The 897,331-nt window shown below is 63.7% G+C and carries 914 protein-coding genes, 12 tRNA genes, 11 pseudogenes and 1 riboswitch (2 of these 938 cut by a window edge); of the genes and pseudogenes, 529 read left to right on the forward strand and 408 right to left on the reverse strand.

Going from position 1 to position 897,331, the window contains the following annotated elements; genetic code table 11:
• On the forward strand, positions 1-175 hold the final stretch of the coding sequence (locus tag IVB40_RS12385) for a fumarylacetoacetate hydrolase family protein (protein ID WP_247287342.1). It extends 605 nt beyond the left edge of the window; 175 of the gene's 780 nt are visible here — the last part of the coding sequence; its start codon lies beyond the left edge, outside the window; it ends in the stop codon at positions 173-175.
• 255 nt (positions 176-430) lie between these two features.
• Here the strand turns inward: IVB40_RS12385 and flgH are convergent, their stop codons facing one another.
• Genes flgH through flgF form a run of 4 tightly spaced genes read right to left on the reverse strand, consistent with a single transcriptional unit; the run spans position 431 to position 3,918 of the window.
• Positions 431-1,198 (reverse strand): flagellar basal body L-ring protein FlgH, encoded by a 768-nt coding sequence (gene flgH / locus IVB40_RS12390; RefSeq protein ID WP_027567596.1) that lies wholly within the window; start codon positions 1,196-1,198, stop codon positions 431-433.
• A 3-nt stretch (positions 1,199-1,201) separates the two neighbouring features.
• The gene (gene flgA, locus IVB40_RS12395; RefSeq protein WP_247818946.1) at positions 1,202-2,341 is read right to left on the reverse strand and encodes a flagellar basal body P-ring formation chaperone FlgA; all 1,140 of its coding nucleotides are present in this window, start codon (positions 2,339-2,341) and stop codon (positions 1,202-1,204) included.
• Between the two features lie 10 nt (positions 2,342-2,351).
• Positions 2,352-3,140: a flagellar basal-body rod protein FlgG gene (flgG, locus tag IVB40_RS12400; protein ID WP_007602131.1), complete on the reverse strand. Its 789-nt coding sequence runs from the start codon at positions 3,138-3,140 to the stop codon at positions 2,352-2,354.
• A gap of 16 nt (positions 3,141-3,156) precedes the next feature.
• On the reverse strand, positions 3,157-3,918 hold the full coding sequence (flgF, locus tag IVB40_RS12405) for a flagellar basal-body rod protein FlgF (protein ID WP_247437369.1): 762 nt from the start codon (positions 3,916-3,918) through the stop codon (positions 3,157-3,159).
• A 379-nt stretch (positions 3,919-4,297) separates the two neighbouring features.
• On the opposite strand from flgF, the gene fliL reads away from it, so the two are divergent.
• The 5 genes from fliL (at position 4,298) to IVB40_RS12430 (ending at position 11,104) form a co-directional block, all read left to right on the forward strand.
• Positions 4,298-4,798 carry a flagellar basal body-associated protein FliL gene (gene fliL, locus IVB40_RS12410; RefSeq protein WP_247287339.1) on the forward strand — a complete coding sequence of 167 codons (501 nt, stop codon included), beginning with the start codon at positions 4,298-4,300 and terminating at the stop codon, positions 4,796-4,798.
• Between the two features lie 19 nt (positions 4,799-4,817).
• On the forward strand, positions 4,818-6,020 hold the full coding sequence (gene fliM, locus IVB40_RS12415) for a flagellar motor switch protein FliM (RefSeq protein ID WP_027567600.1): 1,203 nt from the start codon (positions 4,818-4,820) through the stop codon (positions 6,018-6,020).
• Entirely contained in the window at positions 6,017-6,463 is a 447-nt protein-coding gene (locus tag IVB40_RS12420) for a DUF6468 domain-containing protein (RefSeq protein ID WP_027567601.1), read from the forward strand. The genes fliM and IVB40_RS12420 overlap by 4 nt, the downstream gene beginning before the upstream one ends.
• Positions 6,464-6,472: 9 nt before the next feature.
• Positions 6,473-7,231: a flagellar protein FlbB gene (locus tag IVB40_RS12425; protein WP_247818947.1), complete on the forward strand. Its 759-nt coding sequence runs from the start codon at positions 6,473-6,475 to the stop codon at positions 7,229-7,231.
• A 63-nt stretch (positions 7,232-7,294) separates the two neighbouring features.
• Positions 7,295-11,104: a tetratricopeptide repeat protein gene (locus IVB40_RS12430; protein ID WP_247818948.1), complete on the forward strand. Its 3,810-nt coding sequence runs from the start codon at positions 7,295-7,297 to the stop codon at positions 11,102-11,104.
• 92 nt (positions 11,105-11,196) lie between these two features.
• On the opposite strand, the gene IVB40_RS12435 is transcribed toward IVB40_RS12430, so the two are convergent.
• The 3 genes from IVB40_RS12435 to IVB40_RS12445 form a co-directional block, all read right to left on the reverse strand.
• Positions 11,197-12,402, reverse strand: a complete 1,206-nt coding sequence (locus IVB40_RS12435; RefSeq protein WP_247459509.1) for a multidrug effflux MFS transporter — start codon at positions 12,400-12,402, stop codon at positions 11,197-11,199.
• 198 nt (positions 12,403-12,600) lie between these two features.
• On the reverse strand, positions 12,601-13,362 hold the full coding sequence (gene fliP / locus IVB40_RS12440) for a flagellar type III secretion system pore protein FliP (protein ID WP_007612290.1): 762 nt from the start codon (positions 13,360-13,362) through the stop codon (positions 12,601-12,603).
• Entirely contained in the window at positions 13,359-14,330 is a 972-nt protein-coding gene (locus IVB40_RS12445) for a flagellar biosynthetic protein FliO (RefSeq protein ID WP_247818950.1), read from the reverse strand. Before IVB40_RS12445 ends, fliP begins: the two co-directional genes overlap by 4 nt.
• Before the next feature lie 350 nt (positions 14,331-14,680).
• On the opposite strand from IVB40_RS12445, the gene flgB reads away from it, so the two are divergent.
• The 10 genes from flgB to IVB40_RS12495 all read left to right on the forward strand — a co-directional run bounded on the left by flgB (position 14,681) and on the right by IVB40_RS12495 (position 23,716).
• Positions 14,681-15,085, forward strand: coding sequence for a flagellar basal body rod protein FlgB (gene flgB / locus IVB40_RS12450; protein WP_247818951.1), 405 nt, complete (start codon positions 14,681-14,683; stop codon positions 15,083-15,085).
• Between the two features lie 18 nt (positions 15,086-15,103).
• A complete protein-coding gene (gene flgC / locus IVB40_RS12455) occupies positions 15,104-15,529 on the forward strand; it encodes a flagellar basal body rod protein FlgC (RefSeq protein ID WP_027567607.1) in 426 nt (141 codons plus the stop codon).
• A gap of 16 nt (positions 15,530-15,545) precedes the next feature.
• Positions 15,546-15,854 (forward strand): flagellar hook-basal body complex protein FliE, encoded by a 309-nt coding sequence (gene fliE / locus IVB40_RS12460; protein ID WP_007612285.1) that lies wholly within the window; start codon positions 15,546-15,548, stop codon positions 15,852-15,854.
• 173 nt (positions 15,855-16,027) lie between these two features.
• The gene (fliQ, locus tag IVB40_RS12465) at positions 16,028-16,291 is read left to right on the forward strand and encodes a flagellar biosynthesis protein FliQ (RefSeq protein WP_007612284.1); all 264 of its coding nucleotides are present in this window, start codon (positions 16,028-16,030) and stop codon (positions 16,289-16,291) included.
• Positions 16,292-16,308: 17 nt separating this feature from the next.
• Positions 16,309-17,079 carry a flagellar biosynthetic protein FliR gene (fliR, locus tag IVB40_RS12470; protein WP_007602155.1) on the forward strand — a complete coding sequence of 257 codons (771 nt, stop codon included), beginning with the start codon at positions 16,309-16,311 and terminating at the stop codon, positions 17,077-17,079.
• An 11-nt stretch (positions 17,080-17,090) separates the two neighbouring features.
• On the forward strand, positions 17,091-18,170 hold the full coding sequence (gene flhB / locus IVB40_RS12475) for a flagellar biosynthesis protein FlhB (protein ID WP_018456412.1): 1,080 nt from the start codon (positions 17,091-17,093) through the stop codon (positions 18,168-18,170).
• 154 nt (positions 18,171-18,324) lie between these two features.
• On the forward strand, positions 18,325-20,907 hold the full coding sequence (locus IVB40_RS12480; protein ID WP_247287332.1) for a PAS domain-containing protein: 2,583 nt from the start codon (positions 18,325-18,327) through the stop codon (positions 20,905-20,907).
• 205 nt (positions 20,908-21,112) lie between these two features.
• Positions 21,113-22,105, forward strand: a complete 993-nt coding sequence (locus tag IVB40_RS12485; protein ID WP_247818952.1) for a Tim44 domain-containing protein — start codon at positions 21,113-21,115, stop codon at positions 22,103-22,105.
• A gap of 144 nt (positions 22,106-22,249) precedes the next feature.
• Positions 22,250-22,930, forward strand: a complete 681-nt coding sequence (locus IVB40_RS12490) for a lectin (RefSeq protein WP_027567610.1) — start codon at positions 22,250-22,252, stop codon at positions 22,928-22,930.
• 78 nt (positions 22,931-23,008) lie between these two features.
• Positions 23,009-23,716, forward strand: coding sequence for a glutathione S-transferase (locus IVB40_RS12495; RefSeq protein WP_247819525.1), 708 nt, complete (start codon positions 23,009-23,011; stop codon positions 23,714-23,716).
• Between the two features lie 32 nt (positions 23,717-23,748).
• Here the strand turns inward: IVB40_RS12495 and IVB40_RS12500 are convergent, their stop codons facing one another.
• The 3 genes from IVB40_RS12500 to IVB40_RS12510 form a co-directional block, all read right to left on the reverse strand.
• Positions 23,749-24,423: an isoprenylcysteine carboxylmethyltransferase family protein gene (locus tag IVB40_RS12500; protein WP_247818953.1), complete on the reverse strand. Its 675-nt coding sequence runs from the start codon at positions 24,421-24,423 to the stop codon at positions 23,749-23,751.
• Positions 24,424-24,539: 116 nt separating this feature from the next.
• Complete coding sequence (locus tag IVB40_RS12505) at positions 24,540-24,713, reverse strand: hypothetical protein (RefSeq protein WP_197031138.1); 174 nt, start codon at positions 24,711-24,713, stop codon at positions 24,540-24,542.
• Positions 24,714-24,964: 251 nt separating this feature from the next.
• Positions 24,965-25,438: a hypothetical protein gene (locus IVB40_RS12510; protein WP_027567612.1), complete on the reverse strand. Its 474-nt coding sequence runs from the start codon at positions 25,436-25,438 to the stop codon at positions 24,965-24,967.
• Between the two features lie 225 nt (positions 25,439-25,663).
• Between IVB40_RS12510 and IVB40_RS12515 the strand changes: the two genes are divergently transcribed.
• Positions 25,664-27,319 (forward strand): fumarate hydratase, encoded by a 1,656-nt coding sequence (locus IVB40_RS12515; protein WP_027567613.1) that lies wholly within the window; start codon positions 25,664-25,666, stop codon positions 27,317-27,319.
• A 156-nt stretch (positions 27,320-27,475) separates the two neighbouring features.
• Here the strand turns inward: IVB40_RS12515 and IVB40_RS12520 are convergent, their stop codons facing one another.
• The 6 genes and pseudogenes from IVB40_RS12520 to IVB40_RS12545 form a co-directional block, all read right to left on the reverse strand.
• Positions 27,476-28,396: an SH3 domain-containing protein gene (locus tag IVB40_RS12520; protein WP_247818954.1), complete on the reverse strand. Its 921-nt coding sequence runs from the start codon at positions 28,394-28,396 to the stop codon at positions 27,476-27,478.
• 14 nt (positions 28,397-28,410) lie between these two features.
• Positions 28,411-28,707, reverse strand: a complete 297-nt coding sequence (locus tag IVB40_RS12525) for a hypothetical protein (RefSeq protein WP_007602176.1) — start codon at positions 28,705-28,707, stop codon at positions 28,411-28,413.
• A 104-nt stretch (positions 28,708-28,811) separates the two neighbouring features.
• A complete protein-coding gene (locus tag IVB40_RS12530) occupies positions 28,812-29,366 on the reverse strand; it encodes a septation protein IspZ (RefSeq protein ID WP_027567616.1) in 555 nt (184 codons plus the stop codon).
• 12 nt (positions 29,367-29,378) lie between these two features.
• The gene (locus IVB40_RS12535; protein ID WP_247818955.1) at positions 29,379-29,954 is read right to left on the reverse strand and encodes a hypothetical protein; all 576 of its coding nucleotides are present in this window, start codon (positions 29,952-29,954) and stop codon (positions 29,379-29,381) included.
• 77 nt (positions 29,955-30,031) lie between these two features.
• Positions 30,032-30,302 (reverse strand): annotated as a pseudogene (locus IVB40_RS12540) (hypothetical protein).
• A 38-nt stretch (positions 30,303-30,340) separates the two neighbouring features.
• Positions 30,341-31,738, reverse strand: coding sequence for a carotenoid oxygenase family protein (locus tag IVB40_RS12545; RefSeq protein ID WP_247818956.1), 1,398 nt, complete (start codon positions 31,736-31,738; stop codon positions 30,341-30,343).
• Positions 31,739-31,844: 106 nt separating this feature from the next.
• Here IVB40_RS12545 and IVB40_RS12550 point away from each other — a divergent pair, with 106 nt between their 5' ends.
• On the forward strand, positions 31,845-32,570 hold the full coding sequence (locus IVB40_RS12550) for a TetR-like C-terminal domain-containing protein (protein WP_247819526.1): 726 nt from the start codon (positions 31,845-31,847) through the stop codon (positions 32,568-32,570).
• Positions 32,571-32,615: 45 nt separating this feature from the next.
• On the forward strand, positions 32,616-33,263 hold the full coding sequence (locus IVB40_RS12555; RefSeq protein ID WP_247818958.1) for a DUF6321 domain-containing protein: 648 nt from the start codon (positions 32,616-32,618) through the stop codon (positions 33,261-33,263).
• Here the strand turns inward: IVB40_RS12555 and IVB40_RS12560 are convergent.
• On the reverse strand, positions 33,260-33,880 hold the full coding sequence (locus IVB40_RS12560) for a hypothetical protein (RefSeq protein WP_247819527.1): 621 nt from the start codon (positions 33,878-33,880) through the stop codon (positions 33,260-33,262). The two genes, IVB40_RS12555 and IVB40_RS12560, sit on opposite strands and share 4 nt — an antisense overlap.
• 165 nt (positions 33,881-34,045) lie before the next feature.
• Here IVB40_RS12560 and IVB40_RS12565 point away from each other — a divergent pair, with 165 nt between their 5' ends.
• Positions 34,046-34,606, forward strand: coding sequence for an SET domain-containing protein (locus IVB40_RS12565; RefSeq protein WP_027567622.1), 561 nt, complete (start codon positions 34,046-34,048; stop codon positions 34,604-34,606).
• Positions 34,607-34,750: 144 nt separating this feature from the next.
• Here IVB40_RS12565 and IVB40_RS12570 read toward each other — a convergent pair whose 3' ends face one another.
• Together IVB40_RS12570 and IVB40_RS12575 are read right to left on the reverse strand one after the other, a co-directional pair.
• Positions 34,751-35,149, reverse strand: coding sequence for a hypothetical protein (locus IVB40_RS12570; RefSeq protein WP_247818960.1), 399 nt, complete (start codon positions 35,147-35,149; stop codon positions 34,751-34,753).
• Positions 35,150-35,187: 38 nt separating this feature from the next.
• Positions 35,188-35,418: a hypothetical protein gene (locus IVB40_RS12575; RefSeq protein WP_026233166.1), complete on the reverse strand. Its 231-nt coding sequence runs from the start codon at positions 35,416-35,418 to the stop codon at positions 35,188-35,190.
• Between the two features lie 101 nt (positions 35,419-35,519).
• On the opposite strand from IVB40_RS12575, the gene IVB40_RS12580 reads away from it, so the two are divergent.
• Both IVB40_RS12580 and IVB40_RS12585 read left to right on the forward strand, forming a co-directional pair.
• Positions 35,520-36,341, forward strand: a complete 822-nt coding sequence (locus IVB40_RS12580; RefSeq protein WP_027567624.1) for a helix-turn-helix transcriptional regulator — start codon at positions 35,520-35,522, stop codon at positions 36,339-36,341.
• A 67-nt stretch (positions 36,342-36,408) separates the two neighbouring features.
• Positions 36,409-37,074: a DsbA family oxidoreductase gene (locus tag IVB40_RS12585; protein WP_247818961.1), complete on the forward strand. Its 666-nt coding sequence runs from the start codon at positions 36,409-36,411 to the stop codon at positions 37,072-37,074.
• 8 nt (positions 37,075-37,082) lie between these two features.
• Here IVB40_RS12585 and IVB40_RS12590 read toward each other — a convergent pair whose 3' ends face one another.
• The gene (locus IVB40_RS12590) at positions 37,083-38,246 is read right to left on the reverse strand and encodes a GNAT family N-acetyltransferase (RefSeq protein ID WP_247818962.1); all 1,164 of its coding nucleotides are present in this window, start codon (positions 38,244-38,246) and stop codon (positions 37,083-37,085) included.
• A 159-nt stretch (positions 38,247-38,405) separates the two neighbouring features.
• On the opposite strand from IVB40_RS12590, the gene IVB40_RS12595 reads away from it, so the two are divergent.
• Both IVB40_RS12595 and IVB40_RS12600 read left to right on the forward strand, forming a co-directional pair.
• Positions 38,406-38,834 carry a YeeE/YedE family protein gene (locus IVB40_RS12595; protein WP_247400545.1) on the forward strand — a complete coding sequence of 143 codons (429 nt, stop codon included), beginning with the start codon at positions 38,406-38,408 and terminating at the stop codon, positions 38,832-38,834.
• A 5-nt stretch (positions 38,835-38,839) separates the two neighbouring features.
• Entirely contained in the window at positions 38,840-39,307 is a 468-nt protein-coding gene (locus IVB40_RS12600) for a DUF6691 family protein (RefSeq protein ID WP_247400418.1), read from the forward strand.
• A gap of 57 nt (positions 39,308-39,364) precedes the next feature.
• Here IVB40_RS12600 and IVB40_RS12605 read toward each other — a convergent pair whose 3' ends face one another.
• Positions 39,365-39,694: a hypothetical protein gene (locus tag IVB40_RS12605; RefSeq protein ID WP_247818963.1), complete on the reverse strand. Its 330-nt coding sequence runs from the start codon at positions 39,692-39,694 to the stop codon at positions 39,365-39,367.
• Between the two features lie 109 nt (positions 39,695-39,803).
• Positions 39,804-40,208 (reverse strand): hypothetical protein, encoded by a 405-nt coding sequence (locus IVB40_RS12610; RefSeq protein WP_247818964.1) that lies wholly within the window; start codon positions 40,206-40,208, stop codon positions 39,804-39,806.
• A gap of 182 nt (positions 40,209-40,390) precedes the next feature.
• Here IVB40_RS12610 and IVB40_RS12615 point away from each other — a divergent pair, with 182 nt between their 5' ends.
• Positions 40,391-40,624 carry a hypothetical protein gene (locus IVB40_RS12615; protein WP_247400416.1) on the forward strand — a complete coding sequence of 78 codons (234 nt, stop codon included), beginning with the start codon at positions 40,391-40,393 and terminating at the stop codon, positions 40,622-40,624.
• Positions 40,625-40,877: 253 nt separating this feature from the next.
• On the opposite strand, the gene IVB40_RS12620 is transcribed toward IVB40_RS12615, so the two are convergent.
• The gene (locus IVB40_RS12620; protein ID WP_247818965.1) at positions 40,878-41,120 is read right to left on the reverse strand and encodes a PilZ domain-containing protein; all 243 of its coding nucleotides are present in this window, start codon (positions 41,118-41,120) and stop codon (positions 40,878-40,880) included.
• Positions 41,121-41,300: 180 nt separating this feature from the next.
• Between IVB40_RS12620 and IVB40_RS12625 the strand changes: the two genes are divergently transcribed.
• Positions 41,301-41,594, forward strand: a complete 294-nt coding sequence (locus IVB40_RS12625; protein WP_247818966.1) for an HdeA/HdeB family chaperone — start codon at positions 41,301-41,303, stop codon at positions 41,592-41,594.
• Positions 41,595-41,700: 106 nt separating this feature from the next.
• Here IVB40_RS12625 and IVB40_RS12630 read toward each other — a convergent pair whose 3' ends face one another.
• On the reverse strand, positions 41,701-42,165 hold the full coding sequence (locus tag IVB40_RS12630; RefSeq protein ID WP_247818967.1) for a PaaI family thioesterase: 465 nt from the start codon (positions 42,163-42,165) through the stop codon (positions 41,701-41,703).
• A 360-nt stretch (positions 42,166-42,525) separates the two neighbouring features.
• Here IVB40_RS12630 and IVB40_RS12635 point away from each other — a divergent pair, with 360 nt between their 5' ends.
• A complete protein-coding gene (locus tag IVB40_RS12635) occupies positions 42,526-42,837 on the forward strand; it encodes a hypothetical protein (RefSeq protein WP_027567635.1) in 312 nt (103 codons plus the stop codon).
• Between the two features lie 104 nt (positions 42,838-42,941).
• Positions 42,942-43,196 carry a hypothetical protein gene (locus tag IVB40_RS12640; protein ID WP_027567636.1) on the forward strand — a complete coding sequence of 85 codons (255 nt, stop codon included), beginning with the start codon at positions 42,942-42,944 and terminating at the stop codon, positions 43,194-43,196.
• Positions 43,197-43,205: 9 nt separating this feature from the next.
• Here IVB40_RS12640 and IVB40_RS12645 read toward each other — a convergent pair whose 3' ends face one another.
• On the reverse strand, positions 43,206-43,439 hold the full coding sequence (locus IVB40_RS12645) for a hypothetical protein (RefSeq protein WP_027518878.1): 234 nt from the start codon (positions 43,437-43,439) through the stop codon (positions 43,206-43,208).
• A gap of 200 nt (positions 43,440-43,639) precedes the next feature.
• Positions 43,640-43,844, reverse strand: a pseudogene (locus tag IVB40_RS12650) (hypothetical protein).
• A 297-nt stretch (positions 43,845-44,141) separates the two neighbouring features.
• On the opposite strand from IVB40_RS12650, the pseudogene IVB40_RS12655 reads away from it, so the two are divergent.
• A pseudogene (locus tag IVB40_RS12655) lies at positions 44,142-44,422 on the forward strand (DUF2798 domain-containing protein).
• 687 nt (positions 44,423-45,109) lie between these two features.
• On the opposite strand, the gene IVB40_RS12660 reads toward IVB40_RS12655, so the two are convergent.
• On the reverse strand, positions 45,110-45,277 hold the full coding sequence (locus IVB40_RS12660) for a hypothetical protein (protein ID WP_247362507.1): 168 nt from the start codon (positions 45,275-45,277) through the stop codon (positions 45,110-45,112).
• 250 nt (positions 45,278-45,527) lie between these two features.
• Here IVB40_RS12660 and recA point away from each other — a divergent pair, with 250 nt between their 5' ends.
• From recA to IVB40_RS12675, 3 genes are all read left to right on the forward strand, one after another.
• Positions 45,528-46,616, forward strand: coding sequence for a recombinase RecA (gene recA / locus IVB40_RS12665; protein WP_027567639.1), 1,089 nt, complete (start codon positions 45,528-45,530; stop codon positions 46,614-46,616).
• A 98-nt stretch (positions 46,617-46,714) separates the two neighbouring features.
• On the forward strand, positions 46,715-47,449 hold the full coding sequence (locus IVB40_RS12670) for a hypothetical protein (RefSeq protein WP_346283290.1): 735 nt from the start codon (positions 46,715-46,717) through the stop codon (positions 47,447-47,449).
• Positions 47,450-47,698: 249 nt separating this feature from the next.
• The gene (locus IVB40_RS12675) at positions 47,699-48,694 is read left to right on the forward strand and encodes a hypothetical protein (RefSeq protein ID WP_247400410.1); all 996 of its coding nucleotides are present in this window, start codon (positions 47,699-47,701) and stop codon (positions 48,692-48,694) included.
• Between the two features lie 175 nt (positions 48,695-48,869).
• Here the strand turns inward: IVB40_RS12675 and gcvP are convergent, their stop codons facing one another.
• The 3 genes from gcvP to gcvT form a co-directional block, all read right to left on the reverse strand.
• Positions 48,870-51,734, reverse strand: coding sequence for an aminomethyl-transferring glycine dehydrogenase (gene gcvP / locus IVB40_RS12680; protein ID WP_247819528.1), 2,865 nt, complete (start codon positions 51,732-51,734; stop codon positions 48,870-48,872).
• Between the two features lie 180 nt (positions 51,735-51,914).
• Positions 51,915-52,283, reverse strand: a complete 369-nt coding sequence (gcvH, locus tag IVB40_RS12685) for a glycine cleavage system protein GcvH (RefSeq protein WP_027567642.1) — start codon at positions 52,281-52,283, stop codon at positions 51,915-51,917.
• Between the two features lie 11 nt (positions 52,284-52,294).
• Positions 52,295-53,443: a glycine cleavage system aminomethyltransferase GcvT gene (gene gcvT, locus IVB40_RS12690; RefSeq protein ID WP_247818968.1), complete on the reverse strand. Its 1,149-nt coding sequence runs from the start codon at positions 53,441-53,443 to the stop codon at positions 52,295-52,297.
• 143 nt (positions 53,444-53,586) lie between these two features.
• Positions 53,587-53,675, reverse strand: a riboswitch (glycine riboswitch).
• A 222-nt stretch (positions 53,676-53,897) separates the two neighbouring features.
• Between gcvT and alaS the strand changes: the two genes are divergently transcribed.
• Together alaS and IVB40_RS12700 are read left to right on the forward strand one after the other, a co-directional pair.
• Positions 53,898-56,585, forward strand: coding sequence for an alanine--tRNA ligase (gene alaS, locus IVB40_RS12695; protein WP_247818969.1), 2,688 nt, complete (start codon positions 53,898-53,900; stop codon positions 56,583-56,585).
• Positions 56,586-56,589: 4 nt separating this feature from the next.
• Positions 56,590-57,816, forward strand: coding sequence for a cyclic nucleotide-gated ion channel (locus tag IVB40_RS12700; RefSeq protein ID WP_247818970.1), 1,227 nt, complete (start codon positions 56,590-56,592; stop codon positions 57,814-57,816).
• A 4-nt stretch (positions 57,817-57,820) separates the two neighbouring features.
• On the opposite strand, the gene IVB40_RS12705 is transcribed toward IVB40_RS12700, so the two are convergent.
• On the reverse strand, positions 57,821-58,315 hold the full coding sequence (locus tag IVB40_RS12705) for a DUF3455 domain-containing protein (RefSeq protein WP_247818971.1): 495 nt from the start codon (positions 58,313-58,315) through the stop codon (positions 57,821-57,823).
• A gap of 96 nt (positions 58,316-58,411) precedes the next feature.
• Positions 58,412-59,626, reverse strand: a complete 1,215-nt coding sequence (locus IVB40_RS12710; protein ID WP_027518867.1) for an NADP-dependent isocitrate dehydrogenase — start codon at positions 59,624-59,626, stop codon at positions 58,412-58,414.
• Positions 59,627-59,994: 368 nt separating this feature from the next.
• On the opposite strand from IVB40_RS12710, the gene IVB40_RS12715 reads away from it, so the two are divergent.
• Positions 59,995-61,194: a TrmJ/YjtD family RNA methyltransferase gene (locus IVB40_RS12715; protein ID WP_247818972.1), complete on the forward strand. Its 1,200-nt coding sequence runs from the start codon at positions 59,995-59,997 to the stop codon at positions 61,192-61,194.
• Between the two features lie 60 nt (positions 61,195-61,254).
• On the opposite strand, the gene IVB40_RS12720 is transcribed toward IVB40_RS12715, so the two are convergent.
• The 5 genes from IVB40_RS12720 to mddA all read right to left on the reverse strand — a co-directional run bounded on the left by IVB40_RS12720 (position 61,255) and on the right by mddA (position 66,350).
• The gene (locus IVB40_RS12720; RefSeq protein WP_247818973.1) at positions 61,255-62,958 is read right to left on the reverse strand and encodes an amidohydrolase; all 1,704 of its coding nucleotides are present in this window, start codon (positions 62,956-62,958) and stop codon (positions 61,255-61,257) included.
• Positions 62,959-63,117: 159 nt separating this feature from the next.
• Positions 63,118-63,873: a hypothetical protein gene (locus tag IVB40_RS12725; protein ID WP_247818974.1), complete on the reverse strand. Its 756-nt coding sequence runs from the start codon at positions 63,871-63,873 to the stop codon at positions 63,118-63,120.
• A 28-nt stretch (positions 63,874-63,901) separates the two neighbouring features.
• Positions 63,902-64,879: an NADPH:quinone oxidoreductase family protein gene (locus IVB40_RS12730; RefSeq protein WP_247459475.1), complete on the reverse strand. Its 978-nt coding sequence runs from the start codon at positions 64,877-64,879 to the stop codon at positions 63,902-63,904.
• Positions 64,876-65,526, reverse strand: coding sequence for a helix-turn-helix transcriptional regulator (locus IVB40_RS12735; protein WP_247818975.1), 651 nt, complete (start codon positions 65,524-65,526; stop codon positions 64,876-64,878). The genes IVB40_RS12730 and IVB40_RS12735 overlap by 4 nt, the downstream gene beginning before the upstream one ends.
• Positions 65,527-65,549: 23 nt before the next feature.
• Complete coding sequence (gene mddA, locus IVB40_RS12740) at positions 65,550-66,350, reverse strand: methanethiol S-methyltransferase (protein ID WP_247818976.1); 801 nt, start codon at positions 66,348-66,350, stop codon at positions 65,550-65,552.
• A 148-nt stretch (positions 66,351-66,498) separates the two neighbouring features.
• On the opposite strand from mddA, the gene IVB40_RS12745 reads away from it, so the two are divergent.
• Positions 66,499-68,058 carry an alpha/beta fold hydrolase gene (locus IVB40_RS12745; protein WP_247818977.1) on the forward strand — a complete coding sequence of 520 codons (1,560 nt, stop codon included), beginning with the start codon at positions 66,499-66,501 and terminating at the stop codon, positions 68,056-68,058.
• A gap of 78 nt (positions 68,059-68,136) precedes the next feature.
• Here IVB40_RS12745 and IVB40_RS12750 read toward each other — a convergent pair whose 3' ends face one another.
• A complete protein-coding gene (locus tag IVB40_RS12750) occupies positions 68,137-68,799 on the reverse strand; it encodes a TetR/AcrR family transcriptional regulator (protein ID WP_247818978.1) in 663 nt (220 codons plus the stop codon).
• Positions 68,800-69,044: 245 nt separating this feature from the next.
• Between IVB40_RS12750 and IVB40_RS12755 the strand changes: the two genes are divergently transcribed.
• Genes IVB40_RS12755 through IVB40_RS12765 form a run of 3 tightly spaced genes read left to right on the forward strand, consistent with a single transcriptional unit; the run spans position 69,045 to position 71,682 of the window.
• A complete protein-coding gene (locus IVB40_RS12755; protein ID WP_007612153.1) occupies positions 69,045-69,587 on the forward strand; it encodes an OsmC family protein in 543 nt (180 codons plus the stop codon).
• Between the two features lie 35 nt (positions 69,588-69,622).
• Entirely contained in the window at positions 69,623-70,756 is a 1,134-nt protein-coding gene (locus tag IVB40_RS12760; RefSeq protein WP_247818979.1) for an acyl-CoA dehydrogenase family protein, read from the forward strand.
• Between the two features lie 47 nt (positions 70,757-70,803).
• Positions 70,804-71,682 (forward strand): sulfurtransferase, encoded by an 879-nt coding sequence (locus tag IVB40_RS12765; RefSeq protein WP_247818980.1) that lies wholly within the window; start codon positions 70,804-70,806, stop codon positions 71,680-71,682.
• 6 nt (positions 71,683-71,688) lie between these two features.
• On the opposite strand, the gene IVB40_RS12770 is transcribed toward IVB40_RS12765, so the two are convergent.
• Entirely contained in the window at positions 71,689-73,617 is a 1,929-nt protein-coding gene (locus IVB40_RS12770; protein ID WP_247818981.1) for a sigma 54-interacting transcriptional regulator, read from the reverse strand.
• A 159-nt stretch (positions 73,618-73,776) separates the two neighbouring features.
• Between IVB40_RS12770 and IVB40_RS12775 the strand changes: the two genes are divergently transcribed.
• The 4 genes from IVB40_RS12775 (at position 73,777) to cynS (ending at position 77,664) form a co-directional block, all read left to right on the forward strand.
• On the forward strand, positions 73,777-75,156 hold the full coding sequence (locus tag IVB40_RS12775) for a CmpA/NrtA family ABC transporter substrate-binding protein (protein ID WP_247400392.1): 1,380 nt from the start codon (positions 73,777-73,779) through the stop codon (positions 75,154-75,156).
• Positions 75,157-75,337: 181 nt separating this feature from the next.
• Entirely contained in the window at positions 75,338-76,180 is an 843-nt protein-coding gene (gene ntrB, locus IVB40_RS12780) for a nitrate ABC transporter permease (RefSeq protein WP_247818982.1), read from the forward strand.
• Positions 76,181-76,184: 4 nt separating this feature from the next.
• Positions 76,185-77,117: an ABC transporter ATP-binding protein gene (locus IVB40_RS12785; protein ID WP_247818983.1), complete on the forward strand. Its 933-nt coding sequence runs from the start codon at positions 76,185-76,187 to the stop codon at positions 77,115-77,117.
• 64 nt (positions 77,118-77,181) lie between these two features.
• Positions 77,182-77,664 carry a cyanase gene (gene cynS, locus IVB40_RS12790; RefSeq protein ID WP_051462744.1) on the forward strand — a complete coding sequence of 161 codons (483 nt, stop codon included), beginning with the start codon at positions 77,182-77,184 and terminating at the stop codon, positions 77,662-77,664.
• 53 nt (positions 77,665-77,717) lie between these two features.
• Here the strand turns inward: cynS and IVB40_RS12795 are convergent, their stop codons facing one another.
• A complete protein-coding gene (locus IVB40_RS12795) occupies positions 77,718-78,041 on the reverse strand; it encodes a DUF1476 domain-containing protein (RefSeq protein ID WP_247362456.1) in 324 nt (107 codons plus the stop codon).
• A 309-nt stretch (positions 78,042-78,350) separates the two neighbouring features.
• Here IVB40_RS12795 and purC point away from each other — a divergent pair, with 309 nt between their 5' ends.
• On the forward strand, positions 78,351-79,118 hold the full coding sequence (purC, locus tag IVB40_RS12800) for a phosphoribosylaminoimidazolesuccinocarboxamide synthase (protein WP_171944915.1): 768 nt from the start codon (positions 78,351-78,353) through the stop codon (positions 79,116-79,118).
• Positions 79,119-79,130: 12 nt separating this feature from the next.
• A complete protein-coding gene (purS, locus tag IVB40_RS12805) occupies positions 79,131-79,373 on the forward strand; it encodes a phosphoribosylformylglycinamidine synthase subunit PurS (protein ID WP_007602264.1) in 243 nt (80 codons plus the stop codon).
• Positions 79,374-79,383: 10 nt separating this feature from the next.
• On the opposite strand, the gene IVB40_RS12810 is transcribed toward purS, so the two are convergent.
• The gene (locus tag IVB40_RS12810; RefSeq protein ID WP_247818984.1) at positions 79,384-80,400 is read right to left on the reverse strand and encodes a magnesium and cobalt transport protein CorA; all 1,017 of its coding nucleotides are present in this window, start codon (positions 80,398-80,400) and stop codon (positions 79,384-79,386) included.
• A 165-nt stretch (positions 80,401-80,565) separates the two neighbouring features.
• On the opposite strand from IVB40_RS12810, the gene purQ reads away from it, so the two are divergent.
• Both purQ and IVB40_RS12820 read left to right on the forward strand, forming a co-directional pair.
• Positions 80,566-81,267, forward strand: a complete 702-nt coding sequence (gene purQ / locus IVB40_RS12815) for a phosphoribosylformylglycinamidine synthase subunit PurQ (RefSeq protein WP_247818985.1) — start codon at positions 80,566-80,568, stop codon at positions 81,265-81,267.
• A complete protein-coding gene (locus tag IVB40_RS12820; protein WP_247818986.1) occupies positions 81,264-82,235 on the forward strand; it encodes a tripartite tricarboxylate transporter substrate binding protein BugD in 972 nt (323 codons plus the stop codon). Before purQ ends, IVB40_RS12820 begins: the two co-directional genes overlap by 4 nt.
• 3 nt (positions 82,236-82,238) lie before the next feature.
• On the opposite strand, the gene IVB40_RS12825 is transcribed toward IVB40_RS12820, so the two are convergent.
• Both IVB40_RS12825 and IVB40_RS12830 read right to left on the reverse strand, forming a co-directional pair.
• The gene (locus IVB40_RS12825) at positions 82,239-83,195 is read right to left on the reverse strand and encodes a DMT family transporter (RefSeq protein WP_247818987.1); all 957 of its coding nucleotides are present in this window, start codon (positions 83,193-83,195) and stop codon (positions 82,239-82,241) included.
• A gap of 75 nt (positions 83,196-83,270) precedes the next feature.
• Entirely contained in the window at positions 83,271-83,750 is a 480-nt protein-coding gene (locus tag IVB40_RS12830; protein WP_247459456.1) for a PaaI family thioesterase, read from the reverse strand.
• A gap of 183 nt (positions 83,751-83,933) precedes the next feature.
• Here IVB40_RS12830 and purL point away from each other — a divergent pair, with 183 nt between their 5' ends.
• A complete protein-coding gene (gene purL / locus IVB40_RS12835; RefSeq protein ID WP_247818988.1) occupies positions 83,934-86,144 on the forward strand; it encodes a phosphoribosylformylglycinamidine synthase subunit PurL in 2,211 nt (736 codons plus the stop codon).
• A 124-nt stretch (positions 86,145-86,268) separates the two neighbouring features.
• Here the strand turns inward: purL and IVB40_RS12840 are convergent, their stop codons facing one another.
• On the reverse strand, positions 86,269-87,447 hold the full coding sequence (locus IVB40_RS12840; protein ID WP_247819529.1) for an acyltransferase: 1,179 nt from the start codon (positions 87,445-87,447) through the stop codon (positions 86,269-86,271).
• A 190-nt stretch (positions 87,448-87,637) separates the two neighbouring features.
• Here IVB40_RS12840 and IVB40_RS12845 point away from each other — a divergent pair, with 190 nt between their 5' ends.
• Positions 87,638-87,811 carry a DUF1328 domain-containing protein gene (locus tag IVB40_RS12845; RefSeq protein WP_007602280.1) on the forward strand — a complete coding sequence of 58 codons (174 nt, stop codon included), beginning with the start codon at positions 87,638-87,640 and terminating at the stop codon, positions 87,809-87,811.
• Positions 87,812-87,947: 136 nt separating this feature from the next.
• Here the strand turns inward: IVB40_RS12845 and IVB40_RS12850 are convergent, their stop codons facing one another.
• Positions 87,948-88,307 (reverse strand): DUF427 domain-containing protein, encoded by a 360-nt coding sequence (locus IVB40_RS12850; RefSeq protein ID WP_027567668.1) that lies wholly within the window; start codon positions 88,305-88,307, stop codon positions 87,948-87,950.
• A 211-nt stretch (positions 88,308-88,518) separates the two neighbouring features.
• Between IVB40_RS12850 and IVB40_RS12855 the strand changes: the two genes are divergently transcribed.
• Positions 88,519-88,755, forward strand: coding sequence for a BolA family transcriptional regulator (locus IVB40_RS12855; RefSeq protein WP_007602284.1), 237 nt, complete (start codon positions 88,519-88,521; stop codon positions 88,753-88,755).
• A gap of 24 nt (positions 88,756-88,779) precedes the next feature.
• A complete protein-coding gene (locus tag IVB40_RS12860) occupies positions 88,780-89,973 on the forward strand; it encodes a low temperature requirement protein A (protein ID WP_247819530.1) in 1,194 nt (397 codons plus the stop codon).
• Between the two features lie 25 nt (positions 89,974-89,998).
• Here IVB40_RS12860 and egtD read toward each other — a convergent pair whose 3' ends face one another.
• Positions 89,999-90,970, reverse strand: a complete 972-nt coding sequence (egtD, locus tag IVB40_RS12865) for an L-histidine N(alpha)-methyltransferase (protein WP_247818989.1) — start codon at positions 90,968-90,970, stop codon at positions 89,999-90,001.
• Positions 90,971-91,022: 52 nt separating this feature from the next.
• On the reverse strand, positions 91,023-92,315 hold the full coding sequence (gene egtB, locus IVB40_RS12870) for an ergothioneine biosynthesis protein EgtB (protein WP_247818990.1): 1,293 nt from the start codon (positions 92,313-92,315) through the stop codon (positions 91,023-91,025).
• A gap of 241 nt (positions 92,316-92,556) precedes the next feature.
• Here egtB and grxD point away from each other — a divergent pair, with 241 nt between their 5' ends.
• From grxD to IVB40_RS12890, 4 genes are read left to right on the forward strand one after another with little or no spacing between them, the layout of a single operon-like run.
• Positions 92,557-92,883 (forward strand): Grx4 family monothiol glutaredoxin, encoded by a 327-nt coding sequence (gene grxD, locus IVB40_RS12875; RefSeq protein WP_063995769.1) that lies wholly within the window; start codon positions 92,557-92,559, stop codon positions 92,881-92,883.
• 3 nt (positions 92,884-92,886) lie between these two features.
• Positions 92,887-93,438, forward strand: coding sequence for an O-acetyl-ADP-ribose deacetylase (locus tag IVB40_RS12880; RefSeq protein WP_247818991.1), 552 nt, complete (start codon positions 92,887-92,889; stop codon positions 93,436-93,438).
• 46 nt (positions 93,439-93,484) lie between these two features.
• A complete protein-coding gene (locus IVB40_RS12885) occupies positions 93,485-94,771 on the forward strand; it encodes a serine hydrolase domain-containing protein (RefSeq protein ID WP_247818992.1) in 1,287 nt (428 codons plus the stop codon).
• A gap of 1 nt (position 94,772) precedes the next feature.
• Positions 94,773-96,035: a serine hydrolase domain-containing protein gene (locus tag IVB40_RS12890; RefSeq protein ID WP_247818993.1), complete on the forward strand. Its 1,263-nt coding sequence runs from the start codon at positions 94,773-94,775 to the stop codon at positions 96,033-96,035.
• On the opposite strand, the gene IVB40_RS12895 is transcribed toward IVB40_RS12890, so the two are convergent.
• The 7 genes from IVB40_RS12895 to murI form a co-directional block, all read right to left on the reverse strand.
• Positions 96,036-97,103, reverse strand: a complete 1,068-nt coding sequence (locus IVB40_RS12895; protein WP_247400368.1) for a threonine aldolase family protein — start codon at positions 97,101-97,103, stop codon at positions 96,036-96,038.
• A 63-nt stretch (positions 97,104-97,166) separates the two neighbouring features.
• Complete coding sequence (locus IVB40_RS12900) at positions 97,167-97,382, reverse strand: hypothetical protein (RefSeq protein WP_245287780.1); 216 nt, start codon at positions 97,380-97,382, stop codon at positions 97,167-97,169.
• Positions 97,383-97,445: 63 nt separating this feature from the next.
• Positions 97,446-98,063 (reverse strand): 30S ribosomal protein S4, encoded by a 618-nt coding sequence (gene rpsD, locus IVB40_RS12905; RefSeq protein WP_007602315.1) that lies wholly within the window; start codon positions 98,061-98,063, stop codon positions 97,446-97,448.
• Between the two features lie 197 nt (positions 98,064-98,260).
• A complete protein-coding gene (locus IVB40_RS12910; RefSeq protein WP_247400366.1) occupies positions 98,261-99,028 on the reverse strand; it encodes an acyltransferase in 768 nt (255 codons plus the stop codon).
• A 104-nt stretch (positions 99,029-99,132) separates the two neighbouring features.
• The gene (locus IVB40_RS12915; RefSeq protein ID WP_247818994.1) at positions 99,133-99,516 is read right to left on the reverse strand and encodes a cupin domain-containing protein; all 384 of its coding nucleotides are present in this window, start codon (positions 99,514-99,516) and stop codon (positions 99,133-99,135) included.
• An 86-nt stretch (positions 99,517-99,602) separates the two neighbouring features.
• Positions 99,603-100,376, reverse strand: a complete 774-nt coding sequence (locus tag IVB40_RS12920) for an aldolase/citrate lyase family protein (protein ID WP_007612103.1) — start codon at positions 100,374-100,376, stop codon at positions 99,603-99,605.
• A 61-nt stretch (positions 100,377-100,437) separates the two neighbouring features.
• Positions 100,438-101,235 carry a glutamate racemase gene (gene murI, locus IVB40_RS12925; RefSeq protein WP_247818995.1) on the reverse strand — a complete coding sequence of 266 codons (798 nt, stop codon included), beginning with the start codon at positions 101,233-101,235 and terminating at the stop codon, positions 100,438-100,440.
• Positions 101,236-101,407: 172 nt separating this feature from the next.
• Between murI and IVB40_RS12930 the strand changes: the two genes are divergently transcribed.
• Together IVB40_RS12930 and IVB40_RS12935 are read left to right on the forward strand one after the other, a co-directional pair.
• Complete coding sequence (locus IVB40_RS12930) at positions 101,408-101,959, forward strand: cytochrome b (RefSeq protein ID WP_247818996.1); 552 nt, start codon at positions 101,408-101,410, stop codon at positions 101,957-101,959.
• A 169-nt stretch (positions 101,960-102,128) separates the two neighbouring features.
• A complete protein-coding gene (locus IVB40_RS12935; RefSeq protein ID WP_247818997.1) occupies positions 102,129-102,770 on the forward strand; it encodes a glutathione S-transferase family protein in 642 nt (213 codons plus the stop codon).
• 18 nt (positions 102,771-102,788) lie between these two features.
• Here IVB40_RS12935 and IVB40_RS12940 read toward each other — a convergent pair whose 3' ends face one another.
• Positions 102,789-103,595: a cyclic nucleotide-binding domain-containing protein gene (locus tag IVB40_RS12940; protein WP_027567682.1), complete on the reverse strand. Its 807-nt coding sequence runs from the start codon at positions 103,593-103,595 to the stop codon at positions 102,789-102,791.
• Between the two features lie 278 nt (positions 103,596-103,873).
• Entirely contained in the window at positions 103,874-104,971 is a 1,098-nt protein-coding gene (locus IVB40_RS12945) for a preprotein translocase subunit SecD (RefSeq protein WP_247818998.1), read from the reverse strand.
• A 260-nt stretch (positions 104,972-105,231) separates the two neighbouring features.
• Here IVB40_RS12945 and IVB40_RS12950 point away from each other — a divergent pair, with 260 nt between their 5' ends.
• The 4 genes from IVB40_RS12950 (at position 105,232) to IVB40_RS12965 (ending at position 112,495) form a co-directional block, all read left to right on the forward strand.
• Positions 105,232-107,139 carry an acyl-CoA synthetase gene (locus tag IVB40_RS12950; protein WP_247818999.1) on the forward strand — a complete coding sequence of 636 codons (1,908 nt, stop codon included), beginning with the start codon at positions 105,232-105,234 and terminating at the stop codon, positions 107,137-107,139.
• Positions 107,140-107,298: 159 nt separating this feature from the next.
• Positions 107,299-109,146 (forward strand): caspase family protein, encoded by a 1,848-nt coding sequence (locus tag IVB40_RS12955; RefSeq protein ID WP_247819000.1) that lies wholly within the window; start codon positions 107,299-107,301, stop codon positions 109,144-109,146.
• 39 nt (positions 109,147-109,185) lie between these two features.
• Complete coding sequence (locus IVB40_RS12960) at positions 109,186-110,991, forward strand: caspase family protein (RefSeq protein ID WP_247819001.1); 1,806 nt, start codon at positions 109,186-109,188, stop codon at positions 110,989-110,991.
• Positions 110,992-111,169: 178 nt separating this feature from the next.
• The gene (locus tag IVB40_RS12965) at positions 111,170-112,495 is read left to right on the forward strand and encodes a hypothetical protein (protein ID WP_247819003.1); all 1,326 of its coding nucleotides are present in this window, start codon (positions 111,170-111,172) and stop codon (positions 112,493-112,495) included.
• A gap of 106 nt (positions 112,496-112,601) precedes the next feature.
• On the opposite strand, the gene IVB40_RS12970 is transcribed toward IVB40_RS12965, so the two are convergent.
• A complete protein-coding gene (locus IVB40_RS12970) occupies positions 112,602-113,774 on the reverse strand; it encodes a M20 aminoacylase family protein (RefSeq protein ID WP_247400354.1) in 1,173 nt (390 codons plus the stop codon).
• 107 nt (positions 113,775-113,881) lie between these two features.
• On the reverse strand, positions 113,882-115,189 hold the full coding sequence (gene purB, locus IVB40_RS12975; RefSeq protein ID WP_247819004.1) for an adenylosuccinate lyase: 1,308 nt from the start codon (positions 115,187-115,189) through the stop codon (positions 113,882-113,884).
• Positions 115,190-115,770: 581 nt separating this feature from the next.
• On the opposite strand from purB, the gene IVB40_RS12980 reads away from it, so the two are divergent.
• A complete protein-coding gene (locus IVB40_RS12980; RefSeq protein WP_027567688.1) occupies positions 115,771-116,358 on the forward strand; it encodes a TetR family transcriptional regulator in 588 nt (195 codons plus the stop codon).
• Between the two features lie 141 nt (positions 116,359-116,499).
• Here IVB40_RS12980 and IVB40_RS12985 read toward each other — a convergent pair whose 3' ends face one another.
• From IVB40_RS12985 to IVB40_RS13010, 6 genes and pseudogenes are all read right to left on the reverse strand, one after another.
• Positions 116,500-117,696: a hypothetical protein gene (locus IVB40_RS12985; RefSeq protein WP_247819005.1), complete on the reverse strand. Its 1,197-nt coding sequence runs from the start codon at positions 117,694-117,696 to the stop codon at positions 116,500-116,502.
• 192 nt (positions 117,697-117,888) lie between these two features.
• Positions 117,889-117,993 (reverse strand): annotated as a pseudogene (locus IVB40_RS12990) (DNA-binding response regulator); the annotation flags it as partial.
• 81 nt (positions 117,994-118,074) lie between these two features.
• On the reverse strand, positions 118,075-118,374 hold the full coding sequence (locus IVB40_RS12995; protein WP_247819006.1) for a hypothetical protein: 300 nt from the start codon (positions 118,372-118,374) through the stop codon (positions 118,075-118,077).
• Positions 118,375-118,474: 100 nt separating this feature from the next.
• Complete coding sequence (locus IVB40_RS13000; RefSeq protein WP_247819531.1) at positions 118,475-119,512, reverse strand: MBL fold metallo-hydrolase; 1,038 nt, start codon at positions 119,510-119,512, stop codon at positions 118,475-118,477.
• 240 nt (positions 119,513-119,752) lie between these two features.
• Positions 119,753-120,403, reverse strand: coding sequence for a response regulator transcription factor (locus IVB40_RS13005; RefSeq protein ID WP_247819007.1), 651 nt, complete (start codon positions 120,401-120,403; stop codon positions 119,753-119,755).
• 7 nt (positions 120,404-120,410) lie between these two features.
• Positions 120,411-121,781, reverse strand: coding sequence for a histidine kinase (locus IVB40_RS13010; RefSeq protein ID WP_247437492.1), 1,371 nt, complete (start codon positions 121,779-121,781; stop codon positions 120,411-120,413).
• Positions 121,782-121,960: 179 nt separating this feature from the next.
• Here IVB40_RS13010 and IVB40_RS13015 point away from each other — a divergent pair, with 179 nt between their 5' ends.
• The 5 genes from IVB40_RS13015 to IVB40_RS13035 all read left to right on the forward strand — a co-directional run bounded on the left by IVB40_RS13015 (position 121,961) and on the right by IVB40_RS13035 (position 126,329).
• Positions 121,961-122,761 (forward strand): MotA/TolQ/ExbB proton channel family protein, encoded by an 801-nt coding sequence (locus IVB40_RS13015; RefSeq protein WP_247819008.1) that lies wholly within the window; start codon positions 121,961-121,963, stop codon positions 122,759-122,761.
• On the forward strand, positions 122,758-123,444 hold the full coding sequence (locus tag IVB40_RS13020) for a hypothetical protein (RefSeq protein WP_247287249.1): 687 nt from the start codon (positions 122,758-122,760) through the stop codon (positions 123,442-123,444). Before IVB40_RS13015 ends, IVB40_RS13020 begins: the two co-directional genes overlap by 4 nt.
• Positions 123,437-124,042, forward strand: coding sequence for a hypothetical protein (locus tag IVB40_RS13025; protein ID WP_247819009.1), 606 nt, complete (start codon positions 123,437-123,439; stop codon positions 124,040-124,042). Before IVB40_RS13020 ends, IVB40_RS13025 begins: the two co-directional genes overlap by 8 nt.
• Positions 124,043-124,158: 116 nt before the next feature.
• A complete protein-coding gene (locus IVB40_RS13030; protein ID WP_247362393.1) occupies positions 124,159-124,899 on the forward strand; it encodes a metallophosphoesterase family protein in 741 nt (246 codons plus the stop codon).
• A 5-nt stretch (positions 124,900-124,904) separates the two neighbouring features.
• Positions 124,905-126,329: a bifunctional serine/threonine-protein kinase/universal stress protein gene (locus IVB40_RS13035; RefSeq protein WP_027567697.1), complete on the forward strand. Its 1,425-nt coding sequence runs from the start codon at positions 124,905-124,907 to the stop codon at positions 126,327-126,329.
• 24 nt (positions 126,330-126,353) lie between these two features.
• Here IVB40_RS13035 and IVB40_RS13040 read toward each other — a convergent pair whose 3' ends face one another.
• The 4 genes from IVB40_RS13040 to rpe form a co-directional block, all read right to left on the reverse strand.
• Positions 126,354-126,545 carry a hypothetical protein gene (locus IVB40_RS13040; protein WP_007602380.1) on the reverse strand — a complete coding sequence of 64 codons (192 nt, stop codon included), beginning with the start codon at positions 126,543-126,545 and terminating at the stop codon, positions 126,354-126,356.
• A 21-nt stretch (positions 126,546-126,566) separates the two neighbouring features.
• A complete protein-coding gene (locus tag IVB40_RS13045) occupies positions 126,567-126,743 on the reverse strand; it encodes a hypothetical protein (protein WP_197031140.1) in 177 nt (58 codons plus the stop codon).
• 4 nt (positions 126,744-126,747) lie between these two features.
• Positions 126,748-126,888 (reverse strand): hypothetical protein, encoded by a 141-nt coding sequence (locus IVB40_RS13050; RefSeq protein ID WP_162847284.1) that lies wholly within the window; start codon positions 126,886-126,888, stop codon positions 126,748-126,750.
• Positions 126,889-127,037: 149 nt separating this feature from the next.
• Positions 127,038-127,739, reverse strand: coding sequence for a ribulose-phosphate 3-epimerase (rpe, locus tag IVB40_RS13055; protein WP_247362388.1), 702 nt, complete (start codon positions 127,737-127,739; stop codon positions 127,038-127,040).
• A gap of 251 nt (positions 127,740-127,990) precedes the next feature.
• Between rpe and IVB40_RS13060 the strand changes: the two genes are divergently transcribed.
• Positions 127,991-128,785 carry an EF-hand domain-containing protein gene (locus IVB40_RS13060; protein WP_247362386.1) on the forward strand — a complete coding sequence of 265 codons (795 nt, stop codon included), beginning with the start codon at positions 127,991-127,993 and terminating at the stop codon, positions 128,783-128,785.
• 12 nt (positions 128,786-128,797) lie between these two features.
• Here the strand turns inward: IVB40_RS13060 and IVB40_RS13065 are convergent.
• The 3 genes and pseudogenes from IVB40_RS13065 to IVB40_RS13075 all read right to left on the reverse strand — a co-directional run bounded on the left by IVB40_RS13065 (position 128,798) and on the right by IVB40_RS13075 (position 132,889).
• A pseudogene (locus tag IVB40_RS13065) lies at positions 128,798-129,009 on the reverse strand (KTSC domain-containing protein).
• A 50-nt stretch (positions 129,010-129,059) separates the two neighbouring features.
• On the reverse strand, positions 129,060-130,055 hold the full coding sequence (locus tag IVB40_RS13070; protein ID WP_247362384.1) for a P1 family peptidase: 996 nt from the start codon (positions 130,053-130,055) through the stop codon (positions 129,060-129,062).
• A gap of 59 nt (positions 130,056-130,114) precedes the next feature.
• The gene (locus IVB40_RS13075) at positions 130,115-132,889 is read right to left on the reverse strand and encodes a PAS domain S-box protein (protein ID WP_247819010.1); all 2,775 of its coding nucleotides are present in this window, start codon (positions 132,887-132,889) and stop codon (positions 130,115-130,117) included.
• Positions 132,890-133,128: 239 nt separating this feature from the next.
• Between IVB40_RS13075 and IVB40_RS13080 the strand changes: the two genes are divergently transcribed.
• The gene (locus IVB40_RS13080; protein WP_027567703.1) at positions 133,129-133,515 is read left to right on the forward strand and encodes a response regulator; all 387 of its coding nucleotides are present in this window, start codon (positions 133,129-133,131) and stop codon (positions 133,513-133,515) included.
• Between the two features lie 83 nt (positions 133,516-133,598).
• On the opposite strand, the gene IVB40_RS13085 is transcribed toward IVB40_RS13080, so the two are convergent.
• The 5 genes from IVB40_RS13085 to IVB40_RS13105 all read right to left on the reverse strand — a co-directional run bounded on the left by IVB40_RS13085 (position 133,599) and on the right by IVB40_RS13105 (position 138,692).
• Positions 133,599-134,717 (reverse strand): branched-chain amino acid ABC transporter substrate-binding protein, encoded by a 1,119-nt coding sequence (locus IVB40_RS13085; protein ID WP_007602405.1) that lies wholly within the window; start codon positions 134,715-134,717, stop codon positions 133,599-133,601.
• A gap of 159 nt (positions 134,718-134,876) precedes the next feature.
• Positions 134,877-135,617, reverse strand: coding sequence for an ABC transporter ATP-binding protein (locus IVB40_RS13090; RefSeq protein WP_027518807.1), 741 nt, complete (start codon positions 135,615-135,617; stop codon positions 134,877-134,879).
• Positions 135,614-136,447 (reverse strand): ATP-binding cassette domain-containing protein, encoded by an 834-nt coding sequence (locus IVB40_RS13095; RefSeq protein ID WP_247819011.1) that lies wholly within the window; start codon positions 136,445-136,447, stop codon positions 135,614-135,616. Before IVB40_RS13095 ends, IVB40_RS13090 begins: the two co-directional genes overlap by 4 nt.
• On the reverse strand, positions 136,444-137,763 hold the full coding sequence (livM, locus tag IVB40_RS13100) for a high-affinity branched-chain amino acid ABC transporter permease LivM (RefSeq protein ID WP_247287230.1): 1,320 nt from the start codon (positions 137,761-137,763) through the stop codon (positions 136,444-136,446). The genes IVB40_RS13095 and livM overlap by 4 nt, the downstream gene beginning before the upstream one ends.
• Positions 137,764-137,774: 11 nt before the next feature.
• Entirely contained in the window at positions 137,775-138,692 is a 918-nt protein-coding gene (locus IVB40_RS13105; protein WP_247819012.1) for a branched-chain amino acid ABC transporter permease LivH, read from the reverse strand.
• A gap of 343 nt (positions 138,693-139,035) precedes the next feature.
• Here IVB40_RS13105 and IVB40_RS13110 point away from each other — a divergent pair, with 343 nt between their 5' ends.
• Complete coding sequence (locus IVB40_RS13110; RefSeq protein WP_247819013.1) at positions 139,036-139,572, forward strand: hypothetical protein; 537 nt, start codon at positions 139,036-139,038, stop codon at positions 139,570-139,572.
• On the opposite strand, the gene IVB40_RS13115 is transcribed toward IVB40_RS13110, so the two are convergent.
• From IVB40_RS13115 to IVB40_RS13125, 3 genes are all read right to left on the reverse strand, one after another.
• On the reverse strand, positions 139,534-139,926 hold the full coding sequence (locus IVB40_RS13115; protein ID WP_027567707.1) for a carboxymuconolactone decarboxylase family protein: 393 nt from the start codon (positions 139,924-139,926) through the stop codon (positions 139,534-139,536). The genes IVB40_RS13110 and IVB40_RS13115 overlap by 39 nt on opposite strands.
• An 86-nt stretch (positions 139,927-140,012) precedes the next feature.
• Complete coding sequence (gene pcaD / locus IVB40_RS13120; RefSeq protein WP_247819014.1) at positions 140,013-140,795, reverse strand: 3-oxoadipate enol-lactonase; 783 nt, start codon at positions 140,793-140,795, stop codon at positions 140,013-140,015.
• A 36-nt stretch (positions 140,796-140,831) separates the two neighbouring features.
• Positions 140,832-142,187 (reverse strand): 3-carboxy-cis,cis-muconate cycloisomerase, encoded by a 1,356-nt coding sequence (locus IVB40_RS13125; protein ID WP_247819015.1) that lies wholly within the window; start codon positions 142,185-142,187, stop codon positions 140,832-140,834.
• A 181-nt stretch (positions 142,188-142,368) separates the two neighbouring features.
• On the opposite strand from IVB40_RS13125, the gene IVB40_RS13130 reads away from it, so the two are divergent.
• The 10 genes from IVB40_RS13130 to IVB40_RS13175 all read left to right on the forward strand — a co-directional run bounded on the left by IVB40_RS13130 (position 142,369) and on the right by IVB40_RS13175 (position 150,270).
• A complete protein-coding gene (locus IVB40_RS13130) occupies positions 142,369-142,815 on the forward strand; it encodes a carbon monoxide dehydrogenase subunit G (RefSeq protein ID WP_018455582.1) in 447 nt (148 codons plus the stop codon).
• A 135-nt stretch (positions 142,816-142,950) separates the two neighbouring features.
• Positions 142,951-143,436, forward strand: coding sequence for a (2Fe-2S)-binding protein (locus IVB40_RS13135; RefSeq protein ID WP_007602418.1), 486 nt, complete (start codon positions 142,951-142,953; stop codon positions 143,434-143,436).
• A gap of 33 nt (positions 143,437-143,469) precedes the next feature.
• Complete coding sequence (locus IVB40_RS13140; RefSeq protein WP_027567711.1) at positions 143,470-144,276, forward strand: xanthine dehydrogenase family protein subunit M; 807 nt, start codon at positions 143,470-143,472, stop codon at positions 144,274-144,276.
• A gap of 62 nt (positions 144,277-144,338) precedes the next feature.
• Entirely contained in the window at positions 144,339-145,274 is a 936-nt protein-coding gene (locus IVB40_RS13145) for a MoxR family ATPase (RefSeq protein WP_247287225.1), read from the forward strand.
• 128 nt (positions 145,275-145,402) lie between these two features.
• On the forward strand, positions 145,403-146,605 hold the full coding sequence (locus tag IVB40_RS13150) for a VWA domain-containing protein (protein ID WP_247287222.1): 1,203 nt from the start codon (positions 145,403-145,405) through the stop codon (positions 146,603-146,605).
• Positions 146,606-146,614: 9 nt separating this feature from the next.
• Positions 146,615-146,938: an XdhC family protein gene (locus IVB40_RS13155; RefSeq protein ID WP_247819016.1), complete on the forward strand. Its 324-nt coding sequence runs from the start codon at positions 146,615-146,617 to the stop codon at positions 146,936-146,938.
• Positions 146,939-146,940: 2 nt separating this feature from the next.
• The gene (locus tag IVB40_RS13160) at positions 146,941-147,642 is read left to right on the forward strand and encodes an XdhC family protein (RefSeq protein WP_247819017.1); all 702 of its coding nucleotides are present in this window, start codon (positions 146,941-146,943) and stop codon (positions 147,640-147,642) included.
• The gene (locus IVB40_RS13165) at positions 147,639-149,243 is read left to right on the forward strand and encodes a molybdopterin-binding/glycosyltransferase family 2 protein (RefSeq protein WP_247819018.1); all 1,605 of its coding nucleotides are present in this window, start codon (positions 147,639-147,641) and stop codon (positions 149,241-149,243) included. The genes IVB40_RS13160 and IVB40_RS13165 overlap by 4 nt, the downstream gene beginning before the upstream one ends.
• A 163-nt stretch (positions 149,244-149,406) precedes the next feature.
• Positions 149,407-149,796 (forward strand): DUF4189 domain-containing protein, encoded by a 390-nt coding sequence (locus IVB40_RS13170; RefSeq protein WP_007611990.1) that lies wholly within the window; start codon positions 149,407-149,409, stop codon positions 149,794-149,796.
• A gap of 63 nt (positions 149,797-149,859) precedes the next feature.
• Positions 149,860-150,270 (forward strand): DUF2000 family protein, encoded by a 411-nt coding sequence (locus IVB40_RS13175; protein WP_247362359.1) that lies wholly within the window; start codon positions 149,860-149,862, stop codon positions 150,268-150,270.
• Between the two features lie 43 nt (positions 150,271-150,313).
• Here the strand turns inward: IVB40_RS13175 and IVB40_RS13180 are convergent, their stop codons facing one another.
• The 3 genes from IVB40_RS13180 to IVB40_RS13190 are packed head-to-tail and all read right to left on the reverse strand — an operon-like array spanning position 150,314 to position 151,535.
• Positions 150,314-150,727, reverse strand: coding sequence for a GFA family protein (locus IVB40_RS13180; RefSeq protein WP_247362357.1), 414 nt, complete (start codon positions 150,725-150,727; stop codon positions 150,314-150,316).
• A gap of 11 nt (positions 150,728-150,738) precedes the next feature.
• A complete protein-coding gene (locus IVB40_RS13185) occupies positions 150,739-151,203 on the reverse strand; it encodes an SRPBCC domain-containing protein (protein WP_027567718.1) in 465 nt (154 codons plus the stop codon).
• Complete coding sequence (locus IVB40_RS13190) at positions 151,200-151,535, reverse strand: metalloregulator ArsR/SmtB family transcription factor (protein ID WP_007611986.1); 336 nt, start codon at positions 151,533-151,535, stop codon at positions 151,200-151,202. The genes IVB40_RS13185 and IVB40_RS13190 overlap by 4 nt, the downstream gene beginning before the upstream one ends.
• Positions 151,536-151,644: 109 nt before the next feature.
• Here IVB40_RS13190 and IVB40_RS13195 point away from each other — a divergent pair, with 109 nt between their 5' ends.
• The 6 genes from IVB40_RS13195 (at position 151,645) to IVB40_RS13220 (ending at position 157,690) form a co-directional block, all read left to right on the forward strand.
• The gene (locus IVB40_RS13195; protein ID WP_247362354.1) at positions 151,645-152,313 is read left to right on the forward strand and encodes a TetR/AcrR family transcriptional regulator; all 669 of its coding nucleotides are present in this window, start codon (positions 151,645-151,647) and stop codon (positions 152,311-152,313) included.
• Positions 152,310-153,098: an efflux RND transporter periplasmic adaptor subunit gene (locus tag IVB40_RS13200; protein ID WP_247287215.1), complete on the forward strand. Its 789-nt coding sequence runs from the start codon at positions 152,310-152,312 to the stop codon at positions 153,096-153,098. Before IVB40_RS13195 ends, IVB40_RS13200 begins: the two co-directional genes overlap by 4 nt.
• The gene (locus IVB40_RS13205) at positions 153,095-154,027 is read left to right on the forward strand and encodes an ABC transporter ATP-binding protein (RefSeq protein WP_247362350.1); all 933 of its coding nucleotides are present in this window, start codon (positions 153,095-153,097) and stop codon (positions 154,025-154,027) included. Before IVB40_RS13200 ends, IVB40_RS13205 begins: the two co-directional genes overlap by 4 nt.
• A complete protein-coding gene (locus tag IVB40_RS13210; protein WP_247819019.1) occupies positions 154,024-155,187 on the forward strand; it encodes an ABC transporter permease in 1,164 nt (387 codons plus the stop codon). The genes IVB40_RS13205 and IVB40_RS13210 overlap by 4 nt, the downstream gene beginning before the upstream one ends.
• A 30-nt stretch (positions 155,188-155,217) precedes the next feature.
• Entirely contained in the window at positions 155,218-156,525 is a 1,308-nt protein-coding gene (locus IVB40_RS13215) for an adenylate/guanylate cyclase domain-containing protein (RefSeq protein WP_247819020.1), read from the forward strand.
• 250 nt (positions 156,526-156,775) lie between these two features.
• On the forward strand, positions 156,776-157,690 hold the full coding sequence (locus tag IVB40_RS13220; protein WP_247287210.1) for a PhzF family phenazine biosynthesis protein: 915 nt from the start codon (positions 156,776-156,778) through the stop codon (positions 157,688-157,690).
• A 33-nt stretch (positions 157,691-157,723) separates the two neighbouring features.
• On the opposite strand, the gene IVB40_RS13225 is transcribed toward IVB40_RS13220, so the two are convergent.
• Together IVB40_RS13225 and IVB40_RS13230 are read right to left on the reverse strand one after the other, a co-directional pair.
• A complete protein-coding gene (locus IVB40_RS13225; RefSeq protein ID WP_247287209.1) occupies positions 157,724-158,185 on the reverse strand; it encodes a DUF488 domain-containing protein in 462 nt (153 codons plus the stop codon).
• A gap of 22 nt (positions 158,186-158,207) precedes the next feature.
• Positions 158,208-159,029 carry a DUF72 domain-containing protein gene (locus IVB40_RS13230; RefSeq protein WP_247287208.1) on the reverse strand — a complete coding sequence of 274 codons (822 nt, stop codon included), beginning with the start codon at positions 159,027-159,029 and terminating at the stop codon, positions 158,208-158,210.
• Between the two features lie 117 nt (positions 159,030-159,146).
• Here IVB40_RS13230 and IVB40_RS13235 point away from each other — a divergent pair, with 117 nt between their 5' ends.
• The 4 genes from IVB40_RS13235 to IVB40_RS13250 all read left to right on the forward strand — a co-directional run bounded on the left by IVB40_RS13235 (position 159,147) and on the right by IVB40_RS13250 (position 162,784).
• Entirely contained in the window at positions 159,147-159,527 is a 381-nt protein-coding gene (locus tag IVB40_RS13235; RefSeq protein ID WP_106944528.1) for a hypothetical protein, read from the forward strand.
• Between the two features lie 88 nt (positions 159,528-159,615).
• Complete coding sequence (locus IVB40_RS13240) at positions 159,616-159,819, forward strand: hypothetical protein (RefSeq protein WP_027518781.1); 204 nt, start codon at positions 159,616-159,618, stop codon at positions 159,817-159,819.
• A 322-nt stretch (positions 159,820-160,141) separates the two neighbouring features.
• Positions 160,142-161,275 carry a glycosyltransferase family 2 protein gene (locus IVB40_RS13245; protein ID WP_247362336.1) on the forward strand — a complete coding sequence of 378 codons (1,134 nt, stop codon included), beginning with the start codon at positions 160,142-160,144 and terminating at the stop codon, positions 161,273-161,275.
• Positions 161,276-161,281: 6 nt separating this feature from the next.
• Complete coding sequence (locus tag IVB40_RS13250; RefSeq protein WP_247819021.1) at positions 161,282-162,784, forward strand: glycosyltransferase family 39 protein; 1,503 nt, start codon at positions 161,282-161,284, stop codon at positions 162,782-162,784.
• A gap of 26 nt (positions 162,785-162,810) precedes the next feature.
• Here the strand turns inward: IVB40_RS13250 and IVB40_RS13255 are convergent, their stop codons facing one another.
• Both IVB40_RS13255 and IVB40_RS13260 read right to left on the reverse strand, forming a co-directional pair.
• Positions 162,811-164,700, reverse strand: coding sequence for an adenylate/guanylate cyclase domain-containing protein (locus IVB40_RS13255; RefSeq protein ID WP_247819022.1), 1,890 nt, complete (start codon positions 164,698-164,700; stop codon positions 162,811-162,813).
• A gap of 76 nt (positions 164,701-164,776) precedes the next feature.
• Entirely contained in the window at positions 164,777-165,301 is a 525-nt protein-coding gene (locus IVB40_RS13260) for a FecR domain-containing protein (RefSeq protein WP_247400325.1), read from the reverse strand.
• 655 nt (positions 165,302-165,956) lie between these two features.
• Between IVB40_RS13260 and IVB40_RS13265 the strand changes: the two genes are divergently transcribed.
• Positions 165,957-167,030, forward strand: coding sequence for a DUF2778 domain-containing protein (locus IVB40_RS13265; RefSeq protein WP_247819023.1), 1,074 nt, complete (start codon positions 165,957-165,959; stop codon positions 167,028-167,030).
• A 73-nt stretch (positions 167,031-167,103) separates the two neighbouring features.
• On the opposite strand, the gene IVB40_RS13270 is transcribed toward IVB40_RS13265, so the two are convergent.
• Entirely contained in the window at positions 167,104-167,928 is an 825-nt protein-coding gene (locus IVB40_RS13270; protein ID WP_247287204.1) for an SDR family NAD(P)-dependent oxidoreductase, read from the reverse strand.
• 22 nt (positions 167,929-167,950) lie between these two features.
• Complete coding sequence (locus tag IVB40_RS13275) at positions 167,951-168,784, reverse strand: MurR/RpiR family transcriptional regulator (protein WP_247819024.1); 834 nt, start codon at positions 168,782-168,784, stop codon at positions 167,951-167,953.
• 136 nt (positions 168,785-168,920) lie between these two features.
• Here IVB40_RS13275 and IVB40_RS13280 point away from each other — a divergent pair, with 136 nt between their 5' ends.
• The 7 genes from IVB40_RS13280 (at position 168,921) to IVB40_RS13310 (ending at position 175,834) form a co-directional block, all read left to right on the forward strand.
• Positions 168,921-170,213: an ABC transporter substrate-binding protein gene (locus IVB40_RS13280; RefSeq protein WP_027567735.1), complete on the forward strand. Its 1,293-nt coding sequence runs from the start codon at positions 168,921-168,923 to the stop codon at positions 170,211-170,213.
• A gap of 105 nt (positions 170,214-170,318) precedes the next feature.
• On the forward strand, positions 170,319-171,239 hold the full coding sequence (locus IVB40_RS13285; RefSeq protein ID WP_247819025.1) for a branched-chain amino acid ABC transporter permease: 921 nt from the start codon (positions 170,319-170,321) through the stop codon (positions 171,237-171,239).
• A 5-nt stretch (positions 171,240-171,244) separates the two neighbouring features.
• Entirely contained in the window at positions 171,245-172,288 is a 1,044-nt protein-coding gene (locus tag IVB40_RS13290) for a branched-chain amino acid ABC transporter permease (protein ID WP_247819026.1), read from the forward strand.
• Positions 172,285-173,028, forward strand: coding sequence for an ABC transporter ATP-binding protein (locus IVB40_RS13295; protein WP_247362319.1), 744 nt, complete (start codon positions 172,285-172,287; stop codon positions 173,026-173,028). The genes IVB40_RS13290 and IVB40_RS13295 overlap by 4 nt, the downstream gene beginning before the upstream one ends.
• Positions 173,025-173,726 (forward strand): ABC transporter ATP-binding protein, encoded by a 702-nt coding sequence (locus tag IVB40_RS13300; protein ID WP_027567739.1) that lies wholly within the window; start codon positions 173,025-173,027, stop codon positions 173,724-173,726. The genes IVB40_RS13295 and IVB40_RS13300 overlap by 4 nt, the downstream gene beginning before the upstream one ends.
• Entirely contained in the window at positions 173,726-174,385 is a 660-nt protein-coding gene (locus tag IVB40_RS13305) for an ATP-binding cassette domain-containing protein (RefSeq protein ID WP_247819027.1), read from the forward strand. The genes IVB40_RS13300 and IVB40_RS13305 overlap by 1 nt, the downstream gene beginning before the upstream one ends.
• Positions 174,386-174,397: 12 nt before the next feature.
• On the forward strand, positions 174,398-175,834 hold the full coding sequence (locus IVB40_RS13310; RefSeq protein ID WP_247819028.1) for an NAD-dependent succinate-semialdehyde dehydrogenase: 1,437 nt from the start codon (positions 174,398-174,400) through the stop codon (positions 175,832-175,834).
• An 18-nt stretch (positions 175,835-175,852) separates the two neighbouring features.
• Here the strand turns inward: IVB40_RS13310 and IVB40_RS13315 are convergent, their stop codons facing one another.
• The 3 genes from IVB40_RS13315 to IVB40_RS13325 all read right to left on the reverse strand — a co-directional run bounded on the left by IVB40_RS13315 (position 175,853) and on the right by IVB40_RS13325 (position 178,562).
• Entirely contained in the window at positions 175,853-177,205 is a 1,353-nt protein-coding gene (locus IVB40_RS13315; protein WP_247819029.1) for a caspase family protein, read from the reverse strand.
• 111 nt (positions 177,206-177,316) lie between these two features.
• Positions 177,317-177,955: a glutathione binding-like protein gene (locus IVB40_RS13320; protein ID WP_247819030.1), complete on the reverse strand. Its 639-nt coding sequence runs from the start codon at positions 177,953-177,955 to the stop codon at positions 177,317-177,319.
• Between the two features lie 13 nt (positions 177,956-177,968).
• Positions 177,969-178,562, reverse strand: coding sequence for a cysteine hydrolase family protein (locus IVB40_RS13325; protein WP_247819031.1), 594 nt, complete (start codon positions 178,560-178,562; stop codon positions 177,969-177,971).
• A gap of 131 nt (positions 178,563-178,693) precedes the next feature.
• On the opposite strand from IVB40_RS13325, the gene IVB40_RS13330 reads away from it, so the two are divergent.
• Both IVB40_RS13330 and lepB (IVB40_RS13335) read left to right on the forward strand, forming a co-directional pair.
• Positions 178,694-179,527, forward strand: coding sequence for a LysR family transcriptional regulator (locus IVB40_RS13330; protein WP_247819532.1), 834 nt, complete (start codon positions 178,694-178,696; stop codon positions 179,525-179,527).
• A 108-nt stretch (positions 179,528-179,635) separates the two neighbouring features.
• Positions 179,636-180,382 (forward strand): signal peptidase I, encoded by a 747-nt coding sequence (gene lepB / locus IVB40_RS13335; RefSeq protein WP_247819032.1) that lies wholly within the window; start codon positions 179,636-179,638, stop codon positions 180,380-180,382.
• A 121-nt stretch (positions 180,383-180,503) separates the two neighbouring features.
• Here the strand turns inward: lepB (IVB40_RS13335) and groL are convergent, their stop codons facing one another.
• Both groL and IVB40_RS13345 read right to left on the reverse strand, forming a co-directional pair.
• On the reverse strand, positions 180,504-182,144 hold the full coding sequence (groL, locus tag IVB40_RS13340; RefSeq protein ID WP_027567746.1) for a chaperonin GroEL: 1,641 nt from the start codon (positions 182,142-182,144) through the stop codon (positions 180,504-180,506).
• 44 nt (positions 182,145-182,188) lie between these two features.
• Entirely contained in the window at positions 182,189-182,503 is a 315-nt protein-coding gene (locus IVB40_RS13345) for a co-chaperone GroES (RefSeq protein ID WP_027518760.1), read from the reverse strand.
• Between the two features lie 376 nt (positions 182,504-182,879).
• On the opposite strand from IVB40_RS13345, the gene IVB40_RS13350 reads away from it, so the two are divergent.
• Both IVB40_RS13350 and IVB40_RS13355 read left to right on the forward strand, forming a co-directional pair.
• Positions 182,880-183,167, forward strand: a complete 288-nt coding sequence (locus tag IVB40_RS13350; protein ID WP_007602477.1) for an usg protein — start codon at positions 182,880-182,882, stop codon at positions 183,165-183,167.
• Between the two features lie 102 nt (positions 183,168-183,269).
• Entirely contained in the window at positions 183,270-183,809 is a 540-nt protein-coding gene (locus tag IVB40_RS13355; protein WP_247400310.1) for a cupin domain-containing protein, read from the forward strand.
• Between the two features lie 12 nt (positions 183,810-183,821).
• Here IVB40_RS13355 and IVB40_RS13360 read toward each other — a convergent pair whose 3' ends face one another.
• Both IVB40_RS13360 and IVB40_RS13365 read right to left on the reverse strand, forming a co-directional pair.
• A complete protein-coding gene (locus IVB40_RS13360; protein ID WP_247819033.1) occupies positions 183,822-185,948 on the reverse strand; it encodes a tetratricopeptide repeat protein in 2,127 nt (708 codons plus the stop codon).
• Between the two features lie 121 nt (positions 185,949-186,069).
• Positions 186,070-187,029 carry a LysR substrate-binding domain-containing protein gene (locus tag IVB40_RS13365; RefSeq protein ID WP_245287781.1) on the reverse strand — a complete coding sequence of 320 codons (960 nt, stop codon included), beginning with the start codon at positions 187,027-187,029 and terminating at the stop codon, positions 186,070-186,072.
• A 103-nt stretch (positions 187,030-187,132) separates the two neighbouring features.
• Between IVB40_RS13365 and IVB40_RS13370 the strand changes: the two genes are divergently transcribed.
• The 3 genes from IVB40_RS13370 to IVB40_RS13380 all read left to right on the forward strand — a co-directional run bounded on the left by IVB40_RS13370 (position 187,133) and on the right by IVB40_RS13380 (position 190,581).
• Complete coding sequence (locus IVB40_RS13370; protein WP_247819034.1) at positions 187,133-188,092, forward strand: amino acid ABC transporter substrate-binding protein; 960 nt, start codon at positions 187,133-187,135, stop codon at positions 188,090-188,092.
• 27 nt (positions 188,093-188,119) lie between these two features.
• Positions 188,120-189,190, forward strand: coding sequence for a GntG family PLP-dependent aldolase (locus tag IVB40_RS13375; protein ID WP_247819035.1), 1,071 nt, complete (start codon positions 188,120-188,122; stop codon positions 189,188-189,190).
• A 299-nt stretch (positions 189,191-189,489) separates the two neighbouring features.
• Complete coding sequence (locus tag IVB40_RS13380; RefSeq protein ID WP_247362292.1) at positions 189,490-190,581, forward strand: rhomboid family intramembrane serine protease; 1,092 nt, start codon at positions 189,490-189,492, stop codon at positions 190,579-190,581.
• Between the two features lie 13 nt (positions 190,582-190,594).
• Here IVB40_RS13380 and IVB40_RS13385 read toward each other — a convergent pair whose 3' ends face one another.
• Positions 190,595-191,845 (reverse strand): nucleoside transporter C-terminal domain-containing protein, encoded by a 1,251-nt coding sequence (locus IVB40_RS13385; RefSeq protein ID WP_247362290.1) that lies wholly within the window; start codon positions 191,843-191,845, stop codon positions 190,595-190,597.
• Positions 191,846-192,003: 158 nt separating this feature from the next.
• On the opposite strand from IVB40_RS13385, the gene IVB40_RS13390 reads away from it, so the two are divergent.
• Positions 192,004-193,242 (forward strand): MFS transporter, encoded by a 1,239-nt coding sequence (locus IVB40_RS13390; protein WP_247362287.1) that lies wholly within the window; start codon positions 192,004-192,006, stop codon positions 193,240-193,242.
• Between the two features lie 221 nt (positions 193,243-193,463).
• Here the strand turns inward: IVB40_RS13390 and IVB40_RS13395 are convergent, their stop codons facing one another.
• The 5 genes from IVB40_RS13395 to IVB40_RS13415 all read right to left on the reverse strand — a co-directional run bounded on the left by IVB40_RS13395 (position 193,464) and on the right by IVB40_RS13415 (position 198,414).
• A complete protein-coding gene (locus IVB40_RS13395; RefSeq protein ID WP_247287184.1) occupies positions 193,464-194,222 on the reverse strand; it encodes an SDR family oxidoreductase in 759 nt (252 codons plus the stop codon).
• Positions 194,223-194,248: 26 nt separating this feature from the next.
• Positions 194,249-195,007, reverse strand: coding sequence for a proteasome-type protease (locus IVB40_RS13400; RefSeq protein WP_027567755.1), 759 nt, complete (start codon positions 195,005-195,007; stop codon positions 194,249-194,251).
• Positions 195,008-195,129: 122 nt separating this feature from the next.
• Positions 195,130-195,978 (reverse strand): transglutaminase family protein, encoded by an 849-nt coding sequence (locus tag IVB40_RS13405; protein ID WP_027518751.1) that lies wholly within the window; start codon positions 195,976-195,978, stop codon positions 195,130-195,132.
• Between the two features lie 68 nt (positions 195,979-196,046).
• Entirely contained in the window at positions 196,047-196,991 is a 945-nt protein-coding gene (locus IVB40_RS13410; protein WP_027567757.1) for an alpha-E domain-containing protein, read from the reverse strand.
• A gap of 4 nt (positions 196,992-196,995) precedes the next feature.
• Complete coding sequence (locus IVB40_RS13415; RefSeq protein ID WP_027518749.1) at positions 196,996-198,414, reverse strand: circularly permuted type 2 ATP-grasp protein; 1,419 nt, start codon at positions 198,412-198,414, stop codon at positions 196,996-196,998.
• Positions 198,415-198,691: 277 nt separating this feature from the next.
• Between IVB40_RS13415 and IVB40_RS13420 the strand changes: the two genes are divergently transcribed.
• From IVB40_RS13420 to IVB40_RS13430, 3 genes are all read left to right on the forward strand, one after another.
• Entirely contained in the window at positions 198,692-199,429 is a 738-nt protein-coding gene (locus IVB40_RS13420; RefSeq protein ID WP_027567758.1) for a molybdopterin-binding protein, read from the forward strand.
• A gap of 36 nt (positions 199,430-199,465) precedes the next feature.
• Positions 199,466-199,993 (forward strand): xanthine phosphoribosyltransferase, encoded by a 528-nt coding sequence (gene gpt / locus IVB40_RS13425; protein ID WP_247819036.1) that lies wholly within the window; start codon positions 199,466-199,468, stop codon positions 199,991-199,993.
• A gap of 107 nt (positions 199,994-200,100) precedes the next feature.
• Positions 200,101-200,718 (forward strand): hypothetical protein, encoded by a 618-nt coding sequence (locus tag IVB40_RS13430; RefSeq protein WP_247819037.1) that lies wholly within the window; start codon positions 200,101-200,103, stop codon positions 200,716-200,718.
• Positions 200,719-200,856: 138 nt separating this feature from the next.
• Here IVB40_RS13430 and IVB40_RS13435 read toward each other — a convergent pair whose 3' ends face one another.
• Complete coding sequence (locus IVB40_RS13435) at positions 200,857-201,879, reverse strand: methionine synthase (protein ID WP_247819038.1); 1,023 nt, start codon at positions 201,877-201,879, stop codon at positions 200,857-200,859.
• A 110-nt stretch (positions 201,880-201,989) separates the two neighbouring features.
• Between IVB40_RS13435 and IVB40_RS13440 the strand changes: the two genes are divergently transcribed.
• Entirely contained in the window at positions 201,990-202,598 is a 609-nt protein-coding gene (locus IVB40_RS13440; RefSeq protein ID WP_247819039.1) for a 2-hydroxychromene-2-carboxylate isomerase, read from the forward strand.
• Complete coding sequence (locus tag IVB40_RS13445) at positions 202,598-203,575, forward strand: NADPH:quinone oxidoreductase family protein (RefSeq protein WP_247819040.1); 978 nt, start codon at positions 202,598-202,600, stop codon at positions 203,573-203,575. The genes IVB40_RS13440 and IVB40_RS13445 overlap by 1 nt, the downstream gene beginning before the upstream one ends.
• 105 nt (positions 203,576-203,680) lie before the next feature.
• Here IVB40_RS13445 and IVB40_RS13450 read toward each other — a convergent pair whose 3' ends face one another.
• The 8 genes from IVB40_RS13450 to IVB40_RS13485 form a co-directional block, all read right to left on the reverse strand.
• Entirely contained in the window at positions 203,681-204,571 is an 891-nt protein-coding gene (locus IVB40_RS13450; protein ID WP_027567763.1) for a crotonase/enoyl-CoA hydratase family protein, read from the reverse strand.
• A 98-nt stretch (positions 204,572-204,669) separates the two neighbouring features.
• The gene (locus IVB40_RS13455) at positions 204,670-206,091 is read right to left on the reverse strand and encodes an amidase (protein ID WP_247819533.1); all 1,422 of its coding nucleotides are present in this window, start codon (positions 206,089-206,091) and stop codon (positions 204,670-204,672) included.
• Complete coding sequence (locus IVB40_RS13460) at positions 206,084-207,256, reverse strand: M20 aminoacylase family protein (RefSeq protein WP_027567765.1); 1,173 nt, start codon at positions 207,254-207,256, stop codon at positions 206,084-206,086. The genes IVB40_RS13455 and IVB40_RS13460 overlap by 8 nt, the downstream gene beginning before the upstream one ends.
• Before the next feature lie 13 nt (positions 207,257-207,269).
• Positions 207,270-208,775 (reverse strand): M81 family metallopeptidase, encoded by a 1,506-nt coding sequence (locus tag IVB40_RS13465; RefSeq protein WP_247819041.1) that lies wholly within the window; start codon positions 208,773-208,775, stop codon positions 207,270-207,272.
• 211 nt (positions 208,776-208,986) lie between these two features.
• Positions 208,987-210,636: an ABC transporter ATP-binding protein gene (locus IVB40_RS13470; protein WP_247819534.1), complete on the reverse strand. Its 1,650-nt coding sequence runs from the start codon at positions 210,634-210,636 to the stop codon at positions 208,987-208,989.
• Between the two features lie 14 nt (positions 210,637-210,650).
• A complete protein-coding gene (locus IVB40_RS13475) occupies positions 210,651-211,538 on the reverse strand; it encodes an ABC transporter permease (protein ID WP_007611875.1) in 888 nt (295 codons plus the stop codon).
• Between the two features lie 20 nt (positions 211,539-211,558).
• Positions 211,559-212,500, reverse strand: a complete 942-nt coding sequence (locus tag IVB40_RS13480; protein ID WP_247459369.1) for an ABC transporter permease — start codon at positions 212,498-212,500, stop codon at positions 211,559-211,561.
• Positions 212,501-212,668: 168 nt separating this feature from the next.
• A complete protein-coding gene (locus tag IVB40_RS13485) occupies positions 212,669-213,799 on the reverse strand; it encodes a M20/M25/M40 family metallo-hydrolase (RefSeq protein WP_247287171.1) in 1,131 nt (376 codons plus the stop codon).
• Positions 213,800-214,079: 280 nt separating this feature from the next.
• Between IVB40_RS13485 and IVB40_RS13490 the strand changes: the two genes are divergently transcribed.
• On the forward strand, positions 214,080-215,687 hold the full coding sequence (locus IVB40_RS13490; protein WP_247819043.1) for an ABC transporter substrate-binding protein: 1,608 nt from the start codon (positions 214,080-214,082) through the stop codon (positions 215,685-215,687).
• A 243-nt stretch (positions 215,688-215,930) separates the two neighbouring features.
• Positions 215,931-217,526, forward strand: a complete 1,596-nt coding sequence (locus IVB40_RS13495; RefSeq protein WP_346283299.1) for a glycosyltransferase family 39 protein — start codon at positions 215,931-215,933, stop codon at positions 217,524-217,526.
• 204 nt (positions 217,527-217,730) lie between these two features.
• On the opposite strand, the gene IVB40_RS13500 is transcribed toward IVB40_RS13495, so the two are convergent.
• Complete coding sequence (locus IVB40_RS13500) at positions 217,731-218,981, reverse strand: multidrug effflux MFS transporter (RefSeq protein ID WP_247819046.1); 1,251 nt, start codon at positions 218,979-218,981, stop codon at positions 217,731-217,733.
• Positions 218,982-219,821: 840 nt separating this feature from the next.
• On the opposite strand from IVB40_RS13500, the gene IVB40_RS13505 reads away from it, so the two are divergent.
• Positions 219,822-220,169: a response regulator gene (locus IVB40_RS13505; protein ID WP_247819047.1), complete on the forward strand. Its 348-nt coding sequence runs from the start codon at positions 219,822-219,824 to the stop codon at positions 220,167-220,169.
• 63 nt (positions 220,170-220,232) lie between these two features.
• Here the strand turns inward: IVB40_RS13505 and IVB40_RS13510 are convergent, their stop codons facing one another.
• Entirely contained in the window at positions 220,233-220,538 is a 306-nt protein-coding gene (locus tag IVB40_RS13510; RefSeq protein ID WP_247819049.1) for a hypothetical protein, read from the reverse strand.
• Positions 220,539-220,880: 342 nt separating this feature from the next.
• On the opposite strand from IVB40_RS13510, the gene IVB40_RS13515 reads away from it, so the two are divergent.
• Positions 220,881-221,168, forward strand: a complete 288-nt coding sequence (locus IVB40_RS13515) for a hypothetical protein (protein ID WP_247819051.1) — start codon at positions 220,881-220,883, stop codon at positions 221,166-221,168.
• Positions 221,169-221,250: 82 nt separating this feature from the next.
• On the opposite strand, the gene IVB40_RS13520 is transcribed toward IVB40_RS13515, so the two are convergent.
• The 3 genes from IVB40_RS13520 to IVB40_RS13530 all read right to left on the reverse strand — a co-directional run bounded on the left by IVB40_RS13520 (position 221,251) and on the right by IVB40_RS13530 (position 223,145).
• A complete protein-coding gene (locus tag IVB40_RS13520) occupies positions 221,251-221,493 on the reverse strand; it encodes a hypothetical protein (RefSeq protein ID WP_247819052.1) in 243 nt (80 codons plus the stop codon).
• Between the two features lie 107 nt (positions 221,494-221,600).
• Positions 221,601-222,524 (reverse strand): DUF72 domain-containing protein, encoded by a 924-nt coding sequence (locus tag IVB40_RS13525; RefSeq protein ID WP_247819054.1) that lies wholly within the window; start codon positions 222,522-222,524, stop codon positions 221,601-221,603.
• Positions 222,525-222,527: 3 nt separating this feature from the next.
• Complete coding sequence (locus IVB40_RS13530) at positions 222,528-223,145, reverse strand: cell envelope biogenesis protein TolA (protein WP_346283291.1); 618 nt, start codon at positions 223,143-223,145, stop codon at positions 222,528-222,530.
• A gap of 107 nt (positions 223,146-223,252) precedes the next feature.
• Here IVB40_RS13530 and IVB40_RS13535 point away from each other — a divergent pair, with 107 nt between their 5' ends.
• Positions 223,253-223,477: a hypothetical protein gene (locus IVB40_RS13535; protein WP_247819055.1), complete on the forward strand. Its 225-nt coding sequence runs from the start codon at positions 223,253-223,255 to the stop codon at positions 223,475-223,477.
• A gap of 7 nt (positions 223,478-223,484) precedes the next feature.
• On the opposite strand, the gene IVB40_RS13540 is transcribed toward IVB40_RS13535, so the two are convergent.
• The 4 genes from IVB40_RS13540 to IVB40_RS13555 all read right to left on the reverse strand — a co-directional run bounded on the left by IVB40_RS13540 (position 223,485) and on the right by IVB40_RS13555 (position 225,347).
• On the reverse strand, positions 223,485-223,730 hold the full coding sequence (locus IVB40_RS13540; protein WP_247819056.1) for a hypothetical protein: 246 nt from the start codon (positions 223,728-223,730) through the stop codon (positions 223,485-223,487).
• A gap of 99 nt (positions 223,731-223,829) precedes the next feature.
• Positions 223,830-224,333, reverse strand: coding sequence for a ferritin-like domain-containing protein (locus IVB40_RS13545; RefSeq protein WP_247819057.1), 504 nt, complete (start codon positions 224,331-224,333; stop codon positions 223,830-223,832).
• 64 nt (positions 224,334-224,397) lie between these two features.
• Positions 224,398-224,712: a hypothetical protein gene (locus IVB40_RS13550; protein WP_247819058.1), complete on the reverse strand. Its 315-nt coding sequence runs from the start codon at positions 224,710-224,712 to the stop codon at positions 224,398-224,400.
• On the reverse strand, positions 224,709-225,347 hold the full coding sequence (locus IVB40_RS13555; RefSeq protein WP_247819059.1) for an isochorismatase family cysteine hydrolase: 639 nt from the start codon (positions 225,345-225,347) through the stop codon (positions 224,709-224,711). Before IVB40_RS13555 ends, IVB40_RS13550 begins: the two co-directional genes overlap by 4 nt.
• Before the next feature lie 351 nt (positions 225,348-225,698).
• On the opposite strand from IVB40_RS13555, the gene IVB40_RS13560 reads away from it, so the two are divergent.
• From IVB40_RS13560 to ligD, 3 genes are read left to right on the forward strand one after another with little or no spacing between them, the layout of a single operon-like run.
• Complete coding sequence (locus tag IVB40_RS13560; RefSeq protein ID WP_247819060.1) at positions 225,699-225,941, forward strand: hypothetical protein; 243 nt, start codon at positions 225,699-225,701, stop codon at positions 225,939-225,941.
• A 43-nt stretch (positions 225,942-225,984) separates the two neighbouring features.
• A complete protein-coding gene (locus IVB40_RS13565) occupies positions 225,985-226,515 on the forward strand; it encodes an alpha-ketoglutarate-dependent dioxygenase AlkB (protein WP_247819536.1) in 531 nt (176 codons plus the stop codon).
• Positions 226,515-227,489, forward strand: a complete 975-nt coding sequence (ligD, locus tag IVB40_RS13570) for a non-homologous end-joining DNA ligase (protein ID WP_247819061.1) — start codon at positions 226,515-226,517, stop codon at positions 227,487-227,489. Before IVB40_RS13565 ends, ligD begins: the two co-directional genes overlap by 1 nt.
• Before the next feature lie 28 nt (positions 227,490-227,517).
• On the opposite strand, the gene IVB40_RS13575 is transcribed toward ligD, so the two are convergent.
• From IVB40_RS13575 to IVB40_RS13585, 3 genes are all read right to left on the reverse strand, one after another.
• A complete protein-coding gene (locus tag IVB40_RS13575) occupies positions 227,518-227,691 on the reverse strand; it encodes a DUF3606 domain-containing protein (RefSeq protein ID WP_247819062.1) in 174 nt (57 codons plus the stop codon).
• Between the two features lie 172 nt (positions 227,692-227,863).
• On the reverse strand, positions 227,864-228,349 hold the full coding sequence (locus IVB40_RS13580; protein ID WP_247819063.1) for an NUDIX domain-containing protein: 486 nt from the start codon (positions 228,347-228,349) through the stop codon (positions 227,864-227,866).
• Positions 228,350-230,065: a DNA polymerase/3'-5' exonuclease PolX gene (locus IVB40_RS13585; protein WP_247819064.1), complete on the reverse strand. Its 1,716-nt coding sequence runs from the start codon at positions 230,063-230,065 to the stop codon at positions 228,350-228,352.
• Between the two features lie 181 nt (positions 230,066-230,246).
• On the opposite strand from IVB40_RS13585, the gene IVB40_RS13590 reads away from it, so the two are divergent.
• The 3 genes from IVB40_RS13590 to IVB40_RS13600 are packed head-to-tail and all read left to right on the forward strand — an operon-like array spanning position 230,247 to position 235,676.
• Positions 230,247-230,993: a damage-inducible mutagenesis protein gene (locus tag IVB40_RS13590; protein WP_247819065.1), complete on the forward strand. Its 747-nt coding sequence runs from the start codon at positions 230,247-230,249 to the stop codon at positions 230,991-230,993.
• 7 nt (positions 230,994-231,000) lie between these two features.
• Positions 231,001-232,419, forward strand: a complete 1,419-nt coding sequence (locus IVB40_RS13595; protein ID WP_247819066.1) for a DNA polymerase Y family protein — start codon at positions 231,001-231,003, stop codon at positions 232,417-232,419.
• Complete coding sequence (locus tag IVB40_RS13600) at positions 232,416-235,676, forward strand: error-prone DNA polymerase (protein WP_247819067.1); 3,261 nt, start codon at positions 232,416-232,418, stop codon at positions 235,674-235,676. The genes IVB40_RS13595 and IVB40_RS13600 overlap by 4 nt, the downstream gene beginning before the upstream one ends.
• 12 nt (positions 235,677-235,688) lie before the next feature.
• Here the strand turns inward: IVB40_RS13600 and IVB40_RS13605 are convergent, their stop codons facing one another.
• The gene (locus IVB40_RS13605; protein ID WP_247819068.1) at positions 235,689-236,759 is read right to left on the reverse strand and encodes a hypothetical protein; all 1,071 of its coding nucleotides are present in this window, start codon (positions 236,757-236,759) and stop codon (positions 235,689-235,691) included.
• Positions 236,760-236,952: 193 nt separating this feature from the next.
• Positions 236,953-237,339 (reverse strand): hypothetical protein, encoded by a 387-nt coding sequence (locus IVB40_RS13610; RefSeq protein ID WP_247819069.1) that lies wholly within the window; start codon positions 237,337-237,339, stop codon positions 236,953-236,955.
• Positions 237,340-237,546: 207 nt separating this feature from the next.
• Here IVB40_RS13610 and IVB40_RS13615 point away from each other — a divergent pair, with 207 nt between their 5' ends.
• Both IVB40_RS13615 and IVB40_RS13620 read left to right on the forward strand, forming a co-directional pair.
• Entirely contained in the window at positions 237,547-238,098 is a 552-nt protein-coding gene (locus IVB40_RS13615; protein ID WP_247819070.1) for a hypothetical protein, read from the forward strand.
• 37 nt (positions 238,099-238,135) lie between these two features.
• Positions 238,136-238,810 carry an SOS response-associated peptidase gene (locus IVB40_RS13620; RefSeq protein WP_247819071.1) on the forward strand — a complete coding sequence of 225 codons (675 nt, stop codon included), beginning with the start codon at positions 238,136-238,138 and terminating at the stop codon, positions 238,808-238,810.
• A gap of 16 nt (positions 238,811-238,826) precedes the next feature.
• Here IVB40_RS13620 and IVB40_RS13625 read toward each other — a convergent pair whose 3' ends face one another.
• Entirely contained in the window at positions 238,827-239,033 is a 207-nt protein-coding gene (locus tag IVB40_RS13625; protein WP_247819072.1) for a cold-shock protein, read from the reverse strand.
• 90 nt (positions 239,034-239,123) lie between these two features.
• On the opposite strand from IVB40_RS13625, the gene IVB40_RS13630 reads away from it, so the two are divergent.
• Positions 239,124-239,297: a hypothetical protein gene (locus IVB40_RS13630; protein WP_247819073.1), complete on the forward strand. Its 174-nt coding sequence runs from the start codon at positions 239,124-239,126 to the stop codon at positions 239,295-239,297.
• 7 nt (positions 239,298-239,304) lie between these two features.
• On the opposite strand, the gene IVB40_RS13635 is transcribed toward IVB40_RS13630, so the two are convergent.
• The 3 genes from IVB40_RS13635 to IVB40_RS13645 all read right to left on the reverse strand — a co-directional run bounded on the left by IVB40_RS13635 (position 239,305) and on the right by IVB40_RS13645 (position 241,461).
• Positions 239,305-239,472 carry a hypothetical protein gene (locus IVB40_RS13635; protein WP_247819074.1) on the reverse strand — a complete coding sequence of 56 codons (168 nt, stop codon included), beginning with the start codon at positions 239,470-239,472 and terminating at the stop codon, positions 239,305-239,307.
• Positions 239,473-239,609: 137 nt separating this feature from the next.
• On the reverse strand, positions 239,610-241,139 hold the full coding sequence (locus IVB40_RS13640) for a relaxase/mobilization nuclease domain-containing protein (RefSeq protein ID WP_247819075.1): 1,530 nt from the start codon (positions 241,137-241,139) through the stop codon (positions 239,610-239,612).
• Positions 241,129-241,461 carry a hypothetical protein gene (locus IVB40_RS13645; RefSeq protein WP_247819076.1) on the reverse strand — a complete coding sequence of 111 codons (333 nt, stop codon included), beginning with the start codon at positions 241,459-241,461 and terminating at the stop codon, positions 241,129-241,131. The genes IVB40_RS13640 and IVB40_RS13645 overlap by 11 nt, the downstream gene beginning before the upstream one ends.
• Before the next feature lie 333 nt (positions 241,462-241,794).
• On the opposite strand from IVB40_RS13645, the gene IVB40_RS13650 reads away from it, so the two are divergent.
• Both IVB40_RS13650 and IVB40_RS13655 read left to right on the forward strand, forming a co-directional pair.
• The gene (locus IVB40_RS13650) at positions 241,795-244,650 is read left to right on the forward strand and encodes a type IV secretory system conjugative DNA transfer family protein (RefSeq protein ID WP_247819077.1); all 2,856 of its coding nucleotides are present in this window, start codon (positions 241,795-241,797) and stop codon (positions 244,648-244,650) included.
• Between the two features lie 160 nt (positions 244,651-244,810).
• On the forward strand, positions 244,811-244,993 hold the full coding sequence (locus IVB40_RS13655; protein ID WP_247819078.1) for a hypothetical protein: 183 nt from the start codon (positions 244,811-244,813) through the stop codon (positions 244,991-244,993).
• A 301-nt stretch (positions 244,994-245,294) separates the two neighbouring features.
• On the opposite strand, the gene IVB40_RS13660 is transcribed toward IVB40_RS13655, so the two are convergent.
• Positions 245,295-245,519, reverse strand: a complete 225-nt coding sequence (locus IVB40_RS13660; RefSeq protein WP_247819079.1) for a hypothetical protein — start codon at positions 245,517-245,519, stop codon at positions 245,295-245,297.
• 71 nt (positions 245,520-245,590) lie between these two features.
• Between IVB40_RS13660 and IVB40_RS13665 the strand changes: the two genes are divergently transcribed.
• A complete protein-coding gene (locus IVB40_RS13665) occupies positions 245,591-245,950 on the forward strand; it encodes a hypothetical protein (protein WP_247819080.1) in 360 nt (119 codons plus the stop codon).
• A gap of 1 nt (position 245,951) precedes the next feature.
• Here the strand turns inward: IVB40_RS13665 and IVB40_RS13670 are convergent, their stop codons facing one another.
• The 5 genes from IVB40_RS13670 to IVB40_RS13690 all read right to left on the reverse strand — a co-directional run bounded on the left by IVB40_RS13670 (position 245,952) and on the right by IVB40_RS13690 (position 250,160).
• Complete coding sequence (locus tag IVB40_RS13670) at positions 245,952-246,314, reverse strand: ankyrin repeat domain-containing protein (protein WP_247819081.1); 363 nt, start codon at positions 246,312-246,314, stop codon at positions 245,952-245,954.
• Between the two features lie 91 nt (positions 246,315-246,405).
• Entirely contained in the window at positions 246,406-246,642 is a 237-nt protein-coding gene (locus IVB40_RS13675; RefSeq protein ID WP_247819082.1) for a hypothetical protein, read from the reverse strand.
• A gap of 381 nt (positions 246,643-247,023) precedes the next feature.
• The gene (locus IVB40_RS13680; RefSeq protein WP_247819083.1) at positions 247,024-247,503 is read right to left on the reverse strand and encodes a hypothetical protein; all 480 of its coding nucleotides are present in this window, start codon (positions 247,501-247,503) and stop codon (positions 247,024-247,026) included.
• A 425-nt stretch (positions 247,504-247,928) separates the two neighbouring features.
• Positions 247,929-249,818 carry a PAS domain-containing sensor histidine kinase gene (locus IVB40_RS13685; RefSeq protein ID WP_247819084.1) on the reverse strand — a complete coding sequence of 630 codons (1,890 nt, stop codon included), beginning with the start codon at positions 249,816-249,818 and terminating at the stop codon, positions 247,929-247,931.
• Between the two features lie 144 nt (positions 249,819-249,962).
• Positions 249,963-250,160: a hypothetical protein gene (locus tag IVB40_RS13690; protein WP_247819085.1), complete on the reverse strand. Its 198-nt coding sequence runs from the start codon at positions 250,158-250,160 to the stop codon at positions 249,963-249,965.
• Positions 250,161-250,305: 145 nt separating this feature from the next.
• Between IVB40_RS13690 and IVB40_RS13695 the strand changes: the two genes are divergently transcribed.
• Both IVB40_RS13695 and IVB40_RS13700 read left to right on the forward strand, forming a co-directional pair.
• On the forward strand, positions 250,306-251,001 hold the full coding sequence (locus IVB40_RS13695; RefSeq protein ID WP_247819086.1) for an HAD family hydrolase: 696 nt from the start codon (positions 250,306-250,308) through the stop codon (positions 250,999-251,001).
• 157 nt (positions 251,002-251,158) lie between these two features.
• The gene (locus tag IVB40_RS13700; protein WP_247819087.1) at positions 251,159-251,539 is read left to right on the forward strand and encodes a hypothetical protein; all 381 of its coding nucleotides are present in this window, start codon (positions 251,159-251,161) and stop codon (positions 251,537-251,539) included.
• A gap of 354 nt (positions 251,540-251,893) precedes the next feature.
• Here IVB40_RS13700 and IVB40_RS13705 read toward each other — a convergent pair whose 3' ends face one another.
• Together IVB40_RS13705 and IVB40_RS13710 are read right to left on the reverse strand one after the other, a co-directional pair.
• The gene (locus tag IVB40_RS13705) at positions 251,894-253,558 is read right to left on the reverse strand and encodes a relaxase/mobilization nuclease domain-containing protein (protein WP_247819088.1); all 1,665 of its coding nucleotides are present in this window, start codon (positions 253,556-253,558) and stop codon (positions 251,894-251,896) included.
• 79 nt (positions 253,559-253,637) lie between these two features.
• Positions 253,638-253,979, reverse strand: coding sequence for a hypothetical protein (locus IVB40_RS13710; RefSeq protein WP_247819089.1), 342 nt, complete (start codon positions 253,977-253,979; stop codon positions 253,638-253,640).
• 652 nt (positions 253,980-254,631) lie between these two features.
• Between IVB40_RS13710 and IVB40_RS13715 the strand changes: the two genes are divergently transcribed.
• A complete protein-coding gene (locus tag IVB40_RS13715; protein ID WP_247819090.1) occupies positions 254,632-254,994 on the forward strand; it encodes a PRC-barrel domain-containing protein in 363 nt (120 codons plus the stop codon).
• A gap of 72 nt (positions 254,995-255,066) precedes the next feature.
• On the opposite strand, the gene IVB40_RS13720 is transcribed toward IVB40_RS13715, so the two are convergent.
• A complete protein-coding gene (locus IVB40_RS13720) occupies positions 255,067-255,315 on the reverse strand; it encodes a hypothetical protein (protein ID WP_247819091.1) in 249 nt (82 codons plus the stop codon).
• Positions 255,316-255,666: 351 nt separating this feature from the next.
• Between IVB40_RS13720 and IVB40_RS13725 the strand changes: the two genes are divergently transcribed.
• The 3 genes from IVB40_RS13725 (at position 255,667) to IVB40_RS13735 (ending at position 256,634) form a co-directional block, all read left to right on the forward strand.
• The gene (locus IVB40_RS13725) at positions 255,667-255,882 is read left to right on the forward strand and encodes a hypothetical protein (RefSeq protein ID WP_247819092.1); all 216 of its coding nucleotides are present in this window, start codon (positions 255,667-255,669) and stop codon (positions 255,880-255,882) included.
• Positions 255,883-255,891: 9 nt separating this feature from the next.
• Positions 255,892-256,038, forward strand: a complete 147-nt coding sequence (locus IVB40_RS13730) for a hypothetical protein (protein WP_247819093.1) — start codon at positions 255,892-255,894, stop codon at positions 256,036-256,038.
• Between the two features lie 413 nt (positions 256,039-256,451).
• Positions 256,452-256,634, forward strand: a complete 183-nt coding sequence (locus IVB40_RS13735) for a hypothetical protein (protein WP_247819094.1) — start codon at positions 256,452-256,454, stop codon at positions 256,632-256,634.
• A gap of 30 nt (positions 256,635-256,664) precedes the next feature.
• Here the strand turns inward: IVB40_RS13735 and IVB40_RS13740 are convergent, their stop codons facing one another.
• Together IVB40_RS13740 and IVB40_RS13745 are read right to left on the reverse strand one after the other, a co-directional pair.
• Positions 256,665-257,324 carry a hypothetical protein gene (locus IVB40_RS13740; RefSeq protein WP_247819095.1) on the reverse strand — a complete coding sequence of 220 codons (660 nt, stop codon included), beginning with the start codon at positions 257,322-257,324 and terminating at the stop codon, positions 256,665-256,667.
• Between the two features lie 23 nt (positions 257,325-257,347).
• Entirely contained in the window at positions 257,348-257,587 is a 240-nt protein-coding gene (locus IVB40_RS13745; protein ID WP_247819096.1) for a hypothetical protein, read from the reverse strand.
• Between the two features lie 374 nt (positions 257,588-257,961).
• Here IVB40_RS13745 and IVB40_RS13750 point away from each other — a divergent pair, with 374 nt between their 5' ends.
• Entirely contained in the window at positions 257,962-258,804 is an 843-nt protein-coding gene (locus tag IVB40_RS13750; protein ID WP_247819537.1) for a ribonuclease HII, read from the forward strand.
• A gap of 3 nt (positions 258,805-258,807) precedes the next feature.
• Here IVB40_RS13750 and IVB40_RS13755 read toward each other — a convergent pair whose 3' ends face one another.
• On the reverse strand, positions 258,808-259,011 hold the full coding sequence (locus tag IVB40_RS13755; RefSeq protein WP_247819097.1) for a hypothetical protein: 204 nt from the start codon (positions 259,009-259,011) through the stop codon (positions 258,808-258,810).
• Positions 259,012-259,023: 12 nt separating this feature from the next.
• Positions 259,024-259,200: a hypothetical protein gene (locus IVB40_RS13760; RefSeq protein WP_247819098.1), complete on the reverse strand. Its 177-nt coding sequence runs from the start codon at positions 259,198-259,200 to the stop codon at positions 259,024-259,026.
• A 310-nt stretch (positions 259,201-259,510) separates the two neighbouring features.
• On the opposite strand from IVB40_RS13760, the gene IVB40_RS13765 reads away from it, so the two are divergent.
• Entirely contained in the window at positions 259,511-259,882 is a 372-nt protein-coding gene (locus IVB40_RS13765; RefSeq protein WP_247819099.1) for a hypothetical protein, read from the forward strand.
• Positions 259,883-259,922: 40 nt separating this feature from the next.
• Here the strand turns inward: IVB40_RS13765 and IVB40_RS35760 are convergent, their stop codons facing one another.
• The 6 genes from IVB40_RS35760 to IVB40_RS13790 all read right to left on the reverse strand — a co-directional run bounded on the left by IVB40_RS35760 (position 259,923) and on the right by IVB40_RS13790 (position 268,383).
• Positions 259,923-260,054, reverse strand: coding sequence for a hypothetical protein (locus tag IVB40_RS35760; protein ID WP_256468214.1), 132 nt, complete (start codon positions 260,052-260,054; stop codon positions 259,923-259,925).
• 474 nt (positions 260,055-260,528) lie between these two features.
• On the reverse strand, positions 260,529-260,876 hold the full coding sequence (locus tag IVB40_RS13770) for a hypothetical protein (RefSeq protein ID WP_247819100.1): 348 nt from the start codon (positions 260,874-260,876) through the stop codon (positions 260,529-260,531).
• 385 nt (positions 260,877-261,261) lie between these two features.
• The gene (locus tag IVB40_RS13775; protein ID WP_247819101.1) at positions 261,262-262,800 is read right to left on the reverse strand and encodes a hypothetical protein; all 1,539 of its coding nucleotides are present in this window, start codon (positions 262,798-262,800) and stop codon (positions 261,262-261,264) included.
• Positions 262,801-262,988: 188 nt separating this feature from the next.
• Positions 262,989-264,728 (reverse strand): ATP-dependent helicase, encoded by a 1,740-nt coding sequence (locus tag IVB40_RS13780; RefSeq protein WP_247819102.1) that lies wholly within the window; start codon positions 264,726-264,728, stop codon positions 262,989-262,991.
• Positions 264,725-266,662, reverse strand: a complete 1,938-nt coding sequence (locus tag IVB40_RS13785) for an AAA family ATPase (RefSeq protein WP_247819103.1) — start codon at positions 266,660-266,662, stop codon at positions 264,725-264,727. The genes IVB40_RS13780 and IVB40_RS13785 overlap by 4 nt, the downstream gene beginning before the upstream one ends.
• Positions 266,663-267,066: 404 nt before the next feature.
• Positions 267,067-268,383, reverse strand: coding sequence for a site-specific integrase (locus IVB40_RS13790; protein ID WP_247819104.1), 1,317 nt, complete (start codon positions 268,381-268,383; stop codon positions 267,067-267,069).
• 347 nt (positions 268,384-268,730) lie between these two features.
• Between IVB40_RS13790 and IVB40_RS13795 the strand changes: the two genes are divergently transcribed.
• A complete protein-coding gene (locus IVB40_RS13795; protein WP_027567772.1) occupies positions 268,731-269,165 on the forward strand; it encodes a hypothetical protein in 435 nt (144 codons plus the stop codon).
• A gap of 15 nt (positions 269,166-269,180) precedes the next feature.
• Here the strand turns inward: IVB40_RS13795 and IVB40_RS13800 are convergent, their stop codons facing one another.
• Together IVB40_RS13800 and IVB40_RS13805 are read right to left on the reverse strand one after the other, a co-directional pair.
• Positions 269,181-270,383, reverse strand: coding sequence for an FAD-dependent monooxygenase (locus tag IVB40_RS13800; RefSeq protein WP_027567773.1), 1,203 nt, complete (start codon positions 270,381-270,383; stop codon positions 269,181-269,183).
• A gap of 19 nt (positions 270,384-270,402) precedes the next feature.
• Complete coding sequence (locus IVB40_RS13805; protein ID WP_007602543.1) at positions 270,403-270,648, reverse strand: zinc-finger domain-containing protein; 246 nt, start codon at positions 270,646-270,648, stop codon at positions 270,403-270,405.
• 304 nt (positions 270,649-270,952) lie between these two features.
• Between IVB40_RS13805 and IVB40_RS13810 the strand changes: the two genes are divergently transcribed.
• Complete coding sequence (locus tag IVB40_RS13810) at positions 270,953-272,089, forward strand: hypothetical protein (protein WP_247819105.1); 1,137 nt, start codon at positions 270,953-270,955, stop codon at positions 272,087-272,089.
• Positions 272,090-272,123: 34 nt separating this feature from the next.
• Positions 272,124-272,879: an alpha/beta hydrolase gene (locus IVB40_RS13815; RefSeq protein WP_247819538.1), complete on the forward strand. Its 756-nt coding sequence runs from the start codon at positions 272,124-272,126 to the stop codon at positions 272,877-272,879.
• Here IVB40_RS13815 and IVB40_RS13820 read toward each other — a convergent pair.
• Positions 272,865-274,238 (reverse strand): hypothetical protein, encoded by a 1,374-nt coding sequence (locus IVB40_RS13820; protein WP_247819106.1) that lies wholly within the window; start codon positions 274,236-274,238, stop codon positions 272,865-272,867. The two genes, IVB40_RS13815 and IVB40_RS13820, sit on opposite strands and share 15 nt — an antisense overlap.
• A gap of 275 nt (positions 274,239-274,513) precedes the next feature.
• On the opposite strand from IVB40_RS13820, the gene cysE reads away from it, so the two are divergent.
• From cysE to IVB40_RS13835, 3 genes are all read left to right on the forward strand, one after another.
• Positions 274,514-275,338, forward strand: coding sequence for a serine O-acetyltransferase (gene cysE / locus IVB40_RS13825; protein WP_007602549.1), 825 nt, complete (start codon positions 274,514-274,516; stop codon positions 275,336-275,338).
• 151 nt (positions 275,339-275,489) lie between these two features.
• Positions 275,490-275,708, forward strand: coding sequence for a DUF3126 family protein (locus IVB40_RS13830; RefSeq protein WP_027567779.1), 219 nt, complete (start codon positions 275,490-275,492; stop codon positions 275,706-275,708).
• 574 nt (positions 275,709-276,282) lie between these two features.
• Positions 276,283-276,996 carry an FAD-dependent monooxygenase gene (locus IVB40_RS13835; protein ID WP_247819107.1) on the forward strand — a complete coding sequence of 238 codons (714 nt, stop codon included), beginning with the start codon at positions 276,283-276,285 and terminating at the stop codon, positions 276,994-276,996.
• Positions 276,997-277,160: 164 nt separating this feature from the next.
• Here IVB40_RS13835 and IVB40_RS13840 read toward each other — a convergent pair whose 3' ends face one another.
• Entirely contained in the window at positions 277,161-277,868 is a 708-nt protein-coding gene (locus tag IVB40_RS13840) for a hypothetical protein (protein WP_247819108.1), read from the reverse strand.
• 221 nt (positions 277,869-278,089) lie between these two features.
• On the opposite strand from IVB40_RS13840, the gene IVB40_RS13845 reads away from it, so the two are divergent.
• Together IVB40_RS13845 and IVB40_RS13850 are read left to right on the forward strand one after the other, a co-directional pair.
• Complete coding sequence (locus tag IVB40_RS13845) at positions 278,090-278,419, forward strand: hypothetical protein (protein WP_007611845.1); 330 nt, start codon at positions 278,090-278,092, stop codon at positions 278,417-278,419.
• Between the two features lie 90 nt (positions 278,420-278,509).
• The gene (locus tag IVB40_RS13850) at positions 278,510-279,040 is read left to right on the forward strand and encodes a gamma carbonic anhydrase family protein (protein WP_247819109.1); all 531 of its coding nucleotides are present in this window, start codon (positions 278,510-278,512) and stop codon (positions 279,038-279,040) included.
• 2 nt (positions 279,041-279,042) lie between these two features.
• Here IVB40_RS13850 and IVB40_RS13855 read toward each other — a convergent pair whose 3' ends face one another.
• Entirely contained in the window at positions 279,043-279,207 is a 165-nt protein-coding gene (locus tag IVB40_RS13855) for a hypothetical protein (protein WP_247819110.1), read from the reverse strand.
• Between the two features lie 142 nt (positions 279,208-279,349).
• Between IVB40_RS13855 and IVB40_RS13860 the strand changes: the two genes are divergently transcribed.
• Together IVB40_RS13860 and IVB40_RS13865 are read left to right on the forward strand one after the other, a co-directional pair.
• Positions 279,350-279,652 carry a hypothetical protein gene (locus tag IVB40_RS13860; protein WP_247437671.1) on the forward strand — a complete coding sequence of 101 codons (303 nt, stop codon included), beginning with the start codon at positions 279,350-279,352 and terminating at the stop codon, positions 279,650-279,652.
• Between the two features lie 103 nt (positions 279,653-279,755).
• Positions 279,756-280,118 carry a hypothetical protein gene (locus tag IVB40_RS13865; RefSeq protein ID WP_247819111.1) on the forward strand — a complete coding sequence of 121 codons (363 nt, stop codon included), beginning with the start codon at positions 279,756-279,758 and terminating at the stop codon, positions 280,116-280,118.
• A 172-nt stretch (positions 280,119-280,290) separates the two neighbouring features.
• On the opposite strand, the gene IVB40_RS13870 is transcribed toward IVB40_RS13865, so the two are convergent.
• From IVB40_RS13870 to IVB40_RS13895, 6 genes are all read right to left on the reverse strand, one after another.
• Positions 280,291-280,785: a hypothetical protein gene (locus tag IVB40_RS13870; RefSeq protein WP_027567787.1), complete on the reverse strand. Its 495-nt coding sequence runs from the start codon at positions 280,783-280,785 to the stop codon at positions 280,291-280,293.
• 176 nt (positions 280,786-280,961) lie between these two features.
• Positions 280,962-281,693, reverse strand: a complete 732-nt coding sequence (locus IVB40_RS13875; protein ID WP_247819112.1) for an aspartate/glutamate racemase family protein — start codon at positions 281,691-281,693, stop codon at positions 280,962-280,964.
• Between the two features lie 4 nt (positions 281,694-281,697).
• Entirely contained in the window at positions 281,698-282,576 is an 879-nt protein-coding gene (locus IVB40_RS13880) for an ABC transporter permease (RefSeq protein WP_247819113.1), read from the reverse strand.
• Positions 282,577-282,579: 3 nt separating this feature from the next.
• Positions 282,580-283,539, reverse strand: a complete 960-nt coding sequence (locus IVB40_RS13885; RefSeq protein ID WP_247819114.1) for an ABC transporter permease — start codon at positions 283,537-283,539, stop codon at positions 282,580-282,582.
• Positions 283,540-283,543: 4 nt separating this feature from the next.
• Positions 283,544-284,833 carry a PotD/PotF family extracellular solute-binding protein gene (locus IVB40_RS13890; RefSeq protein WP_247819115.1) on the reverse strand — a complete coding sequence of 430 codons (1,290 nt, stop codon included), beginning with the start codon at positions 284,831-284,833 and terminating at the stop codon, positions 283,544-283,546.
• Between the two features lie 42 nt (positions 284,834-284,875).
• The gene (locus tag IVB40_RS13895) at positions 284,876-285,862 is read right to left on the reverse strand and encodes an ABC transporter ATP-binding protein (protein WP_027567792.1); all 987 of its coding nucleotides are present in this window, start codon (positions 285,860-285,862) and stop codon (positions 284,876-284,878) included.
• Positions 285,863-286,128: 266 nt separating this feature from the next.
• Between IVB40_RS13895 and IVB40_RS13900 the strand changes: the two genes are divergently transcribed.
• Entirely contained in the window at positions 286,129-286,836 is a 708-nt protein-coding gene (locus tag IVB40_RS13900) for a GntR family transcriptional regulator (protein ID WP_247819116.1), read from the forward strand.
• Positions 286,837-286,878: 42 nt separating this feature from the next.
• On the opposite strand, the gene IVB40_RS13905 is transcribed toward IVB40_RS13900, so the two are convergent.
• Positions 286,879-287,856, reverse strand: coding sequence for a tripartite tricarboxylate transporter substrate binding protein (locus tag IVB40_RS13905; RefSeq protein ID WP_247819117.1), 978 nt, complete (start codon positions 287,854-287,856; stop codon positions 286,879-286,881).
• Positions 287,857-287,972: 116 nt separating this feature from the next.
• On the reverse strand, positions 287,973-288,785 hold the full coding sequence (locus tag IVB40_RS13910; protein ID WP_247819118.1) for a helix-turn-helix domain-containing protein: 813 nt from the start codon (positions 288,783-288,785) through the stop codon (positions 287,973-287,975).
• Positions 288,786-289,099: 314 nt separating this feature from the next.
• On the opposite strand from IVB40_RS13910, the gene IVB40_RS13915 reads away from it, so the two are divergent.
• Positions 289,100-290,851 carry a CYTH and CHAD domain-containing protein gene (locus tag IVB40_RS13915; RefSeq protein WP_247819119.1) on the forward strand — a complete coding sequence of 584 codons (1,752 nt, stop codon included), beginning with the start codon at positions 289,100-289,102 and terminating at the stop codon, positions 290,849-290,851.
• A 120-nt stretch (positions 290,852-290,971) separates the two neighbouring features.
• On the opposite strand, the gene IVB40_RS13920 is transcribed toward IVB40_RS13915, so the two are convergent.
• The 4 genes from IVB40_RS13920 to IVB40_RS13935 form a co-directional block, all read right to left on the reverse strand.
• Positions 290,972-291,598 carry a transglutaminase-like cysteine peptidase gene (locus IVB40_RS13920; protein ID WP_247287143.1) on the reverse strand — a complete coding sequence of 209 codons (627 nt, stop codon included), beginning with the start codon at positions 291,596-291,598 and terminating at the stop codon, positions 290,972-290,974.
• A gap of 331 nt (positions 291,599-291,929) precedes the next feature.
• Positions 291,930-292,541, reverse strand: coding sequence for a PilZ domain-containing protein (locus tag IVB40_RS13925; RefSeq protein WP_007602573.1), 612 nt, complete (start codon positions 292,539-292,541; stop codon positions 291,930-291,932).
• A gap of 68 nt (positions 292,542-292,609) precedes the next feature.
• Entirely contained in the window at positions 292,610-293,776 is a 1,167-nt protein-coding gene (locus tag IVB40_RS13930; protein WP_247400277.1) for an MFS transporter, read from the reverse strand.
• A 52-nt stretch (positions 293,777-293,828) separates the two neighbouring features.
• Positions 293,829-295,076, reverse strand: coding sequence for an MFS transporter (locus IVB40_RS13935; RefSeq protein WP_256468215.1), 1,248 nt, complete (start codon positions 295,074-295,076; stop codon positions 293,829-293,831).
• Positions 295,077-295,340: 264 nt separating this feature from the next.
• Between IVB40_RS13935 and IVB40_RS13940 the strand changes: the two genes are divergently transcribed.
• The 5 genes from IVB40_RS13940 to IVB40_RS13960 all read left to right on the forward strand — a co-directional run bounded on the left by IVB40_RS13940 (position 295,341) and on the right by IVB40_RS13960 (position 298,142).
• Positions 295,341-296,492, forward strand: coding sequence for a zinc-binding dehydrogenase (locus IVB40_RS13940; protein ID WP_247437685.1), 1,152 nt, complete (start codon positions 295,341-295,343; stop codon positions 296,490-296,492).
• 3 nt (positions 296,493-296,495) lie between these two features.
• Positions 296,496-296,720 carry a hypothetical protein gene (locus tag IVB40_RS13945; RefSeq protein WP_247362212.1) on the forward strand — a complete coding sequence of 75 codons (225 nt, stop codon included), beginning with the start codon at positions 296,496-296,498 and terminating at the stop codon, positions 296,718-296,720.
• The gene (locus IVB40_RS13950) at positions 296,717-296,977 is read left to right on the forward strand and encodes a DUF5680 domain-containing protein (protein ID WP_247362210.1); all 261 of its coding nucleotides are present in this window, start codon (positions 296,717-296,719) and stop codon (positions 296,975-296,977) included. Before IVB40_RS13945 ends, IVB40_RS13950 begins: the two co-directional genes overlap by 4 nt.
• A 109-nt stretch (positions 296,978-297,086) precedes the next feature.
• On the forward strand, positions 297,087-297,515 hold the full coding sequence (locus tag IVB40_RS13955; protein WP_247819120.1) for a VOC family protein: 429 nt from the start codon (positions 297,087-297,089) through the stop codon (positions 297,513-297,515).
• Positions 297,516-297,629: 114 nt separating this feature from the next.
• Positions 297,630-298,142: a hypothetical protein gene (locus IVB40_RS13960; protein ID WP_247362206.1), complete on the forward strand. Its 513-nt coding sequence runs from the start codon at positions 297,630-297,632 to the stop codon at positions 298,140-298,142.
• A gap of 17 nt (positions 298,143-298,159) precedes the next feature.
• Here IVB40_RS13960 and IVB40_RS13965 read toward each other — a convergent pair whose 3' ends face one another.
• Positions 298,160-298,513: a cupin domain-containing protein gene (locus IVB40_RS13965; RefSeq protein ID WP_247819121.1), complete on the reverse strand. Its 354-nt coding sequence runs from the start codon at positions 298,511-298,513 to the stop codon at positions 298,160-298,162.
• A gap of 465 nt (positions 298,514-298,978) precedes the next feature.
• On the opposite strand from IVB40_RS13965, the gene IVB40_RS13970 reads away from it, so the two are divergent.
• A complete protein-coding gene (locus tag IVB40_RS13970; protein WP_247819540.1) occupies positions 298,979-300,952 on the forward strand; it encodes a DEAD/DEAH box helicase in 1,974 nt (657 codons plus the stop codon).
• 32 nt (positions 300,953-300,984) lie between these two features.
• Here IVB40_RS13970 and IVB40_RS13975 read toward each other — a convergent pair whose 3' ends face one another.
• Complete coding sequence (locus tag IVB40_RS13975) at positions 300,985-301,491, reverse strand: GNAT family N-acetyltransferase (protein ID WP_247819122.1); 507 nt, start codon at positions 301,489-301,491, stop codon at positions 300,985-300,987.
• 146 nt (positions 301,492-301,637) lie between these two features.
• Here IVB40_RS13975 and IVB40_RS13980 point away from each other — a divergent pair, with 146 nt between their 5' ends.
• The gene (locus IVB40_RS13980) at positions 301,638-302,027 is read left to right on the forward strand and encodes a hypothetical protein (protein WP_247287133.1); all 390 of its coding nucleotides are present in this window, start codon (positions 301,638-301,640) and stop codon (positions 302,025-302,027) included.
• A gap of 13 nt (positions 302,028-302,040) precedes the next feature.
• Here IVB40_RS13980 and IVB40_RS13985 read toward each other — a convergent pair whose 3' ends face one another.
• Entirely contained in the window at positions 302,041-302,595 is a 555-nt protein-coding gene (locus IVB40_RS13985; protein WP_247819123.1) for a PAS domain-containing protein, read from the reverse strand.
• A gap of 518 nt (positions 302,596-303,113) precedes the next feature.
• Here IVB40_RS13985 and IVB40_RS13990 point away from each other — a divergent pair.
• Together IVB40_RS13990 and IVB40_RS13995 are read left to right on the forward strand one after the other, a co-directional pair.
• Complete coding sequence (locus IVB40_RS13990; RefSeq protein WP_247362199.1) at positions 303,114-303,890, forward strand: rhomboid family intramembrane serine protease; 777 nt, start codon at positions 303,114-303,116, stop codon at positions 303,888-303,890.
• 189 nt (positions 303,891-304,079) lie between these two features.
• Complete coding sequence (locus IVB40_RS13995; RefSeq protein WP_007611784.1) at positions 304,080-304,508, forward strand: CBS domain-containing protein; 429 nt, start codon at positions 304,080-304,082, stop codon at positions 304,506-304,508.
• Here the strand turns inward: IVB40_RS13995 and IVB40_RS14000 are convergent, their stop codons facing one another.
• Positions 304,509-305,549, reverse strand: coding sequence for a patatin-like phospholipase family protein (locus IVB40_RS14000; RefSeq protein ID WP_247400268.1), 1,041 nt, complete (start codon positions 305,547-305,549; stop codon positions 304,509-304,511).
• A gap of 242 nt (positions 305,550-305,791) precedes the next feature.
• On the opposite strand from IVB40_RS14000, the gene IVB40_RS14005 reads away from it, so the two are divergent.
• Together IVB40_RS14005 and IVB40_RS14010 are read left to right on the forward strand one after the other, a co-directional pair.
• Positions 305,792-306,865, forward strand: coding sequence for a hypothetical protein (locus IVB40_RS14005; RefSeq protein ID WP_247819124.1), 1,074 nt, complete (start codon positions 305,792-305,794; stop codon positions 306,863-306,865).
• 302 nt (positions 306,866-307,167) lie between these two features.
• Positions 307,168-307,449: a hypothetical protein gene (locus IVB40_RS14010; RefSeq protein WP_027567811.1), complete on the forward strand. Its 282-nt coding sequence runs from the start codon at positions 307,168-307,170 to the stop codon at positions 307,447-307,449.
• A gap of 79 nt (positions 307,450-307,528) precedes the next feature.
• Here the strand turns inward: IVB40_RS14010 and IVB40_RS14015 are convergent, their stop codons facing one another.
• On the reverse strand, positions 307,529-308,521 hold the full coding sequence (locus IVB40_RS14015; RefSeq protein WP_247819125.1) for a zinc-dependent alcohol dehydrogenase family protein: 993 nt from the start codon (positions 308,519-308,521) through the stop codon (positions 307,529-307,531).
• Positions 308,522-308,625: 104 nt separating this feature from the next.
• Here IVB40_RS14015 and IVB40_RS14020 point away from each other — a divergent pair, with 104 nt between their 5' ends.
• Positions 308,626-309,477, forward strand: coding sequence for a LysR family transcriptional regulator (locus IVB40_RS14020; protein ID WP_247819126.1), 852 nt, complete (start codon positions 308,626-308,628; stop codon positions 309,475-309,477).
• An 875-nt stretch (positions 309,478-310,352) separates the two neighbouring features.
• On the opposite strand, the gene IVB40_RS14025 is transcribed toward IVB40_RS14020, so the two are convergent.
• The 3 genes from IVB40_RS14025 to thrS all read right to left on the reverse strand — a co-directional run bounded on the left by IVB40_RS14025 (position 310,353) and on the right by thrS (position 314,422).
• Positions 310,353-311,621, reverse strand: coding sequence for a serine hydrolase domain-containing protein (locus IVB40_RS14025; RefSeq protein ID WP_247819127.1), 1,269 nt, complete (start codon positions 311,619-311,621; stop codon positions 310,353-310,355).
• A 63-nt stretch (positions 311,622-311,684) separates the two neighbouring features.
• Positions 311,685-312,248, reverse strand: coding sequence for a nitroreductase (locus IVB40_RS14030; RefSeq protein WP_027567815.1), 564 nt, complete (start codon positions 312,246-312,248; stop codon positions 311,685-311,687).
• A gap of 92 nt (positions 312,249-312,340) precedes the next feature.
• Positions 312,341-314,422 carry a threonine--tRNA ligase gene (gene thrS, locus IVB40_RS14035; protein ID WP_247819128.1) on the reverse strand — a complete coding sequence of 694 codons (2,082 nt, stop codon included), beginning with the start codon at positions 314,420-314,422 and terminating at the stop codon, positions 312,341-312,343.
• A gap of 185 nt (positions 314,423-314,607) precedes the next feature.
• Here thrS and IVB40_RS14040 point away from each other — a divergent pair, with 185 nt between their 5' ends.
• Positions 314,608-315,780, forward strand: a complete 1,173-nt coding sequence (locus tag IVB40_RS14040; RefSeq protein WP_247400257.1) for an MFS transporter — start codon at positions 314,608-314,610, stop codon at positions 315,778-315,780.
• 92 nt (positions 315,781-315,872) lie between these two features.
• The gene (locus tag IVB40_RS14045; protein WP_247819129.1) at positions 315,873-316,262 is read left to right on the forward strand and encodes a hypothetical protein; all 390 of its coding nucleotides are present in this window, start codon (positions 315,873-315,875) and stop codon (positions 316,260-316,262) included.
• 35 nt (positions 316,263-316,297) lie between these two features.
• Here the strand turns inward: IVB40_RS14045 and IVB40_RS14050 are convergent, their stop codons facing one another.
• Together IVB40_RS14050 and IVB40_RS14055 are read right to left on the reverse strand one after the other, a co-directional pair.
• Positions 316,298-316,630 carry a hypothetical protein gene (locus IVB40_RS14050; RefSeq protein WP_247819130.1) on the reverse strand — a complete coding sequence of 111 codons (333 nt, stop codon included), beginning with the start codon at positions 316,628-316,630 and terminating at the stop codon, positions 316,298-316,300.
• A gap of 161 nt (positions 316,631-316,791) precedes the next feature.
• Positions 316,792-318,135 carry an alpha/beta hydrolase gene (locus IVB40_RS14055; RefSeq protein ID WP_247819131.1) on the reverse strand — a complete coding sequence of 448 codons (1,344 nt, stop codon included), beginning with the start codon at positions 318,133-318,135 and terminating at the stop codon, positions 316,792-316,794.
• Between the two features lie 329 nt (positions 318,136-318,464).
• On the opposite strand from IVB40_RS14055, the gene IVB40_RS14060 reads away from it, so the two are divergent.
• Together IVB40_RS14060 and IVB40_RS14065 are read left to right on the forward strand one after the other, a co-directional pair.
• Positions 318,465-319,820 carry an amino acid permease gene (locus IVB40_RS14060; protein ID WP_247819132.1) on the forward strand — a complete coding sequence of 452 codons (1,356 nt, stop codon included), beginning with the start codon at positions 318,465-318,467 and terminating at the stop codon, positions 319,818-319,820.
• Positions 319,821-319,834: 14 nt separating this feature from the next.
• Positions 319,835-321,049: a hypothetical protein gene (locus IVB40_RS14065; RefSeq protein ID WP_247819133.1), complete on the forward strand. Its 1,215-nt coding sequence runs from the start codon at positions 319,835-319,837 to the stop codon at positions 321,047-321,049.
• Here IVB40_RS14065 and IVB40_RS14070 read toward each other — a convergent pair whose 3' ends face one another.
• Both IVB40_RS14070 and yidD read right to left on the reverse strand, forming a co-directional pair.
• Entirely contained in the window at positions 321,050-321,262 is a 213-nt protein-coding gene (locus IVB40_RS14070; protein ID WP_247362168.1) for a hypothetical protein, read from the reverse strand.
• 91 nt (positions 321,263-321,353) lie between these two features.
• Positions 321,354-321,692: a membrane protein insertion efficiency factor YidD gene (gene yidD, locus IVB40_RS14075; protein WP_247362164.1), complete on the reverse strand. Its 339-nt coding sequence runs from the start codon at positions 321,690-321,692 to the stop codon at positions 321,354-321,356.
• A gap of 253 nt (positions 321,693-321,945) precedes the next feature.
• Between yidD and IVB40_RS14080 the strand changes: the two genes are divergently transcribed.
• Complete coding sequence (locus IVB40_RS14080; protein ID WP_247362163.1) at positions 321,946-322,845, forward strand: hypothetical protein; 900 nt, start codon at positions 321,946-321,948, stop codon at positions 322,843-322,845.
• A gap of 58 nt (positions 322,846-322,903) precedes the next feature.
• Here the strand turns inward: IVB40_RS14080 and IVB40_RS14085 are convergent, their stop codons facing one another.
• The gene (locus IVB40_RS14085; protein WP_247459305.1) at positions 322,904-323,359 is read right to left on the reverse strand and encodes an iron-sulfur cluster assembly scaffold protein; all 456 of its coding nucleotides are present in this window, start codon (positions 323,357-323,359) and stop codon (positions 322,904-322,906) included.
• 229 nt (positions 323,360-323,588) lie between these two features.
• On the opposite strand from IVB40_RS14085, the gene folE reads away from it, so the two are divergent.
• From folE to IVB40_RS14105, 4 genes are all read left to right on the forward strand, one after another.
• On the forward strand, positions 323,589-324,281 hold the full coding sequence (gene folE / locus IVB40_RS14090; RefSeq protein WP_247287114.1) for a GTP cyclohydrolase I FolE: 693 nt from the start codon (positions 323,589-323,591) through the stop codon (positions 324,279-324,281).
• A 27-nt stretch (positions 324,282-324,308) separates the two neighbouring features.
• The gene (gene hisI, locus IVB40_RS14095; RefSeq protein WP_247437734.1) at positions 324,309-324,731 is read left to right on the forward strand and encodes a phosphoribosyl-AMP cyclohydrolase; all 423 of its coding nucleotides are present in this window, start codon (positions 324,309-324,311) and stop codon (positions 324,729-324,731) included.
• A gap of 89 nt (positions 324,732-324,820) precedes the next feature.
• Positions 324,821-325,918, forward strand: a complete 1,098-nt coding sequence (locus tag IVB40_RS14100) for a lytic transglycosylase domain-containing protein (RefSeq protein WP_247819541.1) — start codon at positions 324,821-324,823, stop codon at positions 325,916-325,918.
• Positions 325,919-326,124: 206 nt separating this feature from the next.
• On the forward strand, positions 326,125-327,300 hold the full coding sequence (locus tag IVB40_RS14105) for a DUF2336 domain-containing protein (RefSeq protein WP_247287111.1): 1,176 nt from the start codon (positions 326,125-326,127) through the stop codon (positions 327,298-327,300).
• A 138-nt stretch (positions 327,301-327,438) separates the two neighbouring features.
• Here IVB40_RS14105 and IVB40_RS14110 read toward each other — a convergent pair whose 3' ends face one another.
• The 3 genes from IVB40_RS14110 to IVB40_RS14120 form a co-directional block, all read right to left on the reverse strand.
• Positions 327,439-328,017: an Hpt domain-containing protein gene (locus IVB40_RS14110; RefSeq protein ID WP_027567830.1), complete on the reverse strand. Its 579-nt coding sequence runs from the start codon at positions 328,015-328,017 to the stop codon at positions 327,439-327,441.
• Between the two features lie 32 nt (positions 328,018-328,049).
• Positions 328,050-328,595 (reverse strand): response regulator, encoded by a 546-nt coding sequence (locus tag IVB40_RS14115; RefSeq protein WP_027567831.1) that lies wholly within the window; start codon positions 328,593-328,595, stop codon positions 328,050-328,052.
• An 88-nt stretch (positions 328,596-328,683) separates the two neighbouring features.
• Positions 328,684-329,463, reverse strand: a complete 780-nt coding sequence (locus tag IVB40_RS14120; RefSeq protein WP_007602648.1) for an NAD kinase — start codon at positions 329,461-329,463, stop codon at positions 328,684-328,686.
• Between the two features lie 254 nt (positions 329,464-329,717).
• On the opposite strand from IVB40_RS14120, the gene IVB40_RS14125 reads away from it, so the two are divergent.
• A complete protein-coding gene (locus IVB40_RS14125; RefSeq protein WP_247819134.1) occupies positions 329,718-331,283 on the forward strand; it encodes a peptidase S10 in 1,566 nt (521 codons plus the stop codon).
• On the opposite strand, the pseudogene IVB40_RS14130 reads toward IVB40_RS14125, so the two are convergent.
• Together IVB40_RS14130 and IVB40_RS14135 are read right to left on the reverse strand one after the other, a co-directional pair.
• Positions 331,270-332,656, reverse strand: a pseudogene (locus IVB40_RS14130) (serine hydrolase domain-containing protein). The gene IVB40_RS14125 and the pseudogene IVB40_RS14130 overlap by 14 nt on opposite strands.
• 108 nt (positions 332,657-332,764) lie before the next feature.
• On the reverse strand, positions 332,765-333,307 hold the full coding sequence (locus IVB40_RS14135) for a tetratricopeptide repeat protein (protein WP_027568442.1): 543 nt from the start codon (positions 333,305-333,307) through the stop codon (positions 332,765-332,767).
• Between the two features lie 252 nt (positions 333,308-333,559).
• Here IVB40_RS14135 and IVB40_RS14140 point away from each other — a divergent pair, with 252 nt between their 5' ends.
• Positions 333,560-333,943: a hypothetical protein gene (locus IVB40_RS14140; RefSeq protein ID WP_247819135.1), complete on the forward strand. Its 384-nt coding sequence runs from the start codon at positions 333,560-333,562 to the stop codon at positions 333,941-333,943.
• A gap of 72 nt (positions 333,944-334,015) precedes the next feature.
• On the opposite strand, the gene IVB40_RS14145 is transcribed toward IVB40_RS14140, so the two are convergent.
• The gene (locus IVB40_RS14145; RefSeq protein WP_247819136.1) at positions 334,016-334,231 is read right to left on the reverse strand and encodes a hypothetical protein; all 216 of its coding nucleotides are present in this window, start codon (positions 334,229-334,231) and stop codon (positions 334,016-334,018) included.
• Positions 334,232-334,331: 100 nt separating this feature from the next.
• Here IVB40_RS14145 and IVB40_RS14150 point away from each other — a divergent pair, with 100 nt between their 5' ends.
• The 3 genes from IVB40_RS14150 to IVB40_RS35895 all read left to right on the forward strand — a co-directional run bounded on the left by IVB40_RS14150 (position 334,332) and on the right by IVB40_RS35895 (position 336,218).
• Complete coding sequence (locus IVB40_RS14150) at positions 334,332-334,727, forward strand: hypothetical protein (RefSeq protein ID WP_035961651.1); 396 nt, start codon at positions 334,332-334,334, stop codon at positions 334,725-334,727.
• Positions 334,728-335,016: 289 nt separating this feature from the next.
• Entirely contained in the window at positions 335,017-335,724 is a 708-nt protein-coding gene (locus IVB40_RS14155; RefSeq protein ID WP_247819137.1) for an outer membrane protein, read from the forward strand.
• A 251-nt stretch (positions 335,725-335,975) separates the two neighbouring features.
• Complete coding sequence (locus IVB40_RS35895; protein ID WP_018455389.1) at positions 335,976-336,218, forward strand: hypothetical protein; 243 nt, start codon at positions 335,976-335,978, stop codon at positions 336,216-336,218.
• A gap of 39 nt (positions 336,219-336,257) precedes the next feature.
• Here IVB40_RS35895 and IVB40_RS14165 read toward each other — a convergent pair whose 3' ends face one another.
• Positions 336,258-336,512 carry a hypothetical protein gene (locus tag IVB40_RS14165; RefSeq protein ID WP_247287099.1) on the reverse strand — a complete coding sequence of 85 codons (255 nt, stop codon included), beginning with the start codon at positions 336,510-336,512 and terminating at the stop codon, positions 336,258-336,260.
• Positions 336,513-336,815: 303 nt separating this feature from the next.
• Positions 336,816-337,181: a hypothetical protein gene (locus IVB40_RS14170; RefSeq protein WP_247819138.1), complete on the reverse strand. Its 366-nt coding sequence runs from the start codon at positions 337,179-337,181 to the stop codon at positions 336,816-336,818.
• Between the two features lie 102 nt (positions 337,182-337,283).
• Between IVB40_RS14170 and IVB40_RS14175 the strand changes: the two genes are divergently transcribed.
• A complete protein-coding gene (locus tag IVB40_RS14175) occupies positions 337,284-337,448 on the forward strand; it encodes a hypothetical protein (protein ID WP_197031174.1) in 165 nt (54 codons plus the stop codon).
• 3 nt (positions 337,449-337,451) lie between these two features.
• On the opposite strand, the gene IVB40_RS14180 is transcribed toward IVB40_RS14175, so the two are convergent.
• Complete coding sequence (locus IVB40_RS14180; protein WP_247437754.1) at positions 337,452-337,631, reverse strand: hypothetical protein; 180 nt, start codon at positions 337,629-337,631, stop codon at positions 337,452-337,454.
• Between the two features lie 246 nt (positions 337,632-337,877).
• Between IVB40_RS14180 and IVB40_RS14185 the strand changes: the two genes are divergently transcribed.
• From IVB40_RS14185 to IVB40_RS14205, 5 genes are all read left to right on the forward strand, one after another.
• Positions 337,878-339,575, forward strand: coding sequence for a HAMP domain-containing methyl-accepting chemotaxis protein (locus tag IVB40_RS14185; RefSeq protein WP_247362130.1), 1,698 nt, complete (start codon positions 337,878-337,880; stop codon positions 339,573-339,575).
• Positions 339,576-339,830: 255 nt separating this feature from the next.
• The gene (locus tag IVB40_RS14190; RefSeq protein ID WP_247819139.1) at positions 339,831-340,514 is read left to right on the forward strand and encodes a class I SAM-dependent methyltransferase; all 684 of its coding nucleotides are present in this window, start codon (positions 339,831-339,833) and stop codon (positions 340,512-340,514) included.
• 58 nt (positions 340,515-340,572) lie between these two features.
• Positions 340,573-340,986 carry a GFA family protein gene (locus IVB40_RS14195; RefSeq protein WP_247819140.1) on the forward strand — a complete coding sequence of 138 codons (414 nt, stop codon included), beginning with the start codon at positions 340,573-340,575 and terminating at the stop codon, positions 340,984-340,986.
• 178 nt (positions 340,987-341,164) lie between these two features.
• Complete coding sequence (locus IVB40_RS14200) at positions 341,165-341,896, forward strand: Crp/Fnr family transcriptional regulator (protein WP_027568433.1); 732 nt, start codon at positions 341,165-341,167, stop codon at positions 341,894-341,896.
• A gap of 3 nt (positions 341,897-341,899) precedes the next feature.
• Positions 341,900-342,127 carry a hypothetical protein gene (locus tag IVB40_RS14205; RefSeq protein ID WP_247819141.1) on the forward strand — a complete coding sequence of 76 codons (228 nt, stop codon included), beginning with the start codon at positions 341,900-341,902 and terminating at the stop codon, positions 342,125-342,127.
• 79 nt (positions 342,128-342,206) lie between these two features.
• On the opposite strand, the gene IVB40_RS14210 is transcribed toward IVB40_RS14205, so the two are convergent.
• Positions 342,207-342,281, reverse strand: a tRNA-Thr gene (locus tag IVB40_RS14210).
• Positions 342,282-342,446: 165 nt separating this feature from the next.
• Positions 342,447-342,956, reverse strand: a complete 510-nt coding sequence (locus IVB40_RS14215) for a hypothetical protein (protein WP_035961364.1) — start codon at positions 342,954-342,956, stop codon at positions 342,447-342,449.
• 283 nt (positions 342,957-343,239) lie between these two features.
• Here IVB40_RS14215 and IVB40_RS14220 point away from each other — a divergent pair, with 283 nt between their 5' ends.
• Both IVB40_RS14220 and IVB40_RS14225 read left to right on the forward strand, forming a co-directional pair.
• On the forward strand, positions 343,240-343,725 hold the full coding sequence (locus tag IVB40_RS14220) for a hypothetical protein (protein WP_027567569.1): 486 nt from the start codon (positions 343,240-343,242) through the stop codon (positions 343,723-343,725).
• 39 nt (positions 343,726-343,764) lie between these two features.
• Positions 343,765-344,298 (forward strand): hypothetical protein, encoded by a 534-nt coding sequence (locus IVB40_RS14225; protein ID WP_247819142.1) that lies wholly within the window; start codon positions 343,765-343,767, stop codon positions 344,296-344,298.
• A gap of 61 nt (positions 344,299-344,359) precedes the next feature.
• Here IVB40_RS14225 and rlmB read toward each other — a convergent pair whose 3' ends face one another.
• The gene (gene rlmB / locus IVB40_RS14230; RefSeq protein ID WP_247437766.1) at positions 344,360-345,190 is read right to left on the reverse strand and encodes a 23S rRNA (guanosine(2251)-2'-O)-methyltransferase RlmB; all 831 of its coding nucleotides are present in this window, start codon (positions 345,188-345,190) and stop codon (positions 344,360-344,362) included.
• 206 nt (positions 345,191-345,396) lie between these two features.
• On the opposite strand from rlmB, the gene IVB40_RS14235 reads away from it, so the two are divergent.
• Positions 345,397-345,482 (forward strand) — tRNA-Tyr (locus tag IVB40_RS14235).
• A 121-nt stretch (positions 345,483-345,603) separates the two neighbouring features.
• Here IVB40_RS14235 and IVB40_RS14240 read toward each other — a convergent pair.
• Both IVB40_RS14240 and IVB40_RS14245 read right to left on the reverse strand, forming a co-directional pair.
• Entirely contained in the window at positions 345,604-346,635 is a 1,032-nt protein-coding gene (locus IVB40_RS14240; RefSeq protein ID WP_247819143.1) for an LLM class flavin-dependent oxidoreductase, read from the reverse strand.
• A 153-nt stretch (positions 346,636-346,788) separates the two neighbouring features.
• A complete protein-coding gene (locus tag IVB40_RS14245) occupies positions 346,789-347,715 on the reverse strand; it encodes a LysR family transcriptional regulator (protein ID WP_247819144.1) in 927 nt (308 codons plus the stop codon).
• Positions 347,716-347,825: 110 nt separating this feature from the next.
• On the opposite strand from IVB40_RS14245, the gene IVB40_RS14250 reads away from it, so the two are divergent.
• From IVB40_RS14250 to IVB40_RS14260, 3 genes are read left to right on the forward strand one after another with little or no spacing between them, the layout of a single operon-like run.
• A complete protein-coding gene (locus IVB40_RS14250; protein ID WP_247437775.1) occupies positions 347,826-349,184 on the forward strand; it encodes an MFS transporter in 1,359 nt (452 codons plus the stop codon).
• The gene (locus IVB40_RS14255) at positions 349,181-349,678 is read left to right on the forward strand and encodes a GAF domain-containing protein (RefSeq protein ID WP_247362070.1); all 498 of its coding nucleotides are present in this window, start codon (positions 349,181-349,183) and stop codon (positions 349,676-349,678) included. Before IVB40_RS14250 ends, IVB40_RS14255 begins: the two co-directional genes overlap by 4 nt.
• Positions 349,679-349,695: 17 nt before the next feature.
• Complete coding sequence (locus IVB40_RS14260) at positions 349,696-350,943, forward strand: amidohydrolase family protein (RefSeq protein ID WP_247362067.1); 1,248 nt, start codon at positions 349,696-349,698, stop codon at positions 350,941-350,943.
• Here the strand turns inward: IVB40_RS14260 and IVB40_RS14265 are convergent.
• Positions 350,940-352,997, reverse strand: coding sequence for an ATP-dependent helicase (locus IVB40_RS14265; protein ID WP_247819145.1), 2,058 nt, complete (start codon positions 352,995-352,997; stop codon positions 350,940-350,942). The genes IVB40_RS14260 and IVB40_RS14265 overlap by 4 nt on opposite strands.
• Before the next feature lie 127 nt (positions 352,998-353,124).
• Between IVB40_RS14265 and IVB40_RS14270 the strand changes: the two genes are divergently transcribed.
• Positions 353,125-353,715: a TMEM175 family protein gene (locus tag IVB40_RS14270; RefSeq protein WP_247287077.1), complete on the forward strand. Its 591-nt coding sequence runs from the start codon at positions 353,125-353,127 to the stop codon at positions 353,713-353,715.
• A gap of 9 nt (positions 353,716-353,724) precedes the next feature.
• Here the strand turns inward: IVB40_RS14270 and IVB40_RS14275 are convergent, their stop codons facing one another.
• Positions 353,725-354,111: a YciI family protein gene (locus IVB40_RS14275; protein ID WP_247819146.1), complete on the reverse strand. Its 387-nt coding sequence runs from the start codon at positions 354,109-354,111 to the stop codon at positions 353,725-353,727.
• 197 nt (positions 354,112-354,308) lie between these two features.
• On the opposite strand from IVB40_RS14275, the gene IVB40_RS14280 reads away from it, so the two are divergent.
• Both IVB40_RS14280 and IVB40_RS14285 read left to right on the forward strand, forming a co-directional pair.
• Complete coding sequence (locus IVB40_RS14280) at positions 354,309-354,488, forward strand: hypothetical protein (protein WP_247287073.1); 180 nt, start codon at positions 354,309-354,311, stop codon at positions 354,486-354,488.
• A gap of 29 nt (positions 354,489-354,517) precedes the next feature.
• Positions 354,518-354,721 (forward strand): hypothetical protein, encoded by a 204-nt coding sequence (locus IVB40_RS14285; RefSeq protein WP_247819542.1) that lies wholly within the window; start codon positions 354,518-354,520, stop codon positions 354,719-354,721.
• Positions 354,722-354,728: 7 nt separating this feature from the next.
• Here IVB40_RS14285 and IVB40_RS14290 read toward each other — a convergent pair whose 3' ends face one another.
• Complete coding sequence (locus IVB40_RS14290) at positions 354,729-355,442, reverse strand: transporter substrate-binding domain-containing protein (protein ID WP_247819147.1); 714 nt, start codon at positions 355,440-355,442, stop codon at positions 354,729-354,731.
• A 377-nt stretch (positions 355,443-355,819) separates the two neighbouring features.
• Between IVB40_RS14290 and IVB40_RS14295 the strand changes: the two genes are divergently transcribed.
• Entirely contained in the window at positions 355,820-358,231 is a 2,412-nt protein-coding gene (locus IVB40_RS14295; RefSeq protein ID WP_247819148.1) for an ATP-binding protein, read from the forward strand.
• Between the two features lie 346 nt (positions 358,232-358,577).
• A tRNA-Gly gene (locus IVB40_RS14300) sits at positions 358,578-358,651 on the forward strand.
• Positions 358,652-359,547: 896 nt separating this feature from the next.
• Here IVB40_RS14300 and IVB40_RS14305 read toward each other — a convergent pair.
• The 5 genes from IVB40_RS14305 to IVB40_RS14325 form a co-directional block, all read right to left on the reverse strand.
• On the reverse strand, positions 359,548-359,880 hold the full coding sequence (locus IVB40_RS14305) for a hypothetical protein (RefSeq protein ID WP_247287070.1): 333 nt from the start codon (positions 359,878-359,880) through the stop codon (positions 359,548-359,550).
• A gap of 64 nt (positions 359,881-359,944) precedes the next feature.
• Positions 359,945-360,208 carry a GlsB/YeaQ/YmgE family stress response membrane protein gene (locus IVB40_RS14310; RefSeq protein WP_018459399.1) on the reverse strand — a complete coding sequence of 88 codons (264 nt, stop codon included), beginning with the start codon at positions 360,206-360,208 and terminating at the stop codon, positions 359,945-359,947.
• A 25-nt stretch (positions 360,209-360,233) separates the two neighbouring features.
• Positions 360,234-360,692 carry a YidB family protein gene (locus tag IVB40_RS14315; protein ID WP_247362783.1) on the reverse strand — a complete coding sequence of 153 codons (459 nt, stop codon included), beginning with the start codon at positions 360,690-360,692 and terminating at the stop codon, positions 360,234-360,236.
• Between the two features lie 225 nt (positions 360,693-360,917).
• The gene (locus IVB40_RS14320; RefSeq protein WP_027567534.1) at positions 360,918-361,124 is read right to left on the reverse strand and encodes a hypothetical protein; all 207 of its coding nucleotides are present in this window, start codon (positions 361,122-361,124) and stop codon (positions 360,918-360,920) included.
• A gap of 95 nt (positions 361,125-361,219) precedes the next feature.
• Positions 361,220-362,083 (reverse strand): formate/nitrite transporter family protein, encoded by an 864-nt coding sequence (locus IVB40_RS14325; RefSeq protein ID WP_247819149.1) that lies wholly within the window; start codon positions 362,081-362,083, stop codon positions 361,220-361,222.
• A 193-nt stretch (positions 362,084-362,276) separates the two neighbouring features.
• Here IVB40_RS14325 and IVB40_RS14330 point away from each other — a divergent pair, with 193 nt between their 5' ends.
• From IVB40_RS14330 to IVB40_RS14345, 4 genes are read left to right on the forward strand one after another with little or no spacing between them, the layout of a single operon-like run.
• A complete protein-coding gene (locus tag IVB40_RS14330) occupies positions 362,277-362,729 on the forward strand; it encodes a DUF2231 domain-containing protein (RefSeq protein WP_247819150.1) in 453 nt (150 codons plus the stop codon).
• Positions 362,726-364,060: a sorbosone dehydrogenase family protein gene (locus IVB40_RS14335; RefSeq protein WP_247819151.1), complete on the forward strand. Its 1,335-nt coding sequence runs from the start codon at positions 362,726-362,728 to the stop codon at positions 364,058-364,060. Before IVB40_RS14330 ends, IVB40_RS14335 begins: the two co-directional genes overlap by 4 nt.
• A 12-nt stretch (positions 364,061-364,072) precedes the next feature.
• Entirely contained in the window at positions 364,073-364,276 is a 204-nt protein-coding gene (locus tag IVB40_RS14340; protein ID WP_007611681.1) for a hypothetical protein, read from the forward strand.
• A 35-nt stretch (positions 364,277-364,311) separates the two neighbouring features.
• Positions 364,312-364,482, forward strand: a complete 171-nt coding sequence (locus IVB40_RS14345) for a hypothetical protein (RefSeq protein WP_007611679.1) — start codon at positions 364,312-364,314, stop codon at positions 364,480-364,482.
• A 55-nt stretch (positions 364,483-364,537) separates the two neighbouring features.
• Here the strand turns inward: IVB40_RS14345 and IVB40_RS14350 are convergent, their stop codons facing one another.
• The gene (locus IVB40_RS14350) at positions 364,538-364,921 is read right to left on the reverse strand and encodes a type II toxin-antitoxin system VapC family toxin (RefSeq protein ID WP_085351261.1); all 384 of its coding nucleotides are present in this window, start codon (positions 364,919-364,921) and stop codon (positions 364,538-364,540) included.
• A complete protein-coding gene (locus IVB40_RS14355) occupies positions 364,918-365,175 on the reverse strand; it encodes a type II toxin-antitoxin system prevent-host-death family antitoxin (protein ID WP_027567528.1) in 258 nt (85 codons plus the stop codon). Before IVB40_RS14355 ends, IVB40_RS14350 begins: the two co-directional genes overlap by 4 nt.
• A 343-nt stretch (positions 365,176-365,518) precedes the next feature.
• Here IVB40_RS14355 and IVB40_RS14360 point away from each other — a divergent pair, with 343 nt between their 5' ends.
• From IVB40_RS14360 to IVB40_RS14390, 7 genes are all read left to right on the forward strand, one after another.
• Positions 365,519-366,910 carry an MFS transporter gene (locus tag IVB40_RS14360; RefSeq protein WP_247819152.1) on the forward strand — a complete coding sequence of 464 codons (1,392 nt, stop codon included), beginning with the start codon at positions 365,519-365,521 and terminating at the stop codon, positions 366,908-366,910.
• A gap of 122 nt (positions 366,911-367,032) precedes the next feature.
• Complete coding sequence (locus tag IVB40_RS14365) at positions 367,033-367,881, forward strand: 3-keto-5-aminohexanoate cleavage protein (RefSeq protein ID WP_247396552.1); 849 nt, start codon at positions 367,033-367,035, stop codon at positions 367,879-367,881.
• 114 nt (positions 367,882-367,995) lie between these two features.
• A complete protein-coding gene (locus IVB40_RS14370; RefSeq protein ID WP_247396554.1) occupies positions 367,996-369,201 on the forward strand; it encodes an MFS transporter in 1,206 nt (401 codons plus the stop codon).
• Between the two features lie 167 nt (positions 369,202-369,368).
• Positions 369,369-370,598 (forward strand): CaiB/BaiF CoA-transferase family protein, encoded by a 1,230-nt coding sequence (locus IVB40_RS14375; protein WP_247362038.1) that lies wholly within the window; start codon positions 369,369-369,371, stop codon positions 370,596-370,598.
• A 200-nt stretch (positions 370,599-370,798) separates the two neighbouring features.
• Positions 370,799-371,677, forward strand: a complete 879-nt coding sequence (locus IVB40_RS14380; RefSeq protein ID WP_247819153.1) for a 3-keto-5-aminohexanoate cleavage protein — start codon at positions 370,799-370,801, stop codon at positions 371,675-371,677.
• Positions 371,678-371,780: 103 nt separating this feature from the next.
• Complete coding sequence (locus tag IVB40_RS14385; protein WP_007602925.1) at positions 371,781-371,996, forward strand: hypothetical protein; 216 nt, start codon at positions 371,781-371,783, stop codon at positions 371,994-371,996.
• Between the two features lie 108 nt (positions 371,997-372,104).
• Entirely contained in the window at positions 372,105-372,497 is a 393-nt protein-coding gene (locus tag IVB40_RS14390) for a RidA family protein (RefSeq protein WP_247362779.1), read from the forward strand.
• A 2-nt stretch (positions 372,498-372,499) separates the two neighbouring features.
• Here IVB40_RS14390 and IVB40_RS14395 read toward each other — a convergent pair whose 3' ends face one another.
• Positions 372,500-373,162, reverse strand: coding sequence for a TetR/AcrR family transcriptional regulator (locus IVB40_RS14395; protein WP_027567521.1), 663 nt, complete (start codon positions 373,160-373,162; stop codon positions 372,500-372,502).
• Between the two features lie 237 nt (positions 373,163-373,399).
• Here IVB40_RS14395 and IVB40_RS14400 point away from each other — a divergent pair, with 237 nt between their 5' ends.
• From IVB40_RS14400 to IVB40_RS14410, 3 genes are all read left to right on the forward strand, one after another.
• Positions 373,400-374,635 (forward strand): acyl-CoA dehydrogenase family protein, encoded by a 1,236-nt coding sequence (locus IVB40_RS14400; protein ID WP_247819154.1) that lies wholly within the window; start codon positions 373,400-373,402, stop codon positions 374,633-374,635.
• A 132-nt stretch (positions 374,636-374,767) separates the two neighbouring features.
• Entirely contained in the window at positions 374,768-375,826 is a 1,059-nt protein-coding gene (locus IVB40_RS14405) for a phosphotransferase family protein (RefSeq protein WP_247396559.1), read from the forward strand.
• A gap of 90 nt (positions 375,827-375,916) precedes the next feature.
• Entirely contained in the window at positions 375,917-376,552 is a 636-nt protein-coding gene (locus IVB40_RS14410) for a LysE family translocator (protein ID WP_247819155.1), read from the forward strand.
• A gap of 139 nt (positions 376,553-376,691) precedes the next feature.
• Here the strand turns inward: IVB40_RS14410 and argE are convergent, their stop codons facing one another.
• A complete protein-coding gene (gene argE / locus IVB40_RS14415) occupies positions 376,692-377,864 on the reverse strand; it encodes an acetylornithine deacetylase (protein ID WP_247819156.1) in 1,173 nt (390 codons plus the stop codon).
• 405 nt (positions 377,865-378,269) lie between these two features.
• Complete coding sequence (locus IVB40_RS14420; protein ID WP_247819157.1) at positions 378,270-379,055, reverse strand: SDR family oxidoreductase; 786 nt, start codon at positions 379,053-379,055, stop codon at positions 378,270-378,272.
• Between the two features lie 134 nt (positions 379,056-379,189).
• Here IVB40_RS14420 and IVB40_RS14425 point away from each other — a divergent pair, with 134 nt between their 5' ends.
• Positions 379,190-379,888 carry a histidine phosphatase family protein gene (locus IVB40_RS14425; RefSeq protein WP_027567517.1) on the forward strand — a complete coding sequence of 233 codons (699 nt, stop codon included), beginning with the start codon at positions 379,190-379,192 and terminating at the stop codon, positions 379,886-379,888.
• Positions 379,889-379,955: 67 nt separating this feature from the next.
• Entirely contained in the window at positions 379,956-380,723 is a 768-nt protein-coding gene (locus IVB40_RS14430; RefSeq protein ID WP_085395575.1) for an SDR family oxidoreductase, read from the forward strand.
• A 166-nt stretch (positions 380,724-380,889) separates the two neighbouring features.
• On the opposite strand, the gene IVB40_RS14435 is transcribed toward IVB40_RS14430, so the two are convergent.
• Positions 380,890-382,122: a serine hydrolase domain-containing protein gene (locus tag IVB40_RS14435; protein ID WP_247819158.1), complete on the reverse strand. Its 1,233-nt coding sequence runs from the start codon at positions 382,120-382,122 to the stop codon at positions 380,890-380,892.
• Between the two features lie 162 nt (positions 382,123-382,284).
• On the opposite strand from IVB40_RS14435, the gene IVB40_RS14440 reads away from it, so the two are divergent.
• Positions 382,285-382,360: transfer RNA gene (locus tag IVB40_RS14440), tRNA-Trp, on the forward strand.
• A 73-nt stretch (positions 382,361-382,433) separates the two neighbouring features.
• Here the strand turns inward: IVB40_RS14440 and IVB40_RS14445 are convergent.
• From IVB40_RS14445 to IVB40_RS14520, 16 genes are all read right to left on the reverse strand, one after another.
• The gene (locus IVB40_RS14445) at positions 382,434-383,468 is read right to left on the reverse strand and encodes a Gfo/Idh/MocA family oxidoreductase (protein WP_247819159.1); all 1,035 of its coding nucleotides are present in this window, start codon (positions 383,466-383,468) and stop codon (positions 382,434-382,436) included.
• 3 nt (positions 383,469-383,471) lie between these two features.
• On the reverse strand, positions 383,472-384,677 hold the full coding sequence (locus IVB40_RS14450; RefSeq protein WP_247819160.1) for a class I SAM-dependent methyltransferase: 1,206 nt from the start codon (positions 384,675-384,677) through the stop codon (positions 383,472-383,474).
• Positions 384,670-385,887: a class I SAM-dependent methyltransferase gene (locus IVB40_RS14455; protein ID WP_247819161.1), complete on the reverse strand. Its 1,218-nt coding sequence runs from the start codon at positions 385,885-385,887 to the stop codon at positions 384,670-384,672. Before IVB40_RS14455 ends, IVB40_RS14450 begins: the two co-directional genes overlap by 8 nt.
• A complete protein-coding gene (locus tag IVB40_RS14460; RefSeq protein WP_247361960.1) occupies positions 385,884-386,501 on the reverse strand; it encodes a WbuC family cupin fold metalloprotein in 618 nt (205 codons plus the stop codon). Before IVB40_RS14460 ends, IVB40_RS14455 begins: the two co-directional genes overlap by 4 nt.
• Positions 386,479-387,144, reverse strand: coding sequence for a class I SAM-dependent methyltransferase (locus IVB40_RS14465; RefSeq protein ID WP_247819162.1), 666 nt, complete (start codon positions 387,142-387,144; stop codon positions 386,479-386,481). Before IVB40_RS14465 ends, IVB40_RS14460 begins: the two co-directional genes overlap by 23 nt.
• 25 nt (positions 387,145-387,169) lie before the next feature.
• Positions 387,170-387,562, reverse strand: a complete 393-nt coding sequence (locus tag IVB40_RS14470) for an LIC12192 family sporadic carbohydrate cluster protein (RefSeq protein ID WP_247396583.1) — start codon at positions 387,560-387,562, stop codon at positions 387,170-387,172.
• Positions 387,555-388,361 (reverse strand): sporadic carbohydrate cluster 2OG-Fe(II) oxygenase, encoded by an 807-nt coding sequence (locus IVB40_RS14475; protein ID WP_027567508.1) that lies wholly within the window; start codon positions 388,359-388,361, stop codon positions 387,555-387,557. Before IVB40_RS14475 ends, IVB40_RS14470 begins: the two co-directional genes overlap by 8 nt.
• Positions 388,358-389,476 carry a DegT/DnrJ/EryC1/StrS family aminotransferase gene (locus IVB40_RS14480; RefSeq protein ID WP_247819163.1) on the reverse strand — a complete coding sequence of 373 codons (1,119 nt, stop codon included), beginning with the start codon at positions 389,474-389,476 and terminating at the stop codon, positions 388,358-388,360. Before IVB40_RS14480 ends, IVB40_RS14475 begins: the two co-directional genes overlap by 4 nt.
• Positions 389,466-390,572 carry a DegT/DnrJ/EryC1/StrS family aminotransferase gene (locus IVB40_RS14485; RefSeq protein WP_247819164.1) on the reverse strand — a complete coding sequence of 369 codons (1,107 nt, stop codon included), beginning with the start codon at positions 390,570-390,572 and terminating at the stop codon, positions 389,466-389,468. The genes IVB40_RS14480 and IVB40_RS14485 overlap by 11 nt, the downstream gene beginning before the upstream one ends.
• An 8-nt stretch (positions 390,573-390,580) precedes the next feature.
• Positions 390,581-391,540, reverse strand: coding sequence for a transketolase C-terminal domain-containing protein (locus IVB40_RS14490; RefSeq protein ID WP_247819165.1), 960 nt, complete (start codon positions 391,538-391,540; stop codon positions 390,581-390,583).
• Positions 391,541-391,550: 10 nt separating this feature from the next.
• Complete coding sequence (locus IVB40_RS14495; protein ID WP_247819166.1) at positions 391,551-392,399, reverse strand: transketolase; 849 nt, start codon at positions 392,397-392,399, stop codon at positions 391,551-391,553.
• Entirely contained in the window at positions 392,396-393,424 is a 1,029-nt protein-coding gene (locus IVB40_RS14500; RefSeq protein ID WP_247819167.1) for an aminoglycoside phosphotransferase family protein, read from the reverse strand. The genes IVB40_RS14495 and IVB40_RS14500 overlap by 4 nt, the downstream gene beginning before the upstream one ends.
• A complete protein-coding gene (locus IVB40_RS14505) occupies positions 393,421-394,032 on the reverse strand; it encodes a hypothetical protein (protein WP_247819168.1) in 612 nt (203 codons plus the stop codon). The genes IVB40_RS14500 and IVB40_RS14505 overlap by 4 nt, the downstream gene beginning before the upstream one ends.
• Before the next feature lie 5 nt (positions 394,033-394,037).
• Complete coding sequence (locus tag IVB40_RS14510) at positions 394,038-395,039, reverse strand: SDR family oxidoreductase (RefSeq protein ID WP_247819169.1); 1,002 nt, start codon at positions 395,037-395,039, stop codon at positions 394,038-394,040.
• Positions 395,040-395,066: 27 nt separating this feature from the next.
• On the reverse strand, positions 395,067-396,638 hold the full coding sequence (locus tag IVB40_RS14515) for a PfkB family carbohydrate kinase (RefSeq protein ID WP_247819170.1): 1,572 nt from the start codon (positions 396,636-396,638) through the stop codon (positions 395,067-395,069).
• Positions 396,639-396,721: 83 nt separating this feature from the next.
• Positions 396,722-397,750, reverse strand: coding sequence for an SDR family oxidoreductase (locus IVB40_RS14520; protein ID WP_027567499.1), 1,029 nt, complete (start codon positions 397,748-397,750; stop codon positions 396,722-396,724).
• A gap of 161 nt (positions 397,751-397,911) precedes the next feature.
• On the opposite strand from IVB40_RS14520, the gene IVB40_RS14525 reads away from it, so the two are divergent.
• The 13 genes from IVB40_RS14525 (at position 397,912) to IVB40_RS14585 (ending at position 418,116) form a co-directional block, all read left to right on the forward strand.
• A complete protein-coding gene (locus IVB40_RS14525) occupies positions 397,912-398,499 on the forward strand; it encodes an SIS domain-containing protein (RefSeq protein WP_245287774.1) in 588 nt (195 codons plus the stop codon).
• A 75-nt stretch (positions 398,500-398,574) separates the two neighbouring features.
• Positions 398,575-399,843: a class I SAM-dependent methyltransferase gene (locus IVB40_RS14530; protein ID WP_247819171.1), complete on the forward strand. Its 1,269-nt coding sequence runs from the start codon at positions 398,575-398,577 to the stop codon at positions 399,841-399,843.
• Positions 399,844-400,219: 376 nt separating this feature from the next.
• On the forward strand, positions 400,220-400,411 hold the full coding sequence (gene secE, locus IVB40_RS14535) for a preprotein translocase subunit SecE (protein ID WP_007602984.1): 192 nt from the start codon (positions 400,220-400,222) through the stop codon (positions 400,409-400,411).
• Entirely contained in the window at positions 400,411-400,965 is a 555-nt protein-coding gene (nusG, locus tag IVB40_RS14540; protein WP_007602985.1) for a transcription termination/antitermination protein NusG, read from the forward strand. The genes secE and nusG overlap by 1 nt, the downstream gene beginning before the upstream one ends.
• A 130-nt stretch (positions 400,966-401,095) precedes the next feature.
• Positions 401,096-401,524, forward strand: coding sequence for a 50S ribosomal protein L11 (gene rplK, locus IVB40_RS14545; RefSeq protein ID WP_247819172.1), 429 nt, complete (start codon positions 401,096-401,098; stop codon positions 401,522-401,524).
• A 6-nt stretch (positions 401,525-401,530) separates the two neighbouring features.
• On the forward strand, positions 401,531-402,223 hold the full coding sequence (rplA, locus tag IVB40_RS14550; RefSeq protein ID WP_247819173.1) for a 50S ribosomal protein L1: 693 nt from the start codon (positions 401,531-401,533) through the stop codon (positions 402,221-402,223).
• 90 nt (positions 402,224-402,313) lie between these two features.
• Positions 402,314-403,267 (forward strand): 2-hydroxyacid dehydrogenase, encoded by a 954-nt coding sequence (locus IVB40_RS14555; protein WP_247819174.1) that lies wholly within the window; start codon positions 402,314-402,316, stop codon positions 403,265-403,267.
• A 570-nt stretch (positions 403,268-403,837) separates the two neighbouring features.
• The gene (rplJ, locus tag IVB40_RS14560) at positions 403,838-404,356 is read left to right on the forward strand and encodes a 50S ribosomal protein L10 (RefSeq protein WP_027567495.1); all 519 of its coding nucleotides are present in this window, start codon (positions 403,838-403,840) and stop codon (positions 404,354-404,356) included.
• Positions 404,357-404,409: 53 nt separating this feature from the next.
• Complete coding sequence (gene rplL / locus IVB40_RS14565) at positions 404,410-404,787, forward strand: 50S ribosomal protein L7/L12 (protein WP_007602994.1); 378 nt, start codon at positions 404,410-404,412, stop codon at positions 404,785-404,787.
• A gap of 482 nt (positions 404,788-405,269) precedes the next feature.
• Positions 405,270-409,385 (forward strand): DNA-directed RNA polymerase subunit beta, encoded by a 4,116-nt coding sequence (rpoB, locus tag IVB40_RS14570; protein ID WP_247819175.1) that lies wholly within the window; start codon positions 405,270-405,272, stop codon positions 409,383-409,385.
• Positions 409,386-409,513: 128 nt separating this feature from the next.
• The gene (rpoC, locus tag IVB40_RS14575) at positions 409,514-413,710 is read left to right on the forward strand and encodes a DNA-directed RNA polymerase subunit beta' (protein WP_027567494.1); all 4,197 of its coding nucleotides are present in this window, start codon (positions 409,514-409,516) and stop codon (positions 413,708-413,710) included.
• A 191-nt stretch (positions 413,711-413,901) separates the two neighbouring features.
• Positions 413,902-415,962 (forward strand): FAD-dependent oxidoreductase, encoded by a 2,061-nt coding sequence (locus tag IVB40_RS14580; protein WP_247819176.1) that lies wholly within the window; start codon positions 413,902-413,904, stop codon positions 415,960-415,962.
• Positions 415,963-416,094: 132 nt separating this feature from the next.
• A complete protein-coding gene (locus IVB40_RS14585) occupies positions 416,095-418,116 on the forward strand; it encodes an ABC transporter ATP-binding protein (RefSeq protein WP_247819177.1) in 2,022 nt (673 codons plus the stop codon).
• On the opposite strand, the gene IVB40_RS14590 is transcribed toward IVB40_RS14585, so the two are convergent.
• Positions 418,044-419,282, reverse strand: a complete 1,239-nt coding sequence (locus IVB40_RS14590; protein ID WP_247819178.1) for an NAD(P)/FAD-dependent oxidoreductase — start codon at positions 419,280-419,282, stop codon at positions 418,044-418,046. The genes IVB40_RS14585 and IVB40_RS14590 overlap by 73 nt on opposite strands.
• A 640-nt stretch (positions 419,283-419,922) precedes the next feature.
• Here IVB40_RS14590 and rpsL point away from each other — a divergent pair.
• The 35 genes from rpsL (at position 419,923) to IVB40_RS14765 (ending at position 442,743) form a co-directional block, all read left to right on the forward strand.
• Positions 419,923-420,294, forward strand: coding sequence for a 30S ribosomal protein S12 (gene rpsL, locus IVB40_RS14595; RefSeq protein WP_007603006.1), 372 nt, complete (start codon positions 419,923-419,925; stop codon positions 420,292-420,294).
• Positions 420,295-420,309: 15 nt separating this feature from the next.
• Positions 420,310-420,780, forward strand: coding sequence for a 30S ribosomal protein S7 (gene rpsG / locus IVB40_RS14600; protein WP_007603009.1), 471 nt, complete (start codon positions 420,310-420,312; stop codon positions 420,778-420,780).
• A 30-nt stretch (positions 420,781-420,810) separates the two neighbouring features.
• Positions 420,811-422,883 carry an elongation factor G gene (fusA, locus tag IVB40_RS14605; protein ID WP_027518591.1) on the forward strand — a complete coding sequence of 691 codons (2,073 nt, stop codon included), beginning with the start codon at positions 420,811-420,813 and terminating at the stop codon, positions 422,881-422,883.
• Positions 422,884-422,923: 40 nt separating this feature from the next.
• Positions 422,924-424,114, forward strand: coding sequence for an elongation factor Tu (tuf, locus tag IVB40_RS14610; RefSeq protein ID WP_018456453.1), 1,191 nt, complete (start codon positions 422,924-422,926; stop codon positions 424,112-424,114).
• Positions 424,115-424,196: 82 nt separating this feature from the next.
• Positions 424,197-424,505, forward strand: a complete 309-nt coding sequence (rpsJ, locus tag IVB40_RS14615) for a 30S ribosomal protein S10 (protein ID WP_002712302.1) — start codon at positions 424,197-424,199, stop codon at positions 424,503-424,505.
• A gap of 53 nt (positions 424,506-424,558) precedes the next feature.
• Positions 424,559-425,272, forward strand: a complete 714-nt coding sequence (gene rplC / locus IVB40_RS14620) for a 50S ribosomal protein L3 (RefSeq protein WP_007603016.1) — start codon at positions 424,559-424,561, stop codon at positions 425,270-425,272.
• 1 nt (position 425,273) lies between these two features.
• On the forward strand, positions 425,274-425,894 hold the full coding sequence (rplD, locus tag IVB40_RS14625; RefSeq protein WP_007603018.1) for a 50S ribosomal protein L4: 621 nt from the start codon (positions 425,274-425,276) through the stop codon (positions 425,892-425,894).
• Entirely contained in the window at positions 425,891-426,193 is a 303-nt protein-coding gene (locus IVB40_RS14630) for a 50S ribosomal protein L23 (RefSeq protein WP_007603019.1), read from the forward strand. The genes rplD and IVB40_RS14630 overlap by 4 nt, the downstream gene beginning before the upstream one ends.
• A gap of 12 nt (positions 426,194-426,205) precedes the next feature.
• The gene (gene rplB, locus IVB40_RS14635) at positions 426,206-427,039 is read left to right on the forward strand and encodes a 50S ribosomal protein L2 (protein WP_007603020.1); all 834 of its coding nucleotides are present in this window, start codon (positions 426,206-426,208) and stop codon (positions 427,037-427,039) included.
• 12 nt (positions 427,040-427,051) lie between these two features.
• Positions 427,052-427,330 (forward strand): 30S ribosomal protein S19, encoded by a 279-nt coding sequence (gene rpsS, locus IVB40_RS14640; RefSeq protein WP_007603021.1) that lies wholly within the window; start codon positions 427,052-427,054, stop codon positions 427,328-427,330.
• Between the two features lie 10 nt (positions 427,331-427,340).
• On the forward strand, positions 427,341-427,727 hold the full coding sequence (rplV, locus tag IVB40_RS14645) for a 50S ribosomal protein L22 (protein ID WP_007603022.1): 387 nt from the start codon (positions 427,341-427,343) through the stop codon (positions 427,725-427,727).
• A gap of 18 nt (positions 427,728-427,745) precedes the next feature.
• The gene (gene rpsC, locus IVB40_RS14650) at positions 427,746-428,471 is read left to right on the forward strand and encodes a 30S ribosomal protein S3 (protein ID WP_007603023.1); all 726 of its coding nucleotides are present in this window, start codon (positions 427,746-427,748) and stop codon (positions 428,469-428,471) included.
• 32 nt (positions 428,472-428,503) lie between these two features.
• Positions 428,504-428,917 carry a 50S ribosomal protein L16 gene (gene rplP, locus IVB40_RS14655; protein ID WP_007603024.1) on the forward strand — a complete coding sequence of 138 codons (414 nt, stop codon included), beginning with the start codon at positions 428,504-428,506 and terminating at the stop codon, positions 428,915-428,917.
• Positions 428,918-428,922: 5 nt separating this feature from the next.
• Positions 428,923-429,129, forward strand: a complete 207-nt coding sequence (rpmC, locus tag IVB40_RS14660; RefSeq protein ID WP_007603026.1) for a 50S ribosomal protein L29 — start codon at positions 428,923-428,925, stop codon at positions 429,127-429,129.
• A 13-nt stretch (positions 429,130-429,142) separates the two neighbouring features.
• Complete coding sequence (gene rpsQ / locus IVB40_RS14665; protein ID WP_007603028.1) at positions 429,143-429,391, forward strand: 30S ribosomal protein S17; 249 nt, start codon at positions 429,143-429,145, stop codon at positions 429,389-429,391.
• 83 nt (positions 429,392-429,474) lie between these two features.
• Positions 429,475-429,843 (forward strand): 50S ribosomal protein L14, encoded by a 369-nt coding sequence (rplN, locus tag IVB40_RS14670; RefSeq protein ID WP_007603030.1) that lies wholly within the window; start codon positions 429,475-429,477, stop codon positions 429,841-429,843.
• Positions 429,843-430,157: a 50S ribosomal protein L24 gene (rplX, locus tag IVB40_RS14675; RefSeq protein ID WP_007603031.1), complete on the forward strand. Its 315-nt coding sequence runs from the start codon at positions 429,843-429,845 to the stop codon at positions 430,155-430,157. Before rplN ends, rplX begins: the two co-directional genes overlap by 1 nt.
• The gene (rplE, locus tag IVB40_RS14680) at positions 430,150-430,707 is read left to right on the forward strand and encodes a 50S ribosomal protein L5 (protein WP_007603032.1); all 558 of its coding nucleotides are present in this window, start codon (positions 430,150-430,152) and stop codon (positions 430,705-430,707) included. The genes rplX and rplE overlap by 8 nt, the downstream gene beginning before the upstream one ends.
• 46 nt (positions 430,708-430,753) lie before the next feature.
• On the forward strand, positions 430,754-431,059 hold the full coding sequence (gene rpsN, locus IVB40_RS14685; protein WP_007611604.1) for a 30S ribosomal protein S14: 306 nt from the start codon (positions 430,754-430,756) through the stop codon (positions 431,057-431,059).
• A 14-nt stretch (positions 431,060-431,073) separates the two neighbouring features.
• Positions 431,074-431,472, forward strand: coding sequence for a 30S ribosomal protein S8 (rpsH, locus tag IVB40_RS14690; RefSeq protein ID WP_007603034.1), 399 nt, complete (start codon positions 431,074-431,076; stop codon positions 431,470-431,472).
• A 16-nt stretch (positions 431,473-431,488) separates the two neighbouring features.
• On the forward strand, positions 431,489-432,022 hold the full coding sequence (gene rplF / locus IVB40_RS14695) for a 50S ribosomal protein L6 (protein WP_007611603.1): 534 nt from the start codon (positions 431,489-431,491) through the stop codon (positions 432,020-432,022).
• A gap of 11 nt (positions 432,023-432,033) precedes the next feature.
• Positions 432,034-432,396, forward strand: coding sequence for a 50S ribosomal protein L18 (rplR, locus tag IVB40_RS14700; RefSeq protein WP_007603036.1), 363 nt, complete (start codon positions 432,034-432,036; stop codon positions 432,394-432,396).
• A gap of 47 nt (positions 432,397-432,443) precedes the next feature.
• Complete coding sequence (gene rpsE / locus IVB40_RS14705; RefSeq protein WP_007603037.1) at positions 432,444-433,031, forward strand: 30S ribosomal protein S5; 588 nt, start codon at positions 432,444-432,446, stop codon at positions 433,029-433,031.
• 25 nt (positions 433,032-433,056) lie between these two features.
• Positions 433,057-433,263 (forward strand): 50S ribosomal protein L30, encoded by a 207-nt coding sequence (gene rpmD, locus IVB40_RS14710; protein WP_007603038.1) that lies wholly within the window; start codon positions 433,057-433,059, stop codon positions 433,261-433,263.
• 73 nt (positions 433,264-433,336) lie between these two features.
• Positions 433,337-433,822 (forward strand): 50S ribosomal protein L15, encoded by a 486-nt coding sequence (gene rplO, locus IVB40_RS14715; protein WP_007611602.1) that lies wholly within the window; start codon positions 433,337-433,339, stop codon positions 433,820-433,822.
• Positions 433,823-433,974: 152 nt separating this feature from the next.
• Positions 433,975-435,306, forward strand: coding sequence for a preprotein translocase subunit SecY (secY, locus tag IVB40_RS14720; RefSeq protein ID WP_007611601.1), 1,332 nt, complete (start codon positions 433,975-433,977; stop codon positions 435,304-435,306).
• A 274-nt stretch (positions 435,307-435,580) separates the two neighbouring features.
• Entirely contained in the window at positions 435,581-436,474 is an 894-nt protein-coding gene (locus tag IVB40_RS14725; RefSeq protein ID WP_247819179.1) for an adenylate kinase, read from the forward strand.
• A gap of 187 nt (positions 436,475-436,661) precedes the next feature.
• Positions 436,662-437,030, forward strand: a complete 369-nt coding sequence (gene rpsM, locus IVB40_RS14730) for a 30S ribosomal protein S13 (RefSeq protein WP_007611599.1) — start codon at positions 436,662-436,664, stop codon at positions 437,028-437,030.
• A 123-nt stretch (positions 437,031-437,153) separates the two neighbouring features.
• Positions 437,154-437,543 (forward strand): 30S ribosomal protein S11, encoded by a 390-nt coding sequence (gene rpsK, locus IVB40_RS14735; RefSeq protein WP_007603045.1) that lies wholly within the window; start codon positions 437,154-437,156, stop codon positions 437,541-437,543.
• A 112-nt stretch (positions 437,544-437,655) separates the two neighbouring features.
• Positions 437,656-438,687: a DNA-directed RNA polymerase subunit alpha gene (locus tag IVB40_RS14740; protein ID WP_035961343.1), complete on the forward strand. Its 1,032-nt coding sequence runs from the start codon at positions 437,656-437,658 to the stop codon at positions 438,685-438,687.
• 121 nt (positions 438,688-438,808) lie between these two features.
• Positions 438,809-439,225: a 50S ribosomal protein L17 gene (rplQ, locus tag IVB40_RS14745; RefSeq protein WP_007603047.1), complete on the forward strand. Its 417-nt coding sequence runs from the start codon at positions 438,809-438,811 to the stop codon at positions 439,223-439,225.
• A gap of 118 nt (positions 439,226-439,343) precedes the next feature.
• Positions 439,344-440,183, forward strand: coding sequence for a cytochrome c (locus tag IVB40_RS14750; RefSeq protein ID WP_247396637.1), 840 nt, complete (start codon positions 439,344-439,346; stop codon positions 440,181-440,183).
• Between the two features lie 80 nt (positions 440,184-440,263).
• On the forward strand, positions 440,264-441,052 hold the full coding sequence (locus IVB40_RS14755) for an SDR family oxidoreductase (protein WP_247819180.1): 789 nt from the start codon (positions 440,264-440,266) through the stop codon (positions 441,050-441,052).
• Positions 441,053-441,061: 9 nt separating this feature from the next.
• On the forward strand, positions 441,062-441,358 hold the full coding sequence (locus tag IVB40_RS14760; RefSeq protein ID WP_247819181.1) for a DUF1330 domain-containing protein: 297 nt from the start codon (positions 441,062-441,064) through the stop codon (positions 441,356-441,358).
• 56 nt (positions 441,359-441,414) lie between these two features.
• Complete coding sequence (locus IVB40_RS14765) at positions 441,415-442,743, forward strand: chloride channel protein (protein ID WP_247819182.1); 1,329 nt, start codon at positions 441,415-441,417, stop codon at positions 442,741-442,743.
• 3 nt (positions 442,744-442,746) lie between these two features.
• Here the strand turns inward: IVB40_RS14765 and IVB40_RS14770 are convergent, their stop codons facing one another.
• Entirely contained in the window at positions 442,747-443,760 is a 1,014-nt protein-coding gene (locus IVB40_RS14770; RefSeq protein ID WP_247819183.1) for a zinc-binding alcohol dehydrogenase family protein, read from the reverse strand.
• A gap of 80 nt (positions 443,761-443,840) precedes the next feature.
• On the reverse strand, positions 443,841-445,454 hold the full coding sequence (locus tag IVB40_RS14775) for an OprO/OprP family phosphate-selective porin (RefSeq protein WP_247819184.1): 1,614 nt from the start codon (positions 445,452-445,454) through the stop codon (positions 443,841-443,843).
• A 311-nt stretch (positions 445,455-445,765) separates the two neighbouring features.
• Between IVB40_RS14775 and IVB40_RS14780 the strand changes: the two genes are divergently transcribed.
• From IVB40_RS14780 to IVB40_RS14825, 10 genes are all read left to right on the forward strand, one after another.
• A complete protein-coding gene (locus tag IVB40_RS14780) occupies positions 445,766-447,172 on the forward strand; it encodes a DegQ family serine endoprotease (RefSeq protein ID WP_027567482.1) in 1,407 nt (468 codons plus the stop codon).
• A complete protein-coding gene (locus IVB40_RS14785; protein ID WP_247819185.1) occupies positions 447,169-448,503 on the forward strand; it encodes a replication-associated recombination protein A in 1,335 nt (444 codons plus the stop codon). The genes IVB40_RS14780 and IVB40_RS14785 overlap by 4 nt, the downstream gene beginning before the upstream one ends.
• Positions 448,504-448,566: 63 nt before the next feature.
• The gene (locus IVB40_RS14790) at positions 448,567-448,914 is read left to right on the forward strand and encodes a type II toxin-antitoxin system RelE/ParE family toxin (RefSeq protein WP_247287017.1); all 348 of its coding nucleotides are present in this window, start codon (positions 448,567-448,569) and stop codon (positions 448,912-448,914) included.
• Positions 448,914-449,204, forward strand: coding sequence for a helix-turn-helix domain-containing protein (locus IVB40_RS14795; RefSeq protein ID WP_247819186.1), 291 nt, complete (start codon positions 448,914-448,916; stop codon positions 449,202-449,204). The genes IVB40_RS14790 and IVB40_RS14795 overlap by 1 nt, the downstream gene beginning before the upstream one ends.
• Positions 449,205-449,346: 142 nt before the next feature.
• Complete coding sequence (locus tag IVB40_RS14800; protein WP_247819187.1) at positions 449,347-450,564, forward strand: RluA family pseudouridine synthase; 1,218 nt, start codon at positions 449,347-449,349, stop codon at positions 450,562-450,564.
• 39 nt (positions 450,565-450,603) lie between these two features.
• Complete coding sequence (locus IVB40_RS14805; protein ID WP_247819188.1) at positions 450,604-451,398, forward strand: ATP12 family protein; 795 nt, start codon at positions 450,604-450,606, stop codon at positions 451,396-451,398.
• Positions 451,399-451,454: 56 nt separating this feature from the next.
• Complete coding sequence (locus IVB40_RS14810; RefSeq protein WP_247819189.1) at positions 451,455-453,053, forward strand: flagellar hook-length control protein FliK; 1,599 nt, start codon at positions 451,455-451,457, stop codon at positions 453,051-453,053.
• Complete coding sequence (locus tag IVB40_RS14815; RefSeq protein ID WP_007603059.1) at positions 453,050-453,310, forward strand: EscU/YscU/HrcU family type III secretion system export apparatus switch protein; 261 nt, start codon at positions 453,050-453,052, stop codon at positions 453,308-453,310. The genes IVB40_RS14810 and IVB40_RS14815 overlap by 4 nt, the downstream gene beginning before the upstream one ends.
• Before the next feature lie 148 nt (positions 453,311-453,458).
• Positions 453,459-454,277: a penicillin-binding transpeptidase domain-containing protein gene (locus IVB40_RS14820; RefSeq protein WP_027567477.1), complete on the forward strand. Its 819-nt coding sequence runs from the start codon at positions 453,459-453,461 to the stop codon at positions 454,275-454,277.
• Positions 454,278-454,338: 61 nt separating this feature from the next.
• Positions 454,339-454,995 carry a hypothetical protein gene (locus IVB40_RS14825; RefSeq protein ID WP_027567476.1) on the forward strand — a complete coding sequence of 219 codons (657 nt, stop codon included), beginning with the start codon at positions 454,339-454,341 and terminating at the stop codon, positions 454,993-454,995.
• Between the two features lie 140 nt (positions 454,996-455,135).
• On the opposite strand, the pseudogene IVB40_RS14830 reads toward IVB40_RS14825, so the two are convergent.
• The 3 genes and pseudogenes from IVB40_RS14830 to IVB40_RS14840 form a co-directional block, all read right to left on the reverse strand.
• Positions 455,136-456,123: pseudogene (locus tag IVB40_RS14830) on the reverse strand (dienelactone hydrolase family protein).
• Positions 456,124-456,202: 79 nt separating this feature from the next.
• Positions 456,203-456,796, reverse strand: coding sequence for a hypothetical protein (locus IVB40_RS14835; RefSeq protein WP_027567474.1), 594 nt, complete (start codon positions 456,794-456,796; stop codon positions 456,203-456,205).
• A gap of 140 nt (positions 456,797-456,936) precedes the next feature.
• Positions 456,937-457,341 (reverse strand): DUF4260 domain-containing protein, encoded by a 405-nt coding sequence (locus IVB40_RS14840; RefSeq protein WP_027567473.1) that lies wholly within the window; start codon positions 457,339-457,341, stop codon positions 456,937-456,939.
• A gap of 149 nt (positions 457,342-457,490) precedes the next feature.
• Here IVB40_RS14840 and IVB40_RS14845 point away from each other — a divergent pair, with 149 nt between their 5' ends.
• Both IVB40_RS14845 and IVB40_RS14850 read left to right on the forward strand, forming a co-directional pair.
• A complete protein-coding gene (locus IVB40_RS14845) occupies positions 457,491-459,023 on the forward strand; it encodes an acyl-CoA carboxylase subunit beta (RefSeq protein WP_007603066.1) in 1,533 nt (510 codons plus the stop codon).
• A gap of 122 nt (positions 459,024-459,145) precedes the next feature.
• Complete coding sequence (locus IVB40_RS14850) at positions 459,146-459,493, forward strand: hypothetical protein (protein WP_027567472.1); 348 nt, start codon at positions 459,146-459,148, stop codon at positions 459,491-459,493.
• A gap of 10 nt (positions 459,494-459,503) precedes the next feature.
• Here the strand turns inward: IVB40_RS14850 and IVB40_RS14855 are convergent, their stop codons facing one another.
• Together IVB40_RS14855 and IVB40_RS14860 are read right to left on the reverse strand one after the other, a co-directional pair.
• Positions 459,504-459,656, reverse strand: coding sequence for a hypothetical protein (locus tag IVB40_RS14855; protein ID WP_018456483.1), 153 nt, complete (start codon positions 459,654-459,656; stop codon positions 459,504-459,506).
• A 96-nt stretch (positions 459,657-459,752) separates the two neighbouring features.
• On the reverse strand, positions 459,753-460,400 hold the full coding sequence (locus IVB40_RS14860) for a glutathione S-transferase family protein (protein ID WP_247287006.1): 648 nt from the start codon (positions 460,398-460,400) through the stop codon (positions 459,753-459,755).
• Positions 460,401-460,529: 129 nt separating this feature from the next.
• On the opposite strand from IVB40_RS14860, the gene IVB40_RS14865 reads away from it, so the two are divergent.
• Positions 460,530-460,844, forward strand: a complete 315-nt coding sequence (locus tag IVB40_RS14865) for a hypothetical protein (protein ID WP_247287005.1) — start codon at positions 460,530-460,532, stop codon at positions 460,842-460,844.
• Between the two features lie 137 nt (positions 460,845-460,981).
• Complete coding sequence (locus tag IVB40_RS14870) at positions 460,982-461,260, forward strand: twin-arginine translocation signal domain-containing protein (RefSeq protein ID WP_247287003.1); 279 nt, start codon at positions 460,982-460,984, stop codon at positions 461,258-461,260.
• Positions 461,261-461,406: 146 nt separating this feature from the next.
• On the opposite strand, the gene IVB40_RS14875 is transcribed toward IVB40_RS14870, so the two are convergent.
• The 3 genes from IVB40_RS14875 to IVB40_RS14885 form a co-directional block, all read right to left on the reverse strand.
• Entirely contained in the window at positions 461,407-461,658 is a 252-nt protein-coding gene (locus tag IVB40_RS14875) for a hypothetical protein (RefSeq protein WP_247410788.1), read from the reverse strand.
• A gap of 215 nt (positions 461,659-461,873) precedes the next feature.
• Positions 461,874-462,884 carry an alpha/beta hydrolase gene (locus IVB40_RS14880; RefSeq protein WP_247819190.1) on the reverse strand — a complete coding sequence of 337 codons (1,011 nt, stop codon included), beginning with the start codon at positions 462,882-462,884 and terminating at the stop codon, positions 461,874-461,876.
• Between the two features lie 84 nt (positions 462,885-462,968).
• Positions 462,969-463,667, reverse strand: coding sequence for a winged helix-turn-helix domain-containing protein (locus tag IVB40_RS14885; protein WP_027567467.1), 699 nt, complete (start codon positions 463,665-463,667; stop codon positions 462,969-462,971).
• A 194-nt stretch (positions 463,668-463,861) separates the two neighbouring features.
• Between IVB40_RS14885 and IVB40_RS14890 the strand changes: the two genes are divergently transcribed.
• The 3 genes from IVB40_RS14890 to IVB40_RS14900 are packed head-to-tail and all read left to right on the forward strand — an operon-like array spanning position 463,862 to position 465,419.
• Entirely contained in the window at positions 463,862-464,170 is a 309-nt protein-coding gene (locus IVB40_RS14890) for an NIPSNAP family protein (protein WP_027567466.1), read from the forward strand.
• A gap of 37 nt (positions 464,171-464,207) precedes the next feature.
• The gene (locus tag IVB40_RS14895) at positions 464,208-464,558 is read left to right on the forward strand and encodes an antibiotic biosynthesis monooxygenase (protein WP_007603077.1); all 351 of its coding nucleotides are present in this window, start codon (positions 464,208-464,210) and stop codon (positions 464,556-464,558) included.
• 51 nt (positions 464,559-464,609) lie between these two features.
• Entirely contained in the window at positions 464,610-465,419 is an 810-nt protein-coding gene (locus tag IVB40_RS14900) for an isocitrate lyase/phosphoenolpyruvate mutase family protein (protein ID WP_027567465.1), read from the forward strand.
• Positions 465,420-465,477: 58 nt separating this feature from the next.
• Here IVB40_RS14900 and IVB40_RS14905 read toward each other — a convergent pair whose 3' ends face one another.
• Entirely contained in the window at positions 465,478-465,870 is a 393-nt protein-coding gene (locus tag IVB40_RS14905) for a hypothetical protein (RefSeq protein ID WP_027567464.1), read from the reverse strand.
• 164 nt (positions 465,871-466,034) lie between these two features.
• Between IVB40_RS14905 and IVB40_RS14910 the strand changes: the two genes are divergently transcribed.
• Positions 466,035-466,685, forward strand: a complete 651-nt coding sequence (locus tag IVB40_RS14910) for a trimeric intracellular cation channel family protein (RefSeq protein WP_247819191.1) — start codon at positions 466,035-466,037, stop codon at positions 466,683-466,685.
• Position 466,686: 1 nt separating this feature from the next.
• On the opposite strand, the gene IVB40_RS14915 is transcribed toward IVB40_RS14910, so the two are convergent.
• Positions 466,687-467,913, reverse strand: coding sequence for a c-type cytochrome (locus tag IVB40_RS14915; protein ID WP_247819192.1), 1,227 nt, complete (start codon positions 467,911-467,913; stop codon positions 466,687-466,689).
• 280 nt (positions 467,914-468,193) lie between these two features.
• Here IVB40_RS14915 and IVB40_RS14920 point away from each other — a divergent pair, with 280 nt between their 5' ends.
• The 9 genes from IVB40_RS14920 to IVB40_RS14960 all read left to right on the forward strand — a co-directional run bounded on the left by IVB40_RS14920 (position 468,194) and on the right by IVB40_RS14960 (position 481,272).
• Positions 468,194-471,685, forward strand: a complete 3,492-nt coding sequence (locus IVB40_RS14920) for an indolepyruvate ferredoxin oxidoreductase family protein (RefSeq protein ID WP_247819193.1) — start codon at positions 468,194-468,196, stop codon at positions 471,683-471,685.
• Between the two features lie 391 nt (positions 471,686-472,076).
• Positions 472,077-473,234 carry a thiolase domain-containing protein gene (locus IVB40_RS14925; protein WP_247819194.1) on the forward strand — a complete coding sequence of 386 codons (1,158 nt, stop codon included), beginning with the start codon at positions 472,077-472,079 and terminating at the stop codon, positions 473,232-473,234.
• Positions 473,234-473,623 (forward strand): OB-fold domain-containing protein, encoded by a 390-nt coding sequence (locus tag IVB40_RS14930; protein WP_247819195.1) that lies wholly within the window; start codon positions 473,234-473,236, stop codon positions 473,621-473,623. Before IVB40_RS14925 ends, IVB40_RS14930 begins: the two co-directional genes overlap by 1 nt.
• A gap of 148 nt (positions 473,624-473,771) precedes the next feature.
• The gene (locus tag IVB40_RS14935) at positions 473,772-474,632 is read left to right on the forward strand and encodes a MaoC family dehydratase (RefSeq protein WP_027518551.1); all 861 of its coding nucleotides are present in this window, start codon (positions 473,772-473,774) and stop codon (positions 474,630-474,632) included.
• Positions 474,633-474,783: 151 nt separating this feature from the next.
• On the forward strand, positions 474,784-475,662 hold the full coding sequence (locus tag IVB40_RS14940; protein WP_247396728.1) for an SDR family oxidoreductase: 879 nt from the start codon (positions 474,784-474,786) through the stop codon (positions 475,660-475,662).
• A gap of 28 nt (positions 475,663-475,690) precedes the next feature.
• Positions 475,691-476,644, forward strand: coding sequence for a dihydrodipicolinate synthase family protein (locus tag IVB40_RS14945; protein ID WP_247396731.1), 954 nt, complete (start codon positions 475,691-475,693; stop codon positions 476,642-476,644).
• 4 nt (positions 476,645-476,648) lie between these two features.
• Entirely contained in the window at positions 476,649-477,464 is an 816-nt protein-coding gene (locus IVB40_RS14950; protein ID WP_247819196.1) for an NUDIX hydrolase, read from the forward strand.
• A gap of 80 nt (positions 477,465-477,544) precedes the next feature.
• Positions 477,545-478,459 (forward strand): DMT family transporter, encoded by a 915-nt coding sequence (locus tag IVB40_RS14955; RefSeq protein WP_247819197.1) that lies wholly within the window; start codon positions 477,545-477,547, stop codon positions 478,457-478,459.
• A gap of 125 nt (positions 478,460-478,584) precedes the next feature.
• Positions 478,585-481,272 (forward strand): PAS domain S-box protein, encoded by a 2,688-nt coding sequence (locus IVB40_RS14960; protein ID WP_247819198.1) that lies wholly within the window; start codon positions 478,585-478,587, stop codon positions 481,270-481,272.
• Positions 481,273-481,373: 101 nt separating this feature from the next.
• On the opposite strand, the gene IVB40_RS14965 is transcribed toward IVB40_RS14960, so the two are convergent.
• On the reverse strand, positions 481,374-481,724 hold the full coding sequence (locus IVB40_RS14965) for a GrlR family regulatory protein (protein WP_007603093.1): 351 nt from the start codon (positions 481,722-481,724) through the stop codon (positions 481,374-481,376).
• Positions 481,725-481,981: 257 nt separating this feature from the next.
• On the opposite strand from IVB40_RS14965, the gene IVB40_RS14970 reads away from it, so the two are divergent.
• Positions 481,982-482,479, forward strand: coding sequence for a hypothetical protein (locus IVB40_RS14970; protein ID WP_247819199.1), 498 nt, complete (start codon positions 481,982-481,984; stop codon positions 482,477-482,479).
• A 51-nt stretch (positions 482,480-482,530) separates the two neighbouring features.
• Here IVB40_RS14970 and IVB40_RS14975 read toward each other — a convergent pair whose 3' ends face one another.
• On the reverse strand, positions 482,531-482,914 hold the full coding sequence (locus tag IVB40_RS14975; protein ID WP_018455287.1) for a VOC family protein: 384 nt from the start codon (positions 482,912-482,914) through the stop codon (positions 482,531-482,533).
• Between the two features lie 179 nt (positions 482,915-483,093).
• Between IVB40_RS14975 and IVB40_RS14980 the strand changes: the two genes are divergently transcribed.
• The 3 genes from IVB40_RS14980 (at position 483,094) to IVB40_RS14990 (ending at position 484,597) form a co-directional block, all read left to right on the forward strand.
• Positions 483,094-483,663 carry a hypothetical protein gene (locus IVB40_RS14980; RefSeq protein ID WP_247438249.1) on the forward strand — a complete coding sequence of 190 codons (570 nt, stop codon included), beginning with the start codon at positions 483,094-483,096 and terminating at the stop codon, positions 483,661-483,663.
• A 160-nt stretch (positions 483,664-483,823) separates the two neighbouring features.
• Positions 483,824-484,369, forward strand: coding sequence for a hypothetical protein (locus tag IVB40_RS14985; RefSeq protein ID WP_247361837.1), 546 nt, complete (start codon positions 483,824-483,826; stop codon positions 484,367-484,369).
• Between the two features lie 151 nt (positions 484,370-484,520).
• Positions 484,521-484,597 (forward strand) — tRNA-Arg (locus tag IVB40_RS14990).
• A 48-nt stretch (positions 484,598-484,645) separates the two neighbouring features.
• On the opposite strand, the gene IVB40_RS14995 is transcribed toward IVB40_RS14990, so the two are convergent.
• From IVB40_RS14995 to IVB40_RS15005, 3 genes are all read right to left on the reverse strand, one after another.
• A complete protein-coding gene (locus tag IVB40_RS14995; protein ID WP_018455284.1) occupies positions 484,646-484,798 on the reverse strand; it encodes a hypothetical protein in 153 nt (50 codons plus the stop codon).
• Positions 484,799-484,958: 160 nt separating this feature from the next.
• A complete protein-coding gene (locus IVB40_RS15000) occupies positions 484,959-485,924 on the reverse strand; it encodes a helix-turn-helix domain-containing protein (protein WP_247462801.1) in 966 nt (321 codons plus the stop codon).
• 437 nt (positions 485,925-486,361) lie between these two features.
• Entirely contained in the window at positions 486,362-486,634 is a 273-nt protein-coding gene (locus tag IVB40_RS15005) for a hypothetical protein (protein ID WP_081747828.1), read from the reverse strand.
• Positions 486,635-486,946: 312 nt separating this feature from the next.
• Between IVB40_RS15005 and IVB40_RS15010 the strand changes: the two genes are divergently transcribed.
• A complete protein-coding gene (locus IVB40_RS15010) occupies positions 486,947-487,408 on the forward strand; it encodes a host attachment protein (RefSeq protein ID WP_247286984.1) in 462 nt (153 codons plus the stop codon).
• A gap of 26 nt (positions 487,409-487,434) precedes the next feature.
• Here the strand turns inward: IVB40_RS15010 and IVB40_RS15015 are convergent, their stop codons facing one another.
• Positions 487,435-487,698, reverse strand: a complete 264-nt coding sequence (locus IVB40_RS15015; protein WP_027567447.1) for a hypothetical protein — start codon at positions 487,696-487,698, stop codon at positions 487,435-487,437.
• A 301-nt stretch (positions 487,699-487,999) separates the two neighbouring features.
• On the opposite strand from IVB40_RS15015, the gene IVB40_RS15020 reads away from it, so the two are divergent.
• The 3 genes from IVB40_RS15020 (at position 488,000) to IVB40_RS15030 (ending at position 490,261) form a co-directional block, all read left to right on the forward strand.
• Positions 488,000-488,446, forward strand: a complete 447-nt coding sequence (locus tag IVB40_RS15020; RefSeq protein WP_007603109.1) for a hypothetical protein — start codon at positions 488,000-488,002, stop codon at positions 488,444-488,446.
• Positions 488,447-488,547: 101 nt separating this feature from the next.
• Positions 488,548-489,420, forward strand: coding sequence for a DMT family transporter (locus IVB40_RS15025; protein WP_247361829.1), 873 nt, complete (start codon positions 488,548-488,550; stop codon positions 489,418-489,420).
• Positions 489,421-489,517: 97 nt separating this feature from the next.
• The gene (locus tag IVB40_RS15030) at positions 489,518-490,261 is read left to right on the forward strand and encodes a hypothetical protein (RefSeq protein ID WP_247462797.1); all 744 of its coding nucleotides are present in this window, start codon (positions 489,518-489,520) and stop codon (positions 490,259-490,261) included.
• A gap of 56 nt (positions 490,262-490,317) precedes the next feature.
• Here IVB40_RS15030 and IVB40_RS15035 read toward each other — a convergent pair whose 3' ends face one another.
• Together IVB40_RS15035 and IVB40_RS15040 are read right to left on the reverse strand one after the other, a co-directional pair.
• A complete protein-coding gene (locus IVB40_RS15035; RefSeq protein WP_247819200.1) occupies positions 490,318-490,647 on the reverse strand; it encodes a histone in 330 nt (109 codons plus the stop codon).
• Positions 490,648-490,713: 66 nt separating this feature from the next.
• Entirely contained in the window at positions 490,714-492,117 is a 1,404-nt protein-coding gene (locus tag IVB40_RS15040) for a deoxyribodipyrimidine photo-lyase (protein ID WP_247819543.1), read from the reverse strand.
• Between the two features lie 193 nt (positions 492,118-492,310).
• Between IVB40_RS15040 and IVB40_RS15045 the strand changes: the two genes are divergently transcribed.
• Positions 492,311-494,041, forward strand: a complete 1,731-nt coding sequence (locus IVB40_RS15045) for a Cache 3/Cache 2 fusion domain-containing protein (RefSeq protein ID WP_027567441.1) — start codon at positions 492,311-492,313, stop codon at positions 494,039-494,041.
• Positions 494,042-494,099: 58 nt separating this feature from the next.
• Here IVB40_RS15045 and IVB40_RS15050 read toward each other — a convergent pair whose 3' ends face one another.
• Entirely contained in the window at positions 494,100-494,759 is a 660-nt protein-coding gene (locus IVB40_RS15050) for a peroxiredoxin (protein WP_247819201.1), read from the reverse strand.
• Between the two features lie 392 nt (positions 494,760-495,151).
• Here IVB40_RS15050 and IVB40_RS15055 point away from each other — a divergent pair, with 392 nt between their 5' ends.
• On the forward strand, positions 495,152-495,724 hold the full coding sequence (locus tag IVB40_RS15055) for a hypothetical protein (RefSeq protein ID WP_247361822.1): 573 nt from the start codon (positions 495,152-495,154) through the stop codon (positions 495,722-495,724).
• A 40-nt stretch (positions 495,725-495,764) separates the two neighbouring features.
• Here IVB40_RS15055 and IVB40_RS15060 read toward each other — a convergent pair whose 3' ends face one another.
• From IVB40_RS15060 to IVB40_RS15080, 5 genes are all read right to left on the reverse strand, one after another.
• Positions 495,765-497,630, reverse strand: coding sequence for an alkaline phosphatase family protein (locus tag IVB40_RS15060; protein WP_247819202.1), 1,866 nt, complete (start codon positions 497,628-497,630; stop codon positions 495,765-495,767).
• 953 nt (positions 497,631-498,583) lie between these two features.
• A complete protein-coding gene (locus IVB40_RS15065) occupies positions 498,584-498,901 on the reverse strand; it encodes a LuxR C-terminal-related transcriptional regulator (protein WP_247462789.1) in 318 nt (105 codons plus the stop codon).
• Positions 498,902-498,949: 48 nt separating this feature from the next.
• Positions 498,950-500,173 (reverse strand): ABC transporter permease, encoded by a 1,224-nt coding sequence (locus IVB40_RS15070; protein WP_027518531.1) that lies wholly within the window; start codon positions 500,171-500,173, stop codon positions 498,950-498,952.
• A complete protein-coding gene (locus tag IVB40_RS15075; RefSeq protein WP_247819203.1) occupies positions 500,170-500,895 on the reverse strand; it encodes an ABC transporter ATP-binding protein in 726 nt (241 codons plus the stop codon). Before IVB40_RS15075 ends, IVB40_RS15070 begins: the two co-directional genes overlap by 4 nt.
• Positions 500,892-502,319: an efflux RND transporter periplasmic adaptor subunit gene (locus tag IVB40_RS15080; RefSeq protein WP_027567435.1), complete on the reverse strand. Its 1,428-nt coding sequence runs from the start codon at positions 502,317-502,319 to the stop codon at positions 500,892-500,894. Before IVB40_RS15080 ends, IVB40_RS15075 begins: the two co-directional genes overlap by 4 nt.
• Positions 502,320-502,917: 598 nt before the next feature.
• On the opposite strand from IVB40_RS15080, the gene IVB40_RS15085 reads away from it, so the two are divergent.
• From IVB40_RS15085 to IVB40_RS15110, 6 genes are all read left to right on the forward strand, one after another.
• Complete coding sequence (locus IVB40_RS15085; RefSeq protein WP_247462787.1) at positions 502,918-503,577, forward strand: response regulator; 660 nt, start codon at positions 502,918-502,920, stop codon at positions 503,575-503,577.
• 165 nt (positions 503,578-503,742) lie between these two features.
• Positions 503,743-504,144: a hypothetical protein gene (locus IVB40_RS15090; RefSeq protein WP_027567433.1), complete on the forward strand. Its 402-nt coding sequence runs from the start codon at positions 503,743-503,745 to the stop codon at positions 504,142-504,144.
• 119 nt (positions 504,145-504,263) lie between these two features.
• Positions 504,264-504,656 carry a curlin gene (locus IVB40_RS15095; RefSeq protein WP_247462785.1) on the forward strand — a complete coding sequence of 131 codons (393 nt, stop codon included), beginning with the start codon at positions 504,264-504,266 and terminating at the stop codon, positions 504,654-504,656.
• A gap of 32 nt (positions 504,657-504,688) precedes the next feature.
• A complete protein-coding gene (locus IVB40_RS15100) occupies positions 504,689-505,066 on the forward strand; it encodes a curlin (RefSeq protein ID WP_027567431.1) in 378 nt (125 codons plus the stop codon).
• A gap of 148 nt (positions 505,067-505,214) precedes the next feature.
• Positions 505,215-505,556 (forward strand): curlin, encoded by a 342-nt coding sequence (locus IVB40_RS15105; protein ID WP_247361812.1) that lies wholly within the window; start codon positions 505,215-505,217, stop codon positions 505,554-505,556.
• A gap of 20 nt (positions 505,557-505,576) precedes the next feature.
• A complete protein-coding gene (locus IVB40_RS15110) occupies positions 505,577-505,867 on the forward strand; it encodes a hypothetical protein (RefSeq protein WP_247462783.1) in 291 nt (96 codons plus the stop codon).
• Positions 505,868-505,920: 53 nt separating this feature from the next.
• Here IVB40_RS15110 and IVB40_RS15115 read toward each other — a convergent pair whose 3' ends face one another.
• Entirely contained in the window at positions 505,921-506,205 is a 285-nt protein-coding gene (locus IVB40_RS15115) for a hypothetical protein (protein ID WP_027567428.1), read from the reverse strand.
• A gap of 281 nt (positions 506,206-506,486) precedes the next feature.
• Here IVB40_RS15115 and IVB40_RS15120 point away from each other — a divergent pair, with 281 nt between their 5' ends.
• A complete protein-coding gene (locus IVB40_RS15120) occupies positions 506,487-506,927 on the forward strand; it encodes a hypothetical protein (protein ID WP_247462781.1) in 441 nt (146 codons plus the stop codon).
• A 1-nt stretch (position 506,928) separates the two neighbouring features.
• Here the strand turns inward: IVB40_RS15120 and IVB40_RS15125 are convergent, their stop codons facing one another.
• Positions 506,929-507,771, reverse strand: a complete 843-nt coding sequence (locus IVB40_RS15125; protein WP_247819204.1) for a GNAT family N-acetyltransferase — start codon at positions 507,769-507,771, stop codon at positions 506,929-506,931.
• A 122-nt stretch (positions 507,772-507,893) separates the two neighbouring features.
• On the opposite strand from IVB40_RS15125, the gene IVB40_RS15130 reads away from it, so the two are divergent.
• Complete coding sequence (locus tag IVB40_RS15130; protein ID WP_247819544.1) at positions 507,894-508,598, forward strand: SDR family oxidoreductase; 705 nt, start codon at positions 507,894-507,896, stop codon at positions 508,596-508,598.
• A gap of 272 nt (positions 508,599-508,870) precedes the next feature.
• A complete protein-coding gene (locus tag IVB40_RS15135; protein WP_247462778.1) occupies positions 508,871-509,692 on the forward strand; it encodes an outer membrane protein in 822 nt (273 codons plus the stop codon).
• Positions 509,693-509,763: 71 nt separating this feature from the next.
• On the opposite strand, the gene IVB40_RS15140 is transcribed toward IVB40_RS15135, so the two are convergent.
• Positions 509,764-510,819: a serine hydrolase gene (locus tag IVB40_RS15140; RefSeq protein ID WP_247287428.1), complete on the reverse strand. Its 1,056-nt coding sequence runs from the start codon at positions 510,817-510,819 to the stop codon at positions 509,764-509,766.
• A 381-nt stretch (positions 510,820-511,200) separates the two neighbouring features.
• Here IVB40_RS15140 and IVB40_RS15145 point away from each other — a divergent pair, with 381 nt between their 5' ends.
• Entirely contained in the window at positions 511,201-511,605 is a 405-nt protein-coding gene (locus IVB40_RS15145; protein ID WP_247286965.1) for a metalloregulator ArsR/SmtB family transcription factor, read from the forward strand.
• A 2-nt stretch (positions 511,606-511,607) separates the two neighbouring features.
• Positions 511,608-512,099: an SRPBCC family protein gene (locus IVB40_RS15150; RefSeq protein ID WP_247462776.1), complete on the forward strand. Its 492-nt coding sequence runs from the start codon at positions 511,608-511,610 to the stop codon at positions 512,097-512,099.
• A 121-nt stretch (positions 512,100-512,220) separates the two neighbouring features.
• Here the strand turns inward: IVB40_RS15150 and IVB40_RS15155 are convergent, their stop codons facing one another.
• From IVB40_RS15155 to IVB40_RS15165, 3 genes are read right to left on the reverse strand one after another with little or no spacing between them, the layout of a single operon-like run.
• Positions 512,221-513,441: an ABC transporter substrate-binding protein gene (locus tag IVB40_RS15155; RefSeq protein WP_247819205.1), complete on the reverse strand. Its 1,221-nt coding sequence runs from the start codon at positions 513,439-513,441 to the stop codon at positions 512,221-512,223.
• A 21-nt stretch (positions 513,442-513,462) separates the two neighbouring features.
• Entirely contained in the window at positions 513,463-514,437 is a 975-nt protein-coding gene (locus IVB40_RS15160) for a tripartite tricarboxylate transporter substrate binding protein (RefSeq protein ID WP_247819206.1), read from the reverse strand.
• A 36-nt stretch (positions 514,438-514,473) separates the two neighbouring features.
• A complete protein-coding gene (locus IVB40_RS15165) occupies positions 514,474-515,352 on the reverse strand; it encodes an IclR family transcriptional regulator (RefSeq protein WP_247819207.1) in 879 nt (292 codons plus the stop codon).
• Positions 515,353-515,562: 210 nt separating this feature from the next.
• Here IVB40_RS15165 and IVB40_RS15170 point away from each other — a divergent pair, with 210 nt between their 5' ends.
• Positions 515,563-516,405 carry a hypothetical protein gene (locus IVB40_RS15170; RefSeq protein ID WP_247819208.1) on the forward strand — a complete coding sequence of 281 codons (843 nt, stop codon included), beginning with the start codon at positions 515,563-515,565 and terminating at the stop codon, positions 516,403-516,405.
• A 4-nt stretch (positions 516,406-516,409) separates the two neighbouring features.
• On the opposite strand, the gene IVB40_RS15175 is transcribed toward IVB40_RS15170, so the two are convergent.
• On the reverse strand, positions 516,410-517,072 hold the full coding sequence (locus IVB40_RS15175; protein WP_027518509.1) for a response regulator transcription factor: 663 nt from the start codon (positions 517,070-517,072) through the stop codon (positions 516,410-516,412).
• Positions 517,069-518,451, reverse strand: a complete 1,383-nt coding sequence (locus IVB40_RS15180) for a HAMP domain-containing sensor histidine kinase (protein ID WP_247819209.1) — start codon at positions 518,449-518,451, stop codon at positions 517,069-517,071. Before IVB40_RS15180 ends, IVB40_RS15175 begins: the two co-directional genes overlap by 4 nt.
• Before the next feature lie 191 nt (positions 518,452-518,642).
• Between IVB40_RS15180 and IVB40_RS15185 the strand changes: the two genes are divergently transcribed.
• Positions 518,643-519,509 (forward strand): DUF3280 domain-containing protein, encoded by an 867-nt coding sequence (locus IVB40_RS15185; protein WP_247361784.1) that lies wholly within the window; start codon positions 518,643-518,645, stop codon positions 519,507-519,509.
• Between the two features lie 13 nt (positions 519,510-519,522).
• On the opposite strand, the gene IVB40_RS15190 is transcribed toward IVB40_RS15185, so the two are convergent.
• The 3 genes from IVB40_RS15190 to IVB40_RS15200 are packed head-to-tail and all read right to left on the reverse strand — an operon-like array spanning position 519,523 to position 522,559.
• Complete coding sequence (locus tag IVB40_RS15190; RefSeq protein WP_247819210.1) at positions 519,523-520,554, reverse strand: L-idonate 5-dehydrogenase; 1,032 nt, start codon at positions 520,552-520,554, stop codon at positions 519,523-519,525.
• Positions 520,555-520,579: 25 nt separating this feature from the next.
• Positions 520,580-521,347, reverse strand: a complete 768-nt coding sequence (locus IVB40_RS15195) for an SDR family oxidoreductase (protein ID WP_247462762.1) — start codon at positions 521,345-521,347, stop codon at positions 520,580-520,582.
• Between the two features lie 12 nt (positions 521,348-521,359).
• A complete protein-coding gene (locus IVB40_RS15200; RefSeq protein WP_247396896.1) occupies positions 521,360-522,559 on the reverse strand; it encodes a mandelate racemase/muconate lactonizing enzyme family protein in 1,200 nt (399 codons plus the stop codon).
• A 180-nt stretch (positions 522,560-522,739) separates the two neighbouring features.
• Here IVB40_RS15200 and IVB40_RS15205 point away from each other — a divergent pair, with 180 nt between their 5' ends.
• Complete coding sequence (locus tag IVB40_RS15205) at positions 522,740-523,504, forward strand: GntR family transcriptional regulator (RefSeq protein WP_247819211.1); 765 nt, start codon at positions 522,740-522,742, stop codon at positions 523,502-523,504.
• Between the two features lie 25 nt (positions 523,505-523,529).
• On the forward strand, positions 523,530-524,894 hold the full coding sequence (locus tag IVB40_RS15210) for an MFS transporter (protein WP_027567411.1): 1,365 nt from the start codon (positions 523,530-523,532) through the stop codon (positions 524,892-524,894).
• A gap of 8 nt (positions 524,895-524,902) precedes the next feature.
• Here IVB40_RS15210 and IVB40_RS15215 read toward each other — a convergent pair whose 3' ends face one another.
• From IVB40_RS15215 to IVB40_RS15225, 3 genes and pseudogenes are all read right to left on the reverse strand, one after another.
• Positions 524,903-526,153, reverse strand: coding sequence for an arsenic transporter (locus IVB40_RS15215; protein WP_247396900.1), 1,251 nt, complete (start codon positions 526,151-526,153; stop codon positions 524,903-524,905).
• Between the two features lie 24 nt (positions 526,154-526,177).
• A pseudogene (locus IVB40_RS15220) lies at positions 526,178-527,461 on the reverse strand (MFS transporter).
• A 254-nt stretch (positions 527,462-527,715) separates the two neighbouring features.
• The gene (locus tag IVB40_RS15225) at positions 527,716-530,193 is read right to left on the reverse strand and encodes a PAS domain S-box protein (RefSeq protein ID WP_247396912.1); all 2,478 of its coding nucleotides are present in this window, start codon (positions 530,191-530,193) and stop codon (positions 527,716-527,718) included.
• Between the two features lie 215 nt (positions 530,194-530,408).
• On the opposite strand from IVB40_RS15225, the gene IVB40_RS15230 reads away from it, so the two are divergent.
• From IVB40_RS15230 to IVB40_RS15245, 4 genes are all read left to right on the forward strand, one after another.
• On the forward strand, positions 530,409-531,479 hold the full coding sequence (locus tag IVB40_RS15230; RefSeq protein WP_247819213.1) for a putative zinc-binding peptidase: 1,071 nt from the start codon (positions 530,409-530,411) through the stop codon (positions 531,477-531,479).
• A 184-nt stretch (positions 531,480-531,663) separates the two neighbouring features.
• On the forward strand, positions 531,664-533,679 hold the full coding sequence (locus tag IVB40_RS15235; protein ID WP_247286939.1) for an acetyl/propionyl/methylcrotonyl-CoA carboxylase subunit alpha: 2,016 nt from the start codon (positions 531,664-531,666) through the stop codon (positions 533,677-533,679).
• A 163-nt stretch (positions 533,680-533,842) separates the two neighbouring features.
• Positions 533,843-534,709, forward strand: coding sequence for an isocitrate lyase/PEP mutase family protein (locus IVB40_RS15240; protein WP_247286938.1), 867 nt, complete (start codon positions 533,843-533,845; stop codon positions 534,707-534,709).
• The gene (locus tag IVB40_RS15245; protein ID WP_247819214.1) at positions 534,706-535,005 is read left to right on the forward strand and encodes an acylphosphatase; all 300 of its coding nucleotides are present in this window, start codon (positions 534,706-534,708) and stop codon (positions 535,003-535,005) included. Before IVB40_RS15240 ends, IVB40_RS15245 begins: the two co-directional genes overlap by 4 nt.
• Before the next feature lie 8 nt (positions 535,006-535,013).
• Here the strand turns inward: IVB40_RS15245 and IVB40_RS15250 are convergent, their stop codons facing one another.
• A complete protein-coding gene (locus IVB40_RS15250) occupies positions 535,014-536,534 on the reverse strand; it encodes a PAS domain-containing sensor histidine kinase (protein ID WP_247286937.1) in 1,521 nt (506 codons plus the stop codon).
• Between the two features lie 152 nt (positions 536,535-536,686).
• Here IVB40_RS15250 and IVB40_RS15255 point away from each other — a divergent pair, with 152 nt between their 5' ends.
• Genes IVB40_RS15255 through IVB40_RS15265 form a run of 3 tightly spaced genes read left to right on the forward strand, consistent with a single transcriptional unit; the run spans position 536,687 to position 539,356 of the window.
• On the forward strand, positions 536,687-537,244 hold the full coding sequence (locus IVB40_RS15255) for a MarR family transcriptional regulator (protein WP_247286936.1): 558 nt from the start codon (positions 536,687-536,689) through the stop codon (positions 537,242-537,244).
• Between the two features lie 16 nt (positions 537,245-537,260).
• Complete coding sequence (locus IVB40_RS15260; RefSeq protein WP_247819215.1) at positions 537,261-537,923, forward strand: DUF4166 domain-containing protein; 663 nt, start codon at positions 537,261-537,263, stop codon at positions 537,921-537,923.
• The gene (locus IVB40_RS15265; RefSeq protein ID WP_247819216.1) at positions 537,920-539,356 is read left to right on the forward strand and encodes a TIGR01777 family oxidoreductase; all 1,437 of its coding nucleotides are present in this window, start codon (positions 537,920-537,922) and stop codon (positions 539,354-539,356) included. Before IVB40_RS15260 ends, IVB40_RS15265 begins: the two co-directional genes overlap by 4 nt.
• A 12-nt stretch (positions 539,357-539,368) precedes the next feature.
• Here IVB40_RS15265 and IVB40_RS15270 read toward each other — a convergent pair whose 3' ends face one another.
• On the reverse strand, positions 539,369-540,223 hold the full coding sequence (locus IVB40_RS15270) for a LysR substrate-binding domain-containing protein (protein WP_247286933.1): 855 nt from the start codon (positions 540,221-540,223) through the stop codon (positions 539,369-539,371).
• Positions 540,224-540,335: 112 nt separating this feature from the next.
• Between IVB40_RS15270 and IVB40_RS15275 the strand changes: the two genes are divergently transcribed.
• Positions 540,336-540,758: a 4-oxalocrotonate tautomerase family protein gene (locus tag IVB40_RS15275; protein WP_027567400.1), complete on the forward strand. Its 423-nt coding sequence runs from the start codon at positions 540,336-540,338 to the stop codon at positions 540,756-540,758.
• A 61-nt stretch (positions 540,759-540,819) separates the two neighbouring features.
• Here IVB40_RS15275 and IVB40_RS15280 read toward each other — a convergent pair whose 3' ends face one another.
• Positions 540,820-541,533: a DNA helicase gene (locus IVB40_RS15280; RefSeq protein WP_247361751.1), complete on the reverse strand. Its 714-nt coding sequence runs from the start codon at positions 541,531-541,533 to the stop codon at positions 540,820-540,822.
• A 184-nt stretch (positions 541,534-541,717) separates the two neighbouring features.
• Positions 541,718-542,455 (reverse strand): lipoyl(octanoyl) transferase LipB, encoded by a 738-nt coding sequence (gene lipB / locus IVB40_RS15285; protein ID WP_247361749.1) that lies wholly within the window; start codon positions 542,453-542,455, stop codon positions 541,718-541,720.
• A gap of 80 nt (positions 542,456-542,535) precedes the next feature.
• Here lipB and IVB40_RS15290 point away from each other — a divergent pair, with 80 nt between their 5' ends.
• Together IVB40_RS15290 and IVB40_RS15295 are read left to right on the forward strand one after the other, a co-directional pair.
• On the forward strand, positions 542,536-542,778 hold the full coding sequence (locus tag IVB40_RS15290) for a FliM/FliN family flagellar motor switch protein (protein ID WP_007603171.1): 243 nt from the start codon (positions 542,536-542,538) through the stop codon (positions 542,776-542,778).
• A gap of 203 nt (positions 542,779-542,981) precedes the next feature.
• A tRNA-Leu gene (locus tag IVB40_RS15295) sits at positions 542,982-543,066 on the forward strand.
• A 144-nt stretch (positions 543,067-543,210) separates the two neighbouring features.
• Here the strand turns inward: IVB40_RS15295 and IVB40_RS15300 are convergent.
• From IVB40_RS15300 to fdhD, 3 genes are all read right to left on the reverse strand, one after another.
• Positions 543,211-544,032 (reverse strand): DUF2182 domain-containing protein, encoded by an 822-nt coding sequence (locus IVB40_RS15300; RefSeq protein ID WP_247819217.1) that lies wholly within the window; start codon positions 544,030-544,032, stop codon positions 543,211-543,213.
• 65 nt (positions 544,033-544,097) lie between these two features.
• Positions 544,098-544,727, reverse strand: a complete 630-nt coding sequence (locus IVB40_RS15305) for a DUF1326 domain-containing protein (RefSeq protein ID WP_247819218.1) — start codon at positions 544,725-544,727, stop codon at positions 544,098-544,100.
• A 162-nt stretch (positions 544,728-544,889) separates the two neighbouring features.
• Positions 544,890-545,762 (reverse strand): formate dehydrogenase accessory sulfurtransferase FdhD, encoded by an 873-nt coding sequence (fdhD, locus tag IVB40_RS15310; protein WP_256468216.1) that lies wholly within the window; start codon positions 545,760-545,762, stop codon positions 544,890-544,892.
• Positions 545,763-545,879: 117 nt separating this feature from the next.
• On the opposite strand from fdhD, the gene IVB40_RS15315 reads away from it, so the two are divergent.
• Together IVB40_RS15315 and IVB40_RS15320 are read left to right on the forward strand one after the other, a co-directional pair.
• Complete coding sequence (locus tag IVB40_RS15315) at positions 545,880-548,201, forward strand: FdhF/YdeP family oxidoreductase (RefSeq protein ID WP_247819220.1); 2,322 nt, start codon at positions 545,880-545,882, stop codon at positions 548,199-548,201.
• 34 nt (positions 548,202-548,235) lie between these two features.
• Positions 548,236-548,844, forward strand: a complete 609-nt coding sequence (locus tag IVB40_RS15320; protein WP_247819221.1) for an isochorismatase family cysteine hydrolase — start codon at positions 548,236-548,238, stop codon at positions 548,842-548,844.
• Between the two features lie 12 nt (positions 548,845-548,856).
• On the opposite strand, the gene IVB40_RS15325 is transcribed toward IVB40_RS15320, so the two are convergent.
• The 5 genes from IVB40_RS15325 to IVB40_RS15345 all read right to left on the reverse strand — a co-directional run bounded on the left by IVB40_RS15325 (position 548,857) and on the right by IVB40_RS15345 (position 553,701).
• Positions 548,857-550,017: a DUF305 domain-containing protein gene (locus IVB40_RS15325; RefSeq protein ID WP_247819222.1), complete on the reverse strand. Its 1,161-nt coding sequence runs from the start codon at positions 550,015-550,017 to the stop codon at positions 548,857-548,859.
• Positions 550,014-550,193 carry a CsbD family protein gene (locus tag IVB40_RS15330; RefSeq protein ID WP_247286918.1) on the reverse strand — a complete coding sequence of 60 codons (180 nt, stop codon included), beginning with the start codon at positions 550,191-550,193 and terminating at the stop codon, positions 550,014-550,016. Before IVB40_RS15330 ends, IVB40_RS15325 begins: the two co-directional genes overlap by 4 nt.
• A 145-nt stretch (positions 550,194-550,338) precedes the next feature.
• A complete protein-coding gene (locus tag IVB40_RS15335) occupies positions 550,339-551,943 on the reverse strand; it encodes an alpha-amylase family glycosyl hydrolase (protein WP_247819223.1) in 1,605 nt (534 codons plus the stop codon).
• Between the two features lie 27 nt (positions 551,944-551,970).
• Complete coding sequence (locus tag IVB40_RS15340; RefSeq protein WP_247396964.1) at positions 551,971-552,513, reverse strand: hypothetical protein; 543 nt, start codon at positions 552,511-552,513, stop codon at positions 551,971-551,973.
• Between the two features lie 12 nt (positions 552,514-552,525).
• Complete coding sequence (locus IVB40_RS15345; protein ID WP_247819224.1) at positions 552,526-553,701, reverse strand: zinc-dependent alcohol dehydrogenase; 1,176 nt, start codon at positions 553,699-553,701, stop codon at positions 552,526-552,528.
• 173 nt (positions 553,702-553,874) lie between these two features.
• On the opposite strand from IVB40_RS15345, the gene IVB40_RS15350 reads away from it, so the two are divergent.
• Positions 553,875-554,657 (forward strand): SDR family NAD(P)-dependent oxidoreductase, encoded by a 783-nt coding sequence (locus IVB40_RS15350; protein WP_247286914.1) that lies wholly within the window; start codon positions 553,875-553,877, stop codon positions 554,655-554,657.
• 344 nt (positions 554,658-555,001) lie between these two features.
• On the opposite strand, the gene IVB40_RS15355 is transcribed toward IVB40_RS15350, so the two are convergent.
• Complete coding sequence (locus tag IVB40_RS15355) at positions 555,002-555,403, reverse strand: response regulator (protein WP_247819225.1); 402 nt, start codon at positions 555,401-555,403, stop codon at positions 555,002-555,004.
• Between the two features lie 87 nt (positions 555,404-555,490).
• Between IVB40_RS15355 and IVB40_RS15360 the strand changes: the two genes are divergently transcribed.
• The 12 genes from IVB40_RS15360 (at position 555,491) to IVB40_RS15415 (ending at position 565,728) form a co-directional block, all read left to right on the forward strand.
• Positions 555,491-556,498, forward strand: a complete 1,008-nt coding sequence (locus IVB40_RS15360) for a chemotaxis protein CheB (RefSeq protein WP_247286913.1) — start codon at positions 555,491-555,493, stop codon at positions 556,496-556,498.
• A gap of 8 nt (positions 556,499-556,506) precedes the next feature.
• Positions 556,507-556,773: a hypothetical protein gene (locus IVB40_RS15365; RefSeq protein ID WP_247286912.1), complete on the forward strand. Its 267-nt coding sequence runs from the start codon at positions 556,507-556,509 to the stop codon at positions 556,771-556,773.
• 340 nt (positions 556,774-557,113) lie between these two features.
• Positions 557,114-560,281 carry a CheR family methyltransferase gene (locus IVB40_RS15370; protein WP_247819226.1) on the forward strand — a complete coding sequence of 1,056 codons (3,168 nt, stop codon included), beginning with the start codon at positions 557,114-557,116 and terminating at the stop codon, positions 560,279-560,281.
• Complete coding sequence (locus IVB40_RS15375; RefSeq protein ID WP_247462722.1) at positions 560,281-561,027, forward strand: Crp/Fnr family transcriptional regulator; 747 nt, start codon at positions 560,281-560,283, stop codon at positions 561,025-561,027. Before IVB40_RS15370 ends, IVB40_RS15375 begins: the two co-directional genes overlap by 1 nt.
• Positions 561,028-561,115: 88 nt before the next feature.
• Positions 561,116-561,409 carry a hypothetical protein gene (locus IVB40_RS15380; RefSeq protein WP_247286908.1) on the forward strand — a complete coding sequence of 98 codons (294 nt, stop codon included), beginning with the start codon at positions 561,116-561,118 and terminating at the stop codon, positions 561,407-561,409.
• A 253-nt stretch (positions 561,410-561,662) separates the two neighbouring features.
• Entirely contained in the window at positions 561,663-561,866 is a 204-nt protein-coding gene (locus IVB40_RS15385; RefSeq protein ID WP_247286906.1) for a hypothetical protein, read from the forward strand.
• The gene (locus IVB40_RS15390; RefSeq protein ID WP_247361717.1) at positions 561,863-562,072 is read left to right on the forward strand and encodes a hypothetical protein; all 210 of its coding nucleotides are present in this window, start codon (positions 561,863-561,865) and stop codon (positions 562,070-562,072) included. Before IVB40_RS15385 ends, IVB40_RS15390 begins: the two co-directional genes overlap by 4 nt.
• Before the next feature lie 84 nt (positions 562,073-562,156).
• Entirely contained in the window at positions 562,157-563,233 is a 1,077-nt protein-coding gene (locus IVB40_RS15395; RefSeq protein WP_247819227.1) for a flavodoxin family protein, read from the forward strand.
• Entirely contained in the window at positions 563,230-564,135 is a 906-nt protein-coding gene (locus IVB40_RS15400; protein WP_247819228.1) for an NAD(P)/FAD-dependent oxidoreductase, read from the forward strand. The genes IVB40_RS15395 and IVB40_RS15400 overlap by 4 nt, the downstream gene beginning before the upstream one ends.
• 18 nt (positions 564,136-564,153) lie before the next feature.
• On the forward strand, positions 564,154-565,098 hold the full coding sequence (locus IVB40_RS15405; RefSeq protein ID WP_247819229.1) for a cation diffusion facilitator family transporter: 945 nt from the start codon (positions 564,154-564,156) through the stop codon (positions 565,096-565,098).
• 101 nt (positions 565,099-565,199) lie between these two features.
• A complete protein-coding gene (locus IVB40_RS15410) occupies positions 565,200-565,529 on the forward strand; it encodes a four-helix bundle copper-binding protein (RefSeq protein ID WP_027567375.1) in 330 nt (109 codons plus the stop codon).
• Positions 565,530-565,539: 10 nt separating this feature from the next.
• The gene (locus IVB40_RS15415; RefSeq protein WP_247819230.1) at positions 565,540-565,728 is read left to right on the forward strand and encodes a hypothetical protein; all 189 of its coding nucleotides are present in this window, start codon (positions 565,540-565,542) and stop codon (positions 565,726-565,728) included.
• 22 nt (positions 565,729-565,750) lie between these two features.
• On the opposite strand, the gene IVB40_RS15420 is transcribed toward IVB40_RS15415, so the two are convergent.
• Complete coding sequence (locus tag IVB40_RS15420) at positions 565,751-566,008, reverse strand: hypothetical protein (RefSeq protein WP_007603214.1); 258 nt, start codon at positions 566,006-566,008, stop codon at positions 565,751-565,753.
• 287 nt (positions 566,009-566,295) lie between these two features.
• Here IVB40_RS15420 and IVB40_RS15425 point away from each other — a divergent pair, with 287 nt between their 5' ends.
• The gene (locus tag IVB40_RS15425) at positions 566,296-566,670 is read left to right on the forward strand and encodes a hypothetical protein (RefSeq protein ID WP_027567373.1); all 375 of its coding nucleotides are present in this window, start codon (positions 566,296-566,298) and stop codon (positions 566,668-566,670) included.
• Between the two features lie 3 nt (positions 566,671-566,673).
• Here the strand turns inward: IVB40_RS15425 and IVB40_RS15430 are convergent, their stop codons facing one another.
• Positions 566,674-567,978: a polysaccharide deacetylase family protein gene (locus IVB40_RS15430; protein ID WP_247361709.1), complete on the reverse strand. Its 1,305-nt coding sequence runs from the start codon at positions 567,976-567,978 to the stop codon at positions 566,674-566,676.
• 178 nt (positions 567,979-568,156) lie between these two features.
• Positions 568,157-568,930, reverse strand: coding sequence for a polysaccharide deacetylase family protein (locus IVB40_RS15435; protein WP_027567371.1), 774 nt, complete (start codon positions 568,928-568,930; stop codon positions 568,157-568,159).
• 116 nt (positions 568,931-569,046) lie between these two features.
• On the opposite strand from IVB40_RS15435, the gene mgtE reads away from it, so the two are divergent.
• The 4 genes from mgtE (at position 569,047) to IVB40_RS15455 (ending at position 572,998) form a co-directional block, all read left to right on the forward strand.
• On the forward strand, positions 569,047-570,468 hold the full coding sequence (gene mgtE, locus IVB40_RS15440; RefSeq protein ID WP_247819231.1) for a magnesium transporter: 1,422 nt from the start codon (positions 569,047-569,049) through the stop codon (positions 570,466-570,468).
• A gap of 161 nt (positions 570,469-570,629) precedes the next feature.
• Positions 570,630-570,947, forward strand: a complete 318-nt coding sequence (locus IVB40_RS15445) for a helix-turn-helix domain-containing protein (protein WP_027567369.1) — start codon at positions 570,630-570,632, stop codon at positions 570,945-570,947.
• Between the two features lie 184 nt (positions 570,948-571,131).
• A complete protein-coding gene (locus IVB40_RS15450; RefSeq protein WP_247819232.1) occupies positions 571,132-571,950 on the forward strand; it encodes an aldo/keto reductase in 819 nt (272 codons plus the stop codon).
• A gap of 49 nt (positions 571,951-571,999) precedes the next feature.
• Entirely contained in the window at positions 572,000-572,998 is a 999-nt protein-coding gene (locus tag IVB40_RS15455; protein WP_247819233.1) for a hypothetical protein, read from the forward strand.
• A 495-nt stretch (positions 572,999-573,493) separates the two neighbouring features.
• Here IVB40_RS15455 and IVB40_RS15460 read toward each other — a convergent pair whose 3' ends face one another.
• The 3 genes from IVB40_RS15460 to IVB40_RS15470 all read right to left on the reverse strand — a co-directional run bounded on the left by IVB40_RS15460 (position 573,494) and on the right by IVB40_RS15470 (position 577,561).
• Positions 573,494-574,546 (reverse strand): HlyD family efflux transporter periplasmic adaptor subunit, encoded by a 1,053-nt coding sequence (locus tag IVB40_RS15460; RefSeq protein ID WP_027567366.1) that lies wholly within the window; start codon positions 574,544-574,546, stop codon positions 573,494-573,496.
• Positions 574,543-575,808, reverse strand: coding sequence for a glycosyltransferase (locus tag IVB40_RS15465; RefSeq protein WP_247286890.1), 1,266 nt, complete (start codon positions 575,806-575,808; stop codon positions 574,543-574,545). Before IVB40_RS15465 ends, IVB40_RS15460 begins: the two co-directional genes overlap by 4 nt.
• A 1,039-nt stretch (positions 575,809-576,847) precedes the next feature.
• Positions 576,848-577,561 (reverse strand): DUF599 domain-containing protein, encoded by a 714-nt coding sequence (locus IVB40_RS15470; protein ID WP_027567364.1) that lies wholly within the window; start codon positions 577,559-577,561, stop codon positions 576,848-576,850.
• Between the two features lie 123 nt (positions 577,562-577,684).
• Between IVB40_RS15470 and IVB40_RS15475 the strand changes: the two genes are divergently transcribed.
• The 5 genes from IVB40_RS15475 (at position 577,685) to IVB40_RS15495 (ending at position 580,799) form a co-directional block, all read left to right on the forward strand.
• Positions 577,685-578,347, forward strand: coding sequence for a glutathione S-transferase family protein (locus IVB40_RS15475; RefSeq protein WP_247361703.1), 663 nt, complete (start codon positions 577,685-577,687; stop codon positions 578,345-578,347).
• A gap of 84 nt (positions 578,348-578,431) precedes the next feature.
• Entirely contained in the window at positions 578,432-578,800 is a 369-nt protein-coding gene (locus IVB40_RS15480; RefSeq protein ID WP_247819234.1) for a YidB family protein, read from the forward strand.
• Positions 578,801-578,978: 178 nt separating this feature from the next.
• On the forward strand, positions 578,979-579,182 hold the full coding sequence (locus IVB40_RS15485; RefSeq protein WP_007611353.1) for a hypothetical protein: 204 nt from the start codon (positions 578,979-578,981) through the stop codon (positions 579,180-579,182).
• Positions 579,183-579,340: 158 nt separating this feature from the next.
• Positions 579,341-580,315, forward strand: coding sequence for a hypothetical protein (locus tag IVB40_RS15490; protein ID WP_247819235.1), 975 nt, complete (start codon positions 579,341-579,343; stop codon positions 580,313-580,315).
• Positions 580,316-580,358: 43 nt separating this feature from the next.
• Positions 580,359-580,799 carry a DUF1489 domain-containing protein gene (locus IVB40_RS15495; protein ID WP_247819236.1) on the forward strand — a complete coding sequence of 147 codons (441 nt, stop codon included), beginning with the start codon at positions 580,359-580,361 and terminating at the stop codon, positions 580,797-580,799.
• 31 nt (positions 580,800-580,830) lie between these two features.
• Here the strand turns inward: IVB40_RS15495 and IVB40_RS15500 are convergent, their stop codons facing one another.
• The 3 genes from IVB40_RS15500 to panC form a co-directional block, all read right to left on the reverse strand.
• Positions 580,831-581,112, reverse strand: coding sequence for a hypothetical protein (locus tag IVB40_RS15500; RefSeq protein ID WP_247819237.1), 282 nt, complete (start codon positions 581,110-581,112; stop codon positions 580,831-580,833).
• 65 nt (positions 581,113-581,177) lie between these two features.
• Positions 581,178-581,582 carry a hypothetical protein gene (locus IVB40_RS15505; protein ID WP_247819238.1) on the reverse strand — a complete coding sequence of 135 codons (405 nt, stop codon included), beginning with the start codon at positions 581,580-581,582 and terminating at the stop codon, positions 581,178-581,180.
• A 75-nt stretch (positions 581,583-581,657) separates the two neighbouring features.
• Positions 581,658-582,509, reverse strand: a complete 852-nt coding sequence (gene panC / locus IVB40_RS15510; protein ID WP_247438067.1) for a pantoate--beta-alanine ligase — start codon at positions 582,507-582,509, stop codon at positions 581,658-581,660.
• A gap of 282 nt (positions 582,510-582,791) precedes the next feature.
• On the opposite strand from panC, the gene IVB40_RS15515 reads away from it, so the two are divergent.
• The 4 genes from IVB40_RS15515 to IVB40_RS15530 all read left to right on the forward strand — a co-directional run bounded on the left by IVB40_RS15515 (position 582,792) and on the right by IVB40_RS15530 (position 586,586).
• Positions 582,792-583,715 (forward strand): division plane positioning ATPase MipZ, encoded by a 924-nt coding sequence (locus IVB40_RS15515; RefSeq protein ID WP_027567358.1) that lies wholly within the window; start codon positions 582,792-582,794, stop codon positions 583,713-583,715.
• 345 nt (positions 583,716-584,060) lie between these two features.
• A complete protein-coding gene (locus tag IVB40_RS15520) occupies positions 584,061-584,921 on the forward strand; it encodes an alpha/beta fold hydrolase (protein WP_007603233.1) in 861 nt (286 codons plus the stop codon).
• Positions 584,922-585,042: 121 nt separating this feature from the next.
• Entirely contained in the window at positions 585,043-585,792 is a 750-nt protein-coding gene (locus tag IVB40_RS15525) for a VWA domain-containing protein (protein WP_247819239.1), read from the forward strand.
• A gap of 68 nt (positions 585,793-585,860) precedes the next feature.
• The gene (locus IVB40_RS15530; RefSeq protein ID WP_027567356.1) at positions 585,861-586,586 is read left to right on the forward strand and encodes a DnaJ domain-containing protein; all 726 of its coding nucleotides are present in this window, start codon (positions 585,861-585,863) and stop codon (positions 586,584-586,586) included.
• A gap of 225 nt (positions 586,587-586,811) precedes the next feature.
• Here IVB40_RS15530 and IVB40_RS15535 read toward each other — a convergent pair whose 3' ends face one another.
• Positions 586,812-588,656 carry a D-alanyl-D-alanine carboxypeptidase gene (locus IVB40_RS15535; RefSeq protein WP_247819240.1) on the reverse strand — a complete coding sequence of 615 codons (1,845 nt, stop codon included), beginning with the start codon at positions 588,654-588,656 and terminating at the stop codon, positions 586,812-586,814.
• Positions 588,657-589,044: 388 nt separating this feature from the next.
• Between IVB40_RS15535 and IVB40_RS15540 the strand changes: the two genes are divergently transcribed.
• Complete coding sequence (locus tag IVB40_RS15540) at positions 589,045-589,383, forward strand: phasin family protein (protein ID WP_007603238.1); 339 nt, start codon at positions 589,045-589,047, stop codon at positions 589,381-589,383.
• 74 nt (positions 589,384-589,457) lie between these two features.
• Here IVB40_RS15540 and IVB40_RS15545 read toward each other — a convergent pair whose 3' ends face one another.
• The gene (locus IVB40_RS15545) at positions 589,458-590,756 is read right to left on the reverse strand and encodes a pilus assembly protein (RefSeq protein WP_247819241.1); all 1,299 of its coding nucleotides are present in this window, start codon (positions 590,754-590,756) and stop codon (positions 589,458-589,460) included.
• Positions 590,757-591,243: 487 nt separating this feature from the next.
• On the opposite strand from IVB40_RS15545, the gene clpS reads away from it, so the two are divergent.
• The 3 genes from clpS (at position 591,244) to IVB40_RS15560 (ending at position 594,902) form a co-directional block, all read left to right on the forward strand.
• Positions 591,244-591,576 carry an ATP-dependent Clp protease adapter ClpS gene (clpS, locus tag IVB40_RS15550; protein WP_018455182.1) on the forward strand — a complete coding sequence of 111 codons (333 nt, stop codon included), beginning with the start codon at positions 591,244-591,246 and terminating at the stop codon, positions 591,574-591,576.
• A 293-nt stretch (positions 591,577-591,869) separates the two neighbouring features.
• Entirely contained in the window at positions 591,870-594,275 is a 2,406-nt protein-coding gene (clpA, locus tag IVB40_RS15555; protein ID WP_018455181.1) for an ATP-dependent Clp protease ATP-binding subunit ClpA, read from the forward strand.
• 81 nt (positions 594,276-594,356) lie between these two features.
• The gene (locus IVB40_RS15560) at positions 594,357-594,902 is read left to right on the forward strand and encodes a cupin domain-containing protein (protein WP_247397052.1); all 546 of its coding nucleotides are present in this window, start codon (positions 594,357-594,359) and stop codon (positions 594,900-594,902) included.
• A 46-nt stretch (positions 594,903-594,948) separates the two neighbouring features.
• On the opposite strand, the gene IVB40_RS15565 is transcribed toward IVB40_RS15560, so the two are convergent.
• From IVB40_RS15565 to IVB40_RS15585, 5 genes are all read right to left on the reverse strand, one after another.
• Complete coding sequence (locus tag IVB40_RS15565; protein WP_247819242.1) at positions 594,949-596,370, reverse strand: MFS transporter; 1,422 nt, start codon at positions 596,368-596,370, stop codon at positions 594,949-594,951.
• 148 nt (positions 596,371-596,518) lie between these two features.
• Positions 596,519-596,680 (reverse strand): hypothetical protein, encoded by a 162-nt coding sequence (locus tag IVB40_RS15570; RefSeq protein ID WP_197031132.1) that lies wholly within the window; start codon positions 596,678-596,680, stop codon positions 596,519-596,521.
• An 89-nt stretch (positions 596,681-596,769) separates the two neighbouring features.
• Complete coding sequence (locus tag IVB40_RS15575; RefSeq protein WP_247819243.1) at positions 596,770-597,795, reverse strand: aldo/keto reductase; 1,026 nt, start codon at positions 597,793-597,795, stop codon at positions 596,770-596,772.
• A 116-nt stretch (positions 597,796-597,911) separates the two neighbouring features.
• Positions 597,912-598,148 carry a hypothetical protein gene (locus IVB40_RS15580; protein WP_247819244.1) on the reverse strand — a complete coding sequence of 79 codons (237 nt, stop codon included), beginning with the start codon at positions 598,146-598,148 and terminating at the stop codon, positions 597,912-597,914.
• Between the two features lie 98 nt (positions 598,149-598,246).
• On the reverse strand, positions 598,247-599,203 hold the full coding sequence (locus IVB40_RS15585) for a helix-turn-helix domain-containing protein (RefSeq protein ID WP_247819245.1): 957 nt from the start codon (positions 599,201-599,203) through the stop codon (positions 598,247-598,249).
• Between the two features lie 196 nt (positions 599,204-599,399).
• Here IVB40_RS15585 and IVB40_RS15590 point away from each other — a divergent pair, with 196 nt between their 5' ends.
• Positions 599,400-600,416, forward strand: a complete 1,017-nt coding sequence (locus tag IVB40_RS15590) for a carbon-nitrogen hydrolase family protein (protein ID WP_247819246.1) — start codon at positions 599,400-599,402, stop codon at positions 600,414-600,416.
• 27 nt (positions 600,417-600,443) lie between these two features.
• Positions 600,444-601,484, forward strand: a complete 1,041-nt coding sequence (locus IVB40_RS15595; protein ID WP_247819247.1) for a phenylacetaldoxime dehydratase family protein — start codon at positions 600,444-600,446, stop codon at positions 601,482-601,484.
• A gap of 4 nt (positions 601,485-601,488) precedes the next feature.
• Here IVB40_RS15595 and IVB40_RS15600 read toward each other — a convergent pair whose 3' ends face one another.
• Positions 601,489-602,127 carry an HAD family hydrolase gene (locus tag IVB40_RS15600; protein ID WP_027567348.1) on the reverse strand — a complete coding sequence of 213 codons (639 nt, stop codon included), beginning with the start codon at positions 602,125-602,127 and terminating at the stop codon, positions 601,489-601,491.
• 606 nt (positions 602,128-602,733) lie between these two features.
• On the opposite strand from IVB40_RS15600, the gene IVB40_RS15605 reads away from it, so the two are divergent.
• The gene (locus tag IVB40_RS15605; RefSeq protein WP_106944186.1) at positions 602,734-602,934 is read left to right on the forward strand and encodes a hypothetical protein; all 201 of its coding nucleotides are present in this window, start codon (positions 602,734-602,736) and stop codon (positions 602,932-602,934) included.
• Positions 602,935-602,989: 55 nt separating this feature from the next.
• Here the strand turns inward: IVB40_RS15605 and IVB40_RS15610 are convergent, their stop codons facing one another.
• The gene (locus IVB40_RS15610) at positions 602,990-604,030 is read right to left on the reverse strand and encodes a TRAP transporter substrate-binding protein (protein WP_346283292.1); all 1,041 of its coding nucleotides are present in this window, start codon (positions 604,028-604,030) and stop codon (positions 602,990-602,992) included.
• A gap of 114 nt (positions 604,031-604,144) precedes the next feature.
• Here IVB40_RS15610 and IVB40_RS15615 point away from each other — a divergent pair, with 114 nt between their 5' ends.
• From IVB40_RS15615 to tsaA, 4 genes are all read left to right on the forward strand, one after another.
• Positions 604,145-605,092 (forward strand): transglycosylase SLT domain-containing protein, encoded by a 948-nt coding sequence (locus IVB40_RS15615; protein ID WP_247819545.1) that lies wholly within the window; start codon positions 604,145-604,147, stop codon positions 605,090-605,092.
• A 105-nt stretch (positions 605,093-605,197) separates the two neighbouring features.
• Positions 605,198-605,938: an AzlC family ABC transporter permease gene (locus IVB40_RS15620; protein WP_247819249.1), complete on the forward strand. Its 741-nt coding sequence runs from the start codon at positions 605,198-605,200 to the stop codon at positions 605,936-605,938.
• The gene (locus IVB40_RS15625; RefSeq protein WP_007603256.1) at positions 605,935-606,285 is read left to right on the forward strand and encodes an AzlD domain-containing protein; all 351 of its coding nucleotides are present in this window, start codon (positions 605,935-605,937) and stop codon (positions 606,283-606,285) included. Before IVB40_RS15620 ends, IVB40_RS15625 begins: the two co-directional genes overlap by 4 nt.
• 31 nt (positions 606,286-606,316) lie before the next feature.
• Positions 606,317-606,808 carry a tRNA (N6-threonylcarbamoyladenosine(37)-N6)-methyltransferase TrmO gene (gene tsaA, locus IVB40_RS15630; protein WP_247361675.1) on the forward strand — a complete coding sequence of 164 codons (492 nt, stop codon included), beginning with the start codon at positions 606,317-606,319 and terminating at the stop codon, positions 606,806-606,808.
• 109 nt (positions 606,809-606,917) lie between these two features.
• Here the strand turns inward: tsaA and IVB40_RS15635 are convergent, their stop codons facing one another.
• Genes IVB40_RS15635 through IVB40_RS15650 form a run of 4 tightly spaced genes read right to left on the reverse strand, consistent with a single transcriptional unit; the run spans position 606,918 to position 609,914 of the window.
• A complete protein-coding gene (locus tag IVB40_RS15635; protein ID WP_027518417.1) occupies positions 606,918-607,346 on the reverse strand; it encodes an HIT family protein in 429 nt (142 codons plus the stop codon).
• A gap of 52 nt (positions 607,347-607,398) precedes the next feature.
• Positions 607,399-608,640, reverse strand: a complete 1,242-nt coding sequence (locus IVB40_RS15640; RefSeq protein WP_247819250.1) for a GNAT family N-acetyltransferase — start codon at positions 608,638-608,640, stop codon at positions 607,399-607,401.
• A gap of 54 nt (positions 608,641-608,694) precedes the next feature.
• Positions 608,695-609,441: a glycerophosphodiester phosphodiesterase gene (locus IVB40_RS15645; protein WP_247361669.1), complete on the reverse strand. Its 747-nt coding sequence runs from the start codon at positions 609,439-609,441 to the stop codon at positions 608,695-608,697.
• 5 nt (positions 609,442-609,446) lie between these two features.
• Complete coding sequence (locus IVB40_RS15650; protein WP_007611287.1) at positions 609,447-609,914, reverse strand: RidA family protein; 468 nt, start codon at positions 609,912-609,914, stop codon at positions 609,447-609,449.
• Between the two features lie 235 nt (positions 609,915-610,149).
• Between IVB40_RS15650 and IVB40_RS15655 the strand changes: the two genes are divergently transcribed.
• Both IVB40_RS15655 and IVB40_RS15660 read left to right on the forward strand, forming a co-directional pair.
• Positions 610,150-610,995, forward strand: coding sequence for a cell envelope integrity EipB family protein (locus IVB40_RS15655; protein WP_007611285.1), 846 nt, complete (start codon positions 610,150-610,152; stop codon positions 610,993-610,995).
• Positions 610,996-611,060: 65 nt separating this feature from the next.
• The gene (locus tag IVB40_RS15660; protein ID WP_027567338.1) at positions 611,061-611,462 is read left to right on the forward strand and encodes a RidA family protein; all 402 of its coding nucleotides are present in this window, start codon (positions 611,061-611,063) and stop codon (positions 611,460-611,462) included.
• Positions 611,463-611,503: 41 nt separating this feature from the next.
• Here IVB40_RS15660 and IVB40_RS15665 read toward each other — a convergent pair whose 3' ends face one another.
• The 3 genes from IVB40_RS15665 to IVB40_RS15675 are packed head-to-tail and all read right to left on the reverse strand — an operon-like array spanning position 611,504 to position 613,508.
• Positions 611,504-611,911: an ACT domain-containing protein gene (locus IVB40_RS15665; RefSeq protein WP_247819251.1), complete on the reverse strand. Its 408-nt coding sequence runs from the start codon at positions 611,909-611,911 to the stop codon at positions 611,504-611,506.
• Positions 611,908-613,200 (reverse strand): DNA polymerase IV, encoded by a 1,293-nt coding sequence (locus IVB40_RS15670; RefSeq protein WP_247819252.1) that lies wholly within the window; start codon positions 613,198-613,200, stop codon positions 611,908-611,910. The genes IVB40_RS15665 and IVB40_RS15670 overlap by 4 nt, the downstream gene beginning before the upstream one ends.
• A complete protein-coding gene (locus tag IVB40_RS15675; RefSeq protein WP_247819253.1) occupies positions 613,197-613,508 on the reverse strand; it encodes a DUF3572 domain-containing protein in 312 nt (103 codons plus the stop codon). Before IVB40_RS15675 ends, IVB40_RS15670 begins: the two co-directional genes overlap by 4 nt.
• 254 nt (positions 613,509-613,762) lie before the next feature.
• On the opposite strand from IVB40_RS15675, the gene IVB40_RS15680 reads away from it, so the two are divergent.
• Entirely contained in the window at positions 613,763-614,128 is a 366-nt protein-coding gene (locus IVB40_RS15680; RefSeq protein ID WP_007611272.1) for a response regulator, read from the forward strand.
• 14 nt (positions 614,129-614,142) lie between these two features.
• Positions 614,143-615,516, forward strand: a complete 1,374-nt coding sequence (locus tag IVB40_RS15685; RefSeq protein WP_027567334.1) for a PleD family two-component system response regulator — start codon at positions 614,143-614,145, stop codon at positions 615,514-615,516.
• A gap of 288 nt (positions 615,517-615,804) precedes the next feature.
• Here IVB40_RS15685 and IVB40_RS15690 read toward each other — a convergent pair whose 3' ends face one another.
• From IVB40_RS15690 to IVB40_RS15700, 3 genes are all read right to left on the reverse strand, one after another.
• The gene (locus tag IVB40_RS15690) at positions 615,805-616,038 is read right to left on the reverse strand and encodes a hypothetical protein (protein ID WP_245287767.1); all 234 of its coding nucleotides are present in this window, start codon (positions 616,036-616,038) and stop codon (positions 615,805-615,807) included.
• Positions 616,039-616,333: 295 nt separating this feature from the next.
• A complete protein-coding gene (locus IVB40_RS15695; protein ID WP_247361662.1) occupies positions 616,334-616,993 on the reverse strand; it encodes a hypothetical protein in 660 nt (219 codons plus the stop codon).
• A gap of 49 nt (positions 616,994-617,042) precedes the next feature.
• Complete coding sequence (locus IVB40_RS15700) at positions 617,043-617,315, reverse strand: hypothetical protein (RefSeq protein ID WP_247286838.1); 273 nt, start codon at positions 617,313-617,315, stop codon at positions 617,043-617,045.
• 223 nt (positions 617,316-617,538) lie between these two features.
• Between IVB40_RS15700 and IVB40_RS15705 the strand changes: the two genes are divergently transcribed.
• Positions 617,539-618,309: an outer membrane beta-barrel protein gene (locus IVB40_RS15705; protein ID WP_247286836.1), complete on the forward strand. Its 771-nt coding sequence runs from the start codon at positions 617,539-617,541 to the stop codon at positions 618,307-618,309.
• 358 nt (positions 618,310-618,667) lie between these two features.
• Here the strand turns inward: IVB40_RS15705 and IVB40_RS15710 are convergent, their stop codons facing one another.
• Positions 618,668-619,276, reverse strand: a complete 609-nt coding sequence (locus IVB40_RS15710) for a TetR/AcrR family transcriptional regulator (RefSeq protein ID WP_247819254.1) — start codon at positions 619,274-619,276, stop codon at positions 618,668-618,670.
• Between the two features lie 129 nt (positions 619,277-619,405).
• Here IVB40_RS15710 and IVB40_RS15715 point away from each other — a divergent pair, with 129 nt between their 5' ends.
• Positions 619,406-620,644 carry an MFS transporter gene (locus tag IVB40_RS15715; protein ID WP_247819255.1) on the forward strand — a complete coding sequence of 413 codons (1,239 nt, stop codon included), beginning with the start codon at positions 619,406-619,408 and terminating at the stop codon, positions 620,642-620,644.
• 207 nt (positions 620,645-620,851) lie between these two features.
• The gene (locus IVB40_RS15720) at positions 620,852-622,696 is read left to right on the forward strand and encodes a caspase family protein (protein WP_247819256.1); all 1,845 of its coding nucleotides are present in this window, start codon (positions 620,852-620,854) and stop codon (positions 622,694-622,696) included.
• A gap of 219 nt (positions 622,697-622,915) precedes the next feature.
• On the opposite strand, the gene IVB40_RS15725 is transcribed toward IVB40_RS15720, so the two are convergent.
• The 3 genes from IVB40_RS15725 to IVB40_RS15735 form a co-directional block, all read right to left on the reverse strand.
• Positions 622,916-624,145, reverse strand: coding sequence for an acyltransferase (locus tag IVB40_RS15725; protein ID WP_247819257.1), 1,230 nt, complete (start codon positions 624,143-624,145; stop codon positions 622,916-622,918).
• Positions 624,146-625,202: 1,057 nt separating this feature from the next.
• The gene (gene rpmG, locus IVB40_RS15730) at positions 625,203-625,370 is read right to left on the reverse strand and encodes a 50S ribosomal protein L33 (protein WP_007603295.1); all 168 of its coding nucleotides are present in this window, start codon (positions 625,368-625,370) and stop codon (positions 625,203-625,205) included.
• A gap of 124 nt (positions 625,371-625,494) precedes the next feature.
• Positions 625,495-626,820 carry an LLM class flavin-dependent oxidoreductase gene (locus IVB40_RS15735; RefSeq protein ID WP_247434971.1) on the reverse strand — a complete coding sequence of 442 codons (1,326 nt, stop codon included), beginning with the start codon at positions 626,818-626,820 and terminating at the stop codon, positions 625,495-625,497.
• Positions 626,821-627,035: 215 nt separating this feature from the next.
• Here IVB40_RS15735 and IVB40_RS15740 point away from each other — a divergent pair, with 215 nt between their 5' ends.
• Entirely contained in the window at positions 627,036-627,596 is a 561-nt protein-coding gene (locus IVB40_RS15740; RefSeq protein WP_247819258.1) for a hypothetical protein, read from the forward strand.
• Here IVB40_RS15740 and IVB40_RS15745 read toward each other — a convergent pair whose 3' ends face one another.
• From IVB40_RS15745 to topA, 4 genes are read right to left on the reverse strand one after another with little or no spacing between them, the layout of a single operon-like run.
• Positions 627,597-628,346 carry an NUDIX domain-containing protein gene (locus IVB40_RS15745; protein ID WP_027567325.1) on the reverse strand — a complete coding sequence of 250 codons (750 nt, stop codon included), beginning with the start codon at positions 628,344-628,346 and terminating at the stop codon, positions 627,597-627,599.
• A 33-nt stretch (positions 628,347-628,379) separates the two neighbouring features.
• Positions 628,380-628,814 (reverse strand): DUF983 domain-containing protein, encoded by a 435-nt coding sequence (locus tag IVB40_RS15750; RefSeq protein ID WP_247819259.1) that lies wholly within the window; start codon positions 628,812-628,814, stop codon positions 628,380-628,382.
• Positions 628,808-631,159, reverse strand: a complete 2,352-nt coding sequence (gene rnr, locus IVB40_RS15755) for a ribonuclease R (protein WP_247819260.1) — start codon at positions 631,157-631,159, stop codon at positions 628,808-628,810. The genes IVB40_RS15750 and rnr overlap by 7 nt, the downstream gene beginning before the upstream one ends.
• A gap of 7 nt (positions 631,160-631,166) precedes the next feature.
• A complete protein-coding gene (gene topA, locus IVB40_RS15760) occupies positions 631,167-633,926 on the reverse strand; it encodes a type I DNA topoisomerase (RefSeq protein WP_247462644.1) in 2,760 nt (919 codons plus the stop codon).
• A gap of 226 nt (positions 633,927-634,152) precedes the next feature.
• Between topA and IVB40_RS15765 the strand changes: the two genes are divergently transcribed.
• Entirely contained in the window at positions 634,153-634,392 is a 240-nt protein-coding gene (locus IVB40_RS15765; protein WP_007603303.1) for a hypothetical protein, read from the forward strand.
• A 302-nt stretch (positions 634,393-634,694) separates the two neighbouring features.
• On the opposite strand, the gene IVB40_RS15770 is transcribed toward IVB40_RS15765, so the two are convergent.
• Both IVB40_RS15770 and IVB40_RS15775 read right to left on the reverse strand, forming a co-directional pair.
• The gene (locus IVB40_RS15770) at positions 634,695-635,249 is read right to left on the reverse strand and encodes a flavodoxin family protein (protein ID WP_247819261.1); all 555 of its coding nucleotides are present in this window, start codon (positions 635,247-635,249) and stop codon (positions 634,695-634,697) included.
• A 167-nt stretch (positions 635,250-635,416) separates the two neighbouring features.
• The gene (locus IVB40_RS15775; RefSeq protein WP_247819262.1) at positions 635,417-635,884 is read right to left on the reverse strand and encodes a helix-turn-helix domain-containing protein; all 468 of its coding nucleotides are present in this window, start codon (positions 635,882-635,884) and stop codon (positions 635,417-635,419) included.
• 121 nt (positions 635,885-636,005) lie between these two features.
• On the opposite strand from IVB40_RS15775, the gene IVB40_RS15780 reads away from it, so the two are divergent.
• On the forward strand, positions 636,006-636,779 hold the full coding sequence (locus IVB40_RS15780) for an SDR family oxidoreductase (RefSeq protein WP_247819263.1): 774 nt from the start codon (positions 636,006-636,008) through the stop codon (positions 636,777-636,779).
• Between the two features lie 178 nt (positions 636,780-636,957).
• Positions 636,958-637,140, forward strand: coding sequence for a hypothetical protein (locus tag IVB40_RS15785; protein WP_247286816.1), 183 nt, complete (start codon positions 636,958-636,960; stop codon positions 637,138-637,140).
• A gap of 72 nt (positions 637,141-637,212) precedes the next feature.
• Here IVB40_RS15785 and IVB40_RS15790 read toward each other — a convergent pair whose 3' ends face one another.
• The gene (locus tag IVB40_RS15790) at positions 637,213-637,821 is read right to left on the reverse strand and encodes an FMN-dependent NADH-azoreductase (protein ID WP_247819264.1); all 609 of its coding nucleotides are present in this window, start codon (positions 637,819-637,821) and stop codon (positions 637,213-637,215) included.
• Between the two features lie 83 nt (positions 637,822-637,904).
• Between IVB40_RS15790 and IVB40_RS15795 the strand changes: the two genes are divergently transcribed.
• Complete coding sequence (locus IVB40_RS15795; protein ID WP_027567316.1) at positions 637,905-638,315, forward strand: helix-turn-helix domain-containing protein; 411 nt, start codon at positions 637,905-637,907, stop codon at positions 638,313-638,315.
• Here the strand turns inward: IVB40_RS15795 and dprA are convergent.
• A complete protein-coding gene (gene dprA, locus IVB40_RS15800) occupies positions 638,312-639,454 on the reverse strand; it encodes a DNA-processing protein DprA (protein WP_247819265.1) in 1,143 nt (380 codons plus the stop codon). The genes IVB40_RS15795 and dprA overlap by 4 nt on opposite strands.
• Before the next feature lie 90 nt (positions 639,455-639,544).
• On the opposite strand from dprA, the gene IVB40_RS15805 reads away from it, so the two are divergent.
• Positions 639,545-640,789 (forward strand): amidase, encoded by a 1,245-nt coding sequence (locus IVB40_RS15805; protein ID WP_247819266.1) that lies wholly within the window; start codon positions 639,545-639,547, stop codon positions 640,787-640,789.
• On the opposite strand, the gene IVB40_RS15810 is transcribed toward IVB40_RS15805, so the two are convergent.
• The 4 genes from IVB40_RS15810 to IVB40_RS15825 form a co-directional block, all read right to left on the reverse strand.
• Positions 640,781-641,986 (reverse strand): patatin-like phospholipase family protein, encoded by a 1,206-nt coding sequence (locus tag IVB40_RS15810; RefSeq protein WP_247819267.1) that lies wholly within the window; start codon positions 641,984-641,986, stop codon positions 640,781-640,783. The genes IVB40_RS15805 and IVB40_RS15810 overlap by 9 nt on opposite strands.
• Positions 641,987-642,132: 146 nt before the next feature.
• A complete protein-coding gene (gene plsY / locus IVB40_RS15815; RefSeq protein ID WP_247819268.1) occupies positions 642,133-642,729 on the reverse strand; it encodes a glycerol-3-phosphate 1-O-acyltransferase PlsY in 597 nt (198 codons plus the stop codon).
• Between the two features lie 32 nt (positions 642,730-642,761).
• On the reverse strand, positions 642,762-644,063 hold the full coding sequence (locus IVB40_RS15820) for a dihydroorotase (protein WP_247287423.1): 1,302 nt from the start codon (positions 644,061-644,063) through the stop codon (positions 642,762-642,764).
• Between the two features lie 5 nt (positions 644,064-644,068).
• A complete protein-coding gene (locus IVB40_RS15825) occupies positions 644,069-645,016 on the reverse strand; it encodes an aspartate carbamoyltransferase catalytic subunit (RefSeq protein ID WP_007603315.1) in 948 nt (315 codons plus the stop codon).
• Positions 645,017-645,228: 212 nt separating this feature from the next.
• Here IVB40_RS15825 and IVB40_RS15830 point away from each other — a divergent pair, with 212 nt between their 5' ends.
• Both IVB40_RS15830 and IVB40_RS15835 read left to right on the forward strand, forming a co-directional pair.
• Entirely contained in the window at positions 645,229-645,987 is a 759-nt protein-coding gene (locus IVB40_RS15830; protein WP_247819546.1) for a M15 family metallopeptidase, read from the forward strand.
• A 45-nt stretch (positions 645,988-646,032) separates the two neighbouring features.
• Positions 646,033-646,803, forward strand: a complete 771-nt coding sequence (locus IVB40_RS15835; protein ID WP_247435007.1) for a type II CAAX endopeptidase family protein — start codon at positions 646,033-646,035, stop codon at positions 646,801-646,803.
• Positions 646,804-646,941: 138 nt separating this feature from the next.
• Here the strand turns inward: IVB40_RS15835 and IVB40_RS15840 are convergent, their stop codons facing one another.
• Together IVB40_RS15840 and ruvX are read right to left on the reverse strand one after the other, a co-directional pair.
• The gene (locus IVB40_RS15840) at positions 646,942-647,865 is read right to left on the reverse strand and encodes an AEC family transporter (protein WP_027567308.1); all 924 of its coding nucleotides are present in this window, start codon (positions 647,863-647,865) and stop codon (positions 646,942-646,944) included.
• A gap of 3 nt (positions 647,866-647,868) precedes the next feature.
• Positions 647,869-648,360, reverse strand: coding sequence for a Holliday junction resolvase RuvX (ruvX, locus tag IVB40_RS15845; protein ID WP_027567307.1), 492 nt, complete (start codon positions 648,358-648,360; stop codon positions 647,869-647,871).
• A gap of 47 nt (positions 648,361-648,407) precedes the next feature.
• Between ruvX and IVB40_RS15850 the strand changes: the two genes are divergently transcribed.
• Entirely contained in the window at positions 648,408-648,623 is a 216-nt protein-coding gene (locus IVB40_RS15850) for a hypothetical protein (protein ID WP_247286798.1), read from the forward strand.
• On the opposite strand, the gene IVB40_RS15855 is transcribed toward IVB40_RS15850, so the two are convergent.
• A complete protein-coding gene (locus IVB40_RS15855; protein WP_247286796.1) occupies positions 648,610-649,500 on the reverse strand; it encodes a LysR family transcriptional regulator in 891 nt (296 codons plus the stop codon). The two genes, IVB40_RS15850 and IVB40_RS15855, sit on opposite strands and share 14 nt — an antisense overlap.
• 95 nt (positions 649,501-649,595) lie before the next feature.
• Here IVB40_RS15855 and IVB40_RS15860 point away from each other — a divergent pair, with 95 nt between their 5' ends.
• The 9 genes from IVB40_RS15860 to IVB40_RS15900 all read left to right on the forward strand — a co-directional run bounded on the left by IVB40_RS15860 (position 649,596) and on the right by IVB40_RS15900 (position 658,194).
• Positions 649,596-650,570 (forward strand): nitronate monooxygenase, encoded by a 975-nt coding sequence (locus IVB40_RS15860; RefSeq protein WP_247819269.1) that lies wholly within the window; start codon positions 649,596-649,598, stop codon positions 650,568-650,570.
• 17 nt (positions 650,571-650,587) lie between these two features.
• Positions 650,588-651,664 carry a nitronate monooxygenase family protein gene (locus IVB40_RS15865; RefSeq protein ID WP_247819270.1) on the forward strand — a complete coding sequence of 359 codons (1,077 nt, stop codon included), beginning with the start codon at positions 650,588-650,590 and terminating at the stop codon, positions 651,662-651,664.
• A gap of 76 nt (positions 651,665-651,740) precedes the next feature.
• Complete coding sequence (gene gatC / locus IVB40_RS15870) at positions 651,741-652,028, forward strand: Asp-tRNA(Asn)/Glu-tRNA(Gln) amidotransferase subunit GatC (protein ID WP_007603335.1); 288 nt, start codon at positions 651,741-651,743, stop codon at positions 652,026-652,028.
• 79 nt (positions 652,029-652,107) lie between these two features.
• A complete protein-coding gene (locus IVB40_RS15875) occupies positions 652,108-652,320 on the forward strand; it encodes a hypothetical protein (RefSeq protein WP_007611210.1) in 213 nt (70 codons plus the stop codon).
• Positions 652,317-653,792, forward strand: a complete 1,476-nt coding sequence (gatA, locus tag IVB40_RS15880) for an Asp-tRNA(Asn)/Glu-tRNA(Gln) amidotransferase subunit GatA (RefSeq protein ID WP_247819271.1) — start codon at positions 652,317-652,319, stop codon at positions 653,790-653,792. The genes IVB40_RS15875 and gatA overlap by 4 nt, the downstream gene beginning before the upstream one ends.
• A complete protein-coding gene (locus tag IVB40_RS15885) occupies positions 653,783-654,088 on the forward strand; it encodes a hypothetical protein (protein ID WP_247819272.1) in 306 nt (101 codons plus the stop codon). The genes gatA and IVB40_RS15885 overlap by 10 nt, the downstream gene beginning before the upstream one ends.
• Complete coding sequence (locus IVB40_RS15890; RefSeq protein WP_247819273.1) at positions 654,085-654,741, forward strand: FkbM family methyltransferase; 657 nt, start codon at positions 654,085-654,087, stop codon at positions 654,739-654,741. The genes IVB40_RS15885 and IVB40_RS15890 overlap by 4 nt, the downstream gene beginning before the upstream one ends.
• Positions 654,738-656,222 carry an Asp-tRNA(Asn)/Glu-tRNA(Gln) amidotransferase subunit GatB gene (gatB, locus tag IVB40_RS15895; RefSeq protein ID WP_247397160.1) on the forward strand — a complete coding sequence of 495 codons (1,485 nt, stop codon included), beginning with the start codon at positions 654,738-654,740 and terminating at the stop codon, positions 656,220-656,222. Before IVB40_RS15890 ends, gatB begins: the two co-directional genes overlap by 4 nt.
• 1,705 nt (positions 656,223-657,927) lie before the next feature.
• Positions 657,928-658,194, forward strand: coding sequence for a hypothetical protein (locus tag IVB40_RS15900; RefSeq protein ID WP_007611206.1), 267 nt, complete (start codon positions 657,928-657,930; stop codon positions 658,192-658,194).
• 149 nt (positions 658,195-658,343) lie between these two features.
• Here the strand turns inward: IVB40_RS15900 and IVB40_RS15905 are convergent.
• Positions 658,344-658,436 (reverse strand) — tRNA-Ser (locus IVB40_RS15905).
• Positions 658,437-659,081: 645 nt separating this feature from the next.
• Here IVB40_RS15905 and IVB40_RS15910 point away from each other — a divergent pair.
• The 4 genes from IVB40_RS15910 to IVB40_RS15925 all read left to right on the forward strand — a co-directional run bounded on the left by IVB40_RS15910 (position 659,082) and on the right by IVB40_RS15925 (position 663,630).
• Complete coding sequence (locus tag IVB40_RS15910; RefSeq protein WP_247819274.1) at positions 659,082-659,459, forward strand: tetratricopeptide repeat protein; 378 nt, start codon at positions 659,082-659,084, stop codon at positions 659,457-659,459.
• Positions 659,443-660,624: a tetratricopeptide repeat protein gene (locus IVB40_RS15915; RefSeq protein WP_247819275.1), complete on the forward strand. Its 1,182-nt coding sequence runs from the start codon at positions 659,443-659,445 to the stop codon at positions 660,622-660,624. The genes IVB40_RS15910 and IVB40_RS15915 overlap by 17 nt, the downstream gene beginning before the upstream one ends.
• On the forward strand, positions 660,552-661,595 hold the full coding sequence (locus tag IVB40_RS15920) for a hypothetical protein (protein WP_247819547.1): 1,044 nt from the start codon (positions 660,552-660,554) through the stop codon (positions 661,593-661,595). The genes IVB40_RS15915 and IVB40_RS15920 overlap by 73 nt, the downstream gene beginning before the upstream one ends.
• 460 nt (positions 661,596-662,055) lie before the next feature.
• Entirely contained in the window at positions 662,056-663,630 is a 1,575-nt protein-coding gene (locus IVB40_RS15925) for a porin (protein WP_247286780.1), read from the forward strand.
• A 536-nt stretch (positions 663,631-664,166) separates the two neighbouring features.
• Here the strand turns inward: IVB40_RS15925 and IVB40_RS15930 are convergent.
• Positions 664,167-666,572: a lytic transglycosylase domain-containing protein gene (locus IVB40_RS15930; protein WP_247819548.1), complete on the reverse strand. Its 2,406-nt coding sequence runs from the start codon at positions 666,570-666,572 to the stop codon at positions 664,167-664,169.
• A gap of 294 nt (positions 666,573-666,866) precedes the next feature.
• Between IVB40_RS15930 and dapA the strand changes: the two genes are divergently transcribed.
• From dapA to IVB40_RS15950, 4 genes are read left to right on the forward strand one after another with little or no spacing between them, the layout of a single operon-like run.
• Complete coding sequence (gene dapA / locus IVB40_RS15935) at positions 666,867-667,757, forward strand: 4-hydroxy-tetrahydrodipicolinate synthase (protein ID WP_007603384.1); 891 nt, start codon at positions 666,867-666,869, stop codon at positions 667,755-667,757.
• 26 nt (positions 667,758-667,783) lie between these two features.
• Complete coding sequence (gene mscL / locus IVB40_RS15940; protein ID WP_155809647.1) at positions 667,784-668,227, forward strand: large conductance mechanosensitive channel protein MscL; 444 nt, start codon at positions 667,784-667,786, stop codon at positions 668,225-668,227.
• A 59-nt stretch (positions 668,228-668,286) separates the two neighbouring features.
• Positions 668,287-668,760, forward strand: a complete 474-nt coding sequence (smpB, locus tag IVB40_RS15945) for an SsrA-binding protein SmpB (RefSeq protein WP_247361581.1) — start codon at positions 668,287-668,289, stop codon at positions 668,758-668,760.
• A gap of 4 nt (positions 668,761-668,764) precedes the next feature.
• Complete coding sequence (locus tag IVB40_RS15950) at positions 668,765-669,358, forward strand: peroxiredoxin (protein ID WP_247819276.1); 594 nt, start codon at positions 668,765-668,767, stop codon at positions 669,356-669,358.
• Here IVB40_RS15950 and IVB40_RS15955 read toward each other — a convergent pair.
• Positions 669,355-670,029, reverse strand: a complete 675-nt coding sequence (locus tag IVB40_RS15955; RefSeq protein WP_247819277.1) for a uracil-DNA glycosylase — start codon at positions 670,027-670,029, stop codon at positions 669,355-669,357. The two genes, IVB40_RS15950 and IVB40_RS15955, sit on opposite strands and share 4 nt — an antisense overlap.
• The gene (locus tag IVB40_RS15960) at positions 670,010-670,657 is read right to left on the reverse strand and encodes an NYN domain-containing protein (protein ID WP_106944133.1); all 648 of its coding nucleotides are present in this window, start codon (positions 670,655-670,657) and stop codon (positions 670,010-670,012) included. The genes IVB40_RS15955 and IVB40_RS15960 overlap by 20 nt, the downstream gene beginning before the upstream one ends.
• Before the next feature lie 329 nt (positions 670,658-670,986).
• On the opposite strand from IVB40_RS15960, the gene rpoZ reads away from it, so the two are divergent.
• The 13 genes from rpoZ to IVB40_RS16025 all read left to right on the forward strand — a co-directional run bounded on the left by rpoZ (position 670,987) and on the right by IVB40_RS16025 (position 685,172).
• A complete protein-coding gene (gene rpoZ / locus IVB40_RS15965; RefSeq protein ID WP_007603391.1) occupies positions 670,987-671,379 on the forward strand; it encodes a DNA-directed RNA polymerase subunit omega in 393 nt (130 codons plus the stop codon).
• A gap of 208 nt (positions 671,380-671,587) precedes the next feature.
• On the forward strand, positions 671,588-673,873 hold the full coding sequence (locus IVB40_RS15970; RefSeq protein ID WP_027567287.1) for a bifunctional (p)ppGpp synthetase/guanosine-3',5'-bis(diphosphate) 3'-pyrophosphohydrolase: 2,286 nt from the start codon (positions 671,588-671,590) through the stop codon (positions 673,871-673,873).
• A 45-nt stretch (positions 673,874-673,918) separates the two neighbouring features.
• Positions 673,919-674,671: a pyridoxine 5'-phosphate synthase gene (locus tag IVB40_RS15975; RefSeq protein ID WP_247819278.1), complete on the forward strand. Its 753-nt coding sequence runs from the start codon at positions 673,919-673,921 to the stop codon at positions 674,669-674,671.
• Entirely contained in the window at positions 674,668-675,087 is a 420-nt protein-coding gene (gene acpS / locus IVB40_RS15980; protein WP_007611179.1) for a holo-ACP synthase, read from the forward strand. Before IVB40_RS15975 ends, acpS begins: the two co-directional genes overlap by 4 nt.
• A 246-nt stretch (positions 675,088-675,333) precedes the next feature.
• Positions 675,334-676,098: a signal peptidase I gene (lepB, locus tag IVB40_RS15985; RefSeq protein ID WP_007603395.1), complete on the forward strand. Its 765-nt coding sequence runs from the start codon at positions 675,334-675,336 to the stop codon at positions 676,096-676,098.
• Entirely contained in the window at positions 676,095-676,961 is an 867-nt protein-coding gene (gene rnc, locus IVB40_RS15990; protein WP_247819279.1) for a ribonuclease III, read from the forward strand. The genes lepB (IVB40_RS15985) and rnc overlap by 4 nt, the downstream gene beginning before the upstream one ends.
• Positions 676,951-677,877 carry a GTPase Era gene (gene era, locus IVB40_RS15995; protein WP_247819280.1) on the forward strand — a complete coding sequence of 309 codons (927 nt, stop codon included), beginning with the start codon at positions 676,951-676,953 and terminating at the stop codon, positions 677,875-677,877. Before rnc ends, era begins: the two co-directional genes overlap by 11 nt.
• Before the next feature lie 22 nt (positions 677,878-677,899).
• Positions 677,900-678,280 carry a hypothetical protein gene (locus IVB40_RS16000; RefSeq protein ID WP_027567284.1) on the forward strand — a complete coding sequence of 127 codons (381 nt, stop codon included), beginning with the start codon at positions 677,900-677,902 and terminating at the stop codon, positions 678,278-678,280.
• A gap of 78 nt (positions 678,281-678,358) precedes the next feature.
• Entirely contained in the window at positions 678,359-679,111 is a 753-nt protein-coding gene (gene recO / locus IVB40_RS16005; protein ID WP_247819281.1) for a DNA repair protein RecO, read from the forward strand.
• 100 nt (positions 679,112-679,211) lie between these two features.
• A complete protein-coding gene (locus IVB40_RS16010) occupies positions 679,212-679,496 on the forward strand; it encodes a hypothetical protein (RefSeq protein ID WP_247462594.1) in 285 nt (94 codons plus the stop codon).
• Positions 679,497-679,557: 61 nt separating this feature from the next.
• Entirely contained in the window at positions 679,558-681,816 is a 2,259-nt protein-coding gene (gene parC / locus IVB40_RS16015; protein WP_247289325.1) for a DNA topoisomerase IV subunit A, read from the forward strand.
• Between the two features lie 256 nt (positions 681,817-682,072).
• On the forward strand, positions 682,073-683,623 hold the full coding sequence (locus IVB40_RS16020; protein WP_247819282.1) for an ABC transporter substrate-binding protein: 1,551 nt from the start codon (positions 682,073-682,075) through the stop codon (positions 683,621-683,623).
• Between the two features lie 4 nt (positions 683,624-683,627).
• Positions 683,628-685,172 carry a GMC family oxidoreductase N-terminal domain-containing protein gene (locus IVB40_RS16025; RefSeq protein WP_247819283.1) on the forward strand — a complete coding sequence of 515 codons (1,545 nt, stop codon included), beginning with the start codon at positions 683,628-683,630 and terminating at the stop codon, positions 685,170-685,172.
• 35 nt (positions 685,173-685,207) lie between these two features.
• Here the strand turns inward: IVB40_RS16025 and IVB40_RS16030 are convergent, their stop codons facing one another.
• The 4 genes from IVB40_RS16030 to IVB40_RS16045 all read right to left on the reverse strand — a co-directional run bounded on the left by IVB40_RS16030 (position 685,208) and on the right by IVB40_RS16045 (position 690,735).
• Positions 685,208-686,422 carry a YeeE/YedE family protein gene (locus tag IVB40_RS16030; RefSeq protein WP_247819284.1) on the reverse strand — a complete coding sequence of 405 codons (1,215 nt, stop codon included), beginning with the start codon at positions 686,420-686,422 and terminating at the stop codon, positions 685,208-685,210.
• Between the two features lie 954 nt (positions 686,423-687,376).
• Positions 687,377-688,018 carry a phosphatase PAP2 family protein gene (locus tag IVB40_RS16035; RefSeq protein ID WP_247819285.1) on the reverse strand — a complete coding sequence of 214 codons (642 nt, stop codon included), beginning with the start codon at positions 688,016-688,018 and terminating at the stop codon, positions 687,377-687,379.
• Between the two features lie 513 nt (positions 688,019-688,531).
• On the reverse strand, positions 688,532-689,917 hold the full coding sequence (gene chrA, locus IVB40_RS16040) for a chromate efflux transporter (protein ID WP_247819286.1): 1,386 nt from the start codon (positions 689,915-689,917) through the stop codon (positions 688,532-688,534).
• Positions 689,917-690,735, reverse strand: a complete 819-nt coding sequence (locus tag IVB40_RS16045; protein ID WP_027567276.1) for a chromate resistance protein ChrB domain-containing protein — start codon at positions 690,733-690,735, stop codon at positions 689,917-689,919. Before IVB40_RS16045 ends, chrA begins: the two co-directional genes overlap by 1 nt.
• A gap of 195 nt (positions 690,736-690,930) precedes the next feature.
• Between IVB40_RS16045 and dmeF the strand changes: the two genes are divergently transcribed.
• From dmeF to IVB40_RS16060, 3 genes are all read left to right on the forward strand, one after another.
• A complete protein-coding gene (gene dmeF / locus IVB40_RS16050; RefSeq protein ID WP_027567275.1) occupies positions 690,931-691,881 on the forward strand; it encodes a CDF family Co(II)/Ni(II) efflux transporter DmeF in 951 nt (316 codons plus the stop codon).
• A gap of 78 nt (positions 691,882-691,959) precedes the next feature.
• A complete protein-coding gene (locus IVB40_RS16055; protein ID WP_247819287.1) occupies positions 691,960-692,790 on the forward strand; it encodes an N-acyl homoserine lactonase family protein in 831 nt (276 codons plus the stop codon).
• A gap of 84 nt (positions 692,791-692,874) precedes the next feature.
• Positions 692,875-693,753, forward strand: coding sequence for a DMT family transporter (locus IVB40_RS16060; RefSeq protein ID WP_027567273.1), 879 nt, complete (start codon positions 692,875-692,877; stop codon positions 693,751-693,753).
• Here IVB40_RS16060 and IVB40_RS16065 read toward each other — a convergent pair.
• Complete coding sequence (locus tag IVB40_RS16065; RefSeq protein WP_247819288.1) at positions 693,750-693,941, reverse strand: hypothetical protein; 192 nt, start codon at positions 693,939-693,941, stop codon at positions 693,750-693,752. The two genes, IVB40_RS16060 and IVB40_RS16065, sit on opposite strands and share 4 nt — an antisense overlap.
• 31 nt (positions 693,942-693,972) lie before the next feature.
• Positions 693,973-695,127, reverse strand: coding sequence for an MFS transporter (locus tag IVB40_RS16070; RefSeq protein WP_247819289.1), 1,155 nt, complete (start codon positions 695,125-695,127; stop codon positions 693,973-693,975).
• Positions 695,128-695,308: 181 nt separating this feature from the next.
• Between IVB40_RS16070 and IVB40_RS16075 the strand changes: the two genes are divergently transcribed.
• Entirely contained in the window at positions 695,309-696,568 is a 1,260-nt protein-coding gene (locus IVB40_RS16075) for an adenylate/guanylate cyclase domain-containing protein (RefSeq protein ID WP_247819290.1), read from the forward strand.
• 114 nt (positions 696,569-696,682) lie between these two features.
• Here the strand turns inward: IVB40_RS16075 and IVB40_RS16080 are convergent, their stop codons facing one another.
• Entirely contained in the window at positions 696,683-697,927 is a 1,245-nt protein-coding gene (locus tag IVB40_RS16080; protein ID WP_247819291.1) for an MFS transporter, read from the reverse strand.
• Between the two features lie 167 nt (positions 697,928-698,094).
• On the opposite strand from IVB40_RS16080, the gene IVB40_RS16085 reads away from it, so the two are divergent.
• Positions 698,095-699,447, forward strand: coding sequence for an Nramp family divalent metal transporter (locus IVB40_RS16085; protein ID WP_247289349.1), 1,353 nt, complete (start codon positions 698,095-698,097; stop codon positions 699,445-699,447).
• Positions 699,448-699,575: 128 nt separating this feature from the next.
• Here the strand turns inward: IVB40_RS16085 and IVB40_RS16090 are convergent, their stop codons facing one another.
• The 3 genes from IVB40_RS16090 to hemB all read right to left on the reverse strand — a co-directional run bounded on the left by IVB40_RS16090 (position 699,576) and on the right by hemB (position 702,400).
• On the reverse strand, positions 699,576-700,352 hold the full coding sequence (locus IVB40_RS16090; RefSeq protein ID WP_027567267.1) for an arginyltransferase: 777 nt from the start codon (positions 700,350-700,352) through the stop codon (positions 699,576-699,578).
• Positions 700,353-700,515: 163 nt separating this feature from the next.
• Positions 700,516-701,055 (reverse strand): RDD family protein, encoded by a 540-nt coding sequence (locus tag IVB40_RS16095; protein ID WP_007611123.1) that lies wholly within the window; start codon positions 701,053-701,055, stop codon positions 700,516-700,518.
• Between the two features lie 283 nt (positions 701,056-701,338).
• Positions 701,339-702,400, reverse strand: coding sequence for a porphobilinogen synthase (gene hemB / locus IVB40_RS16100; protein ID WP_247289350.1), 1,062 nt, complete (start codon positions 702,398-702,400; stop codon positions 701,339-701,341).
• A gap of 134 nt (positions 702,401-702,534) precedes the next feature.
• On the opposite strand from hemB, the gene IVB40_RS16105 reads away from it, so the two are divergent.
• From IVB40_RS16105 to IVB40_RS16160, 12 genes are all read left to right on the forward strand, one after another.
• Entirely contained in the window at positions 702,535-703,032 is a 498-nt protein-coding gene (locus IVB40_RS16105; protein ID WP_027518332.1) for a DUF6163 family protein, read from the forward strand.
• Positions 703,033-703,438: 406 nt separating this feature from the next.
• Positions 703,439-703,957 (forward strand): MarR family winged helix-turn-helix transcriptional regulator, encoded by a 519-nt coding sequence (locus tag IVB40_RS16110; protein WP_007603420.1) that lies wholly within the window; start codon positions 703,439-703,441, stop codon positions 703,955-703,957.
• 201 nt (positions 703,958-704,158) lie between these two features.
• Complete coding sequence (locus IVB40_RS16115; protein WP_027567265.1) at positions 704,159-704,395, forward strand: hypothetical protein; 237 nt, start codon at positions 704,159-704,161, stop codon at positions 704,393-704,395.
• Positions 704,396-704,432: 37 nt separating this feature from the next.
• The gene (locus IVB40_RS16120) at positions 704,433-704,654 is read left to right on the forward strand and encodes a hypothetical protein (protein WP_007603423.1); all 222 of its coding nucleotides are present in this window, start codon (positions 704,433-704,435) and stop codon (positions 704,652-704,654) included.
• Positions 704,655-704,898: 244 nt separating this feature from the next.
• On the forward strand, positions 704,899-706,197 hold the full coding sequence (glyA, locus tag IVB40_RS16125; protein WP_247289354.1) for a serine hydroxymethyltransferase: 1,299 nt from the start codon (positions 704,899-704,901) through the stop codon (positions 706,195-706,197).
• A 29-nt stretch (positions 706,198-706,226) separates the two neighbouring features.
• The gene (nrdR, locus tag IVB40_RS16130) at positions 706,227-706,709 is read left to right on the forward strand and encodes a transcriptional regulator NrdR (protein ID WP_007603426.1); all 483 of its coding nucleotides are present in this window, start codon (positions 706,227-706,229) and stop codon (positions 706,707-706,709) included.
• Positions 706,706-707,854 (forward strand): bifunctional diaminohydroxyphosphoribosylaminopyrimidine deaminase/5-amino-6-(5-phosphoribosylamino)uracil reductase RibD, encoded by a 1,149-nt coding sequence (gene ribD, locus IVB40_RS16135; RefSeq protein WP_247819292.1) that lies wholly within the window; start codon positions 706,706-706,708, stop codon positions 707,852-707,854. Before nrdR ends, ribD begins: the two co-directional genes overlap by 4 nt.
• Positions 707,855-708,475, forward strand: a complete 621-nt coding sequence (locus IVB40_RS16140; RefSeq protein ID WP_247819293.1) for a riboflavin synthase — start codon at positions 707,855-707,857, stop codon at positions 708,473-708,475.
• Between the two features lie 72 nt (positions 708,476-708,547).
• Positions 708,548-709,039 carry a 6,7-dimethyl-8-ribityllumazine synthase gene (gene ribH / locus IVB40_RS16145; RefSeq protein ID WP_007611095.1) on the forward strand — a complete coding sequence of 164 codons (492 nt, stop codon included), beginning with the start codon at positions 708,548-708,550 and terminating at the stop codon, positions 709,037-709,039.
• A gap of 2 nt (positions 709,040-709,041) precedes the next feature.
• A complete protein-coding gene (gene nusB, locus IVB40_RS16150; protein WP_247819294.1) occupies positions 709,042-709,539 on the forward strand; it encodes a transcription antitermination factor NusB in 498 nt (165 codons plus the stop codon).
• Between the two features lie 175 nt (positions 709,540-709,714).
• On the forward strand, positions 709,715-710,713 hold the full coding sequence (gene thiL, locus IVB40_RS16155) for a thiamine-phosphate kinase (RefSeq protein ID WP_247819295.1): 999 nt from the start codon (positions 709,715-709,717) through the stop codon (positions 710,711-710,713).
• Positions 710,714-710,948: 235 nt separating this feature from the next.
• Entirely contained in the window at positions 710,949-713,069 is a 2,121-nt protein-coding gene (locus tag IVB40_RS16160) for a sodium-translocating pyrophosphatase (protein ID WP_027567258.1), read from the forward strand.
• 270 nt (positions 713,070-713,339) lie between these two features.
• Here IVB40_RS16160 and IVB40_RS16165 read toward each other — a convergent pair whose 3' ends face one another.
• Both IVB40_RS16165 and IVB40_RS16170 read right to left on the reverse strand, forming a co-directional pair.
• The gene (locus tag IVB40_RS16165) at positions 713,340-714,341 is read right to left on the reverse strand and encodes a tripartite tricarboxylate transporter substrate binding protein (protein WP_247819296.1); all 1,002 of its coding nucleotides are present in this window, start codon (positions 714,339-714,341) and stop codon (positions 713,340-713,342) included.
• Positions 714,342-714,427: 86 nt separating this feature from the next.
• A complete protein-coding gene (locus IVB40_RS16170; protein WP_027567256.1) occupies positions 714,428-714,913 on the reverse strand; it encodes an outer membrane protein assembly factor BamE in 486 nt (161 codons plus the stop codon).
• Between the two features lie 98 nt (positions 714,914-715,011).
• Here IVB40_RS16170 and IVB40_RS16175 point away from each other — a divergent pair, with 98 nt between their 5' ends.
• The 8 genes from IVB40_RS16175 (at position 715,012) to IVB40_RS16210 (ending at position 720,520) form a co-directional block, all read left to right on the forward strand.
• Positions 715,012-715,563: a ubiquinol-cytochrome C chaperone family protein gene (locus IVB40_RS16175; RefSeq protein WP_247819297.1), complete on the forward strand. Its 552-nt coding sequence runs from the start codon at positions 715,012-715,014 to the stop codon at positions 715,561-715,563.
• Entirely contained in the window at positions 715,560-716,123 is a 564-nt protein-coding gene (locus IVB40_RS16180) for a DUF177 domain-containing protein (protein WP_247819298.1), read from the forward strand. Before IVB40_RS16175 ends, IVB40_RS16180 begins: the two co-directional genes overlap by 4 nt.
• A 298-nt stretch (positions 716,124-716,421) precedes the next feature.
• Positions 716,422-717,483: a phosphate acyltransferase PlsX gene (gene plsX / locus IVB40_RS16185; RefSeq protein ID WP_027567253.1), complete on the forward strand. Its 1,062-nt coding sequence runs from the start codon at positions 716,422-716,424 to the stop codon at positions 717,481-717,483.
• A complete protein-coding gene (locus IVB40_RS16190) occupies positions 717,480-718,460 on the forward strand; it encodes a beta-ketoacyl-ACP synthase III (RefSeq protein WP_026233249.1) in 981 nt (326 codons plus the stop codon). The genes plsX and IVB40_RS16190 overlap by 4 nt, the downstream gene beginning before the upstream one ends.
• Before the next feature lie 133 nt (positions 718,461-718,593).
• On the forward strand, positions 718,594-718,935 hold the full coding sequence (locus IVB40_RS16195) for an integration host factor subunit alpha (protein ID WP_018456841.1): 342 nt from the start codon (positions 718,594-718,596) through the stop codon (positions 718,933-718,935).
• A 27-nt stretch (positions 718,936-718,962) separates the two neighbouring features.
• The gene (locus tag IVB40_RS16200; protein WP_007611070.1) at positions 718,963-719,541 is read left to right on the forward strand and encodes a MerR family transcriptional regulator; all 579 of its coding nucleotides are present in this window, start codon (positions 718,963-718,965) and stop codon (positions 719,539-719,541) included.
• Between the two features lie 118 nt (positions 719,542-719,659).
• A tRNA-Pro gene (locus IVB40_RS16205) sits at positions 719,660-719,737 on the forward strand.
• 345 nt (positions 719,738-720,082) lie between these two features.
• Positions 720,083-720,520: a hypothetical protein gene (locus IVB40_RS16210; RefSeq protein ID WP_247819299.1), complete on the forward strand. Its 438-nt coding sequence runs from the start codon at positions 720,083-720,085 to the stop codon at positions 720,518-720,520.
• A gap of 48 nt (positions 720,521-720,568) precedes the next feature.
• Here IVB40_RS16210 and IVB40_RS16215 read toward each other — a convergent pair whose 3' ends face one another.
• A complete protein-coding gene (locus IVB40_RS16215; RefSeq protein WP_247819300.1) occupies positions 720,569-721,933 on the reverse strand; it encodes an amidohydrolase family protein in 1,365 nt (454 codons plus the stop codon).
• 171 nt (positions 721,934-722,104) lie between these two features.
• Here IVB40_RS16215 and IVB40_RS16220 point away from each other — a divergent pair, with 171 nt between their 5' ends.
• Positions 722,105-722,263: a hypothetical protein gene (locus IVB40_RS16220; protein ID WP_247435116.1), complete on the forward strand. Its 159-nt coding sequence runs from the start codon at positions 722,105-722,107 to the stop codon at positions 722,261-722,263.
• Here IVB40_RS16220 and IVB40_RS16225 read toward each other — a convergent pair.
• The 3 genes from IVB40_RS16225 to IVB40_RS16235 all read right to left on the reverse strand — a co-directional run bounded on the left by IVB40_RS16225 (position 722,260) and on the right by IVB40_RS16235 (position 723,714).
• Positions 722,260-722,427, reverse strand: coding sequence for a hypothetical protein (locus tag IVB40_RS16225; RefSeq protein ID WP_247356181.1), 168 nt, complete (start codon positions 722,425-722,427; stop codon positions 722,260-722,262). The genes IVB40_RS16220 and IVB40_RS16225 overlap by 4 nt on opposite strands.
• A 101-nt stretch (positions 722,428-722,528) precedes the next feature.
• Positions 722,529-723,011, reverse strand: coding sequence for a hypothetical protein (locus IVB40_RS16230; protein ID WP_247819301.1), 483 nt, complete (start codon positions 723,009-723,011; stop codon positions 722,529-722,531).
• A gap of 130 nt (positions 723,012-723,141) precedes the next feature.
• A complete protein-coding gene (locus IVB40_RS16235) occupies positions 723,142-723,714 on the reverse strand; it encodes an HdeD family acid-resistance protein (RefSeq protein WP_256468217.1) in 573 nt (190 codons plus the stop codon).
• A gap of 1,008 nt (positions 723,715-724,722) precedes the next feature.
• Between IVB40_RS16235 and IVB40_RS16240 the strand changes: the two genes are divergently transcribed.
• A complete protein-coding gene (locus IVB40_RS16240; protein WP_247462550.1) occupies positions 724,723-724,926 on the forward strand; it encodes a hypothetical protein in 204 nt (67 codons plus the stop codon).
• Between the two features lie 232 nt (positions 724,927-725,158).
• Here IVB40_RS16240 and IVB40_RS16245 read toward each other — a convergent pair whose 3' ends face one another.
• From IVB40_RS16245 to IVB40_RS16260, 4 genes are all read right to left on the reverse strand, one after another.
• The gene (locus IVB40_RS16245; protein ID WP_346283293.1) at positions 725,159-725,644 is read right to left on the reverse strand and encodes a DUF992 domain-containing protein; all 486 of its coding nucleotides are present in this window, start codon (positions 725,642-725,644) and stop codon (positions 725,159-725,161) included.
• Positions 725,645-726,247 (reverse strand): hypothetical protein, encoded by a 603-nt coding sequence (locus IVB40_RS16250; protein ID WP_247397236.1) that lies wholly within the window; start codon positions 726,245-726,247, stop codon positions 725,645-725,647.
• Positions 726,234-727,370, reverse strand: coding sequence for an AI-2E family transporter (locus tag IVB40_RS16255; RefSeq protein WP_247462548.1), 1,137 nt, complete (start codon positions 727,368-727,370; stop codon positions 726,234-726,236). Before IVB40_RS16255 ends, IVB40_RS16250 begins: the two co-directional genes overlap by 14 nt.
• Positions 727,371-727,674: 304 nt before the next feature.
• Entirely contained in the window at positions 727,675-729,114 is a 1,440-nt protein-coding gene (locus IVB40_RS16260) for a basic amino acid/polyamine antiporter (RefSeq protein ID WP_247462546.1), read from the reverse strand.
• A gap of 603 nt (positions 729,115-729,717) precedes the next feature.
• On the opposite strand from IVB40_RS16260, the gene IVB40_RS16265 reads away from it, so the two are divergent.
• Positions 729,718-730,428: a Bax inhibitor-1/YccA family protein gene (locus tag IVB40_RS16265; RefSeq protein ID WP_247819303.1), complete on the forward strand. Its 711-nt coding sequence runs from the start codon at positions 729,718-729,720 to the stop codon at positions 730,426-730,428.
• Positions 730,429-730,433: 5 nt separating this feature from the next.
• Here IVB40_RS16265 and IVB40_RS16270 read toward each other — a convergent pair whose 3' ends face one another.
• The 8 genes from IVB40_RS16270 to IVB40_RS16305 all read right to left on the reverse strand — a co-directional run bounded on the left by IVB40_RS16270 (position 730,434) and on the right by IVB40_RS16305 (position 735,773).
• Positions 730,434-730,937 carry a DUF1269 domain-containing protein gene (locus tag IVB40_RS16270; protein ID WP_247819304.1) on the reverse strand — a complete coding sequence of 168 codons (504 nt, stop codon included), beginning with the start codon at positions 730,935-730,937 and terminating at the stop codon, positions 730,434-730,436.
• Between the two features lie 181 nt (positions 730,938-731,118).
• A complete protein-coding gene (locus tag IVB40_RS16275; RefSeq protein WP_247819305.1) occupies positions 731,119-732,840 on the reverse strand; it encodes a proton-conducting transporter membrane subunit in 1,722 nt (573 codons plus the stop codon).
• Positions 732,841-732,890: 50 nt separating this feature from the next.
• Positions 732,891-733,232: an NADH-quinone oxidoreductase subunit K gene (locus IVB40_RS16280; RefSeq protein ID WP_247819549.1), complete on the reverse strand. Its 342-nt coding sequence runs from the start codon at positions 733,230-733,232 to the stop codon at positions 732,891-732,893.
• Entirely contained in the window at positions 733,232-734,173 is a 942-nt protein-coding gene (locus IVB40_RS16285; protein WP_247819306.1) for a hydrogenase subunit MbhD domain-containing protein, read from the reverse strand. The genes IVB40_RS16280 and IVB40_RS16285 overlap by 1 nt, the downstream gene beginning before the upstream one ends.
• Positions 734,170-734,460 carry a monovalent cation/H(+) antiporter subunit G gene (locus IVB40_RS16290; RefSeq protein WP_247356193.1) on the reverse strand — a complete coding sequence of 97 codons (291 nt, stop codon included), beginning with the start codon at positions 734,458-734,460 and terminating at the stop codon, positions 734,170-734,172. The genes IVB40_RS16285 and IVB40_RS16290 overlap by 4 nt, the downstream gene beginning before the upstream one ends.
• The gene (locus IVB40_RS16295) at positions 734,457-734,747 is read right to left on the reverse strand and encodes a monovalent cation/H+ antiporter complex subunit F (protein WP_247356195.1); all 291 of its coding nucleotides are present in this window, start codon (positions 734,745-734,747) and stop codon (positions 734,457-734,459) included. The genes IVB40_RS16290 and IVB40_RS16295 overlap by 4 nt, the downstream gene beginning before the upstream one ends.
• Positions 734,740-735,393, reverse strand: coding sequence for a Na+/H+ antiporter subunit E (locus tag IVB40_RS16300; protein WP_247819307.1), 654 nt, complete (start codon positions 735,391-735,393; stop codon positions 734,740-734,742). Before IVB40_RS16300 ends, IVB40_RS16295 begins: the two co-directional genes overlap by 8 nt.
• Before the next feature lie 134 nt (positions 735,394-735,527).
• On the reverse strand, positions 735,528-735,773 hold the full coding sequence (locus IVB40_RS16305) for a DUF3551 domain-containing protein (protein WP_346015280.1): 246 nt from the start codon (positions 735,771-735,773) through the stop codon (positions 735,528-735,530).
• 333 nt (positions 735,774-736,106) lie between these two features.
• On the opposite strand from IVB40_RS16305, the gene IVB40_RS16310 reads away from it, so the two are divergent.
• From IVB40_RS16310 to IVB40_RS16355, 10 genes are all read left to right on the forward strand, one after another.
• Positions 736,107-737,216: an efflux RND transporter periplasmic adaptor subunit gene (locus tag IVB40_RS16310; RefSeq protein ID WP_247819308.1), complete on the forward strand. Its 1,110-nt coding sequence runs from the start codon at positions 736,107-736,109 to the stop codon at positions 737,214-737,216.
• On the forward strand, positions 737,213-740,326 hold the full coding sequence (locus IVB40_RS16315) for an efflux RND transporter permease subunit (protein ID WP_247819309.1): 3,114 nt from the start codon (positions 737,213-737,215) through the stop codon (positions 740,324-740,326). The genes IVB40_RS16310 and IVB40_RS16315 overlap by 4 nt, the downstream gene beginning before the upstream one ends.
• Positions 740,327-740,493: 167 nt before the next feature.
• Positions 740,494-741,927: a basic amino acid/polyamine antiporter gene (locus IVB40_RS16320; RefSeq protein ID WP_247356200.1), complete on the forward strand. Its 1,434-nt coding sequence runs from the start codon at positions 740,494-740,496 to the stop codon at positions 741,925-741,927.
• 23 nt (positions 741,928-741,950) lie between these two features.
• Positions 741,951-743,198, forward strand: coding sequence for an arginine deiminase (arcA, locus tag IVB40_RS16325; protein ID WP_247435166.1), 1,248 nt, complete (start codon positions 741,951-741,953; stop codon positions 743,196-743,198).
• A gap of 98 nt (positions 743,199-743,296) precedes the next feature.
• Positions 743,297-743,863, forward strand: a complete 567-nt coding sequence (locus IVB40_RS16330; protein ID WP_247819310.1) for a hypothetical protein — start codon at positions 743,297-743,299, stop codon at positions 743,861-743,863.
• Between the two features lie 212 nt (positions 743,864-744,075).
• The gene (locus IVB40_RS16335; protein WP_247819311.1) at positions 744,076-744,888 is read left to right on the forward strand and encodes an outer membrane beta-barrel protein; all 813 of its coding nucleotides are present in this window, start codon (positions 744,076-744,078) and stop codon (positions 744,886-744,888) included.
• A gap of 661 nt (positions 744,889-745,549) precedes the next feature.
• Complete coding sequence (locus IVB40_RS16340) at positions 745,550-746,692, forward strand: ATP-binding protein (protein ID WP_247819312.1); 1,143 nt, start codon at positions 745,550-745,552, stop codon at positions 746,690-746,692.
• A 109-nt stretch (positions 746,693-746,801) separates the two neighbouring features.
• Positions 746,802-747,419, forward strand: a complete 618-nt coding sequence (locus IVB40_RS16345) for a response regulator transcription factor (protein WP_247398134.1) — start codon at positions 746,802-746,804, stop codon at positions 747,417-747,419.
• 153 nt (positions 747,420-747,572) lie between these two features.
• Positions 747,573-748,208 (forward strand): response regulator transcription factor, encoded by a 636-nt coding sequence (locus IVB40_RS16350; protein WP_247356206.1) that lies wholly within the window; start codon positions 747,573-747,575, stop codon positions 748,206-748,208.
• Positions 748,209-748,634: 426 nt separating this feature from the next.
• On the forward strand, positions 748,635-750,731 hold the full coding sequence (locus IVB40_RS16355; protein ID WP_247819313.1) for an adenylate/guanylate cyclase domain-containing protein: 2,097 nt from the start codon (positions 748,635-748,637) through the stop codon (positions 750,729-750,731).
• A 136-nt stretch (positions 750,732-750,867) separates the two neighbouring features.
• Here the strand turns inward: IVB40_RS16355 and IVB40_RS16360 are convergent.
• Together IVB40_RS16360 and IVB40_RS16365 are read right to left on the reverse strand one after the other, a co-directional pair.
• Positions 750,868-751,236 (reverse strand): annotated as a pseudogene (locus IVB40_RS16360) (DNA ligase D); the annotation flags it as partial.
• A 1,006-nt stretch (positions 751,237-752,242) separates the two neighbouring features.
• Entirely contained in the window at positions 752,243-752,509 is a 267-nt protein-coding gene (locus IVB40_RS16365) for a hypothetical protein (protein WP_247819314.1), read from the reverse strand.
• Between IVB40_RS16365 and IVB40_RS16370 the strand changes: the two genes are divergently transcribed.
• The 5 genes from IVB40_RS16370 (at position 752,508) to IVB40_RS16390 (ending at position 760,430) form a co-directional block, all read left to right on the forward strand.
• Positions 752,508-753,761: a sodium:proton antiporter gene (locus IVB40_RS16370; RefSeq protein WP_247462521.1), complete on the forward strand. Its 1,254-nt coding sequence runs from the start codon at positions 752,508-752,510 to the stop codon at positions 753,759-753,761. The two genes, IVB40_RS16365 and IVB40_RS16370, sit on opposite strands and share 2 nt — an antisense overlap.
• Positions 753,762-754,381: 620 nt before the next feature.
• On the forward strand, positions 754,382-754,621 hold the full coding sequence (locus IVB40_RS16375; RefSeq protein ID WP_247398136.1) for a hypothetical protein: 240 nt from the start codon (positions 754,382-754,384) through the stop codon (positions 754,619-754,621).
• A 219-nt stretch (positions 754,622-754,840) separates the two neighbouring features.
• On the forward strand, positions 754,841-755,206 hold the full coding sequence (locus IVB40_RS16380; RefSeq protein ID WP_247819315.1) for a hypothetical protein: 366 nt from the start codon (positions 754,841-754,843) through the stop codon (positions 755,204-755,206).
• 801 nt (positions 755,207-756,007) lie between these two features.
• The gene (locus IVB40_RS16385; protein ID WP_247819550.1) at positions 756,008-757,285 is read left to right on the forward strand and encodes an efflux RND transporter periplasmic adaptor subunit; all 1,278 of its coding nucleotides are present in this window, start codon (positions 756,008-756,010) and stop codon (positions 757,283-757,285) included.
• Between the two features lies 1 nt (position 757,286).
• Positions 757,287-760,430 carry a multidrug efflux RND transporter permease subunit gene (locus IVB40_RS16390; protein ID WP_247819316.1) on the forward strand — a complete coding sequence of 1,048 codons (3,144 nt, stop codon included), beginning with the start codon at positions 757,287-757,289 and terminating at the stop codon, positions 760,428-760,430.
• A 428-nt stretch (positions 760,431-760,858) separates the two neighbouring features.
• Here the strand turns inward: IVB40_RS16390 and IVB40_RS16395 are convergent.
• Positions 760,859-761,562: pseudogene (locus IVB40_RS16395) on the reverse strand (outer membrane beta-barrel protein).
• A 159-nt stretch (positions 761,563-761,721) separates the two neighbouring features.
• Here IVB40_RS16395 and IVB40_RS16400 point away from each other — a divergent pair.
• Positions 761,722-762,477 carry an outer membrane beta-barrel protein gene (locus IVB40_RS16400; RefSeq protein WP_247819317.1) on the forward strand — a complete coding sequence of 252 codons (756 nt, stop codon included), beginning with the start codon at positions 761,722-761,724 and terminating at the stop codon, positions 762,475-762,477.
• A gap of 83 nt (positions 762,478-762,560) precedes the next feature.
• On the opposite strand, the gene IVB40_RS16405 is transcribed toward IVB40_RS16400, so the two are convergent.
• From IVB40_RS16405 to IVB40_RS16425, 5 genes are all read right to left on the reverse strand, one after another.
• Positions 762,561-762,737 carry a hypothetical protein gene (locus IVB40_RS16405; RefSeq protein WP_247819318.1) on the reverse strand — a complete coding sequence of 59 codons (177 nt, stop codon included), beginning with the start codon at positions 762,735-762,737 and terminating at the stop codon, positions 762,561-762,563.
• Positions 762,738-763,023: 286 nt separating this feature from the next.
• Complete coding sequence (locus tag IVB40_RS16410) at positions 763,024-763,275, reverse strand: hypothetical protein (RefSeq protein ID WP_247462510.1); 252 nt, start codon at positions 763,273-763,275, stop codon at positions 763,024-763,026.
• A 566-nt stretch (positions 763,276-763,841) separates the two neighbouring features.
• Positions 763,842-764,021, reverse strand: a complete 180-nt coding sequence (locus IVB40_RS16415) for a hypothetical protein (protein WP_247819319.1) — start codon at positions 764,019-764,021, stop codon at positions 763,842-763,844.
• Positions 764,022-764,149: 128 nt separating this feature from the next.
• Positions 764,150-764,302 carry a hypothetical protein gene (locus IVB40_RS16420; protein ID WP_247819320.1) on the reverse strand — a complete coding sequence of 51 codons (153 nt, stop codon included), beginning with the start codon at positions 764,300-764,302 and terminating at the stop codon, positions 764,150-764,152.
• A gap of 96 nt (positions 764,303-764,398) precedes the next feature.
• Positions 764,399-764,653, reverse strand: a complete 255-nt coding sequence (locus IVB40_RS16425) for a hypothetical protein (RefSeq protein ID WP_247819321.1) — start codon at positions 764,651-764,653, stop codon at positions 764,399-764,401.
• A gap of 1,698 nt (positions 764,654-766,351) precedes the next feature.
• Here IVB40_RS16425 and IVB40_RS16430 point away from each other — a divergent pair.
• Positions 766,352-766,455 (forward strand) — tRNA-Leu (locus tag IVB40_RS16430).
• A 122-nt stretch (positions 766,456-766,577) separates the two neighbouring features.
• Entirely contained in the window at positions 766,578-767,270 is a 693-nt protein-coding gene (locus IVB40_RS16435) for a hypothetical protein (RefSeq protein ID WP_027567252.1), read from the forward strand.
• Positions 767,271-767,276: 6 nt separating this feature from the next.
• On the opposite strand, the gene IVB40_RS16440 is transcribed toward IVB40_RS16435, so the two are convergent.
• Together IVB40_RS16440 and IVB40_RS16445 are read right to left on the reverse strand one after the other, a co-directional pair.
• Complete coding sequence (locus IVB40_RS16440) at positions 767,277-768,077, reverse strand: tetratricopeptide repeat protein (protein ID WP_256468218.1); 801 nt, start codon at positions 768,075-768,077, stop codon at positions 767,277-767,279.
• 330 nt (positions 768,078-768,407) lie between these two features.
• Positions 768,408-768,647, reverse strand: a complete 240-nt coding sequence (locus IVB40_RS16445; protein WP_007611067.1) for a hypothetical protein — start codon at positions 768,645-768,647, stop codon at positions 768,408-768,410.
• 331 nt (positions 768,648-768,978) lie between these two features.
• Between IVB40_RS16445 and IVB40_RS16450 the strand changes: the two genes are divergently transcribed.
• From IVB40_RS16450 to IVB40_RS16460, 3 genes are all read left to right on the forward strand, one after another.
• Positions 768,979-769,887, forward strand: a complete 909-nt coding sequence (locus IVB40_RS16450) for a dihydrodipicolinate synthase family protein (RefSeq protein ID WP_247819323.1) — start codon at positions 768,979-768,981, stop codon at positions 769,885-769,887.
• Positions 769,888-770,033: 146 nt separating this feature from the next.
• Positions 770,034-771,005 (forward strand): SDR family NAD(P)-dependent oxidoreductase, encoded by a 972-nt coding sequence (locus IVB40_RS16455; protein WP_247819324.1) that lies wholly within the window; start codon positions 770,034-770,036, stop codon positions 771,003-771,005.
• 264 nt (positions 771,006-771,269) lie between these two features.
• Complete coding sequence (locus IVB40_RS16460) at positions 771,270-772,382, forward strand: alpha/beta hydrolase (protein ID WP_247819325.1); 1,113 nt, start codon at positions 771,270-771,272, stop codon at positions 772,380-772,382.
• Between the two features lie 10 nt (positions 772,383-772,392).
• Here IVB40_RS16460 and IVB40_RS16465 read toward each other — a convergent pair whose 3' ends face one another.
• Entirely contained in the window at positions 772,393-772,899 is a 507-nt protein-coding gene (locus tag IVB40_RS16465) for a MarR family transcriptional regulator (protein ID WP_027567247.1), read from the reverse strand.
• 404 nt (positions 772,900-773,303) lie between these two features.
• Here IVB40_RS16465 and IVB40_RS16470 point away from each other — a divergent pair, with 404 nt between their 5' ends.
• On the forward strand, positions 773,304-774,860 hold the full coding sequence (locus tag IVB40_RS16470; RefSeq protein ID WP_247289410.1) for a porin: 1,557 nt from the start codon (positions 773,304-773,306) through the stop codon (positions 774,858-774,860).
• A gap of 330 nt (positions 774,861-775,190) precedes the next feature.
• Here the strand turns inward: IVB40_RS16470 and IVB40_RS16475 are convergent, their stop codons facing one another.
• The 3 genes from IVB40_RS16475 to IVB40_RS16485 all read right to left on the reverse strand — a co-directional run bounded on the left by IVB40_RS16475 (position 775,191) and on the right by IVB40_RS16485 (position 777,080).
• Positions 775,191-775,670, reverse strand: a complete 480-nt coding sequence (locus IVB40_RS16475; RefSeq protein ID WP_247819326.1) for a GcrA family cell cycle regulator — start codon at positions 775,668-775,670, stop codon at positions 775,191-775,193.
• A gap of 70 nt (positions 775,671-775,740) precedes the next feature.
• Complete coding sequence (locus IVB40_RS16480) at positions 775,741-775,938, reverse strand: hypothetical protein (protein ID WP_007603456.1); 198 nt, start codon at positions 775,936-775,938, stop codon at positions 775,741-775,743.
• A 200-nt stretch (positions 775,939-776,138) separates the two neighbouring features.
• Positions 776,139-777,080 carry an acetamidase/formamidase family protein gene (locus IVB40_RS16485; RefSeq protein ID WP_247819327.1) on the reverse strand — a complete coding sequence of 314 codons (942 nt, stop codon included), beginning with the start codon at positions 777,078-777,080 and terminating at the stop codon, positions 776,139-776,141.
• Positions 777,081-777,263: 183 nt separating this feature from the next.
• Between IVB40_RS16485 and IVB40_RS16490 the strand changes: the two genes are divergently transcribed.
• Genes IVB40_RS16490 through IVB40_RS16500 form a run of 3 tightly spaced genes read left to right on the forward strand, consistent with a single transcriptional unit; the run spans position 777,264 to position 780,046 of the window.
• Entirely contained in the window at positions 777,264-778,013 is a 750-nt protein-coding gene (locus IVB40_RS16490; RefSeq protein WP_247819328.1) for a YdcF family protein, read from the forward strand.
• A 57-nt stretch (positions 778,014-778,070) separates the two neighbouring features.
• Complete coding sequence (locus tag IVB40_RS16495; protein WP_027567242.1) at positions 778,071-778,853, forward strand: DUF169 domain-containing protein; 783 nt, start codon at positions 778,071-778,073, stop codon at positions 778,851-778,853.
• Between the two features lie 14 nt (positions 778,854-778,867).
• Positions 778,868-780,046: a saccharopine dehydrogenase NADP-binding domain-containing protein gene (locus IVB40_RS16500; protein ID WP_247819329.1), complete on the forward strand. Its 1,179-nt coding sequence runs from the start codon at positions 778,868-778,870 to the stop codon at positions 780,044-780,046.
• Positions 780,047-780,205: 159 nt separating this feature from the next.
• Here the strand turns inward: IVB40_RS16500 and IVB40_RS16505 are convergent, their stop codons facing one another.
• Positions 780,206-781,402, reverse strand: a complete 1,197-nt coding sequence (locus IVB40_RS16505) for an FAD-dependent monooxygenase (protein ID WP_247819330.1) — start codon at positions 781,400-781,402, stop codon at positions 780,206-780,208.
• A 146-nt stretch (positions 781,403-781,548) separates the two neighbouring features.
• Between IVB40_RS16505 and IVB40_RS16510 the strand changes: the two genes are divergently transcribed.
• A complete protein-coding gene (locus IVB40_RS16510; protein WP_051462695.1) occupies positions 781,549-782,025 on the forward strand; it encodes a MarR family transcriptional regulator in 477 nt (158 codons plus the stop codon).
• Here IVB40_RS16510 and IVB40_RS16515 read toward each other — a convergent pair.
• The 3 genes from IVB40_RS16515 to IVB40_RS16525 form a co-directional block, all read right to left on the reverse strand.
• Positions 781,994-783,250: an O-antigen ligase family protein gene (locus tag IVB40_RS16515; protein WP_247819331.1), complete on the reverse strand. Its 1,257-nt coding sequence runs from the start codon at positions 783,248-783,250 to the stop codon at positions 781,994-781,996. The genes IVB40_RS16510 and IVB40_RS16515 overlap by 32 nt on opposite strands.
• 85 nt (positions 783,251-783,335) lie before the next feature.
• The gene (locus IVB40_RS16520; RefSeq protein WP_247819332.1) at positions 783,336-784,886 is read right to left on the reverse strand and encodes an undecaprenyl-phosphate glucose phosphotransferase; all 1,551 of its coding nucleotides are present in this window, start codon (positions 784,884-784,886) and stop codon (positions 783,336-783,338) included.
• Between the two features lie 120 nt (positions 784,887-785,006).
• On the reverse strand, positions 785,007-786,140 hold the full coding sequence (locus IVB40_RS16525) for a glycosyltransferase family 4 protein (RefSeq protein ID WP_247819333.1): 1,134 nt from the start codon (positions 786,138-786,140) through the stop codon (positions 785,007-785,009).
• Between the two features lie 203 nt (positions 786,141-786,343).
• Here IVB40_RS16525 and IVB40_RS16530 point away from each other — a divergent pair, with 203 nt between their 5' ends.
• Positions 786,344-788,608 carry an exopolysaccharide transport family protein gene (locus IVB40_RS16530; protein WP_247819334.1) on the forward strand — a complete coding sequence of 755 codons (2,265 nt, stop codon included), beginning with the start codon at positions 786,344-786,346 and terminating at the stop codon, positions 788,606-788,608.
• 182 nt (positions 788,609-788,790) lie between these two features.
• Here IVB40_RS16530 and IVB40_RS16535 read toward each other — a convergent pair whose 3' ends face one another.
• Positions 788,791-789,972: a GNAT family N-acetyltransferase gene (locus tag IVB40_RS16535; RefSeq protein ID WP_247462488.1), complete on the reverse strand. Its 1,182-nt coding sequence runs from the start codon at positions 789,970-789,972 to the stop codon at positions 788,791-788,793.
• A gap of 127 nt (positions 789,973-790,099) precedes the next feature.
• On the opposite strand from IVB40_RS16535, the gene IVB40_RS16540 reads away from it, so the two are divergent.
• Positions 790,100-791,143: a polysaccharide deacetylase family protein gene (locus IVB40_RS16540; RefSeq protein WP_247462486.1), complete on the forward strand. Its 1,044-nt coding sequence runs from the start codon at positions 790,100-790,102 to the stop codon at positions 791,141-791,143.
• Positions 791,144-791,148: 5 nt separating this feature from the next.
• On the opposite strand, the gene IVB40_RS16545 is transcribed toward IVB40_RS16540, so the two are convergent.
• Positions 791,149-791,370, reverse strand: a complete 222-nt coding sequence (locus IVB40_RS16545; RefSeq protein WP_247462484.1) for a DUF2842 domain-containing protein — start codon at positions 791,368-791,370, stop codon at positions 791,149-791,151.
• A gap of 93 nt (positions 791,371-791,463) precedes the next feature.
• Here IVB40_RS16545 and IVB40_RS16550 point away from each other — a divergent pair, with 93 nt between their 5' ends.
• Positions 791,464-792,546, forward strand: a complete 1,083-nt coding sequence (locus IVB40_RS16550; protein WP_247819335.1) for a COX15/CtaA family protein — start codon at positions 791,464-791,466, stop codon at positions 792,544-792,546.
• Between the two features lie 13 nt (positions 792,547-792,559).
• Here IVB40_RS16550 and IVB40_RS16555 read toward each other — a convergent pair whose 3' ends face one another.
• The 4 genes from IVB40_RS16555 to IVB40_RS16570 form a co-directional block, all read right to left on the reverse strand.
• Positions 792,560-792,904 (reverse strand): hypothetical protein, encoded by a 345-nt coding sequence (locus IVB40_RS16555; protein ID WP_247289433.1) that lies wholly within the window; start codon positions 792,902-792,904, stop codon positions 792,560-792,562.
• A gap of 119 nt (positions 792,905-793,023) precedes the next feature.
• Entirely contained in the window at positions 793,024-794,304 is a 1,281-nt protein-coding gene (locus IVB40_RS16560) for an O-acetylhomoserine aminocarboxypropyltransferase (RefSeq protein ID WP_027567230.1), read from the reverse strand.
• Between the two features lie 138 nt (positions 794,305-794,442).
• Entirely contained in the window at positions 794,443-795,027 is a 585-nt protein-coding gene (locus tag IVB40_RS16565) for a CoA-binding protein (RefSeq protein ID WP_247819336.1), read from the reverse strand.
• Positions 795,028-795,146: 119 nt separating this feature from the next.
• Positions 795,147-795,971, reverse strand: a complete 825-nt coding sequence (locus IVB40_RS16570) for an enoyl-CoA hydratase (protein WP_247819337.1) — start codon at positions 795,969-795,971, stop codon at positions 795,147-795,149.
• Positions 795,972-796,057: 86 nt separating this feature from the next.
• Between IVB40_RS16570 and IVB40_RS16575 the strand changes: the two genes are divergently transcribed.
• The 6 genes from IVB40_RS16575 (at position 796,058) to IVB40_RS16600 (ending at position 799,745) form a co-directional block, all read left to right on the forward strand.
• A complete protein-coding gene (locus IVB40_RS16575) occupies positions 796,058-796,486 on the forward strand; it encodes a PaaI family thioesterase (RefSeq protein ID WP_007603483.1) in 429 nt (142 codons plus the stop codon).
• Between the two features lie 158 nt (positions 796,487-796,644).
• Entirely contained in the window at positions 796,645-797,109 is a 465-nt protein-coding gene (gene rplM, locus IVB40_RS16580; RefSeq protein WP_007603484.1) for a 50S ribosomal protein L13, read from the forward strand.
• A gap of 1 nt (position 797,110) precedes the next feature.
• Positions 797,111-797,590, forward strand: a complete 480-nt coding sequence (gene rpsI / locus IVB40_RS16585) for a 30S ribosomal protein S9 (protein ID WP_007603485.1) — start codon at positions 797,111-797,113, stop codon at positions 797,588-797,590.
• Between the two features lie 229 nt (positions 797,591-797,819).
• A complete protein-coding gene (locus IVB40_RS16590; RefSeq protein ID WP_247819338.1) occupies positions 797,820-799,052 on the forward strand; it encodes a GGDEF domain-containing protein in 1,233 nt (410 codons plus the stop codon).
• 57 nt (positions 799,053-799,109) lie between these two features.
• Positions 799,110-799,346 (forward strand): hypothetical protein, encoded by a 237-nt coding sequence (locus IVB40_RS16595; RefSeq protein ID WP_247435244.1) that lies wholly within the window; start codon positions 799,110-799,112, stop codon positions 799,344-799,346.
• 102 nt (positions 799,347-799,448) lie between these two features.
• The gene (locus IVB40_RS16600; protein ID WP_027518288.1) at positions 799,449-799,745 is read left to right on the forward strand and encodes an antibiotic biosynthesis monooxygenase family protein; all 297 of its coding nucleotides are present in this window, start codon (positions 799,449-799,451) and stop codon (positions 799,743-799,745) included.
• A gap of 6 nt (positions 799,746-799,751) precedes the next feature.
• Here the strand turns inward: IVB40_RS16600 and IVB40_RS16605 are convergent, their stop codons facing one another.
• The gene (locus IVB40_RS16605) at positions 799,752-800,888 is read right to left on the reverse strand and encodes an AI-2E family transporter (RefSeq protein ID WP_247289986.1); all 1,137 of its coding nucleotides are present in this window, start codon (positions 800,886-800,888) and stop codon (positions 799,752-799,754) included.
• 136 nt (positions 800,889-801,024) lie between these two features.
• Here IVB40_RS16605 and IVB40_RS16610 point away from each other — a divergent pair, with 136 nt between their 5' ends.
• Positions 801,025-801,729 carry a hypothetical protein gene (locus IVB40_RS16610; RefSeq protein ID WP_247819339.1) on the forward strand — a complete coding sequence of 235 codons (705 nt, stop codon included), beginning with the start codon at positions 801,025-801,027 and terminating at the stop codon, positions 801,727-801,729.
• A gap of 91 nt (positions 801,730-801,820) precedes the next feature.
• Complete coding sequence (locus tag IVB40_RS16615) at positions 801,821-802,594, forward strand: gamma-glutamyl-gamma-aminobutyrate hydrolase family protein (RefSeq protein WP_027567222.1); 774 nt, start codon at positions 801,821-801,823, stop codon at positions 802,592-802,594.
• A 318-nt stretch (positions 802,595-802,912) separates the two neighbouring features.
• On the opposite strand, the gene glnA is transcribed toward IVB40_RS16615, so the two are convergent.
• Positions 802,913-804,322 (reverse strand): type I glutamate--ammonia ligase, encoded by a 1,410-nt coding sequence (gene glnA, locus IVB40_RS16620; protein ID WP_007603494.1) that lies wholly within the window; start codon positions 804,320-804,322, stop codon positions 802,913-802,915.
• Positions 804,323-804,471: 149 nt separating this feature from the next.
• Entirely contained in the window at positions 804,472-804,810 is a 339-nt protein-coding gene (locus IVB40_RS16625; RefSeq protein WP_007603495.1) for a P-II family nitrogen regulator, read from the reverse strand.
• Between the two features lie 381 nt (positions 804,811-805,191).
• Here IVB40_RS16625 and IVB40_RS16630 point away from each other — a divergent pair, with 381 nt between their 5' ends.
• Entirely contained in the window at positions 805,192-806,691 is a 1,500-nt protein-coding gene (locus IVB40_RS16630) for an NAD(P)H-hydrate dehydratase (RefSeq protein ID WP_247819340.1), read from the forward strand.
• 4 nt (positions 806,692-806,695) lie between these two features.
• Here IVB40_RS16630 and IVB40_RS16635 read toward each other — a convergent pair whose 3' ends face one another.
• Complete coding sequence (locus tag IVB40_RS16635; RefSeq protein WP_247819341.1) at positions 806,696-808,012, reverse strand: multicopper oxidase domain-containing protein; 1,317 nt, start codon at positions 808,010-808,012, stop codon at positions 806,696-806,698.
• Between the two features lie 152 nt (positions 808,013-808,164).
• Between IVB40_RS16635 and IVB40_RS16640 the strand changes: the two genes are divergently transcribed.
• From IVB40_RS16640 to IVB40_RS16675, 8 genes are all read left to right on the forward strand, one after another.
• Positions 808,165-808,249 (forward strand) — tRNA-Leu (locus IVB40_RS16640).
• Positions 808,250-808,422: 173 nt separating this feature from the next.
• On the forward strand, positions 808,423-809,784 hold the full coding sequence (gene tig, locus IVB40_RS16645; protein ID WP_247819342.1) for a trigger factor: 1,362 nt from the start codon (positions 808,423-808,425) through the stop codon (positions 809,782-809,784).
• 306 nt (positions 809,785-810,090) lie between these two features.
• Complete coding sequence (locus IVB40_RS16650; RefSeq protein ID WP_007603501.1) at positions 810,091-810,726, forward strand: ATP-dependent Clp protease proteolytic subunit; 636 nt, start codon at positions 810,091-810,093, stop codon at positions 810,724-810,726.
• Positions 810,727-811,167: 441 nt separating this feature from the next.
• The gene (gene clpX / locus IVB40_RS16655) at positions 811,168-812,439 is read left to right on the forward strand and encodes an ATP-dependent Clp protease ATP-binding subunit ClpX (protein ID WP_007603503.1); all 1,272 of its coding nucleotides are present in this window, start codon (positions 811,168-811,170) and stop codon (positions 812,437-812,439) included.
• 323 nt (positions 812,440-812,762) lie between these two features.
• Positions 812,763-815,186, forward strand: coding sequence for an endopeptidase La (gene lon, locus IVB40_RS16660; protein ID WP_247819343.1), 2,424 nt, complete (start codon positions 812,763-812,765; stop codon positions 815,184-815,186).
• Positions 815,187-815,274: 88 nt separating this feature from the next.
• A complete protein-coding gene (locus tag IVB40_RS16665) occupies positions 815,275-815,679 on the forward strand; it encodes a GFA family protein (protein WP_247819344.1) in 405 nt (134 codons plus the stop codon).
• Positions 815,680-815,742: 63 nt separating this feature from the next.
• A tRNA-Val gene (locus tag IVB40_RS16670) sits at positions 815,743-815,819 on the forward strand.
• A 128-nt stretch (positions 815,820-815,947) separates the two neighbouring features.
• Positions 815,948-816,808 carry a methyltransferase domain-containing protein gene (locus IVB40_RS16675; protein WP_247819345.1) on the forward strand — a complete coding sequence of 287 codons (861 nt, stop codon included), beginning with the start codon at positions 815,948-815,950 and terminating at the stop codon, positions 816,806-816,808.
• A gap of 78 nt (positions 816,809-816,886) precedes the next feature.
• On the opposite strand, the gene IVB40_RS16680 is transcribed toward IVB40_RS16675, so the two are convergent.
• The 6 genes from IVB40_RS16680 to IVB40_RS16705 form a co-directional block, all read right to left on the reverse strand.
• Positions 816,887-817,849: a cation diffusion facilitator family transporter gene (locus IVB40_RS16680; RefSeq protein ID WP_247819346.1), complete on the reverse strand. Its 963-nt coding sequence runs from the start codon at positions 817,847-817,849 to the stop codon at positions 816,887-816,889.
• A 2-nt stretch (positions 817,850-817,851) separates the two neighbouring features.
• Positions 817,852-821,061 (reverse strand): CusA/CzcA family heavy metal efflux RND transporter, encoded by a 3,210-nt coding sequence (locus IVB40_RS16685; RefSeq protein ID WP_247819347.1) that lies wholly within the window; start codon positions 821,059-821,061, stop codon positions 817,852-817,854.
• Positions 821,054-822,031, reverse strand: a complete 978-nt coding sequence (gene ihpB / locus IVB40_RS16690) for a divalent metal ion exporter adaptor subunit IhpB (RefSeq protein ID WP_247819348.1) — start codon at positions 822,029-822,031, stop codon at positions 821,054-821,056. The genes IVB40_RS16685 and ihpB overlap by 8 nt, the downstream gene beginning before the upstream one ends.
• On the reverse strand, positions 822,028-823,302 hold the full coding sequence (gene ihpA, locus IVB40_RS16695; RefSeq protein ID WP_247289453.1) for a divalent metal ion exporter subunit IhpA: 1,275 nt from the start codon (positions 823,300-823,302) through the stop codon (positions 822,028-822,030). The genes ihpB and ihpA overlap by 4 nt, the downstream gene beginning before the upstream one ends.
• Positions 823,303-823,357: 55 nt before the next feature.
• Positions 823,358-823,720: a hypothetical protein gene (locus tag IVB40_RS16700; RefSeq protein ID WP_247819349.1), complete on the reverse strand. Its 363-nt coding sequence runs from the start codon at positions 823,718-823,720 to the stop codon at positions 823,358-823,360.
• A gap of 121 nt (positions 823,721-823,841) precedes the next feature.
• Positions 823,842-824,066: a hypothetical protein gene (locus tag IVB40_RS16705; RefSeq protein ID WP_247819350.1), complete on the reverse strand. Its 225-nt coding sequence runs from the start codon at positions 824,064-824,066 to the stop codon at positions 823,842-823,844.
• Between the two features lie 352 nt (positions 824,067-824,418).
• Between IVB40_RS16705 and IVB40_RS16710 the strand changes: the two genes are divergently transcribed.
• Positions 824,419-825,312, forward strand: coding sequence for a hypothetical protein (locus IVB40_RS16710; protein WP_247819351.1), 894 nt, complete (start codon positions 824,419-824,421; stop codon positions 825,310-825,312).
• Positions 825,313-825,367: 55 nt separating this feature from the next.
• On the opposite strand, the gene pepT is transcribed toward IVB40_RS16710, so the two are convergent.
• Complete coding sequence (pepT, locus tag IVB40_RS16715; RefSeq protein ID WP_247819352.1) at positions 825,368-826,618, reverse strand: peptidase T; 1,251 nt, start codon at positions 826,616-826,618, stop codon at positions 825,368-825,370.
• A 102-nt stretch (positions 826,619-826,720) separates the two neighbouring features.
• Positions 826,721-827,191, reverse strand: coding sequence for an HU family DNA-binding protein (locus tag IVB40_RS35765; protein WP_256465240.1), 471 nt, complete (start codon positions 827,189-827,191; stop codon positions 826,721-826,723).
• A gap of 62 nt (positions 827,192-827,253) precedes the next feature.
• On the opposite strand from IVB40_RS35765, the gene IVB40_RS16725 reads away from it, so the two are divergent.
• Positions 827,254-827,330: transfer RNA gene (locus IVB40_RS16725), tRNA-Asp, on the forward strand.
• Between the two features lie 162 nt (positions 827,331-827,492).
• Here IVB40_RS16725 and IVB40_RS16730 read toward each other — a convergent pair.
• Positions 827,493-827,645: a hypothetical protein gene (locus IVB40_RS16730; protein ID WP_247819353.1), complete on the reverse strand. Its 153-nt coding sequence runs from the start codon at positions 827,643-827,645 to the stop codon at positions 827,493-827,495.
• A 140-nt stretch (positions 827,646-827,785) separates the two neighbouring features.
• Here IVB40_RS16730 and IVB40_RS16735 point away from each other — a divergent pair, with 140 nt between their 5' ends.
• Entirely contained in the window at positions 827,786-828,247 is a 462-nt protein-coding gene (locus tag IVB40_RS16735) for an FkbM family methyltransferase (RefSeq protein ID WP_247819354.1), read from the forward strand.
• Positions 828,244-828,369, forward strand: a complete 126-nt coding sequence (locus tag IVB40_RS16740; protein WP_247819355.1) for an SEC-C metal-binding domain-containing protein — start codon at positions 828,244-828,246, stop codon at positions 828,367-828,369. The genes IVB40_RS16735 and IVB40_RS16740 overlap by 4 nt, the downstream gene beginning before the upstream one ends.
• Positions 828,370-828,460: 91 nt before the next feature.
• Here IVB40_RS16740 and IVB40_RS16745 read toward each other — a convergent pair whose 3' ends face one another.
• The 3 genes from IVB40_RS16745 to IVB40_RS16755 form a co-directional block, all read right to left on the reverse strand.
• Positions 828,461-828,664 carry a hypothetical protein gene (locus IVB40_RS16745; RefSeq protein WP_026232877.1) on the reverse strand — a complete coding sequence of 68 codons (204 nt, stop codon included), beginning with the start codon at positions 828,662-828,664 and terminating at the stop codon, positions 828,461-828,463.
• Positions 828,665-828,804: 140 nt separating this feature from the next.
• Entirely contained in the window at positions 828,805-830,100 is a 1,296-nt protein-coding gene (locus tag IVB40_RS16750; protein ID WP_346283294.1) for an MFS transporter, read from the reverse strand.
• 61 nt (positions 830,101-830,161) lie between these two features.
• Positions 830,162-831,352 carry an aromatic ring-hydroxylating dioxygenase subunit alpha gene (locus IVB40_RS16755; protein WP_247819357.1) on the reverse strand — a complete coding sequence of 397 codons (1,191 nt, stop codon included), beginning with the start codon at positions 831,350-831,352 and terminating at the stop codon, positions 830,162-830,164.
• Between the two features lie 180 nt (positions 831,353-831,532).
• On the opposite strand from IVB40_RS16755, the gene IVB40_RS16760 reads away from it, so the two are divergent.
• The 31 genes from IVB40_RS16760 to IVB40_RS16910 all read left to right on the forward strand — a co-directional run bounded on the left by IVB40_RS16760 (position 831,533) and on the right by IVB40_RS16910 (position 865,518).
• The gene (locus IVB40_RS16760) at positions 831,533-832,048 is read left to right on the forward strand and encodes a MarR family winged helix-turn-helix transcriptional regulator (protein WP_247289468.1); all 516 of its coding nucleotides are present in this window, start codon (positions 831,533-831,535) and stop codon (positions 832,046-832,048) included.
• Positions 832,049-832,262: 214 nt separating this feature from the next.
• Positions 832,263-834,512: a TonB-dependent siderophore receptor gene (locus IVB40_RS16765; RefSeq protein WP_247819358.1), complete on the forward strand. Its 2,250-nt coding sequence runs from the start codon at positions 832,263-832,265 to the stop codon at positions 834,510-834,512.
• Positions 834,513-835,086: 574 nt separating this feature from the next.
• A complete protein-coding gene (locus tag IVB40_RS16770; protein WP_007603535.1) occupies positions 835,087-835,452 on the forward strand; it encodes an NADH-quinone oxidoreductase subunit A in 366 nt (121 codons plus the stop codon).
• Positions 835,443-836,030, forward strand: coding sequence for an NADH-quinone oxidoreductase subunit B (locus IVB40_RS16775; protein WP_007610987.1), 588 nt, complete (start codon positions 835,443-835,445; stop codon positions 836,028-836,030). The genes IVB40_RS16770 and IVB40_RS16775 overlap by 10 nt, the downstream gene beginning before the upstream one ends.
• Positions 836,031-836,041: 11 nt before the next feature.
• Positions 836,042-836,656 (forward strand): NADH-quinone oxidoreductase subunit C, encoded by a 615-nt coding sequence (locus IVB40_RS16780; protein ID WP_018455092.1) that lies wholly within the window; start codon positions 836,042-836,044, stop codon positions 836,654-836,656.
• 2 nt (positions 836,657-836,658) lie between these two features.
• On the forward strand, positions 836,659-837,855 hold the full coding sequence (locus IVB40_RS16785) for an NADH-quinone oxidoreductase subunit D (RefSeq protein ID WP_247356280.1): 1,197 nt from the start codon (positions 836,659-836,661) through the stop codon (positions 837,853-837,855).
• Entirely contained in the window at positions 837,855-838,817 is a 963-nt protein-coding gene (locus IVB40_RS16790; RefSeq protein WP_247819359.1) for an FkbM family methyltransferase, read from the forward strand. Before IVB40_RS16785 ends, IVB40_RS16790 begins: the two co-directional genes overlap by 1 nt.
• A 12-nt stretch (positions 838,818-838,829) precedes the next feature.
• Positions 838,830-839,441, forward strand: coding sequence for an NADH-quinone oxidoreductase subunit NuoE (gene nuoE / locus IVB40_RS16795; RefSeq protein WP_247819360.1), 612 nt, complete (start codon positions 838,830-838,832; stop codon positions 839,439-839,441).
• Positions 839,441-839,644, forward strand: a complete 204-nt coding sequence (locus IVB40_RS16800) for a hypothetical protein (protein WP_026232874.1) — start codon at positions 839,441-839,443, stop codon at positions 839,642-839,644. The genes nuoE and IVB40_RS16800 overlap by 1 nt, the downstream gene beginning before the upstream one ends.
• A 15-nt stretch (positions 839,645-839,659) precedes the next feature.
• A complete protein-coding gene (gene nuoF / locus IVB40_RS16805) occupies positions 839,660-840,985 on the forward strand; it encodes an NADH-quinone oxidoreductase subunit NuoF (RefSeq protein ID WP_027518249.1) in 1,326 nt (441 codons plus the stop codon).
• A gap of 5 nt (positions 840,986-840,990) precedes the next feature.
• Entirely contained in the window at positions 840,991-843,066 is a 2,076-nt protein-coding gene (nuoG, locus tag IVB40_RS16810; RefSeq protein WP_247819361.1) for an NADH-quinone oxidoreductase subunit NuoG, read from the forward strand.
• 4 nt (positions 843,067-843,070) lie between these two features.
• The gene (nuoH, locus tag IVB40_RS16815) at positions 843,071-844,138 is read left to right on the forward strand and encodes an NADH-quinone oxidoreductase subunit NuoH (protein ID WP_007603555.1); all 1,068 of its coding nucleotides are present in this window, start codon (positions 843,071-843,073) and stop codon (positions 844,136-844,138) included.
• 14 nt (positions 844,139-844,152) lie between these two features.
• The gene (gene nuoI, locus IVB40_RS16820; RefSeq protein ID WP_026232873.1) at positions 844,153-844,641 is read left to right on the forward strand and encodes an NADH-quinone oxidoreductase subunit NuoI; all 489 of its coding nucleotides are present in this window, start codon (positions 844,153-844,155) and stop codon (positions 844,639-844,641) included.
• 9 nt (positions 844,642-844,650) lie between these two features.
• On the forward strand, positions 844,651-845,289 hold the full coding sequence (locus IVB40_RS16825) for an NADH-quinone oxidoreductase subunit J (protein ID WP_027518246.1): 639 nt from the start codon (positions 844,651-844,653) through the stop codon (positions 845,287-845,289).
• A complete protein-coding gene (gene nuoK / locus IVB40_RS16830) occupies positions 845,286-845,594 on the forward strand; it encodes an NADH-quinone oxidoreductase subunit NuoK (protein WP_007603558.1) in 309 nt (102 codons plus the stop codon). The genes IVB40_RS16825 and nuoK overlap by 4 nt, the downstream gene beginning before the upstream one ends.
• A 61-nt stretch (positions 845,595-845,655) precedes the next feature.
• Positions 845,656-847,755, forward strand: coding sequence for an NADH-quinone oxidoreductase subunit L (gene nuoL / locus IVB40_RS16835; RefSeq protein ID WP_247819362.1), 2,100 nt, complete (start codon positions 845,656-845,658; stop codon positions 847,753-847,755).
• Between the two features lies 1 nt (position 847,756).
• Complete coding sequence (locus IVB40_RS16840) at positions 847,757-849,265, forward strand: NADH-quinone oxidoreductase subunit M (RefSeq protein WP_027567194.1); 1,509 nt, start codon at positions 847,757-847,759, stop codon at positions 849,263-849,265.
• Positions 849,266-849,287: 22 nt separating this feature from the next.
• Positions 849,288-850,724 carry an NADH-quinone oxidoreductase subunit NuoN gene (gene nuoN / locus IVB40_RS16845; RefSeq protein WP_007603562.1) on the forward strand — a complete coding sequence of 479 codons (1,437 nt, stop codon included), beginning with the start codon at positions 849,288-849,290 and terminating at the stop codon, positions 850,722-850,724.
• Between the two features lies 1 nt (position 850,725).
• Positions 850,726-851,532, forward strand: coding sequence for a biotin--[acetyl-CoA-carboxylase] ligase (locus IVB40_RS16850; protein ID WP_247819363.1), 807 nt, complete (start codon positions 850,726-850,728; stop codon positions 851,530-851,532).
• Positions 851,532-853,202, forward strand: coding sequence for a ribonuclease J (locus IVB40_RS16855; protein ID WP_247819364.1), 1,671 nt, complete (start codon positions 851,532-851,534; stop codon positions 853,200-853,202). The genes IVB40_RS16850 and IVB40_RS16855 overlap by 1 nt, the downstream gene beginning before the upstream one ends.
• Before the next feature lie 13 nt (positions 853,203-853,215).
• Positions 853,216-853,620, forward strand: coding sequence for a methylmalonyl-CoA epimerase (gene mce, locus IVB40_RS16860; protein WP_106944962.1), 405 nt, complete (start codon positions 853,216-853,218; stop codon positions 853,618-853,620).
• Positions 853,621-853,629: 9 nt separating this feature from the next.
• On the forward strand, positions 853,630-853,905 hold the full coding sequence (locus IVB40_RS16865; protein WP_027518239.1) for a DUF1467 family protein: 276 nt from the start codon (positions 853,630-853,632) through the stop codon (positions 853,903-853,905).
• A 30-nt stretch (positions 853,906-853,935) separates the two neighbouring features.
• Positions 853,936-854,283, forward strand: a complete 348-nt coding sequence (locus IVB40_RS16870) for a hypothetical protein (RefSeq protein ID WP_027518238.1) — start codon at positions 853,936-853,938, stop codon at positions 854,281-854,283.
• Positions 854,284-854,314: 31 nt separating this feature from the next.
• Complete coding sequence (mtnK, locus tag IVB40_RS16875) at positions 854,315-855,595, forward strand: S-methyl-5-thioribose kinase (RefSeq protein WP_247819365.1); 1,281 nt, start codon at positions 854,315-854,317, stop codon at positions 855,593-855,595.
• 131 nt (positions 855,596-855,726) lie between these two features.
• Positions 855,727-857,316, forward strand: a complete 1,590-nt coding sequence (locus IVB40_RS16880; RefSeq protein ID WP_247819366.1) for an ABC transporter substrate-binding protein — start codon at positions 855,727-855,729, stop codon at positions 857,314-857,316.
• Between the two features lie 60 nt (positions 857,317-857,376).
• Positions 857,377-858,300: an ABC transporter permease gene (locus IVB40_RS16885; RefSeq protein ID WP_018455074.1), complete on the forward strand. Its 924-nt coding sequence runs from the start codon at positions 857,377-857,379 to the stop codon at positions 858,298-858,300.
• Positions 858,297-859,118: an ABC transporter permease gene (locus IVB40_RS16890; RefSeq protein ID WP_007603580.1), complete on the forward strand. Its 822-nt coding sequence runs from the start codon at positions 858,297-858,299 to the stop codon at positions 859,116-859,118. The genes IVB40_RS16885 and IVB40_RS16890 overlap by 4 nt, the downstream gene beginning before the upstream one ends.
• Positions 859,115-860,095, forward strand: a complete 981-nt coding sequence (locus IVB40_RS16895; protein WP_247819367.1) for an ABC transporter ATP-binding protein — start codon at positions 859,115-859,117, stop codon at positions 860,093-860,095. Before IVB40_RS16890 ends, IVB40_RS16895 begins: the two co-directional genes overlap by 4 nt.
• The gene (locus IVB40_RS16900; protein ID WP_247819368.1) at positions 860,088-861,140 is read left to right on the forward strand and encodes an oligopeptide/dipeptide ABC transporter ATP-binding protein; all 1,053 of its coding nucleotides are present in this window, start codon (positions 860,088-860,090) and stop codon (positions 861,138-861,140) included. The genes IVB40_RS16895 and IVB40_RS16900 overlap by 8 nt, the downstream gene beginning before the upstream one ends.
• Before the next feature lie 334 nt (positions 861,141-861,474).
• Positions 861,475-864,822, forward strand: coding sequence for an adenylate/guanylate cyclase domain-containing protein (locus IVB40_RS16905; protein WP_247819551.1), 3,348 nt, complete (start codon positions 861,475-861,477; stop codon positions 864,820-864,822).
• A 9-nt stretch (positions 864,823-864,831) separates the two neighbouring features.
• Entirely contained in the window at positions 864,832-865,518 is a 687-nt protein-coding gene (locus IVB40_RS16910; RefSeq protein WP_247819369.1) for a class I SAM-dependent methyltransferase, read from the forward strand.
• A 38-nt stretch (positions 865,519-865,556) separates the two neighbouring features.
• Here the strand turns inward: IVB40_RS16910 and IVB40_RS16915 are convergent, their stop codons facing one another.
• The 3 genes from IVB40_RS16915 to IVB40_RS16925 all read right to left on the reverse strand — a co-directional run bounded on the left by IVB40_RS16915 (position 865,557) and on the right by IVB40_RS16925 (position 868,099).
• Positions 865,557-866,381, reverse strand: coding sequence for a hypothetical protein (locus tag IVB40_RS16915; protein ID WP_247819370.1), 825 nt, complete (start codon positions 866,379-866,381; stop codon positions 865,557-865,559).
• A 171-nt stretch (positions 866,382-866,552) separates the two neighbouring features.
• Entirely contained in the window at positions 866,553-866,771 is a 219-nt protein-coding gene (locus IVB40_RS16920; RefSeq protein ID WP_247819371.1) for a hypothetical protein, read from the reverse strand.
• 701 nt (positions 866,772-867,472) lie between these two features.
• Positions 867,473-868,099, reverse strand: coding sequence for a LysR family transcriptional regulator (locus IVB40_RS16925; protein ID WP_247819372.1), 627 nt, complete (start codon positions 868,097-868,099; stop codon positions 867,473-867,475).
• Between the two features lie 128 nt (positions 868,100-868,227).
• Here IVB40_RS16925 and IVB40_RS16930 point away from each other — a divergent pair, with 128 nt between their 5' ends.
• Positions 868,228-868,620: a RidA family protein gene (locus IVB40_RS16930; RefSeq protein ID WP_247819373.1), complete on the forward strand. Its 393-nt coding sequence runs from the start codon at positions 868,228-868,230 to the stop codon at positions 868,618-868,620.
• A 42-nt stretch (positions 868,621-868,662) separates the two neighbouring features.
• Positions 868,663-869,366: pseudogene (locus IVB40_RS16935) on the forward strand (L-2-amino-thiazoline-4-carboxylic acid hydrolase).
• Positions 869,367-869,440: 74 nt separating this feature from the next.
• On the opposite strand, the gene IVB40_RS16940 reads toward IVB40_RS16935, so the two are convergent.
• From IVB40_RS16940 to IVB40_RS16950, 3 genes are all read right to left on the reverse strand, one after another.
• Positions 869,441-870,430 (reverse strand): tripartite tricarboxylate transporter substrate binding protein, encoded by a 990-nt coding sequence (locus tag IVB40_RS16940; RefSeq protein ID WP_247819374.1) that lies wholly within the window; start codon positions 870,428-870,430, stop codon positions 869,441-869,443.
• Between the two features lie 88 nt (positions 870,431-870,518).
• Positions 870,519-870,980, reverse strand: a complete 462-nt coding sequence (locus IVB40_RS16945) for a MaoC family dehydratase (RefSeq protein WP_027567182.1) — start codon at positions 870,978-870,980, stop codon at positions 870,519-870,521.
• Positions 870,981-871,007: 27 nt separating this feature from the next.
• Positions 871,008-871,484 (reverse strand): MaoC family dehydratase, encoded by a 477-nt coding sequence (locus IVB40_RS16950; protein WP_027518223.1) that lies wholly within the window; start codon positions 871,482-871,484, stop codon positions 871,008-871,010.
• A gap of 91 nt (positions 871,485-871,575) precedes the next feature.
• Here IVB40_RS16950 and IVB40_RS16955 point away from each other — a divergent pair, with 91 nt between their 5' ends.
• Positions 871,576-872,352 carry an IclR family transcriptional regulator C-terminal domain-containing protein gene (locus IVB40_RS16955; protein WP_247819552.1) on the forward strand — a complete coding sequence of 259 codons (777 nt, stop codon included), beginning with the start codon at positions 871,576-871,578 and terminating at the stop codon, positions 872,350-872,352.
• Between the two features lie 253 nt (positions 872,353-872,605).
• On the opposite strand, the gene IVB40_RS16960 is transcribed toward IVB40_RS16955, so the two are convergent.
• From IVB40_RS16960 to IVB40_RS16975, 4 genes are all read right to left on the reverse strand, one after another.
• Positions 872,606-873,634, reverse strand: a complete 1,029-nt coding sequence (locus tag IVB40_RS16960) for an ABC transporter permease (protein WP_247819375.1) — start codon at positions 873,632-873,634, stop codon at positions 872,606-872,608.
• Positions 873,635-873,646: 12 nt separating this feature from the next.
• Entirely contained in the window at positions 873,647-875,149 is a 1,503-nt protein-coding gene (locus tag IVB40_RS16965) for a sugar ABC transporter ATP-binding protein (protein WP_247819376.1), read from the reverse strand.
• A 6-nt stretch (positions 875,150-875,155) separates the two neighbouring features.
• Positions 875,156-876,178 (reverse strand): sugar ABC transporter substrate-binding protein, encoded by a 1,023-nt coding sequence (locus IVB40_RS16970; RefSeq protein WP_007610940.1) that lies wholly within the window; start codon positions 876,176-876,178, stop codon positions 875,156-875,158.
• 140 nt (positions 876,179-876,318) lie between these two features.
• Positions 876,319-876,723: a globin gene (locus tag IVB40_RS16975; RefSeq protein ID WP_247819377.1), complete on the reverse strand. Its 405-nt coding sequence runs from the start codon at positions 876,721-876,723 to the stop codon at positions 876,319-876,321.
• A 469-nt stretch (positions 876,724-877,192) separates the two neighbouring features.
• Here IVB40_RS16975 and IVB40_RS16980 point away from each other — a divergent pair, with 469 nt between their 5' ends.
• From IVB40_RS16980 to IVB40_RS17015, 8 genes are all read left to right on the forward strand, one after another.
• Positions 877,193-877,567: a DUF2946 family protein gene (locus IVB40_RS16980; RefSeq protein ID WP_247289504.1), complete on the forward strand. Its 375-nt coding sequence runs from the start codon at positions 877,193-877,195 to the stop codon at positions 877,565-877,567.
• Positions 877,568-877,651: 84 nt separating this feature from the next.
• Entirely contained in the window at positions 877,652-879,859 is a 2,208-nt protein-coding gene (locus tag IVB40_RS16985; protein ID WP_247819378.1) for a TonB-dependent receptor, read from the forward strand.
• Positions 879,860-879,995: 136 nt separating this feature from the next.
• Positions 879,996-880,514, forward strand: coding sequence for a copper chaperone PCu(A)C (locus IVB40_RS16990; RefSeq protein WP_247819553.1), 519 nt, complete (start codon positions 879,996-879,998; stop codon positions 880,512-880,514).
• A 32-nt stretch (positions 880,515-880,546) separates the two neighbouring features.
• Positions 880,547-881,065 carry a YcnI family protein gene (locus IVB40_RS16995; protein ID WP_247819379.1) on the forward strand — a complete coding sequence of 173 codons (519 nt, stop codon included), beginning with the start codon at positions 880,547-880,549 and terminating at the stop codon, positions 881,063-881,065.
• Positions 881,065-882,627 (forward strand): CopD family protein, encoded by a 1,563-nt coding sequence (locus tag IVB40_RS17000; RefSeq protein ID WP_247819380.1) that lies wholly within the window; start codon positions 881,065-881,067, stop codon positions 882,625-882,627. The genes IVB40_RS16995 and IVB40_RS17000 overlap by 1 nt, the downstream gene beginning before the upstream one ends.
• 153 nt (positions 882,628-882,780) lie before the next feature.
• Positions 882,781-884,100: a proline--tRNA ligase gene (gene proS, locus IVB40_RS17005; RefSeq protein WP_247819381.1), complete on the forward strand. Its 1,320-nt coding sequence runs from the start codon at positions 882,781-882,783 to the stop codon at positions 884,098-884,100.
• Positions 884,101-884,190: 90 nt separating this feature from the next.
• A complete protein-coding gene (locus tag IVB40_RS17010) occupies positions 884,191-885,471 on the forward strand; it encodes a lipoprotein-releasing ABC transporter permease subunit (RefSeq protein ID WP_007603606.1) in 1,281 nt (426 codons plus the stop codon).
• Between the two features lie 7 nt (positions 885,472-885,478).
• Positions 885,479-886,180 carry an ABC transporter ATP-binding protein gene (locus tag IVB40_RS17015; protein ID WP_027567170.1) on the forward strand — a complete coding sequence of 234 codons (702 nt, stop codon included), beginning with the start codon at positions 885,479-885,481 and terminating at the stop codon, positions 886,178-886,180.
• Between the two features lie 86 nt (positions 886,181-886,266).
• Here IVB40_RS17015 and IVB40_RS17020 read toward each other — a convergent pair whose 3' ends face one another.
• Positions 886,267-887,346: a zinc-binding alcohol dehydrogenase family protein gene (locus IVB40_RS17020; RefSeq protein WP_247819382.1), complete on the reverse strand. Its 1,080-nt coding sequence runs from the start codon at positions 887,344-887,346 to the stop codon at positions 886,267-886,269.
• A gap of 108 nt (positions 887,347-887,454) precedes the next feature.
• On the opposite strand from IVB40_RS17020, the gene IVB40_RS17025 reads away from it, so the two are divergent.
• The 3 genes from IVB40_RS17025 to map all read left to right on the forward strand — a co-directional run bounded on the left by IVB40_RS17025 (position 887,455) and on the right by map (position 892,456).
• Positions 887,455-888,228, forward strand: a complete 774-nt coding sequence (locus IVB40_RS17025) for a helix-turn-helix transcriptional regulator (protein ID WP_027567168.1) — start codon at positions 887,455-887,457, stop codon at positions 888,226-888,228.
• A gap of 250 nt (positions 888,229-888,478) precedes the next feature.
• A complete protein-coding gene (locus IVB40_RS17030) occupies positions 888,479-891,628 on the forward strand; it encodes a GAF domain-containing protein (protein WP_247819383.1) in 3,150 nt (1,049 codons plus the stop codon).
• A 78-nt stretch (positions 891,629-891,706) separates the two neighbouring features.
• On the forward strand, positions 891,707-892,456 hold the full coding sequence (gene map / locus IVB40_RS17035) for a type I methionyl aminopeptidase (RefSeq protein WP_247356312.1): 750 nt from the start codon (positions 891,707-891,709) through the stop codon (positions 892,454-892,456).
• Between the two features lie 10 nt (positions 892,457-892,466).
• Here the strand turns inward: map and IVB40_RS17040 are convergent, their stop codons facing one another.
• From IVB40_RS17040 to IVB40_RS17050, 3 genes are all read right to left on the reverse strand, one after another.
• Positions 892,467-893,816 carry an MFS transporter gene (locus IVB40_RS17040; RefSeq protein WP_247819384.1) on the reverse strand — a complete coding sequence of 450 codons (1,350 nt, stop codon included), beginning with the start codon at positions 893,814-893,816 and terminating at the stop codon, positions 892,467-892,469.
• Positions 893,817-893,961: 145 nt separating this feature from the next.
• A complete protein-coding gene (locus IVB40_RS17045) occupies positions 893,962-894,210 on the reverse strand; it encodes a DUF3551 domain-containing protein (protein ID WP_027567164.1) in 249 nt (82 codons plus the stop codon).
• Between the two features lies 1 nt (position 894,211).
• On the reverse strand, positions 894,212-894,532 hold the full coding sequence (locus IVB40_RS17050; protein ID WP_247819385.1) for a DUF3551 domain-containing protein: 321 nt from the start codon (positions 894,530-894,532) through the stop codon (positions 894,212-894,214).
• A 252-nt stretch (positions 894,533-894,784) separates the two neighbouring features.
• On the opposite strand from IVB40_RS17050, the gene IVB40_RS17055 reads away from it, so the two are divergent.
• Positions 894,785-895,504: an outer membrane beta-barrel protein gene (locus IVB40_RS17055; RefSeq protein ID WP_247819386.1), complete on the forward strand. Its 720-nt coding sequence runs from the start codon at positions 894,785-894,787 to the stop codon at positions 895,502-895,504.
• Between the two features lie 457 nt (positions 895,505-895,961).
• Positions 895,962-897,331, forward strand: the start of a protein-coding gene (dnaE, locus tag IVB40_RS17060) for a DNA polymerase III subunit alpha (protein WP_247819387.1). Its footprint extends 2,134 nt past the window's final position; 1,370 of the gene's 3,504 nt are visible here — the first part of the coding sequence; the start codon lies at positions 895,962-895,964; its stop codon lies off the right edge, out of view.

The following is an 897,331-nucleotide window of genomic DNA, read 5'->3' on the forward strand; positions in this document are numbered from 1 at the left end:
TCCGCACAACGCACTCGCCTGGCTCGCCAACCATCTCGCCGCCGAGGGCAAGGGTCTGCACGCGGGCCAGCTCGTTCTCACAGGGAGCCTGGTGAAGACGCTGTGGCTGAAAGCCGGCGACAAGGTGCGGATGGAACTGGACGGACTGGGGACGGTGGAGGCGGAGTTTACGTGATCTCTCCGCGTCCTTGCGAGCGCAGCGAAGTAATCCAGAGTCCCTCCGCGGTGGCAGCCTGGACTGCTTCGCTGCGCTCGCAATGACGGAGGTTGGGGCAGCGGTGCCGCTACGATCGCGGATCTGGCCGGCTGTACGCAGCGGCACCATCGCCAAAATACATGCGGCCCTCGCCAGGGGAGCTAGCGAGGGCCGCGTCGTACATCGTCGTCCGCGCCTAGGTTCGCGAACACGATGTGGGAGCTCGGGAGAAGCTTAGAAGGGCAGCAGCACGTCCATGACTTGCTGGCCGTAGCGCGGTTGCTGCACGTCCATGATCTGGCCGCGGCCGCCGTAGGCGATGCGGGCCTGCGCGATCTTGGTGGAATCGATGGTGTTGTCGCTCTGGATGTCTTCGGGACGGACGATGCCGGCGACGATGAGCTCGCGAATTTCGTAGTTGACGCGGATTTCCTGCTTGCCTTCGACCACGAGGTTGCCGTTGGGCAGGACCTGGGTGACGACGGCAGCGACGTTGGTCTGCAACGCTTCCTTGCGGTCCACGCTTCCTTTGCCCTCGCTGGACGCGGTCGAGTCGGCGGTTAGGATACGGCCGGGCAACACCTTCTGCGCTTGGGCGCCCAATGTCTTGGCGCCGATGAAGTCGGTGATTCCGGAATCTTCCTTGTTGGTGCGGCTGCGCTGGGTATCGTTTTCGATATTGGCCTTGTCGGTGATGTTCACGGCCACCGTCAGGAGATCGCCGACCTGATGGGCGCGCTGGTCCTTGAAGAAGGCACGGCTGCCGTTGCGCCACAGCGAGTTCGGATTGTAGGAGGCGACTTCCGGCTTCGGCATCGGCATCTGCACCGGCTTGTAACCGGGCTGCGTCGTCGGATTGTCGATCGCCGACAATTTCGGCTGCTCGCCGATCTGCGACAAACGGTCGATCGATGAGCAGCCGCTCGCCAGCGCGCAAGTCGCCAGCAGCAGGGCAGAGATCGCGATGCGACGGGGACGAAAAGCCGAACTGAACCTGGACATGACTTACTCTGACTTGGCTGGAGCTTGCGAGACGCGAACTTGCGGGATCTGGGCTTGCGCGAGCTGGGCCGGGGATGCCGGGGTCTGGACCAGGTTCCGGACAAGGGCTGCGGTATCGACGGGGGCGGGCGCCTCGTCGCGCTTGAGCGAGGAGGTCTGCTCGACCGCAGCCGGCATCGGCGCGGCTTGGCTGGCGCCCTGGACCGTCACCTGGCCGCGGCCGGTGACGACGCCGCTCAGCGTGCGCTTGGTCTGCAGGTTGAGCACGCTGATGGTGTCACCCTCGGCGCCGCTCTCGATCGCCTTGCCGCGCGTGGTGAGATAGATCCCGGGGACCTGATAGATGACGGTGACGTTCTGGTCGCGCTGCACGAAGTCGGGCTTGACGATGTCGGCGACGCGGATTGGCGTCCCCGCCCGCATCGGCCGGCGGAGCTGCATGCCGAGCGTGCGATCGCGCGAGGCGGCCTCACCCGTGACCTCGGCCTTCGGTCGGCGCTCCACGGCGACGTCGGAGGCCTTCAGGAGATCGACACGATCGATGTCGCGCGTCAGCACGGCCACTTCCACCGTTTCGATCGCGTTGCCGGTGAAACGCAGCTTGGTCGGTGCCGGATTGTTGTCGTTGTTGATCTCGAAGGCGATGTCGAAACGGCCGCTGCGGGCGTCGTAGCGGGTTGCGACCGGCTGCAGCACGCCGGTGTTGGAGGCATCCAACCGCATGTCGGCGATGCCGCGGTCGAACGTGACGGTGATGTTGGCGGCATCGCCAAGTCCAAAGCGGCGCTCGAGCGCCGTGGCGACCGCGGTTTCGAGGTCCTTGTTCACGAGCGTGCGGGCGAGACGGGTGACCTGGACCTCCTTGATGTCGCCGGTCATCACGCCGATCACCTGCTTTGCGCGCAACACCGCCAGCACTTGCGCGACCGGCAGCGCACCGGTGGTGCCGAGATCGGGCGAGCGGTAGAGCGGGATCAGCGCGGCCGAGCCGGCATTGTCGATGAGATCGCCGACCCGCACCACGTCCGAGGTCACGGTGATGCTCGCGCGCAGCGTCGGCGTCGCGATGAAATCGTCGGCGGCCCGTGCGGGCAGCGCCAGCACGAGGAGAGCGGAGATCGTGGCGAGGGTGGTCCGGATCATCGTCATCACCTCAGCGGAACAGCGCCGTGGTCGATTGCATCATCTGGTCGGCGGCGCTGATCACCTTGGCGTTCATCTCGTAGGCGCGCTGGGCGGCGATCAGGTCGCTCATTTCCGAGACGACGTCGACATTGGCCTGCTCGAGGCTGCTCTGGGTGATATTGCCGAAACCTTCGGAGCTCGCGGTACCGTCCTGCGGCGGGCCGGAGGAGGGCGTCTCGGTGAATTGATTGTTTCCGACCGGCTGGAGGCCCGCCTTGTTGATGAATCGGGTCAGGCCGATCTGGCCCTGGACGGCCGAGGTCGACGAACCCGGCAGCGTCACCGAGACCTGGCCCTGCACGTTGATGGTGAGGCCCGAGGCGTTGTTCGGGATTGTGATCGTCGGTTGCACCGGGTTACCCTGCGCGGTGACGATGCGCCCCTGGTTGTCCATCTGGAAGGTGCCGTCGCGGGTGTACTGGTAGCTGCCGTCGGGCATGAGGATCTTGAAGAAGCCTTCGCCCGTGATGGCCATGTCGAGGTCGTTGCCGGTCTGCGACAGCGTGCCCTGGGTCATGCTGCGCGGCGTGCCGACGGTCTTGACGCCGCCGCCGATGTCGACGCCGACCGGCAGGATGGTGCCCTGGTCGGACGACTGGGCGCCGACCCGGCGGACGTGTTCGTAGATCAGGTCCTGGAACGCCGCGGTCTGCTTCTTGAAGCCGGTGGTGCGCAGGTTCGCGATGTTGTTGGAGATCACCTGAACGTTGAGTTCCTGTGCCGCCATTCCGGTTGCTGCGGTGTGAAGCGCCTGCATGTCAGTTCTCCCTCAATCAGGCCGGAACGTCGGCGAGCTTCTCGATCGCCGATTTGTGCATGTCACTCTGCTGCTGGAGCAGGTTGGCGATGGCGGTGTAGCTGCGCATGACTTCGACCATGCGGCTCATCTCACCGACCGAGTTCACGTTTGACTTCTCGACATAGCCCTGCTGCACGGTCGACTTGGTGTCGGCCTGCGGGACCGCGGAGCCGATGTTGTAAAGGTTGGCGCCGAGCTTCGTCAGCTTGGCCGGATCGTCGAACGAGGCCATGCGGATCTTGCCGCGGATCGAGTCGTTCTTGGCCGTGCCCTCGAGCACCGTGACGGTGCCGTCCGGCGCGACGTTGATGTCGTGATCGGTCGGCTGGAAGGTGATCGGGCCGCCGGTGCCCAGCACGAGGTTGCCGTCGGAGGTGACGAGCTGGCCGGTGCTGTTGAGCGAGAATTTGCCGTCGCGGGTGTAGCGCTCGGCGCCATTGGCCTGCACGGCGAAATAGGCATTGCCGCTGATCGCCATGTCGAGCGGATTCTTGGTCGGCTCCATCGGCCCCTGGCCGACGTCGCGGAAGGTGCCGCGGTCCTGCACATAGGAGACCCGGCGGTCGGAGCCGACGAAATTGTCCTCACGCGCGTTCGAGTTGAGGTACTCCTCGAACAACGAATGGTCGGCCTTGAAGCCGTTGGTGTTGGCGTTGGCGACGTTGTTGGCGATGACATCCATCTGCCGTTCCAACGTCATCTGTCGTGACAAGCCGATCAGAAGCGCGTTCTGCATCGGAAATCTCCCCTGAGTGAGATCCGCCAGCTCGCTCTCCCAAGCGCATTGGCCGATCCCGTGAACGAGACCTCGGGTTCTCCCAAACCTTGGGTCTCGATCCTTTCTCAGCGAAACTCGTGCCAAGCCGAAAAAGATTGTAATTTCAGTGTCTTGTCTATTTTTCGAGGGCGCGGGGAGGCGGCAGAAACGGTCTGTTAGCCATGTTTGCCCGGCAGATTTTTCCTAGCGAAGGCCCGATCGAAAGGTTCCGTTAACCATTATTACCGTAGCGTTTGGGCGTAAGAGGAGCACTGCGCTGGGGCATTTGTATCGCGTCACTGTCTGCCAGGAGCTTCGCTCTTTCGACCCCTTTGAGAGATGAGCGAGCGCGGCGATCATGGCAGAGAATGAAGCGGAAGGCGGCGCAGCCGCTGAGGGCGCGCAAGCCGCTCCGCCCAAGAACAAGTTCAAGCTGATGATCATGGCGGTAGGCCTGCTCGCCGTTCTCGGCGGCGGCGCCGCAACCTGGTTCTTCTTTTTCCGTCACGGCGACGACGAGCATCACGCCGAGGCGGCGCCTCCGCCCAAACCGCCGTCTTTCGTCGAGGTTCCCGACATCATGGTCAACCTCGCCGGCGCGCCGGGCGAGCGCGTGCAATATCTGAAGCTCAAGATCGTGCTGGAGCTGAAGGAAGAGAAGCAGGTCGAGGCGATCAAGCCGACGATGCCGCGCATCACCGACATCTTCCAGACCTATGCGCGCGAGCTGCGCTCCTCCGACCTCAACGGTTCCGCCGGCATCTTCCGCCTCAAGGAAGAGCTGACCAAGCGCGTCAACGCGGCGGTCGCTCCGGTCCAGGTCAGCGCGGTGCTGTTCAAGGAAGTCGTGATCCAGTGAGCATGACGGGCTAGGGATCATGGCAGGCACCGACCAACCAGACCAGGATGCAATTGCCGCCCAATGGGAGGCCTCGCTCGATTCCGAGGATCCCGCCGAGGCCGCGAAAGCTGCTGCCGAGAACGAACTATCGGAGACCATGGCCCTGCAATGGGCGGCCATGGTCGAGGATGGCAGCCGCGATCTCGGCGCCGGCAAGAATTCCGGCGAACGGGTTCTGTCGCAGGAGGAGATCGACAACCTCCTCGGCTTCGCGGTCGGCGACGTCACGCTCGACGATCATTCCGGCATTCGCGCCATCATCGATTCGGCGATGGTCTCCTACGAGCGTCTGCCGATGCTCGAAATCGTCTTCGACCGCCTGGTGCGGTTGCTGACAACCTCCTTGCGCAATTTCACCTCCGACAACGTCGAAGTCTCGCTCGACCGCATCACCTCGGTGCGCTTCGGCGACTACATGAACTCGATCCCGCTGCCCGCCGTCCTCACTGTCTTCAAGGCCGAAGAGTGGGACAATTTCGGCATGGCCGTGGTCGATTCCAGCCTGATCTACTCGATGATCGACGTGCTGCTCGGCGGCCGCCGCGGCTCGAGCCAGCTGCGCATCGAGGGCCGGCCCTACACCACGATCGAGACTGAGTTGGTCAAGCGGCTGGTCGAAGTCGTCATGGCCGATGCCGAACAGGCGTTCAGGCCGCTGTCGCCGGTGACCTTCACCATCGACCGGCTCGAGACCAACCCGCGTTTCGCCGCGATCAGCCGTCCTGCCAACGCCGCGATCCTGGTGCGCCTGCGCATCGACATGGAAGATCGCGGCGGCAACATCGAGCTCCTGCTGCCTTACGCGACCATCGAGCCGATCCGGGGCGTCCTGCTCCAGATGTTCATGGGCGAAAAGTTCGGCCGCGACCAGATCTGGGAAGGTCATTTCGCCACCGAGATCGTCCAGGCCGAGATCTCCGTCGACGCCGTGCTCTACGAAGCCGACATCCCACTCAAGCAGCTGATGCGGCTCAAGGTCGGCGACACGCTGCCGCTGGACATGCGCGCGGATGCCAACGTCACCGTTCGCTGCGGCGACGTCACCATCACCGAAGGACGCATGGGCCGGGTCGGCGACCGCGTCGCGATACGGGTGACGAAACCCTTGCGCAAGCCAAGTACGACACTTGCGATGTTCGAAAAGGTCGACGAGCAGAACAAGATGATGGAGGCCCCATGAACCACTCCCTAGGAATGGCGATCGAGACGCTGGTGGCTATCCTGCTGATGCTGACCATCGTCTACTGCGTCACGCTCAACAAGCGACTGACGCGGCTGAAGGCGGACGAGCATTCGCTGAAGGCGGTCATCGGCGAGCTGATAACCGCAACGGAGATCGCCGAGCGCGCGATCGGCGGGCTGAAGCTCGCCGTGCGCGACGTCAACGAGAACCTCGGCAGCCAGCTTGCGTCGGCGACCCAGATGTCCGAGCAGCTCTATAAGCAGCTCGGCGAAGCCGACAATGTGGTGCGGCGGCTGTCCAAGATCGCAATCGCCGCGCGCCCCGTGACGAACCCGGAAATGCTCGCCGCGCCCGCAGCCAAGCCCTCGTCGGCGAAGGCGGTGGCGGCTGCGGCCGAAGCCTTCTCCGAACGCCGACGATCCAACGGTCTTGCCGCATAAAGTCAGGGTATGAAGTCTTTTCGCAACATCCGCGTCATTCCGATCGTGCTGGTTGCCGTCGCTGGCCTCGCCACGCTGAAGGTCACGGGTCTTGTGATCAATGGCGGCTATGTCTTCGACTACAAGCCGAGCCCGACCAAGAAGTCCTGGGCGCAGGAGAATCTGAACTTCCCGGCCAGCCGCGAAGATCCCGATATCACCGGCTCGACCCATGGCGCGCCGAAGGAGGCGCCGAAGCCGGCCGCACCCGACACCAAGTCCGAAGGCGCGGCGGTCAAGGAGGAAGCCCAGCCGCAGATCTCCGCCTCGGAGCGCGCGATCCTGGAACGCCTGCAGTCGCGCCGCCAGGAGATCGAGTCCCGCCAGCGCGAGATCGACATCCGCGAGAGCCTGTTGAAATCCGCCGAGAAGCGCATCGAAAACAAGGTCGAGGAGATGAAGGCGGTTGAAACCCGTATCTCCGCGACGCAGGCCGAGCAGAAGGCCGCCGAGGCCCAGCGCATGAAGGGCCTCGTGACCATGTATGAGGGCATGAAACCCAAGGACGCCGCGCGGGTCTTTGACCGGCTCGAGATGGGCGTGCTGATCGAGATCGCCTCGCAGATCGCGCCGCGAAAAATGTCGGACATCATGGGATTGATGTCCCCGGAGGCCGCCGAGCGGCTGACGGTCGAGATGGCCCGCCGGGCCAATGGCGGCGGCGATCAGTCCGCTTCGGCCGGCGAGCTGCCCAAGATCGACGGCAAGCCGACGCAAAAGCCGAATTGAGGGCTCATACTTAAGAAGTCCTTAATTGCCAAAATCTACAGTCTGGGGCAGGGGCCGGCAGCAATGCCGGCGTGGACCGTCGAACCGGAAGAAATGCCGCCAATGGCGCGAGAGGCTGCCGCTGGATTTGTGTCGCGAGCCCGCGCCCTGGCGCGGAGGCTGTCGCGTCATGTCCGCGCGGCGCCGCTGCTGGCAGCGAGCCTGCTGATCGGCTTCACGACGCCTGTCCGGGCGGCCGATGCGATCCGGGGCGAGGCGACTTTCTCGGCCGGCGGCGGCTTTGCCCGTCTCGTGATCAAGCTCGGAGAGGACGTCCCCTCCGAGGTGACGACGGCCGGCTCCATTCTCGTCATCCGCTTCGACCGGGCGGTCGACGTGCCCGTCGACCGCGTCCCGGAAGGCGCGCCCGACTACGTCAACTCCGCCCGCCGCGATCCCGACGGCGGCGCCATCCGGCTGTCGCTGGCGCGGCGCGTCACCGTCAACACCATGAATGCCGGCGAGCGAACCTTCATCGACCTCTTGCCGGAGGGTTGGAAGGGGCCGCCGCCGAGCCTGCCGATGGACGTCGTCAAGGAACTCGCCGAGCGCGCGCGCGTCGCCGAACGCGCGTTACGCGCCCAGCGCGCCGCGGCGGAGAGCAAGAAGCGTCCGCAGATCCGCGTGCGCGCCTCGGTCCAGCCGACCTTCGTCCGCTTCGTGTTCGAGATGCCCGACGGCGTCGGTGTCTCCTCCGTGCTCAACGAGCAGAAGCTCACGCTCGCCTTCAACGCCAACCTCAATTTCGATCTGGCGGACGCGGTCGTCGCAGCGCCGCCGAACGTCGCGTCGATCAAGCAGAAGGCCGACATCGACCAGACCAGTGTCGAGATCGCGCTGATCGGCGATTCCGACGTGCATTCGTTCCGCGACGAGAAGAACTACGTCGTCGACATCTCCTTCCAGCCGGACAAGGGCAAGACGGCCAATTCGGCCGAGGCTGCGATCGCACAGGCCAAGCCCGCCGCCCATGGACCGGCGCCTGCGCCTGAAAAGCCGGCGGCCGAGAAGCCGAAGGACGCGCATCGCGAGATCGCGCCGCCGACGTCCGAGACGATCGCGCGCGAAGCCAGGATCGACGTCAAGCCCGAGGTGAAGCCGGAAGCACCCTCCGCCATGCCGCCCGCTGAAGCGCCGAAATCGCTGCCAGCTCCTGCGGTCGAAGCTGCGCACGCTGCGCAAGCGCCCAAGGAAGCGGTCAAGGAAGCGGTCAAGGAAGTTTCAAAGACGGTCGCGCCAGTTGCAGAAACTGCGGTCGCGCCCGCCAAGCCGGTCATGGCCGAAGCGCCTCAAGAGGTCGTGAAGGAAGCTGCCAAGGAACCCGTCAAGGAGCCGGCCACGGAGGCCCTCAAGGCTGCTCCAGCAGAGGCGCCCGCAGCTCCGCAGCCGAGTGGTGCCAGCGTCGATGTCCGCCGCGACAGCGACGGCCTGCGCGTGACCTTTCCGCTTCAGGTCGCAACGCCTGCGGCGGCGTTCCGCCGTGGCGATACCGTCTGGCTGGTGTTCGATACGGCGAAGCCGATCGACGTCGAGGCGATCCGCACCAAGGGCGGTGCGATGATCGGGGAAGTCGGCCGCGTCCCGCTCGAGAAGGGACAGGCGGTGCGCATCCGTCTCACCCGGCCGCTGGTCTATTCGCTGACGAGCGAGGAGGTCGGCAAGCAGACCAACTGGCTCTTGACCCTCGCCGACAAAATCCAGGCGACGCCGCTGCCGCTGATGATCTCGCGCAACATCACCGACCCGGCGCTTGCCAACATCGCGATCCCCTTCGCCAATCCGGGGCTCCTGCACAAGCTCACCGATCCCGATGCCGGCGATACGCTCTATGTCATCACCGCGCAGCGGCCGGTGCGCGGCTTCATCAAGCGGCAGGATCTCGTTGATCTCGCGCTGCTGGAATCCGCGCATGGCATCGCGATCCGGCCAAATTCCGACGAGGTCGGCGTCGAGGTCGGGGCCGACAAGGTCATCCTCGGCAAGAAGGGCGGGCTGACGCTGTCGCCGGTCGACATCTCGGCCGAGCGCGCGCCGACCGCGGTGCGGCCGGTCTTCAGCCCCGAAGGCTGGCGCAAGGGCCAGTCGGAAAATTTCATAGCGCGTCAGAACGAGCTGATCACGGCGATCTCCAACGTCGAACCGGCGATGCGTTCGCTGCCGCGTCTCGACCTCGCGCAATTCTACATGTCGCGCGCGATGTATCACGAGGCCAAGGCCGTCACCGAACTGATGCTGGCCGATTCTCTCAACAAGGAGGAAAGCGGCGCGCTGATCATGCATGCGATCGCGAGCATCCTGATCGGCCGGCCGACGCAGGGCCTTAAGGACCTCGCCAACCCCGTGATCGGCAACAGCCACGATTCCCAGCTCTGGAAGGCTCTCGCCTATGCGCGCCAGGGCAAATGGGCGGACGCGCGCGAGAAGTTCAAGAACGTCGAATTCGCCATTGCCTCGCTGCCGCTCGACATCCAGCGCATCGTGACGATGGAGGCGATGCGCGCTTCGCTCGAGGTGAAGGACTATGCCGGCGCCTCCAAGCGCCGCAGCGAGCTCGAGGTGGTCGGCGTCTCGCCCGAGGCCGCGCCCGGCTTTGCAGTGCTGCGCGGCCGGCTCGCCGAGGCGCTCGGCCACGACAAGGACGCGCTCGACGACTACAAGTTCGCGGTCGGCTCGTCGGACCGGCCGGCTGCCGCCGAGGCCAAGCAGCTCGAGGTCGCGCTGCGGCAGAAGCGCGACGAGATCGGCAAGGAAGACGCGCTGCGCGAGCTCGAAACGCTCTCGATGACCTGGCGCGGCGACTCGATCGAGGTCAAGACGCTCCAGATGCTGTCGCAGATGTTTGCCGAGAACGGGCGCTACCGGGACGCGCTCACCGCGGCGCGTACTGCGACAAAGCTGCAGCCGAACGCGGAAGCCTCGCGCCAGGCGCAGGACCTCGCCTCCGACCTATTCACGCAGATCTTCCTGGGGCCCAAGGGCGACGAGCTGCCGCCGATCGAAGCGCTGGGGATGTTCTACGAGTTCCGCGAGCTGACGCCGATCGGCCGCCGCGGCGACGAACTGATCCGACGCCTCTCCGACCGTCTCGCCTCGATCGACCTGCTTGATCAGGCCGCCGAGCTCCTGCAATACCAGGTGGACCACCGCCTCGAAGGCGCGGCGCGTGCACAAGTCGCCGCACGCCTGTCCATGATCTATCTCGCCAACCGCAGACCCGACATGGCGATCACGGCGTTGCGCGCGAGCCGTATCAGCGACCTCTCAGGCGAGCTCAGGCAGCAACGCCTGCTGCTGGAGGCGCGTGCCCAGAGCGACGTCGGCCGCCACGATCTCGCGCTCGACATCGTCTCCAACGTTACAGGGCGCGAAGTGCTGCGCCTACGCTCCGACATCTTCTGGGCGGCGCGGCGCTGGCGTGAATCCGCCGAGCAGATCGAGCTTTATTACGGCGAGCGCTTCCGCGACTTCAAGCCGCTCAACGCGGTGGAGAAAAGCGACATCATCCGCGCCGCCGTCGGTTATGCGCTCGCCGACGACTCGATTGGCATGTCGCGCTTCCGCGAGAAATATGCGCCGCTGATGAGCGAGAGCGCCGATCGGCTCGCGTTCGACATCGCGAGCAAACCGACCGGCGCCTCCAGCGCGGAGTTTGCCGATATCGCCAAGCTGGCTGCCAGCGTCGACACGCTCGACGGCTTCCTGCGCGAGATGAAGCAGCGCTTCCCCGACGCCACCGCGCGCGCGCCGGCCTCTCCCCAGGCCAAGGACGAATCCGACCATACCGGCTCGCTGCCCACGATCCCGGTGGTGCGGCAGATCAAGATGACGCGGTAGGATCGCTGCTCCTTCCGGGCCTCGCGACAGGTCTCGTGAGCAAGCTCTCGAAGTGACGGGCAGCGCCGAATCCTATCGCCCGGGGCGCGGGCTTAATTGAGCTTTACCCGGACCTGATAAATTGCCGAGGCCAAGGTCGAGGCAAGCACTAGCACGAGACCAAGCCCGATCATGGGATTCCTTGCGATCACCGCCGCAAGCGATACCCCCAGCGCCGCGGCCAACATCTGCCAGAAACCCAAAAGGGCCGAGGCAGCACCGGCGCGATCGCCGAATGGCGAAAGAGCTTGCGCACTGCAGAGCGGATTGACCATGCCCATGCCTAGCAGGAATACGCATGCGCCGACAAGAAATGGCAAAAAGCGCCCGTCGAGAAGCGCGAATAGCAACACCATACCGCCACCGACACAGGCCAGCGCGAGGCCGATGCAAATCGATCGGTCGAGACCAAGGTGCGGAACGATTTTTGTAGCGATAATGCCAGCGCTAAAGACGACCATGACAGTGCCTGCGAAGAACAGACCGAGTTGCATGGGTGTGAAGTCGAGGCCTTCTATCAAGACTCGCGGCAACGCCGAAAACATTGCAAACAGCGCACCTAAGATGAGGCTAACGGTTGCGGCAGGAACCAAGAAACGGCGGTCAGTCGATAGCGACCAGTAATTCTTGGCGATTGTCGAGAAATCGAACTCGGCGCGTGGCGCGTGGTGCGTTTCTCCGAAAGCCGCAAGAAATGCTGAAGCGGCGACGACGGCGAAGATTCCGACGAACACAAATGCTGAACGCCAGCCAAAAAAATGATCCAGCGCGCCACCGACCAGGGGCGAGAATCCGGGCGCCGCTGCCATCGCAACCATAACAAAGGTGAGCACGCGCGCTAGCTTTTCGCCCTGAAAAAGATCTCTTGCGATAGCTCGCGAAAGGACAGACGTGGCACATGCGCCACCGGCCTGCACAACGCGACCAATCAATAGCGCCGCCAAATCATTGGCTAACGCGCACCATATGCTACCTGCGAAAAATACAGCAAACCCGATCATCACGGGTATGCGCCGGCCGAAACGATCCGACAACGGACCGACAACAAGTTGTCCGACCGCGAACATGGCGAGGAATATGGTGATAGCTGAGGTTACCTGAGCGCTGGAGACGCCTACCGCGACGGCGATGCTCGGTAGCGAAGGCAGCAGAATGTTGGTGGCCAACGTGCCACTCGCAGACAACGCAGCAAGAACGGCGACCTGAAGACCAAGCGGCACGGCTCGAGCGAGCGGACGGTCTTCGACGTTGCTGGTCATAAGCCGCTTCGGATCAATGGATGATAATCATCATATCAACCACCCATTGAATGCGCAACCTGAGCATAGTCCGGTATGTCACGAACCGCCGAACGCGCTCACGGTGGCAGGCTTCCCCCTTTGCGCTGGTAAGCTGAAGTGTACGCCTACAAGCCTTGGGTCAGAGAGGATGGGGGCGGTGACCGCTCCCCGGGCCCGCTACCCCCCGTAACTCTGCACCAGGCTCCCTGCCACCAGCGACCAGCCGTCGACGAGCACGAAGAAGATCAGCTTGAACGGCAGCGAGATGGTTGCCGGCGGCAGCATCATCATGCCCATCGACATCAGCACGGAGGCGACGACGAGATCGATGATCAGGAACGGAAGGAACAGCAGAAAACCGATCTCGAAGGCGCGCTTCAGCTCCGAGATCATGAAGGCGGGGACGAGGATGCGTAAGCCGAGCTCGTCGGGAGTGGCGGGCGGCGGCTCGCCGGAGAGATCCAGGAACAGCTTGAGGTCCTTCTCGCGCACGTTCTTCTGCATGAAGCCGCGCAGAGGGACGGAGGCGCGCTGAAGCGCGTCCTCAACGCCGAGCTGATTGGCGACCAGCGGACGGATGCCTTCGTCGTAGGATTTTTGCAGGACGGGTCCCATCACGAAGAAGGTGAGAAACATCGCCAGCGCGATGATCACCGAGTTCGGCGGGGCGGTCGCGGTGCCCATCGCGGTGCGCAGCAGCGACAGCACGACCACGATGCGCGTGAACGAGGTCATCATGATCAGGATCGACGGGGCGATCGACAGCACGGTGAGCAGCGCGATCAGCTGGATCGCGCGTTCGGTGACGCCGCCACCGCCAGCGCCTCCGCCGCCGAGATTGATGCTGATGTCCTGCGCATGCGCCGGCATCGCGAGCGAAGCCGCGCCGATCAGGACAGAAAGAAAAAAAACTCTACGCGGGAGGGCCGGCAGCCTCACGAAGACGGCTTCGGACGGCCGAGCAACGAGGCCATCTCGTCTTCGAGATTTTCAAAGCTGGTCTTTTCCGGGGCCGGCTTTGCGGGAGGGGCCGGCGGTGCCGGCGGCTCGCTGCGGGCCACACGCGGGGGAGCGGTCGGGGGCTCCGGCGCGACCGGAGGGGCAAGCGTCTCGCCGGCGGGGCGGCGCAGCGCAGCTTCGAGCCGCTGCGCCATCTCGGCGAGATTCTGCTCGGCGCTCGATGGCGCCGCGGGAGCGGGCGCCGGCGGCGGAACGGGCGGAGCCTGCGGCACAGGCGGAGGTGGCGCGGCGACGCGCTCGGCGCGCACCGGAGGCGCCTTCACCGGCTCGCTCTGGCGCGGCGGACGCGGCATCAGAGGGGGTTCGTTGCGCGCAACGCGCGGCGGAACAGGTTCGGGACGCAGCTCGCGCTCAGGGCGCGGCGCGATCGGCTCGGAGGTGAAGCCGCCCAATGGCGGCTCGTTGCGGCGTTCGGCCATCGCGGGAGCCGGCCGGCGCACTTCGTCGGCGAAGGAGGGGCGCGTGGGTCGCGGTGGCGGCTCGGGCATGTGCGGCTCGGGATGATCGAGCAGTTCGGGCCGCGGTGCTTCGTCGGCCCAGCTGCTGCTATCATGCATCGGCGCAAGACGCGGCGGCTCGGCCGCGTTGGGGCGCTGCGGGAGCTGGTCGCGGCCGGGCGCCGCGCGCACGATGTTGGGTTCGACGACGATGTCGGTGGGGCCGCCGATCATCAGAAGATGCTCGACATTGTCACGCCGGACCAGCACCAGGCGGCGGCGGCCGTCGACCGCGGCGGCATCGATCACGGCGAGCCGGGGCATCCGGCCGCGCTGGGTGTTGGCGCCGAGCCGGCTGGTGGCGAATCGGCGAACCAGCCATGCAGCGACGCCGATCAACGCCAGAACGACGATGAACGCGACGATGAAGGTGATAGGGCTGCCTTGCATACTTGTCCCCGACAAATGGCGCTTGTCTCGGGCCCGTGGTCAGATGCGCCAACCACCGGCTTACGTTGCCCCAAACTGCGATTTCTTAACGTCCCACGGCAAGTTTTGCCGTCCCCAACTCTTAATAACCCATGAATCGCTCGATCCAAAACGACTTCTTGGCCTGTGCACGCGCCGCCAAGCGGTTGGGTTAATGCCGCTTTGGAGGCGTAGAATCACGGGGCATGCGCATTGGTGTCCCGGCGGGGGACAACTGCCTGCGACCTCCTTAACCAGCTGTTAACCATACAGGCGGCAAATTCTGCCTAGCTTCGGACCACGGGTCCTGCGAGGCGGAAGGAGCCGCAACGATGTCCATCAACGATCTTCCGGTGCTATCGGCGCTTCGCACCAAGATGCAATGGCACCAGGAGCGCCAGCGCGTCCTGTCCGAGAACGTCTCCAATTCCGACACGCCCAAATTCCGGCCGCGCGACCTGGTCGAGCCGAAGCTGGATAAGAGCGGCGCCGTCACGGGTTCGATGGGCCCCTTGGCGCTTACCCGCACCAGCGGTTCCCACATGGCGCCGTCAGGCGCGGCCTCCGGATTCGACCAGAACAAGAGTGCCGGTTTTGAGACCCGCCCCGCGGGCAACGCCGTCAATCTCGAAGAGGAGATGATGAAGGCCGCCAGCAACCAGATGGATTATGCGGCGGCAACCTCGCTCTATTCGAAGAGCCTGCACCTGCTCAAGACCGCGATCGGCAAAGGCTAGAGCTAGAGGAAGCGCATCATGGCGAATGACAGCAGCGACTTTGCCCGCTCGATGGCGATCGCGACCTCCGGTCTGCGGGCGCAGGCCGGGCGCATGCGGGTGATCTCGGAGAACATCGCAAATGCGGATTCGACCTCGCAGAGCGCCGGCGGCGATCCTTACCGGCGCAAGGTGCCGACCTTCTCCTCCGCGCTCGACCGCACACTCGACGCGCAGGTCGTCACCCTCGGCAGGATCAAGCCCGACCAGTCCAATTTCCGCACCAAATACGAGCCGAACAATCCGGCGGCGGATGCGACCGGCAACGTCAAATATCCCAACGTGAACTCGGTGGTCGAGATGACCGACATGCGCGACGCGCAGCGGTCGTACGAAGCCAATCTCAACATCATCAGTGCGACGCGCCGGATGATCCAGCGCACCCTCGACATCCTCAAGAGCTGAACAGGACATTTGAACCATGGCAACACCGACAATTGCCGCCAACGCCTATGCAAACCTTGCCCGCGTGCTGGAGAACAGCGGTGCGGGCAAGGGCAGCGAGCCGAGCGGGCAGTCCTTCGCCTCTCTTCTGAAAGACACCGTCGGCAGCGTCCTGGAGTCCGGCCGCAAATCCGATGCGCAGACGGTGGCGATGGCCGCCGGCAAGGCCAACGTGATGGACGTAGTGACGGCGGTCGCAGACACCGACGTCGCCGTGTCCACGCTGGTCTCGGTCCGCGACCGCGTGATCGCGGCCTATGAAGACATCATGAAGATGCCGATCTGATTTTTGGCGCTCGCGCCCGCCCCAATCGTCATTGCGAGTGCAGCGAAGCAATCCAGAGTCTTTCCGAAGCGGCAGTCTGGATTGCTTCGCTGCGCTCGCAATGACCGGGGATAGGCCTTCGCATCGCTCACAAGAGCGGTGGGAGGCGAGGAATAAGACAAAGGAACTGCGAAATGACCGGACCGGAAACCCTCGACGTCGCGCGTGATGCGATCTGGACCATCGTGATCGTGTCGTCGCCCCTGATGGTGGTCGGCCTCGTGGTCGGCGTCGTCGTGTCGCTGTTCCAGGCGCTGACGCAGATCCAGGAGCAGACGCTGATCTACGTGCCGAAGATCCTGGCCATCTTTGCCACAATGCTGTTGGCCTTGCCGTTCATGGCCGACGCGCTGCATTCCCACATGCTGCGGATATCGTCGCGAATCATCGGCGGCTGAGGCACTATGCGCCCGTCATGCGCATCGACGTCTCGCTGCTGCCGGCGCTTGCCGCCTCCTTCATGCTCGCCTTTGCCCGGGTCGGCGCGATGGTGATGCTGTTGCCGGGCCTCGGCGAGACCAATATCCCGACACGGATCAAACTGTCGATCGCGCTGCTGCTCACGCTGATTATCCTGCCGCTGCATCGCAACGCCTATCAGGTCGACATGGGCTCGATCGCGCCGCTGCTGGTCCTGATGCTGCATGAGATCGTCATCGGCATCGTGCTGGGGGCGACCGCGCGGGTGACGTTGTCGGCGCTGCAGGTTGCCGGCGCCGTGATCGCACAGCAGATGGGGCTCGGCTTCGTCACGTCGGTCGATCCGACGCAGGGACAGCAGGGCGTGCTCGTCGGCAACTTCCTGACGATACTGGGGGTCACGCTGCTGTTCGCCACGGACAGCCATCATCTGGTGATCGCGGCGCTAAACGACAGCTACACGATCTTCGCGCCGGGCGAGACGGTGTCGAGCGGCGATGTCGCCGCGCTGGCGACGCGCGCCTTTGCCGCCGCGTTCCGCCTGGGCTTGCAACTCTCCGGCCCGTTCCTGGTGTTCGGCCTCGTCTTCAACATCGGGCTCGGCGTACTGGCGCGGCTGATGCCGCAGATGCAGGTCTATTTCGTCGGCGTGCCGCTCTCGATCTTCGCCGGCTTCCTGGTGCTCGCCGTCGTGCTCACGGCGATGATGGGCACCTATCTCGACTATTTCATCGGTGTCATGCACCAGATGATGCCACTCAAGTGATCGGGTGATCGATGGCGGAAGACAACGATCCAGAGAGTCAAACAGAAGACCCGACGCAAAAACGTCTCGAAGAGGCGCTCGAACGCGGTGACGTCGCCAAGAGCCAGGAGATCAACACCTGGTTCATGATCGCGGGCGCCACGCTCGTGGTCTCGAGCTTCTCGGGATCGGTCGGCAGCGGGCTGTTGGCGCCGATGCGCAACCTGCTCGCCAATTCCTGGATGATCAAGACCGACGGCAGGGCCCTGCTCGCCCTGATGCAGCAGATCGAAGTCGCGGTGCTCGCGGCGGTGGGCGTGCCGCTGCTGATGCTGGTACTCGCGGCCATTGCCGGCAACGTGCTGCAGCACCGACTGGTCTGGTCGGCCGAATCCCTCAAGCCCAAGTTCAGCAAGCTGTCGCCTGCCGAAGGCCTCAAGCGCATCTTCGGCAAGCAAGCGGCGGCGAACTTCCTCAAGGGTCTCGGCAAGCTGATCGTGCTCGGCGCGGTCATGACCGTGATCCTGTGGCCGGAGCGGCATCGCATGGAGGCGATGGTCAGGCTCGATCCGGCCGCCCTGCTCGGTGCCTCCACCAGCCTGACCATTCACCTGCTCGGCGCGGTGGTCGCGGCGCTCGCTATCATCGCCATCGGCGACTATTTCTTCCAGTATCGCAGCTGGTTCCAGCGGCAGAAGATGTCGCTCCAGGAGATCAAGGAAGAGTACAAGCAGTCCGAAGGCGACCCACACATCAAGGGCAAGCTGAGGCAGCTGCGTCAGCAGCGCTCCAAGAAGCGCATGATGGCGGCGGTTCCCAAGGCCTCCGTGATCATCACCAACCCGACCCACTATTCGATCGCGCTGTCCTACGAGCGCGGCATGTCGGCGCCGATCTGCGTCGCCAAGGGCGTCGACAACCTCGCTTTCAAGATCCGGGAGATCGCGCGCGAGCACGACATCCCGATCGTCGAGAACGTGCCGCTCGCCCGCGCGCTCTACGCCACCGTCGAGATCGACGAGGAAATCCCGACCGAGCACTACCATGCGGTCGCCGAAGTCATCGGCTACGTCATGCGTCTGAAGAGCGGATTCGGTGCCAGCCGGCAATAAAACCCCTGAAAAGTACTGGAAATGGCCGTAATCTGGGAATCAGCGTACCTTTCGCCCCTGCTGCCCTTGCGCCTGCGGGTCCGATTCAGGCAGGGAGGACCCTGCGCGCCCCGTAGCGCGTTGATTCTCTGCCGACAGGCTGTGCCAGCTTGAGATGACTGCCGAGACCGACCACGACCTCACACGCGAGCCCGTTGCGGCGCACGAGCCGTCGCCGCGCTCGGGCAGCATTGCCCTGGTGCTGCTGGTGGCCGCCGGGCTCGTCGCCGTTGCCGTCGGGCTGATGACGCTCGGGCGCGCGCAGGCGCAGCCCTATATTCTCGGTATCCTCGCCGTGCTGGCGATGGTCGGCCTGTTCAACCTGTTCGCCTTCGCCGCCGGCATCATCCGCTTCGTCGATCGCAATCTCGATGATCCCGTGATGGGGCGCATCGCCGACCACGCCTTCGACGGCCTCGCCGTGACCGATCCGCGCGGCCATGTGGTCTATTCCAATGCGGCCTATCTGACGCTGACCGGCGCTGCCGGCCCACAGGACGTGCGTCCCGTGGAGCGCGTCTTCATCGGCAACCCCGACGTCTCCGAAGCGGTGTTCCGCCTGTTGAAAGCCGCGCGCGAAGGCAAGCGGCAGCAGGAAGAGGTGCGCATCTCCGGCCATGACGGCAGCCAGGGCCGCTGGCTGCGCATGCGGGTGCGGCCCCTCGGCACCGGCAAGCGCGAGACGAGATACGCGGTGTGGTCGATCGCCGACATCACCCGCGACCGCGAGCGCCAGGAGGACGTGTTCCAGGAACTCCAGCACGCGATCGAATATCTCGATCACGCGCCTTGCGGTTTCTTCTCGGTCAATCCGGCCGGCGAGCTCGCTTACGTCAACGCGACGCTGGCGAACTGGCTCGACTACGACCTTGCCGAGATCGGCTCGGGCGGGCTGAAGCTCACCGACATCGTCTCCGGCGACGGCGCTTCGCTGCTTACCGCGATCGTGGCGGTCCCGGGCGAGGTCAAGACGGAAGTCTTCGACATCGACCTGCGCATGCGTACCGGCAAGACCATGCCGGTGCGGCTCTATCACAAGCTCGCCTTCGGCGCTGACGGTGCGCCAGGCCCGTCGCGCACGCTGGTGATCAGCCGCGCCCGTGACGAGCGCAGCGATCCGGACCGCGCCGCCGAAGTGCGCTTCATGCGCTTCTTCGACCATACGCCGATGGCGATCGCCACCGTCGACCGCGGCGGCAACGTCGTGCGCGCCAATGCGCGCTACGCCAAGCTCGGGCAGGCGTTGGGGCTCGACAGCGCCAGCAAGTCGATCTTCCGCGCGGTCAATTCGCGCGACCGTCATTTGCTGATCGCGGCCATCAACCAGGCCGCCGAGAATCAGGCCGACATCGCGCCGGTCGAGGTCGCGCTGGAAGGCTCCAAGGAGCGCTGGGGCCAGTTCTTCGTCACGCCGGTCGACGGGGGTGAGAACGACGCGGAAGCCGCCATCGTGCACATGCTCGAGACCACCGAGCGGCGCGCGCTGGAGAACCAGATCAACCAGTCGCAGAAGATGGAGACTGTCGGCCAGCTCGCCGGCGGCATCGCCCACGACTTCAACAACGTGCTCTCCGCCATCATGATGGCGAACGACTTCCTGCTGAACGCGCACAAGCCGACTGATCCGTCGTTCCAGGACATCATGCAGATCAAGCAGAACGCGACGCGGGCCGCCACGCTGGTGCGGCAGTTGCTGGCGTTCTCGCGGCGGCAGACGCTGCGGCCGCAGGTGCTCGACCTCGGCGATGCGCTCTCCGACCTCGCCATGCTGCTGCGCCGCCTGATCGGCGAGAAGGTCAAGCACGAGACCATCCACGGCCGCGATCTCTGGCCGGTCAAGGTCGACGTCTCCCAGTTCGAGCAGGTCATCGTCAATCTCGCGGTCAACGCGCGCGACGCCATGCCCGACGGCGGCAAGCTGATCATCCGCACCGCCAACGTCACCGCCGAGGAGGCGGCCAGGTTGGCCTACAAGGGCATGCCGGCCGCGGACTACGTGCGGATCGAGGTCGCCGACACCGGTACCGGCATCCCCGCCGATATCCGCGACAAAATCTTCGAGCCGTTCTTCTCGACCAAGGAAGTCGGCAAGGGCACCGGCCTCGGGCTCTCGACCGTCTACGGCATCGTCAAGCAGACCGGTGGCTTCATTTACGTGGACTCGGAGCCGGGGCAGGGCACCTCATTCCAGATCTTCCTGCCGCGCCATCATGCCGAGCCGGAGGTGCAGGTCGAGCAGCCGGCGCCGGCCGTTGGCGCCAGCAATGGTGCCGCCAAGGAAGCCGGGTCCACGGCGGACGCCAAGCCCCGCACCGATCTCACCGGACAAGGCACCATCCTCCTGGTCGAGGACGAAGAGGGCCTGCGCGCGCTCAACGCACGCGGTCTGCGCTCGCGCGGCTACACCGTCGTCGAGGCCGAGAACGGCGTCGAGGCGCTGGAGGTGCTGGAAGAGCAGAGCGGCGGAATCGATCTCGTCGTGTCCGACGTCGTGATGCCGGAGATGGACGGCCCGACGCTGCTCAAGGCGATGCGCGAGAAGAACCCCGACATCAAGTTCATCTTCGTCTCCGGCTACGCGGAAGACGCATTCGAGAAGAGCCTGCCCGAAGGCCAGCAGTTCGACTTCCTGCCCAAGCCGTTCACGCTGAGCCAGCTCGTGGCGGCCGTGAAGGAGACGATGGCGAAGGCGGGGTGAGGGCCTCAACGCAATGACGACGGAAAAGCTGAACTGCCGGCACCAAAGCCACCGGTAACCCGCGACCGCGGCCCCTTCGCACACGCAGCCAAGCTGCCGCCAAAGATGGGCTTTTGCCACATCCCCGCGACTGAGGGCCGCAGCCATAAGTTCCGATAGTGGCTTCCTTTTTACGGAAGGCTGCCCATCTTAGGGGCACGTCCCCATGCCGGGGATCTGGGAAACCAACATGAATTTCTCGCAACGCTCCCGCAGTCTCTTCAAGACGATTGCCGTCGTGCTGGCGCTTGCGCTGCCGACTGCGCTGGCGATCTCGTCCGCCGACGCGCGCGTCGGTGGCGGCATGTCGTCGGGCTCGCGCGGTTCGCGCACCTATTCGGCCCCGCCATCGACCACGACCGCGCCGGGCTCGACCTCGCAGTTCAATCGGACCTACACCCAGCCGGGCGCAGGCATGAATTCGGCTGCCGCCGCACCCGCGCGCGGCGGCCTGTTCGGCCGGGCCGGCGGCTTCATGGGCGGCCTTGCGGCCGGCTTCCTCGGCGCAGGCCTGCTCGGCATGCTGTTCGGCGGTGGCCTGTTCGGCGGTCTCGGCGGCCTATCGTCGATCATCGGTCTGATCATCCAGATCGTGCTCGTGGTGCTCGTGGTTCGGCTGGCGATGTCGTGGTGGCAGCGCCGCCACACCCCGCAGGCGGCCTATGCCAACGCTGACGCCGGTGCCGGTCCGGGACCGCAGGCGAACAATCGTAGTGGTCTTGGTGGCGGCTTCGGCTTCGGCGCCAACAACGCGCCGCTCGAGATCAAGCCGGACGACTATGAGGCGTTCGAGCGTCTGCTCGGCGACGTCCAGTCCGCCTGGTCGAACGAGGATGTGGCCAAGCTGCACACGCTCGCGACGCCGGAAATGGTCTCCTATTTCGAGCAGGACTTCGGCCAGAACCGCGCGCGCAATGTCGTCAACAAGGTCAGCGATGTGAAGCTGTTGCAGGGCGACCTCGCGGAATCCTGGCGCGAAGGCGAGACCGATTACGCGACCGTGGCGCTGCGCTTCGCGCTCACCGACAAGACGCTCGACCGCAATACTGGCGCAATTGTCGCCGGCAGCGAGCAGCCGGGCGAGGCCACCGAAGTCTGGACCTTTGCCCGACGTCCGGGCGGCGCCTGGGAATTGTCGGCGATCCAGCAGACCAACTGATCGCAGGCGACATGAATAACAAAGGCGTCGTGCTTCTTGCACGGCGCCTTTTTCTTTTGGGCCTCTCGCATCGCGGCACCGGAATAAGCGGGCCTGCGTCGGGTTGAAATCTGGCGGCCAACGAAAACACAAAGGGAGGACAGGATGATCCGCATTGAGAGATCCGTGACGATTTCAGGCCTCGCGCTCGCCGCGGCCTTGTTCGCAGCACCATCTGCGCAGGCGCAGTCGGCCGACATGACGTTCTTCGTGACTTCCAATGGTCCTGGCAAGGGCGCCGATCTCGGTGGCCTGGAGGGGGCCGATGCGCAGTGCCAGAAGTTGGCCCAGGCCGGCGGCGCCGGCAGCAAGACCTGGCGCGCTTATCTCTCCACGCAGACCGCCGACGGCAAGCCGGCCGTCAACGCGCGCGACCGCATCGGCAAGGGACCGTGGCAGAACGCCAAGGGCGCTGTGATCGCCAAGGACGTTGCCGACCTGCACGGGGCGGCCAACAACCTCACCAAGCAGACCGCGCTCAGCGAGAAGGGCGAGGTCATCAACGGCCGCGGCGACACGCCGAACCGGCACGACATCCTCACGGGTTCGCAAGCCGACGGCAGCGCATTTCCCGCGGGTGACGACAAGACCTGCAAGAACTGGACGTCGAGCACGCAAGGCGCGGCGGTCGTCGGCCATGCCGATCGTCAAGGCCTGCGCGATGACGAGCCGTCGAAATCGTGGAACAGCTCGCATCCCTCGCGCGGCCCCGATGGCGGCTGCTCGCAGGCCGATCTGAAGAGCACCGGCGGCGACGGCCTGCTGTATTGCTTCGCGTCGAATTGAGACGCGGAACTCGCTCCGCCCTCATGGAGTTCGTGGTTGCGTGCTACACTCGCCGCCACGCAATCACTGACCCCTTTCATGAAATACGAGCTCTATTATTGGCCCGAGATCCAGGGCCGCGGTGAATATGTGCGGCTGGCGCTGGAGGAGGCGGGCGCGGCTTACATCGACGTGGCGCGTGGCCCACGCGGCACAGCTGCGATGATGAAGATGATGGACGCGCACAAGGGCACGCCGCCCTTTGCGCCGCCGTTCCTCAAAGCCGGCAAGGTCGTCATCGGCCAGACCGCGAACATCCTGCTCTATCTCGGCGCCCGCCACGCTCTCGCCCCGAAATCGGAAGCGGGTCAACTCTGGGTGCATCAGCTCCAGCTCACGATCACCGATTTCGTGGTCGAGATTCACGATACCCATCATCCGCTCGGGCCCTCGCTCTACTACGAAGATCAGAAGCCGCCGGCGAAGAAGCGCACGGCCGACTTCTGGGGCGAGCGCGTGCCGAAATATCTCGGCTATTTCGAGCAGCTGCTTCAAAACAATGGCGGCGCCTATCTCACCGGCCGCAAGCTGTCCTATGTCGATCTCTCGCTGTTCCAGATCGTCGCGGGGCTGCGCTATGCGTTTCCGAAGCGGATGAAAGCGTTCGAGACAGATATCCCAGGCCTCGTCGGCCTGCACGACCGCGTCGCGGCGCGGCCGAACATCAAGGCCTATCTCGAAAGCCGCCGCCGCATTGCCTTCAACGAGCAGGGCATCTTCCGCCGCTACCGCGAATTGGATGGTTAGCCGGTCCGGAGGTGCCGAGGGGGGTTGCGCGCTCACCATACGCCAGGAAACAGGCGATAGCGCACGCGCGTCACATAGTCGGCATAGCCTGGCAGGCCCTCGCGCAGCGTGCGCTCCTCGATGCGAGTGCGGATGGCAAACAACAGGAGGAACAGCGGCACCATCATAAGTCCCCACCATGAGCCCAAAAGCAGCGGCACGCCGGCGAAGAACAGGATCATGCCGCTATACATCGGATGGCGCACATGGGCATAAGGCCCCGTCGAGATCGCGCGCTGCGCGCGCTCGGCTTGCAGTTTCACCACGGGCGCCGCGAACGAGTTCTCGCGGAAGACCCAGAGGATGAACAGTGTCGAGAGCAGGAACAGGGCGAGGCCGAGTATCTGCGCCGCCATCGGCATATCGGAGGCTAGCGTACGCCGGTCGAGCCCCATCGCCGCCAGCCAGACCAGCATCGCGACGACGAAGACGGCCATGAACGCCTTGTCGGCAGCGGGCTGGTCCTTTTGCAGGACCGGCCGCAGGCGTTCGGCGAGCAGTGCGGGGTCGACCCGGTAAAGCCACCAGCCGCAGAGCGGGCCGAGCAGGGCGGAGATCGCGAGGAACCCCCAGGCCGACGGCCAGTGCAGGGTTCCGGCGCACGCGAACAGCAGCGCGCCCATGGCGGCGGTGGTGATCGTGCTCTGCAACAGGAGTCTTGCGATCATGCGCAGGTCTCAGGGTAGCCGCGCACGATATTGGTCCCGCTATCCGGCGAAGATACGGCCGGACACGCGAAAAGCCCGATCGACCGGATCGGGCATTTCATCTTCGACGCGGCTGATCAGGCGAGCTGATCGATCCGCGTACCCTGACCCGGCGGCAGCGGCGCGGGCGGCGGCGGCTTATAGGTCGGGTCGTTGTCCTTGGTCTTGATCTGGTCGTCCTGCTGCTTGTTCGTGTCGTAGCTCGGCACCACGATCGCGATCGGCGGCGGCGAAACGGTAGAAACGCTCATCCACAAATCCTCACATATGGAAACAATTGATCCTGCGCCGCGAGACCCGAAATTTCCTTCAAGCCAATCGTTAAAATGCGAGGGATCTGGTGCGGTGGGATGTGCTCTCGGACCTCTCCTCGTCATTGCGAGCGCAGCGAAGCAATCCAGTCTGTCTCCGCGGAGGGATTCTGGATTGCTTCGCTTCGCTCGGAATGACGGAGTCTGTAGTGGGCGGTGTGCTGTCAGACGCACACCGCGCGGGGGACCGCCTATTCGTCCTTGCCGCGCGTGATCGCGATGGACGCATCCGTCTTGGTGCGGGTGCATTCCATGTTGAGACGCCGGTAACGCATGCTGATCTTGTCGCCGCGCAAGAGCCCCATCCGTTTCAGGCAGCGTGTCGCGCCCGTCGTCGTATCGTCCTTGGTCACGGTGAAGACGATCGCCGCCATCGACCCTACCAGCGTAAAGAACTCCGGTTTCGGCTTGCGATCGCCCTTGGCATAGAGCTCGATCGAATATTTGTCGCCACGGCAAGCCACGGACAATTCCTTGGCCGCGGGATGAGTCAGATAGACGACATTCGCGGCGCGGAAATTCACCTTGAGGCGATCGACCTGGTTCGCCAGCTCCTTGGCGCTGTCATCGCAGCGGTCCGCGCGAGCGGGCGAGACGAGGGTCACAAGGCCGGTGATGGCGGCGGCAACCAGGATCGCGCCGCGGACGTGCAAGTTCAATGTCATGATGAAAAGCCCCTTAGCGGGCGCATTCAATCGTCGTCCCGCGCGTAGCGCAAGGGGTGCACCCAGGGTCTTCACTGGCATCATGAGGGCCTGGTGTCCGCGGCCAGCCGCCGAATCCGGATGCCCCGACCGCACCAGAGCGCCTTCCCTTTGCGGCAAAAAAGCTTAGAACGCTTCTATGAAAGGGGCCCATGCGAGGGCTCCAAAACCCCGAGATTCCAGCCCATGAACGCTCCCACCGCCTTCCCCGACCCCGCAAAGCCCGTTCCGCCCTACAAGCACACGCCGCTGTTTCCGCTGGGCAAGGACGAGACGCCCTACAAGAAGATCACGGCCGAGGGCGTGCGGGTTGAGAAGGTCCTGGGGAAAGACATGCTGGTGGTGTCGCGCGAGGCGCTGCGGGACCTGTCGGAAGCCGCCTTTGGCGACATCAACCACTATCTGCGGCCGGGTCATCTGAAGCAGCTCCGCGCGATCCTGGAGGACGGCGAGGCGAGCCCGAACGACAAGTTCGTCGCGCTGGACTTTCTCAAGAACGCCAACATCGCCGCCGGCGGCGTGCTGCCGATGTGCCAGGACACCGGCACCGCGATCATCATGGGCAAGAAGGGCTGCAACGTCATCACCGACGGTGACGACGAGGCGGCGCTGTCGGAAGGCGCGCGCGATGCTTACCTGCGCCGCAATCTGCGCTACTCGCAGGTCGCGCCCTTGTCGATGTACGAGGAGAAGAACACCGCCAACAACATGCCGGCGCAGTGCGAGATCTACGCCGAAGGTGATGACGCCTACAAGTTCATGTTCATGGCGAAGGGCGGCGGCAGCGCCAACAAGAGTTTTCTGTTCCAGGCGACGCCTTCGGTGCTGACCAAGGACCGGCTGCTCGCCTTCCTCAAGGAGAAAGTGTTGACGCTGGGCACTGCGGCGTGCCCGCCTTATCACCTCGCGATCGTGATCGGCGGCACCTCGGCCGAGCTCTGCATGAAGACGGTGAAGCTGGCGTCGGCTCGCTATCTCGACGCGCTGCCGACCCACGGCTCGCCCGACGGCAACGCGTTTCGCGATCTCGAGATGGAGCAGGAAATCCTGAAGATGACGCAGTCGCTCGGCGTCGGCGCGCAGTTCGGCGGAAAATATTTCTGCCACGACGTGCGCGTGATCCGCATGCCGCGTCACGGTGCCTCGCTGCCGATCGGGCTGGGCGTGTCCTGCTCGGCCGATCGCCAGGTGCTCGGCAAGATCACCAAGGACGGCGTCTATCTCGAAGAGCTCGAGCACAACCCGGCGCAGTATCTGCCTGAGGTCGAGCAGTCGCTCGGCGGCGAGGTCGTCAAGATCGACCTTAATCAGCCGATGAAGGATATCCTTGCCACGTTCTCGAAGTACCCGACCAAGACGCGGGTCTCGATGACCGGCACCATGATCGTCGCGCGCGATTCCGCGCATGCCAAGCTGCGCGAGCGGCTCGACCAGGGCGAGCCGCTGCCGGACTATTTCAAGAACCATCCGGTCTATTACGCGGGCCCGGCCAAGACGCCCGAGGGCTACGCCTCCGGTGCGTTCGGCCCCACCACTGCGGGCCGTATGGATTCCTTCGTCGATCAGTTCCAGGCCGCCGGCGGCTCGATGGTGATGGTGGCTAAGGGCAACCGGGCGGCGGCCGTGCGTGAGGCTTGCAAGAAATATGGCGGCTTCTATCTCGGCTCGATCGGCGGTGCCGCGGCGAACCTTGCCGAGCACTGCATCAAGAAGGTCGAGGTGCTCGAATATCCCGAGCTCGGCATGGAAGCGATCTGGCGCATCGAGGTCGTCGACTTCCCGGCGTTCATCATCATCGACGACAAGGGCAACGACTTCTTCAAGGAGTTGAATCTGGGTTAGCTGCCTCACTCGCACCTGCGTGCGAGTAATTGTGCATGCCCCCCATCACGATCGTCATGCCCGGGCTTGTCCCGGGCATCCACGTTCTTGGTGCGGCGAGGAAGACGTGGATGGCCGGGACAAGCCCGGCCATGACGATGCGGATGCCTCAGCGTGCTAGCTGCAATTCGTGACTTGGTTGGAGCACAGCCCGCGCCACCAGCCGCGGACGCCGTCCTGGCTCTCGACAAGGCCCCAGAGGCCGCTGCAAGCAAAGATGTGCTTCGGTCCGCCGTCGGTGTCGATCGGGCCGCCGAGCTCGCGCTGGGCCGGCATCCATTTCGCATCGACGAAGGGCGCCTGGAACAGACCGCCCATGCGTGTCGCGCCATTGGCGTAGGACGCGCCGACCTTGTTGGAGGCGACCCAGCCGCGTCCGGCATAGGGCTTTGGTGCGCTGCGCGGATATTTCTTGTCGTCCTCGTAGTCCTTGCCCGGCGGCTTGGCGCCTTCGATCAGAAACCAGCCGTTCTTGAAGCCGATGATGCGGAATTCAGTGAGCCAGCCGCCATCGGGCGTGTTCTCGCTGCCGCCGAGCTTGAGCCGGTAAGGCGGCGGAAGCGTGCCGAGCACACGCGCCTTGATCGATGGTTCAGCACGCACGTTGAGGCCGTCAGGATCCTTGTCGACGGACCATGCGCCGAAATCACAGGGCTCGGTGCCGTCGGGAAGCGTTGAGCGCCTGGCGGCGAGATCGGCGTGCAGCTTTGCGAACTCAGTGTCGTCGTTGTCAGGATCCGGCCCGCTACGCGGCTTCAATTCGGCCGAGACTGCGCGCGTCGCATCCGGCGTCAGCGCGACCACGAGAGCCTGGCGCGCGACGAACACGCTTGCAGGTGACTTCGGATCGTTCGATGGGGCCGGATAGACGGCGAGGTAGCCCGTCGAACCTTCGGTTCGATAGGCCGTGCCGGCGACATGGCCTGCCGGTAGCATGGCGAGCGCGCTAGCCCGCCACGCCGGTTCGGCATCGTCCGCGCGCGCCGCTTGGGTCGCGACACACAGGATCGTCGCCGCGATGAAACCGAGCGCGCGCACGGTTGCCGCGCGGCTTACGCGCGCGTGCCGGTGAACGGGAAGCTGCCCATCGGGCCGATGCCCATCTCACCGCTCATGCTGTCGCCGGAGACGGTTCCGATGAATTCGAGCGTCAACGGCATCGGATTGGTGATCGAGACCTTCCAGTTGACGGCATCGCCGCTGACGGTGCCGTCGAAAATCTCGGCTGTATCGCCTTCCGCACCCTGCGTCCCCGTGAGCGTGCCGCCGGCAGCCGTCAGGCTCAGCGTCGCCTTACGCTCCCCCATGGGTGTCGTCAGGGTCAGAGTCCAGTTGCCGTCGACGGCCATTCGCGTCTCCCAAGATCCCGGCGGACCGCGACGATCCGCGGACCAGTCCCGGCCGAGCGTATAGCGCAACTCGCCGCCCGCGCCTAACGCTCCGTTGGAGGCATTTAGGCGCGGGCGGCGGCGCGCCGTCGGCTGGTGACGATGAGACGGAGCACGACATATTGCACGGCGAAGGCGACGATCTTGGCGCCGCCCGCGACCACGGTGATGTAGAACGCCCACAGCTTCAGATCGCCTGTGGAGGCGACGGCGATCATGCCGGCACCGATCACGAACATCAGCGCGGCCCAGGCATAACCCGCTGCCGTCACGTACTCCGGAACGGTCTCGACGACGATCGATGGCATGTAGCGCAGCATCCAGCCGCGCTTGAGCATGATGGCACCGATCGCGAAATGCGCGATCGAGGGCTTTGCGAGCATGAAGCGGGGATCGTTGGTCAGCAGCGTGACGGTGCCCAGCACGACGACGAGCGCGACGCTCGCATAGGTCATGTAATTGAGCTGCTGCCCCTTGACGCGCGCGTAGATCACCTGCGCGATCGCCCCGGCAATCGCCACCGACGTTGCCAGGACGACGTTGTCGGTAACGAGATAGATGACCAGGAAGACGATGGCGGAGAAGAGGTCGGAGGCGAGGCGGGCGAATACGTCCTTCATCGTCGATCCTGTTCAGCGAGTGTGGGGCAGTGCGCTGGTCGGCGCACCGTACTTGATCTGCCGATATTCGGGATACCATTTTGTGAAATAGATCGCGCTGTTGCGGGCGGCGAAGGCGACCGCAAGGCTCGACCAGAGCGGCAGGCCGGGGACGTAGAGCAGCACGAGATTGGCGGCCGCCATCAGCAGTGCAGCCGCGGTCCATGCGCCGGTGATGACGTAGTTGGCATAGTGGAAGCCGGGCATTGCCGCGATCTCGGCCGGCACGGATTCGAGCGCGTATTGCAGCGTGAAGGGACGGCGGACCAGCATCGAGCCGAGCGAGATGACGAAGATGCCGATGTCGACCGACAGCTTGACACCGAGTGTGCCGAGCGCCGGGTTGAACAGCGCGAGGTGGAGGCCGATTGCGGCGAACAGCAGCGCCGAGCCCATAGCCAGGATCTTCACCGAGCGGCCGCGCACGACATCGATCGCGACGGTCGCGAGACAGATTGCCGAGGCTACGAAGACGCTGATCGTGGCCGAGGTCATCAGCATCAGGAAAGTGAAGGCGCCGTAGGGCGCGAGGATCAGGAAGATCGCCATGGTTCGCCTCGGTCAGTCTTTATCTTTACGATGTAAAGATCAATAGGTCAGGAACGAGCCGGGGTCAAGCAAAATCTTTACAGTGTCAAAATGACGTAAGCGACTTCCAAAAAACTGAATTGCTGCAACGGCTTGGTCGGTCATTTCGTCGATGACGCCGGCCCAGGGCAGGTGCGACAGCACAGGTAACGCACAGGCGGTCGAGAGGACGAAGGCGAGCAGGATACCCCCGTTGAAGACGATTTGGCCGCTCCGCCGCGGCCGGATCATCTGGAGCGTGATCCCGGCGCAGATCAGGAACAGGATCAGGACAGCGAGGCGGTCCGCGGCGATCGAGGGCATATGCATGAGAGACCTTTTGGTGACATCAGCGATGTCGAGAGGAGCTAGCGCGCGCCGACCCAATTGCCGTGAAAACCGTCGGGCACGCGATGGCCGAGCTGCACCAGCGCGACGGGGCCGGTCTCGACATCTCCGGCATTGAACACGGCGAGGTCGCTGCGGTTCTCCCGCGCGCGCCAGACCACCGCCACCAGCCAGCCATCGCCTTCCGCCGCATCTTTCGACCGCTCGACGAACACCGGTTCGGAGATGGTGTCGCCGGCCGGCAGCAGATAATGGCCGAGGCGCTTGCCATTGCCGTCGACGTGAACGACGCCGGATAGCGCGCCGAACATCGGCAGCTTTGGATTGGCGCAGGCGTACCAGCCGTGACGGCTCCTCAATCCGGCGCGGCGGTCGTCGATGCGCGGGAACTCGCCGGTGAGATCGTCGAGATAGGTCTGCTGAAAGCGGTCGGTGTCGCCTGAGAGATCGAACGTCCAGCGGCAATGCCGGGCGCGCGACTTCTCCGGGTCGGTCGGCCGACCATCGGGATGCGGAAACAGCGGCGCTTCCCCGAATTGCATGACGTCGGCGATGATGCGGTCACCGTCCTCCCACGCATTCATGACGTGGAAGACGTAGCAGGCTTCAGCGCGGAACCAGACGATGTCCTTCGCGCTGCCCTTGCGCTTGATCACGCCAACATAGGCGCCCTTGTCCGGCTCCCAGGCGTAGGGAGGCCGTCCGCTCATCGCGCGCTCTATGCTGCCGGTGAGGGGCAGGATCGGAAACAGCACGTGGTTCTCGGTGACGATGAAGTCGTGCACCATGCTGGCATAGGGCGCCTCGAAGCGTTCGAAGCGCGTCGCCTTGCCGGACGCATCGATCGAGCCGTAGGAGAGGGTGGGCGTCAGGGGTCCCGCGGCGTTGTAGCCGAAGAACACCAGCTCGCCCGTGACGGGATCGATCTTGGGATGCGCCGTGAAGCTGCCGGCAACGCGGGCGTGATAATTGTGATAGCCGCGCGTTGCGAGCGTGCCCGGCTCGATCTCGGTGGGCAGATGCGCTTCTTCCAGCGCAAGCAGCTTGCCGGCATGGAAGATGATGTTGGTGTTGGCGACACCGCCGTCAGTGAGGTTTTGCGGCGCATCTGGCAGCTTGCGGCCGAAGCCGCCGAACAGCGCGCGGCCGGCATCGTGCTCGGCCAGCCATTTCGGCGTGCGGATCCAGCGGTTGCGATAACTGGCGCGGCCATTGTCGAGATGAAATGCGTGCAGCATGCCGTCGCCGACGAACCAGTGCGCGCCGGGCGAGTCGAACTGCGGATTGGGGCCGTTGCGATAGAGCGTGCCGTTCAGGTCGCGCGGCAATTCACCGATGATTTTCAGGAAGGGCGCGTCGGCCTCGAACGGGATCGGACCGAGGTTGTGGCGGCGTTCGGCAACGGCGTCCTGCTGCACGGCGTATCCCTCCTTATCTTTACATCGTAAAGATGAAATAGCCATGTGAGAGGGCTTGGTCAAGCGAAATCTTTACACTGTCAATATGGCGTCCTATAGCTGGCCGATGGGCAAGAGCGAAATCAGGACAGAAACCGCGCGCGGTGCGCGCACCTCAAAAAAGGCGAGCGCGCCGGCGCGTCCCGCGCGACAACCGGCGAGCGTCAAGTCCGAGGCGCCCTATCATCACGGCGCGCTGCGCGAGGCGCTGCTCCAGGCCGCCGAACGGGTGCTGGAGCGGGACGGGCTCGCCGGCCTGACATTGCGCGCGGTGGCGCGCGAAGCGGGGGTCTCGCATGCGGCGCCCACCCATCATTTCGGCGACCTCACCGGGCTTCTCAGTGAGCTCGCGGCAGTCGGCTTCCGCCAGTTCAATGCGGCGATGGCCTCGTCCTCTGACAGCGCCACCACCCCGCGCGAGCGCGCGCTGGCGCGGCCGAAAGCCTATGTCGCCTATGCCCAGGCTCATCCTGGCATGTACGGCATCATGTTCCGCACCGAGCGCCTCGACTATTCCAGGCCGTCGCTGCACGAGGCCGCCGAGGCGTCCTTCGCGGGGCTTGCCAATGCCGTCGGCATGATGCGGCAGGAACAGATCCGCGGCGACGCGCTGACGCTCAATCAGGGCGCCGCGATCGCGCGCGCCTGGTCGATGGTGCACGGTTTTACCATGCTGCTGCTCGATGGGCGGCTGGAGGATATTCTGGGGCGCCTGCCCGAGGGCACGACTCCCGAACGCCTGCTCGAGGCGATGCTGATGTCGCCCGTGACGGGGAAGCCGCCGGGTCCCTGATTCGCTCGGGACGCAACCCCAGCCGTGATGAGGCGTTGACGCCGCATGGCAAAATCATCCCGTGCCCCCTGGAAACGATCAAACCCGCGCAAGCGCGCCGGCAAGGCGTCCAAGCATCTCACGCCTGCGCAGAAATCGGCGGCCAAGGCGCGTGCTCGCCGCGCCGGGCGCAGCTATCCCAACCTCGTAGACAACATGCGCATGGCAGCGAAGAAACCGTCCAAGGCGAAAGCTTCGAAGAAAAAATCCGCCAAGAAGACGCCCAAGCGCAAGGTTACAAAGAAGGCCGCAAGGAAAAAGTCTGCAAAGAAGAAAGCTGCAACGACGTCGCGCAAGCGCCGCGCATCCCCACCCGAAAAGGATCCGCGGGGCGGCTTGACCGCCGCGGGCCGCAAGGCTTTCGCGCGCAAGCAAGGCGCACATCTGCGGCCGGGCGTCACCAAGACGGCATCCGAGATGACACCGCAGGAGATGCGGCGCAAGGGAAGCTGGGCCGTCCGTTTCTATGGTCGCGCCAAGCTGCCGCCCCTCGTCGACGCCAACGGCCGGTCGACCCGGCACGCCTTGTCGGCGCATGCCTGGGGCGAGCCGGTTCCGAAGACGGTGGCGGCGGCGCGGCGCATCGCCGCGAAAGGTGAGCGCCTGCTGGCGCGCTACCACCGCGCCAAGATGCGGACCAAGACGAAAGCCTAGCGCATCGTCGCGAGTTCGACCGCGCGGCCGCGCGCGCCGATGATCTTCACCTCGTCCTTGCCGCAGATGAAGCTGCGGGCGAACTCGTCTGCCGCCTTGCGCGCCAGCTCATTGGCGTTCCGGTTGGCGATCGCGTCGACATAGGCGACGTGGCAGACGGGGCCGGGTGGCAGCCGGGTCACGATGAGCATGGCCTTGGTGTTCGGCCGCCCCTGCTTGTCGGGATCGGTGCCATCGGCGATGTGCCAGCGCTGGATCATCGCAAACGGCTTGGCCCCCGCGATGAGCCATTCGACGGTGGTTTCGGACGAGTTGAACGGAGCAAACCAGACTTTTGCCGCCGGTTCCTCGGCCGCGGCCTTGCGATTGCGGCCGACGGAGACGACCTCGCGAAGATCATCCTCGGCGATCAGGACCACGAGGCCATCCTTGCCCTTGCAGACCCGCGTGGTGCTGCCGTCGAGCTCGCTGGGCTTGCCGATCTGGCGGCAATCCTTCGGGGCCGTCGAGGTATATTGGCTGCCCACGGATTGGGCGTCGGCGCGGCCGAGACCGCTGCACATCAGCAACATGACCAGGAGCAATATGGCCAGAGCTGCGGTGGTGATGCGGAACATGACGATGCCTTTGGTCGAGCGGGAACTCCGTACCATCAGACGTCTTGATTGTGGGCAAGGTTCAAACAGGGTCGACAGACACCTGACAGCGGCGCGGAATCGTTCTAGAAGAGCGGCTTCGCTTGGGCTCTTTCAGCCTCGTTCGCGTCCTCGTTTTTCGTGATCATGCCAGCCACCTCGTCCAACAAACCTTATCGCGTCGGCCGCTCGAAAACCGGGCTCGGCCTCTTCGCCACCAAGCCGATCAAGAAGGGCACCCGGATCATCCGTTATTACGGACCGATCCTGGACTCCCGGATTCCCGAGCACGACGACATCGAGAACAAATACCTGTTCGAGCTCAACGGCCGCTGGACCATCGACGGCTCGGTGCGCAAGAACCTCGCGCGCTACATCAACCATTCGTGCCGGCCCAACGCCGAATCCGACGTCCGGCCGCGCGAGCGCAAGGTCTTCATCCGCGCCATCAAGAACATCGAGCCGGGCGACGAGATCAATTACGACTACGGCACCGATTATTTCAAAGCCTACCTGAAGCCGATCGGCTGCAAGTGCGAATCTTGCGAGAAGAAGCGCAAGAAGCTGCGCGCCGAGGCGCGGGCCGAGCGCGCCAAGGTGAAGGCGCGCACGGAGCGCAAAGCGCAGAAGGCGGGTGCGAAGGCCGCCAAAAAGAAGAAGCTCAACGGCGTCGCTGTTGGCAAGGCGAACGGCCGCGCGCGGGCGTAGCCTGAGTTCGAGCTTCTCGCACAACTGTCATGCCCCGCGAAAGCGGGGGCATCCAGTACGCCGCGGCCTTTCCGTATGCGACGACTGCCTCTGGAATACTGGGTCGCCCGATCAAGCCGGGCGACGACAGCGAGTGATGTGGCCTCAGGCAGCCATCACACTCCCGCTCCTGCGCAATCCCACATATTGCAGTTCGGCAAACACGCCGGTCGCGATCGCCTGTGCCACGACCATGAGCTCGCCGGCAAGGTTCGGCGACACCGCGCCCGAGAGCAGCAGCGCAATGCTGCCGACCGTCCAGGCCGCGTTGCCGACGACGACCAGCAGCACGAGCGGCTTTGCCACGGAGGCGCGTGAGGCGAGCCAGCCGACGAGTGCCGTGTAGGCGATCAGGAACAGGCCGGTCTCGCGCAGCAGCGCTTCAGGCAGGTTGAACAGCGACGCGAACGCGCTGGCGCCGAACGTGAAGCCGAGAGCGGCGACGCCGCTGAAGATCGCGTCGGCAAGGAGCGCGCGGCGAAGGAAGGTGGATGCGTCGATCATCGTGGGTCTCCATGGTTGGGGTGGGCTCAAGGTGAAACTCAGTGCAATCCGCGCCACCAGGCCCGAAGCAGGCGGGCGAGGCGGAACGGGCAGAGGCTCCTGCCGACGCTGTGCTCGAAGGCCGTGACCTGCGCGACGACGTAGTCGCCAGTCGAATGCACCAGCGGCTCGGGCATGTTGAGGCTGCGCGCCAGCATCCGGGTTGCGAGCGCCATGGCCCAGGGAACTAGCTGGTCTGTGACGGTCCGGTAGAGCAGCAGTGCGATCATGGTCGTCTCCTGTTGCGACCCAAGATGCGCCGGCCCGCGGACCAATTCGATTACCTCCGACGTAATGGAAGGGCCGAAATCTGCGTGCTAGGTTTTCGACCATGAACGCACATGCATCCACGGCACAGGCCGAACGCAGCCAGCCAATCCATATCGGCGACCATTTGCGCGAATGGCGGCAGCGCCGCCGCATGAGCCAGCTCGATCTCGCCGGCGAGGCCGAAATCTCGGCGCGGCATTTGAGCTTCGTCGAGACCGGCCGCGCCGCACCCTCGCGCGACATGGTGCTCAGACTCGCCGAACGTCTCGACGTGCCATTGCGCGAACGCAACGTGCTGCTGGTCGCCGCCGGCTATGCCCCGGCCTTTCCGCAGCGCCCGCTGGAGGATCCCGCCTTGAAATCAGCTCGCCAGGCGATCGACCTCGTCCTCAGGGCGCACGAGCCGAATCCGGCGCTGGCTTATGACCGGCACTGGAATCTGGTCTCCGCCAACCGCATGCTGGCGCCGCTGCTCGCCGGCATTCCGCAGCGACTGCTCGGCCAACCGTTCAACGTGCTGCGGCTCGCCTTCCATCCGGAGGCGCTGGCGCCGCGCACGGTCAATCTCGCGGAATGGTGCGGGCATCTCCTGGAGCGGTTGCACCGGCAATGCGAGGCGACGGCCGATCCCGAGCTGATCAAGCTGTACAACGACCTGAAGAGTTATCGGATCCCGGCGCGCGCGGCGCCGCTGTCGAGCGACAATGTCGCGATCCCCTTCAAGCTGCGCCACGACGGGGAGATACTCAGTTTCTTCTCCACCACCATGGTGTTCGGTACGCCCGTCGACATCACGCTGTCGGAGCTGGCTCTGGAAACCTTCTTCCCGGCCGACGAGCGCACTGCCGAGCGGCTCCGACAAATGGCAGCAGCCATGAGCTAGCGGCCTTGCCTTGGAACGGGTTCGGCTTATCTTTGGGCGCAACCCGCAACGCCCGAAGGAGGCGCTCATGAGCACCCTAAAGCCGCTCCAGATCGACGTCGTTTCCGACGTGGTGTGCCCCTGGTGCTATATCGGCAAGCACCGGATCGAGAGTGCGCTGGCGCTGGTGCCCGACGTTCCGGTCAAGCTCAATTTCCGTCCCTTCTTCCTCAATCCCTGGGTGCCGTCCGAGGGCATCAGCCGGGAGGAGTATCTCACCAAGAAGTTCGGCTCGGTCGAGGCCTATAAGGGCATTGCGGGACGCGTCGTTGCGGCCGCGGGCGAAGAGGGGCTCGTCTATCGGCCCGAGCTTGTCGCGCGTCAGCCCAACACCACCGACTGCCACCGCCTGATCCTCTGGGCCGTGGCGATCGGCAAGGCGCCCGAGATGAAGCAGCGCCTGATGGAGCTGTATTTCCGCGACGGCGGCGACCTCACCGATTTGAACGTGCTTGTAAAGGCGGCTGCCGATGTCGGCCTCGATGCCGACGACGTGCGCAAGCGCCTTGTAACCGACGAGGACGTTGCGCGCGTATCGGCGGATGCGCAGGAGGCCGCCGACAAGGGCATCTCCGGCGTGCCGACCTACGTGTTCGCGCAAAAATACGCCGTCTCCGGCGCGCAGGATCCCAACATGCTCGCGCGCGCCATCCGCGAGGTCTCGGCGGAGATCAACGCCCAGGCGGCGGAGTAGGAGTTATCCTATTTACGAAGCAGGCGAACTGCGCGGCGCGCCGCCGTGTAGGCGATGCCGTGCGCCGCGAGCGCTCCGTGAACGAGCGCCACGATCGGATCGTTCCGCCGCAACGGTATCAGCACGTCGCCGACGGCGAAGCGCCCGCGCCAGATCGGGTTGATCATGGGGTGATCGGCGCTCGCGGTGGAATCCGCGCTGGCGATGGCCGGATCGGCGCAAAGGCGGCGGGTGAGCTCGAGCGTGAGCTGCACGCCCGGCGAATATCTGGCAAAGCGCTCGTCGATACCGAGCTTGAAGAAGAAGGCGCGATCCTGATGGCGCAGCACGATGCCGGCGGCCACCGGCGTGGCGCCGGCGCGAAGGGTGATGATCTCGCATTGCGCGGTTTCTGCCAGCGCGGGAACGGCGCGGCGGATGAAGGTTGCATCGCCGGCATGCTGGACCAGCGCGGTTCCGCGCTTGCCCTTCCAGCCACTGGCTTCGAGCTGCAGGAATGTTTCGAGCGCCGGCCCGATCTCGTCGGGGCTGTGCGCGACCTCGAACAAGACGGTGCCGTGGTCTTCGAGACGATGCCGTTGGCGGCGCAGCTCCTTGAGCTTTTTGGTGCCGAGCGCGTCGCGTAGCAGCGTCTCACCGTCCAGCGTCGCGTCCAGGCTGGCGCGGATGTAGGAGTTCAGGAGGCGCGGCTTCAGGCCGTGGCGATTCAGAACCTGATTGAGGACGGTCATTGCCGCCCCATCGAGCGCGACATCGTTCAGCACGAGCGCATGCGCTCCGGTCGCGCGGGCCTGCTGCAACAGGCGCGTCGCTGCCTCGGTCGGGGCATCGCGGTCGATCAGCGGGCTGCACAGCGTGCCGTAGGGATGGGCGCTCACCAGCGCGGGCAGGGGGATCTTCCATGCCCGCCAGAGCGAGATCACCGGCATAAGCCCGACCAACCGCGATCCATCGTATGCGGGAAGCGCCGAGGCATCGGTGCGGCCGCGCGCGGTTGCACTGACAGCGAGCTCCCAGCCCGGCAGGTAATATCCGTTAGGCTCGATCGCGCGCTGCGCGAGTGCGCGCCACTGGCCGGCTTCGATCGCCGCAAGCGGGACGCGCGCGCGCGCCGCCGCGGCAGGCTTTGCCGATGCCGGATTGATCGCAGCCTGGTGCGCGATGTCGACCACGTCCCGTCGTCCCCGTTCAGGAGGCCATGCTTAGCGCAAAGATTGGAAAATACCGTTGGGACGCCGCTTCAATTCGAGTGGTAATATTAACGTCTCGTTGAGCATCCGCCGGATGTTCCGATGGATACGACAGAATTGCTCTCGACCCAGAGGATCATCATGGTCGTCACACCTTTTACGCCGATTGCGTCGCTCTTTGGCGGCGCGTTGATCGGCCTGTCCGCCGTGCTGCTGATGTGGACGACGGGGCGAATCGCGGGAGTCAGCGGAATCGCGGCGCGGCTGTTTCCGCCTTACGAGGATCGGCAATTCGCCGGCCGGCTCGCCTTCGTCGCGGGCCTCGTCATCGCGCCCGTCCTGGTGCGCCTTGTCACCGGAAGCCTGCCGGCGCAAACGATCGCCGCCGGAACGCCGCTTCTGATTGTCGCGGGACTGCTCACCGGTTTTGGCGCGGTGTGGGGTAGCGGTTGCACCTCCGGCCACGGCGTCTGTGGCTTGTCGCGGTTGTCGGTGCGATCGCTGGTCGCGACCATGACCTTCATGGCGGCCGGCATGGCGACCGTCTTCGTGATGCGCCACTGGAGCTGACCGCGATGACAATCCTCATTCAATTCGGGATCGGTGTGGTCTTTGGCCTTGGCCTCATCGTCTCAGGTATGTCGAACCCGGCAAAGGTCCTGAATTTCCTGGACGTTGGCGGCATCCCGGCAGGAACTTGGGATGCAAGCCTCGCTTTCGTGATGGCCGGTGCGATCGCGGTGACCTTCATCGGCTTCGGCCGCGTCTTGAAACTGGCGCGGCCTGCCTTCGCCGATCGCTTCTATGTCCCAACGCGAAAAGATATCGATCCGAGAATTATCGCCGGTCCCGCCATCTTCGGTATCGGCTGGGGCCTTGTAGGCTTTTGTCCAGGCCCGGCGTTGACCGCGCTCGGATTTGGCTCGGCGTCCGCATTCATTTTCGTCGCCGCGATGTGTGCTGGCATGGTGCTCGCCCGCTTCATCGCGCAGCTTCCGTCGGCAACGCGTGTCGTCACGCCGGCAGATCCGCTCGAAACCTGACATGGGCAGGACCGGGCGAGTTGTCTCGTCCGGTCCTGCCTGTCATGGCTTCATCGACTACCAGCGATCGCCGACACCGACGCCAACACTGACGCCGGGCGCGCGGATGCCGACGCCTCCGCGCGGACCATCGTCCCAGTCACGATAGGTGCGGCGCTCGTAGTAACGGTCGCGCGGCATGGTCGCGTAGGAGTCGCGCACGATCACGCGCGAGCCGCCGCGGGTGCGATAGCAATTGCCGGAATCGTCGCAGATCAGCCGCACTTCCTGGACGAGATCGGGGCTGGTGTATTCGCTGGTCGTGTAGACGTCGGCGGCCTTCGCGCCGCTCACCGCTGCCAAGGCTCCGACGCCAGCCAGCAACGCAATCGTGAATGTCCTCATCATGTCCTCCTCGAAACTGCCCTCGGCGGTAACAAGAAGGGGAGGCGGCGATCGTTCCGGCAGAACTACAGGTTTTTCCCGGAACCGGATCGCTTGTCGGCGTGATTTGTTCCTAGATCGGTTCGTAGCTTTCCGATCCGCAGATGTCGTCCGCTTCGGCGCGGCGGCGATCGATTACCTTTCCGCCCGATATGGTCACGATGTAGGTCTGTGGGCCGAGCGGCGAGCCGGTCGCCGAGGTGAGCTGGGCGCGGACGCAAGCTGTCCAGCCCGGTCCCCGCACCTCACGATGAGGCGTGGCGACATGCACCTCACGCGGATAGGACGTGCTGAGGAAGACGAATTCGATCTGCTCGCGCACGACGCGCTTGACGTCAGGGGGCGCTTCGGGCGGAAGCTGCTCGGCCTCCTTCATGCGCATGAACTCGGGCACCGGTGCGCGGCTGTCCGCAAAGCCGCAGGCCCCGAGCGCGAGCGCGCTGGCCAGCAGCGCGGCATGAATAATGATCCGCAACATCCGTGAAGGTCCCCTGCGGGCCAAAATAGGCACGAATGCGATCCGACGAAGACCCGGCCGATCAAGATTTGCTGAAGCCAGCATTTCCCGAAGCCAAGATTTCCTCAGGCCCTTGGAGCCCGCAGCATTGGCTATTCCATAATTGCCGGCTAGTTTGTGCGCCAGACGAGGGGATTGCGTCCATGAGGATTTTGATCATAGCGGCCGCGGTGCTGGCGCTGGCGGTTGCCTCCGCGCAGGCGCAGATGGGCGGCGGCAGGCGTCAGCCTAACGAGGGCGGCCAGAAGGCGGACAACAAGCCTAAGGTCGACGAGAAGGCCTACAAGGCCGCACTCGAGCGCATTCCCGAGTCCAAGGAGAAGTACGATCCGTGGAGCGGGGCGCGTCCGCCTGAACCTGCCAAGAAGCCGAAATAGCTGAGGCGGGCGCTGGCGACCCGCTCCTGCTATTTGGCCGCTCTCATCACGCTCCTCGCATCGTCACCGCAGCCAAGCATCGGGCGGCAAACGGCTGGCCCATGGCAAGCCTGCTGGCCAGGCGAGGTTACGTCGTCGTGCTCGACCGCGACACCGGCAAGCCCATGTGAGTCTGCGCGAGCCGCCGCCGTCGCATCAAGCAATCATCATCGTGTTGTGGATGTGATGCGAATGATCATTCACACCGTATGCACTACTGTACGAAAGCGACGCCGATGCGCCTCTCGCTGCGCCAGACGGGGCGGCATTTGCGCACGAAATTGTCGCGCGCGATCGCGAGCGTGAACGATTGCGGCACTGTGACGAGGGCATCGAGGTCGATTGCGGCGCCGTTCGCCGACATGTTTCGCACCGTGCACGTGATGCCGCAATTTTCAAAGGCGATCGTTCCACCCTTGAAAACACGGTAACGCTGCGCTGCACGCTTCTCGATCATCCGCGTTAATCCATAATGTTATTTGTGAAGTAGTGCATAGAAATTACGTTGAACTAAACTCAATACTGGCGCTACTTGCACAGCGCTTCAGATTTCGTTTACGACGTCGAAGCGGAAGTCACTCCGCGGATTTTCCCCCAAGCCGTTCCTTTGTGGCGCTACGCGCCGATGGAGATATTGATGAAGACCACGCTTTCGCTTCTGTTCGCCGCAGCGCTCTCGCTGTCGTCCGTGCCCGCCCATGCCGCCAAGCTCGATCTCGCGACCATGAGCTGCAAGCAGTTCCTGGAGAGCGGCGACGACACCATCAAGATGGTGCTGACCTGGATGGACGGCTGGTACAAGGGCGATGAAGAGAACGCGATCATCGACACCGACGTGTTCGTCGAGAACGCCAAGCAGTTCGGCAGCTATTGCGGAAAGAATCCGAACGTCAGCATCGTCACGGCGGCTGACGAAGTGCTCGGCAAGTGACCTCTCCCGCGTGACGGCGCGACGCGCGATCGCGTTTCCTGCCTCGACACGACGCTATCGAGAGCCGCGGTGCGCTGTGCGCTCACGCGGCTTTCTTCTTTGATGCTCACCCCTGCAGCATCGCGAACGCGCTCGACACCATCGCCACCGGCTTGTTGTCGGTGGCCGAGAGCAGCGTGACCCGGCCAAAGCTCATGGTGCGCCCGAGTCGGACCACGCGGGCGTCGGCCAGCACGTCCGACGAGGAGACTGCGCGCATGAAATGCGTGGTCTGGTCGACCGTCGTCATCGGGCGATAGCCGCGGTTGGCGGCGAGGTTCGCAATCACCATGGCGGTATCGGCGAGCGCCATCAGCGCCTGGCCGCAGACCACGCCGCCGTTGCGGCACAGGCGCTCCGAGAACGGCATGCGCAAGAGCGCTGCCGGCTGCCAGTCCGGCACGTCCGGCGGCGGCATGTGCTCGATGCGCTCGACCGACAGGTTGAGATCCTGGACCCAGGGCGCAAAGACCTCGCCGAGGATGCGTCTGGCTTCAGTGATGCCGAACTCGGCTTCTGGCTGCGATGGCATTGCTGTCGTTTCCTCCGTGTTGCCGGATGTTCGGCATTCCGAGCGGACCGGCGCGGCAAAGTCACCCGGACTGCCGCGGGTCCCGTCGGCTTGAAAATGCCTGACTTCGCCCGGTATGATGCCACGGAGTGGGTATGGGTGGGTGATGTTGCGTCGGTATGTCCTCGTGTTTTGTCTGGCCGGGCTCGGCCTGTTGCTGAACGGGTGCACCAAGTGCGGCCCGATCTGGGACGACTGGCTCCACGCGCCGAAATCGTGCAAATCGGACCGGCTCTAGCGGGCCGAGCAGCCCCTGCGGTTGTGCCAGGGGTGACAAGGCGCGGGCGACCCGCGCCGCCATGGATGATCAAGGAGTCGATGATGAAGCTTTTCCGTATGGCCGCGGTGCTGGCTGTTCTGGCGGGACCGACCGTGCTGGCGGGACCGGCCTCTGCGCAAATGCCCAATCTCAATTTGCTGCAGGACGGTCCGGGCAAGACCCCTGAGGAGAAGGCCGCGGAAGCCGAGCGTGACAAGGCCTACAAGGAAACGCTGAAGAAGATTCCGGATTCCAAGGCCTCCAACGATCCCTGGGGCGGCATGCGCTCCGACCCGCCGAAGCAGGCGGCGGCGCCAAAGGCGTCGGCCGCGACCGGTGCGCCGAAGAAGAAGTCCGGCACGACTGCCAATTGACCTTCTGTCCGATCGGAGGCGGCTGATGCCTCCGGCCGGGACTCCATTTCGGCCGGCCCGCTTCCTACATTGCGCGAGAGCGTATTGCGTAAAGGAGGCGGGATATGGCCGATCGTCCGCGAGATCTCGCCGAGCGGATGGCGCGCCGGCGCAAGATGGGCGGCAAGCCCGGCGCGAGGGCCGGCGACGGCTATCTGCGCGAAACCTTCACGCTGCCACGCGCGGCGGCACGGGAGAGGGCGCAGGCTTTCTTCACCCGCTACCCCAAGGCCGGCTATATGAGCGCGGTCGAGACCTGGCGCGAGCTGCCCGGCGGCGACATCGAATTCACGATGCGGCGGCTGCCCAGCGCGGATTAGGCTTGGCCCCTATTCGAAGGTTTCCGATGTGATGCGGATCCGGAACACGGGCTCCTTGGCCTCGTCCAGCAGCTCCATATTCCATTCGGAATTTTCCTGGAGCTTGCGGGCGATGCCGGCAGCCATGTCGGCGCAGACGCTGGTCATCTCCTTCCAGGCCAGATCGCGATCGGCAAATTCCGACGCCTGGTCGGCACAGCCGGAATAGCTGCCGTTCCGGATTCGAAAGAAGTAGAGCGGCATGGTTCGCACCGATCGCGCCTGATGGCTCCGTCCCCACGGCCATAATCGCGGGCAGTCCAATCCCAAACCGTCGGCAGATCAATTCCGGTCGGCTACGGAATAGCCCCATGGGCGCCGCTGCGTCCTATAGGCCATGACGGCTGCGGCGCGCCGGGGCGCGCCAGCCCGCCGCCGATCTCGGTCCTGCCGTAGCCTGCCGCTCAGGCGGTTTTGCGCCCGATCGCCTTCAGCTCCCGATCGATGCGCAGCTGCACCCGCCGGATCGCCAACAGATCGATCTTGGTCTCGGTTCGGCCGGTCTTGATCTGCTCGCCGATCCGGAACTGCCACTGCCAGATGCCGGGACTGCCAGATGCCGGGAAGTGCCGTCTTGGCGACGGTGAACTCGACGCCCCTGTGATTCATGGCCTTCTCCCACGATTCACTTCCATCACTGAGAACATGCTGGGCGGCATAATATTCCAGGGAAAGCCAAATCTGTCGGTAAGCCCCGGATAGCTCACGGCTATCTCGCACACGCAGGCGCTCCGAAACATTCGAAATCGGATGTCGAAAGACGCCGGCCACGCGCGGCGGCGCGAGACCTCATGCCCGTGGTTCTCCGACCAAGAACAGAGTTCCTGGGATGGGTAAGGGCACCTTCCGGACCGCGGCGGCATGTGCCTTGCTTGGCCTGATCACGGTCAACAACATGGGCGCGTCATGCCGGGCATTCCCCGCCGCTATTCTCATTTCGTGTTCGGAATCATCCAGTCCGGACTGACCTCGCTGATCGCCGCGGGCATCGCCAGCTTTCCGGCAGGGAACGCACTGGACTTCCTCGCGCACTGGATGGGTCGTGGCTGATCGCATGGGCGGCGATGCTGCCGATCGTGCTGCTCGCGGCGCCGGCGATCCGCGCTTTCTCGCTGCGGCTGACGCAAGAGGAGGGCGGTTCGCAAACCGGCCGGCCGGCATGGAAATCGGCATCAAAATCGGAATGAAATCGGAATGAAAAACCCCGCTTGGAAGAACCAAGCGGGGAAAGGTTATTGGAGGCTGAGGTGCTGGGCTGCAACACCATAGCCAGTCGAACCTAGCTGGCTCAGCTTACGACAGCCTGACAAGGCTGACGGTGGTAGCGAAAGCCGGAGCGCGGCGGGCCGCAGACTGGCCCTGCACCGGTCCCAATTTCGACATCCGTTCGCACAACTCAGGACACAACCGCAGGCGAGATTTCGCAGCGACGGTGCTGCCATGGGGGAAACGTGGCGCACCGGCAACGGGGTGGCATCATGGACAACGTAGAGCGGTCATTCGCCGCCGCGACGGCGGCTGGCTTCGTCGTGCTGGTGATCGGCATCGGGTTGCTGGTTCTGCTGTAGGCGGTGTTGGGTGCCGGGAGACGGCTCTGGGGGTGGAAAGGCCCATGCGCGCCTTTCAAAAACACGAAAACAACCCCATGCACAGTAGCCCGCCGGAAAATTCTCTCGTTCAATCAATGGTTTACTGGTATTAATTAGATACATATCGACTCGGACTCGCCTCCACGGCCATCCGAATCCCGATTCCCGTGCCGATCTTTTTGAGATCAATGGCGCCGCTCCGGCCTCGTCGCTGGCGCGTTGCCGCTGGCGAACGCCTGCCCAGCCAGCCGGCCTGTCAGCTCCTAAGCCCTCGTCCCCGCGGCCTTAGTGAACCTTGATCGCGTCCAGCGGCAGATGGAGTTCGGCGGCACGCTCTTCGCGATCCTTCTTGCGGAACTCGTTTTCCTTGCGCTCGAACTTCCTCAGTTCCTCCCGCGCGGCCTCCAGCAGCGGAGTGCGCCGGCTCGTATCGTGATGCGTATTTTCCGTCATGATTGGAAGTCCCAGAGTTGCAGTCTCATCCAAGAGAAGGCCGCAGACCGCGAAAGGTTCGGTGCCGCAGGATTACGGAATTCTGACGGCGCGCGGGTCATCCGTCTTTGATGCGCGTCAGCCAGCGTGCAAATTCCCAAAAGAACATATTGCGAACCTAGAACAAATAGGGTACATTGCTTTTATCGCCGCGCCGCCTCGCCAATCGTTTGTCCCTCACGCGAATCCTCGTCATAAGGAGCACGACCCGATGTCCACCACTGCCCTGCGTATCGTCGAAGGATCCTCCATGGACAAGAGTAAAGCTCTCGCCGCCGCGCTCTCCCAGATCGAGCGGCAGTTCGGCAAGGGCTCGGTGATGAAGCTGGGCAAGAACGACCGTTCGATGGATGTCGAGGCGATCTCGTCGGGCTCGTTGGGGCTCGATATCGCGCTCGGGATCGGCGGCCTGCCGAAGGGGCGCGTCGTGGAGATCTACGGGCCGGAATCCTCGGGCAAGACCACGCTGGCGCTGCACACGGTTGCGGAAGGGCAGAAGAAGGGCGGCATCTGCGCCTTCATCGACGCCGAGCACGCGCTCGACCCGGTCTATGCGCGCAAGCTGGGCGTCAACATCGACGAGCTCCTGATCTCCCAGCCGGACACCGGCGAGCAGGCGCTGGAAATCTGCGACACGCTGGTGCGCTCCGGCGCGGTCGACGTGCTGGTGATCGATTCGGTCGCGGCCCTGGTGCCGAAAGCCGAGCTCGAGGGCGAGATGGGCGACGCGCTGCCGGGCCTGCAGGCCCGTCTGATGAGCCAGGCGCTGCGCAAGCTGACGGCGTCCATCAACAAGTCCAATACCATGGTGATCTTCATCAACCAGATCCGCATGAAGATCGGTGTGATGTACGGCTCGCCGGAGACCACCACCGGCGGCAACGCGCTGAAATTCTACGCCTCCATCCGTCTCGACATCCGCCGCATCGGCGCGATCAAGGAGCGCGACGAGGTTGTCGGCAACACCACCCGCGTCAAGGTCGTGAAGAACAAGCTGGCGCCGCCCTTCAAGCAGGTCGAGTTCGACATCATGTACGGCGAGGGCGTCTCCAAGATGGGCGAGATCCTCGATCTCGGCGTCAAGGCCGGCATCGTCGAGAAATCCGGCGCATGGTTCTCCTATGACAGCCAGCGTCTTGGCCAGGGCCGCGAGAATTCGAAAGCATTCCTGAAGGCCAACCCCGACATCACCGCCAAGATCGAAACCTCGATCCGCCAGAACTCCGGCCTGATCGCCGAGCAGATTCTCGCCGGGAGCCCCGAGCGTGACGCCGACGGCGAGGAGCCGGCGGACGAGTAAGCTTCAACAGTAAAGTTTTTCGCGAGGAGCGGGCGCTGAGGACGTTGAGTTGCCGACGTCGTCAGTGCCCGTTTCGTTTTGCCTGGAGTATTTAGGCGATGAAGCGTGCGTTTCTGACGAGTTCGTCCGGCTTCGACCTCATGCGCTCGGGCCTTGCCGAAATCGTCATCCCCTTCACGTTCCGCTTTGTCGATGGGCCTCCGCCTCTTAACGAACTTGCAGTCTATGTCCCCGCCCGCTCGGGGGGAGCGGGTCCGGGGACGCACTGGTCGGACTTCGTTGGACGCCGGCCGTCGGCTGCCGAAGACCGCAGACATCTTTCGCTGGTCGAGTTCTGCCAATCCTACGACCTGGTCGAATTGTGGTTCGATCGGACCCCAAATGATCAGCTCCAGCTGATCTGGCTGCTCGAATATCTCCGCTCCCACCCAGAGACCGTGGCCAAGTCAAAGCTCCGACTGATTGCCTTCGATCTCATCTCACAGGAGGCGGCGAACATTAGTAAGTCGCTGTCCTACATTCCGGCTGTCGACATCACCTCGGATGAACTCGCAACGGCAAGGAAGGCTTGGCTGGCCTACGCCGCGCCGACGCCCGAGGCCTGTGTCGGCCTCGTTGACAACGATCTGAGTGCCCTGCCGATGCTGAAGCCGGCCTTGATCGACTTGCTGGCGGAGCTTCCGTCAACGGGGCTCGGCGCGACGGAAATGCGATTCCTCGAACTGCACGGGGTTACGAACGGACGAATGCATTGTTCCATCTGCGTAGTCTTCGCCGTACGCGTGTTTTTAGCGAGTTTGAGCTGGGGTGGTTGCTGCACGGACTTGCGCTAGGTCCGAGACCCGCGATTGCCGGACTCGACGATGAACTGCGGAATATCCGCCGAGAGAATCTGAGGGACCGTGATGAGGCTTATCTGCGGAGCAGATTGTCGATAACGGAGTTTGGGAGGTCGGTGCTGGCGGGCAGGGAAGATTTCAGCCGCCACAATCCAATCGATCGCTGGTGGGGCGGCACGCGGCTGACCAACGATCGGCTGTGGCGCTACGGCCCTTCTTTGACGAAGCCTTGAGGCCACCGGCATGATGCGGCTCATTGTGACAACGGACTCGTCCACCGCCGGCGCGATCCAACGCGCCGGCCTTGCTGATCTCGTGATTGCGATCGAGCGCCGGCTGGTCTGGGGACCGTTGCCGTCCGATGTCGAGCTCGATGCGTTTTTTGCGCCACGCACCAAGCAGCCACATGGCCTTCATTGGCTGGATGATACGCCGCGCTGGCGTCTCGAAGGATCGGGTGCGAAGGATCGCGGATTGATCGAATTGTTCGCTGAATGCGACTCCGTCGAATTGTGGATGGAGTCAGAGCCGAATGCGCAATTGATTCTGCTCCGGTTGCTCGACTACTGCTGGCGCGAGAAATCGGCGGTTCCCAAGCTCGTCATGCGTCAGCTGGACATCTCCGTTGGCGGCGCCGATGCCGAGCGACTTGCAGCGCTCAACCCGCCGACCGTCAAGCCCACGAAAGATCACCTTGATCTGACCGGCCGTGCGTGGCGCGCCTATCGCGCGCCGACGCCGCAGGACTGGTTTGATCTCCTCAAGGCGGATTTAGGCCTGCTGCCGCAACTCGGTCAGTGTGTGGCGGACCTCCTCGACGAGCTTCCGAGTGTCGCCATCGGTCTTGGAGCGACTGAAACGCGAATGCTGGAGTTGATCGCACCGGGCGACGTGCATCCCTTTGACGTTTTCCCGGGTGAGCAGAAACGCAATGAGCGGCGCGTTTTCGACTACTGGGAAGTCGGAGCGCTGCTCGATGGCCTCGTGCGATGTCCGGAGCCGGCGATATCGGGGCTCGACGAGGGGCCGTTTACGCTCGACATGCACAACGATCCTCTCCGTCACGCGCGATACAAGCAGTCCCGTTTGTCGCTCACCGATTTTGGGAAGGCGGTGCTGGCAGGAGAAGACGATTTCCTCCGTCATAACCCGATCCACCGATGGTGGGGTGGGACTGAGCTGACCAATGAACGGCTGTGGCGGTGGGATCGCGAAAGCCGATCGTTGGTTGCGCCCTAGATGCGCGTTCAGTGCCGTAGGGGGTGGGTTAGCCCTGCGACTGCGCGCAGCGCAGTTCGCACGGCGTAACCCACCACTGTTCGTCGCCGCGGAAGCTAAAGCGGTGGGTTACGCCGGCGGTCTGCGCCTTCGCGCCGCCGCCAGCTAACCCACCCTACGAAACCTCCGTCGCGTCTTACTCCGCCGCCTCCGCGTAATCGCTCACCGGCGGGCACGAGCACACCAGATTGCGGTCGCCATAGACGTTGTCGACGCGCCCCACCGGGCTCCAGTATTTGTCGGTGCGCGAGGTGCCTGCGGGGAAGCAGCCCTCGGCGCGGGTGTAGGCGCGCTTCCAATCGTCGTCCGCGATGTCATGCACGGTGTGTGGGGCATGACGCAGCGGCGACGCCTCGATCTTGAAGCGGCCGGCTTCGACCTCGGCGATTTCCTTCCGGATCGCGATCATGGCATCGCAGAAGCGATCCAGCTCCGCCTTGGATTCCGACTCGGTCGGCTCGATCATCAGCGTGCCCGGCACCGGAAAGCTCATGGTCGGCGCATGGAAGCCGTAGTCGATCAGGCGCTTGGCGATGTCGTCGACGGTGACGCCTGAGGTCGTCTTCAGCGCGCGGGGATCGACGATACACTCGTGCGCGACGCGGCCCTTTTCGTTCTTGTAGAGAACCGGGAAGTGCGCATCGAGCCTTGCTGCGACGTAGTTGGCGTTGAGGATCGCGATCTCGGTGGCGCGCTTGAGGCCTTCGCCGCCCATCATCAGGATGTAGATGTAGGAGATGGTGAGGATCGAAGCCGAGCCGAACGGCGCGGCCGAGACCGGCCCCACGGGCGCTTTCCCATCCGTCGCGGGATGACCGGGCAGGAACGGCTTAAGGTGCGCCTTGACGCCGATCGGGCCCATGCCCGGGCCGCCGCCGCCATGCGGAATGCAGAAGGTCTTGTGCAGATTGAGATGGCTGACATCGGCGCCGTAGTCGCCGGGCCGGGACAAGCCGACCTGCGCGTTGAGGTTGGCGCCGTCGAGATAAACCTGGCCGCCATGGCCATGCACGATGTCGCAGATCTCGCGAATGTGCTCCTCGAACACGCCATGGGTCGAGGGATAGGTGATCATGACAGCGGCGAGGTCGTTTGAATGCTTTTCCGCCTTGGCGCGGAGATCGTTGACGTCGACATCGCCGTTCTTTTCGCAGGCGACCACCACTACGTCCATGCCAACCATCGCGGCCGAAGCCGGGTTGGTGCCGTGGGCGGAGGAGGGGATCAGGCAGATCTTGCGATGCGTCTCGCCACGCGCCGCGTGATAGCCGCGGATGGCCAGAAGCCCGGCATATTCGCCTTGCGCGCCCGAGTTCGGCTGCAGCGAGATCGCGTCATAGCCGGTGATGTCGCACAGCCACTTCTCCAGGCGCGCGAACAGCGCGTGATAGCCGCGTGCCTGCTCGCGCGGGGCGAACGGATGCAGCGAGCCGAACTCGGGCCAGGTCAGCGGCATCATCTCGGTGGTCGCGTTCAGCTTCATGGTGCACGAGCCGAGCGGGATCATTGCGCGGTCGAGCGCGAGGTCGCGATCGCTGAGCTTGCGCATGTAGCGCAGCATCTCGGTTTCCGAGCGATGCGCGTGGAAGACGGGGTGGGTGAGGAAAGAGGTCGCGCGCTTGAGCGTCTCCGGCAGCGCCTCGCGCGTGGTGGCGTCAATCTCGGCATAGGCAAGCTGGCCGCCGAAGGCGCGCCAGACCGCTTCGACCGTCGCGGGCGTGGTGGTCTCGTCGAGCGCGATCCGCAATACGGTTTCGCCGACGCCAAGGTTGATCTTGTCGGCAGCGGCGCGCGCGACGATCTCGGCGCGTTTGCCACCTGCATCCACGCTGAGCGTGTCGAAGAAATTGTCGGACTGAAGCGTAAAGCCGAGCTTGCGCAGGCCGGCCGCCAGCACGGCGGCGCGGCGATGCACGTTGCGCGCGATCTGCGAAAGGCCTTCGGGGCCGTGATAGACCGCATACATCGAGGCGATCACGGCGAGCAGCACCTGCGCGGTGCAGATGTTGGAGGTCGCCTTCTCGCGACGGATGTGCTGCTCGCGGGTCTGCAGCGCGAGGCGATAGGCCGGCATTCCGCGCGAATCCACGGAGAGGCCGACGATGCGGCCGGGCAGCGAGCGCTTGAGCGCATCGCGCACCGCCATATAGGCCGCGTGCGGTCCGCCATAGCCCATCGGCACGCCAAAACGTTGCGCCGAGCCGATGGCGATGTCCGCGCCGAGCTCGCCGGGCGAGGCGAGCAGTGTCAGCGCCAGCAGATCGGCGGCGATGATCGCGAGCGCGCCCTTGGCCTTCAGGCTGGCGATCGCGGGCCTGAGGTCGCGCACAGCGCCTGAACTGCCCGGATATTGCAGCAGCGCGCCAAGCACGTCCGTCTTGTCGAGATCGGTGAGGGGATCGCCGACGACCAGGGTCCAGCCCAGGGGCTCCGCGCGGGTGCGCATCACCGCGAGCGTCTGCGGATGCACGTCCTTGTCGACGAAGAAGGCCTTTGCTTCGACCCGTGAGTGCCGCTCCGCGAGCGCCATCGCTTCGGCGGCAGCGGTGGCCTCGTCGAGCAGCGAGGCGTTGGCGACGTCGAGCCCGGTGAGGTCGCAGATCATGGTCTGGAAGTTGAGCAGCGCCTCGAGCCGGCCCTGGCTGATTTCGGGCTGGTAGGGCGTGTACGCCGTGTACCAGGCCGGGTTCTCCAAAATGTTGCGTTGGATCACCGCAGGCAGGATCGTGCCGGAATAGCCCTGGCCGATCAGCGAGGTGAAGACCTGGTTCTGGGCGGCGAGCTCGCCCATATGCGCGATCGCCTCGGTCTCGCTGAGCGGCTTGCCGAGATCGAGCGGGGCGGCCTGCCGGATCGAGGCCGGCAGCGTCTGCGCCATCAGCGTATCGACGCTGTTCGCGCCGACGGCCTCGAGCATCGCGGTGACGTCGCGCGCGGAGGGGCCGATGTGGCGGCGGACGAAGCTGGTGGTGTCGCCGTTGGATTTGCGGTGCGCGGTCATCATGGGTCCTCGCTTCAGATGTTCTTGTCGCCGTCATGCCCCGCGAAGGCGGGGCATCCAGTAAACGCAGCCGCTTCGGCTGGGGCCGATGGGCCGCGGCGTACTGGATCGTCCGCCCCAGTGCGCAGTGCGCACAAGGCGGACGATGACACCGAATATGAGGTCGGAGTTCGCATCATCTCACGCCGTGTGGGCCTTGTACGCCGCTTCGTCCATCAGACCGCCGAGCTCGCTCTTGTCGGCAATCTTGATCTTGAAGAACCAGGCCGCGCCTTGCGCATCCGAGTTCACCAGTGCGGGCTCGGCGGCGAGCGCAGCGTTGGTCTCGAGCACTTCGCCGGTCACAGGCGCGTAGACGTCCGATGCGGCCTTCACGGATTCCACGACGGCGGCGGGTTCGGCCTTCTTCAGCGTGCGGCCGAGCTTGGGCAATTCGACGAACACGACGTCGCCGAGCTGCGATTGCGCGTAGTCGGTGATGCCGACGGTGGCGACATCGCCGTCGATCGCGAGCCATTCGTGGTCGGACGTGTAGAGCGTCGTGGTCATTTTCTCGGTCCTCAGCGTTTGTAGGTGTTTTTCACGAAGGGCATGGCGGCGATTTGCACGGCCAGGCGTTGGCCGCGCACTTCGGCGAAGAGTTTTGTGTCGATCGCGCTCGATGCCGTGGGCACATAGCCCATCGCGACCGGCGCATTCAGGCTCGGGCCGAAACCGCCCGAGGTGACCTTTCCGATCGGCTCGGCGGAGGTCGCGTCCGCAAACAGCAGCGCGCCCTCGCGCACCGGCGCGCGGCCCTCGGTGCGCAGGCCGACGCGGCGGCGGGACGCGCCATGGTCGAAATGGGCGAGAATCTTTGCCGCGCCGGGGAAGCCGCTGGCACGCGCGCCGCCGGTGCGGCGGCTCTTCTGCACCGACCATTCCAGTGCGGCCTCGACCGGCGTGGTCGCGGTGTCGATGTCGTGGCCGTAAAGACAAAGCCCGCCTTCGAGCCGCAGGCTGTCACGGGCGCCGAGCCCGATCGGCATGACGTCCGGATTGTCCAGCAGGGCCTTGGCGAGCCGTTCGGCATCGCCGGCAGGAACCGAAATCTCGAAGCCGTCCTCGCCGGTATAGCCGGAGCGCGAGACGAAGCAGTCGAGGCCGGCGACCTTGTGCGGGCCGGAATCCATGAATTTCATGTCGGGCGCCTCTGCACATAATTTCGCCAGCGCCGATTCCGCCTTCGGCCCCTGCAGCGCAATCAGCGCGCGGTCGGCCAGCTGCTCGATGACGCAGTCGTCCGAGAGATTCGCGCGCAGATGCGCCTCGTCCTCGGCCTTGCAGGCGGCATTGACGACCAGGAAGAGGTGATCGCCGAAATTGGCGACCATCAGATCATCCAGAATCCCGCCCTCGGCATTGGTGAACTGGGCGTAGCGCTGCCGGCCAGGCGCGATCGCCATGATATCCTGCGGCACCAGCCGTTCCAGCGCGCGGGCGGCGTCCTCGACCTTGCCCGATTTCGGCCGGAGCGCGATCTGGCCCATGTGGGAGACGTCGAACAGGCCGGCTGCGTTGCGGGTATGAAGGTGCTCCTTCAGGACTCCGGCCGGATATTGCACCGGCATGTCATAGCCCGCGAACGGCACCATCTTGCCGCCGAGCGAGACATGAAGATCGTAAAGGGGGGTACGTTTCAGGGAGTCTTTGTCGTCACGCGCAAGCATCGGGGGGCCCTCGGCGGTTCCTCGGGAACGATTTCCCGTGGACACCAGTCGAAGCCCCATCTGTCGCTGTGCCTGAGAGTATTATCCCGTCGGCGGACGCTGTCCGGACCTAAACCCGTCGGCGCCTCTTTCCAGATGCTGTCAAAGCCACGCGGTCCTTTTGCCTGAGAGTTTCCGGGGCGGTTGCTCCTTCGGCGCCGGCACCAGTGCCGGTCTCTCCCGACGTGGCCGTACGATACAGACGGGTAAAGACCACAGGCCGGCCAAGCCTGTCAACGCGGCATCGGCGGCTTTCCAACGGATTACGCGACTGCGGCAACGCCTTGATCTGGCTGCACAGTTTCTGGACAGCGAAGCTGGCCTTGTCTAAAAGCGCTTTGACCCGCAGATATCAGCCCAAACTCGCGGTTTGGATGGCTGGAAGGCGGGTGCAAGCACACCCGATTGGATGAACATGAGCGGCGTCAACGAGATCAGGTCGACCTTTCTGAACTTCTTTGCCGAGAACGGCCACGAGATCGTGTCGTCCTCGCCATTGGTGCCGCGCAACGATCCGACGTTGATGTTCACCAATGCCGGCATGGTGCAGTTCAAGAACGTCTTCACCGGCGTCGAGAAGCGGCCCTATCAGCGCGCCACCACGTCGCAGAAATGCGTGCGCGCCGGCGGCAAGCATAACGACCTCGACAATGTCGGCTACACCGCGCGCCATCTCACCTTCTTCGAGATGCTCGGCAACTTCTCGTTCGGCGACTATTTCAAGGAGCGCGCGATCGAGCTGGCCTGGAAGCTGATCACGAAGGAATACGGGCTCAAGAAGGACAAGCTGCTCGTCACGGTCTACCACACCGACGACGAGGCGGCCGGACTGTGGAAGAAGATCGCGGGCTTCTCCGAGGACCGCATCATCCGCATCCCGACCTCGGACAATTTCTGGGCGATGGGCGACACCGGCCCGTGCGGCCCGTGCTCGGAGATCTTCATCGATCGCGGCGAGCACATCTGGGGCGGGCCTCCCGGCTCCCCGGAGGAGGACGGCGATCGCTTCCTCGAATTCTGGAACCTGGTGTTCATGCAGTACGAGCAGGTGACGAAGGAGGAGCGCGTGGCGCTGCCGCGGCCCTCGATCGACACCGGCATGGGGCTGGAGCGCATGGCCTGCATCATGCAGGGCGTTGACAGCGTGTTCGAGACCGACCTGTTCCGTCATTTGATCGACGCGACGGCGTCTGCCTTGGGAAGCGGGCCGGACGAGAAGACCGTGGCCTCGTTCCGCGTCATCGCCGACCATCTGCGTTCGTCGGCCTTCCTCGTCGCCGACGGCGTGCTGCCCTCGAACGAGGGCCGCGGCTATGTGCTGCGCCGGATCATGCGCCGCGCGATGCGCCATGCGCAGCTGCTCGGTGCGCAAGAGCCGCTGATGCATCGGCTGGTCTGGGCGCTGGTGCGCGAGATGGGCCAGGCCTATCCGGATCTGATGCGCGCGGAAAATTTGATCGAGGAAACGCTGCGGCTGGAAGAGACCCGCTTCCGCAAGACGCTGACGCGCGGCCTCGCCATTCTCGACGAGAAGAGCGCGTCCTTGAAGAAGGGCGACATGTTCGACGGGGACGTCGCCTTCACGCTGTACGACACCTACGGCTTCCCGCTCGATTTGACGCAGGACGCGCTGAAGTCGCGCGGCATCAGCGTCGACCAGGCGTCCTTCACCGATGCGATGGAGCGTCAGAAGGCCAAGGCGCGCGAATCCTGGAAGGGGTCTGGCGAAGCTGCTTCCGAGACGATCTGGTTCCCGCTGCGTGAGAAGCTGGGCGCAACCGAATTCCTGGGTTACGAGACCGAGAGCGCTGAAGGCGTGGTGACCGCGCTGGTCAAGGACGGCAAGGAAGCCACGAGCCTCAAGGTCGGCGACACCGGCGCGATCGTGCTGAACCAGACGCCGTTCTACGCGGAGTCCGGCGGCCAGGTCGGCGACACCGGCGTATTGACCGGCGAGGGCGGCATCAAATTCCGCGTCACCGACACGCAGAAGAAGCTCGGCGATTTCTTCGTTCACGTCGGCATTGTGGAGAGCGGCGAGCTGAAGCTCGGCACCGCGCTGCAGCTCGAAGTGGATCACGGCAGGCGCTTTTCGATCCGCGCGCATCACTCGGCCACGCATCTCATCCACGAGGCGTTGCGCCAGGTGCTCGGCGACCACATCGCCCAGCGCGGCTCGATGGTCGCGCCGGATCGGCTGCGTTTCGACTTCGTGCATCCGAAGCCGATCACGGCGGAAGAGCTCGCGCGCGTCGAGGACATCGCCAACGACGTGGTGCTGGAGAATGACGAGGTCTCGACCCGCGTCATGGGCGTGGACGAGGCCCGCGAGGCCGGCGCACGCGCGCTGTTCGGCGAAAAATATGGCGACGAGGTTCGCGTCGTCTCGATGGGCCGGACCGCGCGCGAGCGCGGCGCCAACGCACTCGGCTGGTCGGTCGAACTGTGCGGCGGCACGCATGTGAAGCGCACCGGCGACATCGGGCTGATCACGTTGACGGGCGAGAGCGCGGTCGCCTCGGGCGTGCGCCGCATCGAGGCTTTAACCGGCAATTACGCGCGAAAACACGCCAACGACACCATGGCGCTGGCGAAGACCGCGGCTCACGAGCTGCGCACCTCGATCGACGACGTCCCGGCGCGCATTGCCGCGCTGATGGAGGAGCGCAAGAAACTTGAGCGCGAACTCTCCGACGCCCGCAAGAAGCTGGCGATGGGCGGCGGTGCAGCTTCGAGCAACGGCGCGGCCTCCGGCGTGCGCGAAGTCGGCGACGTCAAGCTGATGGCGCGCGCGGTCGAGGGCATCGAGATGAAGGATCTGAAGAGCCTTGCCGACGACGGCAAGAAGCAGATCGGCTCCGGCGTCGTCGCCATCGTCGGCGTCACCGAGGACGGCAAGGCCGGCGTCGTGGTCGGCGTCACCGCTGATCTCACCTCGCGCTTCAATGCGGTCAATCTGGTGAAGGTCGCCTCCGAGGCGCTTGGCGGCAAGGGCGGCGGCGGCCGGCCCGACATGGCCCAGGCCGGCGGCCCCGATGGCGCGAATGCGGCCGCGGCGCTCACGGCGATCGAAAAAGCCATGACTGAATCGGCCGGCGTGTAGGCAGGTGCGCCCCGTTCCGCGAGGACGTGGCTCAGCCGATCCCGATCTGAGGGATCGCCTCTACGAATTGCTGGAGCACGATCCGCTGGCCTACTCGGTCGGGTCGCGCTTCATCCAGCTGATCATCGGCGTCATCGTGCTCGACGTGGTCGCGATGATCCTTGCCTCGGTGCCGGAGCTGGACGCGCAATTCGGCGCGCTGTTTTCGGCGATCACCATCCTGTCCGTGATCGTGTTTGCGCTGGAATATGCGGCGCGGCTGTGGACCGTGGCGGGCCATACCCAGCGCGCGGCGTCCGCATTGTCCGATCGGCTCAGCTACGTCTTCTCCGCACTCGGCATCATCGATCTCCTCGCGTTCCTGCCGGCCACGATCGTGCTGGCCACGGGCCGTCACGCGACGCTGGCAGCGCTCGGCGTGCTGCCGTTCTTCAAACTGGTGCGCTACTCGCCGGCGATGCGTTCGCTGCTCGCGGCCGTGCACGCGGAGCGACGGGCGCTGATCGGCTGCATCGTCATCCTGATCGGCGCGGTTCTGACGTTTGCCTCGCTGCTCTACGCCATCGAGCGCGACGTGCAGCCGGACAAGCTCGGCACCATTCCGCAGGCGATGTGGTGGGCGATCGTGACGCTCGGCACCGTCGGTTACGGCGACGTCGTGCCGGTGACGGCGCTCGGAAAGTTCATCTCCGTCTTCACCATCATCAGCGGATTTGCCATGATCGCGCTGCCGGTCGCGATCATCTCGACGGCCTTTGCGGAAGAGGTGAAGCGGCGCGACTTCGTGGTCACCTGGGGCATGCTGGCGCGGGTGCCGCTGTTCTCGCATCTCAGCGCGTCCGAGATCGCCGACATCATGCGGCTGCTGCGGGCGCGCACGATCGAGCAGGGCGAGATATTGGTGCGGCGGGGCGATGCGGCTTCGTCGATGTATTTCATCACCGCCGGCGAGGTCGAGATCGCGCTGCCGAACCAGCAGGTGCGGCTCGCGGATGGCACCTTCTTCGGCGAGATCGCGCTGCTGCACAAAACCAAGCGCAGCGGCACGGTGACGGCGACGCGCAAGACCCGACTGCTGGTGCTCGACGCCCAGGACTTTCACGCTCTGATCGAACGCATGCCGACGCTCGCCGCGCATGTCCACAAGACGGCAAAGGCGCGGCTGGAGGGGAGCGGCGATCTTGCGGTGGCGGAGCTGGCGCAGGCGGAGCGCGAAGGCACCGACCGCTGAGCGCTCAGCCTTTCTTCAGGAAGACGTAGTCGGCCGAATAGGGCGCGCTTTTGAAATCGCCGGCCTTGTCGCAAGAACCCTCGAGCTTGCCGCCATGGGTGTTGATGCGCTGAACCGTCGTAACCGGCGTGAGGATGCCGCTGCCCCGGTGGGTCGTCACTTCCAGCTTCAGCCAGGGAATGTCGGCCGCGGTGGTACCCGGGGCATTGCCGGCGGCCTTGGCGGCCACGGCGCTGCCGTCCGCATGCTCCCAGTTCGGTCCGGCATAGTGACGGCCGATCGTCTTGCCCTCAGACAGCAGGGTGGCGATCGGTTCGCGAAAACCCCAGGCGAGCTTGCCGTCGGTGCCGGCCTTGCACTCATAGACCTGCGCGCCCTCGGCGTGGACGCTGAGCACGACGCTCTCGCCGGGCGCCGCGATGGCGTCGGGGAGTGGGTCGGCGGCCAGAGCCGGTCCAGCGAGCAGCAACAGGCAGGGGACGGCAAGCTTGATCGACATGGTCGCATCTCCGCGAAAGGTCCCAAAAAGAACGGGCCGCGCTTGCGACGCGGCCCGTGATGATGTCCGGCCCAGTCGGGCGAAATTGCGGACGGCTTACGCCGCCAGCGCCTTCCCGAGGTTCTCGGCGACCTTGTCGAGGAAGCCGGTGGTCGAGAGCCAGCGCTGGTCGGCGCCGACCAGGAGCGCGAGGTCCTTGGTCATGTAGCCTTCCTCGACGGTGTCGACGCAGACCTTCTCCAGGGTGTTGGCGAACTTGGCGAGCTCGGCATTGTTGTCGAGCTTGGCGCGGTGCGACAGGCCGCGGGTCCAGGCGAAGATCGACGCGATCGAGTTGGTCGAGGTCTCCTTGCCCTTCTGGTGCTCGCGATAGTGGCGGGTCACCGTGCCGTGGGCGGCTTCGGCTTCCACTGTCTTGCCGTCGGGGGTGAGGAGGACCGAGGTCATCAGGCCGAGCGAGCCGTAGCCCTGCGCCACGGTGTCGGACTGCACGTCGCCGTCGTAGTTCTTGCAGGCCCAGACATAACCGCCGGACCATTTCAGCGCGGAGGCGACCATGTCGTCGATCAGGCGGTGCTCGTAGGTCAGGCCCTTGGCGTCGAATTCCTTCTTGAACTCGCGCTCGTAGATGTCCTGGAAGATGTCCTTGAACCGACCGTCATAGATCTTCATGATCGTATTCTTGGTCGAGAGATAGACCGGGTAGTTGCGCAGCAGGCCGTAATTCAACGACGCGCGGGCGAAGTCGATGATGGAGTCGTCGAGATTGTACATCTGCATGGCGACGCCGGCGCCCGGGGTCTTGAACACTTCCTTCTCGATCACCGTGCCGTCCTCGCCGACGAACTTCATCGTCAGCGTACCCTTGCCCGGGAACTTGATGTCGGTGGCGCGATACTGGTCGCCATAGGCGTGGCGGCCGATGATGATCGGCTTGGTCCAGCCGGGAACCAGGCGCGGCACGTTCTTGCAGATGATCGGCTCGCGGAAGATCACGCCGCCGAGGATGTTGCGGATGGTGCCGTTCGGCGACTTCCACATCTGCTTGAGGTTGAACTCCTTCACCCGCGCCTCGTCCGGAGTGATGGTGGCGCACTTGACGCCGACGCCGACCTTCTTGATGGCCTCGGCGGCGTCGATCGTCACCTGATCGTTGGTCTCGTCACGGTACTCCATGCCCAGGTCGAAATAGAGCAGCTCGACATCGAGGAACGGGTTGATCAGCTTGTCCTTGATGTACTGCCAGATGATCCGGGTCATCTCGTCGCCATCGAGTTCGACGACGGGGTTGGACACCTTGATTTTTGCCATGATCGGGGAAGCCTCTTCGGAACGGCGCTTGTGGCGCCCCACGGGAATATCCGCCGCCTCTTAGCACCTGATAGCAGCGGGCGAAAGCCAAGGGATTATGCACTTTTAGCTCATCCAGCCTCCGCAGATGGGGGGCGGGAGCAGCCCTGCCGCGGGGACCGGGCTGAGGTTTCAGGCGAGATTCAAAAGTCGAATCCAACCCATCATTTCCCTTGAGAATTTCGTCAGGACAGGCAAACGACAGGCGGACGGGCAGCCGGCCCAAGACTGGGTCAAATCCGGGTCGAGACCAGGTCAGGACCGGCCTTGAATCAATTCATCAGAGCGCCTGTCCAGGACCTTGAGAACCAGTGTGAAAGCGAAGCGAGATGTCCGGGACTGACAAGAGCAAGGCGGGCCTTTTCCTCGACGGTCCCATCGTCATCCTGGTCGAGCCGCAGCTTGGCGAAAACATCGGCATGGCCGCGCGCGCCATGGGCAACTTCGCGCTGAGCCGATTGCGCATCGTCAATCCTCGCGACGGCTGGCCCAACATCGCCGCCCAGCGCGCCGCGGCCGGGGCCGACTATATTCTGGACAAGGTCGAATTGTTCGACACGGTCGGTGAGGCCGTCGCCGATCTCGACCTGCTGTTCGCCACCACCGCGCGCCCCCACGACCAGGCCAAGCCGGTGGTGGGGCCGGAAGCCGCAGCTAGCGAGATTTCCGGGCACGTCGCGGCGGGCGGCAAGGCCGGTATCCTGTTCGGCCGGGAGCGCTGGGGGCTGACTAACGAGGAGGTCGGGCTCGCCAACCGCATCATTACCTTTCCGGTCAATCCGGGCTTTGCCTCGCTCAACCTCGCCCAGGCCGTGCTGCTGGTCGGCTACGAATGGTTCAAGCGGGCGACCTCCGGCGAGTTGCCGCACGCCATGCCGGAGCGCTCCGAGCGCGCCTCGCAGCATCAGATGCAGGCCTTCTTCGACAATCTCATCCGCGAACTCGACCGGGTCGAATTTTTGCGCCCGGCCGAGAAGCGCGACACCATGCTGGTGAACCTGCGCAACATCTTCACCCGGATGGAGCCGACCAAGCAGGACATGCACACCCTCCATGGGGTGGTGATGGCGATCGCGGAAGGGCGCAAGGGCCCGGCCAAGGGCGGCGTGCTCGACGGCGAGCAGGCAACGCGGCTGCGTGCGCTTTTGGCCGAGCACGGTCAGGGCGGCGGCGTTCCCGACAGCGGCTCCACCGTGCGCGGCCTCGCCCGCCTGCTCCGCCGCAATCCGACCGATGCCGAACGCCTGCTCTGGCAGGCCCTCACCCGCGACCGCCGCTTCGCAGGCGGGTTCAAGCGCCAGACCCCTGTGGGGCGGCACATCCCGGACTTCGTCTCGTTCCCGCATCGGATCGCGATCGAGCTGGTGAACACGGGTGAGAACGAGACGATCGTCGCGGATCGCGCGTCGCGGCGGGCGTGGCTCAAGGCAAGGGACTATCGGGTGATCGAGATGCGGGCGGCGGACGTGGAGCGGGATATCGAGGCGGAGCTGGTGCGGTTGCAGGGGATGATCGCGGAGGGCGTGTAGATTTCGTCGGGAAGCAGAGCGAATTGTCGCTCTCGCTCACCTTGGCCGATCAGCGCCGGTTCAGCGCTGAAAGACAACCTTGCCGCCGACCAGCGTCAGGTCCGCCTTGATGTCCTTGATCTGCTCCTCGGGCACGGCCGCGTAGTCAGCGGAGAGCACCACGACGTCCGCCAACTTTCCGGGCTCAATGGTCCCTTTGCGGGCTTCATCGAAGTTGTAGCGCGAAGCCGCGCTGCTGTAGAGCCGTAGGGCCTGCTCGCGCGTAATAGCTTCTGCCGAGCCGTAGATGTTTCCGTTGGGATCCTTCCTGGTCACCATGATGTACATGTTGAGGAAGGGGTTGATCGGGTTGACCGGAAAATCCGTCCCGGCGCCGAGGCTGTTGAGTCCCATTTTTTCGATCAACGTCCTGGTCGGCACGGCGCGGTCAGCGGTCGCTTTCCCGAGAAATCGTTCGACGGTCGCTCCCTTATCCCACATGAAAACGTTCTGGAAATCGATGCGGACTCCTAGTCTTTGCGCACGCTCCATCTGTTCTGGCCGGATCAGGCTGGCGTGGATGAGGACGAAGCGACGGTCGCGGATCGATTTTTCTTTATCCGCTGCCTCGAAGGCATCGAGCACCTGGTCAACACCCAGGTCGCCCACGACGTGGACTCCGACACGCCAGTCATAACGGTTGCAGATGGAGATGAGTTGCTTCAGCCGCTCAGGTGTCTGCTGCGTGATGCCGTGATAGTTGTCGTGTGAATCGGGGTACACGTCACGCATGAGCGCCGTCTTCAGCGTCATGCCGCCGTCGTAAAAGATCTTGATGCCGGCGAACTTGAGCCAATCGTCACCGAACCCTGAGGAGGCGCCATTGCCTGACATGATCGCTTCCCATGCGGTCAGATCGGTGGGGGGCTCCGGCCGAAACATCACGCCGGTGCGCAAAGTGGCTTTCCCCGCTGCGACAAGCTTCTGCAGCGTTCGGACGTCACGTGGCTCTGTTGCGCCTTCGATCACACTGGTGATGCCGAAGCTGTTCAGCACACCTTCGGCAATGGTGAATTGCCGCATTTCGTCGTCTTCTGTCCAAGGTGGTACGGCCTTCTCGACCCGATCGATTGCCGTCTCCACGAGCACGCCGGTCAAGTCACCGGCTGCGTCGCGTTCAAACTTACCACCACTCGGGTCCGCGGTGGTCTTGTCGACACCGACCACTTGTAGAGCCATGGTGTTCGCCATCGAGAAATGCCCGACGGTGCGAAGATAGACCGGGTTGTTCGGAGCAACACTATCGATCTCCTGCCTCGTGAGATAGCGCTTCTCGGCCAATTGTGAGGGCGGATGCCACGCGCCACCTACAATCCACTCACCCGGTTTCTTCTTGGTGGCGAATGATTTGATGGCCTCGAGCGCGTCCGCGACGGTCTTGGCTCGGCCCAGGCTTACGACGTAGTCGCCCAGACCAGCGGCCTTGAAGTGAGCGTGTGTATCGATCAATCCGGGGATGACGGTCTTGCCGGACACGTCGAGCACGCGGGTCCGGGCGCCTGCAAGCGCCTTGATCGAAGCACTGGTTCCGGTCGCGATGATCTTTCCATCCGCGACGGCGACTGCCTCCGTGACGGTCGATCGGTCGTCTAAGGTCAGAACCTTGCCATTAACGAGGACGAGGTCAGGCGCATTAAGCTCCGGCTGCTGTGCCTCGGCATTTGCGACGCCAGCGACGAACATGCCCGTAGCAAGGATTGCAAATGCCTTTAACTTGCGGACCATCGCGTACCCTCTTGGATCTTTTTTGCTTGGCGACAGCTGCAAGAGTATCTTTGATTAAACGTGGGTTCAACGCTTCTCGACCGTTGGCAGCGTCGCACGGATGGCAAAGTGGAGTGCTCCCGTGGTTAGCCGGAAAGCTGGCCGGCCGCCCATGTCCCTCTACGAAGGACGCCCGAGCTGCACCTCGCGCTCCACCGCAATCCATGTCGTGCGCGCCACCGCCAGCAACTTCCCGGCTCCATCATGCACCGCAGCCTCGGCCGTGCGCTTGCGGCCATCGCGGCCCGTCGGCCAGGCCGTGATGATGCAGGGCTCGCCGGGGTGCGGGCGGGCCTCGATCCGCGCCGACATCCGCCCCAGCAGCAACGGTGCCTTGTCGAAGCTGCCGGTCTGCGGATCGCAATTGCAGGCAAAGCCGGTGGGGCAATCGAGCGCCGACCAGAGGAATTCCGGCGCGACGAGGCCGTCGTCAGCGGCGAGATTCTTATCCGGTGTCCAGCTCGCTGCCAGAACGGCGCTGTGCGAGGGACGCGCGAGCGAGCCGGCAAAAATGCGCAGGCCGTCTCCCTTGGCCCTTGCGGGGCCGCACACGAAACATGTCGGCAGCGGATGCTCGTGCGGCTTCACCGGCGTCAACAATTCGGCGGCGCAGGCCTCCTCGAAGCTGGCTGTTTCCACGCGCGCAAGCTCGACGCTTGCCGGCCGCCCGGTCGCGACGATCTTGTCGCCATCGCGAAGCTGCCATGCGCCGTCGTCCGTTGCGACCGCATCGAGTGGCGTGTCCAGCGGCGGCGGTGCGCGCAGCGTGATCTCCGCGGCGCCGGGAATGTGCCGGGCCAGCCGGCCGCAGACATAGCCGCCGTTGCCGGAGTTCGGAGGACCGCAAAAGCGTTTGTCGATGATGATCTTTGTCATCGGTTTTGTTCTCTCTTCCCCGTGCACTTTACCTGATCTTGAGGACAATTCGCCCCTGAACCGTTCGGTTGGCCACGGCACGCATGGCTTCGCCGGCCTCCTCCAAAGGGAGGATGCGATCGATGTGCGGGCGGATTTTTCCGCCGGCCAGCAATTGCATCAGCGTGGCGTTCATGCGCGCTGCTTCGAGCGAGAATTTCTCCGCCCAGGCGCCGACGAAGACCCCGAGGATGGAATAGTTCTTCAGCAGCGGAAGGTTCATTGGGAGCTGGGGAATCTCGCCGCTGGTGAAGCCGATCGGCATCAGCCTTCCGCCCCACTTCATCGACCGGGCCATCTGCTGGAATATCGCGCCGCCGACATTGTCGAAGCCGATATCGATCCCTTCGCCGCCGGTGATCGCCTTGATCCGGTCGCGCAGATCCTCGCTACGATAATTGACGATGTCGCTGGCTCCATAATTGCGAACCAGGGCGGCCTTGTCATCGGAGCCGATACCGGCGACGACGCGCAAGCCCAAATGGCGGCCGAGATCGACGGCGGCAAGGCCAACTCCGCCGGCAGCGCCCGTGACGAACAGCGTTTCGCCGCGCTGCGCCCTGGCCCGCTCGACCAGCGCATAATAGGCCGTGCCGTAATTGTGCAGGACCGTCGCCGCTGCCTCGAACGCGACGCCTTCCGGCAGAAGCACGCACTTTGAGTCCTTCGCTATCATCCGTTCGGCGTAGCCGCCGGTCCAGGCGCTGCATGCCACGCGGTCGCCGGGAGCGAATGCCGTGACCTCGCCGCCGACCGCGATGACGACACCGGATGCTTCCGTGCCGGGCACGAAGGGCGTCGGCGGCCGCATCTGGTAGAGTCCCGAGACCATCAACTGGTCCATGAAACTGACGGAGGCCGCATGGACGTCGATCAGGATCTCGTCGCCGGAGGGCTTCGGCTCGTCGATTTCACTGAGGCGCAAATCGGCGGGGCCAGTGAATGAGCTGCATAGAATTGCTCTCATCGTGTCGCTCCAACGGATTGTCTGCATTCGGCAGGTTTGCGTAATGGCGTCGCATATCCCGCGACAAGCTTGACGAAATCTGCCTGTCGCGCTGCACCGGTCTTTTCAAACAGGCGCCGGACATGCGTCTTGATCGTCGTATTGGCGACGCCGAGCGCCGCCGCCACTTCGGGAATGCCGCCGAGTTCGACGATCGCGAGCATCACACGCAACTCGGTCGGCGTCAGTTTGAATGCCTTGCCGATCACTTCGGAACGAGGCGGTATCGTGAGCGCCGCCCTGCGGACGAACAACGCTGCGACGGCGCTGTAGGCGACGCCCCCAAGTCGGCGCGCGCCGGAAGTCAACGGCAGAGCATGGGCGACGTGGCGCTTCCCATCCCGCCCGATCATCGGCACCGCGATCCCGTCGGCGCCGAGGAACGCGTTTTCCTGCCCGGCGGCTGCGAAAAAATGCTGCAGGGTCCGGTTGACCGTCGGATCGCAAGCCGCGAGGTGCCCGCGGATTTCGTGCAGGATGTCGCGCGCTTCGATCATGTCCTGCCCGGCAGTATTGGCGTGAATGAGACGCGCCTCCGCGTCAACGAGACAAAGACCGACGTCAAGCCCATCCAGCGTATCGGCAAACGTGGCGGCCTCCGCCGACATCCGGGGAATAGTTGATACTGCATTCATTGCGACGCTCCAGCAGGCCGAGGCGGCTGGCGATCTTCCGTCCGACGACCGAAAAGACGCGGCAGCAGCATGGGAACGCGTCGGCGATAATCCTGGTACGTCGCGCCGAATTCGGCGATCAGGTCGCGCTCCTCGAACTGAAGCGCGGCCAGGATGTAGGCGGTGTTTGCGAGCGCAAACAGAAGGTGGCCGACGGTCATCTCGGGCGTGGCCCAGAACGCGAGCAGGAAGCCGAGCATGATGGGATGCCGCACGATCTTGTAGAGCAGTGGTGTTCTGAACGATTGACCTGGTATCTCGCTCCCGCGGAACGCGACGAAGGCCTGGCGCAGGCCGAACAGATCGAAATGATCGATCATGTGGGTCGAGGCGAACGCGATCAGCCAGCCAAGCCAATGCACGCCGATTAGCAACCAGGCCGCGATTCCGCTCGCTTGCCAGACCGGCGTCGGGATCGGGCGCCACTGCCAGAACAGCAACAGCAGGATCAGGCTGGAGAGCAGCACATAGGTGCTGCGCTGGCAGGCGGGGGGAAGGAATTTGGCCGACCATCGCTTGAAGACCGGGCGCGCCATCACGCTGTGCTGGATTGCAAACAGGCTCATGAGCAGCAGGTTGACGACGATGGCCACGCTCAGGTCCGTCGGGCTGCCGACGCCGATCGGCATGTCGATCGACTTATCAATCGACTTGGGCACGACATAATTGCCGACGAAACCGAGCGCATAGAGAAATGAGACCGTGAAGATCACGTAGCTCACGATGGCGTAGAGCAGGATCAGGAGGCGCGAGATCATGTTTTTTCCTATTGTGCCTGATGCAGCCGTGCCGCATGCAGGAGCCTGAATTGCTCGCCGGCGAGCAGGCTCGATCTGCCCCGACTGCTATTGCTGGACCGTCCCCTGTGCGTCCCCCGGGGGCGCCGCGAGGGGAGGGAGGACTTTCATGACGGTTTTCTCGCTGGGGACATTCGGGTTCCCTGAGGTCTACGCCGACGGCCGCCCGATCAAATTGGCCTTGCGCAAGGGCCTCGCGCTGCTGGTCTATCTCGCGGAGGCCAAGGGCGCCGTGGCCCGCGAAATCGTGGCGACGCTGCTGTGGCCTGAAACTGACCGCGAGACCGGGCTAGCGCGATTGCGGCGGCTGCTTCACCGCATCGAGCTGACGCTCGGTCAGCAGGTTTTCGAGACCGACCGCACCAGCGTGCGATGGTCTCCGGCGGTCGCGTTGAAGGTCGATGCGCATCTGTTCGAGGGCGCTTGCGATCGCGCTGACTTTGACGAGGCCTGCCAGATTTATCGGGGAGATTTCCTCGCAGGGTTCTCCCCGGAGGACTGTCCGGAATTCGACGACTGGGCGTTCTTCCGCCGCGAGGCGCTGCGGGGACGGCTGATGCACGCGCTGGAGCGCCTGGTGCAGGACAAGACCGCCGCCGGCGACTACTTTTCCGCGGCCACGCATGCGACCCGTCTGGTCGAGCTCGATCCTTTGAGCGAGGTCTACGGCCGGCATCTGATCCGCAGTCTGCTGCTGGCGGGTGACCGCAGTGCGGCAGAGCGGCACCACGCGGCACTGAGGCAGCGGCTGCGCGACGAGCTTGGTGTTACGCCCGAAGCCGAGACCGAGGCGTTGATGAGTCCTGCGGCGGCAGCCGACGTTCCAGCGACGCGCTACGTCAAGGGCGCTGGTGTGCATCTGGCGTATCAGACCTACGGCAGCGGCCCGCTCGACATCCTGGTCATGCCCGGCTTCGTGTCGCATGTGGAGCGCGCCTGGGAGCACCCCGCGAGCCGGGCGTTTCTGGCCTCGCTGATGAAGCTTGGGCGCCTGATCGTGTTTGATCGTCGCGGCATCGGGTTGTCCGACCGGGTTGGATCGGCCCCCGGTATCGAGGTCACCGCGGAGGATATCGGCACGGTGCTCCGCGCGACCGGCTCGCGCCGCGTCGTGCTGTTCGGCGCATCCGAGTGTGGACCAGCCTGCATCAAATTTGCGGTCGATGAACCGCGTCTCGTGGCCGGACTCATCCTGTTCGGTGCATTGGCCAAGGGCTGCTGGTCGCAGGATTATCCGCACGCGCTGCGCGCCAGCCAGTACGACGCCTGGAGCAAGCACCTCATCGCGCAATGGGGAGGTCCGGTGGAGATTGAGACGTTCGCGCCCAGCCTTGCGAGCGATCCCCAGGCACGCGCCTGGTGGGCGGGGCTATTGCGCGCGGCCTCCAGTCCCGGCGGCATCTCGGCGGTGCTCGAGGCGTTTCGCGACGCCGACGTGCGGCAGCTTTTGCCGCAGATTGCCATGCCGACACTAGTGCTGCATCGTCGTGACGACAAGGCCGTACGGATCGCGGCCGGCCGCGATGTGGCGAGCCGGATCAAAGGTGCGCAATTCGTCGAGCTCGACGGCAACGATCACTGGTTTTTTGCGGGTGATCAGGGACCGGTACTCGGTGCGATCGGGCGGTTCATCGCTGCGTTACCGAGGGAGCGGCTGCGAGTGCCGTAGCCCGGATGAGCGAAGCGACATCCGGGGACGGTCGTCCCGCATGTCGCTGCGCTCATGCGGGCTACGGGATGGGACCGATCACACTGCCTCGAGCTGATCCACCGCGCGCTTCTTCTTTGCCTTGGACTGGCTGAGCAGGGGGCCCGCCGTCAGCGCCGCCGTATCGGCCACGCCCGGATCGCGCGACACCATCGCCGCGACGATGGCGCCGTCGATCAACAGCCCGAGCTGATGTGCGAGCACGAGGGGCTCGTTCGAACCGAGCTCGCCAGCGAGCTTCTCGATGTGGCCGAGCACGATCTTCTTGTGCTTCATCGCGATGTTGCGGAACTGCTTGGCGTCCTTGTCGTGCTCGCCGACCGCATTGATGAAGGGGCAGCCGTAGAAGCGCTCCTCCGCGAACCAGCTCTTCAGGGCCGGGAAGATGCGCGTGAGCTTGGCCTGCGCGTCGCCGCCGCCTTCTTCCATGGCGCCGATGAACCATTCGCGCCACTGCTTGCCTTCGCTCTCCAGCACCGCGTTGACGAGATTGGTCTTGGAGCCGAATAATTTATAGAGCGTGGTCTTCGCGGTGCCGGCTTCCGCGATGATCGCGTCGATGCCGGTGGCGTTGATGCCGTTCTTGCAGAACAGATGCGTCGCGGCGCTGAGCAGGCGTCCGCGCGCGGACTCGTCGTCACTGGCGCCGCCGTGCGGCGAATGAGACTTCTTTGACGTCTTGTTCAGTGAGGGCTTGGCCATGAGTCCAAACTTACCCGCAGCCGCGCCGCATCAGCAAGCCGCATCTGTCCGCGCTGAAAAGATTCGCACGGGAAAGCCCGTCTGCATCGCCTTTGAGCAAACGGCGGCTGATCAATTCGCAGGCAGCGTTCGCTAAGCGGCTCCAATACTTCGCCTTTTGATTTTGGTCGGCTCTGGCACGCTCCATGCAAGGAAACAGACCGTTCGGTATCCTACCGATTTCCACTTCTGCCAGGGAGAAGATGATGACTGCCGTCGTTCAAAAGACAGTGCTGACGGGTTGCCTCGCGCCCATCGACAAGAATGGCCTCGAGCAACTGATCGCCAACGGCAAGGCCAATCCGAAGGTCATCAAGACCTTGAAGTGCAAGACGGTCGCGGAAGGAAAATTCCGCCACGCCAACTACATCCGCAATTTGCAGCCCTACATCGTCGACGAGCCGCCCGGTCTGCTCGGCGACGACACTGCGCCCAATCCGTCCGAAGCTTCGCTCGCCGCGCTGGGCTCCTGCCTCGCCGTCGGCCTGCACGCCAACGCCGTGCATCGCGGCTGGATCGTCAACAAGCTCGAGCTCGAGCTCGAGGGCGATCTCAACATTACCGCCGTCTGGGGCACCGGCGACGTCTCGGACAAGCCCGTTGGATTTACGGACGTGCGCGTCAAGGTCGACATGGAATGTGAGGGGATCTCGCCGGACGAAATCAATGCGCTGGTCGCCCATGTGAAGCAATGGTCGCCGGTCGCCAACACCTTCACCCGCCCGGTCAATCTCGAGGTCGGCATCTGAGCTGACGGCAACAGGACAAGGTGCGGGAGACGATCATGGGTTCACTGGCTTTATCACGGGCCGAAATTTTGGATCAGCCCGCACCGTCCATTGCAGGCGAGGTGGCGCGGATCGCGCGGGAGCAGCTCGCGCCGCTCGCCGCCGGCATCGATGCCGGCACCATTTATCCGGCCGATGTGCTGCACAAGCTCGGCGAGGTCGGTGCCTGGGGCAGTCACGTGCCGCACGAAGGGCCTGCCGATCTGCGCTGTGCCATTCAGGCGATGGCGGCAATCGGTGAGGTCTGCGGCAGCACTGCCTTCATGGCGTGGTGCCAGAACACGCTGGTCTGGTACGCGGCCAACTCGACCAACATGAAGCTGGCAAAGCGCTTCGGCGATGCGTTCTCGACCGGTCGCGTGCTCGGCGGCACCGGACTCTCCAATCCGATGAAGAGCTTTTTCGGCATCGAAAAGCTCAAGCTGAAGGGGCGCAAGGTCGAAGGCGGCTACATCGTGCGCGGCGCGCTGCCTTGGGTGTCCAATCTCGGACCGGATCATTATTTCGGCACCATCTTCGAACGCGAGGACGAGCCGGGCATCGCAAGTGGCGAGCCCGGCCAAGTGATGTTTTTAGCGGACTGCTCCGATCCCGCGATCACACTGACGCCATGCAAGCCGTTCCTCGCCATGGACGGCACCGGCACCTATGGCGTGCAGTTCCGGGACGCCTTCGTGCCTGACGAGCTGATCCTGGCCGATCCCGCCGCGCCTTTCGTGAAGAAGATCCGCGCCGGCTTCATCCTGCTGCAGGCCGGCATGGCGCTCGGGCTCATCAAGGACTGCATCAACATCATGGACGAGGTCGACAATCCCCTCGGCCACATCAACCGCTATCTGCCGCAACAGCCGGTGCACTTCCGCGATATCGCCGCCGAGCTCGAGGCCGAGACCATGGCGCTGGCGCGTGATCCCTACAACGAGGAGGAGACCTACTGGCGCAAGGTGATCGCGCTCAGGCTGCGCGCCGGTGAAGCCAGCGTCGCGGCGGCGCATGCGGCGATGCTGCATTGTGGCGCGCGCGGCTACCTCAAGAGCCACCGCGCGCAGCGCCGCCTGCGCGAGGCCTATTTCGTCGCGATCGTCACGCCTGCCACCAAGCAGCTGCGCAAGATGCTTGCCGATTCCTGAGTTTTACGAGCCCCACCCACCATCTAACCTCAACGGAGAGGCTGCCAATGACGGACGTTCTGATCTCTGCCAGCGAACTTGCCGATCTCTTGAAAACCGAGCCCTGTGTCGTGATCGACACCCGCAACCCCGACGCCTATGGCGCCGGGCACCTTCCCAACGCCGTGAACGTGCATGAGATATTCACGTTTCTTGCGACCTCGACGCCAGAAGGCATGAGCGAGCTGAAGACCAAGTTCGCCGATGCCTTCGGCGGCGCGGGTCTGTCCGGCAAGGAGACGGCCGTGATCTACGAGCAGTCGATGAACTCCGGCTTCGGCCAGTCCTGCCGCGGCTACTACCTGCTCACCATGCTCGGCTATCCCAAGATCAAGGTGCTGCATGGCGGCTTCGATGCCTGGGCTGCCGCAGGTCTTCCGGTGACGAAAGACGTGCCGGCGCCTGCGAAGGCGTCGTTCGGAATCGTGCCCGAAGCGGGCGAGATTTTGATCGACGCCAAGACCATGCTGGGGGCGGTCGGCAAGCCGGGCGTCGCCATTCTCGACGTACGCGACGTCGACGAATGGATCGGCGACAGCTCGTCGCCCTACGGGAAGGATTTCTGCCCGCGCAAGGGCCGCATTCCCGGCGCGGTGTGGCTGGAATGGTATCGCATGATGAAACCGACCGCCGAGGGACCGCGCTTCAAATCCAAGGACGAGATCCTGGCGGAATGCGCCACGGTCGGCATCTCGCCCTCCACGCCGGTCTATCTCTACTGCTTCAAGGGGGCGCGCGCCTCGAACACGTTCCTGGCGCTCAAGAACGCCGGCGTGAAGGACGTGCGGATGTATTTCGGCTCCTGGAACGAATGGTCGCGCGATCCGTCGCTGCCGATCGAGCAGGGATTGCCGATCGCATCGGAGGTCACGACCAAGGCGGCGTGATCGCCGCTAGCCGCCGGCCCGCGGACGGGGCGCGATTCCCAGCGCCTTGATCCGCGAGGCCAGCGTGGTCGGCTTGATATCCAGCATCTCGGCCGCGCCACCGGGGCCGAACACTTTTCCGGCGCAGCCCTCGAGCGCGGCCAGGATGTTGGCGCGCTCGTGGTCGCGCATTTCGGATGACGTCATCACAGCGGTCCGTGCGTCAGCCTTCTGCCGCGCGGCGCCGGCTGGGGCCTGCGTGCCGGAGGGGTCGGGGAGATCGATCCGCAAACGGCCGTTCTGCGACAGGATCGCGGCGCGCTCGATTACGTTCTGGAGTTCGCGGACATTGCCCGGCCAGTCATAGCGCGTCAGCCGCCGCGCATCGCCCTCCGACAAGCGCAGATTCGATTTCAGCGCCTTGCTCTCGCGCGTGAGGAAATGCTGGGCGAGCAGCGCAATATCCTCGCGTCGTTCGCGCAGGGGCACCGTCTCGATCGGAAACACGTTGAGCCGGAAATAGAGGTCCTCGCGAAAACGCCCGCGCTGCACCTCCTGCTTGAGGTCGCGATTGGTCGCGGCGATGACGCGGACGTCGACCGCGCGCGTGCGCTCCTGGCCGACGCGCTCGAAATTGCCCTCCTGCAAGACGCGCAGCAGCTTGCCTTGCAATTCGAGCGGGATCTCGCCGACCTCGTCGAGGAACAGCGTGCCGCCATCGGCGAGTTCGAACCGGCCGATGCGGTCGCGCGTCGCGCCGGTGAAGGCGCCGCGGACATGGCCGAAGAATTCGCTCTCGAACAATTCGCGCGGGATCGCGGCGCAGTTGACGCGGATCAGCGGCCGGTCGCTGCGGGTGGAATCCTCGTGGATGGCGCGCGCGATCAGCTCCTTGCCGGTGCCAGATTCCCCGGTGATCATCACCGCGGCGCTGGTCGGCGCCACCAGCTTGACCTGGCGCAGCGTCGTCTGGATCGCCTCGCTGCCACCGATGATGCCGCGCGGATTGGTCTCGATCCGGATTTCTTCCTGGAGGTAGGCGTTTTCGAGCTCGAGACGTTCGCGCAGGCGATCGACCTCGGCGAGCGCGGCGTGCAGCTTCTCGTCGGCCTCGCGCCGCTGGCTGACGTCGCGAAACACCACGACGGCACCGACCACCACGCCGCGATCACGGATCGGCGTGGAGGTGTATTCGACCCAGGCCGGCGAGCCGTCCTTGCGCCAGAACACCTCGCCGTCGACCTGGTGCACGGCGCCGTCGCGGAACGCCGCATAGATCGGGCAGTCATGGTTGTGATAGTGCCGCCCGTCATGGTGGGTGTGGTGCATGATGGGATGGATTTCCTTGCCGACCAGCTCCTCGGCAGTCCAGCCCAGCATCCGCTCGGCGGCGGGGTTCACGAAGGTGGTCTTTCCTTCCGCGTTGACGCCGTAAATGCCTTCGCCGGCGGCCCGCAGGATCAGCTGGTTCTCGCGCTCGATGTCCTGGAACACGCGCTCGACCCGCTGCCAGGTCGAGATGCCGCTGCGCATGTGGTCTTCGGCGGCGGCGTCGACATTGCGGCGGCGGCGCGCGTCGAGATCGGTCAGGGTGAGCTGGACCAGCGTGCGCCCGTCATGGGGCAGGACGCAGCCGGCATATTCGAGCCGGAGATTTTGCCCGGTGGCATGGCGTGGGTTGAGCGCCGTAGTCCAGTAGGCGCCTTTGTGCAGCACGGCCTGGGTGAACACGGTCAGCGCCGGAAGCTCGCCGGCATGCAGCGTGCTCGCCCTGGTCTGGCGCAGCAGCGCGCGGTCGTAGCCGAGCAGGGTGCAAGCAGCGGGATTGGCATCGACGATCTGGTCGCCGAAGGGATCGACCAGCAGCGTCGCCTCGACGGAGGATTCGAAGGCCGCGACGCGCGGATCGATGGTCGGGGCCACATCATCGTGGGCGAGTAGTGGCGTCGTTGCCATTACGAAATCTCGTTATTAAGCTACGAAATATCGTTTATCACGAATTTTCGTAACGACCAAGTGCGAGCGAAAGTGCCGCGTCATCAAGGCACTGGCCAGCCTGAAGGTGATGGCATGCTCCTTGCGTAATTCTCCTCGCAACGACGCGCAGGAGGTCCGATGTCCACTTTCGACAATCCGTTTGATCCCGATCGCAACCTGCGAGCCGGCTGTGCCTGCGGTCAGCATCAATCCGCGGCGGAGCATGAGCAGGCCACCGCGTTGCGCTGTGATCCCGTCGAGAGCGAGGAGAAGCGCTACGAGGGCGTGGTCGCTTCTGCCGTGATGCGCGCGATGTTTCCGCAGGACGTTGCGCGGCGCGCATTCTTGAAGTCGGTCGGTGCCTCCACCGCGCTGGCCGCGCTGTCGCAGTTCTTCCCGCTTCAGACCGCTACCGAAGTCTTTGCGCAGGCCGGCGCGCCGGAAAAGAAGGATCTCAAGGTCGGCTTCATCCCGATCACCTGCGCCACGCCGATCATCATGGCGGCGCCGCTGGGCTTCTATGCCAAGCACGGCCTCAACGTCGACGTGGTCAAGACCGCCGGCTGGGCCGTGATCCGCGACAAGACCATCAACAAGGAATACGACGCCGCGCACATGCTGGCGCCGATGCCGCTCGCGATTTCGCTTGGCTTAGGTGCCAACGCCATTCCATTCGCCGTGCCCGCGATCGAGAACATCAACGGGCAGGGCATCGTGCTGGCGAGCAAGCACAAGGACAAGCGCGACCCGAAGGACTGGAAGGGCATGAAATTCGCCATCCCCTTCGACTATTCCATGCACAATTATCTGCTGCGCTACTATCTCGCCGAACACGGCATCGACCCCGACACCGACGTGCAGCTGCGCTCGGTACCGCCGCCGGAAATGGTGGCAAACCTGCGCGCCGACAACATCGACGGCTTTCTCGCGCCCGACAACATCTGCCAGCGCGCGATCTATGACGGCGTCGGCTTCATGCATCTGTTGTCCAAGGAAATCTGGGACGGCCATCCCTGCTGCAGCTTCGCCGCCAGCCGCGAGTTCATCACCACGGCGCCGAACAGCTTTGCCGCGCTGACGCGCGCGATCGTCGATGCCACCGCCTATGCGTCGAAGGCGGAGAATCGCAAGCAGATCGCCGAGGCGATCGCGCCGGCGAACTACATCAACGCGCCGGTCACGGTGCTGGAACAGGTCTTGACCGGCACCTATGCCGATGGCCTCGGCGGCGTGAAGACGGATGAAAAGCGCGTCGATTTCGACCCGTTCCCCTGGCAGTCCTTTGCGGTGTGGATGCTGACGCAGATGAAGCGCTGGGGTCAGATCAAGGGCGATGTCGACTACAAGGCGGTCGCCGAGCAGGTGTATCTCGCCACCGACACCAGGAAGCTGATGACGGAGATGGGCCTGGCGCCGCCAGCCAGCAGCTACAAATCGTTCGCCGTGATGGGAAAGACTTTCGATCCGGCCAAGCCGGAGGATTATCTGGCGGGCTTCAAGATCAGGAAGGCGTCGTGATGGGCCGCGCTGTGCCTCCGCTGTCGTCCCGGCCTAGTGCGCGCTGCGCACGGGGGCCGGGACCCATACCGCGTGATTTGTCGATCGCGGAAGGTAGCAGTACCGAACAACTAATCTCCGCCAAACTTCTCCCTGGGGTTATGGGTCCCGGCCTTCGCCGGGACGACTGGGGGAGAGGGAGATGACCACCAGCTCCCTCCGTCTCCGTGCCGGCCTCGTCTCGATCGTGCTGCTCGTCGCGTTCCTCGGCGTCTGGCATCTCGCCGTGCGCTCGACGGCACCGGTGGCCACGATGAGCCCGGAATACGCCAAGCTGATGGGCCTGACTGCGACGCAGGGCAAATCCGCCATGCCGGGGCCGGTCGATGTCGGCGCAAAACTCTGGGAGCATGTGAGGAGGCCGTTCTACGACAACGGGCCGAACGACAAGGGGCTCGCCATCCAGCTCGGTTATTCCATCGCGCGCGTCGGCACCGGCTATCTGCTCGCCGTGCTGGTCGCCATCCCGCTCGGCTTCCTGATCGGCATGTCGCCGCTGCTCAGCCAGGCGCTCGATCCCTTCATCCAGCTGCTGAAGCCGATCTCGCCGCTGGCGTGGATGCCGCTCGCGCTCTACACCATCAAGGATTCCTCGATCTCCGCGATCTTCGTCATCTTCATCTGCTCGATCTGGCCGATGCTGCTCAACACCGTGTTCGGGGTTGCGAGCGTACGCAAGGAATGGATCAACGTCGCGCGAACGCTTGAGGTCGGAACGATCAGGCGCGCCTTCACCGTGATCCTGCCGGCGGCGGCGCCGACGATTTTGACCGGCATGCGCATCTCGATTGGCATCGCCTGGCTCGTGATCGTCGCGGCCGAAATGCTCGTCGGCGGCACCGGCATCGGCTATTTCGTCTGGAACGAGTGGAACAACCTCTCGATCACCAACGTGATCATCGCGATCCTGCTGATCGGGATCGTCGGCATGCTGCTCGACCAGATCCTCGCGCGCTTCACGCGCATGGTCACGTTTCCGGAGTAGGGCCGTGACCGAAAAATTCATCTCGATCGAAGCCATCGCAAAGCGCTATCCGGGCGCAGGCGGCGCGACAACGGCGGTCTTCGAGAATCTCTGGCTGTCGATGGCGCGCGGCGAGTTCTGCTGCGTGATCGGCCATTCCGGCTGCGGCAAGACCACGGTGCTCAACATCCTCGCCGGCCTCGATGCGCCGAGCGAGGGCGCGGTGATCGTCGACGGGCAGGCCATTTCAGGGACGAGCCTCGATCGCGCCGTGATCTTCCAGAGCCATGCGCTGCTGCCCTGGCGCACCGTGCTCGGTAACGTTGCCTACGCCGTCAGCTCGAAATGGCGGAACTGGGATCGCGCCAGGGTGAAGGCGCATGCGCAGAAATTTATCGATCTCGTCGGCCTGACGGGGTCGGAACACAAGCGACCTTCCGAGCTTTCCGGTGGCATGAAGCAGCGCGTGGGCATCGCGCGTGCGCTGTCGATCACGCCAAAGATGATGCTGATGGACGAGCCGTTCTCGGCACTCGATGCGCTGACGCGCGGCACGCTGCAGGACGAGGTGCGGCGCATCTGTCTGGAGACCGGGCAGACCGCGTTCATGATCACCCATGACGTCGACGAGGCGATCTACCTCGCCGACAAGATCTTCCTGATGACCAACGGTCCCGGCGCGGTGCTGGCCGAGGTCGTCGAGAACCCGCTGCCGCGGGATCGCGGCCGCACCGATTTGCACCGCCATCCGCTGTACTACGCGCTGCGCAACCACATCGTTGATTTCCTGGTAACGCGCAGCAAGACTTTCACGGCCGAGACGCCCGGTCACGATCCGCGGAATGTGCCGGTGGTGCATATCGGCAAGCCCGGACTGACGGTCGCCGCTGATGCCAAGTCGGAGCCACTCAACGAGACGTCATGGTCGGGCTTGGCCCGGCCATCCACGTCCTTCTAGTGCAGCCAGAACGTGGATGCCCGGGACAAGGCCCGGGCATGACGACAACCAAGGAGACCTTGACATGAAACGCGAAGACCTCACCGAGAAGCTGCTCGACATCAAGCGCGAGAAGGGCTGGAGCTGGAAACACATCTGCGAAAAGATCGGCGGCTATTCCGAGGTGCTGATAACAGGCGCGATCCTTGGCCAAATGAAACTGACCAAGCCGCAGGCCGCAAACGCCGCTGAACTTTTCGGCCTGACGAAGGCCGAGACCGCGATGCTGAACGAGACGCCGATGCGCGGCATGCCGATGCCGCCGACCGATCCCTTGATCTATCGTTTCTACGAGCTGGTCATGGTCAACGGTCCGGCGTGGAAGGCGCTGATCGAGGAGGAGTACGGCGACGGCATCATGTCGGCGATCGATTTCGACATGGTGATGGAGCGCCTGCCCAACCCGAAGGGCGACCGCGTCAAGATCACCATGAGCGGCAAATTCCTGCCGTACAAATATTACGGCGCCAGCGGCAATGTGCCGGAGTATGGGTTCAAGGAGGGATAGCTGGTTGGCATTCCGGGGTGCGTCGCAGACGTGCCCCGGAATGACGCTTCGCCTTACTTCCCGGCTTTCACCTCGGCCGCCGCCACCGCGATCAGCTCGTTCATCTTGGCGCGAATCACCTGTTCGGTGACGGCGACGTTCTTGGCGGCGAAATCGGCCATGACCTTGCGCAGGACGTCGGCGTCGCCGGCTTCCTCGAAATCGGCCGCGACCACCTCCTTGGCATAGGCCGTGGCGGCATCGCCGGTGATGCCGAGCTTTTCGGCCGCCCACAGACCGAGCAGCCGGTTGCGGCGGGCTTCCGCCTTGAATTTCTGCTCCTCGTCGAGGGCAAACTTCTTCTCGAAGCCTTCCTCGCGCTTGTCCAACGTGCTCATGCCTTTTCCAATTCCCTGCTGAATGGACCCGGCTGGCCCTCGTTGCGAGAGCCCCGGTGCATGCCTAGATAGGGGGCACGAATCGGCAAAACAACGAGCCGTTAAGCCGCAGGCAAGACGGTATAAGTTTGATGCCGGACGGCCGGATCGATTGTGCTGGGACGGCCAATCGGATAGGTTGCCTAAGGCTGGGTTCCCGTTCTGTTTCCAGGGGTTCCGGGCCGTTCACGGCAGCTCCGCTGTGGGTCGTAGTCTCGTCAACCGGAGCACACCAGATACATGGATTTCAACAAAACACGGTACATCCCCATGAGCCGTCGGCGTCGCATTTATGAAGGCAAGGCAAAGGTTCTTTACGAAGGCCCGGAGCCCGGTACCCTGATCCAGCACTTCAAGGATGACGCCACCGCGTTCAATGCGAAAAAGCATCAGGTGATCGAGGGCAAGGGTGTCCTCAACAACCGGATCTCGGAGTACCTGTTTCAGCACCTCAATGACATCGGGGTGCCGACCCATTTCATCCGCCGCCTCAACATGCGCGAGCAGTTGATTCGCGAAGTCGAGATCGTGCCGCTGGAAGTGGTGGTGCGGAACGTTGCCGCCGGTTCGCTGTCGCAGCGCCTCGGCATCGAGGAGGGCACGCAGCTGCCCCGCTCGATCATCGAGTTCTACTACAAGAACGACCAGCTCAACGACCCCATGGTGTCGGAAGAGCACATCACCGCTTTCGGGTGGGCGACACCGCAGGAGATCGACGACATCATGGCGCTTGCCATCCGTGTCAACGACTTCCTCACCGGTCTCTTCCTCGGCATCGGCATCCGCCTCGTCGACTTCAAGATGGAGTGCGGCCGGCTGTTCGAAAACGACATGATGCGGATCATCGTCGCCGACGAGATCTCGCCGGATAGCTGCCGTCTGTGGGACATCAAGTCGAACGAGAAGCTCGACAAGGACCGTTTCCGCAGGGATCTCGGTGGGCTGCTCGAGGCCTATACCGAAGTCGCCAAGCGTCTCGGCATTCTCATGGAGAACGAGCGTCCGGCCGGTTCCGGCCCGGTGCTGGTGAAGAGCTAAGAGGGATCTGACGTGAAGGCACGTGTCACCGTTACGTTGAAAACGGGCATCCTCGATCCGCAGGGTAAGGCGATCGAGGGTGCGTTGAAGTCGCTCGGCGTCGACGGCGTCGCCAGCGTTCGCCAAGGCAAGGTGTTCGACATCGAGCTCGCCGGCGCGGACAAGGCCAAGGCAGAGGCGGCGTTGAAGGACGCCGCCGACAAGCTGCTGGCGAACACCGTGATCGAGAATTATCGGGTCGAGCTGATCGGGTGAACGGGATGGCTCACAGCCATCCGACCCGACGAAAACGCCAGTACAGCGCGCCGCAGGCCGTCAGCATCACGCCGAGCAGCGCGTAATAGCCGTACTCCCAGTCCAGCTCCGGCATGTGCTTGAAGTTCATGCCGTAGATGCCGGCAAGCGCGGTCGGGATCGCGATGATCGCGAGCCAGGAGGCAAGTTTCTTGGAGACCGCCGTCTCCTGGGCCTGGCCGACCAGCAGGCTTGCTTCGAAGGCGAAGGCCAGCACCTCGCGCATTGAATCGATCCGCTCCTGGATGTTCCTGACGTGGTCGGTGACGTCGCGGAACAGCGGCTGCATCGTAGCGCGCACCATCGCCAGTTCGTCATGCTCGAGCCGGCGGCAGACCTCCACCAGCGGTCCGATGGCAGTCCTGAGCCGCAGCAGGTCGCGGCGCAGCATGTAGAGCCGCTCGATCTGCGCCTTGCTGATTGCCTTGGAGAGCACGTCGTCCTCGATGCTCTCGACCTCTTCGTGAATGCTCTCGAGCACGGGCGAGTAGTTGTCGACGATGAAATCGAGGATGGCGTAGAGGATGTAGTCCTCGCCGCGCGCGAGCGCGCGCGGGCAGCTTTCGCAGCGTTCGCGCACCGGCGTGTAGGACGTCGACGCGCCGTGGCGCACCGAGACCAGATAGCCTTCGCCGACGAAGATGTGCGTCTCGCCGAAGGCGATCCGGCCCTCGATCAGTTGCGCCGTGCGCGCCACGATGAACAGGGCCTCGCCATATTGCTCGATCTTCGGTCGCTGATGGGCGTGGTTGGCGTCCTCGATGGCGAGCTCGTGCAGGTCGAACTGCTTCTGCACCGCGCTGAGCAGCGCCATGTCGGGCTCGTGCAGCCCGATCCAGACCACGTGGCCGGGTTTCGCCCGCCAGCTCGAAGCCTCGCTGATGGCGATATTGGCGACGCGCCGGCCGTCGACATAGGCACCGGCGGCGATGACGCCCTCGGTGGACACCGGCTCGGAGAGGGATGCGGGCAGCGAGGGGACATTCATGGCTTTAATCCCGGGCGAATCGATCGGCCGAATGGCGGGCTATGGCCTGTGCACAACGCTCGCGGGCAAGGCTAGCACTGGTAAAATCCCCGTCAAATGGTTATGTCTGCTGCCGATTTGGCAGACGTGCCAGCCCCATTTTAATCCTCGTTCGGAACCTCTGCCATGAAAGCCGCCATCCTCGTCTTTCCCGGAATCAACCGCGAGCGCGACATGGCGCGTGCCTTGAGGCTGATCTCGGGCAGCGAGCCCGCGATGGTCTGGCATGCCGAGACGTCGCTACCTGATGGCACCGACCTCGTGGTGGTGCCCGGCGGGTTCTCCTACGGCGATTATCTGCGCTGCGGCGCGATTGCGGCGCGGGCGCCGGTGATGGACGCGGTGCGCGACTATGCGGCCAGGGGCGGCCTCGTGCTCGGCGTCTGCAACGGCTTTCAGATCCTCTGCGAATCCGGCCTCTTGCCCGGCGTCCTGATGCGCAATGCGCGGCTGAAATTCATCTGCCATGACGTGCATCTCCGCGTCGAGCGCTCCGACACGCCGTTCACACGCGGCTACAATGCGGGGCAGGTGATCCGCGTGCCCATCGCGCATGGCGAGGGCAATTATGCGGCGGACGCGGAGACCATCAAGCGGCTCGAAGGCGACGGTCGCGTGCTGTACCGCTATTGCTCGGCCGACGGCGCGATCGACGACATCAGCAACATCAATGGCGCCGCGCAATCCATTGCCGGCATCGTCAACGACAAGGGCAACGTGCTCGGCATGATGCCGCATCCGGAAAACCACGTCGAAGACATCATGGGCTGCACCGACGGCCGCGGACTGTTCGCCGGCCTCACCGCGCATCTGGAAAAGGCCGCGTGATTGCGTTCGTGCTGAAGCGGCTGGCGGCCGCTGTCGCCGTCGTTGCATTCGCGACGACCGCGTTCGCGCAGGACTTCCCCAAGCGTCCCGTCACCATGATCGTGCCGTTCGCGGCCGGCGGCACGTCCGACGTGATCGCGCGCACCGTTGCCGAGCAGATGGGCATCGCGCTCGGCCAGACCATCGTGATCGAGAACGTCGCCGGCGCCGGCGGCTCGACCGCACTGGCGCGCGCCTCCCGCGCCGAGCCCGACGGCTACACCATTGCGATCGGCAATGCCGGCACCAACGCCGCGACCTATACGATTTATCCAAAGCTGCCGTTCACGCCGGACTCCTTCGTACCGATCGCCATGGTGGCGAAGACGTTCGGCATCATCGCCGTGCGCAAGGATTTTCCGGCAAAGGACCTGAAGGAGTTCATCGCCTACGCCAAGGCCAATCCCGGCAAGATCAATCTCGGCCATGCCGGCGTCGGCTCTTCGAACTACCTGATCTGCAAGAGCTTCGTCACGGCCGCCGGGATCGACGCGACGCTGGTCGGCTATCGCGGCGCCGCGCCCGCGCTCACCGATGCGATCGGCGGCCAGATCGACGGCGTCTGCGATGCGGCAGCCTCCGTGTCGCAGTCGATCAACGAGAAGCTGGCACGCGGGCTCGTGTTCGGCTCGACCGTGCGGCTCGCGACATTGCCGGACCTGCCGACGTCGGCCGAAGCCGGCCTGCCCGAATTCGAGGCGCAGGGCTGGAACGGCCTGTTCGCGCCCAAGGGGACTCCGCTGGCGGTCATGGCCAGGCTGAATGCAGCTGCACGCACGGCGGTCGAAACCGACGCGGTGAAGAAGCGGTTCGCGGACCTCTCGACCGTGGCACCCGATGCCGACGAGCACACGCCCGAGGTGCTGCAAAAACTTGTGACTCGCGACGTCGAGAAGTACCGCAAGATGCTGGCTGACGACGCCAAGTAATAGCTAGCGTCGTTTCCGCCGCTCCGGCGGCACCGTCATCGCGGCAACGCCCGCCATGACCAGCACCAGGCCCAGCACCAGGTTCGACGGCACGCTCTCGCCGAGCAGCAGCACGGAGAGGCCGACGCCGATCGGGATGCGCAGATAGCCTTGCGCGTTCGTCGTCAGCGTGCCGAGCCGTCCCAGGCACATGTAGAACAGCATCAGCCCCAAGGCGCTGGAGACGATCCCCATGATGATGGTGGCTATGATCGCCGTCGGCGTCGGGTGCAGCGTCCAGGGCTGGTCGATGATCAGCGAAGGCGGCAGCAGCACGAGACCGCCGAACAGCAGCGAACCGGCCGCCACCACCATCGGGTCGTATTCGGACAGCCGCAGGCCGAAGATCGTGGCACAGGCAAAGGAGATGGTGGCGAGCAGGATGGCGATCTCCGCCACGATCTCGCTACCGAAGCCGCGCAGCGCATCGAGGCCGACGATGACGATGGTGCCGGCAAGGCCGAGGAGCGCGCCCAAGAGCTTCAGCAGCGTTGCCGGCTCGTGGCGCGTGATCAACGAGGTGATCAGGAAGGCGAAGATCGGCGTGGTCGAGGCCAGCACCACCGTGTTCGAGGCCGGCACATAGAGCTGCGACCACGTGATGATCAGGAACGGGAAGGTCGAGTTGATCAATTGCTGGACCGAGAACAGCTTCCAGGCCTTCGCATCGGTCGGGATCCTGACGCCGCGCATCCACAGGATCGCGAACAGGAAGGCGGCCGCGATCAGCGAGCGCGCCGAGATGAAGGTCACGGGCGGAATCGTGTCCAGCGCGAGCTTGGCCAGCGGATAGGTTGAGCTCCAGCAGCAGGCGAGCGCGACCAGCAGCGCATAGTCGCGCCAGTTGCGCGCGCCTGTGGCGGGCATGGACGCCAATTGCGAGGCCGTGGCGCGAGCCGTCGGCGGTGTGCTCTGCGGCACCTTGATATTGCTCCCCGGCGCGACAGCGCTGGACACAAGTCTGGGCGAGGGAACGCCAAAAGGGAAGGCGGCGAGCTATGCGTTTGGCTGCGGTGCCGGCTTCCGCTTCACCCGCTTGATCGTGCCGGAGAAGGTGAACAGCGGCCGCCCGCCCGATGTCAGCTTGCCGCGCAGGAAGATCAGCGAGCCGCCGGCGCGGGAGACCTCGCCGACGCATTCGATCAGCTCGCCTTCGCGCGCCGCGTCGAGGAAGTCGCAGGCGAAATTGGTGGTCACCGCCGGCCCATCCAGTTCGTGGGTGGCGATCGCGAACAGGCAGTAGTCGGAAAACGCCATGAAGCAGCCGCCATGGACGTTTCCCGAGCCGTTGAGGTGCTTTTTCTCGACCCGGAACGCCGAGCGGACGCTGCCGTCGTCCTCGATCTTGTGCCAGAACGGGCCGATATGGCTCTCAAAACTGTCGCGAATCCAGGTTCGCCAGCCCTGGAATTCCCCATCGGTGGCGACGTGGAGGTCGGGGCGGCGAGGCGGGGGCGCTTTGGTCAATTCGTGCAAGGAAATGGGCCTTCAATTGCGGGTCGTTTGCCCTTAAATCCGATCTGTCCGCGCTGTGCAATTCCTGTTCCCGCAGCCCCCGGCCGCAAAACGTGGGACAGCGGGAAAATGCGCCATAAAGGGCTTTTCCAAGCCGTCCGATGTTCCTAAGAACGGCCCACCGCCGTCGAAAGCCTCGAATCCATGAAGAACGAACCCAAGATCACCCCCGAGCTGATTGCCGCCCACGGGCTCAAGCCCGACGAGTATGAGCGCATTCTGAAGCTGATCGGGCGGGAGCCGACCTTCACCGAGCTCGGCATCTTCTCGGCGATGTGGAACGAGCACTGCTCGTACAAATCCTCGCGCCTCCATCTGAAGGGTCTGCCGACCAAGGCGCCCTGGGTGATCCAGGGTCCTGGCGAGAACGCCGGCGTGATCGACATTGGCGACGGCCAGGCCGTGGTCTTCAAGATGGAGAGCCACAACCACCCGAGCTACATCGAGCCGTACCAGGGCGCCACCACCGGCGTCGGCGGCATCTTGCGCGACGTCTTCACCATGGGCGCGCGTCCGATCGCCTGCCTCAACGCGCTGAGTTTTGGCGCGCCCGAACATGCCAGAACCAGGCATCTCGTCTCCGGCGTCGTCGCCGGGGTCGGCGGCTACGGCAACTCCTTCGGCGTTCCGACGGTCGGCGGCCAGGTCCGTTTCCATACCCGCTATGACGGCAACATCCTCGTCAACGCGATGGCGGTCGGCCTCGCCGATACCGACAAGATCTTCTATGCGGCCGCTTCCGGCGTGAATATGCCGATCGTCTATCTCGGCTCCAAGACCGGCCGCGACGGCATCCACGGCGCCTCGATGGCTTCGGCCGAGTTCGACGACAAGTCCGAAGAGAAGCGTCCGACCGTGCAGGTCGGCGATCCCTTCGCCGAGAAGCTGCTGTTAGAGGCTTGTCTCGAGATCATGGAGAAGGGCTGCGTCATCGCGATCCAGGACATGGGCGCGGCGGGACTGACGTGTTCGGCGGTCGAGATGGGCGCCAAGGGCGATCTCGGCGTCGATCTCGATCTCGATGCGGTGCCGACGCGCGAGATCGGCATGAGCGCCTACGAGATGATGCTCTCGGAGAGCCAGGAGCGCATGCTCATGGTGCTCAAGCCCGAGAAGGAGAGGGAGGCCGAGGCGATCTTCAAGAAGTGGGGCCTCGATTTCGCCGTGGTCGGCTACACCACGCCGAGCAAGCGCTTCGTGGTCAAGCATGGCGGTGACGTCATGGCCGATTTGCCGATCAAGGAGCTCGGCGACGAGGCGCCGCTCTATGACCGCCCGCATGTCCCCTCGGCCGCGCTGCCGGTCGTGCATGCGCGCGAAGTGGCGGCGCCGATGGGTCTCGGTGCCGCGCTCGAAAAGCTGATCGGCACGCCCGACATGTGCAGCAAGCGCTGGGTCTGGGAGCAGTACGACCACGTCATTCTCGGCAACACCATGCAGCGTCCCGGCGGCGATGCCGCCGTGGTCCGCGTGCAGGACGGCCCGAAGGGCTTGGCGCTGACTGTCGACGTGACGCCGCGCTATTGCGAGGCCGATCCCTATCAGGGCGGCATGCAGGCCGTGGCGGAAGCCTGGCGCAACATCACTGCGGTCGGCGGCAAGCCGCTCGCGATCACCGACAATCTCAATTTCGGCAACCCCGAGCGGCCCGAGATCATGGGCCAGTTCGTCGGCTGCCTGAAGGGCATCTCGGAAGCCTGCCGCACGCTCGACTTCCCGGTCGTCTCAGGCAATGTCTCGCTCTACAACGAGACCAACGGCCGCGCGATCCTGCCGACGCCTTCGATCGGCGGCGTCGGTTTGCTCGATGACTTCACCAAATCAGCCTCGCTCGCGTTCAAGGCCGAAGGCGAGGCGATCCTCCTGATCGGCGAAACTCACGGCTGGCTCGGCCAGTCGGTTTACCTGCGCGACATCTGCGGTCGCGAGGAGGGCGCGCCGCCGCCGGTCGATCTCGCCGCCGAGAAGCGCAACGGCGACTGCGTGCGCGGCATGATCCATGCGGGCACCGCGACCGCCGTGCACGATCTCTCCGACGGCGGCCTGCTGATCGCTCTTGCCGAGATGGCGATGGCGAGCGGTATCGGCGCCAAACTGCTCGCGGCGCCAACCTCGTTGGTGCCTCAGGCCTATTGGTTCGGCGAGGACCAGGCGCGCTATCTCGTCATCGTGCCTGAAACCGAGGCCGGCCGCGTGCTCGCCAAGATGCGCGGCTGCGAGGTGCCCTGCGTGCGGATCGGCACCACCGGCGGCGACGCGATCGCGATCGCGGGCGAGGCGCCTGTAACGATCGAGGCACTGCGGACCTCGTTCGAGCGCTGGCTGCCGGAGTATATGGGCGGCAAGGCGGCGTAGGACGCGCTTCCGCAAACTCCGTCATTGCGAGCGCAGCGAAGCAATCCAGAGCCTCACCGCCGAGGCACTCTGGATTGCTTCGTCGCAAGAGCTCCTCGCAATGAGGAATGGAAAGAGCTCGGCCTCACAACACGTGCGAGGCCCCCGGAATTTTCCGTAAGCCCGCCGTCAGTCCCCAGCTCAGGATCACCGTGAGCACGAAGCCGATCGCGGCTTTCACGATCGCAGGCCAGCTGTAATCGAACAGCGCGTACTGAATCCACAGCGCGATCGGGTAGTGCACCAGGAAGATGCCGTAGGCATCCGCCTGCATGCGGTCGAGCAGGTTCGGTCCCGGCGACTTCTGGTGCAGGAAGAAGGCGAGGATCGCGAGCAGGATCGAGCCTGAGAACAGCACGAAGAACGTGCCGTAGATCGCCTGGTACCAGTGCGGCTGTGGGTCGGGATTACCGAGAACTTCGCGCTTGATGTAGATCATGCCCCACATCAGGCAGTAGGGGATCAGCGTGGCGATCACCCACAGCCAGCGCTGTTTCGGCAACTGGCCGCCGGCGCTGAGGATGCCGCGCTCGAAATTCGCGGCTCCAACGCTGACGCCGATGAAGAAATAGGCGAAGTAGAGCAGGATGCGGCTGGCCTGCACCGAGAACGGCCCGAGCTCGAACCATTTGCTGCCGCCGAAATAGAGCAGCGCCGGCACGTAGGCGATTGTCGTGACGACGACGAGCAGCAGCCAGAATACGGCCGGCTGGTCGAATCCGCGCAGCGACACGCGGTTGCCCGGATCGACCAGATGCGCGGAGACCCGGTAGAGCAGGCTTGCGGTCAGGTCGAATGCCAGCAGCACCCACACGAACCAGATCGGGCCGCTCGGCCACGGGCCAACCGTGATCGTCTTCCACCAGAATGCCGTGAAGCTCAGCCCGGGATCGTGCCGCAGCGCGATCGCGTAATAGGCGAGCGGGATGACGGTGAACGCCGCGATCGCGAACGGCAGTCCGAGCCGCAACAGGCGGTCGCGGAGAAAGACCGACGGCGCCTTGCGCGCGATGCCGGGCCAGGTGAACAGTCCCGACAGGAAGAAGAACATCGCCATGAAGAAGCTGTCGGTGGCCAGCACGACCACGTCGAAACCGGCCCAGGACGCCGGATCGGTGTGCCCGAAATAGGTGTAGGGAATGACGGCGTGGTGCAGCAGCACCACCAGCGTGAGGAAGGTGCGGGCGCGATCGAGCGACAGATTGCGCGCCTTGGCCTTCGGCGCCGCATGCGCCTCTGCTCCGATCGTCGCTGAATGTGACATCGTCATCGTGGCCGCCCCGGTCGCGCTTTCCGTCCCAGCGGGACTTTGCCGCCGGGAACCGGATTCAGCAAGGGTCGTTTGGGACGCCCGCAGGGCCCGCTGCCGCTAGGAACCAGTTCCCTGCGACGCAGTTAGCGTTCGCCAAAAGGGCTTGAGGGCCGCGACAGGCGGCACAATTTCGGAGCTGGCGATGACGATCCTGAAATGGGCGCTGATCTTCTTACTTGTCTCGATCGTGGCCGGCGTGCTCGGCTTCACCGGCATTTCGGCCGCCTCCGCCGACATCGCCCGCTTCCTGTTCTACGTGTTCGTCGCGATTTTCCTGGTGCTGCTGATCCTGGGGCTCACGATATTCAGGGCGTAGCGGGGCTCGCGTCGGCATTCCCAGTCGTCGTGCCCGGGCTTGCCCCGGGCATGCATCCACGTTTTTTGTATCCGCGGCAGCCAAGGGCGTGGATGGCCGGGACGAGCCCGGCCATGACGGCAGGCCCTATGTGGGCTTACCCCACTTCCTCGATCTTCACCTTGTCCGGATAGAAGGCGAGGTGACCGGAAATCTCGGTCATCGCGGGGAATGGCGCCTCATAGGTCCAGATCGCGTTATCCAGCGTCTTGCCGTCAGCCTTGACGCTGTAGTAGCTCGCATCCCCCTTGTAGGGGCAGTGGGTGACGCGGTCGGTGCGCTCCAGCAGCGCCATGTTGGCGTCCTGTCGCGGCACATATTGCACCGCCGGATATTTCGCCTCTTTCAGCGTCAGCGCCTTGGTGGTCTCGGCGATCACGATATCGCCGGCCGTGACCCGGACGCGCCGGGGATTTGGGGTGATGGTGATGGGGTGGTCGGGCCCAGGAAGCTTCATGATTTCACGCCTTTTCGATCACTCTGCCGCGCGCGGCACTTTGTCGTGGCTTTATCCAGAACGGATCACCGATATAGTGCCGGAAGGCGTGACGTAGAAGGCCGTTCACGCTAAGTTTGGCCCCGCCGGCAAGTTTGGCTTTGCAGATCCCGGACCCCGGCAGCGATTCGACGACAAGGCTGATTGCAGCCGAGACAGGAGCACGACCCGAATGCCAATGGACGCCCACGATATCGAGGCGATGATCAAGGCGGCGATCCCCGATGCCGAGGTGACCATCCGTGACCTCGCCGGGGACGGCGATCACTATGCCGCGACCGTGATCTCGGAGACCTTCCGCGGCAAGTCCCGCGTCCAGCAGCACCAGATCGTCTATCAGTCCCTGCGCGGCCAGATGGGCGGCGTGTTGCATGCGCTGGCGCTGCAAACCGGGGTGCCGGGCGCCTGATCCGATCGTGACGGGGGCATGACGATGGCTGCGGACAATCCTCGCGGCGCGATGTTTCGCGTCATCCTGCCGAACCAGCACAGCCGCGTCACCAATGCCGAGCTGTTCTTCGACCTGGTCTTCGTTTTCGCGATCACGCAGGTCTCGCACACACTGCTGCACCATTTCACGCCACTCGGTGCGATGCACGTCGCGGTGCTGTTTCTCGCGGTATGGTGGGTGTGGGTCTACACCGCCTGGGTCACCAACTGGCTCGATCCCGAACTGACGCCGGTCCGGATCCTGATCTTCCTGATGATGCTGGGTGGCCTCGTGCTGTCCACGACGATCCCGACCGCGTTTGAGGGGCGGGGCCTGTGGTTCGCGATCGCCTACGCAACGATGCAGGTCGGGCGCACCGCCTTCTGGATGTTTGCGACTCCGCGCCACCGAACGGCCGTCCGGCACAATGCGATCCGCATCCTGACATGGCTCTCGGTTTCCGCGATCTTCTGGATCCTCGGCGGCCTCGCCCATGACGAGGTGCGGCTATGGTTCTGGATCGTGGCGCTGACGATCGAATACATCTCGCCGGCACTGCGCTTCTGGGTCCCCAAGCTGGGCTTCTCGTCGGTCGAGGCCTGGGCCGTCGAAGGCGGCCACATGGCCGAGCGCTGCTCGCTCTTCGTCATCATCGCGCTCGGCGAGGCCGTCGTCGTCAACGGCGCCACCTTTGCCGAGCTGGACTGGACCGCAGACAACATTTTGGCCTTCGTCTCCGCGCTGGTCGGCAGCATCGCGATGTGGTGGGTCTATTTCCACAAGGGCGCCGAGGCCGGCGCCGAGCGCATCTCGAAATCCGCCGAATCCGGCCGGTTGGCGCGGCTCGCCTACACCTATCTGCACATGCCGATCGTCGCCGGCATCATCCTGACCGCGGTCTCCGACGAGCTGGTGCTGAAGCATCCGGTCGGGCATTCCGATATCAGGATCATCGTGAGCACGATCGGCGGTCCCTTGCTGTTCCTGGTCGGCACCATCCTGTTCAAGCATGCGATCCGCGGCTTCCTCCAGCTCTCGCACGGCATCGGCATCATTCTGCTTCTGGTGCTGTCGTGGTTCGCCGCCGAACTGTCCCCGCTATGGCTGTCGGTCGCCGCGACGGTGATCATGATCGTCGTTGCGGTGTGGGAGTCGGTCTCCCTGGGATCGACGCCGGAACAAGCCGAGGAGCATTGAGCCGGCGCCATTGGCGCCGGAGCGCTTACTCCGCCGCCTCCAGCGCATGCACCGAGAACATCTTCGCGACATCCGTCCAGCTCTCGCGCACGCGCCAGCCTGCGCCCTGCGCCAGCGCGGCGAAGCGCTCGATGCTGTATTTGTAGCTGTTCTCGGTGTGGATGCTCTCGCCCGCGCGGAACGAAAAGCTGGTGCCGAGCAGGCGCACGGTCTGGCTCTTCTTGCTGATCAGGTGCATCTCGATGCGGTGCCGCTCGCGATTGTAGATCGCGCGATGGGTGAAGGCGGAGAGGTCGAAATTGCCGCCGAGTTCGCGATTGATCCGTACCAGCACATTGAGGTTGAAACGCGCGGTGACGCCGGCGGCATCGTTATAGGCGTCGTGGAGCAGGCGCTCCTCCTTCTCGAGGTCGGCGCCGATGATCATCTGCGCACCCCGGCCCAGGATAGCGCGAGCGCTCTTCAGGAACGCCTGCGCTTCATGCGGCTCGAAATTGCCGATGGTCGAGCCCGGGAAGAACCCGACCTTGGGCATGGTCGCCACCGCCTTGGGCAGCTCGAACGGCGTGGTGAAGTCGGCCGCCACCGGGTAGATGCCGAGTGACGGAAAATCCCGCTTCAGGCCGCTCGCCTGCGCCGTCAGGAAGTCGCCGGAGATGTCGACGGGCACATAGGCCGCGAACTTGCAGTGGTTGAGCAGCAGGCGAACCTTTGTGGTCGCGCCCGCGCCGAATTCGACGAGCGCCGCGTGCTCCGGAATGATCTTTGCGATCTCGCTGCCACGCTCCTTCAGGATCGCCAGCTCCGTGCGCGTCGGGTAATATTCCGGCAGCCGTGTGATCGCTTCGAACAATTCCGATCCGGCCGCATCGTAGAAATATTTCGGCGACAGCTTTTTGGGCTGCTGCGAGAGGTCCTCGATGGCCTCGCGGGCAAAGGCGGTGGTTTGTTCGTCGGGAAGATGGGCTTCGGCCAAAGCGCTGGCGTGCACATTCATGATACTCTCCTGAACGCGCTGTCCGGCGCGCATTTGTCGTCGGATAAGAATTTTACTCGTAGTCGGCGAGCCGCAGTCCCGTGAATTGCCACCGGTGGTGCGGATAAAAGAAGTTACGATAGGTGATACGGCTGTGCCCCTCCGGGGTTGCAAGCGAAGAGCCGCGCAGCACCAGCTGGTTGACCATGAACTTGCCGTTGTATTCGCCGAGCGCGCCTTCGATGGCGCGATAGCCGGGGTACGGCGAGTAGGACGACCGCGTCCACTGCCAGACGATGCCGAACGCATCGTTGAGCTGGCCCGCGCGGGCCGCGACCTCCCATTCCATCTCGGTGGGCAGATGTTTTCCGGCCCAGCGCGCAAAGGCGTCAGCCTCGTAATAGCTGACGTGGCAGACCGGCGCGTCGGGATCGACCGGCTTGAGGCCGGCCAGCGTCAAGACATGCCACTGGCCGTCGATCTCGCGCCAATGGCCGGGGGCGTCCCAGCCCTCGTTGTTCACGGCCGCAAAACCGTCCATCAGCCACAGCGTTGCGGTCCGGTAGCCACCGTCGCGCATGAAGGCGAGCCATTCGCCATTGGTGACGAGATTGCGTGCGAGCTTGACCGGGCCGACGAGGGCGCGATGCGCCGGCTTCTCGTTGTCGAAATGAAAACTCTCGTCGACATGACCGACGGTGTGGATGCCTTCGTTCAGCGTCAGCCAATCCTCGCTGGCCGGCGTTGCGGCCGGGAAGCGCCAGTCCGGATCATAGGCCGGCGGGATCGGGTTCTGCGCGAAGGCGTGCAGGATGTCGGTGAACATCAATTCCTGATGCTGCTGCTCGTGGTTGAGGCCGACCTCGACCAGCGGCGCGATCTCGCGAAGCTTATCCTCGCCGGCGTCGCGGAAGAATTTCACGACGGCAGCGTCGACATGTTTTCGATAGGCGCCGACCTGATCGGCGCTCGGACGGGTGATATCGCCGCGGTGATTGCGGGAATGGCGTGGGCCGGCGCTGACGTAATAGGAATTGAACAGGAAGGCGAAGTCAGGGTGAAAGGGCCGGTAGCCCGCACAGTGCTCGCCGAGCACGAATTGCTCCCAGAACCAGGTGGTGTGCGCCCGGTGCCATTTCGTCGGGCTCGCGTCCGGCATGGACTGGATCTGCTGATCCTCCGGCGACAGCGGTGCGGCCCGGCGCTCGGTCTCGTCGCGGACGTTGAGAAACGCGTCTTCCAGCCTCTGGGCAAGGCCGCCCAAATCGGCCGACGGTGACGGAGCGGGGGCCGTAGCGGAGGCTTGTTTCTTCACGTTTTTCTCCAGACAGGACAAGAGAACGTTGTTGGCGTTGTCGGGTTCCAAAACGCCGGGTTCGTCCTAGATAGGGGCTCCGTGACGGTATGAAAGTCCTCCCCGGCTATGATATTCGTGCCATCATGCAATGGGCCGCTGCTGCCGAGAGCGGTCCGCCCAGGGGCCGCTCGCCGCCATTTTACTTTGGATGCACAACGGTTTGGGCTACATATATAGGCAGGGATCGGGTTAAATCGGCTGAGCCAGCCCGAAGCGATTGGAGTGGGCTCCGCCCCAGAAGGACACGGATATGAGCATCGAGGAATTCATCGCCAACGAAGTGAAGTCGAACGACGTGGTTCTGTTCATGAAGGGCACACCGCAATTTCCGCAGTGCGGCTTCTCCGGCCAGGTCGTCCAGATTCTCGACCACATCGGCGTCGGCTATAAGGGCCTCAACGTTCTCGAATCCGCCGAACTGCGCAACGGCATCAAGGACTTTTCGAACTGGCCGACCATCCCGCAGCTCTATGTGAAGGGCGAGTTCGTCGGCGGCTGCGACATTGTCCGCGAGATGTTCCAGGCCGGTGAATTGCAGCAGCTGTTCTCCGAAAAGGGCGTCGCTGTCGCGGCCTGATACGTGACCCAGCTGACGCGCCGGATCGGCGGCGCGGAGCTCAAGGTCATCGTCGCTGACATCACCACGCTGAGCGTTGACGCCATCGTCAACGCGGCCAACACGTCGCTGCTGGGTGGGGGCGGCGTCGATGGGGCGATCCATCGGGCGGCCGGGCCCGAGCTTCTGGCCGAGTGTCGGAAGCTCGGAGGATGCCCGACCGGCGATGCCAAGATCACGAAGGGTTACCTTCTCCCTGCACCCCATGTGATCCATGCGGTGGGCCCGGTCTGGCACGGCGGCACTCGCGGTGAGGCGCAGGCGCTGGGCTCATGCTATCGCCGTGCGCTTGAGCTCTGCGGAGCCAATCAGCTGACCTCCGTGGCGTTCTCCGCGATCTCGACCGGGGTTTACGGCTTTCCGGCCGACCAGGCGGCGAAGATTGCGGTCCATGCGACCATTGAAGCCCTTCCCGCCGCGCCGCTGGTCGTCGACGTCATATTTTGTTGTTTCTCGGAAAAGAGCGCGACTCTGCACGCGGACGTTTTGGCGCGGTACGGCGGCCCTTGTGCCTGATGACGCGGTCGGTACACTCCGACGGGCCATGTTCCGGGGAGGGGATATGATTTTACAGTCTGGACTGCGCGCGCTGGTCTGCGCCGCGCTTGTGTCGTTGGGTACGATGTCGCTCGCGCGGGCGGAGGGCACCTACGAGATTCCGGCCGGCGCGCATTTCAATCCGGACAAGGTCGCGAGGATCACCGAGTTCTTCAAGAACGAGGTCGCGACCGGCAAGATCGCAGGGGCAAACGTCCTCATCAAGCAACATGGCAAGCCGGTCTACCACGAAGTCTTCGGCGTGCAGGACGCGGTCAGCAAGGCGCCGATCACGGACAAGACGATCTTCCGCCTGTTCTCGATGAGCAAGGCGATCACCTCCGTCGTCGCAGTGAAGTTGATCGAGGAAGGTACGATCAAGCTCGACGATCCCGTCTCGAAATACATTCCGTCCTTCGCCAACGTGAAAGTCGGCGTCGAGAAGAAGGCCGAGGACGGCACCAAGTCGCTTGAGCTCGTGCCGCCGAGCCGGCCGATGACGGTGCACGATTTGATGACGCACACTTCGGGCGTCACCTACGGCTTCTATGGCGACAGCCTGGTCCGCAAGGCCTATCGCGATGCCAACATCTATGCCGGCGATTTCGACCTCGCGGAGTTCGCCGAGCGAATCGCAAAACTTCCGCTGCACAACCAGCCGGGCGCGCTGTGGCAATACGGCCATTCCACCGACATCCTGGCGCGGGTCATGGAAGTCGCGGCCGGCAAGCCGCTCATCGAGATCGAGCGGGAGAAGCTGCTCGACCCGCTCGGCATGGTCGATACCGGCTTCTTCGTCACCGATCCCGAGAAGCAGAAGCTGCTGGCGCAGCCGGTGCCGAACGACAGCGATTTCCGGGTCGGGCGGATCAACGATCCGACGGTGATCAAGAAGATCCAGTTCGCCAGCGGCGGTATGGTGACGACCATGGCCGATTATGAGCGCTTTACGCAGATGCTGCTCAAGGGCGGCAGTCTCAACGGCAAGACGATTCTCAAGCCCGAGACGTTCAAGCTGATGGTGACCGACCAGATCGGCCCCAAATCGGGCGTCGATCGCGATTATTTCTATTTCCCCGGCGATGGTTTCGGCTTCGGTCTTGGACTTGCGGTGCGCACCGACCCCGGCAACGCAAAACCGCCGCCGCCCGGCGATCTCGGCGAACTAAAATGGGACGGCGCCTCCGGCTGTTATTTCGTGATCGATCCCAAGCAGGACATGTTCTTCGTGCTGCTGGAGCAGACCCCGACCGAGCGCCAGCGCGTGCAGCGAACATTGAAGCAGCTGGTTTATGAAGCGATGGAGAACTGACATGTTCGGGCGCCGCGCATTGATCGCGGCGCTCGTCCTTCTCGCCGGCGGCATCGTTACGAAGGCAGGCTCGGAGAGACCTGCGGCCCGCACGCTCTCGCCTGCGGGGCTGGCGAAGGTTTCCGATTACATCCGCAATGAGGTCGCCACCGGCAAGATCCCCGGAGCCATCCTGCTGCTTCAGCAGCACGGCAAGGCGGTCTACTATCAGAATTTCGGCGTCCGCGACGTCGCGACTGAACTCTCGATGAGCGCAGACACGATCTTCCGCCTCTACTCGATGTCGAAGCCGGTCACCTCAGTCATGGCGATGATGCTGGTTGAGGAGGGCAAGCTGTCGCTCGACGATCCCGTCTCGAAATACATTCCGGCCTTCGCCGGCATGAAGGTCGGCATCGAGAAGAAGGCCGAGGACGGCAAAGTCGCGCTGTCGCTGGAGCCGCTGGAGCGACCCATCACGGTCAAGGATCTGCTGCGCCACACCTCCGGGCTGCCTTACGGCTATTACGGCGGCGGTATGGTGCGCGAGCTCTACGCGGACGCCAATCTCTTCAACAGCAATCTGACCAACGCCGAATTCGCCGCCAAGATCGCCACGCTGCCGCTGGTCGAGCAGCCCGGCACGGTGTGGGACTATGGCTATTCCACGGACGTGCTCGGCCGCGTCATCGAAATCATCGCGGGAAAGACGCTGCTGCAGTTCGAGAAGGAGCGGCTGCTTGATCCGCTCGGCATGACCGAGACGGCCTTCTTCGTCGCCGATCCCGCCAAATTCCCGCGCATCGCCGAGCCGATGCCGGGGGATCGCAATATCAATCCGACGACGCAGGTCCGCGACATCAGGCGGCCCGCGACATGGGAATCGGGCGGCGGCGGTATGGTCGGCACAGTCGGCGACTACGCCCGTTTCGCCCAGATGCTGCTCAACGGCGGCACTTATGACGGCCGGCGCTATCTCAAACCGGAGACCATCGCGCTGATGGCCTCGGATCATATCGGGCCGGAGACGAAGATCGCGCGCGACCAGAACTATTATCCGGGCGGGTCTTCCGGCTTCGGTCTCGGCTTCGCCGTGCGCACCTCGGTGCCCCCTGGAACAACGTGGCCGCTCGGCGAATATCGCTGGGACGGCGTCGGCGGCACGTTCTTCTTCATCGATCCCGAGGACGATCTGTTCGGGATCTTCATGGTGCAGACTCCGACGCAGCGCGGCCGGATTCAGCTGGCGCTGAAGACGTTGATCTACCAGGCGATGGGGCGGTGATTACGCTCCGCGCACGATCTCGCGGATATATCCGATCGTCTCCTCGACCTGGCTCGCATTGACGTCGAGATGGGTGCAGGCGCGGATGCGGCCGTCCATCATCGCAAGCGTCACGCCGCGCTGTCGCAGCGCCGCAACCATCTTGTCGCCGGGAATGCCGGCACCATCGGGCTTGAAGAACACCAGATTGGTCTCGGGCTCCTGCACCTCGACGCCTGCGATCTGCGACAGTCCGCGGGCGAGCGCGCGCGCATTGGCGTGATCGTCGGCGAGCCGCTCGACATGATGGTCGAGCGCGTAGATGCAAGCCGCCGCGCAAATTCCGGCCTGTCGCATCGAGCCGCCGAGCCGCTGCTTCCACTGCCAGACCGCATCGATGAAGGCGCGCGAGCCCGCCAGCACGCCGCCGATCGGCGCGCCCAAGCCCTTCGAGAAGTCGATCCAGGCCGAATCCCAGCCCGCGGTCATGTCGCGCGGGGAGATGCCGCTCGCGACAGTGGCGTTGAGCAGGCGCGCGCCGTCCATGTGGGTGACGAGGCCATGTTGTTTCGCGATCGCGACGATCTCGTCGAGCGCGGCCTTCTTCCAGACCGTACCGCCGCCGATATTGGCGGTCTGCTCGACGCTGACCACCGTCTGTGGCGGTTGGTAGCGCGTGCGCGGATGCAGCGCTCTGCGAAAGGTCTCCGGCGTGAACTGGCCGTCGGGTCCCTTCAGCTGCGTGACCTGGAAGCCGCCGATCGCGGCATGCGCGCCGCCTTCGCGCGCGATGATATGGGCGCTCTCATGGGCGAGGATCTCGTCGCCGGGGCGGCAATGCACCAGCGTTGCGGTGACGTTGCACATCGTGCCTGACGGCATGTACACGGCGGCTTCCTTGCCGAGCAGCTCGGCGACGCGCTCGCACAGCGCATTCACGGTCGGGTCGTCGCCGACCTGCTCGTCGCCGACCTCCGCCCGCGCCATCGCCTCGCGCATTGCGGGTGTCGGCTTTGTCTGCGTGTCAGAGAGCAGATTGATGCGCACTGGCGGCGCTTTGGGATCGATCGGGGGAGGGGTGTAGAGCATGGCTGGTCTCATTCTCTAGTCGAACAATGGCAACGTGTTGCGTGCGTGTCCCAATGACCTGAACTAGCCACGAGAACGTTGAGCGACGCGCTGTCGCGCGGCGAGCAGGATGTCGTCTGGCGTGTCGGCAGCGAAGATATTGCAATCGGGCTGAGCGAACAGCCCCTGATATCGGCAGATCTGCTCGTCGCGGGAGAGGGCCTCCCACGCTCCGAGCGCCGCTTCAGTCGGCGTTGCCGAAGGATGAGTGTTGGCGAGCTGGTCGGCCGTGCGAGACATCAATGGCATGCTAACAAACAAAAAGGCCCCGGAAAACCGGGGCCTTTGTCGATGCTGCAATTATCAGCGCGAATAGAATTCGACGACCAGATGCGGCTCCATCTGCACCGGGAACGGCACGTCGGAGAGGTGCGGGATGCGAATGTATTTCGCGGTCATCTTGCCGTGGTCGACTTCGAGATAGTCGGGGGTGTCACGCTCGGAGAGCTGGCTGGCTTCGAGGACGTGAGCGAGCTGCTTGGAGGATTCCTTGACCTCGATCACATCGCCGAGCTTGACCAGATAGCTCGAGATGTTGACCTTGCGGCCGTTCACCTTGACGTGGCCGTGGTTGATGAACTGGCGCGCGGCGAAGATCGTCGAGACGAACTTGGCGCGGTACACGACCGCGTCGAGACGGCGCTCGAGCAGGCCGATCAGGTTCTCGCCGGTATCACCCTTGAGACGGCTGGCCTCGACATAGATGCTGTGGAACTGACGCTCGGAGATGTTGGCGTAATAGCCCTTCAGCTTCTGCTTGGCGCGCAGCTGCACGCCGAAGTCGGAGAGCTTGCCCTTGCGGCGCTGGCCGTGCTGGCCGGGGCCGTATTCGCGGCGGTTCACGGGGCTCTTCGGGCGGCCCCAGATGTTCTGGCCCATACGGCGATCGAGTTTGTACTTCGCCTCACTGCGCTTAGTCATCGCGTCCTCTTCAGGTACTTGGTTTGAGGAAACGCGCCCTCCTGTGTGACGGGCTAGCCCGGCACTGACAGGTCCGATCCCCAAAGCTTAAGGGACAGGACCACGGGTCGCGAAACGCTTCGCGGGCCGAAATCGGCCCGCGAGCAAGCGGCTTTTAGGGGGATTTGGGGCTCGCTGTCAATGCGAATGGCCCGGACTCACGTCCCGACCGCCCGGATCGGCTTCGACCCGGCCGCCCGCAATTCGGCAGCGATTTCAGTGTTCAGGACCTGTTCCAGCCGGGTCAGGACCCGGGCGATCGGGGCGGCATCGGTGACCCGGTGATCCCAGCGGATCACGACATGGATGGTCTGGCCAGGCCCGACCATCCCATAGCTGACGATGAAGGGGCCGGGCGTGATCGGGTGAAGCTCGCCGCCACCATAGGCGGCCACCGAGCTCACCGCGAAGCTGCCGAACCAGTTGCCGCGCTGCCGGCCGAAATTCAGTCCTATCGCCCAGGACAGCCGCCGCAGCGGCAGCGGCAGACGGGTCACCCGCATGATCTTGCGAAACATGGGAATTTCGTCGATCGGGGCGGTCTTGGCGCGCCGGATCTCGGCGTCGACCTCAGCCAGGGTCATGGCCTCGGGAGCCACGATTCGCTGCGGGATCACGCATTCCTCGCCGCCCTCGACCCGGGCAATGGCCACCGACGCCACGCTCTTCGGGAGCTCGTAAAGCGACGGCCAGGGCCATTCGGCATAGACGGTACGCAGGACCGGCTCGTTCCTGGCGACCAGGGCAAAAGCCTTGACGAACATGGCCGCCCAGCCGGCTGGTGCCATCGCGCCCGCGCGGGCCTCCTGCAGGGGGCCGATATCGAGCGAACGGGACAGGGACACGAAGGGCACGCCCATCGATGCGTGCATGAGGTCGATAATCAGGCGACGCGGCAGCGAAATGGTCTTGGGCGTCCCGCGCATCGCTCTTTGGTTTCCCCTGATTAAAGTTTGTGCAGCGAGCGGGTTCCCGCTCGCCGCCTGCTCTAGCACGAACCAACCCGCATGGGGCCGGTCGGTTCGCCGCATCAGGGCGCCGGCGAGGCCAACGGCTTGGTCTTGTCGACGATGTAAACCCCAAGCACTTTCATAGCCTTGTCACCGTGGGCTTTGGCGTCATGCACGACGCCCGCCGGGATCTGGTAGGAATCGCCGGCTTTCAGCGTCTTTTCCGGCTGCCCGTCGATGAGGAGATTGAGCTCGCCTTCGAGCACGTAACCGGTCTCGATGCCCGGATGGGTATGGCGACCGGCCGCGCCGCCCGCCGGGACCTCCGCGATGGCGGTGATGGTGTTGTAGCCATCGGGAAATTCGACCTTCTGGAGCGGGGTGCGCTTGATGCCGGGCTGTTGGGCGAAGGCCGCAACAGCGAGGCCGGTGAAGGCGAGAGCGAGCAAAGTCATTTTGAGCATGGTTTTTCCTCCCTGGAACGACCGACCCTAGCAGCGCCGTGGTTCCCGGCAAGACTCTCGGCAAAACTCCCGGCAAAGGCTCAAGGCTAGCGCTTGATCCCCTCGAACGCTGCCATGATGCCGCGCTGGAATAGGGACCAGTCAAAGCCGAGCGCGATCGCGCGGTAGCCGCGATCGACCAGGGCATTGGCCTGGTCCGCGGTACGCGCCACACCGCCGATCGGCACGCCGCTTCTGAGGATGCCAGCCTCGGCCCGCGCCACCAGCTCCAGCAATTCCGGATCGTCCATCTGGCCGCGCTTGTTGATGGAGGTGGCAAGATCGCCGGGGCCGATTACGGCGACGTCGATGCCGGGCGTGGCCATGATCTCGTCGATGCGGTTGACGGCGTCGACGTGCTCGATGGTGATCATGCATATCATCTCGTCGTCGGCGCTGGCCATGTAGTCCGGCATCGACTGGCCCCAGCGGAATGGTGCATGGAACGGACCCCAGAGCCGATCGCCGCGTGGTGGATAGCGCACGCTGCGCACCGCTTTCTCGGCCTCCGCGCGATTGGTGATCATCGGGAAATTGATGCCGAAGGCGCCGATGTCCATCGGTGCCTTCGCAAGCCACGGTTCGTTCGCCGCGATCCGCACCAGCGGCGTGCACGGTGTGCCGGTCGTGGCCGCGATCATCGCATGTGCTTCGGTCAGTCCAATCGGCCCATGCTCGAGATCGACGATGATCCAGTCGAGTGAGCGCGCCATGATCTGCACGGTCTGCACGCTCGGGATCGTCGCGATCGCGCCGAAGGCGGGACGACCCTCGCGCCAGAGCTGGCGGAGACGGTTGAGCGGCGTGGTCGGGACGGACATGGGAAGAACCTGCAGGAAACGACGAGGGCGGAGCCTAGCAGCGCGCCGTCGAGGCGCAAGGTCAGGCTGGAATGCGGCCGCCGAAGAACGGCGTCAGCTTGGCCGAAAGGCCATGGACGCGGTGCGAGGTGAAGATCATCTCGGCGCCGGACTGCGCGATGCCACTGGTCTGCGCGCCGAGCAGATCCGAGACGCGGCGGGCGATCGCGGGCGCCGGATCGATCCAGTCGACCGGCCAGGGCGCGAGCTTTTTCAGCCGGTCGAGCAGCAGTGGATAATGCGTGCAGGCGAGCACCACGGTGTCGGTGCGTGCGCCTGCGTCCCCGGCATCGCCGACGAAACACGGGGCGAGCTCGGCGAGGATGGCGTCGTCGCTGACGGGAGAGCCGCTGAGCTCTGCTTCAGCCAGCGCAGCCAGCTCGGGCGAACCGACCAGTGTCACCTCGCAGCCTTGCGCGAAATCCCGGATCAGCGCCTTGGTGTATTCGCGCTTCACCGTGCCCTTGGTGCCGAGCACCGACACGCGCCGGCTCCTCGACTGCGCGCAGGCCGGCTTGATCGCGGGCACAGTGCCGACGAAGGGCAGGGAATAAGCGGCGCGCAGATGCGATAGGACCAAGGTGGACGCCGTGTTGCAGGCGATGACGACGAGGTCAGGATCATGCGTGCCGACCAATTCCCCCATCAGCGGCACCACGCGGGCGATGATCTCGTCCTCGCTGTGGTGGCCGTAGGGAAAGAAGGCGTCGTCCGCGACGTAGACGTAATGCGCGTCGGAGCGCGCGGCCACGACCTCACGCAGGACCGTGAGCCCGCCAAGGCCGGAATCGAACACCAGAATGGTCGGGGAATTGGTCACGTGATCACTCTAGCCGGACATGGTTACCATTCGGTTTTTGGGGCGGTTTTGCGGCAGGGCGCTTAGGGCTAATTTGGACCGATTCGATTTCGCGATTGCCGCATGGACCCGATATCAGCTGCCGGACTGCGGCGCGGATAGGGACAGGCCCGCAAAACTCCGGAGAGCCGACATGATCAGAAATACCAGTCACGGCTGGGGCAGCATTTCCCGATGGCTGCACTGGGTTCTGGCGCTGACCATCATCGGCATGATCGGCTTCGGGTGGTGGATGAACCACATCCCGGCGCGTCCCGACCGCTTCTTCTACCGCTCGATCCACGCCGATATCGGCTATGTGATCCTGCTGCTCACGGTGCTGCGCCTGGTCTGGCGCCTCGTTAACCCGACGCCCGCCATGCCGGCCGAGACCTCGCGGTGGCAGAAGGTCGCCGCCCATGTCAGCCACGGCGCGCTCTACCTCGCCGTCATCGTCGTCACCATGCTCGGCTGGGCGCATTCCGGTGCGCACGCACCTGATTATTCGGACTTCTTCGGCCTGTTTCACGTGCCGCAATTCACCGCCCCCGACCGCGTGGCGGCGGGCGCCTATGAAGACCGCCACATCCTTTTTGCCTATGTGCTGCTCGCCTTGATCGCGGTTCACGTGATCGCCGCCCTCTGGCACCACTTCATCCGCCGCGACCGCGTCGTGGCGCGGATGGTGACAGACGAGGCGGGGTAGGGCGGACATGGGAGGAAGCATCGGGCCTGCTGCCTCCGCATCGTCATTGCGAGCGCAGCGAAGCAATCCAGAATCTTTCCTTTGTGGCAGTCTGGATTGCTTCGCTGCGCTCGCAATGACGGATAAGATGTGGGTCACGAACTATCCGATTGCGATCGCAGGAGGCCTCATGCTCACCGTCCATCATCTCGGCAAGTCGCAGTCGGAGCGTATAGTCTGGCTGTGCGAGGAGCTGGCGATTCCCTACGAGCTGAAGCGCTATGCGCGCGATCCCGTCACCATGCTGGCTCCGGCCGAGTACAAGGCGCTGCATCCGATCGGGGCGGCGCCGGTGATCACCGACGACGAACTGGTGCTCGCGGAATCCGGCGCGGTCGTCGACTACATCGTTGCAAAATATGGCAACGGCCGACTCGTGCTCGGGCCCACTGATCCCGCCTTTGCGCAGTTTCTGTATTGGCTTCATTTCGCCAATGGCACCCTGCAACCCGGCATGGGGCGGATGATGATCCTGAGCCGGCTCGATCTCGCCAAGGAGAATCCGACCCTGCTCGCGATGAAGGGGCGTCTCGATCGGGCCTTCGATCTTCTCGACGCAAGGCTTCGCGAGGCCGAATACCTTGCCGGCAGCGCCTTCACGACCGCCGACATCATGACGGTGTTCTCACTCACCACCATGCGCTACTTCCAGCCCTATGACGTGTCGCGCTGTCCCAATGTGGTCAAATATCTCGGCCGCATCGGCGCGCGGGCGGGCTATCGGCGTGCGATGGAGAAGGGCGACCCGGGCATGGCGCTGCTGTTGAACTGAGCGGCGAGGGGCAATCGATCACGCGATCCTGTTCGTGGTGGCCGCGCGCTCCGACGCCAGCTGCTTCTGGAGGCGCTCGATGTTCTGCAGCAGGCGCTGGCTGGTCAGCACCAGGAAGTAGTAGCCGAACTGCGGATCCTGGAAGTAGATCTCGAGCAACCGGTCATAGGTAATCGTCAATACCTGCCCGTCTTCGATGCATTCGATCGTTCCGGTGCGCCGGTTGCCCGGCGTGAGGAAGCCGAGCTCGCCCATCAGCGCGCCCGGCATGATCTCGATATTGATCTCCTTGACCAGGAACTTGCCGGTGACCGTGAGGAGCATCTCCTTGGCTGGGTCACCCAGTTTGAACAGCGTGTCGCCGCGGCGATATTTGCGTTCGGTCATGAACGGCTTGAGCCATTCGATCGACATGTCGCCTTCGGCCGCATGGCGCGCCTTCTTGACGAGCTTGAGCATCTGCCGCAGGCGCAAGGCGTTGATCGGTAGCAGCAGGAGATAGAGCAGGAAGGTCGAGACGTTGGCAGAGAGCGCACCGAAGACGGCGAAGAACGCGCAGCCGACCATGTTGGCAACGCGCAGCGGAACCATCGTCCGCATCAGGAGGGTGGCGACGAAGAAGCCGGCGCCGACCGCGGCAAACATATTGGCCAGCGTGATGTTCTGGACGAAGATCTCCAGCATCCGATTGAAGATCGAATCATAGGTGACGTTGTTCGGATCGAGGCCCATCTGGACCAGGATCTTCGCGATCCTGAGGTTATCCGTCGCCGCCTCGAGAATGCGGTCGAGGATCGACGAAATGTCTGCGCTGCCGGACGGCATGGTACTATCCCCGCGTAAGGCCTTCAGTCACGGTCGGTCTTCTCGACACCTATAGCCGAAATCGAACGACGACCGCTTGAATGAAGCTTTCGGCCGCCGTGCCGCAAGAGGCAAATTTTAGCCTGATCGGGCGTTTCGGCAATTGCCTGTTTGGCGGTGCGTATGGCCGTGGTGCGCCCGCGATTCGGGGCTCACCGGGTACGAGCCTCGGCGTGGTGGACCTCGGCGCCGGATAGGGCGGGGCGGGACCAGGCGTGGGCGTGGGGCGATCCCCGCTCTTAGGGTTTGGCGGCGGGCTGCACGACCTGCTGCTCGACCAGGCTGAGGTGCCCGGGCAGCGAACCGGCGCGCAGCAGCATGGCGACGCTGTTTGCTTCCTCCAGGGTGAAATTGCCGGAGATCTGGCCCGAGCCGCCGGTGATGGGCTCGCGGATCACGGGGGCGGAGATCACCTTGCCGTCGAGCACGATGGCAAAGGGCTTTGCAATATTCTCTTCGGTGATGTGGGCAAAGCGCCGCGTGCCGCGGCCGTTGAAGCGGAACGAGGCGATCGGCTCTTTCGTGGCGCTCGCAAACCCCGGGCCCGCATAGCTGATGTCGTCGCCGTCGAGCACGCTGTCCTTGGCGACCAGATAAAGGCTCTTGTCCTTGAAGCCGGGCAGGACTTCCGTGCCAGCCGGCGGCGTGCCGGATTGCGCTTGGTCCGGCGGCATCGAGAGGTCGATCAGGCGGAAGCCGACCTTGACCCTTCGGGCGAAGACCGCGGTGACGCGCTCGGGCTCCATCACACCGGGCAGGAAGATGCGGATGCGGTCGGTCCCATCGGGCTGGACGCTGGCGAGCTGGACGCCGGCCTCCTTCAGACGCTGCTCGATCATTGCGATGGCATCTTCGACGAGTTCGTGCAGCCGCGCGGCGGATGCCGCATTGGTCGGCGCGAGCCTGACCAGTCCGTCGCCGCCGTCGGTCACGGCGAGTGCATGCGACGGCAATCCCTCCGCGGCTGACGCGAGCTTGCGCGCAAGCTGCTCGCGGCCCTTGGCGTCCGCGATCTTCAACTCGACGCCGCCGTCGCGGATGGCAAGGCCGGAGAAGGCGATCTTGCCGTCGCGCAGGTTCTTGTAGACGTCGTCGCGCAAATCCGTGACGACGCTCTCGCGCAGGCCATCGGTGTCCACCTTGTAGACGATGCGGGACCCGCCGAGCTTCTCCATCTTGTCGCTGATGGAGGCCGATATCTTGGCGCGCATCTTGTCGATCTGGCCGTCCTCGGCGTGTGCGGCGCGGGGCAGGGCGAGCACCGATGTCATGATCCCTGCTGTCACGGCGAGCGCGATGAACAGTCGGGTAGCGCAATCCCGCGGGAGCGTAGTCATGATCACCTCAAGTCTTGCGCCAGGGCGCTGGCAAGGACACCGGTATGTGAGTCCAATGCCAGTTCTTGGTCCCCGGATCTGGCGCGCAGGTTCAAAAGCCTCTCACCAGAGCCCGATTACGGCGGCCGTTAGGTCATGGACGAACGCCAAATCATCCATCATTCTGCCCGTGCTCGGCCGGCCATCGGTCGAGGTCTCGCCAACCCAAAAAGTCAAAAGACAGGGCGCGGGGACATGCATCTGAGGGAGGACGGAATTCCATGGCGGGCATCCACGCGCTCGATCGCTTCATCGGCAACGACTATCCGGACCTGGCAACGGACGCAGAGGTTCGAGCCTTCGAGCAGGTCCCTTACGCCGATCGCGTCGCGGCCGAGAGCACTTACGATGCCATCAGGCTGGGTGCGGCCGGTAACCCCGACGGGCCGGCGCTGCAGTTCCTGCAAAATGCCGATCCCGCCGACACGCCGGTCGTGGTGACGTACCGCGACTTCATCGCGCGTGTCACGCAAGCCGCCAACATGTTTCACGCACTCGGCGTCGAGAAGGGCGACGTCGTCAGCTTCATGCTGCCGCTGGTGCCGGACGCCTTCGTAACGCTGTTCGGGGCGGAGGCCGCCGGCATCGCCAATCCCGTCAATCCGCTCCTGGAGCCGCACCAGATCGCGGAAATTCTGGAGGCCGCGAACACAAAAGTCCTGGTGGCGCTCGGGCCGATGCCGGGCACTGACATCTGGCAGAAAGTCGAGCAGATCAGGCCGCAACTCAAGCACCTCAAGGCGATCGTGCAGGTGTTCGGTGCTGGCGATCCAGCGAGGGGAATCCTTGCGTTCAACGACCTGATCAGGCAGCAGCCTTCGGACCGCCTTATCAGCGGGCGCAAGATTCTGGGCAGCGACATCGCCGCCTATTTCCACACCGGCGGCACCACCGGCACGCCAAAGCTGGTGCGGCACACGCATGCCAACCAAGTGTATCAAGCCTGGGCGCTCAATCTGCTGCTGAAGTCGAAGCCGGGCGCCAACATGCTGTTCGGCATGCCGCTGTTTCACGTCGGGGGCTCGTTGACGCAGGTGCTGACGACACTGTCGGCCGGCGGTTCGCTGGTCGTGCTGTCGCCGAGCGGATGGCGCAATCCGAATGCGGTGAAGAACATCTGGCAACTGGTCGAGCGCTTCAAGCCCGAAGCGCTGTCGAGCGTGCCGACGGTGCTCGCCGCAACGCTCGCGGTGCCGCCTGGCAATGCCGACATCTCCAGCCTGAAATATGCAGCCGGTGGCGGCTCCGCGATCCCGGTCGCGGTGGGGTCTGCGATCCAGGACAAGCTCAAGCTGCCTGTCGTCGAGGTCTACGGTATGACCGAGACCTCGAGCGTTCACACGCTGGCCTATCCGTCGCGCCCGATCCGACTCGGTTCGGTCGGCCTTCCCATGCCTTACGCGCGGGTCCGCATTGTCCAGCTCGATGCTGACGGCAAGCTGATCCGCGACTGCGCGCCGGACGAGATCGGCGTCGTCATCATGGCCGGGCCCGGCGTGTTCGGCGGCTATCTCAACGACGAGCACAACAAGGGTGCTTTCGTCGACGAGGTCTGGGTCAATTCCGGCGATCTTGGCCGGCTCGATGCTGACGGTTATCTCTGGATCACCGGCCGCGCCAAGGATCTCGTGATCCGCGGCGGCCACAACATCGATCCGGCACCGATCGAGGAGATCATGTTCCGTCATCCCGCCGTCGGCTTTGCCGCGGTGGTCGGCCAACCCGACGCCTATGCCGGCGAACTGCCGGTGGGATATGTGCAGCTGAAGCAGGGCGCGACCGTCGAGCCGGGGGAGCTGGAGACGTGGGTGCGCGAGCGTACTCCGGAGCGCGCGGCTGTCCCGGTGCAGGTCATCCCGATCGATCCGATGCCGGTGACCGGCGTCGGCAAAGTGTTCAAGCCGCAGCTGCGCTGGGACGCAGCCCAGCGCGTGTTCACGAAGGTGCTGACACCCCTCACTGAGCGCGGCATCGACTGCAAGGTCAGGGTCGGCGCTCACGGCAGCCACGGCTCGATCGCCACCGTGACGCTGGCGGGCCTGCCGGCGGATCAGCGCGAAGCGGTTGCGCGCGAGGTGCACGCACTGCTTGCACCGTTCGTGATGCGCCACGAGGTGGTGCAGATGTAACGGACCCAACGGACGGCTTCGGTGTCAGCTCGAAAGCAGGGCGACGCTTCGCCGCATTAGCTATACCCCCGATCCTATGTGACAAGTATCACATAGGAAGAATTGGCAATCGGCGATGCTACCGAATAGTCTCATGGAATTGCATCCGGGGGGACGCAAGTGATTCCGTTTCGGATATTTGCTTTGTTGATTTTGGCCATTGGCCTCGCCTGCGGACCGGCCCATGCGGACCGGCGGGTTGCGCTTGTCATTGGCAATTCCGCCTACAAGAGTGCGCCCAAGCTCGGCAATCCCGTCAACGATGCCACTCTGGTCGGCGGCATGTTCAAGAAGGCCGGCTTTGATTCCGTCGACGTCAGGTTGGATCTCAGCGCGAGCGAGATGCGGCGCATGTTGCGTGAGTTCGCCGGCAGGACCCGCGATGCCGACATGGCGGTGATCTATTACGCCGGCCACGGCATCGAGCTGGAAGGCACAAACTATCTCATTCCGATCGACGCGACGCTGGAGACGGATGGCGACGTGCTCGACGAAACCATCCCGGTCGAGCGCGCGCTGTTCGCAGTCGAGCCGGCCAAGCAGCTGCGCCTGATCATCCTGGATGCCTGCCGCGACAATCCGTTTTCCAAGACCATGAAGCGGACGCTGGCCTCGCGCGCGATCGGACGCGGGCTTGCCAAGGTCGAGCCGACCAGCCCAAACACCATGATCGCTTTCGCCGCGAAGGCCGGCTCGACCGCGTCCGACGGTGACTCCAGGAACAGCCCGTTCGCCGTCGCTTTGGTCGAGCACTTGCCCAAGCCGGGCCTCGATTTGCGCAAGGCCTTCGGCTTCGTGCGCGACGACGTGCTCAAGAGCACTGGCTACAAGCAGGAGCCCTATGTCTATGGCTCGCTCGGCGGCGACGATGTGCCGCTGGTCGCGACCAAGCCGGCAGCGACCGGGCCGCAGGCCAACCCGCAGGATTCTATTCGCAGGGATTACGAGCTCGCGCTGCAGCTGGCCACGCGCGATGGTTGGGAAGCCTTCCTGGCGCAATATCCCGAAGGTTTCTATGCCAATCTGGCCAAGGGCCAGATGAACAAGATCGCCGCTGAAGAGACGCGCGCCTCGGCCGAGCAAAAAGCGAACGCGGCCGAGCAGCAGAAGGCAAGGCTTATTGCCGAACGCGCCCAGAAGGCCGAGCAGGACAAGGCGGCCGCGGCGGCCAAAGCGGCCGAAGAGGCCCGTGTCGCAGCGGAGAAGCAGAAGCAGATCGAGCAGGCGAGGACGGATGCGGCCGAGCAGCAGCGCAAGCTGGCCGAAGCTGCCGCGGCGAAAGCACAGGCCGAGAAGCAGGCGGCGGAGAAGGCCAAGGCCGAGCTTGCCGCCAAGCAGACCGCCGAGAAGGCGGAGCAGGTGGCAAAGCCTGTGGCCGATCGGCAGATGCCTGAGGTCGAGCAAAAAGTTGCGGCCCTTTCACCGGCGCCGGCATCCACATTGTCGGCGGCTGATCTGACAAAATCCGTGCAGAGTGAATTGCGCCGCGTCGGCTGCCTGTCCGCCACCGCCGACGGCGATTGGAGCGCAGCATCGCAGCGTTCGCTGGCCCTGTTCAACAAATATGCCGGCACCCAATTCGACGCCAAGCTCGCAAGCGTCGACGTACTCGATGCCCTGAAAGCGAAGCCCGGACGGGTCTGCCCGCTCATTTGCAATTTCGGCTCCAAGGCGGACGGCGATCAATGCGTGAAGATCACCTGCCGCGCCGGCTATCGCGTCGGTGACGACAACGACTGCGAGAAGGTCCCAGAGAAGAAGCCGGTGGCGACGCGCGAGGATTCGAAGAAGCGTGACCAGGATCGCAAGGACACAGAGTCGACGCCATCGAAGCCGCAAGCATCTGGCCAGATATTTTGCAATTCCGCTGGCTGCCGTCCTGTCGGCAAGGGATGCAGAATAGAACGGGCCAGTACTTCTGATGCGAGCTCAGTGATGTCTGGCCGAACGAAAGAAGTCTGCAATTAGGGTATCATCGGAATGGCCGCATAGGCCTGGGCGTTTTTCATGATTGTTCGAAGCCTATTGATTTTGATATTCGGCCTTTGGTTCGGGTGCGGCGCTGCCCTCGCTGACAAGCGCGTTGCGCTCGTGATCGGCAATTCCGCCTACAAGAACGCGCCGCGGCTCGCGAACCCGGTGAACGACGCCGGGCTGGTCGGCAGCATGTTCAGGAATGCGGGCTTCGATACGGTCGAGATCAGGCTGGACCTCAACGCCAGCGAAATGCGGCGATCCCTACGCGAGTTCGCGGCCAGGACGCGCGATGCCGACATAGCCGTGATCTACTATGCGGGCCACGGTATCGAGCTGGACGGCAGCAACTATCTCGTTCCGACCGATGCCATGCTGGAAACCGACGGCGACGTCCTCGACGAGACCATCGCGCTGGATCGCGCGCTGTATGCGGTCGAACCGGCCAAACAACTCCGTCTCGTCATCCTCGATGCCTGTCGCGACAGCCCATTCGCCAAGACGATGAAGCGCACCCTGGCCTCGCGCGCGATTGGTGGCGGACTTGCCAAGGTCGAGCCGACCAGTCCGAACACGATGATTGCGTTTGCGGCCAAGGCGGGGTCGACGGCGTCGGATGGCGACTCGCGGAACAGCCCGTTCGCGGTCGCGTTGACCGATCATCTGCCGAAGCCCGGGCTCGACCTGCGCAAGGCGTTCGGGTTCGTCCGTGACGACGTCCTGAAGAAGACCGGCAACAAGCAGGAGCCGTATGTCTATGGCTCCCTGGGCGGCAGCGACGTGCCGCTGGTGCCGGCAAGGCCCGCCGCAGCCGGTCCGCAGGCAAATCCGCAGGACAGCGTGCGCAAAGACTACGAGCTTGCCCTCCAGGCCGGCCTGCGCGAGGCCTGGGAAGCATTCCTCCAGACCTATCCGGACGGCTTTTACGCCAATCTCGCCCGCGTGCAGTTGAAGAAGATTGCCGCCGAGGAGGATCGCACGGTGGCGACGGAGAAGGCGCGTCTGGCCGAACAGGAAAAGGCGAGGCTCGCAAGCGAACGAGCCCAGAAGGCCGAGCAGGAGAAAGCGGCCGCCGCGGCGAAAGCGGCGGAAGAGGCGAGGATCGCGGCCGAGAAGGCCAAGCAGATCGAGCAGGCCAAGGCGGAGGCGGCCGAACGAGATCGCAAGGCGGCGGAAGCTGCCGCGGCCAAGTCGCTCGCGGAGAAGCGGGCGCTCGAGAAGGCGGCGACCGATGCCGCAGCGAAGCAGGCGGCGGACAAGCAGGCGGCTGATGCCGAAAGCAGGAAGGTCGCCGCGCTGTCGCCGCCGCCAAGCTCCCCGCCGTCCGGCGATCTCACGAAATCTGTTCAGAGCGAGCTACGCCGCGTCGGCTGCCTTTCGGCCGCCGCTGACGGTGACTGGAACGCCGCAACGCAGCGCTCACTGTCACTGTTCAACAAATATGCCGGCACTCAATTCGACGCGAAGCTTGCGAGCGTCGACGCGCTCGATGCGCTGAAGGCGAAGCCGGGCCGGGTCTGTCCGCTGGTGTGCAATTTCGGCTTCAAGGCCGACGGCGACCAATGCGCGAAGATTACCTGCCGCGCCGGCTATCATGTCGGCGATGACAACGAATGCGAGAAGGTGCCGGAGAAGAAGCCGGTGGCGACGCGCGAAGATTCAAGAAGGCGAGATCAGGACCGGAAGCAAACGGAGGCTGCGCCGTCGACGCCGCAAGCCTCGGGGCAAATGATCTGCAACAACGCCGGATGCAGGCCGATCGCCAAGGGATGCCGGCTCGGGACGGCCAATCATCCTTCGAATCCCGCCGCGAAAATACCGGCCGAAATCTGCAATTAATGATGAAGCATAACTTCGGACTTCAGCCAGCCATCGGGCTCAGAGCTTGGGCTTCACACTGCTGGTAGACTTTGCGATGCAGCACCAGGGAGTGCAGGCGTAAGGTGAGAGCGGGCGACGTACGCCTTGCATGCCTTAGCGCAAGCGAGCATCATCCCCAAAAAAATGGGGGAAACCGATGTCACAACTTTCTCGCCGCCATCACCTTCAGCAATTGTCGGCCGTGCTCGGATCCGCCGCGCTGTCCGGGTGGTCGACGCCGGCATCGGCTTCAGAGGCGGACATTCCGCCGGAAGGCATCGGCAAGGGCATCAAGCACATCTCCTATAGCGACATCGGCGGCCGGCCTGACAGTGTGCAGGTGATGTTCAACCGGCAGCACGTCTATGTCGGACATATGTTCAGCGACGGCGTGACGATCCTGGACGCATCCGATCCGCGTGCGCTGAAGCCGGTCAATTTCTTCACCGCAGGACAGTATACCCGCACCCATCATTTACAGGTGGCGGAAGACCTGCTGCTGCTTGCCAACGGCGCCAATATCGTCGCGATGCAGTCCTACGACAACATGCGCGGCTATTTCGAGAACACGCTCGTCGACAGCATCACCAAGGCCAAGAAATTCCGCTGCGGTCTCTCGATCCACGACATTTCGAAACCGAACGAGATGCGCGAGATCGCGTTCCTCGAGATGCCCGGCTTCGGCATCAACCGGCTGTGGTGGCCGGGCGGGCGCTATGCCTACGTGTCGGCGCATCTCGACGGGTTCACCGACCACATCCTTTGCGTGGTTGATCTCAAGACCATCACCAAGCCGGAGATCGTCGCGAAATGGTGGCTGCCGGGCATGAACCGCGCGGCCGGCGAGCCTGCGACGCCAAAGGGCAAGCGCTTTGCGCTGCATCACATGATCACGGCGGGCGATCGCGGCTACGCCGCCTGGCGCGATGGCGGCTTCACCATTCATGACATCAGCGATCCAACTAATCCAAAGCTGCTGTCCCGCATCAACTGGTCGCCGCCCTTCGCGGGTGGCACGCATACGCCGCTGCCACTGCCCAAGCGACAGCTCGCGATCGTTGCGGACGAAGCCAATGCGGACAATTGCGCCAAAGGCCTGTTCCATACATTCGTCCTCGACGTGCGCGCGCCTGGAAACCCGGTGCCGATCGCGACCCTGCCGACCCCGCGCGACCGCGACTTCTGCACGAACGGCACCTTCGGGCCGCATAATCTGCACGAGAACCGCCCGGGCTCGTTCCAGAGCGAGGAGACGATCTTCGCGACCTACAACAATGCCGGCGTCAGGGTATTCGACGTCAGGGACGCCTTCGCACCGAAGGAGATCGCGTATTGGGTGCCGCCGACACCGAAAAAGCTCATCGACCCCCGCCCGAACGTCGCGCTCGCGGCCAAGACCTGTGACGCCTTTGTCCGGCCCGACGGGATGATGTTCGTCTCCGACTGGAACGCCGGCATGCACGTGCTGCAATATCAGGGATGAGCGGTGCCGTAGGGTGGGCAAAGGCGCGAAGCGCCGTGCCCACCATTTGCAGCGGAGAAGGCTGTTGTGGGCACGCTTTCGCTTTGCCCACCCTACGAGACCTGCGCTATCCCGCTGGCATCCGCGTTTCGACGAGTCGCGCCCAATAGGACGCGCCGTGGCCCAAGATGTTGTCGTTGAAGACGTAGGCCGGGTGGTGGCACTCGTTGCCGTCGCCCATGCCGACCAAGATCATCGCGCCGGGGCGCGCTTCAAGCATGAAGGAAAAATCTTCGGCGCCCATCATCGGAATGAACTTGTCGTTGACGCGCTCGGCGCCGACGATGTCGCGGGCGACGTCGGCGGCAAGGCCAGCCTCGCGCGCATGGTTCATCGTCACCGGATACATGCGCGTGTATTTGGTTTCCGCCGAACCGCCATAGGCGCGCGCGACGCTGTCGGCGACTTCGCCGATGCGGCGCTCGACGAGATCGCGCACTTCAGGGTCGAGCGTGCGCACGGTGCCGCCGAGCTCGGCGATCTCTGGGATGATGTTGAAGGCCGTACCGGAGTGGAATTGCGTGATCGAGATGACGGCGGACTTCAGCGGATCGACGTTGCGCGCGACGATCGATTGCAGCGCGTTGACGATCTGCGCGCCGATCAGCACGCTATCGATCGACTTGTGCGGACCCGCGCCGGCATGGCCGCCCTTGCCGTGGACCGTGATCTGGATGTTGTCTGAGGAGGCGAGCATCGCGCCAGGGGTGGTCGCGAAATGGCCCTCGGGCAAGCCCGGCATGTTGTGCATGCCGTAGACCTCCTGGATGTTCCAGCGCGTCATCAGTCCGTCCTCGACCATCGCCTTGCCGCCGCCGCCGCCTTCTTCCGCGGGCTGGAAGATCACGACCGCGCTGCCGTCGAAGTTGCGGGTCTCGGCGAGATATTTGGCAGCGCCGAGCAACATGGCGGTGTGACCGTCATGGCCGCAGGCGTGCATCTTGCCGGGGACCTTGGAGGCGTAGGCGACGCCCGACGTCTCCATGATCGGCAGCGCGTCCATGTCGGCGCGCAGGCCAATGGTCTTGCCCGAGGCGGATTTGCGGCCGCGGATCACACCGACGACGCCGGTGCGGCCGATCCCCGTCACCACCTCGTCGCAGCCGAACTCGCGCAAGCGGTCGGCGACGATGCCGGCGGTGCGGTGGACGTCGTATTGCAGCTCCGGGTTCTCGTGGAAGTCATGGCGCCAGGCGGCCATTTCGTCGGAGAGGGCGGCAACGCGGTTGACGATGGGCATGAGGAAGGTCCGCCTTGATTTGTAGCCCGGATGAGCGAAGCGACATCCGGGATCTTTGTGAGGGAAGTCCCGGGTATCGCTGCGCTCACCCGGGCTACGAAGGACGTTCAGCTCTCGCCGAACACGCGCTTGAAGATCGTGTCGACGTGCTTGAAGTGATAGCCTAGGTCGAACTGCTCCTCGATCTCGGCGTCGGTGAGATACTTCTTCACTTCAGCGTCGTTCTTTAGGAGCTGGAGGAAGTCGCCTTCGCCGCGCCAGACCGGCATGGCGTTGCGCTGCACGAGCTTGTAGGCGTCCTCGCGGCTTGCGCCCTTCTGGGTCAGCGCCAGCAGAACGCGCTGCGAATGCACGAGGCCGCCGAGGCGGTCGAGGTTCTTCTGCATGTTAGCGGGGTACACCAGCAGCTTGTCGATCAGGCCGGCGAGGCGCACCAGCGCGAAGTCGAGCGTCACGGTCGCGTCGGGGCCCATCATGCGCTCGGCGGAGGAGTGCGAAATGTCGCGCTCGTGCCAGAGCACGACGTTCTCCAGCGCCGGCGTCACATAGGCGCGCACCATGCGCGACAGGCCGGTGAGGTTTTCCGAGAGCACCGGGTTGCGCTTGTGCGGCATCGCGGACGAACCCTTCTGCCCTTCGGAGAAGAACTCCTCGGCTTCCAGCACTTCGGTGCGCTGCATGTGGCGGATCTCCACCGCGAAACGCTCGACCGAGGACGCGATCACGCCGAGCGTCGAGAAATACATTGCGTGGCGGTCGCGGGGGATGATCTGCGTCGAGATCGGCTCGGGGACGAGGCCCATGGCCTTGGCAACATGCTGTTCGACGCGCGGATCGATCTGGGCAAAAGTGCCGACCGCACCGGAGATGGCGCAGGTCGCGACTTCCTTGCGTGCCGCGATCAGGCGCTCCCTGGCGCGCGAGAATTCCGCATAGGCATAGGCGAGCTTGAGGCCGAAGGTCACGGGTTCGGCGTGGATGCCGTGGCTGCGGCCGATGGTCGGCGTCATCTTGTGCTCGAGGGCGCGCTTCTTCAGCGCCGCCAGCACCTTGTCGAGGTCGGCGAGCAGCAGGTCGGCGGCGCGGGTGAGCTGGACGTTGAGGCAAGTGTCGAGCACGTCGGAGGAGGTCATGCCCTGATGGACGAAGCGCGCCTCGGGGCCGACGATCTCGGCGAGGTGGGTGAGGAAGGCGATGACGTCGTGCTTGGTCTCGCGTTCGATCTCGTCGATGCGGGCGACGTCGAAAGTGGCGTCCTTGGCCTTGGCCCAGACCGTTTTGGCGGCCTCCTTGGGGATCGTGCCGAGCTCGGCAAGGGCGTCCGCCGCATGCGCCTCGATCTCGAACCAGATCTTGAACCGGGTCTGCGGCTCCCAGATCGAGGCCATTTCCGGGCGGGTATAGCGGGGGATCATGGGACTGCTCCAGGAAGGTGGGCGGGCGACCCGGAAGGGGGCGACCTGCCAAAATGCTTTTTACGCCGTGATCTAGCAGAGCGGGGAGGGCGAAACAAACGGCGCCGGCAACGTAGCGGGGGATGATTGGGCTCAACAGGATCATCGGCCCGGCGGCGGCGGGGCGATGGGCAGCCGGCCTCAGGGGGAAGCTCGCAGATATTAACTGTCAATCACGGATCATTGACTGACAGATATTGAAATCTGTCAGCGAGACGTGTATATCCATTCCTGGACGCTCCAATTGGGCGTCTGGCGGCATCCCGGGAGCCCGACGTCCCAAGCAAATGGGGGATTGAGGGTCGCAATTGAACAACGGGGACCGCCAATTGATTGGAGACTTACGACAATGACGACCGAAATCATCAATTTGACCGGGACGATTGGGCACTGGCTCAATTTACTGGTGGCGCGCCAGATCGCGGCGCAGGCTGCAAAACTGCCTCATTAAGGCGAGAGCTTTCCGAAACGACCGGCACGGGCGCTTCGGAAGCAGCCCCATCGCCGGGTAACTGAGCCCTCAACGGGAACATGGTGCTGGCATGAACGAAGCCGTTATCTTGACGCCGGAGCGGATCCTCGAAGTCACCGAGGACGTGCTGCGGCGTTACGGACTCGCCAAGGCCACCGTGGTCGACGTGGCCCGTGCGCTGGATGTGAGCCACGGCAGCGTCTACCGCCATTTCCCGAGCAAGGCCTCGCTGCGCGAGGCCGTCGCCAAACGCTGGCTGGACCGGATCGACGCGCCCTTACGCCAGCTCGCCGAAGAGCAGGGCCCGGCCCCGGCGCGGCTCGACCGCTGGCTGCGCACCCTGTTCGCCGCCAAGCGTTCGCGCGTGCTCGACGACCCCGAGATGTTCGACACCTATCTGACTCTGGCGCGCGAGGCCTGTGCAGCCGTCAAGTGTCACAAGGACACCATGATCGACCAGATCGCGGCGATCCTGACCGACGGCGTGACGCAGGGCGTGTTCGCCGTGGACGACGTCAAGGCCACCGCACGCGCGATCTTCGATGCCACCGTCCGCTTCCACCATCCGGCTCATGCCGACGAATGGAAGGACGCCGATCTCGCGGCGCGCGTCGATGCGACGCTGGCGCTGGTATTGCGCGGGCTGAAGGCGGCGTGAGGTTGCGGAGCCTGCGTACATCGCAGCTTGGGGCTTGATTCGCTCCTGCTCATGACTTTGGCGATCGGCAGGATGACGGGCCTGGCCTCAACGATTCTCTCGTGACCACCATCCCATCATCCTGCTTGGCTGTGAGCGCCGTCAGATGACGAAGTCCGCTGGATGCAGGGCCGCCGTGTGCACGCCGTCCAACGTGATGGTATCGTTGGCGGTGAGGTGGATCACGGCATCGCCGGCGCTATTGTCGCCAATGAGGCTGGAGAGGGCTGCCCAGTCTGCGAAGCCGTAGTCATGCAGGTTGATCAGGTCATGTTCGCTGGTGGTGCTGCCGACAGCTTGGTTGCCTTGATTGAAGTCGTTGATGATGTCCAGGCCGGAGCCCGTGTTGAACACGAACGTGTCGTTGTTCGGCCCGCCCCACAAGAGATCATTGCCGCCACCACCGTTGAGGGTATCCGTGCCTCCGGTGATCGAGCCGGGTGAGGAAGGAGCGTAGCTCATCGCATCGCCCGCCAGGCGATCGGGGCTCGATCCGCCGGTGAGGATGTCGTTCCCGCCGTGAGCATTGCCCGACATCGTGGGAGCGTCGCCATACAACGTCGTGCTGAAAGCAGCTCGCTCGCCATCGACGACGGCAGTGAGGATATCGTTCCCGCCCTGGGTATTGTCGGACATGGACGTTCCGGAATCGCCCGACAGGCTTCCTCCTCCCAGCTGGGCGTCGCTGCTCGCCGCAAAGGTCAGGATGTCGTTTCCGCCGACCGCGTTGTCGGTCATGGCACCCGTGGCATCGCCGCTGAGTGCGTCGCCGCCGCCATTTATCCCGTAATCCGTGGCGCTCAGCGTATCGTTCCCGCCATGCGCATTGCCGCTCATGGCACCCCCAGCGTCTCCGCTGAGCGACCCGAACGATCTCCATCCGGTCGACGCCGTCAGCGTGTCATTTCCGCCTCCCGCGTTGCCCGACATGTTGCCCTGGACGTCTCCATAGAGATAAACATTGGTGTAGAGCGAGTTGTGGGCATCGACATTGAGGGTGTCGTTCCCGCCCTGGGTATTGTCCGCCATGGATTGGGCATCACCAACGGTGATGGCACTATCCCAGCCGCCATCCACGCTCACCACGAGACTGTCGTTTCCTCCGTGAGAATTGCCATGCATGGCCACCAGGTCTTCCCCAACGAGCGTCACGTTCGAGTTGAGACTCGATATGGCTGCCGTCAACGCATCGTTTCCGCCCCAGTCATCGGTTGCCAACCCGGGATCTCCGAGCACGGTCATGGATTGACCGAAGTCCGGCAGGGTGACTGCGATAGTGTCGTTTGGCAGTTGGTGCATGTCGCTTCACTCCGATTTCATTTCAGTCGCGGGGCCTGAAAGCAGCGGAGCTCTTTGCGAGACGCGCTGTGGCCGCGCTTAACGTTGAATTTGCTCGGAGTTGATGGCGGAGATTTGCTTTGGGTTGGATTTCATTGCGGCCGGAGGAACTTCGGCGCGCGGGGTAACGGAACTCGAGCGACGCCAGAAATTCGTCAGCCCGCAAGCCGCTGCGAGCTGCGCATCCGTGCGCGCGCCGGTCTTAGTCTTGATCAGATAATGATAGTTCTGCAGCGTCTTGACGCTCGCGCTGGTATTGCGCGGGCTGAAGGCGTCGGCCGGACTTCCTTCGCGCGGTCCGAAGCCGCGACACCTGACGTGACCTGGCGCGGTTCTATCTCAGACCTTATGGGCAACGCTGCCATTGCCGAGCGAGCGCGGATGATGGGTCTTTTTTCGCGCCCGTAAGGCGGCGTTGGCCGATGGCACGACAGACGGGCTTTCCGGATAGATATTGACTTCGATTTCGACCACGTCCTTTGACCGCTTTCGAAGGCGATAGAACGCAAGTTCCTGCTCGAGGATGGGGCAGTGGAATTGGATCGTCGCTGTGTCTGGCAGACGGCAGAGTTCATCGATGAGCTCGCCGACAGTGATGATCGGGGGATGATGGATGGCTTCGCGGATAGCCTTACTCATGGCGCAACTCCCTCACTCCGCTGCTAACCACGGAGCAACGGTGCAAGTTCCAATCCTACCGGTCACAGCATGATCTAAAGGTGCGAGCCGCGCCAGCGCTCTAGAGTGCGGGCGCCAAATGCGAGCTGCGCAAGCGCAATATGCCGAACGGGTCTTCGCGCCCAGCGAGTTTGCGATAGGTCGCAAGGTCGTCGAGCGTCGGACCTTCCCCGCGCCTGACATTCACGCCCGCAACCGTTGCAACCGGAATCGACGTGCCGAGGCCTGCGTAGAGATAGTTGTCGCCGAACGCCTTCTTGAGTGCGGCAAAAGTCGGCTCGCCGGTGCAATGTCCCGGGGCTACGCTGTCGACCTTGAACCTGTCCTTCAGGGCGCTAACGGCTTTCGCGATAGCTTCGTCAGGTGCGACGACCAGATGAAATCCCCCCGCGATGAGATGAATCCTGGGATTGATACCCGTCGCCGCTTCGACGATGCGCTCGATCCCGGGATGCGAGCAACCGACCAGAAGGACTATGCCGTCGGCCGTGTTGACGGCCAAAGACAGCTCCTTGAGTTCTCTCGTGCCCGGTGCGTCGGAAATCAGCGAGATAAGTGTGATACCGGGAGCGATCTCGGTGGTCTGATCGATCAGTTCGAAGTTCGCGTGGGCCCATGTCGTGCCGAACTTCATCACCGCGGGCGGCTTGCCTGCATAGTACCGCATCTCCGGCGGCAAAGCCTCGTCCTTGCGGTAGAAGCCGGACGGCAGAGACGAGCCGTAGATGCCAAATCCTTCCTTTGGCGCGTAGATCTTGACCGTCGGATTGATGCTCAGGAGGTAGGACAAGCCGGCCATATGATCGGAGTGGCGGTGTGAAAGAACGACAAAGTCCAGGTCCGAGAGATCAACTCCCTTGGCCTTCACGTTCGCCGCGAAGATTTCGGGATCGTTACCCGTATCGAACAGGATGCGTTTTCCTGCGATTTCGACTAGGGCGGAGAAACCCCAGTCCTTTGTCATCGCATCATTTGTGCCGAAGGCGTCATAGAGAATGGTGATCTGTTCTTTCGCCTCCGTTGCCGCGCTTTCCGTAAGCCCGGTCGCAAGAACGCCGAAGGCGATCAGTGCTGCGAGAAGACTGTCCCTGATGTTCATGAAAGCGTCTCCTGTTGTCGTGCAAGACATACAACGGGAACGAGGACGGCTCTCGAGAGCCGTCCAAACTGGCTCTCGACGAAAGATCGGAGCCGGACGCACATCCGCTGGCGGCTTGGTGCTGGATGCCGTGCCTGTGGTGGAGCCTAGCACAATCTAAGAGAGATTTGGAGACCTTCGTTGGAATGGCCAGTTGGGAACCAGTTATTCTGGTCGCAGTAAACGGCTCGCCGTCACGCTCTAGATCTTCGTCAGCCCACAACTGGCTGCCAGCCGCACCAGGTGCGCATCCGTGCGCGCTCCGGTCTTGGTCTTGATCAGATAGTGATAGTTCTGCACCGTCTTCACGCTGAGATTGAGTTGCGCAGCGATCTGTTCGGTCGTGGCGCCGCCGGCGAACTGGCGCAGGATCTCGATCTCGCGTTCGCCCAGTTGATCCAGCGCAGACCCCGTCGACAGGCTGTCCTCGGCCAGGATATGCGCGATGTCGTCGCTCATGGCGCGTTCGCCGCGCGCAACGCTGCGGATCGCGGACACGACCGCGGACGGCTCGCTGCTCTTGGTGACGAAGCCGCTGGCGCCGGCACTGAAGGCTGCCTTCACCAGCACGGCTTCGTTGTGCATGGTGAAAACGAGGATCCGGGCCCGCGGGCTGCGCGCGCGAATGTTGCGGATGGCTTCCAGCCCGCTCGCGCCGGGCATCGAGATATCCAGCAAGACCACGTCGGGATCGCGCGCCTTGAAGGCGCTGTAGGCATCCGCGGCGTTGTCGGCTTCCGCCACGACATGCAGATCGCCCTGGCTCTCCAGCACGCGCCGATAGCCTTGCCGCACGATCGGATGGTCGTCGACCAGCAGCACGGAGATGCCTGTTGCCGTAATCTCGTTCATGCCGGCCTCACGCGGCGAGCGGGATGGTGGCGGCGACGCTGAGTCCGCCTCGGGCGGGCAGGATCGAGAATGAGCCGCCGGCCGCTGCGACGCGCTCGCGGATGCCCGTGAGGCCAAAGCCGGCCGACTGCTTTACGCGTGCTGCGTCGCCGCCGCCATCGTCTTCGACGCGGATCAGCAACGCATCGTCGTCGCCCGCTCGCCGCTCGACGCTGAGCGAAATCTCGCGTGCCGCGCCGTGGCGCAACGCGTTGGTCAGGCATTCCTGCGCGACGCGATAGGCGGTGGTGGCAGCCGGGCCGCTGATGTCGGTGAAGTCGCCCCGGAGATCGAGCTGGATCGTCGGTCGCGCCGCGCTCTGCGAGCGCCAGCTATCCACCAAATTCACGAGGCTCGCCTCCAGTCCAAGCTCGGCGGGGAGGGGATTGCGCAGGCGCTTCAGCGCGTCGCGCAGCGAGGCCATCAGATGATGCGTGGCCTGCGAGATCATCCGCGCGTCCTGCACGATATCGTTGTGCTTGTCTGCCTTCGTGCTCGCCGTCTCGATGGTGTTGGCGAAGGCGAGGATGGCCGAGAGATTTTGTCCGAACTCGTCGTGCAGCTCGCGGGCGAGCGCGCGGCGTTCGTCGTCACGGATCTCGATCAGGCGCCGCGTCAACGCCGCGCGTTGCTCGGTCGCTTCCTCCAACCGGCCGCCGAGCTCGCCGACGGCGCTGCCGATCATCGCCAGCTCCATCGAGCGGAAGCGCGGCAGTTTCGTGCGATACTGACCGCGGGCCATGCGCTGCAAGGCGATCACGATCGTGCGCGCCGGCGCCAGCGCATGCGCGATCGCGAGCGAGGCCAGGAGCGCGATCGCCGCCGCCATCAAGAGCGCGACGTCGATCACGTTGAGGATGTATTCCCAAGCGAGCGAGATGGCGGCCGTTTCATCCGGCGTCGCGACCACCGTTCCGGCGGTCGCCGCGCGGGGACTGACGGGCCGTATCGCTTCGGCATGGCTGCCGAGGAAGGTCGGCACAATCGATGCAAACCAGCGCGGCGGCGCCTTGCCGAGCCCCTCGCTCTGGCCGCAGAGCGGCTTTTCGAATGCGATGGCCGGTTGGAATTCGACGCAGACGCCGGGTGAGATCAGCTTCATCGTCTCCAGCGTGCGCCACTCCGGAACTGGCAGAAGCTGCTCGCGTGTTCTGCTGCTACGCAACAAGAATTCGCGCCAGTACAGGGCTTGCAGCGCCTGGGCGACCCGCTGCGCCGAGGCCGCAGTCGCCCGGTCGACGCTGCGATAGGCGTCGAACGTGGCCCAGATGGTCGCCGCCCCGAGGCAAAGCGCGACGATGAGAAGCAGACGGGCGACAAGCTGAAGCACAAGGCGCATGCGATCACCCCAAAATTTGGTAAGGTCAGCCTAACAACGCCGCCGCGCCTTGCCAATTGCGAGGCACGGCAAGATGGCAGCTCGGGCAAATTTCCCAAGCCGGATTGGGCATGGCTCTTTGGACCGGGCGCGGCGGCTTTGATCTAATGGGCGGAATTCACGGCCAGGAGCAGTGCAGCATGAGTTCGATGACGATTGGGCCGATCGCGGGGCCTGCTGCCGACCCATCCGAGCGCAGCGCGCTCCTGTTCTGGATGATCTTCACCGGGCTTTCGATCTTCGCCGTCGTGCTGCTGTGGCGGTTCGGCCTGATCCGCCTGATGCTGACCTCGGACCGGACCTACATTTCCAGCGTGATCGCACTGCTCTATGTGCTCACCTGCGGTCACTGCTTCCTGCGCACGCGGGCCATCGCCCGTGAGGGCGCGGCGGCCCGGCGCTGCCGCGCGGTGCTCGCGGCGCCCGAGGGCGGGAGGGCGCTCGACGCCGGCGCGGCTGCGCTGCCGCGCGGGCTGGTGCGTGATCACATCGAGAGCCTCGTGACCAAGGCCGCGGCGCAGGACTACCGCCCGGTCGACCAGACCCTATTGCTGCGGACGCTTGCCGACCGGCTGCGCGGCTCCAACGGCTTCGGGGCCTTCGTCTCGGATACGCTGATGAAGCTCGGCCTGCTCGGCACCATCGTCGGTTTCATCATCATGCTGGCGCCAATCGCGGGGCTGGATGCTGCCGACAAGGTCGCGATGCGGTCCTCGATGGGGCTGATGAGCGACGGCATGGCGGTCGCGATGTACACGACGCTGGCGGGCCTGGTCGGTTCGATCCTGGTCCGCATCCAGTACTACATGCTGGATGCCGCGACCCAGCGGGTGTTCTCGGATGCCGTGGTGCTGACCGAGACTTATGTGACGCCGGTGCTGGAGCGCAAGGGTTTCGGAATCGCGGGTTCTGGAATCAAGGGCGCTGGAATCGCGACATGATGGATGATTTCGGTCTCTATCCGCGCGAGGAGCCGTTCGATCCCTTGGGCGTGATGCTGTTCAAGGCACTCCAGGTGATCGCTTTCCTGTTCTTCCTCGCGCTGCTCGCGGTCTCACCGGACGCCAAGGACGGCAAGATCGATTCCAAGGCCGAGTTCATGATCACGCTGGACTGGCCCGACAGCCATCCCGACGATCTCGACCTGTTCGTGCAGGATCCCGTGGGCAACATCGCCTGGTATCGCCACCGCGAGGCCGGCTTCCTCACGCTCGACCGCGACGACCGCGGCGGAGCCAACGACTTCATCGTGGTCAACGGCAAGAAGATTGCCTCGCCGATCCGCGAGGAGATCGTCACGGTGCGGGGCATCGTTCCCGGCGAATACACCGTCAATGTCTCACATTTCGTGGCCACCACCGGCGAACCCGTCATAGCCAATGTGAAGGTGCAGAAGCTCAATCCCACAGCGCAAGTGGTCTTCGACAACAAGTTCACGGTCGATCACACCGGCGACGAGAAGACCGCGGTGCGGTTCCGGCTCGATGCCGAGGGCAAGGTCGTCAATGTGGATCAGCGGCCGAAATCGCTGCTGGAGACGTTTCGCAGCGGCTGGCGCAACGGCGCCGATCTCGACCCGAGCACTGGCGTGAGCAAGAACGCTGTGAGGGTGCGCCGTGACTAGCCTGCAGACGGTCATCCTCACGCTATCGATAGCTTACGCCGTCATCGGCGCGCTGCTGCTGGTCGTGTTGGTCTATGCGCGGCTGCACTGGTCGATCAAGGCCGTTGCGGTGGTCGTGACCAGCGCCTTCTATGTCGTCACCTTCACGGAAATGCGCGGGCTGCTCGGCTGGGCCAGCGCCGACCGGCTGCCGGCCTCCTTCAAGCTGCTGAAGGCCCGCATCGTCGAGCCGCATTCGCTGGAAGGCGATCCCGGCTCGATCTATCTCTGGGTCGAGCAGCTCGACGAGGACAATCGCCCAAGCGGCATACCGCGCGCCTTTCGTGTGCCCTACAATGACAGGCTGGCCGACAAGACCCATGCGGCGGAGAACGAGATCGCGCTGGGACATCCGCAAGGCGGCCGGGCCGCCGATTTCGGCGGCGGCGATGGCAGCCTCATCGACATGGTCAGGGAATATGTGACGCCCAAGACGATCCTGGAGACGAGCGGAGGCGATTCCTCGACCGGCGAATTCCTGGCGCCACCGGCCGGCGCGCAGGGCGCCGTGTTCACCCCGATTCCGCCGCCCCGGATGCCGCCGAAGGACGAGCAATAGGCTCTTCACCATCGCGACAGGGCAGCGCTGGCAAACCGCGCGCCGCTGGCGCATGTTCTTGACCTCCCTCAATTTGGCCTTATCGGCTCCCAATAAGGTTCGAGGGTGGAGGGTGCGTGCTTCTCGCTGTCTTCTCGGATATCCACGGCAACCGGCAGGCGTTCGAGGCGTGCCTGAAAGTCGCGCGGGCGCGGGGCGCCGAGCGGTTCATCCTGCTTGGCGACTTCGTGGGCTATGGCGCCGACCCGGAATGGGTAGTGGATACCGCGATGGAGCTGGTCGCCCAGGGCGCCGTCGCTGTGCGCGGCAATCATGACCAGGCGGTGAATTCCTCGGCCGAGACCATGAATGCCGAGGCGCAAGTCGCGATCGAATGGACCCGCGGCCGGCTCGACACCGCGCAGCGGCGGTTCCTGGCGGAATTGCCGATGCTGGTGGAGGACAGCGATCGTCTGTTCGTGCATTCGGAAGCCTCCAGCCCCCTGAGCTGGCACTATGTCCGATCGACGGCGGACGCCGCCAAAAGCCTGATCGCGACGCCCGCTCATGTCACGTTCTGCGGCCACATCCACCGCCCGGCGATCTATTCGATGTCGGTGACGGCGAAGATGTCGGGACTCGTGCCCAAGACCGACGTCTCCGTACCGCTGCTGCGCGGGCGGCAATGGCTAGCGGTGCTCGGCTCGGTCGGCCAGCCCCGCGATGGCGATCCCTCCGCGGCTTTCGTGCTGTTCGACACGGTCACCTGCCTGATCACCTATTGCCGCGCGCCCTACGATGTCGAGACGGCCGCGAACCGGATCCGTGAGAACGGCCTGCCGCACTGGCTCGCCGACCGATTGTCGCAGGGGCGCTAGAGGCGATGCCGAAACCCCTCGTCAAATCAGGCGCAGAGATCGACGGCTACACCATTGGCGAATGCGTCCATGCCGGCGGCATGGCGACGCTGTGGACGGTCACCCATCCCGGCATCGAGGTGCCGCTGCTGATGAAGATTCCGCGGGTGTCGGAGGGCGAGGATCCCGCGGCGATCGTCTCCTTCGAAATGGAAATGATGATCCTGCCGCGGCTGGCCGGGCCGCACGTGCCCTCAAGCTTCGGCACCGGCGATTTTGCCCACCAAGCCTATGTCGTAATCGAGCGCATCACCGGGACAACGCTCTACAAGCGGCTGCCCGACCTGCCGCTGCCGTATGACGAGGCGCGGCAACTCGTCGCCAGGATCACGACGGGGCTGGCGGATTTGCACCGGCAGAACGTGATCCATCACGACATCAAGCCGAGCAGCATCATGTTCCGCGAGAGCGGCGAGGCGGTGCTGATCGACTATGGCCTGTCGCATCACAACCACCTGCCTGACCTGTTGCAGGAGGAATTCCGCCTGCCTTACGGCACCGCGCCCTATATGGCGCCTGAACGGCTGTCAGGGGTGCGCGACGATCCGCGCAGCGATTTGTTCTCGCTTGGCGTGCTGCTCTATTTCTTCACGACCGGCGAGCGGCCGTTCGGCGAGGGCGAGACGCTGCGTGCGATGCGGCGCCGGTTGTGGCGCGATCCGCACCCGCCGCGCGGCTTGCGCGCCGACTATCCGCCCTGGCTCCAGGAGGTGGTGCTGCGGTGCCTCGAGATCGAGCCGGTGCGGCGCTATCCGACGGCGTCGCAGCTCGCCTTCGATCTGACCCATCCGGACCAGATCAGGCTCACGATGCGCTCGGAGCGAATGAAGCGCGATCCGCTCAGCGTCGCCTGGCGCCGCCGGTTCAACCAGGGTGTCATGGCGCCCCGCGCGAAATCGGATGTCGCAGCCCAGCTCGCATCAAGCCCGATCGTTGCGGTCGCGCTCGATACGGCGGAAGGCGAGCCGGAGTTGAACGAGGCTCTGCGCATGACGACGGAACGCATTCTCGCCACGCTGCCGTCGGCGCGGCTCGCATGTCTCAACGTGCTGAAGCTCAACCGCATCGCGATTGACAGGACGCTGGATGAGCAGGGCTCCAACAAGCATATCGACCGGTTGGTGGCGCTCAGGCACTGGGCCACTCCGCTCAAGCTCGATGAGAGCCGGCTGTCGGCTCACGTGCTGGAAGCCGTCGATCCCGCGGCGGCCATCCTGGAGTTTTGCGAGGTGAACCACGTCGACCACGTCATCATCGGCGCGCGGCAGGGCTCGTTCAGGCGCACGCTGCTCGGCAGCGTCTCGGCCAAGGTGGCCTCGGAAGCGGCCTGCACCGTTACCGTGGTACGGCCGCCGCGAATGGCTGCGGATGTGGGCGAAGAGGCCGGATAGGGCGGCGCTCTGGATCCTGGAGATTCAGGCCGCGTGAGCGGTGTGGACGGAGCGCTTGCGGCGGATCGGCCAGGAGAATTGCGGGCCGGGCTCGCCGTGATCCGCGCTACCGCCGAAGAACTGGATGATCTCGCGGCAGGGCTCGCAGTTGAACAGGTTACGCGACGCGGACGCCTTGGTCATTTCTTTCAGGCAGTTCGGGCAATGCGGCTTCATGAGCTTGGTCCAGAAAAGAATTCAATGCCGGCGCGGTGACCGGAGCGGATGATCCAGGTCCATGTCGGGCCCGGTGTCGTCGCGCATCTCGCCTTCGGTGCGTTCGAGCCGACCGAAGAAAAAATCGAGGTCAGGATGCGGGCGCCGCGGGATGCGGCACCGGCGCTTCGGCTGACGCTTTACGAGCGCGATCTGCATGGGGTCAGGCCCGATACCAGTCGCGACGGGCGATGCGGGCCGAGCGTACCGAGACCTTCACCGGTCCGGCTGATGGACCAAACACAACAAACGCACAAAAACCAAGCCACAACGCCACGCCAGTCCAAACCAGGGTCGTCGTCATGATGTGCTCCCGCGAAACAGGCAAGAATCACTAGCGGTGATTTGCGCGAATCAGGGAAGCCCGGAGGAGTACGGATCAAGGTTGCAAATTTAGGCATTGCGCGCCGCAACACCCGTAGAAGCCGCACGTCTGCGGAGCCGAGCGGGCCCTCAGATCGCCTCGCCACGCGCGCCCGCGGCGGCGTTGCGGATCGCCGCGATGTTGGTCTTGTAGGCGTCCTGCGTGCCGCCCCTGAACACGGACGTGCCGGCGACGAAGGCGTTGGCGCCGGCTGCGGCGAGGGGACCTGCGACGTCGGAGCCGACGCCGCCGTCGACTTCGATGTCGATCGGACGGCCCGCCGTCATCGCGCGGATGTCGCGGATCTTGCCGATCGAGGCGGGGATGAAGGCTTGGCCGCCGAAGCCGGGATTGACCGACATCACCAGCACGAGGTCGACCAGGTCCAGAACGTATTCGAGCGCGCTGATCGGCGTGCCCGGATTGAGCGAAACGCCGGCCTTCTTGCCGAGCGCGCGGATCGCCTGAAGCGAGCGGTGCAGATGGGGACCGGCCTCGGCATGCACGGTGATGTGGTCGCAGCCGGCTTTCGCAAAGGCTTCCAGGTAGGGGTCGCAGGGCGAGATCATCAGATGCGCGTCGAAGATCTTCTTGGTGTGCGGGCGCATCGCCTTGATGACGTCGGGGCCATACGAGATGTTGGGAACGAAGTGCCCGTCCATGACGTCGAGATGGATCCAGTCGGCTCCGGCGGCGTCCACGGCGCGCACCTCCTCGCCGAGCCTGGAGAAGTCCGAGGCCAGGATCGAGGGCGCGATTGCCAGGGGGCGGGGAGCGAAGGCTTGGGTCATGGCGGTTTCCCGTGGCGGCCGTGAAAGATGGACTCGCCTAACATGGGCCTCTCAGCCGGGCAATGCAGGGGCGGCGTGCTTCCTGTGGGCGGAAATTTCTGCCGCGATCGGCATGAATTGCCGGTGTTCCCGGGCCGTGCAAAGCGCGGTGAAAGCGGATTTCATTGAGCTTTTTGCGCTGGCACGGCGCTTGCTGACTTCACCTGAACAGAACATTGGCCGCGGCATGCCGCATCGGTTGGAGTTGTGCAATGTTGTTCGCTCTTGGGGCCGTATCGAGCGCGCTCGACGCGATCCAGTCGCTGACGAATTCGAAATCGTCCTCTTCGACGCAGAAGACGGGGTCCTCGCAAAAGCCTGCGACCAATCCGTTCGCGGTCGACAGCGGCAGCAACAGCACGACCGGCGCGACCTCGTCGGTCAATGCGGGCAAAACCCCGCAGATCTCGCCGGAGACGATGAACGCGCTGTTCGCCGCGCAGAGCCAATCCTCGGACAGTACGAGCAGCGCAGCGAGTTCGACCTCGTCCAGTTCAACATCCTCGTCCTCGACGCGCCGCGACGCCGCCCTGAAGGACCTGTTCTCGCAGATCGATGGCGACGGCGACGGCAAGATCACCAAGTCGGAATTCGAGAATGCGCTCGGCGCCGGCGGCACCAACCTCGCGCAGGCCGACGACGTTTTCTCGAAGCTGGATTCGAATACCGACGGCAGCGTCAGCCTCGATGAGATGTCGAAGGCACTGAAGAGCGGCCATCGCGGCCACCATCATGCGCAAGGTGCGGGCGATGCGTCCGGCAGCGGTTCGAATTCCTCCTCGCCCTCCAGCGGCGGCTCGGCCTCGACCTCGACGACCGGCGCCGACGGCTCGACCACCACCACGGTCACCTACGCCGACGGCTTCAAGATGTCGACGACGGTCCCGGGCGCCTCCAGCCCCCGTAATTCGGCGTACGATCTGTTCGCGCAGTTGATGCAGCGGCAGGGCGGGCAGGGACAAGGTGCCTCAGCGGCTGTCGGTTCATCGATGTCGATGAGCGTGTAACCTTGCTCACGGCTAGCCTGCATATTCGTGAGTGATGTCACGGTAGACATAACGGTCGCGGATTCGCGGTTGAAGAATGTACCCTTTGAGCGCGCATTCCTGAACGCCGCGGCGACCTCGGGCGGAACGTCCTCGTAGACATAGAGGCGTCCGCTCACGAAAGTCACTTTCAGCTCGCGAGTCTCGGGCGCATAACGGAAAAACCGGATCACGGAAGACGGCATGGCGGTGCACCTTGGCCCGTCAGGGTAACGCCGTGTCAGCCGTTTCGTTTCTAGCCGAACCGATCCTTCCACGCCGGCAGCGCGCCGGCAAACGGCAGGGCCGTCGCATTGTAGACGCCGCGAGCGATCGCGCGTGCGACCACGTTGGCGGCGACGGTTCCCAGTTCGGTGAGGCCGACCAGCGGCTCGATCGGCTTCTCGCCCGTTGCGGCGGCGAACAGCACGTCGCCATCGGTTGGGGCATGCACAGGATAAATCGCACGGGCGAACCCGGTATGCGCGATCATCGCAAGCCGCTTGGCCTGGGCCTTGGTCAGCATGGCATCGGTAACGACGAGGCCGATCGTGGTGTTCTCACGTGCGCTCGCGGCGGGTCCGCCCTTGATGCGCATCGCCAGCATGTCCGGCGTGAACGCGGACGGCAGGCCGCGCCCGCCGAACTCGCCGTTCTCCTCGAACGGTGCAGCCCAGAACCAAGGCCCCTCGCCAACCGTTGTGCTGCCGACCGCGTTGACGACGATGATCGCAGCGACCTTGATGCCATTGGCCAGGACCGCGGAGGCCGATCCCAGTCCGCCCTTGAAGGTTGCGGTGGTGGCTCCGAGGCCGGCCCCGACGCTGCCCAGCGCGAAATCGTCGCTGGCGGCCAACGCTGCGGCGTAGCCGAGATCGCGATAGGGCGCGAAGCGTCCCCAGCTCTTGTCGCCACCGTTGAGCAGGTCGAAAACGATCGCGCCGGGGACGATCGGAATCACAGCCTCGCGAATCCGCAAGCCGCGGCCTTGTTCGGCGAGCCAGGCCTGGATGCCGCCGCCGGCGTCGATTCCAAAGGCTGAGCCGCCGGACAGCGCAATGGCGTCAACGCGATCGACGGTGCTGGCGAGGTCGAGCAACGCGTCTTCGCGCGTGCCGGGTCCGCCGCCGCGAACATCGATGGCCGTAACAGCGGGGGCGTCGAAGATGATCGCGGTCGTGCCAGTGGCAATTTTCGCATCCTCGGCATGGCCGACGCGGACGCCGGCGATATCGGTGAGAAGGTTTTTCAAGGCGGCTCCGCAGGGCTGAAGGGCGTCCGCTTCAGCGATATCGCAGGGATGCCGCAGGCTCAACCCGCGAGCGCGGTCCTCAGCATCTTGGCGAGCTCGGACTTGCGGTAGGGCTTTGCCAGCAGCAGCACGCCGGAATCGAGCCGTCCGTGATGGACGATGGCGTTCTCGGTGTAGCCCGAGGTGAACAGCGTCTTCAGGTCGGGGCGGCGGCGAGCCGCCTCGTCGGCGAGCTGGCGTCCGTTCATGTTGCCCGGCATTATGACGTCCGTGAACAGCAGGTCGATGTTCTTGTCGGCGTCGATAATGACGAGGGCCTCGGCCGCGTTGCCGGCTTCGAGGGTGACATAGCCGAGGCTCTTGATCTGGGTCACGACATATTGGCGCACCAGCGCGTCGTCCTCGACGATCAGGATCTTTTCGTGGCCGCCGGTGACGGGCGCGTTCTGGAGCGCCTCGAACTCGGTCTCCTGCACGCCGCTCGAGCGCGGCAGGTAGATCTTCACGCTCGTGCCGTGGCCTTCCTCGCTGTAGATCTTGATGTGTCCGCCGGACTGCTTGACGAAGCCGAACACCATGCTGAGCCCGAGGCCGGTGCCCTTGCCGACCTCCTTGGTGGTGAAGAAGGGATCGAACACCCGGTCCATCAACTCCGGCGGGATTCCGGAGCCGGTGTCGCTGACGGCGATCATGACGTAATTGCCAGCCACCACGTCGGGGTTCATGCTGGCATAGCCGTCGTCAAGAAAGATGTTGCGGGTCTCCAGCACCAGCGTGCCGCCGTTGGGCATGGCATCTCGCGCGTTCAGCGCGAGATTGAGGATCGCGGTGGAAAGCTGGCCCGGGTCGATCAGTGCCGGCCACGCATCCTCGGTGAGTTGCGGCATGATGGTGATCTGCTCGCCGAGCGTGGGATGCAGGAGCTTTGCGGCCTCGAGCGTCAATGCGTTGACGTCGATTTCGCGCGGTTGGAGCGGCTGCTTGCGGGCGAAGGCGAGCAGATGCTTGGTCAGTTGCGCGCCGCGTTCGGCGGCGTCATCGATCAGCTTGGTGATGGCAGCGAGCTCGGGACGGTCAGCGACCGCGTCCGCCAGGATGCCGATCGTGCCGGTGATGACGGTCAGCACATTGTTGAAGTCGTGCGCGACACCGCCGGTCAATTGACCGATGGAGTCCATCTTCTGGACGTGCCTGAACTGCGCCTCGGCGGCCTGCTTCTCGGTGAGGTCGCGACCGATGAAGAAATGGCGCTTGACCGGATCGGACCAGGTGCCCATCCAGTTCAGCGTGACCTCGTGACCATCGTAGTGGTAGTAGCGCGCCTCGAAGCTGCGCTTGACCGCGCCACGCCGCGCCGCGCGCATCTCGTCGCGCGTCTTCTGGAGGTCATCGGGATGAATGAACTCGGTGGCGCTGTGCCCGATCATGTCCTCCGGACTCAAGCCCAGAATGGTCTTCACGCTGGGGCTGACCTGGATGAAATTGCCAAAACCGTCGGTGACCAGGATCAGGTCCTGCGAGGTCTCGAAGATCCGCTGCCGCTCCTCGACCTCGCGGCGCAGTTTTTCTCTTGCCTGCTTCTCTTCCGTGATGTCGTGGGCGATCTTGGAAGCGCCGATGATCTGTCCGTTGGCTGATTTGAGCGGAGAAACATTGAGAACGACGTCGAGCGGCCGACCGTCCTTTCGGATCCGGACCGTTTCATGCTGGGCGATCGTTTCATTGCCGCCGACCCTGTTCAGGATACCCCTGACCTCGGCCTTGCGGTCCTCCGGCACGATGATGTCGATCGGCTGGCCGATGGCCTCCGCGGCGGCATAGCCGAACAGATGTTCGGCGGCCTTGTTCCAGCCCGTGATGACACCGTCGAGGGTCTTCGTAATGATGGCATCATTGGCGGATTCGACGACGGCCCCGTACAGCGCAAGGCGCTTGCCATAATAGTCGCGATCCAATGCTGACTGCTGGCGCAACCTGCCGACGAGCCCCAGCGTGTGCGCCTGGAGGCGGACATTTTCGATCAAAAGCACTGCGAGCACGAAGGTCGCCGCGCAGAGGCCGTAGACGCGGCCGGCGTAGAAGCCGAGATCGAAGCGCGCGACGTTGACGATCGCCGACAGCGCGATGTCGAACAGCCACGCGCACATCACCACCATGAGCCAGACGTCGATGACCGAATGCGGACGGCGGAACCACAGCGAGACCAGCGCGGCAAAGCTCAAGGACCAGACAAAGGCCACCACGCCGATCATGATCTGCGTGTAACGGCCGTCGCGCAGCAGGACCGGAAGCAGGTCGTGCTGGGCAGTGACGATCCAGGTCAAGACGACCATGACCGCGGCGACGCCGACCACGCTGGCGTAGATCGCCTTGCTTGCCGAGCCCGCGATCCGGGCGCCGCCGTCGGCCTCCTTCAGCCAGGCATAGGCCAGCACGCAGAGCGGGAAGCCACCGTGCCAGATCATGTAGAGCCAGACCGTGGTCTGCTGGTTGGCTCCCAGCAGCCCGGTCGGCGAAAAAAGTCCGGGGAAGGTGAGGGCATGGACCACGGCCGCGGCAGCGGTGAACAGATAGCCCGTCGCCAGCACGAGCAGCGCGCGGGTCCTGAGCACCGCAAACTGCGACAACAGCAGGACCGCGGTGACGATGTCCGCGACGACGAGCGCGGATTGATAGCTCGCGACGAAGGCTGGCACGGGCAGCAGCGGGATACCTGCGAAGGGCACGGCCATTGCGAACAGGATCGACGAGACGCCCACGATCGCCAATGCTGCGGTGCGGTCTTTCGGGGTCGGCGCGGACACGTGAAGCTCTCGCAGATCGGTCTTGAGCATCTTCGCCAATCTCATTTGGCCCAATCAATTTTGGTCCATGGTAGCGGGTTCTGGGCACGCATCATGACAAAACCCACCGCGACTCAACCGAAGGTTACAGTTTACTTAATTTTATGGGGAACGCGCACGGGGGATCGGGTAAGATGCGCTTTACTGGACGGTGCCATAATGCTCTCCCGCTGCTACGGGTTCCAGGTTTGAATCAGGCATTTTGAATCAGGATCCGGGAGTTGTTCCCTATGCCCCGCGTTCTCATCATCGACGACCAGAAGGACGTCCGTGCGATGGTCGCGATCGTGCTGCGCGTCAACCGTTACGACGTCGTTGAGGCCGATAGCGGCGCAGCCGGGGTGAAAGCCTTCACCGAGACCTGCTTCGACGCGGCAATCGTGGACATTTTCCTTGGCGATACCAGCGGCGTCGAGGTCATCACGACGCTGCGCGAGCTTGCACCGAGTCTCCCGGTCGTTGCGGTGTCGGGGATGATGGCACTGGACTTCATGGAACAATCGCCCCACCTCGCCAACGTGGTCTGCCTGCAAAAGCCGTTTCGGCCGAACGATCTTCTTCAGGCACTAAGGAACGCCCAAGCTGCGGCGGACGGCGCGCTGCCTGCAGCCGTCTGATTCTGACGCAGGAAGAAACGCCCCGGGGCAAGCCGGGGCGCTATGATGATTGAATGAGGCGTTCAGGCCCCCGGCAAGCGTGCTTAGGTGCCGTTGCCGCTGATCGCGGCGTAGCCGCCCTTGGCGTCCCATTTGTAGACGACGTAGTCGAGCTGCTTGATGTCGCCCTTGGCGTCATACTCGATCGGCCCGATCACGGTGTCCCACTTGCCGGCCTTGATGGCCGCCATGACCTTCTTGGCGTCGGTAGTGCCGGCCTTCTTGGCCGCCTGCGACCAGACCTGCATCGCCGCGTAGGTGTAGAGCGTGTAGCCCTCAGGGTCGATGTTCTTGGCCTTGAAGGCCTCGACGATCTTCTTCGCGGTCGGCTTGTTGCGCGGATCGGGGCCGAAGGTGAACAGCGTGCCTTCGCCGGCAGGGCCGGTGATGGAGGCATATTCCTTGTCGGCGAGCGCGTCGCCGGCCATCAGCACGGTCTTGAGGCCCTGGTCGCGCATCTGGCGCAGGATCAGGCCGCTCTCCTGATGGTAGCCCCCGACATAGACGAGATCGATGTTGTCGCGCTTCAGCCGCGAGACGATCGCGTTGAAGTCCTTGTCGCCCTTGTTGTAGGACTCGTACATCTTCTCGGTGACGCCGGCCTTGTTGAGCGCCTTCTTGGTCTCGTCCGCAAGACCCTTGCCGTAGGTGGTCTTGTCGTTGAGGATGGCGATATTCTTGCCCTTGTAGTTCTTGGCGATGTACTGGGCGGCGACCAGGCCCTGCTGGTCGTCACGGCCGCAGACGCGCGCCACGTTCCACAGTCCGCTATCGGTGAACTTCGGATTGGTGGAGGCGGGAGTAATCTGGAGCACGTTGCCGTCGGCATAGGCTTCCGAAGCCGGGATCGACGACGACGAGCAATAATGCCCGGCCACGAAGGGGATCTTCGCGCCGGCGATCTTCTCGGCGATCGAGCGCGCCTGCTTCGGGTCGCAGGCGTCGTCCTCGACGGACAGCGCCAGCTTCTTGCCGTTGAGGCCGCCGGCGGCGTTGATGTCGGCTACGGCCATCTCGGCGCCGTTCTTCATCTGGCGGCCGAAAGCGGACTCGCCGCCGGTCATAGGACCTGCGACTGCGACGGTGACATCCTGCGCGAATGCCGCGCTCGACAGCGCGATCGACGCGCCGAATGCCAGACCGATGAGCTTCAGTGATTTCATGAGATACCTCGAGGGTGGTCGCCTGTGGGAGTTACCGGGCATGCCCGGTTCAAACCGGCGCTATTCTTGAATGAATTCGAGGAGAAGTCACCGGCAAAATACGGGCATGGGCAGAGATATCTCGCCACATTCGGCAGCGCGGGTGCGCCCTGGGCGGCCTCAACCGTGCCGGCCGCCTTCCAGGTAGGCGGCGCGAATCTCGGGGCGCTGCAACAACTCGGCGCCGGTCCCGGCCAGCGTGATCAGGCCATTGACCATGACATAGCCGCGATGGGCGAGCTTGAGCGCATGGTTGGCGTTTTGCTCGACGATCAGCACGGTGAGGCCGTCTTGCCGGTTCAGAGTGCGGATCGCATCGAAAATCTGGCGCGCGATCAGCGGCGCCAGACCGAGCGAGGGCTCGTCGAGGAGGAGCAGGCGAGGACGGCTCATCAAGGCGCGGCCGATGGCCAGCATCTGCTGCTCGCCGCCGGACAGGGTTCCGCCACGCTGGGCGTAGCGTTCCTTCAGTCGCGGGAACAGCGTGAACACGCGTTGTAGCGTCGCCTCGCGTTCGGCGTCAGTGCACTCGGTGGCGTCCGCCCCCATCTGGAGATTTTCCGCCACGCTCATGCGCGGGAAGATGCGGCGGCCTTCCGGCGATTGCGCGATGCGCAAATGCGCGATCTCGTGGGTGGGCACTTCGGTGATGTCGCGGCCTTCGTACAGGATCTGGCCGGCGCGGGCGCGCGGCTTGCCGAAGATCGTCATCATCAGCGTCGACTTGCCGGCACCGTTGGCGCCGATCAGCGCCACGATCTCGCCGGCAGTGATCTCGAGGTCGACGCCCTTCAGCGCCTCGATCTTGCCGTAGGCGGCGCGAAGGCCGCGGATCGCGAGCAAGGCAGTGGGCGACGTCACGACCCGCTCTCCATCACGGCCGCCGCCTCTTCCTCATCGGTGCCGAGATAGGCGGCGATCACCTTTGGATCGTCGCGAACCTCGCGCGGGGAGCCTTCAGAGATCTTCACACCGTGGTCCATCACAACGATGTGGTCGGAGATCTCCATCACCACAGACATGTCGTGCTCGATCAGCAGGATCGAGGTGCCGAGCTCGTTGCGGATCGACAGCAGCAGTTCGCTCAGGGCGGCACTCTCGCGCGCGTTGAGGCCGGCTGCGGGTTCGTCCAGGCACAAGAGCGCGGGCTCGGTGCACATCGCACGTGCGATCTCGAGCCGTCGCTGGTCGCCATAGGCAAAATTACCGGCGGCATCGTCGGCGCGATCGAGCAAATTGACCCGCTTGAGCCAATCGGTGGCGAGATCGATCGCGCGCTTCTCGGCGTCGCGGTAGACAGGCGCGCCAATGAGCCCAAGCAAGGTGAAGCCGGAGGCGCGCATCAGCGCGTTGTGCTGCGCCACCATCAGGTTTTCCAGCGCGGTCATGCCGGGAAACAGGCGGATGTTCTGGAAGGTGCGGGCGACCTTGGCCTGCTTGGCGATGCGGAAATCGTTCAGCCGCTCCAGCGCGATCACCTTGCCGTCGTCATGGTTGAGGCGGGTGGCGCCGCCGCTCGGCTTGTAGAACCCGGTGATGCAGTTGAACACCGTCGTCTTACCGGCGCCGTTGGGTCCGATCAGCGCGGTGATCTTGTTCCGCTCGGCAGCAAACGACAAGTCCTGCACCGCGACGATGCCGCCGAAGCGCATGGTGAGCCGGTCGACCTCGAGAATCTGGTCGCGGCTCATCCGTGTCCCTCCTTGACGAGGTCGGATGAGATCGCGTGGGCCTTGGTCAGATACACGGTCGGCGCGCGATGGCCGATCAGGCCGCGCGGCCGCCAGATCATGATCAGCACCATGGCCATGCCGAACACCAGCATGCGATAGCTCTCGAGGCTGCGGAACAGCTCGAAACCGCCGATCATGGCGAGCGCGGAGAGCGCAACCCCAAGCTGCGAGCCCATGCCGCCGAGCACGACGATGGCGAGCACCAGCGCCGATTCCTGGAAGGTGAAGGATTCCGGGCTGATGAAGCCTTGGCGGGTCGCGAAGAACGCGCCGGCAAAGCCGCCGAACATCGCACCGGTCGCGAATGCCGTGAGCTTGGTCGTCGTGGTGTTGATGCCGAGCGCGCGGCAGGCGACTTCATCCTCGCGCAAAGCTTCCCAGGCGCGGCCGATCGGCAGGCGGCGCAGCCGGATCGTCACCCAGTTGGTGAGCAGCGCGAGCGCCAGGATCAGGTAGAACAGGAAGACGATGCGGTGGGTCGGCGAATATTCGATGCCGAGCCTGGCGGCGAGCCCGTTGTCGCTGTTGTCGAGCGGGATGCCGAAGAAGGAGGGGCGGGGAATGCTGGAGACGCCGTTGGGGCCGCCGGTCAGATCCTGCCAATTGATGATGACGAGGCGGATGATCTCGCCGAAGGCGAGCGTCACGATGGCGAGGTAGTCGCCGCGCAGGCGCAGCACGGGAAAGCCGAGCAGCACGCCCCAGAATGCGGCGAGGACGCCGGCGAGCGGCAGGCAGATCCAGAATGACCAGCCGAAATTGGTCGCAAGCAGCGCGTAGGAATAGGCGCCCACCGCATAGAAGGCGACGTAGCCGAGATCGAGCAGGCCGGCGAGGCCAACCACGACGTTCAATCCCCAGCCCAGCATGACATAGGTGAGCACGAGGATTGCGAGGTCGAGGATGTACCGCTGGTCATAGAAGATCACGGGCACCAGCACCGTGAAGATCAGGAGCGCCGGTGCGAGATAGCGGCCGAGGAACGACATTCCGCTCTGCACTGCTGGCGGCACCAGCTTCTCGGCGCCGGTCGGACCGATCCATTGCTTGAGCAACTCGAGCACGATCGAGCCGCCGAATACCGCGGCGACGAGGGAGGCGACCTCGCCGAAGCGCGTCCAATAGGTGAGCTGGCCGTCGGAACCGGCTTCGGTGCGGACGCCGACCATCAGCGAGAACAGCACCAGCGCGATCAGTGCGTTGACGCAGGCGGTCTTCAGGAGAGCGGGGATGCCCGATGCAGCTTTGGCCGTATTGCTCGAGGGAGTTTTCACGCGCGCGACCGTCAGACTTTTTCGACTTCGGGGCGGCCGAGCAGGCCGGTCGGCATGAAGATCAGCACGACGATCAGGATCGAGAACGCGGCGACGTCCTTGTACTCGACCGAGAAATAGGCCGACCAGAACGTCTCGATCAGCCCGATCGCGAGCCCCCCGAGCATGGCGCCGGGCAGCGAGCCGATGCCGCCGAGCACGGCCGCCGTGAACGCCTTGATGCCGGCGACGAAGCCCATGAAGAAATCGACTAGGCCGTAATAGAGCAGGTACATCAGGCCGGCCACCGCGGCGAGCGCAGCGCCGATCACGAAGGTCATGGAGATGGTGCGGTCGACGTTGACGCCGAGCAGCGCCGCCATGGTCTGGTCCTGCTCGCAGGCGCGCATGTCGCGCCCGAGCCGTGTGCGCGACACCAGCCAGGTGAAGATCGCCAGCAGCACGATGGTGGTGATGACCACCACGATCTGGATGTTGGAGAGCTGGATGACGAAGCCATCGGCGCTCTCGTGCAGCGTATATCCGCCGGTGATCACTGGCGGCACTGGCTTCACCCGTGCGCCTTGCGCCACCTGCGAATAATTGGTCAGCACGAACGACATGCCGATCGCCGACAGCATCGGCGCCAGGCGGAAGGAGTGGCGCAGCGGACGGTAGGCGATGCGCTCGATGGTCCAGCCATACAGGGCGGTGACCGCCATCGAGACCAGGATCACGATCAAAAGGATCACCGGGACCGAAGTCAGGCCGGTCGAGACCAGGAGAAGGAAGGTGATCAGCGCGATGAAGCCGCCGATCATGAAGACATCGCCATGGGCGAAGTTGATCATGCCGACGATGCCGTAGACCATCGTGTAGCCGATCGCGATCAGCCCGTAAATCGAGCCGAGCACGAGGCCGTTGATGAGCTGCTGGGCGAAATAGTCCATAGGCTGCCGTACCCAAATCTGACGCGGCTCAAAGGGAGCTCTTCGAGAGAGAGTGCTGGTTTCTTCTCGGGCCCCGGCAGCCCTTAAGCATTCTCGTTTTGTAACAGGAGGGAACTGGCGGCTGCAACCGGCCCTGCCTCCGCATCAAGGCTTTTACAGAGATCATTTGGGCGCTCCGGTTCCCCGCAATGGGCGGAACCGGCGCCACCGGCGCCCAATTGGATGCCTGTCGGGAGGCAGTTAAGGTAAACAAAGGGTTTAAATTGCCGCCACAGTCTGATGCGAGTTAGCTCCCGGCAAAGCCTTCCATCGAAGGCGCGGGCCAAACGAAGCGGGAAGCGGCATGTTCGGAAACTGGCGGATCGGTTCGGTCAACGGCGCACTTCTGGCGGCCTATTTCATCCCGGTCTGGACCCTCGTTGCCTTCAACATCATGGTGGCGCCGGTGCACGGCCTCTATGAGCGGCCGAGCGTCGCAGTGGCGCTTTTCCTCAGCGACCATCTCCAGATGGCGGGGATGGACACGGTGCGCGCCGCCTGGCTGCTGGCACTGGGGCGACTGACGGTGGTGGCGTTCTTTGCGATCTACCTTGCGCTGCTCTGCATCCCCCGCATCCGCAAGAACGGCGGCAGCGACGAAGCGCTGGGCATTGCGCTTGCGATCGGCAGCCTGATCTCGTTTGCGAGCATGATCATGGCCTCGAAGGTCGGCGAGATGGCCGCGCTGCGGCTGCATGCCACCGAGCTCCTACTCTTGCTCGGTGCCGCCATCGTGGTGGTGATCGAACGGCCCGCGGCGGCGCCCAAGATCGTTCAGAGGACCGTCGAGGCCAACCCGCCGCTAGGTCTTGAGCAGGCCGAGCTCCTGCACAATCGCTGAGGCTTCCTTGACGGCGTGGTTCGCCGCCGGCACGCCGCAATAAATCGCCTGCTGCAGCAGGATTTCCTTGATGTCGTCGGGCGTGAATCCGCCCTCGGCGAGGGCTGCGCGCACATGCAGGCGGAATTCGTCCCATTGGCCGAGCGCAACCATGGTGCCGATCACCAGCACCCGCCGCGTGCGCTCGTCGAAATGCGGCCGCGTCCAGATCTCGCCCCAGGCGTAGCGCGTGATCATGTCCTGGAAATCGGTGTTGAATGCATTGCGACCCGCGATCGACTTGTCGACCCAGGCATTGCCCAGCACTTTTCGGCGCACGTTCATGCCGGCATCGCGGCGTTTCTGATCGTCCATGCTGTTCTCCTCCTTCGTCATTGCCAGTCTGTCACCGCGGAGGCATTTTCTGGATTGCTTCGCTGCGCTCGCAATGACGGTTGCGACTAACGCTGCGTCAAGAAGCCTACCACTGCGTCGGTGAACGCGTGCGGCTGCTCGACATTGGAAATATGGGCGGCGTCGATGATGGTCATGCTTGCGCCGGGAATGTTTGAGCGGATCAATTCACCCGCCGAAATCGGCGTCGCCATGTCGTGGCGGCCGGCGATCACCAGCGTCGGGCTTTTGATCTTCGGCAGCAGCGCGCGCTGGTCGAGCGTCGACAGCGCTTCGCAGCAGGCGAGATAGCCTTCGACCGGCGAGGCCAGCAGCATCGTCTTCATCCTGGCGCTGATGTCGGGTGCGCGCTCGCGGAAATCCTGGGTGAGCCAGCCGGCAATAACGGCATCGGCGACGGCGGCGATGCCGCCCTTCTTCACGGCATCGATGCGCTCGAGCCATTTGGTCGGCTCGGCATAGTGGCAGGAGGTGTTGGCGAGGATGAGCTTGCCGAAGCGCTCCGGCGCGTTCGCGCCCAGCCATTGCCCGACCATGCCGCCCATCGACAGGCCGCACCAGTGCACTTTCTCGATATTGAGGTCGTCGAGGATCGCGAGCACGTCGCGGCCGAAGCGCTCCATCGTATAGGGGCCGGGCGGAACGTTGGACTTGCCGTGGCCGCGGCGGTCGTAGCGGATGACGCGGAATATCTGCGTCAGCGCCTTCATCTGCGGCTCCCACATCTGCAGCGTGCAGCCGAGCGAGTTCGACAGCATCAGCGTCGGCCCGCCGTCGCGGCCCTCGACGGAGACGTTGATCAGGCAACCGTCGGCATCGATCATGGGCATGCTGGCGTCTCCGTTTTATGTCCGCTCAAGGCTGCTCTATTCGCGTTCGAGGCTGTCGAGCAGGCGGTCGATCAGGGCTTGGGAAGCGCCTTGATAGGCCATCGGCTCGAACAACGCCGCAATTTTTTCCTGCGAAAGATACCCAGTGACCTGCGAATCGGCTGCGAGCACCTCGCGCAGATGCTTCTTCTCGGCGACCGCGCGCTTGCTCGCGGCCTCGATCAGATGATGCGCATCGCTCTTGCCGATCTTGTCGGCCAGCGCAAAGGTGACCGCTTCCGCCATGATCATCCCGTGCGTCGCATCGAGATTGCTGCGCATGCGCGCGGCATCGACATCGAGACCCTCGGCGATGTCGACGATGGCGGCAAGTGCGCCGGAGGTGACCAGCATTAATTGCGGCAGCGTCGGCCATTCCGCGTGCCAGGGACCGGCGCTGCGTTCGTGGTCCTGCACCTGTGCGGCAAAAATCGTCGCTGCGAGCTGAGGCGCCATGGTCGCGCAGCCCAGCGCACTTGCGGCCGCGACCGGGTTGCGCTTGTGCGGCATGGTCGAGGAGCCGCCGCGGCCTTCGCCGGCAGGCTCGAACGCTTCGCCGACATCGGTCTGCATCAGCAGCGAGACGTCGCGCGCGATCTTGCCGCAGCTGCCGGCGAGAATCGCAAAGCTCGATGCGGCTTCCGCGATGCGGTCGCGATGGGTGTGCCAGGGCGCTTCGGGCAGCAGCAGGTTCAGCTCCCGAGCCAGCCGTTCGGAGACCACGAGCCCCTTGTCGCCGAGTGCTGCAAGCGTGCCGGCCGCGCCGCCGAATTGCAGTGCGAGGCCCTCGCGGGAGAGCCGCCTCAAGCGGCAGCGGGCGCGGGCGAGGCTTGCGGCGTATTCGGCAGCCTTCAGGCCGAACGGCATCGGCAGCGCGTGCTGGAGCCAGGTCCGCGCCACCATCGCCGTGTTGCGATGATTGCGCGCCAGTGCGGCAAAGCCCTTGATGGCGCGGCTGAGATCGGCGTCCAACGCATCGATGCCGGCGCGAAGCGTGAGCATGGTCGCGGTGTCGATGACGTCCTGGCTGGTCGCGCCCCAATGCACGTAGCGGGCGGCCTCTGCGTCGGCCCTGCCGACATTGGCGGTCAGCGTCTTGACCAGGGGGATCGCGAGATTGCCGGATCGCGTCGCGGCCTCGGCCAGCGCAGCCATGTCAAAGGTATCGGCCTTGCATGCGGCTTCGATCGGGCCCACCGCGGACGCGGGAATCACACCGGTGGCGGCCTCGGCTCGGGCCAGGGCTGCCTCGAAATCGAGCATGTTCTGGAGGGTCGACCGGTCGTCGCAGACCGCGCGCATGGCCACGCTCGACAGCATCGGCGCGAGCAGGGGGGAGAGGGATGTGCTCATATTACGCGGGACCTAACCACCATGGCCCGCCTGTGCCAATCCCAAACCGGCGGCGCAAGCTTTTTGCAGTTGCGAATATGCATTGCCCGTGACCGGAGGCCACCCTTTCTTTTGCCGCCTCCGTGCGGTACTTGAGCAGTAAAGTTGCACGATCCAAGTTCGGTATCCCGGGAGGCACCCAATGGCCATGACGATGAACGGCGAAGTCCAGCTTGCGGCGCCGCGCGAGGCCGTGTGGGCCAAGCTCAACGATGCCGAGGTGCTGAAGGCCTGCATCCCCGGCTGCGAGGAGCTGGAGAAGACCGACGATGGCGGCTTTCGTGCGACGGCGAAAATGAAGGTCGGTCCGGTGTCGGCGCGCTTCAAGGGCAAGGTCACGCTGTCCGATCTCGACCCGCCGAACGGCTACAAGATCTCCGGCGAAGGCGAGGGCGGGGTGGCCGGCTTCGCCAAGGGTGGCGCCGTGGTCAAGCTTGCGGAGAAGGACGGCGGCACCCTTTTGTCTTACGAGGTCGAGGCACAGATCGGCGGCAAGTTGGCGCAGCTCGGGCAGCGCCTGATCAACGGCGCCGCCAAGAAACTGGCCGACGAATTTTTCGCGAACTTCGCCAAGGCGGTACAGGGCTGAACGCTATCGCCTTTCGGCATGGCGCCTTGCATTCCCGGTGATGTTGCCCCGGGGCATAATGGCCCATATGATGGGTTGGAATAATTATAAGAACCGCTTCGACGGGACCCGTCGGGGCGCTGATAGAGAGTGCTTATGGCAAAAATCTCCCTCATCGTGAACGGCAATCCTGTTACGGCCAATGTCGATCCCCGCACCCTGCTGGTGCAGTTCCTGCGCGAGAATCTGCGGCTCACCGGCACCCATGTCGGCTGCGACACCTCGCAGTGCGGCGCCTGCGTCGTGCATCTGGACGGCAAGGCCGTGAAGTCCTGCACCACGCTCGCCGTGATGGCCGACGGCCACGAGGTCAAGACGATCGAGGGGTTGGCCGCCGACGGCGCGCCGCTGCATCCGATGCAGGAGGCCTTCCGCGAACACCATGGCCTGCAGTGCGGCTTCTGCACGCCCGGCATGATCATGACCGCGATCGACATCGTCCATCGGAAGGGCAACGAGCTCGACGACCACACCATCCGCGAGGAGCTGGAAGGCAATCTCTGCCGGTGCACCGGCTACCAGAACATCGTCACCTCGATCTCCGCCGGCGCCAAGGCGATGGCGAAATCCGATCTCGCGTAAACCTCGCGCGCACTCTGCGATCAGGACATTCAGATGTACGACTTCAAATATCATCGCCCCGGGACCGTTCGGCAGGCCGCCAACATCCTGGTCAAGAACGAAGACGCCAAGGTGATCGCCGGCGGCCATACGCTGATTCCCGTCATGAAGCAGCGCCTCGCCAGCCCGCCGCATCTGGTCGACCTCTCCCATATCGATGGGCTCAACACGATCGAGATGAAGGGCCGCGCGCTTGTGATCGGCGCCACCGCCAGGCATGCCGAGGTCGCAAGCTCGGCCATCGTCGGCGAGGCGATCCCGGCGCTCGCGAATCTTGCCAGCCAGATCGGCGATCCCGCCGTGCGCCACAAGGGCACGATCGGCGGCTCACTCGCCAACAACGACCCCACGGCGGACTATCCGGCTGCAGTGCTCGCGCTCGGCGCCACCATCGTCACGAACAAGCGCCGCCTTAAGGCGGAAGAGTTTTTCCAGGGCCTGTTCACGACGGCGCTCGAAGCCGACGAGATCATCACCAAGGTGATGTTCCCGCTGCCGAAGAAGGCGGCCTATATCAAATTCCGCAACCAGGCCTCGCGTTACGCGCTGGTCGGCGTGTTCGTGGCGCGGCGTCCCTCCGACGTGCGGGTCGCGGTCACCGGCGCCGGCTCCGAAGGCGTATTCCGTGTCACCGCGTTCGAGGAAGCCCTGAAGAAGCGCTTCGCCGCGAAAGCGCTTGACGGCATCGAGGTGCCGGCGGACGGCCTCAACAGCGACATCCATGGCAGCGCCGAATACCGCGCGCACCTCATCGGCGTGCTGACGCGGCGTGCCCTCGACGCCGCCAACGCCAAGGAGTGAGTGATCCTCACGCCTCGGCCCAAACTTGTCCCCGGTGAGGGCGTAGCGAGACTGGCTTTTTCATGACCTCAGCGGCCAATACGTCCGGTGCCAATACTTCAGTTGTATTGCCGGCATCGGTCGATTCGATGCTCGAACTCCTGACGTCGCGCGGCTATCTCGCCGAGCGATCGCTGGCCACGGTGACCTATCTGTCGCTGCGCATGGGCCGGCCGCTGTTTCTGGAAGGCGAGGCCGGCGTCGGCAAGACCGAGATCGCAAAAGTGCTGTCGGCGGCCCTGGGGCGGAAGCTGATCCGCCTGCAGTGTTACGAAGGCCTCGACGTCTCCTCGGCGGTCTACGAGTGGAATAGCGCCGCGCAGATGATCGCGATCCGGATGGCCGAGGCCGCCGGAGATACCGATCGCGATCAATTGTCGTCCGACATTTTCGCCGATCGCTACATGATCAAGCGACCGCTGCTCCAGGCGCTCGAGCCTGACGTCGCCGGGCCGCCGGTGCTGCTGATCGACGAGCTCGACCGCGCCGACGAGGCGTTCGAGGCCTATCTGCTCGAAATCCTCAGCGACTTCCAGGTGACGATCCCCGAATTCGGCACCGTGAAGGCGCCGAGCCCGCCGATCGTCATCATCACCTCCAACCGCACCCGCGAGATCCACGACGCGCTGAAGCGGCGTTGTCTCTATCACTGGGTCGATTATCCCGACGCCGATCGCGAGCTCGCGATTGTCAAGTCGCGCGTGCCCGGCATCTCCGCAAAATTGTCGCAGCAGGTTGTGCGCTTCGTCCAGGCACTGCGCAATCAGGATTTCTACAAGTCGCCGGGCGTCGCCGAGACCATCGATTGGGCCACCGCGCTGTCGGAGCTCGACGCCCGCTCGCTGACCCCGCAAGTGGTCGGCGACACGCTGGGCGCGCTGCTCAAATACCAGGACGACATCACGCGGATGCAGGGCGACACCTTGCAGAAGGTACTGAAGGACGCGACGAGCGACTAGCTTGTCATTCCGGGGCGCGCGAAGCGCGAACCCGAAATCCATTGGGCCTCAGAGTGAGTAGATTGAATGGATTCCCGGCTCGCGCCCATGAGGGCGCGCCCCGGAATGACGGCTGAGAGTGATGAACCATGGCCATCAACCACCTTGCGCCTGAGCAGACCGAGCAGTTCGCCGACAATATCGTGGGCTTCGCCCGCGCGCTGCGGTCGGCCGGCATGCCGGTCGGGCCGGGTGCGGTCATCGATGCCATGAGCGCGCTCCAGGTGATCGACATCGGCAACCGCGCCGACGTCTTCACCACGTTGGAGGCGATCTTCGTCAAGCGCCACGAGCATGCGCTGATCTTCAAACAGGCTTTCAACCTGTTCTTCCGCGCGTCGGAAGAGTGGAAGCACATGCTGGATTCAGTGCCGTTGCCGGAGCAGGCCAAGAAGAAGCCGCAGGCCGGCTCGCGCCGTGTGCAGGAGGCGATGTCGCAGCCGCGCATGACGGAGACGCCGCAGCACCAGGAGCAGGATTTGCGTCTGTCGGTCTCGGACAAGGAAATCCTTCAGAAAAAGGATTTTGCGCAGATGAGCGCGGCCGAGATCACCGAAGCGCTCCGCGCCGTCGAGCGGATGCGGTTGCCGCAGGCCGAGCTTCTGACGCGCCGGCACCGGCCCGATCCCCGGGGCCTGCGCCTCGATCTCCGCCGAACGCTGCGCGCCTCGTTACGCACGGGCGGCGACATCATCGACATCCATCGCCTCGGGCGGATCGAGAAACCGGCGCCGATCGTCGCGCTGCTCGACATCTCGGGTTCGATGAGCGAGTACACCCGCCTGTTCCTGCATTTCCTGCATGCCATAGGGGACGCGCGAAAACGTGTCTCGGTCTTCCTGTTCGGCACCCGCCTCACCAACGTGACCCGGGCGCTGCGCCAGCGCGATCCCGACGAGGCGCTGGCGAGCTGCTCGGCCTCGGTGGAGGACTGGGCCGGCGGCACGCGGATCTCGGCCTCCCTGCACAATTTCAACAAATTGTGGGCGCGGCGCGTGCTGAGCCAGGGCGCCATCGTGCTGCTGATCTCCGACGGGCTGGAGCGGGAGGCCGATTCCAAGCTCGCCTTCGAGATGGACCGGCTGCACCGTTCCTGCCGGCGGCTGATCTGGCTCAACCCGCTGCTGCGGTTTGGCGGCTTCGAGGCCAAGGCCCAAGGCATCAAAATGATGCTGCCGCACGTTGACGAATTCCGTCCGGTACATAATTTGAGCTCGATCCAGGAGCTGATCACCACGCTCTCCCGGCCGCTGCCGCCGCATCACCGCAGCTTGATCCGCTCCGCAGCCTGAGAGGTAGCCATGCTCGATCGCGACGAGGATATTCTGAAGGCGGCGGAGGACTGGCAGAAGGCCGGCCGTGGCGTCGCGCTCGCCACCGTGGTGGAGACCTGGGGCTCGGCACCGCGCCCGGCGGGCTCGAGCCTCGTCATCAACGACGAGGGCGCGTTCCTGGGGTCCGTCTCCGGCGGTTGCGTTGAGGGCGCCGTGGTCACCGAGGCCATGGATGTGATCCAGAGCGGCAAACCCAGGATGCTGGAGTTTGGCGTTGCCGACGAGGCTGCCTGGAATGTCGGGCTGTCCTGCGGCGGCACCATCCGCGTCTTCGTCGAGAAGGTCGGCTAGCCGTGAAGCTCGCAATCCTGCACGAACTCAATGCCGAGCGCGCCGCGCGCCGCCCGGTGATCCTGGTGACGGACACCGAGAGCGGCGAGCAGCGCCTTGTGAAAGCCAAGGATTTCGCCAAGGATCCCTTGGGCGCTGAACTCGACAAGCAGCTTCGCATGGGCAAAAGCGCCAGTGTCGAGGCCGGCGGCAAGAAGCTCTTCCTCAACGTTTATGCGCCGACCGCAAAGCTCGTCATCGTCGGCGCTGTCCATATCAGTCAGGCGCTGGCGCCGCTGGCGCGCTCGCTCGGCTACGACGTCACCGTGGTCGATCCGCGCACGGCCTTTGCGAGCCCCGAGCGCTTCCCAGACGTTCCCTTGGTCGCGGAATGGCCCGACACGGCGCTGCCGCCACTCAACGTCGATGCCTACACCGCTTTCGTCGCGGTGACGCACGATCCAAAGATCGACGATCCCGCGCTGCTGCACGCTTTCGAGCGCAACTGCTTCTATATCGGCGCGCTCGGCTCGCGGAACACGCATGCCAAACGCGGCGACCGGCTGCGGGCGCAGGGCGCCAAGGACAACGACATCGCGCGCATCCATGCGCCCATCGGGCTTGCGATCGGCGCGGTCTCGCCGTCCGAGATCGCGGTGTCGATCATGGCCGAGATCACGGCGGTGCTTCGCCTGCCGCCCAAAGAAAAAGAAGAAGCCGCATGAAATTCGGCCCGGCGAGTCCCAGGGATGCGATCGGCGGGGTGACCGTCCACACCCTGCGCCAGGGACCGCTGGTGCTGAAGAAGGGCACGACGATCGGCCCTGCCGAGGTCGAGGCGCTGGAGCGCGCCGGCATCAAGGACATTGTGGTGGTGCGGATGGAGGCGGGCGATGTCTCCGAGGACGTCGCTGCCGCCAGCATCGCGCTCGCCGTCGGTGGCGATGGCATTCATGTCGAGCGTGCCTTTACCGGTCGAGCCAATCTGTTCGCCGGGCGCCCGGGCGTGCTGGTGATCGATCGCGCCGCAGTGGACCGCATCAACAATATCGACGAGGCCATTACCTTTGCCACGCTCTCCGCCTTCAAGCCGGTGGTCGAGGGCGAGATGGTCGGCACCGTCAAGATCATTCCGTTCGGCGTCGAAGGAAACTTGCGTGATGCCGCGGTGAAGGCCGCGGGTCGCGACGTTCTGAAGATCGCGCCTTACGTCATCAAGCGTGTCGGCTTGGTCTCGACGCTGTTGCCCGGCCTGTCCTCCAAGGTGATCGACAAGACGTTGCGCGTCACCGCCGAGCGGCTTGCGCCAGCCGGCGCTGGCATCATCGCCGAGCGGCGGGTCCCCCATGAGGAGCAGGCGCTGTCGGCTGCGATCAACGAACTGCTGGGACTTGGCGCCGAGCTCGTGATCGTGTTCGGGGCATCCGCGATCGCCGATCGCCGCGACGTGATCCCTGCGGCCGTGACCGGAATCGGCGGCGAGATCGAGCATTTCGGCATGCCGGTCGATCCCGGCAATCTTTTGCTGATTGCCCGGGCCGGCGCCGTTCCTGTGCTGGGAGCGCCCGGCTGCGCGCGCTCGCCGGTCGAGAACGGCTTTGACTGGGTGCTGATGCGGCTGCTGGCCGGCATCAAGGTGACACGGTCCGAGCTGATGGGCATGGGCGTCGGCGGCCTCCTGATGGAGATCGTCACGCGTCCGCAGCCGCGCGCAAAACCGGAGATCGAGAGCAACAACCACGTCGCGGTCATCGTGCTCGCGGCGGGCCGTTCGACCCGGATGGGTGGGCCCAACAAGCTACTGGCCGAGCTCGACGGCAAGAAGCTGGTGCGGATTGCGACCGAGCAGGCGCTGGCCTCGAAAGCATCGGAGGTCATCGTGGTCACCGGCCATCAGACCGAGCTGATCGAGCAAGCCTTGCAAGGCCTGAAGGTGCGTTTCGTCAAAAATCCGGATTTTGCCGGCGGCATCGCAAGCTCGGTCAAGGCCGGTATCGCGGCCGTTCCAGAAGCTTGCGACGGCGCTGTGGTCTGCCTCGGCGACATGCCGCTGATCGATGCCGGCCTGATCGACCGTCTCATCGACGCGTTCGCACCGGACCGCGGCAATCTCATCGTCGTGCCCGTCAGCGAAGGCCGCCGCGGCAATCCCGTGCTGTGGTCGCGCCGCTTTTTCACGGAGTTGATGACGCTCGACGGCGATGTCGGCGCGCGCCATCTGATCGCCAAGCACACCGAGGCGGTCGCCGAAGTGCCGGTCGACGGCGAGAGCGCCTTCCTCGACATCGACACGCCGCAGGCGTTGGAAGCGGCAAGACGCGGGTGACGCTGCGCTGAGTGGGCAAAGGCGCGTAGCGCCATGCCCAACATTTCCCCTTACTGCGATCCGAAATTGGTGGGGTCGCCTCAATTTCAACGCCCCGTTCACCATCTGGAAACAACCGCCGCTTACAGTTCTCTCCACCTGCCTTGGGGGGAGGGGTTTTTCCATGGCTTCGAACGTCGTCGCGCGCCGTTGCGCGATGTTTTTCTTTGCGCTGTCCGTCTGCGTCGCGGGCGCTCGCCATATCACCGATGCGCACGCCGCCGGTGCATTTGCGGTCGGCAAGTGCGGCGCCTATGGCCAAGCGTTTGATTATGGCGCCGAGCACGAAGCGCGTGCGGCGGCGCAGAAGCAGTGCAAGGGCGATTGCACGACCGTGACGATGAAGCGCGCTTGCGCCGCGATGTCGGTCGATCTGTCCAATCCCTGCGGCGCCTATGGCTATGCCGTCAAGCCGAAGATCTCGGCCACGCTCAATGCCGCGACGCGCGAATGCTACAAATACGGCGGCAAGGAATGCGTGATCCGCGCCTGGGCCTGCGACGCAAAGGGTTGATTCCTGTTGCCGTCATTCCGATGTTGCGTAGCATCGAGTCCGGAATGACAGTTGGGGAATTCAATGCAATTCGACACTAAAATCGCCGTTGTGATCCGCACTGATCTTCAGCCCTGGCAGAAGCTCAACGTTGCCTCGTTCCTGACCAGCGGCATCGCGGCTGCGTTTCCCGACTGCATCGGCGAGCCCTATGAGGACGCGTCGGGCACGAAATATCACGCGCTAATCGGACAGCCGATCCTGATCTATGGCGCCGACGGTCCCGCATTGACGCGCGCGCTCGATCGGGCCCTGACGCGCAGCGTCAAGCCGGCGGTCTACACCGAGGACATGTTCAAGACCACGCATGATGCCGCCAATCGCGAGGCGGTGAGGGCAGTGGCGCGCCCTGACCTCAACCTCGTTGGACTTGCGATGCGCGCCGAGCGCAAGGTGATCGACAAGATCGTTGATGGGCTGAAGTTTCATAGTTGACGTGAATGCGCGCGGTCTTGCGCGCGCTTCCACTTGCGATGCCTTACCCCGGCGGCATGCCAGCGAATTTCGGCAGGTCCGGGTCAAGACGATCCCAGTCATGTCCGCGCGCGGCGAAAGTGACCGCCTGCGGCTTGTAGCGGGCGGGCTCGTCGAGACTTGTGGCGCGGATCGTAAAGACGTCGGGCTGTGCCGCGAAGGTCATGTAAACAGGCACGCCGCACTGCGTGCAGAAACCGCGCGTCTTCACGTTGCCGCTGTTGGCGACCATGTCCCAATGCTTCGCCTCGCCGGTAAGCGTGACGCCGGCGCGCGCGAAGGTTATGTAGGAGCCGTGCCCGCTGCCGCTTTCGCGCTGGCAGTCCCGGCATTGGCAGTGATTGGCGAACAGGGGCTCACTGGCGATCGAATAGCGGATCGCGCCGCAGGCGCAGCCGCCGGTAAAGGGCTTGGTCATGCGATAACTCCTTACTTGTCTTCGCCGCTGATCTCGTCGAGCTGGCGGACGACCTTCTTCCAGCCGCCGCTCATGCCCGTGTAGGCCGACTGGTTCCTGGGTATGACGAAGCCCGCATGAACCAGACGGATCCGCGTGCCGGCCTCGACCGGGGTGAGGGACCACGTCACGACAGTGTCGAGCGGCGCGCCGTAGCCGGTGTTGCGCTCATCGCCGCCCTTCCAGGCGTAGACGAGGCGCCGGTTCGGCATGACTTCAAGGACGCGACAATGGATGACGCCATCCCAGGCGCCGCCCGGCGTGGTCTGGTAGGTGAAAGTGTTGCCTTCGACGGCCTCGAAACCGGTCGGCGGCATCAGCCAGCGCGCGATGAGCTGGGCGCTGGTCAGCGCCTTCCAGATCGTCTCCGGCGCGTGAGGGAGCACCTCGTCGAGGACGATGTCTTTTGTCTCGGCTTTCAATTCAAGAGCACTCACGGATCGATCTCCTTCAAGAGGTCACGCAGGTTCTGGAAGCGCTCGCGCCAGAACACGCCGTAATGGTCCATCCAGGAGACCAACGGTTCGAGGCCTTGCGGCGCGGCACGGTAATAGACGTTGCGGCCCTCGGCACGCTCGGCGACGAGGCCGGCCTGCTTGAGGGACTTCAAGTGTTGCGAGATCGCGCCTTGCGTCACGCCGCTTCCGCGCGTGAGCTCGGCGACGCTGATCTCCTTGCTCTCGAAGACGCGCTCGAACACCGCGCGCCGGGTCGGATCGGCGAGGGCGCGCATCACGGTGGTGACGGGATTTGGGGCGGCTTCGATCATGGGAATTAGATTAGCATCCACTAATGAATTAGTAAAGGCTAATTTATTGGCCTGGTTGGGTCTGTAATCCTGCCTTGACCATGACTGACCGGTCAGTCATGTAATCGGGATGACCAAGAAGCCGACCAAACCCGCCGCTCCGTCCACAGATCGCGCCAGCGACGCGGCACCCGCGTCGAGCCGCGCCACGCGCGCGGCGGAACGGCGTGCCGCGATCGTGGAGGCCGCGATGGAGGAATTCATCGCGCGCGGCTTTGCCGCGACGCGGCTCGACGACATCGCGAAGCGCGCGGGTGTCGCCAAGGGCACCATCTACCTGCACTTCAAGGACAAGGAATCCATGTTCGAGGAACTGGTGCGGACCGTGATCGTCCCTGTGGTGACGCGGTTGACAGCATTGCCGCCGCCGGCGGGCTCGGTGCGTGATCTCGTCGAGACGTTTGCCAGCAACTTCCTCAAGGAGGTGATCGGCACCAGACGCGGTGATCTCGTGCGCCTGATCGTGGCCGAGGGACCGCGCTTTCCGTCCGTGGCCGATTTCTACTACCGCGAGGTCGTCTCGCGCGGGATGGCCGCCATGCGCGCCCTGATCGAACTCGGCATTGCCCGCGGCGAGATCCGCCAGAAGAACCTGGCGCATTACCCGCAGATCCTGGTCGCACCCGCGATGATCGCGGTGATCTGGCAGAGCCTGTTTGCGCGGCACGCGCCGCTCAACGCGCAGGACATGCTGCGCGTCCATCTCGATTTGATTTTTGGCGAACGGAGCTCGACATGAGGTCGTTGCGAGCAATTTTTATATTCGCATTAGTCGCGGTCCTCGCAACCGGGCTTGCTGGCTGCAAGGACAAGCGTGAGCCCGGCTTCCAGGGCTGGGTCGAGGCCGACATGATCTTCGTCAGCCCGGACGAGGCGGGCCGCGTGACGAAGCTGAACATCCGCGAGGGCGACGAGGTCAAGGTCGGAGATCACCTCTATTCAGTCGACGACGATCTCCAGCTTGCCGATCTCAACCAGAACAAGGCGACGCTTGCCAACGCGCAGCAGACCTATGACCGCGCGGCCTCGCTGAGCAAGACCGGCTCGGGCACGCAGGCCAATCTCGACTCGGCCGTCTCTGCCTTGCGCGTCGCCGAGGCGCGGGTGGCGACCTCGGAGACGCGGATGGCGCGGCGCAAGGGCTTTGCGCCCGTGGCCGGTACCATCCAGCAGATCTATTTTCGCGAGGGCGAGATGGTGGCAGCGCAGCGGCCCGTGCTCTCGATCATGCCTCCCGGCAACATGAAGCTGCGTTTCTTCGTGCCGGAGACCGAGCTGCCGAAGCTTGCGATCGGCGACACGGTGCGGATCGCGTGCGACAATTGCGCCGCCGATCTCACAGCAAAGATCTACTTCATCGCGACTTCGGCCGAATACACCCCGCCTGTCATCTACAGCCTCGAGGAGCGCAACAAACTCGTCTACCTGATCCAGGCGCGGCCGTCGCGCCCCGATGCGCTGCGTGTCGGACAACCCATCGACGTCCATCTCAATCCAAAAACCCCCGTGGCGGACAAGCGATGAACGGCGGCAATGGCATTGCGATCGACGTCAAGGGCCTGAGCAAGTCGTTCGGCGGCCGCGAGGTCGTGCACGATTTGTCGATGCAGGTGAAGCGGGGTTCGATCTACGGCTTCCTCGGCCCGAACGGCTCGGGCAAGACGACGACGATTCGCATCCTCTGCGGCCTGCTCACGCCCGACAGCGGCGAGGGCACCTGCCTCGGCTACGACATCAGGCGCGATGCCGAAAAGATCAAGCGCCAGGTCGGTTACATGACCCAGCGCTTCAGCCTCTATCAGGATCTCTCTGTCCGCGAAAACCTCGAATTCGTCGCGCGCCTATACGGCCTTCGCGATGCACGCGGCGCCGCGCGCGACATGATCAAGCGGATCGGGCTCTCGGGGCGCGAGGAACAGCTCGCGGGCGAGCTCTCCGGCGGCTGGAAGCAGCGGCTGGCGTTGGGCGCCTGCACATTGCCCAGTCCGAAACTGCTGCTGCTGGACGAGCCGACCGCCGGCGTCGACCCGAAGGCGCGGCGCGATTTCTGGAACGAGATTCATGCACTGGCGGCCGACGGTCTCACCGTGCTGGTCTCGACACACTACATGGACGAGGCCGAGCGCTGTCACGAGATTGCTTATATCGCCTATGGCCATCTGCTCGTGCACGGCACCGTGGACGAGGTGATCGCGAAATCCGCGTTGACGACCTACACCGTGACGGGCGAGGACCTGAACGGGCTCACCGCTGCGCTCACCGGCAAGCCCGGGATCGACATGGTGGCGCCGTTCGGCACGTCGCTGCACGTCTCCGGCCGCGACGTCGCCGCGCTCGAGGCCAGCATCGCGCCGTGGCGGGAAAAAAGCGGACTGCATTGGCACAAATCCTCGCCGTCACTGGAAGACGTGTTCATCGAATTGATGAGTCGTTCCAAGGACAATTTCCAATGAGCGCGGTCGATCGTTCCGAACCCCAGCACGCGATCAGGGAGCGCTTCGGCTTCTGGAGGCGCTCCTATGCGATGCTGATCAAGGAGTTCATCCAGCTCAGGCGCGACCGGGTGTCGTTTGCAATGATCGTGATGCTGCCGGTGATGCAGCTGCTCCTGTTTGGCTATGCCATCAACACCACGCCGCACAATCTGCCGAGCGCGGTGCTGCTCCAGGAGGACTCCGATCTCGCCCGCTCGATCCTGAAGGCACTGGAGAACACCGCCTATTTCCGCTTTCTCTACGAAGTGCACGACGTCGAGGATTTCGACAATCTCCTGAAATCCGGCAAGGTTCTATTCGGCGTCGAGATCCCGCGCGGCTTCGAGCGGGCAGTGCGGCGCGGCGATAAGCCGGCGCTGCTGGTCGCGGCCGACGCCACCGATCCAGTGGCGGCGAGCGCGGCGATCGGCTCGCTCGGCATGGTCGTGCAGACCGCACTCAAGCACGATCTCTACATCGGAGATCCTCCGGAGATGCCGTTCGAGATCCGCGCGCATGCCCGCTACAACCCCGCCGCCGCATCGAGCCTCAACATCGTGCCGGGCCTCGTCGGCACCATCCTCACCATGACCATGCTGATCTTCACCGCGCTCTCGGTCACGCGCGAGGTCGAGCGCGGCACGATGGAGAGCCTGCTGTCGATGCCGATCAGGCCGGCCGAGGTGATGTTCGGCAAGATCATCCCTTACGTGCTGGTCGGGTTCGTGCAGGCGTTCCTCATCATCGGCATCGGGGTCGGCCTGTTCGGCGTGCCGGTGCTCGGCAATCTGTTCCTGCTGGCGCTGCTCTCGACGCTGTTCATCACGACCAATCTGGCGATCGGGTATACGATCTCGACGCTGGTGCAGAACCAGCTCCAGGCGATGCAGATGTCGATGATGTTCTTCCTGCCGAGCATCTTGCTGTCCGGCTTCATGTTCCCGTTTGCCGGGATGCCGGCCTGGGCGCAATATGTCGGCGAGTGCTTGCCGCTGACGCAATATTTGCGCATCGTCCGCGCCATCATGCTGAAGGGCGCGAGCATGCAAAATTTGCATTTCGACGCGCTGGCGCTGGCGGTCCTGATGCTGCTCGCCATGACCATCGCCGTGACGCGCTTCCGCCGCACGCTGGATTGAGGCAAGATGCCCCGGAATCAAGGGGGCGGAATGGTCAGTTTTGCGAGCAGAAAGGCCCGGCAGCATGCCGTGGTCTCCGAAGACTTCGAGCGCGAGCTGACGCGCGAAGTGCTGCGCACCGAGCTCGTGCGGGTGAGGGCGCTGATCACGACGGGCTGCGTCATCGTCGTGTTCCTCACCGCGATCTATCTTGTCGATTCCTCCGTGGTGCAGCGGGTCTGGCGGGGCACCGAAGGGCTTGCCGAGGTCTATGGTCTCCTGACCGGGTTCATCCTGTTCGAGGTCTGGGTCCACAGCCAGATCAGGCGAAACCTCAAGCTCGACCGCGATCTGCCGGTGTTCCGGCGCTATATCGGTGCGCTGATCGAGACCTCGCTGCCGACCGTCATCCTGATCCTGCAGATTCGCAGCATGGGCGCGAGCCAGGCGCTCGGCTTCGTCGTGCCGCTGATCTATTTCATTTTCGTCATCCTTTCGACCCTGCGGCTGGACTTCTGGCTGTCCACCTTCACCGGCTTCGTCGCTGCGGGTGAGTTGCTCACTGTGGCGCTGATCTTCGATCCCGCCAGCGGGAGCGGCGAGCCGCAGATCTATTTCCACGCGGTACGAAGCACCATCATCCTGATCTGCGGCGTGCTTGCAGGCGCGGTCGGTGCGCAGCTCCGCCGCCAGTTCGCCGCGAGCATTGCCGCAGCGACCGCGCGCGACCGGGTGACCAACCTGTTCGGCCAGCACGTTTCGCCGCAGGTGGTGGAGCGGCTGATGGCGGCGGGGACGAGCGCCGCCGGCGACCTCCGCCGCGTTGCCGTGATGTTCGTCGATTTTCGCGGCTTCACCGCGGGCGCGCAGTCGCGAACCCCGCAGGAGGTGGTCGACCGGCTCGACGGCGCCTTCGCCGTTCTGGTCGACATTCTCGACCGCGAGGGTGGCATCGTGAACAAGTTTTTGGGCGACGGCTTTCTCGCCCTGTTCGGTGCGCCGCTGGAGACTTCCGACGCCGCGCACCGCGCGGTCGCCGCGGGCCGCGAGATGCTAACCGCGATGGAGCGCATCAACGCGCAGACGAGCTGGCCGCTCAAGATCGGCATCGGTATCCATTTCGGCGAGGTCGTCGCCGGCAATATCGGCTCGCCCCGGCGCAAGGAATACACCGTCATCGGAGACACCGTGAACTTCGCCTCACGGCTGGAGGCGCTGAACAAGGAGTTCGGCTCGCAGCTCTTGATCTCGGCGGCCGTTCGCGAGGCGCTTGGCAAGGACTGCGACGATGCGGTCTCGCTTGGGGAGGTCGAGGTGCGCGGTTACGAACAGAAGGTGGCGGTGTTTCAACTGGGGTGAGGGCCGCTTCCTGCGCTTTCAAATGTGAGTCGCGCTTCGCTGAAGCGGGTCGGGTTCGTTGAAGGCGCGTGGTGAAATATCTCTGCTAGCTTTTGGGTCTTGCATTGTGGAAGCCGCTTCTCGGCCTCCAACGCGTCACCGCGATTGCTCCGATTGCACTCAATTTTGGGGAATGACGGACGATGTCGCCGGCTTGTAGAGTGCCGGCGACGCGGCCGATTGCGGCTGCGATTGCGTAAGGGAAATGAAGATGCAGCGCCGCTACATCACCGTCGACGTGTTCACCGACCGCGCCTTCGGCGGCAACCAGCTCGCCGTGGTGCTCGATGCCGGCGGGTTGTCGACCACGCAAATGCAGGCGATCGCGACCGAGTTCAACTATTCCGAGACGACCTTCGTGTTGCCGCCGCGTGACAAGGCGAATGATGCCGAGGTGCGCATCTTCACGCCTGTCAGGGAGCTTCCTTTCGCTGGCCATCCCAATGTCGGCACCGCCTTCGTGCTTGCGACGATCGCGAAGGAGTCGAAGCCGCGCCTGCGGTTCGAGGAGAAGGCGGGGCTGGTGCCGGTCGATATTGTGCGGGAGCAGGGCCGCGTGATCAGCACCGAGCTCACCGCGCCCCAGCCTTTGGCGCGCCTGTCGCAATTGTCGGTCGCCGATGCCGCGAGCTGCATCTCGCTCAGTGCAGACGACATTAGGGTCGACCGTCACGCTCCACAGGTCGTCAGCGTTGGAACGCCGTTTCTGGTGATTGAGGTGCACTCGCGCGATGCGCTCAAACGGGCGGGGTCCGACGCGGCGGCCTTCGGCAAGGTATTTCCGTGCGACGGCGCGTTCGCGGCGTGGTTCTATACGCGCGATGTGCCCGCGGCGGAGGCGCCTTGCGAGCGGCAGGCGCGGATGTTCATGCGCGGCGCCGGCGGCCTCGCCGAAGACCCCGCCACCGGCAGCGCAACGGTCGCGGCCGCCGCGCTGTTCGCCGATCTCGATCCTGTCCGCGAGGGCGAGTTGAAGCTCACGGTCGGCCAGGGTTTTGACATGGGGCGGCCGAGCCTCTTGCTGACGCGCGTGCGCAAGCAGGACGGCAAGATCGTCTCCGCTCATGTCGGCGGGCAATGCGTGCAGATGATGGAAGGGACGTTTAGGCTGGCGGGAGAAGGGTAACTCTCTGTTCCCGGCCATGACGGAGAGAGTCGTTCAGGCTTGCCGTCCCGCCAAATTCTTCACCGTTACCCCATCGCGCTCTTCGATGATCTCAGCGATCATCTGGCGGTGGCAGTGGGTGTGATCGCGCTCGTAGCAAAGCAGACAGACCGGACCTGCTTTCTTCACCAGCGCCGAGAGCTCGTCCATCTGCTCCCGAGCCTCCGGCGTCTTCAGGTGCTTTGAGAAAACCTTCTCCAGCACATGGTATTGCCCGCTGCGGGCGGCGAGGCGACCTTCCTTGGGCGTGCCGAGCGCGGCGAGGTGGACATAGGCGATGCCGCGTTCGTCGAGCCCTGCGGCGAGCTGCTTCTTAGAAAAGCCGGGCCGGCGCGATGACGTCACCGCGCGCACGTCGACGACGAGCTTGACGCCGGATTGCTCCAGCTCGTCGAGCACTGCCTTGGGCGGCGTCTGCTCATAGCCGATGGTGAAGAGCTTTTTTGCCTTTGCCATGAGACACCTTTAGCGAAACACGTCAGCTCACCCGCGCGATCAGCTCCATGGCGCCGGCCGGCGCGCGCACCTTGCCCTCGTGGATGACATAGGCGAACACGTCGCGCGGCTCCTTCTTCGGCTTGGCCTTGTCGACCTTCGGCAGGTCGTCGGGTTCACTTCCCTCGGCCCAGTGCTGAAAGCGCTTGGCCCAGGCATCGAGCTGCTTCGGCGGATAGCATGTCTTGATCTCGTCATTGCCCTTCTGCAGCCGGGCATAGACGAAATCGCCGGCGACGTCGGCGATCGCGGGATATTTGCCGTGCTCGGCGAAGACGACGGGCGTCTCGAATTCGCGGATCAGCGCGACGAAGTCCGGCGCGCAGAAACTGTCGTGACGGACCTCGACGACGTGGCGCAGGGCGCGTCCGTCGAGCTTGCGCGGCAACAGCTCGAGGAATTTGCCGAAATCGGCGCCGTCGAATTTTTTGGTCGGCGCGAACTGCCACAGCACCGGCCCAAGATGATCGCCGAGTTCCAGCACGCCGGAATCATAGAAACGTTTGATGGAATCCCCAGCCTCGGCCAGCACGCGCCGGTTGGTGGCGAAGCGCGGCCCCTTGACCGAGAACACGAAACCATCAGGCACCTCGCTCGCCCATTTGCGAAAGCTCTCCGGTTTCTGCGAGCCGTAATAGGTGCCGTTGATCTCGATCGAGGTCAGTTTCGAGGCGGCGTAGGATAGCTCCTTGGCTTGCGTCAGCTTCTCCGGATAGAACACGCCGCGCCAAGGCTCGAAGGTCCAGCCGCCGATGCCGATAAAGATGTTGCCTGATTTTTTAGACGCGGTTTTTGCTTTGGCCACGGGAGGATCTCGGATGACGGGAGGAGGGGCCTCCATCCTAATCAAACGAGTTGTGATTGGCCAGTTGCGACGTCCCGTCTAAGCTCGCGACGGGATCTGCGAAAAAAGGAGAACAAGATGCGGATGCTGATGGTGGGAGCGGCGCTCGTTATGATGACATCTGCTGCCATGATATCTTCAGTTATGGCCGACGATGACGATGCCAAGGGTGCGCAGAAGCTCGCCATGCAGGGCCGCGACGATTATTGGCATTGCCTGGCGCGGGAATATTCGCGCGACGGCAATCAGGGCCTGTCGGAACAGGATTTTGGCCGCTCCGTCGCCGGAGCCTGTCCGTCGGAGCGACAATACTACCGGGTGGCACTGCTCGATTATCTCACCACGCAATATCCCGATATTGATGCCGGCGCGCATCTCGCGACCGCGAACAGGGCGGTGGAGGCGGCGCAAAAGGACATCGTGACGGCCTTTGTCAAGCACAAGCCGCCGCAGAAATAGCCCATGGACCGGTGCCTCCGGCAAGCCCTTCCGGCGGCGCGCTCATCCATGGTATTATTGAGCGCATCTGGAACAGGGATGAGTTTCCATGTCGTCTGAGTCGGTGGGGGGCATTTTGGGCGCGATCGTCGCGGCGATAGTGCTTGCGGTGGCCGTCGTCTTCGGGCCGATCGGCCAATACGGCAAGCCGCCCAGGCCCGCGAAAGTCGACCCGGCCGCCGTTACGGCGCCGGCGGCCCCTGCCGCGCCCGTGCCGCGAGGGCCGGTGATCAAGGAAGTCCCGAACCAATAAGGGCGTGAAAAGGGCCTCTTTCGCCCCTTGTAAAGCGGCGTTGCCGTTCCCATTTAGCTTATAACGGCGACGTTGAGCGAAAAACTCCGGCGCTGGAACGACCTTGGAATAGCACAGGCTGCGCCGGATGTACGCGTGGCCCGCCGTTCCGGGGTCGTTGGCATTTTTGGGCCCCTTTTGGGCCGCTCCCCTGAGAAACCCCGGCTTGCGAGCGCAAGTTCTTGGCAGCACAAGTTCTTGGCAGCACAAGTTCTTGGCAGCACAAGTTCTTGGCAGCACAAGTTCTTGGCAGCACGGGACGCGGCGGATATACGCTGCCGTCATGAATGAAGCGATCAGACCGGGCTCCGACACCCAAAAGGCGGCTTCGCCGGCGCCGGAATTGTCGGTCGTCGTCCCGACCTTCAACGAACGCGACAATGTCGCGGTGCTTTACCGGCGGCTGGAGGCCGCGCTGGCCGGCATCGCTTGGGAAGTCGTGTTCGTCGACGACAATTCGCCTGATGGCACTTGGGACGTCGTGCGCGCGCTGGCCCAGCGCGACAGCCGCGTGCGCTGTGTCCGCCGCATCGGCCGCCGCGGCCTGTCGGGGGCCTGCATCGAGGGCATCCTGGCCTCCAGCGCGCCCTATGCGGCCGTAATCGACGCCGATCTTCAACACGACGAGACGCAGCTGCCGAAGATGCTGTCGCTGCTCGCGAGCGGGCAGGCCGAGCTCGTGGTCGGCAGCCGCTACATCGAGGGCTACAAGAGCGAAGGCTTCAACAAGCAGCGCGCCGGCGCCAGCGCGCTGGCAACGGAACTCGCCAGGAAAGCGCTGCGGGTCGAGATCGCCGATCCCATGAGCGGCTTCTTCATGGTTCGCCGCGACCGCTTCGAGCAGCTGGCGCCGAAACTTTCCGTGCACGGCTTCAAGATCCTGCTCGACCTCGTCGCAAGCGCCAACGGCAGCTTGCGCGCCATCGAAATTCCCTACACGTTCGGTGAGCGCCAGCACGGCGAAAGCAAGCTCGATTCCATGGTCGCGCTGGATTTTCTCGGCCTGGTGCTGGCAAAGTTCACCAACGATGCTGTCTCCTTGCGCTTCCTGCTGTTCGCGATGGTCGGCGGGATCGGCCTCGTGGTGCATCTCACGACCCTGTTCATATCGCTCGAACTATTCAAGGAGCCGTTCGCGGAAGCGCAGGCCTCCGGCGCCATCGTCGCGATGACCAGCAATTTCGTCCTCAACAATTTCCTTACCTATCGCGACCAGCGGCTGAAGGGCTTTGCGCTGCTGCGCGGCCTGATCGCGTTCTACATCGTGTGCAGCGTCGGCCTGCTCGCCAATGTCGGCGTCGCCTTCTCGGTCTACGACCAGGAGCCGATCTGGTGGCTTGCGGGTGCGGCCGGGGCGCTCATGGGCGTGGTGTGGAACTACGCGATGTCCGGACTGTTCGTCTGGCGCAAGAAATAGCTCACGATGGGCGGGGCTGACGCGCGGATCGTCCGCAATACGGCGCTGGTGATCCTTGCGCTGGTCGGCATGCGGCTCGTCGCAGCCGCGTTCACGCCGATCACCTTCGACGAAGCCTACTACTGGATGTGGTCGAAGAACCTCGCCGGGGGGTACTACGACCACCCGCCGATGGTTGCCTACGTCATCCGCGCCGGCACCCTGATCGCCGGCGACACCGAACTCGGCGTCCGGCTGGTCTCGATCCTGCTCGCGCTGCCGATGAGCTACGCGATCTATCGCTCCGCCGCGATCCTGTTCGGCGGCGCGCGGGTGGCGGCGACCAGCGCCATCCTGCTCAACGTGACGCTGCTGGCCTCGGTCGGCACGCTGATCGTCACGCCCGATGCGCCACTTCTGGTTGCCTCCAGCTTCGTGCTGTTCTTTCTCGCCAAAGTGCTGGAGAGCGGCCGCGGCGTCTGGTGGCTCGCGGTCGGCGCAGCCGTCGGCGCGGCGCTCCTGTCGAAATACACCGCGATGTTCTTTGGGCTGGCGATCCTGATCTGGATCGCGGCCGTGCCGAAACTGCGGCACTGGTTTCTCTCGCCCTGGCCGTATCTCGGCGGTTTCGTTGCGCTCGCGCTGTTCTCGCCGGTGATCCTCTGGAATGCCGATCATCAATGGGTCTCGTTCGCAAAGCAGCTCGGGCGCGCCAGGATCGAGGATTTTCGTCCGGTCTTCATTGCCGAGCTGATCCCGACCCAGATCGCGTTCGCAACCCCGCTGGTGTTCATCCTCGGCGCGATGGGGCTGCACGCGCTGACCTGGCGCCGGGCCGGCGCGCTGGCCTCGCGCGTGCTGATCGAGACGATGTTCTGGACCATCGTCGCCTATTTCGTCTGGCATTCGCTGCATGCCCGCGTCGAGGCCAACTGGTTCGCGCCGGTCTATCCGCCTTTCGTCATCGCGGCGGCGGCCGCCGCCAATCTCGTGCAGTGGAAGCCGCGCCAGCGCCGCTTGGTGGATTTTTGCCTGCGCTGGGCCGCACCCACCGGCATCGTGATGTTTGCCGCGTTGATCGTGCAGGCCAATACCGGCTGGCTGTCCGGCTATCGCCGCGATGCGACCGTGCGCAGCGTCGGCGTCGGCTGGCGCGAGCTCGCTGCCGAAATCGAAGCGGTGCGCGCCCGCAATGGTGCGACCTGCGTGCTTGCGCCGGACTACGGCACGACGGGCTGGCTCGCCTTCTATCTGCCGCGCGGCAGCTGCGTGGCGCAGCAGAACCAGCGCATCCGCTGGGCCAACATGCCCGAGCCGGATCCAAAGCTGCTTGCGAGTAAGCTGATCTATGTCGACGAGCTGCGCGCTGACGGCCATCCGGCGGTCCACGACCTCTTTGCCAAGGTGACGCAGGTCGCGCAATTGCAGCGCAAGCGCGGCCCGCTCGTGGTCGAGACTTACAGCATCGATCTGCTCGAAGGCGCCAAGGGCGACGTGCTGGATCGCTCGCCGCCGCCGGAAGCGCGGTAGCTCTTCGTCGGGATGATGGCGAAGGTTCAGTCGATCATCTCGGCCTTGGTCGCGGCCTGGTTCGGCCTGTCCTGGTCGCGCCAGAACCAGACGGTCACGACGCCGGAGCGGCCGCGGACCTGCGTGAGCAGGGGGCCCGACAATACGCCGTCGGGAGCGCCCTGGAAGTCGGCCGCATCCAGCAGCGTATCGCTGAGCGCGAGCCGCGCGCCGTTCTGGGCGGCAACCTCCATCAACCGGCTCGCGACGTTGACGGTGTCGCCCGTCGCCGTGATGTGCTGATGGCTCTCGCCGAGGCGCGAGGCGACGATCGGGCCGAAATGCGCGCCGATCTTGAAGCCGAGCTGGTGCCCGATCGCAGACGGCAGTGACGCGATCCAGCGTTCGACGCCGCGATGCAAGTCGATCGCGCATTTCAGTGCGCGTGCGGCGTCGTCGGGCATTGCGCCGGGCAGGCCGAACAGGATCATGGCGCCGTCGCCGAGGAAGCCGCTGATCATGCCACCGCAATCGACCGCGGTCTTCTCGATCAGCGCGTGAAACGCCTTCAGAATGTCCTGGAGTTCGCCCGGATCGATCCGCTCGCTCAGCGCCGTGAAGCCGGAGAGATCGATGAAGACCATTGCTGCGTCCTGCCGGACGGGTGTTGACAGGAAATTCGGATCGCGCGCCAGCCACTCCTGCACGGCCGGCGCCTGGAATTGCGCGAGCGACCGGCTCTTGGCGGCGAAATATTGCGTGCGGCGGCCTCCCGCCCACAATTGCACGCCGGCAAAGATCGCAACCGGCGGCACTGCTGCGGCGAGCGTGGTCGCGGCGTTCAGCCAGACGCCATGTGTGAACGCGAACAAATTGAAGCTGGCCCAGGCGATCATCACCGCGGCCGCGGCGACGATGCCAAGCGCGCTGCGCTGCCAGGCGAGCAGACCTACCAGCAGCATCGGCAACAGGATCGCGATGAGCGCGTCGGCGATGTGGACCTTGCGGTCGCGCACGATGCTGTCGCCGGCGACGAGATGGGTGATCGCGGTGGAGACCACTTCGACGCCGGGCATCAGGGAATCGAACGGTGTTGGGTAAAAATCACCGCCGCCGGCGACCGAGGCCCCGATCACGACGATCCGGTTCTCGATCGCCGCGCGACTTAACGTGCCGTCGAAGATGCTCTGTGCGCTGACGGTGCGGATGGTCCGGCGCGGGCCGTAATAGGTGATCGGTAGCGCGAAGTCGGTATCGGTGGGCACTGCGCGGTCGCCGAGCATCAGATGGTCCGGCGCGATCGTCAGCGACTTGTCGAGCGCGCGCGCCGCGACCCGCAACGGAAAAGACAGCTCGACCTTGTCGCTGGTCCGAAACAGCATCGGCACCGAGAGCGGTGAGCCAGACTGGCCGGTCGCAACATTGACGACGCCGACCTCGGCATGATCGGCGAACGCCGGCAAGGGCAGCAGGAAGCGCTCGGCCTGCGGCAGGGCGCCGAGGGGGCCTTGGCCGCTGGTCTCCACGGTCTCGCTAGCGGACGGGAAGATCGCCGCGGCGGCAAGAACGATGGGACCCGTAGCCAGCGTATTTGCCAGCGTGGCGTCGCCGATCGCAGCGCTGCGGTCGACCAGCAGTAGGTCGATCGCGACGACCTTCGGCTTGAACTGCACGATGGTGTCGACGACGCGAGCGAGATCGGCGCGCGGCAGCGGGTAGCTGCCGCCGCGCTTCACGACGGTGTCGTCGATCGCGACGATGGTGATGAGATCGGGCGGAACCCGCACGCCACGGACCTGCGTCCGCCAGTCCGTCAGCGTCGCCTCGAGGCGGTCGAGAAAGCGCAGATGACCGTTGGCGTGCCCGGCATAGATGCCCGCGCCCCACAGTGCGGTGAGGACGAGTGCCACCAGGATCTGAACGCGTCGGCTACTCATGTGGTCGTGTTGCAATTTCTCTATCGTCCAAATGCTGTTGGCCGAGCCCAGCCGACTCGAACTTATTGGCCTGGCCCTATTGACCAAGTCTTGCCATCAATGCGTCGACGCGCGGCTGGCCCCATGTCTTGACCGTCAATGGGCCTGTCGCTTCCACGTCGACGCCTTGGCCGCGGCCCAATACCACGCCGCGCCCGCCGCTCCTGCGGCTCACGCCGACACGGCCGTCAGCCACGAAGACGGACGTCTTGGCCTCCGCGACATCGACCGCCCATTTCGTGCCGCGCACCGCGGCGATCGCCTGCGGCGTCAGGACCTTGAAGGGATTGCCGCCGGGCTTCTTGGGCACCTCGACGAGCAGCGCTTTGCTGCTCAACTCCACGGAGTCTATATGTCCGTCGCGGTTAGCGTCCTTAAGTTCAAATCTGGCACCGCTTTCGGCAACGATCGTGATGCCGTTGTCGCAGCGCCAGGTCTGCGTACCGGCAGCAGACGGCGCCGTCGTGCAGCCCACATTGGCGGCAGGCTGGGCAATCGCATGTCCGATCAACAGAAACGACCCCGCCAGAGCGAAAAACCCTGCGCGCACGAACTCTCTCATGCCAGCCTCCGTTTGCGTGCTCGGCACAGTTCAAGGCGATCTTGATACGGTACCGTATCACACGCAGAGGCTGCTGAAAAGTGCCGGTTGCCGTAGCTATTTTCTCGCTGCGGCCGTTTCCAGTGCGGTGCGATCAACTTTCGGTCAGGGCACCGGCTCGCGCCCGCGGTCTGTGATGTGGCTGCTGATAACCGCGCTGCGGCTGCGGACGAGAGGGGGCTGTGCGCACCAGCCTCGCGCAACGTTTCCCCGTTATCTTCCGGGTATTGAAGACCACGAAAACGACTTGGTTGGATGGCCTTAGAGATGCGGCCGGAGACGGTCACCGGCAGCGCTAAATCCCGCCGAGAATCATAGTTAACAGACGCGCTTAAGTCCGTAATTCTGCGGGCTTTTTTCTCGAAATGGGACACCCGAACGGGTTGCCCCACATCCGCCCGAACTTAATCCGCATTTAACTAAAAGTGGCCTTAATGACGCTCCGACCCTCTGCGAGATGCTGTTCCCGGATCGTGACCAGCGGCGCTTCAAAGGGGGACTGAGTGACACCGTTCTGGACGCAAGGCGAATGAGTACGAGTATCGCTGCGCAAGGCATCGCGGCACGAAAGTCCAAAGGGTTCTCGAGCACTTCTTATCGGAAGCCTTCCCGGAAAATGACCATCCAAAACGTGCTTGGCGCCGCCGTGATCGGCTGCGTCGTGCTTGGCGCCGGCTGGACCATCTACAGCAACATCTTTGCCGCCAGCGTCTATCCGACCGTCGGCAGCAACGGCTACGACGAGCCCGTGATCAAGCGGGCGCCCAGGGTCGCGCTGCGCGAGGCCGGGGAGGCCGTCAAGGACGCCTTTGCGCTCTTGCCCGACCGCTTGCAGGTCGCAGCGCCGATCTCGCGCGAGATGTTCAACGATCGCTTTGCCGCGGCTGCGACCCAAGGCGTGACATCGAATGCGGCCAGCGCCGCGCCCGCAACCAAGGTCGCCGAAGCCAAGGACGCGCCGAAGCCGAGCGTGATCGCGAGGGTCGCGGAAGTCCTGAAGCCGGGTCCGGCCAAGATCGCTGACGCTGCGAAGTCCAAGCGCGGCGCTGACGCGCCGGTGCAGCTTGCCTCGGCAGATCCGGCCGAGATCGTGCCGGCGCCTGAGGCGAAGCCAAAATCGATTGCCGATCGCGCAAAGGCTGCGGTGATGTCGATCACCGGACCGCGCCAGTCGATGGTGGAAAAGCTCTGGGGCAAGCGCGAGCCGTCCGGTGGGCTGCTCGCCTATGCCTCGGCCGACGCCAGCGTGACCGCGTCCATCGCGCCGAGGGAGCAGAACCCCATGCTCGGCGGTTCGGCGCCCTATGAGCGTGACACCGCGATCTACGACATCTCCGCTAAAACGGTTTACTTGCCCGACGGCACCAAGCTCGAGGCGCATTCCGGCCTCGGCTCCAACCTCGACGACCCGCGCTCCTCGCGCGTCCGCATGCGCGGCGTGACGCCGCCGCACATTTACACGCTGAAGCCGCGCGAGGCACTGTTTCACGGCGTGCCTGCGCTGCGCCTGACCCCGATTGGCGGTGAGAGCGCGATCTACGGCCGCGACGGCCTGCTCGCGCACACCTTCATGCTCGGGCCCAACGGCGATTCCAACGGCTGCGTGTCGTTCAAGGATTATTACGCGTTCCTCGACGCCTACCGCAACAAAGGCATCCGCAAGCTCGCGGTGCTGGCGCGCGTGGACTAGGCTCAGTCAATTCGAGATCACGCAAAAGGGCCGCTTGCAGCGGCCCTTTTCTGTTTCGCTTCGCGAGGGCGTTTTAGCCCGGCCAGCACTGCCCGCCGCCGTCGATCCGCAGCACCTGACCGGAAACGAAGGCGCCCATGGGCCCTGCGAAGAATTCGACAACGCGCGCGACCTCGTCGACGGTAGCGATCCGGTCGAGCGTGCCGGTCTCGACCATTCTGTCGGGGTCGACTGCGCGCGTTCCGAGGAAGCGGCCGGTGCGGGTATCGCCGGGCGCGATGCAGTTGACGGCGATGTCGTAGGGGCGGAGCTGGTCGGCCAGGCATCGCGTGTAGTGGGTCACGCCGGCCTTCGAGACCGCATAGATCGAGCCCTGGGTACGTCCCTTGAAAGCGGCGACGGAGCCAAGGGTGACGATGCGGCCGCGCCGGCGCTCCATCATGCCGCGCGCGACCGCCTGGCATGTCAGGATGGTGGAGAGCAGATTGCGCTCCAGCACCGCGCGCACATCGGCCTCCTTGATATTCACCGCATCGTTCGGATCGGGCTTGCCGCCGCCGGCCGCGATATCGCCGCCGGCATTGTGCACGAGAATGTCGATCGGGCCGAGTGCCGTTTCGGTCTCCGCGATGACGCGTGCGATGTCCTCGCCCTTGGTGAGATCGCCGAGCACGCGCTGGCTGCGAACGCCGAATTCGCGGCCGATCTCGACGGCGACCGCGGTGAGGGTGGTGCCCTCGCCATACTCGGCCGGCCCGTTTTCACGCATGCCGTGGATGGCGACGTCAGCGCCAAGCGCGGCAAGCTTCTCTGCAAAAGCGCGGCCGAGCCCGCGTCCCGCGCCGGTCACCAGCGCAACTTTGCCTGCCAGAAGCTTGTTGGTGTCATGCGATGTCATGATCTTGTTCCTGTTGTGAATGTCAGTCTGCTGCGAGGTCGAGGCCGATCGCCAACGCCTGCACGAGGCACATCGGTGCGACAAGCGTACGCAGCGCGGGCTCAGGCATATCCTGGATCTCGAACACGACGCTCGCGCCCTCGACGATCGGGCTCAAAAGGCTGTCGGTGATGGAAATCGTGGGCACGCCCCGCGCGACGAGTTCAGGAAACAACCGCGCCGTATCCGGATAGTAATTTCGGAAGCTGATCGCGACCAGCGCGTCGTCTGATGTCGCCGCGTGCGACTGCTCGTGGATGCTGCCGCCAAGACCGTCGAGCAGGACGACGCGCCGTCCGAGCTTGCGCAGCACGTAGGCGAGGTGGATCGCAACCGGAAACGAGCCGCCCAGGCCGAGCAGATAGATGTCACGTGCCTTGGCAAGGATCGCGGTTGCAGCGTCGAGTTCGCGCGCATGAACGGATTGGCTGAGCGCGACCAGCGATGATTGCGCTTCGGACACGAAACGCGACAATACCGCGGCCGGCTGGCGGCCGAGCACTGACTTCTCCTGGCTCTTCATGCGGGCGAGGCGCGCCTTGTAGCTTGGCGCGACGCCGGCAACGAGGCGTGAGCGGAACACCTGCTGCATCTCGGTGAAGCCGCCGAACCCGAGCGCATGCGCGAAGCGAACGATCGCCGACGGCGGCACCCCTGAGCGCTGCGCCACCTCCGCCACGGTGCCGAGCGCGACATCGGTCGGGTGATCGAGCACGAACTCCGCGATCTGCTGCAGCCGGCCGGACAGCGCCCGGTGCCGCTGCGCAATCGCGCCGCGCAGTTCCTCATAACTCATGGCGCCAGCCGCCTTGTTCATCGAGTCGGATCTCCGGATCGGTCGCCTGTTTAACGGCATTTCATCGTTTGGATCAAATATTCTACTTTACATAACAGATGGAATGAATATTCTAATCTCACAAAAAAGCAAAAGACTTCGAAAACGGGAGGACACGATGAGAGGGCGTCAGATCTCACGGCGAAGCGTTCTGAAGGGCAGCTTGATGGCGAGCGTCATCGGCGGCACCGGCAGCTTCTTTGGGCCGTGGCGGGAGAACCATGCCTGGGCGCAAGGCGCGAAACCGATCAAGCTTGGCCTGACTTGCGATGCCAGCGGTCAATACGGCAACAGCGGCCAGGACGACTTCCGCGGCATCAAGATGGCGATTGACGAGATCAACGCCAAAGGTGGCGTGCTCGGGCGCCAGGTCACTTTCATCACGGCGGACACCGAGACCACGCCAGCCACCGGCAGCCGCGTCGCCGAACGCTTCATCACCCGCGAGGACTGCACCATCCTGATCGGCGCGCTGCATTCGGGTGTCGCCAACGCCATCACACAGGTCGCCAGCAAATACGGTGTCATCTACATGAACACCAATTCCTCGGCGCCGAGCGAAGCCGGGGAGAATTGCTCACGCGTGAAATTCGTCTGGGACGGCAACGGCACCAATTTTTCCAAGGCGTCGGTCAAGAACGCGGTGGACTCCATCGGCAAGAACTGGATGCTGCTGACCAACGACTATGTCTGGGGTCACACGACGTCTGCCGCGACAAGAACGCAGGTCGAGAGCGCTGGTGGCAAGATCCTCGACAATCTGCTGGTGCCGCAGAACACGCGCGACTTCACCGCCTATCTGCTGAAGATCCAGCAGGCAAAACCCGATGTTGTGGCGACCGCGGTTGGTGGCGACGACATCAAGGCATTGCGCGAGCAGGTGGCGCAGCTCAAGCTCGACGGCAAGCCGGCCTGGATCAACAACCAGCAGGACTGGCCCGACGTGTGGGGCGCGCCCGACAGCCTGTTCGGCGTGTTCGGCACGACCTGGTATCACAAGCTGCCGCTGCCGGGCGTCGCCGAATTCGTCAAGAAGTGGCAGGCCGCCAACAAGGACGGCCCGATCCCGGTGCCAGGCAATGTCTCCTACAACGGCTACATGTCCACGCGCGAGCTGCTCCGCGCGATCGAGCGGGCTGGGTCGACCAACAACGTCAAGATCATCAAGGAGCTTGAGAACCTGAAGGTCTCGGCGACCGACCGCATGCAGCATTTCGACGCCTATATGGATCCGATGACGCACCAGATGCAGCAGACGATCTACCTGGCGCGACGCAATGCCAAGCCGGCCGACAATACCGATCTGTTCGAGATCATCAGCTGGACGGAGCCGAAATCCGCCGCTGACGATGCGGCGCCTGGCAAGTGCAAGCTCACACCCTACGAGCAGGTGCCGACCGTCGATTCCTGAAGACGGCGCGTCACGTCGCAGAACGAGCGGCGCGCATCTCGCGCGCCGCGCACCGGGACCATCAGCGTCCCGGGTGACACATGCCAGTTGCGAGAGCCAAAAACCTTGTTCGACCTTCTTCCGCATCTCCTCAACGGCCTGACGCTCGGCCTGTTGTTCGCGCTGATCGCGCTCGGCTTCATGCTCATCGTCGGGCTGATGGAGCAGATCAACCTCGCGCACGGATCCCTGTTCGCGCTCGGGGCTTATGTCGCCATGCAGCTTACGGGGCCGCGTCCGCCATTGCCGACGGAACTTGCGAAAGCGTGGCTCGCGCTGCCGCTCGGCTGGCGCTATGCCGCCACGTTGATCATCGCGCCCGTGATCGTGAGTCTGGTCGGCATGCTGATCGAGCTCTGCATGCGGCGCACTTACGGCAAGGATCCGCTGTACGGGCTCCTCTTGACCTTCGGCGCCGCGATGGTGATCGAGGAGATGATCCGCCTGGTCTGGGGCACGCGCGACTACGTGCTGCAGGTGCCGTCTGCCATCAATGGCGGCTTCCTGTTCGGCGACCTGATCTGGTCGACCTATCGCTTCTACGCAGCGGGTATCGCCGCCGGGGTCATCGGCCTGGTCTGGCTGTTGATCGAAAAGACCTCCTTCGGCGCGACGGTCAAGGCCGGCGCGCATGACAGTGAGATCGTGCGCGCCCTCGGTATCAACCTGTCACGATTGCGGCTCGTGGTGTTCGTGTTTGGCACGATGCTGGCCGCGATCGCGGGCATCATCGTCGCGCCGATCTGGGGCATTCGCCCGCATATGGGCGTCGATGCCGTCATTCCTGCATTCCTGGTGATCGTGCTCGGGGGCGTCGGTAGTTTTTGGGGTGCGGTCGTGGCGGGTCTTTTGGTCGGACTGTGTGTCGGCCTCGCCGGTGCCTACGCGTCCGAATGGTCGCTGTTGTCGATGTACATCTTGCTCGTTGCCGTCGTGACGTTCCGCGCGCGTGGCCTCTGGGGCAAGAAGAGCGTGCTCGAAGCCTAAAGGGAATGATTGTGGAATCAAAATCTTCACCGGACGCCGCGCGCCTCGTGACGCCGACGATGCTGGTGCTCTGGCTCGTGCTTGCAACAGTGCCGCTCTGGATCACGCGGATCGGGCTCTATCCCTATCTCGGCATCGAAATCCTGATCTGGTCGCTCTACGCGCTCGCGTTCAACCTGGTGCTGGGCACCGCCGGACTTCCGTCGTTCGGTCATGGCGCCTATTTCGGCATCGGCGCTTATGCGTTCGGTCTCTGCCAGCTCGAAATCGTTGCAAATCTCTGGATATGTCTGATGGCCGCGGCCGCGGTCGCGGGCCTCGCCGGCGTGCTGGTGGCGCTGTTCATCTCGCACAGGCGCGGCATCTATTATGCCTTCATGACGATTGCCTTCGGCCAGATCTTCTGGACACTGGCGATCAAATCGCACCGGGTCACCGGCGGCGAAGACGGCCTACTCAAGATCAAACGCTTGCCGGCCGATTTCGGGCTGGTGTCTTTCGATCTCACCGACAATGTCGCGTTCTACTATTTCGTGCTCGCCGTCTTTGCGGTCGGCACCGCTGCATTGTGGCGGCTGGTGCACTCTCCCTATGGCCGCGTGGTCGCTGCGATCAGGCAGAGCGAAGTTCGTACAAGCCATCTCGGCTATAATGTCTGGCTCTACAAGGTCGCGGTCTTTGCGCTGTCGGCCGCGGTCTCGGGCTTTGCCGGCGGATTGTTTGCCATGGCTCAGCTCGCCGCATTCCCTGACGTCATGAGCCTGCATCAATCCGGCTACGTCGTGATGATGACGCTCGTCGGCGGTGGGCTTGTCAGCTTCTGGGGCCCGGTGATCGGCGTGTTTCTCTTCCTCACCGCCCGCGACGTGATCGGCGCGCTGACCAATGCCTGGATGCTCTATTTTGGTCTGCTTTTCATCGCGATCGTGCTGTTCCGCCCCGAAGGCATTGCCGGCGCGATCTCCGCTGCCGTGCAGCAGCACTCTCTCGGCGCCTTACGGCAGCGCGGTACCTCGGCGATGCGGCTGCTGTTCGGGAGCGGGCGATGAACATGATCGAAGCCGCGGCCGTTCATGTCCGCTTCGGCGATCGCGTCGTGCTGGAGAGCGTCGATCTCGCGGTCGCGGAGGGCGAGTTTCACGGTGTGATGGGTCCGAACGGCGCCGGCAAGACCACATTCTTCAATGTCCTCACGGGCCGAGTGAAGCCGAACCGGGGCCGAGTCCTGCTCGGCGGCGAGGATGTCACGGGCCTCAGCCCGCACCGCATCGCCGCCAAGGGCATCGCCCGCTCATTTCAGATCATGACGCTGTTCGACGAGTTCTCCGCGCGTGACAACGTCATGATGGGATTGCCCGAGTTTCGCGCCCGTGGCCACGATGTCGCGCGCGCAGCGGCAGGCGACAGCCGGTTTGCGGCGAAGTCCACCGAAGCGCTCGCAGCGGTCGGGCTTGCCGACAAGGGCGGCATCCGAGCGAAGGACCTGTCCTATGGCGACCGGCGCGCGCTGGAGATCGCGGTCGCCCTGGCGCAGGCGCCCCGCGTGCTGTGCCTGGACGAGCCGACCTCCGGTCTCGGCTCCGATGGGGTGCAACGGCTCGCAACCCTGATTGCTCGCCTGAAGGGGCGGCTGACCATCGTCGCCATCGAGCACGATATGGAGTTCCTGTTCTCGTTGGCTGACCGCATCTCGGTCATCCATTGGGGCCAGGTGGTGGCGCGCGGAACGCCACACGAACTGCAGCAGAACGAATGGGTGCGGCGCTCCAATCTCGGGAAGTTCGCATGATCCTCGAAGTGGACGCGGTCGATACCTTCTACGGCGAGACCCAGGCGCTGTTCGGCGCCTCGCTCGCGATCGAGCACGCCAAGGTGTTTGCGCTGCTCGGCCCCAACGGCGCCGGCAAGACGACAATGCTCCGCTCGATTCTCGGGCTGACGCGCCCACGCCGCGGCTCCGTTTGTTTCGACGGCCACGATGTCACGCGCGATCCAACCCACGAGATTGCGCGCGCCGGCATCGCTTGGGTGCCCGACGACCGCCGGCTGTGCCCGACATTGACGGTCGCACGCAACCTGTCGATCGCGCAAAAGCGCACGCGCTTTCGCCACTGGAGCCTCAAGGAGGCCGCTGCGATCTTCTCACCCCTCGAATATCTCATGGAGCGCGACTGCGAAAACCTGTCGGGCGGCGAAATGCAGATGGTGGCGATCGCCCGCGCGCTGGTCGGCTCGCCGGGACTGGTGCTGTTCGACGAGCCGAGCCAGGGACTAGCGCCAAAAATCGTCGGCGACGTGCTTGCGACGATCCTGCGCATGAAGGACGAGGGCATTGCCTCGCTGGTCGTGGAGCAGAACGCCGAGATCGCGCTGTCGGTCGCAGACCATGCCGCGGTGATCGACCGCGGCCGGATCGTCTGGACCGGGGAGGCCGCGGCCTTGCGCGATGATCGCGGGCTTCGTCAGCGCTTGCTGGGAGTACAATAGTGGCCGCACCGCTGCTCGTTCTCGACGACGTTCGGAAGGTCTATACAAGGGGCCGCGTGATCCGCCGACCGTCATTCGCGCTGCAGGCGAACCTGTCGCTGGACGAACCTGACATCGTCGGTGTCGTCGGCCCGAATGGGGCCGGCAAGACGACCCTGTTCGAGATGATGACGGGCTCGAACGCACCGACCTCGGGGCGCGTGCTGGTCGCGGGCACCGATATCCATGGCGTCAAATATCGTGAGCGCGATCGGCTCGCGATCCACTATCACCAATCGTATCAGGTCAGGCGCTTTCGCAAGCGCATTCCGTCCGCCTTCCTGGCGCCGTCGCCGACCCCGACGCCGCTGGTGCACCTGTTCGACGAACCGCAGTTCAACCTGCAGGACGGTTATATCGGCTTTATGCTCGATTTCTTCCGCAAGCTGCGCGACGAGGGCCGGCTGGTCGTGCTCTGCATGCACCCGACGGCCGCCTGGCACCTCGAGATCCTCGCCGAGATCGCCGGACGATTCCTGTTCGTGGCCGGCGGTAGCGTAACACCCATGGCGAATTTCGGCGCGCTCGTCGCAGATTCGCGCTGTCGCGCTTATCTCGGGCCGGAAATGACAAGGGCGGCGGACGCGATTTGTCGCGGTGCCGTTCACAGCTCGACCTAAAAGGAGAATCCATTGGCCTATTCGAACACCCAGCTTTTCATTGGCGGCAAATGGCGACCGGCCCATTCGGGCAAGGTGATCGAGGTGCGCAATCCCGCGACCGAAGAGGTGATCGGCACCGTCGCCCATGCCGGACGGTCCGACCTCGACGAGGCACTCGCCGCAGCCAGCGCGGGCTTCAAGATCTGGCGAAACGTTGCTCCCTTCGAGCGCTGCCGGATCATGCGCAAGGCCGCCGCGATCATGCGCGAGCGCAATGACGAGATCGCACCGTTGCTTACGATGGAGCAGGGCAAGACTCTCGGCGAAGCCAAAATGGAGGCGATGGCCGCCGCCGACGTGATCGAGTGGTTTGCTGAAGAAGCCAAACGCGCCTATGGCCGGCTGATCCCCGCGCGCGGCCCGGGCATCTATCAGCTCGCGATCAAGGAGCCGGTCGGCCCGGTCGCAGCGTTCACGCCCTGGAATTTTCCGATCAATCAGGTCGTGCGCAAGCTCTCCGCCGCACTCGGCGCCGGCTGCTCGATCATCGTCAAGGCCCCGGAGGAGACGCCGGCCTCGCCCGCACAACTGATCCGTACATTTGCGGATGCCGGCGTGCCCGATGGCGTCATCAACCTGGTCTACGGCGTTCCTGCCGAGATCTCCGAATATCTCATTCCGCATCCGGTGATCCGCAAGATCTCGTTCACGGGCTCGACCCATGTCGGCAAGCAGCTCAATGCGCTCGCCGGCTTGCACATGAAGCGCGCCACCATGGAGCTCGGAGGTCATGCGCCGGCGATCGTTTTCAAGGACGCCGACGTCGCGTCGGCGGCCAAGATTCTGGCGGCAGCAAAATATCGCAATGCCGGTCAGGTTTGCATCTCGCCGACGCGGATGCTGGTGCAGGATGACGTGTTCCGTGAATTCGTCGACACCTTTGTCGACAGCGCCAAGACATTCAAGGTCGGCAACGGCCTCGATCCCGACTCCAAAATGGGTTCGCTCGCCAACCCTCGTCGCGTCACCGCCATCGAGGGTATGGTGCAGGATGCCGTCGGCAAGGGTGCAAAACTCGAGACCGGCGGCAAACGCGTTGGCAACAAGGGGCATTTCTTCGAGCCGACCGTGGTGAGCGACGTGCCGAAGGATGCGCGCGCCATGAACGAGGAGCCGTTCGGCCCGCTCGCGCTGATTTCGCGCTTCTCATCCTTCGACGAGGTGGTCGAGGAGGCCAACCGGCTGCCTTTTGGGCTGGCGTCCTACGCCTTCACCAGCTCGGCCAAGACGGCGGCCGCGATCGGTTCGGCGATCGAAGCCGGCATGATGTCGATCAACAGTTTTGGTCTCGCGCTGCCCGAAGTGCCGTTCGGCGGCATCAAGGATTCCGGCTACGGCTCGGAAGGCGGCACCGAGGCGATGGAGGGCTATTTCAACACCAAGTTTATCAGTCAGACCGGCGTGTGAACGCTGGACGATGCACGATCAGCGTTTGACGAAGACCAGGCCGCAGGCGCGTGCCTCGTTGCGCTTGCCGGTGCCGCGGGTGCGATCGAACTGCGCATCCACCGTAAAGGCGTAGGGCGAGCCGGGCGCGAGGTTGTTGAGAGTATAGGTGCTCGCCCCCGTCGTTCCGCGCGCGCTCAAAGTCGTCTTGCCGTCCGCGGGGATCTGGCCATCGATCTCCAGGCGATTGACGGCGCCCTGGCCCTGGGCGTCGGCATGAAAGACGCCGTTCGCAACCGTGGCAGACAGGGCCCGGGTGAATCCCTGCGCCTTGCCGGTAGGCGGGCAGTTCAACGTCACGTCCCAATTGCCGTCGAAGTCCTTCGCGCTACGGGCGTTGCCGCTTGCCGGCGCGAGCGCCACCTTCTGCTTCAGACCTTCAATTCGGGCCTTGGCAAGCGTGGCGAAGATGCAATTCGGGAATCTCGTGAGATGGTCCTCGTAGGCGCCAAGCGTGCCGATGCCGTCCGCGGCCTTCCAGTGCGCTTCTGCTGCCGCGCAGGGATCAGCCCGGGGTGCGGCTTGCGGCGCCGCCGGCGCTATCGTGACCGACACCGGCCCGTTCAGGTAGAACTTGCCGATGATCGACAGCGACAGCTCCGGGAGCTGGGTCTTGCCGCTGGAATCGTAGACGTCGCTGCTGATGTCGCGAAAGACCTCGCCGATCTCCTGGGGCTCCTCGATGTGCTTCAGGAACGCCGTCGTATAGGGGCTGTTGCGGCCGCTGCCGTCGGCCGCGGTCTGCCCGGACTGGGTTGAGAACGATACGATCGTGCCGCGTGGTGCTTCGACTTTCGACAAGCCCCGCCCGATCGAGGCAGCGCGCGTCATGCCGGCGGAGCGTTTTAAGGTTTCGGCCAGCGGATTGTCGCGGCAGGAATCGAGGATGAGGATGCGCAGGTTCTTGGCCTGCTGCAGATCGTTCACGATATCGTCGACCCGCACGAAGCGCTTCAGATCCGCTTCGTCGCTCAGCACGGCGTCGACAGGCATCAGATAGTTCACGCCGTTGTACTGCATCGCATGGCCGCTGTAGTAGAACATGGCGACGTCGGCTTTGCTCGCGGCGCGCGCGAAGCGGATGGTCAGGTCCTGCATGTCGGCCTGGCGCAGGTCAGTGCCCTGGAGCACTTCGAAGCCGCTGCGCTTGAGCGAGGCGGCGACGTCTTCGGCATCGTGAGACGGATTGGGAAGCTTCGCCGTACTGGCATAGGCGCCGTTGCCGATCACCAGCGCGACCCGCGTTTCCGCCGATGCCGGCGCGACGGAAAGCCAGCAGGCGAGGAGGGCGAGGCAAAGTCCGGCCGGGCAAAACCTGGAAAGAGCACGCATGAATGCCTTCCAATGAAATGTCGAAAAATATCCCTCCAGATTAGCGCATGCCGCGCCGACATCAATGCCCTGCCAGAGAAAACGCTCGGATTTCCCGGCCGTGACATCCTGTCACGCCGGGCTCGCCGCCATCGTCTTGCGCACGGCCATTTCGGTCGCAATCGCGTCCCGCACGGCCGGTCGGGCCTGCATGCGCGCGAGATAGGCCGACAACGATGGCCATTGCGCGATGTCGACGCCTGCGGGACGAAGCAGCAGCAAAGCCCAGGTGAGGTGGGCATCCGCGACGGTGAAGCTGTTGCCGACGAGGAATTCGTGGCCCGCCAGATGCGTGGCAGGCATCGACAATGTCTGCGCGATCCTTGCACGCGGCTTGGCGAGCGAGGCGTCGTCCTTGTACCAGAAGGTTGGAAACAGGAACGCCTTGTGGATCTCCGCCCCGACGAAGCTGAGCCATTCCTGGAGCCGATAGCGGTCGGGATCTCCGAACGCGGGTGCAAGGCCTGTCTCGGGCTTCAAATCGGCGATGTATTGCAGCACCGCCGCGCTTTCGGTCAGCCGTTCGCCATTCTCCAGCACCAGGACCGGCACCGCGCCCTTCGGCGAAACGCCGAAGAAATCGCTGCCGTCGTCCACGACCTGCTTGGTCTGGAGATGGACCGGATGATAGCGGGCCTCGAGGCCCGCTTCCATCAGCGCGATGCGGCTCGCAAGCGAGCAGGCCATCGGAGAGAAATAGAGTTGCAGCATCGCCTACGCTCCTTCAGGTCAGCGCCTCGGTTTGCGCGATGATCGCAAACCGATCCGACAATTCGGCCAGGGCGACCTCGTGGATGGTCCTTGCGGAGAGCGCTCCGCCGTGGCCGTCGGGAAGATCGCGTGTTGCACAGGCATCGGCTGCGATCGTCGTGCGCAGGCCGAGGTCGAGCGCGGCGCGGGCGGTCGAACTGATGCACATATGGGTCATGAAACCGGCCAGCACGATGTTCGTGCGTCCGGTTGCGGCGAGTCTGACCTGCAGGTCGGTGCCGGCAAAAGCGTTCGGCAGCGCCTTCTCGATCACGGCTTCGCTGGCGAGCGGCGCCACGTTCCTGACGATCGCGCCGCGCGCGGCCTCGCGGTCGAACAGGCTGCCGGCACGTCCCTTGTGCGCGATATGGAAGATCGCAGCGCCGCTCGCCCTCGCGCGGGCGAGCAGGCGCGCGGCGGCGGCGATCGCGGGCTCCGCATCCGGCAAGGCGAGCGGGCCGGCGCAATATTCATTCTGGATGTCGATCAGCACGAGGCAGGAATCGGCGAGCCTGGGCGGATTGAGATCTGCGCTGGACAATTCAAGCAGGGTTTTTGGGGCGGTCATGCGGGTGGGGCTTTCCTGGCGGTATCGGATGGCGCGACACTAGCGCGGCGGCGGCCTGCCAATGTGCAGGGCTATTGCAACATATGGCTGCAAATTTGCAGGAGCCGGTCGTGCCTGATAGGTTCATCGCCATGAATTGGGACGATCTGCGCATCATCGCCGCGGTCAGGGACGAGGGCACCTACGCCGGCGCCAGCGCACGGCTGCGCATCGACGAGACCACCGTCGGCCGCAGGCTTGCACGCATCCAGCGCGATCTCGGCGTGCCGCTGTTCGATGCGGTGGACGGCCAGCGTCGGCCGACGCGGAGTTGCGAGGCGGTGCTGGCGCATGTCGAGGCGATGGCCGCACATGCCGCCGAGATCGGTCGCGTCGGCGAGAGTCTGGCGGGCCCGGTGGGACGCCTGCGTATCGCCTCCACCAACACGGTCGCCGAGGAGGTTCTGTCGCCGCGCGCGAGCGACTTCCTGCGCGCCAATCCCGGCCTGACGCTGCAATTCCTCACCTCGAGCGAGAACGTCAAGTTCTCGCGCTGGGAAGCTGATCTCGCTATCCGTCTGCGCAAGCCCGACAAGGGCGACTTCGCGATCTCCAGGCTCGGTGACGTCAAGCTCTATTATTTCGAGCCTGTTGCGACCGAGGGCGAGCCGGTGCTGTGCGCCTATCCGGACGAACTCGGTGCCATTCCCGAGATGCAATTCCTGCGCATGAAACAAGCCCATGCGCGCTGCGTCACCGACAACGTTCGCGTCATCCGTAACCTGATCCGCGCGCATCAGGCTGCCGGCGTGTTGCCGGAGCACGTCTGCGCGGACTTGCTCGGCGATCGCCGCCTGCGCGCCACACTGCTGCCTGGGCGCCGCGACGTCTGGTTGCTGGTGCAGAACCATCTCAAGCGCGATCCGGCGACGCGGCTCACCATCGAATGGATCCGCCGTTCCTTCAGCGATCTCGCGCGCGGCTGATTGCGGGCGTGAACGCGATCCGCGCGCGGCGCGACCAAGTAATGGGATTGCGCGCGCGCGAAGGTTGCGTAATCTCGCGACGACCACGGGCTTGATCAGGGCAGGCGCATGACCACTCTTCAGGAAACCATCCACCCGCAGGCCAAGGTGCGGGAATGGAAGGCGGTCGTCATCCTGATCCTCCTGATCCCGGTGCTGTGGTCGCCGCCGTTCCTGTTTCGCATCTTCCTGTTCCAGCCGTTCAACATCCCGTCCGGCTCGATGACGCCGACGCTGGTCGTCGGCGACTACGTCTTTGCCGCAAAATATGCCTATGGCTATGACCGCTATTCGTTTCCGTTCGCGCCGTCATGGATCTCTGGGCGTTTCCGGGCCGCCGAGCCCGAGCATGGCGACGTCGTCGTGTTCCGGACGCCAAAGGACACCTCGGTCGACTATGTCAAGCGCGTCGTCGGGCTGCCCGGTGATCGCATCCAGATGCGGCAGGGCCAGCTCATCCTCAACGATCGCCCGGTGACGCGCGTTGCCCTGAAGGCGGTTGTTGCCGGCTCCACCTGCGGCGTCGATAACGGTGCGAAGGCCAAGCGCTGGCGCGAGACGCTGCCGAACGGCGCGTCCTACGTCACGCAGGACTGCGTCGACAACGGCTACTACGACAACACCGACGTCTACACCGTGCCGCAGGGCCATTTCTTCGTGCTCGGTGATAACAGAGACAACTCGAGCGACAGCCGCGTGATGTCGTCGATCGGATTCGTGCCGATGGACAATCTGGTCGGCAAGGTGATGCGGATATTCTGGTCGCTCGACCAGCAGGGCGAACCACACATGGAGCGGCTGGGGAAGGTGTGGTGAGGCCGTCCCGTCATTCCGGGCCCGGCGCTGCGCGCCGCTCTGGAATGAGGAGCGGAGAAAACAAAAACCCCGGCATCGCTGCCGGGGTTTCGCATTTTGTCGTTTGCCGGAATGGCTGGACTTAGAAATCCATGCCGCCCATGCCGCCGCCCGGGGGCATCGCGGGACCGGAGCCGCCCTTCTTGGGCAGCTCGGCGACCATGGCTTCCGTGGTGATCAGGAGAGCCGCAACCGAAGCCGCGTTCTGGATCGCCGCGCGAACCACCTTGGTCGGGTCGATGATGCCCTTCTTGACGAGATCGCCGTATTCGCCGGTCTGCGAGTCGAAGCCGTAAGCGTACGACTTGTTCTCGAGGATCTTGCCGACGATCACGGAGCCGTCTTCACCGGCGTTGATCGCGATCTGCCGAGCCGGCGCGGAGAGCGCCTTGCGCACGATCTCGACGCCGGTCTTCTGGTCGTCGTTCTTGGTGCGCAGGCCCTTGAGCTGCTCGGAGGCACGGAGCAGGGCGACGCCGCCGCCCGGGACGATGCCTTCCTCGACCGCGGCGCGGGTCGCATGCATCGCGTCATCGACGCGATCCTTGCGCTCCTTCACCTCGACCTCGGTCGCGCCGCCGACGCGGATCACTGCGACGCCGCCCGCGAGCTTGGCAAGACGCTCCTGGAGCTTCTCACGGTCGTAGTCCGAGGTGGTTTCCTCGATCTGCGCCTTGATCTGGGACACGCGCGCCTCGATGTCGGCCTTCTTGCCGGCGCCGTTGACGATCGTGGTGTTCTCCTTGTCGATCATCACCTTCTTGGCGCGACCGAGCATGGCGAGCGTGACGTTCTCCATCTTGATGCCGAGATCTTCAGAGATCGCCTGACCACCGGTCAGAACCGCGATGTCCTGCAGCATGGCCTTGCGGCGATCGCCGAAGCCCGGAGCCTTGACGGCCGCGACCTTCAGACCACCGCGCAGACGGTTCACGACCAGCGTGGCCAAAGCCTCGCCTTCGACGTCTTCGGCGACGATGACCAGCGGCTTGCCGGTCTGCACCACGGCTTCGAGCAGCGGCAGCAGTTCGTTCAGGTTGGAGAGCTTCTTCTCGTTGATCAGGATGTAGGCGTCGTCGAATTCAACGCGCATCTTGTCGGCGTTGGTGACGAAGTAGGGCGAGATGTAGCCACGGTCGAACTGCATGCCTTCGACGACGTCGAGTTCGGTCTCGAGCGACTTGGCTTCCTCGACCGTGATGACGCCCTCGTTGCCGACCTTCTTCATGGCGTCGGAGAGGAACTTGCCGATTTCGGCGTCGCCGTTGGCGGAGATGGTGCCGACCTGGGCGATTTCCTCGTTCGAGGTGACCTTCTTGGAGTTCTTGACGAGGTCGGCGACCACGGCTTCCACCGCCATGTCGATACCGCGCTTGAGGTCCATCGGGTTCATGCCGGCGGCAACCGACTTGGCGCCTTCGCGCACGATCGCCTGGGCCAGCACGGTGGCGGTGGTGGTGCCGTCGCCGGCCGCGTCAGCGGACTTGGAGGCGACTTCGCGCACCATTTGCGCGCCCATGTTCTCGAACTTGTCGTCGAGCTCGATCTCCTTGGCGACGGTGACGCCGTCCTTGGTGATGCGGGGAGCGCCGAACGACTTGTCGAGGACGACGTTGCGGCCCTTGGGGCCGAGAGTGACCTTCACCGCGTTGGCGAGGATGTCGACGCCGCGAAGCATCTTGTCGCGTGCATCGACGCCGAATTTGACTTCTTTAGCTGCCATCTGAATTTTTCCTTGAGAGGTTTAGCTGGGGGAGAGAGGGGCTCTTAGGCCGCCTTCTTCTTGGAAGCGGGGACGTCGAGGACGCCCATGATGTCGCTTTCCTTCATGATCAGCAGATCGACGTTGTCGATCTTGACCTCAGTGCCGGACCACTTGCCGAACAGCACGCGGTCGCCGACCTTCAGGTCGATCGGGATCAGCTTGCCTGCTTCGTCGCGGCCACCCGGGCCCACGGCGACGATCTCGCCCTGCGAAGGCTTTTCCTTGGCCGTGTCGGGAATGATGATGCCGCCAGCGGTCTTCTCTTCTGCGTCGATGCGCTTGACCACGACGCGGTCGTGAAGCGGACGGAATTTCATGCAGTTCTCCTAAGCTTTTGCACAAATTGGGAATTTTGGGTTGTTAGCAGTCTGCGCCCGCGAGTGCTAGCACAGGCACAGCTGAGATAAGGCAGGATTTTGGCGGGAGCAAGGGCTTGTAGCAGAAAAATAGCACTCGGAAGCGCCGCCTGCCAAAATCTCTTTCCATCGTTAATCGCGCTCCGCGCCCGTATTAGCACGGAGCCGCATCTGCTGCTAACGCATTGAATTTCAACAGCTTGTTAAACTTTTGGGCTTGAGATGGATTGTCAGTTTGCGTCACATTTCACTCATGTGAGCGCATCTCCACCGGGTGGCTCGTAGGGCGTACCGGAAAGCCACCCCTTGAATATGCGCTCCTGCAAAGGAGGTTGGCATGGTCTCGCGAGTTGGGGTTGTTTCCGACGACTTCCGGAAACAGGTGCTGGGTTACGGGCTGACGACAGCCGAAATTCTCTACCGGATGCCGGATCATCGCTCGTTGCTCCAGACCTATGTCTGGCAGAACTACGACATGTTTCCGAAATTTCCGGCGCTGACGGATTTCCTGGCGTTCTGGCAGAAGAAGCTCGACGGTCCGCTGTTCTCGGTCACGGTCGCGCATTCCAAGCTGATCAAGCCGGCCGAGCTGCGCGCGGTCGACGGCGTATTCCGGCTGCATTGAAGGCGAGCGTGGTGCTGTAGGGTGGGTTACGCTGACGCTAACCCATCCTACGATTTCGCATTCCGTGCTAACCTCTCCCCTGTAACAACAGGGGAGACCGCCATGGCCAAGAAAGCAAAATCGCGTAGCGCATCGCAGGCGGCGGTGAAGAAGCGAAGCGGGGCCAAACCCGCCGCACGATCGACGGCGCGCAAGGCGGTGAAGGCGAAAGCTCGCGCGACTCCGGCCAAGTCATCCGTCAAGAAACCGGCGCGGCCCAAGCAGCGCATAGCGATCAGCCATCACCGTGAGGAAGACTTCAAGGCCGACGGTCTGCGCACCTACGCGAAGTATCGCGATCTCGGCATCGCCGCTGCGAGCCACGGGCTGGCGCAAGCGCACGTGATCCGGCTGCAAGGCCCCTGCAATCCGGACGAGGTGTCGAAGCTGCACTTCCACGACGTCGAATTCCAGATGGTCTACGTGCTCAAGGGCTGGGTGAAGACCTATATGGACGGAGAGGGCGAGACGCTGATGAAAGAAGGCAGCGCCTGGACCCAGCCGCCGAAGATCAAGCACATGATCCTGGACTATTCGGACGACGTCGAGCTGCTGGAGGTGATCCTGCCGGCGGAGTTCAGGACGGTGGAGTTGAAGGCGTAGGTGAAGCGGAGATCAGCCATCACCGTTGCAATAGCGTTTCCACATCGCGCGATAGGCATCGTCCACCGCTTGCGCGTATGAGACGGGGTTGCCGGCGGCGGCAGCCCTGATCTGTCCGGGCAGTTCGCGGCGCAACTTATCGAGGTCGCCGATCTGTGTCCCACGGCTCGCTGCGATCTCGACATAGGCCTCATCGCTTTCCGCGACCCAGTCCGGCAGGCCCAGCGCGGCGAGGATGGAGCCGGCAGCACGGCTCGGCAGACTGTGACCGAGCTTCGCCACTACCGGCACGCCCATCTGCAAGGCTTCCCACGTGCTGACGCCGCCATTCTGCGGGAATGGGTCGAGGCCAATATCGACGCGATTGAACGCTGCCAGATGTTCGTCTCGCGACGTGGCTCCGAGCAGGTCGACGCGTTCGGACGGCAACCGGCCAGCTGCAAACCGCGCCAGCAGATTGTCGCGGACCAGCTGAGCGTCCAGCGCAGTATCCTTGATCAGCAGTCGCGAACCCGGCACCCGCTCGAGAATCCTGGACCAGACGTCCACCGCCTCGTTCGAAATCTTGCTGATGCGGTTGAAGACACCGAATGTGATGAAGCCGTTCGCGATCGCCGGCGTCGGCGCCCGCGCAATCCCGGCCGGCAGTGGCGCCAGCGTCACAAAGCACGGCAGGTCGACGATGGTCTCCGCAAACAGATGCCGAACCGCGACCGGAATCGCGACCGGGTCCGAGAACAGATAATCGATCGTTGGCAGCCCGGTGCCGGTGCCGTGGCCCCAGCCATGCACCTGAACAGGCGCCGGCTTGCGCGCAAACACACCGAGGCGGTTTCCGCTGGTATGGCCGGACAGATCGATCAGGATATCGACACCATCGGCGCGGATCTGGGCGGCGAGGCGATCGTCGGACCATTGCGAGGCGTCGCGCCAGCGATCGGCGATCCCCTGAAATTCGCGGGTCGTCGCGTCCGTTTTCGGTGAACAAGCGTAGCACACGATTTCGAACTGTGCCCGATCATGGTGCTGCAGGACCGGCTTGAAAATGAACGCCGCCGAATGTGCGTGGAAATCCGACGAGACATAACCCAGCACCAGACGGCGATCCGGAGCGCGGCTGTTGTCATGCGGTCCCGCCGCTCCTGAGGCGATCTTCGCACCGATCAGCTCCCACCATACACGTCGCGCTTGCTGATGCTGCGCAGCGCTGGCGTCGGCCATAAAATCGAGGGTGAATATCTTGCTGGAGATCGTGCTCTGATCCGGCTCGATGTCGAGAGCTCTGTCGAAACTGGCGAGCGCTTCGTCGACCCGGCCAAGTGCCGCGAGACATTGGCCGAGCAGGCTGTGGGCCTGAGAGAAGCCGGGATCGATCGCGAGAGCCTTCTCGCAATCGGACAATGCTTCGGCAACTTGCCGGGTCAGGAGCAAGATGCTGGCCCGCCAGAGCCATCCATTCGCGTCATCGGGTGCCAGGGCGATTGCGCGATTGCAATCCGCCATGGCTTCGTCGAATCGCTGAAGCTCCCGCAAGGCAACGGCGCGGCTCGACAGCGCCGAGGCATAGTCAGGCTTGATCGATAACGCGCGGTTTAAGCTTGCGACAGCCTCGTCATAGGCGCGCAGACGGCAGAGCGCCCAACCCCGGCCGTTATGGGCTTCGGAAAGTTTTCCGTCGATTGCGAGCGCCTTGTCGTAGCTCTCGAGCGCTTCCTGGTAAAGTTCAAGGGCCGCGCTCGCGTTACCGAGATTGGACAGGGCCAAGGCGTAGTTGGGTCGGAGGGCGAGGGCTTTTCGATAGCTCTCGCGGGCCTCATTGTGACGTTTTAGCCCGTTGAGCGCGACACCCAGGCTCATATGAGCTTCGGCAGATCGCGGATCCACGGCCACCGCTCGGCTCAGCAGAACTTGCGCTTGCTGATAGTTTTTGGCTTCAGCCTCCAAAGCGCCCAACAAATGAAGCGCGATGAATTGGTTGGGTGCGAGCTCCAGGAGTTCGCGATAGGCCGTCTTTGCCTCGCGCAGAAGTCCCGCTTTGTGCAGCTGGAGGGCGCGCGCGAGCAACGGCCCTACGTCGGCTTTTTGCCGTTTCTGAAGCCGGGAATTTTGAAATGCACGCTGGCCGACGCTGTCGCTCATGAATCAATTCCACCCGAATCTCATGAAGAGATTAACATGGAAGGATTGTCGCGATTGCGCTGCGCTCCATCGGAGCTACGAGGGCGCCAGCCTCGCACAAGCCTCGCTGCGGATCGACCCGCTACCGCTCGAGATAGCCCAATTCCGTGCTCATGACCTTGCGAGCATATTCGCTGAAGGCATCGATCAACCGGGCGCGAGCGGCATAAGGTGGATAGAGCAGTGCGATCGTAACGGGGACGGCCGGGTTGAAGGGGCGCGTGGTCAGAGCCGCGCCAGAGCTTTCGTCATGCGCGGCAATCGGGTTGATAATGCTGATGCCAAGGCCCGCCGCGACCAGGGCGCAGACCGATGCGCCCAGATCGGTCTCCGCAACAATGCGGCGCGTGACGCCCGCCTGCGCGAAGATCGTATCGATGCGATCGTAGAGTGGACTCCCCGTGGCGAAGGAAATGAAGGCCTCGTCGGCGAAATCGGCAGGGCGCAGCGTCTTCTTCTGTGCAAGACGATGCGTCTTCGGCATGATCGCGACGCAACGCGTCTTGAGCACCGGCTCGACATGCACCCCCGCAACCTCGCCGTAGAGCATTGCCAATCCGGTGTCGCAAAGCCCGGAACTGACCCAGTCGTGCACGGCGCTCGCCGTGCCGGATCGGATCGAGATCATCACATGCGGATAGTCCGCCTTGAAGCGTGCCGCGATGCGTGTCAGCAGGCCGCCGGCCAGGCGCGGCATCGCCGCAACACTTAACCGACCCATACCGAACGAGCGGATGCTGGCTGCGCTGGCCTCCAGTCCCGCCAGGCCGATGAAAGTCTTCTCGACCTCCTGGAAAAAGCGCGATCCGTCTACCGTCGGGCGGAGGCGGCCGCCACTGCGGTCGAACAGCGGGAATTGTGTGATCGCTTCCAGCTGTCCGATCAGGCGGCTGATCTGGGGCTGCGAGGTATGCATGCGCTGAGCCGCCTGCGTCATCGATCCCGTCACGAAGACCGCCCGAAAAGCCTCCACATGCTTCAGGCCCATGCGTCTGGTGGCCATATCAAATCCGTATAGGAGAGTATGAAACTGGAATTTCATCAGATCGGGCTTTTGGACGATAGTCCAGAGCACGGAGCTGTTTGCACGGAGCTGTTTGCACGGAGCTGTTTGCACGGAGCTGTCCTGGGTTTGCTCACCCACCGTGGACGGCGTCACCGGCATTTGCGACAAGAGGGGATATATGAAAGCGACGATGATCAAGGCACTGGCCGCGGCGACCGTCGCTGGTGTTTTTCTTTCCAGCGAGGCCATGGCCCAGGGCGCGGGCAGGCTGGACAAGATCCGTGAGAGCGGCTCGATCACATTGGGGTACCCCGAGACCTCGGTGCCCTTCGCCTATCTCGACGGCAACCAGAAGCCGATCGGTTACACCGTGGAAATCTGTGAACAGGTGGTGCAGGCGATCAAGACGGCCCTCAAGCTTCCCAAGCTCGAGGTTCGCTACAACCCCATAACCTCGGCGACACGTATTCAGCTGCTCGCCAACGGCACGATCGATCTCGAATGCGGCAACACGACCAATAATGTCGAGCGGCATAAACTCGTTGCCTTTGCTCCCACCACCTTCGTTGCGCAGGTCGTCCTCGTCGCGCGCAAGGATGGCCGGGTCGATGTCAACGACCCGGCTTCGTTTCGCGGCAAGGCCATCGCCGCCCAAGCCGGCGGCCAGACCTTTAAGGTGATTACGCTGATCAATGCCAGGGAAAATCTCGGCATCACGGTGGTGCCGGCCAAGGACACCGCCGAGACCTTCTTGTTGGTATCGACGGGCCGAGTGGCCGGCACCGCCAACGATGACGGTCTTGCCTATGCCACGGTCGCCTCGTCCAGAACGCCGGATGACTTCCTGATCGGTAGCAAGAGCCTCGAGACGGCGCCCTATGGTATCGTCCAACCCAAGGATGATCCTGCTTTCAAGAAGATGGTCGACGATGCCGTGATCGACCTGATGAAGAGCGGGCAGATTGCGGCGCTCTACGACAAATATTTCAATTCACCGATTCCACCGCATGGCCTCAACCTGAAATTCCCGATGAGCGCCGCCCTCAAGCGGGCGCTGGCCAACCCGACCGATTCCGGCGATCCGGCAGTCTACGAATGATGCGACAAGCGCTCTAGAGGTCTCGCAATGGCACATCAACACGACACGAGTCCGGCGGGCGCCGGGTTGCCACCCATCGACCTGCGCAGCGATACTGTCACCAAGCCGACCGAGGCGATGTATGCCCGCATGGCCTCGGCGCCGCTCGGCGATGACGGGCTGGACGGTGACCCCACGGTGCAGGAGCTGGAGGCCGTCGCGGCTGCGGCGTTGGGCAAGGATGCGGGCCTGTTTGTGCCGAGCTGCACCATGGCCAATCTGCTGGCGACGCTGGCGCAGTCGCAGCGCAGCGAACAGATCGTGCTGGAATCGAATGCCCATATGTACACCTCGGAACGAGGGGCGGCGACGTTTACGGGGCAGTTCTACCTCGCCATTGCCGGCACCGCCGGCGCCATGGATCTGAATTTGCTGGAGGACGCCCTGCAGGGCGAGGGGCTCAAGCTCGGGACCGCTCTTGTCGCAATGGAAACCTCGCACAACAACGCGAGCGGCGCCGTATTGCCGCTGGATCATATGCAGGCCGTGCACGCCATGGCCTCGGCCCGCGGTGTCCCGGTGCATCTCGACGGCGCGCGGCTGTTCAACGCCGCCGTCGCCCTTGAAACGGCGCCGGCCGAAATTGCCAGACATTGCGACACGGTTTCTCTGTGTTTGTCGAAGGGCCTGAGCGCACCCGCCGGTGCCGTGCTCGCCGGGCCACGCGCGGTGATCGACAGCAGCCGCAGGTTTCGCCGCATGCTCGGAGGCACGCAGCGCCAGATCGGCGTCCTGGCCGCGGCCGGCCTGGAGGCGGTTCAGGTCATGGGGACGCGTCTGGCGCAGGATCACCGGCGTGCGCGAGCCCTGAGTGATGCGTTGAATGGGATGCATCCAAAGATCAGCGCGACAATCCCACAGACGAATATCGTGCAGGTCGATGTCTCTCTCTCCGGGCGCGACAGCGCCGCGTGGTCGGGGGCTCTGGAGAGGGAGGGCCTGAGGGCGAGGCCCTGGGGCAGGCGTCGATTGCGCTGCGTGACCCATCGCCATATCGATGATGCGGATATTGATCGCGCGGTCATGGCATTTCGCACCGTGGCTGGAGCTTTGGCTTAGAGAGGGCTTACTCAGTACTTCCACGATCAGCCGATCGTTAGAAGGCGTCCGATCCGTGAAACCGGGCAGTTACCAATCGGATGGTTTCAGCCGTCCGCAGGACGGGCGGTAACCAGTCGAAAATACCTCTCGCGTCAACTCAAGGCTGTGAAAATGCGGGAAATGTTTTCATGGCGACAAACCCTTTTGGCCGACGCGGCGTCGTAGCGCCTTCTCCAAGAGGATCATTTCAACCCGCACCGCTTCAACCCGACGCCGCACCGATCGCTCCCCGGCCCCTGCCCGGTGAGGGGACGCTTTTGGGCGACAACAAGCTTCTGGCCGATATCCCTTTCCTCACCATCGGCCTGATTTTCTGTCTGCTCCTGATCTACGCTCTGCAACGCAGTCTCGCCATGGACATTGGGCCGGACGGTTCACTCGATGTCCGTTCGCTGATCGCTCAGGGCGCGTCCGGCTACGATCTGGTTGTCGGAAGGAACGAGTGGTGGCGGATCGGCCTTGCGCCGCTTCTGCATGGCAGCAATGGGCATCTCATAGGCAACTGCGTTGCGCTGTTCATCGTCGGCGTCAGGCTGGAGAGCCTGATCGGTCGTGGCTGGTTTTCGCTGATCTTCGTCGCCAGTGCACTGGCCGGGGAGGCCGGCTCGCTTCTGGGCAATGGCCCCGGCACGGTGAGCGTCGGTGCGTCCGGCGCCATTACCGGGCTCATCGCGGCGCTGTTCGTCGCGAGCTTCGAGTCAGAGGCGGACGCCGAGCAAACAATGTCGAGACTGAAGACGTCGCTCTTCTTTGGTGTTCCCGCTCTGCTGCCGCTTGCCTTTGGAGCCTCCGGCAATGTCAACTATTTTGCCCATGCAGGTGGTGCGCTGGCCGGCGGTGCGCTTGCCATCGTGCCGTGGCTCGCCTTCTGGTCCTATGACAGCCTGCCGCGGAGCACCGGCATGGTGTTGCTCGGAGGATTCGTCGGATCTGTGATCTGCGCCGGCTTCGCCGCCGCTCATTATTCGTCCTACATGGCTGATGCCGTGCAGTATATCCGCGCATCGGAAGTGCCGCCGAACGCTGGCGAGATGACGAGCCGGTCTTCAGATATCGTCATCCGCTATCCGAAAGACCCGCGGGCTCATCTGTTCCGTGCGGTCTTCTTCCTTGAAAAAGCGAACCTCAGTGCCGCTGAAACAGAAGCGCGAACTGCCATGTCGCTCGCCGCTTCGGATGTGGCGGGTGGACCGGTGCGCATCGGGGCGCAGGGCTTGATGGCGGTGTTGCTGTGGGCGCAGGGACGAAACAGTGAGGCGAAGGCCATGGCGGTCGAGCCGTGCCGTGCCAAGCTACCTGAGGTGCGGCGTATATTGCAGAAGTCGAAGTTGTGCGGTCGACCGGAGTGACGAGTGGAGAGAGCTAGCTCAACACCCCCACCACTGCTCCCATCAGACACGTCGTCAGCGTTCCCGACACGATCGACTTCAGCCCCAGCGCGTTGATTTCCTCGCGCCGTTCCGGCGCCATCACGCCGAGACCGCCGATCATGATGCCGAGGCTGGCGAAATTGGCGAAGCCGCACATCGCATACAGCATGATCAGGCGCGAGCGCGGATCGAGTGTGCCGGGCGGCAGCTTCGAGAAGTCGACATAGGCGATCAGCTCGTTCAGCACGGTTTTCGTGCCCATCAGGCTGCCGGCGGTGATCGCCTGGTCCCACGGCAATCCCATCAGCCAGCACACCGGCGCCATCACGAGGCCGAGCAGGCGCTGCAACGAGATCGCGGCGCCGCCGATATCAGGCAGCAGGCCGAGGATCGCATTGACGAGATAGACCAGCGCCACCAGCACCAGCAACATCGCGACGATGTTGATCAGCAGCTCGATCCCCGCGCCGGTCCCTTTCACGATCGCGTCCATCGTGCCGGAGACTTCCGTCTCGGGATCTTCCAGTGCGCCGCCGGTGCGCTTGTCGGATGTCTCCGGCACCATGATTAGGCTGACCAGGATCGCGGCCGGCGCGCCCAGCACCGACGCGATGACGAAATGCGCGGCTGCGTCGGGAATGAGGGGAGCAAGCAGCGTCGCATACAGCACCAGTACCGTGCCGGCGATGCCGGCCATGCCGCCGGTCATCACCAGGAACAACTCGCTGCGGGTCATCTGCGCGAGATAAGGCCGCACGAACAGCGGCGCCTCGACCATGCCGAGAAAGATGTTGGCGGCGGTCGAGAGCCCGACTGCGCCGCCGACGCCGAGCGTCCGCTCCAGCAGCCAGGCCATGCCGCGCACGACCGGCGGCAGCATGCGCCAATAGAACAAGAGCGTCGTCAGCACGCTCATGACCAGCACGATCGGCAGCGCCTGGAATGCCAGGACGAAATCGGCACCCGGTGCTTTCAGATCGAAGGGCAGGGGACCGCCGCCGACATAGCCGAACACGAAAGAGGAGCCGGCGCGCGAGGCCGCCGAGATCGCGCCCACGGCGTCGTTGATAGCACCGAAGGCGCGCGCGACGACAGGCACCTTCAGGAGAACGATCGCGGTGACGAAGGTGGCGACGAGGCCGATCGCCGCCTGGCGCAGCGAGGCCGCGCGGCGGTTCTCGCTTAGGACCAAGGCGATCAACAGCAATGCGAAAACGCCGAGTGCCGATTGCAGCCGCAGCATGATGTCCCCAAACCCCGATGATTATGGCCACCCCTGCGTTGCAAACGCAATGCCGGGAGATTGTCGGAGCGTCCCGCTGTTGACAAGCAGGTCCGCGTCAGCCACGCGGAGCACGTCGACATCAGGAGCCGGATAGTCCGAGGGTGACCGAACAGGCGATGCCAGACCAGCCAATATCGGGAAACCCGCCGGTCAGTGCCCGCGCGCTCCTCTCCCATCGCGCCTTCCTGTTCTTTCTGCTCTCGCGCAGCCTGTCGCGTTTCTCCAGCCAGATTGCGGCGGTCGCGATCGGCTGGCAGATCTACGATCTCACCGGCTCGGCCTTCGACCTCGGCATGGTCGGCCTCGTGCAATTCCTGCCCACGGCGCTGTTGGTGTTCGTCGCCGGCCATGCCGCCGACCGCTACGAGCGCAAGCGCGTGGTCCAGCTCTGCCAGCTCGTGGAAGCCGCGACCGCGCTCTATCTCGGCGTCATCACCTATCTCGGCCTTGTCAGCGAAGTTCAGATTTTCGTGGCGACCTTCGTGCTGGGCATTGCCGGGGCCTTCGAAAGTCCGACCACTGCTGCGCTGCTGCCGGCGATCGCGCCGCAGGGCTCGCTCCAGCGCGCCACCGCCGTCTCCAGCGGAGCGGCGCAGGTCGCGACTATTACGGGGCCGGCGCTCGGCGGTTTTGCCTACGCGGTCGCGCCGCATCTCGCCTACACCGTGATGGTGCTGTTCTGGATCTTCGGGATGATCCTGACCGGCTTCATCCGTCCGCGCCCGCAGGCGATCGCCAAGGATATCGCGGGCGCCGACAATATCTTCGCCGGCGTTCGCTTCATCCGCAGCAATCCTGCGATCCTCGGCACCATCTCGCTCGATCTGTTCGCGGTGCTGTTCGGCGGCGTCACCGCGCTTCTGCCGATCTATGCCCGCGACATCCTCCAGACCGGTCCGATGGGGCTCGGGATCCTGCGCGCCGCGCCTGCGGTCGGCGCGTTGCTGATGACCATGGTGCTGGCCCGTCACGCCATTTCGCGGCACGTGGGCCTGCGCATGTTTCAGGCCGTGATCGTGTTCGGCGTCGCAACAATCGTGTTCGCTTTGTCGTCCTGGATGTGGCTGTCGGTGCTCGCGCTCGCCGTTCTCGGCGCGGCCGATACGATCAGCGTCGTGATCCGCTTCTCGCTGGTGCAGCTCGCGACCCCCGACGAGATGCGCGGTCGGGTCGGTGCGGTGAACTTCCTCTTCATCAACGCCTCGAACCAGCTCGGCCAGTTCGAGAGCGGGGTCGCCGCCGCATTGTTTGGCGCCATGCCGGCAGCCGTGCTGGGCGGCGTCTGCACGGTCGCGGTGGCGCTGTTGTGGATGAAGCTGTTTCCGAGCCTGCGGCAGGTGGAAAGCTTGGAGTAGGAGCTCGCTCGTTCTCTCCCCGTCATTGCGAAGCAATTTTGCGCTGGTGCGACGAAGCAATCCAGAATCTTGCCACAGCGGTAGTCTGGATTGCTTCGCTGCGCTCGCAATGACGATTGTTGAAGCAGTGCGGAGATTTAGCCGACTTCACGTCCGCTTGCGGAGCGAGGCCGCAACCCCATGCCGCCTACTGTGCATGGGGTTGTTTTCGCGTTTTTTATTCAGCCCCGTCCCACGAACGGCATCTTGGTTGCCATGACGGTCATGGTCAGCACGTTGGCATCGAGCGGCAGGCCGGCCATGTAGGCGACGGCGTCGCCGACCGCTTTCGCATCCATGCGCGGCTCCTGCTTCGACGTGCCATCGGGCTGCAGCACGCCCGGGCCGTTGACCATGCGGTCGGTCATGGGCGTTGCGGCGTTGCCGATGTCGACCTGCCCGACCGCGATGTCGTACATGCGGCCATCGAGGTTGGAGGCCTTGGTCAGGCCGGTGATGGCGTGCTTGGTCGAGGTGTAGGCGGCCGAGAACGGCCGCGGCGCATGCGCCGAGATCGAGCCGTTGTTGATGATGCGGCCGCCGCGCGGGCTCTGGTCCTTCATGATGCGGAAGGCGTGCTGGGTGCACAGGAACGGGCCGGTGAGGTTGGTGTTCACCACCGCCTGCCACTGCTCGAGGCTGAGATCCTCGAAGTTCACCGGCGGCGCGCCCATGCCGGCATTGTTGAAGAGCACGTCGAGCCGGCCGAAGGTGGCCTTCACCTTGTCGAACAGCGCGGCAATCGAGTCCGGCTTGGTCATGTCGGCGGTGACGCAGAGGCTTTTTCCCGCGGGGCCGAGCTTGGCCGTCTCCTCGAGCATGTCGGGCCGGCGCCCGACCAACACCACGGTGAAGCCTGTGTTCATCAGGGCCAATGACGCAGCGCGCCCGACTCCGGTGCCGGCGCCCGTCACCACTGCGATCTTTTTCGCTTCACTCATCGTTTCCTGCCTTTTCTCTTGAGCTGTCAGGTTTTGGATTCTTTTTCGTTCTTGTAGGGCGGCCGTGGAATGTTCTGATGCGCGGCGCGCAAGGCCGCCGACCAGCGCGAGCGCAAATCGTGGAAATAGGGTTCGCCCGCCTCGATGCGGTGATTGAGATCGGCCTCGCAGGCGTCGGCGCGCACCACCAGCACGTCGATCGGCAGGCCGACGCCGAGATTCGAGCGCATGGTCGAATCCATCGAGATCAGCCCGGTCTTCAGCGCCTCGTAGAGTTCGACGTCGTAATGCATGGCGCGGTCGAGCACCGGCTTGCCGTATTTGTGCTCGCCGATCTGCAAATAGGGCGTGTCGGTGGTGCATTCGATGAAATTGCCGGCGGTGTAGACCATGAACAGTCGCATGCGCGCGCCGTTGATCTGGCCGCCGAACAGGAAGGACACATCGAACGACACGTCCTCTGATTTGAGCGCCGGGCCTTCGGTCGCGTGCACGGCCCGGATCGCCCGGCCGATGCGCTGGGCGGCCTGGAACATGGTCGGCGCGTTCATCAGCGTCTCGATCTCACCCGTGTTGGGGTCTTCGAGGCCCTCGGTCAGCGTCGAGAGCACCGATTGGCTGATCGCGAGGTTGCCGGCGCTGGCGATCGCCATGATGCGGTCGCCGGGCTTGGAGAAGATGTGGAGCTTGCGGAAGGTCGAGACGTTGTCGAGGCCGGCATTGGTGCGGGTGTCGGCGATCATCACCAGACCGTCCCGAACCAGAATTCCGCAACAATAGGTCATTTCCAGTCCCCGAACGCGTTTGCGCGGAATTACTAGCCAATTTCAAGGGCCGCTCCAACCCCCGATTGCCGAGGGGCGGCAGGGTGGAGCTGTGCGCGGGCGAGGGGCTTGCTTGGCGCGGTTCAGCTCTGCCGCTGGGACTGCGATTGCGACTGGCCGCCGCGGCCGGCCTGCTCGACCTTGACCGTCACCGACAGCGTCTCCGCGCCGCCGCCATAGCGGGTGCCGCGCACGGGGGCTGCGCCGAGATAATCGAGCCCGATCGCGACGCGGACATGGGCGTCGGTGGCGCAGATGCTGTTGGCGGGATCGAAGCCGACCCAGCCGAGACCGTCGACATAGGCCTCTGCCCAGGCATGGCCCGCGTCCTGATGCACCGTGCCGTCGGAGCGCAGAAAATGGCCGGAGACGAAGCGCGCCGGCACGCCGCCGCTGCGGGCGCAGGCGATGAAGATGTGCGCGTAGTCCTGGCAGACGCCGCGCTTGAGCGTGAACGCTTCCGCCGCCGACGTGCCGCTGTTGGTCGGGTCCTCGTCGAACGTCATGTGATCGCTGATTTGCGTCATCAGCGTGTGCAGGAAGCCGAGCGTGTCGCTCTCGGCCTCGCTGCGCAGCTGGCGCGCGACCGCATTCATCGCCGGATTGACCGTGGTGAGGTCGGTGGCGCGCAAGAACATGCCGGCCGGAAAGCGCTCATCGGCGCCGCGGAGAACGCCGCCGGTGTCGTGGGTCTCGATCAGGCCCTCGGCGGTGATCTTGATGTCGCCGACCGGTCCGCAGGACAGGACATGGGTGACGTTGCCGAACGCGTCCTCGTGGGTGTCGAGCTTGGTGTCGGTCGACACGTCGATCTGCCACTCCGCAACATATTGCCCGTCATGGCTGCCGGGCGTCATGCGCAGGATCTGGATCACGCTCGTGGCCTGCGGCTCGTAGCGATAGGTGGTGGTGTGCAGGATTCGCAGGCGCATGGTGGACCGTTGTTGTCGCGTCATCGATCCGGGCTAGCCCTGCGGGCGTCCCCGGAATGACAGCAGTATCAGATCAAATACTGCTTCGTGATGATTTCGCCCAGTCTGGAATTGTCCGAGATGAATTCCTGAATGAATTCATGCACGCCATGCTGGAAAATGTCGTTCATATTGCTGTGTTCCAGCCGGTTGCGGATGCCGCGGGCATGGCGTTGGGCCGGGCCCTGGCGGCCATAGGCGACCCCGATCTGATCGAGATTGCGCACCAGATTGCCGTAGCAGCTTGCGAGCGAACGCGGCAGCGAATCGTTGAGGATGAGCAAATCCGCGATCAGCCAGGGTTTCAGTGTTTCGCGATAGACCCAGTGATAGGCCGTCAGTGCCGAAACCGAGCGCAGGATCGAGGTCCACTGGTAGAAATCGAGCGGGCCGCCGACATGCTCCTCCTCGGGCAGCAGCACATGGTATTTCACGTCGAGAATGCGCGCGGTGTTGTCGGCGCGTTCGAGATGCAGGCCCATCCGCGAGAACCAGTACGCGTCGTTGCGCAACATGGTCCGGTAGGCCGAGCCGTCGAAGCGCAGCGAGGTTTCCTGCACGAAGCGCAGGAACTTTGCGAGATCCTCGCGCGTGGAGGTCCCTCTGCTCCAGACCTCCTGCAATTCGATCCAGGCCGAGTTGATGGTGTCCCACATCTCGCTCGTCAGCGCTGTGCGCACCGAGCGCGAATTCAGCCGCGCCGCCTCGATGCAGTTCCTGATCGACGACGGATTGTCCGCCGAGAACGAGAGATAATCGACGACGTTGTGCTCGTTGGCTTCTTCGTACTGCTGATAGAAGCTTGCGGCGACGCCGGCAGTCAAAAGCGCCGAGTCCCATTCGTTGGTCTTGCCGATATAGGCGGCGGGAAGCGCGGTGACGCGCAGCGTCGCATCGATGGTGCGCGCGAGATACTCGGCCCGTTCGACGTAACGGGCGAGCCAATAGAGGTTTTCGGCGGTACGCGACAGCATCTCTCTACTCGTCCAGGATCCAGGTATCTTTGGTACCGCCGCCCTGGCTCGAATTCACCACCAGGGAGCCTTCCTTCAGGGCAACGCGTGTCAACCCGCCGGGCACGATCGTGGTGCTCTTGCTGCCGGTGAGCACGAACGGCCGCAGGTCGACGTGGCGTGGCGCAAGGCCGGATGCCGTGCAGGTCGGGCAGGTCGAGAGCGCCAGCGTCGGCTGCGCAATGAAGCCTTCGGGCTCGCGCTTGAGCTTTTCGCGGAAGGCTTCGATCGTCGCCTTGGTCGCGGCAGGACCAATCAGCATGCCGTAGCCGCCCGAGCCGTGCACCTCCTTCACGACGAGTTCGCTCAGATGGTCCAGCACATAGGCGAGGTCCTTCGGCTCGCGGCAGCGCCAGGTCTGCACGTTCTTCAGGATCGGCTCCTCGCCCAGGTAGAATTTTACGATGTCCGGCATGTAGGAGTAGATCGCCTTGTCGTCGGCGATGCCGGTGCCGACGGCGTTGGCGAGCGTGATGTTGCCGGCCGCATAGGCCGACATCAGCCCGGGCACCCCGAGCGCGGAGTCGGGCCGGAAGGTGAGGGGATCGAGGTAGTCGTCGTCGACGCGGCGGTAGATCACGTCGACCCGTTTCACGCCCTCGGTCGTCCGCATGAACACTTCGTTGTTCTTGACGATGAGGTCGCGGCCCTCGACCAGCTCGATACCGAGCTTGTCGGCGAGGAAGGAGTGCTCGTAATAGGCCGAGTTGTAGACGCCCGGCGTGAGCAACGCGACGGTCGGCTCGCCGGAGGCGCTTTGCGGCGCCACCGAGCGCAGGGCGGATAGCAGCTCGTCCGGATAGCGTTCGACCGGCGCCACCCTGTGGCGGGCGAACAGGTCAGGAAACAGCCGCATCATGATCTCGCGGTTTTCCAGCATGTAGGACACCCCGGAGGGCGTGCGTGCATTGTCCTCCAGCACGATGAAGTCCTCGGCATCGACCCGGACGATGTCGATGCCGGCGATGTGCACGTAGACGTCGTGCGGCACCTGCTGACCGTTCATCTCCGGGCGGAAGACCGGGTTCTGAAAGATGAGGTCGTCGGGCACGATCTCGGCGCGGAGGATGTCGCGGCCGTGATAGATGTCGCGCAGGAACATGTTGAGCGCGCGCACGCGCTGCTTCAGGCCCTTCTCCAGCAGCGACCATTCCTTGCCGGACATGATCCGCGGGATCACGTCGAAGGGGATCAGGCGCTCCGTCGACTCGGAGTCCCCATAGACCGCGAAGGTAATGCCGATGCGGCGGAACAGGAGCTCGGCCTCCTGGCGGCGATATTCGAGCGCCTCGGGAGGCGTCTCCTTGAGCCAGCGCGCCAGCTCCTGATAGGCGGGGCGAAGGTCCCCACCGGGAATGTTCATTTCATCAAACGCGACTGCCATAGATCCCGACTTGTCTCCGCAAGGCGTTGCGCCATTCGACAGGCCGCGAGGCCTTGGTGAAGACCGCAACGTCCTAGCCATGCGGCAAGAGTGCATGACTTTCATGCGGTAGCAAGGGCCGGGCCAGCGCGATAAGCATGGGGAGAGGACATTTGCCGGGGATGGCCGGCGGCTTGCCTGAAAAAATGGCTGAGGACTGCTTATTTCGGCAGCAAAAGCGCGTGACTTCAACGCGTTACCTCGGCAAAGTCGGGCCGACAGGTGAGGGACTTGAGGTATGAGCGAGATCGTCACGGCGGGTATTCTGGTTATTGGGGACGAAATCCTGTCCGGCCGGACCAAGGACAAGAACATCGGCTTCATCGCCGAATACCTGACCAATATCGGCATCGACCTGAAGGAGGTCCGGGTCGTCTCCGACGACGAGCCCGACATCATTGCCGCGTTGGATGCACTGCGGCATCGCTACACCTATGTCTTCACCACCGGTGGCATCGGGCCGACCCATGACGACATCACCGCTGATAGCGTCGCCAAGGCGTTCGGCGTCGGCATCGACCATCACCCGGAGGTGGTCGCCCGTTTCCGCGAGCGCTGGAGCGAGCAGGACCTCAACGAGGCCCGCCTGCGCATGGCCCGCATCCCCGATGGTGCCGAGCTGATCCAGAGCGCGACCATCCTCGCCCCCGGGTTCAAGATCGGCAATGTCATCGTGATGGCGGGCGTGCCCTCGATCATGCAGGCGATGATGGACATCGTCTCGCCCAAGCTGAAATCGGGCGTGCGCATGCTCTCCGAATCGGTCCGCGCCAATGCGCGGGAAGGCGACATCGGCAGCCCGCTGCGGGCGATTGCCGCCCAACATCCCGACACCATCATCGGCAGCTATCCCTTCATGGATGAAGAGCAGAAGCCGAACACCAATCTGGTGGTGCGTTCGCGCGATGCGGACAAGCTCGCAGCCGCAATGGCGGCAGTGAAGGAAATGCTGGCGGGATTGAACATCACCCGCTAGCAACCTAGCTGCCGGCAGACGAAGCAGGAGACGACGATGGCTGGTGAAGCACCGGAATTAAGTGCGGAGGAACGGGCGGGCCGCCCCTTTCCGGTCTCGTGGGACCAGTTCCACCGAGATTGCCGGGCACTGACCTGGCGGCTCAATGAGGTTGGTCCGTTTCATGCGGTGATCGCGATCACCCGCGGCGGCCTCGTGCCGGCCGCTATCGTGGCGCGCGAGCTTGGCGTGCGCGTGATCGATACGGTCTGCATCGCCAGCTACGACCACGACAAGCAGGGTGACCTCAAAGTGCTGAAGGGTATTTCCGAAGACGTAATGAAGCTCGGCGGCCGCACCGGCAAGGGGCTTTTGATCGTCGACGACCTCGTGGATACCGGCAAGACCGGCAAGCTGGTGCGCGCGATGCTCCCCGACGCGCATTTCGCCACCGTCTACGCCAAGCCGAAGGGACGTCCGCTGGTCGATACCTTCATCACGGAAGTCTCGCAGGACACCTGGATCTTCTTCCCCTGGGACACCGCGCTGTCCTATCACCCGCCGCTTCGCGACGGAGCGGCGTGATTATCGCCGTCATTGCGAGCGCAGCGAAGCAATCCAGAAATGTGTCCGCGGAAATAGTCTGGATTGCTTCGTCGCTTCGCTCCTCGCAATGACGGGCGGAGGCGACCATGCCCCTGCAAAACCGCGTCACGCCGACCGGCGAGATTATCGCGACACCGCACCGCGGCCTGTTCACCGGTAACCGCGGCATCATCCATGATCCCGCGACCAAGACGCTATTGAAAAAGCGCTGGTCGTCGCCGGCTTGGATCGCTTGCCTGTGTGAATTCCGCGGCTGGCGGCGGCCGGTGATGGCGCGACGGAGCTGGACCGAGCTGTTCTTTCTTGACGAAGCCACGGCCTTTGCCGCAGGCCACCGTCCCTGCTTCTTCTGCCGCCGCGATGATGCCAAGCGCTTTCGCGTTGCATGGGAGACGGGCAACAGTGCAAGCGGCATCAGCGCCAAGGCGATGGATGCCGTACTGCATCGGGAACGGCTCGATCGCGGCAAGAAACGGCTGCATGCGCTGCCGAGGCCGCTCGTGGAATTGCCGGACGGCGCGATGGTCCAACAGGGCGATGATTGCTTCCTCGTCGCGCAGGGCAGGACGCTGCTGTGGTCACCCGCGGGCTACGCCCCGCATAGCAGCGCCCTCGATCACCCGCTGTTGCTGACGCCGCCTTCCACCTTGCGCGCGATCATCGCTGGATATCAACCTGTGCTGCATCCGACCGCACGCCCCTAGCGCAGCGGCTTACCGTTTTCATCGACTGTCGTGCTCCACCATCGCCTCGCAATTGAGAAGCACGGAACGATCCTCACCGCACGCCGGCAGCGCGATCGCCGCAAGCGTCGCAATAACGAAAGCGGATCGGTCACAGCCTTAACCCAGCTTCTCGCGTGCCAGCGCGGCACCGGCCCCGAGCGCCATCAGCTTGGCTTCGGCGATCTCGCGCCGCATCGGCGCCATGCCGCAGTTGGTGGTGGCGATGATGTTGCTCTTGGGCACGAATTTCGACACTGCGTCGATCACCTGCACGACATCCTCGGCGGTCTCGACCGTGTCGCTGGCGACGTCGATCACGCCGGCCTGCACGATCTTGGACTTGAGCAGCGCGAGCAGGTCGAGCGGTACCTTCGAGTTGCGGCACTCGATCGCGACCTGCTGGATCGGGCTGGCGTCGATCGCGGGAAAGATCTGCTCGTACTGCCGCCATTGCGCGCCGAGCGTTTCCTTCCAGTCGGTGTTGGCCTTGATGCCGTAGCCGTAGCAGATGTGCACGGCGGTGGCGCAGGTCAGGCCCTGCGCGGCGCGCTCCAGCGCCTTGATGCCCCAGTCGTTGACCTCGTCCATGTAGACGTTGAACGCGGGCTCGTCGAACTGCACGAGATCGACGCCGTCGGCCTGCAGCGCCTTGGCTTCCTCGTTCAGGAGTTCGGCGAACGCAAAGGCCATCTTGACGCGGTCGCCATAGTAGCGATCGGCAATGGTGTCGATGATGGTCATCGGGCCGGGCAGGGTGAACTTGAGCTTCTTCCTCGTGTGCGCGCGGGCGACGCGCGCCTCGTCGACGTGGACGCGGCTCTTCAGCCGGAGCGGGGCGACGACCTGCGGCACCATCGCCTTGTAGCGATCCTTGCGGATGCCCATCTCGACCTTGTGGGCGAAGTCGATGCCCTCGATCTTCTCCAGGAAACCGTGGACGAAATGTTGCCGGGCCTGCTCGCCCTCGGTGACGATGTCGATGCCGGCATCCTCCTGGACTTTGACGGCAAGCATCGTCGCGTCGCGCTTGGCGCGGACAAGCTCCTCGCCCTGCGACTTCCAGGGCGCCCAGAGCATGTTGGGCTCGGCGAGCCATTCCGGCTTCGGCAAGGAGCCGGCGATCGTGGTTGGAAACAGCATGGCGGCCCTCACGGCGGGTTATGATTGCGCCCCTTCCTGCCATGTCTTAACGTCGAGGTACAGAACAACAAAAGTCGCCTTGAAACCGGCGGCGCCGGACCGGAAACGCCATGATCGAATTCTTCTTCGACTGTTCCAGCCCCTGGACCTATCTCGCCTTCCACAACATCCAGTCGCTGGCCAGGGAGGTTGGCGCGGAGATCGTCTGGCGGCCGATCCTGGTGGGCGGCATCTTCAATACGGTCAATCCAAGTGTCTACGCGCAGCGTGAGACACCGGTGCCGCTGAAGGCGCGCTACATGAAAAAGGACCTTGCCGACTGGTCGCGCTCGGCCGGCCTCGCGATCAAGATGCCGCCGACGGTATTTCCGGTGAACAGCGTGAAAGCGATGCGTGGCTGCATCTGGCTCGGGCAGGACTCGGTGCCTTTCGCCACGGCGGTGTTCGAGACCTACTGGGGCGAGGACAAGGACATCTCGCAGGACGCGGTGCTCGCCGAGATCTGCAGGAAGGTGGGCGTCGACGAGCAGAAATTCTTCGCGGGCATTTCGGGGCAGGGGATCAAGGATCAGCTCAAGGCCAACACCGAAGAAGTCGTCGCCCGCGGCGGCTTTGGCTCGCCGACGATATTTGTCGGCAAGACCGACATGTATTTCGGCAATGACCGCCTGCCGTTGATCCGCGAGGCGCTGCTGCGCGGCAAGGCGAGCGCGGCCTGATGGTGCGGGCTGTCGTCTGCCGCGCGCTCGGCGCGCCCGAAAAATTGCAGCTTGAAGAGTTTCCGTCGCGCGACCTGAAGCCGGACGAAGTGCGCGTCGCGATCCGTGCCGCCGGCCTGAATTTTCCCGACGTGCTGATGGCGGCCGGCGAATACCAGCTCAAGCCGGAGCTGCCGTTCACGCCGGGCGTGGAGGCAGCCGGCGACGTGACCGAGGTCGGCGCGGGCGCGAGCGGCGTCGCCGTCGGCGACAAGGTCATCGTCAAGATGCGGCACGGCGCTTTCACGGATGAAGCCGTGGTGATCCCGTCGCAGCTCACGCCGATGCCATCGACGTTCGACTATGCGGAAGCCGCGACCTATCTCGCCGGGCACGGCACCGCCTATCACGCGCTGATCGACCGCGGCCGGCTCGAGCCGGGCGAGGTGCTGCTGGTGCATGGCGCCGGCGGCGGCGTGGGCCTTGCTGCCGTCGAGATCGGCAAGATGCTGGGCGCGACCGTGATCGCGACGGCGTCCAGCGACGAAAAGCTCGCGATCGCCAAGGCGCGGGGCGCCGATCATCTCGTGCGCTACGACCGCGAGCCGTTTCGTGATGCCGTCAAACGGATCACCGACGGTCGCGGTGCCGACGTCGTGTTCGATCCCGTCGGCGGCGAAGTGTTCGAGAATTCGATGCGTTGCATCGCCTGGGGCGCACGGCTGCTGGTGATCGGCTTCACCGGCGGCATCGGCTCGGCGAAAACCAATCTCCTGCTGATCAAGGGTGCCAGCGTGCTCGGCGTGCGAGCGGGCGAAGCGGTACGGAAAAATCCCGCGCTCGGCGAGAGCAGGCTGAAGGCGTTGCTCCAATGGGCCGAAGAGGGCAAGCTCCGGCCTAACGTCTCGCACCGCCTGCCGCTGCAGGAGGTTGCGAAGGCGATGCGGCTGTTGCTCGACCGCAAGGCGATCGGGCGCGTGGCGTTGTTGATGGAGTGACGGTGTCGTAGGGTAGGCAAAGGCGCGTGAGCGCCGTGCCCACCATTTATCGGCAGCCGTGACAAGAATGGTGGGCGCGCTTCGCTTTGCCCACCGTACGATGCCTTACTTGTACTCCCGCTCCGTCCACCACGGGAAATAATCCGGCATGTCGCTCGACACCTTGTTCTTGAACTGAGCCGGGCGCTTCTCCAGGAACGACACCACGCCTTCCTTCACATCGTCCGAGCGGCCGCGGGCGTAGATGCCACGGCTGTCGACCTTGTGGGCCTCCATCGGATCGTCGGCGCCCATCATGCGCCACATCATCTGGCGGATCAGTGCCACCGACACCGGTGCCGTCTTCGCCGCGAATTCCTTGGCGAGCGCGCGGGCGGTCGGCAGCAGATCATCGGGGGCTACGACCTTGCTGACGAGGCGTCCGGCGAGGGCTTCCTGCGCCGGGAAGACGCGGCCCGAATAGCACCATTCCAGCGCCTGCGAGATGCCGACGATGCGCGGCAGGAACCAGCTCGAGGCGGCCTCCGGCACGATGCCGCGCTGGGAGAACACGAAGCCGAAGCGCGCGGCGTCGGAGGCGATACGGATGTCCATCGCGAGCTGCATGGTGACGCCGATGCCGACCGCGGGACCGTTCACCGCGGCAATCACAGGCTTGAGGCATTTGAAGATGCGCAATGTCACCTGGCCGCCACCGTCGCGCACCTGGGAATCGCTGTAGTCGACCTTGCCATCGGCAAAGCGCTTCACTGGCCCGCGCCGGGCGTCGCGATCAAACGTATCCGCGCCCGACGAAAGGTCTGCGCCCGCGCAAAAACCGCGACCGGCGCCTGTGACGATGATGGCGCGGACGTCGTCGTCCTTGTCGGCTGCGTCGAACGCGTCGATCAGCTCTCCTTGCATCTGCGCGTTGAAGGCGTTGAGCTTGTCGGGCCGGTTCAGCGTGATGGTGAGGATCTGCTCGGCGACATCGTATTTGATCGTCTCATACGCCATGGTGGTTTCCTTCCCTGTCCTGAATTCTGTCTCTAAGAGACGTCATGCATGAACGCCAGCGTCCGTCTTGTGCGGACTGGGCGTTTGTTGGCCAGGCTCTACTTCGCCGGCGGGCTCGGCCAGGGCTTCTGCGCCCCGCGCAGGCTCTCGAACGCCTTGGCCATGCCAAGCACGCCGATATCGTCGAAGCGGCGGCCGACGATCTGCACGCCGATGGGAAAACCCTTGGCGTCGAAGCCGCCGTTGATGGAGATCGCCGGATTCTCCGACATATTCCACGGGACGGTATAGGCGATGTGCTCGAACGGCTTCATGGGATCGTTGGTCGGCGAGGCCCACTCCGCCGGATAGCTCACGTTCGGCGCGGTCGGCGAGATCACATAGTCGAGCTCGCAGAACAGCTTTGATGCCGCCGCGCGGATTGCCATGGTCTGGTTGAAACCACGGATGACGTCGACGCCCGAGAGCTTCGCGCCGGACTCGCCCCACTTGAAAATGTAGGGCAGCACCTTTGCCTGTTCGGCGGGCGTCAGCTTCGACAGATCATCCCACATCCGTGCGCGCCAGAAGTTGTCGAGGCCGTCGAGCATCTCGCGCGTGAGGATGCCGTCGACTTCGGTGACGACGGCCCCTGCGGATTCGAACGCTTTCGCCGCCTTCACAGCGACCTCGCGCACCGGTTTCTCCAGCGCCAGGCCAACGCCGGGATCGAGCATCAATCCGATGCGGAGTTTGCGCGGGGATTTCTCCAGCCCCTTCCAGTTGAGGGGCTCCGCGGGCAGGCTCGTGCCGTCGCGCCGGTCGGGTTTCGCGATCGCGCTCATCATCAGCGCGCAATCGTCGACGGTGCGGGTCATGGGACCGGCGACGCGGCCGACATAGGCGGGATCGATCGGCACGCGTCCAAAGCTCGGCTTCAGTCCGACGAGGCCGCACCAGCCCGCAGGCAGGCGGACCGAGCCGCCGATATCAGTCCCGAGATGCAGCGGGCCATAGCCGGCCGCGGCCGCGGCGCCCGCGCCGGCGCTGGAGCCGCCTGGATTTTTGGAGAGGTCCCAGGGATTACGCGCCAGCGCGTGGAAAGAGGACAGCCCCGAGGACAGCATGCCGTAGTCGGGCATGGTGGTCTTGGCGAAGATGATCGCACCGGCTTCGCGCAGGCGCGCCGCGGGTGGTGCGTCCTTCTCGGCCGGCACGAGCTTGACGCTGGCCGCGCCCAGCGGCACCGGCACGCCTTTGGTCGCGATGTTGTCCTTCACCGTCACCGGCACGCCGTCGAGCGCTCCGGAGGGCTCGCCCCCGGACCAGCGGGCGGTCGAGGCCTTCGCGGCCTCGCGCGCGCCGTCGGGATCGAATGCATAAAGCGCGTTGAGGTGCGGCTCCCACGCGGCGACGTGCGCGAGCACGTCTTCCAGCACCTCGCTCGGCGAGAACTGCTTGGCGCGATAGCCCGCGATCAGATCGACCGCGGAGAGATCGTGCAGCGAGGTGACTTCCTCTTCGACACCCTTTTTATGCATGGGCACCAACCGGCATCCGGGTCTCGATGATCCGGGCGAACATGCTGGCACCGATCGGCAGAATCTTGTCGTCGAGCACGAAGCCGGGATTGTGCACGGGCACCGAGCCGTCGTGGCCGACCCAGAAATAGGCGCCCGGAATGGTTTGCAGCATGTCGGCGAAATCCTCGCTGCCCATCTTCGGCTGGGCGCGGGTGATCACGTTGGCGGGGTCGACGATGGTGCGCGCGACGTCTTCGACCACCTTGGACTGCTCGACCTGGTTGACCAGCACATCGAACGTGTCGCGGATGTCGACGTCGATCACGCACTGATAGGCGCTCGCGATGCCAGCGCAGATCGTGCGAATGCGTTCGCTGATCAGGGTGCGGACTTCTTTCGAGAAAGTGCGGATGGTGCCGCAAAGATGCGCCTCGCCGGGGATGACGTTGTACGCGGAACCGGCGTGAATCTGCGTGATCGAAACGACTGCGGCCTGCAGCGGCTCGACGTTGCGGCTGACGATGGTCTGGATCGCCTGCGCCAGCGTGGTCGCGATGATCACAGCGTCCTTGGAGCGTTCGGGCATCGCGCCATGCGCGCCGTAGCCGGTGATGCGGAGATCGAAGAAGTCGGCGCTGGCCATCGCGGGGCCGGGCAGGATCGCGATCTCGCCATGGTTCAGGTCGGGCGCGTTGTGCAGGCCGTAGAGCTCGTCGCAGGGAAACTTCTCGAACAGTCCGTCCTTGATCATCGCGCGGGCGCCGCCGAGACCTTCCTCAGCCGGCTGGAAGATCAGGTGCACTGTACCGTCGAAATTCTTGGTTTCGGCGAGGTAGCGCGCGGTGCCGAGCAGCATGGTGGTGTGGCCGTCATGGCCACAGCCGTGGAAGCGGCCGGGGATTTTGGAGCTCCATTTCAGATTGGTGTTCTCCTCCATCGGCAGCGCGTCCATGTCGGCGCGAAGCCCGATCCGCTTGCCGCTCGAACCCTTGCCCTTGATGACGCCGATCACGCCGGTGCCGCCGAGACCGCGATGCACCTCGATGCCCCAGCTCTTCAGCTTGTCTGCGACGATGCCGGAGGTGCGCACTTCCTCGAAGCCAATTTCCGGATGGGCGTGGAGGTCGCGCCTGATGGCTGTGAGTTCGTCGGCATAGCCGTCGATGCGGTCGATCGTGGGCATGTGTTCTGTCCAGTTAGCGTGAGGAGGGAGTGAAAATCGGGCCGTTCGGCTTGATGCGGATGCCCGGCCGCAGGCGCGTCCACGGCAGCGTAGCCGTATCCGCGGGCATCGCGCCGGGGGCAGCGCAGATCATCAGCTTTTCCGCGATCGGCTCGAAGTCAGCGCGGAAGTGCACCGAGCTCTTGTTGACCAAAATCTTCTGTTCGGTTGGCTCGATGCCGACATAGCGGTACATGGCCTGATCGGCGAGCTGCGCCTTGTGTGAGCTCACGACGATTCGGACGTCGCCGATGCGAAGGCAGGCGGACGGGCCCATCTCCATCTCGCGGCCGCCATAGTAGGGCCCGGGCGCGATGAAGCGGCCGTCGGAAAGTTTTTCGACGACGAAGGTCTCAAGATAGGGCTCGTCGCCGGGAATGCCCGACTTGCCGCCGAGCGACAGCGTCACGGTAGCGCCGACGCCGGCTTCATGCGCGGCTTTCGCCGATGCCGGATCGTAGATCGCGCCCGTCGCAGCACTGGCCTTGTTGTGTACCAGCGCGCGTAGCATGCCGGTGGTGTCGGAATCGCCGCCGGCGCCGGGATTGTCCTGGGTGTCGGCGATGATGATCGGCTTGCTCGCGCCCTTCGAGAGTTCCATCGCGTGGCGCACGCCGTCATCGGGTGACCAGATCTTGCCGTCGAAATCGTCCTCGTGGCTTTCGATCAGCTTCACGATCGCATCCGCCGCGCGGTCGGCATCGGCTTGCGTCTTGCCATAGGCGAACACGCTCGGCCCGCAATCGCGGAAATCGGCGGCGGGGAAGCCGGGCGCGAAGGACAGCGTCGGAACCGCGTCGCTCTCCAGCGCGGCAAGCTTTTCGTAGATGCCCTTGGTCGGCTGGTCGTTGGTGCACTGCCAGCTGATCGGAATCAGGAACGGCAATTGCCGGAAGGCCTTTGCGAAACGCTGCCTGGTGTTCAGGAGGAGCGCGAGATGTTTGGCCGAGGCGCGTCCGGTCTCGGCCATGTCGACATGGGGATAGGTGCGGTAGGCGATCAGCGCGTCCGCATGCTCCATCATCTCGGGTGTGACGTTGGCGTGCAGGTCGAGGCTCGCGACCAGCGGAATGTCCTTGCCGATGACGCGGCGCACGCGGGCCAGAATCTCGCCTTCGCCATCGTCGAGATGTTCCGTGACCATCGCGCCGTGCAGATCGAGATAGACGGCGTCGATCGGGCCGGCGGCTGCGATGCCGTCGACCATCGTCTTGACGATACGCTCGAAGGCGTCCCTGGTGACATGCGCCGAGGGGCTGGCGCCGCAAGCGATGGTCGGGATGAGTTCCCAGCCGAGGGCCTCGGCGCTGTCGACGAAACCGGCGAGGCCGACATTGATGCGGCGCATCACCTTCAGCACGTCGGGTCCTTGCGTCATCGCCGGCCAGCCGCCGCCGTGCTGGAAGTCCGCGAACGTCGCCTTCGTCGGAGCGAAGGTGTTGGTCTCGTGCAGGAAGCCGCCGACGGCGATACGTGTCATCAACTCAAGTCCAGCAATTGAAAGTGCGCGACGTTAGCCCTGTGCTTGCGGCGAGAGCAAGCCGGGAAGCAATCGCGCCATGCATGGCGTCAAGCCGTTTTGGGAATGCTTGTCGCAACCGCGTCATTGCGAACGCGGCGAAGCAATCCAGGTTGTCCCCGCGGAGGGATTCTGGATTGCTTCGCTGCGCTCGCAATGACGAGGCGAGAGACTAGGTGCTGGCGGCCACACCCTCCGACACCGGCCGGAAGTTCGCGAAATCCCAGCCGCGGCCCGGCGCTGCCTCGAGTAAGGCTCTGGTGTACGCCTCCTTCGGATGCGTCAGCACTTCGGCGGCCGGGCCCTGCTCGACGACGCGGCCGTGTTGCATCACCACGACCTCATCGCAGATCTGCGCGGCGACGCGCAGATCGTGAGTGATGAACAGGATGGCGATGCCGAGCCGCTTCTGGATCTCGTCGAACAGTTCCAGCACCTGCGCTTGCACGGAGACATCGAGGGCGGAGACCGCCTCGTCCGCGACCAGCACGTCGGGATCGAGCGCGAGCGCGCGGGCGATCGCAATGCGCTGACGCTGGCCGCCGGAGAACTGGTGCGGATAGCGCGCGACCGCATCGGCGGGCAGGCCGACCAGCTCGAGCAATTCGCGGGCACGCTTCATTGCGTCGGTATGCGACACGCCGTAATTGACCGGGCCTTCCGCAATGCTTTCGCCGATGGTGACGCGCGGATTGAGCGAGCGGTAGGGGTCCTGGAATACGATCTGGATCTTCTTGCGATGCGGCTGCAACAGCCGCCGCGAGATGTCCGAGATCTCGCGGCCGGAGAGGCGGACGCCGCCGGAGGTCGGGTCGATCAGGCGGACGATGCAGCGCGCCACGGTAGATTTGCCTGAGCCGCTCTCGCCGACGATGCCGAGCGTGCGGCCCTTGCGCAGCGTCAGCGTGACCTTGTCGGCGGCGACGACTTCGCGGCCTTTACCGAAGAACGCGCGCTCGCGATAGACCTTGCCGAGCTCGTTGGCCTCCAGCACCACCGGTTCCTTGGTCTCGGGCCGCGCCGCGCGCGGCACCAGGCTCGGCACTGCCGAGAGCAGGTTGCGGGTGTACTCCATGGTCGGATTGCGCAGGATGGAATCCAGCGTTCCGGTCTCGACCAGTCGGCCCTGCCGCATCACCGCGACGCGGTCGGCGATTTCGGCGACCACGCCCATGTCGTGGGTAATGAAGAGCACGGCGGTACCGTGATCGCGCTGGAGGTCGCGGATCAGTGTCAAAATCTGCTTCTGCGTGGTGACGTCGAGCGCGGTGGTCGGCTCGTCGGCGATGAGAAGCTTCGGTTCGAGCACGAGCGCCATCGCGATCATGATGCGCTGGCGTTGACCGCCGGAGAGTCGGTGAGGGTAGGAGGCAAAGATACGCTCGACCTGGGGCAGGCGCACCTGCTCCATCATGTCGAGGATGCGCTTCTTGCGCGCCTTCGCATCGAGTTTGGTGTGCGCGCGGAGAACCTCGTCGATCTGGCGACCGACCGGCATCACTGGATTGAGTGCCGTCATCGGCTCTTGGAAGATCATCGCCATCCGCGTCGCGCGGAGCTGCCGCAGGCGGCGGTCGGTCGCGGTGAGAATCTCCTCGCCGACCAGCTTGACGCTGCCGCCGGTCGGAATCAGCGTGCCCTTCGGCAGCAGACCCATCGTGGTCAGCGAGGTCACGGACTTGCCCGAGCCGCTTTCGCCGACGAGGCACAGCGTCTCGCGCTCATGCACCTGGATCGAGATGCCCTCGATGATGTTTGCAGCATTCGGCTTCTTGCCGACGGAGACGACGAGGTTGTTGATGTCGAGGATCGGGCTGGTCATCACTTGATCGGTCATCATTTGCCTTCCCGCTGCTTCATGCGCGGATCGAGTGCGTCGCGGGCGGCGTCGCCGATCAAATTGATGCTGAGGATGGCGATCGAGAGCAGCAGGCCCGGCCAGAAGATCAGCGTCGGCTTGAGCTGGAAGTACTGACGGCCCTCGGCCATGATGTTGCCCCAGGTCGGCGTTTCCGGCGAGATGCCGGCGCCGAGGAAGGAGAGGATGGCCTCGGTGAGAATCGCGGAGGCGCAGACGTAACTGCCCTGCACGATCAGCGGTGCGATCGTGTTCGGCATCAAATGCCGCCACATGATCTTTGGCAGGGATGTGCCGACCGAGATCGCCGCTTCAACATAGGGCTCTTCGCGCGCCGATAGCACGACCGAGCGCACCAGGCGTGCCACGCGCGGAACTTCGGGGATCGTGATCGCGATCAGCACGGTCCAGAGGCTGGCGCCGGACAGCGACACCACGGCGATTGCCAGCAGGATGCTCGGCATTGCCATCAGGCCGTCCATGATCCGCATCATGACGGAATCGACCAGCTTGAAGAAGCCGGAGACGAGGCCGATCGCCAACCCAATGACGATCGACATGATCGCCGAGCCGATGCCGATCAGAAGCGAAATGCGTCCGCCATACATGACGCGCGACAGCAGGTCGCGGCCATAGGCGTCGGTGCCGAGCAGGAATTGCGCCGAAGAGGGCTTCAGCCGCTGTGAGGGCGCAAGCTGGATCGGATCATACGGCGCGATCAACGGCGCCAGGATCGAGATCAGCACAACCAAAGCGAGGCAGATGGTCGCTGCCGCGATGATCGGCGTCGAGGTCAGGAATCCGAAGCGCGGCCGCAGCGGCGACGTGATCGGGATGGAGGACTGGGGAAGGGTATCGACAGACATTCTTATTGTTATCCTTAGCCCTAGTACCGGATCCGGGGATCGAGCACCGTGTAGGCGACGTCGATCAGGAGATTGACGACGACATAGATCAACGACGTCAGCAAGATCATCGCCTGGATCACCGGATAGTCGCGCGCCAGCACCGCATCCACCGTGAGGCGGCCGATGCCGGGGATGTTGAACACGCTTTCGGTGACGACGACCCCGGAGATCAAAAGCGCAAAGCCGGTCCCGATCACGGTGATCACGGGCACGGCGGCGTTGCGCAGCGCATGGCGCATCATCACGGCGACTTCGTTGATGCCTTTTGCGCGCGCGGTGCGGACGTAGTCCTCGCCGAGCACGTCGAGCATCGCCGCGCGCGTCATGCGCGCGATCAACGCGATGTAGATAAAGGACAGTGCGCAGGTGGGCAGGATGATGCGCTCGAAGAACGGCCCAAAACCGTTCGAGATGCTGCGGAAGCCCTGCACCGGCACCCAGCGCAGGTCGATCGCGAAGACCTCGATCAGGATGTAACCGACCACGAACACCGGCACCGAGAAGCCGAGCACGGACAGGCCCATCACGAAGCGGTCGATCCAGGTGCCGTGCTTCCAGGCCGCGATCACGCCTAGGGGAACAGCGACGATGACGGCAAGGATGATGGTCGACAGCGCAATCGAGATCGACGGCTCGACCCGCTGGCCGATCATCTTCATCACCGGAAGGTTGGAGATGAGTGAAGTTCCGAGATCGCCATGCAGCAGCTTGTTCAGCCAGGTGATAAACTGCACGATCAGCGGCTCGTTGAGGCCGAGCGAGGTGCGGATCCGCTCGAGCCGCTCCGGCGTGGCGTTGTCGCCGGCAAGAATCGCGGCGGGATCGCCCGGGGTGAGGCGGAGCAGGAGGAAGACGAACAGCGCCACCACGCCCATCACGGGCACGGCGGCGAGAATTCGGCGAAGGAGATATCCGAGCAAGTTGGATCCCGTCAGATTAGAGTCAAATCAGAGACAGCGGCTGGAGCCTGGGGTTCTGCCACCAGCCTAACATTTCAGCAATTCCCATGCCATCCGGCCCACCGTTTTTGCAGTGCGGTCAACTTGTTTCGGTGATCTGGCCCGGTTTTGGCGATGTGGCTCGCGCCGTTACTCCAGAGTCGCGAGCAGCCCCGCCATCAGCCGGCCGCGTTCGACCAGACTTTCAACCTCGATATACTCTTCGAGCGTGTGGCCGTTGCCGCCACGCACGCCCAGGCCGTCGAGAGTCGGGATGCCCAATGCGCCAGTGAAATTGCCGTCGGAGCCGCCGCCGGCGCTCGCATGCGGCAGTTCTGCGCCGAGCGACTTGGCGATCCCGCGCGCCTTTTCATACAGGGTCATGGTGCCGGCATCGGGCTCCCAGACCGGACGTGTCACGCCGCGCGTCACCTTGAAGGTGACGTCATTGGTTGTACCGGAGAGCGCCAGCATCCTCTCGACGCCGCGATCGAGGTCGGCCTGGCGCTTGGCCATCGAGAGCGCTTCGCCGGTGGCGGTCGTGGCAACGCAATTGACCCATTGACCCCCGTGCACGACTCCGACGGAGAACGTGCAGTCTTCGCCCGTCATCGCGTCGATGGCGAGGATTTGCCGCGCCATCTCGCGGATAGCCGAGCGGCCCGCCGACAAGGTCGCGCCCGCGTGGCTCGGTCGCCCGGTCGCCTCGAGATTGAACCGCGCGATCGCGTAACGTCCGGTGGTGACGCCGTTGTCGGCGCGGCCGGGCTCGGGCACCAGCACATATTTGTTGCGCGCGGCTTCCGCCTCGATGATATCGCGCGTCGAGGGTGTGCCGACTTCCTCGTCGGGAGTGAACAGCACGGTGATCGGCAGCGGCGTCGTGAACGAGGCGCGGGCCAGTTGGCGGATCGCTTCCAGCGAAAGATAATTGCCGCCCTTCATGTCGTAGATGCCGGGTCCGTAGCACTTGCTGCCCTCGCGCCGCCATTTCAGCTTCTCGATGGTGCCGGTGGGGTGGACGGTATCCACGTGTCCGGCAATCAAGATGCCGGGCTCGCCTTGCTTCGGATGCGGAAAGCGGGCGCGGATCACGCCGCCAAAGCCCTGGCGACCGGCGATGCGCTCGATCGTCGCACCCATGATCGCCATCTCCCGCGCTGCGATATCGAGCATGCGGTTCACGGCGCTCGCGTCCCAGGTCGGGCTTTCGCATTCCACCCAGCCGCGCAGGCCCTGGAGCATCGCTTCGGAATCGAAGGGAAGATTGGCTGGATTCATCTCAATGTCTCTCGAAAGTCTCTTGGGCTTCGGAACATGGAACGCGCATTGCATCGGCGCGGGGCAGGACAGGCGGAGAGCGTTGTAGAGCCAAACCGATCGTTGTGGAGCCCGTGCGCGCGCCGCTTGGGCTTGCAGCGAAACCGGATTGACGCGCTCGGCACTGTCTGCAACTCTCGAAAAGATAAAGGCATTGCATGAGGTTAGTTCGCCTAAAGAACGAACCGGATGCTCAATCAATAACCTGCCTTTGAACAGTTTCACGTCAGGAGAACTTTTTATGTTTAAGTTGATGCGCCGGGGGCCTCGCGCGTTCGCCTCCAAACTTGCGCTGTCGGTCGTCGCGCTTTCGACCGCACTGGCCTCGCCGGTGCTTGCGGCCGGCAAGACCATCACCGCGGTGATGCATTCGGATCTGCGCATCATCGATCCGATCTTCACCACCGCCTACATCACGCGCGATCATGGCTACATGATCTACGACACGCTCTTGGCGCCCGATTCGAACTTCAAGATCCAGCCGCAGATGGCGGACTGGAAGATCTCCGACGACAAGCTCACCTACACGTTCACGCTGCGCGACGGCCTGAAGTGGCATGACGGTGCGCCGGTGACGGCGGAGGACTGCGTTGCCTCGCTCAAGCGCTGGGCCGCGGTCGACGGCATGGGCCAGAAACTGCTCGACTTCACCGCGAGCATCGAGGCGACCGATGCCAAGACCATCACGCTGAAGCTGAAGGAGCCCTACGGCCTCGTGCTCGACTCGATCGGCAAGCCGTCCTCCCGCGTTGCCTTCATGATGCCGAAGCGCCTGGCCGAGACGCCGCCGGACAAGCAGATCCCCGAGCAGATCGGCTCGGGTCCTTTTAAGTTCGTGCAGTCGGAATTCCAGCCAGGCGTGAAGGCGGTCTACGTCAAGAACACCGATTACGTGCCGCGCAAGGAGCCTTCGAGCTGGACCTCCGGCGGCAAGGTGGTGAAGGTCGACCGAGTCGAGTGGATCACCATGCCGGACTCGCAGACCGCGGTGAACGCGTTGCAGTCGGGCGACATCGACTTCGTGGAAAATCTGCCTTACGACATGCTGCCGCTGCTGGAGGCGAACAAGGAGATCACGATCGAGGTCTCGAACACGTTCGGCTTCCAGACGCTCGGCCGGATGAACTTCCTTTATCCGCCGTTCGATAATGTCAAAGTGCGCCGTGCGGCCTTTCTGGCGATAAACCAGAAGGACGTTCTCGACGCGCTGGTCGGCAACGCCAAATATCAGAAGATCTGCGGCGCCTTCTTCGTGTGCGATACGCCATTCGCGACCGAGGTCGGTGGCGAGACCTTGGTGAAGGGCAACGGCATGGCAGAAGCCAAGAAGGCGCTCGCCGAGTCCGGCTATGACGGCACCCCGGTTGTGATCATGGCGCCGGGCGATGTCACGACGCTGAAGGCGCAGCCGATCGTTGCGGCTCAGTTGCTGCGCGAGGCCGGCTTCAAGGTCGACCTGCAAGCGACCGATTGGCAGACGGTGGTGAGCCGCCGCGCCAGCCAGAAGCCTCCGAAGGAGGGCGGCTGGAACATGTTCTTCACCAACTGGGTCGCGGCCGACGTCTCCAACCCGATCGCCAATCTCTCGATCGGCGGCCAGGGCAAGAAGGGCTGGTTCGGCTGGGCCGAGAACGCCAAGATCGAAAAGCTCAAGGACGACTTCGTTCGCGCCGCCTCGCTCGACGATCAGAAGAAGATCGCCGCTGACATCCAGAAGGAAGCCTATGAGCAGGTGATTTACATTCCGCTGGGGCAGTATCTCCTGCCGAGCGGCTGGCGTAAATCGCTGACCGGCGTGCTCGACGGTCCCGCGACCCCGCTGTTCTGGAACGTCGACAAGTCGGAGTAGGGCGAAGGCTCTTCCTTTCGTCCGGATCATCATGCGGCGCCGCTGTCACCAGCGGCGCCGTTGTCGTTTGTCGATCTTAGTCGTTTGTCGACCTTGCGCCGGCTGAGAAGGCGGACGTTTTCAATCTTTTCCAGTTTCCAATCATTGCTATTTGTTTCCGTCCTGAACTAGATGTGCCGTCTTTGCGCATCACCTTCCTTCCTCCATTTGATTCCAGTGCCGATCGATTTTGCATTCCAGGCGATGGCCGAACGGTCCGATCGCGCGCCGGCGCGATGGCGCCGCCCATTCCTGCGTTGGCTCGATGGCGTCGAGACGGGCTGGGCCGTGCCGCTTCTCATCGCCGGCTTCGTCGCGATCTGGACACTCTATCTGGTGGTCGCCTATGCCGGCGGCGGTCTGCACCCCGATACGCTGGAGGCCTGGACGCTGGGGCGGCATTTCGCGTGGGGCTACCCCAAGCATCCGCCATTGACCGGCTGGGTTGCCGCGAGCTGGAGCGCCATCTTTCCGCTCAGCGAGTGGTCGCTGCAATTGATGGCGATGACCAATGCCGGGCTTGCGCTGGTCTTTGTCGACCGGATCGCGCGGCAATTCGTGACGGGGCACAAGCGCGTCCTGGTGCTGTTGCTCCTGATGCTGACGCCGGCCCATCAATTCCATGCCCAGCGCTTCAATGCCAATGCGGTGCTGCTAGCCGTTTGGCCGCTGGCGACGTGGTGCTTCCTGCGCGCATTCGAGACCCGCTCGGCGTCGTGGGCGATCGCCGTGGGAGTCACGACGGCGCTGGCCATGGCCGGCAAATATTATTCGATCTTCCTTGTCGCGAGCTTCACGTTTGCCGCGCTGGCGCATCCGGCGCGACGCGCCTATTTCACGTCCGCCTCGCCCTGGATCTCGGTCGTCGTCGGGCTTGCGGCGCTGTCACCGCATGTTCATTGGCTCGCCACGACGGGGGCACCGACCTTCACCTACGCGCTGAACCATGCCAACGGCACTGCGGTGAGCTCGCTCGGTGAGGCCAGGAACTTCCTTCTGGGGCTGTTGGCGGCCATCAGTGTGTCAGCCGTCAGCTGGATGTTCATCGCTGGCACGCGGCTGAAGCAGTTTCCGGACGATTTCGCGGCGATGAATCCGGGCCTGCGGCTCCTCTTTTACGTTGCCGTCGGCACGATCGCGCTGCCGGTCCTCGTCTCGCTCGCGATAGGCACCGATCTGCCGTCGCTCTGGGCTTTGCAGGGATTGTTTCTGTTCGCCATTCTCGTGGTCTGCGGCACAAATTATCCGATCGAGCGCTTTTACACCGTCAACCTCACCTTGATCGTGGCCGGCGTTGCGCTCACGGCCGTCCTCGTCGCCGCGCCGATCCATGCCGTCTACCGCAACGATCACGGTTACGAGGAGGGGCGCAATTTCTATGCGGAGGCGGCCAGCGAATTGACACGCGAGTGGCGCGAACTGACAGGCGAGCCGCTCGCCGCCGTCAGCGGCGACGATGCGCTGGCCTTCGCGTTGGCCTTCTACAGCCCGGACCACCCGCACTACGTGCAGCCGTTCGTGGATCAATATCCCGGCGGTTTGCCGGGCAAGACGACGCTGGACCGCGGCTGGGCCGCGCTCTGCTTCCGCGATCAGGATGATTGCAGCCGGTGGATGGACGGGGTGGCCGGGCGTGCCGGGCACTTCGTCAAACGGGAATTTATGGTCCAGGCGCGGCTATGGGGCCGGCCCGGTCTCACGCGGGAAGTGGTTGTGCTGATGGTGCCGCCCCGTGGAAGCGGCGCGGCACCCGAGGGCGTCGCGGACGATTTCAGCGCCAGCAGGCGCGCAACGGAATAGACGTCTTGCTCAACAGTGGCTGTCGCGGACCCGCTCGAGCCCTTCACTCGCGAATGGCACGGTGAAGGCGGTCGTTTCGGCGTTCGACGGCGTGCGTTCCGTTTTCGCCCGCTCCGCGGCGTCGTGGTCTTTACGGTGTTTCGGTTCCATTGAAGCGCCTTTTCAAATTGTTGCAGTACAACATCGTGAGCGCCGCGAAGTTCCTCACCCGATGGCGCGCTGATGCGGCTTGAACAGCCGTCCCCTCTCCACCACCAGCACGATCGCGAGCGCGGCGAGTGACGACACGAAGAAGCCGACCGAGAACGGCAGCAGCGTGCCGTCGAAGCTTTGTCCGATCGCCATGCCGACGGCGATGCCGATCAGCGTGGTGATCGAGCCGTAGAGCGAGGACGCCGTGCCGGCGATGTGGCCCTGCGGCTCCATGGCAAGTGCGGTGAAATTGGCGACCATCATGCCGAACGAGAACATCATCAGCGCCGAGAGCACTATGAACAGGGGAAGCGGCAACGCGCCGAGGCTTTCCGTCAGCAGCATCACACCCGCCACGGCGGTGTAGAGCGTCAGCGCGCCGTGCGAGATCACGCGCATGCCGAGGGTTCCGACGAATCTTGCGTTGAGGAAGCCGGCAATGGCGGTACCGGCCGCGATCGCGGCGAAGGCGAGCGGAAAATAATGGCCGAGGTGATAGATGCCGACAAACACTTGCTGGGCCGAAAATACGTAAGCGAACAGCGCACCCATGACGCTGCCGGCAGCGAGCGCGTAGCCGAGAGTTTGGCGATGGGTCACGGTCTGCCAGTAGGCCGTGAGCACGTCGACCGGCGCGAGCGACCTGCGTTCGCTCTCAGGCAGGGTCTCCGGAAGCCGCAGCACCGACCATGCGAGCGCGAGCAGGCCATAGAGCATCAGCACGACGAAGATGCCGCGCCATTGCGTCACCAGCAGCACCGCCTGTCCGAACGAGGGGGCGATTACGGGGACGGCGATGAAGATCATCATCGCAAGCGACATCACGCTCGCCATGCGGCGGCCGACGTAACAGTCGCGCACGATCGAGGTTGCGATCACGCGCGTCGCCGAGGTGCCGAAGCCCTGCAGTGCGCGCGCCAGCAGCAGTGTCTCGAACGACGGCGCGGCAATCGCCAGCACGCTCGCCATCGCATAGACCGCCATCCCGCCGAGCAGCACCGGGCGGCGGCCGAAGCGATCCGACAGCGGTCCCATGACGAACTGGCCCGCGCCAAAGCCGATCAGGAAGGTCGACAGCACCAGCTGAAGATGATTGGCGACGGGGATATTGAAGGCCGCCCCGATATTGGGCAGCGCCGGGAGCATCATGTCCATGGCAAGCGGATTCAGCGCCATGATCGACGCGATCACGATGACGAATTCGGGAAAACCCATGGGGCGGTGTCCCGAGGACACCCAATCGTCGGCATTGACGTCGGACAAGTAGCTCACCTCTGATTTGAGGCCCTTGTCTAACTCCGATGCTGCGATGCACAAGCGATGATTCGGGATGGCTGGCAGGCGGTGCAGGAGCAGACAGGAATTGATGAGGTATCAGCGCTCGCGGCAGCGGCGCTCGGTGGGATCATCCGCGCAGCTCTCGTGGTGCGGGCAGCCGGGGTCGAACCGGCACAGCGCTTGCGCGCCGAGGGATTTTAAGTCCCTTGAGCGTAAAGCTAACTAATTGAAATTTATGATTATATTGCTGTACGATGTGCTATGTGTAGTTATTCTGTGTAAACACGTCGCATCTATCGCGCCTAGAGGGACCTGCGCCCCAGACAAAACAAGGAGTCAGACGACTCCGCCGATGAGGCCCAAGCGGCCTCGACAGAGGCAAACGACCTCGCACACTTGTCAGGCTGGCTTTTGATACGCGCCTGCCGAAGTGCGCCCAGACTAAACCAAGAGTATTTCCATCTGGTTGCCGAGCTCGCCTAACGTGAGGCGTCGATGTCGCTTGGGCGGACTGAAGACGCGGCATCAGAGCAGGTCAGCAATTCCTAGACGGCAGCTTGACGACAATCGGGACAGGGTTCCATAAAGTTCCCTGCTGCTGTTTCTGCGCCTGGTGAGTGCGATGACCCTATCTGAACGCGTCCAGATGGAATTGGTGCTGGAAGGCCTATGCCGCGAGCTTCCTCATCGTGGTCCTGAAATTACTCGTCGAACATTTGGTGCTGCGGAACGCCTTTCCTATGCGCTGGGAGAATTGCGAGCTACTGCCCTTCAGGCATTCGTACCTGTCACAAGCACTTGCAAATCGAGTTAAGGGACAAGGCGATGGCTTCCATACTCCTTGTCGAGGATGAGGCACTCATCCGTATGATGGTGGATGACATGCTGACTGAGCTTGGGCATCAGGTCGTGGCCGAAGCTGGTGATTTGGCTTCCGGACTGGCCTTCGCGGAAAGCGGCGAGGATTTTGATTTGGCAATTTTGGATGTGCAGTTAGGCCGCGACAGCAGCAGGCCCATCGCAGAAGCTCTAGAGGCCCGCAAAATTCCTTTCGCCTTCGCAAGTGGATACGGAGCCGACGGAATGCCCGAAGGATTTCACAATCGGCCCACATTGATGAAGCCGTTTAAAGTAGATGAGCTGCAACGGTGCATAGCTAAGCTCTTACGGTAGCCGCGGCTATCAGCTTGCCCCACTACGCGGGCGCGAGGTCTGACAACGCGCCGCTCAGTTCGATCACTGTGATTTTTGTCCGAGGTCTCTCAGGAGCGTGCGAAGAAAATCGCTAGCGTGATCATACTGCGCTTTACCTTCCGCGATCTGGTGAGCGCGTGGCTCCAGGATCCGACCGACGGTCTCAGAGTTGAGTAGATCAACTCCATCCGACCATCGCTGCAATAAGCCGTCGGGAATATCCTTCGCAGACCCGAACAGCTTTAGAAGGCGATTTTCGCCCTCGCTATTGTGGTCGTGATGGGCTTTCGCGGCGTAGAACGCAAATAGCCCACGAAACGCACTACGGGAAACGGCAGGTTTTGCCATCGCAATGTCCCCGAGAATGGTGCTTTAAAAGCGGATGTCTTCCGATTTGCAGAAGGAAAAGCTAGCAAGAAACTCGATCGCTGCGCTCTTAACTTGCAAGGGAAGGCCGCCCGAAGGCGGCCCGAGTAGTAGAAGCAGCTGTGATAAAATCGTACTCAAAACATTTGGTGCAGCATTGCTGCCGCACCGGCCCGGGTGAAAATAGATACGAAATGAACCAGCCCCCGGTTTGGAGAGCATGCCAGAGCGAAATTATTCGGCAAGAAAAATCTTGGGATAAAGCGGCAATTTCTAATATACGAGCGCTGAAACGGCTCTACGGTTCCTTGACAGGAACCTTTGGTGGTGCCCGACGTTCGTGACCGGAACGACCAGATCGGCTTACAGATGAAGTTGCTCACCGAGTATCTTGAAAGGGCGCTGCAACTGGAAAGTCTTGCGGACGGCGAACCCGACAGCACGTTCAGAACGGAGTTGCTCAAGCAAGCGGCTTCCTATCGGAAGTTGGCAATTAAACGGGCTGAGCAGTACGGCTTACCGAACCCGAGCCCACCGCCTGCCGGAAAACCCAATGGCGCCTCTACAAGCCGGCATGTGAGCGGATATTTGCAGTCGACAGAGGACCTTTGAGAATTTGTCCTCGTGATCGCAAGACGGTCGTCACTTTGCAGACGCCACGTTCCTAAACCCAGATAAAGAGCTGACCTAACGTCTACCTCGCCGACAAGCGCTCGACATTCGCGGCGACGATTTTCCGGTAGTGATCAAGGACGTGACTGTAATCGCCGCCACGAACGAAAATGGTGCGGGCCTCTGCCGCAGCGTCCAGCTTCTCCGTCACCATAAGAAACATTTCTTCGGAGGTGCCGTTGCCTGCGGCGATCTGGCGAAGCCGCATATCCATTACCTGGAGAGCATCCGCCATGAGTATGAACGCTGAATACCAGAAAAGCATGCGAACTCCGGGTTCGGAAAAGCACCGGCCGGATGCACGACCCTGCCGGACGGCGCTCAAGCATATAGCGGATCGTCCGGGTTAAGCTTCCGCGGGCACCGCAGTTCCTAAGTAGGACGGGTGCTTCGCCGTTTCGGCCGCGAAGACGAAAGCATGCGGTGGAGGGTTTTCGCGTTCCGGGGCGCATGGGCGTCGTAGTCATTGTTGAAATAAATCCACGCGCGCTTGGCGCCGCTCTCTTTGATCCTGCTGGCCCATTTCGAGAGCTCATCGTCCGAGTAATCGTGCCGGTACCAGCGTTCAGGCCCGTGGAGGCGGACGTAAACCTCGTCTGCCGTCCGGACGAGCTCATCGGGCAGACGCGGACCGCTGCAGGAGCAGAAGATAATCCCGGCCTTGCGGAAGGCAGCGTAGACATCTTCGTTCCACCAGCTTTTGTGCCGGAACTCGACCGCATTGCGGCGGGCCGGATCGAGCTGGCTGACGATCGAATTCAGCCGGACTTTGGTATAGCGGTAGCTCGGCGGCAGCTGGAATAGAAAGCAGCCCATCCGCTCGCCAAGGATATCCGCGATGACGCCGAAATCGCGTATCAGCGTTTTTGTGCCTGTGAACTTTTTGACGTGTGTGATGAGCTCGCAGACCTTCACGGTGAAGACGATATCCTTGCCGCCCGGCTGACGGCGCCAGGCCTGAACGTTCGCCACGGTCGGCCATGAATAAAAGGACGCGTTGATCTCGACCGTGTCAAAGGCAGACGCGTAATGCTTGAACCACTCCGGCTGCGGCACGTCCGCATAAAACGAGTCCCGCCATTTCCAGTAGCGCCAGCCTGAACAGCCGACGAAGACGGTCTTCTTCAAGGTCGTAACCGGCTTCAGTCCCTCGCTCTCCATCTTAAGGCGGGTTAAGTGCATCTTCGCCGCGCGTGCGATATTATTCTCGCGCTGTTTCTCACGCCGAAGCCGGCGCCGTTCGCGTCTTTCCTCCAGCGTCAATTCTTTGATCTCAGGAACAGGCGAGCGGGGCATCGGTCAGTCTTTTGCCTTTCGCAGGTCTGCTTCGAGACGCTCTTTAAGTTTACGCCAGCGTTCATCCTCGGCCTCTACGCGGCGCTGTGCGGCCTGCAGATCCTTCGCAAGAGCGTCGGCGTTCTCCTCATGCTCCGCCTCTGCCTGCAGCATGGCAGTCTGCGCTTTCTCAACTGCGGCGTTTCGCTTCTCGCGGGCTTTCGCGGCTTCAGCCTCTTCCTTCGCGCGCTGCTTTTCCCGCTGCCGCTCTTCCTTCTCGTATTTTGCGGCGGCCTCACGCTCTGATTTTTCATCCCGCTTCGACGACGGCTTTGCAGAAGCGGCCTTCTTCGCCTTGGCTTTTTCCTTGTGCGGACGCGCGTCAAGCGACGCGGCGGACGGCAGCTCCGCGTGCTCCCTGAAAGCGGACCTTGATCCGACCGGCCTGCGCAGCACGATGCCGGGCTTCGCCATGGCGGCAGCGATCACCGCGTCGTCTTCGGATTCCTGTGCGAACCCCTGATGGAAGAGATTGCTGCTCGCGCCCCATGCCTCCAGCGCTGCCTTCATCGAGGGCGCCGCGATCGCGAGATCGAAAAACCCCTGGGACGTTTGAAAAACCTTGAGTTTGCGCGGCATCATGGTCAAATGTTCCCCAATGCAGCTTTGTTCCCTGCAACGGAACATTCGGTTCCGGCTATGGAACTTACGGCTTTGGAGTTCGTTCAGCCGCTACAGGAGATGCGCCCATGATCCTTGAAAGCTTTGATCGCCGGACAATCGCAAACCTGGAAGCCGCCCTTGACCGGGTCTGCGACGGCAGACCGGACGGTGCCGATCACGAACTGAGATCCTTTATCGCCGACGCCATGGTCGCCCGCGCGAAGAAGGGGCAGACAACACTCGGCGCCCTGACTGAAGCGGGAGAAGCTGCGCTCGCGCGCCGGGCTATCTCGGACCGGAAACAGGCCTGAGCCAATCCTACCGTGTCGCGCGATCCGCGGCTCCGGAGGCGGCGGCTTCCTTGCCGGCGCGCGGCAGCCAGCGCCATACGCCCAGCGCGTTGATCACGAGAAGAACGGCGTTCTGGATGACGAGCGAACTCTTGGGCTCCATTATTCCGTCGGCGATCCATGCAATGGATGCCGCGATAAAGAGAGCGAAGCCGCACACCGTGATGCGCGCATTCCAGTTCGCCGCCACCATGGCGGCCGCGATTATCGTCATGGCGGCTGCCACGGTCCTTAGTACTTCAAGGCTCATGCTTCCCTTCTGAGAATAAGGGCCGCCCGGGGGCGGCCCTTTCGCTTGCATGTGGCTAACGGATTAAGCGGCTTTCCGGTTCACGCTGCGCAGCGCCATCGTATTGAGCTTCTCGTCCGTCGCCTTTTCCTCATCGAGGTTCTGCTGCAGGACCATGGCGCAGTCATCGCGGCCAAGCATCTTCGCCCACGCGATCAGGGTGCCGTAGCGTGTGATTTCATAGTGCTCGACGGCCTGGGCCGCCGCGATCAGCGCCGCATCCAGTACCTGTTTGTCGTCGATATCGCCCGCGACTTCGCTCGCTTCCTTCAGGATGCCGTCGATCGCAGGGCAGTCCACGCCCTTCGCCGCGACGCCATGCATCTCGAAGACTTTCTCAAGGCGGGTAATTTGTCCCTTGGTTTCGGAGAGATGTATCTGGAAGCCGTTCTTGAGGCCGGGATCGCTCGCCTTCTCGATCATGTCTGGAAGGTTCTTCGCGATCTGCTGCTCCGCGTAATAAATGTCCTGCAGCGTGTGCACGAAGAGGTCGTCCAGCGTTTTGATGTCCTTGGTGAAAAAGCCCATCGCATCCTCCTTGAGTGGGTGGCAATTTCAAACAGCCGGTAGGGAAGAGCGTTCCGCCGAAAGCTCACAACGGGATGATTTCCTGGGCGCGGATGACGATCTCCTCCTGCGCAAGCTCGCGTTCGAGCCGCTCGCGCAGGCTGCGCCAGTACTCGGGTGCAAGCTTCGCGGCCATGACCTCGATGACGGCGATATTGTCCCGCTCGGTCTCGTTGCCGCTGCGCCATAGACCCAAGCCGGGCGCCCGGACAAAGCTGGTCGCGCCGCCGAATCTGCCGGTCAGCTCTTCCAGGAATTCCTCGAACCAGCGTTGCGAAACCGCCTCTCCGTCACCGCGCTCCTTCGGCAGAAGAATCTGGACGACGTAGGATTTATTCATGACACGAGCCTGGCCCTGGCGCTGCCCGGCCAGCTGCCGAGAAGAGTTTCGGTGGTGACGCACTCCACCTGCTGCCCGAAGCGGTTCATGTAGATATTCATCATGGAATCGTGCGTCTCGTCAGCCGAGCTGCATAGCGCGTCGGTGACGAGAATGACCCTGTAACCCCAGTCGACGGCGCCGATGACGGTGGCCAGCACGCAGACATCGGTCTCGCCGCCGGTGATGATGATCGTATCGACATGAGCCCCGCGCAGCTGCTCGTGAAGATCGCTCCCCGTCCACGGCGAGTAAACGTGCTTGTCAAAAATGCGTGCGGGCGGAACGAACTGCGCGAGATCCTGGACGAGGCCGATCATGTCCGCGCCAAGCTCGTCGATGGTCATCGATCCCCAGCGCTCATAATAGCGCCGCCACATGCCGGCGCCCTGGCCGAGCTTCTGCGCCGGAATGAACCGGGTAAATATGGTGCGCTCGGGATGGGAAGCCGTGACCGAAACGATATTTGGCAGGACGCGCGGCAGCCACGGCATCTTCCAGTCCGTGCTCTCCGCAAACATCCTCTGCATGTCGACGCAGATATGAACCGCATTTTCTCCGGGTGCCCCGTAGCGGAGCTCATCGTTCTTTGCCATTGGCGCCGTCCTCGAAGTGAGCTCCAACGGAGCGGCCCGGGCTTGGTTCCTGTCCTGAAAAGGGTTGCTGCCTGCAACCCGGCTAGCCACGCGGCGATGAGCAGGGGAAAGCGGTCAAGGGTGCGGCGACGCACCGCGCCCCGCGCGGCTTGTCCTTGATGGCTGAAGGGGCGGCAGCCCCTTTTACGCGCGAGGGATCGTCACCGGATGGCCGGGACGAAGACCCGGGCGCGGGACTGCCAGGGACGCGCTAGAGCCCGGCCGGCTGCGCGGCAGGCGGACGCGCCCACGCGGGAACCGGGAGCCTGCAGGGTAAGTTGGTAGAGCAGGAAATCAAGCTGGGGAGAGCACATGAAGCGGATCACGAAATGGCGGGCGGCGGCGAAACGTGAGCTGATCGCGCCTCGCGGAGACAAGCGGTATATCCGCCGCGATGCGAAAGGCCGCATCGAGGAAAGCGATGATGTAAGCCGCTCGCTTTCTCAGGATCGCCGCAAGACGGCGAAGAAGGAAGTGAAAGCGGGGCAGGGTGACCGGGGCGACCGCAAGGCTGCAAAATCCAAGGCGCGGAAAAAATCGAGTGCACGCAAGTAACGCAACTCTCGATCTCTTCGGAGGCGGTCTCCTTCCCGAAGGCATGAAGTATCAGCCGGAGTTTCTCTCCGCTGACGAAGAGCGTGCGCTTTTCGCTGATATCGAGATGCTTCCGTTCAGGGAATTTGAATTTCACGGTTTCACCGGCAAGCGCCGGACCGTCTCCTTCGGCTGGCGCTACGACTTCAACGGCGGGAGCCTTTCGAAGACGGAAGATATGCCGGAATTCCTCAGCGAGCTTCGCGCCCGCTCCGAGGCCTTCGCGGGAAACGCATCCGGCAGCTTTCAGCAGGTTCTCGTCACGGAATACGCGCCGGGCGCCGGCATCGGCTGGCACAAGGACCGCTCGGTCTTCGGCGACGTCGTGGGCATCTCGCTCCTGTCGCCCTGCACGTTCAGGCTCCGCAGAAGAAAACAAATTGGATTCGAGCGAATGAACCTCGTTGCCGAGCCGCGCTCCATCTATCTTCTGCGGGGTCCCTCGCGCACCGAATGGCACCACAGCATTCCCGGCGTCGAAAGCCTGCGTTACTCACTCACATTCCGCAACGTACTCGAAGGGCGCGGATCATAGTGGCCCGCGTCTCCACATTGCCGAAGCGCCTTCAGCCGATGCTCGCGACGCTCACCGATGCGCCGTTCGACGACAAGGACTGGATATTCGAAGACAAGTATGACGGCTTCCGCATGGTGGCGAAGATTGAAGGCGGCAAGGTCACTCTCTACAGCCGCAACGGCAAGATAATCAGCAAGAGCTATGTCGAGGTCGCGAAAGCGCTGGAAGACGTAAAAGCCGACGCCGTCATAGACGGCGAGCTTGTCGCCATCGGTAAAGACGGCGTCTCTCATTTTCAGCTGCTGCAGAATGCGCTCCGCCATGAAGCGAAGCTGCAATATTGCGCGTTTGATCTGATGTTTCAGGATGGAGAAGACCTTCGCCGCCTGCCGCTCACAGAACGCAAGAAACGGCTGAAAGCCATTTTACCCAAAAACAAGCTGATCGCGTTCAGCCGCGACCGAAAGACCTTTGGGGCGAAATACTTCGAGGAGGCCGAGCGGAAGGGTCTCGAAGGCATCATGGCAAAACGCGCGGACAGCAAATACCTGTCCGGCGCGCGCACCGATGAGTGGCTCAAGATCAAGACCTCGAAGCGCCAGGAGGTCGTTATTGCGGGATTCACCGCCCCGCGGCGGACGCGGCCGTTCTTCGGCGCCTTGACCATTGCGCTGCGTGAAGAAAATGGCTGGCGTTATATCGGCCACGTCGGCACGGGATTCAGCCACGAAGCATTGGAGGAGCTTCACAAAAAGCTCGTCAAGCTGAAGACCGCGAGATCACCGTTCGGAAAAAAAGTTAAAGACGAGGCCGTTACCACATGGGTAAAGCCGCTGCTTGTCGCCGAGGTGAAATTCACCGAATGGACAAGCTCTGGGGAGATGCGCCATCCCGTCTATCTCGGCCTGCGAGAAGACAAGCCCGCGGGAAAAGTCGTGCGTGAGTACGAAAAACATTTAACTAGCAATAAAGCGCGCAGGCCTCGCTCCTGAAGATCGCGAGCATACCGCGCGCCGTCGGCTAAACCGCTAGTTCCTTGCGGACGGCAGCCGCCGAATTACCGACTTTATCAATCGCCCTTTGCAACTCTTCCTGGGACAGACGGAAGTGCTTGAGCCAGTAGTGCAGCTCCATCCTGTCCTGCAGGTTTATCTTGCTGCGATCCGGCGCAAGCTTGTGCGTCAGGCCTGTCATCGGGGTGCCTCAGTGATGCATAAAGAGAGCGAGAAGAAGAATGATAGGAAGCGGAATACCGATCAGCCAGAGAAGTGCACCTTTGCCGAAACCCATCGAAGCCTCCTGAGTAATGTTCTTATACTTGGAGCAACAACGTCTGCGCGGATCTCCCGTTCCCGCCTGACGAAACCTACTGCACCGCACTCGCCAGAAGACGGTCCAGAAATACAGCCTGGCCCTTCAGAATGCGTTCGCGCGCTTCTGCGATGTTGAACCACCCGGCGCGATCCACCTCAGGAAAACTCTGAACCCTGCCTGAATGCGGCGGCCATTCCATCTGAAACATATTGCTCTTGAGCTCATCCGGATTCCAGTCATCCTCCGCGGCCCAGACATGTACGGTCTTGCCGCCCGGCTGCTTCGCGTCGCCGAGTGCAATGAACTCTCCGCATGGCCTGTGGCCCGTCTCCTCCTCAAATTCCCGTTTAGCTGCATCGAGCGGCACTTCGCCGAACGAGATCAGCCCTTTCGGAATGCTCCAGGCCCCGTGATCCTTTTTCTTCCAGAATGGTCCGCCTGGATGGCCGAGGAGAACTTCCAAACCTCCGCGATTACGCCGGAACAGGAGAATGCCTGCGCTTGTCTTTGGCAATGATACTGCGCGCGAGCTGCCCATCTATCGCACGGTAACTTCCCGTGAAGGCGCACGGCGGCGAGAGCCTTTTGCAGCCGCGCGCTTCCGTTTCGAGAGATGCGCAAGCATTTTCGGAAGGGGCATGGCATTCAGCACGCGATCTGCCGGCACGCCGCCCTTGCGGGCCATCTCGACGCCCCAATGCATGTGGTCGAGCTCCCGGATGGAATGGGCGTCGGGATTGATGCTGAATATGCAACCATAGCCGAGCGCTTTCTGATGCCACCGCCAGTCAAGGTCGAGGCGCCACGGATGCGCGTTGATTTCAACCGCTACGCCATGTTTCGCGCAGGCCTTCAAAATCTTGTCGATGTCCACGTCGTATCCCGGACGCCGCTGCAGCTGGCGTCCGGTCATATGTCCGATGATTGTGGTATGCGGATTCCTGATTGCTTTGAGGATGCGCTCCGTCTGTTCCTTCTTGGGCAGCTTGAAGCGGCTGTGAACGCTCGCAACCACAAAATCGAAGTCTTCCAGGATATCGTCCGGATAATCGAGCGAGCCATCCGCGAGTATGTCGGCCTCGATCCCTTTCAGGATGCGGAATTTGCCGGCGTAGCGCTTGTTCAGCCGGTCGGCCTCACGGTGCTGCTCCGCGATTTCCTCTAAGGAAAGGCCGCCCGCGTAATGCGCGGACTGCGAATGGTCGGCGACGCCGTAATACTCAAAGCCGCGCTTGCGCGTGGCTTCCGCCATCGCTTCCAGGGTCTCGGTGCCGTCCGACGCTGTCGTGTGGGAATGCAGGATGCCCCGCAAATCCTGATCGCTCACGAGGGAGGGCAGTTTATTCTTCTCGGCCTGCTCAATCTCGCCCCGGCCTTCGCGCAGTTCGGGCTCGATAAACTGCAGGCCAAGGGCTTCGTAAATGTCCTGTTCGGTTGACGAGGCGATCAGCTTTCTACCGCGGTAAAGCCCGTCGGCTTTGAGATCGAAGCCTTTGCCGGAAGCGTATTTCTTCAGCTGTTCAAGATGCTCCGCCGAGCCGGTCGCATCGAGAAGGCTTGCCCCGAAGTGCTTCTTGTCGGTGACGACGAGCTGCAGCCCGCCGGACGGCTCCTCAAGCGCCTGCGGTTTCTTTGCTTCCGCGACCAGCGCAAGCCTGGTAACGAGCTCGCATCCTCTGCGAAAATCTCCTGCGATTTCCACGCGCAGATATTCAGGATACTCCTGTTTGACCGTCGCAACCGCATGCTCAAGGAGAGCCGCCGCCTTGTGCAGATGAAGCTGCGTTTCTCCGCTCCGGGCGATTTCGAGATTCTGCAGGATCTTAGTCTGCAGCGCCGCGCCAAGGCCCTTCACACTGCGGATACGGTCCGCTTTCGCGGCTGTCTCAAGTTCTGCGAGCGAGGAGATACCGAGCTCCTGGTGAAGCTTGAGGATCTTCTCGGGACGGATGCCGGGGATCGCAAATAGTTCCAGGAGGCCCTCAGGCACTTCCTTGCGCAGCTTGTCGAGGCTGGGATGCGATCCTGTTTCGTGAAGCTTGGTGACGATGTCGGCGATGGCATCGCCAATACCCGGGATCTCGGTGAGCGTGCCGGCCGCGATGACGCGGGCCAGTGGTTGCGAGAGCGCGGACAGGCTTTCCGCGGCGCGCAGATAAGCTTTCGCGCGGTACGGGTTGGCGCCGCGCAGTGACGACCTCAGCGCATATTCGCGGAGAAGGCGGATGACTGTCTGTGTGTCGGTTTTGGCCATGACTGTAGGTCAAACGACGGGAGGTTTTTGCGGTTCCAGCCCAGCCCGTCCCAGACTGCTATCGACCGTTTCCGTCCGAACGCAAAAATCCAGCTGAATCAATGCCTCACCAAAATTCATTGACTCGATGGCAACCGAACGTGTTCACTATTTGTTCTAGTATTAGGAGGACAAACAAGTTATGGCAAGCGCGGCCAATCCATCTTCTGTTTCTTTGGCCGAGCTTCGCCGGATGATGGCGGCTGCGGGTGACGCAGCTGCGCCCCAGGAGGTCTTGCCGTTCGGCATCGCGGACATCGACGCGGCGCTGCCCGGCGGCGGTCTCGCGCTCGGCGCGCTCCATGAGTTCAGTGAGGGCGGGGTCCGCGGACATTATGCGGCAAGCGCCGCGCTATTCGCCGCCGGCATTCTCGCGCGCCTCACGGGTCCGGTCCTGTGGTGCCTGCACAGCCGTGACCTCTTCGCACCCGCGCTTGCCCGCGTCGGGCTGCATCCTGACCGCATCATATTTTGTGAAACTTACAAGGACGCGGAGATCCTGCCTGCGATGGAAGAAGGACTGCGCATGCGCGGCCTCGCGGGCGTTGTCGGTGAACTGAAGCGCCTGCCTCTTACGCCGTCACGGCGGCTGCAGCTTGCCGCGGAAACCTCCGCCGTGCCGTGCCTTATCATCAGGCGCTCTGCCGAGAACCTTACCGAGAATAACGCCGCGATGACGCGCTGGAGCATTTCACCGGCGCCGTCGACGCGTATCGACCCGATCAGGATGGGCCGCCCGCTCTGGCATGTTGAACTTTTGCGATGCAGGGGCGCATCGCCGAAAGACTGGACTTTGGAGGCATGCAATGCGGAGGGTCGTTGCGCTCTTCCTGCCGACGTTCCCTACCGATCAGATTCGGCGGAGGAACGGCGGCGATCCACCGCGTAAGCGGCCAATGGTCACGGCGATCCAGGACGGCAGCCGCCGCGTGCTCGCGTCGGCTGATGATGCCGCGCGCAAGCTCAAACTTGCGGCGGGCATGACGGTTGCGCACGCGCAAACGCTCGTGCCGGATCTTCTGGTCGAGGAGGCGAAGCCGGAGGAGGATGAAGCCGCGCTGGCGCGGCTCGGACACTGGTGCTCGCGTTATTCGCCGCTTGTCACGCCAGCGCCGCCGGACACCATCTTTATCGACGTTGCCGGTTCATCGCATCTGTTCAAAGGTGAGGCCGCGCTTCTTGTAGACCTTCATGCGCGGCTGTCATCCGCGCATCTTAAAGCCCGTGTTGCAATCGCCGACACGCCCGGCTGTGCGTGGGCGGTCGCGCATTTCGGGACGGAGGAGATCGTCTCGCAGGGGCGCAGCTCGGATGCTCTCGGAGGGCTTCCTGTCGCTGCCCTGAGAATTTCAGGGCGCGATGTCATCAGCCTCCGGGAGGTGGGGGTCGAGCGGATCGCCCAGCTTGCCGCGCTGCCCCGGTCCTCGCTCCGTCAGCGGTTTTCCGGTGACGTCCTTCTGCGTCTCGATCAGGCGCTTGGAGCAAGCATTGAGGTACTCGCGCCGCTTATCCCGCGCGAGGTGCCGCGCATGACGATCAGGTTCGTCGAGCCCATCGGCAATCCGGATGATCTTGAGCGCGTGCTCGCACTGCTCTGCGACAAGCTCATGATCGACCTTGCCGCCCGCGGCGTTGGGGCGCGCCGCCTCGATATGGTGTTTCAGCGGGTGGATAATGTCGCGCAGGCGATCCGCATCGGTACCTCCCGGCCAAATCGCGACGCGAAGCACTTGACTAAGCTTTTGTCCGAACGGCTTGTCCTTGTCGAGCCGGGCTTTGGTATCGAGGAAGCAACGCTTACCGCTTCGTGGGTTGAAGCACTTACCGAACGCCAGATTATTGGCAGTCATGTCGGCGATGGCCGCGCGGAAGCCGATATCAGCCAGCTCGTCGATACGCTCCGCGTGAGGCTCGGCAACGAGCGCGTCTACCGCCTCTCACCTGTCGAAAGCGATATACCCGAGCGCTCGACACGGCGTATCGCCCCGATGGAGAAGGCGGACGGTGCGTCCTGGCCGCGCGATCTGCCGCGGCCCGCGCGGCTTCTCGCACCGCCCGAGCAGGTCCAGGCTGTCGCCGAGGTCCCGGACAGCCCGCCGCTTTTCTTTGTCTGGCGTAAAACCCGGCACAAGATCGCCCGCGCCGACGGGCCGGAACGCATTCTTGGCGAGTGGTGGCTCTCAGATCAGGAGCTCGGCATGCAGCGGGAATATTACCGCGTCGAGAACGAGGCTGGCGAACGCTTCTGGCTGTTTCGCGACGCGCCTGCACAAGCTGGCGGCAGGTGGTGGCTGCACGGGCTGGGTGAGGCATGAGATATGCCGAACTCCAGGCGACGAGTCATTTCTCATTTCTGCGCGGCGTCTCAAGCGCGGAAGAATTATTTACAACTGCCGCTAATCTTGGCATCGAAGCCATGGCGGTTGTCGACCGCAACTCGCTGGCGGGCGTTGTGCGCGCCTATGAAGCCGCGAACGTCACAGGCGTTCGCCTTATCGTAGGCTGCCGTCTCGATCTTGAAGATTTCCCGTCGATCCTCATTTATCCGACTGACCGCGCAGCCTATGGCAGGCTTTGCCGCCTCCTTACCCTTGGCAAATCACGCGCAGGCAAGGGCAAATGCGCGCTCTTCTTTGATGATGTCGTTGCCTGGAGCGAGGGACAGATCGCGGTCCTCGTTACTGACAAGCCGACGGACGATTTATTCTCGCAGCTGCAGCGCCTGAAACATGCATTCGAAGACCGCGCTTATTGCGCGCTGACGCGCCGCTTCCGGCCGGACGATGCCGCCTGTATTCATGATGTCGCTGATACAGCGCACCGGGCGCGCGTGCCGACCGTTGCGACCAACGATATTCTTTATCACGTCCCTGAAATGCGCATGCTGCAGGATGTCGTTACCTGCATCAGGCTGGGAACAATCATCGACCGCGCGGGATTTCTCAAGGAGAAGCATGCGGACCGCTACCTCAAAGACCCCGGGGAGGTCGAACGTCTGTTTCGCCGTTATCCCGAGGCTGTGGCGCGCACCGCAGAGATTGCGCGGCGATGCAGGTTTTCTCTCGATGAGCTGACCTACACCTATCCAACCGAAGAACTGAAAGACGGGCTGTCCGCGCAGGATCGCCTTGAAAAACTGGTCTGGGAGGGCTCGGCGCAACGCTATCCCGAAGGCCTGCCCGATAATGTCGCGATGCAGCTGCGCCATGAGCTTGGGCTTATCGAGCGCCTGAAATACGCGCCGTACTTCCTGACGGTTGAATCAATCGTCCGGTTTGCGCGCTCGCAAGGCATTCTGTGCCAGGGCCGGGGTTCTGCCGCGAATTCTGCGGTGTGTTTTGTGCTTGGCGTCACATCCATCGATCCCGTTCGGCAGGGGCTGCTGTTCGAACGCTTTATTTCGGAAGAACGGCGAGAGCCCCCGGATATTGACGTCGATTTCGAGAACGGCAGGCGCGAGGAGGTCATCCAGTGGATTTACGCGACCTACGGCCGGACGCGGGCAGCACTGACATCGACCGTTATCCGCTATCGCGCGCGCGGTGCGATCCGGGATGTCGGCAAGGCACTCGGCATTCCTGAAGACATTACGGGGGCGCTTGCGCGCATAACCTGGGGCTGGAGTGAGGAGGGGGTCTCTGAAACCGAGCTCAAAGAACTCAATCTCAATTTATCGGACCGCCGCCTGCAGCTCACGCTGCAACTTGCGCGGCAGCTGATGGGAACGCCGCGCCATCTTTCGCAGCATCCTGGCGGCTTCGTCCTCACATTTGACCGGCTTGACGAACTTGTTCCCATCGAGCCTGCCGCGATGGAAAACCGGCAGGTCATCGAATGGGACAAGGACGATATCGAAGCGCTTAAACTCATGAAAGTCGATGTGCTGGGGCTGGGCATGCTCGGCTGCATGAACAAGGCCTTCGATCTTTTGCGCTTCTCGAAGAACATCGCGCTTGATCTCGCGACGATACCCGCCGAAGACCCGGCCACTTACGAGATGATCCGCAAGGCGGATACTGTCGGCACGTTCCAGATCGAAAGCCGTGCGCAGATGTCGATGCTGCCGCGGATGGCGCCCAAGACATTCTACGACCTTGTCATCGAGGTCGCCATTGTCCGTCCCGGCCCTATTCAGGGCGACATGGTCCATCCTTATTTGCGCAGGCGGGAAGGCAGCGAGCCGATCGAGTTTCCCAAGCCTGAGCTTGAAAAAGTGCTCGGCAAGACCCTTGGCGTTCCTCTGTTCCAGGAGCAGGCAATGCAGGTCGCAATGGTCGCGGCAGGCTTCTCCGCTACTGAAGCCGATCAGCTGCGCCGCGCGATGGCGACGTTCAAGTTCACGGGCGGGGTCAATAAATTCAAGGAAAAGCTGATCCAGGGCATGATCGATAACGGCTATGATGACGCGTTCGCGGACAAGACATTCCGCCAGCTCGAAGGATTTGGCTCTTATGGCTTCCCTGAAAGCCACGCGGCGAGCTTCGCGCTGATCGCCTATGCGTCGAGCTGGATGAAATGCCACCATCCCGACGTGTTCCTTGCTGCGATATTAAACGCGCAGCCGATGGGCTTTTACGAGCCCTCAGATCTCGTGCGCGACGCCTTGAAGCACGGTGTCGAAGTGCGGCCGATCAATGCCAACATGTCGCTGTGGGACTGCACGCTTGAACCCTCGGACGGAAAATATCAGGCCGTCCGGCTTGGGCTGCGCATGACACGTCACCTTGCTGAAAAAGACGGGCGCGCTTTGGTCGCAGCGCGCGGGATAAAACCCTATCACAGCATCGCCGAACTCTCCCGGCGTGCAAACATCGGCCCCGGCGCGCTTGTGCACATAGCCAATGCCGATGCGTTTTCCTCGCTCGGCCTCTCGCGTTACCAGGCGCAGTGGGCAATCAAGGCTCTGCGGAGTAGTGCGCTGCCGCTGTTCGAAGCTGCCGAACAGCGCGCGAATGAAATCGTGCCGGAGCAGGTTGAACCGGAAGTTTCGCTGCCCGGCATGACGCTCGGCCGCGAAGTCGTAGAGGATTATCGCTCGCACGGCCTTACGCTGCGGGCGCACCCGCTCGCCTTTCTGCGCCGCGATCTTGCGGAGAGGAAGATCAGTCCCTGCGCGGCACTGCGTGTCGTGAAGAATAATTCCCGGATAACTGTTTCCGGTCTCGTCATGGTGCGTCAGCGTCCGGGCTCCGCCAAGGGCGTCATGTTCATCACGCTGGAGGATGAGACCGATATAGCGAACCTTATCGTCTGGCCTTCCGTATTTGAGAAGCACCGCAGGGCGGTTCTCGGTTCGAACATGCTGACCTGCCGGGGCAAGGTGCAGGCGGCGAACGGCGTTGTTCATCTGATTTGCGAGAGCCTCACCGACGACACCGAGATGTTGCAGCGGATAGGAAGGCTCGATGAGGCGTTCGTCAAACCGTCAGGACGCGGGGACGAGGCTGTGCATGGCGGAGGCGGGGGGACCGACAGCCGTGAAACCAAGGCGCTCAGACACGCGGCGAGGGACATATTCATCCCTGACCTTCATATAGATTCGCTGACCGTGAAGTCGCGTAACTTTCGCTAAGTGATCTAGGGTTTATTTGAAGAAGTTGTTGATGAAGTGGAAGCTAAGCTGCTTCTTCGGCTTTGGGGGTTTCAAGTAAGTTTCGATGTCAGAGAAAACATCGTCGATGCTCTTCAGGTCCTTGTCCGTATAGATGAGTGAGTAAATCCCGTGAGTTTTGAAGAACGACTTAAGTTTCGCCATTTCCTTATCGAAATTGCCAGAAGCCTCTTCGTTGATTGTTGCCTGCGTCTTTTTTGCTGTTCCCGCGAGATAACCATGCGTCGACCAAGGCGACAGCTCGAACCCGACCTTGTCCATGGTGTCCGGATTGATGATCGTAAAATCGAGGCGGTATTTATGCTTCGCAACCCGGCCTTCGTAACGATATTCCGGTATGAGCAGCGGCACCTTCAAGGGATCAGGCGCAGCGCGTACGAACTCGCAATATTCAGCGGCAATGGCCTTTTGGTAAGGGGATGCTGTGCTTCTGACCAGGACGTGTTCGAAGAAATCTAGATATTGCTCCACATCGTTGAATTTCATGCGCTTGTTTTTGTCGGGAATGACAAGACCAGTTTCGAGGACGTGGCCGATCGAAAAGTAGGCTGGCTTGAAGTGACGGATCTCGCTCCTGTCATTTTCCCACTTTCCATTGCTGAAGCGCGGCGTAACAAGCAATCCGTAATCTGCGTTATTCTGTCCGATCCAAATCTCGGATTCATCCATTGTCGGCCGTCTACGATAAAGCTCTTCGTAATGTTTGAGATACGAGCGCCTCAGAAATACATGCAGATACTCTTTGAAGGCTTGCGATGCTTTTATCTTGTCGAATAGATCATCATAAGATGTTCTAAATTTCGTCGTCGAAAGATGCCTTTGGAATCCTTCCATCCAAAGCACAACGTATTCCTCAGGCGAGTTTATGATCTCGTTCTTGAGATCGATAAACTCGTCTGTCTTGCTGCCGATGATCGCATTGAGCGAGGCTTCGGTCACGATGCCTGTTTGCTTCAGAACCTTGGGAAGGATGTCGCGGAGCTGGTCCTGCATCGCAGCAACCATTTTATTACGCGCCGTTTTGTGGGGGTCTCTCTTAGCCATTGCGAACCTTCAAACACAATTTGATGTAATGAGTAACCTGACACGCCGTCAAGTTGAAAAGGGCTGCTACATTAGTCGTCACTCGCGAACGAGCATGGGCGCTTTCCATATTGCAACGGGCATAGTGTTGGTTGCCGTACATGTAGATTCGCTGACCGTGAAGTCGCGTAACTTTCGGTAGCGAAGCGGCGACTTACGGCTGAGCGATCGAAATTAGCCAGTAAAGAATCCCACCCAGCAATGTCCCGGCGACGATGCCGACCATCAGGGCAGCAAAACTGCTCAGGAGCAGAAAGAGCAGCAGCCCGCCCACGATGGAGTACAGGTGGAAATTTGTGATGCCGAACCAAAGCATGTCGAGCGACTTGCTGAAAAGTGTCGGGAGGGAGTCCGTGCACACTCCCCAAGCATGAAACATCAAAGCGAATGGTTCTTTCCTGCTGGATTCAACCAGTGAGCCGAGGAATCCCAGGAAGAGGCCCGGCACAGTGGCGATCAGCAGGCAGTTTCTAAGTGAGAAGATCTTCTTTCGCGGCTGCGAAGGATTTAGACCCACTAAAAGGTCATCGGGGCCCGCCATAGCGTTTCTCCAATCAAACCTCTTAAAAAAACGGAGCTTCGCGTGGCGGCCTCGTTAAATCAAGTCGCCCGAGGGGCAGGAAACGCAGGATTCGACTAAGTAGTTAAGCCGGCCCGGCACTCGGCAGGGTTTAATGCTATAAACAGGCTGGATTTACGATTAACCTCATAACTCCAGCGATCTCACGGCAGGATGCTATTCTGCTCCATGCTTTCCCGGCTTGAAAGAATACGACAGACGCGCATCTACGGGCTCGCATCCGCGGTGGTGATCGCTTTTGCATGTCTCTACGCCGTGATGATTGCCGTTGACGGCCTCAAATACGTCGGCCCGACATTCTCACTCGTAAGCTATACACTGCGGTCACTCAAAGCCGATGCGCTCGATGCCATCTCGGTCTTCTCCTACAAGCTGACCGGTAAAGGCCTGGGAACGGCCACCCGGCCGACACGCTTCGCCCTGATCTGCGAGTCTGAAGGGACGAACGAAACGGATAATGCGATTGGCGAAAAACAGGTGCGCGGGCAGCTGGTAGATAACAAGGGCGGTTATTCTTACGCCAATATGATGTCAGAGATGCGAGAGGGCCGGGAGCAGCCGATCTTCGTCCTCACGAAAAACGGTCCTGGCGGCACACGTTTTTGCGCCGTGAAGTCTTATTACGATCAGGAATGCACTTGCGGCGGACAGTACAAAGCAAAGGAACGTGCGCGAATATCCGCGTACGAGCTGTTCGGTCCGCCGAAGCCGATACATTAGGTTTGCTGCAAAAGCGTCCCATTGGTAGAATTGCGCAATGTGCAATCTCTACAGCGTCACAACCAACCAGGAAGCTATCCGCCGATTATTCGGCGCGGTCTGGGATAATTCTGGCAATTTGCCGAGCCTCACCGGCGTGTTTCCGGATCAGGAAGCACCTATTGTCCGGAATAGCGCAGATGGCCGTGAGCTCATTAAGATGCGCTGGGGTATGCCGCCGCCGCCAAAATTCGGCGGTCCGCCCGTTACCAACATCCGCAACACGGCTTCGCCGCACTGGCGCGGGTGGCTCAAGCCTGAAAACCGCTGCCTTGTCCCGGCTTCAAGCTTTTCCGAATACGCGCCTGAAGCAAATCCTGCGACCGGCAAGAAGGATATCGTGTGGTTCGCGCTGAGCGAGGACCGTCCCTTGTTTGCTTTCGCCGGCATCTGGACGGAATTCAAAGGCGAGCGCGGGCCCAAGTCAAAGCCGGTCCCGGGCCCGCATCTGGTGTACGGCTTTCTGACCACCGAGCCGAACGCGGTCGTCGGCCCGATACACCCGAAGGCGATGCCGGTCATTCTCACAACGGATGAGGAGCGGGACGTCTGGATGAGAGCGCCCTGGGATGAAGCCAAGGCGTTGCAGCGTCCTCTACCTGATGCCGATCTTAAAATCGTCGCGCGCGGTTCTGAAAAAGAAGATAAGGTAGCTACCGGCGCGCTGCTCTAAAGCGCGTTCACAGACTTCAGACGCGCAAATTCTCGGCGCTGCTCTTGCCCCGTTTTTTATCAACCTGGACTTCAAAAGAGAGTTTTTGTCCCTCGGACAAGCCCGAAAGCCCGGCCCGTTCGACGGCGCTGATATGTACGAAAACATCCTGTCCGCCGTCATCGGGCTGGATGAACCCAAAACCCTTGGTCGCGTTAAACCATTTCACAGTACCAGTCGCCACGTCCGCCTCCCGTTTGAGAATGGCGCGAAGTGTAAATCCGGCGGCCGCCGTCAGGCAAGGCGAAAGATGTCTCTGCGGAGGTGAATGCCCATGCAGGATGTGAAGGATAGCGCAAAGCGGTTGCGCGCCGAAGCCGACAATTCAGATCGTGTCGCGAGAAGCGCTACCGATCTGCAAAAACGCGAGCTCTACGAGCATTTAGCTGTCCATTTCAGAAAGCTGGCCGACAAAATCGAAAAGGGATTGGTGAAGGGATCAGAGTAGGCTGCAGTTACGGACGGACTTTTCGTTCGTTCAACGCAGCATCGTCCGCCAGCTTTAGCCAGTCGGCGGCCAGCCGCAGCCAGGCTTCTCTGTCCGGGCCTTTGAGCGCGTTCTCCGCCAGGCGGCGGCATTCTTCAGCTTCGGCCCGGTAGCGATCCGCGTCTTTCTCGCTCATCGTCCGGCCTCCCGCTCCCTAGATTGGATGACCGGAAAGCTGAGGGAAATTCGACGATAGGCGATGGGCCGATTGGAACCAGCGACGGGAGCACCTGACCTCGCAGATGAACCCGACCTTTTTGTTTATGCGGGCGGCTACTTCGGCGGCTTCCTTGTGATTTCACGACCGATGTCCTTGCTCATATCACTGGCGTTATCCTTGAACTGTTGCCCCGCCTTCTTACTCACTCCAGGTTCTTGCGCCTTCCGGAATTTGCCCGCGAGCGAACCGCTTCGGTTGTGATCTTTGGGCTCCGCTTCGTTCTGCTGCTCTTTGTCAGGTTGCCGGGCCTTCTGTCCCGGCACTGCTTTCGGTTCGATCTGCCGTTCAGATTGCTTAGTCCTCCCGCGGAATGTTGCAAATCGCTCCGAAAGAGTAGGGGCCCTGGGTTCGACTTTCGATGACGTCGCCTCCTGCTTGTTCTCCTTCAACTCCTCGCGAAGCTTTCCGCGCTGCTCTTTCCTGAATAGTTCCTTGCTGCGTCCGGACTTGATGTCGTGAGCCTGCGCCTGGCTTTCTTTCGACTGGGCCATCCGGAGGTCGTGACGCTCGTCGTCGTGACGCCGGGCGAGCCCGGCCATTTCCTTTTTATGCAGATCGTCAATCGGGCGCTTGATCCGCTCTGCCTCGCGCTTCAGCTTGCCTGCGAAAAAGAGCCGCTCTTTTGTCTGTTTGAGTTCAAGACGCCGCGTTTGAGTTTTGGAGCCGACCAGGGCGGCGGCCGCACCCTTGAGCATTATCTTGCGGCCATCCTTCCCGGCCGCTCGATATTCCTCGCGATGTGCGCGCAGGAAGAAACTCAGCCGCGTCATCGGGTTCTTCTGCGCTTCGGCGAGCCTGCGCTGCTCCTGCCGCTGAATGCTGTAAAGGTCCCGCCAGTCGCCGCGATGGGCTTCGCGAAACCGATTGCGCTGATCCGCAATACGGCTGTCCCGCGCCCGGTGTATCTGCTCGCGCTCGTGGGCCTGTTTTTTATCGAGACGCTCGTCTTCGCGAATGCGCCTGTCCACCTGGCGGCTCACCCGATCCGTTTGCCAGCGCTGGTATTCCCCTTTCCTGACACTCTGCCAGTCCTTCACAAACTCGCCCTTGCGGCGCAGTTCGTTGTTTTCGACACGCTGTTCGCAGCGGATCTTGCCCTGCTGCTTTTCGTACCCCTCCGCCCAGGTGGATAGTTTCAGGTGATCCATCTTGAGAGGCGCTGCGATGCCGGTCTCGGGATTGACGCGGTTGACGATGACATGGATGTGCGGGTGGGGCTCGTCGTTGTGTCCGATGAGAAGAGCTTCATGGCTTTCCATCCCCAGCACCTTGAGGGTCTCGCGGGCGGCTTTGACCATCTCGTCCCGGGTTGGCTCTTCACCTGGTGCCCATGAGAGGCTGTAGCAATAGACGGGGTCCGCCAGCTTTCGGCCGCGCGTGCTGCCGCCGGCTCTCGCCTTGATCTCCGACTGGTGCATGGCCGTGTAGGCCATCATCCTAATCGCCTTGTCCGGGTCGCGGGTCGGCAGGTTGACCGTGTAGGCGAAGTCCACACGCTCATTGGTCTCAGCCTTCTTGTCGTGCAGGTAATACAGGCCTGCACCTTTGAAGCTGTGACCCTTGCCGGCGACCTTAGGCACCATCGATGATGCCCAGGACCAGGGCTTCGACGACGGCTGCCGCCCTTGCCAGCTCGGGAGGAATCAGGCCTGTTGCATGCAGCTTGTGGACGGCCTGATTGAGATTGATACCGGCCCGGCGCAGCTGGTCGTAGACGGCAGGGTCAAGGCTCCGGGTCTTCTTCACGACCACGGTGCCGGACAAAAGCATGCGGCGGGCATAGTCCGAAACGGACATATTCGCCTGCAGCGCCGCCTGCCGGATGCGAAGGTACTCGGCAGGGCGGAGGCGGCAGCGCAGCATCTCGCTGAGCTGGTCGTCGCGGCCTTTACGGGGCCGGGCCATGGTCTGCTCCGTGGGTGCGCCCGGTCAATGTTGGGCGCTTTGTAGTCGCAATGAGTACGCCGTCACCGGCCCAAGGAAGGCCGGCTGTGGTTCAGCGGCGGAACGCTGACAAGATCAAACCGTTTTTTGGCAGGGAAACCTCCGCAGAATGCGGGAGGGTTTTCGTGCCACAAAAACATATCTTGCTACTCTGCCGCTTCTACCTCCTTCCTTCAAGTACCTGCCTGTTTTGCTGCTTAACCCTAAGACCTAAGTGGGGCCTCCCGCTCTCACAGCTCCCTTAACCTCGCCTCCCGAGATGCTCTAGGATTGGAAGTCCGTCCGGGGCCAGTCATGCCGCGTTTCACGATAGGGCTGCCGTTCAATCTCGCCGGGATCTTCGTCGCGTTTGCGATGACGATCTTCGCGCTGTGCTTCCTGTTTGAGGCCTACGTGATGATCGCGGCAGGGCCCGCCGCCATGTTCCACGGCTCGCCGCCTGCCTTTATAAATCTACTCCCCGGCTGGCTTTCCTACCCCCTGATCGTCGCCGTCACGGTCCTCTCCCTTATCGCGGGCTGGCCGCTTGGCGATGATTTCAAGGCTTGGTTCTCCCGCCGAACATGGTGGTACCGCCGCAGGAAACAGGAGCAGGAATTCGGCAAGGGCGGCTCTGCCGCCTACGCCACCATTGTCGAGGAATGGCGTTACCGCTATCGCCCGGGCGATATGCTGCTCGGCGTGTCACGCCAGGAACTCAGCTGGCCGATCGGCTGGAGAGACGATCGCGGTTTCCTGACCATCGCAGGGACCCGGTCCGGCAAGGGCCGGTCCCTCATCATTCCGAACCTTCTCGTCTATCCGGGATCGGCGCTCGTCATCGATCCCAAGGGCACCAATGCCGCCGTCACAGCCGCGCGTCGCGGCAAAGGCGGAGGCCGCGTCACAGAATTCATGGGTCAGGACGTCCATATCCTCGACCCGTTCGGCTGCCTTCCACAATTCACCGCGTCGCGCTTCAATCCCCTTGATGCGCTGGACAGGAATGCCCGCGACTACGTGGAGCAGGTAGGCATGCTGGTCGATGCGCTCGTTGTACCCGGCCCGTCCGGAGAGACACCTCACTGGGATGAGACCACGAGGAACATCCTGAAGGGCGCGATCATATTTGTGATGCAGCGCAAGGAGCGACCGACCTTCCTCGACTTCCGCGAGCTGTTGACCGCTCCGCCGAAAGAATTCGAGGCGATGCTGGAGGAGATGCAGGAAGCGGGCGAGCAGACGCGCAGCGCCTCCGCCCCGCTGCTGAATGCCGGGCCGAACGAGCGCGGCAGTTTCATGACCACGATCCTCCGCAACACAGACTGGATTGCGAGCCCGGCGTTGAAGGACACGCTTTCGGGCTCGGATTTCGACATCAACGATCTGAAGCGCAAACGGATGACGATTTACGTCGTGCTGCCGGGCAATTACCTCGAACTCCACGCGCGCTTCATGCGTCTTGTCGTGAACCTTGCGATCAACGCGATGTGGTCGCAGAAAACGACGAAGCCACGTTTCCCTGTCCTCTTCCTGCTCGACGAGTTCTTCAGCCTCGGGCGCCAGCGGCAGATCGAGATTTCCGCGGGGCTCATGTCAGGCCTTGGCATGACGTTGTGGCCGATCGTCCAGAACCTGTCACAGCTGGAAGAGCTGTATCCCAAAAACTGGGAGACGTTCTTCGCGAATGCCGGCGCGGTGCAGGCGTTCGGAGTAAACGACCGCACGACCGGGGGATATCTTTCCGGGCGGCTCGGCCACGCCGTCTGGAAAGAACAGGTGGGAACTCACGAGCAGCGCATTGTGAGCACATTCCGGGAGCCTGCCGAACTTGAGCGCGAAGCGGCCCGCGAAACCGGGCGGGTGCTCGTGTTTCGGAACGGCGACCTGCCGATGCTGATCCGCCGCCTCAACTACGATCAGTATTTCCCAAGGCACTGGTATAATCCCGATCCCGACTTCGCGGATGGCAACGGGCGGCCGGCGGGAAAACCGCCGCTGCAAGCGGGCATGCCTGACAAGGCGATGCCGCCGCCCGTCCTGAATGCCGATGATGCCGCCGCAATAGCGAGGGAGCGCGAAGCGCTCCCTCCAAGCGATGCCGCTGTAAACGAGCAGGCTCTGCCGCCTGCGCCGGAGGAGGAGCCGCAGATCTTCGCCGCTTTGCCGTACGAGCCGCCGCCTCCCGACGAGGACGGTGAGCTGGACCCCTTTGCGCAGCTCGATGCGCTGATTGGCCTTAAGAAGGTGAAGGACCGGGTCCACCAGCTGATCGCTCAGGCAAAATTCAACGCGGCGCGCATCCGCGGCGGGATGCCGCCTATCGCCACTTCGCAGCATCTTGTCTTCACGGGCAATCCCGGCACGGGTAAGACGACGGTCGCGCGGATTGTGGGCGCGATCTACGAGCAGCTCGAGCTCCTGGAAAAAGGCCACGTCGTCGAAGTCGATCGCAGCGGCCTTGTCGGCCAGTATCTCGGGCAGACGGGACCGAAGGTAACGGCGGCTTTTGACCAGGCGATGGATGGCGTCCTTTTTATCGACGAGGCGTATTCGCTCGCGGCGAGGCGATCCGACGGCGCAGCGGATGTGTTCGGACAGGACGCGATCAATACAATCGTGAAGCTGATGGAAGACCGCCGGGACCGCGTCGCGGTCATTGCGGCGGGATATACGGAGGAGATGAATAACTTCCTTGACGCAAATCCAGGCCTGCACTCGCGGTTTGGCACGGTCATCGAATTTGAGGATTACAATCCCGAAGACCTGACAAGAATATTCGCGCAATTCTGCACGGCGAATGAAATGGAAGCCGCGCCGGAAACCCTGGACAAGGTCCATCTCCTTATGACGCGGCTCTGGGCCGGCAAGGGCAGAACCTTCGGCAACGCCCGCGAAACGCGAAATGTTTTTGAAGCGTGCCTCGCCAATGTGGCAACCCGCGTCAGCAGCCTGGACGATCCGAGCGACGACGAACTACGGACGATCCTTCCGGATGACGTCCCCGATATAACCGTTCTTCGCGGGACGAACGGCAACGGGAACGGCGGTAGCCTTCTTGAGGAAGGAAAGGAAGTCCTGTCTCCTGCGCCAAAGCGCGCTGTACCGCGCAAGGCGCCCAAGCGCAGGAAGGGCAGGGGCCCTGAAGATACCAACGACATACCCCGGTAGGCAGGAGAATTCGCAAAGACAATGCCCAAACTGCTATAATGAACTCATGGTATTTCGCACGACAGGCAAGGGCCGCAAGGCCGGGCCGCCGAAAGACGAATCGCCCGCTCTCAAGATCAGGCTGCGCGGCCGCGATAATTCTGCGCTGAGCATGCAACAGATGGCTGAAGGCCTGCTGGAAGCGGCGCGCATGCTGAAGCAGCACGAGAGCGGCTATCGCGTCAAAACCGCCACGCTCTATGTGACCATGATCGACGAGAACGGCGATGCCGTTCGCCTGAATGATAAAAACGAACTCACACTCTATCCCTATAAATCGCACGCCGAGGAATTCGGCCTTTGAAAAAGGGTTGCACCTGCAACCCTGCTAGCCCCGCGGCAATGAGCAGGGAAAGGCAGTCAAGGGCCGCCGCCAGGCGGCTCGCGAAGCCCTCGGGGCGAAGCCCTTGACGGACTAAGGGATGCAATCCCTCTCTTCTTACGAAGGTGCAATTCTCTGCTGATCGCGCGAGGGATCGTCACCTCATGGCCGAAACGCGCCGGACGCGGTTCGGGGCCGGAGGCCTAGAGCCCGGCCCCGCGAAGCGGGGCGTGCCCTGGTACTGCTACGGCTGCATCCTGCGATGAAGCTTGGGATCGAGCTGTCAGTCGAGCCAGTCCTCAACGAGCCGCAAGGGGCCGCCAAGGCGCTCGACGGTCGCCACCTGTGTGTAAACCGAGCGATACCCGGTATCCGTCACCGGCAGCGGCGTGCGACAAAGGGATTCTATTTCAAGAGGGGCGAAGCACGTGCTCCATGCGGGGCAGTAACGGACTTCGATTTCGATGCCGCACCATTCCGTGCGGAAGTGTTGATAGCGTCGTTCCATGATCTTTCCTCCTCAAAAGAAAGAAAGGCGCTTACGCGCCTTCGGGTATCGAAGCGCCGTTCCCGCTCGAAGTGATCAAGCTGCAATATGGCTCCGATGGCATTTTTGACTTTCTTGGCGACTTAAACCCCTTGAACAATCTCAAGGATGTGATCATCGCGTTGGTTGGCACGCCTGAGCAGCGGGCGAACGCCGCCGCCAGGAAGGAGGAGGCGAAACAGCTGGGACTAAGGAATGCAGAGGAAGCGGCCGCAGTGATGCGACGGCAAGGATTGCCCGAGCATATTGTCCAGGCAACTTTCAATAAAGCGATGAGAAAGCTCGGATACAAGATCCCGAAGTACGCAGACGAAGGAAAAATTCCGAGACTGCCGGAAATTGCCGCACCGCCCCCGGTTCCGCGGCTTCCTCCTCCTAAGCCGGCGAGCTAGTTTACGGTCGCGGTACAGGACGGTTCGCAAGCTGCGCTGTCTTTTGAATCTTCTCGTCCAATGACAGCGCAAGTGCGGTGTGCCCTCCGAGACGCGCGACGTCCGCAGCAGAGCGTCCGCATTTCGTCAGAAGGGTGACGTCCGCCCCGGCTGCGACGAGTTCGTGTATGACCACACCGTGGCCCGCGAGAGCCGCGTAATGTAGTGGCGTGGCGCCATCTATGTCGGCTTTGTTCGGATCGACGCCCATTGCAGCAAGACTGCGGATCGGCAGATCGTCTCCCTGATGCGCCAGGATGTGAAGATAGTTCTGGCCCCGTACGTTCAAATAGGTAGTGAAGGACTGTTTTTCGAAATGAGCCATGCAATTCTCCTGTAATACGCCTAACGCAACGCAGAACAAATCTGCAAGAAATTACGCTTTTCCATAAACGACCAGACAAAGAGAAAGGCGCTTACGCGCCTTTCTCCTCGGTTGCTTCAGATGGTTCGCGGAGGACGATCCGGCCGCCCGCGACCGGAAGGAGATCGAGCTGAAGGGTGAGCCCCTTGCCGTCTTCGTGATCCCAGGCTGCGCCGATGCGGGTCCAGAAGGATTTGTCCTGCCCCTTATCCTCGACGTGATAGGCGATCAGAGAGGGTGCCTTTGCTTCGCGGGACTGTTTGTCGTTCTTTTTGAAGTTACGTGCCATGATTTGCTCCTTTTGCTGAATGTTCGACACGCCTCACCCAGGACAGGGCGGAGAAGCGAGCGGATCACTGCTTTTGAAATGGTGGGGTATCGCCCGGCTGCACAAGCGGCTTCGCGCGGAAGCTGGGGAGAACCGTTGCAAAACCCGGAACGGGCTTGGCATTGAACCGGAAGCGCGTCCTGTCAGGTTACGGCGTATAAAGTCGATGCATTCTGCGATTAAAGGGGCAATTCATGACGCCGCGCGTAACTTCAGACCATGTGGAATGGCAAACCCCGAAACGAAAAGCACCCTCTTTGATCTGAACGCCGGTTATCAAAGAGCAAATAAATCCTGCAGTGACCGCACTCAACTGGCGCTGCCGCACGAAGACGGCTTTATTCAGCGAGCCTCGAAGCATGCGTTGATATTCCGGACGCGGGTGGCCGCGTCCTTCGCGCCTGAGGAAGCAGCGAGGTGCTGCGTAATAAGCGCAACTTTCTCATTTTTGAAGTCGAGTTCATCGCGAAGGCGTTTAACGGCAACGCAATCCGCTTCGCTGGCATCGGGGACAGACGCCCGCGCGCATGCGGCAGCAAGCGCAAACTCTCTTGCCTCGTTGGGCCAGTCCGCGATCTTGGGGTCGTACAGGATGGTGCGCTCGTCGCGGAGGAAGACTGGCTCAGGCGCTGTCTCGCTTCCTTGAATGGCTTTGTAAGTGACGTCGCCCTGGGCATTTTTGCACACGGGCATTGCCAGCACTGTCTCCTCGCGGACATTGCCGGGACCCGTATCGGTCAGTGCAAGGTACATGACGCCGGCAAAAAACATGAGGCCAAGCAGGCCAATAACGCCCCAGAAAATATTGCTCAGAATTTTCATGAAAAAATCTCCCTCACGCCGCTTCAATTCAGCAAGGACGATATGCAGGTCTCACTGCAGATACTCTGTCATCGGCCGGGCACGACAACTTGAAATAGAGCAATACTGCCCCTCGCCAAAACCGGAATCAAGCGAGCAAGAAGCGAGGTTAATCAAAGCGTCTTTGCTGGGGCGCGGACATCGGCTTTATGATCCTGACCTTGTATCGCGTTCGCGATGGCCGCCGGGCGCGGAGGCCCGCGGGCGCCGCCGTACGGCAGCGCTGGCGAGACGGCAGGCGTCTCTTCACCGGTCAGGATGGTGCGGTGCCGCGCCGCTAGGCTGATGACTTAAGGGCGTTTCCCGGACATAGGACGGTGAAAGGCGGGAGGCGGCTAGCGGAACGGGCTGCAGGGCGCTCGCTCCGCTCGCCCTGTCGCGCGGGGCTAGCTCACTTTTTCCGACGAGCGGACGGAGCGTGCAATGGCGTCCGCGAGGTCCTGCTCGAAGAAAGGCTTTGCAAGGCGCGGCATCGCCTGCGCCGGGCCCTCGGGTAGTTCCGCGTAGCCGGTTGCGATGATGATCGGAAGGTCTGGCCAGTCGCGGCGAACCGCTTCGGCAAGGTCGGCGCCTGTCATGCCTGGCATGGCCTGATCCGTTATAAGCAGGTCGATGTCGCCCTGTTCTTTGATGAGCCCGAGCGCTTCCGCTCCGCTCGATGCGGAAAACGCCGTATGGCCCAGTTCTTCCAGCATCGCGAGCGTATTGAAAGCGACGAGCGGATCGTCATCGACGCTGACGATCCTGAGGGCGGGCGTGACGGGTGAAGCGGCGGGAGCGGCGTGTGTTGTTTTCTTTTCTTCCTCGGTGATCGCCACAGGCAGGCAGATTTCAACGGTCGTACCCTCTCCCGGTTTACTCTTCAGATAAAGTTTCCCGCCGGTCTGCTCGGTCATGCCGAGCACCATAGGCAATCCTAACCCGGTGCCTTTGCCAACGCCTTTGGTCGTGTAAAAGGGCTCAAGTGCGTGCAGGAGGGTCTGTTCATCCATGCCCGTGCCCGTATCTTTAACGGCAAGGCAGATATAGCGTCCCGGTTTGAGCCCTGGTTCGTCTTTGACGTTCCGCTCGCGGGCGGAGATGACGATCGATCCGCCTTTCGGCATCGCGTCGCGAGCGTTCATCGCAAGATTGAGAATGGCAAGTTCGAGCTGGTTGGCATCCGCCGATGCTTTCGGCAGACCGAGCGAGAAGTGAGTTTCGATCTGTACGCCCGCGCCAAGCGAACTGTGCAGCAGTTCAGTCATGCCTTTGATGAGGTCGGTAACATCGACTGTCTGAAGCTTGAGCTCCTGACGCCTGGCGAACGCCAGCATGCGTTGCGTAAGGGCCGAACCGCGCTGCGCGCCCTGCAGGGCATTGTCGAGGAATTGATGCATCTGGCCCTCGCTGCGGGGCAGACGCCGTTTCATCAGTTCAAGACTGCCCTGGATCGCCATCAGCAGATTATTGAAGTCATGTGCGACTCCGCCTGTAAGGTGGCCGATCGCCTCCATCTTCTGCGCCTGCACCAGCGCTTCGCGGGTGCGTTCGAGCCGCTCCTCGGCACTCTTACGCTCGGTAATATCCCGCGTGATCTTGGCGAAGCCGATCAGCGCGCCCTCTTGGTCGCGGATGACATCGATGACGACATTCGCCCAGAACTGCGTGCCGTTCTTGCGAACGCGTACGCCTTCCTTCTCAAACCGCCCGTCCTTCAGGGCGCTTTCGAGCGCGATGGCCGGCAAGCCGGCCTTGCGGTCTTCATCGGTATAGAACTTCGAGAAATGCTCGCCGATGATTTCTTCGGGCGTATAGCCCTTGATCCGCTCCGCCCCGGCATTCCAGCTCGAAACATTGCCTTCGGGGGTGAGAAGGTAGATCGCGTAGTCGGTGACGCCCTGAACGAGGAGTCGGAATTGCTCCTGGTTTTTACGCAGCTCAGCTTCGGCTTCGCGGCGCTCGGTCAGATCCCGTGTGACTTTCGCATAACCTAAAAGGTCACCGTCCTTACCGCGAATTGGATCGATGATGACGTAGGCCCAGAAACGGCTGCCGTCCTTGCGTACCCGCCAGCCTTCAGCCTCAAACTTGCCTTCGCGCGCGGCCGTTTCGAGAGCGCGTTCCGGCAGGCCGGACGCGCGATCTTCGTCTGTGTAAAACCGTGAGAAATGTTCGCCGATGATTTCAGATTCTTCATAGCCTTTGAACCGCCTCGCGCCGGGATTCCAGCTGGTGATGAGCCCTGACAAATCCAGCATGTAGATGGCATAATCGGTCACCGCCTCGATCAGCATGCGATATCGGCCATCAGCCGACTGCGAGGCCTCCAATTTCTCCTGGCGCTCCAAAATCTTCCTCGGATCAGTGTAAGTTGTTACGCACTTTAGCCGCGACCTACGAAATACCCTAGAAATTAGTTCCGGCCCGCATCGAACCGGTCACTTCGGCGGCTGCAATCCGGGGGAGCTTAACCACTCGTTGATATGCGCGGCCATCTTTGCATGTCGCGCCTTCTGCAAAAGAGTTTCGCGTTCTGTCCCGGGAGGCAGGTTTTCAGCGTTCAGCGCGATTTGCTCGGCCTCGCGAAGAAGGCGCTCTTCAAGGGTTAGGGTTTGCTTGAAGCGGCGACGTTGCATAGTCGGCTCCCGGGCGCCCAGCCATGCACGACAACCGCTGACCGACATTTTAGTTCCCATATCGGAACAATCTCGGTTTGCGTTCCTCATTTAGGAACCCGTGAAAGATCAAGGTCTTGTCTCGGGCAGCGGCTAGGAGTGGTTCATGCTTTCAGGATTCGTGTTTGACGTTGAGGGGACGCTCGTCGACAGCGTGCCGCAGAACCTTCGCAGCCTGCAGGATGCGCTCGAACACGCCGGGCACCGCGTGCCGTATCAGACCCTTCAGCTCTATTCAGGTCTCGACGGCGATCAGACTTTGCAGCTCGCAATCCCGGAAGGGTCCGAGCGCGAGCGGAAGGAAATTTTGGCAGAGCAGGGCGCAATCTACGAGCGGGATTACCTTTCGAGTGTGAAGCCGTTCGAAGGCGTTCGCGACGTCTTTCGCGTGCTCACCGAGATGGGCGGTCGCGTCGCGCTTGCGACCGACTGCAAAGGCATTGCCTTCAAGCGCTATCTCTCGCTGCTGAACGCGGACGACTACATCGCGGCGACTGCCTGCGGGGATGACGTCGAGCATGGCAAACCGGACCCGCGCCTTGTCGGCATTGCGCTGCGCAAGCTTGCGCTCCCGGGCGCGCAGTCGGTGATGGTGGGCGATACGCCTTATGATGCCGAGGCCGGGCTGGAAGCAGGCGCGAAAGCGGCCGGCGTCCTCACGGGCGGCTTCAGCGAAGAGACTCTCTCGCAGGCCGGATGCTTTGCCGTCGCCGAGGATGTTCGCGCTCTGCTGGCACATCTTCTACGCGGGGAGCCTGAGCCGGCGCGGGCGCAGCTCGATCTGCTGCGAAAGTCCGCGTGAATTTGCCACCGCGCGATTTTCACGCGCGGGTTATCTCATGCAACCTGATACTGCGCCGCAAACAGGCGAGGGGCGTCTCCTAAATAATCTTTCTCCTCACGGGAAATGTCCTGCAGCTCGCGGGTTGTCAGGCAACAAAACCAGGAGAGGAAAGTCCATGCGAATAGCAACCTTGACGTTCTCCGTCCTTCTCGCGGCAACAGTGTTGCCGCTACACGCGCAGCAGACATCACCTAAGGCAGTCCAGGAAGAAGCGGATAAGGGCCTTAAGACGCACAACTCCGGCGCGTCCGGAGTTGTCGGCGAGCAGAAAGCCGGCTCTCCGAACATGCCGGGCCAGATGGGGACCGGCGATTCATCAGCGCAGCCGAGCGCGCAGAATTCAGGGACGGGTGTGAGCGGCGCGCCGGGCAACAAGAACGGACCGCCCGCGAACGCGACGACGACGGGCATCTCAAACTCTACTGTCCAGCAGCAGGACAGTTCGGGCGTCAAAGGTCTTCCCGGAAACAAGAGCGGCCCGCCTGCCAGGAAATAAGCTTCATCTCGTGCCGTACGGGCGCAGCGTCATTCTCTCTGCGCCCGTGCCGCACCGATCTACCACCCCTCCTTGCTTTCCGGAAGATTCATTCTCGCGGGGCAACGAGAGATCAAACAGGCTGGTTCCGGATTTAACCTATCCACCAGCATCAAGCTTAATTTGCGAAGGAAGTTGCCGCGCCGCGCGCATCGACGAATATGCGGCACTGGACATTGCCCTCGTCCAGGACCAGCGTGGCGAGGCCGTCCGGCGATCATACTCCGCCCGGCGGCTTCGTTGTTGCCGGGGGCCGACCTGCTGCGGCTGCTGCACATGCTCCGGTGCCAGCCGCCATTGGCAGACCTTCGCGCCTTAAATCTTTCCTGATGGCGACGCAGGGCCGCGGTGCGGCATGCGTCCTCTGAAGCGATGTCTGCGACCCGTTACTTCCTTCTCGTTCAGCTTGAATGCCGCAGAGAGCGGCAGACCGGCAATGCCGCCACCCTGGCTGCTGCCTTGACGCTGCAGGGGCAGCCATTTGGAGGCTGGATCGCTCGTAATCTCGATGCCGTTTTCCTTCATATAGGCATAAGTGCGGGCAAGCCTTTCCACCGAAGGAGCGTAGCGACTGTCATACCATTTCCTGAGATTCCGTGATTGATCGAAGTCCTTGGCTTTGTGGCCCCGCTTGAGGCCAACGCTGAGAGCAAGCGTGATTTCTCCATCGTAGTCACCCCGGTTATGCGCAAGCCACGCCTTATGCCAGGCAATCTGGCCAAGCTGCCCTCGTTCCAGGCATCTCAACTCGTGTTTCTCAAGGCGTCTGAGCGCTGTGTAAAGCCGCTCGCAATCGGCGGCCTCGTTATCATGACGCCTTTTCATCGCGGTCTTCACTTCGCGATGGAATTCCTCCATGGTGCGAAGCTGCTTGCGCCGCTGCTTCTCGTAATAGCGGATAAGATCCCTCAAAGCCGCAACCTTGCGGAGGTAAAGCGCAAGGCCAGTCGCCTGCCAGTGCCGGCGGGCGAGGTGCCGCTTCTTTTCGTCAAAGAACCAGGCCAGCATGACCTTGCGCTCATGCATCTGCCGGAGCTTGATCTTCTGCCATTGTAGATCAACGGCAAGTTTGCGCGTTCGCTGAGCGCGCAGCAGGCGGTTGCGCGCTTCCTCTGCCGCCGCGTCCTTCTCCAGGTGCTCCCGCGCGGCGTCGCGCAGGGCTGATGCGCGCTGCGCCATCAATATCTTCGCGCGCTCCGCTGTCGGCAGGAGGGCGACGGGCAGGCTCTGCAGCTTCGCTGCCACATCCTTTGTTTTCGCGCCTTCTATCTGGCGCGGCAGGCTGTGCACGTCGCAGGCGAGGTCCACGACGACGTAGGCGCGCCTGTCGCCTCTCGCGAGAAGGTAGCCGCGCTCCTCAAGGCTTGCCTGCAGGCTCACGCCATCATCCGACATTCGCCATGCCTCGGTCACAGCCGCGCGCCGTTCTTCCGGGGTGATGCCGGAGGTCTTTGCCCGCTCCTTGTCGGCACGGGTAGACGCCTTTGTCCGGGCGGGGTCGTCAAAGCGGGCGGGACCGCGATCTTCCGCGAGCCCCGCCGGGAGCGTCAGGCCGAATTCAGCCGCGAGGTCCTGCGCGCATTTGCGCAGCTTCTGGCGGTCATGGCCGAGATGGATGGCTTTCATCCGCTCGATGTCGATGCGCGACCACACGACATGGCAATGGTGGCGCCCGTTCTTTACGTGAAAGAGCACGATGCGGGGCTGGCCGGAGAGGCCAAGCCGCGCTTCCATCAGCTCCAGCACCCGCATGAACTGCGCGCGGCTGAGAGGCCGGCGCGGGTTGATGAAGGCGGCATAGACGCCTTCTTTCGCGCGCGTGCCTGCGCACAGCGCGTCCATTTCGGCAAGCGCCCCGTCGATATCGGTCGCGACCGTGCCGGATACTTCGGCGAGCTCGATGGTGTCGTTATCGACGGTGTTCTGCAGATGGCGCGCGAGCCAACGGGTATTACCGGTCTGCAGCCCCGAGATAATCACTGAAACCGCCTGCGCACATCAGTGCCGCGCAATATAGCCATGGCCGGAGCCTGCGAGCTCCTCTGGCGAGCGTCCCGGGTCATGGCTTGCGCCCCAGGGCGGTGAGACACAGAAGGCGAAGCTCGGAAAGATCGTGCAGCGCCGTATCGAGCGCCTGCGCGTCTGCAAGCGACGCCGCGCTCCTGAAGGCCGCAGCCAGCTGGCCGATCCTGCCGAGCAGGAGCGCCACGTCCTCGTGGTTCGAGGTCGGGCGCCTCGCTGCGCGCGGCATGGGGAATGCGAGCGCGGTGTTTCTGAGAAAGGTAGCGACCGGTACGCCCGTAGCATTAGCTTTTGCGCATATGAGGGCGTTCTCAAGCGGGGTGAAGCGGACAGTGTGCCGCTCGTCTCGCTGCCGTGTCTCGCTGCCGCTCTCCGCCATCGCACCTCCCCGCGCTGTGGCGACTCCCGGGCACCGGCCCGGTCGTGGTCGCGAGGGGCGCGAAAGCCCCTCGTCGGCGGGCGTGCATAAAAGCAGCGCTCGCCGCAGGCGGTGTCCAGGGGCGGCCGTGAGCCCTGGTCGTGGGTACAAGGGGCACTGAATAGCCCTTTGCCGGATGTCCGTGAAAGTTACGCTATTCACGGCTCGCAGATCATCCGGGGTGCATCCAAGGCCGCCGATGCCTTGGTCGCAGGGTGCGGGATCGAAAGTTCCGCGTCGCCTGATCATCTGCCAGCGTCATGCTGGCGGTGTTGATCGGGCGACAACAGCGGGGGTCACACGGGGGCGGCGCTTGAGCCCCCTCAAGATGTGCGCGGTCTGCCCGCGCACATCTTGTATCCAACGCTATCCCTTAATTCTAGTTTGCCATAACTCAACACAAGGTTGCAAAATGCGAGCCCCGTGTTGTGAGCGAACTTTAATCCGCGAGTGGAAAAAGCTGTAAAACATGGAATTTCAGCGAACGCTAATTTAGACGCGCGCTTTCCAGGCATCAACCGATGGGTGAGGCGAAACGACCATAAGTAGTGCCTCGCGGAACGTTCATCGTTAGCCGCCGTTGACTGGGCGGGGCTCGATAATGGAGGAAATCATGGCAACAGAGGAAAGAGAAACCGGCACCCTGATCGGCAGTGACAAGGTTGAAGGCACAGCGGTCTATGGTCCCGATGAAACCAAGATAGGATCGATCGAGCGCGTCATGATCGACAAGCAGTCTGGCAAGGTCTCTTACGCGGTTCTGAGTTTTGGCGGCTTCCTGGGAATGGGAGACGATCATTACCCGCTGCCGTGGCATTCGCTCAAATACGACACCAGCCTCGGCGGCTACCGCACCGGCATCACTCAGCAGCAGCTGGAGGGCGCCCCGAAATACGCGGGCGACAATGACTGGAACTGGGGCGACCAGTCCCGCACGCGGGCGGTGGATGACTATTACGGGCTTGCCCCGATCTGACGAAAACCTCGGAAAAAAGCCCGCCGGAAGGCGGGCTTTTTTCAATGGAGTTATCGCAGTCTACGCTTTGATTCAGCGGATTGTCAGCACGAACGGAAACACCTGTTGAGACGCCTGCGACTGAACCTGCGCGCCAACGGGCCGCGCGGCTTCATCGGTCGATACGGGCGGCTTGGGCCACCAGGGGACCGTGGCAAGCGCCACAAGCGAAGCGGCGGTGAAGACGGCTGCCACACGGCAGGTTTTTCGGTTGGCGGCATCTTGCCGCTGTCTGTAATCCAGCCTCGCAGATATCTGCTGATCTTCTGTTGTGTACTTCATTGAATTCTCCTTCGGCTAATAAATCATCGCGCGGATCGGTGTGTCAAACTTGGCAACAGCTGATTTCCATAAGGAGCGCGGCAAAAATCCTTACCGCAGTCGTGTTTATGATGATCGCTGCTACCCCTCCCATGGGTTCAGCCGGACCAAGCCGGGTCCCAAGCTTCTCTTCGTTTCAGTGATTGATGCGCCGCGCGAACATGGGCGCGAGGGACAGTCACCTCCTGGCCGAAACCCAAGGGGTTCGGGGAGCGCCGGATACGGCGCGAGTATGGCCCGGCCCGCTGACGGGCGCGCAAGACTTGCTGTCTGCCGCAGGGAACCCTGGCAGGCTCGCCGGGTTTTTCTCACATGAGCGAACCACTCCCATGGCTGATTGAGAATTCTATCCAGATCGCCTGGGATTACCTTGAGCGTACCGGGGAAATCGTAGATGCCGCCGAGACCAGCAAATTCCTTCTGAAATCCGTCGATGAGATGGTCCTGAAGGGTGAGCGCAGGAAGCTGATGCTGGCCAACCGGGCTATCGATGCCTACCGGCTTCGCAAGCTGCGGATTGTCTCGTAAGGAGCGAACATGGAAAAGCCCACGCAGGAACAGCTGGACGAACTGAAGAGGCTGAGCCGGGAAGCGCGCGTCAGCGACTGGTCGGAAATCGTCCAGTCAAAGGAGGAGGCGGAAACCCGCATCCGCGATCTCAAAGACAAGGCACGAATGGAATAGGTGACGCCTGAGTGGCGAATCCATTAACGGGCGCGAACCTGAATTCTCCAACCACACAAAATAGGCGCGCTCACCACGCGCGGCGTTCCGCTTAGCTCTGGCTTCGCCGGCGAAGATATCCTCGTTCGAAAAACAACCGTGTTTGCATTTCGGGATCAGCTTCTGCAGCTCATGGCGCAGGTGAAGCAATTCCCCCTGAAATAACTAACAGCTTTCCTCCCCCGTCCACGAAGCAACCCGTCCTTTGATCTTGCCGACTGAAGCACCTCGGCGGCTTTGGGCAAGCGCGGGCTAAAGCCCTGGCGCTCCTCCTCTCACGTTACGGTCGCAGGCGATGCAGCCAGCCTCCTCCGGCGCTCCCAGGCGTCGCAAGAAGGCCGCGATGTCCGTGGCCGGAATTGACGGAGGAAATCATGAGAGTTATTTCACAAAGCGAATTGCTGCGCGCCACTAAATTCGAGCTGCAGGTGCTCCTGCGCGAAATCGCGGCGATGCTGCCGCACCTGCCGGAAGGCTCGCACGAACTGCGGATCGCTCATTACAATCTGCACAACATCCGTCTTGCAATAGCAAGGCCGGAGCTCAGGCCGCGCTAAGCGCCGCCTGACGCTTTCTATTGGCTGTGCTTACCCCGGGTTTCGGTCAGCGGGGCTTTTGAAACGTCCCGCGTTAGTGGCAATCGCTCCTCCGGCGACGATCGAAAGCGTTCCAAACCAGACGAAGGCTCCGGCCGACTTTGCGATTGCAACGGCATTCGCCACTGAAAGGGAATAACCCGCCGTTGCCACCGCACCGACCTTTAGTTTATGCCGCCTCTCTCGAAAGGTGAGATCGTCTTTCGCATGCCGGGCTGCCGCGCAAACATCGTCCTTCAGGCGGCGCAACGTCGCGATGGTCCTGTCTGGATCGAGCACCGGGTCGGATAACTGGTTTCGCAGGCCGGCGGCATTTGCCCCAATGGCGTAGGCGACACCTTCACTTATGCCGCACGCCCGCAACGTTTCTTCCTCGAAGGCGATGAAGGTAGTGAATTTCCTGGCGTCAGCTACGATGCCGGCCGCTTCGCTCTTGAAATCGGGTCTGTTGGTCAGACCGGCTGCAGCCCTGAAGATTTCATCGATGCCGGCATCGATGCTCTTGCCGAGCGCCATGCAGAGTTCCTTAAGTAAGTCCCTGAATTCTGCCGCTGTGAGGCTCTCGGGATTGAGATGTGCGCGGTTCAGCTTTTCGGTGATTGCAAAGAGTGCGCGATGATAGGAAGGGTCTGCGCCGGGTGTTTGCACCATACGGCTTTCTCCCAGTTGCTGCTCTAGGCGCGGCGGAATCCCAACGCGGGCGGCGGCGAGCCTGCGGAGCGTTCAATCGACTGACTAAGCTCGTAGCCTGACCAGATCGACACAGCTGTCCCCGCGGCGATTGACAGCGGCAACAAGGGCTGCGCTTCCGCTGAGAAGGCGAACATCGCGGTTAATCCCATAGCCGTGCCGGCGATGGAGAGAAGCAGGCCGCTGCCCGCGCAATAAAATTTTTGTTTATTCGTAACTTTCATTCGGCACCTCTGGGTAAAATATCCTAATGCTCTTCAAAATCTGCTGGCAAACGCATTCGTTCGCCGGGCTTCCGGCCGCCGGAGATGGCAAGCGCGCCCGAGTTTGTAACTATTTTGTTTTCAGCAATTTCCTTCTCTTCGAAACGTCTTTCATGAAGCCTTCCTCGAAATTCACGGTCAGCAATTTGATCAATAGAACATCAAACCAATACTCTGTAAAGCTGCCGGAGATTACGTAAACAACCAATAGGTGTCGCGTTTAATCTGAAGAAAAACAGCGCATTCCTGTGGACTCACGGCGTATTTGCGCCAGTTTCAGACATTCGCCACAAAGCTTGGCGACAGCTCCGCGATCAACCCCTACCGAGGTTACCGTGACCCGTTATTCACTGGACGAACTGCGCCAGCGCTATGTCATCGAGGGCAGGCCGCTTGAGGCTAGCCTCGAAGAAATCCTGCGCGCTGACAGCCGCGCGGGAGCGCGCGCTATCCTGGCAATGATCGAAAAGCGCCGCTTTGAAAATCGGTCCGAAGGACAGCGGCTTCGCAAGATGCTGCGCTTTGAAACGCTTCTGTGGGACGAAGGGCAGGATGCTGTCGCGGGCGTCGATGAGGCCGGAATGAGCCCGCTTGCGGGGCCAGTCGCCGCTGCCGCAGTTATCCTGAAGCCCGGCACGCGCATAACCGGCATCGACGATTCAAAAAAGCTGGATGCGAATTCCCGGGAAGCTCTCGCGATCGAGATCAAGGAAAAAGCGGCTTCCTGGTCTGTCGCGTTTGTCGAAGTCGAGGAGATCGACACCATCAACATCTACTGGGCCGGCATCCTCGCAATGCGGCGGGCTGTTGAGGGGCTCGGGCTAACGCCGCAGCATCTCCTGATCGACGCGAAACGCCTGAAAGAGGTGCCGATCCCGCAGCAAGCAATCATCAAGGGCGACACCAAATCCGCCAGCATCGCAGCCGCGTCCATTCTGGCCAAGGTCTCGCGCGATGCGCTGATGCGAACGCTCGACATGCGTCATCCCGGCTACGGATTTGCCGATCACAAGGGCTATCCGGTGCGCGCCCACTATGCCGCCCTTGCTCGGCTTGGCGCATGTGCCGCCCATAGACGTTCGTTCGGTCCTGTGCGTGAAGTTCTCGGCTTGCCGCCGCTGCCGCCCTGGCCCCTGGCGTCCGAACGCGCCAGTGCCACCTCAGGGACGAACGACTAAAGTCTACTTGGCCGGCGCGCCTGTCGTTGTCTGGCTGGACGGTGCGGTCACCGTTACATCATGACCCTGCCGCAGCGCGAGTGAAGCCGCAGCGATTGCGGCCTCGAACGCAGCTTCCTTCGTGGCGTATTCATTCTCCGCCTTGCCGTCATGACGCACCCGCCATGTGCCTTCGGTGCCAACGATCTCGTATTTCGCGATGCCCATGACTGCTCTCTTCTAATCCGCGTCGTCGACCGATTTGGCGGGCTGAGTGTTGCTTGGGGGATCGGATGCCGGGAAGCTGTCCTTCAATCCCTTTTTCAATTCGTCATCCGACTTCTTGTCGGCGGCCGTGCGCTCTTTCGGCGTATCTGCATGTTTGTCAGCCGGTGCCGGATCGAATTTGTCAGCCATGGCAGTGTTCTCCACTCATGACAAAACGCCTGATAGCTTCGGTGGTTCCTGCCGGGGGCCTTAGCTCGCGCGCCATGGATCGCCAACTCACGGCGCCTTACGATATTTGCTTCGGGCCGGCGTAGCCGGAATTTCGGCTGCAAAGCGCTGGCGTCCGGTGGCGTATATTCTCGTCCGGCGTTTCGCGTTTGCGGCCGTTGATCCTTCCGCGACCGCTGGAATTGAGTCCTGTAGATCGCGCAAGCCGCGGAATTGGCCGAATTGTCTCCGCTTTTTGCGGACGCGTGCAACAATATGTTAAAATCTTAGTATGACGTTTTCCGCTTCCGAATTTATAGAACTGCTTGTTGCTTCTGATTTGACTGACGATCAGGTTGAGCAGGTCGTGAAGATGTTTCGTCAGGCCGAGCGCGCCCTCGATAAGGCAACTCCGTCTTCGATAACTTTGGATTTCATGGTCATGCGCAGGAAGGTAATCCTGAAAGATGCGTGGCGAAAGCCATGGACGCCGCCTGCGCTTGCGCCTGGCGTCAAAGCGCCCGATGGCGCGACCGCCCCCACTCGGTCCGGGCCGACTGAGGCCTATTTGAAGTCGTTGGAAAAGTACCAGGAGAAGTGGCAGCGAGAAAGCGAAGTCGCTTTGCTGAAATCCGCTCAGAAGCCGAAAGGCCCGCTAAACTGACCGGCTATGACCCGGCTGCACTTCGACGCAAGAGATCGCATCAGGGCGCGATCTCTCGTACGAGCTTCTCGTAGGCATACCATACCATGAGGTTCTTGAAGCGATCGAAGTCTGAGAGCATGTCCGAGCGGCTGAAACCGGCGATCATCTCGGCCACGTTTGCGTAGCCCATGTCTTCGGCGTCGGCGACGGCCGTTTCACAAAGCGAGCACGGAATTACGGGTGATCCGAGCGGCAGGGAATCGAAGTTCTGGATCGGGTGTCGGAAGAAACTTCTTTCGGACTGGCGAGCGCCGTTGAGCGAACCCGTTCATAACGAGCGCACCCGCGAGAGTAACCCGCGTGCGGACAACAGTCCGTCAGCCCAGCCGCCCAAAGCTCTCTCCGCCAGTCGGAAACGGCTGCCAAGCCCCGAGTATCTGGCTTACGCCGTGTCTATCGGGAACAAGTGGCGCGCCGAAGCCGAAGCGAAAGATGCCGAGAGAGAGCGTGAGAGCGAGCGTGCGCGTAGAGAAGCACAGATCGCGCTGCTCAAAGCAGCTCCAAAGCCCGAGGGGCCCCTCAGCTGATCATTGCCGTGACTTCGAGGCCTTTCGCTTCCGCAGCGCTTTAAGGGACGATAATGGCCTGCGCAGAAAGATCGCGCTCAAGGCGCGATCTCCCGGGCGAGCTTCTCGCAGGCGAACCATACCATCAGGTTCTTGAACGTCCCGATATCCTGCAGCATGTCGTCGCGCCTGAAGCCGGCGATCATATCTGCGACGTTTTTGCAGCCGAAGCTTTCAGCCTCTTCGACAGCCATGTCCCAGATTTCGTCTTCGAAGCGGTCGAAGATACAAATCGTGTCGGCCGTGTAGGTGATGCAGGGGAAGCCGCAATCCGCACCATGCTCCGCGATGTCACGCGCCTGCTGTTTGAGGTTGGCATTGAACCATGAGCGAAAATCTTTCGTGCGGATTCTGAGGGATTTACGTTGAGAGGACCTGTAGGGCATCTGAAGCTCCTTCGCTTTCTGAGCCGCCCCGAGTGGCGGTCTCGATGCCGTGTGAAGGCGACGGCGGAAAGCGGATGCGGAACTGGAGCCGCAGGCGGAAGCGGCCCGGCCTGCCGGAAGCCGAGGGTGCAACCCTTGCAGCGTGCGCGCGCTGGCGCAGCGTTAAGGCATTATGTGAGACCGCTGAGTGCGGATCATAAAGAGAAGTGAAGGATGGCGGACACGAGACCTGCGTCACGGCCCTGGATCATCGCGTTCGCGATCCGCGCAATTGGGTCAAGCCCGCGCGGGCGCACCCGGCAGGCGGGTAGCGCATGTGGCGGGACAGTGCTGTCCCGCCGGGCCATTGATATCGGAATCCGCCGGAAAAGCGATGGGGTCGTTGCTATGCATCGGCGGGTACTGGATCGAGCTCGGCCGTGATACGAGCAAGGGGATGTTTGAAATAGTGATCTCGCATTGCGTTGCGAATTGACGGGGAGGAAGCTTTATCGACGTAAATCTTCATGGCCTCCCCATCTTTCCATCCCACAGCATAGTCCGCTGGATGGGGTGAACTTTTAAGCCAATCAAGCGCGTCGGTCGCGATGGGGCCATTTGTCCAAAGTTCGAACGTTAAAGGTGTACCTGAAAATCTTCCGTCTGCGCGCAAGATCTTGTAAAGGAGCGGCACGCGATCATCACGCCACTTTTGAACCTCGGTTAAATTGACACGACTGCCGGGCATTTTCGATTTGCACTCGATCACGAGGGCGCCGTTGCCATCAGGCCGGTCCAACAATACATCAGTTTCAGCGGCGCGACCGGTTTCATAATCGGTCCACTTTTCGCCCGCTCGCAAATATCCTCCTTCGACCTCCTTGACTAGCGAGCCGACGACAATTTCGAAAAGGGCGCCTCGAAGATTGTTAGCGGCACCTTCAATACGAGTCAGGCTGTTCAATAACCGCTCGATATGTTCGGGATTCACCGACGCGGTAGCGCCAGTATCGGTTAGTAACCGAATCAAATCTCGCAAGGCTTTGGCAACATCTTCACCAAAGAGATGGGCGGTAGTTGTCGCGAGAATGCCTCTGCTGCGTGCTAGACCAAATCCCTTACTTGTAAAGGTATCAGCGATAAGAAAGGGCATGATCGGAGCCACCTTCTGCGGCGCTGATGCGAGATCATGCTTCCTGACAAAAGCGGCTACTGCATTTTCGTCTAAGGCGCCGCGCAAGTTAACGTCGCAGACCACAAACCCGGGCTTCAAGCCTTTACTTGACGGGCTGACCAGTGGGCGCGCATATGAAGGTGCTGACAGGTCCCAAGTTATGCTCGATACAACCGGAGCACCGTCATCACCTCGAACCAGCACCTTTTCAAAGCTGGCAAAGCCGGTTTTGCGGCACCACTCCTTCATGCCATGCAAAACGACGTTTTCTGCAATTAAACGCGCTCTGATTTGCCCGGTGGTATCGCGGCCGTAGGCATGAGGCTTGAACCTGACGAATGGTTCACCAGTTCCGTCCTCATTGAATTCTTCCAGGAGCTGGATTGCCTTCAGGCGATCAAGAATTCGGGATGGCGAGAGCTGGCGCATGCGAGCGTCAGCTCCGCCGCAGACGCCCGCAAAAAACTTACGCGGATAGACCCCGCCGCGCGCCTTGAGGCCACTGACAGCGCTCCAGTAAGACTTGCCGTGTTCACGAAATACCCGTTCAAGTGCCAGCCAGTAGTCCTTGTTCCCAAATTGGTCATCGAGATAAACAAAGCGAGCGTTATGAGGAAACCGCAGGCCGGCAAGGCGCTTTAAGTTATCTCCCGCGCGTGCAATCCGCTGACGTGCCGAAGCTGCAGAAACGCCTTCGTTGGCGAGTTCGGATATAAGCTCGGTGGTCAGGGAAGGACCGACCCTCCGAAGGAGGTCTGTAATGCTAGACATGGTCTCACCGGGTCGTGTCACACTGCGCTATTTATAACAGCTTCTCTATCTCAGGGTCTCCATTTTTCCTCCTTGGCTCATGCGACGAATCGTGCTGGATTATCAATAAGTTACCCGCAAAGATGTGCGCCTATTAATTAGGCAATGTCACACCAAAATGTCTCAGGTGCGGACTAGAGAGCTCGTGCTTAGCTATTTTCCAGGTTGTGGAGCTTGATTGAGCACCCCGTTGCAGTCAGCAGCGCAACCAACCGGGAAGCCCGGCTTTTTGGTACCGCAATCGCCAGCAAACGCTCGGCGCGTGAACAGCCAACGTAGATTTTTCGAGCTTCCTCCTCGGCGTCGGGCACGCTGTTACCCTCAAGGAGATCAAGAATTTGGCCCGAGGTTTTGCTAGTTAACACGACACACACGCCAGGAAACTCAAGACCTTTCACGGAATGAATTGTACGCGCCGGGGGCGAGTTCTCTGGCGGTGTTGCTAGCGCAGTTACCAGCTTCGTGTCGTTCCGTAATCGCTGGTTGATTGTTGAAGAGCCAATCAAGCCACTCGCGAGCAGAGTCCGAGCCTTTTCCAACCATTGATCAGGTGTATCGAATGGATCGAAGCGAAGTCCGTTGGCGATCTTTATGATTTCAGGCCGCCAGGTGGCATCGACGATTCCTTCGCTTTGAAGATAATTGTCGTACTCAGTAGTCGTCGCGATTTTTGCTTGAATTTGCAAAACGACCTTATGGACGGTGACCAAAGCTTCGCGACGGCTTCCGACTGCAAAGGCGAACTGATAGTTCATTACAGCCTCAGCCAGCTGCAGGGTCATGTGCGACGTGTGCCCCAGTATTGGCTGACCTATTGCCTTGGCCGCACTTGACCGGGTTGAGGCCAAAACCGGCGCTTGATGAAGCGGAATACCATTTTCCAGAGCAAGCCGCGTAAATTGGCGACCAATCGCAGGAGGCACACCGCTTCCGCCGTAAGAAATGACATGTATCGGCGTCTGGCTAAATTTATTCGGGCCCGTCGGCTCGTCGGGGGTTAGACGAGCGGATGGCGGCCGCAAGGCAACAATGGCCGCGCAGATCGCAGGCGTCGAACGAAAGTTGCCACTGATGGAAAGACGGTTGGATGGGGAGAAAGTATCAGCGTATTTGAGAAGCTCATCTGTTACGCCCCCTCGAAATTTATAAATCGATTGATTTGGATCGCAAACCACCTTGACGGTGATACCCGCCTTCATAAGCCAATCGACGATAGCTAGATCAGCGGGGTTACAATCTTGTGCCTCGTCAACAAATATCTCGCAAAAGCGAGCCGCGAGAGCGGCACCCACTCGCTGCGAGAAATCCTTATCCGCAAGCCGCTCACTTACAGACACTCGCACATCATCGAAGTCGATCAACCCATTGGTGCGCGTTGAATCAATTATATGTCGCGCTGCGGTCTCGTAGGCCTTTGGCGATCGGAGTTCAGTATTAAAGCCCGCTTCCAGAGCAAGTTTGGGATCTATTGCGCCCGTCGCTCTGTCAAAGCACTTAAGCGGAAGAGGTTGAGCATCATCGAAAGGTCTCACATGGAAGCTGTTTTTGTCCGGCACTAGTCGTGGAAGTGCGTCGCAGCCTTTCATTCCGAAAGGAACGATGAGGAACTGCCAGAGAAAACGATCGAAGGTTCCGATGAAGCTTGGGAACAACGGAGCGGGTAGAACGCCAAACGCCCGTAGTCGGGCTTCTAGTTCGTCGACTGCCGCATTCGTAAACGACAAGAACGCGACGCCCTGGCGATAGGACGGACCCTCTAGTATTTGTCGCGCGCGCTCCACCATCGTACGGGTTTTACCTGCGCCCGGACAGGCCGTTATGAAGGCGGACGAGTCATGATAGATGACTTTGCGCTGCTGTGTCGTCGGGTCGAACGCGCTTGCTTTCACGATGCGACAAAGCTCTCTATTGCGTCCTGAATGTATTTTGGAACGGTAAAGGGCGAGCCATCTTCGATCAGGCGGGCCAGGATCTGTGCAAAATCACCCTTGCGAGTGTTCTTGAAAATTGCGTGAATCCGGCTTGCCCGCTCGTCGCCGCTTAATTTTACAGCTGATTGCCACTTCTTTTTCGATCGAGGGTGAAGTTCGAGGAATGCCCTTTCCAGGATTGCATCGTTGCCGGCTTCGAGAAGCTCGGTTTCCAGCGAGTAGGTGCTCGTAACCACAGTAAGGTGATTGGTACCCTTAAGCGTCACCGCAAGCTGTTCTAGAGCTTGTTTGCGCCTTTCACCCGGCGTGAGTTCTTCTGTTGGCAAGGTGAGATCGTCGGCGCCAATTGCTTCGTCTTCGTCCAGTTCTTCCTCAGGAGTGCCTTTATCGCCATCCGTAATTACCACCAGACGATCGGCGATACGAGCTTCGTTGATCGATGTGAGCAAGAGGGTCACGTAGGGTGCGAAATCAACACCGTCGATGGGAATAAAGACTCCAGATTGAAACAAGCGTAGCTTTTCCGGATGACCTTTTAACGAGTGGTGCTTGGCTATTGCCGGGAGCAACAGTGCTTCGGCGATCCCTTCCATAAGTAGAATCCGACCGCCAAATAGAAGCGCCGCCTTCGTAACATCGAGATACCGATCAATCTTGCGGCGATCGACAGGATCGAGGGGCATCGACGCCAATGGGATGCAGCGCGTTGATCTCCGTAAAGCAGCTGCCGTTACGGCTGCGGCGAGCGCTTCGGTCTCGCTTTCAATAGTAGCATTATCTTCGTGACTTAGTGCCTTCTCAATTACCGTAGAGTCGGCAACGGTCGATTGGATTGCCTCATTGCTGGTTTTTGGTTGCCCCGACGAACCAACAGCGGATTTGAAGACGACAACACGATCGCTGCTAACCCATGCAGACAAATTCGGAGAGTGCGTCGCGACGACGACCTGTAGTTCGCCAGTTGGCCCGTGATCTTCGGGGGCTTGTTTACGAGATTGCTCTGCTTGCTCACGGAGAAATGCGAGAACCGCCGCTTGCAACTGAGGGTGCAAGTGAGCCTCAGGTTCCTCGACGAGGAATATTGTCAGATCAGTTGAAATGGCCTTCTCAAGTTCGACAGCGATGATCGCCATGAAGAGGAGATTCGCATAACCGTGCCCCGAATACCTTAAGTCTTCAGGCGCGACGCCGTGGTCTGCGAGCTTGAAGCGGAGGTCGCGCGCAATGTCGACCAAGGCTTCATCAGTAGCAAATCCTATCGATGCAGTCTGCCTGCGGACACCGGAAGTGAGTGCGTTCAATCCTTTTTCAACGGCACCATCGACCTTTTGGAGAACTTCGTGTGAATGAGTCCGAGCAAGCTCTTTTGCGAGCTGCACAGGAGATGTTCCGGCAAGAAAATGATTTAGCAAAGCCATGATTCGCGTGGGATTCCCGGAAGCCAGAGAACGTTTGGCGTCCCGCAACGGCGGAAGGTAAACGTGCCTGATCATGTCATGGCAGCCAGGCTCCGCGGTGTTTCCCTCCTTACCCGCCCACAAAACTGGTCTTGAAGTTGCCCGTGTGCCGTCATAGCGAAGACCGAAGGAGGCCTTCGTTAAGGAAGCGTCGGTCGCTGCAGATATAAATCGGCCCTGTTGTCCGATAGTCAGACCCGAGAAGTGAGCCGCTAATTCGAATTGACCGACGTTGCTTTGGAAGCGGACATCGGTCGGTTCGCAATAAATATCCCTCCGTCCGCCCAGTGGGAGCGTCAGCAACCTGATCGCGTCAATCGCGTTGCTCTTACCGCCATTATTCTCGCCAACGAGCACTGTGAGGTCGCTTTGAAAAACGACTTCACCTGACTCGAATGACCGGAAATTTTTGAGATGGGCGCGCTCTAAAAACATGAACCATGCCCCCGCACGGTAAAAAAATCGCGCTAATGGTGCGGGCGGCCGGAATCGAACCGGCACAGGCCTTGCGGCCCTACGGATTTTCGTACCACTACGGTTTTCACCGCCGCCCGAAGGGCGTTTGTGGTCTGGACTATCCCTTCACCTTGACGTTGTACGCTTTAGGTGCTGCCCGTCTAGTCTCTACACCTTCCTCCCCCAAGAATTTTAGAGGAAGCTTGGCTCGGGATTGCCATTTGAGAGGTTTCCCCGAATTTGAGCAGTTCTGCATCTGCGGTTTCCCGCCGAGCACTCAATCTTCTAAGTCCGTTGCGTCTACCAGTTTCGCCACGCCCGCACTGCCTTCATCTATAGCGAAGGGATCGGAGTCGGAAAAGCGGTTTATTTACATGATATTGTTATGGTTTTCTGTTTCGCGGTGATCTGGGGCGAGGCGCCGGTTCGTCGTCGTCAGTTTGCCTCGGTCGTTTTTGCTTGCGGACGTTGATCGCGGTGGTGTCGAGCGTATTCACCAGATGGGCGGCATAATACTTCTCGATCATCTCGACGCTGGTCCGGCAGTTCTTTGCGATCTGGTACACGTCCGCGCCTTCCATTAACCGCAGGCAGATGTAGGTGTGCCTGAGCGAATAGGCTGTGCGTGACTGACCATCGCGGTCCTTCTTGAGCTCCAGTTCATTGAGGATGATGTCGAAAAGCTCATGGTGCCGTTTCGGGAAAATAAGGTCAGTTGGCTTGGGCAACCTTTCAACGACGATCTCTTTGCCGTCCTCATCTTTTTCGGCGACCTGACGCAACCGTTTTTGCAGGCGTTTGAAAGGTTGAACCGCGCCGGGCATGCTTTTGCAGTATCCTACGCCGCGCTTGCCGCGCACCTCGATCTCCAGGATGGTTTCGTTAAGACCGTCGTCATGCGCGACCTTTACGTCCCGGAATTGAAGTCTCCAGGCTTCGTCAGGCCGCAGGCCGGTATTGACCATGAACAGAATGAAATCGTGCAGCTGCTCGCTTTCCCAAGCGTAGCGTACCCGTTTGGGGTTTTGAGCGCGTTCGCGGGTCGCCTGATAGAGGCGTTTGTATTCGTCGGGCGCGAGCCACGCCCGATGGGAGATTTTGCCAGACTTTTTGTACGGTTCCGACAAGTCCGGCATCATCTTGAGCCAGCTGTGGCGCACAGCGGCCTTTAGCACCTGGCGGATGACCACCACTTCCTGATGAATGGTGTTGCGGGCAGGCGGCTTGCCGTACAGCTGCATCGCCTTTTCGTGGCGATAGACCCGGTAGTCCTGCAGAAGACCCGGCGTTATCTCCGGAAGATACTTGTCAGCCATGAAGGGGTAGATGTGATTGTCGAGACGGCGGCGATGCGCGCCGACATAGACCGGACTGCGCTGGCCGTGCGTGAGCACGGTGTATTCGCGTAGGAATTTCTCTGCGGCGAAACGGAAGGTGACTTCCCCTTCCCATTTTTTCTTGTCTTTAAGTTCGCCCCTGAGGAGTTTTCCTTGCAGGGTGAGATACCAGTCCTTTGCGACGTCCTTCGCTTGAGCGAGGCTTTCCTGCCTGGTGGTAGCGCGGTGATTGAAGCCCTTGAGGAAGGTCGCACACTGCCAGTATTTGCTGTTCTCACGTTTATAAACGTGGAGCTCGCCTCCCATCAGCTCGTGATGCGCTGACTCTTGATCCCCTTTCACAACCGCCTCGCTGAAATACAATTATAGCACGAAATGTGTAATAACTGTGTAGCAGATTTTGGGTCGGATATTCGAGAGATAACGACGTAGTATGCTGTTATTATTGGTCTTTTTTCAGCAAGTAAATTATACGATCACAATTTTAAGTCCCTTGCGTCTACCAATTCCGCCATGCCCGCTTGATCCAACGAGATCAATCACTTAAGTCCCTTGCCGGCGGTCTGGAATTGGCGTTTGCAGGCCGGAGGGGCGGTTCTTCCTTAGGCGAGCCGGCGGCACAAGGCAAAGCCTCAATCCGGACATCTGTTGTTGCTTTAGGCATTCTCAATCGACGGGGACTATTCATCCGACATGTCAGCTTTGATTCGATGTCTGCTTTGACCCAATATCGCCTGCGCACGTGCTGCGTGGCCGCCGCGCTGCTCGCGGCCGGCTTCGCGCAGTCCGGCTGCGCCGGCATGAGCGAGACGGTCGCTCCGGCGTTTGCCGATCCCGGCAAGTACGAATTGTACGATTGCAAGCAGCTCGAAGGCGAGCGCAAGTCGCTCGCTAGCCGCACCATGGAGTTGCAGAGGCTGATGGACAAGGCACAGACCGGCGCGGGCGGCGCCGTCGTGTCGGAGCTTGCCTATCGCAACGACTACGTCGCGGTCCGCGGGCGGGCGCAGATGGCCGAGGACGCTTGGCGCCGCAACAAGTGCCGGGAAACGCCGCCCGAAGAGAAGCCGGCCGCTGCGCCGGCGCCCGCGGCCAATCCTGGCCCGATCAAGCCTGGCCCGAAATCGACAAGAGCAGTGCGCTGAAACCAGCGCCTCGCATCAGGGTCGCCAGCCGTAAATCCAGTCCTGCCGTGCCAGCATGCGTTCCGGGCCGAGGGCGCGGACCGCAAGATCGCGCGCGTATGCGAGCGGCCCACCGAAATGGTAGATGCGGCCTTGCTGCCGCGCGGTCCGCTGCACCCGCCGCACGCGCGTCTGGCGCGTACGCCCGTATTGTCTCAGCGCAGCCGTGATGCCCGCGGTGCTCTCGGCGATCTCAAGGCTCAAATGCTGCGCGAGCACCGCGGCGTCCTCGATCGCCATGCCGGCGCCCTGCGCCGCAAACGGCAGCATCGCATGCACGGCGTCGCCGAGCAGCGCGACCGGGCCTTTGCTCCAGGGGCAGTCGTCGGGCACGTCGAACAGCGCCCATTTCCGCCAGCTATCGACCGTGGCGAGCATCATGCGCGCCGCGGGCGGCCAGCGTGGCGCGGCGAAGGCGTCCATCACCTCGAGGGGATCGCCGGGCGTGCTCCAGCCTGGTCTGTTCCAGGTGCCCGGCAGCACCGCGACCACGTTGATCTGGCGTCCGCCCGCGATCGGGTAGGCGACGAGATGGGCATTCGGGCCCATCCAGAGCTGGACCCGGCGCGCGGTGTAGTCCTTCGGCAGCTGCGTGGCATCGAGCGTGCCGCGCCAGGCAATCAGCCCGGAGAAGCGCGGCTGCACCTCGGGAAACAGATGCTGGCGCACCGTCGACCAGATGCCGTCCGCGCCGATCAGCGCACTGGCGAGATCGCTGCGCCGGATCGTGCCGCTGCGATGGACGACCGTCAGCCCCTTGGCGTGAGGCGCGACGTCTTCGAAGGTCGCGCCGAGTTTCAGATCGATATCGGGATGGTCGGAGACTGCGCCGGCGAGTGCGGATTGCAGGTCGGCGCGGTGCACCACCCAATAGGGGGCGCCGGCGCGCGCGGCGGCGGCTTCTCCCAGCGGCATGCGCAAGAGTTCGCCGCCGGCCCGCGCACTCATGATCGAGACCGCCTCCGGGATCACGGCACGCAGCCTGAGGCGCTCGGTGAGGCCGAGCTCGACCAGCACGCGGCTGGCATTGGGAGAGAGTTGCAGACCGGCGCCGACTTCCTCGAGCCGCTCGGCCTTTTCCAGTACGACGATGCGGAAGCCGCGGGCCGCGAGCGCAAGCGCGGCCGTCAGTCCACCTATGCCGGCACCGGCGATGACAATTGTTCGGGAGAGCGCCACCCCTGACCGATGGAAGCGATCAGGCGACCTTGTCCTTCAGGACGCATTCCGGCGGACGGGCTTCGCCCGCCTTCAGGTCGGCGGCGAAACGGTACAGCGTCGAGCAGTAGGGGCAGATGATCTCGTTGTCGTTGCCGAGGTCGAGGAAGACGTGCGGATGATCGAACGGAGGGTTGGCGCCCACGCACATGAACTCTTGCGAGCCGATTTCGATGACGGGGACACCGGCATCGTTGTGGAAGTGCGGGACGACATGGTCGGACATCGTACTCATCCTGGAGTGGCAATGGCGGCAGACACAATCACGACTGACGCGGCATTATTAAGGCGCCGCGGACCATACTGGTGGGTGTGGATGATTGCTAGCCCAGCGGAACCGAAAGCCCCGCAATGCCCCATGCTCATTTGCTCATGCAAATTCGACACAATCTTGCGGCCTGAGAGAAGCCCTTCTTTCGTCGGGGACGTTGTGTCGCAATTTTGGCATACTATGTCTGTGGACGAGCGTAATTGCGACGAAAGACGAACCGTCAGGCGTCAACGATCTCAGGACCGTCCAGGCTCTCCGCATGAAGTGGTTGCGAATCAGCACAGCGTTGACCGGTATCGTGGCGTGCGGCTTCATGCTCGCGCAGGTAGCACCCCATGCCCGCGAGGCCGGCGCGATTCTGGCCGCCCAGGACGATCCCGCCGCGCTCTCCGAGATCAAGCTCGACGCGCTGCTGCGGCACAACGACCGCCTGATTCAGGACAACATCGAGATCGCGCTCGCATCGGGCGATGCCGATCTTGCCGACAGTTTTGTCGCGTTGGCGCGCGACCGCAACATCGCGCTGCCTGACGACCTCCTGAGCCGTGTCGGCGATGCGGCCAAAGCCGAAAATTCCACCTCGCATTTCGCAAAACGGTTTGCCACCGGTCTCGTCACCGGCAACGCGGACGATGTTGCGAGCCTGTCGGGGACCGTGGCCGGCGATCTCTTTGTCATCGGCGACATCCGGGACGTCGTCCGGGAGGGCAAGCACCTCGCGATGGGCGAGGAGACCGATCGCCTGGTGCTGGGCCTCGCGGCCGCGGGTCTCGCGGTTACGGCCGTGACCTACGTCTCCGTCGGAGGTGCCGCGCCGGTTCGCGCGGGGCTGACGCTGGTGAAGGACGCGCGCAAGGTGGGCCGGCTCGGCGAGGGACTGGCGGCATGGGCCGGGCGGTCCGCGCGCGAGGTCGTCGATACGCCGATGCTCCAGAACGCGGTTGCCTCCGGCTCGGTGCTGCGGCCGGGCCAGACCTTGAGCGCGATCAAGGCCGCGTTCCGCGCGGAAAAGGCCGGCGCGCTGGTTCGGCTCGGCAAGGATGTCACGCGCGTCGTCGAGAAGACCGGCACGCGCGGCGCGATGGATAGCTTGCGCATCGCCGAAGGCCCCAAGGACGTCGCACGCGCGGCGCGGCTCGCGGAAGCGCAGGGCGGCAAGACGCGCGCGATCCTGAAGCTGCTCGGCCGCGGCGCGCTGCTGCTGATCGGCGGGGCGTTCAATCTCGCACTCTGGCTGTTCGGTGCGGCCTTGACGCTGTTCGGCCTGTTGTCCTCGATCAAGGCGACGACGGAGCGCCTGACCCAGGCCTGGTGCGATCGCAGACGGGCGCGGCGACTTCGCCAGGCCCGGATCGCCGCCGAAGCCGTTCTGGCAAGCGCTGCCGTCACGGCCTAAGATACCTCTTCCCCTCAAGATTGCGGAACTGATGATGCCGAGCTTTCACAACGGCGCCGTTGAAATTGCCTATCTCGACGAAGGCGAGGGCGATCCGATCATCCTGGTGCACGGCTTTGCCTCCAGCAAGAACGTGAACTGGGTCTATCCGACCTGGGTCTCGGAGCTGCGCAAGAACGGCCGCCGCGTCATTGCGCTCGACAATCGTGGCCATGGCGAAAGCGCCAAGCTCTACGAGCCCGCGCAATACTCGATCCCGACCATGGCCGGCGACGTGCTCGCGCTGATGGATCACCTCGCCATCCCGCAGGCTGATCTCATGGGCTATTCGATGGGCGGACGGATGACGGCCTGGCTCTCCCTCAACGAGCCGCAGCGCCTGCGTTCGGCAATCCTCGGCGGCATCGGCATAGGAGGCCTGATCGAGGGCACCGGGCCCGGCGAGAACGTCGCGAAGGCGCTGGAAGCGCCCTCGCTCGACGACGTCTCCGATCCCGTCGGCCGCACGTTTCGTGCTTTTGCAGACCAGACCCGTTCCGACCGCAAGGCGCTGGCCGCCTGCCTGCGCGGCACGCGCGATCTCATGACGAAGGACGAAGCCGCGCGCATCGACGTGCCCGTGCTGATTGCGGTCGGCTCGACCGACGACGTCGCGGGTTCGGCCAACGCACTCGGTGCCATCATCCCGGGTTCGGAAGTGCTCGACATTCCGAACCGCGATCACATGCGAGCGGTCGGCGACAAGGTCTACAAGACCGGCGTGCTCGATTTCCTGTCACGCCGCGGCTGAGGTCTCGTCCGCGGCCTCGTCGCCGAACGAGCGAAACAGCGCCATCAACACCACGAAGGTGGCAACCCACACCATCCGCGCGCCATAGCGGTCGTGTGGTCCGGAAATCACGCCGCAGATGAAGGCGTTGCCGAGCAGCGCCAGCACGACGGTTGCGGCCAGCAGCCTCAGATCGTCGAGCCGGCGCCTCCTGAGCGCGTGGCCGAGCAGCGCGACCAGCCCCAGCATCGAGGCGAGCGCGACGGGCACATGCAGCCAGTTGACGTAGTCGAAGTCGAGAGCCCAATTCTGCTGGCGCGCCGCGCGCATCGGCGTGACCTGGGAGGGAATGTAGCGCTCGATGATGCCGCGGGTGTGCGGGATCCAGCCATTGGTGCCTTCGCCGGTCGCGACATGCAGCAATTGCTGGCCCAGCGCCCGCAACGCCGCGCCGGCCTGCCAGGCCGGATAGTCGGCGAGCGAACCCACGACGATGGTGCCCATCTCCTCGTTCATGCCTTCGAAGCGGCCGAGCGTGTTGAACATGCTCTTGCCCCACAGGAATTCGTCGGCGGTCGCCGGCAATTGGTCGCGATAGGGGCAGAGTTTGAGTTTTTCGCGAGGGCAATGGTCATTGAGATAACGCGCGACGATGCCGTCCTGCATCATGCGGCCGAAGGCGACGCCGGTGCCGCCGGGCGTCCATGTCCATTTGCCCGACAGCGCGTGGTTCGCCGACACCAGCATCAGGCCGCCGGTGATGATGGTGAGGCTCGCCTGAGCCAATCCCGCGATCGGAAGCCGGGGCCCCAGCAACGGCCGCGCCATCCAGCCCGCGACGCAGAGCCCGAGCAGCACGCCGAGCGTGGCGCTGTGGGTCGCGGCGGCAAAGGCGGTGAAGACGAACAGCGAGATTTTTTCGAGCGCCGAGGTCCGCGGCCCACCGATGACCAGCAGGAATAGCGACAGCACCGACAGGCCTGCAAAAATATCGGTGAGCAACATGCTCGCAAGCCAGGGCAGCGCGGTCGACAGGATCAGGAGCAGGCTGATCGCGGCGAAGCGGAACGTTTGCATCATCGAGAGCACGCGCAAGGTGAGCTGCAACAGCCACAGCGTCGCCAGCGACTGGACCGCGAGGTTGATCCAGAAACCAGAACTCTCGCCATAGTGCAGATAGATGCCGAACACGGTGGAGCGGCTCGGGACGAGATAGCCCTCGTACCAGCGCGCCAGATAGCCTCCGGTATCCCATTGCAACAGCGGATAGCCGTTCCAGAACGCCGGCGCGATCATCAGCAGCGGCAGGGCGATCGCAGCCAGCCGCAGCCAGAGTGAGCCCGCGGCGCCCGCGCGCGCATGATCGGTGGTGATGGTCAAATCCGCTCCGTCCTCACTCGGACCATGCCCGCAATCACGGTTGAGGCGGAATTCACCAATAGTTTGACGCCGCCCGGCTTGAATTTGGCGAAACCCTGACCATTTTGAGCCGAGCTTGCCGCCGGGGGCGTCGGAAGAAACTGTTGTGATTCAACGCGTTGGCATGGCCTCGCTGGGCAACGCACTGTTCACTCTCAGGCAAGCCCGTCAGGACTTTGTCGCCTAGACTGTGTTATAGAACCAGTGAAACGAGCCAATTCGAAAGAGCAGATCTCATGGCAGTGCATCAGGTCAATCCGGGAGGAAAGCTCGCAACGCTCGATCCGATCTGGGATCGGATCCGCGGCGAAGCGGAGGACATCGTCCATCGCGAGCCAGAGCTTGCGACCTTCATCTATTCGACGGTGCTGCATCACAGTCGCCTGGAAGATGCGGTGATCCATCGCGTCGCCGATCGGCTCGATCACTCCGCGCTGTCGGGCGATCTCGTGCGCCAGACCTATGACGAGGCGCTGCGCGACGATCCCGATCTCGGCAACGCCTTCCGCGCCGATCTCGTCGCCGTCTACGACCGTGACCCCGCTACCTCGCGCTTCATCGACCCGTTGCTCTATTTCAAGGGCTTCCACGCCATCCAGACCCACCGCCTCGCGCATTGGCTTTATCTGAAGGGCCGCAAGGACTTTGCGTATTATCTGCAGAGCCGCGCGTCTGCGGTATTCCAGACCGACATCAATCCCGCCGCGCGCATCGGCCGCGGCATCTTCCTCGATCACGCCACCGGTTTCGTCTGCGGTGAGACGGCGCTGATCGAGGACGACGTCTCGATCCTGCATGGCGTCACGCTCGGCGGCACCGGCAAGGAGAACGAGGACCGCCATCCGAAGATCCGCCACGGCGTCCTGATCGGGGCCGGCGCGAAGATCCTCGGCAATATCGAGATCGGCCATTGCGCGCGCATCGCGGCGGGCTCTGTCGTGGTCAAACCCGTGCCGCACAACGTCACGGTCGCAGGCGTGCCCGCCAAGGTCGTCGGCGAAGCCGGCTGCGCCGAGCCGTCGCGCACCATGGATCAGATGATCAACGCCATGGGACTTTGAGATGGGACTTTGAGAGGGGACGTCGAGCTTGTCGGAAGGGGCGGATTTTCCGCCCCCTTCGCCCCAAAAATTCTTTGGCAATTCATGCTGGCGGTTGCTCGCGTCTCGTCCTAAAACCCGCGCCAACCCAGATTTCGATTGGAGACTTGCCGTGGACGTGAAGGAAGTTAGGAAGCTCGACGCGTACCTGAAGCGCGTATTCGGCAATTCCAAGATCCGCGTCGTGCCGCGGCCGAAGAAGGATGATTCCGCCGAGGTCTATATCGGCGAGGAATTCATCGGTGTGCTCTTCGTCGATGATGAGGACGACGATCGCTCGTTCCAGTTCCAGATGGCGATCCTCGAGGACGATCTCGTCGATCAGGAGTGATGCGACCGATTGGTGAGACGGAACTTCTCGCCCTCACCATTTAGTGTCTGACGCGGCGGTGCGACCGGCCGACGCTTTTCCCACATTCCGTCCATGCGAACAGTGCTGATCTCCGGGGCGGGGATTGCCGGGCCTACGCTCGCGTATTGGCTGCGTGCCGGAGGCTACGAGCCGACGCTGGTTGAACGCGCGCCCGCGCTTCGTCGTGGCAGCTACGTGATCGATTTCTGGGGACTGGGGCTACGACATCGCCGAACGGATGGGGCTGTTGCCGGCGATCGAAAGCGCCGGCTACCGCGTCAGGGAAATGCGGATCGTCGACGGTCGCGGCCGGCGAGTCGCCGGATTTGGTACGAACGTCCTCGACGATCTCACAGGCGGGCGTTACGTCACTCTGGGCACGAAGCGATCTGTCGCGCCTGCTGTACGGTACGGTCCGCGATGGTGTTGAAACGATCTTCGATGAGGAGATCGTTGGCCTGGAGCAGCAGCCTGAAGGGGTCGACGTCCAGTTGCGGCGGGGCGGGAGCCGACGTTTCGATCTCTCGTCGGTGCTGACGGCCTGCATTCGCAGGTGCGCCGCCTTGCGTTCGGCTCGATCGGGACGTTCGAAAGAAATCTCGGCTATGGCGTCGCGGCATTCGAGACCCGCGGCTATCGCCATCGCGACGAGAATGTGTACCTGATGCACAACCGGCCGGGCCGTATGGTTGGCCGTTTCGCGCTGCGCGATGATCGCACCTTGTTCCTCTTCGTGTTTCGCGGTGATGCAGGCGAGCCTGCCGCACAGAAGGCACAGCTGCGTGATCTCTATCGCGACGCCCGCTGGGAATGCCCAGACATTCTGAACGAACTCGAGCGCACCGATGATTTGTATTGCGACCGGGTCAGCCAGATCAGGATGGACGGCTGGTCGCGGGGCCGCGTCGTGCTGATTGGAGACGCTGCGTTCTGCGTCTCGCTCGTCGCCGGGCAGGGCTCGGCTCTGGCCATGATCTCTGCCTATGTGCTTGCGGGAGAACTCGTACGCGCCGACGGGCGCCACGAGGAAGCATTCAGCGCCTATGAGACCCACCTTCGCAGCTATATCGGCGCCAAGCAGCGCGGAGCGGAGCGCTTCGCCGCGGCATTTGCGCCGCGGACGTCATGGGGATTGTGGTTTCGCAATCAGGTCGTGAAGGCGTTCTCGTTGCCGGGCGCGGCGAAATTCGCCATCGGCCGAGACCTTGCCGACAAGCTGGATCTGCCGACTTATCGCTGGAGCGATCGCAAGGCGATCGGCGTTTGAATGGCCCGGGGCTTTGAATTTTTTTTCGAAAAATGCGAATTGTCGGAGGGGGCGAATTTTCGCAGGCTGGCTTCGAAAATACGAAGTCATGCCACGCACTTGGCTACTGTGCATGGGGTTGTTTTCGCAGTTTTTGTTTTGGAGGCTTGGGGCCGCGCGGCCGCTTACCCCTTCGGTCCCCGCAACTGCATCGTCAGCTTCTCCATCGCTTCCGCCGCATCGCGCCACTGCGATAGCCAGCTGCGCGGAAAGCGGAAGGTGAGGTCGGCGCCGCCGACGCGGCGTTCGGCGAGGCACATGCCGGGCGTCGCTCCATCGCGGGTGCAGCGCGCGGTCAGCGCCGGACTTGCGGCAGAATAGAGATCCTCGCTGCCGTACGGCGTATCGGCGCGGAACATCCGCATCGTCAGTCCGTCCTGGGGCATTGCCGCGGCCTGGTCGAGATAGCGCGGATAGATCGTGGCGGTGCGCTGCTCGGGCGAGAGCTCATCGCGATGCGCGGCGATCGACAGGAAGATGCGGTCGATCGGCTGCATCGCCGCATCCACGCTGTCGGCGGTGACGTGCTTCGGCGCGCCCGGCGGCTCCAGCGAAGGGTACAGGAAGTCGAGATCGATCCGCTCCTGCGGCCCGGAGTGGCGCTGGATCTTCATGCGGATCGCGTTGGTCGGCAGGTTGAACAGCGTGCCGCCGACGCTCACTGGCAGCTTGTCCGGGGCGCTCGCGCCGCTCGAGCCCCAGGTCGGCCACAACAAATAGGCGACGAGCGCGACGGCGCACACCGCGGCAATGCCGCCGAGCACGATCGGGATCACGTGGCCCCGGGTGCGCGCCCGGGGAGACTGAGGGGAGGTTGCCGAAAACACCGTCATGAGCCGCGCGAATGAGCCGGAAGTCGGCGGATGGCCGACGAATCAGCGGCGAATATGCCACGTGGTGGCGATTTCGCGGAGCGTTCACCGGCTGCAGGGAAGGGAGAGAGGCCTGCGTGGGGCGGCTGGCGGCGTTAACCTTCCCTTAAGGATAATGTAGCGTTAACCGGCACTCTTTGTCACAGGAAGGCTCTGGCGTTGCGTAAGGGCGGACCGTTCCGATGACACCTGAAGCTCTCAATACATTCTTCTCGATCGGCATCGGTTTCGCGCTCGCAGGCGCGCTCGTGAGCGGATACCAGACGGTCGCACAGCGGCCCGCCGGCTTCGGTCTGTTGCAGGACGGCGTGGCGCCGAAGACCTTCGCGGCGGTTCCGTTTCTGGTGTTCGCGGCGCCTTTCATCATCATGCGCAACACCCTGCGCGGCAGGCAGCTGGAGAGCCGTCGCGTCGAATTCGTGATGATGGCCACCGTCATCGCCGGCTTCTGGAGCATGATGAGCGGCACCTTCTTCCTGATGACGCTCCGCGCGGCCGGCGTTCTGGTCTGATGCGCGCGCTGTAGGGCTGCCTGCGCGGCAGCCCTTTGCGTCAAGGCTGCCGTTTCGCTATGGCTGGGGTTGACCCGACAGGAGACCCTCATGGCGATCTACGAGCTCGACGGGCAGGCGCCCGACCTTCCCGCCGACGGCAACTACTTCATCGCCGAGACCGCCACCGTGATCGGCCGCGTGCGCCTGAAGCCGGGCGCGAGTGTTTGGTTCGGCGCAGTGCTGCGCGGCGACAATGAGTGGATCGAGATTGGCGAGGGCGCCAACGTGCAGGACGGCTCGACCTGCCACACCGATCTCGGTTTTCCGCTTAACATCGGCAGGAACTGTACGGTCGGCCATAACGTCATCCTGCACGGCTGCACCATCGAGGAGGGCGCACTCGTCGGCATGGGCTCCATCGTGATGAACGGCGCCAGGATCGGCCGCAACAGCATCGTTGGCGCCGGCTCCGTCATCACCGAGGGCAAGGAATTCCCCGAACGGTCCCTGATCATCGGCTCGCCGGCGCGGGTCATCCGCACGCTCGACGACGCCCAGGTGCAAAAGATGGGCAGCGCGGCGAAGTTCTACGTCGCCAACGGCCCGCGCTTCACGAAGGGCCTCAAGCGGATCGGGTGAGCTCAGCTTCCTTCGGACTCGCGCGCTTCTAGTGCGCTTGCGACCTTCTCGTGCCCCGCGGACCATAGAGCATGCTCGTCGCTGCCGTCCTGATACGGATTGGCGTCCGCCGGAATGTTTTGACGCGCCGCGCGTTCGCCTTCTGCAAAAGCATCGCGATCGTTCATCGTGACTGCGCCTTTCTGTTTCCGGAGCAGAAGATCAGCTTGAGCGTGATCGTGCCCGCCTTCCCGGTTTCAAGCTGATGCGACGGCATTTGTTCCGGAACCGGTGTTGGCTGCGGCGGTTGACGGGCGAAGGAGAATTTCGATGGCCAGCTTGCCTACAGCCCGTTCAATCAAGACCGTGATCGTGATCTTCGCCCTCGCCGCGATGCCGGCCGTATCGTTTGCGCAAGCCACCGGCGGCTCCGCAGGATCGGCCGGAGGTGTCGCCAATTCTCCGGCTCCCGCGCCTGGCACCAACAGTCTAGGTACGGCGCAGTCATCGGGAGCGAATGCCTCCTCCGGAACCACCACCGGGACCGGTGCGGGCGGATCCACCGACGCCGCCGTCAACGCGGAGAACCGGCTGCTCGACAGGAAGCTCAAGAGCATCTGCCGCGGCTGCTGATGCTCGCGCGGAAGTGAGACAGTGAAGCTGTCAGGAACGCCTCAAGCCGATTAGCTTGGTCCTGCTTTGAAGCGTGGAGCGTCTCCACGCGGAGGATCGAGTGATGTTACGCAAGATGATGATGGCGGCGCTCGCCGTCGCGGCAGTCGCGCTGTCGGCCCCACAGGCGGCCCAGGCGCGGGGCGGTTTCGGCCACGGTGGCGGCGGTTGGGGCCATGGCGGAGGCTGGGGCCACGGAGGCGGCTGGCGCGGCGGCGGCTTCTGGCCGGGAATTGCCATCGGGGCGGGTATCGCCGGCGCGGGTTATTACGGCAGCTATTACGGCTATGGCCAGCCGTATTACGGCGATCCCTATTACTATGGTACCGGCTACGACGATGGTGGCTATGGCGGCTGCTACGTCGTGCGCAAGCGCGTCATGACGCCATCGGGCTGGCGCATCCGCCCCGTAGATGTCTGCGAATAGGCGGCGGTACCCTTAAAAAACAAGGTCGCTGACGCAATATACCGTCAACGACCTTGCCAGCCCCGGACATTGAAATCGGCTCACGCCATCCGGTAACGGCGAGCATCGCTTGGAATCACACGGGCGAATGTGATCCAGTTCACAAGTCCAAAAATTTAGGCGGGCCGGCTGCTCAGCCGCGCGAGCGCTTGCGTGCATTGGCATGGACACGATGCCGTGCAGGTTTCCTGCGGGTAACCGAGGGAGTCTCCGCCTCGCTCGCCCGGGCGCTGGCAAAGGATTGCCGCAGGCCGTCGATGGAATCGTTGAGTGTCGTGACCTGCTCGGACAGACGCTTGGTGTCGGCCTGCTGGAATGCGAGCAAGCGCTTCACACTCTGAAGCTGGTCCTGCACGACTTGAAGCTGGTCAATCGATTCCTGCTGGGTTGCTTCCAGCCCCTTGGTCTTCTCGACCAACTGCTCGGAGGCTTGGGCGGTGCGAGCCTGAAGCTGCCGCGACGCCACCACCCGGTCGGTCTCGGGGGCTGAGCCGGTATAGGCGCGCCAGATCGCGATCGAGGTCACACCGGCGATCAGCAGGAGCAGGGCGGCGGCGGTCAGCGCGATGGGCTGGGCGCCGAGGCGAAGAAGCGGGTTGGACGGTGCGTCCTCTGCGAGATCGATCATCGCTGACAAAACCCAAATTGAAACTTGGTGAGTGGCGAAGACCGGCAACCCTGAGGCCGCCGGGTGTCCCGAAAGCGTTACGTTTCGGCAAGGAATGGGACCAAAAAGAGGCTAAGAGCAAAAAAACCAACAATCATGAGGCCTTGAGGCCTCCGAACGCCCGTCAGGGGCAGAGATCAGGGCTGAAACGGCGAAAACGGACCTGAATAGGTCTTCGAGCGCGGCGCCGCATAGGGCCCGAGCCGGGAGGTTTTCAGTCCCAGTCGCACCAGTGATTCCGCCAAGGTCACCGCGGCGGCGACGCCGTCGATCACGGGCAGGCCGTGCATGGCGGCGAGTTCATTGGCGAGATCGGCCATGCCCGCGCAACCGAGCACGATGGCCTCCGCGCGGTCGTCGCGGATCGTGGCCGTGATTTCCATGGAGATTTTTGCGAGCGCGTCGGTGTTGCGCTCCTCCAACGCGAGCACCGGCACCTCGGCGGCGCGGACGCGGGCGCAGCGTTCGGCAAGGCCGTATTTTCGCAAATTATGCTCGATCGGCACGACGGAGACACCGAGCGTCGTCACCACGGCGAAGCGCGCGGCGATCAGGCTCGCCATGTGAAAGCCCGCCTCGCCAATGCCGATCACGGGTGCCTTTGCCGCGGCGCGCGCGGCGTCGAGACCGGTGTCGTCGAAGCAGGCGATGATATGCGCGTCCGCGCCGTCGCGATCGGCCTCGCGGATGCAGCCGAGCATGCCTGGGACGGCGAAGGCCTCGTCGTAAAATCCTTCGATCGAAACCGGACCCATCGCCGGCTGGCGCGCGTCGATCAATGTGTCGGGCAGGACGATGCTGCGCGCCGCGGCGGCAATCTTCGCCGTCATCGACGCCGTGGTGTTGGGGTTGACGACGTGGAGTCGCATCAGATCAGACAAGCCCTTTGCCGGCGTCCGAGCCTTTGGCCGCCTGCCGCCTGTTCAACACGTGGATGGTGCCGAGTGCAAGGCTGATCACCGTGAACGAGACGGCGGAGATCACGGTGCCGAGCGCATAGATGTCGGGGTTGGTCACGGTGGTGGTGAGGCCTTGGAGATCGAGAGGCAGCGTGTTCACCGCACCGATCGCCTGGCTGGAGCGTGCGAGCTCGTCCCAGGAGAGGGTGAAGCCGAACAGGCCGATACCGATCACCGAAGGCAGGATGATCGGCAGCACGACATGACGGAAGGCCTGCCACGGCGTCGCACCGAGATCGCGCGCGGCTTCCTCGAGCCTGGGATCGAAGCGGTTGAAGATCGCGAACATGATGAGCAGGCCGAACGGCAGCGTCCAGGTCAAATGTGCACCGAGGCCCGAGGTGAGCAGGCCCATCGAGGTCTCGAAATTCTCGTTCCAATGCGCCTTGATCAGGTCGTCGATGATGCGGAATTCGAGAGAGATGCCGAGCGAGGTGATGATCGAGGGCACGATCAGGCTCGCGATCGCCGAGTAGAACAGGATGCCTTGCGCTTTGAACTTCCTGCGGAACGCCATGCCGGCCGCGATTGACAGTACGACGGTAACGTTCATTACAATAATGCCGAGCAGCAGCGAACGGCGAAAGGCCGCGCCGAGATCGACGATGCCGGTGCCTTGGAAGAGTTTTGCGATCCAGAAAGTCGATACACCGTTCATCGGGAAGGTGAGGCCGCCCTGTGGCCCCTGGAACGACAGCACGTAGATCGCGATCATCGGGCCGTAGAGAAACAGCGTGTAGGCCGCGAAGAAGATCGCAAGCACGTAGAAAGAGCGCGGGCGTCCTTCCTTCATGCTCTAGAGCTCCTTCTTGATGTCGACGATGCGCGACATCATGGTGATAATCAGGAACGTGATGACGAGCAGGATCACGGCGTTGGCCGCTGCGGCCGGGAATTGCAGCGCGTTCACCCGCGTTTCGATGATCTTGCCGGCGGCCGCGATCTGCTGCCCGCCCATCACGCCGATGGTGATGAAATCGCCCATCACGATGGTGATGACGAAGATCGAGCCGATCACGATGCCGGGCTTGGCGAGCGGGATGATGACGTTGACGAGCGTCTGGAAGCCGGTGGCGCCGGCGTCATAGGCGGCCTCAATCAGCGATTTATCGATGCGCACCATCGAGTTGAAGATCGGCACCACCATGAAGAAGGTGAAGAGGTGAACCAGCGCCAGCACCACGGAGAACTCGGAGAACAGCAGCCATTCAACGGGATGGTTGATCAGCCCCGTCTTGACCAAGCCTGAGTTGACAAGGCCATTGCGCCCGAGCAGCGGAATCCAGGCGATCATGCGGATCACGTTGGAGGTCCAGAACGGGATCGTGCACAGCAGCGACAGTCCCATCTGCCAGGTTTTCGACTTGACGTGGAAGGCGAGGAAGTAGGCGACCCAGAAGCCGATGAAGAGGGTAATGACCCACACGAGGAAGCAGAGCTTCAGCGTCTTCAGATAAGTCTTGGCGATCGTGCAGAGATCGGGGAGCTGCGCGATGCAGCCCTCGAACGTGTCGGTGTAGCCGCGGCCCGAGAAAGCCGGCAGCAACTGATATTCGTTGTAGTCCCAGAACGAGACGATGACGACGAAGACGAGCGGGATCAGGAAGAAGGCGAGGAACACCAGCGTCATCGGCCCGGCCTGAAGCCAGGAGATGAAGGAGGGCGACAGCCGCACCGCTTTGCTGCGGCGCGCCGTCTCCGATCCCCGGACCAGGTCCGGGGATGCCTGTTGCAAAATGTCCTCCGACGTGTCCATCAGATTACGCCGCGATGAACTCGTTCCACTTGCGGACCATGTAGTCGTTCTCGTCCATCACGGCGTTCCAGCAGGCGACGCCGCCCATGCGGTCCTCGTAGGAGCCGCCGTCGCGCACGGCGCCGGCCTTTTCGAGCAGCGAGCCGTCGGGCGCCTTGATGTCCTTCTCGGCCGCCTTGCCTTCCATCCAATAGGCCCACTCGTAGGGCTCCATATGAGCCTTCGCGGTGGAGAGCACGGCGGAGTAGTAGCCCTGGCGGTTGAGATAGGCGCCGGCGTAGCCGGACAGGAACCAGTTGACGAACTCATAGGCCCATTCGAGTTTCGCACCCGAGACGCCCTTGGAAACGCAGAAGCCCGAGGCCCAGGAGCGATAGCCTTCCTTGAGCGGCTGGAAGGTGCAGGCAATCCCCATCGAGCGGACCTTCGTCACCGCCGGCGACCACATCGACTGGATGACGGTCTCGCCCGAGGCCATCAGGTTGACGCTCTCGTTGAAGTCTTTCCAGAAGGCGCGGAACTGACCGGCCTTCTTGGCCTCGGTCATCACCTTCATGGTGAGATCGATCTCTTCCTTGGTCATGTTGCCCTTGTCGGCATATTTGTACTTGCCGGTGGCTTCCACGACCATCGCGGCATCCATGATGCCGATCGAAGGGATGTTGAGGATAGAGGCCTTGCCCTTGAATTCGGGATTGAGCAGCTCGGCCCACGAGCTGATCGGACGCTTGATGATATCGGGACGGATGCCGAGCGTGTCGGCGTTGTAGACGGTCGGGATCAGGGTGACGAATTCGGTCGCGGACGTCGCGAACTTCTTGGAGTCCTTGCCTTCGAGATAGAGCACCTTCCAGGGTGCGGTACCCTGGCCGCCGATCTTCTTGCCGCCGGGCGTCTGGCCCTTGGTGAAGACGGGCGTGATGTTGTCGAATTCCTTGATCTTCCTGGCGTCGAGGGCAAGGATGTTGCCCGAGGGCACGATCTTCTTCAGTGCGAAATATTCGGTGTCCAGCACGTCGAAGGAATTCGGCTGGGTCATCACGCGCTTGGTGACGTCGTCGGTGGTCGCGGTGATGTATTCGATCTTGATGCCGGTGTCCTTCAGGCACTGCTTGGAGATCTCGTCGCCCTCGTTCACGGCGGTGCCGAGATAGCGCAGCACCTTCGGCTCGGCCGACATCACGTAGGGGAAGCCGGTGATGGCGCCGGAGCCGGCGGCAAGGCCGGCGAAACCCGCGGTGCTCTTCAGTAGCGTGCGGCGGCTAAGGCCCTTCTTCCTGGTCGTTTCGGTCATATCACTCACTCCTCTGTTGCGCATTCCGGTGATTGATCGGCGCTATTGCAGACGTTGCGCCTTGGCGGGATCCCAGGTGGCCAGCACGCGATCGCCCGGCCGGAACTGGTGGACGTCGAAGGCGGCCTCGGGAAGGTGCGAGAACAGGGCGGTCCCGTCTTCGAGCGTGAGCGAGACGGCGATGTAGGAGCCCTGGTACTCGGTCTGGGTCAGCAGCGCCGGCGCGCCGACCGCGCCGTCGGCGATCGGCACGATGCCGAGCTGATCGGCGCGCACGGCGATGAGTTTGCCTGCGTCGCTGAGGACGTTGTGACCGCCGATGAAGCGCGCCACGAATTCGGTGCGGGGGTGATGGAAGATGTCGCGGGCGCTTCCCTGCTGTTCGATCCTGCCCTGGTTCATCACCACGATGTGGTCGGCGAGCGCCATCGCCTCTTCCTGGCCGTGCGTGACCTGAACGAAGCTGATGCCGAGCTCGCGCTGCAGCCGCTTCAGTTCGCCCCGCATCTTCACCCGCAGGAACGGATCGAGCGCAGAGAGCGGCTCGTCGAGCAACAGGATCTGCGGCTCGGTGATCAGCGCGCGGGCGAGCGCGACGCGCTGCTGCTGGCCGCCGGAGAGCTGTGCGGGGAGGCGGGCCGCGTAGGGCGTCATCGCGACCAGCTCGAGCAACTCGCCGGCGCGCTTGTGCCGCGTCGCCCGGTCGATGCCGCGCATTTTCAGGGCAAACGCCACGTTGTCGATCACGGTGAGGTGCGGAAACAGCGCGTAGGACTGGAACATCATCGCCGTGCCGCGCTTGGCGGGTTCGAGATCGGTGACGTTCTGCGGACCCAGGATGATGTCGCCTTCACTGACCGCCTCGTGACCCGCGATCATGCGCAAGGTCGAGGTTTTGCCGCAGCCGGAGGGGCCGAGCAGGCAGCAATAGGTGCCGGCCGGGATCTTCAAATTGACGGTGTCGACCGCCAGCGTCGTGTCGTAGCGCTTGGTGACGGCGACCAGTTCGAGGGCGGCGGGAGTGGCCATGGCGTGTCCGGGGCGAGGGCGATGCTGCGCCTCTCTCCGCAAGGTCCATGCCAATCGCCCTTGAATCGTTCTCGGCCGGCCGAATTCCAAAACAGTGCAGCGGAGTCAGATCGTTAGATCGAATCCCACGGGCGTGGGCGGCTCGCCGCTTTCGCAGTTGCGTGCACACAAAACAGGCGCAGATTGTATAAAGTTTCGCCTGTGATTGGATACAGCTGGTCGATTAGGATTCGACGCCATCTTCGACGATCGAGTCCTCACCCCCCATGGCCGCCAAGTCCCGACCGAAATCCGACGCGCCAGATGCGAGCGATCGCGTCAGCCGCATCCGGGAAGGCGTGACGGCGGCGATCCTCGAGCATCGCCTGCTGCCCGGCACGAAACTCGGCGAGGACGAGATCGGCGAGATCTACGGCGCAAGCCGAACGTTGGTTCGCACCGCGCTTCAACAGCTCGCGCATGAGGGCATCGTCAACATCGAGAAGAACCGCGGCGCCTTCGTCGCGCGGCCGACGCCTGCGGACGCGCGCGAAGTGTTCGAGGCGCGCCGTCTGATCGAGCCGACGATCGTCGATCACGCCGTTGACGCGGTGTCGCCGGCCTGGATCGGGCGTCTCCAGCGGCATCTTGCCGAAGAACGCGAGGCGGAGCTGCGTGGCGATGCTCGTGCTTCGGTCCGCCTCTCCGGTGACTTCCATCGACTCGTCGCCGAGATGAGTGGCCACAGCATCTATCTCGGTTTTCTCAAGGAGCTGATTGCGCGCTCCTCGCTGATCATCCTGCTCTACCGCCGGCACGACACGCCGGCCTGCGGCACCGATCATCACGCCGGGATCGTCGCCGCGATCCGCAAATGCGACAGGGAGGCCGGGCGCGCGCAGATGTTGTCGCATCTGAACGAGATCGAGGCCGAGCTGTTCCTGAAGGATCCCGCCGCCGACGAGTTGCGGCTCGCGGACGTGCTCGGGCTCTGAGCTCAACGAGGCGCGTCCGCACCCGGGTGGGCACGGCGACGGCTATTGCGGCTCCAATCCGAGAGTCTTGATCGACTCGAGCCAGACCGGCCCTTCCTTTTCGTAGAGCGCAATCGAGGATGCGCGATCCATGGCCGGCGAATCGACGCCGAAGGCATCGAGCAGCTTCTGCACGCGCTCGGTCTTGCCGCCTTCGACCATCAGCTTGGCGAGCATGTCGATCCGGTCTTCCGGCATCGCAGCGGGCGCTACCAGCGCGGTAAAGCTGATGAGCTGGAAGACATTGCCGGTGACCCCTTGCTCGGCAAATGTCTTGGTCTCGGGCAGCTTCTTCATGCGCACCGGTGTCGGCACGGCAATCGGGCGGCCGATGCCGGTATCGAGCACCGGAAGCGCAGCCTGATAGCTGCCGACCGCCGCCTGGATCACGCCGGCTGCAAGATCCTGCCACATCGGCGCTTCGCCGCGGTAATGCACGATGGAAATGTCGAGACCGAATTGGCGGTTGAGCTCGGCGATCGCAATATGCGCGAACGAGCCGATCCCGTACGAGCCGGCCGTGACCTTGTTGCCACGTGCGTACGCGACGAACTCTTCGATCGTCTTTGCATTGGTGGCGGAATGGACCACCAGCGGTAGATGCCCCGAAGGCGTCACCGCGACGATCGTGAAATCCTTGTCCGGATCATAGGCCAGCGATTTCAGCAGCAGCCGGTTACCGAGCAGGGTGGACGAGATCGTGTACATCAGCGTGTAGCCGTCGGCCGGGGAATCCTTCACCGACTGTGCCGCCAGCGCGCCGCTGGCTCCGGTCTTGTTTTCGACAATGACCGGCTGGCCAAGCTTCTGCGAGATATAGTCGCCATAGGCGCGGGCGAAGGCATCCGTGATGCCGCCTGCCGGCGTGGAGACGACGATCTTGATTGCCCGGGTCGGCCACGCTTCGGCCCAAGCCGTTTCAGAAGCGGCTATCGTCAGGCATGCAATCGCGGCAGCCCAAATTCTCGCGGATGTCCGCACTTCGGCCTCCCCCTTTTCCCTGTGTCATTGGGTAGCCGGCAGCCACCGCAACGAGGTGTCACACGGGCAATGAGGAGGGTCAAGAAATCAAAATATTGTTTCACTGTGTGAAATGATCATCGCCGACCTGCAGGAGAACCCGGCGCGGCAAGCTTGGCGCCGAGCGCCTCCGCAAGTGCGGAAGCGACTTTCTTCATCGAAGGTACGAAGCGGCGTATGCCTTCCTCCGGACTGACCGCTTCGCGGAGCATCATCACGTTCATGCTGCCGAACAGCCGGTTCTGAAGCGCGACGGGAACGCCAAGCGCCCAGACTGCGCCGCCGAAGATACTGCGGCTGTAACTGTCGTCCATCACCGCGAAACCGGCTTTGCGGATCGTGCGCAGCGCCTTCGTGAGCTTGTCGGGATTGCGCGCCAGATCGTTCCAGGGCTCGGGACCGAGGGCAAGCCGCGCGGCAATGCGCTCCTGCTCGGCGGGCTCGCAGAAGGCGAGATAGGCGCGTCCCATCGAGGTGCCGAGGACGGGAAAGCGAAAACCCGGCGGCCGGCTGAACAGCAGCGAGCCATCCACGCGCGTCGTGTGGGCGATGACCATGGACTCCTGATCGAGCACCGCGATGTCTGACGGCCAGTGGATCTGCTTGCGGAATTTGTTCAGGATGGGTTCGGCGATGCCGCCAATCCAGGTCGGCTCGTCATAGCCTGCGCTGAGCAGCAGCGCGCGTCCCGTCGGCGCGTAGCTGGTGGGCTCGGTACGGCGCACCACATAGCCTTCGTGCTCCAGCGTCTCGAGCATGCGGACGATGGTCGCCTTGTTGAGCCCCGTTGCCTTGTGCAGCGAGCCGACGGTCGACTGCCGTTCCTGATTGATCACCCGCAGGACTTCGAGGCCCCTGGACAACGCGATGACGGGGCGGAACGACGTCATGGCAGCTCCTTGTGATTGCCTGTGCCGCTAGCCGATGAAGCAACCGCCGGGGGGACAGGGCAGCGCGCTCGACGCCACCGCCTTCACCGATTGCGGGAAGGCTGGCATGAGTCAAGCTCGCTGACGCGTTCATCTCGGTTTCGAGAAGGGCGGGGTTCGCAATCGATTCGACCGCTTGCTACGCCCGGCGGCAATTTAGTTCCTGCGGTCAAGCTGTGTCGATGGTCGGGCGCTGCGACGTCACGTGACTAGTCCTGGCGAGGCGCACCGGCTATAGGATGACGCTCTGTCATCGAACTGTCATGTGCCTGTAAATGCTGAAGTCAGATGCAACGCCGGTTCGCAAGCATCCGAGCGCGCGGGATGGGAATCCTGTTGCGAAGGACAACAAGAGAACGCAAGTCATCACCGGCTTCTTCAGGCAGCGTGAACCCGCCGAGCTCGTCGCGGAACCTGTGAAAGGTCAGACGCCATCGGAAGACGCGGAACCGGAAACGGAACCACTCCCGTCGAGCGCTGCCGCGCATGCCGCCGGTGAGATCGAGCTCAAGCTTCTCGTCGATGCCGATCGCATGGCGCATTTCAACGCTGCGCCCGTCATCGCGGCGAACGCGCGCAACAAGGGCACGCGCAAACATCTCAGGTCCGTCTATTACGACACGCCGGAGCGGACGTTGCGTCGCAACGGCTTGAGCTTGCGCGTTCGTCAGAGCGGCGCGCGCTTCGTCCAAACCGTGAAGACCGATGCGGCGGACGATCCGCTCCGCCGTAGTGAGTGGGAGGCGAGCGTACCATCGCTTGCGCCCGATCTGGCTCTCGCGATGCCCTTCATTCCCGAGAGGCTTCGTGGCCAAGTGGAAGCGCAGCCGCTCGAAGCGGTCGTCACCGCCGATGTCCGTCGTCATGCGCGGATGATCGATCTGCCGTCGGGCACGGTCGAGATCGCCTTCGACCGGGGCGAGTTGACGGCCGGCAATCGTTCACTGCCCGTGAGCGAGATCGAGCTGGAGCTCAAGAGCGGCAGCGCGAGCGCGATCTACGAGATCGCGCTGCGGCTCGCGGAGCACGGCGACGTAATGCCGTCGATCCGCTCCAAATCGGCGCGCGGGTTCGATCTTGCCGCCGACAAGCCGCCCTCGGCGCGGCGTCCGCGAAAACTTCGTCTCGATCCGTCGGTGACATTGGACGAGGCGTTCGCGACAATCCTGCGCTCCTGCTTCCTCCATTTGCTTCAGTCGCTGCCGGCGGTCGAGGACGGCCGCAATCCGGAAGGCGTCCATCAGCTGCGCGTCTCGCTGCGCCGGCTTCGATCTGCGCTGGGTCTGATGCGGTCGGTCGGCGCGCTCAGCAATCTCGATGCGCTGCGGTCGGAAGCCAGATGGCTGGCGCAAGACCTCTCCGCCGCGCGCGACTGGGACGTGTTCCGGCTCGAGACCTTGCCGACGACCGCAAAGGCCTGTCCGTCGGTCGCGGGCTTCGATGCGCTGGGCCGGGCTGCGGCCGGGCGTCAGTCCGACGCCTATCGCAAGGCGCATGGCGCGCTCGCAGATCGCCGCTGCGCCGTGTTCCTGCTCGGACTCGGCAGCTGGATCGAGACGCGGGGCTGGCGCAACGACGTCGCCGCGCAGGATCTCGGCCAGTTTGCCGAGCCCGCCGTCAACTTCGCGCAGCGCATTCTGTCGGAGCAATATGCGAAGGTGCTCAGGCGCGGCCGCCGCTTCAAGTCGCTTTCCGCCGAAGGTCTGCACCGCCTGCGGCTCGCGACCAAGCGGCTGCGCTATCTCAGCGAGTTTCTGCTGCCGCTGTTCGCAGATCGCAAATCCGCGCGAAAATTCTCGCGCAGGCTGGCCGGCCTGCAGGAGCAGCTTGGCGCCTTCAACGATATGGCGGTCACGGCATCATTGCTCGACGGGCTTGATGCCGAGCCCGACTGCGCCATCGCCGCGGCGGCGATCGCCGGCTGGCAGGCGCGCGCGTCGGTCGGGGTGCAGCCCGCCCTGCAAAGCACATGGCGCGATTTCACCGCCGCGCGCGTGCCCTGGTCGCGGCAGACGCCGCAGGACTAAGCGAAGTACGCCCCCAAAAAGTTGCGCCCAGCCATTGGGGGATGGCTGGGCGCGCGCGAACCGGTCTGGGACGGGGAGGGGTGGGGATGTGACCGGGTCGCGTATCTCTTTCGTTTGTCTCTACTGATCTCTCGCGCTGGCGGTGGAGACCGCCGGCTTGGTGTCGCCGAGCGAGACCCAGACGTTTGGATCGCTCTGCGACTGGCGCTTGACGAAGCGGTAGCCGGTCTCCGTCCAGGCAACGACGTTCTCGTTCTGATTGTCGAGAACGAACTCGCCCTTGTCGGTTTTCACCGTCAGCACCGCGTGTCCTTCGCCCTTCTTGTCGCGCACAACGGTGATGAGCAGGGCCTCGCGGGGCCATCCGGCATCGATCAGCATCTTGCGCTTCAACAGCACGTAGTCTTCACAGTCGCCGTAACCGTCCGACGGCAGCGACCATTTTTCGATCACGCCCCAGTGCTCCTGGTCGGTCAAAGGCTTGACGGTCTCGTTGACCCAGCGATTGACCTTGACGAGGTCGCGCCATGCAGCCTGCGACATCACGATGTCGCGCGGTTGCGTCGGTGCGCCCTGGCACTGGGCGGCATTATCCGCACAGAACTCGACCCAGCCGATCGGCGCACGCGTGGTGTCGCCGAGGCTTGCGTAGAGCAGACGGCCTTCGCCGGCCTGCGCTGCCGCGCTCATTCCGAAGAGCATGGCGGCCAGCGCCATTCCCTTCCCCTGTCCCCTGAAATCAAACATTGCGGCCCCCGTTTCTTGTTGGGACCACATTGCGCAGGCAGCTTTTGAGTTGCCGCTAAGTCAGTCAAGTCAAGTCGAGACGAATACAAGTAAAACACGCGGCGAATTCGATCTATACTTGAGTCAAACTTGAATAAAATTCGATATGACTGCAATTGATTCAAATTTTATCGATTAACGCGGAAACGCTGGCGGAACCGTTGTTTGCACGCACCCGCAGCCTCCGCGTTAACCCGCGCGAGGCCCGTCACGACCCATGAAAAAGGCGGCGTCCGCATCGCGGAGGCCGCCTTCAGTACTGGAAATGCAGGGGTTTTGGTGCCTTCGCGCTTTACCGCGCGGTAACGCTCTCTTCGAGAGTTTCAATTGGCTGCGAATGCATGAACTCGAGCGCGAAGCCGTCTTCGAGGTTTCGGACCACGCGGCCCTGCACCCGGCCGAGCAGAACCGTCGATTTCAGGGGCGGCCGGTTCTCGGCGGCGATGGCGGCGCCCGAGAGCGAAAGGTCGATGATGCGGCAGGTCATCTTGGTGCCGTCCTCGAGCGTCAGCACCGCGATCGGATTGCGCGGCACGATACGATCGTGGCGGCGGTCTTCCGGCAAATTGAGGATGTCGCGGTTGGCGAGCCAGGTCAGCTGTGCCGCGAGCTTGTCGCGCTTTCGCGGCGTCGCACCGACCGTCATGGCGAAGCCATTGTCGATGATGCGGGTGATCTTGCCCTCGACGCGGCCGATATGGTCGAGATAGGCGACCACGCGGTCGCCGACATTGCCGATGCCGGGGGCCAGCAGTGCCAGCCCGCCCGGCGACATGTTGATCACCTGGCAAGGGAATTCACGGCGGTCCGGCAGCATGTAGCGGCCGAGCAGGTGAACCTTCACCCGCTGGAAACGCCGACGTTCCTCGGCGGCCGGAAGAAATTTTTTGTGCGCCAACGCCATTTTCACAACCCGACCCCCCGCCTGGCGGAGTCCGGGACGACCCTAAGGTGCACAGGGTTAATGCCGCGTTAGGATCGGGCGCGGCGATGACGAACAGACACAATGCGTTCGAAAAGCCACATCAGGGGCGGGCAGGCCAGCACCGTCAGCGCGCCGAGGTCGAGTGCGACCGCGGCCGTGCCGGCCGATTTGGCGAGCCGGCCCGCCACCGCCGGCCCCAGCATCATCGCGGCATAGAAGAGAGTGTAGAACACGCCCATCCCGATCGCCCTGGTTTCAAGGGCAAGCACGCGGGCGGTGAGGCTCATGATCGGGCCGGCCGGAAGGCCCCCGAACAGGCCGATCAGGACGAGGATCGTGATCACGGCGTCGGATCGGGTCAGCCAGGCCAGCAGGGCGGCCACCACCAGGCTGGCCGCGATCGCCAGCACGAACGGCCGCTTGAAGCGATCAGCGAGATAGCCGCCTGCCGGCACTGAGATCACCGACAGCCACATCACGAGGCTGATCGCCGATCCCGCCGCGGCAATGCTCCAGCCGCGCTCGGCGAGCAGCGAGGGGCCGAACGAGAAGATCATGGCGAAGCCGACATTATAGAGGCCCCAGATCGCGCCCGCGACGATCACCGCTAGAAGCGCGAGCGGATCAAGCCGCCCTGAGCCGGCCGCGCTGGCGGTTGCTCCCGGCGGCGATTGGTAGAAAATGATCAGCACAATGCCGATCGCGGTCAGCGCGCCGGCCACGAGAAACACGGCGCCCGCGCCGTAAGCCGTGCCGATCGCCGGCAGCACCAGCAGCGAGATTGCAACGCCGGCCGGCCAGGAGTTGACGAAGATCGCCATCGCGGTGGCGATCTCCTTCCCCGCAAACCAGTCGGTGCCCATCTTGGTGAGCTGCACGGTCAGCAGCACGCCGCCGGCGCCCGAGGCGAGCCGGCCCGCCATCTGCCAGCCCCAGACGTCGGTGGTGGCCATGACGAGACTGCCCGCCGTCATCAGCAGCAGCGCGACGATCGTGGTGGGCTTGTCGCCAAGGGTGCGACCGATCGCGCCGCCCGGCAGCGCCAGCACGATGCCCGGTGTGAAATAGAGTCCGATTAGGATGCCAATATCGGCGAGTCCGACGCCGAAGCTCTGCTGCAGCAGCGGCGCGACCGCGGCCACGCTCTGGAATTGGAACGCGATGGTAAGGCGAACGACGAACAGGATCGCAAGTATGCCCCAGCGATTGCGCAACGCTTCATCTCCCCAAACCCTACATCGAGCGTGCGGTGGGGAGACGCCGGAGTCAACCGGCCGTCTTCCTCGTCGCGCGCCCATAAAGGAGACATAGCAGCGCCAGCAGCACCGCGGCCGAGAGCCCGAGCGACCAGTGAATGCCGATCGCCGCGCCGAACAGTCCGACGGTAATGCCGCTGAACGCCCGCATGCCGAGCCCCGCCATGTTGTAGAGGCCGACGACGCGGCCGCGAATGTCGGACGGCGCGTTCAACTGCACCAGCGCCTGCGCCATGGTGTTGAACGACAGCTCGAAGAAGCCTGCAAAGAACAGCAGCACGATCGCGACCGGATAGATCCGCACCGAGGCGAAGCCGAGCAGCGCCACGCTCCACAGCATCGCGAGCATGATCGCGGTGCGCGGCGTACCCTTGAGCCGTCCCCAGGATTCCAGCGCAATGCCGGCGAGCAGTGCGCCGGCAGCATCGGCCGCGAGCAGCACGCTGTAGGAGATTCCGGGATCGCCATAGCCGAGATCGCCGGCAAAGCCCGGCATCTGGGCGTGATAGGCGTTGCCGATCATGAAAGAGGTGAGGCCGGCAAGCCAAGTCATCGCCGTCAGCACCGGCTGGGTGCCGATGGCGCGGATCGTCAGTATGATGTCGGCGAAGCCCCGCACGGCGAAGCGCCGCACCGCGACACTCTTGTCCCGCACCGGCGCCCAGAACAGCCACAGCAGCATCGGCAGATAGAATAGCGTGTTGAAGATGATGCCGTGCGAGGTGCCGAGCGTGAGCATGATGATTCCGCCGACGGCGGGGCCGACCAGAATGCCGAGATAGCGCGCCATCGCATTCAGCCGCACTGCGCTCGGAAGATCGGCCGGACCGACGAGATCATAGAGCAGCAGCTGGTTGGGCGTCTGCCACAACACGCCGGCGCAGCCATGGATCACCAGCAGCAGCATGGCGTGCCACATCTCGATGGCGTCGGTGATGAAGAAGAAACCCCATCCAGCCGAGGCAACAATGAACAGCAGCATGCCGCATTGAATGATGCGGCGCGGATCGACCCGGTCGGCCAGCCCTCCAACCGCGACCGAGAACAGCAGGAACGGCAGCCAGTGCGAGAGCACCGCAAAGCCTGCCAGCGCCGGCGAATGGAATTTCTGGAACACCACCCAATAGCTGATCACATGCTCGATATTGTCGGCCATCATCGCCAGCACGTAAGCGATGAACTGGAGCCGATAGGGCACCGACTTCATCGCCGCGAACGAGCCGGACGCGACCACGGGATTTTGGGGGAGGGGGTTCAAGAGGGCACCTGGGTGGGACTTTTCGCGCCGTGCCTACACGTTCGCCGTCGAGCGCTCAAGACACTTGGGTGTGTGAGAACAACGGTCCCGTAGCTGGATGGAGCGAAGCGTAATTCGGGATTCTCGCCTGTGGCTCCCCGTATTCCGCTACGCTCCATACGGGCTACGCCCCCGCGGCTTGGCACGGCCGCTCACCTCACATACGCTGCTCGTCAGCCCACACCAATCAGCCATCATAAAAACGGGCAGAGCGAGGAAACAGCCATGGACCAGATCCGCGTCTGCACCCACGCAGGGCCGGGCAGCGAGCCCGTCATCCGCAGCGTGCCGTGGCCGAAGGTCGGCAAAAAGGCCGCCCTGATCAAGGTCGGCGCGTGCGGCGTCTGCGGCACGGACCTGCACATCCTGAAAGGACATTGGCCGAGGCCGCTGCCATGGCCGTTCACGCTCGGCCATGAGCTCGGCGGAATCATTGTCGAATGCGGCGACGAATTCACCGAGGACTTCATGAGCAAGCCGCTCAAGGTCGGATCAAAAGTGATGATCCCGCCGCTGATGCCCTGCGGCCGCTGTTATTACTGCATCCATTATCCCCTGACCGCCAACAAGTGCCTGACGCCGGTCTATTACGGCCGCTATCTCGGCTTCGACAAGGCGCCTCACATGTGGGGCGGCTGGGCCGAATATGTCTATGTCGATCTCGACATGCTGCCGGGCACCAAGATCTACAAATTGCCGGACGACATGTCGCTGCGTCTGGGTGCGCTGTCGGAGCCGCTGACCTCCTGCATCCGTGCCTTCAATCGCGCGAGCCGCGCCGGTGGTTTCACCTGGGGCGACACCGTGGTGATCCAGGGCTCGGGCCCGATCGGCATTCTCGCGGTCGCTGCTGCCCAGGAGATGGGGGCAGGGCGCGTGATCTGTGTCGGCGCACCGGAGGAGCCCCGGCTCAAGCTCGCGCGCGAGTTCGGCGCGGAGGCGACGGTGAACATCGAGGAGATCAAATCGCCCGAGGCACGCATCGCCCGCGTGCGCGACATCGTCGGTGGGTTCGGCGCCGATCTGGTGATGGATTGTTCGGGTCATCCGACCGCCGGCCCCGAAGGCATCGAGATGCTGCGTGACGGCGGCACCTATGTCGAGATGGGCCAGTTCACCGACGCCGGCTCGATCGAGACCTCCTGGCACCGCATCTGCACCAAGGATATCAACGTGCTGGGCTCCTGGGGTTTTAGCGCCAACGATCTGCCGCTCGGCGTCGACATGCTCCATCGCACGGCGGGCAAATATCCCTGGCTGAAGATGCAGACGATCTATCCGTTCACGGAAGACGGCGTCGCGCAGGCGGTGAGGGACGCGATGGCGATGAAGACGGTGAAATCGACGATCGTGCCGTGGCCGGAACTGGTGGAGTAGGCGATGGTATCGATTCCGCACGAGCTCGCGGCGTTTCTGGTCGAAGCCAAGCGGCGGACCTATGCGGGCCTCGACGACGACGCCACCGTGGCCGCTCCGCCGCTCAGAGGCTCAAAGCAGCTCGAGCATCGCGCGGCACCCTATGCCTATCGCGATATCTATTTCGGAATAGGGTTCTTTGTCGGCAGGAGACCGTGTCTCGGGATGAGCGCGTCATTTGGTCGATGAGCTACAGCGGTGGCGTCCGCGCGGAGATCACGGATCGAGACACCTTCCTCGCGGTCTACAAATTCCTGCGCCAGGCGTTGCTGGACGTCAGCGTCGAGTATCCGTTTCGGGGCCCGCATCTGTTCGAGCAGGCAGGCATGATTTATCGGAACGAGGTGGAGGGCGCGCTCGATCGTTTCCACGGTGTCGAGACGATCGCGCGGCAGGATGGCGTGCCGCTCTATGCGGTCCGTTACAGTGGCGGTTTGTTGCGATAAAGTCTCGCGAGCCCTGTAGCCCGGATGGAGCGCAGCGTAATCCGGGATTCTCGCCTGTGGCTCCTCCTATTCTGCTACGCTCTATCCGGGCTACGAGCCGGCGTTTGGAATGAAGGACGAGATGACAACCGAACCGATCCAACGCACCCGCTCGCCCTTCCGCGCCATCCATGCGATCGACTACACCGTCGTCTTCGTGCGCGACATGGCGGCGATGCGCCGCTTCTATGAAGACGTCCTCGCGTTTCCGCTGCTGCGGGAGCTGTCGGCGAACTGGATCGAGTACGGGTTGGGCCCCAACACGCTGGCTCTCGCTACACCGGGCCGGACCGCGACTGACACACCGACGCCGGCGGGCAGTGCCTCGCTGCAACTGGCTTTTAAGGTCTGCGCGGCCGAAGTCGATGCGTGTGCCGACGAACTTGCACGCCACGGCGTGGCGCTGCTGTCGCCGCCGACGAACCAGTCGTTCGGGCATCGGACGCTGTTCTTCCGTGATCCCGACGGCAATCTTTTGGAGGTCTATGCGGAGATCTGAACCCCGGGAGCGGGCGGCCGTGCACGAAAAGTTCCATCGAAAATCCCCGAGTTATTCACGCCGGGGTGAAACTTAGGCCCGGGTTTCGGCTTTCAGTTCACGGGAGAGTTCATCGTGAAGCGAATCCTGAAACCCGTCACTTACATCCTGGCCGCCATCTACTTCCTGGTGGATGCGGTCTTCATGGCTGTGGCGAGGCCAATCTCGCGCTGGATCGGGCGGCACCTCCAGTTGAAGCGATTGCGCGGCTGGATCAGATCGCTGTCGCCTTATTGCTCGCTTGCCCTGTTTTCCGTGCCCGTCATTATCCTGGAGCCGGTCAAGCCCGTGGCGGCCTATCTCGCGGCGACCGGCCAGGTCGTGAGTGGGGCGGTGACGTTCATCATCGGCGAGCTGCTCAAGCTGGTGCTGGTCGAGCGCCTGTTCCATCTCACCCGTGACAAGCTGATGAGGATTCCAGCCTTCGCCTGGGCCTATGGGAAGGTCACCGAGGTAAGGGCATGGCTGCAGGCGACCGAAGCCTGGCGCGCGGTCCGCGCCTTGGGCCGCGCGGCGAGGGACACTGTTGCGCGGGCCAGAGCCAGGCTGGCCGGCGGATTCGGCAGGCTGGTGACCTCCAGGGATTAGGGCCCGCGCGTCGCTCTCTATGCGAGCGTGCGGGCCGCGGCGGTGGCCTTGTCGCCCGTGTTCGGCGTGCCGGTTGGCTCGATCAGCAGGAGATGAACTTCCTCGCGCGCGACCGGGCGATGCTCAACACCTTTGGGCACGACATAGAGTTCGCCCGGACCGAGCGTCACCGTGCGATCCCGCAATTCGATGTCCAAGCTGCCTTTCAGGACGAGAAAGAAATCGTCGGTGTCGTCGTGCTTGTGCCAGGTGAACTCTCCCTTCACCTTCACCACCATCACGTCGCAGTCGTTGAAGGTCGTGATCGTGCGCGGAGACCAGAAATCCCCAAAAGTCGCGAGTTTATCGGCAAGCGATATGCCGTCGGCCATGTGTCACCCTTCTTTGCTTCCTCGTTAGGCACGATTTGGGGGCGACGCGCTGGCGCGACAAGACTTGCGTTTCGACGGCTGTGGTTGCGTCGCAAGGCGCGCCGTCGCCACACATGCCGTGCGACCGAGAGAGGCCATGTGCGCATCCCGGCAAGCTCAACGGCGCCCAATTTGAGCCGGGTGGCCGCGAAAATCCTCTGCTTCGGCGCAAAATCCCGCTATATGCAGCAAAACGGCTCGAAAACGCTGGATGTAGTGGGTTGAGCCGACCGGTAAGCTTATTCTCGGCATCACCAAAGCCATGCGTCATAGGCATGGTGATTTGCCCGCACTTGGCGTAAAGAGCGTCCAAATCAAATCACCACGCGTGCGGCTGGACCATTTGCCGCCTACGCAGCTTCAGGTCGCGCGGCTCGACGTTCCGCGCCTGGACCAACCAAGGTTTATCCCGTGTCTTTTCCGACCATGAGTGCGCCGCTCGCCCGAGCTTTGGCCGAGCGCAACTACGACCGTCCGACCCCCGTTCAGCTCGCCGTGCTCACGGACGAGGCCGCAGACCGCGACCTCTTGGTTTCGGCCCAGACCGGCTCCGGCAAGACCCTGGCCTATGGGCTGGCGATGGCCAAGGACCTGCTGGGCGACGCCGAGCGGTTCGAGCGGGCGGGTGCACCGCTCGCCCTGATCGTGGCGCCGACCCGCGAGCTTGCCCTGCAGGTCCATCGCGAACTGGCGTGGCTGTACGAGCATGCGAGTGGGCGCGTCGTCTCCTGCGTCGGCGGCATGGATCCCAGGCGCGAACAGCGCGAGCTTGCGGCCGGCGCTCATATCGTCGTCGGCACGCCCGGCCGGTTGTGCGATCATTTGCGCCGCGGCCGTCTCGACATCTCGGAATTGAAGGTGGTCGTGCTCGACGAGGCCGACGAGATGCTCAATCTCGGCTTTCGCGAGGACATGGAGTTCATCCTCAAGACCACGCCGGACACGCGCCGCACCCTGATGTTCTCGGCGACATTCCCGCGCGGCATCGTCGCGCTGGCCAAGCAGTATCAGCAGCGGGCGTTCCGGATCGAGGTCGCTGGCGACGAAGGCGGTCACGCCGATATCGAGTACCGCGCGATCCGGATCGCGCCCGGCGATGCCGAGCACGCGGTCGTCAACGTGTTGCGCTTCTACGAGGCGCCGAGCGCGCTGGTGTTCTGCAGCACGCGCGATGGTGTCCGGCATTTGCAGGCGGCGCTGCTGGAGCGCGGCTTCTCCGTGGTCGCTCTGTCCGGTGAATTGACGCAGAACGAGCGGACCACGGCGCTGCAGTCGCTGCGGGACGGACGTTCGCGCGTCTGCGTGGCGACCGACGTCGCCGCCCGCGGCATCGACCTGCCCAGCCTCGATCTCGTCATTCATGCGGACCTGCCCAACGATGCCGAGGTCATGCAGCATCGCTCCGGCCGCACCGGCCGCGCGGGCCGCAAGGGGACGAGTATCCTGCTGGTGCCGCCCGTGCGGCGGCGGCGTGCGGAAATGCTGCTCAACGTCTCGGGCATCGACGCGGTCTGGGGGACGGCGCCGCAGCCGGATGAGATCCGCAAACTCGATCACGAGCGCATGAAGGACGTGCTGTTCACGGAAGAGACCACCGCCGACGATCTGGCGCTGGCGCAGGCCCTATTGGCCGAGCGGTCCGCTGAGGATATTGCCGCTTCACTCGCACGGCTCTATCGCGCGCGGCTGCCGTCGCCCGAAGACATTATGGATCCCGGCGAGCGGAGCAGCCGGCCGCGCGAGGATCGAGGCCGCAATGATACGCGCGCACCGCGCGACGATGTCCGCGCTTCGCGTGGCGACGATCGGCCCGAAAGGGCTCGACCCAAAGCGGGAAAATCGTCGTCGAAGCATGGCATGGCGGATGGCAGCGTCTGGTTCCGGGCCAACATCGGACGAAAAAAGAATGCGGAAGCGCGCTGGCTGTTGCCGATGATCTGTCGTCGTGGCGGCATCGACAAGAACGATATCGGCGCGATCAAGATCATGGACACCACGACCGAGTTCGAAATTTCCGAGCGGGTCGCGGAATCCTTCGCCGTGAAGATCAAGCGTCCGGACAAGGAAGACAATATCCGCCTTGAGCCGATGGCGGATGCGCCGCAGCGGCAAACGGCTTCGGAAGAGCGGTCCCACGCGCCGCGGCGCGATGGCGGCGACAGCGACCGTCGCGACCGCGCGCGCGAGCCGAGCGGGTTCAAACTTCAAGGCAAGCCACACGGCAAGCCGCACGAAAAGCCGTACGGCGAGCGCACACCGAAATTCGACGATGCTCCTTCCTTCGCAAAGAAGAAAAAGCACAAGAACAAGCCGGGCCACGCCGAGCCCTCGGTCACGTCGTGGTCTGAGAAGGGCGCCGCCGGAAAGAAGCCGAAGACGAAAAAGAAGCATCGCGCCTGACGGCCGCCTTCCGGCGTCGCCGGGGCGGGGCGCTACGTCGCAGCGAGGTCGCGCAGCATGTAGGTTGCGCTGTCGCCGTAGGTCGCAAGCTTTGCCCGCAGCTCCGCATCCGCCTTGACGGGCCGAAAGCCGAGACGCTCCCACAGCGGCCGCGTGGCGTAGACCGACACCAATGCGAGCGTCGCGATCCCTGACGCGCGCGCGAGCTGTTCGATCGCCAACACATAATCGCGCGCAACGCCGCCGCGAAAGTCGGGCAGCACCGCGACGTCGTGCAAATAGAGGCAGTCCGCATCGCCGGGCAATTGCTCGAGCAAGCCGTCGAGCGGCGGAATCCGGTGCTGCATCCAGGGATGCGCGAGACCGTAGCCGACGATCCCGTCGTCCGTGGCAAGCACGCGGCAGCCATCGGGATAGAGCCGCATCTTTTCCGCGAACACTTCGGGACGTTCAGGCAGATCAGGATGGATCCGCGCTGCGATCGTGCTGACCGCCGGCAGATCGGAGGCGTGCGCGGGACGCCAATGCGGCTTGCTCATGTCGACCCGTCGTTCCGTCTCCATCATCCCAGTTTATTCCGATGTGACGATGCGCGCAGCGAAAAAAATCCTTGCCGCCATCTCAGGAATACGACGGCTCGCGCGGCGTCCTACCCATGCAAGCCCATTGCATGACAGGAGAGACCATGACGACATCCTCGATCCGCCTCGCGCTCACGCTCGCAATATCGCTGGCGATGATTCCCGCCGCTTTCGCGGCACCGCCGACCAAGACCGGCAAGACCGGCAAAGGCAACGTGCTCACCGACGTCAAGGGCATGTCGCTCTATACTTTCGACAAGGATGCTGACGGCAAGTCGGCCTGCAATGGTCCGTGCGCGACCAATTGGCCGGTGCTGAAGGCCGAGGCGAGCGATGCCGCCGCCGACGGCTACACCGTCATCACGCGCGACGACGGCTCGAAGCAGTGGGCCTACAAGGGCAAGCCGCTCTACACCTTCGCCAAGGACACCAAGCCCGGCGACGTCACCGGCGACGGCTTTCTGAACGGCGCCTGGCATCTGGCGATGCCGTGAGCAGGGTGCACTGCTAGCGCAGTCCCTCATACACCATCAGCCCGCGTGCGATCTGCAGCTTGCGGATCGCGCGCGGCAGCAGTTTTTCCGGCTGGTGCAGATAGCGCCAGGAGGTGAGGGCGAACGGGCCCAGCGCGCCGCATTCGTCGTCGAACGGCGCGAGCACGCCTGTCACGCTCACCGGTGTATGCGGGCGTGCGTTGAACGGCAGCAGCAGCAGCTCGAGATGCGCCTTGCTGCCGTCCTCGCGTGTGGCGGTGACGCCGGCGATTGCGCCGAGGCTCTCGTCGGCGACAATGGTCGTGATCTCCTCGATCTCGCGGCGGCTGGTTTCGTCGAACAGCGCCGCAAAGCTCGAATCTTTGAGGTCGCACCCGGCGAGCGCGCAGACGCGCGTGCCCGCGACGCGGAACGGGAAGCCGAGATTGGGCTCGCAGGACAGCACGAAGATGTCTCCGAGCAGGCCGCGTACGGCGGCCGGATCGATATCGGCCCGGTCTGGCGCCCGCGCAGTGCCGCGCTTCTCGTTCCAATATGCGAAGAACTCGCGGCTCGACGGATGTTTCATGACAGAACGCTTACCCCGGGGCGCAACCTTGCGGGACAAACCTGTCCCGCTTCAGTGCAGCCGCGATCCCTGTGTTGTTGTGCAGGAGGGGCTTTGCAGCGTCCATGCCGCAGCGGCGTTTTCGGCGTCCCTGGCGCTGCCTTTGCGTCGTTAACGTTAAATTAACTATGCGCTTTCCGTGCGCCGCCTCGCTGCTATGGTGATCGCGGTCGCAAGCTTCGCCGCTTTTCTCCAGGTTCTCGGCGAGGCCTGTACACAGGCGTCAAGCAGTTTGGTCACCGGCCGCGGGGAGGGGTGGGGATACTCCCGTCTCTCTGGGTACCGGAAGTCCGACACGGATAGGCAGGGCTTTCCCAGGGCCCTGCCTTTTGTGCACTTGCGCAGGGCGGGCAAAGGCGACTATCTCCAAGGCCTGTTGTTACGCCTGTTGCTCCGACGCGCCTGAAAGCGAAGCCGCCTTGGATTCCCCGCCAAATTCTCCGCCGCAAGATCCTCCGTCGCAAGATGCTTCGCTGGGGGTGCCGGCCGTCGTTGAGGAGGCTCCGCGCGAGCCGATCCTGACGCTGCCGTTCGCGCTGACGGCCTATATCCTCTTGCTCGCGGTGATCCATCTGCGGGTGCTGCTGCCGCCGGAGCTCGAGAACTGGACAATCGACGTCTTCGGCTTCATCCCGAAGCGCTACGATTCCTCGCTGCTCAATCTGGAGATTCCCGGTGGGGCCGGCGCCAAGGTCTGGACCTTCGTCACTTATTCGCTGCTGCACGCCAATCTCACCCATCTCGGCTTCAACGTGCTGTGGCTGTTGCCGTTCGGCAGCGCGCTGGCGCGGCGCTTTGGCGCCATCAGGTTCTTCCTGTTCCTGGCGGTGACGGCGGCGGCCGGCGCGCTCGCCCATCTCGTCACCCATGAGCACGCGGTGGCACCGATGATCGGCGCCTCGGCCTCGGTGTCCGGCGCGATGGCGGCGGCGATCCGCTTCGCCTTCGTTCGCGGCAGCTTCCTGTCTTTCAGCCGATCGGATGCCGATACCGCCGCAAGAGTTCCGGCGCTGCCGCTGTCGCGCGCGCTGCGCGACGGGCGGGTGCTCGGTTTCCTCGCGGTGTGGTTTGGCGTCAACATCGTCTTCGGCGTCGGCGCGATCGGCGTCGATAGCGAGACCACGAGCGTTGCCTGGCAGGCGCATATCGGCGGCTTCCTTGCCGGCCTCTTGCTGTTCACGCTGTTCGATCCCGTGCCGCGCGCGCGAAGCGATGCTGCGGATGCGTCATCACAGGACATTTCAGACCGTATTTGAAGCGGCGCTTGCGGCGTCGCCCGAATTCATCCATCATTCCCGAGAAGAATGTTCCGAAGCGACAGGCCGCTAGCGGCGATGCTTCGCAAAGCGCCTGAGCGTGAAACCGGCGCTGAAACTGTTAGTTGAAGACTCGAAGAACAAGTCCGGACCGCGAACAGCGGACGGTTTCGATTCAGGGAGGCGACAATGACGGTACGTTCGATTCTCAACACCAAGGGCCACCAGATCATGAGCGTCGAGCCGGACGCCAAGCTGGCGGTCGCGGTCAAATTGCTCGGTGAGAAGAAGATCGGCGCGGTGCTGGTGATGAACCAGAGCCGGCTGGAAGGCATCCTGTCGGAGCGCGACATCGTGCGGGTGATCGGCGAACGCGGCGCCGGCGCACTGGAGGAGCCGGTCTCGCAGGTCATGACCCGCAAGGTCGTCACCTGCAAGGAGACCGACACGGTCGCCGAGCTCATGGAGATGATGACCACCGGCAAGTTCCGCCATCTGCCCGTGGTCGACAACGGCAAGGTGGTCGGCCTGATCTCGATCGGCGACATCGTCAAGCGTCGGGTGCAGGAATACGAGTCCGAGCAGGAAGCTCTGCGCGATTACATCAAGACCGCCTGATCAGGCCTGCTGGTCGGCTTTGGGCGCGGCGCCCTCCGGCGCGGGCGCCAGCTCGTGGATTGCCTCCTGGATGGACTCCAGCGCACGCTCGGCAGCGCGGGTGCCCAGGGCGATGAGGTCCTCGGAGCGGTGAAAATCGAACCAGCCGAATTGACCGATCCGCGGTGTGATCAGCATATCGGGCGGATCGCCGGCGAGGCGGGCCCGGGTGATGCGGTCCTGCATGATGTTGAAGGCGTCGACCATCACCGAAGAGAGGCCGGGCCGGGCGCTGCCGCCGCCGAAGAACTCGCGCTTCACCGTCTTCTCAGGCGAGAAGAATCTCGGGAAGCGCCGCTTTGACGCCGGCTCTTCGGCCGCGGGGATCACCGGTTCAGGTATCGCGCCGTGCGAATAGACCGTCGTCGAATAGGTGAAGATGTCGCTGGAAAGATTTGCGGCGATGACGATTTCCGCGCCGAGCGCGCGCGCGGCCGAGACCGGCACCGGGTTCACCAATGCGCCGTCGACCAGCCAGCGATCGCCGATCAGGACCGGAGAGAAGATGCCGGGCAGCGCATAGGAGGCGCGCATCGCGTCGACCACGCGGCCGCGCGTCAGCCAGATCTCGTGGCCGGTGCGGACCTCGGTCGCGACGGCGGCGAACTTGACCGGGAGGTCCTCGATCTGGCTCTGGCCGCAGGCAGCCTCGAGCCGGGTCGCCAGCTTCTCGCCGCCGATCAGGCCGGAGCCGTTGAGGCGGATGTCGAGGTAGCCGAGAATGTTGCGCATCCCTTGCAGGCTGCGGCCCCATTCTTCCAGCGTATCGAGCCGGCCGGCCGCATAGAGGCCGCCGACCACCGCGCCGATCGAGGTGCCGACCACGACGTCAGGCACGATTCCGTTGGCGAGCAGGGTCCGGATAATGCCGATATGGGCGAAGCCGCGCGCCGCGCCGCCGCCAAGCGCAAGGCCGATGACCGGCCGGCGGATGCTGCCCAGGCCGACTTTCTCGGCGACCTTGTCGCTGTTCGAACCCCGACCCTTCAATATGTCCAGCACCGAAACTCTCCTACGCCGGGACCCGCCATCAGACTAGGCACCGCAGTCGCGCTCCGCCAGAACCGGGCCGAAGCATGGTTTATGCCGGTTTGGGAAGGGCACGGGGCAGGAGTATGGCGAGGCGCGGTTGCCCCTGGGGTAATCACGCAGGCGTCAACCGGGTTCCAAAAGCTGTATCGGGCCGTATTTCTCGGGGTTTCGGAGGCTTGAATTTGCCGCGTTTTCGGTGAAAAGCAGATGGCATGACTCTCGGGGGTGACGGCATCATCGGATGGCGGCGCAGCGGATCGCTGCTGCCGGCGCTGGTCCTTGCTGCCTGCCTCTATGCCCTTGGCGAAAATGCTGCGCAGGCGCAGCTTTTCTCCGATCGTCCACCGCCGGTGCCGCCCGCTTCGGTGCCCGATCCCGGCGGCGCGGTCAGTCTGGCGCCGCCCTCCGGCCCGGGTGCCGGACCGCCGAGCCTGCCGCCGACCCTGTTGCAGCCGACCACGCCCAGCATGCCGCCGCCCGCGGTCACGACCGTGCCGTCCGCCGCGCCGCTCAACGCGGCCGTGCCCGGACAGGGCGTGCTGTCGCTGACGGCGAAATACGGCAAGGACACCCCGCCGATTACCAGCGGCCTGGTCTGGCGCGTATTTGCCGATCGTCCCGACGAGAACGGCACCTTCAAGCTGATCCGCGAGGACCGCAATGCCACGCCGAACATCGTGCTGCCGCCCGGCAATTACGTCGTGCATGTCGCCTTTGGCCTCGTCAGCGCGGTGCGCACCGTCAGCCTGAAAGCCGAGACCGACCGCGAGTCCTTCGTGCTGCCCGCCGGCGGCTTGCGCATCGAGGGCCGCGTCGGCACCAGCCGCATTCCGCAGAACCAGATCTCGTTCGCGATCTACAAGGGCAGCCAGTTCGAATCCGGCGAGCGCGCCTCCCTGGTGCCGAACGTCGCCGCCGGTGACGTCGTGCTGCTGCCGGAAGGCACCTACTACATCATCTCGAACTACGGCGATGCCAATTCGGTGGTGCGCTCGGACATCCGCGTCCAGGCCAGCAAGCTCACCGACGTCACCATCACCCACCGCGCCGCCGTCATCACGCTCAAGCTCGTCAGCGACAGGGGCGGCGAGGCGCTCGCCAACACCGCCTGGTCGGTGCTGACCCCGGGCGGCGACGTCATCAAGGAATCGATCGGCGCCTTCCCGCGCGTCGTGCTCTCGGAAGGCGAATACCGCGCCATCGCCAAGAACGAGGGCAAGGTCTACGAGCGCGGGTTCAACGTCGTCAACGGCGTCGACGGCGAAGTGGAAGTCGTCGCGCGGTAGTGCTTGAGCGGTGATACCGCATGCGGCCTGACGCTGGTCTTCGTGTCTGGCGAACACGTCTCATTCAGCGCACGGATCTCCCATATCTTATTACCGCCAGTCCTCGTCACGTGCGAAAGCGGATGCTCTCCGCTGCTCCGTTTGGTGTTGCGATTTGAATAGCTTTGTCAGCGCTACCAAGCAGGACCGGCAAACACCGGCACCGCCGGCTTATTCCAGCGGCGCCGCGACTTCCTCACAGCCGGTGCAAGATACCTATTTCCGATAATCAATTTTATTCGCTTTCCATCCTGCTGCGTTATATGTCGGGCATCCCTCCAACGGAGGAGGCCGGAGCAGGCTCGTGCGTCTGCGAGACCGGCAAGGAGCAGGGGACCAAGCTCGTCGGCATGTTCGAAGTGATCCTCACCAGGCGTAAGCGGTTCGGCTGGCGGTGGCAGGTGTGCGACCAATCCGGCAAGAAATTCGCCGATGGCTTCGAGCGCACCCGGCCGTCCGCCAAATATCATGGCGAGCGCGCATTGTTCTTTCTGTTGTCGCAAGCCCATCTGCGCAACCGCTTGGCGACGTCCAGCGAGGACTAGTCGCCTTAGCGCGTGCGGGTCTCCGCAGCCCGGCTTGCGCTTCGCTTCATCCGGCGACTAGACTTCTCTGCGAGCGCCGTCAGATGTCCACAACGAGCTTGCCCTGCGTCGCGTGATCGCGGATCAGCGCATAGGCGTCCTCGACGTTCTCCAGTGTGAAGTGCCGGGCATCGAGCATCGGCAAGAGCTTGCCGGCCTCAACCAGGCGCGTGGCCTCCGCCATGATCTCTCCGTGATGCGCGCGGCCTTCCCCTGAGAGCAGCGGCAGCAGCGTGAACACGCCGGAATAGGTGGCTGCGCGGAACGAGAGCGGCGCAAGCGCGTGCGAACCCCATCCGAGCGCGCTCACGACATGGCCGAAGCGGCGCACGGCTTCGAAGGAAGCGTCGAGTACCTGGCCGCCCACGGTGTCGTAGACGACGTCAAAGCCGCGGCCGCCCGTATGCTCTGCAACATAAGTCGCGATGGCGGTATCGCGATCGATGAAGGTCGCGCCAAAGCCTTCGATGGTGGCGCGCTGCGATGCCGAGCCGGTCGCGAACATTTCTGCTCCGAACGCGCGCGCGATCTGGATCGCCATGTGCCCAACGCCGCCTGCGCCGCCATGGATCAACACCTTTTGTCCGGCCTTCAGCGCCGCGCGGTCGATCAGTCCTTCCCAGGCCGTGATGAAGATGAGGGGCAGGGCGGCTGCCTCCCGCATGCTGAGATTGGCAGGCTTCAACGCCAGCAGGTCGGCGTCGACAGCGGCGAATTCGGCGAGCGATCCCTGCACACCGCCGACGCCTCCCGTCATCCCATAGACCTCGTCGCCCCGCTTGAACCGCGAGACGTCACGCCCGGTCTGTTCGATCACACCGGCGAGATCCAGCCCGAGGATTGCAGGCAGCGGATGGCGCGCATGCGCCGCCGCGCCCGCATGGATCTTGGTGTCGAGCGGATTGACCCCGCTCGCGCGGATTTGCACCAGCACCTCGCGCGGACCGATCTCGGGCGTGGGGACGGTTGAGGGGCGCAGCGGCGCGTTGTGGGTCTCCAGGACGGCCGCGCGCATCGTCGATTGTCTCGTCATGATCGTCTTGCTCCATTGTCGGCCTCCAATATGCCCATGATTTTTTGCATGGGAAGGAATGAGAATGTACGATTGTCGTGCGTTTTTGTATGAGGAGGCTTCCGGTGGACTGGAGCGATCTGCGCATCTTCCTGGCGATTGCGCGCGAAGGCACTCTCGGCGCGGCCGCACGGAAGATCGGCCAGACCCAGCCGACGATGGGACGGAGACTTCGGGCGCTCGAAAAGTCGCTCGGACAAACGCTGTTCCAGCGCACGGCGGATGGCTTCGTGCTGACCGACGAGGGCACAGCTGTGCTGCGCCATGCCGAGCGGATTGAAGAGGAGGCGCTCGCCTTGGAGCGGCGTGCATCCGGCGCGGAGACGCAGCTCGATGGCTTGCTGCGTCTGTCGTCGTCGGACTGGTTCGGGACGGTGATACTCTCGCCGCTGATTGCCGCGTTCGGCAAGCGCCATCCCAAGGTGACCGTCGAGCTTCTGACCGATGCGCGCCTCTACAGTCTGCCGCGCCGCGAGGCTGATCTCGTCTTCCGCATCAAACCGTTCGACGAGCCTGAAGTGATCTCCCGGAAGCTGCTCCATATTCCCTACGCGCTCTACGGCAAGAAAGGCAGCAAGCCGCCACGCGCCGGCGACGGAAGCGGTATCCGTCTTGTGACCATGAACGCCGAATTCGCCGACATGCCCGATGCCCTCTGGTTGAAGCGCACGCTGCCGAATATGCAAATCGCCTCGCGCAGCAATAATAGGCAGGCGCAGGCGGAGCTTTGCGCGAGCGGCGGCGGGCTGGCAGTGCTGCCGCGTCCCCTCGGCGACCGCGACCGCCGGCTGGTCGCACTCGACATCGGCGCGACGCCACCCGGCCGCGACACCTATGTCGGCTACCACCGCGATCTCAGGCGCCTCGCTCGCCTGCGCGCGCTGCTCGATCTCGTGATCGATCGATTGGCAGGGTGATGGCTCTTGACACGCTGCCGTGGCCAGGGTGTGCGCAGCGATACCCGGGACAGGTGCGGCGCGAGCCGGATGGGCTCATCCGGGTTACAAGACCTTGCCGTGCCCGTCAGGCAAAACACCCAAGCTGTCGGTCAATTCCTGCCTCAAAAATATTCCGCTTTACCGAAATTCGGAAACGACGCATGCATCGCCTCACTCCGGCCCAAGGAAGAGGGGCGTATCGCGATCGTCACGAACGCGGGCCGGACGGCGGTGGACGTTGGTCACATCGGCGCGAACGGCTTCGCAGGGGCGGGCAACCGTGGGCGAAGGCCTCGCGCACACGACCGGTGTGATCGGCGTACGGCGAAATCGTGTGGTCCTGACGCCCGGGGTCTGTGCGTCAAGCGTTGCGGTGATGTGGGCTGCCCAACCGGGCGCACGCGTCAGCCATCCGCAAGGCGACGGGGGCAATAGTGCATCGCTCCCCGGGGAGAGCGCGACATAAGCTGTAAAGCCACCGCGCAGGGAAGGCCGGATGTTGGGCTTCACCTGTATGCCGCTGTGCAATCTTGTTACGACAATTTCGCACAGTGGACCGCGGGTGCCAGCCGGCACCCGGTCTTCCCTGCGCCCTCTTTCAATTGAGGGTAAACGACGAAGCAAAGCTCGGGCGAGCAAGCCGCGAGGATGCGAAGGTGTGTCTGCGATCCGGAATGCGAATGGAAGCGCGACGCTGCCACCCACAGACTCCGTCATTGCGAGCGCAGCGAAGCAATCCAGTCTGCCGCCGCGGAAAAATTCTGGAATGCTTCGCTGCGCTCGAAATGACGAGGATGATGGAAGTGCCCGGCGCCGAGATCGCAAAGCTGCTCGCCGCTTTCAGCCAGCGTGCTTCACGGGCGGCGTAACTCGGACGGATAACACTCATAGACCAGCGCCTTGAAGGCGGGCGTGATGCGGCTGCGCTCGTTCTGGGTCTGCTGCATCAGCAGGTAGACCATGTCGAGCTTGGGATCGACGCCGAAATAGGTGCCGCTGCCACTGTCCCATTTCAACTCGCCGAGCGAGCCCGGCGGCGGCGGTTTGGCGTTGCCGGGATCGGTCCGCACCGCAAGGCCATAGCCATAGCCGAAACCGTCGCCCGGAAAATAGAAATAGTCGCGTCCGACGCCCGAGCCCGGCCCGACGTGATCGGTCGTCATGGCCTTGAAGGCCGCAGGACTGAGATAGCGCTTGCCGTCGAACTCGCCGCCATTGAGCAGCATCTGCGAGAAGCGCTGATAGTCGGTGATGGTCGAGAGCAGCCCGCCGCCGCCGGACTGCCATTCGGGATGGTCGAGGCGCTCGCGCTCGGCGGCGAGCAGGATGTTGTCGTTCGGCAGTGGCCGCGCCATCCGCGCGAGCTCGTCCTCGGTCGCCAGGGCGAATTTGGTGCTGCCCATGCCGAGCGGATCGAAGATGCGTTGCTTGAGGAATGCGTACAGCGTCTGGCCCGAGATGATCTCGATGACGCTGCCGAGCACGTCGGTGGAATGACCGTAGCGCCACAGCGTTCCCGGTTGCCGTGCCAGCGGCAGCCTCGCGATTCGTTGGGCGAACTCCCTGTTGTCGAATTGACCTTCGAAGATGTTGGCGGCCTTGTAGGCCTGCTCAACCCATTTGCCGCCGATATAGTCGTAGCTGATGCCCGAAGTGTGCCGCAGCAGATCCTCGATGTTGACGGGACGGACCGGGGCCACGAGATCCACCTTCAGCGTGCCGTCGGGATTGGTGACCTCGAGGCCCACCTTAGTGTCGGCAAAGAGGGGAATGTATTTCGACACGGGGTCGGTGAGCGCAAGCTTGCCCTCGTCGATCAGCATCATCGCGCCAAGGCACGTGACCGGCTTGGTCATCGAGTGGATGGCGAAGATCGTATCGGGAGTCATCGCGAGACCGGTCCTGGTGTCGCGCACGCCAAAAGTCTTCAGATAGACCGGCTTGCCGTGCTGCTGGACCAGCACCACTACGCCCGGCAGCCGGCCGCTCATTACCTCGTTGTCGAAATATGCTGTGATACGGTCGAGTCCGTCGGACGACGGAGCAGGGATGTCGGCGGCGCGCGCCCGCGCCATCGTGCCGGCCAGCAGCGCGGCTCCGACCAGAAATTCACGACGCTTCATCCGGGCTTCCTCCCTTGCCGGGATCAAAGCCGCAAGACGCCGAAGGCGTCAACACGCCTTCGGTTAAAATCGCGTCACGATTTCAGAAAGGACCGGTCGCGGACGGTCCTCGCTCGGCCTGGTCGGTTTGCCGATATGGACGAAGCCGGCGAGTTTCTCGTCCGGCTTAAGGCCGAGGCCGTCCAGCACGTCGCGATCGAACGAGAACCAGCCGGTCAGCCAGCAGGCGCCGTAGCCGAGCGCGGTCGCGGCCGTGACAATGTTCATGACGCTGGCGCCGGCCGACAATTCCTGCTCGAAGGCCGGCACTTTCGGATGCGGCTTGGTGAAGCTGACGATGCCGATCACCAGCGGCGCATCCGTGAGGCGTTTGCGCTCGGTCTCGACATCGGCCGCTGCCGCGCCGGGATTCTTCCGGGCAAACACCTTCGCGATCACCTCGCCGGCGCGCTCGCGCGCATCGCCCTCGAAGATGATGAAGCGCCAGGGCGCGAGCTTGCCATGGTCGGGCACGCGCGCGCCGATGGTGAGGATGGTCTCGAGCTCGGCCGGGGAGGGGCCGGGCCCGGACATCTCGCGCGGCTTGACCGAGCGGCGGGTCTTCAGGAGTTCGATGGCGTCGGGCACTGCGGTTTCCTCTTCGGCTGGTCGTCGGCGTGCAATCCCCACATAGGAATGCACGCCCGCAACCGAAAGCGAGTTTAGACCGATTTCAGATGTCAGGCCGCGCCGCGCGCCCGCTTCACATCCGGCGGGGTCGCCTCGTCGACGAGGGCGGCGATGGCCTCCACCGTCGTCGTCACTTGCTGACCGTCGCTGCCGAGCCGGCGGATCGAGACCGACTGCGTCTCGGCCTCTTTCTTGCCGACCACGAGCAGTGCCGGAATCTTGGCCAGCGAATGCTCGCGGACCTTGTAGTTGATCTTTTCGTTGCGCAGGTCGATCTCGGCCCGAAGTCCCGCACGCCGGACCTGCTCCAGCACCTGCTTGGCATACTCGTCGGCTTCCGACGTGATGGTGGTGACCACCACCTGCACCGGAGACAGCCAGAGCGGGAAGTTGCCGGCGTAGTGCTCGATCAGGATGCCGATGAAGCGCTCCATCGAACCGCAGATCGCGCGGTGCACCATGACCGGCGGCTTCTTGCCGCTGTCGTGGTCGATGTAGAACGCACCGAACCGTTCCGGCAGGTTGAAGTCGACCTGCGTGGTGCCGCACTGCCAGTCGCGGCCGATGGCGTCGCGCAGCACATATTCGAACTTCGGCCCGTAGAAGGCGCCTTCGCCCGGATTGATCTCGGTCTTGAGGTGATTGTTCTGCGACTGGATCTCACGCAACACCGTCGCCATCACGCGCTCGGCGTGATCCCACATCGCGTCGGTGCCGACGCGTTTTTCCGGCCGGGTCGACAGTTTGACGGTGAGATCGCCGGTGAACCCGAAATCGGCGTAGGTCGACAGGATCAGCTCGTTGATCTTCAGGCACTCGTCGGCGAGCTGATCCTCCATGCAGAAGATGTGCGCGTCGTCCTGGGTGAAGCCGCGCACGCGCATCAATCCATGCATCGCGCCGGACGGCTCGTAGCGGTGCACCACGCCGAACTCGGCGAGCCGCAGCGGCAGGTCGCGGTAGCTCTTCAGGCCATGCTTGAAGATCTGCACGTGGCCCGGGCAGTTCATCGGCTTCAGCGCGAACCAGCGCTTGTCCTCGGCCTCCTCGCCGGCCGACTGCGCCGCGAACATGTTCTCGCGGTACCAGCCCCAATGGCCGGAGGTCTCCCACAGCGACTTGTCGAGGATCTGCGGGGCGTTGACCTCGCTATAGTCGCCGGCCAGGCGCCGGCGCATATAGGCGATCAGCTGCTGGAAGATGGTCCAGCCTTTGGCGTGCCAGAACACGACGCCCGGGCCTTCCTCCTGGAAATGGAAGAGGTCGAGCTCGCGCCCGAGCTTGCGATGGTCGCGCTTCTCCGCTTCCTCGATCTGCTTCAGATAAGCGTCGAGGTCCTCCTGCTTGGCGAACGCCGTACCGTAGATGCGGGTCAGCATCGGGTTGTTGCTGTCGCCGCGCCAATAGGCGCCGGCCACCTTCATCAGCTTGAAGGCGTTGCCGACCTTGCCGGTCGAGGTCATGTGCGGGCCGCGGCAGAGATCGAACCAGTCGCCCTGGTAATAGATCTTGATCGGCTCGTTGCCGGGAATGGCGTCGACCAGCTCGACCTTGAACGCCTCGCCCTTGTCGCGAAACACCTGTTTGGTCTTTTCGCGATCCCAAACCTCCTTCGTAAAGGGTTTGTCGCGCGCGATGAGCTCGCGCATCTTTTTCTCGATCGCGGCAAAGTCTTCCGGCGTGAACGGCTCGTTGCGGAAGAAATCGTAATAGAAGCCGTTCTCGATCACGGGGCCGATGGTGACCTGGGTGCCCGGCCACAGCGTCTGCACGGCTTCGGCAAGCACGTGGGCGCAGTCATGGCGGATCAGCTCGAGCGCGCGCGGATCGTCGCGGTTGATCAGTTCGATCCTGGCATCGGCTTCGATTGCGTCGTCGAGGTCGGAGACCACGCCGTCGAGCGCCATCGCGACCGTGCGCTTGGCCAGCGACGGCGAAATGCCTTTGGCGAGTTCGAGGCCGGTGATGCTCTTGGCGTATTCGCGCCGGGCGCCGTCGGGGAAGGTGAGGGTGATTTTTTCCGGCGGGGTCACGGGTCTCAAATTGCTGAGGCTGTACTGGAAGCCGGATTCGGATTTGGGCTGCTCGGACTTGGACTGGTCCTTGGATTGGTCGTTGGGCTGGTCGGTCATTGCATGTCTCCTGAGGCTCACTCCTGCGAACGAGCGCAGGTAAGCGGGAACGAGCGATATATCAGGCGATTCGGCCTGCGCAATCCGGCATTTCCAAGAAACCGGCGCGCAAAAGCGGGGCGCTGCACGAACTATTCCGGGCAGCGCCCTTTAACTGGTCGCAAGCCCGCTCTACATGCGTTTGCATGGAAAATGCACGCGCCGGCCGTTTCGCGCCAACCGCCCTGATGCTCGGCAATCTCGTCACCGGCTGCTCGGTCTTGGCACCGGCGGGCATGCTGCCTGAATTGGCGACGGGGCTCGACGTCAGCATCCATGCGGCCGCGCTCCTGATCACCTTCGGGGCTGTCATCCTGTGCATCGGCTCGCCGCTAACGGCCTGGCTCACCAGCCGGATCGAACGCCGGACGCTGCTCACCACGACGCTCGCGGTGCTCGCTTTTGGCAATCTCGCCTCTGCCTTTGCGCCCGATTATGCAAGCCTCCTCGTCATCCGCCTGGTGATGCTCGCGGTCGGCGCGCTCTACACGCCGCAGGCCGCCGGTACGGCGGCGTTGATCGTGCCGGTGGAGCGTCGCGGCAGTACGATTGCCTACATCTTTCTCGGCTGGTCGCTCGCTGCCGCCGTCGGCCTGCCGCTGATCACGTTTATCGCCAGCCGCTATGGCTGGCGCGCGGCCTATGGCGGGATCGGCGCGCTCGGCTGCGTCAGCTTCCTGCTGTTGCTGATGCGACTGCCGGCGGGCTTGAAGGGCACGCCCGTGGATCTGAAGACCTGGAGCGCGGTCGGTCGCAACAGGACGATCCTGCTTCTGCTTGCGATCACGATGTTGCAGATGTCCGGGCAGTTCGTGGTGTTCACCTTCATGGGGCCGCTGCTCAACAAGCTGACCGGCGCAGGACCTGATGCGATCGGCATGGTGTTCGCCCTCTATGGCGTCTGCGGCTTCCTCGGCGTTGTCATCGCGACCCGCATCGTCGATACCTCCGGACCCTATCGCACCTCGCTGCTGTTCACCTGGCTGCTGCTTGCGGGAATCACCGGCTGGGCGCTCGGCGCCGGCACGCTCGCGTTGATGGCGGGTGCGGTCGCGATCTGGGGCCTCGGCTTTGCCTCGACCAATTCGATGCAGCAGGTGCGGCTGGTCTCGGCGGCACCGTCGCTGGCATCGGCGACCGTCGCACTCAACACCTCCGTCCTCTATATCGGCCAGGCGGTCGGCTCTGCCGTCGGCGGACTGCTGTTCGCCCGCGAACTCCTGCATACGCTCGGCTTCGTCGCGGTCGGCTTCGTCGTGCTGGCGCTGATCCTGGTGGTCCTGACCCGGCCCCGGCCGGCAACTGCCGCCCCGGCCTGAGCGGAAGCGTGTCCGTGTGCGCAAGGTGCTTGGCAAACCGCGCGCCGGAAGGCTAGAAGGCCGGTCATGGGGACCAAAGAGGGTTGACTGAGATGAGGATGATTCTGGCGGTTGCCGCGGTGCTCTATTCAGCTTCCGCTTTCGCGCAAGCCGACAAGCCACCAATGATCGGGGACAAGCCGTTGGTGCAGGTCAAGCCCAAGGGCACCAAGGCAGGGACCAAGGAGGCTGCGGCCAAGCCGGCTGTAGCGCCGAAGGGCAAGCCGCAATCCATCGCAGCGCGGCTCCAGGCCTGCCTCGATCTCGACGACGGCACCAAGGACCGGCTCAATTGCTACGACGCCGTAATTGCGCCAACGCCGAAGCCGAAGCCGGCGAAGGCCAAGGGCTACGCCGATTGCCGTTTCTTCAAGGAAGAGGACGAGCGGCTGGCCTGCTTCAACGGCTTTGCCGAGAGCATTCCGAAGCTGCCAAAAACCTGAGGCAGTTAAGACCCGAAGGATCAGGAGCCGGACGGTTAGTCGCTGATCCGGCTCAGCACGGCCCTGAAGGCAACGCCCGGCAGTTGCAGTGCGGTACCTTCGAATTCCGCACTATCGCCATCCTCCCGGCCGGCGAGCGTCAGCGTGATCCGGTCAAGACCGAACAAGGCCTTGAAGCAAGGGTCGTCATTGTGGCGCTCGGTCGAGATCTTGACTCTGATGCTGTCGCCTTCGCCCGTGCAGGTGCCGATGAACGCGAAAGCGGAATTGCCGCCGCGCATCTTGCCCTCGGTCACATAGACGACGCCGCAACCCGTGCCGTGAACCGTGTGGAAGTCGACCTTGTTAGAGTCCCTGACGCACAGCATGTCCCCGGAGAATCCCAAATACGACTTGGCCGGCAAAGTATGATTGTTGCCAGTGGAAGCAACCGGTCGGCCCCGGGACCGTCGGCCATCAACATCACATTTTGATCAAGGCTTGAGGGAGTTGCGGGCCGTGCAGCCAAATGCCGACGGGCGCAATATCGCTACCGGCTCGATGCGGATGGATTGGTGGAGGCCACGCGCGTGAGCGCGAGTGATGGCGTCGCCGACATCTTCACCAGGACGTCCTTGAGCGGGTCCCGCGTCCACGCTCGCGTCACATAGTCGCGATGGGTAATGCCGTCCCCGGTTTCGACGAACACCACGCTGCCCGGACGTAAGGGGCCGTCCATGTCTTCGGAGACGGTGATGCCCTTCTGCCGCAGCGTGCTCATCAGCTCGCGATCGCGCCGCGCGGTGTAGTGGGTGTAGGAACTGACGAAGAAGCCGGAGCGGTGGCTCTCGATCCATGAGGCGAACTTGTCCATCTCGCCATAGACGGCGTCGAGCAACACGACGCCGCGGACACGGTCGCTGATGCCACCAACCTCGAGGCTCCAGGCTGTCGGCAGGAAGCCGCCGCTGTAGCCGACGATCACGATCGGCATATTGGCGAAGGCGCGGGCGCTGTTGGGATCGCCGGTGAGGCGGGCGAGATGGTTCGCCGACTCGTCGATGAAACGTTTGAGGCCACCGGCCTGCCAGAATTTTCCTGCGCTGGAATCGGCAGCATCGACCGCCATCTGCGGTGCGAGCAGGATGGCATTGGCGCCGGAATCGGTGACCTGCTGCGGCACCAGCTGTCGGTCGCGCACATCGCGCTCGAGTGTCGCGCCATTACCGTGGAAGAACACTACGATCACGCCTGGCTTCCGCACGTCGAAATGTTCGGGCACGTGCATCAGGACGCGATTATCGTTGTAAGTCTCGTCCTGCCAGAATACGCGCCCGGAATAGCTGCGGTGGCCGCGGCGGTCGCCCTTGGAGATGTTGAGGAACGGCGCGTCGGAGGCGGGGTTGTTGCCGAAATAGGGGAAGGCTGACCACTTCATGCTGACGAGCGTCGTCAGGTCCTCGCGCGGCGGACGCTGGTATGGGGCCTGCGGCGCGAGCGAAGCGACCTTGTAGGGCGCCTGCTCCGGCTGCTGCTGCACGGCGCGCTTGGGTGAGAAGTCCGACATCTGCCGTTGCAGAAAACCCTCGCTCGCGGAGGGGAAGCGCTCCCTGAACTGGGGGGCCGGGAAGCGATCCTCGAACGAGTCGCTGCTTGCGACTTGCTGGTTTGTCTTCGCAACGACCTGCACGTTGGCTGGGACGTTGCCTTGGACGTTGGCCTGCGAGTTCGCCGCGAGCGCTGCCGGATTGGGTGCCTTGCCGCATTGAACCAGGGTCAGCGACAACGGCACCAAGGCTGAGATCAGAGCGGTCCGAAGCGCACGACCGCGCGCGCCGGACGCGGTCCGGTCGGCGCGGATGTCAGCTCTCGGTTTCGGAACGGCCCCGACCATTCACCCATGACCCCAAGTCATGACCACAAGTCCATCGGCAATCATTAAGGCAATTGAGCCGATGGGCGTTTAGGCGACGTTAAGTGTCCGGAGAAACTTCCCCACATCCGGAACGCTCAAGGGGACCACGCAATCGTGTCCTGATTGTGGGGGACGGGAGCGGGATGTCCCGGTGTTTACGAAGCTTTATTGCCCGGATCGTGGATTAATGGTGCTAGAGTACCGAAGTGGCCCCGCCTCATTTAACCCTTGTTAACCCTGCTTGAATTGACTGGACCGAGCTGCACGATGCTTCCCACGAGGCGTGACGCCTGAGGTTGAGGACGGCGATGACGGCATCAGATGCGGGTACTGCACCCTGGACCGGCCGGCTGACCGGAAGCGGGTCGGGGGTCTCCGTTCTGGTCGCGACCGCCATCGTCGTGGCCGACATGATCGGGGTCGGCGTCTTCACCAGCCTCGGCTTCCAGGTCAAGGACATCCCCTCGGGCTTCTCGATCCTCCTGCTGTGGACCGTCGGCGGCATCGTCGCGCTGTGCGGGGTATTCTCCTACAGCGAGCTCGGCGCGATGTTTCCGCGCTCGAGCGGCGAATACAATTTTCTCGGCCGTGCCTATCATCCCGCCTTCGGCTTTCTCGCCGGCTGGGTGTCGGCAACGGTTGGTTTTGCAGCACCCGTCGCGCTCGCCGCGATGGCGTTCGGCGAATACGCCAAATCGGTCGTGCCCGGTGTGCCGCCGATCCCGCTTGCCATCGCCGTGGTGTGGCTGGTCTCGCTCGTGCAACTGACCGGCGTCAGGCACTCCTCGACCTTCCAATTGATCTCGACCATCCTGAAGGTCGTGCTGATCGTTGCCTTCCTGGTTGCCGGCTTCATCGTCGGCGTGCCGCAGCCGATCGCCTTCACGCCGCAGGCCGGCGATCTCGCGCACATCGTCAGCGCGCCTTTCGCGATCGGGCTCGTGTTCGTGATGTATTCGTTCTCGGGCTGGAATGCCGCGACCTACATCATCGGCGAGATGAACATGCCGCAGCGCGACCTGCCGCGCGCGCTGCTCGCGGGCACGCTGATCGTGCTCGTGCTGTACGTCGCGCTGAATGCGGTGTTTCTCCATTCGACCCCGGTCGGCGCGCTCGCGGGTCAGCTCGACGTCGCCAGCGTCGCCGGCAGTGCGATCTTCGGTAATCTCGGCGGCCGAATCGTCGGCGCGATGATCTGCTTCGGCCTGATCTCATCGATCAGCGCGATGATGTGGATCGGCCCGCGCGTGATGATGACGATGGGGGAGGACATTCCGGCGCTGCGCGTGTTCTCGCAGAGATCGGTCCGCGGCGCGCCGGCCTATGCCATCCTGTTTCAGCTCGCCGTCGCCAATCTGCTGCTGTTCACCCGCAGTTTCGAGGCCGTGCTCGACTTCATCCAGTTCGCGCTCTTGTTCTGCTCGTTCTTCACGGTCGCCGGCGTCATCAAGCTGCGTATCACCGATCCCGATTTGCCGCGGCCCTATCGTGCCTGGGGATACCCGTTCACGCCGCTCGTTTTCCTGCTCGTGACCGCCTTCATGATGTACTATTTGTTGACCGAGCGGCCCGTGCAATCGCTGTCGGGGATGCTCGTCATGCTCTCGGGCCTGTTGATTTATGCTGTTTTCCGCAGGCGGCCGGTCGCCGCTGGCACTTCATGACATTGCGAATAGACATGTTTCGACCCATGAGAATTGCGGCCGTCGCTCTCGCCTTGGTGGCTGCGGCCGTCTCGTCCGCACGTGCTGCCGAGGCGACTTTCGACGACACCGCGCGCTTCCTCGCGGGCATGCAGCCTTCGGCGGATTCGCCGCTGGTGCCGCTCACAAAGGACTCGGGTTGGCAGCGCCACGCAAAGTTCTTCGACGGCGCCTTCGCCCAGCTCGAGCAGCGCCAGCTCTCGAAGATCCGCAACTGGGCCGACGTCAATCTGGCGGCGCCCAGGCCGACCATGTTTTATTTGTTCAGCGGTCCCGACTTCCTCTATGCCGACGCCTTCTATCCCAAGGCCAGCACTTACGTGCTTGGCGCGCTGGAGCCGGTCGGTGCGGTGGCTGACCTGACGCGATTGCCGCGCGGCTCGGTCGGCGCCGCGCTCTACAATGTCGAGCGCTCGCTCGGCTCGATCCTGAGTTTTTCCTTCTTCATCACCAAGCAAATGAAGGTCGACCTGCACACCAACCAGGTCAACGGCACCTTGCCGATCCTCTATGTTTTCCTCGTCCGCTCCGGCAAGACCATCCGCAATGTCGAGATGGTCGCACTCGACGACAAGGGCGGCGTGCATGTCGGCAACGACAATCCAGGGCCGAACGCGACGCGCGGCGCCCGCATCACCTTTGCAGGCCCCGACGGCGAGGCGCGCACGCTGTACTATTTCTCGACCGATCTCTCCAATTCGGGTGCACGCGCCGCCGGCTTCCTGAAGTTCTGCGAGACGCTCGGCCCCGGCAACAGCCTGATCAAGAGTGCGTCCTATCTGCTGCACTCCGGCAACTTTACCGTCGCGCGCGATTGGTTGCTGGCCAACAGCGCGACCATCGTCCAGGACGATTCCGGCATTCCGCTTTCGAGCTACAATACGCGGCAATGGCGGTTCTTCCCGTTCGGTCGCTATCTCGGACCCATCGGCGAATTTCCCGGCCGCTATCAGGAGCGCTACACTGCATTGTTCACGCGCGCCCAGCCGATCGACTTCGGCGTCGGTTACCGCTGGCGGATGCACGAGTCGAACTTGCTGCTGTCGGTGAAGGTGCCGGGAAGCGAGACGGCGCCGGGCGCGGAGACCACCTCGTCCGCCGAGCCGCCGCCGAAACCGCCGCGTCCGAAGCGGCCACGTCCGCCCGAGCCGGTCCCGCCGCCGCCCGGACGCTTTTTCTGGTCCCGCTGATTACCAGTGCACGCTCTGGCTCGGCACGATGAACGCCGTCGTACTGGGCGGCGTGGCAGTGCTCGTCGCTAGATACCAGCCCGAGCCGACGACAAGCACAAGCAGGCCGATGATAGCGAGCATGTCGAGGGTTCTGGGATCGTGGCCTCGCGAACCAGCTCGCGAATCCCGTCCAGACCTGAAGTGAAAATGAGGGCTGATTTTCCAGCGCATTGTTGTTTCCTCCCGCAGGAGCATCACCTCAATGCGAGGAAAGAGTTTCGGTTCCACTCAAGGCAGCGACGGGTGAGGCGCCGCATCATGCTCAGGGTGCGTTGACGCCGCGCCAGCGGCCGTAGCGCCAAGGCAGATACCAGCGCGAAGCTTGCGGTGTGGTGAGGGGCACGTTGTCGATTCCCGAGGTGCCGAACGGGTTGCAACGGAGCAGGCGCGCCAGCGTCATCCAGCCGCCGGCCCACAGCCCGAATCTTTCGATCGCCTCGTCGCCATAGACCGAGCAGGTCGGCAGGTGCCGGCAATTGTAGCCAACCAGCGGCGAGAGCGTGTGGCGGTAGAGCCAGATCAGCGCGCGGCCGAATCTGCGTGGAAGCCGGCGCGCGCCCACGACGGGATTGAAACAGTGCTCGCAAGTTGATTGCTTCATGGGCGCTTTGCTGAGATCGTGGGCGAGGTTCTGCGCGGTTCCGACGCAGGGAACTGTAACCTGTTGTTTGTGCGTCATATTTTGCATGCTTTTTGGGAGCAGTGCAGCAAGTGCCTATGGACGAGCTGTATTCCCCCGGATACCATTTTTGTGACGTTCATGTGAGACTCATTGGAACGTCAGAACGGGGCTTGGCTGAGTCGGCTCGCCGTAAGGCTTGGGCTAAAGCTTGGGACTTGGGGAAGGGACCAGTTTGAAACTTCTGAAGGCGCTCAAACTTCGCGGCTGGTTGCTGGTGGGAACCGCTGCTTGTGGAGTCGTGTTGGCTGGCGCCGTCGCGACGCTCGGGTCGTCGGCTCGGGCCGGTGTTGCCCTCGAAGAGCGCAAGCTGCCGATGAAGTTCAATTGGGTCGCCTGCGAGCCGAATTGCCGCGGGTGGGTCAGTGCGGTCGGCATCATCACGGCCGATACGCCGAGGGACTTCGAAGATTTTTCCCGCGGACGCCAGCTCGGCGGCGCCACCGTGGTGCTCGATTCCAGCGGTGGTTCCGTCAACGACGCGATCACGCTCGGCCGGCGCTTCCGCAATCTCGGACTTCTGACCACGGTCGGCATCAGCCTTCAGAACCGTAGTGGGCAGTCGGCCCGTCCGGCGGTCGCGCCTGAGGCCTATTGCGAATCCATGTGCGTGTTCCTGTTGCTGGCCGGCAAGAAGCGCTACGTGCCGGAAGCGGCCCATGTCCGGGTCCACCAGATCTGGATGGGCGATCGCGCCGACGATGCCAAGGCAGCGAGCTACAGCGCGCAGGACCTGATGATCGTGGAGCGCGACATCGGCCGGCTCGCCAAATACACGTTCGACATGGGCGGTGCCGGCGATCTGCTGTCGCTCGCGCTTAGCGTCCCGCCCTGGGAAGATTTGCACGAGCTCGATGCAGGCGAGCTCCAGCTCACCAATCTTGTGACGACGGATCTCGTGGCCGACGTGCTGCCGCATGTCGACATCTCCGCGCCGGCAATGGCGGAGCTTGCACCGAAGACCCAGGCAAGGTTCGGTGCAGAACCGGCGCAGCCCGCCAAGTCGACCAAGACGGCGGAAGCCCTGGTGCCGACGGGCGGCGTCGCCACGCCGGTTGCGGCGGCGCAGAAGTAGCCTCGAATTTCTGTTTCATTTCCCGGGCCCACCGACGAGCCCGGATCGGCTTCCGGACTCAGCCTTGCGCCGCAGCCGGCTGCTTCGCTTTCGCCTCGATCTGGCCGATGGCATCGACCACGGCATCGAAGGTCAGGAGCGTCGAGGCGTGGCGCGCCTTGTAGTCGCGGACCGGCTCGAGGAACTTGATCTCTGCCCATTTGCCTTCAGGAGGCGCGCCGTTCTCCTTCAGCATCTTGCGAACAGTTTCGCGTAACTCACGGAGTTCGCTCGCAGTCGATCCGACGATCTGACTTGCCATGATGGATGAAGAAGCTTGTCCCAGCGCGCAGGCCTTCACGTCGTGGGCGAAGTCGGTGACCTTATCGCCCTCCATCTTGAGGTCGATCTTGACGGTCGAGCCGCACAGCTTGGAGTGGGCGGTGGCGGTGGCATCGGGATCCGACAACCGTCCGAGCCGCGGAATATTCCCGGCCAGTTCGATGATCCGCTTGTTATAAATGTCGTTCAGCATGTGATGGAGTCCAGCAGGATCGGCCTTGGCGTGCGCCGTCCACGGCCCTATATAGGGTCGGAACTGGCGGAAAAACAGTCCAGCGCTGCAGCAGTGGTGTGATCCAGAACCGTGCTGCCGGCGTTAATTTGAAGACCTTTTCGCCGAAACTGTTCTCTCAGGCGTCCGGCGGCTCGCCGCCCCGTCTGCCGGTGACACTCCGGCCGCAAGGCCGTCGAACGGAGTAGACATGGACGCTACCATCAAATCCATCCGCCCCAACAAGCCCTCCGACCGGCAGCCCGATGGCCGTCCGGCGGAGCTTGATCCTTCCGAATTCCTCGCCGCCGCCGTCCGCGCCGACCAGCCGCGCCCTGCGCGCGCCGAGGCCGAGCAGGCGGTGAAGACGCTGCTCGCCTATATCGGCGAGAACACCAACCGCGAGGGCTTGCTCGACACGCCGCGCCGCGTGGTCGAGGCTTTCGACGAACTTTATCAGGGCTACCACCAATGCCCGGCCGAGGTGCTCGATCGCACCTTCGGCGAGACCGCCGGCTATGATGATTTCGTCCTTGTGCGCGACATCGAGTTCACCTCGCAATGCGAGCATCACATGATGCCGTTCTACGGCAAGGCGCACATCGCCTATACGCCGGTGGAACGCGTGGTCGGCCTGTCGAAGCTTGCGCGCCTCACCGACATCTTCGCCCGCCGGCTCCAGACCCAGGAGCACATGACCGCGCAGATCGCGGCGGCGATCGACGAGATCCTCAAGCCGCGCGGCGTTGCCGTGCTGATCGAGGCCGAGCATACCTGCATGTCGGTGCGCGGCGTCGCCAAGCATGGCGCCTCCACCTTCACCAGCCGCTTCACCGGCATGTTCCGCGACAATCCGGCGGAGCAGGCTCGTTTTCTGTCCCTGGTGCGAGGCCTGCAGCGCTGACCTCGCGAATAGACCGGCGAGGGCATTGTGTCCGCTCACTCCCATGAAACCGAGGAAGGTCTCGCCTTCCTTCCCAGGTTCGACGCGGCCGGGCTCGTGACCGTCGTCGCGACCGACGTCGCCACCGGCGACGTGCTGATGGTCGCGCACATGAACGACGAGGCGCTGCGCAAGACCATTGCGACCGGCGAGGCCTGGTACTTCAGCCGCTCGCGCAAGGCCTTGTGGCGAAAAGGTGAGACCTCGGGTCAGACCCAGCGCGTGGTCGAGATCCGCACCGATTGCGATCAGGATGCAATCTGGCTCCGCGTCGAGCAGATCGGCGCGGCGTGTCACACCGGCCGCCGGTCCTGCTTCTACCGCAAGGTCGAGGCCGAAGACGGCGGCGCCACGCTCCTCTTCGTCGATGCGGACAGGCTGTTCGATCCGGACGCGGTGTACAAGAAGTAGTCCTGCCGTCACGCGCAGGGCGGAGCTGGCGATCCGAATTAACCCCGCATTAACCATACCTGTCCCACGGTGAGACGACAGGGCGCTGAATTGCCGGCGCACTCAACGCCGTGCGGTGCGGGCACTTCATCATGTCGGTCGACAATTCCAGTGCCTCTCAGACGGCGGTTCTCGATCCGTCGCGGGCACGCGTCGCCGGTGCGATCAAGCAGGCCTCGAACGTCGCTGGCGTCAGCTTCCAATACATGCTGACCACCGCCAAGATGGAATCTGGTTTCGATCCCACAGCCGGGGCGACGACGTCATCGGCGCACGGGCTCTACCAGTTCATCGACCAGACCTGGCTCGGCACGGTGAAGGAAGCGGGCACCCAGCTCGGCTATGGCAATTATTCCGACGCCATCACCAGGACGTCGTCAGGCTCCTACACCGTCGATGATCCCGCGATGAAGCGGTCGATCATGAAGCTGCGTGACGATCCGGAGGCCGCCTCCAGCATGGCGGCCGCGCTGACGCAGTCGAACAGCTTCAAGCTCACCGGCCTGCTCGGCCGCAGGCCGTCCGACAGCGAACTCTACATGGCGCATTTCATGGGCGTCGGCGGCGCCGCGAAACTGATCGCGAATGCCGAGGACAATCCGCAAGCGGTCGGCGCGCGGTTGTTCCCTAACGCTGCGTCCGCCAATCGCTCGATCTTCTATGCCAAGGACGGCCGCGCGCGCAGCGTCTCCGAGGTCTATTCGGTGCTGGATGCGCGCTACGCCGGCGCGGCAAATTCGAAAACCACCCGCAGCGCGATGGCGATGTATGGCGGCACGCCATCGACCACGCAGGTCGCGAGCGCGAACGGCGTACAGCCTGCCGCGCCGCTGATCGACAATGCTGCGTATCTCCAGACCTTTCCGAACACACGCGCGGTGACGCCGGTCAGCGCGACAGCGCCAATGACGGTCGCGGACAATGCACCGGGCACGCCGGTGTTTCGCTCGATCTATCAGCCTGGCGACACCACCCAGCCGGTCTCGACGACCGTGCAGAAATTGTGGGGCAACAATGCCTCGCTCACCTCGGTCGCACCCGCGACCTCGGTCGCACCAGCGACCTCGGTCGCATCGGCAACGCCCGACGTCCGGCCGCCGCAGCCGCTTGATCTCTTCAGCGATCGCAGCGGAACGTTCTCAAGCTAATACGCACGCCCGTGTCTCGGACACGTCGCAGCGTGAACGCTGCTGCGCAGGTCCCCGCGCGTGAACGGGCCGCCTTTGTTCCCTTAACAAAACGTCAATAAAACCAGCCAGTTATGGTGAACGCTTTGTTAAGCGTCGTGGTTTATTTTGTGTTGCAGGTGACAAGCCGTCACCGCTTCGTCTTCGTTGCGTAAGCCGGAAGCACCATGATTGTTCGGCAGTTCATCAATTGGATCAGGACGGCGCCCGCTGGCGAGCGGGCCGAGGCGACGCGGGCGCTGGCCCGGGCCTGGCTGATCTCAGACCTTTCCCATGACGACCGTATTGCCGCTGAAGGCGCGCTTCTGATGCTGCTCGACGATCCCTCGCCGCTGGTGCGGCAGGCGATGGCCGAGGCGTTTGCGCGCAGCACCGAGGCGCCGGCGTCGATCGTGCGGGCGCTGTCGGCGGACCAGCCGACCGTCGCGCTGCCCGTGCTCGAACATTCTCCGCTGCTGATCGACGCCGATCTCGTCGACATCGTCGCGACCGGCAACGACGAGGTGCAGTGCGCGGTCGCGCGCCGCATCGCGCTGCCGGTATCGGTCTGCGCCGCCATTGCCGAAGTCGGCTGCGCGGCGGCAGCGCTCGAGCTGATCGAAAATCCTCATGCCGAGCTTGCGCCATTCTCCTGGGATCGCATCGTCGAGCGTCACGGCCATCTCGCCGCGATCCGCGAGGCGATGCTGGTGCTGGAGGATCTGCCGTCCGCCACGCGCGCTGCGCTGGTGGCAAAACTCTCGGAGACACTGGCTCAATTCGTCGTGGCTCGGAACTGGCTGAGTGCCGACCGCGCCGAGCGGATCGCGACCGAGGCGCGCGACCGCTCCACCATGAATATCGCGGCGCGCTCACGCGGCGAAGACATGGAAGGTCTTGTTCGGCACCTGCGCATCACCGGCCAGCTCACAGCGGGTCTCATACTGCGCGCGCTGCTGTCGAGCAATCTGGACCTGTTCGATGCGGCGCTGGCTGAGCTCGCCGAGCTGCCGCTGGCGCGCGTGTCCGCGCTGCTGCACGATCGCGGCGGCAATAGCCTGCAGGCGCTGCTCCGGCGCGCCGGGCTTCCCGAGGCGACGTTTGCGGCCTTCCAGGTCGCGCTCGATGCCTGCCACGAGCAAGGCTTCGTCGACAGCGACGACAATGCGGTGCGGCTGCGCCGCCGCATGGTCGAGCGCGTGCTCACCCATTGCGAGACCGACCGCGGCGCGACCGAGCCGCTGATGGTCCTGCTGCGCCGCTTCGCCACCGAGTCCGCGCGCGAAGAGGCAAGGCTGTTCTGCGACGAGCTGGTCGCGGAGGAGATGGTTGATCCTGTCTATGACGATCTGATCGCGGCCTAATTCGATATCCGAGATAGGGCAGGTCTAAACCGCAAACTCCGTCATTGCGAGCGCAGCGAAGCAATCCAGAATCCCACCGCGGGGACAGTCTGGATTGCTTCGCCGCGCTCGCAATGACGAGAGGAGAGAGGCGAGCCCTTACCCCGCCGGCGCGATGCTCGGCGCCAGGATCACCTCGAGATGCTCGGGGCGATCGCGGTTGGCGTCGGCGAGATAGTCGTCGGCGACCTTGCGCAGGCGCCGGCTGAGCTCGGCGGAGACGCTGATGCTGTCGAGCTTGGTGTTCTCGTGCACGATGGCGAGGATGGCGTTGATGTGGTGCGTGAACAGCTCGGCCGGCACCTTTTCCAGATCGGGCGCGTGCTCGATGACACGGCACAGGCTCTCGGCTACGCCGGCCGCCGCCGGATAGCCGAAGGTCGCGGCATCGCCCTTGATGTCGTGCGCGGCGCGAAACAACTCGTCGCGCCTGTCCTTGGTGAAGCCGTCGTGCCGGATGGCGACGTAGGCGGCCGACAGCCGGTTGATCTCGGTCGCCATCCAGTCCTTGAACTCGCCGGCGAGGCCCGCGAGCGCCTGCTCGGCCCGGCCGACCGGATCGTCCATGTCCTTCTCTTCGACACGGCGCAGGACCGACCGCAGCGGGTTGGGCTGCGTGATGATTTGATGCGTGGCGAAGGCCGTGATCTCGATGTCTCTTGCGCTGTTCTTCGCCATGATATTCGGCCTCGATCGTGAGAGACGTTGCGCTAGATGGAGGAGCGGGCCTTGTCGAGCAGCGAGGGCTGCTGCAGCACCTCGTGCTTTTCGCCGACGCGGCGCTCGGGACCCATATAGGCGGAGGTGATGTTGCGGCGCCGGTCCGGGCCGAAATAGGTCTTGGTCTTGATGAAGGGTCGGGGACTGGCGACCACGTTGAGGATGCGCTGGTAGAGCCCCTTGGCCGAGATCGGCTTGGCCAGGAATTCGGTGACGCCGGCATCGCGCGCCACTGTGACGCGGCGCTTCTCGGAATGGCCGGTCAGCATGATGATCGGCGCGTAAGGATTGCCCTTGGATTCCGGCTGCCGGATCATCTGCGCCAGTTCGAGCCCGTCGAAGATCGGCATCGCCCAGTCGGTGATGACGATGTCGGGCACGTAATGGCTGTACATTTCCAGCGCCGTGGCGCCGTCCTCGGCCTCGTAGACTTCACGCGCGCCAAAGGAATGCAGCAGTGTCCGCAGGATGCGGCGCATGTGCGGATTGTCGTCGCAGACGAGGAAACGCAGCTTGTTGAAATCGATGCGGAACATGGAGCCCGGGCCGGAGCGGTCAACTTTCGTTAACCATATCTCGCCGGGGGTTAATGAAGGGTTGCGATCGGCAGTCCGGCGAGGCGGCTCAGGAGCCGAACTGTTCGCGCAGAATGCGCTCTTCCAGGCTGTGACCGGGGTCGAACAGCATGCGCATTGAGATGGTCCTGTCGGACAGCACCTCGACGCGGCGGACGTCGCGCACCTCGTCGTGGTCGGCGACCGCCGCCACGGGGCGCTTGTCGCCCTCCAGCACCTCGATCACGACATAAGCCGTGTTCGGTAGCAGCGCGCCGCGCCAGCGTCGCGGGCGGAAGGCGCTGATCGGTGTCAGCGCCAGCAGCGCAGCGTTGATCGGCAGGATCGGTCCCTGGGCGGACAGATTGTAGGCGGTCGAGCCGGCCGGCGTTGCCACCATGATGCCGTCGGCGATCAGCTCGGACATGCGCTCGCGCTCGTCGATCAGGATCCGCAGGCGCGCGGCCTGGTAGGTCTGCCGGAACAGGGCGACCTCGTTGATGGCGTGATGCAGGTGAACGCGGTCGTTGGCGTCGGTCGCGCGCATCAGGAGCGGGTGGATCTCGGATTCCTGCGCGGCCTCGAGACGGGCCCGAAGATCGACGGTCGAGTACTCGTTCATCAGGAAGCCGACGGTGCCGCGGTGCATGCCGTAGATCGGCTTGCCCGTATGCATGTGCTGATGCAGCGTCTGGAGCATGAGCCCGTCGCCGCCGAGCGCGACCACGATGTCGGCGTCCTTCGGATCGCAATTGCCGAAGTCTCTGGTGAGCTGGCCGAAGGCGGCTTGCGCCTCGCTGCTCGGGCTGGCGACGAAGGCGATCCGGTCGTATCGCGCTGGCTTGGTCATGGCTTCGGGCAGGGCCGCTGGCTGGAGAAAGTTCCGCCGGGCTCGTCTAACGATCTCGACCCCGATTGTCGAGGATGACCGCCCTTCACACCAGACCGGCAACTGCCCATTCCGATTTGAGGACGAAACCGGCTCGATTTGTGCCCAACCGGGCTCTTCAGGCGCCGCTGGAGCCATGATCCCCCAAACCGTCGCAATTCCGCGCTAGCCTTGCGGTCCGCACCGGCGGTCGACGCCGGGCAGGGAGAACGATCATGGCCACGAATATGCCGGCGCTCCGCCGCGCGACCCTGGTGCTGGTGGTGTCGGCATTCGCGCTCGCAGGATTTGCGCGCGCCGACGATCCGCCGCAGCCGCGCGCCGAGGCGGCGGCAGCGGCCGGACAGAAGGGCGGGCGCGGCGGCGCACAAAGCGCGTCGCAGAATGCATCGTCATCCGCCGAGCCGCACCGTCTTCCGTCGGATTCGACCACGAAGCAGACGATCGATCTTCCCGGCCGCACCCTCAATTTCGCAGCGACCGCCGGATCGATCCGCGTGTTCGACGGCAAGGGCGAGCCGCTGGCCGACATCGCCTATACATCCTATGAGCTCGACGGCGCCGACCGTGCGACGCGCCCTGTGACGTTCCTGTTCAATGGCGGGCCCGGTGCGTCCTCGGCATGGCTCCAGTTCGGCGCGGCGGGGCCGTGGCGGCTGCCGCTCGATGGCGAAGCCCTGTCGCCGTCCGCCTCGCCCGAGGTGAAGCCGAACGCGGAGACCTGGCTCGATTTCACCGATCTCGTCTTTATCGATCCCGTCAGCACTGGCTATAGCCGGTTCGTCGCGACCGGCGATGACGCGCGCAAATCGTTCTACTCCGTTGACGGTGACGTCAATTCGATCGCGCTCGTGATCCGCCGCTGGCTCGAGAAGCACGACCGGCTGACCTCGCCGAAATACGTCGCCGGCGAAAGCTATGGCGGCATTCGCGGGCCGAAGGTAGTGCGCCAGTTGCAGCTCCAGCACGGCGTCGGCGTCAGGGGATTGATCCTGGTGTCGCCGCTCCTGGACTTCCGCGAGTTCACCGGCACCAGCCTCCTGCAATATGTCGCGACGCTGCCGAGCTATGTCGCGGTGACGCGCGAGGCGAAAGGCCCGGTCAAGCGCGCCGATCTCGCCGACGTCGAGGCTTACGCGCGCGGCGAATTCCTGGCCGACCTCGTCAAGGGCGAGGCGGACAAGGAGGCGACCAATCGTCTTGCCGACAAGGTCGCCGAGCTCACCGGCATCGACCAGGCGGTGAGCCGCCGGCTTGCCGGCCGCTTCGACGTCGGCGAATTCCGCCGAGAATTCGACCGCAAGAACGGCAAGATCACGGGACGCTACGATGGCTCGGTCCGCGGCTTCGATCCCTATCCGGATTCGAGCAGCTCGCGGTTCGGTGATCCCTCCGGCGATGCGCTGCAGGCGCCGCTGACGAGTGCCGCGGTTGACCTGTTGACACACAAGCTCAATTGGCGGCCCGATGGCTCCTACGAGGTGTTGAACGGCGCCGTCGAGGGTCACTGGGATTTCGGCCGCGGCATCAACCCGCCGCAGTCGGTCTCCGAGCTGCGCCAGATCCTCGCCACGGATGCGAAGCTGAACGTGCTGGTCGCGCACGGCCTGTTCGATCTCGCCACGCCCTATTTCGGATCGAAGCGGGTGCTCGACCAGTTGCCGGCCTTCGCAACACAGCGTGTCAAGTTCGTGGTCTATCCCGGCGGCCACATGTTCTATTCGCGCGACGGCTCGCGACAGGCGCTTCGGAGCGAGGTCGAGACGCTCATTCGGGAGTAGGCCGTCGCTTGCGCGGCTTGTATCTCCGCGCGATCTCGCGGGCTACGACGGCCGCAGGCTTGATGTTGGCGCCCGCGATCCAGACGTCGCTGACCTTGCCACGCTTGTTGCGGACGCGGCGCACCGGCTCGCCATGGCTGGAGTAGCCGGCGGCCCAGGCGAGCTTGCCGGTGTCGCGGCCGGTGACCTCGATCTCGGCGGCGTCCATGAACGGGTTGTTGAACTGGGGATTGGCGACCAGCACGCGGTTGCCGACGGCACGAGGTCGTTCGCGCCCCAGATCGTCCACCAGCGACCGGTCCAGTCGCGCACGCGCCGGTCGGGTGCGCCACGGGTCTGGAAGACGCGCAGGATCTGCATCGCGCCGTCCATCCAGAACGGCGCCGCGCCGTCGATGGAGTTGCTGAGGATGCTGATCGCGAGCTCGCAAGCGGGGATGCAGCAGGTCCGCGAGATGTAACCTTGAAAGCCGCCGCCATGGCCGAACCAATCCCAGCCGTCGGTTTTGCCGGCGTTGACGCCGAGGCCGTAGTAGGCCTCGAAGCTTTGCGGACGCGCCAATGGTTTCGCGTCATCTCGCGGCGGCTCGCGACCGATAGCATGCTCTTTTTCGCATTGGGCGCGAGCTGTGCGTAGAAGCGGGCGGTATCGGCGGCGGTCGCGATGAAGCCGGCGGCGGAGGCCATCGCGTGCGCGGGATTGTCGCCGGGGATCACGCATCGCTCCCCATACGGCAGCTTGCGGGTGTGGCCGCGCGCGAACGACGCGCCCTTGGGAAGCGGCGCGTCCGGCTCGGTCTCGCGCAGGTCCGCAGGTTCGATGATCTCGCGCTTGATCCAGGTGCGGTAAGGCTCCTTGGTCACGGCTTCGATGACGAGACCGATCAGCCCAAAGCCGTGGTTGGAATATTTGAAGCGTGTGCCCGGCTCGATCGCGGTCGGCAGCTTCAATTCCGCGAGCAGCTCGCTAGCGTCGAGATAGGGACGGCTGTCGATGAACTGGCCGGAATCGGCGCCGTCGCGCGTCAGTCCTGCGCTGTGCGAGAGCACTTGCGCAATCGTCGTTCCGGCGACGCGCGGATGCAGGCCGGCGACATATTGGCCGATGGGATCGTCGAGCCGGAGCTTGCGCTGCTCGCGCAGCTTCATGATGCCGGCCGAGGTAAAGCTCTTCGAATGCGAGGCGATGCGGAAGCGGTGGCGCGGGGTGAGCTTCTCGCCGGTGTCGAGATTGGCGAGGCCGAACGCGTGCTCGGCGACGATTTCGCCGCGATGGGCGAATGCGACGATCACGCCCGGCTGCTGGATTGTGGTGTGCTGGAATTCGATCCAGGAGCCGATGTACTCGATTGCGGATCGCAGCCGATTGTCCATTGCGCACCGATTTGCGAGGGGAAGATTGGTGGGCAAGCTAGCCGAGAACGCAGAACGGGCACAACCCTGAGGTTGTGCCCGTTCGTCCCATTCGGAGATGCGATGTTCTTAATAGACGAGAGTCGCTCCGGTCGGCTTGTCGAGCGCGGTGGCGAGCGAACGATATTCGGAGCTGTCGGTGCCGGCGAGCGAGGCGAGCTTGTTCAGGTGATACTGCGCCTGCTCGCGGTTGCCCTGCTCGAGCTGCCAGAGGCCGTAATACTGCCAGGTGCGGACGTGGTTCGGATCGTCCTTCAGCGCCAGCTCGTAATAGACCTTCGACGATTGGTAGTCGCCGAGCTTGCGATAGGAGTAGCCGATCAGATTGGCGACGTCGGCGACGTCGTCGCGCTTGAGCGACTTCAGCTGGCCGATCGCGCCAGTGTAGTCGTGATTGTCGTAGATCGTGGTGTAGGCGGTGCGATAGGCAGCAAGGAATTTCGGATCGTTGACGGAGGAGCTCTTCTTCTTGCCCTTTTTGGTCGAGGTGTCCGAGGCCGGCGGCGACGAGGGGGTGTCGCCACCTGCGGCATAGGCGCTGGTCAGAGCCGGCCCGGCCGCCAATGTCATGGCGACAAGTCCCGGCACAAGAAGCGTTGAGAGTTTTCGCATCTAAGTTCTCCCGTATGGAACGTGGCGATCCTACACGATTGCCCAAAGACCGGAACACCCATCAGGCAAAAACATTCCCGGCATCCTGGTCTATTCGCCCTGCGGGCAGATGACAAACTTGTCATCCAGATGAACGGGAGCCTGCGGCGGGCTTCAGATTGGGTTCAGTGCGCGTCCCCTAGGCTCCAACCTACGATCAAAGGGTTGGCGAGAGGGCGCCCGCCTCAAGATCCTTCCAAGAGGAGACCAACCATGTTGAAGACCATTTCCGCAGCCTTGCTTGCAGCTTCCGTGATCGCAGCCCCGGCCTTCGCAGCCGAGACCGGCAAGACCACCACGACCACGCCGGTGATCAAGGCGGACCAGGCCCAGACCAAGGTGTCCACCACCGCCGCGAAACCCGACGCCGGCCTCAAGGCCGATGCCAAGACTTCGGATGTCAAGGCTTCGGACGTCAAGGCCGACGCCAAGGTGGATGCCAAGTCGAAGCCGATGAACGCCAACGCCGCGGTCACGCCGGACGCGCACAAGACCGTGCGCACGCATCGCCACCACCACAAGCATCTCTCAGCGAAGAAGTCGCTGACGACGCAGCCGGACGTGACCAAGCCGGCGACGATGGAGAAGCGCAGCTAACGACTGATCCTGCGCGGCGGCGTTCTAGCATTGCCCAGCCGCCGCGTGAGGAATTCAGGCCCGGCCCGTTCGTCACGCCTCGCGCGAAAGCTCGAGGTGCTGGCGGCGGGCCGGTACGGCCATGCTGAAGCCCGCGAGCAACGTCCCACGTTTGGCGGCCGCAAACAAAACCTCGAAAACAACCCCATGCACAGTAGCCGGTCGTAGATAAATCAATGGTTTGATCGGTGGCTCATCTGCGGATTTTACGAAGCCGTTTGACTCGTCGGGCAAAACACCTGTAGACATGCATCATTGCAACCTTGGGGCTGGAACGTCTCCGAGACTGATCGAGCGGAGAGCGTAAGCGGTGCGGCGACTAGCGGAACGCGCAGTGAGCTTGGCGTTGATGCTGGCACTGCCGCTGGCGCTCACGGGATGCTTCGGCAGCGACGGTGACCGTCCGACTCTGATGGACGGGACCCAGGCCGGAGGTCCACAACCGTTCCCGGATAATTTCCGCGGCGACACGCTGGCCTTGATGCGCAGCTATCTGAACAACCCCGTCGGCGTGCGTGACGCCAGCATGGCCGAGCCGGTGCAGCGCGAGGTCGGCGGTCGGCAGTTCTACGTCAGCTGCCTGCACTTCACCCCACGCGAGACCGACGGCACCTACAAGGCCATGAGGGAACGCGCCGTGATTTTCGTCAACGGCCGGGCGGACCGCGTCGTCGACCGCGCCAGCGAGCTGTGCGCGGGCGCGGTTTACGTACCCTTTCCGGAACTTGAAAAGATGACGCGGTAGCGCAAAGCCCACCTTCATCGCTTGGTGATAGGACAGAGCCAACCGGAGCTGCCGGATCACATTTCGGGGAGCCTTGAACGGAGTGGTTTTGTTTTGCGACCAATCGCTACGGCAGGTTCTGTTTTCCAGCGGAAAAAACCGTCGGTATGAGCCTGCGGGACGGAACAAAATCGCGCTGTTGCCGCTCCGTCACAGTAACGAACGATCAACGTTCCGGCATCGCCGCGAAGCAACCCAATTCACGCCACGTTGTTTCCTGAGTGTCGAATTTGAAAGAACGGGGATGATCATGAAAAGGATTTTGCTGGGTGCGGTTGCCCTGCTTGCGCTGGCCGCGCCGGCTGCCGCAGCCGACATGCAGGCGCGCACCTACACCAAGGCTCCGGCCTACACGCCGCCGCAGGTGATCTACAACTGGACCGGCTTCTACATCGGCGGCCATGTCGGCGGCGCCTTTGCCGGCGACAGCAGCTTCCAGTCGAGCGACGCGCGCTTCCTCGGCGGTGTCCAGGGCGGCTTCGACTACCAGTTCGCGCCCAATTGGGTCATGGGTATCGAGGCGCAGTATTCCTGGCTGCCGACCAACAACGGCGGTGCCACGTTCCCGCTGGGCACGCAGGTGACCTCCAATACCGACCAGCTCGGCTCGGTGACCGGTCGCATCGGCTACACCTGGGGACCGGCGCTGCTTTACGCCAAGGGCGGTTATGCCTGGCGCAATGGCGGTCTTGGCGTGAATGTCGCCGGCGTGTCGCAGCCCTTCACCGCGACCGGGAACAGCAAGGACGGCTACACTGTCGGCGCTGGCCTCGAATATATGTTCGCGCCGAACTGGTCGGCCAAGGCCGAGTACCAGTACTACAACTTCGGCAGCACGACGATCACCTCCGGTCCGGCTGACGTCGTGGGCGTCCGCGGCCGGGAGGACGAGCATACCGTCAAGGTCGGCGTGAACTATCGCTTCGGCTGGGGCGGTCCGGCAGCCTCGCGCTACTGACGCGCCACCAACGATCACGATCTGACAAAGGCCGGCTCCCGCCGGCCTTTCGTTTGCCGGGCTCTGGTTGCCAGCCTTCTGTTTGCATTGCGTCAACCATCTGGCGCGTCATTTGCAGGCAAACGTTTTGTCGCGCGCTTTCTCACGCGCGTCATGGAGCTCGGGTAAAGCAAAAATAATTTTTGCAGCTTAGGGAACTCGCGCGCCGGAACGCGTTATATGAGAATTACCGGGCTGGTGGGACGACGGACATGCGTATCTTGGTGTCGGCTGTGGTGCTCTCGTGCTTCGTCAGTTTGCCGTGCGCTGCCCAAACAATCCTCAAATCCGAGCCTCTGATGCTGGCACCCTACGAGGTGGCCTTCGTCAAGGACGCCTCGTGCTCCTCCGGCAAGGTGCTGAAGGTCACAGGCGCGATCCGTGGGCTGCATCGCCGGAAGGCCTGCGTGGCTCTGGCGGGCGAGCAGGCCTCGCTCGCGACCGCGACGCCCTGAGCTTTTCCTGAGCTCCGGCTTCCCATCCTTGATCCGTCTTCAGGAATTCAGCTCGAGCTCCATCCTCGCCTGGCGATCGGCCTCGGCCTTGTTCCGGGCCGGGTCCTCGCCCTGTGCGGCCCGGCACGGCTTGATCTCGTAATCGTTGTCGAGCACCCGGCGTGGCCCGGGGCGGTTGTCATCCGCGATTACGTCCACGACGAGGCCACTTCGCTGCGCGAGCCTCCAGACGTCGGACTCATCAGGATAGGCCTTGCTGATCTGGGCGTCGTTGCAGAACAGGGCGTAGGGCATTCTTCCCGCTCCCGGAAAGCGCGTTAACGACTTTGCGGGGGAGGGGTTCCGATTGCCGGTCGATCACGCGGCCGTGATCGGGGTCGCCGGGGCCTGAGTCCTTAACGAGTCCTGAATCCCGAAAAAAAGAATCCCCGGGACTCATTTGGCGGAATCAGGGGATGTTTTCGGTCATGACGACCGACCTGAAAACCTCTTGCGGGCACATGCTGCTGCCCCTCACGCTGGCCCTGTTCGGGGCCTGCGCGGCCAATCTCTGGCTGGTGTGGTCCTGGCTGTAGCCCGCGACGGGAGGCCCCGGCTCTACTTTTCAGCCGGTGGCCGGGGGGAGGCGTCCCGAATGGCGGCGCGCAGTTTGGTCAGGGTGGCCGCGCAATACTCCTCGCGCTCGCGCTCGAACCGCTCCTGATGCTTGCGGAAATTGGCGATGCGGGCCTGCATCTCGGTGCGGACGTCGTGGCTCGCCGCGCGCTGCGATGGGAGAGGCAAGGGTTGGGGCGGAAGTGGCTTGCTCTCGACGGCGGTGTTGACGGGGACGATCTGCACTGACGCGGCCACTGTCGCCATCGGGATCTCCGGTGGATGCAAGTTATCCTTTTTGCCGGTTACCGATTGGACGAAGGCCATTGTCTGCGCGATCAGCGCGTCGCGTTCCGTGATCCACTTCATGGTGCACCCCTGTCGGGGGCATTCCAGCAAAGCTGGCCGGCCGAATCAAGAAGGTGTTGGGTAGGGGATTGCATATTTTTCCCGGCCGCCCGACAGTGGGGAATGGATGTCAAAGCAGACCATTCAGCCGAAGCTGAGGGCTTGAGGCTCGTCCGCGCGTTCCTGTCGCTGCCGCCCGACAAACGGGCGGAGGTGATCGCGTTCGTTGAGGAGTTGGCCCGCGCCAAACGCCGTCCCGAGGAGGGCGCCGACGTCTCGCCGGGGTGAGGGCTAACGCTCCCGCGGATTGAGGTTGGGCTCGAACGGAGCCCCGACCACCCGAACCGGCGTCGGAGCGGTCACATCGATTATTGCCCGTTGGGCCTGCTGCTTTGCCGGAGCCGGTTCGAACAGCGCAATTGCTCCAGCCAAGGCGCTACAGCACAGCGTCACCGTCGCCAGCAGAAACATGTTTCGGTTTTCTTCCCTGATCCGCATGGGCCGACAACGGACGATGCCACCGACCGGTTCCGGTTTTCCAAGCCCGGCTCACACCCCGGAATAGGCTGAAGCTTACACCAAGCTTACGGCGGAAGCCCAAATAGTTAGTTTTCCGTAAGACTACCCGGAACATTTGGCATCAAATCTTAACGTCAGCTGGTTCCAATGCACGGTGCTGGGAATATGCATCGGCAGAAAATCACTGGGGCGGCTGCAATGAGCGTTTTGAACAATCTGAAAATCGTGTGGAAGGTCGCGCTGATCGTCGCCGTGATGGGCTTTGCCATGGTCGCCGTCGCGGGCTTCGGCACGCGCGAGCTCTCGGCAACGGTCGACGGCTTCGCCGAGCTTTCCGCAGCACAATCCTCAGCGCTCAACCTGACGCGGGCCCAGCGCCGCGCGGAGACCTATCATGCAGCGCTCTATGCGGTCTTCACCGAGGCGACGGAGGCGGGCAACGCCAACCGTCTCAAGACCGCGACCCAGAACCGCGACGAGATCCGCCAATACCTCGAGGCAGCCGAGCAGGACGATCCCGCGCGCGCGAGCCAGATCAAGAGCATCGGCGACCAGTTGAAAGCCGTGTTCGCCGGCTGCGATCCGGTGCTGAAGGCAGGCTCACTCGCAAGCAGCCCGGAAGAGAACGCCAAGGCATCCGAACGCGCGCACAAGGAGTGCGACCCGGTGATGGATGCGGCCCTGGGGCGCATTGCCCAGTTCGTGGGTGAGACCGCACAGGCGGTCGCCAAGCGCAAGGACGCCATCAACCGCGATGCCAGATCCGCGACCTGGACCGTGATCGGCGTCAGCGCCGGCGGCCTGATCCTGGGGATCGCGATCGCGCTGTTCATCGGCCTTAATGCGATGTCACGGCCGATTGCCCGCCTCAAGCTCGCCATGGAGGGCCTTGCCCGCAACGATCTCAAGACCGAGGTGCCTGAGACGGACCGCCGCGACGAGATCGGCGACATGGCCAGGACGGTCGAAATCTTCAAAACCAACGGGATCGAGGTCGAGCGCCTCAAGGCTTCGCAGGTCGAAGTGGAGAAGCAGGCCTCCGATCAGCGCAAGCGCGATATGGTCAACCTTGCCGACGGCTTTGAGCGCGCGGTCGGCGAGATCATCGAGACAGTAGGCTCGGCGTCCACCGAGCTCGAAGCGTCGTCCTCGACGTTGGCCACCACCGCGCAGCGTGCGCAGGAGCTCACCTCGGTCGTCGCGGTCGCCTCGGGTGAAGCCACCAGCAACGTGCAGTCGGTTGCGACCGCCACGGAGGAGCTGTCCTCCTCGGTCAACGAGATCAGCCGCCAGGTGCAGGAATCCGCACGGATGGCTGGCGAGGCCGTCACCCAGGCCCGCACCACGACGGTGCGCGTCAGCGAGCTCTCGGTTGCGGCGACGCGCATCGGCGACGTCGTCGAGCTGATCAACACCATTGCCGGCCAGACCAACCTCCTGGCGCTCAACGCCACGATCGAGGCGGCACGTGCCGGCGAGGCCGGCCGCGGCTTCGCCGTGGTCGCCGCCGAGGTGAAGACGCTGGCCGAGCAGACGGCCAAGGCGACCGGCGAGATCAGCCAGCAGATTTCCGGCATCCAGACCGCGACCCAGGAATCCGTCAACGCGATCCGCGACATCTCCACGACGATCGAGCGGCTCTCGGAGGTGTCGTCGACCATTGCCGCGGCCGTCGAGGAGCAGGGCGCCGCGACCCAGGAGATCTCGCGCAACGTGCAGCAGGCCGCCCACGGCACCCAGCAGGTCTCCACCAACATCGCCGACGTGCAGCGCGGTGCGGCCGAGACCGGCTCGGCCTCCTCGCAGGTGCTTTCCACCGCCAAGATGCTGGCGACCGACAGCAACCGGCTGAAGGACGAAGTCGGAAAATTCCTCCGCACGGTGCGCACCGCCTGAGTCAGCGCGGCGGCTTTCGTCGATCGCGCTGCGCACTCATCGCGCCAGCAGAAATCCCATTGCGATCGCAAACAACACGGCCGTCATGACGACGGCCGCCGCCGCGCCGGCGGCGATCCTGGCCTTCTCTTTGGCTGTGGTGGGGCGCATGGGGGCGAGACACGACCGATGACGTAAGCAGGTTCGCTTGCGGACCGTTTCGGACCGCTCGCTTTGCCTGTATAGTGCGGCTGCGCCGGAATTCACATCTCGTCCATGATCTCCAAACGTCCACCCGTGCTCGCCCATGAGCGGTTCGTCGCCGACCGCGATAATTTCGCGGGCCTCGATCTGGCCGCGCGGTTCGAGCGCATCGAAAAGACGAACCTGTGGGGTGCGGCGACCTCGGTGTCGGGCCTCGGCTCGGAGGATCCCGCGACCGCCGCCGTCCGCAAGGTGCTTCCTCCGCTGTTGCAACGGATCGGCGCGCGCTCGCTGCTCGACGCGCCCTGCGGGGACGCGGGCTGGATCGGCCGCATGAAGCTGGATCTCGACTACACCGGCATCGACATCGTGCCGTCATTGATCGAAGCCAATCGCCAGCGCGTCGCGGCCGGCGAGTTGTCGGGCCGGTTTCTCGTTGCCGACATCACGCGCGATGCACTGCCGCGCGCGGATATCGTTCTGTGCCGGGACTGCCTGGTGCATTTGAGCTTCGACAACATCGTTCGCGCCATCGCGAACTTTCGCGCCAGCGGCGCGCATTTCCTGCTGGTCACGACGTTCCCCGAATGGGACGGCAATCGCGATTGCGAGGACGGCGACTGGCGGGCGCTGAACATGGAGAAGGCACCGTTCGATTGGCCGGCACCGCGCGCGCTGATCAACGAGCGTTGCGAAGAGGGCGGTGGCGGCTGGCGCGACAAGAGCCTCGGGCTGTGGCGGCTCGATCAATTGTAGCGGGATCGCGCTGCGCTCCATCCGAACAGCAGGACCAACGAGGGAGGAGTGAATCCCGATGATCGATGCCGAATGCAGGTGCGGCGCTCTCGCGCTGTCGCTTCCAGGACCTTCCAGCCTCGTCGTCGCCTGTCATTGCGTCGACTGCCAGCGTCGAACGGGCGCGCCGTTCGGCGTCGGTGCGTTCTATCCGGCGGAGGGCGTCACGATCTCGGGAACGTCGAAGGAGTACGTCCGGACAGCCGCAAGCGGCGGTAAGGTCCGCAGCCATTTTTGCCCCGAGTGCGGTTCGACGGTCTATTGGAAGGCGGACAATCTGCCTGCGATGATCGGCGTTGCCGTTGGCGCGATCGGGCTTCCGAACTACCCGGCGCCCATCCGCTCGGTTTTCGAACAGTCGAAACATGACTGGGTGGAAATACCGGGCGCTGAGCACTTCCAGCAAAGCAGCGCACCGAAGCATTCGAAGTGAGAGTTGCGCGTCAAACTTCGCGCCAAGGCTTCGCGGCGAGATGAATTGACGCCGTTCCCGTCTGGTTCCGCCGAGGGTTGGAATTTGCGGCAGTCCCTCTGCTTCGCGTGAGACAATAGCTGGCGATCCCGGGTTGGAACGAACGTGACAAAAACTCGTTTGCCGATCGGAGTAAACGATGAATAACGCTGAAATTTTCGAACCTTTCTTGGCGCGGTTGCGGGTTAGCACCGAAATTGACGAAGAGGACGAGGTCGCTATCCGTCATCTGCCAATCACGGTGAAGCGGATGGCTGGCGGTCAACCGGTCGTTTCTCTCGGAGATCGACCTTCCGCATGCTGCCTTGTCGTTGATGGCTTTATCCTGAGATCAAAGATCGTCGGCAATGGCCACCGCCAAATCATGGCCTTTCACCAACCCGGCGACATTCCCGATCTGCAGGGGCTCTTTCTGCATGTGATGGACCATGACGTCAGCACGCTTGGCGATAGCGTTCTCGGCTTCATTCCGCATGCAGCGGTGCGCTCACTTATAAGAAAGCGGCCCAACGTGGCCGAAGCGCTTTGGCGCGATACACTGACCGACGCCGCGATCTTCCGGGAGTGGATTTGCAACGTTGGTCAACGCGAAGCCACGAGCCGCGTGGCACATCTCGTGCTTGAGCTTTACACCAGATTGAAGGCGATCGGCCGAGCGGACGGCTTGTCCTTCGATTTTCCGGCCTCTCAGGCACTCCTCGCCGACGCCGTCGGCACCAGTGTGGTTCACATGAATCGCGTCGTTCAGCAGTTGCGTGCTCAGCGCGTGTTGGACCTGGAGCGGGGAAGAATATCGATCCTTGATGAAGCCAGGTTGCGCGAAATAGCAGACTTCGACGTGCTTTATCTGCATCTCAATCCGTCGCTCTGAGCCATGAAGTTCTACTTCGACATCAAGGACGACTTTTTCACTGCGGTCGATGAGGATGGGGTGGATTTGCCCGGCCCGGAAGCCGCCGAAAAAGAGGCGATCGCAATGGCGACCTCGATTGCCAGAGACGTCGCGTCGGCAAAGGGGGCGCAGGTCCTCATTACAGTCAGGAACGAGAAGCACCCGCTGCTCGAGTTGAGTGTAACGGTCGCTCGGAAAACTCTGACGTGATTGCCTTGGAAATCGATTGTAGCCGTCGTCCGACTGAGGAGTGCCCCGATCTATAAGGCCGCGGTGTCGGCTAAATCGGTGGTGCCGGCTGAGGGGATTGAACCCCCGACCTTCGGTTTACAAAACCGCTGCTCTACCGCTGAGCTAAGCCGGCGACGCCTGGAGAAGCGGGGCAGGGCCGGCGTTTGCCGGGGCTGTCCGCCCGTGCGCCGCAATACCAGACTTGACCGGAAAGTGCCAGAACCCGCGATCCCCCGATCCAGACATGAATCAGGCGGCCCGAAGGCCGCCTGATCTATCGCGTTCGGTTCAAAGCGCCTTACTGGCAGATGTGGCGACGGCCGTCTTGGCCCTTGAACCAGGTGCCGGGCGTGCAGACGAAGCCGTTGCGCTGGGCGTAGGTGCGGGTGTCCCAGCCGCGGTTGTCCCAAGAATTATTCCACGAATTATCCCAGCCATTGTCGTAGGCGTAGGCGTCGTTCGTGGCACGGAACGGGGCGGTTGCGATCGCGCCCGCAGTCCCGATGGCCGCGCCGGCCACGCCAGCGGCTGCTCCGACCGCGCCGGCGGCGACGTCGGTCGGCCAGAAGCCGGTGCGGCTCCTGTTCCAGTCGTTATTCCAATCGCCGTTGTTGGTCTGGCGATAGGACACGCGACGATGCCGATAGCCGCTATCTGTGTACGGATTTCCCGGTCCGACGTTCTGGCAGTTGGCGTTGGGGAATTGCGCCGCGCAGCGGCCGGGATTGGTGATCACGGCCTGCGCCATGGCAGAGCCCGTCACCAGGGTCGCCGCAATCGCCGTGGCTCCGAGAAGTTTGATATTCATGATTGTTGGCTCCCATTTTGTTGACGGGGGCTAAACGCCGAAGACGCCGGACGTTCCGCTGAAACCGGCGGATTTTTGTCAGCCACAGTCAAACGGAAGTGAGCACGCCCCATGGTTCCGGACTGCTGGGTCCGGCGGCGTTAATGCTTCGCTAGTTCGCCTTGCAGCATTTGAGCGGCGCGTAATCCTTACACATTAGGCTTACCAGCAATTGGTGAGAGGGCCTTAACCCTCTCTGCGTCGCCATCGGGTAGGTTTGTCGCCGGATAAATGGGATTTCTTCATGCGCGTTGTAGCGCTTGCTGCCTTTCTGATCGGACTGCCCGCGACGGCGTTTGCCGGCGGCGGCTTCGATATCGTCGTTCCCGGTCGGCCGGGCGTGCCCATCATCATCAACAACATCGACGCGTCCTATGCCGTGGTCGAGGGGACCTGGGGCTTGGGGAAGAACGTCCAGGTGCAGCCCACCATCTATGGCGGGCGCTATGTCGCCGAGCGCCAGCCCACGGACGTCGGCCACTACTACCCGACGCTGGGCCTGCGGCCCGGCTACGGCCGGCTCGAGGTCGAGCCACCCGCGAACCGCAAATTGCCCAAGCCGCCCGAGAGCTATCACCAGAGCTGGGGCGCCCAATCGGCGCCGCTGCCGCCGCAGATGGACGTGCCCGTCAATCCGCCGCCGGTGATCCTCGCGCCTGAGATCAACGACTATCCGCGGCGTCCTCGGCCGCGGCCGCGTGCAGAGATACCCGGCAGGCCGCCGGGTTAAGAAACGAAAACAACAAACGAAAATCAACAGGAGAGAGTAATGCGTCAGATGATTTCGGGACTGGTCGCGGCGGCTGCCGTGATGTTCGCTGCCACCGCGCCCGCCGCGGCCTGCGGCTTCAATCCGTGCCAGCCGGTCGCGCCGGTCTATTCCGGCTGCAACACCGGTTGCGGCGGTTACGGGGCCGGCTACGGTTACGGCTACGGCGCCTATGAGCGTCTCGCCGAGCCCACCACGCAATATTATCACGTCAACCAGGGCCCCACCTACACCGGCCCGGGCGCCTTCGCGCCGTATCCGACCTACCGTGAGGACGCGGTGGTTGCGCCCGCCAATTACGGCTACGGCCGTGGTTATGGCTATGGGCACGGCTATGGCTATCGCGCCGCCGCGGTCGAAGCCCCGGCCGCCTATCCCTACCGCCGCCCGTATTACCGTCCGTATCGCTACGGCTACGGCCCGCGCGCCGGCTATCTGCCGCGCACGCACTATGGCTACGGTCCGCGCTACGGCTACGCTCCGCGCCATGCGCCGTACTATGGCGGCCACCGCGTGCTGCGCCGCTATTACTGATCGCTTGATCGGTTGAGCCAACGAGACGCCCGTCCGCGATGCGGACGGGCGTTTTGTTTTTTTACCGCTTCATCAGCCCGAGCCGGCTGGCGCCGACATAGAGCGAGAGCACGGCGGCATTCGAGACGTTGAGGCTCTTGATCTCGCCGGGCATGTCGAGCCGCGCCACGACGCTGCAGGTCTCGCGCGTCAATTGCCGCAGGCCCTTGCCTTCCGCGCCCAGCACCAGCGCGAGCGGCTCGCGCAGGGTGACCTCGGAAAGATCGGCGCTGCCTTCACTGTCCAGCCCGACGGTCTGGAAGCCGAGCTCGTTCAGCGTGGTCAGTGCACGGGCGAGGTTTTGCACCGTCACCATCGGGACCAGCTCCAGCGCGCCGGAGGCGGCCTTGGCCAGCACGCCGGTCGCTTCCGGACTGTGGCGCGCGGTGGTGACGATCGCCTTCACCGCAAACGCCGCCGCCGAGCGCAGGATCGCGCCGACATTGTGCGGGTCGGTGATCTGGTCGAGCACCAGCACGATGCCGTCCTGCTCCAAATCCTCGATGTCGGGCGAGGGCAGGGGGTCGGCCTCGGCGAGCAGGCCCTGGTGCACGGCGTCGGGCGACAGCAGCCGGTCGATTTCCTGGGGCCGGACGATCTCGGGCGTGACCGGGATCGCGATGTTCTCGTCCGCCAGACGCCTTGCGGCGTTCTCGGTCAGCGTCAGCTTGCGGATCTGCCGCAGGGGGTTGGCGAGCGCCATGGTGACGGTGTGCCAGCCATAGAGGATGACAGGACCGTCGGTGTCCGAATCGCGATCGCGCCGGGCCTGGCGCCCGGCGGATTTTCCGGGCCTGTTGAAGGGCTTAGACCCGCCGCGGGGGCCCCTCGGGTTGAATTTTCGATCCTTCATGGGCTCGCTTGTGTCACGGGTCCCGGAATATGGCAATTTGGGTGGCTTCGGGGGCGATTTTAGCTGTTCGCCTCGGTTGACTTTACCCCATCGCTTCGCCGATAACCGCGCCCGGTCGCGCCCCCATCCGGGCTGTCGCGGCCTTCACGTTCCATGGCCGTCTTCGGTCGCCGGCAAGGTCCGGCCCGATTGTGCTGCCATCGAGCGGGGGAGTGTCCCGAGTGGCAAAGGGAGCTGACTGTAAATCAGCCGCCTTATGGCTTCGCAGGTTCGAGTCCTGCCTCCCCCACCAGCCTTCGCTCGCTTCGCGAGCTACGGCTCGGCAAGCCGGCACCGATGGTCATGGCGCGAAGTGAGCGAAGGCTGTCGCGCCGTAGCCCGGAGGGCGCAGGCGGACTGGCGCAGCGCGCAAGTCACCTCATCATCTCCCGCACCATCGGCACCACCTTCCGCCCGTAGAGCTCAATGCTCTTCATCAGCTTGCCATGCGGCAGCGGGCCCGCCGAATATTTCAGCTGAAACCGCGATATGCCGAGTGTCTTTGCCGTCTTGGCGATCTTGCGCGCGACCGTCTCCGGCGAGCCGACATAGAGCGAGCCGTGCTCGGCCTCGTTCACGAACTCGTCGCGGCCCATCGGTGGCCAGCCGCGTTCCTTGCCGATGCGGTCGCGCATCGCCTTGTGGTCGGGCCACAGCTCCTCGCGCGCCTTTTCGTCGGTCTCGGCGACATAGCCTGGCGAGTGCACGCCGATCGGCTGTGCCGGGCGGCCGAACTCCCTGAACGCGCGATGGTAGAGATCGACGAAGGGCGCGAAGCGCGCGGGATCGCCGCCGATGATCGCGAGCATCAAGGGCAGGTCGTAATGCGCCGCGCGCACCACCGATTGCGGGCTGCCGCCGACACCGATCCAGGTCTTGAGCGTGCCGTTCTCGACCGGGGGATAGACCAGTTGATCCTTCAGCGGCGGACGCAGCTTGCCTTCCCAGGTCACCGGCTTCTGCGACAGCAGTGCCGCGAACAGGTCGAGCTTCTCCTCGAACAGCTCTTCGTACTTGCGCAAATCAAAGCCAAACAGCGGGAAGGATTCCGTGAACGAGCCGCGGCCGAGGATTACCTCGGCCCGCCCGTTCGAGAGTGCATCCAGGGTGGCAAAGCGCTGGAAGACGCGGATCGGATCGTCCGAGCTCAGCACCGTCACGGCCGAGCCGAGATGGATGCGGCTGGTCCGCGACGCGATGGCGGCCAGCACGGTCTCAGGGGAGGAGATCGCGAAGTCGGCGCGGTGATGTTCGCCGAGGCCGATGAAGTCGAGGCCGAGCTCGTCGGCGAGCACCGCCTCGTCGACGACGTTGCGGATCGCTTGCGCGTGCGGAACCATCGCGCCGGAGGCGTCCCTGGTGACGTCGCCAAAGGTGTCCAGTCCGAATTCGAGCGGTGCGGTCATTGATGCGGTCTCTGCGGGCGCGGCTTGCGCGCCTGTCACTGGGGGAGGGGATTGCTTTGGTTGGAGCTAAGCAGCGGGGACTGGTGCACAATGCTGCTTCGAGAAACCCATTGTTTCTCTTTTTTCATGGTGTCGGGGCCCACCGCCTGCGGCTCAGTCGGACCTGGCGAACATCTCGACCAGGGTGTCGCGCAGCCAGCGCTGCGCCGGTACGGTGTCGTTGCGCTGGTGCCAGAACAGGCTGACGATGCGTGGCGGCGCCTTGAGCGGAAGCGGCATGGCGTGCAGGAACGGCGCGTGCCGGGATTGCGAGCGCAAATCGCTCGGCAGCACGGCGATCAGGTCGGACTGGCGCACGATTTCGTAGGCGGCGCTGTAGTGATTGACGGTCGCGACCAGGTTGCGCGACAACCCGCGCGAGGCGAGGAAGAGGTCGTAGGAAGGCAAGGTCTTGCCGGCGAGGCTCACATCGACATGCCCCGCGTTGAGGAAGCTGCGCGTGCTCAGCCGCTTCATCGCCCCGAGCGGATGGCCGCGCCGCATGAAGCAGGCGTAGTCGACGGTCCACAGCGAACGCGAGCGGATGGCGGCCGGCTGCTGAGCCTCGTTGACATAGACGCTGAGCACGCAATCAACGCGATTGTCTTCGAGCTGGTCGGCGATCTCCACGACGGTGTTGGGGACGGTATGGATCCGCGCCTTCGGCGCGACCTTGCCGAAATGGTTCAGCAGGTTCGGCATCACCAGCGAGGCGACATAGTCCGACATCGACAGGCTGAACTCGGTCTGCGCACGGCGCGGATCGAACACCTGCTCGTCGAGCGCGCCGCGGACGGTTTCGAGCGCTTCGCCGATCGGCTCCCACAACACCACGGCGCGCTGGGTCGGACGGATGCCGGTGCCGGACCTGACGAACAGGGGATCGCCGAGCGCGTCCCGCAGGCGTGCGAGCGCGTTGCTGACCGCCGGCTGTGTCATCAGAAGCGCGTTAGCAGCGCGCGTGACGCTGCCCTCGGTCATGAGGGCCTCGAACACTTTCAGCAGGTTGAGGTCGAGCGTTCGAAAGGACAGAACATTCACCACAGTGATGTACTAGATCATGATTATAAATTATGACGATAATATCTCCTTGTCTATGGTTCCCCCAGGGAATGAGCGGAGTGCCGGGCCGCCAGACAGAGGGGACTTTCATGTCGATGATCTCGGCGCGCATCGAGCGCCTTCCATTTGCGCGCTTCCACGGGCATCTGCTGCTGATGGGCGGGCTCGGCTACATGTTCGACGCGATGGACGCAGCCGTGCTGGCGTTCATCCTGCCGGTGCTGCGCACGACCTGGAATCTGTCGAGCGTGCAGATCGGCGTGCTCGGCAGCAGCACCTATATCGGCTTCCTGTTCGGCGCGCTGCTGGCGGGCACGCTGGGTGACCTGATCGGCCGTCGTGCGGTGATGATGTCGGCGCTGGCGCTCTATTGCGTCGCATCCATCGTCAGCGCGGCGGTGAACGACTGGTCGTCCTTCTTCGCCGCCCGCGTGGTCGCGGGCATGGGCACCGGCGCGGAGAGCGCAATCATTGCGCCCTATCTGGCGGAATTCGTCGCACGGCGTTACCGCGGCAGCTTTACAGGCGCGCTCGCCGGCTTCTTCTCCTTCGGTTTCGTCGCGGCGGCCTTGCTCGGCTATTTCATCGTGCCCGCCTATGAGAACGGCTGGCGCATCGTTCTGGTGATCACCGCGGTGCCGGTCGTCATGCTGCTGTGGTGGCGCAGGGCGCTGCCGGAATCGCCGCGCTGGCTGGAAAGCCGGGGCCGGGAGAAGGAAGCCGCAGCCGTGCTGGACAGGATCGAGGCCGGATTTGTGAGCCAAGGCCACGTCCTGCCGCAACCGGTCGTCGAAATCACGGCGCCTGCCGTGACGGGTGGGACGCTGCTTGCCAATTTCGCCGCGCTCCTCGCCGGCCGCCAGGCGCGCATCACCATCATGACCTGGATCATGTGGCTTACGATCACGTTCAGCTATTATTCCTTCTTCGTCTGGATCCCCGGCCTTTTGGTCCAGAACGGCATGAGCATCACCAAGAGCTTCGCCTATTCGATCGCGATCTATTGCGCGCAGATCCCCGGCTATTTCAGCGCCGCGTACTTCAACGAGCGCATCGGCCGGCAGGCGACGATTGCCTCCTACATGGTGCTCGGCGGCGCCAGCGCGCTCGGACTTGCATTCGCGCAGAGCGACCAGCACATCATGGTCGCCGGAATCTTGCTGTCCTTCTTCATGAACGGAACCTATGCGGGTGTCTATGCCTATACCGCCGAGGTCTTTCCGACGGCGGTGAGAACCACCGGCGCCGGGCTCGCCTCCGCGATCGGCCGCATCGGTGCGATCGTCTCGCCGATCCTGGTCGGCTACCTCTATCCCAATTTTGGCTTTGCCGGCGTGTTCGGCCTCACCACGAGCGTGCTGCTGTTAGGCGCGCTCACCGTGGTGCTGATGGGGGTGCCGACGCGCGGCCGTTCGCTGGAAGAGATCGCGGCGGGCGAAGTCGCATGAGGGAGACGAAACACCGATCCGATCCGCTGCTCTGCGCCGTGGCGGCCGCGCAGGGCAGGGCGGATCAGCCGGATGCCCTGTACTCGGCGCTGGACGACGCCTTGAAATCGGCGATCGGGCACAAGCTGTTCACGATCCTTACCTATGACGCCGACACGAGGGAAGCAGCGCGGGTGTATTCCAATCTTCCCGGACCTTACCCGGCGGGCGGACGCAAACGCCTGGCGCCGGGGCCGTGGACCGAGGCCGTGCTCGACCGCGGCGAGGCGTATATCGGCCGGACCCGGGACGATCTGCGCGAGGTGTTCTCCGATCACGAGCTGATCGCTTCGCTCGGCTGCGAAAGCGTGCTCAACATGCCCGTGCGCTGGCGCGGGCGCACGCTCGGCTCGCTCAATCTGCTCCATGAGGCAGGCTGGTACGTCGAGGACGATAGCGCCGCGTGTCTTCCATTCGCCCAGCTCGCCTTGCCCGCGCTGCTCATCCAGTCCTGATCAGACAGGAAGTCGTCATGTCCCGTGTGCTCTTCAAGAACGCCGCTCTGCTCGATCCGCTTCAGCCGGACCTCCTGGAGGGACATCACGTGCTGGTCGAGGACAATCTGATCAAGGAGGTCTCCGATCGGCCGCTCCAGGTGGAAGCCGACCGCACCGTCGATCTGAAGGGCAAGACGCTAATGCCCGGCCTGATCGACCTGCATGTCCATGCGATCGCCGTCGAGCTCAATTTGGCGCAGCAGGTGCATATGCCGAACGTGCTGGTGACGCTGCGCTCGACGCTGCTGCTGCGCGGCATGCTGCGGCGGGGCTTCACCACCGTGCGCGACGCCGGGGGCGCCGGCCATGCGCTGAAGCAGGCGATCGAGACCGGTCTCACCGACGGTCCGCGCCTGTTCGTCTCGGGACGTGCGCTCAGCCAGACCGGCGGGCACGGCGACATGCGTGCCCGCTCGGACTACCTCGCCAGCGACGCACCGTGCCCCTGCTGCGTGCGTGTCGGCGCGCTGGCGCGCGTTGCCGATGGTGTCGACGGCGTGCGCAGGGCGGCGCGCGAGGAGCTCCAGATGGGCGCCGACCAGATCAAGATCATGGCCTCCGGCGGCGTCGCTTCACCGACTGACCCGGTCGGCGCCTTCGGCTACTCCGAGGACGAGATCCGCGCCATCGTCGAGGAGGCGCGCGGGCGTCAGACTTATGTGCTCGCCCACGCCTACACCGCTGCCGCGATCGAACGCGCGGTGCGCTGCGGCGTGCGCACCATCGAGCATGGCAATCTGGTCGATGCTCCGACCGCGCAGCTGATGGCCGAGAAGGGCGCCTATGTGGTGCCGACGCTGGTCACCTACGAGGCGCTGGCTAACGAGGGCGCTCAGTATGGCCTGCCGCCGGAGAGCGTGGCCAAGATCGCCGATGTCCGCGACGCCGGGCTGCGTTCGCTCACGATCTATCGCGATGCCGGCGTGAAGATGGGGTTCGGCAGCGATCTGCTTGGGCCGTCGCAGCGTCTGCAGAGCGACGAATTCCGCATCCGCGCCGAAATTCTCGGGCCGCGCGCCGTCATTGCCAGCGCGACATTGGTCGGCGCCGAGGTGCTCGGCATGGAAGGCAAGCTCGGCCGCATCATGCCCGAAGCCATCGCGGACCTGCTGGTGGTCGACGGCAACCCGCTGCGCGACGTGGTCTGCCTGCTCGGCCAAGGCGAGCACATTCCGCTGGTGATGAAGGCAGGCAAGGTCCAGTTCGATCGGCTGGGCGCCTAGCGCCACATCCCGCGCATCCGCGCGCCGATGTCGACCTTTGGCCCTTGCGCGGCAGTGCGCGCTGAGCCTGCGCCGGCCTTCGGCCAGGCGGTCCGCTCGAACAGATAGACGAGCTGCTCCGGAATGAAGCGGGTGCGCGAGGCATAGACGTGGCGGTCGCCCTTGGCGGCCTGGCCGTGGGTGAAGAAGCGCTGCGGCACCACGAGGTGCAGATCGTCCTTGGCGCGCGTCATCGCGACATAGAGCAGGCGGCGTTCCTCCTCGAGTTCGGCGCTGGTGCCGGCGCCGAGATCCGACGGCATGCAGCCGTCGACGACGTTGAGCACGAACACCGATTTCCACTCCTGGCCCTTGGCGGAGTGGATGGTGGAGAGGATCAGATAGTCCTCGTCGCGCAATGGTGGCCCGGATTTGTCGCTGGTCGCATCCGGCGGGTCGAGCGTGAGCTCGGTCAGGAATTTCTCCCGCGAGGCATAGCCGCTCGCGATCTGTTCGAGCTGCATCAGATCGGCGCGGCGCGTCTCCGAATCCTCGTGGAGGCGATCGAGATGCGGTTCGTACCACAGCCGCACGCGTTCGAGATCGGCCGGCCATTCCGAATAGCGCAGATTTTCGATCGTGCGGACGAAGTCGGTCCAGTCCGCGCCGGTGCGCGCCGGCACCGGGAGCTGGCCGAGCGCGGCGAGCGGATCGGTGCTCTCGGCCATCTGGTCGAGCACACGCTGCGCCGTCGCGGGTCCAATGCCCGGCAACAGATGCAGGATGCGGAAGCCAGCGACGCGGTCGCGCGGATTTTCGGTGAAGCGCAGCAGCGCCAGCACGTCCTTGACATGCGCGGCGTCGAGAAACTTGAGCCCGCCGAACTTGACGAAGGGAATGTTGCGGCGGGTGAGCGCGATCTCCAGCGGGCCCGAATGCGAGGACGTCCGGAACAGCACCGCCTGGTGCTTCAAGAGCGTGCCTTGCTCGCGGTTGGCCAGCACTTCCTCGACGATGTAACGGGCCTGGTCGGCCTCGTCATGCACGGTGACGAGCTGTGGTTTTCGCGCGGAGCTGCGGTCGGTCCAGAGGTTCTTGGTGAAACGCTCGCGCGCCAGGCCGATGACGCTGTTGGCAGCCGCCAGCACGGGTTGCGTCGAGCGGTAATTGCGGTCGAGCGTGATCATCTCGGCGCGCGGCGAGAAGCTCTGCGGAAAATCCAGGATGTTGCGCACAGTAGCGGCGCGGAACGAGTAGATCGACTGGGCGTCGTCGCCGACCACGGTGAGACCGCGTCCGTCGGGCTTCAGCGCCAGCAGGATCGAGGACTGCAGGCGGTTGGTGTCTTGGTACTCGTCGACCAGCACGTGATCGAAGCGGCCGCCGATTTCTTCCGCGATCAGCGCATCGCTCATCATCTGCGACCAGTAGAGCAGGAGGTCGTCGTAATCGAGCACGTGCTGGGCCTGCTTGGCCTCGACATAGGCCGCGAACAGGCCCTTCAGCTCGGCCGCCCAGCCTGCGCACCAGGGATAGTGCGCCCCCAACACCTTCTCGATCTCCATCTCGGCATTGACGCAGCGCGAGTAGATCGACAGGCAGGTGCCTTTGGCGGGAAAGCGGCTCTCTGTTTTCGACAATCCGCGCTCGTGCCGGACCAGGTTCATCAGGTCGGCGGAATCCTCGCGGTCGTGGATGGTGAAGGCGGGATCGACACCGATCCGCTCGGCATATTCGCGCAGCAACCGGGCGCCGATGCCGTGGAACGTGCCGGCCCAGGTGAGCGCGTCGCGCATGATCGCGGCATTGTTCTCGCCGAGGACTTTCCGGGCGATGCGCTCGACCCGGCCGGACATCTCGGCCGCGGCGCGGCGCGAGAACGTCATCAAGAGGATGCGGCGCGGATCGCTGCCCGCGACGATCAAATGCGCGACGCGGTGGGCCAGCGTATTGGTCTTGCCGGAGCCTGCACCGGCGATGACGAGCAGGGGCGCGCCCACGGTCGCACCCTCGGCCACGCCATGCTCCACGGCGCGGCGTTGCTCCGCATTGAGCGTGTCCAGATATGTCGCCACGAATCGCCCCGGTGAAACAGCCAGAGTCGGCGATCCCGCTGCGAATCGCAATGCGTCTGGACGAGACCGATGTTAAGACCTAGGGACAAGACGGCCCGAGGTTCCATTCCGAAAAGCGTCTCCCGGCATGACCGAGCTCAAATCCGACCAGTTCGAGATGCGACGGCTGGAATCGCTCAGCAACACCATCTTTGGCGTCGCCATGACGCTGCTCGCCTACGACCTGCCCAAGGCGGCGGTCTTCACCAGCGCGCCCGACTGGAACGATCTCGCCCGGGTCTATTCCGGCAAGCTCGCGGGTCTTGCGCTCAGCTTCATCATCGCCGGCGTGTTCTGGATCAGCCATCACCGGCGACTGGCGCGCCAGCCCGTCGGCAGCCGCGGCGCGGTGATCCTCAATCTGTTCTTCCTGCTGTCGATCGTGCTGCTGCCGGTGACCAACGGCCTCTACACCAACTACCCCACGAGCAGTGCGGTCGCCGTGCTCTACGGCCTGCACCTGACTGCGATCGCCGGCCTCAATGCCTGGCTGTGGTGGAGGATCCTGGGCGGCTGGCGCCAGGAGATCATGGCTTCGCTGTTTCCGCTGCTGGTGTTCATCCCGGGCACGGTCGTTGCGGCGTTCGCGCCGCAAGTCGCGCCGTTCGTGTGGTTCATCGCCTTCGGCGGCCTGCTGATCCAGCGCTTCTATGTCGGGCCGACCGGGACGGACAAATAGGCCTGCCACTCATTCGTCGGAGGGCGTCGCACCGAACCCGTCGGCCGGCACGTAAAGCTTGACCGGGCGGATTTCGTAGACCGCTGACGGATTGACCTGGCGCAGCGTCCGCGCGGCCGCGATCGCCTCCTCGTCCGTGTCGTATTCGACGAGGTGGAAGCCCAGAAGTTGCTCCTTGGTCTCGGCAAACGGGCCGTCCAGCACGACGCCCGCGCCGGGGCCACGCAGGGTGCGGGCCTTTCGGGTCTCATCCAGGCGGGCGGCCGGGCCGAAATGCCCGCTTGCCCGGAGGGGCGCCTGAACCTCGATCACTTTGGCCACGACCGCGGCGTCCTTCTCGGGCGTCCAGGACAAGATCTCGTCTTCCACGTGATAAGCTAGGATAGCGTAAAGCATCGTCACCTCGTTGATTTTCGCTGCGCGCGTCCGAAGGACGTATCACCACTGTCGCAGCCGACAATGGGCCTGCGGAAAATATTGCGTCGCGGGGTGCGGCGACGAAACCTTCCCGAAACCCGATTGCGGCCGAAAAATGTGAACGCCGCCCGAATGCGGCGCGACTGATTGCCACCAAGAACACTTCGGAGGCGGCCATGTCGACCATCAAGATCATCTGCGACGCGCGTCGGGCGGGAAAGTCGGACGCTGCGGATCTGCACGACCAGAGCGGCCACCACCGCTATTACGGCAGCTCCGCCGAGAGCGGCGGCGAGCGCATCGTCGAAAGCCGGCGCGGCAAGCGCCCGCCCGCAATGAGCGTTTGCGGCTTCTAAGCCCAACGACTGCGAAACAGCGTGTGACCATGAACGTCGCGCAGATATCGATCGCCGCGATGCCGTTCCTGCTCTCGCTCGCGAGCAGGTCCGGCAAGGCGATCGCGCCATGCCTGCTTGCGGGCATCTTTACCGTGCTGCTCGGCAGCGAGCCGCCGCGGGCGGCCATGGCCTGGTGCGTCGGGCTGCTGATCGCCGCGGTTGCAGTGCGGGAGCGGGCTCGCACGAACTGACTGCGTGTCACATCCCGCTCAGCACCTGCTTGATCAGGGTTTCCCGCAACTGGGCGAGGTCGCCGCTCGCCTCCATCTGCGCGATCATCCTTCCGACCTTCGGCACGAGATCGCGATGCCGTTCATGCAGATGGTGGTAGATGCTGATGCGCTCGAGTGGTGGTGAGAGCGGACGGATCCTGGCCTGGAGATTGAGTTTCTTCACCGCAGCCAACCCGCTGAAGAGGTCGGTGACCATTACCTCGAAGCGGTCGGCATCGAGCATCTTGACCATGTTGTCGAGGCTTGTGGTCGCCGTGACCCGGGTCATGCCGCGCGTGCCGGCTTCCGACGAGCCGACCCCGCGTACGATGCCGATGCTGTAGTCCCTGATTGAATTCCAGCCGGCGACGTCGAACTGCAGTTTCGTGGTGAAGACAGTGGGCTCGATGTAATTGATCGCAGGTGTCACCTGGATCAGCGTCGGATAGTCGCGAGACAACGTTCCGATCCGCTGGATCTCGCCGTCGACCTCGCCGGTACTCGACAGCGTGAGCGCGCGCTTGCCGGGGACATCCTCGAATTCGAGCTTGATGTTCAGCCGGGCATAGACCGCGCGGAGCATCTCGCCGCCGACATATTGATCGGGGATATCGGCGATGCGTGCCAGCCGGATGACCTCTTGCCCCTGCGACGGGCCTGCCGCGAGCAGCAACAGGCAGACCACGACTATCCGCCTCATGACGCATCTCCCTGGCCATGCCTTTGGGCGTGCTCTGCTACCATCGGATTCCGGTGCCGCGCGATCTACCGGAGATGGCAGCTGTGCCGGTCCGCAACGTTGACAGCGCGTTCTCGTTGTGCGGGCAGCTCCGGACTTTCACCGATGTTATTCTAGCACGCGAGGTGGTAGTTTGCGTGAATCCTGTTGCTGGGCGCAAGATATGACCCTGTCGAGCTCAAGCCGCCCAAGGGCCGACAGGATCGAGGGCCGACAGGATCGAGGGCCGACAGGATCGCCACGTCTACGCGTGCTGAGGCAGGGCCTCAACCGTTCACCTTGCTCGCGGCTGCGGTCGGTAAGCTGAGCAGGTGCCGCCATTTTCGAGGACATGGTGCATGGGCAACGCAGGTGACGATGAGACCAAGCGTGGCCGCGCCATTGCGCCGGCGGCTGCGAAGCAGGATTTGACCGGCATCGGCACCGCGCTCGCGCCTGCGATGTTCGCGGCGCTCCTGTCGCGGATCTTCAACTGGTCGCGCAGCGGCGTCGGGCCCCGGCTGCTGGCCGCCGTGCTGCTGTTCTCGTCGGTCGTGACGCTGACCCTGACCGCGCTCCAGCTCTATCTGGATTACAATCGTGAGGTCGGACTGATCGAGACGCGGCTCGACGAGATCGGCCGCAGCACCACGGGCAGCCTCGGAGAGAGCCTGTGGAATCTCGACCAGAACCAGCTCAAGCTGCAGCTCGATGGCATTCTGCGGCTGCCTGACATCCGTGCGGCGGAGGTCCGCGAGATCGCCGATCGGCCCAATCCGATCCGGGTCGAAGTCGGCGAGCGAAACACCCGTTCGATCATGACCCGGGAATTTCCGCTGAGCACGATGGTGCAGGGGACCTCGCGTGCCATCGGCACGCTCCGGGTCGAGGCGACGCTGACCGACGTCTATCAGCAATTGCTGAACAGGGCCCTCGTCATTCTGGCAAGCCAGGCGGCAAAGACGTTCCTCGTCTCGTTGTTCATCATCTACATGTTTCATCTGCTGGTGACGCGGCATCTCGTCGCCATGGCTGAGTACGTCGGCAAATACAGCCTCGGACGGCCGCCGCCGCCGCTGCGCCTGGAGCGCCGGCAGCCTTACGAGGCCGACGAGCTGGACAAGGTGGTCGTTGCTTTCAACGCCATGTGCGCCAACCTCGAACATGCCTATGGCGAGCTGCGCGAGGCCAATGGAAATCTCGAGCGTGACCTGAAGATCCGGCGGCATGCCGAGGAGAACGCCCGCGCGAGCGAGCAGCGCTTCCGTGACTATGCCGAGACCGCATCCGACTGGTTCTGGGAGACCGGCCCGGATCACGTGTTCACCTACATTTCAGAGCGGGCCGATGCTTTCGGCATGGACCACACGGCGCTGATCGGGAGGCGCCGTTCAGATGCCGCCTTCGACCGCGATGCCGAGCCGCAGAAATGGCGCGGTCACCTGGCGACGCTCGATCGCCACGAGCCGTTCCGGAAGTTCGAGTATCGCGGCCGCGATGCGGCTGGGCGCGCGCGCCATTTCAGCGTTAACGGCCAGCCGGTGTTCGGCGCCGACGGGCGCTTCATGGGGTATCGTGGGTCGGCCACCGATTTGACCGAGCAGCACGAGACGGAGGAGCGGCTTCGCCAGTCGCAGAAGATGGATGCGATCGGTCAGCTCACCGGCGGCGTCGCGCATGACTTCAACAACGTGCTCACCGTCATCATCGGCACCATCGAGATCATCCGGGAGGGGCTGGCGGACAAGCCCGACCTCGCCGCGATCGCCCAGCTCATCGACGATGCGGCGGCGCGAGGCGCGGAGATCACCTCGCAGCTCTTGACCTTTGCGCGTCGGCAGCCGCTGGAGCCGCGCGAGATCGACGTCAACGGCCTCGTGCTCGAGACGGCGAAGCTGTTGAAGCCGATCCTGGGCGGAAACATCGAGATCGTGACCCGCCTCGCGGACGACGCCTGGCCGGCGATGGCCGATCCGTCGCAGCTGTCGTCGGCGATCATCAATCTCGCGGTCAATGCGCGCGATGCGATGCCTGGCGGCGGCACGCTGACGCTCGAGACCGCGAACCGCGAATTCGATGGCGCGGATGGCGCTGGCGACGGTGACGCCGGGCGCGGCGCCTTCATCATGGTCGCGGTGGCCGACACCGGCCATGGCATCCCCGCCGACCTCCGCGACCGCGTGTTCGAGCCGTTCTTTACCACCAAAGGGGTCGGTCGCGGCACCGGGCTCGGCCTCAGCATGGTCTACGGCTTCGCCAAGCAGAGCGGCGGCAGCGTTGCGATCGAGAGTGACGAAGGCCGCGGCACCGTGATTCGGCTGTTTCTGCCGCGCTCTGCGGGCGGAGCGCAGGCCAGGACCGGGCCACTGCAGGCGCCCGCGGCGGCACGCGGGCACGAGACAATTCTCGTCGTCGAGGACGATCCGCTGGTGCAGGGCTATGTCATCGCCCAGCTCGGCAGCCTCGGCTATCGCACCCTCGCAGCCGGCGACGGCGCAACCGCGCTTGCGCTGGTGCAGCAGGGCGCCCAATTTGATCTGCTGTTCACCGACATCATCATGCCCGGTGGCATGAACGGGCAGGAACTGGCCGAGGCCGTGCGCCGCCTCCGCCCGGGGATGAGGGTGCTCTATACGTCCGGCTATACCGACAACGCCCTCGACCACGAGGGTCATCTCGGTCCCGGCGTTGCGTTGCTGAGGAAGCCGTACCGGAAGGCGGACCTGTCATTGAGGATCCGCGAGGTGCTCGCCGGCGAGCCGCCCGCCTGAACAGCAGGCGCGTGACCTACGAAAAAGGCGCGGCGGGGAGGCCCCGTCGCGCCCGATTTCTTGCTCGCTGGTCCAGGGCTGAGAGCGCCCCGATGCCAAGCCTTTGTTCAAAGCTTAGCGGGCGATCCCAGCGAGGTGACAGCGCTTGGTAAGAGACACTGGATCACCTCCTTTCGTTGGTTGCGGAAGACATCAATATAGGCGGCAATTCCGGTGTTGTTAAGGGGAGGCGGGTCGGGAGGAACCAGCAGCTGTTCGCAAGACCGGGAAGGCGCTGGAAAGCAGTCGATTGGGCAGTTGATGGGCAGTTGAGACCGCCGCCCGGCCGTGTTAGGGAGCCCCTGTCGCGGGTGTAGCTCAATGGTAGAGCAGCAGCCTTCCAAGCTGAATACGAGGGTTCGATTCCCTTCACCCGCTCCAAGGCTTTCAATGCCAGCCCGAAGACAGGGGTCACGGTACGTACCTAAGACGTGGGTGACAGCCTCGTGCCGAATGGGTTGTCGAGAGGTTGCAGGGTTTTCTGCTCCAGGTCGAAGTATCTCAGATCAGAATGAATGAAGCTGACGAGCCAAATGCCCTCGCTCAGCGCGAGGGTTCTTGCAGCTGCACTCGGAGGCGTGACTCGTGTGTCGAATACCGGGAGCGGTAAGTTGAAGGCCAAGGCGAGCGCTCCCCGGAAAAAGCGGCGAGCTGCCCAGCCCAACGCCTCTTGGCCGTAGTGTCCGGCGCCGAGCGAAGGCAACCACGCGCTCAATTGGTTCGGTCGCCGGACCTGGCCTTCTTGGGTGAAGCAACACCTCGCTCCCGGCGGGACTTCGCAGGAGCTTCAGGTTCGATCCCATTCTGCTGGTCGAACTTCCTGATCCACGATTGAATGTAGCCCGGATCGTCCGGACAAAGCTGTTCAAGCAAACGAAGGTTCTGCGCTCTGAATTCCACTAGGGTTTTCGGCAATTGTGCCTCCTCAAAACCCTGCCCATATCTAGGCTGCTGCATCGGGAAAAAGTGGTCAAGCCAAAAAGGGCGCTTGAAAAAAACGGTGCGTTGATGCAGCGCCGACAGCGAAAACCCCGCTGGGGGAAGCGGGGCTTTCTGGTAGGAGTGAAGCTTAGGGACGCTTCGACTGTATGACGCGCGATAGCGAAAAGGTTCAAAGCCTAAAAGGCGAACCACGCCAACACCGCAATGATCGGAATGATTGCCACGCCGAAAAGCACCAAGGGTGCAGGTTCATTGCCGGTCCTGTCGCTCAATGCTGATCTCCTTAAAATGTCTCGGGTTAGCGGCGTGCCAAGGGGCTTTTAGGGGCTCAAACGTCACGTTTTCGGACTTGGCTGCGGCGCAGGTGTGGCTTGCGGAGAAGGTGCCGGATTGCTCAGTTGCTGAGGCGCTGCGGCCTCGCCGCCTGCGTGAGGAACGCAGGTACCGATGTTGCTGAGCAGCCGTTTGGCCTGGAGGTCGCGCACCTTTGAGTATTCGCGTCGTCGCTCGATATTGGCCGCGGCCCATCGGTCCCAAGCCTCGAAAGCGTCCGTATAGTGCTTTCGCATCTGCTCCTCGGCGGCAAGGCAATCGGCAAACTTGTCGAAAACCAGGTCGGTGTTGACCGGGGTCATGCCTCCTACCAAGACAACGAGCATCCATTTCATCTTGCCGATCGCCTTTCGCGCCGGGCGAACTCTCCGCTAACGCGCGGAATTCCGTCCACTGTGGTTAGATGGCCCGACGGCTGCGACCAGCTACAAAACCGTAGACGAAAAGCACGATGATGGCGCCTACCACTGCCCCCACTAGTCCTGCGCCTTCTCCTGGCCGGTACCAGCCGAGGGATTGGCCAAGATAGGTCGCAACGAATGCGCCCACTATTCCCAGGATCGTGGTCAGGATGAAACCCGAGGGCTCGTTGTCGCCGGGCATGATGAACTTCGCGATGACGCCTGCGATGAAACCGATGATGATCGTCCAAATGATGCTCATATCTTTTCTCGAGTCTTGAGGAGTGTTATCCCGCGGATTGCGCCGGAAGACGTCCGTCCGGCGTGTATTTGTCCACCGCTGCCGGGAGCTCGCGCGACAATCGGTCGAGGATCTCCTGCTGAGACAGGCCGGTCTGCTGCTCCAGTTTTTGAAGAACGTCCGGACCGATCGCCTGCTGGAGTTCGGGCGGGGTGACTTCGCGGTTTGGCCCCTGATTGATCCAGGATTGAGCCGCATCGCCTTGCCCGTTCTGCCTGAAGTGTTCGAGCAACTCGCCGATCCCGCCGTTCAGCAGCGAACCGACACCGCCGCCTCCCACAAGGCCGCCAAGATTGCCGAGCATGCCGCCCAGGGAATCCTTGGTACCCGACGGCTGACCGGAGGTAGCATTGCGAAACATGTCGGCGAGCTTGTCCCGATTTTGATAACCGGCGATTGCGAGCATACCCAAGAGGGCGGTCATCGATGGCATTCCGCGGCTCATTTCGGGCTCCTGAGTTCGATGATGGGCAATCGTGTGCAAGAAATGGCGCCCGCCTTGTACTGGCCGCCGCATCACTCATCGCCCACAACATATGCGGGGCTGGGAAGTTCCACGTTTTCCCAGAACCACGTTTCCTCGGAACGATGGGCTGTCAGTCATTGCCAGTCCCGAACAATTGGTGCGTCTCGCTTGACCGACTTGGCGTTTCGGGTCGGCAGAGCGATTCTATTCCTGTTCGCTATCCTTCTCCTCGCGCTGCTTGCGGGCACGATCGACTGCGCCGCCCTGCGGCTGCCCGCTGACCTTCACGCCGGGGAGATGATCGATCTTGTTGTTGGCCGCATCTTCGGAACGCTGCAACTCACGATCGATGATGTCGCGTGATCCTTCGGCCGGTTCCTTGTCGAATGGGCTCTTGATGTTGGTGCTCATGATTGATCCTGCTCGTCGCCGCATGTTGATTTGTTGAGGCAAGCTCGGCTCGCGCCCATCGTTCCTGTCGAGGCGGCAGCTTTTGTGCCGGCTTTTTATTCCCTGTGGTCGTCGATTTCGGGGGCGACCTGTCCGTAGTTCAGCAGGGCCACGAGGGTCGTTCCGCCCAGAATATTGCCGAGGAGTGTCGGTACGAAGAAGTCCGAGGCATATTGCGACAGCGATGCCCGGCCGCTCTGTACCAGAAAGGCGCACTCGACCGAGCCCGCGATGATGTGCGCGAACTGGCCGAGCGCGACCACGTAGGTCATCACGACGATGATGTGTGCGCGCGATCCCTTGGCCGCCGGAAGAAGCCACGCCATCAAGGCGATCAACCAGCCGGCAAAGATCGCCCGGACAAAGGTCGTCGCGAACGTGCCCTCGATGGTGTGGCGGCTGAGATCGACGAAGGCGTCCACGATGCGCGGTTCGAAGATGCTGGTGTGCGCGAGCACGTATCCGACCGCCCAGGTTCCCAAGATGTTGGAGGCGAGGACCAGACCCCACAGTTTGATCACGCTTCCCAGCGTGCCGAGATCCCTGTTGTGCAACAGCGGCAGCATCGGCGTCAGCGTGTTCTCGGTGAAGAGCTGCTGCCGTCCCAGCACCACGACCAGGAAACCGACGGTGTAGCCGAGCGGGGCCACCAGGCGGCGGGTGGCCTCGTCGGAAATCAGCGCGTGAAACTCGCCCTGGACGATCAGGGACAATCCCATCGAAAGGCCGGCGGCGAGACCGGACAGCACGATGGCCCACCATCGCCGTTCCAGCTCCTGCTCACCCTCGGCGCGGATCGTCTCATGGATCAGCGCTGCGCTAGGCCGGCTCTGGGATTCGATCTGTTTCGTCTGCCGCCGCGAGACGCCGTCGAGCTTCGAGGCTGGATTGAAGGAGGCGCCATCGCCAGGCTGGTCCACTCCGCGGTCTCCTGAAGGGCAGGTTCATCTCAATGCCTGGATCAAGGCCCGCACCGGCAAGGGGTTCCTCGTGAGTGCTTCGACGCCGCAGCGCTGTTGAGGCACGGCGGCGCTGAGGCCGACCATCAGGAACCTTCGCTGGAAGCGGGTGTTTTCCACCGGGGAGGGGTGGCGATCTGACAAGAGGCCAACCGTGCAAGACAATTTGCGTGTGCGCTCGACCGCGCAAATCGCGGGCCATCCGATTCATCCGATGCTGGTGCCGATCCCGATCGCGTGCTTCATCGGGGCGCTGCTGACCGACATCGCCTATGTCGTCACTGCCGAGATCATGTGGGCGGATTTTTCCGCCTGGCTTCTGGTCGTCGGCGTCATCTTCGGCGTGCTGGCCGCCATCGCCGGCCTGACCGATTTTCTCGGCAACCGCCTGGTGCGGGCGCAGCCGCCGGCCTGGCCGCATCTGATCGGCAACGCGCTGGCGCTGGTCCTGGCGACCATCAATGCGTTGATCCACACCCGCGATGCTTGGACCTCGGTGTGGCCGACCGGGCTCCTTCTTTCAGCCATCACCGTATTGATCCTGCCGGTCACCGGCTGGCTCGGCTGGGCCATGGTGTACCGCCACGGCGTAGGAGTTGCGCGATGAACTCCGCAATCGCTCGGGTGCTGTTGTGTGCCTCGCTGCTGTGTCTGGCGGGCTGCAATGACGGCAGTGGCGATCCGAAGGCGCAAACCGGCGCCAACCCGACGCTTCCCGACATCCAGCAATATCTGCTGCCGCCGATGCACATCGCGCGCATCGTCGGCTGGAAAAAGGACGAGACCCCGGCCGTTGCGCAGGGCTTGCAGGCCAAGGCCTTCGCGACCGGCTTGCAGCACCCCCGATTTCTCTACGTGCTGCCCAACGGCGACGTACTGGTGGTGGAATCCAAGGCGCCGAAGGGCGCTCCGATCAAGCGGCCCAAGGAAATCGTGATGGGATACATCGAGTCCTGGGCGACATCCGGCGGCGACACCGGCGAGAGCAACCGTATCACGCTGCTGCGCGACAGCAACGGCGACGGCGTCCCGGACACGCAAAGCGTCTTCCTCGACCATCTCAACTCGCCGTTCGGCGTCGCGCTGGTCGGCAACGATCTCTACGTCGCCAACACCGATGCGATCGTCAAATATCCCTACACCGAAGGCGATACCAAGATCACCGCGCCGGGCACGGTGCTGACGCCGCTGCCGGGCGGACCGATCGACCATCACTGGACCAAGAGTCTGGTCGCGAGCCCAGACGGCTCAAAGCTCTATGCCGGCGTCGGCTCCAACAGCAACGTCACCGAGAACGGCATGGAGGCCGAGCACAATCGCGCCGCCATCCTCGAGATCGACCGTGCCAGCGGCCGCTGGCGCATCTTCGCAAGCGGCTTGCGCAATCCCAACGGCCTCAGTTTCGAGCCGCAGACCGGCGTGCTGTGGACAGTCGTGAACGAGCGCGACGAACTCGGCCCCGATCTCGTGCCCGACTACATGACATCGGTGAAGGACGGCGGCTTCTATGGCTGGCCCTACAGCTACTACGGCCAGCACGTCGATCCTCGCGTCAAGCCGGAGCGTCCCGACCTCGTCGCCAAGGCGATCGTGCCTGACTATGCGCTGAGCTCGCATGTGGCGCCGCTTGGAATGGCTTTCAACACAAGCGCGAGTTTGCCGGCGGCCTATCGCGGCGGCGCCTTCGTCGGCGAGCACGGCAGTTGGAACAGGCAGGTCTTGAACGGCTACAAGGTGGTCTTCGTGCCGTTCACGGACGGCAGGCCCAGCGGCCCGCCGCAGGACGTCGTCACCGGCTTCCTCAACAGCGACAACCAGGCGCGCGGGCGGCCCGTCGGCGTCGCCATCGACAAGACCGGCGCGCTGCTGGTCGCCGATGACAGCGGCAACACGGTGTGGCGCGTGACCACCGCGCACCCGCAGCTCACGCAGCGATAGAGGAGTTAAATGATGGGCCTTGCTCAATACACGATCGTGCCGGTGCAGGACGAATGGGGCGTGCTGCACGACGGCGACGTCAAGAACAGATACTCCACCAAGGAAGCGGCCTTCGAGTCGGCGGTTGCCGCAGCATCGTTGGCGCTTCGCGAGGGGCACGAAGTTCATGTCAGCGTGCCCGGCCGCGAAGCCGGCGAAAACGCGCTGGGAATTTGATGGACACTCCGAGCGACACACTTCAGGAGCCTGCGATGACCAAGCCCCGTGAGCCGAACGGCATTGAGCCCTCCCGCTCCGAAGACGACATCCAGCGCGACCAGCTCGGGCCGCGCGGCGTGCCGAATGCGCCGGATCCGGCCAAGATGACACCTCAACGAGACAAGAAAACGCCGAAGCAGGTCGATCCCGGCCATACAGCCTGACGGCTGCCGGCGGCTTTCTGTTCGGCCGGTAAGTCGCCGCACCGGCGGTCGTCGACTACGCCGCCGCAACGATATCCGTCTTGGCAAAGTCGTCGCCGACATAAAGAAGTGCGCAGCCATGCTCCTTGGCGACATCGTAGGCGAAGCAGTCACCAAAGTTGAGACCGGCAGGACGAATGCCTTTGCCCCAACGCGAGTAGATTTGCGCCACGCGTTCGGCCGAAGCTTGGGTCACCGAGATCACGTTCAAACCGAGATCGTTGATCAGCTTGTTCATCTCTTCGTCGACGCCCCGCCGTGCCGCGACGATCAGGCTTTCTGCAACGGAGGCAGCCGAGATCAGGATTTCGTCGGCGGTGTCCAGCGCGGTGATGCAAGCATCGGCTTGCGGTTCGTCAAGCACAATCGCCATCAGTGCGGAGGTATCGACCGCGATCATTCCGGCAGTCCGTCATCGCCGAAAAGAAAGTCCTGACTGCGTGCGGCGCTCGGTCCGGGAATAGCCTTGGCCCCGCCGGTCCTTCGTGCCGCCTCGAGCAGGGTCCGGCGGGCGGCGCGGTCCGGCGGAAGCTTGACCGGGACGAGCCGCACCGCGGGATGTCCATGCCGCGTCAGGATCACCTCGTCGCCGGCCTCTGCGCGGCGGACAAGATCGGTCAATTGTCCTTTTGCGTCGGTAACGGAGACCCGCATCTCATTGTCCTTCCTCAATTTCCATAAAATGGACCATGCAATGGTCCAATGTCAACCACCTCCCACCAGCCATCGTCGGACGCGGTCTCGCGGCCGATCTAGATGAGCCTGCCGGCGGTGTTCGCCGGGACGTGGGCTCTCGCACAAATAACATCATGTTAGGTTTGTCGAATAACTGGGTAATTGTGTTAGCCCGGCGATAGCCTAACGTCCCCACCAAGCAGACACCCATCGGCAGTGACAAGCGCTCGCGAAACTCCGCAGAGCGGCCGGAGAGTGCTGCCCAATTTTCAGCGAAGCCCGTCAACGGGACGTCAGCAAAACCCAAGGGAGGAATCTTGAGATGACCGCGATCCATCAGATGAGTCAGTCCAGGAAAGCCGCTGCCAGCGGCTGGATCGGGTCGGCTCTCGAATATTATGACTTCTTCATCTACGCGACCGCCGCGTCACTGATCTTCCCGCAAATCTTCTTCCCGTCGGAGAATCCCACCGTCGCGATCGTGGCCTCGCTGGCGACTTATGGCGTCGGGTATGTGGCCCGGCCGATTGGCGCGTTCGTGCTCGGGCACTGGGGCGATACCCATGGCCGCAAGACGGTTCTCATCGTCTGCATGTTCCTGATGGGCATCTCGACGATGGCTGTGGGTATCCTGCCGACCTACCAGCAGGTTGGCATCCTGGCGCCAATTCTGCTCGTTTTTCTGCGCCTCGTGCAAGGATTTGCCGTTGCCGGCGAAATCTCAGGCGCAAGCTCGATGATCTTGGAGCACGCGCCGTTCGGTCGGCGGGGCTTCTATGCCAGCTTCGCGCTTCAGGGGGTGCAGGCCGGACAGATCCTCGCCGCAGCAATCTTCCTGCCCTTGGCGGCCTATATGCCGACCGAGGCCTTCAACAGCTGGGGCTGGCGGATTCCCTTCCTGCTCAGCTTCTTCGTCATCGTCGCGGGCTACATCATCCGTAGCGAAGTCGACGAGACCCCTGCCTTTGCCCGCGAGGGCGAACGGGGAGAAACGCCGCGCGCGCCCATCGTCCAGGCCATCAAGCTGAGCTGGCGCGACATGCTCAGGGTCATCTGCATGGCGCTGATGAATGTCATTCCTGTCGTTGCGACCATCTTCGGCGCGGCCTATGCGGTGCAGCCGGCCTACGGGATCGGTTTTGCCAAGGACGTCTATCTCTGGATCCCCGTGCTCGGAAACATGCTGGCGGTTTTCGTCATTCCCTTCGTCGGCAATCTCTCCGACAAGGTCGGCCGCAAGCCTCCGATCATCGTAGGCGCGCTTCTCTCCGGCTTGCTCGCCTTTTGCTATCTCTATGCCATCAGCATCAGGAATGTGCCGCTGGCAATCTTGGTGTCGCTGCTGATGTGGGGCGTAGTTTATCAGGGCTACAACGCGATCTTCCCGAGCTTTTACCCGGAGCTGTTTCCGACCCGCACCCGCGTCTCGGCGATGGCGATATCGCAGAACATCGGAACCACCATCACCGCATTGCTTCCCGCCCTGTTTGCGACCGTCGCGCCTCCCGGCTCGACAAACATCCCGTTAACGGTGGGGGCGATTGCCTTCGCTATCACGGTCATCGCCGCGCTGGCGGCCCTGACCGCGCGGGAAACCTATCGGATCAGGATCGACGATCTCGGCAATCCCAATGCCGTTCCGATGCCGCGGGCAGATTATGACCGCCAGCGGGCCGGCGATGCAGTGAGCGGGGCTGCCACGGTTCGGACCTGACGGTATGGTAGAGGCAACTGCCGCCGCGATCGACGATGTTCGCGGCGGCAGGGCCTCACTGCATAGTCAGGCTGCCGATTCGAATTTGGTGCGCGTGAGCGCAATCAATATGAGGTTGCAAGATGAACCCCGTCGTCGTCGCTGTCGCCATCACCGGCTCCGTTCCGCGCAAGAAGGACAATCCGGCGGTCCCGATCCTGCCGTCCGAACAGATCGAGTCGACGTACCAGGCCTTCGAAGCCGGTGCCACGCTCGCCCACATCCATGTTCGCAACGACGACGAGACGCCGTCCTCCGATCCCGAGCGTTTCGCCGTGGTGCAGGAGGGGATCAGGAAGCACTGTCCTGACATGATCGTTCAGTTCTCGACCGGCGGGCGGGGCCGCGATCCCTCGGCGCGCGGATCGTCGCTCTACCTGAAGCCCGACATGGCCTCGCTGTCCACGGGATCGGTGAACTTTCCGACCATCGTCTACGAGAACAGCGCCGCGCTGGTGGAGACTCTCGCCACCGGCATGAAGGCGAATGGCATCCGGCCGGAAATTGAGATCTTCGATCTGTCGCATCTGCACGGGGCCCGCCGCTTGATCGAGGCCGGGCTGATCGACGCGCGTCCGCACGTACAGTTCGTCATGGGCGTCAAGAACGCCATGCCCGCGGACGAGCATGTCCTCGACATTCTGCTGGGAGAGCTCAGGCGGCTGATCCCGAAGGCGACGTGGACGGCAGCCGGGATCGGACGCCACCAGGCCGAGGTCATGGGCTGGGCGCTGGCGCGGGGCTCCGATGCGGTCCGCACCGGACTCGAGGACAATATCAGGATCGACAAGGCGCGCCTCGCCGCCAGCAACGCCGAACTCGTGGCCGTCGCCGGTGAGGCTGTCGCGCGCCACGGCCGGCGCGTGGCGACTGCGGCCGAGGCGCGATCCCTGCTCGGGATCGCGGGGCAGGGAGCTCCTGCCGCCTCCTGACATGCTCCCGGCCGCCTGCTGCCATTCAACAGCCGGCGTTTCCGTGCGCCGAGTCTCCGGGTAAGACTGCCGTCACAGGCGTGATCTGCGCCTGGCGGGCAGGCGACGGTTGGAATGCGGTTTCTGAAATCTGACAGCAGGCTCATCGGGGTCCTGCTGGTGCTCGCGGTCTCCCAGCTTGTTGGGTGGGGTACGATAGGTCTTCCCGCCATCGTCGGACGTGATCTCGCGGCCGATCTCGGCATGAGCTTGCCGGCGGTGTTCGCCGGGACGTCCGTGCTCTATGTGTCGATGGGACTGTGCGCGCCCTGGCTCGCCAAGTCGTTTGCACGGCACGGTGCACGAAAGGTGATGATCTCAGGCACGGTCCTGACCGTGCCGGGCTTCATACTGCTGTCCCTCGCGCGCGAGCCGATGCTGTATTTCGCCGCCTGGATCGTCCTCGGCATCGCCGGCAGCGCCACGCTTTCGACCGGCGCCTATATCATGCTGAACGAGGTCGCCGGGCGGCAGGCCAAGAACGCGATCGGCGCGCTCATGCTGGTGACGGGCCTGTCGAGCAGCATCTTCTGGCCGACGACGTCGTTCCTCAGCGGTCTGCTCGGCTGGCGCGGGACGTGCCTGGTCTATGCGGCCATGATGGTCGTCATCAACCTTCCGCTCTACGCGTTCCTGGCCCCGCGCCGGAAAATCGCCGCGGGTCGTGGTGGTGAGTCGGTAAAGCCTTCGCAGCCGCCGGCGATTCCCAGGAGCACCTTCAGCCTCGTCGTTGCCGCGATCACGCTCAATGCCTTCGTCAATTTCGGCATCGGCGCCATCATGATCGAGTTGCTCCGGGCGGAGGGGCTTCCCCCGGCGCACGCGCTCGCGTTCGGCTCGATGCTGGGCGTGATCCAGGTCAGCGCCCGCGGGCTCGATTTTCTCGGCGGAGGGCGGTGGGATGGAATCACGACCGGCCTGGTCGCCGGCACGGCGCTGCCGATCGCCATGCTGCTGCTGATGACGAGCGAGGGCGCGACTTGGGCGGTTGCGGCCTTCATCCTGCTCTACGGCGCCGGCAGCGGCGCGATGGCGGTGGCGCGGGCAACGATCCCGCTCGTGTTCTACGATCAGACCGAGTTCGCCAAGGCGATGTCGATGATCGCGCTGCCGCTCAATCTCGCATCCGCGGTCTCGCCGCCGCTCCTTGTCGGCCTGCTCACCCAGTTCGGCAGCCGCGGCGCGCTCGGTCTCACCTTCGTCTGCTCCTGCGCCACGGTGCTGATCCTGGTCCTGCTCGGCCGGCGGCGGCCGCATGTGGCTGCAGCGGCCGCGACCTGAGAATATTCGCGCTGCGGAAATTCGCCGCGGTGACCTGGGCCGGGCGGGCGGGCGGATAGCTGTATGCCGCCAGCGCAGTGCTCGGACCGCCGAAATAGTGTATCCGCAGGGAGCGCGTCCCGCGATCTCGCCGCCGCGCCAATATTCAGTTCCCGGAGGAATTCGACATGTCGGCCCTGCCGCTCTCAGGCATCAAGATCCTTGACCTCACCCGCGTGCTTGCCGGGCCCTTGTCGGCCCAGATGCTGGGCGATTTGGGCGCGGAGGTGATCAAGATCGAGCGGCCGGGCACCGGTGACGACGCGCGCGCCTTCGGCCCGCCTTATCTGACCGACCCTGATGGCAAAGCCAACAACAACAACTCGTTTTACCTCTGCGCCAACCGCAACAAGAAGTCGGTCACGGTCAACATCGCCAAGCCCGAAGGACAGGCGATCATCCGCGAGCTCGCCAAGGACGTCGACGTCTTCATGGAGAACTACAAGGTCGGCGATCTCAAGCGCTACGGCCTCGACTACGAGACCATCAAGGCGATCAATCCCGGGATTATCTATTGCTCGGTGACCGGCTTCGGCCAGACCGGCCCTTATGCGCCGCGCGCCGGCTATGACGCCATCCTGCAGGCAATGGGCGGCCTGATGAGCGTCACCGGCCATATCGACGGCGAGCCCGGCGAGGGGCCGATGAAGGTCGGCCCCTCGATCGTCGACTACATGACCGGCATGAACACCTCGATCGGGATTCTCTCGGCGCTCTATCATCGCGACGCCAATGATGGCGTGGGACAGCACATCGACGTCTGCCTGTTCGACACCGTCATCGCGTCGTTGTCGCACTGGCTGCAGATCTATCTCGTCAACGGCAAGACGCCGCCCCGCCGCGGCACCTGGGGCAATGGCGGCATGCCGGCCGGCGTGTTCCGCTGCACCGACGGCGAGCTGATGCTGGTGGTCGGCAATGACGGCCAGTTCCAGCGCACCTGCGCCGTGCTCGGCGAGCCCGAGCTCGCGAACGACAAGCGCTTCGTCAAGAACAACGACCGCGTCGTGCATGGCAAGGAGATCATGGCGATCTTCGCCGGCCTGTTCCTGAAGCAGCCGGTGGCCTATTGGCTGGACAAGCTGGAGGAGGCCGGCGTGCCCTCGGGCCCGATCAACAATTTCGAGCAGGTGTTTTCCGATCCGCATGTCCAGTCGCGCGGCATGCGGGTGAAGGTCGATCATCCCTTCCAGCCCGATCTCTCGCTGATCCGCAACGCGCTGACGCTCTCGGAAACCCCGATCAAGGACTACCGTGCCCCGCCGCTGCTCGGTGAGCACACCCAGGAGGTGCTCGCCGGCAAGCTCGGCTATGATGCCGGCAAGATCGAGACGCTGAAGCAGCAGGGCATCATCTAGCGATTTCTTACCCTCGCTCCTTGTGGGAGAGGGTGGCTCGCCGCATAGCGGCGAGACGGGTGAGGTTCTGTCCGCGCGCGCCGTTGTGAGTTGAGTTCGTGGAGAGAACCCCTAATCCGGCTTTGCGCCACCTTCTCCCGCAAAGGGAGAAGGAAGAGGTCCGGTGCTCGTGGCGCGTTTTACGAAAAGGGACAGTACGCATGACCCCGACCAAGACCATCATCACCTGCGCGATCACGGGCAATCTGACAAAGCCCGAGCAATCGCCGCATCTGCCGATCACGCCCGAGCAGATCGCGACGTCGGCGCTGGAAGCGGCCGAAGCCGGCGCCGCGATTGCCCATATCCACGTCCGCGATCCCGCGACGGGGCGGCCTTCGATGGAGATCGATCTCTATCGCGATGTGGTGGATCGCATTCGCGCCCGCAACACGTCTCTCGTCATCAACCTCACGACCGGTCCCGGCGGGCGCTTCGTGCCTTCGGTCGAAGACCCTCGCGTCGCCGCTGCAGGCACCACGCTGCTCCAGCCCGAAAAGCGCGTCGAGCATATCGAGCTGCTCAAGCCCGACATCTGCACGCTCGATCTCAACACCATGAACTCGGGTGGCGAGGTGGTGATCAACACTCCGCGCAACGTCCGCATCATGGCCGAGCGGATGAAGGCCGCCGGCGTGCTGCCGGAGATCGAGCTGTTCGATTCCGGCGACTGCCATCTGGCCCGCGATCTCCTCGCCGACGGCACGCTGAAAGGACCGGGCCTGTTTTCGCTCGTGCTCGGCGTTAAATACGGCTTCTCCGCAACGCCCGAGACGATGTTCTATGCCCGCAGCCTGCTGCCGCCGGGCGCGATCTGGTCCGGCTTCGGTATCGGCCGCGCTGAATTCCCGATGGTGGCGCAAGCCTATTTGCTCGGCGGCCACGTCCGCGTCGGCATGGAGGACAATCTTTATATGTCAAAGGGCGTGCCGGCGAAGACTAATGCCGAGCTGGTCGCGCGTGCCGCCGGCATCCTCAAGGGCCTGGGTGCGAGCGTCGCGACCGCCAACGAGGCCCGCGCGATGCTCGGGCTTGCCTGAGGCTTGCGGGCCATCCCCAGATAATCCCGGTCCGTACTCACACAGGCTTCCGCTCCGCGCGCGACTCAGATTCGATCCTTCCACTCAGTCCGGGAGGGAACGCATGTCCTACACGATCGGGTTTCAGGCCAAGAACCAGAAGGCAATTCTGGCGACCGAGGCGGCAACGGCCAACCAGGCCGTCGCGATCGTTGCCGCGTTGCGGCAAAGCGCCGACGAAATAAAGTTCATCCGCTCGCCGCAGGAAGGCGACATGGGCATCGAGATGCTGCTGCTGCTCGCCAAGGAAGAGGCCGAGGAGATGCCGCAGCACGCCTAGGCGGGCTCGGCGACATACTTCGGTCGAAAGCGAAGCATGACGGCTGCGCTATGATGTAGCAAGCCGTCATCTCGCTTGAACCGAAGGTGGCCGCCCATGAAACCCGCAATGAAACGCGAAGCGCTCCGCGTCGAACCGATCTCGACATTCCTTGACCGCCGGAACGCCCCGGTCTCGCCGGTCACGCGCGCCGGCAACATGATCTTCGTCGCAGGGCTGCCGCCGTTCGACCCCGACACGGGCGAGATCGCGGACGTGCCGATCGAACGGCAGAGCGAACTCGTCATGGAGCAGATGAAGCTGTGCCTTGAGACGGCAGGCGCGAGCCTCGACAACGTCATGAAGTGCAACGTCTACTGCACTTCGACAAAACACTTCGCCGCGTTCAACGCCGTCTATGCGCGCTATTTCCCGCACGATCCGCCGGCGCGGATCTTCGTCTGCACGCCGGAATGGTTCGGCCCCTTCGACGTCGAGATCGACTGCATCGCGATGATGTGAGGTTAGCGCGCCGCTACCTTTGGCGGCGCCTTCGCCTCTGTCCGTCCCGCCGTCAGCGCCATCGTCGCCACGCTGACGACGCGCGCGACCACGTCCTCGACGTCGTCGAGATCGCATTTGCCTTCCGATAATTTCGTCAGCCGCTCGCTCTCGCGGATGGTGTGGTGCGCCATGGCGAGCGCGAAATTCAGGCCCCAGTAGATATCAACGTCGCTGCGATCGGGCAGGGACCTTCGCATCGCGCCGGCGAATTTCCGCAAATGGTCGATCTCGCGGTTCTTGATGCGGCGGATCGGCGGCACGGATTCGATCGAGGCGCGGATCATGAAGCGCGCCGCGCTCGAGCGTTGGTTCTCGGGACCGAGGCAGCCGCGCAGCGTCGGACCGACCAGCGCATGCAGGATCACCTCGATCGGCGCGCGGCCGTCGCCTTGTTCTTCCGCCGCCTTCAATTCGCGCAGCCGCTCGCGGTTGGTGGCGATCGAGCGCGTCACGAACAGCTCCGCGATCAACTCGTCCTTCGAGCCGAAATGATAGTTCACCGCCGCGAGGTTGACATTGGCCTCCGCGACGATGTCGCGCAGCGTCACGTCGCCGAACCCGCGATCGGCATAGAGCCGTTCGGCGGCGGCGAGAATGGCAGTCCGGGTATGATCGCTGGCCATGGGAGCCCCTCGGGGAGGGAGTTGCAATTCAAACAGTTGTATGAAACTATCGTTTGAAGGCTGGGAAAGTCAATCCGCAATCAGGAGTCGTTCGCAAAAGTGCGAATGGGTTCCGGAGCGTCCGCAAGCCGCGCATTCGCACTTGCGGGTCGCACAATGCGGGTGGACAGTCCGGCGCAAAACAAGTTCGCCAAAACAAATTCGCCAAAACGAGTTGGCAAAGACGAGGAGCGTCCCATGGATTTCGATCTGTCGCCGAAGCAGAAGGAATGGCTCGACCGCGTGCAGTCCTTCATGGCCAAGCACGTGCGCCCGGCCGTGCCGGTCTATGATGAGCAGGATCGCAGCGGCGAACGCTGGAAGGTGATCCCGGTGCTCGAGGATCTCAAGAAGAAGGCGAAGGCCGAAGGCCTCTGGAACATGTTCATGCCGCCCAACGAGCATGAGGATGACGAATTCCGCGGCGCGGGACTGACCAATCTCGAATACGCGCTGCTCTCCGAGCAGATGGGTCACATCTCCTGGGCTTCGGAAGTCTTCAACTGTTCCGCGCCCGACACCGGCAACATGGAAGTGTTCATGCGCTACGGCTCCAAGGAGCAGAAGCGCAAATGGCTGCGTCCGCTGATGGACGGCGAGATCCGCTCCGCCTTCCTGATGACGGAGCCGGCGGTGGCCTCGTCCGATGCCACCAACATCGAGACCAGCATCGTGAAGGACGGCGATCACTACGTCATCAACGGCCGCAAATGGTGGTCGTCCGGCGTCGGCGATCCCCGCTGCAAGATCGCGATCCTGATGGGCAAGACCGATTTCAAGGCGGCCAAGCACCAGCAGCAGTCGCAGATCCTGATTCCGCTCGACACCCCCGGCATCAAGGTCGAGAAGATGCTGCCGGTGTTCGGCTTCGACGACGCGCCGCATGGCCACGCCCAGGTGCTGCTCGAGAATGTGCGGGTGCCGAAGGAAAACATCCTGCTCGGCGAAGGCCGCGGCTTCGAGATCGCGCAGGGCCGTCTCGGTCCCGGCCGTATCCATCACTGCATGCGCACCATCGGCAAGGCCGAGGAGGCGCTGGAGAAAATGGTGAAGCGGCTCACGTCGCGCACCGCCTTCGGCAAGCGGATCGTCGAGCATTCGGTGTGGGAGCAGCGCATCGGCGAGGCCCGCACCAATATCGAGATGACGCGGCTGTTGTGCCTCAAGGCCGCCGACATGATGGACAAGGTCGGCAACAAGACCGCGCAGGCCGAGATCGCCATGATCAAGGTCGCAGCCCCCAACATGGCGCTGAAGATCATCGACGAGGCGATCCAGGCCTTCGGCGGTGCAGGCGTCTCGGACGAAGCCGGCCTTGCCAAGGACTACGCCCACATCCGCACGCTCCGTCTCGCCGACGGCCCGGACGAGGTGCACAATCGCGCCATTGCCAGGCTCGAGGTTCGGAAGTATGCAAACTCTTCCAGTCATTAAGCGGGAGAGCATGCTGGCGCTCCCGATTTGAAGAAACGACAGGGCATGATCCGTGATCGGATGACCGCTTGACGCAAGTGCGCTGGGGGTTACCGATTAGGATCATGTCCGGACTGAAGAGGGAGCGTCATCGTGGCTGACGGCGTCAGGAAAGACGAAGAATTCTCGGGCACCAAGCCCGTCGAGGAGCGTCATCGTATCGACGAGATGCGGCTCGAAGCCTGGATGCGCGACAACGTCGAAGGCTATGAGGGACCGCTGGTCGTCCTCCAGTTCAAGGGTGGCCAGTCCAACCCGACCTATCGGCTGGACACGCCGAACCGCTCCTATGTGATGCGCAGAAAACCGTTCGGCAAATTGCTGCCGTCGGCGCATGCGGTCGATCGCGAATATCGGGTGATCGCGGCGCTGGGAAAGCAGGGCTTTCCAGTCGCGAAGGCCTACGCGCTGTGCCAGGACGACAGCATCATCGGTTCGGCGTTTTACATCATGTCGATGGAAGACGGCCGGGTGTTCTGGGATCCGACGCTGCCGAGCCAGACGCCGGAAGACCGTCGAAAGATCTTCACCAGCAAGATCGAGACCCTGGCCAAGCTCCATATGTTCGATCCCGTCGCGATCGGTCTTGGCGACTTCGGCAAGCCAGGCAATTATTTCGCGCGCCAGATCGACCGCTGGACCAAGCAGTACCGCGCGTCCGAGACCCAGACCATTCCGGAGTTCGAGAAGGTCGCCGAATGGCTGCCGAAGACCGTGCCGGAGCAGGCGCGCGTCTCCATCGTCCACGGCGACTATCGCCTCGACAATATGATTTTCCATGCGACGGAACCGCGCGTGCAGGCCGTGCTCGATTGGGAATTATCGACGCTCGGCGATCCCATGGCCGACTTCACCTATCTGCTGATGCAGTGGGTGATGCCCGGCCTGGACGGCGCCGACCTCAAGGCGCTCAACATCCCGAGCGTGGAGGAAGCCGCGCAGATCTATTGCAACGTCACCAAGATGACGGTGCCTGACCTCAACTGGTATTTTGCTTACAACCTGTTCCGCCTCGCCGGCATCACGCAAGGCATCGCTGGCCGCGTCCGCGACGGCACCGCGGCGAATGCCAAGGCGCTGGAGTCAGCCAAGCGCACCGTACCGCTGTCGAAAGCGTCTTGGGAGTATGCGCAGAAGGCCGGCGCGGTTTAAGGACTCCGAAGGCGCTGCCGGCGGCCGCGCCTTTGCTTGCGTTCCTCTCGTGTCCGGGACACGGGACAGAATGACGAGAGAGATACCCGCATGATCGACCACACCACGCTCATCACCTACATCCTCATCGTCCTCGGCTTCGTCTTCATTCCCGGTCCGGCGACGCTCCTCACCATGGCGCGCGCCGCGAGCTCGGTAACCAGGGTCGGCATCGCGACGGGCGCGGGAATTGCGGCTGGTGACGTGGTCCACACCACCATGGCAATCGTCGGCCTCTCTGCGATCATTGCAACGTCGGCGCTGCTGTTCAGCGTCGTCAAATACGCGGGCGCGGGCTTCCTGATCTATCTCGGCATTCTCGGCATTCGCGCCATGCTCGACAAGACGCCGATCGAGGTGAATGGCGGTGCGCCCGCGATCAGCGCAGCGCGGGCCTTCCGGCAGGCCGTGCTGACCGAAGTGCTCAATCCCAAGACCGCGCTGTTCTTCCTCGCGTTCCTGCCGCAGTTCGTCCGTCCAGAACACGGCTCGACGACGCTACAGCTCGCGCTCTTCGGCGCTGTGTTCGTGTTGCTCGGACGCCTCAGTACGGTGGTGTTCGCCGTCGGCGCCGGCCGCCTCGGCAATTTGCTACGCCGCCATCCGGCCGTCGTGAAATGGCAGGGCAAGGTGGTCGGGACGATCTACTGCGCCGTCGGTGTGCGGCTGGCCTTGCAGGAGCGATGAGGCGCACCGCTCACGTGGGATACGCGCTGCCCCACATACTCCCGTCATTGCGAGGAGCTCTTGCGACGAAGCAATCCAGACTGCCCCCGCGGAACCATTCTGGATTGCTTCGCTTCGCTCGCAATGACGAGGAGAAGCCTTACCCCTTCACGCAATGCGCGATCAGCTTCTCCACGAAGCCGGCGCATTTCTCCAGCTCCGCCATTTCCACGAACTCGTCCGGCGTGTGCGCCTGCGCGATCGAGCCGGGGCCGATCACCACGGACGGGATATCGGCCATGCTGGCGAACAGGCTTGCCTCGGTGCCGAACGCGACCTTGGCGTGGTCGTTGCGCCCCGCGAGGCTCTTGGCCAGCGTGACGATAGGCGCATCGGCCGCCGTGTCGAGGGCGGGGTAGTCGAGGATTTCCTCGAAATCGATGCCGCACTCCGGATGCTGCTTCTTCATCGCGGGCTCGATCTCCGCCTTGGCCCAGGCGACGATCACATCCGTAACCTCCCTGGACTCGGTAATGCCGATGCCGCGGCATTCGAAATCCACCGTACAGGTATCAGGCACGATGTTCAGCGCGGCGCCACCATGCACGATGCTGGTGAGCAGCGTCGAGTGCGGGACATCGTAGAGGCTGTTCGGCGCTTTCGTGCTTGCGAGCTGCAACGCGCGGCGGCGGATTTCGACGATCAGCTCGGCCGCATATTCGATCGCATTCACGCCGTCAGGCGCGATCGAGGAGTGGCGGGCGAGCCCCTTGAACGTCGCGCGCACGCCGTGCTTGCCCTTGTGGCCGATGATGACCTTCATCTCGGTCGGCTCGCCGATGAAGGCGCCGAGTGGCTTGATCCGTTTCTTCGCGACCTCGCGCAGCATCGGCCGCACGCCGACGCAGCCGATCTCCTCGTCATAGGAGATCGCCAGATGGATCGGTGTCGCGAGCTTCGCTTCCAGCATCTCTGGCACCATGGCGAGGCACACCGCGACGAATCCCTTCATGTCGGTGGTGCCGCGGCCATAGAGCCTGCCGTCGCGCTCGATCAGCTTGAACGGATCGTGGCTCCAGTCCTGGCCGACCACGGGCACCACGTCGGTATGCCCCGACAGCACCAGGCCCGGGCAGTCCTCGGGTCCAATGGTGACCCATAGCGAGGCTTTCTGTCCGGTCTCGTCGACGATGCGCTCACCCTTGACGTCGAGCGTGGCGAGATAGCTCTCGATATGCGCGATCAGGGGCAGGTTGGAGCGATCGCTGATCGTGTCGAAGCCGACGAGGTCGGCGAGCAGCTTGCGAATACGGTCGGGTCTTGAGCTTGGCATTTTCACGTTCTTGTCAGGGGGATGGAAGCTGAAGTGCTTGCACGAACCATACCAATGTTGCGGGTGGTAGGGCAAACCAGCACAAATCCGAGCCTGCAACGCCTTGCGTTGCCGTCGAGCAAAACACGCGAGCCGTGGCCCAACGCGCGGCGGCGAAACTTTGCCGAAATTCGGAAACGGCGTATGCCGTCTTTCATTTGAGGGTGAGACGACCAAAGCAAAGCTCGGGCGAACAAGCCGCGAGGATGCGAAGGTGCATCTGCGATCGAGAATGTGAATGGAAGCGTGACGCTGCCATCCAAAGACTCCGTCATCGCGAGCGCAGCGAAGCAATCCAGTCTGCCGCCGCGGAAAGATTCTGGATTGCTTCGCTGCGCTCGCAATGACGGTGCTGAAGCAGTTGCGCTAAACCGGTTTCCCCGTATACGGCATCGACGCCGTGAGGCCACCGTCCACCGGGAAGGCCTGGCCATTGACATACGACGCCTCGTCGCTGGCCAGAAACAGTCCCATCGCGGCGAGCTCGTGCGGCTGGCCGGGGCGCTTGAGCGGATTGAGCTGGCCGATCTTGTCGGCGGTGCCGCGCTCCTTGGCGCGGTCGAAGATCGGTTTGGTCATGCCGGTCTCGATCAGGCCCGGGCACACTGCGTTGATGCGCACACCGGTGCCGGTGAGCGAATACGCCGTGGTCTGCACTAGGGAGATGACGCCGGCCTTGCTCGCGGCATAGGGGTGACCGCTGGCGCCGGCCTTGAGGCCAGCGACGGACGCGGTCAGCACGATCGCGCCGGACTGCTGCTTCACCATGTGCGGCATCGCATGCTTCACCGCGAGAAACGGCCCGATCAGATTGATGCGCAAAACCTCCTGCCACTGCTCGACGGTCTGCTCGCCGAGCGGAACGAGTCCGCCGGAGACGCCGGCATTGGCCCAGATCACGTCGAGGCGGCCGTGCGTCTTCACCGCCTTGTCGATCACGGCGATGACGTCCTTTTCGGAGCCGGCATCGGCCACCATCGCTTCCGCGACACCGCCGGCCTTCTTTACGTCGTCGACCGTCTCCTTCACCGCCTCGCTGCGATCGACCGCGATCAGCTTGGCGCCTTCCCTGGTGAACAGCAGCGCGGCCGCGCGGCCGATGCCGCTGCCGGCACCGGTGATGATGACGGATTTGCCTTGCAGACGGCCCATGCGGTTTCTCCCTTTGGTTGGCACGCGACGCTTGCCGCGCGACGGAATTTCAAACAAGATTTCAAACGGTAAAGTGTCTTGAGACACGTTCACTACTGACGTACAGCGACATCAAACGGGATGGAAGGGTTTCGATGGCAGGTGCAGACAAGCCCAAAGTGGTCACGACACGCTGGTGGTGGGTCCGTCACGCGCCCGTGCGCAATGACGGCGGCAACATCTACGGTCAGTCCGATCTCGCCTGCGACACCAGCGATACCTACGTCTTCAATGCTGTTGCCAAGGTGCTGCCACGCAAGGCGGTCTGGTATTCGAGCAATCTGATGCGCACGCATCAGACCGCCGAAGCGATCTGGGCGGCCGGCTTCCCGAGGCCTGCATCGATGAAATGGGAAGCCGACCTCGCCGAACAAAATCTCGGCCGCTGGCAGGGCATGAACCGCGCCGAGTTCATCGCCAGCCGTCCCGTCGGCTCGAGCTGGTTTGCCGATATCAACGAGCCTGCGCCCGGCGGCGAAAGCTTCATGGATCTCTACAACCGTGCCCGCCGCACCATCGAGCGGATCAACAATGAGGCCGCCGGGCAGGACGTGATCGCGGTTGCACATGGTGGCACCATCAAGGCGGCGCTGGGCTTGGCGCTCGACAATCAGCCGGAGCGGGGGCTCGCGTTCGATATCGACAATTGCTCGGTGACGCGGCTCGACTATTTCGCAAGCCCCGAGCGCAGCGTCTGGCGGCTGCCGATGGTGAACCAGCAGCCGTGGATCGCGGACGACGCGCATGCGGCGATGCATCAACCCGCGGGACCGGAAGTCAAGAAGCTCGCCTGAGCAATTGCCCGGTCGCGCGGATGCGGCGTAAGCTTCAAGCAATCAAAACGTACTCTGGGAGAGAAACATGACCTTGTTCGACATGAAGGGGAAAGTCGCCGTCATCACCGGCTCGACGCGCGGCATCGGGCTTGCGATCGCCGAGCGCATGGCCGAGCACGGCGCCAAGGTGGTGATCTCCTCGCGCAAGGCCGACGTTTGCGACCAGGTCGCCAAGAGCATCAACGACAAGTTCGGCAAAGGTACCGCGGTGGCGATCGCCGCCAACATCTCGTCGAAGGAAAACCTGCAAAACCTCATCGACGAGAGCAACCGCGCCTTTGGCAAGATCGACGTGCTGGTCTGCAACGCCGCGTCGAACCCGTATTACGGCCCGCTCGCCGGCATCTCCGACGATCAGTTCAGGAAGATCCTTGACAACAACATCGTCGCCAACAACTGGCTCATCTCGATGGTGGTGCCGCAGATGATCGAGCGCAAGGACGGCTCGATCATCATCGTCTCCTCGATCGGCGGCCTGAAAGGCTCGACCATCCTCGGCGCCTACGCGATCTCGAAAGCCGCAGACATGCAGCTCGCGCGCAATTTGGCCTGCGAATATGGGCCGCACAACATCCGCGTGAACTGCATCGCGCCGGGCCTGATCAAGACCGATTTCGCGAAAGCGTTGTGGGACAATCCGGAGAATTTGAAAGCCTCGACCGCGCGTTCGCCGCTGCTGCGCATCGGCATCCCCGACGAGATCGCGGGCGCCGCGGTGTTCCTGGGCTCGAAGGCCGGCGACTTCATGACCGGCCAGACCATGGTGATCGACGGCGGCGCGACAATCAGTTGAAGCACCAGTAGGTGTCATCGCCCGCGAAGGCGGGCGATCCAGTACTCCGCGGCCTTCGTTGCAGAACTCGCTCCCACGAGATCCGCCGCGGCGTACTGGATGCCCCGGTCAAGCCGGGGCATGACAGCGAAAATGTGGATGCAGCGCCGCGCATAGCGGCGCCGTCTCAATCCACCGCCGCGTACACCAGATCCCGCACCAGCGTTCGCGTAAAATCGCGCTGTCCCGGGCCCTGGCTCATGAACACGACGAACAGATCCTCCTTCGGATCGACCCAGAAGAACGTCCCCGCAATGCCGCTCCAGAAAAACTGGCCGACGCTGCCGGGGAAGGGCGCGATGCCGGCATCGCGGCGCACCGCGAAGCCGAGGCCGAAACCATGGCCGGGTGACAGCAGAGTGCCGTTGGTCACGACGTGAGGTCCGAGATGATCGGAGGCCATAAGCTCCAGCGTCTTGCGGCCGATGATCCTGTTGCCGTCGAGCGTGCCGCCATTGCGCAGCATCAGCGCGAAACGGGCATAGTCCATGGTGGTCGAGACGAGACCGCCGCCGCCGGACTCCATGATTGGCTGCTCGAGCATGTTGAACAGCGCGACCTTGTCGCCGGTCCAGGGATCGGCTGCGAACGGCTCGGCGAGCCGGCCGGCATTGGCCTCCGCTGTCGCAAAGCCGGTCTCGGCCATCTGCAAGGGCGTAAGAATGCGCTCAGCGAGGTACGCGCCGAGCGACTTGCCGCTGACCACCTCGATGATGCGGCCGAGGATGTCGGTGGAGCGGCTGTAGTTGAACTCGTCGCCGGGATGGCAGACCAGGGGGAAGCTCGCCACCAAGGCGGCGTGCTCGGCATTGGTGATCTTGCGGCTGCGCACCCGCGAGTCCTGGTAGATTTTGTGCACGGGGCCGTCGCCCTGGTGCTCGTAAGTTAGCCCGGAGGTGTGGCGGAGCAGGTCCTGCACCGTCATCGGGCGCTTTGGCGGAACCAGTTCCAGCTTGCCGCCGCTGACCACGCCGACCTTTTGGTCGGCGAACTCCGGGATGAATTTCGCGACGGGGTCGGCAAGGAGCAGGTGGCCGTCCTCGACCAGCGTCATGATGCCGACCGACACGATCGGCTTGGTCATCGAGAAGATGCGGAAGATCGAATCATGCGCCATCGGCGCTGCACCTGTCGGGCTCTGTCTGCCGAGCGCCTCGAACCAGCCGACCTGACCGTGCCGTGCCACCAGCACGGTGACGCCGGGCACGGTTCCCTTGTCGATCTCGCGCTTGAAGGCGTCCGACATGGCTTGGAGGCGAGGGCGCGACAGCCCGAGCGTCTCGGGGCGGGATTCCGGCAGCGGAGGGGTCTTCGGCGCAGTCGAGGGGCGAGGGGCTGTCGCGGACGCTTGGGCAGTCATGGGTACTCCCGGTGCTTATTATTGTTCGGAGCGGACTGTGGCCCAGAAGGCGCGGCACAAACAAGCGAAGCCAGCGCGCTTCACCCTTGCAATCCGGCCTTGCAATCCGGCCGCCCCCTGTGCTTCAAAGCGGCCTGATCCGGGCGGCAACGCAGGGTCCGTAGGAGTGTAGCTCAATTGGTAGAGCACCGGTCTCCAAAACCGGGGGTCGCAGGTTCGAGCCCTGCCACTCCTGCCAGTGAAATCAAACACTTAGCTGGAACGTGGGCGATCAGCCATCGCCCGGATATTGCCGCCGGACGGCGTGAAACCTAGCGACCGACCCGCGCTTTCCAGATCGCCTCCGCAAGGGCGATGTCGGCCACGGAATCCTCGCCGGACGCCAACGGCGTCCTCTGTTCCACGATATCGGCGACGAATGCATCGGCCTGACGCCGAAACGCCCAGCTCGTGTCGCGCGGCAATTGCGTGCGTTGTCCTTGCTGATCGAGGATGACCTCCGCCTCCTGCTCGGCAAAAGGCGGGGGCAATTCGATGGTCAGCGTGCCCCGCTCGAATTCGATGCTCAGCCCCTCGCGCCAGGCGCCTTCGGATTCATTCGCGAGTTGCAGCGCGCAGGCGACGCCGTCGAAGTCGAGTGTCACGGTCGCCGCGCCCGAGGTCTCGACGGTGCTTTCCGCAACTGTCGGTGACGATCCGAGCACGTAGCGCGCGAGATTGATGATATGGCTGAACACGTTCAGAAAATTGTCGTAGCCGGGTCGCATCGCGCCCGGCATCCAGTCGGGGCCGTCCTGCCAGAGCTCGAGCCCGTCCGGCCGCACTTCGCCGGTCATGACGAAATTGTCCTGCGACCGGCCCGTGCTGCCACCGAAGCACCAGCCTCGCGCGCCAACAATCCGTCCAAGCGATTGATCCGCTCGCAGGCGCGCCAACTCGGCAATCGCGCGCGCCACCCCGGCATCATGACGCTTCATGTAGCCGATGCTGTAGACGAGGTTGTGCCGCCGCGCCGCCTCGGTCAGTGAAACGGCCTGAGCCGTGGTGTAGGCCATCGGCTTTTCCGAGAGCACATGGCGACCGCTGTTCAATGCATCCAGCACGATCGGGCCGGTGGCGCGACGCTTCGTCACGACGACGACGGCCGACACCTCGCTATCCGCCAGCAATTCCCGGTGCGTACCGTAAACCCGGGCGATGTCGAATTTCTGCGCCGCTGCGGCGGCGAGATCAGGCCGCAGATCCGCAATCGCGACAACGCGGCAGGTGGGGTTGGCGGCGAAATTGGCGAGGTGGCACATCTGACCGACCATGCCCGTTCCGACGATGCCAATGCCTGGCCTCACTTGCTAGGACCCCTCGAAGCGTTTCCGGAGAACGAGGAAATGCGCCGGCTGTCCCCAGGTGTTGATGAACGCCTGGTCGGATTGGGTGAGGGCTATGACTGTGGACGCATCCCGTCGCCCGATCGCGCCAAAGATACGGTGGAAACTGTCGAGGGTCGCAATGATGGCGTCGATGTCGGACGCATCGTCGGCGAGAACATCTGTCGCCGGAATCGTCTCGCGCAGTGACGCGAGGCTCGCGATCGCACGGGGCAGGCTGTCGCCGAAGGGATCGTCGATCATCGCATCGACATCGGCAACCAATGTCTCGATCGAAGCCGAGATTGCGTCGACCGCTTCGGTTTTGCCGGCCAGATAGAGCTTCCGGCCGCCGAGAAAGCTCAGACGACTGCGGCCGAGGTGGCGCGTCGCGCGCCGCAGCTTCTCGTCATCGGGCAGGACCTTCTTGTGCCAGTAGACATCCAGGCTGTCGCGATAGGCGGGCCAAGCCGAATGGATATCGAATCCCTGCTCGTGCGCCGCCGTGCACAAGGCGCCCGCGTCGAGGAAGTAGCGGTGCCGGACGAACGGATTTTCGAGCACGTCCATCAGCCAGGATTCGAAGCTGCGCGTGTGTGGAATGCTGTTCCATTTCGCATCGAACAGCAGCTTCGCCGTTTCCATCGCGGGACGGCCCGTCAGCACCTTGCCGGCCGCATGAATCGCCTTGAGCGCGAGCTCGAAGAAGCCGCCGTAGCGCTCGTAGTAGGAAACGACGGCGTAACCGTCCGGATTGAGCAGCCGGTGAAAGATGCCGAGCCAATTTTCAGTCGGCTGCACCGTGTAGATGAATCCCTCGGCATCGATGATGTCGAAACGGCGATCGCTGTGAAATCCTTCGACGTCGAACGATAGGAGTTCGCGGAGACGTTGGGCCTGGTTGAAATGCGCGAAGTAAGCCTGGATTTTCGCGTGCGCATGCCGGTTCGGCTCGGCGAGCGTCATGTTTGCGCCCCAGCCGGCGAACACCAGCGCGTTCTCGCCGGAATCGGGGCCGAATTCGAGCACGTCTGCGTCGCGGAACAGCCGCGGCGGCAGCACCAGCTTGTCGGAAAACAACTCACGCCGCAGGCCGGCATAGGCTTCGAGTTCGGCGGCGGATTTGAAATTGCCGAACGTCGGCAGGACGTCCTGACGTTCGTAATAGTTGAAGAGCTTGTCCTCAGCCATGCCGCGACCCTGCGGCGGCCTCAAGGCGATCGAGCTCGCTCCAGATGTCCGATGGCGCGAAGATCGAACCGATGTGGAGCGGACGCTTCACGTTTTCGCGCAGCCGGCTGCCGACCTTGTCTTCGTTCTCCTGGTTCACGGCCAGAAGACAAACGAGCGGCTCCGACTTCCCGGCGAGGTCCTCCGGCGGGCGGATCGGAATGCCGGTGCCGGGCAGGAACAAGCCTTGGCGCTCCTTCTGGTCGTCGACCGAGAGGTCGATGAGATCCGCGAGTTCATGGGCATTGGTGAAGGTGCAGGCGCGGCAGCCGGCACCGTAGATGGCGATCTCGGCGCCGTTGGCGCGGGCCTTGACGAGGATCGGGCGGAGACGCGCGCCGTACTCCCTTGCGCGCTGGCCGAACCTCTCGCCGACGCCGGACGGCGCGGGCGGGGCCGTAACGTCGCGCGTCGTACGTCGCGCTGCGATCGCGAGGCTGCCGCCGCTGAAATTGTACTTCTTCACCGAGACCGCTTCGAAGCCGTGGCGCGCCAGCAGCGCGAGCAGCGTCGGCTCGGTGAAGTAGCTGACGTGCTCCTCCCACAGGACCGAGAGGTCGCCCGCGGTCGAGCCGGGCGCGAAATCAGGCACGTCGATGAACAGCAGACCGTCGTCGCGCAGCGCGATTTTCACGCAGTCGAAAAAATTCTCGAAATCGACGATGTGTTCGAGCACCTGTCGCGAGACGACGAGGTCGAACTTGCCGGCCTCCGCGACCGCGTCGTGACACAGCGCCGGGCTGATCATGTCGGCATAGACCTTGATGCCGCGCTCGCGGGCGATCTTGCCCGACACCGGGTTGGGCTCGACGCCCACCAAAATCTTCGCACCGCGTTCGCGAAGCCTGTCCATGAACAGGCCGTCATTGCATCCGATCTCGAACACGGATTGGTGGGCCGAGAATTTGGCGACGGTATCGAGTTCGTCGACCTGGTGCGGCTCCGGCTTCCAGCTGCTGAAATTGTAGTTGAACTGCCGGTACAGAATGTCGGGATCGATTGGCTTGACGATCTGGGGCAGGCCGCATTCGCCGCAGGCGAACACCTCGAACGGATACCGTTCCTCCTGTTCGTCGCGGCTGTGCCGAAGCCGATGCGCAATCGGCATCTGTCCGAGGTCGATGACCGGGCGCAAATTGGTCGAGTGGCAGAGGCGGCAATGATCAGTCATCGAATAGGAACCTCTGCTGGATTGGCTCGTGAAGCATGGCGATGGGCCAGATGCTCCGCGGCGAGCGCACCGGTCCTAGTGACATAGACCTGCACTTCCGCGGCATCGCCGCCATCCGGTGCCCAGTCGGGAAATGCCGTGCGGGAGGGATCGAACGGACCGGCGGTGGTTTCGTGAAACACCAGCCACTCCGAGGTGATCAGGATCGAGTGAAAAACCTGCTCGGGCATCCGGTAATAGCAAAGCACGCCCCGGCCGTACGGCGCCATCTCGAGCACGTCGCGAATGCGGCCGTCGTCCTCGAAGATCACGACCTGCGCAGTGCCTTCGATCAGGTGAAACGATTCAGGTTTGCCAAAATGCTTGTGAGGCCGCACATAGGCCTCGCGGTGATGCACGATTAGCATCTCGTGCAGGCCGGACGAAGGATCGGGATGCGTGCACAGCCGGCTGCGCAGACGCGGATTGCCTGCGGCGATGCGCTTCAGCTCCGCGATCGTGGCGTCGTCCGCCGTGACGATGGCGTCGTCCGAATAATACACTTCGGGATTTTGCGCCCGCAACGAGGCCGGCCGGCGCAGGCCCGTTGCTTCATTCGAAGAAGATGAACCCATGGTCGCCCCGGTAGCCGCATTTGTCGTAGATCCAGGCCCACGTCTCCGGACCATGGAAACTCAGGCAGGTGAGCTGCCAGTAGAGCAGGTTCGCCTTCTCGCGCTCGTCGCGGAACGATTCCACCATCAGATATTTCGAGGCGCCGCGCCCCACGCGCTCGATCTCCGACACGGCGCGGAAGACGTCCTCGAGCGGAAGATTGTGGAGCACGCCGAGCGACACCACGAGATCGAAGCTGTGGTCGGGGTAGGGGAGCTCGACGGCGCTGCCGACCTTTAATTGCGGCCGCACCTCCTCCTTGGCGTTGGCGATGCCATAGTCGGAGATGTCGATGCCGGCGATGGTGAGGTCGGGGACGAGCTGAGTGAATTCGTAGAGCAAATAGCCCTTGCCGCAGCCGACATCGAGCACGCTCATCCCGGGTTTGATGCCATAGTGGTCGATCAGGGTCTGGGCCAGCGGGCGCCAGCGTCCGTCGTAGCGGTAGCCGCCGTAGCCATAACGGCGGTCGCCGTCCCAGTAGTCGTGTCCCCATTGCCGCGCGACGGTGGCGGATTCCGCCTTGTCGTGCTCGACGACCCGCTGAACGTAGTTCCGCTTGGTCGATGCGTGCATCGGCTGGAGCAGGTTGATCTCGGCCATTGTCCTCAACCGGTCCGCAGCATCGTCACAGGATGGTCGCGAATTTGTTGACGAGCAGGATGTCCTCGACGGCCTGGATGTTGTCGCGCGAGGACAGCGTGATCTCCTCGACGGCCGCGTGCAGATCGCAGCCCTCGCTCAGCACCCGGTCATAGATCTCCCGCCGCCGTGCCTCGTCGGGCGGCAGCATGAAGATGCTGTAGAGAATCAGGCCGCGCAACCGCGGCAGCTCGTCCAGGATGTCCTCAAGCACCATGTAGCTGCCGGGCATGGTGTGCTCGGCGGCGCTGAGCAGATAATGCAGATTCTTCCGTCGCGCATAGTCGCGGATCACGATGTTCTGGACGTGCTGCGGGGTACGGCTGCCGTTCAATGGCCGGGCGCCGATATAGCCGCGATGGCCGGCTCGCTCAGCCATGGAAGCCTCCCGGGAGCTTGTATTGCATGCCGACACGTGTCGCCGGGCGCAACAGGATCGGTTCGAAGAATTCGCCGAATCGCTTGTCCGCATAGGGCGACATGATGCTCTTGAAACGGCAGTTCATGCTCCAGCGCGAGCCGGCTTCCTCGTTGATGCGATTGCCGTGCATCAGGGTCTGGTTGAACAGCATCACGTGACCGTAGGGAATCTCGATGAAAGTCGCGTGCGGCTTGATCGTCTGGTAGAGTTCCTCGGCGCTGCGCAGGCTGGCCATCCGGTCCTGCATGTTGCCGTTCAGGGATGGCGGCAGCAGATACATCGATTTGGTGCGGTGGACGTCGACCAGCGGTACCCACACCACGACCTCGAACGGCGAGTCGCCCGACCAGACGTCGGAATGGGTGGCGAGCAGCGACGAATCGTCTCCCGGTAGCTGGATGCTGAGATTGACGCGGCGCTGCATGCAGAGCTCGTTGCCAACGATGGTCTCGATCGTCGAGCGCGCCAGACGGAAATAGGTCGGCCGGAACCAGGGCTCGGCGTTGAGACCGTTGAAGACGTGCAGCCGCAGGCCGTTGAGATCATCTACGCTCACCCGCGTGTGGATGGTGTCGAGCATCGCGTAGGGGTCGTTGCCGTGTGGCAGCTTCAGATAATCCGCCGCGAGCTCGGCGGCGCGCCGTTGGATCCGATCGAGCCCGGCGCGATCGTCGGCCGGCGTGGTGACGAAGCCGTCGTCGATGAAGCGTTGCGCCAATGCCTGCTCATCGGCCTCGAGGAAAGCCGTGTCCGTCATGCAAAATACTCCCGGGCCGTCGCGCAAATATAGCTGATGTCCGAGGTCGAGAGGAACTGGTTGATGGGAAGCGTGAGGATCTGATCCGCCTGCCGCTCGGTCACCGGGAACGCGCCGCGACCGTGGCCAAGATGCGCCGCCGCTTCCTGGAGGTGGATCGGTACCGGATAGTGGATCGCGGTCTCGATGCCCTTGTCGGCAAGATATTTCTGGAGGTCGTCGCGACGGTCCGTCTGCACGACGAAGGTGTGGAAGGTGTTGAACTCGATGTTGCGGCAAACCGGAATGAACAGGGGAAGGCCGGCGAGCTCGGCGCGATATTGCGCGGCGTTGCGGCGCCGGCGTTCAATGACAGAGGGCAGGTGACGCAAGCGAATCCGGAGCACCTCGGCCTGGACCGTGTCGAGGCGTGACACGATGCCCCATTCCTGGACGTCACTGCGATTGATCAGGCCATGATTGCGCAGGCGGCGAATTCTCGCGGCAAGCTCGGCGTCGGCGGTGACGACGAAGCCGGCGTCGCCCGCGGCATTGAGGTTCTTCAGCGGGTGGGCGGAGAAGCAGCCGAACGTTCCGATGGTCCCGCTCATCCGCCTGTCATAGGTCGAGCCGATGGCCTGTGCGCTGTCCTCGATCACGGCGAGAGCGTGCTTGGCCGCAATCGCCATCAGCGGGTTCATGTCGGCCATCCGCCCGGTCAGGTGCACCGGCATGATTGCCCTGGTCCGCGGGGTGACGGCGGCCTCGACCGCGGCCGGATCGATATTCTGGTCCGGCAGCACGTCCGCAAATACTGGCGTGGCGCCGACGGCGATGATGGCGGCGGTCGACGCCACGAACGAATTCGGCGGGGTGATCACCTCGTCCCCTGGACCGATGTTGAGCGCCCGCAACGACAGGATCAACGCATCGGTGCCGGAATTCAGCGTCACCACATGCGGCGAGCCGAGATAAGTGGCGAGCTCCTCTTCGAGCTTCGCAACGGCCGCGCCGCCGATGAAATCGCCGCGCCGGAACACGCCCTCGACCGCCTGCATGATCTCAACGCGCTCTTCCTCGAATTGCGCGGGAAGATTGACGTAACCGATGCGCCGGCGGCCGGTGTCAGCGTCCATGGCAGAACTTCCGAACGATCTCGATGACGCGGTCCTGCTGGGCGCGCGTCAGATGCTGGTCGACGGGGAAGCTGATGACTTCCTGGGCGTGGCGGTCGGTGACCGGGAAGGTGCCCGGCGCGTAGCCGAGGTGCCTGAGGCCTTCCTGCTGATACAGCGGGATGGGATAGTGGATCTTCGCTTCGATGCCGTTGTCCAGGCAGTATTTGTAGAGCTCGTCGCGGCGCTCGGCGAACACCATGTAGAGATGGTAGACGTGCTTGACGTTGGGCCGGCGCGGCGGAATCCGCAGGCCGGGCAGACCAGCAAGGCCCGCATCGTAATAGGCCGCGTTCTCGATCCGACGGCGCGTGATCTCGCTGGTCTGGCCGATCAGCCAGTTGCCGACGACAGCCTGGAGGGAATCGAGCCGCGAATTGCAGCCGAGAATCGCGATCTCGTCGCGATTCTTCATGCCGTGGTTGCGGATCAGGCGAAGCCGCTCGTTCATCCCGTCGTCATTGGTGACGACGACACCGGCATCGCCCCAGACGTTGAGGTTCTTGAGCGGATGCAGCGAGAAGCCGGCCGCGATACCGTGTGTGCCGGACCGTTTTCCCGCGAACTCCGACAGGATGCCCTGGCAGGAATCCTCGACGACGGGTATGTTGTGACGCTGGGCGATCGCCATCAGCTTGCCCATGTCGGTGACCTCGCCGGTCAACTGAACCGGCATGATCGCCTTGGTCTTTTCGGTGATCGCGGCTTCGACGTAGTCGACGTTCATGCAGAAGGAGTCGTCGCAGTCGACCAGCACCGGCGTCGCGCCGGTCTCGGCGATGGCGCCGACGGTGGCGATGAAGGTGTTGGCGGCCGTGATGACCTCGTCGCCATGGCCGACGCCGAGCGCCTTGAGCGGCAGCTTGAGCGCATCGGTGCCCGATCCGACGCCGATGGCGTGACGCACGCCGATCAGCTCGGCAAAGCGCCGTTCGAATTCCGCGACCGGCTTGCCCAAGGTGAAGTCACCGGTCGCCACCAGTCGGCCGATCTCGGCCAGGATCGGTGCCGGGTCGGAGAATTGCTCGAGCAGATAGGAATATCGAACGTCGTGCATGGGGCCCGTCAGGTGGAATGAAGTTGAGGAGAGGAGGTGTGCGAAGCGGGGAGCGCGCGCGCGACCGAGGTCGCAATGGCGTCGGCGGAAAGTCCGTGCTTCTTCAGCAGCGAGTCCTGCGATCCGTAATTGTGCATGAACCGGTCCGGCAGCGACAACCGCAGCATCGCGGGCAGGCCAGAGCCGAGCTTGTCGATCAGCGCCTCCGCGACCGCGCTGCCGAGGCCGCCGGAGGGCACGTGCTCCTCCAGCGTCGCTACCAGCCTGGTGCCCCGGATCGCTTGCAGCAGCGCCTCGGTGTCGAGCGGCTTGACGGTGTGCATGTGCAGGATGCCGGCGCGAATGCCTTGCGCCGCCAGCAGGTCGGCCGCAGCGAGTGCGCGCTGGAGCATGATGCCTGTCGTGACGATGACGACGTCGCCGGGCGGGCGCATCAGGACGGCCTTGCCGATCTCAAAGCCGTGCTCGGCCTTCGAGACCACGGCGTCGCCACCTTTGCCGAGCCGGATGTAGATCGGCCCGGTCCAGTCGAGCGTTTGCTCCATCAGCCGCGCCGCCTCGTCGGCATCGCACGGGCAGACCACCGTCATGTTCGGCAGCGCCCGCATGATGGCGATGTCCTCGATCGCCTGGTGGGTGGGGCCGAGCGGCGCGTAAACCAGCCCGCCGCCATTGGCGATCAGCCGCACCGGCAGATTGTGCAGGCACAGATCGACCGCGACTTGCTCGTAGCAGCGGCGGGTGAGGAATGTGGCGATCGTGTTGACATAGGGCACGAAGCCTTCCATCGCGAGGCCGGCTGACATGCCGATGATGTGCGCTTCGGAAATGCCTTCGATCAGGTGGCGCTTGGGAAACTCCTTGCTCATCGCGCGCAAGGTACCTGCGCCGGGATCGGAGCCGATGTAGAGCACACGCTCGTCGCGCGCGGCGAGCTTGTGGACCATGTTCATCGCGGTGTTGCGCATGAGGACCCGATCAAAAATCCCCGACGGCGACGCGGATGGCGTCGAGTTCGCTGTCGGTGAGCTTGTTCTTGTGATGCCAATCGGCGTTGGATTCCGCGGCCGGCAGACCCTTGCCCTTGACGGTATGGCAGATGATCGCGGTGGGTTTTCCCGGAACGGCTGGGACCTGCTTCAGGACTGTGCGCAGGGCGCCGACGTCGTGGCCGTTGAGCTCCTGGACGGCAAAGCCGAAGCTGCGCCACTTGTCCGCGAGCGGCTCCAGCGGCAGGACGTAATCGGTGGGTCCGTAGCTCTGCAGCTTATTGTAGTCGATCAGCGCGACCAGATTGTCGAGCCCGTGCTTGGCCGCGCCCATGGCGGCTTCCCACACCGATCCCTCGTTGATCTCGCCGTCACCGAGCAGGACGAAGGTGCGGTAGCTGCGCTCGCGCATGCGCGCGGCGAGCGCGAGACCGACACCGATCGACAGGCCGTGTCCGAGCGCGCCCGTCGAGGCCTCGACCCCCGGCACCATTCCGTATTCGGGATGTCCGCCCAAAATGCTGTCGGGGCCGCAGAAACCGTCCAGCTCGGACAAGGGAAAGAAGCCGCGATCGGCCAGCAGCGCATAGAGCGCCAGACAGCCGTGCCCCTTGCTGAGGATTGCGCGGTCGCGGGCCGGATCGCGCGGGTTGTTCGGATCGATCCGCAGCACGTCGTCGTAGAGTACGCGGACCATCTCGATCAGCGACAATGCCGGACCGACATGTCCGCGTCCCGCGGAGCGGACAGAACCAAGCACCAGTCGGCGCAGATAAAGGCTACGCTCGTCCAGCGTGCAGGTGAGGGCGGCTTCAGTGTGGGGCGAGATCTGGGTCACTTCGGTAAATCGGTTGGGCGAATCGTCTGGTGAAGCCGGCGGGCTTTGTCGAGCTGACCGGCGAGGCGGATCCTAACATCGCCACCTTGCGCAGCCATTGCGCGCCGGGAGCGGCTGTCCGGCAAATAGGCGTTCAGGACAATCAGGCACCAGATTCCCTTGAACACAGGATACAGTACGTCACGTCGGATCGCAAACGCGTCATCGCTCGCCTCGAAGGCGCGCGACAGCCGTTCGATCAAGCGATTCGCGCTCGCTTCCGGCAGGTCGCTGCCGGGGTGAATAGCGGTGTCCGACACGAGCTTGACGGGATCGTCCCAGCCGAAATATTCGAAGTCGATGAATCGCAAGCGCCCGTCTTCAGCGCGCAGTGCGTTGTGCAGTCCGAAATCGGACGGACTCAGCGCGCGATGGGTGGGCGCAAGGTCTGCTGCGGGATCCCGCCCCAGTTCCGCGTAGCGCCGGCGGAGCTGCCGAATCGCGACGTCAATGCTGGGAACCAGGCTGCCTTCGAGGAACGCACGCAGGTCGGAATGATCATCCGAGGCTCGCCTCAATGCGTCCAGGCGCTGCTCGTACTGGGCGATGGCCGCCTCCGGCGAAAAGATGTTGGCTGAGGCGTTGCGCAAAATCTGCGCGCCTTCGGCTTTGCGCAGCTTCTGTAGCTCTATGAGGAAATCGGCGAGTTGGTCGGCGTCGTCGCCCTGGGGACGCAGCGCCGCGGCCTCGCCGTCGAACCATTGGTACAGCGCGCAGAATGCATCTGCGTCCTTCGCGACTGGCCGCGGTGTCGACGTGATGCCGTGGCGCGCCAGGAACGAGAGTGCATCATACTCCTGTCCCAGGCGATCGCGTCCGTCGGACGGATAATGCTTGAGGGCGAGGGGCGGTCCATCCGCCATCTCCAGCCGAAACACCCTGTTGTTGCCGCCGGATCGTGCCGGCTGGGCGGACGCAACACGCGCACCGGCCAGGCGGCTGCCGATCGCCATCGCATCCGGCGCGTTGATGTTGGTCTCGCTCATGCCGCAAACACCTCGCGGCGGATATCGGCCCATGTCGCGATCGGCTTGCAGTGTTCGGGGTGGGGCGGCTGCGACTGCGTGAACAGGATCGATCGCGTGGCCTTCGGAAAATGCGGTTGCTCGAAGACGTCGGCGAGGTCATCGATGAAGACGTCGAGCTTCAGGCTCACGAGCCTCTCGATCTTGGCGGGCAGTGTGTCCTCGAAATAGATATCGCCGATAGCCAGCGCCGCATCCGCAGCGTCGACTAGGCCCGCCCCCCGCAGCCAGCTGCGCGCGGCGTCACGCAGGTCAGTGCGGTCGGGGTCCTGATGACCGAATCGGGTCTTGTGGCTGACGATGCAGACCTTCGAGCCGGCCTGCTTGCACGCCGCCAGGAATTCCCGCACTCCCGGATAGATTTCGGCGCCGCCAATTCTCTTGCCGTAGACGAAGCCTTGCAGTCCTTGCCAGGCGAGCTCGCCGCCCGCGCGGGACCGGAGATGATCCCGCAGGTCGGTCTTAAGCCCGTCCCACCCTTCCGGCACCAGCCCACGCTCACGTGCGACGGCGGCAAAGACCTTGTCGTAGCAGATGATCGTGTTGTCGAAATCGATGCCGATCCGCACGCCGCTCACTTCAGGCTGATGTTCTGCATCATCTTGATGTTGAAGTACCGGGGGTCGTTGAGCGAGTTCGGCAGGCGGCCGCCCTTGAAGGCGTTGAGGAGGCCGGACACGGCCTGCTCGATCGTGTGGGTCGGCGCAAAGCCGAGCTCGCGGCGGATCTTCTCCGACGAGACGTGGTAGGAGCGGAGATCGTCGGTCGGCTCGACGACGACGTCGACATTACTGCCGACCACCGACTTGACGATGTCGGCGATCTTCATCAGCGAATGGTTCTCGTAACCAATATTGTAGGTCTTGCCGTCGATCTTTGCGTCATCCTGCTGGAGCAGGAACAGATAGGCCGCTGACATGTCCTCGATGTGCAAATTGGGCCGGCGCTGCGTTCCGCCGAACACGCGGATGCGGCCGGTGTTGACCGCGAGATTTGTCAGGATGTTGACGACGACGTCGAGCCGCTGCCGCGGTGCGTAGCCGCAGACGGTGGCGGGACGAACCGTGCAGGTGACGAAACCGGACGCGGCCTCGTCGGCAAGGTCGGTCTCGCACATCGCCTTGAACTTCGAGTAGTCCGTGAGCGGCTCGCAGGACAGGTCCTCGGTCACCTCCGCTTCATCCTTGATGCCGTAGACGCTGGACGAGGAGGCGTAGATGAAGCGCTTGATGCCCGCCTTCTTGGCAGCGCGCACCATCGGCCGGAAGCAGTCGTAATTGATGGACTTGCCGAGCCCCGGGTCCAGCTCGAACGACGGGTCGTTGGAGATGCAGGCGAGGTGGATCACGGCGTTGTTGCCGCGCAGGGCCTCGTTGATCGCGGCTTCGTCACGGATGTCGCCCTTGATCAGGCGCAAATCGGGATTGTTGCGGACGGCATCGAACACGTCCTCGCCATACATGAACAGGTCGAGCACGGTGACCTTGTGGCCCGCAGCGAGCAACTGGGGAACCAGCACGCTACCGACATAGCCGGCACCACCGGTGACCATCACATTCCATTTTTGACCAATCACTGTCGTTCTCCAATATCTGCCGTCGCGCTACTTCAGCAACGCGGTGACGAACTTGACCAGCGGCACCTTTTCGACCGAGCTGCGGTGGCCGACGATCCCGACCTTGATTGCGCCGGCCGCGTTGCCGATGAAGGCGACGTCCTCGATATTGCCGCCGGCGGCGACCAGCGGCGCGGTGATCGTCAGGAAGGCGTCCCCCGCGCCGACGGTGTCGACGACGGTCTTGGTGAAGGCGGGGACGCGCGTGACGCCGGTTTTCGACGAGAAAGGGTAACAGCCGAAGGAGCCGTGCGTGATGATCATGTTGTCGCAGTCGATCTTGCCGTGCAGGCCGACCTCGATCACGGACGCGATGTCGCTGAACTTGTCGGTTGCAGCCAGACGCGCCTCCGGCGCGTCGATGCAGATGTAGTCGGCCCGCGGATACCTCGTGATCAGGTTGTAGCCGTGATTGCCGCTGTTGCTCTGGGCATTGACCGCCAGGAACTTGGAGTTGGCGATCAGGGTGTCGATCGTGCTCGACGCGATCATGCCGTGACCGAAATCAGTGGCGATCACCACATCCGCGCTACGCACACGCTCCGTCGTGATACGGTCGATTTCCGTCCGATCGGCCTCGTCGAGCGGCGTGTCGTCCATGGTGTAGACTTCGAAGAGCTTGTGCAGATATCCCAGCTCGACGTACCGCGATTTGCGGGTCGTCGGACGGCCCTGAAGGCGGATCGGCGTCAACGTGACGTTTGGGCGGACATGCGCCCGAATGAACTCCTCAGGGTAGTCGTTGCCACCCAGCGTCGTGACGACCTCCACCGACTTGCAGAAGCTCGCGACATGGTTCGCCGCGGCAATGACGCCGCCGGCAAATTGCTCGCCACTCTTGAACAGCGTGGCGACGATGTTTTCCTTCGATGCCTTTCCAAGCGCCGTGACGTACTGGTATTCGTCGATGATGGTGTCGCCGACCAGCACGACGTGCATGTCCTGCACCTTGTCGATCAGTTTCAGCAGGCGATCGGCGCCGCCACCTTCACGGACCTTTTGCAGGTAGTCGCGGAGCGGCGGATCGTAGATGTCGAAATACCGGTTCACCAGCGACGAGGAGCTGAATGTCACGTCCCGGGTGAACACGATGCGTCCGCCGTGACGCTCGACGACGTCGCGCTCGCTCCGGATCTTGCCGGTCACGTCGTCTTCGGGATTCTCGTAGTCGGATCCCTTCACGTAGATGTCCGGCCGCACCGTATCCAGGATCGGCTCGGCGCTGGAGGTGTGATTGATGCCGACCCAATCGACGGTCGCGAGCGAGGCCAGCATCTCGGCCCGCATGTTTTCGGGGAAAATCGGCCGACCCGGTCCCTTGTTGACATAACGGTCGGCGGTGATCGTCACCATGACTACGTCGCCCTCGTTGCGCGCCGCCTGGATGTGTCTGATATGGCCGAGATGCACGAGGTCGAAGACGCCGTGGCAGAGCGCAACCTTCCGGCCTCGCGCTTGCGCGGACCGCGCGATCTCGCCCAGTTCCTCGATCGTCTTGATCTTTTCGTGCGCCGCCAGTTGGTCGTTCAACGCGGGATTGCCGGTCGGAATATTGCCCATGTGAATAACCTAAAGCGCCAGCCGGCCTCAGCCGGGCGGCCCGGAATTGATCGATTCGCGGCAACGATACCCGGCGAACCTGTTCACTGGCTTGCCTTCTGCGGCACGCCGGGCGCCGCGTCGTTGTTGTCCCCGAGATATTTGAACCAGTCCTTCGTGGCGTCCGCGATCTTGTCCACCGTCCACAGGGGGGCGTCCTTGTACTGATCCATCGCCTTCAGCATCGTCGCGACCCCGTCCTCAAATTTTACCTTCGGCGCCCATGTCAAGATACGCTTGATCTTGGTGATGTCGGCATAGGTGCAATCGGGCTCGCCGGGACGCTTGGGAATGTGGACCTTGTCGCCGCCGAGAAGCTCGACCAGCCGGTTGACACTGTAGGTGTTGTCGGAGCCGACGTTGAAACTCTCGTTCGAGACATCGGAGCGCGCGGCGGTCACGAAAGCGTCGGCGACGTCGCTGACGAAGGTGAAGTCGCGGGTCTGCTCGCCGTCGCCGACCACCGTGAAGGGCTTGCCGGCGAGCTTCTGCGCCATGAACACGCCGAACACCGCACCGTAGGTTCCCGTGGTGCGATGGCGTGGCCCGTACACGTTGAACAGGCGCAGCGCGACCGCGGGCAGCTTGTAGACCTGGCACCAGTGCATGACGCACTGCTCGCCGAGATTCTTGGTGAGGGCGTAGGGATACATCGGCCGGATCTCGGCGCTCTCCGGCGTCGGATAGACGTCGGGAATTCCGTAGCAGGACGACGACGCGGCATAAACGAAGCGACTGACGCCCGCCTGCCGTGCAGCCTCGAGAACGTTGACGGTGCCGTCGACGTTGGCGCGGTGATACGGGATCGGGGACTCGATCGAGGGAACGATGTCTGCCAGCGCTGCGAGATGGAATACCCAGTCGATGCCGTCGAAATGCGGCTTGATCGATTCGAGCTCGGTGACGTCGGCCCGCACGATCTTCAGTCGATCAGAATCGACGCGCGAGGCCAGATTTTCGGGACGTCCGATCACAAAATTGTCGAGCGCGACGACCTCGTGGCCGTCGTCGAGGAGGCGGTCGACGAGGTGACTGCCGATGAAGCCGGCGCCACCGGTAACGATGCATTTCATAGGAACATCCGTGATGCGAATGCCCAGCGAAACAGGCCCGCCAATGTTGAGTGAAGGTGGAAACCGAATCGGCTGCTAGTCAACTTCGAAGGTAATATACCTTTGCAATCACTGGTGATAGCCGGTATCAGGGCGTCATGTCGCCGTCGAGCTGCGAGCCCATGCCTGCCGAGTCCGTCGATCCCGATCACAAGGCTTTCCTTGACGACTACGTAGGACGCCTCCATCGCGCGACGGCGATTGACGACGGTGTTTTCGCCAGGATTTCCGCCACCCGCACGGCCTGGTTGTGCGCGCGCGAGCAGGGCGGCCGCGTCATCTTCATCGGCAATGGAGGCTCGGCCGGCATCGCCTCCCATCTCGCGATCGATCTGGCGAAGAACGCATCGGTGCCGGCACTCTGCTTCAGCGATGCCAGCATGATGTCGTGCCTCGCCAATGACTATGGTTTCGAGGACTGGCTTGCGCATGCCGTGAGGTTGAGCGCCCGCGCCGGCGACTGCCTCGTCGCGATCAGCTCGTCGGGACGCTCGAAGAACATTCTCAATGCGGTCGCGCAGGCGCGGACGATGAAGCTCGATGTGATCACGCTGTCGGGCATGACCGCGGAGAATCCGCTGCGCAATCTCGGCGACGTCAATTATTACGTCGACAGTCGGAGCTACAATATTGTCGAGACCACGCATCAGTTCTGGATGATGGCCGCGATCGACCTCATCATCGGTCGCGCGGAATATCCGGCCTCCTGAGGCGGTGCCCTCTATCTGATCACCACGGGTGAGATTGCCTCGCCTGTTCGCATGTCTCCGTCTTACGGTCCTACGATGAAAAACCTGTTCTACGTCCGCCATACCTGCCGCCTCTGTCATTCGGACAAGCAAGAGCTCGTCGTGCCGATGGCAGGCATGCCCATCGGCACGCCGAACTTTCAGGTGCCGGACGCAAGCGTCGACGATCCCGTCTTTCGGGCCGCGGTGCCGATGGCGCTGCACCTGTGCGCGGACTGCGGCCATCTGCAGATTCTCCACGTCGGCAATCCAGAGATCCAATACCGAAACTACGTCTATACCACCTCGCTCTCGCTTGGCCTGCGGGAGCACTTCGCGGGCTATGCCAACGACGTCGTCAGCCGATTCGCCATCGCGCCGGGCTCGCTGGTCGTCGAGCTCGGCAGCAACGACGGATCGCTGCTCGGTTTCTTCAGGAAGCGCGGCATGCGGGTGCTCGGTGTCGATCCCGCCGTCGACATCGCGCGGCGTGCGACGGAAGCGGGGATCGAGACCATCGGCGATTTCTTCACCGATGCCATCGGTCGCCGCATCCTGCAAAGCCACGGCGCGGCCAGTGTCGTGATCGCCAACAACATGATCGCCAATGTCGACAATCTCGACCCGCTGGTGATCGGGGTTCGCGACGTGCTTGCGCCGGACGGGCTGTTCGTTTTCGAAACGCAGTATGGCGTCGACGTCACCGAGAAGAACCTTCTCGACACCGTCTATCACGAGCATCTGTCGTATTTTAACATCAAGCCGCTGACGCGCTTCTTCGCGCGACTCGGCATGGAAGTGATCGACGTCCAGCACATCGAGACCAAGGGCGGCTCGATCCGGGTGACGGTGCAGCGTGCCGGCGGCGCGAAGAAGCCGTCCGCGGAAGTCGCGCGCTTCATCGCCGAGGAAGACCGGCTCGGCGTCGACCGGCCGGCCTACTATGTGCCCTATGCGAAGAGAATCGCCGCCATCCGCGACGAGCTGGTCGCGATGGCCGATGCCGCCCATGCGCGCGGCCAGCTCGTGGCCGGCTACGGCGTCTCGGTCGGGACCACGACCCTGCTGCCGCAGTTCGGCCTGGAGAACAAGATCGACTTCCTGGTAGACGACGACCCCAAGAAGGGGAGCGTTATGGCCGGCCCGGGGTATGACATCCCGATCCTGCCGCCCGCCGCCCTTTACGAGCGCAAGCCGGCGTTCGTCGTCGTCTTCGCCTGGCGCTATGTGGATCCGATCCGGGCCAAGCATGCCGGCTATTTCGCCGAGGGCGGAAAGTTCGTCGTGCCGTTGCCGGGCATTTCGACGATCGATCGGGCCGACTGACCTTGAGGGGTCGCCAAAGAGGCTGCAGGTGAGGGGGGCCCCGGTGGTCTCGTTCTGCGAGGAACCGGCTGAGGCCCTGGGAAGGCGCTTTGCAGGCGGCAGATAAGCCCTTGATCGGCCTGATCTCTGGTCGGTCGCCCGCGGAGGTCGGTTTACTCGCGCGGGCCCTCTCTATCTTGACCTTTGGTCCCATCCGCAGTAGATACCGCGCACTCGCAGCCGGCCCGTTAGACGCGGATTTCCGGCGCGGCTTTGAAATCCCCGAACAATCGAGCCCGATTTCCGGCTCATCCTTCGACAGAGGGCTGGGCCAACGGCGGCTGTTCGGATCCCTGAAATTCATTCGCGTCTGTCGACGGACGTTGGACATCAAACGATGGCAGTCAGCCCGTTCAAGTTCTTGCAGGAAGTGCGCTCGGAGACCGCCAAGGTCACCTGGCCGACCCGCCGCGAGACCACGATCACCACCATCATGGTGTTCGTGATGGTCGCCGTGGCCTCGATCTTCTTCTTCGCCGCCGACCAGATCATCCGCGTCCTCATCACCTTCCTTCTGGGCATTCACTGATGGCAACAGCAACGGCTCAATTGTCTGACAAGCGCTGGTACATCGTCCACGCCTATTCGAACTTCGAGAAGAAGGTCGCCGAATCGATCCGCGAGCAGGCCAAGCAGCGCGGGCTCGAGGAGCTGTTCGAGCTGGTGCTGGTTCCGACCGAGAAGGTCACGGAAGTGCGCCGCGGCCGCAAGATCGACGCCGAGCGCAAGTTCTTCCCGGGCTACGTGCTGGTGAAGATGAAGCTGACCGACGAGGCGTTTCATCTGATCAAGAATACACCGAAGGTGACCGGCTTCCTCGGCGCGGAAAACAAGCCGATGCCGATCTCGGAAGCCGAGGCCATGCGCATTCTGCACCAGGTGCAAGAGGGCGTGGAGCGGCCGAAGGCGTCGGTGTCGTTCGAGATCGGCGAGAACGTGCGCGTGGCCGACGGCCCGTTTGCCTCGTTCTCGGGTGTGGTCGAGGAAATCGACGAGGCGCGCTCGCGCGTGAAGGTCGCGGTGTCGATCTTCGGCCGCGCCACGCCGGTCGAATTGGAATTCGGTCAGGTCGAGAAGGTCTGATCGGGTAGGCGTGAGGCTTCGGTCTCGCGCAGCAAGAGGCCGTGGGAGGGAGAGGGCGGTTGCCAGCCGCATCCGACCCAGACCACGAACCTGAAACCGCCGGCCCAGGCCGGCCCAACAGGAGTGATACATGGCAAAGAAAGTGACCGGATACCTGAAGCTTCAGGTCCCGGCCGGTGCGGCGAATCCTTCGCCCCCGATCGGTCCCGCGCTCGGTCAGCGCGGTCTCAACATCATGGAGTTCTGCAAGGCGTTCAACGCCCAGACCCAGAAGGAAGAGAAGAATACCCCGATTCCCGTCGTGATCACGATCTACGCCGATCGTTCGTTCACGTTCGAGATGAAGACGCCGCCGATGTCCTTCTTCCTCAAGCAGGCTGCCAAGATCCAGTCCGGCTCCAAGGCGCCGGGCCGTGACAAGGCGGGTGCGGTGACCAAAGCGCAGGTGCGCGAGATCGCCGAGAAGAAGATGAAGGATCTCAATTGCGACTCGGTCGAGTCGGCCATGAAGATGGTCGAGGGCTCTGCCCGCTCGATGGGTCTGGAAGTGGCGGGGTAAGGGCTCATGGCAATCGGAAAGCGTTTGAACAAAGCCCGCGAAGGTATTGATCGCGAAAAGCTTTACCCGCTCGCGGACGCCATCAAGATGGTCAAGGAACGCGCGAAAGCGAAGTTCGACGAGACCATCGAGGTCGCGATCAATCTCGGCGTTGATCCGCGTCACGCCGACCAGATGGTCCGCGGTGTCGTGACCCTGCCGAACGGCACCGGCCGTACGCTCCGCGTCGGCGTGTTCGCCCGCGGCGCCAAGGCCGACGAGGCCAAGGCTGCGGGTGCCGATGTCGTCGGCGCCGAGGACCTGGTCGAGAAGGTGCAGAACGGCACGATCGATTTCGACCGCTGTATCGCAACCCCCGACATGATGCCGCTGGTCGGCCGCCTTGGTAAGGTGCTCGGCCCGCGCGGCCTGATGCCGAACCCGAAGATCGGCACCGTGACCATGGATGTCACCGGCGCTGTGAAGGGCGCCAAGGGCGGCTCGGTGGAGTTCCGCGTCGAGAAGGCCGGCATCCTGCAGGCTGGCGTCGGCAAGGCCTCGTTCACCGAGGAAAAACTGGTCGAGAACGTCAAGGCTCTGGCTGACGCCGTCTCCAAGGCCAAGCCGGCCGGTTCCAAGGGCACCTACATCCAGCGCGTTGCGGTGTCCTCGTCGATGGGTCCCGGCGTGAAGGTCGAGCCGGGCACCATTCTCGGCTAAGGTTTGGAAACGACATGAGGCGAGGGGCGGAATTGGGCAACCGATTCCGCCCCTCGTCGTTTGTGACGGCGTTCACCGGAAATAAGAACAATGACTGACAAGGTCCTGATCTACTCGCGCTTTCCCAAGACGATGATGGCGCGCTTCGCCGAGCGGTTCGAGCTGCTCGACACCGGCGGCAAGCCGGCGCGGGAGATGTTTTCGGCCGACGCGCTCGGCGATATCCGCGCAGTGCTCACCGCCGGCGGCACGCCGCTGGGCGCGGAGGCGATGGACCTGTTTCCGAAGCTCGGTGCCATCGTCTGCTACGGCACTGGCTATGACGGTGTTGACCTGAAGGCCGCTGCTGCCCGCAGCATCGCGGTCGGACATAGCCCGGGCGCCAATGCGGCCTCGGTCGCCGACATCGCGATGACGCTGATGCTCGCGACGACGCGGCGAATCCTGGTTGCCGACCAGTACGTCCGAAGCGGCGATTGGGCCGCGTCAAAGCCCTCGCCGATGTTGCGCCCGCAGGCCGGGATGCCGGGTCGCCGCATCGGCGTCTACGGCATGGGCGAAATCGGCCGCAAGATCGCAGCGCGCTGCGCCGCCTTCGAGAGCGAAATCGGCTATTTCAGCCGCAGCAAATACGATCTGCCCTATCAATATTTCCCGACGCTGGAGGCGCTCGCCGACTGGTGCAGCGTGCTGATGATCGCGGTCCGGGCAGGGGCCGAGACCCAGCATGCCGTCGGCGCCGATATCCTCAAGCGTCTCGGGGTGGACGGCTATGTCGTCAACATCTCCCGCGGCTCGGTGATCCACGAGAAAGCCCTGGTTGTGGCGCTCGCCGAGAGGACCATCGCCGGAGCCGGTCTCGACGTCTACGACAAGGAACCGCACGCCCCGGATGCGCTGACGGCGCTGCCCAACGTCGTGTTCGCCCCCCATGTCGGCGGCCACACCCTCGAATCGCACGTCGCCATGCAGAACTGCGTGCTGGCGAACCTGACCGCGTTTTTCGTAGGCAAGCCGCTGCCTTACGCGGTCAAAGGAGCCTGAATCGGCCCTTGTCGGCCCGGGTCAAGCGCCAGCGGCAACGGATTGGAACTGGTGTGAATTTTGCTCTTGGCAAGCCGGCCCCGAGCGGTTAAAGAACCGCTTCCGGACGTGCCGGCCTCGGCTGGCGCGTTCGTGCACGCATTCCGAAAACAAGCGATGGAGATCATTCCTTTTCAGGGCGTCCGTGAGGATTGCCGGAAAAGGAGGGAAACCCGTCGGGTGTGGGATGCGGGCAGAGGTCGGGCGGTTCGCCGGCTGACCTTGTCCTGTCCAAGACTGCAGGCGCCCGCGGGGAATTTCGATTTCTCAACGGCTTAATCGCATGGCCTGCATAGACGGGTGAAGACCGGATTTCACGTCGTGACCGCCTTAGGGTCGGTTGCGGAATGAGTTTGGTTCGGACCTCGACACGCCGTGGGCTCCAACGAGCTCCCGGAGGGCAGGCTTTGAATTGTCGTCTTGCCCGGCGTGTCCGATGGGTTTGGCCCTGAGGTTCAGGTTTGGGCGGGACGATGGGTGCAACCCGGCGGTCCCGCTTTCGCGATGACCGCCAACCGGAAAGAGCTTGCTGTGGAACGAGCGGCAAAAAAGGAAGCGGTCGAACAGCTCAATGGGGTCTTCAAGACCACGAGCGTCGCGGTCGTTGCCCAATATTCCGGCCTGACCGTTGCCCAGATGCAGAAGCTGCGCTCGCAGATGAAGCAGGCTGGCGCCTCGGTGAAGGTCTCGAAGAACCGTCTCGCCAAAATTGCTCTTGAAGGCACTGACGTCGTTGCCATCGGCCCCATGCTGAAGGGACCGACCGTGATCGCCACTTCGGACGATCCGGTAGCGGCGCCAAAGGTCGCCGTCGAATTCGCCAAGGCGAACGAAAAGTTCGTCATCATTGGTGGCTCGATGGGAACGACCGTCCTGAATGTCGACGGCGTGAAGGCTCTTGCCTCGCTGCCGTCGCTTGACGAACTGCGCGCCAAGATCGTCGGCCTGCTTGTGGCCCCGGCGACCAAGATCGCTCAGCTCGCCAACGCGCCCGCGGGCAAGCTCGCGCGCGTCATCCAGGCTTATGCCTCAAAGGGCGAAGCGGCCTGACGCCCTTCGCAAAACTCAAACCCGAACCAGACTACATTCAAGGAAACTGAACAATGGCTGACCTGCAGAAGATCGTTGACGACCTCTCGAGCCTCACCGTGCTCGAAGCTGCCGAACTCGCGAAGCTCCTCGAAGAGAAGTGGGGCGTTTCGGCTGCCGCGGCTGTCGCCGTGGCTGGCCCGGCTGGTGGTGGCGCCGCCGCCGCTCCGGCCGAAGAGAAGACCGAGTTCACGGTCGTTCTTGCCGCCGCCGGCGACAAGAAGATCGAGGTCATCAAGGAAGTCCGCGCCATCACCGGCCTGGGCCTGAAGGAAGCAAAGGACCTCGTCGAGGGCGCGCCGAAGCCTGTCAAGGAAGGCGTGAACAAGGACGAAGCCGAGAAGCTCAAGGCCCAGCTCGAGAAGGCTGGCGCGAAGGTCGAGCTCAAGTAAGCAGCGCTTACTGGCACGGGATCCCGGTCAGCATCATCGCAACCGGGATCTCGGTCCACTCCCTGAAAGGGTGGGCCAGATGCAAAAGGCGTGCGACGGAACGACCCGACGCAGGCCGAACACGAAAAAGTGTGGGGATTTGAGGGTTTACCCCTCGAATCTGCACTAATGTCGCCCCATATCGGGTCGGCAGCACGAAAGCGCGGTGGGCAGGGATGCCGGATTCCCTGTAAGCCGTTGGGAGAGCAAGCTATTTCGGGCTTTTGCAGTCCGTGAAGAGGTTGGTTGTGACGGGCGGGCGCGCTCCTGCGCCCCGCGCGTCGTTTTGCGTTTTGAAGGTCTGAAGAACAGATTCAGGACATTCCTGCCTGAAACTGAGTCTCCGGCCCCCAAGACGGGTTCGAAAAATTCAACCCGGGGAGCGGCGGTCGCCGCGTTCCGGAGGGCGCGCCCAAATCGGGCGACGAAAATGAGAGGCCACGATGGCGCAGCAGACATTCACCGGTCGCAAACGCGTTCGCAAGTTCTTCGGACACATCAAGGAAGTGGCCGAGATGCCGAACCTCATCGAGGTTCAAAAGGCGTCCTATGACCAGTTCCTGATGGTCGACGAGCCCCAGGGCGGGCGGTCGGACGAGGGCTTGCAGGCGGTGTTCCGCTCGGTGTTCCCGATCTCGGACTTCTCGGGCACCTCGATGCTGGAATTCGTCCGCTACGAGTTCGAGCCGCCGAAATACGACGTCGACGAGTGCCGCCAGCGCGGCATGACCTTCGCGGCCCCCCTCAAGGTGACGCTGCGCCTCATCGTGTTCGATGTCGACGAGGAAACCGGCGCGAAGTCGGTCAAGGACATCAAGGAGCAGGACGTCTACATGGGCGACATCCCGCTCATGACGATGAACGGCACCTTCATCGTCAACGGCACCGAGCGCGTCATCGTCTCGCAGATGCACCGTTCGCCGGGCGTGTTCTTCGATCACGACAAGGGCAAGACCCATTCGTCGGGCAAGCTGCTGTTCGCGGCCCGCGTGATCCCGTATCGCGGTTCCTGGCTCGACATCGAGTTCGACGCCAAGGACATCGTCTATGCGCGTATCGACCGTCGCCGCAAGCTTCCGGTGACGTCGCTGATGTTCGCGCTCGGCCTCGACGGCGAGGCGATCCTCAGCACCTTCTACAAGAAGATCCAGTACAAGCGGATCAAGGAGGGCTGGCGTGTTCCGTTCGACGCCAATCGTTTCCGCGGCTACTCGACCATCAACGACCTGATCGACGCCGATACCGGCAAGGTCGTGCTCGAAGCCGGCAAGAAGCTCACCGTGCGCGGTGCGCGTCAGATGCAGGAGAAGGGGCTGAAGGCGCTGCGCCTCTCGGATGCGGAGCTCGTCGGCAACTACATCGCCGAGGACCTCGTCAATCCCAAGACCGGCGAGATCCACGCGGAAGCCGGTGAAGAGATCACCGACAAGTCGATGAAGGCTCTCAACGAGCAGGGCTACAAGGAGCTGCCGCTGCTCGACATCGACCACGTCAATGTCGGCGCCTACATCCGCAACACGCTCTCGGCCGACAAGAACATGACGCGTGAGGACGCGCTGTTCGACATCTACCGCGTGATGCGTCCGGGCGAGCCGCCGACGCTGGATTCGGCCCAGGCGATGTTCCAGTCGCTGTTCTTCGACGCCGAGCGCTACGACCTCTCGGCGGTCGGCCGCGTCAAGATGAACATGCGCCTCGACCTCGATGCGCCCGACACCCAGCGCACGCTGCGCAAGGAAGACATCCTCTCCGTCATCAAGACGCTGGTGGATTTGCGCGACGGCAAGGGCGAGATCGACGACATCGACCATCTCGGCAACCGCCGTGTGCGTTCGGTCGGCGAGCTCATGGAGAACCAGTACCGCATCGGCTTGCTCCGCATGGAGCGCGCGATCAAGGAGCGCATGTCTTCGGTCGACATCGACACGGTCATGCCGCAGGACCTGATCAACGCCAAGCCGGCGGCCGCCGCCGTGCGCGAGTTCTTCGGCTCCTCGCAGCTCTCGCAGTTCATGGACCAGACCAACCCGCTGTCGGAGATCACCCACAAGCGCCGTCTCTCGGCGCTTGGACCGGGCGGTCTGACCCGCGAGCGCGCCGGCTTCGAGGTGCGCGACGTGCATCCGACGCATTACGGCCGCATCTGCCCGATCGAGACGCCGGAAGGTCCGAACATCGGCCTGATCAACTCGCTCGCGACCTTCGCGCGCGTGAACAAGTACGGCTTCGTCGAGACCCCTTACCGCAAGGTCAAGGACGGCCGCGTCACCGACGAGGTCGTATACCTCTCGGCGATGGAAGAGGGCCGCTACACGGTCGCGCAGGCCAACGTGCCGCTCGACCCGAAGGGCCGCTTCACCGAAGATCTCGTGGTCTGCCGTCACGCCGGCGAAGTCTTGCCGGTGACCCCGGACAAGGTCGACTACATGGACGTGTCGCCGAAGCAGCTCGTTTCGGTCGCGGCCGCGCTGATCCCGTTCCTCGAGAACGACGACGCCAACCGCGCGCTGATGGGCTCGAACATGCAGCGCCAGGCGGTGCCGCTGGTTCGCGCCGAAGCGCCGTTCGTCGGCACCGGCATGGAAGGCGTGGTTGCGCGTGACTCGGGTGCTGCGATCGCGGCGCGCCGTTCGGGCGTGATCGACCAGATCGACGCCACCCGCGTCGTCATCCGCGCCACGGAAGATCTCGATCCGACCAAGTCGGGCGTCGATATCTACCGGCTGATGAAGTACCAGCGCTCCAACCAGTCGACCTGCATCAACCAGCGTCCGCTGGTGAAGGTCGGCGACATCGTCAAGAAGGGCGACATCATCGCCGACGGTCCCTCGACCGATCTCGGCGAGCTCGCGCTCGGCCGGAACGTGCTCGTCGCGTTCATGCCGTGGAACGGCTACAACTTCGAAGACTCGATCCTGCTCTCCGAGCGGATCGTGAAGGAAGACGTGTTTACCTCAATTCATATCGAAGAATTCGAGGTGATGGCCCGCGACACCAAGCTCGGACCCGAGGAAATCACCCGCGACATTCCGAACGTCTCGGAAGAAGCGCTGAAGAACCTCGACGAAGCCGGCATCGTGTACATCGGCGCGGAAGTGCGCGCCGGCGACATCCTGGTCGGCAAGATCACGCCGAAGGGCGAAAGCCCGATGACGCCGGAAGAAAAGCTCCTGCGCGCCATCTTCGGCGAGAAGGCTTCCGACGTCCGCGACACCTCGCTGCGCGTTCCTCCGGGCGTGCAGGGCACCATCGTCGAAGTGCGCGTGTTCAACCGGCACGGCGTCGACAAGGACGAGCGTGCGCTGGCAATCGAGCGGGAAGAGATCGAGCGTCTGGCCAAGGACCGCGACGACGAGCAGGCGATCCTGGACCGCAACGTCTACAACCGTCTTGCCGAGCTGCTCGAAGGACGGCAGGGCATCGCCGGACCGAAGGGCTTCAAGAAGGACACCAAGATCACCCGTGCGGTGCTCGAGGAGTACCCGAAGTCGCAGTGGTGGCTGTTTGCTTCGCCGAACGACAAGCTGATGGCCGAGATCGAGGCCATGCGGAAGCAGTACGACGAGTCGAAGAAGGGGCTGGAACAGCGCTTCCTCGACAAGGTCGAAAAGCTTCAGCGCGGTGACGAATTGCCGCCCGGCGTGATGAAGATGGTCAAGGTCTTCGTCGCGGTGAAACGCAAGATCCAGCCCGGCGACAAGATGGCCGGCCGCCACGGCAACAAGGGCGTGGTGTCGAAGATCGTGCCGATCGAGGACATGCCGTTCCTCGAAGACGGTACGCATGCCGACATCGTGCTCAATCCGCTCGGCGTGCCCTCGCGCATGAACGTCGGACAGATCCTCGAGACCCATCTCGGCTGGGCCTGTGCCGGCCTCGGCAAGCGTATCGGCCAGACGGTCGATGCCTATTTGTCGAAGCAGGACATCAGGCCGCTGAAGGAAACCTTGAAGAAGGTCTATGGCGAGGACGAGACGATCAAGTCGCTCAACGACAACGAGTTGATCGAGCTCGGCCACAATCTGAGCCGCGGCGTTCCGATCGCGACGCCGGTGTTCGACGGCGCCAAGGAAGCCGACATCGAGGAGATGCTGAAGCTTGCCGGTCTGGACGCTTCGGGCCAGTCGACCGTCTATGACGGCCGCACCGGCGACGCCTTCGACCGCAAGGTGACGGTGGGCTACATCTACATGCTCAAGCTGCACCATCTCGTCGACGACAAGATCCACGCGCGTTCGATCGGTCCGTACTCGCTCGTTACCCAGCAGCCGCTGGGCGGCAAGGCGCAGTTCGGCGGCCAGCGCTTCGGTGAAATGGAAGTGTGGGCGCTCGAGGCTTACGGCGCGGCGTACACGCTCCAGGAGATGCTGACCGTGAAGTCGGACGACGTCGCCGGCCGTACCAAGGTGTACGAGGCGATCGTGCGTGGCGACGACACCTTCGAGGCCGGTATTCCGGAATCGTTCAACGTGCTGGTCAAGGAAATGCGCTCGCTCGGCCTCAACGTCGACTTGCACAATTCCAAGGTCGGACCGGGGACGGCGGAAGCGGCCGAGTAATACGACCCTCATGCCCGGCCTGAATGGCCGGGCATCGGCGCCCAGTCCTCGAATCGCGAGGGCAGGGCGCCCCGCATAGTTATTTTCGAATTTGCTGCCGGAGGCGACCGGCACGCGAGGAGAAGACGATGAACCAAGAAATTATGAATCTCTTTAATCCGACGACGCCGGCTCAGGTCTTCGACCAGATCCGGATCTCGATCGCGAGCCCCGAGAAGATTCTGTCCTGGTCGTACGGCGAGATCAAGAAGCCGGAAACCATCAACTACCGTACCTTCAAGCCCGAGCGCGATGGCCTGTTCTGCGCCCGCATCTTCGGGCCGATCAAGGATTACGAGTGCTTGTGCGGCAAGTACAAGCGCATGAAGTACAAGGGCATCATCTGCGAGAAGTGCTCGGTCGAGGTCACGCTGTCGCGCGTCCGGCGCGAGCGCATGGGCCATATCGAGCTCGCAGCCCCCGTCGCCCACATCTGGTTCCTGAAGTCGCTGCCCTCGCGCATCGGCCTCCTGCTCGACATGACGTTGAAGGATCTCGAGCGGATCCTCTACTTCGAATATTACGTCGTGCTCGAGCCGGGCCTCACCGCGCTGAAGGACCGTCAGCTCTTGTCGGAAGACGAGTATCTGAAGGCGCAGGACGAATACGGCCAGGATTCCTTCACCGCCATGATCGGCGCGGAAGCGATCCGCGAGCTGCTCAAGGGCATGGATCTCGAGAAGCTCGAGCTGACCTTGCGCGCGGAGATGCAGGAGACCGACTCCGACATCAAGCACAAGAAGCTCGCCAAGCGCCTGAAGATCGTGGAAGCGTTCCGCCACTCCGGCAACAAGCCGGAATGGATGATCATGACCGTGGTCCCGGTGATTCCGCCGGACCTGCGTCCGCTGGTGCCGCTGGACGGCGGCCGCTTCGCGACCTCGGACCTCAACGACCTCTACCGCCGCGTCATCAACCGCAACAACCGCTTGAAGCGGCTGATGGAGCTGCGCGCGCCGGACATCATCATCCGCAACGAGAAGCGCATGCTTCAGGAGGCGGTCGATGCGCTGTTCGACAACGGCCGCCGTGGCCGCGTCATCACCGGTGCCAACAAGCGTCCCCTGAAGTCGCTCGCCGACATGCTCAAGGGCAAGCAGGGCCGGTTCCGTCAGAACCTGCTCGGCAAGCGCGTCGACTATTCGGGCCGTTCGGTGATCGTGGTCGGTCCCGAGCTGCGCCTGCATCAGTGCGGCCTGCCGAAGAAGATGGCGCTCGAGCTGTTCAAGCCGTTCATCTACTCGCGGCTTGACGCCAAAGGCCTCTCCACCACCGTGAAGCAGGCCAAGAAGCTGGTCGAGAAGGAGCGGCCCGAGGTCTGGGACATCCTGGACGAGGTCATCCGCGAGCATCCCGTGCTGCTCAACCGCGCACCGACGCTGCATCGCCTCGGCATCCAGGCGTTCGAGCCCGTGCTGATCGAGGGCAAGGCGATCCAGCTCCACCCGCTGGTCTGCGCCGCGTTCAACGCCGACTTCGACGGCGACCAGATGGCCGTGCACGTCCCGCTGTCGCTGGAAGCGCAGCTGGAAGCGCGCGTCCTGATGATGTCGACCAACAACATCCTGCATCCGGCGAACGGCCAGCCGATCATCGTGCCGTCGCAGGACATCGTGCTCGGTCTCTACTACGTCTCCATCATGCGCGAAGGCCTGCCCGGCGAGGGCAAGATCTTCGGCGAGATGGCGGAGCTCGAGCACGCGCTGCACGCGAAGGTCATCCACCTCCACACCAAGATCAAGTACCGGTGGGAAGGCATCGACGATACCGGCAAGATCTCCAAGCGCTGGATCGAGACCACCGCTGGCCGCGTCATGCTGGGCAATTTGCTGCCGAAGAACCCGCGTGTTCCGTACGAGATCATCAACAAGCTGATGACCAAGCGCGAGATCTCCGGCGTCATCGACCAGGTCTACCGCCACTGCGGTCAGAAGGAGACGGTGATCTTCTGCGACCGCATCATGGCGCTCGGCTTCTACAACGCGTTCAAGGCCGGCATCTCGTTCGGCAAGGACGACATGGTCGTGCCGCACTCCAAGTGGAAGATCGTCGACGCCACCCGTACGCTGGCGAAGGATTTCGAGCAGCAGTACAACGACGGTCTGATCACCCATGGCGAGAAGTACAACAAGGTCGTCGACGCCTGGTCGAAGGCCACGGAAGAAATCGCCAAGGCGATGATGAAGGAGATCTCCTCGACCAAGAAGACGGCGAGCGGGGCGGATGCCGACATCAACTCGATCTACATGATGGCTCACTCCGGTGCCCGCGGTTCGCCGGCCCAGATGCGCCAGCTCGCCGGCATGCGCGGCCTGATGGCCAAGCCGTCTGGCGAGATCATCGAGACGCCGATCATCTCGAACTTCAAGGAAGGCCTTTCGGTGCTCGAGTACTTCAACTCGACCCACGGCGCCCGCAAGGGCCTCGCGGACACCGCGTTGAAGACCGCGAACTCCGGCTACCTGACCCGTCGTCTCGTCGACGTCGCGCAGGATTGCATCATCACGCAGGACGATTGCGGCACCAAGCTCGGCATCAAGATGCGCGCCATCGTCGATGCCGGCACCGTGGTCGCTTCGCTCGGCTCGCGCATCCTCGGACGCACGGCCTGCGAAGACGTGCGTGACAGCACGGGCAAGGTGATCTTCAAGCGCGGTACGCTGATGGAAGAGAGCCATCTGGATGCCATCCATCAGGGCGGCGTCCAGGAGGTGAAGATCCGCTCAGCGCTGACCTGCGAGCTCGTCAACGGCATCTGCGGCAAGTGCTACGGCCGCGATCTCGCTCGCGGCACGCCGGTCAACCACGGCGAAGCGGTCGGCGTCATCGCGGCGCAGTCGATCGGCGAGCCTGGCACCCAGCTCACCATGCGCACCTTCCACATCGGCGGTGCGGCGCAGCTGAACGAGCAATCTTTCGTCGAATCCAACTTCGACGGCAAGATCGTGATCCGGAACAAGGCCATCGCTCGCAACAGCGACGGCCACCTGGTCGCGATGGTTCGCAACATGGTGATCGCGATCGTCGATGCCGACGGCACCGAGCGTGCGACGCACCGTATTCAGTACGGTTCGCGCCTGCACGTCGACGAAGGCGATACGGTCAAGCGCGGCCAGCGCATCGTAGAGTGGGATCCCTACTCCCGTCCGCTTCTCACCGAGGTCGAAGGCACCATCGGCTTCGAGGATCTGGTCGAGGGACAGTCGATCTCGGAAACACTGGACGAGGCCACCGGTATTGCCAAGCGCGTGGTCATCGACTGGCGCTCGATGCGCGGCGGCGGGGACCTGCGTCCCGCCATCGTGATCAAGGGCAAGGACGGCAAGGTGCTCAAGCTCGCCCGTGGCGGCGATGCCCGCTACATGCTGTCGGTCGATGCCATTCTGTCGGTCGATGTCGGCGCCAAGGTCCAGGCGGGCGACATTCTCGCCCGTGTCTCGACCGAAAGCGCCAAGACGCGCGACATCACCGGCGGTCTGCCGCGGGTCGCGGAACTGTTCGAGGCTCGGCGTCCGAAGGATGCGGCGATCATCGCCGAAATCGCGGGCACCATCCGGTTTGGGCGCGACTACAAGAACAAGCGTCGCATCTCGATCGAGCCGATGGACAAGACCGACGAGCCGCGTGAGTACCTGATCCCGAAGGGCAAGCACATCCACCTTCAGGACGGCGACATCGTCGAAAAGGGCGACTTCATCGTAGAAGGCAACCCGGCGCCGCACGACATTCTGGCGGTCAAGGGCATCGAGGAACTCGCAGCCTATCTGGTCAACGAGATCCAGGAGGTCTACCGGCTCCAGGGCGTGCTCATCAACGACAAGCATATCGAGGTGATCGTTCGTCAGATGCTCCAGAAGGTGGAAGTCACCGACCAGGGCGACACGGACATGATCTCGGGCGAGCAGATCGACAAGATCGAGTTCGACCAGATCAACGCGAAGGCCAAGGAAGAGGGCAAGAAGATCGCCACGGGGACGCCGGTTCTGCTCGGCATCACCAAGGCGAGCCTTCAGACCCGCTCCTTCTTCTCGGCGGCCTCGTTCCAGGAGACCACCCGCGTCCTCACGGAAGCGGCGGTCAACGGCAAGGTCGATCCGCTCGAAGGCCTCAAGGAGAACGTCATCGTCGGCCGGCTGATTCCGGCAGGCACCGGCGCCTCCATGGCGAAGATCCGCGAAGTCGCCGTGAAGCGCGACAAGATGATCCTCGACGAGCGCGAGAAGCAGGCGGCGGTCGTGCCGCCGGCGCCGGAAGTGGAGCCGATGGCGCTGCCACCTGCGGAATGATCGTTCATCCGTAGGAATACCGAGGACACTGAAAAGGCCGGCGAAAGCCGGCCTTTTTGCTGCTTTGTTTCCCTGTTGCGGTGCAGGATCAACCTTTGTTCATCTTTCCTTCAGGCGCAAAAGCGCTTCTGCTAGGAGAGCTTAGACCGGTGGTCCCGTGAAGGGGGCGGGCCGGAGACCACGGAATTCTCATGCTTGATCTCGCAATCGTAGGCGGCGGCCCCGGCGGGCTGATGAGCGCTTGGTATTTGAAGCGCAAGCTCGGCGATCTCTGCCGCGTCACCATCTACGAGGCATCCGACCGGCTCGGAGGCAAGATCGTCACGCGCAAATTCGATTCCGCGCCCGCGATCTACGAGGCCGGCGTTGCCGAGATCTACGACTACTCGATGACCGGGCCGGATCCGTTGCGCGAGTTGATCCAGCATTTCGGCCTGCAGACCATTCCGATGGATGCCGAGCAGGTGCAGTTCGGCGGCGAGCTCCTCAACGACGTCGCTGGCATGCGCCGTAAATACGGCGCCAAGACCGCGGCCGCGATCGAGGCGTTCCGTAAGCGCTGCGCCGAGACGATGACGCCGATCGAGTATTACGAGGGCGTCGGCGCGCACGACAACGAGAACCCCTGGGCCTACAAGACCGCCGAACAGGTGCTCGACGAGGAGGTCGAGGACGAGACCGCAAAGCGATTCTTCAAGGTGATGGCACGCTCGGACCTCGCGACCGAGAGCCACAACACCAACGGGCTCAACGCGCTCAAGAACTACCTGATGGATGTCGACGGCTACATCGGCCTGTATTCCATCCAGAACGGCAACGAGCAGCTCATCGAGTGCCTCCAGTCCGAGGTCAATGCCGACATCCAGCTCAATCACCGCGTCCTCACCGTCGGCAAGGCGCCGACCGGCCGCTATCAGCTCAAGATGATGAACGGCAAGGGGCCGGAGACGCGCGACTTCGACCTTGTGCTGGTCTGCTTGCCGCATTCCTGGCTCGGGACCGTCGGCTGGGAGGGCGAACAGCTCCGCAAGTCGATGGTCAAGCACGTCTCGTACTTCGACCGTCCCGCGCACTATTTGCGCGTCTCAATCCTGTTCGACACGCCGTTCTGGGGCGACAAGATCGCCGGCGCCTGGTTCATGTCGGAAGCCTTTGGCGGTTGCTGCGTCTACAACGAGGGCGCGCGCCATGATGTGGGCAAGCACGGCGTACTGAACTGGCTGATTCCGGGCTCCGACGCGCTGGCCTTTGCGAATCTCTCCGACCAGGAGCTGATCGATGCCGCGCTGAAATCGCTGCCGGCATCGCTCGGCGATGCGCGCGCCCATTTCATGGAAGGCAAGATCCACCGCTGGCTGTCGTCGGTGAACGCGATTCCGGGCGGCTTGCCCGTGCGCGACGTCATGACCAATCACCGGCCGGAGCCGAAGGAACATCCCGGAATCGTGGTGGTCGGCGACTATCTGTTCGACTCGACGCTGAACGGCCTGCTCGATTCCTCGGACGCGGCGACGGACATCATCTTGACCGAGATGATGCGCCTGCGCCGCGAGCGTTCGCAGGACGACAAGCCGCTCTCGGACAAGATCGATCGCGACTATTTTGACAATTATCGCGGCCAGGGTCCCTACAGCGAAGTGTGGCAACACTTCACCGATCCCGACTATCTCACAAAACTGATCGGCATTGTCTGGGGCAAGGCCAAAGGCACGAAGCTCTTGATCGCGGGCTCGGCCAGCGGCGAGCTTGTCGGCGCGCTGCGCGATCGCGGCATCGATGCCTGGGGCATCGAGAACAACCGCACCATTCACGCCAGAACGCCGAAGGCGCTGAAGAAGTACAACAAGCTCGGTTCGATCACCGACATGCCGTTCAAGGACGGTGCGTTCGACTTCGTGTTCGAGACCAGCCTCTGCCACGTTTCCCCGAAGCAGGTGGTCCGTGCGATCAGGGAGCTGAACCGTGTGGTCAAGACCGGGCTCGTGTTCGGCTCGGTCACCTCGGACATGGCGCCGGCACTGATCGACCGCTACGACCTCCTGCGTGGGGTCAAGAAGCTCGGCACCTGGTGGGAATGGTCCGAACTGTTCTTCGGCAACGGCTTCGAGCTGTCGATGCACCGCAAGGACTGCACGGACGCGCTCTGGGAGACGACGCTCGCCGCCAACAAGGGGCCGGGCCAGTGGTACGCCGACGCCGATTCCCTGCGCTATTCCTTTTTCGACAAGGTCGAGGACGAGGAAGACGACTAGCCGCCTGAAACGGGCGCCTTCGCCAATTGTTTTGCCGAATTCATCCTGATCGCATAGAATCGATGCAATAGCGGTTTCCGCTATTTCCTGCTTTCTCCGCGGTCATGCCGGCCGTCAGCATCGGTTGGTTTCATGGCGTCCAAGCCCCTCCCGCCCGACAAACAGAAGCTCGCCGCGGAAGAGGCGGCCGAGCTCGACGAGAAGCTCGTCCCCACCGTCAAGCCGGACCTCGAAGACGACGAGGACGATGAAGACGAGGAGGATGGAGGGCTGGAGCTCGATGACGATGATGAGGACGAGGACCTCGTCGTCTTTACCGCGCGCGAGGCCGCCGGCGCGCTCGCGACCATCCTGGGCTTCGTCAAGCCGTTCCTGGTCAACTACAAGCAGATGCTGTCGTTCGTGGCGTTCGGCGTCTTCGTCGAGACGCTCTTCAACGTCATCATGCCGCTCAGCCTGAAGTACCTGATCGACGACGCGCTCGGCGAGGAGGATTTCCAGGCGCTGTACAAGATCCTCGGCGTGCTCGCGGTTGCGGGCATCTTCACCTCGATCGTCGCGGTCTGGTACGAGCGCTGGGATGCGAGGCTCGCGGCGTGCATCATCTCCGACGTCCGCAAACGGCTGTTCGAGCACGTCCAGGACCTGCCGGCGGCCTATTTCGGTCGCACCAAGCGCGGCGAGATCCTGTCGCGCTTCTCGGTCGACCTCGCGGCCTTCGAGGGCTCGGTCAAGACCTTCGCCAACAGTGCGGCGTTGCCGTTCCTGGAGTTGATCGCGGGCATCATCCTGATGGTGTTCCTGAACTGGCAGCTCGCGGCGGTTGCGCTGCTGGTGTTCCCGATCACGCTGATCGGTCCCCGCATGCTCACACCGAAAGCTGTTCAGGCGAATTACGAGCAGAAGCTCAATGAGTCCGCGCTGCTCGGCATGGTGCAGGAGAACGTGGCGGCGCAGGCCGTGATCAAGGCGTTCAGCCTGCAGCGCCGGATGTTCGGGTTCTTCAAATTCCGCAACGACGAGACGCGAAACAAGATGGCCTCGGCGGCGTTCCTGTCAACCATGGTGGAGCGGACGGTCACCATCTCGGTGCTGCTCCTGCATCTCGTCGTGCTCGCGATCGGCGCATATCTGGCGACCAAGGGGCAGATCACCATCGGCACCTTCGTCACCTTCGAGAGTGCGTTCTGGGAGGTGTCCTACAACATCGCCCATGTGATGCATTTCATCCCCGTGTCGATCTCCTCGGCAGCCGCGATTCGTCACATGCAGGAGCTGCTCGACGAGCCCACGCGCAGCGCCGATCGTGCCGGCGCGCCCGATCTGCCGCGCATCACCAACGACATCACCTTCGACCACGTGACCTTCCAGTACGAAGGCAGCCAGACGCCGGTGCTGGACAATCTCAGTCTCAAGCTCAGTGTCGGCAAGCGCATTGCCATCGTCGGTCCCTCGGGCTCCGGCAAGAGCACGCTGCTGAATCTGATCCTGCGGCTCTATGTGCCTGACGAGGGGCGCGTCACCATCGACGGCGTCGACGTCCGCAAGGTGACGCTGGATTCGCTGCGCCGGAGCATGGCGGTGGTGTTCCAGGAGAACATGCTGTTTAACATGTCGATCCGAGAGAACATCCGGCTCGGCAAGGAGGGCGCGACCGACGAGGAAGTGGAGGAGGCGGCCAAGAAGGCCGAGATCCACCGCTACATCATGAGCCTGCCACAGCGATACGATACGCCGGTGGGTGAGCGCGGCGATACCTTATCGGGCGGCCAGCGCCAGCGCATCGCGATCGCGCGCGCGGTCATCCGTAATCCCTCCGTGCTGCTGCTGGACGAAGCCACGTCGGCGCTCGACCAGACCACGGAAGCTGCGATCAACCGCACGCTGCTGAAGGTTGCCAAGGGCCGCACCATGATCTGGTCGACCCACCGCCTGACCTCGGTGGTCGAGATGGACGAGATCATCGTGATTTCAGGAGGCAGGGCGATCGAGCGCGGCTCTCATGCGGAACTGCTCGCCAAGAACGGCACCTATCGCAAGCTGTGGAACGACCAGATCCACCAACCTCATGGCGCGCCGGCTCACGTCGACGAGGACAGCGACGATGACGACGAGGATGAAGACGATCTCGACGAGGACGATGAGGAGGAGTGACCGAGGAAGTTCGGCTCCAGATCGAAGGCTCCTCCAAGCGGCCGCAATAGCCCCTGAACCGACCAGGCAATGAAGCGTGCCCAGCGCTGCGCCGTCCAATAGGGGCTCGTCGCAATGGAGACTGAGCGGAAGTCGAACGCCTTCGCCGCCGACCAATCGTCGCACGCCCGCTTGACCGGATCTGCGTAGAAGGTGGCGATCTTGCTTGTATCCATCCCGTCGGAGGCCAGCCATCGCGGGATGTAGAGGTTGCAGAGCCGCTCGACGTCGGTGAAGACCTTGTCGCAGCCGGTGCCGGCGGCAGGGCAGGAGGTCGAGAAGGCATCGCCCACCAGCACGAGGCCGGGTAGGCCGCTGGCATCGTTCACATAGAGATCGACCGGGCGGATTTTCAGCTCACCGGGAATGTCGAACGGTCCAGTGATGCGCTTGAGCCGTGGCAGCGCGGCGTTCAACGTCTCGGCGGGCGCGCGGCGCAGCTCAAGCAGCCAGGGATCGTCGAAGCTGCGGTAGACGAACAGATTGGCGCGCATCCGCGTCCCGATCGGAAAAAGCGTGAGGTAGGGGATGCGGTCGCTCGGCCGTTCCGAGAAATAGGTCAACGCCGGGAAGTCGAAGGAGTCCCGTCCCGCGGGCACCACGTCGAACCCGATCGAAATCGAATGGCAGGCACTGACGATCTTTCGGGCGATTCCCAGCTGGTGGCGCAGCCCGACATTGAGGCCGTTGGCGAGCACGACCAACCGGGCGGAGATCATCTCGTCGTTGGAGAGAGTGACCCTCTGCCGCTCCGCGCTTGTCTCGACCAAGATGGCCTTGGCGCAGATGCGCTCGACGCCGGCAGGAATTTCGTCGCGGACCGCGTTGACGAGGGCGTCGTAGAGGATGTTGAACTGGCGGCTTGGCGCCTTGTCGAGAAGGCGGCCGAAGCGGGCGATCCAGTTCTCACCCACATAGGTCGCGCGGCGCAGCACCGATTCGGCGATTCCCGTCTGCAGGAATCGCCCGACCTGCACGTGACCGCTGAGTTTTTCGACACGAAAGTCCGCCGAATAGTTCTCATGCGGATCGATCAGAATGGTCGAAATGCCGCTACGGCCGAGCATGGCGGCGGCGGTTGAGCCGGACAATCCCCCGCCGATAATGGCAATGTCGGTGTACCGCATGGTGCTAATCTCTGCCCAAGGCGGCACATTGGCGCTCCAACCGGAAAGAAAGCCTTAGCCAAAGGTTACAAAAGTATATTTAACCCGGGTATAAATTGGTTTCGAGGTGGCGGAACGCGCTCTTCGTTTCCATCTCGCGAAGGTGCAGCGAGCGGCCCGTGAAGCGATTTCAGCAGGCGCGGGAAGCGCTTCTGACTGACGTTTCGCCTTGACTTGACCGACTCCCACTTATAGAACCCCCTCACTTAACGACAGGCGGTGAGCATCGCCAACGTCGGAACGGGCCACCTGTTTGATCCCCTGGGATCGCCAAGACAGGCACCAACCTCGACGAATGCCGCTCAAACGCTGTCGATCATAGCTAGGCAATGCCAGTGCGATTTTAGTTCTCTTGAGCATGTTCTCTCGAGATCGAATTCGGATGCATGACCTCGGTGCGCGGGCCGCAGCTTCAAGCTGACCGGTTCAACTACTGCGGTCCTCTGTGGCGTCGAAGCGCTTTCCGCCCGTTGATGGGTGGTTGGCGCGATTTCGCTTTGTGCGGATTGTTCCGCGCAAGACGGCCTCGTCGGGCGGGTAGCTCGAAAGAATTTGCGGACCCGGTGACGGGCCGCGGCAGAACACAAAGGGTAATGCCAGGATGCCGACGATCAACCAGCTGATCGCTCAACCGCGGGAAGTGCAGAAGTCGCGCAAGAAGGTGCCGGCACTGCAGCAGTCGCCGCAGAAGCGCGGTGTTTGCACGCGCGTTTACACCACGACCCCGAAGAAGCCGAACTCGGCGCTTCGTAAGGTTGCCAAGGTGCGCCTGACCAACGGCTTCGAGGTGATCGGCTACATCCCCGGTGAGGGCCATAACCTCCAGGAGCACTCGGTGGTCATGATCCGCGGCGGTCGCGTCAAGGACTTGCCCGGCGTGCGCTACCACATCCTCCGCGGCGTTCTGGATACCCAGGGCGTCAAGAACCGTAAGCAGCGCCGTTCGAAGTACGGCGCCAAGCGTCCGAAGTAAGCGGGAACCAGGTCCATGTCTCGTCGCCATTCTGCCGAAAAGCGCGAAGTCCTTCCCGATCCGAAGTTCGGGAACATCATCGTCACGAAGTTCATGAATTCGGTGATGTACGCCGGAAAGAAGTCTGTCGCCGAAGGCATCGTCTACGGCGCATTCGGCCTCATCGAAAGCAAGACCAAGCAGAACCCGCTCGGCGTGTTCGAGCAGGCACTCGAGAACGTCATGCCGACGATCGAAGTGCGCTCCCGCCGCGTCGGTGGCGCGACCTATCAGGTTCCGGTCGAAGTTCGCTCGGTGCGCCGTCAGGCGCTGGGCATTCGCTGGCTGATCTCGGCTGCGCGCGATCGCAACGAGAAGACGATGACCGAGCGGCTCTCTGCGGAGCTCCTGGACGCGTCGAACAACCGGGGTAACGCCGTCAAGAAGCGCGAAGACGTGCACCGGATGGCGGAAGCCAACCGCGCCTTCTCGCACTATCGCTGGTAACGGCGACACACGGAATCTAAGGAACACTCCATGCCCCGCGTTCATGCCATAGAGAACTACCGTAACTTCGGTATCATGGCGCATATCGATGCCGGCAAGACCACGACCACCGAGCGCATCCTCTATTACACCGGCAAGAGCCACAAGATCGGCGAAGTGCACGAAGGTGCCGCGACGATGGACTGGATGGAGCAGGAGCAGGAGCGCGGCATTACGATTACGTCGGCCGCGACCACCGCGTTCTGGGAAGGCAAGCGTCTCAACATCATCGACACTCCCGGCCACGTCGACTTCACCATCGAAGTCGAGCGCAGCTTGCGCGTGCTCGACGGCGCCGTGTGCGTGCTCGACTCGAACCAGGGCGTCGAGCCCCAGACCGAGACGGTCTGGCGCCAGGGCGACAAGTACAAGGTTCCGCGCATCGTCTTCGCCAACAAGATGGATAAGACCGGCGCCGACTTCTACAAGTGCATGCAGGATATCGTCGACCGCCTCGGCGCGAAGCCGATCGCGATCCAGCTTCCGATCGGCTCCGAGAACAACTTCAAGGGTCTGGTCGATCTCGTTCGTATGAAGGGCGTGGTCTGGGAAGAAGAGAAGCTCGACGCCAAGTTCGTCGACATCGATATTCCCGAGGACATGGTCGAGAAGGCCAAGGAATATCGCGAGAAGCTGTTGGAAGCCGCCGTCGAGCTCGACGACGAAGTTCTCGCCGCTTACCTCGACGGCAAGGAGCCCGACGAGGCGACGTTGAAGCGCTTGATCCGCAAGGCCGTGCTGACTGGCGCGTTCTTCCCGGTATTGTGCGGCTCGGCGTTCAAGAACAAGGGCGTGCAGCCTTTGCTCGACGCGGTCGTGGATTATCTGCCGTCGCCCGTTGACGTGCCCGCCATCAAGGGCGTCGACGAAGACGGTAACGAGGTCGTTCGCCTGCCGGACGACAAGGAGCCGCTGGCTCTGTTGGCCTTCAAGATCATGGACGACCCATTCGTCGGCACCATCACCTTCTGCCGCATCTATTCCGGCACGCTGCTGTCGGGCACCGGCGTCATCAATTCGACGCGCGACCGCAAGGAGCGCATCGGCCGCATGTTGCTGATGCATGCGAACAACCGCGAAGACATCAAGGAAGCCTATGCCGGCGACATCGTCGCATTGGCTGGCCTGAAGGAAGCGCGCACCGGTGACACGTTGTGCGATCCCGACAAGGCGGTGATCCTCGAAAAGATGGAATTCCCCGAGCCGGTCATCGAGATCGCGATCGAACCCAAGTCCAAGGCCGACCAGGAAAAGCTCGGCGTGGCGCTGGCGAAGCTCGCTGCGGAGGATCCGTCCTTCCGCGTGTCGACCGACCAAGAGTCCGGCCAGACCATCCTCAAGGGAATGGGTGAACTCCATCTCGACATCAAGGTCGACATTCTTCGCCGCACCTACAAAGTCGATGCCAACATCGGCGCGCCGCAGGTGGCGTTCCGTGAGCGCGTCACGAAGAGGGCCGAGGTCAAGTACACCCACAAGAAGCAGACCGGCGGTACCGGTCAGTTCGCGGAAGTGTCGATCGTGGTCGAGCCGAACGAGCCCGGCAAGGGTTACGAGTTCGAGTCCAAGATCGTCGGCGGTGCGGTTCCGAAGGAATACATCCCCGGCGTCGAAAAGGGCCTCAACAGCGTGATGGGCTCTGGTGTCGTCGCGGGCTTCCCCGTGGTCGACGTCAAGGTTCAGCTTGTCGATGGCAAGTATCACGACGTCGACTCGTCGGCGCTCGCCTTCGAAATCGCTTCGCGTGCTGCATTCCGCGAAGCCTTGCAGAAGGGCAAGTCCGTCCTGCTCGAGCCGATCATGAAGGTCGAAGTGGTGACCCCGGAAGATTACACCGGCTCGGTCATCGGCGACCTGAATTCCCGGCGCGGTCAGATCCAGGGTCAGGACATGCGCGGCAACGCCAACGTCATCAACGCGATGGTGCCGCTCATGAACATGTTCGGTTACGTGAATAACCTGCGCTCGATGAGCCAGGGTCGCGCGACCTTCACCATGCAGTTCGACCACTACGCAGAAGCGCCGGCCAACGTGTCGGCAGAAGTCCAGAAGAAGTTTGCCTGATTGTCGTCGGTCTCGAACTGACGATTGAACGGAGAGTCAAATGGCCAAAGCAAAGTTTGAACGTAACAAGCCGCACTGCAACATCGGCACCATCGGTCACGTCGACCATGGCAAGACGTCGCTGACCGCGGCGATCACCAAGGTCCTCGCCGAAGCCGGCGGCGCGACGTTCACGGCGTACGACCAGATCGACAAGGCGCCGGAAGAGAAGGCGCGCGGTATCACGATCTCGACGGCGCACGTCGAATACGAGACCAAGAACCGCCACTACGCGCACGTCGACTGCCCCGGCCACGCCGACTACGTGAAGAACATGATCACCGGCGCCGCCCAGATGGACGGTGCGATCCTGGTCGTGTCGGCCGCTGACGGTCCGATGCCGCAGACCCGCGAGCACATCCTGCTCGCCCGCCAGGTCGGCGTTCCCGCGCTCGTCGTGTTCCTCAACAAGTGCGACATGGTCGACGATCCGGAACTGCTCGAGCTCGTCGAGCTCGAGGTTCGCGAGCTGCTCTCGAAGTACGAATTCCCGGGCGACACCATCCCGATCATCAAGGGCTCGGCGCTCGCCGCTCTCGAAGATTCCGACAAGACGCTCGGCCATGACGCGATCCTCGAGCTGATGAAGCAGGTCGACGCCTACATTCCGCAGCCGGAGCGTCCGGTCGACCTTCCGTTCCTGATGCCGGTTGAAGACGTGTTCTCGATCTCGGGCCGCGGCACCGTCGTGACCGGCCGTGTCGAGCGCGGTATCGTCAAGGTCGGCGAGGAAATCGAGATCGTCGGTCTGCGCGCCACGCAGAAGACCACGGTCACTGGCGTCGAAATGTTCCGCAAGCTGCTCGATCAGGGCCAGGCCGGCGATAACATCGGTGCGCTGCTTCGCGGTACCAAGCGCGAGGACGTCGAGCGCGGCCAGGTGCTGTGCAAGCCGGGTTCCGTCAAGCCGCACACCAAGTTCAAGGCTGAGGCTTACATCCTCACCAAGGAAGAGGGCGGCCGCCACACCCCGTTCTTCACCAACTACCGTCCGCAGTTCTACTTCCGCACCACCGACGTGACCGGTGTCGTGCATCTGCCGGAAGGCACCGAGATGGTGATGCCGGGCGACAACATCGCGATGGAAGTGCACCTGATCGTGCCGATCGCGATGGAAGAGAAGCTCCGCTTCGCGATCCGCGAAGGTGGCCGTACCGTCGGCGCCGGCGTCGTCGCCTCGATCATCGAGTAATTACGAGAATAGGGATCGGCGAATAGCGAATGTGACATTCGCTATTCGCTATTCGCCACCCCACTGAAGAAAGACCACGGCAATGAACGGCCAAAACATTCGTATCCGTCTCAAGGCGTTCGACCATCGTATCCTCGATACGTCGACCCGCGAGATCGTGAACACGGCGAAGCGCACCGGCGCGCAGGTCCGCGGACCCATTCCGCTGCCCACCCGCATCGAGAAGTTCACCGTCAACCGTTCGCCGCACGTCGACAAGAAGAGCCGCGAGCAGTTCGAGATGCGCACTCACAAGCGCCTGCTCGACATCGTCGATCCGACCCCGCAGACCGTCGATGCTTTGATGAAGCTCGACTTGGCCGCCGGTGTCGACGTCGAGATCAAGCTCTAAGATTTTTGGATCACGTTCGCCACTAGCGGACAGAAAGAACAGGAAGCACGCCGATGCGCTCCGGAGTGATCGCACAAAAGGTCGGGATGACGCGGGTCTTTACAGAGGCCGGCGAACATATCCCCGTGACCGTGCTGAAGCTCGGCAATTGCCAGGTCGTAGGCCACCGCACCGAAGAGAAAAACGGTTATGTCGCGCTCCAGCTTGGTTCTGGCAGCCGCAAGACCGTGTACATGCCCAAGGCGGAGCGCGGCCAGTTCGCGGTCGCCAAGGTCGAGCCGAAGCGGCAGGTCGAGGAATTCCGCGTCTCCGCGGATCAGATGATCCCCGTCGGTGCCGAGATCCTGGCCGACCACTTTGTCGTCGGTCAGTTCGTCGACGTCACCGGTACCTCGGTCGGTAAGGGTTTTGCCGGCGGTATGAAGCGCTGGAACTTCGGCGGTCTGCGCGCCACTCACGGCGTCTCGGTCTCGCACCGTTCGATCGGTTCGACCGGTGGCCGTCAGGACCCGGGCAAGACCTGGAAGAACAAGAAGATGCCCGGTCACATGGGCGTCGACCGCATCACCACGCTCAACCTTCGGGTCGTTCAGCTCGATGTCGAGCGCGGTCTGATCCTCGTCGAAGGCGCCGTTCCCGGTTCCAAGGGCGGCTGGATCCGCGTGCGCGACGCCGTCAAGAAGCCGCTGCCTAAGGAAGCTCCGAAGCCCGGCAAGTTCAAGGTTGCTGGCGAAGCGGACGCTGCTCCGGCTGCGCAGGAGGCGTGAGATGGAATTGAAGGTCACCACCCTCGAAGGTAAGGAAGCCGGCTCGGTCCAGCTTTCCGACACCATTTTCGGCCTCGAGCCGCGCCAGGACATCATCGCACGTTGCGTGCAGTGGCAGCTCAACAAGCGCCAGGCCGGCACGCACAAGGCCAAGGGCCGCGCGGAGATCTGGCGCACCGGCAAGAAGATGTACAAGCAGAAGGGCACCGGTGGTGCTCGTCACGGCTCGGCTCGCGTGCCGCAGTTCCGCGGCGGTGGCCGTGCCTTCGGTCCGGTGGTGCGTTCGCACGCCACCGACCTGCCGAAGAAGGTCCGTGCGCTCGCGCTCAAGCATGCGCTCTCGGCCAAGGCCAAGGACGGCGATCTCATCGTGATCGACAAGGCCGCGCTGGAAGCCGCCAAGACCAAGGCGCTGCTCGGTCATTTCTCCGGTCTGGGTTTGACCAACGCGCTGATCATCGACGGCGCCGAGCTCAACAACGGCTTCGCCGCTGCAGCCCGCAACATCCCGAACATGGACGTGCTGCCGATCCAGGGCATCAACGTCTATGACATCCTGCGCCGTCGGAAACTCGTTCTGACCAAGGCCGCCATCGATGCGCTGGAGGCGCGCTTCAAATGACGAAGAACATCGAGCCTCGCCACTACGACGTGATCCTGTCGCCGGTCGTGACCGAAAAGGCCACGATCGCCTCGGAGCACAACAAGGTGCTGTTCAAGGTGGCCGCGAAGGCGACCAAGCCGCAGATCAAGGAAGCGATCGAGAAGCTGTTCGACGTCAAGGTCAAGAGTGTCAACACGCTGGTCCGCAAGGGCAAGACCAAGATCTTCCGCGGCAACCTCGGCTCGCAGTCGAACTCCAAGCGCGCGATCGTGACTCTCGAAGAGGGTCACCGGATCGACGTGACCACCGGTCTGTAAGGTCGTACGACGATGGCACTGAAGACATTCAATCCCACGACGCCGGGCCAGCGCCAGCTGGTCATGGTCGATCGTTCGGCCCTCTACAAGGGCAAGCCGGTCAAGGCGCTTACCGAAGGCAAGCACTCCTCTGGCGGCCGCAATAACACCGGTCGCATCACCGTGCGCTTCCGCGGCGGCGGTCATAAGCGGACGTTGCGTACCGTCGATTTCAAGCGTGACAAGGTCGATGCGCCCGCGACGGTCGAGCGGCTGGAGTACGATCCGAACCGCACCGCGTTCATCGCGCTGGTCAAGTACGAAGACGGCACCCAGGCCTATATCCTGGCGCCGCAGCGTTTGGCCGTCGGTGATTCCGTCGTCGCCGGCAACTACGTCGACGTGAAGCCGGGCAATGTCATGCCGCTCGGCAACATGCCGGTCGGCACGATCATCCACAACATCGAGGTCAAGATCGGGAAGGGCGGCCAGCTCGCCCGTTCCGCGGGCACCTACGCCCAGCTCGTCGGTCGCGACCAGGACTACGTGATCGTCCGCCTGAACTCGGGCGAACAGCGCCTGGTGCACGGCCGTTGCCGCGCCACGATCGGCGCGGTGTCGAACCCGGATCACATGAACACGTCGATCGGCAAGGCCGGCCGCAACCGTTGGCTGGGCCGCAAGCCGCATAACCGCGGCGTCTCGATGAACCCGATCGACCATCCGCACGGCGGTGGTGAAGGTCGTACCTCGGGCGGCCGCCACCCGGTTACTCCGTGGGGCAAGCCGACCAAGGGCAAGAAGACCCGCTCCAACAAGTCGACCAACAAATTCATTCTCCTAAGCCGCCACAAGCGGAAGAAGTAAGGAACGCCGGACATGGTTCGTTCAGTCTGGAAAGGCCCGTTCGTCGAGGGTTCTCTGCTCAAGAAGGCAGATGCCGCGCGCTCGTCCGGCCGTCACGACGTCATCAAGATCTGGAGCCGTCGCTCGACGATCCTGCCGCAATTCGTCGGTCTGACCTTCGGCGTCTACAACGGTCAGAAGCACGTGCCGGTGGCCGTCAACGAGGAAATGGTCGGTCACAAGTTCGGCGAGTTCTCGCCGACCCGGACCTTCCATGGCCACTCCGGGGACAAGAAAGCCAAGAAGGCTTGAGGATTAAACGATGAGCAAACCTAAGCGCGAACGGAGCCTCGCCGAGAACGAGGCCAAGGCGGTCGCCCGGATGCTGCGGGTGAGCCCGCAGAAGCTCAACCTGGTCGCCCAGCTCATTCGCGGCCGGAAGGCGGCTGCTGCGCTCGCCGACCTGCAGTTTTCGCGCAAGCGGATCGCGGTTGACGTGAAGAAGTGCCTGGAATCGGCTATTGCCAACGCCGAGAACAACCACGACCTCGACGTCGACGATCTCGTCGTGGCGCAGGCCTTCGTCGGCAACGGCCTCGTGATGAAGCGCTTTGCCGCCCGCGGCCGTGGCCGTTCGGGCCGTGTCTACAAACCATTTTCACAGCTGACGATCATCGTTCGTCAGGTCGAAGCCGCAGCAGCGGCTTAAGGGACGCAGGAGAACACGATGGGTCAAAAGATCAATCCGATCGGTCTGCGTCTCGGCATCAACCGGACCTGGGATTCCCGCTGGTACGCGGGCAAGCAGGAATACGGCAAGCTGCTGCACGAGGACGTCAAGATCCGCGAGATCCTGCACAAGGAGCTCAAGCAGGCGGCCGTCGCCCGCATCGTGATCGAGCGTCCGCACAAGAAGTGCCGCGTCACCATCCACTCGGCTCGTCCGGGCGTGGTGATCGGCAAAAAGGGTGCCGACATCGACAAGCTGCGCAAGAAGGTCGCGGACATCACTGCGTCCGACGTCGTCATCAACATCGTCGAAATCCGCAAGCCGGAGCTCGATGCGACGCTGGTGGCCGAGTCGATCGCGCAGCAGCTGGAGCGCCGCGTGGCGTTCCGCCGCGCCATGAAGCGCGCCGTGCAGTCGGCGATGCGTCTCGGCGCGGAAGGCATCCGCATCAACTGCTCGGGACGTCTGGGCGGCGCGGAAATCGCGCGCATGGAGTGGTACCGCGAAGGTCGCGTGCCGCTGCACACGCTGCGCGCAGACATCGACTACGGCGTTGCGACCGCGTTCACGACCTTCGGCACCTGCGGTGTCAAGGTCTGGATCTTCAAGGGCGAGATCCTCGAGCACGATCCGATGGCCCAGGACAAGAGAATGGCCGAAGGTGAGACTGGTGGCGGCGGCGATCGCGGCGGCCGGCAGCGCCGGGACAACGCTGCAGCCTGACGCCAGCACAGAGAATTTGAGGGCTTGAAGCCATGATGCAACCTAAGAAAACGAAGTTCCGGAAGGCGCATAAGGGCCGTATCCACGGCGTTGCGTCTTCGGGCGCGACGTTGGCCTTCGGCCAGTTCGGTCTGAAGGCGACCGAGCCTGAGCGCGTCACTGCGCGCCAGATCGAAGCCGCTCGCCGCGCGCTGACCCGCCACATGAAGCGCGCCGGCCGCGTCTGGATCCGCATATTCCCCGACGTTCCCGTGTCGAAGAAGCCTGCCGAAGTCCGCATGGGCTCCGGCAAGGGCGCGCCGGAATTGTGGGTCGCGCGCGTCAAGCCGGGCCGGGTGCTGTTCGAGATCGACGGCGTCAACACCCAGACGGCGCGTGAAGCGCTGACCCTGGCGGCAGCCAAGCTGCCGATCAAGACGCGCTTCGTCGAGCGCATTGCGGAGTAATGGCCATGGCCCAGATGAAAATCGAAGACATCCGCGCGTTGAGCCCCGATCAGCAGGATGACGCCATCCTGAACCTGAAGAAGGAGCGCTTCAACCTGCGCTTCCAGCGCGCCACCGGGCAGCTCGAGAACACCTCGCGTCTGCGCGAGGCCCGCCGTGACATCGCCCGGATCAAGACCGTCGCCGCGCAGACGCGCGCGAAGAAGAAGTAAGAGGCTTACGAAGATGCCGAAACGTACTTTGCAGGGCGTGGTCGTCAGCGACAAGCAAGCCAAGACCATCGTGGTGCGCGTCGATCGCCGCTTCACGCACCCGATCTACAAGAAGACGATCCGCCGTTCGAAGAACTACCACGCGCACGACGAGAGCAACGAGTTCAAGCCGGGCGACATGGTGTGGATCGAGGAATCGAAGCCGATTTCGAAGTTGAAGCGCTGGGTCGTGATCCGGGGCGAACACAAGAAAAGCGCCTGATCTGTTGGCTTTAGCCGACTGACTTCAGGTAAATGTTGAGCGCCGGCTGGGCTGGCGCAAATAGAAGAGGACGAGGTGCATCAATGATTCAGATGCAGACCAACCTCGACGTGGCCGATAATTCTGGCGCACGCCGTGTCATGTGTATCAAGGTGCTCGGGGGCTCCAAGCGCCGCTACGCCACGATCGGCGACATCATCGTTGTCTCGATCAAGGAAGCGATTCCGCGTGGCAAGGTGAAGAAGGGCGACGTGATGAAGGCCGTCGTGGTGCGCGTCCGCAAGGACATCCGCCGCGCCGACGGTTCGGTCATCCGCTTCGACCGCAACGCCGCCGTTCTGATCAACAATCAGTCCGAGCCGGTCGGTACCCGTATCTTCGGGCCCGTGCCGCGCGAGCTGCGCGCCAAGAACCACATGAAGATCATCTCGCTCGCGCCGGAGGTGCTGTGATGGCTGCGAAGATCCGCAAGGGCGACAAGGTCGTCGTGCTGACCGGCCGCGACAAGGGCCGCACCGGCGAGGTGTTCGAAGTGCGTCCGGACGCCGGTACGGCGCTGGTGCGCGGCATCAACATGGTCAAGCGTCACCAGAAGCAGACGCAGGCCCAGGAGGGCGGCATCATCTCGAAAGAGTCGCCGATCCAACTGTCCAACATCGCGTATGTCGGCAAGGACGGGAAGCCGACCCGCGTCGGATTCAAGATTCTGGCGGACGGCAAGAAGGTCCGCATCGCCAAGAGCTCGGGAGCTGAGATCGATGGCTGAGGCCGCTTACACGCCGCGCCTGCGCGCGGAATACGACGCGAAGATCCGGACGGAAATGACCGAGAAGTTCGGTTATGAGAACGTCATGCAGGTTCCGCGCCTGGACAAGGTCGTGCTGAACATGGGCGTTGGCGATTCCGTCAACGACCGCAAGAAGGCCGAGAACGCCGCTGCGGAATTGACCCAGATCGCCGGCCAGAAGGCGATCGTGACCTATTCGCGCATCGCGATCGCGACCTTCAAGTTGCGTGAGAACCAGCCAATCGGCTGCAAGGTCACGCTGCGCAAGGCCCGCATGTACGAGTTCATCGATCGCCTGGTGACGGTCGCGCTGCCGCGCGTCCGCGACTTCCGCGGCTTGAACCCGAAGAGCTTCGACGGTCGTGGCAACTACTCGCTCGGCCTCAAGGAACACATCATTTTCCCCGAGATCGACTTCGACAAGGTCACGGAATCCCGCGGTATGGACATCACCGTCTGCACCACGGCCAAGACCGACGACGAGGCGAGGGCCTTGTTGACCGCTTTCAATTTCCCGTTCCGGCAGTGAGACGCTGACCTAAAGCCTCTCAAACGCGGATACCCAGGAGCCAAACATGGCAAAGAAGAGTTCAATCGAGAAGAACAACCGGCGCAAGCGGATGACGAAGAACGCCGCCCCGAAGCGCGAGCGGTTGAAGGCGATCATCGCCGACAAGACGTTGCCGATGGAGGAGCGGTTCGCCGCGACCCTGAAGCTGGCGGAAATGCCGCGCAACTCGTCGGCGACCCGCATCCGTCTGCGTTGCGAGCTGTCGGGCCGTTCGCGCTCGAACTATCGCTTGACCAAACTGTCCCGCATCGCAATGCGGGACCTTGGCTCCAAGGGCATGGTCCCGGGCCTCGTGAAGTCCAGCTGGTAAGGAGGGTCGTTTAGATGTCTACGCACGATCCAATCAGCGATCTGATCACCCGCATCCGCAACGCGCAGATGCGCTCCAAGAACAAGGTCTCCACGCCTGGCTCGAAGATGCGCGAGAACGTGCTCGAGGTGCTGAAGAGCGAAGGCTACATCCGCGGTTACGCCACGCTCGAGCACTCCTCGGGCCGCAGCGAGATCGAGATCGAGCTGAAGTATTTCGACGGCGAGCCCGTTATCCGCGAGATCGAGCGTGTCTCCAAGCCTGGGCGTCGCGTTTACGCCTCGGTGAAGAACCTGCCGCGGGTCAATAACGGACTCGGCATTTCGGTGTTGTCGACACCGAAGGGAATCATGGCCGACCACAGTGCGCGTGAAGCGAACGTGGGCGGCGAAGTTCTCTTCACGGTGTTCTGAGAAGGATTTTTGATCCATGTCACGTGTTGGCAAAAGGCCGGTAGCGGTGCCGTCGGGTGTGACCGCGACCGTCGACGGGCAGACCGTCAAGATGAAGGGGCCGAAGGGCCAGCTTCAGTTCGTCGTCCATAGCGACGTTGAGGTGAAGCTCGACAACGGCCAGGTCAAGGTGAACCCGCGGGTCGAGACCAACCGCGCGCGGGCCCTTTACGGGACCGCTCGCGCCCAGGTCGCGAATCTGGTCGAAGGCGTCACCAAGGGTTTCGAGAAGAAGCTCGAAATCACCGGCGTCGGTTACCGCGCCGCGCTGCAGGGCAAGAACCTGCAGCTCGCGCTCGGCTACAGCCACGATGTGGTTTACGCGATCCCGGAAGGGATCACGATCACCGTGCCGAAGCCGACCGAGATCACGGTGACCGGCAGCGACATTCAGCGCGTCGGCCAGGTCGCCGCCGAGATTCGCTCCTATCGTCCGCCGGAGCCCTACAAGGGCAAGGGCGTGAAGTATGTTGGCGAATTCATCTTCCGCAAGGAAGGCAAGAAGAAGTAACGGAGCCGGTCATGTCGAAAGCCAAGGTTACGAATGCCCGGCGCAAGCGCAGTGTACGTCTGAAGCTGCGCCGCTCGGGTGGCGGCCGTCCGCGCCTGTCGGTATTCCGCTCGTCCAAGCACATCTACGCCCAGGTCATCGACGACCTGAAGGGCGAGACGCTGGCCTCTGCCTCGTCGCTCGAGAAGTCGATGCGCGATGGCGGCAAGACCGGCGCCGACATCGATGCGGCGAAGGCGGTCGGCAAGCTGCTGGCCGAGCGCGCCGCAGAGAAGGGTGTCAAGGAAGTCGTGTTCGATCGCGGCAGCTATCTCTATCACGGGCGCGTCAAGGCTCTTGCCGACGCGGCGCGTGAGAGCGGGCTGAGCTTCTAACAGAATTTGAGGATTGAGGCGTAAGCCTCTGAAGGACTGGAAAAACCATGGCAGAACGCGAACAACGTGGTGGACGCGATCAACGCGGCGGCGGACGTGAACGCAGGGAAGAGCGCGACAGCGAGTTCGTCGACAAGCTCGTCCACATCAATCGCGTCGCCAAGGTCGTCAAGGGCGGCAAGCGCTTCGGTTTCGCAGCGCTGGTCGTGATCGGCGACCAGAAGGGCCGCGCCGGCTTCGGTCACGGCAAGGCGCGCGAAGTGCCTGAGGCGATCCGCAAGGCAACCGAATCCGCCAAGCGCAACCTGACCCGCGTGTCGTTGCGCGAGGGCCGCACGCTGCATCACGATATCGCCGGCCGTCATGGCGCGGGCCGTGTTTACCTGCGCGCGGCTCCGGCCGGTACCGGGATCATCGCCGGCGGTCCGATGCGCGCGGTGTTCGAGACGCTCGGCGTCCAGGACGTGGTTGCGAAGTCGATCGGCTCGTCGAATCCGTACAACATGGTTCGCGCGACTTTCGATGCGCTGAAGCATCAGGATTCGCCGCGCTCGGTCGCTGCCCGCCGCAACATCAAGGTGTCCACCCTCCAGTCCCGCCGTATCGGTGGCGACGCCGAGGCGGTTGCCGAATAACGGAAGCTTTTCGGAGTAGACGCCCATGGCCAAGAGTGCCGTTACGACCGCAAAGACGATCAAGATCGAGCAGACCGGCAGCGCGATCCGCCGCCATCACTCGCAGCGCTCGACGCTGATCGGGCTCAAGCTCAACAAGATCGGCCGCACCAGCGAACTGCCGGACACCCCGGCGGTGCGCGGCATGATCTTGAAGGTTCACCATCTCGTTCGCATCGTCGACGAGAAGTAAGCAAAGGCGCACGATCCCGAAGCGGGAACCCGTTTTCGGTGAAGGTCATGCGCAAGAAACAAGGAGCAGGGCGATGAAGCTCAGCGATATCGCCGACAATGCCGGCTCACGCAAGAAGCGTATGCGCGTCGGCCGCGGCATTGGTTCGGGCAAGGGCAAGCAGGCCGGCCGCGGTGGCAAGGGCCAGACCGCGCGTTCGGGCGTGCGCATCAAGGGTTTCGAAGGCGGTCAGATGCCCTTGCATCGCCGTCTGCCCAAGCGCGGCTTCAACAACATCTTCCGCATCGAGTTCGCCGAGATCAATCTCGACCGGCTCCAGGACGCGGTCGATGCCAAGAAGATCGATGCCGGCAGCGTCGTGAACGTCGAATCCCTGGTCAAGGCCGGCGTGCTGCGCCGCGCCAAGGGCGGCCTGCGGCTGCTCGGCCGCGGCGAGTTCAAGGCCAAGCTCAACATCGAAGTGCACGGCGCCTCGAAGACCGCGATCGCGGCAGTCGAGAAGGCCGGCGGCTCGGTGAAGATCCTCGCGCCTGCCAAGGAAGAAGGCGAGGCGGCGTAACAACTGCGTCATCGGCCCGCGGCTCGCGGGCCTTTACGCATGCGGGACGATGGACTTATCGAAGCCGTAGCCCCAGATAATGTCCGGTGTCCGGTATAATGTAGCCCGGCCGCGGGCATAACGGCGCAAAAGGCGGCGGGAGAAAGTCCAAGATGGCCTCTGCAGCGGAACAACTGGCAGCCAATCTTAATTTCGGTGCGTTTGCCAAGGCCGACGAACTGAAGAAGCGCATCTGGTTCACCCTGGGTGCGCTGCTCGTTTATCGGCTCGGGACCTACATCCCGCTGCCCGGCATCGATCCCAACATCTGGGAGCAGGTATTCCGCTCCCAGGCGGGCGGCATCCTCGGCATGTTCAACATGTTCGCCGGCGGCGGCATTCACCGCATGGCGATCTTTGCGCTGAACATCATGCCGTATATCTCGGCCTCCATCATCATCCAGCTCCTGACCACCGTCTCGCCGCAGCTCGAGGCGCTGAAGAAGGAAGGCGAGTCCGGCCGCAAGCTGCTGAACCAGTACACCCGTTATCTCACGGTGATCCTGGCCGCGTTCCAGTCCTACGGCATCGCGGTGGGCCTCGAAGGCGCCGGCAACGTCGTCAGCGACCCCGGCATGTTCTTCCGTCTGTCCACCGCGATCACGCTGACCGGCGGCACCATGTTCCTGATGTGGCTGGGCGAGCAGATCACCTCGCGCGGCATCGGCAACGGCATTTCCCTGATCATTCTCTCCGGCATCGTCGCCGAGCTGCCCGCGGCGCTCGCCAACATGCTCGAGCTCGGCCGTCAGGGTGCGATGTCGACCGGCCTGATTCTGGTCGTCATCATCATGGCGGTGGCCGTGATCGCCTTCATCGTGTTCGTGGAGCGCGCCCAGCGCCGGCTCTTGATCCAGTATCCGAAGCGCCAAGTCGGCAACAAGATGTTCGAGGGGCAGTCCTCGCATCTGCCGCTCAAGCTCAACACTTCGGGCGTGATCCCGCCGATCTTCGCGTCCTCGTTGCTGCTGCTGCCGACCACGGTTGCGAACTTCAACGCGGGGAGCGGGCCGGAATGGTTCCAGTGGATCAACACCCAGCTCGGCCACGGCCGTCCGCTGTTCCTGATCATGTATCTGGCGCTGATCGTGTTCTTCGCCTTCTTCTACACCGCGATCGTGTTCAATCCGACCGAGACCGCAGACAATCTGAAGAAGCACGGCGGCTTCATTCCGGGTATCCGTCCGGGCGAGCGTACCGCGGAATATATCGACTACGTGCTGTCGCGCATCACCGTGCTCGGCGCGGTCTACCTGGCGATCGTCTGCTTGATTCCGGAAATCCTGATCTCCTACGCCTCGGTGCCGTTCTACTTTGGCGGCACTTCGTTGCTGATCGTCGTCAGCGTCACCATGGACACGGTGGCGCAGGTGCAGGGCTATCTCCTGGCGCATCAGTACGAAGGTCTGATCCGGAAATCGAAGCTGCGCGGCCGGCGCCGTTAAGCGCGGAGTCCTCTCAGGCGGCGCAATTGCGCCGCCGATTCGCCGCGCGAGTAACGCGCGGCGCCTGCGGGAGCGGCCAGCCAGCCATCCGGTGGCATCGGCAGAGCCACTCGCACTGAAGCGCAATCACTGATCTCAAAGGCTTCTTGGCGTCCGGCCATTTGCTCCCCTATGATATGGGTAGCGGTGCGGCGCTGATTATGATTTGCACTGTAACTGGACTTCAAAACACAGGTGCGCGACGTATCGCGCACCAATCGGGGGGCGTACGCCGATGAGAATTATACTTCTGGGGCCGCCGGGATCGGGCAAGGGCACCCAGGCGCAGCTGCTGGTGCAGCGCTATGGCATCGTCCAACTCTCGACCGGCGAGATGTTGCGTGCCGCGGTGGCGGCCGGAACGCCGGTCGGTCTCAAGGCCAAGGAGATCATGGCCAGCGGCGGTCTTGTGCCCGACGATGTCGTGGTCGGAATCATCTCCGATCGAATCGATCAGCCGGATGCCAAAAACGGTTTCATCCTCGACGGTTTCCCGCGCACTGTGCCGCAGGCCGAGGCGCTGGATGAGCTGCTCAAGCACAAGCACCTCAAGCTCGACGCCGTGATCGAGCTCCGCGTCAACGAGAGTGCACTCCTGAACCGTGTCGAGACCCGCGTCGCCCAGATGCGCGAGCGCGGGGAGGAGGTCCGACTCGACGACACCCCGGAGGTCCTGACCAAGCGGTTGGCCAGCTACCGCAACCAGACGGAACCGCTGATTCACTACTATTCCGAGCGGCGGAAGCTCTCGACCATCGACGGCATGATGGCGATCGACGAGGTCACCCGCGCCATCCATCGCCTGCTCCTGGCGCTTGGGGCGGTCGAGCCCAAGACGCATGGCAAGACGCACGGCAAGGCCTCCGCCCGGCGCACGGCCAAGGCGGCTCCGGCCAAAAAGGCCAAGGCGGCGAAGAAATCGGCCAAAAAGCCGGCGAAGGCGGCCAAAAAGGCCGCCAAATCCAGGAAAGCGGCCAAGAAGGCCGCGAAGGGTCCTAAGAAGGCGGCCAAAAAAACCGTCAAGAAAACCGTGAAGAAAAAGGCAGCCAAAAAGACCGCCAGGAAGGCTGTCAAGAAAGGTGCCAAAAAGGCCGCAAAAAAGGTCACGAAAAGGCGAGCTAAGCGCTAGCAGCGGTTGACGAAAGCCCCCTGAATCCCCTAATAAGCCCCGCATCCAAGTCGGATAGTTTCAAACGATGCCGGGCCCCAGGAAGACTAGGGGTGGGCGTCGTGTTCGCGTTTGTGAACACCTGCCCGAGAAACCAAGCACTTAAAGCCCGATTCCTGACGAGGGATCGGCGACAGGAGAGAAGGCCGTGGCCCGTATTGCCGGCGTGAACATCCCGACCAACAAGCGCGTGCTGATCGCGCTCCAGTACATCCATGGCATCGGTCAGAAGATCGCCGGTGAGATCATGGAGAAGGTCAAAATCCCGGACGATCGTCGGGTCAATCAGCTCAGCGACGCCGAAGTGCTTCAGATCCGCGAAGTGATCGACCGCGACTATCTCGTCGAGGGCGATTTGCGTCGTGAGGTCGGCATCAACATCAAGCGTCTGATGGATCTCGGCTGCTACCGCGGCCTGCGCCATCGTCGCGGTCTGCCGGTGCGTGGCCAGCGTACCCACACCAATGCGCGCACGCGCAAGGGTCCGGCCAAGGCCATCGCCGGCAAGAAGAAGTAAGTTTTCGCATCCAATTACGGCGTGTGGCGACCCGGGGATGACCCGTTCGCCACACGCCTTTCGTTCTACAGGTGTAGCCGCTGGCATTACGGCGGCGTTTGAGATCTTCAGGAAAGGTAGTCTATGGGCAAGGAAGCCACCCGCGTTCGTCGTCGTGAGCGCAAGAACATCGCCTCCGGCGTCGCGCACGTGAACTCGTCGTTCAACAACACGACCATCACCATCACCGATGCGCAGGGCAACACGATCGCCTGGTCCTCCGCCGGCACGATGGGCTTCAAGGGCTCGCGCAAGTCGACCCCGTATGCCGCGCAGGTTGCGGCCGAGGACGTGTCGAAGAAGGCGCAGGAACACGGCATGCGCACGCTGGAAGTCGAAGTCGCCGGTCCCGGTTCGGGCCGCGAATCGGCGCTCCGGGCGCTCCAGGCCGCGGGCTTCACCGTCACCTCGATCCGCGACGTGACCACGATCCCGCACAACGGTTGCCGTCCCCGCAAGCGCCGGCGCGTTTGATACGAAGTTGCGGGCGCATCGTCGCCTGCGATGACTTTTTTAAGAAGCCGCAGGTGCGACCTGTGGCCTTTCTCCAACGCCAGTATCTGCAACGGCAGTTTGACTGGCCTGTATGGGTGAAACAGTGACGATCCAGAAAAATTGGCAAGAACTGATTCGACCGAACAAGCTCCAGGTGCAGCCCGGCAGCGATTCGAACCGTTTCGCGACCATCGTCGCCGAGCCGCTCGAGCGCGGCTTCGGCCAGACGCTCGGCAACGCGCTGCGCCGCATCCTGCTGTCGTCGCTCCAGGGCGCGGCTGTGCAGTCGGTGCACATCGACGGCGTGCTGCACGAGTTCTCCTCGATCGCGGGCGTCCGTGAGGACGTCACCGACATCGTGCTCAACATCAAGGACATCTCGATCAAGATGCAGGGCGAAGGCCCCAAGCGCATGGTCGTGAAGAAGTCCGGCCCGGGCGTCGTCACTGCCGGCGACATCCAGACCGTGGGCGATGTCGTCGTGCTCAACCCGGACCTGCAGATCTGCACGCTCGACGAGGGCGCCGAGATCCGCATGGAGTTCACGGTCGCCACCGGCAAGGGCTACGTGCCCGCCGAGCGCAACCGCCCCGAGGACGCGCCGATCGGCCTGATCCCGGTCGACAGCCTGTACTCGCCGGTCCGCAAGGTCTCCTACAAGGTCGAAAACACCCGCGAGGGCCAGATCCTCGACTACGACAAGCTGACCATGACGATCGAGACCAACGGCGCGCTGACGCCGGATGATTCCGTGGCCTACGCTGCGCGCATCCTGCAGGACCAGCTCAACGTGTTCGTCAACTTCGAAGAGCCGCGCAAGGAAGTCGCCCAGGAGATCATCCCGGACCTCGCCTTCAACCCGGCCTTCCTCAAGAAGGTGGACGAGCTCGAGCTGTCGGTGCGTTCGGCCAACTGCTTGAAGAACGACAATATCGTCTACATCGGCGACCTCGTGCAGAAGTCGGAAGCCGAAATGCTCCGCACTCCGAACTTCGGCCGCAAGTCGCTGAACGAGATCAAGGAAGTGCTGGCCCAGATGGGTCTGCATCTCGGCATGGAAGTGCCGGGCTGGCCGCCGGAGAACATCGACGAGCTCGCCAAGCGCTTCGAGGATCATTACTGATCCGAACGACGACAGGCTGAGGCGCGAATTCATCGCGCCTTAGCGGGCGAACGCAGGCAGCCCACCTGAGCAACTGGTCCGACGAACCGTCGCGACGAATGAAATTCAAGGAATAGATAAAATGCGTCACGGCAAGGTTCATCGCAAGCTCAACCGCACCGCCGAGCATCGCCGCGCGATGTTCGCCAACATGTGCGCCGCGCTGATCAAGCACGAGCAGATCGTCACCACGCTGCCGAAGGCGAAGGAATTGCGTCCGATCGTCGAGAAGCTGATTACCCTCGGCAAGAAGGGCGGGCTGGCCATGCGCCGCCAGGCCATCTCCGAGATGCGCGACAAGGATCAGGTCAGGAAGTTGTTCGACACGCTCGCGCCCCGCTACAAGGATCGCCAGGGTGGCTACACCCGCATCATCAAGGCGGGCTTCCGCTACGGCGACAACGCCCCGATGGCCGTGATCGAGTTCGTCGATCGCGACGTCGATGCCAAGGGCCAGGACTCCGGTCCGGTGCAGGAAAAGGAAGCCGAGGCGGCGTAAGCCGACCGCGGAGAGTTTTCAGAAAGCGGCGCCTTCGGGCGCCGCTTTTTTGTTGGCGCGGCTGCATCTCATACCGCGCATCGTTTCGTTGAACGCGATTCCGGCCGGGGGGCTCTCGATGAGGATTGTGTCAGGGATTGCGCTGGCGCTGCTGATGTCGCCGGCCTCTGGCGAGACGCTGGTCGAGCGCGGCGCCTATCTCGTCAACAGCGTGATGGTTTGCCACAACTGCCACACGCCGCGAGGGCCGCAAGGGCTCGATCTCTCTCGCGCGCTCTCCGGGGGCAGCCAGGTTTTTGACGAGCCCGCCTTCAAGGTCTCTGGCTCCAACATCACACCGGACAAGGACACCGGCATCGGCAACTGGACCGACGCCGAGCTGAAGCGGTTTCTCGTCAGCGGCGTCAGGCCGAACGGAACCAGGGTCGCGCCGATCATGCCGACCGCGTTCTACACCGTGCTCACGGCCCGCGATCTCGACGCGCTCGCAGCTTATTTGCGCTCAGTGCCGGCCGTACGCCACGAGACGCCGCCGCCGGAATACAGAAGCGCGCCGAAGCCGGAGACGCCGATCTACGCCGGCAAGCAGGCGAACGAGGCTGAGCTTTCCGACAGGCTTGCGCGCGGCCGCTATCTCCTGACCATCGCCCATTGCCTGGAATGCCACACGCCGGACGGCCCGTCCGTCGTGCACGATTTCGCCGGAGCGAGCGGCAAGGGCGGCCGGACATTCAAGGGGCCGTGGGGCGAATCCGTCTCCGCCAACATCACCGCGGATATAGCCGCGGGCATCGGCGGGTGGAGCGACGACGAAATCAAACGTGCGATTGCGCAAGGCATCGCACGCGACGGCCACAAACTGAAGCCGCCGATGGCCTATGCGGCCTATGCCAGCATGACGGCCCAGGATCTCGATGCCATCGTCGCGTTTCTCCGGACGCTTCCGCCTCGCAACTAAATCCTCACGCGTCGGTGAGGGGCGATTGCACCCGCCCGCGCAGCGCACGATATCTCCGTCAGTTTCAATGGAGACATCGCATGAACATCGACCTTTCCGGAAAGACCGCCCTCGTCACCGGCTCGACCGCCGGCATCGGCCACGCCATCGCCAAGGGCCTTGCCGGCTCGGGTGCGAGCGTCGTGATCAACGGACGGGGCCAGGACAAGGTCGATGCGGCCGTGCGCAAGCTGGAAGGGGCGGGCGGAAAGGTCCGCGGCATCGCCGCCGACGTCTCGACCGCGGCGGGCTGCAAGGCGTTGGCGGCGGCGCTGCCAGACGTCGACATCCTTATCAACAATGCCGGCATCTTCGAGCCGAAAGACTTCTTCGACATTCCGGACGAAGACTGGAGTCGCTTTTTCGAGGTCAACGTGATGAGCGGCGTGCGTCTGTCACGCGCGTATATGAAGGGCATGCTCAAGCGCAACTGGGGCCGAATCGTCTTCATCTCCTCGGAATCAGGGCTCAACATTCCCGTCGAGATGATCCACTACGGCATGAGCAAGACGGCGCAGCTCTCGGTCGCGCGCGGCCTGGCGCAGCTCACACGCGGCACCGGCGTCACCGTCAATTCCGTGCTGCCGGGCCCGACCATGTCGGAAGGCGTCGAGACCTTCGTGAAGGATCTCGCCAAGCAGAACGGGCAGTCGGTCGATGAGGCCGCGGCCAATTTCGTCAAACAGCATCGCCCAAGCTCGCTGCTCCAACGCTTCGCCAGCGTCGACGAGATCGCCAACATGGTGGTGTATGCGGCTTCGAAGGAAGCCTCCGCGACCAACGGTGCGGCGCTGCGCGCGGAAGGCGGCATCGTCAACACGATTGCCTGAGGCCGTCTCATGCCGGCCTATGTGATCTCGGAGGTCGAGGCGCGTGATCAGGCCGCGATGGAGGCCTATCGTACGCTGGCTGCTGCTACCATCGCGCAATATGGCGGCCGCTATCTCGTCCGCGGCGGCGCCGCCGAATTGGTGGAGGGCGGCCCGCCGCCCAAGACCATCATCATCGTGGAGTTTACCTCGATGGAACGCGCGCGCGAATGGTACGCGTCGCCGGAATATGCGGAGGCGCTAAAGCTTCGGCAGACCGCGCTGGAGCGGCGGTTGATGTTCGTCGAGGGCCTGGTTCCGGCCTAGCTGGTCTGCTCGCTTGCCTCTTCAATTCGCGGCGGGACCGGCTAAACCTCGGTTTTATGCTCTGGCCCCTCTCGACCCGCCATAAACGCCTGTTCAGGCTGACATCCGCGCGATGGCAGCGGCGGGCGATCTTCGTGCTCGGTGGAATCGGGGTTGGCGCCGCGGCGGTGGCGCTGGCGCAGCTTGCCGATCTCGCCCAGCACGCCTTTGCGCTGCTGTTGGCCCAGTCGCGGTACGCCGTGCTCGCGGTGACTCCTCTCGGCTTCATGCTCTCGGCCTATCTGACCACCCGGTTGTTCCCGAACGCACAGGGCAGCGGCATTCCTCAGGCGATCGCCGCACGGCATCTGACCGACCAGACGGCGCGCGAGAGCCTGGTCTCGATCCGAATCGCGATCGGAAAGGTGATCCTCACCTTGTTCGGTCTGCTGTGCGGTGGCTCCGTCGGCCGGGAAGGACCGAGCGTTCAAGTCGGCGCTTCCATCATGTTCGCGCTCGGCCGCGTCTCGCCACGCCGCCAGCCCGGATTGATCCTGGCCGGCGCGGCTGCTGGCGTCGCGGCCGCCTTCAACACGCCGCTGGCGGGGATCGTCTTCGGCATCGAGGAGATGAGCCGTGCTTTCGAGACGCGTACCAGCAGCCTGATCATCGCGGCGGTGATCGCGGCCGGCCTGACCTCGCTCGCGCTGATGGGCAATTACGCCTATTTCGGCAGCAGTGCGATGTCGCTGGCCCCCGGCGCCGACTGGCTCGCGGTTCCGGTGTGCGGCGTGGTTGGCGGCGTGGCCGGCGGCGTCTTCAGCCGCATCGTCATCACCATGGCGCGGGGCTCGGCCCATCCGTTCGGGCGTGCGGTCAAGGGCCACCCTTTGTGGTTCGCGCTCGCGTGCGGATTGGCGGTCGCGATCTGCGGTATCGTCTCCGGCGATACGGTCTATGGCACAGGCTACCAGCAGGTAAAGACGGCCCTGGAGCAGGGCGCACCGCTGCCGCAGGACTTCGGCATCCTCAAGCTTCTCGCCACCACCTTCGCGGCGATCAGTGGCATACCCGGCGGAATTTTTTCGCCGTCACTCGCCGTTGGAGCCGGCCTCGGCAGCAATATCGCGTCCTTCTTCCACGACGCTCCGCTCGGTGCGATCATGTTGCTCGGCATGGTGTCGTATTTTGCAGGGGTGGTGCAGGCGCCGATCACCGCTTTCGTCATCGTGACCGAGATGACCGACAACCACGCCATGGTGGTGCCGTTAATGGCCGCTGCCCTGATCGCACACGCCACCTCACGGCTGATCTGCGAGGAAGGGATCTACCACGCGCTCGCCAAGGGCTTTATCGAGCGGGCGACGCGTCCGCCGGAGACGAAAGCGGCGCCCGCTTCGAGCTAAGACCTACCACCCCTCCAGCACGATCTTGCCGCGCGACTTGCCGCTCTCCAAAAGCGCGTGCGCGCGCTTGAGATTGGCCGCGTTGATCGTGCCGAAGGTCTGGTCGAGCGTGGTACGCAAGACGCCCTTGTCGATGAGGTCGGCGACGTCGTTCAGCAGATGATGTTGCGCGATCATATCGGCGGTCTGGAACGAGGAGCGCGTGAACATCGATTCCCAATGCACCGAGATGGCCTTGCCCTTGAACGCACTCATGGTGAATTCCGGCGGATCGTCGATCAGGCCGAACTTGCCCTGCGGCGCCATCAAATCGGCGATGCTCTTGTAGTGCTGGTCGGTGAAGGTGAGGCTCGCCACCAGCGCGACTGGCGGCAGCTTGAGCTTCTCGATCTGCTCCTTCATCGGTTGGCCGTGGTCGATTACTGCATGCGCGCCGAGATCGAGGCACCATTTTTGCGATTCCGGCCGCGTTGCGGTTGCAACCACGGTCAGCCCGGTGAGGCGGCGAGCGAGCTGGATCAGGATCGAGCCGACGCCGCCGGCGCCGCCCGTGATCAGCAGCGTACGTGGATCGACACTCTTGCCGGGCACCGCACCCAGCCGGTCGAACAACAGCTCCCAGGCGGTGATGGAGGTGAGGGGAAGGGCGGCTGCCTGCGCGAACGACAGGCTCTTCGGTTTATTGCCGACGATGCGCTCGTCAACGAGATGGAATTCGGAATTGGTGCCCTGGCGCAGGATCGAGCCGGCGTAAAATACTTCGTCGCCCGGCTTGAACAAGGTGACGTCGGGACCGACGGCGTCGACCACGCCGGCCGCGTCATAGCCCAGAATCTTCGTCTCGCCCTCGGGCGGAGCGGCGCGCTTGCGCACCTTGTAATCGACCGGATTGGCCGAGATCGCCTTCACGGCGACGCGGATGTCGCGGCCGCCGGGCTCGGGCTTTGCGGTCTCGAAATCGATCAGCGCGTCCTGATCCTCGATCGGAAGCGATTTCTTGTAGCCGACGGCCTTCATGGCTTGTCTCCTTCAGATAGCGTTGCAGATGCTGGGTCCCGGGTTCGCGTTTTCGCGTACCCCGGGACGACAGGCGATACCTAGAACGCGAACTGCGTCCGCATGGCGACCGCATCGAACTTCGAGCCGACATCGGCGGTCGAGACCGGCGAGGCCTGCCTCGACACCGTGCCATGCAGATAGTCCAGCATGAAACGGACGTTGCCGTTGACATACCAGTTCAGCGCCGCCGTGTAGACGGTCTGCCGGCCGCCTGCGATGCCGGTGGCGGTCCCGAGCTGATCGTTGAGGTCGATCGTGGAGAAGCGTCCCGCGACTTCCCACGCGCCCCAGCCGCCGCCCTCGAGCGAGAACGGGTGCGCCGGCTTGACGCCGCCATAGGCCGCATTCGCCGCATTATAGCTGCGACCCTCGCCAGTCAGCACGTAGCCGGCCTGCGCGTAGCCGCCCTGGAATTTGAGGCTCGGCGCACCCAGCGGCGGCAGGCCGGTATTGGCGCTGCGATCGATGTTGTACCAGAAATACTCGCCTTGCAGGATCAGCGGTCCATAGGTGGCGGCGGCTTCGACGCTGTAGACCTGCGCGCCGGAGGCATTGGCGATCGCGCCGGTCGTAGCCAGCGCCGTGGGATCGATGCGCAGTTCCGGACGATCGGTCAGCGTCACCGTCTGTGCACCCGTCACCAGATTGCGCGTCGGCTGGATCAGCCATTCGGCATTGCCCCCGAGATGGACCGAGTAGTCTTTGCCGCTGACGACTTGGCCGGCGACACGCGCGACCGCGCCGTATTGTTCCGTGGCGCCGTTCGGCGCAACGCTCGACGCTGAGTGGATCGCACCGGTGGCGGGGCCGGTGACATAGGCGCCGACCCAGAACTCGTCGTTGTACCAGCGCGTGCCGACCGCCGAACGGAAGTCGCCCGCGGCGATGCTCGTGGCGACGATCCCCGCCGAGGCGCGCTCCATGAACATGATGTCGTTGGAGCTCGTGGCCTCATCGAGCGTGTAGGGCAGGTCCATGATGCCGCCTTCGATGGCCATCTTGCCGCCGAACGGTTTCAGGCCGGTATAGCTGAGATAGGCGTTCTCGACGCCAGAGACGCCGCCGCCGGGCAGCGAACCCGGAGCTGCGCCGCCAAACCCGTCGGAAGAGCCCCCGAAGTCGTAGACCAGCGCGAAATTCCAGTCGTGGAAGAACTTGCCGGCGACACCGATGCGCGCGCGGCGGACGTTCTCGCCGCTGTCGAGCTTTTGCGGCACGGTTGCCGCCGTGTTGGGCCGATAGTCATAGCCGCCGACATCCCAATGCACGCGGCTTGTGATCCCGACGCAGTTAGCCCCATCGGCAGTGCAGATGGTCGGTCGGTTGTTCGGCATTGTCACGACGACGCCGGATGCGGGCGCCGGTCCCTTGAGCGGGATCGCCGCTTTGGCGTTGGCGACGGCGGCCTTCGCTTCGGAACGCGCTTCGGCTTTTGCCTCCGCCTTCGCCTCAAGCCTGGCCTTCGCTGTGGCCGCAGTATTCGCGGCGGTCTGGCTCTGGAGCTTGTCGAGCTTCTGCTCCAGCATCTTCAGCTGCTGCTTCAGGAGCGCGATCTCCTGGTCGCTGCTGCTCGCCGATTGGGCCCGGGCCTGCGAGGCTGCCAGTGCGGCGGCGAGACCCATCGCCGTGGCTGCAATTCTTGTCCTGCTCACGTCATGACTCCATCGTTTGACGAACTTCCCCAAGTCGCTGGCGGAGAGCCTAGGTGTGATCGATGACTACCCCGCGACGCTGCGGCCGGTTGCGCGGTTCCCACTGGTGTAAATTCGCCGCAACCGAATCCGCCTTGCGCCACCATGCAAGATGACGCACATCGTGCCAATCGGCAGCCCCGGCAAATTGCGATTTCGCACGCGGAGCTTGCAGGCCGGCCACACCGAAAGGCCCCTGAATATGCCGCCGGGCGCCCTTCTAATGAGGGGCGAACGCGCCTATATTCCGGCGTCTTTTCCAAGAGGTAGGAATGTTTCGATCGACCTGGACCGCCGTCGTCACGGCACTGTGCATAGCCTTTTCGGCCAACTTCAATCCGGCCGCCGCGCAGGACCGCCGTGTGCCGTCCTCGCCCGCCGAACTGCGGCTGTCCTATGCGCCGATCGTGCAGCGGGTGCAGCCGGCGGTTGTCAACGTCTATGCCGCCAAGGTGGTGCAGAACCGCAACCCGCTGCTCGACGACCCCATATTCCGCCGCTTCTTCGGCGTGCCCGGCCAGCAGCAGGAGCAGGTGCAGCGCTCGCTCGGTTCGGGCGTGATCGTCGATGCGTCGGGGCTCGTTGTCACCAACGTCCACGTCATCGAAGGCGCCGACCAGGTCAAGGTGTCGCTGTCGGACAAGCGTGAGTTCGAGGCCGAGATCGTGCTGAAGGACTCTCGCAGCGATCTGGCCGTGCTGCGTTTGAAGGACACCAAGGAGAAGTTTCCGGCTCTCGAATTCACCAATTCGGACGAACTGCTGGTAGGCGACGTCGTGATGGCGATCGGCAATCCCTTCGGCGTCGGCCAGACCGTGACTCACGGCATCATCTCGGCCTTGGCACGCACGCAGGTCGGTATCACCGACTACCAGTTCTTCATCCAGACCGACGCGGCGATCAATCCTGGCAATTCCGGCGGCGCGTTGGTCGACATGAACGGCAGGCTCGCGGGCATCAACACCGCGATCTATTCGCGCTCCGGCGGCTCGCAGGGCATCGGCTTCGCGATCCCCGCCAACATGGTGCGCGTCGTCGTCGCCTCCGCCAAGGGTGGCGGCAAGGCGGTCAAGCGGCCCTGGTTAGGGGCGAAATTGCAGGCGGTGACGCCGGAGATCGCCGAGAGTCTCGGCCTGCGTTCGCCGACCGGTGCGCTGGTCGCAAGCGTCGTCCCGAACGGGCCGGCGGCCAAGGCCGGGCTGAAATCCTCCGACCTGATCGTCTCGATCGACGGCCAGACCGTGGATGATCCCAACGCTTTCGACTATCGCTTCGCCACACGGCCGCTCGGCGGCACGGCGCAGATCGACGTGCAGCGCGGCGGCAAGCCGGTCAAGCTGACGGTGGCGCTGGACGCCGCGCCCGATGCCGGCCGCAACGAGCTCGTCATCACCGCGCGCTCGCCTCTCCAGGGCGCGAAGGTCTCGACCATCACCCCGGCGCTTGCCGACGAGCTGCATCTGGACGCCGATACCGAAGGCGTCGTGGTCACCGATCTCGGCGGCGACAGCGCGGCCGCGAATGTCGGCTTCCAGAAGGGCGACGTCATCCTGGCGGTCAACAACCAGAAGATCAGCAAGACCAGCGATCTCGAAAAGGCGGCGGCCGAGCGCCAGCGCATCTGGCGCATCACGCTGGTGCGTGGCGGCCAGCAGATCAACGTCACGCTGGGCGGATGAGTCCGAAGCGACCACAGGAGACGCCAACCCTCTTCGCCGCGGCGGGGCTCGATCACGAGGCTCCGCATCCGCTGCCGGATCGGCTGCGGCCGCGCGCGCTCTCGGAGGTCGTCGGCCAGGATCACATCCTGGGTCCAGACGGCGCGCTGACGCGCATGCTGGAGACGCGCACGCTGGGCTCGCTGGTGTTCTGGGGCCCGCCCGGCACCGGCAAGACCACGGTGGCGCGGCTGCTCGCGGACGCCACCGATCTGCATTTCGAGCAGATCTCCGCGGTGTTCTCCGGCGTCGCCGATTTGAAGAAGGCCTTTGAGGCGGCGCGTGCACGCCGCGAGATGGGCAAGGGCACGCTGCTGTTCGTCGACGAGGTGCATCGCTTCAACCGGGCCCAGCAGGATTCGTTTCTGCCCGTCATGGAAGACGGCACGGTGGTGATGGTCGGCGCCACCACCGAAAATCCGTCCTTCGAACTCAACGCGGCGCTTCTGTCCCGGGCGCGCGTGCTGGTGTTTCGCTCGCTCGACGCGGCCGCGATCGAAAAACTGTTTGCGCATGCCGAGGAGGTCGAGGGCCGCAAGCTGCCGCTCGACGAGGAAGCGCGCGCCGTGCTGGTGCGCATGGCCGATGGCGACGGCCGCGCGTCGCTGACGCTCGTCGAGGAAGTCTGGCGCGCCGCGCGCAAGGACGAGATTTTCGACGCCGCGCAGTTGCAGGAAATATTGCAGCGTCGCGCGCCCATCTACGACAAGTCGGCCGACGGCCATTACAATTTGATCTCGGCGCTGCATAAGTCGGTGCGAGGCTCCGATCCCGATGCCGCGCTGTATTATCTCGCGCGCATGCTCGATGCCGGCGAGGACCCGCTGTTTCTGGCCCGTCGTGTCGTGCGCATGGCGGTCGAGGATATCGGGCTTGCCGATCCGCAGGCGCTGGTCATCGCCAACGCAGCCAAGGACACCTTCGACTTCCTCGGTCATCCCGAGGGCGAGCTCGCGATCGCGCAAGCCGTGGTCTATCTCGCCACCGCGCCGAAATCGAATGCCGTCTACACCGCCTTCGGCAAGGCGATGCAGGTCGCAAAGCAGGCCGGCTCGCTGTTGCCGCCGAAACATATCCTCAACTCGCCGACCAAGCTGATGAAGTCGGAAGGCTACGGCGCATCTTACGAATACGACCATGACGCCCCCGACGCCTTCTCCGGCCAGGATTACTTCCCGGAAGCGCTGGGCCGCCAGACCTTCTACGACCCGCCCGACCGCGGGTTCGAGCGGGAGATCAGGAAGCGGCTGGATTATTGGGCGAAGTTGCGGAAGGAGCGGGGTGGGAAGTAGGTTCTGCAGCACCCAGAAGGCGCTTGCATTTACGTGCCAAAAATGACACACATTCGCAGCCGAATGATCGATCGCACGAAGAAGCTTCCAGCGAGATTCTACGTTAGCTCGACAGGTCGGAATCCTGTTCGCGAGTGGATATTGGATTTGCCTTCTGAAGATCGACGAACTGTCGGGAAGGATATTCAGAAAGTCGAATTCGGTTGGCCGATCGGACGCCCGCATTGCGCCCCGCTAGGGGAGGGATTGTGGGAAGTTCGAAGCGATCTCGGTAGCAACCGGATTGCGCGAGTGATCTTCTGTCTGGAAGACGGTCAGATGATCCTGCTTCACGGCTTTATCAAGAAAACGCAGAAGGCGCCAAAGCAGGATATTGACCTTGCGCTAAAGCGCAGGCGAGAGGTGACGTGATGACGAAAAGCAAATCGCACGTGAGCAAAGAAACGTTCGACGAGTTTCTTACCGAGCAAGGTATACTTGGGACTTGTGAGGAGCGTGCTCTCAAGGAGCTCATCGCTGAGCAATTGACGGAGGCGATGAAGACGCAGGGAATCACGAAGACGGCGATGGCCGAACGCATGAAGACCAGTCGTCGTCAGCTCGATCGGCTCCTTGATCCCGCGACCCCCTCGGTGACGCTGGATACACTGCAGCGCGCCGCAAGTGCGGTTGGCCGTACACTACGAGTCGAGTTGGTATGACTTCGCTCGTGCCAGGCGCCGTCTTGATGAACCTGCAACAGCGAGATGACCTGCGGCTGGCGGAGAAGCAGATTGGCGCGGAAGTCGCGTCACTGCACCGGCGCGCCGATACACGGTCGACACGAACGTTTGGAAAAACCGCATGAGCCGCCGCATCAAGAGAATGAACCCAAAACCTCGCGAGCGCGATGAGCGCAAGGAGGCGCGCCCGTTCAAGGCGCGCAGCGCGAAACCTGCTGGGCTGCGGCCGGGCGGCAAGCCGGGCACGAAGCCGCCGCGCTTCGCGAGTGAGCGCGTCGAGCGGCGCGCGCCCAAAGCCGAACCGGAAAAGGCTGCGCCGGCAAAGCCTCCCGTCGAGGCATTGCTGCCGACCAAGGTGCAGACCGTCAAGGTGACGGCCGACGAGAACAACATGCGCGTCGATCGCTTCCTTGAAGCCCACTTTCCCGGCCTGTCGTTCTCCCACATCCAGCGCGTCGTTCGTAAAGGCGAGCTGCGCGTCGACGGCAAGCGCGTCGACAGCAAGGACCGCCTGGAGGAGGGCCAGAGCGTCCGGATTCCGCCGCTGAAGCTCGACACGCCGAAGGCACCCAACCCGCAGTCAGAGGCGGCGCAAAAGACGCTTGCCGCGCTGAAGGAGATGACGATCTACGAGGATGACGACGTTCTCGTGCTGAACAAGCCGGCCGGACTGGCCGTGCAGGGCGGCTCGGGCATGACGCGACACATCGACCAGATGCTGGAGGTGATGCGCGATTCCAAGGGCCAGAAGCCGCGCCTCGTGCACCGCATCGACAGGGAGACGTCGGGCTGTCTCCTGGTCGCCAAGACCCGCTTTGCCGCCTCGCATCTCACCGGTGCGTTCCGTTCGCGGTCGGCGCGAAAAACCTATTGGGCGCTGGTGCCGGGCCTACCGAAGCCGAAGCAGGGCCGCATCTCGACCTTCCTCGCGAAAGAGGAGAGCGAGGACGACACCATCATGCGCATCGCCCAGCATGGCGATGAGGGCGCAAGCCACGCGGTGACCTACTATGCGGTGGTCGAGACCGCCGGCAACAAGCTGACTTGGGTGTCGCTGAAGCCGGTGACCGGGCGCACCCACCAGCTGCGCGCCCACATGGAACATATCGGCCACCCCATCGTCGGCGATCCCAAATATTTCAACATCGAGAACTGGCAATTGCCGGGCGGCCTGCAAAACCGGCTGCATCTGCTCGCGCGCCGTATCGTCATCCCGCATCCGCGCGGGGGCTTCATCGATGCCACCGCGCCGCTGCCGCAGCACATGCAGCAGTCGTGGAACCTGCTCGGACTCGATGCAACGAGATTTGATCCGATCGAGAATGCGCCTGAAGAGTAGTTGAAAGGGCGGCAGGGGAAGGGCAGGGACCGGAACGAGATGCGCGAATTGTTTGATGAAGCTGCGGGGCGATCCCCGCTTGATCCGCAGGAATTGGTCCGCCAGGCCGCGCGCGTGCCGTTGCGCAAGCGCTTCTACAAGGAGGTGAGGGTGGCCGAGGCTGAGGGCGGTTTTGCCATCATGCTCGACGGCAAGGCGATCCGCACGCCGTCCGGCCGCCACGTGATCATCCCTTCGCGCGCGCTGGCCGACGCAGTGGCTGCGGAGTGGGCAGATCAGGACGAGACGATCAAGCCCATGACCATGCCGCTGACGCGGATCGCCAACAGCGTGGTCGAGGGCGTCGTCGACCGCGTCGATCTCGTCAGCGACGACCTCGCAAAGTATCTTCAGTCCGATCTGCTGTTCTATCGCGCCGGCCATCCCGAGGGGCTTGTCGCCCGCGAAGCCGCGCATTGGGATCCCGTGCTGTTCTGGGCCGCGGAGACGCTGGGGGCGCACTTCATCCTGTCCGAAGGCATCATGCATGTGAGGCAGCCGGATGAGGCGCTCCAGGCCGCGCGTGCGGCGCTGCCAGGGGACGCCTGGTCGGTCGCCGCCCTCCACGTGATCACCACCCTGACCGGCTCGGCGCTGCTGGCGCTGGCGCTGGCCCATGGCGTGCGCGACGCCGACCAGGTCTGGGCGGCAGCCTATGTCGATGAGGACTGGAACGCCGAGAAATGGGGCGTGGACGAGGAAGCCGCCGGCCGCCGCGCCGCCCGCCTGCGGGATTTCGAGGCTGCCGTGGCGGTTTTGGCCGCTGTGAAGCCGCCTGCGGCCAAAGGTCCTTAACGAGAGGTTTACGAGGGCGGCCTTAGGGTGGGGCCAGCGTTCCCCGGGCCCCTACGATGCCGACGCCGATAAGCTCGATTCTTCCCGTCAGTGCCGCCAGCCCCGTTGCTGACGCGGCGACGCCCGATCTTGTGCTGCAGGCCGGCAGCGTGGTCGACGCGCGAGTGGTCAGCGTGCTCGCCGATAATCTGGTGCGGATCGCGATCGCCAACCTCTCGATGGATGTGATGTCAGAGGTGGCGCTGACACCAGGCCAAAATCTCCAGCTTGCGGTGTCGCAGAACGGCGGCACCATCCGGCTCGCCGTCATGGGCGGGGCAGGCGAGGCGGCCGCCGATCAGGTCACGTTGACGCCGGCTGCGGCCTCGCTGGTGGACAGCCCGCCGCTAGTGCCGTCAGTGGGCGCGGCCCGCAATGCCCTCACACCGACCGAGCAGGTCGCCGTCACAGAAGCCTCGGCCGAGGCCGTGACGAAGCAAGGCAGCCAGGCGCCGCTGTTCGCCAATCTGGCCGCGGTCGTCACCGGCAGCGATCTTCCGGCGGGGCTGAAGCAGGCGATGCTGGGCGTGCTGGCGCAGCAGACGCCGCTCAACACCGGACTCGAAGGCGGCGACATCGAGTCCGCTTTCCAGAAGTCCGGGCTGCTCCTCGAAGCCTCGCTCGCCGCAGGCGCGACTCCGTCCTCCGGAACGATGCCGGATTTGAAAGCCGCGCTGCTGGTGCTGCGCCAGACGCTGACGACGCTCGAGGCCACCGCGCCACAGGCGCAAGGTGCCGCCCTTCCAGTTGGCACCGTGGCGACACCGCAGGTCGCTGCCGCGCAGACGCAGGCTGCACAGGCCGCAACGCCGTCAACCGAACCCGGGATCGCCCAACCGCCGCGTAGCGCCAATCTCGCAGCCTCTGTGTTGGCGGACGCCGCTGGCGGCGCGCCGCAGGCCGCGATGCCGCGGACCATGACCGCAGGCCTTGCCGCGAGCCTCCTGCAAGAGATCACGCAAGATCTGCCGCGCATGACGGGTAATTTGCCGGGCTCGAACAAGGCCGTGCCCGACGGACATGTTTTTGAAGCCGCGGCGCGCGCAACGCCACCGCCGGTTCGCGGCGCATTGCCGTCGCCGCAATCGATTGCCTCGCCGTCACTCGTACCGGACACACCACTCTCTGCGACCGTGCATCGCCTGCTCGACGACACCGATGCCGCCCTCGCGCGGCAGACCTTGCTCCAGGTCGCTTCGCTCCCCGATCGCACCGACGCCAGCGGTCATAGGATCGATCCGACTGTGCCGCAGTGGAATTTCGAGATTCCGTTCGCAACGCCGCAGGGCACTGCAATGGCGCAGTTCGAGATCTCGCGCGACGGCGGCAATGAATCCGCCGATCCCGCCAGGCGCGCCTGGCGTGCGCGCTTTACACTCAATGTCGAGCCAGCCGGCCCCGTGCACGCTTTGATTACGCTGAACGGTGACAAGACCTTCGTGCGGATGTGGGCGGAGCGGCCGACGACCGCACAGCAGCTTCGCGCCGGAATCGGCGAGCTCAACCAGGCACTGACCAGGGCCGAGCTCAAGCCCGGCGACATCCTGGTCCGCGATGGCACCCCGCCGCAGCCCACTCCGGCCCGCGCCGGCCACTTCCTGGATCGCGCCACATGAGCGATCCGTCGAAGCTTGCGATTGCGCTCCATTACGAGAAGGGCAGCAACGCGCCGGTCGTCGTCGCCAAGGGCAAGGGCACCATCGGCGAAAAAATCGTCGAGATCGCCAAGGCCAACGACATCCCGATCGAGGAGAACGAGATCCTGGCCGGCGCGCTCTCCAAGGTCGAGCTCGGCGAGGAGATCCCGCCCGACCTCTACAAGGCCGTCGCCGAAGTGCTGGTGTTCGTGCTGCGGCTGTCGGGCAGGCGGTAGAGTATGATCCGGACCCGAAGGGCCGCGTTAGCGCAAAGTGTGCAGCGGTTTTCCGAAGAGATCATGCTCGAGAAATAACCTGTCATCGTTTCACCACGATAGCGGCTGCATGGTCGCGGCCAACTCTATCGCGTAACGGACATCGCCAGTGCTCACCCGCCGTTCCACCCTCGGCCTTCTCGCCGCAGCTGCCGCTTTGCCAGCGCGTGCATTCGCCCATGTCGCGCCGCCGCGCAACGAGATCCGTGACAGCCTCGCAAAGCGCTTCACCGACCTCGGCACGGCCGGGACATTTGTCGGCTACAAGGTCGAGGACTATCTGGTCGTCGCCAGCGACAAGGAGCGTTCGGGCGAGGCGAAGCTGCCGGCTTCGACCTTCAAGATTCCGAACTCGCTGATCGCGCTCGAAACTGGCGTCGTCACTGACCCCGACAAGGACGTATTTCCTTGGGATGGCGTGAAGCGTCCGATCGAGGCCTGGAACAAGGACCACACGCTGCGCAGCGCGATTCTCGTCAGCGCGGTGCCGGTCTATCAGGAGATCGCACGCCGGATCGGACAAGAGCGCATGCAGAAGTATGTCGATCTGTTCGACTACGGCAATCGCGACATCGGCGGCGGCATCGACCAGTTCTGGCTCACCGGCGCCTTGCGCATCGATCCGGTCGAGCAGGTCGATTTCGTCGACAGGCTGCGCCGCCGCGCGCTGCCGATTTCGAAGCGCAGTCAGGATCTTGTCGCTGACATCCTGCCGGTGACCAAGGTCGGCGATAGCGTCATTCGCGCCAAGTCCGGGCTGCTTGGCGCCGAGCGCGGCGAGCCGTCGCTGGGCTGGATGGTGGGCTGGGCCGAGAAGGGCGAAGCGCACACCGTGTTCGCGCTCAATATGGACTGCAAGGAGCCGCGTCTGGTCGGCGAGCGCATGCCCCTGACGCAAGCCTGCCTTGCCGAGATCGGCGCGATCTAGCGCTATCACGCTGGTGTTGCTCGACTAGCATCCCCCGGTCAAGAAAAACCGGGAGGACAACATGAACTCAACGCCACTCTGGCTGTCGTCGCTCACACTCGCCGCGGCGGGCGGCTGGCTCGCCGCCACGATGTTTGCAGCGCCCGCCACCAGCAAGGAGCCGCGCTTTCCGCAGCTCACCATGGACCAGCTCGACGCCAAGCAGAAACCGCTCGGCGAGCAGATCATGAAGGTCTCGAGCGTCGGCATCGGCGGTCCCTACAATCCGATGATCCGCAGCCCGGTGCTCGGCCAGCGCCTGTTCGACCTGTTCCACTATCTGCGCTGGGAGACCTCGGTCCCGACAAAACTCAACGAGTTCGCGATCCTGATCATCGGGCGGCAATGGCGTTCCCAGGTGGAGTGGTACGCCCATGCGCCGCTCGCGGCGAAGGCGGGTCTGTCGCCCGAGATCATCGCGGAGCTCAAGGCGAATAAGCGGCCTGCGAACATGGCCGAGGACGAGGCCGTCGTGTACGACTTCGTCACCGAGCTCACCACGACGAAGAAGATCGGCGACGAAACCTATGCGCGCGCGAAGAAGGTCTTCAACGACCAGCAGATTGTCGACCTCACCGCAGTCGCCGGCAATTACGTGATGGTCGCGATGCTGCTGGCAATGGCGGAGGAGACCGTGCCGCCGGACAAGCAGGAGCCGTTCAAGCCGGGCGAGCCGTAGCCTCCGTCATTGCGAGGAGCCCTTGCGACGACGCAATCCAGATTGCCTCCGCGTCGAGATTCTGGATTGCTTCGCTTCGCTCGAAATGACGGAGTATGTGGCGCCGACGCCGGCTCCCAAGGCCGAGCTGCTTCCCAGCGCTACCCCAGCTTGAACAGCGCCTGCAAAAACTCCTCCACGGCCTTGCGCGACTCGGCGGCAGTGGCTGGATTGCCGCCGACATGCGGATTGAGCTCGACGCAAGCGTCCTGGTAGGTGAACGGCGCTTTCGTATCGGCGTTCATCAGCACGCCGCCGTCGCCTTCGCGGATCTGGCAGTTGCGCACCGTCTGCGCACCCGCGGACACGGCGACGGTACCGACGCCGAGCAGCCCACTGTCGAAGCCGTGCGCGCTGTCCGGGTATTCGGTCAGCACCACGTCGCGGCCGGCCGTCTTGAGTCGCTCGACGAAAGCCTTGCAGCTCTTGACGGGATTGTAGTCGTCGGGCGTGCCGTGGAAAATGCGGATCGGGCGCGCGGCGATGTCCGTGTCGTTCTGATAGGTCGTGGAGCAGTCGGGATAGAAGGGAATGTAGGCGGCGAACTGGATGCCGGACTTGTTCCAGAGCTTGTGGAAGCGGTTGAGGCTCGCATAGAGCGTCGCCTGTCCGCCGCGTGAGAAGCCCATCAGCACGATGCGATCAGGATCGACGCGGGGATGTTTTGCGAGGATCTCCAGCGAGCGGTAGATGTCGATGACGAGGTTGAGCCTGCCGAGCAGGGCCTGGTTCGGCCCCACCACCGTCAGCCCGCGGCCGGTAAAGCCGTCGATCACGAAAGTCGAGATGCCCATGGCGTTGAACGCGTGCACCCAGGCCTCGGTCGTGGCGCCGACGCCGCTCGAGCCGTGCATCAGCACCACGACGGGGAGCTTTCCGCTGCCTTGCGCGACGCGCAGTTCGCCGGCGACCGTCACCGGCTTTCCGGCCGCGGCATCACCGCTGAGGAACTGCTGGTCGGAGAGGGTGAGCGAGGGGATCGGGGGCGCGGGTGGCGACTTCCCTGGGAAGCGATTGTGCGTTGGCGCCCATGCCGACGAACAGCGTTGAAATGCAGAGCGCCATGGCGACGCGGAATGCCGTCGGCATCGGATCCTCCCCCGTGATTTTCAGTGAGTAGAACAACAGGCCTGCGCGCTGTCAAATTGACGCAAGCCGGCGGTTCGCCTCAGGCGGGATCGGCCTTCTTCACCGTCAGCGCCTGGTCGATCGCAAAACCGCCAATCTCGCTCATCGCCTGCGAGATGACGTCGCCCTTGCGGGCAAAGCCGGCGGAGAGGAAATCGAACTGGGTGCGCGCCAGCCGCAGCACCTCGATCGGCACGGAGATTGCGGTCTCGTTGAAGCTGTCGACCGAGGCGTGCAGCGTCTCCAGCTCGCTTGTGAGCTGGCCGATATGGCTCTCGGCCTGCTGCATCAGGCCGAGCAGGTTGCCGCGCTCGGCATCGAATGTTGCGCGCTCGGCCGCCGCGGCCGCGGTGACCTCGGCAAGCTGGCTGCGCAGCGCGTCAATTTGCTTGACCACGGCGTCGGACGCCATCTCACCGGCCTCGCGCAGCTCGCGGTTGCGCGTGTTCTCTTCGTGCTCCCGGTGATAGAGGCGTTCCGCCGACATCGCCCGTTGCGTCAGCGACTCGATCAGCGCGGCCGCGCGCAACAGCATCTCGCCGTTCCGCCCCGACACCATGCTGGCCATGCGGCGCAGGAAGTCGGTGGTTTCGGACGATGGGTTCGGCGGCAGTGGAACGACCGTCGCGGACATGAGGTGATGCTTGCAGCCGGAAATGATGACCGCCGCCGTACCGACTGAGCTCACGCAACATTCGGCGCCTGATCGCAAGCCTGGAGCAAGCCTGAATCGCCGCGCCCGGTCAACCGGGCAGGGCCAGATTTGCAACTGCGTCAGGTATCCTTCTGCCGGCCGATCCGGCCGAGATGGGTGAAGCCGAACCCGGCCGAATATTTCAGGCCATAGCCCAGCGCCCGGTCGATGCCGATATGGGCGAGCCAGATCAAGGCGATGGACAGGGTGAGCGGCGAGGCGAGGCCGAAGCCGAGCGTCAGCAGCGCGACCGGCGCCATGTAGCTGTGGGCGGCGTTGTAGACCATCGCGCCGAGTTTGGCGTCCGACAGGTATGCCAGGAAGCTGAGATCGGGGACGAAGAACAGCAGTGCGAACACCAGCCATGAGCCGTCCCAGGCCCAGTAGAGCATCACCATCCCCACAAACAGGGTCAGGCCCTCCAGCCGCAGCAGGATGTTGACGCCGCCCGTCGCCGCGCCGGTCTCGGCCGCTCCTTCGGTCATGCTCGTCTCCCAGGCAAAACTTTGAAATTCCTTGCGCTTTCCCGCTGCGGCAAGGCAGCCCTGCGGGACCGAAAGCCGCTTCCCGGCCCGCAAAATGCCGTGTTAGAACCCCCGGCAATCGCATTTAGGCTAAGAACTGGCGGGAGCAAATGAAGAATATCCTGGACGCCCTTGAAGACCGTCGCGCCGGCGCAAAGCTCGGCGGCGGCGAGAAGCGCATCGAGGCGCAGCACGCCCGCGGCAAGCTGACCGCGCGCGAGCGCATCGAACTCTTGCTCGACAAGGGATCGTTCGAGGAATTCGACATGTTCGTCGAGCACCGCTCCACCGAGTTCGGCATGGAGAAGAACAAGGTGCCCGGCGACGGCGTCGTCACCGGCTGGGGCACCGTCAACGGCCGCAAGACGTTTGTCTTCGCCAAGGACTTCACCGTGTTCGGCGGATCGCTGTCGGAAACGCACGCGCTGAAGATCACAAAGCTCCAGGACATGGCGATGAAGGCGCGGGCGCCCATCATCGGCCTTTATGACGCCGGTGGCGCCCGCATCCAGGAGGGCGTCGCGGCGCTCGCCGGCTATTCCTACGTGTTCCGTCGCAACGTGCTTGCCTCCGGCGTGATCCCGCAGATCTCCGTCATCATGGGCCCCTGCGCCGGCGGCGACGTCTATTCGCCGGCGATGACCGACTTCATCTTCATGGTGAAGAACACCAGCTACATGTTTGTCACCGGCCCGGACGTGGTGAAGACCGTCACCAACGAGGTCGTCACGGCGGAAGAGCTCGGCGGCGCCTCGGTGCACGCCACGCGCTCCTCGATCGCCGACGGCGCCTTCGAGAACGACGTCGAGACGCTGTTGCAGATGCGGCGCCTGATCGACTTCCTGCCATCCAACAACACGGACGGCGTGCCGGAATGGCCGAGTTTCGACGACATCGGCCGGGTCGACATGTCGCTCGACACGCTGATCCCCGACAATCCGAACAAGCCCTACGACATGAAGGAGCTGATCCTGAAGGTCGTGGACGAGGGCGACTTCTTCGAGATCGCGGACGCCTTTGCCAAGAACATCGTCACCGGCTTCGGCCGCATCGCCGGCCGCACCGTCGGCTTCGTCGCCAACCAGCCGATGGTGCTCGCCGGCGTGCTCGACAGCGACGCTTCTCGGAAGGCGGCGCGCTTCGTCCGCTTCTGCGATGCCTTCAACATCCCGATCGTCACCTTCGTCGACGTGCCGGGCTTCCTGCCGGGCACCGCGCAGGAATATGGCGGCCTGATCAAGCATGGCGCCAAGCTCTTGTTCGCGTACTCGCAGTGCACAGTGCCGCTGGTCACCATCATCACCCGCAAGGCCTATGGCGGCGCCTTCGACGTCATGGCCTCCAAGGAGATCGGTGCCGACATGAACTATGCCTGGCCGACCGCCCAGATCGCGGTGATGGGCGCCAAGGGCGCGGTCGAAATCATCTTCCGCGCCGACATCGGCGACCCCGACAAGATCGCCGCGCGCACCAAGGAATACGAAGACCGCTTCCTCTCCCCCTTCATCGCCGCCGAGCGCGGCTACATCGACGACGTCATCATGCCGCACTCGACCCGCAAGCGCATCGCGCGGGCGCTGTCGATGCTGAAAGACAAGAAGGTGGAAACGCCGGCGAAGAAGCACGACAATTTGCCGTTGTGAGCGCGAGGCGTAGCCCGGATGAGCGTAGCGACATCCGGGTTTTCTATCCAAGTCCCGCATGTCGCTTCGCTCATGCGGGCTACCGATTCTGTTTCTGAGTTGGCATCCTCGATCCAAATCCAATGACCGACAGCGATCCGACCGACGAGATATCCGACATCGAAGCGCGTATCGAGGCTTTGGCCGAGATCGCCGAGCGATGCCGGAAGTACATCCTGGCATCAAAGCTCGCCATCGGCGGCGGCGCTGCGCTGTTGCTGATCACGATCCTCGGCTTGCTCGGGATGGGCCAGACCGCCGCGCTCGGCTCGATCGCTCTGGTGCTCGGCGGAATTGTCTCGCTTGGCTCGAACGTCAGCACGTTGCGGCAGACGGAGAGCGCGATCGGTGATGCGGAGGCGCTTCGGTCTCAACTGATCAGCCGCATCGACCTTCGCGTGGTCGCCGATACGCCGATGAAGCTCGTGTAACCGAGCAGCCTTACGCCGCAGCCCTGCGCGACAGCACCTGCAGCTCCTCGCGGCATTCGGCTGCGAACGCCTGAAGCTGCTCCGCGGTTTGCCGGTCGAGGATCGCCTTTGCCAGCCGTTCGGCGCGGGCAAGCTGGTCTCTGAGATATGCGATGCGGGCCATGTGTCACCTTCCGCAGGGTTGATTTGATGGCCGTGACCCTACGGCCATCGCCGGATTCATTATGTGAGGCACGTCACACCTCACGCGGGTGCGGCGTCAGCGGGTCGCGTCCGCCGCAGCGAAATGCGCCATCTGGTCTGCGTGGGCCTTGGCGAAGGCCGGGCGGGCGGTGGCGCGCGCGACGTAGGCGCGGCAGGCGGGACTGTCCGCGAGCCCATCGAACTGATCGACGACGCGCAGCACGTCCGACATCAGGATGTCGGCGACGGAGAACGTGCCTGCCAGCCATTCGCGGTTGGCCAGCACCGCCTCCATGTGCTTGAGGCGGAGTTTTAGGAAGTCGTCGACGAATTTCCACGCGGCCGTATCGCTCGGATGGCCCATGAACTTTGACATCGTCCAGGGCAGGCTCGCCATCTCCACCGAGTTGAGCGCGGCGAACAGCCATTCCGTGACCTCGTTGCGGCCGCGCGGATCTGATGGCATCAGCTTCGCGCTGAGGCCGCCGAGATGCAGCAGGATCGCGCCGCTCTCGAAGATCGAGAGATCGCCGTCGGTCAGCCACGGCACCTGCCCGAACGGCTGGTGCGCAAGATGCTCGGCGCCGCGCCCGTCGAACGGCGCGCTCGCGACGCGATAGGGCAATGCGGCCTCTTCGAGCGCCCAGCGCACCCGAAGGTCGCGCACGAAACCGCGCGGGGGCGGGGGAACCCAGTCGAAGGTGGTGAGCGTGAGGTTGGGCATGTGGTGTCTCCGTCTGCTGTTCGGGCATAGGACGGGCGAGCGATGCGCGTTCCGACACCGGTGCCGTCCTTTTTTTGTCGTCGTCGACGTCATCGGCTAGTCTCATTCCAAACAACAGGAGGAAATCCGATGCCGTCAGCCTTCTTCGTCGTCCGCGCCACCGTCACCGATGCCGGCACGCGGGCCGCCTTCGACAGATGGTACGAGACGGAACATCTGCCCGACGCGATGAAGGCCTTCGGTGTGAGCAAGGCCTGGCGGTTCTGGAGCCTCGACGATCCCTCCCTGCATCAGGCGATGTATCAGTTCGAGAGCGAGGCTGCGCTGCAGGCCATGCTGAAGGGCGATGCGCTGACGCAACTGGTGGCTGATTTCAACCGCGATTGGCCCGACGTGACGCGCACGCGCGAGTTGCTGGTGCTGGCGCAGGAGTTCGGGAAATAGAGCACCCGGCTACTGCGCTGCGAGTTCTCCTGTCACCTGCGCAACGAAGCTGAACGCGCGATTCAGCTTCGGTTCATGTCATCACCGCGACACTCGCCTCCGCATCACTGGCACGACCATCCAAGAGGAAAGAAGTCATGGAGCGCCGGAACTTTTTGAAATTTGCAATCGGTGTCGCGGCCGGAGCTGCGGCGTTCACGACCGCCGCACAGGCCGCGCCGCTGGCGCCGCAGCCGCTCGGTGATCCCAGCAAGCCGCAAGGCAATCCCGACGCTCATCCCGCAGTCACGAGCAGCGATGAAGCCGCGCAGTTGAAGCCGGAGCAGGTGCACTGGCACGGCCACCACCGTCATTGGGGTTGGCGCCGCCGTCACTGGGGCTGGCATCGCCGACGCTGGCACCGCCGCCATTGGTAAGCGTCGCGCTAAGCGAGGCTTGAACGGGGACCGCGATCGCGGTCCCCGTTCTGATTCGAAACATCCCGGTGCGACGTCAGCGCTCAAAAAGAAAATGGCCGCGCAGGCTTTCGCCGCGCGGCCATTTCGCAATGCGAAAAACGAGATCAGAACGGACGGCAGCGGCCGGCGTACCAGCGGAAGCCGTAGGGGCACATGCGCGCGCGCGGCACGACCACGACAGGGGCTGGCGCAACCACGATCGGACCCGGGCGGACAACGACCGGACCGCGCATCGGGCGGCAGCCGCCATAGGCGCCGCGATACCAGCCGGGGCCGCAACCGCCGGCGGCGCTGGCCGCCTCGCTGAAACCAACGACCGCGCTGGCAAGCATCACGGCGGCAAACAGGTATTTCATTTGATCTTCCTTCTCGTCCTTGGGGTAGGTTTTGGGGGCAGGATTGGGGCAGGTTCTAGGAGGGCTTGGCGCTTTCGGCGCACCATGAATCAAAAGACACGATTCGACACGTTAAAATCGCAACATGCCGAAACGACGCCAGCCAAATCTGCCAATCATGACCTGAATGCGGCATGAACATTCCCCGCACGCGGCTCCGGACGACAGCAATGACGCTACCGGCCGAGAAAACCCAGCACCAGATCCTTGTACTTCTCAGGCGCCTCCAGGAAGACGAGATGGCCGGTGTCCGGGATCACCTCGGCTCGCGCATTCGGCATCTTCGCGGCGAGTGCCTTCGCCAGCTCGGCGTTCTCTCCCATTTTCGCGCGCAGCGCCTCGGGCGCGTTCGGTCGGCCCGGTGCGTTGTGGTCGTCGGCGCCCATAATGAACAGCGTCGGCTCGGTGATCAGTGCGATCTCGTGCGCCACCGGCTCGCGATAGATCATCTGGCCGGAATTGACGAAGGCGCGCAGCCAGCGCGAATAATCAGGGCTGCCCTTGATGTTGAAGCGGGCGTCGATGAACGGCGTGATCGCGTCCGGCGGCAGCTTGATGGCATAATTGGTCTGGAGCTGCTTGCGATAGCCATCAGCCGTGAGCTTGTCCTCGGTCTCGATGATCTTCTCGGTCGGCGTCGGCGGTACATAGAGGCGGTAGTCTTCCAGCCCGATCGGGGCCGTCAGAACAAGGTGGGCGACGCGGTCGGGATAGGCGCGGGCGATGCGGACGCCCAGCATGCCGCCGAGCGAATGCGCGACGATCTCGGCCTTGCCGATCTTGAGGTGATCGAGCAGTGCGATGGTGTTGCGCGCCAGATTGTCGAAATGCAATTCGCCCGCCGGCTTGGAGGATTTGCCGAAGCCGATCTGGTCCGGCACCACGACGCGGAAGCCGGCCTCGCTCAGCATCTTGATAACAGGCGCCCAGTAGCTCGACGGGAAGTTGCGCCCGTGCAGCAGCACCACGGTGCGGCCGTTCGGCTGCGCAGGCGGCACATCCATATAGGCCATGCTGAGCTGCTCGCCGTCATTGACAACAGGCAGCAGGTGCACGGGATAGGGATAGGCAAAGCCTTCGAGCGCGACGCCGTAAGGTTCGCGCGGGGCGGTGTCGGCGGCGTGGGTGGAGGTGAGCGGAGAGGCGATGAGGGCGGCGACGAGCGCGGTCGGAAGGAGGCGGATCATGGGGATCTCTGTGTGTGACAATCGTGGCCATAAACACGTGGATGGCCGGGTCAAGCGAGAGACGTCGTTCACACGGAGTTGTGTTTAGTCCCGCCCGTCACCGAACAACGCGGCGAACTGCTTCTCGCCGGTGCGCGTAAAATTCACCACGCGGCTGCCGGGCGTGGCGTCGCGGGCGGCCCATTTCAGCTCGGCGAAACGCTGCATCATGGCGGCGCCGAGCGTGCCGGCGAGATGATGGCGCCGCTCGCTCCAGTCGAGGCAGGCCTTGCACACGGGGCGGCGCGGATGGGCGAGCATGTCGGGCGAGATCTGCAAATGCTTCGCCAGGAAGCGCTCGCCCTCCGCCGTCAGCTCGATCTCCTGCTTCTTCTGCCTGACAAGGTTTTGCGCGCGCAGGGTGTCGAGCATCTGCACGCCGAGATCGCCGGCGAGATGGTCGTAGCAGATCCGGGCCCGCCGCAGCGCCGGATCCTTCGGCCCGGTGCGCACGCGCATATGGCCCGTCCGCGCGGCGAGGCCCGCAAGGCCCTCCAGCACACCGGCGACGTCGTCGTCGGTGAGGCGGTAATAGCGATGGCGGCCTTGCTTCTCCGGCTCGATCAGGCCGCCGGCCTCGAGCTTGGAAAGATGCGAGCTCGCGGTCTGCGGTGTGATGCCGGCCTCCTGCGCCAGCTCGCTCGCGGTGAGCGCGCGGCCGTTCATCAGCGCCGTGAGCATGTTGGCGCGTGCGGGATCGCCGACGAGCGAAGCGATCATGGCGATGTCTGGACCTGATTTCATGCTTCGATGGTAGCCGAAGCATTGCGGTGGGGCAAGCGTGTAGCGTGGGGTTGCTCGTCATTGCGAGGAGCCCGTGATAAAATTGCGAAGCAATTTTGCACTGGCGACGAAACAATCCAGGCTGCCTCTGCAGAGGGATTCCTGGATCGCTTCGCTGCGCTCGCAATGACGGTGTGGAACCAGAGGAGCCCATCATGTCCATCACCGTCTTCATCCGCTACCAGCTCGATCCGTTCAAGCGCGCGCAGTTTGAGGAGTATTCGAAGCGCTGGCTCACCATCATCCCGAAATGCGGCGGCGATCTGATCGGCTATTTCATGCCGTACGAGGGCACCAACAATATCGCGTTTGCGCTGATCACCTTCGAGAGTCTGGCTGCGTATGAGGCCTATCGCGCCCGGCTGCGTCAGGATACGGAAGGCATGGCGAACTTCCACTTCGCCGAGGAGCACAAATTCATCCTCGCGGAAGAGCGCACGTTTCTGCGCCAAGTGGTTTTGTAAGTGGTATCGTAGGCCATCAACGACAGGAGAGATGCCCATGATCGCCGTGATCTTCGAGGTCTGGCCGAAGCCGGAACACCGCCAGGATTATTTCGACCTCGCGGCCGACCTCAAGCCGATCCTGCAAACCATCGACGGCTTCATCTCGGTCGAGCGTTTCGAGAGCCTGACCGACAAGGGCAAGATCTTGTCGGTGTCGTTCTGGCGGGACGAGGCGGCCGTGCAGGCCTGGCGCAACACGATGGAGCACCGCCGCACCCAGGCCAAGGGCCGCGCAAAAATCTTCGCCGATTATCACTTGCGTATCGCCAGCGTCATCCGCGACTACAGCATGAATGATCGCGAGCAGGCGCCAAAGGACAGCCGCGCGGTGCACGACGCGCACTAGCGCGCGCGGCGGCACGTCCCCATCTCTGCGCGGCCAACAAGGGAGAGAAACATGCACGTGACAACTGCTGACAAGCGCGCGACCTTCAGGAAGCTGCACGAGAGCGGCTGCTTCAGCCTGCCCAATCCGGTCGACGTCGGCAGCGCGAAAGCGTTGCAGCATCTCGGTTTCAAGGCACTCGCGTCGTCGAGTGCGGGCTTTGCCTGGACCATCGGCAAGGCCGACAACCACGTCTCCGTCGAGGACGTCTGTCAGCATCTGGCGGCATTGAGCTCGTCCGTCGATATCCCGGTGAACGCGGATTTCGAGGGCGGCTTTGCGGTCGAGCCGGACAAGGTCGCGGACAATGTCGAGCGCTGTGTGCGCACCGGCGTTGCCGGCCTGTCGATCGAGGATTCCACCGGCGACAAGGACAAGCCGATCTACGAGCGCGCGCTCGCAGTCGAGCGCATCAAGGCGTCGCGCAAGGCGATCGGCGATAGCGGCGTGCTCCTGGTCGGCCGCTGCGAGGCCTATCTGTGGGGCGTGACCGACCTCAAGCTCGTCATCGACCGGCTCACCGCTTACGCCGATGCCGGCGCCGATTGCCTTTACGCGCCGGGCCTCAAGAGCCGCGAGGACATCGCCGCGGTGGTGAAGGCTGTCGCACCCAAACCGTTCAACCTGTTGATCGGCGGCTCCGGGCTGTCATTGCAGGAAGCTGCCGATCTTGGCGTGCGCCGGATCAGCGTCGGCGGTTCACTCGCTCGCGCCGCCTGGGGCGGCTTCATGCGGGCCGCGAAGGAAATGGCGGAGAAGGGGACCTTTACCGAGCTCGGCAGCGGCTATCCCGGCGGCGAGCTCAACAAGATGTTCGGCTAAAGACAAACGAAAGCGGCGGGATCTGAATCCCGCCGCTGTCGCATATTGTTGCAATTCGTTACTTCGCGCCGTCAGCCGGTGCCGGCGTATCCGGGGCCGGCTTGCTCGGTGCGGCGCCCGTGGTCACGCCCGGCCCGGTGTTGGTGCGCGGCGTCACGTCGCGCATGCCGGGAGGTGCGGCCGGATTGGTGGCCGGTGCCTGCTGAGCGGTCTGCGTCGCCGGCGTGGTGCTGGCCTGGTTGCTGGTGCCGGTGTTGTTCAGGCCGTAGAATACGGCACCCAGCACCAAGGCGATTGCCACTGCGAACAGGGCTACTTTGCCGCTGGAGGCGGGGCCTTCGCCAAGCTCCGGGTCGACCTGAAGCTGGGCATCCCGTCGCGCCGCATTGCGATACTCATCATCGGCGAGATTCGGGCGGTACGGATCGTTGATAAAACGGTCGTCAGCCATCGATTGGTTCTCCTCGATTATTGCGGCGGGACAACCCGTGGATGCGAGATTCTGTTCCGCCCCTCTTAATGCTTTCGTCGCATGTTGCGCCCGCGGCGGGAATCGGGAACCTGTTCGCTGGGGAACCTGAAGCGTAAGCTCCGCTGACGGAAGGGAACAAAGCGATGTGGAGCTCGCCGCCGAGCGATAGCGTGCTGCATCTGTTGTCGCTGGTTGCGGTCGCGGCGCAAGGCATGACCGCTGCGCTCGCAGCCGGCCGCCGCAGCATGGATTGGCTCGGCGTCTGCTTCCTCGGCTGCATCACGGCGCTCGGCGGCGGCACTTTGCGCGATCTCTTCCTGGGGCATTATCCGCTGGCCTGGGTGCAGAACCCCATCTACCTCGCACTGGCCGGAGGCGCTGCCTTCCTCACCATCCTGATGGCGCGGCTGGTGCACCGGCTGAAACTGGCCTTCATCGTGCTCGATGCCATCGGCCTCGTCGTATTCACCATGACCGGCTGCGACATCGCCTGGCAGATGGACGCCACGCTGCCGATCGTCATCGTCTCCGGCATGGTGACCGGTTGCGCCGGCGGCGTGTTGCGCGACGTGCTCTGCAACGACGTGCCGCTGCTGTTCCGCTCCGAACTCTATGCCAGCGTCTCGGTGGTGACGGGATTGTTCTATGCCACCGCGTTCGGTCTCAAGCTGAACGCCGAGCTCTGGACCATTTTGACGTTCGTCCTCGGCATCAGCTTTCGCCTGCTGGCGGTGCGCTACAAATGGGAAATGCCGAAATTCGTGTTCACGGAGGAGGAGGAGCGGGAGCCTTGAGCTACGGCTCCTGCTTCCGCGCCCTCGCCACCTGCGCCGGCGTCACCAGCGGCGCGGCATTGCCCCAGGAATTGCGGATGTAGTTCGTCACTGCTGCGACCTCTTCGTCGGACAGCCGGTTGGAATAGGCCGGCATCTCCCCGGTGTTAGGCGCGCGCGGGGTCGTCACGGTGTGGGCGCCGTCGAGGATGATGCGCAAGGTCGAGGACGGATTGACCGATTGCAGCAGCGCGTTGGCGGGCAGCGGCGGATAGATGCGCGGTGCGCCTGTGCCGTCGGCCTCATGGCAGGCGATGCAGAGCTTGGCGTAGACCGCCTGGCCGGCCTTCATCTCGGCATCGTCAGGCGGCGTCACAATCGTCTCACGCCGCGCTGGCGGCAGGTTCTTCAAGTAAACCGCGATTGCGCGCACGTCGGCATCGCTCATCTTCGAGGTCGAGTTGACGACCACCTCCGCCATCAGCCCGCTGGCATGGCTCCTGGCGTTGCGCCCGCTCTGAAGATATTCGGTGACGTCCTCGACGCTCCACGATTTCAGCCCGGTGCGGGCGGCGCCATCGAGCCGTGGCGCGTACCAGCCGCCGACCTCGTTGCCCGCGAGGGCCTGCGCCTGCTTGTCCGCGCCAAAATAGTTCTTCGGTGTATGGCAGGCGCCGCAATGACCGAGCCCGGTGACGAGATAACCGCCCCGATTCCACGCCGCGCTCTGGCCCTGGTCCGGCTCGAACAGGCCCGGCTTCAAATACATCGTGTTCCAGATCCGCATCAGGCCGCGATAGCCAAACGGCCAGCGTAGTTCCGGCGGCTTGTTGCGGCTCGTGACGGCCGCGAGCGTTCCGAGATAGGCGCGGATCGCCAGCGTGTCGTCCTTCGTCATCCGCGTGAAATAGGGGTAGGGAAACGCTGGGTAATAATTGGAGCCGTCGGGCGCGACACCGGTGCGCACGGCGCGGGTGAAGTCGGCATCGGTCCAGGCGCCGATGCCGGTGTCGCGGTCCGGCGTCAGGTTCGGCGCGTAGATCGCGCCGAACGGCGTGTCGATGCGCTTTCCGCCCGCGAACGGTTTGGCGGGATCGGCGGTGTGGCAGCCGGCACAGTCGCCGGCTTCCACCAGCGCCTTGCCGGTGGCGATCAGCTCCGGTGACGGCTCGGCAGCGACGGCCGCGTTCGCAACCGCACTGCACAACGCCAGAGCCACGAGAGCCAGGCCAGCCAGAATCGTCCGCATCGAAAGCCTCTCCTGCGACCCATCGACGCCGTCCCGGATGACCAGGCGTCAATTCGTTGCGCGACGGCGGGGGTATGGTGACACAAAATGAAAATCGCGGATGCCAATGCAGCCACGAAATTGCGATTTTTACCCGGCGCTGCCTTTGGTCCAGAATTGTGATGCGGAGCGTGAAATATCCGACATAGAGTGGCGGAAATGGTCGGCGCGCCCTAGCTAAAAACAACGGGCAGGCAACGGCTTAAGCAGCCAAGCGCTCAAAAGGGCGGAAGAGGACATAATGGGCATCAACCAGGGTCCGATCAGTCTCGATCAGAAATACACCCAGGACACCGGACATATTTTCACGACGGGCATTCAGGCCTTGGTCCGGCTGCCGATGGCCCAAATCCGGCGCGACCGTGCCGCGGGATTGAACACCGCGGGCTTCATCTCCGGCTATCGCGGCTCGCCCCTCGGCGGCTACGACCAGCAGCTGTTCGCCGCGCGAAAACATCTCGAGCAGTACAACATCAAGTTCCAGCCCGGCGTGAATGAGGATTTGGCCGCGACCGCGGTCTGGGGCTCGCAGCAGCTCAACCTCTCGCCCGGCGCCAAGTATGACGGCGTGGTCGGCATCTGGTACGGCAAGGGGCCCGGCGTCGATCGCTGCGGCGACGTCTTCCGCCACGGCAATGCCGCGGGCTCCGCCAAAAACGGCGGCGTCTTGTGTCTCGCTGGCGACGACCACGGCGCAAAATCCTCGACGGTCCCGCATCAGTCCGACCACGCCTTCATGTCGGCGCTGATGCCCTATCTCTACCCCTCGAGCGTCCACGAGATGATCGAGATGGGTCTTCTCGGTATCGCGATGTCGCGCTACTCGGGCTGCTGGGTCGGCATGAAGGTGATCACGGAGACTGTGGAGACCACCGCCGAGATCGATCTCACCGACGAGATGACGCCGTTCGTGATCCCGACCGATTTCGAGATGCCCGAAGGCGGCCTCAATCTGCGCTGGCCCGACGACCGCTTCGCCCAGGACCGCCGCTTGCAGGACTACAAGGGCTTTGCCGCGATCGCTTTTGCGCGCGCCAACAAGGTCAATCGCATCACCATGGACTCGCCGAATGCCCGCTATGGCATCATGGCGTCCGGCAAGAGTTACGAGGATATCCGGCAGGCGCTGCGCGAGCTCGGTATCACACCCGAGGTCGCCGCCAAGATCGGACTTCGATTGTACAAGATCGGCATGCCGTGGCCTCTGGAGCCGGAAGGCGTCCGGCAATTCGCCGTGGGCCTCGAGGAAATCTTCATCATCGAAGAGCGCCGCGAGATCGTCGAAAATCAAGTGAAGCAGGAGCTGTTCAACTGGCGCGACGATGTCCGTCCCCGGATCATCGGCAAGATGGACGACCACGACAAGCGCTTCCTCCCCTTTGCCGAAGAACTCAGCGTCGCCTCGCTGGCCAGCTCGCTCACCGAGCGGCTGCTTCGACTTGATCTCAATCCCGAAATTGCAACGATGCTGCGCGCCAAGGCCGATTGGTTCAACGGCCGCCAGGCGTCGCAAATGCAGGCGACCGCGCCTGTCGCCCGCACCCCCTATTTCTGCTCGGGCTGCCCGCACAACACATCGACCAAGGTGCCCGAAGGCAGTCGCGCCTTTGCCGGCATCGGTTGCCACTTCATGGCGCTGTGGATGGACCGCTCCACCGAGACCTTCACACACATGGGCGGCGAGGGTGTGCCGTGGGTCGGCGTTGCTCCCTTCACCAAGGAAGAGCACGTGTTCGCCAATCTCGGCGACGGCACGTATTTCCACTCCGGCAGCCTCGCGATCCGCCAGGCGATCGCCTCAGGCGCCAACATCACCTACAAGATCCTCTATAACGACGCGACCGCGATGACCGGCGGCCAGCATGTCGACGGCGAATTGTCGCCGCAGCAGATCACCTTCCAGCTTCACAGCGAAGGCATCCGCGAGATCTATCTGGTCTCCGAAAATCCCGACGCCTATCCGGCGAACGAGATCGCGCCCGGCGTCAAGACAGCGCATCGTGACGAGCTCGACGCGGTCCAGAAAACGCTGCGCAAGGTCAAGGGTGCGTCCGCGATCGTCTTCGTGCAGACTTGCGCCGCCGAGAAGCGCCGCCGCCGCAAGCGTGGCACGATGGAAGATCCGGCGCGCCGTGTGCTCATCAATCCTTCGGTGTGTGAAGGCTGCGGCGATTGCTCGGTGCAATCGAACTGCATTTCGGTCGAGCCGCTGGAGACCGAGTTCGGCCGCAAGCGCGCCATCAACCAGTCGACCTGCAACAAGGATTATTCCTGCGTCAAAGGCTTTTGCCCGTCCTTCGTCACCGTCGACGGCGGCAAGATGCGCAAGCGTGCGCCGGCGGGCGTCGGCGATATCGGCGCGCTGCCTGAGCCGGCATCGCGCCCGAACCTGGACAAGCCCTACAATATCGCGGTCGGCGGCGTCGGCGGGACCGGCGTGCTGACCATCGGCGCGCTGCTGGGCATGGCCGCCCATATCGAGGGCAAGGCCTCGATGATCCTCGACATGTCGGGCCTGGCGCAAAAGGGTGGGGCGGTGCTGAGCCACGTCCGCCTGTCCGACCATCCGGCCGAGGTGACCTGCTCGCGCATCGTCACCGGCACGGCCGATGTGGTGCTCGCAGCCGATGAGGTGGTCGCGGTTGCCAAGGACACCATCTCGCTCTGCGACAGCAGCCGCACCCGCGGCATCATCAACAGCCACGTCATTCCCACGGCCGACTTCGTTCTCAACCGCGATTTCAACTTCCAGACCCGCAAGCTGAACGGGTTGCTGGAAACCGCGCTGCACAAGGATTCGGTGTTCTTCGACTTCACCAAGCCGGCCGAGCAGCTGCTCGGCGACAGCATCGCAACCAACATGATGATGATGGGCTACGCCTATCAGAAGGGCCTCTTGCCGTTGTCGGCGGAAGCGATCGAGCAGGCGATCGAGGTCAACGGCGTCTCGATCAAGATGAACAAGGAAGCCTTCCGCCTCGGCCGGCTCGCGGTCGCCGACCCCCAGCGCCTGGTAGACATGTTGAAGGGGACTGACGACGTCGTCGCACCGAAGACGCTGGAGGCGATGACGCTCGACGAACTCATCGAGCACCGCGCCAAGCATCTTACGGCCTATCAGAACGGCCGGCTGGCCAAGCGCTACCGGAAGCTGGTGGACCAGGTCAGCGACGCCGCCAGGCAGGGCGGCTATGACGAGGCGCTGACACGCACCGTTGCGGTCAACTACGCAAAACTGCTGGCCTACAAGGACGAATACGAAGTCGCACGCCTTTACACCGACGGCGCGTTCGAAAAACAGCTCCGCGACCAGTTCGAGGGCGACTTCAAGTTCAACTTCAACCTGGCCCCGCCTATTCTCAGCAGGGGCGTCGATGCGCTCGGCCGCCCGAAGAAGCGCGCGTTCGGCCCGTGGATTCTTCCGGTGTTTCGCGTGCTGGCGAAGTTCAAGGTCCTGCGCGGCACGCCGCTCGACATCTTCGGTCGCAGCGCCGACCGCAAGCTCGAACGCGATCTGATCGCCGGCTACGAGAAGGACGTCGCCACCGTGCTCGGCCTGCTGTCGCCGCTCACGATCGACACCGCGGTGGAGCTGCTGTCGTTGCCCGACCGCATCCGCGGCTATGGCCCGGTGAAGGAGAAGGCCGTCGCGGACGCCAAGGCCCGCTACGCCCAGCTCGCCGCCGACCTCGCGAACCCGCCGCCGGCTCCGCGGCAGATCGCGGCGGAGTAGAATTTGTGGGGTGGGGGCGCTGATCCACCCACCAAATTCCTGTTTGAAATCAACCACCGGTCTACTGTGCATGGGGTTGTTTTCGCAGAAAAGGGTGTTCCGATAAAACGAAACCGCTAGTGCCGTCGGGCAAAACACCTTTAGGGTTCTGCCCGTCGCCCCGTCATTGCGAGCGCAGCGAAGCAATCCAGAAATGCGTCCGCGGAAAGATTCCTGGATTGCTTCGCTGCGCTCGCAATGACGATTCCGGAAGCAGAGGCGTTCCGACCGCACCTCGGCGATTTGCGCGAACCCGCTGCCCTCTCGCCCGGCGGAATATTTCCGCGCTTGCCAACAGGGCGGCAGCGGTTCAGAAAAAAACGGAAGCGAGAAACGCCAGCGGAGACCTTATTTGACCATCAAGGGCAAGGCCTACATTGCCGGGATCTACGAACACCCGACCCGGCACGCGCCGGACAAATCCACCGCGCAGCTCCATGCCGAGGTCGCCAAGGGCGCGATCGAGGATGCCGGGCTCAGCAAGGACGATGTCGACGGCTATTTCTGCGCGGGCGATGCCCCAGGCGGCGCCTGGCCGATGGTCGATTATCTCGGCCTCAACACCAAGAAACTCCGCCATGTCGATTCAACCGAGACCGGCGGCTGCTCCTACATCATCCATCTCGGCCATGCCGCTGAAGCCATCGCCGCGGGCAAGTGCTCGATCGCGCTGATCACGCTGGCCGGCAAGCCGCGCACCGGGGCGATGCCGCCGCGCGCGGCCGGCGCCGAGGCCGATTTCGAGACGGCTTACGGCGCGACCACGCACAATGCCTACGGCATGTGTGCCATGCGCCACATGCACGACTATGGCACCACCAGCGAGCAGCTCGCCTGGATCAAGGTCGCGGCCTCGCACCACGCGCAATACAATCCGCATGCGATGCTCAAGGACATTGTCACCGTCGAGGACGTCCTGAACTCGCCGATGATCTCCGATCCCTTGCATCGCATGGATTGCTGCGTCGTCTCCGACGGTGGCGGCGCGCTGATCGTGACGACACCCGAGATCGCAAAAAGCCTGAAGAAGCCGCTGGTGAAGCTGATCGGCCACGGCGAGGCGATGAAGGGCCCGCGCGGCGGCAAGGATCTCGACCTCACATACTCCGCCGGCATCTGGTCCGGCCCGCGTGCGTTCGAGGAAGCCGGCATCACGCCGAAGGACATCAAATACGCCTCAATCTACGACAGCTTCACCATCACCGTCTTGATGCAGCTCGAGGACCTCGGCTTCTGCAAGAAGGGCGAGGGCGGCAAGTTCGTCGCTGACGGCAATCTGATCTCGGGCGTCGGCAAGCTGCCGTTCAACACCGATGGGGGCGGCCTCTGCAGCAACCATCCCGTCAACCGCGGCGGCATGACCAAGATCCTCGAGGCCGTGCGGCAGCTGCGCGGCGAGGCGCATCCGAAGGTGCAGGTTAAGAATTGCGATCTCGCCATCGCCCACGGCACCGGCGGGCTTTTGGGTGTTCGCCACGCCGCCTCGACTGCGATTCTGGAGCGCGTGTGATGAGCGAAGCCAAGAAATATCCGGCCCCGGTGACCAACCCCGAGACAGCCGCGTTCTGGGACGCGGCCAAGCAGGGCAAGTTCATGATCAAGCGCTGCACCGCCTGCGGCGAAGCGCATTACTTCCCGCGCGCGATCTGCCCGTTCTGCTACTCCGACAAGACGGTGTGGGAGGAGTCTTCGGGCGAAGGCACGATCTACACTTACAGCTTGATGCGGAAGTCGCCGACCGGCCCTTACGCGATCGGCTACGTCACGCTGAAGGAGGGGCCGTCGCTCCAGACCAATTTCGTCGATTGCGATTTGACGGCGTTGAAGATCGGCCAGAAGGTGAAAGTGGTGTTCAAGCCGACCGATGGCGCACCGCTGCCGTTCTTCACGCCGGCTTAGGGCGGTCCTCATCCTGGGGGGCTTGCGAAGCAAGCGTCTCGAAGGATGGCCACAATAAAGAAAGCGTTTCGGGCATCCTCATGGTTCGAGACGGCGCAAGAGCGCCTCCTCACCATGAGGATGAACACCACGGGGAGGAAACAACAAAATGTCAGCCAGATACGACGAACTCAAAGGCCTCAAAAACCTCGGCCAGAAATATTCCTACACCGACCGCGAAGTGATGCTCTATGCCTACGGTATCGGCCTCGGCGCCGATCCGATGGACGAGAACGAGCTTGCCTTTGTCAATGAGGGCACGTTGACACCGCGGCCGCTCAAGGTGGTGCCGACCTTCGCGTCCGTTGCGGCGTGGGGCGCGGGTCCGGGCGAGATGAACCTCAACCGCGTGATGGTGGTCGACGGCGAGCGCGACATCACCTTCCACCAGCCGCTGCCGGTCGCCGCGCACATCACCGCCGATTCCTCCGTCGTTGAAGTCTACGACAAGGGCAAGGACAAGGGCGTCGTCATCAGCCACCAGACCGTGCTCAAGAACGAGAAGGGCGAGAAGCTGGCAACGCTGGTCGCCTCACGCTTCGCCCGCGGCGACGGCGGCTTTGGCGGGCCGAACCTGACCCAGCCGGATCCGCACAAGATCCCGTCGCGCGCGCCCGACAGGACCATCGACATCGTCACGCGCCCCGACCAGGCGCTGGTCTATCGCCTCTGCGGCGACCGCAACCCGCTGCACTCCGACCCTGAGTTCGCGAAGAAGGCCGGGTTTCCGCGTCCGATCCTGCACGGCATGTGCACCTACGGCATCACCTGCCGTGGCGTGCTGCAGACCTATGCCGACTACGACGCCTCCGCCTTCCGCCAGCACGTCGCGCGGTTCTCCTCGCCGGTCTATCCTGGCGAGACCGTGACCATGGACCTCTGGAAGGACGGCAGCGTGATCTCGTTCGAAGCCAAGGTGAAGTCGCGCGGCGTCACCGTGATCAAGAACGGCAAGACGGTGCTGGGGTGATGATGCCGCTCGACGCGCTCTGAGTTATCTCGTCATGCCCGGGCTTGTCCCGGGCATCCATGTTCTTCGCGCGGTTGGCGATCAAGTTCGTGGATGGCCGGGACAAGCCCGGCCATGACGGAGCAAAAGAACAAAACAGGGAGACGCCACCATGGGACTACTCGATGGCAAGGTTGCGCTGATCACCGGCGCGGGCGGCGGGCTTGGTGAGGCCTACGCAAAGCTGTTCGCGCGGGAAGGGGCCTCCGTCGTCGTCAACGACCTCGGCGGTCCGCGTGACGGCTCCGGTGCCGACACGTCGATGGCGCAGCTCGTGGTGGATGCGATCAAGGCCGAGGGCGGCAAGGCGGTCGCCAACGGCGCCGACATCTCCACCATGGAAGGCGGCCAGTCGGTGTTCGACGACGCCATCAAGCATTTCGGCCGCGCCGACATCCTCGTCAACAACGCCGGCATCCTGCGCGACCAGACCTTCGCCAAGGCTAGCGAGTCGGACTGGGACAAGGTCATCAAGGTGCATCTGAAGGGCACCTTTTGTTGCACCATGCCGGTGTTTCGCTGGATGCGGGAAAATGGCGGCGGCGTCATCGTCAACACTTCCTCGACCTCGGGCCTGATCGGCAATTTCGGCCAGAGCAATTACGGCGCGGCCAAGGGCGGCATCTGGGGCCTGTCCAACGTGCTGGCAATCGAGGGCCGCAAGTACAACATCCGGATCTGGACGCTTGCGCCGGGCGCGCTGACCCGCATGACCGCAGACCTGCCCCGCTATAAGGAGAACCCCGGCGCAGCGCTGGGGCCGGACGGCATCGCGCCGGCCGTGCTATACATGGTCAGCGACTTGTCCGGCGACCAGACCGGCAAGGTGCTGGGCGTGTCCGGGCCCCGCGGCGTGCGCGAAATGCGGATGATGGAAATGGACGGCTGGAAGCCGCCGCACATGGGCTGGAAGGCCCAGGACATCGCCGATCATGCCAAGGAGATCTTCTTCTCCGAAGAGCAGATCAAGATGGGGGCGCGGCGGTTTTAGCCATCGACAGAGAGAAACAAGGACAACGATGAAACTCACCGCCGACGCCAAGGGCACCTTCGCAATTGCGCCGACGCCGTTCCACGATGACGGTCGGATCGACGAGCGCTCGATCGACCGCCTGACCGATTTCTACGAGGAGGTCGGCTGCGACGGCGTCACGGTGCTGGGCATTCTTGGCGAGGCGCCGAAGCTCGATGCCGCCGAGGCCGAGCAGGTGGCGGTACGCTTCGTCAAGCGCGCCAAGACAATGCAGGTGATCGTCGGCGTCTCCGCGCCGGGCTTTGCCACCATGCGCTCGCTGGCGAAGGCATCCATGGAGGCAGGTGCGGCCGGTGTGATGATCGCACCGCCGCCGTCGTTGCGGACCGACGACCAGATCATCGGCTATTACAAGCAGGCGGCCGAGGCTATCGGCCCCGACGTGCCCTGGGTGCTCCAGGACTATCCGCTGACCTTGTCGGTGGTGTTCACTCCCGCCGTGATCCGCAAGATCGTCACCGACAATCCCAATTGCGTGATGCTCAAGCACGAGGACTGGCCGGGGCTGGAAAAGATCTCGACGCTGCGCAATTTCCAGAAGGACGGCTCGTTGCGGCCGCTCTCGATCCTCTGCGGCAATGGCGGGCTCTTTCTGGACTTCGAGATGGAGCGCGGCGCCGACGGCGCCATGACCGGCTATGCCTTCCCCGAGCTTCTGATCGACGTCGTGCGACTTTCGAAGGAAGGCAAGCGTGACGCCGCCCATGATCTGTTCGACGCGCATCTGCCGCTGATCCGCTACGAGCAGCAGCCAGGCGCGGGCCTTGCCGTGCGCAAATACGTGCTGCAGAAGCGCGGCATCATCGCCTCCAGCGCCCAGCGCAAGCCCGGCGCCACCATCACGCCGGCGGCGAAGGCCGAGGTCGAGTACCTGCTGTCGCGCGTCGCCCGCGTCGACAAGCGCGCCAATCTCGGCCCGCAATCCAGCGCAGCAGGTTAATCGAATGGCCGAGGCATCAGCATCGCGCCCCGCGTCGACGATCCTCCTGCTGCGCGACGGCGTGAAGGTCGACGGCAAAAGCCGCGACGAAATCGAAGTCTTCATGATGGTGCGCCATCATCAGATCGAGTTCAATTCGGGCGCGCTGGTGTTTCCCGGCGGCAGCGTCGATGCCGGCGATCAGGAGATCGTCAAGCGCTCCGACCTGTATTCGGGCGGCGAGGGCCTGAGTGAAGCGGACCGCGGATTTCGGATCGCCGCGATCCGCGAGACCTTTGAGGAAAGCGGCATCCTGCTGGCGCGGTCGAAAGAATCGGGCACGCCGGTCGATGCCAGGCGCGCCGGCGAGATCGCCGATGCGCATCGCGTCGCGCTCAACGAGCACAAGGTCAGCTTCCTGAGCATTCTGGCCGACAACGGCCTCCAGCTCGCGCTCGATACGCTGGTGCCTTACGCGCACTGGATCACGCCCGAGGGGATGCCAAAACGTTTCGACACCTGGTTCTTCCTTGCGGCAGCACCTCCCGACCAACTCGGCGCACATGACGGCCGGGAGTCCACCGACTCGATCTGGGTCTCGCCGCGCGAGGCGGTGGAGGGCGGCGAGAGCGGCCGCTTCAAGCTGCCGTTCCCGACCACGCGCAATCTGATCCGGCTCGCCAAGCAGTCGAGCGTCAGCGCCGCACTCGAGCACGCCCGCGGCATGTCTGTCGTCACGGTGATGCCTGTCATGACCAAGACCGAAACCGGCCGTCAGCTCCGCATTCCCCGCGAGGCCGGCTATGACGGCGAGGTGTTCGAGGTCGGGGCGCTCGGCTAGGACACTTCGACACACAACGAAGTATCCGCGAGGGCAGACGCGCTACGTTCCGTTCCTGACAACAGGACGAGGCGCGCGACATGGACAACCGGCAGGACAACAACATTGTCGTCGAGCTGGCGCTGCTGCTCGCGCTCGCGACGCTCTGGGGCGGCTCCTACACCTTCATCAAGCTCGGCGTCGCCACCATTCCGCCGATCACGCTGATCGCGGCGCGCACCACGATTGCGGGCCTGCTGCTGCTCGCGATCATGTGGGTGCGGGGCATCAGGCTGCCGACGGCTGCCGCGACCTGGCAACGCTTCGCCTTCCAGGCCGTGCTCAACAGCGTGATCCCCTGGACGCTGATTGCCTGGGGCGAGCGCCACGTCGATGCCGCGCTCGCGACCATCCTCAACTCGGCAGGCCCGATCTTCACCTTCCTGCTCACGGCGGTCGTGACGCGTCACGAGGCGACGACACCGCGCAAGCTGGTCGGCGTGGTTGCCGGCATGGCCGGCATCCTGCTGATCGTCGGCGTCGATGCCTTCCATGATGTCGGAAGCGGCCTCGTCGAGGAGGCCGCCATCGTTGCCGCCACCATCTGCTACGCCTGCGCCGCCATCTTCGGTCGCGGCTTCAAGGGCCTCGATCCCATGGCGCCCGCGGCCGGCTCGCTGCTGGCCGGGGCGGCGGCGCTGATCCCGGCCTCGCTCATCCTCGAGCAGCCCTGGACGCTGTCGCCCTCGCTGAGTTCCGTGCTGGCGCTGCTCGCGCTGGCGACCTTCTCGACCGCCGCGGCCTTCGTGATCTATTTCCGCCTGATCCAGACCCTGGGCTCGGTCGGCACCACCGCGCAGGCCTATCTGCGCGTGCCGATCGGGGTTGCCATCAGCGTCGCCTTCCTCGGCGAGAGCCTGAGCCGGACCGCCTGGATCGGCCTTGCCTGCGTCGTCCTCGGCGTCGCCGCCATGACCATCCCGGCCAGGCGGCCGGCCGGCATCAAAACGTCATAAAGCCAAGGCGGAGGGGGTCCGGCAGGGCTTTAATATTAAGGATATTCGGCGGCTAGACGCATGTTCCCCCGGGACCGCAATACGTCGTATATTGGAGCTCCAATAGCCTGGTCCTCACATCGCCAATGTCCGCCGAATTGACGCCGACCCCTGAGAAAAAGCGAACATTCTCGCTCTCCATCGGCCAGCTCACCTTCGGCAGCTTCCTTCTGGTGCTGGCGGTGATCATCGTCACCTCGACCGCGAGCGTGATCGCGATCCGGCATATCGACACGACTTTTGCCGAGCTGCAGCGGCTCCAGAGCGTCGGCGACCTCGCCGAGGACATCGACCGCCGCATGAACGAGCTGCGGCTCGCCGCGCGCGACTTCGTCACCGATCCCGGCGCCGGCATCCAGTTCAAGCAGGTGGGCGAGGCGGCCTCGACGCTCAGTGACATCCTGAAGAAGACCCGCATCGAGCTCGTGCCCGAGCAGCAGGACATGATCGACGGGGTCAGCGAGCGGCTTGCGACCTATCGCAGCGGCCTGGAGCGGATCTCGACCTTGATCGACCGCCGCGCCCAGCTGCTTGCCGGCCTGCCGCCGCTCCGCGACCAGTTCGACGCGGCCGTCTCTGGCACCGGGGACCGAGAGCTGGCGTCCCGCCTGTCGGAAGCGCAGAGCCGGATCGCGCTTGGATTGCTTGCGCGCAACCCGTCCGCGGCCGAGCAGGCGGCGCAGAGCATGCGGGCGATGGGAGTCACCGATCCCAAGCTCAGATCGGCCGTCAACGACTACGCCGAGGCGATCATCGCGGTCGCTGTCCGTGAACGGCAGATCGCCGACATCGATCGCGAGGTGCTGGGAACCGAGGGCCGGCTGATCGGCCGCGTCACCGAATTGCTGCGCGAGGTCAGCGCCCGGCGCGGCCACGTGCTGTCGCGCGACTTCGCCCGCACGCTGACGGAGGCGCGCTGGCAGAGCATCGTGCTCGGTACCATCGGCGTGCTGATCGGCATTCTCGCGGCCGGCTTCGTGGTGCGACGGACAGTCCGTCCGCTCGCCCAGATCGCGCGGTCGATCCGCGCGCTCGCAGCCGGCGAGAAGAACACCTCGATCCCGTCCGCCGATCTCGACAATGAGATCGGCGACATCGCGCGGGCGGCCGAAGTGTTCCGCCGCGCGCTGGAGGAGGCGGACACGGCGCGCGAGGCGGCGGTGCGCGCACTGACCGAGCAGCGCCTCGCCGAAGAGAGCTACCGGAAACTGTTCGAGGGTTCGGTCGATGGCATCTATGTCACGACGCCTGCCGGCGACCTCCTCAACGCCAATCCGGCGTTGGCGCGGATGATGGGTTATGACAGTCCGCAGCAGCTGATCGACAGCATTAACGACATCGCCCACACCATCTATCTCAATCCCGAGGCGCGCGTCGAATATCAGCGGCTGATGGCCCGCGACGGCATGGTGCGCGAGTTCGAATACCAGGTGCGCCAGCGCGGCGGCGACATCCTGTGGCTGTCCGACAGTGCCACCGGCGTCCGCGACGAGGCGGGCAATATCGTCCGCTACGAGGGCACGCTGCGCGACATCACCGACCAGAAGCGCGCGGAAGACGCCATCGCCGAAGGCCGGCGCCTGCTCCAGCAGGTCATCGACACCGTGCCCGCGGTCATCAACGTCAAGGACCGCGACCTGCGCTACGTGCTGATGAACCGTTACATGGCCGGCATCTTCGGCATCGAGCCGGGCGATGCGCTCGGCCGCACCACGGCCGACCTGATGTCGCGCTACGGCGCGGCCAAGTCCGACGAGAGCGACAAGCGCGTGCTGACGCTGCGAAAAGGTCTCGGCTTCTACGAAGAGGAGTACATTGATTCGTCCGGCCACATGCGGCAATGGCTCGTCAACAAGCTGCCGCTGCTCGATGCCGAAGGCGAGATCGAGCGGATCGTGACCGTGGCGCTCGACATCGGCGAGCGCAAGCGCGGCGAGCAGGAGATGCGGAAAGCCAAGGAATCCGCCGAGACCGCGCTGCGCAATCTGCGCGAGACCCAGGCCTCGCTGATCGAGGCGGAGAAGCTGGCGGCGCTCGGACGCCTCGTCGCTGGCGTCGCGCACGAAGTCAACAATCCCGTCGGCATCAGCCTCACGGTCGCCTCCGCGCTGGAGCGCAAGACCGCGATGTTCACCGCCGAGGTCGAGCGCGGCGAGCTGCGCCGCTCTGCGCTAAACGACTTTCTCCACACCAGCCGCGATGCGTCCTCGCAGCTCGTCTCCAATCTCAATCGCGCCGCCGAGCTGATCCAGTCGTTCAAGCAGGTCGCCGCCGACCGCAACTATTCGGACCAGCGCAGCTTCGATCTCGGTGACCTCACCGAGCAGGTGGTGATGAGTCTGCGGCCGGGCCTTCGCAAGCACAATCTGACGCTCAATGTCGAGTGCCAGCCCGATCTGACCATGAACAGCTATCCCGGACCGTACGGCCAGGTGCTGACCAATCTGTTTCTCAACGCGGTGGCGCACGCCTTCCCGGACGGCCGGCCGGGGACCATCGACATCCAGGTGCGCGAGTCCGGCAAGGACAATGTCGAGATCATCTTCTCCGACAATGGCTGCGGCATGTCGCTCGATGTCCGCCGCCGTGCCTTCGATCCGTTCTTCACGACGCGGCGCGACCAGGGCGGCACCGGTCTCGGGCTGCACATCGTCTACAGCATCGTCACGAACAGGCTCGGCGGACGGCTCGATCTGGATTCCGAACCGGGCAGCGGCACACGTATCCAGATCATCCTGCCGCGCGTGGCGCCGCTCGAGCAGGCCGCGGAATAGCACACGCGTTTTCGAGCGAAGTGGATGCCGGCTTCGCGTGAAGAAAACGCGTCGAAACAACAATTGAGAGCTTCAGTTCTGATTCAATCAGAACCGAAGCTCTAGTCGGCCTCTGCAAGCTTGTGCAACGTCGCGCCGAAAATCTGGCTGGCCTTTCCGACCAACGCGGTGCCCGTCATGTCCCCGCGCGTCTCCGTGAACGTGCCGCTGACGCCGATGCCAACCGCGGCAGGTCCGCCGAACAGCGGATTGTCGTCACCCCGCGGCGAGGTGTGACGCTGGACCAGCACCTCACCCTTGAAGGTGTTGTCCTTCACCGTGTAGCTGCCGGTGTAATAGAGGTAGGCATCGCCGCCAAGAATCTTGCCGTCGCGAAACAGAATCACGCCGCTGCCCTTGCCGACCCGACCATCGAGCAGGTTCACGTGAATCGAATAGAGGCCGTTCTTCATAACGTCCCAAGGCCGGCCGCCATCGCCCAATGGCGTAACCGGTAGTGCATTTATGCCAAAGGGCATGCAGCCACGCAACGCGGCAGTTTGGCTGCCGACCTTGCGAGCTTGCCCGTGAGCCGTAATTGTCCCGGCTTGTCTATGACACTGCCATGACGGTCTGATCATGAAGCGAGGCCAGTCGTTGCGAATCAAGTTGGCCCGCGAAATGCATAACCATTGTTGCACTGGCCGCGGGGTGCTGGAGCAAGACAAACGTGAGCAACTGGATCGATTCCGGCGGCGAGAAGCCGCGTCTGTACGGTGTGCGTCCGACGATTTGCGAAACACGACAACGGCGGATCGGCGGCGCGGCACGCTGGCGAACCGTGGCGAGCCTAGCATGCGTCCAGGCCCTGATCGCACTCGCGGCCCCCGTCGGCCACGCGCGCGACCGCGGCCAGTTCGTCAACACCAATGCCGAATTGAAGGCCTGGTTCGACGGACTGCGAAGCGCCAAGGGGCCTTGTTGCTCCGATGCCGACGGCTCGGCGCTCTCGGACACCGACTGGGACAGCAAGGACGGGCACTATCGGGTCCGCGTCCCGCGTTATGGCTACGTGATCGACGGCCGACCGCAGGAGCTCGTCTGGGTCGAGGTGCCCGAGGAGGCCGTGATCTCGGAGCCGAACCGGGTGGGGCGCACCATGGTCTGGCCGATCTACGGCTACATGGGCGTCGCCGTCCGCTGCTTCATGCCCGGCAGCATGACTTGAGGCACGCCGGGCGGCAACGTCGCCCGGTGAGCCGATGCGGCGCGCGCCGTGTCAGGTATATTTCTTGTCGCGCTCGAGCAGCTCGATGGAGATGCCTTCGGGGCCGCGGATGAAGCAGATGCGCACGCCGGGGCGGATCGTGGTCGGTTCGCGCGTGAAAGTGACGCCCTTGGCCTTGAGCTCGGCGGCGACGGCGTCGATGTCCTTCACCGTGAGACCGAAATGGTCGAGGCCTTGATGCGGGTGCGGCGGCGGCGGGTTGACCGCATTGTCGCCCTCGAGCGGCGCAATGAAGATCCTTGCGCCGCCGAGATTCACGTCGATCCGTCCGGGCGCTTGCACGATCTCGCCACCGAGGATATCCCGCAGCCAGGCCGCCGTGGCCTCCGGATCGGGGCTGCGCAGATGGACGTGGTCCCAAGTGACGACTGGCATTTCGTGTTCTCCCGACGGATCTTGATGTTGCAGCGCATGTTAGCGGCCTCGGCCCGTGACCGCCACCGCTCTTGCCGACTCGGCAGCTGCTCGGGAACCTTAGTTCGCCTTCCCGATTAAGGTAAGCAGTGGCCGAATCCGTTGTCGAACGTGCTTCCGCCGCGATCGGTGAGGCGACCATGAACGCCGGGTTTGACCGCATCGGGTTAGGGCGTTTCGCCGGGACCGGCGAACGACTGGCGCGGGCGGTGACGATCGCGAGCGTTTCATTTGGGCGAGGCTTGCTGTGGCTGTTGGCGGCAATCATCGTCGGTTGCGGCATCTGGATGCTGCTCCCCCTCTCCAGAGGCAACAGTGCAGAGCCGGTGACGTCTGAGATGGCAGCGGTCGCGACGGCGCCTTCGGGCGATTCGGCCGCCGCGTCGCCGCCTTCCGAAGCTCCGATTCCGACAATGGCAGAACTCGGCCGGATCAGGATTTCATCTCAGACCTGGCGCCGCGGTGGCCTTGGCTCGAAGGCGCTGGTGACGCTCACGCTGCGCAACGACAACGACTATGCCGTAAAGGATGTCGAGATCGTCTGCGCTTTTGCGCGGCGCGATGGCAGTCATCTCACCGACCGCACCCGCGTTCTGGCGGATCCGGTCAGCATGAAGAGCCGCAAGACTTTTGCGCGCATTCCTGTCGGCTTCGTCAACGTGAATGCCGATCAGGCGAAGTGTTCGCTTGTGGCAGCACGCCGGACATAAGGCCGGCAGTGCCGGGTAGCGGAAAAGTTACTGTCCCGGGGGCTTGGCCGAAAAACTTGGCGTCGCCATTTGAACCGAACGGCTGGGCCAGGAACCAATTAAATGATCGCCTGTTAAGGCGGAGAGCCCACGCGGGGATGCGGCGGGCGGAGCGTGGCCAATGCCCATCTTTCGGTATTTCTTCTTTGTCGGTGGAGCCTTGCTCGCACTGCTGTTCGCGGCGAACTACGTTCTGCCGACTTCGCCTGTGACGCAGGCTATCGCAACCGCAAGCAACGAACAGCCGTTGATTCGGATCCGGTCCGATCGCCACCTCCCGGAGCGTGTCGTACTCGACACCAGTCAGCCGACGCTTGCCGCCCCTGCGGTGAAGATCGCCGCCGTCGCGGCTCCCCAGCCGCCCGTGGAGAGCATGTCACCCGCTTTGGCAGAGATATCAGCCAAGGCGCGGGTCCGCGAGACGTTCGCCCAATTCACGCCGGCCGCGAAGGCCGATACCGCTGCGGCCAAGAAGACCGAAGCCAGGACGCAAATTCAGCCGCAAGTTCAGGCGCAGGCCCAGCCCGCTCAGACCCAATCCTCTCAGCTCTCGGCGCAGCAGCCCAAGCGCAAGGTCGCCAGAACGCATCCGGTGCCGCAGCAAGGGCGGCCGATGATGGTGATGGCGCAGCAGCCGCATTTCGGCTTCTTCAACAGCACCTGGTAAGGGCGGGTCTGACCCGCCTCGAATCGAGGTGGGAAGGGCTTTTTATTGGCCGGCCTCTCTGCTAATTCGAACCCATCCGAACGTCATCCGGCCTGCTGGCTCGCCAGCAGCGATCTGGGGCGTCTCGGTTACGGCCCAGATCTGGGCCAGGGCGCTCGTAGCTCAGCTGGATAGAGCATCGGATTTCGATTCCGAGGGTCGGGAGTTCGAATCTCTCCGAGCGCGCCAATTGTCAGGCCACAGTATTCGGATAGGGCGCGAGGCCGTGAGCCGCCTCTATTTGCCTTGGATCTTCAGCCCGTTGGGACCGACATTGATTTGCAGGCCATCGGGCTGCTTCTTCGTCTGGTAGAGATTGTAGCCGAGCACGGCCGCCGTGACGACCAGAGCACCGATGATCAGAAACAATACGTTGCGGCTAATAGACATTTTCTTCCTGAACCACTTGGTTGACGGCGAGAAAAACCCCGCACGTAGGTCGCGCGGGGTGCTTCAGTCCGCTGCCAGCGCACCGCTCGGATAATGCAGTTCGAGGGAACTGGTTCCCTTGAGGCGCGCGCCGCACTGGAAAGACTGGAGCCGGGCCTGGTCAACCAGCCGTCGGACCGGCTTGCCGGCCCCGGGCCAGCGTGTCGGACGGCGCTTCGTGGAAGGTCGCACGGTAAGCTGCGGCAAACTCCCCCAAATGGTGAAAGCCTTGGGCGCGCGCGCATGTGGCGACGTTGGCGCCCCCGCCTTTGAGAAGGCGAGACCGCGTCGCCCACAATTTTTTCAAGCGAATGTATTGATGCAGGCTCATGCCACGCACCTTGCTGACGGCGCCGCCGAGCGTCCGGATCGAGACGCCGAACTCGCCGGCGAGATCGGCGGTATAGATCGGAGCAGTCGGATGTGCCGCGACGTAATCGTCGATCCGCTGCACGAGTTTGATCGACCGCTCGCCCTGGACGGAGGCACTCCGGTCCGAGAGCGGATCGATGCGAAACAGATCGTCGAGCGCGAGCAGCAGGCCCTCCTGGAGATGGGCGGCGACCTCGGTCGTTTCGAACAGGGCCGGCTGCACCGACGCGGTTCGCAGAATGTCGAGCAGGAGCTGCCGTATGTGGAGCAAAGCGGGGCGGTTCGCGACATAGGCCCGCAAATCGTCCGCCTGATCGAACCAGCCCCGGTCGCTCATGCCGGGTGAGAAGATGATCATCGCATGATGATTGGTCCGGCGTTCGACGAAATGGCATTCATCGCTGCCGCGGAGCGCGATGAAGAAACGCGCGTCCAGATCCATGCCCTTGGAATTGACCTGAAGGTCGTCCGTCATGGGCAGGATCACCATCCCCCCGGGCATCCGATAGGCGGCGTCGAGGATGCGCGCGAACGAGCGCATCATGACGATGCGGCAGCCGGGCAGGGAGACGACAGCGCGAGCCGCCGCGAAATTCCGGACGTCGAGCGGAATGCTTCTCGCATCCTCCATCGACTCGATCGGCCGAAACGCATCGACGTCGGCAAAGCCGATCAATTGAAGCGCCGAGGATGGGGCGAGGGCGTCGAACAACATGCGTGCGGCCGGCTGCTGCAATATGACAATCAAATGAACGTCGGAACATCGCCATCAATGGCGAAACATCGCGCTTCAGTAAACCGGATTCCGGGCCGTAGTATTGCGGACATCATGGCATGAAGCCGGCGGATCGATGTCGTCGTCAGCGGTCTCGAGTCATCGGCTGGCCGGAGGCGAGGTCGATGAAATGCAGCCGCGTGCAGGCGGGACAGGCGAAGGAGGCAAAGCTCTGCGCCTCCTGTCTCTGTTGCTTCTCAAGATGTGTCTGCACGTTCATGCCCGTCTGGGGACATCGAAAAACGATCAAATCGACCATCGTCGGAGAATGACGGCGTAGCGGATTTCGTCTTTGATCTAGATCAGTTTTGGAATGACTCCAGACCAACATCCTTGATCTCGCAAAAGCGAAGGGGCCCCGGAGGGCCCCTTTAGAATTACCAGCGGCGATAGCGTGGTCCGTAATAGCGAGGCCCACCGTAAAAGCGCGGTGCATATCGGGGACCGTAGTAGGGCCGCGGCGCGTAGTATCCATAGTAGTTCGGGCGCCAGAAACAGCGTCCCCAGGCGTCACAGACCATGCGGACCTGCTCGACGTCGGAAACCTGCGGCGTCGCAGGAGCAGGCGCGATGGGCATGGCGGACGCCGCCGATGATGCGACCAACGCACCCAGCAGGGTCGCAGCGACGAGGCCAATTCTAAGCTTCATGATGTCTTTCTCCGCTTACGCAATACAGGGATATCGAAGTTTGTTCTGATCAAATTGTGGCGGGGGCGAAATGTAATGCTGATGAACAGGTCTTCAGCCAGCCCGCCGCAGGCCTGACCTTTAGCTCCGCCAGACTATCCCAGGTTCGCGCTCTTGACCAATGCTGCGCTTGCGTTTGCGCTCCGCAGGACATCGCCACCATCCTTGATCCCGCGCAATTCACTGGTGCGGCTTCGTCCGTAAGCTGGCGTCGTGGCCAGCCTTTCGAGCAATTCGAAGAGCAGGCTCGCGAGGTCGCTTTGGAGCTGTGCAATGGACAAAATGAGAATCGACAAGGGTGACTGGCTGGTCGTGTGCGACGGGCGCAAGGCGCTCATTCTGGAAAACCTCGGCGACGAGATGTTTCCGAACCTCCACACCAGGGAGGTGCACGAGCAGCCCAATTCCTCGACCAGCGCGCAAGGGACCGACGCGCCGGGCAGGCTCCATGGCGCGGCCGGCACCGCGCGCAGCTCGGTGGAGCAGACTGATTGGCACGACGAGGCCGAGCGCGCCTTCCTGCGCAGCCTGGCCGGACGGCTCGATGCCGCCGTCAGCTCAGGCGAGACCTCGGCCTTGACCATGGTGGCCTCGCCGCGTGCGCTTGGGATGATCCGCGCCGACTATTCGGATGTGGTGCGCAAGGCACTCCAGGGCGAGGTCGGCAAGGACCTCGTCAAACTGCCGGTCTACGAAATCGAGAAGCAATTGCTGCTGTCGGGCGCCGCCAAATAGCGGCCCCCGCGACGCGCCTGCGCCCCTCAGTAGCAGGGGTGCCGGCGGCGGTCCTGGCCGACATAGGCGGCTGCGCTCTGGTAGCAATGGTTGGTCGACGGGCCGTCGTAAAAGGCGAACGTCCCGGGAGTCATGCCGGGCCCGTAATTGTGGAGATAGCTGATGGGGTAGGGCAGCGGGTTCGTGGTATAGCGGTGGTAGCGGTGATGTCCCCGTGCCTCTGCGAGGCCAGGGGCAAGGATTGCGGCCGACAGGGCAGCAATCGCGGCTACAAGCTTCAACTTGCTCATCTCGAATCTCCGGAACCCGCACGAATAGGTCAGCCGTTTATAGCCAGTTCGGGCGGCCGGAACACCCGTCTGCAGCCCGGAAATCGGGGCCAATCCCGCAGATTCCCGGGTGGGTGTGACAGAATTGCCGGTTCTGTGGTCCGGACTTGCCCATTTTTGGCCTTTTCGAGATGCTTAACGAATTCCCCACACAAGTATGACCAAAGAGAATTCGGTTAAATATCCTGTTGCCGGCCCGAGGATCATCTTGGGGGTCCTTCGAGGCCGGTCCATTCCTGAAGGCTTTCGCCGTCACCTCGCCATGCGCATCACGCTTCTGAGCCTGCTGTTGCTCTCGGTCGTCGCCGCCACGCCGGCGCGGGCCGAGCTGCACATTACCCGCGACCACGGCGGCTATGTCGAGGAGTACAAGGCCAAGTACAAGCGCGTCCGCGAGAAGGGTGAGCGCGTCATTATCGACGGCATCTGCAATTCGGCCTGCACCTTGGTGCTCGGCATCGTGCCGATGAACAAGATCTGCGTGACGCCGCGCGCCAGCCTCGGCTTCCACCAAGCCTACTACGACAAGGCCTTCACCTTCGGCATCAAGGTCACCAGCGCGGAGGGGACGTCCGACCTGATGGCCTATTACCCCGACACGGTGAAGGACTGGATCCGCCGCAATGGCGGGCTCACCACCGACATGAAAAAGATCAAGAACGGCGTCGAGCTCTGGAAGATCATCGATCCCTGTCCGGACGAATGGTGAGCGGCTGAGCCGTCCGGTCCGTCGCAGCGCAGCATCGTCCGGACGAAATTGGCCGAAATTCGCATTGCCGCATTGGCCCCCGGTGGGGCAATGAGGCGGCAATGAATCATAATCAAGAAGCCCTGACCGCCCGCGCCGCGCCGATCCTGTTCGTCCTGCTCTGGAGCACGGGCTTCATCGGCACCAAATACGTCGTCAACAATGCCGATCCCCTGACCTATCTCGCCATCCGCATGGCGTTCGTGGTCGGTCTGATGGCGATCATCGTCGCGATTGCGCGACCGAAATGGCCGGACCGTATCGGTATCGCGCACAGCGCCGTCGCGGGCATTCTCGTCCATGGCTTCTATCTCGGCGGCACCGCAATCGCGATCGCGCATTCGATTCCGGCAGGGCTCTCCGCGCTCATTCCGGGCCTTCAGCCGATCCTGACCTCGACCATCGCCAACCGCTGGCTCGGGGAGAAGGTGACGCCGGTGCAATGGGCGGGGCTCGTCCTTGGCCTCGGCGGCGTCGTGCTGATCCTGCACGGCCGTCCCATGACCGGCGAAGCCGGGCTCGGCTGGCTCGCCTCCGTCGTCTCGCTGATCAGCATCACGCTCGGCACGCTCTATCAGCGCCGCTATTGCAACCACATCGACTGGCGCGCCGGCAATCTCGTGCAGTACGTCTCCGTCACGATCTTCTTCGCGATCGGCGCCTTCCTGTTCGAGGACCGCGTGGTGCACTGGACGCGCGAATTCATGCTGGCGCTGGCCTGGCTCGCCGTGGCGCTCTCGATCGGGTCGATCGGGCTGCTGTACTGGCTGATCCGCCATGCCGCCGCCACTTCTGTTGCAAGCCTGTTCTATCTGGTGCCCGCCGTGACGGCGCTGATGGCTTATCTGCTGTTTGGAGAAAAGCTCGATGCGCTGGCGATCGCCGGCATGGTGATGTGCGCGGCTGCGGTGTTTGTGGTCAACCGACGCTTCTAGGACCGGCGGGCCGGGCCGCCGGAATACATCCCTGACGTGCGCGGCAAGATCGTGCTAGGGTCGGCGCATTTCAGTGGCCCTTTTACAGGTGATTTCCATGAAGAAGGCGAGACGCGCGTTGCTTGGCAGGTCCCTGAAGCCGGTCCGGATTGCCTGCATCAACTACGCGGAGCCGACGATCAGCGGCCGCAAGATGGCCAGGCTCACAGCGGCGCTCCAGAAATGCTACGACAAGCACTTCCTGCCGGTGTGGGGCTATCCGGTCGACCTCTATGTCAGCGAAAAGCCGAAGCCGGGCGAGTGGCAGCTGGTCTATTTTGACGAGGCCTCCCACAAGAACATGCTCGGCCGCCATGAGCTGACGCATCGCCGCCAGCCGATCTCAAAGATCTTCGTCAAGGCGCTGGGCGATGAGCCGGTCAGCGTGGCGGCCTCGCACGAGCTGTTCGAGATGGTGCTCGATCCCATGGCCAATCTCTGGGCCGACAAAAACCCGAACACCCAATATGCCTATGAGGTCTGTGACGCCGTGGAAGAGGACACCTTCTTCGTCGCCGGCTTCGAGATGTCGAACTTCGTCCATCCGTCCTGGTTCGAACCGTTCAAGCATCCCCGGGGCACCAAGTTCGACCACAAGGGAACGCTGAAAGAGCCGTTCTCGATGACCGAGGGTGGCTACGTCATCAAGAAGGTCAACGGCAGGAAGGTGATCAAGGCGTTCGGCTCGCCCGAGAAGCGTCGGCGCTTCAACGCCGAGGACCGGCGCGGTCATCGCAGCGAATTCCGCGATCCGCAAGGCGAGCATCACCCGGGCCGGCGTGCAGCCAAGCGGCGAGGGTAGGGCATCGCTGGAGCCGTCTCCGGGCGCGTCCGCCCCCGGAGACCTCGGCGTTGCGATCAGCGCTTGGCCTTCTTGGCCTTCTTTTTCGACTTGGCAGCTTTCTTGGTGGCCTTCTTTGCGGTCTTCTTGGCCGCCTTCTTGGCCGCCTTCTTCGACGACTTCTTTGCAGCGTTCTTCGAAGCCTTCTTGGTGGCCTTCTTCGAAGTTTTCTTCGCAGCCTTCTTGGCTTTCTTCTTGGAAGCCTTCTTCGGCGCTACTTTCTTCGCAGCCTTCTTGGCGGCCTTCCTGACCTTCTTCACCGCAGTGACAGCTGCGTCCTTGGTCGCTTCCACGGCGGCGGTGATCGTGTCCATCGCCTGTTCGGTGATCGGCTTGTCGTCGTCCATAGTGTCCCCCACGGTTTGCATGGAGCGATGACGATAGCGCGTTTCATAATTGTGTCAAAGCAACGCTCAACCTTTGCGGATCTTGGCGTAGGCGGCGAGCGCGCGCTCTCGTCCCTTGGCATGATCGACGATCGGCTGCGGATAGGTCTTGCCGAGCGTGACGCCGGCGCTCGTAAGCTCGATCGGCGTGGCCTCCCAGGGCTTGTGGATCAACTTGGCCGGCACGTCCTTTAGCTCGGGCACCCAGCGCCGGACATAGGCTCCATCCGGGTCGAATTTCTCGCCCTGGAGCACCGGATTGAACACGCGGAAATAGGGCGCCGCGTCGGCGCCGCAGCCGGCGACCCACTGCCAGTTGGCGGGATTGCTGCCGGCATCCGCATCGACCAGCGTGTCCCAGAACCAGCTTTCGCCGTCGCGCCAGTCGATCAGGAGGTGCTTGACCAGAAATGAGGCGACCACCATTCGCACCCGGTTGTGCATCACGCCGGTGTGCCAGAGCTCGCGCAGGCCGGCGTCAACGATGGGATAGCCGGTGCGTCCGCGCTGCCAGGCGGCGAGCGCCTTGGCGTCGGGCTTCCATGGGAAGCCGTCGAAATTCGCTTGCAGGTTTTTGGTGGCAAGGTTGGGGTGGTCGTGGAGCAGGTGCTGGCAGAACTCACGCCAGCCAAGCTCGCTCAGGAACTTGTCGACACCGGGTCCGATCGCAGGGTTCTCCGCCGCGGCGAACCGCGCGGCGTGCCAGACCTGGCGCGGGCTGAGCTCGCCGAACCTCAAATGCGGTGACAGATGTGAGGTGCCCTCGCGGTCCGGGCGGTCGCGATCGCCGACATAGCCTTGTGCAGTGTGCTTGAGGAAATTGCGCAGGCGGGCGCGGGCGGAGGCTTCGCCGGGGGTCCATGTCTCGTGCAGGCCGCCGGCCCAATCGGGCTTGCGCGGCTCGAGCTTCCAGGTCTCCAGCGCCTCGCTGGCGACTGTGGGCGCAGGACGCAGCTCCTTCGGTGCCGGCAATGGCTTCGGCGGATCGCCGAGCGCCAGCACGCGCCGCCAGAATGGCGTGAACACGCGCAGGCCGCAGCCTTCCTTGTTGCGGATCGCCGCGGGCGGAACGAGCAAGTCGCCCGGGAAACTTTGCGAGTCCACGCCGATCTTTGCCAGTGCTGCTTCGAGCTGCCGCTCGATCGCCTGATGTGGCGCCTGTGCGATCCCGTTCCAGTAGACCGAACGCGCTCCGCTCTCACGCGTCACCTCCGCGATCACCCTGGCCGCCCGCCCCTTACGCAGGATCAGCGATCCGCCGCGGCTGGCAATGTCGGCGCCGAGCGCCCGCAGCGACTGCGCCAGCCACCAGCGCGCCCCGGCGCCCGGCGCTCGCCCGGCCGCGTCGTCCAGCACATAGAGGCAGATCACCGGCGCCCTGGTCGTCGCAGCGGCCTTGGCGGCAGCGTGGAGGGCCGGGTGGTCGGACAGGCGGAGGTCGTCGCGAAACCAGACGATGATGGGCGGAGCACTTGGCGTGGTCCTTGGCGTAGTTCTGGGCGTGGTCAGGGTGGCCTCGTTAACGATTTGGAAAGCATGTCGCGGGGCGGCGATTGGAACCGCCGTTAATGTGACCGTAAGCCGATTGCACGAATATGCAGGAATTACGGAGGTAATTTCATTCATGTACGGACGAGCAACGGCGAAGTTTCTGCCGCAATTCAAGCTTGGCACCAAGGCGCTCCTGTGCGCCGTGCTGCTGATCGCTATGAATACGGCGCTCGTGGTCGGCGCCGGCTATTGGTCGCTCAGCTCCGCTTTCAACGATCGCGCGCTCCGCGACATCGAGGTGAGTTTGCGCACGCTGGCGCTGGCCTTTGCCGAAATCGTTCCCGATGCGAAGATCACGATGCGGGATGGCGCGGTCGCGCGCGCCGAGATTCCCAAGATGCCGGACTTCAAGGATCACGCCATCGTCGATCGCGCGGTGTCCTATGTCGGCGGCAACGCGACCCTGTTCGTGTTCGACGATGCGAGCGGGCAGTTCGTGCGGCGCTCGACCAACGTGAAGAAGGAAAATGGCGACCGTGCCGTCGGGACCCAGCTTGCCGCCGATCACCCGGCGCAGGCGCTGCTGCGTCGTGGCGAGGCCTACAAGGGCCCGGCCACCCTGTTCGGCAAGTCCTTCATGACCGCCTATTTCCCGGTCGCCGACGCCAGCGGCAAGGTCGCCGGCATCCTCTATGTCGGCATCCCGATGGCCCAGTTCGAGAGCATGCTGGCCCAGACGATCGAAAGCATGGCGGCTGCCGCCGGCCTCGCCGCGTTGCTGGTGCTGGTCCTGACCTTGCTGGTCGTCCGCCGTGTCACCAAGCCGCTCACCTCGGTCACGCGCTCGCTGACCGCGCTCGCCGAAGGCCAGAGCGACGTCGAGATCGATTGCGAAAATCGCGCCGACGAGATCGGCGAGATCGCCCGCACGGTCGCGGTGTTCAGGAGCAATTCGCAGGAGCGGGCGCGGATGCGCAGCGAGCAGGCGGCGGCTTCGGCCGCAGCCGCCGAGCAGCGCAAATCCGAGCTGCGCAATTTCGTCGAGGAGTTCCGTGGCGGGGTCGGCGGCATTCTCGACAAGGTGCTGACATCGTCAGGGGAATTCGAGCGGACGGCGCGGCAGCTCACCGACACCGCGCGCTCCACCGCCGATCTGTCGGCGCGCTCGGCCGGAGCTTCCGAAAATGCCTCCGAGCACGTGCGTTCGGCGGCGTCGGCCTCGGACGAACTGTCTCAATCGATCTCCGAAATCACCCGGCGGGTGCAGGAATCGAACGTCATTTCCGCTGAGGCCGTGCGGCAGGCCGAGGCGACCGATCAGCGCATCGCGCAGCTCTCCGAGGCAGGCGCGCGCATCGGCGATGTCGTCAAGTTGATCACCTCGATCGCCGAGCAGACCAATCTGCTGGCGCTGAACGCGACCATCGAGGCCGCGCGCGCGGGCGATGCCGGCCGCGGTTTTGCGGTGGTAGCCCAGGAGGTCAAGACGCTCGCCGGCCAGACCGCGAAGGCGACCGACGAGATCTCGAACCAGATCGCCAGCATGCAGCTTGCGACCGAGGAATCGGTTGTCGCCATCAAGGCGATCAGCCAGACCATCGAGCGTATCAGCGGCATCGCGGGCTCGATCTCGGCGGCGGTCGAGCAGCAGAAAAGCGCGACCCAGAACATCGTCGCCAGCGTTCGCGCGGCGGTATCGGGCACGGCCGATGTCGCCGTCAACGTCCGTCAGGCCGCCGAGGGTGCGAACGAGACCGGTGAGACGTCCAGCCGGATGTTTGCCTCCGCCCAGGCGTTGTCGGGCGAGAGCCTGCATCTGAAGGCCGAGGTCGAGGGCTTCCTCGAACGCGTGCGCGCGGCGTAAGAGCTGACATCGTCATCCCGGGTGATGCTGACGCATCGCCCCCGGAATGACAGTTGGGTTATTTCGGCTGCGGCACGATCCGGATGTAGGGCTTCGGCTCCTTCCAGCCCTGCGGGTAGATCGTCTTGGCCTCGTCATTGGAGACCGAGCCCGCGATGATGACGTCGTCACCCTGCGACCAGTCGGCCGGGGTCGCGACGCGGTGCTTGGCGGTGAGCTGGAGCGAGTCGATGACGCGGAGGATCTCCTGGAAGTTCCGGCCCGTCGTCATCGGATAGACCAGCACCAGCTTGATCTTCTTGTCCGGCCCGATGATGAAGACGTTGCGGACGGTCTGGTTGTCAGCGGCGGTGCGGGTGAGGGGATCGCCCGAGATCGCGGCCGGCAGCATGCCGTACAGCTTGGAGACGTTGTAATCGGTGTCGCCGATCATCGGATAGTTCGGGGCCGCGCCTTGCGTCTCCTTGATGTCCTCCGACCATTTGGCGTGGCGATCGACCGGATCGACCGAGAGGCCCATCAGCTTGACGCCGCGCTTGTCGAATTCCGGCTTGAGCCTGGCGAGCGCGCCGAGCTCGGTCGTGCAAACCGGCGTGAAGTCCTTCGGGTGCGAGAACAGCAGCGCCCAGCTATTGCCGATCCAGTCGTGGAACTTGATCTTCCCTTCGGTGGTCTCGGCTTCGAAATCGGGGGCGGTGGCGCCGATCGGAAGTGTCATGGTTCTACCTCATGCTATTGAATTTACTTGAGAATTCATCTTTGACCGTCATGACCATTATAAGGTCTTCGCGATCCCAAGTGAACGCTAACTGAACCGCTTCAAGTAAAATGTGAATTCCTTCTTTGAAGGCCTGATTTCCTAGCACCTTTTTGTTACAGCGGCGCCTGCGGCGAAACATCTCCACCGGGGCTATACGGGCGTGATTGCCCCGAGAAAGCCTTTTATGACTTCCATCACGCTCGCCCGTCGCTTCCCAGAACCAAAATGGTCCTGACAGCGACCAATTGGCAACTATCTCGAAAAGTCGCGATCCCCGTACCGAATCATTAACCACCCCTTTACGCCGGCATGAAAATGCTGGCCGATCAGAAGAAATCTGGAAGTGAACTATGTCTGCCGCTGCGCATAAGTCTGTTGAGTCGCCGTCCCTCGAACCGTCCTGCCGCGATACCTCGGCCCATGCACTGACCATCGTGCGCGACGGCGTGATCACGGGCGAAGGCCCGACCACCAAGGGAAGGGTGCACTTCTCCCGCTCGCTCGATGCCGATGACACCGCCTGGTGCGTCCGCATTCTCACCGCCTCGGCCGTCAACGACCAGCCGGTCAGCCGTGCTGAAGCCGAAGCGCTGTTCGAGATCAACGAAGCTGCGACCGAGCGCACCGATGGTGGCCGGTTCGACGATTTGCTGGCCAAGGCGGTCGCCCATTATGCGGCGAGCGCCTCCGGCCTGAAGGTGCCGCCGCGTAGCGTCGCGCTGTCGGCCGAGTCCGATATCGAGGGGTGGGCGCCGTCCTATGCCTCCAAGGTCAACAGCGAAATGCTTGAGTGGATCGCCGGCCAGATGCGCGGCAAGCGCCAGAACAACCGTCGCCTGATGGCGATGGTGGCGACCTTCCTGGGCGCCACCGCGCTGCCTCTGGCGGGCCAATTGCCGAACGTGTTCGACATCGGCATGTAAAATTCTGCGCCTCTCACGAGGACGCATTTGAACGGCGGGGTTATTTCCCCGCCGTTTTTTGTTTGCCGGTGTCCAACTCGAGGCCGAGCGTGCGGCCCGGGAAACCGGCAGTGTCGAAATAGCGCTGGCTGCCGACGCGCTGGAAGTTCAGCACGGTCTGAAGGCCGTTCTCTGACTTCTTCGACTTCTCGACCCCCTTGTACGCCTTCGGCACGATGCCGTTGGGCATGGCCTCCGACATCACGCGGCCGACGAGGCCGCCGTTCTGCGATGCGCGCAGGCCGAGGAGCTGGGCGGCCGTCATGCCGACGTCGGCATTGCTGACCGGGATCTCGCTGACATAGCCCGTTTTGAAGTCCGGACCGATCGCGGCCATGAAGTTCATGGTGTCGCCGCGGCTGAAGCTGCCATGCATGCCCTGGCCCTGGCGCAGCACGGTGTCGGCGACGTGCACCGAGCAGTTGGTCGGCGCCTCGCCGCAATCGCTGGCATAGGAGCGGAAGTTGACGACGATCGCCGGCGTCGGCGTCGCCGCCTTGCCGCGTAGGTTGACGCTCGACAGCGGCAGCGTGCCGGGGAAGCGGCCGAGCGAGTCGTCGACGAACAGGCCGGAGACGTAATCCTGCTCGAGCAGCACCTTGACGGTCTTGGCCGCCAGCTTCTTGTCCTTGTTCGGCAAATAGATCAGGTCGGAGCCGCCATTGGTGGCGACGATGAGATCGGGCTTTTCCGGATCCTTGCCGAGCACGCCGTTGCCGGCCTTGGGGTGCTTGTTGCCCTCGACCTTGGCGTTCTTGTCGTTGGGATCGAACAGCGGCAGGTCGAGCGCCTTGGCAAGGTCGAGCGCCAGAAAGCCCATCGGCAAAAAGTCCTTCGGCGTGTCGTCATAGCTGACCTTGGCCGAGGGGCTGGTCTTGCTTTCCTTGGAGATGGTCGAGAAGCCGTGGTCGGCTTGGACCATGATGTTGGTGTTTGCGGCAAGGCCGAGCTCGTCCAGCGCCTTGCGGAGCTGGGCGAGATTGTTGTCGGCATTCTTGATGCCGGCCATCGAGGTCGGCCCGTTGATGCCGGGCATGATCTGGTTGAGGCTGTCGCCGGTGTTGTGCTGACTGCCGTCGGGGTCGCGCGACCAGAACACCAGCACGAACGGCTTGTTGCGTGCCTTGAACATCGGCAGCACGACCTTGGCCGCGGCGTCGGCGAAATAGGCCTGCTGCGCGACGTTGGCCGCCGTGGTGCCGGGCGTCTTGGCATCGCCCGCCTTGGAGTTGTCGCCGCGCGGCGGCGTGGCGAGGGGCAGGCCGGCCTTGGTGAGAGCGGCCTTGATCTCGTCCGATAGCGCCACGCCGTTCTTGCCGCCTGTGGCGTCGTCGAACACGACCGAATGCAGGCCGGCCTTTTCGGGCTTGTCGGTGTGGTCGAACTGATAGGTCGGACCATGCTTGCCGAGCGCGGCGGTGCTGTAGCCCTTGTCGCGGGCCAACTTCAGGATCGTGTCCTCGTTGAGGTAGTCGCCCTTGAAGTGCTCGTCGATGTCGCCGAGCACGGCGTCGTTCTCGATGAACGGGACGACGGTGTCGCCTGCGGGCACCGAGGTATAGTTGGTCCAGATCGTGTTGGAGAACACGCCGGTGTCGCCGAGATAATGGCCGGTCGACATCGCCGAGCCGTTGGCCATGGTGAAGGTCGGGAATAGCGAGTGCGAATTCTTGAAATTGACGCCCTTGTCGCGGATTTCGGCCATTGCCGGGGCGGTCTCGGGTGTTACCTTCAGCGCCCGCAGACCGTCCGGAATGAACAGGATCAGGTTGCGGGGCGTGTTGTTCTCTGCGGAGGCAGGTCCGGTCGAAAGTCCGGCGGACAACACTGTCAGTCCGGCTGACAGCAACACCAATGAACGGCGCATCAAAATCTCTCCCTGCGAGGCGGCTTGGCCGCCAACCGCGGCCCCCGGCTTCGTTTAGTTTCGCTGCATGACGGTTTTGTTACAAGAGCGGAGCGGCATGTAAAGAAAGGGCAGGGGCGGTCCGCGTGTCCCGGACGCGCTGCAGCGCACGGCCAAGAGGCGTTGCGCAGCGTCCGGGGCACGAGACAGGAATTTTGGTGGGCAACTGCTTCAGCATCATCATTGCGAGCGCAGCGATGCAATCCAGAGTCTTTCCGCGGCGACAGCCTGGATTGCTTCGCTGCGCTCGCAATGACGGCGTCTTTGGGTGGCAGCGTCACGTTTCCATTCGCATTCCGGATCGCAGACACACCTTCGCCGTCTCGCGGCTTGTTTTGCCCGAGCTTTGCTTCATCGCCTCCCCCTCAAATGAAAGAGGGCGCAGGGAAGACCGGGTGCCGGCTGCACCCGCGGTCCACTGTGCGAGATTGTCGTGAACAAGATTGCACAGCGGCATACAGGTGAAGCCAAAACATCCGGCCTTCCCTGCGCAGTGGCTTTACGGCTTATGTCGCGCTCTCCCCGGGGAGCGATGCACTATTGCCCCCGTCGCCTTGCGGATGGCTGATGCGTGTGCCCGGTTGAGCCACCACATCACCGCAACGCTTGGCGCACAGACCCCGGGCGCCAGGACCACACGATTTTGCCGTACGCCGATCACACCGGTCGTGTGCGCGAGGCCTTCACTCACGGTTACCCGCCCTGCGAAGCCGTTCGCGCCGATGTGACTAACGTCCACCGCCGTCCGGCCCGCGTTCGTGACGATCGCGATACGCCCCTCTTCCTTGGGCCGGAGTGAGAAATGTCTAACAAAAATCCGAATTCTAATAAAGAGAAATATTTTGCCACCGTTCCGTTGACCCCGGACTTGGGTGTTTCGTCTGAAACGACGCAAGGAATTGTGGCCGGAGCGTTCAATCCGGCGCCGTCGGCACCGGCGTATTCTGCGCGACCGCCTTGGCCGGCGCTGCCGTCGCCGAATTGCGGCCGCCATTGGCCAGGTTGCGGCGAAGCGATGGCGGCGCCGCCTGCAGGGCGAAGATGATCGCGATCTGGGTCCGGTTCTGGAGGCGGTATTTGCGCATGATGTTGCCGATATGCGCCCGCACCGTGTTCTCCGAGATCTTGAGCTCGTACGCGATGTTCTTGTTCTGCATCCCGCGTGCGATCAGCATCATCAGGTCCCGCTCGCGCGGTGTCGGCGTGATCGAATGTTTCGGATCCGGACTCATGACTGCTCCTCCGTGGCCTTTGGTCGATGCGAACACCCCAGCATGTTCTCACTCCGTCTTGAGTGCCTCGATCGGGCTGAGCTTGGATGCCTTGTGGGCGGGATAAAAACCGAAGATCAGGCCGGTCGCGATCGAGAAGGCGAGGGCAAGGCCGATCGCCTGGCCGTCGATCGAGGTGATCCATCCCGCCATGCGAGCGACCGTCATCGAGAGCGTGACGCCGGCACCGACGCCGATCGCGCCGCCGAGCAGGCAGAGCACGAGGGCCTCGCAGAGAAACTGAAGACGGATGTCCCGCATCCGCCCGCCAAGCGCGCGGCGGATTCCGATCTCACGCGTGCGCTCGGTAACCGACACGATCATGACGTTCATGATGCTGATGCCGCCAACGAGCAGCGAGACCGAGGCGATGGCGACGAGCAGGAGCGCAACGGTGCGGATCGCTCCCTGCTGCGCTTCCATGGCGGCGGCCGGATCCTGGACCTTGAAGTCGTCCTCCTGGCCGGCGGGAATACGGTGGCGCTGCCGCAGCAGGTTTTCGATCTCCGTTCGCGCGCCCGCCATCTGTCCGTCGGCGGCCACCTTGGCGATGATGTAGGCGACCGAATCCCGGTTGATGTTGCTTGCGCTGCCGAGGAAGCGCAACTTGGCCGTGGTGAGCGGCACGAAGGCGACGTCGTCCTGCGCTGGTCCCTTGCGATCGAGAACACCGACCACTTCGAGCGGCACCTTCATGATCCTGATCTGGGCGCCGATCGGGTCCTCGCCGGGCGCGAACAGCTCATGCGCCACCGTGCTGCCGAGGATCACGACCTTGCCGGCGCCTGCCTCCTCGCTTCCGGAAAAATAGCGCCCGGTCGCAAGCTGCCAGTCGCGCACCATGAAGTGCCCGGTCGTCGTCCCGTTGATGGTCGTGTTCCAGTTCTTGCTCTCGTGAATGATTTGGGCCGTTCCTGCAATCGAGCCGGCCGCAGCCTGGATCTCGGGGATCTGCTCGAGGATCGCCTGCACGTCACTCTCGGTCATGGTGAGCTTGCTGCCATCCTTGAGACGTACGCCGCCCTGGTAGACCGCGCCGGGGTTGATCATCAGCACGTTGGCGCCGATCGAGCGGATCTGCTCCTGGAGCCGAAGCTGCGCGCCGGACCCGATCGCAAACACGGTCACGATGGAGGCGACGCCGATCACGATGCCCAGCATGGTGAGGATGCTGCGCAACGGATTGAGGCGCAAGGCGTGCAACGCGATCTGGAAGCCCTGGAGCATCGTCATGGCACAGCGCTCCGTTTCGGCAGGATCGGGACCAGCGTTTCGTCAGCGACGAGCTCGCCGTCATGCAGGCGGATCGTGCGCCGGCACTGGGTCGCGATGCCGGGATCATGCGTGATCATCACGATGGTCTGACCGGTGCGGTTGAGCGCGGCGAACAGGGCCAGTATCTCGGCGCCGGTACGGCTGTCGAGCGCGCCGGTCGGCTCGTCGGCGAGCACGATCAGCGGAGAGGCGATCAGGGCGCGCGCGATCGCGACGCGCTGCTGCTCGCCGCCCGAGAGCTGCCGCGGGAAGTGGTGGGCCCGGTGCACCATGCCGACGGCCTCCAGGCTCTGCTCGGCGCGGGCCAGACGTTCCTTGCGGCCGATGCCGCAATAGACCAGCGGCAGCGCGACGTTCTCGATCGCATTGTGGCGCGCGAGCAGATTGTAGGACTGGAATACGAAGCCGATGCTGCGGGCGCGCAGGGACGACCGGTGGTCTTCCGAGAGATCGGCAACGTCGGTTCCCTCGAGATAGAGCGCGCCCTCGCTCGGCAGGTCGAGCAGCCCTAGCATGTTCATCAGCGTCGATTTTCCCGAGCCGGACGGTCCCATCACCGCGACGATCTCGCCTCGCTCGATGTCGAAGCTGACGTTGCGCACCGCAGCCACCGCCACTCCGTCGGCGCGATAGGTCCTGGAGACCGACTGCAGGCTGATGAGGGGCGGGTGGGCCGTCATGATCCGAACCTGATGCCGAGAAACTCCATGCCGGCCGGCCGGATGGCCTGACCCACGGCGACCTGACTGCCCTCGACGAGGTCTCCGCTCCTGAGCGCGACCTGTTCGGTGCCGGCCGCGCCGACGGTCACGGGAATACGCCGGAGTGAGCCGCTTGCGGTGCGTGCCCACACTCCGCTGCGCGCCGCGGCATCCGGCTGCGTGCCGGAGGGCTGGAAGCGCAAAGCGGCAAGCGGCACTTTCAGCACGTCGTCCTGCCGCTCGATCACGATCTTCACCAGGGCCGTCATGCCGGGCAGCAACGCGCCGTCGAGATTGGAGGTCGCCAGGACGACGGTGTAGGTCACGACGTGCTGCTGGTTCTGCGGTGCCTTGCGCACCTGCCGCACCACCGCCTCGAAGCGGCGGTCCGGGTAGGCATCCACCGTGAAATGGGCGCGCTGATCGGGGGCGATGCGCCCGATATCGGCTTCGTCGACCTGCGCGTGGATCTCCATGTCCTCCAGCCGGTGCGCGACCACGAACGTGGTGCGCGATTCCAGTCCGACCGCGAGCGTCTGGCCCTCGTTGACGAACCTGCCGACGACGACGCCATCGATCGGCGAGCGGATCACGGTGCGGTCGAGATCGGCCTGGGCCGCAGCGAGAACGGCCGCCTTCTCCGGCACGGCCATTCGTGCCTGCTGCAATTCCGCCTCGATCCGGCGGATATCGGCCTGCGCGCCGTCGACTGAGTAGGCGTTCAGGGACATGAGGACTTCGGCTTCGCGTTCTTGGGCAAGCCTCGCGGTGAACTCCGTCTGGGCGTCATCCACCGCCGTTATCGCCACAACGTTTTGTGACTGTAGAGCCAGCTTGCGCTGCAAGGTCTTCTGCGCCGACGCCTTGACCGCCTGCGCGCTGTCGAGCTTGGCCACGAGTACGTCTCTGCTGCCCCTGGCGTTTTGCAGATCGATCCTGGCGCGGTCGAGCTTGGCCCGCTCGATGTCGACAAAGGAGTTCGCCACCGCCACCGCCGCCCTAGCTTCGTCGACCTTGGCCGCAAAGCTGCGCGGATCGATCAGGGCGAGCGGCTGATCCTTGCTGACAGTGTCGTTGAAATCGACATAGACCCGGGCGAGCTGCCCGGATAACTGGGAACCCACCTCGATCGTCTTGACCGGCTGCAGGGCGCCGGTGACGGTGATGGTCTGCTCGATGCTGCCGCGCTGGATTGAGGCAAAGCGGAACACGGGGGCATCCGATCCGAAGCTCCGTGCTTCCGGCCCGACGGGTTTGAGCAGCCGTTGGGTCGATTCATAGGCGCGGGCCGCTTTCTCCGCCGCGGCCCCGGCCGCGTCGCCGATGACGGCCGGCCCCGCGGCGTAGACCGTGGCGAGGCCGCATGCAGTTCCGAGCAAGGCAATAACTGGCACAAATCGCATATCAAAAACCCCGCCTCTTGAAATGGCATCGTTGGCGGCACAGACAAAGGTCGCGCTATGGTTGTAAATCCAAGAAAACGCAGTCGATCGTCAGTGTGTCGCTGTTGCCGGGGCGACGGTCGGGCGCGCTTGATGATCCAGAAGTAAAGTCTGCGGGGTGCTATCTTTCGTGACTTGCCGGAAATGCATACGGAGCGTATCGATATGACGCGCGCGGTATCGAACTCGACAAGCTGACTGAACGTCCCGTCTGCTCTGGCCGAAGCGGCCAGCGCCCGGCGTTCAAGTCGGCACGTGGGTGGCGATGCCATGACGCAGTCGGCGATACCGAAGTTCCGACGCCAGATCGTCGCATTGTCGATATCGCGCATCGCCATGATGCCGCAGGTCGCCAGGGCGAATCCCCCCAATCACGAAACCCGATATGTGAACGCCTTCACTCGTCTTGAACGGGTGTTGGCCCTAAGACGTCGAAGCGGCGGACCGGAGCGACTCGCTCGATCCCCGCGAATTCATCCAAGCACCTTGATCTCGCTTGCAAGAAGAATGGATGGCTCGTTGCTTGTTCATCGAGCCCCAAGCCGGGGAGCCCGTTGCCATGAGTTCAGGTCAAGCCACAGTTTATGTCATTGACGACGAGATCCAGATTCGAACCGCGATCGGAAGTCTCTGCGAGGAGACCGGGCATCAGGTAAAATTGTTTGCATCGACCGACGAGTTTCTCGGGGAGATTATTTCCGGCGGGCCTTCATGCCTCGTGCTCGACGTCCGCTTTCCCGGCACCGCGCCGACCGGCCTCGAGCTTCAGCGCCGGCTCGCCGAGACGGGCGTGCTGATCCCGATCGTCTTCATCAGTGGCCATTCCGACGTCCGCGTCTCGGTCGAGGCGATGAAGCGCGGCGCAGTCGAGTTTCTTCCAAAACCCTTCCGCGAGCAGGAGATCCTCGACGCGATCAGGCACGGCATCGAGCGCGACCGCAGGCGGCTCGAACGCGAAGATAGCGTGCGCGAAGCGCGCCAGCGCGTCGAGACGCTGACGGCGAGGGAGCGCGAGATCATGCTGTTGATGGCGGAAGGTCTCGTCGCCAAGCAGATCGCCGCGAGACTCGGCGTGAGCGAAGTGACGGCCAAGGTCCATCGCACCAGGATGATGCGAAAGCTGGAGCTTCGTTCGCCGATCGAGGTGGTGCGGTTGGTCGACAGCATGGGACGCGAAGACGAGACGGCACGAATCGCCTCGGGCCAACCGTACAGCTAGTGCCGCGGGCACCAAGGCATCGCGCAACGTCTAGTCCGTACCGATTAGCATGAACTGCAGTCTGTCGCACGCAGCACGATCGGTTCAAAGTCTGTCCTGCGATGTCGGCCTCCTCCAAGACGGCATCCGAACCCAGTCAGAGATCTTAGCCAGAAAGGATATTCCATGCGCAAATTGTTTTTTGCTTCCGTTGCCGTGCTCGCCCTGTCCTCCGCCGCGCAGGCCGCCAACACCTCGACCACCGTGCAGGTGGGCGTCGTGAACGGTTCCAGCGTCTCGCAGCAGGGCCTCACCAACGACACCTCTTCGACCAGCCAGCTCGGCATCATCAACAGCGCGAGCACGATGCAGGGCACCAGCGCGGCCTCACTCAACAACGGCAGCACGGTCAACCAGGTCGGCGTGCAGAACTCGGCGACGACCGGCCAGGTGGCGTTCGGCAACAACGGCAGCGCGATCACCCAGAACTCGTTCGGGCCTGCCGCGCTCCAGAACAACGCCGCTGCCGTCGGACAGCTCAGCGTGTTCGGCGTCAACGGCAGCACCGTCTCGCAGACGGCGCACTAAGCCAGCCCCGTTTGGCCGGACGCGTCAACTGCGGCGCGTCCGCGCCATCCTTGAAAGCACCGCCTCGGGCCGGACGACTCGGTGAGAGCTTGTCCGCCGACTTTCGCGGAGGAAATGTCATGCATCAAAAATATCTCGTTGCCACGATCGTCGCGTTCAGCTTGCTGACCGCCGTCGATGCCCAGGCCGGCAACTCGGCCAGCGTGCTGCAATTCGGCACTACCAACAACTCCTTCATTTCGCAGAGTGGCGGCACCAACAACAGCGCCACCACGATGCAATTCGGCGCCACCAATGCTGCGACTACGTTGCAGACGGGTTCGCTCCTTACCGTCAACACTTCGGTGATCGGGCAGGGCGGCACCACCGCGACGGCGTCCAACACCGCGTTACTCGGCCAGGCCGGTGGCTTTAATTCGAGCCTGATCGGCCAGATCGGCGCGAACAACGCGGCGGCCGTCGGACAGCTCGGAATCCTGAACGGCTCGACAATTTTGCAGCAGACTCCTTGATCGCAAATCAATTTTCAGTCGCGAGGCATGTCATGAGGCATTTTTCAGGCGCCGCCTGTGGCGCATTTCTCACCTTGTGTTGCGTGGGCGCCGGATCGGCCGGTGCGCAGACCGCCGACATCAAGACCATCGTATCGCTCGGCGGCCCGCCGGTCGTGCTGAACCAGAACAGCCAGCTCAACATGGCCGGCGTGTTCATGATCGGCGGCAGCACCAGCGCGACCGTCACTCAAAACGGCACGAACAACGCGACCGGAATCCTGCAATTCGGCGGAACGACATCGGCATCGGTCGGGCAGGCGGGCGTGAACAATGTCGCGTTTGTCGGCCAGGCCGGCCAGTCCACCAGCAGTTTCCTGGCTCAGTTCGGTGCGTTCAACTCGGCGACTGTTGTCCAGAATAGCCATTGAGCCGGGCGCGACCTCGTCGTCAGAAATGTAATGGGGGCAAGCGATGAAATGCGCTAGGCTACTCCTGGCATTGGCGGCATTGTTCGCCGTCAGCGTCGCGTCCGAGGCATCCGCCGGATCCGTCCAGCGCGGCGTAACGAACCGGAACGTGAGCATCGAAACGGTCGTGCAGTTCGGCAACAATGTCCAGCCGGTCACGATCGAAGAGAACAGCCGCATCAATATCGCGCGTGTCATCCAGATCGGTGGCACGGGAACGGTCGATGCGACGATCATCCAGAACGGCACGCGAAATTATGTCGACGTGATCCAGGTGGGTGGCACGACCAATTTGGCGATCGGTCAGTCGGGCGTGAGCAACATTGCCGATATCACCCAGGTCGGCAATTCCACCAACGCCCTTCTGCTCCAGATCGGAGACATGAACACGGGAACGGTGCGACAATTCGGGCGCTTCAACTGGCTGTCGATATTTCAGTTCAGCCGGTGATCGTGAAGGCGAGGTGCAATATGAGGTTCATCGCACTTGCAGCAGGAATGAGCATCATGATGGCAATGGCAGCAGGGCCGGCCGGAGCCGGCGAGTCAGGTGACGGCCACACGACCGTAGTTCAGGACGAGAACGGCACGTCCGTCATCACCCAGAGCGGCGATCCGGCGCAGGCCGAGGTCAAGATCGAGAAGGAGCCCGGGCGCACCACGGTCTATCGCCGCAGCGGTGGCAACACCGCCATCGTGACGCAGGGCACCGGAAATGCGCAGGATATGCTGGACTGGCTGCGCAAGCAGCAAGGCCGCTGACGCACGAAGGCCCATCGTCCGTGATGGACGATGGGCCAGATCGTGAGCGGGCGTTACCAGCTGCGATAGACGCCGGTCAGTGTACCGTTGTTATTGCCCTCCGGGCCGACATCGCCCTGCGTCGAGCTCGGCGCCGGATGATTGGTGCCGTTGAGCGCGCCGTATGGTCCAGCGACATCCGGATAGTAGGCGCGGGGCTGAACCGGCTGGTAGGCCGGGGCGGTGCGGTCCCATCCCGCGCGCGATCCGTTCCAATCATAGCCCTGGGCCGAGGCGGCCGACGTGCCCGCGACGAGTGAAGCCGTAATCAGGCAGAGGAGTTTCGACTTGTTCTGCATTGGAGATGCTCCTTGCTTGTGTCGGGAGCCAACGACCGCAGTGCGGGAGCGTTCCGGGTGTCGTCGACCAAACCGATCAACTCCGATCAACTGGTTATGAAGTCCGTTTTCCGGAACACGTGCGACATCAGCCGGAATCCCGGGCGTCTTGCCGCAGTCTGTTCCCCGTTAATGCCGTGCCTTAACCAATAATTAATTATACGTTTGCGGGTGGGCGACAGCCCGGCCTAGCGTGCGGTGGGGAGCCGCTATCCGCGAAGCCAAACGAGTTGGTGCGTATCATGATGTCCAGATCATTTGGGGCGTTGCTCGCCTCGCTCAGCGCAGCCGCGCTGCTCCTTGCTCCCAGCGACAGTTTTGCCAGGCCCGGCGGCACCGTCGCACATGCCGCCACACCTTCCGGTCCGGCGGCGCGTCCGCCGATTGCGCCGGGCGCCAGGTTCCGTGGCCGCAACACGCCCTGGGTCTACTGGCCGGGCGGCGGCGGGTTCTACTATGACAATGCAGGTTACGGTCAGCCTTTTGCCGAGACCGCCCAACCCGTTTCCAGCGACGTTCGCTACACCTATACGTACGACGTTCCCTGGGATTGGACGCATCGCTTCCCGCCGAACGTGGTGCCGTCCGACCGGCCCTACGTGCCGAGCTGTCCGACGGAGCAGGTGACTGTGCCCGGCCGCGGCGGCGGCGAGCACACCGTCAACATCATGCGCTGCTACTGAGCTAGCCCAGCTCGAAACTGGTCACGCCGAAGACGCGGTCGATCCGCAGCGGCGCGATCGGTCCCGTGTACATCCGCGCCGTCTCGAACACCGGCTTCAGCCCCAGCGATTCCGCAAGTGCAATCGCCTCGCGATTGACGGCGGGGACGTCGAGGAAGATCTCGACGCCGTTTGCGCTTTCCAGCAAGGCCTGCACGATCGCCTCCGCCGCCGCGCGGTCGTCGGCGACGAGCGGGCCGATCTTGCGGCCGGTCCGGCACGGCCGGATCACGCCCCATGCTGCGAGCTTGCCATCGCGCAGCAATGCGCGACCGACATGTCCTGACGTGCCGATCCAGGCCCGCAGAAAGGCGCTGCGCGGAGCCGGAAACACCGTTGCATCGTTGGCTTCAACGAGCGCGAACGGGATCGTGTCGAGCGCAACGACATCGGCGGGCGGCCTCGATGGCGCGGCGACGATGCCGCCATAGCGGATATTGGCGTAAGCAAGCTGGAAGCCGGACTTTCTGTAATTATCCTGCCGCGCCACGACGCCGTCGAGACCGATCACGCGAGCGCCCGCATGCGCGATCGCCGCGCTCCAGATGCGCAGGCCGTGGCCTCTGTCGCGATGATCCGATCGCACGATGTAGAAGCCGAGAAACGCGAAGCGATCGTCGTAGTTGACGCAGGAGACGGTCGCGACCGGCTCGCCGCCGATCTCGCCGACAAAGAAGCCATGCGCGTCCGGGATCGCGAAACAGGCGGCGTCCGAGAAGCCCGGATTCCAGCCCTCGGCCGCGGCCCAGTCGACGGCGATGGCGATCTCCTCGGGGCGCAAATTGCGGACCTGCAAATCGCTCATCTTTCAAGTCGCTTTCGACGGTGGACCTTCCGGCTGGTCCGGCGGTAGAAGACCTCATGAAAGGCCGGGCCTGCGGCTCGCCTCCACGATATCATAGAGGATGATCGGTCATGGCAGCAGAGATGGCAGCTGAGAAGGTCGCACTCGTGACCGCCGGCGGCAGCGGCATGGGGGCAGGGGCTGCGCGCCGGCTCGCAGCCGACGGCTTTCGCGTCGCGATCCTGTCCTCCTCCGGCAAGGGCGAGGCGCTGGCAGCTGAACTGGGCGGATTGGGGGTCACCGGTTCCAACAAGTCGAACGACGATCTGAAGCGGCTTGTCGACGGCGCGATGGCCAAATGGGGACGCATCGACGTGCTCGTCAACGGCGCGGGCCACGGGCCCCGGGCGCCGATCACGGAGATCACCGACGAGCAATGGCACACCGGCCTCGACACCTATCTGCTCAACGTGATCCGTCCGACCCGGCTGGTGATGCCAATCATGCAAACGCAAAAGGGCGGCGCCATCATCAACATCTCGACCGCCTGGGCATTCGAGCCGAGCGCGATGTTTCCGACCTCTGCAGTGTTCCGCGCTGGCCTTGCCGCCTTCACCAAGATCTTCACCGACACCCATGCCGCCGAGAACATCCGCATGAACAATGTGCTGCCGGGCTGGATCGACAGCCTGCCAGAGCTAGATGCACGCCGCGACAGCGTGCCGATGCGGCGCTACGGCAAGGTCGAGGAGATCGCCGCGACGATCTCGTTCCTGGCGTCCGACGGCGCGGCCTACATCACGGGACAGAACATCCGCGTTGACGGCGGACTGACGCGTTCGGTCTGAGAGGCGGGGGTTCGAATCGCGTTCGCGCGGGGTGTCGCGATGCGACAGTGGTGTGCGTGGCCCGCCGCTGCCGCAGGGTTATGCGTGGCTCTCGAGTCACACCCGTCACGCGTTCGCGTGCCGCACGGCTCACACTACGTCACAGTCTCTATGAACTTCGCCGCAGCCCAAGACGGCGAGGGACCGGCAGCCTATGCCCGATCAGCGCCGGACAACTTCCGCCCGCGCGCGTTCGAAACGCGAGATCAATCGCGTGGGGTAAGGAGACCGGAATGAAGAAGTTTTTGCTGGCGGTTGCCGCGGTTGTCTTGGGCTCCGCATCGGTGCAGGCGGCCGACCTCGCGGCGCACTACACCAAGGCGCCGATGATGGCGACGGCCTACAACTGGACCGGCTTTTACGTCGGCGCCAATGTCGGCGGGCAGTGGGGCAGCGCCGATCCGGCCACCTCGACCGCGTTCGCTCCCGCCGGCTATTTCGCGGACACCAGTGTTACTGCGATTGCGGCAGTCGGCGCCCAGCGGGTCAACAGCTCCAGCGTCACCGGCGGTTTTACCGCCGGCCACAACTGGCAGGTCAACAACGCCGTGTTGGGCCTTGAAGGTGACATCAACTATTTCGGCTTTAAGGGCAGTGCGACGGGTTCGGCGTTCTATCCCTGCTGCGCGCCGACCGGCTTCACCGTGTCGTCGTCAGTCTCGGCCGATTGGCTTGCGACCATCCGCGGCCGCATCGGCTTCCTCGCGGCTCCGACCTGGCTGCTGTACGCCACCGGCGGCGCGGCCATCGCCGAGGTGAAGGGCAATTTCAACTTCACCGACACGTTCGCCGCCGCGACCGAGTCGGCCGCGATCCGCGACACGCGGGTCGGCTGGACCGCAGGTGTGGGCACCGAATATGCCGTCGGCGGCGGCTGGTCGCTCAAGGCAGAATATCTCTACGTCGATCTCGGACGCAGCACCGTGACCAGCACCAATCTGCTTGGCGGCGCGTTTCCGGCCAACGTCTTCACCCATTCGGTCGATCTCAAATCGAACATCGCGCGCGTCGGCGTGAACTACAAGTTTGGCGGACCCGTCGTCGCCAGGTACTGAGCTTCATCCCGTTCCTGATCTGGCGTGGAAAGCCCCGGCTCAGCCGGGGCTTTCTGTTTTAAGGGATGTGTTCAGTGCGGGCCCATGAGCTTCGCCAGCGCGGGCAGGATCTTGTAGCGGGCGATCTCGTGCGGGTATTCGCCGCGATTGGCCAGCAACACGATGCCGATCCGCTGTGCGGGCACGAGGCCGATATAGCCGGAGGCGTTGTTGAGCCCACCCGGTTTGTCGACGACGGTGACGCCTGGAAGATGCACCGTCTCCCAGGCCATTCCCTGTCCGAACTTCTCGTCGACGCGGAAAATCTCGTGCTGTGTCATCCGCAATGCCTCGCGCAAATGCGGATCGATCGATCGGCCGTCGACGCAGGCGGCAACGAAGATCGAGAGATCCCGCGGCGAGGAAAACATCTGGCCCGTGCCGGGGAAATCAAAATAGCTCTGCTGGTTGCCGATGGGGCCGATCGCCATACCCTGATCCGAATAGCCCTGGACCGCGCGCTGCATCCAGGCCTCGTCCATGACGGCACGGCTGTCTTCGCCGCGTTCGGGCACGGAGGTCGCATTCATGCCGATCGGCCTGAGGATGCGTTGTTCGAGCAGGGTCGAGATCGGAGCGCCGCAACAGCGCTCGAGCACGAGCTGAAGCAGGACGTAGCCGGCGTGGCTGTAGATGCGCTGCTTGCCGGGCGCTTCGCCGGCTTGCGGTCTCCAGCTGTTGAACATCTCGATGAGCTGCGCGCGGGAAAAAGTGTCGCTCGGCCAGGGCGGATGGTCGGTCGGCAGCAGCATGCCTGAGGTGTGCGTGACGAGCTCGCCGACGGTGACGCGGCGGATATAGTCGCCGGTGAGCTCCGGGAGATATTTCACCAGACGATCGTCGAGCCGCAGCTCGCCGCGGAGGGTGCCGAGCGCGACCAGTGTCGCCTCGAACGGCTTGCGCAGGGAACCGAGGTTGAACAGCGTGTCCGGCGTGACCGGCCTTCGCGTGGCGTCGTCGGCAAAGCCGTAGTTGAAGAACTCGACATGGTTGCCGGCATAAAGCGCGGCGGCCAGACCGCCCGGCTGGTCCGGCGTTGCGGTCGGCGCCAGCTCGTTCGCGACGATGTCGCGCATCTGCGCGATCATGTCGGAATCCGCGGCGGCGCCGCGCGGCCAGGCAAGCGCGAGCGGAACGAGCGCAGCCCGGGCCAGCGCCCGTCGGGTGAGGTACGATGAGGTGACAACAGACGGCACGGCTCTGGCGCAGGATTCGATGCGCCCCCGGTCTCTTGTAGCGGGAAGGACCGTGCCCCCCTATTCACGATCGCGCGTGGTGGGTTCCGTCTGCGGAGCCTTGCGACAGTCCGTAGCCTGGATGGAGCGAAGCGCAATCCGGGAAAGTGCCGCAGCCGAGCGAGCGGCCCCCGATTACGCTTCGCTTCATCCAGGCTACCAGTCGGCAAAATTAACTTAGCTAATTGGCTAACAATGTTGACGCCGGATGGCGACAGTCCTATAGTTAGCCTCATGGCTAACCAATTATCCCAACTCGATCAGGTTTTCGCGGCCCTTGCCGATCCCACCCGGCGGGCGATCGTGATGCGGCTCTGCGCAGGTGAGGCGTCGGTCGGCGAGCTTGCCGGTCCCTTCGAGATGGCGCTGCCGAGCTTCATGAAACACATCCACGTGCTGGAGATGAGCGGTCTCATCCTGTCGGAGAAATCGGGGCGCGTGCGCTCCTGCCGCCTCAGTCCTGACGCGCTCCTCACTGCGGAGGACTGGTTCCAGCATCAGCGCGCGATCTGGGAGGCGCGGCTTGATCGCTTCGAAGCCTATGTGATGAAGCTGAAGAAAGACAGGGCCGCTGCCAAGCGGCCGTCCAAGACAAGTAACAAGACGACTGGCAAGACAACCAAACGGAAAGGTTCCTGACGATGACGAATTCTGCCAATCCCGCCCTGTCGCAATGGTCGCTCGACCGCGAGATCGTGATGTCGCGCGTGATCGACGCGCCGCGCGATCTGGTGTTCGAAGCGTGGTCCGACCCAAAGCACCTGCCACAATGGTTCGGGCCGAAGGGTTTCAAGCTCGAGACCTTCGAGATCGACGTGCGGGTTGGCGGCGTCTGGCGCTTCAACATGATCGGCCCCGACGGCACGGTCTACCCGAACCGCATGCGCTTCCGCCGCATCGAGCGACCGTCGCTGTTGGAGATGGATCACGGCGACGACCAGGACGAGGATCCCGGACTGTTCCGTTTCACCGTCACCTTCGCCGAACAGAGCAACGGCAAGACGGTTCTGATGATGCGGCAGCTGGCGTCGAGCACGGCGCAGCGCGACGGCATGATCAGCTTCGGTGCCGTCGAATACGGCTACCAGACGCTCGACAAGCTCGCGGCCTATGTGGGCGGGATGAAGAGATAGGGCGAGCAGCCACCTTCCTCCTTCATGCCGGGGAGGCCGCGGAGCGGCCGCCTCGAAGCACGAGGACCATCGGTGAGGCCTTCATTCTTCAAGGCGCGCGCCCCTCAGGATGAGGGGCGCTTCATTCCTTCGCCTCGTCCGTGACGATGTCGCCGAGTTTCTGCCAGCGCTGGCCGTCGAACTGCACCATCTGGAACTGCTTGTTGACGCGGTAGTCGGTCGGCATCGTCGTCACCGAGATGCCCGGCAGCGTCAGGTCGAGTGTGATGTTGTTCAGGCTGGCGGCCTGGCGCATCACGTTCTCGCGCGTGAGATCGCCGCCGCATTGCTTCAGCACCTGCACCAGCAGCTGCGCGGTGATATAGCCGTAGACGTTCAGGTTCGAATCCCTGTCGCCCTCCGGGTAGTATTTGGCCATGAAGGCGAGATATCGCTTCATGCCGGGATCGTCCTTCCATTCGGGGTCGGCCGAATCCTTGACATAGCCGACGCTGACGACGCCCTTGGCGTTGTCGAGTCCGGCGGGTTTCAGCACCGCGCTGACCGAGGAGGCGTTGATGTCGATGATGTGCAGCGGCTTCCAGCCGATCTCGGCAACCTTCTTGATCGCCTGCGCGGCCTGTTTCGGCGTCGTGGCGCTGAACAGCACGTCGGCACCTGCATCCTTCAACCGCAGGATCTGCGAATCGATGGTCGGCTCGGTGATCTCGTAGGACGTCTCGGCGACGATCATCTTCGACTTGTCACCGAGACCTGCTTTGAAGCCGGCGAGGTAGTCCTTGCCGAGATCGTCGTTCTGATAGAGCACGCCGACCTTGGCGTTCGGATGGTTCTTCAGAATATATTGCGCGTAGATCCGGCCTTCGACGAGGTAGGAGGGGTTGAAGCCCATGGTCCAGGGGAAGTTCCTCGGATCGGTGAAACGCGCCGCGCCCGTTGCCGCGAAGAGCTGCGGGACCTTCTTGGCGTTAAGATATTTTTGCACGGCGACATTAGGCGCCGTGCCGATGATCTGGAAGGTCAGCAGCACTTCGTCGCTTTCGACCAGCTTGCGGGTCTGCTCAACCGTCTTCGGAGGCGAATAGGCATCGTCATACTGGATCAGATTGACCTTGCGGCCGCTGACGCCGCCCTGGTCGTTGATCATCTTCATGTAGGCGGCCTGGGTCTTGCCGATGACGGCATAGGCCGAGGCCGGCCCGCTGAGCGGGACGGTCTGGCCGACCTTGATCTCGGTGTCGGAAGCGCCGGGATCGTATTTCTTCTGCGCCTGTGCTCCCGGGATCGATAGCGCGAGAGCGATCGCGGCTGCCGCGACATGTTTGAGAAGTAATTTTTTCATTCCCATTCCCGTTCGTGACTGTCACTCGCCCTTGAGGCCGGCCTCGCGGATCAGCCCGGTCCACTTTTTTGTTTCGTTGTCGATGAACTGGCCGAATTCGGCCGCGGTGCCGGCGCGCACTTCGAGGCCCTGGGCAGTCAGCTTGTCCTTGATCGCCGGCTCGGCCAGCGCGCGCAGCACTTCGGCCTGCAGCTTGTCGATGATGGCGCGCGGCGTCGTCGAAGGCGCCATGAAGCCGTACCAGCCGGCCGCAGCCACGTTGGGAAAACCCTGCTCGCGCAAGGTCGGCGCCTGCGGATAGAGCGCGCTGCGTTCGGCCGATGCAACGCCGAGCACAATGAACTTGCCGCTCTGGATGTAAGGCAGTGCGGTCGGCAGCGCCGTCAGCGTGGCATCGACGCGGCCGGCGAGCAGCTCGGTGTAGGACGCGGCATCGCCACGGAAGGGGATGTTGAGCCCCTTGACACTGGCATCCCTGAACAGGAGTTCGCCGGCAAGATGTGGCTGCGAGCCGGCACCGGGCGAGGCGAAGGTCAGGCCATCCGGCTTCGATTTGCCGTAGGCGATCAATTCGGGAAGCGTCTTGAACGGCGCGTCCGCGCTGATGATCAGGAACAGCGGCGCGATCACCGCCATCGCGACCGGCTGCAGATCCTTACGCTCATAGGTCAGCTTGCCGAACAGCGCTTCGGCGGTGGCGTAGGGGGCCGCGACATAGAGAAGTGTGTAGCCATCGCCCGGCGCATGCGCGACCGTGTCGTTGGCGATGCGCGTGCCGGCGCCCGGCTTGTTTTCGACGATAAACTGCTGGTGCAGGTTGCGGCCGAACTCTTCGGCCAGCAGCCGCAGCGAGATGTCGTTGGAGCCGCCGGGCCCGTAAGGCGAGATCAGCCGCACCATACGCGACGGCCAGGCGTCCTCAGCGCGTGCAGTAAATGGAAGTCCGGATAGCGAAAGGGCGAGGGTGCCCAAAAATGTTCGCCGTGTGACGGTCATGGTGGCCTCCCGGTGGCGGAGCGCCGATTGCCTTGTTCATCGCTTGGCGCTCTTCTTGTTTTGCTTTTGTGTTTCGGTGGGCGGCGCCGCCCCAATCATGGTGCGGATGCTGTCGGCAAGGGCGGCAATGCGCGGGCCGATCTCGCCCTCCAGCTGGCCGGGCTGGAGCCGGAATGCGGGAATGCCGCAATTGATCGAAAAGGCCTGCTTCGCCTCACGCGCATGAAACAGCGGCGCCGCGACCGCATGGATCGAGGCGATGTACTCGCCGAAGCAGGTGCAGAAGCCGCGGCTGGCGCATTGTGCGAGGCCGGCGCGGTATGTCTCGCGGAAGGCCGACCACAGCTCGGTATCCTCGCTTGCAATGCGCTCTTCGAGCAACGCGGCATCGGCCTGCGGCAAGGTCGCCGCCGCGGCACGGCCCATTGCCGTCATCACCACGGAAATGGGCATGCCGATGTCGGGGACGTGCGGGCCGACGTCGCCGGAGCGCGCGGTCTCGACATAGATCATGGAGGTCGCATCGAGCAGGCCGATCGAGACCGTGCCGCGCACGCTTTGTGCCAGCTCCTGCATCATCGGACGCGCGACCTGCCGGAACTGCATGTCGGCGAGCAGCGGATGCGCCATGCGAAGTGCACGCGCGCCGACGCGATATTTGGCGCGTTCGGCATCGTAGCGGAGGTAGCCGAGCTCGGCGAGCGTATGAGTCAGTCGCGCCACCGTCGGGCGCGGAATCCCGGTCAGCGTCGACAGCTCCATGTTGCCGAGCTGCGTCGCCCCCGCCTTGAACGCTTCGAGCACCACGAGACCTTTTGCCAGCGTCGTCGCGAACGCAGCGTCATCGACGCTGTCCGCCAGCACGGCGGCGGCGGACGAGGAGGCGCGGATCGGTTTGGACGCGGTTCTGGCCATGCGGGCTTAATGAACCCGGTCTCGCCTGTTGTCCAATAGATTTAGAGAACGTGCTTTTATGTCCACTATCCGGACACGGAGCGGCTTTGCCAGCGGGGATAAAATGTGCGCGAAGGGCTCCGCCGCGCACAGATTTTCGTCGCGATTCCGTGGCTTGTTGTGACAGGTTTATTACGACTGAATGTCATATCGATTACATCGGAGCGATTCATGTTGCAGTGGCAGGCGCGGACGAATCCCCTCGCGTGGTGGTGGGGGTCCCTGACGCTGGTCAGTGCTGCCAACATTCTCGTCTGGTTCATGCTGTACCGCGCGTTCTCCCCGACGCCCTCCGGCAGCCTCCGTAGTGGCTCCGACATCGGGCTGATGTTCCTGCTCTGCGCCGGCTATGTCTTCGGCTGCGCCTTCCGTTCCTTCCTGCCGCGCGCCGACGTGCAGCGCATCTGCCTGTTCGACACCTGGCTCTCCAGCGTCTTCGTCGGCCGCACGGTCGCGACCGTGGCCGAACTGTGCTTCGCCGCGCAATGGGCGGTCATCCTGCATCAACTCGGGACCATGACGGGCGCCGAGACGGTCGTGAACATCGCGTGGGTGATCGTGCCGATCATCGTCATCGCGGAGTGCTTCTCCTGGTATGCGGTGGTGACGACCAACTTCCTCTTCAACGCGATCGAGAACTCGCTTTGGGCCGTGACATTCTTCCTCGCGGGCATCGCGCTGTGCCGGCTGATGCCGGAATTCCAGGGGCCGGTGCGTTGGGCGCTGATTGCCGGCATCGTCGGCATCGCCTGCTTCCTGGCCTTCCTCGTCACCGTCGACGTGCCGATGTATCTCAGCCGCTGGCGGGCAGGGCATGAAGAGGGCAACAGGTTGCTCGGCTTCCTCGAAGGCTTGCATGACGTTTCGACCCGCTGGGTCGTGACCCACGACATCGCGCACTGGAAGGGCGAGCTGACCTGGATGTTCCTGTATTTCACCGCCGCCGTGTGGTCGAGCCTCGCGCTCTGTGCGCTGTACGCGATGGAAGGCTATCTCACGCGCTATCTGGTTTGAGCGATCAGGCCTCGCCGAGATCGACCTCCGTCAAGATGCCCTGGCGCAGCGCCAGCCGGACCAGCTCGATGTCGGAGCCGACACCGAGCTTGTCCTTGATCAGAGAATGCAGGTTCGCCACCGTCTTGGGGCTGACATGGAGCGTCTCCGCGATCTCCTCTGTCGTGTTCTCGGCGAGCAGCAGCCGCAGCACCTCGAACTCACGCGGCGTGAGGACGTCGGCGGCAGAACTTTCCCCGGCCAGCCGGCTCAGCGCGAGCTCATGGTCGATGTCGGGGCTGATCGCGATCTTGCCGGCGAGCACGTCCATCACGGCGCGCACCAGCGTCTCTGGTGGACTGGTCTTGGTGACGTAACCTCTGGCGCCGGCGCGGATCGCCTGCACGGCAAAGCCGGCGTTTTCATGCATGGTGAAGACGAGGATTCTCGCGCCCTTGTCCCACTGCCTGATGCGCCGGACCGCCTCGATGCCGCCGATGCCGGGCATGCTCAGATCCATGATGACGAGGTCGGGCGCCTCCGATTTGTAGAGACGGTAGGCCTCCGCGCCGTCGGCGGCTTCGGCGATGACGCGTAGTCCCGGCTGCTTCTGGAGCACGGAGCGGTAGCCCTCGCGGACGACGGAATGGTCGTCGACCAGCAGAATGGTGGCGTCGGCCGCGCTCATGCGGCGTGCTCCAGCGGCGGCCGATCGGCGGCGAGCGGAATGACCACGCGCAGTGCGGAGCCGCCGTTCGGCGAGGCCTCGAAGCTCAATTGGCCGCGCAAAGCTGCGACGCGCTCGCGCATGCCGAGCAGGCCCATTCCCGATTTCGCGACGGAATCGGTCGCGCGTCCGTCATCGTCGATCGCAAGCGCGATCTCGCTCGCCCCCATCGTCAATTCCAGGCTGACCCGCGTGGCGACGGCATGCTTGGCGGCGTTGGTGAGCGCCTCCTGCACGATCCGGTAGAGGCTGGCGCTGATCGTGGCCGGCAGGGTCTCGAATGCGCCGTCGAACCGGATCGAGAAACGCGTCTCGCCGCGGCTGCGCCCGTTCCAGCCCGCGACCAGGCCTTCGAGGCTGGCGACGAGCCCTAGCTCCTCGACATCGGGCGGCCGCAGCCGGAACAGCGTGCCGCGCAACGTCTCCATCATGCCGGTTGCGGTCCGCGCGATGCCGTCGCATTCGCCAAGCAGGGAGGGACACTCTTGTGCGGCGGTCTGGCGGGCGGAGGAGGCGAGCGCGCGGATGGCGGCGAGCGACTGGCCGAACTCGTCATGCAGCTCGCGCGCGAGATGGCGGCGCTCCTCGTCCTGGAGCGCGATCAGCTTCCGCGTCAGCTCGCTGCGTTCGGCAAGCGCGGTCTCGAGGCTTTCGGCGAGATGGTTGAAGCCGTCGCGGATCGCGGAGAGCTCGGCGAGGTCGAACGGCGGCAGCCGCGTGGTGAGGTCGTTGGCGGCAATCCGCTCGAGGCCGGTGCGGATCATGCGGGTGGGGCGCAGCGCGCGCGCCAGCGCGGCGTAGACCAGCGCGCAGAGCAGCGGCAGCGCGATCGCGAGCGCGAGCATCAGTCGGCCGGCCTCGTGCCAGGCCTCCGCGGTCTGCACGGCCGGCTCGACCGAGACCACGGCCTCGCCGAGCTTCGTCCCGCGCACGATTACCGGCCGTGCGGCTTCTCGGCCGGGGTCGAACAAGCCGCGATAGAAGGCCGTGAAGGCTTGCGGCGGCGGGTTCGCCGGAACGGGCGCGCCGCTGCAGAAGCGCTGGAGGACGTCGCCGCTGGTGCCGCGGAACGCCAGGCACAGGCCGGGCGTCATCACATAAGCCGAAACGGGGTCGAGGTTGGGAAAGTCCGAGCGCGGGCTCGCGACCCACTGGATCTTGCCCTGCTGCAGCTCCAGCGTCTTGGCCACGATGGCGGCGATATCGTCGAGGCGCGCATGCGCCGCGCGGTCGGCCGTAATCAGGAAATAAGCGGAGATGGCGGCGAAGCAGGCGGCCGATATCGCGGCCACGCGCAACGTCAGACGGACTTTGAGATCGAACCTCGGGCGGTTCCACATCGGCAGGCACCTGGTGCGAACGGGTTTGTCGCGTCCGCATTAAACGGCAGAACGCATCCGGCGCAAAGCCGCCAGGCGCCAGTGCGGTGCACCGTCGTGAAATTTTCCCGGCCATCGCCGGGACCGGCACCGCTGCATGTCCTGATTGCGCCGTCCAGATTGGCGCGCCGCTCCGTCATACGAGGCACATTATGCACCTGCGCCGGTTGATCCTCTCAGTCTGTCTCCTCGTCGTCCTTCCGGTGTCTTATGCGCTGGCCGGCGCCGAGACCGCCATCGGCATCGCCATGGACGATTTCAGTTATACCGATACGTCAGCAGAGCCCGCCAACCAGACCGCCGCCCACGAGCGACGGCTGGCGGCCTTCATGGCCGCGCTCCGGCAAGATATCGGCGGAGATCGGCGCTACCGGCTCGTGTCGTCGGCCCAGGACGGCGCGGCGTTCAAGGTGATCGGCGGCATCCAGAAGACGAGCACGCTGGTGCAATGGGCCAAGATCGCCGTGATCGACGTCGGCGGCAGGAAGGTCGTGATGGACAAGCTCTACACCTTCCGGGGCGACAATGATGAATCATGGGAGCGCGCCGAGATCTTCGTGTCGCGCGAGATCATGGCCGCACTCGCCACGCCTGCGCCGATTGCCATGGCCGTCTTCGATTTCGAGCTAGAGGATACGACCGCCGCTTCGGCTGGCGCGCCGGCCACATCGGATGCGTCATATCTGGCCGAGGTCACCGGCAGCGTGCGCGAGGCGCTGGGTCAATCCGGCCGTTACCGCATCGTCGATGTCGGCGGCGAGGCGCTGAAGGCGCGTGCGTTGCGCGACTGCGACGGCTGCGAGGCGGCGATTGCGCAGAAGCTCGGCGCGGACCAGTCGCTGATCGGCGTGGTGCGGCGGGTCAGCCGCACCGAATACACGCTGGGTTTCCAGGTGCGCGACGCCAGGACCGGCGCGGTGCTCGCACGCGGCGACAGCGGCCTGCGCCTGGGCGCGGACTATTCGTGGAAACGGGGCGCGGTGCGGCTGGTCAGCGACCGGTTGATCGAGAACCAATAGCAGCGGTCCTCGCTCAGAACGTCAGCTGCACCTTCATCGACTGCGAGCGATCGCTGGCGAGCTCGAACGCTGCGACCGCGTTCTCGAACGGCATGGTCGCCGTGATCAGCGGCTTCACGTCGATCAGGCCGTCACCCATCAGCCGCACCGCCAGCTCGAACTCGGGATCGAAGCGGAAGGTGCCGCGCAGCTGCAATTCCTTGGCGACGATGGAGTTGATCGGCAGCGTCATCTCGCCGCCGAGACCGAGCTGCACCAGTATGGCACCGGGCCTGAGCACGTCGAGCGCGGTGCGCAGTGCGGCCTGGTTGCCCGAGGCTTCGAACAGAGTATCGAACACACCTTTACCGGTCCGCCAGGGATCGAGCGCCGTGGCATCGGCCGCGACATTGATGGCGTGAGTGGCGCCAAGCTTCCTGGCGACGGCAAGCGGCGCGTCGGCAACATCTGTCACGACGATCTCGGCGGCGCCGCCGAAGCGTGAGACCAAAATCATCAGCGCGCCGATCGGGCCGCAGCCGGTGATCAGCACGCGCTTGCCGAGCAGGGGCCCGGCCTGCTTGCCGGCATGCAGGCACACCGCGAGCGGTTCGGCGACCGCGGCTTCCGCCAGCGACAGCTTGTCGGCGATCGGAACGGCCTGCGCCGCATCGACCGTGATGAATTCGCGAAAGCCGCCCTGCACATGGGGAAAGCGCATCGCGCTGCCGAGGAAGCGCATGTCGAGGCACTGGTTGCGCATACCCTCCTGGCAATGCAGGCACTGGCCGCACGGCTTGCTCGGATTGACCGCGACGCGGGTGCCCGGCTTCACGTTCGCGACGCCGTCACCGATGGCTGCGACCACGCCGGCGATCTCGTGCCCGAGGGCCATCGGCTGCTGGATGCGCACGACACCGAAGCCGCCGTGATGATAGTAGTGCAGATCGGACCCGCAGATGCCGCCGTTCGCGATCTTGACGCGGACTTCACCCGGACCGGGCGCTGAGTCCGGATAGCTATCGATCCGCAGATCTTTCGGTGCGTGAATGACGACGGCGCGCATGGTTGGCTCCCTCAGCGTTCGCGGCTCACATCGCAGCGATCATGCCGCCATCGACATAGATGATCTGGCCGTTGACATAGGTCGAAGCATCCGACGCCAGGAAGATCGCTGCGCCAACCAGCTCGTCCGGTCGGCCCCAGCGCTTGGAGGGAACGCGGCCCATCAGCCAATTGTTGAAATCGGTATTGTTGACCAGCGCCTCGTTCATGTCGGTCAGCATATAGCCGGGGCCGATCGCGTTGGCCTGGATGCCGTGCTGGGCCCATTCCACCGCCATCGAGCGGGTCAGGTTCTTGATGCCGCCCTTGGCAGCGGTGTAGGGCGCAATCGTGGGACGCGCGAGCTCGCTGCCGAGCGAGCCGATATTGATGATCTTGCCGTGCTTGCGCGGGATCATGCGCTTGGCCGCCTCGCGGCCGATCACGAAGGCGCTGGTGAGGTTGGTCTCGATCACCTTGCGCCACTCGTCGGTGGTGAACTCCACCAGCGGCTTGCGGTGCTGGATGCCGGCATTGTTGACGAGGATGTCGACGGCGATGCCCTTGTTGTCGAAGTCGTTGAAGGCGGCGACGATCGCGGGCTCGTCGGTGACGTTGAAAGCGGCGCCTTCGGCCTGCTGGCCGGCGGCGCGAAACTCGGCGACGGCCTGCTCGACGCGCTTGGGATCGACGCCATTGATGATCAGCTTGGCGCCTGCCTTGGCCATGCCTTCGGCGATGGCGCGGCCGAGGCCGCGGGAGGAGCCGGTCACGAGCGCGGTGCGGCCGGAAAGGTCGAAGAGGGCGGTGCTCATCTCAAAAGATCCTCAGACGTTGGAACGGCGCACGGTCAGATCGGAGCGGTCGAATACGGCGGGCAGAAGGTCGACGCCCAGCCCGGGGCCTTCCATCGGATAGACAAAACCGTCCTTGATCGTGGGCATGGTGGTCACGAGCTCATTGTACCAGCCCTTGTAGAAGGCGCGCACGGATTCCTGGATCAGCGTGTTGGGCTGGCTGAACGACATGTGGATGGCGGCGATGAAGCCGATCGGGCCGATGCAGTCGTGCGGCGCGAAGGGCCGGTGATAGGTCTCGGCCATCGCCGCGATCTTGCGGCCTTCCGTGAGGCCGCCGGTCCAGCACAGATCCGCCATCACCACGTGCATGGCGTCGCGGTCGAGCATGTCCTTGTAGGGGAAGCGCGAGCCGAGCGTCTCGCTGGCGCAGACCCAGACGTCGGTGCAGCGGGCATATTCGGCCAACGCCTGCGGCGAGTTCATCCGGATCGGGTCTTCGTACCAGGTTGGCTTGTAGGGCTCGAGCGCGCGCGCGATCTGTTTTGCGGTCGGCAGGTTCCAGAGCGAATGGAGCTCGACCATGATCTCCATCTTGTCGCCGACCGCTTTTCGGATCTTCTCGAACGGCTCGATCGCCTGCTTCATCTGCGCGGCGGAGATGTAGAGACCCTTGTTCTCTTGCGCCGCCGGATCGAACGGCCAGATCTTCATGGCGGAGATGCCGCTCTCCAGCAGGTTTTCGGCGAGCGCATCGGCGTTGTTCATGAAGCCGTCGAGGTCTTCGTAGGGCCCCTTGGAGCCACCGAGATTCCAATTCGCGACCGGGCTGATATTGGTGGAGCGGACATATTGGGTGCCGGCGCAGGTGTTGTAGATGCGCTGCTTGTCGCGGCAGAGGCCGCCGAGCATCTGGTGTACCGGCTGATTGCACACCTTGCCGAACAGGTCCCACAGCGCGATGTCGATTGCCGAAGCCGCGCGATATTCGACGCCGGTGGACGACTGCGCCATCGGCAGATTCAGCATGTCGCGATGGATCGCCTCGATATGAAGCGGATTGCGGCCGAGCAGGCGGTCGGCAAAGGTGTCGTGGATCTGCGCCTCGACTGCGCCGGCGCCGTAGAAGGTTTCGCCGAGACCGATCATGCCCGTGTCGGTGTGGACGCGCACCCAGATGACGTTGGAGAATTCTTCGGTGCGCAGCGTCTCGATCGACGTGATCTTCACGGCAATACTCCTCCCATCGCAGGCGCGCACAGCGCCGTCTTGTTGTCATTCTGCACCGCAGCATAGTGCGGGCACGCGCGGAGTCTTACGCTCGCTTGTAATATATCACAACATGTTTTAGGGATATCACGAACTAGGCGCCGCTCTGCAACCATGGCGCGGGCTGAGGGGGGAGACGACATGGCAACGCGCAAGCGCGCGCTCGAGGTGGTGAGGAACGACGACGGCGAGGGCAAGCCCTCCCGGCGCAACCGTCTCAACTTCTTCGAGCTCGCTTATCAGAGGATCGAAGAGCTGCTCGTCCATTGCGAGCTCAAGCCCGGCCAGTTCATGACGATGCTGGAATTGCAGCACATCACCGGGTTCGGCCGTACGCCGGTGCATCACGCCGTCAATCGTCTCTCCGCCGATACATTGATCATCATCCGTCCGCGCCACGGTCTGCGCATTGCGCCGATCGATCTGGCACGCGAACGCATGCTGCTGGCCTTGCGCCGCGACATGGAGCGCTTCGTGATCCGGCTTGCGGCCGATCGCGCCAGCCTCTCGCACCGCAATCAGGCGCTGCACATCGAGCGACTTTTGCGCGAGCGCCGCGCCAGTCTGACCCTCGACGAGTTCAATCATATCGACCGCCGCATCGACGCGCTGGTGCTGGAGGCGGCAGGCGAACCGTTTCTGGTGCACACGCTGCGCCCGTTGCACACGCTGTACCGGCGCATCGGCTACATCCACCACCGGTTCATGCCGGGACAGGCCGAGCTGTCAGGAACAATCGATCATCATCTGGCTATTCTTAATGCGGTTGCCAATCGTCGTGTCGAGGACGCGGTGAAGGCGAGCGATGCACTGATCGACTACATGGGCGAGATGTTCACCGGCATGGAGGTCGGGATCGACCCGGCCCTGCTCGATTGCAGCATCGAGCCGCTGCTTGGCACGTAAGAGAGTTTTGAAGAGAGGACCAAAGATGTCGACGATGGCGATGCCACAACCGACCGCGAGCGAAGCCGCGGTCCGCTATCTCATCACGAACTACAGTCCCAAGGGCAACAAGGTCGGCTGGCTGATGATGGCCTCGATCCTGGTCGAAGCGTGGGACCTCTATTCGATCGCCTTCGTGCTGATCTTCATCAAGGAGCAGTTCAATCCCGATCCGCTGATGCTGGGCCTGGCCGCGGCCGGTACGCAAGGCGGCGCCATGATCGGCGCACTGCTCGGCGGCTGGCTCTCCGACAAGATCGGCCGCCGCGTCATGTTCCTGGTGACGATGGTATTGTTCATCGTGCTGGCGCTGGCGCAGGCCTTCGTGCCCAGCGTCGGCTGGCTCGTCGTGATCCGCTTCCTGCTCGGCATTCCGCTCGGTTCGGACATCTCGACCGGCTACACCTACATCATGGAATCCATGGCCAAGGGTGAGCGCGAAGTCATGGGCAACCGCTGGCAGTTCATGTTCGCGGTCGGCGAGGTCCTGACGATCGGCGTCATCGTGATCTTCCTGCTGCTCGACATTCACCACGAGACGCTGTGGCGGGTGACGCTCGGCCTCGGCGCGCTGCCGGCGCTGATCATCCTGATCATGCGGCACGACGTGCCCGAGACGGCGGTGTGGCTGGTGCAGAAGGGACGCTACCGCGAGGCCAAGCAGGTGGCGCGCGAGATGTTCAACGACGATCTCGCCATGCTGCCGGACCATGACGTGGAGGTGCCCAAGGTCTCCACCCGCGCATTCCTCGCCGACCTCAAGAAGGATCCGATCCGCTGGCGCGCCACGATCTACGGCTGGATCGCCTGCTTCGCGCAAGCCAGCGAGTTCTCGACCTTCGCGTTCTATCTGCCGGTGCTCTTTGTGATGGTCGGCGTGTCGAGCGTGCTCGGCATCAATCTGGTGACGATGGCGCTGTTCTCCTTCGCCGCCGTATCGGGCTGGGTCGGTCCGCTGCTGACGCCGAAGATCGGCCATCGCGGTATCTCGATCGCGGGCTTCTCGATCGTGCTGGTCTCGCTGCTGGTCGCCGCCTTCGCGCTCTACACCGACAACAAGATCCTGCTGCCGTTCGCGGCTGCCGCGATGCTGTGGGGCCATTATTGGGATGCGTCGAACTGCATGACGATCCCGACTATGGTCGCCAAGCCGAAATATCGCGGCACCGCCAGCGGCTTCGCCTACATGTTCGTGAAGCTGCCGTCGTTCCTGGCGATCTTCCTGTTCCCGACGGTGTTCGCTGCGATCGGGCAGGCGAATGCGACGCTGATGGTCGCGATCTTCCCGCTGATCGGATTGCTCGCCGCGATCTTCATCCTGCCGGAAGTCTACGGCTACGAGAACGACTGATCTCGCAACTACCTGATCGCGGCAGCCAATGCCGCGATCAGAGCGGGCGGCGTCACCAGCAGTCCGAGCTTCAGGAACGGCCAGGCGCCGACTTCGATCTTCTCCCGCCGCAGCGCCACCAGCCACAGGATGGTCGCGAGCGAACCGGTCACCGACAAATTAGGCCCGAGATCGACGCCGATCAGGATGGCGCTCACGACCGGCGCGGGCAAATGATCGCTGGCGGCGACTGAGCCTGCAACGAGGCCGACGGGAAGATTGTTGGCGATGTTGTCGGCGATCGCGCTGGCGATGCCGACGCTCCAGGCCGCCTTCGTCACGGATTGACCGACGGCTTCGTGCAGCAGCGCGCTGAGCTGCCCGATCACGCCGGTCTTGATCAGCGCTTCCACCATCACGAACAGCCCGCCGACCAGCGGTAGCACGCTCCAGGAGACGCCGCGCAGCACGGGTAGCGGCGATTGCCGGCTGAGCAGCAGCACGATGGCGGCCGTCGCCACGCCGCAGACGAAGGTCGGCAGGCCCAATTGCTTGTCCAGCGCGGAGGCGGTGACCAGCACGATGCCGATCGCCACGATGCCGATGGCCGTCAGCTTGCCGCCGCGGCCGAGCTTTGGATGCGGCACGCTGCGCGCGATCGTCTCTTCCTTCAGGGCGCGGTGCTGGGTCAGCCGCAGCACGACATAGGTCAGCAGGATCGAGGCCGCCGAGGGCAGGGCGAACAGGCGCAGCCATTCGGTGAGCTCGGGCATATGCGCCCCGAACACGACGAGATTGGCCGGGTTGGAGATCGGCAACACGAAGCTTGCGGCGTTGGCGATGAAGGCGCAGACGAACAGATAAGGCAGCGGCTTGGCGCCGGCCGCACGCGTCGCGGCATAGACGGCGGGCGTCAGCACGATCGCGGTGGCGTCGTTCGAGAGCAGCACGGTGACGAGCGTGCCGACGATGTAGATCAGCAGGAACAGCCGCTGCGGCGAGCCGCCTGCATATTCCACGGCGAGCGCTGCGAGATAGTCGAACAGGCCTTCGAGCCGCGCCAGCTCGGCGATCAGCATCATGCCGATCAGGAAAAGATAGACATCGACGCCTTTCTCGATGCCCGTGAGCGCATCCCGCCACGGCAGCAAGCCGAGCAGCACCAGTGCGCCGGCGCCGATAACGGCCCAGATCGCCTCCGGCAGGCGAAAGGGCCGTATGATGACGCCTGCGGTCGCGGCGACGATGATGCTCCAGGCCAGGATGGCGTCAGACGGCACGGTCGATCCTTGAGATGTGTCGGTTCATTCGGCAGCGATAGCCGAAGCCACCGCCGCTGTCTTCCCCCGGGGGCGCGGACCGCCATCTGCGATTTGCCGCGTCTCGGGTAGCGCGACAAAACAGACGGCGGCGCCGATTGCGGCCACCGCGCCAAGCGTGATGAAGGCCGCACTGTAGCCCGCGCCAACCACGACAAAGCCGGCGAGCGTCTTCGACAGCGCCGCCCCGATGCTCTGGGCGGTGATGATGGCGCCTTGCGCGACGTTGAACCGGCCGGTGTTGCGCATGAGGTCGGCGACGATGACGGGAAAGATCGCGCCAAAAATGCCGGCGCCGAAGCCGTCGAGAAGCTGCACGCCGACCAGCCAGAACGGATTGTCCGAAAGCGTGTAGAGCGCTCCCCGGAGCGGCAGGATCAGGAGCGCGGCTAGGAAGAAGCGCTTGTGGCCCCAGCGGTCGGCCTTCGCGCCCACCAGCATCGCGAACGGCACCATCACCAATTGCGCCGCGACGATGCAGGCCGACATCAGGCTGGTGCCCATGTTCTTGTCTTGCAAGGCGAGCTTTTGGCCGACCAGCGGCAGCATCGCGGCGTTGGAGAGATGAAAGAGCAGAACGCAGATCGCAAACACCAGCAGAGGACGGCAGGTCAGGAGTACGCTGAGAGCGGAGGCACGTTCAGGCTGCTCGTCCGCATCGGCGTCGTCAAGCCCGCGGGCAAGATCGTCATCGATGGCGCGGGCGGGGATTGCGAGGATGCTGACGAGGCTCGCGATCGCCATGGCGCCGAGAAGGTAGAACACGACAGTCGGTCCGAACCAATAGGCGGAGAGACCTGCGAGCCCGGCCGCGACAGCATTGCCGGCGTGATTGAGCGTCTCGTTGCGGCCGATCCGCCGGGTGAAGGCGGCATGGCCGAAGATGCCGAGCGAGACCGCGGCGATCGCCGGCGGAAACACCACGGCGGCGGCCTGCGCGATGCCTTGGGAGATCGCGACCGGCATGAAGCCGGGAAACAACGGCAGCGACAGCGAGGCGATCGTGACCATAATCGCGGCGATCACCATCACCAGCCGCTTGGACCGCGTCGCATCGACCGGCGCGCCGGCCGGCGTCTGCGCCACGATGCCCGCGATCGTCGCAATCGACATGACGAGGCCGATGCGCGCCTCGTCCCACCGCTACATAGACGGCGAGATAAGGCCCGAGCCCGTCGCGGACGTCGGCGAGAAAAAATTCGCTGCATCCAACGCGCGGCCGGCACGCCTCGCCTGATCGGGGCCTTGATCGCGATTCTGGCTCGACATCGGTCCCTCGATCAAGGCTCAAATTCACCCCGGCAGCAACCGTTGTGATGCCGCCCTGGTTCCGCGCATCGGAGGGCTCCTCAAAAGTCGATTGCCGGCAGCACCGCGCCGGCGCCAGCGTGGTGGGGCCGAGTTTCAGCCGATGAATATCCGATGGGATGCCATTCAGCGGTCGTTATGCGGGCAACCGCACCCTAACATCCCGCCGTCGTCCCGGCCTGCGCCGGGATGACGTAGCGTTCTTGGATTTACACTCACCGCGTCACCGATGGCTTTGCCGTGATCGCCTTGCGCAGGATGCGCGACAGCAATTCCACCGAATACGGCTTCTGGATCAGCTCGAATCCGCGATCGGCGTTCTCGGCGAGAACGTTGCTGTAACCAGAGGTGAGCACGACGGGCAGGCCTGGATAGCGTTCGCGGATGATGCCGGCGAGCTCGACGCCGTTCATGCCGGGCATGATGACGTCCGAGAAGACGAGGTCGACGGCGAACTCGTTCTCGCCGAGGATGGCGAGCGCCGCATTGGCGTTGGCGGCGCGGCGGACGACATAGCCGAGGTCTTCCAGCAGCTCCGTGGAGAAGCGGCCGACCTCGTCGTCGTCTTCCACCACGAGCACGCGATAGCCGCGCCCGGTGGCCGCGGCCTCATAGGTCAGCGCCGCTGCTTCCTGAGCTGTCGCGGGGCTTTGCGCCCGCGGCAGATAGATGGTGAAGGTAGCGCCTTCACCATGCGTGCTCGTCACGGCGATGTCGCCCTCGGACTGCTTTGCGAAACCGAAGGCCTGGCTCAGGCCGAGGCCGGTGCCCTTGCCGACCTCCTTGGTGGTGAAGAACGGCTCGAAGATCGCCTCGATGTTTTCGGGCGCGATACCGCTGCCGGTGTCGGCGACCGAGATCGCGACATAGTCGCCGCCGCGCGCCGATTGCGCGCGCAGGTTAGGGATGCCCTGGACTTTCCGGACCGCAATGGTGAGACGGCCTTCGCCGTCCATCGCGTCGCGGGCGTTGATGGCGAGGTTGATCAGCGCGGTCTCGAATTGCGCGATATCGGCGACCGTGAAGCAGTCGCCATCGTGAACCTCCACCGCGATTTCAATGCGGCCACCGACCAGCGGCCGGACCAGTTGCGCGACGCCTTCAACCTGGCTGCCGACGTTGAAGATCTGCGGTTTCAGCGGCTGCCGGCGCGCAAACGCCAGCAACTGGGCGGTCAGCTTGGAGGCACGTTCGACGGTGTCGGAGATGGCATCGACATAGCGGCGGCGGCGCTCCTCCGGCAGCTCGCGGCGGCGCAGGAAATCGGTGGCCGAGCGGATGATGGTGAGCAGATTGTTGAAGTCGTGCGCGACGCCGCCGGTGAGCTGGCCGATCGCCTCCATCTTTTGCGATTGCCGCAACGCTTCCTCGCCGCGGCGGCGCTCGGTGATGTCGACAGCCTCGGGCACTGCGCCGGTGATGTTGCCGTGGCGGTCGAGCACCGGGCGCATGCCGAACTCGAAATCGCGCTCGCCGATGGGAAGGCGCAGGCGCATCTCCAGCCGCACGGCTTCGCCCTTGAGCACGGTGTCGAAGGCCTCGCGCACCCGCGCGTTCATGCCCTCCGTCGTGCTGAACCAGGGCGTCTGCCACAACGGCTTTCCAATCACGTCCGCAGGGCTCGCCTTGATGGCGTCGAGCACGGTCGTGTTGGCGTAAAGCAGCTCGCCCCTGAGATTGACGAGGCCCTGGTATTGGTTGCTGGTCTCCAGGATCGCGCGCAGCCGCGCCTCGTTGGATTCGAGCTCGGCGGTGCGCTCGACGATGCGCTCTTCCAGCGTCTCGTTGAGCTGCCGCAGCTCGATTTCGGCCTGCTTGGCCACCGTGATGTCATGGGCCACGCCGATGAAGCCGATATGCCTGCCGGTCGGGTCCCAGCGCGGCTGCGATTCCGAACGCAGCCAGCGCCATTCGCCGTCGGCGTTCTTGTAGCGGGCTTCCAGCACGAACGGCTTGAGCGATGCTTCACCCTGGACGGACTGCTGCAGCACATGCGGCAGGTCGTCCGGATGCAGCACCTTGCGCCAGTCGAAGGAGATGGCCTGGTCATAGGGCAGGCCGACGAAATCGACATAGGCCTGGTTGGCGAAGGACCGCGTGCGGTCGAGTTTGGTGACCCAGATCGGCACCGGCGCGCTGTCGGCGATCAGCCGGAAGCGCTCCTCGCTCTCGCGCAGGGTCTCGCGCACCAGCATCTGGTCGGTGACGTCGATATGGGCGCCGACGAGGCGGAGGGCGTGGCCGCCACCGTCGCGCTCGATCTTGGCAACGACTCGGATCCAGCGGGTCTCGCTGTCGCTGGGACGGATGATGCGGTATTCGGCGGTGTAGTCCTCGCTGCTGCCGGACAGCGCATCGATGAAGTGCTTCACCGTAGCGTCCCGGTCGTCCGGATGAATGCGATTGATCCAGTCCTCGTGCGACTCGTCGGCGGCTTCCGGCGGCAGGCCGTGGAGCATCAGATATTCCGGCGAACGGCGGTTCTTGAAGCCTTCGCGGAAGTCGACTTCGAGACCGCCGACCTTGCCGATGCGCTGGATGCGCGCAAGCTCAGCTTCGCGTTCCTGGAGCGCGCGATAGGCGTTGTCGCGCTCGCGCGCGACGTCTTCCAGGTGCTGGCGCAGCCTTTCGGCGGCGATGGTCTCGGGCAAAGGATCGTTCAAGGCGTTGGCCGGGGTGATGCGAGAGCGCACGTGGCGGACGGATATTCACACAGACGAAGCGTGATGGCCATTGCCCAAAGGGTATATGGAAAGAAAGACGTCGCCGAATGCAGTGTGGTGGGCATGAAAGAACGCCGGGTCTGGCTATTTGTTCCGAACCTTGGAACGATGAGCCCTCCGCGCGCGTATCCGCGAGACGCCACAACTTTCATTCATAAAAACTCGCTTCCCGAAGAGGCTAAATCTTGAAGCTTTTTGTCTGCCAGGCCTGCGGCAACGTCATCTATTTCGAGAACCGCGCCTGCGAGCGCTGCGGCCACCGCGTCGCGTTCCTGCCGGAGAAGGAGACGATGTCGGCGATGGAGCCCGGCGGAGAGGCCTGGAAGACGCTGGCGACCAAGGGCGAAAGCCGCATGCTGTGCAGCAATGCCGAGCATGATGCCTGCAACTGGCTGACTGATGCGGGTGATACCACCGGCTACTGCCGCGCCTGCCGCCATAACGGCGTCGTGCCGGACTTGTCGGATCCGGCGCAACTCGCCGGCTGGCGCGAGCTGGAGATGGCAAAGCACCGGCTGTTCTATTCCCTAATCCGCTGGAAGCTGCCGCTCCAGACCCGGCAGGACAATCCCGAACATGGCCTGATCTTCAATTTCCTCGCCGACGATCCGCAGAGCGGGCAGAAGGTCCTGACCGGTCACGACAACGGCCTGATCACGATCGCGCTGACCGAGGCCGACGACATCGAGCGCGAGCGGCGCAGGCTGGAGATGGGCGAGCCCTACCGGACGCTGCTCGGGCATTTCCGCCACGAGGTCGGGCACTATTTCTGGGACGTGCTGGTGCGCGACGGCGGCAAGCTGGACGAATGCCGTGCCGTGTTCGGCGACGATTCCGCCGATTACGGCCAGGCCTTGCAGCGCCACTATGCCGAAGGCGCCCCGCCGGACTGGCAGCAGAACTACGTTTCTGCCTACGCGACGACGCATCCGTGGGAGGATTTCGCCGAGACCTGGGCGCACTATCTTCACATCGTCGACACCCTGGAGATGGCCAGCGAGTTCGGCATGGAGGTGCGCCCCAAGGTCGATCGCGACGGGGAGTTGACGACGCGCATCCGCTTCAACCCTTACGAAGCAAGCGACGTCGAGGCGATCGTCAACGCATGGCTGCCCTTCACCTTCGCCATGAACAGCGTCAACCGCGCCATGGGCATGCGCGACCTCTATCCGTTCATCCTCTCGCCGGTCGTCGTCGAGAAGCTCGGCTTCATTCACGGCCTGGTCCCGAATGTGGGCAAGGCCGGGAAGCCGTAGGCCGCCCAGGGGCCCGCCAGACCCGTTTCGGTCTAGCTTTGGTCTTGCGCTGGTACGCCAGAGGACCCGGATTTTGACCGTTGCCTCCGGCCTATTTTGATGTACCACGGGAGCCACACGGCCCGTCCCATAGGCTCCAACGGCCAGGGAAGGGTCCCGCCCAAGGTCGAGACTCAAGAAAAGCATGTTCAAACGCATTCTGATCGCCAATCGCGGCGAAATCGCCTGCCGGGTCATCAAGACCGCTCGCCGCATGGGAGTTCAGACGGTCGCGGTCTATTCCGAGGCCGACCGCGACGCCCTCCATGTCGAGATGGCCGACGAGGCCGTGCTGATCGGCCCGCCGGCTGCGGCCGAGAGCTATCTGGTGATCGAGAAGATCGTGGAGGCCTGCCGCAAGACCGGCGCCGAGGCCGTGCATCCCGGTTACGGCTTCCTGTCCGAGCGTGAGGCGTTTCCGCGCGCGCTGGAGGCGGCCGGCATCGTCTTCATCGGCCCCAACCCGGGCGCGATCGCGGCGATGGGCGACAAGATCGAATCCAAGAAGGCCGCCGCGAAGGCGAAAGTCTCGACCGTGCCCGGCTATCTCGGCGTCATCGAGGACGCCACGCACGCGGTCAAGATCGCCGACGAGATCGGTTATCCCGTGATGATCAAGGCCTCCGCCGGCGGCGGCGGCAAGGGCATGCGCATCGCGCATTCGACCTCGGAGGTCGCAGAGGGTTTCAACCTCGCCAAGGCCGAGGCCAAGGCCTCGTTCGGCGACGACCGGGTCTTCATCGAGAAGTTCATCGTCGACCCCCGCCATATCGAGATCCAGCTGCTGGGCGACAAGCACGGCAACGTGATCTATCTCGGCGAGCGCGAATGCTCGATCCAGCGCCGCAACCAGAAGGTCATCGAGGAAGCGCCGTCGCCGCTGCTCGACGAAGCCACCCGCCGCAAGATGGGCGAGCAGGCGGTCGCGCTCGCCAAGGCCGTGAATTACGATTCTGCCGGCACCGTCGAATTCGTCGCGGGTCAGGACAAGAGCTTCTACTTCCTGGAGATGAACACGCGCCTGCAGGTCGAGCATCCCGTCACCGAGCTCGTCACCGGCGTCGACCTCGTCGAGCAGATGCTCCGCGTCGCCGCCGGCGAGAAGCTCGCGATCACGCAGAAGGACGTCACGCTGACGGGCTGGGCAGTGGAGTCGCGCCTCTACGCCGAAGACCCGTTCCGCAACTTCCTGCCCTCGATCGGGCGCCTGGTGAAATACCGACCGCCGGCGGAAGCGAGCCAGGACGGCATCACCGTGCGCAACGACACCGGCGTGCAGGAGGGCGGCGAAATCTCGATCCATTACGATCCGATGATCGCCAAGCTCGTCACCCACGCGCCGTCGCGCGCTGCCGCGATCGAGGCGCAGGCCACCGCGCTGGACTCGTTCTATGTGGACGGTATCCGCCACAACATCCCGTTCCTGTCGGCACTGATGCATCATCCGCGCTGGCGCGAAGGCCGGCTTTCGACCGGCTTCATCGCCGAGGAATTCCCCAAGGGCTTTGCCGTGCGCGCGCCGGAGGGCGAGGTCGCACGGCGGCTTGCCGCGGTTGGCGCCGCCATCGATCACGTGCTGGGCGAGCGCAAGCGGCAGATCTCGGGTCAGATGGGCGGCCGCATCGTGCAACGCGAGCGTCGCCGTGCGGTCTGGCTCGACCGCCAGGAGATCCTGCTGGAGGTCGCGCGCGAGGGCGAGGCGGTCGCGGTGCGTTTCGTCGATGCCGACGGCAAGGCCGGCAATCCGCATCTGTTGCAGTCGGCGTGGAAGCCGGGCGATCCGGTCTGGCAGGGCACCATCGACGGGCACGTCGTGGCGGTGCAGGTGCGCCCGATCGCGAACGGCATTCGCCTCGCGCATCAGGGCGTCGAGGTGCCGGTCTATGTCTGGACCGAAGCGGAAGCAGCCTCGGCGCGGCTGATGCCGGTGACCACGGCTGCCGACACCGGCAAGAAGCTGCTTTGTCCGATGCCCGGTCTCGTGGTCTCGATCGCGGTGATCGAAGGGCAGGAGGTCAAGGCCGGAGAGACGCTCGCTGTGGTCGAAGCCATGAAGATGCAAAACGTGCTGCGCGCCGAGCAGGACGGCACCGTGAAGAAGATCCACGCCAGCGCCGGCGCGACGCTTGCGGTGGACGCGCTGATTTTGGAGTTTGCGTAACGTCATCGCGAGGAGCCACCGGGTCCGCGCGAAGCGCGGCCCGATGACAGGCTCTGCGACGAAGCAATGCAGTCTGTCTCTGCGGATGCATTTCTGGATTGCTTCGCTTCGCTCGCAATGACGGAGTATGCTGCGGCCTCCGTGACCTAACAGAGACATCACCATGGCCTTTCGTTCCCGCCGCGAAAAACTGCGCTCGATCCTGTCGGGCGGGATTTGCGTCCATCCCGGCTCGGTCTACGATGCCATCTCGATCCGCATCGCCGAGGATCTCGGTTTTCCGCTCGGCATGTTCGGCGGCTCGGTGGCTTCGCTCGCGGTGCTCGGCGATCCCGACATCACGCTGATCACGCTCACCGAGCTTGCCGAGCAGATGCGGCGGATGTCGCGTGCGGCGGCACTTCCGGTGCTGGTCGATGCCGATCACGGCTATGGCAACGCGCTCAACGTGCGCCGCACGGTGCAGGAGCTGGAGACGGCGGGTGCCGCCGGCCTCACCATCGAGGACACGCTGCTGCCGGCTGGCTTCGGCGAAGCGAAGACGCAGCTGATCTCGCTGGAGGAGGGCGTCGGCAAGATGAAGGCGGCACTCGACGGCCGCGGCGACCCCTCGCTCGTCATCATGGGCCGCACCGGTGCGGCCTCGATCACCTCGATCGAGGATGCGATCCGCCGCGCCAGGGCCTATGAAGCTGCCGGCGTCGACGCTCTGTTCTTCACCGGCATCAAGTCGCGCGCCGAGCTCGAGGCCATCGCATCCGCCACGCGCCTGCCGATCGTGCTCGGCGGCGCGCCGGAGGAGTTGAACGTGCTCGAATACCTCGCTGGCCAGCGCGTGCGCATCGCACTTCAGGGCCATGCGCCGATCGCGGCCGCAACGCAGGCGGTCTACGAGACGCAGAAGGCGCTGCGCGACGGTACTGCGCCCAAGAATCTCAAAGGCCTGCCGTCGTCGGACTTGATCAGCCGCCTCACGCGCGAGGCCGACGTCAAGGCGCGCAGCGCCGATGTCCTCGGACTGACAAAATGAGCCGGGCGATCCTCCAGGTCATGATCCGCGGCCGCGTGCAGGGCGTCGGCTATCGTGCCTGGCTCGAGCGTCAGGCGACGACCTGCGGTCTCGAGGGCTGGGTCCGCAACCGCCGCGACGGCAGCGTCGAAGCGCTGTTCGCAGGGCCGCCGAAGCACGTCGCCGACATGGTGGCGCTGTGCCGCCACGGCCCGCCGTCCTCGCGCGTCGACAGCGTCACCAGCGAGACGGCCGACGTCGATGAGCTGAACTTGCGCCGGGCAGGCGAGGCGTTCTCGGTGTTGCCGACGGTGTAGCTGAAGAATTACCGCGGCAGCTTGGCGATCGCTTCGCTCAATTCGTGGATCTCGTAGGGCTTGCGCAGGATCGGGAAATCGCCGCGCACGCCTGCGGCGACTTCGCTGTAGCCGGTGGCGAGCAGGATCGGCAGGCCGGGACGGATCTGGCGGAGGTGATGGGCGAGGCTGAGCCCGTCCATCTTGCCGGGCATGACGATATCCGAGAACACGAAGTCGACGCCGTTCTTCTCGATCTCGCTCAAGGCGGCTTCGGCGTCCGCGACGCGACGCACCTGATAGCCAAGCTGCTCCAGAAGACCGATGCTGACGGCGGCGACGTCCGGATTGTCCTCGACCAGCAGCACCGTGCCGCTGCCCTGGAACGCCGGTTCTCCCGCCGCCTCGCGCGATGGCTCGTCTTCTCCACGCGGCAGGAGGATGGTGAAGGTCGTGCCCTTGCCGAGCGCGCTCGCGACCCGGATCGTGCCGCCGGCCTGATGGGCGAAGCCGTGCACCTGGGAGAGACCGAGGCCGGTGCCCTTTCCGATCGGCTTCGTCGTGAAGAACGGCTCGAAGATCTTGTCGAGAACGTCGGAGGGAATGCCGAGGCCGGTATCGCTGACGTCGATCGCGATGAATTCGCCCACGAGGGGGTCCTCGTCGAGCACGAGATTGCGCGCTGCGATCGTGACCGTGCCGCCGTCGGGCATCGCATCGCGGGCATTGATGACGAGGTTGAGCAGCGCGGTCTCGAGCTCGGAAACGTCGGTCCTGATCGGCCAGACGTCGCCGCTGACGTCAAAAGCCAGGCGCACGGAGCTGCCGACCCCGGCATCGAGCACCTCGCGGATCGCCGCGATGCGATCGGCGAAGTCGATCGCCTGCGGATTGACGCTCTGCCGCCGCGCGAAGGTGAGGAGCTGGTTGGTCAGCGCGGCGCCACGCCTGGTGGCGGTCTCGATGGCCGAGATCGCGCGCTGAAGCTTGGCTTCGTCGTCGGCCCCTCGCTTCAGCATGTGGAGGCTGCCGCTGATGATCATCAGGAGATTGTTGAAGTCGTGGGCGACCCCGCCGGTGAGTTGGCCGAGCGCATCGAATTTCTGGGATTCGGCGAGCTGCTTCTGCATCGTCTCGAGCTTGATCTGGGTATTGCGGCGCTCGGTGATGTCGCGTGTGATTTTGGCGAAGCCGACGAGCTTGCCGTCCTCGTAGATGGGATCGATCACGACGCTCGCCCAGAAGAAGGTGCCGTCCTTGCGGACGCGCCAGCCTTCCTCCTCGTAGCGGCCCTTGTCCCGGGCGATCCCGAGCGCACGGGCGGGCTTGCCGTTGGCGCGGTCGGTCTCGGTGTAAAAACGGGAAAAGTGCTGGCCGAGGATCTCCCCGGGCGAATAGCCCTTGATGCGCTCGCCGCCGATGTTCCAACTGGTGATGATCCCGGTGGGATCCAGCATGTACAGGGCGTAGTCCGCGACCCCTTCAACCAACAGGCGGAAACTGCGTTCACTCTCGAACAAGTCTCTCTGCTGACTGAACTTCTCGACCATTCCCGGACCCTGCCTTAACGGGAGCAAACGCCGCAGATGGCGGATTGTTCCCCGAGTTTGGAACCTTTTTAAGCAATATTGCGAGCCCGTATGCAGCACGCAAGCTATCGGATGCTCTTGACAGCCGATCCTATCCGTCAGATATTTCTGTTATGACAGAAACAACCGGAAGAAAGAAACTCCCAGCCGCCGTCGAGCGCTTCATCCTGCATTGGGGTGATATGGGAGACGAGTGGGGCGTCAATCGCTCGGTCAGCCAGATCCACGGGCTGCTCTATCTGGCCGAGGCGCCGATGACGGCCGAGGACATCGCCGACACCCTCGGCATGGCCCGCTCCAACGTCTCCAACTCGCTCAAGGAGCTGCTTGCCTGGAACCTGATCCGGCGCGTCCCGATTCTCGGCGATCGCCGCGACCATTACGAGGCCGAGACCGACATCTGGGAGGTCGCGGCCAGGATCGCGGCGCGGCGCAAGGAGCGGGAGCTTGATCCGGCGATCACAGCGCTCAGAGCCTGCGTGTCCGATGCCGCCGACGATCCGACCATCAATCCGGTCGCGAGCAAACGGCTGAAGGAGATGCTCGCCTTCACCGAGCTCGCCGACCACTGGTTCATGCAGATGCTGAAGGTGCCGCGGCCGCGGCTGGCCGCCCTGATGCGGCTTGGTGAGAAGATCGCCAATCTGCTGCCGCTGGGCAAGGCCAAATAGGTTTGAGGAGGGTGCGATGACGTCGGCGAGATTATCAGGCTCCGACGCGTCGACCTTCGCTCACACGAAACTGCTCGACGATCGCCGTTTCCGCGCGCTGCTGTCGGATGAGGATTGGGGCCGGCTGCCGCTGGCGACCTGGCGACGTTTTTCGAAACGCGTCGCCGACGGCGACAGCGTCGTCTATGTCGGTGTAGTCGACGAGATCTGCTTCAGCGACATCGGCTGGTGGTTCGCGCAAGCCGCGCGCCTGATCGGCGGTCCGCTGCCGACCGGCCGCGACACCGGCGTCCCCATCATCGTCACGGTGACCGAAGACGCCGGGGGCGGCCAGACCTGGACCCGCATCTGCGCGCGCAAGCGCGGCTTTCCGCAAGTGATCCATTCCGCCAAACGTTTTGCCGGCCCGACCGGGCTGGAAGAATATGTCGGCTTCGGCGTCTCGATGGCGCTCCGCATCGCGGTCGAGGACCAGGCGCTGACGTTTCGCAGCGCCGGCTACGGGCTCCAGTTTGGACGCCTGTGGATTCCCCTGCCGCGATGGCTGACGCCGGGCGATCTCACGGTGACACACAGCGACCTTGGCGAGGGCGCCTTCCGCTTTACCCTCGATGTCATTCATCCGCGTTACGGCGCGCTGATCCACCAGTCCGCAATGTTCTGGGAGGCCGTGTCATGACACAGCTCATGTGGACGCTCATCGCCATCCAGATCGTGATGGGCGTGTTCGACACCTTCTATCACCACGAATTCACCGAGCGCCTCGCCTGGCGTCCGTCGCAGCGTTTCGAATTGAAGCTGCACGGCATTCGCAACATGCTTTATGCGCTGCTGTTCCTCGTGCTCGGCTGGCTCGAAGTCCATGGCGCGCTGGCGCTGCTGATCGTCGCGGTGCTGGTCGCCGAGATTGTCATCACGCTGATGGATTTCGTCGAGGAGGATCTCAGCCGAAAACTGCCGCCGAGCGAGCGGGTCAATCACACGCTGCTCGCGATCAATTACGGCGCCATCCTGGTGTTGCTGTTGCCGGTGCTGATCGATTGGGCCACGCAGCCCCTCGGCGTGATGGTCGTGTCTCAGGGCCTGCTCAGCATTGCCGCGACGGCGTGTGCGGTCGGCGCCGCGCTGTGCGGTGTCAGGGATTTTGCGGCGATGCGCCGGCTCAGCCGCATGAGAAGCGCTCCCGCGCACGGGCTCGTCGAAAAGCTGTCCGGCCGCAAGACGGTGCTGATATCAGGCGCCACCGGCTTCATCGGCAGCCGCCTCGCAGCGAGCCTCAGCGGAGCAGGGCATCACGTCATTGCGCTGATCCGCAATCCCGCCAATGCCGAGATGCTGCCGCCGCCGGTCACTTTGATCACGAGCCTTGATCAGATCGCCTCGGACGCGCCTGTCGACGCTGTCGTCAATCTCGCCGGCGAGCCGATCGGCAACGGCCTGTGGACCGAGGCGAAGCGCGCGAAGATTCTCGGCTCGCGCATCGACATGACCGGCGAGATCGTCAAGCTGATCGCGCGGCTCGAACGCAAGCCCGAGGTTCTCGTCAGCGGCTCTGCGATCGGCTGGTATGGCCTGTGGGCCGACCAGGTGCTGACGGAATCGGCGAAGTCGCACGCCTGCTTCAGCCACGAGCTCTGTGCGGCCTGGGAGGCGGCGGCGCGGCCGGCGGAGGAGCTCGGCGTCCGCGTGGTCAATTTGCGCATCGGCCTCGTGCTCGGCACCGAAGGCGGCTTCATCACGCGCTTGCTGACGCCGTACGAGTTCGGGCTCGGCGGTCCCATCGGCAACGGGCGGCAGTGGATGTCCTGGATCGAGCGCGACGATCTGATCCGGCTGATCGCCTATGTGATGGCGACGCCCGATCTCGCCGGCCCCGTCAACGCCACCGCGCCGATCCCTGTCACCAACGCAAAGTTCAGCGAGGAGCTAGGCCGCCGTCTGCATCGGCCCGCGGTGTTCCGGATTCCCGGCGGCCTGCTGCGCCGGATCGGCGGCGGTTTCGCCGACGAGCTCCTGCTCGGCGGTCAGCGCGTGCTGCCCAACAAGGCGCTAAGCCGCGGTTTTGTGTTCCGGCACGAGACGCTGCGCAGTGCGTTCGAAGCAATCTTGTAAAGCCGTGCGGCGTCAGATCGCCGCCACGCTCCGGAATGTTGCCGCGACTGCGCGCAGCGCCGCCAGCTTGGCGGGATCGCTGACCTTGGAATGTAGCATCACCTTCGAGCTGCCGAGTTTCGGCAGCTTGTGGGTCGGCCCGATGTCGACCAGCCCGGGGGGCGCGATCCGTCGCGCCAGCGGCGCGATTGCAAGTCCGGCGAGCGCGGCTGCAACCACGGCGGTGACGCCGCCGCCGACGAAGCGCTCACGCCATTTCAGGCCAGCCTTATCGAGCGCGCGCACGGCGATGGCGCGGACCCCACAGGGCGGGGCGAGCGTCGCGAGCGGCAAAGGCTGCCCCTTTGGCACTGTGAAGCGTCGTGACGCGAACCAGCCGAACTCGTCCTCGGCCAGCTTCTCGCCGCCGCGCCGGCTGCCTTCCTGGCGCACGATCACCGCATCCAGTTGGCCCGAATCATAGGCCTCCTGCATCTCGCGGGAGAAGCCGATGGTGACGGCGAGCGTGAGGTTCGAGGACATCGCATGCAGGCGTTCGAGCAGCGGTACCAACTCCGGGCCCGCGGCATGGTCCGAGATGCCGAGCGAGAGCGACTGCGCGACTGACCCCTCGCCCGACAGCGCGCAATCATGCGCCGCGATGAGCGCGCGGGCGCGCTCGAGGAACGCTGCGCCATCCGCGGTAAGACGGACCGCGCGCGGCGAGCGCTCGACGAGACGTTTTCCCAGCAGCGTCTCCAGCCGTTGCAGCTTGAGGCTGACGGCCGCCTGGGTCGTGCCAAGCGCTTCGGCGGTCCGCGTAAAGCTCTGGAGGTCGGCAACCAGCAGGAAGGCCTGGACGGTGGCGATGTCGAGCGTTGCTGTCATTATTATCTCTTATCACTGGTATCAACAGAGATAAGATACCAAAATGTCGAGGGCGGGTCTAGCTTCTCACCAACGCCGCGCAACACCTGCGCGACATCCGAGGAGAACGACCATGCCGCTGATCACCGTGTCCTACACCACCTCCCGCCAGTCGCCCTCGCTGAAGGCCGACATCGCGAGCGCCGTGTCCGAGCTCACCGCAAAAATCCTGCACAAGGATCCTGAGGTCACGGCCATCATCGTGAAGTCGGTGGAGGCGGCCGACTGGTTCGCCGGCGGCAAGTCGCTCGCAGAGCAAAAGCTCGCGAGCTACTGGATCGACATCCACGTCAGCGAAGGCACCAACACCAAGGACGAGAAGGCCGCCTATCTCGCCGCGATGTTCCAGCGCATGGCCGGGATCCTGGGCCCGCTGCATCACGAGACCTATCTGCATGTCGACGAGGTCAAGGGCGATGCCTACGGCTTTGGCGGCCTGACCCAGGAGCGGCGCTACGTCGCCGGCAAGCTCGAGGTTTCGCCGGAGAAGGCGTGAAACCGCGGACCGCGGGTGAACGATCTCACCCGCGGCGTGAACCGGTTGAGCCTCCTGATCGTCAGCTCGCTATGCGAAACTGAACTTCGTCCTTGTTCAGGAAACAGGTCTTGTCGAACAGCTTCAGGTCGAGCGGGTTCGGCAGCCTGACATCGTCCAGGTCAGGGCAGGGCTTGAGCGAGGGATCATAGGAACGGTCGATCTGCGAGATGAAGACGACAATCAATCCCTTGTCGCGCGCGAATGATTTCAACGCGCGCACCTGAACGGAAAGGTCGGGATTTTCCCGCCGCTGGTCGAGCAGTTGCAGATAGTCGATCACCACGACGGTGCCGCGCGGTGCTGCGGCCATCTGCTTGACAACGTGGTCGGCACTGATGGCGTCGGAGCAATCGACCTCGAAGAGTTTTTCGAATTGCGCCAGGTCCACGCCGATCGCCCGAAAGCGATCGAAGACGTCTTTCTCGGTGTATTCCAGCGAGAAGAACGCGGCGCGATGGCCCGACCGCATCGCCTCCACGGCAAGCTCGAGGCTCATCAGGGTCTTGCCCTGGCCGGGACGCGCGCCAACCAGCACCAGATCACCCGGTTGGAATTGCGGGAAAAGCCGGTTGGCCGGCGTCGCTGCGGCAGCTTTCGCCGCGAGCATGCTCCATGCGGAAAAGCCTTCCGTCGCGGCGATGCGGTCGAGCGCATCGTGCAGCGGAATGCCTTCCTCGCGGGACAGGCGCTTCGCTCTTCGCTTCAGATGATAAATGGGTGCAGACAGTCTCATCGCAAAAACCTCCCATTGCGAGCTGAAACGCAACCCCTCCTTATGCCTGGCGCTCGAACAGTCGGTCCGATGATCAATTCGCCCGGTATGAAATGTACTTTCCCGGCGGAGGGGGGAGGCGGGGGCGACACCGAGATCAAGCGTAGCTGATTCCGGGTTTGCGGAGAATAAGGGAGACCGGAAGTTAGGCCGCCGCTTCCGGCATCAGCGCCTGGGTCGGCCCGAACAGCTCCTCGAAGGCTTGCCGAAGCGCCACGTCGACATCGCTCATCGTCACGAGCTGGCCGAGGTCGACCAGCGAGGTGACGCCGTAGCGGGGATCGGCGACGCCGCAGGGCACGATGCCGTCGAAATGCGACAGCTCCGGCTCGACATTGATGGCGATGCCATGGAACGAGACCCAGCGCTTCAGCCGGACGCCGATCGCCGCGATCTTGTCCTCATGCTCGGGTCCCTTGTCGGGCCGCTTGACCCAGACGCCGACCCGGTCCTCGCGCCGCTCGCCACGGATGTTGAAGGCGGCGAGCGTCCGCAGAATCAACTCTTCCAGGCTCGCGACATAGGCCCGGACATCCGGCCGGCGGCGCTTCAGGTCGAGCATGACATAGGCCACGCGCTGGCCGGGCCCGTGATAGGTGAGCTGGCCGCCCCGCCCGGTGGCAAAGGTCGGGAATCGGGCCTCGAGCAGGTCTGATTCCTTGCCCGAGGTGCCGGACGTGTAGAGCGGAGGGTGCTCCAGCAGCCAGACCAGCTCCGGAGCTTCACCCGCCGCAATCGCCGCGACGCGCGCTTCCATTTCGGCCACGGCCTCCGGATAGGGCACGGGCGCGTCCGAAATCCGCCACTCCACGGGCTCGCCGGAGGAGGCGGAAAACGCCGTCAAATCGAGCTCTTGGCGGGGGTTTTGGGGTGAATTAACCATTGGCTAACCATAACCGGGTGATGATCCCAGGCGCAAATACCAAGTCCCTAGTCCTAGTCCCAAGTTGCGGTGGTGCTGAAGTGCCTACTCTCGACAAAGTCACCGTGGATCTCATGGTCGTCCTCGGGACGACAACCATGCCGATCCATCAAGTATTACGTCTTTCCCGCGGCGCCATCATCGAGCTGGACGCAACCGAGGCCGACGAGGTCAAGGTTTTGGCCAATAATTTGCCCGTCGCCTCCGGCGTCGTGCTGGTCGACCGCAACCGGATCGCGGTCGAGGTCAAGCAGATGCTGCCCCGTATCCCGGGCACGCGGTAGCGGCCTGGGCACGCGGTAGCGGCCCGGGCACGCGCAGCCGCCTGGGCAGGCGGAAAAGGCCGATGCCGGCGCGAAGAGCCGGAACTTTCCTGCCAAGCTTGTGGAATTCAGGGCCTTTGGAGGCTTGTACCCCTCTGATGGATTTGTTAGATCGGCGCCGTTGATCCGGTTGGCCTTCAAGCCTCTAGCCGGCATCCCCAAAAGCGCTCGTGGCGGAATTGGTAGACGCGCTGCCTTGAGGTGGCAGTGAGTAAAATCGTGGGGGTTCGAGTCCCTCCGAGCGCACCAAGCAAACAGACACGCGAAAGATTGTTTCGCGATTTTCGGTGCCCGCCCTGTTCGCGCTGCGAATCCTGGAACGGGGCCTCCCCCAGTCTTCGATGTTCGATCTCGCGGCCGAGAGTCGGCGCGATCGTCGTCCGCGCCTCGCAATCACTTCGGCAAGGTCAGCAGGAGCCACGCGCCCGCGGCCACACAGGCAATGCCGGCAGCGCGCGCGATCCAGCGTCCCACCGGCGTGACTTTCTCCAAAAGTACAAGCAACGACAAAAGCGCAATCCAGAGCACGTTCATCACGCCGCCCACGAACAACAGCGCCATCAATACCCAGCAGCAGCCGACACAATAACCTCCATGCCGAAAGCCCAGCAGCACGCAACCCCGCAGGTCGCTGCGAAAGCCGCCGTGGCGCATCAGGAACAGAAACGGCGACTGGCATTGGGCGAGGCAGATGTCTTTGAGCCGTGTCCATTGATAGGCGCCCGCCGCGATCAGCACGATGCCGCCGAGCAGGTTGCTCGCGATCGCCATCCGGGAATCCAGCAGGGCAGCCCGCTCGATCGCCCATTGGAACAGGGTGGCTGCCAGCGAAAAGCCGCACCAAGCCAAGAGATAGCCGGCGGCAAACCAGCCGGTCGCTGCGAATAGTTTGCCTTGCGCTTTGCCCTGTCGACCGACGCGGGCGTACATCAGGATCATGGGCGCGGCCGAGGGGGCCATCATTCCGACCATCATCACCGCCCACATCAGGAACACATAGGCGAACTCGATTGTTCGCCACGGCTCTTCGGCTGGCAGCATGATTCCGATCCCAGCCGGGATCATGCGGAACTCGGTCATCTCCATTCCGCCCATGTCCATGTCGTTGGCGAGCCAGAGCACATAGCTCCACGCCAGCGCGACCATGAGGACGATCGCGATGCCGACGATCCAGCGATCGCGCCGCAGCACGACTTCCAAGGGGCTGTCCGTCATTTGCGATCGATGTTGTGCGATCGATGTTGCCGGCCACCGATGCAGGGCGGTATCTGGAGTTTACATCACACTTGGTTCGACCAGCGGATCGGCGCATAGAGGCCGTTCCTGCCGGAATTATCCCAGCGCATGCCATGATCGCTGAAGGTATTGCCGGCGGCGCCGACTGCCATCACCATGGCGTCGGGGCTGACCGGATGGCCGATGTTCGTCCACATCTCGCCGCTCGGATGCATGGTCGGCAGGGGATCGACGGACATGTGCAGGATGCCGGGGATTTCCGCGGACCGCGTCTTGCCGCCGATCCGGAACGTGATCGGGACCTTGCGTACCCCCAGGTTCTTGCTGATCAGAGGCGCGAACGCGGCCATGGGACCGCCGGCACCGCCGGTGAAGATTGCAGCCAGGGCCTCGGTCTGGTCATCGTTGGCGCGCTGATCGATATAGGCGGCCACCGACCAGTCTCCGTCTGCCATGACCCCAGGTGCGTGGAGGATGACGAGCACATTCAGGTCATCGAGCGCGATCTCGCCATAGCGGCCGGTCTCGATGTGGAAGATCAGCGGTACGTTGCAGAAGCCCTCGGTCGGTCGCGCGGTCAACGGCGGCGCCGCCGACACCAGGCAGGGGCACACGATGCTGCAATTGCAATTCTCGAAATAGTCACCGGAAAGGTGCCATGGGACATCTGCCATTGCTGTCTCCCGCTTGGCCGAACCCGATAGATGCTTTCGAATGAGCTACGTAGAGTTGAAAATTACGCTTCGTGAGGAAGCACCGCAAGCCGATTCCACCATCGACATATGTCGAGCAAGGTGAGCGCGACGAAGTTCGCTATCCCTCATGCCCGGGTTCCCTTAGTTTGCCTGCGGTCGAAACTCCGGCTCGATCTGCGTGGCCGCGGGCATGAACACTCGCGCCGGATGGCTGAAGATCTCGAATTCGTCGCCTCGTGCGATACCGACAAGCGTGATGCCACTGGCCTCCGCCGTTCGGACCGCAAGCGCAGTCGGTGCAGACATGGCGACGACGATGCCGGCGCCCATCGCGGCGGTTTTTTGCACCATCTCGACCGATATCCGGCTGGTGAGGATGACGGCGCCGGCGCCGCCGGATGCACCTTCGATGGCGAGAGCGCCGGCAAGCTTGTCGAGGGCGTTGTGGCGCCCCACGTCCTCGCGCACCATCATGGTCTTGCTGCCTGGCCGGAAAAAACCCGCGGCATGAGCGGCGCGTGTCTTGTGGTTGAGGATCTGTGACTCGGTGAGGACTGCGATGGCCGTGCTGATCTGCTCCGGCGTGAGGCTCGCCGGTTGCTCGACGCACTGAGCGATATGGCCGGCTTCGCGCAGGCTGTCGATGCCGCACAGGCCGCAACCCGTCGGCCCGACCAGATGTCGCCGTCGCTCCTTCAGCCGTCGCCCGGCATTCGGTCGCAGCCATAGCCGCAGTTCGATCCCGTCGGGACCGGGAACGACCGTGAGCTCCTCGATCTCGCCGATGTCGCCGATGATCCCTTCGGTCAGACTGAATCCCACAGCAAGGTCGGTCAGATCGGCGGGAGTTGCCATCACAACGGCGACGGTCGTTCCGTCGTAGACGAGTGCCACGGGACATTCCTCGGCCAGCATCCGCTCATCGTGCGTCCCGCTCGACGTGAGCCGGGGCATTCTCACGGATGGCGTGGGCATGGATGCGCGATCGTGTGCGCCGGATCGAGAGCCGTGCATGGGTGTTCGTCCTACGTCGATCCATCGACGCACGAACCGGAGCAAGGTTCCGAACGGTTGGAACTTGCCATCCCATCTCGGGTTCTGCGTGCAGGGCTTGCGATTGAAGGAAACGCCATGCGGCAAAAGGCAAAGGTCGAGAACAATGATGCGCCGGCAGGCGGCTGGGGCTCACTTAAAGCCGTTGCAAGCATCCTGACGCAGGAAGAGGTCGCCATTCTCGGCAGCGAGATCCTGCTCAAGCAGAACAAGCCCGACGGATTCATGTGCGTGAGCTGCTCCTGGGCCAAGCCGGCCAAGCCACGTCCATTCGAGTTCTGCGAGAACGGTGCCAAGGCGACCGCCTGGGAGATTACCAGCAAGACCGCGACACCGGAGTTCTTTGCGCAACATACGCTGACTGAACTACGAACCTGGTCCGATCATCAACTGGAGGAGCAGGGGCGCCTGACGACGCCGATGCGTTACGACCTGGCAAGCGACAAATATCTAGCGGTCGACTGGGACGAGGCCTTTGCGGATATCGGCGCCGAGCTGAACCGGCTCGATCCCCGTTCCGTCGTGATGTACACGTCCGGACGTGCCTCGCTCGAAACCAGCTACATGTACCAATTGTTCGGCCGCATGTACGGCACCAACAATTTCCCCGACAGCTCGAACATGTGCCACGAGACGACGTCGGTGGCGCTGCCGGAGGTGATCGGAGTTCCGGTCGGCACGGTGCTGCTGGAGGATTTCGAGATCACCGATTGCATCTTCTTCTTCGGCCATAACACCACCACCAATGCGCCGCGCATGCTGCATCCGCTCCAGGAGGCGGCGCAGCGCGGCGTGCCGATCATAACGTTCAATCCGCTGCGCGAGCGCGGCCTGGAGCGTTTCGTCAATCCGCAAAATCCCGTCCAGATGATCGCTGGCGGCACGCGCATCAGCTCGCAATATTATCAGGTGCGTGTCGGCGGCGACGCGGCGGCGATCATCGGGATTTGCAAATGGGTGATCGAGGCGGACGACCTCGCTCGGGAAAATGAAACTGCGCGCGTGGTGGATGTCGAATTCATCCGGCAGCACACGGCCGGCTTCGAGGAGTTCGCCGAATTCTGCCGTGCACAGGATTGGGAGGAGATCGAACGGGCCTCCGGGCTTTCGCGCGGTGCCCTGCGCGAGGCCGCGAACACTTATATGGAGGCCAAGGCCGTGATCGCCAATTACGGCATGGGCATCACCCAGCACAAGCACGGCGTCGAGACGAACAAGATGATCGTCAACCTGCTGCTGCTCCGCGGCAATATCGGCAAGCCCGGTGCCGGCATTTCGCCGATCCGGGGCCACTCCAACGTGCAGGGCCAGCGCACCGTCGGCATTTCCGAGAAGACCAAGCTGGTGCCGCTGGACAAGCTTGCGGAGCTTTACGGCTTCGAGCCGCCGCGGTGGGAGGGACTGTCCACCGTCGACGCCTGCGAGGGCATTCTGAAAGGCGACGTTCGTGGCTTTGTCAGCCTCGGCGGCAATTTCCTGCGCGCCGTTCCCGAGCGGTCCCTGATGGAGCCCGCGTGGTCCGGCCTGCGCCTGTCGGTGCAGATCGCGACCAAGCTCAACCGGACCCACCTCGTGCCGGGCGAGGTCAGCTATCTGCTGCCGTGTCTCGGCCGGATCGAGATCGACCGGCAGGATAGCGGCGAACAAGCGGTGTCGATGGAGGATTCCACCGCCTGCATTCACGGATCGCGCGGGCAGCGCAAGCCGGTGGCCGATCATCTCCTGTCGGAGCCTGCGATCGTCGCCGCCCTGGCGAAGGCGACGTTGAAGCCTAATCCCAAGATCGATTGGGACGCCTGGGTCGCCGATTATTCACGGGTTCGGGACGCCATCGAGCGCACCTATCCCGACCAGTTCAAGGACTTCAACGCGCGCCTGTTCGAACCCGGCGGTTTTGCGCGGCCGCTCGCGGCGCGCGAGCGGAAGTGGAAGACCCCGAACGGCAAGGCCAACTTCACCGTTCCAAAATCGGCCTTCGCGCCACCCCGGGAGACCGACGGCGTCTATGAGCTGATGACACTGCGCGCCGACGGACAGTTCAATACGACGATCTACGCCGAAGGCGACCGCTTTCGCGGCATCGAGGGCGGCCGCTACGTCGTGTTCATGAATCCCGCTGACATGGAGGAAGACGGGCTAAAATCGGGAGATACCGTCACGCTGGTGACGGAGGCGGGCGATGGCGTCACGCGCAGCTTGAGCGAGCTCCAAATCGTCCCCTATGGCATCCCACGCAGGAGCATTGCGGCCTATTATCCCGAATGCAACGTGCTCATTCCGCTCTGGCATCAGGCGGAGGGCAGCAAGGTCCCTGCTGCGAAATCCATTCCGGTGCGTTTGTTCAAGGACGTCCTTCCGGAGATCGTCGAGGGCGGAGAGGCTCCGATCTCGGCGTCGTGAACGCCGTCGATCGCGCCCACAGGAGTGAAGGACGATGAGAGACAGCGCGTCGGAAGTGACCGGCATCAGCGACGCCGTTCACTTGTGCATCGACATGCAGAACATCTTCGCTCCCGGCGGTCTCTGGGCGACGCCATGGATGGCGAGAGTATTGCCGACGATCGCCTCGATCGTTTCGCGCCATCAGGCCAGAACGATCTTCACGCGATTCATCACGCCCGAGAACCCGGAGGATCGGCCCGGACAGTGGCAGAGCTATTTTCGTCGCTGGCGCGAAGCGACCCGTAAACATCTGCCGCCATCCGGCCTCGAACTCGTGCCGGCCCTGAGCCGGTTCGTTCCGCCGGCTGCCGTCATCGACAAGCCGGCCTATTCGGCGTTCAGCAATCCCGGCCTCGCCAGCCTGCTGATCGACAAGAACGTCGGCACAGCCGTGATCACGGGCGCAGAGACTGACGTCTGCGTGCTCTCGACGGTCCTGAGCGCCGTCGATCTCGGCTTCAGGGTCGTCATCGTCGAGGATGCGCTGTGCAGCTCGTCCGATGTCGGCCACGATGCGCTCATGACGATGTACCGCACCCGCTTTCATGGACAGGTCGATCTGATGACCGCCGAGGAATTGGCGGAGTTCTGGCGCGAGTAGGGTGCAATCTACTCAATTGACGTTGTCGCCGAGCATGTTGCGGAACGCCGTGGTGACGGCAGCAATGCCGCTCGCGCGGTGCATGAGCGCGATCTCCCCCTGCTGCTCGTGGCGGATGGCGTGGGCCATAACACGCAGGCGCAGATCGCCGCCGCTATGCCACATCTGGTCGGCCATCCTGACCGCGCCGGCGTGATGCTTGCTCATCGTCTCGACGAACACCGTGTCGAATTGGTACGCCGGCGCGGTCTTGACCTGTCGCATCTCGGCCTGTGTAAGGAAGCCCGGCATCGCGGCACGTTCGTCCGTGCTGCAATCGGGCATCTCGGTGTCGAACCAGCTCAGCCACCAGGTCTCGAAAATCTGGTTCTCGCCGGTCTGGCTCGCGACCATCAGCATCGCCAGCTTTCGCAGGTGCGGGTCCTGCGCGCGCTCCGCGGCGATCCGCGCCAGCGCGATGCCCTGGGCGTGATGCGCGGTCATGTGACGGATGTAAGTCTGGTCCGCATCTCTGTCGTGGCCCATCCACGGCGGCTCGTAACCATGGCTGCCGAACAACGCGGTCGCGCCGAGCAGCGCGATCAAGGCCAGCGCGCCGGTGATCCAGGCATTGGTGAAACGAACATCGCGCGCGGGTGCAGCTCCCCCCGTCCAGCGCAGCCTGGCGAACAGGGGGTACATCACGGCCGAGGAGCTGTGGACGAGCAGGCCGATCCAGTACGGCTGCTGCAGCGTGAACAGCGGCTGCCAGAACGGAAACAGCGGCACCAGCACGAACCATTCCATGCTTGACGAGAACACGGCCCATGGCAGGGCGAGCAGGAGGACCGTGAGCGGCCGCAGGTCGGCGGTCAAGCGTCCGAGCACACCGAAGAACACCAGCGCCCACGAGAAGTCCGCCCATTGGTGGAAGGCGATCCCGGCAAGGATCGCGCTCCACGACGGCTCTGCGCTGATCGCCCAATCGCGCGCGGGAATGGCGGCGACCGTCATCCAGTCGACGGCGGCATCGCGTCCGATGCGCGCGGCGAAGAGCTGGCTGACGATGGTCGAGAAGGTGCTGCTGATCAGGCCGAGTTGGGCAGCGGCGATCCAGCGGGAGCGCCGCCGTGAGGCGGCTTCATCACCGGGGCGAATTGAACTGGAAATGGCGGACGGCGCGGCGGCGTTCACGTCAGCTGATTGAGTTTCTTCAACGGATTGAGCTCGCTCGGCTTGCTCTGTTCGTCCCGGCCGCGCCCCGCTTGCTCCTTGCCTTCCTCATGGAGATCCTGATCGCCGACGATCTCGCCGACGGCCTGTTTCGCCTTGCCAGCGATCCGCTGACCGAGGCCCTTGGTCTTGCTCATGGTCTGCCTCCAGGCTCACGCCGTGACCCCGGCGCTTGAAGGGGGATGAGCGCCGGGGCCGCGGTTTCGTCTATTCAGCCTCCGGCAGGGGGGACGTCGGAAGCGTTGAATGAGACTCGCTGACGCGTGGATGGTTCCTCGGGCGTCATCTTGGCTCGAGTTCGATGATCACGCCTTCATTGCCGCGGAGCAGGATGGTGGCGCCCGGCAACCGCTCGGACGGCAGGTCGAGATGCGTCGACATCAGCAGGCGGCCGCGACCTTGCCAATGCAATTTCCGCGGCTCGGCGGCAATGTTGAGCGCGACCAGAATGTCGTTGCCGCCGTCCGTCCGCCGGTAGGCAAGAACATCGTTCTGCGAGCGCAGCGGCTCGTAGCCGCCGTGACGCAGGCACGCCTGCTCGTGCCGCAGCGTCATCAGCGCGCGAAACAGCGCCAGGATCGAACGCGCATCGCGCTGCTGCGCGGCCACGTTGGCCGCGCTGTCGGGCGGCTCCAGCGGCAGCCATGGATCGCCGGTGGTAAAGCCACCGTTGGTGCTGTCGTCCCATCGCATCGGCGCGCGTTCGGGATCGCGGCAAAGGCCGTAGCCCGGCACAAGCTTTTCGAAGGGGTCGCGGACGCGGTCGGGCGGAATGGGAACGCGCTTGCGGCCGATCTCGTCGCCCATGAAGAAGAACGGCGTTCCCCGCAGCGTCATCAGCAGCATCGCCAACACCCGCATCTGCGCGTCGCCGATTTTGCTCGCAATCCGCTGCTTGTCGTGACCACCGATTACCCAGACCGGCCATGCGTGATCCGGGATGGCGTTGTAATACGCGTCGATCGTTGCTTGCAGGGACAGCGCGTCCCATTGCGAGTCCAGCAGCGCGAAATTGAGCGGCAGATGCAGGCGCGGTCGATCGTTGCCGTAGAAGTGCCCGATGCGGTCGGTCTTGCCCTGGACTTCACCGCATAGCATCCGCCCCGGATAGCCGTCGATCACCTCGCGGATGAATTCGATGCAACCCATCGTCTCCGGCCGGTCGTCGGTAAAGACGGGCGTCTGGCGCTGCGGCGGCGGCTTGCCTTTGGCTTGCGGGTTATGCGGATTGTCGCGCAGCAGCGCATCCTTGATCAGGACCGCGCTGGCATCGACGCGAAAGCCGTCGACGCCGCGATCGAGCCAGAAGCGCATGACATCGGCGATCGCGGCGCGCAGCTGTGGGTTGCGCCAGTTCAGATCGGGCTGCTCGACCAGGAAGGAATGGTAGTAATATTGCCGCCGCGCCTCGCACCATTCCCAGCCGCTGCCGCCGAAGCGGCTCAGCCAGTCGTTGGGCGGACCGCCATTCTCGGCTGCGTCGGCCCAGATGTACCAATCGGCCTTCGCGCTATTCCGTGAGCTGCTGCTCTCGACGAACCATGCGTGATCGTTCGCAGTATGGTTGGGCACGAGATCGAGGATCACGCGGATCTCTGCTGCGTGCAGGGCCCTGAGCAGGCGGTCGAACGCATCGAGGCTACCGAACGCCGGGTCGATGGAGCAGTAGTCGGAGATGTCGTAGCCGAGGTCGCGGAAGGGGCTCTTGTAGATCGGCGTCAGCCACACCGCGTCGACGCCGAGCCATTTCAGATAGTCGATGCGCGATGTCAGACCGGCGAGGTCGCCCTTGCCGTCACGGTCCGAGTCCTGGAACGAGATCAGTGCGATTTCGTAGATGACGGCGGATTTCCACCAGGCACCTTCATCACGGGACTCGTCGCTCATTGCCTTGCATCACCTCGTCGTGCGTCTTCAGGTCCGTCCCGCCGTGGCGTGCGCCGCGATCTGTTTTGCCGCGGTCCGGGCGCTCTCGATGCCCTTGGGAAAGCCGCTGCGGTTCGGATACAGCTTGCGCCGGGCGTCGCGCGGCGGCCGCCGCGGCTTGGTGTCCTGCGCGGCGCGGTAGTCGAGGATCGCGATTCCGCCGACCATCAGCAGCGCCAGCGCGATATTGCCCTTTTTGGGATTATCCGCGGTCAACCCGGAAAGCAGCGCGGCGGCATCGAGGCCGTCGCCGCCGACGCGGGCCCACAGGCCGGCGTTCTTCTCGACCGAGAGCGTCGTGATCCCGGCCAGGATCTCGCGCACGCCGAAGGCGCGGACCAGCGTCTCATGGCCTTCCATTCCCAGCGTTTCCGTGACCCGCCGTGGCGCGAAGAATTCGACGACGCCGAGGCCGATGCTAAACCAGCCGAGCGCGCGGGCGAGCTGGTCTTCGGGGCGCTTCAGGCTCGGGCCGCCTTCGACGATCTTCGGATCGCCCTTGGTGCGAACGATGTTGGAGAAATGAAACATGTATCTTGCTCCTCAGGGCTTCAGCACGACCTTGACGCAGGAGTCGCGCTTGTCGCGAAACACCTGATACATCTCGGGACCTTGGCTAAGCGGGACGGTGTGGGTGATGACGAAGGACGGATCAATCTGGCCTTCCTCGATGCGATGGAGCAGGTCGTCGGTCCAGCGGTTGACGTGGGTCTGGCCGGTGCGCATCGTCAGGCCCTTGTTCATGAAGGCGCCCATCGGAAGCATGTCGGAGAATCCGCTGTACACGCCCGCGACCGAAAGGATGCCGCCGGGACGGCAGACATAGATCATCTCGCGCAGCACATGCGGCCGGTCGCTCTCCACCATCACCATCTGCTTGGCGCGGTCGAGCAGCGTGTCGGGCAGGGAGGCCATCACATGCGACTCCATCCCGACGCAATCGATGCATTTCTCGGGGCCTCTGCCGTCGGTGAGCTCCTCGAGCCGCTCCAGGACGCTTTCGTTCTCGAAATTGATAGTGGTCGCGCCGCCGGCTTCGGCCATGCTGAGCCGTTCAGGCAGGCAGTCGATCGCGATAACCTGGTTGGCGCCGAGCAGGATGGCGCTGCGGATCGCCATCTGCCCCACCGGACCGCAGCCCCAGATCGCGACCGTGTCGGTCGGCTCGATGTCGCATTGCACGGCGGCCTGCCAGCCGGTCGGGAAGATGTCGCTGAGGAACAGCAATTGCTCGTCGGGAATTCCGGCGGGCACCTTGATGTGGGTGGCGTCGGCAAAGGGCACGCGCAGATATTCGGCCTGGCCGCCGGGATAGCCGCCGGTCAGATGCGTATAGCCGAACAGGCCGGCGCCGGAATGACCGAACACCTTTTCAGCGAGATGGCGCTTGCGGTTGGTGGTCTCGCAGACGGAGAAATTGCCGCGCTTGCACTGGTCGCATTCGCCGCAAATGATCGTGAAGGGCACGACGATGCGGTCGCCCTTCTTCAGCTTGCCATCAACCCCCGAGCCGACCTCGACCACTTCGCCCATGGTCTCGTGGCCCATGATGTCGCCGGGCAGCATGCCCGGTATGTAGTTGTGAAAGAGGTGCAGGTCCGAACCGCAGATGGCACAGCTCGTGACTTTAATGATCGCGTCGCGCGGATCCTGAATCTCGGGATCGGTGACGGTGTCGCAGCGAATGTCTTCCTTGCCGTGCCAAACCAGCGCCTTCATCTCTGTCCTCCCGCGAGCTACGAGGCATCCAAGTCGAACAGCGAACGATGGTTGCTATCGCACGGTGCAGAATCTTTGCGCCGCACCAGAGTGCGTCCCCGATAGGAACGAGCGGCCACCGCGGTGATTGGAGCGTCATCAATCCCACTCAAGGACTAGCGAAGGATACGCTCATGGCCGCGAACCAACTTGCAGTCGTTACCGGCGCCTCCACCGGCATCGGCCTGGAACTCGCCAGATGTTGTGCCCAAGGAGGCTTCAACCTTGTCATCGCTGCCGATGAGCCCGAGATCGAGAGGGTGGCCGTGGATCTCCGCAGGCTCGGCACCAGCGTCGAGGCGGTCGAGGCCGATCTCGCCACCACCGAAGGCGTCGACAAGCTCTGCGCCGCGGTCGGCGACCGGCCGATCGACGCGCTGCTGGCCAATGCCGGCGTCGGCCTTGGTAAGGCCTTCCTTGACCAGGATTTTGCCAGGATCAAGCACCTTGTCGACACCAACATCACCGGCACGCTGTATCTGATCCATCGCGCCGGCAACGAGATGCTTCGCCGCAATTCGGGCCGTATCCTGATCACGGGCTCGATCGCTGGATTCACGCCGGGCAGCTTCCAGGCGGTCTACAACGCCAGCAAGGCATTCCTCGATTCATTCTCGTTCGCGCTCCGCGAGGAGCTGCGCGACAGCGGCGTCACCGTCACCTGCCTGATGCCGGGCGCCACGGAAACCGAGTTCTTTCGCCGCGCCGACATGATGGACACGAAGGTCGGCACCGAGCCGAAGGACAGCGCCTACGACGTCGCGAAGGCCGGCTTCGACGCCATGTTGCGCGGCGAGTCCGACATCGTGACCGGAATGAAGAACAAGATCCAGACCACAATCGCCAACGTCACGCCTAACGAGATGTTGGCCAAGCAGCATCGCAAGATGGCGGAGCCGGGCACGGCGAAGTCGTAGAACGATGCCGTCGCAATCTAGGCTGAGGACCCCGCCGCTCCCGCGGATCGACAAAGGAGGAATCCGATTCACATAGCCTAATGCGCGTGGCTTCCCAGTCCGCCAGATTGGTTGGGCTGGAGAAGGGGGGCTGTGATGCCGATGGATCGCGTCGAACAGGCCTTTATCGCAACGGCAATCACGGGTTTTCTGGTGATGATGGCGGCGATCGCCTGGATGATGATGGGTTAATGGCGGGGAGGGCTGCTGATTTGCGGATCGCGTTGCCCTATGCTGCGGTGCTCCTGTGCCTGGCGGTGACCGCTTGGCTCGCTTTCGCGCATCTGTTCTGATCGCCGTTCGGCTCACCCCTGCGGGTCGGCGATCAGTGCGGCCAGCCTGTGGGCCATCGCCGGCAGATCGATCGGTTTCTCCAAGATCAACACGTCGTGGAATTCCGGACTGATCGTGACCTTGTCGTATCCGGTCGTGAAGAGGAACGGTATGTTCCGTGCCTTCAGTTCGCGCGCGACAGGAAAGATCATCTCGCTGCGGATGTTCACGTCGAGCACGGCGGCATCCAGGATGCTGCCGTCGTGCAGGATCCTGAGTGCGTCCGCGAGATCGCCGACGGGGCCCGCGACGTCTGCGCCGAGCGCGCGACATGCCTTGCCAATGTCATCGGCGAGAAAATATTCGTCCTCGACAACGAAGATCCGCCGGCCGCTGAGCGGCTCCCGCTGATCTGACCTGGGCGATATCGCCATGACGCCTCCCATGCCTTCCTTCCGGTCCCTAGGAACATAGGGCGGTGACCCGCCTTGGTACAAACGTTACAACTGAAAGTGGGTTCCATGAGCAACCGCGACATCATCGTCATAGGTGGCTCGGCCGGCGCGACCGCACCGCTGAAGCAGATCCTGGGCCGCCTGCCGCCGGATCTGCCCGCGGCGGTGTTCATCGTGCTGCACATCCCGGCGCAAGGCATCGGCATTCTCTCGACGGTCGCCAGCAGCGCCGGCCCGCTCCCGGTCCGGCAGGCCGAAAACGGCATGAAGATCGAGCCGGGCCAGGTTTATCTGGCCGCACCCGACCATCATCTGCTGCTGTCAGAGGATCGCGTGTTCCTCGGGCGGGGTCCGCGCGAGAACATGGTGCGGCCGGCCATCGACGCCTTGTTTCGCTCGGCCGCCATCAATTACGGCCCGCGCGTGATCGGCGTGCTGCTCAGCGGCCTGTTGTCCGACGGTGCGGCCGGTCTCAACGCGATCAAGCGTTGCGGCGGGATATCCGTGGTTCAGGACCCCTCGGACGCCATCGCCGATGAGATGCCAAGGAGCGCCCTGGAGGCCTCCATCATCGATCTTTGCGTCCCAGGCGCCGGAATGGGTGATGTCCTGTCCGATCTCACCAGGGAAGTTGCCGGCGCCGCGCTGCCGATCCCGCCGGAGATCCGGCTCGAGGTCGAGATCGCGGCCGGCGAGCGGATCGGCAGTGACAAGCTCATCTCGGTGGCTGATCCGGTTGCGCTGACCTGTCCGGCCTGCGGGGGGGTGCTGTCCGAGATTAAGGAAGCGCACCCGATGCGCTTCCGTTGCCAGGTCGGTCACGCCTACACCGCCGACATCCTCGCCAAGGAGCAGGAAGGGCAAGTGGATGAAGCCCTGCGGGTCGCGCTGCGTATCATCGAGGAGCGGGCGGAGCTAGTGCAGCGCATGGCCGCCGACGGCCGGCGCAGTGGCCGGCCCGCGGTTGCCGAGATGTACCAGGCGCGGGCTGCCGAATATCGCGAATATGCCGACATGATCCGGCGGGTTGTGCTAAAGTCGCTCGATCCTCCGGTTCGCAACCGGGAGGCTTGAGGGTCGCCATGAACATTTCCCTCGCCGAATGGACCGAGCAGCTCGATACCGAGCGCCGCCATCTGATCAAGGCCGATCGTGATATCGATGAGGGTTGGCAGCGCATCCGAGACCAGGAGGATCGGATTCGTGCACTCAGTGCCGGCAGCCATGAGGCGGCCCTGGCGGAGCGGTTGGCGGAGGCCCTGAAGCAGACCCTGACCGAATGGCTGCGCCATCGTGTCCTGATCGAGCAGCGGATTGCCTACCTTCGGCAGCAAGTCGGTCCGGAGTGATCCGGGCGGCAGGCCGCCCGAAATCTGCGCCGAGTTCATACATGAAGTCGAGTTGCCGCTCGACGTTGCGGCGCAAACGGTCGTTCTCGCGGAGCAGCCGGCGGGCGGTCGCGGTGGCATCCTCGGCCCGCCTGATCAGGGCCGCGAGTTCGTCGGACGTTTGCATCCTAGGGCTCCTGCCGCACGCAACTATGGGCCCGTGGTCGGGAATTGACAACGACGCTCGCTGTATGGAACGCAGCGTGGCATTTCCGCCTTTCACCTGTTGAGATAACGTCAATTCTGCTATTGCGGCGAGCGGGCATCCGGTCCCGGCACTGAATGAGAGCCACCGAAGACCATGCATGAAGTCGGCGACCAGTCGGTCGAAAGAGAGCGCCAGATCAACTCCCCGCTGATCATCGGGGTGGGTGCCCCGCCGACCGCTCTGGGCAGCATCGAACGCTTCTTTGGCAAGTTGACCCTTGGGGCCGACCAGGCCGTCGTGCTGGCGCTTCAACATCATGAAGCGCTCGATGAACCCCGGCTGCGCCGGATCGTGCAGAATTCCAGCGGCGGCAAGGTCGCCGACATCAGCGACGGCCAGACCATCGAGGGCGGCACGATCTACCTATGCCCGCCGGCGATGATCACCACCATCCGTGGCGGGCGCTTCGCAGTCCGAGAGGCCGAGCAGGCGCCGGGCGAGCGGGCCACCATCGACAGCTTCCTGGTGTCGCTGGCTGAAGAACGCGCCGAGCAATCGATCGGTGTGATCCTGTCAGGCATCGGCGGCGATGGCACGCTGGGTACTGCGACGCTGAAGGATCACGGTGGTCTCGCGATCGCCGAAAAAGGCGCGAGCGACGAGGCGGATCATCTGAAGGACGCCGATACGCCGGCCGCGATCGCCGACTACGTGCTGACCGCCGAAGACATCGCCGAGCACATCCAGGTCTATGCCCGTCATCTGCGGCGGCTGGAAGAGAAGCAGGGGTTCGACGAGGTCTTGGCCGCTGCGGCGACCTCGCTGTCGCGCATTGCCGACGTCCTGCGCAGCAAGACCGGCAATGATTTCCACGGCTACAAGCAGAATACCTTTCTGCGCCGCGTGCAGCGACGCATGCAGGTGGTTCAGATCGCCGATATTTCCGCCTATGTCGATTTCCTGCGCAACGACCAGGACGAGGTGCAGCACCTCTTCAACGATCTCTTGATCGGCGTCACCGAATTCTTCCGCGACAAGCGCGAATTCGAGGTGCTGGAGAGCCAGATCGTCCCGAAGATCTTCGAAGGCAAGATCGCGGGCCAGCAGGTTCGCGTCTGGGTGCTCGGCTGCGCCACTGGAGAGGAGGCCTATTCGATCGGTATCCTCCTGCGCGAGCACATGGCAAAAATGGACTCCGCGCCGCAGGTTCAGATCTTCGCTACCGATATCGACGGGCGGGCGCTGGCGACCGCGCGCGTCGGCCGCTACCGCACCAAGATCGAGGCGGACATGACCAGCGAGCGGCTGGCGCGCTGGTTCGTGCGCGAGGGTGACACCTATTGCGTGGTCAAGGAGCTGCGCGAAATGTGCATCTTCTCGCAGCATAACGTGATCAAGGACGCACCGTTCTCCAAGCTCGATCTCGTCTCCTGCCGCAACCTGCTGATCTATCTCAATGCCGAACTGCAGAACCGGGTGATCCCGCTATTCCATTTCGCACTTCTGCCGGATCGCTACCTGTTCCTCGGCAATTCCGAGAACGTGACGCGGCATCCAAAATTGTTCGTGCCGATCGACCGCCGCGCCCGCATCTTCAAGAAGCTCGAGACCGGAACGCGGCTGCCGCCGGAATTTCCAATCACGACCGCTGCGGGGAGGGCAACCCTCGAGGTGGTGCCGGCGCGCTCGTTCCGCCCCGACGTCGGGCTGGAGCGCCGCGCGCAGCGGGTCGCGGAACGCTACTCGCCGGCCTATGTCATCATCGACGGCAATTTTCAGGTCCTGCATTTTTCCGGGCGCACCGGCCGCTTCATCGAACCGACGGCAGGGGTCGCTACGCTAGACCTGCTCCAACTCGTCCACCGCGATCTCCGCCTGGAACTGCGCGCGGTGCTCAGTCGCGCGACGGAGACCAACGAGGCCGCCCATGTCGTGCAGGTGCAACTCGGCGCCAACGGCCATCGCATTCTCGTCGACATCACGGTGGAGCCGATTCAGGATGGCGGCAGCGGCCACCGCAATTTCGTCGTCCTGTTCAAGGAAGGCCCGGTCCGCGCCATTGATCCCGAAGAGGGCCAGCCCAATGCGCTGGTGCAGACCGAGCATGTGGAGCGTATCGAAGGCGAGCTGCGGGCGACGCGGGAGCGCCTTCAGGCGACCATCGAAGAACTCGAAAGCACCAACGAGGAGCTGAAGTCCTCGAACGAGGAATACCAGTCGCTCAACGAAGAGCTTCAGTCCGCAAACGAAGAGCTCGAAACCTCGCGCGAGGAACTGCAGTCGGTCAACGAGGAGCTGACCACCGTGAACGGCGAGCTGGCCCACCGCGTCCAGGAATTGACGCGCGCCACCAGCGACCTCGAGAATTTCCTGGAGAGCACCCAGATTGCGACCGTGTTCCTCGACAACGATTTGCGGGTGATGAACTTCACGCCGGCGATCACGCAAATTCTGCATCTCGTCGAAACCGACACGGGCCGTCCCATCGCGCACATCAAGGCGCGCATCCCGATCGAGGAGCTCTACGACGACATTCGCGGCGTGCTGCGCACGCTCGCTATCGCCGAGCGCGAGCTGAGGGACCCGGACGGCGGCACGCGCTACATCGTGCGCATCCTGCCCTATCGCAGCATCGACAATTTCATCGCCGGGGTCGTCATCACCTTCGTCGACATCACCGCCATCACCCGCGCCGAGGAGCGGCAGCGCCTGCTGCTGGCCGAGCTCCAGCACCGCGTCCGCAACACGCTCGGCGTGGTGCGCTCGATCGCGCGTCGCACGGCCGATACGAGCTCGACGGTCGAGGAGTTTGCTTCCCACCTCGACGGCCGACTCAACGCATTCGCCCGTACCCAGGCGCTGGTGACCCGCGACCCCGAGGGCGGCGTTGATCTCGAATACCTCGCGGTCGAGGAGCTGCTGGCCTATAATGCGAGAGAAGGCGAGCAGGTGCGTGTCAGCGGGCCCACGGTACGTTTTCACTCCAAGGCCGCGGAAACCTTCGCGCTTGCCATTCACGAGCTCGCGACCAACGCGCTGAAATATGGCGCCCTGAGCCGGCCGACGGGTCGCATCGAGATTTCCTGGCGCATTGAGCAGGGCACCGAGCCGGCGGAGCTGGTATTCGAGTGGCGGGAGCGCGGTGGGCCGCCGGTTGCGCCGCCGCCGCACAAGGGATTTGGGACCGAGCTCCTGGAGCGCACACTCGCGTTCGAGTTCAAGGGGCAGACCACGATGGCATTCAATCCGAGGGGACTGGAATGCACGATCGCCATTCCCCTCAGCAAGCGCGCGTTTCATACACCGGCGGTAGCCAACTGATGCCCTTGTCGACGCTAGATCGCAGCCTGCTGGATCCGGTCATTCGCCGGCTGAACGTGCTGAGATCGTTGTCGGCCGAGGCCCGCACCTCGCTCGAATACGCAATGCTCGAGGGAATCCAGCGCGCAGGGGCGGGCGAGGATCTGATCTCGGAGGGCGATCCGGTCGACAGCGTGCGCCTGGTGCTGTCGGGCTGGCTCTGCCGCTACAAGACGCTCGAGGACGGCAGGCGCCAGATCGTCAATTTTCTCTTTCCCGGCGAGAGTTGCGACGCGCACGCGTTCCTGCTGTCGGTGATGGATCATTCCATCGCGGCGATGACGCCGGTCGTCTACACCGAAATCAAGCGCGCGCGGTTCGAGGGTCTGGTGGCTGCCGACCGTGGGCTCGCGGAAGCGTTCTGGTGCGAGACGCTCGTCAACAACGCGATCCAGCGCGAATGGGCCATCAACCTCGGCCGCCGGGTGGCCTTTGAACGCGTGGCCCATCTGTTCTGCGAGATCATCGAGCGGCTGCGGCCCGTCGGCATGGTCGAGGGCAATTCCTGCGTGATGCCGGTGACGCAAATGGATCTTGCGGACGCCACCGGCCTGTCGGTGGTCCACCTCAACCGCACGGTTCAGGAGCTGCGTGCCTCCGGCCTGATCGTGCTGCGCGATCGCACGCTGACCATCACCGATCTCGATGCGCTCAAGGACGCGGCGCTGTTCTCGCCGAGCTATCTGCAACTCTATCGACGGGCCTAAGCGCTTTCTCGCCTGGGAACGGTCGTTGGTCCCATATCCGATCGGGTGTTCCGAGGTACTTGATCCAGGTTAGTGTTCGCGGCTGTTTTTGAGCGGACGGCTGGTTTTGAGCAACTTACGTAACTTACGTAAAGGCGCCTTCGTCGCGAAGCTTTTATACTCTCGCTCCATGAACGACGTCCTCCTTTCCCGCGCTGAGCGCGCGATCGAAGCAAGCCGCGTCCTTCGGGCGCAGCACAGAGCGGTCGCGGATCAGCTTGAAAATGCGAAGCGCGAGGTGCGCCGCGTAGTGATGGAAAGTGCGATGTTGCGTGCGGAGCTCAAGGCTCTTCGCGACGATCGCGAAGAGCAGCCCGCCCAACACCTTGTGCCGCCGGAATAGGAGCCGACGAAGTGAACGTGCAGCACGCGCCCCATGGCGCCCCGCTGCGGGCGCCCGGCGCTGCTCGGCCGCTGTCCTTCGCACCGCAAAATCACGCACCGTTAACTTACTGAAATGCAGGAACCTGCGGTTGCGGCCGAAGCTCTGAACGCTGCCGGTCTGGGCCGCCCCAACCGGCACGAAACTCCGGCCCCGGCGCCGACCTCCCGCCGGGGCCAATTTCCTTCCATCCAAAGGGTTTTGTGAAAGTACAATGACCGCCAAACGCAACCGCAGGAAACAAACCCAATCGCTCCAGGAGCGATTAGCGGCATTCGCCGAAACCGCCCGCGAGCGCGCGCGCAGCCTGCCGCCCGGCAAGGAGCGCGACATGCTGCTTCGGCGCGCCATGCAGAACGAAGTGACCTCGAACCTGACGGACTGGTTGAGCGAACCCGTCTACCCGAGACGAGGATGATGATGATGCGGAGCATCAAGCACTACCGTGCTTTCCAGATCGATCCGGACGGGCATGTGTTTGGATGCATCAACCTGGTCTGCGACAATGATGAGCAGGCCAAGCGCGAGGCCGCCTCGCTCGTGCTGGTGCACCGCATCGAACTGTGGCGGCTGGACCAGCGCATCGCGCAGTTCGATGTGCCGCTGGAAGTTGTCCGCCAGTAGAGCGACGAGAGGAGAGCGACGAGGAACCGCGCGCTGCGCCCCGGGTTGGTCGGACTGTACCGACCGACCTCGCGAGGAGCCAGCATGACGGAAGCCGACGTTCGCAAGGGGATGCCGCCCGTCAAGCTCTCGCGCGAGGCGTTCGAGCGTCGCTACCGGAGCCGGTTCGTCGATCCCGCCTTTGCACCGCTCCAGCGCGAGCTCGACGCGATCGTCGGCGCGGCCTGGGATGCCTACAGCGGTTCACGCAAGGCCCCGCTGACGCGAAAGGCGGGCGCGGGATTCGCCGATCCCGGTTACGACATCGCCGTCGACTGGCTTGATGCGCGCGCGAAGATCCTGGCGGCGCAGCGACGCCATGACGATGCGGACGAGACGCCGCGCATCCTGATCATCAACGGCTCGGCCCGCAGCGAGCACACCTGTCCCGGCGAGATGTCCAAGACCTGGCGTCTGGTCGAGCTCGCCGAGCCGGTCATTGCCGAGCTTGGGTTTGCCGTCGACATCCTCGATCTGTCGCGCCTGGCTTCGGAGTTCGGCAAGACGATCCATCCCTGCAAATCCTGCGTCGGAACCGCGATGCCGCTCTGCCACTGGCCGTGCAGCTGCTATCCGAACTATTCGCTGGGGCAGACCGACGACTGGATGAACGATATCTATCCGCTGTGGGTCGCCGCCCACGGCATCCTGATCGTGACGCCGGTGAACTGGTATCACGTGCCCGCCGGACTGAAGGCGATGATGGATCGCATGGTCTGCGCCGACGGCGGCAATCCCGATCCGACCTCGACCCACGGCAAGAAGGCGGACGAAGCCAAGGCGCTGGAGCTGAAGGGCTGGTCCTATCCGCGCCATCTCGCCGGCCGTCATTTCGGCCTCGTCGTTCACGGCGATGCGGTCGGTGCCGAGGGTGTGCGCCGGGCCTTGTCGGATTGGTTGACCGATATGCAGTTGATCTCGGCGGGCCGCTTCGCCGAGCTCGATGGCTATGTCGGCTACATGGAGCCATACGCCACCTCGCACCGCGACCTCGACGACGACAGGGCATTCCAGACAGAGGTGCAGAACGTCGCGCGCGCCCTCGGCAACGCGGTCCGGCTGGCGCGGAGCGGACAGCTTCGCGAGCCCGGTGCGGGCCTGTCCGATCCAAACCCAAAATGACGGCGAATGATCAGCCGTATGATTGCCTGATCGTCGGCGGCGGCCCCGCCGGGCTGATGGCTGCGATCTACCTCGCGCGATTTCGGCGCCGCGTCTGTGTCGTGGACGCAGGCGCGAGCCGGGCGGCGCTGATCCCGCGCAGTCACAATGTGCCGGGCTTCGTCCACGGCCTGTCCGGCACCGACCTGCTCGCGCGCATGTCCGCGCAACTCGGCGAGCTCGCGGTCACGCGCGTTGATGCCGAGGTCACCGGCTTGCGACGACACGATCACGGTTTTCAGGCGATCTGGAACGGCGGCGCGCATACGGCCGCCACCGTCATCCTTGCCAGCGGCATCGTCGACGTCCATCCGCCGTTCGACGAATGGCGCGCGGCGGTCGCGGACGGGCTGTTGCGCTACTGCCCCGTTTGCGACGCCTACGAGGCGATCGGCCGTCGCATCGGCATCGTCGGTCCGCTTCACCGCGCCGCCGGCAAGGCGCTCTTCATGCGCGGCTACTCGCGCGACGTAACGTTGCTGGCAACGGGCGAGGATGACGGGAAGGCCGCCGCACCGGAGCTGAATGAAGCGGGCGTCGAGATTGTCGTCGCGTCCGGCCTGCGCCTGAGGCGGAGAGACCACGGCGTCGAAGCCGTCTTCGCCGACGGCCGGACGGCGCAATTCGAGATGGTCTACCCGGTGATGGGTGCGGAGGTGCGCTCGCATCTTGCGATGAAGCTGGGCGCCGAACATACCGGGGAGGGTTACCTGAAAGTCGACGACCATCAGCGCAGCTCGGTCGACGGGCTCTACGGGATCGGCGACGTCGTCACCGACCTGCACCAGATCTCGGTCGCGTTCGGCCACGCCGCGGTCGCCGCCTGCACCATCCACCACAGCCTGCCGCGGCGGCTGGCATGAGGAGCGGGGTATCGGACATTGGTGACAGAATCATCCTCGAAGACCGCGGTCTATGCGGCGCTCTTCGGCAATGTCCTGGTCGCGGTCACCAAAATCGGCGCCGCCGCCTGGACAGGAAGTTCGGCCATGACGAGCGAAGCGGTGCATTCGCTCGTCGACACGACCAACGAGATCCTGCTGCTCTACGGCTACCGGCGCGCGAGCCGTTCGCCCGACGAATCCCATCCGCTCGGCTATGGGCGCGAGCTGTATTTCTGGAGCTTCATCGTTGCGCTGCTGATCTTCGCGCTGGGCGCCGGCGTCTCGCTGTATCAGGGCATTCTGCATGTCGCCGCACCCGAGCCGATCGAAAGTCCGATCGTCAGCTTCGTGGTGCTTGGGCTGTCGTTCCTGTTTGAAGGCGGCTCCTGGCTGGTTGCCCTGCGGCGCTTCAGCCCGGACGGCCAGCGGTTCGGATATTATCAGGCTTTCGTTCGCAGTAAGGATCCTCCGGCATTCATGGTGCTGCTCGAGGACAGCGCGGCGCTGGTCGGCATCGCTATTGCCGCTGCGGCCACCGCGGCTGCCGTAGTGCTGAGCCAGCCGGTCTGGGATGGGATCGGCTCGATCCTGATCGGGATGTTGCTGGCGATCGTGTCGATCGGTCTCGCGCGCGAGAGCAAGAGCCTGCTGATCGGCGAGCCTGCCGATCCGGAACTTGCGCGATCGGTCCTCGACATCGCAAGACGTTCGCCCGGCGTGCTCAGGGCCAACGGTCTTCTGACGGTGCAGCTGTCGCCGGTCGAGGTCGTTGCGGCCCTCAGCATCGAATTTGCGGATGACAAACGCGCCGACGACATCGAGCGATGCGTCGTTTCGATCGAGGCCGAGATACGGAAACGCCATCCCAGTGTGGCCGCGCTCTTCATCAAGCCGCAGACCGATGCTCGCTACCGGGCGGTGCGCGCGAGGCGTTACGGCTAGCTTCGCGAGGTTCCCCCAGCGTCACAATCGGCAGGACGGCAGGAACGATCACAACGTTCCACTGGTTGACCGGTGCAGGGGGCGAGCATTGGAGACACCGGATGGCTCAATCCGAAGACATGACGCGCTGCATCGCGCTCTGCATGAGCTGCTACCAGACCTGCCTCGGCACCGCGATGAACCATTGCCTCGAGACCGGCGGCAAGCACGTCGAGCCCAAGCATTTCCGCCTGATGATGGCGTGCGCCGAAATGTGCCGGACGGCGGCGCATTTCATGCTGATCAATACGCCGCATCACCGGCACACATGCGGCGAATGCGCCGAAATCTGCAGCGAATGCGCCGAAGATTGCGAGCGGGTCGGCGGCATGGAGGAGTGCGTCGCCATGTGCCGCTCCTGCGCACAATCCTGCCGTGCGATGGCGGCCTGAGGACAAGCCCATGCTGGAAGAGAAACTCACGGAAGCCATCGTCGAGGAGCTGAAGCGGCAGGCGGCGAACCGGCCGCAATCGCTGAGGGTCGAACGGGCGGACGACGCGAAAGCCTCGGAGGAGCTGATCGTCAACGGCAAGATCGACTTGGCCGCGCTGGTCATGGTGATCGCCGGATCTGTCGCCGGCGGACCTTAGGTCCGGCCGGTCAACGGCGCTCTCAGCCATACTCTTCGCCGATGCCGTATTCCCGGTAGATCTCCAGCGGATCGAGGTCGGGAAACAGCCGGCATTTGGCCTGGGCGAGATGCAGGCTCACCGCCGCCGGCTCCTTGCCGTTCGAGAGCATCTTGCGGATGTCGTCCATGTGCGCGCTCGGCTGATGCTTGGTGTCGAGCTGCTCCAGCGCGACTAAGGCAGTCGCCAGCGCCTCGGTCAAAACCCAGTCGTCATGGCCGGTGATTCCCTTCTTCGGCATCGGCAGACCCCACATGTGGCGGCCCAGTCTATCGGGACTTCCGCCAAATCTCCAAGGAGCCGTTGCAGCCAACAGGCGCGCGGAAGGCACCAGCGGCCTTGCTCCGGCTTGCATTATGGCCGGCCGTGGCTAAAAGGCGGCATTGCAGGGGCAATAGTATCTTTGTTGAAACAAAGTTGGCGTAGACGGGCCTGCATGGCATTCAGGCCGGCTGTTCCGGTCTGGGCTCCTGATCCCCGCATTTGCAACACGGTCCGGTTGCGCCACCCTCCAAGGCTTGAGCCCGCATGGTCTTTTTAAGCTTCGTCTATCGCTTCGTGACCAACTTCGCATTCATGGCGATGGTCTATTTCAGCCTGAATTTCATGGAGAAGTACCAGAACCGGGCGATCATCGCGATCCTGGTGCTGGTCTATACCGGCATGCGCGCAGCTTCGACGCTGCGGGCGTTCTACTTCTACCAGAAGATCGAGCGGCTGGAGGCTGAGACCAAGCGGCTGCAAGGGCCGATCAATGACGGCGCGGGCGGAACGAACGCGCGCAGGCAGGTCGTGGTTGACGTCGCCCGGCTGCGGCGCGACGGCGAGGTCAAGTCTTATATGGACCTGTTCTTCCTGGCGCTGATCGTCTTGCTCTGCGTCGCCAACATCATGCGACAGTAAGCACTACTGCGCGCGCTTCTTCAGGCTCGCCACACGGGTCGGGCGCGGCGCGGCGCTCTTGGGCGCAGTGCTCTTGGGGGCAGCGCCCTCGGCCTCTGCGGCATGCTTCGGTGTGCCATGAACAGCGTGCGCGGTGCGGGGAGCGCGCGACTTGCCCGCTTTGCTCTTGGCCGCGCGGGGCGTCTCGGCTGCCATCGCCAGGCGCGTCGCGGCGCGCCGCGACAAGGTCGTCGACAGCAGCACCTCGACCGAGCCTTCCGGGATCGCAAAGAGATCGCGGCCAGGCACGGGCAGGGTGGCCGCGACATTGGCGAGCGCCATGGTCTTGTGCGGCAGCAGCGGTTGGTGCGCGGCCTGTGCGTTGAGGTCGGCCAGCGAGGGCGCCGGAAGCATCTTGGTCTGCGCGAACACGAAGTTCGGCACGGCCGGCCAGCGCGCGATCGGTGTGGTCTCGGTCGGCGGATGCAGCAGCCATTCGACCGGCGTTGTCGGCGTCGCCGGCTGCTCGGGGGTCGCGGGCACCACATGCACGATGCGATAGCCGCGCGCCTTGAGGTCGCGGATGATCTTCGGCAGCGCCGCCACTGTGCGGGCCTGGATGTCGTGCAGCAGCAGGATCCCCTTGCCCTTGGCCTCAAGCCGCTGGATTGCGAGCTGATAGACGCGATCGGACGACACATGGCGCCAGTCGTCGGCCGGGAAATCGGCGCTCCAGACCTGGATCCCGCGCGAGATCAGCACGTTCTCGACGCCGTCGGCGCGCATCAGGCCGGGAATGCGGAAGAACGGCGCGAGCTTGGACGGATCGGTCATTGCGGCCGATGTCCACTCGATGCCGCCATTGATCTGCGCCTCGGCCTTGTCGAGCGGCATCCGGTCCATTGTGAGCGGATGGTTCATGCTGTGCGTGCCGACGGTATGGCCCGCTGCGACCAGCTTGCGCACGCCTTCCGGGTTCGCCTTGGCCTGTTCGCCAATGATGAAGAAGGTCGCCTTGATGCACTCGTCGGCGAGGATCTGCAGCACCTGGTTGGAATATTTCGGCAACGGACCGTCGTCGAAGGTCAGGACGACTTCATGGTCCTTCAGCGGCAGCGTCTCGCGGTACTGCATGGTGCCGATGCGGGGATGCTCGTGCGGATCGACCACGAGCGTGCGGGAGGTCCCGAGTGCGTCCGGATGGCCGGGGCAGTCGGCCGCAATGGCCGGCGAGCCGATGGTCAGGACACCCAAAAATCCGCCGAGGAATCCGCCAAAGCAAAGGACGATCCACGATCGCGTCCGAGCAACAACGCTACTTCCGATCATGAACCCCGTCTGCCCTCTTAAGCGATTGCCGCCATAGTAGGTCGGAGACATCAGCAAACGGTTCAGGCGCAAGAGCCTTTGCCGTTGCAAGTCCCCTCAATACTTGCATGGCGTAGCATGAACAGACTGTTAATAGGGCCCAAATCACCCCATTTTGCGCCGGCGTGACATTCCGGCATCAATGCGCGTCGGCACTCTTCTGCGATGTGCCCGCCGGCACGACGTGAACCACCCGATAGCCGTTCTCCCTCAGATACCGCAGGAAGGCCGGCATGATCGCGGCCGTGCGCGCTTTGGGATCGTGGAACAGGATGATCCCCTTGCCGGCGGCGGCGAGCCGCTCGGTGACGAGCTTCAATTCCTGCTCCGGCGTCATCTCGTTCCAGTCGCTGGCCCACAGGTCAGCCCCGAACACGACGATGCCGCGGGACTGGAGCAGGTCGAGCTCGGCTTGCGTCGCTTCGAAATAGGGAAACCGGAAGAACGGCGTCGAGGGTGTCGTCGTCGGCGTGCCGTGCAGCGCCATCTCGTCGGCGGCAATGCCGCGGTCGATCTCGCTCTTCGCCTTGTCGAGCGGGATCCGCGCCATGAACGGATGCGAGAAGGTGTGGTGGCCGATGCTGTGGCCCTCGCGGGCGATGCGCTTGACCATGTCGGGGTGTTCCGAGGCGTGCAGGCCGATCAGGAAAAAAGTCGCGCGCACGCATTCCTGCGCCAGCGCCGCCAATACCTTCGAGGTCGTCGGCGGATGCGGTCCGTCGTCGAAGGTCAGCACGACCTCGTGATCGGCGAGGGCCAACGTCTGCGGAAAGCTCTTCAGGCCCACGCGCGGCGTGGTCTTGGCGTCGACGCTCAGAATGCGGGAGGTGCCGAGCGCGTCCTTGCGCGGGCACTCGGCGGCTTCAGTCGAGGCGATGCCGGTGAGGGCCGCGAGGGCTGCGCCGGCCGCCATCGAGGTCCGCCTCAGTCGAAGCATCTTTGTCATTGCGCTCAGAGTTGCCTTGTGGGTATTGCCTGAACCAACAGCTCAGACCACTCGTTCCAACCTGTCGGACGGCGAGGCGCGCCATGGATGAACATCTGGACGGTGCCGCGTCTGCCGCGGAATTGGTACTCGACCACGTGCCGATGCGCAATGAAGACGGCGAAATTCGTCACGAATTCGTCGCGGAAATTGCCCATGCGATCGAGGCCGGCGACAGCGCCGCGCTGCGCGCCTGCGTTGCCGAGCTGCACGAGGCCGATCTCGGCGATCTCATCGGGGCTCTCGAGCCAGACGATCGGGTCCGCCTGGTCGAGCTGACAGGGCGCGATTTCGACTTCTCCGCGCTGAACGAGCTCGACGAGGGCGTGCGCGAGGAGATCCTCGAGGAACTGCCGCCGCAGACGGTCGCGGAAGGTGTGCGCGAGCTCGAATCCGACGACGCGGTCGAGCTGCTGGAAACGCTCGATCAGGCCGATCAGGAGGAGATCCTCGAGAAGCTGCCGCTCAAGGAGCGCGTCGTGCTCGAGCGCAGCCTGCTTTATCCGGAAAATTCCGCCGGTCGCCGGATGCAGACCGAGTTCATCGCGGTGCCCCAGGATTTCACCGTGGGACAGGCGATCGACTACATGCGCGAGACGCCGGATCTGCCTGACCGCTTCTACGAGATCTACGTCGTCGACAAGGAGCAGCACTGGCAGGGCGCGGTCTCGCTCGACGTGCTGCTACGCGCCCGCCGCCCGGTGGCGCTTGCCGAGCTGACCGACGAGGATCGCCGCCGCGTCTCCGTCCTGGAGGACCAGGAGGAGGTGGCGCGCATGTTCGGCAAGTACAATCTCGTCGCGGCCCCGGTGCTCGACACCCAGGACCGCCTCGTCGGCGTCATCACCGTCGACGACGTTGTCGACGTCATCGAGGAAGAGGCGGACGAGGACCTCAAGGCGCTCGGCGGCGTCAACAGCGACGAAGAGCTGTCCGACACGGTGTTCACCATTGCACGCGCGCGGTTCAACTGGCTGCTGGTCAATCTCGCCACCGCCTTTCTGGCGTCCTCCGTGCTTGGCCTGTTCGAGGGCCAGCTCGAGAAGATGGTGGCGCTTGCCGTGCTGGCGCCGATCGTCGCGAGCCAGGGCGGCAATGCCGCGACCCAGACCATGACGGTCGCGGTGCGCGCGCTGGCGACGCGCGAGCTCGGCTCCTCCAATGCATGGCGCGTCGTGGTGCGCGAGGGTCTGGTCGGCCTCGTCAACGGTCTCGCCTTTGCCGTGATCACGGGCGTCGCCGCGGTGGCCTGGTTCAGGATCCCGGGCCTTGGCATCGTCATCGGACTCGCGATCATCGTGAACCTCTTCGCCGGCGCGCTCGGCGGCATCCTGATCCCGATGGCACTCGAACGTGTGCGAGCCGATCCGGCGGTGGCGTCAGGCACGTTCGTGACAACGGTCACCGACGTCGTCGGCTTCTTCTCCTTCCTGGGAATTGCGACCTTGTGGTTCGGGCTCAGGTAGGAGCTGTTGAAATCCGTAGCCTGGATGGAGCGAAGCGTCATCCGGGCCGCCGGGTCGGCTCCAGAGACGCCCCGGATTGCGCTGCGCTCCATCCGGGCTACTGGCCATCATCTTTAATCCGAACTTAAGCGGCCTGCCGCATCATCGCCTTGCTTGGGGGAATGAGCATGCGTGTGCGGCTGAAGGCGGACGGACGGATTGTCGAGTTGCGGGACGGGCAGGAGTTTCCGGTCCAGCCATTTCCAATCCAGCCGGTACCCAACGCAGCGCCGGCCGAAGCCAGCTCGCTCGCCGTGCGCGATTTGCGGCGCCGCGCCTGCCTGACGCAGATGGAGTTCGCGGCCAAGCTCGGCGTTCCCGTCGAGACCATCCGCAACTGGGAGCAGGGCAAGCGGGCCCCGCGGGGACCCGCCCGCGCGCTGCTCGCTGTGATCGCGCATGCGCCCGACACCGTGTTCCAGGCGCTCGCCAAAGCCTGAGCTCAAAGCCTGAGCTCAAAGCCTGACGTCATGGCTTGAGTCAGGGCTTGGCGCGAACCTCCCGTTAGCATTGCGCCGAAGATCCGGCTCGGCCGCCGACGTCGCCCGTTGGCAGTGTCGCCAGCCGGGTTCATAATGACGCCTGGATGATGATTTGGGGCGACCGCGACAGAGAGGATTCCTCATGCTGTTCGTCGAGACCAATGGCGCAAGGATACCGGCGATCGGGCTGGGAACCTGGGAGCTGAGCGGGCGCATGTGCGCGCGTGTGGTCGAGCAGGCACTGCGGCTCGGCTATCGCCACATCGATACCGCACAGGTCTACGACAATGAGCGCGAGGTCGGCGACGGCCTGCGCGCCTCCGGCGTGCGCCGCGACGACGTCTTCCTGACGACGAAGGTCTGGACCAATCATTTCGCGCCCCACGATCTCGAACGCTCGGTCAAGGAGAGTCTGGTGCGCATGCGGCTTCCCTCCGTCGATCTCTTGCTGCTGCACTGGCCCAATTCGCACGTGCCGCTGGAGGAGACGTTGGGCGCACTGTCGCATGCCAAGCGCATGGGCCTGGCCCGCCACATCGGCGTCTCCAACTTCACCGTCGCGCTGATCGAACAGGCGGTGGCGTTGTCGCCGGAGCCGCTGGCCTGCAACCAGGTCGAATACCACCCCTATCTCGACCAGGCGAAGGTGAGGGCGGCCTGCGATCAGCACGGGCTCGCGCTGGTCGCCTACAGCCCGATCGCCAGGGGGCGGATCAAGAGCGACCAGACGCTCGCCGAGATCGGGCGTCTGCATCACAAGACGCCGGCGCAGATCTGCCTGCGCTGGCTGCTGCAACAGAATGTCGCTGCGATCCCGCGCACCTCGCGCGTCGAACGCCTGTCGGAAAACATCGAGATCTTCGATTTCGAGCTTTCGGACGACGAGATGGCCCAAATCGCCGCGCTGGCCAGTCCCAAGGGCCGCCTGACCGATTTCGGCTTCGCGCCAAAATGGGATTGAGAGGGGGCTGCCGTATGCTAGGACCAGCTTGGCAACCTGAAGTCAGGCGATGGAACTGCGGAAGATCATACGGACGGACATTGCAGCGTCGGCAATCGCCCATCTGACGCTGGTCGCGCTGATCATCGTGATCAGCGAAGTCCATCCGTTTCACGCCAGCCCGCCCGAATCGGTTTCCGTCAGCATCGTGACGCCGGAGCAGGTGAAGCAGGAGGAGGCCAAGGCCGAGGAGAAGGCCGAGGAAAAACTCAAGGCGAAGCCGCCGGAGCCGACCCCTGACCTGAAACTGCCGAAGCTGGATTTCACCGACAAGGACAAGGCGGCCGCCGCGCCGAAGCCCGAGGCGAAGCAGCAGGCCGCAGCACCGTCCTCGAAGCAGCAGGCCTCGCCCGAACAGCCGCAGCAAAAACAGCCGCAGCCACAGCCTTCACAGACGCCTCAGCAGCAGCGCGAGGCAAACACGCAGACGCAACCGCAGCCTCAACAGCCACAGCCTCAGCCATCGCAGTCGCCGCCGCCTCAGGCCATGCCGCAGCCCCCGACGCCGCAGCCCCCGGCGCCGCAACTCCTGCCGCAAGCGATGCCGCAGCCAGAGGCCGCGCCGCCCCCGTCCTATCAGGCGCCGGAGCCCGACGTCACCGTCAAGTACGGTGTCATGCTGGGCCTGCCGCCGGAATTGCCGACGGAGCTGCCGAAGGACGCCAAGGACGATGGCGGCGATGCCAAGGATTCAATCGCGGCCAAGCTGCCGGCCGAAATCATCGCCGAGCTGCGCCGTCACTTGCGAAGCTGCGCCAAGCTGCCGGCGGGGGTCGCGCCGACCGACAACGTCAACATAAAGCTGCGCACGGTGCTCGCCACCGACGGCACGCTGGCGCGCGAGCCGATCCTGATCGAAGCCCCGCCGTCCGCGAAGGGCGTGGCGCTTGTGAAGTCCGCCATGAGCGCGCTTCAGGCCTGCCAGCCCTACAAGATGCTGCCGGCCGACAAATACGGGGAATGGAAGGTGATGGACCTGCCGTTCAGCCCACGGGATTTCGGCGGATAGCAGGTCATCATGTAGCCCGGATGGCTTGTCCGCCGTAGCTCTAAGAGCGAAGGCGGAAGCGAAGCGTAATCCGGGGCCGCTCGCCCGGCATTCGGCACCTTCCCGGATTACGCCGCTGCGCTCCATCCGGACTTGCTGCTCAGCGCATAGAATGACCGTACGTCCAACTTTGCGTCTGGCGACGGACAAGCCCGAGATCGCCGCTAGTCCTTACAAGCCAGCCGGAGCACACGCTGGGGACACCACCATCTCAACCCAACACCTTGTGCACCGCGCGCTAGTGCCCAGGATCTCGCATGCTGGGTCAGCCGACACAATGTCGCGGCAGCACTTCGGGCACGTATATCCCGCGATGCTTGGTGCGAAGTCATACTCCGGACCAACGTAGGCGCAGATCATGTGGTGGAATACCGGAAACGAGATCAGAGCGGATGAGCCGCAAGCCGGGCAATTCGTTTGAGTCCCTTCGATCTGCATGCTGCACCTCGCTCCCTCTCACAGCTCGTCGAGCCCGAATAGTCCCACCAGCACGGAAGCGATCCGCGCGCTGAGTTGCGTATAGTGCATGTGGACGTCGACGGCCGAGTTCAGCGCCGGGAGATGCGCGCCTGGGCTGAACCTAATTCGCGCGATTTGCGAGGCGGTACGCTCGCGCGCCACTGACGAGCCCGGTCCCGGGTACACATCTGACACCGGCAGGATTTCAATGATCTCGCCCAGAATTCGCCGGTTGCCGAACAGGACAAACACTTCGTTGCCGACTTTTGGATCGGACAGGCGTTCGTTAGGAACGTACCAGTCGACGAAGACATCAGTGGGGTCGAGAATTTCTGCAATCGGAGTGCCCGCCACGAGCGATTGGCCGGCGCGCGCAGGATTGTTCGCGACTATGCCAGCTATGGGCGCGAAGACTCTCCCATCTGCAAAGCTGCTTTCAACCTTTTCGAGGCGATCACCGAGTTGCCGGCTGAATTCGTCGAGAGCGGCCAATTGAGTGCTGGCTTCGGCGGCTTCCGCCTCCTGCGAGACCACGGCTTTGTTCGCCAAGGCGCGCTCCCGGGACATGTCTATACGGTAATTCAGGCTCGCGGCTGATGAGTTTGCGATAAGTTCGACGGCTTCCTCAGCAAGCCGTAGATGTGAGCGCGCCGCGTCGAGAGATTCGCGCGCAACCCGGGCCTTGACACGCAATTCCGCTCTGCGGCCGGCGATATCCGCGAGCGAGCGCATATAGGTGGCGACAATTTCATCGTGCTGCGGAGACCGAACCCTTCCGATTTCTTCGCCGGCCTTGACCGATGCACCTCTCAGCACGGTGATGCTGTTGATCTGCACGATGTAAGGCAGTGAAATCAAATATCTTGGTGAGGACACGCTGCCCGGCCCGCCGAGATAGAGAATTGGCCTCCCGAAATAGACGACAAAGAATGCGAGTATGCCGAATACGATTGTCGCATAGGCGGCGCGGACAGCCCGTCCCGCCGCGCGCCGACGGCTCTCGATGGGGTCGGGGATATGGGGATCGAGTCGTGTTAGCGTGATGGTCATTTGGCCACTTCCTTCGTCCGATCGCCGAATAGTGCACGGCGAACGCGCGGCGGCACGAAATCATCGTTCCGCGACGAGGCAAAGATGATTTCCGAAGAGTAGGAAAAGAACCGCGCGCACTTCAGATAGACGCCTTGGTAAAGCGGAAAGATCAGCGCCATCTTCCAGCCGAAGGTTCCGACGGATCGATGGAATAGGGCGAACACAAGTGCCATATTGAAGACCGAGATCCAGAGCAGCAGCACGTATATCGCCGAAAGAAACAACACGGCATCCGAGCCGAACAACAGCACAATGTAGGCCAAGTAGAATGGCAGGCTGAGCGTCGGAACGAGATCGAAGACGATGAAGTCCAGCCGTTGGATTGTGTCCGGTAAACGCTCTAGCGGGTGGCGAAAACTCAGCTCGCCATACATCATGAAACGGATGCGCAGAGCATCGCGATCCCAGCGCGCGCGCTGGCGCAGCAGACTTATGCCGCTTGCGGGGGCGGCTGTTTCCGCCCAGGCGTCGGACACGAAGCGAATGACATAGCCGAGCCTGCGGAGCCGCAAGGTGTATTCCATATCCTCTCCCGGGCCGACGTCGAGCCCGCCCTGCTGCGCGAAAATATCCCGGCGATACATGGAACAGGCGCCGGACAGACACGCGATCGCATCCACCACGTCTAGGATCGACCGCCCCGCGGTGATCGACATCAGGTATTCGACGCTTTGAAGTCCTGTCCATATCGAGTCGCGCTCGTTGCTGATCGCGATGCTGCAACTTGCGCCGGCGACGAGCGGATCGCTGAACGCAGCCGCGAGGCGCTCAACCGCGTTCGGTTCGAAGACAGTGTCGGCATCTACGGTCAAGAGAAGATCGCCGCGGGCAAACCGTGCTGCAGCGTTGATGGCGGCGCTGCGGCCGCAGCGCGTCCCATGGCAGATGACCATGTCAACCTGCCCCTGCGCTCTCGCCCGCTCCGCGACCGCACGTGTTTCGTCGGTGGAGCCGTCGTCGACGACGATGATTTCGACAGGTCGGAGGGTTTGCCGGCGCAGCGAACTGATCGAAGGAGCAAGCCCGGAGCCGCCGTTGAACGTCGGGATAATCACGCTTACCCTCGCTTGGCAAACCGTCCCACTGGCGCTTCGCCGCTTCGAGCTGAACAGAGCAAGAGACACCAACGATAAGGTGTAGCGGGGGATGTCGAATATCAGCAGCGAGAAGGCGAGTAGAAATAAACTCGTTCCGGCGAGCACTTCGACCATTTCGGACATGCCGCCACCTCCACTACGACAGGACCACTCCGAGCATCCGACCAAACAAGGTGCGCAAGGCAATTATCAGACCAGAAAATGAAGACCATCGCGTTGATGGTCGAGTGGTAAATTGCGTAAACATTTGCTTTTTGTGTTTGCGCTATTCACCTGCAGCGTCGGCTTCGTCAGTTGACGATGACCGGCTCTCGAAGGCTGATTGTTGGCGTGCCGGCATCAGCGTTGCAGTTGGAGTTGTTCCCCGCGTCGATAAATCCCACAAGGTGACCAGGTCCGTCCAACCTTTCAGGCGCAAGACGGCCTCAGTCTGGAAAGACTGAGGCCGGTGGGGGCGTCGATGTACCGTTGGGGTCGGTACTCCAGAACTCTAATCGCGACGCACCAATCTGCGTATTGTCCTTGAGGACAACCAATCAGCACGTCGTCCCTCTCACACATCTGCGAACCGCCCGACGGGTATGCCGGACGGTGGTCCGTGCCACGCACACGCCGTTGATACGTGTCCTACCGACGCCGCAGGCAGCAGCGACTTCCGTAATCAGGCTTTCGGGCTGTGAAATCGGGGCAGGTGTCATCGCCTGAGCCGATACTGCGAAGAAGAAGGCGGACGTGGCAATTCCGAGCGACTTGATCATATCGAGCTCCCTGGAAGGGCCCAAGCGCCCGGCCGGCGCGGCGAAGCGATGGACGCGACTCCCTCAAGCTGATGCCCGCTCAAGTCAGAGAATTGAGATAGATCAAAGCGACTTCAGGAGCTCCCATGAGGCAATCGCTGCACAGGCCGAGACGCCGGCTTAGGATTATGATCGCAGGCTTCCCTGTGCCCTTGGATAAGAGGGGGAGGTGACCAGGCAAAGATACGGGCGAAATGCGCCGCGAGAGTGCGAAGCTATGTCTGCAATTCAAAATGCGAGCTGGAAAAGTGGCGCTGCCGCCTCATACTGCGTCAATGCGAGCGCAGCGACTTGTCCGCCACACTCCGCCCTCGTACCCCGGACGCAGCGCAAGAGCGCTGCAGCGCGTCCGGGACACAAGCGCGTCAACGACCGCGCCTCATCTCCTCGCCGTCCACCACCTCCGGCGCCATTGCCTCCCACGCGCTCGAGGCGAATTGCCGCCGCCAGGTCACGATCACCACGGCGGCCGTGGTCACGAACAACACCCAGGGGCTGACGAACCAGCCGAGATAGCCGAGTGCGAAGAAGAAGGCGCGCTGGCCGCGGTTGAAGTGGCGGCCGGCGGATTCGAACAGGCGCGAGGTGCGGATCACATGGGCTTCGGCCTCCGGCGTGTCACGCTGCGAGGCCGCGGGCATGCCGCCGAACAGGATCGCGACATAGTTGAACAGGCGGTACGACCATGCGAATTTGAAGAAGGCGTAGACGCAGATCAGGACGAGGCCGACGCATTTCAGCTCCCACATGGCCGGCGAGGTGCTGAGATCGATCGGCAGCTTGCTCAAGATCGTGATCGCATCGTTGGTCGCGTGCAGCAGCGCCAGCGCGCCGCCGAGCGCGATCAGGCTGGTGGAGGCGAAGAAGGCGGTGCCGTTCTGCAGCGAGGCCATGATCTGCATGTCGACCATGCGCGCGTCGCGGTCGAGCAGCCGGCGCACCCACACTTCGCGGTAGCGGTTCATGCGCGCCGACAGGCTGTCGCGGCCATAGGCCGAATGCTCCAGCGTCAGCGCGTAGACCAGCCACTCGATTATGAAGAAGCCGACGGCGGTGATGTCGACCCAATGCCTGCTCATGTCTGTCTCCTGGCGAGGATCGCAACGCTTGCCACGCATGGCGAGGTGCAGCAACGATTGATTGGCGACAGGCGATGGCGTTAAAAGCGGCTCGCTTCAAGCGTATCGGGAAGGACTGATGACATGGCTGCGCTGAAACTCGCAATCGGCAACAAGAATTACTCGTCATGGTCGATGCGGCCCTGGCTCGCGCTCCGCGCCAACGACATCCCGTTCGTTGAGACCCTCATCCCGCTCTACACCGACAATCCCGCGGACAAGGAGCAGATCATCTCGTTCAGCCGCGCCGGCAAGGTGCCGGTGCTGGTCGACGGCGACATCACGGTGTGGGATTCGCTCAGCATTATCGAATACCTTGCCGAGCGCTACCCGGAAGTGAAGTTGTGGCCGGACGCCGCCGCCGCCCGCGCCCATGCCCGTTCGGTGTGCGCCGAGATGCATTCCGGCTTCATGGCCCTTCGCAACGAATGCGGCATGAACCTGCACCGCCCGGTGCGCCCCATGACGCTGTCGGCGGACGCCGAGGCCAATATCGCGCGCGTGCAGGAGATCTGGCGCGAATGCCGGACCAGGTATGGCGCCAATGGACCGTTCCTGTTCGGGCGCTTCGGCGCAGCGGATGCAATGTATGCCCCGGTCGTGCACCGCTTCCGCACCTACGCAATCGAGGTCACGCCGGAGACCCGGGCCTACATGGACACGATGCTGGCGCTGCCGGCGTTCCAGGAATGGACCCGGGACGCGCTCGCCGAAACGCTCATCATCGAAAAGTTCGAGAACGTGTAGTCGCGAATGTGATTGAGCGCGGCTTGACGGCATGGTGCATGGCGGCGCTCAATCGTGGAGCTAGGGGCAAGGAGAGGGGACACCATGGGAATCCTGGACTCGCTGGAGAACAATCCGGCGCTGCGTAGCGCGCTCGGCCAGCTCGGCGCAGCCGTGTTGCCCGACGTGCTGAGCGAGGTGCTCGGCAGCAACAATCAAGGCGGTCTCGGCGCGATCGTCGCAAAGCTCCAGCAGGCGGGGTTCGGTGACCAGGTCAAATCCTGGCTCGGCAAAGGCCAGAACCTGCCGATCTCGGCCGACCAGCTCCGCGGCGTTCTCGGCAGCGATATCGTCCGCCAATTGGCTGCCCGCTACAACATCCCGGTCGACCAGCTGGGCCAGATCCTGGCCCAGGAACTGCCCAAGGCGATGGATCACGCCAGCCCCGACGGCCGTTTGCCCCATACCGCCTGAAGAACCGGTTCCAGCGGTATCATCGGCTGGCGGCATCACTCTGAAATAACTGCAAAATTCGCACGTTTGCCATGTTGCATACTGCTGGCCAAAAACGCCCGCCGCATGCTATACCACGGCCGGGTTTCCGGCCGGCCGACGCAGTGGGACCATGGGCGTGGCAGGCGTTGTTTGAGTGATGGAGAGGGTGTTGAAGCACAAATTCCCTATTGGCGCGCGCGTATTGTTCACCGCCAGCAATGTCGCACGCCCCGCTGCCAGCGGCTCGTATGAGGTCATCCGCCTCCTGCCGACCGATGGTGACGACTGTCAGTACCGGATCAAGAGCTCGACCGAAGCCTTCGAACGCGTCGCCAAGGAAAGCCAGCTCGCGCTGTCCTGAAGGCCGCCGCTATCCGCGCATTGGCGCGTCCCGGGGAATTGTATTCTGCCGCCGTCAAAAGGCCCGCTTCACCTTCAAAAGGTGGGCCGGGGGCAGCAGCCGACTCTCGGTGCTCGCTTTGACCATTCGCTCTCTGCTCGCGTGAGGGGACGTCGCGCATGAACTGGGCATGGGCCTCGTCGCTCGACCAAATCTGGCGCTCGCCGGCGTTTCCAATGTGGATGATGCTGGCGGCTGCCGGCTTCTTCGGACTGATCCTCCTGGTCACGCTGCTGCGCGCCGAGCGATCGGTCGCCAACGGTGCGCTGACCGTTGTTGCACTACTCGCCATTGCCATCGCCTTGGCTGCCGTGGTGCGCGTCGATGGACCGGCGGGGCAGACCACGCCGACCGAGGCGCGCGCGCAGGCCGCGATGACTGCGAGCCTGCCGGCGCTGTCCTGTCTCGACGATCTCGCCGGCGAAGCCGTGGCCATTGGCTGCGAGAAGGCGCTGTTCGGCGCGCCTGACGCGGCGGCTGCGGCCGTCTCCACGACCGCGGCCAGGATCGACCGGCTGACGGCGCTCGGCGATGCCGCGACCGCGGAGAGGAGCCTGACGCCCGACATCAAGCTGCTGCGCAAATCGCTGGAGCGTGATCGCTACGGCCTGGTCGCGCAGGTGCTGGTCGCGCGCGACGGCTGCACGCAGTTCGACTGCGCAGCATTCCGCTCGCTGACCGACCAGCAGCAGGTCGCCGCCAACATGGATTCCCATCTCTACGACACGCTGGTCGCGCGCTACGCGCCGACCTGGAATGCGCCTGCAACGGCGCAATCGTTGCCGGCCACTGCCGCGCTTGCCGGACTGCCGCCGTCGATGCCGACGGGCAAGCCGACCAATGCGGAGTTCCCGAGTGCCTCGTCGACGCCGCCGGTCAGCATCATGAACCCGGAGCCGCCGACGCGCCAGGCGTCCCCCACCGCGAACGCAGCGGCCGCGCCGGCTCCGCGCGCCCCGGCAGCGGCCTCGGCACAGACCGCAGCTCCCGCCGCGAAGAAGCCGCCTGCGCCGAAGGCTGCGCGGGCGCCGGCGGCAGCACCGGTTCCGCTCACGCCGCCGGCGGCAGCTCCCCCGGCTGCGGATAACGAGTAGATCGGCATTCCAAATGCGTGGCTGCCCGGCTAATGCTGGGGGCATGCCACTACATCTGATCAAGCTCGCCGTCGGCTGCGAATCCATCAAGGAATTGAAGGAGTGGACCGCCGAACGGATGCAGACCGCCAAGAAGAAGGGTCTGCCGCAACATCACATCCACATCACCCGCATGGTGCCCAAGCGCGACGCCGAGATCCTGTCGGGCGGCTCGCTCTATTGGGTGATCAAGGGCGAGGTCGCCGCGCGCGAAAAGATCATCGGCATCGAGCCGTTCCGCGACAAGGACGGCATCGGGCGCTGCCGGATCGTGATGCAGCCGAAGGTGATCGCGGTGTCGCCGCGGCCGATGCGCCCGTTCCAGGGCTGGCGCTATCTCGCCGACGATTCGGTGCCGCTCGATCTCGGCAAGTCCGCGGCCGGTTCGATCGCGGCGATGCCGGAGCCGATGCGGCGCGAGCTGCGCGATCTCGGGTTGTTGTAGTCCGCTACTCCCAAGGCGTCACTGCGAGGCGTCACTGCGAAGGCGTCACGATGTGCAGCCGCGCCCAGTCGGACGGCGGTATGACGACGGGGCGCCCGCCTTCGCCGATGCCATCCACAATGTCGACGAGATCGGGCGCAATGCCCATCTCGTTCAGATATTTCCGGTGTTGCTCGCCAAAATACTCCGTGAGGCTCTCGCGCTGCTCAGCCGGGATGTTGGGCGCGAGCCGGTTACGGACGGAGCGGCTGCCCAGCACAACCTTCGTGCCCGGCGGCAGGCTGCGATGCACGCCGCCCGCCAGCGCGAGCACGCAGGCAAAATCGCAAATCAGATTCGACGCCGACAATCTTGCATCGAGCGGTCCGCCCGGACGCTTCAGCGTAAAGCATTCGGCGTCCGGCTTCCCGGCGCAGGCTGTGACCTCGGTCGTCCCGGCGGTGGCGTCGAGGCCGCGGTCGCGCAGGATGTGGCCGAGGCTGCTTGCGACCTTGAGATTGGATACGCCCAGCTATGGATCACGACAGGCAGCTTGCGCCCGGCCTGACGGTCGAGGATCGCGATCAGCCGCTTGTAGCTATCCCACTGCACAGCCCCTTCCGCGGCAATCCAGTCCGAACACCCGGGCCCGCAGGCATCGGCCGGGCCATGGGCGACGTAGAAGATCATGGCGTCGGGCGGCGAGCCGAAGGCGCCGATCGGCGGACGCTGCTGGGCCTGTACGGCGCCTGCTGCAACGAGCGCCAGCACGCAGCTCACGATCCTCGCGCTGATGGATGACATGCCCCGCCAGTCGGCTCGCTTCCTCGTGCCGATCATCCCTCCGGGCGAGCAAAGGTGCAAGATCAACCTTGGCGGTTACACCGCCATATTGTCGATCAGCCGAGTCGTGCCGAGCTTGGCCGCGACCAGGATGCGCAAGGGGCCGTCCTTGCGCGAGATGACAGGCGCCAGGGTCGCTGCATGGCGCACCTCGAAATAGTCGAGCTCAAAGCCGGCCGCCGTGATCATCGTGGCACCGCGTGCCATTGCGGCTGCGACCGCTTCGCCGGCGCGGATGCGCCCGGCGCTGTCCTTCATGGCGCGGTACAGCGTGGTCGCGGTCTGCCGCTCCTGTGGTGACAGGTAGACGTTGCGCGAGGACATCGCGAGCCCGTCGCGCTCGCGCACGGTGCGGGAACCGATCACCTTGACGCCGAGGTCGAGGTCGCGGGCCATCTGCGCCACCACCCGCAACTGCTGAAAATCCTTCTCGCCGAAGATCGCGACATCCGGCCGGCACTGCGTGAACAGCTTGCCGACGACGGTGGCGACGCCGCCGAAGAAATGCGGGCGGAAGCGGTCCTCGAGGCCGGCCAGCGCTGGTCCCTCCGGTACGATGCGGGTGGCAAAGCCCTCCGGATACATGGCCTCGGCGCCGGGATGCCAGACGATATCGACGTCCTCGGCGGCGAGCTTGGCGAGATCGGCCTTCCAGGTTCGCGGATAGGCGCCAAAATCCTCGGTCGGAGCGAACTGGGTCGGGTTGACGAAGATCGACACCACGACGCGGCTCGCGCGCCGCCTGGCCAGGCGCACCAGCGACACATGGCCGTCATGGAGCGCTCCCATGGTCGGGACCAGCGCGATCGTGGCCTTTCGCTTGCGAAGATTGTCGACGGCGCGTCGCAAGGTGGGGACCGTGCGGGCGATCAAGGGGCTGCGTGACATCAGAACTCGACGGAGTTGGGGAATCGGCGGGCGCGTCCCGGCGCCGGCAGGCTAACCTTAACAAGCGGCGACCATGGACGCCACGCATCCGGATGCGGCGCAGCATCCCGCGCAAAGCCGCGTAAGAGGTCGCGACATTGTGGGTTGGATCACAGACGCGAAGCGGCGCGGCGATTCATGATGAAGGTCGGCGCGCCGCGATTTGTATTGCCTGTCACGCATTTCACTTGACCGCAGACGCGGCCAACTCGAAGATATTCGTTAGGGGTGTTGAGGATCGCGATGCTTGTGCAAGCTAGCCAAGGCCAGTCCGGCTCGGCGCATGTGGTCGTGCTCGGCAACGAGAAGGGCGGCTCCGGCAAGTCGACGACCGCCCTGCACATCGCAGTCGCGCTTCTGAAAGCCGGCCAGCGCGTCGCCACCATCGACCTCGACTGCCGTCAGCAGAGCTTTACTCACTACATCAACAACCGTTCCGCCTGGGCGCGCCGCACCAAGCTCGACCTCGAACTGCCGCTGCATCGCTGCATCAAGCTCGGCGAGACCATGCAGGTCGCCGAGAACGAGAATTCGGAGTTCCTTCAGTTCATGGAGGCGGTCTCGGCGGTCGAGAGCAGCTTCGACTTCATCGTCATCGATACGCCCGGCACCGACAGCTACCTGATGCGGCTTGCGCACTCGATGGCCGACACGCTGGTGACCCCGATCAACGACAGCTTCCTCGATTTCGATGTGCTTGGCACCGTCGACCCCGCCAATTACGCGGTAACAGGCGAGAGCCACTACGCCGAGATGGTGCGGGATGTCAGGCGCAAGCGCCGCCAACTCGACGGCGCGACCACCGACTGGATCGTCGTGCGCAACCGCCTGTCGATGCTCGGCTCCCGCAACAAGCAGCTGGTTGCCGAGGGGTTGAAGGATTTGTCGATGCGGCTGGGCTTCCGCTACGTCGACGGCTTCGCCGAACGCGTCGTCTATCGCGAGTTCTTCCCGCGCGGCCTGACCGCGCTGGACGAGATCGACGAGGCCACCCTCGGCATGCGGCCCAATCTCGGCCATCTCACTGCGCGGGAGGAGGTGACGAGCCTGCTCCGCCAGCTCAAGCTTCCGCTCGATGAGCGCGGACGCCGCCGCGCGGCCAACCGCGCCGAGTGGTTCAACCAGGTCGACAAGCCGCTCGAGGTCCACGACATCCTCGGCGCCTGAGGTGGCGGTATATCGTTACTTCCGGTCGATCAAAGCGGCCGGTATCCCGTGGGAACCCGGCCCGCGCTCAACCGTTTTCACCCCGCGTTTACTGCAAAATTGAACCCGATCGAGACAGGTTGCGTCGGAAGGTGACGTGCACCCTGACGTAGCCGTATGAGAGCGAGGTGCCCAACAAACGTGTGCGCCGCACAATGAAAGGGCTGCCAGTTCACAATATTTAGCCTTCCTGTCACGCGGCTGTGACATATATTAGGGAATAGGCGACCAGGGGCCGAAGAGCTCCGGAAGAACACGATTTTCAACAGGGATTCAGGCCGCAAGAGCCTGAGGCTGAGGACGAAAATGAAGCGTGGAATTGCCGTTCTGGTTTCGGTCAGTGCCCTCTGCGGCGTCGCCTATTTCACGGCGAGCAAGTGGGCAATCAGGCACGAGACCATCACCTTCTACGATGCCTCGCGCGACAACCGTGCGGTGCCCGTCGATATCGCGATCCGTCGTGACAAGGAAATGCAGGCCAATGCCGGCATGATTACGATGCCGGTCGCCGTGATCAACCACGGCAACACCGTCAAGAACACCGAGTACGGCTTCCTCGCCAATATTTTCGCCGCGCGCGGCTATCTCGTCGTCAGCCCGCAGCATGATTTGCCGACCGATCCTCCGATGGTGACCAAGCCCGGTGAGATCTATGTCGGCCGGCTGCCGCAGATCCTGCGCGGCGTCGCCAACATCCATCTCGCCATGCAGGAGATGAAGAAGGTTCAGCCCAACGCCGACTACGAAAAGGTGACGATGGTCGGCCACTCCATGGGCGGCGACATCACGATGTATTTCGCCAAGCAGTATCCGGATGAGGTCAAGAAGGTCGTCACGCTCGACAATCTTCGCGTGCCCTTCGTCACTGCCGGCAAGTTCAAGATCCTGTCGTTCCGCTCCACCGATCCGCAGTTCAAGGCCGATGCGGGCGTGATCCCGACCGACGAGGAATGCGAGAAGGCCGGTATCCAGGTCGTGAAGACCGAATTCCAGCACAACGATATGCGCGACACCGGTCCGGACGCGGCCAAGAATTCGATCCAGGGCATGCTCGACAAGTTCCTGAGCGCGACCGACAGTGAAGTGGCGCCGGTCGATACGCAATCGTCCCCGCCCAAGATTCTCGAGCCCGGGCCGGTCGCTTTGATGGCGCCTGCCAAGAGCTGACGCCTTCCTCGTCGTCGATACCGATTTTCAAAGCCTCCGCCGGCTTCCGCCTGCGGGGGCTTTGCACATTGACCGGGCGGCATGCGCTGACCACATTAGCCGTTCACGCCAAGGTCAAGGAATGTCCGGCGAACCCATCAAACCGCGCGGCCGCGATGCCGTCTCGACGCAACCAGGCAGCGCTGTGCCGCAGGCGGGGACCTCGACCTCGGAGGACATCGCCGCCTTCGTCGCCAACGCACGCGCGCTGTCACCGCATGCGCCCGGTGCGAAAGGGCGGCTGATCTTCGCGCTGGATGCGACGATGAGCCGGCAGCCGACCTGGGACATGGCCTGTGCGCTTCAGGCTGACATGTTCCGTGAGACCGCCGCGCTCGGCAGTCTCGACATCCGGCTCGTCTACTATCGCGGCTTCAACGAGTGTCGCGCCACGGGATGGATCTCCGACAGCGCCAGGCTGGCGGCGCTGATGAGCAAGATCGATTGCCGTGGCGGCGACACCCAGATCGGCAAGGTGCTGAGCGAGGCGCGGCGCGAGGCGGTCGCATCCGGCGTGCGCGCCGTCGTCTTCGTCGGCGACGCCATGGAGGAGAACGTCGACGAGCTCTGCGCCAAGGCCGGCGAGCTCGGCATGCTCAAGGTGCCTGTGTTCGTATTTCAGGAAGGCCATGACGCGGTGGCCGAGCAGGCCTTTCGCGAGATCGCGCGCCTGACCGGCGGCGCCTGGTGCCGGTTCGATCCGGGCGCGGCGGCACAGTTGCGCGAGCTGTTGCGCGCAGCCGCCGCCTACGCGGCCGGCGGACGCGAGGCGCTGTTGCAATTGGCGAAGACCGCCAGTGGGGCGGCCAGGCTGATCGGCCAGATGAAGTAACGCTGCAGCGGTCTGCGGGGGGACAAGGACTCGATGCTTTTTGGCGATAGGCCGACTATATTCCGGCCATGACCCTGATTGCCGGTGCTATCGCTGTTATCACCCTTTATCTGCTGCTCCAGATGTTCCGTTCGGCCAATCCGGCCGTGCTTGCGCGCGCGATCAGGTTCGGTGGCGGCGTGGTCGCGCTGGCTGTCGCAGCGTTCACGGGATTGAAGGGCGAACTGGTGGTGGCGATCCCGCTCGGGATATTCGGCGCCGGGCTCCTGGGCTGGACACCGATGGCAAACGCCGGCTTCGGCAATATCGGCGGGCTGTTCGGCGCCGGCGCGACGCGCCCGGCCGGTCAGGCGTCGCGCGTGCGCTCGCAATTCCTGGATATGCGGCTCGATCACGATTCCGGCCAGCTCGGAGGCCGGATCGTCGCCGGGCCTCACGCCGGGCGCGATCTCGATGAGTTCGATCTCGCGGCCCTGCTGGCAATGGTCCCGGCGTTCGACGCCGAGAGCGTGGCCCTACTTGAAAGCTATCTGGACCGCCGGTTTCCCGCTTGGCGTCAGAACGCGCAGGGCGACGCGGCAGGGGGGCAGCGCCGCACGGTGGCGACCGGCAAAATGACGACGGAGGAGGCCTATCAGATCCTTGGCCTGCAGCCGGGGGCGGGCCGTGACGACATCAGCCGGGCTCACAAGTCCCTGATGAAGAAACTGCATCCCGACCAGGGGGGCTCGACGTATCTCGCTGCCCGGGTAAACGAGGCCAAGGATACTCTGCTTCGCACGCATAACGGCTAACTCCGGCACCACGCTACAAACGCTCGTCCCGTGTGAGCCCCGCTTGCTCTGTTTGCCGTCGCCCCGATGCCCGCCATTGTCGGCGTGGTCGATCCCTTGCGTAAAGTTTTAACCGTAAATCCTTGACGAGAGGTTGTCGTGGAACAGCCTCGTCCGTCACCGCGTCCCGAAAATGAAAATGCCCGCGCAAGGCGCGGGCATTTTGATTGGAACGGTGCGAAAAGATCAGTTGCGGACGGTCATGCAGGAGATATCGGCACGCTTCAGGGTGCGGCAGACGGCTTCCGCCTGGTCGCGGTCGAGCCCGGCGAAGCGGGCGCGGTAGAGCTTGCGATTGTCTTTCGCGACGACCGGCTCGGTGAACGGATCGGCCTTGCTGAGCAGGCCGCGAGCCGAGCTGCGCGCCGCGTCGATGCGCTGCTGGGCTTCGTTCTCGCTCTCGAGCGCGCCGACCTGGACGATCCAGCCGCTGTGGGTGACGATCGGCTTCGTGGTGGCGCTCATCTGGACCGGCTGCAGCGCCGGGTCGGCTGACGCAAGCTTCGTAGCAGCCGGGGCGGGTGCGGCGGCGGTGGCGGCCGGCAATACGCCGAGGATGCCATTGCCGGTGCCGAAGCCCGCCGGCTGACGCGGCAGCTCGGTACGGGCGATCTCGGCCTTCGGCGCCTCCAGTTGGCTGGCGACCTCGGGCTTGTTGATGAGGTCTGCCCGGGCCACGACGGCGCCGGAGGTTTCGGCGACGTCGGAGCGGGACGCGATCGTGCTCGTGACCTGCGGTGCGATCTGAGCCGGGGCGGCGGAGGCGACCTTCACGGTGCCGGCCTTGACCTGCACGGTCTTGACCCGGACCGGCTTCATCGGCTCGGACGAGCCGGGGATGATCGAGAGGGGCTGGCTCGAGATCACGCCATTGGTGAGCGGCGCAGGCTCGATCTTGGATTCAGTCGACCGAACTTCAGGCTTGTTGGCTTCAGATCTGGGCTGAGCCGGCGGCACCGCGGCAGTCGCAGCCGCAAGCGTCGACAGGCGCGCGGCGAGACGCGACGGGGCTGCTTCGGGAGCAGGGGCAGCCTGAACCTGCGGAGCGGAGCGTGCCGGGGTATCCGACGCATCAGCGACTTCGGCAGCGGCGTCGGAGCCGTTGCGCTCGGTGACCGCGGCGACGGTGTGGGTGGTCGCGGCCTTGTCGAGGTTCTCCGCGAGCAGGTTGCGCATGATGGCGTCGCGCGAGCCGCCGCTCCGGCCGCCCAGCACCACGCCGATCAGGTGGCGGTTGCCGCGGCGCATCGAGGTCACGAGATTGAAGCCGGAGGCGCGGGTGTAGCCGGTCTTGATGCCGTCCACGCCCTCGACATTCCCGAGCAGATGATTGTGGTTCCGGATCGACTGTCCGCGCCAGTTGAACGTCGAGGTCGCGAAATAGCGATAATAGCGCGGGAAGCGCTCCTGGATGGCGCGGCCGAGCGTGGCCTGGTCGCGCGCGGTCGTGACCTGCTCGTCGTTGGGAAGACCGTTGGCGTTGCGGTAAACCGTCCTGGACATACCGAGCGAACGCGCCTTGCGCGTCATCATCTGGGCGAAGTCGTCCTCGTCGCCGCCAATCGCTTCAGCGATCACAACGGCTGCGTCGTTGGCGGAGCGGGTGACGAGACCCTTGATTGCGTCCTCGACGCGAATGGTCTGGCCGGCACGCAGGTTCAACTTGGTCGGATCCTGATCGGCGGCGTGCTGCGACACCGGCATCTCGGTGTCGAGCTTCAACTTCCCGGACTCGAGGCGCTCGAACAGCAGATAGAGCGTCATGATCTTGGTCAGCGAGGCCGGGTGGCGGATCCCGTCGGGACTCGTTGCCTGAAGCACGGACCCGGAATTGCCGTCGACGATGATCGACGCGAATTTCGGGCTGGAACTCTCGGACACATCGCGCTGCACGCGGTGGTGCGCGTAGTGACGACGGTGGCGCCGCGCCTCGGCAGCATCTGTGGTGAAGATGACCGCACTGGTGACCGCAAGAAGCCCAAAAACGCCAACCCGCGCCAAGCGCGAGGAAGACAAGTTTTTACGAAGCATGAAACCCCGTCCCCGTTTCTGACTTGATCACCGGCTCGTGAGGCGAAATTGTGCCCATGGGACCCGGGATCATTACCTGCTCAGGCTGTCCTTCCGCAGGTGTTCGCTGCGGGGGACGTTGGGCCTGAGCCGCTATTCTGGCTAAGGTGATGTTCTCCAACGGCTTTTGGCCGCTTGTGGAAGCTGAACACGTCCAGGGAATCAAAGTAGGGCGCTGCGGTTTCCAAAACCTTAAGGAACCCTTGCGGGAAAACCCGGGAATTGACGCGAACTTGTCCTTGTTTTTGTGCGTCGCACAAAAATCTTGACTTTTTTGTGCGTTGCACTAATTGTGAGCAGGGTCAGGGAGCCGGGGCTTCCCGACGAGAGCTAGGGAAAAGGATTCCGAATGTTCAAGGTTGAAGACTTTCAAGGCTACGGGAAAGAGCACTTCGAGCAGTACGTCGCCTCCGCGACCTCGATGCAGCACGGCCTTCAGGCGATCGCCAGCGCCTATGGCGACTACACCAAGAAGTCGTTCGAAGACACCAAGTCCTTCGTCGAGAAGCTTTCCGGCGTGAAGTCGCTGGACAAGGCTGTCGAAGCGCAGACCGAATTCGCCCGTTCCGCCTACGAGTCCTTCGTCGCGGAATCGCAGAAGATCGCCGGCCTTTACAGCGACCTCGCCAAGCAGGCCTTCAAGCCGGTCGAGACCATCGTGTCGAAGTTCACTCCGGCCGCCAGCTAACGTTTCCTGACGTCCTGGAATCAAAAGCCCGGCTGAAGCAGCCGGGCTTTTTTGTTTGTCGTGGCGTGTCGATCTCAGCGCGCGACGCGCAGCTTGGACAACGACGTGCCGATGTCCTTGAACACCGAGACGGTCTGATCTGCCTTCGTCACCAGGTAGAACTTGTCGGTGCCGCTGGCGCAATATTGCAGCACGCTGGACGTCGGATCGCTGCCGGTGTTCACCTGCACTGTATAGATCGTGATGTTCGCCGCCTTGGCGTTGTCGCACAGCTTCTTCTGCCGCGCGTCGATTTGCCAGGCGTTGCTGTACCAGCGGTTCTGCGTATTGAGACCGTCGGAGAGCAGCACGATCGCGTCCTTGTAGGTGTAGTTGGGGTCCTTGGCCGGCGCGTTCATGGGATCGCCAGCCGACAGCGTCATCCAGCCCCAGGCGAGGCCAATGCCCTGGTTGGTGTTGCCGGTGGGCTTCATGGCGTCGATCCGACTCTTGAGTAAGCTCCAGTCGTAGCTCAGCGGCATGATTGGCTGCAGATAGGACGAACTGCCGGGGTCGCAGTAGGAGTACTGTTCGGCCGGGAACTGCGTTCCCGCGTTGCCGCTCGTGGGCGTCGTGTTCTTCGTGTCGTAGTCCTGGTCGCGGTCGACCACGCATCCCGTCCATGTGTTGTGGTTGGCGAACCTGGTGCCGCGGGCCGCGTCCCAATCGCTGAAATCGACCCAGTACTTGCTGTAGTTGCTGGCGCCGACGTTGACGTCCTTGGCAAACGGAACAATCGAGATGTAGACGTCGCCATCGGTCTTGGCGAGCGGGCTGAGCTGGTCGACCAGGCTCTTCGCGGCGGTCTGCATCGCCGCCATCTTGCCGTCGTCGGCCATCGACCCCGTGTTGTCGAGCACCAAGGCCACGCGCATGCGCACCAGGCCCCAGGCGCTGGTGGAATTGGCGCCGACGTCGAGTGTCGGGAAGCCTGCGACCTTCATGAAGGTGGTCGTGTAGGTGCCGGTGCCGGTGACCTGGATGGTGGAGCCCATGCTGGTGCTTGCGGTGTAAGTGGCCGCGATGCTGACCGACGGCAGGGCGTTGGTGGCGGTGAACAGGGCGTTGAAATAAGCCTGCGCCTTGATGCTGATCTGCGAAGTCGTGATGGTGCCGGACGACAGATCCTTGGAGACCATCAGCGAGGTCGAATCGAGGGCCGCCTGCATTGCGGAACGAGCCTGGGCCGCGCGGCTGTAATCGATTGCAGCTCCGACGAAGCCTAAAACCGGGAGCAGCGCGATGGCGAAGATCACGCCGATATTGCCTTGTTCGGCCGCTGCAAACCGGGCGAGGTGTCGACCAATACGGCTGACGAATGGCAGGCGAGACATGACGATTCCCGGAAATCTGTGACTTTGCCCGTTTTCGCGCCACGCCGTTGAACGCAGGGTAAATCGGTCCGTAGAAAACCGGAGATAGCCCGCGCGAAACCGCCGCAGCCACGTTGCCGGCCGGGTTCCTGGTCAACATCTTCTAAACGGGCGGGGCGGAAGCTTTTGTCAAATCAGTCCGGATTGATTAACCTTGGCAAGGATCGCCCGGACCGGGAATCGGGACGGCCATGGCCGCATCGGCCGAGCTGTCGCACGCTTGCGGCGAGCCGGGGGCAGGCCCATATTCGGTGAGGCCGATCCGGCTTGGACCGGACCGGCTGGAAGCGGCGATCCAACAAGGCGGTGCGCCTGTGCGAAGCTCCAAAAGCCGGGGCTGCGCGGCAAACCGTTATACGCTTCCGTGGGGAATTTGAACGCCTGAGCCATGCCGCAACTGTCTTCCAGACCAGATCCGTCCGCGGCCGCCGCCGCCCACGCTGCCCTGATGAGCAACGACGAGAACCGTTCCGGCGGTCCCTCCGCGCCAAACACGTCCGTCATCACCAAGGTCAAGCCGAAGACCAAACGGCCGAACCTGTACCGTGTGCTGATCCTGAACGACGACTACACGCCGATGGAATTCGTCGTTCATGTGCTGGAGAAATTCTTCCAGAAGGACGCCGAGGCTGCAACCAAGATCATGCTGCACGTTCATCATCACGGGATCGGGGAGTGCGGCGTGTTCACCTACGAGATCGCCGAGACCAAGGTGACGCAGGTGATGGATTTCGCTCGCAAGCACCAGCATCCGCTGCAATGCGTGATGGAAAAGAAGTAAGACACGACACGTTACGGCGCGTTCGAAGCCGGCTTGTGCATGCCGTAGTGTGATTGCCGCGTGATGTCTGCGCGCGATGTTCGTTGCAGACGGCAAAACTACGGAATTTCGGACCGGTGCCGATCGTGCCCAAACCGGAACGGGTTTTGCATCGAAAAATACCTCAGTTGTGCAGCCGCCTGAGTCGCGGAACCGGTCTTTCGCCGCGATCTTGTATAACTATATGTGACAAAGGTTGTTGTTGCCTGACCGGGCGATGGCGATCATGATGGTGGGGGCCATAGAGGACGCGAATGCCGACTTTTTCCCAAAGCCTTGAACAATCCCTGCATCGTGCACTGGCGATCGCAAACGAGCGTCATCACCAATACGCGACGCTCGAGCATCTTTTGCTCTCCCTGATCGACGACTCCGATGCAGCCGCCGTCATGCGCGCCTGTAGCGTCGACCTCGACAAGCTCCGTACGAGCCTCGTCAATTATCTCGAGACCGAATTCGAGAACCTGGTGACGGACGGCGCCGACGACGCCAAGCCGACCGCAGGCTTCCAGCGCGTGATCCAGCGCGCGGTGATCCACGTGCAGTCGTCCGGTCGCGAAGAGGTGACCGGCGCCAACGTGCTGATCGCGATCTTTGCCGAGCGCGAGAGTCATGCCGCGTATTTCCTGCAGGAGCAGGACATGACGCGCTACGACGCCGTCAACTACATCAGCCACGGCATCGCCAAGCGGCCGGGCGTCTCCGAGGCGCGGCCGGTGCGCGGCGTCGACGAGGAGACGGAGACCAAGGGCAGCGAGGACGCCAAGAAGAAGGGCGAGGCGCTCGAGACCTATTGCGTCAACCTCAACAAGAAGGCGCGGGATGGCAAGATCGATCCGGTGATCGGACGCAATTCCGAGATCAACCGCGCGATCCAGGTGCTGTGCCGCCGGCAGAAGAACAATCCGCTGTTCGTGGGCGAGGCCGGCGTCGGCAAGACCGCGATCGCGGAGGGCCTGGCTAAGCGCATCGTCGACAGCGAGGTGCCGGAGGTGCTGGCGGCTGCGACCGTGTTCTCGCTCGACATGGGCACGCTGCTCGCCGGTACGCGCTATCGCGGCGACTTCGAGGAACGCCTGAAGCAGGTGCTGAAGGAGCTCGAGGCGCATCCCAATGCCATCCTGTTCATCGACGAGATCCACACCGTGATCGGTGCGGGCGCGACGTCGGGCGGGGCGATGGATGCCTCGAATCTGCTCAAGCCCGCGCTCGCTTCCGGCACCATCCGCTGCATGGGCTCGACCACCTACAAGGAATACCGCCAGCACTTCGAGAAGGACCGCGCGCTGGTGCGGCGCTTCCAGAAGATCGACGTCAACGAGCCGACGGTCGAGGACGCGATCGCGATCCTCAAGGGCCTCAAGCCGTACTTCGAAGACTACCACCGGCTGAAATACACCAACGAGGCGATCGAGGCTGCGGTGCAGCTCTCTTCGCGCTACATCCACGACCGCAAGCTGCCGGATAAGGCGATCGACGTGATCGACGAATCCGGCGCGGCGCAGATGCTGGTCGCCGAGAACAAGCGCAAGAAGACCATCGGCATCAAGGAGATCGAGACGACGATCGCCTCGATGGCGCGGATCCCGCCGAAGAGCGTGTCGAAGGACGATGCCGAGGTGCTCAAGCATCTCGAGCAGACCCTGAAGCGCACCGTGTTTGGTCAGGACAAGGCGATCGAGTCGCTCGCCGCTTCGATCAAGCTGGCGCGTGCCGGCCTGCGCGAGCCGGAGAAGCCGATCGGCTGCTATCTGTTCTCTGGTCCGACCGGCGTCGGCAAGACCGAGGTCGCGAAACAGCTCGCGGCGTCGCTCGGCGTCGAGCTGTTGCGCTTCGACATGTCCGAATACATGGAGCGGCACACGGTGTCGCGCCTGATCGGCGCGCCTCCCGGCTATGTCGGCTTCGATCAGGGCGGCTTGCTCACTGACGGCGTCGACCAGCATCCGCATTGCGTGGTGCTGCTGGACGAGATCGAGAAGGCGCATCCCGATCTCTACAACGTGCTGCTCCAGATCATGGATCACGGCCGGCTCACCGACCACAACGGCAAGCAGGTCAACTTCCGCAACGTGATCCTGATCATGACCACGAATGCGGGCGCGTCCGATCTCGCCAAGCAGGCGTTCGGCTTCACGCGCTCGAAGCGGGAAGGCGACGACCACGAGGCGATCAACCGGCAGTTCGCGCCGGAATTCCGCAACCGTCTCGATGCCGTCGTGTCGTTCGGCCATCTCAGTGTCGAGGTGATCGGTACCGTGGTCGAGAAGTTCGTGCTTCAGCTCGAAGCGCAACTCGGCGATCGCGACGTCACCATCGAACTGTCCGACCCCGCCAAGACCTGGCTGGTGAAGCATGGTTACGACGAGCAGATGGGCGCACGTCCGATGGCTCGCGTGATCCAGGAGCACATCAAGAAGCCGTTGGCCGACGAGGTGCTGTTCGGCAAACTCAAGGGTGGCGGCCATGTCCGCGTCGTTCTGGTCAAGGACGAGGCCGACGAGACCAAGGACAAGATCGGCTTCGAGTTCGTCGAGGGTCCGGTCACGCCGAAGCAGGAGAAGCTCCCGGGAGCCCGCAAGCGCCCGCCGGGCAAGTCCAAGCCCGGAGGCCCCGGCGGCTCGAAGGGGCCGACCAAGAGCCCGCTGGTCAAGGCTTGATCCGCACGCGATGAATTGAAAAGGCCGGCTGAGAAGCCGGCCTTTCTTATTGGCAGCCAAATATAAGCAAGAAGATCCGATATGACCGACACGCCTTCTGCAAACCCGTCGTCAGCTTCCTCGATCCCCGCCGACGATCCCGCACGCGCCCTGACGGTGGCCGATCCCGACGGCGCTGACGTGCCGCATATCTCCGTGGCCGGCGGCACCTACACGGTCCTGGTGTCAGGCGCGCAGACCGCAGGACGCTATTGCCTGGTCGACATGCTGGTGCCCGCCGGCGGCGGGCCCCCGCCGCACCGCCACGATTTCGAGGAAATGTTCACGCTGCTCGAAGGCGAACTTGAATTCACCTTTCGCGGTAAGTCCCACACCGTAAGTGCGGGGTCGACCGTCAACGTTCCGGCCAATGCGCCGCACGCGTTCAAGAACGTGTCCGGCAAGATGGCCCGTATGCTCTGCATGTGCACGCCAGCGGGACAGGACGAATTCTTCCTGGCGGTTGGCTTTCCCGTCGAAGGCCGCACGTCGCCACCGCCGAAGCCGACTCCGGAAGAGATGGCCGAGAAAGGCAAGCTGATCGCAGCACTGCTGCCGAAATATCGCACCGAGATGGTGAAGATGTGAGGAGGGGCGGACCCAGCCGAAATCGGCCTTCCCAAATGGTCAAGCGCTATTCGCCGCGCAGGCGCTGGTCGTCCTGCACCCGAACATGCTCGGCGCCGCGCGCGCCCGCGGGCGACAGCCGCAACATGCTCAGCGCCGCGCCGCAGAGCGCAAAGCCGACGCCTGTCAGCAACGCGATCCTGGTTCCCTCGATCGGATAGCGGCCGAGGAACAGCGCGACCAGCGCAGCGCCGGTGGTCTGCCCAAGCAGCCGCGCCGTGCCCAGCATGCCGCTGGCGCCGCCGGCACGCTCGCGCGGGGCGGCTGCGATCATGGTGCGGTTGTTGGGGGTCTGGAACAGGCCGAAGCCGGCGCCGGCCAGCGCCATTCGCCAGATCACGTCGAGCGGCGTGGGCGCCGCCGGCAGCAAAGCGAGCGCAGCGAGGCCGCAGGCGAACAGCGTGAGGCCGATGCCGCCGAGCAGGCCGGCCGGATAATGCTCGACCAGGCGGCCGGCGAGGGGGGCTGCGAACGCCACCGCGATCGGCCATGGCGTGATCAAGAGGCCCATATGGACCGCCGAATAGCCGAAGCGGCTCTGGAGGTAGAAGGGGATCGCAACGAACGCCAGCATTTGCCCGCAGAACGAGGCGATCGAGGTTGCAATCGACAGCGCGAACACCGGGATGCGCAACAGGTCAATCGGCAGCAGCGGCGAGGCCATGTGGGTCTCGCGGTAGATCAGCAGCGCGCCGGCCAGGAGCGCGATGGCGAACTGCACGAGGCAGGTGATCGCCGCTTCGCCATGACCGACGCTATCGACGGCCGCGATGCCGACGCCGAAGGTGATCGCGGACAGCCCCGCGCTCTGCCAGTCGAAGGAATGGCTCGCAGGCCTGGTGTGCGGCAGGCTGCGCAGGCCCAGCACCAATGTCACCACGCCGAGCGGGACGTTGATGGCGAACAGCCAGGGCCAGCTGCCGAACGCCAGGATACCGGCTGCGAGCGTCGGGCCGACCGCGGCCGAGAAGGCGACGACGAGAGCGTTGAGCCCGATGCCGCGGCCGAGCTGGCTGCGGGGGTAAGTGAAACGCACCAGCGCTGCGTTGACGCTCATGATTCCGGCCGCGCCGAAGCCCTGCACGATGCGTGCAATCGTGAGCAGCGGCAGCGTGTGCGCCAGCGCGCAGAATGCGGAGGCAAGCGTGAACAGCACCAGCCCGACCAGATAGACGCGGCGATAACCGACGATCTCGCCGAGCGAAGCCAGCGGCAGCAGCGAGATCGTGATCGCGAGCTGGTAGCCGTTGACGATCCAGATCGAGAACGCCGGGCTCGCGTCGAGGTCGGCCGCGATCGTCGGCAGCGCGACGTTGGCGATGGCGCTGTCGACCACTGCCATGATGATGCCGAGCGCAATGGTCAGGACCGCCTGGCCCCGCTGCGGCTGCGGCAGGCCGTCGGCGTGCTCCATGGGGGCTGGCGACATGAGGGCGGCGTGCTTGATTCGAGCCGTGGTTCGTCTCCGGATTAGGAAATTGCGAGATGCATCGCAACCCGGCAGGATACGGGCGGTTCCTGCGCCGGGAGCGGGTCTCCCGGCACCGCGGGCATGGGTCGGAACGGCGTTCGCGGGCTCACCAGCGCGAGGTCGACTTCCCGAACACATAGAGCGCGACGAGCCCAACCGTCACCGCGGTCGAGACAATCCGGATGGTGCGGTCCCAATCGATTCCGCTCCGCTCGGCGCGGTTGAGATTGAGAGCCGTGAACAGGGCCTTCATGGCAAATCGGCGCATCGGGCTGCCTCGCGGGTGCGCACGATGCCACTGTCGGCGCGGACCGGCTTGATGCAGCTCAAGCCGGACTGCGCCCGGCGCCCCGGCCGCTACACCGCCGGTGGATTGCGGTCGGTGAAAGTCGTGCGCTGGTGCCAGTAGGGATAGGGCAGCGTCACCTTGCTCGCCGCATCGAGCTTTGCGATCTGGTCCTTGGTCAATGACCAGCCGACCGCGCCGAGATTTTCGCGCAGCTGCGTCTCGTTGCGCGCGCCGATGATCAGCGTCGAGACGGTCGGACGCTGCAGCAGCCAGTTCAGCGCGATCTGCGAGACGCTCTTGCCGGTTTCCTTGGCGACCTCGTCGATTGCCTCGACGACGCGATAGACGTGCTCGTCCGGCACGGGCGGGCCGAACTCAGCCGTCTTGGGCAAGCGGCTTACGTCAGGCTTTGGCTGGCCGCGGCGGATCTTTCCGGTGAGGCGCCCCCATCCGAGCGGCGACCAGACCACTGCGCCGAGGCCCTGGTCGAGGCCGAGCGGCATCAGCTCCCATTCGTAGTCGCGTCCGATCAGCGAATAATAGGTCTGGTTGGCGACGTAGCGCGGGAAGCCATGTTTGTCGGCAACGCCAAGCGATTTCATCAGGTGCCAGCCCGAAAAATTCGACACGCCGACGTAGCGGATCTTGCCGGCACGCACGAGCACATCGAGAGTGCTAAGCACCTCTTCAGGCGGGGTGAAGGCATCGAAGCCGTGAAGCTGGAACAGGTCGATGTAGTCGGTACCGAGCCGGCTCAGCGAAGCATCGATGGCCGCGAGCAGATGCTGGCGCGACGACCCGATCTCGTTGGGGCCGTCGCCGAAGCGGAACGTCGCCTTGGTCGAGACCAAAACCTTGTCGCGGCGGCCCTTGATGGCCTCGCCAAGAACGCGCTCGGACTCGCCGAGCGAATAGACGTTCGCGGTGTCGAACATCGACACGCCGGCATCGAGGCAGATATCCAGAAGGCGCCGCGCTTCGGTCGCGTCAGTCGCGCCCCACGCAGCGAGGCGGCCAACGCCGCCGAAGGTGCCGGTCCCAAGACTCAAGGCGGGCACCATGAGGCCCGAGCGGCCCAAGCGTCGGTATTCCATCGATTTGCTCCTCGGCTGGCCGCTGATTGATCCCCGCGACCTCTGTGCCGGATGGTAGTGCAAGCACGCGCCGTGTCCTACGCCGCGCTCACATACCGGCCTTGCTTGGGAGAGGCCTAGTCGTGCAGACGCATGTCATCGAATGCTGCGTCAATCACGCGCGGACCGACCGTCGTCGCGGGAAGCCGAGCCGCGCTCCTCGCTAATGGCGATTGAAGGCAGGCGACCTCGCTCTCGCGCGCCTGCTGCGGCAGGAGCGTCAGGGCCCAGCCCACCGCGACCAGGACCGCGAGCCGGATCGCGATCACGCCGAGCAAGACCTCCGATCCGCTTATTGTGGCGTTGTTTCTCATGTGCAGAGCCTGATCCCGGCAGCTGCACCTGACAATCTGGAATTCACGAGCACCGCCTTCGTCTGAAGCGAAGGCTCGGGCCAATGGCTGCCCGGACCTCAATGCCGCGACTGGCTCTGCCTGAAGTCGCGCGGTGACATCCCGAAATGCTCGCGGAAGACACGGCCGAAATGCGAGAGATCGTTGAAGCCCCAGGCGAAGGCGATCTCGCTGATGTGGCGGTGAGCGAGCACGGCGGAGGCGAGATCGCGCCTGCATTGGGCGAGGCGCTCACCGAGGACGTAGCGCTGGAACGAGGTGTCCTCGTCGGCGAGGAGATCGTTGACGTAGCGGGACGAGATGCCGAGCGCCGCTGCGGTCTCGGAGAGCGAGAGATCGGGATCGGCAAGATGAGCCCGGATATGCGCCTTCAACCGGTAGAGCAGGGCAGAGCGATGGGTCGAGGACGGCAGCGGCGTCTTGCCCAGCCGCTCGCCAAGTGCCATCGCCAGGACATCGATGGCCTGTTCCGACAGAGCGGCGGCGTGGTGCGGATCGATCTGATCCGCACTCTGGCAGAGCCGGTAGATGAAATCGTAGGCGATCCGCTGCAGCGGCGAGTCTGGTCCGAAAGCGCTGGCAGTAAGGGTTTCGCTCGCGCCGAGCCGGCGCTGCAGCATCTCGCGCGGCACCTTGAAGATGGTCTGCGTGAAGATGCCGTCGAATTTCAGCTCGTAGGGACGGGTGGTGTCATAGAGCGCAAATTCTCCCGGATGCACCACGGCCTCGCGGCCGTCCTGCACCACAGCGCCGGCGCCGCGATTGCCGAGCGCGATCAGGATGAAATCCTGATCCGAGCGCGCGATGCGCGAGGGCGTGCGCAACACGTGCTGACGGTCGGAGCAGACCTCGGAGCATTCCGCCTTGCCCAGTGGCGCCCGGGTGACCGAGCCGCGAAAGGCGCTGCCAAGATCGGACTTGCAGTCGAGTCCGACGAAGACGTCGCAGACGATATCCTGCCAGAGCGCAAGGCGGCGGTGGCCTGGGCTGTCGTCCGTGGTGAACTGGATTGGCATCTGCAGAGCCTCCCTTTCACATCCCGCAAAATCGCGTGTCGGTGCAGGTCCCCACTGACGGAGGCAAATCCCGTACCGGGCCGGCGATTCCGTCCGGTCGAGTTTTTGTTTCGCCGTGGTCGAGCGCCCGCCGCCCGGCTTGGTCAAATAGACTGCATCGGACCTGGCTTCCGATCAACCGGCAAGGGAGGTGGGAATGGGCATCGAACATCCGAAATACAAGGTCGCGGTGGTGCAGGCTGCGCCTGCCTGGCTCGATCTCGACGCCTCGATCGACAAGTCGATCGCTCTGATCAGGGACGCCGCCGAGAAGGGCGCCAAGCTGATCGCCTTTCCGGAAGCTTTCATCCCCGGCTACCCCTGGCACATCTGGATGGATTCGCCGGCCTGGGCGATCGGCCGCGGCTTCGTGCAGCGCTATTTCGACAATTCGCTGTCGTATGACAGTCCGCATGCCGAGCGGCTGCGCGATGCCGTGCGCAAGGCCAAGCTCACTGCCGTGCTCGGCCTGTCCGAGCGCGACGGCGGCAGTCTTTACCTCGCGCAATGGCTGATCGGGCCTGACGGCGAGACCATCGCGAAGCGCCGCAAGCTGCGGCCGACCCATGCCGAGCGCACCGTCTATGGTGAGGGCGACGGCAGCGATCTCGCCGTGCACGCGCGGTCCGACATCGGCCGCATCGGCGCATTGTGCTGCTGGGAGCATCTGCAGCCGCTGTCGAAATACGCGATGTATGCCCAGAACGAGCAGGTCCATGTCGCGGCCTGGCCGAGCTTTTCGCTCTACGATCCCTTCGCGCCGGCGCTCGGCGCCGAGGTGAATAACGCCGCCTCGCGCGTCTATGCCGTGGAGGGCTCCTGCTTCGTGCTCGCGCCTTGCGCAACGGTCTCGCAAGCGATGATCGACGAGCTCTGTGATCGGCCGGACAAGCACGCGCTGCTGCATGCCGGCGGTGGCTTCGCCGCGATCTACGGCCCCGACGGCAGCCAGATCGGCGACAAGCTCGCGCCGGACCAGGAGGGGCTCTTGATCGCCGAGATTGATCTTGGCGCCATCGGCGTCGCCAAGAACGCCGCTGATCCAGCCGGGCACTATTCGCGCCCTGATGTGACGCGGCTCCTGCTCAACAAGAAGCGATACCAGCGCGTCGAGCAGTTTGCGCTGCCGGTCGACACCGTCGAGCCCACGGACACTGCCGCGGCGGCGAGCTGATCGCCGAAATCAAGGAGAGGCACGATCATGGAATCCGCAATTCCTCTGCATCTCGAGACCCCACGCACGCGCCACAAGCGCGTGCCGGACGATTACCAGCCGCCATACCCATCCTTCGTGGCGCGCTATAAGCCTGCCGTGAGCCGCGTCGTGATGGCCTATTTCGGCCTTCAGTATCGCGCCACGGCGCCGGCGGCTGCAACGGACGCGCTCGCCGACATCGCGGCGCGGTTTGCCGCGGAAGGCGGTCCTTCGCATTGGGACCGGGCGCAATATGTTGATCAGGCCGGCTACGAGAACGTCGTCTCGGTGGCCTATTGGGACGACATTGCGCGTTTCGACAAATGGTTTGCACCGGCGCGCGAGGCCTGGACCGGAACGCAGCGCGAGGGCATCGGCACTTTCATCGAGGTGCTGCGCCCCATTGTGGAGCGGCACGAGACGCTATTTTCCTCGCTCGGCCGGCCGGAGGGCGTCGCCGCTATTGCCGGCGGCATGAGCGGCGAGGTGCAGGAGCACGCCTATTGGGGCGGCATGCGCGACCGCATCCCGCTGTCGCGGACCGATCCAATGTCGCCGGGCGGCAATCCCGAATTGATCCGCGACGGCGCGCGGCTGCGCGTGCAGGCGCACGACAATCTGTGCCTGATCCGATCAGGCCAGGATTGGAGCGATACCGAGACCTCGGAGCGAAAGCTCTATCTCGACGACGTCGAACCGGTGTTGCGCGAGGGCATGGATTTCCTGCGCGATGACGGCCTCGGCATCGGCTGCTACGCCAACCGTTACATGCGCGTGCTTGCAGCCGGTGGGGACGCGAGTGAAAAGTCCTATGGTCAAAGCTGGTGGAAAAGCCTGGCAGCGCTGGAGCGGTGGGCGGAATCGCATCCGACCCACGTCAGGATATTCGGCGCCGCGATGAAGTACCTGTCGACGCTCGGCCCCTCGGCAAAACTGCGGCTCTACCACGAGGTCACCGTGGCTGCTGCCGACGAGCAGTTCTTCGAGTACCTGAACTGTCACGCCAGGACCGGCATGCTGGCGGCGGTGGAGACCGTCAGCGCTTGATCGATTAGATCACGCAGTGACCGAGCAACTCGGGATGCGCGGCGCAGATGTGATGCGCGCCGGCGTCCCGCAGCTCGGCCTCGCTGCCGTAGCCATAGAGCACGCCGATCGCGGTCATGCCGTTGGTGCGGGCGCCGACCACGTCATGGCTGCGGTCGCCGATCATGATCGCGCTGGCAGGATCGACCTTGGCTTCGTCGAGCGCGTAACGCAGCAGGTCACGCTTGTCGACGCGCGTGCCGTCGAGCTCGGAGCCGAACACGCGCTCGAAATACGGTTTCAGGCCGAAATGCTCGACGATACGGGTGGCGTAGACCGCGGGCTTGCTGGTCGCCACGAACATGCGCGGTGTTGTCGCGGCAAGCGTTGTCAGCGTGTCCATGATGCCGGCATAGGCCTCGTTCTCGAACAGGCCGACCTCGCTGAAGCGCTCGCGATAGAGCAGCAGCGCCCGGTCCGCGAGTTCCGCGCTTCCCGTGAGCTTTTGCAGGCTGGCATGCAGCGGCGGGCCGATGCACCAGGTCAGCTCGTCCTCGCTCGGCACCGCGACGTTCAGTCGCTCCAGGGCGTATTGGATCGAGCGCGTGATCCCGGGCTTCGGGTCGGTCAGCGTGCCGTCGAGATCGAAATAGATTGTCACCATATTGCCGCGCCTGTGTTGATACCGCCGCCTATTGCCAGACCTAAACGAGGCCGGGGACCAAGGCAAACGCGTAACCATCATCACGCCGAAATTCGCCTTCCCAATACCGCATATCCCTTAAAGCTCGCTATTCGCGGGAGGGAAGCGTAGAGTCGTGCCATCACCGCCCTTCCTTGGCATCAACCGGTGACTGAGGGTCACCAGCGCTCCCGCCGACTAAGCAGGAGCGTGCATGACTCGTTTTCGTCTGGTTTACCGGATCCGCCGGAGAGCGCTTCTTGTCGCGTCGATGCTTGGCACATTGATACTTGGGACACTGCCGCAAGGCGCTGTCGCGGCAGGACCGGACTGCCGCGCGATCGAAAGCACGAGCGGACGTCTCGCCTGCTACGATGCTGCGTTTCCTCCGAAGGAAAAAAAGCCCGCTGCTGCGGAGAACGATGGATCGCGTGCTGCCTACAAGGACCCGTTCGTGGCGGAAGAGGCCAGAACCGCAGCGAAGCTGAAGAACATCTGTCGCGGCTGTTGAGAGGTGCTCGTTCGCCGCGTTCTCGTTGATCGGCGAACCCGGACGAGAGATCGAGACAATTTTCCAGGAGAGGCCGGATGAGCGAGCGACTTGAAACCCTGAAGAAGGCCCGTGATCGCATGATCGAGGACAGGGACGCGCACGCGAAAGTGCTGGCCGCTCCTTTTGTGCGCGACACGGCCGAGCGCGCGCGCAACAAGTTCATCGAGATCCAGGCGCTGATCGATGCCCTCGACCGCGCCATCCGGGGCGAAATCCCGGTTCCGGTCAAAAACTAAGGCAGTAGGCAGCGACACCAGTGGAGCGTTCATTGCTGATGCCGCTAGCGCTCCCTCATTGCTGTCTCGCCCATTCGACGATGGCGGTCGCCTCCGCGCCTGCCCGGGTTTCCCAGGCGGCGATGGCGTTCGTTGCTGCCTTCCGAAGCTCCGTGACAAGGAACGCAGGCGCCGGCTCGGCGATATGGACGCCATTGTCGCGCATGCGCGCATAGTTCTCGATGGCGCGGTGGGTCAGTAGCGCGAGCTGGCTCTGTTCTGTCTCGGCCGCCGCGGCCAGCACCTCGCGCTGCATCGGCTCGGAGAGTTCGGCAAAGGCGTCGCTGCGGACGAAGGCAATCGAGATTGGCATCGCGTAGTTGATGGCCGTGAAATGCGGCAGGAAGTCCCACAATTTGCGCCCCGCGCCGCCGTCGCCGGAGGTGAGGAAGGCATTCAGCCGGTGTTCCCTCAGTCCGGCGAGCGCCGCGTCCATCGGCAGGAATTGCGCGTTCGCGCCGGCCGCGCGCATGACCTCGGTGGAGTTGGCATCGTAGGTTCGCAAGTTCAGTTTCGGCAAATCGTCGGCGCCTTCGAGCGGCCGCTCCGACCAGAGGCCCGTGGCCGGCCAAATCGTCACATACAGCAGCTTGAGGCCGCGCGCCGCGAGCGCCTTCTCATAGAGCGGGCGCGCCCGCAGATTGGTGGCGCGGGCAAGATCCACCGATTGCACCAGGAAGGGCAGGGTGGACAATCCGAGCACGGGATCGAGGCCCGAGAGCGCGCCCGCGAAGGCATCGCCGCCGGCGATCCGGCCGTCCAGCGCCGCGCGCGGCATCTCGCCCGAGTTGATCTTGAGCTGATTGTCGAAGGCGTTGGTCACGGTCACGAAACCGTGGGTACGGTCGGAGACGCGGCTGGCGAAAGTCGAGAGTCCAATCCCGGAGATGTTATTCTCGGGGTATTCCGTGGTCATCCGCCAATTGACTTGAGACGCGTCCTGAGACGCCAGCTGCGCGGCGGCTGGCGCGACGCTCAGGATGAGCGCGGCGAGGACAAGGATCGTGCGGATCCGTTTGGCGGGGTAACGCATTGGGAGAAGGAGGTCAGGCAACATATATTGGCAACTCGTCGAACCATGGCACGATGCCACAACATGGCAGATCACATTGTCGCATGCCGCGCCGAGGCGCGCCACCGCCATGCCTGCACAGGATGGGTGCAGACGGCGATGTGCATTATCCCCGCGCTGCTCGTCTCGGCGACCCAGGCCGCGGCGTGGGACAGTTCGCCCGCCAAGACCGATGTCGCTGTCCCCAGCGTCGAAGAGCTCGCGACGCCGCCGGCGAAGCCCGCGGAAGCGCGCGAGAGCGACACGCGGGAATCGATCTGCCTGATCGTCGAGGCGGCAGCGCGCGATGCCAATCTGCCGCTGGAGTTCTTCGCCCGCGTGATCTGGCAGGAGAGCCGCTTCCAGGCCGATGCAGTGGGGCCCATGACGCGCAGCGGCGAACACGCGCAGGGGATCGCGCAGTTCATGCCGGGCACCGCGAGCGAGCGCGGGCTGCTCAATCCCTTCAATCCGGTGCAGGCGCTGCCGAAGTCGGCGGAATTCCTGAACGAGCTGCGCAACCAGTTTGGCAATCTCGGGCTGGCCGCCGCCGCCTACAATGCCGGGCCGCGCCGGGTGCAGGAATGGCTCGCCGGCACCGGCGGCATGCCGGAGCAGACCCGCAATTACGTTCTTGCCATCACTGGCACGAGCGTCGATGCCTGGGCCAAGGCAGGCGCGACCGGCAAGGGGCCGCCGAGCGCGCCGCCGACAAGCTGCCGCGATCTGATGGCGCTGTTGAAGCGCGCGCCGAATGCCTTTGTCGCCGAGCTCGAGCAGCATGTGGAGCTTGCGGCTGCAAAGATCTGGGGCGTGCAGCTCGCCGCGGGCTTTGACCGCAACCGGGCGTTGGCGATGTATTCCCGCGCGGTCACGCGGCTGGGCGCCGTGATCGGCGAACGTGATCCGAGCCTGCTGAGCTCAGTGATGCGCAGCCGTGGCACGCGCGCCTTCTACCAGGTGCGCATCGGCGCCGATACGCGGAGCGAGGCGGATGAACTCTGCGGCCGCATCCGCAAGGCTGGCGGGGCATGCTTCGTTCTGAAGAATCGCGGTGTGAGCGGATAGGGCATCTGTCCCAGCGTGCATGCCAGCCCCGCCGCGCGCTTCCTTGACGCGAGGCGCCGCATTGCCCGTTATGCAGGCACGATTCCTCACCCGGCCAAGACTCCCGTGGCGCTTCCTCCGCTCGATTCACCTCAATGGCAAAGTCCCTGGCGCGCCTTTGCGTGGGGACTGCGCTCGATCACGCAGACGATCCTCACCCTCGTCCTGTTCGCGACCTATCTCGGCATTGGCGCGCTCGCCCACGACACCCATTTTAGCCTGCTATGGGCGCTCTGCTCGACACTGTTCGTCTGGGCGGGGCCGGCGCAAATCATCCTGATCACCACGCTCGGCTCAGGCGCGACGATCATCCAGTCGGCGATCGCAGTCACGGTCAGCGCCGTCCGCCTGTTTCCGATGGTGGTCTCGGTGCTGCCGCTGATGCGCACGCCGACGACGAAGCGGCGCGAGCTGTTTTTCGCGGCGCATCTCACCGCGGTGACACTGTGGGTCGAATGCCATCGCTTCCTGCCGCAGGTGCCGCGTGAACGCCGGATCGCATTCGTCAACGGACTTGGCTTCGGACTTGTCTCGGTGTGTCTCACCGCCAACACGGTCGGCTATTTCCTTGCCGCCAATCTGACCCAGACGCTTGGGGCGGCGATCCTTTTGCTGACGCCGCTGTCCTTCCTGTTCTCGACCGCGCGCAACAGCCGCGAGGTCGCCGACGTCGTCGCGCTCGCGCTGGGGGTTCTGCTCTATCCATTGGCCGCGAAGATGAATTCCGGCCTCGACATCCTCGTCAGCGGCCTCGTGGCGGGCACCATCGCCTATGGCGTGCATTGGTGGCGGGAGGTGCGCGCATGAGCTTTGCGCAGCTCATTGGCGACTGGCACGCGCTGGCGGTGCTGTTCGTGGCCGGCGTCGTTCCCAACCAGATATGGCGCATGCTGGGCCTGTGGTTCGGCGGCGGCATCGACGAGGGCTCCGAGCTTCTGGTCTGGGTACGGGCGGTCGCCACCGCGATCCTGGCCGGCGTCATCGCCCAGATCGTGGTCGAGCCGCCCGGGGCGCTTGCGAGCGTGCCGGATGCCTTGCGCTACGGTGCGGTCGGCGCCGGCCTCGTCGTCTTCCTATTGACCCGCCGCTCGATCTTCGCGGGCGTGGTCGCGGGCGAAGTCTTCATGCTGGCCGGCAAGTGGTGGTTGGGCTAAAACCACCGGCGAACAGCAGGGAATTGGAAATATGGTTCGCGAAAACGAGCTCCGCGAGGGTGAAGTCTCCATCGAGCTGCCGCCGACGCAGGATGCCGGCCTCGTCTTCATCGGCCGCATCCGCACGCCCTGGAGCTCGCGGCTGGAGACCCCGCGACAGGGCCGGCATGACGGCCCGATATGCCGCCTCGAGATCTTCGAGCCGTTCGTGCCGGCGATCAAGGGCGTCGATTTCTACGGCAATCTCGAAGTGCTCTACTGGCTCGACAAGTCGCGCCGCGACATTGTCCTGCAAAGCCCGAAGAACAACGAGAAGACCCGCGGCACGTTTTCGCTGCGCTCGCCGGTGCGCCCCAATCCGATCGGCACGTCGATAGTGAAGCTCGTCGGTATCGAGGGCAACGCGATTCTGGTGCGCGGGCTCGATTGCCTCGACAACACGCCACTGATCGACATCAAGCCGGATCGTTGCGAGTTCACGCCGCTGGCCGCGCCGCAGCCGGGGGATTTCCAGACGGAGTGAAGTCTCTCCTCCGTCATTGCGAGGAGCTCTTGCGACGAAGCAATCCAGACCGCCACCACGGACACAGTCTGGATTGCTTCGCTGCGCTCGCAATGACGCGTGGAGAGCGTCAGCCCGCTTTCAACGCCGCGATCAACTTGGTCGCGTTCTCTTCCAGGACCTTGACGTCTTCCTTGCGGCTGGCGGGCGGAAGCATCGCCACGCCGTCGTGGCGCGGCATCACGTGCATGTGGAGATGAAACACCACCTGTCCGCCGGCCGCCTCGTTGAACTGCTGCACGGTGATGCCGTCGGCCTTGAATGCCGTCATCGCCGCGGCTGCGATCTTGTGCGCGCCGCGGGCGACATGCGCGTAGTCGTCCGGCTTGATGTCGAGGATGTTGCGGGCAGGGGCTTTTGGAATCACCAGGGTGTGGCCAGGTACCCGCGGCATGATATCGAGGAAGGCGAGCACGTGCTCATCCTCGTAAACCTTGTGGCAGGAGAATTCACCGCGCAGGATCTTTGCGAAGATATTGTTGGGGTCGTAGGCGGTCATGGCGGCGGCTCCCTAGAATTTTGCGATTACTGTCACCAGCCGCAGAGAACCGTCAAGGCACCTCGTCGGCGCCTTTGCGGAACGGGCCGAGCTCGGCCAGCTCACGTCCGGCTTCCGCGACATAGGCGCGCTCGCGCTTGAGGTAATCGTCGATGGCGCGGCGCAAGCCCGGATCGGCGATGAAGTGAGCGGAGTGGGTGGTCCGTGGCAGGTAGCCGCGTGCGATCTTGTGCTCGCCCTGTGCGCCCGCCTCGACATACGCCAAGCTGCGTTTGATGGCGAAGTCGATCGCCTGATAGTAGCAGACCTCGAAATGCAGGAAGGGATGATGCTCTACCGCACCCCAGTTGCGGCCGAACAGCGTGTCCGATCCGATGAAGTTGATCGCGCCCGCGATCCAGCGATCGTTGCGGCGCGCCATCACCAGCAGCACGTCATCGCTCATGGTCTCGCCGATCAGCGAAAAGAATTCCCGCGTCAGATAAGGCCGGCCCCATTTGCGTGAGCCGGTCTCCATGTAGAATTGAAAGAAGGCGTCCCAGGCATCTTCGGTGATGTCCTTGCCCGTGAGGCAGTGGATGGTGATCCCGGTAGCCAGTGCATCGCGCCGCTCGCGCTTGATTGATTTGCGGTGACGGGAGTTCAGCGTCGCCAGGAAATCGTCGAAACTCGCAAAACCCTCGTTGTGCCAATGGAACTGCTGGTCGGTGCGCTGGAGGAAGCCGTGCTCAGCCAGCAGCTTCCACTCCGCCTCGCGGGCGAAGGTGACGTGGACCGAGGAAGCCTTGCTGACGCCGCACAGCGCCACCAGCCCGCTCGCCAGTGCCTCCGTGATACGCGCGTGGTCGACGCCGTCGCGGACCAGCAGCCGCGGTCCCGTGGCCGGCGTGAAGGGAACCGAAACCTGCAGCTTCGGGTAGTAGCGCCCGCCGGCGCGCTCATAGGCATCGGCCCAGCCGCGGTCGAAGACATATTCGCCTTGCGAGTGCGATTTCAGGTAGCAAGGCACGACACCGGCGACGCGGCCGTCGATCTTAGCCACGAGATGCCGCGGTCCCCAGCCGGTGCGGATCGTGGCCGAACCCGATTTCTCAACGGCCGATAAAAACGCGTGGGAGACGAAGGGGTTATAGGCAGGCTTTGAGAGGCCGAGAGAATCGCCTGGAAGCCCGGATGAGGTTCCCTTGTCATGCCCGTTGCAAGACTTGCCGGGATTGGCGCAGGCATCCCAGTCGTCCGGCGATAATTCGCCAATGGAAGGTACGGCCTCAAGGGTGATTTCGGATGGTGCCATCGTGCCCAAGATCGTGCATTGCAGCAGCGACTTCAAGAGTGGGAAACATCAAGCCTACGGCACGAAGCCCTCGAAGATCATCTGGTCCGCATGTTGCGCGACCCGCGTCCGCTGCTCGGTAGTACGCACGGTCCACCCGAGCAGAGCGCAGCCGAACAAATTGCGGGCCATCCAGGGGGCCGGGGCGGGCAGGTCGTCGACCCTGAAGGCGACGAAGTGCGGCTGGGTCTGGAAGCCGTGGCGCAGGTACAGCATGCTATCGCGCTGCTCCTGGGTCAGGTAGGCCCAGTATTCGTCCTGATAGCTCCGCTGCGCGACGACGCCGCGGGGACGGGAAGGCAGCAGCTCGCGCAGCGCCAGCACCTGGTCCGGGTCGAAGGACATTCCGACGGCGGGGCCGTCATAGGACGCCAGGACCTCGGCCATCCGCTTCACCAGCTTGCGGTCGCCGTCAAAATGGCTCTTGATCTCGATCACTAGTGGCACGCGGCCGGCGACCAAGCCGCAGAGGTCGCTGAGCGACATCATCCGCTCGGCCGTGTCCTTGAACGTGAGCGCCTTCAGTTCAGTGGCGGTTTTCTCGACCAGCGGGCCGGTGGCCTCGGTAAGGCGGCCGAGCGCATGGTCGTGATGCACCATGGCCTCGCCGTCGGCGGAGAGCTGGATGTCGACCTCGATCGAGAAATTGCCCGCAATCGCAGCCTGCACCGCGCCCGGCATGTTCTCGACGATGCCGCGGGAAATGTCGTGCAGGCCGCGATGGGCGACCGGGCGGGCTGTCAGCCAATCAGGAGCGCGCATTCGCCTCAGGCGACCTCGAACACGCCTTCGACCTCGACCGCCGCATCCGCGGGCAGGGAGGCGACGCCGACGGTGGTGCGGGCATGACGGCCCTTGTCACCGAAGGCGGCGACCATCAGGTCGGAGGCGCCATTGAGGACCTTCGGCCCGTCCAGAAAGTCCGGCGCCGAGTTGATGAAGCCGCCGAGGCGCACCACGCGCACGACCTTGTCGAGGTCGCCGAGCGCCGCCTTGACCTGGGCCAGCAGGTTGACGGCGCAGCCGCGGGCGGCGGCGGCGCCGTCTTCGATGGTCACGCCGGCGCCGAGCTTGCCCTTGGCGATCAGCTTGCCGGCGGGATCGAAGCAGACCTGGCCCGAGACGAACAGCAGATTACCGGTGCGCACGAACGGCACGTAATTGGCCACGGGGGTGGGGGCCTCGTGCAGCTTGATGCCTTGTTCCGCCAGCTTCTGCTCGACCGTTCCCGCCATGTCCGACCTCGTTGTCCAAAAATCCATCAGCCCCGGCGCATCCGATGCAGCCCGGGGCGGGACCTGTTTCGCCCATCGTGCCGCCACATGCAAGCAACCCTCGGGGTGGGATTTTGTTGAGGCAGGGCAGGAGGTTCAACGCGGGGGCCGCAACTTTACGTGAAACGGCCTCAGTTGCGACGCAATGGAACGTTCATTAAAATGTCGAATCTGCGCTTTCCCCAAGGGACCAGACATGCTGCACCTTTTCCGGACTTCGCTCGGTGTGACGGCGCTCGCGGCGGCCGCTCTCGGCCCCGGCGGCGGGGCGCTGGCCGCGAACGGTCCGTTCCTCGCGCATCAGGCGCTTTATGATTTGAGCCTGGTGAAATCGCGCTCCAACTCGATCAACAGCGCGCGCGGCCGCATCCTCTACAATTTCACGGGAAGTTCGTGCGAGGGCTACACCTCCGAATTCCGCCAGGTCTCCGAGCTCGACAGCGGCGAGGGTAAGGTCACGCTCAGCGACCTCCGCTCCAATTCCTGGGAGGACGCTGGCGGTAAAAGCTACCGCTTCAAGATCGAGACGCGGATGAACGAGGCTGACGCCGGCCGGGTCGACGGTTCGGCGGAGCGCGACGGCGACCACATCAATGTCAAGCTGAAGCTGCCGGCGCCGAAGAGCTTTACGCTCGACGGAAAGATCGTATTCCCGACCGAACAGATCCAGCGCATCATTGCCGCCGCGAAGGACGGCAAGTCGCTGCTCGAGCTCTCGGTCTATGACGGCTCCGACGATGGCCAGAAGGTCTACAACACGCTGACCGTGATCGGCCAGCCGATCCCGGCCGAACGCGAAGGTTCGCCCGATCCGTCGACGTCAGACGAGCACATGAAGTCGCTCAAGCGCTGGCCCGTCACCGTCAGCTATTTCGACCGCGAGGCCCAGCAGAAGGAAGGCGAGCAGACGCCGGTCTACGCGATGGCGTTCGAGCTCTACGAGAACGGCGTCTCGCGCCAGCTTGTGCTCGATTACAACGATTTTGTGATTTCGGGCGCGATGGGAAAGTTCGACGCGAAGGACAGCAAGCCCTGCAATTGAGGGCTGGCCTGCAACGCGGTCTCTGGCTACGCTCCTCCCAACCACAAACATTCGGGAGGCTCACCATGCCCAAGCTCGATCATCTCCGCCCCAGCGGCCTGCATCACAATCCCGCCTATTCGCATGTCGTCACCGCCACGGGGGTGCGGACGATCTACATCTCCGGCCAGGTGTCGGTGGACGAGGAGGGGCGGATCGTCGGCGAGGGCGACATCGCCGCGCAGACCACACAGGTGATGCAGAATCTCGGGCACGCGCTGAAAGCAGCCGGCGCGAGCTACGCCAACATCGTGAAGATCACGACCTTCGTCGTGAACTACAAGCCGGAGCTGCGCCCGATCATCGGCAAGGCCCGCTCGGCCTTTTTCGAAGGCATGGAGCCGCCGGCGAGCACGCTGGTCGGCGTCTCGGCGCTCGCCGCGCCGGAATGGATGATCGAGATCGAGGCGGTGGCGGTCGCGGATTGAGATCTTTCCCGTAGCCCGGATGGAGCGAAGCGTAGTCCGGGCTACGAGCGCGTAGCCTTGGACATCTCTTGCAGAAGAACCATCGCGTCGTCCGCCCTGTCAGCCGGCACAAACAGATGATCGTGGTGGAACGCCGAAACGGCGTTCACGCTGATGCCGGCTGTGGCGAGGCGTGCCGTGATTGCGGCCAGAAAGCCCACCGCATCGAGTGCGGAGTGAACCGTCAGGGTGATCAGGCACGATGCAAACGCGTAGCGTAGTCCCGCCGCTTCGGCCTGTTCGCGAGTGATCACGAGCGTCGTTCCTTCCTGCTCGCGGAACGTCAGCAAAGGGCTGAGCGCCGTGGGGATCGACTGGTCTGTCGGGATGGTGCAGAACACGAAAATGCCCGGCCGCCGATCCGGCTTCATGTCTCTCAGCAGCGCGTCGAGATCGCGTTCGCCTGTCATGACTCCTGCGCCTTTTCCGGCCCTTCGTAGGCGATGCCGCGGATCACTGCGGCGCTGCCGAATTTCTTGCGCAAGCTGTCCACCGCGCGCTCGGCGTGGGCGGCACGGCGGTCGAGCATGTCGGTGTCGTCGGCAACCGAGCCCTCGCGCAGGGCGCTGACGCCGGCGCCCATCAGGCGAAAGGCGGTGCCGTCGATCTCTTTCGCCAGCATCTCGCGGCAGATCGAAAAGATCTTTGCGGCAAGCTGCGTCGGGGCCGTGATCGACTGCGAGCGGGTGCGCTGGCGGAAATCGGCGGTCTTCAGCTTCAGCGTGACGGTCAAGCCGGCGAGCTCGCTGCTCTTGAGGCGAGACGACGTCTTCTCGCACAGCCGCCACAGGATCTTTTCCAGCGTCGCGAAGTCGCGGATGTCGGTCTCGAACGTCGTTTCGCTCGAAATCGTCTTGGCGCCCCGATCAGGCTCGACGCGGCGGTCGTCGATGCCGCGCGCGAGCCGCCACAGCCTGCGGCCGTCGCTCGGAAACTGCCGCATCATCTCGATCTCGTCGGCCTTCTGCAGGTCGGCGATGATGCGGAAGCCGCGCTGCACCAGACGCTCCTGCGTTGCGGGTCCAACGCCGAAAATGAAACCGACCGGCTTGTCGGCCAGCATCTCGCGCGCTTCCTCCTGGTCGAGCGCGGCAAACCCGCGCGGCTTGTCGAGGTCGGAGGCGATCTTCGCCAGGAACTTGTTGCAGGAGAGGCCGACCGAGACGCTGATGCCGATGTCGCGCTCGATGTTGCGTGTGAACCGCGCCAGCACCTTGGCCGGGATCATGCCGTGTACACGTTCGGTGCCGGAGAGGTCGAGGAAAGCCTCGTCGATCGAGAGCGGCTCGACCAGCGGCGTCAGCGCCTGCATGGCCTGGCGCACCTCGCGCCCAACCCGGACATATTTCGCCATGTCCGGCGGGATCACGGCGGCATGCGGGCAGGCTTCCAGCGCCTTGTACATCGGCATGGCCGAGCGCACGCCGTAGGTGCGGGCGATGTAGCAGGCGGCCGACACCACGCCGCGCTTGCCCCCGCCGATGATGACGGGCTTGTCGGCGATGTCGGGATTGTCGCGCTTCTCGACGGTCGCGTAGAAGGCGTCGCAGTCGATATGGGCGATGGTCAGGCTTGCGAGCGCGCGGTGGCGGGCGAGGCGGGGGGAACCGCAGGCGGAACAGCGCCGCACGCCCATATCCAGATCGGCCGAACAATCCCGGCAGAAGCAGCGGGGTCCGGCCGTCTCCAGGGAGGTCACGGCACGTCGCGCTCCCAATTGGGGTCGCCGAGCGTATCGCCGAGAACCTGCCGCGCTGCGGCAACGTTGGTCGGATGCAGTTCCGCAGTGCTGGCAAAGGCCTTCACGGTGGCGTCGTCGCGCATCACGAAATCGAGCACGCTGAGCAGGAAATTGGGGTCCGAGGCCGCATTGCGCAGCATCTCCGGGCCGACCCCTGTCTCGGCCAGGAACAGGCCCAGCCGCTCCGGCTCGCCCGCGACGAAAGACAGCGCCCGAAGCGCAACGATTTCAGCGACTTCGCGGGGGTTGTGAACAGGCTTTTTCACGTGGCCGGTTTGCCTTTCCGTTAACTTTCGGTGTCTACTTTGGGGTCACCATGCCCGAGTCTCGTTCCCAAGTCTCTTGCCCAAGTCTTGCGACCCCCGACAAGCAACTGGAAACCACATCGCAGAAAGTCGGCCCTCGGGTTTAACGAAACTCAAGCGAATTCGAGGCTAGTTTGAATCCAGTTTTCGAAGCGCCGGCGACCGGCGCCTGAGGCGTCACATGCATCGGTCTGCGGACCAATCAGGAGGGCGGGATGGCTAAGACCGTCCTGATCGTGGAAGACAACGAGCTCAACATGAAGCTCTTCCGCGACCTGTTGGAGGCGCACGGCTACCAGACCACCGGCACCAGCAACGGCTACGAGGCGCTCGACCTCGTTCGCAAGATGCGGCCCGACCTCGTGCTGATGGATATCCAATTGCCGCAGGTCTCGGGCCTGGAGGTGACGCGCTGGATCAAGGACGATCCGGAGCTGCGCAATATTCCCGTCGTCGCCGTCACGGCGTTCGCGATGAAGGGCGATGAAGAGCGCATCCGCGAGGGCGGCTGCGAGGCCTATTTGTCCAAGCCGATCTCGGTCGGCAAATTCATTGAGACGGTCCGACGTTTCATCGGATAGGAAGTGAGTTCACAGTGTCCGCGCGTATTCTCGTCGTCGACGACGTCCCTGCCAACGTCAAGCTGCTCGAAGCCCGCCTGTCCGCCGAATATTTCGACGTGATGACCGCCGCCAACGGCACCGAGGCGCTGGCGATCTGCGCCCGCGCCGAATGCGACATCATCTTGCTCGACGTCATGATGCCGGACATCGACGGTTTCGAGGTCTGCCGCCGCCTCAAGACCGATCCGGCCACGCATCACATTCCCGTCGTGATGGTCACCGCGCTCGACAGCCCGGCCGACCGCAACCGCGGGCTGGAGGCCGGCGCCGACGATTTCCTGACAAAACCCGTCTCCGATGTCGTGCTGATCGCGCGCGTGCGCTCGCTGACGCGGCTGAAGATGATGACGGACGAGCTGCGCATGCGCGCCATCACCTCGCTCGAGATCGGCATGCAGGCACCCGAGCGCAGTGCAATCTCCGACACCGGCAAGGGCGGCCGCATTCTGCTGGTCGACGACCGCCAGTCTTCCTATGAGCGGCTGGCGACGATCCTCGCCGCCGAGCACACCATCGATGTCGAGCCGAACCCGACGGAGGCGCTGTTCCACGCCGCCGAGGGCAATTACGATCTGCTGATCGTCTCGCTCGACCTCAACAATTTCGACGGCCTTCGGCTGTGCAGCCAGGCGCGCTCGCTGGAGCGCACGCGGCATGTGCCGATCCTGGCGATCGCCGACCCCGAGAACTCGACGCGGCTGCTGCGTGGGCTCGAGATCGGCGTCAACGACTACCTGCTGCGTCCCATCGACAAGATCGAGCTGCTGGCGCGGGCCCGTACCCAGATCCGGCGCCGCCGCTACACCGACCATCTGCGCGACAACGTGCAGAACTCGATCGAGATGGCGATCACGGACGCGCTCACCGGCCTGCACAATCGCCGCTACATGGAGAGCCATCTCGCGACGCTGGCCGAGCAGGCCGCAACCCGCGGCAAGCCGCTGGCGCTGATGATCCTGGACATCGACTACTTCAAGTCGATCAACGACAATTACGGCCACGACGCCGGCGACGACGTGCTGCGCGAATTCGCCGTGCGGGTCCGCAAGTCGATCCGCGGCATCGACCTTGCCTGTCGCTACGGCGGCGAGGAATTCGTCATCGTGATGCCCGAGACCGATCTCCACGTCGCCGGCATGGTCGCCGAGCGCCTGCGCCGCTCGATCGCCGGCGAGCCCTTTGCGATCCACAAGGGCACCAAGCGCATCGAGGTCACGATCTCGATCGGCCTGACCACGCTGGAGCAGAAGGGCGAGGCGGTTGGCGACGTGCTCAAGCGCGCCGACACCGCGCTCTACCGCGCCAAGCACGACGGCCGCAATCGCGTGGTGTCGCACGCGGCGTGAGGCCGCTCGCACCGGCCGGCGCAAAAAAAAATCGCGAAAACAACCCCATGCACAGTAGCCGACGCTAGTCGGATCAATGGCTTACGCGGGTGGCAAAATGGCTGATGCAGCCGCCAACGCCGTTTGACTCGTCGGGCAAAACAGGAGCATGCTGCCAACATCCCGAACGCCCCACGAACTCAGCCGTCATTCCCCGCCACCGGGTCTCGCCTTCGGCGAGCCCGATGACGGGCTCCGGCGGGGAATTCGGCACGCCGCGTCCGGACAAGCGGGCGTCCACCCTTCAAGTCAGGGAGGATACGGCTCCGACCATTCTGCCTTGGCCAGAGCCGCGCCCGTGCTGGACTTTGCGATGATCTCGTAAGTGTACAGGCCGGAATTGCAGGGGCCCCAGGTTCGTAAGCTCTCCGGCTTCACGATGTTATCTGAGGGGAATGGGATCTCCTGGCCGCCCATCTCGTAGTTCTTCTCTCTGCGAAACCTGACGACGATCGTGCGCGTGCCGGGGGGAACACTTTTCATCTTGATTTCGGGATTTGGAAAGACGGTGGTGCAGGGCCGGGGAGGTGCAAACGCGAATTGGATCTTCATCTCGTCAGCCGCGGCCGGACTACAGATGATCAGAAGTGAAAATGGCAGCAACGACGAAAATCTAATCATGGGCGCGCCCCAAAAAGAAACCAGTGTATCGGCAGGGGTGCTTGATGCCAAGTTTACGCCATGTCTCGCCCTCGCAGCCCTAGGCCTTCCACTCCCTTCAGGACGTCACAGAAAAGGCCCGCCGTAGCGGGCCCTGTGGAGATGGAGAAACTCCGGGTTACTTCTGATCGACGTTGCTGGTCCCCGACCCGGGCGTGCCGATCGGCAAGCCGTTCGCCGCATGACCGACACCAACGCCCGGCGCACTGACGGCTCCTGGAGTTTGATCCTGTGGAAGCGTCTTGATCCCCGTCCTTGCTTGCTCCGCGGGGCTGATCTGAGCCTTGTTGTCGCTATTGGCACCGTTGGTTGCCGTGATGCCGGACCTGTCGGTCCCGTTTGGCGTGCCCGTCTGTGTCGACCCGGACGCGGTGCCGCTCGTGCCCGAGCTGGCCGGTGCGGCCGGTGTGCTCGCGGTATTCCCGTTCGGCGTCGGGGGCTGAACGTTCGGATTGGTTGGAGAGTTGTTGGTGTGAGCCCCGGTTGAGGTTCCGTTTGTGCCCATGCCGGATGGCGCCGAGGGGCCTCCGTTGGCGGCCCCAGACGTGCCAGTACCTGCGCCTGAGCTCGCGGATGATCCGGAGGCGCCGCCGCTCGCGGCCGCGCCACCCGCGCCTCCGCCACCACCACCTCCGCCGCCGCCTTGTGCGAAGACGGGAGCGGCAACAGCGAAGGACAGCGCGGCTGTAAGAAGAAGCGATTTTCGGTTCATGACCTTCTCCGGTGTAAAGAAGGTCAACGACGCCGAAATGACGATGGTTCCTTTCAGTTCGGTCATGCAGGTGACCGCTCCCGGTTTTCCGAGAGCGGCTGTTTCGTATGGCTTGTCAGGCAGCCTTTTCCTTGAGTTCGAAGTCCATGGTCCAGGTCGATTTTCCCGGCTGCGTGCGGAATATCCATATCGTCACGCTCGAACCGGGCGGGATGACGATGCTGTCCCCTTCATGCATCGTGAACTGCCGGATGTTGCTTTCGGTCGCCCAAATTGAATGAGAATAAACGTCCTTGTCGCTGGTCTTTGTGCAGGCCAGAACTCCTCCGTTCATAACGGCGCGGATGGCGGTCTGGCTGACGGAGGAGTCCATGTGGATGGTCGTCATCGTGGCAATCTCCGTTTCGGATGCACTAGACCAGCCGGTATGCACCCAAGCGGAGTTTTGGTTCCCGCGCGATTGCTGACCAAGTGGGAGGTTTCTGGCCCTTTTTTGGAAGCCGGTGTTGCAAGCCGACTACAGCAACCGAGGAGCGAATGCCGTAGCTTGCAATCGGCAGGTGGGCGAACGCACCGATTCATTGAACTCATTTTCCTGGGGAGACACTCGTATGAAAAGGCTTCTAGCGGCGGCGGCCGGGATACTCGTTCTGGGTCTGTCAGCTCCGGCGAGCGCGGCCGATCTGGCGGCCCGTCCGTACACCAAGGCGCCTCCGATGGCGGTTGCGATGTATGACTGGAGCGGCTTTTACATTGGCGCTAACGGCGGTTGGGGTACGAGCCGCAAGTGCTGGGATATGACCCAGTTCGGTGCATTTGCGGTTGTTCCTGCCGGGGCGGAAGGCTGCCACGATGCATCTGGCGGCACGGTCGGCGGTCAAATCGGCTACCGTTGGCAGACTGGACCTTACGTTTTCGGCCTTGAAGCACAGGGAAACTGGGCAGACTTCAACGGATCGAACTCCAGCACCTTCATCATCGCCCGGAACCAATCCAAGATCGACGCTTTCGGCCTCTTCACCGGACAAGTCGGTTATTCCTGGAACAATGCGCTGCTTTACGTGAAGGGCGGCGCGGCCGTCACCCGCGACAAGTACACAGGTCGAACCATTCCCGGCGACCTGGCCTTCGATTCAGCTACGGAGACCCGCTGGGGCGGCACCGTCGGCGTTGGTTTGGAGTACGGCTTCGCATCGAACTGGTCAGTCGGCGTGGAGTACAATCACATGTTCATGGGTGACCGCGATGTAACGATGTCGTCGACAGGTCTGCTGGTTCCGGCGGGGACCCTCGTCCGGGTTGATCGCATCAGCCAAGACGTCGACGTGGTCACGGCGCGCCTCAACTACCGCTTCGGTGGCCCGGCCGCCGCGAGGTATTGAGCTTCGCTTTCTTTCAGCACTAGAATACGCAGAAGCCGGCCTTGCGCCGGCTTCTTTGCGTGTTCTGTTGTTCACTAACACCGCTTTACCCCGACGCAAGAGTGAAGACCCTCAAACTCAACACACCCGCGTTGGTCGAGAGACACCCCGGAGAGGTTTTCTGGCGGAGGTCCCCCTGGCGGTTTCTGGACCTACGAGAGAAGGGCTGAGCGAAGTCAGCTTCTGGTTCAAAAGCGGACTAACAGTTCGCTCGCTTCAAGGGATCGAAGGTGAAGCACGGCAAACGGACGTTGGGGTACGTGCTTGCCTGATCAGACTTCTTGCGGCGAGCGAACCGGGTTATGATCTTGCAGCTGCTTCAGGGATGCCGAACCGGCCGCCTGCCTGGCTTCACAGCAGCCTCATCTCCCACATCCACCCCGGCATTCCGCAGCAACACTGTCGCCGCTTCCTTCGCGGCACGCGCCATTGCGGGGTCGTCGCGGACGAGGTCCTGCGCGATGGAGCCGTCGACCAGCAGCACGAGCTGCGTTGCGAGTGCTTCCGCGTTCGCAACGCCGAGCTCGTTGAGGCGGTCGCGAAACCAGACGCGACGGCTTTCCTTGAAGGCGATGGCGATCTTCTTCACGGCGCGGTCCGCCGGGCCAAGCTCGGCGACCGCATTCACGAACGGACAGCCGCGAAAATCTTTTGCGGCGAAGCGGCGCTCCAGCGAATCGAAGGTGGCGAGGATTTGCTCGGCCGGGGGCTTGTCGGAGGGGCGCGGCTGCACGAAGCGGCGCTCCAGATAGGCCGCGATCAACGCGTCCTTGGAGGGGAAGTGGTTGTAGAGCGTGCGCTTGGAGATGCCGATCTCGGCCGCGATGGTGTCGACCCCGATGGCGCGAATGCCCTGCAGATAGAACAACTTGTCGGCGGTCTCGAGGATCCGCTCTTTCATCGTCTGTGGGGCGGGCGGGGGAGCCATGCGGCGGTGAATGTCCTGTTCGCTTGACAGCGCACGCTAACCATAGCCTAAGTACACAGGTCTGTGTAACCAAAATCAACCGATATTGCAGACGACGGCGCTCGCGCCGCGCCGTTGAGGGAGACGAAAATGCCCCTGTTGCAGGTCCTGCGCCCGACATTGCCCATCCTGATCGGCGCCTCGATCATGCTGACGCTGAGCATGGGGCTACGGCAGAGCCTCGGCATCTTCATGCAGCCGCTGACCCACGACATCCATCTGTCGATCTCCGACTTCACGCTGGCGCTGGCCGTGCAGAACCTCGCCTGGGGCTTTCTCCAGCCGCTCGCCGGCGCGATGACCACGCGCTACGGCTTCCGTCCGATCATGATCGCTGGCTCGTTCATGTACATCGCGGGCCTGGTGCTGATGGCAACCGCGAACGGTCTCGTCGCCATCATGATCGGCGCCGGCGTGCTGATCGGCACTTCGCTCGCTTGCACCGCGGCGGCGATCGCGATGTCGGTGGCGGCGCGCGCGGTACCCGCGACGGTGCGTTCCACCGTGCTTGGCATCGTCTCCGGCGCGGGCTCGCTCGGCGCGTTGTTATCGGCGCCGCTCGGGCAGATGCTCAACGAGGGCTTTGGCTGGCGCGTCGGGCTCGCCGGCTTCGTCGTGATGTCGGTGCTGATGATCCCGGCGGCCTGGTATGCCGGGCGCGTTGACGCGGTCCCGCTGCCGAAGCCCGCGACTGACGAGATCGTCGATGCCACGGCCATGATCGCGGCGAAGACCGCCTTCGGCAATGCGTCGTTCGTGGTGATGACCTGCGCCTATCTCGTCTGCGGCATGCAGCTTGTGTTCCTCACCACGCACCTGCCGTCCTATCTCGCGATCTGCGGCCTCGATCCGATGCTGAGCGCGCAGACGCTCGGCATGATCGGCGGCTTCAACGTGCTCGGCTCGCTGTTCTTCGGCTGGGCCGGCCAGCGCTGGAACAAGCTCGCGCTGCTCGGCGGCATCTACATCTTCCGCTCACTCGCGCTCGCCTGGTACTTCATGCTGCCGGCGACGCCTGCCTCGACCTTGCTGTTCGGCGCCATCATGGGCTTCCTGTGGATGGGCGTGGGGCCGCTCGTCGCGGGCGCCGTCGCCGAAATGTTCGGCCTGCGCTGGCAGGCGATGATCCAGGGTCTCGCCTTCATGAGCCACCAGATCGGCAGCTTCCTCGGCGCCTACGGAGGCGGGGTGCTCTACGACGCGCTCGGCTCCTACACCATGGCCTGGCGCATCGGCGTCGCGCTGGGGCTGGCCGGCGGCATCATCCAGGTCGCATTCGCGCTGATCCGGCCATCGCAGCCGCCGGCGCCGGTGTTGCGGACGGCGTAGGCTGGGCGTGTCCTCATGGGTGTCCGCTTTGAAGTTTACAGCGGACGCCGCGCTGCTTGGCCGCGATCGGCCGCTTGTGACCCGTTGCTGACGGTCCGTCGCAGAGCGGGCGCGGCGGAAGGATATGGAGCGTGACAGACGTCACAGAGACGCGGCTTGTTTTTCCCCGAACTCCACTTAGGCTGACCACTTATATTCGGGGCGGCGATGAAGGCTTTTGGCTGGTTTTCATTTCTTCTTTTCATCTGGCTCGCTTGCGGCTCAGCACATGCCGAGCGACGGGTCGCGCTGGTGATCGGGAACTCTACCTACAAGAGTGTACCAAGGCTCGCCAACCCCGTGAACGATGCCGCCCTGGTCGGGGGCATGTTCAGTAAGGCCGGGTTCGACGTTGTTGATATCAAGCTCGACCTAACCGTAGTGGACATGCGGAAGGCGCTTCGCGAGTTTGGCGCTAAGGCGCGCGATTCCGATGTCGCCGTCATTTACTACGCCGGCCACGGTATCGAGCTAGATGGTAATAACTATCTGATCCCCACTGACGCCGCGCTAGAGACCGACACCGACGTTTTAGATGAGACCTTTCCGCTGGACCGGGTGCTCTTCGCCATAGAGCCGGCTAGGCAGCTCCGTCTCGTCATCCTCGATGCCTGCCGCGATAACCCATTTGCCAAGACCATGAAGCGCACGGTGGCGGCGCGTGCGATTGGTCGCGGCCTTGCCAAGGTTGAGCCGGCTAGTCCGAACACGATGATCGCCTTTGCCGCAAAAGCGGGCTCCACCGCCTCAGATGGCGACTGGAAAAACAGCCCGTTCGCGACCGCGCTGGTCGAGCGTCTGCCGATCCCCGGGCTGGACCTGCGCAAAGCTCTAGGCTTTGTTCGCGACGATGTCCTCAAAAATACCGGCTACAAGCAGGAGCCCTACGTTTACGGCTCGCTCGGTGGAAATGACGTGCCGTTGGTGCCGGCAAAGCCAGTCGTCACGGCTCCGCAGGCGAGCACACTGGATGCCGTTCGCAGGGACTATGAACTCGCGCTCCAGGCCGGCGACCGCGACGGATGGGAAGCGTTTCTAAGAGCATTTCCGGACGGTTACTACGCAGATTTGGCGAAGGTACAGCTCAAGAAGATTGCTGCCGAGGAAACCCGCGCTGCCGCAGCAGAGAAGGCTCGCCTAGCCGAAGAGGAAAAGACGCGGCTCGCCGCGTCTCGCGCCAAGAAGGCGGAGCAGGAGAAGGCCGCAGCCGCAGCCAAAGCCGCCGAGGATGCCCGTCTTGTCGCCGAGAGAGCCAAGCAGATCGAGGAGGCGAGAGCCGCCGCCGCCGAACAGCGAAGGAAGGACGCCGAGGCAGCCGCCATGGCACTCGCCGCCAAGCAGAGCGCCGATAAGGCACTCGCTGATAAGATCGCCGAAGACAAATCGGCAGCCGAACTCGCAGCTAGGCTGCCAACGGAGAAGGGGCAGGAAAGCGCCAACCAGAAGGTCGCTGCCATCGCGCCAACCTCTGCAGAGCCAAGCCTACCCCCCCAGGAAACAGCGAAGCTGATCCAGTCCGAGCTACGTCGGGTCGGATGTCTATCCGCTGCTGCGGACGGCGACTGGAATGCGTCGTCCCAGCGGTCGCTGTTGACCTTCAACAAGTACGCTGGAACAAAGTTTGAAGCCAAGCTCGCGACCTTCGACGTCCTGGACGCTATCAAAGCCAAGCCCGGTCGGGTCTGTCCGCTGGTCTGCGAGCACGGCTTCAAGCCGGATGGCGAAGTCTGCGTAAAGATCAACTGCCGTACCGATTATCGCGTCAATGCCGAGAATGAATGCGAGAAGACGGATAGCAGGAATCCCGTTGCGACGCGCGACCAGTCGACGACACGAGAAGACGCCCGGCAGCAGAGTGGGAAGTCGACCAAACCCGTAGCGCAAAGGAGCGGACAAATGGTCTGCAACGGTGCTGGCTGCAGGCCGGTTCGCCCAGGTTGTCATCTTGAGGTCTATCAACAAGGCAAGCACGGGCCCGGGAGCTGGGGCATGAACCAAGAGGTCTGCAACTGATTCTCCGCGCATTCCAGCGCGCGGTAAATGGTAATGCTTTCCAGGCAAGGCAATTCAGTTCGGCACGACGTTGAAGTAGTCCCCGCGCGGCACGTCGGCAGATCATCCGCCGCGCGGCCAGCTATACGATTTCCTTTTTGGCACGTCTGGTAGGGACATTGCAAAAGACGTCGCATGTCACATCGCTGTCCGCGGTTCATGCTCTAATGAGAAATGCCATCACGTTGCTGCTTGCAAGCGTCCCTTGGTCGGCTTCGGCACAACGGGGCGAAGGCGCAGTCCGCGAGCCAACGCCGGGCGTCTGGTTGCCAGCCGCCTTTCCGGTAGTTTTCCGAAATACGAAAGCGTTCGCATAAAGGCCGATCTGACGGCGGGCTCGATCTTCGCGCAAATGAGCCAGCAGACCAGAACAAGCAGGCCCAGCGCGATCCAGACGGCCGAGGTGGCATCCCAGCCGGCATCGACCAGGGCACGAATGATCGCGGTGCCGATGACGTTATGCGTGAGATAGAGCGGATAGGTGATCAGTCCGAGCGTTCTCAAATAGGCTGGTGTTTCAGGAGAAGCTTTGCCCGCAGAGCGCCTGCTCCGCTTCGCGGCGATAGCAATGAGGAGCACTGCAGCAGCCCAGACCATGATCGGCACGAGAGCCGATTGATCCGAGATGGCGGGGATGGACGTCAAGAAGAACGAGGCGAAGAAGTAGATTTCCGCCGCGCCCGAAAGACACGTGATGGCAATTGCGACCTGTTCGAGCGCCGTCAATTGTCTGTTCGCGGAGATGAACAGCCAGATCCCCAGCGCAAAGAAACAGCCATGCGTCAGCAGGAATGCCGCGCACGGCACCCGAAACATCAGAATGACGAGATAAGGCAGATCGGATGGCGTCGTGCATGACAGCACGAGTAGCGCGACGGCATTGAAGATTGCGCTGTAGATGGTGAGACCCCAGGCGAGGTGCCGCAGGGTGACCTTCTTGGTGAGCATCGCGCAGAACACGAGACCATAAAATGCCGTCTCGGCTGCCAGGGTCCAGTAGACCTCGTCAAGCCACTGACCTGTGACTCCCTTGGGGACCATCAGCATGGCGTGGATGTAGGGCAGAATGAGTTCGGATGCCGGTCCGCTCCCGAAGAGGAGCAGAATGAGGAAGGTCGCGGTGGCACAAACCCAGACCGCCGGATAAATCCTGAGGGCGCGACCAAGAAGAAATCCGCCCGGCGACGACGTGCTCGCGGAATTCGCGATGACGAAACCGGAAATGACAAAGAAGATTTCGACCCCGACCCAGCCGAACCACGTGTAGGGCGCGGCGGACGGGTAGAGAACATCGGCGGCGACAGTGCGCTCGAAACCGGGGACGCCGATCGAGGTCCAGGCCCAGGACCAGAACATCTGGTGAAACATGGCGACGCCGAGGGCGGCGGCGAAGCGCAGCGGATCCAGCAACGGCAAATGGCTCTTCACGGGAATGGACCAGGTTCATGCAACGATCCCGCTGGAGATATCGGAGGTGGTGAAGGCGCTCTGCGAGGTGCGTCACACTTGGTCCGTCGCGGTCGAAATGCGCAGGATCTTTGGGTTAGTCACGTAACCCTGCTCTCATGCCCGGACGCAACGCCACGCGCTGCGTCCGGGTCTGGACACGAGTGAGCTGAAGCTCGATCGCAACAGAAGGACTGCGGAGAGGATGGACTAACGCGTGCGTGCTGATCGCTTGAGATCGGCGACCTTAAACCTGTTGCCGGCGGCCAGGCTGCTGCACAACCAGTGGGCCTTGTTTCGGTTGTCGCCCAGGAACGTCCTGGTGTCGACGCAATCCAGGTAGGATTTGTGGGTGATGGTGTCGCGGCAGGTTGGCGAGAAAGGACCGTAGTCTATGTTGCCGCCTGACTCGCTGCATCCAACCCACGGATCCTTGCCGCTTGGGAAGCTTGATGCACAGCCTCCGTTGCAACTGCTGGCGACTTTCTCCAGGCCGGCAATCCTCCCCATCACAGAACCCGGCGCATACGCAGGCGTGCGCGCGGCTGACGTTTGAGCTGTTGAGGTAGTCCGACGAGGGGCAATTGTGTTTGCTCCTCGCTCCGACACGTGTGGCCTTGCCACCTGTTTCGGCGCGTCGACCGTGACGGGGGGAATCGTGGCGGCGGAGCCGGTTGGGATTTGCGACGCTGCCGGCGCGCACAGCAAGATTGTTGACAAGGCAGCGATGGTTGAAGGCACGACAAGGCTTGATGAGAATCTCATGACCATGTCCTTCCAAAGCCGGGACGGACATTCCCGCCCGGCAAGTGCACGCTAACATACATTCGGTAGCGAGCAACCGAGGGTTGAACAAAATCTGGCGATGACTCGCTGTGCCGAGCTCAGCCCTCGTGCCCCGGACGCAGCGCAGCGTCACGTCCACGGGGCACTGCTGCGCATCCGGGACACGCGAGAGGGGCCAAAATAAAACGGGGCCCGAAAGGGCCCCGCAAAAGTCTTCTACGTTCCGCGATCTTGCTTACTTGATCTTGGCTTCGCGGAATTCGACGTGCTTGCGCGCGACGGGGTCGTACTTCTTCTTGACCAGCTTGTCGGTCATGGTGCGCGAATTCTTCTTGGCGACGTAGTAGAAGCCGGTGTCGGCCGAGGACACGAGCTTGACCTTGATGGTGACCGCTTTGGCCATGTTCAGAACCTCAGGAATGAAGGGAATCTGGAGCCGGCCAAATGGCCCGCGTTGGCCGGCAACCTAGCCAGAAACGGCCTGATGTCAAGATTTTAGGGGTCGAAAACCGCCCAAATCGGCCCGATTACGCCTCGAAGAACCGGTTTTTGGGCCGCGGCAGGCCCAGATTCTCTCTCAAAGTGGGCCCTTCATACTCTTTCCGGAAAATCCCGCGGCGCTGCAGCTCCGGCACCACCTTGTCGACGAAATCGTCTAGGCCGGCGGGCAGGAACGGGAACATGATGTTGAAGCCGTCGGAGCCGCGCCCGACCAGCCATTCCTCCATCTGGTCGGCAATGGTTTTGGCCGTGCCGACGAAGGATAGCCCGCCATAGCCGCCAACGCGTTGAGCGAGCTGGCGCACCGTGAGCTTGTCGCGGGCGGCGAGGTCGACCATGCGCTGACGGCCGCTCTTGCTGGCATTGGTCTCGGGGATTTCGGGGAGAGGGCCATCCGGGTCGAAGCCTGAGGCATCCGTGCCTAGGATGACCGAGAGCGAGGCGATGGCGCTGTCGTAATGCACGCGGCTGTCGAGCAGGGCGCGCTTCTCCCTGGCCTCGTCGACGCTGTCGCCGACCACGACAAAGGCGCCGGGGAGGATCTTGAGGTGTTCGGGATCGCGGCCAACCTTCTCCATGCGGCCCTTGATGTCGGCATAGAGTTTCTGGCTGTCGGCAAGACTGCCGCCGCCGGTGAAGACGGCTTCGGCGGTCTCTGCCGCAAGCTGCCTGCCGTCGTCGGAGGCGCCGGCCTGCACGATCACCGGCCAGCCCTGGACCGGGCGGGCGATGTTGAGGGGACCGCGCACCTTCAGATATTTGCCCTGATGGTCGAGCACATGCATCTTGGCGGGATCGACGAACACGCCGCTTTCGACATCGCGCACGAAGGCGTCATCGGCAAAGGAATCCCACAGGCCCGTGACGACGTCGTAGAACTCGCGGGCGCGCTTGTAGCGCTCGCCGTGCTCCATGTGGTCGTCGAGGCCGAAATTCAGCGCTGCATCCGGGTTCGAGGTGGTGACGATGTTCCAGCCCGCACGGCCGCCGCTGAGATGGTCGAGCGAAGCGAAGCGCCGCGCGACGTGATAGGGCTCGTCGAACGTGGTCGAGCCCGTCGCGATCAGGCCGATCCGCTCGGTGACGGCCGAGAGCGCCGACAACAGCGTGAATGGCTCGAACGAGGTGACCGTGTGGCTGCGCTTGAGCGCATTGACCGGCATGTTCAGCACGGCGAGGTGATCGGCCATGAAGAAGGCGTCGAACTTGCCGGCCTCGAGCTTCTGGATCAGCGTCTTGATGTGGCTGAAGTTGAAATTGGCGTCGGGCCAGGCCCCGGGATAGCGCCAGGCGCCGGTGTGGATGCTGATCGGGCGCATGAACGCGCCAAGCTTGAGTTGCCGTTGTGCCATCGCCCGGTATCCGTTTTTGGTGTCGTTCCGAAAGACATAGGCATGCCGCGGAACTCCGCCATCGGGGGAGGCGGGAAGATTATTTTGTTTTTCGATGTCAGCTCAGCACATTCGCGTCATCCCGGGCAACGCCCGGAACGACGGAGGAGTCCCATCGAACCGATCCACGGCTCACTCCGACCAAGCCATGACTTTCGCTCCCGAGGAGACTTTCGATGGCAGGTGCAATGACCGTGGACGGGCGCATCGTCCGCATCGACCGGCCCATGCCCTGGGTCGGGCGACTGCTGTCATTGCCGCTGCTGGCGGCGAGCTTCTATCTGCTGTGGAATGTCGGGCTCGGCCTGCGGCAGGATTTCTCCGGTTTTGGCCGGCTCGCCGATGATCTCATGCCGGTGCTGGTGTTCACGGGACTCGGGTTGCTCGTCGGCATCCCCGGAATCATCCTGCTCACCTTCCGCACCTTCGTCGTGCTGAACGAGACGCTGCGCCAGATCGTCATCACCAGGCAGTTCGGCCCGCTGAATTTTCGCAACCATCGCGATCTCGCCGATTATCATTTCATCAGCATTACCGACGAGGACGATCCGGCGCTGACGACATACGATGTCAATCTCTGCGGCAACAAAGGGACCGAGCCGATCACGCTGATGAGCTTCACCAAGCGCGAGGAAGCCAGTTGGTTCGCCAGCGAGCTCGGGCGAGTGCTGAACGTTCCCGCGCGCGACTATGTCGGCACCGAGCCTGATGCGGACGATGCGGACGTCACAAACTGATCAGCTCAAAATGTCCTTCTGCATCTTGCCGCCGTAGAAATGGAAGAACGGCACCGGTGCATCATGGCGGAGCGGGCCGGTGGCGAGGCGCGCGTCGAGCTCGTTGAGCACGTTGCGCGTCATCGGATGGAGATCGGCGAGCGGCTTCGAGCCGAGCTCGACCCAGACCAGCTCGACAAGCTCGGCATCGGCATGGATCACGCCGTCGACGCGATGGGTGATCGCGGAGGCGTCCGCCGTGAAGAAGCGCGTGTCGAACCGCTTGACGCGGCCGGGCGGCGTGATCGCGCGCGCGATCAGGAACAGGCTGGAGGGATCGGGCAACAGGCCCGCATCGGCGAACGGTTTCCAGGCGCCTTCGAGTTTGGCCTTGCCTTCGGCCTTGCGCCCGAGGCAGAGACCCGTTTCCTCGCAGGCCTCGCGGATCGCGGCAATCGCCAGCGACTTCGCGCGAGAGGCCGGCGTCTTCGGACTGCCTTTGGCGAGATTGGCTTCCAGCTCGGCGGTTACAGGCGCCGCGCACGGCACGCGATAATCGTCCTTGTCGACGCGGCCGCCGGGGAAGACGAACTTTCCGGGCATGAACACCACGTTGTCGTGGCGCTTGCCGACCAGGACTTTTGGAATGGCGCCGCTGCGATCGACCAGGATCAGTGTCGCCGCATCCCGCGGGCGGAAATAGGGATGATGGTCGGCTTCCTTGCCCTCGTGGATCTTGGCCTTGTCGGCTGCCTGCGACGTATCCGTCATGTCCTCACCCAAACTGCTTCTTGTTTATTTTGCCTACACCGGCGGAATACCATCCGTCGGGTTCTCGTCAAACCCGTGCATGCGCAGAGCCCATTGCAATCCGACCACGGCTCCCTTCACCGGCTGCAGTAGTGCGAGCGAGGCGACGAAGGTGAAGGGCAGATAGGCCGCGAAGCTGATCCAGACCGGCGTGGTGTAATTGGTCTCGATCCAGAGGATGCTGGGCACCACGATATGGCCGACGATGACGATGACGAGATAGGCGGGCAGATCGTCGGCCCGATGCGGGGTGAAATCGAGGCCGCAGACCGAGCAATTGTCCGCGGTCTTCAGGAAGGCGCGGAACAGTCTTCCGTCGCCGCAGCGGGGGCAGCGGCCGCGAAAGCCGCGCTTCATGGCAGCAAAGACGTCGCGCTTCTCGACGAGGCCGGTCTCGCGGGTCCAGATCTTCGGGGTTGTGCTCACCATGCCTTACCCTTCTGACCCTTGCCTTTGCTTTTTCCCTTCGCCTTTTGGCCCTTGCCGGGCTTCGGCTTGTCCGGCTTGCGCTTCTTGTCGGGACTGCGCCCGGGATGCGCCTTGAACGAGGGGCGGCGTTGCGGACCAGATCCCCTGCGGCTCCGCGGCGCGGACTCACCGGACGATGACAGCAGCTCGAATCGTAGCGCGCCCGCGATCGGAGCTGCCTCGATCAGGCGGACGTCGACGACATCACCGAGCTGATGCATGGTGCCGCTGCGCGTGCCGACCAGGGCGTGCCGGCCCTCGTCATAGTTGAAATATTCCGTGCCGAGGGATCGGATCGGGATCAAGCCGTCGGCGCCGGTCTCAGCGAGCTTGACGAACAGGCCGGCGCGCGTGACGCCGGAGACGCGGCCCTGGAAGCTCGAACCGATGCGGTCGGCGAGGTGATGGGCGATCAGGCGGTCGACGGTCTCGCGCTCCGCCTTCATCGCCCGCCGCTCGGTCACCGAGATGTGGGCTGCGACCTCGCTCAACGTTTCCGGCGTCTCGGTGTCGGGCAGCGCGCCTTCGCCAAGCCCGAGCGCGCGAACCAGCGCGCGGTGCACGACGAGGTCGGCATAGCGGCGGATCGGCGAGGTGAAATGCGCATAGCGGCGCAGGTTCAGGCCGAAATGACCGTAATTCTCCGAGGAATATTCGGCCTGCGCCTGGGCGCGCAACACGACCTCGCTCACCAGCGGAAAGTGGTCGTGGCCTTCGAGCTGCGCCAGCACGCGGTTGAACAGAGCGGGGCGCAGCGCGCCGCCTTTCGCGAACGGAACGTCCAGTGTCGCCAGGAATTCCGCGAGCGCGTGGACCTTTTCCAGGGTCGGCTCGTCATGCACGCGGTAGATCAGCGGCAGCGACTTCTTCTCGAGCATTTCGGCTGCCGCGACATTGGCGAGGATCATGAACTCCTCGATCAGCTTGTGCGCGTCGAGCCTGTCGGGCACGACGACGCGGTCGACCGTGCCGTCGCTCTTCAACAGGATCTTGCGCTCGGGCAGATCGAGATTGAGCGGATCGCGCTCGTCTCGCCCGCGCTTGACGCAGGCATAGGCCGCATAGAGCGGCCGCAGGATCGGATCGAGCAGGGGGCCGGTGGTGTCGTCCGGTCGGCCGTCGATCGCGGCCTGCGCCTGGGCGTAGTTCAGCTTGGCTGCGGAGCGCATCAGGATGCGATGGAAGCTGTGCGAGCGTTTGCGCCCATCGGGGGCGATGATCATCCGCACCGCGAGCGCGCCGCGCGGCTCGCCCGGCACCAGCGAGCACAGATCGTTGGAGATGCGCTCGGGCAGCATCGGCACGACGCGGTCGGGGAAATAGACCGAGTTGCCGCGGTCGAGCGCGTCGCGGTCGAGCGCGGTGCCAGGCCGCACGTAGAAGCTCACGTCGGCGATGGCGACATCGACGATGAAGCCGCCTCTGTTGTTGGGATCAGGATCCGGCTGCGCGTGCACCGCGTCGTCGTGATCCTTGGCATCCGGGGGATCGATGGTGACCAGCGGCACGTCGCGCCAGTCCTCGCGCCCCTTCAGATTGGCCGGCTCCGCCGCTTCGGCCTCGCGCTCCGCCGCGGGGCGGAATTGCAGCGGGATGTCGTGCGCGTAGATCGCGATCAGGCTGATCGCCTTCTCCGACTTGACCGAGCCGAGCTTCTCCTTGACGCGGCCTGACGCCAGCCCAAAGCCGCGCGAGCGGATGATGTCGACGCTGACGAGATCGCCGTCCTGCGCGCCGTGCGTCTCGGTCGGCGCGATGTTCAGCTCGCGGTCGGCGGACTTCTTGTCGACGGGGATGATCCGTCCGCCGCCCTCGGGCAGGCTGCGGAAGACGCCGAGGATGCGGCTCTTGGTCTTGTCGAAGACCTTGATGATGTGGCCGCGATAGGCCGGGCCTTCGGTCTCGTCGGAGCGCTCGACCCGCAGCAGCGCGCGATCGCCAATGCCGGCCGCGGTGCCGGGTTTTGGCCGGCGCGGCATCGTGATGAGGATCTTTGGCGGTTCGCCGCTTTCGACCTCGTCCCATTCGGTGGGGGAGGCGACCAGCTCGCCGTCGGTGTCGCGGCCGGTGATGTCGGCGACCAGCGTCGGCGGCAGGCTGTCCGGCTCTGAAATCGTATGGCGCTTTTTCTTGACGAGCCCGTCGTCGGCGAGCTCGCGCAGCATGCGCTTGAGCTCGATGCGGTCGGCGTTCTTCAGGCCGAACTCGCGCGCAATTTCGCGGGTTCCGACCTTTCCGGGATTTGCCTTGATGAAGGCGACGATGGCTGCCCGGTCGGGAAAGCCACGGTCATTCTTGCGTTTCACTTAGCCTCTATTTGGTGCCGGCACTTTTCTTGGCCGGAGCTTTGGCGCCGGATGCCTTGGTCGGCGACGTCTTGATGGCCGAAGTCTTGGCCGTCGACGACACGGCGGCGCGCGCCTTGCTGGTGGATTCGGATTTGGGTTTGGCCGCCTTCTTCGCGGCCGGCTTTTTGGTTTTTGGCGCGGCGTCGTCGCCGTCGGCGGCCTTGGCAGCAGCCTTCTTGGCCTTGGCCGGCTTCGCCGCCTTCTTCGGTTTCTTGCCGCCGCCCTTGGCCGCGCGCTCGTCGATCAGCGCGATCGCCTGCGGCAGCGTGATGGCGTCTTTCTCGATGTCGCTCGGGATCGTCGCGTTGACGCCGCCCGCCGTGACATAGGCGCCGTAGCGGCCGCCCTTCACCGTGACGGTGCCGAGGGTGGGATGATCGCCAATCGCCTTGCCGGGATCGGCGCCGAAGCGGCGGCTCGGGCCCTTGGCGATTTTCTCCGCGATCAGCGTCACGGCCCGGTTGATGCCGATGTCGAACACTTCGTCGCCGGCCTCGAGGCTGGCATAGGTCTTCTCGTGCTTCACGAACGGCCCGAAGCGGCCGAGACCTGCGGTGATCGGCTCACCGGTTTCCGGATGCTTGCCGATCTCGCGCGGCAGCGACAGCAGCTTGAGCGCAAGCTCGAGCTCGACATCTCCAGGAGAAGTCCCCTTCGGAATGCCTGCGCGCTTCGGCTTCTCGCCCTCCGCATAATCCTTCTGCTCGCCAAGCTGGATGTAGGGGCCGAACCGGCCGGCTTTGACCCAGACATCGCGACCCGTATCGGGGTCCTGGCCGAGCGAACGATCGGCGGTGGCTTCGCCGTCGGCGGCGAGCTGACGGGTGTAGCGGCATTCCGGATAGTTCGAGCAGCCGACGAAGGCGCCGAATTTGCCGGCCTTCAGATTGAGCCGGCCGTTGCCGCAGCTCGGGCATTGCCGGATGTCGCCGCCATCGGTGCGGGGAGGATAGATGTGCTGCCCCAGCATGTCGTCGAGCACGTCGAGCACTTGGGCTACGCGCAGATCCTTGATCTCGTCGACCGCGCCGATGAAGCCGGTCCAGAAATCCTTCAGCACCTGCTGCCAGGAGATCTCGTTGTTGGAGATGCGGTCGAGCTGCTCTTCCAGATTGGCGGTGAAATCGTATTCGACGTATCGGGCAAAGAAGCTTTCGAGGAACGCGACCACGACCCGGCCCTTGTCCTCGCCGTGCAGGCGCTTCTTTTCGAGCTTGACGTAGCCGCGGTCTTTGAGGACCTGGAGGATCGAGGCATAGGTCGAGGGCCGGCCGATGCCGAGCTCTTCCATGCGCTTGACCAGCGAGGCTTCGGAGAAGCGCGGCGGCGGCTCGGTGAAATGCTGGGTGACGGCGAGCGACTGCCGCTTCAGCGCGTCATTCGGGCTCATCGCGGGCAGGCGGCGGGAGTCCTCGTCCTCCTCGTCGTCGCGGCCTTCCTGATAAAGTGCGAGGAAGCCGTCGAACTTGACGACCTGGCCGGTGGCGCGCAGGTCCAGCGTGCGGCCGCCAACCTTCGCCGTGATGTCGACCGTGGTGCGTTCCAGTTCGGCCGATTCCATCTGGCTCGCGATGGTGCGCTTCCAGATCAGCTCATAGAGCCTCGCCTGATCGGACTCAAGCTTGCGGCTCATGCTGTCGGGGCGGCGCGACATGTCGGTCGGCCGGATCGCTTCGTGGGCTTCCTGGGCGTTCTTGGCCTTGGCCTGGTACTGGCGCGGCGCGTCCGGAACGTAAGCGTTGCCGTAATCCTCGCCGATCACCTTGCGGGCCTGGGTGATCGCGGACGGGTCGATCTGCACGCCGTCGGTACGCATATAAGTAATGAGTCCGGTGGTCTCGCCGCCGATATCGATGCCTTCATAGAGCCGCTGCGCGATGCGCATGGTGTGCGCCGGCGCAAAGCCGTATTTGCGACTGGCTTCCTGCTGCAGCGTCGAGGTGGTGAAGGGGGCCTGCGGATTACGCCGGGCCGGCTTGGCATCGACCGTGGTCACCGCGTAGGCGGCTGCTTCCAGCGCCTTCTTGAAGTCTTCGGCTTCCGCGCCGGTGCCGATGTCGAGGCGCTGGATCTTCTTGCCGTCGGCGCCGACGAGACGGGCTTCGAAGGCGTCGCCGCGCGGCGTCAGCAGGGTCGCGATCAGCGACCAGTATTCGCGGGCAACGAACTTTTCGATCTCGAGCTCGCGGTCGCAGACCAGCCGCAGCGCTACCGACTGCACGCGGCCCGCCGAGCGGGCACCCGGCAGCTTGCGCCACAGCACGGGGGAAAGGGTGAAGCCGACCAGATAGTCCAGCGCGCGGCGCGCCATATAGGCGTCGACCAGCGCACCGTCGATCTGGCGCGGATGCTTCATGGCGTCCGTGACCGCCTGCTTGGTGATGGCGTTGAACACCACGCGCTCGATCTTGTGGTCCTTGATCGCGCGCTTCTCTTTCAAGACCTCCAGCACGTGCCAGGAGATGGCCTCGCCCTCGCGATCAGGGTCGGTGGCGAGAATCAGGCGGTCAGCGTTCTTGAGGGACTTGGCAATGTCGTTGAGCCGGCCGGCCGCCTTGGGGTCGATCTCCCAGATCATCTTGAAATTGGCGTCGGGATCGACGGAGCCGTTCTTCGCCGGCAAGTCGCGGACATGGCCAAACGAGGCCAGAACCTCGTAGGACGAGCCCAAATACTTGTTGATCGTCTTGGCTTTCGCCGGCGACTCCACAATGACGATATTCATGTAGTTCCAGTAACTTATGGGGAAATTTGGGGCCGAATTCGATGAGATTCGGGTCGGCCCTTTCGTCCCGAACATGGGTGGTGAGGCCGTCGCTGTCAAATCGAGGGGTGTTGAAAGCCATCCCGACGGGAAAAGTTTCATATCGAGAAAGTTGCAAAATACCACCTTTGAGTTGCGGCCGATGTCGGCGTAATGTTTCCGCGGGGCATGGATTCGGGTGGGGCTGGTGACTAAGCCAGGAAAGAAACGGGCGGGCGCCGCATCGCGCGCGGCGGGAGGCTCGCGTCACGAGGAACCGGGGGAGGGCGGCGTCGAGGAGGCGGTCGCCTTCATCGCCGAGCAGGTCGGGGCGCTGCGCAAGCTTGCCGAGCGGCACAAGCTCGACGTGCTGCATTATCTCCTGGGAATGACCAAGCTGGAGGCCGACGAGCATCTGCGGCTGCGGAGCAAGCGCAAGCTGTCGTGAGGGCACCCGGCGAGTATCAGACCCGTCATCCCCGCGCGAGCGCGTAGCGCTCGTCGCTGGAGGCGCGAGTGGCGCGATGCAAAGCATCGCGCCGGGAGCCTCGAAGGATGAGCGGCCGGGATGCAGCCGGGCTGTCGTCCTTCGAGGCTCGCCCTGCTTTGCAGGACGAGCACCTCAGGATGACGGCGAGAGATTGGAGCACGCTGCACCAAAGTCGTCATTGCGAGCGCAGCGAAGCAATCCAGAATCCCACCGCGGAAAGACTCTGGATTGCTTCGCTTCGCTCGCAATGACGGGTGAGGTTAGCCGTTGCGGCTTGCCATTCTGGCCAATCGCTGACCGAGATATTCGGCCGTACCGAGGTCGCTCTGAGGCAACGAGCCGTCAATCAAGTGTGTTGCCAAGCCAAGCTGGCTGCCTAAACGATTCCGACCGCTCGGGTCCTCGCCACCCGGAATATCCAGTCCGCACCAGAGCATGCCGTGTTGCGCAGTCAGAATGGAAAAGTAGGACAGCGTGTGGAGTTGGTCGCCGCCAGCGCAGGCCCCCGTCGTGAATCCTGCTGCGATCTTGTTGGCCCAGGCTTGCTTGCTCCATCTGTCGCTCGAAGCGTCTGCAAAAGCTTTGAATTGGGCGGCGGGTCCGCCCATGTAGGTGGGGCTGCCAAACGCAACGGCGCTAGCGCCGTCAATCGTCTCCAGTAAGCTCTCATTCTTAAACCGGCCTGATACGATGTCGCCGCCGGTGATGCGACAGAGCGTGACATCCGCCATGCCATCCGCACCGCGCGCGACCGCGTGCGCCAGCTTCTCGGTGGTGCCTGAGATGGAAAAATAGACGATGGCGAGGAGGGGCATCGTGGTGCCACTTGCTGTGTCCAGCCATCTTTGACGCCGTCGATGTTTTGTACAAGTCCCCCACGCAGTCATTGCGAGCGCGGCGAAGCAATCCAGAGTCTTTCCACGTGGCAGTCTGGATTGCTTCGCTGCGCTCGCAATGACGGGGTGGTGGCAGTTCGACGTTACTAGGCCGACCGCCGTCGCGGCGCTGGCCGCGGCTTCAGCATGGTATCGGCTTGCGTCAGCAGCCGCCCGTCTTCGGCGCGTAGCTCGAGCTTCTTCACCGGGCGGCCTTTCTCGCGATCGACCAGGATGGTCGAGATCTCCGACGGCCGATCGTCGAATTCCTCGCTCCATTGCCGCAGGGCTACCAGGATCGGGAAAGTGCCGCGGCCCTTTTCCGTCAACACATATTCCTGGTAGGCGCTGCCGTCGGAGGCGGGGGCCGTGGTCAGGATGCCGTGGTCGACCAGCGCGCGCAGCCGGGCCGACAAGATGTTCTTGGCCATGCCGAGCTTGTTCTGAAACTCGCCGAAGCGGCGCAGGCCGAACAGCGCCTCACGGATGATCAGCAGCGACCACCAGTCGCCGATCGCTTCCAGCGAGCGCGCGATCGGACAGGCATTGCCCTCGAAGCTCGTTCGTTTCACCATGGTCCAGTCCTTTCGCGATCGCACGGTCCAGTCGCCGTTCACGCGCTCGTGTGGTTGCATCTTAAAACCAGATAGCCTAGATGGCAATTATAGTTTTATGATGCAACCACTGGAGGCGAACGTGAGACTGAAGAACAAGACGGCCCTGATCACCGGCGGCAATAGCGGCATTGGGCTGGCAACGGCAAAGCTGTTCGTGGCCGAGGGCGCCAAGGTGGTGATCACCGGGCGCAACAAGGAGACGCTCGAGGCGGCCGCGAAGGAGCTCGGGCCGAACGCGCTCGCGCTCGCCGCGGACGCCACCGACATTGCGGCGACCGAAGCTGCGATCAAGAAGGGCGCCGAAAAGTTCGGCAAGTTCGACATCGTGTTCGCCAATGCCGGCATCGCCGGCGGCACGCCGCTGGGATCGGCCACGCTGGGAGTCTTCGCGAAGGTCATCAGCACCAATCTGACCAGCGTGTTCTTCACCGTGCAGTCCGCGCTGCCTTATCTCAACGACAACGCTTCGATCATCCTCAGCGGCTCGGTGATCTCCGTGCTCGGCATTCCCGGCTATTCGGCGTATGGCGCCGCCAAGGCCGGCGTGCGCGCGATGGCGCGGATCATGGCATCAGAACTGTCGCCGCGCGGCATTCGCGTCAACGTGGTCGCGCCCGGTGCGATCCGCACGCCGATCTGGGGACCTGCGACCGCGACGCCCGAAGCCGAGAAGGCGTTCGAGAAGCGGATCGCGCTGACGACGCCGCTGGGGCGCATTGGTGAAACAGATCACGTCGCGAAGACGGTGCTGTTCCTCGCCTCCGACGATTCCGCGCATGTGCAGGGCCAGGAAATCTTCGTCGACGGCGGCGCAGTCGCCTCTCCGAGCGGCGCGCCGATCTATCGCGGCTGATCAATTGAAGTGAAAATTGAATCGGTCGGCGCACGCAAAACCGGTTGCGCCGACCGGTTCCCACGCCTCACGAGCTGTATTTTCTGAACCTTGCGTGAGGCGTTGAACCTTCGCTTGCGCTGCCAAGACACTTTTACGGGCAGGGGGTCACGAAGACTCATTTTCAAGGGAGCCCGATATGCCAAAGGCAGCTCGTATTATTTCCCCGATTTCAGCACCGCGTATTTACACCGAAAACTCCACCATTCCCGCCAAGCGTTCCGACACCTCCGAATTCATCGGGGTCGCTCTTTTCTCCGGCATCGGCCTGTTCGTTTCGCTCGTCGCCGTCATCCTCGGCATTCAGGGCGCCTGGTTTTAGCTTCGCCGACCGCGCACCGGTCGATCAGCCGCCGCAAGCGATGTTGCGGCGGCTGACGATGTGCGCGTTGCGTCAGGCCGCGCGGAGGCTGGTTGCCGCCTCAAGCGCGCTTGCGAGCGACTTCTCGCGATGCTCCGGCCCGACCTGGATGCCATCGGCGCTGATGAATTCGGGATGATGGATGCCCATGAAGCCGAACACGCCACGCAGATAGCTTTCGAGGTGCTCCAGCGACGCGGCGGGCGTGCCCGCGCCGTAATAGCCCCCGCGCGAGATCGCGAAGATCACGCGCTTGCCGCCGGCAAGGCCCTGCGGTCCGTTCGCGCCGTAGCTGAACGTCTTCCCCGCGACGAGGACCCGGTCGATCCAGGCCTTGAGCTGGCTCGGAATGGTGAAATTGTACATGGGCGCGCCGATCACGACGATGTCAGCGGCAAGGAATTCGCCCAGCGCGGCCTTGCTGGCGGCGAGGTCGGGGCCGAGTTCCGCCGGCGCAGGCGCGCCTTGCGCGGCCGCGAGATGCGAACCGGAGAGATGGGCGAGTGGGCTCTGCGTCAGGTCGCGATAGACGATGTCGAGCGACGGTGTCGCCTGCCTGAGACGGTCGACGATGGCGGCGGAGACCTGCCGGGAAACGGAGTGGGGGCCGAGCACGCTGGAGTCGATGTGGAGGAGTTTCATTCGGGATCACCCTAGTATATGTTTGTAACCAGAGCTACATGAGTGACTATCGAAATCCCCGCAAGAACGCACCTTTTTGAGCCATGGGCACATCCTTGAAACCTGCGCACATCGATTTGACTGCCCCGCCGATGCCGGATCGCGACCACGCGGACTGCCGCGGCGTCGCCTCGATCCTCGCGCGCGTCGGCGACAAATGGAGCGTGTTCGTGATCATGATGCTGAGCGACGGGCCCAAGCGCTTCAACGAGCTCAAGCGCATGATCAACGGCATTTCGCAGCGGATGCTGACCTTGACGCTGCGCGGGCTCGAGCGTGACGGCCTGGTCACCCGCACGATCTTCCCGACCATTCCGCCGCGCGTGGATTACGAGCTGACCGATCTCGGCCGCGGACTGCAGCAGCCGGTGAGGGCCCTCGGCGAATGGGCGATCACGCATCAGGAGCAGATCGCCTCGGCGCGCACGCGCTTCGACGAGCGGAACACTCCTTAAAGCAGCGAGACCAAGCCACCGCCGTGGCGTTCGAGCCGGCCGGCGAGCTCGAGCTCCAAGAGCACGGTGCGCACGATGGCCGGCGAGGCGCCGGACATCCGCACGAGATCGTCGATCGTGACAGGGGCGGGGCCGAGCAGGCTGGTGATCTGATCGCGGTCGTGTCCTTGCGGATCGCTTTCGAACGGCTCGCTGTCGGGCTCGTTCGCGGTGCGCATCAGCGGCCGCTCCATGATCGGTGCGACCGCGTTGACGACGTCGGCGGCTTCGCTGACGAGCGTCGCGCCCTGCTTGATCAGATCGTTGGTGCCGGCGGCGCGCGGATCGAGCGGCGAGCCCGGCACCGCGAACACTTCGCGGCCCTGTTCGGCGGCCATGCGCGCGGTGATCAACGAGCCCGAGCGATGCGCCGCCTCCACCACGACCACGCCGAGCGCGGCGCCCGAGATCAGCCGGTTGCGGCGGGGGAAGTCGCGGGCGCGCGGCTCGTGGCCGAGCGGCATCTCGGAGATCGCAGCACCCTTGCGATCGAGGATCGAGGCCAGCAGATCGCCATGCTCCGGCGGATAGATGCAGTCATGGCCGCCGGCGAGCACGGCGATGGTGCCGCTCTCGACACTGGCGCGGTGCGCGGCCTGGTCGACGCCGCGGGCAAGGCCGGAGATGACGACAAAGCCGGCCTCTCCAAGCTCGCGGGCGAGCTGACCGGCGAATTTCAAGCCTGCACCGGAGGCGTTGCGCGAGCCGACGATCGCGATCATCGGCCGCATCAGCGTTGCAGTGTCGCCGCGCACGGCGAGCAGCGGCGGCGCATCGTCGAGCGTTGCCAGCCGCGCCGGATAACCGTCCTCGCCGGGCGCGAGCCAGGCAATTCCGAACTTGCGGCTCGCGGCAAGCTCGGCTTTCGCCTCGTCAGCGCCACAGATGCGCGCCGATCGCTGCGCACCGCCGCGGCGTGCCAGATCCGGCAGCCGCTCCAGCGCCGCGCGCGCCGTGCCGAAATGATCGACCAGCGACCGGAACGTGCGTGGCCCGACATTGTCGGACCGGATCAGCCGCAGGCGGTCGATCCGGTCGGCCTCGGTCATCTCTACACTTGGATTGATGGCGTCCACGGCGGCTCCTTGCAGGCACAGCATGGAACAACCTGAGGGCGTGGGCAACAGCGGCGTGCGCTTGCGCGGCTTCGTCGCGATGCTAAAAGCGATCCCAATAAGAAGGGTATTGCCATGATCTCACTCGCCGACCTCCAGCGCCGCATCGAAGCGGGCGAGCTTTCGCCCGAGTCCGCCATAGCGCAATCGCATGCGGCGATCGAGGCGCGGGAGAAGGAGGTCCACGCCTTCGTCCGTCACGACAGCTCCGCGAAGGCGCAAGGCGCCGGGCCGCTGCGCGGTATCGCGGTCGGGATCAAGGACATCATCGACACCGCCGATTTCCCGACCGAGATGGGATCGTCGATCTATCGCGGCTGGCAACCGCGCGCCGACGCGCCTGTCGTGATGATGCTGAAGCGTGCGGGCGCCACCATCATCGGCAAGACCACGACCACCGCGTTCGCCTCGCGCGATCCAACCCCGACGCTCAATCCGCATAACCTCGGCCATACGCCGGGCGGCTCGTCCTCGGGCTCGGCTGCGGCCGTCGGCGCCGGCATGATCCCGCTGGCGCTGGGCACCCAGACCGGCGGCTCAGTGATCCGCCCCGCCGCCTATTGCGGCACCGCCGCGATCAAGCCGTCGTTCCGGATGCTGCCGACGGTCGGCGTCAAATGCTATTCGTGGGCGCTCGACACGGTCGGCCTGTTCGGCGCGCGCGCGGAGGACCTCGCGCGCGGATTGCTGGCGATGACCGGCCGCACCGAATTTGCCGGCATCGTGCCGGCGAAAGCGCCGCGCATCGGCGTGGTCAGGCAGGAGTTTGCCGGTGCCGTGGAGCCGGCCGCCGAAGAGGGGCTGCAAGCCGCGATCAAGGCCGCCGAGAAGGCTGGCGCCAGCGTGAAGACTATCGATCTGCCGGAGGCGGTGCAGGAGGCCTGGCGTATCCACCCGATCATTCAGGACTTCGAGGCGCATCGCGCGCTCGCCTGGGAATTTTCCGAACGCCACGACGAGATCGCGCCGATGCTGCGCGCCAGTCTCGATGCTACGGTCGGTCTCACACCCAAGGACTATGACGACGCGCGCCGGATCAGCCGCCGCGGACGCCGCGAGTTCGGCGAATTGTTCGAGGGGTTCGACGTGCTGCTGACCTATTCGGCGCCGGGCGCGCCGCCGGCCAAGGAGCTCGCGAGCACCGGCGACCCCCGCTACAACAGGCTCTGGACGCTGATGGGCAACCCTTGCGTCAACGTGCCGGTGCTCAAGGCCAATGGCCTGCCGATCGGCGTGCAGGTGATCGCACGCTTCGGCAACGACGCGCATGCGCTGGCGACGGCGTGGTTCCTGGAGCAGGCGCTGGCGAAATCAGGCTAGCGCAGGCTCGCGGGGAACGATGCGCTGGCCGGATGCGGCCGGCGCTGCGCTGTGATCGGTGCCTTGCTTGAGCCAGCGCCCGGCGGCCTCGCGGCCGCTGCGGTGAAGCGCGCGAATGAAGCCGCGGCCGAGATCGGTGGACGAGCGCTGCGCCAGGCCGTCGACGAAATCTTCCGCGGCGATCCTGGAGAGCCGCAGCGACGATGCGGCCTGCGATTGCGCCCATTCCATCGCCGCGATCTCGGCATTGAGGGCGGCGTTGGCCGCGATCTGATCCAGCCTGCGGTCGATCGCGGCGAGCGTGATCGGCACGTAGCTGTCGCGCGCCGGCGTGACCTGGACCAGCAGGATTTCGGTGCTCGTCGTCTCCGGCACGAGCCGCAGCAGGGGCGGATTGCCGCCGAGGCCGCCGTCCCAATAAGCCTCGCCGTCGATCTCCACCGCGCAATGAACCAGCGGCGGACAGGTCGAGGCCAGCGCGACGTCGGCGGTGATCACGTCGTTGCGGAAGATCTGCTGCTGCCCGTCGCGGATCCGGGTCGCCGCGATCAGCAGCTTCGGGCAGCGCGGGTCGCGCAAGGCGGAAAAGTTGATGTCGCGCGACAGCGCCTGCCGCAGCGGATCGAGATCGAACGGATCGAACTGGCCGGAGCGCAGCGTCGGACCGAACGCGACCGAGCTTCCCGCCGGCGAGAAGCCGCCGATCAGCATCAGCGATCGGAACGAGGCTTCGTGCATCAGCCGGATCCAGAACCGGTTCAGCCGCGCACGCGCGCCTTCGCGGCCACCCTCGGCGAAACCGGAGGCGAGCAGCAGCGCGTTGATGGCGCCGGCGCTGGCGCCGCTGATGGTGTCGATTGCGATGGATGGCTCTTCCAGCAGCCGCTCCAGCACGCCCCAGGTGAACGCGGCGAAGGTGCCGCCGCCCTGAAGCGCCAGCGATAGCTTTTGCGGCGGCCATTGGTTGGCTAGGGGTTGCGCGGGTGCAACTGGTCCCGCGGCGATCACTGCCTCAACTGTTAGAGGAGCTTGCGCGATGCGAGCAGGCTGCGGCGCTGGTGGCGAAACGGGCACAGGCTTGGGAGCAGGAACCGGCGAGGGCGCACCGGACCAGATATCCGTGGTCGAGAGCATCCGGCTTGCCGCAGTGCCCTGCAAGCCACCTTCAACATGCGCGCTGACAATCTTCTCGCTCATTCTGAGCAACCGCGTAGAGCCATGTCCATGATCAGGGCCAAGGCCTGGAACCCGTTCGTCCATACAGCCGTGATTCGGCTGCAAGTTGCGAACACCATTTGCGATATAATGCAGAAGGGGTGCCGCGGTATCCGTGGATTCCCGGCTTATGCCTTCTCGCCGATCCGGCTTTCATTGCCCGATTGCAGCCGCTTGATGTTCTCGCGATGAGCGTAGAACAACAGCAGCGTCAGCACCGCCGCCAGCGTCGCGAGTGCGGGCTGGCCGAACCACAACAGGAACAGCGGGGTGATGAACGAGGCGACCAGGGCCGAGAGCGAGGAATAGCGGGCGGTGAAGGCGGTCGCCAACCAGAGCAAGCAGAACACCACCGCAGCCGGCCAGAACAGCCCGAGCATGATGCCGATATAGACTGCGACACCCTTGCCGCCTTTGAATTTAAGCCAGACCGGGAAGAGATGGCCGAGGAAGGCGCCAAGTCCGGCCAGCATCGCGGCATTGGGACCGGCGATGTAGCCCGCGATCACCACCGCCACGGTGCCCTTGAGCGCGTCGAACAGCAGGGTTGCGGCGGCAAGGCCCTTGCGCCCCGTGCGCAGCACATTGGTGGCGCCGATGCTGCCGGAGCCGATCGAGCGGATGTCCTGCGTGCCGCCGAGTTTCGTCAGGATCAGTCCGAACGGAATCGAGCCGAGCAGGTAGCCGATGACAAAAGCCACCGGCAGGAACAATTCAAGCGCCATGTCTGCAAATTCCCTGGCTGCAGCTCCGCACGTCAGACATGCTCGTACACCGTCCGTCCGCCGACAATGGTGCGCACCACGCGCCCTGTAAAGCGGGCCTCGTCGAACGGCGTGTTCTTGCAGGGCGATTTGAGGTCGGCGGGATCGACCACCCAGGGGACATCGGGGTCGATCACGATGACGTCGGCCGGGGCGCCCGTGCGCAGGGTTCCGCCAGGCAATCCCAAAATCTCGGCCGGCCGGGTCGACATCGCGCGGATCAGCGTCTTGAGATCCAGCTCGTCATTGTGCACGAGGCGAAGGCCCGCCGGGAGCATGGTCTCCAGCCCGATGGCGCCGGGGGCCGCTTCCGCGAAAGGCAGGCGCTTGACCTCGACGTCCTGCGGATTGTGGTCGGACATGATGACGTCGACGAGGCCGGAGGCGACGGCGGCGACCAGCGCGCGGCGGTCGTCCTCGGTGCGCAGTGGCGGCGACAACTTCAGGAACGAACGGTAAGGGCCGATGTCGTTCTCGTTCAGCGCAAGGTGGTTGATCGAGGCCGAGGCGGTCACGGCGAGGCCGGCGTCGCGGGCGCGCCGGAGGATTTCGAGCGACTCGATGCAGGTCAGCGACGCCGCGTGATAGCGGCCGCCGGTGAGCGCGACCAGGCGCATGTCGCGCTCCAGCATCACGGCCTCCGCCGCGTTCGGGATGCCCATCAGTCCGAGTCGCGAGGCGAATTCGCCCTCGTTCATCACGCCTTCGCCGACGAGATCGCGATCCTCGGTGTAGTGCACGATCAGCGCGTCGAAATCGCGCGCGTAGGTCAAGGCGCGGCGCATCACCTGCGCATTGATCACGCTCTTGTCGCAATCGCTGAAGGCGATCGCGCCGGCCGCCTTGAGGAGGCCGAACTCGGTCATCTCCTCGCCGTGCATGCCCTTGGTCAGCGCCGCCATCGGCTGGATGTTGACGATCGCGGTGTCGCGGGCGCGACGCATCACGAAGTCGACGGTCGCCGAGTTGTCGATCACCGGCAAGGTATCGGGCTGGCAGATGATGGTGGTGATGCCGCCGGTCGCAGCCGCCTGGCTCGCAGACGCAAAGGTCTCGCGATGGCTGAAGCCGGGCTCGCCGACGAAGGCGCGCATGTCGATCAGGCCGGGTGCGACGATCTTGCCGGCGCAGTTGACGACGTCGGTGCCCTCGGGGACGCCGGCAGCGCCAATGCCGCGGCGGGTCTCCCGGATGATGCCGTCGGCAATCAGGACGTCGCCGGGGCCATCAAAATCCCGGGAGGGGTCGACGACGCGGGCGTTGGCAAGCAGGATGGGTCGGCGGTCGGTCAACATGAGCATCACGCGTTCGGCAGGTTGCGGGCGAGCGCTTCCAGCACCGCCATGCGCACGGCCACGCCCATTTCCACCTGTTCGCGGATCAGGGACTGCGCGCCGTCAGCGACCGCAGTGTCGATCTCGACGCCGCGATTCATGGGGCCGGGATGCATGACAAGGGCGTCTGGCTTGGCGTAGGCGAGCTTCTTCTGGTCCAGCCCGAAATAATGGAAATACTCGGAGGTCGACGGCACGAAGGAGCCGTTCATGCGCTCGCGCTGGAGCCGCAGCATCATGACGATGTCGGCGCCGTTGAGCCCCTCGCGCATGTCGCGCGCGACCTCGACGCCCATCCGCTCGATGCCGGGCGGCAGCAGCGTGGAGGGGCCGACGACGCGGACACGGGCGCCCATCGCGTTGAGCAGGATGATGTTGGAGCGGGCGACGCGCGAATGCAGCACGTCGCCGCAGATCGCGACCACGAGGCCCTCGAGCCGGCCCTTGTTGCGGCGGATGGTCAGCGCGTCGAGCAGGGCTTGTGTCGGATGCTCATGCGCGCCGTCGCCGGCATTGATCACGGAACCGTCGACCTTTCGGGCCAGCAGTTCCACCGCGCCGGAGGCGTGATGGCGCACCACCAGGATATCCGGGTGCATGGCGTTGAGCGTCATGGCGGTGTCGACCAGCGTCTCGCCCTTTTTGATGGACGATGAGGACACCGACATGTTCATGACGTCGGCGCCCAGCCGTTTGCCGGCGAGCTCGAACGAGGATTGGGTCCGGGTGGAAGCCTCGAAGAAGAGGTTTACCTGCGTCCGTCCACGCAGGACGGTGCGCTTCTTGTCAACCTGGCGGTTGAGCTCGACATATTCTTCGGACAGGTCGAGGAGGCCGGTGATGTCGGCCGCGGAAAGGCCCTCGATGCCCAGCAAATGCCGGTGGCCGAGGACGAAGGTCGATTTCGATGTCATTAAAGCGAGAGCTATAGGCGGGGATGGCCGGGGGGGCAAGGGCCAAAGCCCATGAGGGGAGTTATCCCCCGATCTGTCGGTCTTATCGCTGTGGCGTGAGCTGTCCCCGTCTTCTCCGTCATGCCCGGGCTTGCCCCGGGCATCCACGTTCTTAAGGTGCTGTCGCAGAAAAGGCGTGGATGGCCGGGACAAGCCCGGCCTTGACGACTGGGATGCATTTCGTGAAATCAATTCTGGCAGCGTTCCTGGCGCTAATGACGATCAGCACCGCCCACACTCAATCGCTTCCCGGCGGTTTCGTCTATTTGCGCGACATCGACCCCAGCATCATCCAGTACATCCGCTACGCCACCTCGAACAATTTCGTCGGCCGTCCGCTCGCTGGCTACGGCGTCGGCGAATGCGTGGTGAAGCGGGAGATTGGGCTGCGGTTGAAGGCGGTGCAGCAGGAACTGGTGGCGCAAAATCTCTCGCTGAAAATGTTCGACTGCTACCGGCCGGCGCGAGCCTCGCTCGACATGGTCAGGTGGTCGCAGAACGGCCGTGAGACGGCCGCCGAGCGGCGCTACAATCCCAAAATTCCCAAGACCGAGCTGTTCCGCCTCGGCTACATCGCAAGCCGCTCGCAGCATTCGACGGGCGCCGCGCTCGATCTCACGCTGGTCGATCTCAAGGCGGACAATTCAGGCAAATACGACCCGTCAAAGGCCTACGCCGACTGTACCGCGCCGGTCGAGGCGCGCCCGCCCGAGGGCAGTGTCGACATGGGCACGGGTTACGACTGCACGGACGCGAAAGGGCATACCGCCGCGCCAACGGTCAGTCCGGACCAGCGCGCCTGGCGCAAGCGGCTCGTGGCTGCGATGGCGAGGCAAGGGTTTGTGAACTATGCGAAGGAGTGGTGGCACTTTTCACTGCCGGGGGCGGGCGGGGCGGCCTATGATTTTCCGATTCCGCCGCGGATGAAGTAGATCGCAACCGACGCGCCCGGAATGCCTCCCAATGAAAGCGCTTTGATGGATTCGCTCAATCCCGATCATCCGCCGCCGACCGTGACGCCTGCGCACGAGGCGCCGCGCGTCTGGAAATTCTGGGGCACGGCGCTGTGGGGGATCGTTATCTTCGCTGCAATGTTCGTCGGGCAGATCGGCGCCATCGTTCTGCTGGCGGTGCAGCGTGGCCTGCCGATGGACCTCGCCTCGCTTCAGCTCGTCGGCGGCGAGCCGCAGGCGCTCGCGCTGTCGGTGATACTGGGCTTGCCGGCGACACTGGCTGCGGTGTGGCTTGCCATCCGCATCAAGAAGGCCTCCTTCGTCGACTATCTCGCGCTACGCTGGCCGTCCTGGAAGCAACTCCTGTTCGGCGCGGTCGGGCTTGTCCTGATCGTCGTGGCCTGGGAGACGATGTCGCGGAGCCTCGGCCGCGAGGCCACGCCGGGCTTCATGACCGATCTGTTGAAATCTGGTCGCGACAAGGGCGCAGCCTTCTTCCTGCTGTTCGCCTTCAGCGTGGCAGCGCCGATGTCGGAAGAGGTTTTGGCGCGCGGCTTCCTCTATCGCGGCTGGTCGGCGAGCTTCCTGCGCGTGCCCGGCGCGATCATCCTGTCGTCGCTGCTGTGGACGGTCGTGCACCTGCAATACGACCTGTACTTCCTCGCCGAGGTCTTCTCCATCGGCCTGTGGTTTGGCTATATGCGCTATCGCAGCAGCTCGCTCTGGCTCACGATCGTGCTGCACGCGCTGAACAATCTGACGGCGGTGGTGCTGACGATGTGGCTGGGGAGCTAGCCCGACGGTCGCCCAAGTTCCGTCATTGCGAGCGAAGCGAAGCAATCCAGAATCTGTCCGCGGAGAGACTCTGGATTGCTTCGTCGCAAGGGTTCCTCGCAATGACGAGAAGGAGAGCTGCGCTCGCAATGACGAATTCTAGGCCACCAGCGCGATCACGATCGGCATCGTGATCGCCGCTAGGATCGTCTGCAGCGTGATGATCTGCGCCAGTAGTGGGGCATCGCCGCCCATCTGTCGGGCCAGCACATAGGCGCTGGTGGAAGTCGGCACGGCGGCGCAGATCGCGACGATGGCGAGGCTGTCGCCGGACAGTCCGAACCAGACGGCGAGCACCAGGGCGACCACGGGCATCAGCACCAGCTTGAACACCACGCCGATAGCGGCGCCTGCGCTGGGGCGGAGCAGGCCTTCAAGATGCAGGCCGGCGCCGGTGACGAGCAGGCCGATGGCGAGGGAGGAGCGGCCGAGTGCGTCTGCCACCTCATGCCAGATCCTGGGCAGCGGCAGGTGGATGACATTGATGACGAGACCGATCACGCAGGCCCAGATCAGGGGATTGCGGACAACCGTCATGACGATCGCGCGCGCGGATTGCTTCTCCGGAGCGGCGTAGTGCGCGAGCACAGCCACGCTGAGGACGTTGACCAGCGGAATGATCGCCACCATCGCGACGGAGGCGAGCGCCAGCCCGACCTCGCCGAACATATTGGCGGAGACGGACAGCGCCACATAGGTCTGCCAGCGGATCGCGCCCTGGAAGATCGAGGTGAAGGCGGGGCCGTCGATATCGAGACGCGACAGGGCCGGGCGGAGCGCGAGGCAGAGCAGCGACATCGCGAGCGCGGAGAGCAGCAGCGCGCCGCCGACGCCGGCGACCGGCACCCTGGACAGGTCGGCCTTCACCAGCGTCTGGATCAGCAGCATCGGAAACAGCACGAAATAGGTCAGCCGCTCCAGCCCGTTCCATTGCGTGTCGAGCCGCATCAGGGTGCGCTTCAGCACCACGCCGAGCACGATGAGGATAAAGACGGGAAGGAGCGCCGCGATCACGACGGCCATGGATCAGCCGGGCCCCGGGGCTGCGCGCAGATTGGCGAGGCGGTCGAGCGCGCCTTGCAGGATGAAGATCGCGGCGTGCTCGTCGATCACTTCGGCGCGCTTGGCGCGGCTGACGTCCATGCCGATCAGCTCGCGCTCGACCGCGGCGGTCGACAGACGCTCGTCCCAGAGGCCGATGGGCAGCGCGGTCAGGCCGGCGAGGTTGCGGGCAAACGCCCGGGTCGATTGCGCGCGCGGGCCTTCGCTGCCGTCCATGTTGATGGGCAGGCCGAGCACGAAGCCGACGGCCTTACGTTCACTGGCAATCGCGAGCAGCCGGGCGGCATCCTGCTTGAACGCCTTGCGCTGGATGGTCTCGACGCCGGTCGCTAACCGACGGTCCGGATTGGAGACGGCAACGCCGATGGTCTTGGTGCCGAGATCAAGGCCGACCAACCCGCCGCGTTCGGGCCAGTGGGTTGCAGCATCGACGAGAGGCAGGATAAGAGCCGGCATGGGATCAGCGCATATCACGCGTCAGGCTGCGGAGTGAACCTGTAACTATGGATGCGCTGACATTATTCGGCTTGGTCGCCGTGACAGCGATGCTGGTCACTTACGCCCTGGAAGACCGCAGCCACTGGTTCGTGCTGCTGTTCGCGATGTCCTGCGTGCTCGGTTCGGCTTACGGCTTCCTGCAAGGGGCTTGGCCCTTCGGCGTGGTCGAAGCGATCTGGGCCGTTGTGGCGCTGCGGCGCTGGCATCTCAGGCCGCGATGACATCGTCGTCTTGCTTCAAGCAGGCGGCAAATCCGTTCAGCGCACTGGTTTGATGTCCGGCACGACGCTGGATGAAGAGCGTCTCGACCTGCGCGTGAGAATGGCTCAGCGCGTGGATCGATACGCTGCCGCTGATCGCGCTGCGTTCGACCACGGCGCGCGGCAGCAGCGTCACGCCCATGTCGGCGGCGACACAGCCGATCATGCCGTCAAGCGTGCCGAGGTCGAAGCGTGCGGCCGACGGCCAGCCGAACTCGACAAAGATCTGCTCCAGCCGCTGCCGGTAGGTGCAGCCGGTGCGGAACGTCAGCGCGGTCGGGCCGGATTCCGGCGTCCCGGCGCGCAGCTCGGCGAGCGTGGCCCAGCGCCGCGCGCTGACCAGCACCAGCTCTTCGCGGAACGCGCTCGTCGTGGTGAGATCTGCATGCGCGATCGGACCTGCGACGAAGGCGCCGTCGAGCGTGCCTTCGAGCACGCAAGCGACGAGGTCGGCTGTGGGCGCGGTGCGCAGGCTCAGCCGCACGGCGGGAAAGCGGCGATGAAAATCAGCCAGCAGCGGCGGCAGCCGCACGGCCGCGGTCGTTTCCATCGAGCCGATCGCGAGCGGTCCCTTGGGCTCGCCGTCGTCGCAGGCAGCGAGCACGGCCTCGCGCGCTAATGCGGACATCCGTTGCGCGTAGGGCAAAAGGCGCTTGCCCGCGCCGGTCAGGGTCATGCCGCGGCTATGCCGTTCGAACAGCGGCGTACCGATCTCCGCCTCCAGCGCCTTCACGCGCTGGGTGACGTTCGACTGCACCGTGTTGAGCTCTTCGGCCGCGCGGGTGATGCCCCCGGTGCGGGCGACGGCGGCGAAGGTCTGGATGTCGCTGAGTTCCATGGCATCGTTTCGCTTTTGAGATGGTAGCGTTCGTTAGAATTCAATTTTAGAGAATGGTATTCTGGACTAATGTTCGTGTCGAGAGCGGAGGAGCCATGCCGATCACCACGCCGCTGACCCAGCTCCTGGGGATCAAGCATCCGATCCTGCTGGCTCCGATGGACACGATCGCCGGCAGCCGGCTGACGCGGGCTGTCAGCGAGGCCGGCGGCTTCGGGATCCTGGGTGGTGGCTACGGCGATCAGGAACGGCTCGAGGCCGAGACCAGGCAACTGAGCGGACTTGCGTCGTTCGGTATCGGCTTCATCACCTGGAGCCTGGCAAAACAACCAAGACTTCTCGACATCGCACTCGACGCCCATCCGCAAGCGATCATGCTGTCATTCGGCGATCCCGCACCATTTGCAGCGCGCATCAAGGCGTCCGGGGCGCGCTTGATCTGCCAGGTGCAGAGCGAGGACATGGCGAAGCAGGCGCTCGACGCCGGTGCGGACATCCTGATCGCGCAGGGGACCGAAGCCGGGGGCCATGGCGCATCGCGCACCACCGTCGACATCGTACCTTCTATCGTTGATCTCGCCGCCGGGCGCGTGCCGGTGGTTGCCGCCGGCGGAATCGCCGATGGTCGCGGGCTCGCGGCGATGATGATGCTGGGCGCCTCCGGCGTGCTGATCGGCACGCGCTTCTATGCGAGCGTGGAGGCCAATGGTGCGGAGGAGGCCAAGCAGCGCATTCGCGACGCCGATCCCAATGACACGGCGCGCGGCGTCATCGTCGACTGGTCGCGCAGCCTGTTCTGGCCGGCGCCGTTCACCGCGCGAACGCTGGTCAACGATCATATCAGGCGCTGGACCGGCCGCGAGGTCGAGCTGCTGCAGCGCGCCGCCGAGGTGACCGTCGACTATGCCGCGGCAAGGGCAGCGGGCAATTTTGAGGTCGCCGCGGTCTTTGCCGGTGAGGCTGTCGGCCTGATCCATGATATTCCGTCCGCCGCCGAAATCGTCGAACGGATCGCGACCGAGGCCGAGCAACTGCTAGCCGGCCGGCGTAATTCCAGCCTGTCCGCCTAAACTGCGAGAGAACAACCATGTGGCCGAACCGTCGACTGATCGATCTCTTCAAGACCGAATTCCCGATCGTGCTGGCGCCGATGGCTGGCGTGATGGACGCGGAGCTGGTGATCGCCGTTGCGCAAGGCGGGGGGCTCGGCTCGCTGCCGAGCGCGATGCTGTCGCCGGACAAGGCGCGCGAGCAGGTCAACATCATCCGGCAGCGCGTCTCCGCGCCGGTGAACATGAATTTCTTCTGCCACACACCGGTTGAGCTCACGGCCGAGGCGGAGGCGCGCTGGAAGCAGCGCCTCGCGGGCTACTACAATGAGCATGGCCTCGATCCCGCCGCACCCATCAATGCCGCAAACCGCGCGCCGTTCGACGCCGGCTTCTGCGAGGTGGTGGAGGAGCTGAAGCCCGAGATCGTCAGCTTCCATTTCGGCCTGCCGGAGGCCGCGCTGCTCAAGCGGGTCAAAGCGGCAGGATGTCTCGTCATCTCGTCGGCGACCACGGTGAGGGAAGCGATCTGGCTCGAGCAGCACGGCGCTGACGCGGTGATCGCACAAGGTGCGGAGGCCGGCGGCCATCGCGGCATGTTCCTGACCGACAAGATCTCTGAACAGCCCGGCACCTTTGCGCTGGTGCCGCAGGTGGTCGACGCGGTGAAGGTCCCGGTGATTGCGGCCGGCGGTGTTGCGGATGGCCGCGGTATCGCGGCGGCGTTTGCGCTCGGTGCTGCCGGCGTGCAGATCGGGAGTGCCTATCTGCGCTGTCCGGAATCCAAGGTCAGTACGGCGGCCCGCGCGGCGCTCGCCGAGGGGCGGGATGATTCCACCGTCATCACCAATGTCATGACCGGGCGGCCGGCGCGCGGTGTCCAGAACCGCCTGATGCGCGAGGCCGGCCCGATTTCGCCGGACGCGCCGCCATTTCCCCATGCCGCAACGGCGCTGGGACCGCTCAAGGCCGCGGCCGAAAAGCAGGGCAGGGTGGATTTCACCAATCTCTGGGCCGGGCAGGCAATCGCCTTGGGCCGCGAGGTCCCGGCGGCTGAACTGACCCGCGATCTCGCCAAATCGGCCCTGGCCCGCCTGAAAGCTCTCGCCGGATAGATCCCGCCGCCGGTTGCGGCGCAAAAGCGGCCTCTGCTATACGGCACATAGGTTTTGCCGTGAGAGGCCTTATATAATGTCCGTCGACGCCGCTACCGTCCGCCGCATCGCGCATCTGGCGCGCATTGCGGTTTCCGAGGGCGAGGTTCCGCATCTGCAGGGCGAGCTCAACGCCATGCTCGCCTTTGTCGAGCAGCTCTCGGAGGTCAATGTCGAGGGTGTGGAGCCCATGACCTCGGTCACCCCGATGCAGATGAAGAAGCGGCAGGATTTGGTCAATGACGGCGAGATCGCCGACGATATCGTTGCCAACGCGCCCGCGACCGAAGGTCACTTCTTCCTGGTGCCGAAGGTTGTTGAGTAATTTACGTAGCGTTTTCGAGCGAAGTGGAAGCCGGTTCGCGTAAAGAAAACGCGTCAAAAGAGTCTCAGGACGAAGTCCGATGTGCATGCTTTGCGACGACGAGAAGGCCTATCAGGCCTACATGAACTATCTCGACAAAATGGAGCGGCAGGGCAAGGCTGCCGACCCCAACGTCGCCGTGAATGCCGTGCTCGACGAGATCGAAGCGGCTGCGAAAGCGGCCGCCAAGAAAGACGACCCGGCCAACGACAAGTCCCTGTCTCCGTTCTTCTGCAGCCCGATCAATAAATGACCGATTTGACATCGCTGACGCTCGCCGAGGCCCGCAAAGGCCTCGCGGCCAAAACTTTCACGTCCCTCGAGCTGACCGACGCGCATCTGAACGCGATCGAATCCGCGCGCGTGCTCAATGCTTTCGTCATGGAGACGCCGGATCAGGCGCGAACCATGGCGCGCGAAGCGGACGCCAGGATCGGGAAGGGCGATGCGGGGCCGCTCGCCGGCATTCCGCTCGGCATCAAGGACCTGTTCGCGACCAAGGGCGTGCGCACCACGGCGTGCTCGAAAATCCTCGGCAATTTCGTGCCGACTTACGAGTCCACCATCACTTCGCAGCTGTGGCGCGACGGCGCGGTGATGCTGGGCAAGCTCAACAATGACGAGTTCGCGATGGGCTCGTCGAACGAGACCTCGTGCTTCGGCCCGGTGGGAAATCCCTGGCGGCGCGACGGAAGCAACACGACGCTGGTGCCGGGCGGCTCGTCCGGCGGCTCGGCCTCCGCCGTGGCGGCGCTGCTGTGCATGGGCGCGACCGCGACCGACACCGGCGGCTCGATCCGCCAGCCGGCGGCGTTCACCGCAACCGTCGGCATCAAGCCGACCTATGGTCGCTGCTCGCGCTGGGGCATCGTCGCCTTTGCCTCCTCGCTCGACCAGGCCGGTCCGATCGCGCGCAGCACGCGCGACGCCGCGATGCTGCTGCGCTCGATGGCCGGCCACGACCCGAAGGACACGACCTCGGTCGACATGGCCGTGCCGGACTACGAGGCCGCGATCGGCAAGTCCGTGAAGGGCATGAAGATCGGCATTCCCAGGGAATACCGTCTCGACGGCATGCCGGCCGAGATCGAAAAGCTTTGGGAAGCGGGTGCGGCCTGGCTGAAAGCGGCCGGGGCCGAACTCGTTGAAGTGTCACTGCCGCACACCAAATACGCCTTGCCGGCCTATTACATCGTGGCGCCGGCGGAGGCGTCCTCCAACCTCGCGCGCTACGACGGGGTGCGCTTCGGCCTGCGCGAGCAGGGCCGGAACGTCAACGAACTCTACGAGAACACTCGCGCCGAAGGTTTTGGCGCGGAGGTGAAGCGCCGCGTCATGATCGGCACCTACGTGCTCTCGGCCGGCTATTACGACGCCTATTATTTGCGGGCCCAGAAGGTGCGCACGCTGATCAAGAAGGACTTTGAGGACTGCTTCGCCAAGGGCGTGGACGCGATCCTGACGCCGGCGACGCCGTCGGCGGCCTTCGGCATCGGCGAGAAGGGTGGGGCGGACCCCGTCGAGATGTACCTCAACGACATCTTCACGGTGACCGTGAACATGGCGGGCCTGCCGGGCATCGCCGTGCCCGCCGGCAAGGACGCGCAGGGCCTGCCGCTCGGCCTGCAGTTGATCGGCCGGCCTTTCGACGAGGAGACGCTGTTCTCGCTCGGCGAGGTGATCGAGCAGGCCGCCGGCCGCTTCACGCCGGCGAAATGGTGGTGAACATGGCGGCGTATATCGGCAGCCTCGTCGGCGCCGCGCCGCCCCCGGATCTCAGCGCGCCGCTCGCCGCACTGTGGTGGGCCGCCAAGGGCGACTGGGATCAGGCGCACAGAATCGTCCAGGACGAGAGCAGCCGCGAGGCCGCCTGGGTGCACGCCTATCTGCACCGGGTCGAGGGCGACCTCGGCAATGCCGGCTATTGGTACCGCCAGGCCGGCGAGCCCGCGGCCACGGATTCGCTAGAAGCAGAATGGCAGCGCATCGTCGATGCGCTGGGTGGGAGTGCATCCACATGAGCGAGCCTGGTTTCACGAGTCCGAAAGCGAAGCCGGAGGATTTATTCGGCCGTTTTCGCGAGATCGTTTCCGATCCGCTCAACCTCCTGATCGAACGCGTCCCGATGGCAGGCCTCGTCGAAGGCGACCAAGTCTATCTGCATAACGGCCTGAAGGTTCCGGGCATCGGGCCCGGAGCGTATTACGGCCCGTTCATCGTCAAGGCCTTCGTCGGCAAGGGCAAATTCGAGGTCGACGCCTTCTTCAGGGACAGGAAGATCAAGCATCTCGACATATTGCATGCCGATATCCAGGCCTTTGAGGTCGAGATGCTGCAGGGCGCGGAGAGCGTGCTTGCCAAGCGCCGTGTCGATTATCTCTTCATCGCAACCCATTCGCAGGCCCACCATTACGAAGTCGTCGATCGTCTCAAGGCGCACGGCTACCGCGTCGAGATCTCCAGCGATTTCGAGGAGCAGAGCACGTCGTTCGACGGCTTCGTGTTCGCCTCCTCGCCGGAAGTCGACGCGCTGTTCACAGAGATCGAGGTGATGGGCCGCCGCGAGATCGCGCTGCGCCAGCCGGCCGATGTGCTTCGATCGCTCAACGGGCTTCTCGAAGCGGGGCAAGCGCGAGCGGCCAAGGGGTCAATGAAGGAACGAGTCGAGCCATGAACGCACCTGCCGCACCCCACAAGCTTCTCAAGGGCTCAACCGGTGACTGGGAGATGGTCATCGGCCTGGAGGTCCATGCTCAGGTGACGTCGAACGCGAAGCTGTTCTCCGGCGCCTCCACCGCGTTCGGCGGCGAACCGAATTCGCATGTGTCGCTGGTCGACGCGGCGATGCCGGGCATGCTGCCGGTCATCAACGAGGAATGCGTCAGACAGGCTGTCCGGACCGGGCTCGGGCTGAACGCGCAGATCAATCTGCGCTCGGTGTTCGACCGCAAGAACTATTTCTATCCGGACTCGCCGCAGGGCTACCAGATCAGCCAGTACAAGTCGCCGATCGTCGGCGAAGGCGAGGTCGTGGTCGAACTCGATGGCGGCAAGACCGCCACGATCGGCATCGAGCGGCTGCATCTGGAACAGGATGCCGGCAAATTGCTGCACGATCAGTCGCCGACCATGTCCTATGTCGACCTCAACCGCTGTGGCGTGGCGCTGATGGAGATCGTCTCCAAACCCGACATCCGCGATGCCGAGCAGGCCAAGGCCTATGTGACCAAGCTGCGCTCGATCCTGCGCTATCTCGGCACCTGCGACGGCGACATGGAGAAGGGATCCCTGCGCGCCGACGTCAACGTCTCCGTGCGCAAGCCGGGCGCGCCGCTCGGCACCCGCTGCGAGATCAAGAACATGAACTCGATTAATTTCATCGGCCAGGCGATCGAGTACGAGGCCAGGCGCCAGATCGAAATCCTCGAGGACGGCGGCGCGATCGACCAGGAGACCCGGCTCTATGACCCCAACAAGGGCGAGACGCGGTCGATGCGGTCCAAGGAGGAGGCGCACGACTATCGCTACTTCCCTGATCCCGACCTGCTGCCGCTGGAGTTCTCGCAAAGCTTCGTCGACGAGCTGAAGGCTGAGCTGCCCGAGTTGCCGGACCAGAAGAAGACGCGCTTCGTCGCGGATCTCGGCCTGTCGTCCTACGACGCCAGCGTGCTGGTCGCCGAGCGCGAGAGCGCGGTGTTCTACGAGACCGTGCTGGAAAAGCTCGCCAACCGCGCGCGCGACGGCAAGGTCGCCGCCAACTGGGTGATCAACGAGCTGTTCGGTCGGCTCAACAAGGAAGGCCGGGATATTACGGACTCTCCGGTCGATGCCGCACAGCTCTCAGGGATCATCGACCTGATCGGCGAGGGTACGATCTCCGGCAAGATCGCCAAGGATCTGTTCGAGATCGTCTGGCAGGAGGGCGGCGATCCCCGCGCGCTGGTCGAAAGTCGCGGCATGAAGCAGGTCACGGATCTTTCGGCGATCGAAAAGGTTGTCGACGACATCATCGCGGCCAATCCCGACAAGGCGGCGCAGGTGAAGGACAAGCCGCAGTCACTCGGCTGGTTCGTCGGCCAGGTGATGAAGGCATCCGGCGGCAAGGCCAACCCGCAGAGCGTCAACGAGCTGCTCAAGTCCAAGCTCGGCATCTGACCTCGCACGTTCGAACGAGGTGACGGACAGGCATCGTCACCTCGCTTTCGGTTCGCGATGCGACGCTCGCGCGCATCTTCGGCGACGAACTTCATCCCGATCGAACGCGATATGCCGACCGAATCGCCGTCACGCGATTCGCGCAAAACGGCGACTTGCACACGCTCCGACGAGCGCTCGCGCCGTTAATCATGAAAATATTTTCGTTGCCAAAAGTCGCGACTCAGAGTCCGCGAAGCGCCCTCGCGAGGCGCTTGCGCGATTGGCGCGATAGGTCACTACCTCGATCGTGCGCGATGCGCGCGTGCAGAAAAATACTTGCTGCATAGTGTTTTTCTGCAGTCGCATCTTTTGCGAACGTCGATGCCGCGGGGACTCTCTGCGCTCGCATGCACACGTCGTGCAGTCCGTTTGCATCGTGTTCGCCAGCGCAGGCGCGTTTCGCCGTCAACACTTCTTTAAGCGAGACGCTGTTTTTTTCGTTGTGTTGGTGTATTCGGGATGAGTGTGCACTCGATCCCCGACTGCATGCAGCGATTAAGCCATCTCACACATCGGAGGGCAACATGGCCAAGAAAGCTAAGAAGGCAAAGAAGGCGAAGAAGGCGAAGAGCGCAGTGAAGAAGACTGCGAAGAAGACCCGCAAGGTCGCCAAGAAGAAGTAACTTCGCTTTTTGAAGTTGCCGGCTCCTAGAGAGCCGGCACGTCATCAGCGCCTTCTCGAAGGTTCTGGTCGACGATAGAGGGTGTCGGCGAGACATCAGGTCAACGGTCGGATCGTTCTCTTTCGCGGGTTCGCTCGCCAAAGGCCGGTCCGGCAGAAGAAACAAGTTTTCTTCGTTCGTGCGGTTCTCCGTAAGGGGCTCCGCAATTTCACAAGTGGCCTTCGGGCCAACGTGGAAGCTGGTCCTGACGTGTTCGCCGACGCCCTCGTTCTCATGAGGCCGGGGTATTGCCGGCATTCCCATATCCCCACATTGTTGATCTGATCGCGGCGTGGCTGTGCTGCCCTTGAGCAGGCAGGGCTATCGCAGATGAAGTCTCAGCGATGCCTTGAGCGAGCGCCTCGTCCTTCGAGACGACTGGTTCGCGGCCTCCTCGGGATGAGGCTCAGCTGCATCCATCTGCGTTGATGTTGCCGCATACTCGTCCCTCTCCTGAGGGCCGCCGCAGGCGGGCGTCTCGAAAGATGGCCGCAGTCGAGCTTCCCGCCATATGTTTCTTCATAGGCGCGCCCTGCTTGAACAGGGAGGCTGCGGCGCAATTGCACGCTGTTCGCGCGCCGCTTCTCATTCGCGGTGTCATCGCCCGGCTCCGACCGGGATCCAGTACGCCGCAGCTTCTCATGGGACCATTGCTGTCTCTGGAATACCGGTGACGAGAGCGGAGGGGACACCACTGCACGCCCGTCACCGTGCGCGATGGTTATCGTTCTCCCAAAATCCCAAGGTAAACCGAATCTGACGAATTGCAGAAGTGCCTGCAAAACCGGGACTTCTTGCATTTGTCGTGCGCGCCTGGGGCGGGCGCGTTTACGTCTGCTTCATCGCGATACTTAAACTGCCATTCAAATTTGCGCGCCATCATTACCTCCAACAAGCCGGCAAACGGCACGGGCAACAAGCCTCGGGGATGAGTTGAACAGTTGATTGGACGGGAGCCGCGCTCGGGGGACGAGGCGGCATAAGAAAAAAGGGGATGCGTTATGTTTCAGGGTACTTTCGATCTGGAGACCGCGACGCCGATCGACGCAGGCGCGCTGTCGGACGTGCTGTTCGAGCGCGGCCTGTATTGGGCGAGCGGTCGTTCCGGTCTCGTCGATCTCGTCGCCGCACATAAATGGTTCAACCTCGCCGCGCTCAAGGGCCGCAAGGACGCCGTGACGCTGCGCCAGGAAGTCGCCGGGCAGATGTCGGACGCCGACATCTCGGCCGCGCAGCGCGAGGCGAGGGCGTGGGTCTCCGCCCACTGAGCGGAGAATCTCGTTCTTGGTTTCACAGGTGAAGCTGATTTGTGCTGAATCAGGTTCCCTCGTGGTCTGCCAACCGGATTCGGAGCGGCATGAGGGCACCGTCGCGTGTCAGGTGAGGGAACGCACAGATCTCAGATTCCGCCGCGGGGTGGCGGAGAGGGAGGGATTCGAACCCTCGATACAGCTTGAGACCGTATGACGCTTTAGCAAAGCGTTGCCTTCAGCCACTCGGCCACCTCTCCGGTGCGAGCCTTATGCATCTAATTACTTGGGCTGGTCAATTTGGAAGCGTGTGTTTTTGCTCGAATATTCCCAGCGAATTCCGAAACCAAGCGGTTTGCTCTCCGCGCGAGAACGCAACGCCGCGATAACGGACACAAAGCTGGAGGTTCCGGCGCCCGTATTTAGAGTGGTTCTGGCGCGGACAAAGGCTCCCTTCAACCACATAAACGATTGATTTTGCTTTCAAATTGGATCGGATGGCCCGCGCGTGGGACGATTGCCGTCGTCGCCGACCGCCTCTATCAAGCGAGTCATTTGCAAGTGATTGATTGTCTCTTTCCGCGATTCGCCACAAGCTATGGAGCGGTGATTGCCCTCAGATCGGCCGACGGGGTCCCGTGTCAGGCTGCGGGAAGGGCGCTCTTACTATTAGTCGGGATAACTCGCTCGCCGGCTGAGGAACTACCCCGTCGCGCCGGAGGTCGCCGCAATCAAGGAGAGCCTGTCCTGGCGCGATTGCTCTTTCGGTTGGAACCGCGCCCTCGAGATCAAAGCTGGGAAGGGCTGCCGGGCTACGCCGCTACGTTCTCATGCCGCTACGGTCTCATCTTGCAATGTCGGGGCCGATGGTATGATTGACCCGACGTCCCGAGGGAGGAATGGACTTGGCGGGTGAACTGCAGACCAAATTTCGACGTGCTGTCGAAGCCTTTCACGCCCATGATTTGGTCAAAGCGGAAAGAATACTGCAGCAGATCGCAAAATCCGCCAGGAACATCTTCGAAGTCGAACATCTCTTGGGCGTGGTGAAGCTCGTACAAGGTCGATTTGCCGAGGCCGAGATGCATCTCAGGGCGGCCGTGGCCCTGAACGGAAGCAGCGACGAGGCCCTCAGCAATTATGGATATGCGCTCAAAGCGCTGAATCGGCCTCAGGAAGCCCTGGCCTATTTCACGCGCGCATTGGCGGTGAATCCGCGCAATCCCCTTTCATATCACAACAGCCCTCGTCGCCTACGACAAGGCGTTGTCGATCAGGCCTGACCTGGAGGCTGCATGGCTTGGTCGAGGCAATGCACTCCGGAATCTCAGGCGGTACGACGACGCATTTGCCACGTACGACCAGGCGCTGTTGGCCAGGCCGGATGTCCCGAGTGCATGGGTTGGCCGAGGTGAAGTTCTCACCGATCTCAAGCGCCACGACGAGGCGCTGGCTGCGTACGACAAGGCGATCTCGATCAAGCCCGACCTCGAGAGCGCGTGGGTTGCCCGGGGGCATGTTTTCTGGAGCCTTAAGCGCTACGACGAAGCCTCGGCAGCCTATGACAGGGCGCTCTCGATCAAGTCCGACCTGGAGAACGCGTGGCTTGGTCGGGGCAACGTGTCCTTCGATCTCAAGCGCCTTGACGAGGCGTTGGCTGCCTATGACAGGGCGTTGTCGATCCGCCCTGATCTGGCGGAAGCCTGGCTTGGCCGCGGCAATGTTCTCACCGAGCTCAAGCGCCGTGACGATGCACTCGCTGCGTACGACCGGGCGCTGTCGATCAAGCCTGATCTCGCCGAGGCGTGGCTTGGTCGCGGCAACGTGGGGTGGGGGCTGAAGCGCTACGAGGAGGCTCTTGCCGCGTATGACAGGGCGCTCGCGATCAAGGCCGACATCGAGGGGGCCTGGATTGGCCGTGGCAATGTCTTTACCGAGCTCGGGCGCTATGACGAAGCCTTCGTCGCCTTCGACAAGGCGGTGTCGATCAGGCCTGACCTCGAGGGGTATCGAGGGTTTGCGTCTTCTTGCGAAGATGAACCTGTGCAATTGGGACAATCTGGACGAAGAGATCGGCCAGTTGACGGCAGCAATACGACTCGGAAGGCCAATAGTTCTCCTTTTGCTTTGCTGTCCCTGACGGATTCTCCCGATGATCAGCTCAGCTGCGCCAGGACTTGGGTGAGGGCAAAGCTCCCGCATGTCTCCAGAACGAGGTCAGGTAATCCGTCGCCACGACAAGATCCGGGTCGGATATGTTTACCCGACTTTCGCAAGCATCCGGTCGGGTACCTCACTGCCGAGATCTTCGAGAGTCACGATCCCGACCGCTTCGAGACGTACGCGTTTTCTATGGTCCTGACGACAACCGCGATCTGCGCAAGCGGCTCGAAAAGTCATTTCATCGCTTTGTCGATTGCGAGCACAAGCTCGACGGTGAAGTCCTGAAAGCGATCGACGATGCGCAGATCGATATTCTTGTCGATCTTGCTGGCCACACGCACAATGCCAGGCTGTCGTTGTTCGCGGCCAGTCCGGCTCCGATCGTCGTCAACTATCTTGGGTTCGCGGGGACGTTGGGGAGCGGGGAGCTAGCCGACTACATCATTGCCGATCCGATCGTGCTGCCAGATCAAAACAGCGAATTCTTCGACGAGAAGGTCGTTCGTTTGCCCGGCAGCTTCATGCCGCGTGATAATCGCGTCGGGACAATCGACGATGCTGCGCCCGATCGGGCCGACCACGATTTGCGGCAGGAATGGACTGTGTTTTGCTGCTTCAACAACGCCTACAAGATCAATCCGGCTGTCTTTGGCTCCTGGATGAATATCTTGAAGAGCGTGGACCAGTCGGTCTTGTGGCTGTCCGACGTCGGCGAGATCGCAAAATCGAATCTGCGGAAGGAAGCCAAGGGCAGGGGCGTCGACCCGGATCGCCTGGTGTTTGCAAGGCGCGTTGCGTCTTCATCCGAACATTTGGGGCGCCATCGCCTCGCCGACCTCTTCCTGGATACGCTGCCCTACAACGCACATACGACGGCCAGCGACGCGCTGTGGGCTGGTCTGCCGGTGGTGACCCACATCGGGAATAGTTTCGCCGGCCGCGTGGCGGCAAGCTTGCTGAGCGCTGTCGGCCTGCCTGAGCTGATCACGCGAACGCGTGCGGAGTATGAAGCACTCGCGATCGAGCTGGCGCTTGATAAACAGAAGCTGGCGGATATTCGCGGACGGCTGCAAGGGAACCACCTGACCGCATCACTGTTTGATGCGGCGCTCTACGCGAGGCGGCTGGAGACAGCTTACGAGGCTATGTATCAACGACATCAGGCAGGCTTGCCGCCGGACATATCGATGTTCAAGCGCGGGGATGATGAGGACGACGGTCGCAGCCACTTGATGGTTAGGCGAGCCAATTCCTAAGGAGTGGCGCGCGCCGAGTCCCTAGTTGATTCCACGATTCGGACGCCTCAGACCGACAGCAGAGCGTCTCCACGGGTGTGAGGGGCCGGTGCCGGAACTTTTGACGGCAAATGAAACCCGTCGAAAAAATCCAATAAATTCAAGGTGTTACAAAGTCGCCCTGATCACATCTGCGTGTTATTTGTGCAACACCCGCCGGAAAACACGCTCCACCGGCTCGTTCTGAAGCGTTCTGTTGTTGTGTGTGCAAGGGCGTTCGGTAATTGTGACTGAGCGACGGAGGGGGGCATCCCGAGGTCGTCCCGTCTTAGGTGGTTCGCTTAAGTCCCTCGCGTTCAGCGGGTGTGTCCGAAGGCGCGAAGCGACTAAGCGGTGAATTTAAGGGACAAGGGAACCAACCTTAGGGTGTCTTCACCCAGCGGATCCGGAACCTTCCCTATGGCAAACTTGGAGGTTTAACATGAAGTTGGTTAAGAGCCTTTTGCTCGGTTCCGCAGCGGGTCTGATCGCTGTCGGCGGAGCGCAGGCAGCCGATCTCCCCGTGAAGGCCAAAGCGGTCGAATACGTGAAGATCTGCTCCCTGTACGGTGCGGGTTTCTACTACATCCCCGGCACGGACACCTGCATCAAGCTGGGTGGTTATCTGCGCGCTGAAGTCGCGCTGAACACCAACTCGGACTACAGCGGTCAGTTCACCGGCAATAACGGTTCCCGCAACCGTCTGACGAACTACTACACCATGCGCGCTCGTGAAGATCTCAACATCGACACGCGCACCGCGACCGAGTACGGCGTTGTCCGTACCTTCTTCGACGGCGTGTTCTCCTGGACGACCGGCAACTACAACGGCACCGGCAGCGCGACTGGCACGACCGCCTACAGCAGCACGCTGGCCCTCAACACCTCGGGTGCGGCCCCGGCTCTCGTCGGTTCCTCGATCAACGGCAACGACGGCGGCACCTCGGGCGGCTCGCTCGGCGTGTACTACGCCTTCATCCAGTTCGCTGGCTTCACGATGGGTAAGGCCGTGTCGCAGTTCGACGCGCCTTGGACCAACTACCCGGGCAACAACTACGACGGTCTCGTCGGCGGCAGCGGCACGGTCACTGGTGTCAACCAGTTCTCCTACACCGCTGACTTCGGTCAGGGCGTGACGGCAGCGTTCTCGGCTGAAGATAGGGCGGCCTACTATGACGCCGGCAACCTGAACATGACCGGCGCGTCTGCGGCTGGCATTCTTGGTGGCTCGTATGGCTCCAACGCCATCGGCGGCACGCGTTCGCCGAACCTCGTTGGTATGGTCCGCGTCGACCAGGCCTGGGGTCTCTTCCAGGCGTCGGTGGCTGCACATGACAACCACGTTGCCTACTACGGCGCGACCGAACCCACCGGTCATCCCGATGATAAGTGGGGTTGGGCGGTTCAGCTCGCTCTGTCGATCAAGAACATCCCGACCGGTGCGGGTGACGTGATCAACATCCAGGGCGTCTACACCGACGGTGCGACCCGCTACAACTTCCAGAACCTCGCGGGCAGCAGCTACTCGATGTTTGGCAGCTCCGGCGTTGCCTACCAGAGCGTCGGCTTCGCCAATGCTCCGGACACCGTGTTCGTCACGGGCAGCCAGCAGGAAACGGTCAAGACCTGGGGCTTCCGCGGTGCGTACACCCACAACTGGGACCCCTACTGGAACACCGCGATCTACGGTGCTTACGCCCAGGCCCAGTTCGGTTCCTTGGCCAAGACCACGATCTGCGGCGCCGGTGGTGCTGGTGGCGTGTTCGGCGGCATTGCCGGTGTGACGGGTTGTAACCCGGACTTCGCCGTCGGCTCGGTGGGTCTCATCACCCGCTGGACCCCGGTCAAGAACTTGACGTTCTCGGCTGACGTTGCCTGGACCCGTATCGACCAGAAGTATTCTGGTGTCATTGGCACCGTTACTCCGTCCGGTACGACGGGCAAGCCGCTTGCAGCCTACGAGCTGAAGGATCAGGACACCGTTACCCTGCTCCTCCGCGCTCAGCGCAACTGGTAAGTTCGGTCTAACGACCTGATAGAAAGCCCCGGCGGGAAACCGCCGGGGCTTTTCGTTTGCCGGTGATGCTTGTTTTTGCCTCCGCCCCATGGCGACCGCGTTGGAGCGTCGCTGTCCATTGCTCGATCGTTCGTCGTGACCTGATCGAAGCTGCGTCGGGGAGAGGGGATCTCTGCGCTGCACGCCAGCCCCGACCGAGGCGCGCGGTTCTGGCCGTCGTTGAACCATCGCGGACTTGCGAACCCCGCTTATCAGGTGTTCAGCCGGAAGGGATCGATGCCTTCTTGGAGCCGCAGGGCAACGGAGAGCTCACCGATCTGACCGCGACCCTGCAGGCCGAAGAGCTTGGCAGCTCCACAAGGTTCTGACAGTTCCAAGGGCTCTGGCAATCTCGAAGATACTGGCACTCACGAGGCGCGTGTCGAGAAAGCCCCGCTGACGATTGCACGCCAGTTCTTCTTCGGTGGCTCAAGTCCCGGCGACGTTGGCGGTCGCCACCAAAAGGCTTCCCGGCAGCGAGTCGAGGGAAGATGCCTCTATTCCACGCTACCGGCGCCGCGGCGCAAATCGGCTTCGATCTGCAACCGCGTGCCACCGCCGAAGCGGGCGCGGTAGACCTGAAGGTTCTCCATGATCCGCTGCACGTAGTTGCGTGTCTCGGAGAACGGAATCAGCTCGACCCAGTCGACCGCGTCGACCTTGGGGTCGCGCGGATCGCCGTAGCGATCGATCCACTTCTTCACACTGCCGCGGCCGGCATTGTAGGCGGCAAAGCTCATGATGTAGGAGCCGCGATAGTCCTCGAGCAGCCCACCGAGCTCGGCCGAGCCGAGCGTGGCGTTGTAGGCCGAATCGTTCTTCAGACGCCCCAGATCGTAGGTCCCGCCGTGCCGCTTGCAGACGTAGCGCGCGGCGTCCGGCGTCACCTGCATCAGCCCATACGCCTGGGCCGGCGAGACGACCGAGGGATTGAAGGCGCTCTCCTGCCGCGCGATGGCGTAGATGATGCTGCGCTCGACCTCGGGGCCGATCGGCGTGAACTGCGGAATGCCGTTGACGGGATAGGCATAGAAATCGAACGGCAGCCCGCGATTGAGCGCGGCCTTGCCGAGCAGCAGCATGCCGCGCGCGTCGCTGTGGCGCTGGGTGAGCTCGCCAAGGCCGGCTAGCGCTTCGGGATCGCCGTTCTCGCCCATGTCGGCGAGCAACGGTATCGCCATCTCGCGCTCGTCGAGCTCATAGAGCAGCTGCGCGGCGCGCACGATCTCCAGCCGTTCGGCACCGCGGCTGCGCGGCTGAGCGTTGAGCTCGATCTGCGGCAGGCCGAGCTTGGCGCGTGCGAGCTGGCCGTAATAGCTGGTGGATTGCTCGGCGGCCCGCGTGTAGGCGTTGCGCGCCTCCTGCTGGCGGCCTGCAGCTTCCGCAGCGCGGCCCTGCCAATAGCCGGCGCGCGCCAGCGTGGTCGGATTGACGCTGCCGATCCCGATTCGGGCAAAATGCTGGGTGGCAGCCGCGGGATCGTTGAGGAAGCGTAATGCGATCCAGCCGGCTGTGAACTCCTGCTCGGTCTTGTAGATGTCGCGCGAGGGCAGGGCGGCATCGCGCGCGATCAGATAGGCGCTGCGGAATTCCTCGGTGTCGATCATCTTGCGCGCCAGGAGGCGCCGCTCGATCCACCATTCGTCGAGATTGTAGAGCCGGCCCGGATCCTTCGGTGCCGACAGCATGAGCTGGGCGGCTTCCGCAAATTTCTCCTCACGGCGCAGCAGCTGGATCTTGCTGAAGATGAAGCCGGGATCGCCGTGCAGCTCGCGCGGCACGGCTTCGAGCAGCGCTCGGGCATTCGGCGCTTTCTTGAGCGAGGCGATGCGGGCCTTGGCGAGTGCGACATAGCCGGCGCCGAGGCGCTTCGCAGCACGCAGTGCAGCCTCGTTCTCGCTGCCGTAGAGCAGCGTGTCCATCCGCGCCTTCTGATCGCCGGGCGTCAGCAGCGCGCCGAACTGGTCGAGTGCGTTGTTCTCGGTGTCTTCCGACATCGGGTCGCTGCGCCAGGCATCGCGCACCAGACGTTCGGCGTTGGCGCGGTCGCCGCGCGCCAGCATCGCCTTGGCGAGCGTGAAGCGGCCCTTGGCGGACACGGGCGATTCGTTCTCGAACCACGACCACGCGACCTGGTCGTCGCGCCTGTCGTCCCACATCGCGGCCTCGAGGCGCCGGCGCAGGAAGGTCTGTGACGGCCAGCTCGGATTGGCGGAGAGGAAGGCGCGGTAGCGCTCCACAGTCGCGCCATTGTCCTCGCTGCGCAGGATGATCCATTCCGCGAGTTTTCGCGCGACGGGATCCGAGATCGTGGCCGCCGCATTGGTGGCGTCGCCCGCCTTGCGCTTGCGCACGAGCTCGATCACGGTCTCCAGCGTGTCCTTGTCGGCTTGCGACGTCGAGGAGGTCGCAGCAACCGCAGCCGGTGTGACCGGCTTGCGCGGGGCGGCATGCTGGCGGGTAGCAGGAGCCAGGACAGGAGCCGCGACGGGCCTGGCGGGGGCCGGGGCGGTCGGTCTGACGATGGCCGTCGCAGCCGGCGCGGGGGCGGTCTTCGGGACCGAGCCGCCAGCTGTCGGCGTTGACTTTGGCGCGGCAGCGGTAGGCTTCAGCTTGTCGTTCGCAGGTTCCTTGCCTGCGTTCTTGCCAGCATCCTTGCCCGCATCCTTGGCAGGCTTCTTCGCGGCATCCTTGGCGGGGGCACTGGTCGCGCCCTTGCTTGCCCCCTTGGCGGCGTCCTTCGGAGTTTCCTTGCCGGCTCCCTTGGACGCACCTTTCGCAGTGTCCTTGGCGGCTGGCTTGGCTGCGGGTTTCGCGGTTTCCTTCGCGGTTTCCTTGGCCGTTTCCGCGGTTGTCTCATTGGATTTGGCCCAGGCGGCGCAGCCGGCCGACAGCCCTGCCATCAGGCACACGATCAGGCCGGTGGATCGCCATGCGGCGCGCGGAAATGAGATCACGGCGTTTCGTCGCCCCGAATCAGTCAATTGGCTCAAGACCTAGCTGTACAAGATCTGGCTGTATTTGATTGAATATGCGGACAAATTACCAACAGCCGCTTACCTTCGCCCGGTTTGCACCACCACCGCGGCAAAATCGCGGCCTAAACGGTGCGTCAGACGGGAGCGGGTCTTTTACCGGCGGGATAGACCCGATATGAATGCGCCTGCGCTCAAGATTGCCGCGTACGGAGGAAGTCCATGGCAGCCAAGACAAAATTCCGGGGATCGTTCACCGCCTTGGTCACGCCGTTCAAGAACGGCTCGCTGGACGAGGCGGCGTTTCGCTCCCTGGTCAACTGGCAGATTTCAGAGGGCACCAACGGCCTGGTTCCCGTCGGCACCACCGGAGAGAGCCCGACGCTGAGCCATGACGAGCACAAGAAGGTCGTCGAATGGTGCATCGAGGAAGCGAAAGGCCGCGTGCCTGTCGTCGCCGGCGCCGGCTCCAACTCGACCAAGGAGGCGATCGAACTCGCCCAGCACGCCGAGAAGGCGGGCGCGAACGCGGTTCTGGTCGTGACGCCCTACTACAACAAGCCGACCCAGGAAGGCATGTACCAGCACTTCAAGGCGATCAACGACGCGATCGGGATTCCGATCATCATCTACAACATCCCGCCGCGCTCGGTGATCGACATGTCGGTCGACACCATGGCGCGGCTGTGGGAGCTCAAGAACATCGCCGGCGTCAAGGACGCCACGGCCAGCATGGTCCGCGTCTCGCAGCAGCGCGCGGCAATGGGCGAGGACTTCAACCAGCTCTCGGGCGAGGATGCGACCATCCTCGGTTACATGGCGCATGGCGGCCATGGTTGTATCTCGGTGACCTCGAACGTCGCGCCGCGGCTGTGCTCCGAGTTCCAGGCCGCCTGGGCGAAGGGCGACCATGCCACCGCGTTGAAGCTGCATGACAAGCTGATGCCGCTCCACAACAACCTCTTCATCGAGAGCAATCCGGCGCCGATCAAGTACGCGCTGTCGCTGCTCGGCAAGCTCGACGAGACGCTGCGGCTGCCGATGGTGCCGGTCACCGAACCGACCCGCGTTGCCGTGCGCAGCGCGATGGTTCATGCTGGCCTCATCAACTGACGCGCTAGCCGATTGGGGAATTTTTCATGGCGATCGAGGAAAGAGGCACGCGGATGCTCACGGAGTTCCGCGAGTTCGCCATGAAGGGCAACGTCGTCGACCTCGCGGTCGGCGTCATCATCGGCGCGGCCTTCGGCGCCATCGTGACGTCGCTGGTCGGCGACGTGATCATGCCGATCATCGGTGCGGCCACCGGCGGTCTCGACTTCTCGAACTACTTCACGCCGCTTTCGGGCAAGGTCACCGCCGCAAATCTGGCGGACGCGAAAAAGCAGGGCGCCGTCTTGGCTTGGGGCAACTTCCTCACGCTGACGATCAACTTCATCATCATTGCCTTCGTGCTGTTCCTGGTGATCCGTGCCATGAACAAGCTGAAGCGCAAGGACGAGGCAGAGCCTGCCGCTCCGCCAAAGCCGTCGGCCGAGGTCGAGCTGCTGACCGAGATCCGCGATCTCCTCAAGAAGTCTTGACGCGCGCGCTTCATCCAAACTGTTAGCGTCCTCGCGCATCTCGATCAGGTTTGTCTTCCATGGCCGACAAGAACGAACGTCCGATCAAGGTCATGGCGGAAAATCGCAAGGCCCGCTTCAACTATGCGATCGAGGATACGATCGAGGTCGGCATTGCGTTGACCGGCACCGAGGTCAAGTCGATCCGCAGCGGCAAGAGCACTATCGCGGAATCCTACGCCGATTCCAAAAACGGCGAGATCTGGCTGATCAACGCCACCATTCCGGAATATCTCCAGGGCAACCGCTTCAATCACGAGCCCAAGCGACCGCGCAAACTGCTGCTGCATCGCAAGCAGATCAACAAGCTGATGGGCGCGGTCGACCGCGAAGGCATGACGCTGATCCCGCTCAAGCTTTACTTCAACGAGCGTGGTCGCGCGAAATTGCAGCTCGCGGTTGCAAAGGGCAAGAAGCTGCACGACAAGCGCGAGTCCGAGAAGAAGCGCGACTGGAGCCGGGAGAAGGGCCGCCTGATGCGTGCGAGGGGATAGCGGGATGACTCAGAGAAACCTGCTCGAGGTCGATTGGAGCCGGATTCCCGCACCCGCGGACGACGGTGGTGCCGCGCACCTGAAAGGCATGACATTGCCGCCGGTCAGCCTGCTCGCGACTGACGACACGTCGGTCGCGCTGTCGGCGCTGCGTGGCCGGACCGTGGTGTTCGCCTATCCGCGCACCGGCGAGCCCGGCAAGATCGCGCTGGTCGACGATTGGGACATGATCCCGGGCGCGCGCGGTTGCACGCCGCAGACCTGCGCATTTCGCGATCTGTTCGCCGAGCTGAAGGCCGCCGGTGCCGCGCAGGTGTTCGGCCTCTCGACCCAGAGCAACGCGTACCAGACCGAGATGGCCTCGCGGCTGCATCTGCCGTTCCCGGTGCTCTCGGACGACAAGCTGGCGCTGACGCGCGCCCTGAACTTGCCGACCATGGAGGTCGCGGGCCTGACGCTGATCAAGCGCCTCGCGCTGATCGTCGACGACGCCAGGATCACGCATGTGTTCTATCCGGTGTTTCCGCCCGACCGAAACGCCGGCGATGTCCTGGACTGGCTGAAGGGCAATCCCGCCACGGGCTCGTCTAAGGATTAGTCGAGGTCGGCCTTCACCTTCGCGAACACGGAGCGGAACATGTCCGGCGTCAGCACGCGGGTGTTCGTGTTGTAGCGGGAGCAGTGATAACTGTCGTAGAGCCTGAATGCGCCGGCCTGATGCACGGCGCCGTGGCCGAAGGGGGCCTGTGATCCCTTCAGGTTCAGCGGCTTGAGCACGGTGTCGTGCGCAATACGCCCGAGGGCGACGATCGCGCGCAGGTTCGGCATCGTTGCGAGATTCGCCGCGAGGAACTGCCGGCAGGTGTTGATCTCGACCGGCAGCGGCTTGTTCTGCGGCGGCACGCAATGCACCGCATTGGCGATCCGACAGTCGACCAGCTTCAGGCCGTCGTCGGGACGCGCCTGATATTTGCCCTTGGCGAAGCCGTATTCGAGCAGCGTCGCGTAGAGTAGGTCGCCGGCATAATCGCCGGTGAAGGGACGGCCGGTACGGTTGGCGCCCTGCATCCCCGGCGCGAGGCCGACGATCAGCAGGCGCGCCTTGATGTCGCCGAAAGGCGCAACCGGTGCATTGTGCCACAATGGCTCGCGCGCGCGGTTCGCCTCGCGAAAGGCGACCAGGCGCGGACAGAGCGGACAGTCACGGTCGGGGACGAGGCTGAGAGGCTGGCGGCTTGATTGGGCCGCCTCACTCCTCGAAGTCGTCATCGCCCCTCGCCGGCGCCATCGTGGTCGCGCGCTGGAGGAACTGCGGAGCGTGGTGGCGCGCCTCGCGGTCGCCGCGGTCACGCGGGGCGGGGCGCTCGGACGGGTCGCGACCGAGCTTGGACTGCAGCTCGACGAGGTCGGTGAAGACGTCGGCCTGCCGGCGCAGCTCGTCGGCGATCATCGGCGGCTGGCTCGCGATCGTGGAAATCACGGTGACCCGCACGCCACGGCGCTGAACGGCCTCGACCAGGGAGCGGAAGTCGCCGTCACCCGAGAACAGCACCATCTGGTCGATGTGCTCGGCGAGCTCCATCGCGTTCACGGCGAGCTCGATGTCCATGTTGCCCTTGACCTTGCGGCGGCCGGAGGCGTCGATGAACTCCTTGGTCGCCTTGGTGACGACGGTGTAGCCGTTGTAGTCGAGCCAGTCGATCAGCGGGCGGATCGAGGAGTACTCCTGATCCTCGATGATGGCGGTGTAGTAGAACGCCCTCAGCAGCGTCCCGCGACTCTGAAACTCCTTCAGCAGGCGCTTGTAATCGATGTCGAAGCCCAGAGTTTTCGCCGTCGCGTAGAGATTGGCTCCATCGATGAAGAGCGCGATCTTGTCGGAAGAGGAAGGTGACATTCAGTTTGCTCGCGTAGAGTTCGTGATTGATCGTTTATTGTTGGCGCGGCGACAGCAAGCCGCGCACTTCTAAAGTCCCGCCGAAACCCGTCGAAACCGCAAATCCGGAGAAGTCGGGGCAATCAAGGTATAGTTATGGCCAACTTGCACAGTCCCGGCGCCGCCGTCGCCGGCAGCCCGGGAAACCACCCATCCCAGCCCCAATGTGGGGGTAGCAGAGCCGTTTGGCGAGGCCAAATCACAAATTGGCCTTGCGAAACCCTGCCGGCCCCTATAACTACCGCCATTCATCCACATATTTCGTCCCACCCACAACGGAGCGACAGTCGATGGCTCGCGTCACCGTAGAAGATTGTATCGACAAGGTCGACAACCGGTTTGACCTGGTCCTGCTGGCCGCCCACCGCGCCCGCATGATTTCGTCTGGTTCACAACTAACGGTTGACCGCGATAACGACAAGAACCCTGTTGTGTCTTTGCGCGAAATTGCTGAGACCACCATTTCGCCGGAGGACCTCCGCGAGGAGCTGGTGCACTCGCTGCAGAAGTTCGTCGAAGTCGACGAGCCCGAGCCGGACACCGTACCGCTGATCGGTTCCGCCGGTGCAAGCGTGGATGCAGACGATACCGAAGTCGCCGTTGAGCGCATGACGGAAGAAGAGCTCCTGAAGGGTCTCGAAGGCCTGGCGCCGCCCGAGGAGCAGCCCGAGGAGGACGAGTAATCGTCCCATCGCGCTCATCGACTTCTTTGTGATCTTATCAAAGGCCCGAACCGTTGTTCGGGCCTTTGCTTTTGTTGGCGTTTTCGTGGTTACCATAGCGTGGTCGGTTCGCGCCTGTTCCTGTCACTGAATTGATCGGACACGCGCGCGATCGGAGCTAAGATGTATACAACGGGCTGTGTCGTGGCCCGTTTGAAGGCAGGACGGCATGGTATATCGACGCCGCACACCAACGCAGATGCAGGCCGCAACCGAATCGGTTGCCGTGGCCCCGACTGCGCCGGTGGCGCGCCCTGCGAAGCCTCGCGCACGCATGATGCGTCAATATGACCTCGTCGAGCGCGTCAGGTCCTACAATCCCAACACCGACGAAGATTTGCTGAACCGCGCCTATGTCTACGCGATGAAGGCGCACGGCTCGCAGACCCGCGCCTCGGGTGACCCGTACTTCTCCCATCCGCTCGAAGTGGCGGCGATTCTGACCGACCTGAAGCTCGACGACGCTACCATCGTGGCTGCGCTGCTCCACGACACGATCGAGGACACCGAAGCGACGCGGGCCGAGATCGACCAGATCTTCGGGCCCGAGATCGGCGCGCTGGTCGAGGGCCTGACCAAGCTGAAGCGGCTGGAGCTGGTGTCGCGGGAGGCCAAGCAGGCCGAGAATCTGCGCAAATTGTTGCTGGCCATTGCCGACGACGTCCGCGTGCTCCTGGTGAAGCTCGCCGACCGCCTGCACAACATGCGCACGCTGGACTTCGTGCCGACGGAATCGCGACGGCGCATTGCCGAGGAGACGCTCGACATCTATGCGCCGCTGGCAGGGCGCATGGGCATGCAGGAAATGCGCGAGGAGCTGGAGGACCTGTCGTTCCGGACCCTCGACCCGGAAGCCTATTCGGTGGTGATGCAGCGGCTCGATGCACTGGCCGAGCGCAACCGCAATCTGATCGGCGAAATCGAGGACCAGCTCTCCAACAATCTGCGGCACCGGGGCTTGGGGGCGCGGGTCTATGGCCGCCGCAAGAAGCCATTCTCGATCTGGACCAAGATGGAGCGCAAGTCGGTCGGCTTCGAGCAATTGTCCGACATCTTCGGTTTCCGCGTCGTCGTCAACGACATCGAGGCCTGCTACCGCGCGCTCGGCATCGTCCACACGAACTGGCCGGTCGTGCCCGGGCGGTTCAAGGACTACATCTCGACGCCGAAGCAGAACGACTACCGCTCGATCCACACCACCGTGATCGGCCCCGGCAATCAGCGGGTCGAGTTGCAGATCCGCACCGAGGCGATGGACCAGATCGCCGAGCGCGGCATCGCCGCGCACGTGTTCTACAAGGAAGGCGTGGGCTCGCCGACCGAATTTCTCAAGCGCGAGTCCAATGCGTTCGCCTGGTTGCGCCACACCATCGGCATCCTCTCGGAGAGCGCCAACCCCGAGGAATTCCTCGAGCACACCAAGCTCGAGCTGTTCCACGACCAGGTGTTCTGCTTCACTCCGAAAGGCAAGCTGATCGCGCTGCCGCGCCATGCCAACGTGATCGACTTCGCCTATGCCGTACACACCGACGTCGGCAACAGCGCGGTGGGCTGCAAGATCAACGGCCAGTTCGCGCCGCTGTCCTCGGAGCTTCAGAACGGCGACGAGGTCGAGGTGCTGACCTCGGAAGCGCAAGCGGCGCCGCCGTCGGCCTGGGAAACGCTCGCGGTCACCGGCAAGGCGCGCGCCGCGATCCGTCGCGCCACCAGGACCGCGGTGCGAGATCAATATGTCGGTCTCGGCCGGCGCATCGTCGAGCGCCTGTTCGAGCGCGCCAAGATCGAATACGCCGACGACAAGCTCAAGGGCGCGCTGCCGCGACTGGCGCGGACCTCGATCGAGGACGTCATGGCGGCTGTGGGACGCGGCGAGATCAAGGCCTCCCACGTCGCGCGTGCGATGTATCCCGACTACAAGGAGGAGCGCATCGCGCGCTACGGCGTCAAGAAGGGGCTTGCCGGCAAGCTCAAGGAGAAGTCGTCCGAACCGCCGCGCAGCCCGGTCGCGATCCCGATCCGCGGCATCAATTCCGACCTGCCAGTGAAGTTCGCGCCGAACGGCGGCGCCGTGCCCGGTGACCGCATCATCGGCATCGTCACGCCGGGCGAGGGCATCACCATCTACCCGATCCAGGCCCCGGCCCTGAAGGATTTCGAGGAGGAGCCGGAGCGCTGGCTCGATGTGCGCTGGGACATCGAGGACTCCACGCCACAGCGCTTCCCGGCCCGCATCAAGGTCGAGAATGTCAACGAGCCTGGCGCGCTGGCGCAGATCGCGACCGTGATCGCCGAGCACGACGGCAACATCGACAACATCAGCATGCAGCGCCGCTCACCGGATTTCACGGAGACGACGATCGATCTCGAAGTCTACGATCTCAAGCATTTGAGCGCGATCCTGGCCCAGCTGCGCGCGAAGGCGGTCGTCGCCCGCGCCGAACGTGTTAATGGATAGACGCCTTCCGTCCTGGTCTATCCGTGTGATTCCGTGAGTCCCGAAATGCCTGCACCTCCGCTCCGCCTCGGCGTTAATGTTGACCATGTCGCGACCCTGCGTAACGCGCGCGGCGGCCGCAATCCCGATCCGGTGTGCGCGGCGCTGCTGGCGATCGAGGCCGGTGCCGACGGCATCACCGCCCATTTGCGCGAGGATCGCCGGCACATCCGCGACGAGGACATGGCGCGGCTGAAAGCCGAGATCTCCAAGCCGCTCAATTTCGAGATGGCGGCGACCGACGACATGATGCGCATTTCGCTCGCCACCAGGCCGCACGCGGTGTGCCTCGTGCCGGAGCGGCGCCAGGAGGTGACGACCGAAGGCGGGCTCGACGTCGTCGGCCAGCACAATGCGCTGGCGCCCTATATCGCGCGGCTGAACGATGCCGGCATCCGGGTGTCGCTGTTCATCGCGGCAGATCCCGCCCAGATCGAGATGGCGGCGCGGCTGCGCGCCCCCGTGATCGAGATCCACACCGGCGCCTGGTGCGACGCCGTCGTCGACGGTCACACTGATAAGGCCGAGGCCGAATGGCGGCGGATCGTGGCGGGGGCGAAGCTCGCGAAGGAAGCGGGGCTGGAGGTTCACGCCGGACACGGGCTGGACTATGCGACGGCGGAGACGATCGCAGGCTTGCCGGACATCATGGAGCTCAACATCGGTTATTACATGATCGGCGAAGCCCTGTTCGTGGGTCTCGCCGAGACGGTTCGCAGCATGCGCGCAGCGATGGACCGCGGCCGGAGCCGGGCATGATCATCGGCATCGGCTCCGATCTGATCGATATCACCCGTGTCGGCAAGGTGATCGACCGCCATGGCGAGCGCTTCCTCGATCGCATCTTCACCGCGGCCGAGCGGGCCAAGGCGGAGCGGCGCGCCAAGAACGAGAAGATGGTGGTCGCGACCTACGCCAAGCGCTTCGCCGCTAAAGAGGCCTGCTCCAAGGCGCTCGGCACCGGCATCAGGCGCGGCGTGTGGTGGCGCGACATGGGGGTGGTCAACCTGCCGGGAGGGCGGCCAACCATGCAATTGACGGGCGGGGCGCTGGCCCGGCTCCAGGCCCTGACGCCGGAGGGGTTCGCGGCGCAGATCGACCTGTCGATCACCGATGACTGGCCGTTGGCACAGGCCTTCGTCATCATTTCCGCCGTGCCGCTGGCCAAACCCTGACGGTACTCCGATCATTTTATAATTCGCATTCAAAATCAAACGCTTATGCAGTTTTGATGCGATCCTTGATTGCGTGGCCTCCGACAACCGTCTAAAAGTCCGCGGACGCAAATCAGGCTGGGCGAATTCGGCTTTACGCCGGAATTGGCCCTCATTATCAGAATCAGGACAATCTCCTTGGCCGCGAGCGATGGGCTGCTCGCGCGAGGAGGGCGCTCTGTGACCGCCGGCCGAATTGAGAGAGCAATGAGCGTGACTTCAGGAACGAAAACTGAGAGCGGCGTCGGCGAAACGATCCGGGTAGTGATCCACGCTCTCCTGATCGCGCTGGTGATCCGCACCTTCCTGTTCCAGCCGTTCAACATCCCATCCGGCTCGATGAAGGCGACACTGCTGGTCGGCGACTATCTGTTCGTCTCGAAATATTCCTACGGCTACAGTCACTATTCGATCCCGTTCTCGCCGCCGCTGTTCTCGGGGCGGATCTGGGGCTCGGACCCGAACCGAGGCGACATCGTCGTATTCCGCCTGCCGAAGGACGATTCCACCGACTACATCAAGCGCGTGATCGGCCTGCCCGGCGACCGCATCCAGATGCGGGACGGGCTGCTCTACATCAACGACACGCCGGTCGAGCGGCAGCGCATGAGCGAATTTGTCGGTGAGGACCCCTGCGGCGCCGAAGGCAGCGGCGTCTCCCGGGTGAAGCGCTGGAAGGAAACGCTGCCGAACGGGGTGTCCTACGAGACGCTGGACTGCGCCGACAACGGCTACGTCGACAACACCAATGTCTACACCGTGCCGACCGGCCACTTCTTCATGATGGGCGACAACCGCGACAATTCCACCGACAGCCGCTTCCTCGGCCAGGTCGGCTACGTGCCGCAGGAGAATTTGATCGGGCGCGCCCAGATGATCTTCTTCTCGATCGCCGAGGGCGAGCATGCCTGGATGTTCTGGCGCTGGCCGTGGGCGGTGCGCTGGAATCGCTTCTTCAAAATCGTCCGATGAAGGACGAAGCCAAGGACATCGCGACCCTACCGACCGAGGCGCAAGCGGGCCCCGACGGCGAAGCTGCGACCAAGACTCTTGAGAGCAAGACTCTTGAAAGCAAGGCGCTCGAGATCAAGGCGCCTGCAAAGAAGAAGCGGGTGCGGAGCAGCAAGGCCAGGGGCTCGGATGCGAATGCGGGGCTCGAGGCACGCATCGGCTACAGCTTTGCCGATCCCAACCTCTTGATGCAAGGCATCACGCATGTCTCCGCGCTGAAGTCCGGGCGCAAGCGCGGCGACAGCTATCAGCGGCTGGAATTCCTCGGCGACCACGTGCTCGGGCTCGTCGTCTCCGATATGCTCTATCACGCCTTCCCGAACGCCGATGAAGGCGAGATGTCGAAGCGACTTGCCGAACTGGTGCGCAAGGAGAGCTGCGCCGATGTCGCCAAGTCGCTCGGTCTGCTCGACGACATCAAGCTCGGCTCGGTCGGCCCCAGCGCCGACGCGCGCCTCCGCAAGAGCGTGCTCGGCGACATCTGCGAGGCCGTGATCGGCGCCGTCTTCCTCGACGGCGGCTACGCGGCGGCGGCCGAGTTCGTCAAGCGCAACTGGACCGAGCGCATGCACAAGCCGCGGCGTCCGTTGCGCGATCCCAAGACCGTTCTTCAGGAATGGGCGCAGGGCAAGGGATTGCCGACGCCCGTTTATCGCGAGGTCGAGCGCACCGGCCCGCATCATGATCCGCAATTCCGCGTGGCGGTCGATCTTCCGGGACTAGCCCCGGCGGAAGGCATCGGCGGCAGCAAGCGCGCGGCAGAGAAGGTAGCAGCTTCAGTGATGATCGAACGTGAAGGCGTTGGCGGCGGCAATGACGGTTGAAGCAAGCGGCGAGGCGCCCACTGCCACGCGCTGCGGCTTCGTCGCGCTGATCGGCGCGCCGAACGTCGGCAAATCCACCCTGGTCAATGCGCTGGTCGGGGCCAAGGTCACGATCGTCTCGCGCAAGGTGCAGACCACGCGCGCGCTGATCCGCGGCATCGTGATCGAGAACAACGCGCAGATCATCCTGGTCGATACGCCGGGCATCTTCCTGCCCAAGCGCCGGCTCGACCGCGCCATGGTCTCGACCGCCTGGAGCGGCGCGCATGACGCCGATTTCGTCTGCGTGCTGCTGGATGCCAAGGCCGGCATCGACGAGGAAGCCGAGGCGATCCTCACCAAGGTCGCCAGCGTCAAGCACGAGAAGATTTTGGTCATCAACAAGGTCGACCTGGTCCAGCGCGAGAAGCTGCTGGCGCTGGCGCAGGCCGCCAACGAGCGCATGGCCTTCGCAAAGACCTTCATGATCGCGGCGATCTCCGGCGACGGCGTCGACGACCTCAGGCATACACTGGCCGAGATCGTGCCGCCGGGGCCGTTCCTTTATCCCGAAGACCAGATGTCGGACGCGCCGATGCGGCAGCTTGCGGCCGAGATCACGCGCGAGAAGATCTTTCGCAAGCTGCACCAGGAATTGCCCTACCAGTCCACGGTCGAGACCGACAAGTGGGAGGAGCGCAAGGACAAATCGGTGCGCATTGAGCAGACGATTTTCGTCGAGCGCGAAAGCCAGCGCAAGATCGTGCTCGGCGCGGGCGGCGCCACCATCAAGTCGATCGGCGCGGACTCGCGCAAGGAGATCGGCGAGATCCTGGGCGTGCCGGTGCACCTGTTCCTGTTCGTCAAGGTGCGCGAGAACTGGAGCGACGATCCCGATCGCTACCGCGAGATGGGCCTGGAATTTCCCAAAGAATAACCAAGAAAATGATCGGTCAGCGATGAGCGTACCCAGCAACGTACGACGCTTCGAAGCGTTGCTCTATGCATCGTTGATGCTGGATGCCTTGTCGGTGGCGGTGCAGGACCGCACGCCCAATGCCGAGATGACCGAGCAGATGATCACGACGTCGACGCTGCTTGCCGGCGGCATGATCCTGCTGCTGGTGTATTTCGTCAGGCTGGCCGCGCACGGGCGCAAGAACTGGCCGCGCTGGGTGCTGGCGGCGGCGCTCGTACTGTCGGTCATCTCGCTCGGCCAGATCATCGGCGAGAAAGGCATGGAACTCGACAGCGCCATCGAGATCGTCTCCTGCGTGCTGACGGCAATGGGATTGTATTTCTCGTTCCGCGGCGACGCGCAGGGCTGGTTCAACGCGTAAGGCGTCAGGTGGATTGGCGGCGCGCAATCCCGCCAATCCGCCCTACGATTGAAGGCCGGAATCCGTTAGACTTCACCCATGGAATGGACCGACGAAGGCATCGTGCTGGGGGTGCGGCGGCATGGCGAGAGCAGCGCCATCGTCGAGCTGCTGACCCGTGCGCACGGCCGCCATCTCGGTCTCGTCCGCGGCGGCGCTGGCTCGCGGATGCGGCCGCTGCTGCAACCCGGCAACAGCCTCGGCGTGGTATGGCGGGCGCGGCTCGACGAGCATCTCGGCACCTATGCCATCGAGGGCCTCAAGCTGCGGGCGGCGACGCTGCTGGGATCATCCCACGGCGTCTACGGCATCACCCATCTCGCCTCGATCGCGCGGTTGCTGCCGGAACGCGATCCGCACGAAAACCTCCTGGCGCTGCTCGAGCATTCGCTGGATGATTTCGACGACATCGGCAGCGCCGCCGTACACGTGATCCATTTCGAGCTGGCGATGCTCACCGAGCTCGGCTTCGGGCTGGCGCTGGAAAGCTGCGCGGTGACCGGAGAAACCAACGACCTGATCTATGTCTCGCCCAAATCCGGCGGCGCAGTGTCACGCGGGGCGGGCGAACCGTGGCGCGACCGCCTGTTGCGACTGCCAACGTTCCTGCGTCGGGGCGAGGTGCAGGGCGACCTCACCGACGAGGATCTCCAGGATGGCTTTCGACTCACCGGCCTGTTCCTGTTGCGGCACGTGCTGGAGCCGCGCGGGCAGGGCCATTCCGACGCGCGAGCGGGCTTCATCAACGCGCTGACGCGACAGCAGGCAAAGGGCGCGATTCCCGCGCCATGAGCCTGGCGCGGCTCTGCATTGCCCTGGCGGGACAACGCTTGCTGGAACAAAACGGGGTTCCCCGGACTTGCCGTTTTGGGTTCCAACCGGGGATAGCCTCATGCTGATCAAGGGACTTGTTATATCGGCAGCGCTGATCGCGCTGGCGCCGGACGCCCTCGCGGGTGAGCAGCCGGGCGTGTTTCGGCGTGCCTCATGTACCGTCGTCAGATTCTATGTGGCCAAATATTCCGCTGCGGCCGCAGAGGCATGGGCGAGGTCCAAGGGCGCGACGGAGGCCGAGATCGAGACGGCGCGGCGGTGCCTGCCCAATGCCCCGGCCACCACGCAGGCCAAAAACACCCAACCCACCCAGACCTTCACCGCAGGCTGGGCCGGCCAGTAGGCCCCCCACAGGGAACCAATCGATCCTTGCCCGATTCGCTTCCACGGTTTAACCGGGCGGCATGGGAAAACGATTGATTCCGCCGGAGGAACCGGCCGAAATTCACGAGGTGCCGCTGCGTGAGGCGCTGGAAGAGCGCTATCTCGCCTATGCGCTGTCCACCATCATGCACCGCGCGCTGCCGGATGCCCGCGACGGCCTGAAGCCGGTACACCGGCGCATCCTCTATGGCATGCGCCTGCTACGGCTTGATCCGGGCACGGCATTCAAGAAGTCCGCCAAAATCGTCGGCGACGTGATGGGCTCGTTCCATCCGCATGGCGACCAGGCGATTTACGACGCCATGGTGCGTCTGGCGCAGGATTTCTCCTCGCGCTACCCGCTGGTCGACGGCCAGGGCAATTTCGGCAATATCGACGGCGATAATCCGGCCGCCTATCGCTACACCGAAGCGCGCATGACCGACGTCGCGCGGCTTCTGCTCGACGGCATCGACGAGGACGGGGTCGAATTCCGCCCCAATTACGATGGCCAGTCGAAAGAGCCGATCGTGCTGCCCGGCGGCTTCCCGAACCTGCTCGCTAACGGTGCGCAGGGTATCGCGGTCGGCATGGCGACCTCGATCCCGCCGCACAACGCCGCCGAGCTCTGCGACGCCGCGCTGCATCTGATCGAGAAGCCCGACGCGAAATCCAGGGCCTTGCTGAAATGGGTCAAGGGTCCGGATTTCCCCACCGGCGGCATCTGCGTCGATTCCAAGCAGGCGATCGCTGAAGCCTACACCACCGGCCGCGGTTCGTTTCGCGTCCGCTCCCGATGGGAGCAGGAAGAGGGCGCGCGCGGCACCTGGGTCGTCGTCGTCACCGAGATTCCCTTTCTGGTGCAGAAGTCGCGGCTGATCGAGAAGATCGCCGAGCTGCTGGACCAGAAGAAGCTGCCGCTGGTCGGCGATATCAGGGACGAATCGGCCGAAGACGTTCGCATCGTGATCGAGCCGAAGTCGAAGAACGTCGATCCCGCGCTGATGATGGAATCGCTGTTCCGGCTGACCGAGCTCGAAAACAAGATTCCGCTGAACCTCAACGTGCTGATCAAGGGCCGCGTCCCCAAAGTCGTGGGGCTCGCGGAATGCTTGCGCGAATGGCTCGACCATCTGCGTGACGTGCTGATCCGTCGCACCAACCATCGCAAGGCCGAGATCGAGCGCCGGCTGGAGATTCTCGGCGGCTTGCTGATTGCCTATCTGAACATCGACGAGGTGATCAGGATCATCCGCAATGAGGACGAGCCGAAGCCGGCGCTGATCAAGGCGTTCAAGCTCACCGAGGTGCAGGCCGAAGCCATCCTCAACATGCGGCTGCGAAGCCTGCGCAAGCTCGAGGAGATGGAGATCCGCAGCGAGGACAAGGATCTTCGCAAGGAGCTGAAGGGCATCGAGGGGCTGCTGGCGTCAGAACCCGAGCAGTGGAAGAAGGTCGCCGAGCAGGTCGGCAAGGTCCGCGACATGTTCGGACCCAAGACCCCGCTCGGCAAGCGCCGTACCACCTTTGCGGACGCGCCCGAGCATGATCTCGCCGCGATCGAGGAGGCCCTGGTCGAGCGCGAGCCGGTGACGGTGGTCGTCTCCGACAAGGGCTGGATCCGCACCCTCAAGGGCCATGTCGAGGATCTCTCGGGGCTGGCTTTCAAGCAGGACGACAAGCTCGGGTTCGCGTTCTTCGCGGAAACGACCTCGAAGCTGCTGCTGTTCGCCACCAACGGAAAATTCTACTCGCTCGATGTCGCAAAACTTCCGGGCGGCCGCGGTCATGGCGAGCCGATCCGCCAATTCATCGATCTCGAGCCGGAGGCCGCGCCGGTCACGCTGTTCGTCAACAAGGGCGGACGCAAATTCCTGGTCGCGAGCCACGAAGGCCAGGGCTTCGTCGTCAACGAGGACGATTGCGTCGGCACCACCAAGAAGGGCAAGCAGGTCCTCAACGTCGATATGCCGAACGAGGCGCGCACGGTCACCGAGGTGCTCGGCGACACCGTCGCGGTCATCGGCGAGAACCGCAAGATGCTGATCTTCCCGCTCGACCAGGTGCCGGAGATGGCCCGCGGCCGCGGTGTGCGTCTGCAGAAGTACAAGGACGGCGGCCTCTCCGACATTGCCGTGTTCGACGCCAAGGCTGGCCTGACCTGGAAAGACTCCGCGGGCCGCGAATTCTCCGCGACCATGAAGGAGCTCGCCGAGTGGAAAGGCTCCCGCGCCGACGCCGGTCGTCTCCCGCCGAAGGGATTCCCGAAGTCGAACAAGTTCGGCAGGGTGATCGGGTAGTCCGCGGGCCGTCGCCATATCGACAGTGTCATGCCCCGCGTAGGCGGGGCATCCAGTACTCCGCGATCTCTCGGCTCAATCGTAGCTTTCCCTGGAATACTGGATCGCCCGGTCAAGCCGGGCGATGACAGCGAGGGCGTGGCGCGCAAACGCGCGGCAGATAGCCGTGAGCGCATACGTGTTTCGGCCCTCCGGGCATGAACATTGCTTTTTGTCTGGCGACTTTAACGTCTCCGTCAAAAGGCAAATCCATTCCATGTCCAAACTGAGGGCTTTCATTCCGGCGCTGTTCGCCTTGGCGCTGACCGCACCGCCCGCGCATGCGGCAGGCAATCTCGTCGCGGTGCTCGAGGCCGAGATCGTCACGCTCGATCCGCATTTCTCCACAGCCTATATTACGCGCACGTTCGGCTACATGGTGTTCGACACGCTGTTTGCAAAGGATTCCAAGGGCGAGATCAAGCCGCAAATGGTGCAGGACTGGAAGGTCTCTGCCGATGGCCTGACCTACAGTTTCACGCTGCGCGACGGTTTGAAGTGGCATGACGGCCAACCGGTCACGGCCGCCGATTGCGTCGCCTCGCTGCGCCGCTGGGGCACCCGCAGCGCGCTCGGCCGCCGCATCTTCGCGATCACGGCCTCGCTCGAACCGACCGACGCAAAAACCTTCGTGCTGACGCTGAAGGAGCCGTCCGGTCTCGTCATCGACGCGCTCGGCAATCCCGTCAGTCCGGTGGCCTTCATGATGCCCGAGCGCATCGCCAAAACGCCCGGCGACCAGCGCATCACCGAGATCGTCGGCTCCGGCCCGTTCGTCTACAGCAAGGCCGATCACCGCACCGGCGACCGCATGGTCCTGAAGAAATTCGCCGACTACGTGCCGCGGCCCGAGCCTGCCGACTTCCTCGCCGGCGGCAAGCGCGTCAACATCGACACGCTCGAGATCCGTGTCATCCCGGATGGCGCGACCGCAGCCTCCGCGCTGCAGGCCGGCGAAGTCGATTTCATGCAATACGCGCCGTTCGATCTGCTGCCGACCATGGAGAAGAACTCACGGGTCAAACTGGTCAATTTCACTGGCGGCAACATGTTCGCGGGCGCCTATCGCCTCAATGCCGCATCCAGGCCGTTCGACGATCCAGAAATTCGCCGCGTGCTGTGGAAGCTGGTCGATCAGCGCGAGGTGCTGGACGCACTCGGCTTGGACGCCAAATACGCCACGCCTTGCGCGACATACTTCACCTGCGGCACCACCTATGACAGCAAGGCCGGGACCGAAGCCGCCGCCAAGCCGTCGATCGAAGCGGCGAAGGCCGCACTGAAGGCGACGAAATATGCCGGCGAGCCTGTCGTCGTGATGGAGGCCAACGATCTCGAAGCTCCGCGCGTTTCGGCGCAGGTGCTGGCCGAGCGGCTGAAACAGGCCGGGTTCAACGTCGACCTCCAGGTGATGGACTGGGCGAGCGTGCTGGCGCGCCGCGCCAAGAAGGAGGGCTGGAGCGTCTATGGCGTTCACGCCGGCGGCTTCGACCTCGGCTCGCCGCTGACCAACGTCATGGTCGCCTTCAACTGCGCCGATTTCACCGGCTGGCAATGCGATGCGCGCATTACGCCGCTGATGGAAGCCTTTGCCAAGGCGCCCGCCGAGGAGGATCGCAAGAAGATCGCAGGCGAGATCCAGACCGTCATGTACGATCAGGCACCCGCAATACCGTGGGGCCAATTCGCCCAGCCCGCCGCCTCTCGCGCGACCTTGCGCGGACTGATACCGTCCGCCATCCCGGTGTTCTGGAACGTTGAGAAGTAGCGCGATGTACGATGTCATTGTTGTCGGCGGCGGCTCCGCCGGCGCCGCTGTTGCGGCACGGCTCTCGGAAGATCCCGCACGGCGCGTCCTGCTGCTCGAGGCGGGTCTGGACTGGCGCGCCGACGAGGCACCCTGGGAGGTGATGACGCCGAATCCCATCCCGATCATCCACAAGCGCGAGTACCAGGAGAAATGGCAATGGCCGGATCTTCTGACGCGCCGCGTGGCCGGCCAGGAGCCGCGCTTCTACTGGCGCGGCAAGGGGCTCGGCGGTTCGTCGATGATGAACGGGCAGATCGCCATCCGCGGTGTCGCCGATGCCTTCGACGAATGGGCCGCCAATGGCTGCACCGGCTGGTCCGCCAAGGACGTGATGCCGTTGTTCTCGGTGATCGAGGATGATCTGGAATTCGGCGACGAGGCCTGCCACGGACGCGGCGGACCGCTGCCGGTCTATCGCGCGCCGCCGGACAAATGGGGACCGATCGATCGCGGCTTGCGCGATGCGGCGCTGGCGAGCGGCTATCCCTGGTGCGCCGACGTCAACGGCCCGGACGGCGAGGGCGTCGCCTGCTATCCCATCAACAGCCGCGACAGCCGCCGCATCACCACCAACGAGGGTTATCTGGAGCCCGCGCGCGGCCGCGCCAATCTGGAAATTCGCGGGCATGCGCTGGTCGATCGCGTGCTGATCAGCGACGGGCGGGCGACCGGCCTTCGCGTTCACATCGAGGGGCAGGGCACCAGCGAGATCAGCGCGCGCCAGATCGTGCTGTGCGCCGGCGCCATCCACAGTCCGGCAATCCTGCTGCGCTCGGGCATTGGACCCGCGGATGAGCTGAAGGCGATGGGGATCGCGGTCGAGCGCGACCTGCCGGTCGGCAAGCACTTCTTCGACCACCCGCTGTTTCGCGCCACGATCCAGCTCCACGAAAATCTGCGGCCCACAGATCCCGACACCCGCCACACCAATTGCTGCGTGACCTATTCGTCAGGCCTCGCCGACGGCGGCAAGCGCGACATGATCCTGATCGCCTTCAACCACCGCGGCATCGGCGTGCCGGGCGCGATCGGCGCCGGGCTGTTCAACGCGTATTCGCGTGGCACGCTCAAGCTGGCCTCGACCGACCCCGCGATCGATCCTGTTATCGAGGAGAACATGCTGGCCGATCCCCGCGACATGCTACGCATGATGGATGCGGTGAGGCGGCTGGCCGTGATCACCGCCCAGCCGGCGCTATCGGGCATCACGGACTGGATCCGGCTCGCCGACACGGATTTGACGCTGCCGCAAGCTGCTGCTTTGCCCGATCACGAGCTCGAAGCGCTGCTGCGCCGTGAGACCGGCGACATCCAACACGCCGCCGGCAGTTGCCGCATGACCGGAGTTAACGACGCCCAGGGCGTGGTCAACCCTGACGGCACGGTGAAGGGTATCGCGGGCCTGCGCGTCGCCGACGCCTCGATCATGCCGTCGGATTGCCGGGCCAACACCCACTTTACGACCGTGGTGATCGGCGAGGCGATCGCGCGGTTGATGATGCGTTAGAGGGCAGCATCGAGCGCCGGCGTGCGGACGAAGACCTACCGCTCGACGGCCAGGCCGAACAGCGGTCGGAGCTGTGTTCCCAGAATGTTGCCAACGAAAGCCGCGACCAGCCAGCACCAGCCATGCAGGCTGCCCGATGCGATCCCGCTGAAATAAGCGCCGATATTGCAGCCATAGGCGAGCCGGGCGCCATAGCCGAGAAGCAGGCCGCCGATGATGGCGGCGAGGAGCGAGGATGCGGAGATGCGCCATGTCGGATGGAATTTGCCGGCGAGGCCTGCGGCCAGCAACGCGCCCAGAATGATGCCGAAATCCATGACGGAGGTGATGTCGGCAAAGATGCTTTGGTGCAGCGAGGCCGCCCGAGCGCCCTGCCAATAGGGCCAAGACGCGACGTCGACGCCGAGGCTCATCAGGATCTTCGATCCCCAGAGCGCGAAAGCGGAGGTGATGCCCCAGGGACGTCCCGCAAGATACAGCGTGGCGAAATTTCCGATCGCGAGCAGGATCGCGCCCCACAGGAGCGGCCACGGCCCCTGCATGAAGCGGCGCGCGCCGCGCAGCTTCGTCCGCGCTCCCGGCTCAAGTTGGCCGTGCCGGCCGATCTCGGCCCTGAGCGTGATGAGGTAGATCGCAGCCATGACGGCCCAGCAGAGCACGAGCGCCGGCAGCCAGCCGAGCCGTTCGATCAACGAGACCGCGCCGATGTTCGGCAGCGCGCTCCACCACGGCAGATGCAATGCACCGAGCGTCGATCCGGCGATGAAGGCCGCCAGTGTCACCAGCATGCGGGTGTTGCCGCCGCCGGCGGTATAAAGCGTTCCCGACGCGCAGCCGCCGCCAAGCTGCATTCCAAGGCCGAACAGAAACGCCCCGGTCAGCATGCCCACGCCCACCGCGCCGAGCTCGCCATGCACGGCAACGCCGAACAGCGTGCCTTGCGCCAAGGCCGGAAAGAAGAGGGCGGTTGCCAGCGCCAGCATGACCATTTGCGCACGGAGGCCGGCGCCTCGTCGCGCGACAATGAAGACGCGCCAGGCCGAGGTGAACCCGAACAGCGCATGGTAAAGCGTCAGGCCAAGTGCACCTCCGAGAAGAAACAACAATCCCTGCTGCCAGGAGATCGTGCCTGACAAGGCCGCTGCGCCCGCCAGAAGAATTGCCGCCGCGACAGCGACGACCGTGAGATTGGCGCCGTGCCGGTCATTGTCAGGGGCAAGCAGTCGCGCATCAATGGATAGATCGGTCATGGCTCATCCAAAAAGCGGAGTGTTCGGCAGTGAGAGCTAACCGGGGCGAATTCTCCCCGTTCCAATCTTTCTACCTTGGAACTGATGCGATAGCGCTAGGAAACGGCTGTCATGCCCCGGCTCGACCGGGGCATCCAGTAAGCCGCGGCTTCTCTTCTCAATCACGATCGTCTCGGAGTACTGGGTCGCCCGGTCAAGCCGGGCGAGGACATCGAGAGTGGGCAGGATTAGTCGTCGCGCCGATGCACGGTTCAAACAACGGACGAGAGTTCGCGATCTCGCGGCGCGTTCGGCCCGAGTTTTGATTCGTCGCATGGTCCTCGTAGAGACAAGGGCGCAGCGAAGGCCGGGCGCCGGCTGGCATCCGCAGATCCGTGGGCGATAGAAATGCACACGGGGTGGATCACAGGTTCGCCCGATCGACCGGCCTTCCCGGCGCGATGGTTTTAACGTGTCCCTCGTGCTCTCCCCGGGGAGCGATGCACTACTGCCCCCGTCGCCTTGCAGATGACTGATGCGCGCGCCCGGTCGGGCCGCCACATCACCGCAGGACTTGACGCACAGACCCCGGGCGTCAGGACCACACGACTTGTTCGTCCGCGCACGTCCTCGCTGCGACTTCGAGTGCTGGCGTGTGCTCACACCCGAAGCCATGCGAAGACGCTGTCGGCGTCGTGTCGTAGGCACGAAAGTCATTGCTCACAGCCGAAGCGCCCTGCAATGCGATCGTGCCCGACGCCATCGGGTCCATCGCTGCCCAGCCCGCGGTTTGTGACGATCGCGATCGGCCCCTTGTCTCGGGCCAGGATGTGTCGCTTGTACGTCAAATCCGAATTTCGGTAAAATGGAATATTTGCCCGTACGGGCCTGACAGCGCCAGATCGGTCGTGACTGCAGGTGTTTTGCCTCGACGGGCAGATGGCCGGGACGAGACGTGGATGCGGAGCTAGAGCATCAGCCTCGCGCGAGAAGGAGCCGTTCTTGATGTTCGATCCGACGGGCATGGATGAGCCAGTTCGTTGCAGCGACTGCTCCGCACGCCACAGCAAGGCCGCCAACAATGTCTACGGCATAATGTGCGCCGCAGAGGGGCGTGCCCGCGATAAGAAGAAGATTCAGAGGCACGAGCACCAGGCGCAAGATGCGGATCGGCCAAAGAGCCCAAACAAATAAAATAGCGTTCGCCGTGTGGAAGCTGGGGAAGGAGATCAACCCCTCCACGGACCGAAAGTCGATAACCCGTAGCGTTCCATTCCGAAGCCCGTCGAGAACCGGGAAATAGCTGTGCCCGCCCTCCGGCAAGGTCGAGAATTCCTTGGAAACCCCATCCAAATAGATCATTGCGTTCACGGCCGGAATGCAGCCTCCGATGATGGCGGTCGCCGTTACCGCAACTGCAAATGCAATGATGTATAACCGCAATCTATCAAGCCGCCAGGTCAAAATAGCGGCGACCAACACCAGGATGTTCTGCTTCATCATGGAGTTGTAAGCAAAGGAAAGGACGTCGTGGAGCGCATCGTGCCTTCTCAAAAAGGCGAGATAATTTAGCTCGATCGAATCCGAACCAGCGATCAATCGCGTGTAGTTCTGCATCGCGATAAGGCAGTGGCACTGCGGATGCGGCGTAGGTCAATAAAAGTCCCATGAGAACGACGACAACGAGCTGACCAAAGCAGATGAGAACGCGCGCGAGTTCCGCGTTGGGTCGAACAAAGCTGACATAGACAGTGAGAAACACGTACGAGGTCAGTAGCACGGCCGTATCGGCCGATAGCTCAAAGCTGCAACTCAGGCCCACAAGGTTCATCGCGAGCGCCGCAAGGAGCGCGATTCCCAAGGTGATTTGCCTCGTGACGGCGGACAGCAATCTGTCATCTCTGATCGACCGATCGCTCATCCCGCCATCTACCTCTAATTGCGTGGGGGAATATTGCCCGTAATTGCAAAGGAATTCCTAACGTGAGAAAGGAACCGGCGATCAATACGGCCAGGCTCGCTCTTTCCCGCGAATCCATGCCGAGGCTTCTGGACAATTTCAAGCTTCTGCGTGCGGTTATTGCCGACGCTGCGACGCTTCTGTCATCGGTCTGCCAGGGAGGCCACGTCCTAGATCACCCCTGCCAGCCGCAGCGCCACGCCTGCAGCGCAGCTGCCGGCGAGCACGGTGAGCATGCCGAGCTTGAATCGGAAGATCGCGGTTGCCGCCGCGATCGACAGCACGAGCGCGGAGAGATCGACGCTGGTCAGCACCGGCATGTCGAAGGCAAACGGGAAGCTGTGCACCGGCACGGTCTCGCGGAATAGCGTGTGCAGCGCGAACCAGATCGAGAGGTTGAGGATCACGCCGACGACGGCAGCCGTGATCGCACTGAGCGCACCGCCGAGACCCTTGTTGCCGCGCAGCCGTTCGACGTAGGGGGCACCGACGAAAATCCAGAGGAAGCAGGGCGTGAAGGTGACCCAGGTCGCGAGCAGCCCGCCGAGCGTGGCCGCGAGCATCGGCGACAGCCCGCTGGCGTCGCGGTAGGCGGCCATGAAGCCCACGAACTGGAGCACCATGATCAAAGGGCCGGGCGTGGTCTCGGCCATACCGAGACCGTCGAGCATCTCGTGCGGCTTGAGCCAGTGATAGTGCTCGACCGCCTGCTGGGCGACATAGGCCAGCACCGCATAGGCGCCGCCGAAGGTGACCATCGCCATTTTCGAGAAGAACAGCGCGATGTGAGTGAAGACATTGTCTTGTCCAACAGCGAGCAACAGCGCGATCACCGGCACCAGCCACAGCGCAAGCCACAACACGCCCACGCGAATCGTGCGGACGGTGTTGGGGCGGACATGCTCGGGCACGGCGTCGCCGAGCATGCTGTCGATCACGGCGCTGCTGCCGGCAGGGCCGTGACCGGCCGGCGCGAATTCCGGACGGCCCTGTTTGGCGCCGATATATCCGATGATTCCGGCGGCGATGATGATGACCGGGAAGGGGATCGCGAAGAAGAAAATCGCGACGAAGGCGATCGCGGCAAGCGCGATCATGATGCGGTTCTTCAATGCGCGCTTGCCGACGCGCACCACGGCCTCGACGACGATGGCGAGCACGGCGGCCTTCAAGCCGAAGAACAGAGCCTCGACGAAGCTGACATTGCCGTAGGCGGCGTAGACGTAACTCAGGCCCATGATGGCAATGATGCCGGGCAGAATGAACAGCCCGCCCGCCATCAGCCCGCCGGCGGTGCGATGCATCAGCCAGCCGACATAGGTCGCGAGCTGCTGCGCCTCCGGGCCCGGCAGCAGCATGCAGTAGTTCAGGGCGTGGAGGAAACGGGCTTCCGAGATCCAGTTCTTCTCCTCGACCAAGATGCGGTGCATGACCGCGATCTGGCCCGCGGGCCCGCCAAAACTCAGGCAGGCGACGCGGAGCCAGACGCGAAAGGCTTCGCTGAAGCTGACGCCGTGACCGGCATCAGCTCCTGCTTCGATCGTACGGGTATCCATCAAGCCTTCGCCTTGTTGGTCGGCCAGTTGTGGGTCTCGGACGTGGCGTCACGGCACCAGCGATAGAAGGCGTCGTAGAGCAGCATGCCGGCCTCGAGCTGTTCGAGGTCGTCATCATACATCCGCGACAGCCCGAGCGAAGCTGCGAGCAGGCCGGGGGCCTCCGGCGCGAGGTCGGGCCGCCCGGTGTCGGCGCCGCGCACCAACGTTGCGAGCCGGAGCAGCGCCGGCGCGGCAATCCCAAACTCCTCGATCATCACGTCGAAGGTGCAGAGCTCACCACGGTGGCTCCAGAACACGTTCTCGATGTCGAAGGGGGCTGCGTTGAAGCGTTGCCCGACGGCCACCACTTCCGAAGGCGCCACGAACAGGAACACCGCATTGGGATCGACGAAGCGTCGGATCAGCCAGGGGCAGGCAATGCGGTCGACCTTGGGCCGCGCCCGCGTCACCCAGACGGTGCGTCCCTTGGCGTCGCGCGGCGGCAGCTTGCGGGTATCGAGCAGCGGCAGCTTTGCGTCCTTCCAGCCCTCGAATCCGCCTTCCAGCGTCTCGGCCTGGACCCCAAGCTGCCTGAGCCAGGCCGCCGTGCCCTGCGCCAGCTTTGCGCCGCGCAGGCAGGAGACGATGGCGGTGCGGCCGGCGAATTCGGCACCCCATTCCGGAACATTGTCGTGGCTGAGCTTGATCGAACCTGGGATCAGCCGCCGGTCGGCGGCAAAATCCTCGTCGGTGCGCACGTCGATCAGGGCAGGGGCGTTTGCCGTGCCGATCAACCGTGCCAGTTTGTCAGATGATATGGTCGTGTAGGAAGACATGATGCGCCCTCGTGAAAAACAACGGGACGCGATACTTGGGCATGTCGCCTCGTGGGGAGATCGCTCAAATCCCCATGACCTTCATTACACCGAAACGGCACCTACCTGTCAATCGGCTCATTCCGGGGATTTTGCCCAGAAGACTCGCAGGTCTATATTAGGGGTTAACGGCCCGGGCCTTTCGGAGACTTCGCGATGCATTCCCATTCCATCGAACAATGGACCCATGACCACGCCTTTCTGGGCGACAAGCACGACGAGAACGAGCGGCGCACCTGGCTCGTCGTCATCCTGACGCTGGTCATGATGGTCGGCGAGATCGTCGCGGGCACGCTGTTCGGCTCGATGGCGCTGCTCGCCGACGGCTGGCACATGGGAACGCATGCGGCGGCGCTGGGGATTGCCGCGTTCGCGTATCGCTTTGCGCGACGACATCTGGGGAGCTCGCATTTCAGCTTCGGGACCGGCAAGTTCGGCGATCTTGCCGCCTTCGCCAGCGCGATCATCCTCGGCCTGATCGCGGTCGAGATCGCCTATGAGAGCGTGCTGCGGCTGATCAATCCGGTGCCGATCGTCTATGGCGAGGCCATCGTAGTCGCTGCCCTCGGCCTGTGCGTCAATCTCGCCAGTGCCTGGCTGCTCCGCGATAACCATGGTCATCACCATCACGGCCATGCGCATGATGATCACGACGATCATGACCATGATCACCACCACCATCATCACGACAACAATCTCCGCGCGGCCTATGTCCACGTCATGGCGGACGCGGCGACCTCGGTGCTGGCGATCGCCGCGCTCGTGGTCGCCATGTATTCGGGATGGGCCTGGGCCGATCCGGCGGTCGGCCTGATCGGCAGTGCCGTGATCGCAAGCTGGGCGTTCGGTCTGATCAAGACATCAGGCGCGGTGCTGCTCGACGTCCGCGCCGACGAGAAGCTGGAGCGCGTGATCCGGGCGCGCATGGAGATCGGCGACGACCGCGTCACCGATCTGCATCTGTGGCAGGTCGGCCCCGGCCATTGCGCCGTGCTGGTCTCGGTGGTGTCGGATCAACCGAAGCAGCCGGCCGTCTACAAGAGGCGGCTCGCCGGGTTGAGGGGGTTGAGCCACGTCACGGTCGAGGTCGAGACTTGCCCGCATTAAAGCGGTCTGCGGGAATTCTGCGAACTGGCCGGGGTTGACCCTCGGTCACAGCCGACAATGGCTGCAAGGGAGGAACGAATGACGCCAAGGATCACGCTCGCTCTCGCCGTCGCCGCGCTTGCTCTGTGCGGCCATGCGGCGCTGGCGCAATCGGAAAAGGCCGGTGTCGAAAAGCTCTACGTGCTCAATTGCGGGGAGGGCACCGCCGGCGACATCTCGCGCTGGACGCCCGGCCTCAACGAGGGCAAGACGATGGACTTCGTCGACAGCTGCTATCTCGTCAAGCACGCCAAGGGCTGGTTCCTGTGGGACACCGGCATCGCCGACGCAGTTGCCGCGATGCCGAACGGCCTTACGCCCGCCGATCCCAAAGCCGTGACCTGGCGGCGGCCGAAGACGCTTGCCGCCCAGCTCGAACAGCTCGGCCTCAAACCGGACGACGTCAAGATGATGGCCGTCTCGCACACCCATCCCGATCACACCGGCAATGTCGAGCTGTTCCCGCAGGCCACGCTCTACGTGCAGAAGGCCGAGTATGACTGGCCCGGCGCCAACAACGAGCCGCGATTCAAGCCCTCGCATCCGGTCGAGCTGCTTGCGGGCGACAAGGACGTGTTCGGCGACGGCAGCGTGACCATCCTGTCGACGCCCGGCCATACGCCGGGACATCAATCGCTGCTGGTGAAGCTGCCGAAGACCGGCGCCGTCGTACTGTCGGGCGACGCCGTGCATTTCAAGGACAATTGGGACAACCGCCGCGTGCCCAGCATGAACGCCAACAAGGACCAGAGCGCGGCCTCGATGCAGAAGATCGCCGACACGCTCAGTAAGGAGAAGGCGCAGCTCTGGATCAACCACGACAAGGTCCAGCGCGACAGCCAGAAGATGGCGCCTGAGTTTTACGACTAGCTTCCCGCGACCGCCCCTGTTGCCACTACGGTGGCAGCAGGGGCGTGCTAGCGCCCTCAACAAGCTCCGCAACGGGAGACGATTGTGGGTGAGTGGGCCGGGGTTGCGATCGCGCTGGCGTCGAGCAGCCTTGGCGGCACTGCCGCGGCGATCACCCGCTATCTGGTCGGCGGCGCCGATCCGATCCTGCTCGCGATCCTGCGCTGGGGGATCGGCTTTCTCTGCCTCCTGCCGTGCGCGGTTCTGTTCGGCGTGCGCTGGCCGCAGCGGTCCGACTGGCCGGCCGTGGCGCTGCTCGGCATCTGCTTTTTCGGCCTGTTCTTCATCCTCTACAACATCGCCGTCTCCTACACGACCGCCGCGCGCGCCAGTCTCGCGCTTGCGACGCTGCCGCTCCACACCATGGTGGTCGGCGCCATGCTCGGCGTCGAGCGGCTGACGGCGCGCAAGATCATTGGTGTCGGCATCGCCGTGCTCGGCGTGGCGGCGGCGCTGGCGGCGGGCTTGGCGCAAAGCCCGCCGGGCGCCTGGCGCGGCGAGCTGATCATGAGCGGTGCCGTGTTCTGCATGGCGTTCTACAACGTGCTGTCGCGGCCGCTGATGCAGCGCTCCAGCCCGCTCGGTTTTCTCACGGTCGGCATGGGTGCGGGCGCCGCCGTGCTGGTGCTCGCGGGTTTCGTGAAGGGCAGCTTTGCAGCGCTTGATCATTTCACGATGGGGCAGTGGATTGCCGGCGTCTATCTCGGCATCGGCGGCGGTGCGCTCGCCTTCATCCTCTGGGTCATGGCGCTGGCGCGGGCAACGCCGACCCGGGTCGCCAATACGATGACGGTCAACCCGATCGCCGCCACCTTGCTCGCCGCGCTGCTGATCGGCGAGCCGATCACGCCCAACCTTCTGATCGGGCTGGTCGCCGTGTTCGCCGGCATCTGGATCGCGACCGGCGAAACGAAGCCGGCCTAGTTGCGCGGTGCGGTCACGGCGGGCGGGCTCGCGTCCGGCGCCTTCTTCGGCTTCAGCGAGCCGGCGTAGAAGGAGATCAGCCAGACCAGGATGATGGCGAGGAGATAGACACCCCAGGCCTGCGGCGGCGTGGTCGCCCAGCGCAGGAGGCCTTTGAATGTGCGGGGTGGGCAGGTGTCTTCGGTCATGCTGTGCTTGTGCGCGAAAGCTCCCGCCCGGTCAATCCGGCCGCGGTTGCGCGCGGATCATGAACAGCGCGGCCAGCGCCGAGAGGCTGAGCGCGGATGAGACGATCAGCACCTTGGCGCCCATGACGTCGATCAGCAGGCCAAAGGCCAGCGGCGCCACGGCTTGCGCCATCCGTGCCGGCGCGCCGATGATGCCGAGGCGATAGCCGAAATCCTTGGGGCCGAAGATCGACAGCGGCAGCGTGCCGCGCGCGATGGTCAGGATGCCGTTGCCGGAGCCGTGGAACAGCGCAAACGCACTGGCCGCGGCGCCGCCGAAGATCGCCACGACCACCGCGCCGATCGGATGGGTGAGACAGGCGAGCCGCGTCGACCACAGCGGATGAAAGCGGCTGAGTAAGCCTGCCTCCAGAACCCGCGCGGCCACTTGTGCGGGGCCGATCAGCGCACCGGCCGCGATCGCCTCGACCGGCGTCGCGCCTGTGGTCTCCAGGATGCGCGGGAAATGCGCGGCCATCGCGCCGGTGACGGTCCAGACTGCCGCAAAGATGAAGGCGAGCAGCACCATGGTGCGGTCGAGCGGCAGATGCGGCTTCTCTGCCGCCGCAGCCTGCCTGGCGCCCTTGATCGTCGGCAGCAAGAAGAAGTTGAGCGGCAGGCCGATCAGGATATTGGCAGTGGCCCAGGCGAAGCAGGTGTCGCGCCAGCCGATATGGGCGAGGCCCCAGGCGGTGAGCGGCCAGCCGACGGTCGATGCAAAGCCCGCCATCAGCGTGATGCCGGTGATCGGCCTGCGCGCCTCGGTGCCGTAGATGCGACCGAGCGCGGCGAAGGCGGCGTCGTAGAGCCCCATCGCCATGCCGATGCCGAGCACGAGCCAGGCCATTGCCATCACCGCCACCGATTGCGAGAGGCCGAGCAGAACGAGGCCGGCGGCGATCGTCAGGTTCGACACCGAGAGGACCTGCCGGCCGCCGACCAGATCGATCTGTCGCCCGATACGCGGCCCGAGCAGCGCCGAGATCACCAGCGAGGCCGAGAACGCGCCAAAGACCCAGTTGGAGGAGATGCCGAGATCGCGCGCCATGGGATCGGCCAGCAGCGCCGGCAGATAGTAGCTCGAGGCCCAGGCCAGGGTCTGCGTGGTACCGAGCGCCAGAATGATCGGAAGCTGGCGCTGGCTCATATCCCCGTATTTCTGATCGGCGTCATCATTCGCATTTGCGGCCCGAGGCGGCAGCGCGTCAACAGCGTCCGCGACATATGCGACCTGCCGCGGGCGGGAGCCTGGCCGTGAGCGGGAGCCTTGGCGACGCAAGGTCCGCGCGCCGCCTTTCGCTCGTCACGAATGCACGGCATAATGGCGCATGCAATTGACCTCGCGCGTTGCGCTGATGAACTGGTTGGCCGGCCAGGGGCTCACCGGCCTGCCCGAACCCGAACTGCTGCGCGGCTTCTGCGAGCGCTGCCGCGCCGAGGGGCTGGAACTCTCGCGTGGGCTTGTCGTCATCGATACGCTGCACCCTATCTACGAGGGGCGCGCCTTCCGCTGGAGCGATACGCCGACCAACGAGAGCGACGTCGTCGAATACGGCTCGACGGCCGAGGGCGACGCGGCCAACAATTGGCGCCGGTCGGTGTTCTATCATTTGCTCGAGCATGGTCACGACGAGATGGTGATCGATCTCGCCGACGCGCCCACGCTCGATTTCTCGCAAATCGGCGAGCTCGCTGAAACGGGTCACCGCCATTTCCTGGCCTTTGTGCACCGCTTCGGGGAGACTGGAGCGCTCGGGCAGATGGACTGCCTCTACTCCTCCTGGACAACGCGACGCGACAGCGGCTTCGCCGAAGGCGAGCTCGCGGCGCTGCGCGATCTCGTGCCGGTGCTGGGGCTCGCGATCAAGTCGGCGCAGCAGGTCGACATCGCGCGCACGCTCGGCCGCGTCTATCTCGGACGCGATGCGTCAGAGCAGGTCTTGAGCGGACGTATCTCGCGCGGCGTCACCGAGCGCATCAACGCCGTGCTGTGGTATTCGGATCTGCGCGGCTCGACCGGAATCAGCGAGAGCATCGGCCCCGACGAGATCATCCCGTTCCTCAACGACTATGCGCAGGCCGTGATCGATGCGATCCACGACGCCGGTGGCGACGTCTTGAAGCTGATCGGCGACGGTGTGCTCGCGATGTTCACCGGTGAAGACATGGCGCACGCCCGGCGCGCCGCACTTCGCGCCGAGCATTTGTTCCGCAAGAACGTCGCGGCGCTGAACCTGAGGCGGGGCGCCGAGGGCCGTCCCACCACGTCCGCCTATATCGGCCTGCATGTCGGCGAGGTCTTCTACGGCAATATCGGCAGCGAGGACCGGCTCGACTTCACCGTGGTCGGTCCGACCGTGAACGAGGTCAGTCGCATCGCCTCGATGAGCCGTTCGGTCGATCGCGAGCTGCTGGCCTCGGCGGAATTCTACAAGGGTCTCGACGCCGCCGGCCGGCGCTACCTCGTCTCCACCGGCCGCTACGCGCTGCGTGGCATCGGCCGCGCGCAGGATCTCTACACGCTCGATCCGGAGGTGGACGCGAGCGAGCCGGTGACGGGGAGCTACGAGCGGTATCTGGCGGGCTAGGCTGGCTGCTTCAACATACTCCGTCATTGCGAGGAGCTCTTGCAACGAAGCAATCCAGACTGTCTCCGCGGACGGATTCTGGATTGCTTCGCTTCGCCCGCAATGACGGTGCAGCTAACACCGCGCCACCGCCTCATCGCCCACCATGTCCGGCTGCCGGTCCAGCGCCACGGCGGGCGAGAGCCAGATCACCAGCGCCTGCACGCCGAACACGGCCGCGGCGAGATAGAGGCACGCTTCCGCGCTCCAGAGGCCGCCGACGATCGCACCCAGCGCCGAGCCGATCGGGCGGGCGCCGTAGCTCATGATGTTGATGGCGGAGACGCGGCCGAGCAGGCGTGGCGGGGTCACCGACTGGCGCAACGTCGTGGTCGAGATCACCCACAGGATCGGCCCGACGCCGAGCAGGAAGAAGCTCAAGGCCGCAAGCCAGGGCGAGGGGACCAGCACCGTCAGCGCCATCACCACCGCCGCGACGAAGCCGGTGACGGGGCCGAGGCCGACGACCGTGCCGAACGCGATGCGCTTCATCACGCGCGTGGCGAACAGCGCGCCGATCACCATGCCGACACCGTACATCGTCAGCACGGTGCCGATGCCGGCAGCGGTCAGGCCGAGGTGACGTACGGCGTAGGGCACGAACACCGCGATCTGCAGAAACCATCCGGTGTTGAAGATGAACTGGGTGATGAACACCGGCCGGAGCAGCGGATGATGAAACACGAAGGCCGCGCCCTCGCGGATGTCCTGGAACGGATGCCGTCGTGGGGCCGGCGTGCGGTCGGGCTCGTAGATGCCGGAGAGCAGCACGACGGCGATCGCGGACAGCGCGGCCGCAAAGCCGAAGGCCGGGCTCGCGCCCCACCACCCGACCAGCACGCCGCCGAGCGCAGGGCCGCTGGCGAAGGCGATGGTGCGTGCGAGCTCGATCCGCGCATTGGCTGCCGGCAACAGGTCCGAACTCACCAGGGAGGGCACCAGCGCCGGCGCGGCCACGCTGTAGACGACGGTGCCGCACACGGCGGCAAAGCCGAGCAGCGCCAGCAGCGGCAGATTGAGCGCGCCGAGCGCGAGCAGCAGCACGATCGCTGCAAGGGCCGCGGCCCGCAGCGCCTCGGCGCCCGCCATCAGCGAACGGCGGGAGATGCGGTCGGCCAGCAGGCCGGCCGGTATCGCGAACAGGACGAAGGGCAGGGTCAGCGCGGTCTGGAGCAGGCCCGTCTGGCCCTCGGCGACGCCGAGCGTCAGCACCGCGACGATGGGGGCCGCGGCCAGCGCGATCTGTTCGGCCGACTGTGCCGCCAGGTTCGACCAGGCGAGGCGGTTGAATGTCTCGGGGAGGCGCGGGGGAATTGACATGGCTCATTTCCTGCAAAGTCGGGTTGGCGCCAGTATCCGCCTCGGATAACGGCCAAACCCACCCGCTTCCCGACAGGGGCGACACATAGCGACCGCCCAGAGACCGATGCCGCTAGATGCAGTTGCAAATGAGTTGCAATAAGGCTCGACTTCGGTATTCTCGCTCCATGGATGCTCGCTCTCCCGATCTGACCCGAGACGCCGCCGGCTGGCGCAATGATGCGCCTGCGACCAAGAGCCTTGCCGAGGTGAATGCCTCGGTCGCCCTTCCCATCGCGGGGGTGTGGTGGCGGCGCCTGCTCGCCTTCGTCGGCCCGGGCTATCTGGTCTCGGTCGGCTACATGGACCCCGGCAATTGGGCGACCGACCTCGCCGGCGGGTCCAAGTTCGGCTACACGCTGCTCTCGGTCATCCTGCTCTCGAATTTGATGGCGATCCTGCTGCAATCACTGGCGGCACGGCTCGGCATCGTCACCGACCGCGACCTGGCGCAGGCCTGCCGCGGGACCTATTCGCCGGCCGTGAACTTTCTGCTCTGGCTTGCCTGCGAGGCGGCGATCATCGCCTGCGATCTCGCCGAGGTCATCGGCACCGCGATCGCGCTCAAGCTGCTGTTCGGCATTCCCCTGATTGGCGGCGCGCTGATCGCCGCGCTGGATGCCTTTTTGCTGCTCATCTTGATGAATCGTGGCTTCCGTTTCCTCGAAGCCTTCGTCATCGCGCTGCTCGTCGTGATCGCAGTCTGTTTCACCGTCCAGCTTGCCGCGGCAGCACCGCCGGTGGCCGAGATGCTGAGGGGATTTGTGCCGAAGACCGAGATCTTCACCAACCCCGAGATGCTCTACATCGCGATCGGCATCATCGGTGCGACCGTCATGCCGCATAATCTCTATCTGCACTCCTCGATCGTGCAGACGCGCGCCTATGAGCGCAACGACGAAGGCCGGCGCGAGGCGATCAAATGGGCGACGACGGATTCGACCATCGCCCTGATGCTGGCGCTGTTCATCAACGCCGCGATCCTGGTCGTGGCTGCCGCAACCTTCCACAAGAGCGGCCATTCTGACGTTGCCGAGATCGGCCAGGCCTTCGAGCTGCTGTCTCCGCTGCTCGGGCTCGGCATCGCCTCGACACTGTTCGCAGTGGCGCTGCTTGCCTCGGGCCTGAATTCAACGGTGACGGCGACGCTTGCCGGCCAGATCGTGATGGAAGGCTTTCTCGATTTGCGCCTGCCGAGCTGGGCGCGCCGGTTGCTGACGCGCGGCATCGCGATCATTCCCGTGATCGTCGTCACCGCGATCTATGGCGAACGCGGCACGGCTGATCTGCTGGTATTCAGCCAGGTCGTGTTGTCGATGCAGCTGCCTTTCGCCGTGATCCCGCTGGTGCGGTTCGTCTCGGACCGCCGCAAGATGGGCAAGTTCGTAATCCCGGCGTGGGTCGCGGCGATCGCTTGGATCGTTGCCGGCATCATCGTGGTTTTGAACCTGAAGCTGCTCGCGGATACGCTGTTCGGGTGAGGGCGCCACCTCGATTGCTGTCATCGCCCGGTTTAGCCTGGCGGTCCAGTATTTCAGAGACCGGTTGTGATTGACCCGAAGCGCCGTGGCGTACTGGATGCCCCGACTGCGCCTGGCATGACGGAGAGCTAATCCTGCGGCTCGGACGTCGCATCGCCTTGCGCGTCGATGCGCAGCCAGCCTGACGGCGCGAGGCGCTGCTGCGGCAGGAAGCGGGCCTTGTAGTCCATCTTCTTGGAGCCTTCGATCCAGTAGCCGAGATAGACGTAAGGCAATCCCTGCCGGCGGGCGCGGGCGATGTGGTCGAGGATCATGAAGGTGCCCATCGAGCGGCTGACCTCGCCCGGCTCGAAGAACGAATAGACCATCGACAGGCCGTCGCTGAGCACGTCGGTCAGCGCGACCGCGATCAGATCCTCGCCGCGGCCGGTGATGCCGCTGTCGGGACCACGCTTACGGTACTCGATGATGCGGGTCTCGACGTGGCTGTCCTCGACCATCATGGCGTAGTCGAGCACGGTCATGTCGGCCATGCCGCCATGGCGGTGACGGGAATCGAGATAGGCGCGGAACACCGAATATTGCTCGGAGGTCGGCACCGCGCTGCGCTGCTCGCCGATGATGTCGGCGTTGCGCGCGATCACTTTGCGGAAGTTGCGGGAGGGGCGGAACTCGTTGGCGATCACCCGGACCGAGACGCAGGCGCGACACTGGTCGCAGGCGGGACGGTAGGCGATCGACTGACTGCGACGGAAGCCGCCGTGGGTCAGGAGGTCGTTGAGGTCACCGGCGCGCTCACCTACGAGGTGCGTAAACACCTTGCGCTCGTGCCGGCCCGGCAGATAGGGGCAGGGGGAGGGCGCCGTGAGGTAAAATTGTGGGGTGTCGCGCGAGTGCTGGGTCAAGGGACGTCGTGGGCCTCCAAAATGTGCATCAGCATCGCGCTACGAAAGCCCCCGGTCAATCGGTCTACTCGGCAGGTCAGATCGGACAGCATAGCGGGTCCAGGTTGATAGGTTCTTGATCCAGGTTGGTTGATCAGTAGGTCCTTGATCGAAAGGTCGCTGATCAGTAGGTCCTGGCGCCTTGAGGCACCGGCGCACGAACGGAATTGTTGATCACGACCGTTCCCAACACGAAATCCTGCAGCAAGCGCCTGCGGCCGTTGAAGAGGCCGACCAGGACGACGAAAGGCGACAGGAACGAGACGGTCACCCAGAACAGCACGGCGTGGGTGGCCCCGAGCACGAAATAGCCGGGCGCGCCGTACCAGGTGCGCAATTCAAGATCCATCACGCGCATGCCGATGGTCGCGGACGACGGACCGCCGATGCAGGCGCCGTAATAGACGATGGCCCAGATCACGGAGGCCGGCCAGGCCAGCCAGAACAGCGCCCAGCCGATGCCGAGCGTGACCACGCCGAACACCGCGATGAAGAGGTAGCCGAGGATCACCGGCACCGAGATCACGACCATGTCGATCAGGAAGGCGAACACCCGCCGCGTCGCAACGCCGCGGAACAGTTCCGGGTGCAGATAGGGATCGTAGGCGTGCGGCTGCGCCCCACCGTCATTGCGCCAGGCATTGCCCGAGTCCGAATACGACATGACCATTCTCCCGAGGGAAACTCCCGTGGCAGGACTCCCGTGGCAGGACATGGGAACAGGCCGTCCGCGTGCCAAGGGCGCCGGGATTAACAAGCCGAAATATTCCGGCGATTCGGGGGCGGCGGAGGTGGTGGTGGCACACCCTCGGTGTCGTCCTGGCGAAAGCCAGGACCCATTACCCCAAGGAGATGTTTGGCGAAGATTGATCGTCGGTACTGCGACCGATCGGAATCGAGAGATCACGCGGTATGGGTCCTGGCTTTCGCCAGGACGACCTTGGGGTCTACCCCTGTGCCCGCAGCTTCTCCGCCGCCTTCGGTGCGAAATAACTCAGCACACCGTCGGCGCCGGCGCGCTTGAAGGCGAGCAGGCTCTCCATCATGGCGCGGTCGCCGTCGAGCCAGCCGTTGTTGGCGGCGGCCGCGATCATCGCGTATTCGCCGGACACCTGGTAGGCGAAGGTCGGCATTGCGAACGTGTCCTTCACGCGGCGGACGACGTCGAGATAGGGCATGCCGGGCTTGACCATCACCATGTCGGCGCCCTCGGCGATGTCGAGCTCGACCTCGCGCAGCGCCTCGTCGGTGTTGGCGCTGTCCATCTGATAGGTGCGTTTGTCGCCAGTGAGCGTCTTGGCCGAGCCGATGGCGTCGCGGAACGGGCCGTAGAAGGCGGAGGCGTATTTTGCGGCATAGGCCATGATCTGCACGTCAAGCAGGCCGGTGCGATCCAGGCCTTCGCGGATCGCGGCGACGCGGCCGTCCATCATGTCGGAGGGCGCGATGATGTCGCAGCCGGCTTCGGCCTGCACCAGGGCCTGACGCACCAGCACGGCGACTGTCTCGTCGTTCAGGATCTTGCCGTCGGAGATCAGGCCGTCATGGCCGTGACTGGTGAAGGGATCGAGCGCGACGTCGCAGAGAATGCCGATCTCCGGAAACTCCTTCTTGATCGCGCGCACCGCCTGGCAGACCAGATTGTTCGGGTTGGTGGCTTCCGAGCCCTCCTCGTCGCGCAGGGACGGGTCGGTGTAGGGAAACAGCGCGAGACAGGGAATGGTGAGCTTCATCGCGCGTTCGGCGTCGCGCACGGCCTGGTCGACGCTGAGACGCTCGACGCCCGGCATCGAGGCGATCTGCTCGCGCTTGTTGTTGCCGTCGATCAGGAACAGCGGCCAGATCAGATCGTCCGTCGTGAGCACGTTCTCGCGCACCATGCGCCGGGCCCATTCGGCCTTGCGGTTGCGGCGCGGGCGGACGGTCAGATCGAGGGCAGGAGAGGCCCCAGTGCCATCCCGGCGCGAGACTTCGCGCAATTCGATCGGACGCCCGTATTTGATCGCCATCACTCTTCCTCCGGCTGGAATTATTCTTATACCAGCTCACATGGTTCCCGTCACCGCGGCTTGACGTGCCGCAAGGTAAAGAACTGGCTTGGGCAGCCGATTGATTTTGCGGGGCAAAGCAGCCAGAAGGGGGCATGTCCGAGATCTCCACCCGCGATGCGGCCCGCGACAGTGCCAGGGACGCCGTCCGAGACAATGCCAGAGACAGCGCAATGTCGGTGGCGGCGATCTCGTCGGAGCGAGCTGAGTCCGACGACAATGTCTGGACGCGCCGGCTCGTGCTGTTCCTGCGGGTGATGGCGCTGCTCTCGATCCTCAAGGGCCTCTACCATTGGGCGCAGGTGACGGGCTTCGTCGGCGGTGAGGACGAGGCGTTCGAGAACCAGTCGATGGCCTGGCAGGCCTCGACCATCTACTTCGCCGTGATCGAACTCGTTGCCGCGGTCGGGCTGTGGCTGGCGACGCCCTGGGGCGCCGTGGTGTGGCTGACGACCGTGGTGTCGATGGCGGTGATCGAACTGATGTTCCCGGGCATCTACGGCGGCAGCCTGATTGTGGTCGGGGTCGAAGCCTTCATGCTGGCGGCCTATCTCGCACTCGCCTGGATGGCCGCACGCGAACGGCCGCCATAGCAAACTCTCCTGTCCCGGCTCTGCGCTCCGCTTCGCTGTGCTGGTCCGGGACAGGAGATTGTCGCGCTTGGTTGACGGTTGGTTGCGTAAAATTCGACGTAAGTTTTCGCTAACCAGCGTGTTCCGCCACAGCTCTTACGCGGCCGTTTCGAAACGGGGCGGGGCTGTTCTGGAATGCGACAATCGGGGCGGACGGAGGGTGAACAGGACCTTGCGAGAGTCAACAGAGAGTTGCGAAAAGTGCTTGTGGCACAGGCTTAATCCGCAATTCACTGTCTTAAATTCATGATCTCTTTATTCTCTTATTTAAGCCGATCTTCAAACGAGCCCCTTAAGTTGCACCTATCAGACGGGACACAAGTTTCGTCGAATGAGTGTCGATAAAAACGACAACAGGGGAAGTGTCATGATGAAAGCCGTCGCAACTGCGGCAGATACCGCAGAGCGCGTCTCCGGCCAGCAGGGTTCGGTGCAGACGCTCTATCTGGAAGCCTTGACTCTGGTGGAGCGGCTGCATCGCCGGTTGCTCGACGTCATCAAGGACGAGTTTGATCGCCGCGGCCGTGCGGACATCAACTCGGTGCAGGCGCTGCTGCTCTACAACATCGGCGACAAGGAGCTGACCGCGGGCGAACTGCGCACGCGCGGTTATTATCTCGGCTCCAACGTCTCCTACAATCTGAAGAAGCTCGTCGAGCTCGGCTTCCTCGATCATCAGCGCTCGCGCGTCGATCGCCGCTCGGTGCGCATCCGCCTGACGCCGCAGGGCCAGGAAGTCCGCCGCATCGTCGACTCGCTCTACCAGAAGCACGTCAAGACGGTGGAGCAGGTCGGTGGCATCTCGGGCGAGGAGTTCTCGACCCTCAACAAGTCGCTGCACCGCCTCGAGCGGTTCTGGACCGACCAGATCCTGTATCGTCTCTGAGTTCTTTTCGACGGGACAAGGCCAAGCCGGCCCGCAACAAGACCGGCAAGCCTCCCAACGCGCCTGAGCTTCCCCAAGCGCGCCGGCCCGGCTGTGTCCGGACCGGTGCGTTTTTCCATTTCGCGGTTGCGAAAAAAATCCCCGATCCCAGGGAACGAGTTCCCGGTTCGGCACTTATCTCCTCCGGATCGGAGGCTGACGATGCTGGTCGAGCGTGGCGTGGGGGTGATGAACGTGGAACTCGTGAGCGAGGCCTATGCCATCGCCGCGAACTATCTTCGCCGCTCCGGCGCGATCCGCGACACCCTCGTCACCGACGAAAGCCTGCTCGAGATCGTCATCAAGCTGCTCCAGCACGGCGAATTCAACAAGATCAGGCTGGCCAACAAGGCCATCGTCAGCTTCGAGGCGCAGTCCGAGGCCAAAGCGGTTGCCTGATCTCAACCCCCAAACGCGGCAAGAACCAGAGGGTGCCATGGAAGCTGCCATCGACCGGATCATGCATACCTACGATTTGCTCGCCAACCGCACGTCTGCGGCGAGCGCGGAGGCGCGGGAAAAGGTGACTAACTACCTCAACACGTTGATGGAAGCCGGCGAGAAGGACACCCACAGGTTGACGGTTTGCGGCCTCACCTATCTGCGGCAGCTCGACGGCAGCGTGGATCCCGTGAAGGCGGGGTATACCGGGCTGTAGAGGCTGGCTCGCACCCGCGCGGCCTATCAAGCCCAAAGCAGGCCTTTCAGGACACGGACGACCGGATACCGCCCCGTCGTCCAAATCCTCCAATCCCACCATATCTTGCATAAATCACAGGTCCGACCCGCAACTACTTGGCCTGTTGCGGGCGATGTGGTAGATCGCGCTCGCCGCTTCCGATCGCCACACCAGACCCGCCCGTAGCCCGCCAAAAGGCTGCGGCGGTGGAGATATTCGCAAGATGACCTTCGCCAAAACCGCCTCCGCGCCCGATTCGTTTTTCACCGCCTCGCTCGAGCAGGCTGACCCGGAAATCGCAGCCGCCATCAAGGGCGAGCTCGGCCGCCAGCGTCACGAGGTCGAGCTGATCGCCTCCGAGAACATCGTCAGCCGTGCCGTGCTGGAAGCGCAGGGTTCGGTGATGACCAACAAATATGCGGAAGGCTATCCGGGCGCGCGCTACTACGGCGGTTGTGAGTGGGTCGACGTCGCCGAGAACCTCGCGATCGATCGCGCCAAGAAGCTGTTCGGCGCCAACTTCGCCAACGTGCAGCCGAACTCCGGCAGCCAGATGAACCAGGCGGTGTTTCTGGCGCTGCTTCAGCCCGGCGACACCTTCATGGGCCTCGATCTCGCGGCCGGCGGCCATCTCACCCACGGCTCCCCCGTCAACATGAGCGGCAAGTGGTTCAAGGCCGCGCACTACACCGTGCGCCGCGAGGACCAGATCATCGACATGGACGCCGTCGCCAAGCAGGCCGAGGAGGTCAAGCCGAAGCTGATCGTGGCCGGCGGCTCGGCTTATTCGCGCGCCTGGGACTTCAAGCGCTTCCGCGAGATCGCGGACAGCGTCGGCGCGTATCTCCTGGTCGACATGGCGCACTTCGCCGGTCTCGTCGCCGGCGGCGTGCATGCCTCGCCGGTGCCGCATGCTCACATCACCACCACCACGACCCACAAATCGCTGCGCGGTCCGCGCGGCGGCCTGATGCTGTGGAATGACGAGGCGCTGACCAAGAAATTCAACTCGGCGATCTTCCCGGGCCTGCAGGGCGGCCCCCTGATGCATGTGATCGCGGCGAAGGCAGTCGCATTTGCCGAGGCACTGCGGCCGGACTTCAAGGTCTATGCCAAGAACGTCGTCGAGAACGCCAAGGCGCTGGCCGAGGCGATGAAGGGCCACGGGTTCGATATTGTCTCCGGTGGCACCGATAACCATCTGATGCTGGTTGACCTCCGGCCGAAGGGCCTGAAGGGCAACGCCTCGGAGAAGGCGCTGGTTCGCGCTGCCATCACCTGCAACAAGAACGGTATTCCTTTCGACCCCGAGTCGCCGTTTGTCACCTCCGGTATTCGGCTGGGCACGCCTGCGGCAACCACCCGCGGCTTCGGAGTCGCTGAATTCCAGCAGGTCGCCGGTATGATCGCCGAGGTCCTCAACGCGATCGCGCAGTCCTCCGACGGCAAGGCGCCGCTGGTGGAAGCCGCGATCAAGGAACGGGTCAAGGCGCTCACCGACCGTTTCCCGATCTATCAGTAAGGTCCAAGAAAACCGGTCAAGGTCAACGGATGCGCTGCCCGAACTGCAACAGTCTCGATACGCAGGTGAAGGACTCGCGTCCGACCGAGGACTCTTCCGTGATCCGCAGGCGACGCGTGTGCGTCGCCTGCAATTTCCGCTTCACCACCTTCGAGCGCGTGCAGCTGCGCGAGCTCACGGTGATCAAGCGTAACGGCCGCCGCGTGCCGTTCGACCGCGACAAGCTGATGCGCTCGGTGTCGATCAGCTTGCGCAAGCGGCAGGTCGAGCCGGAGCGGGTGGAGAAGATGGTCTCCACCATCGTGCGCGAGCTCGAGACCGGGGGCGAGGCTGAAATCTCCTCCGAAGTGATCGGCGAGACCGTGATGGAGCATCTGCGCACGCTCGACGATGTTGCCTATGTCCGCTTCGCCTCGGTCTACCGCAATTTCCGCGAGGCCAAGGATTTCGCCGACGTGCTCGGCGAGCTCTCCGGTGAGGAGGAAGCGCGGCTCGCCGCGATCCGCAAATGATCTTCCGCATCCTGGAGGATCAATTCGCGCAGAAGGCGCGCGAGTCCAGGGATGCCGACCGGCGCTTCATGGAGCTTGCGCTGGCGCTCGGCAGGCGCGGGCAGGGACGTACCTGGCCCAATCCCGCCGTCGGTGCCGTCATCGTCAAGGATGGCGTGATCGTCGGCCGCGGCTGGACCCAACCAGGCGGACGACCGCATGGCGAGCCTGAAGCGCTGCGGCGCGCAGGCGAGGCCGCGCGCGGCGCCACGCTCTACGTCACGCTGGAGCCGTGTTCGCATTTCGGCAAATCGCCACCGTGCGCCGACGCCGTGATTGCCGCCGGCATCAAGCGTGTGGTGGCCGCGATCGAGGATCCCAATCCGGAAGTCGCCGGTCAAGGTTATGCGCGCCTGCGCGCCGCCGGCATCATGGTGGATGTGGGTCTGTACGCGCGCGAAGCCGCCTTCGACCACGCCGGACATTTGCGTCGCATCAGGGATCACCGACCGCACGTGATCCTGAAGCTCGCGGTCTCGCCCGACGGCAAGATCGGCGCGGCCGGGGGCAAGCCGGTCGCGATCACCGGCGAGGCGGCGCGCAACCGGGTGCATCTCCTGCGCGCGCAAAGCGACGCCATCCTGGTCGGCATCGGCACTGTGCTGGCGGACGATCCGCAGCTCGACTGCCGCCTGCCGGGCATGGCAGCGCGCTCACCGGTGCGCGTGGTGCTCGATCAGAGCCTGCGCATTCCCGGCGCGAGCAAGCTCGTGGGCTCCGCGCGCGAGATTCCGCTGTGGGTGATGGGTTCTGAGCTCGCGGAGGCCGCGGCCGCCACGCGGCTCGGTGCTGCCGGCGCGCAGGTGATCCGCGTGCCGCCCGGCAATGCCTCGGGACTCGATCTTGCGGCGGTGCTGCATGCATTGGCCGGCAAGGGTATCACGCGGCTGATGGTCGAGGGCGGCAGCCGCGTCGCGGCGTCCTTTATCGCCGCCGACCTCGTTGACGAGATCTGGCTGTTCCGCGGTGCAGAGGCGGTGGGCGCCGACGGGGTGGATGCGCTCGCTGCATTGCCGCTGTCGAAAATCACGCAGTCGCAGGCCTACAAGGTTCATGCTAGCGAGACCTTCGACAAGGATACTCTCACCATCTACGAGCGCGCGTAAATGTTTACCGGCATTGTCACCGATATCGGCGAGATCGTCGACTTCACGCCGACGGCGCAGGGCCAGCTGCACCGGCTGCGCATCGCCTGCCGCTACGACCAGACCACCATTGCCGACGGCGCCTCGATCGCCTGCAATGGCGTCTGCCTGACGGTGGTTGCTTCCGGCGTCGAAGGCGGCAAGGACGCTCAGAGGACCTGGTTCGACGTCGATGCCGCGGCCGAGACGCTGGCGCTGACGACGGCAAAGCACTGGAGGGTCGGCACCAGGCTCAATCTCGAGCGTGCGCTCAAGATCGGCGACGAGCTTGGCGGGCATATCGTCGCCGGCCATGCCGATGGCATCGCGACCCTCGTCAGCCGCGAGGACCTGCCCGAGATGGCGCGGTTCGAGCTCTCCACGACGCGGGAGCTGGCGCGGTTCATCGCGACCAAGGGCTCGATCACGCTCGACGGCGTCTCGCTGACGGTTAATACGGTGAAGGACGTGACCTTTTCCGTGCTGATCATCCCGCACACCCTGACGGTCACGACAATCGGCGGCTGGAAGGCGGGAGATGAGGTCAATATCGAGGTCGACTTGATGGCCCGCTACGCGGCGCGGCTGACGGAAATGAAGTGACGGCGTCTTTGAACTTGGCTTACCCGCTGGTGGCGACTACATAGCGCCAACCCCTGTGGAACGGATTTGACTATGGCAGACGCGCGGCGCGCACCCCTGAAGGACCAGACCGACATCTCCGGCGCACGCGCGCTGATTGTCGAGGCGCGGTTCTATGACGATCTCCAGGACGCGATGCTCGAAGGCGCGGTGGCCGAGCTGAAGGCGGCCGGTCTGACCCACGACGTCATCACGGTTCCCGGCGCACTGGAGATTCCTGCGGCGATCGCCATCGCGGTTGATGCCGCGGCCGCCAATGGCAAGCCTTACGACGCCGCGATCGCGCTCGGCTGCGTGATCCGTGGCGACACCATCCATTTCGAGATCGTCTCGCAGGAATCTTCCCGCGCGCTGATGGACCTGGCGGTGGCGCGCAAGCTGCCGCTGGGTAACGGCATCCTCACCGTCAACACCGAGGCGCAGGCCTGGGCGCGGGCGCGCGCCAGCGAGCTGAACAAGGGCGGCGATGCCGCGCGGGCCGCGATTGCGATGCTGCGCATAAAGCGCCGGCTGGCGCGGGCTTGATCATGGCCGACAACAGCAAGAAGCCGCCGGCTGGCACGGAGAAGAAAGCGAACCGGCGCGGTGCGGCGCGGCTCGCAGCCGTGCAGGCGCTGTACCAGATGGATATCGGTGGTGCCGGCATCAACGACATTTTTGCGGAGTTCGAGAGTTACTGGCTCGGCAACGAGGTCGAGGGCGATACATATCTCCCGGCGGAAGCGGCGTTCTTCCGCGACGTCGTTTCCGGCGTCGTGCGCGACCAGAAGAAGCTCGATCCGCTGATCGACGAGGCGCTGTCGAAGGGCTGGCCGTTGAAGCGCATCGAAGCGATCCTGCGCGCGGTGCTGCGGGCAGGGGCCTACGAATTGGAACATCGCAAGGACGTGCCGGGCCGCGTCGTCGTGTCCGAATATGTCGACGTCGCCAATGCCTTCGTCGACCGCGAGGAGACCGGCATGGTCAACGCTGTGCTCGACCAGATCGGCCGCCAGTTTCGCGGTGACGAGTTCGGGCGGGGGTAGATATCCGCGAGGGCGGTGAAGTGATGCGATACGGCTGCCCCATATTCCGCTGTCATCACCCGCGAAGGCGGGTGATCCAGTACGCCGGGGCCTATCGATGTCCCACGATCGTCTCTGGAATACTGGATCGCCCGGTCAAGCCGGGCGATGACAGCGATGTGTGTGGCTAACGCTAATGACCAGCCCGCACAATCCCTCCGCCGAAGACTCCCTCATTGCGCGCTATTTCAAGCCGCTGGCGACTGATCCCGGCGCGTTGGGGTTGGTGGACGATGCCGCCATCCTGCAGGCGCTCGGCAGCGACATCGTCGTCACTACCGACGCGGTGGTGGAGGGTGTGCATTATCTTGCCAGCGATCCGCCCGATACCATCGCGCGCAAGGCGCTGCGGGTGAACCTGTCCGATCTCGCTGCCAAGGGCGCCGTGCCGGCCGGCTTCGTGCTGACACTGGCGTTGCGCAGCAGGGAAGACGGCTGGCTCAGGCCGTTTGCGGACGCGCTCGGCGAGGATGCGAAAACCTTCGCTTGTCCACTGCTCGGCGGCGATACGGTGTCGACGCCGGGGCCGCAGATGATCTCGATCACCGCCTTTGGCCGCGTGCCGCAGGGCCGGATGGTCGGCCGCAGCGGCGCCAAGCCGGGCGACCGTATCCTGGTGACGGGGACGATCGGCGACGCCGCGCTTGGCCTCGATGTGCTCAAGGGCGGCGCGGTGGCGAATGCGCTGGCCTCCGATCCGCACGCGCGCGAGACGCTGATCTCGCGCTATCGCGTGCCGCAGCCGCGCAATGCTCTCGCGCACGGCGTGCGTGACCATGCAACGGCTGCGATGGATGTCTCCGACGGGCTTGCAGGAGACCTGACCAAGCTCTGTGCGGCGTCAGGCGTCTCGGCCACGATCGAGGTGACCAGCGTGCCGCTCTCGGCCGCTGCCGCCGGCCTGATCGCGGGCAAGGTCGTTTCCGTTGAGACGCTGCTGGCCGGGGGGGACGATTACGAGGTGCTGTGCACCGTTCCGCCGGCGCAAGGCGACGCACTGATCGCCTTGGGGCGGGCGGCCGGCCTTGCCGTCACGGCCATCGGCACGATCGTCGCGGGCGATGAGCGGCCGCGCTTCCTGGACGGGCAGGGCCAAGAGCTGGTCTTGAAGCGACTGTCCTACAGCCACTTCTAGGAATTGCGCCAAACCGGCGTCCGGGCTGCCAAGACCGGCTAAATACCTGCCGAGATCGGCTTTTCGGGCTTATCTGGCGTTGCACCCTCAATTTGATTTTGGCAAGGTCGTGACCGACTAGGGCCGCGCCTTCGGGCAAGGGGCGGCCTTTTTCAAATCAAGGCGCCGCACCGCACGACGGAAAAACAAAAGGCGCCGGGGGTACGTTCATCAAGGATCTGAGGCAAAAAATCACATGACAGCATTATGGTTGATTGTGCTCTGCGGAGTGCTTTCCGTCGTCTACGCGATCTGGGCGACGTCTTCGGTTTTGAGTGCGGATGCGGGGTCTCCGCGCATGCAGGAAATCGCGGCTGCGGTGGCCGAGGGCGCGCAGGCCTATCTCAAGCGACAGTACATGACGATCGGCATGGTCGGCGTCGTGATTTTCGCCCTGCTGGCCTACTTCCTCGGCATGCTGGTTGCGATCGGCTTCCTGATCGGTGCGGTGTTGTCGGGCGCGGCGGGCTTCATCGGTATGAACGTCTCGGTTCGCGCCAATGTGCGCACCGCGCAGGCGGCGACGACATCGCTTGCCGGCGGCCTCGAGCTCGCCTTCAAGGCGGGCGCCATCACCGGCATGCTAGTCGCGGGTCTCGCACTGCTCGGCGTTACCATTTATTTCGCCTATCTCACGCACGGCATGGGGCTGAAGGCCAACGACCGTGTCGTCGTCGATGCGCTGGTGGCGCTCGGCTTCGGCGCCTCGCTGATCTCGATCTTCGCCCGTCTCGGCGGCGGCATCTTCACCAAGGGTGCTGACGTCGGCGGCGATCTCGTCGGAAAGGTCGAGGCCGGCATTCCTGAGGACGATCCGCGCAACCCGGCGACCATCGCCGACAACGTCGGTGACAATGTCGGTGACTGCGCCGGCATGGCGGCCGACCTGTTTGAGACCTATGCGGTGACTGCGGTCGCCACCATGGTGCTCGCCGCGATCTTCTTCGCGACCTCGCCGCTGCTGGTGAACATGATGACCCTGCCGCTCGCCATTGGCGGCGTCTGCATCATCACCTCGATCATCGGCACCTTCTTCGTCAAGCTCGGCGCCAGCCAGTCGATCATGGGTGCGCTCTACAAGGGCCTGATCGCGACCGGCGTGCTGTCGATCGTGGGCGTTGCCGGCGTCATCTACTGGCTGATCGGTTTCGGCCCGCTGGAAGGCGTGAAGTATACCGGCATGGCGCTGTTCGAGTGCGGCGTCGTCGGCCTCGTCGTTACCGGGCTGATCATCGTGATCACCGAATACTATACCGGCACCGATTATCGCCCGGTCAAGTCGATCGCGGCGTCGTCGGTTACCGGTCACGGCACCAACGTGATCCAGGGCCTGGCGATCTCGATGGAATCCACCGCTGGTCCGGCGCTGGTGATCATCGCCGGCATTCTCGTCACTTACAGCCTTGCCGGCTTGTTCGGCATCGCGATCGCGACCGCCACCATGCTGGCGCTGGCTGGCATGGTCGTCGCGCTCGACGCTTTCGGCCCGGTCACCGACAATGCCGGCGGCATAGCCGAAATGGCCGGTCTTCCGAAGGAAGTCCGCAAGTCCACCGACGCGCTCGACGCGGTCGGCAACACCACCAAGGCGGTCACCAAGGGCTATGCGATCGGCTCCGCCGGTCTCGGCGCGCTGGTGCTGTTCGCGGCTTACAATGAAGACCTCAAATTCTTCATCGCCAACGCCGCGAAGTATCCGTACTTCCAGGGCGTACTGCCCGACTTCTCGCTCAACAATCCTTACGTCGTCGTCGGCCTCTTGTTCGGCGGCCTGCTGCCGTATCTGTTCGGCGCGATGGGCATGACCGCCGTGGGCCGTGCAGCCAGCGCGATCGTCGAGGAAGTGCGGCGCCAGTTCCGCGAGAAGCCCGGCATCATGCAGGGCACGGACAAGCCGGACTACGGCAGGGCCGTCGACCTGCTGACCAAGGCGGCGATCAAAGAAATGATCATTCCGTCGCTGCTGCCGGTGCTGTCGCCGATCTTCGTCTATTTCGTGATCTACGCGATCGCAGGTGGCGGTGCCGTCGGCAAGTCGGCCGCGTTCTCCGCCGTCGGCGCCATGCTGCTCGGCGTGATTGTGACGGGCCTTTTCGTCGCAATCTCCATGACCTCGGGCGGCGGTGCCTGGGACAACGCCAAGAAGTACATCGAGGACGGCCATTACGGCGGCAAGGGCAGTGATGCCCACAAGGCGGCCGTGACCGGTGACACCGTCGGCGATCCCTACAAGGACACGGCAGGTCCCGCGGTGAACCCGATGATCAAGATCACGAACATCGTGGCGCTGCTGCTGCTGGCGATCCTCGCGCACTGAACCAGAGGCAGCTTTCCTGCGACAAACCCGCGGTGCAAACCGCGGGTTTTTGTTATCCGCTTTGCGGGAGCGTCGCCATGAAGTTCGAGACGACCAGATGTATCCGGTGCGGCTGCGACATGTTGGCGGCCGACAGTGTTTGTCCAACTTGCGGCAAGACGCAAAGGGGCTCCGGACAATCCGGGCCTCGCACAATGTTGGCAGTCGCGCTGGCGGCGGCCGTCCTCTTAGCATTCAACTGGTTCAAATCCCCAGCGCCACAAGCGGGGCCTACTGCACGTCCATCTGCAGCCCTTCCTTCTGGATGATGCCGGCGAACTTCTTGGTCTCGGCGTCCACGAAGGCGGCAAACTGGTCGGGCGTGCCGTAGTCGGCGCGGGCGCCCATGGCCACGATGTTCTTCTTGATGTCGTCGCGCTCGAGCATCGCCTTCACTTGAAGGTTGAGCGCTTCGACAACGGCGGGCTGCACACCCTTCGGCAGGAACACCGAGAACCACGACGAGACGTCGAAAGCCGCAAGCTCCGGCGCGCTCTCGCGCATGGTCGGCAGGTTCGGCGCAAGGTCGCTACGCTCGGTCGTGGTGACGCAGAGGCCGGTCAGGGTGCCGTTCTGCACCTGCGGCAGGCTCGGATAGAGATTGTCGAACAGGATCTGGATGTCGCCGGCGAGCGCCGCCTGGAGCGCGGGACCGGCGCCGCGGAACGGGATGTGCGTCATCTTCAGGCCGGTGAGCTGCAGGAACCAGGCGCCGGTGAGGTGAGGGCTCTGGCCGACGCCGGAGGAGGCGTAGCTGAGCTTGTCCGGATTGGCCTTGAGATAGGCGACCAGCTCGGCGATCGACTTGATGCCGGTCTTGGGATGAGCCGAGACGATGTTCGGGATCCGGATCATGTTGGAGACCGGCTGGAGCTGGTCCGGCTTGTAGGTGAGATTCTTGAAGATGCTGTAGGCGATCGCGTTCGGGCCGGGATTGCCGATCAGGATGGTGTGGCCGTCCGGCTTGGCGCGGACCACCTCGGCCGTGCCGATCGTGCCGCCGCCGCCGGAGCGATTTTCCACCACGGCCGATTGGCCCCAGGCGGTTTGCAGGTGCGCGGCCAGAAGCCGCCCCATCACGTCGGTCGAACCGCCGGCGGCAGCCGGCACGACGAGGCGGACGTTCTCGGTGGGCTTCCAGTCCGCCAGGCTCGATCGCGGCAGGATCGCTGCGGCCGAGAGGGCGGTAGCACCGGTGAGCACGCGACGGCGGGACAACAATTGTTTGGGCACGAATCCACTCCCTGCATCTTGTTTTGCATGGAGCGTATGGAACAGGACGCGCAACGGCAAGCCGCACGAAGCCGCAGGCTGAAGGCTCAGTTAAAGCTGAGCAGCTTGAAGATCGGCGTGAGGTAGCTCATCTCCTGGCCCGACGTCGGCGTGGTGCGGCTGATGAAGTCGAAGATCTTGCCGTCCTGCAGGCCGTAATTCGCAAGCCGGCGCACGCGCCGGTTCTTGTCGAAATAGACCGCGATGACGCGCTGATCGACCACCTTCTGATTCATGAAGGCGACCATGCGCTCCGAGCGCTGCGAGATGTAATAGAACACCTCGCCGTCGAGGGTTGCGACGGTGGAGGGGGTGCCCATCACGATCAGCACTTGGTCCTGGCTCGCGCCAATCGGGATCTGCTCCAGCGCGTTGGGCGGCAGGATGTAACCCTTCTGGAACTGCTCGCCGGTGCAGCCCGCAAGCGCAGCCCCAACCAGGGCCGCGGCCGCGAACAGGCGCAAGCCGCGCCAACGTGCTTGAAGGCCGCGCCGCTTGTCTGCACGCAGGCTGGTCTGGTTCGTTATCGTCATAGCGGAACTGATTCCGTCCCCTTGCGTCGCGCGAGGCGCTGAAGTACCGGGCGGAGGCTCTGAATGCAACACGCGCGCGCCCGCTTGCGGAAACCACAATGCTTTGGCCGTTCAATCACTTCAGGAAACCCCGCCTAGCCTCGCCGGGCACCATTGAAGCCATCTATGGCATGATCGTGACGCAGGCGCGAGAACCCATATTTTACCGCGACTTGGGCGTGCCGGATACCGTTAACGGGCGTTTCGATCTGTTGCTGCTGCACCTCTGGCTGCTGCTGCGCCGTCTGCGCACGGTTCAGGGCGCCGCCGAGCTGTCGCAGGCGCTGTTCGACCGCTTCTGCGAGGATATGGACGACAATCTGCGCGAGATGGGGATAGGCGACCAGACCGTGCCGAAGCGGATGCGAGCCTTCGGCGAGGCGTTTTACGGCCGGGTCCAGGCCTACGATCAGGCCATGGAAAGCGGCGGCGAGGCGCTGGCGTCGGCGATCTGCAAGAATATCTTGAATGGGGCCGGCATGGACCAGGCGCAGCGGCTCGCGGCCTATGCCAGGGCTGCCGAGGCCGACCTCGCCCGGACCGGCGAGGCCGCATTGTTGGCCGCGTCTTTCAAGTTTCCCCCAGCGCTCCCTGAGGATGTCAAGCCATGAGCCGACCGATTACCGCATCCGGGCCCGATCCCTGGCAGGTGCCCGTCATCGTTGCACAGATCCCGGACACCGGCCTGCATCGCAAGCTCGAGGCCTCGGCCGCCGAGCGGCAGGCCATGGCTGAGACGGCAGGCTTGCGCGAGGTTGTTTCGGTCCGGGCTGATTTCGATGTCGTGCCGAAAAGCGGCAACCAGATCCAGGTCACGGGGCACGTCCGCGCCCGGATCGGCCAGACCTGCGTGGTCACGCTTGACCCGATGGAGAGCGAGATCGACGAGGAGGTGGACCTGATATTTGCCCCCGAGGCCGAAGTCCGCCGCCTGGCCGAGCTGATGGAGGAGGTGCACGACGATCAGGAGCAGGTCGCCGACCCCCCGGAGGCGATCGTCAATGGCATCATCGACCTCGGCCGACTCGCCACCGACGCCCTATTCCTGGCGGTGGATCCCTATCCGCGGAAGCCGGGGGTGGTGTTTGAGCCCGAGGTCACCGCCCCCGATCCGGAGGATCATCCCTTTGCGGTCCTGAAGGCGCTCCAGGACAAGAAGAAAGACCAATAGGCGCCGTCTTTCCCAGAGGACCGCTTTGCTACGGGGCGCGAGGTGTTTGCGATCGTGGTTTGAAAGGTCGAATTATCTGTTTGATTTTGATGTGTTTCTTGTGAATTCGACCGTCTGCGGCCGGATCGTCCCGAATGCAAAAGGCTGGGGGCAAGAGGTTGTTTCGGGATAACAAAACGCTATTGTCGCGCCCCGGTCCGGGTGCGGCGTGGCGCTTGACCGACCGCCATGTTCGTGGCGAACCCATTTGCGGCCCCGCTCGTTCAAGACCGCACCAGACCAGGTTTCCAGGACTTTTATGCCAAGCAAGGTTCGCATCGCGCTTGACGCCATGGGGGGCGACGCCGGCGCCGCGGTGGTCATCCCAGGCGCCGCCATCTCGCTTGCCCGGCATCGCGAGATCGAATTCCTGCTGATCGGGGACCGCTCCAAGATCGAGCCCGAGCTCGACCGCCACCCCGCGCTGAAGGCCGCCTCGAAGATCATCCATACCGATGTCGCGGTCAGCGGCGAGGAAAAGCCGAGCCAGGCGCTGCGGCGCGGCCGCAGGACCTCCTCCATGTGGCTTGCCATCGATGCTGTGAAAAAGGGCGAGGCGGATGTCGCGGTCTCCGCCGGGAATACCGGCGCGCTGATGGCGATGTCGCGCTTCCACCTGCGCACGCTGCCGGGCGTCGATCGTCCGGCCATCGCCGGCATGTGGCCGACCAGGCGCGGCGATTCCGTGGTCCTCGACCTCGGCGCCAGCATCGGCGGCGATACCCACCATCTGGTGTCGCTCGCCATCATGGGCGCGGCGATGGCCAGCGTGTTGTTCAACAAGAAGCGTCCCACGGTCGGCCTGCTCAATATCGGGGTCGAGGAGATCAAGGGGCACGAGGAGATTCGCGAGGCCGGCGAAATCCTGCGCGCCAGGAACCTCCCCGAACTCGACTATCTCGGCTTCGTCGAGGGCGACGGCATCGGCAAGGGAGTGGCGGACGTCATCGTCACCGAAGGCTACAGCGGCAACATCGCGCTGAAGGCCGCGGAGGGAACCGCACGGCAGATGGCGGAATTGCTCCGGGACGAGATGAAACGGGGCTGGCTGTCAAAGCTCGGCTATCTCTTTGCGCGCAACGCCTTCCAGGCCCTGCGGAACAAGATGGACCCGAACAAATCCAACGGCGGCGTATTGCTGGGGTTGAACGGGATCGTGGTCAAGAGCCATGGCGGAATCGCTGCCGAAGGCTTTGCCTATGCGATTGATGTTGGCTATGAGATGGTCAAATTCGATCTCCTCAACAAGATCAATCAGATGCTCAACCGCGAAGGTGGTGCACTCAATTCCGTGCAGGCCGCGCAGGAGGCTGTTTCGTGACTCAAATTCGTTCGGTCGTGCTGGGCTGCGGCTCTTATTTGCCGGAGCAGGTGGTGACCAACGCCCAATTGGCGGCGCGCATTGACACGTCCGACGAGTGGATCGTGCAGCGCACCGGCATTCGCGAGCGGCACATCGCGGCCGAGGGCGAGTTCACCTCGCATCTGGCGCTCAAGGCGGCGCAGGCTGCGCTCGCCGATGCCGGCGTGGACGCGCAGTCGATCGATCTGATCGTGCTCGCGACCTCGACCCCTGACAACACTTTCCCCGCCAGCGCGGTCGCCGTGCAGCATGGGCTCGGCATCAACCATGGCGCGGCCTTCGACCTTCAGGCGGTGTGCTCGGGCTTCGTGTTCGGGCTCGCCACCGCCGATAATTTCCTGCGCACGGGCGCCTTCAAGCGCGCGCTGGTGATCGGCGCGGAAACCTTCTCGCGCATCCTCGACTGGACCGATCGCGGCACCTGCGTGCTGTTCGGCGACGGCGCCGGCGCGGTGGTGCTGGAGGCGCAGGAGCAGCCGGGCAATGCCGCGACCGACCGCGGGATCGTGACCACGCATTTGCGCTCCGACGGCCGCCACAAGGCGAAGCTGTTCGTCGACGGCGGCCCGTCCTCGACCCAGACTGTCGGCCATCTGCGCATGGAGGGCCGCGAGGTCTTCAAGCACGCGGTCGGCATGATCACCGATGTGATCGTCGATGCCTTCAAGGCGACCGGGCTCAATGCCGACAGCATCGACTGGTTCGTGCCGCACCAGGCCAACAAGCGGATCATCGACGCGTCCGCGCACAAGCTCCACATCGCGCCGGAGAAGGTGGTGCTGACGGTGGACCTTCACGGCAACACCTCGGCTGCCTCGATCCCGCTGGCGCTTTCGGTGGCGCGCAAGGACGGCCGCATCAAGCGCGGCGACCTGGTTCTGCTCGAAGCCATGGGCGGCGGCTTCACCTGGGGCTCCGCGCTGGTGCGCTGGTAAGCCACAGTCGATAAAATTTTGCCCGAATCAGATCGGATTATCGATGCGCCTGCATTGATGAGCGCTGTTGACCGCCGTATCGTAAGCTCATAATTTCAGACAACAATTGTTCGCCGTGATGTGGGGCAGGGCGATGACCGATCAAAGTAAAACCGTAACGCGTGTCGATCTGTGCGAAGCCGTCTACCAGAAGGTGGGGCTGTCGCGCACGGAATCGTCTGCCTTCGTGGAACTCGTGCTGAAGGAGATCACCGATTGCCTTGAGAAAGGCGAGACGGTGAAGCTGTCCTCGTTCGGCTCCTTCATGGTCCGCAAGAAGGGTCAGCGCATCGGTCGCAACCCGAAGACCGGCACCGAGGTGCCGATCTCGCCGCGCCGGGTCATGGTGTTCAAGCCGTCCGCAATCCTGAAGCAGCGGATCAACGCCCAGCACCGCACCAATGGCGACGCCAGCAAGGCGCAACCCGAGGCGTAATCCGCCTTCCGGATAAGGATTTGGCATTTGGACAAGGCGCCGGATGCGTTCCGAACCATCAGCGAAGTAGCGCAGGAACTCGACATTCCGCAGCACGTGCTGCGGTTCTGGGAGACGCGTTTCTCCCAGATCAAGCCGATGAAGCGCAGCGGCGGCCGCCGCTATTACCGCCCCGACGACGTCGACCTGCTCAAGGGTATCCGCCGTCTCCTCTACGGCGAGGGCTACACCATCCGCGGCGTGCAGCGGATCCTCAAGGAGCACGGCGTCAAATCGGTGCAGGGCCTCGCCGACAGCGCGGCCGCGGTCTCGTTCGGGGCTATCGAGGACGCCGTCGGCGCCAGCCTGATGGAGCCCGAGGAGGAGACCGGCGTCCGCGGCGCCCGCGATAGTGACGACGACGATTACCAGGGCGAGGAGGAGGAGGGCATCGACTTCCGCTTCTCCGAGACCGACGACGAGGAAATCCTCACCACCTTCCGCAAGGGCGGCACCCCCGCCGCGCCCGCAGGCCCCAGCGCCATCGACCGGGAGCGCCTCGGACGGGTGCTCGCCGAACTCATCGCCTGTCGCGAAATGCTGGATCAGGCGCTCAAGGACGCCTGACGCCGGATCTCCTCGGCTTTGGGGGCAGTTCCGGTGCCTTTCGGCAGAGGCACCAAAATCCAAAATGGTGTGACCTCGCCTTGCGCAAACCGGCGATCCTAGCTAATGGAACGACGTTCGGAGCGTGGCGCAGCCCGGTTAGCGCACTAGTCTGGGAGACTAGGGGTCGGAGGTTCAAATCCTCTCGCTCCGACCATTTTTCTAAATTGCATCAAGGTCAGTTCGGCGCCGTCGACCTACGGCGCATCGCCTGTTTACAGCCGGTTTACAAATTCCGTTCAGCAAGCGTTCTGGGCACTCGGCAGGGAATATTGCACCTACCGTACCCAGCCACGATCTGTTAAGGCGAGTCAGCGCCACACCGCAATTGCTGATGGTGGAAGCGCTGGGGGGCTACGGCTGCAATGGCAGCGCACAAGTTCGATCACCCGCCGCTACTGGCGCCGGGGCGTCACTTTATGACGCTCCGTGAAATCGAGTCCCTTGCGTTCATCGATTTCATGGCCAAGCACGGCAGAGAAGAGAAAAGCTCTTCTATGCCTTGGAAGAGCTTGCCCAGGAGCTGCTTCGCGTAAAGCTTTCCTGCATAGCGTTCGTTGACGGCAGTTTTCTTTCAGAAAAACTAGATCCCGGAGACGTGGATGTTCTTGTAAATATTGACGACGATGTGATGCAGAACTTGCTCCCAGAGGAAAGAATACTTATCGATGCTTTGAATTTAGAACACCATATTGCATTCGTAGACGATCGCAAAACAGGTGCCGGCAAGGACTCCCTGGATCAAATAGCTTCTTGGGACGAGCGTCGGCGTAAGTGCCGCCGCGAAGAACAATGCAACGCCAATCCGACGCCTGATAGAGATACCACGTACCGCCAGACGATCTGCGCGAGACTCTTGACGATGTTCATTCCGCCACTCTCTCCGATGCTGGCTTGTGATCGGGAAGCCCACGGCGGCAATGAACCTGCGCAGACGTGAATTGCGTGCGAGCAAGACCGGCAGCGCGCGAAGCATCCCGCCCAGGGATCATTTCGGACGAATGTCCTTGTAGATGATGCCGTCCTTCATGATCACGACGAATTTGTTCTCCGGATCGGCGATGAGGCGAATGTCCTCCAAGGGATTGCCGTCGACGAGCAGGAGATCCGCCAACGCGCCTTCTTCGACCACTCCGAGCTTGCCGGGATAGGGATTGCGCGCACCGGAGAGGGCAAGCAACTCTCCGTTTGCTGAAGTCGCCATTGCCAATGCTTCCGCCGGGGTGAACCAACGTGTGAGATCCACGATGCCCTGACCCTGATGCTCAGCCAACGCCTTGGAGAAGAGAATATCAGTCCCGAAGGCCGTCTTGATCTTGTATTTTTTGACAAACCCGTACGTGGTGTCGGTGCCAGCAACCACTTGGCGCATCTGCGCTTGTTGCACGGGAGGAAGCATGGCTGCGCCGCCGAGGTCTACGAATGGCTGTGTGCTCAGCCAGATATTCTCCTCCGCGAGGAGACGTGCGGTCGGCTCATCCATCAAATGACCATGCTCAATCACCTTGACGCCTGCAGCAACAGAGCGTCGGATGGCGTTTGGCGTATAGGCGTGGGTCGCCACATAGGTTCCCCAATCGGTAGCTGCTTCGACCGCCGCCCGCAATTCAGCCTCACTGAAGGTGGTCACATCCAGTGGGCTGAAAGGCGAAGCGACGCCGCCGCCTGCGGTCAGCTTGATTTGCGATGCGCCCTGCATGAGCTGTTCGCGCGTTCGCTTGCGAACCTCGTCGGGGCTGTCGGCGATCATGCTTCCACCGAGCTGCTCGACGCGGCTCGTTCCGGCAAGACTTTGCGGCAGCTCCCAGAGCTCACGGAAGTCGCCATGCCCTCCCGTGACTGTGATGACGGCACCCGACGGATAGATGCGAGGGGCTACCACGATCCCCTCATCGATGGCGCGCTTCAGCGCGAAGGCAGGGCCGCCCATGTCCCTTACGGTGGTGAACCCGCGCATCAGCGTAGCAGTGGCTTCCGCGCCCGCGAGCAGCATCGTGTAACCCAAGTCGCTCGAAAGCATTTGAGCAGGGGGCGGACGAACCATCGTCGCATGCCAATGCATGTCGCTGAGCCCGGGCATCAGCACGCGTCCACCGCTTGCTATAGTGCGAGTGTCCGGGGATCGATCGACCGGATTGGAAGCGATCGCAATACGCTCGATGGTGTTGCCCCGGATGAGGACATTCGATGGAGCGGAGAGCGCCTGACTCTTCCCATCGAAAATGCGCACATTCTCGAAAACTGTCAGGGCAGAGCGCTCCTGCGCCAGCCCAGGACTGAGAGCGGCGCATGACCAAAGAATGGTCGCCGCGCACGCGGCTTTTTGCATCCGCACAACGACTTCGGAGAGCATGTCGTTACCTCCTGCTTTGTGGGCCTAACGGTCACTCTGGCCTCGAATTCAGCCTTATTGATCGCTCAACGGACAGCGGCTGGGAGCGAGCTATCCGCCAGTCGCGATTACAAGCGGCACGTGGCCTAGGATGAAGGCAACCGAGGTCATCATCACCGCGCGGAAACGCAAATGTGCGCCCTGGATGGCCGCCTGCTCGAGTGTGGCCTCAAGCTGGGCCACCTATGCCTGTTTCGACGCGAGATCCGCTTCGAAGGGACCACGCTCAAGCCGATAGAGCTCATCGCCTTTGCTGATTTCGGCGCCTTCCTCGATCAGGCGCCGTTCTAGTAATGCATGACGCGGGCAACAAGGTTGACCCGATTGATCGCCTCGATCCGCCCGAGAAATTCACTGCTCTCGGTGATCGGCCGCTTGACCGCCTCCACGATGCCGACCTCGGGTGGCGTGGCCGGAGTCGACTCGGCTTGGGCCGCTCCGCCGGCGACGACCATCAGGAGAGTTGCCCCAGGAGCCTGATCGAGACGCCAGCAAGGATCATCATCCGCTCCTTGCACCGGACGTGGGGCCGGGTCAGTGCTTCCCCGGTGCCTCGCTACTCCCGCCGCATGCGATTGCTGCGTGCGGGTTCGTCGTAGCCCTTGCGGCGGCTGTAGAACATGAGCGCGATCAGGCCGCAGCCGGTCACCAGCATCAGGATTGCAGCGCCTCCCAGGATGACGTTGCGGTAAAGCGGCATGGATGGCGTTGCCTGCCATACGGCCACGCAGTACCAGATTGCCGCGACGAGAAGAGCTGCCAGAAGGGTCCCAACGACCCATCGATTCGTGATGCGCAAAGCTGCCTCCTTCGTCTGATTAGGACTGGCGCGGGCTTCGTGACAAATCTGCTGTCGGCGGATTGCGCGCGTTGCGATCCTAGTGCCATCGCCATCCGCAGCGGCGACGACCGCGATGCCACCAGCAAACCCAGCGGCGCCGGCGCGGCCGGCCCCATCCCCGACGACGAGACGGCGGTCCCCATTGTGCTTGCGTCGGGAGGTCTGGTTGCTCGCTCGGCCGGCCGAGATCGTGAGCAATCGGCATCGCTTTCGCGGCCTCAATGAAACGAACCCCGACGGCGCCGATCGCCACGGCAGCAACGGCATTCTTAGCAAAGCCAAGAAAAGCCCGACGGCTCGGTGTGTCCATCATCTTTCGTCTCCTTTGTCAGGCGGTTCGCCGCGCTGTCTGAAGGGCGTAGAGCAGCCAAGCCACTCCGTGCGAAATCAAATCGACTCCCAGCAGGAATCCGAGCGCCCAGACGCTGATGGCCGGGGAGCCGAACACGATTAGGAAGCCGGCGACCAGCCCGATGACGCCGGAAACCAGCATCAGCCAGCCACCCTGTTGCCAATGTGCAAAGCTGAGCACGCACCGGATGATCCCCGATGCCAGCAGAACCGCCCCAAGCAGCGAGGTCAGGATGAGGGCACCGGCCGCCGGCTGCATAAGCAGCAGCAACCCGAACGCAAGATAAAGCATGCCGAGCAGGATCTGCCAAAGGAATCCGCCCCATCCCTTTGTCCAAAACGCGTGGATGATCTCGAACGCGCCGACAAGAAATGCGGCAAGCCCGATCAGCTTGACGCTGATGATCGTCGCGAACACGATGTCGCCCAGCGCCAAGACGCCGGCCGCGATCATCACGACACCAAGGAGCGCGCATGTCCACCGGGAGCGAGGACCAAAGGTTCTAACGTGGGGGCTGCTGTCGTATGTGGCCACGCCATCCTCCCGCATTCCGGCGACTAATCCAGTTAGCGCCACGGAACGCTAGTCGCGGCCGCGCAATGCTGACATCCGATGAAACCCTGAATGTGTCAGGAGGAATATGCGCGGTGTCCCGAAGCCTGCTAGAAGTGCTTCCCTGGCGCCGCAGATGCGGGTCCAGGTGGTTCGCGCCGGAACAGATCGTGTGGGAAGGGAGCGCTCGAGGCGGAGGTCAGATGGGCGACTCTGCGAGCAAGCGCTGCGTCGCTCGGCTCTGAGTAGAGAGAGCCCGTTGCATGAATGACCACGAAGGTAATCCACAAAAACCCTCAGATTTGAATGGCAATGTGCGGATTTATCCGTTGACCGCCCGGTGATATGCCATGCGCTGCGATCAGCAAATAAAGCGCACACTTGCACCGGCGCTTGATAAATGAAAGGGCCTGCGAGATGCGGAAGCTTTCGCTATTGGTGATTCTCCTTTCACTTGCAGGAATGCTCCCTTCGAGTGAATCCTTTGGCCAGAGCGCAATTCGGGGTGCCGTTATTGGCGGTGCCGTCGGCGGTCGTCGCGGCGCTGCCATAGGAGCTACGGCCGGAGCGATAGCCGGTGCCCACCGGCGACATCAACATTGGCATCGCTATTATTGGCGAAACGGCAGCTGCTGGTATCGCTCGCATAGTGGAAGGTCGCACCGCGTGTCGAGTCGATACTGCCGCTAGGTGAAGCGGCTCCGCATTATGCTTTCGGCCCGTCGAGCCGCTCGAACAACAGGGAGGATAATCATGATCATTTCGAAAATGGCGCCCGTTCTGGCCTTCACCTTCATTTTGTGTAGCGTCGGCTCTGCGAACGCCAAAACCTGTTGTGCTCACTGCATCGGCGGCGCGGAGCGCCTTGCCGCTGACGGGCGCTCGCAGAGATCAATGTCTTGAATCGCGCCGAGCCTGAGAGGCTTTCGTTGCCTGTGAGATACTGCCAATTCGCTTTCCGGACATCCTAGTCATGCGGCGTCGGCTGGGCTGAGGATTCATCCCATGATTCGCCGCGTCGCCTGCCGCCGGGTAAGATGTGAAGTTGGCGTTGCGCCGCATCGCGAGAGCGCGACGAGCGGCATCAATATTCGCCGAACGCGCTTCCAGTTTCCGGACGCGACTTATCTCCTTGTTCAGGCGTTTGAGCGCGCCCGCGAAGACCTGCATCCGCTGCAGTCGGAGCTCGGTGGTTTCCGGAAAGCTTGAGCCGCGTGGTCCGGCCTTGCCTCTCCGTTCACGTTGCTTCTGTCTCACCAGAGTCTGCTCCTTGTCGCGCATCTGCCGCAGGCGGATACGGAGCTTCTCCAGACCTAGCGGATCGAGAGCGTAGATATCCGGATGATGGGAAGCCCGGATCGCACCGTACTCTTCGTGGCTCACCAAACTTCGCTCGAATTTGCATGATATAGCCATGGAGGTCTCCTTCGTCGGCTGCGATCTATCGGCGCCCGCGCGGGCCGAGTGTCAGATTGGTGATCCCCGCTGCAAGGTTCAATCCGATCGACCGCTCGATGGACAGGGGCTGCAGCATGATTGAGCGGCGAGAGCCTCCGATGAGCACATTTGCTCCGAGGCCGGGACCCATCGCGACGTTGCCGCTCGCGCCGATATAATTTCCCCGCAAGGTGCCCGGTCCGACCCGCGAATTTCGTGCTAGGACGGTCCAGGACAGAGATCCTGCGCTGGTAACGCCCAGGTCGAGACCGACGCGCCTGATCCGGCCCTCATAGATGTACTGCTGGCGTGGCCGCGTCGCGGTGAACACGCAACGAAGCTCCTGCGTCGAGCCCAGGACGAGCCCCACACGCGGTGAACTGACGCAGATGAGTCTGCCCACCCTGAACGGCTCAGCTACGGCGGGCGTGGCAAGCACGTACATGACAGCGGATCCGCAGATGGCCGCGGCAAGCGAGCTAATTCGCATTCAACCCTCCGTTGCCGTGTTCGTGTTGATGGGGGACCCGCTTGTGTCTTGATCCTGGCGGCGAAGCCAAAAGGTGATGCCGAGGCCGATTAGCAAAACGGCGCCCAGCAGGAAGAAGATCACGGATTGCTGAAGCCAGGAGATTGCTGGGACCGTGATGCCCATGGCGACGCCGAGAAAGGCTATTTGCATCGACATCAGACTGACGCCCGCGAGGAATGTCCCGAGGGCAAGCAATGTGAGGAGAACGAGGCTTGTCGCGGGCGTTGGCAGCAACTGCTGAACACCGGACACTAGCATGATGTTCATCGCGACGAGAACGGCGACCCAGTGCAGGGCCTGAGTCCAGATTAGCCGCCAGCGCTCCTCCCTGCCACCGAGGTCGGGCCATTTGTCGATGACACACACCACGCCGATCGCAAGCGCGAGGAACTCCCAATAGCCGACCAGGGGCTGGTGCGACGCATTGGTGTAGGCGACACCCGCAACAGCCAGAACTAGTGCGACGACGTAAGGAAGCTGCTGCCATAAAAAGCGCGTCATCCCCGACGGTGTTGACGGCGTGATCGTTCCGGCGATACGTTCAGCCTCAAGCTTGATCATGCGTCACCTCGAGATTGCGCTGGTCGACCATCCGCCGGGGGGCGTCCCCGAGGTAATCCTCGACGTAGAACCTGATGATCGCCACCCGGCCGACAGCGACTAGCGGCATGGCGAGCGCGATGCCCATCACGCCAAACATGGCACCCAGCAGCACGATTGCCACCAATGTCCAAGCGGGAGGGATTTCGACGGCCTGGCGCTGGATCAGCGGGCCGACTACGTAGCCCTCGATTGACTGGATGATGGTATAGACGGCGACGGCCCAGATCAGCAGCGATGCGCCGAGCGGCATCGCGACGAGCGCGATCGGAATTGCGGCAAGGATCGGTCCGAGATACGGAACGAAGTTCGAGAAGCCCGCCTGCAAGCCAAGCACGAAAGGGCCAGGCAGGCCGATTAAATAGAGCGCTGCCCAGACGCACAGGGTCATTAGGACAACGCGGATCAGTTGCCCCACGAACCACAGTCGCAGGACACTACCCATCTGGTCCATCACTTCGCGCGTCCGAGCGCGACACGATGGCTTCGCGAGCAGAACGATGCTCTCGCGGTGGCTGGTAGGATCGAAAGCAAAGAGAATGCCGAGGAACAGGATCACGAGTGCGCCAGCCAGAAAGCTGGATGCTCCGCCAAGGACGCGCTGGGCGTGGCTGAAGAAGCGGCCTTGATCAGAGACCAACCATTGCGCAAAATCGCGGCCCCACTCCGGACCGAGCAGATCGACGCCGTAGGTCAAGAGATGCTGCTGCAGCACGTCTAACTGGGTGTCCATGACCTTCAGCAGAATGCGCGTTTGTTCCGGAAGTTTTCCTGCCCCCCAGACCAGCGCGAGTCCGACCGCTGTCGTGAGCAGCAGCAGCACGACGGTCAGCCGCCAAATGCGATTGAGTCGAACGACAGGAGCCGTGGCCCTCGCGGCCGCATCCAGGAGAGCCGCGAAGAGGACGCCTGCGAAAATGACGAGGAGGCTGGAGACGGTTTTCCAGGTCAGGAAGAGAGCCACGCAGGTCCCGAGCAGGGCCAGGCCGGTAGCGAGAAGACTGCGCTGCCCGTGTGCCACGACTGCAGCCTCGCGCGGTGCGTTGTCGCGTAGTTGGTCCGGTCCAATCCTCAGCTCGCTCATGGGGTAACTCGCGGGTCGCGAAGCGGTCGGTGTGCCGAGCCTAAGTACGGATACGGCGACTGCCATAATGGGGATGAGAGCCGCCGCGATGCCGCCAGTAGCGATGCTTTGTCGGGTTGGTGTTGGTGTTTGGGGTCGCCGCGCCGGGCCCAGGTGTCGCAGCGGCAGGCTTGGGCGCGGATATGGCGGGGGCGGTCGTTTCTGCCCGGGCGAGGGTCAGCTGCGCGGTAGCAACCGACGCGGCCAGGGCCAAAGCGCCGTAGACGGCTCGTACATTCATGTTCGCCTCCACTTGACCAAGACTTCAGATCGAGATGGCTCCGGTCGCCAGTGCATAGACGCCGGTACAAGCGGCGAGCGCGAGCGCAGTAAAGATGATCGCCTCGAAAGGCTTGAAGACGGCCTCCTTGCGTTCGCGCTTGGCCAGAAAAAACAAAAGCGTTCCCGGGACGTACAATATCGAGGACAGCAGGAGGAACGTGGCGCCGCCCGCGTATATCATGCCCATGGCGTAGACCGTTGCGACGGCCGAGCGGATCCCGTCGACGGCACGGGCGCGCTCCCCTGCATGGTAAGACTGGCCAAGACACGATAGCTTGAGGCCGTATGCTGCGACCAAGAAATACGGGATCAGCGTCATCGCGCTGGTCATCTTCAAGGCGAGGGTGAATGCATATTCGGCGAACCAGGTGACCAGAACGAAGGTCTGGATGACGCAATTGGTGAGCCAGAGCGCGCCGGCAGGAACCTCGTGCTCGTTCACGCGCGCCAGAAACAGGGGCATGGTACGATTGATGGCCGCGGAATGCAGCACCTCCGCCGCGAGCAGCGACCAGGATAAATAGTTGCCAAGGATCGAGATGAGTAGGGCCACGCTGATGAAGATCGCACCCCAGCGCCCGACCATCGCTTCCATCACGCCGGCCATCGACGGTGTCGACAGGTCCGCGAGTTCCTGCCGCGGAAGCACCCCGTAGGACAGCAGCGTCACCATTACGAGAAGGCAGAGAACGGAAAGAAAGCCAGTGACCGTCGCAAACCCGATATCGGAGCGATCACGGGCGTAGCGCGAGTACACGCTGGCGCCCTCAATTCCCACGAAGGCGAACACAGTGAGCAGCATCGTGCTTCGAACCTGTGAGGAAATCGCGGCCACGCCCGGCTGTTCGGTCCCCCAAAAATTCCGGGAAATCAGATCGGGATCGAGAACGATGAACGCCACGCCGATGAAAAGCAGGATCGGGATGATCTTGGCATAGGTCGCAACCGTATTCAGTGTGGCCGCTTCCCTGATGCCTCGCAGCACCAGGAAATGGACGCACCACAGCAGGAGGGATGCTGATGCGATGGCCACCGGCGTCGTTCCGTCGCCGAAGATCGGGAAGAATTGTCCGATTGTCGCCTTGATCAGAATGAGACAGGCGACGTCCGCGATGCAGCATCCGATCCAGTAGCCGGCCGCCGAAGCGAAGCCAATATACTCTCCGAATCCTGCCTTGGCGTATGCATAGATGCCTGCGTCCAGGTCCGGCCTTCGGCGAGACAGCGCCTGAAAAACAAAGGCGAGCATCAGCATGCCGGTGCCCGCGATGCCCCAGGCGATTAACGTTCCGAGGACGCCCGTGGCATGTCCGAATGATGCGGGCAGCGCGAATATCCCGGAGCCAACCATCGATCCGACCACAAGTGCGACGAGCGCACTTCGCGAAAGCTTGGTGTCGACTTGTTTCGATGAAGGAGCCATGACGAGAATGGCTTTCCGCCGGAGATGGAGTGGCGCGCCGTCGGACTCGAGCGGGATAGGCGGCCACCCTTGGTCCCGACCTTAGAGCCGACGCTCGCCTCCGGACATCCGGGATTCTCTGTAGAAGAGAAAGCATGGAATCTGCGGACGAGCGTACCGCCGCGTTGAGGTCACTTTGGAATTACCGCGTCCGCTGCCCCCGGGGCGGCAGCGACCAGTATCAGGCCTTCACGGAAAAACTCGCCAGCCTTTGCGAGTTCTGCCGCAATACACCTGGCATGCAGGACGGCTGCGTCCTGGTCCGAGTGCTCATGTCCTGTCCCGTCCGGAGAGAGGCCGTATTTGTCGACGATGTGAAAGAAGTAGCGCATTCCAGACCGAGTAGGCTGGCGCAGCGCCTGCTTCCAGTGACAAACGTGTAAGAATCTAGACAAAAGGGATGAGGAACGCCGGATGGGCGCTTCCCGTTTCGACAAAGCTGCGGGCCGGCGGCCCGCGAGATAGGTAATGTATCCCCCGGCAGTAGGGTGATCATCCGATGTTCCCGCCAGCGCCGGACCAGTAGCTTGGCTTGTTTCTGCGATCAGACGCGATGAGGGAGCCATGTCAAACTATGATCCTAATGCGACCGTATCGGAAGCCGTTGGCGGCTCGCTCGCGATGGACGCTGGATTGCGCACATACATGCTGCGCATCTACAACTATATGGCCGCAGGTGTAGGTCTCACGGCCCTTGCGGCATGGTTGACCTATCAGCTCACGAGCCCTGCATTGCTTCAGAGCCCGCTGATGTGGGTTTTCATCCTGGCGCCGCTCGGGTTGGTGTTTTTCATCGGAGCACGCATCAATACACTGTCGGCAGGAACGGCACGGCTGCTGTTCTTCGTGTATGCCGCTTTGGTTGGCGTCTCGCTCTCAACGCTCCTGCACGTTTACACCAGCGCTTCGATCACGCGCGTCTTCTTCATCGCAGCTGCAATGTTTGGGGCACTTAGTGTCTTCGGCTACACCACCAGGCGCGATCTGTCCGGGATGGGCAGCTTCCTGTTCATGGGCCTGATCGGCGTCGTCATCGCCAGCGTGGTCAACCTCTTCATGAGATCGACAGGACTCGAATGGTTGATTTCGATCGTCGGCGTCGGAGTGTTTGCGGGACTCACGGCCTACGATACTCAACGGATCAAGGCGATGTACGACAATAGGGACGACGAGACAGCGACAGGCCGCAAGTCGGTGGTCGCGGCGCTGTCGCTCTATCTGAACTTCATTAATCTATTCATGATGCTCTTGCGGCTGATGGGCGGGCGACGCTAGGCGGCTCAGGCCGCCGGTCGCTCCGCTGTGCTGGCGAGCGCGTCTCGCAGGATCTTCTCCTTGGTCTCGTCCAGAGACGTTTTCAGCACGACCCCGCCAGCGTCCTTGATCTCGTTGAGCACCTTGTCGGCTGTCATGTTCTTGATCAGGACGAAGAGGGCGGCGTTGCCGGGAGAGAGCGAAGCCGAGAGCTCCTTCACGAACGAGTCGTTGATGCCGAAATCCGACAAAGCACCTCCCAGCGCGCCTGAGGCTGCACCCAGTGCCACGCCGATGATCGGATTGAGAAAAAGTACTCCGATCAGGAGCCCCCAAAAACTTCCGGAGATCGCGCCAGTCGCCGTTGTGTTGACGAGCTGGTTGAGCTTGACGCTCCCGGTTTCGGTCTTCACGGCAATGACGGCGTCGCTGATGCTGATCAGATACTCTTTTTGCAATTTGAGCAGCCGTTGCCGGACGTCTTCAGCCTTTGCTTCGTTCGGGTACACGATGGCGACCAGATCAGACATGGAGACCTCCTGAGAGTTTCAACCGGGGCAGCCTCCGGCGGGAAGGCCGATGCCCACCGCACGGTGCGGGGTCGAGAATAAGCGGCGAGCTGCCGCCGCGGCATCCGAGAAAACCCTCAGGCGCGGGGAGAATGTCCCGGACCTGCCTCGGCTTAATCATGCCGCTTGACCCGGCCCTGGTCTAATTAGCGCCGAACATCAACGCGGCGAGCAGCAATGTGGAAAGCAGGAGGGATATGCCGGCGCTCGACCATTGACGGAGAACGTCGTCGCCCCTTTCGACGAGGCTGCCAAATCCAAGGCAGGCGCGCCGGAACGGACCGATGATGCTCATCAGCGTCTTCCAGCCAGCCGAAAAGCCGACGGGACGCGGCCATGGACTGAGCAGGATGACGAGCGTCCCACCTCCAAGCATCGTTACGCCCAGTTTGACGAGTCCGCCGAATCCGGACAGTTTCGATGCCGCACCAGGTGGGATCGGCAGAAAGGTATCCCAAGGCACGAGTCCAAGCAGAAGCGAACAGAGCGCCAAAGCAAGCGCCGCCAGACCGCTGCTGCGGCGTGGAGGGCGGACGAGGACGACAGATTGATCTGGAGGCGCAAGCGCATGGGAGAGGACCACCAGAACATACGCGGCCGTAAACATTCCGCCGGTGTGGAGCACGACGGCCCACCACCACTGTCCCGTCCTCGCCGTTTCCTCAAGCAAGAGCTCCTTCGCAAGCGACGCTCCGCTCGGCTGAATGCCCATCAGTGCGATGCCGCCTAATCCGAAGGCCGTGACGCTCAAGGGCAGGGCTCGGGCGACGCCCCGTATCCCGGTGATGCGGTCATGACCCAGCCCGACATAGATCGAACCGACTGCCAGGAACATGGCCGCCTTGGCTGTGGCGTGGGAGGCCGCCTGAAGCACCCCGCCTGCTAGGGCCTGTCCGCTCTCGAGCCGGCCCGAGCTGTCGAGGGCGAGCGGAAACATCAAGAAGAGATATCCAATTTGAGCCAGTGTCGAATATGCCACGAGGAGCTTGAGGCGCTCCTGCCGCAAGGCCACGATGCTTCCGACCAGAATCGCGCCGGCTCCCAACGCTGCGAGAAATTGTGCGGCGGCAAACCCGGGCAGGCCCGGCAGAACGTTGAACCAAAGCCGGAGGAGGATGAAGAACGAACCCTTCACGACCAGACCGGACAGGATCGCGCTCGCTGCGGCCGGCGCGCCAGCGTGAGCGGGTGGCAACCAGAGATGCAGCGGAAAGAGCGCGGTCTTGGCGAGAAGGCCGGTCGTCATCAATGCCGCCGCGAGGAGCGTGACGACCCCTCCAGAAGGGCGCCGGGACAGCAGTTCGATATCCAGCGTGCCGTACACGCCATAGAGCAGGGCCGCACCCATCAGGTAGAGGATCGAACCGAGCAATGCGAAGAGAAGATAGCGCAACGCAGCCTGAAGCGTTTCTGCCCCGCCCCTGAGGGAGACCAGCGGTACGGCGGCGAATGTCAGCAATTCCAGCGCCACATAGAGCGTAAAGAGATCACCGCCCACGAAGATCGTATTCAGCGCCGCCCAGATCGCCAGCAACAGAACCCAGAATGCGAAGGGCGCGCGCGCGTCCGCTGCCGAAGGACGAAACTCTGTCGCAGCAAAGAGGGCAACTGCGCAGATCACGATTGCCGTCGTGGCGAGCATCACGACCGAGAAACCGTCCGCGCGCAGCGCCACGCCCAGGGGGGGTGGCCATGCGCCGAGCAGATAGACGAGGAGGCCGTCGCCTGCCGGCAAGGCCAGGCCGACTGCCACGGCGATTGCCGACCCGACCGGTACGACGGCAAAGGCGACCTGCCGGACGCGGCGGTCGCCGAGAGCGAACGCAAGCAGCACGCCCGCGACGGGTACGACGATTGACAGCACCAGCAAGAAGCCAGACGCGGTCGTTGCCGGTGCGGGGGCAGCGGGCAGCATCAGTCACCGGGTGAATCGGAGTGCAGGCTCGTCGGTGCGGGATTGCCGAGCGTGGTGGAGCCCGCGGTGTCGAACAACCGGAGCAACAAGGCGATCGCCAGGGCAGTTGCGGAAAAGGCGACCACGATGCCCGTGATCACCAGTGCCTGTGGCACCGGGTCGTTGCCAACGCTCGCCCCAGCGCCCCTGCGTCCGACGAGGCCGAACAGAAGAAACACGCCGCTGCCGATCAGGTTGAATGCGAGGATCTTGCGGAGCGGTTGCGGGTTCGTAATCAGGCCGTACAGCCCAAGCCCAACCAACGCGGCGGCACACATTCCAAACACTATTGCGCTGCTCATCATCGTGTACTCCTTTCCGGTGGGCCTGCGAGCAACAGGGCGAGAGTCGCCGCGATTGTCGAAATCATCGCGATCTCGATGCCGAGTATCAGGGGCTTTGCGAACTCATCCGGAAAGGCCAAGAACGCCGACGCGAAAAACAACCCTCCAAGGCCGACGAGAAGAAACAGGCCGGGCCCGGCCGTCAGGACAACCCGCAGCCCTCGGCTGCTCACTGGTGGAGTGTCCGTCAATCCGGCCATGATCGCCAGCAGCCACATCGACGCGAGAACAGCGCCGCCTTGGAATGCTCCGCCGGGGTGATCGGCCCCTGTCCACAACATGTAGACGCCAATGACAATGCCCGCGGGGGGCAGCAGTCGGGCGAGGAAGGCGAGCACGCCATCTGGATCGGCTTCGTGCCGGGGTCCCGGACGGCCACCCCAAGCCCCGTCCGACGCAAGCGACCAGACGCCAACGATGGCCAGCAGGAGCACGACCTTCTCGAGCATGGTGTCCATCCCGCGGAACGCCATGAGCACGTTAGTGACAGGGTTAGCCAGTCCGGTTGCGCCGGCATTCGAGACGACGGCCAGCGCAAGGGAGGGTGCCGGATCAGGCAGAAGCAGGATTGCGATGCCCAGCGCCGCCGCGGTCAAGGAACACAATATGGCCGCGCTCAGACGAACGACCTGGCCGGGTCGTTCAGACGCGACCGCCTCGGCATCGCGCAATCGGGCAGCCGCCCCCAACAGAACGACTCCGCCCAGACCTCCGCCGATCGCGGCCTCGGTCAGTGCGACATCGACCGCGTCGAGGCGAACCCAGATCAGCGCAACCAGGAGTCCGTAGGCGACAAATCCCACCGTTGCAGGATAGGTCTCGCGGACAGCGATGGTCCATGTGGCGAGACCCAGCACCACGGCGGCGAGGACGATCTCGAAGGCCGTTGCGATGCTCATCTGGCACCGCTCCGACGTACCGTACGTGCGATCAATTGCGACACCGTGGCGCCAGCAAGAAGCGCGAACACCCAGATGCTGATCAACTTCAACCCTTCCCGCAGGTTTCCTGCTTGGGGAAGCAGCCCGAGCACGACGAAGCCCAGGCCGAGATTGTCGGCTTTGGTCAGGGCGTGCAGCCGGGTCAGAGTGTCGGGAAACCGAAGGAGGCCGACCGTGCCAGCCAAGAAGAAGAACACGCCGGCCGACACGCACGCAATCGTCACGATGTCTCGTACGAGGTTCACTTGTCCTCCGTTGAAACGGCCCCGTCGCTGTTGAGGCGGGACAGCCCCTTCTTGACGAATGCGATGGACGCGAAAGTGGCGAGCAGCGCCAGAATCAATGCCACGTCGACCGACGCGGGAACGCCTGTCACAGTGCCGAGCAGCAGCAGCACGGCAATGCCCCCGGTGCCGATCAATTGCGCGGCCATCATGCGCTCCGCGTCGGTGGGGCCGCGCAAGATCGATACCAGGCCGAGCGCCAGCAGCGCCAGGATCAGGCCGACCGCTGCGGTCAGGAACTCAGTCATTGTAGAGCGCCCGGACCAGCGCCGCTTCCTCGGCGGCGAGATCGGCGAGGACCGGCTGAGTGATGTCGAGACAATGATAGATGATATGGCCGCTCTCCTCTCCGGCTGGCACCGTCCCGGGCAACAGGCTGGTGAGCGTTGTGAACACGTTCTGCCGTACGCCACGGGATAGCTGGGTCGGATAGGCTAGAAAGCCCGGATGAAGCGGCAAACGCGGATTCAACGCGCGGCCGGCAACGTCCAACCCGGCTACGACCGAGTGATACAGGAAAAGCAGAACCAGGCGGGCAACGGCGGGAAGAGAACGCCGCGCGCTGCTCGGCTCCAGAAAGTAAAGGCTTGTCCAGGTCGCTGCGACAACTGCGGCTACTGCTGCGGGAATGTCTCCGACCTGAGCGCCCGCGAGCACGAGCCAGAGGCAGCCGAACCCGGCCGCTCGCAAAGCCGCGCTCGACCATCGGACCCTGGAGGCGTTTCGCGCCGGCTCGTCTGGTCTTCCCGAGTATTCGCTCATGCTCGAAGCCCTCGATCGGCGTCGCATGGCATTGCCGAGCTTCGGGGCGTCCGGAGGGACCGGCTCGGCCTGTTTGATGAGGACGGACCCAGACGGCAGCGTCGCATTGGGGATCTGCAGTTTGAGATCCATCTTCGGCCTTCGGCGTGACCGCGAGTAGCGGTACATCGTCATCCAGAATGGTTCAGAAGGTGCCGCCGAGTCGTTCGTCCGGCGCCACCTTCTTGGATGAGATTTCGCAATCGTGCCGCTCAGCCCGCGCAAGACTAGCGTGACGCCTGGCGCCGGAAGCAGCTTCCGCCTCGTCCGCTCCTGGATGCCCGGCATTGCTCCTCAGTTGAGTAACCACAGTGCGTCATGCCCTGTTTCTTCGAACACCATGATCCAGCCGCGTTGGCCGGAGTAGCCGTTGGCAGAATCGCCAACGTTCCCAGAATTGCGGCTGTGGCTAGGATAAACATTCGCATTTGAATTCTCCTGATCCGGCGGTTTGAGGCACGTTCAAGCGTCATCGTTCGAGTCGGTTTCGCGTCAGCCCGGCTACTTGCCGGTCATGCGAAGTACGAGTAGCGGACGGCTCTATTGCAGGGTGCTACTGCTTCACCTGACAATCCCATCATGTGTCGCCAGTCGAACAGGCGATATCGGGTGATTGCCTGACCGGGTTGTCGGGAATCTCCCAAGGCACGAATGCTCGCGCACATGATTACATCCGGATGAACAGGTAGATTTCCCGATGTTTGCGGCGGACCCCTTAGCCGAAAATGCCGGCGGCGAGACCGGGATACCGCGACCTCGGGAAGGCCGATCTACTTGGCGACACTCACTTCCGGAACGAAGAGCTCATGTCCACGCGTGGCGGCCATTCCACACCTCGACACGTCATTACTTTTGCGTTCGTGGCGGCGCTCTCGCCTGTGCTGGCAGGCTGCGGAAGAGAGACCGCAGCGGATGACCCGCCGGCGCCACGAATTGTGCGCACAGCGACCGTTGAAAAGCGCAAGATCACCACACCCCTGACCTTCTCCGGGCGGATCGAAGCAGAAGATGAAGTGAATGTTGCGTTCCGGATATCCGGGCGGCTTTTGAGCAATGACAGCAAGGTCGGCGACCGGGTCAAGGCCGGCCAGGTTCTAGCGCGATTGGAGTCCCAGAACGAGCTGAATGCGCTGCGCCAGGCGCAGGCGGCTCTCGCCGCGGCCCAGGGACAAATGACGCAGGCACGCAATCACTTTGATCGTCAGGAGACGTTGCTGGCGCAGGGTTGGACCACACGTGTCAATTACGATGCCGCGACCCAAGCGCAGCAAACGGCCCGATCGCAGGTCGATGCCGCCGAAGCGGCACTCAGTTCCGCGCATGACTTGGTCGGGTTCACGGAACTGAAGGCCGACGCGCCCGGGGTGATTACTGCGACCGGCCCGGGAGCTGGCGAAGTGGTGCAGGCGGGACAGATGATCGCGAGAATCGCGCGCCAAGATGGTCGCGATGCTGTCTTCGACGTGCCTTCCCAGTTGGTCCGGTCAGCTTCAGCCGAGCCGGAGGTCGACGTCAGCCTTGCGGATGATCCGGCGATTAACGCCAAGGGGCGCGTGCGCGAGGTTGCGGCGCAAGCCAGTGCCGTGACTCGGACCTTCGAGGTCAGGGTCGGCCTGACCGATCCTCCGGCGGCGATGCGCCTTGGGGCGACGGTCGTGGGGCGGGTGAGCACGAGCGCAGGGCCGATGATCGATATACCGGCCTCCGCCCTGACGAGGATGAACCAACGTCCCGCGGTGTGGATCGTCGACCCCACCCTCGGTACGGTCTCGGTGCGCAATGTGGACGTTCTGCGGTTCGATGAAGCCCAAGCGGTGATTGCGCAAGGACTGGATACCGGCGAGGTCATTGTCACCGCCGGGGTGCAGGCACTTCATCCTGGCCAGAAGGTCCGGGTTCTCGGATCAGAGCAATGAGCGGGGTCAATCTTTCCGATTGGGCGCTGAAACACCGCTCGCTCGTCGTCTACATGATGATCATTGCGGTGGTCGCGGGCGGTCTGTTCTATTTCCGCCTGGGTCGGAACGAAGATCCGGCCTTCATCATCAAGACGATGGTCGTTCAAGCCGCTTGGCCGGGGGCCTCCGTAGAGGAGACGATGAAGCAGGTGACGGAGCGCCTCGAACGTCGCCTGCAGGAAACACCGCATCTCGACTTCCTTCGCAGCTTCACGAGGGCAGGTGTCTCGACCGTATTCGTAAATCTAAAAGGTAGTGCCAGTGCGAGAGAGGTCACGGACACTTGGTACCACGTGCGCAAGTCGATCGGTGACATGCGCTATACGCTGCCCGCCGGAGTCATCGGTCCGGGGTTCAACGACGAATTCGGCGATACTTTCGGGATCATCTACGGCTTCACGAGCGACGGTTTTACCCAGCGCGAGCTGCGTGACCAAGTCGAGGAGATCCGCTCAAAGTTGCTGATGATTCCCGACGTGTCGAAAATCGAGCTCCTTGGCGAGCAGGACGAAGCGATCTTCGTCGAGTTCTCCACTAAGGAGCTCGCGGCAATCGGAGTCGATCGGTCCGCCCTTATTGCGGCCCTTCAGTCGCAAAACATCGTCCGCCCGGCCGGAACGGTACAGACGAGCGCCGAGAGTATCTCGCTACGAGTGTCCGGCGGCTTTCAGTCCGAGCAGGACATCGCCGGCATCAATTTTTCCGCGGGCGGGCGCATGCTCCGCCTGAGCGACATCGCGCGGGTGCGTCGCGGTTACACAGACCCGCCCCACCCGATGTTTCGAGTCAATGGAAAGCCGGCCATAGGACTCGCAATCGCCATGAGAGATGGCGGGGATATTCTTGCGCTGGGTGCGAACATCACCAAGGCGATGGCGCAGATTACCGCGGGACTCCCGATAGGCATCGAGCCCAGCCTGGTCGCGGACCAGCCCGTCGTGGTCAACCACGCAATTCGAGAATTCATGGTTTCGCTGCTGCAGGCCGTCGCCATCATCATGGTCGTCAGTTTCATCAGCCTGGGCGTGCGTCCGGGCCTGATCATCGCGCTGGCGATACCGTTGACGCTGGCTATCGTTATGCCGATCATGGGACTGCTCAGCATCGATATGCAGCGTATATCGCTCGGTGCGCTGATCATAGCGCTCGCGCTGCTGGTCGACGATGCCATGACCACGACGGACGCGACCCTGACCAAATTGGCGGAAGGTGCGAGCAAGATCGAGGCGGCTACTTTCGCCTACCGGACCCATGCGATGGCGATGCTCGCTGGCACGCTGGTGACCATCGCGGGCTTCATTCCTGTCGGCTTTGCGGCGAGCTCCGCTGGAGAATACACTTTCTCGCTCTTCGCGGTCGTCACCATCGCGCTGCTGGTGTCCTGGATGGTCGCGGTCATTTTCACGCCGCTATTGGGCGCCGCCATCCTTGTCCCGCCCGAGCGGGGCAAGTCGGCGGACCCGGGCAGGATTTTCCGGATATACCGTCATTTTCTGACCTTGGCGATGCGCGCGAAATGGCTCACGATCGCAACTTCCCTGGCGCTCTTCGTCGCGTCGGTCCTTGCAATGCCGCTGATCCCGCGGCAGTTTTTTCCGTCATCGGATCGTCCGGAGCTGCTGGTCGATATCAGCCTGCCGCAGAACGCTTCGATCTACGCGAGCGAAGCAGCGGCGAAGCGCCTGGATGCGGCGCTTGCGACCGACCCCGACGTGGCTCGGTGGAGCACTTATGTCGGACGGGGCGCCATCCGCTTCTACTTGCCCCTCAACGTCCAGCTCCCGAACGATTTCTTCACGCAGATCGTGGTGATCGCGAAGGACGTCGCCGCTCGGGATCGCCTGCATGTGAAGCTAGAAAAAACGCTGGCCGAAGAATTCCCCAAGGCGATCGCGTTCGTCTCGCCGCTCGAGCTCGGGCCGCCGGTCGGTTGGCCGATTCAGTACCGGGTCAGCGGGCCAGACGTCGAACGGGTGCGCGAGATCGCGCTTCAGGTCGGGCAGATCGTCGCGTCCAGTCCGGACACTAAGCAAACGAATTTCGATTGGATGGAGCCCGACCGGCAGGTCCGTATTCGCGTGGATCAGAACGAGGCGCGGCAACTCGGCCTGAGCTCACAGGCGATTGCGACCGTTTTGAACGCCGTCATCACGGGCACGCCTGTCACTCAGGTCCGCGATGATATCTATCTCGTCAACGTGGTGGCGCGCGCGACTGACGAGCAGAGGGTCTCGCTGGACAGTCTGCGCAACCTGCAAGTAGCGCTGGGCGGCGGACAGACCGTTCCTCTCAGTCAATTTGCTTCCTTCGAATATGACCAGGAATTCCCGCTCGTCTGGCGTCGGGACCGCGTTCCGACTTTGACGGTCCAGGCTGCCATCGACGGTGACAAATTGCCGGAAGGCGTTGTCGCCTCGCTGTTGCCGGCCATCGAGAAGTTCCAGAAGACCCTTCCGCCATCGTACAGAGTGGTCGTCGGCGGCACGGTAGAGGAGAGCCAAAAGTCGCAGGCATCCGTGCTGGCGGTCGTTCCAGTGATGCTGTTCGTCATGTTTACGGTCCTCATGGTCCAGCTCCAGAGCTTCCCGAGGCTGTTCATGGTCCTCAGCGTGGCGCCGCTCGGACTGATCGGGGTCGTCGCCGCGTTGATGCTTTCCGGGAGGCCGCTCGGCTTCGTTGCCATCCTGGGTGTCCTTGCGCTCTTGGGTATGATCAGCAAGAACGCGGTCATTCTGATCGGTCAGATCGACGCGGAGCGCGCGATCGGCAAGTCGCCTTGGGAAGCCGCGGTAGACGCTAGCAGCTCCCGGTTCCGGCCGATCATGTTGACAGCGATATCGACTGTCCTTGGGATGATTCCGATTGCGCCGACAGTGTTTTGGGGACCGATGGCATTCGCCATCATGGGTGGCTTGCTGGTTGCGACGGTTCTCACCCTCGTCTTCTTGCCGACGATTTATGTTGCCTGGTTCGGCGCGACCGACTCGGCAATCGACCCGGCGCTGAGCAAGACTCCGGAATCGGGAAAGCAAAGCCGGATAGGGGAATCCTCACCTTCGGCTAGGTAGTCAACCTGATGTGCCGGCCGTCGTGCGTCTGTGATGATCGGAGAAGCTATTCCAGTCGCCGTTCGCACCGACCGCCTGGTGGTTGCCATGTGCGACGCAGAAATCGTGTCCCGTCGGGCGTCGCGCGTCGTTCGTCGTGGATAAATGCATAGGATTGGGACGCCTCCATGAGCACAAAAACGGACGTCCAGAGGCTGCCGCTGCGGACCCTGACCGCCATGGTGGTGGGCGGCATGGTCGGCGCCGGCGTGTTCTCGATACCGCGCAACTTCGCGCAGGCGACCGGCATCTACGGGGCGCTCATCGCTTGGGCCATCGCCGGAGCCGGGATGCTCATGCTGTGTTTCGTCTTCCAGACCTTGGCCAACCGCAAGCCCGATCTGGATGCCGGTGTCTACGCATACGCGCGGGCGGGGTTTGGGCCCTACGTCGGCTTCTTTTCCGCGTTCGGCTATTGGGCGAGCGCCTGCGTCGGCAACGTCTCGTACTGGATCCTGATCAAGTCGACGCTCGGCGCGTTCTTTCCGGTTCTGGGGCAGGGCAATACGTTGCCCGCAGTGCTCATCTCCTCGGTCGGTATATGGGCGTTCCATTTTCTGGTGCTGCGCGGCGTGAAGGAAGCAGCCGGAATCAACGCGATCGTCACGGTGGCCAAGATCATCCCGCTGTTGTTGTTCGTGGTGTTATCAATCTTCTTCCTCAAGCCATCGGTGTTCGCAGACAACCTGTGGGGCGGCACCGCGGGTGACTACGGCAACCTGTTCGAGCAGGTCAAGGCGACGATGCTGGTGACCGTCTTCGTATTCTTAGGGATTGAGGGGGCCAGCAACTATTCGCGGTTCGCGGAGAAGCGCGAAGACGTGGGTGTCGCCACCGTCACGGGATTCCTTGGAGTGCTGGCGCTGTTCGCATCGGTGTCGATACTCGCTTACGGCGTCCTGCCACGCGCGGAGATCGCGCAGCTTCGTCAGCCCTCCGTCGGTGGCGTGCTCGAGGCTGCGGTCGGGCAATGGGGTGCGGTTTTCATTGGTGCCGGCGTAATTGTCTCGGTTCTTGGAGCCTATCTGGCGTGGACGATGATGGCTGCCGAGGTGCTTTCCGTTGCAGCGAAGAAGCGGGATATGCCCACCTTCCTGGCGCGAGAGAACGTCAATCAAGTGCCATCGGCGGCGCTGCTAATGACCACGCTGCTGATTCAGGCGGTGCTCGTCGCGACGCTGTTCTCCGACGACGCCTTCACGTTCGCGCTGTCGCTATGTAGTCATCTTTCGTTGATTCCCTATTTCTTGTCCGCTGCGTTCGCGTTGATGCTGGTCTATCGCAGGGAAACCTACGAGAAGGATTCACGCGACCTCCGCAAGGATACCATCATCGCGGTTTTGGCGACGATCTACACGATATTCCTGTTGTTCGCCGGCGGGACCAAATTCCTGCTGCTCGGCTTCATCATCTACGCACCCGGCACCATCCTGTACTACATCACGCGGAATGAGCAGGGCAAACAACTGTTCACGCCGGCCGAGTGGGTCTTGTTCGCGGTAGCGGTGATCGGATGCGTCGTCGGTATCCATGGCCTCGCCACCGGCTACATCAGCATCTAGCCCCGGTACGAAAGGATTCAGCAATGGCGAATTCCCCAGCTTTCGGCGTTCATTCGGAAGTCGGTCAGCTCCGCAAGGTGATGGTCTGCGCGCCCGGTCGCGCGCATCAGCGGCTCACACCGTCGAACTGCGATCAGCTGCTGTTCGACGATGTTCTCTGGGTGGAGAACGCCAAGCGTGACCATTTCGACTTCGTCACCAAGATGCGCGACCGAGGCGTCGATGTGGTTGAAATGCACAACTTGCTGGCCGAAACGATGTCGGTACCCGAAGGCAAGAAGTGGATTCTCGACAACCAGGTTGTGCCGGATCAGGTCGGGCTCGGCTTCATCGACGAACTGAGAAGCTACCTTGCAGGCTTGGACAATCGCAAGCTGGCGGAAACGTTGATCGGTGGCTTGTCCATCCATGACTTTCCCGAGGAGCATGGCGGCCAGGCGATCAAGATAGTCAAGGAGGCGGCTGGCGCCACCGAGTACCTGCTGCCGCCACTGCCGAACACGCTCTACACGCGCGACACCACCTGCTGGATCTACGGCGGCGTGACGCTCAATTCGCTTTTTTGGCCGGCAAGGCACGAGGAAACAATCCTCGCGACGGCGATCTACAAGTTCCACCCCGACTTTGCTGGCAAGGTCAATGTGTGGTGGGGCGACCCCACGCACGACCATGGGCTAGCTACGTTGGAGGGTGGTGACGTGATGCCGATCGGCAAAGGAGTTGTGCTGATCGGGATGAGCGAACGCACGTCTCGCCAGGCGATCAGTCAACTCGCGGCGACGCTGTTTCAGAAGAAGGCGGCGGAACGCGTGATCGTCGCGGCGATGCCCAAGATCCGCGCCGCCATGCATCTCGACACCGTATTCACGTTCGCGGACCGCGATTGCGTCCTGACCGCGCCCGACTTCATCAACCAGACGCGCACCTATTCCTATCGCCCGAGCGATCACCCGAGCGGGCTTGAGTTGCACCCCGAGAACAAGCCATTTGTCAGCGTCGTCGAGGAAGCGCTCGGCCTCAAGAAACTTCGCGTAGTCGAGGCTGGTGGAAGCGACTATCAGCGCGAGCGCACACAATGGGACAGCGGCGCCAACCTTGTCTGTGCGTCGCCGGGCGTGGTGTATGCCTACGACCGCAACACCTACACAAACACCCTACTGCGCAAGGAAGGTATCGAAGTTATCACCATCGTGGGGGCGGAGCTGGGCCGGGGTCGAGGCGGTGGTCACTGCATGACCTGTCCGATAATCCGGGACGCCGTGGACTACTAGCAAGGTAGGGGTAGGGACTGCTCTGGTGCGACGACAAGCTTCGCGGACCTGGAACTCCGGGGCAGCCGCCTCCTCGGCGACTGCCGGAAGTGACACACATGCAAGTGCACGCTTTGAGCAACGCAGGTCTCGGCAGGATCGTCATCAGACTTTCCAATCCGCTGCAACTGTTCAACACACTTGATCCGGCGCCATTTCGCGAGAAGGAGCTCGCAACCGAGGCAGAGCGATACATCGCCGACCAGGCTGAAGATATCGCGAAAGCCGCTCCCATCCAAATCGTGATTCATCTAGCCTGGGCGGGCTCCTTGGATGCGATCGTGCCGGATTTGGCTCCGGCCGTGGCGCAGCATTTCCTGCTGCGCGCTCACGAAAAATCGAGAGAGCTGCAAGTTCTATTCAAGTCAGGGCGCCGCTCACTGATCGTAGGCGTTGCGATCCTCTCCAGCTGTCTTGCGGTTGGATGGCTGGCGGGCCTGGTCCTTGGAGATGGACCTCTCCCGGACATTCTGAGGGAAAGCTTCTTGATTCTGGGCTGGGTGGCGATCTGGAAGCCGTCAGAAATTTTTCTCTACGGTTGGCCCGCGATCATGGAGCAGCGGCGGCTTTTCGAACGGCTCTCGGCTGCCGTGGTTGTCGTGGCTGCCGTTTCGGAGCCCGATTAGTGACGCGGCACGCCGATCAAGGAAGCACCGCTATGAGGACTGCCTGTCGATCTTTTCTGCGCGCCCTTGAGCAATTGCGCACCCATTCGCGTGCTCTCTCTGTCACAGGCGGCCGCAATCTCTGCGAGCATTGTTTGTGCGGGTTGACAATCGATAGGCCAAGCCTATCGTGCTCGCTTGTTGGGGCAGGGCCGACAATCTCGAGGATTCGGATGCGTGTATCTGGATTTCTTTTGCAGATGATTGGACTCTTGGGTTCGACTGCCGCGCTTGCAGCTGACGTGGATCTGAGGGACTTCAAGGCGGATCCGCCGCCGCTCGCTCCGCCTTCTTGGAGTATCGTTGGCTCGGTCTCGCCAACCTTTACTGACAACGCCCTGTTCAGCCGCAACAATCGCAGATCAGATGCCTATTATGAGCCCGATATCAGCGCCAGGCTGGATGGCTATTTGACAGCAGACCTGTCGTATAGACTCTATGCGCGTGCGCAATACGAAGCTTACGCGACGGAGAAGGACAGCAATTTTGGGATCGCGCGCTTGGGTGGGCGGTTGACCGAAAATTGGAACGGCTGGAGATTCTCCGCGATCTACGAGAACCGCTACGACTTCGACGGCGTCTATCGCGACCTCGCGTTCACCTCGCATGACGTGATGGGTTCCGTGGCTCGTGACTTCCAGGTTGCGAATGTAACGCTGTCGCCATTGTGGCTGCTGACTTACCGCTTTTCTGATTTGGCCGAGGCCCGCCGCTGGCGCTTTGATGCCGTTCTTGGCATTGAGGTCAAACTCGATCCGAAATGGTCGATTGTGAGCGCGCCTTTGTTCGAAGCCTACTGGTTCACCGATGGATTGAATTCCGGGCGGCGGGACCGGCTCTATTCGGCCGACATAGGATTGAAGTATAATTTTGCCAGCAATCTGTCGCTCACCACCACCGTGCTCTACGAAGCGCGGACGTCCAACGTTCCGCTGCGGAACTACAGAGATCTGCGGGTCGGGCCGCGGCTCGATTTTGCCTTTTGAGAGGGTATCTGAGAATGCTTGCGAGACGCCTGTCCGTCCTGCTGGGAATGAGTTTCGGGATCATGGCGGCGAGCGCCGCAGCGGCGGATCCTCGTGACTCCGTCGACCGAAGCCAGCGTATGGACACCGACGCACTGAGGGATGACCTTGGGGAAAACCGACTTCGGGTGCCAGCGCATCCCCTGGTGATTGCGCCGCCGCCACAGAATCCTCCGATCTCTCGGCCGAAGAAGAAGTCCGGTCCTGCCGCCGGTAGTGGTGGATAATCCTTGTTGCGCTGCAGGTCGGCAGCTGTGCGACCTGATGCCGGCTGCCTTTCCTCATCTCTCGTCCCGTCGTTTGCAGCTTGAGCCAGTATGCGACGTTGTTCGCATGTCCGAACGACGAATGATCTCGTCATCATTGTCTCTTCTTTTAACAATAACTCGAAAACAAGCGGGACAAACTGGTACGCCGTTAGCTCATGCCAGTCATGCGCAGGTTTCGAAGTATTCGGAATTAACCCCTTGGTTGTATGAAAAACGAGGAGCATGATGCAGATCATCCCTTAGGGATGTTGTGTAGGTCGCGTCGTCTTGGGAGCGCTGAGCTGGTGATTAGCTAGGTCGATCATCACTCGCCCAAAGTTGGCTTTCAAGGCAGGCCAAAAAGGGTGCCTGGAATGAAGCCGTACAGCCCGCGTGCGAGCTTGTTGAATTCACATGGCGCTCCGCAGCGCCTGCCTTTTGGGGAAGCCCGCAATCGCCCTGATCGGGGCCCTTGGGAAGATCTTCTTTTTGTAGTGCGCCCCCTGCGGGGGGGTAAATTCGCATACGATGGGATGGATCGTGCCTGCGCGGCGCTTCTGCAACTGCCGTCGGGCAATGTGTCTGGGCTCGGTATCTCTCAATGTTGGTCGAGCGAAGATTCTGAAAGCATTTGCGAGGTGTTGCGGACGTGCCTGGAAGAGAAGGTTGAGGTTCGAACTCATCACCGCCTTGCGCTTGGCGGGCTTCGACGCCAGGTCGAAACGACCGTGTTCCCCGTTGTTGAATCCGAGGGAGTGATCGCTCTGCTCGTTGGTCGACATCGCATTCTTCCTGAGGAATCCGATGAATGCGATTCAGATGAACCGGCCGGGCTGGGTGACGATTTGGCTGCCATTCGGGAGGATATACAGCAGCGGATAGCCTCCGAGCTTCACGATTCGACATGCCAGCATCTTGTCGCCGCGAGTCTTGGGCTGGTGCGTATTCGCACCTGCGTCGGCCCGGCAAATGGTGTGGACAGACTTTGCGAGCTTGTCGATGCATCGATCGACCGTGCTCTGAGAGAGATCCGCTCCCTGACGTATTTAATGCATCCCCAGGACGTGGTGGCAGAGGGATTGAAGGCGACCATCGAGTGCTACGCCTGCGGCTTTGCGGCGCGGACGGCGTTGCGTGTCCAGACTGACGTCGACGCCGGCGTGGATCGGTTGTCATACGAGATACAAAGGTCGTTGCTGCGGGTCATTCAAGAAGGGCTCTCGAACATATTCAGGCACGCAAAGGCGACAGAGGTCAAACTGCTCGCCAAAGTGACAGGCGAGCAGTTTCAGCTGACAATAAGCGACAATGGAAGCGGCTTTCCGGCTCACCGTGCCAATCGGTTCGGAACGACCATGATGGGTGTCGGCATTCCCGCCATGAGATCAAGGCTTGCGCATCTTGGCGGCAGTCTCGAGATCCGATCCAATCCTGAAAGCTCCGGGACGATGTTGTACGCGGTATTCCCGCTGCCGAGTGAGGCAAAGCGGCGCAGGCGGCGCTTGCCCTTGCAATGATATAAACCAAGGCAAGCGCTTGAACAGGTTTATGGACGATCGTCGCCCTCAGATGCGACCTTCGGGTCTGGCACTCGATACGGCGGCGTTCGAAGCAGGAGCGCGTGCTATGAAGCGAATCTTGATCGCGGATGATCATGAGGCCGTCCGTTCCGGTATCCGCGCGGTGCTTGCGCAACGTGCTGATTGGGAGGTTGTGGCGGAGGCGAGCGACGGCAAAAAGGCGATTGCTGCCGCGATCGAGAGCAAGCCGCACGTCGCTATCCTCGATTTCTCCATGCCGCGCATGACCGGAGTGGAGGTAACCCGGCGGATCAAGGAATTCTCGCTTCCCATCGAGGTTCTGATATTTACCGTTCACAACTCTGGCCTGTTGGCGCAGCAGGCCTATCTGGCCGGCGCCCGCGCGTTCTTGTCGAAGTCGGATGCGAGCAAGCTGCTGGTTGCTGCTGTCGATTCTCTCCTGGTCCACAAATCATTCGGTATCGGGAGCGGGTTGGACGTTCTCGATAGCGTACCAGTTGGCGGAACTAGGCTGACCCCCCGCGAGCGGCTGGTCGTCAAGCTGGTTGCGGATGGCTATAGCAACAAGGGCATCAGCGCTATCCTGAACCTCAGCGTGAAGACGACAGAGGCTCACCGCGCCGCCGCGATGCGTAAGCTCGGCGTGAATTCGACCGCCGGCCTTGTTCGCTACGCGGTTCGCGCCAAGCTGGTTGCCGACTGATCGACCATCAGGCGGTAGAAACATCCGCGACCCAGTTTCAGGGTTTTGTCGGATAACTTTCCGAAAGATGGCCGATACAGTCGGCCGACTTGGCTGCCGGTCATCTCCGTTGATTGCCCGATAGGATCTGGGTCAACATGCGGGAGCGCCGCCGTGAAGCGCATCGTAATTGCGGATGATCATGAGGTTGTACGGTCGGGCCTGCGCGCGATCGTCCAACTGCGCTCTGATTGGATCGTTTGCGGCGAGGCGTGTGACGGGGAGCAGGCACTAGCGATGGCGGTTGAGACGCGTCCGGACATCCTGATCGCCGACTACTCTATGCCCGTCATGAATGGGCTAGAAGTCAGCCGCCGCCTGGGTGCAATGCACATGCGCGTCGAAGTGTTAATTCTGACGATGCATGAGAGCGAGGAGCTGTTGACGGAGGCTATTCTGGCTGGCGTGCGTGGCTTTCTGTTCAAATCCGACGCGAAGGAGCACCTGTTGTCCGCCATCGACGCTTTGCTCGAACGCAGGCCTTACTTCACGGGCGTGTTGCTTGAGAAACTTCTACGCAACTATCAGATCAACAAGCAAAATAGATCGAGCGTACTGCTCACATCGCGGGAACAGAGTGTGGTCCAGCTCATCGCGGAGGGACATACGAACAAATCGATCGGTTGCATCTTGAAGCTGAGCGTAAAGACCGTCGAGACGCACCGTGCTGCGGCGATGCGCAAGCTTGGGATGTCCTCTACGGCGGAACTTGTTCGCTACGCGATCCGCAAGAAACTAGTCGAGCCTTGAGTGTCGAGGGAGTCGCCTTGTTCGTCATCGGCAACCGACGCGCATCTCGTCGTTTGAAACTAGCTTTCAGGCGCGACGTCCGAACAGTGAAGCAGGGCCTGACGCGGGGAGATAAATTGGCAGGGCTGTATTCGATACGACAGGCTTGCCCCGAGTGCGGCAGGCCGATGAGGGTTTTGCCCGACGAACCGGCGAGGGGGCCGCTGCGCTACACCTGCGCAAAATGCGACGACGACCCGTTGCGCGACCCTACGGCGCGCAACTGGGCGGACGGGCCGCTGCGCCCACCGGAGAAGTGAGCACGGCCAGCATTTCGATCTGACGTACGAGGTTATCCAGGCCTGATTGACCGCGCAGGCGCCGAGCCGCGAGACCATCTCGTCGGAACGGTTCATCCTCGGCGGCAGACACCATCGGGGGCAAAGCATGCCCGATCGCAACCTCAGAATCGGATTCAGAACGTCGATCAGCGCGATCTTCGTTGGAACCGTACTGTTCGTCGGACTGTCATTGGTCTACCTCAGTTTCGAGCGGATCGATGCCATCACCCGGGCGGCTGCCGCATCCTTCTTGGACACCGTCGCGCAGTTATCGGCCGACAGGATCGATGCTCAGTTCATGGCGGTCCGCAACGGCCTGGACATCCTGCATGATCTGCCTTCGGTCCGATCGGCCGCTGTCCGTGACAACCCCAGGCTCTACGCGCTGCTCGCTTCGATGCTCCGGAATAACCTTCACCTTTACAGTCTGTACGCCGGCTACGACGACGGCAGATTTGTGCAGATGGACTACCTCGAGCGGGGAGGAGAGGCCGCGCGCCTGCGGAGCGAGGCGCCAGAAGGGGCAAAATTCCGCCTGGTCGTGATCTCGGGTCCGGACGGCGCAGACTCGACCATCGATTTCCTGCGGGAGGATTTGACGACGATGTCACAGCGGCCAGGCCCTACCGACTACGATCCCCGCCGGCGGCCCTGGTACGCCGGAGCGTTCGAGAAGGACCTGCGGCCGCTGACGGAGCCCTACATCTTTTTCGCTATCGGCCAGCCTGGCTACACGCTTCGGATGCCGATTGCGGGCTCGCCGCGCGGCGTAGTCGCCGGCGACGTCCTGACAAGCGAGGCCGAAGCGCTGCTCCGGAGACAGCAACTGGGGCAATCCGGCACGGTCATCCTGTTCGATGACGAAAACCGCGTGCTGGCCCACCCGCAGATCTCGGAACTCATAGGGCGCACTGGCGGGACGGCCGGTGCGCTCTTGCTGCCGCATCTCGCGGACATCGATCGGATCGGGATCGCGAAAGCGGTAGATGCTTGGAGGACGACGGGCAGCACCCAACAGATATTCCAGGATTCAGGTGGGCGGGCTCATGCCGCCGCGTTCCGCACCATCGCTTCGGCCGGGGCGGCCAATCTTCGACTTGCGGTGTCCGCGCCGATCGACGAATTCTACTCGGAGATCGAAGGCGAACGGCGGCGCCTGTTCGTGGCGGCGCTCGGCTTCGTCTTGGCGGTTTTGCCGATGGTGCTCTGGATGGGCGCGATGATGTCGAAGCGGATGAGGGCGCTTGCCATCGAAACCGATCGCATTCGGCACTTTGACGTCGCAGAGAGTCCGCGCATCCGATCGGTGGTGCGCGAGATCGACGATCTCGGCCACTCTGTTGCCGCCATGAAGAATTTGGTCCGCACATTCTCGAGTTTCATTCCGAAGCGCCTGGTCCGCCAACTGGTTGAAAGCGAAGTTCCCATCGAGCTCGGCGGCGAACGCCGGGAACTGACCGTAATGTTCACGGACGTCGAGAACTTCACGGGTCTCACGGAAACGGCCGAGCCCACCAGCGTGATGCGGACGACCTCGCGCTACTTCTCCGTGCTCTCCGAGGAAATCATGGCAAGACAAGGCACCGTCGACAAGTTCATCGGCGATGCCGTCATGGCCTTCTGGAACGCGCCGACTGACGACGAGCGGCACGTCTCCAACGCATGTCACGCGGCGCTTGCCTGCGTCAAAGCTAACGGCCGGCTGAATGCCGAATTCGCGGCCGAAGGTCTGCCTCCGTTTCGGACCCGGTTCGGTCTGCACGTCGGCGACGTTGTAGTCGGCAACATCGGCTCGCGCGACCGCATGAACTACACAGCTGTAGGTGCTTCCGTGAACCTCGCTGCGCGCCTGGAAGGGTTGAACAGGGACTACGGGACCGCGATACTGGTTAGCGAGACCATCAAAGCGCGGGTAGAGGAAGAGTTTCTCTTCCGCAGCATCGATCGGATCAGCCCCAAGGGATTTTCCGCGAATTTTCAGGTGTACGAGCTCTTATGTGCAAGAACGGACGTGACGGACCAGCAACTGGCGTTGGTCGCGGATTGGGAGCGCGCATACGCGTCATCGGCTGGTACAAGGAAGCGAAAGGATAAAGAGTGGATGGAAGCCTTCTCGATGGCTCAGTCGACAACGCCCCGATCGACATCATTCCAGCTGAATGGTTGGCAAAATGATTGTCGAGAGACTGAGAGACACGAATGAACATCCACGCTGTGATAACTGCACGCTCTATGACGCCGAGCAGACCGCGTATCAAGCCGATGATGTGCGCTCGTGTCCCATCTAGCGGAGAAGTCTTGCGGATCAATGGATCGAGCCGCTCGCGCAATTCGCGCGCTGTCGTCTCGGTGTAACCGGTACGCACCTTGCCGGCGTAGAGCAGCTTGCCGTTCTGGCGCCGGCCGACGTAGAGGGAGGCGACCTTGCGCGGGCGCGCCCCAAGCTTCTCCACGAAGGCGACGATTGGGAAGGTCTCGCTCTTCTTGCACTTGAGCTTGATCCAGCTCTCCTGCCGACCCGAGCGGTACCGTTCGCCCAGCCGTTTGGCGACCAGACCTTCGAGGCCCAGTTTGCACCCCTTGTCGAAGATCACGTTGCCATTGGCCGCAAGGGCCTCGACATACATAAATGTCTCAGGAGCGTTCTTCAGGAGCCGGTGCAGCAACTGCTTGCGATCTTGTGGCAGCGCCGCGCAAATCGTAGCCATCGAGGTAAAGGAGATCGAACGCGTGCGCGAGAATAGACTGTGACCTCGCCATCTTCCAGGTGCAGCTGCGCGCGGTAGCTGTCCGCCTTGATCTCGTATACCCAACCGTCGCCTCGGGGCGGACTGTTGCGTAGCGTGGGGTCACAGGGTTCGATGTAACCTGGAAGCGCAGCTCTGCGGGCGCCGACGACGCGCGATACTTCAAAACGAGACTGACGCAACGCCACCGCACACATGCCGATTCACCGCGAAGCCGTTGAAGCGTTCCGTCGAGGACGCAGTAACGGGCGCTCCTGTCCTGGATTGAACGAACGCTTTGGAGCACGGGCCCTTGAACCCCCCCGCCTTCCGTGCGCTTCCTAGAGCTCCACACGATGCAAGCGGGCTGGGCTACCCGCTTTATCATGATCCTAGGGGGAGGGGACGCCGAACGAAATGACGCTCCAGTATATCATTCAAAGATCTCGATGACTCGAGCGCTAGTTCTCTGGGACAAGGCGGTCGATCATGCTGGCGAAGCTGGAACCTAATTTCTACCTGCGCCCCGAGTTCGAGTGGAACCTAATCGTCTAACGTACATCAGATAGTCGCAGCTGACTTCGGCAGTGTGCGGTTTCGCTACAGCAAGGTTCGAGAAAGTTTTGAGAGAGGAGGGCTAGGTTTCGCGCGGCAGGTGGGGTCCGACGCTCACGGACCAGGGCGAACAGCGCGCACCGGGCGAATGGCCGATCCAGACAAATAATCTCAGCGCCCGGGGCGAAGAGCAAGCGGGTCCTAGACATCGACACCCTTGCGCACAGGCGAGGCGAAATCGCGAAGCGGGCCGTCAAGAAACCCTGCTGCAGTTCGCTAACCGGGTCGTGAAGACAGCCGCGAGATCAGCCAAAGAGGAACCAAGCTGCGACAGCGATCACCGGAACCACTGCGACAGCGATGAGAAGAACAGGGGCTGGTTCATTCCCCTCGCGCGAATCGTTGACATGCGTGCACCTGCTACTCGAGACGGTCAGGCCTGAAGACCTTTGCCGGCAAGAGCGCTCGTCCGGCTGGAAAGAAACGGAGGGTGGGGCAACGACGGTTCTCGAAGGTTCACATCGGCAACCCGGCACGGCCAGGAACGATCGGTCGGCGTACTGCTTTTCTGTTTGCGGACGGCCCAGACTTCGAAGCCACCGGGCAGTCGCAACGCGCCGCAGAAGGTTTGGCGCCGTCGGAACTGCGGAGTCATGAGGCGGGCGAAGCCCAGCACGAGCGGATGAACGGGCGCGGGCATGTCGCCACTCTCTTTCTTAGCCGTGCTGTTGTGCCTCGCGTCAGTGTTCGGGCTTCTGAACCGGCGTTTTCTACGCTTGCCCGGCACGATCGGATTGACGGTCGTTGCGCTTGTTGCCTCGCTTTTCGCGATCGGCTTAGGTGATCTATTTCCTTGGTTGAACCTACGCCTCGCCCTGCAGGACATTCTGGGGATTCGAGAGCTACCGGACACGCTTTTGAACGGCGTGCTGTGCTTCCTGCTTTTTGCGGGCACTTTGCAGGTCGATGTTTCCGCGCTGTGGTCCCGCAAGATCACCGTGTTCCTTCTAGCTACCGCCGCCGTAGTGATTGCGACGGTGCTGTTCGGATCAGGAATCTACGCCGCTTTCGCCCTGGCGGGGGTGGGGATGCCATTCTCCTGGGCACTGGTGCTCGGGGCCATCCTTGCGCCAACCGATCCTGTTGCCGTCAGTGCCATCCTCGCACGCGTCGGATTGTCCAAGCAGTTGCAGGCCATCATGGCGGGAGAGAGCCTCTTCAACGACGGTGTGGCGGTGGTCCTGTTTCAGGCCGCACTGGCCTACGCGACTGGGAAGCAACCCACATTCGGCTCTATTGGCCTCGATTTCCTGCGTGAGATGGGCGGCGGCGTCATCGTCGGCGCCGCGAGCGGCTGGATCGCTTATCTGGCAATGAAGCGGATCGATGAATACCCGCTCGAAATCACGATCTCCCTGGCTCTGGCGAGTGGTTCTTATGCGCTTGCCAATGCGCTCGGCGCCTCGGGTCCGATCGCCGTGGTCCTTGCCGGCCTTCTGATCGGCAGTCGCGGACGGCGCAAAGCCATGAGCGAAGAAACGCGCCGCAACCTTGCCCTGTTCTGGTCGGTTATCGACGAGATCCTGAACTCTCTGCTGTTCCTGCTGATCGGTTTCGAAATGCTCGGGCTGGCCCGTCTTGGAAGCTCGACCTTGTTGGTCATGGCATTCGCTATTCCCCTCAGCCTTGCCGTTCGCGCTGCAAGCATCGTCGGCACTGCGCTTTGGCTTCATGCCCGGAATCCGAACCGCTGGCCCGCAATTGCCATCCTGACCTGGGGCGGGCTGCGGGGAGGCGTGTCGGTGGCGTTGGCCCTGAGTACTGGCTCGAGCGAATGGAAGAGCGAGCTTCTGGCGATCTGCTACGCGGTTGTCGTGTTCTCGATTGTTGTACAGGGCCTGACGTTGCAACGGGTGGTCGGGCTGACGCATTTCAAGGATCAGGTTCGGTGAAGCTTCCCGCTCGATGGCGATTGGGTCGAGCTCCCGCCGAGCCGAGCCATTGCAGGGACGCCGCCGCCCCTGCGCGTCGCGCAAATAGCAACCTTGTTTTCGGAGCGTCGTTGGGTTGGCACACACCACCAAGGAGGTTTGAATGAGGAAGACGGCTTTTGCTTTGGCCACGATTGGCGCTTTGGCTCTGGGATCACTGGCGGCGCCAAGTCCGGCAGAGGCGCGGGGCGGCTTCGGTCCGGCGATCGGAGGTTTTGCAGCCGGTGCAGTCATGGGGGGGACTTGCAACCGCCGCATATGGCGCGGGTCCCTATGGTTACTACGGCGGTTATGGGCCGTACGCCGCAGTCGGTTACGCGCCGGCGTATGGCGGCTGGGGCTACGATGACGGCTTTTCCCCTGGCTATGGATACACGACCGTCGGCTACGGCTACGGACCTGCCTACTATGGGTACCGTCGTGCGTTCCGTCCTGGCTATGCCTACTACGGCCGGCCGTGGGGTCATCGACACTGGCATCACCATTGGTGAGCGCGTTAAGTGCCCTGGCTTCGACGAGGCCAGGGCACCGCGCTAAAGATGAAGTGCGTTATTTCCGTTCATTCCAACTCGGAGGACGTCATGAAAGCCAAGTTAGCCATCGCTTTTCTGTTGTTCGCGTTTGTCCAGGTCCCGCCGGCCAATGCCAAGGGATGCATCAAGGGCGCCATCGCGGGCGGTGTTGCGGGCCATATGGCGGGGCACGGCAAACTCGGCGCCGCCGCGGGATGCGCGATCGGACACCATGAAGCGAACAAACAGAACTCCAACAACACGAATCCCAACAACTCGAACGCTCAAGCCCCGTCGGGCCAGAAGTAGCAAGAGTGGGCAATCAAGGCGGTGCAGGTCGAGCCGCAGTCGGCTTGGCCTAGCGTCGCAGGAAGCGGCTCCGACTGAGCGCCAGCGCCACGTTCCTGTATCGCTCCGGCAAGTCGCGACAGCGTTTTCCGATCCGGTGTGTTCGATCATACGATCGGGAAAACGTCTGGGGTGCAGCCCGGCAAGATGATCTCGACAACGCAAGCCGGAGTATACGCAATGCGCTTCCTTCCGACGGTAATGCACGGTGTTGCCGACTACGTGGTCGGGCTCGTCGTGCTCGGGTTGCCATACATCTATGGCATGCATGGCACGTCCAAGGCGTTCCTTCTGGTACTTGGGGCGGCGGCGCTGTTTTACAGTGTGCTGACCGAGTACGAGCTCGACCTCCTGCCTGTCATTCCGTTTCGAATCCACCTCGCTCTGGACAAGCTGTTCGCGGCCCTCATGCTTGTTGGCAGTGTGCTCATCCCTTTTCCACAGAATAGTCGGCTTGTGGTCGGCGGCCTCGGTGTGCTCTCCTTCCTGGTCGTCGTCTCGACCAGACGAGATCGAACCGAACCAGCCCCGACCAACTCGACCTGATGCAGGAGGACGGAGGGCATCCCGCCCGAGAAGGCTCCCGGATCTTTGCCTCGGCAATATCCAGCCGCTAAAAGACCTGCCGAACCCGACCTGCTCAGCGAAGCCGCCAATAACATCCGCGCCGCCCAAGCTGTTGTTTTGGGTGCCAGGAGTGATTGTCGTCGGCGAGCGGCCGGTTAGGCGCACCGTAAGTAACGGCCGCTAGGGCTTGCTATTCTGCTCCAGATTGGAGGGCTTCGGTTCATCTGCTCTGGCATTCCCGGTTGCGCGATCGTTTGTGCTTCCGCCTCCCGTTCCGATAGCGCCTTGGGTGACACCGGGTCCGATTGGCGGGCGCCGTACCTCCCGGCTGCAGCACGAGCTAATGCCCGACGAGCCTGTAGGCTCGGTTCCCGTGTTTTTCATGCTGCGGCTCCGTTGGAATCCATTGAGTGGGTGTGCTCGCCAGTGCCCTTGCGCACGCGACCGGCGCGATTAACAAAAATCTTCGCGGCGCATGGTCGTTCCTTTCGGACATCACGTGCATGGCACGCTGACAGCGGTCTTCAACTTAAGTTAGGGTTTTGCTTTGGAGCGGTTAGCGCTCGGAGCTTCTGTCGGTCCGGACGTGTTCGCGAATTGAACCTTCGTGACTAATTCGCGTTGGCACGGGAACCGCGCTCCTTAGAAGAAGCTCACGAGAATATCTGCAGGGCGATCGCGGATTGGTTCGCCCCGGCTGATCAAGTCTGACAGCTGCCAACCGTTGAGGACCACATGTTGGATCAACCCGAGTTCAGAGCGTGGGCCCTCGGCTTCGCAATCGCTGTTCTTGCTCCGCCTGCATGTGCACAGAGCCCGGCGCCCGGTCCCGTTGCGGTCGGCGTCGTCCAAGCCACGCGACGCCCGATGACGGAGACTGAACAATTTCTGGGCAGGGTCGAAGCGGTTCGCCACGTTGACGTCGTCGCCCGCGTAACAGCCTTCCTCCAAAAGCGGCTGTTTACGGAGGGCGACGAGGTCAAGAGCGGTGACAAGCTGTATGAACTGGAGAAAGGGCTGTTTCAGGCAGACCTTGCTTCGAAGCAAGCGGCAGTCGCGCAGCTGCAAGCGACATTGGAGAATGCGAAGCTCACCACCGAACGGGCCCGCACCTTGCTCAGCGGCCCCGCTGGCTTGCAGTCCAACTATGACGCAGCGATTGCAAACCAGCGCAGCCTGGAAGCCCAGGTGCAAGCGGCACAGGGACAAGTGGAGGCGTCCCAGATCAATCTCGGCTATACGGATATCAGCTCGCCGATCGAGGGAAAGATCGGGCGCAGCGTGGTGACCGAAGGAAATGTGGTGAGCCCTTCGTCCGGCGTGCTCACGACCATCGTCAGCCAAGACCCCATGTACGTCACCTTTCCGGTGTCGGTGCGGGAAGCGCTGATCCTCCGAGACCGCTACGCGCCGCGAGGCGGCTTCAATGCCGTCGTCATTCGCTTGCAATTGCCGAACGGGCGGATGTACGGCACCACCGGCCAGCTCAATTTCGCCAACAACACGGTCACAGCCAATACCGACACGATTGTCCTGCGGGGTGAGATCGCCAATCCGCCGAACCAGGAGGTCAAGGGCAGCGGAACGCCCATCCGCGAGCTGTTCGATGGCGAGTTCGTCACGGTTCTGCTCGAAGGCGTGCAGCCGATCGAGGTGCTCGCGGTGCCGCGCGCAGCTGTGCTATCCGACCAACAAGGCAGCTACGTTTTTGTTGTCGGCAAGGACGACACGGCAGAGCAGCGCCGAATCCAGCTCGGCCAGTCCACCCCGACGCTGGCCGGCGTCATCACCGGTCTGCAGCAAGGCGACAGCGTCATCGTCGAAGGCTTGCAGCGCGTTCGGGCGGGAGCGAAAGTGGCGCCAGGAGCGCCCAGCGCGCAGCTTCAGGCTCTGATGAAAGGAACTGAACCGGCGGCAGGCGAGGGCAGTAGCGCAACTGGCGGGAGCTCGCCGGGAGCCGGAGCCGCTGTAGGAAGTTCGACGACGGTCGGCACTGCGGCCAACCCGGCGCAAAAGGACAGCGCCGGTCCATCGCGCAATCCGGATGGCGGACGCTGACATGATCTCCGCCGTCTTCATCGACCGCCCACGACTTGCCATCGTGATTGCGTTCGTCATCACGATTGCCGGGGCGCTGGCCCTCTCGCGCATCCCGGTTGCACAATTCCCCGACATCGTGCCGCCGCAGGTGACCGTATCCGGCGTCTTTCCCGGTGCTTCCGCCGCGGTAGTCGAGTCGAGCGTTGCTCAGCCGCTCGAAGCCCAGATCGTCGGGGTCGACCAGATGCTCTATATGAGGTCGACCAGCGGCAGCGACGGCAGCTACAGCCTTACGGTATCGTTCGCACTGGGAACCGACCCGAACATCGACACCGTAAATGTCAACAATCGCGTGCAGACGGCGCTGTCCCAGCTGCCCTCCGAGGTGCAGGCGCAGGGATTGACGGTTCAGAAGCGCTCATCCGCGGTTCTGCAGTTCATGGTCCTTTACAGCGAGAACGGCCAGCAGGACCCGCTGTTCATCACCAATTACGCGATCATCAACCTGCTCGATGCCATTTCAAGAACGCCGGGGGTCGGCCAGGCCAATCTGTTCGCTCGCATGAATTATTCGATGCGGATCTGGTTCGACACCCAACGGCTGACCAGCCTGAATCTCGCGCCGAGCGATGTGATCAGTGCGATACGCGCACAAAGCGTGCAAGCGCCGGTGGGGCGTATCGGCGCACGTCCCATCAGCGACCAGCAGCAATTCCAGTTCAACGTTCAAACGCAGGGACGTCTCGCTTCCGCCGAGCAATTCGGCGATATCGTGCTGCGGGCCAATTCAGACGGTTCGGTGCTGCGGATACGGGACGTCGCGCACGTCGAGATAGGTGCGCAGAATCTCGACAGCGAGGCCAGGATCGATGGCAAGCCCGGTGTGCCGATCGGGATTTATCTGGCGCCTGGAGCCAACGCTGTTACGACTGCGAATGCGGTGCAGGCTACCCTGGACCGGCTGTCAGCCCGGTTCCCTGAAGGGCTGAGATATCAGGTGGTGCACGATTCGACGACCTTCGTTCGCGACACGATTGGTGAAGTGCTGCGGACGTTGGCGGAGGCTTTCGTTCTGGTCGTCATCGTTGTCTTCCTGTTTCTCGGCAATCTCCGTGCGACCATCATTCCGGCCGTCGCGGTACCCGTCAGTCTGATCGGTGCTTTTGCCGTTCTTCTCGTTCTCGGTTACTCGGCAAACACAGTGTCGCTGCTTGCACTTGTGCTAGCGATCGGGATCGTCGTCGATGATGCGATCGTCGTCGTCGAAAACGTCGAGCGCGTGATGGCGGACGAGCCGGAGCTTTCGCCGGCCGAGGCAACGAAGAAAGCTATGGACCAGATCACCGCGCCCATCATCGCGATCAGTCTGGTACTCCTTTCGGTCTTCGTGCCTATCGCATTCATTCCCGGTATTTCAGGGACGCTATTCCGCCAATTCGCGGTGACGATCAGCGCTGCGATGACCATCTCCGCCATCAATGCCCTGACGTTGTCTCCGGCACTCTGCGCGCTGTTTCTGCGCCATACTGGGCCACGCCGCGGGATTATGGGGCGCGTGCTCAGCAGAATTGATTGGGTGAGGGACCGATACGCGGGTGGAGTGCGGTGGCTCCTGCGTATGGCCATTGTCTCTGTCCTCCTTGTCGCACTCGGCGGCGCGGGCGTATTCGGTCTCTCGCTGGTCACGCCGACAGGCTTTCTGCCCGAGGAGGACCAGGGAGCGTTCTTCGTGATGGTGCAGCTGCCGGATGGCGCCTCAGTGCCCCGGACCAGCGAGGTCACGGGCGAAGTCGAGAACAAGCTGCGCCAGCTCGAAGGAGTCGATCATGTCCTGTCGATCATCGGCTTCTCCCTGCTTGATGGCGGCGCGGAGCCGAACGCTGCGCTGCTCGTGGTGCGCCTGAAGCCGTTTGCGGAGAGGGAAGGCGTCGCCCAATCTGCACAAGCGCTGATCGCGAAGACCTTTGCGGCAGGCAGCCAGATACGGCAGGCCAACGTGCTCGCCTTCAATCTGCCGCCGATCATCGGACTATCGACCAGTGGCGGCTTCGAATACCAGCTGCAAGCGCTGGAGGGCCAGGATCCCACGGCCATGAACGGCGTCATGAACGGTCTGATTGCCGCAGCGAACCAGGAACCGCGCCTGAGCCATGTGTTCTCGACCTTTTCGGCGAATAATCCTTCGATCTATCTCGAGATCGACCGCGCCAAGGCCGAGGTCCTCGGGCTTAGCATGAGCGACATATTCACCGCTCTACAGGCGACGCTCGGAGGGGTCTATGTGAATAACTTCAACCTGTTTGGCCGGACTTGGCAGGTGAACGTGCAAGGCGAGGCGAAGGACCGGGCCGACATTTCCGCGCTCTGGCAGATCTACATCCGCAATGCACGCAACGAGATGGTCCCGCTGCGCTCGATCGCGAGTGCCAAGATCGTACAGGGGCCGCAGGTTATCAGCCGCTACAACAACTATCGTTCGATCACGATCAACGGTTCTCCCGCGGGAGGCGTCTCGACCGGCACAGCGATTACGGCGATGCAGGATATATCGAGCAGGACCTTGCCCGCGGGCTATTCTTACGAATGGACCGGCACGGCGTTCCAGGAGCAGCAGGCGTCTGGGCAGACCGGCGTTGTCCTGAGCTTGGCCGTCCTGTTCGCTTATCTCTTCCTGGTGGCGCTTTACGAAAGTTGGACGATCCCGGTGCCAGTGCTGCTGTCGGTCGTGGTGGGCGTGCTCGGATCCTATGTGGCCCTCATCGTGGCACGGCTCAATGTCGACCTTTATGCCCAAATCGGCCTTGTGGTCCTGATTGCGCTGGCAGCCAAGAACGGCATCCTGATTGTCGAATTCGCCAAGGAGCAACGCGAGGCTGGCGTATCGGTCGTGGACGCGGCTGTTCTCGGCGCGCGCATGCGCTTCCGCGCAGTCATGATGACTTCGATCGCCTTCATTCTCGGGCTGGTTCCACTCGTCTTTGCGACGGGGGCTGCCGAGCTGAGTCGCCGCGCCGTGGGAACGGCGGTGTTCGGTGGGATGCTCGCCGCGAGTTCGATCGGCATCTTCCTGATCCCAATGCTTTACGTGTCCTTTCAGCACATGCGGGAGCGGGCAAAGGCCCGGCTGAGCGGGAACCGGAGTAGGCCGCAGGCAGCCGAATAGGCGGAGATCCGCGTGACCACCTTGTTGGTCGCGCAGTTTCATCATGCACCAGGTGCAACAGCGAGAGTGCAATCCAATCTCGGTCTCGGGCGGTGGTGCGGAGCAGCGCAGCGATTTCATGATCAAACATTGCGAGCCCTCGTGCGCCATGTCGCGCTGGTAGGTCCTGCTCGGACAGCAAGCATGCACCCTCCAGGATTGGCTGTGCATGCGTTCAGGGCACGGGGCGCAGTCCGCCCCTCCGTCCCGGAGCGGCCCAGCCTAAGTAGCTTCGGCCGGCCTGGGACCGCCTGCTTCAGGAGAGCGCCAGGTGCTTAAGACGCGTCTCGCGTTCGCTCGCTATCGGGAAATGAACCGATGCACCGCAAGCTCGATGTAGAAAAGCCCCGGTCCAGGCCGGGGCTTTGACCCCTGCGATTGATCCTCGATCAGTACTTCGCGATCACCGGACCGCCCCATCGGTAGTTCAGGCGGAGCAGGGCAATGTCCACGTCCTGACCGAGGAAGATGTGATCGTGCTCGAGGCCGACCGACCAATTGGGCGCGAAGCTGACTTCAAGACCCGCACCAACCGTGCCGCCCCAGCGGGTTTCACGCGCGGAGGCGAGGAGGCTTCCCACTGGTATGGGCACTGCGCTCGCGGTACCAGCGCAGATGTCGTATCTATCGCCGACCACCGCACCACCGCCCTTTACATAAAACAGCACGCTATTCCAGGCATAGCCGACCTGCCTGGTGATCAGGCCGAAGGAGTCGATGCGGGAGCGGTTACGCTGCTGCGGCCCAAAGGGAATGGCGATGATCGGGCTCAGGTTGTCGCCCGAGAAGTCCGCCCAGTTGCCCTGACCCTCGAGTCCGAAGACCCAATTGGCGGACTGCCGAAAGCCAATCTGGCCTCCGACCGTGCCGCCGGTCGCGTTGTGGCAGCCTTCGGGCGTGATAGCGCCGGCGGCCGCGACGAAGTCCAAGCACTTATGAGAGGAGCCACCACCACCGTTTATGCCCAGGTAGAACCGCTCCAGTCGTAGATAGCAGCAATGGGCGCGGGAGCCTTCGTGTACGGACGGGCCGCCAAGTCCGCCGCCGAAGCAGAGATCGTAAGCGCAAGTGCGCCCAGCGACACTGTCTTCATAGACGGTCTCGACCGTGCCGGATCGTGGTGACGCATTGGGGGCAATCGCGTCGGTCGAGACCGGGTGGTTGAGTTGCCGCTGTGGCATGCTGGCAACAGACATCACGAGCCGCTCTGGTAAGTTCCATTGGTCTCCTGATTGCACCTTTGGATCAAAACATGAAAACGATTTTGCTTGGAGCAATTGCAGCTGTCGCGTTCTCGGCAACCGCTTTCGGAGCCGATTTGCCCGCGCGAACCTACACTAAGGCTCCGGCACCGGTCGCGGCGATTGCGAGCTGGACGGGGTGCTACATCGGTGGAAACGTCGGCGGGGGATGGGATCGCCAAGGTTACACCAACGTCAATCCTCAGCGATTGCCCAATTTCGATTTGGGCTCCGAGCGCAATGCGGGTGTGATCGGTGGTGGTCAGATTGGTTGCGACTATCAGGCTGGAGCTTGGGTGATCGGCGCGCAAGCCATGTTTGAAGCTGCTGATCTACGAGGCAGCAACCACGTGGTGCCGGGAGCGGCTGATCCACAATTCCCGAACATCTTTGACCTAAGCGCGAGGACGTCCTGGGTCACGACTGCGACCTTGCGGGTTGGCTATGCGGTTGTTCCGCAGGCCCTGCTTTATTTGAAGGGCGGCGCGGCCTGGATGCATGGAAAACTTGATTACACGATCACCGGGATGGGTGTCGCAAACTACACGGGCGCGGAGACGCGTTCGGGTTGGATTATCGGAGGCGGTCTTGAATATCTGTTCGCGCCGAATTGGTCGGTCTTTGTGGAATACAATCACATGGACTTCGGTACCCAGACGCTCAACACGCAGGATGCCTTCGCATTCATCGAGCCCATTCGAGTTAGCCGCCGGATCGACACCGCCATGGTAGGCGTGAATTTCCGGTTCGGACCGTTGGCGAGATGAATGGTCCGACGAGCATCTCGGTAATGGCGTCCACACGGCAACCGGATAAAGCCTGCGGGTCACGATCCTGATTTCGGGGTGGCCTATTTTTCCGGGGCACTCGGCAGGGGCAGCCCGTACTGCTCCGCCCTCTTGGCAGCCAGCTTGCGATAGGATGGCGCTTGCTTCAGAAGCTCCGCCTTGAACCTGAGGTCAGTTTCGCCGTCGGCTAGAGCTTCCAATTGCAGCGCGCGTTCGATGTACTCGGTCAGCAATTTCACCGGAGGACCCCACCAATCTCCGTCCCGGGGCGGTTCCTATATCCCCGTAGTTCTCCCGTCCAGACCATAGTTGCGGCGTGTAGGCCGCCTCGCTTAGGCCGCTTAACATGCGAGAGCAGAACACCGGGAAGAGCGTCAGTCTGGAACTCCGCTCCGGACCCGGCGCGGTGAAGCGGCCCCAGCAGAGATTGCCCCCCAAGGCCTCCAAGTGCTGGGGCCGTTTCTTTTCAGGAGAGCACCCCCGCCGCTGGCTGATAGAGGCGGCGTTCTCGTCTGAACTGGTGCTTCATTCGGCCGCCCGCAGACCTTGCTGAGTGGGCTCGTAACGCTGGCCATGCTGTTCGAGCCAGCCGCCTTCGACCATCTTCCGCGCCAGCGACATTGTGCATACCGGCTGACTGCCGCCTGGGTGATACAGGCCGTCGCTGCGCTGGATCAGATAGCCGTAGACCCGCGCTAAACGCAGCGGCTTGATCATGCCAGGAAAGAGAATGATGGAGCTGTCCGACATCGCTTTGCCCCAAGCGGCGGCACGCATTATCGTTCCGAGTTCTTGGCTACCAACCAGTCCAGGACGCGATCAAGGATCGTCGGACCTCATATGTGAATGTGCGACTCGATGGAGTGTAACAGGCTGGCAACCGCTTGGAGGCCGCTGGGGCAATGGATCAGTCGCGTTACCCGCTTGTGAGACGGTGGACGCCGCAAGAGCACGCACGCCTCTTGGAACTGGCGGCAGCGGGGAGCCGACCGGACGAAATCGCCCGCGCGCTGGGCAGGACAGAACCGCCGTACGAGTCCGCGCACATCTGCATAACATTCCACTGCGGCTAGTGACCCAGAAGCGGCGCAGCTAAGGCGAGCAGTCGGCGGTGTCCTGGCGCAGCAGTCAGGTTGGGCTTACTCTTGCGCTCGCCTCTCCGACCGCCTGCGATCCAGTGCCGCGTGGGTCTCGAACAGGGCGATAATCGATCCGAACATCGTCAGGCCGATGGCCGCCATGAGGATCATCCCAAGTACGACTCGCTCCGCAGACAATCGATCTAGAGGCCTAATGGGCCGACCGTACGCTCCGCGAGGTGGAGGCGGCTCCCTGCAACGGCCTCACTCCACGGGAGGGAGAAACGCTACACGGCGGGTGCGATCCCACAATTCAATCGCCACGCCGTCCACGTATCGTTGCGCCTCGGCAATGGCGGCTTGGTCATCGTCGCCCAAGATTACCTCGGGCGGTCCCAGAACGTGTCCCTCTTTGTCCACCCGATAAAGGCGATATTCAGCCATAGCCCCCGTATCCGACGTGTCACTCGGGGTCGCTTATCACCTTACCGTTTCTGACCCCGCAATCTCATTTGAGACTCCAGACGAAATAAATATCTCAGATGCAACCAGCACCAATTGAGCTGGCCTTACTATTGATCCTCCGGGTGCAGTTCGAGCTTTTGCGCTTGGTGCTCCTGCACCAATTGGGTGATCGCCTCCATGGTCGCCTGGTCGGTGACCCATTTCGAGAGCGCCCGGAGGTGTTCGATCTTGCCGTCCAGCTCAATGCACTTGTCGCACATGGCTGCCCTCCTGCTGCACCATCAAGTGACACAGGTTCATTTCGGTTCCGGCGTAGCGAACAACCCTGCGATGCGCGAGAACGGCACCCCGCATCTTCATGCGGGCAGGACGACAGCGGCTATGGTGGGCTCGCTGCCTGGCCTGACGTCGGCACCACGCTTTCCACACGCCTTGCAGACGAAGCGGGGTTCGAGATCGGAGAACCTGACCTCATCTGCCCACTGGTCGACGACGTCGCGGCCGAGGATCACGTTGTGGCTGGCGTTGTGCAGGCAGAAGACGATGAGACCACGAACGCCGGCCGCGCGCATCTCGCCCAGCGTGATCTTGACGGGGCGGCCGTCAGGCAAGTTGCGGTACCGGCATCTGACGAGAAGGGCCGCACACAACCGCGACTCGGATAAGTAACTTGGGTGATCGGTGCCCGCCGACCGCCAATAACATCAGTTACGAACTCCCGCCGGCTCCCAGGTCGGCGGGCCTATTTTTGAGCGCTTTATGCAAGGCAGGAAACAATAGCCAGCACGATATCCGCGCCGAGGCCGCCAGAATACATTGAGAACAGAAATCCTGCACCGAGAGCGACTGCAACCAATTTAAGTATGATCATTTTGAAATCCACATCTTCAAACACCAGGCAATGTACGCTCGGTCTGTTTCTGGCGTGCTTCGCGCAATCAACAGATGGTTTCGTTCACCGGCCCGTTTCCAAGCGGCGGCGTAGAGGCTCCGCTGGTCCAAGAGGGCGCAAACTTTAGTCGCAGTCCCAGTGATCCTGAAGGTCTGATTGGTCGTTTCAGTTCTGGCGGGTCCTTGGCGTGACACCTAAGAGCCTCCTCCTTAGCCTCATGCCATCCATCTGCGCGGCCCCTGTCTGAACCGACAGGGGCCGTTTAGTTTCCCAAGAACTTAGCCCCAGGACGTCTGGCCGCTGTCTCTCGATAACGGGCGAGCTCCGCTCTTGCGAACGCGCGGGCCTGCTCAAGTGCTTCAGCGCAGGTCAGCCGGTCAGGCCCGAGCCGCCGTCCGGCGACGTCGTCCCAGTAAAAATAAACGCTCGGCCGGCCCTCGTCGAAATAGACTTCGTAGCTGCCGGTTTGGGGCACAGCTTCGTGTTTGCGGATGCGGACCGAGACCATGTGACCGATTGGTAGGAGGTCGGAACGGTGTCGAGCTACTGCGTGTGGTGGGTGTGGATAAGGGCCGTGAACGGAGGCGGTCTCAATCGAGAGCGACAACATCGACCCGCCGACATGGGAAACACCTGTAGGCATAGACGGCGGGTAGGTTCACAATCTCTGGCAGCAAGGCAACGTAATCCATCGGTCGTCTGCACTTCATGCAGATCAAGATGGGGTGGCTGTCCTTGTCGGGTCCGCGTCTCATTCCCAAGCCGGTTGGATCGCAGCGACATAGCTTGGCGTTCCGGGGCGCATCTCCGGCGGACTACCGAGAACTATCGGAATTTGACGCCGGTTGGTGAACTGAGAGAGGCCGCCGACTGAGGCGGCGTTACACGGGAGCGCCAGCATTGAAAAAAGCTTCGATCAAATTGGTCGTCTGCCTCTTGGGAGCAATTCTTCCGTCAGAAGGCAGCTTTGCCCAGCCAGCGTGCGGTCCGGGTTTCGTTATCCGCGTGGTTCGGTTTCCGGACGGCAGAGCATCCACGACATCGTGCGTTAAGCTGCCAAACTCACATCCCGGCGCTGGCGGGCCTCGGGATACAAAACAAGCTAGGTCACTCCCAAAATCAAACTAAGCCACCGAGATGGAAACAGGCCAGCCCCCGACTTATGAGAACAGAACCCCACTTGGGCACGAAGGGTTGCGAGAGGCCGGCGTGGTGGGCAGTGACGGGCTCGAACCCGGCGACATCTCAACTGCTCCAGAGACCCCGGTAGACGTCCGAGTTGTTCGGGTGGCCGCGATTGGAGCCTAAGGCAGGTGTGAGGGGCAGCACCGGGCCGCATGCACATTTCCACAAATACCGGTCGGCCGGATTGCGGAACAGCAGTTGCCAAAGGATATGAAAAACACTGCGATCTCAACGGGGGGTAAATCAGGCCGTTTGCAAAAATAGCTTGTGAAATCAATTTTCTACCTTAGTCTGGGAGATTAGGGGTCGGAGGTTCAAATCCTCTCGCTCCGACCAATTGTTCGTAGGCTTGGCTGAGTACACGCGCGAAAAGCATCGCAACGGATGCATTGTCTGTTGGCCATCTGGCCTAGGGCTCGCCCGGCGACAATGGGAGCACAGAAGTGCCCGACGAGCCGATGACCCTCAAGTTCCGCTGTCCGCCGGGTCTTGAAGACAAATTGCCGCCACCGGTCCCTGCGAGTTTAGGCCTGCCTGCCTGGCTGAAGGCGATGCCGACGCAGGCCTTCAACGCGATCAATCAGCGCGAGGAGGATACGGTCAAGCGGTGTCCTCCGGTCGTCGATGCCATGACGAGCGGCTTCCTGATCCCGTTGATGTGCGATGTCAGGTTTGAGAACGGGGAAATTTCCTGGGACAATGACCTGCCAGCCGGTGGTGAGCTCGATTTCCCGCGCTCTCCCGTGGGATTTCACGACTCGAGTCAGGTCACGGGATCGCCGTTGTTCGAGCCGGACCGGCTTCTCATCAAGTTTCGTAACCCATGGCTGATCGAAGCGCCGGAAGGCTATTCGGTTCTGTTCATGCATCCGATCAATCGGTTCGATCTGCCCTTCACGACGCTCACCGGCCTCGTCGATTGCGATCGATATCGTGACAGTTGGATCCATTTCCCGGTGCACTGGCACGACGTGAATTTCAACGGTGTGCTGCAGAAAGGGACGCCGATCGCGCAATGCATGGCGGTGAAGCGGGAAACCTGGGTCGCCCAGACCGCACCACTGACTGCAGAGGAGATGCGACGGGTGTTCGAGGTGACGAAGTCGGTCGCGCAGGAGCCTGGCGCCTATCGAAGGCAGTTCCGTGCGTGAGCCGTATTACGGCACCTCGCCTTGCAGAAACTTCTTGAGCGAGCTCGGGCGGAAGAAGAAGCGGCCGTGCGATGAATGGGCAAGCGTGTAGGCGGCTTGTGCCAGCATTCGAGGGCGGCCTTGTAAGGCCGAACGAAGGCTCGCCTCGCCCGCTTCGCGCTCACCCAACTCGAACAGGCAAGCCGCGAGGTTGGCCCGTGCCATGGCATCGTCAGGGCGCAGCGCCAGCGCGAGCCGGTACATCTCTGCGGCTGCGGCATAATCACCGTCCTGGCGCAGCACGCGTGCAAGTAGGGTCGAGATATCAGGACGCCCAGGCGCGGCCCCGTGAGCCTTGACGAGAATCGCGCGCGCCTCACCGCGCGTATTGCGCTCGAGATACAGGCGCGCAAGATCCAGTTGCAAGTCGATGCTTTCCGGCGCGAGCGCGAGAGCGTGGCCGATCACCGCGATAGACTCATCGAGGCGCCGATCCTTGGCAAGCTGGCCGGCGAGTTCCTGGAACGCCGGCAGGAAAGGCGGGCGACGCGCCGCGGTCCGGCGCAATTGTTCGACGGCTTCCGTGCGACGTCCGGCTTCGCCCAAGGCCGCGCCAAGCAGAGTTTCAATGCCCGGATCGCTCGTGCGGCGCGCCGCCTTGTCCAAGGGCAGGATGGCCTCCGCTGCGCGGTTCTGAGCGAGCAAGGCGCGGCCGAGAACCCATGTCGCGACGATATCGTTCCGGCTTGCCTTCAAGACTTCGGCTGCAAGCCGCTCAGCCTCGGCGAAATTCTGCATCCGCAGCGCGAGCGTGGCGCGCTCGCGCAATTCGGCCTGTTGAGGTCCGCGGCTGGGGGGAAGAACAGGGCGCTTCGACACCGGGCTCGCAATCGACGACTATCGAGCCGCCAAGTATGGCCTCGGCTCCAACGTCGGGCAACCGCTATTCGCGTTCGCGCGCTGACGCCGGATGGGCGGCGTGCGCGTGTGATCATCTTGCGAGCAGTGGCTTAAGGGAAGATGTGATTGTCACAAAGCGCGCCGCCGCAATGGGGTCTGGCGCTGCCGATTCCCGCACGGAAAGACCAGTCGGCCTCCGGGGCGTTTCCTCGTTTTAGTCTTGGTCCGTCGTCTTGGTATCAGTAGTTTTGCGGGACCTTAGGCGTGGCCCTTGATCTCGTAGTGACCCGGCACGCATTTGTAGCGATCGAGCCGCCAGTTGGCGTGGTAGATCGGATGCTCGCCCATCCATTTCGCCAATGGGGCCTGTGCGCCGATCGCACACTGCATCATCGACATCTCGGGCGTCATGTTGCTGTCGGTCACGATTTCCTCGATGCAACTGCCTGAGCTGGCTGCACTCAGCCGGCAGAGCACGGCAACGACGGTCACGAACATTCCAGTCACCTCATCGGTAGTTTCTGACCACGAAGAGGATGCAAGCGGAGTGCCAGAGCCTGTGACGCAAACAACACGCTGGCCTGGCCGACTCGACCCAGCGTCCGGACTCCATTTAGCGATTCGGATTGTAAAAAAATTGCCCCTAAACCGAAGCCGGGCAAATATGGGGAACCGGCAGGGCTGAGTCGCAGGGATGATCGATTGTGGGGGCAGCGCCGCGCCGGTGGCGCTTCACAGGCCGCGCGCAGCCGGTAGGCTCGGAGGGATCGTGGCCACCCGCCAAAAGAGCGGGGCCGCCACAAGGGATATGGAAACGCGAGGGCAGACCATGAAGGCACGACCGACCGGCGTGATTCCGCCGATGACGACGCCGTTCCGGAAGGATGGCGAGATCGACTACACTCTTGTGGCGCCCCAGGTCGACTGGATGATCGGCGCCGGCGCGCACGGCGTCGCAGCCGGCGGCTCGACCGGCGAGGGGCACACGCTCGATCACGAGGAATATCGCGACCTGATGGAAGCGACGGTCGCTGCGGTGAAGGGACGCATTCCCGTGATCGCCGGCATCATCGTCGATTCCACGCGCGATGCGATCCGCCGCGGCAAGCTGGTGCGTGACATGAATGTCGCCGCGCTCCAGGTCACCCCGGTGCATTACCTGTTCAAGCCGGACGACGAGGCGATGGTGGCGCATTTCCGCGCCATGGCTGATGAGACCGGCATGCCCATCATCATCTACAACGTGGTGCCGTGGTCGTATCTGTCGCCGGCGCTGCTGACGCGGATCATGACCGAGGTGCCGCTGGTGGTCGGCGTCAAGCAGAGCGCGGGCGACCTGAAGCTGTTCGCGGACCTCATGATGATGGCACCGGACAAGCTGATCTACAGCGCGGTCGATGCGCTGATGTATCCATCCTACACGTTGGGGGCGCATGGTTCGATCGCCGCGATCCTGACCGCGGCGCCGCATGCCTCCGTCGCGCTGTGGGATGCGGTGAAGGCGGGTGACCATCCGCGCGCGCTCGAGCTGCACAAGAAGCTGCTGACGCTGTGGAACGCTGTGATCGCCGACAATCTGCCGGCCTGCACGCGCTATGCGCAGACGCTGCAGGGCCTGCCCAGGACTCATCCGCGCGCGCCGATGCCGGAGACATCGCCCGTGCAGCAGGCGGCGATCCGCAAGGCGCTGGACGGGCTCGGCGCGTTGAACGGGCGGCGCGTCGAGGCGGCCGAATAGTCCGCGCGCCGAAATTCCTGATGAACATGGCAGCGCCGATCCGCTTTTACCTGCGGATGCGGCGCTGCTACATTTCGTGCGCGCTTCGATACGCGCGGCACTAGCTGTGAAGAAACATACCGACAAGGGGAGGGGCCGAAAGTCCCATGAAGGATTTTGCAGGAAAGATCGCCGTCATCACCGGCGGTGGCACGGGAATGGGACGCGAGCTCGCGCGGCAGCTCGTCGCCGAGGGCTGCAATGTCGCGATGTGCGACGTCTCGGAAGCCGCGATGGCCGAGACCAAGCGGCTGTGCGAGGTCGAGAAGCTGCCGCAGGGCCTGCGCGTCACGACCCATGTCGCCGACGTCTCGATCGAGGGTCATCTCAAGCGATTCCGCGACGAGCTTGCCGAGCAGCAGAAGACCGACCGGATCCATCTTCTGTTCAACAACGCCGGCATCGGTGGCGGCGGCAGCCTGTTCACCAACACCCGCGAGCAGTGGGAGCGCACCTTCAACATCTGCTGGGGCGGGGTCTATCTCGGCGTCCGCACCTTCCTGCCGATGCTGGTCGCAGCGGACGAGGCCCACATCGTCAACACCGCGAGCGTCAACGGCTTCTGGGCCTCTATCGGCATGAACCAGTCGCACACCGCCTACAGCTCGGCGAAGTTCGCCGTGAAGGGGTTTACCGAAGCGCTGATCAACGACCTCCGCCTGCACGCGCCGCATGTCAAATGCTCGGTGGTGATGCCCGGCCATATCGGCACATCGATCGTCTCCAATTCGCGCAAGGTGCAGAGCGCCGACGGTTCGGAGCGGCTCAATGCAGACGAGGTCGCGCTGACCCGCAAGCGCATGGTCGCGGCCGGTGTGCCGGATGCCGACAAGATGTCGGATGAGGACATCCAGGCGGTGTTCACCGAGCGCGCCCGCAGCTTCCTCGAGGATGCGCCGACGACGGCGGCGCAGGCCGCCAGGATCATCCTCGACGGAGTCAAGGCGGAGCAATGGCGCATTCTCGTGGGCGAGGATGCAAGGCGCCTTGACGAGCGCGTGCGCGCCACACCGGAGCAGGCCTACGACCGCGCCTTCTACGAAAGTTTTACGCAGGAGGTCGGTTGGCGGCTCGGCTGAAGCGGGCGCCGAGCGCGCACGGATATAGGTATGATGAGCATCATGGCAAGAGGCGCGCAGGCAATTTCGCGTGCCACCTCTTGCCAGTCTTCTTGAGGGTGTTCGGTCACTCATGACGAACAGGAATGTCACGCATGCGACACGTCCCTGCGTTCAAGCGATGGTGATCTCCAACGGCTCTCATTCGGCGCACGGCAGCTTGGTCAGGGAACCAAAATAGTTTACTCAGTCATGTGTAAGGCGATGACCAGAGCGTAGCTCCCGATGATACCCGCATGCCTCTCCGACGACTGGACCCTTTGCCCGGAGCGAGAGGACATCTCCGCTGAGTTCACGCGGCTCCTCACCGCGGCCCAGGAGGGCGGCGCCACGATCGCCGAATGCCTGATGATCGCGCGGCAGCTGAAGCGGGGCGAAGACCAGTCCTGGCATCGCGAGTGGAAGAATCTGGCGCAGGCCAATTGGCTTCGTGCCGAGGCCGCGTTCGCGGAAGGTCACAGGGCGACCGCGCAGCGCAACTGGCTCCGCGCCATGAATTACTACAGCGCGGCCGCGATGCCGCTCGATCAAGCGGACGAGCGCCGCTGGGTCGCGGTCCTCGCGATGCAGGATTGCGCCCGCCGCTTCCTCGCCGCGCGCGATCCGGCCGGCGAAGTCATGACGATACCCTGGCTCGACGGCCATTCGTTGCAGGGCTATTTCCTGCCCGCGCCGTCGGGACGCGTGCGAGCTCCGACCGTGATCTGCATCGGCGAGCCCGGCCACCGCAAGGAGGAGTTTCTGTTCAAGCTCGCGCCGCATGCGCGCGAGCGCGGCTTCTCGCTGCTGGCGCTGGACCTGTTCGGCGACCAGCGCGACGATCATCTCGACGCGCTGTTGCGGCGCCGGGATCTCGAGAGCGCGATTCCATGCGTGATGGACTATCTGGAGACGTGCAGCGAGCTCGATTTCGCACGTGTCGCGATCGTCGCCGATGGCTGGGGTTCTTCCTTCGTGGCGCGCGCGGTGCTGCAGGAGCCGCGGCTTGCCGCCGCCGTCTGCGATGGCGGCCTGTGGGACCTGCACGAGCGGGCCTTCTTTGCCAGCCGATTCGCGATGAGCGACGTCAGCATCGTTCCGGTGCCGCATGCGCCGCTGATGGCCTCCAGCGCCGACTGTCCCGTGCTGATCACGCTCGGCGAGGACGGTTGGCTCAAGGCCGATCGGGCGCGTCAGATCGTCCAGACGTCCCGGCTCGGCAGTTCGGATGTCATGTTGAAGGTATTCACCGCGGCCGAAACCGGCGCGGCGCAGGCCCATGCGGACAATCCGAGCCTTGCCAATGAATACATCTTCGACTGGCTCGAATCCCGGCTCGGCGCCGCGGGGCGCATTTAAGGAGGTCGCCTCAGAAGTCGAGGGTCAGGCGGACGCAGGCCTTTTCGAGACGGGTCTTCAGCATCGCGAGCTTGGTGGTGAATTCCGTCAGCTCTTTCTCGTCGAACTCCTGGAAGACGAATTCCTTGATCGTCTTGTACTGCTCGTTGAGGCTCGCCAGGTGCTTCTGCGTCTTCTCGGTCAGGGACAGCCGGACCACCCTTGCGTCGGTCGGCGACGGGCGACGGCGCAACAGGGCCTTCTTCTCGAGCAGCTTGGACTGTGTGGTGACGAACGACGGATCGACGTGGAGGAGTTTCGAGACGACGTTGACCGGAATGCCGTCGTCCTTGTCGAGGTCGGAGATCGCCATCAGGATCAGCCATTGCGGGCCGCTAATGCCGAGCGTTCTCGCCCAGAACTGACGCAGCTCCTCCAGATACATGTTGATCGACGATATCTCCCAGGTGAAGCGCCTGATGATATCCAGATTGCCGATGGAGCGGAGGCGCGCCCCTTCTTTCCTCGTCGCTGACACAGCGTCACTCCCGTGATCTGATTTGTATGCGGCCGGTGTCGTGCAAGCCATAGTCCACGCAAGCCTGCTCTGACGCAAGTGCAGAGCAGGGTAATTTTGTCAGTAAAACTACAAAGATGATCAGCTCATGGAATCGCTCAGCAATGGTGTTGCGAACGGGGCACAGGTTTAGCGAAACCATAAAGCTTACCAAATAAGGTATTTTGATTAGTGAACGGCGCAGGCATATTGCTTGTGACGGTGGGGGGTACTCGATCGTCCCGTTGCAGGTGGTTTGCTCACGTCCCTCGCGTGGAAAGAGGGTGTGTCCGAAAGCGCAAAGCGGCCGAGCGGATTTGAAAGACGGGGATCTGGGGGGCCTCACGGTCCGGTCTTCGTAACATGAGCAACTTGGAGGTTTTAATATGAAAGTGGTGAAGAGCCTTTTGCTCGGCACTGCGGCGGGTCTGATCGCCGTCGGTGGAGCTCAGGCGGCTGATCTTCCGGTCAAGGCCAAGGCGGTCGAGTACGTGAAGGTCTGCTCGCTCTACGGCGCGGGTTTCTACTACATCCCGGGCAGCGACACCTGCATCAAGCTGGGCGGCTATCTGCGTGCCGAAGTGGCGCTCAATGCCGGCGGCAATTACAGCGCGCAGTACAACAACGTTTTCGCGGCCAACAACCGCCTGACGAACTATTATTCGATGCGCGCTCGTGAAGATCTCAACATCGACACGCGCACCGCGACCGAGTACGGCGTTGTCCGCACCTATTTCGATGCGGTCTTCACTTGGACGACCGGCAATTATGTCGGTGCCGGCTCAGGAACGGGTGCCACCCAGTACAGCAGCACGCTCGGCCTCAATGCCGCGGGCACTGGCCTGATCGGGTCCAGCGGCGGCGCCATCAACGGCACCGACGGCGGCATTTCGGGCGGCGCGCTCGGCGTCTACTACGCATTCATCCAGTTCGCTGGCTTCACCATGGGTAAGGCCGTGTCGCAGTTCGACGCGCCCTGGATCAATTATCCCGGCAACAACTTCGACCAGCTCGTGGGCGGCAGCGGCACCACCAACGGTGTTGCCCAGTTCACCTACACCGCCGATCTCGGCCAGGGCGTGACGGCGATCGTCTCGGCCCAGGACCAGACACAGGTGTTCCAGACCGCCCTCTGGAATACGGCCGGCATGTCCACCACCGGCGTCCTCGGCGGTGCCTACGGCTCCAACGATCTCGGCGGCACCCGCGCCCCCGATCTCGTCGGCACGCTCCGTGTCGACCAGGCCTGGGGCCTGTTCCAGGCCTCGGTCGCCGCGCACGACAACCACGTCGGCTATTACGGCGCCAGCGAAACTACCGGTCATCCTGAAGACAAGTGGGGCTGGGCGGTCCAGCTGGCTCTGTCAATCAAGAACATCCCGACCGGTGCAGGCGACCTGATCAACATCTCGGGCGTCTACACCGACGGCGCAAGCCGGTACAATTTCCAGGAGTTGGCGGCGACGAACTACTCAATGTTCGGCGGGTCGGGCGGCGCGTATCAGAGCATCGGCTTCGCCGGCGTGTCTGACGCGGTGTTCGCACCCGGCAGCGGCCTCGAGCTGACCAAGACCTACGGCTTCCGTGGTGCCTACACCCACAACTGGAGCCCGTACTGGAACTCGGCGCTCTATGGTGCGTGGGCTGCCGTTAATTACAGCGGCACGGCCAAGGGCATGATCTGCGGCAGCGCCGCGTTCGCGACCCTGACCGGCACCTGCAACCCGGACTTCAACATCGGCCAGATCGGTGTCATCACCCGCTGGACCCCGGTCAAGAACCTGACCTTCTCGGCTGACTTCACCTACAGCCACCTTGACCAGAAGTACTCGGGCGTGATCACGACGCCGGCGCTCACGAGCGTTGCCAAGCCTGCCGCAACCTATGAGCTGAAGGACCAGGACACCTACAGCCTGCTCGTTCGCGCCCAGCGCAACTGGTAAGCCTTGATCTTCGGACTGGGTCTTCGGATATGACGCAGCCCCGGCGGGACACCGCCGGGGCTTTTTACGAGCGGGGCCTTTTGCGAGATGGGCTTTCGGAAAATCCGGCATCCCGTGCGGGCGACGAAGACGAGCCATGCGATTCGGTCGGCCCAAATTTATTTACTTACCTGAGTTACTAAGCTATATAGTTCTCAGCCGATGACGAAAGTTGCGGCTCTGACTTGATGCTAAACCTCCAGAAACCTCCGGCAATGCCCTGCCGGAGGTTTTTCGTTTTGGTCCATGGCTCCAGCACTTGGCTCTAAGACTTGGCTCTAAGACTTGGCTCTAGCCGCGCATGACGCGCGCGCGGGAATTCGGCCGGTAGGCGAGGCGGCTGTGGCCGGTGCAATAGGACTGGCCGTCGGGTGCGGAGTTGCCGCAGAAGCAGAAATCGTCGGCGCCGGGCGTCGAGATCGGCCAGCGGCAATGGTTCTCGGCAAGCTCCAGCAGCGAGCAGCGATTGGCGTCGTCGATCGGACCGGCGACCATCGGCACACCGGTTTCCCCGTAGATCGTGGCGAGCATCTCGTATTGCAGCCGCGGCACGGTCCGCGGCGCGCGCGCCGGCGCCAGGCCCCTGTCGTGAACCTTGCGATCGTCGACGGTCCGGCCGCGCGTCAGATTGAGGCGGGACAGCTTGCCGATCACGGCATTGCGACTGACGCCGATGTCGGCGGCGATCTCGCGGCAGGAGAGGCCAGCCTCGAAATGCTGCTTCAAAAGTTCAATTCGTTCGTCGGTCCAGGTGGGTGAGAGAACAGGCATTGGTGCGGTCCCAGGTTGCAGATCGGCCATCCGCCTCTCGAGATCCGTCCGCCTCACGTTCGGCGCGCGCTCACGTTCTGCCATTGTCGCGAATCGACAAAAGCCCGTCCTTGATGGCGAGACGGATGCCTTCCTCGATCAAGGTACGTGCGACGCCGGGAACGCTGGTGCCGTGGGTGCCCTGTCTCACCAGCTTCTCCAGATAGGTGATGGTCGAGAGCGCCAAGGTTACGGGAATGCGGTCAGTCTCGGCTTTTTCGGTGGCCATGCCTAAACGCTAGCCTCATACGCGGGTACATAAAAGTTACGATTAAGACTCTATTTAGGTTTGCCAGCGGAAGTCAAATGCAGGCTGCGACGCTCGGTCAGCTCGTTGGAATCGCGAGGGAAATCAGGCATGGCAGGACACGCCGCGCGAGAAGGCAGGCGGCGGCGTGGCCTCGAGAGGTCAGGAGAGGGCGGGTCGGCTCAGCCGTGCACGATCGCCTTGTCGATCATGCAGTGGATGCCTTTTGAGCCGTTCACGGTCTGGGTCACCCGCAGATCGGCCGCCAGGCTGCAAAGCGTATAGGCGTCCTCGCGCGACAAATTGCGCCTCTCGCCCAACAGCACGATCATGTCGCGCAGCGCCCGCACCACGCACTGGTCGAGGTCGGGGTCCATCGCCATGGTCATGTAATGCGTCGCCGTCTCGCCACGGGGATAATCGAGCCTGAGGTCCTTGCGCAGCGTCAGACGGAAGCGGCCCTGGAGTGCGGTCTCGATCGCGGTGACGCAGACCTCGCCGTCGCCCTGCACGCCGTGGCCGTCACCGCAGGAGAACAGCGCGCCCGGGACGAACACGGGCAGGTACAGCGTCGCACCAGCGCCAAGCTCCTTGTTGTCGAGATTGCCGCCCATGGCGCGAGGAACGAGCGAGGAGATGCGGCCCCAGGCCGGAGGCGGCGAAACGCCCATCACGCCGAAGAACGGCTTGAGCGGCAGGTCGAGCCCCCACGGCATGCGGGCGACCATCCGCGACCGGTCGAGCGGGATGTTCAGGATGCGCGTCTCGTGGAAATCGTCGGGCAGGGTGCCGGACAGCGGCTTGATCATGTTCCAGCCCCAATCCTGCCGGAGCTGGACGTCGAGGATCTCGACCGCGAGCACGTCGCCGGGCTCGGCCCCCTCGACCGCGATCGGGCCGGTGAGGATGTGGCCAGGCAGCATGCGCTCGTTTTCGGCGTGAACCTTGTGCATCTCGGGCGGAATGTGAAACTTGCTGGGGTCGGGCAGCATGTCCGGACCGCCGCTGATGGTGTCGACCGTGAATTCGTCGCCGCTCGCGATGGTGAGGACGGGCTTGAGCGTGGCTTCGAAGAAGCCCCAATGACAGGTCTCGGGGCTGGAATGCAGGTGGTGATGCGTCATGTGGTATCCGTCCATTTCACAGGCCCGGGCTTGACCAGGCAATCGATCCTCTTCCAAGAAGCTTTCTGAAGATCGACGGGCGGGTCAAGCCCGCGCGCACCAGGCACGATCATTCCAGCGAGGCTCCCCCTGCTTTTTGTCCTGTCCAAGACCCTCGGCGCCGCGGTGCTGCCGATCAACTTCATGATCGAGCTTGGGATCGTCTCGGTCGTGCTGATGGCGACGCGCTTTGCCGCATTCGGCCGCAAGCTCGCCGCGGCCACGCTGATCCTGCTGGCGCTCGCCGCGTTTTCGCCGCTCGGCAACCTTTTGCTCTATCCGCTGGAGTCGCGTTTCCCGCCGTGGGATCCGTCGCGCGGCGCGCCCGACGGCATCATCGTGCTTGGCGGCTCGGTCGACACCGATCTTTCGGCGGCGCACCGCACGCCGGTCGTCGCGCACGCGGCCGATCGCCTGTTTGCGCCGGCCGAGCTCGCGCGCCGCTATCCGAACACGCGCGTTATTTTCACCGGGGGCACCGCGAACCTGGTTTCGACGGACGCCCGGGAGGCCGACTACTCCGCGCCGATCCTGGAGAATTTGGGCATCGCGAAGCAGCGCCTGATCCTCGAGCGGGACTCTCGCAACACCTACGAGAATGCCATCTTCACCAAACAATTGGTGGCGCCCAAGCCGGGCGAGCGCTGGCTCCTGGTCACGTCGGCCTTTCACATGCCGCGTTCGATGGGGATCTTTCGCAAGGCGGGATTTCACGTCGAAGCCTATCCCGTGGACTGGCGAATGGGCGGGCGTGACGATCTCTTCTCTTTCACCAATGTCGGCACGGACGGGCTCGGCCGAACCGAGGTCGCCGTGCGCGAATGGATCGGGCTCGTCGCCTACCGCCTGATGGGCCGGACTGGCGAGTTGCTCCCGGGACCGGCGAAGGACTAGAACCGTTCAAGAAGCAATAACAGCGCCGGTGTGCGAACGCCCGGCCGGGAGGACGCCATGCAACAGCAGAGTGCAGACAGCATCGATCTTGCCGGCCTCGTCGCCGATCTCAACAGCCTGCTGCGGCTGAAGACCACGGTGATCGGCATGAAGCTGTTCGCGCGCACCGCGGACATGGAGGCAATCCCGAAAATCCGGCGGCCGAACGCGGTCCACACCACCGACCAGATCGTCAGCATGGCGGCGCGTCTGGGCTGGACCGTCGGCATCACCGCCGACGATCTCGTCGGCGCACAGTGCCGCGCGGTGATCGGCCTTGCACCGCAGGACGAGAAATGGCTCGCCGGCGAAAACTATGTCGGGGTCTGGCACGGCACGGCCGAGGACGCACGCAAGCGCCAGGAAGCGCTGGATGTGGTTCCGTTCGGGCAATATCAGGCGCTCGCAGTCAGCCCGCTGTCGAGCGGCCGGCTCGATCCGCCGGACATCTGTCTCGTCTATGCGACGCCGGGGCAGATGATCATCCTGATCAACGGGCTGCAATATACCGGCTACAAGAAGTTCGAATGGGGCGTGGTCGGCGAGACCGCTTGCGCCGATTCCTGGGGCAGGGCGCTCAAGAGCGGTGAGCCCAGCCTGTCCTTGCCATGCTATGCCGAACGGCGCTATGGCGGCGTACCGGACGAGGAGATGCTGATGGCCCTGAAGCCGGAACATCTCGCCAAGGCGGTTGTGGGCATGAAGGCGCTGGCGAAGAACGGCCTGCGTTATCCGATCCCGCCCTATGGTATTCAAAGCGATGTCCGTGCCGGCATGGGCGTGAGCTACGCGAAGAAGTAAAGTAAAGGCCGACCATGAGCTCTGCGAAATTCGACATCGTCGTCTATGGCGCGACCGGTTTTACCGGCCAGCTCGTCGCCGAATACCTGACCCAGCGTTACAAGAGCGACCATTCGCTCAAATGGGCGATGGCAGGCCGCAGCCTCGGCAAGCTGAAATCGGTGCGCGATGCGATCGGCGCGCCCGGGAATACGGAGCTTATTGTCGCAGATGCGTCGGACCCGGCCTCGCTGAAGGCGATGGCGGAACGGACGATGTCGGTGATCACCACCGTCGGCCCGTATCAGCTCTATGGTGAGGAACTGCTCGCCGCCTGCGTCGCCACGGGCACGGATTATTTCGATCTCTGCGGCGAGCCGATCTGGATGCGCCAGATGATCGACAAGTACGAGGCGGCTGCGAAAGAGAGCGGCGCGCGGATCGTATTTTCGTGCGGCTACGATTCCGTGCCGTTCGAGCTCGGTACGTTCTTCGTCCAGGAAGAGGCCAAACGTGTCTTCGGCGCGCCGGCCCCGCGGGTGAAAGGGCGTGTGCGCGACATGCGGGGCACGCTCTCGGGCGGCACCGCCGCGAGCGCGAAGGCGACCTTCGATGCGGTGGCCAAGGATCTCAGCCTTGTCGCCATTCTCAACGATCATTTTGCGCTGACGCCCGGCTTCACCGGCCCGAAGCAGCCGAAAGGCAACAGGGCCGCCTTCGAGGAGGACCTGCAATCCTGGGGGGCGCCGTTCATGATGGCGCTGATCAACACGCGCAACGTTCACCGCTCCAATATGCTGATGGGATTCCCCTACGGCCAGGACTTCGTCTATGACGAGATGGTCCTGACCGGTCCCGGCGAAAAGGGCGAGGCCAACGCCAAGCTCGTGATGGCTGCCAATGCGGGCAAGACCGGCCCCGACGCACCGAAGCCGGGCGAGGGGCCGTCGAAGGAAGAGCGCGAAAACGGTCTGTTCGATCTGCTCTATATCGCGATCGCACCCGATGGCCGCATGGTCCGCGCCGGTGTCACCGGCGACCGCGATCCCGGCTACGGCTCGACCTCGAAGATGATCTCCGAATGCGCGATCTGCATGCTGCGCGACACGACCGACGTCGCAGCCGGCTTCTGGACCCCGGGCGCGGCGATGCAGCACAAGCTGACCAAGCGGCTGGTCGAGAACGCGGGGCTGACGTTCGAGGTGGAGAAGTAGAAGCGGTCACTTGCTACAATCACGGTGTCATCGTCCTGCTTGACCGGACGATCCAGTATTCCAGAGACGGCACTGATTGACTCGAGAGGCCGCGGCGTACTGAATGCCCGCCCCAGTGCGCAACTGCGCACAAGGCGGGGCATGACAGCCTTCGTGCCGTTACACCGCCCGCGCATCATAAGCGTACATGAAATCGATGCCCTTCGCGCCCAGTGGCAGCAGCCATTTCATCATCTGATTGCGGATCCACGCGCCGGTGGCGCTGAACTCGCGCTTGCTGTTGCCGTTGCGGCGGGCCATGGCGACAATTTTTTCCGTGCGCGGGCGCCGTTCGGCCTCGAAGGCCTGGAAGGTGGCGCCGAGCTCCTGGCCTTGCTGCATCAACCGGGCGAGGCGCATCGCATCCTCCAGCGCAAGCGAGGCGCCCTGGCCGGCATGGGGGCTGGTCGCATGGGCGGCATCGCCGATCAGCAGCGAGCGCTTGCGCGACCAGGTCGGCAGGGTGGCGACGTCGAGCGTGTCGGTGACCACGATGTTCTCGGCTGCCTCGATGATGCCAGGAATCGGATCGTGCCAGCCGCGGTGGAAGCCGCGCAGGTGCTGCTTCAGCGTTGCACGGTCGAGCGCGCGAAACATCGCCGCGTCCATGCCGTGCGCCGGCTGCGTGCTCCACCACATCACGCCGTCGTTCGGGTCGGGACTGCAATAGCCGTAGCCGAAGAAGCCGCTTTGCCCGAACGTGGTCTCGACGTGCCGGCCGATCGGCCGGCCGTCGAGGACGGCGTGCGGCACGAAGCCGCCGAAGCCGATCAGTCCGGTGTCGAACGGTTGCGGCCCGTCCGGCACCACCTGGCGCCGCGTCACCGAGTGCACGCCGTCGGCGCCAATCAGGAAATCGCCTTCGGCCGTGGTGCCGTCGGCGAAGTAGGCGATGATCGGCTGGTCGCCGCGATCCTCGATCTTGATCAGGCGCTTCTCGAAAAAGAGTGAAACGCACGCGCACCAGGCCTTGTCGATCAGCATTTCATTCAGCGTGGCGCGGCAGACATTGACCGCGGGCTGGCCGAAACGCCGCGCCATGTCGCGATTAATCGAGCCGAGCCTCTTCCCGCCTTGCGAATAGAAGTCGAACGATTCCGCGACCGAGCCGCGGCTGATCAGCTCGTTCGAAAGGCCGATCTCGTCCATGACCTGCATGCCGTTCGGTGCGATCTGAAGGCCGCCGCCGATGCCTTTCGAATAGGGCCAGGCCTCGTAGATCGCGGACTCGATGCCGGCGCGGCGCAGCAGGATCGCCGTCACGGGGCCGGCGATGCCGGCGCCGATGATGAGGGCCTTTCGGGGACGATAGGACATGGCTTGCTCCCGACGTTTCGGTGGTGCTATGAGAATTACGGTTGCTAAATCTCTTAGTTACTAAGATATCTACCCACTAAGATACGAGGTCTGCCTTGTCAAGGACGAAGGCGCGCGCCGCGCTGCTGCAGGAGCTCGAGGAGGCGATGCGCAGGTCGTCCGCGCAGGGCGTGCTTTATGGCCAGACCGTTGCGAACGTTGCCGGAATTGCCAATTCCGACCTCGAATGCATGGACATCCTGTATCTCGAAGGCCGTGTCACCGCCGGCCGGCTCGCCGAAGTCACGGGGCTCACGACCGGCGCCATCACGGGCGTGGTCGACCGGCTCGAAAAGGCGGGCCTGGTGCGTCGTGAGCGCGACGATGCCGATCGTCGCAAGGTCTTCATTGCCGTCGTGCCGGAGGCGATAGAACGGCTAGGCCAGTTCTACGTGCCGATGCAGCAGGCGATGGAGAAGGTTTTTGGCGGCTATTCCGACCAGGAATTGCGCCTGCTGCTGCGCTTCGCCAATGAGGGCTACAAGGGCGTGCTCGCGGCGACCGCGGCGCTGAAGGGCCTGCTCGACACGCCGCCGGAGAAACGCCCCGATCTCAAGCTGAAGAAGCTTCGTCGCCAGCCCTAGCCTTGTAGATCTGCGCAGCCGCGATCATGCCCCACATCGCGCCCAGCATCATCCAGAAGTGGCGCCAGTGGTCGGTGTCGATTACGAAGCTTTCGCCGACGGTGCCGACAAAGGCGGAGAACACCGCCAGATAAGCGCGCTGCCAGGGCACCGGCACGAAGATGTACCTGACACCCATGATGACGGTCGTGAAGACCAGCGCGGGATAGCAGATGCCTGACAGCCAGCCGCCGGACATGAAGGCGTTGAGATAGGAGTTGTGGGTGTCCTCGGGGAAGAAGCGGTGGAATTGCAGAGGGCCGATGCCGAACGGCCGGTCGAGCGCCATCTCCGCTCCCAGAATGTGCCGGCCGAACCGGCCGAACCTGCCTTCGTCATAGCTCTGGTCGAAGCTCGCGCGCTGCTTGAACATCTCGGCGGTGGAATCGAACGACATCAACACCGCGATCAGCGCAAGGCCCAGCACTGCGGCCAGGATCGCCATGACGATGATACGCGAGCGTTGCGCGTTGGTGCGGCTGGTCAGCACCATCAGCGCCAGCATGAAGGCGGATGTCAGCACCAGCCCACCCCAGGCGGCGCGGGAGAACGCGAGCAGGATCGCCAGCGACATGATGCCGAAGGCGATGACGTTGCGAAACGCCTTGCCGAACTTGTCGGAGACGACGCTCTGCAGGGAGAACAGTGCCGGCAGGATCAGGAAGGCGCCGAGCACGTTCGGGTCCTTGAAGGTGCCGCGCGCGCGTCCGTACAGCGTGAGGAGGTCGTCGCCGCCGGGAACCAGGTGGAAGTAGCCGGCGACCGCCAGCAGCGAGGCGACCATCGCGCCGATCACGAGCCCGCGGCGGAGCATGTCGAGCCGGGCCGCGGTGTCCTCCGACGTGACCATGGCGAAGAACACGACTGTCACCGCCATGTACCAGGAGGTCGCAATCCAGCTGACCACCTCGGACTGCTCGAACAGCGGGATCGCGCTGATCGTGTAGCCGATATTGAGCAGGACGAGCATCAGCACCAGCGGCATCAAAGCGAGCCGCAGACGCAGGCCGGTAGCGAAGAAGGTGACGGTGGCCAGCAGCGTCACGATCTCGTAGGGGCTAGGCTCGATGAAGACGATCGCGCCGGAGGCGCCGACCAGCCATATCAGCGCGCGCTGAAGAGCCAGCACGCCGGGCGCAGCGCGAACCGCTGCATTCATCTCCCCGGCTGTTGCCGCATACGCCATCACACGCTCATACGTTTACGCAACTCATACGCCGACAAACACCGCTAGGTGCCCGCCTTCGCGGGGCATGACGGAAGACCACAACTCAATACGCATTCTCGTTCTTGGTCAGCAGCGAGATCGGCGTCTTCAGCAGAATCACGAGATCGAACAGCACCGACCAGTTCTCAATGTAATAGAGGTCGAACTCGACGCGTTTCTGAATCTTCTCTTCGTTGTCGATCTCGCCGCGCCAGCCGTTGATCTGGGCCCAGCCGGTGATGCCGGGCTTGACCCGGTGGCGGGCGAAATAGCCGTCGACGGCTTCGTCGAACAGGCGGCTCTGCAGCTTGCCCTGCACCGCATGCGGACGCGGGCCGACCAAAGAGAGATCGCCGGAGAAGACCACGTTGAAGAGCTGCGGCAGCTCGTCGAGGCTGGTCTTGCGGATGAAGCGGCCGACCCGGGTGACGCGCGAGTCGTTCTTGGTCACGACCTTCGAGGCCGTCGGATCCGCCTGATGATGGTACATCGAGCGGAACTTGTAGACGTCGATGCGCTCGTTGTTGAAGCCGAAGCGCTTTTGGCGGAATAGCACGGGGCCGGGGCTGTCGAGCTTCACTGCCAGCGCCACCAATCCCATCACCGGCAAGGCCACGAGCAGCGCGAGGGTGCCGACGACGCGGTCGAACAGCCATTTCATCACCAGGTCCCAGTCGGTGATCGGCGCCTCGAACACGTCCAGCGTGGGCACCTCGCCGATATAGGAATAGGAGCGGGGGCGGAAGCGCAGCTTGTTGGTGTGCGCGGAGAGGCGGATGTCCACCGGCAGCACCCAAAGCTTCTTCAGCATCTCCAGGATGCGCGTCTCGGCGGAGATCGGCAGAGCAAACAGCACGAGATCGACGCGGGTGCGGCGGGCGAACTCGACGATGTCGTCGACCTTGCCGAGCTTGCGCGCGCCGGCACAGGTGTCGAGCGCGCGGCTGTCGTTGCGGTCGTCGAACACGCCGAGCACGTGGATGTCGGAATCCTCCTGCGCTTTCAGCGTCTCGACCAATTGTTCGCCGTTGCGGTCGGAGCCGACGATGATGGTGCGGCGGTCGAGCCGGCCCTCGCGCCCCCAGGCGCGCACCAGCGAGCGCAGCACCAGACGCTCGCAGAGGAGCGCGGCGAGCCCGAGGACGTAAAAGGCGGCAAGCCACAACCGCGATATTTCGCTGCCGAACTTGGCGAAGAAGGAGATGCCGATGAACAGCAGGAAGACGAACGACCAGGACGAGATCATCCGCGTCATCTGCCGGAGCTGACCGCGGAACAGCTGCACCTGATAGATGTCGGCGGCCTGGAAGCAGACCACGGCGGAAACCGCGACGGCGATGACCTGCGCGGGATAGATCCAGCTGAAGGAGCCGGCGTGCGGCATGACATAGCCGAGATAGAGGACGATGCCGACGAGGCTCAGCAGCGCGAAATCGGCGAGGCGTACGAAGCCGGTGATCACGATCGGTGAATAGGCGCGGGCGACTTTCTGGTTAACGACGTCGAGCGCGGCGGGCGAGAGCCGTTGACGCCGCTCCACAAAGGGCCGGTCAGCCGGCTTCGCCGCGGCGCTGGTCGCGGCATCGAGCATCGAGCGTGCGTTGAGCGGTTCCACGGGCGTCCACGTCCATTCCAAAAACCCGCGGGGCCGCGTCCTTGCGCCCCGGGCGAGCATCCCCTGGCGCTTGGATTATCGGACAAATCGGAAGATTCTCTAAAGCGGTCTTAAGGATGGTTAATGATTGGCAAATGCGTTGCGATAGCCCGCGAGCACGCCGTCGACCATCGCCTGCTGGGAGAAATGCGCGGAGATGCGCTCGCGAAGAGACGAGGCGCGCTGCGCTGTTCCCTGCGGATTGTCGAGCGCGGCCGCAATCGCTTCCGCCATGGCCTCCGCGTTGCTCGGCGCAAACAGCGCCGGGTTCTCCGCGCCGAAAATCTCGGGGATGCCGCCGATCTTGGACGCGATCATCGGAATGCCGGCGGCGCCGGCCTCGATCACGACATAGGGCATGGAATCGCCACGCGACGGGACGACCAGCAGCCGCCCCTTGGAGAAGCCGTAGCGTGCCTTGACGTGACCGATGAAGCGGATGGCACCGGAGAGGCCAAGCCTCTCGACTTGCGCTTTCAGCGCCGCGGTCTCCTCGCCGTCGCCGCCGAGCGTCAGTGTGACCTTCTTGCCGCCCTCGTGCAGGCGCGCCACCGCGTCGACCAGCAGATCGGCGCCCTTGATGTGCCTGAACTCACCGACATAAGCGAGGTCGGTGGCGTCGTCGGCCGTGACGACAGGTTCGAATTCCTCCGGCGTCACGCCGTTGAAGACGCAATGCACCACGCCCTTCGGCTTGCCGACGATGCGCTGATAGGTGTCGCGGGCAAACGCGCTTTCGAACAGGAACAGGTCGGTCGCGTCCATCAGCGCACGCTCGAGCCGCGCGTAAAATTCGCCCTTGAGGGTGTTGAGGGGATAATGCAACGAGCCGCCATGCGGGGTGTAGATGCGGATGGTGTCGTCGGATCGCCGCCGCATGCGGATGAAAGCGCCGGCCTTGGCGCCGTGGCCGTGCATCACGTCGGGCTTGAGCGTGGCGATCAGGCGCCGCAAGCGGAACCAGACCAGGACATCGTCGGGCGAGGGTTCGCGGCGGATCGCCATCCGGTGCACGCCAAGCTTCAGCCGCGGTGCTAGCTCGGCAAGGGCCTTGTCGGCGCGCTCACCGCCGGTGAGGCTGTCGGCGAGGATGCCGACATGATGGCCACGATCGACCTGGCCGTTGGCGACGTCGAGGATGTGGCGGAAGATGCCGCCGACCGGAGCGCGCACGGCGTGCAGGATGCGAAGCGGCTGGTCGGGAGAGGGGGGCATGATCAAAACCAGCGCTCGACGGCGAATGCTCGAACAATCTCACGAAATATCGAGACGGATTAAGAGCCCTCGTGGTTAACAAACGGTGACGGACGTGCACGCGCGAGCTGCCGCACGCCACGATTAACCCAGCGGCAACCTTAATGGAGTGTAATCGCCTCGGTTGAGGTAGGTTCGTGGCGTTGCGCCTGCGGGAGTGTTCGATGCGTTTAGCGTTCTGGCGTGCCGGCAAGGACAAGGCGGTGGTCGAGCGGGCTGTCTCGAAAGTCGCAGCCAAGCGGGCCGAACTCGAGCCCAGCATTGAAGCGAAGCCTGCGTTCGTTGCTCCGCGGCCGGCGCCAGTCGAATCCGGCGACATCGACCTGCACGCGCTCGGTGCGGCATTGGCGCGCAAGCGCGGCTGGATCATCGTGCCGACGGTGCTGGCGCTGGTCGCATCAGTCGCGATCGTCAATCTCATCACGCCGCGCTACAAGTCCGAATCCCGCATCCTGATCGACGGCCGCGAGAACGTGTTTCTGCGCCCCAACAGTGATCGCGCCGAGGAACGGCAGGCGCTCGACGCCGAGGCCGTCACCAGCCAGGTGCAGCTCGTGCTGTCGCGCGATCTCGCGCGCGAGATCATCAAGAAGAACAAGCTTGCGGAACGGCCCGAGTTCGATCCGGTGCTGCAAGGCATTTCACCGCTGAAGTCGCTTGCGGCGCTGATCGGCATCGGCCGCGATCCGTTCTCGATGACGCCGGAAGAACGCGTGCTGGACGCTTATTACGAGCGCCTCCAGGCCTACGCCGTTGATAAGTCACGCGTGATCGTGATCGAATTCCAGTCTGCCGATCCCGATCTCGCCGTGCGCGTCGCCAATTCGATCGCCGACGGCTATCTCGTGCTCCAGCAGGATGCGCGCCAGGATCAGGCCCGAAACGCCAGCCAGTGGTATGCCGGCAGGATCGACGAGCTGCGACGGAATGTTTCCGAGGCCGAAGCGAAGGCCGAGGACTTCCGCTCCAAGTCGAGCCTGTTCGTCGGCACCAACAACACGACGCTGTCGAACCAGCAGATGGGCGAGGTCAACACCCAGCTCAACAATGCGCGCGCACTCAAGGCCGACGCCGAGTCCAAGGCGCGCCTGATCCGCGAGATGATCCAGAGCGGCAAGCCGATCGAATCGTCCGAAGTGCTGAACTCGGAATCGATGCGTACGCCTTCGCAGCAGCGCGTGGCGTTGCGGGCGCAGCTGGCCGAGCAATCGTCGACCTTGCTTGGCAACCATCCGCGCATCAAGGAATTGAAGGCGCAGCTCGCCGACCTCGACACCCAGATCCGCGACGAGGCCGCCAAGCTCGCCCGCACGCTCGAAAACGATGCGCGCGCCGCCAGCGGCCGCGTTCAGGAATTGTCCGCAAGCCTCGAGCAGCTCAAGAAGCAGGCGACGGCCACCAACGGCCAGGACGTGCAGCTCCGCGCCCTCGAGCGTGAGGCCAAGGCCCAGCGCGACCTGCTCGAAACCTATCTCGCGAAGTACCGTGAAGCCAACACCCGCGAGACCATCGACACCGCGCCGACGGATGGCCGCATCATCTCGCGCGCCGTCGTCTCGAACACGCCGGCCTATCCGAAGAAGCTGCCGATCGTGCTGATCGCAACGATCGCGACACTGCTGCTCTCGTCCGGCGTCGTCGTCACCGGAGAATTGTTGCGCCAGACCGCGCCCCGGGCGGTAGCGGTGTTCGCGCCAGCGCTCACGCGGGCGTCGGCTCGCCAGGAACAGATCGTCCAACCGGTGGTGGTCGAGCCCTTCGTCGATCCAGTCATGGCAGAACCCGCGCCGCTTCAGCCGGAGATGACGGCTGACGCCGATGTCACCGAATTCGCGGAGATCGAACAGCTGGCCGACAGCCTGCGCGCCGCCGGGACCATGGCGAAGAAAGTCACGGTGCTCGGCACGGCGAGCGGCGAAGCCATCACGCTGTCGGCGCTGACGTTGGCCCGGCACCTGGCGCGCGACGCGCGGGTCGTCGTAGTCGATCTCGCCGCGTCCTCGCCGACCATGGCCGCCGTGTCCGTCGATGCCTCGGCACCCGGCCTTGCCGAGCTGATGCAGGGCGAGGCATCGTTCGCGCAGATCATCACCCGCGACAAGCTCTCGCGGCTGCATCTGGTCATGGCCGGCCGCTCCGGCTTCGATCGCAGCCTGTTGCAGTCGCCGCGCGTGACGCTCGCGATCGACGCGCTGCTGCGCGCCTACGACCACGTGCTGCTCGATGCCGGCAGTGCCTCCGACCTTCCGGCCGAGCTCCTTACGGCGAATGCCCGCGCCGTCGTGGTGCCCGAGGCGTCGATGACGCCGGATGCGCGCGCGCTGATGTGCGAGCAGCTCAGCGCCGTCGGCTTCAGCGAAGTGACGATGCTGAGCAGGTCCGTGCAGCCGTCGGATGCGAGGGACGCGCCACGCGTCGTGGCGGCGTAGGCGTTTCTTACCCTCTCCCCCTGTGGGAGAGGGTGGCTCGCCGCGATAGCGGCGAGACGGGTGAGGGGTCGCTCTCCGGGCATGCCTCTCGCATTTTGATTTGCTGATACAGCCCCTCATCCGGCGCTTCGCGCCACCTTCTCCCACAAGGGGAGAAGGAGGGCAGTCGTGCAATGCGAGAGCTACCCGAACGCTCGCCGTAGCCGCTGCGCCAGGTCGAACAACATCTGGTTCTGCTTCACCAGCCGCTTGCCGTGGCTCAGCGAGGACATCGCCATGGCCGCGAGCTTTCCGCGTGACGTCAGCGGAACAAAACTGTCGAAGATGTCCTGGTCGTCCTTGCAGAACATCCGCTTGTACTCGTCCGAGCCGATGCCGAGGTCGAGCGAGCGGTAGCCGCGCTCGGCGCAGCGGTCGATGATGTAACGCATCAGGATCAGCCCGGGGCTGTAGCGGGCGTGCTCGGACATCGTGTAGGTGTTGAACATCATCGAGAAGCGCTGGCCGTCGGCGACGCCGGCGAAGATCGCGATCACCTCGTCGTCGCATTCGAGCGCATGGATGTCGATGGCGCGGCCGTCACCGCGTGGCGCAAGGCAGGCGCTGCGGACGAATGGCTCGACGCCGGGCTCGGCGAAGACGTTGGGAAGCTTCTGTTCGGCCATCCGCGCCGGCTTGACGCGGAAGAACCAGTCGAGCAGGCGGGTGATGTCCGCATCGGTGGTCGCCAAATGATAGCGATAGCCGGCGAGCGCCTGGAGCTTCTTCTCCTTGCTCTTGAGGCGGCGGCGGAAGGAGTTGCTGATCCGCGATGCCGGCGGACCGCCCGGTTCCATCGTGAGCAGCGGGCAGCCGTTGATCGCGCTCTGGCGCGGCAAATGCGCGAACGGGTTCTGCTGGTCGTTCCAGTGCAGCGGCTGCTGCGTCAGTGCGAGAACGTCGGCATGCTCGCCGAGCGGCGTAAGCAGCGCGTCGAGATCGCCGATGGTGACCTGCGCTGCAAATTCGGCGTTCCACAGGCCCATGTTGAAGGTCGTATGCTTGCCGCCCATGAAGCAGGCCGTGCGGACGCCGTGGTTTTGGCGCAGCGAGAGCGGCAGCAGCAGCAGTGGCTGATGCTCGGCGTCGCGGGCCACGACGATGAAAGGGCGGGCGCGTTCGTGCTCGCCGACCAGACGCTGCCAGGGACTGAGCAGATCAAATCGCTGATAGGGCGTGAAGAGCTGGCCGGGCTGCTCGAAGGCGCGCCAGGCGGCCTCGGCCGCGCCGAGATCGGTCACGATATCGACATGCACGATGCGGTCCGCTTTCGACCGCGCTGGCAATTCTGCCGTCCGGCTTTGCATCGCCGCAGCCATGGTCATTCGCGAACCTGTCGAGAAATCAAAAATATGCGTAATTCGGCCTGTGGCCGACCTTTGCAAAGAAATGTCAACAAAGAGTAATGACTATAAGAGGGGGAACGGCCGCCGACGGGCGCGAGGTGGGACATTGGCATCCGACGACAGATGGCTGGAACGGCTGCGCCTTGAGCTGACTTGGTTCACAGGCCAGGCTGCGCTGCGCAGTCGTGGTGCCGGCGCCATCCTGCGTTTTGCGCATGTGCGGCCGAGGCGGCGCGGCGGGTTTCAGCCGCTGCGCGAAAACGAGATCACGCCGCATTTCCTCGATCGCGCCATTCGCGCGCTGAAGCGGTGGAAGTATGATTTTCTCGGCATGGACGAGGTCTGCCGGCGCGCGGTGACGCTGTCGGAACAGCGGCGCTTCGTGGCACTCACCTTCGACGGCGCCGGCAAGGACCTGATCGACTTTGCCTATCCGGTGCTGGCGCGCCATGCCGTGCCCTTCACGATCTATGTGCCCACGGCGTTTCCCGACGGCGTCGGTGAGGCCTGGTGGCTCGGACTCGAACAGGTGATCGCGCGCGAGAGCCGTGTCAGCCTGATGATGGGCGAGAAGGAGCAGCGCTTTACTGTGACTGGCAACGCCGAGAAGCAGGCGCTGTTTTCGTTCGTCGAGGCCTGGCTGCGCTCGCTGCCGCCGGCGGATGTGTCGGCCGCGATCGCAGACCTCTGCGCGCGCTACCGGGTCGACCTTGCCGCGCTCTCACGCGAGGCATCGATGAATTGGGAGGATCTGGCAAGGATTGCGGCCGACCCGCTGGTGACGATCGGCAGTGCGACCGTGAACTATCCCGTTCTCGCCAACATGAAGGATGCGGCCGCGCTGCGCGAGATGACGATGGGCAAGGCAGTCGCGGAAGCGGCCTTCGATCGCGACATCCGGCATCTCGCCTTTCCGTTCGGCGATCGCGCCTCGTTCCGGCGCAGCCATGTCATCATGGCGGAGGAGGCCGGCTTTGCCAGCGCGGTGACGACGATCCCGGGTGTCGTGGACGCGGAGGGACGCACCAATCTGCGCGCGCTGCCGCGCATTTCCTGGGATGGCCGGGTGCGCTCGCTGCGCATCATGCGGGGGCTGGTGTCGGGGGTTGCTTTTGCGCCGGTGAAGCCGACCAGCACAGCCGCGATCTAGAAGCGCTACGAACTCGACTTGACCCGGTCGCGCCGCTGCATCCAGCTCACGATCGGCATCGCCGGCAGCACCCAGCCCATGCCGACCACCACGTAATAGATTGCCTGCCGCCAGCCGGACTCGGCGATCCAGGGCATCTGCGCCAGCGCCATGCCGAGCAGGGCCCAGACGGTGGCGAGCACCAGGAGCAGGATGGTGCCGAGGAACTTGCGGGTGCGGATCGTCATGATGGAATGTCGCGGCTTTCACGTAACTTGCGCTGCGGAAGCGGGGGACTATAAGGGGCACGCAGTCCGGTTCAAGCTCTGGTTTTGCCTCGAATGACGACGATTTCCGCCCCATCCGAGCCGCATCGCGCCGTGCGCTGGTGGCTGATCTCAGTGGCTGCGCTGATCGCGCTGATGGTGCTGGTCGGCGGCGCGACGCGGCTAACGGAATCCGGACTCTCGATCGTCGAATGGAAGCCGGTCACGGGCAGCGTGCCGCCACTCTCGGAAGCGCAGTGGACGGCGGCTTTCGAGGCCTACAAGACGATCCCGCAATATCGCGAGCTCAACGCCGGCATGAGCCTGTCCGAGTTCAGGGAGATCTTCTGGTGGGAATGGAGCCACCGGCTGCTCGGCCGTTTCATCGGCGTCGCCTATCTGTTGCCGTTCCTGTTTTTCCTCTGGCGCGGCGGCCTGTCCGGCGAGTTGAAGCGGCGGTTGTGGCTGTTGTTCGGGCTCGGCGGGCTCCAGGGCGCGGTGGGGTGGTGGATGGTGGCCTCGGGGCTGTCTGAGCGCGTCGAGGTGTCGCAATATCGGCTGGCGACACACCTTGTGCTCGCGCTCGTGATCTTCGCCGGCATCGTCTGGACGGTGCGGCGGCTCGCCGAGCGTCCGCCGATCGCAGCACCCTCGCGGCTGCGCTTCACGAGCGCCTTGCTCCTGGTCGTGATCTTCATCCAGATCTATTTCGGTGCGCTGGTTGCGGGCTTGCGCGCCGGCCGCGCCTACAACACCTGGCCGCAGATCGACGGCGCGTTCATTCCCTCAGGGGAGCGGCTGTGGTTCGAGACGCCGTGGTGGCGCAACATGTTCGACAATGTGCTGACGGTGCAGTTCGAGCACCGCATGACGGCCTATGCGCTGTTCGCGCTGGCGGCGTTGCACGCGTTCGATGCGGTGCGTTCACGCGCGGGGTCTGCGGCGAGCGGCGCGCTTTTGCTGCTGGGCGCGGTCAGCCTGCAAGGCGTGCTCGGCATCCTCACGCTGCTCAACCAGGTGCCGATTGATCTCGCGCTCGCGCATCAGGCGGTCGCGATCGTGGTGCTGACGCTTGCGGTGACGCAGATGGAGCGGCTTGCGACGCGTGGCGCAACCGACGCGCAGCCGCGCGCCGTTCCCGTCGGTCAGGCCAGCTGATCGGATCTGCTCTTCAGCAATAGCCGTAGATGCCGCACGAATAGGGCAGGCGCCAGAAATAATCGACCTGCTTCCCGCCGTAATACGCGCCCTGGTAATCGTAGTCCCAGGGGCGGCCGTAATAGCCCGGCAGCGTATGCGAGCCCGGCAGTAGTGGCGTACCTGGCAAATTGCGGATGTAGCTGCCGATGCCGTAGGCCGGCGAGATTAGCGCATCCGGATCGGTCTCGACATAAACCTGCGGCGGCTCCTGTGGCGGAGCGGCCGCCCGCCGCCTCGGCGTGGCCGGCAAATCGGCGGCAATCGCAGCTGAGACCGTTAGCATCGCCGCAAGGGCAGGCACCATCCAGCGCAGCATCGTCGGCTCCGAATCAAAAGGGCGATCCAGTGACGATGTATGCGGCAGATATGGTTAATGACTGTTAACTGGAGCCATATTCCGGGGCGCACTCAGGCGCCCCGGAATGACCAGGACAGCTACGCGCCCAGCGCCTGTTCCAGATCGGCGATCAAATCTTCCTTGTCCTCGATGCCGATCGAGAGCCGCACCACGTCGGGGCCGGCGCCGGACTTGACCTTGGCGGCGTCGTCGAGCTGGCTGTGCGTGGTCGAGGCCGGATGGATGACCAGCGAGCGGGTGTCGCCGACATTGGCCAGATGCGAGAACAGCTGCAACTTCGACACCAGGCTGACGCCGGCATCGTAGCCGCCCTTCAGGCTGAAGGTGAACACGGCGCCGGCACCCTTCGGCGCGTATTTGCGCGCGAGCTGGTTGTACTTGTCGCTTGCAAGGCCCGCATAGTTCACCGCGGCCACCGCCGGATGGCCGGCGAGGAATTCGGCGACCGCTTTCGCATTGTCGCAGTGCTTCTGCATGCGCAGCGGCAATGTCTCGATGCCGGTGAGGATCATGAAGGCGTTGAACGGCGACAGCGCGGGTCCGAGGTCGCGCAGGCCGAGCACGCGGCAGGCGATCGCGAAGGCGAAATTGCCGAACGTCTCCTGCAGCCGGATGCCGTGATATTCGGGCCGTGGCTCGGAGAGCATCGGATATTTGCCGCCGGTCGACCAGTCGAAGGTGCCGGCATCGACGATGATGCCGCCGATCGAGTTGCCGTGGCCGCCGAGAAACTTCGTCAGCGAGTGCACGACGATGTCGGCACCGTGGTCGATAGGACGGATCAGATAGGGCGAGGCCAGCGTGTTGTCGACGATCAGCGGGACGCCCGCCTTGCGCGCCACCGTCGAGATCGCCTCGATGTCGGTGATGCTGCCGGCGGGATTGGCGATGGACTCGATGAAGATCGCTTTCGTGCGCGGCGTGACCGCGCGTTCGAAGCTCGCGATGTCGTCGGGATCGGCCCACACCACGTTCCAGCCGAAGCTCTTGAACGCGTGCGTGAACTGGTTGATCGAGCCGCCATAGAGCTTTCGCGCGGCGATGAACTCGTCGCCGGGCTGGAGCAATTGCTGCAGCACCACGACCTGCGCGGCATGGCCCGAGGCCACCGCAAGCGCGGCCGTGCCGCCTTCGAGCGCCGCGACGCGCTCTTCCAGCACCGCATTGGTGGGATTGCCGATGCGGGTATAGATGTTGCCGAACGCCTGCAGGCCGAACAGCGAGGCGGCGTGGTCGGCGTCGTTGAAGACGAACGATGTCGTTTGATAGATCGGAGTCGCGCGCGCACCGGTGGTGGGATCGGGCTGTGCACCGGCATGCACGGCGAGGGTCGAAAATCCCGGAAGGCGATCGCTCATTGAGGGCGTCCTGTTCTCGTGGTCTGAAATCGCGCGGCATGCTGATTGGCGCCGCGGCTGCCGTCAAGGCGCGGCTTCACATCGGAACGATCGTGCTACGCATTGTCGCGTTCGCGAAATGAAACCTTCGCAATTGCGTCAGCTTTGCTCGCTCTTGTTCTTGGCGGCGCGGTCCGATGCCGCGGTGTCGCCGCCGCCGACACTCATCCGATTGAGGGATAAGCGCATGCCCTGCGTCGGCACCGGGGCGCGTTTGGAGCTCAGCGTGCGTGAATTGACGCCCATCCAGGAGATCTCCGACGACAGGCGGCCATATTCGATCTTGGGACAGCGGTTCATCACCACCTTGATACCGACCGATTCCGCCTTCAGCGCCGCCGCATCGTCCCGCGCCCCCAGCTGCATCCAGATCACCATCGGCAGCGGATCGAGGGTGAGGGCTTCCTCGACCACCGGCATGATGTGGCTGGAGTTGCGGAAAATGTCGATCATGTCGACGGGACGGCCGATGTCGGACAGCGAGGCGACGAAGGGTTTTCCGAGCAGCTCCTTGCCGACATGGCCGGGGTTGACCGGAATCACGTCGTAGCCGCGCTGGGCCAGATATTTGAACGCGAAATAGCTTGGCCGCACGTTGGCAGGCGAAGCGCCGACCATCGCGATCGACTTCACGTTGTTGAGGATGCCCCGGATGTAATTGTCGGGATAGGCGTCGTGGTTCATTGGCTTATCTTTTCGGGCTCATCTTTTCGCTGTCATTGCGAGGAGCGAAGCGACGAAGCAATCCAGTCTGCCTCCGAGGAGGGATTTCTGGATTGCTTCGCTTCGCTCGCAATGACGAATTACTCGTCCCGCCATATCGGTGTGCGCTTCTCGATGAAGGCGCCGATGCCTTCCTCGGCGTCTCGCGCCATCATGTTGTCGGTCATCACCTCTGCCGCATAGCGATAGGCGTCTGCAAGGCTCATCTCGGCCTGGCGATAGAACGCCTCCTTGCCGAGCTTGACGGTATAGGCGGATTTCAGCGCGACCTGTTCGGCGAGCGCAATGGCGGCAGCGCGCTCAGTGCCGGCGGCGACGACACGATTGACGAGTCCGATCTCGCGGGCGCGCGCGGCCGGGATCGGCTCGCCCGTCAGCAGCATCTCCATCGCCTGCTTGCGCGGCACGTTGCGCGACAGCGCCACCATCGGCGTCGAGCAGAACAGGCCGATGTCGACGCCAGGCGTGGCGAAGTGTGCTGCTTCCGAGGCGATGGCGAGGTCGCAGCTTGCCACGAGCTGGCAGCCCGCGGCGGTGGCAATGCCCTGGACCGATGCGACCACAGGCTTGGGCAGGTGCACGATCGCCTGCATCATCGCGCTGCAGGCGGTCATCATCTCGGCAAAGAAGGCGCGGCCACGGTCCGGGTCGGTGCGGCGCGCGGTCAGCTCCTTCATGTCGTGGCCGGCGGAGAAGGCGGGGCCGTTGGCCGCGATCACGACCCCGCGGACGGACTTGTCGTCCCGGATCTCGTTGAGCTCGGCATGCAGGCTTGCGATCATCGTCGCCGACAGGCTGTTGCGGGCGGCCGGGCGGTTGAGGGTCAGGACCGCGATGGGGCCCACGGTCTCGCGCAGCAGGATCGCTGGTTGCGGGGAGGGGACGCGGGCGGCCTGGACGGACATCAAAGCGTTTCCGGTTGGATTATTGCGATTGGATGACGCAGATAACTTAATGTAACAGGGGACGTGAAGCGAGGGTGAGGGGTAGCATGGCGTTAGCGAAAATGAGCGTGGCGGAGCTCGAGCAGTTCCTCCGCAACGAGTTTCCCCAGGCCTTCAGCGGCGACGACATCACGATCGAGAGCGCGGACGGTCAGGCCTGCCTTTTGCGTCAGCGCTATAGCGAAAAGATGCTGCGGCCGGGCGGAACCGTGTCCGGCCCGACCCTGATGGCACTCGCCGATTTCGCGATGTACGTGGTGCTGTTGTCCGCAATCGGGCCGATCGGGCTCGCCGTCACCACCAATCTCAACATCAACTTCCTGCGCAAGGGGCAACCCGGGCAGGACGTGCTGGCGGAGGCGCGGCTGCTCAAGCTCGGCAAGCGCCTCGCGGTCGGTGAGGTGAAGCTATTGTCCGGTACCTCGCCCGATCCGATTGCCCATGTCACCTCGACCTATTCCATTCCAAACGTTTGAGCTTTTTGCGGGTATATTAATACCATATTTCTAAGCGATTGATATCGCACATGTAAATTACGCCTTTGGGCATTGACCGCGGCGCCCCCGTTCTCTAGAAAACCGCCCAGTCCGGTGCGGTGTTCGCGCCGATGCTCCCCGTCCACGGAAACTCTGACATGAAAACCTTTTCGGCAAAGCCGGCTGAGGTGACGAAGAAGTGGGTATTGATCGACGCCAAGGGTCTGGTCGTCGGCCGTCTCGCCACCATCGTCGCCATGCGCCTGCGCGGCAAGCACCTCCCGACCTACACCCCGCACGTTGATTGCGGCGACAACATCATCATCATCAACGCGCAGTATGCGGTTCTCACCGGCCGCAAGCGCGAGCAGAAGACCTATTACAAGCACACCGGTTACGTCGGCCACATCAAGGAGCGCACCGCGCGCCAGATCCTCGAGGGCAAGCATCCCGAGCGCGTGCTCGAGAAGGCCGTCGAGCGCATGATCCCGCGTGGTCCGCTCGGTCGCGTCCAGATGGGCAACCTCCGCGTCTATGGCGGCGCCGATCATCCGCACGAGGCCCAGACGCCCGAGAAGATCGACATCGCCAAGTTGAACCGCAAGAACACGAGGGCCGCATAACATGGCCGAATCCATCCAGTCGCTCGACCAGCTCTCGCAGCTCAAGACGGCGGCCGCGCCCGACGCGCCCAAGCACGAGAAGAAGGTCGACAAGTTCAACCGCGCCTATGCCACCGGCAAGCGAAAGGATGCGGTCGCCCGCGTCTGGATCAAGCCGGGCGCCGGCAAGGTCACGGTCAACGCGCGCGAGGTCGAGGTCTATTTCGCCCGTCCGGTGCTGCGTATGATGATCGAGCAGCCGTTCTCCGTGGCCGCGCGCTCGGGCCAGTATGACGTGATCTGCACCGTCGCCGGCGGCGGTCTGTCCGGCCAGGCCGGTGCCGTCCGTCACGGCATCTCGAAGGCGCTGACCTATTTCGAGCCGGAGCTGCGCACCGTGCTCAAGAAGGGCGGCTTCCTCACCCGCGACTCCCGCGTGGTCGAGCGCAAGAAGTACGGCAAGGCCAAGGCCCGCCGGTCCTTCCAGTTCTCGAAGCGTTAATCGCTTCGGTCGCATTCGCCGCGAAAGCGGCTTCAATGAGATGCAAAAGGGCGCTGATTTCAGCGCCCTTTTTGCTGTTCGTTTGTATGCAAATTGATGGCGTGTTTCCTGAAAACTTGGGCTCGCATGAAAACCTGAATGGAACCCGCGAGACATAGCGTCGCATTTGGAAGGGCGCGCAAATCGGTGGAGCCGATCGCGTAACTGCTATGTCTAGAAGGGGGCCGACATGATGTCGCTCGATAGCATCACGCTCTATTTGGTCGCCACCATGGTCGCCGCACTGCTCGGCGCCATGATGGTATTTTTCGGAAGGCAGGAGAACAGCCCTGCGCTGAAATGGTGGGGCACCGCCTATCTCCTTGGCGCCGCATCGGTCGCGCTCTGGACGGCGGCCGGCGACAGGCTGGGCCCGCATCTTTACCTTGCGCTGAACGCAGTTGGCTTCGTCGCCTGCGGCATGGTGTGGAATGCGGCGCGCGTCTTTCATGGCCGCAAGCCGAACTGGCCGGGTCTCCTGGTCGGCGCGCTCGCCTGGACCGCTGCCGCCACGCTGCTCGATCCCGCGGTGTCCATGCTGCGCATGATCGTCGGCGCCGGCATCGTCTCGGTCTATGCGGCGCTGACGGCGAGCGAGCTCTGGGTCGAGCGGCGCAAGAGCCTGCAACGGCGCTGGCCGGCCTTCGTGGTCCCGGTGATGCACGGCTGCGTCTTGATGCTGCCGATTCTGCTCGGCAGTTTCCTGCGCCCGAACGATGCCGGCTTCTCCAACAGCATCTGGGTCACCGTGTTCGCGGTCGAGCTCGTGCTCTATGCCGTCGGCACCGTGTTCGTGATCTTCATGCTGGTGTCCGAGCGCACGGTCACTGCGCACCGGACCGCCGCGTCCACCGATCCGCTGACCGGCATGCTCAACCGCCGCGGCTTCTCGGAAGCCTGCGGACGCGTGATCGAGCGCGAGGCCAAGGCCGGCCGTCCCGTGACCGTGATGATCTTCGATATCGATCATTTCAAGTCGATCAACGACCGCTTCGGCCATCCCGCCGGCGACGAGATGCTGAAACTGTTCTCGACCGTCGTCGTCAGCAACCTGCGCATCAGCGACATGTCGGGTCGCATCGGCGGCGAGGAGTTCGCCGCCCTCCTGCCGTGTTCGCTGGAGGAGGGCGTGCTGGTGGCCGAGCGCGTGCGCGAAGCCTTCGAGACCTCCGGGGTCGTCGTCGATGAGGGCCCGGTCGACACCACCGTCAGCATCGGCGTCGCGGGCGGTCCGGCCGGCACCGAACTCGAAGTGCTGCTGGCCTCGGCTGACACCGCGCTTTACCAGGCCAAGCGCGGCGGCCGTAACCGCGTCGAGGCGGCGGAGGAGCTGCCATTGTCGCTGGAGAACTGGCGCCGCCAGAGCGCCGCACGGATAGGCGTCTCCAACACGCAGTCCAAGGCGCAGACGGCGACAGCTTAGGCAACGGAGGCCTTGCGGTAATCCCCTGTTTACCATTCGATCCCTACCATTGCGGTCATGGAATCGATCCGTCGACAGAGCCCGCAGACCGCCCTGATGTCGCTCGAAGCCGCGGCGACTTCGGCACGCGGCGGCTTCGCCTGCCTGTTCTCGACCGCGGACGAATATGAGAGCGCGCTGATCACCGAGCGCCGCGCCCAGGGGCATTACACGCAAGGCCGCAATTACTGGCCGCTTGCGCTGTTCGCCGGTTGTGCGCTGATCGTGGCGGGCACCGCTCTGCTGCTCGCCTGAGTGATCTGCATTCTCGGACCGGGCAGGGCGCCATTTCGGCGCCTTTTTCTTTGTCGCGGGCTGCGGTAGACACTCCCATCGAACAAAAATGGGTGGAAACAGATGATCACCGAGATCGCGCAAATCGACGTCAAGCCGGGCAGCGAGAAGGACTTTGAGGCCGCCGTCGCCAAGGCCAAGGCCGCTTTCGGCCGCTCCAAGGGTTTCCATGGTTTCGAGCTGCACAAGTCGATCGAGAAGCCGCAGCGCTATCGTCTGATGGTGAAGTGGGAAACGCTCGAGAACCATACCGTCGATTTCCGCGGCTCCGAGAATTTCACCGAATGGCGCGGCCTCGTCGGCCAGTATTTTGCGGCACCCCCTGAGGTCGAGCACACCGAAACCGTGCTCACCACCTGAGGCGGCTCAGGCCGCCTCCGCCAGAGGCGGCGCTTCGTACGTCTTGAAGTGGTCGATCACGACTTTGGCGATGGCGACCAGTGGCAGCGCCAGCGCCAGACCCCAGATCCCGAAGACGACGCCGAGCAGGATCTGGAACGCGAACAGCGTAGCCGGCGGGATGTCCAGTGCCTGCCGCTGCAGCAGGGGCGTCAGCACGTAGCTCTCCATGGCGTGGACGCCCATGAAAAGGAGAAAGGCCGACAGCGCCGGAATCCATCCTGAGGCGAGGCTCGCCAGCACGACCACAACGCCGGCAATGATGGCGCCGACGGTCGGAATGAAGCCGAGCAGTCCCGCCTGAATCCCGAGGATGAAGGAGCCCGGGATGCCGATGATGAGAAGCCCGATCCAGGTTACCGCCCCGACCGCGAGCATGACGATCATCTGTGCGATCAGCCATCGTTCAAGTGTCTCGCTGACGCGGTCGATGATGACGGCCGCGCGCGCGCGATGTTTTGCAGGCGCGATGAACAGCAATCCCTCGCGATAGACGCTGGGTTGGGCGGCGAAGGCGACTCCCAGAAACAGCACGATGAAGATGTTTCCCACGCCGTGGATGGTGCCAAGCAGCAGCTTGAACGTCTGGCTCACGATCGCCCCGCCGCTGGAGGCAAGGGCGCCTGCGCCGGGTATTGCCCCGCGCGACGTCGTGCCGGCCGACGGCGTCGGCTCCGGTTGCGCGTCGGGAGACGAATCGGGTCCGGAGCTCCCGAAATCGAAGAAGCTGGTGTCGATGCCGTGATTGTCCAGGAATGATTTGACGTTGCCGATCTGGGATTTGATGGTTTTGCTGAGTCCCGCCGCCTGATCGGCGATGGTGGCGCCGCCGAGATATGCGATGCCCGCGAGCATGAGCGCGAGGGCCAAGCAGACGATTGCGAGCCGCAGCGCATGCGGCAGACGCGCATGCCGGCCAAGCGCGTTGGTCAGCGCGTTGAGCCCAAGGCCCAGCAGCACCCCGGCGAAGATCAGGAGCAGGGTGGTCGCGAAGTACCAGGAGAACGCGAGCAGCACGGCGAACAGCACCACGCCGATGCCGCCGACCGAAATGCCCCAAGCCAGATCAAAACGGGTCGGGGGTCGTTCATCCGGGAATGTGATCACGCAATGTCCTTTAGGTGGACCGGGGGGAAGTCTTTCGGCAAACACGCTTTTGATCAAGACCGCGTCAACGCGCTGGTTTGACGCTGCCGTGTGAACGGTGCAGACGGACGAGGAGAGAACAGGTGGGGCGCGCTTGAGTTTCATCAGCAAATGGGTGGGTCTGCTCGGGCTTTTGGCCGTGCTCGTGATTGGCGACCAGATCCGGATCAACCGGCCCGGCCACAAATATCGCCTCACGGTCGAGGTGACGACGCCCGAAGGCGTCAAGTGCGGCTCCGGTGTTCTGGCCGTCGTGCCCGATCGCGGCTATAGCCGGGGCGGCCGCACCACGATGCGCGGCGAGGCTGTGTTCGTCGACCTCGGCCGGGGAAAGAATGTGGTGGCATTGCTGGCACATCAGCAGGGCGTGAAGCTCGATCTCGACGACATCAACTATGTCGCGCTCCGCGCTTATGGCGCCGCGCGAGGCAACCGTGTCTCGTTCAACGAGCTCAACCGGCAGACCGGCGTCGTCGCGGTGCAGGGGGACCTAATGCCCGTGCTGGTGAGCTTTGGCGATCCCATGGACCCTGCGACGGCGCGCCTTGTCGCCGGCGACCATGCGGAGGCGGTCCTGGGCGACGGCTATGCACTCCGTGGCCTTACCGCCGAAATGGTGCCCAACGGGCTTTGGCCGATCGATTTCGGTGGCGCGCTCGGGGAGTCCGTGACGCGCGGAATCGAAACGAAACTGCCCTGGTTGGCTGCGCCGGGCGACCCGGCGGCGACCGCACTGAAGACCGCCGGCCTGCCCCTTGGCGGCGCGATCGTGGCCCGGGAGGCATTTGCGCGAAAATAGCATTGCCGTCCCGCGTACCCTTCTGTTGAATTTGTTCCACCCCGGGGGCATGTTTGGAGAATCTTCTTCGGCGGGGAGGTCTGAGCGGGAGATGAGAAAGCCGGTCGTCGGCGTGATCGGGAATGCCCATCGCGTTGAAAATCGATTTCAGGTCCAGATGGTCGGCGAGCGTAATCTGCGCGCCGTGGCCGAGGTTTCAGGCGGCCTGCCGGTGATGTTCGCGGGCTCGCCTGACATCACCGATATCGGCGCGCTGCTCGATACGGTCGACGGCATCGTGCTGACTGGCGCCCGGGCCAACGTCCACCCGACCCGTTTCAACGTCGATCCATGTGAGGCGCACGAGCCCTACGACATCCACCGCGACGAGGTGGCGCTGGCGCTCTCGGTCGCCTGCGTTGCTCGCGGTATCCCGCTGTTCGGCATCTGCCGGGGCCTCCAGGAGATGAATGTCGCCTTCGGCGGCTCGCTGCATCCCGAGATCCGCGAGATCCCGGGCCGCATGAACCATCGCATGCCGAGGCTCGAGAACGGTGAGATCCACCCCGATCCGACAGTGGTGTTCGCCGATCGCCACGACGTCGATCTGACGCCGGGCGGCGCGTTCGCAGAATTGCTCGGCTGTGACAAGATCAGGGTCAATTCGCTGCACGGCCAGGGCATCCTCGATCCCGGCAAGCGCGTGCTGATCGAGGGCATTGCCGAGGACGGCACCATCGAGGCAATCCGCATCGCGGAAGCCAGGGCTTTTGCGCTCGGGGTGCAATGGCACGCCGAATACGACCCGCAGCACAATCCGATCAACCGAAAACTGTTCGAGGCGTTCGGTCAGGCCATGGTGGCGAAGCAGCGCGCGGCGGCGTAGCTGCGGGGTTGCGCCGAGGCCGATAAGGCTCTCGATCGTTGCGACCGGCGGCGGAGGATTGGCGATTTTCGCAAACAGGCACGAGAACTAGTCTCCAGGATGGATTTCGCGGCGCTGAACGCATCCTGCGATTACCAACAGCGCTCGCGATCTCTCGGGCGCAATAAACCAGATATCAAGAATTGATGCGCGCCAGTTTTCTCGATTCCGATTCGTTCTTTGAGAACGAAGTGGAGTCAGACGCAGAACAAAACTCGAGGACCACAAAAAAAGGCGCCCCGAGGGGCGCCTTTCGTGCGTCGTAGTCGTTCCGGCGGCTTAGCCCGAATAGTACATTTCGAACTCGACCGGGTGCGGGGTCATTTCGAAGCGGGCGACTTCGGTCATCTTCAGCTCGATATAAGCGTCGATGAAGTCGTCGTCGAACACGCCGCCGTTCTTCAGGAAGCCGCGATCCTTGTCGAGGTTTTCCAGCGCCTCGCGCAAGCTGCCGCACACCGTCGGGATCTGCTTCAGCTCTTCCTTCGGCAGATCGTAGAGGTCCTTGTCCATCGCCGGACCCGGATCGATCTTGTTCTTGATGCCGTCGAGGCCCGCCATCAGCATCGCGGCGAAGCCGAGATAGGGATTGGCGAGCGGATCGGGGAAGCGCACCTCGACGCGCTTGGCCTTCGGCGAAGCGGTGTAGGGGATGCGGCAGGACGCCGAGCGGTTGCGGGCGGAATAGGCGAGCAGCACGGGAGCCTCATAGCCCGGGACCAGACGCTTGTAGGAGTTGGTCGACGGGTTGGTGAAGGCGTTGATCGCCTTGGCGTGCTTGATGATGCCGCCGATGTAGTGGAGGCAGGTCTCCGACAGGTCGGCGTATTTGTTGCCGGCGAACACCGGCTTGCCGTCCTTCCAGATCGACTGGTGCACGTGCATGCCCGAGCCGTTGTCGCCGAAGACCGGCTTCGGCATGAAGGTGGCGGTCTTGCCGTAGATGTGCGCGACCTGGTGGATGCAGTATTTGTAGATCTGCATGTGGTCGGCCATCAAGGTCAGTGTGTCGAACTTCATGCCGAGCTCGTGCTGGGCGGAAGCGACCTCGTGATGGTGCTTCTCGACCTTCACGCCCATCTTGGCCATGGCGCCGAGCATCTCCGAGCGCATGTCCTGCACGGAGTCCTGCGGCGGCACCGGGAAGTAGCCGCCCTTGGTACGGACACGATGGCCGAGATTGCCGCCTTCATATTCGGTGTCGGAGTTGGTCGGCAGCTCGGAAGAGTCGAGGCGGAAGCCGGTGCTGTAGGGGTTGGCGGAGAAGCGCACGTCGTCGAACACGAAGAACTCGGCTTCGGGGCCGACGAACACGGTGTCGCCAACGCCCATCGACTTGACCATCGCCTCGGCCTTCTTGGCGATGCCGCGGGGATCGCGGTTGTAGGGCTCGCCGGTGGTCGGCTCGAGCACGTCGCAGGTGATGACCATGGTGGTCTCGGCGAAGAACGGATCGATCGTCGCGGTCACCGGATCGGGCATCAGGCACATGTCGGACTCGTTGATCGCCTTCCAGCCGGCGATCGAGGAGCCGTCAAACATCGTCCCTTCGGCGAAAATGTCCTCATCGATCATGCTGATGTCGAAGGTGACGTGCTGCCACTTGCCGCGCGGATCGGTGAAGCGCAGGTCGACGTATTTGACGTCGTTGTCCTTGATCGATTTCAGGACGTCTTTGGCGGTCTTCATGCATACCCCTTATGGCTCTGCGGGTCGGTTTCCAAGCTTCAAGCGACCGTGTTCACGCTTCTTGAGGCGCGCGAGGCACAAACAAAATGAGGCCGCCGAAGCAGCCTATTTCTTGTCAGAATGTCGCAAAATGCGGGATAGCACCCGGCTCAGATAGCGTCCAGCCCGGATTCGCCGGTTCGGATGCGGATCGCCTCTTCGATATTGGAGACGAAGATCTTGCCGTCGCCGATGCGCCCGGTTTGCGCGGCGCGGCGGATTGCGTCGATGGCGCGCTCGACCAGATCGTCGCCGATCACGATCTCGATCTTCACCTTGGGCAGGAAGTCGACGATGTATTCTGCGCCGCGGTACAGCTCGGCGTGACCCTTCTGCCGGCCGAAGCCCTTGGCTTCAGTGACGGTGATGCCCTGAAGGCCGACTTCCTGAAGCGCTTCCTTCACCTCGTCGAGCTTGAATGGCTTGATGATGGCTTCGATTTTCTTCACTGCGCGCCTCCCGGCCTTTCGAACAAATAGTAACGTCTTCGTCAGGATGCGCTTTTCTTAACGCACGATCTTGTCTTCGCTATGCCGGGATCCCTGACCAGTCCTGCAACAACGGCCGGCCACACCCTGATAAATGCCAGTGAGCACGACGAACCGAAGCGACTTCCGCGAAAGCAGGGTCTATGCCAAGTTGCAAATGCCCTGATTATTGGAGCGTTATCAGCCTTTTAACGTGCAGCTCTGAAAGGTGGCGCCGACCCGCACAAAATACCGCAGACTACGAAATAGGCAAACGGTTCAATATCTGTGCAGATCGGCATTCCGTCGGATGGCCTGGTGCGGAACGTGCCTCTTGAAAAGGCTTTTGGACAGGGAAGTGGCATGGAAGTTCTGACCAACGCCGAAATGCAGCGCGCCGACCAGCTCAGCATTGCGGCAGGCACCCCCGGCTTCAAGCTGATGCTCAGCGCCGGTCAGGCGGTCGCCGAGGCCGCCCACGCGCTGGTGGAGGAGGGGCCGATCCTGATCGTGGCCGGCCCGGGCAACAACGGCGGGGACGGTTTTGTCGCAGCCGCCGAGCTCGCCGCGCAAGGCCGCGAGGTCTCGGTGATCCTGATGTGCGAGCGGGACCAGCTCCAGGGCGATGCGGCCTCGGCCGCGCGGGGCTGGAAGCACCCGGTGCTCCCGTTCAACCCGCAGGCGATCGGGCGACCGGCGCTGATCATCGATGCGCTGTTCGGCGCGGGCCTCAGCCGTCCCGCCGAGGGCGAGGCGCGTGCGATGATCGAGGCGATCAACGCCAACGGTGCGCCGGTGCTCGCGGTCGACCTGCCGAGCGGCATCAACGGCACCAGCGCAGCCGTGCTGGGCATGGCGGTGAACGCCACCGAGACCCTTACCTTCTTCCGGAAGAAGCCGGCGCATCTGCTGCTGCCGGGGCGGATGCATTGCGGCCACGTGCGTGTCGCCGACATCGGTATCGACGCGCAGGTGCTGGACGAGATCGCGCCGCAAATATTCGAAAACGATCCGGACTTCTGGGGCGCGGCCTTTCCGGTGCCGCGCATCGACGGCCACAAATACGCGCGCGGCCATGTGCTGGCGGTCTCGGGCGATGCGGCGGCGACCGGTGCCGCGCGGCTCGCCGCGCGCGGGGCGCTGCGGGCAGGTGCGGGCCTGGTGACTCTGGCCACGCCGCGTGATGCGCTCGCGATCAATGCGGCTGCGCTCACCGCGGTCATGGTTCGCCCCGTCGATACCGCCATCGAGTTCGGCGAGCTGCTCGGCGACAAGCGTTACAACACCTGCATAATCGGCCCCGGCGCGGGTGTCGGCGAGCGCACCTGCGATCTCGTCCACACGGCGCTTAACGCGCAGCGGCATCTGGTGCTCGACGCGGATGCGCTGACGAGCTTTGCCGCGAATCCCGAGCGCCTGTTCGTATCGATCAAGACGTCGCAGGACAAGGCGGTGGTGCTGACGCCGCACGAGGGCGAGTTCCCACGGCTGTTCTCCGACCTCAGCAATAAATATCCGGGCCGCTCGAAGATCGAGCGCGTGCGCGCCGCCGCCGAGCGCTCCGGCGCGGTCGTGCTGCTGAAGGGCGCGGACACCACGATCGCCGCGCCCGACGGCCGCGCCACCATCGCCGCCAACGCACCGCCTTGGCTCGCCACCGCGGGTGCCGGCGACGTGCTCGCCGGCATCATCGCAGGGCTGCTGGCGCAAGGCGTGCCGGCATTCGAAGCCGCCAGCATCGCCGTCTGGATGCATGGCGAAGCGGCGAGCGAGGCGGGGCCGGGGCTGATCGCGGAGGATCTCACCGAGACGCTGCCGGCCGTGCACCGGCGAATCTATGGTGCGCTGGGGGTGGAATACTGAGCTCTCACTCCACCGCGTACCAGCGCACCAGCCGCGGTGCGGCCCAGTCGGTTACGACGGATTCGATCAGCCATCGGCCGGGACCTCTGGCCTCGAATGCGACGCGCTGGGTCTGGCCGGGTTCGATCGCGAGCGTGTCGAGCCAATAGGGCTTCCAACCGTCGTCGAGCTTGTCGAGCAGGCGGAAATGGTGGCCGTGGAGATGGAAGACGGTGGCGACGGGTGCGGAGTTCTTGAGCGCCAGCACGACGGTGCGGCCGGCCTTGGTGCGAAAGGTAGGGGCGGAGGACGTCGAGAAATTTGCGGGCCGTACCCACCCGACGTCGGCTGCCCCGAGCGTGACATCGAATCGCAGGGCGCCTTTCAGATCTAGCCGGTCGGGCAGGTCATTCGGAGGGAGCGGCGGCTGCGGCAACAGCGGCACGCGCCGGTCAAGCTTGCCGGAGACCGTCAGGCGGCCGATCTGGCGCGCCTCCTTGCCGTCATGCAGCAGGAATGGGGCCGATGTGGCCGCATCCACGAAGGCGTCGGCGCGTGCGCCGGGAGCCAGCACCAGCGCGCCGTTGCGAGCCGGGAACGGCTCGGCCGGCTGTCCGTCCAGGGCCAGCACCTGGACTTCGTGACTTTCCAATTTGATAGCCAGAACAGAACGTTGCGAGCCGTTGATAAAGCGCAGCCGCAGCCGCTCATTGGCCGCAGCTGAGAGTTCGAATGAAGTCGTTCCGTTGATTGTATAGAGCGGGGATGTGTCCTTCGGGTCCCGGCCCGGGGGAAGAGCGGTTCCATCTGGCCGTAGCCGCCATTCCTCGATCAAGAGAACCACGTCGCGATCGGCGGCGACCGGGTTTATCTCGGCAGCAATGATCGGAAGCGGGCGCGCGGGCTGCTTCAGGCCGTCCTCGAACAGGCGAAAGTCGGCCAGCAAGATTCCCGCATTTGGTACTGAAATAATTGATGTTTCTGTCGCGTCCGCGGCCGTCGGGGCGCGTCCTCGAAGCGGGTCGGCCGCGGCCGGGCCGCCAAGGCCGTACCAGACTGGTGCAAGCGGCACAGGCAGGTCGTTGCGGAAGACCACCTCGCAACGGTCGCCACGTTTGAGACGGACATCCCCGAGGTGGCTGACGGCGGCCAGCTCCCAGATGGGTGTGGCCGGCTGCCCCGGCCTCAGAGCCAGCGTCGCCGGCCTTGCCTGAAGCGCGAGCTGGGCGGTCACGGCCGGGACTGCGCCGCCCGCCATCAGCCCGGCCACAGAGGCGCCAAGTCCGGCTCCAAGTCCGGCCAAAACCTCGCGCCTCGTCGGGTCGAAGATCCGCGTTTTCATGGCCGATCCGGACCACGGCGTGCTGGATAAGTCCAGCCGTCGTGCCTAGTTGAAGCCTGCCTCTATCGGGCCATTTTTTTGCTGCGAACAGGCGGGCACATGCTATAAGCCCGCCGCCCGCGGCATCGCGGCCGGTCTTGATGCAAATTTACGCGGGCGTGGCGGAACTGGTAGACGCGCTGGATTTAGGTTCCAGTGACGAAAGTTGTGGGGGTTCGAGTCCCTCCGCCCGCACCAAGCGCTTTCAGCGTTTGCACGGATTACGCGATCTGCTCCTGCGCGGATGTTTGTCCGCCGGAAGCCGGTCCGATGAACCACCGGCGTTGAGGCGTTCGCCTCGCGCCGGATCGATTAATGACAGCGTCCCGACGCATGCGCGCCGGGACCGAACGAGAAGAAGATTGGACACCATGCAGGTCACAGAAACCCTCTCGGAAGGTTTGAAGCGCGAGTTCAAGATCAGCGTTCCCGCGTCTGATCTCGACGCCAAGGCCGGTGCCAAGCTCGTCGATCTCAAGGACAAGGTCCGCATCAACGGCTTCCGTCCCGGCAAGGTGCCGGTCACGCACCTCAAGAAGGTCTATGGCCGCTCGGTGATGGCCGAGACCATCGACCAGACCATCCGCGACACCAACACGCAGCTGTTCTCCGAGCGCGGCTTCCGCCTGGCGACCGAACCGAAGATCACCATGCCGACCGAGCAGGCCGAGGTCGAGGAGCTGCTCAACGGCAAAACCGATCTGACCTACACGGTTGCGATCGAGGTGGTGCCGTCGATCGCGCTCGCCGACTTCAAGACCTTCGAGGTCGAGAAGCCCGTCGCCGAAGTCACCGACGCCGACGTCGATGAGGCGATCAAGCGCATCGCCGATTCGAACCGTGGCTATGCCCCGAAGGCCGGGGGCGCCAAGGCCGAGTCGGGTGATCGCGTCACCGTCGCCTTCAAGGGCACCATCAACGGCGAGGCCTTCGAGGGCGGCGCCGGCGAGGGCATCCAGGTCGTGATCGGATCCAACACCTTCATCCCCGGCTTCGAAGAGCAGCTCACCGGCATCGCCACGAACGAGACCCGCACGCTGAAGGTGGCGTTCCCCAAGAACTACATGAACGACAAGCTCGCCGGCCAGCCGGCCGAGTTCGAGACGACCGCGACGCTGATCGAGGCGCCGCAGGACCTCGCGATCGACGACGAGTTCGCCAAGACCCTCGGCCTCGAATCGCTGGACAAGCTGAAGGAAGCGGCGCGCGAACGGCTGGTCGCCGAGTTCGCGACCGCGACGCGCCAGCGCGTCAAGCGCGCGCTGCTCGACCGCCTCGACGAGGCCCATCGCTTCGAGGCTCCGCCCTCGCTGGTCGACGAGGAGTTCAATCTGATGTGGAACTCGGTGAAGGCCGAGATGGACTCCGCCGGCAAGACCTTCGCCGACGAGGACACCACTGAAGACGCCGCCAAGGAAGAGTACCGCAAGATCGCCGACCGCCGCGTGCGGCTCGGCCTCGTGCTTTCCGAGATCGGCGAGAAGAACAAGATCTCCGTGACCGACGACGAGGTCGGCCGCGCCGTGATCGAGCGGGCGCGCTCGATGCCGGGCCGCGAGAAGGAGGTCTGGGACTATTACCGCAGCAACGCCCAAGCGTTGGCCCAGCTTCGTGCACCGATCTATGAGGACAAGGTCGTCGACTTCATCCTCGAGCTCGCCAACGTGACCGAAAAGAAGGTTTCGCGTGACGATCTCTACAAGGACGACGAGGCGGAAAAGACCGCCGCCTGAGGGCTCCAGAAGAGCCTTTAGGATAGCCTTGCATTAAGGATGATCAGCAAAGAGGTCGAGCTAGCCAGGTGGCCGGCTGGGCCTCTTTGTACGAATCAGTTTCAACTGCCTCACGGATTAAGCCTTAATTCGCTCCGCACTTGTCAGGCGCGAATTGGGCTATATCTGTCGCTACGCCTTCCGCTTCTACCAAGTTCGTCTATCAAGTTCCTGCATCACGGGACGTCCATCGGCCCTCCGGCAGATCCAGCCCCGACTGGCAGCCGGGCCTGGCGATGTCCGCCTCTTCAAAACCCTAGGTGACTCATGCGCGATCCGGTTGAAACCTACATGAACCTCGTGCCCATGGTGGTCGAGCAGACCAACCGTGGCGAGCGCGCCTACGACATTTTCTCGCGCCTTCTGAAAGAGCGCATCATCTTCCTGACCGGGCCGGTCGAGGACGGCATGTCGACGCTCATTGTCGCGCAGCTGTTGTTCCTTGAGGCGGAAAATCCGAAGAAGGAAATCTCGATGTACATCAACTCGCCGGGCGGCGTGGTGACGTCGGGCCTCGCGATCTACGACACCATGCAGTTCATTCGCCCGCCGGTCTCGACGCTGTGCACGGGCCAGGCCGCCTCGATGGGCTCGCTGCTGCTCTGCGCCGGCGAGAAGGATATGCGCTTCTCGCTGCCGAACGCGCGCATCATGGTGCATCAGCCCTCCGGCGGCTTCCAGGGCCAGGCCACCGACATCATGCTGCACGCCCAGGAAATCCTGAACCTGAAGAAGCGGCTGAACGAGATCTACGTGAAGCACACCGGTCAGACCTACAAGGCGATCGAGGACGCGCTGGAACGCGACAAGTTCCTGACCGCGAGCGACGCCAAGGAGTTCGGCCTGGTCGACAGGGTCATCGACAAGCGCGCCGAGGAAACCGCGGCGCCGAAGACCCCGTAGCACTACTGCGGCGGCGAACCCTCCGGGCTCGCCGGCGCCATCAGGGAGCGTTCACGTTAAGGACACGTGCGCGCGTCGCAAAACGTAGTCTTGCGCCCTGCGACAGGCAGAAAGTTCCGCTTTCGTGCTTGTTTTTCGTGGCAATCCAGCAACGCCGGGGTGATTTCGATCACTTCGCCCGTGCCAAGACCGGAAATCACGGTATTGTCACGGGTAGCCGGCGACCCCCGATTAGCGAATTCTTGATAGTCGGGTGACAGCATGGTTCGCTACGACTGATCGGCTATGATCGCGGGGAATCGAGTGACCGTGATTCGCACGGCATGTAACGCGTAGGGTCTTTTTTGGTACGGAATTTGCTCTATTTGAAGGACTGTACCGGCTGTCGTGCCGGAATAGGGCGATCGAGCGGACGGGATCGAACCGCGGACGGAGACATGAATGAGTAAGGTCGGCACGAGCGACTCCAAGAACACGCTGTATTGCTCGTTCTGCGGCAAGAGCCAGCACGAAGTTCGCAAACTGATCGCGGGTCCCACGGTCTTCATTTGCGACGAGTGCGTCGAGCTCTGCATGGACATCATTCGCGAGGAGAACAAATCCTCGCTGGTGAAGTCGCGCGACGGGATTCCGACGCCGAAGGAAATCTGCAAGGTGCTGGACGATTACGTGATCGGCCAGAACCATGCGAAGAAGGTCCTCTCGGTCGCGGTGCACAATCACTACAAGCGCCTCAACCACCAGACCAAGCACAACGACGTCGAGCTTGCGAAGTCGAACATCCTGCTGATCGGTCCGACTGGCTCGGGCAAGACGCTGCTCGCGCAGACGCTCGCCCGCATCCTGGACGTGCCGTTCACGATGGCGGATGCGACGACGCTGACGGAAGCCGGCTATGTCGGCGAGGACGTCGAGAACATCATCCTGAAGCTGCTCCAGGCCGCCGACTACAACGTCGAGCGTGCCCAGCGCGGCATCGTCTATATCGACGAAATCGACAAGATCAGCCGCAAGTCCGACAATCCTTCGATCACGCGCGACGTGTCGGGTGAGGGCGTGCAGCAGGCACTGCTCAAGATCATGGAAGGCACGGTGGCTTCGGTCCCGCCGCAGGGCGGCCGCAAGCATCCGCAGCAGGAATTCCTGCAGGTGGACACCACCAACATCCTGTTCATTTGCGGTGGTGCGTTCTCGGGCCTTGAGAAGATCATTTCGGCACGCGGACGTTCGACCTCGATCGGTTTCGCCGCCCAGGTGCTCGCGCCGGAAGACCGCCGCACCGGCGAAATCTTCCGTCACGTCGAGCCGGAGGATCTCCTGAAGTATGGCCTGATCCCGGAATTCGTCGGCCGTCTGCCCGTCGTGGCGACGCTGGAAGATCTGGACGAGGCTTCGCTCAAGAAGATCCTGGTCGAGCCGAAGAACGCGCTGGTGAAGCAGTACCAGCGGCTGTTCGAGATGGAGAACATCGAGCTGACCTTCGCCGACGAGGCGCTTGGCGCGGTTGCCCGCAGGGCGATCGAGCGCAAGACCGGTGCGCGCGGACTGCGCTCGATCCTCGAGGCGATCCTGCTCGAGACCATGTTCGACCTGCCGGGCCTCGAAGGTGTGGAAGAAGTCGTGATTTCCCGCGAAGTCGTGGAAGGAACGGCGCGTCCGCTCTACATCTACGCCGATCGGTCCGATCGCGCCGTCGAGAACGCCAGCGCCTGATTTGCGGCGCTGGAACGCTCCAATCGTCTCCTCAAGCAAGGGCTGCGGAAAGTATCTCCGCAGCCGGTGTTGCGTCGCTTATTTGCGTGCGTAAGCGCCTGATGGCGCGCGTCTTCAATGACTTGACACCCCCCGGGTCGATAGCCACCTAATGTCGGCGGCGAGCAAAAATTCTCTCCAAGATTCGCCTCAGTTCCGATCCGGCGAGCCGGTCCAACCTCAAAAGGACCGACCGGTTTTGCCGATCACCTCGGCACCTTGTGGCGGTTGCGCATGAGCATGGCGGGCTGCGTGCAAGGGGGCAAAGCAAAAGGAAAAAGGCCATGACCAATCCAAAACCCAGGCCAACCATCGTTCATGGCGAAACGCACGCCTACCCCGTGCTGCCCCTGCGCGACATCGTCGTCTTCCCGCACATGATCGTTCCGCTCTTCGTCGGCCGCGAGAAGTCGATCCGCGCGCTCGAAGAGGTGATGAAGAACGACGCGCTGATCATGCTCGCGACCCAGAAGAACGCGTCCGACGATGATCCGGCACCCGATTCCATCTACGAGACCGGTACGCTTGCCAGCGTGCTCCAGCTCTTGAAGCTTCCCGACGGCACCGTGAAGGTGCTGGTCGAAGGGCTCGAGCGTGCGCGCGTGCAGAAGTACACCGATCGCGCCGACTATTACGAAGCGACTGCGATTGCGCTCGCCGACACCGATGCGAAGTCGGTCGAGGCCGAGGCCATGGCGCGCTCGGTCGTGTCCGACTTCGAGAGCTATGTGAAGCTCAACAAGAAGATCTCGGCCGAGGTCGTCGGCGTCGTGCAGGCGATCACCGATTTTGCCAAGCTCGCCGACACCGTCGCCTCGCATCTCGCCGTCAAGATCGCGGATCGCCAGGGCATCCTGGAGACGCTGTCGGTCACGCAGCGCCTGGAGAAGGTGCTGGGCCTGATGGAGAGCGAGATCTCGGTGCTTCAGGTCGAGAAGCGCATCCGCTCGCGCGTCAAGCGCCAGATGGAGAAGACCCAGCGCGAGTACTATCTCAACGAGCAGATGAAGGCGATCCAGAAGGAGCTCGGCGACGACGACGGTCGCGACGAACTCGCCGATCTCGAAGAGAAGATCTCCAAGACCAAGCTCTCCAAGGAAGCGCGCGAGAAGGCGCAGCATGAATTGAAGAAGCTGCGCCAGATGTCGCCGATGTCCGCGGAAGCGACCGTCGTGCGCAACTATCTGGATTGGCTGCTGTCGATCCCGTGGAACAAGAAGTCCAAGGTGAAGAAGGATCTGGAAGCCGCGCAGGCGGTTCTGGATGCCGATCACTACGGGCTGGAGAAGGTCAAGGACCGCATCGTCGAGTATCTCGCCGTGCAGTCACGCGCCAACAAGCTGACCGGCCCGATCCTGTGCCTCGTCGGCCCTCCCGGTGTCGGCAAGACCTCGCTCGGCAAGTCGATCGCCAAGGCGACCGGGCGTGAGTTCGTGCGCGTGTCGCTCGGTGGCGTGCGTGACGAGGCCGAGATCCGAGGTCACCGTCGGACCTATATCGGCTCGATGCCCGGCAAGATCATCCAGTCGATGCGCAAGGCGAAGTCGTCCAATCCGCTGTTCCTGCTGGACGAGATCGACAAGATGGGCGCCGATTTCCGCGGCGATCCGTCCTCGGCTTTGCTCGAAGTTCTGGATCCTGAGCAGAACGCGACCTTCAACGACCACTATCTCGAGGTCGATTACGATCTGTCGAACGTGATGTTCATCACCACCGCGAATACGCTCAATATTCCGGGACCGCTGATGGACCGCATGGAGATCATCCGGATCGCGGGCTACACCGAGAACGAGAAGGTCGAGATCGCGCGCAAGCATCTGATCCCGACCGCGGTGTCCAAGCACGGCCTGGACTCCAAGGAGTTCTCGATTGACGACGATGCGCTGCTGCTTCTGATCCGCCGCTACACCCGGGAAGCGGGCGTGCGCAATTTGGAGCGTGAGCTCTCCACACTCGCCCGCAAGGCGGTGAAGGAGCTGATGATCTCCAAGAAGAAGTCGGTCAAGGTCACCGAGAAGACTCTGGAAGAGCTGCTCGGCGTGCCGAAGTACCGCTACGGCGAGATCGAGAGCGAGCCGCAGGTCGGCATCGTCACCGGCCTTGCCTGGACCGATGTCGGCGGCGAGTTGCTGACGATCGAAGGCGTCATGATGCCCGGCAAGGGCAAGATGACGGTCACGGGCAATCTGCGCGACGTGATGAAGGAGTCGATCTCGGCGGCGGCGTCCTACGTCCGCTCGCGGGCGATCGTCTACGGCATCGAGCCGCCGCTGTTCGACCGGCGCGACATCCACGTGCACGTGCCGGAAGGCGCGACGCCGAAGGACGGTCCGTCGGCGGGCGTTGCGATGGCCACCGCGATCATCTCGGTGATGACCGGCATCCCGGTCCGCCACGATGTCGCGATGACCGGCGAGATCACGCTGCGCGGCCGCGTGCTGCCGATCGGCGGCCTGAAGGAGAAGCTGCTGGCTGCTGCCCGCGGCGGCATCAAGACGGTGCTGATCCCCGAGGACAACGCCAAGGATCTCACGGAGATTTCCGATGCGATCAAGGGCGGCATGGAGATCATCCCGGTCTCCCGCCTCGACGACGTCGTCGCCAAGGCGCTGGTCAAGAAGCCGGTGCCGATCGTCTGGGAAGAGGACACCAAGGTCACGGTCAAGCCGGACGGCGACGAAGCCGCCGGCGGCCTGACCGCTCACTGAGATCGCAGCTCGAAAAGATGATAAAACGGCGCCTTCGGGCGCCGTTTTTGTTGTGGGGGCATTTTGTTTTGGGCAGTGGATGACGACAATGCACATCGACGGGCAATGCCATTGCGGCGCGATCACCTTTGAAGCCGAGATCGATCCCGAGACGGTGTCGGTCTGCCATTGCCGGGACTGCCAGACCCTAACGGGATCGCCGTTCCGGGTGACGGCGATCTGCACCAAGACCGACGTCAAGCTGACCGCCGGCACGCCCAGGATCTACGGCAAGCGCGGCGACAACGGCCGCTTGCGCTTCCAGCACTTCTGCGCCGAGTGCGGTTCCCCGCTGTTCACGAGCGGCGAGGGCGACCAGGAGGACGATTGGGGCATCCGCTGGGGCAGCATCCGCCAGCGCGACAAATTGCGGCCCGTCAGGCAGATCTGGTGCCAGTCGGCGGCGGTGTGGATCGACGCGGTGCCACTGCTGCCGGGCCGGCCACAGGATTGAGGGCCAGGAATTGGCGTTCCGCGCTTGCCCGTTCGGGGCAGGTGGGGATAAAGAAGCGCCGAGGGGCGGTTAGCTCAGCTGGTTAGAGCATCTCGTTTACACCGAGAGGGTCGGGAGTTCGAATCTCTCACCGCCCACCAGCCTTTGCTCGCTTGGCGAGCTTCGGCTCGGCGAGCCAGCCTCACACGTTATTGGCGCGAAGCGAACGAAGGCTGCCGCGCCGAAGCCGATAGGCGTAGGCGGGCGATACCGAGCCACAGAGGCCTTGATGCAACAACCAAGCGGACACGAGCAGAACGCCGATCAGATCGCTTACTGGAACGGTCCCAGCGGGCAGCGCTGGGCCGATCGCCATGCGGCGCAGGAGAGCCTGCTCGGACCAATTGCCGATGTGCTGATCGACCGCGCCAAGCCGAAGCCGGGGGAGCGCGTCCTCGACGTCGGCTGCGGCTCCGGCGCGACGACGTTCGCGTTCGCGAAGGTTGTCGCGCCTGATGGCTTCGCGCTCGGGCTCGACGTCTCCGAGCCGATGCTGTCGCAGGCGCGCGCGTTTGCGCCAAAGGGCCTGCCGCTCGATTTCGTGCTGGCGGATGCGACGGTGCATCGGTTCGAGCCGGCCAGTTTTGACCTGCTGGCCTCGCGGTTCGGCGTGATGTTCTTCGCTGACCCGATCGTGTCTTTCACCAACCTCCGCCGCGCATTGAGGCCGACGGGGCGGCTGGCGTTTGCCTGCTGGCGCGAGCCGAAGGAGAATCCCTGGATGATGGCGCCGCTGATGGCGGTCTACAAACACGTGCCCAAGATGCCGCCGGTCGGGCCGGACGAGCCGGGCCCGTTCGCCTTTGCCTCCGAAGAGCGCGTGACGCGCATCCTGAAAGGCGCGGGCTTCGTCGACGTCGCGATGGAACCGCACAATCTCGCGATGGATGTCGCGATCGGCGGCGGGCTCGATGCCGCGGTCGAGGGCTCGCTCCAGATCGGCCCCGCCAGCCGCGCGCTGCAAGGCCATCCGCCCGAGACGTATGCCGCGGCAAGAGCCTCGATCCGCGAGATGCTCGCCCCGTTCCTGAAGGGGTCGAGCGTGGCGCTCCAGGGTGCGATCTGGATCGTGACGGCGAAGGCGGCGTAGGCGCCGCTCTGTCCCCGTCATTGCGAGCGCAGCGCGCTGCGCTCGCAATGACGATGGGGACGCAGCCACGCAACTACCTCACACCACATCATCCGGCGCCAGCGCGCAGCCGTTGTCGGGATGCGTCTCGACCTGAAGGGTGGTGTGGCCGATGCGGTGGGAGCGCTTCAGCATCTGCGCCGTCTCCATCAGGAATGCATCGCCGGCGCCGGTGGGCATGACGAGATGGCAGGTCAGCGCCGTCTCAGTGGTCGAGATCGGCCAGACGTGGAGATCGTGGATCGCAGTGACGCCGGGCCGCTCCAGCAGTAGGATCTTGATTGCGGCAATGTCGGTGCCCCTGGGCGCGGCCGCCATCGACATGTCGATGGAGCCGCGGAGCAGGCTGGTGGTGCTCCAGAGAATGGTGGCGCAGATGACGAGGCTGGTGACGGGATCGAGCCAGAGCCAGCCGGTCCAGATGATCAGCGCCGCCGAGACCACGACGCCGAGCGAGACCGCGGCGTCGGCCGCCATGTGCAGATACGCGCCTTCGATGTTTATGTCGTCCTTGCGCCCGCGCGCGAACAGCATGGCCGTAAAACCGTTGATGAGGATGCCGATGCCGGCGACCACCATTACGGTGATGCCGGCGACGGGCTCCGGTTCACGCAGGCGCAAAAACGCTTCCCAGCCTATCGCACCGGTCGCGACCAGCAGGAACACCGCGTTCGCCAGCGCCGCCAGGATGGTGGAGGCGCGCAGGCCATAGGTGAAGCGGCCGCTGGGCGCGCGCCGCGCCGCGATCGACGCGCACCAGGCCACGACCAGGCCGAGCACGTCGCTAAGGTTATGGCCGGCGTCCGCAAGCAGGGCGGTGGAGTTGCCGATATAGCCGTAGACGGCCTCGGCCAGGACCAGCGCGGTATTGAGCGTGATGCCGATCGCGAACGCCGTGCCGAAGCTGGCGGGCGCATGGGCATGGGCGTGGCCACCATGATCGTGATCATGGCCGTGGCTATGATCATCGTGATGATGGCCGTCATGGTCGTGGCTGCCCACCTCTAGCGCTCCCTGGACGCTGCCAAATCAGGCGCCATTGTAGGCGTTTCGGCAGCCCCGTCACGGCGGAACAGCACGTAGAGCGCCGGCAGCACCAGCAGCGTCAGCACGGTTGAGGAGATGATACCGCCGATCACCACAGTCGCGAGCGGCCGCTGCACCTCGGCGCCGGCCCCGGTAGCAAGGGCCATCGGCACGAAGCCGAGGGACGCGACCAGCGCCGTCATCAGCACCGGACGCAGGCGTGTCAGCGCGCCCTCGCGCACCGCGTCGGCAACGGGCTGGCCCTCGCTGCGCAGCCGCTCGATGAAGGCGATGATGACGAGCCCGTTGAGCACGGCGACGCCCGACAGCGCGATGAAGCCGACGCCGGCGCTGATGGACAGTGGGATGCCGCGCAGCAGCAGCGCCATGACGCCGCCGGTCAGCGCCAGCGGCACGCCGGAGAACACGAGGGCCGCATCCGCCGCCGATCCCATGCCCATGAACAGCAGCAGGAACACCAGCAGCAGCGCCACCGGCACCACGAGCGTCAGCCGCTTAGTGGCGGAGACCAGTTGCTCGAACTGTCCGCCCCAGCCGATCCAGTAGCCCGGTGGCAGCTTGACCTTCTCCGCGACGGCGTTCTGGGCCTCGGCGACAAAGGAGCGCAGATCGCGCCCGCGAACGTTGGCCATAACCACCACGCGACGCTTGCCGTTCTCGCGGCTGATCTGGTTGGGTCCCGGTGCGATCTCGATCGCCGCGACGGAGGACAGCGGGACGTAGCGCAACGCCGCGTTTCCGCCCGGCCATGCGGTTTTGGTGACGGCCGGTACATCCTCGCCCGGCGGCAGCGGGATCGGCAGCGACTTGATCGTGTCAGGGTCGGCACGCAGGCTTTCGGGCAGCCGCACCACGATGTCGAAGCGGCGATCGCCCTCGAACAGCTTTCCGACCGGCTTGCCGCCGATCGCGATCTCGACCACGTTCTGCACCTCGCTGAGGCTGAGGCCGTAGCGTGACAGCGCCTGGCGGTCGAGCCTGACGGTGAGGATCGGCAGGCCCGCAATCTGCTCGGTCTTGACGTCGGCCGCGCCCTCGATGGCGTGGACGACGCCGTTGACCTGCTGGGCGATGCCGGCAAGCACGTCGAGATCGTCGCCGAAGATCTTCACGCCGACGTCGCTGCGGATGCCGGCAATGAGCTCGTTGAAGCGCATCTGGATCGGCTGGGTCATGCCATAGGCCGTGCCGGGCAGGGTGTTGGCGGTGCGTTCGAGCTCGGCGATCACCTCGTCCTTGGGCTTGTCCGGGTCGGGCCATTCGTCGCGTGGCTTGAGCGTGACATAGGTGTCGGTCATATTCGGCGGCATCGGATCGTTGGCGATCTCGGCGGTACCAATCTTGGAGAAGATGGTCGCGACCTCCGGTACCCGCTTGATCGCCATTTCCAGCCGCAGCTGCATGCCGACGCTCTGGGTCAGGCTGGTGCCGGGAATCCGGATGGTTTCGATGGTAATGTCGCCTTCGTCGAGGCTCGGGATGAATTCGCCTCCCATGCGCGTCGCGGCGAAGACGCTGCCGGCAACGATCAGCATGGCGCCAAAGGCGACCATGCCACGGTAGCGGATGGCGCGGTCGAGCAGCGGCACATAGAACCGCTTGGCCGCTCTCATGAAGATGTTCTCCTTCTCCGAGACCTTGCCGGTGACGAAGATCGCAACCGCGGCCGGGACGAAGGTGATCGACAACAGCGCCGCGCCGGCGAGGGCCATCAGCACGGTCAGCGCCATCGGCGTGAACATCTTGCCCTCGGTCCCCGTCAGGGTCAGGACCGGCAGGTAGACCACGGCGATGATCATCGTGCCGAACAGGCTCGGCTTGATGACCTCGCTGCTGCCGGCGCGGATTGTCTCCATCCTCTCCTCGAGCGACAGCAGCCGGCCGCGCCTGTGCTGCTCGGCAGCGAGCAACCGCAGACAGTTCTCCACGATGATGACCGCGCCGTCGACGATGATGCCGAAGTCGATCGCGCCGAGGCTCATCAGATTCGCGCTGACCTTGCTCTCGACCATGCCTGTGATCGTGAACAGCATGGAAAGGGGAATGACACAGGCGGTGATCAGCGCGGCGCGGATGTTGCCGAGGATCAGGAAAAGCACAGCGATCACCAGCGCCGCGCCCTCGACGAGATTCTTCTCGACGGTCTGGATGGTGGCTTCCACCAGATGCGTGCGGTCATAGACGGCGCGCGCGATCACGCCGTCAGGGAGCGATTTCGCGATCTCCGTGAGCCGGGCCTTCACGCGCTGGGCCACCGTGCGGCTGTTTTCGCCGATCAGCAGCATGGCGGTGCCGAGCACGGTTTCGCTGCCGTTTGCGGTTGCTGCGCCCGAACGCAGGTCCTGGCCCTCTTGGACGTCGGCGACGTCGCGGATACGCACCGGGACGCCGCCGCGCGAACCGATCACGATGTCGCGGATCTCCGCGATATTGGCGACCTGGCCCGGGGCGCGGACGAGATATTGCTCGCCGTTGCGCTCGATATAGCCGGCACCGACATTGGCGTTGTTGGCGGCCAGCGCCGTCATGATGTCGCGAAAGCCGAGTTTGTAGGCCATCAGCCGGCCGGGGATCGGCAGCACGTGGAACTGCCGCTCATAACCGCCGATCGAGTTGACCTCGATCACGCCGGGAATGGTGCGCAGTTGCGGCTTGATGATCCAGTCCTGGATGGTGCGCAGCTCCGTCGGCGTGAACTCGGCACCGGTCTGTGACTTCGCGCCGGCCTTGGCTTCGACGGAGTAGACATAGATCTCGCCAAGGCCGGTCGAGATCGGGCCCATCGCGACCTCGGTTCCGGCCGGAAGCTGGTCCTTCGCCTGCTGGATACGCTCGTTGACGAGCTGCCGCGCGAAGTAGATGTCGGTGCCGTCCTGGAATACGACGGTGACCTGGCTCAGGCCATAGCGTGAGATCGACCGGGTGTATTCGAGCTTGGGCAGCCCGCCCATCACGGTCTCGATCGGGAAGGTGATGCGCTGCTCGGATTCGAGCGGCGAGAGGCCCGGGGCACGGGTGTTGATCTGGACCTGCACGTTGGTGACGTCGGGGACCGCGTCGATCGGCAGGCGGGTGAAGTTCCAGGCGCCGAAGCCGCCGGCCGCGAGCGCGAACAGCAGGACCAGCCAGCGCTGCTGCAGCGAGACCGCGATGAGACGCTCAATCATGTTCGGCCTCGCCCTTGCCCATCTCCGCCTTCACGACGAAGCTGTTTTCCGCGACGTAATGCTCGCCGGCCGATAGACCGGCCCTGATCTCGACATGGCGCGGATCGGAATCGCCAAGCTCCACCGGACGCGCCTCGATCTTGTCGCCATCCTCGCGGACGAACACGATGGTCCGGTTCTCCAGGGTCTGGATCGCGCTTCGGCGCACGGCGACCGCGACGTTGCGTGCGGCGAGGATCAGCCGTGCCGTGACGAACAGGCCGGGACGCAAGCGTCCGTCCGGATTTGCCAGCACCACGCGCGCCAGCGCGGTCTGGGTCTCGCTCGAGCCGATCGGGGCCATGTAGGAGATGGTGCCCTTGATCTCGCCGCGGCCGTCGTCTGGATCGATCAGCACCTCGTCGTTGAGGCGGACGCGCCGCAGGTCCTGACGGTAGATCGACAGGTCGACCCAGATGGTGGAGAGGTCGGCGACCACGAAGGCCGGCTTCTGCTCGGAGGCGTATTCGCCGAGCGAGATCTGCCGCTCGATGATGGTGCCGGCAATCGGCGCCTTGAGCTCGTAGACGGTGAGGCTCTGGTTGCTCTCGATCGCGGCGAGCAGATCGTCCTTGCCGACCTTGTCGCCGATGCGCTTCTGGATCGATTTGGCGACGCCGGGAAAACGCGGCGTCACCTGCACCACGGCTTCCTGGTTGGCGCGCAGGATGCCGTTGAAGGCGAGCGTGTCGGTCAGCGTGACGCTCGCGGCTTCCGCCAGCGTCACGCCTGCGGCTGCAAGCTTGACGTCGGAGATGCGGATCCGGTCGGCGCCGTGCTCGTCCTGTTCGACATGGTCGTTCGGCTTCTCCGGCCTCTTGTCCGCGGCGTGTTCGGCATGCTCGACCCTTGTTGGGGCCAGCAGGGAATAGCAGTAAGCGCCAAGTGCGGCGGCAAACAATGCGACGAGGATGGTGGAGGACGTCTTCATCGTGCGCTCTCCCGCGCCAGCGTGAAGGGATTGCCGACGAGGCCTTCGATGGTCGCCACCCCCGCGTGGAAATTCTGCAACGCCTCCTGCTCGCGCAGCCGCGCCTGGGTGACGCTGGCCTGCGCATCGAGCACTTCGAGCAGGCTGAAGCGGCCCTGGCCGTAGCCTTGCGCGATGGCGTCCGACGCTTCGGTAGCCTTGGGAATGGCGCTCTCGCGCAGCACCGCGAGCTCGCGCAGCGAGCCCTGCAGCGAGTCGTAGGCGCGGCCGGCGACCACAATCAGCGTGTTGCGGTTGGCCTCGCGCTCGGCCTTGGTCTTGGCAAGGCTTTCCTGCGCCGAGAGGATATTGCCCTGGTTCTGGTCGAACACGGGGATCGGCACCGAGACGGTGAGGCGCGCCGCGTCGTCATTGGTCTCGTTGAAATGGCGCCAGCCGGCGGCGATCCGCACGTCGGGATAGGGCCGCAGCCGCGCCAGCAACAGCTCGGCGTTGCGCTGGGCATAGATCGCGGTCCAGCGCACCAGCTGCGGATTGGCATCGATCGCGGCGACGACCGACTGGAATGTCGGCGGCCGTCCCATGGTGTCGAGCCGTCCGGAGACCTCGCCGAATTTCGGTGCCGCGTCGCCCATCAGGACCGCAAGCTCGCGCCGGGCGCTGGCCAGCGTCGCCTTGAAGCGCTCGCGGTCGGCCTTCACCAAGGCGGATGCCACTTCCGCACGGCCGGTCTCGGCCGGCGAGGAGGCGCCGGCCTCGACGCGTCGGCGCAAAAGCGGCGTCAGCCGGTCAATGGCGGTGATCTGCTCGTCGAGGATCTGGATGCGCCGCTGTGCGCCGAGCACGCTGAGGAAGGCGATCGCGGTCTCCGACAGCACCTCCAGCCTGACGGCCTTGCGCTGAATCGCGGCGACCTCGATGCCGGCGACACCCGCGGCAATCCGCGCGTCGCGCTTGCCGAACAGCTCGAAGGCCTGGCTGATCTGCAGCGTGGTCTCGGCCGATCGCGTGCCGCGATAGATGCCGGACCCGAACGAATTGTCCTGTTCGTAGGTCAGCTCCGGATTGAGAAGCGCACCTGCCTGGATGCGCTGGCCCGTGGCGATGCCGACATCGCGCTCCGCCGCGGTCAGCCGCGGGCTCGTGGCCAGCGCGCGCGAGAGCGCGCTCCGCATCGTCAGAGTCTGGGCGTGAGACGGCGCAAGCGCCAATCCGACAATCAGACACGCTGCCGCGCACGCCAGGCGCGCGGCCATTCCCCTGCAAAACATGAAACCGACCTGTGAAGGATGAACCTCATGGGCGCGGAGCGCCCGACCAATCCGTTCAGGCCATCTGTTTGGGAGGCGGGGAGTCGGTATCGGGAATAATGCCGGAGAGCCGGGTTGCGCGTTGCGGGCGCGATGCAGACACGAGCCCGATCGATGCGGCCGGTGGCGCCGGCTGCGCCACCGTCACCGAGAAGCAGCCATGGCAATGATGCCCGCCGATGGCCTTGTGGTCGTTGTGATCTCCCGGGCCGTCAAGGACGGCGCTGATCTCCGAGCCGCCACCGGGCGTGGTGACGTCGATGTCGTGCAGGCCATGCAGCGCTCCCGCGAGCAGGTAGACAACCGCGATCAGCACAGACAGCAGCCCGCGCCAGTTGCGCGGCGGGCATGATCCTGAGGGCCGGCGGTTCGCGAGCACGATTTCACTCTGGTTGCGGTCTGTGTCCGGCCTAGCATGGGGGTGGGAACAGTGTCGACCCGCAACATTGTTACGTCCCCTGGAACAATTGCCGCAGCGGTTGCGAAGACGACAGCGCTTCTCATTGGCGCGTGATCAAGCTCAACTGGGCATCGGCTGACGTTCCGCTTGCTGCGTTCGGCACATCGCCGGCTTCGACCGTCACGACGGCGCGACAGCGGGCTTCCATGGCCCGTTCCAGCCATTTGATGGCTTCATCAATCCACTGGTCGTGGTGCTCGGGATCGGCGATCGCCTTTTCCCGGAATGCATCTGCCTGATGAAGGCACGCGGTTCTGCGATCCACGCCGCTCTCCCGATCCGGAGGTTCCGCCCCGATCGCATCCTTGATGATCGGAGAGCCGGCGTCGTTAACATAGGACAGGAACCGCCGCCCAAAAAGAAAGCCCCAGCCGGGACTGACCGGCTGGGGCTTTCGTGCTCACAAACTTCATCCTTGGGACTTGGACAGCTAATCCGCATCGCGCCGGTTCGTTCCCGCGGGCTCGGTCCAGTTTGGAACGTTCTTTCTTCGTTGTGATTAGCGACGAGGAGAAATCGAGGAGGACGGACTATGGACGGATTGATTTATCTCATCGGCTTGATCGTCGTCGTCATGGCGATCCTGTCGTTCTTCGGCCTGCGCTGAGAGAGCGGCGATGACGATGGAAACTCTCATACGGGAAGACATCATCGAAGGCGGCGGCGTCGCTGCCGATGACCGGCGCACCATCCAGTGGAGCTCGGTCATCGCAGGCGCTTTGGCTGCCGGCGCAATGTCGTTCATCTTGGTCGGCTTTGGAGTCGCCGTCGGCCTGGGCGTCAGTTCAGCCTCGCCGACATGGCGCGATGCATCGGCGGCGCTGGCTTTGCTGTCGGGGCTGTATCTGATCATCCAGGCGATTATCAGCTTCGGCTTCGGCGGTTATGTCGCCGGCCGGACAACGCGACCAGCCCCGACGATCACAACGATCGAAGACGACGGCGAACGGCGGGACGGGCTGCATGGCCTGATGTCCTGGGCGCTTGCCGTGCTGCTTGGTGCCGCTCTGCTCGCGATACTCGGCGCAGCTGCGATTGATCGTTCGCCGATGCGCAGTTCGGCGAGCAATACCTCCGCCGCCGAGCCTCTGTTGAGCTACGAGCTGGACAAGCTGTTTCGCGCGCCGCGGCGGCCCCCTAACACCGACCTCAGGGAAGCCCGCGCCGAAGCAGGACGCATCTTGATGACGTCATCGAGCCACAGCGGCATCAGCACCGATGATCGGACCTATTTGGTGCAGCAAGTGGCCGCGCTGACGGGACTCGCCGCTCCCGACTCGGAACGACGGGTCGACGCGCTGATCGCGGATTCAAGGACGGCGATCAATCGGGCGCGGCGTAATTCCATCATCGTCGCCTTCTCCGTTGCCGCAGCAACCCTGATCGGCGCTGCCGTGGCCTGGGCTGCGGCGGTGGCCGGCGGGCGGCACCGCGATGGAGAGCCGTTGCCGAACTGGATGGCAAGCTCGAACCGCTTCCATCGCTCTCCGCGCGCGATGCCGGTGCCCTGACGTGCAGGACGATGGCCGGGAGCGATCCCGGCCATGTTGCCTTTGACGAGAGGCGCTAGGCCTTCTCCTCCCAGATCATGGCGAGGTGGACGATCGTTTGCACCGCCTTCTCCATGTCCTGCCGGCTTACCCATTCGAGCCGGGAGTGAAACGCGTGCTCGCCGGCGAAGATGTTGGGGCAGGGCAGGCCCATGAAGGAGAGGCGCGAGCCATCGGTGCCGCCGCGGATCGCGGTGCGCATCGGGCGCAGGCCGGCGCGGCGGATCGCTTCGATGGCGTATTCGAGAATGTGCGGGTGACGATCGATCACCTGCTTCATGTTGCGGTACTGCTCCCGCACCTCGAATGTGTAGGTCGAGCGCGGAAAATCCTTCATCACGTTCTTGACGGTGTTCTCGAGCAGGATCTCCTTCTCCTTCAGCCCTTCCTCGGTGAAGTCGCGCACGATGAAGGAGAGCGTCGCCTGCTCCAGCGCGCCCTCGATGCCGATCGGATGCAGAAAGCCCTGCTTGCCTGATGTCGTCTCGGGCGAGCAGCCTTCGCGGGGCAGGCGCTCGACGATGGCGGCGGCGATCTTGATCGCATGCTCCATCTTGCCCTTGGCATAGCCGGGATGGGCGCTGACGCCGTTGATGGTGATGGTGGCGCCGTCCGCCGAGAAGGTCTCGTCCTCCACGCTGCCCGCGCTCTCGCCGTCCATGGTGTAGCCGAACTCGGCGCCGAGCTTCTTGATGTCGACATTGTCGACGCCGCGGCCGATCTCCTCGTCGGGCGTGAACAGGATCTTGATGGTGCCGTGCTTCACGTCCGGGTTGTTGATGAAGAAATGCGCGGCATCCATGATCTCGGCCACGCCCGCCTTGTTGTCGGCGCCGAGCAGGGTGGTGCCGTCGGTGGTGATGATGTCGTTGCCGATCTGGTTCTTCAGCGCCGGATGCTCGGCGAAGCGGATCACCTGGCTGGTGTCGCCCGGCAGCGTGATGTCGCCGCCGCGATAGTTCTTCACGACCTGCGGCTTGACGTTCTTGCCGGTAACGTCGGGCGAAGTGTCCATGTGCGAGCAGAAGCAGATCACCGGCACCTTCTTCGTCGTGTTTGCCGGGATCGTTCCGTAGACGTAGCCGTAATCGTCGAGATGCGCGTCCTCGACGCCCATCTGCCTGAGCTCGGCGGCGAGCACACGGCCGAGATCTTTCTGCTTATCGGTCGAGGGCGAGCTCGGGGATTCCGGATCGGACTGGGTGTCGATGGTGACGTAGCGCAGGAAGCGCTCGGTCACGGTATGCGAAAAGGTGAGGGAGGACATTTCTGGTCAAACCGCCGGGTCAGGGGAGAGGGGCGGTATACCAGAAAAGCAGGGCGCGGTGAGGCCGGAGGACGCTGATCAGGCTTAACGAAACGTGAGGGGTCAGATCGCCTCTTTCAGTTCCTTGACCGGGCGGAAGGCGACCTTCTTGCTGGCCTTGATGTGGATGGGCTCGCCGGTGGCGGGATTGCGGCCGGTGCGGGCGGCGCGCTTGCGAACCTGGAGGATTCCAAGCCCGACGATCCGGACGCGGTCGCCCTTCTTCAGGTGCTTGGTGATCAGGTCGACCATGTCGGTCAGAACGGCCTCAGCGCGCTTCTTCGACAGGTCTTGGCTCTCCGCAATGTCGGCAGCGAGGTGCTTGAGCGTGATGGTGGCGGGAGCGGCAGCCTTCTTCGCCATATCTGGCCTCCTCGATGCTTGCCGGTGGTCGGGTGACGATCCCTGAACCGCCAAGTTCCGGAGGCGTAGACGATTCGGGACCGGACTGACTACGCCGCCGGCATGAGCGCGGGCCACGTCCGTGCGCGCCCTCGACGGAAATCCGCCCCGTTCAGGCTGTGGACGCAACATCCTTGACTTCAACAGGTCCGGCCTTTAAGTCCCCCCTCGTTCCGCAGACATTTGCGTGTCACGCGGGAGTAGCTCAGTTGGTTAGAGCGCCGGCCTGTCACGCCGGAGGTCGCGGGTTCGAGCCCCGTCTCTCGCGCCATTTTTGGCAATCCTTTCATACCCTTACCTTCAAATCCTGATCTCGCTTCGATCCCGGGTCGCTCGCGCCCCCGACTTCCGCATGCTTTGTTGTCTTCGACCCGCGCAAAATTCCCTCGCCCGCGCGACGGTCGCCAGACGCTCGAGTTGATCGCGCCGTTGATCACATGGTACCGCTCAATCCGGGATTGTTCGGATCGAGTTGATGCAGGCAGCCGATTTCAGCGCGACGTTGCAGAATCTGTTCGCGAAGGGCGTGCGCTACGGGACCGTCATCGATCTGGGCTGCGCCGACGGGCACTTCGTGCTCAACCATCAGTCGTGCCTCAGCGGCGCGGTGCCACTGAACGTCGACGCTAACAGGATCTACGAGGACTCCCTCAAGGCGATCAAGGAGGTGCTTGGCGGGCACTATCGCATTGCGCCATCACCGACCACGAGGGCGAGATCGAGATCATGGAATCCGTGCATCCTTACTGGTCATCGCTGCGTCCCGCGGGCGACGTCTACTGGTCGCGGGTCAACGACCTCACCACCAGCAAGCTGAAAGTACCGGCGACGACGCTTGATGCGCGGGTCGAAGAGCTGTCGCTCAAGCCGCCGTTCCTGCTCAAGCTCGACGTGCAGGGCGCCGAACAGGCCGCGCTGACGGGCGCGCGCGACGTGCTCGAGAATTGCAGCGTGGTCGTCTGCGAGACCGACGTTGACGACTTCCAGGACATCAACGCGATGCTGCTGGCCGCAGGTTTCTTCCTCTACGATTTGACGACGCTGCAGCGCCTGCGCGACGGAACGCTCGGCTGGTTCTACCCGGTCTATGTCAGCGGCAAGCTCGCCCATCTGAAGCCGCAGGCGTTCTGGGACGCCGGCGACAATGCTGCCGTGATCGGCGTGCAGGAGAGACGCGCCGCAAGATGATCCTGGAGCAGAACAGGAAGGCCCTGAACCGGCTGCGTTATGGGCAGAGCGGTGTCGGCCGCAATGATCCTTGTCCCTGCGGTTCAGGCGAGAAATCCAAGCACTGCTGGGGCAGCTATTGACCCGCTTCATGTTGGCTCACTCGCTCGTCGCCTGAATCAGAAAGGCCGCCCGAAGGCGGCCATTTGGTATCAAACCGGACCTTTTTCGTCCTCAGCGGATCTCTGACGTCCCGGCGCTGGTGACCACGACCGGCTTGCCGGCCTTGATCACGTGGGCGGATTGGGCGGTCTGGCTGTAATCGGCATTGGTGCGAGCTGCGATCCCGAAGCCGGCCACCGTGATTCCGGCTACCAGCGCCACCACCACGATCTTGAGGTGGGTCGCACGATCAGCAGAGTGAATGGAGTGGTTCATCTGAGCCCCCCGACGGGCTTTGCCGCCGTCTATGGCTCCTCTTGTAAGGACCGTCTGTTTCCGGATGGTTTCGCGGGTTCCGCAAAATGGTTTCATCTCCCCGCGAGCGGGTTTCGCCCGGGAGGCGTCCGGGGCCGGCGTCAGGCTGCGGCCCGGCCGATATCGTTCCGGATCGTGCGGGCCGCCCAGACGAACAGGAGCGCCCCCAGCGTGGTCGTGACCGCCGCCGAAAGCAGGGAATAGCGCACCGCGTCGGCGCCGTAAGCGCCCTTCAGGGCGTCGTTGACCATGCCCACGGCGAGCGGACCGACGCCCTGGCCGAAGCAGGTGGCGGTGAGCGCGATCAGGGCGGAGGCCAGCGCCCGCATGCTCGGCTTCGCCACCGTCTGCGCGATCGCGAAGATCGGCCCGAGATGGAAGCCGACCAGGAACGAGGTCAGCGCCAGCATGGCCACCATCATCGCAAAGTCCTGCGTCAGCATGCACAGCGCGAACACCGGGCCGGCAAGGCCCGAGGTGATGGCGGGCGCCCACAGCTTCCAGCGGTCGTCGCGGCGGCTGATCTGCGCCACCACGAAGCCGCCGAGCAGGGTGCCGGCCATGCCGGCGAGCCCTTTGAAGGTGCCGGCGTAGGTGCCGATCTCGGCGCTCGACAGATGGTGCACGCGCGCGAGGAACGGCGGGATCCAGGCCGCGGTCGCGTAGTTCGTGTAAGTGGTGAGGCAGAAGCCGATCAGCACGATGATGAAGCTCTGCTGCGAGGCCAGGAAACGCAGCGTCGGCCCGAGCGGCTCAGGCACGAAATTCTCCTGCATGGCGCCGCGCTTCGGCTCGGAGATCGTCAGCCACAGGATAATAGCGAGCAGGATGCCGGGGAGGCCCGCGACGTAGAACGCCATCCGCCAGCCATAGTGCTGGTTGACGTAGCCGCCGACGAAATAACCGAGGAAGACGCCGAGATAGGTGCCGACGGCGTAGATGCCGAGCGCGCGCGGACGCTCGTTCTTGGCGAAGAGGTCGGCGACGATGGATTGCGAGGCGGGCGAGCCTGCGGATTCGCCGATGCCGACGCCGATCCTTGCCAGCGCCAGCGACGTGACGCTCGAAGCAGCGCCGCACAACGCCGTCATCGCGCTCCAGAACGCAAAGGCGACGGCGACGATGTTGCGCCGGTTGAGCCGGTCGGCGACGCGCGCGATGGGAATGCCGAGCAGGGAATAGAACAGGGCGAAGCCGAAGCCCGCGAGCAGGCCCATCATGGTGTCGCTGAGCTGGAACTCCTTCTTGATAGGCTCGATCAGCACGTTGAAGATCGTGCGGTCGAGGAAGTTCAGCGCGTAGATGATCGTGAGCAGGCCCAGCACGTAATAGCGCCGCGCCGGGGGTTTTGCCGTCGCGGCCGTTTGCACCGACATTTGTGACGTCACATCGACCATCGCTTCCCCCAATTAGTCTTTGTTATCGTTGTCGGTCCAGCTTTGATTGGAGCTGGCTGCTTCACGCGTCGCGGATGTAATTCCCCGCTTCGAATTCGACCCGAGGCGCGCTCACATCGAACGAGATTCCGATCGGATCGCGGCCTGCTTCCATCGCCTCGAGCTGCTCGCTCAGCATGCGCCGGATCAAGAGGATGCCGCGGTCGCTCTGGCCGAAATGCTCCTCGGAATGGATGGTCTGCGGGCCCTGGCCGACCTGGGCTTCATAGTCGCCGGGAAATTGCTGGTGCTCTTCCTCGGTCATGTCCCACCAGAATTTGCCGTTGAATTTCGAGCGCATGCGGCCGATGTCGCCGGGGTTCTTGACGCGGCCGGCGACGTAGATGCGGAACGAGGTGTCGTCGATCGGCAGCGTCCAGCCGATCGACTCGACGCGGGCGAACTGCGCCACGCGCGGGTTTGGAACGACGCGCAAGGTGGGGAGTGCCGCCTCGGTGACGCGGTAAAACACCTTGCCGTCATCCTGCTTGCGGATCGAGCGCACGGCGATCCCGCGCGGCGTCTTGTCGAACGTCACCTCCGGCATCGATGCCATCATGTTGGTGAATTGCGGGCCCGAGAAGGAGCCGTGCAGCACCGGCACGTGGTAGGGATCGACCACGTTCTCGAAATGCTGGAGCCAGTTGCAGGGGATGATCGCCGGACCGCCGCCGCCGATCGAGGAATCGTCCGCCTCGACGAACTCGCCGTCATCCATGGTCTCCAGGCATTCATAGGCCGGCAGCACTGGGCGTTTTTCGGCCGGGCCCATATAGGCGAAGATCAGCCCGTAGCGCTCCTCGACCGGATACCAGGGCTGGCGCACCTTGTCCTTGAACTGGCCGCCGTCGAGTTCGCAGGGCTGCTCCAGGCAGTGACCTTCGGTGTCGAACTTCCAGCCGTGATAGCAGCAGCGGATGCCGTCCTCCTCGACCTTGCCATAATAGAGCGTGGTGCCGCGGTGGCAGCAGCGGGCGTGGAGCAGGCCGGCGCGGCCGTGCTTGTCGCGGAACAGCACCAGATCCTCGCCGAGCGCGCGAACCTTTTTCGGGGTGTCGGTGGCATCGCTGATGAGCCCGACCGGATGCCAGTAACGTCGCAGCAGTTCGCCCATCGGCGTGCCGCGCACGACCGAGGTGAGCTCGGTGCGCGTGTGCGCCGGCTTCATCGCATAGGCCGTGCCGAGATCGCGATCTCGCTGGCTGATGGTCATGCTGATCCTCCCGCTGTCGGCCTTGCTGGCTCGGCTTGTGACGCCTTGAACACCAGTGAAGAGCCGGTCGATGACAATGTCAACGAATTTCCAGATGCCTCTTAGTCGCATTCGGATCAGGCTGGGGAGGTTGCGCTACCAAGACTTGGCACGCCGCGGCTTTCTTGGCAGAGGTGGATCATGAGCCAGACATCAAGCAGGGCCGGGCGCGCATCGTCCGATGCGGACGAAAGTCAGTCGCCGGCGCCGATCACTGTCATGCTGTCGTCGCGGCTGATGGTGCTGGCCAATTTGCTCAAGCGCGGCGCCATCCTGCGCTACAAGCGTCTCGCCGGATTGTCCTCGGTCGAGTTTGGCCTGGTCGCCTCGCTCGGCCGGCGGCCGCCGATGAGCGTGGCGCGGCTTGCGGAAGCTGTCGGCCAGGACAAGGGGCAGATCAGCCGCGCGCTTGCGGAACTCGTCTCGCGCAAGCTGATCGCGAAATCAGCGAACCCGAAAGACAGCCGCGAGGTTCTGGTCTCGCTGACCGCAACCGGCCTTGCGGCGCATGATGCGATCGTCGCCGGTGCGCAGGAGCGCAATCGGCGCTTGCGCGAACATCTGAGCGAAGCCGAGTTCGAGGCGCTGCTGCAGCAGGTCGATCAATTGACGACGATCGCTGCCGAGATGCTCGAGAACGAGAAGACTTCGCGCTGACGTTTCGGCAATCCGGGACATGTTGGATCGCTTCCAAGAATCTTTCCAAGAACCCTTCCAAGACTTGTTTCTAAGACTCTTTCTAAGAGGCTTTCAATTAGGGAATTCGCGCGCGCTCCCCTAAGCGTCACCGCAAGCGCATGCCGTCATGGGACTGACGGCATGGGCAAATCAAAACACGCAGTTTTGGGGTTGCGCGTTGAACAGTCTTGGAATGCTGCGGTCGGCCGTATTGGCGACCGCATCCGCTTGGGTTTTGGTGCCGCAGGCATCGCTTGCACAATCTCCTGCGCAGAGTGGCGCGCAGAACATTCCGTCGGTCACCGTCACCGCGCCGGAAACGCGCCACCGGGCGGCGCCCTCCGTCCGCCGCGCGCCGCGATCATCCCAGCAGACCGCCAACCGAAGCAAGCCGCAGCCGCAGCGCAATGTCGGTTCCGTGGAGACCCCGCTCGGCCCGGTGCACGGCTACGTCGCCGGCCGCAGCTCGTCCGGCACCAAGACCAACACGCCGATCATGGAGACGCCGCAGGCGGTGTCGGTGATTGGCGCGGAGCAGATCCGCGACCAGAAGGCAAACAAGCTCGACGAAGTCCTGCGCTATACCGCCGGCGTCCGCGCCGGGACCTTCGGCGCGGACACGCGCAACGACTGGTGGCTGATCCGCGGCTTCAAGTCCGACGACGTCGGACTGTTTCTCGACGGCATGCAGCTGTTCTACACGTCCTATGCGAGCTGGAAGCTTCAGACGCCCAACATGGAGCGCGTCGAGGTGCTGCGCGGTCCGTCGGCCGTGCTCTATGGCGGATCGAGCCCGAGCGGCATCGTCAACGTCATCAGCAAGATGCCGCCGGCGGAGCCCGTCCGTTTCATCGAGACCGGCGTCAACAATTTCGGCAACGCCTATGTCGGCTTCGATGTCGGCGGTCCGGTCGCGACGACCCCTGAGAACGGCAAGCTGTTCTACCGCGTCGTCGGTCAGGTCCAGAACGGCCCGACGCAGGTCAATTTCACCCCGGACAACAACTACTTCATCGCGCCGTCGGTGACCTGGAAGCCGGACGCCGACACGACGTTCACGGTGCTGGCTTCAGCTTCCCGGCAGGAAACCCGCGGCATCAACTTCCTGCCCTATGAGGGCACGGTGACCAACGCTCGGTTCGGCAAGATCCCGACCAGCTTTTTCGCCGGCGATCCCAGCGTCGACAAGTTCACGCGCGAGCAGGAGATGCTGGGCTATCAGTTCGAGCGCAATCTCACCGACGATTTGACGTTCCGGCAGAATGCGCGGTTTGCCCACGTCGATGTGACCTATCGCGGCTACGTCGGCAATAATTGGGCTGACATCAACACGGCCAGTCTCGGTCGCTATAATTGGTATGCGAAGAACACCGCCAACCAGGCCAATCTCGACAACCAGCTGGAGTACCGCTTCAACACCGGCGCGGTGCGGCACACGATGCTGTTCGGGGTCGATTTGAAGGGCTATCAGATCGACGACTATCAGGCTTTCAACTTCGGCACCGTTCCTTCGATCAACGTCTTCAATCCCGCCTATGGATTTGACATTCCGTTGACGGGCACACCGTTCCGCAACTTCCAGATCACGCAGAAGCAGGCCGGCACCTATCTTCAGGACCAGATGAAGCTCGGCAACTTCACGCTGGTGCTGAGCGGCCGCAACGATTGGGTCGAGACGACGCAGGCTGGCCGTGATACCGGCGCCACGCTCGCCAGCCGCGACGACAGCAAGTTCAGCGGGCGCGCCGGGCTGATCTACAATTTCGACAACGGCATCGCGCCCTATGTGTCTTACGCCACGAGCTACAATCCGATCATCGGCCTCAACGCGCAAAACCAGCTGTTCCTGCCGGAGACCGGCCAGCAGGCGGAAATCGGCGTGAAGGTCGCGCCGAGGGGATTTGACGGCTATTTCACCGCCTCGGTGTTCGACCTGAAGCGCCAGAACGTGGCAACCACTGATCCTGTCGTCACGACCTTGCAGAACCAGACCGGCGAGGTGACATCGCGCGGCATCGAGCTCGAAGCGGTGGCGAACGCCACGCGTGAGCTGAAGCTGATCGGCTCGTTCACGGCCTACCATTTGTTCAACAGCAGGGATCTGGACCCGGCGCTGGTGGGCAAGACCCCGACCAACACGCCTGAGCTCCTGGTGTCGGGCTGGGCGGACTACACCTTCAAGGACGGGCCGCTCGCAGGGTTCGGCTTCGGCGGCGGTGTCCGCTATGTCGGTTCGTCGTGGGCGGATACCGCCAATACCCTCGAGGTTCCCGCGGTCGTGCTCGGCGATCTCGCGCTCCACTACGAATGGCAGAACTGGCGCACCGCGCTGAACGTGGTCAATCTGACCGACAAGATCTACGTCGCGAGCTGCGCGGCGGCGTCCTCCTGCTTCTACGGCGACCGCCGGCGCGTCACCGCCAGCGTCTCCTACAAATGGTGAGGCAAATGACGAGAACAGGCGAGGGAAGGCCATCGTGAGAGCCTGACCGGCTCGTCACTGGCTTCCAACCACGAGATCGATGAGCTCGCGGGCCATGCCCCCCGGCCCGAAGCTCATGCGAGCGCGGCGCGCGACGATCCAGCCACGTCGCCGCCGCGCTCGCCATTGATTTTCCGCGGCGGCGGAAGCGGGCGCCGCCCGCCCGACGCATTCGCCAGACGAGCCCGGGTCCGATCGTGATGCATGGCTCCCGGATCGCTCGCCCGATGGTGGGCGCGCCTGTCCTCGTTGTAATCTGGACATTGCTGCGTCGCGGCCTAGATAAAGTGAGCCTTCTCAACAACGGACGTCACGGCCCAGCGGGTGTGGACTGATCGCGGCGCTCTTGCTGGGGCTGTCGATCTGCTCCATACCAGCCGCGGGGTGATTCCGGGATTTCTACCGTTCTGAGGGCGACAAAGGGCCTAAAAAGAGCGTGTCTTGCGCCCATTGGTGCACTGCGCTAAGGCTCAGAACAATTCCAAACTGGACGAATCCGTGGCTGTCCCGAGGCTGCGGGAAAAAGGGCTCGTCAATGAGCGGCATTCTGCAGAACTATCTTCCACTCGTCGTCTTCATAGGGGTAGCGGGCCTCATTGGCTTGGTGCTGCTGATCGCGCCGTTCATCGTCGCGTTCCAGCAGCCGGACCCGGAAAAGCTGTCGGCGTATGAGTGCGGTTTCAACGCCTTCGACGATGCCCGCATGAAGTTCGACGTCCGTTTCTATCTCGTCGCCATCCTCTTCATCATCTTCGACCTCGAGGTGGCGTTCCTGTTTCCCTGGGCGGTGGCGTTCGGCAAGCTTGGCGCGACCGGCTTCTGGTCCATGGTGGTGTTCCTTGGCGTGCTGACGGTCGGGTTCGCCTATGAATGGAAGAAAGGCGCACTGGAATGGGATTGAACCCTGTGTCATCCGCCGGTCCGGTTCTCGCGCCGGCCCCCAAGGGCATCCTGGACCCGTCGACTGGCAGGCCGGTCGGGGCCAATGATCCGTTCTTCCTCGAGGTCAATTCGGAACTGTCCGACAAGGGCTTCTTCGTGGCCGCGACCGACGACCTCATCACCTGGGCGCGCACCGGCTCGCTGATGTGGATGACCTTCGGTCTCGCCTGCTGCGCGGTCGAGATGATGCAGGTGTCGATGCCGCGCTACGACGTCGAGCGCTTCGGCTTCGCGCCGCGTGCTTCGCCGCGTCAGTCGGACGTGATGATCGTCGCCGGGACCCTGACCAACAAGATGGCGCCTGCGCTGCGCAAGGTCTACGACCAGATGCCCGAGCCGCGTTACGTCATCTCGATGGGCTCCTGCGCCAACGGCGGCGGCTATTATCACTATTCCTACTCGGTCGTGCGCGGTTGCGACCGCATCGTGCCGATCGACATCTACGTGCCGGGCTGCCCGCCCACGGCGGAAGCGCTGCTCTACGGCGTGCTGCTGCTGCAGAAGAAGATCCGCCGCACCGGCACCATCGAACGCTAAGGTTTTACGTCATGGACGACGCCAAGCTCGACGCCCTGGGGCAGACGATCGTTAGCGCGCTTCCGGGCGCCGCCATCGGTCATTCGGTGGCCTTCAACCAGCTCACGGTGGATGTCGAGGTCAGCAAGATCGTCGAGGTGGTCAAGTACCTCCGCGACGACCCGAACTGCCGCTTCATCAACTTCACCGACATCACGGCGGCGGACTATCCCTCGCGCGAGAAGCGCTTCGACGTGATCTATCACTTCCTGTCACCGACCCTGAACGCCCGGATCCGGCTCAAGGCCCAGGCCGACGAGACCACGCAGGTGCCGTCACTGATCGAGGTGTTTCCCGGCGCCGACTGGTTCGAGCGCGAAGCCTACGACCTCTATGGCGTGATCTTCGTCGGTCATCCCGACATGCGCCGCCTCCTGACCGATTACGGCTTCGAGGGTCATCCGCTGCGCAAGGATTTCCCGACCACCGGCTTCCTCGAGGTCCGCTACGACGACCAGGAGAAGCGGGTGGTGTACGAGCCGGTCAGGCTCAACCAGGAATTCCGCAAGTTCGACTTTTTGTCCCCGTGGGAGGGCGCCGACTATCCGGTCCTTCCGGGCGATGAAAAAGCGGGGCCGAAGGTCTGATCATGAACGAGCAACCCGAACAGCTTCGCAACTTTACGATCAACTTCGGACCGCAGCATCCGGCTGCGCACGGTGTTCTTCGTCTTGTGCTTGAATTGGATGGTGAGGTCGTCGCTCGCGTCGATCCCCATATCGGCCTGCTTCACCGCGGCACCGAAAAGCTGATCGAGCAGAAGACCTATCTGCAGGCGATCCCGTATTTCGACCGCCTCGACTACGTCGCGCCGATGAACCAGGAGCACGCCTTCTGCATGGCTGCAGAAAAGCTGCTCGGCATCGAGGTGCCACGCCGCGCGCAGCTGATCCGCGTGCTCTATTGCGAGATCGGCCGCATCCTGTCGCATTTGCTCAACGTCACCACGCAGGCGATGGACGTCGGCGCGCTAACCCCGCCGCTGTGGGGTTTCGAAGAGCGCGAAAAGCTGATGGTGTTCTACGAGCGCGCCTCCGGCAGCCGCATGCACGCAGCCTACTTCCGCGTCGGCGGCGTGCATCAGGACCTGCCGCAGAAGCTGGTCGACGACATCGACGCCTGGTGCGATCCGTTCCTGAAAGTGGTCGAAGATCTCGACCGGCTGCTCACCGCGAACCGCATCTTCAAGCAGCGCAACGTCGACATCGGTGTCGTATCGCTGAAGGAAGCCTGGGAGTGGGGCTTCTCCGGCGTGATGGTGCGCGGTTCGGGCGCGGCGTGGGATCTGCGCAAGTCGCAGCCCTATGAATGCTACGCCGAGCTGGATTTCGACATCCCGATCGGCAAGAACGGCGACTGCTACGATCGCTATCTGATCCGCATGGAAGAAATGCGCCAGTCCGTGCGCATCATGAAGCAGTGCATCCAGAAGCTGAACGCAGCCGACGGGAAGGGTCCCGTCGTCGTCGAAGACAACAAGGTCGCGCCGCCGCGCCGTGGCGAGATGAAGCGCTCGATGGAAGCGCTGATCCATCACTTCAAGCTCTACACCGAAGGCGTCCACGTGCCGGCCGGCGAGGTCTACGCCGCGGTCGAGGCGCCGAAGGGCGAGTTCGGCGTCTTTCTGATCTCGGACGGCACCAACAAGCCCTACAAGTGCAAGATCCGCGCGCCCGGCTTTGCGCATCTCCAGGCCATGGACCACATCTGCCGCGGTCATCTGCTCGCCGACGTCTCGGCGATCCTCGGCTCGCTCGACATCGTGTTCGGAGAGGTCGATCGGTGATGGCGCAGGCGCCGATCCAGTTTGACCGCGCCTCGGGGGCCCTTGAAGGGGCCAACCTGTGGGAGCGGACGGCTGCCTTGGCGCTGGTGACGGGGTCGAAGATCTCGTCGCACTTCTCGCATATGGGCTACATCGCCTGCGCCAATCTGCTGCGGAAGACGCTGCCCGAGCGCAACATCGCGATCAAGCTCAACCCCGACGCCGTGTTTGAATTTCCCTACGGCGACGGCTATTGGAGCAAGCTGCTCAACCGCTCCTACAATTACGAGGACGAGTTGGAGCTGTTGTTCGCCGACTCCATCGACGTCGACTACACCCTGCTCGATTGCGGCGCCAATTACGGCTATTGGTCGGTGCTGGTGTCGAGCAAGCCGTTCGGTTCGCACAAGGCGATCGCGATCGAGCCGTCGGGGCAAAACCATCCGAAGCTCGCCAACAACGCCCGCATCAATGGCAGCCGCTTCGAGACCATGAAATGCGCGATCGGTGCGGCCCGTGGCACCGCGCGTCTGTCAGGCACCAAGCACGAGGCCTTCAGCATCGCCGGCGATGCATCGGCGGGCGGCGAGGACGTGCCGGTCATCGCGCTCGATAATCTGATCGACGACGGCAAGATCGCCGCGACCGGCAAGTACCTGATCAAGCTCGACGTCGAGGGCGTCGAGATCGAGGCGATCAAGGGCGGCGCCCGGCTGCTCCAGGCCGACAGCGTCATCATGTGCGAGGAGCACGGCAGCGACCGTTCGCACGCGGTCTCGCGCTACATCCTCGAACACACCCCGCTGAAGCTGATCGTCTACGATCCCAGCACAAGGCGTATGGAAACGGTGACCGAGCTGTCGATCCTCGACCGCATCAAGGTCTCGACCCACGTCGGCTACAATGTTTTCGGCACCGCAAGCGCATTCTGGCAGGACAGGATCAATGCCCTGAATGCGAAAACCGCGCGCCGCATGCAGTGAGAGATTGAAGAGATGTCCGTTCGCCGATTAGCACCGAAGGAAGTCCAGCCCGCGAGCTTTGCGTTGACGGAGGAGAACCTCGCGTTCGCCAAGCAGCAGATCGCGAAATATCCGGCCGGGCGCCAGGCTTCGGCCGTCATCGCCATTCTCTGGCGCGTACAGGAACAGCATGACGGCTGGGTCTCGGAGGCCGCGATCCGCGCTGTCGCCGACATGCTCGACATGCCCTATATCCGCGTGCTCGAGGTCGCGACCTTCTACACGATGTTCCAGCTGGCCCCGGTCGGCAAGAAGGCCCACGTCCAGGTCTGCGGCACCACGCCGTGCCGCCTGCGCGGCGCCGAGGATCTGATCCACGTCTGCGAGCACCGCATCCATCACGAGCCCTTCCATCTCTCCAAGGACGGCAATTTCAGCTGGGAAGAGGTGGAGTGCCTCGGTGCCTGCGTGAACGCGCCGATGGTGCTGATCGGCAAGGACACCTATGAGGATTTGACCAAGGAAAGCTTCGGCAAGGTGCTCGACGGCTTTGCCTCGGGCAATCCGCCCAAGCCCGGTCCGCAGAACGGCCGCCAGTTCTCGGCGCCGACCGGTGGGCCGACCACGCTGAAGGAGATCACCTGATGCGTGATCTCTCGCCGCCAGTTGAAGGGAGCAGTGTTGTGAAGAAGTGGGGCTTCGTCGCAATGCATTCCGCCGTGGCGGCCACGTTCATTTTCCTGCTTCAGCGCTTCGCCCTGAACGCGTCGCTGGAATCCAGTCTGCTCTGGGCGCTGACCTTCGCCGTCTGCGCCGCCGGGCTTGCCTACAAGCAAGCCAACCGTTGATCGGAAAGCACTGACATGCTCGAGGACAAGGACCGCATCTTCAAGAACCTCTACGGCCTCCACGATTGGGGGCTCGAGGGCGCGCGGCGCCGCGGCGCCTGGGATGGCACGAAGAACATCATCGACAAGGGCCGCGACTGGATCATCAACGAGATGAAGGCGTCGGGGCTGCGCGGCCGCGGTGGCGCCGGCTTCCCGACCGGCCTGAAATGGTCGTTCATGCCGAAGGAATCGACCGACGGCCGGCCGAGCTATCTCGTGGTCAACGCCGACGAATCCGAGCCCGGGACCTGCAAGGATCGCGAGATCATGCGGCACGATCCGCATCTCCTGATCGAGGGCTGCCTGATCGCGAGCTGCGCGATGAACGCGCATGCCTGCTACATCTATGTCCGCGGTGAGTTCATCCGCGAGCGCGAGCATCTCCAGGCGGCGATCGACCAGGCCTATGAGGCCAAGCTGGTCGGCAAGGACAACGTCAACGGCTGGCCATTCGACATCTACGTCGCCCACGGCGCCGGCGCCTATATCTGCGGCGAGGAAACCGCGCTGCTCGAGAGCCTCGAAGGCAAGAAGGGCCAGCCGCGGCTGAAGCCGCCGTTCCCGGCCAATGTCGGCCTGTATGGCTGCCCGACCACCGTCAACAATGTCGAGTCGATCGCGGTTGCGCCGGACATTCTGCGCCGTGGCGCGGCATGGTTCGCCGGCATTGGCCGTCCGAACAATGTCGGCACCAAGCTGTTCTGCATCTCCGGCCATGTCGAGCGGCCCTGCAACGTCGAAGAAGCCATGGGCATTCCGTTCCGTGAGCTGATCGAGAAGCATTGCGGCGGCATCCGCGGCGGCTGGGACAACCTCAAGGCCGTGATCCCCGGCGGCTCCTCGGTGCGCATGGTGCCGGCCGAGCAGATCATCGACACGCCGATGGATTTCGACTCGTTGAGCAAGCTGCGCTCGGGCCTCGGCACCGCGGCCGTAATCGTGATGGACAAGTCGACCGACTTGATCCGCGCCATCGCCCGCATCTCCTATTTCTACAAGCACGAGAGCTGCGGCCAGTGCACGCCGTGCCGCGAGGGCACCGGCTGGATGTGGCGCGTCTTGACCCGCATGGCCGACGGTCGCGCCCACAAGCGCGAAATCGACATGCTGCTGGAAGTCACCAAGCAGGTCGAAGGCCACACCATCTGCGCGCTCGGCGACGCGGCGGCGTGGCCGATCCAGGGCCTGATCGCGCATTTCCGTCATGAGATCGAAGCGCGCATCGACCAATATTCGCACAAGGCCGACATCGACGATGCCGGCGTCCGCGATCCCGTGAACATGGTCGCGGCGGAGTAGAGACAATGACCAAGCTCATCATCGACGGTAAAGAGATCGATGTCCCCGCCGAATACACGCTGCTTCAGGCGTGCGAGGCGGCCGGCGCCGAGATTCCGCGCTTCTGCTATCACGAGCGGCTGTCGATCGCCGGCAATTGCCGGATGTGCCTCGTCGAGGTGAAGGGCGGCCCGAAGCCGGTCGCGAGCTGCGCCTGGGGCGTGCGCGATTGCCGCCCGGGTCCCAAGGGCGAGCCGCCGGAAATCTCCACCCGTTCGCCGATGGTGAAGAAGGCGCGCGAAGGCGTGATGGAATTCCTTCTCATCAACCATCCGCTGGATTGCCCGATTTGCGATCAGGGCGGCGAGTGCGACCTTCAGGACCAGGCGATGGGCTACGGTGTCGACACCAGCCGCTTCGCCGAAAACAAGCGCGCGGTCGAGGACAAATATCTCGGCGCGCTGGTCAAGACCTCGATGAACCGCTGCATCCAGTGCACCCGTTGCGTCCGCTTCTCGGCGGAAGTCGCCGGCGCCCCCGAAATGGGCGCGACCGGCCGCGGCGAGGACATGGAGATCACGACCTATCTCGAGCACGCGCTGACGTCGGAGCTTCAGGGCAATCTCGTCGACATCTGCCCGGTCGGCGCGCTGACCTCGAAGCCCTATGCTTTCGCCGCGCGGCCGTGGGAGCTCGGCAAGACCCAGTCGATCGACGTGATGGACGGCGTGGGATCTGCGATCCGCGTCGACACCCGCGGCCGCGAAGTGATGCGTATCCTGCCGCGCATCAACGAGGCCGTGAACGAGGAGTGGATCTCCGACAAGACCCGTCACGTCGTCGACGGCCTGCGCACCCAGCGCCTCGACCGGCCCTATATCCGCGAAGCCGGCAAGCTGCGCGCGGCGAGCTGGCCCGAGGCCTTTGCCGCGATCGCCGCGAAAGCGGCCCGCACCGACGGCAAGCGCATCGGTGCGATCGCGGGCGACCTCGCCGGCGTCGAAGAGATGTTCGCGCTGAAGGATCTGCTGGCCAAATACGGCTCGGCCAATCTGGCGGTGCAGGGCGGCGACGCCTTCGATCCCGCGCTTGGCCGCGGCTCCTACATCTTCAATCCGACGCTCGCCGGCGTCGAGCAGGCCGATGCGCTGCTCATCATCGGCGCCAATCCGCGCAAGGAAGCGGCGGTGTTCAACGCCCGCATCCGCAAGCGCTGGCGCGCCGGCGGCTTCAAGGTCGGCGTGATCGGCGCCAAGCCCGACCTCACGTACGACTATGATCACCTCGGCGCGGGCACCGACACGCTCGGTGAGCTCGCGGCCGGCAAGCACTCCTTCATGGACGTGCTGAAGAACGCCAAGAACCCCATCATCCTGGTCGGCGCGGGCGCGGCCTCGCGTCACGACGGCGCCGCCATTCTCGCAGCCGCGGCCAAGCTCGCGCTCGACGTCGGCGCGCTCAAGGACGGCTGGAACGGCTTCGGCGTCCTGCACGAGAGCGCCTCGCGCGTCGGCGCGCTCGATATCGGATTTGTCGCCGGTCAGGGCGGACTGAACGCAGCGCAGATGGCGACGTTCGGGACGCTCGATCTGCTGTTCCTGCTCGGCGCCGACGAGATCAAGCCGTCGGACGGCACTTTCGTCGTCTATATCGGCACCCACGGCGACCGCGGCGCCCATCGCGCCGACGTGATCCTGCCGGCAGCCGCCTATACCGAGAAGTCCGCGATCTACGTCAACACCGAAGGCCGCGTGCAAATGACCGGACGGGCCGCATTCCCGCCGGGTGAGGCCCGCGAGGACTGGGCGATTGTCCGCGCGCTGTCGGAGGCGCTCGGCAAGAAGCTCGGCTATGACTCGCTCTCGGCCCTGCGCCAGGCGATCTTCAAGGCTGTGCCGCATCTGATCCGTCTCGACCAGATCGAGGCTGGCCCGGCCGATCAGATCAAGAAACTCGCGGGGAAGGGCGGCCCGACGGAGAAGGCTCCGTTCAAGCCGCTCGTCGAGGACTTCTATTTGACCAACCCAATCGCGCGTGCGTCCGCCGTGATGGCGGAGTGTTCGCGGCTTGCCTCCGGGCAGATGCTGACCGCAGCGGAGTGAGCTGATGGAATTCTTCGAAAGCGCCTTCTGGACCGGGTTCCTCTGGCCGCTGATCATCATGATCGCGGAGAGCGTCCTGGTGCTGGTCGTCCTGCTGGTGGCGATCGCCTACATCCTGCTCGCCGACCGCAAGATCTGGGCGGCCGTGCAGATCCGCCGCGGCCCGAACGTGGTTGGTCCCTGGGGCCTGCTGCAATCCTTCGCCGACCTCCTGAAGTTCGTGCTGAAGGAGCCGATCATCCCGTCCGGCGCCAACAAGGGCGTGTTTCTCCTTGCTCCCTTGGTCTCATGCGTGCTCGCGCTCGCCGCCTGGGCGGTGATCCCGACCAATCTCGGCTGGGTGATCTCCGACATCAATGTCGGCGTTCTCTTCATCTTCGCGATTTCGTCGCTGTCGATCTACGGCATCATCATGGCCGGCTGGTCGTCAAACTCGAAATATCCGTTCCTGGCGGCGCTGCGCTCCGCGGCGCAGATGGTGTCCTACGAGGTCTCGATTGGCTTCGTCATCATCACGGTGCTGCTCTGCGCCGGCACGCTGAACCTCTCGGCCGTGGTCGAGGCGCAGCATGTCCGCGGCCTCGCCAGCCTGATCGGGTTGCCGCAGCTCACGATCCTGAACTGGTACGTCTGGCCGCTGTTCCCGATGTTCGTGATCTTCTACGTCTCGGCGCTGGCGGAAACCAATCGCCCGCCGTTCGACCTCGTCGAAGCGGAATCCGAGCTCGTCGCCGGCTTCATGGTCGAGTACGGCTCGACGCCGTATCTTCTGTTCATGCTCGGCGAGTATGTTGCGATTGCCACGATGTGCGCGATGGCGACGATCCTGTTCCTCGGAGGTTGGCTGCCGCCGGTGGACCTGCCGCCCTTCAACTGGGTGCCGGGCATCATCTGGTTCTCGCTAAAGCTGTTCTTCATGTTCTTCCTGTTCGCGATGGCCAAGGCGATCGTGCCGCGCTACCGCTACGATCAACTGATGCGTCTCGGCTGGAAGGTGTTCCTGCCGTTGTCGCTGGCGATGGTGATCGTGGTGGCCGGTGTGCTGCACTTTGCCGGCATCGCGCCGAAGTGAGGGCCGTCATGGGTATCAACATCAACGCCACTGCACGCTCGCTCCTGTTGTCGGAATTCGTCTCGGCGTTCTTCCTCGCCATGCGCTATTTCTTCCAGCCGAAGCCGACGCTGAACTATCCGTTCGAGAAGGGCCCGATCTCGCCGCGCTTCCGCGGCGAGCATGCGCTGCGCCGCTATCCGAACGGCGAGGAACGCTGTATCGCCTGCAAGCTGTGCGAAGCGGTTTGCCCGGCGCAGGCCATCACCATCGAGGCCGGCCCGCGCCGCAACGACGGCACCCGCCGCACCGTGCGCTACGACATCGACATGGTGAAGTGCATCTATTGCGGCCTCTGCCAGGAAGCCTGTCCGGTCGATGCCATCGTCGAAGGTCCGAACTTCGAGTTCGCGACCGAGACCCGCGAGGAACTGTTCTATGACAAGGCCAAGCTGCTCGCCAACGGCGACCGCTGGGAACGCGAAATCGCGAAAGCGATCGAACTCGACGCGCCGTACCGGTGAGATGAGAGCATGATCCTTCCCGCGCTGTTCTTCTATCTGTTCGCCGGCGTCTGTGTCGCCTCGGCGGTGATGGTGATTGTCTCGCGTAATCCCGTGCACTCCGTGCTGTACCTGATCCTGGCCTTCGTCAACGCCTCCGGCCTGTTCGTGCTGATGGGCGCCGAGTTCCTGGCGATGATCCTGATCGTCGTCTATGTCGGCGCGGTCGCGGTGCTGTTCCTGTTCGTGATCATGATGCTCGACGTCGACTTCCTCGAGCTGCGCGAGGGCTTCATCGAGTACCTCCCGGTCGGCCTCGTGATCGGCGGCATCTTCCTGTTCGAGCTGCTGCTTACGGTCGGCTTCTGGGTCATCAACCCCGGCGTCGCCAAGACGATCACGGCGGCGATCCCGGCCAACGTCTCCAATACCGAGGCGCTGGGCCTGGTGCTCTATACCAAGTACATCCACTACTTCCAGCTCTCGGGCATGGTGCTGCTGGTCGCGATGATCGGCGCTATCGTGCTGACGCTGCGGCACAAGGCCAGTGTCAAGCGGCAGGACATCAACGTTCAAAACGCGCGCACGCCCGAAATAGCGATGGCGATCCGCAAGGTGGCGCCGGGGCAGGGGCTCCAGGATTCGGACGCGGCGGAGTGGGTGAAATGACGATCGGGCTCGGACACTATCTGGCGGTCGGCGCGATCCTGTTCACGCTCGGGATCCTCGGCATCTTCCTGAACCGCAAGAACATCATCGTCATCCTGATGTCGATCGAGCTGATCCTGCTCGCGGTCAACGTCAACCTCGTGGCGTTCTCGACCTTCCTCGGCGACATCGTCGGGCAGGTCTTCGCGCTCCTGGTGCTCACCGTCGCGGCCGCTGAAGCCGCAATCGGTCTCGCCATCCTGGTGGTCTATTTCCGCAACCGCGGCTCGATCGCGGTTGAGGACGTCAATCTGATGAAGGGCTGATCGCATGATCCGGAAAAGTGGACACCGGTTTTCCGACCAGATCATGCGGAAAGATTAAATCATGGTCCAGGCAATCGTCTTTCTGCCTCTGCTGGGCGCCATTCTGGCCGGCCTCATCGCGCTGTTCGGCGCGCATGCCCGCAACCCCTCGGGCGACACGGTCGAGCATCACGATGATCACGGTCATGGCGCGCACGCCCATGCGTCTGATACGATCAACGAGGATGCGTCGGTCGTCCACGAAACTCACCACGAACCCGGCGACGGCCACGACGACCACCACGTCTCCGAGCCGCCCGCGGCGGGCTCGCGCGGCGCCGAGCTGATCACCACGGCATTGCTGTTCGTGTCGGCTGCGCTGTCCTGGATGACGCTGGTCGATGTCGGCTTCATGCACCACGACATCCGCATTCCGCTGCTGCCGTGGATCCTCTCCGGCGATCTCCAGGTCTACTGGACGCTGCGGGTCGACACGCTCACCGCCGTGATGCTGGTGGTCGTGACCACCGTGTCCTCGCTCGTGCACCTCTATTCCATCGGCTACATGGACGAGGATCCGAACCGGCCGCGCTTCTTCGGCTATCTCTCGCTGTTCACCTTCGCCATGCTGATGCTGGTGACCGCCGACAACCTCGTGCAGCTGTTCTTCGGCTGGGAAGGCGTGGGTCTGGCGAGCTACCTCCTGATCGGCTTCTGGTACCAGAAGCCGTCGGCGAACGCCGCCGCCATCAAGGCCTTCGTGGTCAACCGCGTCGGCGATTTCGGCTTCGCGCTCGGCATCTTCGCGATCTTCCTGCTGGCCGGCTCGACCGATTTCGAGACCATCTTCCACGCTGCGCCCGGCTTGACCGGCAAGACCATCGACTTCCTCGGCTGGCACGCCGACGCGCTGACCCTGACCTGCCTGTTGCTGTTCATGGGCGCGATGGGCAAATCGGCGCAGTTCCTGCTGCACACCTGGTTGCCGGACGCGATGGAAGGCCCGACCCCGGTGTCGGCCCTGATCCACGCCGCGACCATGGTCACCGCCGGCGTCTTCATGGTGGCGCGCCTGTCGCCGCTGTTCGAGCTCGCGCCAAACGCGCAGGCCGTCGTGATGTTCTTCGGCGCCACCACGGCGTTCTTCGCGGCGACCATCGGCCTCGTCCAGAACGACATCAAGCGCATCGTCGCCTACTCGACCTGTTCGCAGCTCGGCTACATGTTCGTGGCGATGGGGGCGGGGGCCTATTCGGTCGGCATGTTCCATTTGTTCACGCACGCCTTCTTCAAGGCGCTGTTGTTCTTGGGCTCCGGCTCGGTGATCTACGCGATGCACCACGAGCAGGACATCCGCAACATGGGCGGCCTGTGGCGCAAGATCCCCTACACCTACGCAGTGATGGTGGTCGGCACGCTCGCGCTCACCGGCTTCCCGCTCACCGCCGGCTATTTCTCCAAGGACGCGATCATCGAGTCGGCCTACGCCTCGCACAATCCGTTCGCGATGTACGGCTTCCTGATGACGGTCGTCGCGGCCGGCCTGACCTCGTTCTACTCGTGGCGCCTGATCTTCAAGACCTTCCACGGCGAGCCGCATGACGATCATCACTACGAGGCTGCGCATGAAGCGCCGATCTGGATGCTGATCCCGATCGGTGTGCTCGCGGTCGGCTCCATCCTGGCCGGATTCCCGTTCAAGGAGCTGTTCGCCGGGCACGGCATCGAGGAGTTCTTCCGCGAATCCGTGAAGATGAACCCGCACATCATCGAGGAGATGCACCACATCCCCGAGACCATCGCTTTCCTGCCGACGGTGATGATGGTGCTGGGCTTCCTGGTGTCGTACCTGTTCTACATCCGCCGGCCCTATCTGCCGGTCGAGCTCGCGAACACGCAGCCGATGCTGTACAAGTTCCTGCTCAACAAATGGTACTTCGACGAGCTCTACGACATCATCTTCGTCCGTCCGGCGAAGTGGATTGGCTACCAGCTCTGGAAGAAGGGCGACGGCTTCATCATCGACGGCCTTGGTCCCGACGGCGTCTCTGCCCGGGTGTTGGATGTCACCCGCAACGTCGTGAAAATCCAGACCGGCTATCTCTACCACTACGCGTTCGCCATGCTGATCGGTGCCGCCGGCCTGATCACCTGGTTCATGTTCGGCTTTGGGGGCCAGTAAAATGACGACCTGGCCAATTCTATCCGTCACGACGTTCCTGCCGCTGGTCGGCGCGCTGATCGTCTATCTCAGCCGCGGCGATGACGAGGCGGCCCGGCGCAACTCGCGCTGGATCGCGCTGTGGACCACGCTGATCACCTTCGCGGTGTCGGTGATCCTGGTCATGCGGTTCGATGCGTCGAGCGCCGACTTCCAGTTCGTCGAGAAGGCGAACTGGCTCGCCACCGGCATCACCTATCACATGGGTGTGGACGGCATTTCGTTGCCGCTGGTGATCCTGACCACCGCCATCATGCCGTTCTGCATCATCGCGAGCTGGAAGGCGATCACCAACCGCGTCCGCGAATACATGATGGCGTTCCTGATTCTGGAAACGCTGATGATCGGCACCTTCTCGGCGCTCGATCTCGTGCTGTTCTACCTGTTCTTCGAAGGCGGCCTGATCCCGATGTTCCTGATCATCGGCGTCTGGGGCGGTCCGCGCCGGGTCTATGCGTCTTTCAAGTTCTTCCTCTACACGCTGCTCGGCTCGGTGCTGATGCTGCTTGCCATCATGGCGCTGTACTGGAACGGCGGCACCACCGACATCCCGACCCTGATGCACACCGCCGTGCCGCGCTCGCTGCAGACCTGGGCGTGGCTTGCCTTCTTCGCCTCGTTCGCGGTGAAGATGCCGATGTGGCCGGTGCACACCTGGCTTCCCGACGCCCACGTCGAGGCGCCGACCGCAGGCTCGGTGGTCCTGGCTGCGATCATGCTGAAGATGGGCGGCTACGGCTTCCTGCGTTTCTCGCTGCCGATGTTCCCGCTCGCTTCGCATGACTTCGCGCCGCTGATGTTCACGCTCTCGGCCATCGCCATCATCTACACCTCGCTGGTGGCGCTGATGCAGGAGGACATGAAGAAGCTGATCGCGTACTCCTCGGTGGCGCATATGGGCTTCGTCACCATGGGCATCTTTGCCGGCACCATGCAGGGCGTCGCTGGCGGCGTGTTCCAGATGATCTCGCACGGCATCGTCTCCGGCGCGCTGTTCCTCTGCGTCGGCATCGTCTATGACCGCATGCACACCCGCGAGATCGCGGCCTATGGCGGCCTCGTCAACCGGATGCCGCTCTACGCGCTGACCTTCATGGTCTTCACCATGGCCAATGTCGGCCTGCCCGGCACCTCCGGCTTCGTCGGCGAGTTCATGACGCTGCTCGGCACCTTCAAGGTCTCGATCCCGACCGCGTTCTTCGCCACCTTCGGCGTGATCCTCTCGGCCTGCTATGCGCTGTGGCTCTACCGCAAGGTCGTGTTCGGGGCGCTGGTCAAGCCGTCGCTGGCGAGCATGAAGGATCTCACCTTCCGGGAGGGCCTGACGCTGTTCCCGCTGATCGCGCTGACGATCCTGTTCGGCATCTATCCGAAGCCGGTGCTCGACATGTCGGCGGCCTCGGTCCAGCAACTCGTCAACAATTACAACACCGCTGTGACGGCCGTGAAGGCCGCCGCACTGCTCCAGTGAGCGGGCAGGTCAGGATATCGCCATGAGCTTTGAGACTGCAGGTTATCAACTGGCGCCGGTGCTGCCCGAGCTCGTGCTCGCGGTCGGGGCCATGGCACTCCTGATGCTCGGCGCCTATCGCGGGCAGGAGACCACCAAGACGGTCACGACGCTCGCGGTGCTGCTCCTGATCGTGGTCGGCGTGCTCGAATACATGTTGCCCGCGGGCAAGCACGTGACCTTCGGCGGTAGCTTCATCGTTGATGATTTTGCCCGCTTCATGAAGATCCTGGCCCTGATCGGCTCGGCGGTGACGCTGGTGCTGTCGACCGAATTCCTGTCGGATCCGTCGCGCCGTATCTTTGAATACGCGATCCTGGTGCTGCTCTCGACGCTCGGCATGATGGTGCTGATCTCGGCCGGCGACCTGATCTCGCTCTATCTCGGCCTCGAATTGATGTCGCTGGCACTCTACGTCGTGGCGGCCTCCAACCGCGACAACGCCAAGTCGACCGAAGCCGGCCTGAAGTACTTCGTGCTCGGCGCGTTGTCCTCGGGCATGCTGCTCTACGGCTCCTCGCTGATCTACGGCTTCACCGGCACGGTCGCCTTCACCGGCATCGCGGCGGCCGCGACGATCTCGAATGTCGGCCTGGTGTTCGGCCTCGTGTTCCTGCTCGCCGGCCTCTGCTTCAAGGTCTCGGCGGTGCCGTTCCACATGTGGACGCCCGACGTCTACGAGGGCGCGCCGACGCCCGTGACAGCCTTCTTCGCCTCGGCGCCGAAGGTGGCCGCGCTCGCGGTCTTCACCCGCGTTACGCTGACCGCATTCCCGGGCATCGTCTCGCAGTGGCAGCAGATCCTGGTGTTCGTGTCGATCGCCTCGATGGCGCTCGGCTCGTTCGCCGCGATCGGACAGAGCAACATCAAGCGCCTGATGGCCTATTCCTCGATCGGCCATATGGGCTTTGCCCTGGTCGGTCTTGCCGCAGGCACGGTCGAGGGCGCGCAGGGCGTGTTGATGTACATCGTGATCTATGTCGCGATGACGCTGGGCTCCTTCGCCATCATCCTGGCCATGAAGCGCAACGGCCAGCCGGTCGAGCAGATCAGCGATTTCGCGGGGCTCTCGCGGACCAATCCGCTGCTCGCCTTCATGTTCGCGATGCTGCTGTTCTCGCTCGCCGGCATTCCGCCGCTCGCCGGCTTCTTCGCCAAATGGTACGTCTTCGTCGCCGCCATCAAGGCGAATTTGTTCACGCTCGCCGTCATCGGCGTGCTGACCAGCGTGGTCGGCGCCTACTACTATCTCAGCATCGTCAAGACGATGTATTTCGACGAGCCGGCCGGACAGGTCGATCCGGTGCGCGTCGAAGTCAAGACGGTGCTGGCGGTCGCGGGCCTGTTCAACATTCTGTTCGCCCTGTTCGCAGGTCCCGTGGTGAGCGTTGCCTCCGCCGCGGCAAAGTCGCTGTTCTAGGATGGCATTCGCGCTCGGTCCTCGTGCGGCGTCGGCGGGCTACAAGCTCGCAGCTTTCGAACGGACCGGCTCGACCAATACCGAGGCGATCGAGCACGCAAGGGGCGGCGAACGCGGCCCGATGTGGTTCGTGACGTCGGAGCAGACCGCCGGCCGTGGCCGCCGCCAACGCGCCTGGATCGCACCGAAGGGTAACCTTGCAGCCAGCGTCCTCGAAGTCCTCGACGTCGCCCCTTCCGTCGCCGCGACGATCGGCTTTGCGGCCGGGCTGGCCGAGGAGGCCGCCCTGGAGAAGGTCAGCCTGGAGGCGGCACTGCGCCTCGGCGAGGGCCGTCCCCGCTACACCCTGAAATGGCCTAACGACGTGCTGGCCGGCGGCAAGAAGTTGGTCGGCATCGGCCTGGAGGCCGAAGCCATCGGCGAGCGTCTCGCCATCGTTGTCGGCATAGGCACCAACGTCGTCGCCGCGCCCGAGGGCACGCCCACACCGGCGGTGTCACTGGCCGCGCTCGGCGTCCAGATCAGCGCGGAGGAGTTGTTCTCGGCGCTCTCGGACGCGTGGGTGGAATTCCGCGGTATCTGGGACAATGGTCGCGGCTTTGCCGAAATTCGCAAATTGTGGCTGGAGCGCGCCGCCGGCCTCGGCGAGCGGGTCGCGATCCACACGGGAGTGATGACGCTGGAAGGCATTTTTGACACGATCGACGACACCGGCTGCCTGATCGTCCGCACCGCGGAGGGCCGGCGCGTGCCGGTGGCCGCGGGCGAGGTGTTCTTCGGCACGGCTGCCTCCGTGGGAGCTGCGTGATGGCGAAGCCTGAAGAACTCGTATTTGCGCCGCTCGGCGGGGTCGGCGAGATCGGCATGAATTTGTCGATCTACGGCCTCGGCAACCGCCAGCAGCGGGCCTGGCTGGCGATCGATCTCGGCGTCTCCTTCGGCGACGAGGAGCATCTGCCGGGCATCGACCTGATCATGCCGGACGTCAGCTTCCTGGAGAAGGAACGCAAGAACCTGATGGGGCTGGTGCTGACCCACGCCCATGAGGACCATTTCGGCGCCATCATCGACCTGTGGCCGAAGCTGAAATGCCCGATCTACGCGACCCAGTTCAGCGCCGCGCTGTTCGAGGCCAAATGCGCCGCCGAGCGCAATGCGCCGAAGATCCCGGTGACGGTGGTGCCGTCAGGCGGGCGCGTCGATATCGGCCCGTTCAACGTCGAGTTCATTCCGGTCGCGCATTCGATTCCGGAGTCGCATGCGCTGGCGATTCACACCGACGTTGGAACGGTGCTGCACACCGGCGACTGGAAGATCGATCCGACCCCGATCATCGGCCGCCCGACCGACGAAAAGCGGCTGCGGGAGCTCGGCGATGCGGGCCTGCTCGCCTTGATCGGCGATTCCACCAACGCCGTGCGCGACGGCCGCTCGCCCTCGGAAGCCGAGGTTGCCAAATCTATCACCGAGCTGGTCAAGGCCGCCAAGGGTCGCGTCGCGGTCACGACCTTTGCCTCCAACGTCGCGCGCCTCAAGGCCGTCGCCATCGCCGCGAAGGCCGCCGACCGTGAGGTCGTCGTGGTCGGCCGCGCCATGGAACGCGTGGTGCAGGTCGCGCGCGAGACCGGCTATCTCGACGGCGTGCAGAGCTTCCGCTCCGCCGAGGTCTACGGTCACCTGCCGCAGGACAAGGTGCTGGCGCTCTGCACCGGCAGCCAGGGCGAGCCCCGTGCCGCGCTGGCGCGCATCGCCAATGACGACCATCCCGAGATCACGCTCAACCGCGGCGACAGCGTCATCTTCTCCTCGCGCACCATTCCCGGCAACGAGAAGGCGGTCGGCGCGATCATCAATGGCCTGGTCTTGCAGGGCGTGGAGGTCATCACCGACCGCGACCAGCTGGTCCATGTCTCCGGTCATCCCCGCCGCGACGAATTGCGCGACATGATCTCCTGGACCAAGCCGCAGCTCCTGATCCCGGTCCATGGCGAGGCCCTGCACCTGAACGAGCACGCCAAGCTCGCGCGTGCCGCCGGCGTGCCGCGCGTACTGGTCTGCCGCAACGGCGATCTGGTCAAGCTCGGCCCCGGCGATCCCGGCATCATTGGGCAAGTGCCTGCGGGCCGTCTCTACAAGGACGGCACGATTCTGGAGGACTCCAAGTCCCGCGCGGTGGTCGAGCGGCGCCGCATGGCCTTCTCCGGCTGCGCCTTTGTCGCCATCGTCATGACGGAGCAGGGCGAGCTTGCCGACGATCCCGCGGTCGAACTGGTCGGCATCCCCGAGAAGAACAGAGCGGGCGAGCCCTTCGATGACATCGTCTTCGACGCCGTGGTCTCCACCGTCGAGGGCCTGCCGAAGGCGCGCCGTCGCGACGCGGATGCGCTGGCGGAGTCGGTGCGACGCGCTGTCCGCTCCGTGATCAACGAACATTGGGGTAAAAAGCCCCCCTGTCTGGTACACGTCCTGACAGTGTAACGGGAGAAGCACAATGCTGGGCCGGCTCAACCATGTCGCGATCGCGACCAAGGACGCCGTCAAGGCCGCCAGGATCTATGGCGCCGCGTTCGGGGCCCAGATCTCGGAGGCCGTCGCGCTGCCCGAGCATGGCGTCACCACCGTGTTCGCGACGCTGCCCAACACCAAGATCGAGTTCATCGAGCCGCTCGGCGAAGCCTCGCCGATCGCTAAGTTCCTCGATCGCAACGCCGACGGCGGCATCCACCACGTCTGCTACGAGGTGGTCGACATCATCGCCTCGCGCGACACGCTGGTGAAGGAGGGCGCAAGGGTGCTCGGCGACGGCGTGCCGAAGATTGGCGCCCACGGCAAGCCGGTGCTGTTCCTGCACCCGAAGGACTTTTCCGGCGCGCTGGTCGAAATCGAGCAGGCATAGGCCGAAGCCATGGCCATCCAGATCTCAACCGCAATCGCGATCTACTTCGTCATCTGGTGGGTCGCGCTGTTCCTGACGCTGCCGTTCGGCGTGCGCAGCCAGCACGAGGACGGCGTCGGAGTGCCGGGCAGCGATCCCGGCGCGCCGATCCTGACGCGAATGAGGAGCAAGCTGATCTGGACCACGATCATCTCGGCCATCATCTACGGGATCGCCATGGTCGCCTATCACGCCGGCTATCTCTCGATCGAGCGCCTGTCGAAATTGATGGGCATGCCGTTCTAAGAATTTTTGGTTGGCTTTGTTGGGGGACCAATGACTTTTCAGCGGATCGTCGTCGCGCTTCTGGTGCTGATCGTCGCCGGCCTCGGTGCCATCGGGTATTTCGAGTGGAAGATGGCCGTGCAGGTGCGCACCCTGAAGGCGTTCGTCGAGGGCTACGTCTTCAACGAGGCCGTGGTCGCCTGCGAGCAGGCCAAGAGCTCGACGCCGTTCAAATGGAACGGCGGCAAGAGCACCGCGGTGATCGGCCTGAACTCGGTCAAAACAGACAAATACACCGTCAGCGCCAGCTACACGCTGGTGGCGGACAGCGTCTATTGTGATTACGATCCGATCAAAAGAAAGGCCGAGATCGGCTCGAGCTTCCTGGAGCGGGAGTAACGATCCGGCCCCTATATGGGATGGGATCGTCATGGCGCAGGGGCAGGGGGACTACCGGATTCTGCATGAGGCGGCCTTGCGGGATTATCTCGCAGGCGTTGCGGATATCGCTGCGACCCTCGGTGGCGAGCCGGCCTCCTGGTCGATCACCGAAGTCGGCGACGGCAATCTCAATCTCGTTTTCATCGTCAAGGGCGGCCGTGGCGGCGTCGCCGTGAAGCAGGCGCTGCCCTATGTCCGCCTGGTCGGCGAGAGCTGGCCGCTGCCGCTGTCCCGGGCTCATTACGAATATCTCGCCTTGTCGCGGCAGGACGAGCTCGCGCCCGGCCTCGTGCCGGCGCTGCTGCATCACAACGAGACCCTGGCGCTGACGGTGATGGAGCTGCTCGAGCCCCACATCATCATGCGCAAGGGGATGGTTGCGGGGACGCAATATCCGCGCTTTGTCGATGACATCACCACCTTCATGGCGCAGACCTTGTTCTTCACCTCCGACCTCGCGCTGTCGGCGGCCGAGAAGAAGCAGGGCATCGCCGCCTTCGCCGGCAACCATGCGCTGTGCAAGATCACCGAGGATCTGATCTTCACCGATCCCTACCGGATCGCCGAGCAAAACCGCTGGACCGCGCCATATCTCGATGCGCTCGCCGCAGAGCTGCGCGAGGACATGGAATTGCATGTCGCGATCTCCCGGCTGAAGCTGAAGTTCATGGCGAGCCCCGAGGCGCTGCTCCACGGCGACCTGCACACCGGCTCGATCATGGTGACGGAGATCCAGACGCGGGTGATCGACCCCGAATTCGCGTTCTACGGCCCGATGGGTTTCGATGTCGGCGCCGTGCTGGCCAACCTGCTGATGGCCTATTTTGCCTCCGCCGGCCATGAGCGCGTGCCGGGCGAGCGGCGTGCCTTCGAAGCCTGGGTGCTGGAAACGGTCGAGCAGGTCTGGAACGCGTTCGCCCGCAAGTTCCTCGATCTCTGGCGCGCTGGCGCCGCAGGCGATGCCTATCCCGCCTCGCTCTTCGCCGGCGAGACAGGCGCGGCACGGCTGGAGGCCGAGCGGCAGGCCTACATGCAGCGGCTGTTCGCGGATACGGTCGGTTTCGCCGCGGCAAAAACCATCCGCCGCATCTTCGGCCTCGCCCACAATATCGATTTCGAGCTGATCGATGATCCGCGCCGGCGCGCCACCAGCGAAGCACGCGCGGTGCGGCTGGCGCGCGCGCTGATGCTGGAGGGGGGGGCGTTTCCGGCCATCGCGGACGTTACTTCTGCAGCGCGAAAATTGCGCGACTGGCAGCCGGAGTTCTAGCGGGCGTCTTCGCAAATCGGCGGGGCCCGCGCGACGCTCGCATACGTCAACCCCTTCAAGGCGCTTGCGCTCGACCCGCCGTGGATGGTCAACTCTCGGACCAGAGCACGGCTTGCGTTGTCGGAGGGACCATGATGTTCAGGATAGTGGCGATCGTCGCGGGTCTGGGGCTGGCACTGGCGGCCTCGGCGGAGGCCCAGACGCCGCGCAAGGGCGGAACCGTCCGCATGACCGCGCCTTATGGGTCGAGCTTCACAAGCTTGGACATTCACACCACGCAGCGCGCCCAGGACGAGATCTACGCCAAGGCCCTGCACCGGTCGCTCTACATCTGGAATTCCACGGAAGGCAAGCCGGTGCTGGAGCTTGCCAAGGAGGACGTCGTCTCGGGCGGAGGTCTCGTCCACACCTTCAAGCTGCGCGACGACGCCTATTTCCACAACGGCCGCAAGATGACGGCCGACGACGTCATCTGGACCTACAACCGCATCATGGACGGCACCAAGGCATATCCCGGCGCGCGCTATGTCCGCGTGATCGAGGGCGCGGCGGCGGTCGAGAAGGGCCAGGCCAAGGAGATCTCCGGCCTGAAGAAGATCGACGAGTTTACCATCGAGATGAAGCTGACCGAGAAAGTCGATCCGGGCTTCTACTTCTGGAACGCGATCACGTCGATCTATCCCGCCGACGAAGCCGCCAAGGAGAGCTTTCTCCAGAAGCCGATCGGTCTTGGACCCTTCAAATTCGTCGAGCACGTGCCGGGATCGCGCATCGTTCTGGAGCGATGGGACCGGTTCTACAAGCCCGGCAAGCCCTACGCCGACAAGATCATCGTGTCGGTCATGGGCGAGGCCGCGGCCCGCGATGTCGCTTTCCGCAACAAGGAGATCGACACCTCCGTGCTGGGACCGGCGCAATATGTCGCCTATCAGAACGACGCCGACCTCAAGGGCACCGTCGTCGAAGTCGCCGAGGTCTTCACCCGCTACATGGGGATGAATCCCGCATTCAAGCCATTTGCCGACAAGCGTGTCCGGCAGGCGATCAACTATGCGATCGACACCGATTTGATCATCAACAAGCTGGTCAAGGGCAAGGCCTATCGCGCGACCAGCTGGCTGCCGCTGACCTCTCCCGTCTACGACAAGGCCATGAAGCCCTACGCCTTCGATCCCGCCAAGGCCAAGCAGCTGCTCGCCGAGGCCGGCTATCCCTCGGGCTTCGAATTCGAATGGACCACCAGCCAGAACGAGAGCTGGGGCCTGCCGATCGTCTCGGCCGTGATCCCGATGCTGGACCGGGTGGGCATCAAGGCCAAGGTCAAGCAGGTCGAAACAGCGGTGCTGGCGGAGGTGGTCCGCAGCGGCGACTATCAGGCCTTTGTCTATTCCCAAGCGACCGGACCCGATCCCCAGGCCGCCCTCAAATGCTTCCACTCATCGACGCCGCAGTCGGCCTGCAACTATATGAACTTCAAGAATGCCGAGTTCGACAAGCTGATCGACGAGGCCGGGCAGTCCGATGACGCTGCAAAGCGTACCCAGCTGCTGCAGAAGGCCAATGCTGTTCTGTACGAAGAGGCGCCGGTCTGGTTCTTCAACTACAACAAGGCCGTCATGGCGGTGCAGCCGTGGCTGAAGGGGATTCAGCTGAACGCGACGGAGCTGACTCATCAGAACGTCGAAGACCTCTGGGTCGACGAGACCTCGCCCGCGAAGTGACACCCGCTCTCGCGCTCCCTCCGTCGCCATGAACGACGGAGGGGGAGAGGAAAAGTGCCGATGCTCTCGTTCCTGTTCCGCCGCCTGCTGCAGACCATTCCGACCGTGCTCGCCGTGGTGGCTCTGGTGTTCGTGCTGTTCAGCGTCGTTCCCGGCAGCATCGTCTCGTCCATGAGCGACGATGCCGATCCGCAGGTCGAGCTGCGCATGAAGAAGCAGCTCGGCCTCGACGATCCCGTCTATGTCCGTTTCGGCGCCTACATCGCCAAGCTTGCGACCGGCGATTTCGGAACCTCGTTCCGGACGCGGGAGCCTGTGACGTTCATGATCGCCAAACGGATATGGCCGACGCTCCAGCTCATCTTCACCGCCATGGCGTTTTCCGTCGTGATCGGCGTACCCCTGGGTTTCATCGCCGCGCTCAAGCCGGGAGGCATCGTCGACACGCTGGCCATGGTCGTGGCGGTGTCAGGCCTTTCGATCGCCAAATTCTGGCTCGGACTGGTGCTGATGTATCTGTTTGCATTGAAGCTCGGCTGGCTGCCGAGTTTCGGCTATGGCGATGGCGGACTGAAGTACCTGATCCTTCCGGCCGTGACGCTCGGCGTCTCGCCGATGGCGCTGTTCGCCCGGACCACACGCGCCGCGGTGCTCGAGATCATGACCGCGGATTTCGTCCGCACCGCGCGCTCCAAGGGCATGAGCGAGACGCGGGTCGTGAAGTGGCATGTGATGCGCAACGCGCTCGTCATCATTCTCACCACCGTCGGCCTGCAGTTCGGCGGATTGATGGGGCAGGCGGTCGTCGTCGAGAAATTGTATTCCTGGCCGGGCATCGGCTCGCTGCTGGTCGACAGTGTCCTGCAGCGCGACATTCCGGCCGTCCAGGGCTCCATTCTTGTCGTGGTGCTGTCCTTTCTCGCCATTAATCTGCTGATCGACGTGCTCTATGGGGTGATCGATCCCAGGATCCGATACGCATGAAGCTGCGCGCCAATCTCATCATCGGTGGCGCGCTGTTCGCGCTCGCAATCCTGGTCGGTCTGCTCGCGCCCTGGCTGGCGCATACCGACCCCGTCCTGGATGCCAATCTGCTCAACGCGGAGGAGCCTCCGAGCTGGACCTGGTGGTTCGGCACCGACGATCAGGGCCGCGACATCTATTCCCGCGTCGTCTATGGCGCGCGCGTCTCGCTGACGGTCGGCATCGTCTCGCAGCTCATCAACAGCGTCATCGGCGTGGCGCTGGGCCTGAGCGCCGGCTATTGGGGCGGCTGGTGGGACGATGTCGTCAACGGCCTGACCAATCTCATGCTCGCGATCCCATCGCTGATCTTCGCGCTGGCCATCATGGCGGTGCTCGGTCCCGGCCTCACCAGCCTGCTGATCGCACTCGGCTTGACCAACTGGTCCTTCACGTGCCGGATCGCGCGGGCCTCCGCGCTGTCGCTCAGGAGCCAGGGCTATGTGCAGGCCGCGACCGTGCTCGGCTACGGCGATCTGCGCATCATGATCACGCAGCTGCTGCCCAACATGCTAGGGCCGATCGTCGTCATCGGCACGCTCGGCATGGGCAGCGCGGTCTTGTCAGAAGCCGCATTGTCGTTTCTCGGCCTCGGTGTCCGCCCGCCGTTTCCGAGCTGGGGCAGCATGTTGTCGGACGCCCGCGACCAGATCACGACAGCGCCGTGGCTCTCGGTGTTTCCCGGCCTTGCCATTTTCCTGACGGTGCTCGGGCTCAATCTGCTCGGCGACGGCCTGCGCGACATCCTCGATCCACAATCGCGGAGCCGGCGCACATGACCGGCGCGCCGCTGATCGAAGTCGAGGATCTGCGGATCGATCTCGACGATGGATCGCGACGCGTTGCGGCGGCCGAGGGCATTTCATTCCGCATCGATCGCGGCGAGACCTTCGGCCTGGTCGGCGAATCCGGCTGCGGCAAGAGCATCACGGCGCTCGCCTTGATCGGCCTGTTGCGGCAGCCATTGTCGATCGGCGGCGGCGTCATCCGGTTTGAGGGGCGGGAGATCCAGCACCTTTCCGCGGCCAAGCAGCGCCAGCTGCGCGGCAATCGCATCGCCATGATCTTCCAGGAGCCGATGACGGCGCTGAACCCGGTCTCGCCGGTGGGCCGGCAGATCGCCGAGATGTTCGTGCTGCACAAGGGCAAGAGCTGGCGGGAAGCCGACAGGCTGGCGGTCGAGGCGCTGGCGAGCGTCCGCGTTCCCGCGCCGGAGCGGCGCGTGAAGGATTACCCGCACCAGCTCTCGGGCGGCATGCGCCAGCGCGTGATGATCGCCATCGCGCTCGCCTGCGGTCCGGATCTCCTGATCGCCGACGAGCCAACAACGGCACTCGACGTCACCGTGCAAGCCGAAATCATCGAGCTGATGCGGAATTTATGCGCCAAGCGGGGAACCGCAATCCTGATGATCAGCCACGATCTGGGGCTGGTCGCCAATGTCTGTCGCCGTGTGGCCGTGATGTATGCCGGCCGCATCGTCGAGGAGCGCGGCTCGGCCGATATTTTCCGGGCACCCTCGCACCCCTATACGCGAGGCCTGGTCGCCTCGCTGCCGCGGCTCGGCAGTCGCGCCGCGCTTGGCCGGACCCGGCTGACGGAGATCGCGGGTGTGGTCCCGGCCATCACGAATTTCCCCAGCGGCTGCCGGTTCAATCCGCGTTGCGCGCAGGCGACCGATATTTGCCGGTCCATCCCGCCGGAAGCGGATTTGCTCGACGCCGGCGGTCTGGTCAGGTGTCACCACCATGCATGAGCCGCAGGACAGGTTGGATGAGACACGGCCGGACGACGATGTCATTCTCAGCGTGAGGGATCTCGCGGTCCATTTTCCGCTCGGCGGCGGCCTGCTGGGGTGCGGCCGTCGGCTGCTCCGCGCCGTCGACGGCGTCGATCTCACCCTGAAGCGCGGTGAATGCCTTGGCCTCGTCGGCGAGTCCGGCTCCGGCAAGTCCACGGTCGCATTGTCGATCCTTGGCCTCCAGACACCGACGCGCGGCCGCATCGTGCTGGACGGACACGACGTGACCAACCGGCCATCCGGCGATCGGAAGGCGCTGGCCCGCGTCGTGCAGATCGTGTTTCAGGATCCCTACGCCTCGCTCAATCCGCGCCAGACCGTTCGCCGCACGCTCGAAGATCCCCTGCGTGTGCATGGCGTCACGGCCAAGAGCGAGATCGAGGACCGCGTCGCGAAGATGCTGCGGCATGTGGGCCTGCGGCCTGAGCAGGCCGACCGCTACCCGCATGAATTCTCGGGCGGCCAGCGCCAGCGCATCGGCATTGCCCGCGCCCTGATCCTCAATCCCAGGATCGTCATCTGCGACGAGCCCGTCTCGGCGCTCGACGTTTCGATCCGCGCCCAGATCATCAATCTGCTGCTGGAATTGAAGGAAACCCTCGGTCTCTCCTACATCATGATCAGCCACGATCTCGGCGTCGTCGAACACATGAGCGACAAGGTCGCCGTGATGTATCTCGGCCGCATCGTTGAGAACGGCCACTGGCGCGAGATCTTCGAGCGGCCGGCGCACCCCTATACGCAAGCCCTGATCGCCGCCATCCCCGATCCCTTGCGTCATGCACCGCTGGCGACGACAGGCGGCGACCTTCCCAACCCGCTCAATCCGCCGAACGGATGCGCCTTCAGCCCGCGGTGCCGGTATGCGGAGGAAGTATGTCGGAGCGAGCCGGGGCCGGTGCTGGAGACGCGAGCCGACGGGCATTCGGTAAGATGCTGGCGTGCCGACGAGATTGCGGCGCGGTCGGTGCCGGCTTTGAGCGAAAGTGGTCACACGTAGCCTGGAGCGCACGTCCGATATGCGCTAGCGACTAACCGGGGCGCACGAAGGGGTACTCTGCAACTGGCGAGATACCGGAACGGAGCGCCCGGGACGAGAGCTGACAACCTGTGACCGTAGTCTACAGAACCGTCAACTATGGTGACGTGCGTTGTCTGCCTGGCCAGCCGGTCCGAAGCCGGATCATGGCAGTCCCAGTGCTCAGGAGGTGGTTTGCGGATGCGCAATGAGTTTTCACGCAGCACCCGTGCTGACACGCGACAGCAGGTCAGCTGGACTCTGAGCTTCTATTAGGCCAAATTGGACGCAGCGCGGTCCGGATTAGCAGGTGGATATGCTCTGCTCCCGCTGTGGGTTGCGTGTTGCTACCGGTTCGAAGTTTTGCCGCGACTGCGGCATGCCTCTTTCATGGCAATGCGGTTCGTGCGGATACCAGAACGCTGCCGGCGCGCGATTTTGCTCTGTCTGCGGCCAGACGAGCGCAAAGGAATTTCCCGAACAACGCGAAACAGCCGATGCTTCAAAAACCGGCGCAAAGCCGCAGGCTGAGCGTCGTCGGCTAACGGTCATGTTCGTCGACCTGGTCGGGTCGACAGCGCTTGGCACGAGGTTGGACCCGGAAGATTTGCGCGAAGTGATCTCTGCTCACCACAATTGTGTAACGAACCTAATCGCGCAAAACGGAGGATATGTCGCTCGCTACATTGGCGATGGCATACTCGCATATTTTGGCTATCCAAGCGCACATGAGGACGAGGCTGAGTGCGCGGTGCGGAGTGCCTTGCTTTCGGTTGAGGCCGTTCGTCGTCTGAGCACCCCGGCGGGACCCGCCGGCTCGCTCAGTTGTCGCGTCGGTATCGCCACGGGAATAGCCGTTATCGGCGCGATCGTAGACGGTGACCGGGATTCTCAAACCGCGGTCGGCGAAACTCCGAATTTCGCAGCGAGACTGCAAGCCATCGCAGAGACAGGCTCGGTGGTGATCGATGAGGCGACACGTCGATTGACCGGTGAGATGTTTCAGTACCGACGCTTGGGCCCCTTGGATCTGAAAGGCCTGAAAGGGCCGGTAACTGCTTGGGCGGTCACCAAGGAAAACATCATCGGGAGTCGTTTCAAGGCTCTTCGTTCGATTGAGACGCCCCTGATCGGCCGAACGGAGGAGAAGAGCCTGCTTCTGCGCCGATGGGAGCAGGTTCTCACCGGTCAAGGGGTGATGTGTCTATTGATCGGTGAAGCAGGGGTTGGGAAATCCAGGCTCATTTCGGTCCTTGAGGATGCAAGTCAGGAAGGAGATCGACTTCCGCCGCTGCAGTTTTCATGTTCAGCACACCAGCAGGACGCTCCGCTTTACCCGATCATCCGCCACATCGAGCTCGCGGCGATGATTGAAGGCGGAGATTCCGTGTCCGTCAGGTCGGTGAAGTTGGCGCGTCTGCTCGCCGAATACGGCGCAACAGAAGTCGATGGATTTTTTATCGGCGACCTTCTTTCGATCACCATGCCAACGCCAAGCCTGCCGCTCGATTTGTCGGCGCGCAGGAAGAGAGACATGACCCTGGCTTCGATCATTCGGTTGCTGAGAATGCAGACGTCTCGATCTGCCAGGTTGGCTGTCTTCGAAGACTTGCATTGGGCGGATCAGGTTACGTTGGATCTGATAGACAGGCTGGTCGACGAAATAGATCAATTTCCTCTCATGTTGATCGCCAGCGGTCGCTTGGAGTTTCGGCCGCCTTGGATTACCCGCCCGCAAGTGACACACTTGATCCTGACCGGGTTCGATCGGCGGAACGCAGCTCTTCTTGTTGGTGCGGTCGCTGGCGAGCATGCCCTGTCAGCGGAAATAGTCGATGAAATAGTATCCCGCTCCGACGGCGTGCCGCTGCATATTGAGGAGCTAACTAAATCAGTTTTGGAAATCCAGCTGGACCAGCTCAAAATTGGCGTGGGACGTTCGTTGGTCCCCCCCTCACTCCACGCATCTCTAACAGCGCGATTGGATCGTCACCCCAATGCGAAAGAAGTGGCTCAGACGGCATCGGTGATAGGACGAGAGTTTTCGTTCGACGTTCTCAAGAGCATCAGTGACCTGGATGAGAGCATTTTGGTTGCCGCGCTCAACGAGCTAACTGCGGCGGGGCTTGTGAATCGTCGCGGACACGCGCCCGAGAGCGCCTACTCATTCAAGCATGCTCTGGTTCAGAATGCTGCCTATGACTCCATTTTGCGTAATCGCAGGCGCCACTTGCATCTCCGCCTTGCTTTGCTTTTGGAAAGAACCGCCGAACACAGTCCGATAACCAACCCGGAGGTGTTGGCGCTGCATTTTGAAGAGGCCGGTGAGCCGGCCCGATCCATCGAGTATTATTTGCTCGCCGCAGAAAAAGCCTCAGGTCGCTCGGCGCTAGCCGAGAAAGCCAGCCATTTGAAGAATGCTCTTCGTCAACAAGACCTCCTTCCATCGGAGACACAAAGCGCTGAACGGGAACTGATGTTGCAATTACAGCTCGGGCGGGCACTCATAGATCTTCGTGGGTCGGGCAGCGAAGAGGTCCTGACCTGCTATGAGCAGGCTCGTACATTGAGCCTGCGTACCGGTGATGCCGTATCTCTTCTGAGAGTCTATGATGGTCTAATCAACTATCATTTTACTCATTCGGATGCGGAAAACCTATCTCGATGCGCCGCCGATATTCGAAATCTTCACCAGGATACAAAACTAGCTAGCTCCCGGTCGGAAGTGATGTCGCTCCGGGCTGCCGGTTTGGCGCATTTCCTTCGTGGACAGTTTGGCGAGACCTGCGACGTCCTCTCCAGATTGCTGACCGACTACGAAGTGGATCGGGATGGCCCAGAGGCTAATTTGGCCAGCCGGGACATGAAGGCGTCCATGTATACGATAATTGGAATGTCGCAGACCGCCATGGGCTATCCCGAATCCGGCTGTGAAACGGCAATGAAAGGTGTGAGGCATGCGGAATCGCTTAATCATGTCATAACGCTGGTGCTTGCCATGAGGAGGGCTTGTGTACAGCGTATCATGTGGCGCGACGTGGAGGGCTGTGCAGCGCTTTCGGCACGACTTCTGGAAGTAAACAGAGATCACGAAACCTTTCTGGGGAAGCGCGAAGGCGGCTTTTTCCACTCATGGGCGTTGTCGCGGACGGAAGCCTCTGTAAGTCACCTGGAAGCCATGAGGCGCCACATTGCCGAGCTAGACGAGGCTGGTCACTCGGTCATTCTGCCGTTCTTCATGACTGCGGCCGCGGAGGTGCACCACGAACGAGGGCAGGGTGCCGAGGCGTCCATGCTGTTGGAGAGGGCATTCCAACTGGTGGAGCTCACGGGTGAGACCTGGTGCAAGTCCGAAATCATGCGGATGCGTGCCCTGGTTTGCGCGGCAACCGCCACTGAAAGAGACCTGTGGCTTGCCGAGGCGGTTGCGATAGCCAGAGGGCAGGGAGCAAGGCTTTGGGAGCTGAGAGCCGCGGCCGCCCAGGCAGCGTGCTGGCATGCCGAAGGTAAGGTCGGCGCGGCGTACAAGGTCCTTTTGGCAGCTCTGTCTGGTCTGACGGAAGGTCAATCGACGTTGGAATTCAAGATTGCCTCAAAACTTCTCGCTCGCATAACGGCCGTCGTCGATGCACAGTGCTTGTCCGAAAATCCTGCGGAGGATTGAGCGATTTCTATGCTGAAAGCCAGTGGAGCCATGATCCGCAGCGGCTCGGGCGCACTCAAGGCCTACTACAAGCAACGATCGGCTGAATACGATGACATTTACAAACTGCGTCGGCGTCAGGCGGATCTTGCCCGACTACGAAGATGGGTAGCGCGACACGTCAAGGGAAAGTGCGTGTTGGAGATAGCCGCAGGCACGGGCTATTGGACACAAGTGTGTTCCCGATCGGCCAGGCTGGTGCTCGCGACCGACTGTAACGCCGATACGTTGGCCGTTGCAGCCGGGCGTGGCCTTGGCTCGAATGTTTCGCTCGTAACCGCCGACGCATTCCTGCTGCCCGCATTCGACACCAGATTCGAAGTTGGAATCGCCATGCTTTGGTGGTCACATCTGAGAAAACGGGAGCAAGGAAAATTCATCGCGCAATTGATGTCGCGGCTGGCGCCAGGCGCAAAGCTCCTGCTCGTCGATGAAGTCTATCGCAAGAATGCGACGAAGAACCCGATCTCGAGGCACGATCGATTCGGCGACAGATACGAAATAAGAGTGGGCAGAGACAATTCGCTCTATGAAATTGTCAAAAATTATCCTGCCGATGATGAGTTGAGGTACTCGCTTTCGGAATATTGCGATCGAGTGCGGATCACACGATTAACGCATTTTTGGGCGATCAGCGCACGCATTAAGATGAATTAGCCGGCACGAAGGGATTGGACGAACATCAAACCTTGTGGTTAAGGACGTGGTCCCAACATGTTCATCGCTTTAATCCCGCAGAGTTTCTGTGTCCTCTCCAGCAGGGTGGGCGTGTCGGTGCAGGGGCCAGTCAGCAGATCCGCCGCGAAGCCCATCGTTTCCAGGATGCGGAGGCCCCCAAATGCCGCCAGTGAGTCCGGTGCGGCGAGCACGAGCTTGTCAACGGGGCGCGCTTTCTTGAGACGTTCGAGGAAGACTGGAACGTTTGCACCCAGGATGTCTCCGCCGCACTCGATCAATACGGCTTGGGCAGGCAACCCAAGAATGTACTGAATGGCGCGATCAAAAATCGGCGAAATATCAGCTCTCTCAGACGGGTAGGTGGTAGGAAGGCCGAAGTCGACGCAGTCCAGCGTGGTGAAAGCGCCGAAATCCCGATAGGTCAAGAGTTCGACGATCGACGAGGTCCCGGTCGCCTTGAGTACCGCGACCTGCGAATAACCCTGATGAAGAAGCGACCGTAAGATCGTGAGGCCGGCCGTCGTTTTTCCAACCTCCGCGGACGTGCCCACGATCAGGTACAGTTCTGCGCCTTTGTCCGCGCCTTCCTCTTCGCTGATTGCCGAAAAATCTCGAAGATTCGCTTTGTTCAACCCCAACGTTCCGAGAAATTCGACTTTGCCGAGGGGATTTTTCCTTTGCGAGGACGAGCCGACCAGTTCGCCGACAATTCCGCAGCTCGATAGTATCGAATACTCCTTGTCCGGAAGTAGTCCCTCTATGGGAACGCCACCGACGACCCATCGGGTCGATTCACGATGACCTGGCGTCGCGAGAAAAATGTCACCCGGAAGGACTGACATGGACCTTCCGGATGGGTGTTCCAACGACACAGGTGTTTCACTCGGCAGGAGCTTGAACGCGCCAAGATCTCCTTCAAAGGCCGGAGACCTTATCAATCGAGACCGTTTGAGTGATCCCGCGCGTCTAAGAACCGAGGTAAGCTTCCAGTCACTCGTCAATGTCTGCTGCGCCTATTTCTTTGCTGGCCGTCGCTGTGACTTCTTCTTCGAGGCTGGCTTCCTCTTTTGCACAATGAAGGCTTGGCCCGGAGTAAAATTAGCCCTGTGCTTCTTTGCAACACCGAGCGCGGTGAGAACTTGGTCCAATTGAGCCGACGTTAAATTGACACGAACTGCAACGAAATCTTTGGCCAGCGGGCCATCGCCCTCATCCATTTTCTTCGAAGCCATATTACCCTCCAGATTCAACAATGGCTGACGATACTATCACCTCGCGCTGAGTGGAACACCCGTCGTCGCCCTATCGGTCGCTATGCTGCAAGCTTTGCCGCCGCGGGTGCTGCTCCCTCCTCATCGAAGGAAGCCGTACTAGGCACAGCGCAGGACCCTCGTGGTCGTAGATTGTTGTTTAATAAGCTGGATTTCCCTAGACGATCCGACTTTGACGTCTGTTGGCGCATTGAATGGGTAGGATTGCCATCTAGAGGTGGAGATGCTGCGACGCGAGTTCTGGCGACTTAAGTGGTCCACGCCTTTGGTCTCGCACCCCAAAGAGGATCGAGTAGCGCGCGTCACGAGGACCCGGGCCCGCTGCGGGCGGATCGCCATCATGACATCGTGCTCCTGTGTTGCCCGACCTGTCAAACGCGCCTAAGCGCCGGCTCAAACCGGTCCGCGTCAAAAGGTGTCGAGCGTGCTCCACTGAAAGTCCTTGAAGTGGCGGGCCGGGCGGTCGGTCGTCTCGGCCGCAGCTCTCGCCGCGACCTACGGTCGCTTGTGCGCCTTAGGAATAGCGTCACCGGCAACGCCTCGATCGCCGCCGCGCGCGCGCACCGAACAGGCGTTCGAGCGCACGGCTCAGCTCAGGTTCCGTCAGTGGCACGATGACGGCGAGCAGCGCACGACTGAATTCGCGACCGATCGCGGCCGTCTCAACTTCGCATGATGCCGACTAGACGAGGACGGCGATTTGCGAGCGCCTTTTCATCCAGCAACTCGCGCAGCCACGCGCGAAAACTGACGATTTCGGGGCAATCCGCGGTGCCTTCAGGCGCAACCAGCCAATCGCCGAGGTCCGATCCCTCATCGATCCGGTCGCAGCGATAGCCCGGATGGTGGCCGATGCCGCGGGCGATCAGCAGGTCGACTTTACCCTCGACCAGTTCGTGCAGGCCGGCGGGCTGGAGCACCCGCAAACCGATCTCCGCATGCGTGCTGCGAAACGCCGCGAGATCGAGGCGGCGGAGCTCGAAGTTGCCATGGACCCCCAATTGCAGCAGCACCGCACCTGCCGGCTTCAATTGCGAGGTCGCCTCCGCGATGTGGCGAAAGCCTTCGGAGACCCCGGGCAGATAGGCCTGACCGGCGACGGTGAGGATGAGCTGCTTATGCAGCCGCTCGAACAGCTGCACGCCGAGGCGCGCCTCCAGCGCCTTCACCTGCTGTCCGACGGCGGCGGGCGTCACGTGCAGCTCGTGTGCAGCCAGCTTGAAGCTGAGATGCCGGGCGGCGGCCTCGAAGGCGCGGAGCGCGTTGAGTGGGGGAAGGGCGTAGGTCATCGGGCTCCATTTTGACACTGATGGGCTGTGGCCTTGCAATAGATTTTCTTGCGCTGAGCCGCAGCAATGATGCTTTGCGAAGCGGTGATGGCGCCGGATACGGTCGGCCCGCAATCCGGAGAAACCCTATGCCGCCAGCTCACATCGTCAGCCACAATCCCGCAACAGTCCACGCGCCCGCCGGCGGCTACAGCATGGGGCTTGAACTGACGCAGCATCGCCGCCTGTTGTTCATCAGCGGCCAGGTGCCTGAGACGACCGACGGCGCCGTCCCTGACGGTTTTGAGGCGCAGTGCGCGCAGGCCTGGCGCAACGTGATCGAGGTGCTCGCCGCCGCCGGCCTCGGCGTCGCGCATCTGGTCAAGGTCACCACGTTCCTGACCGACCGCAATCAACTCGTGACCAACCGCTCCGTTCGTCGCGCGATGCTGGGCGAACACCAGCCCGCGCTGACGGTCGTGATCGTCGAGACCGTCGACAGCAAATGGCTGCTGGAGATTGAGGCGATCGCCGCCGATTGAAACCCGCCAACATTGCAATGAGCCAATCATATCAGGTGTCCCATGGCTGAGATCATTCATCCGTTTTACGAAGCGCATCGTGGTGCAATGGAGGCTGCCATGCGCGAGCGGCTCGACCTGGCCGAAGCGATGTTGCGTGAGCGCGCGCAGCTTTCCGAGATCGACGGGATCAGGCAGGAGGTGATGGATGAATTCGAAATCGTGCTCACCCAGATGCCCTATGTCGGCGGCGCGGCAAGCCGCATGAGCGATTTCTTCATGCGTCTGATGGGCTTCATGGCCATCAGCCGGGTGCTGCGGCGCCACGGCCTGCCGGTGCCTGTGATCGGCGAGATCGAGCGGGAAACCTACAAGGCGCAATTGCTCGCCGTATCGGAAGCCGAACGTCTCGCCTCGGGTCGTCAGTTCATGTCGGCTGAGAACCAGGCCCTGCTACGCGAGCAGGCGGCAAGAAGCGCAACCGAAAGCCATCAAACCGAGTTTCCGGAAGATTTCGTCTACGATTTCGTCGAGCCCGATACGGGTGACAGTTTTGAGTTCGGCATCAACTACAAGGCTTGCGGCTTCTGCAAACTCGCGGCGCGCCATGGCGACAAGGACATCCTGCCGAATATTTGCGGGCTCGATTTGTCGCCTACGCAGCGCGAGGCATCCGCCTGGAGAGGACGCAGACGCTGGCGGGCGGTGCGAGCCACTGCAATTTCCGGTTCTCGCGGCTTGCGCCGGATGAGAACGCCGAGAGTTAGGCCGCGCTCCCTTATCCAATGCAGGTGGCCCTGAATTGCTCGCCTGCTGACGGAGGCGTGGTTCTTGCGCGCGCTTATTCGAGCGGCACGTTGGCCTGCTTGACCACGGCCGACCATTTCCTGATCTCGGCATCCACGAAGCGGGTGAATTCAGCGCCCGATAATTTGCCGGGAGTGACCCCCTGTGTTGCGAACTTCTCGGCAATTGCCGGGGAGGCCAGAATCTCGCTCATGACCTCGACCAGCCTGGCATAGGCAGGATTGCCATTCGCTGCCGGCATGTACATGCCAAACCACGCCGTCGCTTCAAAATCTTTGACGCCGGCTTCATCGAGCGTCGGAACGTCGGGAAGCGACGCCGCGCGCGTCATGCTGGTGACGGCGAGGACGCGAATGTTGCCGGCCGAGGCGGCCGGAAGCACGGTTGGGAGCGTGTCGAACATGATCGGGATATGGCCGCCAAGCAGATCGTTCATCGCGGGCGCGGCTCCCTTGTAGGGGATGTGGACGATGTCGACGCCCGCCATTTGTTTGAAAAGTTCGCCGGACAGATGATTGGCGCCCCCGATTCCGGAGGAGCCGAACGAAAGCTTGCCCGGGTCCTTCTTCGCCAGCGCGATGAGCTCGGCGACGTTTTTCGCCGGAAAGTCCTTTGTGACCACGAGTGCGTTGGGCGCGCTCGCGACGACGGCCACGGGCGAGAAGGCTACCTGCGTGTCATAGGGCAGCTGGCGGAACAGGCTCGGATTGATGACGTGGTGGGTCGCGGCGATCAGCAACACGCTGCCGTCGGCCGGCGCTTTCGCAACCATCTCGGACCCAATGGTGCCTGACGCGCCGGCGCGATTTTCCACGATGGTCGAAACGCCGAGCCTGTCACCGAGGTATTGCGCGATGAAGCGCGCCAGAATGTCCGTGGTGCCGCCGGCCGGGAACGGCACGACGATCTTGATCTGGCTCGGAGGAAACTGCTGGGCTGACGCCAAGCCCAGCGGGATCGTCAACGATAGCAGCACCAGGCCGATAGCGAACCAGAGCGTTCTCACCCTTGACATCCGGTTCATGAAGTCCTCCCGTCGAGCGGTCGAAATGCGCTCATCTCGTTATGGTCGTCGCAAAGGCTGGGCGAGATCGACGCCGGTGCCGGGCTTTTCACCCGGCTCGGGCCGCGATTGAACCGGATGTCGGAAATTCGACCATGGCTTCACCGGCTGCGACGTGCTCGCCCCTTTGATTGCGGACCAGTACGTCGATCAGCACCCAATTTGATTTCTGCGTCGACTGCTTCGACTTCACCACGCCTAGCGGCTGGATGGTGTCCCCTGGCTTGACCGGCTTGAGCCAGCGCGTCTCAAGCCGCCGCTGAATGGCACCGGCAGGATAGGCCCAATCCGTCAGCATCCGGGTGATCAGCCCGAAATTGTTCATGCCATGCATGATGATGCCGCCGAAATTGGTCTTGCCGAAACTGTTCTTCATGTAATCGTCGTCGAGATGCAGGGGGTTGTAGTCGAGCGACCCGTCGCAAAACAGACGGATGGATTCGCGCGAGACGTCGAACTTTGGGCCGTCGATCATGTCGCCGACGGTGAGGTTCTCGAAGCTGGTGCTCATGCCATGTTTCCTTGTCTGCCGTTGCGATCAAGCGGGGCGGATCGTCTGGCCGCGGCCGGAACAAATGACGTCGCCATGCTGGTTGAAGAAGACGTTGTCGTGGACGACGAAGAGGCGCTCGCGCTTGATGAATTTGTCCAGTGCGCGTGCCTGCAGCGTGATGGTGTCTCCGGGCCGTGCAGGCTTGTTGTAACTCCAGGATTGACCGGCATTAATGGTCCCCGGCGTTCGCATCCAGTCGTCGGTGGGGGTGCAGGCGAACATCAGCAGAATGTGGATCGACGGCGGTGCGATCAGCCCGCCATAAGGAGTTTTCTTCGCGTAGGTCTCGTCGAAATAGAGCGGGTGATCTTCGCCGACGGAGCGGCAGTAGAGCTGGATAGCTTCCAGCGTCAGCTTGTAGGGGATCGTCTTGCGCGGCTCACCCGGGACGATGTCGTCCCACACCTTGCGCAGATTGGCGTCCTTCCAGAAATCGGTCTCGAATGCCGGCGCTTGCGTCATCGCGTCTCCTCCCATAGTGTTCGCCAGGCGAACAGATTATTCGTTTTGTGAACCACTATGCACGGAGCTTGTTCGTCTCCGCAAGGGGGCCGTGGCATTGCCAAAAGAGAGCGATGGATACGTTCGCGCGATTGAGCGAGGTTTCGCCCTGATCGAGGCGCTTGGCCGGTCCCCAGGGCGGCATACGCTGTCAGAGGCCGCCGTCCACGCCGGCCTCAACCGCGCGACGGCGCGACGCATGCTCGCCACCCTCGTTACGCTGAAATATTGCGAAGCCGACGGCCGCTATTTCCGCTTGCGGCCTCGAGCTCTCGGTCTGGGCTTGTCCTACCTGAACGCCTTGCCGTTCTGGGGCTATGCTCAGCGTGCGCTCGAAGATCTTCGCAACGACATCGGCGAATCCTGCGCGCTCGCGGTGCTCGATGAAACTGATATCGTCTATGCCCTGAGACTTCCGGCGCGGCGTATCCTCTCCGCCAATCTCGGGATCGGCAGCCGGCTACCCGCGCATCTCGTCTCGTTGGGACGTGTGCTTCTGGCCAACCTTACTCCGGAGCAGAAAGCCCAATATTTGGCAACCACGCCACTCAAGTCAGTGACGCCACGGACCATCATCGATCCCAAACGCCTGGCTCAGGAACTGCAACTGACGGAGGGGCGGGGATACGCCTGGGTCGATGGCGAGCTGGATCCGGCGATTTGCGGCATGGCCGTTCCAATTCGCGATCAGGGCGGCAGCGTCGTTGCGGCGATCAGCATCAATCTGATCTCCGGAACGCTGAACGAGGCGGCCGCAAAGAAACGATATCTCGTGCGGCTTCAGAAGACCGCCCAGGACATTCGGACTCAATCAGTGTCGTTGTCGTGATCAAGGATTGCGCGGCAGTAGTCGGAGCAGCGAACCGGGCGTAAAGCTCGCTTCGGAAAGCCGCGCGCCCTGTGGCAGATCTGACCAGACAATTGGCCAGCGCCATCGTGACATCCTGCTCCTGTTTTGCCCGACGAGTCAAACCGTCGCTGCGGTCGCATCATCGCAATTTCGGATTTTATAACTCGTTGAATTCCCTCACAGTATCTACTGTGCATGGGGTTGTTTTCGCGCTTTTTGTTTTGAGGGGTGGCTATTCCACCGCCTTTTCCCTCAGCCGCTGCGCATAGACGTTGATGACCAGCGCCGCCAGCAGGATCAGGCCGCGGATCAGGATTTTCAGGAAGCTGTCGATGTTGACGTGGTCAAGGCCGTTATTGAGGACACCGAGGACGAAGAGCCCGACGATGGTGTTGCCGATGCCGCCGCGACCGCCGAACAGGCTGGTGCCGCCGACCACGACGGCGGCGATGGAGTCGAGCAGATAGGTATCGAACTCGTTCTGCTGCGCGCTGCCGAAATGGGCCACGCCCAGCATGCCGCCGATACCGGAGCACACCGCCGAGATCACCATGACGGCGCCGAGGATGAGCTTGACGTTGAGGCCGGAATATTCGGCCGCCTCGCGGTTGCCGCCGACCATGTAGACGTAGCGGCCAAAGCGCGTGTAGGTCAGCACCAGATGTCCCAAGAGCAGCATGATCGCGGCGACGATGACGATCCATGGGATGCCGCCGATCGATCCGGAGCCGAGCGTGGTGATCACGCCGGGCACCTTGTAGGCGATCTGGCCGCGCACCAGCAGCGCCGAGATTCCGGCCGCGATCTGCATCATCGCCAAGGTCATGATGAAGGAAGGGATGCCGATCACGGTCAGTCCCAGTGCATTGACGAGACCGAGGAACGCGCAGAGCAAAATGGCCAGCAGGATCGCCGCCGCGCCGGGCAGGGGAATGTTGGGAATGTTGACGTAGGATTCCTGGAGCGTGAAGTAGGCGACCGCGATGCCGGTGACGTTGGCGATGCTGGCAATCGAGAGGTCGATCTCCGCGCAGAGAATCACGAAGGTGAGGCCGACGGCGATGATTCCCGTGACCGAGACCTGGGTCAGGATGTTGCCGAGATTGTCCAGCGTGGCGAAGGAGGGACTGGCCAGCGCAAAGAAGCCGGACAGAAAGATCAGCGTCAGGAACGGGGCGATGTTGCGCATCTGCGAGCGCAGGAACGGCGCAAGCCCGCGCGCCCGCTGCCCCGCCGCCAAAGCCGTGTCACTGCTCGCCATGGTGCTTCTCCGTCACGCCGCTTCCAGCAGGCGGTCCTTGCTGACCGGCTCGTTCTTGAATTCACGCACCAATGCGCCGCGCTTGAGCACGAGGATGCGGTCGGCCAGCGACAGCACCGTTTCCGGCTCGGTCGAGAGCACGATGATCGCGAGCCCTTTGGCGCGAAGATCGCGGACGATGTTGATGACGTCGTTCTTGGCACCGACATCCATGCCGCGGGTCGGCTCACACAGCACCAGGAGTTTGGGCGGATAGGTCAGCCATTTCGCCAGCGCGACCTTCTGCTGATTGCCGCCGGAGAGCATGCCGAGATCAAGACCGACCACCGGCGGCCTGATCTGGAGCTGCTCGACCTGGCGCTTTGCGATGTCGCGCTCCTGCGCCGGCTTGAGCAGCAACGCCGAGATGCGATCGAGAATGCTGATCGAGATGTTCTTGTAGACCGGCTCCTGGTGAAACAGCATCGCGCGTCGGCTCTCCGGCACCAGCGCCACCCCGGCGCGCCGCGCCGCTGCCGTGCTGGCAAACGTCTTGGGCTTGCCATCGACCGCGAGCGTGCCGCCGTCCGGCTTCAGCTTGCCGAACAAGATGCGCGACAGTTCCTGCTGGCCGCACCCCATGAACCCGTAGATGCCGAGCACTTCGCCGGCGCGCGCCTCGAAGGAGATGTCCTTCAGGCTGCGGGCCAGCGACAGCTGGTCGACCTTCAGGACCACCGAGCTGTCGCTCGCCCGCGGCAGCATCAGATCGTCGCTGTAGCTGTGCTCGAGCGCTTCGCCGCCGCGGCCGATCATGGCCTCGATCAGCGCGCCCTTGCTGGTCGCAGCACTTGCCGTCTCCGCGACCTTCCGTCCGTTGCGGAACACGGTCACGGTGTCGGACACCCGAAGAATGTCCTCGATGAAATGCGAGATGAAGACGATCGCCGTGCCTTCCTCACGCAGCCGGCGCAGCGTCGCGAACAGTCGCTCGACCTCGGGCGGGGAGAGGGCGGAGGTCGGTTCGTCCAGGATGACGATGCGCGCGCCGGAGAACAGCACGCGCGCGATCTCGATTAGCTGCTGCAGCCCGATCGGGAGATCGCCGAGCCTGCTCATCGGATCGACGTCGATGCCGAAGCGGGCGAGCTGCTCGCCGGCCTCACGCGCCATCCGCCGCCATTGCACCAGGCCGAGGCGGTTGGTCGGCTGGTTGCCCAGAAACACGTTCTCCGCGACCGTGAGGTCGGGCGCGACCGAGAGCTCCTGGTGCACCATGGCGATGCCGGCGCTGTGGGCGTCGCGGGCCGAGCGGAAATGCGTCTCCTGTCCGTCGATCAGGAAGCGGCCGGAGAATTCGGTGTGCACGCCGGCGATGATCTTCATCAGCGTGCTTTTTCCCGCGCCGTTCTCGCCGACGAGACCATGGATCTCGCCGGGTGAGAGCGCGAAGTCGACACCACGAAGCGCCTCGACGCCGCCGAAGCTCTTCGTGATGCCCTGCAGTTCCAGGATAGGCGAACGATCCTCTCGCATGGAGGCTCAGATCAGGAAGTGATCCTGCATCCACTGCATGCCTGCGGCGTTGGCCTTGGTCACAACAGGACCGTCGGTGACGACGTTCTTGGGAATGCCCTGTCCGCTCTTTTCGCCGCCGACCACGGCGGAAACGCCCGCGATGATGGCGCCGCCATGAATCCGGCAGGACGGATTGCGCACGGTGGCGAACATGCGGCCTTCGCTGACCGCCTGGATCGCCGGCGGCATCGCGTCGACGCCGCCGATCAGGATGTTGGTGCGGCCCCGCGCCTTCATGATATTGGCGGCGGCGAGGGCCATGTCGTCATTGTGGAAGAACGCCGCGTCGATCTGCGGATACTTCGTCAGGTAGGTTTCCCAGAGGCGCGCGGTCTTCGACACATCCCAGTCTGCCGGCTGGGTATCGAGCACCTCGATCCCAGGGAATTGCTTCACGACATTGTTGAAGCCCTTGGCGCGGCCCTGCGCGCCGGTGTGGCCGAGGGCTCCTTGCGTCATGATGATCTTGCCCTTGCCGCCCATGGCGTTGCACAGCGCCTGCGTCACGGAGGCGCCCATGAACTCGTTGTCGGGGGCGAGGAAGGAGTGGACGTTGATCTGGTCCAGCGGCGCGATCAGCGTGTCCATGTCGATCACGGGCGTGCCGGCGTCGATCATCTTCTGCACCGGCTGGGTGAGGGTGCCGATGCCAAAGGCCTGGATCGCGACGAAGTCCCATTTCTGCGAGGCCATGTTGTCGATCGCCGCGCGCTGCTTCACCGCATCGAGCTGGCCGTCGAACCAGGTGACTTCGACATTGAACAGCTTGCCCCAGAATTCCGCGGCCTGCTTGCCCTGCGCGCACCAGGTGGCCTGGAGGCCTGCGTTGGAGAACGCCGCCTTCAGCGGCTTCTCGCTTCGTCCGACTTCGGCTGCAAGGGCGGGGTTTATGCCCATGCTGCCGAGGATGGCAGTCGCGGCGCCGGCGGTTGCTGCCGCCTGAAGAAGATCGCGCCTCGTCGTCGAGAAATCTTTCGTCCCGGACATCGCTCGCTCCCATACAATTTTATCTCGGCGCGTCATTGATTGCGCGACCGATGTCCGAAAGTGTCTCACAAGAGTTGGTGCCACTCAATCCGCAATCAACGGCGGGTCGCCGCGAGCCCGTGTTGGTGCAGCGCAAAGCGTCAGGCCGGGACACCCGCGAACGCGTCGATCTCGATGAGCAGTTGGTCCCAGGCCTGCGCGATGTCCGGCGACCATTCCTCGCGGAGGAGATCGCGCAGCGTGTCCCTGACGACGGCGAAGAAGGCGATGAACAGCTCGCGCGGCGTGCCGTAGCCATCGTGCGAGGCGACCTCGCAGGCGATCAACCGGAATTGCCCGCGGCGATCACCGGCGAAGTCGAGAATCGCCTCGATCGTGAGAGCCAGCATCGATCCCATCACGAGTTCGCTGCCTTGCGTGCGGAACATCGCCCGTGTTTCGGGATGCTGTTCGAACAGCCGCTGATAGACCTGTGGCGTGAGATCGGTGCAGCGCGAGGCTGCAAGTTCAAAGCTCTGTTCGATCGGATTGGGAGAAGCATTCATCGGTGCTTTAGCCCCGCAGACAAAAAAAGAGCGGGGCCCTAGCCCCGCTCGAAAATTGTGTCGACCCTATTATCCCCGATTCTAAGATTTGATCTTGATTGGCGGGGCGACGCTGCATTTTGCGCGTCAGGGGCTCCTCCCGAGACTTGGACCACCAGACTTCGACCTCGCGGCCAGCCTGAGCAAGAGGATGCTAGATCAACTTTTCTCACTTGTCATCATTTTCGGCAACGAATGTTCAAAATTCGAGCAACTGACGAAATGATCGGGCTTTTGGCTCTGTAAGCATATGACAAATATAAGAAATCCGTAGATGGGGCCGGGTGCTCGACTGCCGGAGGTTCCCTTCCGCGCGCGGCCGGACCACAGTTTTCCGGGAAATTTGCGCTGGATTAAGGAGGCGGCGGAACCGGGCTCGACTTGGCCATCCGCCGGTGTTTAGTTAGTAGACGAACGAATGGTTCGGCGGATGCGCGCACGGCTGCAAAAATTCCTACCTCTGGTCCTGCTCGCCCTGGTGATGCAGGTGCTGGCGCCGATTGCCGCCTGTCTGGCGGCCGGCCAAGCCGTGGCCGATCCGTTGTCCGCCGCCGTCATCTGCCACAGCGCAGGCGAGCAAGGCGGCCTGAACGATCCGGCGGGTACGCCGGTCGCACATGCCGGTGCATGCGCCCTCTGTTGCCTGGCGCAGGTGGGCGCGTCGCTCGATTCGCCGCCGCACGCCGCGCTTTCCGTTCCCTTCCGCCACGCCGAGCGCGTGGTGTGGCACGCGGCGGAGGCATCCGCCGGCGCGGCCCATAAAGGCACAAACGCGCAGGCGCGCGCACCGCCTCAATTTTCCTGACGACTCTCGTGATCGCCGCGGTCCGCCGCAGGCGATTGATGCTGTCGAATGGCCGGAGAGAACGCCCGGCGTCAGGAATGCCCCATGTTACGTTGTCATGCCCGCCGTGGTGTGAGCGTCGTTGCCATTCAGGCCGCGCTGCTTGCATCGTCGAGCGGCGCCTTTGCCCAAAGCAGCAGCGCAGTGTTGCCGCCAATCACCGTCGAGGCGCCTCAGCAGAAGCGCGCGTCGGCGGTCCGACCGCCACGCAATACGGCGCGATCGGCGCGCGTCACGCGAAGCCCGCGAACGACCCCATCGCCGCAGCAAACCGCGAGCGAACAGAGTGCCGGGGCTCCGGGTGCCCTGACGGTTCTGACGGCGCAACAAGCACTGGCGGAGATTAACCAGACTCCGGGCGGCGTGGCGCTCGTGTCGGCCGAGGTGTACAGGAACTCGACGCCGTCCAACACGATCAAGGATGTTCTGGATTACGTGCCCGGCGTGTACGCCCAGCCCAAATGGGGCGACGACACCCGCCTTTCGATTCGCGGGTCCGGCCTGTCGCGCAATTTTCATCTGCGCGGTGTGCAGCTCTATATGGACGGCATTCCGATCAACACTGCGGATGGCTATGGCGATTTCCAGGAGATCGATCCGAGCGCCTACAAATATGTTGAAGTCTTCAAGGGCGGCAACGCGCTTCAGTTCGGCGCCAATTCGCTGGGAGGCGCAATCAACTTCGTGACCCCGACCGGCCGCGACTCGTTTCCGAATGGTGTGTCCTTCGATGTCGGAGGATTCGGCTACAAACGACTTCAGGCGAACGCAGGCGGCGTCAACGGGCCGTGGGACGGCTTCGTGACCGCTTCCACGCAGGCCGCAGACGGATTTCGCGATCACAGCTTCGGCTCGAGCAACCGCTTGAGCGGTAATGTGGGCTATCAGTTCTCCCCGGATGTCGAGACACGGTTCTACCTCAATGCCAACGAAGTGCGGCAGCGAATCCCGGGTACCGTGACCAAGACGTCCGCTTTGACCGATCCGGAAGCTGCTGCACCGGCGAATGTTGCGATGGATCAGCAGCGCAACATCGATACTGTCAGGCTGGCCAACAAAACCACCGTTCGTTTCGATGACACCAAAGTCGAATTCGGCGCCTTTGGTGTCGATCGCCATTTGATGCATCCGATTTTCCAGTGGCTGGACTACCGTTACAAGGACTACGGCGGATTCGCGAAGATCACGGATGACCGCACCATTGGCGGCTTCCGCAACAAGTTGGTCGCAGGCGTCAATGTGCTGAACGGCAGCATCGACAACCAGCAGTTCGCCAACATTGGCGGGCAGAAGGGTGCACCGCTTTCTTCCTCGATCGATCGATCGGAGAATACCTCCGCCTACGTTGAAGACAGCTTCTACGTCCTTCCAAATCTTGCGCTGATCGGCGGCACGCAATTTCTGTACGCGACCCGCAATCGGCAGGATCGTTTCCTCAGCGACGGGGATCAATCGGGGGCGACGCGCTTTAATCTCTGGTCACCGAAAGGCGGTCTGTTGTGGCAAATCGATCCGGCCTGGCAAGCCTTCGCCAATGTCTCGCGGAGTGCCGAGGTGCCGAGCTTTGGCGAAAGCGCGATCGGCCTCGGCATTCCGACGATCCCGTTCACCAGCATCCGCCCGCAGATTGCCACCACGTACGAAATCGGGACTCGCATGAAGCGATCTGATTATGCCTGGGAACTGACGGCCTACCGGGCCAACATTCGCGACGAATTGCAATGCCTCTATAGTACTTTCGGCAATTGCAATGTGACCAACGCCGACCGCACCATCCATCAAGGCATCGAGGCCGGCGCGGGCGCAGCAATCTTTCGTGACATCTTCGTCAACGGCCCGGCTCCGGACAAGATCTGGCTGAATCTGGCTTATTCCTTCAACGACTTCCGCTTCGACAAAGATCCGACCTTCGGAAACAATCGATTGCCGGGAGCTCCAAATCACTACCTGCGCGCGGAGCTTCTCTACAAGCACCCTACCGGGTTCTATGTTGGACCCAACGTCGAATGGGTGCCACAGGCCTACTTCGTCGACAGCATGAACACGCTGACGTCAGAGCCTTACGCCCTGTTGGGATTGAAAGCGGGCTTCGACAATGGTGGCCCGATGTCCGCCTACGTCGAGGGGCGCAATCTCACCAACAAGACCTACATAGCCAGCGCGAGCATCATCGATCGAGCGACGGCGACGTCAGCATTGTTTGAGCCGGGCACGGGACGGGCAGTGTATGCTGGAATGAGGTATCGATGGTGACGTGCAAATGGCACTTGGGTCTATGTTCGCTCCGCCGCAGGCCGGCATTCCGAATGCCGATGCGGGTGGCGGCGGAAAATCGTCGTGGAATGCAGGGCCATTCTCGGCCCGATCAATCGCGAAAGAGGCAATCAACATGAAGAATATCGGACGAACTCTCCTTGCAATTTCACTGTTGCTGACCGCCTGTGCCGCCGCGCAGGCCGAGGACATCAAGGCCGGCGATCTCGTCATCTCGCAGGCGTGGAGCCGGGCGACACCAGGCGGAGCCAAGGTGGCCGGCGGCTATCTCACCATCGAGAACAAGGGCACAGTGGCAGACAAGCTGGTCAGCGTTTCCGCCGATATCGCGGGGAAGGCTGAGGTCCACGAGATGGCGATGGACAACGGAGTGATGAAGATGCGCCTGCTCGACAAGGGGCTCGTGATCGATCCCGGCAAAACGGTGAAGTTCGCGCCCGGCGGCTACCACCTGATGCTCCAGGAGCTGAAGGGCCCCTTCAAGCAGGGCGACAAGGTGCCGGTGACGCTTCAGTTTGAGAAGGCCGGCAAGGTCGCCGTCTCCCTCGACGTCCAAGGCGTCGGCGCGCAGGCGCCCGGCGACAGTGGGCACATGATGAAGAAAATGCCTGATCATTCGGGAATGAAGATGTGACGAGCGTGATCTGGACCTTCGGGAGACCCAATATGTCGAAGCGAACCTGGCTGATTGTTCTGAGCGTCTTTGCGGCAACGCCAGCGACTGCGCACGTCTTCCTCGAAGGCAAGCAGGCGACAGTGGGGGGATCGTACAAAGCCGTTTTCGCCGTCCCGCACGGTTGCGCGGGCTCGCCCACGGTGAAAATCCGGGTGCAGATTCCTGAAGGCGTGATCGCGGTGAAACCGATGCCGAAGGCGGGCTGGAGTGTTGACGTGGTCGAGGGCAAATACGCCGGCGAATACGACTATCACGGCAACAAGCTCTCGTCCGGCGTCAAGGAGGTGACTTGGTCTGGCGGCAAGCTGCCCGACAAGAACTATGACGAGTTCGTCATGCACACGGCCCTGACCGACACGCTCAAGCCGAACACGATCCTGTACTTCCCCGTCGTCCAGGAATGCGAGACCGGCGTCAGCCGCTGGATCGAGATCCCCGCGGAGGGGGCAGGGCATTCGCATGAGAGCAAATCGCCGGCTCCGGGCGTGAAACTCCTGCCGAAACCCTGATGCGCCTGCTCGCCGCGCTCGCGACGCTGCTCCTCGTTGTCGGCTTCGCGACCGGCGCCTCGGCGCACGCGGCGCTCGTCGCGGTCGAGCCGGCGAGCGGCAGCATGCTCGCGAGCGCGCCGAAGATGGTGGAGTTGCGCTTCAACGAGACGGTGACGCCGGGCGCGATCCGGCTGATCGACGGCGCGGGCACGGCGCGGGATGACGTGCGCGTCGACGCATCGGGCGCGACCATCTCGGTCGCGATGCCGGCGGACCTGCCGCAAGGCACGGCCGTCGTCAGCTATCGCGTGATCTCGCAGGATGGCCATCCCGTCGCTGGATCGGTGATCTTCTCGATCGGCACGCCGACGGGAACGCAACCTCCCGCAAACGCCGATGGCGGATTGAACGTGCTGATCTGGCTGGCGCGAGTCGGTCTCTATCTTGGCCTGTTCGTCGGCGTCGGCGGCGTTTTCTTTGCACGCTGGGTTGCGTGGTCGATGACCGGCATAACCATCCCGTGCGTGGCGCTCGCCATCGGCTTCCCGAGCGCGGTGGTGTCCCTTGGTGTGCTGGGGCTGGATCTCCTCGGCCTACCGATATCCGCTCTCGCGACGATGGCTCCTTGGAAAGTCGCATCCGGGACCAGCGCGGGCCCGGCCTTGCTCGTGGCCATCGCTGCAATGCTGTTCGCATTGCTGGCGCTAGGCAGCGCGTGGTGCGCGCGCGCTCTGGCGATCATTGCCTTCGTCGGCGTCGGCTTGTCGCTGGCCATGACCGGGCACGCTGCTACGGCACCGCCCGAACTGTTGACCCGGCCCGCAATCTTTCTCCATGGCCTCGGTGTCGCCTTTTGGATTGGGGCCCTCGCGCCGCTGGGCGCCCTGTTGTCAAAGCGACCCGTCCCGACATTGCCCGTCGTGAACCGCTTTTCTCGCATCGCGGCGCCGGCCGTTGGCGTTCTCGCATTGACCGGCCTCGCGCTCGCCATCGTCCAGCTCGAAAAGCCGTCTGCATTGGTCGAGACCCGCTATGGATTGATCCTCTCGATCAAGCTTGCACTGGTCCTCGTGCTGCTGGCGCTTGCCGCGCTCAACCGCTTCCGCCTGACTCCAGCTCTGGCGGGGGATCACAAGGCCGCGCCGGCACTGAAGCGCTCGATCGTACTCGAATGCGCGATCGCGCTAGGCATCTTCGCCGTCGTGGCCGGTTGGCGCTTCACGCCGCCGCCGCGAACGATCGCTCCGGAGACGCCGCTGGCGATCCACATCCACACCGACAGGGCGATGTTTCAGGTCCTGGTCTCGCCGGGCAAGGCGGGTATTGACGATTTCGTCCTGCAGCTCATGACCGGCGAGGGGGCGGTTCTCGAGGCCAAGGAGGTGACGCTGACGCTGAGCCTGCCCGAACGCGGCATTGAGCCGATGGAGCGGAACGCCTTGCTGGGGCCGGACCGCTACTGGCACGTGCGCAAGGTCGAGCTGCCCTTTGCCGGCCGTTGGCATGTGCGGATCGACGCGCTCGTGACCGATTTCGAGAAGATCACGCTGGAGGACGAACTCGAGGTGGCGGCGCCCTGAACCCGGCTCTTCGGCACCTCGCGTCGAACCTGAAGTCGACGGAAAAATGACAGGAATTCCGCTGTGTTAGCGGGTTTTCCTCATTCCCGGTCTTGTGTTTTGGCTCCCAATCCGGTTTCACTGCAAGCCATCACTGATTCCTCGAGTATTGCCATGCGGTTGTCGCGGTTCTTTCTGCCCATCCTGAAGGAAAATCCGAAAGAGGCGGAGATCGTCTCGCATCGGCTGATGCTGCGTGCCGGCATGATCCGGCAGGAGGCCGCCGGCATCTATGCCTGGCTGCCGCTCGGCTTCCGCGTCCTGAAGAAGATCGAGCAGATCGTGCGCGAGGAGCAGGACCGCTCCGGTGCGCTGGAACTGTTGATGCCGACGCTCCAGCTTGCCGACCTCTGGCGCGAGAGCGGCCGCTACGATGCCTATGGCCCCGAGATGCTGCGCATCGCCGACCGGCACAAGCGTGAGCTGCTGTACGGTCCGACCAACGAGGAAATGATCACCGAGATCTTCCGCGCCTATGTGAAGTCCTACAAGAGCCTGCCGCTGAATCTCTATCATATTCAATGGAAATTCCGCGACGAGCAGCGCCCGCGCTTCGGCGTGATGCGCGGCCGCGAGTTTCTGATGAAGGACGCCTATTCGTTCGACCTCAACGAGGCCGCGGCGCGCGTCGCCTACAACAAGATGTTCGTCGCCTATTTGCGCACCTTCGCGCGGATGGGGCTGAAGGCGATCCCGATGCGCGCCGAGACCGGCCCGATCGGCGGCGATCTCAGCCACGAGTTCATTGTGCTCGCCGAGACCGGCGAATCCGGCGTTTTCATCAATCGCGACGTGCTCGACCTGCCGGTGCCGGGCGAGGACGTCGACTACGAGAGCGATTTGACGCCGATCATCAAGCAATGGACCTCGGTCTATGCGGCGACGGAAGACGTTCACGACGCTGCGCGCTTCGAGCAGGAAGTGCCCGCGGATAAGCGGGTGAACACCCGCGGTATCGAGGTCGGGCAGATTTTCTATTTCGGCACGAAGTATTCCGACGCGATGAAGGCGCTGGTGGCGGGCCCCGACGGTGTCGACGTGCCGATCCACGGCGGCTCCTACGGCGTCGGCGTCTCCCGCCTGCTCGGCGCCATCATCGAGGCCTGCCATGACGATGCCGGCATCAAATGGCCGGAGGCCGTTGCCCCGTTCCGCGTGTCGATTCTCAACCTCAAGCAGGGCGATGCCGCGCTCGACGCGGCCTGCGAGAAGCTCTATGCGGAGCTGTCCGCCAAGGGCGTCGACGTGCTCTACGACGACACCGACCAGCGGGCCGGAGCCAAATTCGCCGCCGCCGACCTGATCGGCATCCCCTGGCAGATCATGATTGGGCCGAAGGGGCTCGCCGACGGCAAGGTCGAGCTCAAGCGGCGAAGTGACGGCGCCCGCGAGACCATGTCGCCTGAGGACGCGGTCGCAAGACTTGTGGGCTGATAAGGCTGGTCGGCTGAATATTGTTCATCGCCCGAGATCGCGGCCGCCAATCCGGCCACATTTGACCCCGAATCATGGGACTATCGAGCGATGGATGAGACCATGACCGAAACCGTTCAAACCGCGCCTTTTGCGCCATTCGAGTGGATGCTGTCGGCGCGTTACTTACGGGCGCGCCGCAAGGAGGGATTCATCTCGGTCATCGCCGGGTTCTCCTTCCTCGGCATCATGCTGGGCGTGGCGACACTGATCATCGTCATGGCCGTCATGAACGGCTTTCGCAAGGAGCTGCTCGACAAGATACTCGGGCTCAACGGCCACATCCTGGTCCAGCCGCTGGAATCGCCGCTGACGGACTGGAAGGACGTCGCCGACCGCCTCAGCCAGGTCCAGGGCATCCGGCTCGCAGCGCCCGTGGTGGATGGCCAGGCGCTGGCGTCATCGCCCTGGAACGCCTCCGGCGTCCTGGTGCGCGGCATCCGTTCCGACGACCTCAACAACCTCACCTCGATCGCCAAGAACATCAAGCAGGGCTCGCTCGAGGGCTTTGACGACGGGCAGGGGGTCGCGATCGGCCGGCGCCTCGCTGACCAGCTGTCGCTGCACGCCGGCGACAGCATCACCCTGGTGGCGCCGAAGGGCGCGGTCACCCCGATGGGCACGACACCGCGCATAAAACCGTACAAGATCGCCGCGGTGTTCGAGATCGGCATGTCGGAGTATGATCTCGGCTTCGTGTTCATGCCGCTTGCGGAGGCGCAGGCCTATTTCAACCGCAGCAACGACGTCACCTCGATCGAGGTCTTCACCACCAATCCGGATCAGATCGTCGCGTTCCGTCAGGCCGTGACGGAGGCGGCGGGTCGGCCGGTGTTCCTGGTGGACTGGCGTCAGCGCAACTCGACCTTCTTCAACGCGCTCCAGGTCGAGCGCAACGTGATGTTCCTGATCCTCACCATGATCGTGCTGGTCGCGGCGCTCAACATCGTTTCCGGCCTGATCATGCTGGTGAAGGACAAGGGCAGCGACATCGCGATCCTGCGCACGATGGGGGCCTCGCAAGGCTCGATCATGCGCATCTTCCTGATCACGGGCGCCTCGATCGGCGTGGTGGGTACGATGGTCGGCTTCATCGTCGGGCTGGTGATCTGCCTCAACATCGAATCGATCCGGCAATTCCTGTCCTGGCTGACCAGCACCGAGCTGTTTTCGCCAGAGCTGTATTTCCTGTCGAAGCTGCCCGCCGAGATCGACATCGGCGAGACCTCGGCCGTCGTCATCATGGCGCTGACGCTGTCGTTCCTGGCGACGCTGTATCCGTCCTGGCGCGCCGCGCGCCTCGATCCCGTCGAAGCGCTGCGGTACGAGTGAGGGGCTGATGGAGCAGCAGGGGGCGGAAGATGTGCCGGTCATTTATCTCCACGAGATAAAGCGGCAGTACTTGCAGGGCGAGGTGCCGCTGACGATCCTCGACGGCGCCAAGCTCGCGCTGTGGGCGGGCCAGTCCGTCGCGCTGGTGGCGCCGTCCGGCTCGGGCAAGTCGACGCTGCTGCACATTGCGGGTCTGTTGGAAGCGCCCGATTCCGGCGAGGTCTACGTCAATGGCGCGCCGACCTCGCAACTGCCGGACATCGAGCGCACCCAGCTTCGCCGCACCGATATCGGCTTCGTCTACCAGTCGCACCGGCTGCTGCCGGAGTTCTCGGCGCTGGAGAACGTCATGCTGCCGCAGATGATCCGCGGCCTCAAGAAATCCGAGAGCGTCAAGCGCGCCAAGGAGATCCTTGGCTATCTCGGCCTCGGCGAGCGCATCACGCACCGTCCGTCCGAGCTGTCGGGCGGCGAGCAGCAGCGCGTCGCGATCGCGCGCGCGGTGGCCAATGCTCCGCGGGTGCTGTTTGCGGACGAGCCGACCGGCAATCTCGATCCGCACACCGCGGACCACGTTTTCCAGGCCCTGATGCAACTCGTGAAGGCGACCAAGGTCTCCATGCTGATCGCGACCCACAACATGGAGCTCGCCGGCCGCATGGACCGCCGCGTGTCGCTGTCGAACGGCCAGGTGATCGAGCTCGAATAAAAAACCCTCGAAAACAACCCCATGCACAGTAGCCAAGTGCTTGGCCGGGCTGACGAAAAAAATGGGCGGCCGCACGCCCGGGGCGCTCAGGGCCGGATCACCGTCAATTTGAACGGCCCGCCATTGGCGGCGGCATGGGCTACCGCCTCGTTGGCGTGGTCGAGGTCGAACGCGGTGGCTTCGTACTCCTCCAGCCTGAGCAGTCCCGCGCGCACCAGCGCGATCAGGCGGCCTGCCGCATCCGGCGGATACATCCAGACGCCGTGGATGCTGATGCAGTTGCGCATGATCCAGGGGTAGGGCAGTTCGAGCCCCGCGCCGCCGGCCATGCCGACGCCACCCATCAGCACGACGCGGCCGTAAGCGCGCACCGTCATGATCGCCGCGCGCACCACATTCGTGCTCACCGAGGGCGGCATGATGTCGAGCACGCAGTCGATCGGTCCGGGCGCCGTTCGCTTCATGCGCTCGCGGTCGTCGTCTTCGTTGCCGGAGAGCCTGACCGGCTTGACGCGATCGCCGAAGCGGCGGACGAGGTCGGCCAGGATCTTGTCGTTGCGGCCGGGTGCGACCACACAGGCCGCGCCCATCGCGAGCGCGACCGAGACGGCGGCGCTGCCGAAATTGCCGGTGGCGCCGCTCACCAGCACGGTCTCGCCGGGCTGAAGGTTGGCGGCGAGAAAGCCGCCATAAGGCACCAGCAGCGTCCCCAGCGCGCACCATCGCGTGGCGTCCTCCGGCGTGATCGTGCCGAGCCGCTTGACGTTCTCCGTCGGCACCCGCATCTGCTCGGCAAACGAGCCGTGGCGAAAATGCTGTTGCAGGCGCATGCCGCCCGCACCGGCGGCCGTGAGGCCTTGCAGGGCGATGTCGGGCGAAACGACGTCATCGCGCGAACGCACCGTCGGGTCGCAGAACACCCAGTCGCCGACGCTGAGCTTCGTCGCGTCCGGGCCGATGGCGCGGACCCGGCCGATGCCGCCAGGCCCGGGGATGATCGGCAGCTCGAGCGCATAGTTGCGCACCCCGCTGAAGACCTCGTTCATGTAGGACAGCACCCGCGTTGCGATGACGTCCACGATGACCTCGCCCGTGCCGAGCACCGGTTCGGGTGCATTCTCGATGACGAGCGGAGATCCCAGGGATTTGAGTACGGCGGCTTTCATGGTGGTCACCTCATGTTCGGGTGATGCCCATATGCACCGCCTTCCCAGGTCCAGGAAGGCCTGGTATTATCCTAGTATTGCCCAGGCCCTCCATCGAGGCACGTCACCATGGCCGACCCACGCCGCGTCGAATTCGGCGACTTTCTCAGGTCCCGCCGCGAAAAGCTGTCGCCGAAGACGGTCGGGCTTCCTGCCGGCCGGCGGCGCCGCACCGCGGGCCTGCGCCGCGAGGAGGTGGCGCAGCTCGCCGGCATCGGCGTCGACTGGTACATCCGCCTCGAGCAGGGGCGCACCGTCAGCCCCTCGGTCACCACCATCGACGCGCTGGCGCGTGCGCTACGCCTCAGCAAGACCGAGCACGCCCATCTCAAGGCACTGGCCCGCGACGGCGACAGGCGCGCGTTCACGCGCGAGATCGTGCCGCCGCCAATTCGGCGGATGATCGAAAGCCTGAAGCAGCCGGCCTACATCACGGGGCGGCGCTGGGACGTGCTGGCCTGGAACGCGGCGGCCGAGGAGATCTTCGGGTTCGGACAATTGCCCGAGCAGGACCGCAACACGCTGCTGCTGGTGCTGACGAACAAGCAGACGCGAAAGTTCTACGGTGCCGGCTGGGCGGATGTCGCGAAGAGCATGGTCGCGATGTTTCGCGCCACCCACGACGTCTGGGCCGGCGATCCCGCCTTTACGGAATTGCTGACGCGGCTGCGCCAGGGCAGTCCGGAATTCGTCAAATGGTGGGAAGCGCACGAGATCCGCAGCACTGCCGCGGGCCTCAAGACCATGAACCATCCGACCAAGGGCGTGCTCCGGTTCGAGCACACGAGCTTTCAGGCCAACGACGATCCGGCGCTGAAGCTCGTGATCTACACGCCGGTGTAGGGTGGGCGTGGGGCTTGGAGCCGCCTAGCGGCAGCTGGACCGACCTGGTGGAAGTCCGGGTCGATGGCCAGGCTTCCAGGGGACGGTGATGACGGGAACCTAAATGCCATCATGCGGTTATCGCGCAGACATTTGTGCCACCTGCCTGCATCACTCACAGGGTCAGGCGGGCTCACGGTCGAAGCGAACAGCAGCGGGACGATCAAACACTGGCTCATCGTGGAGCCAGGAAAGTGGCAGGGGAAGACCAATGACGACAGCGACCGGGGTCCGCTCGGCCGATCGCAATTCCGTCCTAGCCACGCTCGGCGACTACATCCGAGAGATCAACAATCCGGACGATCTCGCCTATGCCGCGGCAGAGCTGCTTGGCCGCAGCCTGAACGTCAGCAGGGCAGGCTACGGCACGGTCGACACCTCAGCCGAGACCATCACCATTGTCCGCGACTGGAACGCACCGGGCATCCTGAGCCTCGCAGGCGTGCTGCGCTTCCGCGACTATGGCAGCTACATCGAAGACCTCAAGCGGGGCGAGACCGTCATCTGTGCCGATGCGGAAAAAGACCCTCGCGTCGGCGATCGTGCCGAGGCTCTCGAGGCGATCTCTGCGCGCGCGCTCGTCAACATGCCGATCTCCGAACCCGACGGGGTGGTGGCGCTGCTGTATCTGAACAATGCCAGGCCGCGCGAATGGAGCCCCGAAGAGCTGGAGCTTATCCGCGATGTTGCCGAGCGCACGCGCACGGCCGTAGAGCGCCGACGTGCGGAGACGGCCGTCCGGGAGAACGAAGCCCGGCTGCTTTTCCTGGACACACTCAACAAGGAGACGGCCAAGACCCGTGATGCCGACGGCGTGATGGCGGTGACGACCAGGATGCTTGGCGAGCATCTCGACGTATCGAGCTGCGCCTATGCCGATATGGATCCCGACCAGGACGGCTTCACCATCCGCGGGGATTGGGCGGCGCCGGGCGCGGTGCATATCCTCGGGCACTACAGTCTGGCTGACTTCGGCAAGAAGGCGGTGCGAGAGCTCGGCGCCGGCAGGCCCCTTATCATCAACGATAATTTGAAGGAGCTTGCGCCTGAGGAAGCCGCCACTTTCCAGAACATCGGGATAGGCTCGACGATTTGCATGCCCCTGGTGAAAGAAGGGCGCCTGACCGCCCTGATGGCGATTCATCACCGGGGCCCGCACCAGTGGACGCCGCGGGAGCTCGCCTTGCTCACCGAGGTGACCGAGCGGTCGTGGGCTCACATCGAGCGCGTCCGATCGGAGCAGGCCGCGCGGGAGGCTGCCGAACGACTGACGCTTGCGAACAACGCCGCTGGTATCGGCACCTGGGACTACGACCCGGTCAATAACGTTCTTCGATGGGATAACCGCTGCAGGGAGGTGTTCGGTTTACCGCCGGACGCCGAAGTCAGCTATGAAGGGTCGTTCCTGAAGGGCCTTCATCCCGAAGACAGGCAGCGCGCCCACGAGGCCGTGTCCGCAGCGCTGACGCCGCACGCGCCGGCACATTACAATATGGAATACCGAACCATCGGCATCGAGGACGGCGTCGAACGCTGGATCGCCGCGACCGGTCAAGCCATCTTTGCCAACGGCAAGGCTGTTCGGTTCATCGGGACGGTTCTGGATATCACCGCGCAAAAGAAAACCGAGCGTCATCTCAGAATACTGAATGATACCGGGGCTTCGGTCTCTCGCGAACGCGGCCTCGAGACAATCGTCCAGATCGTGACGGATGCCGGCGTCGGCCTCACGGGTGCTCAATTCGGCGCCTTTTTCTACAACGTTCTGGCGCCGGATGGCGGCAGCTACGTGCTGTATTCGCTGTCGGGTGCGCCGCGATCTGCGTTTGAAAACTTTCCGATGCCCCGCAACACCGCGGTCTTTGGCCCGACCTTTGAGGGCTCTGGCGTGGTGAGGTCCGACGACATCCTGCAGGACCCCCGCTATGGCAAGAACGTGCCGCGGAAAGGCATGCCCGAGGGCCATCTTCCGGTCCGATCCTACCTGGCGGTCCCCGTGATCTCGCGAACCGGCGAAGTCCTCGGCGGACTTTTCTTCGGCCACGCCGAGACGGGTAAATTCCAGGCCGAGCATGAGGCGGCCTTGCTTGGTATTGCCGGCCATGCCGCCACCGCTATCGACAACGCCCAGCTCTTGACCCGGCTCGAGGCGCTCAATGCGGGATTGGAGCAACGTGTTGCCGACGAAATCGCCGAGCGCATGAAAGCCGAAGAGCAGTTGCGGCAATCCCAGAAGATGGAAGCCGTCGGGCAATTGACCGGAGGTATTGCCCACGACTTCAACAATATGCTGGCCGTGATCCTCGGCAGCTTGAACCTTGCCAAGCGGCGGCTCGGCAGGGGAGAGGTCAGCATAGACCGCTTCATCGAGGGCGCGATCGACGGTGCAAATCGCGCAGCCACGTTGACGCAGAGGCTGCTCGCGTTCTCGCGCCAACAGCCTCTCGCGCCTGAGGTCGTGGACATCAACAAGATGGTCGGCGGGATGAGCGAGCTGCTCGAGCGGTCACTCGGCGAGCTTATCCGCCTCGAGACGGTGCTGGCGGCTGGCCTCTGGCGGGTCAAGGTAGACCCGGCCCAGCTGGAAAGCGCCGTGATCAATCTCGCGGTCAATGCGCGCGATGCCATGCCAAAGGGGGGCAGGCTGACGATAGAAACCAGCAACGCCTCGATCGATCGAAAGTATGCGCGCGAGTATGCACTCGCACCCGGGCAGTACGTTCTGGTGGCCGTGACGGACAACGGCACGGGAATTCCGGCCGATGTGCTCGGCAAGGTGTTCGATCCGTTTTTCACGACGAAGGTCGTGGGCAAGGGCACCGGTCTCGGCCTCAGTCAGGTCTACGGTTTCGTGCGGCAGTCGGGCGGCCATGTCAAAATTGACTCGGAAGTCGACGTTGGCACGACCGTGAAGATCTATCTTCCACGCTTCGCCGGCGAGGAGGCGGGCTCGGACCTGTCGCAGCAAGAGATACCCGCCGGTGCGAGCCATCAGAACGAAACCATTCTCGTCGTGGAAGACGACGAGCGCGTCCACAGCATGTCTTCCGAAAGCCTGCGCGAACTCGGCTACGTCGTCATCGAGGCAGCCAGTGCCAGAGAGGCGATCAGGACGATCGAAAATGGCTTCGTTCCAGATCTGCTGTTCACGGATGTCGTCATGCCCGACATGACCGGCGCCGAGCTTGCGGCCGAGCTGTCGAGACGATACCCGGCGCTGAAAGTGCTGTTCACCACCGGCTACACGCGCAATGCAATCGTTCACAATGGCGTGCTCGATGCCGGCAAGCATCTGCTTCCAAAGCCCTTCGCTATCGAAGACCTGGCTGCCAAAGTCCGCATCTTGCTCGACGAAATCTGAACGCGTTTTGGAAACGATCTCTTTCGTTTGCAAGCCGCCTTCCCAAGGGCTATGTCCCGGCTTTCGGAAGAGCATGACATGACAATCTCGGATGACGAGGACCTCGCGCGCCTGAAAGAGATCGGGCGCATCGTCGCCAATATCCTGGAGGCAATGGGGAAGGCGCTCGAGCCGGGCATGACCACCTCCGAGCTCGACCGCATCGGGCGAACACTGCTGGAGGCTGCCGGCGCACGTTCGGCTCCGGAGCTGGCCTACGACTTTCCCGGGGCGACCTGCATCAGCGTGAACGAGGAGATCGCTCATGGCATCCCGGGCGATCGGCGGATCGCGCGTGGGGACCTCGTGAACATCGACGTGTCAGCCGAGAAGAACGGCTTCTTTGCGGATACGGGAGCGTCGTTCGCCGTTCCACCCGCAACGCGAGCGGTCGAACGTCTTTGCAGGGACGGCCGGCGCGCGATGTGGACGGGCCTGCAGCAGGTCGGAGCCGGCAAACCGATTGCCGGTATCGGTCAGGCCATCGGTACCTTTGCGCGGAAGAACGGTTACAGCCTGGTCAGGAACCTTGCCAGTCACGGCGTCGGCCTGTCGCTCCATGAGGAGCCGACGGAGATCGCAACATGGCCCGACCGCTCCGAACGCCGCGTCATGAGCGAAGGCCTCGTGTTCACCGTCGAGCCGTTCCTGTCTCTTGGCGCCGAATGGGCCCAGGATGGCGATGATCCGTGGACGCTCTATAGCAGCCCCGAGGCGCCGACCGTTCAATACGAGCACACCGTGATCGCAACTCGAAGCGGACCGTTGATCGTGACGCTGGCTGGTTAAGGAGGCGTCCTCAAGCCACCGGATCTCGGGCAGCATCCGAACGGCTTCGATCATCCGGCGCCAGCGGCGGTGCCCGTCTCACCGGAGGATTCCCCGGTGCGGCCGCGCTGCTTCCCGAGCGGATATCGGCTGGAGCAGACCTGTTTTCAACAGACCTGGCGTCGCGATAGGCGACGATCCAGATCAGGAAACCCAGCACCGCCAGCGCGGCACCGACGGGACCTGTGGAGGTCCACCCCAGCCCCTCGCGGATGGCGAGGCCGCCGAGGAACGGGCCGAGCGCATTGGCGGTGTTGAACGCCGAATGGTTGAGTGCGGCGGCGAGCGCCTGCGCGTCTCCGGCGACGTCCATCAGCCGCGTCTGGAGGATGGCTCCGAGCGAGACGCCGGCGCCGATGGCGAAGACGTCTGCCGCCAGCGCCCAGGGATTGCCGGCGGCAAGCGGAAACACCAGCAGCGCGACCGCCGAGAACAGCAGGATGCCGCCCGCCGTCGGCATCAGCGCACGGTCGGCAAAGCGCGGTATGACCAGATTGCCGAGCGTGGCGCCGATGCCGAACACGGCCAGAAAAAGCGGTATGAGCGCGGGGCTGACCTTGGTCACCTCGATCAGCGTCGTCGCCAGATAGGTGTAGACTGCGAACATGCCGCCGAATCCGATGGCGCCGATCGCCAGCGTGATCCAGACGCGGCCGCTTCGCAGCGCTCCGAGCTCCCGCAGCGGATCGGACCGGCCAGCCTGGTCGCGCGGCGCGAACAGGGCGCAGAGCAGCACCGTAAGCAACGCCAGCACCGACACGAGGCCGAAGCTCGCGCGCCAGCCGATGGCCTGCCCAATCAGATTGGCCAGAGGCACACCGATGATGGTGGCGCCGGTCAAGCCGAGCATCACCTGGCCGATCGCCTGCGAGCGACGATGTTGGGGAACCAGCGAGGCGGCGACCAGCGCGGCGATGCCGAAATAGGCGCCATGCGGCAAGCCCGAGAGAAATCGCGCCGCGATCATTGAGCCAAAGCCCGGTGCCAGCGCGGTGAGGGCATTGCCGAGCGCGAACACGGCCATCAGAACCAAGAGCTGTGCGCGCCGCGCCAACCGTGCGCCGAGCACGGCGATCAGCGGCGCGCCCAGCACGACGCCGAGTGCATAGGCGCTGATCGCGTGTCCCGCGGTCGGCTCGTCGATCCCAAGGTCGGCGGCGAAAAACGGCAACAGGCTCATCGATGCGAATTCGGTGGTTCCGATCGCAAAGCCGCCCATCGCGAGCGAGAACAGGACGATGGCGAGATGAGGGGGCCTGGAGGCCGCGGTCGCGCGGGGCGAGGTCGCTTGCTGCGATGTCGCTTGCTTCGATGTCGTCATATGTCCTGCAATGGTGGCGTCAACGGGAACCAGCCCAGCGAACGTCGCCACCCCTGCAAGATTTCTCTGTCGTACTTAAACCCGGATCAGCCCGCGTCAACACTGGACGCTCAATGCGGGGCAGGCCGCATATCAGCGTCCCGATTTAGTTGACGCGACTCGGGCGGCGAGGGGGCTTCTTCTGCGCAAAATACGGGTTCGCCACGCACGTCGCCGATCGACCGACGGCCAAAAATCTGCACTGCTCGAGCGAGGCGTAGCGGCAATCGAAATAGCCGACGGGACCGTAGATCTGCATACAGACCGGATAGCTCGGATCGTAGGTCTGCGCGTGCGCAGGCGCGCCCGCGAGGAATAAGCCGATCGCGAACAGCGCGAGGCGAGCGCGGCGCATCTCAGCGCGGCACGTAATAACCGGGCGAATAACCCGGCACCTGGGCCCGCGGCCTGTTCTGATACGCATAGGGATCGTCGCTCTGGCCTGCGAAATACGGGTTCGCGATGCAGGTGAGGGCGCGGCCCGACGAACTCGCCTGGCACTGCGCGTAAGTGTCGAACGTGCAATTGCTGAGCCCCGGCCACTCATCGCCGGTAAGACAGAAGGCATGATGGGTCCCGAACGCGTGCGCAGGCACGCTTGCGATAAGCGTCAGCCCAAATGTGGCGAGAGCGAGCGAAAATATGGCGACAATAGGGAAAGCAATTCGTCTGCGCATTCAATTCTCCAATCACGCGAACGTGCGCGCGACGTTGTCACGCGCGCGTGCTGCATACATCGTGTAATCGACAATGGAACTCATGAAAACACTTGTTCCAGAGGGTTTCCAGCGCGCGCTGGTAAATCTTCATTAATGAAGCGCGATCCTTTGGCGCGGACTGTGGCGTCGAGGTTACAGCAATTCCGTCGAGCGCTGTTATGACGACGCCACGGCCCGGGGGCCTAACGACGAAACTGGAACGGGAATCAAATGAACAAGAATCTGTTGCTTGCTGCTGTGAGCCTCATCGCGCTCGGCGCGACTGCGCCGGCGGTGGCTGCTGACCTCGCTGCGCGGCCTTACACCAAGGCGCCGGCGATGGTTGCCGCGATCTACGACTGGAGCGGCTTCTACATCGGTGTCAACGGCGGCGGCGGTTCCGCGCATTCGACTTGGGATCTCGTCGGCGGTGGCCGCGAGGGTTCGCACGATGCGACCGGCGGCACGGTCGGCGGTCAGATCGGCTACCGGATGCAGTCGGGCCAGTGGGTGTTCGGCATCGAAGGTCAGGGCAACTGGGCTGACTTCTCGGGCGACAACGTCAGCGCGCTGTTCGCCACTCGCAACCGCTCCAAGATCGATTCGTTCGGTCTGATCACCGGTCAGATCGGCTACGCCTGGAACAACGTCCTCATTTACGCCAAGGGCGGTGCGGCTGTCGCCGGCAGCAAGTATGAAGTCTCGACCCTTGGCGGCGCACTGCTGTCCTCGAACGATCAAACCCGTTGGGGTGGCACGGTCGGTGCCGGCCTCGAGTACGGTTTCGCCCCGAACTGGTCGGTTGGCGTCGAGTACAACCACATCTTCCTGCAGGACAAGAACGTCACCTTCGCGCTGGTGCCCTCGACCGACCGCATCCGTCAGGACGTCGACATGGGCCTCGTGCGCCTGAACTACAAGTTCGGCGGCCCGAGCCTCGGCCGTTACTGAGCAGAAGCCTGATCTCGATCGCTCGACTTCGAGCGGTCGGCGGAAGCCCCGGCCATCGGCCGGGGCTTTTTTGTTGTTCAAGTTCAGCGGGTTAACCATTCGGTTTCGAGGTGGCGAAGATGGCTTGACTCCTGAGAACGAAATGAGAACAATGTTCTTCATGCGTTCTCGCCATGGAGCAAGCCATGTTCAGGATTTTCGTCGAAGAAGCCGCCGCGCTGGCCTCGATCGCGCTGTTTGTCGGGATGATCGCGATCTGGGCCCAGGTGCTCCCGCAGCTCTAGGCGCGGGCCTAGGTTGGGGAAAAGCAGGACGAGGCGGCTGATCGGCCGCTCCGGCGTGGACTCTGGCAGCGTGGCGCCCCACCATTGTGGGGCGAGTCGGCTAGGCGAGTGCAGGATGCCTCCGGTGCCGGCGACCGCTCCATATCTCATCTGCAAGAGGCCGTCACGCGACCATGCCGAGCGCCGGATTTGTCCACCTTCACGTTCACTCGGCCTATTCGCTGCTCAAGGGCTCGATCAAGATCGCCAAGCTCGCCGAGCTAGCCAAGAAAGACCATCAGCCGGCGCTGGCGCTGACCGACACCGACAACATGTTCGGTGCGCTGGAGTTCTCCGACAAGATGGCGGGCTCCGGAATCCAGCCGATCGTCGGCTGCGAACTCGCGATCGAATTCGGCGACCAGGATCCCACTGCCCGCAACGCGCTTCTGCCCTCGCGCGTGGTGCTGCTGGCCGCGCAGGAGCGCGGCTACCGCAGTCTGATGCGGCTGAACTCGCGCGCGTTCCTGGAGACGCCCGACACTCATGCCCCCCACATCAAGTTCGACTGGCTAGAAGGCGAGACCGAAGGCCTGATCGCGCTGACGGGCGGTCCGGACGGGCCGATCTCGCTGGCGCTTGCCGGCGGTTATAGCGAGCTCGCGGCGGCGCGCTGCGAGCGTCTCGCCGGCCTGTTCGGAGACCGCCTCTACATCGAATTGCAGCGCCACAACACCGAGAAGGAGCGGCGGGTCGAAAGCAGCCTGATCGACATCGCCTACACCAAGGGCCTGCCGCTGGTTGCGACCAACGAGCCGTATTTCGCCGCGACCGACGATTACGAAGCCCATGACGCGCTGCTCTGCATCGCCGGCGGGCGGCTGATCGCGGAGACCGAGCGCGAGCAGCTCACGCCCGATCATCGCTTCAAGACCCGCGCCGAGATGGCGGTGCTGTTCGCCGACATTCCGGAGGCGCTGGCCTCGACGGTCGAAATCGCCGAGCGCTGCTCGTTCCGGCCGATGACGCGCAAACCGATCCTGCCGTTCTTCACGGTCGGCGCTGCCGCAAGCTCCGATGCCGCCTCCGTCGAGGCGGCCGAATTGAAGCGGCAGGCAGAGGAGGGGCTCGCCAACCGTCTGCGCGTGCACGGGCTGTCGCAAGGCACGACGGAAGAAGATTACAACGCGCGGCTTGCGTTCGAGCTCGACGTCATCATGCGCATGAAGTACGCGGGCTACTTCCTGATCGTCTCCGACTTCATCAAATGGGCAAAGGGACAGGGCATCCCGGTCGGGCCGGGCCGCGGCTCCGGCGCAGGCTCGCTGGTTGCGTGGGCGCTCACCATCACCGACCTCGACCCGATCAAGTTCGGCCTGCTGTTCGAGCGCTTCCTCAATCCGGAACGCGTCTCGATGCCGGACTTCGACATCGACTTCTGCCAGGACCGCCGCGGCGAGGTGATCAGGTACGTCCAGGAGCGCTACGGTCGCGACCAGGTCGCGCAGATCATCACCTTCGGTACGCTGCAGGCCCGCGGCGTGCTCCGCGACGTCGGCCGCGT

The sequence above is a fragment of the Bradyrhizobium sp. 40 genome, assembly GCF_023100925.1.
Lineage (GTDB): Bacteria > Pseudomonadota > Alphaproteobacteria > Rhizobiales > Xanthobacteraceae > Bradyrhizobium.

Coding starts and splice junctions, on each gene's coding strand:
- flgH (WP_027567596.1), bottom strand. CDS start 1,198: ATGTCCAGGTTCAGTTCGGCTTTTCGTCCCCGTCGCATCGCGATCTCT.
- flgA (WP_247818946.1), bottom strand. CDS start 2,341: ATGATCCGGACCACCCTCGCCACGATCTCCGCTCTCCTCGTGCTGGCG.
- flgG (WP_007602131.1), bottom strand. CDS start 3,140: ATGCAGGCGCTTCACACCGCAGCAACCGGAATGGCGGCACAGGAACTC.
- flgF (WP_247437369.1), bottom strand. CDS start 3,918: ATGCAGAACGCGCTTCTGATCGGCTTGTCACGACAGATGACGTTGGAA.
- fliL (WP_247287339.1), top strand. CDS start 4,298: ATGGCAGAGAATGAAGCGGAAGGCGGCGCAGCCGCTGAGGGCGCGCAA.
- fliM (WP_027567600.1), top strand. CDS start 4,818: ATGGCAGGCACCGACCAACCAGACCAGGATGCAATTGCCGCCCAATGG.
- IVB40_RS12420 (WP_027567601.1), top strand. CDS start 6,017: ATGAACCACTCCCTAGGAATGGCGATCGAGACGCTGGTGGCTATCCTG.
- IVB40_RS12425 (WP_247818947.1), top strand. CDS start 6,473: ATGAAGTCTTTTCGCAACATCCGCGTCATTCCGATCGTGCTGGTTGCC.
- IVB40_RS12430 (WP_247818948.1), top strand. CDS start 7,295: ATGCCGGCGTGGACCGTCGAACCGGAAGAAATGCCGCCAATGGCGCGA.
- IVB40_RS12435 (WP_247459509.1), bottom strand. CDS start 12,402: ATGACCAGCAACGTCGAAGACCGTCCGCTCGCTCGAGCCGTGCCGCTT.
- IVB40_RS12445 (WP_247818950.1), bottom strand. CDS start 14,330: ATGCAAGGCAGCCCTATCACCTTCATCGTCGCGTTCATCGTCGTTCTG.
- flgB (WP_247818951.1), top strand. CDS start 14,681: ATGTCCATCAACGATCTTCCGGTGCTATCGGCGCTTCGCACCAAGATG.
- flgC (WP_027567607.1), top strand. CDS start 15,104: ATGGCGAATGACAGCAGCGACTTTGCCCGCTCGATGGCGATCGCGACC.
- fliE (WP_007612285.1), top strand. CDS start 15,546: ATGGCAACACCGACAATTGCCGCCAACGCCTATGCAAACCTTGCCCGC.
- fliQ (WP_007612284.1), top strand. CDS start 16,028: ATGACCGGACCGGAAACCCTCGACGTCGCGCGTGATGCGATCTGGACC.
- fliR (WP_007602155.1), top strand. CDS start 16,309: ATGCGCATCGACGTCTCGCTGCTGCCGGCGCTTGCCGCCTCCTTCATG.
- flhB (WP_018456412.1), top strand. CDS start 17,091: ATGGCGGAAGACAACGATCCAGAGAGTCAAACAGAAGACCCGACGCAA.
- IVB40_RS12480 (WP_247287332.1), top strand. CDS start 18,325: ATGACTGCCGAGACCGACCACGACCTCACACGCGAGCCCGTTGCGGCG.
- IVB40_RS12485 (WP_247818952.1), top strand. CDS start 21,113: ATGCCGGGGATCTGGGAAACCAACATGAATTTCTCGCAACGCTCCCGC.
- IVB40_RS12490 (WP_027567610.1), top strand. CDS start 22,250: ATGATCCGCATTGAGAGATCCGTGACGATTTCAGGCCTCGCGCTCGCC.
- IVB40_RS12495 (WP_247819525.1), top strand. CDS start 23,009: ATGAAATACGAGCTCTATTATTGGCCCGAGATCCAGGGCCGCGGTGAA.
- IVB40_RS12500 (WP_247818953.1), bottom strand. CDS start 24,423: ATGATCGCAAGACTCCTGTTGCAGAGCACGATCACCACCGCCGCCATG.
- IVB40_RS12505 (WP_197031138.1), bottom strand. CDS start 24,713: ATGAGCGTTTCTACCGTTTCGCCGCCGCCGATCGCGATCGTGGTGCCG.
- IVB40_RS12510 (WP_027567612.1), bottom strand. CDS start 25,438: ATGACATTGAACTTGCACGTCCGCGGCGCGATCCTGGTTGCCGCCGCC.
- IVB40_RS12515 (WP_027567613.1), top strand. CDS start 25,664: ATGAACGCTCCCACCGCCTTCCCCGACCCCGCAAAGCCCGTTCCGCCC.
- IVB40_RS12525 (WP_007602176.1), bottom strand. CDS start 28,707: ATGGCCGTCGACGGCAACTGGACTCTGACCCTGACGACACCCATGGGG.
- IVB40_RS12530 (WP_027567616.1), bottom strand. CDS start 29,366: ATGAAGGACGTATTCGCCCGCCTCGCCTCCGACCTCTTCTCCGCCATC.
- IVB40_RS12535 (WP_247818955.1), bottom strand. CDS start 29,954: ATGGCGATCTTCCTGATCCTCGCGCCCTACGGCGCCTTCACTTTCCTG.
- IVB40_RS12550 (WP_247819526.1), top strand. CDS start 31,845: ATGGGCAAGAGCGAAATCAGGACAGAAACCGCGCGCGGTGCGCGCACC.
- IVB40_RS12555 (WP_247818958.1), top strand. CDS start 32,616: ATGGCAAAATCATCCCGTGCCCCCTGGAAACGATCAAACCCGCGCAAG.
- IVB40_RS12560 (WP_247819527.1), bottom strand. CDS start 33,880: ATGTTCCGCATCACCACCGCAGCTCTGGCCATATTGCTCCTGGTCATG.
- IVB40_RS12565 (WP_027567622.1), top strand. CDS start 34,046: ATGCCAGCCACCTCGTCCAACAAACCTTATCGCGTCGGCCGCTCGAAA.
- IVB40_RS12570 (WP_247818960.1), bottom strand. CDS start 35,149: ATGATCGACGCATCCACCTTCCTTCGCCGCGCGCTCCTTGCCGACGCG.
- IVB40_RS12575 (WP_026233166.1), bottom strand. CDS start 35,418: ATGATCGCACTGCTGCTCTACCGGACCGTCACAGACCAGCTAGTTCCC.
- IVB40_RS12580 (WP_027567624.1), top strand. CDS start 35,520: ATGAACGCACATGCATCCACGGCACAGGCCGAACGCAGCCAGCCAATC.
- IVB40_RS12585 (WP_247818961.1), top strand. CDS start 36,409: ATGAGCACCCTAAAGCCGCTCCAGATCGACGTCGTTTCCGACGTGGTG.
- IVB40_RS12595 (WP_247400545.1), top strand. CDS start 38,406: ATGGTCGTCACACCTTTTACGCCGATTGCGTCGCTCTTTGGCGGCGCG.
- IVB40_RS12600 (WP_247400418.1), top strand. CDS start 38,840: ATGACAATCCTCATTCAATTCGGGATCGGTGTGGTCTTTGGCCTTGGC.
- IVB40_RS12605 (WP_247818963.1), bottom strand. CDS start 39,694: ATGATGAGGACATTCACGATTGCGTTGCTGGCTGGCGTCGGAGCCTTG.
- IVB40_RS12610 (WP_247818964.1), bottom strand. CDS start 40,208: ATGTTGCGGATCATTATTCATGCCGCGCTGCTGGCCAGCGCGCTCGCG.
- IVB40_RS12615 (WP_247400416.1), top strand. CDS start 40,391: ATGAGGATTTTGATCATAGCGGCCGCGGTGCTGGCGCTGGCGGTTGCC.
- IVB40_RS12620 (WP_247818965.1), bottom strand. CDS start 41,120: ATGATCGAGAAGCGTGCAGCGCAGCGTTACCGTGTTTTCAAGGGTGGA.
- IVB40_RS12625 (WP_247818966.1), top strand. CDS start 41,301: ATGAAGACCACGCTTTCGCTTCTGTTCGCCGCAGCGCTCTCGCTGTCG.
- IVB40_RS12630 (WP_247818967.1), bottom strand. CDS start 42,165: ATGCCATCGCAGCCAGAAGCCGAGTTCGGCATCACTGAAGCCAGACGC.
- IVB40_RS12635 (WP_027567635.1), top strand. CDS start 42,526: ATGAAGCTTTTCCGTATGGCCGCGGTGCTGGCTGTTCTGGCGGGACCG.
- IVB40_RS12640 (WP_027567636.1), top strand. CDS start 42,942: ATGGCCGATCGTCCGCGAGATCTCGCCGAGCGGATGGCGCGCCGGCGC.
- IVB40_RS12645 (WP_027518878.1), bottom strand. CDS start 43,439: ATGCCGCTCTACTTCTTTCGAATCCGGAACGGCAGCTATTCCGGCTGT.
- IVB40_RS12660 (WP_247362507.1), bottom strand. CDS start 45,277: ATGACGGAAAATACGCATCACGATACGAGCCGGCGCACTCCGCTGCTG.
- recA (WP_027567639.1), top strand. CDS start 45,528: ATGTCCACCACTGCCCTGCGTATCGTCGAAGGATCCTCCATGGACAAG.
- IVB40_RS12670 (WP_346283290.1), top strand. CDS start 46,715: ATGAAGCGTGCGTTTCTGACGAGTTCGTCCGGCTTCGACCTCATGCGC.
- IVB40_RS12675 (WP_247400410.1), top strand. CDS start 47,699: ATGATGCGGCTCATTGTGACAACGGACTCGTCCACCGCCGGCGCGATC.
- gcvP (WP_247819528.1), bottom strand. CDS start 51,734: ATGACCGCGCACCGCAAATCCAACGGCGACACCACCAGCTTCGTCCGC.
- gcvH (WP_027567642.1), bottom strand. CDS start 52,283: ATGACCACGACGCTCTACACGTCCGACCACGAATGGCTCGCGATCGAC.
- gcvT (WP_247818968.1), bottom strand. CDS start 53,443: ATGCTTGCGCGTGACGACAAAGACTCCCTGAAACGTACCCCCCTTTAC.
- alaS (WP_247818969.1), top strand. CDS start 53,898: ATGAGCGGCGTCAACGAGATCAGGTCGACCTTTCTGAACTTCTTTGCC.
- IVB40_RS12705 (WP_247818971.1), bottom strand. CDS start 58,315: ATGTCGATCAAGCTTGCCGTCCCCTGCCTGTTGCTGCTCGCTGGACCG.
- IVB40_RS12710 (WP_027518867.1), bottom strand. CDS start 59,626: ATGGCAAAAATCAAGGTGTCCAACCCCGTCGTCGAACTCGATGGCGAC.
- IVB40_RS12715 (WP_247818972.1), top strand. CDS start 59,995: ATGTCCGGGACTGACAAGAGCAAGGCGGGCCTTTTCCTCGACGGTCCC.
- IVB40_RS12720 (WP_247818973.1), bottom strand. CDS start 62,958: ATGGTCCGCAAGTTAAAGGCATTTGCAATCCTTGCTACGGGCATGTTC.
- IVB40_RS12725 (WP_247818974.1), bottom strand. CDS start 63,873: ATGACAAAGATCATCATCGACAAACGCTTTTGCGGTCCTCCGAACTCC.
- IVB40_RS12730 (WP_247459475.1), bottom strand. CDS start 64,879: ATGAGAGCAATTCTATGCAGCTCATTCACTGGCCCCGCCGATTTGCGC.
- IVB40_RS12735 (WP_247818975.1), bottom strand. CDS start 65,526: ATGTCGGCGGAGGCCGCCACGTTTGCCGATACGCTGGATGGGCTTGAC.
- mddA (WP_247818976.1), bottom strand. CDS start 66,350: ATGATCTCGCGCCTCCTGATCCTGCTCTACGCCATCGTGAGCTACGTG.
- IVB40_RS12745 (WP_247818977.1), top strand. CDS start 66,499: ATGACGGTTTTCTCGCTGGGGACATTCGGGTTCCCTGAGGTCTACGCC.
- IVB40_RS12750 (WP_247818978.1), bottom strand. CDS start 68,799: ATGGCCAAGCCCTCACTGAACAAGACGTCAAAGAAGTCTCATTCGCCG.
- IVB40_RS12755 (WP_007612153.1), top strand. CDS start 69,045: ATGACTGCCGTCGTTCAAAAGACAGTGCTGACGGGTTGCCTCGCGCCC.
- IVB40_RS12760 (WP_247818979.1), top strand. CDS start 69,623: ATGGGTTCACTGGCTTTATCACGGGCCGAAATTTTGGATCAGCCCGCA.
- IVB40_RS12765 (WP_247818980.1), top strand. CDS start 70,804: ATGACGGACGTTCTGATCTCTGCCAGCGAACTTGCCGATCTCTTGAAA.
- IVB40_RS12770 (WP_247818981.1), bottom strand. CDS start 73,617: ATGGCAACGACGCCACTACTCGCCCACGATGATGTGGCCCCGACCATC.
- IVB40_RS12775 (WP_247400392.1), top strand. CDS start 73,777: ATGTCCACTTTCGACAATCCGTTTGATCCCGATCGCAACCTGCGAGCC.
- ntrB (WP_247818982.1), top strand. CDS start 75,338: ATGACCACCAGCTCCCTCCGTCTCCGTGCCGGCCTCGTCTCGATCGTG.
- cynS (WP_051462744.1), top strand. CDS start 77,182: ATGAAACGCGAAGACCTCACCGAGAAGCTGCTCGACATCAAGCGCGAG.
- IVB40_RS12795 (WP_247362456.1), bottom strand. CDS start 78,041: ATGAGCACGTTGGACAAGCGCGAGGAAGGCTTCGAGAAGAAGTTTGCC.
- purC (WP_171944915.1), top strand. CDS start 78,351: ATGAGCCGTCGGCGTCGCATTTATGAAGGCAAGGCAAAGGTTCTTTAC.
- IVB40_RS12810 (WP_247818984.1), bottom strand. CDS start 80,400: ATGAATGTCCCCTCGCTGCCCGCATCCCTCTCCGAGCCGGTGTCCACC.
- purQ (WP_247818985.1), top strand. CDS start 80,566: ATGAAAGCCGCCATCCTCGTCTTTCCCGGAATCAACCGCGAGCGCGAC.
- purL (WP_247818988.1), top strand. CDS start 83,934: ATGAAGAACGAACCCAAGATCACCCCCGAGCTGATTGCCGCCCACGGG.
- IVB40_RS12840 (WP_247819529.1), bottom strand. CDS start 87,447: ATGTCACATTCAGCGACGATCGGAGCAGAGGCGCATGCGGCGCCGAAG.
- IVB40_RS12845 (WP_007602280.1), top strand. CDS start 87,638: ATGACGATCCTGAAATGGGCGCTGATCTTCTTACTTGTCTCGATCGTG.
- IVB40_RS12850 (WP_027567668.1), bottom strand. CDS start 88,307: ATGAAGCTTCCTGGGCCCGACCACCCCATCACCATCACCCCAAATCCC.
- IVB40_RS12855 (WP_007602284.1), top strand. CDS start 88,519: ATGCCAATGGACGCCCACGATATCGAGGCGATGATCAAGGCGGCGATC.
- IVB40_RS12860 (WP_247819530.1), top strand. CDS start 88,780: ATGGCTGCGGACAATCCTCGCGGCGCGATGTTTCGCGTCATCCTGCCG.
- egtD (WP_247818989.1), bottom strand. CDS start 90,970: ATGAATGTGCACGCCAGCGCTTTGGCCGAAGCCCATCTTCCCGACGAA.
- grxD (WP_063995769.1), top strand. CDS start 92,557: ATGAGCATCGAGGAATTCATCGCCAACGAAGTGAAGTCGAACGACGTG.
- IVB40_RS12885 (WP_247818992.1), top strand. CDS start 93,485: ATGATTTTACAGTCTGGACTGCGCGCGCTGGTCTGCGCCGCGCTTGTG.
- IVB40_RS12890 (WP_247818993.1), top strand. CDS start 94,773: ATGTTCGGGCGCCGCGCATTGATCGCGGCGCTCGTCCTTCTCGCCGGC.
- IVB40_RS12895 (WP_247400368.1), bottom strand. CDS start 97,103: ATGCTCTACACCCCTCCCCCGATCGATCCCAAAGCGCCGCCAGTGCGC.
- IVB40_RS12900 (WP_245287780.1), bottom strand. CDS start 97,382: ATGTCTCGCACGGCCGACCAGCTCGCCAACACTCATCCTTCGGCAACG.
- rpsD (WP_007602315.1), bottom strand. CDS start 98,063: ATGACTAAGCGCAGTGAGGCGAAGTACAAACTCGATCGCCGTATGGGC.
- IVB40_RS12910 (WP_247400366.1), bottom strand. CDS start 99,028: ATGCGCGGGACGCCCAAGACCATTTCGCTGCCGCGTCGCCTGATTATC.
- IVB40_RS12915 (WP_247818994.1), bottom strand. CDS start 99,516: ATGCTCAAAATGACTTTGCTCGCTCTCGCCTTCACCGGCCTCGCTGTT.
- IVB40_RS12920 (WP_007612103.1), bottom strand. CDS start 100,376: ATGTCCGTCCCGACCACGCCGCTCAACCGTCTCCGCCAGCTCTGGCGC.
- IVB40_RS12930 (WP_247818996.1), top strand. CDS start 101,408: ATGATCAGAAATACCAGTCACGGCTGGGGCAGCATTTCCCGATGGCTG.
- IVB40_RS12935 (WP_247818997.1), top strand. CDS start 102,129: ATGCTCACCGTCCATCATCTCGGCAAGTCGCAGTCGGAGCGTATAGTC.
- IVB40_RS12940 (WP_027567682.1), bottom strand. CDS start 103,595: ATGCCGTCCGGCAGCGCAGACATTTCGTCGATCCTCGACCGCATTCTC.
- IVB40_RS12945 (WP_247818998.1), bottom strand. CDS start 104,971: ATGACTACGCTCCCGCGGGATTGCGCTACCCGACTGTTCATCGCGCTC.
- IVB40_RS12950 (WP_247818999.1), top strand. CDS start 105,232: ATGGCGGGCATCCACGCGCTCGATCGCTTCATCGGCAACGACTATCCG.
- IVB40_RS12960 (WP_247819001.1), top strand. CDS start 109,186: ATGATTGTTCGAAGCCTATTGATTTTGATATTCGGCCTTTGGTTCGGG.
- IVB40_RS12965 (WP_247819003.1), top strand. CDS start 111,170: ATGTCACAACTTTCTCGCCGCCATCACCTTCAGCAATTGTCGGCCGTG.
- IVB40_RS12970 (WP_247400354.1), bottom strand. CDS start 113,774: ATGCCCATCGTCAACCGCGTTGCCGCCCTCTCCGACGAAATGGCCGCC.
- purB (WP_247819004.1), bottom strand. CDS start 115,189: ATGATCCCCCGCTATACCCGCCCGGAAATGGCCTCGATCTGGGAGCCG.
- IVB40_RS12980 (WP_027567688.1), top strand. CDS start 115,771: ATGAACGAAGCCGTTATCTTGACGCCGGAGCGGATCCTCGAAGTCACC.
- IVB40_RS12985 (WP_247819005.1), bottom strand. CDS start 117,696: ATGCACCAACTGCCAAACGACACTATCGCAGTCACCCTGCCGGACTTC.
- IVB40_RS12995 (WP_247819006.1), bottom strand. CDS start 118,374: ATGAGTAAGGCTATCCGCGAAGCCATCCATCATCCCCCGATCATCACT.
- IVB40_RS13000 (WP_247819531.1), bottom strand. CDS start 119,512: ATGAACATCAGGGACAGTCTTCTCGCAGCACTGATCGCCTTCGGCGTT.
- IVB40_RS13005 (WP_247819007.1), bottom strand. CDS start 120,403: ATGAACGAGATTACGGCAACAGGCATCTCCGTGCTGCTGGTCGACGAC.
- IVB40_RS13010 (WP_247437492.1), bottom strand. CDS start 121,781: ATGCGCCTTGTGCTTCAGCTTGTCGCCCGTCTGCTTCTCATCGTCGCG.
- IVB40_RS13015 (WP_247819008.1), top strand. CDS start 121,961: ATGAGTTCGATGACGATTGGGCCGATCGCGGGGCCTGCTGCCGACCCA.
- IVB40_RS13020 (WP_247287249.1), top strand. CDS start 122,758: ATGATGGATGATTTCGGTCTCTATCCGCGCGAGGAGCCGTTCGATCCC.
- IVB40_RS13035 (WP_027567697.1), top strand. CDS start 124,905: ATGCCGAAACCCCTCGTCAAATCAGGCGCAGAGATCGACGGCTACACC.
- IVB40_RS13040 (WP_007602380.1), bottom strand. CDS start 126,545: ATGAAGCCGCATTGCCCGAACTGCCTGAAAGAAATGACCAAGGCGTCC.
- IVB40_RS13045 (WP_197031140.1), bottom strand. CDS start 126,743: ATGCAGATCGCGCTCGTAAAGCGTCAGCCGAAGCGCCGGTGCCGCATC.
- IVB40_RS13050 (WP_162847284.1), bottom strand. CDS start 126,888: ATGACGACGACCCTGGTTTGGACTGGCGTGGCGTTGTGGCTTGGTTTT.
- rpe (WP_247362388.1), bottom strand. CDS start 127,739: ATGACCCAAGCCTTCGCTCCCCGCCCCCTGGCAATCGCGCCCTCGATC.
- IVB40_RS13060 (WP_247362386.1), top strand. CDS start 127,991: ATGTTGTTCGCTCTTGGGGCCGTATCGAGCGCGCTCGACGCGATCCAG.
- IVB40_RS13075 (WP_247819010.1), bottom strand. CDS start 132,889: ATGCTCAAGACCGATCTGCGAGAGCTTCACGTGTCCGCGCCGACCCCG.
- IVB40_RS13080 (WP_027567703.1), top strand. CDS start 133,129: ATGCCCCGCGTTCTCATCATCGACGACCAGAAGGACGTCCGTGCGATG.
- IVB40_RS13085 (WP_007602405.1), bottom strand. CDS start 134,717: ATGAAATCACTGAAGCTCATCGGTCTGGCATTCGGCGCGTCGATCGCG.
- IVB40_RS13095 (WP_247819011.1), bottom strand. CDS start 136,447: ATGAGCCGCGACCAGATTCTCGAGGTCGACCGGCTCACCATGCGCTTC.
- IVB40_RS13105 (WP_247819012.1), bottom strand. CDS start 138,692: ATGGACTATTTCGCCCAGCAGCTCATCAACGGCCTCGTGCTCGGCTCG.
- IVB40_RS13110 (WP_247819013.1), top strand. CDS start 139,036: ATGTTCGGAAACTGGCGGATCGGTTCGGTCAACGGCGCACTTCTGGCG.
- IVB40_RS13115 (WP_027567707.1), bottom strand. CDS start 139,926: ATGGACGATCAGAAACGCCGCGATGCCGGCATGAACGTGCGCCGAAAA.
- pcaD (WP_247819014.1), bottom strand. CDS start 140,795: ATGCCCATGATCGATGCCGACGGTTGCCTGATCAACGTCTCCGTCGAG.
- IVB40_RS13125 (WP_247819015.1), bottom strand. CDS start 142,187: ATGAGCACATCCCTCTCCCCCCTGCTCGCGCCGATGCTGTCGAGCGTG.
- IVB40_RS13130 (WP_018455582.1), top strand. CDS start 142,369: ATGGCCATGACGATGAACGGCGAAGTCCAGCTTGCGGCGCCGCGCGAG.
- IVB40_RS13135 (WP_007602418.1), top strand. CDS start 142,951: ATGGCAAAAATCTCCCTCATCGTGAACGGCAATCCTGTTACGGCCAAT.
- IVB40_RS13140 (WP_027567711.1), top strand. CDS start 143,470: ATGTACGACTTCAAATATCATCGCCCCGGGACCGTTCGGCAGGCCGCC.
- IVB40_RS13145 (WP_247287225.1), top strand. CDS start 144,339: ATGACCTCAGCGGCCAATACGTCCGGTGCCAATACTTCAGTTGTATTG.
- IVB40_RS13150 (WP_247287222.1), top strand. CDS start 145,403: ATGGCCATCAACCACCTTGCGCCTGAGCAGACCGAGCAGTTCGCCGAC.
- IVB40_RS13155 (WP_247819016.1), top strand. CDS start 146,615: ATGCTCGATCGCGACGAGGATATTCTGAAGGCGGCGGAGGACTGGCAG.
- IVB40_RS13165 (WP_247819018.1), top strand. CDS start 147,639: ATGAAATTCGGCCCGGCGAGTCCCAGGGATGCGATCGGCGGGGTGACC.
- IVB40_RS13170 (WP_007611990.1), top strand. CDS start 149,407: ATGGCTTCGAACGTCGTCGCGCGCCGTTGCGCGATGTTTTTCTTTGCG.
- IVB40_RS13175 (WP_247362359.1), top strand. CDS start 149,860: ATGCAATTCGACACTAAAATCGCCGTTGTGATCCGCACTGATCTTCAG.
- IVB40_RS13180 (WP_247362357.1), bottom strand. CDS start 150,727: ATGACCAAGCCCTTTACCGGCGGCTGCGCCTGCGGCGCGATCCGCTAT.
- IVB40_RS13190 (WP_007611986.1), bottom strand. CDS start 151,535: ATGATCGAAGCCGCCCCAAATCCCGTCACCACCGTGATGCGCGCCCTC.
- IVB40_RS13195 (WP_247362354.1), top strand. CDS start 151,645: ATGACCAAGAAGCCGACCAAACCCGCCGCTCCGTCCACAGATCGCGCC.
- IVB40_RS13200 (WP_247287215.1), top strand. CDS start 152,310: ATGAGGTCGTTGCGAGCAATTTTTATATTCGCATTAGTCGCGGTCCTC.
- IVB40_RS13205 (WP_247362350.1), top strand. CDS start 153,095: ATGAACGGCGGCAATGGCATTGCGATCGACGTCAAGGGCCTGAGCAAG.
- IVB40_RS13210 (WP_247819019.1), top strand. CDS start 154,024: ATGAGCGCGGTCGATCGTTCCGAACCCCAGCACGCGATCAGGGAGCGC.
- IVB40_RS13215 (WP_247819020.1), top strand. CDS start 155,218: ATGGTCAGTTTTGCGAGCAGAAAGGCCCGGCAGCATGCCGTGGTCTCC.
- IVB40_RS13220 (WP_247287210.1), top strand. CDS start 156,776: ATGCAGCGCCGCTACATCACCGTCGACGTGTTCACCGACCGCGCCTTC.
- IVB40_RS13225 (WP_247287209.1), bottom strand. CDS start 158,185: ATGGCAAAGGCAAAAAAGCTCTTCACCATCGGCTATGAGCAGACGCCG.
- IVB40_RS13235 (WP_106944528.1), top strand. CDS start 159,147: ATGCGGATGCTGATGGTGGGAGCGGCGCTCGTTATGATGACATCTGCT.
- IVB40_RS13240 (WP_027518781.1), top strand. CDS start 159,616: ATGTCGTCTGAGTCGGTGGGGGGCATTTTGGGCGCGATCGTCGCGGCG.
- IVB40_RS13245 (WP_247362336.1), top strand. CDS start 160,142: ATGAATGAAGCGATCAGACCGGGCTCCGACACCCAAAAGGCGGCTTCG.
- IVB40_RS13250 (WP_247819021.1), top strand. CDS start 161,282: ATGGGCGGGGCTGACGCGCGGATCGTCCGCAATACGGCGCTGGTGATC.
- IVB40_RS13255 (WP_247819022.1), bottom strand. CDS start 164,700: ATGAGTAGCCGACGCGTTCAGATCCTGGTGGCACTCGTCCTCACCGCA.
- IVB40_RS13260 (WP_247400325.1), bottom strand. CDS start 165,301: ATGAGAGAGTTCGTGCGCGCAGGGTTTTTCGCTCTGGCGGGGTCGTTT.
- IVB40_RS13265 (WP_247819023.1), top strand. CDS start 165,957: ATGACCATCCAAAACGTGCTTGGCGCCGCCGTGATCGGCTGCGTCGTG.
- IVB40_RS13270 (WP_247287204.1), bottom strand. CDS start 167,928: ATGACATCGCATGACACCAACAAGCTTCTGGCAGGCAAAGTTGCGCTG.
- IVB40_RS13275 (WP_247819024.1), bottom strand. CDS start 168,784: ATGAACAAGGCGGCTGGCGCCATGAGTTATGAGGAACTGCGCGGCGCG.
- IVB40_RS13280 (WP_027567735.1), top strand. CDS start 168,921: ATGAGAGGGCGTCAGATCTCACGGCGAAGCGTTCTGAAGGGCAGCTTG.
- IVB40_RS13290 (WP_247819026.1), top strand. CDS start 171,245: ATGATTGTGGAATCAAAATCTTCACCGGACGCCGCGCGCCTCGTGACG.
- IVB40_RS13295 (WP_247362319.1), top strand. CDS start 172,285: ATGAACATGATCGAAGCCGCGGCCGTTCATGTCCGCTTCGGCGATCGC.
- IVB40_RS13300 (WP_027567739.1), top strand. CDS start 173,025: ATGATCCTCGAAGTGGACGCGGTCGATACCTTCTACGGCGAGACCCAG.
- IVB40_RS13315 (WP_247819029.1), bottom strand. CDS start 177,205: ATGCGTGCTCTTTCCAGGTTTTGCCCGGCCGGACTTTGCCTCGCCCTC.
- IVB40_RS13320 (WP_247819030.1), bottom strand. CDS start 177,955: ATGCTGCAACTCTATTTCTCTCCGATGGCCTGCTCGCTTGCGAGCCGC.
- IVB40_RS13325 (WP_247819031.1), bottom strand. CDS start 178,562: ATGACCGCCCCAAAAACCCTGCTTGAATTGTCCAGCGCAGATCTCAAT.
- IVB40_RS13330 (WP_247819532.1), top strand. CDS start 178,694: ATGAATTGGGACGATCTGCGCATCATCGCCGCGGTCAGGGACGAGGGC.
- lepB (WP_247819032.1), top strand. CDS start 179,636: ATGACCACTCTTCAGGAAACCATCCACCCGCAGGCCAAGGTGCGGGAA.
- groL (WP_027567746.1), bottom strand. CDS start 182,144: ATGGCAGCTAAAGAAGTCAAATTCGGCGTCGATGCACGCGACAAGATG.
- IVB40_RS13345 (WP_027518760.1), bottom strand. CDS start 182,503: ATGAAATTCCGTCCGCTTCACGACCGCGTCGTGGTCAAGCGCATCGAC.
- IVB40_RS13350 (WP_007602477.1), top strand. CDS start 182,880: ATGGTCTCGCGAGTTGGGGTTGTTTCCGACGACTTCCGGAAACAGGTG.
- IVB40_RS13355 (WP_247400310.1), top strand. CDS start 183,270: ATGGCCAAGAAAGCAAAATCGCGTAGCGCATCGCAGGCGGCGGTGAAG.
- IVB40_RS13360 (WP_247819033.1), bottom strand. CDS start 185,948: ATGAGCGACAGCGTCGGCCAGCGTGCATTTCAAAATTCCCGGCTTCAG.
- IVB40_RS13365 (WP_245287781.1), bottom strand. CDS start 187,029: ATGAAATTCCAGTTTCATACTCTCCTATACGGATTTGATATGGCCACC.
- IVB40_RS13375 (WP_247819035.1), top strand. CDS start 188,120: ATGGCACATCAACACGACACGAGTCCGGCGGGCGCCGGGTTGCCACCC.
- IVB40_RS13385 (WP_247362290.1), bottom strand. CDS start 191,845: ATGCTGCGGCTGCAATCGGCACTCGGCGTTTTCGCATTGCTGTTGATC.
- IVB40_RS13390 (WP_247362287.1), top strand. CDS start 192,004: ATGCCAGACCAGCCAATATCGGGAAACCCGCCGGTCAGTGCCCGCGCG.
- IVB40_RS13395 (WP_247287184.1), bottom strand. CDS start 194,222: ATGAGTGAAGCGAAAAAGATCGCAGTGGTGACGGGCGCCGGCACCGGA.
- IVB40_RS13400 (WP_027567755.1), bottom strand. CDS start 195,007: ATGACCTATTGTTGCGGAATTCTGGTTCGGGACGGTCTGGTGATGATC.
- IVB40_RS13405 (WP_027518751.1), bottom strand. CDS start 195,978: ATGCGCCTGCGAATCCTGCACACCACCACCTATCGCTACGAGCCGCAG.
- IVB40_RS13410 (WP_027567757.1), bottom strand. CDS start 196,991: ATGCTGTCGCGTACCGCCGAAAACCTCTATTGGCTCGCCCGTTACGTC.
- IVB40_RS13415 (WP_027518749.1), bottom strand. CDS start 198,414: ATGGCAGTCGCGTTTGATGAAATGAACATTCCCGGTGGGGACCTTCGC.
- IVB40_RS13420 (WP_027567758.1), top strand. CDS start 198,692: ATGAGCGAGATCGTCACGGCGGGTATTCTGGTTATTGGGGACGAAATC.
- gpt (WP_247819036.1), top strand. CDS start 199,466: ATGGCTGGTGAAGCACCGGAATTAAGTGCGGAGGAACGGGCGGGCCGC.
- IVB40_RS13430 (WP_247819037.1), top strand. CDS start 200,101: ATGCCCCTGCAAAACCGCGTCACGCCGACCGGCGAGATTATCGCGACA.
- IVB40_RS13435 (WP_247819038.1), bottom strand. CDS start 201,879: ATGCTGTTTCCAACCACGATCGCCGGCTCCTTGCCGAAGCCGGAATGG.
- IVB40_RS13440 (WP_247819039.1), top strand. CDS start 201,990: ATGATCGAATTCTTCTTCGACTGTTCCAGCCCCTGGACCTATCTCGCC.
- IVB40_RS13445 (WP_247819040.1), top strand. CDS start 202,598: ATGGTGCGGGCTGTCGTCTGCCGCGCGCTCGGCGCGCCCGAAAAATTG.
- IVB40_RS13450 (WP_027567763.1), bottom strand. CDS start 204,571: ATGGCGTATGAGACGATCAAATACGATGTCGCCGAGCAGATCCTCACC.
- IVB40_RS13455 (WP_247819533.1), bottom strand. CDS start 206,091: ATGCATAAAAAGGGTGTCGAAGAGGAAGTCACCTCGCTGCACGATCTC.
- IVB40_RS13460 (WP_027567765.1), bottom strand. CDS start 207,256: ATGCCCACGATCGACCGCATCGACGGCTATGCCGACGAACTCACAGCC.
- IVB40_RS13465 (WP_247819041.1), bottom strand. CDS start 208,775: ATGACACGTATCGCCGTCGGCGGCTTCCTGCACGAGACCAACACCTTC.
- IVB40_RS13470 (WP_247819534.1), bottom strand. CDS start 210,636: ATGACCAGCCCGATCCTCGACATCAACAACCTCGTCGTCTCCGTCGGC.
- IVB40_RS13475 (WP_007611875.1), bottom strand. CDS start 211,538: ATGTCTGTCGATACCCTTCCCCAGTCCTCCATCCCGATCACGTCGCCG.
- IVB40_RS13485 (WP_247287171.1), bottom strand. CDS start 213,799: ATGAATCCAGCCAATCTTCCCTTCGATTCCGAAGCGATGCTCCAGGGC.
- IVB40_RS13490 (WP_247819043.1), top strand. CDS start 214,080: ATGTTTAAGTTGATGCGCCGGGGGCCTCGCGCGTTCGCCTCCAAACTT.
- IVB40_RS13495 (WP_346283299.1), top strand. CDS start 215,931: ATGGCCGAACGGTCCGATCGCGCGCCGGCGCGATGGCGCCGCCCATTC.
- IVB40_RS13505 (WP_247819047.1), top strand. CDS start 219,822: ATGGCTTCCATACTCCTTGTCGAGGATGAGGCACTCATCCGTATGATG.
- IVB40_RS13510 (WP_247819049.1), bottom strand. CDS start 220,538: ATGGCAAAACCTGCCGTTTCCCGTAGTGCGTTTCGTGGGCTATTTGCG.
- IVB40_RS13520 (WP_247819052.1), bottom strand. CDS start 221,493: ATGCTTTTCTGGTATTCAGCGTTCATACTCATGGCGGATGCTCTCCAG.
- IVB40_RS13525 (WP_247819054.1), bottom strand. CDS start 222,524: ATGCCCCGCTCGCCTGTTCCTGAGATCAAAGAATTGACGCTGGAGGAA.
- IVB40_RS13530 (WP_346283291.1), bottom strand. CDS start 223,145: ATGATGCCGCGCAAACTCAAGGTTTTTCAAACGTCCCAGGGGTTTTTC.
- IVB40_RS13535 (WP_247819055.1), top strand. CDS start 223,253: ATGATCCTTGAAAGCTTTGATCGCCGGACAATCGCAAACCTGGAAGCC.
- IVB40_RS13540 (WP_247819056.1), bottom strand. CDS start 223,730: ATGACGATAATCGCGGCCGCCATGGTGGCGGCGAACTGGAATGCGCGC.
- IVB40_RS13545 (WP_247819057.1), bottom strand. CDS start 224,333: ATGGGCTTTTTCACCAAGGACATCAAAACGCTGGACGACCTCTTCGTG.
- IVB40_RS13550 (WP_247819058.1), bottom strand. CDS start 224,712: ATGAATAAATCCTACGTCGTCCAGATTCTTCTGCCGAAGGAGCGCGGT.
- IVB40_RS13555 (WP_247819059.1), bottom strand. CDS start 225,347: ATGGCAAAGAACGATGAGCTCCGCTACGGGGCACCCGGAGAAAATGCG.
- IVB40_RS13560 (WP_247819060.1), top strand. CDS start 225,699: ATGAAGCGGATCACGAAATGGCGGGCGGCGGCGAAACGTGAGCTGATC.
- IVB40_RS13565 (WP_247819536.1), top strand. CDS start 225,985: ATGAAGTATCAGCCGGAGTTTCTCTCCGCTGACGAAGAGCGTGCGCTT.
- IVB40_RS13575 (WP_247819062.1), bottom strand. CDS start 227,691: ATGACAGGCCTGACGCACAAGCTTGCGCCGGATCGCAGCAAGATAAAC.
- IVB40_RS13580 (WP_247819063.1), bottom strand. CDS start 228,349: ATGGGCAGCTCGCGCGCAGTATCATTGCCAAAGACAAGCGCAGGCATT.
- IVB40_RS13585 (WP_247819064.1), bottom strand. CDS start 230,065: ATGGCCAAAACCGACACACAGACAGTCATCCGCCTTCTCCGCGAATAT.
- IVB40_RS13590 (WP_247819065.1), top strand. CDS start 230,247: ATGGCAAGCGCGGCCAATCCATCTTCTGTTTCTTTGGCCGAGCTTCGC.
- IVB40_RS13595 (WP_247819066.1), top strand. CDS start 231,001: ATGGTCACGGCGATCCAGGACGGCAGCCGCCGCGTGCTCGCGTCGGCT.
- IVB40_RS13600 (WP_247819067.1), top strand. CDS start 232,416: ATGAGATATGCCGAACTCCAGGCGACGAGTCATTTCTCATTTCTGCGC.
- IVB40_RS13605 (WP_247819068.1), bottom strand. CDS start 236,759: ATGGCTAAGAGAGACCCCCACAAAACGGCGCGTAATAAAATGGTTGCT.
- IVB40_RS13610 (WP_247819069.1), bottom strand. CDS start 237,339: ATGGCGGGCCCCGATGACCTTTTAGTGGGTCTAAATCCTTCGCAGCCG.
- IVB40_RS13615 (WP_247819070.1), top strand. CDS start 237,547: ATGCTTTCCCGGCTTGAAAGAATACGACAGACGCGCATCTACGGGCTC.
- IVB40_RS13620 (WP_247819071.1), top strand. CDS start 238,136: ATGTGCAATCTCTACAGCGTCACAACCAACCAGGAAGCTATCCGCCGA.
- IVB40_RS13630 (WP_247819073.1), top strand. CDS start 239,124: ATGCAGGATGTGAAGGATAGCGCAAAGCGGTTGCGCGCCGAAGCCGAC.
- IVB40_RS13635 (WP_247819074.1), bottom strand. CDS start 239,472: ATGAGCGAGAAAGACGCGGATCGCTACCGGGCCGAAGCTGAAGAATGC.
- IVB40_RS13640 (WP_247819075.1), bottom strand. CDS start 241,139: ATGGTGCCTAAGGTCGCCGGCAAGGGTCACAGCTTCAAAGGTGCAGGC.
- IVB40_RS13645 (WP_247819076.1), bottom strand. CDS start 241,461: ATGGCCCGGCCCCGTAAAGGCCGCGACGACCAGCTCAGCGAGATGCTG.
- IVB40_RS13650 (WP_247819077.1), top strand. CDS start 241,795: ATGCCGCGTTTCACGATAGGGCTGCCGTTCAATCTCGCCGGGATCTTC.
- IVB40_RS13655 (WP_247819078.1), top strand. CDS start 244,811: ATGGCTGAAGGCCTGCTGGAAGCGGCGCGCATGCTGAAGCAGCACGAG.
- IVB40_RS13660 (WP_247819079.1), bottom strand. CDS start 245,519: ATGGAACGACGCTATCAACACTTCCGCACGGAATGGTGCGGCATCGAA.
- IVB40_RS13670 (WP_247819081.1), bottom strand. CDS start 246,314: ATGGCTCATTTCGAAAAACAGTCCTTCACTACCTATTTGAACGTACGG.
- IVB40_RS13675 (WP_247819082.1), bottom strand. CDS start 246,642: ATGGCACGTAACTTCAAAAAGAACGACAAACAGTCCCGCGAAGCAAAG.
- IVB40_RS13680 (WP_247819083.1), bottom strand. CDS start 247,503: ATGAAAATTCTGAGCAATATTTTCTGGGGCGTTATTGGCCTGCTTGGC.
- IVB40_RS13685 (WP_247819084.1), bottom strand. CDS start 249,818: ATGCTGATCGAGGCGGTGACCGATTATGCCATCTACATGCTGGATTTG.
- IVB40_RS13690 (WP_247819085.1), bottom strand. CDS start 250,160: ATGCAACGTCGCCGCTTCAAGCAAACCCTAACCCTTGAAGAGCGCCTT.
- IVB40_RS13695 (WP_247819086.1), top strand. CDS start 250,306: ATGCTTTCAGGATTCGTGTTTGACGTTGAGGGGACGCTCGTCGACAGC.
- IVB40_RS13700 (WP_247819087.1), top strand. CDS start 251,159: ATGCGAATAGCAACCTTGACGTTCTCCGTCCTTCTCGCGGCAACAGTG.
- IVB40_RS13710 (WP_247819089.1), bottom strand. CDS start 253,979: ATGGCGGAGAGCGGCAGCGAGACACGGCAGCGAGACGAGCGGCACACT.
- IVB40_RS13715 (WP_247819090.1), top strand. CDS start 254,632: ATGGCAACAGAGGAAAGAGAAACCGGCACCCTGATCGGCAGTGACAAG.
- IVB40_RS13720 (WP_247819091.1), bottom strand. CDS start 255,315: ATGAAGTACACAACAGAAGATCAGCAGATATCTGCGAGGCTGGATTAC.
- IVB40_RS13725 (WP_247819092.1), top strand. CDS start 255,667: ATGAGCGAACCACTCCCATGGCTGATTGAGAATTCTATCCAGATCGCC.
- IVB40_RS13730 (WP_247819093.1), top strand. CDS start 255,892: ATGGAAAAGCCCACGCAGGAACAGCTGGACGAACTGAAGAGGCTGAGC.
- IVB40_RS13735 (WP_247819094.1), top strand. CDS start 256,452: ATGAGAGTTATTTCACAAAGCGAATTGCTGCGCGCCACTAAATTCGAG.
- IVB40_RS13740 (WP_247819095.1), bottom strand. CDS start 257,324: ATGGTGCAAACACCCGGCGCAGACCCTTCCTATCATCGCGCACTCTTT.
- IVB40_RS13745 (WP_247819096.1), bottom strand. CDS start 257,587: ATGAAAGTTACGAATAAACAAAAATTTTATTGCGCGGGCAGCGGCCTG.
- IVB40_RS13755 (WP_247819097.1), bottom strand. CDS start 259,011: ATGGGCATCGCGAAATACGAGATCGTTGGCACCGAAGGCACATGGCGG.
- IVB40_RS13760 (WP_247819098.1), bottom strand. CDS start 259,200: ATGGCTGACAAATTCGATCCGGCACCGGCTGACAAACATGCAGATACG.
- IVB40_RS13765 (WP_247819099.1), top strand. CDS start 259,511: ATGACGTTTTCCGCTTCCGAATTTATAGAACTGCTTGTTGCTTCTGAT.
- IVB40_RS35760 (WP_256468214.1), bottom strand. CDS start 260,054: ATGGGCTACGCAAACGTGGCCGAGATGATCGCCGGTTTCAGCCGCTCG.
- IVB40_RS13770 (WP_247819100.1), bottom strand. CDS start 260,876: ATGCCCTACAGGTCCTCTCAACGTAAATCCCTCAGAATCCGCACGAAA.
- IVB40_RS13775 (WP_247819101.1), bottom strand. CDS start 262,800: ATGTCTAGCATTACAGACCTCCTTCGGAGGGTCGGTCCTTCCCTGACC.
- IVB40_RS13785 (WP_247819103.1), bottom strand. CDS start 266,662: ATGTTTTTAGAGCGCGCCCATCTCAAAAATTTCCGGTCATTCGAGTCA.
- IVB40_RS13795 (WP_027567772.1), top strand. CDS start 268,731: ATGTCTGCTTTGACCCAATATCGCCTGCGCACGTGCTGCGTGGCCGCC.
- IVB40_RS13805 (WP_007602543.1), bottom strand. CDS start 270,648: ATGTCCGACCATGTCGTCCCGCACTTCCACAACGATGCCGGTGTCCCC.
- IVB40_RS13810 (WP_247819105.1), top strand. CDS start 270,953: ATGAAGTGGTTGCGAATCAGCACAGCGTTGACCGGTATCGTGGCGTGC.
- IVB40_RS13815 (WP_247819538.1), top strand. CDS start 272,124: ATGCCGAGCTTTCACAACGGCGCCGTTGAAATTGCCTATCTCGACGAA.
- cysE (WP_007602549.1), top strand. CDS start 274,514: ATGGCAGTGCATCAGGTCAATCCGGGAGGAAAGCTCGCAACGCTCGAT.
- IVB40_RS13840 (WP_247819108.1), bottom strand. CDS start 277,868: ATGACGGTGTTTTCGGCAACCTCCCCTCAGTCTCCCCGGGCGCGCACC.
- IVB40_RS13845 (WP_007611845.1), top strand. CDS start 278,090: ATGACACCTGAAGCTCTCAATACATTCTTCTCGATCGGCATCGGTTTC.
- IVB40_RS13850 (WP_247819109.1), top strand. CDS start 278,510: ATGGCGATCTACGAGCTCGACGGGCAGGCGCCCGACCTTCCCGCCGAC.
- IVB40_RS13855 (WP_247819110.1), bottom strand. CDS start 279,207: ATGAACGATCGCGATGCTTTTGCAGAAGGCGAACGCGCGGCGCGTCAA.
- IVB40_RS13860 (WP_247437671.1), top strand. CDS start 279,350: ATGGCCAGCTTGCCTACAGCCCGTTCAATCAAGACCGTGATCGTGATC.
- IVB40_RS13865 (WP_247819111.1), top strand. CDS start 279,756: ATGTTACGCAAGATGATGATGGCGGCGCTCGCCGTCGCGGCAGTCGCG.
- IVB40_RS13870 (WP_027567787.1), bottom strand. CDS start 280,785: ATGATCGATCTCGCAGAGGACGCACCGTCCAACCCGCTTCTTCGCCTC.
- IVB40_RS13875 (WP_247819112.1), bottom strand. CDS start 281,693: ATGCGACTCCACGTCGTCAACCCCAACACCACGGCGTCGATGACGGCG.
- IVB40_RS13880 (WP_247819113.1), bottom strand. CDS start 282,576: ATGAAGGAAGGACGCCCGCGCTCTTTCTACGTGCTTGCGATCTTCTTC.
- IVB40_RS13885 (WP_247819114.1), bottom strand. CDS start 283,539: ATGGACACGTCGGAGGACATTTTGCAACAGGCATCCCCGGACCTGGTC.
- IVB40_RS13890 (WP_247819115.1), bottom strand. CDS start 284,833: ATGACCGAAACGACCAGGAAGAAGGGCCTTAGCCGCCGCACGCTACTG.
- IVB40_RS13895 (WP_027567792.1), bottom strand. CDS start 285,862: ATGGCCACTCCCGCCGCCCTCGAACTGGTCGCCGTCACCAAGCGCTAC.
- IVB40_RS13900 (WP_247819116.1), top strand. CDS start 286,129: ATGGCCGCCAAGTCCCGACCGAAATCCGACGCGCCAGATGCGAGCGAT.
- IVB40_RS13910 (WP_247819118.1), bottom strand. CDS start 288,785: ATGACGTCGTTCCGCCCCGTCATCGCGTTGTCCAGGGGCCTCGAAGTC.
- IVB40_RS13915 (WP_247819119.1), top strand. CDS start 289,100: ATGCTGAAGTCAGATGCAACGCCGGTTCGCAAGCATCCGAGCGCGCGG.
- IVB40_RS13920 (WP_247287143.1), bottom strand. CDS start 291,598: ATGTTTGATTTCAGGGGACAGGGGAAGGGAATGGCGCTGGCCGCCATG.
- IVB40_RS13925 (WP_007602573.1), bottom strand. CDS start 292,541: ATGGCGTTGGCGCACAAAAAATTTCTTCCGGCCGCCGAGGAACGTCGG.
- IVB40_RS13940 (WP_247437685.1), top strand. CDS start 295,341: ATGGACCAGATCCGCGTCTGCACCCACGCAGGGCCGGGCAGCGAGCCC.
- IVB40_RS13945 (WP_247362212.1), top strand. CDS start 296,496: ATGGTATCGATTCCGCACGAGCTCGCGGCGTTTCTGGTCGAAGCCAAG.
- IVB40_RS13950 (WP_247362210.1), top strand. CDS start 296,717: ATGAGCTACAGCGGTGGCGTCCGCGCGGAGATCACGGATCGAGACACC.
- IVB40_RS13955 (WP_247819120.1), top strand. CDS start 297,087: ATGAAGGACGAGATGACAACCGAACCGATCCAACGCACCCGCTCGCCC.
- IVB40_RS13965 (WP_247819121.1), bottom strand. CDS start 298,513: ATGGCCGACGGCATATCGCTTGCCGATAAACTCGCGACTTTTGGGGAT.
- IVB40_RS13970 (WP_247819540.1), top strand. CDS start 298,979: ATGAGTGCGCCGCTCGCCCGAGCTTTGGCCGAGCGCAACTACGACCGT.
- IVB40_RS13975 (WP_247819122.1), bottom strand. CDS start 301,491: ATGAGCAAGCCGCATTGGCGTCCCGCGCACGCCTCCGATCTGCCGGCG.
- IVB40_RS13980 (WP_247287133.1), top strand. CDS start 301,638: ATGACGACATCCTCGATCCGCCTCGCGCTCACGCTCGCAATATCGCTG.
- IVB40_RS13985 (WP_247819123.1), bottom strand. CDS start 302,595: ATGAAACATCCGTCGAGCCGCGAGTTCTTCGCATATTGGAACGAGAAG.
- IVB40_RS13995 (WP_007611784.1), top strand. CDS start 304,080: ATGACGGTACGTTCGATTCTCAACACCAAGGGCCACCAGATCATGAGC.
- IVB40_RS14005 (WP_247819124.1), top strand. CDS start 305,792: ATGACTCTCGGGGGTGACGGCATCATCGGATGGCGGCGCAGCGGATCG.
- IVB40_RS14010 (WP_027567811.1), top strand. CDS start 307,168: ATGTCGGGCATCCCTCCAACGGAGGAGGCCGGAGCAGGCTCGTGCGTC.
- IVB40_RS14015 (WP_247819125.1), bottom strand. CDS start 308,521: ATGACGAGACAATCGACGATGCGCGCGGCCGTCCTGGAGACCCACAAC.
- IVB40_RS14025 (WP_247819127.1), bottom strand. CDS start 311,621: ATGAAGCGTCGTGAATTTCTGGTCGGAGCCGCGCTGCTGGCCGGCACG.
- thrS (WP_247819128.1), bottom strand. CDS start 314,422: ATGACCGACCAGCCCAACGACCAATCCAAGGACCAGTCCAAGTCCGAG.
- IVB40_RS14040 (WP_247400257.1), top strand. CDS start 314,608: ATGGAAAATGCACGCGCCGGCCGTTTCGCGCCAACCGCCCTGATGCTC.
- IVB40_RS14045 (WP_247819129.1), top strand. CDS start 315,873: ATGAGGATGATTCTGGCGGTTGCCGCGGTGCTCTATTCAGCTTCCGCT.
- IVB40_RS14050 (WP_247819130.1), bottom strand. CDS start 316,630: ATGCTGTGCGTCAGGGACTCTAACAAGGTCGACTTCCACACGGTTCAC.
- IVB40_RS14055 (WP_247819131.1), bottom strand. CDS start 318,135: ATGGTCGGGGCCGTTCCGAAACCGAGAGCTGACATCCGCGCCGACCGG.
- IVB40_RS14060 (WP_247819132.1), top strand. CDS start 318,465: ATGACGGCATCAGATGCGGGTACTGCACCCTGGACCGGCCGGCTGACC.
- IVB40_RS14065 (WP_247819133.1), top strand. CDS start 319,835: ATGTTTCGACCCATGAGAATTGCGGCCGTCGCTCTCGCCTTGGTGGCT.
- IVB40_RS14070 (WP_247362168.1), bottom strand. CDS start 321,262: ATGCGCTGGAAAATCAGCCCTCATTTTCACTTCAGGTCTGGACGGGAT.
- yidD (WP_247362164.1), bottom strand. CDS start 321,692: ATGAAGCAATCAACTTGCGAGCACTGTTTCAATCCCGTCGTGGGCGCG.
- IVB40_RS14085 (WP_247459305.1), bottom strand. CDS start 323,359: ATGCTGAACGACATTTATAACAAGCGGATCATCGAACTGGCCGGGAAT.
- folE (WP_247287114.1), top strand. CDS start 323,589: ATGGACGCTACCATCAAATCCATCCGCCCCAACAAGCCCTCCGACCGG.
- IVB40_RS14105 (WP_247287111.1), top strand. CDS start 326,125: ATGATTGTTCGGCAGTTCATCAATTGGATCAGGACGGCGCCCGCTGGC.
- IVB40_RS14110 (WP_027567830.1), bottom strand. CDS start 328,017: ATGGCGAAGAACAGCGCAAGAGACATCGAGATCACGGCCTTCGCCACG.
- IVB40_RS14115 (WP_027567831.1), bottom strand. CDS start 328,595: ATGTTCCGCATCGATTTCAACAAGCTGCGTTTCCTCGTCTGCGACGAC.
- IVB40_RS14120 (WP_007602648.1), bottom strand. CDS start 329,463: ATGACCAAGCCAGCGCGATACGACCGGATCGCCTTCGTCGCCAGCCCG.
- IVB40_RS14125 (WP_247819134.1), top strand. CDS start 329,718: ATGGCCACGAATATGCCGGCGCTCCGCCGCGCGACCCTGGTGCTGGTG.
- IVB40_RS14135 (WP_027568442.1), bottom strand. CDS start 333,307: ATGCGAAAACTCTCAACGCTTCTTGTGCCGGGACTTGTCGCCATGACA.
- IVB40_RS14140 (WP_247819135.1), top strand. CDS start 333,560: ATGTTGAAGACCATTTCCGCAGCCTTGCTTGCAGCTTCCGTGATCGCA.
- IVB40_RS14145 (WP_247819136.1), bottom strand. CDS start 334,231: ATGTCTACAGGTGTTTTGCCCGACGAGTCAAACGGCTTCGTAAAATCC.
- IVB40_RS14150 (WP_035961651.1), top strand. CDS start 334,332: ATGCTGGCACTGCCGCTGGCGCTCACGGGATGCTTCGGCAGCGACGGT.
- IVB40_RS14155 (WP_247819137.1), top strand. CDS start 335,017: ATGAAAAGGATTTTGCTGGGTGCGGTTGCCCTGCTTGCGCTGGCCGCG.
- IVB40_RS35895 (WP_018455389.1), top strand. CDS start 335,976: ATGCGTATCTTGGTGTCGGCTGTGGTGCTCTCGTGCTTCGTCAGTTTG.
- IVB40_RS14165 (WP_247287099.1), bottom strand. CDS start 336,512: ATGCCCTACGCCCTGTTCTGCAACGACGCCCAGATCAGCAAGGCCTAT.
- IVB40_RS14170 (WP_247819138.1), bottom strand. CDS start 337,181: ATGAAGTGGATCACGGAACGCGACGCGCTGATCGCGCAGACAATGGCC.
- IVB40_RS14175 (WP_197031174.1), top strand. CDS start 337,284: ATGGATGTCAAAGCAGACCATTCAGCCGAAGCTGAGGGCTTGAGGCTC.
- IVB40_RS14180 (WP_247437754.1), bottom strand. CDS start 337,631: ATGTTTCTGCTGGCGACGGTGACGCTGTGCTGTAGCGCCTTGGCTGGA.
- IVB40_RS14185 (WP_247362130.1), top strand. CDS start 337,878: ATGAGCGTTTTGAACAATCTGAAAATCGTGTGGAAGGTCGCGCTGATC.
- IVB40_RS14190 (WP_247819139.1), top strand. CDS start 339,831: ATGATCTCCAAACGTCCACCCGTGCTCGCCCATGAGCGGTTCGTCGCC.
- IVB40_RS14195 (WP_247819140.1), top strand. CDS start 340,573: ATGATCGATGCCGAATGCAGGTGCGGCGCTCTCGCGCTGTCGCTTCCA.
- IVB40_RS14200 (WP_027568433.1), top strand. CDS start 341,165: ATGAATAACGCTGAAATTTTCGAACCTTTCTTGGCGCGGTTGCGGGTT.
- IVB40_RS14205 (WP_247819141.1), top strand. CDS start 341,900: ATGAAGTTCTACTTCGACATCAAGGACGACTTTTTCACTGCGGTCGAT.
- IVB40_RS14215 (WP_035961364.1), bottom strand. CDS start 342,956: ATGAATATCAAACTTCTCGGAGCCACGGCGATTGCGGCGACCCTGGTG.
- IVB40_RS14220 (WP_027567569.1), top strand. CDS start 343,240: ATGCGCGTTGTAGCGCTTGCTGCCTTTCTGATCGGACTGCCCGCGACG.
- IVB40_RS14225 (WP_247819142.1), top strand. CDS start 343,765: ATGCGTCAGATGATTTCGGGACTGGTCGCGGCGGCTGCCGTGATGTTC.
- rlmB (WP_247437766.1), bottom strand. CDS start 345,190: ATGAAGGATCGAAAATTCAACCCGAGGGGCCCCCGCGGCGGGTCTAAG.
- IVB40_RS14240 (WP_247819143.1), bottom strand. CDS start 346,635: ATGACCGCACCGCTCGAATTCGGACTGGACACCTTTGGCGACGTCACC.
- IVB40_RS14250 (WP_247437775.1), top strand. CDS start 347,826: ATGTCGATGATCTCGGCGCGCATCGAGCGCCTTCCATTTGCGCGCTTC.
- IVB40_RS14255 (WP_247362070.1), top strand. CDS start 349,181: ATGAGGGAGACGAAACACCGATCCGATCCGCTGCTCTGCGCCGTGGCG.
- IVB40_RS14260 (WP_247362067.1), top strand. CDS start 349,696: ATGTCCCGTGTGCTCTTCAAGAACGCCGCTCTGCTCGATCCGCTTCAG.
- IVB40_RS14270 (WP_247287077.1), top strand. CDS start 353,125: ATGACCGAGCTCAAATCCGACCAGTTCGAGATGCGACGGCTGGAATCG.
- IVB40_RS14275 (WP_247819146.1), bottom strand. CDS start 354,111: ATGCTTTACGCTATCCTAGCTTATCACGTGGAAGACGAGATCTTGTCC.
- IVB40_RS14280 (WP_247287073.1), top strand. CDS start 354,309: ATGTCGACCATCAAGATCATCTGCGACGCGCGTCGGGCGGGAAAGTCG.
- IVB40_RS14285 (WP_247819542.1), top strand. CDS start 354,518: ATGAACGTCGCGCAGATATCGATCGCCGCGATGCCGTTCCTGCTCTCG.
- IVB40_RS14290 (WP_247819147.1), bottom strand. CDS start 355,442: ATGAGGCGGATAGTCGTGGTCTGCCTGTTGCTGCTCGCGGCAGGCCCG.
- IVB40_RS14295 (WP_247819148.1), top strand. CDS start 355,820: ATGGGCAACGCAGGTGACGATGAGACCAAGCGTGGCCGCGCCATTGCG.
- IVB40_RS14305 (WP_247287070.1), bottom strand. CDS start 359,880: ATGAAATGGATGCTCGTTGTCTTGGTAGGAGGCATGACCCCGGTCAAC.
- IVB40_RS14310 (WP_018459399.1), bottom strand. CDS start 360,208: ATGAGCATCATTTGGACGATCATCATCGGTTTCATCGCAGGCGTCATC.
- IVB40_RS14315 (WP_247362783.1), bottom strand. CDS start 360,692: ATGAGCCGCGGAATGCCATCGATGACCGCCCTCTTGGGTATGCTCGCA.
- IVB40_RS14320 (WP_027567534.1), bottom strand. CDS start 361,124: ATGAGCACCAACATCAAGAGCCCATTCGACAAGGAACCGGCCGAAGGA.
- IVB40_RS14335 (WP_247819151.1), top strand. CDS start 362,726: ATGAACTCCGCAATCGCTCGGGTGCTGTTGTGTGCCTCGCTGCTGTGT.
- IVB40_RS14340 (WP_007611681.1), top strand. CDS start 364,073: ATGGGCCTTGCTCAATACACGATCGTGCCGGTGCAGGACGAATGGGGC.
- IVB40_RS14345 (WP_007611679.1), top strand. CDS start 364,312: ATGACCAAGCCCCGTGAGCCGAACGGCATTGAGCCCTCCCGCTCCGAA.
- IVB40_RS14350 (WP_085351261.1), bottom strand. CDS start 364,921: ATGATCGCGGTCGATACCTCCGCACTGATGGCGATTGTGCTTGACGAA.
- IVB40_RS14355 (WP_027567528.1), bottom strand. CDS start 365,175: ATGCGGGTCTCCGTTACCGACGCAAAAGGACAATTGACCGATCTTGTC.
- IVB40_RS14360 (WP_247819152.1), top strand. CDS start 365,519: ATGACCGCGATCCATCAGATGAGTCAGTCCAGGAAAGCCGCTGCCAGC.
- IVB40_RS14365 (WP_247396552.1), top strand. CDS start 367,033: ATGAACCCCGTCGTCGTCGCTGTCGCCATCACCGGCTCCGTTCCGCGC.
- IVB40_RS14370 (WP_247396554.1), top strand. CDS start 367,996: ATGCGGTTTCTGAAATCTGACAGCAGGCTCATCGGGGTCCTGCTGGTG.
- IVB40_RS14375 (WP_247362038.1), top strand. CDS start 369,369: ATGTCGGCCCTGCCGCTCTCAGGCATCAAGATCCTTGACCTCACCCGC.
- IVB40_RS14380 (WP_247819153.1), top strand. CDS start 370,799: ATGACCCCGACCAAGACCATCATCACCTGCGCGATCACGGGCAATCTG.
- IVB40_RS14385 (WP_007602925.1), top strand. CDS start 371,781: ATGTCCTACACGATCGGGTTTCAGGCCAAGAACCAGAAGGCAATTCTG.
- IVB40_RS14390 (WP_247362779.1), top strand. CDS start 372,105: ATGAAACGCGAAGCGCTCCGCGTCGAACCGATCTCGACATTCCTTGAC.
- IVB40_RS14395 (WP_027567521.1), bottom strand. CDS start 373,162: ATGGCCAGCGATCATACCCGGACTGCCATTCTCGCCGCCGCCGAACGG.
- IVB40_RS14400 (WP_247819154.1), top strand. CDS start 373,400: ATGGATTTCGATCTGTCGCCGAAGCAGAAGGAATGGCTCGACCGCGTG.
- IVB40_RS14410 (WP_247819155.1), top strand. CDS start 375,917: ATGATCGACCACACCACGCTCATCACCTACATCCTCATCGTCCTCGGC.
- argE (WP_247819156.1), bottom strand. CDS start 377,864: ATGCCAAGCTCAAGACCCGACCGTATTCGCAAGCTGCTCGCCGACCTC.
- IVB40_RS14420 (WP_247819157.1), bottom strand. CDS start 379,055: ATGGGCCGTCTGCAAGGCAAATCCGTCATCATCACCGGTGCCGGCAGC.
- IVB40_RS14425 (WP_027567517.1), top strand. CDS start 379,190: ATGGCAGGTGCAGACAAGCCCAAAGTGGTCACGACACGCTGGTGGTGG.
- IVB40_RS14430 (WP_085395575.1), top strand. CDS start 379,956: ATGACCTTGTTCGACATGAAGGGGAAAGTCGCCGTCATCACCGGCTCG.
- IVB40_RS14435 (WP_247819158.1), bottom strand. CDS start 382,122: ATGACTGCCCAAGCGTCCGCGACAGCCCCTCGCCCCTCGACTGCGCCG.
- IVB40_RS14450 (WP_247819160.1), bottom strand. CDS start 384,677: ATGGCTGAGGACAAGCTCTTCAACTATTACGAACGTCAGGACGTCCTG.
- IVB40_RS14455 (WP_247819161.1), bottom strand. CDS start 385,887: ATGACTGATCATTGCCGCCTCTGCCACTCGACCAATTTGCGCCCGGTC.
- IVB40_RS14460 (WP_247361960.1), bottom strand. CDS start 386,501: ATGGGTTCATCTTCTTCGAATGAAGCAACGGGCCTGCGCCGGCCGGCC.
- IVB40_RS14465 (WP_247819162.1), bottom strand. CDS start 387,144: ATGGCCGAGATCAACCTGCTCCAGCCGATGCACGCATCGACCAAGCGG.
- IVB40_RS14470 (WP_247396583.1), bottom strand. CDS start 387,562: ATGGCTGAGCGAGCCGGCCATCGCGGCTATATCGGCGCCCGGCCATTG.
- IVB40_RS14475 (WP_027567508.1), bottom strand. CDS start 388,361: ATGACGGACACGGCTTTCCTCGAGGCCGATGAGCAGGCATTGGCGCAA.
- IVB40_RS14480 (WP_247819163.1), bottom strand. CDS start 389,476: ATGGACGCTGACACCGGCCGCCGGCGCATCGGTTACGTCAATCTTCCC.
- IVB40_RS14485 (WP_247819164.1), bottom strand. CDS start 390,572: ATGCACGACGTTCGATATTCCTATCTGCTCGAGCAATTCTCCGACCCG.
- IVB40_RS14490 (WP_247819165.1), bottom strand. CDS start 391,540: ATGCGCAACACCGCGATGAACATGGTCCACAAGCTCGCCGCGCGCGAC.
- IVB40_RS14500 (WP_247819167.1), bottom strand. CDS start 393,424: ATGAGCGAGACCAACATCAACGCGCCGGATGCGATGGCGATCGGCAGC.
- IVB40_RS14515 (WP_247819170.1), bottom strand. CDS start 396,638: ATGGGCAATATTCCGACCGGCAATCCCGCGTTGAACGACCAACTGGCG.
- IVB40_RS14520 (WP_027567499.1), bottom strand. CDS start 397,750: ATGAAATGCATCGTTACCGGTGGCGCCGGCTTCATCGGCAGTCACCTC.
- IVB40_RS14525 (WP_245287774.1), top strand. CDS start 397,912: ATGCCTGCCGAGTCCGTCGATCCCGATCACAAGGCTTTCCTTGACGAC.
- IVB40_RS14530 (WP_247819171.1), top strand. CDS start 398,575: ATGAAAAACCTGTTCTACGTCCGCCATACCTGCCGCCTCTGTCATTCG.
- secE (WP_007602984.1), top strand. CDS start 400,220: ATGGCAGTCAGCCCGTTCAAGTTCTTGCAGGAAGTGCGCTCGGAGACC.
- nusG (WP_007602985.1), top strand. CDS start 400,411: ATGGCAACAGCAACGGCTCAATTGTCTGACAAGCGCTGGTACATCGTC.
- rplK (WP_247819172.1), top strand. CDS start 401,096: ATGGCAAAGAAAGTGACCGGATACCTGAAGCTTCAGGTCCCGGCCGGT.
- rplA (WP_247819173.1), top strand. CDS start 401,531: ATGGCAATCGGAAAGCGTTTGAACAAAGCCCGCGAAGGTATTGATCGC.
- IVB40_RS14555 (WP_247819174.1), top strand. CDS start 402,314: ATGACTGACAAGGTCCTGATCTACTCGCGCTTTCCCAAGACGATGATG.
- rplL (WP_007602994.1), top strand. CDS start 404,410: ATGGCTGACCTGCAGAAGATCGTTGACGACCTCTCGAGCCTCACCGTG.
- rpoB (WP_247819175.1), top strand. CDS start 405,270: ATGGCGCAGCAGACATTCACCGGTCGCAAACGCGTTCGCAAGTTCTTC.
- rpoC (WP_027567494.1), top strand. CDS start 409,514: ATGAACCAAGAAATTATGAATCTCTTTAATCCGACGACGCCGGCTCAG.
- IVB40_RS14580 (WP_247819176.1), top strand. CDS start 413,902: ATGCTTGATCTCGCAATCGTAGGCGGCGGCCCCGGCGGGCTGATGAGC.
- IVB40_RS14585 (WP_247819177.1), top strand. CDS start 416,095: ATGGCGTCCAAGCCCCTCCCGCCCGACAAACAGAAGCTCGCCGCGGAA.
- IVB40_RS14590 (WP_247819178.1), bottom strand. CDS start 419,282: ATGCGGTACACCGACATTGCCATTATCGGCGGGGGATTGTCCGGCTCA.
- rpsL (WP_007603006.1), top strand. CDS start 419,923: ATGCCGACGATCAACCAGCTGATCGCTCAACCGCGGGAAGTGCAGAAG.
- rpsG (WP_007603009.1), top strand. CDS start 420,310: ATGTCTCGTCGCCATTCTGCCGAAAAGCGCGAAGTCCTTCCCGATCCG.
- fusA (WP_027518591.1), top strand. CDS start 420,811: ATGCCCCGCGTTCATGCCATAGAGAACTACCGTAACTTCGGTATCATG.
- tuf (WP_018456453.1), top strand. CDS start 422,924: ATGGCCAAAGCAAAGTTTGAACGTAACAAGCCGCACTGCAACATCGGC.
- rpsJ (WP_002712302.1), top strand. CDS start 424,197: ATGAACGGCCAAAACATTCGTATCCGTCTCAAGGCGTTCGACCATCGT.
- rplC (WP_007603016.1), top strand. CDS start 424,559: ATGCGCTCCGGAGTGATCGCACAAAAGGTCGGGATGACGCGGGTCTTT.
- rplD (WP_007603018.1), top strand. CDS start 425,274: ATGGAATTGAAGGTCACCACCCTCGAAGGTAAGGAAGCCGGCTCGGTC.
- IVB40_RS14630 (WP_007603019.1), top strand. CDS start 425,891: ATGACGAAGAACATCGAGCCTCGCCACTACGACGTGATCCTGTCGCCG.
- rplB (WP_007603020.1), top strand. CDS start 426,206: ATGGCACTGAAGACATTCAATCCCACGACGCCGGGCCAGCGCCAGCTG.
- rpsS (WP_007603021.1), top strand. CDS start 427,052: ATGGTTCGTTCAGTCTGGAAAGGCCCGTTCGTCGAGGGTTCTCTGCTC.
- rplV (WP_007603022.1), top strand. CDS start 427,341: ATGAGCAAACCTAAGCGCGAACGGAGCCTCGCCGAGAACGAGGCCAAG.
- rpsC (WP_007603023.1), top strand. CDS start 427,746: ATGGGTCAAAAGATCAATCCGATCGGTCTGCGTCTCGGCATCAACCGG.
- rplP (WP_007603024.1), top strand. CDS start 428,504: ATGATGCAACCTAAGAAAACGAAGTTCCGGAAGGCGCATAAGGGCCGT.
- rpmC (WP_007603026.1), top strand. CDS start 428,923: ATGGCCCAGATGAAAATCGAAGACATCCGCGCGTTGAGCCCCGATCAG.
- rpsQ (WP_007603028.1), top strand. CDS start 429,143: ATGCCGAAACGTACTTTGCAGGGCGTGGTCGTCAGCGACAAGCAAGCC.
- rplN (WP_007603030.1), top strand. CDS start 429,475: ATGATTCAGATGCAGACCAACCTCGACGTGGCCGATAATTCTGGCGCA.
- rplX (WP_007603031.1), top strand. CDS start 429,843: ATGGCTGCGAAGATCCGCAAGGGCGACAAGGTCGTCGTGCTGACCGGC.
- rplE (WP_007603032.1), top strand. CDS start 430,150: ATGGCTGAGGCCGCTTACACGCCGCGCCTGCGCGCGGAATACGACGCG.
- rpsN (WP_007611604.1), top strand. CDS start 430,754: ATGGCAAAGAAGAGTTCAATCGAGAAGAACAACCGGCGCAAGCGGATG.
- rpsH (WP_007603034.1), top strand. CDS start 431,074: ATGTCTACGCACGATCCAATCAGCGATCTGATCACCCGCATCCGCAAC.
- rplF (WP_007611603.1), top strand. CDS start 431,489: ATGTCACGTGTTGGCAAAAGGCCGGTAGCGGTGCCGTCGGGTGTGACC.
- rplR (WP_007603036.1), top strand. CDS start 432,034: ATGTCGAAAGCCAAGGTTACGAATGCCCGGCGCAAGCGCAGTGTACGT.
- rpsE (WP_007603037.1), top strand. CDS start 432,444: ATGGCAGAACGCGAACAACGTGGTGGACGCGATCAACGCGGCGGCGGA.
- rpmD (WP_007603038.1), top strand. CDS start 433,057: ATGGCCAAGAGTGCCGTTACGACCGCAAAGACGATCAAGATCGAGCAG.
- rplO (WP_007611602.1), top strand. CDS start 433,337: ATGAAGCTCAGCGATATCGCCGACAATGCCGGCTCACGCAAGAAGCGT.
- secY (WP_007611601.1), top strand. CDS start 433,975: ATGGCCTCTGCAGCGGAACAACTGGCAGCCAATCTTAATTTCGGTGCG.
- IVB40_RS14725 (WP_247819179.1), top strand. CDS start 435,581: ATGAGAATTATACTTCTGGGGCCGCCGGGATCGGGCAAGGGCACCCAG.
- rpsK (WP_007603045.1), top strand. CDS start 437,154: ATGGGCAAGGAAGCCACCCGCGTTCGTCGTCGTGAGCGCAAGAACATC.
- IVB40_RS14740 (WP_035961343.1), top strand. CDS start 437,656: ATGGGTGAAACAGTGACGATCCAGAAAAATTGGCAAGAACTGATTCGA.
- rplQ (WP_007603047.1), top strand. CDS start 438,809: ATGCGTCACGGCAAGGTTCATCGCAAGCTCAACCGCACCGCCGAGCAT.
- IVB40_RS14750 (WP_247396637.1), top strand. CDS start 439,344: ATGAGGATTGTGTCAGGGATTGCGCTGGCGCTGCTGATGTCGCCGGCC.
- IVB40_RS14755 (WP_247819180.1), top strand. CDS start 440,264: ATGAACATCGACCTTTCCGGAAAGACCGCCCTCGTCACCGGCTCGACC.
- IVB40_RS14760 (WP_247819181.1), top strand. CDS start 441,062: ATGCCGGCCTATGTGATCTCGGAGGTCGAGGCGCGTGATCAGGCCGCG.
- IVB40_RS14765 (WP_247819182.1), top strand. CDS start 441,415: ATGCTCTGGCCCCTCTCGACCCGCCATAAACGCCTGTTCAGGCTGACA.
- IVB40_RS14770 (WP_247819183.1), bottom strand. CDS start 443,760: ATGAAGGCCGTCGGCTACAAGAAATCGCTTCCGATCGAGGATCAGGAC.
- IVB40_RS14780 (WP_027567482.1), top strand. CDS start 445,766: ATGTTTCGATCGACCTGGACCGCCGTCGTCACGGCACTGTGCATAGCC.
- IVB40_RS14785 (WP_247819185.1), top strand. CDS start 447,169: ATGAGTCCGAAGCGACCACAGGAGACGCCAACCCTCTTCGCCGCGGCG.
- IVB40_RS14790 (WP_247287017.1), top strand. CDS start 448,567: ATGATCGATCGCACGAAGAAGCTTCCAGCGAGATTCTACGTTAGCTCG.
- IVB40_RS14795 (WP_247819186.1), top strand. CDS start 448,914: ATGACGAAAAGCAAATCGCACGTGAGCAAAGAAACGTTCGACGAGTTT.
- IVB40_RS14800 (WP_247819187.1), top strand. CDS start 449,347: ATGAGCCGCCGCATCAAGAGAATGAACCCAAAACCTCGCGAGCGCGAT.
- IVB40_RS14805 (WP_247819188.1), top strand. CDS start 450,604: ATGCGCGAATTGTTTGATGAAGCTGCGGGGCGATCCCCGCTTGATCCG.
- IVB40_RS14810 (WP_247819189.1), top strand. CDS start 451,455: ATGCCGACGCCGATAAGCTCGATTCTTCCCGTCAGTGCCGCCAGCCCC.
- IVB40_RS14815 (WP_007603059.1), top strand. CDS start 453,050: ATGAGCGATCCGTCGAAGCTTGCGATTGCGCTCCATTACGAGAAGGGC.
- IVB40_RS14825 (WP_027567476.1), top strand. CDS start 454,339: ATGAACTCAACGCCACTCTGGCTGTCGTCGCTCACACTCGCCGCGGCG.
- IVB40_RS14835 (WP_027567474.1), bottom strand. CDS start 456,796: ATGTCCGCGACGGTCGTTCCACTGCCGCCGAACCCATCGTCCGAAACC.
- IVB40_RS14840 (WP_027567473.1), bottom strand. CDS start 457,341: ATGACCGAAGGAGCGGCCGAGACCGGCGCGGCGACGGGCGGCGTCAAC.
- IVB40_RS14845 (WP_007603066.1), top strand. CDS start 457,491: ATGAAGAATATCCTGGACGCCCTTGAAGACCGTCGCGCCGGCGCAAAG.
- IVB40_RS14850 (WP_027567472.1), top strand. CDS start 459,146: ATGACCGACAGCGATCCGACCGACGAGATATCCGACATCGAAGCGCGT.
- IVB40_RS14855 (WP_018456483.1), bottom strand. CDS start 459,656: ATGGCCCGCATCGCATATCTCAGAGACCAGCTTGCCCGCGCCGAACGG.
- IVB40_RS14860 (WP_247287006.1), bottom strand. CDS start 460,400: ATGCCCAACCTCACGCTCACCACCTTCGACTGGGTTCCCCCGCCCCCG.
- IVB40_RS14865 (WP_247287005.1), top strand. CDS start 460,530: ATGCCGTCAGCCTTCTTCGTCGTCCGCGCCACCGTCACCGATGCCGGC.
- IVB40_RS14870 (WP_247287003.1), top strand. CDS start 460,982: ATGGAGCGCCGGAACTTTTTGAAATTTGCAATCGGTGTCGCGGCCGGA.
- IVB40_RS14875 (WP_247410788.1), bottom strand. CDS start 461,658: ATGAAATACCTGTTTGCCGCCGTGATGCTTGCCAGCGCGGTCGTTGGT.
- IVB40_RS14880 (WP_247819190.1), bottom strand. CDS start 462,884: ATGATCCGCCTCCTTCCGACCGCGCTCGTCGCCGCCCTCATCGCCTCT.
- IVB40_RS14885 (WP_027567467.1), bottom strand. CDS start 463,667: ATGAAATCAGGTCCAGACATCGCCATGATCGCTTCGCTCGTCGGCGAT.
- IVB40_RS14890 (WP_027567466.1), top strand. CDS start 463,862: ATGTCCATCACCGTCTTCATCCGCTACCAGCTCGATCCGTTCAAGCGC.
- IVB40_RS14895 (WP_007603077.1), top strand. CDS start 464,208: ATGATCGCCGTGATCTTCGAGGTCTGGCCGAAGCCGGAACACCGCCAG.
- IVB40_RS14900 (WP_027567465.1), top strand. CDS start 464,610: ATGCACGTGACAACTGCTGACAAGCGCGCGACCTTCAGGAAGCTGCAC.
- IVB40_RS14905 (WP_027567464.1), bottom strand. CDS start 465,870: ATGGCTGACGACCGTTTTATCAACGATCCGTACCGCCCGAATCTCGCC.
- IVB40_RS14910 (WP_247819191.1), top strand. CDS start 466,035: ATGTGGAGCTCGCCGCCGAGCGATAGCGTGCTGCATCTGTTGTCGCTG.
- IVB40_RS14915 (WP_247819192.1), bottom strand. CDS start 467,913: ATGCGGACGATTCTGGCTGGCCTGGCTCTCGTGGCTCTGGCGTTGTGC.
- IVB40_RS14920 (WP_247819193.1), top strand. CDS start 468,194: ATGGGCATCAACCAGGGTCCGATCAGTCTCGATCAGAAATACACCCAG.
- IVB40_RS14930 (WP_247819195.1), top strand. CDS start 473,234: ATGAGCGAAGCCAAGAAATATCCGGCCCCGGTGACCAACCCCGAGACA.
- IVB40_RS14935 (WP_027518551.1), top strand. CDS start 473,772: ATGTCAGCCAGATACGACGAACTCAAAGGCCTCAAAAACCTCGGCCAG.
- IVB40_RS14940 (WP_247396728.1), top strand. CDS start 474,784: ATGGGACTACTCGATGGCAAGGTTGCGCTGATCACCGGCGCGGGCGGC.
- IVB40_RS14945 (WP_247396731.1), top strand. CDS start 475,691: ATGAAACTCACCGCCGACGCCAAGGGCACCTTCGCAATTGCGCCGACG.
- IVB40_RS14950 (WP_247819196.1), top strand. CDS start 476,649: ATGGCCGAGGCATCAGCATCGCGCCCCGCGTCGACGATCCTCCTGCTG.
- IVB40_RS14955 (WP_247819197.1), top strand. CDS start 477,545: ATGGACAACCGGCAGGACAACAACATTGTCGTCGAGCTGGCGCTGCTG.
- IVB40_RS14960 (WP_247819198.1), top strand. CDS start 478,585: ATGTCCGCCGAATTGACGCCGACCCCTGAGAAAAAGCGAACATTCTCG.
- IVB40_RS14965 (WP_007603093.1), bottom strand. CDS start 481,724: ATGAAGAACGGCCTCTATTCGATTCACGTGAACCTGCTCGATGGTCGG.
- IVB40_RS14975 (WP_018455287.1), bottom strand. CDS start 482,914: ATGCCAGTCGTCACTTGGGACCACGTCCATCTGCGCAGCCCCGATCCG.
- IVB40_RS14980 (WP_247438249.1), top strand. CDS start 483,094: ATGAACGCCGGGTTTGACCGCATCGGGTTAGGGCGTTTCGCCGGGACC.
- IVB40_RS14985 (WP_247361837.1), top strand. CDS start 483,824: ATGCCCATCTTTCGGTATTTCTTCTTTGTCGGTGGAGCCTTGCTCGCA.
- IVB40_RS14995 (WP_018455284.1), bottom strand. CDS start 484,798: ATGTCTATTAGCCGCAACGTATTGTTTCTGATCATCGGTGCTCTGGTC.
- IVB40_RS15000 (WP_247462801.1), bottom strand. CDS start 485,924: ATGTTGTTCGACGCCCTCGCCCCATCCTCGGCGCTTCAATTGATCGGC.
- IVB40_RS15005 (WP_081747828.1), bottom strand. CDS start 486,634: ATGAAGCTTAGAATTGGCCTCGTCGCTGCGACCCTGCTGGGTGCGTTG.
- IVB40_RS15010 (WP_247286984.1), top strand. CDS start 486,947: ATGGACAAAATGAGAATCGACAAGGGTGACTGGCTGGTCGTGTGCGAC.
- IVB40_RS15015 (WP_027567447.1), bottom strand. CDS start 487,698: ATGAGCAAGTTGAAGCTTGTAGCCGCGATTGCTGCCCTGTCGGCCGCA.
- IVB40_RS15020 (WP_007603109.1), top strand. CDS start 488,000: ATGCGCATCACGCTTCTGAGCCTGCTGTTGCTCTCGGTCGTCGCCGCC.
- IVB40_RS15025 (WP_247361829.1), top strand. CDS start 488,548: ATGAATCATAATCAAGAAGCCCTGACCGCCCGCGCCGCGCCGATCCTG.
- IVB40_RS15030 (WP_247462797.1), top strand. CDS start 489,518: ATGAAGAAGGCGAGACGCGCGTTGCTTGGCAGGTCCCTGAAGCCGGTC.
- IVB40_RS15035 (WP_247819200.1), bottom strand. CDS start 490,647: ATGGACGACGACAAGCCGATCACCGAACAGGCGATGGACACGATCACC.
- IVB40_RS15045 (WP_027567441.1), top strand. CDS start 492,311: ATGTACGGACGAGCAACGGCGAAGTTTCTGCCGCAATTCAAGCTTGGC.
- IVB40_RS15050 (WP_247819201.1), bottom strand. CDS start 494,759: ATGACACTTCCGATCGGCGCCACCGCCCCCGATTTCGAAGCCGAGACC.
- IVB40_RS15055 (WP_247361822.1), top strand. CDS start 495,152: ATGTCTGCCGCTGCGCATAAGTCTGTTGAGTCGCCGTCCCTCGAACCG.
- IVB40_RS15060 (WP_247819202.1), bottom strand. CDS start 497,630: ATGCGCCGTTCATTGGTGTTGCTGTCAGCCGGACTGACAGTGTTGTCC.
- IVB40_RS15065 (WP_247462789.1), bottom strand. CDS start 498,901: ATGAGTCCGGATCCGAAACATTCGATCACGCCGACACCGCGCGAGCGG.
- IVB40_RS15070 (WP_027518531.1), bottom strand. CDS start 500,173: ATGACGATGCTCCAGGGCTTCCAGATCGCGTTGCACGCCTTGCGCCTC.
- IVB40_RS15075 (WP_247819203.1), bottom strand. CDS start 500,895: ATGACGGCCCACCCGCCCCTCATCAGCCTGCAGTCGGTCTCCAGGACC.
- IVB40_RS15080 (WP_027567435.1), bottom strand. CDS start 502,319: ATGCGATTTGTGCCAGTTATTGCCTTGCTCGGAACTGCATGCGGCCTC.
- IVB40_RS15085 (WP_247462787.1), top strand. CDS start 502,918: ATGAGTTCAGGTCAAGCCACAGTTTATGTCATTGACGACGAGATCCAG.
- IVB40_RS15090 (WP_027567433.1), top strand. CDS start 503,743: ATGCGCAAATTGTTTTTTGCTTCCGTTGCCGTGCTCGCCCTGTCCTCC.
- IVB40_RS15095 (WP_247462785.1), top strand. CDS start 504,264: ATGCATCAAAAATATCTCGTTGCCACGATCGTCGCGTTCAGCTTGCTG.
- IVB40_RS15100 (WP_027567431.1), top strand. CDS start 504,689: ATGAGGCATTTTTCAGGCGCCGCCTGTGGCGCATTTCTCACCTTGTGT.
- IVB40_RS15110 (WP_247462783.1), top strand. CDS start 505,577: ATGAGGTTCATCGCACTTGCAGCAGGAATGAGCATCATGATGGCAATG.
- IVB40_RS15115 (WP_027567428.1), bottom strand. CDS start 506,205: ATGCAGAACAAGTCGAAACTCCTCTGCCTGATTACGGCTTCACTCGTC.
- IVB40_RS15120 (WP_247462781.1), top strand. CDS start 506,487: ATGATGTCCAGATCATTTGGGGCGTTGCTCGCCTCGCTCAGCGCAGCC.
- IVB40_RS15125 (WP_247819204.1), bottom strand. CDS start 507,771: ATGAGCGATTTGCAGGTCCGCAATTTGCGCCCCGAGGAGATCGCCATC.
- IVB40_RS15130 (WP_247819544.1), top strand. CDS start 507,894: ATGGCAGCTGAGAAGGTCGCACTCGTGACCGCCGGCGGCAGCGGCATG.
- IVB40_RS15135 (WP_247462778.1), top strand. CDS start 508,871: ATGAAGAAGTTTTTGCTGGCGGTTGCCGCGGTTGTCTTGGGCTCCGCA.
- IVB40_RS15140 (WP_247287428.1), bottom strand. CDS start 510,819: ATGATCGCGCAGATGCGCGACATCGTCGCGAACGAGCTGGCGCCGACC.
- IVB40_RS15145 (WP_247286965.1), top strand. CDS start 511,201: ATGGCTAACCAATTATCCCAACTCGATCAGGTTTTCGCGGCCCTTGCC.
- IVB40_RS15150 (WP_247462776.1), top strand. CDS start 511,608: ATGACGAATTCTGCCAATCCCGCCCTGTCGCAATGGTCGCTCGACCGC.
- IVB40_RS15155 (WP_247819205.1), bottom strand. CDS start 513,441: ATGAAAAAATTACTTCTCAAACATGTCGCGGCAGCCGCGATCGCTCTC.
- IVB40_RS15160 (WP_247819206.1), bottom strand. CDS start 514,437: ATGACCGTCACACGGCGAACATTTTTGGGCACCCTCGCCCTTTCGCTA.
- IVB40_RS15165 (WP_247819207.1), bottom strand. CDS start 515,352: ATGGCCAGAACCGCGTCCAAACCGATCCGCGCCTCCTCGTCCGCCGCC.
- IVB40_RS15170 (WP_247819208.1), top strand. CDS start 515,563: ATGTTGCAGTGGCAGGCGCGGACGAATCCCCTCGCGTGGTGGTGGGGG.
- IVB40_RS15175 (WP_027518509.1), bottom strand. CDS start 517,072: ATGAGCGCGGCCGACGCCACCATTCTGCTGGTCGACGACCATTCCGTC.
- IVB40_RS15180 (WP_247819209.1), bottom strand. CDS start 518,451: ATGTGGAACCGCCCGAGGTTCGATCTCAAAGTCCGTCTGACGTTGCGC.
- IVB40_RS15185 (WP_247361784.1), top strand. CDS start 518,643: ATGCACCTGCGCCGGTTGATCCTCTCAGTCTGTCTCCTCGTCGTCCTT.
- IVB40_RS15190 (WP_247819210.1), bottom strand. CDS start 520,554: ATGCGCGCCGTCGTCATTCACGCACCGAAAGATCTGCGGATCGATAGC.
- IVB40_RS15195 (WP_247462762.1), bottom strand. CDS start 521,347: ATGAGCACCGCCCTCTTCGACCTTTCCGGCCGCACCGCGCTCGTGACC.
- IVB40_RS15205 (WP_247819211.1), top strand. CDS start 522,740: ATGGCAACGCGCAAGCGCGCGCTCGAGGTGGTGAGGAACGACGACGGC.
- IVB40_RS15210 (WP_027567411.1), top strand. CDS start 523,530: ATGTCGACGATGGCGATGCCACAACCGACCGCGAGCGAAGCCGCGGTC.
- IVB40_RS15235 (WP_247286939.1), top strand. CDS start 531,664: ATGTTCAAACGCATTCTGATCGCCAATCGCGGCGAAATCGCCTGCCGG.
- IVB40_RS15240 (WP_247286938.1), top strand. CDS start 533,843: ATGGCCTTTCGTTCCCGCCGCGAAAAACTGCGCTCGATCCTGTCGGGC.
- IVB40_RS15245 (WP_247819214.1), top strand. CDS start 534,706: ATGAGCCGGGCGATCCTCCAGGTCATGATCCGCGGCCGCGTGCAGGGC.
- IVB40_RS15250 (WP_247286937.1), bottom strand. CDS start 536,534: ATGGTCGAGAAGTTCAGTCAGCAGAGAGACTTGTTCGAGAGTGAACGC.
- IVB40_RS15255 (WP_247286936.1), top strand. CDS start 536,687: ATGACAGAAACAACCGGAAGAAAGAAACTCCCAGCCGCCGTCGAGCGC.
- IVB40_RS15260 (WP_247819215.1), top strand. CDS start 537,261: ATGACGTCGGCGAGATTATCAGGCTCCGACGCGTCGACCTTCGCTCAC.
- IVB40_RS15265 (WP_247819216.1), top strand. CDS start 537,920: ATGACACAGCTCATGTGGACGCTCATCGCCATCCAGATCGTGATGGGC.
- IVB40_RS15270 (WP_247286933.1), bottom strand. CDS start 540,223: ATGACAGCAACGCTCGACATCGCCACCGTCCAGGCCTTCCTGCTGGTT.
- IVB40_RS15275 (WP_027567400.1), top strand. CDS start 540,336: ATGCCGCTGATCACCGTGTCCTACACCACCTCCCGCCAGTCGCCCTCG.
- IVB40_RS15280 (WP_247361751.1), bottom strand. CDS start 541,533: ATGAGACTGTCTGCACCCATTTATCATCTGAAGCGAAGAGCGAAGCGC.
- lipB (WP_247361749.1), bottom strand. CDS start 542,455: ATGGTTAATTCACCCCAAAACCCCCGCCAAGAGCTCGATTTGACGGCG.
- IVB40_RS15300 (WP_247819217.1), bottom strand. CDS start 544,032: ATGACGGACAGCCCCTTGGAAGTCGTGCTGCGGCGCGATCGCTGGATC.
- IVB40_RS15305 (WP_247819218.1), bottom strand. CDS start 544,727: ATGGCAGATGTCCCATGGCACCTTTCCGGTGACTATTTCGAGAATTGC.
- fdhD (WP_256468216.1), bottom strand. CDS start 545,762: ATGCACGGCTCTCGATCCGGCGCACACGATCGCGCATCCATGCCCACG.
- IVB40_RS15315 (WP_247819220.1), top strand. CDS start 545,880: ATGCGGCAAAAGGCAAAGGTCGAGAACAATGATGCGCCGGCAGGCGGC.
- IVB40_RS15320 (WP_247819221.1), top strand. CDS start 548,236: ATGAGAGACAGCGCGTCGGAAGTGACCGGCATCAGCGACGCCGTTCAC.
- IVB40_RS15330 (WP_247286918.1), bottom strand. CDS start 550,193: ATGAGCAAGACCAAGGGCCTCGGTCAGCGGATCGCTGGCAAGGCGAAA.
- IVB40_RS15335 (WP_247819223.1), bottom strand. CDS start 551,943: ATGAGCGACGAGTCCCGTGATGAAGGTGCCTGGTGGAAATCCGCCGTC.
- IVB40_RS15340 (WP_247396964.1), bottom strand. CDS start 552,513: ATGTTTCATTTCTCCAACATCGTTCGCACCAAGGGCGATCCGAAGATC.
- IVB40_RS15345 (WP_247819224.1), bottom strand. CDS start 553,701: ATGAAGGCGCTGGTTTGGCACGGCAAGGAAGACATTCGCTGCGACACC.
- IVB40_RS15350 (WP_247286914.1), top strand. CDS start 553,875: ATGGCCGCGAACCAACTTGCAGTCGTTACCGGCGCCTCCACCGGCATC.
- IVB40_RS15355 (WP_247819225.1), bottom strand. CDS start 555,403: ATGGCGATATCGCCCAGGTCAGATCAGCGGGAGCCGCTCAGCGGCCGG.
- IVB40_RS15360 (WP_247286913.1), top strand. CDS start 555,491: ATGAGCAACCGCGACATCATCGTCATAGGTGGCTCGGCCGGCGCGACC.
- IVB40_RS15365 (WP_247286912.1), top strand. CDS start 556,507: ATGAACATTTCCCTCGCCGAATGGACCGAGCAGCTCGATACCGAGCGC.
- IVB40_RS15370 (WP_247819226.1), top strand. CDS start 557,114: ATGCATGAAGTCGGCGACCAGTCGGTCGAAAGAGAGCGCCAGATCAAC.
- IVB40_RS15375 (WP_247462722.1), top strand. CDS start 560,281: ATGCCCTTGTCGACGCTAGATCGCAGCCTGCTGGATCCGGTCATTCGC.
- IVB40_RS15385 (WP_247286906.1), top strand. CDS start 561,663: ATGACCGCCAAACGCAACCGCAGGAAACAAACCCAATCGCTCCAGGAG.
- IVB40_RS15390 (WP_247361717.1), top strand. CDS start 561,863: ATGATGATGATGCGGAGCATCAAGCACTACCGTGCTTTCCAGATCGAT.
- IVB40_RS15395 (WP_247819227.1), top strand. CDS start 562,157: ATGACGGAAGCCGACGTTCGCAAGGGGATGCCGCCCGTCAAGCTCTCG.
- IVB40_RS15400 (WP_247819228.1), top strand. CDS start 563,230: ATGACGGCGAATGATCAGCCGTATGATTGCCTGATCGTCGGCGGCGGC.
- IVB40_RS15410 (WP_027567375.1), top strand. CDS start 565,200: ATGGCTCAATCCGAAGACATGACGCGCTGCATCGCGCTCTGCATGAGC.
- IVB40_RS15415 (WP_247819230.1), top strand. CDS start 565,540: ATGCTGGAAGAGAAACTCACGGAAGCCATCGTCGAGGAGCTGAAGCGG.
- IVB40_RS15420 (WP_007603214.1), bottom strand. CDS start 566,008: ATGCCGAAGAAGGGAATCACCGGCCATGACGACTGGGTTTTGACCGAG.
- IVB40_RS15425 (WP_027567373.1), top strand. CDS start 566,296: ATGGTCTTTTTAAGCTTCGTCTATCGCTTCGTGACCAACTTCGCATTC.
- IVB40_RS15430 (WP_247361709.1), bottom strand. CDS start 567,978: ATGATCGGAAGTAGCGTTGTTGCTCGGACGCGATCGTGGATCGTCCTT.
- IVB40_RS15435 (WP_027567371.1), bottom strand. CDS start 568,930: ATGGCGGCCGGCGCAGCCCTCGCGGCCCTCACCGGCATCGCCTCGACT.
- mgtE (WP_247819231.1), top strand. CDS start 569,047: ATGGATGAACATCTGGACGGTGCCGCGTCTGCCGCGGAATTGGTACTC.
- IVB40_RS15445 (WP_027567369.1), top strand. CDS start 570,630: ATGAGCATGCGTGTGCGGCTGAAGGCGGACGGACGGATTGTCGAGTTG.
- IVB40_RS15450 (WP_247819232.1), top strand. CDS start 571,132: ATGCTGTTCGTCGAGACCAATGGCGCAAGGATACCGGCGATCGGGCTG.
- IVB40_RS15455 (WP_247819233.1), top strand. CDS start 572,000: ATGGAACTGCGGAAGATCATACGGACGGACATTGCAGCGTCGGCAATC.
- IVB40_RS15460 (WP_027567366.1), bottom strand. CDS start 574,546: ATGACCATCACGCTAACACGACTCGATCCCCATATCCCCGACCCCATC.
- IVB40_RS15465 (WP_247286890.1), bottom strand. CDS start 575,808: ATGTCCGAAATGGTCGAAGTGCTCGCCGGAACGAGTTTATTTCTACTC.
- IVB40_RS15470 (WP_027567364.1), bottom strand. CDS start 577,561: ATGAGCAGGCATTGGGTCGACATCACCGCCGTCGGCTTCTTCATAATC.
- IVB40_RS15475 (WP_247361703.1), top strand. CDS start 577,685: ATGGCTGCGCTGAAACTCGCAATCGGCAACAAGAATTACTCGTCATGG.
- IVB40_RS15480 (WP_247819234.1), top strand. CDS start 578,432: ATGGGAATCCTGGACTCGCTGGAGAACAATCCGGCGCTGCGTAGCGCG.
- IVB40_RS15485 (WP_007611353.1), top strand. CDS start 578,979: ATGGAGAGGGTGTTGAAGCACAAATTCCCTATTGGCGCGCGCGTATTG.
- IVB40_RS15490 (WP_247819235.1), top strand. CDS start 579,341: ATGAACTGGGCATGGGCCTCGTCGCTCGACCAAATCTGGCGCTCGCCG.
- IVB40_RS15495 (WP_247819236.1), top strand. CDS start 580,359: ATGCCACTACATCTGATCAAGCTCGCCGTCGGCTGCGAATCCATCAAG.
- IVB40_RS15505 (WP_247819238.1), bottom strand. CDS start 581,582: ATGTCATCCATCAGCGCGAGGATCGTGAGCTGCGTGCTGGCGCTCGTT.
- panC (WP_247438067.1), bottom strand. CDS start 582,509: ATGTCACGCAGCCCCTTGATCGCCCGCACGGTCCCCACCTTGCGACGC.
- IVB40_RS15515 (WP_027567358.1), top strand. CDS start 582,792: ATGCTTGTGCAAGCTAGCCAAGGCCAGTCCGGCTCGGCGCATGTGGTC.
- IVB40_RS15520 (WP_007603233.1), top strand. CDS start 584,061: ATGAAGCGTGGAATTGCCGTTCTGGTTTCGGTCAGTGCCCTCTGCGGC.
- IVB40_RS15525 (WP_247819239.1), top strand. CDS start 585,043: ATGTCCGGCGAACCCATCAAACCGCGCGGCCGCGATGCCGTCTCGACG.
- IVB40_RS15530 (WP_027567356.1), top strand. CDS start 585,861: ATGACCCTGATTGCCGGTGCTATCGCTGTTATCACCCTTTATCTGCTG.
- IVB40_RS15535 (WP_247819240.1), bottom strand. CDS start 588,656: ATGCTTCGTAAAAACTTGTCTTCCTCGCGCTTGGCGCGGGTTGGCGTT.
- IVB40_RS15540 (WP_007603238.1), top strand. CDS start 589,045: ATGTTCAAGGTTGAAGACTTTCAAGGCTACGGGAAAGAGCACTTCGAG.
- IVB40_RS15545 (WP_247819241.1), bottom strand. CDS start 590,756: ATGTCTCGCCTGCCATTCGTCAGCCGTATTGGTCGACACCTCGCCCGG.
- clpS (WP_018455182.1), top strand. CDS start 591,244: ATGAGCAACGACGAGAACCGTTCCGGCGGTCCCTCCGCGCCAAACACG.
- clpA (WP_018455181.1), top strand. CDS start 591,870: ATGCCGACTTTTTCCCAAAGCCTTGAACAATCCCTGCATCGTGCACTG.
- IVB40_RS15560 (WP_247397052.1), top strand. CDS start 594,357: ATGACCGACACGCCTTCTGCAAACCCGTCGTCAGCTTCCTCGATCCCC.
- IVB40_RS15565 (WP_247819242.1), bottom strand. CDS start 596,370: ATGTCGCCAGCCCCCATGGAGCACGCCGACGGCCTGCCGCAGCCGCAG.
- IVB40_RS15570 (WP_197031132.1), bottom strand. CDS start 596,680: ATGCGCCGATTTGCCATGAAGGCCCTGTTCACGGCTCTCAATCTCAAC.
- IVB40_RS15575 (WP_247819243.1), bottom strand. CDS start 597,795: ATGGAATACCGACGCTTGGGCCGCTCGGGCCTCATGGTGCCCGCCTTG.
- IVB40_RS15580 (WP_247819244.1), bottom strand. CDS start 598,148: ATGAGAAACAACGCCACAATAAGCGGATCGGAGGTCTTGCTCGGCGTG.
- IVB40_RS15585 (WP_247819245.1), bottom strand. CDS start 599,203: ATGCCAATCCAGTTCACCACGGACGACAGCCCAGGCCACCGCCGCCTT.
- IVB40_RS15590 (WP_247819246.1), top strand. CDS start 599,400: ATGGGCATCGAACATCCGAAATACAAGGTCGCGGTGGTGCAGGCTGCG.
- IVB40_RS15595 (WP_247819247.1), top strand. CDS start 600,444: ATGGAATCCGCAATTCCTCTGCATCTCGAGACCCCACGCACGCGCCAC.
- IVB40_RS15600 (WP_027567348.1), bottom strand. CDS start 602,127: ATGGTGACAATCTATTTCGATCTCGACGGCACGCTGACCGACCCGAAG.
- IVB40_RS15605 (WP_106944186.1), top strand. CDS start 602,734: ATGAGCGAGCGACTTGAAACCCTGAAGAAGGCCCGTGATCGCATGATC.
- IVB40_RS15610 (WP_346283292.1), bottom strand. CDS start 604,030: ATGTTGCCTGACCTCCTTCTCCCAATGCGTTACCCCGCCAAACGGATC.
- IVB40_RS15615 (WP_247819545.1), top strand. CDS start 604,145: ATGTGCATTATCCCCGCGCTGCTCGTCTCGGCGACCCAGGCCGCGGCG.
- IVB40_RS15625 (WP_007603256.1), top strand. CDS start 605,935: ATGAGCTTTGCGCAGCTCATTGGCGACTGGCACGCGCTGGCGGTGCTG.
- tsaA (WP_247361675.1), top strand. CDS start 606,317: ATGGTTCGCGAAAACGAGCTCCGCGAGGGTGAAGTCTCCATCGAGCTG.
- IVB40_RS15635 (WP_027518417.1), bottom strand. CDS start 607,346: ATGACCGCCTACGACCCCAACAATATCTTCGCAAAGATCCTGCGCGGT.
- IVB40_RS15640 (WP_247819250.1), bottom strand. CDS start 608,640: ATGGCACCATCCGAAATCACCCTTGAGGCCGTACCTTCCATTGGCGAA.
- IVB40_RS15645 (WP_247361669.1), bottom strand. CDS start 609,441: ATGCGCGCTCCTGATTGGCTGACAGCCCGCCCGGTCGCCCATCGCGGC.
- IVB40_RS15650 (WP_007611287.1), bottom strand. CDS start 609,914: ATGGCGGGAACGGTCGAGCAGAAGCTGGCGGAACAAGGCATCAAGCTG.
- IVB40_RS15655 (WP_007611285.1), top strand. CDS start 610,150: ATGCTGCACCTTTTCCGGACTTCGCTCGGTGTGACGGCGCTCGCGGCG.
- IVB40_RS15660 (WP_027567338.1), top strand. CDS start 611,061: ATGCCCAAGCTCGATCATCTCCGCCCCAGCGGCCTGCATCACAATCCC.
- IVB40_RS15665 (WP_247819251.1), bottom strand. CDS start 611,911: ATGACAGGCGAACGCGATCTCGACGCGCTGCTGAGAGACATGAAGCCG.
- IVB40_RS15680 (WP_007611272.1), top strand. CDS start 613,763: ATGGCTAAGACCGTCCTGATCGTGGAAGACAACGAGCTCAACATGAAG.
- IVB40_RS15690 (WP_245287767.1), bottom strand. CDS start 616,038: ATGAAAAGTGTTCCCCCCGGCACGCGCACGATCGTCGTCAGGTTTCGC.
- IVB40_RS15695 (WP_247361662.1), bottom strand. CDS start 616,993: ATGACCGAACTGAAAGGAACCATCGTCATTTCGGCGTCGTTGACCTTC.
- IVB40_RS15700 (WP_247286838.1), bottom strand. CDS start 617,315: ATGACGACCATCCACATGGACTCCTCCGTCAGCCAGACCGCCATCCGC.
- IVB40_RS15705 (WP_247286836.1), top strand. CDS start 617,539: ATGAAAAGGCTTCTAGCGGCGGCGGCCGGGATACTCGTTCTGGGTCTG.
- IVB40_RS15710 (WP_247819254.1), bottom strand. CDS start 619,276: ATGGCTCCCCCGCCCGCCCCACAGACGATGAAAGAGCGGATCCTCGAG.
- IVB40_RS15715 (WP_247819255.1), top strand. CDS start 619,406: ATGCCCCTGTTGCAGGTCCTGCGCCCGACATTGCCCATCCTGATCGGC.
- IVB40_RS15720 (WP_247819256.1), top strand. CDS start 620,852: ATGAAGGCTTTTGGCTGGTTTTCATTTCTTCTTTTCATCTGGCTCGCT.
- rpmG (WP_007603295.1), bottom strand. CDS start 625,370: ATGGCCAAAGCGGTCACCATCAAGGTCAAGCTCGTGTCCTCGGCCGAC.
- IVB40_RS15735 (WP_247434971.1), bottom strand. CDS start 626,820: ATGGCACAACGGCAACTCAAGCTTGGCGCGTTCATGCGCCCGATCAGC.
- IVB40_RS15740 (WP_247819258.1), top strand. CDS start 627,036: ATGGCAGGTGCAATGACCGTGGACGGGCGCATCGTCCGCATCGACCGG.
- IVB40_RS15745 (WP_027567325.1), bottom strand. CDS start 628,346: ATGACGGATACGTCGCAGGCAGCCGACAAGGCCAAGATCCACGAGGGC.
- IVB40_RS15750 (WP_247819259.1), bottom strand. CDS start 628,814: ATGGTGAGCACAACCCCGAAGATCTGGACCCGCGAGACCGGCCTCGTC.
- topA (WP_247462644.1), bottom strand. CDS start 633,926: ATGAATATCGTCATTGTGGAGTCGCCGGCGAAAGCCAAGACGATCAAC.
- IVB40_RS15770 (WP_247819261.1), bottom strand. CDS start 635,249: ATGCCCCTCCTCGCCATCGTCTATTTTTCCATCTCAGGCACCACCGAG.
- IVB40_RS15775 (WP_247819262.1), bottom strand. CDS start 635,884: ATGGTGAAACGAACGAGCTTCGAGGGCAATGCCTGTCCGATCGCGCGC.
- IVB40_RS15785 (WP_247286816.1), top strand. CDS start 636,958: ATGCCAAAGGCAGCTCGTATTATTTCCCCGATTTCAGCACCGCGTATT.
- IVB40_RS15790 (WP_247819264.1), bottom strand. CDS start 637,821: ATGAAACTCCTCCACATCGACTCCAGCGTGCTCGGCCCCCACTCCGTT.
- IVB40_RS15795 (WP_027567316.1), top strand. CDS start 637,905: ATGGGCACATCCTTGAAACCTGCGCACATCGATTTGACTGCCCCGCCG.
- dprA (WP_247819265.1), bottom strand. CDS start 639,454: ATGCTGTGCCTGCAAGGAGCCGCCGTGGACGCCATCAATCCAAGTGTA.
- IVB40_RS15805 (WP_247819266.1), top strand. CDS start 639,545: ATGATCTCACTCGCCGACCTCCAGCGCCGCATCGAAGCGGGCGAGCTT.
- IVB40_RS15810 (WP_247819267.1), bottom strand. CDS start 641,986: ATGAGCGAGAAGATTGTCAGCGCGCATGTTGAAGGTGGCTTGCAGGGC.
- plsY (WP_247819268.1), bottom strand. CDS start 642,729: ATGGCGCTTGAATTGTTCCTGCCGGTGGCTTTTGTCATCGGCTACCTG.
- IVB40_RS15820 (WP_247287423.1), bottom strand. CDS start 644,063: ATGTTGACCGACCGCCGACCCATCCTGCTTGCCAACGCCCGCGTCGTC.
- IVB40_RS15825 (WP_007603315.1), bottom strand. CDS start 645,016: ATGACATCGAAATCGACCTTCGTCCTCGGCCACCGGCATTTGCTGGGC.
- IVB40_RS15830 (WP_247819546.1), top strand. CDS start 645,229: ATGCATTTCGTGAAATCAATTCTGGCAGCGTTCCTGGCGCTAATGACG.
- IVB40_RS15835 (WP_247435007.1), top strand. CDS start 646,033: ATGGATTCGCTCAATCCCGATCATCCGCCGCCGACCGTGACGCCTGCG.
- IVB40_RS15840 (WP_027567308.1), bottom strand. CDS start 647,865: ATGGCCGTCGTGATCGCGGCGCTCCTTCCCGTCTTTATCCTCATCGTG.
- ruvX (WP_027567307.1), bottom strand. CDS start 648,360: ATGCCGGCTCTTATCCTGCCTCTCGTCGATGCTGCAACCCACTGGCCC.
- IVB40_RS15850 (WP_247286798.1), top strand. CDS start 648,408: ATGGATGCGCTGACATTATTCGGCTTGGTCGCCGTGACAGCGATGCTG.
- IVB40_RS15855 (WP_247286796.1), bottom strand. CDS start 649,500: ATGGAACTCAGCGACATCCAGACCTTCGCCGCCGTCGCCCGCACCGGG.
- IVB40_RS15860 (WP_247819269.1), top strand. CDS start 649,596: ATGCCGATCACCACGCCGCTGACCCAGCTCCTGGGGATCAAGCATCCG.
- IVB40_RS15865 (WP_247819270.1), top strand. CDS start 650,588: ATGTGGCCGAACCGTCGACTGATCGATCTCTTCAAGACCGAATTCCCG.
- gatC (WP_007603335.1), top strand. CDS start 651,741: ATGTCCGTCGACGCCGCTACCGTCCGCCGCATCGCGCATCTGGCGCGC.
- IVB40_RS15875 (WP_007611210.1), top strand. CDS start 652,108: ATGTGCATGCTTTGCGACGACGAGAAGGCCTATCAGGCCTACATGAAC.
- gatA (WP_247819271.1), top strand. CDS start 652,317: ATGACCGATTTGACATCGCTGACGCTCGCCGAGGCCCGCAAAGGCCTC.
- IVB40_RS15885 (WP_247819272.1), top strand. CDS start 653,783: ATGGTGGTGAACATGGCGGCGTATATCGGCAGCCTCGTCGGCGCCGCG.
- IVB40_RS15890 (WP_247819273.1), top strand. CDS start 654,085: ATGAGCGAGCCTGGTTTCACGAGTCCGAAAGCGAAGCCGGAGGATTTA.
- gatB (WP_247397160.1), top strand. CDS start 654,738: ATGAACGCACCTGCCGCACCCCACAAGCTTCTCAAGGGCTCAACCGGT.
- IVB40_RS15900 (WP_007611206.1), top strand. CDS start 657,928: ATGTTTCAGGGTACTTTCGATCTGGAGACCGCGACGCCGATCGACGCA.
- IVB40_RS15925 (WP_247286780.1), top strand. CDS start 662,056: ATGAAGTTGGTTAAGAGCCTTTTGCTCGGTTCCGCAGCGGGTCTGATC.
- IVB40_RS15930 (WP_247819548.1), bottom strand. CDS start 666,572: ATGGCAGGGCTGTCGGCCGGCTGCGCCGCCTGGGCCAAATCCAATGAG.
- dapA (WP_007603384.1), top strand. CDS start 666,867: ATGGCAGCCAAGACAAAATTCCGGGGATCGTTCACCGCCTTGGTCACG.
- mscL (WP_155809647.1), top strand. CDS start 667,784: ATGGCGATCGAGGAAAGAGGCACGCGGATGCTCACGGAGTTCCGCGAG.
- smpB (WP_247361581.1), top strand. CDS start 668,287: ATGGCCGACAAGAACGAACGTCCGATCAAGGTCATGGCGGAAAATCGC.
- IVB40_RS15950 (WP_247819276.1), top strand. CDS start 668,765: ATGACTCAGAGAAACCTGCTCGAGGTCGATTGGAGCCGGATTCCCGCA.
- IVB40_RS15955 (WP_247819277.1), bottom strand. CDS start 670,029: ATGACGACTTCGAGGAGTGAGGCGGCCCAATCAAGCCGCCAGCCTCTC.
- IVB40_RS15960 (WP_106944133.1), bottom strand. CDS start 670,657: ATGTCACCTTCCTCTTCCGACAAGATCGCGCTCTTCATCGATGGAGCC.
- rpoZ (WP_007603391.1), top strand. CDS start 670,987: ATGGCTCGCGTCACCGTAGAAGATTGTATCGACAAGGTCGACAACCGG.
- IVB40_RS15970 (WP_027567287.1), top strand. CDS start 671,588: ATGGTATATCGACGCCGCACACCAACGCAGATGCAGGCCGCAACCGAA.
- IVB40_RS15975 (WP_247819278.1), top strand. CDS start 673,919: ATGCCTGCACCTCCGCTCCGCCTCGGCGTTAATGTTGACCATGTCGCG.
- acpS (WP_007611179.1), top strand. CDS start 674,668: ATGATCATCGGCATCGGCTCCGATCTGATCGATATCACCCGTGTCGGC.
- lepB (WP_007603395.1), top strand. CDS start 675,334: ATGAGCGTGACTTCAGGAACGAAAACTGAGAGCGGCGTCGGCGAAACG.
- rnc (WP_247819279.1), top strand. CDS start 676,095: ATGAAGGACGAAGCCAAGGACATCGCGACCCTACCGACCGAGGCGCAA.
- era (WP_247819280.1), top strand. CDS start 676,951: ATGACGGTTGAAGCAAGCGGCGAGGCGCCCACTGCCACGCGCTGCGGC.
- IVB40_RS16000 (WP_027567284.1), top strand. CDS start 677,900: ATGAGCGTACCCAGCAACGTACGACGCTTCGAAGCGTTGCTCTATGCA.
- recO (WP_247819281.1), top strand. CDS start 678,359: ATGGAATGGACCGACGAAGGCATCGTGCTGGGGGTGCGGCGGCATGGC.
- IVB40_RS16010 (WP_247462594.1), top strand. CDS start 679,212: ATGCTGATCAAGGGACTTGTTATATCGGCAGCGCTGATCGCGCTGGCG.
- parC (WP_247289325.1), top strand. CDS start 679,558: ATGGGAAAACGATTGATTCCGCCGGAGGAACCGGCCGAAATTCACGAG.
- IVB40_RS16020 (WP_247819282.1), top strand. CDS start 682,073: ATGTCCAAACTGAGGGCTTTCATTCCGGCGCTGTTCGCCTTGGCGCTG.
- IVB40_RS16025 (WP_247819283.1), top strand. CDS start 683,628: ATGTACGATGTCATTGTTGTCGGCGGCGGCTCCGCCGGCGCCGCTGTT.
- IVB40_RS16030 (WP_247819284.1), bottom strand. CDS start 686,422: ATGACCGATCTATCCATTGATGCGCGACTGCTTGCCCCTGACAATGAC.
- IVB40_RS16035 (WP_247819285.1), bottom strand. CDS start 688,018: ATGCAGAACTACACGCGATTGATCGCTGGTTCGGATTCGATCGAGCTA.
- chrA (WP_247819286.1), bottom strand. CDS start 689,917: ATGGATACCCGTACGATCGAAGCAGGAGCTGATGCCGGTCACGGCGTC.
- IVB40_RS16045 (WP_027567276.1), bottom strand. CDS start 690,735: ATGTCTTCCTACACGACCATATCATCTGACAAACTGGCACGGTTGATC.
- dmeF (WP_027567275.1), top strand. CDS start 690,931: ATGCATTCCCATTCCATCGAACAATGGACCCATGACCACGCCTTTCTG.
- IVB40_RS16055 (WP_247819287.1), top strand. CDS start 691,960: ATGACGCCAAGGATCACGCTCGCTCTCGCCGTCGCCGCGCTTGCTCTG.
- IVB40_RS16065 (WP_247819288.1), bottom strand. CDS start 693,941: ATGACCGAAGACACCTGCCCACCCCGCACATTCAAAGGCCTCCTGCGC.
- IVB40_RS16070 (WP_247819289.1), bottom strand. CDS start 695,127: ATGAGCCAGCGCCAGCTTCCGATCATTCTGGCGCTCGGTACCACGCAG.
- IVB40_RS16075 (WP_247819290.1), top strand. CDS start 695,309: ATGCAATTGACCTCGCGCGTTGCGCTGATGAACTGGTTGGCCGGCCAG.
- IVB40_RS16080 (WP_247819291.1), bottom strand. CDS start 697,927: ATGTCAATTCCCCCGCGCCTCCCCGAGACATTCAACCGCCTCGCCTGG.
- IVB40_RS16085 (WP_247289349.1), top strand. CDS start 698,095: ATGGATGCTCGCTCTCCCGATCTGACCCGAGACGCCGCCGGCTGGCGC.
- IVB40_RS16095 (WP_007611123.1), bottom strand. CDS start 701,055: ATGTCGTATTCGGACTCGGGCAATGCCTGGCGCAATGACGGTGGGGCG.
- hemB (WP_247289350.1), bottom strand. CDS start 702,400: ATGGCGATCAAATACGGGCGTCCGATCGAATTGCGCGAAGTCTCGCGC.
- IVB40_RS16105 (WP_027518332.1), top strand. CDS start 702,535: ATGTCCGAGATCTCCACCCGCGATGCGGCCCGCGACAGTGCCAGGGAC.
- IVB40_RS16110 (WP_007603420.1), top strand. CDS start 703,439: ATGATGAAAGCCGTCGCAACTGCGGCAGATACCGCAGAGCGCGTCTCC.
- IVB40_RS16115 (WP_027567265.1), top strand. CDS start 704,159: ATGCTGGTCGAGCGTGGCGTGGGGGTGATGAACGTGGAACTCGTGAGC.
- IVB40_RS16120 (WP_007603423.1), top strand. CDS start 704,433: ATGGAAGCTGCCATCGACCGGATCATGCATACCTACGATTTGCTCGCC.
- glyA (WP_247289354.1), top strand. CDS start 704,899: ATGACCTTCGCCAAAACCGCCTCCGCGCCCGATTCGTTTTTCACCGCC.
- nrdR (WP_007603426.1), top strand. CDS start 706,227: ATGCGCTGCCCGAACTGCAACAGTCTCGATACGCAGGTGAAGGACTCG.
- ribD (WP_247819292.1), top strand. CDS start 706,706: ATGATCTTCCGCATCCTGGAGGATCAATTCGCGCAGAAGGCGCGCGAG.
- IVB40_RS16140 (WP_247819293.1), top strand. CDS start 707,855: ATGTTTACCGGCATTGTCACCGATATCGGCGAGATCGTCGACTTCACG.
- ribH (WP_007611095.1), top strand. CDS start 708,548: ATGGCAGACGCGCGGCGCGCACCCCTGAAGGACCAGACCGACATCTCC.
- nusB (WP_247819294.1), top strand. CDS start 709,042: ATGGCCGACAACAGCAAGAAGCCGCCGGCTGGCACGGAGAAGAAAGCG.
- thiL (WP_247819295.1), top strand. CDS start 709,715: ATGACCAGCCCGCACAATCCCTCCGCCGAAGACTCCCTCATTGCGCGC.
- IVB40_RS16160 (WP_027567258.1), top strand. CDS start 710,949: ATGACAGCATTATGGTTGATTGTGCTCTGCGGAGTGCTTTCCGTCGTC.
- IVB40_RS16170 (WP_027567256.1), bottom strand. CDS start 714,913: ATGACGATAACGAACCAGACCAGCCTGCGTGCAGACAAGCGGCGCGGC.
- IVB40_RS16175 (WP_247819297.1), top strand. CDS start 715,012: ATGCTTTGGCCGTTCAATCACTTCAGGAAACCCCGCCTAGCCTCGCCG.
- IVB40_RS16180 (WP_247819298.1), top strand. CDS start 715,560: ATGAGCCGACCGATTACCGCATCCGGGCCCGATCCCTGGCAGGTGCCC.
- plsX (WP_027567253.1), top strand. CDS start 716,422: ATGCCAAGCAAGGTTCGCATCGCGCTTGACGCCATGGGGGGCGACGCC.
- IVB40_RS16195 (WP_018456841.1), top strand. CDS start 718,594: ATGACCGATCAAAGTAAAACCGTAACGCGTGTCGATCTGTGCGAAGCC.
- IVB40_RS16215 (WP_247819300.1), bottom strand. CDS start 721,933: ATGCTCTCCGAAGTCGTTGTGCGGATGCAAAAAGCCGCGTGCGCGGCG.
- IVB40_RS16220 (WP_247435116.1), top strand. CDS start 722,105: ATGTGCGCCCTGGATGGCCGCCTGCTCGAGTGTGGCCTCAAGCTGGGC.
- IVB40_RS16225 (WP_247356181.1), bottom strand. CDS start 722,427: ATGGTCGTCGCCGGCGGAGCGGCCCAAGCCGAGTCGACTCCGGCCACG.
- IVB40_RS16235 (WP_256468217.1), bottom strand. CDS start 723,714: ATGCGGGAGGATGGCGTGGCCACATACGACAGCAGCCCCCACGTTAGA.
- IVB40_RS16240 (WP_247462550.1), top strand. CDS start 724,723: ATGATTCGCCGCGTCGCCTGCCGCCGGGTAAGATGTGAAGTTGGCGTT.
- IVB40_RS16245 (WP_346283293.1), bottom strand. CDS start 725,644: ATGCGAATTAGCTCGCTTGCCGCGGCCATCTGCGGATCCGCTGTCATG.
- IVB40_RS16250 (WP_247397236.1), bottom strand. CDS start 726,247: ATGATCAAGCTTGAGGCTGAACGTATCGCCGGAACGATCACGCCGTCA.
- IVB40_RS16255 (WP_247462548.1), bottom strand. CDS start 727,370: ATGAGCGAGCTGAGGATTGGACCGGACCAACTACGCGACAACGCACCG.
- IVB40_RS16260 (WP_247462546.1), bottom strand. CDS start 729,114: ATGGCTCCTTCATCGAAACAAGTCGACACCAAGCTTTCGCGAAGTGCG.
- IVB40_RS16265 (WP_247819303.1), top strand. CDS start 729,718: ATGTCAAACTATGATCCTAATGCGACCGTATCGGAAGCCGTTGGCGGC.
- IVB40_RS16270 (WP_247819304.1), bottom strand. CDS start 730,937: ATGTCTGATCTGGTCGCCATCGTGTACCCGAACGAAGCAAAGGCTGAA.
- IVB40_RS16280 (WP_247819549.1), bottom strand. CDS start 733,232: ATGAGCAGCGCAATAGTGTTTGGAATGTGTGCCGCCGCGTTGGTTGGG.
- IVB40_RS16285 (WP_247819306.1), bottom strand. CDS start 734,173: ATGAGCATCGCAACGGCCTTCGAGATCGTCCTCGCCGCCGTGGTGCTG.
- IVB40_RS16295 (WP_247356195.1), bottom strand. CDS start 734,747: ATGACTGAGTTCCTGACCGCAGCGGTCGGCCTGATCCTGGCGCTGCTG.
- IVB40_RS16300 (WP_247819307.1), bottom strand. CDS start 735,393: ATGGATCTCAAACTGCAGATCCCCAATGCGACGCTGCCGTCTGGGTCC.
- IVB40_RS16305 (WP_346015280.1), bottom strand. CDS start 735,773: ATGACGCTTGAACGTGCCTCAAACCGCCGGATCAGGAGAATTCAAATG.
- IVB40_RS16310 (WP_247819308.1), top strand. CDS start 736,107: ATGTCCACGCGTGGCGGCCATTCCACACCTCGACACGTCATTACTTTT.
- IVB40_RS16315 (WP_247819309.1), top strand. CDS start 737,213: ATGAGCGGGGTCAATCTTTCCGATTGGGCGCTGAAACACCGCTCGCTC.
- IVB40_RS16320 (WP_247356200.1), top strand. CDS start 740,494: ATGAGCACAAAAACGGACGTCCAGAGGCTGCCGCTGCGGACCCTGACC.
- arcA (WP_247435166.1), top strand. CDS start 741,951: ATGGCGAATTCCCCAGCTTTCGGCGTTCATTCGGAAGTCGGTCAGCTC.
- IVB40_RS16330 (WP_247819310.1), top strand. CDS start 743,297: ATGCAAGTGCACGCTTTGAGCAACGCAGGTCTCGGCAGGATCGTCATC.
- IVB40_RS16335 (WP_247819311.1), top strand. CDS start 744,076: ATGCGTGTATCTGGATTTCTTTTGCAGATGATTGGACTCTTGGGTTCG.
- IVB40_RS16340 (WP_247819312.1), top strand. CDS start 745,550: ATGAAGCCGTACAGCCCGCGTGCGAGCTTGTTGAATTCACATGGCGCT.
- IVB40_RS16345 (WP_247398134.1), top strand. CDS start 746,802: ATGAAGCGAATCTTGATCGCGGATGATCATGAGGCCGTCCGTTCCGGT.
- IVB40_RS16355 (WP_247819313.1), top strand. CDS start 748,635: ATGCCCGATCGCAACCTCAGAATCGGATTCAGAACGTCGATCAGCGCG.
- IVB40_RS16370 (WP_247462521.1), top strand. CDS start 752,508: ATGTCGCCACTCTCTTTCTTAGCCGTGCTGTTGTGCCTCGCGTCAGTG.
- IVB40_RS16365 (WP_247819314.1), bottom strand. CDS start 752,509: ATGCCCGCGCCCGTTCATCCGCTCGTGCTGGGCTTCGCCCGCCTCATG.
- IVB40_RS16375 (WP_247398136.1), top strand. CDS start 754,382: ATGAAAGCCAAGTTAGCCATCGCTTTTCTGTTGTTCGCGTTTGTCCAG.
- IVB40_RS16380 (WP_247819315.1), top strand. CDS start 754,841: ATGCGCTTCCTTCCGACGGTAATGCACGGTGTTGCCGACTACGTGGTC.
- IVB40_RS16390 (WP_247819316.1), top strand. CDS start 757,287: ATGATCTCCGCCGTCTTCATCGACCGCCCACGACTTGCCATCGTGATT.
- IVB40_RS16400 (WP_247819317.1), top strand. CDS start 761,722: ATGAAAACGATTTTGCTTGGAGCAATTGCAGCTGTCGCGTTCTCGGCA.
- IVB40_RS16410 (WP_247462510.1), bottom strand. CDS start 763,275: ATGCGTGCCGCCGCTTGGGGCAAAGCGATGTCGGACAGCTCCATCATT.
- IVB40_RS16415 (WP_247819319.1), bottom strand. CDS start 764,021: ATGGCTGAATATCGCCTTTATCGGGTGGACAAAGAGGGACACGTTCTG.
- IVB40_RS16420 (WP_247819320.1), bottom strand. CDS start 764,302: ATGTGCGACAAGTGCATTGAGCTGGACGGCAAGATCGAACACCTCCGG.
- IVB40_RS16435 (WP_027567252.1), top strand. CDS start 766,578: ATGACCCTCAAGTTCCGCTGTCCGCCGGGTCTTGAAGACAAATTGCCG.
- IVB40_RS16445 (WP_007611067.1), bottom strand. CDS start 768,647: ATGTTCGTGACCGTCGTTGCCGTGCTCTGCCGGCTGAGTGCAGCCAGC.
- IVB40_RS16450 (WP_247819323.1), top strand. CDS start 768,979: ATGAAGGCACGACCGACCGGCGTGATTCCGCCGATGACGACGCCGTTC.
- IVB40_RS16455 (WP_247819324.1), top strand. CDS start 770,034: ATGAAGGATTTTGCAGGAAAGATCGCCGTCATCACCGGCGGTGGCACG.
- IVB40_RS16460 (WP_247819325.1), top strand. CDS start 771,270: ATGATACCCGCATGCCTCTCCGACGACTGGACCCTTTGCCCGGAGCGA.
- IVB40_RS16470 (WP_247289410.1), top strand. CDS start 773,304: ATGAAAGTGGTGAAGAGCCTTTTGCTCGGCACTGCGGCGGGTCTGATC.
- IVB40_RS16475 (WP_247819326.1), bottom strand. CDS start 775,670: ATGCCTGTTCTCTCACCCACCTGGACCGACGAACGAATTGAACTTTTG.
- IVB40_RS16480 (WP_007603456.1), bottom strand. CDS start 775,938: ATGGCCACCGAAAAAGCCGAGACTGACCGCATTCCCGTAACCTTGGCG.
- IVB40_RS16485 (WP_247819327.1), bottom strand. CDS start 777,080: ATGACGCATCACCACCTGCATTCCAGCCCCGAGACCTGTCATTGGGGC.
- IVB40_RS16490 (WP_247819328.1), top strand. CDS start 777,264: ATGATCGAGCTTGGGATCGTCTCGGTCGTGCTGATGGCGACGCGCTTT.
- IVB40_RS16495 (WP_027567242.1), top strand. CDS start 778,071: ATGCAACAGCAGAGTGCAGACAGCATCGATCTTGCCGGCCTCGTCGCC.
- IVB40_RS16500 (WP_247819329.1), top strand. CDS start 778,868: ATGAGCTCTGCGAAATTCGACATCGTCGTCTATGGCGCGACCGGTTTT.
- IVB40_RS16505 (WP_247819330.1), bottom strand. CDS start 781,402: ATGTCCTATCGTCCCCGAAAGGCCCTCATCATCGGCGCCGGCATCGCC.
- IVB40_RS16510 (WP_051462695.1), top strand. CDS start 781,549: ATGCGCAGGTCGTCCGCGCAGGGCGTGCTTTATGGCCAGACCGTTGCG.
- IVB40_RS16515 (WP_247819331.1), bottom strand. CDS start 783,250: ATGGCGTATGCGGCAACAGCCGGGGAGATGAATGCAGCGGTTCGCGCT.
- IVB40_RS16525 (WP_247819333.1), bottom strand. CDS start 786,140: ATGCCCCCCTCTCCCGACCAGCCGCTTCGCATCCTGCACGCCGTGCGC.
- IVB40_RS16530 (WP_247819334.1), top strand. CDS start 786,344: ATGCGTTTAGCGTTCTGGCGTGCCGGCAAGGACAAGGCGGTGGTCGAG.
- IVB40_RS16535 (WP_247462488.1), bottom strand. CDS start 789,972: ATGACCATGGCTGCGGCGATGCAAAGCCGGACGGCAGAATTGCCAGCG.
- IVB40_RS16545 (WP_247462484.1), bottom strand. CDS start 791,370: ATGACGATCCGCACCCGCAAGTTCCTCGGCACCATCCTGCTCCTGGTG.
- IVB40_RS16550 (WP_247819335.1), top strand. CDS start 791,464: ATGACGACGATTTCCGCCCCATCCGAGCCGCATCGCGCCGTGCGCTGG.
- IVB40_RS16555 (WP_247289433.1), bottom strand. CDS start 792,904: ATGCTGCGCTGGATGGTGCCTGCCCTTGCGGCGATGCTAACGGTCTCA.
- IVB40_RS16560 (WP_027567230.1), bottom strand. CDS start 794,304: ATGAGCGATCGCCTTCCGGGATTTTCGACCCTCGCCGTGCATGCCGGT.
- IVB40_RS16565 (WP_247819336.1), bottom strand. CDS start 795,027: ATGAACCACGACGCCTATCCCGACAATTACATCCGGGGCATCCTCAAC.
- IVB40_RS16570 (WP_247819337.1), bottom strand. CDS start 795,971: ATGTCCGTCCAGGCCGCCCGCGTCCCCTCCCCGCAACCAGCGATCCTG.
- IVB40_RS16575 (WP_007603483.1), top strand. CDS start 796,058: ATGGCGTTAGCGAAAATGAGCGTGGCGGAGCTCGAGCAGTTCCTCCGC.
- rplM (WP_007603484.1), top strand. CDS start 796,645: ATGAAAACCTTTTCGGCAAAGCCGGCTGAGGTGACGAAGAAGTGGGTA.
- rpsI (WP_007603485.1), top strand. CDS start 797,111: ATGGCCGAATCCATCCAGTCGCTCGACCAGCTCTCGCAGCTCAAGACG.
- IVB40_RS16590 (WP_247819338.1), top strand. CDS start 797,820: ATGATGTCGCTCGATAGCATCACGCTCTATTTGGTCGCCACCATGGTC.
- IVB40_RS16595 (WP_247435244.1), top strand. CDS start 799,110: ATGGAATCGATCCGTCGACAGAGCCCGCAGACCGCCCTGATGTCGCTC.
- IVB40_RS16600 (WP_027518288.1), top strand. CDS start 799,449: ATGATCACCGAGATCGCGCAAATCGACGTCAAGCCGGGCAGCGAGAAG.
- IVB40_RS16615 (WP_027567222.1), top strand. CDS start 801,821: ATGAGAAAGCCGGTCGTCGGCGTGATCGGGAATGCCCATCGCGTTGAA.
- glnA (WP_007603494.1), bottom strand. CDS start 804,322: ATGAAGACCGCCAAAGACGTCCTGAAATCGATCAAGGACAACGACGTC.
- IVB40_RS16630 (WP_247819340.1), top strand. CDS start 805,192: ATGGAAGTTCTGACCAACGCCGAAATGCAGCGCGCCGACCAGCTCAGC.
- IVB40_RS16635 (WP_247819341.1), bottom strand. CDS start 808,012: ATGAAAACGCGGATCTTCGACCCGACGAGGCGCGAGGTTTTGGCCGGA.
- tig (WP_247819342.1), top strand. CDS start 808,423: ATGCAGGTCACAGAAACCCTCTCGGAAGGTTTGAAGCGCGAGTTCAAG.
- IVB40_RS16650 (WP_007603501.1), top strand. CDS start 810,091: ATGCGCGATCCGGTTGAAACCTACATGAACCTCGTGCCCATGGTGGTC.
- clpX (WP_007603503.1), top strand. CDS start 811,168: ATGAGTAAGGTCGGCACGAGCGACTCCAAGAACACGCTGTATTGCTCG.
- lon (WP_247819343.1), top strand. CDS start 812,763: ATGACCAATCCAAAACCCAGGCCAACCATCGTTCATGGCGAAACGCAC.
- IVB40_RS16665 (WP_247819344.1), top strand. CDS start 815,275: ATGCACATCGACGGGCAATGCCATTGCGGCGCGATCACCTTTGAAGCC.
- IVB40_RS16675 (WP_247819345.1), top strand. CDS start 815,948: ATGCAACAACCAAGCGGACACGAGCAGAACGCCGATCAGATCGCTTAC.
- IVB40_RS16685 (WP_247819347.1), bottom strand. CDS start 821,061: ATGATTGAGCGTCTCATCGCGGTCTCGCTGCAGCAGCGCTGGCTGGTC.
- ihpB (WP_247819348.1), bottom strand. CDS start 822,031: ATGAAGACGTCCTCCACCATCCTCGTCGCATTGTTTGCCGCCGCACTT.
- ihpA (WP_247289453.1), bottom strand. CDS start 823,302: ATGTTTTGCAGGGGAATGGCCGCGCGCCTGGCGTGCGCGGCAGCGTGT.
- IVB40_RS16710 (WP_247819351.1), top strand. CDS start 824,419: ATGACGATGGAAACTCTCATACGGGAAGACATCATCGAAGGCGGCGGC.
- pepT (WP_247819352.1), bottom strand. CDS start 826,618: ATGTCCTCCCTCACCTTTTCGCATACCGTGACCGAGCGCTTCCTGCGC.
- IVB40_RS35765 (WP_256465240.1), bottom strand. CDS start 827,191: ATGTTGCGTCCACAGCCTGAACGGGGCGGATTTCCGTCGAGGGCGCGC.
- IVB40_RS16730 (WP_247819353.1), bottom strand. CDS start 827,645: ATGGTTGAGCACGAAGTGCCCGTCGGCGCAGCCCAGATCGATGACGGT.
- IVB40_RS16735 (WP_247819354.1), top strand. CDS start 827,786: ATGGAATCCGTGCATCCTTACTGGTCATCGCTGCGTCCCGCGGGCGAC.
- IVB40_RS16740 (WP_247819355.1), top strand. CDS start 828,244: ATGATCCTGGAGCAGAACAGGAAGGCCCTGAACCGGCTGCGTTATGGG.
- IVB40_RS16745 (WP_026232877.1), bottom strand. CDS start 828,664: ATGAACCACTCCATTCACTCTGCTGATCGTGCGACCCACCTCAAGATC.
- IVB40_RS16750 (WP_346283294.1), bottom strand. CDS start 830,100: ATGGTCGATGTGACGTCACAAATGTCGGTGCAAACGGCCGCGACGGCA.
- IVB40_RS16755 (WP_247819357.1), bottom strand. CDS start 831,352: ATGACCATCAGCCAGCGAGATCGCGATCTCGGCACGGCCTATGCGATG.
- IVB40_RS16760 (WP_247289468.1), top strand. CDS start 831,533: ATGAGCCAGACATCAAGCAGGGCCGGGCGCGCATCGTCCGATGCGGAC.
- IVB40_RS16765 (WP_247819358.1), top strand. CDS start 832,263: ATGCTGCGGTCGGCCGTATTGGCGACCGCATCCGCTTGGGTTTTGGTG.
- IVB40_RS16770 (WP_007603535.1), top strand. CDS start 835,087: ATGAGCGGCATTCTGCAGAACTATCTTCCACTCGTCGTCTTCATAGGG.
- IVB40_RS16775 (WP_007610987.1), top strand. CDS start 835,443: ATGGGATTGAACCCTGTGTCATCCGCCGGTCCGGTTCTCGCGCCGGCC.
- IVB40_RS16780 (WP_018455092.1), top strand. CDS start 836,042: ATGGACGACGCCAAGCTCGACGCCCTGGGGCAGACGATCGTTAGCGCG.
- IVB40_RS16785 (WP_247356280.1), top strand. CDS start 836,659: ATGAACGAGCAACCCGAACAGCTTCGCAACTTTACGATCAACTTCGGA.
- IVB40_RS16790 (WP_247819359.1), top strand. CDS start 837,855: ATGGCGCAGGCGCCGATCCAGTTTGACCGCGCCTCGGGGGCCCTTGAA.
- nuoE (WP_247819360.1), top strand. CDS start 838,830: ATGTCCGTTCGCCGATTAGCACCGAAGGAAGTCCAGCCCGCGAGCTTT.
- IVB40_RS16800 (WP_026232874.1), top strand. CDS start 839,441: ATGCGTGATCTCTCGCCGCCAGTTGAAGGGAGCAGTGTTGTGAAGAAG.
- nuoF (WP_027518249.1), top strand. CDS start 839,660: ATGCTCGAGGACAAGGACCGCATCTTCAAGAACCTCTACGGCCTCCAC.
- nuoG (WP_247819361.1), top strand. CDS start 840,991: ATGACCAAGCTCATCATCGACGGTAAAGAGATCGATGTCCCCGCCGAA.
- nuoH (WP_007603555.1), top strand. CDS start 843,071: ATGGAATTCTTCGAAAGCGCCTTCTGGACCGGGTTCCTCTGGCCGCTG.
- IVB40_RS16825 (WP_027518246.1), top strand. CDS start 844,651: ATGATCCTTCCCGCGCTGTTCTTCTATCTGTTCGCCGGCGTCTGTGTC.
- nuoK (WP_007603558.1), top strand. CDS start 845,286: ATGACGATCGGGCTCGGACACTATCTGGCGGTCGGCGCGATCCTGTTC.
- nuoL (WP_247819362.1), top strand. CDS start 845,656: ATGGTCCAGGCAATCGTCTTTCTGCCTCTGCTGGGCGCCATTCTGGCC.
- IVB40_RS16840 (WP_027567194.1), top strand. CDS start 847,757: ATGACGACCTGGCCAATTCTATCCGTCACGACGTTCCTGCCGCTGGTC.
- nuoN (WP_007603562.1), top strand. CDS start 849,288: ATGAGCTTTGAGACTGCAGGTTATCAACTGGCGCCGGTGCTGCCCGAG.
- IVB40_RS16850 (WP_247819363.1), top strand. CDS start 850,726: ATGGCATTCGCGCTCGGTCCTCGTGCGGCGTCGGCGGGCTACAAGCTC.
- IVB40_RS16855 (WP_247819364.1), top strand. CDS start 851,532: ATGGCGAAGCCTGAAGAACTCGTATTTGCGCCGCTCGGCGGGGTCGGC.
- mce (WP_106944962.1), top strand. CDS start 853,216: ATGCTGGGCCGGCTCAACCATGTCGCGATCGCGACCAAGGACGCCGTC.
- IVB40_RS16865 (WP_027518239.1), top strand. CDS start 853,630: ATGGCCATCCAGATCTCAACCGCAATCGCGATCTACTTCGTCATCTGG.
- IVB40_RS16870 (WP_027518238.1), top strand. CDS start 853,936: ATGACTTTTCAGCGGATCGTCGTCGCGCTTCTGGTGCTGATCGTCGCC.
- mtnK (WP_247819365.1), top strand. CDS start 854,315: ATGGCGCAGGGGCAGGGGGACTACCGGATTCTGCATGAGGCGGCCTTG.
- IVB40_RS16880 (WP_247819366.1), top strand. CDS start 855,727: ATGATGTTCAGGATAGTGGCGATCGTCGCGGGTCTGGGGCTGGCACTG.
- IVB40_RS16885 (WP_018455074.1), top strand. CDS start 857,377: ATGCTCTCGTTCCTGTTCCGCCGCCTGCTGCAGACCATTCCGACCGTG.
- IVB40_RS16890 (WP_007603580.1), top strand. CDS start 858,297: ATGAAGCTGCGCGCCAATCTCATCATCGGTGGCGCGCTGTTCGCGCTC.
- IVB40_RS16895 (WP_247819367.1), top strand. CDS start 859,115: ATGACCGGCGCGCCGCTGATCGAAGTCGAGGATCTGCGGATCGATCTC.
- IVB40_RS16900 (WP_247819368.1), top strand. CDS start 860,088: ATGCATGAGCCGCAGGACAGGTTGGATGAGACACGGCCGGACGACGAT.
- IVB40_RS16905 (WP_247819551.1), top strand. CDS start 861,475: ATGCTCTGCTCCCGCTGTGGGTTGCGTGTTGCTACCGGTTCGAAGTTT.
- IVB40_RS16910 (WP_247819369.1), top strand. CDS start 864,832: ATGCTGAAAGCCAGTGGAGCCATGATCCGCAGCGGCTCGGGCGCACTC.
- IVB40_RS16915 (WP_247819370.1), bottom strand. CDS start 866,381: ATGTCAGTCCTTCCGGGTGACATTTTTCTCGCGACGCCAGGTCATCGT.
- IVB40_RS16920 (WP_247819371.1), bottom strand. CDS start 866,771: ATGGCTTCGAAGAAAATGGATGAGGGCGATGGCCCGCTGGCCAAAGAT.
- IVB40_RS16925 (WP_247819372.1), bottom strand. CDS start 868,099: ATGACCTACGCCCTTCCCCCACTCAACGCGCTCCGCGCCTTCGAGGCC.
- IVB40_RS16930 (WP_247819373.1), top strand. CDS start 868,228: ATGCCGCCAGCTCACATCGTCAGCCACAATCCCGCAACAGTCCACGCG.
- IVB40_RS16940 (WP_247819374.1), bottom strand. CDS start 870,430: ATGAACCGGATGTCAAGGGTGAGAACGCTCTGGTTCGCTATCGGCCTG.
- IVB40_RS16945 (WP_027567182.1), bottom strand. CDS start 870,980: ATGAGCACCAGCTTCGAGAACCTCACCGTCGGCGACATGATCGACGGC.
- IVB40_RS16950 (WP_027518223.1), bottom strand. CDS start 871,484: ATGACGCAAGCGCCGGCATTCGAGACCGATTTCTGGAAGGACGCCAAT.
- IVB40_RS16960 (WP_247819375.1), bottom strand. CDS start 873,634: ATGGCGAGCAGTGACACGGCTTTGGCGGCGGGGCAGCGGGCGCGCGGG.
- IVB40_RS16965 (WP_247819376.1), bottom strand. CDS start 875,149: ATGCGAGAGGATCGTTCGCCTATCCTGGAACTGCAGGGCATCACGAAG.
- IVB40_RS16970 (WP_007610940.1), bottom strand. CDS start 876,178: ATGTCCGGGACGAAAGATTTCTCGACGACGAGGCGCGATCTTCTTCAG.
- IVB40_RS16975 (WP_247819377.1), bottom strand. CDS start 876,723: ATGAATGCTTCTCCCAATCCGATCGAACAGAGCTTTGAACTTGCAGCC.
- IVB40_RS16980 (WP_247289504.1), top strand. CDS start 877,193: ATGCGCGCACGGCTGCAAAAATTCCTACCTCTGGTCCTGCTCGCCCTG.
- IVB40_RS16985 (WP_247819378.1), top strand. CDS start 877,652: ATGTTACGTTGTCATGCCCGCCGTGGTGTGAGCGTCGTTGCCATTCAG.
- IVB40_RS16990 (WP_247819553.1), top strand. CDS start 879,996: ATGAAGAATATCGGACGAACTCTCCTTGCAATTTCACTGTTGCTGACC.
- IVB40_RS16995 (WP_247819379.1), top strand. CDS start 880,547: ATGTCGAAGCGAACCTGGCTGATTGTTCTGAGCGTCTTTGCGGCAACG.
- IVB40_RS17000 (WP_247819380.1), top strand. CDS start 881,065: ATGCGCCTGCTCGCCGCGCTCGCGACGCTGCTCCTCGTTGTCGGCTTC.
- proS (WP_247819381.1), top strand. CDS start 882,781: ATGCGGTTGTCGCGGTTCTTTCTGCCCATCCTGAAGGAAAATCCGAAA.
- IVB40_RS17010 (WP_007603606.1), top strand. CDS start 884,191: ATGGATGAGACCATGACCGAAACCGTTCAAACCGCGCCTTTTGCGCCA.
- IVB40_RS17015 (WP_027567170.1), top strand. CDS start 885,479: ATGGAGCAGCAGGGGGCGGAAGATGTGCCGGTCATTTATCTCCACGAG.
- IVB40_RS17020 (WP_247819382.1), bottom strand. CDS start 887,346: ATGAAAGCCGCCGTACTCAAATCCCTGGGATCTCCGCTCGTCATCGAG.
- IVB40_RS17025 (WP_027567168.1), top strand. CDS start 887,455: ATGGCCGACCCACGCCGCGTCGAATTCGGCGACTTTCTCAGGTCCCGC.
- IVB40_RS17030 (WP_247819383.1), top strand. CDS start 888,479: ATGACGACAGCGACCGGGGTCCGCTCGGCCGATCGCAATTCCGTCCTA.
- map (WP_247356312.1), top strand. CDS start 891,707: ATGACAATCTCGGATGACGAGGACCTCGCGCGCCTGAAAGAGATCGGG.
- IVB40_RS17040 (WP_247819384.1), bottom strand. CDS start 893,816: ATGACGACATCGAAGCAAGCGACATCGCAGCAAGCGACCTCGCCCCGC.
- IVB40_RS17045 (WP_027567164.1), bottom strand. CDS start 894,210: ATGCGCCGCGCTCGCCTCGCGCTGTTCGCGATCGGCTTATTCCTCGCG.
- IVB40_RS17050 (WP_247819385.1), bottom strand. CDS start 894,532: ATGCGCAGACGAATTGCTTTCCCTATTGTCGCCATATTTTCGCTCGCT.
- IVB40_RS17055 (WP_247819386.1), top strand. CDS start 894,785: ATGAACAAGAATCTGTTGCTTGCTGCTGTGAGCCTCATCGCGCTCGGC.